The sequence below is a fragment of the Shinella sp. GW835-FHT14H05 genome, from assembly GCF_058793575.1.
Genome location: NZ_JBXAFY010000002.1, coordinates 57,672 through 847,288 on the forward strand (window position 1 = coordinate 57,672; position 789,617 = coordinate 847,288).

A 789,617-nucleotide genomic window follows, 5' to 3' on the forward strand; every position below is an offset into this window, starting at 1 on the left:
ACTACGAGGACCCGGCCGCCGCATGGGTCGGCGAGGCCCTGCCGCTTGCCGCCGCGACGGCGGACACCGATGGCATTGCCGTTGTGGCACAGCCGCTTGCCGCTGCCGCCCCGGCCCGCGAGGTTTCCGGCTGGAGCCGCAAGAACCCCTACCCTTCACGGCTCGCCGTCAACCGCCGGCTTTCCGGCAGCGCGTCGGCCAAGGAGATCCGCCACTACGAATTCGACCTCGGCGACAGCGGGCTCACCTACGAAGCCGGTGACGCGCTCGGCGTCATGCCGGTCAACGACCCCGCTCTCGTCCACCTCCTCCTGTCCCGCCTCGGCGCCGATCCGCAAGCGCCCATCGGAGACGTGCCGCTCGAAGCCCTGCTCACCACGAAGGTCGAAATCTCGACCCCGTCACGCGACCTGATCGCCGAGGTGGAGCGCCGCGCCGGCAATGAGGAGCTGACCCATGTGCTGCGCAACGGCGACAAGGAAGCGCTCGACGCCTTCCTCTGGGGCAAGGATATCTGCGACCTGCTGTCGCTCGCGCCCGAAGGAACCTTTTCACCCGCGGAGTTCACGGCCCTGCTGAAGCCCCTCCAGCACCGCGCCTATTCCATCTCGTCCAGCCCGCAGGCCGCCAGCGGCAGCGTGCACCTGACGATCGCCAGCGTGCGTTACCATACGGATGGCCGCGACCGGGGCGGCGTGTGCTCGACCTTCCTCGCCGACCGCGTGGCGCAGGATGGGACAGCTGGCATCTTCGTCTCCCAGAATAAGTCCTTCCGCCTGCCCGCCGACAACGACGCGCCGGTGATCATGGTCGGCCCCGGCACCGGCATCGCCCCCTTCCGCGCCTTCCTGCAGGAACGCCGCACCCGTGGCGCAAAGGGCCGCAACTGGCTGTTTTTCGGCGACCAGCACCGCGCGAGCGATTTCATCTATGAGGACGAACTGGCGGAGATGAGCCGCGACGGGCTGCTGACACGGCTCGACCTCGCCTTTTCCCGCGACCAGCAGGAGAAGATCTACGTGCAGACGCGCCTGCGCGAGAACGGCAAGGCGCTCTACGCCTGGCTGGAGGACGGCGCGTCCTTCTACGTCTGCGGCGACGCCAGCCGCATGGCCCGCGACGTGGACAGCGCGCTTGCCGACATCATCGCCACCCATGGCGGCATGACGGCAGACCGCGCGACCGACTATATCGCCGGGCTGAAGCGCGAAAAGCGCTATCTGCGCGACGTCTACTGAACTCAGCCGGCGGACGCCGAAAGCTTGCCGAAGCGCTTGCGGAACCAGTCGGCAAGCAGGCTCTTCTCATGCGCCAGCCGTTCGGACCGCCGCGCCGCCGGGCTCCAGAGATAGGTGGCATTGGTGAGGGTTTCCTCGCCGCGGGCGAGGACCCTGGCGCCTGCGCGAAGCGTGTAGCGCAGCTTGAAACGCGGCGGCGTGGAATCGCGCAGGATGCGGACGTCGTACAGGCCGGTGTTCCAGGGTTCGTATTGTCCGGCAAGCCGCACATCCAGCACTTCGATATCGAGGCGCCGGCCGGGTTTCAGGTAGCGCTTATCGAGCTTGTGCAGATAGCGCGTCAGCTCGGCGGTGATGCGCTCGCTTTTCGCCTCGCTGCGGAAATCCCGGTCGCGGTATCGTTCGGGATGGACGAAGGCGACGCGGACCGCCGCCTCGGCGACGGCGGTGGTGAGCATCAGGGCTATGGTGGCCATTGCAAGACACTTCACGACACGCATGAATCTTCTCCGCTCATCGGGATGGTCGCATAGGCAGAAGATGGGTTTTCATACGCCGATTTCACCGGCACGACGATCGAAACAAATTCATCTTTCGTCACGCGACAGAAACATGATAATTTTAGTCGCCTTAATGCATCCAGCTCCGTGGCACCTTCTGGCGGCAGCTATTTTGGACAGGGCATCCCGATCCAGAAACGCCGCATAGATAGTCTCCGGCGTCGATCCGATCCGCCCTGAGGGATATTCCGTCGATCATCCATGGCTCTACGCTCCCTTCGCAGCCACCGCATTGCGAGCAGTCTGAAGGGAAAGCGGGACTTTTACGAGGTCACCAGCGGCGCTTCAACGTCGCCGGAGTAGCTCTCCTTCGCAGCGGATCTGGCCTGGCGGATATACGCCGCAAGCCGCGTAGAATTTGACGGATGCCAATTCCATTGACCGCAGAGATGAGTACAATCCGGCAAACTGCTTTGCTCATCAGTCGAGGTCCTACAACGTGCCGGCGCAACAGGACGACGATCAGAAGGCCCAACCGGCCGTGACCATGCCGCCCGCCTCCACCGAAGGCCTTGCCGCGAGCGAAGCGCGCCTGCGGTTCCTCGACGTGCTGGGCAAGGCGACGGCACCGAGCGCGGATGCGGACGAGATTCTCGCGATCACCACGCGGATGCTCGGGCAATATCTCGACGTCTCCGTCTGCGCCTATGCCGACATGGAGCCCGACCAGGACCATTTCACCATCCGCGGCGACTGGAGCGCGTCCGGCTCGTCCAGCATCCGCGGCTATTACAGCCTCGCCGCCTTCGGCGTGCGCGCGGTGGACGATCTGCATGCGGGGCGGCCGCTCGTCATCAACGACAACCACGCCGAGCTGCCGCCGGAAGAGGCCGCCACCTTCCAGGCGATCGGCATTTCCGCCACCATCTGCATGCCGCTCGTCAAGCAAGGCCGCCTTACTGCGCTGATGGCGATCCACCACCGGCAGCCGCATGTCTGGCAGCCGACGGAACTCGCCCTTCTCGGCGAGGTGACGGAGCGCTCCTGGGCGCATATCGAGCGCGTGCGCTCGCAGCAGACGGCGCGCGAAGCGGCGGAGCGGCTGAAGCTCGCGACGGACGCCGCCTCGATCGGCATCTGGGATTTCGACGTCACCGCCAACCGGCTGACCTGGGATACGCGCTGCAAGGCGCTGTTCGGCCTGCCGGCGGATGCCGAGATTACCTATGAAGGCAGCTTCCTGGCCGGGCTTCATCCGGACGACCGCGACCGCGCGGACAAGGCGGTGCAGGAATCGGTCTTCGGCACCATCACGAAACCCTTCAATATAGAATACCGGACGATCGGCATCACCGACCACCGAGAGCGCTGGATCGCCGCAAACGGTGACGTCGTCGCCTCAGACGACGGCGTGCGGTTCGTCGGCTCCGTGCGCGATATCGCCGCGCAGAAAAAGGCCGAACGCCACCTTCAGATCATGAACGATACCGGCGCGACGATTGCCGCCGAACTCGATCTCGAAAAGATCGTCCAGACCGTCACCGATGCCGGCGTCGAACTGTCGGGCGCGGAATTCGGCGCCTTCTTCTACAATGTGCTCGACAACGAGGGTGGGAGCTACATGCTCTACGCCTTGTCGGGCGCCCCGCGCAGCGCCTTCGAGACCTACCCGATGCCGCGGGCGACGGATGTCTTCAAGCCCACCTTTCTCGGCGAAGGCGTGGTGCGCTCCAACGATATTTTGAAGGACCCCCGCTACGGCCACAACCTGCCGAGAAAGGGCATGCCGGAAGGCCATCTGCCCGTGCGCTCCTATCTGGCGGTGCCGGTCATCTCGCGGTCCGGCGCGGTGCTTGGCGGCCTGTTCTTCGGCCACCAGGAGACGGGGCGTTTCGGCGAGGAACACGAAACCGCGCTGCTCGGCATTGCCGGCCATGCCGCAACCGCGATCGACAACGCCCGGCTGTTCCAGGCCGTGGAGGCGGAGCTCGCCGAGCGGCGGCGCGCGGAAGCGGCCCTCCAGGCGCTGAACGCCACGCTGGAAGAGCGGGTGGCCGAAGAGGTGGCCGAGCGCGCCAAGGCCGAGGAGCAGCTGCGCCAGGCGCAGAAGATGGAGGCGGTCGGCCAGCTGACCGGCGGAATCGCCCATGATTTCAACAACATGCTGGCCGTCATCCTGGGCGGCCTCAGCATGCTGCAACGGCGGCTTGCCCGCGGTGACACCGATGTCGGCCGCTTCGTCGACGGCGCAGTGGATGCGGCGCAGCGCGCCGCGACGTTGACCCAGCGGCTGCTCGCCTTTTCCCGGCGCCAGCCCCTTTCGCCGCAGCCACTCGATCCCAACCGCGTGGTCGGCGGCATGAGCGAGCTCTTGAACCGCACACTGGGTGAGACCGTCGCGCTCGAAACCGTGCTTGCCGCCGGCGCCTGGCAGATCAATGCCGACCCTGGCCAGCTCGAAAACACGCTGCTCAATCTCTGCGTCAATGCCCGCGACGCCATGCCGAACGGCGGGCGGCTGACGATCGAGACGGCGAATATCTATGTCGACGAGCGGTATGCGCGCGACGCCGGCCTGGAAACCGGCCAGTTCGTGCTGATCGCCGTCACCGATACAGGCACCGGCATGGCCGATGCCGTCGTCGCCAAGGCCTTCGACCCCTTCTATACGACGAAGGCGGTCGGCAAGGGCACCGGGCTCGGGCTCAGCCAGGTCTACGGCTTCGTGCGGCAGTCGGGCGGCGCGGTGAAGCTCTACTCGGAAATCGGCGTCGGCACGACGGTCAAGGTCTACCTGCCGCGGCACTACGGCGCGATCGCCGCCGCGGAAGAAAACACGGCCGTGCAGCACCTTTCCCCCGGCCGCGAGGGAGAGGTGATCATGGTGGTGGAGGACGACGACCGGGTCCGCGCGGTCTCCGCCGATGCACTGCGCGAACTCGGCTATACGGTGATCGAGGCGGCGGACGGCGCAGAGGCCCTGCGCATCATCGAAGGCGGCCAGACCCTTTCGCTGCTCTTTACCGATGTCGTGATGCCGGGCATGTCCGGCCGCGAGCTGGTCGATCAGCTGCGCACGAAGGGCGTGAGCGTGCCGGTACTCTATACGACCGGCTACACGCGCAACGCCATCGTGCACAACGGCATCCTGGAGCCCCATACGCAGCTTCTGCCAAAACCCTTCACGATCGAGGATCTCGCAAACAAGATCCGCTCGATCCTCGACGTGAAATCCCTGCGGGAAGCCGATTAGGACGCGATGCGGCGGCCGACCGAGCGACTGCGCTTGTCCAGCGCCTTGGCGAGCGCATCGATGATGTCTTCGTCGCTGAAGGGCTTCCGCACCACCGCGAGCGCGCCATCGAAACCCTGCTGGACCGGGCCAGGATCGCCCGTCACGAAGATCACGTCGATGCCGAAACGGTCGATCAGGCGGCGGGCGAGCAGATGGCCGCTGTTGCCGTCGGAAAGGCCGAGGTCCACCAGCGCAATATCGGTGCGCGGTGCGTAGGCAAGCGCCTGCTCCATGGTCGAAACCGGGCCGATGGTCTCATGGCCCTGTTCCTGCACCACCGTTTCAAGAAGTTCCGCAATCAGCGATTCATCCTCGACGATCAACACCCGCATATCCATCCTCCTCTGGGTCAGTCCGATTTCGACACGTGTTCCGGCTTGCCCTTTCGCTTGGTCGAAGCCATTTCCTTCAATTCGCCTTCGGACATCGATTTCTCCATGTCCTTGGACGCGCCTTTCAATTCGCTCTTCTTGATGTCGCCGCGCTTGGCCGCAAGGGCTGCGCCCGCGGCCTTTTGCTGGGCTTTCGATTTTGCTGGCATGGGAAGACCTCCGTGAGCTTTCGCCCTCGAACTGTCGAAGCCGCCAAAAGTTCCACGCAGCAAAAAGGCCGCCGGCAAAACCGGCGGCCCAAGGCTGCTAAAGGCTGATCCGCGCTGGATTCGAGGCGAACGCGGATTTCGAGGTCAGGCCTTCGGCAGCAGAACCTTGTCGATGACGTGGATGACGCCGTTCGACTGCTTGACGTCAGCGATCGTTACCGTGGCCGTGCCGCCGGTCTCGTCGGTCAAGGTGATCTTGTCGCCGTCCATCTTGGCCGACAGCATGCAGCCGCCGACGGTCTTGACCGGATGATCGCCCTTGTCATCGGCGATCATCTTGCCGATCGCATCGGACATCGCATTGGCCGAAACCACATGGCAGGTCAGAACCTTGACGAGCTGGTCCTTGTTTTCCGGCTTCAGCAGCGAATCGACCGTGCCGGCCGGAAGCGCCGCGAAGGCTTCGTTCGTCGGCGCAAAGACGGTGAACGGACCGGCGCCCGAAAGCGTCTCAACGAGGCCGGCAGCCTTCACCGCGGCGACAAGTGTCGTGTGATCCTTCGAATTGACGGCGTTCTCAACGATGTTCTTGTCTTCGAACATCGCCGCGCCGCCGACCATCGGGTTTTCAGCATGAGCGGCAAAGGCGCTGAGTACGAAAACGGAGGCGAGAGCGGCGGTGCGGAGCGTGAAACGGATCATGGTGGGGTGGTCCTTCTTTTCGGCCCGCATGATGCGGGTCCTCCCGGTTGCGATGCCCGACGGGCAATCACTTCGAGCAACGGGACCTCGGGAAAAAGAGTTTCAGGACCAGCGATCTTTTTTCGTAATAGATTGAAAAAGCGCGGAAAATTCGGTCAGTCGAACCGCGCAGCGCCCGACGCGATGACCGGTCCGGTCGCGCTGCCCGTCGGCGAGCCGCCGAAAGGTTCGACGCTGACGGCCAGCACCGCGCCCTGCACGAGGCGCCCGCGCATCACGGCCGGCACGGCGAGTTCGCCCTCGCCGGTCTGCGGCAGCACGCCGAGCGAGACCGGCGCCTTGCCGTCTTCGACGAGCCAGAGTTCCAGCGATTTTTCCTGCGCCCTGCCGGCAGCGACCGGTGTCACGCGAAGCGTACCGCTGGCATCGTCATACCGCGCCACGAGATTGACGGTCGCTCCCTCGCCCGCCAAATCCGCAATCAGCTGCCCGCCTTGTACATGACGTGGCCCGACAAACGTGCTCATCCAGATGCCAAGGCCGGCGGCCACAGTGATCGAGGCGAAGGCCAGCGAGCGCCAGAGCGCCAGCGAATTCCAGAAGCCGCCAGACAAAACCGTGTCGCGCGGAGTTGCGCCGAGAATGCGCTGTTCGATGGCGGAGAAGGTCTGCGGCGAGGGTTGCAGCGCCTCGTAATCGTCGTTGAAGGTGGCAAGGTTTTCCTCCCAGCGGCTCACCATGGCGGCGAACGCGCGGTCGCGCGCCAGCCGCGCCTCGACCTTGCGGCGATCTTCGGCGGAAAGTACCCCGAGCACATATTCGCCGGCGATCACCTCGTCGCGGCGGGGGTCTTTCATGTCTTTGTCGGGCGCCGTCATCGGCTCATGCACTCTCTCAGTTTCAAAAGGCTCCGGCGAAGCCAGGTTCTCACCGTGTTCAGCGGCACGCCATGCATCTCCGCGAGCTCCTCATAGCTGAGGCCCTCGACATAGGCTCGCCGCACGGCGGCCGCCTTGTCGGGTTCGAGCCGATCCATGCAGGCGTCGATCCGTCGGCCCTCCGAGCGCAATATGGCATTTTCTTCCGGCGTCGCCAGCGGGTCGGCAATATCGTAGGCCGCATCGATGTCTGACGCCACCGGCTTGCGCGCTCGGATTCGGTCGATCGCCTGATGGCGAGCGACGGCGGCAAGCCAGGCCATCGCATGGGTTTCACTCTCGACATAACGGTCGGCGCGCTGCCAGATCTTGACGTAAACATCCTGCAACACCTCTTCCGCATCGCTCCTGTCCTTGAGGATACGAAAGCAGATGCCAAAAAGTTTCGAGGCGGTCAGATCATAAAGGGCGGCAAAGGCCTTGCGGTCCTTCAGCGACACGCGCCCGATGAGATAGGAGATGTTGTCGCCGGTCACACGTCTTCCATCCTGTCGCTCAGGTACACGGATCCTATTACGGAAATGCCCATCGAATGGATCATTCGATGGGCACGAGGAGCCGGAGAGCTTTGTGATGGAGGCCGGTCAGATCTGCCGGCCGATGAGGTGATCGAGCGAATGGCGGTTTGCGCCGCGCACCACGAAGAACAGCGTGATCGCCGCCCATAGGATCGATTTCTCCGCGCCGAACAGCCCCTGCTCTTGCAGCACGCCATGGAAATAGACGGTGACAAGCAGGATGACGGTCGTCACCAGCGCGGCGAACCGGGTGAAGAGCCCGAGCATCAGGCAGACGCCGCCGGCAAACTCGCTGACCGAAAGCAGCGGCGACCAGAAGGCGCCCGGATAGAAGCCGATGCTCTCGACCATGCCGGCGGCACCGAACGGATCGAGGATTTTCGGCAGGCCATGCGTGACGAGAAGCCCGCCGGCCACGACGCGCAAAAGCGTCTCGGCGCCGACATGCAGCCGGCCGTAGAGCGGGGAAAGCGAGGGGATATAGAGGCGTGCGGAAGCCGTCGGCTCCGCGTTGGAATTCGACATGGTGCGCTCCTTTGGGGTTTTTCAGCTGGGACAGTCGGCCCGCTCGGCAGCCGGATAGGCGGTGTTGGTGAAGCCGGGGATGGTGATCGCCGCCGGATCGAGACCGTTGTCGCTGAGTTCGTCGATGATGAATTCGGCGACAGAGTTCGACAGGAGCTGGCGCGGGTCTTCCATCACCATGCGCAGCCGGGAGATGGCAGTGAAGCGGTCGTCCGGGTGTTTCAGCCGCGGCATTTCGCTGAGCGTGCCTTGGGGATCAGTGATCACCGAAGCCTCGCCGATATCGGGCACGAAGGCGGGGAAGCCGTCAAACATCTTCCCGCCGATCTCCGCCGTCACCCGCGTCTTGCACCAGAGCGTGCGGTAGGCCTTCTCCAGGTCTTGCAGATCGGCACCGCTCTTGATCATGTCGAGGTTGAGGCTCGGCGCGTGCGGCGAGATCAGCAGATGCTCGGGCGCAAGCGTCTTTTGCGAGGCGCGCCACAGGAGGTGGCACATATTGTTGGTGGCCCAGGTAAGGCCCGCCGTCGGCCGGCCGGAACTGCCGCAGATCATCACCATCACGGTACGCCAGTCGAGCTCCAGCGTGTTCAGCCAGCGCATCATGCGGTGGGTAATGTCGAGGAAGGTCAGCGCGAAGGTCGCGACCATGACGTCATTGTAGGGAACCGGCAGGCCACCCGGCTGCGATGGCTCCAGGAAACGCTCGCGAAGCGCTGCGTAGGTGAAGACGGAGGGGTCCGAAAGCCCGGCGCGAAGATAGTCTTCGCTGGCACGGCAGGCATAGTCGACCACGTCGACAATCTTCCGCTCCCAACCCTTCCACGCCTCGACCGCGACCTCGTCGGTCCAGTAGGGCACGGTCGAGATCGCACGCACCTCCTCGCATTGCGCCAGGAACCGGCGAGCCCAGACCTCCCATCCATCCATGCTCTCCTCCTGCATCTCCACCACCCAGGCCATGGCGGTGCCGAGATGGGAGACGGCGGTCAGTTCCTTGAAACCGCGGGTGCTGTGTCGAAAGCTCTCATAAACCGGGTCGCGACCGCGGCCGGGGAAGAGCACGAGGTCGGACCCGGTCGAGATCAGGAGAGGCGTATCGGCGGTCGCATCGCGCTTCTTCTGGCTGAGTTCGGCCGCGATGCTGTTCGGGCCGGTGTAAAGCTCGTAGAGATCGACGAAACGCGGATCGGGTCTGTAGGACATGGACTGAATGCTCCTGAAACGGCGAAACCGCTGTTCAACCTAGAAATTCATAAATCGCGGTGTTTTCCGAGAACCGGACGTCCGGCGTCAGGCTGTTCGTCACGACGAGATGCTGCCTGCCATCGGCCTCGAAGAAGGCGGCATCCGTGCCGCCGAAGGTCTCGAACTGGTCGACGCGTTCCCATGTTTCTCCGGACCAGACGTAGATCACGGAGAGGAGATCGGTCTTCGGCGCCTTCGGCGAGCCCTCGATGAAGTTGACCTGCACGAGATAGTGCCGGCCGCCGCGGGTGATGGAGGCGAATTCGCGGCCGCCCGGGCCGCTGAGCACCTGCATTGGCGCGAAACGCACGCCGTCCCACCGGTAGACGACCGTGTCGTCGGCGATGGCGGCGAAGGCCACCTGCACCGGTCCGGGCGCCGGCAGGACATGGAAGGCGCGGCCGGTCTTGCCCTCGAAACGCTGCAAGATTTCAAAGGTCTCGCCGGTCCATTCCAGCATCACCGACTTGCCGGTATGGTCGGCATAGGCAAGAAACTGCCGTTCGTCGACGACGATCTTCGTCCAGTTGTAGCCCCAGGGACCGTCGAGCGTCAGGAAGGGCACGAAGGCGGCGCCATCCCATTCGAAGATCGTGGACTGCCGCGGATTGGTGGCCTCGACGCCCTCGACGGTCACACCGAGAGCCAGCGCCAGGAAGAAGCGATCTTCGAAGCGCAAGGCCTTCCACTGCTTGGCGAGGAAACCGGCAAAGCGCTGGAACGGCACCCATTCGCCGCCGACATATTCGTAAACAACCGAATCGACATTGGGCTGATAAAGCCCCGCCCCCGTGCGGGCACTGGCGGTGGCGAGGAAACGCCGATCGCCGATCGTGAAGAATTCCGCATCCTCGCCGCCCGGAACCGGCAGGGTGGAGGTCGGCACGAAGCCGCCGTTCAGCCATTCGAAAATCAGCAGATCGGTGTTGCTGTCGCCGCTGTTCATATGCGCCGGCAGGTCCGCCACGTCATAAGCAAGCTGCGGGATGGCGAGAAAGAGGCGGCCATCCATGCGGAAGATTTCGCAGGCGCGGGCGCCGGAGGTCGGCAGGCTCGCGACGCGCCGCAGCAGCCCGCCCTCGGACAGGACGCTTCCGTTGCGCTCCTCCCGCTCGCTCCTCATTGCTTTATCCACGAATGCCTCCCTGCATGATGATTTCTCCGCCCATTATTGGGAGAATTCGCCGCGCGCAGCCAATTCAATTTTTGCGCGTTTTGTTTTGCAAAATGCATCAATCACTGCCTATCATCCCATCGTCTAAAACGACAAACAAATGCCGCCCCGGATAATCGCCATGAACTTCAAGCACTTGCTCTATTTCCGCACGCTCGCCGAGGAGCTGCATTTTCGCCGCGCGGCCGAAAAGCTCAACATAACCCAGTCGCCGCTGTCGATCGCGATCCAGAACCTGGAGGAGGAGCTGGGGGCGCCGCTGTTCCTGCGCACCCAGCGCAGCGTGCAGCTCACGGAATTCGGCCGACTGCTCTATCACCATTCGCTCGGCATTCTGGAGCGCATCGATACGTGCGAACAGGAAATGAAGGCGGTGGCGAGCGGCAAGGCCGGGCAGTTGCGCATCGGTTTCACCGCAGCCTCCTCCCTGCTCTCGCCGTTTCCGGCGTTGATCCACGCATTCCGCAACCACTATCCCGATATCAACGTCACGCTGAAGGAACACACCAGCATCGCCCAGTTGCGGGCGATCGGCGAGCGGGAGCTGGATGTCGGCGTAATCCGCCGTCCGCAACGCAACCTCGTCTCCGGCATCTCGTTCCGCAAGCTTGCGACGGACCGGCTGGTCGTCGCGGCGCACCGCGGCCACCCGCTACTCGAAAAGACGGAGATTCGCATCCAGGACCTCGCCGATCAGAATTTCATCTTCTATCCGCGCAAGATCGGCGTCGGCATCTACGACCAGTTCATCGAGCTGTGCGGCAAGCGCGGCTTCTTCCCGAACATCGTGCAGGAGGCACAGGAGGCGACGACGATCATCGGCCTCGTGGCGTCCGGCCTCGGCATCGCAGTCGTGCCGTCGGGCCTGCAATTCATCAAGATCCCGAATGTCGCCTTCCTGCCGCTTGCCGATGACGATGCGGAAACCGACCTGTTCCTGGCCTTTCGCGCCGGCGAGGAAAATCCCCGCATCGCCCATCTCATCCGGCTGGCGCAGACGGCCTTCCACAACCAGGAAGGCTGAGGCCTTTCAGCCCCAGCCTGCCCGTTCAGAATTTTGCGCCAGACCTATTCGTCGAGCCAGGTCGAGGACTGGTCGAGGTAGAGGAAGTTGCTGGGATTGAAGGTCCAGCCCTTCAGCGCGGCATTCATCGCGACGATGCGTTCCAGCCAGACGACCGGCACGGAATAGGACTTTTCATAGAGCCGGCTTTCGAAGGTGCGCAGCAGCGCCATGCGCTTGGCCTTGTCCTGCTCCAGTGCCTGCTTGTGCCACAGATCGTCGAGTTCCCGGTCGGTGAAGCGGCCGGCCGAACGGGCCGACACGTCATGCGAGACATATTTCGTCATCTGCTCGGTCGGCTCCTCGCGCAGCGCCGAATAGATGTCGATGATCACTTGGTAGGACCCCTCGGAAAGGGCGGCCGCCCATGGCGGGGTCTCGACCACGACGTTGCGGGCGTTGACACCGATCTGGCGCCACTGATCCGCCAGGAAGACGCCGAAATCGACGACGATCGGCGGGCCGTTACGCACGGTCAGGTCAAAACTCAGGTTCTCCTGGCCGGCCTCCTTGAGCAGGCGCTTGGCCTCCTCACGCGCCGCCGCGATGTCGGTGCCGAAACCCGCCATCTTCTGAAGTTCGGCGTCGGAGGCGGCGAACTGCCCGCCCGGCAGGAAGATGCCGCCCGCATAACGCATTTCGGTCGTGCGGCCGAGGCCCTTCACGCCGCCCCAGCGGTCGATGGCGAGGTTCAGCGCGCGGCGCACGCGCTCGTCGTCGAACGGCGGCTTTTCGGCATTGAAGGTCACCAGGAAGTGGGTGAGCGCCGGGCCGGATTCGATGGAAATGCCGTCACCAAGGCTCTGCTTCAGCCGATCGGCACCCTGCGGGCTGACGCCGCGGAAATCCGTGTGGATCTGCCCGGCCTGGATGGCGTTCACCACCGCCGGCCCTTCCATCGTGTAGGATTCGAGCCCGTCGAGATAGGGTTGGCCCTCGCGGAAATAATCCTCGAACTTCGACGACTTCCAGACCGAGCCCGAGACGAACTCATCGAAGACGAAGGGGCCACTGCCCATGACCTTCTCTTTCGGATAGCTCGCCTCCGACTTCAACAGCGCTGCCGAATAGACGCAATTATAGGGCGAGGCGAAGGTGCCGAGCACGGATTCGTCCCATTCCTTCAGCTTGAAGCGCACCGTGTAGTCATCGACGACGTCGATCTTCTCGATCTGCCGGAAAGTCTCCAACCGCTCCGAAACAACGCCTTCCGGCGGCCAGGTCAGGCGATCGTAGGTCGCCGCGATGTCTGCCGCCTTCAGGTCGCTGCCGTCGTGGAATTTCACGCCCTGGCGAAGCTTGAAGGTGTAGGTGAGATCGGCGGGGTTGGCCTCCCAGCTATCGGCAAGGTCCCCCTCGATATCGGGATAGCTGCCGGGCTTGAAGCGCAGCAGGGTGGAATAGTGCGGCGCAAGCCGCATCAGGGCCGCAAAATGGTTGGCGGCGTGGCAATCGAAATTGGCGGGATCGTCACTCACCGCATAGCGCAGGATGCCGCCCTCCTTCGGCACCGGCTCCTGCGCGGCCGCGACAGCGCCGTTCATCAGCAGCGCCCCCATTGCGGCGAGCGCCAGTATCTTCCCGTGGATCGTCATGTCGTTTCCTCCCTAGAAACATGCAAAGCAGTGTCAGCGGTCCGAGCGCGCCTTCGGGTCGAAGACGTCGCGCAGCGCATCCCCGAACATCGAGAAGGCAAAGACCACCAGTGCGATGGCGAGGCCGGGATAGATGACGATCCACGGCGCGGTCATCGAGGTGTTGAAGGCGTTGCCGGCAAGCATCAGTCCCCAGGACGGCGTGGGTTCGGCAACGCCCAGCCCGAGATAGGACAGCGAAGCCTCGATAAGGATCGCCTGGCTGATGAAGGCGGTGAGCATCACAATGTACGCGCCGAAAATGTTCGGCGCCATGTGGCGCACGATGATGCGCAGGTCGCTGAAGCCGAGCGTTACGGCCGCGTCGATATAGGACAGGTTGCGGATGGTCAGCGCCTGCGAGCGGGCGACACGCGCCATCTTCGGAATGATCGGCAACGCGATCGCAAAGACGAGGTTGAGATCGACCCCATAGACCATGTTGCGCCCGAGGCTGGAGACGAGCACCAGGGCGAGAACCGTGATCGGGATCGCCAGCAGGATTTCCATGAAGCGCTCGACGATGGCATCGACCCAGCCGCCGGCATAGGCAGACGTGATACCGACAAAGAGCCCGATCGTGCAGCCGATGAAGCTCGCCGAAACGCCGATGAGGAAGGCGGTCCTGCCACCATAGAGGATGCGCGAGAGTAGATCGCGGCCAAAGCTGTCAGTGCCCATCCAATGGGCGAAGGACGGCGGCGCGATGGCGTTGCCGTAGTCGGTGGCGAGCGGGTCGTAGGGCGCAATCCACGGGGCGGCGAAGGCGACGACGAAGCCGAGCACGATCAGCACCAGGCCGAGCGCGCCGAGCGGCTGGCCAAGGATGTGTTTCATCACCGGCCCGCGCGGCTTGGGCAGGGTCGTCCAGAGTTCGGTTGCGGCGGAGGATTTGCGCATGGCTTCAGCCCAACTGGATGCGGGGGTCGATGACCGCATAGGCGAGATCGACCAGGAAATTGACGGCGATGAAGATCAGGGTGAGCACCATGACGATGCCCTGGATGACGATGAAATCGCTGCGCGACACCGACTCGATGAACAAGCGCCCGATGCCGTTGAGGCTGAACACCTGCTCGATGACGACGAGGCTTCCGACGAGCAGCGCGAATTCGAGCCCGATCATGGTGATCGTCGGCAGCAGCGAATTGGGGATGACATGGCGCCGGATGATGGTGCGCATCGCCAGACCCTTGGCGCGTGCGGTGCGCACGAAATCCTCGTGCATGGTTTCGATCACCGAGGAGCGCATCATGCGGATGAGGATGGCGGAGTAGCGATAGCCAACCGCAATCGCCGGCAGGATGAGCTGTTGCAGCGCTGTCAGCGGGTTCTTGAACAGCGAGGCGGTGCCGAGCGGCGGCAGCCAGTTGAAATACCACAGCATGGCAAGCGCCACGACCATGCCGAACCAGAAGGATGGCAGCGCGATACCGGCAATGGCGAAGGAGCGGATCGCGTAGTCGATAGGGCTTCCCGGATACATGCCGGCGAGCGTGCCGAGCGGTATGGCCAGCGCAATCGCGACGATCATGCTCAGCGCCGCCACTTCCAGCGTGACGGGCAGCCGCGAGAAGATTTCCTCCGCGACGGGCTTGCCGGTCCAGTGCGACTGGCCGAGATCGAGCGCGGCGAGCCCCTTCAGGAACTCGAAATATTGCACGATGAGCGGCTGGTCGAGGCCGAGGCGGGCGCGCTCGGCGGCGACGAGCTCCACCGAGGGGTTGCCGCCCTCGGCGCGCAGCATGGTCTCGACGAGATCGCCGGGCAGCACATGCAGCATGAAGAAGGTCAGCGTCGCCACGCCGAGAAGGGTGGGAAGGGCCAGAAGAAGCCGTCTGCCGATGAACTGGAGCATGATCTCAGACCCTTATGCAGGCGACGTGGTGGGTATCGGAAAAGGCGACGGGCGGCGGCACGACCTTCGCGCACGCCTCCACCGCCATCGGACAGCGCGTGCGGAAGACGCAGCCGGTCGGCGGATTGAGCGGCGACGGCAGCTCGCCAGTGATTTTCACCTCCGGCCCCTGCCCCGCATCCGCCGCGAAAGACGGCACGGCCGCAAGCAGGGCGCGGGTATAGGGATGGCGCGGCGTGGAGAAGAGCTCGGCGCGGGTCGCCGTCTCGACGACCCGGCCGAGATACATCACCGCCACGACATCGGAGATGTGGCGCACGACCGCGAGATCGTGGGCGACGAAGAGGTAACTAAGGCCGAGCTTCGCCTGCAAATCGGCGAGAAGGTTCATGATCTGCGCCTGGATCGACACGTCGAGCGCCGAGACGGGTTCGTCGCAGACGATCAACCGCGGGTTCATGCCGAGTGCGCGGGCGATGCCAACGCGCTGGCGCTGGCCACCGGACATCTGGTGCGGATAACGCTCCGCCATCTCCGCCGGCAGGCCGACCAGGTCGAGCAGTTCCTCGACGCGCGCACGGGCCTCGCCCTGTGACTTGCAGAGGCCGTGCACCAAAAGCGGTTCGGCGAGGATGGAGGCAATGCGGTGACGGGGATTGAGCGAGGTGGACGGGTCCTGGTAGACGACCTGGATCTGCCGCCGCAGCGCGACAAGATCCCGCTTGCCCGCCGACAGGATGTCCTGCCCCGCGAAATCGGCACGGCCGGAGGTGGCGCTCTGAAGCCTCAGCAGCGTGCGCACCACCGTCGTCTTGCCGCAACCCGATTCCCCGACGAGACCGAGCGTACCGCCCTGCGGAATGTCGAAAGACACATCCTCGACCGCACGCACCACTGCCCTGCGCTTCAGGTGAAAGTGGCGCGTCAGGCCACGCACACTGAGCACTGTCGTGCCAAACGTGTGCTCGGCACCTGCCGCCGCATGCTCTCCCTCCTGTGGCAGCACATCGACGACCGGATGGAAACAGGCATAGCGCCGGTCGCGGGTGACCGTATCGGCCGGCACACTGCCGCAGGCCGCTGTCGCCGCGCCACAGCGGGGGCTGAAGGCGCAGCCGGATGGGAAACGCGCCGGGCTCGGCGGTTGTCCGGGGATCGTGTGCAGCCGCGCCGCACGCGGCAGGTCGAGCCGCGGGACGGCCATTAGCAGGCCCGCCGTATACCGATGCCGCGGCTGGCGCAGCACATCCTCGACCGTGCCGGATTCGATGATCCTGCCGCCATACATGACGTTGACGCGATCGGCATAGCGCGCCACCAGCGCCAGATTATGGGTGATCAGCACGAGGCCGACGCCGGTCTCCTTCACCAGAGCGCGCAGGAGATCGAGGATCTGCGCCTGGATGGTGACGTCGAGTGCTGTGGTCGGCTCGTCGGCGATGATGACCTTGGGATTGCAGGACAGCGCAATCGCGATGACGACGCGCTGGCGCATGCCGCCGGAAAACTCGTGCGGATACTGGTCCATGCGCCGTTTCGGATCCGTCACGCCGACCCGCTTCAGGAGGTCGATCGCCCGCTCGCGTGCGGCGGCGCGGTCGATGTCCAGGTGTTCCAACATCGGTTCCATGATCTGGCGGCCGACGGTCATCAGCGGATTGAGCGAGGTCATCGGCTCCTGGAACACCATGGCGATGTCGCGACCGCGCAGCCGCCGCATCTCGCTTTCCGGCAGGCGCAGATAATCCCGCCCCGCAAGGCGCACCTCGCCGGAAAACCGCGTCGTCGTCGGATCGGACAGCAGGCGCATCACCGCGAGCGACGAGACGGACTTACCGCAGCCGGATTCCCCAACCAGCGCCACCAGCTCACCGGCCCGCACATCGTAGCTGACGTCGCGCACGATATGCAGCAGCCGGTCGTTCGAACGGAACTGAACGTTGAGATTGCGGACGGAGAGAAGCGGTTCCGCCGCGGCATCCGGTCGTGCTTGCATGGTTCCGGCCTCAGTCGCGTTGTGTTCCATGGCCGCTATGCTGGGTAATCCTATATACATCTGCGTGCCCTGCCAGCCGGTATCAATGCCGGTCCTTCATTCGAAGCCGAAGAGCCTGTTTGGGTTGTCAACGAGGATTTTCTGCCGATCGGCGGCATCCGGCGCCCATTCGACGAGAAGATTGAGCAATTCGCCTGTGTCGCGGCCCGATTTCGGGATGTGCGGCCAGTCCGATCCCCAGATGGCGCGGCTCGCATCCGTCTCGACGATCGCCTTCGCCACATGGGCGACGGCGCCGTAGCCCTTGTCCTTGGCGACGCGATAGGGGCCGCTCAGCTTCAGGTAACAATGGCTCTCCGTCATCAACGTCAAAAGTTTTTGGAAATCCCTCTCCGTCAGCCCGTCCTCCTCCATCATGTAGCCCATGTGGTCGATGACGTAGGGGGCGGTCAGCGTGCCGAGGAAACCGATCAGGTCGCGCACGACGCGGCCTGGCACGTAGAATTGCAGGTGCCAGCCGAGCGGCGCGATCTTCGCCGCCATCGCGGTGATATAGGCCTGGATCTCCGCGATCGGCAGGTCTGCGCGCTTGAAGAGATCGAGGCGCAGGCCGCGAATGCCCTGTTCGTGCAGGGCCTCCAGCTCGGCCGACGACACATCGTCCTCCACCATCGCGACGCCGCGCGCGTGTTGCCCGGCCACCTTCAGCGCATCGAGCATGCAGCGATTGTCCGTGCCGTAAAAGCTCGGCTGCACGATGATGTAGCGTTCGAGATGCAGCACCGTCATCAACTCGTGGAAATGATCGAGCTTGCCGTCGGGAAGCGTGTAATGCGGCTTCAGCACATGCGGATAAAGCGATTCCGGCCCGAAGACATGCATATGCGCGTCGCAAGCGCCCTTCGGCACCGCGAAGGACGGTCGGGTCAGGCCAGCAAGCGGCAGCATGGGTTCGGAGGTCAGCGGTTCAGTCATCGAGAATTTCCCTGCAATGGTCGAGAAGAATCAGGCTGAGATGGCGGCACGCCACCGGGCGATGCGCTGGTCGAGAACGTCGACGAAGATGTCGGTGTCGATGGCCGCGAAGACGTAAGGAGCGGCGCCGAGATCGACCAGTTCGCGGTAGTGATCAGGCCCCTGGAGGCCACCGATGATGACGAGCTTGCCGTGTTTCGCACCGGCCGCGATGGCCCGCCGGCAGAACGCGGTGATCGCCTCCGCCCGCACGTCGCCAAACATGTTCAGGTTCGCGGAAAGATCATTGAGGCCGAGCCCGATGGCGTCCACACCATCGACGGCGGCGATCGAATCGATATTGTCGATGGCATGGGCGGATTCGAGCAGGACCTGCAGGAAGACCGAACGGTTCGCCGCCTCGGCCCGCGCCTTGCCGTCGAGCCGTCGGAAGCCGAAGGGGGACGTCAGCGCATTGTGCGACCGGCCGCCTTCCGGCGGATAGCGGCAATAGCTGACGGCCTTGCGCGCATCCTCGGCCGTTTCGACCTGGGGGATGATCAGTCCGGAGGCGCCGCCATCGAGCACCCGCCCGATCACGCCGAAATCGCCCTCCGGCACTCGCACCCAGGCTTCCAGCCCAAGGTCGCGTGCCGTCGCCGTCATCTGGGCGGTCGTGTCGAGCGGAATAGTACTGTGTTCGAGATCGATCCAGATGGCGTCATAGCCGGAACTCGCCGCCATGCGCACGAAATCCACCGAACGGGCGGTACGGATCCCCAGCGAATAGCAAGGTTCCCCGGCCCGCAGGCGCTCGGCAAAAGTCCGGCCGTCGGGCGACGTCACATCCAGCATAGGCTCTCCTCCCATTCGGATGCGACTGTTCATCCGATGATCGAAGGCTAGCCCATGCCGGTGATTACCTCCAATTCACAAAGCGGGGGAATTGATTGCCGTTTCCAATCAGTGGCGATCTGCACCTGAAGAATGGATACCCCGGACGCTTGGCGCCTCCGGGGTTTCATGTGCAGCGTGCCTTATGCGTCTGCCTTGCTCTTCGTCGCGCGAAGGATTTTTGGCCCGAGCCAGCCGAGCAGAGGCAGAAGCGCGAGGCTGAGGGCGAGGCCGTCGTTGCGGGGCTGGACCACCACGATCTCGCGGTGAAAGGCGGCGGGGCCTTCTCCTTCCGAGCGGATTTCGCCACGCGATACACCGGCCTCCGCAGGCACCGAGACCGCGAAGGCTTTCAAGTCTTCCTTTTCGCCTTCCTTGGCGGCGCGGACCTGGTAGCCGAAGCCGGAGCCTTCCGTTTGCACCACCTTCAGGCGGGCGAGCGGCAGGTCCTGCGTCTCGGTGAAGCGGGCGGCGACGCTGTCGAGCGGTGATGCCGCGCGGCGGATCCAGACGTTTCGGCCCGAAACCGCATCCTGCTGCGGCGAGACGACCGGCAGGTATTCCGTCTCGTCGAAACGATCCGCCTCGGAGAGCGTCAGATAGAAGGTGGAGCCCGGCCGGGCGAAGATGCGCATGTCCGCACTGTTGGTGGCGATGGGCCGCGTCCAGCGCTCTTCGGGCACCACATCCGCGACGGTCACCCGGCGGCCGGCCATGTCGCCTACGGCGAGGCTGCGCGCGGTGCCCGGCACGAGCACGCCTTCGACGGAGAGCGCCATTTCGTATGCGCCGGCAGCGAGCGCAACGCGATAGGCCGCAGCCGGCGCCGTTACGAGCTTGAGGCTCGGCTTGAGCAGCGGGTCGGGCGCGTCGATCACCTCGACCGGCGCACCGCGCAGCCGTGCCGCCCCCGCTTCCAGGAGCTTGCGTTCATAGACACGCTGTTGCGCTTCAGCCTCGACATAGCGGCGCGCGAAGGTTCGCTCATCTTCCTGGTAAGCGCTGTAGGCCCTCATGGCCTCCGCGCCCCAAAGGAGCTGGCCGTTACCGTTCAGGGCGCCTTTGGGATAGAGGATGACATAGGGAGAAGGACCGACCTCGGCGACGGTCTTGCCGTCGCGCGTGATCGTGAGGACGCCGTTCACCTCCCGCCGTTTCTTCTCAAGGTCGACATAGACCTGCCGGGAGAGCGGCCAGTAATATTCCTGCGTCTCGACGAAGGAGATGGCGCTGTCCTGGCCGGCAAGCAGGTGCAGCGTCCCGGCCTGCGACGGCAGGAACATGTCCTTGAAGGTAAAGCCGTCCCAGACGCGGCCGGTGACGATGACGGCGTCTCTGCGCTCGGGCTCGATCGCTTCCGCGGCGCTGGCGGAGGAGAGGCACAGAAGGAGGATAGCAAGCAATCTCCGCATGACTAAGGCCCCTTCATTCTGGTGGCGATACAGGCGAAGAGCAGCAGGCCGGCCGTCAGCACGACGACGCCAAGGGACTGCGACAGCGGGAGCGCCTGCTGGGTGACGAGCCGCTCGGCCAGGAAGGCGATGCCGGCCACGGGCGAGAGCGCGTGGAGCAATGGAGTTGCAGCTTCCAGCAGCGCCCGCAGATAGAGCGAAAACAGGCTCATGCTGTCCGCCGGCATCGTCCGCAGCAGGCCGAGCACCACCTCATAGGTCGCAAGCAGCGCAACGAGCGCGAGATAGAGCACGACTGCCATGCGCACCGACGCGGTCATGCCGGAAACGGCAAGCCCCATCGCCATGACCGGCAGCACGAACAGGCCGTTTTCGAGGATGCCGGCGAAATCCCCCAACCCTGTCACGCCGGCGCCGAGGGGCTGGGCGGCAGCGAGATAGAGGCAGTAGACGGCGACGAGGGCAGCGAGCACGAGCAGTTCCGCGAGATATTTCGCGAGCACGATCACACTCGACGGCACCGGGCCGACGAGCAGGACTTCGAGCGTCCGGTGCTCGCGCTCCCAGCTAAGCGAACCCGCAAGCCGCAACCCCAGCACCAGGCCAAGGAAGGCCACCACCAGCGTGTTCAAGCCAGCCAGCGGATCGGCCGTCACCACGACGGACTCCGTCTCGAAGGTCCGTGCGAAACCGGCACCGTAAACGTACGCCATAAGGCAGAGCGCGCTCGCGACCAGCCAGAACCACACCGACGCGAACTTGGCGGCGACTTCCCGACGCACCAGCAGGAAGGTCTGCCGTCCCAGGCCGGGCGGGCGCAATCGCGGGGAAATGTAGGGCGGGCGAACGTGCTCCATGGCGCGACCGGTCACATGACGGTGCGGATCAGGCCGCCGTCGATCCTGAGCGCCGCACCATTGACGATGCCGGTACGCGTGCTGCCGATGAAGGTGACGAAATCGGCCACCTCCTCCGGCTTCGACAGTCGCTGGATCAGTGAGGTCGGGCGGTTCTCCGCCACGAAGCGGCGCTCCGCCTCGGCTGTGGGAACGCCGGGATAGAGGCCGGCGATGAGATCGGCCACGCCTTCGGTGCTGCATGGGCCGGGCAGTACGGAATTGACGGTGACGGCGGTGCCCTTGGTCGTTTCGGCAAGGTTGCGGGCAAGCGACAGCTGCATGGTCTTCGTGGCGCTGTAGGCGGGCATTTCCGGCGCGGGGTTGATGCCGGATTCGCTTGCCATGAACACAACGCGGCCGCTGTTGCGCGCCAGCATCTTTGGCAGGTAGTGCCGGGCGAGGCGCACGCCGCTCATGACGTTGACCTCGATCAGCGCATACCAGCGGTCGTCGCCGGCCTTGTAGATATCCACGGCCTCATAGATGCCGAGATTGACCACCAGCACGTCGACATCGGGGCAATTGGCGATGAGTTCGTCGCAGCCCTCCTTCGTGCCGGAATTGCCGACCGCCTGCTCCAGCCGCGCCTCCGGCACCTCTGCCCGGATGCGCGCAATGGCCTTGGAGATGGTGTCCTGGCTGCGGCCGTTGATGACCACGGTCGCGCCCTCGCGTGCCATGGCCGTCGCAATGGCGAGGCCGAGGCCGCCGGTGGATGCGGTAATCAGGCAGCGCCTGTCGCGATAGCCGAGGTCCATGGTCTTTTCCCTTTCAATGAACGAGCCCTGCGGGCTCCTGCCGGACCCGGCTTTCCGGCCGGGTCAAACCGATAAAGATGTCTTCGAGAGATGGCGTGGCAGCATCGACCGAGAGCACGGTGTATCCTGCGCTCGAAAGCAGCCGAACCGCATGCGCCCGCGCATCACGCCCGTCATCGGGCAAGCCGCGCAGCACGAGTTCCAGTCGGTGCGGCCCGGTTTGATGTACCCGCGCCACATCCGGCAGGCGGCCAATCCCCTCAAGGCATTGTGCGGCCGATTCGTAGAGTTCGATCTGAAGGCTGCCCGCCGAGAGGCCGGCCGGAAGCAACTTCCCCGGCCGTCCTGTTGCCAGAACGCGGCCCTGGCGCATGAAGACGACGCTGTCGCAGACCCGCTCCATCTCGGCCAGTTGGTGGGAGGAGAACAGCAGCGTCACGCCCTCAGCCCTCATCTCTCGAAAGATCGCACGCATATCGGCGACGCCGTTCGGGTCGAGGCCGAGCGTCGGCTCGTCGAGGATGAGCAGTTCCGGCCGGTGTAGCATCACGCGGGCAAGGCAGGCACGTTGCTGCATGCCGCGGGAAAAATTGCCGAGCCGCCGGTCGGCCGCCGCGGTGAGGCCGACGCACTCGATCACTTCCTTCACCCGGCTTCCTGTATCGGCGATGCCGTAGAGATCGGCGAAGAAGTGGAGATAAGCCCGCGCGGTCATTTCCGGATAGATCCGCGGCTTCTCCTGCAAATAACCGAACAGCACCCGCAGATCCCGCTGACGGCTGCCCTGCGGCACACCGAACAGCTCGATCTCGCCGGCATCCGGCGCGGTGAGCCCGACGATCATGTTCATCACTGTGGTCTTGCCCGCGCCATTCGGGCCGAGAAAGCCGGTGATCTCGCCGCGCGCCACCGAGAAGGTGGCGTCCTCCACGGCGCGTTTGGCCCCGAAGGATTTGGTGAGCGCGGTGACGGCAAGGGCGGGGCTTGTCACGGGATCATCCTTCTCAATAGGGCAGCGGCGTCACGTAGAGCCGGGCCAGATTGATGACGATCATCGACACGCCCGCCGCCAGCAGGAACTCCATCGGCCAGGCGAGAAGTTTTGCCCGGTCGTTCCAGAGTTTCAGCGAGACGATGACGATGACGGCGATCAGTGAGGCGGGCCAATGCGAGACATCGCCGGCCATGACGGTGCAGGAGCCGAGCAACAAGGCCAGGATGACGAGAAGGATGACGTTGGACCGGTTCATGTCAGATATCCTCTCTCGAAACGTCGCTGCCGGCGGCCTGCGCGATGGTACGGCCCGTCGCGGGATCGAACAGATAGATCCAGTTCGGATCGAAGCGGGCCGCAAGCGCGCTGCCCTCGTCCTTCGACAGATGGGCCGTTTCGGTGGTGGAGCTGCGGGTCGTCACCATGACGGAACCGCATTGAAGCACGTAGAGATTTTCCGCGCCGGTCGGCTCGAAGGAATAGAGCTCGGCGACGATGCGGTGGTCTGCATCCGGCGTTTCGCGGATCGCGATGTGTTCCGGGCGGATACCGAGACGCACCGGCTGGTCGACGAGGTCCGCAAGGTGGTTGCGCGCCACCCAATCGGCATCGAGCGGCACCGCGAAATGCTCGGTCATCGCGACGATTTTGCCTTCGAGGCGCGCGATGCGGGCGTCGAGAATGTTCATCTGCGGCTCGCCGACGAAGGTCGCGACGAATTCCGTTGCCGGCCTCTCGAAGATTTCGCGTGGGGTGGCGAATTGCAGCATCTCGCCGTCCTTCATCACGATGATGCGGTCGGCCATGGTCATGGCTTCCAGCTGGTCATGTGTGACGAAGATGGTGGTGACGCCGACGGTCTTCTGGATGTGGCGCAGCTCGGCGCGCATCTGCCCGCGCAGCTGGGCATCGAGATGCGACATCGGCTCGTCCATCAGGAAGACGTCCGCATCGCGCACCAGCATGCGGGCGATCGCCACGCGCTGGAGCTGGCCGGCCGAAAGCTGGTCGGGCTTGCGTTGCAGCACTTCGGTGATCTGCATGGTGCGCGCGACCGCCTCGACCTTTTGCGCGATCTCTGCACGACCCAGCCGCCGAACTTCCAGCGGATAGGCGATGTTGCCGAAGACCGTCAGGTGGCGGTAGAGGCCGTAGTCCTGAAAGACCATGCCGACATTGCGGTAGCGCGGCCGGAGGAACGTGACGTTGCGCCCGCCGATGGCGATGCGCCCGCTGCTCGGCATTTCAAGGCCGGCGATCATGCGCAGCGTCGTCGTCTTGCCGCAGCCGGAGGGGCCGAGCAGGAAGACGAATTCACCATCGTTCACGGTGATGTTGACGTCGTCGACGGCCTTGAACGCGCCGAACTGCTTCATCAGACTGTGGATCTCGATATCAGCCATGATGGCGTTCCATTCTGTTGCGGAAAGAGGTCATTTGCGCACCACGCCCTGCGAGAGCCCGCTGATCAGCTGGCGTTGCAGCAGCAGCACGAAGAGGATGAGCGGCGCGGTGATCAGTACGACGGCAGCACCGAGCACGTTCCAGCGGATGTCCGCTCCGATCGAATAGGCCATGATGGCGGGCGGCATGGTTTTCGCCTGCGTGCTGGTGAGGAAGGTCGCGAAGGCGAACTCGTTCCAGGAGAGGATCATGACGAAGATCGAGGTGGCGGTGATCGACGGCATCATCAGCGGCAGCGTGACCTTGCGGAAGGCGGCAAACCACGTATCGCCGTCCACCATGGCGGATTCCTCGTAGCGGCGGGGAATGTCGCGGAAATAGCCGGTCAGCATCCAGACCACGAAGGGCAGCTGCATGGCCGTGTAGAGGAGGACCAGGCCTGCCAGCGTGTCGAGCAGCCCGGCGGTCTGGAAGGTGACGAAGATGGGGATGAGCACCGCCACCGGCGGCATCATGCGGTTGGTCAGCACCCAGAAGGACACATCGTCCCGGCCGGTGAAATCGTAGCGCGCCAGCGCATAGGCGCAGAACATGCCTATTGTGACCGAGAAGAAGGTCGAGGCGAGCGAGACGATCACGCTGTTGAAGAAGTTCTTCATGATGCCCTTCTCGACGATCAGGTAATGGAACGCTTCGAGGGAGGGCGTGAAGAACCAGGCGGGCGTGGCGGAAGATGCCGAGGCGCCGTCCATGAAGCCGGTCATGACCACCCATAGATAGGGCACGAAATTGACCAGACAGACGAGGATGAGCACCAGGTAGACCCACCAGTTGCGCTGCACCAGCGGCGCTGCGGGCGATTCCATATTGTAGGTTGGCTGCTTCATGGCGGCTCTCCTTACTCGGCCACTTCGGTCTTGGACCGGAAGACGCGGATGAACACGAAGCTCATCACGATGATGATCATCATCATGATCAGCGACAGGGCCGCAGCCTTCGACGCATCGAAGAATTCGAGGCCGGTCTTCGTCAGGAAGACATTCATGGTGGTGGTGGCATTGCCCGGTCCGCCGCGGGTCATGATCACGATCAGCTCATAGGTGCGGAAGGCATCCATGGTGCGGATGACGACGGCGATCAGGATCGCCGGCCGGAGCAGCGGCATGGTGATGGTCCAGAACACTCGCCACGAGCTCGCGCCGTCGATTTCCGCCGCCTCGTAGGGCTGGCGCGGAATGGAGGCGAGGCCCGCCGACAGCATCAGGAACATGAACGGCGTCCATTCCCATACATCGACGAACACGAGGGTCTGGAAGGCGATCGTCGGGTCGGACAGGAACGGGATTTCACCGAAGCCGAGGGCCTTGGTAATGCCGCCGACATAATAGGTCATCAGGCCGGCGCCGGGATAGAACATGTAGCGCCAGATGAGGGCAGCGACCAAGGGCGGCAGGATCATCGGGATGAGGATGAAGACGCGCATGAAGGCGATGCCGGCCAGTTGCCGCTGGAACAGCAGCGCCAGCCCGAGGCCGAGCCAGAATTCGATGAACACCGCCTGCACCGTGAACAGCAGGGTCTTGCGCAGCGCATGCCAGAATTCCGGATCCTGGATCAGCGCCTGGTACTGGTAGAGCCCGACGAAGATGCGCGGCAGGTACGGCTTGGAGAGGATGACGTTGTGGCTCGCGATGTAGAGCGAGTAGAGAAACGGATAGATGCCGATGGCGAACAGGATGATCAGCGTCGGCGCCATCAGCACCCAGGGGAAGACCGCTCGGTTCGAAGGGCCGAAACGGGACAGGATGCCCCTATGGCTAAGCGCCATCGGCGGGGCTGTTGTGGTGCGTTCCGAGATCGACATGTCTCAGTCCCTTTGAATTGCGGTTGGAGAGGCAGCCGGCACCCGGGCGTGAAATCACGCCCGGGCACCCTCAGAGATCAGTTCCACTCGGACGGCAGGCGATCGTAGTAGGTCAGATCACGCCACTGCTGCTTCGGCAGGTCGTTGCGGCCGGGAATGTAGTAGCCGCCCTTGCGCATGGCGTCGGTCATGCGCTTTTCCATGTTGGCGGCGGCCGTCTTGCTGTCGATCTCGCCGATCCAGACGCGGTTGCCCTCTTCGCCCATGATGTCGGAGATTTCCGCCCATTCCGGCACGCGCACGCGCTCGTCGGGATTGGTCTCCTTCAGCATGAATTCGTAGACGCCCGGCCACCAGGGCTGGTACTTCGCGAGCGTCTCGCTCTTGTAGGTCGAGTGGCGCGACGGGCCGGCGCCATACTGGGTGGCGCGGGCCTGAACGTCCTTCGAGGTGACCCACTGCATGAAGGTCCAGGCGGCCTCCTTGTTCTTGGAATCCTTGGAAACGCCGAGCGACCAGGCGCCGAACCACGGGTCGATCACCCCATCGGGACCGGCCGGCGTGTGCAGGTGCACGTTCTTGCCGGCGACCTTCGCCTGTGTTTCGGGATCCTCGAAGAAGCCCTTGACGAAGTCCTGGTAGTTCCAGGTGCCGAAGGCATTGCCCGCCTGGTAGACGGCGGTCGCCTCGCCGATGCCCCAGTTTGCGCTGTCGGCCGGCATGAATTCCTTCAGGCTCAGGAAATAGTCGATCGAGGCGACGGTGCGCTCGTTGTTGATCGTGATCTTCCAGTCCTTGTCGACATATTCGTCGCCCTTGGTCTCGGGCGTCTGGTAGGCGAACAGGTACGGCAGGTAGGTGACGCCCCAGAACCAGCGGCCCGGAATGTTGGCGAAGCCGATCATGTTGGATTCGGGATTGTTCACCTTCTTGGCGGCGTCATACATGTATTTCGTGGTGAATTCCTGCGAGAAGCGCTCCGGCAGCTTGAAACCCGCCTTCTCCGCCACGTCCGCGCGGAACGTCGTGCCGACGGGGCCTGCGCCGATCGGCAGTGTATAGAGCGTGTCGTTGAAGACGCCCGTGCCGCTGATGACGCGCGGCAGGAAGTCGTCGATGTCGTAGTCGGCATCCGTCAGGTCGGCATTCTTGACATAGGGCATCAACGGCTCGAGGAAGCCGGCGGCGGCATATTCGGCAAGCCACATCACGTCGACCGCGAAGAAGTCGTAGGTGCCGGTGCCCTGCTGCATTTCCACCAGCGATTTCTGGCGGTAGTTTTCAAACGGCACCTCGTCGACCACGACCTTGATGCCGTATTTCTCCTCGAATTCCGGGAAGAACTTTGCCAGCGCCGCAAATTGCGGCATGGACGGGGCGAGGAAGTGCACGGTCTTGCCTGAAAGTGCCTTCTGCGCCTCCGTCTGCGCGTGGGTCGGAAGGGCCAGCATCAGCAGCGACAGCCCGGCCGCCGTTGCGGCACTCAATTTCACGATGTTCATTCTCTCCTCCTCAGTTGATGGTGCATGCGTATCCATCGTCACGCCCGGTCAGGCGTGCAGTCGTGCCGGCTTTTGTCGGGTGAAGCGGGCCTGGCGCACGGTGCGGCCGCTATCGGCGTCGAACAGGTAGATGAAGTCGGGATCGATGCGGAACGCGATCGGCGCACCGATCGCGCGCGGATATTTCAGCGCGGCGTCGAGCGTCGTCATGGCGCGGATCACCTGGCCTTCCACCTCGATATCGAAGACCACCCGCGAGCCCAGCGTCTCCACGGCAAAGACCGTGCCCTGCACGCGGCAGGGATGTGCCGCATCCGGCGGGCAGAGGTGAAGCTGCTGCGGGCGCAGCCCCAGCAGATAGCTGCCGCCGGGCTTTACCGCCTCGCCGTCCTGCATCCAGTCGTGATCGACCTCGATATAGGCGTCGCCAACGCGGAGCGAATAGCAGCCATTGGCCTCGGAAATCACCGCCTTCATGACATTCATCGGCGGCTCGCCGACGAAGGTCGCGGCAAACAGCGTTTCCGGCCGGTCGAACAGGTCCTGCGGGGCGGCGATCTGCTCGATACGGCCCTTGTTGATCAGCACGATCCGGTCCGCCATGGTCATGGCTTCGAGCTGGTCGTGCGAGACATAGAGCATCGTCGCCTTGAACTCGCGCTGAAGCCGCTTGAACTCGACGCGCATACGGGCGCGCAGTTTTGCATCGAGGTGGGAGATCGGCTCGTCGAGCAGGAAGACATCCGCATCGCGCACCAGGGCGCGGCCGATGGCGACGCGCTGCATCTGCCCGCCGGAGAGCTGGTTCGGCCGGCGTTCCAAGAGCTTCTCGATCTGCAATGTTTCGGCGACGCCGGCGATATGGCGGCGGATCTCGGCCTCCGCCATCTTCCGGATGCGCAGCGGATAGGCGAGGTTTTCGAAGACGCTCAGATGCGGAAACAGCGAATGTTTGTCGTAGACCATGGCGAGGTTGCGCTCGCGCGGTGTCCATTGTGTTACATCGCGGCCGCCGATCATGATGCGGCCGGCACCCGCCTCCTCCAGCCCGGCGACGAGGCGCAGCGTCGTGGTCTTGCCCGCACCGGACGGACCGAGCAGAAACACAGCCTCGCGGTCGGCCACATCGAGCGAGATGCCGCGCACCGCTTCGAAGCCGCCCTTAAATGTCTTTGCTAGGTTGTCGATCTGAAGGTCAGCCATTGTCTTTTCCGGTTGAAGATCAAAGAATTGCGCGAATGGTGCCGCCTTCGGCCCGCATCGCCATGCCGTTCAGCGCGGGCGAGGCCGCAAGGTGCACGACGCTCGCGGCAACCTCCTCCGGCGCGATCATCCGGCGGATCAGCGAGGTCGGCTCGGTCTCGTCGAAATAATCGGCGACCACCTGCTCGCGGGTGACGCCCTTTTCACGAGCGATCTGCTCGTGGTAGCGCCGCACAGCGAGCGTGTCGGTCGGCCCGGGCAGGATGGTGTTGACGCGCACGCGCGTGCCCTGGGTCAGTTCGGCCAGCGCCCGCGAAACACCGAGAAGGCAGGCCTTCATCGCGCCGTAATGCGGCATCCAGGCCTGCGGCTTCACCGCGCTCTCGCTGCTGATGAAGACGATGGAGCCCTCGCCCCGCGCCAGCATGTCCTGCAACAGCAGCCGCGACATGCGCACGCCCGTCATCACGTTGACGTCGAAGAAGCGGAACCAGTCCTCGTCGCGCGTTTCAAAGAACGGCCGCACTTCGAAAATGCCGACGGAGTTGATGAGGAAATCCACGGGCGCTGCGGCCCGCGCGAAATCGGCGAGACGCAGGTCCTCACCGGCGACGGTAAGGTCGCAGGCCATGCCGCGCGCCTCAGGGCCGAGCTTTGCGACCGCATCGGCAACTTCCGCCTCGGAAAGGCCGCTCACCGTGGCCCGTGCACCCTCGGCGACGAAGGCCTCGGCCACCGCAAGGCCAATGCCCGTGGCGCCGCCGGTGACCAGCACATGCTTGCCTTTCAGACCATAATCCATTGCCCAAACCTCCCATGGCAATCGGGGACCAGCCCCGGCGCACCACCCCTCCAGGCGGTCCGCTCATTCCCTCCATCCGGCCTACCCGGCCGCCAGCCCTGTCGGCCGGAGGGAACTTGCCTCGACCGATAGAACTAATTTCTTTTCATAACTTTTGCAAGAAAATAAATTTTACACTATTTTGCAGAGGTCGCCCTGCGACGGCATCGGCAGATTTCCCCGCACGCCCAACGGCGCGCGGACATGCGCCTGGGCGAAATCGATGAATTCCGAGGTCCTGGCGGGCAGCCGGCGCCGGCTGTCGCTGAGCAGGCAGACCGTCTGCGGCTCCGGCTCGAACGCACCGAGCACCGGCGCCAGAAGGCCGGAGGCAAGTTCCGTCTCCACGTCCGCCAATGCCGTGCGCAGGATACCAAGGCCTTGAACAGCAAAGTTTTTCAGCGTTGCGGGATCGCTCGCCCGGAAACGCCCGCCGACCGAAACGGTGCCCGCGCCCTCGCGAAAGGCCCAGTCATTGCCGGCAAACCCGGAACCGTCGAGCCGCAAGCATTCATGCCGACAGAGGTCGGCCGGGCGAGCGGGAACGCCGTGTTCCGCCAGATAGGCCGGTGCAGCGCAGGTCACCGTTTCCATCGAAAACAATTTCCGGATCGTCAGGTTCGAATCCCGCACCGGCCCGACCCGCAGCGCCGCATCGAAAGGAATTTCATGCAGGCTGCCCGGCGAATCGAAGCGCAGCGAAAACTGAAGATCAGGATGGGCGCGGGAAAAGCTGCGCACCAGCGAGAGAAGCTGCACGCGGCTGATGTCGGCAGCACAGGAGAGCACGAGGCCGCCCGAGACGGCCGTGCGCCGTCCGCCCATGTCGCGCTCGAGATCGGCAAAGCCCGACAGCACCGGCCTCGCCCTCTCCAGCAGCAGCTTGCCCTCCTCCGTCAACAACAGCGAGCGCGTCGTGCGCCGCACCAGCGCCACACCATAATGGTCCTCCAGCGCTTTCAGCCGCCCGCTGATCGTCGCCGGCGCCATGCCGAGGCGATTGGCGGCGCTTGCCATGCTCTGCGAGCGGGCGATTTCCGAAAACATCCTGAGATCGGCCAAACCATTCATTCCGGATCCTCCTGTCAGGCATGTCTGCCTGGCGGCTCCGGATGCCCGGCGCCCGCAGCGGGGCGCCCTCCTTCAGGGCAGGCGGAACCTCTGATCCAAGGAGTAACACCACAGCCCGGCCAGGTGCGGTGAAGATTGGTCATTTGATCCTGTACGTTTCGTCACAAATCCTAAGCGACGATATGCCGGGCCAGATAATCGATGAAAGCGCGGATGCGCGGGGCAAGCGGCGACTGGTCCGCATAGATGATCGAGACCGGCTCGCGATCACCTGGATTATAGGTGTCGAGCACCGCGACGAGCCGCCCCGTCTTCAGGTCCTGGCCGATATGGAACTCGGACAGCCGCGCAAGCCCCACGCCATCCAGCGCGAACCGCCGCAGGCTCTCGCCATTGTCGAGGCTGAGATTGCCCTTCACCGCGAGATCGAGCTGGGTCGGGATGCCGTCCTGCTCGATGCGGAACGGCCACTTGCCGTAGCTGCGGCTGAAGCCAAGCGTCAGGCAATTGTGCTCCAACAGGTCGCGCGGCTCCGCCGGGATGCCATGTTTGTCGAGATAGGCCGGCGAGGCCACCACCCTGCGTGGCGACGCGACGATCCGCCGGGCGCGAATGGTCGAATCCGTCAAAACGCCGGTGCGGATCGCCACGTCGATACCATCGCCGATGAGATCGGTGGTGCTGTCGGACAGCGAGAATTCCAGGCTGATCTCGGGATAGGTCTCCAGAAAACCGGGCACCAGCGGCGATACGCAATGCAGCCCGAAGGGCACGTTGCAGCTGACGCGCAGCACGCCACCGACCTGGCCGGCGCTCTCCTTCACCCCGCGCTCCAGGCTGGAAATATCCTTGAGGATCTGCTTGCCGCGGGCAAAATAATCCTCGCCCTCCGAGGTCAGCCGCAGCTTACGCGTCGAGCGCACGGCGAGCGGCAGGCCGAGCCGCGTTTCGATGCGGGCGATGATCTTGCTGACGGCCGACGGCGAGAGATGCAGCGCATCGGCCGCCGCGGTGAAGCTGCCCGTCTCCACCACCTTCACGAAGACCTCGATCTCGGAAATCCTGCCCGCCATGACCCGCCTCCATTCATGAACCTTTGTCACCTCACTTATGCCAGTGCTCCGCTTTTTGGCACAAGCGAGAAATGACAGACACGAGGTCGAACATTATGGAGGAGACATCAGCATGTATCAGAAGCGGGCACTCATCGCCGGCGCCACCGGCATTGTCGGGCTCAATGTGGCCGAACACCTGCACGACAGCGGCGGTTGGGAGATCACCGGGCTCAGCCGCCGTCCGCCAGCCGGCACATCCTACATGCGCTCGATCGCCGTCGACCTTCTCGACCGCGAGGCGGCGCTCAAAACGCTCGGCGAGCTCAGGCCCACCCATGTCTATTATTGCACATGGACGCTCGGCCGCAACGAGGACGAAAACATCCGCCTGAACGGCGGCATGCTGCGCACCCTGCTGGACGGCTTGGCGGCGGCGGGCACCGTCGAGCACGTCGCGGTCGTCACTGGAACCAAGCACTATCTCGGCCCCTTCGAGGACTACGGCAAGGTGACGCCCGTCACACCCTTCCGCGAAGATGCCCCACGGCTGGAAAAGAAGAATTTCTATTACGAGCTGGAAGACATCGCGATGGATTATGCCGCACGCCATGGTTTCGGCTGGTCGGTACACCGCTCGCACACGATCATCGGCTATGCCGTCGGCAACCTCATGAACATCGGTGCGACGCTCGCCACCTATGCCTCGATCTGCAAGGCGACCGGCGCGCCCTTCGTCTTTCCCGGCACGCCGACCGCCTATCACGGCATCAACGACATCACCGATGCGCGCCTGCTCGCAAAACACATCGTCTGGGCCTCCACCGAGCCCAATGCCCGCAACGAAGCCTTCAACGCCACCAACGGCGACGTCTTCCGCTGGGAGCAGCTGTGGCAGCGCATCGCAGATTATTTTGGCGTGGAAGCCACCTATCCCGGTGAATACAACTCGCTGACGGAACGCATGCGCACGCTCGGCCCGCAATGGGAGGCCCTCGTCGCAGAACACGGCTTGCAGCCGAACCCGCTCGATCGCCTCGCCTCGCCGTGGCACACCGACCTCGACCTCGGCCGCCCGATGGAATGCCTGCACTCCATGGCGAAAAGCCGCGCGCTCGGTTTCTCCGATTTCCAGGACACCGAACAGTCCTTCATCGACGTCTTCGACCGGCTGCGCGCCGAGCGGATCATTCCCTGATCAATAAAACGCGCGCACGAAAGAGCCCGGAGGATCCAATCCTCCGGGCTTTTCTGCATGGATGAATTCTGCGATCAGGCGACGGGGTAAGGATGCGCGTGCAGCAGGTTCGCCAGCCGCGACAGCGCACGTGGCCCGGCCTTCACCTGCTCGCAGCGAACCTCCGACACGCCGGGAACCGCCATGAGATAGCTGCGAACAGGGCCGACGAAGGTCATGGCGAGGTTCGGGCACGCGCGGCAAGCGCCGGAGAGGGCGACATGCACGACGCCCTCCCCGGTCACATCGGTGATCTCGATATCGCCACCATGGCCGAGGACGAGCGGCCGCGCCCGATCGAGCGCGGCTTCAAGAGCGTAAGGATCGATCATCAGACGAGCCCCAGTTCGCGCTTCTTGGCTTCCAGATCGATGCCCATGCCGCGGGCAAAGGCCTTGCCAAGAATGTTCTCCTTCATCTCGCGAGTGATTTCGGGATAACCGTATTTATCCTGAAGCTCATCGGGCATGACGAGGTTGGCGAGCGTGTCGATATAGGTCTGCACATGCGGCCAGATGAACGCTTCCGAGCCGTAGCAGATGCGGTCCGAGCCGACATAGAGCAGCGCTTCGCCGAGGCGCTGCAGCATCTTGTAGGGCTGCAGGTAGTACTGGTTGAACCAGAGCGGCAGGATCAGATAGACATTCTCGAAGCGGCTGGCGATGGAAATGGTCTCGTCGACATAGGGATCGCCGAGGTGGTGGATGCCGAAATTCAGCTCCGGGAAATCGGCCGCCGCATATTGCAGATCGTTCGGCTTGAAGGCTTCGACCGGGCCGAGTTCCAGCGGAAAACCCTTGTGGAACTGCACCATCTTGATGCCGAGCTCCATCGCCTTTTCCCAGAGCGGATAGGCGATGTCCCGGTCGTCGGCGCGCCAGGCACAACCGCGCGACTGGTACTGGTAGAACTTGAAGCTGACGGCACCGAGTTCGTGCACCTGCCGCTCCATCTCCTTCAGCGCCGGGCCGAGGCCGTGATAGACCGGATCGACGCCGCCGGTCAGCACGATGCGAGCCGGATCCTTCTGGGCAAGCGCATGGCTGAGTTCGACGGGGCCGAGGCCGGCGCGCCAGTGGGAAAACAGTGGCACCGAACAGGCGCAGGCCATGTCCGTGTCGGCCTTGCCGAACAGCATGTCGACGCCCCAGTCGAGATCCGGGTCGGAAAAGGTTTCCGGTTCCGGCGGCGGCCCGCGGCGACCCGTCAGGTTGATGAACCCGGTCAGCTGTTCGCGCAGGATGCGCACCCGCCTGCCATCGCTTCCGTCCTTGATCTGGCCATCGCTGAAATCCTGGCAATGCACCGCCGCATCAAAGACAAACATTCCTTCCTTCATGAAGTCTCTCCCATCGATCCGAAGGCGCAAGAGCGCCGTGGCTGGCTTGAAAAGCCAGTCGGATCAATACCATGGGGAGAAGAGAGCCGGTCTTCGGATTATCGGAAGACTGCCTTCAGGCAATGGCGAAGAGGTCGGAAAGCGCGCCGAACAGGCCCGTCCCGCTCGCCAGCACGAGGCCGCCTGCGGCAAGCGGTGTCTCGTCGGACGGATAGGGCGCACAACGTCCGCCGGCCGCCTTGATGAGGGCAAGACCGGCAACCGCATCCCAGGCCCACATGTGGCGCTCGAAATAGCCATCCACCCGTCCGGCCGACACATAGGCCAGCATGAGCGCACCCGCGCCGACCTGCGAAAAACTGCCGCCGGCCGACAGGAGGCGCTCGGCATCGGCGGCAAAGACGGCCGGCGGAACACGGTGGTTATGGCCGATGCCGAGCCGTGTGCGGTCGATGCTGTCGATGGTGCTGACCGCGATCGGCACGCCGTTGACGGTGGATGGAATACCTTCGGCGCCGGCAAAAAGCTCGTCGCGCAGCGGGTCATAGATCACGCCGAGAACCGGCGCACCCTTCGACCAGAGGCCGATGGACACGCACCAGTTATGCGCGCCCTTCAGAAAATTCGTGGTGCCGTCGAGCGGATCGACGCACCAGACAAACTCGGCGCCTTCGATGGCGGAGGCACCCGTCTCCTCGCCCAGAAACCCATCCTCTGGGAAGGCCGGCGTGAGGATGGCGGCGATCGCGTCTTCCGCCTCGCGGTCGGCATTGGAGACAAAATCGTTCAGCCCCTTCTGCTCGATGGCGAGCCCATCGCGGCGGCCGTAATGGGCAAGCAGCAGGCGGCCGGCTTCGCGCGCGGCGCGTTCGGCAACGGCCAGGCGCGGCTTCAGCCGCTCGGCAAATGCGGTGTCGGACATCGGATTTCCTTCAGTAACGGGTAAGGGCGGTGACGTCGGAGGTCTTTTCCAGGCCCTCGATGGCGCGGCCGAAATTGCGCACCGCATAGAGCGAGTAGAGCACGTCGATGACCTGGAGCTGGGCGATCTTCGACACCATGGATTCGTGGTACTCGCCCGGGCCGACGACGCCGGTGATGGTCGGCGTGAAGAGGCAGATGTCGGCGTGGCGGACGATCGGCGAATCCGGGAAAGAGGTGATGGCAAGCGTCGTCGCGCCCTGCAATTTCGCCTGCTGGAGACTGTCGACCGTCGAGATGGTGCGTCCGGAATTGGAGACGCCGATGGCGAGCGATTTCGGCCCGAGCGTCGAGGTGGAAATCTGGCGGATGCCGAGGTCGCGGAAGAACAGGCAGCGCTTGCCCACCCGCATGAAGCGCAGCAACGCGTTTTCCACGCAGATCAATGATGCGCCCATGGCGAAGAAGCCGAGCACGTCCGCCTCCTCGATCGCCGCAACCGCGCGCTCCAGTTCGCTCTCGGCGAGCCCCGCCCGCGTGTCGGAGACCGTCATCGCATAACGGGCGGCGACCTTCGACAGCACGGAGCCGACGTCGTCTTCGGCGGTGATGTCCTCATAGACGTGGCGTTCGGAGGGCGGCTGGGCCGTTGCGGTGCCCTGCGACAATTCCTCGGCGATGAGGATCTTGAACTGCTGGAAACTCGGAACCTCGATCTCGCGCACGAAGCGGGTGACGGTCGATTCCGAGACGTCGCATTGCAGAGCGAGATCCTTGATGGAGATCGACTTGATCTCTTCCGGCGCTTTCAGCACCCGGTCCGCGATGCGGCGCAAGGCCGGGTTCATGTAGCCCGCCTTCCAGCGGATCCGCATGAGGATGGATTGCCTGTTGTCCGCTGAACTGTCCATCGGACCATCACTCCCGTTGCATCGTCGCAATTCTATAGCTTGCAACGAGGGGAAAATGAAATTCCTTTTTGTTACCAGACAGTGCACCCGGCCCGCGCACTTTCCCGCGCCACGCGCAAGACATCATAGGCCGCCCGCGCCGCGACGAGCGAATCCTGCCACGCCTCCCGCCACAGCCGCACGCCGCCGACCAGCCCTTCGCCGAGCATTTTGGAGGAAAACGCCTCCACGGTGAGGTCGCCGCGATAGCCGGCAGATTCGAGCGCACGGCAATAGCCGAGCACGTCAAAATGCCCGCCGCCGAGCAGGCCGCGGTTGCTGTCGGCGACATGGGCGTAGCCGAGCAGCGCGGCATTGCGGTGGATGGCGGCCGCGATATCCCCCTCCTCGATGTTCATATGGAACGTGTCCATGTGGATGAAGAGGTTCGAGCCGCCGGAGGCGCGGATCAGGTCGGCCGCCTCGTCCAGCGTGTTGACGAGGTAGCTCTCGTAGCGGTTGACCGGTTCGAGGCCGAGGCGCACGCCGAGTTCGCCGGCGCGCCGATCGAGGCGGGCAAGGCTTGCCGCGACCTGCGCGCGCTGGGCTTTTGTTGCCGGCGCCGCATAATTGGCGAAGGCGGCATAGGTGATGCCGGAGACGGCCGGTGCCTCCAGTTCCGCGGCGATCTCCAGGCAGCGGGCGACGCTGGCTTCACCGCGGCGCGCCACCTCCGGATCGTTGGAGGCGATATCGGTATCCGGCCCGAGCGCCATGCCGAGGCGGAGGTCCAGCCCCGCCTCCCGCGCCACCCGCCTGGTCAACGGAATGTCGAGCGCGGCCGGATCGAACAGCAGCACCTCGATCAGCTCGAAACCGATTTCGGCGGCGGCGCGGCAGCTCGCCTCTGCTGCTGCGGGCGACCAGTCATCGGTGAAGACCAGGCTGTGAATGCCGAGTTTTCCGCTCATGTCGTGTTCCTCAGCCGAAGATCGAACGGATGGTGCCGCCGTCGGCGCGGTGGCAGACGCCGTTCATCGCGTTGTTCGTCATCAGCTGCACGACGCCGCGCCCGTGCATCGCCGGGTCGATCAGTTTCTGCGTGAGGTTGGACGGTTGGACGTCGCGGTAGAAATCGGCGAGCGCCTGTTCCACGGTCTTGCCCTGCTGGGCGGCGAGATCGGCGAAATAGGTCTCCACCGATTCCGTCGCGGTGCTGCCGGGCATGTAGCTGTTCACTCGCACATTCGTGCCGCGCGTCAATTCGGCGAGCGAGCGGCTGAGGCCGAGCATCGCCGTCTTCGTCGTCGAATAGGGGATCATGTTGCCGATGGAGCGGATCGCCGCTTCGGAGGAGATGAAGACGATGCTGCCGTCGTTGCGCGCCAGCATGTCCTTCAGCACGATGCGCGAGATGCGGATCGCCGTCATCAGGTTGTGCTCGAAATATTCCCGCCAGCGCTCGTCGCTGACCTCGAAGAAATCGTTGACGTCGAAGACGCCGATATTGTTGACGAGGAAGGAGATCGGGCCGAGCTTGCCGGCGAAATCCGCAAGCCGTGTCGCGCCCTCCGCTGTCAACAGGTCGGCGACGACGCCGTGCGCGCGCGGACCGATCGAGGCGCAGGCCTTGTCGAGCTTGGCCTGGTCGCGGCCGTTGATGACGACGACGGCGCCCTCGTCATGAAATGTCTTGGCGATGGCATAGCCGATGCCCGTGGCGCCGCCGGTGACGATGGCAATCTTGCCGTTGATCCCGAAATCCATGTTCTATTTCCTCTCCCTGTTTGTCGTGCTGCCCGCGCGAGCGAATTGCGCAAGCCTGTCGCAAGCCGTCTTGATCTGGTCGAAGACGGCCTCGAAGGTCGCGCGGGGTTCGCCCCACGGGTCGATAATGCTGGTTTCCTCGCCGGGCTCCGCGAACGCGCCGAGCCGTCCGATCCGCGCCCGGCCTGTCGCGGGCCGCAAGGCGTGGATCGCCGCCATGTTGTGGTCGTCCATGCCGAGGATCAAGTCGAATTCCTCGAAGTCTGTCTCTCGGATCTGGCGCGCCACAAGCGTGTCGAGACGGACGCCCCGCGCCGCGGCCACCGCGGTCGTTTCGCCATGCGGCGGCTTGCCGACGTTCCAATCCATGATGGCCGCGCTGTCGATGCGATGCTCCGGCAAGGCGGCCCGCAGGATGCCGTCGGCGGTCGGCGAGCGGCAGATATTGCCGCGGCAGACGATCAGCACCGAAAGCGGCGGACGGGCGACCGGTGCAACGTGATACGCCGTGCCCGCCTCGACGAGGCTCACTTCCGCCTGCGGCGAGAGGGTGGCCAGACGCCGTGCGCCATCCACGGGATCAAGCGTGTTAAAATCGAAAAGCCCAAAATGGTGGCCGAGCATGGCGCGCGCGCCGATTTCGTCGGCAAGCGCCACCGCTTCTTCCAGCGTGAGATTGCCGGGCACGCCGTTTGCCGCCCGTTCCGCATCGCGGCCATTGACCGGTAGCAAAGCAAGATCGACGCGGAACGGCATCAGCCATTCGGCCAGACCGGGAAACGGGATTGTATCGCCGGAATGCCAGAGGGTGACGCCGCCGCCGGTGAGCACGTAACCGAGAAACAGATGGCCGTACTCCGTCTTGCGCAGATCCTCGTGCGCCGCAGGCGTGGCGGTGACCAGCACGCCGCCTAGATCGACGCTTTCCCCGGTATCGATCAGCACGAGCCGGTGCTCCGGCACGCCGCGTTCGATGGCGTGTGCCCATCCCGCCCGCGGGGCGAGGACGCGGGCAGCGGGATTGGCGGCCAGCAGGGCCGGGATGGTGCCTGGGTCCATGTGGTCCGTGTGGCCATGGGTGCAGAGCAGCCAATCGATGCCGGTGAGCTCAGCCGGCGCGATGACCGGGGGCGTCATCCGAGTATGCGGGAAACGCGTACCGCGGTATTTTTCCGCAAGAAAATCCGAAAGATAGGCATCGATGACGATGCGCAATCCGCCCTGAGCGATCAGGAAACCCGCCTGCCCCAGCCAGGCCAGCGCTGCGCCCTCGCCCGGTTCAAGGCGATCGACACTGGCAAGGGGGCGGGTCTCCAGGATGCTCATGGGCACACCAGGTTCTTCAGCAGATTGTCGACGGCGACGCTGGTAGCACGGTCGACACTCTCCTCGGTGAAACCGCCGGCATGGGGGGTGAGGATGACCCGCTCGTGGCTGAGCAGTGCGGAGGCCGAGGGCGGCTCCTGGTGGAAGACGTCGGTCGCCAGCGTGGAAACCTGCCCGCTTTCGAGCGCCGCCAGCATGGCGCCGTCGTCGATGAGTTCGGCGCGCGCCGTGTTGACGACGATGACGCCCTTGCGCATGCGCGAAAACATCGCTGCATCGAGCATGGGCCTTTCGCCGGGCGGGCAATGGAAGCTCACGGCATCCGCGCCGCAAAGCGCCTCCTCCAGGCCGACATAGCGAAAACCCGGCTGCACGAAGCCCGCATTCGGATAGGGATCGTAGCCGACCACCTCCATGCCGAGGCCGAGCGCCATGTCGGCGACCTCCCGGCCGATCGCGCCGCAGCCGATGACAGCGAGCGTGCGCCCCTTCACCTCGCAGCCGATGCGCCGGCGCCATTCCCCCTTGCTCAGATGCTGGTGCGACCAGGGGATATGGCGCGAGGCGGCGAGCAGCAGGCCGATGGCAAGTTCCGCCACGCCGCGGGCATTCGCCCCGGTCGCCCGCTCTACGGTGATCCCCCGCGCCTCGGCTTCGAAAATGTCGATATTGTCGACGCCTGTGCCGTTACGGCTGATGACCCGGAGGCCGCTTGCCGCATCGAGCACGCGCAGGCTGATCGGCTCGACGCCGGCAAGCCAGCCGACACAACCCGGAATACTGCGAAGCAGGTCCTCCTCCGACGGCATCTTGCCCGGCGCGGGATAGACGATTTCAAAACCCTGCTCCACGAGCCGCGACAGAACGGGATGGCCCGCGCCTGAGAGCGAGCGAGGGGTGACGGCGATCTTACCGGTCATCGGCCTCTTCCGCTCAGCCGTTCCAACGGGGATTGTCGATGACGGTCGGTTTGCCGTCGCGCTCGACCATCAGCTTGCGAAAACCCTTGCTCTCGATCGTGCCATAGTCGTGGCCGGCGTTGCCCGGAAAGGCGAAGAAGGTGACCAGCGGTTCGGTCGGGTGCACGTTGATCGAGCGGTGCGCCCAGCGGCCGGGCACGTAAACGGCCTTGCCGGGCAGGAACTCCAGCCATTGCGTCTCGCCTTCCGGCGTCTCCATCATCATGTAGCCGTGGCCGCGCAGGCAGTAATAGACTTCTGCCGTGTCGATGACGGTGTGAAAATGGCCCTTGGTCATGTGGTACTCGTCGCCCACCTTGCCGGGATAGGTGATCGATGTGCCGTAGGCGACGTCCTTCTCGCTGTCAGGCACGCCCATGTCGTAGAATTCGTAGAGCAGGCTGTCGCTCCTGGCGAGCTGCGCGTCGAAGGCCGCCTCGTCGTGGAACATGCCCTTCATCTTGGAGAGCGTGCGGCGGATCGGCTCACGGGTGGAGCTAAGGCCGTTGTTGAGGTTGAACTCATGCAGGCTTGGCAAAACGGTCATGTCCTGTTCCTTTCAGGCGGTGGCGTCGCGGGCGATGCGGCTCAGTTCGTCGAAGGCCGGCCCGGACATGGGGATGTCGATGTCGAAAACTTCCGCGATGACGCGGGTCCAGCCGTGGATGAAGTAGACCCATCCATCGTGGACCGTGAGGTTGCGGTCCCGGGCTGCCGCGCGCGCCTGGTCGAGGAAGACGAGGTCGCCGCGATAGTTGAATTCCCAGACGAGCCCGTCCTGCGGGAATTTGACCGCGTCCGTCAGCGGCGAGCCCGGCCCGTCCTTGCCGAGGCCAGTGGCGTTGACCACCATGGAGCCCGGCGGCATGTCAGCCACCACCGCGTCGGCTTCCACAGGCGTCGGCGCAAAGCGGTAATCAATGGGGATGGCAAAGCCGATTTCTTCGTGAACGTGACGCATCTCGGCCAGTGAGGCCTCGCGCCGCGCCGTCACGACGATACGCTGCGGCGTGTCGCCGCCTGCCCGATTCTTGTTGTGCAGGTAGAGCGAGAGGGCAAGCGAGGAGCCGCCGGCGCCGAGGATGCAGAGTGTCCCGCCCGTCCTGGCCCAATGCCCTTCCGGGGCGATAGCCTCAAAACTCGCGCCGGCAGTGATGGGGTCCTTGGCATGGCCGGCGAGACGCCCGCCCCGCTTGGAGATCGAGCTGATCTCGTGCAGGGTTTCGGCATAGGGGTCGAGGTCGTCGAAGAGGTCGCGCGAGGCCTTGAGCAGGTTGACCTTGTGGGTGGTCACCAGTGCGCCGAGTGACAGCGGATCGCTTTTGATGAATTCCACCGCACGGCGATAGGCTGATGGTTCCGAATTCGGCACGAAGTCGATGCCCTTCATTTCGGCGTCCAGGCCGAGATGCGCCGACCAGGCCGGAAAGACCTTCATGATCGAGGATTTCCCGGTGGTCACGCCGATGAAATACATCGTGCGCAGGCTTGCTGGTGTGTAGGTCATGACGAACGTTTCCTAGTCGTGTTCGGCCCAGTCGCGCGACCGGTCCACGGTGCGGCACCAGCCGCGATAGAGCGTGTCGGCGATCGCGCGTTCGACGGTCGGCTCGAACGCCTTGTCGAGGGCGAAGGCGGTGTGAAGTTCGGCCTGGTCCTTCCAGTAGCCGACGGCAAGGCCGGCGAGGAAAGCCGCACCCCGCGCGGTCGTGTCGATGACCTTGGGGCGCAGCACGCGCACGCCAAGCTGGTCGGCCTGGAATTGCAGGACGAAATTGTTCATCGCCGCGCCGCCATCCACCTTCAGTTCGGCGAGCGCGATGCCGGAATCGGCCTCCATGCGGTCGATGACATCGCGGATCTGATAGGCCATGGATTCCAGCGAGGCACGGATGAGATGGTTGCGGTTGGCGCCGCGGGTGATGCCGACGATGGTGCCGCGGGCATATTGATCCCAGAACGGCGCGGACAGGCCGGTGAAGGCCGGCACGATGTAGACGCCGTTGGTATCCGGCACATCCATCGCCGCCGCTTCTGTTTCGGAGGCGCTGTGGATGATCTTCAGCTCGTCGCGCAGCCACTGCACCACCGAGCCGACGGAAAACAGCGTGCCCTCCAGCGCATATTCGAGCTTTCCGCCGAGCCGCCAGGCGACCGTTGTCAGCAGGCCGTTGTCGGAGGTGCGGATCTGGCTGCCGGTGTTCATCAGCAGCGTGCCGCCGGTGCCGTAGGTCGCCTTGACCATGCCGGTGTGGAAGCAGGACTGGCCGAAAAGCGCGCCCTGCTGGTCGCCGATCGAGGAGGCAACGGGGATTTCGCCGCCGAAGAGATCGGGGTCGGTCATGCCATAGACATCGGAGGAATCGCGCACGTCGGGCAGGATCGCGCGGGGCACGTTGATTTCGGCAAGCAGGCGCTCGTCCCAGTCGCCGGTGCGGATGTTGAACAGCAGCGTGCGCGAGGCGTTGGAGGCGTCCGTCACATGGGCGCGACCGCCGGTGAGGTTCCAGATCAGCCAGGTGTCGATGGTGCCGGCGGCCAGTTCGCCGCGTTCGGCGCGACGGCGGGCACCGGGCGTGTTGTCGAGCAGCCAGGCGAGCTTGGTGCCGGAGAAATAGGCGTCGATGACGAGGCCGGTATTCTCCTTCACATAGGGTTCGAGCCCGCGCGCCTTCAGCTGGTCGCAGATGCCGGCGGTGCGGCGGTCCTGCCAGACGAGGGCGTGGTGCAGCGGCACGCCGGTCTTGCGGTCCCAGATGAGGCAGGTCTCGCGCTGGTTGGTGATGCCGATCGCGGCGATCTCGGCGGCGGAGATGCCGATATTCTGCATCACCTCACGGGCGACGGAGAGCTGGGTGGCCCAGATCTCGTTGGCATCGTGCTCCACCCAGCCGGGCCGCGGATAGATCTGGCGGAACTCGCGCTGCGCGAGCGAGACGATGTTGCCGCCCCGATCGAAAAGGATGGCCCTCGCACTGGACGTTCCCTCGTCCAGTGCCATGACATAACGCTCAACCATGTCTTCCTCCCCCGCATCGTCAATCGTTCGGCTTGAACAGGATCTTGTGATACCTGCCGAAGCTGCGGTCCTTCAGTGCCTTGAAAATGGACGGCGCCTCCTCAAGCGTCGCCCGGTGGGTAATCAGCGGCTCGACCGTCAACCGGCCGTCGCCAAGCAATCCGATGATGTCAAACCATTCCTTGCCGGGGAACGGCAGGGAATAGGAATTCCACGAGCCGACCACCTGCAATTCCTCGCGCACGATCTTCGCAAAAGCCTTTTCCGCGAAGGTGACGTCGCCATAGGCCGTGCCGTAGAGCATGACCGCGCCCTGCTTGGCCGCGACCATGATGGAAAGGTCCCGCCCGGGCGCGGAGCCCGCGCATTCCAGCGACACGGCAACCCCGCGCCCGCCGGTCGCCTCGCGGACGCGGGCGATGACATCGTCGTGCGTCGGATTGAGGCAGAGATCGGCGCCGATGCTCTTCGCCAGCTCCAGCTTGTCGTCGTCGACATCGATGGCGATCAGCGGGCGGGCGCCGGAAAGCCGGGCGAACTGCAGGGCAAAATAGCCGAGTGCGCCGCAGCCGACCACTGCCACCGCATCGCCGAGCTTAAGATCGAGCTTGTGGATGCCATGCAGGATGATGGCAGCCGGTTCGATCGTCGCGGCGACCTCGTAGGATACGTTGTCCGGCACCTTCAGCACGTTGGTGGCCGGCGCGCAGAGATATTGCGCAAAGGCGCCGTCGCTGCGCGAGCCGACGAAATCGTAATCGTCGCAGAGCTGGAATTTTCCCGCCTCGCACCATTGGCATTTTCGGCACGGCATCAGCGGCGCGACAGCCACGCGGTCGCCTGCTTTCAGATGGGAGACGGCGGCGCCGACCCGCTCCACCCGGCCGGCGAATTCGTGGCCCGGAATGGTGGGAAAACGATAGGTGCCCGTCACCATGACGCGGCCGATATCCGAGCCGCAGATGCCGGCGGCCTTCACCTCGATAAGAACCTCGTCCGGGCCGATGTCCGGCACCGGCACATCCTCGACGCGCAGATCTCCCGGCGCATGCAAAACGGCGGCCTTCATCGCAGGCTCTCCTCCTGAGGATAGATGATGGTCTTCATGCCCTTGCCCGAAAGCGCATGGTCGAAGGCGACGACCGCATCCGCCATGCCGAAGCGATGGGTAACGATATCGGTGACGCGGATCTTGCCGGTCTCCACCAGTTTCAGCGCCCGGGCATAATCCTCGACGCTCGACCCGGTCGAGCCCAACAGCTTCAGGCCCCAATAGTGCACCTTGTTGGTATCGAGTTCGACCTTGGTGCCCTTGTTGAGGCCGGAGAAGAAGTTCATGCGGCCGAGACGCGCGAGGCAGGCCATCGCCTGGATTTGCAGTTCCGGCGCTGGTGCGCAGGTGAGCGCGACATCTGCGCCGCGGCCACCCGTCAGGCGCAGCACCTCCTCCACCACGTCGACGCGGCTCGAATCCACCGTGTCCGTCGCGCCCTGCGGCGCGATCTCTTCGAGCCGTTCCGCCCTCCGGCCGACGACGATGACCTGCCTTGCGCCATAGGCTTTCGCCAGTTGCAGGAACAGGCCGGCGATCGGCCCGGTGCCGAGAATGAGGACGCGGTCCTCGGGCGTCACCACAAGGTCCTTCCAGGCATTGAAGCAACAGGACAGCGGTTCGACGAGCGAAGCCTCCTCGTAGCTCATGCCGGCGGGGATCTCGAAGAGGTTACCGCCGTAGAGTGCCTTGGCGGTGACAACCATATGTTGCTGGAAGCCGCCGTCGATATCGATGCCGAAGGCCTCGTAATCGGGGCACATATTGTTGAGCCCGCGGCGGCACATTTCGCAATGGCCGCAGCCGATATTCGGCACCGCGGACACCCGCTGTCCCTTCTTCCAATGCCCGACATGCCGGCCGACCTCGACGATTTCGCCGGCAAGCTCATGGCCGAGGACGCGCGTGTCGTTTTCCCCGACACGAAAATGGCCGCCGCGGATGACCTTCAGGTCCGTGCCGCAGATCGAGGCTGCGAAGACGCGGATCAGAACCTCGTCGTCCTGCGGCACGGGGCGCGGGCGCTCTTCGAGCGCGATCCGGCCCCTGCCCTGATACACGGCGGCCTTCATCGGCTTACACCTCCATCCCGTAGCGGTGCGCCTTGTGGGTGGGATAGAGCGAAATGGTCGGGATAGTGACGTCGGGCGTGCGGGTCGCGACGTAAAGCGCGAGCCAGGCGACGTTGTCGACGTCGATGCAGGAGGCATGGATGCCTTCCTTGATTTCCTTCTCGTCGAGCCAGCCGTCGACATAGGCTTCGAGGTCGCCGTCGTAGAGGCCCTTGTCGATGATCTCGGTCATCGGCGTCTTGACGTGGCTGGGGTTCAGAACGGTGACGCCGATCTTCTTGTCCTTGCCTTCGAGCAGGATGTTCTTCGAAAAACCCAGCATGCCGTGCTTGGAGGCGCGGTAGGGGCTGTGGCCGGGGCCGGAGGCGACGCGGGTCGAGGAAGAGCCCATATTGATGATACGCCCGCCTTCAGCCTGCTTTTCCATATAGAGGAAGGCTTCGCGGCAGCAGAGGAAGACGGCGGTCAGGTTCGGGCCGATCGTCTTGTTCCACTCTTCCAGCGTCACGCGGGTGACCGGCGGGGCGAGGCTATCGCGGCCGGCGGAGTTGACCACCACATCGACCGACCCAAACGTGTCGTTGACCTGTTTGAAGAAGGCGCGAACCGTCTCCTCCTCGCAGACATCGGCATAGATCGGCAGCACCGTGCCGCCATCGGCCTCGATCTCGCCGGCGATGCGCGTCAGGCGCTCCCGGTCGAAATCGATCATGGCGACCTTTGCGCCGTTCTGGGCATAGATGCGGGCAACGGCTTCGCCGATCCCGGATGCTGCACCGGTGATGATGCAGGATTTCCCTTTGAGGGACAGTCCCTCCGACAGGGTATTGCTGGGCATTGGAACCTCCGTTTTGTGCCCCGATCGAGGCGTGTCCAGATTTTCGCTGAAACCGTTTCAGGCCGTGCGGGCGAGAGCGACCGCCTCCGCCGTGAGCCGAGAAATCTCGTCAAAGCGCCCTTCCCGGATGAGTTTTGCGTCCACCATCCAGGAACCGCCGCAGGCGAGCACGGCGGGAAGCGCGAGGTAATTCGCAAGGTTCGCAGCCCCGATGCCGCCCGTCGGCACGAAGCGCATGGCCGGATAAGGCCCCGTCAGCGCCTTGAGGAAGGGCACGCCGCCACTCGGCTCGGCGGGAAAGAATTTGACGGCCTCCAGCCCGAAGGACATGGCCTGCTCGACGCCGGTCGGGTTGTTGATGCCGGGCACGATCGGCAGGCCGAGTGCCTGCGCCGCCGTGACGATGGCCGGATTGAAACCCGGCGTGACGATGAATTGCGCGCCAGCCTCTGTCGCCATGTCGAGCTGCTCGGCCGTCAAAACAGTGCCGGCGCCGAGCAGCATGTCTGGAACCTCGGCGCGGATGCGGCGCAGCGATTCCGCCGCTGCCGCCGTACGAAACGTCACCTCGGCGACGGGCAAGCCGCCGTCGACCAGAGCACGCGCCAAAGGAACGGCATCTTCGGCTCGCTCCAGCACGACGACGGGCAGGATGCGCGCCGCAGCAATCCGCCCCACCATCTCCGCTCCGGTCAAACCCATGTTCCCCTCCCATCGAATTTCCTACCGTGACCAACAGATAGAATGAAATTCGTTATTGTGCAACATCAAAAAAAATGATTTTTATTTTTTGCGCTGGCGATCGAGAGAAATCCCGTGCGCGCGCCTTTATGCAGTCTTGCGAGGCGGCCTCCCCCCGGAAGCCAAAAATTGGCATTGGAAAGCGACAACATGATTAGAGCAGTCTTGTGGGACATGGACGGCACCCTCGTGGATAGCGAGGACATCGCGGTCGAGGCGCTGGCATGCGCCATGCAGGAGGCCGGCCTGCCGCCGCCCGCGGACCTCAAGGCGCGGGTCGTCGGACGCTCGGCCGACGAGATCTACGCGATCATCGCCCGGGACTTCGGCTTGCAGGCCGATCCGCTGGAATGGGAGTGCCGCAAGCACCACCACTATTTTCGCGCAGCGGAAAGACTGAGGGGCTACGACGACGCCGTGGCGACCTGGCACCGCCTCGCGGCGGCCGGCATCCGGCAGGCTATCGTCTCCAACAGCGACCGCGCCATCGTCGACGTGAACCTCCGGGCCGCCGGCCTGGTCCGCCCCGGGCTCGTCACCGTCGCGCGCAACGATGTCCTGCTCGGCAAGCCCCACCCGGAAGGTTACTTCCGGGCCGCCTACCTGCTCGGCGTCGAACCGCACGAATGCCTGATCGTCGAGGACAGCGGCAGCGGCGCGGATGCAGCCCTTGCCGCCGGCATCGAGACAGTCTTCGTGCCGCACAGCCACAGTGCACCGCCGGAGAGTGTGCGGTGGCTCTCCTCCATGGCCGAACTCGAAGATCGCGTGCTGGGCGCGCGATGACCGCGACAGCAGACGGGCCGTGCCAAGACACATTGACGATCCTGCCCGAGATCAATAGATATATCATATATTATCATGAAATCCCGGGAGGAAGCGATGGCGGATTATATTGTTGTGGGCGGCGGTTCGGCGGGCAGCGCGCTGGCCGGCCGGCTGGCGCTCGGCGATGCGGGAAAGGTGCTGGTGATCGAGGCAGGCCCCCGCGACAGCAATCCGTTGATCCACATTCCGGCGGGCTTCGTGAAGCTGCTCGATTCGGATCTTCTCTATCACTACAAGACCGAAGCGCAGCCAGCGCTGAACGGCCGCGCGCCCGTGATGCCGCAGGGCGCGGTGCTCGGCGGCGGGGGTTCGGTCAATGCCGCCATCTACATTCGCGGCCAGCGCCGCGACTATGACGACTGGGCGCGCCTCGGCGCCGATGGCTGGGCCTATAGCGACGTGCTCCCTTATTTCCGCCGGGCGGAAGACAATGACCGGCTGTCCGACGCCTATCACGGCATCGGTGGCCCGCTCGGCGTCTCAGACCTCCGCCAGGTGACCGACCTGACGCGCGCCTTCGTGCGCGCCGCCCAGGAAGCCGGCATTCCCTACACGCCGGATTTCAACGGCACGCGCCAGCGCGGCGTCGGCTTCAACCAGACCACCACCCGCAACGGCCGCCGGTGCAGTGCCGCCGTCGGCTACATGCGCCCGGCCATGAAAACCGGCAACCTCGAAATCCGCACCGGCTGCCTCGTCACCCGCATCCTCTTCGAGGGTGACCGCGCCCGCGGCGTCGAATATGTCCGAAACGGCAAGGTCGAGACGGCCCTGGCCGACAAGGAGGTCATCCTCTCCGGCGGCGCGGTTCAGACGCCGAAGCTGCTGATGCTCTCAGGCATCGGCCCCGAAGCGGAACTGAACCGGCACGGCATCGCCGTCAAACACCGGTTGGAAGGCGTCGGCCAGAACCTTCAGGATCACCTCGAATTCCCCGCCATCCGCTTCTGCACCGGCCGTTACGGTTATTACGGCGAGGACAGTTTTTTCCGCTCCGTGAAAAACGGGCTGCAATACCTGCTCTTCAAGTCGGGACCGGTCATGTCGAATGTCACGGAGGCCTGCGCCTTCATGAATGTCGACGACATGGACGCCGAGCCGAACATCCAGATGCATTTCGTGCCGATCGTCTTCATGGACAGCGACCAGGAGCAGGTCAAACGCGCGGGCGCCACCGTGAACCCCTGCGTGCTCAGGCCGGAGAGCCGCGGCGAAATCCGGCTGAAATCCACCGATCCGGCCGCCCATCCGATCGTCGACCCGCGTTACCTGACGGCGCCGGAGGACATGCGGCTTTCCGTCAAGGCGCTGAAGCTCGCCCGCAGCATTCTGGCGCAGCCCTCCTTCGCCGATTTCGTGGAGGATGGCGAGGCCTATCCCGGTAAGGCGGTGGACGACGATGCGGCGCTCGGCGCCTATATCCGCTCCAAGGGCAAGACGGTCTATCATCCGGTCGGCACCTGCCGGATGGGGCGCGACGCGATGTCGGTCGTCGATCCGGAGCTTCGCGTGCACGGCCTGCGCAATCTGCGCGTTGTGGACAACTCCGTCATGCCGACACTGATTTCGGGCAATACCAACGCAACCGCGATAATGATCGGAGAGAAAGCTTCGGATATCATCCGCGGCCTGGCGCCGCTTGCGCCATCGAACGCTTGATGCGTAAGTGCCAGGATAGGAAACGCCACGGGTCCCCGCATGAGCCAGCTGCCGAAAATCAACAAGGGAAATCTCTCCGAGCAGGTCTACGGCACCATTCGCGCATCCCTGATGGACGGCCGCTACGAGCCCGGTGAGCGGCTGACGATCGCCAGCCTCGCCGACCAGCTCGGCGTCTCCATCACGCCGGTGCGCGAGGCGATCTTCCGCCTCGTCACCGAGCGGGCGCTGGAGATGCGGGCCGCAACCTCCATCCAGGTCCGCAGCCTCACGGCTTCCGAACTGCGCGAAATCCAGCTGATCCGCCATCATCTGGAGGGCGAAGCGGCGGCTCAGGCGGCCATCAAGATATCGGCAAAGGACTTGGCAGTCCTTGAGGCGCTACACGCCGATTTTGCCAAGACCGCCGCCACCGATCCGCTCGAAGCCTCTCATATCAACCGCGAATTTCACTTCAAGCTGGCGGAAGCGGCGGAAATGCCGATGCTCTATTCGACCATCGAAGGCATGTGGGCGCAGATGGGACCGCTCATCCATCTCTACCACCTGCACACCCCTCCCCGCGTGCTCGTCAGCGGCAAACATGGCCATTACGACGTGCTGCGCGCACTGGCGGCCCGCGACCCAGAAAGCGCGCGCCGCGCCATCCAGGCCGATATCGGCGTGGGCGTCGTGATGGTCGACTGGCTTGAGGCGAAAGGGGCGGCCGAAGCCGCCCCGTGAGTGTCAAAGCTCGATCCACGTCGTCTTGAGTTCCGTGTATTTGTCGAGCGCGTGCAGAGACTTGTCGCGTCCGTTGCCGGATTGTTTGAACCCGCCGAAGGGAACGGTCGCGTCACCGTGGTCGTAGCAGTTCACCCAGACCGTGCCGGCCCTGAGCTTGCGGGCGATCTTGTGCGCGCGTGACAGGTCGCGCGTCCAGACGGCAGCCGCAAGACCGTAGGACGTGTCGTTGGCGACGCGAACGGCCTCCTCGTCGTCCTCGACCGTGATCGTTGACAGCACGGGACCGAAGATTTCCTCCTGCGCGATGGTCATGTCATTGCGCACATCGGCAAAAATCGTCGGGTTGATGTAATAGCCGTCCGGCGTATCGCCCGGCCGGTCGCCGCCGAGAACCAGCCGCGCACCCTCCGCCTTGCCCTTGGCGATATAGCTCTCCACTCGGTCGCGATGGCCGCTTTCCACAAGGGCACCAAGCTTCGTAGCGGGGTCAAGCGGGTCGCCCGGCCGGATCGACTTCGCCGTCTCGACGACGATGTCGAGGAACTGCTCCTGAATGCGCTTGGAGAGGATCAGCCGCGACGGCGCCACGCAGACCTCGCCCTGGTTGAAGCAGATCGCCGTTGCCGCCCGTTCCGCCGCGACGCGCAATTCCGGCACGTCGTCGAGAATGATGTTCGGCGACTTGCCGCCGCATTCGAGGAAGACGCGTTTCATGTTCGACTGGCCGGCATATTGCAGGAATAGCTTTCCGACTTCGCCCGAGCCGGTGAACGCCAGGCAATCGACGTCCATATGCAGCCCGAGCGCCTTGCCGGCCGTCGGGCCGAAGCCGGGCACGACGTTGAAGACGCCATCGGGAATGCCGGCTTCGGCGGCAAGTTCCGCGAGGCGGATCGCCGTCAGCGGCGATTGTTCGGCCGGCTTCAGCACGACGGAATTGCCCATGGCGAGCGCCGGCGCAAATTTCCACGTCGCCATCAGCATCGGGAAATTCCACGGCACGACCGCACCGACGACGCCGATCGGCTCGCGGGTGATCATGGCGAGCTGGCCGGGACCGGTGGGCGCGATCTCGTCATAGAGCTTGTCGGGGCACTCGGCATACCATTGCAGCGTATCGAGCACGACGTTCACGTCGATGTTGCGGCTTTCGGACACCGGCTTGCCCATGTCGAGCGTTTCCAGCACGGCAAGCTCGTCCATGTGCTTTTCGAACAGTGCGGCAAAACGCTGGAGCACCTTCTTGCGCTCCTTCGGCGACCGGTCGCGCCAGTCCCCCGCCTCGAACGTCCGGCGCGCCGCCTTGACCGCACGATCGACATCCTCCGCATCGCCCGACGCGACACGCGCGATCGCCTTGCCGTCGCGCGGCGAAATGTCGTCGAACGTCTCGCCGGAGGCCGCGTCGACGAAGCGGCCGTCGATGAAGGCCTGGCCCTTGATGGCGATCCGGCTGCGGATCGCGGCCACATCCGCCTGTGTCAGTGCAAGATTCACGTCATCTCCTCCATTTTTGTCAGTGACATATATCATATATCATGTTATCTCGCCCCATCGCAAGGAGTTGTTGCCGGGATCGGCACAGGAAGGGAGGAGCGTGTGACGCAGCCAGTGAGAAACGATTACCGACCCACGGAGGCCGAGATCGCGCGGCTCAGGGACCGCGCGCAGTTCGTGCGCCTGGAGACCATCCGGCTCATCGAGATCGCCAAGGTGGGCCACTACACCTCGGTGTTTTCCGCCGCCGAAATCTTCGCCGCGCTCTACTATGACGTGATGTCGCTCTCGGCAGACCCGAAATGGCCCGACCGCGACCGCTTCGTGATGGGCAAGGGCCATGCGGCCGTCGGCCTGTTCCCGATCCTCGCCGAACTCGGCTACATCCCGACCGAGGTGCTGAACGGCTATACCCGTCTCGGCAACCCGCTCGGCGACCATCCCGACATGCGCAAGGTTCCGGGCGTCGATTTCTCGTCCGGCTCGATCGGCCATGCGCTGTCCAACGGCCTCGGCATGGCGCTGGGCGGCCGCATGCAGGGCCGCGACTTCACCACCTTCGTCATGCTCGGCGACGGTGAAATGCAGGAAGGCCAGGTCTGGGAGGCCGCCATCGGCGCGGCCCACCACAAGCTCAACCGGCTCGTCGCGATCATCGACCGCAACGGCTACCAGCTCGACGGCGCGGTGGACGATGTGATGGGCATCGAGCCGATCGACGAGAAATGGCGGGCCTTCGGTTGGGAGGTGCACGTCGTCGACGGCCACGACATCGCCGAACTCACCGCGCTGCTGCGCCGGGTCAAGGCCGATGCGTCGCGCGAAAAACCCTGCTGCATCATCGCGCGCACGCTGAAGGGCAAAGGCGTCTCCTACATGGAAACCGAGCCCGGCTGGCATCTCGGTTATCTCGACCCCGTCGACGCGGAAGCCGCGCGCCAAGAAATTCTGTCCAAGGTGATCTGAGATGACCCAAGCCAATCTGCGACCGACCTCGCCGAATTCCTGGCACTACCGGGAACTGAACATGAAGAATCCCGGCCTCGACCACCTGTCGAACGGCCTGATCACGCTCACCGAGGCTGGCCACCCGATCGTCGCGGGCTCCGCCGACCTGCAATATTCCAACGGCCTCAACCGCTTCGCCGCGCGCTATCCGGATCGCTATGTCAGCTTCGGCATTTCCGAGCAGAACATGGTGTCGGCCGCCGCCGGCCTCGCCACCACGGGCATGATGCCCTACGTCGCGACCTTCGCCTCGTTCCTCGGCCTTTTGACCTGCGAACAGATCCGCATGGACGTCGCTTATTGCGCCCTGCCGGTGCGCCTGATCGGCCACCACACCGGCATCGCCATGGGCTTCTACGGCACCTCGCACCATGCGACGGAAGACATCGGCACCATGCGCTCGATCGCCGACCTGACGATCGTCTCACCGGCGGACGGCCCGCAGCTCGAAGCGGCGATCCGCGCCTCGGTCGACCATGACCGGCCGATCTATTTCCGCACCGGTCGTGGGCGCGAGCCGGAGCTCTATAACAGCAAGGCCGATTTCGTCTTCGGCAAGGCTGTAGAGCATGCGCAGGGCGAGGAAGTGACCATCATTGCCTGCGGCCTGCCGGTCCATCCATCGGTGCAGGTCGCGAAGAAACTCGCCGCCGAAGGCCGCAGCGTCGGCGTCATCGACATGGCGACGGTCAAGCCGATCGACCGCGACGCGATCCTCGCCGCCGCCGCGCGCTCCAAGGTCATCCTGACCATCGAGGAGCACAACATCCTCGGCGGCCTCGGCTCCGCCGTGGCCGAAGTGCTGGCGGAGGAAGGCGGCCCCGCGAGGCTGGTGCGCCACGGTATCCGCGACGAATACGCGCTGATCGCCCCGCCGACACATCTCTACGCCCATTACCGGCTCGACCAGGCCGGCATCGAATCCGTCGTCCGCGACATCATCGGCTGACGGCCCGCGCCGGGAGGGCGCGTTATTCCGCTCCGGGTTTCCGGAGCGGACGATCCAACTTCAACTGAGGGAGAGAGACCATGACGTTCTTGAAATCGGCATCGCTGATGCTGTGCACGGCCGCACTGGCCATCATGACCAGCACCGCCAATGCCGCCGAAAAACACGAAATCTACAAGCTGCTGCCGAATTCCGCCCTTTCCGGCGTCATCGATCCGGAAATGGCCGACCGTTCGGACGTCGCCAAGGCGCTGCCGACGACCCCGCGCGATGCGAGCAAGAAGCTGGTGATCGGCTGGACCGAAATCACGCTCGGCAATCCCTGGTTCGTCAGCGTCATCGACACGGCGAAGGCCAAGGCTGCCGAATACGGCTATGAGCTCGACGTGCAGGTCGCCGATGGCGATCCGGCGAAGACGTCGGCGCAGATCGACGCCTTCATCGCCAAGAAGGTCGATGTCATCGTGCTCGACCCGACCGACCTAGCGGCGGCCGCGGCCGATGCACAACGCGCCGTCGATGCCGGCATTCCGGTGATTGCGCTCGGCACCGTGCCGGATGACAGCCCGATCGTCACGACCGTGCTCTTTAACCCCTACGGCAACGGTTTCGAGGCAGGGCGCTTCGTCGCGCAGCACTATGGCGCCGACAAGCCGATCACCGCGGCCGCGATCCTCGGCACCGTCGGCAATTCGACGTCGGAAAGCCGCGTCAACGGCATGATCACCGGCATCATCTACGAGCGTTCCCAGCAGCTCGGCCTCAACCTTTCCAAGGAAGACGCCATGCTCGCCGGCTTCAACAAGTTCCAGGAACTGAAGACCGGCGGCGCCTTCGACTATCCGGAGGTTAAATTCAGCGTCGTCTCGATGGGCGTCGGCTTCTGGACGGAGGAAGGCGGCCTCGATGCGGCGGAAGACATCCTGACGGCACATTCCTCTAAGCTCGACATCATCCTCGCCGAAAACGACTTCATGGGCATGGGCGCGCTGCGCGCACTGGAAAACCAGGACCTCAAGGGCAAGATCCAGGTGGCGAACGCCGCGGACGGCTTCCGCACCGCGCTCGATCTCGTCAAGTCGGGCGACATGCTGGTGACCGGCCTTTGCTCCGGCTCGCACACCGGCGAAGGCGTCATCACCCTGATCAACCAGATCTTCGACAAGGGTTTTGATGCCAACAACCTTCCGCTCGGCTCCTACTACCCCTCGCAGATCGTGACCAAGGAGAATGCCGACCAGTTCATCGATCCGGACACGGCGAACCCGTTCTTCCGCTACACGGTCCCGGCCTTCAAGACGATCGGCGAACTCAAGAGCTGATCGGCACCGGGGATGATGCGGCGGACCTTGCGGGGTCCGCCGCGATGAAAGGGAGGCAGGACATGGATCGCCTGGACATGCGGCAGATCTCGAAGGAATTCGGCGGTATCGCCGCGCTCAGCGGCGCAGGATTTTCGGCACGCGCGGGCGAAGTGCATGCCCTGATGGGCGAAAACGGCGCCGGCAAATCGACCCTGATGAAGATCCTGGCCGGCGCCTATAGCCACGACGGCGGCGAGATCCGCATCGGCGGCGAACCCGTCAGCATAACGAACCCGCAGGACGCGATCCGCAACGGCGTCTCGATCATCTACCAGGAATTTTCGCTCGCAAGCGACCTCACGGTTGCCGAAAACATCCTGATCGAGACGCTGGGACACGGCATGTTCGTCAACCGGCGGGCCATGCATGCCCGCGCCGCCGAGCTGCTCGCCCGCATGGGTTTCGACGATATCGATCCCGGCGAGATTGCCGGCGGGCTCACCATCGCGCGCCAGCAGGTGGTGGAAATCTGCAAGGCGCTGTCGCGCGACTGCTCCATCCTCGTGCTCGACGAACCGACGGCCGTGCTGACCACGCACGAGACGGAAAAGCTCTTCGACCTGGTGCGGCGGCTGCGCGACCAGGGCGTCTGCATCGTCTACATCTCGCACCGTCTCGACGAGATCTTCAGCCTCTGCGACCGGGTAACCGTGCTCAAGGACGGCGCGACCGTCGGGACCTGGGAAACCGGCACGCTCGACCACACGACACTGGTCAACCTGATGATCGGCCGCGAGCTGAAGGACTTTTTTCCCGAACGGCAGATCACCCCCGGTCCAGTGGCGCTAGAGGTGGATGCGCTTGCAGCCGGCGGACTGGTCTCCGACATCAGCTTCACGGTTCGCCGCGGCGAAGTGCTGGGCATCGGCGGCCTTGTCGGCGCCGGGCGGACCGAAGTGCTTCGTGCGATTTTTGGCGCGGATCCCATCTCCGCCGGCGAAATCCGCATTGATGGGCGCCCTCGCACCATCCGCTCGCCCGGTGACGCCGTGCGGGCGGGCATCGGGCTCGTGCCGGAGGATCGCAAGCAGCAGGGCTGCCTGCTCGACTTGCCCATCCTCAACAACGCTATGCTGACGCCGGTCAATCCGCATCTCGGCCTTTGGGGCCTCATTCGCGACGCGCGCGAGCGGGGCGACACCGAGGCCCTGCGCAGCCGGCTGAACCTGAAGGCCGCGAGCATAGACGCCGAGGCCGGCACGCTGTCCGGCGGCAACCAGCAGAAGGTCGCGATCATGAAGTGGCTTGTCTCGGGCTGCGAGATCCTGCTGCTCGACGAGCCCACGCGCGGCGTCGATGTCGGCGCGAAAGTCGAGATCTACCGCGTCATCAACGAGCTGGCGGCCAATGGTGCCGCCATCGTCATGGTCTCCTCGGAAATGCTCGAGCTGATCGGCATGTGCGATCGGGTGATCGTCATGCGCGCCGGCCGCCTTGCCGGTGAACTCGCCGGCGAACAGCTCACCGAGGAAGGCATCATCGAACTGGCAATGGGGCGCAAGCATGTCCACTAATCCGAAGGCTCCTGGCCTCGTTTCCCTTCTCGTCACCTACAATATCTACATCATGCTCGCCGCCCTTGTGGTGATCTCCACGCTGCTGTCGGAACACTTCCTGACGCTGCAGAACCTCTTCAACCTGCTGCGGCAACTGGCGCCCCTGGCCCTCGTCTCGATCGGCATGCTGCTCGTCATCCTCACCGGCGGCATCGACCTTTCGGTCGGTTCCATCGCGGCGATCGGCGGCATGGGCGTGGCGATGGCAATGCCAGCGCTGCCCTTCGATGGTGTCACGGCCCTGCTGATATGTGTCTTCGGCGGTGTTCTTTTCGGCGCGCTGCTCGGCGCCATCAACGGCGCGCTCGTGGCGGGCTTCGGCATGGCGTCCTTCGTCGCGACGCTCGCCATGATGACCATGGCACGCGGCCTCGCCTACATGCTGTCGAACGGCCAGCCGGTGCGCTTTCCGCGCGACTTGCCGACCGCGCAGATCCTGACCGGCTTTGGCAGCAAGGGCCTGCCCGGCATCGGCCTGCCCTGGCCGGTGCTCGCCGTGCTCGTTGTCATCGCGCTCTTTGTCTTCCTGCTGCGGCGCACAAACTGGGGGCGACTGACCGTCGCCACCGGCAGCAACGAGAATGCCGTCCGCCTCGCAGGCTTGCCCGTCTGGCGCTACAAGTTCCTCGCCTTCACGCTGAGCGGCGCGCTCTCCGCCCTCGCCGGCATCTTCGTCACCGCCCGCACCGCCGTGGGCACGCCGGTCACCGGCATCGGCCTAGAGCTCGACGCGATCGCCGCCTGCGTCATCGGCGGCGCGTTGCTGTCCGGCGGCCGGGGCACGGTGACGAACACGATGATCGGCGTGCTGATACTCGGCCTGATCGGCAACATCATGAACCTGATGAGCGTGCCGGCCTATCCGCAGCAGATCATCAAGGGCGTCATCATCATCCTCGCCGTGCTGATGCAGGGCATCGGCGCCCGGGCAAAACGCCGCGTGTGAACCTCCCGCACGCGAAACTGGCCCGCATCACGAAGCGCGATGCGGGCCTTCTTTCATTTCAGGAAATCGACGAGCAGGCGCACCTGCTGCTCGATCATGTGGATACCCTTGTGAACGACACAGCCCCGCGCCTCTGCCGCGGCAAGAAGCGGCGTCACGTCCGGCTGCATCACCACCTCGCCGACGACCGTGCCCACGTCGAGCCGGTCCACATCGACGGGCAGCGCATCGCCCGCATGCATGCCGAGCGCGGTGCCGTTGATGACGATGTCGAAGCCGCGGGGATCGGGCGGGCCGGTCTCGACGCGGGCGTTTTCAAAGAGGCCACGCAGCTGGCCCGCCAGGGTTTCAGCCTTTTCAGGCGACCGGTTGGCGATCGTCAGGCCGGCCACGCCGGCGCCGAGCAGCGCATGCGCCACACCGCTCGCCGCACCGCCGGCGCCGACGAGCAACACGCGCTTGCCGGCGGGATCGTGCCCACGGTGGAGAAGGCCGGCAACAAAACCCTCGCCGTCGAACATGCCGCCGGTGAGGCTGCCGTCCTTCTCCCGGCGAACGATGTTGCAGGCGCCGACAAGGGCTGCCGCACCGACGAGACGGTCGCACAGCGCGGCAACTGGCCCCTTGTGCGGAATGGTGATCACCATGCCGGCGAGGTTTTCGATCGCCCGCAGACTGTCGACGGTGGCGGGCAGCCGTTCCGGCACGACGTCGAGCGGCACCATGACGATGTCTTCCCGCTGCCGTTCACATTCGGCGTTGAACAGCGGCGGCGTGCGCACATGGCGGCAGGGATGGGCGAGCAGGGGGACGAAGCGGGTATGCCCGGTAATCATGGGAGAATCCTCGAAAACGACAAGAAGGCGCTTGCGCGCTCGACTACATAATATATGATATATGAAATATCCATAGAGACGCCAGCATGAATTCCCCTTTGACCATTTTCGACGCCGATCTCAAGGTTTTCGGAGCGCCCGGACGCTATGTCCAGGGACGCGGCATCCTCCACCGCATCGGCGACTTCGCGGCCCAGATCGGCCGAAGCGCGGTACTTCTGGCGGATATGCACATCCTGCCCCTCGTCGAACAGACGATCCGCCGTTCCTGTGAGCAGCGGGGCGTTTCCCTGATGGTGCTGCCCTTCGAGGGGCGGCTTGGCCCCGAAACCGGCCACGACCTCGCAGCCAGGCTCGGCGATGCGGCGCCGGCAATCGTGCTGGCGGCTGGCGGCGGGCGAGCGATCGATGCTGGCAAGGCGCTTGCCGATACACGGGGGCTGCGGCTGATCACCATTCCCACAGTCGCTTCCAACGACGCGCCGACGAGCAAGAACTATGTGCTCTATGACGAGGACGACGTGCTGCTGGAGGTCCGGCATCTTGCCCGTAACCCGGACTTCGTGGTCGTCGACACGGTGCTGCTGGCCGGCGCGCCGAAAGCGATGTTCGCGGCCGGGCTGGGCGACGCGCTCTCCAAGAAGGCCGAAGCGCTCGCCTGCGCCGCCAGCAGCGGCCTCACCATGTTCCGCGCCCGGCCGACGCGGCTTGCCGGCACGATCGCGACGGCCTGCTACGACACGCTGATGACGCATGGCCGGGCGGCCTACAACGCTGCCGGCACGGGCGAGCCAACCGAGGCCTTCGAGGCCGCGGTCGAGGGGATGATCCTGATGGCCGGCCTTGGCTTCGAAAGCGGCGGCCTGTCCGTGCCCCATGCGTTGACGCGCGGTCTGCCGCTGCTGCCGGGCGTCAACGCCAAGCCGCACGGCCTGCAGGTCGCCTATGGTCTCGTCGTGCACCACCGGCTGATGGGCGAGGCCATGCCCGACGCACTCGTGGAGCTTTACCGCCATGCAGGGCTACCGCTTTGCCTCGCGGACCTGACCACCGCGCAGATCGGTCGAACGCAGCTCACGGCCGTGGCGGAGGCGTCGATCGCCGTGCCGCACATGCTCAATTTCCCGAAAACGCTGACCGTCGCCGATCTGGTCGACGCGATGCTCACCATCGAGGCGGAGGCCGCCATGCGCCCCGCCATCGCCAATCGAAGAGGAAGATGAAATGCCCCAGAATGACCGGGAAACGCCCCTCGCCGTCGTCACCGGAGGCGGCACCGGCATCGGCCGCGCCGTCGCGGAACTCCTGACCGCAAACGGCTACGCGGTGGTCGCCCTGGGTCTCGACCGCGACGATGACTTGCCCGCCGACATCGCGTTCCACACCGTCGATATTACCGACACGGCGGCAAGCATCGCCACCCTGCCGGCAGGGCGGCCGGTCGCGGCGTTGGTCAATTGCGCCGGCATGCTGCGCCACCAGCAGGAATGGGAAACCGAGGCCTTCGAACAGGTCATGCGCGTCAACCTGACCGCCGGCTTTGCACTCGCCAATGCGCTCGTCGAAAGGCTCGAAGCCGCCAGTGGCGCCATCGTCAATGTCGCGTCGATGTGGGCGATCTTCGGTTCGCCGGGCGCCCCCGCCTATACGGCGAGCAAGGCCGCGGTCGCCGCCGTCACGCGCTCGCAGGCAGTGGCCTGGGCAGGCCGCGGCATCCGCGTGAATTCCATCGCACCAGGCTGGGTCGAGACGAAGATCTCCGAAAAAGCCCGCACCGACGCCGCGCGCGCCGAGCGTATCAATGCCCGCATCCCCATGGGGCGCTGGGCGAAACCTGCCGAAGTCGCTTCCGTCGTTCGCTTCCTGCTGTCGCAGGATGCCGCCTACATCACCGGCGCGATGATCCCCGTCGACGGCGGCTATTCGGTCTGCTGAGGAGACTGCACATGAAAGCCTGGGTTCACGACAAGACCGGTGATCCGGAAGTCCTGCAACTGCGCGACCGACCGAAGCCGGAGCCGGGTCCGGGCGAATTGCTCGTCCGCAACCGCGCCATCGGCCTCAACCCCGTCGACTGGAAATTCATCCTCTGGGGCCACGACGCCTGGGACTGGCCGCATATTCCCGGTGTCGACGGCGCCGGCGAGGTCGAGGCAGTGGGCGACGGCGTGCACCATATCGCCGCGGGAACGCGCGTCACCTATCACAACGACCTCCTGAAGCCCGGCTCCTTCGCGGAATACACCGTCATCCCGGCACGCGCCGCCATCCCGCTACCGGCCGCCCTGCCCTTTGCCGCCGCTGCGGCGATCCCCTGCCCCGGCCTTACCGCCCGGCAAGCCATCGACAAGGTCGCGCTCTGGCCTGACGCCCATGTGCTGGTGACCGGCGCCTCCGGTGCGGTGGGCGGTGCGCTGCTTCAGCTTGCCCGCGCGCGCGGCTGGGTCGTGCACGCCGTCGGCTCCGCATCCCAATCGGACCGCCTGCTTCGCCTCGGCGCTGCAACCGTTACCGATTATCGCCACGACGGCTGGAAGGAGGACTGGGCAAAGCGCGCGAGGTATCAGCCGCTCAACGCCATATTCGACATGGTGAGTGGCGCCCATGCGGCAAGCCTGGCTCCCCTGCTGACGGCAAACGGCCATCTCGTCTGCATCCAGGATCGGCAGGAAACCGCGCCGCTGCCCGCCTTCTCGACGACCATCTCGCTGCACGAAGTCGGCCTCAACGCCATGCACGCCCACGCCTCCGATCGTCAGTGGGGACGGCTTGTCGCCGCCGGCACCGAGATCGCGCAGCACATCTCGGAGGGGCTCTTCGATCCGCAGCTCATCGAGGTTGCCGGTTTCGATGAGCTGCCTCAAGCACTGTCACGCCTCAAGACCGGCCCGAACCCCGGCAACCGCGTCGTCGTCCTGTAGCGCCTTACGCCCCCTGCTCCTCGCGTCGCTCCTTCGGCCCCTTCGGAAACCATCCGGCGATGCGTGCGCCAAGCGGGTCGAGGAAGGTCAGGACGACCGGCACGAAGACGAGCGTCAGCAGCGTCGAAGAAATCAGGCCGCCGATGACGGCGTGGGCCATCGGCGCACGCTGCTCGCCGCCTTCTCCAAGTCCGATCGCCATCGGCAGCATTCCGAAGATCATCGCCAACGTCGTCATGACGATGGGGCGAAGGCGCACCGCGCCCGCATCGGCCAGACTGTCCTGAAGACTCTTGCCGGCCTGCCGTCCCTGGTTGGAATAGTCGACGAGCAGGATGGCGTTCTTGGTGACGAGGCCCATCAGCATGATGAAACCGATGATCGAGAACATGTTGAGCGTCGAGCCGGTGACGAGCAGCCCGATCAGCACGCCGATCAGCGAGAGCGGCAGCGTCATCATGATGGCGATGGGCTGGATGAACGAGCCGAATTGCGAGGCCAGGATGATGTAGATGAAGATGACGGCGAGCGCGAGCGACTGGAGCGCGTAACCGAAGCTCTCTTCAAGGTTTTCGGCGTCGCCGCCGAAGCTGATGCGGTAGCCGGCCGGGATCTGCATCTTGGCGATCGCCGCGTTGAGGTCGGCCGTCACGTCGCCGAGCGCGCGGCCCTCGATATTGCTCTCGATGCGGATCTCGCGCGAAAGGTCTTTTCGCGTGATGGCGTCCGGCGCCGTGCTCTCGATGACGTCCGCCACCTGGTCGAGCAGCACGGTGATCGGCTTGCCGTCGTCGTCCGTGCGGCCGGTGGCGATCGTGAGGTCGCGAAGCTGCGCCGCGTCACGCCGGCCCGTTGCCGGCAGGCGCACCATGACGTCGTAGGATTCGCCGTCCGGCGCGTTCCAGACGGAGATGGCGTCGCCGGCCACAAGCGGGCGCAGCGTGTCGCCGATGGTGGCGATCGACACGTCTAGGTCGGCCGCGGCTTCCGACCGGATCCGCACGGCAAGCGTCGGGCGCTTGTTCTCGATCGAGGATTCGACTTCCGTGGCACCGGGGATTGCGGAAAGCGCCGTGGTGATCTCGGTGGAAATCCGGCGCAGTTCCTCCTCGCCATCACCGAGGACGGAGAGTTGCAGCGGCTTTTCCGAGGAGCCCGTGCCGGAATTCTGGCCGATCGAGATTTCGAGGCCGGCGATCGAGGCCAGCCGCTTGCGGATCGGTTCTATGCTTTCGGCGGTCGTCACCGTGCGCTCGTCGCTCGGCTTGAGCTGTACCGCGACCGACGCTTCGTTGAAGCCGCGCGCACCGCCGGAATTCACGGTGGAGTAGATCGTCTCGACGTAATCGAATTCGCGCAGTGCCCGCTCGACCTGGCTGACCTTCGCCGCCATATAATCCAGCGAAGCGCCCTCGGTCGCCTTCAGCGCAATGGAGACCTCGCCCTGGTCGGCCGGCGGCAGAAATTCCGCGCCGATGCGCGGCACGAGCATCAGGCTTGCGACGAACATCGCAACCACGACGAAGACCGTGCTCTTGCGAAAGCGGAACGTCCAGTGGATCAGCCGGCGGTAGCGGTCCGCAAGGCGCTCGAACCAGCGGTCGAAACGGGCGATCAGCCGCCCGAGCGGCCCGCGCTTGGCGTTCTGTTCCGATTGCGGATCATACCAGACGCTCGACAGCATCGGATCGAGCGTGAAGGAAATGAACAGCGAGATCAGCACGGCGACGGCGACCGTAACCCCGAATTGCAGGAAGAACCGGCCGATCAGGCCGCCCATGAAGGCGACCGGCAGGAACACCGCGACGATCGACAGCGTCGTAGCGAGAACGGCAAGGCCGATCTCGTTCGTGCCGTCGAGCGCCGCATCCACATGGTTCTTGCCCATATGCAGGTGGCGGGTGATGTTCTCGCGCACGACGATCGCGTCGTCGATCAGGATGCCGATCGAGAGCGATAGCGCCATCAGGGTCATGGTGTTGAGCGTGAAGCCGAGCGCATAGATGACGGCAAAGGTGCCGATCACCGAGATCGGCAGCGTCAGCCCGGTGATGACCGTCGAGCGCCAGGAATTCAGGAACAGGAACACAATGACGACGGTGAGCACGCCGCCCTCGATCAGCGTGCGCTGCACCTCCTGCACCTGCGCGGCGATCGGGCGGGAATTGTCGCGCGTCACCTTCAGCTCGACCCCTTCCGGGGCGAGCTCGACATTGAGCGCGGCGATCTCCTTGCGCAGTTCCGACGCCACTTCCACGGTGTTGGCGCCCTGGACCTTGACGATATCGAGCCCGAGCGACGGCGCGCCCTGATAGGTCGCCCGGCTCGTCACTTCGGCGCCGACATCGAGCACGGTCGCCACATCGGAGAGATAGACCGGATATCCGCCGCTCTGCGCCACGATGATGCCGTTGAAGCCGGCAACGTCGGGAATGCGGCCCTCGACGGTGACGATGCGCTGATTGATGCCGGAAATCAGCGTGCCGGCGGCGCGGTCCTGGTTCTCCTTGCGGATGGCGTCCATCACCGATGTGACGGCGATGCCATAGGCTTCCAGCCGATCCGGATCGACCATCACCAGCACCTGCCGCTCGCTGCCGCCGACCAGCGAGATCTGGCCGACGCCGGCAATCACGCTCAGCCGGTTGGTGATGACGCGGTTGGCGAGCGTGGTGATTTCCGAAAGCGAGCGTTTCGACGAGGAGGCCGCGATCGACAGGATCGGCGCGTCATCCGGATTGAAGCGGGTGACCTGCGGCGTGTCCACGGCATCCGGAAAACCTGCCTCCAGCCGCGCCACGCGGTCACGGACCTCCTGGGCGGCAACCTGCGAATCCACATCGAGCTCGAACTGCACGACGACGACCGAGCGGCCCTCATAGGATTCGGAGATGATCGTGTCGATGCCGCCGATGGTGTTCAGCGCGGATTCGATCGGCCGCGACACCTCGCTTTCGACCGTCGAGGGCGAGGCGCCCGTATAGGTCGCCGTGACGACGACGATCGGCAGGTCAGTTTCGGGGAACTGGTCGACGCCGAGGCGCGAATAGGAAAACAGCCCGATCACCAGGATCGTCACCATCATCATCGTCGCGAAGACGGGATATTTGACGCTGATACGCGTGAGGAACATGGCTTACAGCCCCTCGACGACGACGGGCATGTCGGCCTCGAGCGCCGGCAGCGGCGCGGAGACGACGATTTCGCCGGCTTCAAGCCCCGACACTTCCACGAGGCTGCGATCCGTCCAGGCCGTGCCGAGCTGCACCGGCTGGCGGCGTAGCACGCCGTCCTGCACCTTCAGCACGAAGCTGCCCGCCTGGTCGGTGCGGATCGCCGAATTTGGCAGCGCGATGATATTCTTGCGCTCGTCGACCTTCAGGATGCCGGTCGTGAACATGCCGCCCTTGAGGATACCGTCGTCATTATCGATCGCCAGAAACACCCGGACCGCGCGCGAGCCCGCGACAGCCGTCGGCGAGATTCGTGTGACCTTGCCGGAGAAGGTCCGGTCGGGAAAACCCTCGACGTTCAGTTCGACGGGCTGGCCGATGCTCACCATCGGGATGCGGCTGGTCGGTACGCCGGCATCGACCTCCATCTTGCTGAGGTCGACGATGGTCATGAGCTCGGTGTTGAGCCCGACCGTCTGGTCCTGCTCGACCGGGCGCGAGGCGATCACGCCGTCGAAGGCAGCGCGGACCTCGGCATTGGCGAGGTCGCGCTCGGCATCCGCGATCTCGGCCTGCTTCGACCGGATCTGCGCCTGGAGGTTGGCGACATTCGCCTGGGCTTCGAGCTGAGCGGCCTCCGAGGAGGCGCCGCGCTCGCCGAGAGCGGCCGTGCGTCGCTGGACGGATTCGGCAAGCTCAAGCTGCGCGCGCATCGCCTCCGCCGAGGCCTGGCGAACGGTCAACGTGGATTCTAGCGCCATCTTGTCGAAGCGGATGAGCAGGTCGCCCGCCTTCACCACGTCGCCGACCTTGACCGGCAGCTCGACGATCGTCGAGGCGACCCGCGCGGCAAGCGTCGAGCGGCGGATCGGGGTGAGCGAGCCGGCAATGCGGACTTCGCTTGCGATATCATGCGGTTCGACCTTGGTGATGTCGACCTGCGCGAGCTCCATCGTCGGCTTCGCAGCCTCCTGCGCCTGTGCCGCTCCCGCAGCGATCCATCCCGCCAGGCAGGCGATGCGGATTGCGCTTGACCAGGACAGTCTGCGGACGGGCATGGAGTTTTCTGAGTTGTGGATGGTGCGCTCGCTCATGAAATCCGTCTTGCTTTAGAGTTTTTGCCCGCAACAGGCCTAGGCATGGGGCAGATCGCGTCCCGTATTAAGGGCCGCACATTGCCGTAACATTGTAAAATCAATCAGTCCGGCCTTGTAGAAACGTCGATCGTGTCGGGACTGGGGCATCGCCTCGCCGCCTGCACATTTTTTCGGCGGCCGACAACTGCCGCTCGCGGAAGTTGATCCTTCGCGACCGTCGGGCATCAGCGCCCGCGCGGCCCTGTGGACATCCTCGCCGGATGTCATGCGCGTGTCATGGCGATCTGTTGAAACGCTGCCCCATGCCATCAGGCGATTGTGACGACTCAAACAAGGGGCTCAGCGCATCGATTGCGCGGTCTCGATCATCGTCCTTCCCCGCAGGAGGCATGAGCACTTCGCCGCCTTCCGGTCCTGCCGCGGCGACGGGTGATGACGGACACTCCAGCGTAGGAAACGTGCCCAGATGATCGAGACAATCGCCCCCACCGCCACCTCACCGGCCCCGGCCCTCAAGGGTGGCGTCGGCAAGCGCCTCAACCGCGCCGTTCGCCGCAATCCGCTGCTCTCGCCCTCGGGCATGTCCGAATATGTCTTCTCGCGACTGTTCCGCAATCTCGTCTATGCGCAGATCTGGGAAGACCCGGACGTCGACATGGCCGCGCTCAGGATCGAACCGGGCAACAGCATCGTCACCATCGCGTCCGGCGGCTGCAACGCCTTGTCCTATCTCGTCGCCGACCCGGCCCGCATCGAAGCGGTGGATCTCAATCCGGCCCACGTCGCCTTCAACCGCCTGAAGTTCGCAGCCGCAGCGCACCTGCCGGACTACGAGACCTTCTACCGCTTCTACGGCCGGGGCGACGACAAGCGCAACCTCGACGCCTACCGGCTCTACCTGCGCCCGCATCTCGACGAAGAGACCCGCGATTATTGGGAAAGCCGCACCGTCACCGGACGCCGCCGCATCTCGATCTTCCACCGCCGGCTTTATCGCCACGGCCTGCTCGGCGGCTTCATCGGCCTCGGCCACAAGATGGCGCGGCTCTACGGCGCAGATCCGCGCGACCTGCTCCAGGCCCGCACGATCGAGGACCAGAAGCGCTTCTTCGACGAGACGCTGGCGCCGCTTTTCGAAAAACGGCTGATCCGCTGGGCGACGACGCGAAAGACGTCGCTGTTCGGCCTCGGCATCCCGCCGCAGCAATATGAAGCGCTTTCGGGCGCCGGCAGCGACATGGCGACGATCCTGCGCCAACGCGTCGAAAAGCTCGCCTGCGGCTTCCCGCTGTCGGAAAACTACTTTGCCTGGCAGGCCTTCGGGCGCGGTTACGGCAGCGGAGAGCTTGCGCCGCTCCCGCCCTACCTCTCCCGGCAGAATTTCGAGGCGGTGCGCAGCCGTGCCTCGCGCATTTCCATCACCAACACCTCGCTCACCGAATTCCTCGCGGCAAAGGCCCCGCAGTCCGTCGACCGCTTCATCCTGCTCGATGCGCAGGACTGGATGACCGACGCCCAGCTCAACGGCTTGTGGACTGAGATTACCCGCACGGCGACCCCCGGCGCGCGCGTCGTCTTCCGCACCGCGCCTGCCGAAAGCCTGCTGCCCGGCCGCCTCGACGAGACCCTTCTCGGCCGCTGGACCTATCACGAGGCGGAATCGCGCGCGCTGCACGACAAGGATCGCTCGTCGATCTACGGCGGCTTCCACCTCTACGAGTTCAAGGGGTGAGCGGGATGAACGCCGTTTCCGACCACGCCCTGCTGATGGACCGCATCTACCGCTGGCAGCGGCGGTTCGGCATCTACGACGCGACGCGCAAATATTACCTGCTCGGCCGCGACCCGATGCTTGCCGGCCTTCGCCCGCTGCCGAGCAGTTCCGTGCTGGAGATCGGCTGCGGCACCGGGCGCAATCTGGTGAAGGCGGCGGCGCTCTATCCGGAAAGCCGGTTCCACGGCATCGACATTTCGCAGGAGATGCTGAGCGCGGCGGAAAAGGCCGTTGCCGACGCTGGCCTGAAGGACCGGGTGCGGCTGGCGCGGGCCGACGCCGCCAGCTTCGACCCGCGAGCGCTCTTCGGCGAACAGAGCTATGACCGCATCTTCATTTCCTATGCCGTGTCGATGATCCCGCAATGGCAGAAGGTCATGGCTGAGGCCACCAATCGGCTTGCCCCCGGCGGCGAACTGCACATCGCCGATTTCGGCGACATGCGCGGCCTGCCCGGCTGGTTCCGCAAAGGCGTGACCAAGTGGCTCGGATGGCACCATGTGACGCCGCGCGACGATCTCTTCGAGATGGCCGCGGAGCTTGCCACTGCCCATGGCGGACGCAGCGAGGAGAAGCGGCTGCATCGCGGTTTTTCGTGGATCGCGATCGTCCGCAAGCGCTGAACGCGCGCCCTTTGTCACAGCGTCGGCAATCCTGCCGATGCAAGCATTGTTTGGCCCGCAATTCGCCTGTAGCTCTCGAAGAAAGGGAAGAATCGTCCCTGGATTCGAGAGGAGAAGCGAATTGGCCCTGTCACAGACCCTTATCCGGCGGCTGAAGGACCCAAAACCCTTCGAAACCATCGTAACCGCGTCCTGGCTGGTCAGTCCGGCGAGCGAGCGCACATTCGAGGTCTTCAATCCCTCGACCGGCGAATTGCTGGCGGAACTGCCCGACATGGGCGTCGCGGAAACCCGGGCTGCGATCGACCGCGCCGCCGTTGCCCAGCCCGAATGGGCGGGGCTGACCGCCCGCGACCGTTCGGACATGCTCTGGCGCTGGCACCAGTTGATCGTCCTGCACACGGATGACCTTGCCGCCATCCTGACGGCCGAGATGGGCAAGCCGCTGGCGGAGGCGAAATCCGAAGTCTCCCACGCCGCCGCCTATCTGCAATGGTATGCCGAGGAAGCCAACCGCATCTATGGCGAGACGATCGCGGCACCGTCGCTGGATCGTCGCATGCTGGTCATCAAGCAGCCGATCGGCGTGGTGGGTGCGATCACGCCGTGGAATTTCCCGGCCTCCATGGTGGCGCGCAAGATTTCGCCGGCGTTGGCGGCCGGTTGCGCCGTCGTGCTGAAGCCCGCGGAGCAGACGCCGCTGGTGGCGGGCGCCATGTTCGCGCTTGCCCATGAGGCAGGTTTTCCGCCGGGCGTGGTCAACCTGATCTATGCTTCGGAAGGCGATGCGGTCGGCCGCGAACTCTGCACCCACCCGGCCGTGCGCAAGATCAGCTTCACCGGCTCCACCGAGGTCGGCCGCCTGCTCATGCGGCAATGTTCCGACCAGGTGAAGAAGCTCAGCCTGGAGCTCGGCGGCAATGCGCCCTTCATCGTCTTCGACGACGCGGATGTCGATGCCGCCGTGGACGGCGCGATCCAGGCAAAATTCCGCAATGCCGGCCAGACCTGCGTCTCGGCGAACCGTCTCTATGTGCAATCCGGCGTTCACGACGAATTCGCCCGGAAATTCATCGAGCGGGTGCAGACGCTTTCGGTCGGCGACGGCTTTCAGCCCGATGTCGCGATCGGCCCGCTGATCGATACACGCGCGCTCGCCAAGATCGAGGGCCATGTCGCCGATGCGCTCGACAAGGGCGGCAGCGTGCGCTGCGGCGGCCGGCGGATCGACGGCGACGGCACGTTCTTCGCGCCGACCGTGCTCACCGGCATCACCCGCGACATGCGCGTGGCGCAGGAGGAAACCTTCGGGCCGCTCGCCCCCATCATCCGCTTCGACGATGCCACCCAGGTCGTGCGCGAAGCCAACGACACGATCTACGGCCTCGCCGCCTATTTCTATGCGTCCAACCTCAGCCGGGTCTGGCGGGTCGCGGAAGCCCTGGAATACGGCATGGTCGGCATCAATACCGGCCGCATGTCCTCCGAGGCGGCGCCCTTCGGCGGCATGAAACAATCCGGCATGGGCCGCGAAGGTTCGCGCCACGGACTGGAGGACTATCTGGAGATGAAATATCTCTGCATGGGCGGCATCTGAGCGGCGGCGTGTGACGAGGTAAGGGGTTTAGGACGGCTCGGTAATACGCGTGTCATGTGAGTTTCCTATGCGGAGGAGGTAACACACCGCTCAAGAGAGGCTCTCCCATGCGCAAACTCCTCCTCGCCCTGGCATCGGCTACGGTCCTCGCCGGCGCCGCCAATGCCGCGACCGTCTACCCGATCGATCGCGCCACCATCCTCGTCGGCTCCCCCTTCGACTTCAAGGTCGAGTTCGACGCCGTCGTGAAGCCGGAAGATGTGAAGGTCACCGTCAACGGCCAGGACTATGAGGCCGTCTTCGGCAAGAAGGCTGAATTCGTCGCGGAAGAAAAGGGCGCCGAGGACAAGGTTCTCGGCTCCGCGCTGACGCTGCGCGGCCTGACGATCGCCACCGCCGGCGACTACAAGGTCGAAGTGACGGCCGGCAGCGAGACAAAGTCGGTCAACTGGGACGTTTACGGCACCGCTACCGAGGCGAAGGCCAAAAACATCATCTTCCTGGTCGCCGACGGCCTGTCCGTCGCCCACCGGACAGGTGCCCGCATCATGTCCAAGGGCATGACCGAGGGCAAGGCAAACGGCCGCCTCGCCATGGATGACATCCCGCCGGTCGCCTTCATCGGCACGTCCTCGACGCACTCGATCGCCACCGACAGCGCCAACACCATGTCGGCCTACATGACCGGCCACAAGTCGCGCGTCAACGCGCTCGGCGTCTATGCCGACCGCACACCGGCAAGCCTGGACGACCCGAAGGTCGAGACGATCGCCGAGGCGCTCCGCCGCACGACGACGAAGTCAATCGGCATCGTCACCACCTCGGAAGTCGAAGACGCGACGCCGGCCGCCGTCGTCTCGCACACCCGCAAGCGCGCCGACAAGGAACAGATCGTCGGCATGCTGTTCGACGTCAAGCCGGACGTGCTGTTCGGCGGCGGCTCGGTCTATTTCCTCGGCAAGGACACGCCCGGCTCCAAGCGCAAGGACGACAAGGACTATATCGCTGAATTCAAGAATGCCGGTTACGCGCTTGCAACCGACAAGACGGAACTCGCTGCCCTCAGCGGTTCGAACCAGGATAAGCTGCTCGGTCTTTTCCATACCGCTAACCTGGACGTGACGCTCGACCGTGAATTCCTCAAGAAGGGCACCGTCGACAAGTTCCCAAACCAGCCCGGCCTCGTCGAGATGACCAAGGTCGCGCTCGACAAGCTGTCGAAGAACCCGGAAGGCTTCTTCCTCGTCGTCGAAGCCGCATCGGTCGACAAGATGAGCCATCCGCTCGACTGGGACCGCGCACTCGTCGAGACGATCGAATTCGACAAGGCCGTCGGCGTTGCCCGCGAATTCGCAGCCTCCAACCCCGACACGCTGATCGTCGTCACGGGTGACCACACCCACGGCGTCGGCATCATCGGCACGGTCGATGACGAGAAGCCGGGCGATGAAATGCGCCAGAAGGTCGGCACCTATGACGAGGCCGGCTTCCCGAACTACGAAGACAAGAACGGCGACGGTTACCCGGATCGCATCGACGTCTCGCGCCGCCTGTTCCTGTCGGCCAACAACGGCCCGGACCACTACGAGACCTTCCGTCCGAAGCTCGACGGCCCGTTCGTTCCGGCCGTGCAGAACGAGGCGAAGGAATATGTCGCCAACGAAGCCTACAAGGACGTTCCCGGCGCGGTCTTCGTGCAGGGCAATATCCCGAAGGACGGCGACACCGGCGTGCACGCCGTCGACGACATCGTGCTCCAGGCGATCGGCCCCGGCTCGGAAGGCTTCCGCGGCTACATGGAACAGAGCGACGTCTACCGCGTGCTGGTCGACGCTTTCGCCCTCGGCGCGCCGAAGGAATAAGGGGGCTTCATCCCTTGACGGGCAGGCGGCCTCGCGCCGCCTGCCCGCATTGCCGTTGACAGAAGGAAGCATGCCATGACGGAAACGCACCCCGCATTTTTCAACAGGCGGCGAATGCTCTGCGCACTGGCGGCCCTGCCCACTCTCGCCCTCGCGCGTCCGGCCCTCGCCAGCGACACGCTCGGCTTCGGCGAGCTCTACAAGAAATTCGGTATCCTCGGCCTCGAATTCTCCGACAAGGTGAAGCGCCTTGCCGGCCAGGAAGTCACCGTCAAGGGCTTCATGGCCCCGCCCCTGAAGGCGGAAGCGGACTTCTTCGTGCTGACGGAAATCCCGATGTCGCTCTGCCCGTTCTGCTCGTCGGATGCCGACTGGCCGGACAATATCCTCGTCGTCTACCTCGCGCGCAAACAGACCTTCGTGCAGTTCAATGCGCCGATCGAGGCGCAGGGCGTGCTCGAATACGGCTCGTGGATCGATCCGGATACCGGCTTCGTCAGCCAGTTGCGCCTGCGCGAAGCTGCGTTCAACACGGCATGAGCATGCTTGAACTCGATATTTCCGGCCTGGAGATGCGCTTTCGCGGCCTCGATGCGCCGGTGCTGGCGATCGACCGGCTTCACCTTCCCTCCGGCGGGCGCCTCGCGATCACCGGCGCCTCCGGCTCGGGCAAGAGCACGCTGGTCAATGCCGTGACCGGGCTCGAAACCGCAACGAGCGGCACCGTGTCCTGGGGCGGCACGGATATTACCCGCCTGCCGGTCGGGCGCCGCGATGCCTTTCGCGCCGCGCATATCGGCCTCGTTATGCAGGATTTTCATCTTTTTCCCGGGCTTTCCGCCTTCGAGAACGTCGTGCTGCCGGTCCGGCTTGCCCGCCGCCTCACGCCCGCCGAGCGCGAACGCGCGCTGTTCCTGCTTGAAACCACCGGCATCGCCCGCCCCGGCCAGCATATCGAGACGCTGTCTCGCGGTGAGATGCAGCGCGTCGCGGTCGCCCGCGCGCTTCTGTCGAAGCCCGGCGCGATCGTCGCCGACGAGCCGACCGCCAGCCTCGACCGCAAGACCGGCGAAGAGGTGGCCGATCTCCTCGTGCGGCTGTCCCGCGAAGAAAAGGCGACGCTCGTCGTCGTTACCCACGATCCGGCGCTGACGGAACGGCTCGACCGGCGAATCGCGCTGGACGGCGGCCGCATCGTTGAAGACAGCGGGGAGAAAATCGCGGCATGATGAACTTCATTCTCGCAGATCTGCGCCGCTTCAAGGGCGGTGCGCTTGCGGTCATCGTGCTGATCGCGCTGTCCGTGGCGCTCAGCGTTACCGTCACGCTGCAGGAGCGCGCCGTGCGGCTCGGCAGCGCGCGTGCGGCCGAAAAGTTCGACCTCCTCGTCGGCGCCGCCGGCAGCGAGACGCAGCTTGCCCTTTCCGCCGTCTTCCTCCAGCCCTCGCCCTTGCCGCTGATGTCCGGCGCGGTGTTGTCGAAGCTTGCTGCGGATCCACGCGTCGAATTCGCCGCGCCCGTCGGCTTCGGCGATTCCGAGGCCGGCCACCCGGTCGTCGGCACGACGACGGCGCTCATCTCCGCCCTGTCGCCGAAACTTGCGGAAGGCACGCTCTTTGCGAGGCTCGGCGATGCGGTGGTCGGTTCGGATGTGCCCAAGCAACTCGGTGCCGAGATCAAGCCGATGCACGGCCTTGCCGATATCGGCGGCGAGACCCATACCGAGATCGTCTACAAGGTGAGCGGCCGCATGGCGCCTACGGGCACCGCGTGGGACCGGGCGATCCTCGTGCCGATCCGCGCCGTCTGGCAATTGCACGGCATGGCGGGCGGGCACGACCATGATCACCACCACGCCGGCGAGACGCCGGAGGCCGCCGCCGCGGAAGAGCACGATCACGAGCATGCGCCTGTCGACGCCGATGCCGCCATCGACGAGCAGTTCGACGCCGAGATGCCGGGCCTTCCCGCCGTGCTGGTCAAGCCGAAGACTATCGCCGATGCCTATCGCCTGCGCCAGGAATATCGCGGCGAGACGACGCTCGCCGTCTTTCCCGCCGAGGTGCTGACGCGCCTCTACGCCACGCTCGGCGATGCGCGCAGCCTGCTTCTCGCAATCGCCATCGGCACGCAGGTCATCGTCATCGCGGCCATCCTGCTCGTCACCATCATGCATGTCGGCGCGCGCCAGCGGCAGATCGGCGCGCTCAGGGCCTTCGGTGCGCCGCGGCGCTCGGTCGTGGCCATCGTCTGGGGCGAACTGCTCCTGCTGTTCCTCGCCGGCTTCGTGCTGGGCATCGTCATCGGCTATGCCGGCGCGCAGCTCATCTCCGCTTCGCTGACCGCCACGACTGCGGTGCGCATGCCCGTGGAATTCGCACGCGAGGATATTTCGCTCGCGGTCTGGTTCATCGCGCTGGCGATGCTGGTCTCCATCCTGCCGGCGCTCCTGACGCTGCGGCTCAGCCCGGCAAGGGCGCTCAAGGCCTGACACGTCGCCAAAGGCACGGCGTTGCAGGCTTTCGCGTCTGACGTGCACCCTATTCCGCACCGAAGACTGCGCGCGCCAGTGCGCAACGCCTGCCCGTCTCGTCCCGGGGCAAGGTCGCGCCGCACGATCCCTATTCGAGACAATTTTAATAAAAACGGCAGGTTTTCGTTCATCCTTCGCGCACCCTGTCGCCGCCCGCAATCGACGGTAGGTGGGACGTTCGCGATGGCGGGGTAATTTGGCGCCGCTCCATGACGGAGCAGCGATTCGAGGTACCATTCATGCCAATGCAGACAACCAAGCGTCTGACCAACGACCCGACACCCACCCAGCGTCTCGCACGCGCCATCAAGGATATCGACCGGCGGCTGGACTGGGTTCACCTGAACAACCAGCCGGTGCCGATCAACGCCTATCGCGCCCGGCGCATCCTGCACGGAGCACTCGCGCGCTGCCGCGAACGCACCACCATTCTCCCGCCAGCCCGCTGACGGGAGATACCGACGACCGGGTGCAATGCGCCCCAAGCCGTATCCGGTCGCGCGGGGACCCGGTTGAGCGATACGAGGCGCTCCCGGGTCTTCTCCGCCACGAATGCCTCAGTTCTCGAACAGCACGAAGGCGGCCCAGACGAGCGCGTCGCGCGCCGTCGGGATTTTCCCGTCGATGGCGTCGCGCCGCGTGTTGCGCAGCGCCTCTGCAAATGTCTGCCCGCCTTTCAGATGCTCGTAGTAGCGCACCATGAAATCCGCCGTACCGTCGTCAGCGACAGGCCAGAGCGTCAGCAGCGCGCGTTTCGCCCCTGCAAGGCTTGCGGCCGTCGGCAGGCCGCGCACGCCGCCGACGAAAGCCTCGTCGCCGCGGCCTGTTTCGCAGGCCGAGAGCACCAGCAGGTCGAGGCCGGTCAGGTCCCAGCCCATCAGCTCGAAGGCGTAGAGCCGCCCGTCCTTCTCGTCGCGGCGCATGGCGCGCTCATCGCCGGAACGCGCGAGGATGACCTCGCTCTGCCACAGCGTATCGACATTGGTGGCGCCGCCGTTCTTCGGGCTGCCATAGGCGCCGTGCGTGGCAAGATGGGCGAGCGTCGCGCCCTTCATGCGCTCGCGAAGCGCGCCTTCGCTCACCCCCGCTCCGGTCATGGTCTCGATCTTGAGGCCGGGGCCGCCGAGGACCTTGCCGATCGCCTCAACCTCGCGCAGCGTGCCCGGCAGCGGCATGGCCCCCGCCTCTTCGCCCTTCGCATAATCGATGCCGCCGGCCAGTACGACCGTGCCTTCCGCGGGCAGCGCGCGGTCCTCGACGGCGCGGTAGAGCGCTTCCGGTTCCGTCAGCAGCCGTAGCGTGAAGCGTTCTTCCAGCAACTTCCCGGCGGGGTCTTCCAGCAGGGAGAAGGGCACGGCGAACAATTGCCCGTCCGGCACGATGAACACCGTTTTCGCGCTGCTTATGTCGCCTTCGACGGGTGCGATCAGCCGGTCGTAGAGCCGCGCGAACTCGCGCTTGCTCGCCTGCACGAGCAGGCCACGCCCATCGCCACCGCTGCGATCGCGCGTCTGGAGCGCCGCGACCACCTCCTGGCCGCTCGACAGTACCTGACGCGGATCGCCGAGCGCGCGCAGCACCGGCGCTGCGCCGCCGCGCCAGACGATGGCATAGAGCCCGGAATCCGCGATCGGATCGGCGCTTTCACGGTCCGCCCGCCATTTGCGGGTCACGAAATACTGGACGAGGGCCTGGTCCTTGCCGAGCAGCTCCCCCGGCGTCGGCAGTTTCTGGTTCAGCAGCTTTTCGCGGTCCAGCTGGTAGCGCCCGACGATGCGCTCGTGCAGTTGCTGTTCCAGCGCCTTGGTGTCCGACAGATAGGCATAGGCGAGATCCTGCTCGACATCGGCGGCAAAAATCTCGCGGGCGATGCGCGACAGGCGCGTGATGCGGTCGAGCAGGCGGGCGGTCTCCGTGTCCCACTTGTCGATCATGCGGCCGAGCTTCAGCACATTGTCCGCGTCCGCCGTGGCGAGCGAAGGCCAGCGCCGGGCGGCATCCGCAAAGGCCGGAACAGCCGCGGCATCCTGTTCGGCGAAACGCGCATAGTCGTAGAGCATGCCGTCGGCCATGGCGCGCACCGCCTCGCCGACCTCCCGCCCGCCGGCGACCGACACCTGGAGATGCACCCAGCGCAGCATCTCCTCGTCGATCCCGGCAAATTCGCTCGCCGCCGTCACCTTGTCCGTGCCGGCCTTCGCCTTGGCGATCGCGATGCGCCCGGCAAAGGCCAGCGGGTGGCCCAGGCTCATCTCGCCGGCCGCAATGCTGAAGGCCTGCTGCAAGTGCTTGATCTGCTGCGCCGCATTGCCTCCCTTGGCAACATGATCCGCCATCAGATAGGCCGCCTTCATGCTGAGGATCGCCGGATAGTTGGAATCGGTGATCATCGCCTCGATGCGCCTGGCGGCCGCAGCGTCCATCGGCTTGGCGCCCGAAAGAAGGTCGGTATAGTCGATCCAGGCCTCCATGCCGGCGATCGTCACCGGGTCGCCGAGCGCCTTGGAAATATCGAGGCACAGCGCGAAATAGCGGCGCGCTTCGGCATAATTGCCGAGATCGAGATAGTTCTGCGCGGTGTTGTTGGCGCTCACCAGCGTGTTGAAATGGTTCTGGCCGTAGTGGCGGGTGCGGTTCTCCAGCACCTTGAGGTCATATTCCAGCGCGCGGGATGGCGAGCCCATGCCGCGCAGCATGTCGGCGAGATTGTTGGCAATGCGCCAGGTCACGGTGTCGTCGTCGCCGAGCGATTTCTGCGCGATCTCGTAATTGCGTCGTTCTAGGTCGATCGCCGTGCCGTATTGCCCGACATCCGACAGCGCAGTGGCGAGCTTGTCGGTGGCGTGGATCAGTTCGGGCGATTCCGTGCCGTAAAAGCGCGCATAGAGATTGGTCGCCATCGTATAGAGCGGCACGAAATGCTGCTCGTTGTCGGGCACCGCGGTGCGGAATTCCGCATAGGCAAGGTAGAAGTCCGCAAGCTCCTTCACCTCGGCGCGGATCGCCGCCGTCTGCTCGGCCGCCTGGAACAGGCCCGCCGCGTCGTCGTTGAGCCCGCTCGCCTGGAAACTGCGCCCCGCCTGCGTATAGTGCCGCAGCGTCACGGCATGCAGGTCCGTCTTCGCGGAGGCGTCGAGTGCTGCGCGCAGCCTCTTGCGGCCATCCTCCAGCCGCCCGGCTTCCAATATGCTGTAGGCCGTGCGCACCCGGGCGTCGATGTCCTGCTCGCTGTCCTTGCCATGGGCCTTGCGGATGCGCTTCTCGTAGAGCTCTACCAGTTCGTCCTGCTTGCCCGTCTGCCCGAGTCGTCCCTTGGCGTCCATCAGCAGTGAAATCAGCAGGTTGGAACGGGTTTCTTCAACCGGATCGAGCACTTTGAGAAGTGCCCGCATGCGCGGATAATATTCGGCGTCGACGCGGGCAGCGTCCCCCATGCGCATGGCGTAATCGGCGGCGGAAACGGCATAGCTCGCCGCGAGCCATGTCTCCCCCTCGGCCTTGAACGCCGCGCTTGCCGTCTCCGCCTTGCGGCGCGCGCCATCGGCGTCACCACTGTCGAAGAGCGCCTGCATCTCCGCCGCGATCACGTCGGAGCGCGCAATAGCCGCCTGCGTCGGCGCCTGCGCGAAAACGGGCGAAGCCAGGAAAACGATGAGGAGGAGGGAAACGGCGGGGCGGAGGAAACAGGAAAAGAGCTGCATGAATGGATTTCTCGGAAAATATCGAACTGCATCTAAGACGATCAACATAAAGGGCTTATTTCAAAATCAAGGCCGGGCCGACCATCATGCGTCGATTTAGGGAAATCGCCGGTCTTCATTGCCGTGGTTGCGGCAGGTTTCGAGAAAATCGTCCGCGGCGTCCGGCGCGCGGCGATAGCGTTCGAACTCGTCGGCGCTGATGCGGAAATAGGCCTCGTATTCCACCGCACGATTGAAGCCGCTCACCGGCGTCGAAAGAAAGTAGGCGCCGGTTTCCTCCTCCAGCCCCAGGCTGAAGCGATGGGCGCGAAAGACGACGATGTCGACGAACCGGTGCGGCATCCCTGCTCCCTGACGGTTGGCGCCGCCTGCCGTCCGGGCAAGCAGTCATAAAGGATAATGCGGCTCGCCTGAAAAAGAAGGGCCGCGCGGCCGAAGGTTCCGCCCACCTCATCCGTTGAAGAGAGAGCCAGTCAGGAATCCCTCTTGAAAGCACCAATGAAGTGCTTTATATATTTAAGCATGGCAACGAAGTTTACATCCAGTCTCAGGCTCGTCCTTCAACCCACGCCCGACATGCGTCAGGCACTGTCGGAGACGCTTGCCGCCTACCAGCAGGCCATGGCGATCCTCGATAGGACGCCCGGCGCCAATGTCGTGACGCTGCACCAGGCAGCCTATGAGCAGATCCGCACGGTGACGGGCCTTCCCGCGCGCCTGGTGACGCTCGCGCTGCGCGATCACGGCCGGCGAAAGCCCGGGGAGATCGTCGCGGATATCCCGCTCGACTCCAAGCTTTTCGCCGTGAAAGGCCCGGACAGCGTCAGTATCGCCACGCTCAACGGCCGGATCGTGCTGCCTTATGCGGCGAGCGGCTACCAGGAAGGCTGGGCGGATTTTGCCGAGGCAAGGTTGGTCTTTGCCGGCTCGTCCATCTGTCTCTACGCCGGCATCCAGGCCGGCGTTCACCCGAAAAAGGAGGCTTCCATGTCCAATGAAGGTATTCTTGCCCGCCTCGGGCGCGTCATCGCCGGTGTCGTCAACAATGCAGTCGATGCCGCCGAAACCTCGAACCCGGTCGCGGTGGCCCAGCAGGCCGTGCGGGAAATCGGCGCGATCGCCGAGGAGGCACGCGCCGCTCTCGGCGTCGCCATGGCGGCCGGCCACCGGCTGAAGGCCAAGGCCGACGACCTCGACGCGGAAATCAGCGACCTCGACGAGAAGATCAAGGTCGGGCTGGAAAACGGCCGCGAAGACCTCGCCCGCGCCGCCACCGGCGTGCAGATCGACCTGGAAGCCCAGCGCGACGCACTGTCGAAGGCCATTCTCGAAAATGCCGGCGAGATCGCCGATGCCGAGGCGACGCTGCGCAGCATCTCTTCCGCCCGCGCCGACGCGATGAAGCGGCTGGAGGATGCCAAGCGCGCCGAGCGCACCGTGCCGGCGGCCGCAACCCCTTCCCAGCGCAACGACCAGCGCCTTGCCGACGCCCTACAGGCCGTCGAGCGCGTCACCGGCGTGCCCTCGAAGCCCGCCATGGAAGGCACGGCGGAGGTCGAGGAACTCAGCCGCCTGCAACGCCAGAAGGCGATCGAGGCGCGCCTTTCCGCCTTCAAGCACGGTGAGCGCTGATGGATTCCATCGTCCATCCGGGCACCGCGCCTTTCTGGATCGCGCTCCTGACGGTCGCGGGCCTCGGCATCGTCGAGCTCGTCTCGGTCCTGCTCGGGGCGTCCGCCTCGGGCCTGATCGATGACGGCTTCGACCTGAACGGGCCGGGCGACGTGGAGCACGGCCTGCTCGGCGGGTGGATGTCCTGGCTCAACGCCGGCGGCGTGCCGATCCTCGTGCTCGCCGTCATCCTGCTCTCGGCCTTTGCGGCCGCCGGCTTTGCCTTGCAGGGCTTCATTTCGCAGTTCCGCGAGCCGCTTCCGCTCTATGCGGCGGTCACAGGCGCGCTCGCCATCGCCATTCCCATTACCCGCTGGTCGAGCCGCGGGCTCGCAAGGATCATCCCGCGCGATGAGACCAGCGTGCAGGAACAGGCCGATTTCATCGGCCTTACAGGAACCGTGACACTCGGGCCGCTCGACCAGGGCCATCCGGGCACGGTGCGCATCAAGGACCGCTACGACAACATCCATACGCTACGCGCCCGGGCCGTGCCGGGGCATGTGATCGAGACGGGCGCATCCGTGCTGATCGTCGACGGGGCAAACGGTCTTTTCCAGGCCATCCCGGCGCCGGCAGCACTGGGGGACGACCTTTATTCCAACAACGGAGGGTAAACGAACATGGACTTCCTCTCGGTAGGAATCATCGCCGGGGTCATCGTGACGGCTGTCGTCGTCATCGGCATCATCATGACCTCGCTCTATACCCGCGCCACGCGCGACAAGGCCTATGTACGAACCGGCCTCGGCGGCAAGAAGGTCGTGCTCGATGGCGGATCGATCATCCTGCCGATCTTCCACTCTTATTCCTGGGTGTCGCTCAGCACGCTGCGCCTTGAGGTCAAGCGTGCGGAAAACGAGTCGCTCATCACCAAGGACCGCATGCGCGCCGACATCACCGCGGAATTCTACGTCCGCGTGAAGCCGGATGGGGACAACATCGCGCTCGCCGCCCAAACGCTCGGCGACCGCACCAACGATGCGGACGCGCTCAAAGCACTTGTCGAGGCGAAATTCGTCGACGGCCTGCGCTCGGTCGCCGCGACCATGTCGCTGCGCGACCTGCAGGAGCAGCGTGCGGAATTCGTCAAATCGGTGCAGGCGGCCGTCGCGCATGACCTGCAATCGAACGGCCTCGAGCTGGAATCGGTATCGCTGACCCGCCTCGACCAGACGGACATCAAGCATTTCAACCCGAACAACACGTTCGACGCTGAGGGCCTGACCGCGCTGACCAAGATCACCGAGGAGCGCAAGCGCGAACGCAACCAGATTGTGCGTGACAACGAGGTGGAGATCGCCACGAAGGACCGCGAAGCCTCGCTCCGCCGCCTGACGATCGAGCGCGAACAGCGCGATGCCGAACTGTCGCAGGAACGCGATATCGCCAACAAGACGGCCGAGACCCGCGCGGAAGCGGCACGGGCTGAACAGCTTGCGCGCCTCAGCGAAGAAACCGCCCGCCTCGACACGGAAAAGGGCATTGCCGAGCGTGACTCCCAGGCGCGCCAGGCCAAGGAAACCGCCCGCATCGACGCGGAGCGCGGCATCGCGGAGCGGGAAGCCGAGGCCCGTCGGGTGACGGAAACCGCCCGTATCGACGCCGCGATCGCCGTCGCGGAAAAGAGCGAGCAGGAGCAGGCTGCGCGTGCCAAGGCGGATGAAGCCAAGGCCTCGGCCATCACCGCCGAGGAACAGGTGACGACCGCCCGCGAAGTCGAGATCGCAGAGCGCGCAAAACGCATCGCCGTGCTCGATGCCCGCAAGGAAGCCGAACAGGCAGCGACCGCCATCACCGTGAAGGCCGAAGCGGAGCGCCAGGCGGCGGAAAATCTCGCGGCGGCGATCAAGATCCAGGCCCAGGCCGATGCCGAAGCCGCCAAGATCAAGGCGACCGGCGTCATCGAACTCGGCCAGGCAGAAGCCCAGGCGGAACGCGCGCTCAACGAAGCCCGCAACGCCCTGTCGCCCGCCATCGTCGAATTCGAGCTCGCGCGGGCACGCATCGCCATCATCCCGCAGGCGCTGGAACAGGCGATGAAGCCGATCGAGAAGATTTCCGACATCCGCATCTTCAGCGCCGGCGGCCTTGCAGGCGCGCTGGGCGGCAATGGCGGCGACGGCGCGGGCAATCCGGTCGGCGACCTCAGCAGCCAGCTTTTGAACTTCACCGCCCAGAAACCCATCCTCGACGAGATCCTCGCGCAGGCGGGCTTCAAGGGGGCGGACCCGACACAGGCCCTGCTCGGCGCCGCAATCGGCAATCCCGCGGCAAGGACACTCAATGGAAGTGCCCGGGTCCAGACCGACAATGCGGATTGAACATCCCCAACAAAGCAAGGCCGCCGGCTGAACCCTGCGGCCTTGCCATTTCCGGACAGGACGAAGGAGACAGGCCATGCCAGCCACCCTTTCCATCGCACGCCTCGGTGCAGCATTGCTAGTGCTCGGGCTGATGGCGACATCCGCTTTCGCACAGGCAACGGACCGGCTCGGCGTGCCCGGACCGATCGATTTCGAGGGCGAAGCCTTTGTGCTCGCCTGGAGTTCGCAGCCCTCCAAAACCTACATCAAGCAGGAATACCTTCCGGCCGGCCAGAGCGCCGAGCGATACGAGCAGATGGTGCTCGTCGAGACGGTGACCAGCGGCATCGCCGTCATGGATGCCGTTCGCGCGCAGGTCGACATGCTGAACCAGCGCAAGGCGACCGACCCGCTCGTCAATATGGAGGTAATCCAGAACGAAGCGAGCGGCGAGTCCTTGCTCGATTTCATCGTCAGCAGCAAGGACGCCAACGGGCAATATATCGTCGAATGGAATGCCTACCGCTATGCCCGCTACAGCGATGCCGGCGGCAACAAGGGCGTCATGCTCCTCGGCATCAGCCGGCGAGCCTATGGCAATGACGCCGCCAGGAACCTCCTGACCCAGTTGAAGGGACTGCGGCCCGGCCGGATCAAGACGCTGACGCAAGTGCGCCTCCCCCGGCCGGCGCCCTGAAACGTCACGCCTCGTCGAGCGCCAGCGTCAGGTCGGCGATCAGGTCGTCGGGATGTTCGATGCCGATCGAGAGCCGGATCGTCGATTCCAGCACGCCGATGCGCTGGCGCACCTCCAGCGGCACGCCGGAATGGGTCATCGTCGCCGGATGGGAGGCGAGCGATTCCGTTCCGCCGAGGCTGACGGCAAGCTTGAAGATCTTCAGCGCGTTGAGGAACTTGAACGATGCCGGCTGGCCGCCCCTGATGTCGAAGGAGAAGGTCGATCCGGCACCGCCGCACTGGGCGGCGAAGGTGCGGCCGACGGGCGAGTCCGGCGCGTTGTACGGCAGGTAGTGGATGCGTTCGACCTTGGGATGCTCGCGCAGGAAATCGGCGACGGCCTTCGCATTGTTGTTGGCCCGCTCCATGCGGAGCTGCAGCGTCTCCAGCGAGCGACCGAGCATCCAGCAGGAATGCGGATCGAGCTGCGTGCCGATCGCGCCGCGCAGTGCCTTGATCTGCTTCATCACAGCCTTGCGGCCGAGCGCCGCGCCTGCAATCAGGTCGGAATGACCGCCGACATATTTCGTCAGCGAGTAGAGCGAAATATCCGCCCCGTGCTCGAGCGGCCGCTGGAAGACCGGCCCGAGCAGCGTGTTGTCGCAGGCGATGAGCGGCGTGTGGCCCTGCTTCTCGCCGATCGCATCCGCGATACGGCGGATCATCGCGACGTCGACGATGCTGTTGGTCGGGTTGGCCGGCGTCTCAATCAGGATGACCGAGACGCGGCCCTTGGCCACCGCTTCGTCCGCCGCAGCCCTCACAGATGCTTCGTCGACCCCGTCGGCAAAACCCACGGCGGAGACGCCGAGATTGAGGAACGTCTTTGCGAGCAGCGTTTCCGTTCCGCCATAAAGCGGCTGGGAATGCAGCACCGTATCGCCCGGCCGCACGAACGCGAGCAGCGTCGTCGCGATCGCCGACATGCCGGAGGAGAACAGCGCGCAACTCTCGGTGCGCTCATAGACCGCCAGGCGATCCTCGACGATCTCGCTGTTGGGATGGTTGAAGCGCGAATAGACGAGGCCGGCGCCCCTGCCCTCCGGCGGCTCCTTGCGGCCGGACACATAGTCGAAGAAGTCCCGGCCGTCCTCCGCCGACGCGAAGACGAAGGTGGACGTCAGGAAGACCGGCGGCTTGACGGCCCCTTCGGACAGTTCGGGATCGTAGCCATAGTTCAGCATCTGCGTTTCGGGATGCAGGGCATGGTTGCCGATATGGGTTCTGGAGGGGTGCGGCGCAGTCATCGGACGTCTCCCTTGATGAGTCACGGGCTGTGCGTCGCAAGTTACACCAGATACGGGTGGCCTGGTCCTGTTATTTGGCGCGCGCCTCCCTGGGTGCGAAAACATCGGCATAGGGCGTCTCCGGCCGACGCCTGAAGGGTTCCGGCGCGCTTTCGCCCGGCGTGACCGGAATGCCGACCTCGGCAAAGTAGATTTCGAGGCCGTTCGGCTGGATGAACCAAAGCCACCGCAAGTCGGCCTCGCCAGTGTTGACGAAGGAATGGCGGCGGTTGGCGCCGACGACGATCGTCGTTCCAGGCACGATCGCGTGCTCCTCGCCATCGAGGATCGCCACGCCGGAGCCGGCGAGAAAATGCAAGAATTCATCGTGATCGGGATGGGCATGCTCCGGCACGCGTGAACCCGGCGGGATGCATTGCTCGCCGAAACTGTAGGGCGTGCGCAGCGCCACATCCTCCGGCGTCACGCGGATATCGACCGAGCCGTTCGCCGGCGACGGCTGCCAGAGTCGCCGCCCGCCCTCCGGGCCGACCACGAGGATACCGGACTTGTCGGAGGTCATCGTCGGCCTCAATGCGCTTGCCGGATCATGTCGGCAGCCTTTTCGCCGATCATCATCGAGGGCGCGTTGGTATTGCCGCTGAGCAGCACCGGCATGATGGAGGAATCGGCGACGCGAAGCCCTCCGACGCCGCGTACCCGAAGCTGCGGATCGACGACGGATGTCTCGTCGATGCCCATCTTGCACGTGCCGACGGGGTGATAGTCGCAGCAGGCGTACTGGCGCACATAGGCCATGATATCCTCCTTCGTCTTCGCGTCCGGCCCCGGCAGGCGCTCGATCTTGATATATTTCGCGATGTCGGGCTGAGAGAGGATTTCTCGAGTCGTCTCGATCGATTTCAGCGACATGGCCCGGTCGTACTCCGCGCCGTGATAGTTCGGGTCGATCAGCGGCTCGTCTTCCGGCCGCGCCGAGGCGAGCTTGATCGAGCCGATGCTCTGCGGGCGCAGGAACGTGGTGTTGACGGTAAAGCCATGGCCGTCGAGCTGCGTCTGCCCGCCGCGCACCACCATGGCCGGGGCGACATGGATCTGCATGTCCGGCCGGCCATTGCCCTCGCTGGAGGCAAAACCGCCGCCCTCGACGATGACGGAGGCCGCCGGGCCGTTGCGGTAGAGCAGCCAGCGGATGCCGTGCAGGATCGCCTTCGGATAGCGGTCCTGCCCGTCATAGCTGATCGGCTCCTTGAGTGTGACATGCACGTTGGAGCAGAGGTGATCCTGAAGGTTCTTGCCGACGCCCTTGAGGTCGACCTGCGGCTTGATGCCGAGCGGCTTCAGCTCATCGGCATCGCCTAGGCCGGAGAGCATCAGCAGGCGCGGCGAGTTGAGCGCACCGCTGGTGACGATGACCTCGCGGTCCGCGCGAAAGGTCTGGACGGAACGGCCCTGCGCGACTTCCAGCCCCACGGCGCGCGTTCCCTCCATGACGATGCGGATAGCGCGGGCACCCGTCATCACGGTGAGGTTCTTGCGCGAGCGCACGGGGTGCAGGTAGGAGACGGCGGAGCTGCGCCGGCGGCCATCGCGGCAGGTGACCTGGTAAAGGCCGGCGCCGTGCTGCGTTTCGCCGTTGAAATCCGGATTGTAGGGCAGGCCCCAGCGCTGGCAGGCGCGCACGAAGGCCTTGGATAATTCGTGCGGATTGACCTGGTCGGATACCCAGAGCGGACCACCCTGCCCGTGATACGCGCTGACCAGCCGCTCGTTGTCTTCCGACTTGCGGAAATAGGGCAGCACATCGTCATAGGCCCAGCCATCGTTGCCGAGGGCCGCCCAGTTGTCGTAGTCCTCCCGCTGGCCGCGGATGTAGATCATCGCGTTGATCGAGCTGGAACCACCGAGCGTCTTGCCCTGCGGATACCAGATCTCGCGATTGTCGAGGTTCTTCTGCGGCACCGTCTTGAACCGCCAGTTGACGCCCGGCCCGAACAGCTTGCCGATGCCGCCCGGAATATGGATCATCGGGTTCCAGTCCCGGCTGCCGGCTTCGAGCAGCAGCACCTTCACGGACGGATCTTCGGTCAGCCGATTGGCGATGACGCAGCCCGCCGAGCCGGCGCCCGAAATGATATAGTCGAATGTCTGCATTCCATCCTCCCGATCCGCCTCGGGACCCCTATCTGCCCTGGAACTTCGGCTTGCGCTTTTCCGCAAATGCCCGAAGTCCTTCCATCCTGTCTTCGGTATCGAACGCCTCGACCGTCAGCGCGTGCTCGACGCGCAGCCCGTCCGCCAGCGAATGTTCATCCGCCGCCTTCACCGCCCGTTTTGCATAGGGCGTGATTGCAACGGATTGCGCAGCGATCACCGAGGCGATCTCCAGTGATCTCTCTGCAAGAGCCTCCAGTGGCATGATTTCGCTGACTAATCCCTTGCGTTCGGCAAGTGCCGCATCGACCATCTGGCCGGTCAATACCATCTGCATCGCGAAGCTCCGGCCGACCAGCCGCGGCAGCCTCTGCGTGCCGCCGTCGCCGGGAAAGGATCCAATGTTGATTTCCGGAGTCGCGAATTTTGCCGTGTCGGCCGCGAGGATGATGTCGCAGAGCAGCGCCAGTTCAAGACCGCCGCCCAGTGCAAAACCATTTACCGCCGCGATGATCGGCTTCGGGAAATCCTGGATCTCCGCCCACCGCGCCAGACGCTCGGGATCGGCATAGGAGGCGACGCCGCGCTCCAGCATGTCCGAAATGTCCGCGCCGGCCGAAAAGGCGCGCCCGGCTCCCGTCAGGATGACGCAGCCCAGGCTGGCATCCGCCTGCGCATCGCGGAGCAGGCCGGTGAGTTCGCCAAGAAGGTCCTTGGAAAGGGCGTTCAGCTTGTCCGGCCTGTTCAGCGTTAGGCGCAGCACGCCGGGTGCCGGCCGTTCGCTGAGCACGAGTGCAGTCATGTGTCAAGCAACCTTCTTGTAGAGCGTTTCGGCGGTCAGGCCCGCGCCAACGAGGCACTGCCGGATCTTTTCAATCTCGGCCGGTGTCGGCTTCATCAGCGGCGGGCGAACGTGAGCCTCGTCCCAGCGGCCGAGAATGACAAGGGCCTCCTTCATGCGGTTGTGCATGTCGAGCAGCGGATGGTCATAGAAGGCGCGCACGGTCGGGTAGATCCGGTCGTTGATCGCCTTGGCGGCATGGAGGTCGCCGGCCTGCACCGCGCGGAAGAGCGCCACCTGAAGGTTGGCAATCACCGAGCCGGCACCGGACAAGAGCCCATCGCAGCCGAGCGCCAGCGATCCGAGCAGCCAGGAGCTGTGCGTCGTCATCGTGTTTACCGGGCGATCCAGCGCCTTCAGCTCGCGGATCTGCCGTTCATGCAGATTGCCATCGCCGCAATTGTCCTTGATCGCCTTGATCGAGGGGAACTGGTTGCACAGCTCCAGCAGCGTCGGCAGCGGATAGGCGAGATAGGAATTCAGCGGAAACTGGTAGTGGATGATCGGCAGGTCGGATGCATCGGTGATGCGATTGAAATGTTCGCGCGCCATTTCCGGGCGCAGATGGCCACCGAGCACCATGACCTCCGGCGGGAAGACCAAGAGCCCGTTTGCGCCCTCGTCCTGCGCCTTGCGGGCGATGCGTGCCGCCTCCAGCGTGGAGTTGGTATAGACGGCGACGATCGTCGGCACCCGCTCCTCCAGAACCTCCTTGGTGACGGCGATCGCGCGGTATTGCTCCTCGATCGTCAGCGAGGCCACCTCGGCGGCGTGGCCGTTGATGGTGATCGCGCTGATGCCCTCCACACCGGCAACGTCGGCGAGGTGCTTGCGATATGCCTTCTCATCCACCGCGAGGTCGGCGGTGAACGGCATGAGCACGGCGGGGATCACGCCTCTGGGATTATCGTAGTGACGAACGGATGCCATCTTTCTTCCTTCCATGGAAACGCATGGGCCGCGTCTTGCGGCGCGGCCCGGCGCTTGTGTTGCTAGATGCCCTTGCCGAGGAACTGGTCGACATTGGCGCTGGTGACTTCGACGGTCGGCAGGATGATTTCCTTGTCGACGGCCTCGCCCTTGGCGATCTTGTGTGCGGTCTGGATGCCTTCCGGTGCGCAGAACGGGTAGATGAAGCAGGCCGACATCTTGCCGTCCTTGATGGCCTGGAAGGCCGTGTTCTGACCGTCCATGCCGATGACCTTGACGCCGTCGAGACGACCGGCGGCTTCCAGCACCTGCACCGCGCCGAGCGCCATCTCGTCATTGTGCGCATAGATCGCTTGGATCTCGCCCGGCTTGAAGCGCTGGACCATGTCCTCCATGAACTTCACGGCCTTGTCGCGCGTGTAGTCGCAGTTCTGCTCGGCGATCACCTTGAAGGCGGCATTGCCCTCGATGACGCTCTTGAAACCGTTGTGGCGGTCGTTTGTCGCCGAGGCGCCGGCGGTGCCCTGCAGCTCGATGATGCCGCCGCCATTCGGCAGTGCGTTGATCAGGAATTTGCCCGCACCCTCGCCGAGCGGCAGGTTGAGGCCGCCGAGATGGCAGGTGACGTCCGTGTTGACCTTGCGGTCGAGGGTCAGCACCGGAATACCGGCCGCCATCGCATCGCGCACCACGGGCGTCAGCGCCTGCTCGGTGAGCGGCGAGATGACGAGGACCTGGATGCCCTGCGCCATCAGGCTTTCAACGTCGGCCACCTGCTTTGCGGCATCGTTGTTGCCGTCGGTGACGATCAGTTCGAGATCGGAAAAGTTCTCCTTGGCATATTGCCGGTTCACCTCGACCATGGCGATGCGCCACGGATGGTTCATCGTGCCCTGGCTGAAACCGACCTTGATCGTGCCCTCGGCAAAGGCGCTGCGAAACGGCAGCCCCACGGTGCCGGCAGCAGCGGCGATGGCGGCCGAAAGTGTCAGGAACTGTCTGCGACTGGTGTTCATTGTATTACTCCTCCCGTTGATGAACATTGCTCATGGATCCCGGCGCCCCCGGCGCCCGCGGAATGTCAGGCCTTCTGGCGATGGCGGTAGACCTCGAACATCACGGCGGCGATGATGATCGCGCCTTTGACGATCTGCTGGGTGAAGGGCGAAATGCCCAGAAGATTGAGGATGTTGGCGATGACGGCGATAATCGCCGCGCCGATGACCGTGCCGACCACGCCGCCCTCGCCACCGAACAGGCTGGTGCCGCCGATGACGACGATGGCGATGGCTTCGAGTTCGAGATTGCTGCCGGCGGTCGGTTCGCCGACCGTGAGGCGCGAAACGGTGATCAGTGCAGTGACGGCGGCCAGCATGCCGGAGATGACATAGACCGACATCAGCACGGCCCCGACGCGGATGCCGGCAAGGCGCGCGGCCTCGGCATTCGAGCCGACCGCATAGACCTGGCGGCCGAAGGCGGTGGAGCGCAGCACGACGAAGGCGACGACGGCCACGAAGGCGAAGATCCAGATCGGCACCGGAATGCCGAGCAGGAAGCCGCCGCCGAGGAAATAGAAGGCATCGGTCGCCTCGCCCAGCATCTGCGGCTCGCCATTGGCGATGGTCATCGCGATGCCGCGGCCCATGACGAGCGTGCCGAGCGTCATGATGAAGGGCGGCATGCCGCAGAGCACGATGCCGGCGCCATTGAAGGCGCCGAAGAGCATGCCGAGCACCAGCGCGATCCCCAACACCACTGGAATGGAAAAGCCCGCCGACAGCAGCATGGCCGTGGAGACCGCGACGACGCCGACGATGGAGCCGACCGAAAGGTCGATGCCGCGCGTCAGGATTACGAAGGTCATGCCGATGCTGACGATGCCGAAGAGCGCGACCTGGCGCCCGACGTTCATCATGTTGCCGAACTGGAAGAAGCTCGGCGAGAGATAGACGGCCACGGCGCAGAGCGCCACGAGCACCCAGAACAGCCCGAGGCTTTGCAGCACCGTCACGATGCGCGAGAACCCGCCGGGCGCAAGGCCCGTTTCCTGCCGCGTTGCCATGTCAGCCATTCCTTCTTCCTCCCTGCGGGGTGCTTGTCGGCTCTGTGGGCATCCGCTCGCGCATCAGCCAGTCCACGGCGACGGCGAGCCCGCCCGCGTCACAGGACGGGGCGACGAAATCCGCGATGCGTTTCATTTCATCGATGCCGTTTTCGACCGTCAGCCGCGTGCCGGCCCAGTGCAGCATGTCGAGATCATTTTCCGCGTCACCGGCCGCAGCCGTGGACACCTGATTGGCGCCGACATGCCGCGCGACCCATTCGACGGCGGCGCGTTTCGAAACACCTTGCGGCCCGATCTCAAGCAGGCGCGGATGCGAGCCCGCGACGGCAAGGCGGTCGGAGTAGCGTAGCCTCATTGCGGTAAATCCTGTGTCGTCGTCGGGGTCGGCGCGGACGCACATGATCTTGCCCGGCTCTCCGGGCAGGTCTGCGAGGCCATCGACAACGCGCAAGCTTTCGCCGGTAATCTTCGCCTCGCGAATTGCGAGGGGATGCGCGCCAATCGTGCTGACGCCGCCTGCGCCGTACCAGAGCGCGACCACGCCGATTTCCTGCGCAGCCGCCATCACGGCGAGCGCATCGTCGCGCGGAACCGGCGTGCTGATATGCGCTTCGCCTTTATCGAGATCGCCGATCCATCCGCCGTTGAAGCAGATGGCAAGGCCCGTCGCGCCGAGACGTTCGGCATAGGGCCGCACCGCCTCCGGCGACCGCGCGGTGGCAAGCACCACCTGCACGCCCGCCGCGCGCAGCCGCGCGAGCGCGCTGGCGACGTCGTCTCGCAGGACGTAGTCGTGCGTCAGCAGCGTTCGGTCGACATCGGAGACGAGGAGGGTGATCGGCGCCATGCTCAGCTCCCGAAAACCGGCTGGCGCGGGCCGGTGTGCAGGAAGAGCGTCTTGAGCTGCGTGAATTCCTCGAAGCCGGCCTGGCCCATCTCGTAACCAAAGCCGGAGCCCTTGACTCCGGTCAGCGGCAGTTGCGGCGCGCCGTCGATGATCGTGTTGGCCTGCACCCAGCCGCTCTTCAGCCGCTTGGAAACGGTCATGACGGTGTCGATGTTCTTCGACCAGACATAGTTCGACAGGCCGTACTGGCTGTCATTGGCAAGCCCGATCACCTCGTCCAGTGTGTCGAAGCGCGTGACGCTCAGGACGGGGCCGAAAATCTCCTCCTGGAAGATCGTCATCGACGGCGTCACGTGGTCGAATACGGTCGGCTGCACATAGTGGCCGGCGCCGAGCCTTGCCGCCTCTCCGCCCGTCAGCAGTTTCGCGCCTTCGGCCACTCCGGATTTCACGAAATCCAGCACCTTGCCAAAGTGGTTCTCGTCGATCATCGCGCCGATATCGGTCTTGTCGTCGAAGGGGTCTCCGACCTTCAGTTCCGCGGCGCGGCGGGCGACGCGGGCGATGAAATCATCTGCGACCGTGGACTGCACGAAGAGCCGCGAGCCGGAGACGCAGCATTCACCATTGTTGAAAAACACGCCCATCAGCGCGCCGTCCACGGCGGCGTCGAGGTCCGCATCGGCAAAGACGATGTTGGCCGACTTGCCGCCAAGCTCCATCGAGGTCTTGACGATGTTCTTCGCCGAACTCTCGATGACGTTCCGGCCGACACGCGTGGAGCCGGTGAACGAGATGAAGTCCACGCCCGGATGATCGGTGAGCCGCTGTCCGACGACGGCGCCCTTGCCGCTCACCACGTTGAACACACCGTCCGGCAGGCCCGCTTTCGAGGCGAGTGCGGCGATTTCCAGCGTGCTGCCGGAGGTGAATTCCGAGGGCTTCACCACGACCGTGCAGCCGGCCGCAAGCGCGAACGGCACCTTCTGCATGAGGATCAGCGCCGGGAAATTCCAGGGCGTGACAAGGCCGACGACGCCGATCGGCTCGCGCATGATGAGGGCCGTGCGGTCGCGGCCGAGATTGGTGTAGGTCGTGCCCGCCATCTGCATGCCAAGCGAGGCGGCATAGCGCGTGAGCCCGACGGCACCATTGATATCGCCGCGGGCAAAGCGGATCGGCTTGCCGGTCTCCTCGACCTCGATGCGCACGAGCCGTTCGAAATTCTCCTGGATCAGGTCGGCGAGCCGGTTCAGCACCTCGGCACGCTCCATGCCGCTGAGCTCCGACCAGGCGCCGCTTTCGAAGGCGTTGCGTGCTGCCTCGACGGCGCGGTCGATATCGGCCGGTGTGCCGCTCGCATAGCGGGCCACCGCTTCGCCGCTCGCAGGCGAGCGCCGCTCGACCGTTTCGCCGTTCCAGGCCTCGAAGGCGCCGGCGATATAGTGGCTGTAATCACGAACCGTCATGTCATTCTCCTCAATTCCAGACCGCATGGGCCATCAGCGTTTCCTCGCTGGCGCTTTTGCCGTCGACGATCGCCGACACCTCGCCTTGCCGCATCACCATGATGCGGTCGCAGAGCCCGAGGACTTCCGGCAGTTCCGACGACACCATCACCACGGCGGCGCCCATATCCTTGGTGAGCCGCACGAGCAGATCGTAGATTTCCCGCTTGGCGGCGACATCGACGCCGCGGGTCGGCTCGTCGACAAGCAGGATCTGCGTGCCGGCGCTGAGCTGCCGGGCAATGCCGCATTTCTGCTGGTTGCCACCGGAAAGGGTGCGCACGCGGGTGGCACCCGATGGCGTCTTGATACGCATCTGCCGGATATATTCGGCGACCTTGGTGCGCTCCTCGCCGGCCTTCAGGAACCCGCCGGAGGCGAGCGCACCGAGCGAGGAAATGGTGACGTTGAAGGCCACCGACTGGTCGAGGAAGAGCCCCTCCGTCTTGCGGTCTTCCGGCAGCAGGCCGATGCCATTGGCGAGCGCCGTGCGCGGGCTGTTCACCGACAGCGCCCTGCCATCGACGCGGATCTCGCCACTGTCGATCCGGTCTGCTCCGGCGACCGCGCGCAGCACCTCGGTGCGCCCCGAGCCCGCCAGCCCGCAGATGCCGAAAATCTCGCCCTGCCGCACGTCGAAGCTGATGTCCTTCAGTACGCCCTTGCGATTGAGTCCGGAGACAGCCAGTCGGATCTCATCACGCGGCGTCCCGCGTTCGGGAAAAATGTCGTTCATCTCGCGCCCGACCATCTGGCGGATCAGGCTTTCCGTCGTGGTGCCGGCGATGGGCGTGCTGGAGATCACCTGCCCGTCGCGCAGCACCGTGACGTCGTCGCAGATCTCGTAAAGCTCCTTCAGCCGGTGCGAGATGTAGATGAAGGACACGCCCTGCTCGCGGCTGAGCCGGCGGATCATGGCGAAGAGATTGACGAGTTCGCTGTCGCCGAGCACGGCCGACGGCTCGTCGAGCACGACGATGCGGGCATGGCGCGAGATCGCCTTGGCGATCTCCACCATCTGGCGCTGCGCGACGCTGAGCTTGTCGATGCGCGCCGCCGGATTGACGTTGAAATTGAGATCCTGCAGCACGGCCCGTGCATCCGCCCGCGCCTTGCGCCAGTTGACGAGACCGAGCGCGTTTCTCGGCAGCCGGCCGAGGAAGATGTTTTCGGCGACCGTCAGGTGCGGCGTCTGGGCGAGTTCCTGGTAGATGACGGCGACGCCGAGTTCCAGCATGCGCTCGGGCGTCGGATTGTCGATCTCGGCACCGTCGATGGCGACCGAGCCTTCGCTGGCCCGATGCGCGCCGGAGAGGATGCGCATCAGCGTGGATTTGCCCGCGCCATTCTCGCCGATCAGCCCGTGCACGCTGCCGCGCCGGACGGAAAAGCTGACATCCTTCAAGGCATAGACGCCGGGGAACCGCTTGTGGATCCCCTTCATCTCCAGGATCGGAGCCGTCATGTCCTCTCTCCCATCATCCGTGAAATCGTTTTCTCAACCAGCCGAAAGCTAAAGCCGCGGGATCTGCATGCCGCCGCCTATGTTGTAGACATCGCCCGTGCTGAACGGCATGCCGCCGGTCACCAGCGTCGCAATGCCGCGCGCGATATCCTCCGGCTGGCCCCAGCGGCGGATCGCCGAGAGCGTGCCGTTCTCGATGCCGTCGCTGTAGCGCTCCACCACGTCGGCCGTCATGTCGGTTCGGATAAGGCCGGGCCGGATCTCGTAGACGCCGATGCCGTGTTCGGCGAGCCGCAGCGCGAATTGCTGCGAGGCCATCGACAGGCCGGCCTTCGAGATGCAGTACGGCCCCTTTTCCGGCGAGACGAGATGCGCATTCGCCGAGGTGATGAAGACGATGGACCGGTGTTCCGGCGGCTCGGCCCGCTCGACCATGCGCCGTGCCACTGCCTGGGTGAAAAAGAAGGTGCCGCGCAGGTTGACGTTCAGCAGCCGGTCGAAGCTTTCCTCCGAGACATCCAAGAGATCGCCTCGCTCGGAAACCTGCACGCCGGCATTGTTCACCAGGCAATCGATCGGCCCGAGATCGGCCTCGATCGCCGCCATGACCTTGGTGAAATCCTGCGTGCGCGAAATATCCATCTCGTAGAACCCGGCCTTGCCGCCAAGCCCCGTCACGCCATCGACCGTTTCCTCCGCACCGTCGCGGGAAATATCGATGACCGCGATGTCGTAGCCGGCCTCCGCCAGCGCCGCGCAGATGGCGCGGCCGATGCCCCGGCGTGCGCCGGTGACGACGGCGACGCCGCGCTTGGCCGTGGCCGGGCGTTCCGGCAACGGCAGCCCCGTCTTGTCGAGCCTCAAGCCAGCCATCACGCCGCTCCCTTCTTGGCCGCATCCGCCGCAACAACGGCGCGGTTTGCGATCAGCCCTTCGATCTCGGCCTTGCTGTAGTCATGCTCGGCGAGGATTTCGCGCGTGTGCTCGCCGATATCGAGCGCCAACACGCGCAGCTCCGGCACCTTGCCGTCGTAGCGGTTCGGGTGATTGACGAGGTGGATTTTCCGCCCGTGCACATCGACCTCGCGGAAGACCTCGGCATGCTTCAACTGCGGATCGTCGAGCAGCTGATCGTAATAGTTGACCGGCGCCCACCAGACATTGAACCGGTCGAAACGCTCGCCGAGTTCTTCCATTGAAAAGTTCGGCGTGGCTTCCGCCAGAAGCCGCGCGAAAGCATCGCGCTCCTCGTAGCGGTCCTTGCCGGCCAGCGCGCGAAGCCCGTCGCTGTCGACGGCATCCGCCAGATTTTCGGTTTCGCAGAGCGACACAACGACATGGCCATCGGATGCCGGATAGACGCCGTAGGGTGCCTGGTGGAACCAGGTCGCAAGATTGCGCTCGCGCTTCAAAGCCTTGCGCTCGATATCGCCAGCCAGCCAGTTGACCAGCGGCTCGCCCTGAAGGTCGATGCCGGCATTCAGCAGGCTGCCCTCGACACGCGTTCCCTTGCCATCGCGCAGGCGGCGGACGAGCGCGCCGAGAATGCCCATGGCCAGCAGCGCGCCGCCATGCTGGTCGACAACCGCCGCGCCAACCGGCGTCGGCCCGCCCTGCGGCGTGCCGGTGACGCCGATGAGGCCGGCGCGGGCCTGGACCAGCAGGTCCTGCCCCGGCTTCTGCGCCAGCGGACCGGTGGAACCGAAGCCGCTTGCGGAGGCGAAGATCAGCGCCGGATTGAGTTCCTTCAGCCGCGCATCATCGAAGCCGAGCCGCGAAAAGACGCCGGGGCGAAAATTCTCCAGCACCACGTCGGCGCCGGCGATCAGCTTTGCCGCGACAGCCTTGCCCTCTTCGCTCTTCAGGTCGATGGCGATGGAGCGCTTGTTGCGATTGGCGCAGAGATAGAAGCCGCTGACGCCTTCCACATAGACATCGGCGCCGGACCATTGCCGCTCATAGGCGCCGGTCAGCGGCTCGACCTTGATGACGTCGGCGCCCATGTCGGCGAGATATTGGTCTGCGGCCGGCCCCTGCAGGAAATGGCAGAAGCTGACGACCTTGATACCGTCAAGAAGCATGGTTCCTCCCAAACTTTCGTGAAATCGATTTCACATTTTTCCATTTCTCTGTCAACTGGCTTTCCGGAATATTCTTCAAAGCTTGCATTTTCAACCAAGACATTTGATAAATCGATTTCACGAATCCGGAGGCCGCATCCCGTGAACACAGAAACAGATCGCCTGGACGCAAAGCTGGTCGACGTGGCGAAACGGGCAGGCTGTTCCCCCGCGACGGTCTCACGCGTGCTCAACAACAATCCCAAGGTGGGGCTCGGCGTGCGCGAGCGCGTGCTGAAGGCCGCCACCGACCTCGGCTACGTGCCGAACGGCTCGGCGCGCGCACTGCGCTCCACGCGCACCCGCCTCGTCGGCGCGATCATCCCGACGCTCGACCACGCAATCTACGCCACCATGGTTAACAGCCTCCAGACCCGGCTTTCCGAGCGGGACGTGTCCATCATCATCAGCACCTCATTCTACGATGTCGACATGGAGCTGGAGCAGGCACGGCTGCTGGTCGAGCGCGGCGTCGAGGCGATCGTGCTGGTCGGCTCGACGCATAGGCCGGAAACGCTCGCCATGCTGGAACAGCGCAACATCCCCTATGTCTACACCTACACGTCCGATGCCACGACGGTCGGCGCGGCAATCGGCTTCGACAATGTGAAGGCGGGCCGCATGGCGGCGCGTTATCTGTTGGACCTCGGCCACAAACGCATCGCCATGATCGCCGGCATCACCCGCGACAACGACCGCGCCGCGTCGCGTCGCAACGGCTTCCTCGAAGAACTCGTCAAGAGCGGGCTTGGGAAAGCGGAGATTCCGGTCGTCGAATCCGCCTACAAGATCGAGGGCGGGCGTGCCGGCATGCAGGCGCTGATGGCGGCGGAACAGCCGCCGAGCGCCATTTTCTGCGGCAGCGACATCATCGCCGCCGGCGCCATCAAATATTGTCACGACAAGGGACTGAGCGTGCCGCGCGACGTCTCGATCCTCGGTTTCGACAATCTGGAAATCGCCGAGCTGACGACACCGGACCTCACCACCGTCGAGGTGCCCGCCCGCGAGATGGGCACGATTGCCGGCGACTACCTCCTCGCCACCCCCGCCCAGCGCGAGCACATGCGCCAGCGCGAACTGCCGCTGCGGCTCGTCGTGCGCGCCAGCACCGCACCCATCGCCCGCTAAGGAACCGACATGCAGTTTCTCGTCATATCCCGCCGCCTGACGGACCGGTTTTCCGACGCCGATTTCGCGCCCGTCGTGCCGCTGGAGGGTGTGCGCGCGCGCGAACTCTACGCCGCCGGCTTCACCCGCCAGATCTGGCACCGCGGCGACCAGCCCGGTGCCTGCCAGATCGTCGAGGCGGAAACGCTGGACGCCGTGCACGAAACGCTCGCCACCCTGCCCCTCGCCGCCGCCGGCATGATCGCCTTCGACGTGATCCCCCTGAAACCCTATGCTGGATTCACGCCATAATGAATGACGACCAATCGTCGATCCTTGCTCTTTCAAAGCGAAGCTCAAGACCGCCTGTCCGAAGATCAGCGCATTACACCAGCCGCAGAACCGGAGGAAACGGTGCGGACCTGCGGCTGGGTCTTGCAGCGTCAGACGCGCCTTTCTCCTCGTGCGTTGAGTGCGATGTCACCACGCTCAGGCAGCCCTGCTGCATCGATTGTCACCCGCCCACCATCATTCGGCAATCGCCGCAGGGCGTCCTTTCGCTCCAGATCGGGCCGCAGTTTTCCCGTATCGTATAGGACATGCAGGCGCGTGCGGGAAAGGCCCAGCTCGGATGCCAGCAGCCGGTCGAGACGAATGGAGGCGGTTGTCGGCACCGAAAAGGTGATCTCCAGGAGATCCCATTGCGGGCCTGCCGGCAGCACCGCCTTGTCGACATCGCTCTCGGCAAAGGTGTCGATGCGCTTCGCCTTGTAGCGCAAGGCCTCGATGTCGAAGGCGTGACGGCGGATCCACTGCCGGCCGTTGCTCTGCAATGCGACGAGTGTTGCAGGATCGATGTCGCGAACGGCCTGGCGTTCGAACAGCGGCCGGTTCAAAGGCAAAAGCACTTTAAAAGTGTGCGGAATTCAAAATCCGTCCTGCCGTTTCGCGATCTTCGAAGATCGTTCACCATAGTGCTCGATTGCCGCGGTGACCAACACATAGACGAGAAGCGCCGGCCACGCCGCGCAGAGCAACAAGCCGAAAGCCCGATCGGGCTCCAAGGCAAGTCCTTTGCTGCCCTTCAAGGAAGGTCAGCACAAGGAACAGGACGGCTATGATGGCATAGACTGTGGTCAGCATCCTCGCGACTATAGCCGCGAGGACCGCCTTACCGAAAACCAAAATGCTGAAACAGTTAACGCCTGAGCTTGTGTCAACGCTTGGGGTAGCCGGTCGATATTTTTGGCGAGCCGGTATAGACGATGCGCCGCCGGGGAGCGGGCTGGACCGTCTCCGTGACCTGAACGGCTTCCACCGGCGCGGCTTCCACCACCACGGTTTCGACCGGCTCGACCTTGCTTTCGCTGACGACAGGTGCAGGCGAATAGCGGACGCGAAGCTGGCGCCAGACCTCCAGCACCACGACCAGGAAGACGCCCAAAGCCACACCCACCACCCCGGCAAGCGCAACCAGCACCTTCTTGCGGGGCCAGGACGGATCTTCCGGCGGCTGCGCCGGGCTGATGATACGGGCGACAGGCATGGTGATCTGTTCGAGGTTGGCCACTTCTTTGGCCCGGCCGAGCACGTTCTCATAGACCGCGCGGGTCGATTTTGCCTCGGTCTCCAGCTCGCGCAGCATGATCAGGTCCTCTTCGCCGACATTGGAAGACGACCGCACTGTCTCCATCTGGCGTTCCAGGTTCGCCACGCGCTGCTGGGCGACGTCGAGCTCGACCTTCTTGCCCTCGCCGATCGACTGAATTTCGGCCCTCACCAGCGAGGAAATGCGTGCAACCTCGGCCTTCGCCCTCAAAAGCGAGGGATGCTGCGGCAGGAGCCCGGAGGCCAGCGATGCTTCGCTGCGCACCGCGCGCGAATATTCCTGCAGCAATTGCGTGACGCGTGGCGAATTGACGACTTCGCCAAGGGCGGTCGGCTCAATCTCGCGCTGGAAATAACGCTGGATCTCCTCGCTCGCCGCCGTCGCGGTGGCAAGCGCGCTACGCGCCTCGACGAGCTGCGCATTCAGGCCGCCCAGTTCCTGGCCGACCAGCAGGCTTCCGTCCACCCCGCTTTGCAGCCGCTTTTCTGCGCGAAACTTCTGTACCTTCTCCTCCGTCTCACGCACGCGCTCGCGCAGGCCGACCAGGCGGCTGTCGATCTGTTCGGCGAGTTGCTGGGAGGAGTTGAGCTGGAACTGCTGCTGTTCGCGCAGGTAAGACTTTGCGATGGCTTGCGACAGGTCGGCGGATTTCTGGGCGCTTTGCGACTTGACGCCGATCGAAATGATGTAGGTGGCGCCCTCCCGGGAAACGGTCACGGCCTTGGCGAGCGCCGCCATCACCTTGGCGGCACGCCGCTCGGGCGCGTCGCCGGCCGCTTCCTTGGCGAATTCCGGGTCTTCCGTCAGCTTGAGTTCGGTGACAACGGGTTCCAGCACGGCGGCGGAGGAAACGATCAGAAGCTGGGTATCGAGGCCGAGCACTTCGCTGCCGAGCAGCGACGGCGCGTTCTTGTCCTCGAAGGGTTTGCGGCTGGCCGGATCGACGACGATGCGCGTCCAGGCGGTGTAAACGGGCGCGGCGGTGAAGACATAGGCGGCGGTGAGACCCACGGCCACGACCGCGATAAGCGCGATGAGCGGCAGGCGTTGATACAGCTTGCGCGCAATCGCCCAGGGGTCGATCAACCCTTCGCCATCTCGGTTTTCCATGGAGGCGTTCGTCATAGACCCGCTCGGCTGAAATGAAATCACATCATGCAAATAAGGGGCGGCGCGCACGAATCCCCTCCCATGGTGTAAATCGTTATGGTTAACGGAGTTTCAATTTCCCGGGCGCAGTCCGCGGTTTCCCCTCGCCTTGCGCCGCCCCGCCTGTGCCCAGGCGCCCACCAGCAGAAAGAGCATCCACACCACGGAATAGCCGCGGAACCAGCTGCTTTCCAGCATATTGTGGCAGAGCGTAACGATGACGACGGACATGAAGAGCCACGCTTCCGCCATGCCGGTGCGTCCATCGTTCGGCGCGCGGCCGACACTCAGGAGAACGCAGGCGAGGAAGAACAACAGCAAGGCGAGACCCGCGAGGCCGAGCTCCACCGTGACGTCGACATAGCCGTTATGCCCCTGCAACAGCGTGGCGACGAAGCCCGGGGCTTCGGTGAGCACGATCGAGCCGAGGCCGATATCCCAGAAGGAGCCGTATCCCTGGCCGAGGATCGGCCTGCGGCTGATGACGTCGCCGAGAAAATCCCAGATGATCGTGCGCCCCGTGAAGGTCGTATCGTCGAAGAGCAGCATGGAGAAGTCGGCGAAGCTGAAATCGACCAGGTTGGCGACGAAGAGCCCGCCGAACAGGCAGGCGAGCAGGCCGAAGAACAGCGGATACAGCGCATTGATGCGCAGAAACCGGCTGACCGCTACCACCGCAAGCGCGATCAGCGGGATGAGCAGCGCAAGGCCGAGCGAGGTTTTCGACTTGCTGACGACGAGTTCCAGCAGAGCCGCGGCGGCAAGGGCGAGTGCGATGAGCCGGCCGAGGCCGCTCAGCCGCCAGACGCCGTAGAGGCAGAAGACGAAGCCGTAGGCAACGACGAGGCCGAGTTCGTTCTTGTGGGTATAGATGCCCTGATGGCCGAGCCGGCCCGCGGGCAGCAGCAGCACCGCGACGAGGTTGATGGCGATCGTCACGAAGAAGACCGCCATGACGCGGTCGATCTGGCCCCTGGGGTCGTCCACGAGGAAGGCCGGCAGCACGACCGTCGCGATCACGATGAATTGCAGCGTCGCGCGGCGAAAGGCGATGGACGGCGCCGGCGACCAGACGATGCTGGCAAAGGCGAGCAGCATGTAGAGCCCGACGAGCACGACGACCGGCTGCTTCAGCGACTCCTCGAACCGCGAAAGGCGATGGCGGAAGGCGAACGCGGTCGAAATGAGCAGGAAAAGCCAGAAGACCTGGTTGAGGAGATTGGAGCCCGACGCAGCCGCGGCGATCGCTGGGTCCTCGACTGCCGGTGTCGTGCGGAACACGAGGAGTGGCGTGAGGATGGTCGCATAACCGATCGCGATCGCCGGAACCCAGCCGAGCAGGCCGTCAGAAGCACGGACCTGCCGCTGCTCCTGCCTCACGGCCACACCGTTGTTCACCGTATCGCTCAACCTGGTCCTCGCGCCGTGCGGGAGATGCCTCTCCAGACGCAAAGCCGCTGGATTTGCCCTAGTCGCGCAGCGCGCTCCGGTCCAGACCGAGCGCCTCTATCGCGTCGGCGTCGATCTTGCGTGATTCATTGTCAAAAACCAACCCGAAACCGGGATAACCGTCGCCGGCATTGTAATCCCACAGCGCCCAGCCGAAACCGTTGTCCTCCGACGCCTTGCGCACGTCGCTCAGCCAGCGATAGCGGCCCGGGATTTCGGGAAAGTCTTCCGGCTGGCGGGCAACGCCGAATTCGCCGATGATCAGCCGCGACGGCGCGATCTTTTCAGCCTCGACCCATTTCCGCATGGCGGCGAAATGACCCGCGACATAGCCGTCGTCCACGATCGGCGGATCATCGTAGTAATTCGCCATCGTTGCCTTCGCCTGGTCGAGCGCGTCGTCCGGCACATTGTCCCCGGCGCGCCGGCGCTCTGCGATGAGCTGCATCGTGCGGGCCAGCGTCAGTATCCTATCGGCGCCGGGGCCGGGATAGGCGATACCGGACATGTAGCGCAGCGGCTCGTTGGCAAAGGGAAGGCCCTGATGCGTAAAGGGATAGGGCCGGTAATAGTGCACGTCGACGAGCGTATTGCCGTCGAAGGGCGCCATAGCCAGTTGGGGCAGCGCTTCGGGGGAGGAGTAACATCCCGTCGTCAGCACCAGAGCGAGATCCGGCGCGGTCTCGCGAACGGCCGCGTAGAGCAGCGGCTGCATGTTGATCCAGTCGTTGGCCGTCTTGAGCTGGCATTCCTGCTGCGGCTCGTTCATCAGGCCGAGCGCCGTCTTCTCCGCCGGCAGCTTGCGCAAATGGCCGGCGAGCTGCTGCAGCCATTCGGCATAATCGCGGAACGCCGCACCTTTGGCATCTGCGAGGATTTTAGGCGCCGACCAGTTCGGGTCGGAATGGTTGGGATGCGCATCGACGAGCACGCCGAAGCCGGCCTTCTGCAAACGCCGCACCGTGTTGAGGAGCGCGTCGGTAAGCACGCGCCGCTTGGCTTGCGTCACCGAGAGGAAGGGCGCCGGGGCCACCGGCAGGCGGACGAAATCGAAGCCGACGGCACGCAGGCGCCGAAGCTCGGCATTCTTGATGCGGGCGAGCGGCCCCTGGAATGGCGGCCAGAGGAAAGCCCCGGCGGTCGTGGGATCCTCCGTCGGCAGGCTGTGTAGACGGGCAAGATTGATACCGCGCCGGAAGCTCGGCAGGTCGGCCGCCAGCGTCGTGCCTGCCGCACCAAGAAGCATGATGACGAGCAGGACGAGCGGGCGGAGGGTTTTCACAGCAGCCTCAAATCCGTGCGCATCGTCGTGCCGGGCGTCGCCGATCCGCGAAACACCAGCTGGTCGGACGGCGTCTTCACGCCGAAGCAGGGCGAACGCCAGCCGAGCCGCTCCGCCTCCTGTTCGCTTACGACCGATCCCACCCAGCCTTCCGGCCCCGTGAGCCGCAGCAGCGCCGTGCCCTCGGCCACGAAATCGAAGGTGCCGGCCCTGTCAGTGGCGCGGATTTCGATGCCTTCACCGGACAGGAAGGAAATCGCGACGTCATCGACCGGTGCAGCCGCACCCTCCAGCTTGTCCTCGATGCGGAACGTATCCGGCGAGACGCGCCGTAGCGCGCGGACGTGCTCCACGCCGAAACGGGCCTTGTAGCCGTCATGCGCGGCCTCGCAGGAGAAGGCGTCGAGGCGGTCGTCGACGGCAAGTCGGCTGGCCTCCGCCTTGGCCTTCCAGTTGAAGGCGCCGGAGACGAGGCTGGAGCTTTCGCTGCCGATCGACAGCGTGTTGTGCAAAGGCGTGCCGCGGAACGCATCCCGCCAGGCGCCGCCAGCGTGGTAGAGGTAGGTGCCGGCATCCGCTAGCAGCGCCCTGCCGCCATAGGTGAGCCAGACGGCGAGCGTATCGGCATGGCCGTGCGCCGCGATCGACAGGAAGCCGAGCGGCCCGTGGTCCATGGCCAACACCAGTTGCCGGTCGTGTACCCGATCACGCAGCACTGTGTAGCCGCCCTCGGCAAAGGTGTGCACGCCCTCCCCCTTGGTCGGGGCAAGGCGGCGGCCGAAGACGAGGTCGCGCAGATGCGGCGGCGCCACCGGCGGGGCGATGTCCGGCCTGTCGCAGACTGCTGCCCTCGCCGAGAGCACGGAGGCGACATAGAACCGGTCGGCCTCGGGATCGCTGACGATCACGCGGCCTTCGTCATCGTCGCCGATGCGTGGCACGGCGCCGTTTTCGTCCATGAACCAGGAAAGCGCCTCGCCGACGGTGGCGAGCTTGTCCAGCACCGCCCGCGGCAACGGATCGCCCACCGCCTGCGCCACGCGCACGGCCGTCACATAGAGTTCGAGCGTGAAGGCGGTGTAGGTCGGCGACTGCTCGGCACCGATGCCATCGGCGTGGAACTGGCGGTCGACCTCTTCCGCCAGTACGCGGCGCGCATAGGCGCTCCAGCGCGATGCCGCCGGCAGTTCCGGGCAGGCCGTGGCGATGACATAGAGGCCGACAGCCTCCGCGATCAGGTGGTTGTTGGCGGAGGAGAAGCGCGACGGATAGCGGCTGAGCCAGTCGCCAGTCGCAGCCAGGAAGGCGCGGATGGCGCGGGTTTCGGCCGGCGAAAAGGCATCCGCACCGAGCAGCCGCGTCGCGACCAGCACGCTGATGGCGCGCACCGAAAGTTCGATGCCCGACGGCCAATTGATGCCGTGGAAAGGCGGGTTGTCGGCGATCCAGCTGGCAATCTCGGCCGTCACGAAGGCGCACAGATCCGCCCGACCCGTCCGTGCAGCCAGCGCCGCGATCGGCTGGAGATATTGCAGGCGGTTGATTTCCCAGACATATTTCACATCGCCATAGACATCGCTATGCCGATAGTTGATGTCGAAGCAATAGCGGTCCTTCGGCCATTCGCGCTGCGAGACCGGATCAAAATGCCAGAGCGAAGCGTTCCCCACCGCCGGCCATTCCACCCCGAGGAAACGATGCCGCCGGGCCATTGCGGCCTCCGCGACACGCTCCCAGCGCGCCAGCAGATCGGCATCCGCCGAGGCAACATCGATGGCGGCCGGAAAGACCGGAAGTGGCCCGTCGCCCTGATCGAACCGCGCCCAGCCCGGCTGCGCAAGGCGGGCCGAGCGTTTCTTCGCCAGTTCGCCGACCCGGTGCACGACCTCGGCCGTCGACATGGCCGACAGACGTCGCGCATACCAGGAAAGCCGGTTCGAAAGATCGCCAGAGCTCATCGGCCGGCCTTCGCGCCGACTTTCTCGAACAGGCGCTCATAGGCGGCCAGCAGCACGGGCGCCGAATGCTCCCACGAGAAAGAGGCGAGGATGCGCTTGCGTCCAAGCTCGCCCATGGACTGGCGCCGCTGCGGATCGTCGATCAGCGCCACGATCTTCTCGCCGAAATCCTTCACGTCGTTGCGCCTGGCATAGAGCGAGGATTCGCCCGCCGACACACGGCCTTCTCGCGTCTCGAACTGCACGATCGGCTTTTTCAGCGTCATATATTCGAGGATCTTGTTCATCGTGGACAGGTCGTTCATCGGCGTGACGCGATCGGGATTGATGCAGACATCCGCCGTGTTCAGCATGTCGAGCATCACGTCATCGGGCGCGCGTCCCGTGAAGGTGAAGTAGCGCGAGAGGCCGCGCTTCTCGACATCCTCGACGATGGTCGCAAGCTCCGGCCCGCCCCCGACGATGCCGAAATGGATGTCGGTGCGGTGCAGCGTGTTGACGATGTGGTCGACGGCCTCGACGAGCAGGTCCATGCCTTCCTGCTGGCCGATGACGCCGACATAGCCGACGAGATGGGCAAAGCCGTTCTTCAGCTCCTCCTTCGGCGGACGGATCTGCAACTTCTCGATCTTCGGCCCCGAGCGCACCACGAACACGTCGTCCGGTGCCATGCCGCCGCGCTTGATGGCGATGTCGCGGTAGGATTCGTTGGTCGCGATGGAGACGGTGGCCGAGCGGAAGGTCAGCCGCTCGAAGAAGCGCGTCACATGGTAGAGCATGCCGCGCTTGCCGAACTTCGCCTCGAACAGTTCCGGGCAGATATCATGATGGTCGAACAGGAACTTGATGCCGAACGGCCGGAAGAGCCAGGCGACGAGGAAGATCAGGTCCGGCGGGTTGCAGCCATGGATGACGTGAAAACCATGCCGGCGGCGGATCTTGAAAGCGAGCCGCGCCTCGTGGAAGAGAGCGGCGGAATATTCGCGGAGATAGCCGAGCGCACCCCGCGCATCGATCGGCAGCGGGTGGCGATAGATGTGGATGCCCTCGCGCTCCTCGTAGAGCGCTTCGAAACCCTTGCCCGTCGGGCAGATGACCGAGACCGTATAGCCGGCGGCGCGAAGCGTCGTCGCCTCCGACCACACGCGGCGGTCGAAGGGCACGGGCAGGTTTTCCACGACGATGAGCACGCGACGGTCGAACGGCCGGTCGACGGCCGCCTCGACCTCCTTACCAGTTAACACCTTCATAGCGTTCCTCCAGCTCATCCACATTCTTCAGGCGCACGAGGTCATAGAGCCTCTGGTCCTGCCGCATCTGCCCGGGAAGTCTTTCGAATTCCGGATCGGAATTGCCGACGATCAGCACATCGCCATGCGCCGCCACCCGGTCGAAATCGTCGACGAGGATCGACGAGATGTGCGGGATGACGTTGAGGATGTGATCGCGGTTGGCGCCGTAAAGCCGCGCGAAATTGACGAAACGGTCATAGATCAGGATGTCCATGCCCTTGCCGAGCAGGCGCTCCACCAGCGTCACCAGCGGGCTTTCGCGCAGGTCGTCCGTGCCCGATTTGAAGCTGATGCCGAAGATGGAGATCTTGCGCTTGCCGTAGGCCATGATCTCGTCGAAGGCGCGCGCGACCTGTTCTTCGTTCGAGCGCAGCAGGCTGTTGAGCAGCGGTAGTTCCAGGTCGAGCTCGCGGCCCTTGTAGGAGAGCGCGCGCACGTCCTTCGGCAGGCAGGAGCCGCCGAAGGCGAAGCCCGGCATCAGGTAGCGCGGCGAGATGTTGAGCTTCTCGTCCTTGCAGAAGATCTTCATGACCTCGTGGCTGTCGACGCCGACGGCCTTGCCGATATTGCCGATCTCGTTGCCGAAGGCGACCTTCACGGCATGCCAGGCGTTGTCGGCATATTTGACGAGCTCGGCGACATCGACGGAGGTGAGGAAACGCGGCGCCTCGATGCCCTCGTAGATCGATGCGATCTGCGCCGCCACGGCCTCGTCTTCGCCACCGGCGACGATCTTCGGCGGGTTATCGTAGTCATAGACCGCACTCGCCTCGCGCAGGAATTCCGGATTGTTGCCGATGGAAAGCTGCGCCTCCGGACCGGCATGTTCGCGCAGCGTCGGGATGATCAGGTTGCGCATGGTGCCCGGCAGCACGGTGGAGCGGATGACGACCGTGTGCGGGCGCTTCTTGCGCGCTACTGCGGCACCGATCTCCTGGCAGACGCGCAGCACGATGTCGGTGTCGAGCGAGCCGTTCTTGCGGCTCGGCGTGCCGACGCAGATCAGCGACATGTCGGTGGCGTTCACCGCCTCCTCGACATTGGTCGTGGCGCGCAGCCGACCGTTTTCGATGGCGGCGCGGATCAGTTCGCCCACGCCCTCTTCGACGACCGGCGAATTGCCGCTGTTGATGATGTCAACCTTGAGCTGCTGATTGTCGACGCCGATGACCTCATGCCCGTCGCGCGACAGGCAGGCGGCGGTCACAGCGCCGACATAACCCAGGCCAAATAGCGAAATCTTCATGCAAACCTCTGCAATATTGCCGATCCCGGCGTGATGACGAAAGTCGCTGCTGAAAGCGCGTCAGTAGCGGCAAAACATTACGGATACCCTTATCCCGGGGCACAAAGGCCGGGCTCGCGCACGACGAGCGGCATTTTCCCGCTCTTGTCCCGCGCGATCGCCTCGCAGAAACGGATTTCAACCCGCATCGTGTCGGGCAACCGCTGGGCGACCTTCGCCGCGATCGCCGCCTTCAGCGCCTCGTCTTCGGATCGCTCGGCGACGGCGAGGACCAGCACGCGGTCCGGGTCCGTCTGCCGAAGCTGCATCTGCAAGAGGCCGTCGATGGAGCGGGGGATGTGGTTCATGCCGATCAACCGGCTGCCGTCCGGCGCGATCAAATAGTCGCTTTCGCGGCCCTCGATGCGGGCGAAGGGCTTCATTCCGAGCGCCACTTCGTTCGCCCCTTGCGCATCCAGCGCACCCGGAGCAATCGCTATGTCGCCGGTGTCGTAGCGGACCAGGGGTTGCGCGGCGTTGCGCAGGTTCGTCGAGATGATGCGGAAACGCCCGTCACCCTCGTTGCCGATGGGTTGCAGTTCCACCCGCCCATAGGCCGGCATGAACCGGTAGGTGGACGCCTTCAGCGCATAGGCGAAGGAGACCCGCTCGGCCTGGCCATAATAATCCGCCACGCAGGCGCCGAAGAGCTGTTCGGCGCGCGCGCGCAGTTCGTCCGTCAGCACCTCGGAGGAGGTCAGCACGACCGGCACATCGAGCCGCCAGCCCTTCTGCTCCATGCAGGCGGCGAGCATGTCGAGCGCGGAGGGATAGGCCCAGATGACGCCCGGCGCAAAATCCTTGAGCGCGGTGAAGAAGGTTTCCGCCGTCTCGGCATTCAGATGCGCGACGGAGAAATTCATGATCCGCCCGCCGCGCTCCACGCGCCAATAGGGCGGCGTGCGGTCGGACGGGGCCTTGATCGCCTCGCCGCGCAAGACGGCGATGCGGTCGCTCCGGAAATCGCCGCCGGCAAGCGCCACGACATGGTCGATCGCTGCCTGCTCGAAGACGACGGAGGCGAAGCTGCGCTTGATGGCGAGCGGAATGCCGGACGAACCGCTGGTGGCCGCGGCCGCCGTCAGCAGGCCGGAGGGCGAGCGATAGTCGTCGGGTACCGCGCGCAGCATTTCCTTGGTCAGGAGCGGGTAGGCATCGAGCGGCTTGCCCTTCTGGGCGCTGTAGCCGGGCAGGCTGGTGGCGGCCGCGAGGGTGCGATCGACGAGGCGCTGCTGAAGCGCCTGACGGCCAGCGGCATCGCTTGCGTCGAAGGCGGCGAGCTCGCGCCGATAGGCAAGGTAGAGCGGCGGGAAGCGGCGAACGAGTGCGTCCCCGAGCGAAGCCATTTTGAGCCGGGCGATTGCGTTCATCGGTCGCCTGCCTTTGACACGACACGGCTTATGAAATCGTCATAGGCCCGGACCATGTAGTCCATTCTCAAGGTTTCCCGCTGGTCCATGGCGTTTGCCGCAAGGCGCGCCTGTTCCTGCGGCGAGGCAAGGAAGCTCTTCAGTCCCTGGTGAAACGCCGCCTCGTCGCCCGGGATCAGCAGGCTGTCCTCGCCCTCCGTCAGATACTCGATTTCCGGGCTGTGGAACTCGTGCTTGCGGGTAATGATCGGCCGGCCATGCGCGAATGCGTGGTTGATGGCAAGACCGAGATAACCGGGAATGACCACCGCGCGGGAAAGCTTCATCGCCTTGGCGATGCGGATGTCGGAGGGGTCGATGGCGCCGGCGAAGCGGATGTTGGGTGCGTCACCGGCCAGCGCTTCGAGCTTTGCGCGCTCCTCGCCGTCGCCGATCACCAGCACGTCCACCGGCCGTCCGTCCACGTCGCGGTTGGCGACGGCGAAGCGCACGAGGCTGTCCACCTCCTTGCGCGGCACCAGGCGGCCGACATAGAGCAGCACGTCGGCATTCGGCCTGAGCCCGAACTCGGCGCGGATATCGGCGTCGTCGCTGCCCGCGACGGCTTCGGCAAGCGCGATCTGCTCCTCGACGTCGATCGTGTTGCGCACAACCTGGATGCGGTCAGCGGGCACGCCGATCGACAGGAGATGGTCGCGGCCCTTTTCCGTATAGGCGAGGTAACCGTCACCCCAACAGGCCAGCTTATCGGCGGCCCAGAGCGCGATACGGTCCTTCAGCGGCGGCTTGCCGCCCTCATCCCAGGAGCCATAGGCCTTGCGGTAGCCGAACCCCCACCAGAAGACCGGGCGCCGGCGGAGCTTGGCGAGCGCGAGGATGGCGAAGCTCGACAGGAACTTGAATTCATGGCCGATCACGACACCATCGAACCGGCCGGAGGCAAAGCGCGACACCGCCCTCTGCCAGATCAGCAAAGCCTTCTTCAGCCGCAGCTCGACCGTGCCGACCTCGACATTGGCGAAGGGAAACGGCGGTTGCGCCACTTGCAGCGATGTGTTGGACGGCGGCTTGCCGTGGAAGACGACATAGTCGTTCTTCGAGGTCTCCGAGAGCCGCACGTAGAACCCGCGGCGATAGACGGGAACGCAGCCCTGGTGGAAGATCGCAACCTTGTAGGGCTTTGCGGGCTTTTGCAGCATCACGCCTGCCTCCCGCTGCGGCCGTAATAACCGGCGCGCTGCCAGAAGGTCAGCTTGCCAAGCGCCGACATGACCTGCATGGCGCAGCGCGCGTAGAACTGCCGGCTGAACGGATAGCTCACCGCCGCGAGCGGCGAGAAGATGACGAGCTGGGCAAGCGCCTTGGGCACGATCGCGAGGAACGCCGGCATCGGCCGCGGATCGCGCGTGATGCGCACATGGGTCGTGTTGCGCGCCGTGACGAGCTTGCGGCGCAGGAAGGCCGGCAGCGAGGCCTTCGCCTGCGGCCAGAATTCGTGCACGACGGCATCCGCCACCCAGATGATCTTGCGCCCCTTGCGGTAGAGACCGTGCGTGAAATCCGTATCCTCGCCGCCCGAGCGGCCAAGCCGCGGATCGAAGGGCGGCGTGCCGTCGAAGCAGGTGGCGACGCGGAACATGATGTTGCCCGTGCGCGCGGCCTGCAATTGCCCGCCGGTCGCCATCGCCTCGCGCTTGCCGAAGAAGAAGGGTGTCGGGTCCCAGCCGAGCGCCGGCTTGTCCTCGAAGACCGGCAGGACGGGCCCGGTGCCCATGTCGGCGCTATGAATTAGGAGCGCGCGGTGGAGGTTTTCCAGCCAGTCCGGCTCGGCTGTCTCGTCGTCGTCGATGAAGGCAAGGAACTCGCCGCTCGCGGCAGCAACACCGGCGTTCCGCGCATGGGAAATGCCGGCGCGGGTTTCATGGACGTAGCGCGGGCGCGGCTCGAGACCCGAAAGGCCTTCGACCCAGCCGCGCGCATTGCCGTCCGGCGTGTTGTCGACGACGATCAGCTCCAGGGAAAGGCCGCTCGGCAGACGCTGGGCATAGACCGACGCGATCGTCCGCCTTGCCATCACCTCCCTGTCGAAGGTGCACATGACTACCGAAATCAAGGTCAAGCGCCCTGTCCCTCTTCTCGGCCCACCGGTTGCGGCCGTCGTTCCCGGCATCGTCGCAACCGATGATCGCGCTCGCCGTGTGCCCAACTTGTTGGCGTGTCGTGTCTAACATGGCGTTAATTTCCGCCTTCCGGTCCTGTTTCGGCGCAGGATTCGTCGCGGCCTGGTTAATGCCCATGAAACGGAAAGGATCGAATGCGAGGGAAACGAATTACCAGCGATAGCGCAACCGGCGCGCGATCCGGTAGGCAAGGCCACGGGCCTTCTGTTCGGCGCTCGCGAGCGGCAGAAGACCGGTCGCGGGATCGAAGGTTTCGGTCAACGAGCGGCGCGGGCAGAACCACACGTCACGATAGGTGAGCCCCGTCGAGCTGGTGAAGACGCGGTCGTAGCGCTCCGCCTTCAACTGCCGCAGCACCGCCTGGTCGAACCCGCCGAAGGGGATCGAGGCATAGGCGACCGGCGCGCCGATCGCGTCCTCGATCGTCTTGCGGGCATCGACCAGTTCACGCCGGCGTCCTGCCGCGTCAAGGCGGCGCCAGTCGACATGGTCATGGCCGTGGCTGCCGATCGTCATGCCGGCGGCAGCGATCTCGCGGATCTGCGCGGCGGAGAGATAACCCTGTTGCCCGATACGGCCCGCGAGCACGAAGAAGATGCCGCGCCGGCCGTGCTCCACGAGCGCCGGCAGCGCGACCTCATAGTCGGAGATATTGCCGTCGTCGAAGGTGACATGCGCCTCAACCCCCGTCTTCGCCTCCAGTTCGCCGAGCCCGGCGATCGTCCGGCGGAAAACGTCGGCGGTCACGAAATAGCGAAGCTCCCCCTCGGCCGGCGGCACGATGGGCGCGCCGATGCCGTGAAAGGTGAGGTACATTGTATTGGCGAGCATGGCGTCTCCGGCGGCGATGGGGCGACCGCCCCTCCTCTACCCCGCAAAGCTCAAGAAACGGTTTACCCCCTTCGCTCTGCCACCATTGCGCGCGATCCACCATTGTTCTAGACGTAGCGCCGTGATCGGGCGGCTCGGCCGTATCGGGCACCGCGGGGGCTGAGCGCATGGTGGTTGCATGAAACGGATCGTGGCGCTTGCCGACAAAGTTCGCGGTTCGCTCTTAGCCCGGAATACCATCGTCTACACTTTCAATTTCGGCATGCAGCTGGTCATCCAGTTCGGCTACTTCATGCTGCTGTCCCGCTATCTCGGGCCGTCCGACTACGGCGTCTTCGTCACGCTGTCGGCCATCAACGGCATCGGCGTGCTGCTGATCGGCCTTGGCAGCGACCATGTGATGATCCAGCGCGTCGCCGTCGATCCCGGAAATTTCCCGCGTTACCTCGGCCACAGCGTCGCAATGTCCGCCCTCACCATGCCGATCGTCGCGGTCTTCGCCATCGCGATCAGTCACTATCTTGTGAGCGCCCATATCGCGCTTTCCTCTCTGCTTGCCTTCGTCGCGGCCCATCTGGTCTTCGGGCGCATCGTCGCCGTCTGCGCCAGCGCCTTCATGGCCTTCGACCGGGCGAAGCTGCAAATGCTCGTCAATGTCGGCATGGCAGTGCTGCGCGCGCTCTTCCTGGTCGCGGCGGTGGTGCTGCAAAAGGATTTGACGCTCGACCATTGGGCCTGGTGGTATCTCGCCGCCTCCGCGCTCGGCGCGCTCATCTCCGTCGTGCTGGTCGCCGTGGTCTGCGGCATGCCGTCGCCGGCCGTGATCCGCGGGGACATTTCGCTCGGCCTGCAATATTGCCTGGAATTCGTCGCGATCGGCAGCGTCGCCGATGTCGACAAACCGGCCGTCGCCCAGACGCTCGGCCCCGACATCGCCGGCCAGTATGCGGCCGGCTTCAAGATCGTCGATGCAGCCTCCGCACCGATCCGCGCGCTCCTTTACGCGACCTATACGCGCCACTTCCGCAACGCGTCCGCCAGCGCCGCAGAAAGCGTGCGCTTCGGCCTGAAGCTCGTGCCCTTCTCGCTGCTGATCTCGGTTCCGATCGCGATCTTCCTCTATTTCGTCGCCGACTATATTCCGTATCTCATCGGCCACGATTTCGACGGCACGCCGGAGATCATCCAGCTCCTAGCGCTCTATCCGCTGCTCATGGGCCTTTCGGGCATCGGCGCCGATATTCTGCGGGCGGTCGGCAAGCAGAAGCTGCGCATCACGCTCCTCATTATCACCGCGCTCGTCATGGTGCCGGCGATCTGGGCCGGTGCGGTGCTCGGTGGCCTGCTCGGCGCTGGCCTCGCCCGCCTCATCGTGCAGATTTCGCTCGTCGGCGCGACCTGGCTGTTCCTGGCGCGCGACAAGACCGTCTAGGGCGCATTACACGCGATCTTAAACTTTGCCGGGCAGAACGGAACGGCTGCGCGCCTGCAAAATTGGCCGCCGCATTCAAAATATGACAGCGCCTTTTACGCGGCGCTAGGGCGGACTGGGGACGGAACACGACATGTCGGGAGACGCCAAGAACGGCGCGATCATTGCTGCGGAAATCGGGGCAAAAGCCCATGAGGCCGCCTATCCCGTGGCCTTTTCCGGCATCATGGGCCTCTTCAAGCCCGTCTCCGACACCATGCCTGCACGCGATCTCGCGGTCCTCTTCCTCGCACCTTGGGGTATCGACGAACTCTGCACCCGCAAGTTCTTCCGCATCACCGCCGAAACACTCGCCGATATCGGCATCGCCAGCCTGCGCCTCGACTATCCCGGCACTGCCAATGCGCTCGATGCGCCCGACGCCGTCATCGACATCGCTAGCTGGACGGATGCCGCGCTCGCGGGGGCAGATGCCCTGCGCACCCTTTCCGGCGCCGCCAATGTGGTCCTGCTCGGCTTCGGTCTCGGCGCCGCGATCGCGCTGAAAGCAAGCGACCGCGTCGAGAACCTGGCCGGTCTCGCCCTCCTCGCGCCCGTCGTCTCGGGACGGCGTTATCTGCGTGAACTCTCCGTCTGGTCGGCCGTCGTCGATGAAGGCGTGGGCGTTGCGCCGCATATGCGCGACACCGCGCCCGGCACGATTGCGGGCCTGTCGATGCCTCAGGGCATTGTCACGACGCTCGCGACCCTGACCCCCGACGCCTTTGCCGACAACCGCGCCGAACACGTCTTCTTCGCCGCAAGGCCGGACAACACATCGGACCGTCAGTTGCGCGACCGCCTGGCGGACGGCGCGACGACGGTGCGCGATTTCGTCTTTCGCGGCTATGACAAGCTGGTCTCCAACCCGCTCGGCCAAGAAATCCCGGCCGACTTCCTCGAAGCCCTGCCCGATTGGCTGAAGGGGCTTGCCCCATATCAGACGGCGATAAATCCGCCAGCGCCCCCATCCGGCCCAGCCGTCGTCACCGCCGGTGACGTGCGCGAAACCGCACTGCGCTTCGGCCCCGGCAAACGGCTCGTCGGCACGCTGACCGAACCCGCGACGGGCGGCAGCGAGGCCACGGTCGTGCTGCTTACCACCGGCTACGACCATCAGGGCGGGTGGGCGCGCTCCGGCGTCGATCTTGCCCGGCAGCTTGCGGCAAAGGGCGTCGCGTCGTTTCGTTTCGACAGCGCCGGCGTCGGCGACAGCCCGCCGGTGCCGGGCCGCCGCGAAGAGGTTCTCTACGACGAGACGCAGGTCGACGACATGGCCGCGGCGCGAGAATTCCTCGACGGTATGGGCAGGCGCGGCCCGGCACTGCTTTTCGGGCGGTGCAGCGGGGCCTATGTCGCTTTCCGCGCCGCCGCCGCGGACGAGCGCTGGGCGGGCTGCATCGTCGTCAACCCCTATGCCTTCCGCTGGCTGAAGCCACCAAGCGCGGAAGTCGTCAACAGCGCACCCCGTGCGCTTGCCGACTACTCCCAGAAGGCGCTCAAGCTCGACACGATCCGCCGGCTCTTTTCCGGCGACATCGACATGAGCGCCGCCGCGCGCAATATCGGCCAGCGCGTTACCCAGCGCCTGTCCAAGCGGCTTGCGCCACTGCTCGGGCCGCTGCTTGCAACCGAGCGCCTCGAACGTGCCGTGCATGCCGATTTCCGCGCGCTTTCGCAGCGGCCGGGCCGGACCTGCCTCGTCTACAGCGTCGACGATCCGGGGCTCGACAATCTCTATGTGCATTTCGGCAATCAGGTGGAAGGGCTTGCCGCCTATCCGAATGTTTCCCTGCATATCCTGCCGGATACCGACCACAACGTGACCCCGCGCGTCAGCCGCCAACAGCTTTTCGACATCGTAGAGCAGGCCGCGACGTCGCTTTCGCGCGAGCGCTGAGCAAGGCTACTCGCGACATGCGAACTGTTTACCTTGTTTGGCATCAGAGGCCGCCCGCACCCGGCGCAAGAGCCCCCGTTTAGGCTTTCTGAAGGAGTCCGGCCTAGAGACTTGGCCCAAAGAACGGGATTGCAACGCTGGATATGCTCAAGCTTCGCGCCATAGGCCAGGATGGACTGGACGCCGCCTCGGAACTTCTCACGAAGGGCTTTCCGTCGCGCTCGCTCGCCTTCTGGCAGCACGGTTTGAAGCGGCTTTTCGACCATGGCAGCGAGACCGGCGCGGGCTCGATCGGCAACCTTCTCATGGCGGACGAAACGCCCATCGGCATCCTCCTGACCATCGCCCGGCGCGACGGCGAGACAGGGCAGAAGATCGTCAATCTTTCGAGCTGGTATGTCGAGGAAAGCCACCGCTGGTATGCGCCGCGCATGCTGTTGGCCGCCATGGCCGACAGCGGGGCCATCTACACCGACCTCACCCCCTCGAAGGCCGCAGTCGAGCTGAACAACCGTCTCGGCTTCCGCACCTTCGACTATGATCTCCTGCTGTTTCCCCTCCCCTGGCTGGCGATTGCCGGCCGCCGGCAAGGCAGGCTCGTCGCCCTCGACGCCGTACCTCCGGGCGCCATTTCGGAAACCCTGCTGCGAGACCTGCGCAACCACCATGCGCTGGGCTGCATCGTCACCGTGATCGAGGCGGGCGGGCGCTACCATCCCGTCGTCTTCGACGTCATCCGCAAGAAGCGCATTCCGATCGCCCGGGTGGTCTATGCCGAAAGCGCCGATCTCGTTGCCGATAACCTCGCGATCCTGGCGCGCCGGCTGATCCGGCACGGCGTACCGCTGCTCTGCCTGCAGATGCCGGCCGGGCGGCGCGTTCCCTTTGCCTACCGCTGGCAGAGCGGGCTTCGCTACCAGGTAAAGGGCGAATGGGACGACCGGAGCATCAACGAACTCTACTCCGAACGCGTGCTCTTGAAAGTCTAGCCGCGACCGGTCTTCACGAAGAGGAAAAGCCATGCTGAACAATGCGACTGCCGCCTCCACCCCGGATATCGAGGCCGAAATCTACGGCTATCTCGACAAGCGGTTCCCGGCGCTCGCCCCGGTGGCGCCGGATACGGCGCTGCTCGACGGCGCGATCGATTCGCTCGGCTTCCTCGAACTGATCATGTTCCTGGGCGAGCGCTTCAACCTCTCCATGGAAGACGACAATTTCGACTTCCAGGAATTGGCGACGCCCGCCAGTCTCGTCAACTTCGTTTCGCGGACCCGGATGTGAGCAAAAGCCCTGTCCTTCTCCACCACCTGCTCGCGCCGCATGCGCAAAGCGACAGGCCTGCGCTGATCGATGGCGAGCGGGAACTCGACTACCGCGGCATGAACGAACGCGTCGAGCGCTTCGCTGCTGCACTTGCCAAAGCGGGCGTGGAGCGCGGCGACCGCGCCGCGATCTTCCTGCCGCGCGGCATCGAGGAATGCGTCGCCATTTTCGCCGTCAGCCGGGCAATGGGCGTCTTCGTGCCGATCAATGCCCTGCTGCGCGGCCAGCAGATCAGCCATATCGTCGCCGATTGCGCCGCAAAGGTCGTGATCACCAACCGCACGCTCGCGCCGATGGTCGCCGAATGCCTGCAAGGCGTCGTGGAAGCCCGCATTCTCCTCGTTGAGGACATGGCGGAGGCGGATGCCGCCGGCAGCCCGCGCGATGTCAATATCGGCGAAGACCTCGCCGCGATCCTCTACACCTCCGGCTCCACCGGCCGCCCGAAGGGCGTGATGCTCTCGCACCGCAACCTTCTCGCCGGTGCCCGCATCGTGCGTACCTATCTCGGCATCACGCCGGACGAGCGCATCCTGTCCGTCCTGCCGCTCAGCTTCGACTATGGCCTGAACCAGCTCCTGACATCGGTCGAGCAGGGCGCGCTGACGGTCATCCTGACCTTCCGCTTCGGCGACGACATCGTGAAGGCGCTGCGCGACCACCGCATCACCGCACTTGCCGGCGTGCCGACGATCTGGGCGATCCTGACCAAGGCCTCGCCGCTGCTCCCCAAGACCGAGCTGCCGCACCTGCGCTATATCACCAATTCCGGCGGCGCCGTGCCCTCGCAGACGGTCGCGAACCTGCGCCGGATGTTGCCGCATACCAACGTCTTCCTGATGTACGGCCTGACGGAGGCCTTCCGCTCCACTTACCTCCCCCCGGAGGAACTCGACCGGCGGCCGACCTCGATCGGCAAGGCCATTCCGGAATGCGAGATCTTCATCGTGAAGGAAGACGGAACGCGGGCAAAACCCGGCGAGCCCGGCATCCTCGTGCATCGCGGGCCGACGGTTTCGCTCGGCTATTGGAACCGCCCGGAAGACACCGCGCGCGTACTCAAGCAGAACCCCTTCCGCACCAAGGACCAGGGCGGCGACATCGTCTGCTATTCCGGCGATCTCGCCGTCCAGGACGAGGACGGCTTCTTCTCCTTCATCGGCCGCAACGACGCGATGATCAAATCCTCCGGCTACCGCATCAGCCCCTCGGAAGTCGAAGAGGTCATCATGGCCACCGGCCGGTTCCGCCAGGTCGCCGTCATCGGCCTGCCGGATGATTTCGCCGGACAGAAGGTCCATGCGGTCGCGGTCGCGCTCGAACCAAATACTGCCGTCGCGCCAGTGCTGCAAACAGTCGCCAGCACGCTCGCCGCCTACATGGTGCCGCGCGACCTCGAACTGGTGGAAAACTTGCCGATCACGCCGAACGGCAAGGTCGATTACCGACAGCTCGTCAGGGAGCGGACAGACAATGGCTGACAACGTCCAGAAGCCCGCAAACCACGGCTACGAACTCGCCAAGGGCCTGTTCGAGATCAACGGCGACGATCTCGTCCTCGGTGGCCTGCCGGTGCGCACGATCGTCACGGAAGTCGGTTCGCCGGCCTATCTCTACGACGGCGAGCTGATGCGCCACGCCTATCGCCGGCTTGCCGATGCGCTCAAGGGCTTCGCCTCCATCTATTATTCGGCAAAGGCCAATCCGGCCGAGGCCATCATCCGGCTCTTCCTCCAAGAAGGTGCCGGCATCGAGATCGCCTCGCTTGGCGAATATCGTGCGGCGATCGCCGCCGGTGCGGCGCCCGAGCACATCCTCTTCGCCGGCCCCGGAAAGCGCCGCGCGGAACTGGAAGCGGTGATCGAAGGCGGCATCGGCGAGATCCACATCGAGGGCATCGACGAGATCGAGCGACTGCGTTCGATCGGCAAACCGGTGCAGGCCTCCATCCGCATCAATCCCGTCCCCACCGTCCAGGCCGGCGCCATGCGCATGGGCGGCAAGGCGACAGCCTTCGGTTTCGACGAGGAGGATCTCGACGCCGCGATCGCCGCCGTCGCCTCCGCCGACAACATCGAGCTCGTCGGCATCCACGTCTATGGCGGCACGCAGATCCTCGATGCGGAGGCCCTGCTCGGCCAGTGGCGCCACGCCATCACGCTTGCGGCCCGCGTGGCACGCACCACCGGCAAGCCGCTGAAGACGATCGATCTCGGCGGCGGCCTCGGCATTCCCTATTATGCCGGCGACAAGCCGCTCGACCTCGACGCCGTGGCCGCCGCGGTGCCGGAGCTGGCGGCGCTCCTCAAGTCGGAGCCGCTGATTGCCGGCGCCCGCGCCATAGTCGAGCCGGGCCGGTTTCTCGTCGGCGAGGCCGGCCTCTATGTCAGCGAGATCAACACGGTTAAGCAATCGCGCGGCGTGCGCTTCCTCGTCATGGAAGGCGGCATGAACCACCATCTCGCCGCCTCCGGCAATCTCGGCCAGGTCATCAAGCGCAACTATCCGGTCGTCGCACCCGCCCGAATGACGGCGCCGTCCGACGCGCCGGCAACGCTCGTCGGCCCGCTCTGCACGCCGCTCGATACGCTCGCTCGCGATGCAGGACTGCCCGACCTAAAGGCCGGCGACCTCGTGGCCGTGCTGCAATCGGGCGCCTACGGGCTCACGGCCAGCCCGATCAATTTCCTCTCCCATCCGCATCCGGCCGAAGCCCTTGTGGAAAATGGACGCATCGAGGCAATCGGCCGGTAACACCCGCAAGGAGGGCGTCACGCGGAACCGTCAGGAGAAGCAACGTGATAGTGAAGAATTATCAGCGGTTCAAACGGATGCTCACGGAGGATTTCCGGGTGTATCTGGGGGCTCGTGACAAGAAGCCCCTGCCGCGGCAGGTCTTCGAGATCTATCGCCTGCACAAACTCTACGGCTACCTGCCATACCAGTACCTGAAGCACAGCCTCTATCTGAAGAAATACGGCAAGGAGATTTACCGCTATCTTCCAACGGAACTTTTGCATGTCACGCGCGACCGCGTGAACTCGGCGGCCGATCTCGCGCTTGTCGATGATAAACTACTGTTCGAGGAGCGGATCCGCGCGGCGGGCCTCAGAACCACCAACACCCTGTTCCAGCTGCAACGCCAAGCCATCAGCGACATGGCTGGCAAGCGGGTCACCTATGTTGATTTCGTCGCAACGATAGAAGGGCTGGAGCTACCTGACGGCATCATCATCAAGCCGCTCTCGGGCGGTTCTGGCAGCGCCGTCTTTAAGCTTCGCGCGACAGATGGCGTGCTCTACTACAAAGGACAGGCGCTCGGTGAGGCGGACTTCGACACGTTGATCTTCACCACGAACAACGGCTTCTACTGGACGGATTTTATCGTTCAAGAGACCATCTCGCAGCATCCGGAAGTCGCGCGGTTTAACCCAACCTCTGTCAATACGGTCCGCATCGACACCTTCATAGATGAAGCAGGCAGAGTGCATTTCAACGCCGCCGCCCTCAAAGTCGGCTCCCCCGGCAGCATCACAGACAATTCCAGCACGGGCGGTTACATGATCGCCATCGAGCTGGAGACCGGCCGCTTCTTGACTGGCGCCAAGACCGAGGCGCGTTTCGGCGGCAAATACCATGATCTCCTCACGGTGTTCGGCATCGAGCCGTCGACCTTTACAATGCCGTTCTGGCAGGCGCTGCGCGAGACAGCAAGCCGCGCCGCCGAGACAGTCGCACCTTTCCGCTCCCTCGGCTGGGACATCGCCATAACGCCAGCAGGCCCCCTCGTCGTTGAAGCCAATTCCGACTATGGCATCGATGTCCTGCAGGAACTTGCTGGAGGCTACGTCGACAAGGCGCTCGGCCGGTCCTATCTCGATCGGCATCCGGCCCGGAAAGAACGCATCCTTGAAGCCTTGCAGTAATTCGCCGCTTACGTACGGAAAATCGATAGCGCGGGATTCAGATATTCTTTAAATGCTTACGGGAGAATTTGGGGACGCCTTGAACAGCATGCCGGGGGGCAAGACATGGTATTGAAGTTGATATTGGCGACGATGGTGGGTGCGGCCGTGCGTTCGCGTTATGCCGAACCGGCAGCCCCTAAGGCTATCGTCGCGACCGCACCCGACGATCTCGAAATGGAGCCCTGCCCAGTCGAACCCTCGTGGATCATCGAAGGCAAGCCCATCGCGCGCCGCTCGCTCCACTCGCGCTCGGCCGACGACCAGGCGACAACGGCGATATGGGATTGCACAGCCGGCACCTTCCACTGGCATTTCGGCTGGGACGAAACGGTCGTTATCCTGGAGGGTGAGGTTCGGGTCACCGGCGAGGACGGCGCGGAGCGTGTACTGAAAGTCGGCGACATTGCCTATTTCCCGGCAGGTTCGTCGGCGATCTGGCATATCGACGACTATGTGCGAAAAATCGCCTTCGGCCGCCGTGAGTTCCCCGGCGCCGTCAACATGGCGCTGAAGTTGCGCGACAAATTCAGACGATAGGGCGTTCATCGAACGCCCCCGCTCAGAGGTTTGCATGGTCAATATTACGGTCGCCGGCATCGGTTATGTCGGCCTTTCCAACGCCGTGCTTCTCGCGCAGCATAATGACGTCATCGCCTATGATATCAGCGAGCAACGCGTCGCCCGGGTGAATGCGCGCCACTCGCCCATCGTCGATACGGAAATCGAGCACTATCTCAGCACCAAGCCGTTGCGGCTGAAGGCAACGATGGACAAGGCGGAAGCCTTTGCCGGCGCCGAATTCGTCGTGGTGGCCACGCCGACAAACTACGATCCCGAAAGCAACTATTTCGATACACGCAGTATCGAGGCCGTGATCGACGACGTACGGCGCGTCAACCGGGATGCCACGATCATCATCAAGTCGACCGTGCCGGTCGGCTATACCCAGTCGCTGCGCGACGCACGCGATGACGACCGGATCGTCTTCTCTCCGGAATTCCTGCGCGAAGGCAAGGCGCTCTACGACAACCTGCATCCTTCACGCATCATCATTGGCGCGGATACGCCGGAGGCCCATCGCTTCGCGGACCTGCTTCGGCAAGGGGCGGTGAAGACGGATATTCCGGTGCTCGCGACCGGCTCAGGCGAAGCGGAGGCGATCAAGCTCTTCGCCAACACCTATCTCGCCATGCGCGTCGCCTATTTCAACGAGCTCGATTCCTACGCCATTACCCACGGTATCGATACGCGCCAGATCATCGAGGGTGTCGGGCTCGATCCGCGCATCGGAAAGCACTACAACAACCCGTCCTTCGGCTATGGCGGTTATTGCCTGCCGAAGGATACCAAGCAGCTTCTCGCCAATTTCAGCGAAGTCCCCCAAAACCTGATCCGGGCGATTGTCGATGCCAATACGACGCGTAAGGACTTCCTGGCCGGCGATATCGCCGCGCGCAATCCGGATGTGGTGGGGGTCTATCGCCTCGCGATGAAGAAGGATTCGGACAATTTCCGCGAATCCTCGATCCAGGGCATCATGAAGCGCATCAAGGCAAAGGGCATTCCGGTCATCATCTATGAGCCGGACTTTGACGGAGAGACGTTCTTCCGCTCGGAAATCGTGCGTGATCTCGCAGAGTTCAAGCGCCGCGCCGACCTCATCATCGCCAATCGCGTTTCGGACGATCTCGACGACGTGCGCGGAAAGATCTACACGCGCGATATTTTCGGAGCTGACTGACCGGCAGCGTTTCCGCCGGCCAAAGTGTGCCGAAAGGCTTTTATCGCTTGGTTGCGATGAAGATCGTCTCGCCGGGCAAAAGGCCATACTGGCCGACATAGGGTTCCTGGGCCACGAATTCTTCGAGGTCGAAGCCGGCCGCCATCACGCGATCCCGGAAGTCGCGGCCGTAATAGCGCACATGATCCGACTGCCCAAAGTGAAGGAGCCGTTCCGCCGGATCGGTGATCGATGGATTTTCATAGGTGGTCGGCCAGCCCTCGACGAGCGGAACCGTCAGCAGCGCCACGCCGCCCGTCACCAGGATTCGGTGCAGCTCGGCGAGCGCCTTGGTGTCGTCGACATGCTCCATGACATGGTTGCAGATTACCAGCTCGATGCTGTCGGCCGGCAGGTCGATGGCTTCGATATTCATTTCCCGGTCGCCGCGGTTCGGGTCGATGTCGGCGCCGATATAGGAGGCGGCTACCGTCTCGATACCCCTTGCGAAGCGTCGGCTCGGGCGCGAAATGCAGGATTGCCTTGCCCTTCGTCAGGTCGGGCCGATCGTTCAGGAGAAGCGTGAACTGCCGGTGGCGCTCAAGCGAGCCGCAGGTTGGGCACATCGCATTGAGACGCGGCGGGTAACCCGCGAGGCGAAACTTCTGGCTGTTTCCGCAGCAGGCGCAGGTAAAGACGCGGGAATCACTCTGCATGAGCAACTCCTTTACGGCCTTTGCATCCTGCAACCAGGGAAACGCAGCCCTTATCTTACGGCTGAAATAGGACACAACGATACACCTTTTAAAGTAAGTTAGAACATGCCCTTGGTCATCTACACTATTCTCCGAATAATGAAAACTCTCCAAAGATTACATTTCGGTAATCCAGAAATAGAACTGATCTGTACCTTTTCTGGATTCACTTTGTTTCAAATGCCGAAAAGAAAATCGGCAGAATTTCCGTCTGCTAATCGTTCATTAATCTTTACCGGAATCGGGCGGCCGATGCCATAGCTGGCACAGACCGTTACAATCTATGGTTAAAATCACTTAACATATGCATGACAAAAGCCAACGAAGAGAGGTGGCCGGGAGCCACCTCTCTTCGTTCGACCGCAACCCGAGGAGATGGGCTGCGGCGGGACTAGTGGTCGATCGCAGCCCAGAGATCCCGCACCATCCCGCGCAGCAGCAAGGCCTCCGCCCATCTGTCCGTCGTGTCGTTGCCGTCCCGTCCGGTGATCGCATAGGGCTTGGGGCCGAGTTCGCAGATGAAGACCAGTTCGGCATCGTCGGCGGCACGCGATCGCCACGCACAAAAACCGTAGTTCCACCATTGCAGGAAGAGATCGACCCAGGGGCGATGGTGCGGAAAGGTGATCTCGATCTGCACCTGTTCACGCGAAGCGACGCGGCCGTGGAAGGCTTTTGCATTGCGCAGGATGCGCTGAATCAGCGCGTGGTTTTCAGCGTCGACCGGAAAGGCGAACTCCCGACCGACGAGGAAATGTGAGAGGTCGGCGAGGAGCGGCAGGTCTGGACGGCGCTCCAGCAGGTCGAGTGTGAAGAAGAGATCCGTGGTCATGCGATCGCGATGCGTCTCGATGAAGACGGGAATGCCCGCATCCTCGGCAAGCCGCATCCAGCCATCGAGCAGTGGCAGGCAATCCTCGATACGGCGCAGCCGCACATCGGGTTGCAGGTTGATATGGCTGACCGGGAATTCGGTCGCCAGTTCGAGCGGCAAGCGCAGGTCGTCGATGGTGCGCGGGAAACAGACGCCTTCGATCTTCAGCCCGGTGCCGCGCAGGGTTTCGTCGAGACCCGCTACGTCCCGGCGATTGGTATAATGCGCGCTGACGCCATCGAACCCCGCCGCCGCAATCATCGCGATGTTTTCCGCGAGGCTGCGCTCCTGGCCGTCGGTGTTCCGGCGCTCCATTGCCCAGAGCGATTGAAAGACAAGCAGCTTTTGCATCACGCGGCCCGTGCGCTCTTGAGGAGCGTTTTGAGGTTGACGCCCGGGTCCATCAGCGCGGCCGGATCGGGGGTGATGCCAGCGGCGATCAGCATTTCCGCCAGCTTGATCTCCCTCGCGATGCCGTTGCCGACACCGAGGCCTGCCGCGGCGACCAGACGTCCGCCGGCGAGATAAAATTCCAGTTCGCCGTCGCCAAGCGTCCGCAAGACGCTTTGATGCCCCGACAGGGGCAGGCCTGCCACCTGCAACCCGACATCGTATTGGTCGGACCAGAACCAGGGGATCGCGGCAAAGGCCTCGTTGGCACCCGCCATGTTGCGCGCGGCCGTTTCGGCCTGGCTGCGCGCGTTGCGCCAGCTCTCGAAGCGGACGTGACCGCCGCCGGGCTGGGACACGGCCGCACAGTCGCCAGCCGCGAAGATGTGCGGGTCGCTCGTGCGCAAAAAAGCGTCGGTGAGGATGCCGTTGGCGGTTGCAAGTCCGGCGGCTTCGGCCAATGCAATATCGGGCGCGACACCGACGGCGGCAACAACGATGTCGGCGGGCACACGCTCGCCATCGGCCAGCAGGACGGCATCGGGAGTGATCTCGGCCACGCCTTGCCCGAGATGGAACAGCACGCCCTCCTTCACATGCCGGGCATGCAGCGTCGCGGCAAACCGCGCGGGAACCGCCCGGCCGAGCGGCTTTGGCGCCGCTTCGATGATGCTGACACTAACGCCCTTGCCGCGCAGCACCGCCGCCAGCTCCATTCCGATCAGGCCGCCGCCGATAATTGCGACTCGCCCGCCGGCCTCTGCCTTGGAAAAGATCGCCGCCGCATCCGCATAGGTGCGGAAGTCGAGCGCGTGTTCTGCGCCGGGGCATGCCAAGCGTCTTGGCCGCGCGCCAGTGGCGAGGAGCAGTTTTTCATAGGCCAGCATGCGCCCGTCGCTGAGCACTACAGATCGGGCGTCCGGCTCGATGCGCAAGGCCGAGACGCCCTGATGATAGTCGATGCCAGCGGCCTCCAGCGCCGGCAGCCCGCAGATCGGCTTCATCTGCACCACGCCGTCCAGCGGCTTGGAAAGCGGCGGGCGCTCGTAGGGCAGATGCGGCTCCGTGCCAACCAGCGTGATGGCGCCGGAAAAACCTGCCTCTCGGGCGGCAAAGGCCGCGCGGGTGCCGGCCTCGCCTGCACCGATGATGACCATACCCTGCATGTCGTCTCCCTGGAAAATGAGACCGGCGCGAACCAGAAGCGCGCCGGTCGGAGCATCAGTTCTTGCTGGCGTAGTCGGCCATGTTCTTCGGCGTCACCAGCTCGAAGGGCACCATGACCTGCTTTTCGACCGGCTCGCCGCGCGCAAGGGCCACGGCTGCATCCATCGCGCTTGCCGATTGGCCCTTGGCATTCTGGAACACGGTCGCGTCGAGGTCGCCGGCGGCCATGGCGGCAAGGCCGTCCTGCGTCGCATCGATGCCGATGACGATGACATCGTCCATCGCCAGGCCGGAGGCCTTAAGCGCCTGGATGGCGCCGATCGCCATTTCGTCATTGTTGGCGAAGACCACGTCGATCGGCTGGCCGGCGGTGATCCAGTTCGTCGTCATGTCCATGGCATTGGTGCGCGTCCAGGCGGCGGACTGCTCGTCGGCGATCGTCACGCCCTTGCAGTCGCCAGCCGCGAGCGCGTCCTTGAAGGAGGAGGTGCGGTCGCGCGAGGCCTGGTGGGCGAGATCCCCCATCAGGATATAGACCTGCGCCGCGCTCGCCTTGCCCTTCTCCTGGAGCAGCGAACAGGCCGCCTCGCCAGCCAGGCGCCCGGCGTCGGTTTCCTTCGATCCGACATAGGCCTGCTTTTCCGGCAGCTTGTCGACGTTTTCGGGCTCCAGATTGAGGTAGACGAGCGGAATGCCGGCCTTCGCCGCCGCTTCGCTGACACCCGGGGCAGCCGACGTGTCCGTCAGCGTCATGACGATCGCATCCACCCCTGCCGCGATGAAATTGTTCACCTGGTTGAGCTGCTTGGAAATGTCGGTCTGCGCGTCCTCGACCTGGACATTGACGCCCGAGACCTCGGAGGCCCTCGCGCTCAGCCCTTCGCGCAGCAGCGTCTGGAAATTGTTGTCGAAGCTCTGCATCGAGATGCCGATCGTCTCGGCCGAGGCAGCACTTGCCGTCAAGGCGGCCAGTACGGCCGCCAGGTACAGGGTTTTCATCATATCCTCCCAATGGGTGCCGGATCACCCGATCGCATTCCGGAAGCCCGATGGGCCTGGTTGATGTGCGCGGCCCTAGCCGAGGGCCACGCGGATCTCCCCGTCGATCACCTCGACGGGATAGATCTTCAGGTTCTCGCAGGCGGGGAGCCTGAGCGCCTCGCCGGTGCGGTAATCGAAGGCGCCGGAATGCTTGGGACATTCCACCTCGAAATCCATGACCAGCCCGTCTGCCAGATGGATCGCCTCGTGGGTGCAGAGGCCGGCGGTGCAGTAGACGCTGTCGTCCGGTCCGCGGTAGAGCGCGTAGGTGCGGCCGCCATGGTCGAAGCGAATGGCGCCTTCCTGTTCGATGTCGTCGAGCTTGCAGGCGGGAACCCAGGTCATTCGGCTGCTCCCTGAACTTGCGTGCGGGCCTTGCGGGCGGCGAGCTTTTCCTTGCGCCGGCGGTAGCGTTCCTGCATGCGCGCCTCGCCGTCCGCCGAGCCGTCGTGCCAGGTGCCGAACCACTTATCGAGCGGGATCAGCGCGTCGCCGTAGTTCACCTCGAAATATTTGTGGTGCAGGTAATGCGCATAGGCGTGGCTATCGACCAGCTTGTCCTCGCCGACCTCCACCTTGTCGAAGCCGACATGGCCGGGGATCGCGCCGAAGCCGGCATAGTGCAGCTGGTAGAGCATGAGGATCGGGTTGGACGGCAGGACCAGGTGGTAGAAGGCCGTGCCGAGATAGAGAAAATGCTCGACCGGATGCATCGAAAGCGAGGACCAGGGCGACGGGTTGACCGAATTGTGATGGACCGAATGCACCCATTTATAGAGGAACGGCGTGTGGATGAGCCGGTGGATGCAGAAGAAATGGAACTCGTGGATGATGGGCACCACGAGGGCGACAAGGGCGAGCGTCCACGGGTTTTCGGTGAAGCTCAGCCAGGGCGCATAACCATTGGCATAGGCCCAGAGCATAGCGACCTCGATGGCGGTCCAGATGGTGACGCCCGAAAGGAAGGTGCGAAGGATATTGTCGAGGTTCTGGCTTTCGAACCAGAAGGCCTTGTTCTTCTGGTCGGCGGGGAATTTGCCGTTGTACTTGAAGCGGTTATCCTGCCGCTTCAGCACATAGAGGTGAACCTCGAAGGCGCCGTAGAAAAGCGCCACACAGACGGCGTTGACGGCATAGAGCCAGGCGATCCAGCCGGCGCTCAGCGTCGCCATCGTTTCCACCGGCGGGATGATCCAGGCCCAGTAGGCGACGGCGGAGGCGGCAAAGATCGCATTCCACGGGAAGAAATAATGCGGCAGCCATTTCAGGACCGCCAGCAGCCGCGGCGGAAAGGCGAAGAGCGGTGCGGTTTCGACCGGCTCATGCGGTGCCCAGTCCCCCCGCTTGTTGCGCGTGCCATATTTTAAGTCGTCCATAACGCTCTCCTTCGGCAGACCTTTCCGATGGGAGACGCGCGGCATTTTCCTGAAACGCCGCCTCTCCTCCCGACCGCAAAAGTAGCAGGAGGCCGTTCAAACGCCGAAGGCTTCGTTGATCAAAACAGATCAAAGGCTCTCGGCGGTGATGGTGATGAAGCGGATGGGATTTCGGTCTGGCTCGACCTCGGTGAGACCAACGCGGCGCAGGATGAGATCGAGCGCACGCTGCGCCTGCGCCTCCGGCGCCTGGTCGAGCACCACATCCATGATGCCGTCACGCAGGGCCGCGCGGGTGTAGTCGGTCAGTTCGTGGCCGATGAACAGGATGTCCCTGCCGCGGTCGTGGCGCCGCAGAACGTCGATCAAGGCCGAGTTCGCGCCGCCGGCATTGTAGAGACCGACGAGGTTCGGAAACATGCCGAGCGCGATCGCGAGCGTTTCCGCGCTGAAATGTTCCTCGTCGCGGGTGAAGCCGAGCCAGTCGAAACTGATCGCACCGGGATGGTCGCGAAAATATTCGGAAAAGCCGCGGATACGATCGTGGTGGACCTGGTAGATCGGATGGCACAGCGCGACGACCGGGCCTTCCGCCCGCGCCATGCGGGCGATGAAATGGGCGGCCGTGCGCCCCGCGGCATAGTTGTCGATGCCGACGAAATCGACCTTGTCCTCGGAGGCGCGGGTCACGACATGGACGACCGGCACGCCCTGCCGGACGACTGTTTCCACCGCCGCCCGGATCAGCGGGCTGTTTGGAACCGCAAGGATAAGGCCTGCCCGCGGCACATCCGTGGACAGGATGTGCCGCGCGATCTCCGGCGGGTTCATCTCCTCCGCAAACCGCCGATGCACGACCACGAGCGGATCGAGCGTCGCGGCGATCCGCTCGAACGCCTTGGAGAGGCGGCGATAGAAGGTCGTCTCGGGGCGCACCATCAACACGTCGATGCGCAGCAGGCCGCGGTGTGCTTCGGGAAGCGTGCGCGGATAGTTGAGGCTGCGCGCGGCCGCGACCACCTTCTCGACCAGTTCCGGCCGCACACCCCCTCGCCCGTTGAGCACCCGCTCCACCGTCGCGGTTCCCACCCCGGCCTGGCGGGCGATGTCCCGGTAGCGCGGCTTGCTCACGCTAAAACCTCCCGCTAGCTGCCGGCATGCACCGGCGCCCGCAGCGCGCTCCACGGGCGGGCCACCTCAAGGTCGCGGGCGACGCGCACCAAGGTCGCCTCGTCTGCAAAACAGCCGACGACCTGGATGCCGATCGGCATGCCGGTGCGGTCGAGGCCGAGCGGCAGGCTGACGGAGGGCTGGCCGGTGGCGTTGAAAGTGCCGAGGAAGGTGAAGAGCGTCGTATCGCCCTCGGAAAACGCCTCCGCCGTCAGGTCCTCGCGCGTCGTCGAGAACAGGCCGTGCTCCGGCGCCGTGACCGGCGTCGTCGGGGTCAGCAGGATATCGAAGCGCTGCGTGGCCACCGCCACGTCATGGCGGATCTTGCGCAGGACCTCGAAGACGTTGACGATCGCCGCCGGGGACATGGCGAGGGTCTGCTCCATCAGCTTCAGGATCACCGGCTCCACCGTCGTGGCGTCGAGCGGCTTTCCGAGCAGGCGGGCGAAGTCCGGCATTTCGGCAAGGCCGAGATTGAAGCCGCCCATGACGCCGACCATGATGTCCTGCGGGTCTGCGGGTGCGCCGATTTCCTCGATCTCGTGGCCCATCTCGGCAAGAAGGGCTGCCGTTTCGTCGAGCACGGCCAGCACGTCCGGCGCAATCGGCACCCTGCCCCAGGCGGTGCGCGCGAGGCCGACGCGGAGCTTGCCGGTCGGCCGGCCCAGTTCCTCGACATAGGGGCGCTCCGGCTGGCGGATGATGAAGGGATCGCCCGGCTCCGGGCCGGAAAACACGTCGAGCGCCGCGGCCATGTCGCGCACCGTGCGGCAGACGACGAATTCGCGGGCGAGGCCGAAGAGCGAATCCTGACCGCCGGGGCCGCCGGAAACGCGGCCACGCGAGGGATTGAGCCCGACCAGCCCGCACCAGCCCGCCGGAATGCGGATCGAGCCGCCGCCGTCGGAGGCGTGCGCGATCGGCACGACGCCGGCAGCGACCGCCGAGGCCGCACCGCCGGAGGAACCGCCGGCCGAGCGAGTGAGGTTCCAGGGATTGCCCGTAACGCCTTCCAGCAGGGTCTCGGTGAAGCCGGCAAAGGCGAATTCCGGCACGGCGCTGCGGCCGACGAAGCGCAGGCCGGCGGCCTTGGCGCGGGTGGTGTAGTAGCTGTCGAACGTCGCGACATTGCCCTTCATCAGCCGGCTGCCGCATTCCTGCAAGCGCCCGGCCTCCTTGGAGCCGATGTCCTTGCGCAGGAACGGCACGCCGGCGAAGGCGCCCTCGTTCGGACCGCTCACGTCTTCCGCATCGGCGTAGAACTCGACGACGGCATTGATTTCAGGATCGACCTTTTCGTGTGCCGCGCGCGCAAGCGCAGTCAGCTCGCGGGCGGAAATCTCCCGGCGCTTCACCAGATCGGCAAGACCGGTCGCGTCATGGCTGCAATATTCGGAAAGGTTCATGGAAAATCCTGAGGTCATGACGCGGCACCGCCACACAAGCCAGCAGCGGCGCTTTTGTCAACCGGCGCGCTGCCGTCAGAGTTTTCCGGACAGGACGTAGTGCGTGCGCATCGTGCGGGCGTCGCGCTTCTCGATGGAAAGCCGGTCGCCGCGCTCGGCAAGCGCATTCAGCTCTCGTAGCACGAGCGCATGGGCGAGCCCGAGATGGCGGGCGAAGGTGCGGCTGTCATGCGCGATGCCGAGCGACGCGGCGGCAAGAAGTCCCGCCTGGATCGCGCTCAGTTGCGCGTCCTCCGCTTGCAGCCGGGCGACGAGCGCCAGGAAGCGCTCGGCATCCGGCACCGTGCCGGTCACGCCGCCTCGCGCTTGCGGAAGGTCACCATGATCGACTTGGAGGTCGGCGTGTCGCTTTCCTCGCCGGCGCTGCCGAGCGGCACCAGCACGTTGAGTTCCGGATAATAGCCGGCGATGCTGCCGCGCGGAATGTCGTAGGGCACGAAGCGGAAATCCGGTGCGATACGCGCGATACCGTCGTCATGGTCGCCGACGACATCGATGCGGTCGCCTGCCGCCGATCCCATGGCCTTCAGGTCTTCCGGGTGGATGAAGATGACCTGGCGTTCGCCATAGACGCCACGATAACGGTCGTCGAGACCGTAGACCGTCGTATTGTACTGGTCGTGCGAGCGGAAAGTCTGCAACGCGAAGCGCCCGCCGCCCTTGCGCGCCTTCTGGTGCACGGTCTCTTCCGGCAGCGGGCCGGAGAAGAAGGTCGCCTTCGCCGCCGGCGTATCCCATTCGCGGTGGGCGGCGGTGTTGCGCAGGTGGAAGCCGCGCGGCTTGCGCAGGCGCCTGTTGAAATCCTCGAAGCCCGGAATGGTCGCCTCGATGGCGTCGCGGATGCGGTCGTAGTCCTCGGCGAGCGCCGTCCAGTCGATCGTGCCCTCGCCCACCGTCGCCCGCGCGATGCCGGCGATAATGGCGACTTCGGACTTGAGATGCGGCGAGGCCGGACGGTTGATGCCGGCCGAGCCATGCACCATGCTCATCGAATCCTCGACGCTGATGAGCTGCGAATTGCCCGCAGCGTTGAGGTCCATCTCGGTGCGGCCGAGGCAGGGCAGGATGAAGGAGACCTCGCCCGGCATCAGATGCGAATGGTTGGGCTTGGTCGCGACATGCACTGTCAGCTTCAGGCCGCTCAGCGCCTTTTCGACGAGCGCGCTATCCGGCGTGGCGCGGGCGAAATTGCCGCCGAGGCCGATGAAGGCCTTTGCCGAGCCGTCCAGCATGGCGCCGATCGCCGAGAGCACATTGTGCCCGTGCTTGCGCGGCACAGCGAAGCCGAAGTGCTTTTCCAGCGCATCGAGGAAGGCTTGCGAGGGCTTCTCGTTGATGCCGACGGTGCGGTCGCCCTGCACGTTGGAATGGCCGCGCACCGGGCAGAGGCCGGCGCCGGGCCGGCCGATATTGCCGCGCAGGAACATGAAATTGGCGATCTCGCGGATCGTCGCGACGGAATGCAGGTGCTGCGTCACCCCCATCGCCCAGGTGCAGATGACCCGCTCGGCCTTGATATAGACCTCGGCGGCGCGCTCGATCTCGGCGCGCGTCAGGCCGGACTGGTCTTCGATCTCGGCCCAGCCCGTCGCCTCAACGGCGGCGCGGTAGTCGGCAAGACCAGCGCAATGTTCGGCCAGGAAGGCGTGGTCGAGCACGCTGGGCAGACCGGCGGCCACCGCCGCGTCCTCGGCGGCGAACACCACCTTCGCCATGCCGCGCACGGCCGCCATGTCGCCGCCGAGCTGCGGCTGGAAATAGTGGCTGGCAATGTCCGTCGCGCCGCCGCGCAGCATCTCGATCTTGTCCTGCGGATCGGAGAAGCGCTCCAGGCCGCGCTCGCGGATGGGATTGAACACGACGATGCGGGCGCCGCGCATCGCAGCCCGGCGCAGGTCACCCAGCATGCGCGGATGGTTTGTGCCGGGGTTCTGACCGATCACGAAGACCGCATCCGCCTCCTCGAAATCCTCCAGCAGCACCGTGCCCTTGCCGACGCCGATCGCCTGGCGCAGCCCGACACCGCTCGCCTCATGGCACATGTTCGAGCAGTCCGGAAAATTGTTGGTGCCATAGGCGCGAACGAAAAGCTGGTAGAGATAGGCCGCCTCGTTGCTCGCGCGGCCGGAGGTGTAGAATTCCGCGCGGTCGGGATTGTCGAGGCCCTTCAGGATGCCGCCGATTTCGGCGAAAGCATCCTCCCAGGCGACCGGCAGATAGCGGTCGCTGGCGGCGTCGTAGCGCATCGGATGCGTCAGGCGGCCATTGAGCTCCAGCTCGTAATCCGTCAGTCGACGCAGTTCCGAAACGGTGTGGGCGGCGAAGAACACCGGCGAAGCACGCTTCTCCGTCGCTTCCCAGGCGACGGCCTTCACGCCGTTTTCGCAGAATTCGAAGGAGGAGCCGTGTTCGGGATCGCCCCAGGCGCAGCCCGGGCAATCAAAACCGTCCGGCTGGTTGGCCTTCAGCAGGGTGCGCGCGCCGGAGATCGGCATACCGCTCTCCAGAAGCCTTTTGCCGCAACTCTTCAACGCTCCCCAGCCGCCGGCTGCGGAGGATTTCTTGCCGATAAAAGTCGTTGTCATGACTCATGTATTATCGACACGAGAACGTGGATCAAGGCGACTGTCACGATGGCTTGATAGTCAATTCCTATCAAAACGGCAGACGTGCATTCTCCTTCACTTCCTTCATGACGAAGAAGGTTCGCGTCTGGCGCACGCCGGGCAGCGCGATCAGCTTCTGGCCATGCAGCTTGTTGAAATCCGCCATGTCGCGCACGCGGATTTTCAGGAGATAATCGAAATCGCCGGCAACCAGGTTGCAGTCGAGCACTTCCTTCATCGCCATCACCGCGCCCTCGAAGGCGGCAAAGCTCTCCGGCGTCGAGCGATCGAGCACCACGCCGACCATGACGAGCGCGCCGAGACCGACCGCCGCCGGCGCCACTTCGGCCCGCACACCGGTGATGTAGCCCTCCTCGAACAGCCGCTGCGTGCGCCTGTGGCAGGTGGCCGGGCTGGCATTCACGCGCTCGGCCAGATCGGCATTGGAAAGCCGGCCCTCGGATTGCAGGGCGCGCAGGATCTTGAGGTCTATCCTGTCAAAACTCTCGGTGGAAGAATCTTTCATTTTTTATCACTCGATCCGAAGAATTAAATCACTATCGCACAAATCTATCGACTCTTTGGAAAAATAGCCACAAAAATAGAGAGCACCTTCCACACGGTTTCTGCCATCTTTCCTTGGCAAAATCGAAACGGAGGACACCATGTCACTGCTCGAAAAATTCGAACGCTACCCGCTCACCTTCGGCCCGACGCCGATCGAGCATCTGCCGCGGCTGTCGGCCGCAATCGGCGGCAAGGTCCAGATCTATGCCAAGCGGGACGACTGCAATTCGGGCCTCGCCATGGGCGGCAACAAGCTGCGGAAGCTCGAATATATCGTGCCGGACGCCATCGCCTCTGGCGCTGATACGCTGGTCTCGATCGGCGGCGTGCAGTCGAACCACACGCGCATGGTGGCCGCCACCGCAGCGAAGATCGGCATGAAATGCGTGGTCATCCAGGAAAAATGGGTGCCACATTACGATGCCGTCTACGACCGCGTCGGCAATATCCTGATGACGCGGCTGATGGGGGCGGACAGCCGGCTGGTCGACGACGGTTTCGACATCGGCATTCGCAAGAGCTGGGAAGACGCCATCCAGTCGGTGAAGGACGCCGGCGGCAAGCCCTATCCGATCCCGGCCGGTGCCTCGGTGCACAAATACGGCGCGCTCGGTTATGTCGGCTTCGCCGAGGAGGTCGCGGCGCAGGAGAAGGAACTCGGCTTCACCTTCGATTACATCGTCGTCTGCGTCGTCACGGGCTCGACCCAGGGCGGCATGATCGTCGGCTTCGCCGCGCAGGACCGCGCCGACCGGATAATCGGCATCGATGCCTCCGGCACGCTCGACCAGACCCGCGCGCAGGTGCGCGGCATCGTCGATGCCACGGCCGAACTGGTCGGCCTCGGCCGGGCGATCCGCGAGGACGAGATCGTCATCAATCCCGATTATGCCTATCCCGCCTATGGCGTGCCATCGGAAGAGACCAATGCGGCGATCCGGCTTGCCGCCCGTACCGAGGCGATGATCACCGACCCGGTCTACGAGGGCAAGTCCATGCAGGGCATGATCGACCTCGCGCAGAAAGGCTTCTTCCCCGAGGGCTCGAAAGTGCTCTACGCCCATCTCGGCGGCGCCCCGGCGCTGAACGGCTACAGCTACTACTACAAGGACGGCTGACCGCCGGCCCGACCCACAAACCCCATTGAAGACGAACGCTTGACGCTGCCGCCACGGCAGCTAGCGGTGGCGTTCGTCTTCCAAAACGAGAAGCGTCGCTTCCTTGAGGCAAGACGCCAACCCCAGGGAACGATCCCACCAACCCAAGGAAAGGACTTTTGAAATGCGCAAGACATCCATTCTGCTGGCCGCTTTGGCAAGCATTGCGCTCGGCTCTGTCGGGCAGGCGTTCGCGGAACCCGTCAGGAACGTCGTGATCGTGCATGGTGCGCTCGCCGATGGTTCCGGCTGGCGCAAGGTTTTCGACCGGCTGACGGCGAAGGGCTTCAAGGTCACCGTTGTCCAGCCGCCGATGACCTCGCTGGAAGACGACGTCGCCGCGACGAAGCGCATCCTCGACCAGCAGGACGGGCCGTCTGTGCTCGTCGGCCACAGCTATGGTGGCATGATCGTCACCGAGGCGGGCACCGCCGACAATGTCGCGGGCCTCGTCTATGTCGCGGCGTTCCAGCCGGATGCGGGCGAAACCCTGCTCGACCTCGCCGCCAAGACGCCGGCCGCGACCAAGGCCATCATGGCAACGAAGGACGACTATCTCTTCCTCGACCCGGCCGCCTTCGCCGCCGATTTCGCGGCAGACATCCCGGCGGACGAAGCCCGCTTCATGGCCCATTCGCAGGTCTACCCCGCCAAGGCGGCGTTCGAGACCAGAATCACGGCGCCGGCCTGGAAGAGCCGCAAGAGCTGGGCGCTGATCGCCACCGACGACCGCGCCATCCACCCCGACCTGATGCGCGACATGGCCAAGCGCGCCGGCAGCGAGCCGGTCGAGGTGAAGGCGAGCCATGCCGTCTTCATGTCGCAGCCGGCAGCGGTCGCCGAACTGATCGAAAAGGCAGCCACCACGCTTTCGGATTGATGCGCTCCGGCGTTAGGGGCCATGCCATTGGCGACACGGGATTTTCCGCCGGAGGGCAATTGCCTTTCGGCGGAATGCGCTTTGTAATGAAGCCGACGGTAATAAAGCCGTTCGGGACAGAAGCGCATGGATCCTACACATTTGTTCGAACTCGTGATCGGGATGTTCCTGGCGATCATCGTGCTGCACTATGCGGCCCACCGGCTCGGGCTGCCGCCCTCCGTGGCGCTGCTCGCGGGCGGCGCGTTACTGGCCTTCGCGCCGGGCCTGCCCACCATCGAAGTCGATCCGGAGCTCGTTCTCATCATCTTCCTGCCGCCGCTGTTGATGGACGGCGCCTGGTTCATCGCGCTCGGCCGCCTGCGCCGCCACATGATCGGCATCGCGTCGCTTGCCGTCGGCGCCGTGGTCTTCACCTGCGTCGTCGTGGCCGTGGTCACGCATCTGCTGTTCCCGTCGCTGCCCTGGGCCGCCTGCGCGGCGCTCGGCGCGATCGTCTCTCCGCCCGATGCGGTCTCCGCCCGCGCCGTGCTACAACAGGTAAAACTGCCGCGGCGCCTGCAGATCCTGCTCGAAGGCGAAAGCCTGTTCAACGATGCGAGCGGCCTCGTGCTCTTCCGCTTCACCATCGCCGCCGCCGTCACCGGCGCCTTCAGCACGGTGGATGCGGTCGGAAGCTTCTTCGTTCTGGCGATCGGCGGTGCGCTGGTCGGCATCGCGATTGGCACAGTCTGGGTGCTGCTCGTGCGCCGCCTTGAAGACGACTACCTGATCATCGCTGCCACGGCGCTGCTCTCCTGGACATCCTACCTGCTTGGCGAATTCTTCCATGTCTCGGGCGTCATCGCCACCGTGACCACCGGCCTCATCGCTGGCTGGCACCAGCACACTGTCTTTTCCGCCGCCACCCGCATGCGCGGCACCTCCTTCTGGACCGTGCTGGTCTTCCTGATGGAGGCCGCGGTCTTCATCCTGATCGGCCTGTCGCTGCGCGGCGTCGTGGAACGCGGCGGCGGCATCGACGTCGTGGTCGCCACCATGGGATTGCCGATCCTCGTCATCCTCATCGCGCTGACGCTCGCGCGCTTCGCCTGGGTGTTCGGCTCTGACTATGTGATCAGGCTGTGCAACATGCTGGGGATCGATCGCTACAAACCGCTCGGCGCCCGCGGTTCCACCGTCCTGGGCTGGGCGGGTGTGCGCGGCGTGGTGACGCTGGCGCTGGCACTCTCCGTGCCGGAAGGCTTTCCGGGCCGCGATTTCATTCTGGTCACGTCCTTCGCCGTCATCCTCGGAACCGTGCTGATCCAGGGCACGACCCTGGGCAAGGTGATCGCCTGGGCGAAGCTCAGCGAGCCGGCCTCGGAAAGGCCGCGGCTCACCATGAGCCAGACCGAGGCGGCCATGGCGCAGGCACAGTTCGTGGTTGTGCGCAGCCGGGCTTATGACGGAGACGGCAATCTCGTTCACCCGCAATTGCTGGAGCGCTACCAGCGCCGGGCGACATCGATCGTCGACTATGCCGAGCGCACGGAAGACTACACGCCGGTGCTCCATGCCCATTTCGACCTGGTGCTCGAAGCCGTCGCCACCGGCCGCCGCGAACTCATCCGCCTCCACCGCGCCGGCGAGATCGACGACGAGACGCTGCACGAATTGGAACGCGACCTCGACCTCGAAGAACTGAGCGCCATTTCCGCCAAGGCGTGACGGTCGCCCTCACCCCCCGCGGCCGGCCTTCAGATGGCCGGTCGGCAGCGCTGTGGTGTACTTGATCTGGCCGAGCGCGAAGCTGGAGCGGATATTGGCGACGCCGGGAATGCGGGTAAGAAAATCGACCACCAACGCCTGGAACTTCATCAGGTCCTCGACCACCACCCGCAGCATGTAGTCCGCCTCCCCGGTCATCAGGTAACACTCGACGATCTCCGGCTTGGTGCGGATCGCGGCGTTGAAGACGTCGAGCGATTCCCGGTCCTGCTGCTTCAGCGAGACCTGCACGAAGACATTGACGGCGAGCCCCAGCGCCTGCGCATCGACCAGCGCCACCGAGCCCTTGATGACACCGCTTTCCTTGAGATCGTTGACGCGCCGCCAGCAGGGCGAGGCCGACAGGCCCGTCGCCTCCGCCAGCTCCGAAATGCTCATCTCGGCATTCTGCTGCAAGAGGTCGAGGATGCGGATGGAGGCGGAATCGAGCGCGGGTTTCGAGGGAGGCATGATTGACCGATGATGGAGGAATTATCGGATAAATCTTTCGCAATTTCTCTTCACGCGGTCAACTGAGATCACTTTTCCCCGAAATTCCGGTGTAGCATTCCGGTCTATCGGGAGATCACGGGAGAGAGATGACGATGAATGCGCCGGCCCTGACGCCAGCACGGCTGGCCTGCCTGAAGGACCTGGAACGACAGGTTCTGTGGCATGCCTGCTGGATGATCCACAATGCCAATCACCTGCGCGAAAAGGGCGAGGTGAAGGTCGGCGGGCACCAGGCCTCCTCGGCCTCGCTCGCCGCGATCATGACGGCGCTCTATTTCCATGTGCTCCGACCGGAAGACCGCGTGGCGGTCAAGCCGCACGCGTCGCCCGTCTTCCACGCCATCCAGTATCTGATGGGCAACCAGACCCGGGAAAAGCTTGAGAATTTCCGCGGTTTCGGCGGCGCGCAATCCTATCCGAGCCGCACCAAGGATATCGACGACGTGGATTTCTCCACCGGCTCCGTCGGCCTCGGCGTGGCGATTACCGCCTTCGCCTCGATCGTGCAGGACTATATCGCCGCCAAACAATGGTCGGAGCGCCCGACGGGCCGGATGATCGCGCTGGTCGGCGATGCGGAGCTCGACGAGGGCAATATCTACGAATGCCTGCAGGAAGGCTGGAAACACGACCTGCGCAACACCTGGTGGGTGATCGACTATAACCGCCAGAGCCTCGACGGCGTCGTGCGCGAGGGGCTGTGGCAGCGCATCGAGGGCATTTTCACGGCCTTCGGCTGGGATGTGAAGGTGCTGAAATACGGCGCGCTTCAAGAGGCGGCGTTCGAGGAGCCGGGCGGCGTTTCCTTGCGCGGCTGGATCGACCAATGTCCGAACCAGCTCTATTCGGCGCTGACCTTCCAGGGCGGCGCGGCCTGGCGCAAGCGGCTGACCGACGAGATCGGCACCAAGCCCGGTGTGGCCGCGCTGCTGGCGGCGCGCAGCGACGATCAGCTTTCCGACCTCATGAACAATCTCGGCGGCCATTGCCTGGAAACGCTGATCCGCACCTTCGAAAACATAGACCACGACCGCCCGACGGTCTTCCTCGCCTATACGATCAAGGGCTGGGGCACGCCGCTCGCCGGCCACAAGGACAACCATGCCGGCCTGATGACCAAGGCGCAGATGGAGACCTTCCAGAGCCGCATCGGTGTGAAACCCGGCGCTGAATGGCAGATGTTCGGCGCGATCCCCTCGCCCAAGCCGGTGCGCGAGCTTCTGAAGACCGTGCCCTTCTTTGTGGACGGCACGCGGCGCTTCACGTCACCGGCGCTGCCCTCGTCCGGCCCGGTCTTCCTCGACGACCGGGAACTGTCGACGCAGGCCGGCTTCGGCAAGATCCTCGATGCGCTCGCCCAGCGCAACGATGCCCTGTCGGCCCGCATCGTCACCACGGCGCCCGACGTCACCGTCTCGACAAACCTCGGCCCCTGGGTCAACCGCCGCGGCCTTTTCGCCCGCGAGAAGCTGGCGGATACGTTCCGCGACGAGCGCGTGCCTTCGGCGCAGAAATGGGAGTTCGGCCCCGCCGGCCAGCATATTGAACTCGGCATCGCCGAAATGAACCTGTTCCTGCTGCTGGGGGCGGCCGGCCTGTCGCATTCGCTGTTCGGCGAACGCCTGCTGCCGATCGGCACGGTCTACGATCCCTTCGTGGCGCGCGGCCTCGATGCGCTGAACTATGCCTGCTACCAGGATGCCCGCTTCATGATCGTCGGCACCCCGTCGGGCGTGACGCTGGCGCCGGAGGGTGGGGCGCACCAGTCGATCGGCTCGCAGTTGATCGGCATAAGCCAGGATGGGCTGGCGAGCTTCGAGCCCGCCTATCTCGACGAGCTGTCCATCATCATGGACTGGTCCTTCGACTATATGCAGCGCGAGGGCGACGGCGGGCATGACACGCGCACCTGGCTTCGCGACGAGACCGGCGGCTCGGTCTATCTGCGCCTGACGACGCGGCCGCTGGAGCAGATCGCGCTCCGGCGCGAGGACCCGGCCTTCCGCCAGGGCGTGATCGACGGCGCCTATTGGCTGCGCCCGCCATCGGCTCGCACCCGCATCGTGCTCGCCTACCAGGGCTGCATCGCGCCGGAAGTGCTGATGGCCGCCGGGCGGCTCGCCGAGGCACATGGCGATATCGCCGTGCTCGCGGTCACCTCCGCCGACCGGCTGAATGCCGGCTGGACGGCCGCACAACGCGCCCGCCGCCACGGCGATTTTGGCGCCCGCAGCCACATCGAGACGCTGCTTTCCGCCGTGCCGCGCCCCGCAAGCCTCATCACGGCCACGGACGGCCATCCGGCGACGCTCGGCTGGCTGGGCTCCGTGGAGGGCCACCGCACGATCTCGCTCGGCGTCGAACATTTCGGCCAGACCGGCACGATCGCCGACCTCTACGCCCATTTCGGCATCGACACCGACGCCATCATCGAGGCAGCGGAATCCGTGGTCCGTGCGGAGGCGTCCGTGCCGTTGCGGGCGGTCTGAGACCCTCCGCGGGGTGCCTGCTCAGCCCGCCGCCGCTTCGTTTGCGGCGGTCTGCGCTTGCTGGCGTTGGCGATAGTGGGCTTCAGCGGCCGCCGCATCGGCCTGGGCATCGCCGCTGCCGCCGCCGACATGCACGGTCGGAGAGGCGAACTGGATGCCGTTGGCTTTGAAATCGAGCTTGATGCGGTTCATGATCTCGCGGCGGATCATGAATTGCTCGCCCGGCTTCGTGGTGAAGCCGACGCGCACGACGATGGCATATTCGCCGAAATCGGACACGCCTTTCATCTTCAGCGGTTCGAGCAGGATGTCCTTGTATTCGGGCTTTTCCGCCGTCTCCGTGCCGATGCGCTTGATGACCTTGCGCAGCTTTTCGAGGTCCGTGTCGTAGGTCACGGAGAGGTTGAACTTGATGACCGACCAGTCGCGGCTCATGTTCTGCACCGCGCCGAGCTCGCCGAAGGGCACCGTGGTGAGTGGGCCGCGGTGGTGGCGCAGCTTCACCGAGCGCAGCGAGAAGCTCTCGACCACGCCCTTGTATTTGCCGGTCTCGATATATTCGCCGATGCGGAAGGCGTCGTCCCACAGGTAGAAGATGCCCGAGATCAGGTCCTTGACGATGGTCTGCGCGCCGAAGCCGATGGCAACGCCGGCAACGCCGGCACCGGCGATCAGCGGGCCGATATCGACGCCGAGGCTCGTCAGCACCATCATGACGGCGACGGCGGCGAGCGTAATGGCGAGGATGTTGCGCAGGATCGGCAGCAGCGTGCGGATGCGGGCATTGCGGCCGCGCTCATCGTCGGTGAGGCGGCGATCCGCCGGATTGTCGGCCATGCGCACGGCGATCTCGGCCTTCAGGAACTGCCAGGCGATATCGGCGATCAGCAGCACGGCGATCGCCTGGGTGGCGGCATGGGCGACGCGGCTGACCAGCGTGTCGCCGGCCCCCATCATGCCGGCGGCATCGACGCCCGCGACGGCGGCGATCCACCAGGCGGACAGGATGATGACGATGGCGCGCATGCCGCGTTCGCCGATGACGAAATGCATGCTGGTGGGACGCCTGGTCTCGGTGCCGCCATGGAGGCGCGCGACGACCGCCGTCGTCAGCCGCAGGAGTGGCGGCAGGAGGAGTGCTACCACGCCGGCCGCAAAGAGCAGGTGCAGCCCCGCGAGCCACACGACCAGCAGCAGGATCACCGCCACGGTTGCGAGCCACGACCATATCTTGCGGGCGGTGTCGGTTTGCTCACGGCGGCGCGGACGCGACCAGATCGCTTCGATGGCAATGGCGAAGAGGCCGAAATCGAAGGCGAACATCACGAGCAGCATCGAGCCTTTGGAAAAGCCGAACACCCGCATCATTTCCAGCACGATCCAGCCGATGACGAAAAAGCGCAGGGCGCGCAGGAACCGCGAGAGCCAGTAGCGGACCCGTTCCGGCGTGATGTTTGCGGAGGGTTGGAGATCATCAGCGGGCACAATGTCAACGACCGGTTCGGAAACGACGGCGGGCGCCGCTTCCACGGCCACCGTGCCTTCCGGCACGACGACCGACTCGGCCGGTGGCGTTTCGGCCGCACGGTCTGTCGGCTGTTCGATCAGCCAGACGATATAGGCGCCGATGAGGCCGCCGAAGCGGACGATGATGGCGGCGATCGCCAGGATAAGCGCAGTGCGCTGCAACAGCGGCGGCCAGGCGACGATGGCGAGCGGCAGCAGCGCGCCGACGGCGAAGCAGATGGCCTGCCCGCAGGCATGCAGGCCGATCGGCACCACGCCTACCGGATCGACCTGCGGCTCCGCCGCCTGGCGGCGCCAGTGCTGGGCCGACAAGCGGTTGAACAATCGCTCGAAGCCGATGGCAAGGACGGGCACGAGGAGGAGCTGGAAGAACAGGCGCAGCGGCCCACGGCTGGTGACTTCGGCCTCAAGCCGCGTCATGGCAGTGTGCGCGCCGGGGCCAAGCTCCATGCTACCCTGCATGGCGGTATCGATCCGGTTTTGGATCATGCCCAGCTTTTCGGCGACGTAGCCCGTCTCCATCATCATGGATTCGGAGCCGCCGGGAGCGATATCCTCGGCCTTGCCCGGACCGGCCTCGGCACTGTTGAGCCAGGTGGCCACCGCGGGATCGGAAAGCAGGCGCGAAATCTCGCGCAGCTTGTCGACGGGCGGCGCCGCAACGTCCTGCGCGAGCGCCGGACCGGCAAACAGCAGGGCCATCGCGACAAGGATCGCCTTGCACCGCAGAAGCTGAGGGAATGCGGCCACCATGCTTTTCAATCCCCCTCGCCCGCGCTTGTTGAGCAACCCCTACTGTTCGATCATGCAAGCCCAAGCAAAGTCAAGCGATGCCGGCGTCAGGCCAGAAGGCTAGGATACCGGCCTCATCCTTCGATGTCCTGCACCTCGTCGATTTCCACCCGGTCGGCGTAGAAGGCGATATGGCCCTCGATTTCCGCGACGGACGGATACGGTGTTTCGTAGCTCCAGGCCGCATTGGTGCCGCCGCTGAGCTGAATGCTGAAATAGCTCGCCTCGCCCTTGTACGGGCAATAGCTCTTATGCTCCGTCCGTTCGAGCAGCGTCATGTCCATGTCTGAGCGGGGCATGTAGACGACCGCTGGATATGTCGCTTCGTGCAGGCGCAGCGCCTTTGGCGAGCTGCCGATCACTTGGCCCGCCGCGCGCACGACGACGCGTGCCGCGATGCGCTCGATGGAAATCGGGTGATCGGGACCCGGTATTTTGACAATTCTTTCCGCCATTTGCTTCACCTTTCCGATAAAACGGATTAGCCGCTGCGGCTATCCTCGGCGCTTGCCTGCGTGATCAGGCGGGCGCTGCGCTGGCCGGTCGAGTAGATCCACAGCCAGCTGAGCGCGACGGTCAGCCGGTTGCGCAGGCCGATCAGGAAGTAGACATGGGCGATGCCCCAGGTCCACCAGGCGAGCCGGCCCTTCAGCTTGATCCAGCCGAGATCGACGATGGCAGCCCGCTTGCCGATCGTCGCGAGATTGCCGTCGTTGCGATAGGCGAAGGGTTTTGGCACGGGCTTGCCGTCGAGCCGGGCCTTGATGACGCCGGCCACATAGCGCCCCTCCTGCTTGGCCGCAGGCGCAATGCCGGGAACGATCTTGCCCTCGCCCATCGGCACATGGGCGGTGTCGCCGACCGCGAAGATATCCGGGAAGCCGGGCACCGTGAGGTCGGGGGCGACGAGCACGCGCCCGGCCCGGTCCGCGGGAACCTGCAGCCATTCGGCAGCCGGCGATGCGGCGACGCCCGCCGCCCAGAGAATGGTCGCGGCCGGCAGAACCTCGTCGCCGAGCGTGATGCCCGCGGCATCGCATTGCGACACCGCATGGCCCGTGCGCACCTCGACACCGAGGCGGGTCAGCGCGCGTTCGGCATAGGCCGAAAGGTCCTCGGTGAAGCCCGCGAGAATGCGCGGCCCCGCTTCGACCAGCACCACGCGGGCCTCGCACGTGTCGATATTGCGGAAATCGCGGCGTAGCGTTTCGTGCGCCAGTTCGGCGATGGTGCCGGCGAGTTCCACGCCCGTCGGGCCGGCGCCGATGACGGCGAAGGTCAGCAGGCGGCGGCGCTCGGCCACATCCTCCTGCCATTCCGCCCGCTCGAAGGCGGAGAGGATGCGGCGGCGGATCGTCGTCGCGTCTTCCAGCGTCTTCAGGCCGGGCGCATGCGGCTCCCATTCGTCATGGCCGAAATAGGCGTGGCGCGCGCCGGTAGCGAGGATCAGCGTGTCGTAGGGGATAGACCGCCCGTCCTCCAGCAGCACCGCCTTGCCCGCCGCGTCCACACCGGTGACGCTGCCGAGCAGCGTCGTCACATTGTCGTAGCCCCGCAGCAGCGAGCGGATCGGCCAGGCGATCTCCGACAGCGCCAGCGACGCCGTTGCCGCCTGGTAGAGCAAGGGCTGGAACAGGTGATGGTTGCGGCGATCGATGACGGTGATGCGGACCGGCCCCTTGGCCAGGTTGCGCGCCGCCTCCAGCCCGCCAAAACCCGCGCCGATGATGACGATGTGGTGGTCGCCTCTTGCCGCCATGCGATGTCCTCTCGTGATCCGGGCGCCGGTTATTCCGGCGAAAGCGCCACGGCAGCCTCGGTGGTCAGCGTGCGGAAGGTGAAACTTTCCTGCACGTAGAGATCGACGGTGGTGGCGGAATGGCTGAGATAGCCGATGGAAAAATCCTGCCCGACGGTCAGCTCGAAATCCCCACCGCGCAAGGACAGCACGAGGCCGCCCTCGATCGCCGGTGCCCAGATGATGCTGCCATCCACCACGCGTTCGAGATGGTGGAAGACCGGATAACCATCGTCGCTGCCACCGCTTGCCGCCATATAGGCATCCGCACCCAGCACCAGCGCATAAGGCCCCTCGACCCCGGCGAGCCGTAGCTGGCCGACCGCCCGCGCCACCGCATCGGAATAGCGCTTGGCGCTGGCCGGCAGCGAAATGGCGGGGTTGCTCGCGGCCTGGCGGATGCCGTCGATATCGGCGGCGGCATAACCGTCGAACACCGCGCGATCCTCGGCGAAGGCTATCTTTCGCATTGCCTGCTTCACCGGCTCCCAATCGGAATCGCGCGAACCACGCTCGACGTCGTCGATGGCGCCGCGCGACAGCGTGAAGGGAACCCGAAGCTCGACCAGCGCCTTCACCTCTCGCCGCAGCGATTGCACGCCTTCGGCCGGCGGCGCGATCGGCGCGACATGGCCGGTGCCGACGGCGGAGAGCCCGAGCCCCGAGGGACCGACCATGTCGACGACGCGGCGTGCGGCGAGATTCCGCTTCAGCGTGCGCTTCGCCTCTTCCTCGATCTCGGCCCAGGCGGCCTCGGAAATCGGGGCCAGGTCGCGGTGCAGGTTATTCATGAGAAGCCTCTTTCCTGAGAGAGCCTATGCCGAGCGAGCCGTCGTGGCGCTTCGGCTGCGGTTGGTCCGCGGGGGCGGTCGTGTCGGGTACATCGGGCGAAACCGCATCGAGGAAGGACGCGGCGGGGACGAAGAACAGCGTGCCGGTCACAGCGCGGCTGAAATCGAGCAGCCGGTCGTAATTGCCGGGCGGGCGGCCGACGAACATGTTCTCCAGCATCATCTCGATACGGCGCGGCGAGCGCGCATAGCCGATGAAATAGGTGCCGAACTCGCCCTTGCCGACATCGCCGAAGGGCATGTTGTCACGCAGGATTTCCAGCGGCTCGCCGTTTTCCTCGATGCTCGTGAGCGCATTGTGGGCGTAGCTCGGCTTGACGGCATCGTCGAGTTCGATGTCGGAGAGTTTTTCACGGCCGATGATCTTCTCCTGGTCGGAGACCGGCAGGCGGTTCCAGGCGGGCAGGTCATGCAGGTATTTCTGCACGATGACATAGCTGCCGCCGGCAAAATCGGCATCCTCGTCGCCGATGATCGTCGCGTCGACCGCAGCCTGGTCGACCGGGTTTTCCGTGCCGTCGACGAAGCCGATCAGGTCGCGGTCGTCGAAATAGCTGAAGCCGTGCACCTCGTCGGTCGTGGACACCAGGCCAGTCAGCCGCGCCATGATCTGGGTCGCGAGCTCGAAGCAGAGGTCCATGCGCGTGGCGCGGATATGGAACAGGAGGTCGCCGGGCGTGGAGACGGCATGGTGGCGGCCGCGGATCTCGCGGAAGGGGTGCAGGTCCTTCGGACGGGGTGCGGCAAAGAGCCGGTCCCAGGCCGCCGAGCCGATGCCGAGCACGCAGGAAAGCCCGCCTTCGAGATCCCGAAACCCGACCGCGCGCAGCAGGCCGGAAAGATCGGCGCACAGCGCGCGCGCCGCCGTTTCCGCCGGGCGGCCGGGCGTTAGCGTCACGACGAGGAAGATGGCCGCACGCGACAGCCGCGCTGCGACCGGCTGGGGGACCACGGAAGGCAAGACTGCATTCATACTCGATCCGTTCGGCAGAACCTGTCTGTCGGAACGTAGCGGGTCTCGCTGCGCCGTGCCATCGAAAATCCAGGTCTTCCCGGCAAGATTCCGCAGGGCAGCAAAAGGGCCGGCAAGCCGGCCCCGCTGTTCGTCTAGAGATCGACCGGGCGGCCGGATTCTTCCTCCTCCAAGGTCACGGCCACATCCGCATTGGCGGAAAGGCGCACCTTGTCGCCCTCGACATCGGCGACGAAGCCCAGTTCGATATAGTGGTGATGGCCCTCGTGCTTGCCGAAACTGTCGGCCTTCTTCAGCTTGATGCGGGTGGCCTCGACGCGATCGACCATGCCCACATGCACGCCGTCGGCGCCGATGACTTCCATGTTTTCCGCGATGTTGCCGCTCATGCCGGTTCTCCTGTCGGGTTGAAAATGGCCGGATCGTGCCGCCTTCGCCTTTGCGGACGAAGGGGTCCTGCCGTTGAGGGTCGGGTCGCCGCCGGCGGGGATTTTCGTGCCGGCGCATCTGTAGATAGCGCTGGATACGCCGTTTCAAGGGAGGGGTGCCGGCCGCAGACCGGCAAGAGGCGGGAACAGTTCCGGGGGTTACCTCACGGGAAGAGCAGCGGTCGAAGTGCCATCTCCAGCCCGAGGCCGAGCATGCAGACAAGGAAACCGCGCCGGAAGGACGGCGGGCTGATGCGCGTGCGCAGCGCCTGGCCGGCGAACATGCCGGCGAGTGCCGGCACGATGGCGAGCGTCGAGGCCTTCACGTCCGCCATCGGCAGCGTTCCGTGCAGCAAAAGCGCCAGGCCGAGCGCGATGGTCGAGACCGTGAACGACAGGCCGAGCGCCTGCACCAGTTCGTCGCGCTCCAGCCCCAGCGCCTGCAGATAGGGTACGGCGGGAATGACGAAGACACCCGTCGCGCCGGTGAACAGGCCGGTCGCCAGGCCGACGAGAGGCGACGCCCAGGCCTGCCAACCGGGCGGCACCCGGTGCTGGCGGGCCAGCAGCGTATAGACGGAATAGACGGCAAGCGTCAGCCCGAGCGCCACCGTCGTGCGGCCGGTCTCGCCGCTCGCCAGCAGGAACGAGCCCGCCAGCGTGCCGAGGGAGATTGCGGCCAGCATGGGCCAGAGCCGCAGCAGAAGCGCCTTGAGATGCTGGCCTGCCAGAAGCTGCCAGACATTGGTGACCAGCGAGGGGATGAGCAGTAGGGCCGCGGCGGTCAGCGGCGAGAGCAGCCCGCCCAGAATGCCCATCGCCACCGTGGGCAGGCCCATGCCCGTGACGCCCTTGACGAGCCCGGCGACGAAGAAGGCGGCGGCGATGATCAGAAATGTGGTTTCGCTCTGTTCCATGCCGCGATTAAGAGCGCCCGGCGGGGCCGGCGGCAATCGGGAATATACGCCACCAGCCTTCGGTCTTTCCGAAAGCTGGTGGCGTGTTATCCTCCCGCAATGCGCTTCGATCTTGCAGACCTCCGCCTGTTCCTCGCCGTCTTCAATGCCGGCAGCCTCACGCATGGCGCGCGCTCGGCCAACCTCTCCATCACCGCGGCAAGCGAGCGGCTGCGCGACATGGAGGCCTCGGGCGGCCTCGCGCTCTTCGTGCGCACGCGGCGCGGCGTGACGCCGACCCGCGCCGGGGAGGCACTGGCGCATCATGCCCGCCTGATCCTGCGCAATGTCGGCGCCATGCAGGCGGAGCTATCCGAACATGCGCGCAGCATCCGCTCCACCGTGCGACTGCTCGCCAACACAGCGGCGATCACCGAATTCCTGCCCGACCGGCTCGGCTCCTGGCTGGCGGACCATCCCAAGGCCGATATCGAGCTTGCGGAACGGCCGAGCACCGAGATCGTCAAGGCATTGGATCATGGGCTGGCGGAGATCGGCATCGTCTCCGATGCGGTCGAGACGGAGGCGCTCACCGCCCTGCCCTTCGCGACGGACCAGCTCGTCGTGGTGCTCCCGCGCGACCACCCGATGTCAGCGGAAAAGCAGGTCGCCTTCGGCCAGATCCTCGGCGAGGATTACATCGGCTTTGCGGGCGCGCTTCAGGACCATGTCGATGGGCACGCCACGCAATCCGGCCACCGGCTGCGCCCGCGCGTGCGCCTGCGCACCTTCGAAGGCGTCTGCCGGATGGTGGCGGAGGGCGCCGGCATCTCGATCCTGCCCGAAACCGCCGCGCGCCGCTGCCGGCGCACCATGCCGATCACCTCCGTGCGGCTCTCCGACGCCTGGGCGAGACGCCGGCTGCTCTTGTGTTTTCGGGCGGAGGAGGAGCTTGACCCCACGGCGCGTGCGCTGATGGAACATCTTCGCACCCCGTCGGGTAAGCAGTCTTCCTAAACCCGCGACACCAGCAGCCGCAGGCCGGCAAGGCCGAAGAATACCGCGAGGGTCCCCTCGATCCCACGCCGTGCCCGGCGATAGAGGCGCACCATGGGTGCCGTCGAGAAAACGATGGCGTAGCCGCAGAAGATGGTGACGCTCAGCACCGCGCAGCCACCTAGGATGGCGACGAGCGTGTGCGTTGAGGCGCCGGGGCCAAGCCCGAGTGTCATCAGCGCGATCCAGGCAAGGATCGATTTCGGATTGGTGAGATGCATCAGCAGGCCGCGCCTGTAGAGCGAGGCGCCGGAGAGCGCAGCGTCCTTCGACATCGCTTCCCTTGCCTGGTCATCGGAGGTGAGCGCCGCCCGGCACGCCTTGTAGGCGAGATAGAGCAGATAGAGGCCGCCAAAGATCTTGAGCACGAACAGGGCTTCGGCATAGCGGGTCAGGATGGCGGAAATACCCGTCGCAGCCATCATGCCCCAGAAGATCGAGCCGCTGACGACGCCGGCGGCAAGCAGGAGCGCTGCCCGTCTGCCCTGGTGCATGGCGACGCCCATGATGCGCATGTTGCTCGGACCGGGACTGCCGGCGGCGATCACATAGGCGGTGTAGACGATCAGGAGATGATGAAGATCGGCAGGCATTCCCGGCGGCCCCAATTGCGGATGGCGTACCGCAGGATCATAAACCATGCGGCGGCGCGAAGGCGACCGGCCAGATTGTAACCGCGACAAGTCCGTCCCGGCTCACCTGCCCGCTGACCGCGGTTCGAGCCCAAGTCCGTGAGCCCGCTGCTCGCGCGCCAAAAGCGCACGCTTGCGCTGGACGCCCCAGCGATAGCCGGAGATCGAGCCGTCCTTCTTGATGACGCGGTGACAGGGAACGACGATCGCCAGCGGATTGCTGGCGATCGCCACCGTCACGTCCCGCGCATCGCGCGTGCCCAATCTTGCCGCCAGCACGCCGTAGTTCGTCGTCTCGCCGGCGGGGATGTCGCGGAGCATCTGCCAGACCTGCACCTCGTAGGGCGTTCCGCGCAGGTCGAGCGGAAGGTCGCTGCCGGTTGCCGGATCGTCTATCAGGCCGGCAGCGGCATCGACCACGCCGGCAAGCTCCGCTTGGTGGTGCTCCAGCTCGGCATCGGGAAAGCGGCTGCGCAACGCATCCTCCGTCGCGGCGCGATGCGAACTGAATTCCAGGGCGACAAGGCCCTTGTCGGACATGGCGACAACGAAGTCGCCCAGGGAGCTGATCCCCCATGCAAAGCGGATGATTTCACGCATCGTCTCTTACCTCGAACCTGTTTGTCCGATGACGATAAGTGAACCTTTCCGCGCGCTCCCTCCGGTCCTTGCTTTCAAATCGAAAAATACGGGGCTAGCGCGTGCCGCGGTCGAAGGTCGCCTCACTGAGGCCACGTTGACGCAGAACGCTTCGGGCCACCTTTTCGGTTGGCGTTCGCGGCAGCGGCGCATCGGTGATCTCGATGTAGCGCGGCACCATGTGGCGTGGCGCCTTCTCGCGGAAATGCTCCAGCAGGTCGGCGGGCGCCAGCGTCGAGCCAGCGCGGCGCAGCGCCACCACCATGATGTCTTCCTCGGTGAATTCGGACGGGATGCCGAAGGCGGCGCTTTCTACGATGTCGGGGTGCTGCTCGGCCAGCGTCTCCACCTCATAGGCGGAAATGTTTTCGCCGCGCCGCCGGATCGCCTCGTTCAGCCGGTGCTTGAAATAGAGCCAGCCGTCCTCATCCATCACGCCGGCGTCACCGGAATGATACCAGAGGTTTCGAAGCGTCTGCACGGTCTTGGCCTCGGCGCGGTAATAACCGGAGAACATACTCCAGCTCTTCTTCGGGCGCGAGACGATCTCGCCGATCGTGCCGGGCGGCAGCGGCCGGTCCTTGTCATCGAAGACGGCGACCTCCCAATCGGGATGCGGCTTGCCGCAGGAGCCGGGCCGGGTGTCATCGACGGTGTCGAGCGTCACGAAACTGGTTTCCGTCTGGCCGTAGCCGGTGACGAGCCGCATGCCGAAGCGGCGCTCGAAAGCCTGCTGGTCCGGCACCATGGGAATGCACTGGCAGACCCGCACGGGGTTGTCGCTATCGCTGTCGGACGGTGGTGCGCGCATCAAGATGACGGCCATGGCGCCGAGCAGGTTGGTCGCCGTCGCTCCGCTGTCTCGGACCTGGCCCCAGAAGCGCGAGGCGCTGAAACTGTCGGCAAGCGTCGCCTTCGTGCCGTAGATTAGCGGCAGGTAGACGCCGAACATCTGTGCATCGGTGTGGAAGAGCGGCAAGGCGGAGAAATAGCTGTCGTCGGTGGTGTATCCAAGGTTCGCCGCCATGGCTGCCGCCCAGGAATAACAATGATGATGCGACATCAGCGCACCCTTTGCCGGGCCGGTCGTGCCTGACGTGTAGAGGATCGCCATGGGATCGGAATAGTGGACGGGCGCGAAGTCGAGGATCGCGGGCGACGCCAGGCAGTCCTCGAAGCGCACGATGCGGTCGATCTTCACCCCCACCGCGCGCGCCATCGCGGGATCGGCGCCGACCAGTATGAGCGTGCGCACGTCGGGCAGCCTGTCCTGGACGATCGCCAGTTCGGGCAGCACATCGGCATCGACGACGAGCACCTCGGCACCGCAATTGTTGAGGTTGTGGCAGAGGAAATCGCCCTTGAGGCCCGGATTGTTCGGCACCTCGATTGCGCCGAGATGCGAGGCGGCAAACCACGTCACGACGAGTTCGAGGCAACTGGGGAGCAGCATCGCCACCCGGTCGCCGCGCCCGACGCCGAGCTTGCGCAACCCGTTTGCCAGCCGGGTGGACAGGTCCAGCATCTGCTCGAAACTCGCGGACCCGCCGCCGAGGTCGAGGAAGGGCCTGGAGCCGAAGCGCTCGGCCTGTTTCAGCAGGATCTTCGGCAGGACGCGATCTTCGATCTCAGCGTCATCGAGGCCCGGAACGGGCGAAAGGGAATGGGGCGTCATGGACACGGATCAGAACTCTTTTGCCTTTGCCTGCGCCTCGGGAGAGAGGAAGCCACGAACCGTGGCTGCCGTCTCCTGCGCCATTGCATCTTTGAGGGATGAGTGAAAACCGTCATTGATGGCGCGCTTGACGTCGGCAACGGCAGCGGCCGGGCGCGCGGCGATCGTCAGCGCCAGTTGCCGGGCCTCGTCAAGCAGCCGGTCGTCGGCGACGATCCTCCAGGCGATGCCCACCTCCATCGCCTTCTGCGCATCATGGCGCTCGCCGAGAATGAGGAGCTCCTTGGTGACCTGCGGGCCAACCTGCTTCGTCAAGAGCGCCGTCACGCCGCCCGTCACGAACAGGCCATAGGTCACCTCGGGGAAGAACCAGCGGGTCTTTTCGCCAAACAGCCGGAAGTCGCAGTTGATAACCCATTCCAGCGCGCCGCCGACACACCAGCCGTGCACCGCGGCGATGATGATCTTGCGCGACTGCATGATCTGGAGCGTGACGGCCTGGATGGCCTCCACCCAGTCCTGCGTTTCGGCCTCGGAGGCAGTCTGCGCGTCGAGATCCTTGAGGTCGTCGCCGGAACAGAAGGCCCGGCCCTCGCCATGCAGGATGATGGCGCGCACGCCCTCGTCGGCTTCTGCGGCCGCAAGCGCCTTGGAAAGCCTGTCGACGAGCTGCCGGTTCATGGCGTTCAGCCGCTCCGGCCGGTTCAGCTTGACCCAGGCGATCGGCCCGTCGATCGTGGAAATCACGGCATCGTTCATCGTCGGCCTCCTCACACAATCATCGGTTCGTCATAGGAACCCCAGACCTCGCGCAGCGCGCTGCAGATCTCGCCAAGCGTCGCCTTGGCCTTCACCAGTTCGATGGTCGTGGGCAGCAGGTTGACGTCGTCCGAGCGGGCCTGCTCGACGAGTTCCGCCATCAGCGATTTGATCCGCACATCGTCCCGGTTCGCCCGGATGATCTTCAGGCGGTCGATCTGCAACTGGGTGCAATGGTCGTCATAGGGATGGATGTGCACGTCCGCCGTGCTGCTCGCCTCGTCGGCGAACTTGTTGACGCCTACGGAAATCTTCTCGCCGGAATCGATCTTCTTGAAGGTCGCATAGGCGGAATCCGCGAGCTTCTGCTGGAACCACCCCTCCTCCACCAGTTGGATCGCGCCGCCGCGTTCCTGCACCTCATCGAGCATCTTCCACATCTCGGTCTCCATGTCCTTCGTCAGGCGCTCGATGAAATAGGAGCCGCCGAGGGGATCGATGACCGAGGTCACGTTGATTTCTTCGCGGATGATCTGCTGGGTGCGGATGGCGAGCTTCATCGCCTCTTCGGTCGGGATGGCGAAGGCTTCGTCGAGGCCGTTGGTGTGCATGCTCTGGCAGCCGCCGAGCACGGCACCGAGTGCCTGGATGGCCGTGCGCATGAGGTTGTTGTGGTGCTCGACCTTGGTGAGGCTCATGGCCGCCGTCTGCACATGCACGCGCAGGCGCATGGATTCCGGCTTTTTCGCGTTGAAGCGTTCGGCCATGATCTTGGCATAGACGCGGCGTGCCGCGCGGAACTTGCAGATCTGCTCGAAGAAATCCTGGTGGCTGATGAAGAAGAACGACAGGCGCGGCGCGAAATCGTCGATATCCATGCCGGCCTTCGTCACCTCCTCGCAATAGGAGATGGTGAAGGCCATAGTGAAGGCGATTTCCTGCAGCGCATTGCCGCCGACATCGGAGAGGTGATAGCCGCTGAGGCTGACGGGATTGATCTTCGGCGTCGCCTTGGCGCTGTACATGATGAGGTCGCGCAGCAGGCGTACGGCCGGGCGGACCGGATAGATCCACTCTTTCTGCGCGACATATTCCTTGAGCGGATCGGCCTGCAAGGTGCCGGTCAGCTTGTGGAGATCCAGGCCGCGCTGCTCCGCCACCGCGACGAACATGGCATAGACGACCCAGGCCGAAGGATTGATCGTCAGCGAGACCGAGATCTTTTCGAGGTCGATCCCGTCGAACAGCCGGTCGACATCCTCCATCGTGTCGATGGCGACGCCGACGCGCCCGACCTCGCCGAAGGCCATCGGATCGTCGGAATCCAGCCCTAGCAGGGTCGGCAGGTCGAAATCCGTCGAAAGGCCGGTCTGGCCCGTCTGGATCATGTATTTGTAGCGCTGGTTGGTCGCTTCCGGATTGCCGAAGCCGGCGACCTGGCGGATGGTCCATGGCCGCCCGCGATACATGGTCGGATAGACGCCGCGCGTGAACGGATAGGCGCCGGGAAAGCCGAGTTCGTCGGCCGGAATATCGGCGACGTCGGCTGCGGTATAGATCCGCTTCAGCGGAATGCCACTTTCCGTCTCGTAGACCGCTTTTTCCTCCGGCCTGGTTTTCAGGAAGGCGGCGAGCGCGCCCTCCTCCCACTCCGTCTGGCTTTCACGGATATTGTCGATCGCCTGTGTGGAAAACAGGGTGGTGTCGGTCATCGGGTTTCCTCCCAACCCAGCAGGGCGCGCGCGGCGATCGACGGGTCCATCCGCCGTTCCGTCACGGCTCGGATATGCGTCTCGAGCGTTGCGGATTCCTGCTGGAATTTCTGCTGAAATAGATGTCTTGCGGTGCCGAGGATGCGCGTCTTGCAGATGGCGCGCTGGCGTGCGGCGAGTTCGCCGCTGTCACGCAGATGCGCCCAATGCGCGCCGATGGCGTCCTTCAGTTCGGCGATGCGTTCGCCCGAAACGGCGCTGACCGGCAGGACGGGCGACGTCCAGTTTGAGCCGGACCCGCCGCCGAGCGACAGCATGCCCTGAAGCGCCGAAACCGTCGCCGATGCCTCCGGCTTGTCGCATTTGCTGACGGCATGAATGTCGGCGATTTCCAGAATGCCGGCCTTGATCGCCTGGATATCGTCCCCGAGGCCGGGCGCAGAGAGAACCACGACGGTGTGGGCGGCGGTCACCACCTCCACCTCGTCCTGGCCCACCCCGACCGTCTCGATGATGATGGGCGAATAACCGGCCGCGTCGAGCACATCGACCGCCTGAAGTGTCGCACGCGTCAGCCCGCCGAGATGGCCGCGGGTCGCCATGCTGCGCACGAAGGCACCGCCGGCTGCGGCCGTCTCGCTCATGCGCACGCGATCGCCGAGGATCGCGCCGCCGGAATAGGGACTGCTCGGATCGACCGCGATGACGCCGACCTTGCGGCCTTCCGCGGCATAGGCCTTGATGAGGGCCGAGACGAGCGTCGACTTGCCGGCCCCCGGCACGCCGGTGATGCCGACGATATGGGCATTGCCGCCATGTTTGTAGAGTTCGGCGAGCGCCTCTGCGGCCTCGGGATAACCTTCTTCGGCGCGAGAAATCATCCGGGCGATGGCGATCGACCGCCCCTCAAGCACGTCCTTCACCAGCGCGGCAGAGGGCGTGTAGATGCCGCGCTTTGCCGTTCGGGAATGCGTGACGATCGTCATATGCGACCACGGGCGGCGATGAGGCCTTCGATCGTCGTGACGATCAGGTCGGCGCGCGCCTCCTGCGGCACGATGGCGTCCACGCCGCTTTCCAGGAGCGCGGCATAGTCCTGCTCGGGAATGACTCCGCCGGCGACGACGAGCACATGCTCGGCGCCCTCCTCGCGCAGGCAGCGACACAGCTCGCGAAACAGCGGCACGTGGGAGCCGGAAAGCAGGCTGACGCCGATGACGTCGACGTCCTCCTGGATCGCGGCGTGCACGACATCCTTTGGCGTCTTGTAGAGGCCGGTATAGATGACCTCCATGCCCGCATCGCGCAGGATGCGGGCCACCACCTTGGCGCCCCGGTCATGGCCGTCGAGCCCGAGCTTGGCGACAAGCACGCGGATGGTTTCGGGGGCTTCGGCCGTAGCGGCATCGCCAAGGTTCGTTTCGGTCATCGATTGTTTTTCCTCACTCTGCCGCAATGCCGGCGGGGCTTGCGCCGGCCGCCGATGCCGCCTCGATGGACTGGGCGATGATGCGCAGGCCAAGTTCGATCTCGTCTTCGGAAATCGTCAGCGGCGGCGCGATGCGGAACACGCCGCCCATGCCGGGCAGCTTGACGATGTTCATGCTGAGCCCGCGACGGAAGGCTTCCGCGGCGATGCGGCTGCCGAGTTCATGATCGGAACCGCCGCTGCCATCGGGCTTGACGATCTCGACGCCGAGCATCAGGCCGCGGCCGCGAACGTCGCCGACGCATTCGAAGCGCGACTTCAGCTGCGACAACCCCTCGAAAAGCCTGCCGCCGATATGGCGCGCGCGCTCGACGAGCCCTTCCTCCTCGACGACGTCGAGCACGGCCAGCCCGATTGCCGCCGGCAGCGGGTCGGAGACATGCGTGGTGTAGAAAAGGTAGCCCCGCTCATGCGCCGTGTCCTCGATCTCCGCGGTCGTCATGACCGCCGAAAGCGGCAGGCCGGCGCCGATCGTCTTGGAGAGTGTCAGGATATCCGGTGTCACGCCGTCGCGCTGGAAGGCGAACATCGTTCCCGTCCGGCCGACGCCGGTCTGTGCCTCGTCGAGGATGAGCAGCATGCCACGCTCGCGGCATTTTTCCTTCAGCGCGGCGAGATAGCCGAGCGGCAATTCCAGCAGGCCACCGCTCGACAGGATCGGCTCGGCAATGAAGGCCGCGAGGCTGCCGACGGACTGGCTGTCGATGAGGCCGAACGCGTCGTCGAGTTCCGTCTTCCAGTCGAGGCTGCCATCCGCATGGCGAAAGCGCGGGCGAAAGGTGTTCGGCGCTGGAATGGTCAGCGAGCCGACCATGGCGGGACCGTAGCCCTTGCGGCCGGCGCTGTAGGTCGCCGAACTCGCCGCGCCCGTCATGCCGTGCCAGCTCTTGGAGAAGGCGACGATCTCGTGCCGGCCGGTGACGAGCTTGGCCATGCGGATGGCCGCTTCGTTCGATTCCGCACCCGTCGACAACAGCATGACGCGATCGAGTCCCGGCGCCAGCGCCGCCAGGCGCTCGGCGAGTTCCACCACGGGGCGCGACAGCATGCCGGAGAAGAGATGCGCGACCTTCGCCATCTGGCGCTGCACGGCCGTGACGATCTTCGGATGGGAATGGCCGAGCAGCGCGCTCATCTGGCCGGAGGTGAAGTCTAGGATCGGCCGGTTATCCGCGTCATAGACGAAGGAGCCCTCGGCACGCTCGATGATGGCGGGGTCGAAACTGCCGCCGTAGCGGATGAGATGCTTGCGTGCGGCTGCCCAGAAGGCGGGATCCTGATTGTTTGACATGTGAGCCTCCAATGTCTGTGAAAAAACGGTAGCCGCTGGCGTCATCTCTGTAAAATTGATAGTTCTTGGATTCGGATATAAGGAAAACTGATATGCATGGTCCGCTCGATCTCCGCCTGCTCATCACCTTCGTGCACGCTGCCCATTCCGGCTCACTCAGCGCCACGGCGGTGCAGGTCGGGCGCACGCAATCGGCGGTGACGATGCAGATGCAGCGGCTGGAAGAGATGCTCGGCCAGAACCTGCTGCACCGCAGCGGCAGTGGGGTCCGGCTAACGGGCAGCGGCGAACGGTTCCTGGCCTATGCCGAGCGCATTCTGAAAATGCACGACGAAGCGGTCTCCGCTTTTTCCGACAAGGGCCTGCACGGCTCCATCGTCTTCGGCAGCCCGGAAGATTATCTGCTGTCCTTCTTCCCGATGCTCCTCAAGAGTTTCGGCACGCGCTATCCGGATGTCGAGATCAAGGTCGTATCGGCGCCGACCGCCGAACTGCGCGGGCTACTGCAATCGCGCAAGGTGGACCTCGCGCTGGTTTCGACACCCAACCTGAACGACGTCGACAATGTCGTGCGCACCGAACCGCTCGTCTGGGTCGGCAGCAAGCCGACGCTCGAACTGCACGATTTCGGCGATACGGTGCCGCTGGCATTGCCGGCATCGAACGCCATGGACCACCGTGCAGCCTGCGAGGCGATGGCGCGGGCGGGCCTGCGCTACAAGATTGCCTATGCCAGCAACAGTCTTGCCGGGCTGATCGGCCTTGCCCGGTCGGGCCTTGCCATCTGCGTGATGACGCAGGAGGCGGTGCCGCCGGACCTGCACATCCTCAATGCGCCGCTGCCGCACCTGCCACATCTCGGCATGCTGATCGTCTTCGCGGAAGGCGACCGCTCGCCCGCCGTCACCACCTTTGCCGATCACATCCGCGCGACGCTGCCCACGCTTTAATGGGCTGCGGCGAGACCTCTCCCGCCGCAGCCGTCGGAGCAACCCCTATTTCTCGAAATAGGTCGGCTTGCCGTCCTCGCCCTTTTTCCATTCGTAGATGACATAGTCCGGGCGGGTGATATCGCCCTTGGCGTCATAGCCGATCTCGCCCAGCGCCGTGGCCCAGGGTCCGCCCGCCTTGATGGTTTCGGCAACCTTCTGCGCGTCCTCGGCCGAGCCGGTCTTCTCGATGGCTGCGGCGACGATCTGCACGGCGATGTAGGAGTAGAGCGTATAGGCCTCCGGCTCGAAGCCCGCGGCACGGAAGTTTTCGACCACCTCTTTCGCCGTCGGGTTGCGGCGCGGATCGGGAGCGAAGGTGTTCAGCGTGCCGATCACCGCATCGCCGGCGATCTGCGCCAGCTCGCTCGACACCATGCCGTCACCGGAAAACAGCGTGGCCTTCAGCCCCTGGTCGGCGGACTGGCGCATGATCAGGCCGGCTTCGGTGTGCAGGCCGCCGAAATAGATCAGCGTCACGCCGGCATCCTTCATCTTGGCGATGAGCGCCGAAAAGTCCTTCTCGCCGCTGGTAATGCCCTCATAGAGCACGTCGCCGATGCCGTGTTCCTTCAGCGTCTGGCGCGCCACGTCCACGAGACCCTGCCCGTAGGGCGTCTTGTCGTGCACGATGGCGATCTTGGCGTCCTTGAAGTTCGCGGCGATATATTCGCCCGCGACCTTGCCCTGCTGGTCGTCGCGCCCGCAGGTGCGGAAGGTGTTCCAGAGGCCGCGCTCGGTGAATTGCGGGTTGGTCGAGGCGGGCGTGATCTGCAGCACGCCGTTTTCCGCATAGACCTCGGAAGCCGGGATCGAGACGCCGGAGTTGAAATGGCCGACAACGTAGTGAATGCCGTCGGCGACGAACTTGTTGGCGACGGAAATGCCCTGCTTGGGGTCTGACACGTCATCGCCGATGACGACCTTCAACTGCTCGCCAAGCACGCCGCCGGCGGCGTTGATATTGGCGACGGCCTGTTCCGCGCCCTTGACGAACTGCGCGCCGAAGGCGGCGTTCGGGCCGGTGATGGGGCCGGCGACGCCGATCAGGATATCGGCCCGGGCATTGACCGCAAACATCGCGAGCGATGTCAGGACGACCGAGGACAAGAGTAGTTTCTTCATTTGATGCGCTCCCAGTATGGCTGCGGGCGTTGATGAAGCTTTCTGCGGCGCCCACGGATTGACGCAGAAAGCCATCCGGCGCGCGCGAAGCGCGCCGGGTTTCCGTCCCGATAATGTTGGACGGTGTGTGGTCGCCGGGGTTGTTCCCTTGTTCTTATACCGCCGACCGTTCTGTGGATTTCGTCAGGTCAGGCGGGGATCTCCACCGCTATCGCCGTCGCCTCGCCACCGCCGATGCAGACGGATGCGATGCCGCGTTTCAGCCCCCGCAGACGCAGAGCATTGACGAGCGTGACGATCACCCGGGCGCCGGAGGCGCCGATCGGATGGCCGAGCGCGCAGGCGCCGCCGTTCACATTCACCCGGTCCGGCGCGAGCCCCAGTTCGCGGATCGCCGCCATCGGCACGACGGCGAAGGCCTCGTTGATCTCGAACAGGTCGACATCGCCGATCTCCCAGCCGACGCGCCGGCAGAGCGCGCGGATCGCGCCGATCGGCGCGGTCGGAAAGAGGTTCGGTGCGTCCGCATAGGTGGCGTGGCCGCGGATCAGCGCGAGCGGTGCGGCTCCTTGCCCCTCCGCCGCCGACCGGCGCATCAACACGAGCGCCGCCGCGCCGTCCGAAATCGACGAGGCATTGGCGGCCGTCACCGTGCCGCCCTCGCGAAAAGCCGGCTTCAGCAGCGGGATCTTGTCGATCCGCGCCTTCTGCGGCTGCTCGTCCTGGCTGATGGTTCGCTGCTTGGTGCCCGAGCCGATGGTCAACGGCGCGATCTCGCCGGCAAAGCCGCCCTCGGCGCCCGCCTTCTGAGCCTTCTCCAGCGAGGCGATGGCGTAGTCGTCCTGCGCGCTGCGGCTGAACTGGTAGGCCTCGGCACAATCCTCCGCAAAGGTGCCCATCAGCCGCCCCTTGTCATAAGCGTCCTCCAGCCCATCGAGGAACATGTGGTCGAGTGTCCGCTGGTGCCCCATGCGATAGCCCTGCCGCGCCCGGTCGAGCAGATAGGGGGCGTTGCTCATGCTCTCCATGCCGCCAGCAACCACCACGGAAGCGGATCCCGCCTGGATCAGGTCATGCGCCAGCATGGCGGCCTTCATGCCCGAGCCGCACATCTTGTTGACGGTCGTGGCCCCAACGCCAAACGGAATGCTGGCACCGATGGCCGCCTGGCGGGCCGGCGCCTGGCCGAGCCCCGCCGTGAGCACGCAACCGAACACGACTTCATCGACATCGGCAGAGGCGATGCCGCCGCGTTCCAGGGCGGCGCCGATGGCGGCGGCACCGAGCTCGGGCGCGGAAAGATCCTTCAAATCGCCCTGGAAACCGCCGAGCGGGGTTCGGGCGTGGCCGACGATGACCACCGGGTCCTGATTGTTCATGCGATTCTCCTTCCCATGGCCGGCCTCACCGCGGCGCCATGCGCAACGCTCCATCGAGGCGGATCACCTCGCCATTAAGCATCGTATTCTCACAGATATGTTTTACCAGCGCGGCATATTCCGCCGGCCGCCCGAGGCGTGGCGGAAAGGGCACGCTTGCCGCGAGCGTGTCCTGAACATCCTGCGACATGCCGGCCATCATCGGCGTCTCGAAAATGCCGGGCGCAATGGTCACCACGCGAATGCCGAACCGCGCCAGCTCGCGCGCCACCGGCAGCGTCATCGCGGCCACTCCACCCTTCGAGGCCGCATAGGCCGCCTGGCCGATCTGTCCATCGAAGGCGGCAATCGACGCCGTGTTGACGATCACCCCGCGCTCGCCAAAACCGTCCGGCTCCTCCTCGGCCATGACCGCGGCGGCGAGCCGCACCATGTTGAACGTGCCGACCAGGTTGATGGTGACGGCGCGAGCGAAACTGTCCAGACCGTGCGGACCGGTTTTACCGAGGATCTTCTCACCGGGTGCGATGCCGGCACAATTGACCAGGCCGTTCACATGGCCAAAGACCTCCTTGGCATAGGCCAGAGCGGCGCTGGCATCGGCCTCGCTCGTCACGTCCGCGTGGCGGAACCGCACATTTTCGCCAAGCTCCGCAGCCAGTGTCTCGCCAGCCGAAGCATTCACATCAAGCCCCAGCACGCTTGCACCTTCCGCGGCCAGCATGCGCGTGACGGCAGCACCCAGACCGGAACTCGCGCCCGTGACGACGAAGACGCGGCTTTTCAGTTCCATGCTTTCCTGCTCCCACCCGTTTCAGGCAGGATGATGCGGCGGCAAAATATGGTATGCAATGACCGAAGATCGCAGTTTTCGTGATCGCTTTTGCCATAGTCGAGGACGGGACAGTCACCATGGAACGCCGCATGATCGCCCCGTGTTTCATGGACGACACGCTGGAATGCCTGCAACGTCACGGCGTGCCGGCGAAGCCGTTGCTGGCCCAGGTCGGCCTGCCGCCCGTCATCACCGGCCCCATTCCGGCCGAACAATACGGCGCGCTCTGGCATGCCGTGGCGCGGACCATGGACGACGAGTTCTTCGGCGAGGGCGCGCGCCCGATGCGCGCCGGCAGCTTTGCCCTGCTGTGCCACGCCATCCTGTCGACCGTGACGCTCGAACATGCCCTGCGGCGCGCACTCCGCTTCCTGCGGGTGGTGCTGGACGACCCGCATGGCGAACTGGTCGTCGAAAAGGGGCTGGCGCAGATCGTGCTGAGAGATAGCGGTGCCATGCGCTCGGCCTTTGCCTACCGCACTTTCTGGATCATCGTGCATGGCGTCAATTGCTGGCTGGTCGGGAGGCGAGTGCCGATCCGCTGGGTCGATTTCCGTTGTAGCGCACCGCCGACCGGCACCGACTATCGCCTGTTCTTCGGCGCGCCCGTACGCTTCGACCAGCCCGAGACGCGGCTCGTCTTCGATGCCGAATTCCTGAAGCTGCCACCAATCCGCGACGAGCGGGCGCTCAAGGATTTTCTCCGGCATGCGCCGGCAAACATCCTCGTGCGCTATCGCCACGACCTCGGCCTTTCCGCCGCCATTCGGGAGCGGCTGCACGCCACGCCGCCCGCCGCCTGGCCGAGTTTCGAGGTGCTGGCCGGCCGCATGCGCATTGCCGCGCCCAGCCTTCGGCGGCGCCTGCGGCTGGAGGGCGAGACCTATCGCTCGATCAAGGACGATCTGCGGCGCTCGCTCGCCATGGAAGCTCTCGCCGACGGCGGCACGAACGTCGCCGAGCTTGCCGCCGACCTCGGCTTTTCCGAGCCGAGCGCCTTCTATCGCGCCTTTCGCAAATGGACCGGCAAATCCCCGGCCCTCTTCCGGCGCGGCTTTCAGAGAAGTTCGGCCGGGTAAACCATTTGGCGGGTTGACTTGGCCATGCATTTACGTTGATATCAACATCACCTTACGGCAGGCTATTTTCCGTGTGAACAAAACATCGACAACGAGGAGCCGACCATGAAAATCGTGACCAGCCTGAGCTTCCAGGGACAGTGCCGCGAAGCCTTCGAATTCTACGCCAAGGTGCTCGGCGGCAAGATCACCGCGGCCATGGAATATGGCGACGCACCGCCGGACATGCCGATCAGCGATCCCAAATACAAGACCTGGCTGATGCATTGCTGGCTTGACGTCGGCGACCAGGCGCTGATGGGCGCCGACATGGATATCGCCTGGGCGCCGAATGTCGACAAACCCAAGAACGGCTTCGACGTCACCCTGCACACCACCGACAAGGCCGAGGCCAAGCGCTGGTTCGACGAACTCTCCGAAGGGGGCAAGGCGATCATGCCGTTTTCCGAGACCTTCTGGTCGCCCGGCTTCGGCTCGCTCGTCGACAAGTTCGGCGTGCCGTGGATGATCAACAGCATCCCCTCGGGCGACTGGCAGCCGGGCCAGGGCTGACCGCTCGAAGCTTCGCAACTGCCGCCTGCCCGGAGCCGGCGGCAGTTTTTCACGCAACCGCGCAGATCGCCTGAAACAGCGAGAGGCACAGCCGGTCGCATTCTTCATCCACCGGCAACGGTTGCGAGGACAGCTTGGCGATGACCACGCCGGCCGACGGGTCGACATAGAGCCATTGGCCATGCACCCCGATCGCAGCGAAGGCCCCGCTCGGATATCCCGTCTGATACCATTGATTGCGATAGCGCCCGTCCGGAAGCCAGAAATTCCCGCCCGCCAGCCAGGCCTCAGAACTGCCGCCGGTCCTTGTCGTGTCCTCGACCCAGGCCTCCGGCAGCACCTGTTCTCCGGTCGGCGATCGCCCGCCATTGCGCATCATCTCGCCGACCCGCGCGAGGTCGCCTGCCGTCATCGATATGCCGCCAGCCGCGCGCGGTGCCCCGGCCCCATCGACGGTGATCAACGCGTCCTGCGCCGCGCCCATCGGTTTCCACAGCCGCTCAGAGGCGAAATCCGCATAACGCTGCCCGCAGGCCCGCTCGATCACCAGGCCGAGCATGTCCGAGTTCGGCGACTTGTAGGAGACCGCGCCGCCATGGTCGCCCGGGCCTTTTTTCAGCGAGGCGAGGAAATCCACGAGATCGAGCGACAGCTGGCCCGCCTCGGCCGGATGCCAGAGAACAGCCCGGCGATAGCGGCCGTAATTGCCCGACGTGTCGAGATAGTCCTCCTCGAAATCCAGGGTGATGCGCATGTCCAGCAGATGGCGCACGGTGGCATCCGCATAGACCGAGCCCGCAATCTCCGGGACATAGAGAGAAACGGGTGCCTCCGGATCGAGCAGCCCCTCGGCCTCAGCAAGACCGGCCAGGAGACCTGTGATCGACTTGCTGATCGAAAACACGATATGCTGGTCTTGCGGGCCGAAATCGGCTGCGTAATAGTCGGCGATCACGCGGCCATGTTTCATGACGACGAGGGCATCCGTGGAACTGCGCAGCAGCGCCGCGGCATGTGTCGCCAGAATGCCGAGCGGATCACCGACCGCCTCGTCCGCCGCACGAGCCGACGCCCGGATGCGCATCGACGGAACCAGCTCGCCGACATTGCGAAAGGCCCAGACGTTGCAGGGCGCCTGCCGCCAGTTGTCCAGTCGCACGGTATCGCGCTCGAAACCGTATCGGGCGGTAAATGAAGATGGGGGCATTGTGTCTGACGTCCTCGATCACGCATATCTCATTCTCGACAGGCCTTCGAAGGCCTGCCGGATGCACGGAGACAACCATGCTGCGATCCCTTGAGCAACTGCGAAAACCGAGCGACGCGGCATCGCTGATCGCCGCGGACGACGAGCACATGGCGCTCATCGGCGGCGGAAAAGACTATGCCGTGCCATGGCACTGGCACGATGGATACATGGTCATGATCCCGAGCAGCGGCGTGATCGAACTCTCGCATGAAGGCCAGCCGCGCGGCCTCTGGCTGTCGCAGGACCGCTTCATCTTGGTTCCGCCGGAGCGCGCTCACACGACCCGGGCCGGCCTGGGCACCAGCGTGCATGTCGCGCTCTATGCCGCGCCGGACGCCTTGCTGCGGCTGGTCGACACGATCGGTTCGCGCGCGGCTTTTCGCCGGCGCGCAGGCGCGCCCGTGCAGATCGCCCGGACGTCGGCCATTCGCGCCATCCAGTCCCTGCTCCTGCGCAAAGATCTTGGGGAATCAAACAGTTCCGTTCGAAGAAAGCTGTCCTCCGCCTTGCTGACGCAATGCATCATGGACGTCTTTTCCGGCAAGCCGCTCTCCACCGCCACCCAGCAGAACCATGGGGCCGCGCTGGTTGAAGACATCAAATCTTTCGTCCGCCTTCACGCGGAGCGCGACATTCCGCTCGACCAGCTTGCCCAGCATTTCGGCCTGTCCCGGCGGCACCTGACGCGGCTTTTTCGGGACGCGGCCGGCCGGTCGATCGGGCAGTTCCAGCAGGAGGTGCGCATTGAAAATGCCGTCCGTCTTCTTGAGGAGACGGACCTGCCCATCGGCGAGATCGCCTACAGGATCGGGTTCGAAAGCAGCACGGCCTTGGCGCGTGCCATGCGGCACCTGCTCGACCGGTCGCCCTCGGATGTGCGGTCGGGCATGGCCCGTTCGGTCAAGGCGTAAGGCCCGCCGGGCATGCCGCCGCTGCGGCATTCCCCCTATCCTGGCCCCATAACGTCCGGCCGGAGGAGCAAACATGTTTGAGAATCGCGATCTTCACTTCGTCAGCGTCTTCTACGGTGGCCCGAACGGCGGCAATCCGGCGCCGATCGTGATCGATGCAGACGGCATGTCCGATGCCGACATGCAGCAGGTCGCGCGCGCCTTCGGCCACGAAAGCGGCTTCGTCATCAGCCCGCCGGCCGGCGCGGACTACGACCTCGCACTTCGCTTCTGGGTGCCGAACCATGAAATGTCCATGTGCGGCCACGCCACCGTCGGCGCCATCTGGCTGCTCCAGCATCTCGGACGGCTGGAGAAGGACCACCTCGACATCCAGACGAAAAGCGGCCGGGTCCAGGCGCGAATTCTGGATGCCGGATCCGTCGAGATCTCGCAGCCGGCGGGCACGATCAAGCCTGTGCCGAACCACGACATAGCCGAAATCCTGAGCGTGCTCGGCATCGAGAAAAAACACCTCGCGCCCTTCCCCATCCAGAACGCCTGCACGAGCCGGGTGAAAACGCTGGTGCCTCTGGCAAGCCCCGACATTCTGGACAACCTCCGGCCGGACTACACGCGGGTCGAGGCGATCTGCACGAGGATCGGCTCCACCGGCCTCTATCCCTATGCCGCGGTCGACCACGCCGAACAGGTCTTTGACGCCCGCCAGTTTCCGCAGTCGTCAGGTTATCCCGAAGACGCGGCGACGGGGATCGCGGCCGCAGCGCTGTCCTTCGGCCTGCTGGCGAACGGACTGGTGGAGGCCTCCCCCCGCACCATCACCATCCGCCAGGGCCGAGCGATGTTTCGCCCTTCGGAAATCTCGGTCCGCTTCAACGTCGACAACGGCCGGGCGACCGGCTGCTGGCTTGGCGGCCGGGTGCGCATGGACGGTGGCGAAACCACCGTCGCATGAGGCGTCGTCAGGGCGAGAGATACGGCATCACTTCCACGGCGCCGCGATAGATCATGTCGAGCGAGACGTAGAGGATGATCGCAAGGCCGACATAGGCGATCCAGCGGTGCTTGTTGAGCAGGCGGGCGATGAAGTTCGCCGCGATGCCCATCAGCGCGATGGAGAGCGCAAGGCCGACGATCAGCACGCTCGGATGTTCCCGCGCGGCACCGGCGACGGCGAGCACGTTGTCCAGCGACATGGAGACGTCAGCGACGACGATCTGCGTCGCGGCCTGGAAGAAGGTTTTTCGCGGGGCGCCTTCGACGTCCACGCCCTCCTCGCCATTATGGCCGGCATGCAGTTCGCGCCACATCTTCCAGCAGACCCAGAGCAGCAGCAGGCCGCCGGCGAGAAGAAGCCCGATGATCGCCAGCAGGTGCACGGCCACCGTGGCGAAGGCGATACGCAGCAGCGTTGCCGCGATGATGCCGACGAGGATCGCCTTCTTGCGCTGCGCGGGCTCCAGTCCCGCCGCCGCAAGGCCGATGACCACGGCGTTGTCGCCAGCGAGAACCAGATCGATTGCGATGACCTGCAAAAGCGCCGTCAGACCGGCTGATGTAAATATATCCATGCGTCCCCACCCTCAGATATGCATCGACTGCCGGGTAAGCGACTCGGGTTTCTCTTGTCCGAGCGACTCCTCAGCCTCTTGCGATCAGTACAGCGTCGGGTTCGCGTTTTGCAAGGTCCAGCATTGTGGTGGGCAACAGGCCGCGGCTTGGGCCCAGGGGGAAATCCGCGGGCGCATGCCGCGGATCCTCCGCCTTCATCGAGGCCTCCGGCTGCTCACACAGCCGTAAAGCCGCCGTCCACCGTCATCTCGGATCCCGTCATGTAGGACGCACCATCGGACAGCAGGAAGGCGACGGCTTCCGAGACTTCGCGCGGCTGGCCGATGCGCCCCATCACCGTGACGCCGACCAGCATTTCGTGTTTGCTTGGATCGGCCTCGTATTCCGCCGTCATCGGCGTGGAGATCGTGCCGGGATGCACGGAATTGACGCGGATTCCGAACTTTGCGTAGTCGACGGCGACGCCCTTGGTGAGAAGGCGGATCGCGCCCTTGGTGGCGCAATAGGCGCTCATGCCTTCCATGTTCGCCACATGGCCGGAAATCGAGGACACGTTGACGATCGAGCCGCCGGCCTTCATGGCGGGAAGTACGTGTTTGCAGCCGAGGAACGTACCCTTCACGTTGATGTCGAACAGGGCGTTCCAGTCGGCCATGTCGATGTCGGTGATCGTCTTGCGGATCAGGATGCCCGCATTGTTCACGAGCCCGTCGATCCTGCCGTGCTCCGCCATCGCCCATGCGACGCAGGCTTTCCACTGCTCTTCGTCGGTGACGTCGAGCGTGCGGAAATGCGCCTTGCCGCCTGCCGCGACAATGTCCTGAGCGACGCTTTCGCCGCGCCTGTCCATGTCGGTGATCAGCACCGTCGCGCCGCGCTCGGCAAAGAGCCGCGCATGCGCCTCGCCCATCCCCCTGGCACCGCCGGTGATGAGAATGATCTTGTCTTTCAACATTGTATAAGCTCCGCAATCCTGGCCGGGATCGACCGGGAGTGTCCTCCCGGTCGCGCTGATGGTCATTCCTTCAGGAATTTGTCGGCATTGGCCGGGGTGATCTCGATCCACGGCACGTCATATTGCTTGGCGGTGCCGCCGGCCCATGTCATGTCGCCCTGCCAGATATCGGCCTTCGGCTCGTAGCTCTCGCCGACGACCGCGCGCAAGGCGAGGTCGAGTGCGCCCTGCCCCTCGTGATGGGCCGACTTGAACAGCGTGAACAGCCCGTGCGACTTCACGGCGCGGATGCCGTCCTGGATGCCGTCGATCGCCACCACCTTCACCTTGGCCGTGTCGAGCCCCTTGCCCTCGATCGCCTGGATCGCGCCGAGCGCCATCTCGTCGTTCTCGGCGATCACGCCGTTGACCGCATCGCCGTAGAGCGAGAGCCAGTTCTCCATCACCGCCAATCCCTCGGCGCGCGACCAGTTGGCGGTCTTCGAGGCGAGCAGTTTAAGCTCCGGGTTCTTTGCCAGCACGCCGTCGATGCCTTCGCGGCGCAGGAGCTGCGGGGAGTTGCCGATCGGGCCTTCCAGGATCACGACATTGCCCGCGCCCTTCAGTTCGCTTGCCATGTGCTCCGCGATGATGCGGCCGCCATCGACGTCGTTGGTGCCGATATAGGCGAACATCTGGTCCGAATTAGCCTTCGTCACCGCGCCGATGACCGGGATGCCGGCCGCGGCGGCGCGCGCCACGGGTGCGGTCGCCGCCTCGGAATCGATCGGCGAGAAAATGATGGCGTCGACCCGCTGGGTGATCAGCGTGTCCATCTGGTTGCTCTGGACGGAGGCGTCGAAGCGGCCGTCGAGAACGGTGATCTTGACCGTGCCGTCCTTGACGAGCGGATGCTGCTCGATCTCGTTGACGAAGGTCGACATATATTCCGGCAGGCCGAAGGGCATCAGCGCGATGCGGTATTCGGACCATGCGGACTGCGTCGACATCAGCGTCAACGCGGCTGCCATGAGGGCGAGTTTCTTCAGTTTCACAGACATATCCTCCCGAGGTTCTGTGGTTGGTAGAAGTCTAGCGGCGGCGCCCGACATCGAGCAGGACGGCGCCGACGATGATCAGGCCCTTGACGACCTGCTGGTAGTAGGAAGAAATTCCCAAGAGATCCAAACCGTTGTTGATGGTACCGATGATCAGCGCGCCGAAGACGGTGCCGATCAGCGTGCCCTTGCCGCCGGAAAGGCTGGTGCCGCCGATCACCACGGCCGCGATGGCGTCCAGTTCGTAGGCGATGCCGGCCTGCGGCAGGGCGGCGGTCGAGCGGGCGGTGAGGATGACGCCGGCAAGCGAGGCGAGCACGCCGGAGACGATGTAGGTGAGTGCGGTGACGCGGCGGGTGCGCACGCCGTTGGTGATCGCTGCGCGCTCGTTGCCGCCCACAGCATAGACGTGGCGGCCGAACACCGTGTAGCGCAGCACGAACCAGCAGACCGCAAAGACCACCGCGAGGGCGACGATCGGCACCGGAATGCCGAGCACCGCCCCGTTGCCGAACCACAGGAACGGCTGCGACAGGTTGGAGATCGGCCGGCCATCCGTGTAGATGAAGGTCAGGCCGCGCGCGGCACTCAACATGCCGAGCGTCACGACGAAGGCCGGGATGCGCAGATAGGCGGTGAGCGCGCCGTTGACGAGACCGGCGACAAATCCTGTGGCAAGGCTTGCGAGAAGCGCCACGCCGATGAACGAGTGGTCGGGCGTCACCGAAAAGCTCGCGGCCACCGCGCCGCAGAGCGCCATGACCGACCCGACGGACAGGTCGATGCCGCCGGCGAGGATGACATAGGTGACCCCGATCGCCAGGATGCCGTTGATCGCCGTCTGGCGGATGATGTTCGTCCAGTTGTTCCAGGTCAGGAAGAACTCGCTCGACAGCGTGAGCACGACGCACAGCAGCACGAAGACGATCAGGATGCCCTGGTTCTGCAGAATATTGCGGGCGGTCGCGCCGAATTGCGACAGGGCCGGATTGCCCGGCTTACGAAGACTTTCACTGTTCATGGACATTTTCCTCCCCCTCCTCGAGGCTGAGGCTCAAGGATGCCTCGTGCAAAAGTGTTCGCTGGTCGGACTGGGCGGCGCGCACGAAGCGCTTCAGCCGGCCCTTCTTGAAGATCGCGATGGAGCCGCAGAGCTGCAGCAGTTCCGGCGCCTCGGAGGAACAGACGAGCACCGCGCCGCCGCCCGCCGCAAAATCCCGCAGGAGTTGGTAGATCTCCTGCTTGGCGCCCTCGTCGATGCCGCGGGTGGGCTCGTCGCAGATCAGTACCTTCGGCTGCGAGGCGAGGCAGCGCGCCACCACCACCTTCTGCTGGTTGCCGCCGCTCAAGGCGGCGACCTTGAGACCGTCGCCGCTGGTGCGCACCGAAAGGCGCTTGATCATGCCAGCGCTCAGCACCTTCTCCCGTCCACGCGCAATCATTCCGAACCGCGCCAGGCTGCCGAGCACCGGCATCGAGATGTTGTGCCGGATCGAGGCTTCGAGATTGAGCCCGGAGTCCTTGCGGTCCTCGGTCACCATGGCCATGCCGGCGGCGATCGCCCGGTCCGGGCGCTGGGGCGGCAGGACGGTGCCGCAGAGCCGCACCACGCCTTCATTACGCGCGCCAATACCGTAAACGGCGTTCAGGAATTCGCTGCGGCCCGAGCCCATCAGGCCGTAGATGCCGGTGATCTCGCCGGCGCGCAGCCTGAGGCTGATGTCGTGGAACTGCTGGCGGTGCGACAGGTGTTCCACGTCGAGCAGGATCGGCGCGTCGTCTGCCTTCGCCCCGGCGGTTTCGCTGCGCGTCGGCATCTCGTGGCCGATGATCAGCTCCACCAGGTGACGCCGGTCGATCTCGGCCATGTTGCCGCTGGTGATATAACGGCCGTCGCGAAAGATCGTGTAGCGGTCGGCGATCTCGAAAAGCTCTTCGAGCCGGTGGCTGACATAGATGACGCCGACGCCGCTGGCGGTGAGACGCCGGATGGCGTCGAACAGGATCTGCGTTTCATGCTCGCCGATAGCTGAGGTCGGTTCATCCATGATGAGGATGCGCGCGTTGCGGCTGATGGCGCGTGCGATCTCGACGAGTTGGGTCTGCGCCAGCGAGAGCTGCGCCATCTTTCGCGCCGCATCGACGTCGAAATGCAGTTCCGCGAGCAGTTGGCGCGCGTTGCGCAGCATCGCCGCATGATCGACAAGCCCCCCGCCGCGGCGCGGCTCACGGCCGAGAAAGATATTCTCGGCCGCGGTCATGTCGGGCACCGGGGAAAGCTCCTGCGTGATGATGGCGATGCTTTCGGCCAGCGCGTCGGCCGGCGAGCGGAAATTGACCTCCCGGCCGTGGATGCGCACCGTCCCCTCATCCCGCTGGAGCAGGCCCATGAGGATGTTGAGGAAGGTCGATTTGCCCGCGCCATTGCCGCCGCACAGCGCCAGCACCTCACGGGGGGCGAGCGTGATCTCGCCGTTGACGAGGGCCGGCACGCCGTCGAAGGATTTGGAGACGCCGCGCGCCTCCACCAGGTATTGGGTCATGGCAAGCCTCCGCTCGGCCAGAGAGGATCAGCTCGCGAGATAACCGCCGTCGATGACCAGCTCACTGCCGGTCATGTAGGAGGACTCGTCGGAGGCGAGGAAAAGCACGCCATTGGCGATCTCTTCCGCCTTTGCGGGGCGGCCAAGCAGGGACGGCCCGAGTAGCGCCTTGGTGGCGACCGGGTCGTTGACGATATCCTTCGACAGGTGGGTGATCGTCAGGCTCGGATGCACCGAATTGACCCGGATGCCGTCCTTGGCCACTTCCGTCGCCGTCGCCTTGGTCAGCAGCCGCACCGCACCCTTGGAGGCGACATAGGCGACCGCGTCGGGGAAGCCGACGATGCCCCAGTTCGAGCTGATATTGACGATCGAGCCGCCGCCGGCCTTGCGCATCAGCGGGATTGCGGCGCGCGACCCGAGGAACACGCCCTTGGCGTTGATCGAGAAGGTCCTGTCCCAGGCGGCGCTGTCGGTGTTTTCCGTCGTGCCGGAAAGGTAGATGCCGGCATTGTTGATCAGGATGTCGGCCTTGCCGAATTTCTCCTCGACGGATTTCTGGAGCTTTGCCCAGTCTTCCTCGGAGGCGACGTCGAGGACGTGGAACTCCGCCGTGCCGCCGGCCGCTTCGATGTCCGCGACGACCTTTTCACCGTCTTCCCGGTTGATGTCGGTGACAATAACCGTCGCGCCTTCGGCCGCGAGCCGGAGCGAGAAGGCCCGCCCCATGCCGAGCGCGCCGCCCGTTACGATCGCCACCTTGCCCTCGACGCGGCCCTGAGATGCGGTTTGACCCTTGTTCGACATCGGATGCTCCTCCTTGCTTTCCTGACGATGATCGCCAGCCTCGCAAGAGAAGGAGCAGGAAGCGTGCCAACTCTTAAAATTGTTCCATTTCAATCACTTACAAAAAACACCCGTGTCGCAGCCCTTGGACGCAGCGACAGGGGCGTGTCACATCTGCGACACGCCCTGCGCCTCACGGCGCGGACGCCATGCGGATCAGGCCGAGCGCGGAAATCCGGCGATGCAAGGTCGCGCGCGAGATGCCCAGCCGCTGGGCGGCAAGCTTGACGTTCCAGCCGCTCTGCTGCAACGCCAGCTCGATGATCTGGCGTTCATTGCCGGTCACATCCGCCGGGCCGCCGGCGCCGTCCGCCTTGAAGGGCGGCGGAAGATCGCGAAGCGAGATCGTCGCCGTTTCCGCGAGCGTCGCCGCGAAACGGGCCACATGTTTCAGCTCCCGGATGTTGCCGGGCCACTGGTAGGCGAGCAGGATTTTCAGCACCGCCGGATCGATGCGGGCATCGGGAATGCCGGCCTCGGCGGCCTCGCGCAGGAGAAAGCGCTCGATGACGAGATGCCGGTCGGACCGCGCCCGCAGCGGCGGCACGCTCAAGGTCGCGCCACTGAGCCGGTAGAACAGGTCCTGCCGGAAGCGCCCTTCCTCGACGAGCTTCGGAATGTCGTGCAGGCTCGCCGAGATCAACGAGAACTGCACCTTCGTGTGCTCGGTCGCACCGAGCGCGACGAACTCCCCATCGGACAGCACCTGCAACAGGCGCGTCTGGAGCGCCAGCGGCATGTCGCCGATCTCGTCGAGGAACAGCGTGCCGCCATCGGCTTCCGCGATCCGCCCTTTCGAGCCCTGCTTGGAAGCACCGGTAAAGGCGCCGGGGCGGTAGCCGAACAGCTCGCTTTCGATGAGTTCCGGGGGAATGGCGGCGCAGTTGATGGAAACGAACGGCCCCTTCGACCAGGCGCTCGCCTGATGCAGCGCCTTGGCGAGCGCCGTCTTGCCGGAGCCGGTCTCGCCTTGCAGCAGCACGGGCAGGCGGCGATCGACGAGCTTCTGCATGCGCCCGATCTGGAGCGCCATCGCCGGATCGTCGCCGACCAGCAGCTTCATGTCCGGCGCCTGCACCGCCGCCTTGGGCAGCACGCGCGACGCCGTTGCGGCCAGCGCCGGCCGCTTGTCGGATTCGGCAAGGCGGATGAAAAACCGGTTGCCGTTGACCTCGATCTCCGCCGACTGCGCACTCGAAAAGACGTTGCGGCCTGCACCTGTGACGTCGAACAGCGACTGGCCGATCAAGGACGTGTTCTTGCGCGACAGGAAGCGCAACACATCCGGCGTCGCATCGACGATGCGGCCGGAGGAATCGAGCGCCATGCGCATCTCGACGCCGACATCGGAAAAATCCTCGTATTGCGAGACGCGCAGCAGGTCGCGGCCCGTGTGGCAGCGCGAGAAGAAGCGGTTCTCGATGCGGCGTGCGGCACGGCGCACGACCTCGCTGACGATCGACTGCACGGAATGATCGCTCGGCCGCGCGGTGCTGACGTTGAGCGCTGCCGCGACCTTGCCGCCACCGCCGAAGATCGGCGCGACGGTACAGCTAAAATCGACGAGGCGCTCGTCGAAATGGTTGTCCATGACGATGGAGACGGGCTTTGCCTCGGCAAGGCAGGTGCCGATGCCGTTGGTGCCTTGCAACTCCTCCGACCAGACCGCGCCGAGGATCAGGCCGGAATCGGCGCATTTGCCGGCGGACGGGTTTTGCGAGCGGAACAGCACCGTGACGCCGCGGCCATCCGTCAGCGAAACGATGTAGTCATGCGCGACGAAACGGGTAAACAGCCGCTCCACTTCCGGCATCGCGACCGCGATGAGGTCCTCCACCCGCTCCTGGTAGCTTTTCAGCTCCGTCTGCGTAACGACGGTCGGGAAGGCCACCTTGTACGGGTCGAGGCCGTATTGTTCGACGCAGCGCTCCCAGGAGGCGACGACGCGCGACAGATGCGGCTGGTTGGCGCCCTGCAACCGCGCCGACTGGCCGAGCGCGGAGATGACCGTGTGCGAATGGTTTGTCGTGGCAGTCATGGTTACGTCCTCCCGACGCCCTCAACCGGATAATGTTCGGCGTGGTTCCTTACGCGCGAATTGTCGCCGTCCCGCCCGCGACGTCAACAGCACATCCTTGTGAAACCGATAGCACGAAGCCGCCGCTTCTGTCATTTCGCGCAATGCTCATAGAGCCCGCCCGCGCCTGCAACACCAGGCTGTCGCAGCCGTGTCGCACTGCGACAGTGCCCTGGTTCGCAAGCCCCGTTTTCCGGTGCGCGCCCAGTTGGCACGGAAACTGCTGTGCTTTTGGCGAAGCACAATCGTCCGGAGGAAACCATGTCGAAGAAGGCGCTCGTCGTCGGTGCAAGCGGTGTGATCGGTCACGCCGTCGTCCGCTATCTCGAAACCTGTTCCGATTGGAGCGTGGTGGGAACAGCGCGCAACGAGGCCCCGGCCTTCATGTCCGGCGTTCCGTGGATTGCGGCCGACCTTGCCGATCCGGCCTCGCTTGCAACCCATCGTGAGGCCCTCTCCGATGTGACGCATGTCTTCTACGCGGCCTATGTGCCGGACCGCGACCTCGCGCAGGAAGCCCGCCACAATGCGGCGATGCTGGCGAACCTGCTGGACGGACTGGCTGGTGCCGGGGCGCCGATCGAGCGGGTGGTGCTGTTCCAGGGCGGCAAGGTCTATGGCCTGCATCTCGGGCCGGTGAAGACGCCGATGCGCGAAGACGATCCGCGCCACATGCCGCCGAACTTCTACTACGATCTCGAAGACACGCTGGCGGGATATTGCGCGCGGCATGGCTGGACCTATTCGCTGCTACGCCCGGACGTCGTGCTCGGCGCCATCGGCGGCAAGTCGCTGAACCTCGCCATGGTCATCGGTGCCTATGCCGCGATCTGCCGGGAGCTCGAAGTCCCGTTCCGCTTTCCGGGTTCGGCCGCCTGCTACGGCGTGCTGATGCAGGCGACGGACGCCGATCTTCTCGCCCGCGTCAGCATTTGGGCGGCAACGGCGCCGATTGCCGCGGGCCAGGCGTACAACGTCACGAACGGCGATCTCTTCCGCTGGGACCAGCTCTGGACAGCGCTTGCCGATCACTACGGTCTGGAAATCGGCCCGCCCCTGTCGATCCGCCTCGTGGATCACATGCGCGACAAAGGCCCCCTGTGGTCGGCGATGACGGAGCGCTATTCCCTGACCCCCGCCCGCTACGAAGACGCCATCCCGTGGAGTTTCGGCGACTGGGTTTTCCACACCGGCTTCGATGTCGTCTCCGATCTCACCAAGCTGCGCATCCACGGCTGCCATGAAATCCGGTCGACCGAGGCGACGTTGATCGAGAAGATCGGCCAGCTCCAGGCCAAGCGGCTCATCCCGCCGCTCCAGAACTAGAGGAACACACGATGGACGCATTCGAGACCTGGCCAAAGGCCCTGACCGAGGAATTCACCGCCAACCAGCAAAACGGCCGCGTCGGCGGAAAACTGGTTTCGGAGACCGAGACGCTGCGCATCTGGCATCTCCATATTCCCCCGGGCGAACGCCTCGGATTCCACCGCCATGTGCTGAACTATTTCTGGACGGCGCTGGTGCCCGGCCGGGCGCGCAGCCACTACGGCGACGGCCGCATCGCCGAGGCCACCTATACCGCCGGCGAGACGAAACACTTCACCTTCGACGCCGGCCAATCGATGATCCACGACCTGGAGAACATCGGCACCGAGCCGCTCGTCTTCGTCACGGTCGAGTTCAAACAGAGCGCAAACCAGCCCCTGCCCTTGTGAGGCCGCAATGAGGCGTGTCGGCGCCTCAATAGGCGACGACACGGTTGTCGTTCGGATCCGCCCATTTGGTGTTCGGGACGACGGAGAACCAGCCGGGACGCGACGGGTCGCGGTCATAGGGATAGCCGCCGAGCGTCTTGTGCAGGTCGGCATATTTCCCGAGCTTGTCGCGGTCGAGCTCGACGCCGAGCCCCGGCGCGGTCGGCACCTTGATGGCTCCGTTCTCATAGCGCATCGGCCCGCCGATAATGATGTCGTCGGTGAGTTGGTGATAATGGGCGTCCGCGTGGAAGACGAGGTTCGGCAGCACCGCGCCGAGATGCAGCATGGTGGCGAGCTGGATGCCGAGCTCGCCAGACGAATGTACGGCGATGCCGAGCTGGAAGGTCTCACAGACGCCCGCAGCCTTGACGCAGGGCCGGATGCCGCCCCAGAAGGTCGTATCGAGCAGGATAACGTCGACCGCGGGATTGAGTATGTTGGCGGCAAGCTGCTCGAAGTTGATTACCACTGTATTGGTGGCAAGCGGCATGCTTGTGTTCTCGCGCACCCGGCGCATGCCGTTCAGGCCCCAGGTCGGGTCCTCGTAATAGTCGTTGTTGAGGTCCTCGATGCCCTTGGCGAAGCGGATCGCCTCCTCGACGCTGAAGGCGGCGTTAGGGTCATAACGAACGCTGTCGGGTCCGAGCGCCTTCGCCCAGGCGCGAAAAACCTCCAGTTCGTAGTCAGGTGGGAAGACGCCGCTCTTCAGCTTGTGCGTGGTGAAGCCGCACTTTTTCTTCAAGGCGAGCGTCTGCTCGATGAGCTGGTCGGCCGTGCGCGTCTCGCCCTCGCCGGTATCCTTGTTGGGCAAGCGGAAGAACATATAGCTGGCGAAGGGCACCACATCGCGCATCTTGCCGCCAAGGATGTCGTAGACCGGCACGCCGAGGAATTTGCCCATAATGTCGAGACACGCGAACTCGATCGCCGCATGCATCTGCGTGCGGTTGTTGTATAGGCTGGCGGTCGGGTTGCAGATCATGAAGCGGAGGTTTTCCAGCTCGAAGGGATCATGCCCGACGAGATAGGGTTTCAGCGCGCGGAATGCCGCTTCAGCGCTCTCCCCACCGCCGCCCATCTCGCCGAGGCCGACGATCCCGACATCCGTCTCCACCTCAACGATGGTGCGCACGAACCGCCCCCAATGCGCGCCGTTGGAATGGCGCAGCGGCGCCTCCAGCGGCACGGTGACGGTGGTAGCGCGGATATCGGTGATTTTCGGTCGCTTCATGGGAGGCTCCAATGCAGTCTTTCTGTTGGGAACGGCCGGGCGTGGCGCCGGCTAGCTGATCATCCGGGTCATCTCGTCGACGCTGATCTCGCTGGCGGGCAGATCGGCGATCTTCTCGCCCCGCGCCATTGCGACGATGCGGTCGGAAATCGGGTGGATGTGATGCAGGTTGTGGCTGATGAAGATCGAGGTGACGCCGAGCCCCTTCAGCTCCACGACATGGTCCAGCACCTTGTTGGTCTCCTTAACCGAGAGGTGGTTGGTAGGCTCGTCGAGGATCAGTACCTTCGAGCGGAAATGCATGGCCCGCGCGATCGCCACCCCCTGGCGCTGGCCGCCCGACAAGGCTTTGACCGGCGTGTCGGCGCCGCGGAGATGCAGGCTCACGCCGCGAAGACCCTCCATGGCCTCGCGCGCCATCTTCTCCCGATCGACGATGCCGAAGCCGGGACGGCCGAATTTCAGCGGCTCGCGGCCGATGAAGAAGTTCTGCGCGATCGACATTTCCGGCACCATGGCCGTGTATTGGTAGATAGTCTCGATGCCGAGGCCCATCGCAACTTCCGGGCCGGTGATGGAAACGCTTCGGCCCTCGATGAAGATTTCGCCCTTGTCCTGCGTGTGAACGCCCGACAGGATCTTGATCAGCGTCGACTTGCCGGCGCCGTTGTCCCCGACGAGGCCGATCACCTCGCCGCGCGCGGCATGGAAATCGACATTCTTCAGGGCATGCACCGCGCCGTACCATTTTTGCAGGCCGACGCATTTGATGATGGGTTCTTCGACGGCCGGGGCCGGATTTGCAGCTACGTTCATGGTCTTACCCCTTCATGCCCTCGGCTTTTAGCCGGGTCTGCGTGTTGAGGACGACCGCCACCACGATCATGGCGCCGACGGCGAACATGAACCAGTTGGCGTTGACGCCGCTGAGGATGAGGATGTTCTCGATCATCGCGATCAGCAGTGTGCCGACGACCGCGCCCAGGATGGAGCCGACCCCACCGGTGAGAGCCACACCGCCAATGACGGCCGCGGCAATCGCCTGCATTTCGAGGCCCGTGCCGAGGTTCGGTACGATCACCTTGACGCGAAAACTCTGGATGATGCCGGCAAAGCCGGCGAGCGTGGCGCAGAGCATGAAACAGGCCATCTTCACCCGCTCGGTCTTGATGCCCATGTCGCGCGCCGCCTGCGGATGACCTCCGGTCGCAAAAATCCAGTGGCCGAAATCCATGCGGCGCAGCACGAAGCCCAGCACCAACGCAATCGCGATCATATAGAGCAGCGAGACACGCGGCGTGACGAGCCCAAGATCGAGCCGCCCGACCAGCCAAGACACGTTGAGTTCGCGCGGGAAGATCGGCGGAAAGCCGCCTGCCAGCACGACCGCGAGGCTGCGCGCCATGAACAGCATGCCGAGCGTCGCGATGAAGGACGGGATCTTGAGCTTCAGCGTGATCAGGCCATTGCCGAAGCCGATCAGCGCGGCGATCAGCAGACCGACCAGGATCGCTGCCGCCGTCGGCCAGCCGTTCTGCATCAACAGCACCGTCACCATCGGCGACAGGCCGAAGACGGAACCGACGGAAAGGTCGAACTCCCCGGCGATGATCAGGATGGTGATGCCCATCGCGACGATCGCGATTTCCGGGATCGGCTGCAGATAGACGGTCATGTTGCCGGTCGTGAAGAACCGGTTGTTCAACACGCTGAACACGACGAGCAGCGCGAGGAAGATCAGCAGCGCTGCCATTTCCGGCCGCGCCATCAGGTTGCGGACACTGGGTTTCATACTCTCTGGCCTCGAAAAGGGCCTCCCGCCCAAGGGACGGGAGGGCATGAAAAGGACTGGCTCAGCGCACGCCCATCGACATGAATTTTTCGACCTGCTCCAGGTCCTTCGGCTCCACCACCGCCTTGCCGGTGTTGACGTCGAAGGCGCTGAGGCCGAACTTCTTCATCATCGCGAGCTGGAGGATCGGCAGGTAGCCCTGGTAATAGGGCTGCTGATCGATGGTGATGTCGACGTAACCCTTCTTCATCTCGTCGAGCACGACGGGCACCAGGTCGAACGTCGCCATGTGCAACTGACCGGGCTTGATGCCAAGGTCACGCAGGCATTCGCCGGCACCCGCACCCCAGAAGCCGGCGTCGACATAGGCATTGGTCTCGGGCTTGCCCTGGACATATTGGCAGATGCGCGAAGCGGTGACCGAGATGTCATTGGAACTGTCGATCACCTCATAGCTGATCTGCCGGTTCGGCTCGGCGGCCTTCACCTCGTCGAGGAACTTCTTCGCGCCGCCGATGCGCGCCTCCGCCCAGCTTTCTCCCGGCCGCGAAAGGCCGAGCAGCGCATGCAGCGGCTGGTCCGCGGGGATTTTTGCATAGAGCCCCTTCATCAGCACGTAGCCGGCCTCGAAGAGGTCCTGCCCGACGAAGGCATTGCGCGCATTGCCGGCGGCCCCCTGGCTGTCATCGACATTGGCGGTGATGACCGGAATGCCCTTGTCGACCGCCTTCTTGATCGTTTCGTCATAGAGGTCGTCATTGACGATGACGGTGACGATGCCGTCCACGCCCTGCTCGACGACGGTATCGAGGTTCTGCAGGTGCTTTTGCAGGTCGCCGTTCGGCGTGGTGAAGATGAGCTGGCACTCCGCCTCGAACTGGGCGCAGGCGTCGTCCATGCCCTTCTTGATTGACTGCCAGAAGCTGTTGTCGATGCCCGTCTGAGTCAGGTAGACGAATTTCGGCTTCTCCTGCGCCATGGCAGTCCCTGCCACCAAACACGCCACGCCAAGGGCCAGTGCGGCCAGCGATCTCTTCATCATTTCAATTCCCTCCCAGGTTTTCTTCACCAGGCGCTCTCGGGATGATGCCTGCTGCGGAGCGCGTGGCGCGGCAGGCTGTTGCGTAAGCCGATCGCGCGCTAGCGCGCCTCCTACAGCACGCGGAGGATTTCGTAGCAGGCGCCGAAGGGGTGGTAGTCCGTCTTGCCGGGCGGGCTCTTGATGTCGCTCTGCTTCACGCCATCAGGCGAGAGGATGCGGAACCAGCAGCCGTAATTGTGATCGACCAGATGGCGCCAGCTGTAGCGCCAGAGCCGGTCGTAATCCTGCCAGTAGCGCTCCTGGCCCGTCCGTTCGGCAAGGCCGGCCGCGGCCGCCACCGTTTCGCAATGGACCCAGTGATATTTGTCGAGATCGTAGAGCTTGCCGTCCGGGCCGTAGCTGTAATGCATGCCGCCGAATTCGAGATCGGCACTCTTCGCCAGCGCCGTCTCGTAGAGCAGGATCGCCTGCGGCAGGATCCAGTCGCGCGCACGATAACGCTCCAGAATTAGCAGCAGTTTCGTCCATTCCGTCATGTGGCCAGGCAGGTAGCCGTAGGGGCGGAAGAGGTGCTTGGGATCGTCCTTATTGTAGTCCCAGTCGACCGACCAGTCCTCGCCATAGTGCTCCCAGACGACACCCTGCGCGGTGGCGGCAAGTTCCACGCAGATGCGCCGGGCCAGCGTTTCGGCGCGGTCGAGATAACGCACCTCGCCGGTCGCCTCATAGGCCGCCAGCATCGCCTCGGTCATGTGCATGTTGGCGTTCTGGCCGCGATAGCGCGAGACCGTCTGCCAGTCACGGCTGATCTCGTCCTTGTAGAGTTCGCGTTCCGGCTCCCAGAAACGGTTCTCCAGCAGGTCCCAGGTTTCCGCCACCCTTTCCGCCATGCCGGCAATGCCTGCCTTCATCGCCGAGGCATAGGCGAGCAGGACGAAGGCGTGGCCGTAACAATGTTTCGTCGTGTCCACCACCTCGCGGCCATGCATCAGCCAGAAATAACCACCGTGCTCCGGGTCGCGGTGGACCTCGTCGAGATATCTGACGCCGTGCGCCGCGGCCTCCGCAAAGTCCTGTCGCTTGAACAAGATCGCTGCGGTCACATAGTTGAAGATGAAACGCGTGGTCGAGACGAGGTGCTGCGTCTTGCGATCGGTGATGAAGCCGTCGTCGCAGTATTCGTTGTAATAGCCGCCGTCTTCCGTATTCAGGCAGATCGGATGGTAGAAATCCATGATCTCGCGCATATGGCCGAGCAGGAACGTTTTCGAGCGAAAATCGGGAAACGGTTTCATGGCGGCCTCCGGTCAATCTGGGATGATGATGCCGAGCTTGGAGAGGACGCCGCCGTCGATCTTGACGTCGGCGCCCGTGATGAAGCGGGCCTTGTCGCTGGCGAGGAAGGCGACCAGCTCGGCAACTTCGGACGCCTTGCCGACGCGGCCGAGCGGATGGCCCCGGCCCCAGGCGTCGAGCGTCGCCTCTGCCGTACCCTCGCCCTTCCAGAGATCGGCCGCCCAGCGCAGCATCGGTGTGTCGATGGAAGCGGGGCAGACGGCGTTGACGGTGATGTTGTCGTCCGCGTGGTCGAGCGCCATGGCGCGCACCAGCGCGTTGATCGCGCCCTTGCTCGCCGTATATGCGGCGACGCCGGTCTGCGAGGCATAGGCCTGTACGGAGGAGATTGCGACGATTGCGCCACCGCCGCGTTTCTTCATCTCGGGAATGGCGAATTTCGCGGCGAGGAAGATGCCCTTGAGGTTGATGTCGAGCACGTCGTCCCAGACGTCCACCGGCGTATCGACCACCGTGCCGTAACGCTGGATGCCAGCGCAGCAGGCGAGCACATCGACGCCGCCGTGTTGCGACACCGCGGCCGCGACCGCCGCCCGCATGTCGGTCTCGTTGCGCACATCGCCGACGAAACCCGCAGCATTGGCGCCGATCGCGGCAACCGCCTCATCGACTGAGGCTTTGTCGTTCGCCACGATCATCACTTTGCCGCCGCCCGCCGCAAAACGCCCGGCACAGGCGCGGCCCATGCCGAGGCTGCCGCCGGTAACGACGATGCTTTTGCCGTTGAATTCCGTCATCCTGTTGTCTCCCGATATGCATCTGCGGCCGCGCCGAACCGCGGCTCGGCAACGCCCTGCCCTACCTCCTCGACCGCAAAGAGCCCGCCCTCCAGCGGATACGCTGCGAGATGGGCGTCCGTCATGTTGAAGCGAGCAGAGGTAACGTAGAGCGTGGAAAGAGCCTCACCGCCGAAGGTGCAACTCGTCGGCCAGCTTGCCGGCAGCTCGATCAGGCCGATGGGGCGCCCCTCACCATCGAAGCCCGCGACCGCCGCACCGCCGGCGACGCGGCAGTTCCAGAGGTTGTCGTTCGCGTCGAGGCAGGAGCCGTCTGGCAAGCCACGTGCGAATCCGGCAACGATGGTCCGCCGGTTGCCGATCCGCTGCGTAGCCTGGTCGTAGTCGAACAGGTAGATTTCATTCGCCAGCGTATCGGCGAAGAAGAAGCGGTTATCCCGCGTCCAACCCATCGTGTTGGTGATGCCGTATTCGTTCGGCGTCAGCCGCGAGACCTGCGCATCCGGAGCGATGCGATAAACGGCGCCGGACTTGCGGTCCATGTCCTTCGGTGTGCCGTCCGCGAGGAGATTGCTTTGCATGGTCGCGACCCAGAACGAGCCGTCCGGCGCGACGCGGCCTTCGTTCAGCCGGTTCTCCGGCAGGTCCGGTTCCGGCACGGCGAACTCCTCGAAGGTGCCGCCAGGCGTCCAAAGGCAGACGGTGCGGCGCAGGCCGATGATGAAACCGCCATCCGCCCGCAGGCCGATCGATGTCACGAAATCAGGTGTCGGCCAGGTGTCGTGGCGCATGTTTGCCGGCTCCAGCCGGTGGATGCGCTTTCCGACGATGTCGACCCAGTACAGCGCCTTCTCGCCTTTCGACCAGATGATGCTCTCGCCGACAATGTCCTTCGCATCGAAAATAAGGGAAACCGCATAACTCACGGCAGCACCACGGATTTGATCGACGACATGTCTTCGCTGGCATTCGTCAGCGCGGCTGCCGTCTCTTCCAGGCTGAAGCGGTGCGTGATGACCGATTGCAGGTCCACCAGCCCGCTTGCCGCCAGTTCGATCGCCCGCGGATAGACGCCGGCATAGCGGAAGACGCCATGGATCGACAGTTCCCGCTCCATGGCCGGCCAGAAATCGATCGAGGAAGCGCCCGTCGGGTTGATGCCGACAAGCGCGAGACCGCCGCGCCGGCGGATGCGTGGCAGGGCGCGTGTGACAGCATTCGGTGCCCCGCTGCATTCGATGACGCTGTCCACCTCGGCGATCGTCCCGTAGAGCGGATCGGCCGCCGCATCATGCGCTTCGAAACGAGGGAAACGGCTGACGAGGCCGATGCGCGCCGGGTTGATGTCGGAGAGGATGATGCGCGTGGCGCCCCGTGCCGCCGCCGCTTGCCCGGCCAGCAGGCCGATCGGGCCGGCGCCGATGATCAGCACGGAGCTGCCGGGCTTCATGGCGAGGCGCTCCGTCGCCCAGAGGCCGACGGCGAGCGGCTCGATCAGCGCCGCCTCTTCGAAGGATAGGCTATCCGGGATCGCGAAAGTGAAATCGGCCGGATTGACCACGCGGCGGGCGAAGGCACCGTGATAGGGCGGCGTCGCCAGGAAGACGACGTCGGGGCAGAGATTGTAGGCGCCGGACCAGCATTGCGCGCAGTGGCCGCAAGGGCGCTGCGGCTCCAGCGTCACGCGGTTGCCCGGCTTCAGATGCCGCACCTCGACCCCTGTGGCGACCACGGTGCCGGCTGCTTCGTGCCCGAGCACGATCGGGCGATCGCAGACGAGATTGCCGATGCGGCCATGGCGGAAATAGTGAACGTCCGAGCCGCAGACGCCGACGGCGGCGATCTCCACCAGCACGTCGTTCGGGCCTGCGACCGGCTCCGGCCAGTCCTGCATCTCGACCACGTTAGGTGCCATGAGTACGGCCGCCCGGTTGGGTTTTGGGAAGAGCGCGTTCACATCCGCCCCCGCATGCGCTTGATGCTGATGATGTTGACCATGACGGCGACGAGGATGACGACGCCGCGCACAATGCCCTGCGCGAACGGATCGACGCCGAGCAGCACGAGGCCGTTGACGAGGGCGGCGATGAAGATCACGCCGAAGAGCGTGCCGAGCATCGTGCCGCGGCCGCCGAACAGGCTGGTGCCGCCCACCACGACCGCGGCGATAATGTCGAATTCCAGGCCCGAGGCCGCACCGCTGTTGCCCGAGCCGAGACGGCTTGCCATCAGGATGCCCGTCAGGGCTGCCAGCGCGCCGGTAATGGCGAAGACGAGAATGCGGATGCGCGCAACCGGGATGGCCGAGAGGCGCGCGGCCTCTGCATTGCCGCCGACCGCGTAAACGCTGCGGCCGAACACCGTGCGTGTCGCGACGAAGCTGAAGACGGCGAACAGCACCAGCATGATGATCGCGGGCGCTGGGATACCCAGCAACGACCCCGCGCCAAAACGCTGGAAGCTGAAATCCATGATGACGATGGGCACGGCGTCCGACATGACCTGCGCCGTGCCACGCAAGCCCAGCCACAGCGCCAGCGTGACGATGAAGCTCGGCACGTCGAAGAAGGCGCGCAGGAAGCCGGTGAAGCAGCCGATCAAGGCGCCGAGAACCACGACCGCCAATGCGGCGACGGGAAGCGGCACGCCGGATTGCGCCAGCGACGCCAGCAGCACGCCGGCAAAGGCGACATGCGGGCCGACGGAAATGTCGATCTCGCCGCTGATCAGAACCAGCGTCATACCCCAGGCGATGATGCCGACGAAAGCGGCGTCGCGCAGGATGTTGAGCTGGTTCGGCAGCGTCAAGAAATTGGAGGCGAAGACCGCGAGGAAGGCATAAAGCACGAGGATTGCGGCCAGCAATCCGATCTCGTTGGCGCGGCCGCTCAGGAAGTGGCGCAGGTCGAACTTCTGGTAGAGTTCGGATCGGGTTTCGGCCATTCTCAATGCACTCCCTGTTCGCCGGTGGTCAGCTCGCTCAGCGTCTCCGTGCGGATCGCCTCGCCTTCCACCTCGGCCGTGATGCCGCCGCCGCGCAGGATGAGCACGCGGTCGCAGACCTCGCAGAATTCCTCGATCTCGCCGGAGACGAAGACCACGGCGAGCCCCTCCTCCGCGGCCTTGCGCATCAGCTGGTAGATCTGGCGCTTTGCGCCGATATCGACGCCGCGCGTCGGCTCGTCGAGCAGCAGGATGCGCGGTGCGGCATTCAGCGCCTTGCCGATGACGACCTTCTGCTGGTTGCCGCCGCTGAGATTGCCAAGCGGCTCGCTTGGATGGGCGAGCTTGATGCCGAGCGCGCGGATCGAGGCAGTGACCTTCTCGCGCATCGCCGCCCGGTCGATCACTCCGCCGCGCGACACCGAACCCCAACTCGCCATGACGAGGTTTTCGTCGATGCCGAGCATCATCACGGCACCCTCGCCGCGACGATCCTCCGGCGTCATGAAGATGCCGTTCGCCCGCGCATCGCGCAGGCTCGCCGATCTGAAATCGCAGCCGGAGAGCGTCATCGAGCCGCTGTCTATGGTCCGAAGTCCGGCAATCGCCTGCAAAAGCTCCGTGCGCCCCGAGCCCAGCACGCCGGCAATGCCGAGCACCTCGCCGGCACGGATCTCGAAGCTCGCATCCTGGATGCGCGGAGCGACCTGGAGGCCGCGGATCGAGAGCAGCGGGCTGCGTTTGGCGGGGGCGGAGCGTACGGCCTCGCCCTCGGCCTGTGTACTGCCCAGCAGCATCTCGACGATCTGGCGGTTCGTCACATCGCCGACGGCTGTCGTCGCGATGTGACGGCCGTCACGCATGATGGTGAGGGAATGGGCCACCCGCCGGATCTCGTCCATGCGGTGCGAAATATAGATGACGCTCGTACCCTGCTCCGCCAGCCGGCGCACCACCCGGATCAAGGTTTCCGCCTCCTGCGCGACCAGCGAACTCGTCGGCTCATCGAGGATCAGCAACCGCGCGCCTTGGCGCAGAGCCCGCGCGATCTCGACAAGCTGGCGCTGCGCCACGGATATGCGCGCAACGGGTTGGCGTGGATCGAGATCGAGGCCGAGCACTTCGAGCGCCGCATGCGCCTCACGTTCCATCGTCCGCCAATCGACACTGCCGCCGCGCTTCGGCCAACGGCCCAGAAAGACGTTTTCCGCAATCGAAAGTTCGGGAACGACGCTCAATTCTTGGTGCACGGTGGCGATTCCGGCCTTGATGCCGTCCATCGGCGTGCGCAAGGCGACCGCAGCGCCATCCATCAGGATCGATCCCTCATCCGGCCGCTCGACGCCGGCAAGGATCTTCACCAGCGTCGATTTTCCAGCGCCGTTCTTGCCGAGCAGCGCGCGGACCTCACCGCGGCCGATGGCGAAATCCACGTCGCGAAGTGCAACGACGCCGGGATACGACTTCGATATGCCACGCATCTGGACGAGCGGTTCAGTCATGGAAGCCATGCCGTTCAGGTTGGAAAAGGAGGGCCGCGACCCAGGCAGCGGCCCCCAGTCCGAGGCGCCTATGGCGTCTCAGGGGATGCCGTCGGGCCGGGCTTCAAGCCAGGCCTTCACCTTGTCGGGATCCGATGACAGGAACATCTCGGTCGGCACGATGGTGAGATAGGTGTCGATCGCCTCGCCCTTGATGGCCTTAAGCGCCATGGCGACAGAGTCCTTGCCCATCTGCTGCGGCTGCTGTCCGTTCGTGGCGATCAGGGTTTCCGGCGCATTGATCAGGTACTGTGCGAGCTGCACGCTGATATCATTGCCGAAGACGACGGCCTGACCCTGGCGGCCCGAGGCCATGATGCCCTGAATGGCGCCGATCGTGCCATTGTCGGTAGTGGCGAACATGGCATTGATCGCCGTGTCGCCGGTCAGCATGGTCGTCGCGGTTTCCGTCGACTTGCCCGGCTCGAAACCGGCCTGATCGGCCGCCCATTCGACGCCCGGCACCGTCTCCTCGACCGCCTTTTTGAAGCCGGCCTTGCGCTGCACGCACGCCTCGTAGACGTCGCAATTCAGGATGCCAAAGCGGGGCTTGTCGATGCCCTTGCCCTTGAAATAATCGCCGGCGACGAGGCCGACATCATAACCGAGTTTGAACTGGTCGGTGGTGACCAGCGCCTTGACGTATTTCTTGGCGTCCTCGTCGTTGACGCAGGTGTTGTAGCAGATGACCGGAATGCCGGCCTCGGAGGCCTGCTTGACCACCGGCACGGAGGCCGTCGCGGAAACCGGCGACATGATGATCGCGCTGACCTTCGAGGCGATCAGTGTGGAGGCGAACTGCGCCTCCTTGGCGGCATCGCCCTGGCTGTTCTGCCCGAGCAGGCGAACGCTTGAATCGCCCGCACCCGCCTCGATACCCTTCTTGATCCCGCCATAAAAACCCTGCGCGTCGAGATAGAGCGCGCCGATCGTCAGTTCCTGCGCGCCGGCCGCGCCGGCCATGAGAACCGCGAGTGCGGCAGAAGCAAAAACCCGCAAAGCAGCGGGCCGTAGCCTGATGCGGTTGGTCATCGATATCCTCCCAGATGTCTTTGCATTCTTGTATGCAAGATTTTTGAGGCGGTCAAGCGTCGACCTATGTATGAGTGGAAAATCCATATTTTTCAGGCTATCGTGCATTGCAAGGCGATTTGCATGCAAGAAAACAAAAGACGGGGGCGGAATGGCGCGTGACACGAAAATCTCGGCGGCGGAGCATTGCTACCGCACGCTCTCGCGAAAGATCATCGGGCTGGAACTGAAGCCGAACGAACCGATCGGCGAACATGCGCTGGCCGATCTCCTGGGCGTCAGCCGCACGCCCGTGCGCGAGGCGCTATCGCGGCTGAGTGCGGAAGGGCTGGTGGATCTGCGTTCGCGGGCAGGCGTCGTGGTCGCCCCCATCCGCATGGATGCCGTGCGCACGGCGCAGTTCGTGCGCGAGCAGCTGGAGCTGGCCATCGTCGCGGAAGCCGCCCAGCAATCGAACCGGCGCATCCTGCTCGGCATCCGCCAGGCCATCGAGGAACAGGAACTGGCCATCGTCGAGGACAATCCCGACCTCTTCTTCGAATGCGACGAACGCATGCACGCGCTTTATTGCAGCCTGGCCGGCCGCGAAGGCGTCTGGAGCTTCATCTCCGACGCCAAGAAACACATGGACCGCGTGCGCCGCCTGTCGGTGCAGGCCGGCCAGCTCGACCAGCTTGTGCAGGATCACCAGGGCGTGCTGGAGGCGGTGATGGCCCGTGACACGGACAAGGCCCGCGAGATCATGCAGCTGCACCTGCGGCGCGTCATGCTGGACCTCAGCGAACTTGGAAGGCTGTTCGCGCCCTATTTCGAGCAGAACGAAGCAAAAGCCGAAGACCCGCCGCCCGCAGGACAGTCATGAGACTTTCCCGGCTGGCCGTTTTCGCGATGCCTGCGCCGCTGCCGGCAGCTACGGCTCAAGGGATTTGAGATAGGCGATGACGTCGGCCGCGTCACCGGCTTTCAGGCCGGTGAAGGCCATGCGTGTCTTGGGGATCATCTTCCTGGGGCCGGCGAGATAGGCGGCGAGCGTTGCCTCGTCCCATTTCAGGCCTCCGGCCGCAGCCGCCTTCATCGCGTCGGAATATTTGCCGTAGTCGGCAAGCGAGGCGGCGGGGCGGTCGACGATGCCGACGAGATGCGGGCCGACCTTGTTCATCGGCTTGTCGGCGCTGTGGCAGGCGGTGCATTTCTTGAAGACGACGGCGCCCGCTTCCGCTGATCCTTCCGCGGCATGGGCGGCGAAGGGCAAGGCGAGGCCCGCGAGGACGGCGATTATTCTCATGCAGCGATAGGCTCCGCGTGGAAGGACGGCAAAAGGTGGCCGGCCGAAGCCGGCCAGAGGTGGCACGGCTCGATGGAGCCGCACGCGATCACCGGCCGCCCGGAGGCGACCGGGGAGGATCGCGGTAAACCTCAGATCGAGCCGGCCCCCATCTCCTTGGCAATGTAGTCGGCCTGGCGGATGGCGAGCGTGACGATGGTCAGCGTCGGGTTTTCCGCCGCCCCCGTCGTGAACTGGCTGCCATCCGAGACGAACAGGTTCTTAATGTCGTGCGTCTGGCCCCATTTGTTGACGACGCCATCCTGCGCCTTCTCGCTCATGCGGTTGGTGCCGAGATTGTGCGTCGAAGGATAGGGCGGCGTCGGGAAACTGCGTGTCGCGCCGACCGCCGCATAGAGCGCCTCGCCCTGCTTGTAGGCGTGGTTGCGCATGGCGACGTCGTTCGGATGGTCGGTGAACCAGACATCCGGGATCGGCATGCCGTATTTGTCCTTCAGTTCGCCATGCAGTTTTACGGCATTCTGTTCCTGCGGCATATCCTCGCCGACGATCCAGAGGCCCGCCATGTTGGCATAGCTGTCCATGGCGGAGGCGAAGGTGCGGCCCCAGCCGCCGGGATCGAGGAAGGCCGCCATGAACGGCACGCCGAGCGCCAGCGTCTCCAGCTCGTAGCCGCCGACAAAGCCGCGTGAGGGGTCGTGTTTCGCCTCGTCGCGGACGATGCCGGCCATGGTGGTGCCGCGGTAGAAATGCACCGGCTTTTCGAACACGGCATAGACCGAGCCCGTCGTGTGGCGCATATAGTTCTTGCCGACCTGGCCGGAGGAGTTGGCAAGCCCATCCGGATATTTGCTCGATGCGGAATTGAGCAGCAGGCGCGGGCTTTCGATGGAGTTGCCGGCGACGCAGATGATGCGGGCCTTCTGGCTCTGCAGCTTGCCATCCTTGTCGGCATAGACAACCGCCGTCACCTTGCCACTATCGTCATGCTCGATCTTGACGACGTGGGAATTGGGCCGCACTTCCAGCCGGCCGGTCGCCTCGCCCTTCGGAATTTCCGTGTAGAGCGTCGACCATTTGGCGCCCCATTTGCAGCCCTGGAAACAGAAGCCGGTCTGCTGACAGCTCATGCGGTCGTCGCGGTCGGCCGAGTTGATCGCCATGTTGCCGGTGTGGCATTCCTTGTAGCCGAGCTTCTCGGCGCCGGCCTTCAGGATCTTGAAGTTGTTGTTGCCGGGCAGGCCCTCGATGCCGTTGGTGCGGGTCACGCCCATCTTGTCTTCGGCCTTGGCGTAGTAAGGCTCCAGCTCGGCGAGCGTCACCGGCCAGTCCAGCAGGTTGGCGCCCTCGACCTTGCCGTAGTTGGTGAGCGTCTTGAACTCATGCTCCTGGAAGCGCAGCGAGGCGCCCGCCCAGTGCGTCGTGGTGCCGCCGACGGCCTTGACGATCCAGGCCGGAAGGTTGGGAAAATCCTTCGAGACGCGCCAGCCGCCGCCGGTCGTGCGGTGGTCGAGCCAGGCGAGCTGGGAAAAGCTGTCCCACTCGTCGTTGATGAAGTCTTCGTGTTCGATGCGTGCACCGGCTTCGAGCACGACGACATCGATGCCCTTCTGCGCCAGTTCATTGCCCAGCGTACCGCCACCGGCGCCCGAGCCGATGATGACGACCACGCTGTCGTCGTTGAGATCATAAGGAGCTGCCATGGTTTCCTCCCGAAACATGTGCGGTCGGCGTCAAAGCCGCGGTCGCGCCTCCTCCGGCGCGGACCGTCAGACCGCCGTCAAAGCCATTCGATGTCGTCGAAGCCGCGGGCGATGTAACCGCCCTTGGAATAGGATTCGCCCTCGTAGCCGAAATGCGGCCAGAGCTCCTTCTGGTTATAGAAGGAGACGACGAGGTCGCCGCGCACCGCCTGGAAGAAGGGTGTGCTCTCGATGTCGTGCAGGATTTTCACGCGATCATCCTCCCAGCCGAGACCGCGATAACCGCCCTCGCCCGCCCGCTTGTCGAGATCGGCAATGCCCGCCTCGATCAGCTCCTTGTGCGCAGCGTCCGTGCCGGCCTTGGTGTCGTGGCCCTTCACCGCGATGGCGTAGAAGCGGTCTGCGACCGTATCGTGCGGATAGATATCACGGGCGAGCTTGATCAGCGTCGCCATCGTTTCCGGCTTCAGCGCCGTCGTCTCCATGCCCCAGGCCTTGTCGGGGCTGATCACCGCCCTGCCGGAGATGATGAGTGCGGCGCCGATCGTGCCGCGCTTCAAAAGCTCGCGGCGGGAAAGTCCCGGGCGCTGCTCGTAGATCGTCGTCATGTCAGGTTCCTCCCATTGCGTTTGAGACCGGCGGCCCTCCTCCGGCCGCCAGCCCGTTCATTTGAAGCGGCCGTGCCGTTGCAGGACCTCGATCCTGTAGCCGTCCGGGTCCGTCACGAAGAAGAAGCGGGCAAGCAGGCCGCCGTCGCGGTTGAACTCGACGATCTTGCCGGTGGTGAAGCCGAGCCCGGAGATGCGGGCGTGCTCGCCGTCGAGGTCGGAAACCGACACAGCGAGATGGCCGTAGCCGTCGCCGAGATTGTAGGCTTCGGTGCGGCCCTTGTTGATCGTCAGTTCGAGTTCGAATTCGCTTTCGGCATTGCTCATGTAGACGAGCGTGAAGGTCTCAAAGTCGAGCCTGTCGGCGACCGCGAGCCCGAAGGCCTTGTTGTAGAAATCCACGGACCGGTCTTCATCCAGAACACGGATCATCGAATGAATGGACTTTGCCACGCTGCCCTTCCCCTGCTTGCAGTTCGACTTGTGAAGGGAAGATTGCGCCCGGAATCACGGGCATGGGTAGCAGCCCATTACCGCACGTCGTTTTTCATTTCTGGAGTTTTATGCGAAGGATTTTTCTTGTTTTATCGCGACACAGGATGATTTGACCAAATTCAAGGGCCGCCGCATAATCGCCTGTATAAAAACAAGACTGGAGGATAAACCATGTGTGAGGTCTTTGCGGGCCAGGACCCGCAACGCTATCGGCCTGTCAACCGCTCGGTGCGGATCGGCGGCCATTCGACGAGCATCCAGATCGAAGCGGCCTTCTGGGACCTGATCGACGAGATGGCCATAGGCCAGGGTCAGTCGACATCCCGCTTCCTCTCGACGCTTTACGACGAGGCGTTGGAAATCAACGGTTCCGTATCGAATTTCGCCTCGCTGCTGCGCACGAGCTGTCTCATCTACATCATGGGTGGCGCGAAGAAATGCGACGGCGCACGGGAATTCCACATCGTCGCCGCCGAGTAGACGGAACGGTCAGAACCGCAGGCTGATGCCGGCACGGCGCAGCAGCCAGTAGAACAGCGCGGTGGCGCCGACGCCGAGCGCCATCGCCCAGCCGAATCCGGATTCACCCACGCTGAACGGCAATCCGGCCGTGTTCATGCCGAACACGCCGACGACCAGCGTGCCGGGGAGCAGCAGCGCGCTCATCACCGCCATCGCCCGCAGGCTACGGTTCGATTCGTCGGCCAGTTCCGCCGCCATCTCTTCTTGCAGCAGGCGGGCGCGGTCGTTGACCATGACGATTTCGCGGTCGAGCCGTTCAAGCCGCAGCGAAAGCCGGTGCAGCACGGCATGGGTCGCCTCGGAGAGTGCCCAGTCCTCGCGGTCCTCCTCCTCGAACAGCGCCACCATGCCGGCGACCGGGCGATGCAGCGACACCGCCAGCCGGCGGACTTCCTTGAGGCTGCGGCGCTCGTCGCTCAGCCGCTCCGTCACGATGCGGTCTTCCACCGCGTCGAGCAGCCGGGTCGCCTCGTTGAGCCTGAGATTGGTGTTCTTGCAAAAGGCCGCGACGATGCCCTCGAAAAGCTCGCAGGCCGTTGCAGGCGAAAAACCTTCGGCGAAGGATCGCCGCACCCGGTCCACCGCCTCCAGCGGATGCCGCCGGCCGGTGACGAGCAGCCGGTCGGTGAGCGCGAAATGCATGCGGCCGATCGTGGTCGACATGCGGTCCATGTCCATCTGCATGTCGGCGACGACGCCGTGCAGCGTGCCGGCCTCCTGGCCGAGCACAAGGCTTTCGTCATGTCCGTCGAGGATGGCGCGCGCGGCCGCGGGCAAGGGGCAATGGCCGCCAAGCCAGCCCTGCATGCGCTGGTCTACGAGATCGACATGCAGCCAGATCCAGCCGTCTTCCGCGCCAAGCGCGGAACCGATGTCCTGGGGCGCAAGCGGCACGACGCGCTCGCCGGGACGCGCCCGCCAGGCGCCGATGAGGCCCGGCGGGTGCTCTTTGTCCATCTCAGGGAGGAGATTCAAATAAAATGCTCCATCCGTGTCCTTGCCGGTATGTCAGTAGACCTCCGGCACATACATGTCGTCCGGCGGGGAATGGCGGATATAGTTGTCGTTGCGCACGCGTTCCGGCAGCTCGATCGGGGCCTTGGGCACGTCCTGATAGGGAACCTGCGTCAGGAGATGGGCGATGCAGTTCAGCCGCGCCTTCTTCTTGTCCACCGCCTCGACGATCCACCAGGGAGCCTCGGGAATGTGGGTCCGCTCCAGCATCTCTTCCTTGGCCTTGGTGTAATCCTCCCAGTGGACGCGGCTTTCCAGGTCCATCGGCGAGAGCTTCCACTGCTTCAGCGGATCGTGGATACGCATGCGGAAGCGGAATTCCTGCTCGTCGTCGGTGATCGAGAACCAGTATTTGATGAGGATGATGCCGGAGCGCACGAGCATGCGCTCGAATTCCGGCACCGAGCGGAAGAACTCTTCAAGCTCTTCCGCGTTGCAGAAGCCCATGACGCGTTCGACGCCGGCGCGGTTGTACCAGGAGCGGTCGAACAACACCATTTCACCGGCGCTCGGCAGATGGGCGGCGTAACGCTGGAAATACCATTGGTTGCGCTCGCGCTCGGTCGGCGCCGGCAGGGCCACGACGCGGCAGACGCGCGGGTTGAGGCGCTGGGTCACGCGCTTGATGGCGCCGCCCTTGCCGGCGGAATCGCGGCCCTCGAACAGCACCACGACCTTCAGCTTGTTGTGCTGCACCCAGTCCTGCAACTTCACCAGCTCATGCTGGAGACGGAACAGCTCGCGGAAATAGATGCGCCGCTCGATGGTCTGCGGCGCGGGTTCGGACATGCCCTCGGAGACGAGCGCGTCCAGCTGCTCCTCTTCCATCTGCATTTCCAGCTCCTCGTCGAAGCTGTCGGCGATTTCTGCCTTGATGCGGCTCAGATGATCGTTTTCGAACATGATCGGAATCCATTTGCCCGGACGCGCGGCAGGTCACCAAGCCAGTCGATCGACCGGTCTTATCCCGCCACCAGAACTTATTAGGAAGCCCGCATGATGTTTTTGTGACAGTGCGCCGCAAAACCCCCGCCCGGCCGGGCGGAGGTCGAAGGACAGTTCATTTTCCGCCCAGGATCAGTTTGCCTTGTCGAGAAACGCCCGGACCATTTTCGTCGTGGCTTCGGGGTTTTCTTCCATGATCCAGTGGCCAGAATCCGGCACCACACCTTCGGTCACATCGCTGGCGGCAGCCCGCATCACGGTTGCCATCATCGGCCCGAACGACTTCTCGCCGCCGATCGCCAGCACCGGCATCGCAAGCTTGCCGCCGGCGGCCAGGAAGGCCCGGTTGTCGGCCGCGTCCTGGTCGAAGGCCGCGAACTGCGCGAAGCCCGAATGCATGGCACCCGGCAGGGCATAAAGCTTGGCATAATGCTCGCGCGACGTCTCGGTGAAGCGGGCGGGCGTTGCCGAGAACTCGTTCCAGAAGCGATCGAGATAGATGCGTTCGCGGCCGGCAACGAGACGCTCCATGTCCGGCCCGCCGAAACGGAAATGCCAGAGCAGCGGGTTCTTCAGGATCTCTTCCCAGGGGCCAACACCGGGTACGGGCGCGTCAATCAGCACGAAGCGTTTCGTCCGCTCGGGATGCGCGGCGGCGAAGGCGAAGCCCACCATGTTGCCGATGTCGTGGGTCACCAGGTCGATCTCTTCGACCTTCAGCGCATCGAGCACGCCGGCAACGTCGCCGGCCTGGGTCTTCTTGTCGAAGCCGCCGTCGGGCTTGGAGGAAAGGCCGAGGCCGCGCAGGTCCGGCACGATCACCGTATGGTCGCGGGCAAGATCGGCCGCCATCGGCGCCCACATGTCGCCGGTCTCGCCGTAACCGTGCAGCAGGACCACGGCCGGCCCCACGCCGCCCAAGCGGACATGGATGGTTGCGCCATTGGTGGTGATCTCCTGCGTCTTGAAGGAAGCCGAAAAGGCGGGGACCTCGGCGCCGGCAGGTGCGGCGAAGGCGAGCAGTCCCAAGGCAAGGATGGTTTTCAACATTTTGGTCTCCCACCTAGCGGGAAGGCGATCCGATCGACCGCCGCTTTCAGCCCGTTGGTGAAGCATGACTATCACCGAACCGTCGTTCGAATTAGCCAACCAACGGCGGATCTCGCTTCCGGTTTTACCGAACAATCGGGCCGCATGTCAGCCCGCCCCCTCCTCCCAATAGGGCGGATCGCCAAAGGCCGCCTTGAGATGGTCCGCGAGCGCGCGAAGCTTGACGGACGAGCGGCGCCCTTCCGGATGCGCGAGGTAGATGAATTCCGGGCTCGGCCGCACGCCGACATCGATGAGCTTCAGGTTGCCGGCGCGAATATCCGGCCCGGCAATGAACAGCGGCAGCAGCGCAATGCCGAGGCCGGCGACCGCCGCGTCGCGCAGCATGTCGCCATTGTTGACCCGCAAGCCCACCCGTGCCCGGACGATCTCGATGCCGTCAGCCGTCGCGAAACGCCAGTCCGCCACGCCGCGGTTCGTGTAGAAGACGCCCTTGTGCCCGTCGAGTTCGGCCGTCGTTGCCGGTGTGCCGTGGCTGGCGAGATAGTCGCCGGAGGCGACCAGCACGCGGCGGCTCGGCGCAAGCCGCCACACCATCAGGCGGGAATCGTCGATCGTGCCGTGGCGCACCACGCCGTCATAGGCACCCGATGCGATGTCGACACGGCGGTCGTCGAGATCGAGTGACATTTCGATTTTCGGATTGGCCGCCAGGAAGGGAAAGAGCGCCGGCCCGAGATGCAGCCGGCCGAAGGTGACGGGCGCCGAAATGCGCATCGGGCCGGCAAGCGTGCCGCGCCGTTCGGCGAGATCCGTCGCCGCTTCCGAGACCTCCCTGAGGATGCGGGTGGCGCGTTCGAGGAAGGCGGCGCCATCCTCCGTTACCGACATCCGCCGCGTGGTGCGGTGGAGCAGCGTTGCGCCGAGGCTTCGCTCCAGCTCCGCCAGCCTTTCGCTCACCACCGATTTCGAAAGCCGCAGCGTGCGCGCCGCCTCGCTGATGGAGCCCGCTTCGGCGACCGCCACGAAACTTGTTATGCCGTCGAGTTTCATCGTTCGGTTTTTCCGGAAAATAGATTTGCCTTTGGCATTGTAGTGCGAACGCGCAGCCTGCGCCATATTCGTCTTCAGCAAAACAGCAACATTCCTCGAAGGAACAACGATCATGGACAGGCTCAACGGCAAACGCGCCCTCATCACCGGCGGCACCAGCGGCATCGGGCTGGAAACGGCGCGGCAATTCCTGGCGGAAGGCGCACGCGTCGCCGTCACCGGCACCAATCCGGAAACGCTGGAGGCCGCCCGCAAGGAACTCGGCGATGGCGCGCTGGTGATCCGGGCGGACGCCGCCGATGTCGACGGCCAGAAGCAGGTTGCGGCAACCATCAAGGAGGCCTTCGGCGGCCTCGACATCCTCTTCGTCAATGCCGGCGTCGCGCTGCTGAAGCCCGTCGACGCCTGGGACGAAGCCGCTTTCGACCGCGTCTTCGACATCAATGTAAAAGGCCCTTATTTCCTGGTGCAGGCGCTGCTGCCGATCCTCGCCAACCCGGCGTCGATCGTGCTCAACACCTCGGTCAATGCCCATATCGGCATGCCGAATTCCAGCGTCTACGCCGCCTCGAAGGCCGCGCTGCAATCGCTGATCCGCACGCTGTCCGGCGAGTTGATCGGCCGCGGCATCCGCGTCAACGCCGTCAGCCCCGGCCCCATCTTGACGCCGCTTTACGACAAGCTCGGCTTCAACGAGGCGGACCTCAAGAACGTTGCCGAGAGCATCAAGGGCCTGGTCCCGGCCGGCCGCTTCGGCACGCCCTCGGAGATCGCCAAGGCCGTGGTCTTCCTCGCCTCTGATGAAGCCGCTTACACCATTGGCAGCGAGATCATGATCGACGGCGGCATGGGAACGCTGTGAGTCACGATACCTTCGAGGAGCACTCGTAGACGACCCGGTCGGTCGCATCGTCGACGCCGGCGAGGCTGACATCATAGCCCCAGAGCCGGCGGATATGGGTCAGCGTCGCGTCGCGCCGGCCTTCGTCGAGCAGAATGCCGTTCTTGATGCGGTGGCGCAGGCGAAGCTGCCGGTCGCCGAGCAGGTCGACATCGATGACCTGGATATCCGGGCGGTTCGCGCCCGGATCATAGTTGCGCGCAAGGCCGGCGCGCACGGCGGAATAACCCCGTTCGTCGTGGATGGAGGCGACTTCGCAAAACGTGTCGGCCGAGCGGTCGGAGAGCTGGAACAGGCGGAATTTCCGGATCAGCGCCGGGCTCAGATATTGCAGGATGAAGGATTCGTCGCGGTGGTTCTCCCAGGCGTCTTTCAGCGTGCCCATGCAGTCGCCATTGCCGGCAATGTTGGGAAACCAGTCGCGATCCTCCGCCGTCGGCGCCGTGCAGATGCGCTCGATGTCCTGCATCATCGCAAAACCGAGCGCATAGGGATTGATGCCGGAAAAACGGGGATCGTCGAAGTTCGGCTGGAAGACGACATTGGCGTGGCTTGCCAGCAGTTCCAGCATGGCACCCTCGCTCATCCGGCCCTGGTCGAACAGCCGGTTGATGATGGTATAGTGCACATAGGTCGCGCACCCTTCGTTCATCACCTTGGTCTGGCCCTGCGGATAGAAATACTGGGCGATGACACGGACGATCCGGAGGATTTCCCTTTGCCAGGGTTCCAGGATGATGCTGTGCTTCTCCAGGAAATAGAGCAGGTTCTCCTCGGGAAGGTTCAACACCTTCTTGCGCTCCCCGGCTTCGCGCTCGGCCTCCTCCACACCGACGCTGCCGGTCGCCGTCGGCAGGGTGCGCCAGAGGTCGCTATAGGTCTGCTCCTCGTATTCCAGCCGTTCGCGCGCCCGCTCCCTGACCTTTTCCGATGAAAGCCGCGGTGGCCGGCGATAGTGGAAGACGCCCTGGTCCATCAGGGCATGCGCCGAATCGAGGATTTCCTCCACGGCAGCAAGGCCGTGCCGCTCTTCGCATTTGGCGATGTATTTCTTGGCGAAGTCCATATAGCCGAGGATCGCGCCGGCATCCGTCCACTGCCGGAACAGGTAGTTGTTCTTGAAGAAATGGTTGTGGCCGAAAGAGGCATGCGCGGTCACCAGCGCCTGCATCGGCATGGTGTTTTCGTCCATCAGATAGGTGATGCAGGGGTTGGAATTGATCACCAGTTCATAGGCGAGCCCGCGGCGGCCCTTGCGGTAGAGCTCGTTTTCGAAGACGAAGCGCTTGCCGAACGACCAGTGCTGATACATCAGCGGCATGCCGACCGACGAATAGGCATCGAGCATCTGCTCGGAGGAGATGACCTCGATCTGGTTGGGATAGACGTCAAGCCCCATCTCGCCGATGGCGATTTCCTTGATTGCTTCATAGGCGCGCGAAAGCGTCGTGAAGTTCCACTCGGAACCTTCGAATAGCAGGTTGGAAGCCGGCTCTTTTGCCATCCGTTCCTCCTTCACCGGCGCAGCTGGTCGGGCTGGTTCCGGGCAAAGAGTTTGCGGAAGACCGGATAGATGTCCGACGGCCGCGCGATGCGCGTCATCTGGAAGTTCCGCACCGCGCCGTCGACCGTCCGGTAGGCGCGCCACAGCGACGTGCCGTTGTCCGTCGTGCCAAAGATCTCGCTTTCGCGCTCGTCGATGATTTCGACATAGGCGTAATATTGGCAGAGCTTCATCAGCGTATCGCGCAGCAGCGTGGCACAGCGCTCGGAATCGCCGCTGGCATTGTCGCCGTCGGACGCCTGGGCCGCATAGATGTTCCAGATATTCGAGGGATAGCGGTCCGTGATGACGCGCACCATCTCCTCCAGCGCGGTGGAAACGACCGTGCCGCCGCTCTGCTTGCTGAAGAAGAAGGTCTCCTCATCGACTTCCCGCGCCTCGTCCGTGTGGCGAATGAACACGATTTCAATGCGCTCGTAGCGGCGCTTGAGAAACAGGTGCAGCAGGACGAAGAAGCGCTTGGCGAGATCCTTTTCGCGCTCGCCCATCGAGGCGGAGACGTCCATCAGGCAGAACATCACCGCGCTCGCATTGGGCAGGGGCTGGCGTTCGAACCGGTTGAAGCGCACATCGACGGGATCGACATAGGCGATCCGGCGGCGCCGCCGTTCCAGCAGGTCAAGGTCCTCGCGCAGCTGTTTCAGCCGCTGGCGCTGCTGGCGGGAAGGCTCCGCCTCGGCTTCCAGCGCCGCGATCTCCTCGCTAAGCGCCGCGATTTCCTTCTCGCCCGGCCGCCGCAGGGCGATACGCCGGCCGAAGCTGTTGCGCATCGTCCGCCCGACATTGATGTTGCTCGGCGTGCCCGATGTCGTAAAGCCGACGCGGTGGGACTTGTAGGTGACGGTTTCCTTGAGGTTCAGCTTCACCATGTCGGGAAGCTCCAGATCCTCGAAGAAGAGGTCAAGCACCTCCTCGCGCGACAGCACGAAGAGGAAATCGTCCGCATCCTCGCCGCGCCCACGGCCACGCCCGCCGCCACCTCCCGCGCCCGCCTCCGGCTTGCGGATGCGGTCTCCGGGCGAAAAGACCTCGTTTCCCGGCAGCACATAATTGCGCTCGCCGCTCCCTCCGGAATGCTGGAAGCTCGGCTCGTCCGCGCCGCGTTTGGGAATGGGAACGCCATGAGCGGCGTCGATATCGGCGATCTTCTCCGACTTGACCTTGTCGCGGATCGTACGCTTCAACTCGTCGTGCACCCGTTTCAGGAAACGCCGCCTGTTGCCGAGACTCCGGTCCTTCGGGTTAAGCCGGCGATCGATGAAATTCGGCATGCGCCATCCCCTACTCCAGCCCCAAATCCGGTACTCTTAGCCGGCCTTGTTGACGCGCATGTACCAATCGACGAGCCGCCGGACCTGGCGCACGGTATAGCCCCGCTCGGTCATGCGCTGGACGAATTCGGCGTGCTGCTTTTCAGTCGCACCATCCTTCTTCGAGCCGAAGCTGATGACCGGCAGGAGGTCTTCGACCTGGCCGAACATGCGCTTCTCGATCACCTCGCGAAGCTTCTCGTAGCTGGTCCAGGCGGGGTTGCGCCCACCGTTGCGGGCGCGGGCACGCAGCGTGAATTTCACGACCTCGTTGCGGAAGTCCTTGGGGTTGGCGATGCCGGCGGGTTTTTCGATCTGCGAGAGCTCGCTGTCGAGGATCTCGCGGTTGAGGATCTGGCCCGTATCGGCATCCTTGAAGTCCTGGTCCTCGAGCCAGGCATCGGCATAGGAAATATAGCGATCGAACAGGTTCTGGCCGTATTCGCTATAGGATTCGAGATAGGCCTTCTGGATCTCGTGGCCGATGAACTCGGCATAGCGGCTGGCGATTTCGGAGCGGATGAAATCGAGATAGTTCGCCTCGACCTCCTTGGGATATTGCTCGCGCCGGATCGCCTGTTCGAGGATATACATCAGGTGAACCGAGTCGGCCGCGACCTCCTTGGTGTCGTAGTTGAAAGTCTCGGACAGCACCTTGAAGGCAAATCGCGTGCTGACGCCCGTCATGCCCTCGTCGACGCCAGCGGCATCGCGGTATTCCTGCAGGGATTTCGCCTTCGGATCGGTATCCTTCAGGTTCTCGCCGTCATAGACGCGCATCTTGGTGTAGGTCGGCGAATTTTCGTGTGGCGTAAGGCGCGTGGCGACTGTGAAGCGGCTGAGATTCTCCAGCACTTCCGGCGCGCAGGGGCTGGCGGAAAGCTCGCTTTCGCGCAGTAGCTTTTCATAGATCAGCCGCTCCTCGGTGACCCGCAGGCAATAGGGCACCTTGACGACCAAAATACGGTCGAGAAACGCCTCGTTGTTCTTGTTGTGCTTGAACTGCAGCCATTCCGACTCGTTGGAATGGGCAAGCACGATGCCCTGGAACGGAAAGGCCCCGAAATTCTCGGTGCCGTTGTAGCTGCCTTCCTGCGTGGCGGTGAGCAGTGGATGCAGCACCTTGATCGGCGCCTTGAACATTTCGACGAATTCGAGAAGCCCCTGCGTCGTGCGGTTGAGGCCGCCGCTGTAGGAATAGGCGTCGGGATCGGCCTGGCTGTAATTTTCGAGCTGGCGGATATCGACCTTGCCGACCAGGGTGGAAATGTCCTGGTTGTTCTCGTCGCCCGGTTCCGTCTTGGCGATGCCGATCTGGCGCAGCCGCGAGGGCATGAGCTTGACGACGCTGAATTTCGAGATGTCGCCGTTGATCTCGTCCAGCCGCTTCGTCGCCCAAGGCGAAATAAGCCCGGTGAGACGCCGTTGCGCGATACCGTATTTGTCTTCGAGCAGCTCGCCCATGCGATCGCGGCTGAACAGGCCAAGCGGTGATTCAAAGACGGGGCTGATCTTGCCGTCGATGGCGAGCGTGTAGATCGGCTGCTGCTCCATCAGCTTCTTCAGCCGCTCGGCAAGGGAGGATTTGCCGCCGCCGACCGGGCCAAGGAGATAAAGGATCTGCTTGCGCTCCTCCAGCCCCTGCGCCGCATAGCGGAAATAACCGACGATCCTCTCGATCGTATCCTCCATGCCGTAGAAATCGGCGAAGGATGGATAGATCTTGATGGTGCGGTTGGCGAAGACGCGGCCGAGCCGCTCGTCGGCGCTGGTATCGACCAGTTTCGGTTCACCGATCGCTGCCACCATGCGCTCTGGCGCCGTGGCATACATGCTCTTGTCATCACGGCAGGCTAGGAGATATTCCTGCAGGCTGAGCGCCTCTTGCGCTTCGCTTGCGTAAGTCTCTGAAAAAAGGTCGAAAATATCGCTGCCACTGGTTCGCATAGAACCCTCCTGCGGTCGCCGGGCGATATCGCCGTCGTAGTCGCCCGCCATCTCAGTTATTAAACGGATCAGGAGCGGGTTTTGTTCCCCGACTCCGGCTGCAACACATGCCGAATCTTAAGCGCAAACAAAGGCGAAACGACGTTCTAACAGGCCACGTTCAATCAATTCCAAGACTGCGCCCATCCAAAGCCATGCAAGGAGAGGCATCGACTCAGTATGATATATTGTTACGGGCAGAACGATAGTAACAGTGATTTGAGTTGCATGATTTTTCCCCCGCTCAGTCTCGCAAGGGACGAGTCGGAGACCGCGGCCGAAAAGTCCCCGGCAAGGCGGCTAACGGTTCGTTAAGACGACCGGCACGACTTTAAATGTATATTAATGCAAATTTAATCGAGCACTGCCCTTCACCAACTCTTTCCTTGGTTTCCTCGCCTTGCGCATGCAGGGTCCTGCCATTCGATCGTCGTGGCGCTGGGGAATGGTGTTGGAATGATTTCGTTCGTCATCCGGCTCAAAAGCCGCGCCCATTTCGTTGTCAAACAGGGCCGCAATGCCGAGCGCGAAGCGTTCATCGGCACCAATGCGCGCCGCCGCAAACAGGCGCGGCTGCGCGTCGCGATCGTAATCGCCGCCTTTTGCGCGATCTACGTGGCGGTCGGCGTGCGCCTCCTCCAATACGGCCTTTCCGAGCCGATCCTGTCCGCATCGATCGGCAGCAATGTCGATGCGGTAGCCTCCCGCCCCAACATCGTCGACCGCAACGGGGAACTGCTGGCGACCGACCTCAACATGGTGTCACTCTACGCCGATCCGCGCCGCATCATCGATGCCGACGAAGTGGTGGAAAAACTGGCACTCGTCGTTCCGAACATCGACTGGAGCGACACGCATAGGAAGCTGCGCTCCCAGACCGCGTTCCAGTGGCTGCGACGTCAGCTGACGCCGAAGCAGCAGGCGGATATCCTGGCGCTTGGGCTTCCCGGCATCGGCTTCCGCCCGGAAAAGCGGCGGTTCTATCCGGGCGGCGCCACGGCGTCGCATATCGTCGGCCACGTCAATGTCGACAACCAGGGCCTTGCGGGCATGGAGCGCTATCTGGACCAGCAGGGTCTTGCGGACCTGCGCGCGTCCGGTCTCACCGATGATACGCGGCTGGCGCCGGTGACCTTGTCGATCGACCTTCGCGTCCAGAACATCGTGCGCGACGTCGTCGCAAGGGCGATGACCGACTACGAAGCCGAGGCCGCCGGCGCGGTAATCCTCGACGTGGAGACGGGCGAGGTGCTGGCGATGGCGTCGGTTCCCGATTACGACCCGAACGAGCCCTCCCGGATGCTGCCGGACGGCAGCGTCGACAAGGCCTATGAAAAGGGCTGGTTCAACCGCATCAGCAACGCGACCTTCGAGATGGGCTCGACCTTCAAGAGCTTCACGCTGGCGATGGGGCTGGACGAGGGCAAGATCTCGCTGAATTCCGTCGTCGATGCCTCCCGCCCGATCCGCATGGGCGGTTTCACCATCCGCGATTTCAAGGGTAAAAACCGCCCGCTCTCCATCCCCGAAGTGTTCCAGTATTCCTCCAACATCGGAACGGCGGCGGTCGCCGACATGGTCGGCATCGATGGGCACCGCGAGTTCCTCACGCGGCTCGGCCTTCTGTCCAAGCTGGACACGGAAATGCCCGGCGTCGCGACGCCGACCCAGCCGCAGACATGGAAGAAGATCAACTCGGTCACGATCTCCTTCGGCCACGGCGTCGCCACCACGCCCTTGCAGACGGCGGTTGCGGCCGCAGCGCTGATGAACGGCGGATACCTCCACCAGCCGACCTTCCTGCCCCGCTCGAAGGAAGAGGCGCAGGCGCTCGCCCGTCGCGTCATCAAGGAGAAGACGAGCGCGGAAATGCGCTTCCTCTATGACTGGAACGGGCAGAAGGGCTCCGGCCGTGGCGCGCAGGTGGAGGGTTTTCACGTCGGCGGCAAGACCGGCACGGCCGACAAGGTGATCAACGGCCGATACGCCAAGAACATCAACTTCAACGCCTTCGTCGCCGCCTTCCCGATGGACAAGCCGCGATACATCGTGCTCTCCATCATCGATGCGCCGCGCACGGGCGAACGAGGCGGGCGAACGGCAGCCTCCACGGCGGCCCCGATGATCCAGGCCATCATCCGCCGCGTCGCGCCGCTATTGGGCGTCAAGCCGCGCTTCGGCGAACCGGATGCGGAAATGCTGCTGGTCGATTACTGAGCCCACGCGGTGCGAAGCGCCATTCGACGGTGAAACCGAATTCTGATTTCAGATGCCGCCCAATTATAAGAGCGATCCAGAGGCCGTATCTGATTGTCGAAAGGAACCGGCCATGCAGATCGACCACGTCACCATCAGAACCCGCGATATCGCAGGCGCCCGGGAATTCATGCGCACGGTCTTCGATCTGGAGGAAGGCGAGCGACCGGCGGCGATCCGGCACATTCCGGGCTGCTGGCTCTACAGCGAAGGCAAGCCGATCGTTCACATCATCGGGTCCCATGGAGCGGGCCAGGATCGCGCGGCAGAAGCCATCGATCATGTCGGCCTGCGCATGACGGACTATACCGCCTTCCGCGCAAAGCTCGATCGCCTCGGCATCCGCTATTCGCCGATGGATCTCGCCGACATCGCCGAGCGCCGCCTCTTCCTGCAGATGCCCGGCGGCCCTCTGCTGGAAGCCGTCTTTTCCGAACCCGTGCCCGCCTAGCGCAACAGGCCTTCCACCGTGGCAGCGGCCGCAAGCACCCGTCCGTCGCTATTCCTCGGCCCCGACAGAAGCAGCCCGACGGGCATGCTGGCAGCACCGGTGCCGCAGGGCAGCGACACGCCGCACCAGTCGAGAAAATTGCCGATCAACGTGTTGCGCAGCGTCTTGCCGTTCACCTGGAAGAACAGGTCCTCATCGTCCAGCAGCGGCTGGATCTGCGGCGCGACATGGGGGAGCGTCGGGCTGATCAGGATGCTGTCCGGCCCAAGCCGCTCCTCGAAGGACGCGATCAGCCTGTCGCGCGCGGCCAGCGTTTCGAGATAATCGGCGAGCGTGATCTTCTCCCCGAGCAGCGTGCGCTTGACGACGCGGGGGTCCATCTCGGCCGCGGCCGCCCCCTGGATGCGCTCGCGGTGCAGCACGAAGGCCTCGGCCGTCACCAGCGCGCCATGCTTGGCCATCAGGTCGAAGATAGCGGAGAATTCCGGAAAAGCCTCGCGGCGGACACGGGCGCCCGCCTTTGCCAGCCGCGCGACGGTCGCCTCGAAGGCCGCGACGACTTCGGGTTCGGCGCCGTCGAAGAACACGGTCTCGGGGATGACGAAAGAAAGGTCTGTGATGCAGGGGCGTGGCAGCGCGTCGGCGGATGGCAGCCCGCGCATGGCCGCATCGACCCAGATCGCATCCTGCACGGTGCGGCAGAGCGGCCCGAGCGCATCGAGGCTCTTAGCCAGCGGGAACACGCCCTTCATGGAATAGCGCCCGCGCGTCGCCTTGTAGCCGACGATGCCGTTGAAGGCGGCGGGGATGCGCACCGAGCCGCCGGTATCCGTGCCGATGGAAACGGGAACGAGGCCGGCAGCGACCGCAACGCCGGAGCCGGACGAGGAGCCGCCCGGAATACGATGTTCGCCCGCCGGCGAAGCCGGGTTGCGCGGCGTGCCGTAATGCGGATTGATGCCGAGGCCGGAAAAGGCAAACTCGCTCATGTTCACGCGGCCGACGCTGACCATGCCGGCGCCCGCAAGCGCCTGCACCACGGCGGCATCCTCGCCTGCCGGTTCGCTGCCCTTCAGCACGCGGGAGCCGACGGTCGTCGGCAAGCCCTGAATGTCGAAAAGGTCCTTCCAGGCGATCGGCACGCCATCCAGAACACCGAGCGAGCGCCCTTCGCGAATGCGGCGGCGGGAAGCCTCGGCCTCCGCTTTAGCCCGGTCCTTCAGCAGAACCGTGAAGAGCGCGGCATCCGGATAGGCCTCGATGGCGGCCAGCGTCTCCTCCGCAAGCGCGACGGGATCGACCGCGCCCGCTTGCAGGAGTACGGAAAGCTGAGCAATCGACCGCGGCTCCATCGGCATGTCCTTTTCTGCTTTTGATGGACCGTTTCAACAGGTTCGCGTCGAGAGCGTCAACCATAAAGCAAGTAAACCGTGCCTCCGAAGAGGCACGGCCGCCATCGTCAACCGGCCGCGAGAAACCAGGAGCGGCGCGCCTGCGTCAGTCCGGCGGCGTAGATGCCGAAGGCGATGACGGCGGTTGCCGGCGCCGAAAGCTCGGCGTAGCTGCCGCCCCAGACATGCAGCCAGATGCCGATGGCGGCTGCGATGAACCAGGCACCGATGCCGAGCGGATTGAAGGCCGGCACATGGCTGGAGCGGTATTCGATCGCCTGCCCCACCAGCGCGCTGTAGCGGTCGATCAGAATATGCGCCATCGCTACCGCCACCCAGGCGACGACGAAGATGCCCTGGTACGCGAGCGCCTGAAGCAGATAGGAAAAGACGTCCGCGAGCATCAGCACATAGACCACGATGCCGACCGCGATGGCCCAGCCGACGCGGCCGAACGGCAAGCGACCGAAGAGCTGGACGAGCGCCTCCATGTTGACGGCGGCCAGATAATAATTCGCCGTGTTGATGCGGGTCTGCGTGACCCAGACGAAAAGCAGGCCCCAGATGCCCATCAGCTTCAGAAGCGCCAGCAGCACGCTGACCTCCGAAAGGGCGCCGAGATCCGGCACCGTGCCGATCATGAACATGCCGAAGAGACCGCTCACCAGGAATGCCATGGCGTAGAACGGCATGCCGAAGTTGAACCAGGCGTGATAACCGGCATCCTCCCCGCGCCCGAAGCGGGCATAGTCGAAGGTGAACATCATCAGCACCCAGACGCCCATGTAATAGACGAAGCAAGACCACCAGCCGCCGGCCGGCGCACCCGTCTCGGGACCGAGGTTCAGCCATTTGTCGCTGTAGCCGTATTCGCTGATGGCGAGTGCCACCGCGACGACGAGGCCGAGGATGTAGAACGGCAGCAGCACGCCGTTGAACTTGTCGAGCCAGCTCTGCATGCTGCCGAAGATCAGCGGTACGCTATAGAGCACGACGATCAGTGCCGCGACCGGATAGGAAATCGACGGCAGGATGGTGTTGATGCCGACCGCGATGACCGAGCCTTCGAAGACGGCATAATAGATCGCCGTGGCGCAGAAGATGAGGGTCGCCAGCCCCGACCCGACATTGCCGAACAGCACGCGTGAGAACAGCGCCACGGAAAGGCCCGTGCGGATGGCGAAGCGGCTGAGCACCGCGTTGATGACGCCATAGACGACGACGGACAGCACGATGCCGATGATGGCATTGCGCGTGCCGAAGTTGAGCGCCATCGCCGCCCCGACCACGATGTAGAAGACGGCGCTGCACACCGCCCACCAGGCCATGGTCAGCCCGCCTTTCTGCATGCGGGCGTTCGGTGGCACCGCCACGCCGGAAAAGTCCGAATTGTCGGCTTCGGTCGCCGATACATTGCCTGCCATTGCAATCCCCTCTTTTGTTTCAGGTAGATCCGTCAATTTGCTCGTGTCAGCAGGTAGCTGCCGCTTTCGTGCAGCACGCTCGTCCAGCCGGGCTCGATGACGATGGTCGTCGTCACCTCCTCGATGATGGCGGGGCCGTGGATGCGGGCGCCCGCCCCGAGCTTCCCGCCGTCATAGATCGGCGTGGAATTGGCCTTGCCCGACTGGTCGAAGATCGCCTCGCGAAAACCCTTCAGCGCCTGCTCCGCGCCGCCGCCTTCGGCAAGTTTTGGCGGGCGGACCTTTTCGATACGGCCGTAGATGGTGGATTCGAGGTTGACGACTTCGACCGCGCTGTGGCGTTCGGCATAGGTGTAGAGTTCCTCATGCCGGGCGTGGAAAGCATCCTTCACCTGGTCGATCGTGCTTTCGTCGATGGCAAAGGTGCCGATGTCCACCGTGCATTCGTGCACCTGGCCGACATAGCGCATGTCAATCGAGCGCTTGATATCGATCGCCTCCGGCGAAAAGCCGTCCGCTTCGAGATGGGCGACACCTTTGGCCTCGATCTCGCGGAACAGGCTGTCGATGCGTTCATAGGCGGCCGCATTGTCGAGGCGCACCGGCGCGGGTGCCATGTAGTTGTATTTCACGTCGGAGATGATCTGGCCGAAGGCGCAGAGCCCCGAGGCGAGTTTCGGCAGGATGATCGTGTCGATGCCCATCTCCCGTGCCAGCGCGGTGATATGCGCCGCCGTGGCGCCGCCTGCCCCCACCAGCACGAAATCCCGCGGATCGTAGCCGCGCTCGACCGAGACGCGGCGGATGCCGTTGACCATGCTGTTGTTGACGATCGCGAACATGCCATAGGCCGCCTGCTCGACGGAGATGCCGAGCGGCTCCGCGACCCTGGCAACTGCCGTGCGTGCATTCTCGATATCGAGCGGCAGCTTGCCGCCGAGCAAACCGTCGGGATTGAGGTAGCCGAGCACGAGGTTTGCATCGGACGTGGTCGGCTCTACGCCGCCCTGGCCGTAGCAGGCGGGGCCGGGTTCGGAGCCTGCCGATTGCGGGCCGACCTGGAGCAGGCCGAGCGGATCGATCCAGCCGATCGAGCCGCCGCCCGCTCCCAGCGTCTCGACCTGAATCATCGGAACACCAATACGATAGCGCAGGAAGTCGATGTTCTTGTTGAGGTTGGTCTGGCCGTTGCGGGTCAGCGTGATGTCGAAGGACGTGCCGCCCATGTCGACGGTGATGACGTTCTTCTGGTCGAAGGGTGCACCGGCATAAAGCCCCGCCTGGGGCGCCGATGCCGGGCCGGAATTGATGGCGTAGACGGAGCGATCGGTCATCACCTGGCCGACCGCCAGCCCGCCATTCGACTGGAAGTAACGCACCGGCTGCTTGGCGCCAAGCTTGCGGAAATAGGCGTCCACGGCGGCGACGTAGCGGCGCATGACCGGCGCCAGATAGGCATTGGTCACCGCGGTCGAGGTACGCGTATATTCGCGGACTTGGGGATAGAGTTCGCTGCCGACGGTGAGGATCGCATCCGGCATCATCTCGCGCACGATCTCGGCGGCCCTCGCCTCATGCCGCGGATCGAGCACCGACCAGACGAAGGAAATGGCGACGGTCTCGATGCCATCCTTCAGGAAGAGCCGGCAGGCGTCGCGCACGTCCTCCTCATGAAGCGGCGTGCGCACGGATCCGTCGGAGAGGATGCGTTCGCGCACGCCGCGCCGGAGATAACGCGGCACGAGCATGGTCGCCGCCGGATATTCGGGATCGTAGCGGAAGCCGTCTTCCTTGTGGCCGTTGCGGATCTCGATGGAATCCTCGTGGCCCGCCGTGCAGATCAGCCCCGTCTTGCCGCCGCGATGCGTAATGAGCGCATTGAGGCCAACGGTGGTGCCGTTGATGCAGAGGTCGCAGTTGGCGATGATATCCTCGATCGGCCGGGCAAGATCGGCAGCGATCAGCCCGAGACCGTTCTCGATCGCCCGTGTGGGATCGGACGGCGTGGAGAGCGCCTTGAACAGCTTGACCTCTCCGCTGGCGCGGTCGGCGATGACGAAATCGGTGAAGGTGCCGCCGGCGTCGATGCCGAGGCGGTAGGAATACAGGGTCATGTTTCGTCTTCCTTAGGCAATGGCTCTGAGCCGTTCGGTTTCGGCACGGTCGACCGCAAGGGTCTCCCGGTCAGCGATCGCCACGCCGTAATCGGCGCGCGCACCCGCAATCGAGACGAGGCCGTTCAGCACATCTGAGACCACCTTCTCCACGGGGCGCTCGAACGGATTGCCGTAGCCGCCGCCGCCCGGATTGAGGTTGGTGATGGTCTGGCCCGGTTTGATCGTCTCGATGATGTTCTTGCGCTCCACCTGCACCGCGCCGTCGCGGCGCAGCTCGACGCGCCCGACCTTGGTATCGACCACCGCGGACTTCGCGCCGGCAGCACCCATCGCCGGGATGCGGCGTCCCTCGCCAAAACCGATGCACAGCATGTCGCCGTTGAGCGGTTCCACTTCCCAGGCCGTGCCCGAGCCGCCGCGGAATTTGCCGGCACCACCGGAATCGGTCATCAGCGAATAGCGGTGGATGATGATCGGATAAGAATATTCGAGCAGTTCCACATCACCCGAGTTGAGCGCCCCGAAGCAGCATTCCGGGCCGACCGCATGCCAGCCGTCCTGCTTCGGCGTCGCACCGCCGCCGGAAATGATGGTGGCGAGCACCATGGTCACGAACTCTTCGTTGGTGCGGGCGTCGCGGCCGGCAATGTTGAGGCCGTTGGCATGGCCCCAGGAGGCGGAGACCTTGGAGGGCATCGCCTTTTCGAAGGCGAGGCGCACGGCGTCCGTCAATGTCTCCATCGGCGTCGTCGTGCAGTTCATATGCGGTGCCGGCTCCTGCGCGTTGCACAGCGTGCCCTTTGGCCCGAAATCGACGCTGACGCAGCGATAGAGCCCCTCATTGTAGGGCGGCGGCAGGGCGGCGAACATCATCAGGCCGAGATAGACGCCAGAGTGCGAATTGCCCTCGTAGGAGTTGATGAAATAGGGGATCTGCGGCGGGCTATCGATGGCGATATGGCAGCTATCTCCCGTGATCGTGACCGTTGCCTTGATCTCGAAATCACCAAACCCATGACCGGCATCCTCCAGGATGGCCGCCCCCTCATAGGTGCCGTCCGACACGGTGGCGATCAGCGTGCGCATGTGCCGGTCGGCCATGTCGAGCAGCGTGTCGACGCAGGTATCCACCTGCTCCTTGCCATATTTGTCGAGCATGGCGATGAGGTTGCGCTCGCCGACCTGGCAGGCGCCGATGAGGGCGCGGAAGTCGCCCTCTTGGTCGCGCCGTGCCCGCATGTTGGTGAAGATCATGTTGAGCACGTCGTTGCGCGGCTTGCCGCGATCCCAGATCTTGACCGGCGGAATGCGCAGGCACTCGGCGTAGATCTCGGTCGCATTGGGATTGTAGCCAGCCGGTACCGGGCCGCCGATATCGGTGAGATGCCCCTTGCAGACGGTCCAGTAGACCAGTTCGCCCTTATAGAAGACCGGCTTGTACATGCAGGTATCGATGGCGTGGCTGCCGCCGAAGGCCGGGTCATTGTGGAGGATCAAGTCGCCCTCGTGGATGTCGTCGCCGAAGAAGCCGGCGACTGCCTTCATGGCCGGAATGAGCGAGCCGAGGTGGATCGGAATGTCCTGGCCTTGCAGGATCATTTCCGGCCGCGCATTGAACAGCGCCGTCGAATAGTCGTGCGCCAGGTTGAAGACCGAGGAGCGCGCGGTCTTTTCCAGCGCGAGCGTCATTTCGCGCTGTGTCGTCTCGAGCATGCCGCGCACGACCGAGAGCGTGATCGGGTCTACTTTCGAAGTCTGGGTATGAAGCATCGTGTTCACGCTGGTTGAGGGCGAGAACCGACGGTCTGGAAACCGCGTGGATAGGTCGAAATGTCTGTTCCCGGAGCCGCCGGTATCTGTCGCACCGTTGAAGCTGGTCCAATCTAGGCAGAGTTTTCCGCTCCGGTCTTTGCAGCGCGGGAACAACAAATTGCGTCAGAACGCACAGTCTGCCATTTTCATTGCCGGGCAGCGGCCATGTGCATACCTTTGTTGCAAGAGGGGAAGCCGCATGAAGACGAGCATCACCACAAGCGCGACACGCGCACCGGACCGCAGCCGCCACTGGCACGAGGCCATCGCCTCGGCCTATTTTCCGCTCGACCTTCGCTTTCGCGATGCCGACGGATTTTCTGGCGACCTGACGACATGGGACTTCGGCGACGTGTCGATCTCGCGCCTCACCTGCGACGCGCTGCAATATCTGCGCCTGCCGCATCACTTTCGCGCCGCGCGCGAGGAGGAGTTCCTCGTCACCGTGCCGGCGAAGGCGGAAGTGTTCTTTTCCCAGGGCGGTCGCGACGTCAAATGCCGGCCGGGCGGGTTCTTCCTGGAGCGCAGCAGCGAGCCCTACCAGTTCAGCCATGCGGAAGCCGCGGACATGTGGGTGCTGAAGGTCGAGGCCGATGCGCTTGGCGGGCGGATGCGCGCACCCGACCGCTTCTGCACCCTTCAGTTCGAGGCGAACAACGGCGCCGGCGGCCTCTTCACCGACATGCTGCATCTCCTGCCCGCCCGTTTCGACGGGATGACGCAGGAGGCGCGGGCGACGGTCGGCCGCCAGCTCGTCGACCTGCTCGTGCTGGCGATCAAGGCCGACGACCGGGTGCTCGCCTCAGGCAATTCGACCGTGCGCACCGCCCACCTCGCCCGCATCGAGGCCTATATCCGCGCCAATCTTCAGGATTTCCGCCTCGACCCGGACCGCATCGCGAGCGCCTGCGGCATCTCCACCCGATACCTTCACGAGCTGTTCCGCGACACCAACGAGACGGTAAGGAGCTGGATCCGCGACCAGCGGTTGGCCGCCTGCCGTGAGGCGCTCGAAGACCCGGACAATGTCCAGACCGCCGCCGAGATCGCCTATCGCTGGGGCTTTGGCGACCAGACCCAGTTCTCCCGCGTCTTCAAGGCGCAGTTCGGCATGCCGCCGGGAGAGTTCCGGGCCGAATGCCAGAAACGACGCTGAAAAGGGCGAATCTCTCCGCCCTTCCCATTAGTTGCGGCGCTTATGTTTTAGAGCAGGCCGGCGGCCGTCATCAGTTCCACGACCTTCTTGCTGTCGAGCGTGGAGGCTTCGACCTTCGGTGCGTCCAGGTCCTTCAGCGGCACGAGCTTGGGATTGGCATCGCCGGCGATTGCATATTCGAAGGAATCGCCGTCGCGGAGGATCGACTGGCCGCCCTTGCCGGTGACCCATTTCAGGAAGGCCTGGGCTTCCTTCTGGTGCTTGCTGGTCTTCAGGATGCCACCGCCGGAAATGCTGACGAAGGCGCCCGGATCCTGGTTCTTGAAATAGTGCAGGACCACGTTGTTGCTGTTTTCGCCGGTCTTCGCCTGATCGCCGAACCAGTAGTAGTGGTAGATCACCGCGCCTTCGATTTCGCCGGCATTGACCGCCTTCATGGCGGTGCTGTTGCCCTTGAAGGGGGTGGCGTTTTCCTTCATGGCCGTCAGCCAGGACGCGGTCGCCTCCTCGCCCTTCAGCTGCAGCAGCGCGCCGACGATCGCCTGGAAATCCGCGCCGGCGGGCGATGCGCCCCAGCGGCTCTTCCAGGCAGGATCGGCGAGGTCGAGCATGGACTTCGGCAGCTTGTCCTCGGTGAGCTTCGTCTTGTCATAGGCGAAGACCGTCGAGCGCGCGGCAATGCCCGTCCACATGCCGTCGGCCGGGCGATATTCCGCGGGAACCTGGTCGAGCGTCTCCTTGTCGACCGGCGCGAAGCGCCCCTGCTGGTCGAGCAGCGCCATGGCCGGCGAGTTTTCCGTGAGGAACACATCGGCCGGCGTCAGGTCGCCTTCTTGGAGGATCAGGTTGGCGAACTCCATGTCGCTGCCCTTGCGCACGACGACCTTGATGCCCGTCTCCTTGGTGAAGGCCTCGATCCAGGCCTTTCCGAGCCCTTCATGCTGGGCATTGTAGACAACGAGTTCCTGAAACTCCTCGGCGCGGGCACTGGAGCCCAGCACGGTGGCCGCAAGAAGCGACAATGCTGCGAATGTTATCCGGATCGACTTCGTCATGTTGTTCTCCTTCGATGTGAAATTCATCGGCAGCCGCAGAAAACTGGGCAAACACACTCCACTTATAACTCCGCTGCCGGACGGTGCCATGCGGACTTAAGTCCCTAAGGCCCGTTGCGGGCATTGCGCAGGAACATCGCGGCCTCGGTGCGGTTGCGCGCCCGCAGCTTTTGCAGGATGCGCGTCATGTTGTGTTTGACGGTCTTTTCCTGAAGGTTCAGGTGGCGGGCGATTTCCTTGTTGCTGTTTCCGGCCGCGACGAGGCTCAGCACCTGCTCCTCGCGCGGGGTGAGGCTGGCAAGCGTCGTCAAGGGATCGCCATCGGCCAGCGCCGGCCCCTCGGAGGGCACCTTCATCTCGACGAGGATGCGCGCGGCGAGGCCGGAAGACACATAGCTTTCACCGGCGACGACGCGCCTGACGATATCGACAAGGGTCGGCGCATCGACGCCCTTCAGCACATAGCCCCGCGCACCGATCTTGATGGCGGCGAGCAGATCGTCGCGCTCTTCGGACGCCGTCAACACGATCACGGCAGCCGAGGGGTCGGCATGCAAGATAGCGGACAAAGCCAAATGGCCGCCGCCGGGCATCGACAGATCGACGAGGATCGCGTCCGGCTTTTTCTCGCCGTAGAGAGCGATGGCGTCCTCGGCGCTGGCTCCCTCCCCGACCACGACGATATCGACCTCGTCCTCCAGACTTCTCACAAGCCCGTTGCGATAGATCGGATGGTCGTCGGCGATCGCTATTCTAAGCATGGTCGGTGTCATGGGCTGGAATTTTCATGCGCACTATGGTTCCGGCGCTACCCGATTGGATTTCGAGCTGGCCGCCGAGACCGGTGATCCTCTCTTCAAGGCCCGTCAGGCCAAGCCCCCGGTCGTCCGGGCGTCGAACAAAGCCGATGCCGTCATCCTCCACGCAGATCTCGACCATACCGCCCGCTTCCGCCACGCCCACCGAGACGCGGCTTGCCTTGGCATGGCGCGCCGCATTGCTCAAGGTTTCCTGGATGAAGCGGTAGATGCAGATCTTGGCCGCCTGCGATGCGACATGCACCGGGGCGATACGCGCCAGAACCGCGCCGCGGGAATGGGTCTCGTGCGCCCGGATCGCGCGAAGGGCGACGTCGTCGCCGCTCAGCATCTCCAGTTCGGGGAGCGTGAGGCCGCGGCAGATGTTGCGGATATCCTCGATTGCAGTGTTGATGGATTGCTGGACGCGCAGTGCATCGTCATCGCGTGCCCGCCCGGTGCTGATCGCTTCGAGCCGGAGCGCCGCAAAGCCGAGCAACTGCGTCGGGCCGTCATGCAGTTCGGCGGAAATCCGCCGCAGATATTGTTCGTTCAAGGCGGCGGCGCGCTGGTTGGCCCTGTCCGCCCGCAAGCGTAGGGACCGGTTGACGGCGAGCATGCGCGACAGCTCCACGACCTGCGCGTCGAGGGAGCGGCGCTGCGTCTTGATCCGGTGGTTGCCGCGCGCGACGATGCCGAAGAGCAGCACCAGCATGCCGGCCGTCACGGCCGCGACGACAAGCCAGCTCTGCATGCGCACGGTGTTGAGATCGGCCCGCAGCTCGTCGGCCTTCTCATAAAATTCCGCGACGGCAACGACGTCGCCGGACCAGGCCTCCCGGATGGGGCTATAGATTTCTAGCATCGCAATCCGGCTCTCCCGCTCGATGCGGTTTTCGTCGGAATGCAGGTGGTCGAATTCGGCATGCACTGTTCCCGCCGAAGCGGAGGCGAGCTTTGGCGACACCTTGAAACGCTTTCCGATCAGGCTTGGTGAGCTGGCGAAGATGATGGTGCCGTCTGTCCGCCAGAGCTTGAAGGAGAACAGCCGCGTGCTGAGCGCGCCCTGTTGCAACGTCTCAGTCAAGGTTTTTCGCGCGCCCTCGCTCAGCGTTTCGGCGGAGGTCAGTTCCGAGGTCAGCGGCGCGATGATGCTGTCGACGTAGAGCGCCGTCACTGACCCGGCGTTGCGCACCGCCTCCCGCTCGATCCGGCTCGTCACCCAGAGGCCGATCAGCACCATGCCAACGACCAGCACGGCCGCACCGGCGACGGCGAACTGCCAGGCGAGGCTGAGGCGCGAAAACAGCGGGCCTTCGATTCTATCGGCATGGGACAGGGTCATCCCCCGACGATAGAGTTTTGCCCCCCGGCCCTCAATTGCAAACCATTGCCTTTTTCTCAAGAAATCCTTAGGGCAGGGTCGGGTGACCGTTCCAGCGGCCGTCTGACCTTTCTCATGGCATGAAGGCATGGGCCTTGTTGCAGGATAGTACAGCAGAAGCGTTCAACGGGGCGTGGCCGGCGCGAAAGCGGGCGACCGCCGTGCTTCCGCGTGTGCCGGTCTTCGCCCTCGCCACGCTCGTCGCGCTGTTCAGCCTGGTGCCGCTCGGCTTCATCGCCTGGGTGACCTACGATGTCGGCTGGGAAACGGTGAAGACGCTGGTTTTCCGCCCGCGCATCGGCGAGCTGATTCTGAGTACGGTCTATCTGGAAGTCATCACCATTCCGCTGTCGATCGTGCTCGCGGTCGGGCTCGCCTGGCTGACGGAACGTACCGACATTCCCGGTGCGCGGCTCTGGGCGTGGCTGGCGATCACGCCGCTCGCCGTGCCGGCCTTCGTGCACAGCTATGCCTGGGTCAGCCTCGTGCCGAGCATGCGCGGGCTTTCGGGCGGCGTCTTCGTTGCCGTTCTCGCCTATTACCCGTTTCTCTACCTGCCGGTGGCCGCAGCGCTCCGGCGGCTGGACCCGGCGGTGGAGGATGCCGCGGCCTCGCTCGGCCTCGCGCCCGTGGCCGTGTTCTTCCGCGTGGTGCTGCCGCAGCTTCGCCTCGCCATCTGCGGCGGTTCGTTGCTGATCGGCCTGCACCTGCTGTCGGAATACGGCCTCTTCGCGATGATCCGCTTCGACACGCTGGCCACCGCCATCGTCGACCAGTTCCAGTCGTCCTACAACAGCCCCGCCGCCAATATGATCGGCGGCGTGCTGGTCACCTGCTGCCTGTTCCTGCTGGCGCTGGAAGTGCTGGTGCGCGGTAACGAGCGTTATGCCCGTGTCGGCGCCGGCGCCGCACGGCCGGTCGACCGGCGCCGGCTCGGGCGCCTTGCGCTGCCCGCCCTTCTCGTGCCGGCCGGCCTCGCCCTCCTCACGCTCGGCGTGCCGCTGCTCACACTCGGCCGCTGGCTGTCGATCGGCGGTCTCGATATCTGGAACAACGAGGTGACGGGTGCGGTCGCGCAGACCATCGTGCTGGCGCTTGCCGGCGGCATCCTCGCGACCATCGCGGCCGTGCCGATGGCCTGGCTGTCGGTGCGCGCACCTGGCCGGCTGCAACGGCTGCTCGAAGCCTGCCACTATTATGTCGGTTCGCTGCCGGGCGTGGTGGTGGCGCTGGCGCTGGTGTCGATCACCGTGCGCTTCCTGCTGCCGCTCTACCAGACTTTTGCCATGCTGCTCGCCGGCTACGTGCTGATGTTCCTGCCTCGCGCCATGGTGGGGCTGCGCGCCAGCATCGCGCAGGCGCCGGTGGAATTGGAACGCGCCGCGATGGCGCTCGGGCGCACGCCCGGCCAGGCGCTGCGCCAGATCACCCTGCGGCTGGCCGCCCCCGGTGCCGCTGCCGGCGTTGCCCTCGTGGCGCTCGGCATTACCAACGAACTGACAGCCACCCTGATGCTGGCGCCGAATGGCGTCGAGACGCTCGCCACCCGCTTCTGGTCGCTGACCAGCGAGATCGACTATGTCGCCGCAGCACCTTATGCGGTGATGATGGTGGTCCTGTCGCTGCCGCTCACCCTTCTTCTCCATGCCCAATCGAAACGGACGGCCGGACAATGACGCTGCTTGACCTCGAAACCGTCAGCAAGCGCTATGGTCCCGTGCGCGCGCTCGATGCGGTCAGCCTTTCCGTTCCACCCGGCAGCCGCACGGCGGTGGTCGGCCCGTCCGGATCGGGCAAGACGACGCTCCTGCGCATCATCGCCGGCTTCGAGTTTCCCGATTCCGGTCGGCTCAGCCTTGACGGCGCGCTGCTTGCCGACGGACCGGCGGGCGTGCCGGCGCACAAGCGCGGCATCGGCATCGTCTCGCAGGATGGCGCGCTGTTTCCGCATCTGAGCGTCGCCGACAACATCGCCTTCGGCTTCGAGCGCGGCGCCCCGGACCGGGCAAGCCGCATCGCCGAACTGATGGAAATGGTGGAACTCGACGGCGCCATGGCGACCCGCCGGCCCCACCAGCTTTCCGGCGGCCAGCAGCAGCGCGTAGCGCTGGCCCGCGCGCTCGGCCGCCGACCGCGGCTGATGCTGCTCGACGAACCCTTCTCCGCGCTCGATACGGGCCTGCGTGAAAACATGCGCAAGGCGGTCGCGCGCGTGCTGCAAAATGCCGGCATTACCGCAATCCTCGTCACCCATGACCAGGCGGAAGCGCTTTCCTTCGCCGACCAGGTGGCGGTGCTGCGCGAGGGGCGGCTGGTCCAGGCGGGCTCGCCGCAAATGCTTTACCAGCATCCGCGCGATCGGGAGACAGCACTGTTTCTCGGCGATGCCGTGCTGCTGCCGGCGATAGTGCGCAATGGTTTCGCCGACTGCGCGCTCGGGCGCGTCGCCGTCGAAAGCGACCATGCGGGCAAGGCGGAAATCATGCTGCGGCCGGAGCAGATCCGCGTCGTCGTCGATGCCGCCGCACCGCAGAATGGCGGGCGCGTGGTGGATGTGCAGTTCGGCGGCGCGATCTGCACCGTGGCCGTGGCGCTGGCGGACGTCGCCCTGCCGCCGATCCTGATCAAGACCTCCAGCGTCGCGCTGCCCGCAGCCGGCAATCTCGTGCGCCTCGACGTCACCGGCAAGGCCCACGTCTTCGGCTAAGCGGCCTCCGCCAGCCCTTCCAGCCAGCGCCAGGTATCCCGCACATCGGCGTCCCTAAGCCGCCCTTCGCTGGAAAGAGCATACCAGGCGCGCGGCGAATCGATGGCGACCGCGAAGGGCTGAACCAGCGTGCCGGCGACAATGGCCGCTTCGGCAAGCAAGTTGCTCGCAAGCGCCACGCCCTGCCCGAGCTCCGCCGCCGCCAAGGCGATATCGCTGTCGCTGAAATTGGCGCCCTTCCAGACCGTTGCCGTCTCGATGTCCATATGCCCCAGCCAGTCGGCCCAGCCGACGGGGCCTTCGTCATGGATGAGCGGCGCCCGCAGCAGGTCGGCAGGTTCATTCAGCGTGGCCGCGAGCGCCGGTGCGGCGACCGGCGACACGCGATCGCGGGCGATCAGCAGGCTTTCGCAGCCGGCGGGCGGCTCGTGGGCGTGGATGATGGCGATATCAACTTCCATCGTCTCGAAATCGACCGGCACCCCGCTGGTGTCGAGCCAGGGCTCGCAGGCGGGGGCCGCGCCCTTCAGCGCCGGCAGGCGCGGCAGGAGCCAGCGTCGCGAAAAATCCCGCGGCGCATAGATCACCACGCTGCCGGGCTTGCGATAGGGCTCCAGGCGCCGATAGCCCTCCTCCATCAGCTCCAGGCAGCGGCGTACCGTGCGGTGATAATCGCGCCCGGCATCCGTGAGGCGCACCTCCCGGCCGATGCGCAGGAACAGCGGCTGCCCCATCTGGCCTTCGAGAAGGCGCATCTGATGGCTGATGGCCGATTGCGTGAGGCCGACCTCTTCCGCCGCGCGGCTGAAACTTTCCAGCCGCGCCGCCGCCTCGAAACCCTTCAGGAACTGGGTCGGGGGAATGTGCCGAAATTTCAGCATCCATGAATTCCATTCATCATCAGCAGGAATGCTTCTCGTTTGTATCGGGTCTCTATCGCCCCGATAATGAGCGCCATAGATGAATAGGAGTCAATCATGGATACGAAAGCATGGCCGGACACGGCGGTGAAACTGCGCCGGCCGGGTGAGTTCGAGCCCCATGCCAAGACCTGGATGGCCTGGCCGCATCGGCAGGATCTCTATGGCGATCGCCTGCCGGCAATGCAGCAGGCCTATGCCGATGTCGCCCGCGCCATTGCGGATTTCGAGCACGTCAGCATGGTGGCCCACCCCGATCATGCCGACGGCGCCCGTGCCCATCTCGGCCAAGGCATCGACGTCGTCGCCCTGCCGATCGACGATTGCTGGATCCGCGATTCCGGCCCAACCTTCCTCAAGCGCGGCGATGGCGGCCTCGCCGGCGTGTCCTGGCGTTTTAATGCCTGGGGCCGCAAACACGAGCCCTTCGACGCCGACGACGCGCTGGCCGGCAATGTTCTGGCGCATGAAGGTGCGGAAATCCTGCGCTCCTTCCTGTTCTGCGAGGGCGGCTCGCTTGCCTGCGACGGCGACGGCACGCTGATTGCGACCGAAACGAGCCTGCTGCACCCCAACCGCAATCCCGGCCTCTCAAAAGCCTGGGTGGAGCAGGAGCTGCTCCGCATGCTCGGCCTGGAAAAGGTCGTCTGGCTGCCGGGCGACCCGCTCGACCTGGAGACGGACGGCCATGTCGACGGCATGTGCTGCTTCGTGAAGCCCGGCGTCGTGATGTTCGAATACAACCCCGATCCGGCCGACCTGCACGGCCGCATCCTTGCCGACAACCTGGCGGCCCTCAACAGCCAGACGGACGCGCGCGGCCGCCGCTTCGAGGTGATTCCCATCCCAGAAGCCTATGATGTCGAGGCGACCAGCGAGGTTTTCGCCCGCTCCTACATCAATTTCGCGCTGACCAATGGCGGCGTCGTGATGCCGACCTTCGGCCGCCCCTCCGGCGAGGAAGCCAGGGCGGCCGTGGCCCGCGCGTTTCCGGAGCGGCGCATCGTGACCGTCGACGTCGGGGCCGTCGTGCCTGCCGGCGGGGCGATCCATTGCATCACGCAGGAGCAGCCGTTGTGACCGCGGCATTGACCCGGCGTCACTTCGTGCTCGCGGCGGGCCTGGCGCTTATGCCCGAAATGCCGGTCCGAGCCGCAGAGGAGAAAGCTTTGACCACAGTTCCCGCAGAATCCGAACGCCATGCACGGACCTGGATGGCCTGGCCGAGCACGCCGAAGCTCTACGGCGGTTCGGGTGCCTATTTCGAAAGCGTGCAGGAAACGCTGGGCCGGCTCGCAGCCGCGATTGCGGAGAACGAGCCCGTTACGATGGCCGCCGCGGCGGACCAGCACGATCTTGCCGCCCGCCTGTGCGGCCCAAGGGTCGAACTCGTCGACATCCCGACCGACGACATGTGGGCTCGCGACAGCGCGCCGGTCTTCGTGCGAAAGGCCGACGGCAGCCTCGCGGCCATCGATTTCCACTTCAACGGCTGGGGCGGCAAGCAGGTCCATGCCCGCGACGGCCAGCTCGCCGCCCGCATCGCGGAGCAAGCCGGCACCGAGCGGCTCGATGCTGGCCTCTGCGGCGAAGGCGGCGGCCTGGAATATGATGGCGACGGCACGCTGCTCCTCACCGAAAGCTGCTGGGTGAACGACAACCGCAATCCCGGGCTGGAGCGCGCCGAGATCGAACGGCGCCTGAAGACGGCGCTCGGTGTCCAAACGGTGCTTTGGGTGCCCGGCGTGCGCGGGCTGGATATCACGGACGGGCATATCGACGGATCGTTCCGCTTTGTCGAGCCGGGCCTCGTGATCGCCAGCAGCTATCCCGGCGACACGTCGGAATGGGGCCGCGCCCATGAGGAGGCGCTCGCGATCCTCGCCAAGGCGCGAGACGCCCGGGGCCGTCCGCTGGAGATCGTCTCCATTCCCGCCGCGACGGACGTCCGCTCGACGAGCGAGGATTTTTTGACCAGTTACGCGAACTACTATGTCGGCAACGGCGCGCTCTACACTCCGCGCTTCGGCGATCGCAAGGCGGATGCGCTTGCCGCGGACGTGCTCGGCCGGCTGCATCCGGGTCGCCGCATCGTCGAGCTTGAGGTCGATCGCATCTACGAAAACGGCGGTGGCATCCACTGCGTCACGCAACAACAACCCGAATGAGGTGAAGCCATGCGTTCCATGATTGCGGCTGCGGTGCAGATTGCGTGCACCGATGATATCGAGGCCAATCTCGAAAAGCTCGAAACCCATGTGCGCGAGGCGGCGCGAAGGGGTGCTCAACTTGTCGTGCTTCAGGAGCTGTTCGAAGGCGTCTATTTCTGCGTCGACGAGGATAAAATCCACAATGCCCGCGCCCGGCCGCTGCAGGGCCACCCGACCATCGCCCGCATGGCGGCGCTCGCCCGCGAGACGGGCGTCGTACTGCCCGTGTCCCTCTTCGAGCGCGATGGCGCCCGCCTGTTCAACACGCTGGTGATGATCGATGCCGATGGCAAGGTGCTCGGCCACTATCGCAAGAGCCATATCCCCGACAGCCCCGGCTATTCCGAAAAATTCTACTTCGCCGATGGCGATACGGGCTTTCGCGTGTTCGAGACGGCGGCCGGCAAGGTCGGCGCCGGTGTGTGCTGGGACCAGTGGTTTCCGGAGGCGGCGCGCGCCATGGTGCTGCTGGGCGCCGAGGTGCTGGTCTATCCGACGGCGATCGGCTCGGAACCCTCCTATCCTGGCTGGGATTCGCGCGACCACTGGCAGCGCGTCATGCAGGGCCATGCCGGCGCCAACCTCACGCCCGTCATCGCAGCCAACCGGATCGGCGTCGAAACGGGCAAGACATCGGCGGTCACCTTCTACGGTTCCTCCTTCATCGCCGACCACACCGGCGCCAAGCTTACCGAGGCCGACCGGGTCACGGAGGGCGTGATCACCGCGGCGCTCGACCTCGATGCCATCGCCGAGGCGCGCCGAAGCTGGGGCGTCTTCCGCGACCGGCGCACCGACCTCTACGGCCCGCTCCTCCAGCCGACGCCGGCGCGGCTGCTGGCGGACAAAGCAGCCTGACATCCGACACCAACCGAACCAACAGCACGGAGAAAGACGATGAAACGCTGGCTCACGCTTGCGGCATGCCTCGCGGCAACCTCGGTTTCGGCCGAGGAGAAGGTTCTCTACCTCTATTCCTGGGAGTCCTATTTCAGCGCGGCCTCGATCGCCGCCTTCGAGAAGGAGACGGGCATAAAGGTCTCCTACGACCTGTTCGATTCCAACGACATGGTCGAGACGAAGATGCTGACGGGCAAGTCGGGTTACGACCTCGTCACCGTCAACCTCTCGCCGCACTTCCTGCGCCAGCTGCCGGTCGGCGTCTGGGGCGCGCTCGACCGCAGCAAGCTTGCCAATTTAGGCAATATTGACCCGGTCGTGCTGGAGCGCGCCACCGCGGTCGATCCCGGCAATGCCCATAACGTGCCCTGGATGTGGGGCACGACCGGTGTCGGCTACAATGTCGAGAAGGTGCAGGATATCATGCCGGATGCGCCGGTCGATTCGCTGCGCATGGTCTTCGATCCTGCAGTGGTCGAGAAATTCGCCTCCTGCGGGGTTGGCATGCTCGACGATGCCGAGCAGGTGCTCGGCCTCGCCTTGATCTATCTGGGGCTCAATCCCGATACGACCGACAAGGATGAGCTGGAAAAGGCGGTGGAGGTCGTTTCGAAGGTTCGCCCCTATGTGCGCAAGTTCCACAGTTCCAGCTATGTCAACGACCTCGCCGATGGTGGCCTGTGCCTGGCAATCGGCTTTTCCGGCGACATGCTGATCGCCAGCAGCCGGGCGAAGGAGGCGGGCAAGCCCTTCACGATTTCCTATAAACTGTCGAAGGAGGGCAACCTCGTCTGGGCCGACGTGCTCGCCATACCGGCCGACGCGTCGCATCCGGAAGCCGCCCACGCCTTCATCGATTTCGTGATGCGCCCCGAGATTGCCGCAACCGCAGCCACGGAAACCGGCTTCTCCACCGCCAACAAGGCAGCCCTCCCCCTGCTCGACGAAAAGCTGCGATCGAACCCCGATCTCTACCCTTCCGAAGAGGCGCAAAAGCGTTTCCACCTGCCGAAGGCGCTGAGCCAGAAGGCGCTCAAAATGTGGACGCAGGCCTGGGATCGCGCGAAGGGTGTTCGCTAGCCCATCCCTGCCCTCGAAATGCGACGGACGACTGGCCAGCGCACCTGGCCGGTTTGTTCGTTTGATGCGTCGAAAAATTCTTTCGAGCCGATACGCGCCTTCCAGAAGGCGGCATAAGGGCGCTATAGAACGGTCAGGACATGCTGTTTCGACGACAAGGATCTATTTCATGACCGAGAAATCCCCCGCCGACAATTTCCCCGCAGGCTATGAAGTTCCGAAGGTCTGGACCTGGGACAAGGGCAATGGCGGCGCTTTCGCCAGCATCAACCGGCCGATCGCCGGCTCGACGCAGGACAAAGACCTGCCGGTCGGCAAACACCCGTTGCAGCTCTATTCGCTCGCCACGCCCAATGGCGTGAAGGTGACGATCCTGCTGGAGGAGCTTCTGGCCGCCGGCCATACCGAGGCCGAATACGACGCCTGGCCGATCCGCATCGGGGACGGTGAGCAGTTCGGCTCCGGCTTCGTCGCGGCCAATCCGAACTCCAAGATCCCGGCGCTGATGGACCATGCGCCCAAGGGCGGCGGCGCGCCGGTGCGCGTCTTCGAATCCGCCTCCATCCTGCTCTATCTCGCCGAAAAATTCGGCGCCTTCCTGCCAAGCGAGCTTCGCGCCCGCACGGAAACCTTCAACTGGCTGTTCTGGCAGATGGGCTCTGCGCCCTTCCTCGGCGGCGGGTTCGGCCATTTTTATGCCTATGCGCCGGTGCATATCAAATATGCCATCGACCGCTATGCCATGGAGGTGAAGCGCCAGCTCGATGTGCTCGACCGCCATCTCGCGGAAAACCAGTTCATGGCCGGCGCCGACTACACGATCGCCGACATGGCCATCTGGCCCTGGTATGGCGGCCTCGCCCAAGGCAAGCAATATGGCGATGCCGGCACCTTCCTCGACGTGCAGAGCTACGCGAACGTGCAGCGCTGGACGGCCGAAATCGCCGCCCGCCCGGCGGTCAAGCGCGGGCGCATGGTCAACCGGCTGAACGGCGACCCGTCCGAGCAGTTGCATGAGCGCCACGACGCCTCGGACTTCGACACAAAGACCCAGGACAAGATCGGCCAGGCGTAAGGAGGACCGGATGCCCACCCTTCCCGACATGACGAAACACCGCGGCTTTCCGTCTGGCATGCCGGGTACGGGCGTGCAGTTCACCATCCGGCGTGCCAATCCGAAAGGGGTGACGCCGATCAAGGCGTTGCCCCGTCGCGCTCGCCCCGGCACGGCCGAGCACCGCATCGACGCCGCCTTCCTGCACGCGCTCTGGCACCATTTCGGCGCAGAACCCTTCGAGCGCGGAAATCTCGATGCCGCCCGCCTCAACCTCCTTTTCGGCCGCGAGGTCGTGGCGGCCGAAAAGGATTTCGATCCGCTGTCCTACGAGGCCATGTTCGTCATCGACGAACGGGTGGCGCGACAAAGCTTTCCGGAATCCTTCGAGGATGTCTTCGAGGTCTAGGCGGGTAAGCGCACGCCCGTTCACACGCTGCTGAGAAGCAGGCTCGTCTCGCTGTTGGAGACGCCGTCGACCATGCGGACCTCGCGCAGCACCCGGTCGAAATCCGAGAGGCTGGCGGCGCGGATGTTGGCGACGAGGTCCCAGTTGCCGTTCGTCGTGTGCAGCGCCTGCATCTCCGGGAAGCCGCGCAGCTTGCGGATGACGTGGGTGGTCGACTTGCCCGACACCTCGATCATCATGACGGCGTGCACGCTGTGCGCGTCGTAATCATCCCTCACCCGAACCGTGAAACCAAGCAGCGTGCCGGTCTCCATCAGCCGATCGAGCCGGCTCTGCACCGTGCCGCGCGCGACGCCCAGCGCATCGGCGAGCTTGGCGAGCGATGCCCGGCCGTCGGCGCGCAGGTGGCCGATGATCCGGCGGTCGAGGTCGTCGGGCATGTATTTTGCGATCGTCATCTGTCTTTTTTCACACTTCCGCTGGGCATATCGATCAATCGACTGCCAGAAATGGCACAAGATTGCTCTTTCGGTCAACGTTTCCGGTCGTTAGCCTTCCGGCACACAGCCAGCAGAGGAAACCGCCATGTCCGCACCGCTCCCCTCGGAGAAAGCCCTCGTTCCCTTCGTCAGCGTCGAGAACATGATGCGGCTTGTCCATCACATCGGCGTCGAGACCATGCTGGTCGAGCTCACGGACGTCATCGAAGCCGATTTCCGGCGCTGGGAGCTGTTCGACAAGACCCCGCGCGTCGCCTCCCATTCCCGCGAGGGCGTGATCGAGCTGATGCCGACCTCGGACGGCGAGATCTACAGCTTCAAATATGTCAACGGCCATCCGAAAAACATGGGCCAGGGACTGCAGACGGTGACGGCCTTCGGGCTGCTCGCGGAAGTCTCCACCGGCTATCCGGTGCTTTTGACCGAGATGACGCTGCTGACGGCGCTGCGCACCGCCGCGACCTCGGCCATGGCCGCCCGCCATCTCGCACCGAAGGGTGCGCGCACCATGGCGATCATCGGCAACGGCGCTCAGGCGGAGTTCCAGGCGCTCGCCATGAGGGCCGTGCTCGGCACGGATCACGTCCGCCTCTACGACATCGACCCGCTGGCGACCGAGAAGGCTGCCCGCAACCTCGCCGGTTTCGGCTTGACGGTGACGGCATGCACCACGCCCGAGGCGGCGATCGAAGGCGCGCAGATCATCACCACCTGCACCGCCGACAAGCAATATGCCACCATCCTGACCGACAACATGGTCGGCGGCGGCATTCACATCAACGCGATCGGCGGCGATTGCCCGGGCAAGACCGAGCTGCATCGCGACATCCTGCTGCGCGCCGATACGTTCGTGGAATATCCGCCGCAGACGCGCATCGAAGGCGAAATTCAGCAGATGGATGCGGATTATCCGGTGACAGAACTCTGGAAGGTGGTTTCCGGCGAGGTCCAGGGACGGCGGGACGCGGGCCAGATCACGCTCTTCGACAGTGTCGGCTTCGCCACCGAAGATTTTTCCGCACTGCGCTACGTGCGCGAAAAACTGAAGCACAACCGCTTCTACCAGGAGCTCGACATCATCGCCGATCCTGACGATCCGCGCGACCTCTTCGGCATGCTGCAACGCGCGCGCTAAGGGGTGGGAGCGATGAGGCAGTCCCCCTACTCCATCCAGGCGCCGTCGGCCGTCGTCATGGTCCGGCCCCACCATTTCACCGTCAACACGGAAACTGCCGCCGACAATAGCTTTCAGGTGCTGGCGGATACAGGCGAGAACCTCGCGGCGGCCGCCTATGACGAGATCACGCGCGCCGCACAATCGCTCGAAAGCCACGGCGTGGCGGTCCACCTGTTCGAGGACGAGGGCACGCAAACGCCGGACTCCGTCTTCCCGAACAACTGGTTCTCCACCCATGCCGGCGGGCATGTGGCAATCTACCCGATGAAGGCAGAGAGCCGTCGGCGCGAGCGGCGGAGCGACGTCATCGAGATGCTGAAGACCCGTTACCGGGTGCAGGACGTGATCGACTATTCGGGGCTGGAGCCCGATGGCCTTTTCCTCGAAGGCACCGGCGCCATGGTGCTCGATCATATCGATCGCGTCGCCTATGCCGTGCGCTCCGATCGCACGGACCCGATCGCGCTGGAGCGCTTCTGCACGCATTTCAACTTCGAGCCCATGGTGTTCGACGCGCGTGACGGTAACGGGGTGCCGGTCTACCACACCAATGTGCTGATGTGCGTCGCCACCGGCTTCGCCATGATCGGCACCGGCATGATGAGCGATCCGAAACGCCGCGACGAGGTCATCGCACGGCTGGAGCACTCAGGCCGCAGCATCGTTGCGCTCAGCAACAAGCAGATCGAGAACTTCGCCGGCAACGCCCTGGAATTGCGGGGCAAGGACGGCCGGATACTGGCACTTTCGACGACGGCACTTGCGGCGCTCAATGCGGAACAGCGGGCGACGATCGAGGAAAGCGCGAGGATCGTGGCGCTGGACATCCCGACCGTGGAACGCGCTGGCGGCTCGGTCCGCTGCACGCTGGCCGGTATTCACCTGACGCCACGGGCGTAGAGCGTCTCAGCCGCGTCGTGCCGCCTCGATCGCCGCGACGTCGATCTTCTTCATGTCCATCATGGCATCGAAGGCCCGCTTCGCTTCGGGGCCGCCGGCGGTGATCGCCTCCATCAGGACGCGCGGCGTGATCTGCCAGGAGACGCCCCATTTGTCCTTGCACCAGCCGCAGGCGCTTTCCTCGCCGCCATTGTCGACGATGGCGTTCCAGTAGCGGTCGGTCTCTTCCTGGTCTTCGGTCGAGATCTGGAACGAGAAGGCTTCATTGTGCTTGATCTGCGGCCCGCCGTTGAGGCCGATACAGGGTATGCCGGCCACGGTGAACTCGACGACCAGCACCGCGCCCTGCTTGCCGTCCGGGTAATCGCCGGGAGCATGGTGCACCGCGCCCACGGCGCTGTTTGGGAAGGTCTCGGCGTAAAAACGGGCGGCGGCCTCGGCATCCTTGTCATACCACACGCAGATGGTGTTCTTTTCCATTGCATCGTCCTTTCGATGAAGCGCATTTCCTGTTCGCTGGCCTGCAAAATAGGTCGCCGGCCGGCTTTCTCCACCCCGCGGGTGTCATCAGGTTGCGGCGGCAATGGGCTTCCGCGTGGGCCAGGTCATGGCGATGACGCCGGCGAGCACGCAGACCAGCCCCAGCCACGCCGTCGGCATCAGCGTCTCGCCCAGGAACAGCACGCCCAGCCCGACACCGATCGGCACCCGGATATAAGCCTGCGCCGTCGTCCCGACCGAGCCGAGCGTCTGGATGAGCCGGAAATAGATGACGAAGGCCAGCGCCGTCGAGAAGACGGAGAGCCCCAGGAGGGCCATTATGGATTCGCTGCTCGGGGCGAGCGTCCACGGGCGGTCGACGATCAGGCTGGCGGGAATGAGGAGGACGGCGCCGCAGATCATCGACCCCGCCGCCGGGATCATCGGATCGAGCCCCCGGAAATTCTTCCCGAAGATCGCAGCCCCCGCATAGCTCACGGTCGCGGCGACGATGGCGAGTTGCGCCCACGCCTCCTGTCCAAGCCCGCCGAGCGCCTCGAAGCCGACGATGAGGCCGACGCCGACCAGGCCTGCCGAAACGCCGAAAAGCTTGCGACCCGTCACAACCTCATGCCGGGTGACGAGGGCGGTGAGCAGGAAGGTGAAGATCGGCGAGGTCGAATTCAGGATCGTCGCGAGGCCGGCGTCGGTCGTCTGCTCCGCCCAGGCGATCAGGGTGAAGGGAATGACGCTGTTCAGGCAGGCCTGGAAGAGAAACCGGCCCCAGCTTTTCCGGTCCCGGGGCAGCGACAGGCCGCGTGCCCAGACGATCGCGAGCAGAAGGCTGCCCGCGATGAGCGTTCTCGCCGCGATCAGGGTTATCGGCGGGATCGTCTCGACGCCGAGCTTAATGAAGGTGTAGGACGCACCCCAGAGTGTCGACAGCAAGAACAGCAATGCCAGGTCGGTGGTCAGGTTTTTATTCTCGGCCGTCATTGCAATCCCTTTTTCGGCTTCGCGGTGATGCGACCCTATCCGACCAGCGCCGAAAATGGTTCGATGGTGAGCGAAGCGTGGGCGTCAGTCCTTCACGCGATCCAGCGCCGCCTCGACACGTAGGATATCGGCCGGGCGCAGGGGCAGGATCGGCCGCGGCGGAGCGGCGTTGCTGAGGCCGAGAAGCCCGGCAATGGCATACATCACGCGAAAACTGCCGAATTCCTTGAACAGGTCCCAGAGCGGCTGGAAGGCCTGGTCGAGCCGCTCGGCCTCGGCCCGATTGCCGGCCATGGCCGCGCGGGTCAGCGCCAGCGCCTCGGCCGGCAGCAGGCCGCCGACGACGCTGTACCAGGCGGCACCACCCGCCAGTAGCGATTCCGCGGCACCCCAATCGCCGCTATAGCCGATGGGAAAACCCGCTGGCGTGCGGGCGTGCAGCCGGGCGATTTCGCGGCGGAAATCGCCATCGGCCGGCAGCGGCATCTTTATGGCGGCGATGTTCGGCACTTCCGCCAGCCGGGTGATCAGGTCGTCGCTGAAGACGAAGCGCGTCGTGCCGGGATTGTTGTAGATGCAGAGCGGCAGGTCGCCGGCCTTGGCGACCGCGGCCATGTGCTGGAAAACTTCCTCCTCCGTCAGCGGCGTATAGGACATGGGCGCCAGCAGCAGCCCGTCCGCGCCGGCAGCCTTCGCATCGCGCGCCAGCGCCTCGGCCTCGTCCGTGCGCAGCGCCCCGACGCCGACGATAACGGGAATGCGACCGCCGACGCTGGCGATCGCCGTCTCGACGGCGTGCCGACGCTCTTCGCGCGACAGGAAGGCATAACCGCCCGTGCTGCCGAGCAGGCCGATCGAATCCGCGCCCGCACTGCGGATACGTTCGAGCAGGCCGGAGAGCGCCTCCCGGTCGACGCGGCCGGCCGTGTCCGTGGGCGTGATGGAAAAGGCCGAAAGGCCGGAAAATAGGGTCATGCACTCCTCCTGTCGGCCGATCATAGACCGCCGGGCCGTTTGAAGGCGACGGGCCACATTGTCACCGCGACAAATCCCTGATTGCATGTTGCAAAAACGGTGACTGGCTGCGGCCTTGAACAGGCCCGGCCTGTCACGCCATAGTGACGTCCGTTCGATACGGGGGGTGAAGTTCGCGGCGAACATACCTATCTCCCGAACTGCGACGATGAAAATCCGGGCTCGATGCAGGAGATGGTGAATTCCCATGACGCCGAAGCGCAGACCGCCTCTTCCGCTGCTCGACGAATCCGGCGCGACGCTCCAGTCCCGCCCCGTGCGCAAGCGGGATCCGCAACAGCCCGGCCTGCCCTTCGATCCGATGCCGGATCGCATCGACCCCTGTCTGGCCTCGCGCAGGCCTGCCCCGCCGGAAGGTGCGGACTGGCTCTATGAGGTGAAATGGGATGGCTACCGGCTCGCCGTCCACATCGATCCGAAGGGCGTTCGCCTTGCCACAACCAACGGCGAGGACTGGACGCACCGCTTCCCGGCCATCGCGGCGGCAGCCCGCAACCTCGGCGTCAACGCGGCCATTTTCGACGGCGAGGCCGTGATTCTTGATGAAGAAGGCCGGTCGGATTTCGCGGCGCTGCAAAACGCGCTCGGCGGTAAAAGGGCTTTGCAGGAGGCCACCTTCCTTGCCTTCGATCTACTCTATCTCGATGGCCAGGACCTGACGGGCACGGAACTCTCCCTGCGCCGGCATCTGCTGGAAGATCTCGTCCCGGCCGGCGGGGACGGGGCGATCCGGCTGTCGGAAGAACTCGACATCGATGCAGACGACCTCCTAGCCGAAGCGCGCCGGCTCGGGCTGGAGGGCATCGTCGCCAAACATCGCGATCGCCCCTATCGATCCGGTCGCGGCGACGACTGGCTCCAGGTCGAATGCATAGAGGGCGGCAGCTTCATGATCGTCGGCTATGAGCCATCGGATTCCGCCCACAGCGGCATCGCCGGCCTGCTTCTCGCCGCCCGGCACGGACATGATTGGGTGCATGTCGGTTCTGTCTCGACCGGTCTAAGCGCCAAGGATGCGGACTATCTCCGCAAGACGCTCGACATGCTCAAGACGCGCAAGCCCGTCGCACCGGTCAAGGGCAAAGGCTATGTCTTCGCCCTGCCCACCCTCATCGCAGAGATCGAATTCCGCGGCTGGAGCGGGGACGGCAATCTCCGCCAAACGCTTTATAAGGGCTTGCGAAAAATACAGGACAACGCCGCCGTGTATGACATGAAACAACACGCCGGCCCGGAAAAGAAATAGGGCGCTCGACCCTTTCGGGGAGCGCCCTATTAGACCCGGACGACACGCGCAGCAGTATGGTGCTGTTGCGGCAGGCGTCATCAATACGGGTGGTGAACCCTAGATATGGACGGGCCTGGAGCAATTCAAGGGGCTCGAATCCGGTCTTCGCAACCCACGAAGTATCAAAAAATGACAATGGATCGTGGAGATTAAGGCTTACCAACCAGCAAGCGCATTGCAGACTGCGTCCAACCGCGATAGGTTTTGCCGCGCGGCAATCCGCTGTTCGAGCTTCGAGGATTAGAAATGGCCACTGGCACTGTTAAGTTTTTCAATGGGGAAAAGGGTTTTGGTTTCATCACGCCCGAGAATGGGGGCAGTGATGTCTTCGTACACGTTTCCGCTCTGCAGGGCGGCTCGCTGAGCGAAGGCCAGCGCGTCAGCTATGACGTTGGCCAGGACCGCAAGACCGGCAAATCCAAGGCAGAAAACGTTCGCGTTCTCTGATCTGTTTCGTTCGAGGATCGGCTGAGAAGCCTCGCCGATCCTCGTTCGGCACTTTTGAGCCAAGGCGTCAAGACACGCCGCATGCCGGGCTTGGCTTCCAAGCAAAACGGCGAGGGCTCAGGCGTAAGCCACCCATCCCCTGAACGTCAGGCCTGCATAAATCAGGCTGACATCCGAAAATCCCGCTTCACGCAGCATCGATTCGTCCTCTTCGGGCGAGAGAATCGATAATTTCGTGGCTATGGCCTGCCGCGCGCTTTCCGCGTCCCCTGAGGTCTGTCCCCCAAATGCGACATGGCGAGCGATCCACGTCGACCGCTCGGGTTCGCTCTGCGGAAAACTGATATGGGCGACGACGAACGGCGCGCCCGGCACCAGCTGGCGACGCAACTGCTGCAATGTTTCGAGCCGTTGATCGCGCGCCACGAAGTGCAGCGTGAGAAAACAAACGGCCGCATCGAACGGCCCGTCCTCCGCGGTGTCTATATATCCCTGGTGCAATTGGACGCGCGGCCGATGAGGCCCCACAATCTCCTCCGCCAGCAGAAGCATGTCGGCCGAGGGATCGATTCCGTAAAAATTCCAGTGAGGATTCTCGTCGGCCAAAGCCTTGAGCTCCAGACCACCGCCCGCGCCCAGCACCAGAACCCGGCCAGCCCCCGGCACCCGCTCCGCAATCAGCATCGAAGCCATTCGGTGGAGCGCGGCAAGGCCCGGAACCTTTTTCAGCGTTCCTTCCACATAAGAACTGGCATGCGCCGCGGTAAAGGCCGGCTTGTCGATGCCGGGAGAGCCAGATTTTTCATTGCTTAAAGTCATGTAACAATAATAGTTACAAAATCCGCATTCGGTCAAGCGGCGTGAAGACGGCACTGAGGGTGGGGTTACCCCGAAAACAGACCTCAAACATGATCAAGGTCGCGAAAACCTGCCCGATGCGCCATGATAGCGTCGAACATTCGTATTCTGCCCTCCAGCCCTTCCAGACATAATGCTGTCCATTCCAGTTCCCTTCGTCGTCGCCACTCTGCTTGTCATTCTGCTGGTCACCGTCATTCGACGCGACGACGATGCGCCGCCGAACATGCCGTTTCTCGCCTTGATTCTGGTGGCCGCCCTTCAATCGATCCTGCTGGGGTTTCGCTGGGGCTACGGGGTGAATGGCGTCGGTCCGGTGCTGCCAATCGTGGCTTCGACGGTGCCGCCGCTTGTCTATGCCGGCGTGGCCGGGATGGTGCGCAAGAGCGATGTGTCACCGATACTGCGCGTCGGTCTGCATCTCATACCAGTGATCGTGATTGTGCTGATGGTCGTGTTGTGGCGTGCTGCCATCGACTTCGCAATCGCATTGATCTTCAGTGGCTATGCGGTGGCGATCCTGCTTTTGATGCGGCCTGGTTCGGACGCGCTTCGCCTGACGCCTTTCGATAATGCCGGCCCTGCCTATCGCGCCATCCTCTTCGCAGCGACCGCCCTGCTACTGTCGGCGGCGATGGACGTCGTGATCTTTCTCGACTTCGCCTGGACCCAGGGCGACCATGCGCCCCTCCTGGTCACCATCGCGAACCTTGCTGTTTTGGCCGTGCTGTCCGGCGCCGTCGCGACAGCCGGGCGCCGTGGCAAGCCCGATCAGACGGCAGGCGCCGGCCCCGGCCCCAGATTGGAGATGGCGGAGGACAAGGAAACCCTCGCCGCAGTTCAGGCGGTGATGCAGACGAAACGCGTCTATCGCGACGTCGATCTCAGCCTCGACCGGCTGGCGCGCAAGACGGGAATTCCGGCCCGGCAGATTTCCACGGCGATCAACCGGGCGACGGGCAAGAACGTCTCGCAATATGTCAACGAGCATCGGATCGCCGAGGCCTGCGCGCTGCTTGCCGAGACGGACAAGCCCGTGACCGAGATCATGTTCGAGGTGGGTTTCCAGACCAAGTCCAATTTCAATCGCGAATTCCGCCGAGTCACCGAAATGTCGCCGCTCGAATGGCGCGAGCGCAAGGCCGCGACGTCCCCGATCGCGATCCAGCACGACCCATAACGCGTTCCAGGTCGCGGTTTCGCCCTCGCCGGCCATGATGCCCGGCATGAACACACATTTCGACATCGCCACCGAACAGGGCCGAAAACTGGCCGAGACGCTCAAGTCGCTATCGCTTGAGCCCGTCCCTCACGATATCCAGCCGCCGAAGCCGATGCTCCGGCGTCTCGTCCTTCCGATCTGCCTCGGCGCCATGATGGTTGGGGCCGCCGCCGGCGCCTTCCTCTATCGGTCGGACATAGTCCGCCATATCGACGCCGCCCTGTCGGAGCCGGAGCGTGCGGCCGCCGACCCTGTCGCCGTGGCAGAGGTCGAGGGCGAACGATCCGCCGTCCGCAATCCCATCCCGGCCGGAAGCGAGGTCACCGGCTCCGGCTTCGTCGTTGCGCCACGCATGACGACGGTCTTTGCCAAATATGAAGGCAGGATCACTCGGATCGTCGTGGCGCTGGGCGACGCCGTCGAGGCGGGCCAGGTTCTTGTCGCGCTGGAGGATGCGGGCGCCCGCTTTGCGTTCGAACAGGCCCGTGCCGCGAAGGCTCAGGCAGAACTGGTCCTCGCCGCCCGCGCTATCGACCTTGCGCAGGCCCGTACCCTGCTGGACCGCACCGAAATCCTCGCCGCCCGCAACGCAGCCTCAAAACAGTCGCTTGAAGACGCAAGCGCGGCAGCCGAGCGCGCCGAGAATGCCGTGGCGCAGGCACGGCAATCCGCAGACAGCGCCGACCTCGCCATCCGCATTGCCGAGGAACGGGTAGGGGAACTGACCGTTCGCGCGCCCTTCGCGGGCACCGTCACGCGGCTCGACGCCCGCGTCGGCGACACGGTGCTGGCGCGCATCGACAGCGTTCGCGAGAACCAGAGCCTGCTGACGATCACCGACACGAAAACCCTCGTGATCGACGCCGACGTGGCGGAAACCACCATCGCGGCCCTCAAACCCGGCCTTGCGGGCCAGGCGGTGCTCGACGGTTTTCCCGACAGGCCCTTCGCGGTCACGGTCCTGCGGCTGGCGCCGGTCGCCTCCGCGGAAAAGGGCACCGTGACGCTGCGCCTGTCGCTCGACGATCCGCCCGACGGCATCCGCCCGAACATGGCCGCCCGCATCCGCATCGCCCTCGATGAAACAGGAGAAAACACGCAATGACCCAAAACCCCGCCCCCTATATCGCGCTCAGTGGCATCAGGAAGGCCTACCGCCGCGGCGGAGAGATGATGCCCATCTTCGCGGGTCTCGACCTCGCTATCCCGCGCGGCGATTTCGTCGCCGTCATGGGGCCGTCCGGCTCGGGCAAATCGACGCTGCTCAACATGCTGGCCGGTATAGATCGGCCGGATGCCGGCACCTTGAGCATCGGCACCAGCCGCCTCGACCAGATGGGCGAGGCCGCGCGCTCGGCCTGGCGGGCGCACAACATGGGCATCGTCTTCCAGTTCTATAATCTGCTGCCCATGCTCACCGCCGCGGAAAATGTCGAGCTGCCGCTGCTGCTGAAGCCGCTGTCGCGAAAGGAGCGGCGCCTGCGCGTCGAAAAGGTCCTCGACCTCGTCGGCCTCGCCGGGCGCGAAAAACAATATCCCGCCATGATGTCCGGCGGCCAGCAGCAGCGCATCGGCATTGCGCGCGCCATCGTTTCCGATCCGGGCCTGCTGCTCTGCGACGAGCCGACCGGCGACCTCGACCGCAAGTCCGCCGACGAGGTTCTGGACATGCTGCGCTTCCTCAACTGCGAGCTGGAAAAGACGATCGTCATGGTGACGCACGACCCGCAGGCCGCGCTTTATGCCCGCCGCACGCTGCATCTCGACAAGGGCGATTTCGTCGAAGAGAAGAGGGCCGCCTGATGACCCTTTTCGATCTCGCCCGAAAGAATGCCTGGCGAAAGCCGCTGCGCACCGTGCTCCTCATGGTCTCGATCGCGGTCGCCTTCCTCATCTACGGCCTCACCGCAAGCTTCCTGAACGGAACGCAGGGTACCGCCGGCGCCAGCGACGACCTCCTCGGCGTCACGAGTGCCGGCGGCCGCACCCAGCCGCTGCCGATGGCAGCGATGTCGCGCATCGCCGCCGATCCCGGCGTCGCGGCGGTCGGCTATGTCACGCGGCTGCGCGGCTTCGTCGGCGTGGAGAAAAACGTCGTCGCCGTCAGCGCCGCCGATCCCGACCTGCTGATGGCCGTCAACGGCAAGGGGCTTGGCCTGACGCCGGCCCTGGTGGACGCAATCGGCCAGGCCCGCGACAGGGTGCTGGTCGGCCGCGCGCTCGCCGAGGCGCAAGGCTGGACCGTCGGCCAGCGCGCGACGGTCACCGCCTTCGACACGCCGAGAGAGGACGGCAGCCGCGACTGGCGTTTCGAGATCGCCGGCATCTTCGAGGGCGAAAGTGCGGCCACCGACACCTATTTCATGATCGCCCGCTATGACTATGTGAATGCCGCCCGCGCGCGCGGCAAGGACACCGTGGACGCCTTCGTCGTCCTGCCGCGCATGGGTGTCTCGCCGGGGGAACTCTCTGCCGGGATCGACACGCTTTTTGCCAACTCGGCCACGCCGACGCGCACGCAATCGGAAAAGCAGTTCCTGGAAGCGTTTCTGCGCCAATATGCCGATGTCGGCCTGATCGTGAACCTCGTCGTCGGCGCGGCCTTCGTCACCCTGTTGATGATCGTCGTCAACACCATGGTCTTTGCCGTGCGCGAACGCACCTTCGAGATCGGCGTGCTGAAGACGCTCGGCTTCTCCCGCCTCGGCATCATGGCGCTCATCCTCGGCGAAACCCTCTTCGTCTTCGCGGTCGGCGGCGGCATCGGCCTCGCTTTGGCGAAGCTCGCCACCATTCTTGCCGGCCCGACGCTCGGGCTGGTCTTCTCCGCGCCGGTTCTCGCAAAGGCGCTGGTCATCATCGCCGTCCTCGGGCTTGCGACCGGCGCGCTGCCGGCCTTCAACGCCATGCGAACCCCCATCATCAAAGCTTTCAGAACGAGGTAACTCCATGTCCACCCACACACGACAAGCGCTCGTGATGATCCGCACCAACCTGTCCAGCCTGCCGCGCCGTTCCGCGATTTCCGCCTCCATGGCCCTGTCGGTCGCCCTCGTCGTCTGCGTGCTCGCCGGCTTCCTCTCCATGGCGAAGGGGTTCGAGACGGCGCTGACCGGCGCCGGTTCTCCCGCCGTCGCCGTCGTTCTCGGCGGCGGCACCAATCAGGAGACAGGCTCGGATATTCCCGCATCCGTCATCCGCACGCTCGACACCATGACCGGCGACCTGGGCGTCGCCCGCGACGCCGGCGGCAAGCTCGTCTCGTCCCGCGAGATCGTCGCGCCCGTCGATCTGAGCCAGCGCACGATGGCGCTGCGCGGCATGGATGCCGCCGGCCCGTCGATCCGCGACGGCATCACGATTTCCGCCGGCCGCATCTTCACGCCGGGCGCCCGCGAGATCGTCGCCGGAAACCGTCTCGCCGAGGAATTCGGCCTCCAAGTGGGTGACACGGTCCGCCTCGGCGCGGTCGACTGGACGGTGGTGGGGCATTTCTCTGCCCATGGCAGCGCCTTCGAATCCGAACTCTGGGCCGACCTCGAAGCGGTGCGCGCCGCCTTCGACCGGCAGGGGCAGGTGCAAAGCCTGAAACTCCGCCTCGCCGACCCCGCATCGCTCAAACGCTTGCAAGGCGCGCTCGCCACCATCACCGAGACCCCGCTCGTCGCCGTCTCCGAAGCCGATCTTTACGCCGCGCAATCCGGGCGCACGGCGAGCCTCATCCGCCTGTTCGGCTGGCCGGTCGCGCTGCTGATGGCCGTGGGGGCAACGGCGGGCGCCCTCAACACGATGACGAGTTCCGTCTCGGACCGCACCGTCGAGATCGCCACGGTGCGCGCGCTCGGCTTCAGCCGCCTCTCGGCCTTTCTCGGCACATGGGTGGAAGCGGTAGTGCTCGCGGGCGCCGGCGTCTTCCTCGGCCTCCTCGCCTCGTGGCTGATCTTCAACGGCTGGCAGGCCAGCACGATCGGCGCGAACAATGCCCGCATGGCCTTCCAGCTCGCCGTCACGCCAGATGTCCTGTTGACGGCAGGCCTGCTCGGCCTTGCCATCGGCATCCTCGGCGGCGCCCTCCCTGCGCTTGCCGCGACAAGGCTGCCGCTGACCGCCGCCCTTCGGGCACGCGGTTAAGCGGATGTTTGCATTGGCGGATTATGCTGCCGGCTTCAAACGTCAGGCAGTGGAGGATGACATGGCGACGGAAACCGGGATAACCGATCGCTACGAATGTCTCCTCGATCCGCTGGATCACTACGTGGTCTGGGACAATGCGACCGATTTGCCCGGCATGATGGGCGACGAGATTCTTGCCTTTTCCACGCGGCGAGAAGCCCTCGCCGCGATCGACCTGCTCAACCAGGAATCGCGGTCATCCCCGTCCGTCATCCGCGTTGCCGGGCATCGGCAATAATCCATCCCGCCGCCTTTTCCGCGATCATTAGCGTCGGCGCATTGGTGTTGCCGCTGGTGATCTTCGGCATGATGCCGGCGTCGACGACGCGCAGGCCAGCAATGCCACGCACCCGCAGGCGGCTGTCGACCACGGCCAACGGGTCGTCGGCGCGGCCCATCTTCGTCGTCCCGACGGGGTGAAAGATGGTGTTGGCGATGTCGCCGGCGAGCTTGGCGAGGTCCTCGTCGCTCTGGAACTGGAGGCCGGGCTTCCACTCCTCCGGCTGGTACTTTGCAAGCGCCGGCTGCGAGACGATCCTGCGCACCTGCCGGATGCTGTCGGCGGCGATGCGGCGATCCTCCTCCGTGCTCAGGTAGTTCGGCGCGATGGCCGGCGCGTCGACGGCCTTGCCGGAGCGGATGCGCACGGTTCCGGCACTGGTCGGGTTCAGGTTGCAGACGCTCGCGGTGAAGGCGGGGATGCTGTGCAACGGCTCGCCGAAGGCATCGAGGCTCAACGGCTGGACGTGATATTCCAGGTTGGCATGGGCTTGGCGTTCGTCCGAGCGGGTGAACGCGCCGAGCTGCGAGGGCGACATGCTCATCGGGCCACTGCGTTTCAACGCATATTCAAGGCCGATCATCGCCTTGCCGAACAGGCTGTTGGCGAGCGTGTTCAGCGTCTTTGCATTGCCGACCTTGAAGACCGCGCGGATCTGCAAATGGTCCTGCAGGTTCTCGCCGACGCCCGGCAGATCGTGGGCCACCTCGATTCCATGGCGCTTCAATAGCTCCGCCGGTCCGACGCCCGACAATTGCAGGATCTGCGGCGAGCCGATCGCCCCGGCCGAAAGGATCACTTCCTTCTCGGCGCGGACCTCCATCCTGCGCCCCTGCCGCTGAAGCACGACGCCGGTGCAGCGCTTGCCTTCGAGAGCGAGCTTTTCGACATGGCATTCCGTCCACACGGAGAGATTGGGCCGGTTTCTTGCTGGGCGCAGGAAGGCCTTGGACGTGTTCCACCGCCAACCCGAACGCTGGTTGACTTCGAAATAGCCGACGCCCTCGTTGTCGCCGCTGTTGAAATCGTCGGAGCGCGGGACACCGGCCTCGACGGCGGCCTCGGCGAAGGATTCCAAGATATCCCATTTCAGGCGCTGCTTCTCGATGCGCCACTCGCCGCCATGGCCGTGCATGTCGGAGAATCGGCTGTTGCCGCCCGTTTGCGGGTCCGCACCGTTGTCCAGCCGGTAGTGGTCCTCATGGGCCTTGAAATCGGGCAGGGAATTCTGCCAGGACCAGGCGCTGTCCCCGGTCGCCGCCGCCCAGCCGTCATAGTCGCGGGCCTGCCCGCGCATGTAGATCATGCCGTTGATCGAGGAGCAGCCGCCGAGCGTCTTGCCGCGCGGATAGCGCAGCGAGCGGCCGTTCAGCCCGGCATCCGGCTCGGTCTTGAACAGCCAGTCGGTACGCGGGTTGCCGATGCAGTAGAGATAGCCGACCGGGATATGGATCCACGGATAATTGTCCTTCCTGCCCGCTTCCAGCAGCAGCACGCGCGTCGCAGGATCGCGGCTGAGACGATTGGCCAGCAGGCAGCCGGCGGAGCCTCCCCCGACGACGATGTAGTCAAAGCGGTCAGATGCGATGTTCGGACGCGTCATCGGGTTATGCCGCCGTCGCTGTTATAAAGTCTAACCGTTCTCCATGGCATCTGGGCGTCCTCCTCATGTTTTTTGCAGAAATACCCGCAGATGCGGCGGAAAATCCAATGACAAATGAAGCAGACAATTATAAGCAGAATTAATATGGCAAGCCCCACCGATCTCAGGACTTTGAAGGCCTTCGTGACCGTTGCGCGCGAGGGCAATGTCACGCGCGCCGCCGAGCGGCTGCATCTCACCCAACCGGCCGTGACCTTGCAACTCAAGCGTCTTGCCGCGGATACCGGCATCACTTTGTTTCGCCGAACGTCGGTGGGCCTGGAATTGACCCTCGAAGGCGCCTTGCTGGCGGCGAAGGCGGAGCAGGTGCTGGCAGCGCTCACGGATTTCGGCCAGACGGCGGGGCACCTCGCGACGCGCCTGCGCGGGAAATTGCGGATCGGCACGATCATCGATCCGGAATTCACGCGGCTGGGGGCATTTCTGAAGGCGCTGGTGGAAAGCGGACCAGGCATCGAAACGGAACTGCGCCACGGCATGAGCGGCGACGTGCCGGAGGGTCTCCGGCGAAACGAGCTGGATGTCGGGTATTTTCTCGGCGATATCCGGGATTTCGATCCCGTGGCCGGCGTGGCGCCGGATGGACAGGAAAACCTCTTCCACGCGAAGGAACTCGCGCGGCTGACCTATCTGGTCGTCGCGCCGCCATCGCTTGCCGGCGTCGTTCGCGGCCAGGACTGGCCGGCGCTCGCCGCCCTCCCCTGGATCGGCACGCCGCCAGCCTCGGTGCACAACCGTCTGCTGGGACGCCTGTTCGGCGACCTCGGTGTGCGGCAGAACGTCGTCGCCTCGGTCGACCAGGAGCCTTCCATGCTGGCGATGGTGCGAACGGGGCTGGGGCTCAGCCTCTGCCGCGAGTCGCTGGCGCTGCATGAACACCAGTCCAACGGACTGGTGATCGCCGACCGCGTCCAGATCGAAACCGCCCTGAGCTTCGTGTGCCTGAAAGCGCGGGCGAACGACCCGACCATCCAGTTCGCCTTCGATGCCGTTACCCGCATCTGGGGGTGATCATTCCGACTGCCAGTCGAGCACGACGAAGGGCTCGGTGATTTCGCGGGCCAGTAGCGCGGTGTAGAGGGCGGCCGGAGCCTTCGGCGATGCCTTGCGCAGAAGGCCGTCAAGCGGGACGCGACCTTCGGCAAGCCATTTCAAGGCCTTGGCGAAGCCGCCAAAAACGCTTTGGCTGGTATTGTTGTAGCCGTCGAGCAATTCCACCCATTTGAAGCCTTTTGCCAGCAACGGGAACTCCCATTCCCAGCCGCTTCTGAGCAGCACGAAATTGTTGAAGACCGCATGCAGGATATCGTGGGCGTAAAGCTCCGTATGCCGCCTCCACGGCACGCCGATCAGCACGACCTCGCCGTGCTGGCGCACGATGCGGCAGCCGCCGAGAACGGCCGCCTCGTGGCCGGAGCAATCGACGACGAGCGCGACCTTGCCGGCGAAACCCGGGTCAGAGCCCGGCATCTCGGCAAAGACCGAGGCAATGCCGGAGGCGACGATCTGGCTGCGTCGGGTCGGGTCCGGCTCGACCACGGACACCTCATAGCCCGAGAGCTTGAAGATGTGCGCGGCGAGATAGCCGACCGGGCCGGCGCCGCCGATGACCACGCGGTCGCCGGGCCTCGCCTTGGTGGTCATGAGCGTCGTCATCGACACGCCGATCAGCCGCGCGATGACGGCCTCTTCGGATGAAAGGCCGTCCGGCACCGGCAGCGTGAACCGATGCTCGACCTGCTGGAAGCTGCGATGCGGCCCCATGCAGAACAGCCGGGTGCCGACTTTCACATCGCGAACGGCCTCGCCGCATTCTTCCACCTCGAACACCGCGGCATAGCCGGGCCGGATGGGAAAATCCTCGCCCGTCGCCCAGGCGAGTTCGGTGCCGGGGCTGACGAGCGTCGCGAGCGTACGGCCGCGCACCTCGGTCGGCCCGAGCGGTAGCGTTTCGCAATCCGCCAGAACGAAGTTGTTCTTTTGCGGGAAGATGATTTCCTTGCCGGACATGATGGTCTCCTTGCGTTTCAAAGCGCCTGGCCGCTTTCGCTGTCGAAAAGATGCAGGCCGGCGGGGTTGAAGACGACCTTCACGGCCTGATCGAGCGCGGGCCGCTCGCTTGCCGGGATCTGCGCAATGAATTCCTGGGTGCCGATCCGGAGATCGACCAGCGCCTCGACGCCGAGATATTCCACCACCTCGACCCGGGCCTCGATGGCCTCCGCGTCGCCGGCCTGTGCCAGGCGCACATCGCTCGGGCGGACACCCAGCGTCACGGCCTGCCCCGGCTTCAATTTTCCGCCCAACTCTGCCGGCAGGCGGAGGGAGAAGGCCGGCGAGGACAGCACCGTTCCGGTGTCGCCGCGCTCCGCGGTCATGCGGAAGAGGTTCATCGACGGGCTGCCGATGAAGGTGGCGACGAATAGGTTTTTCGGATGGGCAAAAACCTCTTCGGGCGAGCCGATCTGCTCGATATGGCCGTCCTTCATGATGACGATCTTGTCGGCGAGCGTCATCGCCTCAACCTGGTCGTGCGTGACGTAGATGACGGTGGTGCCGAGCTGCTTGTGCAGCTTGGCGATTTCCATGCGCACCTGCGTGCGCAGCTTGGCATCGAGGTTCGACAGCGGCTCGTCAAACAGGAACACCTCTGGCGTGCGCACCATCGCGCGGCCCATCGCCACGCGCTGGCGCTGCCCGCCGGAAAGCTGGGCGGGCTTGCGCTGAAGCAGCACGTCGAGGCCAAGCATGGCGGCGACGCCGGCGATCTTCGCATCGACCTCGGCTTTGGAGAGCCGCTGCGGCTTCAGCGCGAACTCCATGTTCTGGCGCACGGTCATATGCGGGTAGAGCGCGTAGTTCTGGAACACCATCGCGATCTTGCGGTCCTTCGGCGCCCGGTCGTTAATGACCTCGCCGGCGATGCGGATCTCGCCGCCGGTCACGTCCTCAAGGCCGGCGACCATGCGAAGCGTGGTGGTCTTGCCGCAGCCGGAGGGGCCGAGCAGCACGACGAATTCGCCGTCGGCGATATCGAGATCGACGCCGTGCACCACCTTGAAGGCGCCGAAGGCTTTCACGACGTTTGTAAGGGAAACAGATGCCAAGATTTTTCCTCCGCAATGCAGTCCAGATGCCGGGTGCTGGTGCTGCCGGGCCTATTTGACGGATCCGAGCGTCAGGCCCTTGACCAGCCATTTCTGGCAGGTGAGCACGAAGATGACGCCGGGGATGAGAATGATGAACGAGCCCGCCATGATGCGGCCCCACTGCACCGCGTCGCTGCTCCAGAACGACATGACGGCGACGGTGGCGGTCTGCGCGCTGGAGCCGGTCAGCATCAGCGCGAACAGGAACTCGTTCCACGAGAAGATGAAACAGAACACCGCGCAGACCGCGAGGCCGGGCGCGGCCAGCGGCAGCGTGATGCGGTAGAAGATCTCGACGATGCCGTAGCCATCGACCTGCGCCGCCTCTTCCAGCGCCTCCGGCACCTCGTCGAAGAAGCCCTTCATCAGCCAGACTGTCAGCGGGATATTGGCCGTCGAATAGACGATGATCAGCGCCAAGGGCGTGTCGAGCAGGCCGATCGACTTGAAGATGATGTAATAGGGCACGACGACGGCGATCGGCGGAAACATGCGCATCGACAGGATCCAGAACGCCGCGTCGTTGATGCGCGGATGGCGGATGCGCGAGAGCGCAAAGGCGCCGAGCGCGCCGATGGTGACGGAAAAGACCGTCGAGCCGAGCGTCACGATCAGGCTGTTGATGATGTTCCAGTGGAACGGCCGGAGCGTGAAGAGATCGACATAGTGTTGCAGCGTCGGCGTGAAAAAGACCGTCGGCGGACGGGAGAACATATCCGCCGACGGTTTCAGGGAGGACGCCAGGATGAGGTAGATCGGGATCATGAAGATGATCAGGATGATGCCGGTCACGCTATAGACGAGGGTCGCCTGTCTGGTGCTGAGCCTGTTCATGGTGGGTCTCCTCAACGCGCAGCGGCGCTCTTCTGCATGGATTTGAAGAACAGCGTGATCAGCACGGAAATGATGATCAGCGACACGAAGGAGGCGGCAGCACCAACCCCCATGCGCCAGAAGGTGAAACTCTGGCGGTAGATGTAGAGGGCGATCGTCTCGGTGGCGTCGCCCGGCCCGCCCTTGGTGAGCACGAAGATGATGTCGTAAATCTTGAAGGCATCGATGGCGCGCAGGAACAAGAGGCTGATCAGGACCGGCTTCAGCTGCGGCAGCGTGACGTGCAGGAAGACGTCGATATTGGAATTGCCGTCGATGCGCGCCGCCTCGTAGGGTTCGGGTGACAGGCTTTGCAGGGCGGCGGCCGTTCCCATCATCACGAAGGGAGTCCATTGCCAGATGTCGGCAATGGCGATCGCCGTCAGCGCCCATTGCGTGCTGGTGATCCACGGGATCGGGTTGATGCCGATCAGGCCGATGAAATAGTTGAAATAGCCGAGCTCCGGAAAATAGATGAAGAGCCAGACGAGGCCGACGATGACCGGCGAGATCATCATCGGGATGAGCAGCAACGTGCGGATCGCCGCCATGCCGGGCAGGCGCTGCGTGACCAGCAGGGCGAGGCCGATGCCGATGACGAACTGGAAGAACAGCGTGACCCCCATCAGCTTGAAGGTGATCAGCATGCTGTGCAGGAACGGCCCGGAGGTCAGCACCTCCTGGAAGTTGGCAAGGCCGACGAAGATGCGCGGGATGAACGGTTTCGCGAGGTCGTAGTTGCGAAAGCTCAGATAGAGCGCATAGAGCATCGGATAGATGGTGGTCAGGAAAAGCACCGCCGCCGTCGGCAGCAGGAATACCCCCGCGATCGTCCTGTTGCGTCTGTTGACATAGCCCATGGCACCCTCCCGCATGTCATTTTGTTCCGCGCTCCGGCCAAGGCGGCCGGAGCGCGGGGTTGGCGCTTACTTCTGCAACACGGTGACCGGTGCGTCGTTGATCCAGCGAAGCCGCTGTTCGAGCGGGAACATCGACAGGCGCGAATTGACCGCGGTACAGGCGTTGCCGAGCGCTTCCTGTGCGGTCGCCGTCTCGCCGGCCATGTACTTGGAGAGTTCGACGCCGAAGTTTTCCTCCACATCCGCGTAGAACGGATGGAAGATGCGGCGGCGTGCGTTCGTCTGGGTGTCGAGCAACACCTTGTAATAGGGGTACTTCTCCTGAAGGGCGGGGTCGGCGAGGATCGACTTGCGGAACTGGCTGATGCCCCAGCCCTCATCGGCAAGGCGGCGCATGATCTTCTCGCCGGTGCCCCACTTGATGAAGGCCCAGGCGGCTTCCTTCTCCTGGTCGGAAACCTTGGCGTTGATGGCGAAGGACAGCGAGCCGGTATAGGTCGGCTGCGGCTTGCCGTCTTCCGTCGGCCCGCCGGAGAAGCCGGCCTTGCCAAGCGTCGGCAGCTTGGCTTCTTCCGGGTTCGTCAGGCGCACGGTGCGCACGCTCCAGTAGCCGGACAGGGCCGTCTCGCCGCGTTCCATGTAGCCGGACTGGATGTCCCACATCAGGCCGAGATAATCCGGCGGATTGAAGGGAACCAGCGACTTCATGAACTCGGCCGCCTTGACATGCGGCTCGCCGGTCATGGCGCAAAGGCCCGTCGCCGGATCCCAATAGTCGCCGCCGAAGCCGCGCATGATCGGGAAATAGTCATGCGTGATCGCGCCCTGCACGCGGCTGTAGGATTCGGCATTGCCGTAAAAATCCTGTTCCAGTACCTTGCCGGCAAGCTTGTCGCCCTTCTTGCGGGTGAAGAACTCGGCAATGTCGTGGAACTGCTGCCAGGTGGCAGGCGGCGCGAGATCGTAGTTGTACTTGGCCTTGAAGGCCTCCTTCTCGCCAGCATCGTCGAACAGGTCCTGGCGATAGTTGACGTGCCAGATCATGCCGGAGGCCGGGAAGGCGAGCAGTTGGCCCTGCCAGCTATTTTCCTGCAACTGCACGGGAATGATGTCGTCGAGGCCGATTTCGGCGGCGTCGCGCTTGGCGTATTCGGTGAGATCCTGCAACGCGCCGGCCTCGCCGAGCATGCCGACCCAGGGGCTATCGACCCACAGGAGCTGGTAGGTCGGGTTGTCCGAGCTCGCCTCGATGATGATCTTGTCGATCAGCCCCGGATAGGGGAGCATATCGATCTGCACCTTGGCGCCGGTCTGTTCCTCAAACTCGCTGGTGATTTTTGCCAGGCGCGTCACCGACGTATCGCCGATGCCGAGCATCTTCAGCTGCACGCCTTCGAACGGCTTGTCCTGCGACAGCGCGCTGCCGCACATCAGCGCCACGAAACCGGCGGCCAATACGGATTTCTTCCAAATTCCCATCGAAATGCTCCTCCTCATTCAATGAAACGATTGCAGGGCCGCCCCCGGTTTTCCGGGCACGGTGGTTCAGTCCCGCGAGCCGTGTCGGCAGGCGGATTGCGCATCCCTCAAGGGGATGGAATGGGTTTAGGCGTTGCTCACCGGCGACCAGAGCTTCGGCCCGCCATCGGCCTCATAGCCGAGCGGCCCGGTCATGCTGACGATTTCGAGGAACTGGCCCCAGGGCGCACGAAGGTAAAGCCAGGTCAGCCCCTTCATCGCGCCGGCATCGACATAGGTCGGGCCGTCGAGCACATCGACGCCCTTCTCCCGCAGCCGTTCGGCTGCGGCAACCGCGTCATCCACCTGAAAGGCGACATGGAAACCGCCCGGCTGGCTGTTGCGCTTGAGCGCCTCTTCCGTGGTCTCGCCGGAATACTGGAAGAGTTCGAGATTACTGCCATTGCCGCAGCGCAGCACCTTGATGTTCTCGATGCGGCAATGGTCCGGCACGCCGAGCCGGCGGCGCATGAATTCGCCATCCACATCGACTTTGCCAGTCGTCATGACCGTGACCGCACCAAAAACCGTCTCGAAGAACGAAACCGCCTCCTCCAGGTCCGGCACCGTGAAGCCGACATGCTCAACGCCGAAAACTTTCAAATTCCCCTCCTCCATTATCACACCCTTGAACCGCGAGCCCTCCGCTCCCCGGGGCGACCAGGTCACTATCAAGTATGTATCTAGTTAGTTATTTATTTAATGCACTATCCGGTTACCATGTCAACAGGGTGCTCGCGCACTCTTTCGCATGCATGGATAATGCGACTCCCTGCGCATGGCGCGGGCATTCGCTTAAGGGGTATTCGTGGGGGTTTTCGCCCGTTATGCGGGGCACCAAAGGAAGTGGGCGGATGAAATCCGTAGGGCCGGCATCAGGCGGCGTCGTGCGCTGCACCTTCGGCCCGAATTTGAAACAGAACGCGTGCTGAACAGGCTGTCAGAAGATGCGTGACAGGAGTTTCAGCCAGAAACCGAAACGGTCAGGCGGTCCGTCAAACTCGCTCCGCTCGCAGAACTGAGCGGGGCAGACCCAGGCTAGCGCAATCATCTGTCGAGACATCGTGGTTCTCTCCCGTTTTTGAGCCAAGCACCAAACATCCGCCTGCCGACGCGCAACGACAATTTCGCAACCTGCGAAAAACTGAAGCGCTCTGACGCAATATCAGGCCACATCCCGGTGCTCCGCACTGGAGTGCCGTGCTGCATCTAACCACGAGCGCGGGGATGTACGAACTGACCTTTTGCAAGATTCCGCTGCGCCACGCTTAATCCATAAAACAGATAATATGGAATATTTATTATCGATTGGAATAATTTCGTATCCAGCGCCATCTTCACGGCAACCCGAACCCAAGGAGGTTGCCGTGAAGACTTTGATCCTGATGTTCCATCCCGATATCGCCCAATCCAAGACCAACGCCGCGCTTGCCGCGGCGGCTCGCACGGTTCCCGGTGTCGAGGTTGTCGATATGCAGGCGCTTTACCCGGAAGGCCGGCTCGACCTGTTCAGCGACGGCGCTGTCGAAGCCGCACGGCTTCTTTCGGCGGACCGCGTCGTGCTGCAGTTCCCGGTGCAATGGTATTCGAGCCCGCCCCTGCTGAAGGCGTGGATCGATGCGGTCATGACGCGGATGTACTATGTGGCCTATGAGGCGGAGGGCAGTCGGCTGGAAGGTACGCCGATCATGATCGCCGCTACCGCCGGCAATGTGCCGGAGGCATACGCCCCTGATGGGCAAAACCTGCTGCCGCTTGCCGATTTGCTCAACCCGCTGCGCGCCATGGCCTATCGCTGCCACCTGCCCTGGGCAGAACCTTTCCTGGTCTACCGCGCCGGCAAGCTCGAAGAGACGGAACTCGCCGAGGCTGCACGGAACTATGTGGAGACGCTGCGCAACTGGATCGAAGCGTCTCCCGGCACGATTGCCGCCTGAGCGGCGGAGGATCAGCCCTTTCGCGTGACCAGGCGCGTATCGAGATAGGCCTGAAGCGCCTCGGCGCCGCCTTCGGTACCGTGGCCGGAATCCTTGATGCCGCCGAAATGCACCTCGGGCAGTGCCAGGCCCAAATGGTTGATCGAGAGCATGCCCGCTTCCACCTCGTTGCCGAGACGGGTTGCCGTGGCGCTGCTTCGGGTGAAGGCGAAGGCCGCGAGGCCATAGGGCAGACGATTGGCCTCGGTGATCGCCTCGTCGAGATTGCCGAACCGGTTGACAACGGCGACGGGGCCGAAGGGTTCTTCGTTCATGATGCGGGCGGCCACTGGCACGTCGGCCAGCACGGTCGGCTCGAAGAACCAGCCCTCGTTGCCGATGCGGCGGCCGCCGGTTTTCAGGCTCGCGCCGTGCTCGACGGCATCGTTGATCAGGCTCTCCAGTGCCGGGATGCGGCGGTCGTTTGCCAGCGGACCCATCTCGATATCGGCATCGAGGCCGTTGCCAACCCGAATTGCCTTTGCACCGGCCGCGAACCGCTCGGTGAAGGCATCGGCGATCTTCTCCTGCACGAGGAACCGCGTCGGCGAAACGCAGACCTGGCCGGCATTGCGGAACTTGTTGGCGACCATCAGGTTCACAGCAAGGTCGAGATCGGCATCCTCGGCGACGATGACCGGCGCATGGCCGCCGAGCTCCATGGTGGCGCGCTTCATATGCGCACCGGCGAGAGCCGCAAGCTGCTTGCCGACCGGCGTCGAGCCGGTGAAGGAGATCTTGCGGATGACAGGATGCGGAATGAGATATTCCGAGATCTCGGCCGGAACGCCATAGACGAGATTGATGACGCCGGCCGGAATGCCCGCGTCCGCGAAGGCGCGGATGAGTGCTGCGGGCGATGCCGGCGTTTCCTCCGGCGCCTTGACGATGATCGTGCAGCCGGCGGCAATCGCGGCCGAGAGTTTTCGCACGACCTGGTTGATCGGGAAATTCCACGGCGTGAAGGCGGCAACGGGGCCGACGGGCTTCTTCAGGGTGATCTGGAGGATATCCGGTGCGCGCGACGGAATGACCTGCCCATAGGAGCGCTGTCCCTCGCCGGCGAACCAGTCGATGATGTCGGCGCCGGCGAGCGTTTCCACCCGCGATTGCGAGACCGGCTTGCCCTGCTCCAGCGTCATCATGACCGCGATTTCATCGGCCCGTTCGCGCAGGAGATCGGCGGCACGGCGCATCAGCCTGGCGCGGTCATAGGCCGATGTCGCGCTCCATTGCGCGAAGGCGCGGTCGGCCGCCGCCAGCGCCTCGTCCAGATCCTTGCGATCCGCCCAGGCGACGCTGCCGATCGGCTGCGCCGTCGCAGGATTGACGACGGGAATGGTGCGGCCGGTGGATGCCGGGCGCCAGACGCCGTCGATGAAAAGCAATGTATCGGGATAGGTGGTCATCGTAAAATCCTTGTTCGTGTCATGTCTTGTCGGCTCTTGCCCGGGCGGCCTGGAACATCGGCCCGCCGCGCCTTCGCGGAAAGCCATAGCCGTGCACTTCGACAAGGTCGATATCGGCAGCGCTTGCCGCAATACCTTCGTCGAGAATTAATTGGCCTTCCTGCGCCATCGCCGCCATCAACCTTGCGACGATGGTCTCTTCCGCCACATCGTTTCGCGCGCCGACAAGCGGGGCGATGATACGCTCCGCCTCGGCCGACAGCTGCGGTCGGCGGTCGCCGGCGGCATAGTCGTACCAGCCGCCGCCCGTCTTCTGCCCCTTGCGCCCGGCGCGCACCAGAAGGTCGCCGGGGATGTCCGGCACGCGTTCTCCGCGCGACCGTGCCGCCTCGCGATAGAGGAATGCGATATCGAGGCCGGCCATGTCCTGCATTTCGAACGGCCCCATCGCAAAGCCGAAGCCGCGCATCGCCGCATCGACGGCGGCAATCGCGACGCCGCCGCAAACGAGGGCCTCCGCTTCCGCCCGGAAGCGGCGCAGAATACGGTTGCCGATGAACCCGTCGCAGATCCCGGAACGCACGGGGATCTTGCCGAGACGACGGGCGAGATCGAAGCTGGTCGCCAGAACATCAAGAGCCGTTTCGGGCGTCGGGATGATCTCCAGCAGTTTCATGACCTGCGCCGGGCTGAAGAAATGCAGGCCCAGAAAACGCTCCGGCCACGGCAGCCCCTCCGCGATCAGGCGTGGATCGATATAGGACGTGTTGGTCGCAAGCACCGCATCCGGCCGGCAGATGCGTCCGAGTTCGGCAAACACCGACCGTTTCACGGTGAGATCCTCGAAGACGGCTTCGATCACCAGATCACATCGTGCTGCGGCACCATAGCCGATGCTCGTTTCGAGGCGAGCCATCCGCTCGGATGCCTGGTCGTCCGTTATCTGGCCCCGGCGCCGGGATGAATCGAAAATGCCCGTAAGCGTGGAACGCGCTCGCGCAACGCCCGCCTCGTCCTGCTCGATCAGCACGACGGAAAGACCGGCATTGAGAAGGGCGGCAGCGATCCCGCTCCCCATCGTCCCGCCGCCGACGACAGCCACCGTTTCGATGGGGCGTGGGTTTATGCCCCGGATCTCCGCTGGCCGAAGGGCGGCGCGTTCGGCAAAGAACAGGTGGCGCAGGGCGGCCGCCTCTTCCGTGGCACGAAGCTCCAGGAAGATGGAGCGTTCGAGCGCGAGGCCGGCCTCGGCCCCGTGTTCGATCCCGTGTCGTAGGGCCTGCAACGCGCGCGCGGGCGCCGCGGCGCCCTTTGCGCGAGCGGCAATCCTGTCCTCCGCCTCCGCCCACACGTCCGGCGAAGGCACGGAAACCGGGCGATCGAGACTCGGCGACGGCAGCGCGTGTTCAAGGGCGTTGCGCGCAAAGGCAATAGCAGCCGGCAGAAGAGGTTCTTCGACAAGGGCATCGACCAGCCCCAATTCCAGCGCCTCCGCGCCGCCCGGAGTATGGTTTTCCGCGACGATCCGGATCGCGTCGGTAACACCGATGACCCGCGGCAGGCGCTGCGTGCCGCCGGCGCCCGGGATGATGCCGAGGTTGATTTCCGGCAAGGCGAAACGGGCACTTTCCGTCGCCACCCGGAAACGGCATCCGAGCGCAAGTTCGAGACCGCCGCCCAGCGCGGCCCCGCGAATCGCTGCGATCCATGGCTTTCCTGCCCTCTCGATGCGCGCAATGACATCGGGAAGGAACGGCGGCTCGGCCGGCCGGTCGAATTCGGCGATATCGGCGCCCGCAACGAAAAGCGTGCCGGCGCCGGTCAGGATGACGGCCCGGACCCCTGGATTGTCGTCAAGCGCCTGCGCCAGTGCCAGCAGCCGCTCCCGCACAGCCCTGTTCACGGCGTTGACCGGCGGATTGCCGATCGTGACGATCACAATCTCGCCCTCGATTTCGACGTTGACGCTCATCATCACTTCCCCGGCCTACGCGACCGCATCCTGAACGGATTGCGATGGGGCTGCGGTTTTGACGTCATGGCAGGCGACGACGCCGGCAAGGACGAGGCTTTCGATCCGCGCCTCCTCGAAACCCAGAACATCGCGCAACACGCCGCGCGTGTCCTCGCCTAGAAGCGGCGGCGCCTTCGCGCCGGCATTTTCCTGCGCGGCAAGGCCATGGGCGGGCCGGATCAGCGAGACCGTTCCAAGTTCCGGATGCTCCAGGCGCTGCACCACCCCTCTGTCCGTCACGCTCGGGCTCTGGAGCGCCTCGGAAACGGACTTGACCTGGCCCGCCGGCACGCTCGCCCGCTGGCAGGCGGAAAGCCAATGTTCGCAGCTTTCATTCCCGATGATCTCGGCCAGCAGGGGAAGCAGCTCGCCCCTGTGCATGGCGCGCTGGTGGGAGGTGATGAAGCGGGGATCACGCGCCAGATCCGGCCGGTCGATGACCTGCTCGCAGAAATCGACGAACATGCGATCATTGCCGACGGCCAGCGCGAAGGTGCCGTCATTCGCCTCGAAGATCTGGTAGGGCACGACCGTCGGATGCGCATTGCCGTAGCGCACCGGCTCGACTCCGGCATTGAGGTATCCCGTCCCCACATTGATCAGGAGGTTCAGCGTGGCATCGAGCAGCGCCACGTCGATATATTGTCCCTGCCCGGTATCCCGGCGCTGGTAGAGCGCGGCGAGAATGGACTGGGTGGCGATCATGCCGGCCACCACGTCGGTGAAGGCGACGCCGAGCCGGTTCGGCGGGCCATCCTCCTGGCCGGTGATGGACATGAGGCCGCTTTCCGCCTGCATGATAAAGTCGTAGCCCGGCCGGTCGCGCTCGGGACCGGTCTGGCCGTAACCGGAAATCGCGCAATAGACGATGCCCGGATTGATCGCCTTGATATCCTCGTAGCCGATGCCGAGCCGCTCGACCGTGCCGGCGCGGAAATTCTCCACGACGACATCGGCCTTGGCGGCAAGGTCGAGCACGATCTGCCGGCCTTCCGGCGTCTTGAGATCGAGCGCGATGCTCTGCTTGCCGCGGTTGGCGCAGAGGTAATAGGTGCTGACCCCCTTGAAGTTCGGGAAGGACCAGGCGCGCGTGTCGTCGCCGCCCTTGATGTTCTCGATCTTCCAGACCTCGGCACCGAGATCGCCGAGGCTCATGGTGGCCCATGGCCCGGCGAGGACGCGCGTCAGGTCGAGGACACGAATGCCCTCAAGCGGCAATCTCATTTCCGTCATTACGCTCCTCCAGGCCCGCTTTTTTCGCGGGCCGACAAACCTGTCTCCATGGCATTCGGAAAATGGCAGGCAACCGAATGGCCTTCCTCTCGTTCGCTCAGCGGCGGCTCCACCTCGGCGCAAAGCGGTTGGGCAATGGGGCATCGCGTCCGGAAGCGGCAGCCGGACGGCGGATTGAGCGGGCTTGGCAGGTCGCCCTTCAGCACGATGCGCGAGCGGGTGCGCTCCAGCGCCGGGTTCGCCAGCGGCACGGTGGACATCAGGGCCTGGGTATAGGGATGCATCGGCGCGCGGTAGAGCCTGCGCTTTTCGGCGATCTCGACGATCTTGCCGAGATACATGACCGCCACCCGGTCGGAAATGTGCTGCACGACGGATAGGTCATGCGCGATGAAGACATAGGCTGTGCCGAAATCCCGCTGGATGTCTTTCAGGAGATTGAGAACGCCCGCCTGCACGGAAACGTCGAGCGCCGAGACCGGTTCGTCGAGCACGAGCAGTTCGGGCTTCAGCGCCAGCGCCCGGGCAATCACCACGCGTTGCCGCTGGCCGCCGGAGAGTTCATGCGGATAACGCTGGCCATGCTCCGGATTGAGCCGGACGAGATCGAGCATCTCGACGACCCGCGCCTTGCGCTCGGTGGATGAAAGATCGCTGATGCGCAACGGTTCGGCGATGTTCTCGGCCACCCGCATGCGTGGATGCAGCGACGCGTACGGGTCCTGGAAGACGAGCTGGATCTTGCGACGCAGCGCGCGCATCTCGGCCGGGTTCGCCTCGTTGATGTTCTGCCCGCGAAACAGGGTCTGCCCGCTGGAGGGCTCGATCAGCCGCAGGATGCAGCGGCCCAATGTGGACTTGCCACAGCCGGATTCGCCGACCAGCCCCAGCGTCTCGCCGGGTTTGACATCGAAGGAGACGTTGGTGACGGCGTTGACCTGGGCGATCTCCCGCTCGAAAATCACGCCGCCGGTGACGGCAAACCGCTTCGAGAGATCGCGCACGGAGAGAATGGGTTCCGGTCCGGTCATGCGGCACTCCCGATCGGCAGGGTGGCGAAGTGGCAGGCTGCGGTATGCGCGCCGTCGGTGCGAACCGGTGGCGCCGTATGCCGGCAAATCTCCTGCGCCTGCGGACAGCGCGGATGGAAGGCGCAGCCGCCCGGCAGTTTGCCGAGCGGCGGCGGCGCGCCATCGATCGAGAAGAGACGCTCCTTCTCTTCCGCCATATTGGGGATCGAGGCGATGAGGCCGCGTGTATAGGGATGGGCGGGCCGCTCGAAGAGGTCGTCGACGCCGGCCTGTTCCACGATCTCGCCGGAATAGACCACCGCGACCCGGTCGGCATGGCCCGCAAGGACGCCGAGATCGTGGGTGATGAGGATCAGCCCGAGGTTCAGACGCTTCCGGAGATCCGTCAGCACATCCATGATCTGCGCCTGGACGGTGACGTCCAGCGCCGTCGTCGGCTCATCGGCGATCAGGAGGTCAGGATCGTTGGCAACAGCCATCGCGATCATCACGCGCTGGCGCATGCCGCCGGAAAACTCGTGCGGGAACTGGTGAATGCGCCGGTCGGGCTGGGGAATGGCAACGAGAGAGAGCAGTTCGGCGGCACGGTCCATGGCCGCCTTCTTCGACACGCCGGCATTGTGCAGTCGGATCGTCTCGGCGATCTGCGCGCCGACCGTCATCACCGGATTGAGCGACGACAACGGGTCCTGGAAAATCATCGCGATGCGCGACCCGCGCAGCGTGCGCAACTGGCTCCTCGGCATGCCGACAAGCTCGCGCCCCTTGAACCGCGCCGATCCGGTGACGGTGGCGGTCTTCGGCTGAAGGCCGAGGGCCGACAGCATGCCGACCGACTTGCCGGAGCCGGATTCGCCGACGATGCCGAGCACCTCGCCATGATCGACATGCAGGCTGATGCCGCGCACGGCCTCGAAGGACCGGCCGTCGCGGGTGAAGGAGACACGAAGATCCCGAACGGAAAAGAGGGGCTCCTGCTGCATCCTGCGCCTCACTTCGACTTCGGATCGAAGTAGTCGTGCAGACCGTCTCCGATGAAATTGAAGCCCAGCACGATGGTGAGGATGGCAAGGCCCGGGCCGAGCGCCACCCACCAGGAATAGAACTGCGCCGCCCCATCCGAGATCATTGAACCCCATTCCGGCGTCGGCGGCGTGGCGCCGAGGCCGATGAAGCTGAGCGACGCGGCAAGCAGGATGACCTGCCCCAGGTCCATCGTCGCGCTGATCAGGACCGGCGTCCAACAGAGCGGCAGGATATGCTTGAAGAGGATGCGCGTCTTTCCGGCGCCTGCGGCAATGGCCGCCTCGACATGCTCCCGCTCGCGGATTTCCAGAACCTGCGCGCGCATCAGCCGCGCATAGACGGGCCACCAGACGATCACCATGGCAACCGTCGCGTTTTCAAGCCCCGGCCCCAGCGACGCCGCCACCGCCATGGCAAGCAGCATGGGCGGAAACGACAGGGTGACATCGACGAGCCGCATGATCGACGCGCCGAGCAGGCCGCCGGCATAGCCGGAAACCGCGCCCAGCATGGCGCCGATCGCCACGGACAGGGCAACGACGACGATGGCGATCGGGATCGAATGCTGCGCGCCGTACAGGGTCCGGCTCAGCACATCCCGGCCGAGCGCATCGGTGCCGAGCCAATGGCTCCAGCTTGGCGCCTGCAGCCGGCGGCCGACCATGTCGAGCGGCGCATAGGGGCTCATCAATGGTGCCAGCACCGTGACGGACAACCAGAAGACCACGATGGCGATGCCGATGGCGAGCGGGACGGATAGCCATGCCGGGCGGCGGAAGGTGCTGAGGGTCGCTGTGTTCATAGTCTCATCCCAGACGCACGCGCGGATTGGCGATGACATAGGCAATGTCGGTGAGGAGGTTCGTCAGGAGGAAAACCACGCCGCCGACGATCGTGACGCCGATGATGGCGGGAAAATCGAGGCCGCGCGCCGCCTCCACCGCATAGGAGCCCATGCCCGGCCACGAGAAGATCGTTTCCGTCAACACGGCGCCGGTCAGCAGATAGGCGAAGGAATAGCCGATGACGGTGAGCGTCGGGACGAGCGTGTTGCGCAGCGCATGGCGGACCACGACGCGGAACTCGCCCGCACCTTTTGCGCGGGCCGTGAGGATGAACTCCCGGTCGAGCACCTCCAGCATGTTGGCGCGCACCAGCCGGGAGATGGTGCCGGCAACGGCCCAGCCGAGCACGAAGGCGGGCAGGATCAGATGCCACAGCGCATCGAGAAAGAGCTTTATGTTTCCGGCCAGCAGGGAATCGATCGTCATGAAACCCGTGACGGATGTCGGCGGCGCGGCGCGCGGATCGAGCCGGCCGGGACCGGGCAGCACGCCCCATTTGACCGAGAATACATAGAGAAGCGCCAGACCCAACCAGAAGACCGGTATCGACGAGCCGAAAAGGGCGAAGAAACGCGCGGCATGATCGATCACCGTATTGCGGAAATAGGCGGCCAGGACACCCAGCGTAATGCCGATCGTCGAGCCGATGACCATCGCGGCAAGCACCAGTTCCATCGTCGCCGGCAGGCGGAAGAAGACGTCCTGCGCCACGGGCCGGCGAGTGATGAAGGACGTGCCCATGTCGCCGGTCAGGAGGTTGCCGACATAGATCACGTAACGCTCCGGCAGGCTGCGATCGAGCCCCCAGCGCGCCTTCGCCGCCGCCACCGCCACCGGATCGTTCATCTGCCGGTCCGAGACGATCGCCGACAGCGGATCGCCCTTCGTCACGGTGGTGAGCAGGAAGGCGAGCGTCACGATGCCGAGAACCAGGAAGGGCATCGCGATCAGGCGCCGCAGTATGTATCGTGTCACAAATCGCGTCCTTTATCCCGTTTGCCATCCCGTGCCGACCGGCGGGTGGGAAGATCGATACAGGCATTATTGACAACAGGCGAAGCGGACGTCAACATAAATGAAATTATATTCCAATTACGAGAGATCGACAGATCCGTCGAATTCGGTATGGCTCCAGCAGCGCTGAAACGAAAGGCACACCATGCGTAAACGGACCAAACCGACGGACGGAAGCGACGGCGTCGAGAGCGGAAACTCGGCCGCATCCCTGACACGGGGACTGGAAATCCTGCGTGCCTTCACCGCCGACGATGCCACGCTGGGCAACCAGGACCTCATCGAGCGGACGGGCCTGCCGAAGGCGACCGTCTCGCGCCTGACCTCGACGCTCGTCGGCCTCGGCTATCTTCACTATGACGCCACGCTCGGCCGCTACAGCATCGGGCCGGCAACGGTGTCGCTCGGCTATTCGGCTCTCAGCTCCAGCGCCGTCATCCACATGGTCCGGCCGCTGATGCAGGAGTTGGCGGACCAGACCGGCGCCGCCGTGGCACTCGGCACGCGCGACGGGCTGGAGATGGTCTATCTCGCCAATTGCCGCTCGATGAGCCCGGTTTCGCTGCGGCTCAATGTCGGCTCGCGCCTACCGATCTATCGCACCGCCATGGGCCTTGCCTATCTCGCGGAGATGAAGCCGGAGATCCGCCAGTCCGTGGTCGAGCAGCTCATCGCGGCGGAGCCGGAAAAGGCGCAGGACCTCGAACGCATGGTCGAAAACGCCATCGAGGATCACCGGCGGGATGGCTTCATCAGCGCCTTCGGCAGCTGGCACAGCTATATCAACGCCGTCGGCGTGGCCTTCCGCCCGACGGACGGCTCGCCGCTCGTCGCACTCACCTGCGGCGGAATCGTCGACATCCTCTCGCGCAACCATTGCCGTGAAATCGTCGGGCCGGACCTCCTCAAGCTGACGCGCCGCCTTCGTGCGCGGCTTGCCGGAGAGCCGGACCCGTTCCCCACGTCGCAACGCCCGCCAACCTGGAAAACCTCGGCCGAATAGGCTCAAGCCTGCAAGGATCCCTCATGCCCATCCATGTCGTCTATCCGAAGGTCAGCCTCGAACTGTCGAGCGGCCGCATCGCCCGCTGGCTGGTGGCCGAGGGCGAAACCGTTCGACAGGGGCAAGTCCTTTTCGAGATCGACAACGACAAGGCCGCCGTCGAAGTCGAGGCCGCGGCAAGCGGCGTCATCCGCGAGCTCCTCGATAGCGAGATCGAGGTCGAGGTCGGCGGGGATGTGGCGCGCATCTATGCGGAGGGCGAAGTTTTTGGCGTAGCGAAGGCCTCCGGTGCTGCCCGCGAAGTCGCGGCCGACGAGACCAAGGCGGCCATTCTGCTGCCGGACGTGAAACGCAACGGGCGCGGTCCCAACCCCACGCCCCTCGCCCGCCGCATCGCCAGGGAGCACGGTATTTCGCTGGAAGGCGTTCACGGCACCGGACCGGGTGGACGCATACAGAAGACGGATGTCGTTGCGAAGATCGGCGACGCTGTGGAGACACGCCGGCCCGCGGTGGCCGAGAGTGGCGCCATTCCTCAGCGCAAGAGCGAGCATGCAACCCTGAACGCCGTCTGGCTGCGCAAGGGCGAAGGCCTTCCCATCGTCCTCCTCCACGGGTTCAGCGCGGACCTTAACAACTGGCGCGGCATGCTGGGTGGCGCCCGTGCGGACTGGCCCGCCCTGGCGATCGACCTTCCGGCGCATGGCCGCTCGCCACGTGCCGTTCCCGACGATCTCGACCACATGGCCGAAAGCGTCGAAGCGACACTTGCTGCCGAAGACGTCGGCCCGCTCGTGTTCGCCGGCCATTCCTTCGGCGGTGCGCTTGCGGCGCGGCTGGCAAGCCGTGGACAGTTGGATGTCCGGGGCCTCTGTCTCGTATCTCCGGCCGGCCTTGGCCCGGAAATCAACGCAGCCTTTGTCGAGGGCGTCCTGCGCGCGCGGCAGAAGGAGAGCCTGAAGCCGTGGCTTGAACTGCTTTCCAACGACCCCGCCGTCATCTCGCCGGCCTTTCTTCAGGCCACCGTTCTGCAACGGGAGGATGAGGGCCTGACGGAAGCGATGCGCGCCTTTGCCGCGCGGTTCTTCCCGGATGGAACCCAGGCCGTCTCGATCCGCAACGAGCTCGCCCGCCTACCATATCCGGTGCGGGTCGTCGCCGGGAGACAAGATCGCATCCTGCCCTTCGGCGCCACCGCCGGCCTGCCGGGCAATGTCGGGCTGCATGCGCTCGACAATTGCGGGCACATGCCGCATCTCGAATATCCGGAACTGGTGATGACGATCCTCGGCGAGATCAGCCGAAGCGCCTGACCCTCAGCGCTTCGCCTGCTGGCCATAGGTGCCGTAGCGGGCGCACACGTCTTCCAGCTCCGCCGGCGTCAGCAGCACCGGCTCGCCGATCGAACGGGCAAGCAGGTACTGGCGCGCCAGCATTTCCAGCTTTTCCGCCCGCGCCAGTGCGGTGGCGACGTCGGGTCCGATCGTGACCGCGCCGTGGTTGGCCATCAGGCAGGCGGAATAGGTCGTGCCCATCGCGGCGATCACGGTTTCCGCCAGCGGCGCGCTGCCGAAGCAGGCATAGTCCGCGCACGGTATTTCGCTGCCGCCGAAGCCGGCGATCATGTAGTGGAACAGCGGGATCGGCTGGCGCAGCGCGGCGAGCGCCACGCAATGGTCGGGATGGGCGTGGACGACGGCGCCCGCATTGGTCGTCTCGTACAGCCGGCCGTGGATCGCCCATTCCGAGGACGGCCGCCAGTCGCCGGCCCATGTCCCGCCGAACTCCATCGAAACGATCTGCTCCGGCCTGAGGTCATCGGGCACGATGCCCGTTGGCGTGATCAGCATGCCTGCCCCATGGCGCACGCTGAAATTGCCGACCGTTCCGCTGTTGAGCCCGATCGCCACCGACCGCCGGCTCGCCTCGACCAGCGCCGTTCTCGCCGCAGCTTCGTCCATCATCGTCCACTCCTATCGGTTCATGTCTTCGATTGCCCGCAGCAGGATATCGTCTGCGCCGAGCTTGCCGGGTTTGAGATAAAGCGAAAGCGGCACAGGTCCCGGTGAAACGCAGAATCCGGTCCCCAGCGCGCCCTCCGGCAAGGCGCGAACGGAGGTGATATCGAGCGCATTGACGACAGCGCCCGAGGTCTCGCCGCCTGCGACGACGAACCGGCGAACTCCGCGATCGCGCAACCCTCTGGCAATGGCGCCGAAAATACGCTCGGCGCGACGGGCAGCCCCAACCGCGCCGAAGGCCGCCTGCACGGCGGCGACCTCTTCCGGCCCGACCGACGTCGAGATGGCCAGGGGTTCTGAGCCGATCCGGCCGGACGCCCAGTCGAGCGCCTTGGAAATCAGTCCGTCCTCCCCCGCCGGATCGAGCAAATCCAGCGTCAGCACGGGATAGCGCGCGGAAAAGGCCGCAAGTTGCGCCAGCATGACAGGGCCGACGCTCCCTGCCAGCACCGCCGTGGGTCCATCGACATGCCGCGGCCAGGGGACCGGAGCCAGTTGCTCGGCGCGGCCGAGGCGGATCGCATAGTCGATGATCAGCGGATCGCTGGCGACGACGACGCGGCTCATCGCGGCCGCGACATCCGCCGCGACCTCGACGTCGCCGTCATCCGTCGTATCGAGGAAGACGTGGCCCACACCGTCGGCGGCAAAGGATTCGATGGCGCCGATCGCTGCATCCGTGCCCTGGCGAAGAACCGCGTGGCTCAGGAGCGCGATCCGATGCGGCGTCTGCCGTCCCAGGAAGCGCACGAGGTCGGGGTCGGACATGGGGGTCAGCGGATCGAAGCGCTTGATCGATTCAGAAACGAGACGGCCGCGATAGAACATGTAGCCCTGATGCACCGTCGTGCCGAAGCGCGGAAATCCGGCGCTCATCAGCACCGGCCGCACGCCCGCGCGATCGGCGAGATAATCGGCGACAGGGCCTATATTGCCGTCCTCCGTGGAATCGAACGTGGCGCAGGCCTTGTAGGCCAGGCGCTTGCAGCCGGCGCGGGTGAACGCATCGGCAAACCGGCCAACTTCGCCAAGCGCATCCGCGACGGGCACGGTGCGCGCCCGCGTGCCCGCGATCACGACCGCCGAGGGCGGGATTTCGGCGTCAGGGCTGAAAAGCACGGGACAGTGAATGCCGGCCCCCTCCAGATAGCCGGCGACCATGAGGGCGCCGGTAAAATCATCCGCGACGATTCCAAGGGCTCGCTGCATGGTCAGGCCTCGGCGTTCAGCATTTCGCGGGCGATGATGATCTGCTGGATCTGCGAGGTGCCCTCGTAGAGCCGGAACAGCCGGACATCGCGGTAGAAGTGCTCCACCGGGTAGTCCTGCATGTAGCCGGCGCCGCCGTGGATCTGCACCGCGCGATCCGCGACGCGCCCGACCATTTCCGAGCAGAACAGCTTTGCGCTCGCCGCCTGCTGGATGACCCGCTCGCCCCTGTCGAACTGGCGGGCCGCCTCCAGCACCATGGCGCGCCCGGCAAAGGCTTCCGTCGAACTGTCGGCCAGCATGGCCTGGATGAGCTGGTGTTCGGCGATCGGCTTGCCGAACTGCACACGCTCTCGGGCAAAGCGCACGGCCTCGTCGCACAGCCGCTCGGCCGCGCCCACGCAAACCGCCGAAATATGCAGGCGCCCGCGGTTCAAAACTTTCATCGCCGTCTTGAAACCCACGCCCTCTATGCCGCCGATGACGCTGTCGGCTGCAATCCGGCAATTGTCGAAGATGACGTCGCAGGTGCGGGTGCCGCGCTGCCCCATCTTCCTGTCGACCGGGCCGAGGCTGAGGCCGGGGCTGTCCTTCGGCACGAGGAAGGCGGTGACGCCCGCCGGCCCCGGCCTGCCGGTGCGCGCCATGACGGTGAAGACATCGGCCACAGGAGCGTTGGTAATGTAGCGTTTCGTGCCGTTGAGGACATAGTGGTCGCCGTCCCGTCTCGCCGTGGTTTTCACGGAGCCGGCGTCGGATCCGACATCGGGTTCGGTGAGCGCAAAGGAGCCGATGACCTCGCCCGTCGCCATGCGCGGCAGCCAATAGCGCTTCTGCGCCTCCGTGCCATCGACGATGATGCCTTGCGAGCCGATGCCGTTGTTCGTGCCGATGACCGAGCGGAAGGCGGGGGACGCGTAACCGAGCTCGAAGGCGACGAGCACCTCCTCCTCCATCGTCACGCCAAGCCCGCCATGCTCTTCCGGAATGGACATGCCGAAGAGGCCGAGCGTGCGCATTTCCGCAATGATTTCCGGCGGAATGGCGTTGTCTTCCTCCACGCGCGCCTCCGCCGGCAGCAGGCGTTCGCGCACGAACCGGCGCACCACCTCAACCAGCGCGTTCAGCACTCCGGCGTCCCGGATCATCGCTTTTCTTCCTCTTTGGCAGCTCACGAAAATTTCTGTTGCATCCAAAGGCTGGCACAGCTTAGTGTGCCATTCAACAGAAATCGGAATTTATTTCCATAAACGAAAAACGAAGCCGAGGACACGAATGGCACGCCAGATACCCCTCGCCCCTTCCGCGCCCTGGTTCCGGCTGGAACTGGACGAAGCGGACTGGAGCGGGGAACAGGCTCAGGATCTGATCCACTGGTACGGCCAGATGCTCCTGATCCGCCGGTTCGAGGAAAAGCTGCTCGATCTGGAAAAGGCCGGCCTGATCCACGGTCCGGCCCATGCCAGCATCGGTCAGGAAGCGGGTGCCGTCGGCGCCATGTCCGCGCTCGGCACCGACGACAAGATCAACGGCACGCACCGCGCCCACCACCAGGTGCTGCTGAAACTGCTCAATCCGTCGGTTCCGGATGGTTTCGATATCCGCACGGATGATTTCGCGCCTGGCATGGACGAGGCGATCTATCGCTTCATGGCGGAAATCATGGGCCTGACGCCCGGCTATTGCGGCGGCCGCGGCGGCTCCATGCATATGCGTTTCGCCGGTGCCGGCGTCGTCGGCACATCGGCCATCGTCGGCGGCAACCCGCCCCACGCGGCGGGTTATGCGCTCGCCGACAAGATGCTCGGCCGCGACCACATCTCCGTCGCCTTCTTCGGCGATGGCGCCGCCCAGAACGGCGCCAGCTACGAAGCGATGAACATCGCAGCCGCGCAAAGCCTGCCGGTGATCTTCTTCATCGAGAACAATCTCTACGGCGTCGCCACCCATATTTCCGACGTGACGCGCGAGACGCGCCTGTCGTCGCGCGGCGCGATGCTCGGCATCGCCTCGATCGAATGCGACGGCATGGACGTTGTCGCTGTACACCGGGCGATGGTCGAGGCGCGCCGCATCATCCGCGAGACCGGCGGTCCCGTGGTGGTCGAAGCCCTCTGTTACCGCCATTTCCACCAGTCCGGCTCCCGCAGCGGCAGCGACTTCGGCTACCGCACGAAGGAAGAGGAAGCCGCGTGGCGCGAGCGCGACCCGATCGCCCTCGCCGAAGCCCGCCTCACCACCCTCGGCCTGCTCTCACCGGACGAGTTCGCGCGCATCGACGCGCTGGTGACCGATCGCGTCGCCGCCGCAGCCGGGCGACTGACGGAGCCGGTCCCCGGCGGAAACACGCTGCGAATCCCCGAAGGCCTCTGGCCGGACCCGGCCACACGCGACAATGGCATTCTCGGCGACCTCTCCGAACTCGCCGGCAAGCGCATGCTCGATCACGACGACATGCGGCCCGACGCCATCGAGAAGGTGAAATTTGTCACTGCCGCCTCCGAGACGTTGGCCGCCGCGATGGCGCGCGACCCGCGCATCATCGTCATGGGCGAGGACGCCCACCAGATGCGCGGCGGCGTCAGCGGCTTCACCAAGGGCGCGCTGGAGCGTTGGCCCGAGCGCGTGCTGCCGATGTCGATCGCCGAAAACGGTTTTACGGGCGTGGCACTCGGCGCGGCGCTCAACGGGCTGCGTCCTGTCGTCGAGATCATGTTCGGCGATTTCTGTTTCACCGCCGCCGACCAGATCGCCAATGGCGTGGGCAAGGTGCGCCACATGTTCGGCGACGGCTTTCCCGTACCCATCGTCATGCGCGTGCGCATCTCTCCGCACACCGGCTACGGCTCGCAGCATTCGGGCGATCCGTCCGCGCTGTTCGGCATGTTCCCCGGCTGGCGCATCGTCACGCCGTCCAACGCCTTCGACTATATCGGCCTGATGAATTCCGCCCTCGCCTGCGACGACCCCGTCGTCGTCTTCGAGCATACGGAACTCTACCAGAAGGAATTCGACGTGCCGGCCGGCGACCGGGATTTTTACATCCCCTTCGGCTCGGCGCGCATCGTGCGACCCGGCAGCGCCTGCACAGTGCTCGCCACCTCCGTCATGGTCCAGAACGCGGTCAAGGCTGCGGAAGAGACGGGCATCGACGCGGAGGTCATCGACCTGCGCAATATCGACCACCATGGCATCGACTGGGCGCTGATCGGCCAATCCATCGACAAGACGGGACGCGTCGTCATCGCCGAGCAGACCGCCCGCAGCCTTTCGATGGGCGGCACCTGGGCGGCCGAAATCCAGGAACGCTTTTTCGACTGTCTCGACCACGAAATCCTGCGCGTCACCGGAGGGCTTGCCGCCCCTACGGTTTCCGCGGCTCTCAACCGCGCGGCGCTCGCAACAGTCGCCGACGTCAAGAACGCACTGCTTCGAATTGCGGAAAAATAGTGGAACAGGGCAACCGCGGCCCATCAAACTGGAGGTATCCAACCGATGAAACGACTTCTTCTGTCGAAATCCAGACTGGCCTTTCTCACCCTCGCCCTCTCCGCCACCATGCTGGGCGGGCCGGTCCAGCAGGCGTCAGCGCAAGAGCGTGCGCTTGTCATCGCGCGTGACATGGACGTCAACTCGCTCGACCCGGCACGCGCCTGGTGCGACACCTGCCAGATCTACAACACCTCCGTCTACGAGCAGCTCGTCACGCTCGACAAGGACAACAAGGTGCAGCCGCTGATCGCCTCGAGCTGGGAGGTCAACAAGGAACAGACCCAGCTGACCTTCAAGCTCGACCCCGCGGCAAAATTTTCCGATGGTTCGCCGGTCGAGGCGAAGGATGTGAAATGGTCGTTCGAGCGGCTGAAGAACATCAAGGGCAACGGCGCCTTCATCGCCGATCCGATCAGCTCGATCGAGATCCCCGATGCGCAGACGGTCATCGTCAAGCTGGCCGCGCCGAATTCGGAATTCCTCAACCAGGCGGCCGCCGGCTTCCTCGGCATCATCAACAGCGATGTCGCAAGCGCAAACGGTGCGCTTGCCGATGCGACGGCCGTCGACAAGGACACGTCGGAAAACTGGTTCCTCAGCAATTCCGCCGGCAGCGGGCCGTTCGTTCTGGCCTCCTACGAGCCGAATTCCGAGCTGCGCCTGAAGCGCAACGAGAACTATTGGCGCAAGGCCCCCGTCCTGCCGGAGGTCATCTTCCGCCAGGTCAAGGACGCCGTCGCGCAGGCGCAGATGCTGCAGTCCGGCTCCGCCGACATCGCCATGCAGATCGACCCGGAAACCGCCAAGACGCTCGAAGGCAGCGACGTCGTCGTGGAGAAGGTGCCGTCCTACAACTTCGTCTACATCGCCCTTTCGCCGGGCGCCAAGGCGAACACCGTCAAGCTGACGCCGGAAGTGCGCGAAGCGATCTCGATCGCCATCGACCGCACCTCGCTGATCGACTTCACCGTCGGCGGCGCCGGCCGGGCGATTGCCTCGCCGATCCCGCTCGGTTTCCCCGGTGGCGATGGCCACGAAATCCCCGCCTACAACCCGGATCGCGCCAAGGAATTGCTTGCCGCGGCCGGAGCCGGTGACGGCTTCACGCTGAAGTCGATCTATCCGGACATGAACGTCTATGGCGTCGATTTCTCGCTGATGATGCAGAAGATCCAGCAGGATCTCGCCAAGGTCGGCATCACGGTCGAGCTTTCGCCGGTTCCCTTCGCCAACTGGCGTGAGGCGGCCAATGGCGATCATATCCCGCTGACGGCCGTCTTCTTCGCGCCCGACTTCTTCGGCACCTCGCAATATGTCGACGTCTTCGGCCTGTCGGAAGGCTCCGTCTGGGCGAAGCGCGCCGGCGGCGAGGTCGATCCGTCGTTCATCAACGCGGAAACCGCCAAGCTTCGCGAACAGGCGCTCGCCGCTCCCTCCGTCGAGGAAGCGGAAAAGCTGTGGTTCGAAGCCGGCGAGCAGATGGCGAAGGCCCGGATCATCATCCCGATGGTCAGCCCGGACCTCATCCTGGCGCACAGCCCGAGCGTCAAGGGCGTTCGCTACAGCGCCTGCTGCAACCTGCCACTCGCCGAAATCTCGAACTGATCGCCTATTCGGGAGGGGGGGAAACGCCTCTCCCGGCCACTATTGGAGAGCAAGATGACAGCGAGACTGCTGAACAGCCGCGACACCGAACTCCTGGAACGCGCCCGCCGCGTCGTGCCGAACGGTGTGTGGGGCCATATGGCGACCCGGGCGATCGGGCCGGATTACCCGCAGTTCTTTTCGAAATCGGAAGGCTGCCGCGTCTGGGATGCGGACGGCAACGAATATATCGACTTCATGTGCGCCTGGGGGCCGAACGTGCTCGGCTATCGCCATGCCGAGGTGGACGCCGCCGCTCTGGCCCAGATGGACAAGGGCGATATCGGCAACGGCCCCACGGATACGATGGTGGAACTGGCCGAACTTCTGGTCGATACACTGGACCACGCCGACTGGACGCTCTTCCAGAAGAACGGCACCGACGCCACGACCGTCTGCGTGACCATCGCGCGCGCCGCCACCGGCCGCCGCAAGATTCTCGTCGCGCGCGGCGCCTATCATGGCGCAGTTCCGTGGTGCTCGCCGTCGCTCGTCGGCGTGACGTCGGAGGATCGCGCCCATCTCATCCTCTTCGATTACAACGACATCACGAGCCTCGATGCCGCAATCGCGGAGGCTGGCGACGATCTCGCCGGTATCCTGCTCACCGCCTTCAAGCACGATGTCGGCAAGGACCAGCATCTGCCGGAGAAGGCCTTCCTGGCCCATGCCCGCGCCGCCTGCGACCGGACGGGTGCGGCCCTGATCCTCGATGACGTGCGCGCCGGTTTCCGGCTTGATGTGCGCGGAAGCTGGGCGCGGTATGGCGTGAAGCCGGACCTCGCGGCCTATTCGAAGGCCATCGCCAATGGCTGGCCACTCGCTGCCGTCGCTGGTTCGGAGCGTTTCCGGGATGGTGCTGGAAAAATCTTCACCACGGGCTCTTTCTGGTACGGCTCCGCCGCCATGGCGGCCGCGGTCAAGACCGTGAAGATCCTGCGCGACAGCGATGCGCTGGCCCATACCGAAGCGATGGGCGAACGTTTTCGCACCGGCCTTTCGACGATCTCCGCCCGCCACGGCTTCACGCTCAGGCAGACGGGACCGGCGCAGATGCCGATGGTGCTGTTCGACGGCGACCAGGACCTGAGGATTGCCAACGCCTTCTGCGCGGCGGCCCTGCGGCACGGCATCTACCTGCACCCCAAGCACAACATGTTCCTGTGCGCCGCCCATACGCCGGACGATATCGACCGGGCGCTGGAAGCCGCCGACGGAGCCTTTGCCGACATCGTTTCCGCGGGCATCCTCGCGGCCTGAACCACGCTGCTTTGCAAGTCTCACGCGCCGTCCCTGCGGACAGCGCGTGAGGGCGCACGACCATTCCCCTTTTGAGGAGCGCGTAGCATGTCCTACACGGACCACATCTTCACGGACTATCGCCAGCGTGTAGAAGCGCTCGCGGCAAGCGAAAACCCTTTCGCGAAGGGTATCGCCTATATTTCCGGCGAATACGTGCCGCTGAACGAGGCGCGCATTCCGATCCTCGATCAGGGTTTCCTCCATTCCGACCTGACCTATGACGTCCCCGCGGTATGGAACGGAAGGTTCTTCCGGCTCGACGACCATATCGACCGCTTCGAGAAGAGCTGCGCCCAGCTTCGGCTGAAGAGCCCGCTCGGCCGGCAGGAAATCCGCGACCGGCTGGTCGAGATGACGGCGAAGAGCGGCATCCGCGACGCCTATGTCATGATGATCGTGACGCGCGGCCTGCGCTTCGTCCGCCAATACGCCCCGGAGGAATGCGACAATTTCTGCTACCTCATGGTCATGCCCTATCTCTGGGTCATGGACGAGGCGACGCAGAAGACCGGCGGCACCGCCGTCATCACCCGCACCGTGCGCCGCGTACCGCCGGGCGCGATCGACCCGACCGTCAAGAACCTGCAATGGGGCGACTTCACCCGCGGCCTGCTGGAGGCGCGCGACCGCGGCGCGATGTATCCGATCCTGACGGATGGCGACGCGAACCTCACCGAAGGCTCCGGCTTCAACGTCATCCTCATCAAGGACGGCAAGCTCTACACGCCGAAGAAGGGCGTGCTGGAGGGCGTGACACGCAAGTCCGTGCTCGCCGTCGCCGAAAAGCTCGGCTACCCCTCGACGATCGATGACGTGCCCGTGGAACTCGCCTATCAGTGCGACGAAATCCTCTTCGTCACCACCGCCGGCGGCGTCATGCCGATCACCACGCTGGACGGCCAGCCGGTCGGCAATGGCGAGGTCGGCCCGATCAGCAAGGCGCTGTGGAAGGGCTATTGGGACGCCCATTCCGACCCGGAGCTGAGTTTCGCGATCGACTACGCCTGACGCTTTAATCCTGGTCGAGCGGCAGTGCCCGGACGAGGTCGATGAGGGCGCGCAGTTTTGCCGGGACGTGGCGGCGGCCGGGATAATAGAGGCAGAGGCCGTCATAGGGCGGCGTCCAGTCGTCCAGCATTTGTATGAGCCGGCCGGCGGCGAGGTGTTCGCGCACCGCGAAGTCCGAGAGATAGGCAATGCCCGCCCCTTCCAGCACGGAATCCAGCATCAGCCCGCTTTCGTCGAGGATCAGCGGCCCCGGAACGTCGATCTCGACATTTTCCCCGTGGAGGGAAAACTCCCAGTGATAGATGCGGCCGCTCGCCATGCGCGCGCGGATGCACTGGTGGTGTTTGAGATCGGCCGGCTGGCGCGGGACGTCTCTGCCCTGAAAATAGCCCGGCGCGCCGACGACGACCATACGCGCCTGGCGAAGGATCGGTATTGCGATCATATCCGGCGGAACCGCCTCGGCCAGCCGGAAACCGGCATCGAAACCCTGGCCAACGATATCCACCAGGGCATTGTCCGTCACCACTTCCAGCGCCATGTCGGGATAACGGCGGAGATATTCGAGAAGCAGCGGCTTCAGGAGCATGCGCGCCGCGCCCAGCGACGTGTTCAGCCGCAGCGTGCCAGTCGGGCGCGTCTGCGACACGGTCGCCCGCTCGACGGCGCTGTCTATGGCGGCGAGCGCCGGCGCGATCTCGGCCACGAAAGCTTCGCCCGCGGCGGTCAGCACCACCGACCGGGTCGTCCGGTTGAAGAGCCGCACGTCGAGGCGCGCCTCCAGCGTCGAGACGGCGTGGCTCAGCGCCGACGACGAGACACCGAGTTCCCGCGCGGCGGCGCGAAAACCGCCGAGCCGCGCGATCGTCGTCACCGCTTCCAGTTCGGGCAGGCTGGCCTTCATTGCGCTATTCACCTTATCAAGCTGTTGGCGATTGGTGATCTTATCCTGATGATCGATCGGATGCATATCCTCCCTGTCAAATCAGGAGACCGCATCATGAAAGCCATTGAGCAGATCTATATCGACGGCGCCTTCGTCACCCCGCATGGCACGGAGCGCTTCGACCTTTTCAATCCCGCAACGGAAGAAAAGATCGGCGAGGTCCGGCTCGGCGATGTCGAGGATGCGCATGCGGCGATCGCCGCCGCCAAGCGCGCCTTCCCCGCCATGCGCCGCACGAGCCCCGCCGAGCGCATCGAAATGCTGCATGCTTTGCGCGACGCGGTGGCGGCGAGAGCCGAAGCGCTGACGGAGGCGATGGCCACGGAATATGGCGCACCGCAATCGTTCCTCGCTTTCTCGGTGACCTATGCCGCCGGGGTGTTCGAGATGGCCGCCAGGACCGTCGCGGACTATGCCTTCACCCGCCGCATCGGCAATACCGACGTGATCATGGAACCGGTGGGCGTCGCCGCCGCGATCACGCCGTGGAACAGCGATATCGGCTTCATCTGCTCCAAGCTCGCCACGGCGATTGCGGCCGGCACGAGCATCGTCATCAAGCCGTCCGAAATGAGCGCGCTCCAGACCCAGGCCGTGACGGAGGCGTTGCACGAGGCGGGCCTGCCCCGCGGCGTGCTCAATATCGTCAACGGTTATGGCCACGTCGTCGGCACGGCGCTGACGCAGAGCCCGGATATCGCCAAGATCAGCTTCACCGGCTCCACCGCGACGGGCCGCACCATCCTTCGCGCCGCCGCCGAGACGTTCAAGCGTGTGACGCTGGAGCTTGGCGGCAAGGGGCCGCAGATCCTTCTCGACGATGCCGATCTGGACCAGGCGATCCCGCACATCCTGACCTCGGCCTTCCGCAACAGCGGGCAGGCCTGCATCGCCGGCACGCGCCTGCTGGTTCCGGCCCATCGCTACGAGGAGGTGTCGTCTCGCCTTGCCGCGGCCGTTTCCGGGTTGAGGGCCGGTCCCTCCAGCGACCCTGCTTCGGATATCGGCCCGATGGTCAGCGCCAAACAATGGGAGCGCGTGCAGTCCTACATCCGGCTTGGCCAGGAAGAAGGCGCAACCCTGCTCGCCGGTGGCGAAGGTCGCCCCGAAGGCCAGGATCGCGGCTGGTTCGTGCGCCCGGCGGTCTTTACGGGCGTGACGAACGACATGCGGATTGCCCGTGAAGAGATTTTCGGCCCAGTCCTGAGCGTCATCGCCTACCACGATGAGGCGGAGGCGATCGCCATCGCCAACGACACCGACTATGGCCTGCAATCCTATGTGCTGGGAACCGACGGCGATCGCATGCGCCGTGTCGCACGCGAGCTCGAAGCCGGGCGCGTCGTGCTGAACGAGGCGCCGATGGATCCGCGCGCGCCATTCGGCGGCTTCAAGCACTCCGGCATCGGCCGCGAGTTCGGCGCCTTCGGCCTGGAAGCCTTCCTTGAACCGAAGGCGATCCTCGGCTGAGGGTCTGCGGCATGTCGCCCGGCCGGGCGACATGCCGGCTCCTGCCTAGTGGAGGCTGGCGGTCCGGGATGCGGAGCCGTTCAGGATCGCGCATTTCAACGGATCGACGGACATGTAGATCGTGCCGCCGACCGGCGTGCGGATCGACGGGTGACAGCGGGCGAGCAGCTCCACGTCGTTGACCATGATCTTGAAGTCGATGCATTCGCCGAGGAAGACCTTGGCGGAGACCGTGCCCTGGATCACCGTGTGATTGGTGTCCGTCGGCGGCGTCTCGGAGAGGCGCAGGTCCTCCGGGCGGATCGACAGCGACACCGCCGTGCCGACGGTCAGATCGTCCTTGCGATCGGCGGCAAGCGAGCCGATCGCGCTATCGACGATGTAGCCACGGTCGGAGCGGTCGCGAATAACGCCCTCGATGAAGTTGGTGCTGCCGATGAAATCCGCGACGAAGGCCGTCTTCGGGCGTTCGTAGATGTCGCGCGGCGAGCCGATCTGCACGATCTTGCCCTGGTTCATCACGGCGATCTCATGCGACAAGGCCAAGGCCTCGCTCTGGTCGTGGGTCACGTAGATCGTGGTGATGCCGAGTTCGCGCTGGATCTTCTTCAATTCGAAACGCATCTTTTCGCGCAGCTTGGCGTCGAGGTTGGAGAGCGGCTCGTCGAGCAGCAGCAGTTCCGGTTCCATTACCAGCGCGCGGGCCAGCGCCAGGCGCTGCTGCTGGCCACCCGAAAGCTGCGTCGCCTGCCGCTCGGCAAGGTGATCCAGCGACACGGCGGCGAGCATCTTCATCACCTTGTCCTTGATCTCCTTTTCCGGCAGCCGCTTGCTGCGCACGCGCAGCGGAAAAGCGGCGTTCTCGAAGACACTCATATGCGGCCAGATCGCGTAGGACTGGAAGACCATGCCGAACTGGCGCCGGTTGGGCGCGATGAAGATGTTGGAATCGCCGGAAAAGACGACCCGGTTGCCGGCGGTGATGACCCCGGTCGTCGGCCGTTCCAGGCCGGCGATGGAGCGCAGCGTCGTCGTCTTGCCGCAGCCGCTCGGGCCGAGCAGCGTGAAGAGCCGGCCCTTGGGAACCGAGAAGTTGACGTCGCTTGCGGCGAGCACCGGTTTTGCCGATGGCGATTGATAGACGGTGCTCAGATTTTCGATGGTTAGCATGGCCTCACTCCCAGATTACATTCCCTTGACGCCGAAGCGCTTCGAAACCGATTGCACGAGCATGATGAAGCAGAAGAGCGCGGTGATCATCATCACGCCGAAGGCGGACAATTCCACATATTGGCCATTCTGCCAGAACTCCCAGATCATGATCGAGATGACTTCGTTGCCCGGGCTGTAGAGCAGGATCGAGCTCGACAGTTCCCGCACGGAGACGACGATGATATAGATCCAGCCGGCCATGAGGCCCGGCTTCATCAGCGGCAGCACGACCCGGCGGAAGGTCATCAGCCAGGAGGCGCCGCTCATCGCCGCGGATTCCTCCAGCTCCTTGTGGATCTGCACCATGGACGTCGAATTGTAGCGCATGCCGTAGGGCAGGAACTTGATGACATAGGCCATCAGCATGATCCACAGCGTGGCATAGATGCCGATGTCGAAATTCAGGTAGAACACCATCAGCGACAGGCCAAGCACGATGCCGGGGAAGACCAGCGGCAGCGAGGCGAGCACATCGAGCAGCCAGCGGCCCTGGATCTTCGTGCGGATGGTGATCCAACAGATGATCGAGGTGAGCAGCATGACGATGGTGGCGCCACCGAGCGCGAGCTTCACGCTGTTCCAGACGGCCGTGTAGAAGCCCGGATAGGCGAGAACCTTGACATAGGCATTGAAGGACAGGTGCTGCACGGCGTTCCACGACGGCACCGAATAGTAGCGTTGCAGCGATGCCCAAAGCAGCACCAGGAACGGCAGCCCCACCACCAGGATGACATAGAGGATGAAGATCCCGCCGGTGAGATAGCGCCAGCGCCCGATATCCGCGACGCGCGGGCGAAAACCCTTGCCGGTGACGGTCGAATATTTGCTGCCCTGGTTCGACAGCCGGGACTGGTAGTAGATGCCGACGGAAGTGATCAAAAGCAGCACCACCGCATAGGCCGAGGCGAGCCCGATATTGCTCGGGTAGCTGTGTACCGCGTCGTAGATCGCCGAGGTGAAGACGCGCAGGCCGATCGGCAGGCCGAGAAGGGCCGGCACTTCGAAGGATTCGATTGCGCGGATGAACAGGATGATGAAGGCGGCGAGGATAGCCGGCCAGGCGAGCTTCAGCGTGACCTTGAAGGCCGTCTGCACCACCGATGCGCCGCTCATCATCGCCGACTCTTCGAGCGACGGGTCCATGGAGCGGAACGCCGCCGTCACCAGCAGGAAGGCGACGGGCGCATAGTGCAGGCCGTCGACCCACACCATGCCGGCCATCGAATAGATGTTGAACCAGCTGCCGAAGACCTTGTTCAGGATGCCGATCTGCGGGCTTGCCAGCATGATCCAGGACACGGTGAACAGGATGCCTGGAATGATCAGCGGGATGATCGACATGGCGAAGAACAGCGACTTGAAGGGCGTGTTCGTGCGCTCGTTCACCCAGGCGAAGAACGTGCCCACCACCAGCGCGAAGGCGGCGGTCAGGAACGCGAATTGCAGCGAATTGCCCATGAGAACCAGCGATTCCGCGCTTTCAAACGCGGTAATGTAGTTCTCCATGGTGAGAACCGCCGGCTCCTGCATCGTGCCGGTCGAGTGAAAGCTCTGCCATAGCAGGAAACCGAGCGGAATGAGCGTCAGCCAGGCGACGACAAGGGTCGCTCCGCCAATGACGAACCATTTCGTATCGAGCCGGCGCATCACCCGGCCCGGCAGGCCCATGGCCTCGTTTGTCGGCGTCATCATCGCCATATCGTCCTCCTCCCAGTGGACAGGCCGCCCTCAGGCAGCGCACGTCGGCAACCCAAGGGCTGCAATCAGATTACAAATGCGTCGAGCGTCTCCGGTGCGAAAATCTCCTCCGCGTCCAGCTGCCGCTTGGAAAGGCCCTGTTCGTAGGAGTAGCGCAGGAAGGTATTGAGCACCTTCCGGTTCTTCTCGAAGCCGTTCGGCCAGAAATCCGCGCCCATCTCGCCTTCGGCTTCCTCGAAATGCGCCATCGCCCAGGGCAGCATGGTCTTGAGAGCGGCCGTCTCGCGCAGATCCTGATAGGTCTTGCGCTGCGACTGGTTGAGCGCCTTGAAGATCGATTGCGCGACCCAGCGATTGTTTTCGTAGATTTCCCGGCGGATCACAACCGTGTGCATGATCGGAAATATGCCGGTGCGGGCATAATAGTCGCGCTCGATGCCGACATAGTCGGGAAACAGGCGCCGCACCTTGCCGCTGCGGCAATTGAAGGTCGAGGGCTTGCGGGCGGTATAGAGCGCATCGATCTCGCCGTCGCGCAGCATGGCGGCCAGCGTCTTTTCGGGGCCGATCGGCTCCAGCTTGATGTTGTCCGGCAGTTGAATCTTGAGCTTTTCGCTGCGGTTCGGCGATTCCTCGCCGCCGGTATAGTAGGTGACGCTGTCGACCGGCACGTTATATTCGTCCGACAGCACGCCGCGGATCCAGACCGGCGCCGTCATCTGGTATTCCGGGCAGCCGATGCGCTTGCCGATCAGGTCCTTCGGCTCGTTGATGCCGGCATCCGCGTTCACGTAGATCGAGGAATGGCGGAAGTATCGCGACGGAAAGAACGGAATGGCGACGAAGGCGCGCTCGGGCTTGAACAGCGAAACGACATACGAAGACAAGGACATCTCGGCGATATCGAATTCCCGGTAGCGCAGCATGCGGAAGAAGGTTTCTTCGACCGGCAGGTTGAGGCTCGTCAGGTTGATGCCGTCGGGCTTGATCGAGCCGTCCATGACGCCACGCGTGCGGTCGTAATCCCAGCACCCCATCGTCAAACGCAAATCGGCCATAGTCGTCTCCTCACCATTTTTCATGAGCAATTGCGGGTCTCCTCGGTGTCCCGGCTGTCCTTCGAGTAGTCAAAAGCAGCGGCCGTGACCAAGAGTATTTTCATGGGGCAGAGCGCAGATATTTGCTGTTTTAGCCCCCATTCATTGTGTGTAGGGTCCGGCCACTCTCAACCACGACCCCGACGATCGGTCGGCCGGAAAGGGTGGGATCACAGGGCGCGAGGAGGAGACGTCGCGCCGACCAGGAGGAGAAAACATGACGATCAATAGACGCCTGCTGATGCTTGCGACCGCTTCGGCCATTGCGCTGGCAGGCTTGGTTTTGCCGGCCGCCGCGCAGGATTCGACGCTTCTGACCTCGACGGCGCCCGACCGTGACGCCAAGCTCGAGGAGGCCGCCAAGGCCGAGGGCTCGCTGATGCTCTACACCTCGATCGCCCAGAAGGACGTCGACCCGCTGGTCCGCCCCTTCGAGGAGAAATACGGGATCAAGGTGACCGTGTGGCGGGCGAGCGGCGACGACGTGCTGCAACGCGTTGTGCAGGAGCAGAAGGCCGGCCGCGCAACGGTGGACCTCATCCATATCAGCGCCCCGGAAATGGAAGCGCTGCAACGCGAAGGCATCTTCCAGAAGATCGTCTCGCCGCATTTCGCCGAACTCGTGCCGGGCGCCGTGCCGGCGCACAGCGAATGGGTGAGCACGCTGCTCTCCGTCTGGGTCCAGGGCTACAATACGGACCTCATCACCAAGGAAGAGCTGCCGAAGACCTACGAGGATCTGCTCGATCCGAAGTGGAAGGGCAAGCTTGGCTACGAGGTCGAGAACATCGACTGGTTCTCTACCGTCGTCGAGACGATGGGCGAGGAAAAGGGCCTGGAATACTTCCGCAATCTCGTGCGGACCAACGGTCTTTCGATCCGCAAGGGCCATTCGCTGCTGAACAATCTGGTGGTTGCCGGCGAAGTCCCGATGGGCCTGACGATCTACAACTACATGCCGGTGCAGGCGAAGAATGACGGCGCGCCGATCGACTGGTTCGCACTTGAGCCTGCCGTCGCCCGCTCGAACGGTGCAGGCGTCGTGAAGACCGCGCCGCACCCGAACGCGGCCGCCCTCTTCACCGAGTTCATGCTGACCGACGGACAGGCCATTCTGGCTGGCCTCAACTACGTGCCGACCTCGACGAAGGTCAAATCGCCGCTGGAAGGCGTCGAGATCAAGATCGCCGACCCGGCGGACAAGCTCGACAACGCCAAGAAATGGCAGCCGCTCTACGATCGCATCATTGTGCGCGGCAATCCGGATTGATCGGAACGGACCAGACAGTAAAAAGCGGGCTCCTGGCCCGCTTTTTATGGCTCGCTGCAACGGCCGATCACGCGTGCGCCGTCGCCCAGCCGCTCGGCAAGCGTGTCCACCAGCCTATCGATGAAGAGTTTCAGCTTCGCATCCTGCGTGACGGACAGGCGGCCGGGCGTCTCGATCAGATAGAGCGTGCGGCCGAGTTCCGGGTTCTCGATCGGGTGGGCGACGATCTTGCCCTCCTCGATCTTCTGTTTGACCACGCCATAGGGCACAATGCTGGTCGCATGGCCCTGCTCCACCAGCGTCTTGATCATTTCCAAGGACTGGATGGAAAAGCGGATGTTGACCGGCAGCGTTGAGTTCCGCGCCGCGCGGTGAACGGCATGCCAGACATTGTCGCGGTCGCCCGGCAGCGCCAGGTTCGAGGCGATGACTTCGTTGAAGGGAACCGGCCCTTCGGGAAAGGGCGCGCCCGGCGCCGTGATGAAAAACAGCCGCTCCTCCATCAACGGCATGCGCAAGGCGCTGGTATTTTCCGAAGCGTCATAGGCGAGTGCGATATCGATCTCGTCGCGCATCAGGAGGTCGATGAGGATGAAGCTCAGTTCCTCCACCACGCGCAGCGATATACCCGGCAGTTCGGAATGGGCCGAGACGAGGAAATCGGCACCGAGCATGCGCAACGTGCTCGGCGTCAGGCCCATCGACACGACCTGCTGGCTGGACTTGCTGAAAGCCGAGACGTCCCGCCGCGCTTCATCGACGAGACGCATGATCTCGACGCCGCGTTCATAGAGAAGACGGCCGGCATCCGTCATCGAGATGCCGCGCGAATGGCGCACGAGCAGCTCGACGCCCAGCATGGTCTCCAGATTGCGGATTTGCAGGCCGAGCGCCGTCTGCGAAACATGCAGCTGTTCGGCCGCCTTCGTCATGTTGCCCGCATCGACCGATTTCATGAAATTGTTGATCTGTTTCAGGTTGATGGCGGGATCTCCTCTTCCCGTTTACGAGAGGCGTCGTTTCGCCTTTCTCGCCAGATAGTCGAAATTGACGACATATTGCTCGCGGCCATCGAGATTGGCGGTCAGGCTTGCAATATCGTCCGCGGCAAACTCCACGATCTCTCCGCCCATCGCAAGACAGAGAACCTGATCGTGGCAGGCATTTTCCAGCGTCAGCGTGCGGATGACGGCCTCCTCGACCGAAACGCCGGTAACGGTCACGCCGTGGCCGCGCATCATCACAACCTTGTGACCTGCCAGCCCCCTGGCCACGCCGCGTCCGGTTTCCGGCGAACGGATGAGGTTGACGGTGTCCTGATAGTACCCAAGCCCATCCGAAAAGGCGACGCAGGCCTGCGACACGATCTTCCACGGGCGCTCGGAGGAGCACCAGATCGTCGCATATTTCGGATGAGAATGGATGACCGAATTGAGGTCCGGCCGCGCCTTGTAGATTTCCGAATGGATGAACACCTCGCTGTGGCGCCGCCCGCCCCCGCCGACTTTTTCTCCATCAAGGTTGCAGATCACGATGTTCTCCATCGTGATCTCCTCGAAGCCGAGACTGTGCGGCTTCATGAAGAACAGCGAGGGGTTTTCGGGGTCGCGGATGGAAACATGGCCGCGGGTGAAATCGCCGAGATCGGCATCGCCGAGGATAAGGCCGGCTTCGATCAGCCGCTGTTTGACGTGCTGGCTCATGGGCAGCATGGAACTCCTGTGTGATGAAAAATGGGGTGAACCGCCGGAGGCGGGTTCAGAGCGCGAGCGTCAGGCGCGGGCTCTTCGAGCCGGAGCAGCAGATCATCATCGTATCGCCGCGCTCCTTCTCCTCGTCGCTCAGGACCATGTCCTGGTGGTCGGGAACGCCGTCCAGCACGCGCACCTGACAGGCGCCGCAGATGCCCATCTCGCAGGAGAAATCGAGGCTGAAACCGGCATCGCGCAGCACGGTGAGAATGGACTGGCCTTTCGGCACCGCGAATTCCTGGCCGCTGTCGGCAAGTTCGATGACGAAGTCGCCGTCGAGTGCCGGTGCCTTGGCCGGTGCGAAACGTTCGAGATGGACCTGTTCGGGGGCAAGTGCGCTTGTGCGCGCCTCGAACGTATCGAGCATCGGCCCCGGCCCGCAGCAATAGAAGTGCGAACCCGCTGGCGCGCGCTCGACGATGGTGCCGATATCGAGGAAACCTTCCGCTTCCGAATCGACATGGATGCTGGCCTTGGGAAGCGTGGAGATCACGTCCGAGAAGGCGACGTCGCGCCGGTCGCGACAGGCATAATGCACCTCGAAACTGCGGCCGAGTTCGGTGAGGCGCTGGGCCATCGACCAGATCGGCGTAATCCCGATGCCGCCCGCGATCAGCACGCTGTGCTCGACCGCCTCGTTGAGCTCGAAATTGTTGCGCGGGGCGCCGATCTTCAGCACCGAACCGACACGGACCATGTCGTGCAGACAGACCGATCCGCCGCGCCCGCCCGGATCGCGCTTGACGCCGATCGTGTAGCGATTGCCGTTTTCGACCGGATGGACGAGAGAGTAGAGCCGGACCATGTCGTTCGGCAGATGCAGCGAGATATGAGCGCCGGCACCGGCCGGCGGCACATTGCCGCCATCGACGCTTTCGAACTCGAAGAGGCTCGTTTCATGCGCCAGGTAGCGCACCGCGACAAGGCGCATCTCGATGGTTTTGGTGACGGTTATTTCCAACTCTCTCTCCCTGTCCGTGCCCGGCAAGGATGGAAATCCTCCTGCCGGACACTGTTCTAGAACCGCTATTCGTTGCTGCGGCGCAGATTGATCTGCTCCAGCCGCGGCAGGCGGGGCCTCAGCCCGTCGGCCGCATCCATCAAAAGTGCGCGCGCCATGTTGATCCGCTCGTCCGTGAACCGGCCGATGAGCCCTGAAACCGAAAGCGAGCCCACCAGTTCGCCGGCCATATTGGTGATCGGCACGGCGACGGCCGCGAGGTCCTCGTCACGGCCCCCCTTTGAGACGATCGACCCCGTCGTGCGCAGCTCGGCAGCGCTCGGATGGTCGGACGCATCGCCGTAGTGCGACAGCAGAACGCCGGCGGCGCCCGAGGTCAGCGGATGGCGCGTGCCCTCCTCCAGATGGTGACGGGCGCTGCGCGGCGAATTCTCCCGGTAGAGGCAGACGCGTTCGCTGCCGTCCGGCACATAGAAGGACGCGGTCTCCTGCGTCACCGACGTCAGGTGCCGCAGCACCGGGCGCACGACATCCTCCAGCGTGAACTGCGAGCGGCTGAGATCGCCGAGCCGGCGCAGCTCCGGCCCAAGCTGGTAGCGCCCGTCCGCGCCGCGATCGAGGAAGCCTGTATGCAGCAGCGATCCGGCAAGCCGCAGGATCGTGCTCTTGTAGAGGCCCGACCGCTGCGCAAGCCCCGAAAGCGTCAGGGTCTCCCCCGGCTCGGAAAAGCATTGCAGCAAAGTTATCGCGCGTTCCACCGCTTCAACCCGATCCCTGCCTGCATTGATCTCGTCATTGCCTGCGTCCATTTTTGTCATTTAGCATTCCTCAATAATTCTGTCTAGCGAAACATGGTCTGCTTGACAGAACGATTTCCTCTGGTACATCTATCCCGGCAAGGCACGACGCCTTGGTTTCAGCAACGGCATAGCATGCGCGGGGCGTGGCATTCCACGCGGGGAGCGTCGTGCTGCCTTGGGTATCCGGCTCCGGATTCTTTCCTTCCGGTGCTCCGTGATTTTGGGAGAAGAAAATGCTCAGCAAGGAACAGAACGATCGCCTGACACAGGTGGGACCGGGTACGCCCTGCGGCGAACTCATGCGCCGCTACTGGATACCGATTGCGCCTTATGCGCAGCTTCTGGAAAATCCCGTGCGCAAGGTGCGCATCCTCGGCGAGGACCTCGTCCTCTACAAGGATACCAGCGGCGGCCTCGGCCTCATCGGCGACCGCTGCCTGCACCGCAACGTCGACCTGCAATTCGGCATTCCGGACAAATGCGGCCTGCGCTGTCCCTATCACGGCTGGCTGTTCGACGAGACCGGCAAATGCGTCGAGCGCCCGATGGAAGGTGCCCCGCAGGCCGAGATCAAGCAGAAGCTGAAGGGCTATCCGGTGCAGGAAATGGGCGGCCTCGTCTTCGCCTATATGGGCCCGCTGCCCGCACCCGACCTGCCGCGCTGGGACCTTTTCGTCTGGCCGAACTCGATCCGCCAGATCGGCCTCACCGTCATCGACTGCAACTGGCTGCAATGCCAGGAAAACACGGGCGACCCGACCCACAGCGCCTGGGCGCACGGCCACCTGTTCGAATATGAGCTGAGCCGCAATGGCAAGCTCGACGAGCGCAGCTCCGACAACCTCCATACACTGCACCAGCGCAAGCGCGTCGGCGTCGGCATCAAGGAAATCTACGCCAGCCAGACCGAGCACGGTTTCCGCAAGGGCATCCGCTACTCCAAGGATCTCGGCGCCGATGCCGACAAGGACGTCGAACACTCGACCGTCATCTTCCCGTTCTACACCCAGACCGGCAAGACGGGTGCGCCGCGCAGCGAATACCAGATCCGAGTGCCGATCGACGACACGCACACCTACCACATCTGCTACCAGTGTTACGCGGCCCCTCCCGGCGTCGAGGCGCCCGAGCAGGATGTCGTGCCCTACTACATTCCCCCGACGCATGACGATACCGGCCGGCCGATCCTCGACTATGTGCTGGCACAGGACGCCATCGTCTGGGTCGCCCAGGGGCCGATCGCCGACCGCACGACGGAACTGCTCGGCCGGACCGACATTCCGATCGTCGTGCTGCGCCGGCAGCTCGACGAGCAGATCAAGCGTGTCGAGCAGGGCCTGGAGCCGATGAACTACTTCCAGAAGAGCCCGGACATCATTCACCCGCTCGGTTCGGCGCCCGACTACGACAAGCCGGAATCGCTCAACAAACACGGCTTCCGTAAATACTACCACAAGGGTTTCGCCAACGACGACGCGGACCGCTACGGCCCGCTCATCGAGACGGTCAAGGACCTGCACCGGGCCATCGAGGATTTCGAGATCAGGCGCGCCGCCGGGCAGCAGCGCGATCCCGCGCACGCCTGACCCGAAACCGTCGATCCATGCCGCGCCCCACGCGCGCGGCATGGACTTTCGACCCTCAATGCCGGTCCTTCGGGCCGCGGAGCTTCACCATGTCTAGCAACACACGCGAGATCATCGATGCCGTCCTGAAGGTCGTCATCGACCAGGTGCCGACCATGACGGTCAGGGAAATCACCACGATCCCCGAACATCCGAAGGACGGCGACGCCGTGATCGCCAGGATCGACGTGTCCAACAACCGGCTCGTCTATTGCGAGATCGACGGCAATGGCAGCCTCTCTTCGGCCAGCGTCATCGACCTCAACGACCCGGACGAGGCACTGGACTGATCATGAAGATACGCCGTGTCGGTTCCACCGACCTCAAGGTCTCCGAAGTCGGTTTCGGCTGCGGCGGCAATGCCGGACTGATGATCAGGGGCGACGCCGCCGAACAGCGGCGCATCATCGCCCACGCGCTGGAAAGCGGCATCACCTATTTCGACAATGCACCCGACTATGGCGACGGCCTGGCGGAGACCAATCTCGGACGGGCGCTGAAGGAACTCGGGGCTTCGCCGGTCATCAACACCAAGGTGGAAATCCGCGCCGAAAACCTCGACGACATCGCGGACCATATCGTGCGCTCGGTGGAGGAGAGCCTTCGCCGCCTGCAGGTCGACAGCGTCGATATCGTGCAGATTCACAACGGCCCGGTGGCCGCACCGCCCCTGTTGGAAGGCCTCTACTACGCCACGCTCTGGCTTGAGGATTTCCTGCGGCCCGGCGGCGTGCTGGATGGCGTGCGCCGCCTTCTGGAGGGCGGAAAGGCGCGCCACTCCGGCTTCATCTGCCGCGGCAATGATGCAGCCGAGGTGGACACACTCCTCCAGACCGGCCTCTTCCATCTCGTAAATACGCCCTACACGCTGCTCAATCCGACGGCTGGCCGCTTCAAGACCGCGGGCATGACGGGCAACGACTACGGCAACGTCGTCGGCGCGGCCGCCGCCGCCGGCGCCGGCATCGCCGTCTTCAGCCCGCTTGCCGGCGGCCTGCTGACGGATACGCTGCTCTCCGGCCAGCAGACCCATCCGCTCGCCCGGCAGAAGGATCACGCCCAACTGGAGGCGAAGGGCGACCTCGCCCGCGCGCGCCGGTTCCAGGGCGTCGCCCAAAAGAGCGGCACCAGCCTCGCCGAACTCGCCTATCGCTTCATCCTGAGCGATCCGGGCGTCAGCACGCTCATCGGCGGGTTTTCCGATGCCGAACAGATCGATGCGGCCGTCGCCGCCGCATCGGCCGGACCACTCGATGTTGTCCAGTTCGAGTCCATTGAAAAAATCTGGTCGGCGGCCTAATGGCTGAAGTCCTTCCTGCTCGCTCAAGTGATTCCGCCTCCGTGCGCACGGATGACAATCCCAGCGTCAGTCTGTCGACCCTGTTCCTGGCCTGCCTCAAGCTCGGCCTGCTGAGTTTCGGCGGCGGGCTTTCCGGCTGGGTCTACCAGGATTTCGTCGTGCGCCGCCGCTGGATAAGCGACGAGGATTTCGCCAGCAGTTTCGCCATGGGGCAGATGCTCCCAGGCGGCAATGTCGCCAATCTCGTCGTCTGCCTCGGCGAACAATTGCGCGGCCCGCTGGGTGCGGCGACCGCGGTTTTCGGCCTGCTGGTCGGCCCGTTCTTCGCGGTCATCGCCATGGCGTCGCTGATCGGCAGCATTCCTCAGACCCAGTGGCTCGATATCGCGCTCGGCGGTGCTGCCGCGACCGCGATCGGATTCCTGATCAATCTGTGCTGGCGCGGCGTGCGGCGGGAAAGCGGCAGTCCGGCCATGCTCGGCATCATCGCGGCCGTCGTCATCGGCGTCGGCGTGCTCAAGCTTCACCTCCTGCTCGTCACGCTCTTCGTCGCGCCGATCAGCATCGCGATTGCCTGGCGGCGGGGGAACAAGGATGCGTGACGATCACCTCGTCGGATTGCTGGCCGTCTTCGTGCCCTTCTCGCTGATTTCGATCGGCGGCGGCATCAGCGTGCTGTCGGGCATCCAGCACGAGATCGTCGCGGTGCGCGGCTGGCTGACCGCGCAGGATTTCGTCCAACTCTTCGCCATTTCCCGCGCCTCGCCCGGCCCCGGCACCATGATCGCGACTTTGATCGGCTGGCAGATATCCGGCTGGCTCGGCGCCGTGGTAGCGACGCTCGCCTTCTTCCTGCCCTCCTCGCTGCTCTGCTACGGCGTCTTCCGCCTGTCGAACGCCCACCGCGAAAAAGCCTGGCACCGCGCCGTCCGCCAGGGCCTCGCCCCCGTCGGCACCGGCCTCGTCATCAGCTCCGTCATCGCCATCCTGCAACTCTCCGACGGCGGCCCCCTGACCCTCCTCCTCGCCGCCCTCTCCGCCATCGTCGTCGTCGTGGCCCCCCGCGTGCCGGTTCCGCTGTACCTGCTCTGCGGCGCAGGGCTCGCCGTGCTTTACCACACGGCGATGCCCTAGAACGCTCCGTCGCGACCGCGCCCTCAATCACCGCCTCGGCGCCAATAGGGGACGCAGAGGGAGGGGATGCCTCGGAGCATTGGGCGGAAGGGCATGACGGCGGTGTGTTCTCCGGCGATCCAGATGAAGCGGTCCGGCAAGGTTTTGAATACGGCGACTTCGGAGGAGAGCTTTTGCAGGAAGTCCGCGGCTTGTGGCGCTGCATGGCGGTAGAACCAATGCACTTCGACATCCTGTGGAGTATCGAGGGTGATCCTGTCCTCGGGGGTTTGGATTTCGAGGAGGATGCGGCCGCGGGCGTGCCTCGGCATGATTTCGGCAATGCGGGCGATGGCCGGCAGGGCGGTTTCGTCTCCGGCAAGCAAGTAGTGGCGAGCCGGCTTGATGCCCAGACCGCAGGGGCCGGAGACGCCGCAGGCCGTGCCGGGTTCTGCCCGGCGTGCAAAGTTGGAACCGGGGCCGTCGTCATGGAGCACGAAATCGATGTCGAGCCAGCCGGCATCGGCGTCGATGCTGCGGATGGTGTAATAGCGCGTCTGGATTTCGGGATCGGGATCCGTCGAGGCCGGCAGGTGCAGGCGGACGTGCAGGTTTTCCTTCGTCGCAAAATGGTGCAGGTCGCGGCCGATGAAGCGAAGGCGCTGCATGGAGGGTGTCAGGCGGCGGGATGCCTGGACCGTGACGAGGCGGAACCCGCGCGGCTTTCGTTCCGTCATAGGCGTCTCCCGATCAGAAGCAGCAGGAAGGGGCCTCCGACCACGGTCGCCAGCAGGCCGGCCGGGATCTGGTAGGGGAAGATGATGTTGCGGCCGAGCCATTCGGCGCCAAGCAGGATGGCGCCGCCGACCAGTGCCGAGGCGAGCAGATGGGCGGCCGGCCTCTGGAACCCGGCCAGGCGGGCGAGATGCGGCCCCATCAGCCCGGCGAAGCTGAGCGGTCCGACCAGGATGGTCGCCGCCGCGGTCAGGACTGCCGAGAGGAGCAGAAGAATGGCGGTCGCGCTGCGGAGCGACACGCCCTGGGAGAGTGCCACGGTTTCGCCGAGCGGCAGAATCTCCAGCCATCGCCGTAGGAGCGCTCCGACAGCCAGTCCCGCGCCCAGGATGGCGACCGCGGCGATCGCTTCCTGCTTGCGCACCGCATAGGTCGAGCCCGACATCCAGGCAAGGAGCTGTTCGAGCCGCGGGTCCTGCGCGGCCATCAGCACGGCCATGACAAAGCCCGAAATCGAGCTCAGCGTCACGCCGATCAGCAGCAGGCGATCGCCCTGGAAGTCGCCCTTACGGGCAAGCGCCATGATGAAGGCGAGCGTGATGCCGGCGCCGACGGCACCCGCCGAGATCTGCAATTCGCGCGATGCGGACGTTGCCGACAGCGTCGCGGCGATGACGCCGAGCATGGCGCCGGAGGAGACGCCCAGCACCTCCGGCGAGCCGAGCGGGTTGCCGGTCATGCGTTGCAGGATCGCGCCGGCAAGGGCGAGCATGGCGCCGCCGGCGATGGCCGCGACGGAGCGGATCGTGCGCATCGAATACAGGCCCTCGGGCGCCGCCATGACATGCCAGCCGGAGGGGCCGCGGCCGGCGAAGACGGAGAGGAAAAGGGCGACGCCGAGCGCGACGGCGGCCACGGCGATGACGGTCCAGGGCCGCATCAGCCGTCGGGCTCCCGTCATCCCGGTCATCGCGGGCGGGGAGAGCGATTTCAGCCGGCGCACCAGCACGAGCAGCAGCGGCGCGCCCATCAGGGCGGTGACGGCGCCGGTCGGGAAGATACGGTAGGTCACCGGCAGGGCCTGGACGCATTGGTCGGTGGCGGTCAGCACCAGCGCGCCGAAGACGGCCGACCAGACCATCTCGCGGCCGGGGCTGCGGGCTCCGCTTGCGCGCGCCAGCGCCGGCACGGCAAGGCCGATGAAGCTGATGACGCCGACAGCGGCCGTGACGACCGCGATGATCACCGCGGCGACGAGCAGCGAGAGGAGACGGAAGGCCTCGATGTTCAGGCCGAGGCTTCTGGCATTGCTGTCGTCGAGGGCGAGCAGCGCAAGCGGCCGCTGGATCAGCGCGGCCACCGCGATTGCCACGAGAAGACGCGGCGCGAGGAACAGCACGCCGGACCAATCCTGCTGGTCGAGATAACCGGCGCCCCAGAGATAGATGCCCGTCAGGAAATCGTGGTTGAACAGCATGAGCACGGCACTTGCGGCGCCGCAGTACAGGCTGACGATCATGCCCGAAAGCGTGACGGTTGCGGGCGACAGGCCCTTTCGCCAGGAAAGCCCCAGGATGGCCGCGAGCGCGAGTGCTGCACCGGCAAGCGCCACCCATTCCGCGGCGTTGCTGGCGGCGAGCGGGAACCACAGGGTTGCGATCGTCAGGGTGAGATAGGACCCCGCAGAGACGCCGAGCGTCGCGGGCTCGGCGAGCGGATTGCGCAGCACCCTTTGCAGGATCGAGCCGGCTACGCCGAGCGCAGCACCCGCCATCAGCGCCACCACGATGCGCGGCAGCAGCGTATAGTGCAGCAGGATTTCCTCGGTCGCGTCGGCCTGCGGCGACACCACCGCCCAGATCGACACGTTGCCGGGCAATACGGACAGGATATTGCCGCCGATCATGACGAGGCCGAACAGCGAAAGACCGCACAGCATGACCGGGAGCATGGGATTTCGCGTCACGCCCATGCGTCAGCCTTCCGCAGCGAGCGCCATGGAGGCAAGGCGTGCAAAACGGATTGCGGAGGGCAGCCCGCCGTAGAAGAGCACATCGGGGATGCGCGCGACGCGGCCACTCCGGATGAACGGCAGGCTTGCGACGACCGGGGATGCCAGCAGTTTTTCCAGGGCAAGCGTGCTTGAATCGCCGACGCAAAGCAGGCGGGCATCCTTCTGCTGCGCCAGGCGGTCGGCCGTCACGGTCGTGTGCCCGTAGGCCGAGGTGAAACCTGTCCAGGCATTGACGATGCCGAACCGGTCGAGGACGCTCTGGAACAGACCGTTCCTGCCAAAGAGCAGCAGGCGGCGGCCGTCGATGACGGTGGCGACGAAGACGGGCCGGCCGTCATAATGCCGCAGGCGTTTTCGCGCCTCCTCCAGTTCCCGATCGAAGCCCTGCCGAAACAGGCGGTATGCGTCAACGCGCCCGAGACGTTGCGCCAGCCCCTGCAAGGCGCCGTCGCCCTTCACCACCGGATCGGTCCCGTCGAAACCATCGGCGGAAAACATCACGACGGGTGCTGCCGCCTCGATGCGCTCGCGCAGGCTCGTCAGGTCGTCGCCCATCAGCACGAGATCGGGCGCGAGTTGCAGCACGAGCTCCAGGTTCGGCTCGGAGCGCAGGCCGAGGTCAAGCGTTGCCGGCGGCAGGGCCGGATCGACGACCAGGGCCGCATAAAGCGCCCGCTCCGGCAGGGCCAGAGGGGCCACGCCGAGTGCCAGGAGGTTCAGCGCGCTCGGCCAATCGAGCGCCACGATCCGCTCCGGCCCGGCCGCCCGCGCGGGCGCACCGAGCCCAGCGAAAGCGAACGCGCCGAGCAGCGCCCGGCGCGACAGCGCCGATCCCGGTGCCACGATCAGAACTGCTTCTGAATGGAGAAGGCCACCGTGCGCGGCGCACCGAGATAGTTGCTGGTCTGCCAATAGCCCTTGTTCGCCACATTGGTCACGGCAAGGCGCACGGTCAGCGGATCGCCGAACTGCGTGGTCGTGTAGCGAAGGCCGAGATCGAAGGTCGTGAACGACGGCAGGCGGTCGGTATTGGCGTCATCCGCCCATTGTTTGCCGGTATGCTGCACGCCGGCCGTCAGGAAGAACCCTTCGACCGAGGGCAATTCGTATTCCGCATAGACCTTGGCAAGAACCGCGGCGACATTCGTCGGGTCGTTGCCTGCGAACTCGCCGCCCTTCACCTCGGTGTCCAGCAGCGTGAGGCCGCCGAGTACCGTCAGGTTGTCCGTGACATTGCCGGTCGCGGTGAACTCGATGCCGCGATGGTTCTGGCGACCGTCCTGCGTGTAGACATTGTCGCCATTGGTGAACTCATAGGCCTTCTCGATGTCGAACAGCGCCGCCGTCAGCAGCACGTCGCCGACCTCCGCCTTGATGCCCAACTCCTTCTGCGTGCTCACCATAGGCGCCATGATCGCGCCGGAATTCGTCGTGCCGTCCGGCGCCACACCGCCCTGTTCCAGGCCCTCGATATAGCTGCCATAGATCGAGATGGAGGGCGTGGCCTTGAAGATCAGCGACACGGAGGGCGACAGGCGTCCCTCGTCATAGACGGGCGAGGAAAGGCCGCCCTCGCTGTCATAGCCGGAGGCGTAGATCTTGCTGTAGCTGGCGCCCACCAGCGCGCTCCAGCGCTCGTTGAAGTCGATCTGGTCGCCCAGCACGAAGCTCTCGTTCTTCACGCGACCGGCATAATAGAAATCGGTGTCGTCCCTGGGGAAGAGCGGCCGCGGCAGGTGGGTCGGCGTCGTCAGCGGAAACGGGCCGATCCAGCCCGTATTGGGATTGTACGACGTGCTCCAGGACCTGTCGGAAAACATCTGGTAGCCAACCGTCACCTTGTGGCTGATCGATCCGGTATCGAAGACGAAGTCGCCGAAGAGCTGCGCGGCGTCGAACTCGTTTTTCGTGCGGCCGGAATGGATGCCGATCTGGGTATATTCGCCCGGCACCTCCACCGAGTTCATGATGTGGTCCTGCACGGGACGATCGACGAATTCCTTCGAATAGGCGCCGCGGATGGTGATCGCGTCGTTGACCTCATAGGTCGCCTTGAGCTGGACCTTCTTCTTCTCGAACTCGTCGCGAATCCATTTCTGCCCCCAGTTCTTCTCCGGATCGGGAACCACGTCGTGGGGAATGGCGAAATACCAGTAGGTCGATGGGTTTTCGGTCTTGTACCTGCCGTAGGAGGCGTTCAGCTCCAGCTTGAGCTGGTCCGTCACCTGCCAGTCGAAGGCGCCGCTGATCAGGCCGCGATTGATGTTTTGGTCGTCGATGGCGGTATCGCCCGCCTGCTTGACGACGTTGATGCGGTAGCCGAACAGCCCCTCCGCATCGATCGGGCCGCCGAAATCGCCGTGCACGTAACCCTGCTCGCCGCCGTAGCTGCCGAGCGTGATGCTGTTGTAGCGCTCGTCCGTCGGCCGCTTGCTGACATAGTTGATCATGCCGCCCGGCGCGGAGGCGCCGTAGAGAAAGCCGGACAGCCCGTTGAGGATCTCGATGCGCTCCACGTCCTCCAGCGAGGTCGCGTGGCTGTAGGAGCGCCGCAACCCGTCCTGGGCGGAATCATAGGTCGTGAAGCCGCGGATATTGACCATGGGCGACCAGCCGCTGATCTGCGGCGTGGAGGTGCGCGTCGAGGGGTTGAGCCGGAAGACATCGTCCGGCGACTGCGCCTGGATGTTCTGCAAAAGCTCGCGCGGCATGACGCTGACGGCAAAGGGCGTGTCCTTCAGGGAAAGCCCGTCGAGCAGGCCGAGGCCGGAGATCATCTCGGCCTTGTAGCCGGCGGACGCCAGGCCGTCGTTCTGCAGGATCGTGGTCGCGTCGCCATCGACGACGACGCGCTCCAGCGTCGTTGCCGTGTTCGTCACGGCACCGACCTCGGTCGTGTCCATCTGCGGATCGGAGATCGCGATCGTCGAGCCGTAGGGATAGGCATAGACCAGTCCCGAGCCTTGGAGGATCTTGTCCAGGGCGACTTTGCGGGTCATCGCGCCGGAGGCGCCCTGCGTGCGCTTGCGGGCGGCGACCGAGGGAATATAGGTCACCTGCACGCCCGCCTGCCGGCTGAACGCCGCAAGGGCGCTGCTGAGCGGGCCTGCCTCCACCGAGTAGGATTTCACGGCATCGTCCTCGGCGCGAAGCCCCGGGGCGAAGGCGGCCGAGAGGCACGCACCCGCCAGAAGCGTTGCCAGAAGGCCCTTCCCCGTTGAATTTCCAATGCTCTTGCGAACGTCCCGTCTCATGCGTCTACCCCAGGCATATGTCCAACCACGCCGCGTCAAAACCCGGCCTCATCGTTGAAACGAAGTTGGTGCGCGGGTTTTCGGTGATTTTTCGAAAATTCTTCAGACCGAGGAAATGATCGTCAGATAGGGGGAAATCTGGCGGACCTTGCCGCCATAGGGATGCACGACGGCGCGCAGTGCGGCGATCGGATTGCTGAGGTCGAAGGCGCCGCTGATGCTCGCCCGGCCGAGCGCCGGATTGGCGAGGATGGTGCGCCCCGGCTGCCAGCGGGCGATCTTGGCGACGACGGCGCCGATCGGTTCGTTGTCGGCAAACATCAGGCCCTGGCGCCAGGCGGCGATCTGCGCCTTGTCGCGCGCGCCCCGGACGATCGCGCGGCCCTCGCCGCCGAGCCTTGCCCATTCGCCATCGAGAAGCGCGACGACCTCGCCATTCTCGACGCCCGCGAAGCGCACGTCCATACGGCCCTGGTCCACGCCGACATTGACAAAATCGTCGTCGATGCTGATGTCGAAGGACGGCCCTGCGCCGGTAGAAAGCACAGGCCCCGATCCGACCTCGAAGGACCGCGCCGCATCCTCGGCGATCTCGAAATAGCCCATGCCGCGCAGGAGGTCCGCACGACGCACCCTTTCGGTGGCATGGAAGGCGATGGCGCTTTCCGGGCCGAGCGTCACCGCACTGCCATCCGAAAGCACGACGCGGCGGATTTCCGCCGTGCTCGTCAGGTAGTCGGCCTTCGCCTGGACGATGAGTTCAGGTCCGGCGGTCGCTGCCGCCGTTGCGACGACAAGCCCGCCGACGATGAGTTTCCGGCGCGACAGACGTGCCGGTCCCTGCTCCGCCTTGCGCTGGCCATCGAGCACCTTGCCGGTCATGCCGAAGATCTCGCCGGCCTCCTGCCAGGCCAGTTCATGCTCGGGGCTGCGCAGCCGCCAGCCCTGCGCCAGCTCGATGGCCACGGGGTTGTTCGGTTCGTTCTGCAGCCGGATCATGTGATCGACGGCTTCGTCGAACAACCTGTCCCTGTCTGTCGCTGGTCCGGTCATGGTGATCCCATGGATATGGCGTCGCGGTAGCGCTACCCTGAATGGTGTAACGCAGCAACCGCTGTCAATTTCGCTGAAAGCGTTCAGATTTCCTTGAGCCGGTCGCGCACATGCCGGTAGGCATCGCGGATCAAAGACCAGGTCTGCGTGGTGGAAAGGCCGACCAGCGGGCCGATTTCGGCAATCGACAGCCCATCGAGCCTGTGCAGCTCGAAGGCCTTTCGCGTGCGCTCGGGAAGTTCGGCAAGCGCCCTTGCCGAGGCCAGCAGCCGCTGCTTGTCGTAGAGCGCCTTTTCGGCAGAGGGCCGCGGGTCGGCCACCGCTTCGGCGATGTCCTCCCCGATCGAAAGGAATGGGGCCGAGCGCGCCCGTCGCTCGAAATCCGTCGCCAGATTGCGCGAGACCTGGAACAGGTAGGCCCGCGGATTGTCATCGACGCCCCGCGGGGACGCCGTCATCGCCCGCAGGAACGTATCCTGCGTCAGGTCGGCCGCGTTGTCCTCCGACAGCCCCCGACGGCGCAGCGACCGTTTCAATTCCTGCGCATGGCGCTTGAAAAGATTATGAATATCCCATGCCATTCAAGGCTGGCCCCCAGCGGCAAGCGTCTTAACTTGCGTTCGATACTCATGTTTAAGACGATCAACATCATCTTTCAACCACCATATCGCGCGCAAAACCGTTGGAAAGTCAGCCCTTCACATCCACTCGTAGGATTTTTCCGCGCGCCACGGCCGCTCGATTACGAAAGCCGAGGGATCGCCGGCCTGCGAGACATATTGCAACGCATCCGCCTCGTCGTTGAAGGCGACGAACACCATCAGCGTCGAGCGCGTGACCGGTTGGCCCTTCTTGCGATAGGAGAAATTGACGGCGCAGTGGGGATATTGCGTATCCGCCTCCACGCGAGCGCCCGCTTCACCGGTCAGGGCGACGAACTCGCCGAGGGCGAAAAACCGGTCGATCGCGGCAAAGGCCGTGGCCTGGGAAATCTGCTGGTTGGCACCGGTGGCGCCGGAGCGGCCGTAGTAGAGGCTGTCCGTCTGACCCTTCCGCCGTCGCGTCTCGTAGACGACGAGATTGCCTGCCGCGGCCAACTCGAAACGGGCGGTATAGGTCTGAAATCGTTCAGGATATCGATCCAGCTCCGCAAAGAGGCCTTTCAACTCTGCAATGTAGTCTGCGTATAATGCGACGGTCATGGCGCCTCACCCGTGCTGTCTCGTTCAAAGTGCGGCCTGCCCTAGCATGTGGCAGCCGGGGGCGACACTGGTTTCCGTGCCGAAGCCGCCGCCGATCAATGCCGTGCAATCACAACCTTTCGACGAAGTGAAACATTCGAGGAACGAATGGTTGACGCGGCGGCGCAGGCAGGATACAAGGGCGCATCGAATTTGCTTGCTGAGCTTTGGTTATCGCGCGCCTAACGCCGCGCCCTGAACGAACTTCCTTTCAAAATCGCTATCATCATCCGCGGCGCCCTGGCGTAGCGGTCTCTCAATGTTGCTATGAAAGGGTTCATCATGACCACTGGCACAGTTAAATGGTTCAATTCCACCAAGGGCTTCGGCTTCATTCAGCCTGACAACGGCGATGCGGACGCATTCGTTCACATCTCCGCCGTCGAGCGTGCAGGCATGCGCGAACTCGTCGAAGGCCAGAAGGTTGCCTTCGACCTGGAGCGCGACAAGAAGTCTGGCAAGATGTCGGCCTGCAATCTCCAGGCTGCCTAAGCGGTTTGTGCTTCCCTTTGACCACGGATGTACTGGCACTGCCGGAAGCACGGTAACCATGCGAGGCCAGGCGATTTGCCTGGCCTTTTTAATTTCCGCTCGTTCACGAGCCCAGGATCGGACATCTCATGACCGAAAAATTCAGCCCATCGCGCCAGAAGGCGGAGGCTGCGTTCAGCAATCTCCAGACGCCGTTCTTCGCGAAAGCCGAGGCAGCCGAAGAGCTTGCCTCCCTCACCCAGTCGCGCGAGGCCAAGACCTTGCGGCTTCGCGAAGCCCGCCTTGCCAAGGAACTGAAGGACCGCGTCTCGGCGACGTCCGCCCTTCTCGCCAAGCGCGCGGCCGCGAAATGACCCTTTCGGCAACCCTCACAGTCAGGACACGAATTTGAAAAACGCCAGAGACAACCAGCTTACCGACCGCCGCAGTGCGGCCGCAGAGGCGAAAGCCGCTCAACTGGAGGCCTTCCGGGCCGCCCGCGCTGCATCCGAACCCGCCCAGGCCGCACGCCAGGCGGAACGCGCCGCCATCTCCGCAGCCCGCGAAGAGCGCCGCCTTGAGCGCGACCGCATCAAGCAGGAAGAACAGGCCCGCATCGCAAGCGAAGCCGCCGAGCGCGAAGCCGCTGCCCAGGCCGAGGCGAGAGCCGAGACGGAAGCGCGTGAAATCGCTGAAAAGGCCCGGGTCGCACGCGTCATAGAAGACGAAGCGGCGCGCAAGGCCGAACGCGACCTGCGTTATGCCGCCCGCAAAGCCAGACGCGGATAAATCCTGGTGCGCCTCCATGCGCATCAAGGACGAATGGACGTGCTAAATCGCCTTGCCGAGCGAGTGTAAGGCGAGCACCGCTCGACATCCTCCCGGTAAGGATGGCACAACCCAATCGGCCCAGAAAAGGAATCAATCATGGCAACCACGCCGCGCAGACACGTGAATCCGAAAGACGCCGCAGAGGCACTGTTCAAGCCGATCAAGAAGGTCGCAGCCCCTGCGGTCGAACGGCCTGCCATTCCCAACACCAAGGAACTCGTTTCGCTGAAGATCGACGCCGATGTGCTGGCGCATTTTCAGGCCGACGGACCCGGCTGGCAGGATCGCATGAACGACACCCTGCGCGCCGCCATGAAGCAGGCGACCGGCAGCTAAATCCGAGGCCGGTCACCGTCCGTCATTCAATACCCGGCCTCTTTCTGGTGCCGGAAGGCCAGCACGTAGACCGCATCGTCGGCCGGTTCGTGGCGATAGAGCGCGACATAGCCGGAATCGCCGAAGGCGATCACCAGTTCGCGCAGTTCCGGCAGATCGGGGAACGGGCGGCCGATATCCGGCCTTGCTTCCAACAGCAGGAATTGCCGCTCGATGGCCTGGCCGGCGCGCCTCGCCGCTTCCGGCGCTTTTACGGCCAGGAACTGGCGGCAGCGCTCAAGGCCCTGCGCGGCCCCTTCCGTAACGATCAGTCGTGGCACTCGGGCACGGCCTTTTCGTCCTCAGTGCCCCATGTGTTCAGCCAGGTGCGGGCCTCCGCGCCGCTCAGGTGCCGGCCAGTTTCCTGATAGGCCGCCCAGGAGGACAAAGCTTCCTGCTTGAAGCTCTCGCGCGCTTCCTCGCGCTCGACATATTGCTGGATCGCTTCCAGCATGATCCAGTGCGGCGAACGGCGGCGCTGGCTGGCAAGCTGCTGCACGCGGCTTTTCAGTCCATCATCGATCTTCAGGGATGTCGCCATGGCTGCACCTCTTATCACAGGGTAATACCTCGTGATACTATACCCCCTTGCCTCTCTCCTGTCGACTCGTGCTCCGGACCCAGAGAGGCGTTTACGAGAAGGTGCGGCCGCCGTTGACGGTCAGGCGCTGTCCGGTGATGAAGCGTGCGCGATCCGACGCCAGGAACGCCACCGCGTGGGCAATGTCTTCCGGCGAACCAAAACGCTTCATCGGGACCTGGTCGAGATAACGCTGCTTTCGTTCCGTTGTCATCCCGGCGTGTCGCTCGACAGGAATCCAGCCGGGAGACACCATGTTGACGGTAATGTTCTGGTCCGCCAGTTCCCGCGACGCCTCGATCTCCGCCACGCCACCCGCGTTGCAGGCGAGCGTCGTGTAGCCGCGCAGGCGCGCCGCGTCGTCGCAGGCTCTGACCAGCTCGGTGAAATAGGGGTTGAGGATATCGGGAACGATGATGCCGATGACATGGGACTTGCGCATGACCAGCGAACGGGCAAGCGAGTTCGGCGTGTAGTTGAGCTCGCGGGCGAGCGCCCAAACGCGCTGGCGGGTTTCTTCGCCGATGAACGAATCTTTCCGGTTGAGGACCTTGGAGACGGTCGCCGTGGAGACGCCGGCACGCCTGGCAATGTCCTTGATCGTGACTGTCACAAACCCTCGCCGCTGCTCACCCTTGGCATCCACGTCGTTCTACCAGCGTCGTCCCGAAGCGTCCACCGGCGTCTCCGCCATGCAGCAGGAGCATGCCTACACTGCAAGCATATGCATTTTATCCGGGCATAGGATTGCTTATGTAATGGGCAACACAAAAGGAGTTGATCATGAACGTTTTCGCAAAGCTCAAGAAGTACAACGCTGAACGCCGCGCCGTGCGCGAACTGGGTGCCCTCGACGACCGCGCCCTCCAGGACCTCGGCATCTCGCGTTCGAACATCCGTTCCGCCGTTGCCGGCCTCCTGGTCCTCGGCTGATACGACGCCCGGGAAGCCGGGCGCGGGCCGATGGCCTCTGAAAAAATTCAAGTAAAAGGGCGACTGTTCCGACAGCCGCCCTTTTTGTTTTCAGGAACCGGCTGTGGCCGCAAGCAGACCGGCCAGCGGCGACGGTTCCGGCGAGAAGGCGTCATAGGCGCAGGGTGCTGCGAAGATGACGGCCGCCAGCATCAAGACGAGGATGCGTTTCATCGAAACCTCTACCGTCCCGGCCCGTCAGACGAGCGCCAGCACGACGTCGATATTGCCGCGCGTCGCCTTCGAATAGGGGCAGGTCTGGTGGGCTTCGTCGATCAGGGCGCGCGCGACGTCCGGCTCGATGCCCGGCAGGCTGACGTTCAGGCGGGCCTGAAGGAAATAGGCGTCGCCCGCCGTGCCGAGGTCGACTTCGGCATCGATGGCGGTTTCGGCCGGCAGGCGGATCTTGCGTTTGCCGGCGGCAAGACCGAGCGCGCCGATGAAGCAAGCGGACCAGCCAGCGGCAAAAAGCTGCTCGGGATTGGTGCCGGGCTTGCCGCTGCCCGGAGGCGAGAGGCGCACGTCGAGCTGCGTATCGCCGCTGCGGGCCGCGCCGTCGCGCCCGCCGGTGGTGTGGGTCCTGCCGGTGTAGAGAACCTTTTCGATCTTGGTCATGAGGAAACTCCTTCGTTCTGTCGCACGCTGCGACGTTGTTGACGAACGTGGTTTTGACGGATCGACGTATCCGGCATGTTTCCGGAAAAGACGGAAATGTATCAGAGCGTAGCGGCCGGCCGCCGCGCTACCTTTTCATACAAATGCCCGGTCAAGCCGGGCATTTTTCAGGGCAGCGAGACTTCCGCCGCGAGCCCGCCGCCGGGGCGATTGTAGAGCCGCACCGCGCCGCCGAGCGACACGGCGAGTTGCTGGGCGATGGCGAGGCCGAGGCCCGAGCCGCCCGTCTCGCGGTTGCGCGATTGCTCCAGCCGGAAGAACGGCTGCATGGCCGCCTCCAGCTTGTCCTCCGGTATGCCCGGCCCCTGGTCGAAAACGGTGATGACCGTGGCACCGTCCCTGCCCCGCTCCACGCCGATCTCGGCGCTGCCGCCGAACTTCAGCGCGTTATCGACGAAATTGGTAAGGATGCGCCGCAGCGCATGCGGCTTGGTGGCGACCGTGCCGGAGACCGTGCCCAGCACCGCGACCGCCTTGCCCATGTCCTGGTAGTCATAGGCGATGCTGTCGATGAAGGAGGACAGGTCGATGCGCGAGGGTTTCTCGCCATTGCCGTGTGCGCTGCGGGCATAGGCGATGCCGTCCTGCACCAGCCGCTCGATCTCGCCAAGATCACGCACCAGCTTGTCCCGCTCGGGCGTGTCGTCGGCCATGTCGGCGCGCAGCCGCATGCGGGTGATCGGCGTCTGGAGGTCGTGCGAGATCGCCGCGAGGATCTGCACGCGCTCCTCCAGATAATGCGCGATGCGGCCGCGCATGGCATTGAAGGCGCTCGCCGCATGGGCGACTTCGCTCGGCCCCGTCTCGCCGAGCGGCAGGCCTGGCCGGTTGGGATCGAGCGCATCGGCGGCAGCGGCCAGCGTTTCCAGCGGCCGCACCGCCTGGCGAACGGCATACCACGCGCAGAGCACGAGCAGCGCCATCTGCACGACGAAGACATAGGGCAGCCAGTCCGCCAAGGGCATGATGCCGCGCGGCGTGATGTCGATCGTCAGCGGGTTGCCGTCGCTGAGCGTCAGGTGCGCCTGCAAGCGCATCACATCACCCGGAATGGCCTCGACCCGCAGCGGAAAACGATGGCCGACCGCCTCCTCGATGCGGGCGGCGATCTCGGCGCTGCGGAGCGAGGTATCGGGCACGCCGGGCAGGCCTTCGCCCAAAACGAAGCGGTAATTGCCGCGGCTGAGGCGATCGACGAGGCCGGCGCGGTCGCCTGCCGGCAGGCGGTCGAGCACGGCGATCGAAGTGGCCACGTCGTTTTCCAGTGTGCCGAGCATCACCGCCTTCGCCGACATGTAGCGCTCCAGGTAGAGCACGGTGAAGGAGAGGCCGTAGGCAAGCACCAGCCCGACGAAGAGGATGAGGAAGATCCGGGCGCGCAGCGTGCTCGGCCAGGGCAGCGCGGCATTCATGACCGCGGTTCCGAGATCTCGACCGGCACGGAAAACACGTAGCCTTCGCTGCGCACGGTCTTGATATAGGTGGGTTCGCGCGCCTCGTCGCCGAGCCGCTGGCGCAGCCGGCTGACCAGGAGATCAATAGAGCGGTCGAACAGATCCGCGTCGCGGCCCTGCGTCAGGTTCAGGAGCTGGTCGCGGTTGAGCACGCGTTGCGGATGGTCGATGAAGACGCGCAGCAGGCGGTATTCGGCGCCACTCAGCGCAATCGCCGTGCCTTCCTTGTCGAGAAGATGCCGGGCGACGGTATCGAGCCGCCAGTCGCCGAAGGTCAGCAGCTGGCCTGCCTCGCTGATCTGGAGGTTGGGCGGCAGCATGCGCGCGCGCCGCAGCACCGCCTTGATGCGGGCGAGCATTTCGCGCGCCGCGAAGGGTTTCGCCAGATAGTCGTCGGCGCCCATTTCGAGGCCGATGATGCGGTCCATCTCGTCGCTGCGCGCCGTCAGCATCAGGATCGGCGTCGCCTTGTGTTTCCCGGCCCGTAACTCCCGGCACAGCACGAGCCCGTCATCGCCGGGCATCATCACGTCGAGCACGATGAGATCGACGGTGTTCGCCTCCAGGAAGGCCCGCATCTGCCGGCCATCGGCGGCGATGCTCGCCCGCAGCCCGTTTTTCGTCAGGTAGGAGGACAGCAGCTCGCGGATTTCACGGTCGTCGTCGACGATCAGGATATGGTCGATATGCTCCATGGACGGACTCTCGAAAGCGCTCATGGCGGCCCATCTGCCGCCACCCTGTTCTAGACCTTGGGCTGGCTCCCGCGAAGGGGAGAAATCGCTCACAACCGGACGACGTCGAGCACGGCCTGTGCAAACGCCTCCGGCGCCTCCTGCGGCAGGTTGTGGCCAATGCCGCCGGTGATCGTGCGGTGCGCGTACTTTCCGGTGAACTTCTTGGCGTAGACGGCCGGGTCGGGATGCGGCGCGCCGTTCGCGTCCCCTTCCAGCGTGATCGTCGGGATGGCGATGGAGGGACCCTCCGCAAGCCGGCTCTCATAGGCGTCGAATTGCGCCTCGCCCTCCGCAAGGCCCAGCCGCCAGCGATAGTTATGGATGGTGATGGCGACGTGGTCCGGATTGTCGAAGGCGGCCGCCGAGCGCTCGAAGGTCGCGTCGTCGAAGGCCCAGGTCGGCGAGGCGCTGTGCCAGATCAGCTTTGCGAATTCACGCGTATTGGCGGCGTAACCGAGGCGGCCCCGCTCCGTCGCGAAGTAGAACTGATACCACCAGGAGAGTTCGGCCGCCGGCGTCAGCGGCTTGGCATTCGCCATCTGGCTGCCGATCAGGTAGCCGCTGACCGACACCATCGCCGTGCAACGCTCGGGCCAAAGCGCGGCCATGATGTTGACGGTGCGCGCACCCCAGTCGAAGCCGGCGACGATCGCCTTTTCGATGCCGAGCGCATCCATCAGCGCGATCATGTCGGCGGCCAGCGCCGATTGTTGTCCGTTGCGCGGCGTCTCTTCGGACAGGAAGCGGGTGGTGCCGTAACCGCGAAGATAGGGCATGATCACGCGGTAGCCCGCCGCCGCCAGGATCGGCGCGACATCGACGAAGCTGTAGATGTCATAGGGCCAGCCATGCACCAGCAGGACCACCGGGCCATCCGCCAGGCCGGCCTCGGCATAACCGATATCGAGCACACCGGCCTTCACCTGCTTCAGCGCCTGAAAAGACGTATGCGCCTTGGTGGTGGACGCCTTCATCATGGACGACTGGGCATTGGCGATGGCGGTAGCGCCGAACTGGGCGGCGGCGAGCGTGATGGCTGCGAGACCGAAAAAGCGGCGGCGCTGGTGGTTGATCGTGTCGGGCATGGGCTTTCTCCTGAAGGGATCGAACATGGCGCCAAGAAAGCCGGCCCGATGTATCGCCGATATGTTCGCGACCGGGCACTATTGCATGCCCATGTAGCCTCCGCCTGTCTGGATACGTTCTGATACAAATCCCAACCGGCGCCCCCTTCCTACACTTCGGTACAAATCCGCCCGATCCCGGACACATCCGGGATACGTCGCGCCGGCCATATCGCTGCCATTGCTGGCCGCGTCGTCGTCCAGCGTCCGAAACCCCGGTTCAAAGGAAACGATGATGACGCTCTTTGTCATTGCCTATCTCGGCGGTGCGCTGACCATTCTCAGCCCGTGCATCCTGCCCATCCTGCCCTTCGTCTTCGCCAGAGCGGGCCAGCCGTTCCTCAAAAGCACGCTGCCCATGCTGATCGGCATGGCGGCCACCTTCGCGCTGGTCGCGACGCTTGCGGCGGTCGGCGGAAGCTGGGCGGTCCACGCCAATGAATATGGTCGCCTCGCCGCAATCGCGCTGCTCGCCGTCTTCGGCGTCAGCCTGCTTTCGCCCCGCATCGCCAGCATCGTCAGCCGCCCGATGGTCGATCTCGGCAACCGGCTGCTGAACGCCTCCGGCCCCGCGGCTTCCGGAAACATAGCGGCACGCTCGCTCCTGCTCGGCGTCGCCACCGGCCTGCTCTGGGCGCCCTGCGCCGGCCCGATCCTCGGCCTCGTTTTGACGGGTGCCGCCCTTCAGGGCGCCAATCTCGAAACCACATTCCTGCTTCTCGCCTATGCCGCCGGCGCCGCCAGCTCTCTTGCCGTCGCCCTCCTCGTCGGCGGCCGGGTCTTTGCCGGCATGAAGCGCTCGCTCGGCGTCAGCGAAAGGGTCCGCCAGGCCCTGGGAGTTGCTGTTCTGGTCGGCGTCGCCGCCATCGCGCTCGGCCTCGATACCGGCCTGCTGGCCCGCCTCTCCTATGCCAGCACCGCGACCTTCGAACAGGCCGTGCTCGACCGCCTGCATGCCAAGCCGAAGAAAGAGTTGGCCGGTGCGATCGTCACCGCCGCCGACGGCACGCAGCCGTTCCGCAGCGACCTGCCGGTCGAAGGCGCCGCCCCCTCGTTCGACGGCGCCGTCGAATGGCTGAATTCGCCGCCGCTCGACAATGCGGTACTCAAGGGCAAGGTCGTGCTCGTCGATTTCTGGACCTATTCCTGCATCAACTGCATTCGCACCGTGCCCTATGTCCGCGCCTGGGCGGAAAAGTACAAGGACCAGGGCCTCGTCGTCATCGGTGTGCATGCACCGGAATTCGCCTTCGAGAAGAAGATCGACAATGTCAAAAAGGCGGTCAGCGATTTCGGCATCGGCTATCCGGTCGCCGTCGACAACGACTACCGCATCTGGCGCGCCTTCGAGAACAGCTACTGGCCGGCGCACTACCTGATCGATGCCGAAGGGCAGATCCGCTACCACCATTTCGGCGAGGGCAACTATGCCGAGACCGAAAAGGCGATCCAGGACCTGTTGCGCGAAGCCGGCACCAACATGAAGGCAAGTGCGGCCGTAACGCCCGACACCAAGGGCGCCGAGGCCGGCCCGGACCTCAAGAACATCCGCTCCGGCGAAACCTATCTCGGCTACCAGCGCGCCACGAGTTTTGCCTCGCCGGAAGGCATCACCGCCGATGCGTCGCAGACCTACTCCGTCGAAGAACCAGGTCTCAACGCCTGGGGCCTCGCCGGAAGCTGGACCGTGCATGCCGAGCAGGCAACACTCGACCGCCCGGACGGCCGCATCGCCTACCGCTTCAGCGCCCGCGACCTGCACCTCGTGCTCGGGCCGGGCGCCGATGGCAAGCCAGTGCGCTTCGAGGTGACGATCGACGGCAAGGCGCCCGGCGCCGATCACGGCGCCGACACCGATGCCGCCGGCCGCGGCACGGTCTCCTCCACGAGGCTCTACCAGCTCGTCCGCCAGGCCGGCGCGGTGGAGGCGCGCACCTTCGAAATCCGTTTCCTCGATCCCGGCGTCGAAGCCTACGCCTTCACCTTCGGCTGATCCCAAAGACCCTTAAACCACAGGAGAAAACCATGACCCGCAAGATCCTCTCGACCCTCGCCCTCGCTTTCGCCACCAGCGTCATCGCCTTTGCCGCGCACGCCGCCGAGGTTAAAAACATCGTCATCGTGCACGGTGCGCTCGCCGACGGCTCCGGCTGGCGCAAGGCGACGGACATCCTCACGGACCGCGGCTTCAACGTCACGATCGTGCAGCAGCCGATCACTTCGCTTGCCGACGACGTCGCGGCCACCCAGCGCGTGCTCGATCTCCAGGACGGGCCGACCCTGCTCGTCGGCCACAGCTACGGCGGCATCGTCATCACCGAGGCGGGCCACGATGACAAGGTCGCCGGCCTCGTCTATGTCGCAGCCTTCCAGCCAGACAAGGGCGAGAGCCTGCTCAGCCTCGCAAGCTCGAAGCCGGCAAGCGGCATGAACATCCGCGAAACGAAGGACGGAAAATTCCTCTACATCGACCCCGTGGCCTTCCCCAACGATTTTGCCGCCGACCTGCCGAAGGGCGAAACCGCTTTCCTCGCCCGGTCCCAGGTCTTCGCCGCGAAGGAAGCCTTCTCCGCAAAGGCCGGCGACCCCGCCTGGAAAAACAAGAAAAGCTGGGCGATCGTCGCGACCGAAGACCGCTCGATCAACCCCGAGCTCGAACGCGACATGGCCAAACGCGCCGGCAGCACCGTCACCGAGATCAAAGCCAGCCACGCCGTCTTCGCCTCGCAGCCGGAGAAGGTTGCCGACGTGATCGACGCGGCTGCGCGGGCTCTCTCGGAGTAATGAGCCAATTGGCGACCGCAAGCCCTTGAGTTTGCGGGATGTCTGACCTGGAGTGCCGGCAGCCTCTTCAAGGGCTGCCGGCTTTTCTCTTCCTATCTAGTATTTGGCTTTATGCACCGAGATCTCGGGTCACTCCGGAAGGCCGGCCTTGCGATAGCCGTCGACGAAATGTGCAAGCGTCGCGGCGTCGCGGAACGGCTCGGTCGCGGCCCAGTGGCAGGTTGTGAAATCCGGGTTGCCGACGAGGAACAGTTCGGCCTCGGCGCGCGCCTCGTCGAGCCGGCCGAGTTGGGCGAGGCTCGCCGCCAGAAAGCGGCGGGAGCTTGTGCGGTAGGTCTCGTCCCGGCGCAGCGTCTCGACGGCGGCTTCGTAGTCGCCGGCCGCATATAATGCCTGTCCGAGCGTCAAGTAGTACCAGCTTGCCGGAAACGGGTTCAGCCGGAATGCCTTGCGGATGTGCTCAAGGCCCTCCCCAACACGACCTGCCAGGACCGCGATATCGGACAATGCGGCAAAGGTGTCGGCCTCGTTCGGATCGAGCCCGATCGCCTTGGCGAATTCCGTCTCCGCCTCGGCAAAACGACGCTCATAGGCAAGCAGGTAGGCCAGGACCCATCGGCAGCCGGCATCGTTGGGGTCCATTTGGACGGCCTTGCGCGCCAGTTCCAGGGCGGTGTCACGGTTCGGTTCCGTCGGGCCTCCGCTATGCACCCATCCCATCCAATGGTTCATGGCCAGCCAACGATAGGGCTCGGCATAGTCCGGATCGAGCGAGATCGCGCGCGTGAGCATCAGATGCGCTTCTCGCGCCGATTGCGGCGTGTCGTCCATCAGCTTGCGCGCCCGCACGCAGAGATCGTAGGCCTCGATATTCTTGGGCCGATTGCGCGGCGGCGATGCCTGCAACCGGCCGAGCAGCGCCTCGACGATCTTCGCCGTCACCTCGTCCTGAACGGCAAAGATATCGTCCAGCCCGCGGTCGAACCGTTCCGCCCAGAGATGATCGCCGCTCACCGCATCGACGAGCTGGGCATTGATGCGCACCCGCCCTGCGGCACGCCTTGCGCTGCCCTCCAGCAGGTAGCGCACGCCGAGATCTTCGGCGATAGCGCGCACGTCCATCGCCTTGCCCTTGTAGGCAAAGGCCGAGTTGCGGGCGATGACGAACAGGCCGGCGGTCCTCGACAGGTCGGTGATGAGGTCTTCGGTCAGCCCGTCCGCAAAGGAGTCCTGCTCGGGATCGTTGCCGAGATTGACGAAGGGCAGCACGGCGATCGACGGTTTGTCGGGCAGCGGCAGAGGTTTTCGCTTCGCGCCGGCGCGCTGTTCGACGGCGCCCGTGAAGCGATAGCCGATGCGGGGCACGGTGGCGATCCACTCACCGCCGTCGGCGGTCGGACCAAGCAGCTTGCGCAATTGCGAAATCTGGACTGTGAGATTGCCCTCCTCGACGGCCATGCCCGGCCAAACCGCATCCATCAACGCGGCCTTATCGAGGATTTCGCCGGGCCGGGAGATGAGCGCCGCGAGCAGCATGACCCCGCGATGACCGAGGGCAACGGGCTCGTCGTCCCGAAGGAGCGTTCCCGCCGCCGGATCAAGCACGAACGGACCAAAGGCAAAACGCGATCCCTGCATGCGGCGCATCTATAATCGGTTTGGATGTTTTTGAGAACTTTTTGGGAGGGCTTAATTACGGCGCTGTCCGCATCCGGCAGAATTCACCCTCTTTCGGGCCAAAGGAGGCTGACATGAGCCATATTCTTTTTGCGCGGTCGGCGGACGTGTCGAACTGGCGCCCCAGCTTCGCCACCCTGCGCGAGGTGATCGCGATCTGGGACGCGCGGCAACGCTTTCGCCGGGACCTGGCGCAGAAATCCGAGGCCAATCCCCATTTGATCGACGATATCGGCCTGACGAAGAGACAGGTCGAGGCCGAGATCGCCAAGCCTTTTTGGCAGGTGTGAGGCGAATGCTGCAATGACATCGGATCAGCAAGCCTGCACGAAGGCATCGCAAGAAGACCGGATTCCCTGGGCCGCGATGGCGGGCATTATCGCGACCGTCACGGTGTTCGCGGTAGCGCAGGGGCTAACCTATCCGCTGCTCAGCTTCATCCTTGAGCGGCAAGGCACGACATCGGGCCTGATCGGCCTGTCGGCGGCGATGACGCCGCTGGGCTTCATCGTCTCCGCGCCCTTCATCCCAGTGCTGGTGCTGCGCGTGGGCGGGGCGGGGCTTGCGATCCTCTGTTCGGTGCTGGCCGCGCTCATCCTCGTCGCGATTGCGCTCACGCAGGACGTCTGGGCCTGGATGCCGCTGCGCTTCCTGCTCGGCTTCTTCGCCAATCCGCTTTCCGTGATCAGCGAGACCTGGCTGCTTTCGATCACGCCTGCCTCCCGCCGGGGCCGCATCATGGGCCTCTACGCATCGATCGTCTCGGGCGGGTTCGCCATCGGCCCGCTCTCGCTCGGCCTGGTCGGCGCCGAGGGTTGGCCGCCCTTCCTCATCGGCATCGTGGCCTTCCTTGTCTGCGGCGCCATCATGCTCGCCGTCGTGCCGCGCCTGCCGAAAATGCCGCGGGAGGGCGAGGCAACATCGGTCGGCGGCTTCTTCGCGCTGGCGCCGCTGCTGCTGTTCGCCGTTTTCACGGCCGCCGCCTTCGAGCAGGTCCTGTTGTCGCTGTTCGCCGTCTATGGTGCGGCACTTGCCAGCGCCGAGGAGCGCACCGCTTCACTCATCACCTGTTTCGTCGCGGGCAATGCCGTGCTGCAGATTGTTCTCGGGCGCGTCGCCGAACGGTTCGGCTCGACTTGGACGACGCTTTTCTGTGTCCTGGCTTCGCTGGCCGGCTGCGCACTGCTGCCATTGCTCTTCAACGCGTCGCTCATCTGGCCGCTCATCTTCGTCTGGGGCGGGGTCTCGTTCGGCATCTACACCATGGCGCTGATCCAACTCGGCGAGCGGTTCACGGGCCAGGCCCTGATCGCCGGCAACGCGGCCTTCGCCTTCGCCTGGGGCATGGGCGGCATCGTCGGCTCACCGGCGGCAGGACTGGCGATGCAACTGGTCGGCCATCAGGGACTGCCACTGTCGCTTGGCCTGCTGTGCTGTGTTCTGGCGACGTTTTTGATGGGCGCTAGATGGCGGACCTGATCGCGGCGTCAAACCGTCCACAAATTATTGTCATTCAGTAATTGCATGCAATATTTAAAAAATTTAAGCGAAATCTAACGATCTCCTCGTATCCCGGTGCAGTTCCTCCACGATAGGCGAGCGCCCATGCGAAATATTCCGATCATCAGCAAGTTCCTTGTCATCCTCTGCGCCTTCGGCCTCTTCGTGGCCGGCGTCATCGCCTACAGCAGCTCCAGACTGTCCCTGATCAACACCTCCTACACGGCGCTGCTGGAACAGGAATCCACCGCTGCCCTGACGCTTGCTCGCACCAGCCGCAGCCTTGTATCCATCCGCTCCGGCATCGCGGATCTGCTGCTGGCCCACACGGAGGAGGCCAGAAAGGCAGCACTTGCCGATATCGAGTTGAGCAAAGGCTTCTTCGTCCAGCAGATAGATTTGGCGAGCGCGGCCATGCCGTCCAGAACGAGCTTCAAGGTCCTAAAGGACGAAGGGCTGAACGCCCTAAACACGATATGTGCCCCGCTGATAGCAGCCGCAACCGGCGACGCGGATACCGCACGCGCGCAGGCCGAGTTCCGGACGACCTGCCAACCCGCCTTCACCGCAACTATCGCGAAGCTGACGGACGAAATCACAGTCATCACCGATATCGCAAACGCCCGCAGGGCCGACCTCGGCGAGATGTCGCGCTCGACCATCGTGACGACCATCATCGGCGTCATCGCAGGCCTCATCGGCATCATGATCGCCGGCTTCTTCGCCGTTCGCGCCTGGATCGCCCGCCCGCTTAACGCCCTGTCTGCCACCATGGCGACGCTCGCCGGTGGGGACCTCTCTGTAATGATCGCCGAAACGGAACGCCGCGATGAAATCGGCGGCATGGCCCGCGCCGTGCAGGTCTTCAAGGACAACGGCCTGCGCACCCGCGCGCTGGAAGCGCGCTCCGCGGCCGAGCGCACCGCCGCCGAGGCCGAGCGCGAACGCAACACGGAAGTCGATCGCGTGCGCGCCGCCGCGATGACGCAGGCGACCGGCGGACTTGCCGAGGGCCTGAAGCGCATGGCCAGCGGCGACCTGGGCTTCGAGCTGACGCAAGCCTTCTCGGAGGAATTCGAGAGCCTGCGCCAGGACTTCAACGCCGCCGTCGGCCAGCTTCGCACCACGCTCCAGGCGGTTTCGGAAACCACAGTCTCGATCGATAGCGGCTCGCGTGAGCTGAGCCAGGCCGCCAACGACCTGTCGCGCCGTACCGAGCAGCAGGCCGCCGCCCTGGAAGAAACCGCCGCAGCCCTCGACGAGATCACCGCCAATGTCTCCCAGTCCTCCAGGCGCGCCGAGGAGGCCCGCAGCAAGGCCTCGGAGGCCAATGCCGCCGCGCACCATTCGGCCAAGGTCGTCTCCGAGGCGGTGACCGCGATGCAGCGCATCGAAGGGTCCTCCGGCCAGATTTCCAACATTATCGGCGTGATCGACGAGATCGCCTTCCAGACCAACCTGCTGGCGCTGAACGCCGGCGTCGAGGCGGCGCGCGCCGGCGAGGCTGGCAAGGGCTTCGCGGTGGTCGCGCAGGAAGTGCGCGAACTCGCCCAGCGCTCCGCCCAGGCAGCCAAGGAAATCAAGGAGCTGATCCGGAACTCTGCCGGCGAGGTTGAGGGCGGCGTGCGTCTCGTAACGGAAACCGGCGAGGCGCTGAAGGTGATCGGCCAGCATGTCAACGACATCAACGCCCAGCTCGACGCGATCGCCACCTCGGCACGCGAGCAGTCGGTCGGACTGGTCGAGGTCAATTCCGCCGTCAACCAGATGGACCAGACGACGCAGCAGAACGCCGCCATGGTCGAGCAGTCGACCGCCGCCAGCGCCTCGCTGGCGACAGAAGCCGACAGATTGCGTGAGCTGGTCGGCCAGTTCCAGGTCGGCACCGCCGCAGTATCCGGCACCGGCCGGGGCTTTGCACCGGCGCCCACCCGCCCGCACCTGAAGGTGGCGAATACTGCATCGCTCCACGTCGCCTCCCCGGCCAAGCGTATGGTTGGCAAGCTGGCCAGCGCTTTCGGCGGCGGCAGCGCCGTTCCGGCCGCGGAGGCGGGCTGGGACGAGTTCTGAGCAAGGACACAAGGGCCGGCGCGATCGATATCGCGCCGGCCTTCTTATTGGCGGTTCAAAGCCAGCCGTTCTTGCGGAACCGCCAGTAAAGGAAGGTACAGGTGGCAATGATGGCGCTGAGCACCATCGGATAGCCGTATTCCATCCGCAGCTCCGGCATGTCGTTGAAATTCATGCCGTAGATGCCGGCGAGCGCGGTCGGCACGGCGAGGATCGCCGCCCAAGAGGCGAGCTTCTTGGAAATCGCCGTTTCCTGGCTCTGGCCGACGAGCAGGCTCGCCTCGAAGGCGAAGGCCAGAACCTCGCGCAGGCTGTCGATCTTTTCCTGCACCGTGCGGATGTGATCAGTCACGTCGCGAAACAGCGGATGCATGGCCGCCTGGATCTGCGGCAGGTCGGCGCTCGTCAGCCGCCGGCAGACCTCGACCAGCGGAAGGGCAGCATTGCGCAGCCGCAGGAGGTCGCGGCGCATCATGTAGAGCCGCTCGATATCGGTGGCCGTCATCGGCCTCACCAGGACCTTGTCCTCGATCTCCTCGACCTCGTATTCGAGTTGTTCCAGCACCGGCATGTAGTTGTCGACGATGAAATCGAGAATGGCGTAAAGGACAAAATCCTCGCCCTTGGCCAGCGAATGCGGGCAGCTTTCCCAATGCTGGCGCACCGTAGCGTAGGAGGTCGACGGGCCGTGCCGCACGCTGACGATATAGCCCTTGCCGACGAAAAGATGCGTTTCGCCGAAGATGACGCGCCGCTCGATCAATTGCGCGGTGCGCGCGACGATGAACAGCGCATCGCCATATTGCTCCAGCTTGGGCCGCTGGTGTGGATGCTCGGCATCCTCGATCGCGAGGTCATGCAGGTTGAACTGCGCCTGGACGCGCAGGAGAAGCTCCCGGCTCGGCTCCAGAAGCCCGATCCACACGACATGGCCATCCCTGGCCGCCCACTCCCCGGCCTCCTCGATGGCGATGTCGGCAACGCGCCGACCGGCCGTATAGGCGCTCGAGGCGACGATCCCCTCTTCCCCAGAGACCGGCGCGAACTTATGGGCATAATCCATCACCACCTCCCGACCGCGATGCCTCCCCTGCGCAACGAATGCGCAGGACCGCTAATCTAGCGCAGTTTTGGCTCGGGTTCGAGGAGGGAGTGGATCTAGAGATTGTCTAGACGGCAAACCCAGAGACGCGGGTCATTTTCCGTCCCCGTCCGGTTGCTTGGCCGATGCCGCGCGCTCCGCAAACAGATTCGACAACACCTGCGAGGCGGCGATGGCGCGTGGGAAGCCGGCCGGGACCGTGATCATGTAGACGACCTCCTTGAGTTCTTCCTCGGAGACGCCGATGTTGAGGGCGTATTGGGCGTGAATCTTCATGAAAGCCGTCTCGCCCATGGCGGCGAACGCGGCGACGGCGGCGATCTGGCGCGTCCGGTTGTCGAGCCCGGGCCGCGACCACACATCGCCGAGCGCATAGGCCTGCGTCGCTTCCGCCAAGAACGGAAATTCCTGCCGCATGCGCTCCAGCGTGGGCTGCGTGGCACCGAGGTTCAGGTCCCGGATAACAACCTCGCCGCGCTGCAAGCGGCGTTCGGTCGTTTCAGCGACGGCCACCGCCGCGGGTCCGCCAAGGGACAGCGCGATCGTGGCGCTGGCGAGGGAAATGCTGGAAAGAATTGTCATCGTCGTCTTTCTCCGATCATTGGTTGCCATGACCACGAGGATAGACGCGCGCCATTGTTGTGATAAGTTTGCCATTCCTTTCTTCCCTGGAAAGAACTGCTAACCAATGGACGCCGATTTCAACGCGCTCGCGATCTTCGCACTGGTCGCCGAAGAGAAGAATTTTCGCGCGGCGGCGGATCGTCTGGGCGTCTCCCGTTCCGCGGTCAGCCAGACGATCGCGCGACTGGAGGGCACGCTCGGCATAGCGCTCGTCCAGCGCACCACGCGCAGCGTCAACCTGACGGAAGCGGGGGAACGGCTGTACAACGAAGTGGCGCCGGCCATCGCCGACATGCGCGCGGCGGTCGAGGTGACCGTAAACCTGCGCGGTCCGCCGCGCGGACAATTGCGGCTGGCCGTTTCGTCTATCGCCGACCGCTTTCTCTCCGGTGACATGCTGGCGGCCTTTGCCGAGGAAAACCCGGAAATCCAGCTGGACATCACCGTGACGGACGAGGAATTCGACATTGTCGCGGCCGGATACGACGCCGGCGTGCGGCTCGGCGAGGTGATCGAGCAGGACATGATCGCCGTGCCGATTGCCGGCGAAGAGCGGCAGATCGCCGTCTGCGCGCCGGCTTTTCGCGACCGGGTCGGCGTCCCCGCCCACCCGCGCGAGCTTCCCGGTTATCGCTGCATCGGCTGGCGGCCGGCGCCGAAGGCGGCACCCTATCGCTGGGAGTTCACGGAGGACGGCAAGGATTTCAGCGTCGCCGTTTCACCCGAGATCACCACAAACGACATGGCCCTGATGATCAAACTCGCCATCGCCGGAGCCGGGATCAGCTTCGGCATGCAGGAGAGTTATCGCGCCGCCATCGAGCGCGGCGAACTCATTCCAATCCTGGAGGATTTCTGCGCCGGCTTCCCCGGATTCTTCCTCTATTATCCAAGCCGCCGCAACGTTGCGCCAAAGCTGCGCGCCCTGGTCAGGCACGTACAAAACCTCCGCTGACCGGACTGATTGTCCAAGAAATCTAACCACACTGCTCACATTCGGCCACCTACTGAAGCAGGGGTCGCGTTCGTACATCCTGTGCACTTCACAGGAGTAGCGACATGGATAAGAACAAGCACGCCCACCTTCCCTATCGAAAGGCGACGTTCGAAGCCCGTCCCCTCGTAAACCTGGCCGTCGGCCTGCTGCTCAGCGCCGCCATGCTGCTCTTCATGGCGGCTTTTCTTTCATAAATTCCAATGGCTTTCTGAGACGCAAACGCATTCAAGCAAAAAAATTGGTTAGAAAATCTTCCCAACGTGGAAATCACTGGATGACTTATCGCGACAATGGATGATCGCTAAATTTCCTTCCAACGCTCGAACGCCTTTCGAGCGTCACCGGAAAGGAAATCAAAATGTCCAAAGTCGTTCTCATCACCGGCGCGTCCAGCGGCATCGGCGCCGGCATAGCGCGTGAACTAGGCGCGGCCGGCATGAAGCTCATGCTCGGCGCGCGCCGAACCGATCGCCTCGCGGACCTTGCCGACGAGATCAAGGCCAAGGGCGGGACCGTCGAAACCCGCCGGCTCGATGTCACGGACCGCGCGGATTTCGTCGCCTTCGTCGAAGCGGCGCGCGCCGCTTACGGCCGGATCGACGTGATCGTCAACAATGCCGGCGTCATGCCGCTGTCGCTGATGGCCTCCCTGAAGGTCGACGAGTGGGACCAGATGGTCGATGTCAACATCAAGGGCGTGCTTTACGGCATCGCGGCCGTCCTGCCCGAAATGACCGCGCGCGGTGCGGGCCATGTGATCAACATCGCCTCGATCGGCGCCCTGGCGGTGTCACCCACCGCGGCGGTCTACTGCGCCACCAAATATGCCGTGCGCGCCATCTCGGACGGGTTGCGCCAGGAACGCGACGATATCCGCGTAACCTGCATCCATCCGGGCGTGGTGGAAAGCGAGCTTGCCGGCACCATCACCGATCCGGTTGCGGCGGAGGCCATGAAGACCTACCGCGCCATTGCGCTCCAGCCGGACGCCATCGGCCGCGCCGTGCGCTTTGCCATCGAGCAGCCGGATGACGTCGACGTCAACGAGATCGTCGTGCGGCCGACGAAGGCGGCGCCCTGATGCGCCGCCGCTCCCTCCTCCATCTCGCTGGCGCGACGCTCGCTTCGGCGCTTTTCCATCACACCTCCGCAGAGGCGAACATGAACAGGCAATCACATCCCTATGTCGGCATGTGGGTCACCGAGGACGGCCACGTCCGCCACGAACTGCTGCCCAACGGCCGCTATGACGAAGCGCGCGGCGCGCGCAAGAGCGCCTATCAGGGGCGTTACGCCGTGACCGGCAACCATATCGACTATTGGGACGATACGGGCTTCACCGCGGACGGCGACTTCATCGACGGCGTGCTGCACCATGGCGGCATGATCCTCTATCGCGAGCCATGACCGCCTTTGCCGGTCAGCCGAGGCTGCCGGCGCTCAATCTCGTGACGTTCGGCTGAACGGGTACGCGGGTCAACAGTGTACAAATCACCGTTGACCCGCGCGCAGCCTCTTATATAACGAGCCCACTCACCACGGACCCGGTGAAACTCCGGGTGGCTCTTCTGGCCGCCGATCCGCCAGACAACGCAAAAGCATCAAACCAGTTCACATGCCGGATGCCCTCCGGCCTGGATGCTACTCTTGCGGAATCTCCATGTTCAATCTGACGACCTACAAGCGCGAGTGGTTCTCGAACATCCGCGCCGATATTCTCTCCGGCATCGTTGTGGCGCTTGCGCTCATTCCCGAAGCCATCGGCTTTTCCGTCATCGCCGGCGTCGATCCAAAGGTCGGGCTCTTTGCCTCCTTTGCCATCGCCTGCGTTTCCGCCTTCCTCGGCGGCCGGCCGGGCATGATTTCGGCGGCGACGGCGGCGACCGCGGTGCTCATGGTCACGCTCGTCAAGGAGCATGGCCTCCAATATCTTTTTGCCGCCACGCTTCTGATGGGGCTCATCCAGATCGCGGCCGGCTTCCTGAAACTCGGGCGCGTGATGCGCTTCGTCTCTCGCTCGGTCATCACGGGCTTCGTCAATGCGCTGGCGATCCTTATCTTCATGGCGCAATTGCCGGAGCTCATCGGCGTGCCGGGACTGACCTATGCGATGATCGCCGCCGGCCTCGCGATCATCTATCTCTTTCCCTACCTCACCAAGGCCATCCCCTCGCCGCTCGTGGCGATCCTGGTGCTAACCGGCCTCGCCTATTGGGGCGGCATGGACATCCGCACCGTTGGCGATCTCGGCGCGCTGCCCTCGGCGCTGCCGGTCTTCGCGCTGCCGCAGGTGCCGCTGACCTTCGAGACCTTGCAGATCATCTTCCCCTATTCGGTGGCGCTCGCGGCGGTCGGCCTGCTCGAATCGCTGCTGACCGCGCAGATCGTCGATAACATGACGGATACGCCCAGTTCCAAGAGCCAGGAATGCATCGGGCAAGGCGCAAGCAACATCGCCTCCGGCCTGATCGGCGGCATGGGCGGTTGCGCGATGATCGGCCAGTCGGTGATCAATGTCAGCTCGGGCGGGCGCGGACGCCTGTCCACCTTCGTCGCGGGCGCCTTCCTGTTGTTCCTGATCCTCGTTCTAGACGACCTCGTCCGCATTATCCCGATGGCCGCACTCGTGGCGGTGATGATCATGGTGTCGATCGGCACCTTCTCCTGGCGATCGATCCTGGATCTCCGCCGTAATCCGCCGCCCTCCTCCATCGTCATGCTGGCGACCGTGGCAACCGTGGTCGGTACGCATGATCTGGCCAAGGGCGTGCTCGTCGGCGTGCTGCTGTCCGGCGTGTTCTTTGCCGGCAAGGTGGCAAAACTCTTCCGCGTCCGTTCAGTGCTGAATGTGGACGAAACCGAACGCACCTACCACGTGGCCGGCCAGGTCTTCTTCGCCTCTGCGGAAAGTTTCACGGCGGCCTTCGACTTCGCCGAGCCGCTGCGAAAGGTCACGATCGACGTCACGGAGGCCCATCTGTGGGACATCACTGCGGTCGGCGCCCTCGACAAGGTCGTGCTCAAATATCGCCGGCTGGGCGTCGATGTCTCGGTGATCGGCGCCAACGAGGCGAGCGCACATATGCTCGACCGTTTCGCCCTGCATGACAAGGACCATGCCGCTTTTTCAGCGGAGCGGCACTGATGAGGGAAAGTTTGGATCAGTCTGCGCCGGACGTTGCGGCAAGATAGTCCCGCGCGATTTCCTGCATGCGGCTCCTGCCGAATTCCGCACCGTGGCCGCCGTGCACCACATGGACATCGAGATCTGACAGCCGCGCCATCGTCTCGCGGTAAACGCCCCTGTCGCATCCCGGCAGGTCGTCCACGAGGCCGCCCTGGTAGATCGCATCTCCGCTGAAAAAGGTGCCCGTCTTCTGGTCGAGCAGACCGATGGAACCGGGAGAGTGACCGGGAAGATGCAGGACCGTGTAGCTGGCGTCGCCGATATCGATAACATCGTTCTCCGCAAGAATCGTGGTCAGCGGTGCGGGTGGGATTTTATAGGCTTCCGGCGTCATGCCCGTGGGCGGCACCGCGGCCAGGGCGTCCGGCTGCGTGCGAAAATAGTCGGCCAGCGTGTTCGCATCCGGCATGCGCGCGAAGGCATCCGCTTCGGCCTCGTGGCCTAGCCGCGTCTCGAATTCGTGGAAGGAGCCGATATGATCGACGTGGACGTGCGTTGCCACGGCAAGGACCGGTTTACCCATAGGGATGTGCAACTCGCTTCTGAGGTTGGCGAGACCCATGCCGAAATCGATGACGAGGTCGGCGTCCCGGCCGGTGACGTGGAACATGTTGGCCCGGAAGAATTTATGGACATGCGGCTCGCAAATCCGGGTGAGCCGATCCGAGATCGCTTCCTTTAAAAACCAGTCCGTATTCTTCACAATGGCCTCGCTCAATGCAGCAGCTTGCCGAGGAAGCGCTTCGTGCGCTCATGCGTCGGCGCGGAAAACAGGATGTCGGGCTTGTTGCGCTCGATGATCTGGCCGCCATCCATGAAGACTACTTCGCTGGCGACCTCGCGCGCGAAATTCATCTCGTGGGTGACGCAGACCATCGTCATGCCATCGGCGGCAAGCGAGATCATCCTGTCCAGCACCTCCTTGACCATTTCAGGATCGAGCGCCGAGGTGGGTTCGTCGAACAGCATGATGCTGGGGTTCATGCAAAGGGCACGCGCGATGGCGACGCGCTGCTGCTGGCCGCCGGAAAGCTGGCCGGGATATTTGTCGGCCTTTTCCGGAATGTGCACGCGTTCCAGATATTTCATCGCGATCTCGGTCGCCTGCTTCTTCGGCAGCTTGCGCACCCAGCGCTGGGCGACCGTGCAGTTTTCCAGAACCGTCAGATGCGGGAACAGGTTGAAGTGCTGGAAGACCATGCCGACGTCGCTTCGCACGCGGTCGATGCGCTTGAGCTGGCTGGTGAGCTCAATGCCGTTGACGATAATCGAGCCTTCCTGGTGCACCTCCAGACGGTTCATGCAGCGGATCAGCGTCGATTTGCCGGAGCCGGACGGGCCGCAGATGACGATGCGCTCGCCCTTGTGCACGGTGAGATCGATGCCCTTGAGGACCTGGAAGGCGCCGTACCATTTGTTGACGCCGGCAACCTGAATTGCGGTTTGCGTGTTCATATCCGACCCGTGGGTTTGCGGCGATCAGCGATAGCCGCGCGAAAGCACATGTTCGATGCGGTTCTGGGCGAGCGTCAGCACCGAGACAATGACGAGGTAATAGACGAGCGCTGCGCCATACCATTCGAGAAACCGGAAGCTCGTCGCGATCGCAAACTGCGAGACTGTCATCAGTTCCTTGAGCGAGATCACGGTCGCCAGCGATGTGGTCTTCAACAGCGAGATGAACTCGTTCATCAACGAAGGAACCGCGATCCGCAGCGCCTGCGGCATGGTGATGACCAGGAAAATCTGCCAGCGATGCATGCCGAGCGCAGCCGCTCCCTCCTGCTGTCCTCGCCCCACGGCAGCAAAGGCGCTGCGCAGGATTTCCGCCAGATAGGCGATCTGGATCAGCGACAGCGCCAGGAACGCCGCGACGAAGGGTGTGAACCAGCCGGCGCGAAAGATTTCGGAAATCTGCGGCAGGCCGTTCCACACGAACAGCAGCACGAGCAATGCGGGTGCGCCGCGGAACAGCCAGACATAGAGCGTCACCAGCCATCGGACGGAGCGCCGCGGCGAGCCGGCCATGGAGCCGAGCCCCATGCCGAGCACGAGGGAGACGGCCATGACGCATAGCGAGAGGCCGATCGTCAGCAGTGCCCCCTTGAAAAGGGGGGCACTGAAGATCGCCTGCAGGAAGAGGTCGAGCTGGAACAACGTAGCCCGCCTGTCGTCAGTTGACGTCGTGGGAAACGTCGGTCGCCGTCTCCGGCAACTTCCATTTCTCAAGCAGCGTCTTCATCTCGCCGCTTGCCTGCAAAGCCTCGATCGCCTCCTTCAGCATCTGCCGGTCGCCATCGCTCTTGCGCAGGTAGATGCCGTAGTTTTCGCTTTGCTCGTAGGTATAGGGAATGGCCAGCCGGCCGGGCACCTGAAGCATGCGATAGGCGGCCGTCGTATCCTGCGTGATCGTCGCGGTGGCGCGGCCGACCAGGATCTGCTCGATGACGCCGGAGGCGGAGGGATAGGTCTGCGCCTGGATCGGCGCCTTGCCGGCGGCTTCCAGCTCGGCATTGAGATCGGCGACCATCTTTTCGTAGGACGTGCCGGCCTCAATCGCCATCACCTTGCCGCTCACATCGGCGGGGACTTTCGTCTCCGTGTCGCTCGCCGCCGTAACCATCACGATATGCGAGCTGAAATATGGAATGCCATCGTATTTTTCGAGGCGGGCCGGCGTGATCAGGATGCCGCTCGCGACCAGGTCGCAGCGCTTGGAATCGAGCGACGGCAGCAGGCCCTTGAAGTCGCCAACGACATATTCCGCATTTGCGCCCCAACCCTTGGCGATCGCGTCGATGACGTCGATCTCGAAACCGACGAGATCCTTGTCGCCCGGATTTTCATAATATTCCATCGGCGGGAATTCGCCGCTGGTGCAGACTTTCAGGACGCCGCCCGATACGAAATCGGGCTTCTGGTCGGCGGAAAAAGCAGTGCCCGCGCCGAGCAGGACGGCAAGCATGGTGCCTGCCAGAAGAGAGGTTTTCGTTCCCGGTGTTGCTTTTGTCATGGTCGTGTTCCCTTGTTTTTGGCTTCTTGCATTGACGTTTTTTGAAGTCGTATACGAAGGCCTTTTGCAGACAAGCTAAATGTTTTCGCTGAAAAGGCGCAGAAAAACTAAACGATTGTACTAGCCGACAGCGTTGAGGATCTGGCCGTAAATCTCGGTATCGAACGCGGGCAGGATGAGCGGCTCGACATGGCCATCGCGGCGCGCCGTGAGCACGTATTGCATCATCGCTTCATTGCTCGGCATCTCGAAAACCTGCATGAAGTCATAGGTTCCGAGCAGGGCGTAGAAGGCGATCGATCGCCCGCCGAGCGCCGCGACACGATCCTCGCTGACCTTCCGGCGCTTGACGCTGTCGGTCAGCTCACTGAGCCCCTTTTGCGTGAGGCGCATCAGGGAAACGTATTTCTGGGTCTCGCTCATGTCGTGGATTTTCCAAGTTTTTTCAGGCCTTCGAGCACTGCCGCGGCGTCGGTGAGCGCGCCAAAGATGCCGTTCTCGACGGTGACCATGTGGAGGGCGGCCTCGTGGGCATATTGGTCGCCGCTGGCGCAGGCGTCGGAGATCGTCAGGCACTGGAAATTCCGGTCGCAGGCTTCGCGCAGCGTCGTGTGAACGCAGACATCCGTGGTGCAGCCGGTGAACAGCAGATGGGTGATGCCCTGCGCGCGCAGAACATGCTCGAAATCGGTGTAGGTAAAGGCGCCGTTGCAGGTCTTGTCGACGATGATGTCCTGCGGGCGCACGTCGAGTTCGGGAACGATCTGGAAACCGGGGCTGGACCGCAGCAGCGCGGTCGTTCCCTCAAGGCCCGACCGCTGCCGGCGCCATTTTTCATAAGGCGTCATGTCCGCGAGGTCCCCGCGATAACCCTGCCGCGTATGGATGATCTGGACGCCGGCCTCGCGGCAGGCGGTGATGAGCTGGTTCACCGCGGGAAGGATCGCGCGCAGCGGTGCGGGATCATAACCCTGCAGGGCGAAATACCCCGTGGTGGAAAGGAAATCCTCTTGCAGGTCGATGACGATCAGCGCCGTTTTGCGCGCATCGAGATTGCCGTCATAGGGGTAGTCGAATGGTTTTGCCGAGATCATGAACACGCTCCTCTTTGTCGATGGGATAGCACTCTTAACAGTTTGAAAAAATCAATTTAAAATCACCGATATCGTTCTATAAAGCTAAACGATCAATCGGATATCCAGATGAGCCGCCTCCCGCCCTACCTGCAATATCTGCCCGCTTTCGAAGCGACCGCGCGCCTCGGCGGGGTGCGGCATGCGGCGAAAGAATTGAACCTCAGCCCCAGCGCGATTTCATTGCAGTTGAAGAAGCTCAGCGATGCGACGGGCATCATCCTGTTCCAGAAGTCGGGCCGGAATGTCGCCCTCACCCAGGCGGGCAAGGATTTTTCGCAGGCCGTCGCCATATCGCTCGGGCAGCTCGGCACGGCGACGCGCGCATCGCGGAAAATAACAGCCGGCGACCAGCCCGCCTCCCTGTCGGTCTCCGTGCCGACCGCGCTCGGGATCGCCTGGCTGACGGCGACGATCGTCGATTTCGCGCAATCGCACGGCATCGCCAATCTCACCATCAACGAGGCAATCACCGCCGCGGACGTGGACTGGGAGGAAAACGACCTCGCAGTCGTCTACGACAATCCGCCCTTCACCGGAAAATACTGGCGCTCGCTCAGCGAAGTCCGGCTCTGTGCCGTGTGCTCACCGACATTGTTCCCCCGGCTCGACCTGCGCAACCGCGACAGGAAGCTGAGTTCCGTCGCGCTGCTGCATGAAGACGACGGCGGGGAATGGGCAAAATGGTCCGTTGCCGCGCGCATCGGCCTTGAGGGCAATACCCGCGTGCGGGTGAATTCGGTGGCGCAGGCGATTGCCTCTGCCGTACAGGGCCGGGGCGTGGCGCTGGTCTCGGATGTGCTCACGCGAAACTATCTGAGCGAAGGGCGGCTCATCCAGCCGTTCTCCACCACGATCAATGCGGCGCGGGAATATTATATCGTCTGCCCTGTCGACCGCGCGAACGACCCGGTCCTGCGCGCTCTGGCCGATCGGGTGGTCGAGCAACTGCGCCCGGGGCGCGACCAGAATGCCTGATTCGTCGAACGTCAATTGAGGGAAGAAACCGATGGCGCTACCACCCCTTCATGCCTTCCGCGTCTTCGAAAGCGTCGCGCGGCTCGGCAATGTGAGTGCTGCGGCGGCGGAGCTGCATGTGACGCCGGGCGCCGTCAGCCAGCAGATCCGCGCGCTCCAGGTGTCACTCGGCGTCGATCTCTTTCAGAAACGCGGCCGGCAACTGGCTTTGACGCCGAGCGGAAGCCAGCTCCAGCGCTCTGTGGCAAGCGCTATGGACGCGATCCACACCGGCGTGCGCCAGCTCTCGGCGCATAAATATGGCGGGGCGGCGCGGCAGTCCCTGACCATTTCCATCCCACAGGTGCACGGCGTCGCATGGCTTGCCACAAGGCTTTTCACCTTCATGGCGGAAAGCCCGAATTTCCAGTTGAACGTCGTCACCTCCAGCCATTTCCACGGTGTCGACTGGCGCAAGACGGATGTCGCGATCGTCTATGGCGTGCCACCGTGGCCGGGCTTCTGGTGGCGCCTGCTGCACGGCATCCACATGACGCCGGTTTGCAGCCCGCAGCTCCTGCGCGGGCCGAACGCCATCCGCCAGCCCTCCGACCTCGCCTATCACCGGCTGCTGCATGAGGATGACGGCTCGCAATGGCGACGGTGGCAGGCCGAAGCCGGCATCGCCTATATGGGCGAGTCGGATGTGTATTTCGACGATTTCGGCATTGTCCTTCAAGCTGCGCGAGACGGCTTTGGCGTCGCACTCAGCGACGAAGTCGTGTCCGCCCGCGATCTTGATGAAGGCCGCCTCGTGCAGCCGTTGCAGCTCAGCGTGCCGGCCGTGCACAACTACTATTGCATCTGCGCCGAGGCGAAACGCGAAACCACCGAAGTCGGCTATTTCATCAACTGGCTGATCGAGGAAGCGGCGACGCCGTGACGCGCCTCGCGGGGCGTGAGGCCGAAGCGGGCACGATAGTGGCGGCTGAACTGGGCCTGGTCGGAAAACCCCCACCGATAGGCGATCGTGGTGATCGTATCGGCGCCGCGGCGCAGGTCCTCGTCCGAGCGCACCAGCCGGCATTCGCGGATATATCCGCTGGCGGTGAAACCCGTGCCTTCGAAAAGCTGTTGCAGGTAGCGCATCGAAATACCGCACGCCTCCGCGACCATGCCCGCCGAAAGACCGGGATTCTTGAGGTTCTTGCGGATGAAGGTTTCCGCGCGGTGTAGATGCGCGCGGCGGACGGCCGATTCCGAACTGTCGAGCGCGCGCTCGCCGGCAAGCAGCGCCAGACAGAGAACCTCGATCAGGTGTTCGCCCGCAAGCGCCCGGGCAGTCTCGTCCATAGCATCCGCATGGGTGACGGCCGAGGACAGGCTCGACAGGAAATAGGAGGCGATGCCCGAGCGGGCATCCATGCTCAGGCCGAGGAATTTTTCGAAGGAGCCGATGCGTGCCCGCACGCTGTCACGCGGGATTTTCGCCACCCACTGCACGTCGGGTGTCTCGTGCCAATATTCGTAAGGCGCATCGCTGCGCTCGATGACGAAACCGCCGGGCCGACACTGCGCCTGGCGCGCGCTCTGGTGGAAGGTCACCTCGGCCGATCCGGGGATGGAGATCAGGAAAGCGCTTTCCCGCTCATCGCGCAGGTGATGGGCTGTCCGGCGATAGAGCACCGCGTCGCAATCGATGCGCGTGGCGCTGACGAGGCCAAGCTGCCACATATCCAGCCGCCCGCGAAAATCCTTCCCCCGGCGTCCCTCGGTGACGAGCGGAAAATAGGCCGCAGAAACCCGCTGCTGCCAATCGGCGAGACCGTCATCGATCGATCGACCCGCGCCCGGTGCCATCTATCCGCCATCCTCCGTTGGGGAGCCAGGATCGAAGGGTAACAAAGGATGCCGGCGCGCGCAAACGTGCACGCCGCAATGGCATCGCGCTTTCCTCCATGAAATCGTGCGCTTTCCCGCATGCGGCCGTCCATCACCCGGCTACCTTTTTGCGAAACGAAACGGGTGAACTGGCCATGCTGACGGAACCATCACGACCAAGGATGACCTTCCCGCGATCGGTCGACGAGGCGCTGAACGATCTTGCCGTTGCTGGCCCTGACGCCATCCCCGTCGCCGGGGCCACGTGGGTGATGCGAAGCCCGCTGCGGCATGAGGCGATGGCGCCGGTCTACGTCGCCCTCTCCGGCATCGAGGGTTTTCAGCGCATCGACGTCACCGACGAAGCGGTATCGATCGGCCCGCTCGCCACCCATGATGCGCTGGCGCAGAAACTCCCGCCGACCCCGGATCTCAAGGTGCTCAAGCGGGCGAGCGCCCGCTCGGCCAATCCCGGTGTCCGGCGCATCGCGACGATCGGCGGCAATATCTGCACCGCCGCCTTTGCCGCCTCCGACTTCGCGCCGGCCCTCTTGAGCCTCGACGCCCAGATCGAGGTGCGGGACAAGGCGGGGCTGGAGTGGCTGCCGGTGCTGGCCTTTCTCGAAAGCCGGAAAAGCCGCGAAAGGCCATGGCTCGTGACCCGCATCATCGTTCCGCGAACCGCACGGTTGAGTGCCCATGAGCGTCTCCCGATGCGCAAGGCTGGCGACTATCCCTGTGCCATCGCCAGCGTCTCCGTAGCAATCGACGATAAGGGCAGGATTTCCGATGCGCGCATCGGCGTCGGCGCGGTGGAGGTCGCCCCTCGCCGCTGGCAAAACCTGGAACAGGCGCTGGAAGGCCAGCCCGTGGACCCCGCGCGCGCGGAAACGGCGGCACGAGACCTCATTGCTGATTTCACCGGCCGCGATGCCGTCGATGCGCCGGGCTGGTATCGCACGAGCATCCTGCCCGTGCTCCTGCGCCGCGCCTTTGAAACCATCCGGGCCGATCACGAAACGAGGGCATCATGACCATCGAACTGACCATCAACGGAGAGGTCCGCACCGTCACGGCCGATCCTCGGACGGCGCTGCTGGATGTGCTGCGCGATAGCTGTCGCCTGACGGGCGCCAAGGCGGTCTGCCGCGAAGGTTTTTGCGGCGCCTGCACCGTCCTGGTCGATGGCGAGGCCGTTCCGTCCTGCCTCAGGCCCGTCGGCATGCTTGACGGACGGAGCATCGTCACCATCGAGGGCCTCGGCCATTTCGAGACACCCAATCCGGTGCAGCAGGCCTTCATCGACCATGACGTGGTGCAATGCGGCATGTGTTTTCCCGGCATGGTGATGACGCTGACGGCGTTTCTAGAAGCCAATCCCGCACCCAGCCGGAGCGAGGTGAAGGCGGCGCTTTCGGGAAATATCTGTCGATGCACCGGCTATGAGCGCATCGTCGATGCCGTCCTGTCGATCCAGGACATGCGAAAGGTATCCGGCCGATGAACGCTGTGACCGATCTCGCCTCCGTGGTGATGGACCTGCCCCGGCGCGACGCGCAGGACAAACTCACCGGCCGCACCCGCTACACGATCGACAATATCGGGCAGGATATGCTGCACGCCGTGCAGGTGCGCTCCGACGTGGCATCCGCCCGCATTCTTGAGATCGACTGCTCGAAGGCGCTGGCGATGAAGGGCGTGCGGGCGATCGTCACCCATGCAGATGCGCCGGGCCTGCATGGCATCGGCGTGGCCGACCATCCGCTGTTTGCAAGCGACCTCATACGCTATCACGGCGAGCCGATCGCGGCGATTGCGGCCGACACGCTGGAAATCGCACAGGCCGCCGCGAGAGCCGTGTTGGTGAAGACCGAACCCCTGCCCGCAGTCTTGACCATGGCCGAAGCCTTGGGGGAACACGCGCCTCTCATCCACCCGGATTGGCAGCGCTACGAACTCCTGAAGGAGGGCGCGCCGCGCGGCGGCAACGTCGCCTGGGAAGCCCATGTCACGCGCGGGGATACGGAAGCGGCCTTCGCCCGCCCGGACGTCACCATCGTCGACGACTGTTTCCGCGTCGGCCGCCAGAGCCATGTGCCTTTCGAGCCGCGCTGCGCCATCGCCAGCTATGAGGATGACCGGTTCCACATCCAGTGCTCGACGCAGGTGCCCTGGACGGTACGCAACGTCACCGCCAAGGTGCTGGGCGTCGCGGCCTCGCGCGTCCGCGTCACGGTGCCCGCCGTCGGCGGCGGGTTCGGCTTGAAATTCGACTGCACCATCGAGCCGGTCGCAGCCCTCCTCGCGCGAAAAACCGGGAAAACAGTCTCGCTCTGCAATTCGCGGGAAGAAGAATTCCTCTCCTGCCTGTGCCGGGAGAATGCCGAGGTCCGCATTCGCTCTGCCGTAACGCCAGATGGAGAAATCGTCGGCCGGGAGGCGACCGTGCTGATGGATTGCGGGGCCTATGGCGGCGAGCAGATTTTCCTCTCCACCATGACCGCCCATACGCTCGGCGGCAACTATCGGCTGGGCGCGGTAAAGCTCAACAGCCGCGCGGTCTATACCAACACGCCGCCGAACGGCGCCTTCCGCGCCTGCAACGGCGTCTACAACACCTTCTTCCTCGAGCGCCACACCGACAATATCTGCGCGGCGATCGGCATGGACCCCATGGATTTCCGCAAGCGAAACGTGCTCGGCGATGGCGATATTGGCGCCACGGGACAGGTCTTCCAGGGAGACGTGCTGCGGCCCATGCTGGAGCGGATGGAGACGATCAGCGCCGATGCGGACAGGCGGGACGCGGCCGATGGCCGGCTCTACGGGCGCGCGACCACGGTCGGCACCTGGTTCGTCTTTGTCGGCCCGTCGGCGGCAACCATCAACCTCAATGCGGACGGCTCCGCGACGCTCGTCACCTCCGGCGTCGAGATCGGCTCTGGCACGATGGTCCAGTCGCTGCCGCAGATCGTGGCGGGAATTCTCAGCATTCACCCAGCCGACGTGATCGTCAAGACCGCCGATACCGACGCTTCCGGCCGCGATCTCGGCGTCGGCGGCGGGCGCACCACGGTCTCCATCGGCTCCGCTAGCAAGATGGCCGCGGAGAAGATCCGCGAGCAGATCCTGGAGATCGCTTCCGAAATGCTGCAAACGCCGCCATCGGGCCTGGCGCTTCGGGGCGGGCGCGTCGAGATCGCCGGTCGTCCCGGCAGCGGCATGACGATCGCCGCAGTCGTCCAGCGCGCCGAGGAACTCTTCGGCCCCATGTCCGGCACGGGCAACTTTACCGCGCCCGGCGTACCATCCCTGCCCGGTTGCGCGGCAGGCCACTTCATCGATGCCATCGATATCCCGATCTTCACCGTGCACGACTGCGAAGTCGCCGTCGATCCGGATACGGGCCATGTCGACGTCTTGAGCTATAGGGTGGTCCAGGATGTCGGCGTCGCCATCAACCCGCGTGCGATCAGGAGCCAGATCCAGGGCGGCGTCACCCAAGGCCTGGGCTATGCGCTGCACGAAAACATCACGATCGACGACCGCGGCTCCATGGAGCAATCCGGCTTTGAGCACTATCTCCTGCCGCTTGCGCAAGACGTGCTGCCGGTCGAGATCGTGCTGCACGAGGGCGCCCCGTCTATCGGTCCGCTCGGCGCGAAGGGTGCGGGCGAAATACCGATCCTGAATGTCGGCGCCACCATAGCCTGCGCCGTTGCGCGGGCGACGGGAAGGCCGGTCGCGGAGCTGCCCTTGACGCCGCCGCGGGTGCTGGAGTTGATGCAAGGCCATGCGAAAGCGCTGGATTTCGAGCACATCAGCCCGGTTTGGCATACCAATCTGGCGCGGCGGTGAGAGAGCCGGCATGGTGTTCGCCGGCTCGGCGCCTCATGCGTGTTTGCGCTCTTTGATTTGAGCCTTGTCGGCCGAAGGCTCTTCCGTGTCTTCCAGGTCGCCCTTGGACACGGGGTCGAGCCGATGCTTGATCGCCAGCGCATAGACGACCTGGAGGATATTGGCGTCTTTCAGGTCCGGGTCCGAAAGGGCGAGAAGCGAGGCCTTCACGATCTTCTTGCTGCTCGCATTGGGACAGTGGCTCGCCACATGCTTGAACAGTTCGTCACCCGACAAACCCGTCTCCGCTCCCTCGATCAGGGCTTCGTAAATCCTGTTTATTTTGCCACTCACTAATTCATACTCCGTTAAATATTACAATTGTTACAACTGAATCCAGCAATTCCCTGTCATAATCAAGGAAGCAGCGGCCCGGCCTTCAGGAACAAATATCGATCCTGCGCGTTCGACCGCGTCTGGGTCGCGGCCTCACCCCTGCCCCTCGCGTCACACGCATTTGATTTGATCGGCCGATACTATGCCGATTGACTGATTTGATTGCCTCTCCGTCAGTCCCTTTCCATCGTCGACTGACGCCATACCTCTTTGAAATATGAGCCCCGCCCCGCGGCTCCCTGCTGGAAGGATGCATGGACATGGTGACCTTCACCCTCAATGGAAAACAACGCTCGTTCACCGGAGACCCCGACACGCCGCTGCTGTGGGTGATCCGCGATTTCGAGAAATTGACCGGCACGAAATATGGCTGCGGCGTCGCGCAGTGCGGCGCCTGTACGGTGCACCTGGACGGCATGACGCGCCGCTCCTGCATCACCCCGATCGCGACGATCGAAGGCTCTGACGTCGTGACGATCGAGGGCATCTCCGGCAAGGAGGCCGAGGCCATCCAGACCGCCTGGGCCGGGCTCGACGTGCCGCAATGCGGCTACTGTCAATCCGGGCAGATCATGTCGGCGGTCGCCCTCCTACAGATGGTGCCGAAACCGAGCGACGACGAGATCGACGGCGCCATGACCGGAAATATCTGTCGATGTGCCACCTATCATCGCATTCGAGCGGCGATCCACAACGCAGCCGATGCGATGGAGGGTTGAGCCATGACCATCCATGAAATCCCGTCCACCCGCCGCGGTTTCCTCGCCGGCGTAGGCCTCGTCATCGGCGTGGCAATTGCACCGAAGGTCCTGCGGGCCTCACCGACCGGCACGCCCGCCGGCGGAAGCCCGGAGCTTCTCCCCCTCAACGCCTTCGTGAAGATCGGCACGGACGATACCGTGACCATCCTGTCGAAGCACATCGAGTTCGGACAAGGGCCGTTCACGGGGCTCGCCACGCTGGTGGCCGAGGAACTCGATGCCGACTGGAGCCAGATGCGCGCGGTCCATTCCCCGACCGACAACAAGATCTATGCAAACCTCGCCTTCGGGCTGCAAGGCACCGGCGGATCGAGCTCCATCGCCAATGCCTATGAGCAGATGCGCAAGGCCGGCGCCACGGCGCGGGCAATGCTGGTTGCCGCGGCCGCGCAGGAATGGAACGTGCCGGCGGCCGAGATTACGGTCGAGAAGGGCCGCATGCGGCACGCCGCGTCCGGCAAGGAAAGCGGCTTTGGCGCCTTCGCGGAAAAGGCCAAGGGACAGGTGGTGCCGCAGGATCCGGCACTGAAAGACCCCAAGGACTTCGTGCTGATCGGCACCGATCTGCCGAAGCTCGACACACGCGAGAAGATCAATGGCACGGCGATCTTCACGCTGGATATCACGCCGGACAATCTGCTGATCGCCGTGGTCGCCCACCCCAAGCATTTCGGCGCGACGGTGAAATCCTTCGACGACAGCGAAGCACGCAAGGTCAAGGGCGTGGTCGATGTCAAGCAGATCCCGCAGGGGATCGCCGTCTACGCCGACAACACCTTCACCGCGCTGAAGGGCCGTGACGCGCTCAAGATCGAATGGGATCTCAGCAAGGCGGAAACCCGCTCCTCCAGCGAACTCGCCGCCGAATATGCCCGCCAGTTTGCCAAGCCCGGCATCGAGGCGACGAATACCGGCAATGTCACGACGGCCTTCCAGCAGGAAGGGCTCCAGACCATCGAGGCGGACATCGTCTTTCCCTTCCTCGCCCATGCCCCGATGGAGCCGCTCGATGCGGTGTTCATCAAGGCAGCGGACGGTTCGGTCGATATCTACAACGGCGCGCAGTTTCCCGGCTTCGACCAGCAGGTGGCGGCCGAGATCCTCAAGCTCGACGAGACGAAGGTCCGCGTGAACACCCAGCTCGCCGGCGGAAGTTTCGGCCGCAAGGCGCAGTTCGGCTCGCCCTATATGCAGGAGGCGGCGATGGTCTATGCCGCAATCGGCGGCGACCGGCCGCTCAAGCATATGTGGACCCGCGAAGACGACATCCAGGGCGGCTTCTACCGCCCGATGTATGCCCACAGGATGCGCGGCGCGATCGACACGGAAGGGCGGATCACCGCCTGGGAGCAGATCATCGTCGGCCAGTCGATCATGGCCAAGGCCGACCTCGATTCGACGTCGGTAGAGGGCGCGTCCAACCTCCCCTACCAGATCCCCAATCTCAAAGTCACGTCGCACAACATCACGCTGCCGATACCGCCGCTCTGGTGGCGCTCGGTCGGCCATACCCATACCGGCTTTGCGGTGGAAACCTTCGTCGACGAGTTGCTGACCCGCGTGGGCCGCGATCCGGTGGAAGGGCGGCTGGCGCTGCTCGACAAGGCGTCGCGCCATGCCGGCGTGCTGCGCAAGGCGGCGGAGATGGCGGATTGGGGGGCGACACCGCCGGAGGGACGGGCGCGCGGTGTCGCGGTCGTCGAAAGCTTCGGTTCGTTCGTGGCCCAGGTGGCGGAAGTCTCGGTCGGCTCCGACGGCGCGCCGCGCGTGCACAAGGTCTGGTGTGCGGTCGATTGCGGCGTCGCGGTCAACCCCAACATCATCAAGGCGCAGATGGAAGGCGGCATTGGCTACGGGTTGGGCGCCGTGCTCTTCGATGCGGTCATGCTCGGCAAGGGCGGAAAGATCATGCAGTCGAACTTCCACGACTACAGATCGATCCGCATCAACGAGATGCCCGATGTCGCGGTGGAGATCATCAAGTCGGCGGAAAGCCCGACCGGTGTCGGCGAACCCGGCGTGCCGCCCATAGGACCGGCAGTCGCCAATGCGTGGCGAAAGCTGACGAACGCCCCCGTTCGCCAGCTTCCCATCGTCAGCCTTATTTCCTCGTGAGGGATACCGTCAGATGAAAATCAAGCTCCTGTTTTCGGGCGTTCTTGCGCACTGTCTCATCGTGGGCGCGGGCCTGGCGCTCGCCCCCGCCTCCGTTGCCCAGAATCCCAACGCCTTGCAGCCGGCGGAAACGTTCCAGTCAATTTCCGACGAACGCGCCCGCTCGATCGCGCTCTTCGAAGAGGCCGGCAAGGTCATCCAGCATCCCAGATGCGTCAACTGTCATCCGGCGACGGACCGTCCCTTGCAGGATATGACGATGCATCCGCACCAGCCGCCGGTCTTCCGCGGCGATGGCGGCATGGGTCTCGTGGGCATGCAGTGCAACACCTGCCACAGCGCGGAGAACACGCCGGTCGTCGGCCAGGCGGATACGCTGAAGAGCATCCCCGGCAACCCCGCCTGGCATCTCGCACCGATCGAGATGGCCTGGGAGGGCAAGACGCTCCGCCAGATCTGCGAGCAGTTGAAGGACCCCAAGCGCAACGGCGACAAGACCATGGCCGAGATGGTTGAACACATGGCCCATGACGACCTCGTCGGCTGGGGATGGGATCCGGGCGAAGGCCGCGAACCCGTGCCGGGCACGCAGGAAGAGTTCGGCAAGATCATCCAGGCCTGGGTGGACACCGGCGCAGTCTGTCCGGCGTCCTGACGGAACATCAACAATGCGCATCGCATGGATCCGAGGTTCCGTGCGATGCTCACCTGAGAGTAGAGCAATTCACGACCGCTCACGTTAATGTCACCGGGACGACGGAGCCACGAGAGCGCCGGCGAGAATAGAGACACCGTACCGGACGTCTTGATCTTGCTGCCTCGCCCTGCTTAGTCTGTGCATCGCAGGTCGAACAATCCACCTTTGCTTGGGGTCGTTATGTCCGTTGTTCAGTTCTCCACGCGCGATACGGCCGAAAACCTGCGCCGGGAGCTTGTCGAGGCGGTTTATAACGGGCATGTGCGCACCGGCCTCGATTTTCATGGCGAGGGGCCGGTCGAGATCGACGTAGCGTTGCGCGGCGTCGGTGATGTGCATATCGCCTTTGCCAACACGACGCCCGTAACGCTCGTCACCCCTTCCGACGAGGAGGACCTGCTCTATCTGAGCGTCGCCGGCGGCAATGGCGTGCATGATGCGCGGGGCGAGGACCTCTTCATCCGGCCGGGCGACGTCAATGTGATGCGGCGCGACCGCACGACGGTGACCACCGTCGCCGAGCGCAGTTCCTGCCTCAGCATCGCCATTCCGCGTCGCCTCGTCGTCGATCGCATTTCCTCCAGCGACAATCTCCTCAAGACGCGTTCGCTGCGCGATCCCGCGGCCCATCTTCTCAACAGCTACGCCGTTTCGCTGCTGCACAACCATGTCGATATTCCGGAGGCGGACCAGGCGGTTTTCGCCGCGCACCTTGTCGACCTTGCGGTGCTGATGCTGGGCGCAAAGCGCGACAGCGGGCAGCAGGCCCGCAAGAACGGCGTGCGCGCCGCCCGCCTGCAGGCGGTCAAGGCCGATATCACCGCCCATCTGTGCGATCCGCGCCTCTCCCTCGAATGGCTCTCCCGGCGTCACGGCATCAGCGTGCCCTATGTCCGGGCGCTTTTCTACGAGGAAGGCACCAGCTTCACCGACCATGTGACGGCCGAGCGGCTCGACCATGTGCATGGGCTGCTGGGCGATCCCGGCTTCCGGCACCACACCATCGCCGCCATCGCGCTGATGGTCGGTTTTGGCGATATTTCCTGGTTCAACCAGGTTTTTCGCCGGCGTTTTCAGGCGACGCCGTCGGACATCCGCCAGAGCCTCGTCTCGAACTGAGACAGGCGCGAGTATCCCAAAACCCTGAGACCCTCCCCAAGCCAGCGTGACGTAAGGGCATGTAAGTTCGCGCCCATCGCTCCTGGCGAGAAAAACGAGGGACATCATGGCACGCGATCCAAACGGCAACATCAACGGTACTGGCGGCAACGACATCCTGTGGGGCACCGCGCTGGTGCTCAGCGACGGCACCTATGACAATTACAGCGACAGCGCGCTGCGCGGTCTTGGCGGCGACGACCTGATCTTCGGCGACATCTACAACAACGGCGACGACCATACCGAGGGCGACACCGCCTATGGCGGCGACGGCAACGACGTCATTTACGGCGATTGCGGCGAGGACGAGCCGAACTGGCAGACCAGTGATAACGGCGCCGCCGACGTGCTCTACGGTGACGCCGGCGACGACCGCATCTACGGCCAGGCCGGCGGTGACCGGCTGGAAGGCGGCACGGGCAACGACCTGCTGGTCGGCGGCAGCGGCACGGATGCCCTGCGCGGCGGGAACGGCAACGACGTGCTCTGGGCGGGCCTCCAGAACGACATGACCTTCGAAACCGTCCGCAACACGCTGTTCGGCGATGCCGGCAACGACCGGCTCTATGGCAGCGCCGGCAGTGACGAGATCGAAGGCGGCGACGACAACGACCAGCTCAACGGTGCCGGTGGCAACGACGATCTCGCCGGCGGCAACGGCGCGGATATCATCTATGGCGGCGACGGTGACGACTATATCGAGGGCGGCGGCTACTATGCCACGGCGAGCGGAGACGGAGCGGACCTGCTCTATGGCGGCAATGGCAACGATCAATTGTTCGGCTTCTCCGGCAACGACCGGCTGTACGGCGGCGCCGGCAATGACGTGCTGAACGGAGGCACGGGCAACGATGTCTATGACGGCGGAGCGGGCGCCGACATCTACCGCTGCGCCAGCGGCGGCAACGACACCTATATATTCGGCGCGGGCGACACGTTCGAATGGGACTATTACGACGACGGCATCGATCTCGTCATGTCCTCCATCTCCCACACGCTCGGGCGCTACCACGAGAAGCTGACGCTGCTCGGCACGGCCGCCACCGGCGTCGGCAATGCCTCGGCCAATACGATCCTCGGGAACGCCGCCGCCAACACGCTGCGCGGCCTTGGCGGCAATGATCTCCTCAACGGTCTCGGCGGCAACGACGTCCTCTATGGCGGCGCCGGCAAGGACATCCTGACCGGCGGCGGCGGAAACGACACCTTCATTTTCATGAACAGGCCGACGGCGGCCAACCGCGACACGATCACCGACTTCAACCGCGCGGCCGACACGATCGGTCTGGAAAAGGACTTTTTTGCCGGCCTCGGCCCGCTCGGCAAGCTGGGCTCGGCGCTGTTTAAGACGATCGGCGTCGGCAATGCCAAGGTCGATGCCAATGACCGGGTGATCTATGACAACAAGACCGGCGCCCTCTACTATGACGCCGACGGCTCCGGCGATACCGCCCGCCAGCTGATCGCCACCCTGGCCGATGGCCTGCGCCTGACCTCGGCGGATATCCTGGTGCTTTAGCATGTCGGATGGCATGGCGGCCGATCGAGCCGCCATGCTGCCGGCAAAGCCGGACGCTACCGCTTGACCGTCAGCCGCACGCTGCCGCGGTTGTTGTCGTAGGTTTGCCAGGCGTCGTTGGCGAAAGCGTAGAGGTAGCCGCTCTTCTTCGGCGTGAAATCCTTGCCAGTGCCGATTTCGAACTCTTCGTGCGGCGCGAAGCTCAGCCTGTCCTCCGGCTTCTTTTCCGGCAGCACGCCATTGGCGACCATGCCGATCAGCGAGAACCAGGGGGCGTCTTCCGCGCGCTTGGTGTACCAGAAATCCACCTGGTGATTGCCGGTCAGCTTGGTGAAGAGCTGCTCGCCCTTGCCGAAGATCGACGAGGCGATCTGGACGGCCTCGCCGAGATGGAACTTGCCGTCATTGGTGCCGGAGGGCGGGCAGGTGATTTCGCCGTCCATCCACTCCCCCTTGGCGGAAAACCGGTAGGTAACGCCGGCCTCCAGAAAGAGCCCGGTAAAGTTCCACCTTTCGCGCGCGAAAACGTCGACCGTCACCTCCTGCCCCTTGTCGAGGCGCTTGGTCTTCCAGTAGTCGCCCTGCATGAGCGGCGGGTTGTCGTGGCGATCGCGCGCGGAGCGGTGCAGCTCCGTGCTGCTTGCGGAGAAAAGCGGCACGCTGCGCGGCCGGGTCCGCAAGGTCTTGAACACGCCGGTCACCGAATCGTGCAGCAGGCCGAGGGGATCGGCGACGAGCTGCTGCTGGATGTTTTCGCGGAAATTCAGCCCAAGCGCCCGCACCTCCTCGATCATCCAGTCGAGCGCACCATCGGAGAGCCCGCTGCGGCCGTAACCGCCGCCGACATCGCCATGCACGCCCGGAAACCAGATCTGCTGGACCGTGGGGCGACCCTCGACATTCGTCCAGAGCGTCGGCGTAAAGCTCTGGCGGCGCTCGTCGATGGCGATCGCGTGGCGGGCGTTCTTGACGACCGGGCTCAGCTCCGTGTCGTGAAAGCTGTGTTTGGCGGGGTCGTCCAGCAGGTTCAGCAGCGCCAGGTCGTCCGGCACGCCGAGCGCGCCGACCGTATCCCACACGCCGATGCAGTGGATCGGCATCGAATGTTTGCATTTCTGGCCACTCGCGACGCCATGAAACGGCAGGCGCTTCGTCGCGGTCACCGGCTTTGCTGTCTTTTCCGGCGTGCGGTAATTCTCGAAAAGCGTCTCGATGGCGGCCCAGATCGCCTTTTCCTCCAGTCCCGCGGCCTTCAACAGGCCGCAGCGGGAGATCATGCCGCCGAGGCTGCGCACGGTATAGGCGCCGCGGCTGAAGCCGAAGAGCCAGATCTGCGCCCCCTCCTCGTAGTTGCGCGCCAGCCAGTTGTAGGCGCTCATGATGTTGCGATCGAGCCCCTCGCCCATGCCGCCGCCGGCAAGGCGATCCCACACACCGCCGTCGGTGCCGACGCCGGGGTGGTAATAGGCCCGCTGTTCCCGGCCGGCCCCATCCAGAGGTGCCAGCGCGTGGTGCAGTTTCACGACATTGGTCGGCGCCGGCAGCCCGTCTTCCAGTTGATCGGGCGTGTTCCAGGTTCCGTCGCAGAATACGATGAGATGCATCTTCCCTTCCTCCGAGACGTTGCTGCCGGAAAGTATGCCGCCAAATCGGCGGAAGGAAAGCAGCTTTTACAATTTAAAGGCGATCCCTTTTAGATCTTGATGTCGTAGGTCACCCACGCCGTCTTGCTCGCCACCCGGTCGTAGACCCCGCGGCCGCGATAATTGTTCTCGGCGGTGATCCAGCGCACGACGGACCATCCTTCGCCTGCGGCAATCGAGCGGACGTTTTCGATCAGCGCGTCGGCGGCACCCGTCCCGCGGGCGTCGGGCGAGACGAAAAGGTCATCGAGGAAACAGCCGGTGGTGGCGGAGAGCGGCCGCGGGAACGGCCGGAAATGCGCGAGGCCGATCAAGGTGCCATCCGCGCGCGCGGCGACGAGACCGCGTGGGTCCGCGTTCGCATCGTGCAGCCACGACCAGACCGTGTCGCGCATCTGCGCTGTCTGGGTGACATTGTAGAAGGTCGCATAGCCCTGATAGAGCGCGTCCCATTGCGCACGATCGTCCAGATGAAGCGCGCGAACCGTGATGTCGGACATTGAAGAACCTTTCCGGGGAGTTTGGCCGTTTCGGAAAGGTTAGCAGCGAAAGCCTCGCGCGTGCCACCGGGAAAGATTCCCATGAGGATTGAAATTGTCCTGCATTTGACCGACAAGAATGCATGACAAAGTGGCGACCCGATGCCGGCCAATTGCGGCGGCCCGTTTACATTTCCCTTGCGGACCAGTTCACGGCGGCCATCAAGAGCGGCCGGCTTGTGCGTGAGGAGAAGTTGCCCGGGCACCGCGACCTCGCCTATGACCTGAAGGTCTCGATCCAGACGGTCAGCAAGGCCTATGACGTCCTGGCGCGGCGCGGGCTGGTCTCGGGCGAGGTCGGCCGCGGCACCTATGTGACGTCGACCGGCCCTTCCCTGCAATCTCCCTACATTGCCGAGCGCTTGGCCAATGTCATCGATCTTTCCATCGTCACGCCTGTCTGCACCTCCTTTCATCTGGATCGGATGAAGGACGCGCTGCACCGGTTGGCGGACACCCTGCCGCCGACCGCTGTGCTGTCCTTTCGGCCGAACACGATTTTCCCGCGACACAACGAGGCGGCGGTCGCCTGGCTTTCCACGCTCGGCGTGAGCACGTCACCGCAAAACCTGCTTGTCACGAACGGCGCCTCCTCCGCCTTCACCATCGCGCTGATGTCCGCCGCCGGCCCCGAAACGGTGCTGGCCGCGGAGGAAATCTGCTACCATGTGATCCGCCCCCTGTCAGATTATCTGGGCATGCGCGTGCGCGCGATTGCCGCCGATGGGGACGGCATGCTGCCCGAGGCGCTCGAAGAGGCCTGCCTGCGGGACAAGGTGCGCGTCCTGGTTCTCCAGCCGAACCTCGCCAATCCGACCGCCACGCTGATGCCGGAAGCGCGGCGCCTGGCACTTGCCGAGATGGCGCGGAAACACGACCTGACCATCGTCGAGAACGATGTGTTCGGCCCGCTGATAACCAACCGCCCGAGGCCGATCGCGGCACTCGCCCCCGAACGCACCATCTACTTTACCGGCTTCACGAAGGTCGCCATGCCGGGCTTGAGGATCGGCTATATCGCGGCGCCGGATCACTTTGCGGCCACCATCGCCAACCGGCAACTGATGGCCAATTGGATGGCGACACCGATGATCGCCGAACTGGCCACGCTCTGGCTTGGCGACGGCACGATCGGCAAACTCGTCGATTGGCAGCGCGAGACCCTGCGGGCGCGCCACCGTATCGTCACGGACGCCTTGCAGGGTGCGCACTATCGCGCGCATCCGGAAGCGCTGCATTTCTGGCTGACGCTGCCGCCGGATCACGACGAACTGGCCTTCGTCTCACAGGCCCGGGTTCGCGGCGTTGCGGTCGCCCCCAGCACGCCCTTCTCCCTTTCGGGATTGCCGGTGGGGGCCGCCCGGGTGTCGGTGGGCGCTACGGAGGCGGACGAGCTTCGCGCCGGGCTCGATATCCTCGCCTCGCTGCTGCGCGCCGTACCCGATCGGAGCGTGCTGACGATCTAGAAATTGACACGTGTCTTTTTCATCAATTGACGCGCATCTCTTTCCATTGCTCAATGCTCGCAGAACCCACCGGAGCTGGCATGATCGAAGAGAGGCAGCATCAGTCGACTTTGGATGACCGCCCGGCAGGAAAGCGGATCGGTCTCATCGCGCTTGCCACGGACCACACGGTGGAGGCGGATTTCCGGCGGCTCGTCGCGCGCGACGACATTGCCGTCCATGTGACGCGCGTCAGCTACGCCAACCCGACGACGCCGGAAAACCTGCTGGCCATGCAGCCGCACCTCACGGCCGCTGCCTCGCTCATCCTGCCGGATGAGACGCTGGATGCGATCGTCTACGGCTGCACGTCCGCCTCGGTCATCATCGGCGAGCAGGAGATCGCGAAAGCCATCGGCGCCGGCAAACCGGGCGTACCCGTCGTCACGCCGGCCGGCGCCGGCGTTGCCGCACTGCGGGCGTTGCGGGCAGACCGTATTGCCATCCTCACGCCCTATGTGCGCAGAACGGCCGAGCCCATGCACGCCTTCTTCACGGAGCAGGGATTTCAGGTCGATCGCCTCGCCTGCTTCGGCATTGAAGACGACCGCGACATGGCGCGCCTGCCGCATGCCGAAATCGTCCGGCTCGCCATCGAGACGGTGAAGCCGGAGACGCAGGCGCTTTTCATCGCCTGCACGGCCCTGCGCGCCGCCGAATGCGTGCCGCAGATCGAGAGACGGACCGGCCTTCCGGTCGTCACCAGCAATCTCGCCGCCGCCTGGGCAAGCCTCCGACTGTGCGGCGTCGCCGCCGATCCGCATTCCACCGCACGCCTGCTGGCGCTTGCCGGCACACCAGACATGCCCCTTCCCGCCTAAGAAACAGGATGAATTCTTATGATCCAACTGCCCTTCGCGCTCAGCGAATACAGGACCAGGCTCCAGGCCATCCGCGCAGAAATGGCGCGCCGCAATCTCGATCTGCTGATCGTGAACGACGTCGCCAACCAGCATTACATCACCGGCTATGACGGCTGGTCGTTCTATACCCCGCAGGTGGTGCTCGTCCCGCTCGTCGACGAGGAGCCGGTCTGGATCGGCCGCGCCATGGACGCAGCCGGCGGCCTGCTCACCGCCTGGATGAAGCCCGAAAACGTCGTCGGCTTCCCCGAAGACCACGTCCAGCGCGCCGACCGGCACCCAATGGACTGGATTGCCGAATGGATCAGCCGGAAAGGCTGGGGCCGCGGCACGATCGGCATCGAGCTCGAAGCCTATTATTATTCGCCCAAGGCCCATGCCCGCCTCACCGCGGGCCTGCCGAACGCCACCTTCCAGGATGCGGACCTGCTGGTGAATTGGATTCGCAGCGTCAAGTCGGCGGCCGAGATCGATTACCTCCGCAAGGCCTCGCGCCTCGCCGAAGCGGCCGTTACCGCGGCCTATGAGGTGATTGCGCCCGGTGTGCGCGAATGCGACGCGATCGCCCGGATCCAGGCAGCGCAGGTGGCCGGATCTGCGGACTTCGCCGGCGACATTACCGCCCTGCCGCCGACCATCCTCGGCGGCGAAAACGCCTCGGCGCCGCATGTCATGTGGAGCGACCGGCGGTTCGGCGCGAACGAAACCGTGGCACTCGAGCTGGCGGGCGTCGTGCGCCGCTATACCGCCGGCCTCGCGCGCACCATGCAGCTCGGCGCCATGCCGACCAAGGTCGGCGATACCAGCAAGGCCGTGCTCGAAGGCATGGAGGCCGTGCTCGTGACCATCAAGCCGGGCATCACCGCGGAAGCGGTCGAGGCGAGCTGGCGCCAAGTCATCCAGCGCTACGGCCTGAAGAAGGAATCGCGCATCGGCTATTCGATCGGCGTCGCCTATCCGCCGGACTGGGGCGAGCACACGATCAGCCTGCGCCCCGGCGACAAGACCATTTTGCAGCCCGGCAACGTGCTGCACTCCATCCTTGGCATGTGGATGGACGGCTGGGGCATCGAGGTCAGCGAAACGATCCTCGTCACAGAGAGCGGAAACGAAACGCTGACCCGCTTCCCGCGAGACATCCATGTCAAATCCTGACACCGGCGCGGGCGGTATGGATGCGGCACTTGAGCGCCGGATGATCGCTATCCGGCGCGACCTGCACCGCAATCCGGAACTCTCGAACGAAGAGCGCGAGACGCAGGCCTACCTGAAGCAGGCGCTGGAAGAGGCGGGCCTGCGCGATGTCCGGCCCGTCGCCGGCTTCGGCCTCGCCGTCGATATCGTCGGCACGGCCGGACCGTCCAACCGCAAGGTCGTCATCCGCGCCGATATCGACGCGCTGCCGATCACCGAGACATCCGGCGTGCCGTTCAGTTCCGAGCGCCCCGGCGTGATGCATGCCTGCGGGCACGACGCCCATGCCGCGATGGGCTATGCCGCCGCGGTGCTGCTCGACCAGCAGAAACAATCGTTCAGCGGCACCGTGCGCATCATCTTCCAGCCGGCCGAAGAGGCCGAGCCGCTCGGCGGCCGGCGGGTGGTCGAGGAAGGGCTTCTCGACGACGTCGATGCGGCGATCGGCATCCATGTCGACCCCTATACCGCGACCGGCAGGATTGCGGTCGGCGCCGGTCCCTACACACTCGCCTGCGATATTTTTGACGTCGTCGTCACCGGCAATTCCGCCCATGCCGCAAAACCCTCCGAAGGTGTCGATGCCATCGCGATCGCATGCTCGATGGTCACGGAATTGCAGAAGATCGTGGCGCGCGAGATCGATCCCTACGATCCGCTCGTCATCTCCGTCACGGGCATCGAAGGCGGCGGGGCCTATAATGTCATTGCGGCCGAAGCCCGGCTGAAGGGCACGATCCGCAGCGGACATGAGGAAACGCGCCAAAAGGCCTGGACCCGGCTGCGCCAGATCCTGGAAGGCGTGGCGGCAACCCATGGCGCCACGGTCGACATCCACCTGCAACGCGGCGAGCCGCCGGTCGTCAATGCGCCGGAGATGGTCGAGATCGTCCGGCGTGCCGGCAGCGAGATCGTCGGGCAGGAAAATGTGCTCGCTTTGCCCGGCTGGACCGCAGCCGACGACTTCGCCTTCTACAGCGAAAAATGCCCGTCGGTGTATTTCCGCCTCGGCATTCGCAATGACGCGATCGACGCCATCTATCCGCTGCATCACCCGAAATTCCGCGTGGATGAAGCCGCCCTGCCGCAGGGCGCCCTGGTACTCAGCGCCGCCGCCCGCACCTTCCTCCAGCCGCCGGAATAAGGCCTCTCATCAAACCTTACCGAGATCAAAGAAAATCGTCGCGCCGGGGTGTGAACGTGTCGATCAGCAGGCCGGGCTCCAGCGCGACCACGCCGTGCACGAGGTTCGGGGCGACGATGAAGCTGCTTCCTTGGGCAAGGCGGGTGGTGACGCCGTCCACGGTGACGTCGAAGGCGCCTTCGGCGACGTAGCTCACCTGCGTGTGCGGATGCGAATGCAGGGCGCCGATGGCGCCCTCCTCGAAGCGGAAGGCGACGAGCATCATTTCCGGGCGATGGCTCAGAACCGCGCGGCTGTTGCCGGGCGCCACTTCGGTCCAGACGGTATCTTCAGGCAGGGTATAATGTTGCATGTGTCCTCTCAGCGGGCGAGCCATCCGCCGTCCACCGGCAGGATGGTGCCATGTACATAGTCGGAAGCCGGTGCCGCCAGGAAAACCGCGGCACCGACCATGTCGCCGGGCTTCGCCCAGCGGCCGGCCGGAATGCGCTTCAAGATGTCGGCACTGCGCTCCGCGTCGGCACGCAGGGCGACCGTGTTGTTGGTCTCGACATAGCCTGGCGCGATGGCGTTGACGTTGATGTCGCGCGCCGCCCATTCGTTTGCCATGAGCTTCGTCAGGCCGGCAAGGCCGCTCTTCGCCGCCGTGTAGGACGGCACGCGAATGCCGCCCTGGAAGGAGAGCAGGGAGGCGATGTTGATGATTTTTGCCGGCCGCTCCGCCGCGACCGCCGCCTTTGCAAAGGCCTGGCACAGGAAGAAGACGGACTTCAGGTTGGTGTCGAGCACCGCATCCCAGTCTTCCTCGGTGAACTCCAGCGCATCGGCCCGGCGGATGATGCCGGCATTGTTGACCAGAACATCCGGCGTGGCGCCGGCGGCCAGCGCCTGCGCGATGACGCCGGCCCCCGCACCCGCCTGCGAAAGATCGGCCGTGATGGACAGGAAGGTCCGTCCGGCGGACGTCACGTCCGCCGCCGTGTCCGTCATCGCCGATCGCCCCACGCCGACGATGTCGGCGCCGGCCTGCGCCAGCCCGATCGCGATGGCGCGGCCGATGCCGGTATTGGCGCCGGTAACGATCGCCCAGCGGCCGGTGAGGTCGAACATCGTCATAGGAGCGCGTCCATCGGCACCTTGTCCATGTCGGTGAAGCTCATATTGTCGCCGGCCATGGCCCAGATGAAGGCATAGCGCCCGGTTCCCGCACCGGAATGGATCGACCAGCCCGGCGACAGGACCGCCTGATGGTTCTTCAGCACAACGTGCCGCGTCTCGCCCGGCTCGCCCATGAAGTGGAAGATGCGCGTCGCCTCCTGCATGCCGAAATAGAGATAGACCTCCATACGCCGGTCATGCACATGCGCGGGCATGGTGTTCCAGACGGAGCCCGGCTCGAACATGGTGAGCCCGACGAGCAGCTGGCAGCTCTCGCAGACGTCCGGATGAATATACTGGTTGATGGTGCGGGCGTTGGATTCTTCGGCAGAGCCGAGCACGACCTTTTTCGCCATCTCGCGGGTGATGTGCACCGTGGGGCAAACACGGTGGGCGGGCGCGCTCAGGAGATAGAACAGAGCCGGAGCGGCCGGGTCACCGCTGGCAAAGTCGAGGGCGCCGCCGCCCATGCCGACATAGAGCGCTTCCTGGAAGCCGAGCGCATAGTCCTTGCCGCCGACGCTGACCATGCCCGCGCCGCCGATATTGACGATCGCCGCTTCGCGGCGGTCGAGAAAGCGTTCGGTGCCCGTCTCCGGCACGCTGTCGACCACCAGCTTGCTCGTCGTCGGCACCACGCCGCCGACGATCATGCGGTCGAGATGGCTGTAGGTGAGTTTCACCTCGCCGGGGCGGAACAGGTCCTCGATGACGAAGCCATCGCGCAGGCCCTTCGTGTCGCGCCTTGCGGCGTCCTGCGGCCCCACGGCCTGTCGTACAGATACGGAAAGTGTCACGGCGTTTGCCTCTTGTCTTTCAAAATGGGGGTCAGGTGAGCACGACATATTCGGTCAGCTGGTTGATCGTCGTGTCGGCCTTGTCGACGTCGAACACCTTGGTGCCGTGGCTCATGATCACGAACCGGTCGCAGACCTGATAGGCGTGGTAGATGTTGTGCGTCACCAGCACGCTGGAGACGTTCTCGGCCTTGAGCTTCAGCACCTGGTTCAGCAGTGCCTCCGTCTCGCGCACCGAGAGTGCGGAGGTCGGCTCGTCCAACAACAGCACGCGCTTCTTGAAGTAGACGGCGCGGGCGATGGCAACGGCTTGCTTCTGGCCGCCGGAAAGGTTGCCGACGAGCGTATCCGGGGAATCGATGCCCGAAATGTGCACGGCGTTCTGCAACACGTCCATGGCGATCTCGCGCATCTCGGCCTGACGCAGGAAGCCGAAGCGGTCCGTCAGCTCGCGACCCATGAAGATGTTGCGGGTGATCGAAAGGGAATCCACCAGCGCGGTATGCTGGTAGATCGTCTCGATGCCGGCATCCGCCGAATCCGAGCGGCAAGTAAACGCCGTCTTCTTACCGTCGACGCTGAGGTAGCCCTCGGTCGGCTTGTGGATGCCGGAGATCAGGTTGACGGTCGTGGATTTGCCGGCGCCGTTGTCGCCGAGCAGGCCCACCACTTCGCCTTCGCCAATGTGGAAGCTGAGGTTCCGGAGCGCGGTGAGCGCGCCGAAACTTTTCGAGATATTGTGCAGTTCGAGAAGGTTCGACATCACGCAAGACCCCGCCGCTCGATGAGATGGTTGAAGATGGCGGCCAGCACGATCAGCGTCGCGATGAACATGTCGAGATAGAAGCCGGGAGCGCGCAGCAGCAGCAGCACGTCCGTCATGGTGTGGATGAGCAGCACGCCGAGGAAGATGCCGATGATCGAGCCCCGGCCGCCGCGCAGCGACAGGCCGCCGATGACGCAGGCCGCAATCGCCTGGAGTTCAAGCCCGGCGCCCTGCCCCGGCTGCACGCTGCCGACGCGGGCCGTGGCAAGAATGCCCGCCACCGCCGCCATGCCGCCGGCAATCGCAAAAGCGATCAACTTGACGCGGTTCGTGTTGATGCCGATCGCCGTCGCCGCCCCCGGGTTGCCGCCCGTCGCGAAGACGTGGTTGCCGAAGCGGTGACGATGCAGCAGCAGGTGGAAGCCGATGACGAAGAGCACGATCCAGATAAAGGCGGCGTTGACGCCGAGCAGCGTGCCGGAAAACAGGCTGGTGAAGATCGGCTCGGGATCGAAGCGGACCTGGACCGCGCCGTTATAGAGCAGCACGGCGCCGCGCCAGAACAACAGGCCGCCGAGCGTGACGATGAAGGACGGCAAGCCGAAGCGCAGCGTGATATGGCCGTTGAGCAGGCCGATCATCACGCCGGCCAGGATGCCGAGCGGGGCGGCGATGAAGGCACTGACGCCGGCACCGACGAGCGTGGCCATCAGGACGGCCGTGAAGGTATAGACGGAGCCGATGGAGAGGTCGAATTCGCCGGCGATCATCAGCACGCCGGCGCCGAGCGCCAGGCAGCCGAGCACCGGGATCGCCTTCATCAGGATGGTCAGGTTCTGTGGCGAGAGATAGCGAAACTCATTGGGATAGAGCAGCGCACCGGCGATGCAGACGATCTGCAACGTCATGAAGACGAGGAAGATCGCGCCCGCGGGCATGCCCATGATCTGCTTGAGGATGGATTGTCTTTGGGTCCGCGACCGGGGCGCGGCACTGTCTGCTAGAATAGGGGTCACGGTCTGGCACTCGATCGTTTGGGAACGGGAACCCGCCGGGCATGCCGGCAGGCTCCCTTTCAAGGCGATTAGCGGAAGCTGCCGATCAGCGGCTTGACCGAACTGATGCGCGACTTGTCGAGGAAGGCGCCCTGTCCGGTGTCGATATCAGTCGGGGTCAGGCCGTACTTCTTCGAGAGCGCGATCTGAGCGATCGGGTAGTAGCCCTGGAGATAGGGCTGCTGGTCCATGGTCGCGAACATCGCGCCGGATTCCACCGCATTGACGATCTCGACCGCAAGGTCGAAGCCGCCGAACGGGATGTTGACGCCGGCATCCTTGATGGCACCGGCCCCCACCGTGGAGGTTACCGAACCGGTGCCGAAAAGCGCCTTGACCGTCGGGTTGGCGATCAGGAACTGTGCCATGATGTTCTGCGCTTCCGCCGGGTCGAGGCCGGCGCGGACCGTCTCCACCTTGATGCCAGCCTCCGTCATCGCCTTCTCGATGCCGCCGCCACGGGCGACCGCAAAGCTCGCCTCGGGAATTTCGCGCGGGTTGAAGACAACGTCGCCGGATTTCAGGCCGAACTCCTTGATCATGCGGTTGCCGAGCTCGTAGCCGGAGGCAAACTCGTTCATGCCGACATAGGCCTGGCGGCAATTGCCCTTGGCGCCGTCGAGGTCGTCATTGTTGAAGCCGATGACGACGATGCCGGCCTTCACCGCCGCGCAGATGCTTTCGTCGAAGGCGTCCGACGAGGAGATGGCGACGGCGATGCCGTCAACGCCGCTCGCGGTCGCGCTTTCGATCAGGTCGTTCTGGCGCACCGGATCGTTGTTGGCATATTGCACGTCGAGATCGACGCCGAACTGGGCGGCCGCGTCTTGCGCGCCCTTCACCACGGGGTTAAAGAACTGGACACTCGGATCGAGGTAGATGATCATCGTGGCCTTGACGTCCGCGGCAAGCGCCGTAGATGCCAGCATGGTGGTCAGGCCCGCGGCCAATGCAGCGGTTCTCAACCTGGTCAATTTCATTTGCGTATCCTCCCTTTGGATGTGCAATGCGGGTCCAAAAGACCCAAGTCTCGGCTGGCGGGCTCCGACCAAAGATCACGCCAGCCGAGATTTTCCTCCTCTCGCTACAGATTGCAGCGGATTATCCGAACCAGGGCGCCGGGCGCCCGAGCGTGACATGCACGCCCTTGAACTGGGAATATTCATCGAAGCCGTAGCGGCCGAGTTCGCGGCCGAGGCCGCTCTTCTTGTAGCCGCCGATCGGCAGTTCCGGCGTGCCGTCGATGACGCTGTTGATCCAGCAGCGGCCGGCACGGATGCGGCGGATGCTCTGGAGCGCGTTTTCGAGATTGGTGGACCAGACGGAAGCAGACAGGCCGAATTCGCTGGCATTGGCCATCGCGACGGCCTCGTCCGCCGTCTTGAACGTCAGCGTCGACAGCACCGGCCCGAAGATCTCCTCCCGGGCAATCGACATGTCGGGCGTCACGCCGCCGAAGACCGTTGGCGCGTAATAGAGCCCGGCCTCCCCGCCGACCCTTTCGCCGCCGAGCAGCAGTTCCGCACCCGACGCGATACCGGCCTCCACATAGGAGTGCACCTTTTCCGCATGCGCTTCGGAAATCATCGCGCCGATCTTGGTGCGCTCGTTCAGCGGGTCGCCGAAGGTCACCTTGCGCGAAATGTCGAGCAGGCGCTCCATCAGCGCATCGCGGATGCCCTCTTGCACCAGCAGCCGGCTGCCGGAAATGCAGCACTGGCCGGCATTGTGGTAGACGCCGTAGGCAATGCCATCGGCCGCTGCATCGAGATCCGCATCGGCGAAGACGATCTGCGGCCCCTTGCCGCCGAGCTCCAACCCGACGCGCTTGACGCTGCGGGCCGCGATCTCGCCGAGCTTGGTGCCGACGCGCACGGAGCCCGTGAAGGCGACCATGTCGACACCAGGGTCTTCGGCCAGCAACTGGCCGGCCGGATCGCCATAGCCGGTGACGACATTGAACACGCCGTCGGGAATGCCGGCCTCGCGTGCCAGTTCCGCCATGCGGATCGAGGTGCCGGAGGTGAATTCAGAGGGCTTCAGCACCACCGTGCAGCCGGCGCCGATGGCCCACGGCACGCGCTCGGAGGCGATGATGAAGGGGAAGTTCCAGGGCGTGATGATGCCGACGACGCCGACCGCTTCGCGCAGCACGAGGCCGAGGCGGTCGTCGCCGATATTGTTGTGGCTCTGGCCTTCGAGCGCCCGGGCCTGTCCTGCCGCATAGGACCAGAGATCGGCGCAGAAGCCGATCTCGCCGCGGGCCTGGTTGATCGGCTTGCCGACCTCCAGGCTCTCGGCGAGCGCCAGTTCTTCCTGATGCACAAGGATAAGGTCCGCCACCTTGAACATCAGGCGCGAGCGCTCGGCGCCCGACATGCGCGGCCACGGGCCGGTATCAAAGGCCCGGCGCGCGGCGGCGACAGCGAGCCGCACATCATCCGCCGAAGCCTCCGGCCAGGTGCCGACCACCATGCCGGCATGGCCGGGGCTCACCCGATCGATCGTCTTGCCCGAAGCCGCATCCACAGACTTGCCATCGACAAGCATCCGGTAGCGGGATTTAATGCCGAGGCGGGGATCACTGGAATCGGGTGCAATAAAATTGGACAGCAATATCTCTCCAAGGCCGGACACATGGCGCCGGCCCCTCCCTGTTCATCCGGTTTTCAGGCCACCGGATTTCTGTTGCGTTTGATCTGTATGGTACTGTATGGTGGTTTAAATTGGATGTCAACGCATGACGGCGGCGAAAGAGATGAACCTTGAATCCCTGAAGATCGACACCGGCGAAACGGCGGCGGCGCAGGTCGAGCGCGACCTGCGGGAGTCGATCATCCGCCTCGAACTCGCCCCTGGAGCGCGGCTTTCGGAACAGGAAATCGCGACCCGCATGGGTGTATCCCGCCAGCCGGTGCGCGAGGCGCTGATCGCGCTCGGCAAGTCGAAGCTGGTCGACATCCGCCCCAACCGGGGCACGGTCGTCGTGAGGATTTCAGCGCGGCAGATGATGGAAGCGCGCTTCGTGCGCGAGGCGATCGAGACCGCGGTTGCGCGGCGCGCCAGCGAGACCTTCGACGCGTGGACGCGGCGCAAGATCGATACGATCCTCGCTCGCCAGACGGCGGCGATGGAGGCGCACGACCACAACGCCTTCCGCCGCGAAGACGAGCAGTTCCACATCGCGATTGCGGAAGGCGCCGGCTGCGGCCTCGCCTGGAACGCCATCTCGGACATCAAGGCGCATATGGACCGGGTCTGCAACCTGCAGCTCCGCCACCCCGATTCCATGACGCGGCTGATTTCCGAACACGAGGCGATCATCGCCGCCATCGACACGCGCGATGCCGATGCCGCCGCGGCCGCCATGCGCCGCCACCTCAATGGCATCCTCGCCGACCTGCCCCAGATCGAGGCCGATCACCCCGGCCTGTTCGAATGACGGATCGTCAATAGCGTATGACGTAACGGCCCTTGGCCTGCCCGCTTGCGAGCGCCTCCAGCGCCTCGGTGGCGTGGGCGAGGTCTATTTCCTCGATGGGGTTGAGGAGCGGCTGTCGCGCATGCATCGCGACGACCTCCCGCATCTCCTGCCGCGTGCCGACGCTGGTGCCGGTGATCGTGACGCCCGTCGCCGTCAGCCATTCCTGAACCAATGGAACGGGTTCTGAGACCAGCGCCGCCGCAACGATGCGACCGCGCGGCCGGATCGACGCCACGATCGCCGCCCACGTGGCGGGGGTCGGGGCAAAGTTGATCGCCGCATGATAGCGCGCGCCGCCGGCAAGATGACGGTCGAGATCCGGACCCGCCGTCATCACCTCGGCCGCGCCATAGGAGCGTGCATGCTCCAGCTTGGCGGGGTCGCGGTCCACGGCCAGCACATGAACACCCATGCGCGCGGCGATCTGCACCGCATAAAGGCCGAGGCCGCCGCAGCCGAACACCGCAAGTCGCTCACCCGCCACCACCCCTGCCCGACGGATCGCGCCATAGGCGGTGACACCCGCGCACATCACCGGCGCGGTTGCCAAGGGGTCGACGTCGGCTGGCAGTGCGACGGCGAAGGCGGCGTCGACCGCGACATAGTCCGCAAAGCCGCCCGGCACGTTCAGACCATGCGCCCGCTGGTGCTGGCAGAAGGCCTCATTGCCATCCGAACATTCATCGCAGCGAAGGCAGGTGTCGTGCAGCCAGGGCACGCCCACCGTGTCGCCGGCCGCCCAGCCCTCGACGCCCTCGCCGACCGCCTCGACCACGCCCACGCCCTCATGGCCCAGGATGAACGGCTCCGGCGCATGCGGCGGCAGCACGTCGCCCTTCCATATGTGCACGTCGGAATGGCAGATGCCGCAGGCCTTCAGGCGGACGAGAAGCTGGCCGCGTCCGGCAACGGGCCGGGGCACCTGACGGATCTGCAAGGGTTCGCCATAGCCCGCCAGCACGGCGGCCCGCATCATGGGCATGGATGTCACTGGATGCCGAGCTCCGCCTTGACGGCGGCCAGTCCCGGCTTGCCGTCAAGCGTCACGACGTCCTTGAGCCAGGCATCGAGCTTTTCCGGATACGCCTGCATCATCTTTATGGCCGCGTCCTTCGCTTCCAGCCCGTCGGTCATGATCATGTTCATGCCGGTGTTTTCATAGTCGATGTCGAAGACGAGGTTGCTGAAGAAGGCCGTGACGTTCGGGCACAGCTCCGGATAGCCCTTGCGCACCAGCGTGCGCACGGTAGCACCACCGAAATCCGGGCCGAACTCGGCATCGCCGCCAGCGAGATAGGCGATTTCCATGTTGACGTTCATCGGGTGCGGCTGCCAGCCAAGGAAGACGATCCATTCCTTGGCCTCGGCCGCCCGCTGCACCTGCGTCAACATCGCGGCCTCGCTGGATTCCACCACTTCCCAGTCGCCCTCCAGGCCATGCGCCTTGGCTTCGACCATGTCGAGCAGCGGCTTGTTGGTGCCCGGCTCGATGCCGTAGATCTTGTGGTCGAGCTTGTCGGCGAATTTCTGGAGGTCGTCGAAGGATTTCAGGCCGCCGTCGAAAACGTATTTCGGCACTGCCAGCGTGTATTTCGCGCCCGTCAGGTTGGTGGCGACGGGGATGACGGAGCCGTCGTCGAAATAGGGCTTGTAATCGAGATCCTGCACGGGACGCCAATTGCCGAGGAACACGTCGATGTCGCCATTGCGCAGCGAATCGAAGGTGATGTTGAGGGCAAGCAGCGTCTGGCTGGGCTCGTAGCCGAGCGCGCCAAGAATGATCTCGGCCGTCGTGTTCGTCAGCGCGATATCCGTCCAGCCGAGATCGGAAAGCCGCACCGCCTTGCATTCCGGCGCATCGACCGCGAATGCGGCATGGGCTGGCAGACATGCGGCACCGGCCGCGACGATCATCGCAAAAACTGTCCTGTTCATTGGCGTTCCCCTTGTGGTTTTCACAAAGGATACGGACGGTAATTTTTAAGACAAGCAAAAAATTGTTAAAGCGTACAAAAATTTGATCTGCTAGGGAAAACTATGCAGCAGAAGCCAAAGAAGCAGCGCACCCGCATCGAGGACGTCCGGCGCGTCGAACTGATCGACGCCGCCCATCGCATCTTCCTGAAGGAGGGTTTGCGCGGCCTGACGAGCGCAAAAATCTGCGCCGAGGCCGGCCTCTCGCAGGGCATCCTCACCTATTACTTCAAGGACAAGGAAGAGGTTCTCTTCGAGATGGTGCGGATGAACAACCGCATCCTGGCCAACGAGATCGTCGGCAACCTGCGCCGCTCGCGCTGCGGCTGGGAGCGCCTGATCGCCCTCATCGACGGGAATTTCCCCGCACAGCGTTTCGACCAGCCGACGGCGAGCGCCTGGATATCGCTTTATTCCGAAGCCTCGCACAACGAGCGCTATGCACGGCTGCTGCGCCCCTATTACCGCCGCCTCAAGTCCAATGTGTCGGATATCCTGAAGCCCCATCTCGGCCCCACCGAGATCGACCACTTCGTCCGTGGCTTTGCAGCTCTCATCGACGGCCTCTGGCTGCGCCGCGGCCATGCGGATATCGACCTCCCGCTGCATGAGGCCAAGTCCATCCTGATCGACTATGCGCGAAACACGCTCGGTCCGGAACTGGTGCGCCGGTTGAACACCGCGGGTGCGCCCGGAGTTTGAGGCCGCGTATCAGCTCTTCCTGTGGATCGCGCTTGCGGCAATCGCCCTGTCGCGGCCTTCCGCCTTGGCTTGCAGCAGCGCCGCATCGGCACGCGTGACAAGGGTTTCCACTGAGCCCTCCCCCGGCGACGCCGCCACCCCGACGGAGATGGAAACCGTGCCGAGGATCTGGCCGGCATGGGAGAGCGCGACGCTGCTGATCTTGTCGCGCAGGGTGTCTGCGAGCTCGATACCCTCCTGTTCGCCGAGGAACGGCAGGAGGGCCGTGAACTCCTCCCCGCCGAACCGGAAGGCATTGCCGGCCGGCGCGCAGGTTTCGCGCAGCGTCTGCCCCACGAACTGCATGACGAGATCGCCCGCATCATGCCCGAACTGGTCGTTGAAGCGCTTGAAGTGGTCGATGTCGATCATCAGGCAGACAAGCGGCTCGCCCGCATGGTCCCTGGTGTGCCGCTGCAAGGTTTCTTCCAGGAAACGGCGGTTGAAGAGGCCGGTCAGCGGATCGCGCACCGCAAGCGTCGTCAGCTTCTCCCGCAGTTGCAGGTTCGCGATCGCCAGGCCGACATTTTCGGCGATCAGTTCGAGATAGAGCCGCGCGCCCAACGGTCCCAGCGCATCCTCGTCCCGTTCTTCGAGAGAGAGAAGCCCGATCATGTCGCCCTGCGCCGTCAGGGGAACGCAGAGCGCAGTCACGCCGGGCGGATCGAGGTGCTGGCAGGGCACATCGGAGCCGTTGGCGCTGCTCTGGTGCGAGCGGCCGCGCCGCAGGCTCCAGCATGCGGTGGCGGGAAAGACCGCCGCCGAATGTTGCGGGTCGAGCCATGCCCCCGTGCGCACCAGCGACGTGTTGCCCTCGTTGAGAATATAGAGGCCGCCGGCAAGGCCCGGAAAGATCTGCGGGGCAAACCGGACGACGACGTCGGTCAGCTCCGCCTGGTTCTGGCACGCCTGAACGCGGTGCATCATCTGGAGAATGAGGTCCTTGGTGCGTTGGTCGGCGCGCCGCTCGGAATCGAGCCGCTCGCGCTCGATAAGGTTTGTACGGAAGACATCGATGGCCTCGTTCATCTCGCCGATTTCGTCGCCCCGCCGGTCGATTGGGAGCTCGACGGTGTAATCCTGCTTGGCGAGCCGGCTGACGATCCCCGTCATGCGCATCAGCGGCATCGCCACCCGCCGCCTCAAAACGAAATAAAGCACGGCGACGAACAGCGCGCCCGTTACGGCAAGCATGATCTCGGCGGCAAGGCTCCACCAGTCGCTGCGTGCGCGGGCGGCTTCAAGCTCCGACGTCGCGCGCGTCGCCGTCAGGTCGCGGAAATGGGCCACCGTCTGGAGAAGGGCTTTCTGGACCCGTTCATGCTCCGCGCCGAAGAGAACGTCCTGCGCCGCGACCTTGTCCCCGCGCTGAAACGCCTCGACCGCAGCCACCTCGATCTTGTCCAGTTCCTCCGCGTCCCTCGCGACATCCGCCAAGGCTGCCACTTCGGCCGGCGTCAATTTCTGCGCCGCGAGTTTCGCCGCAGCATCCTCACGACGCCGCTCCGTCTGCTCTTCGGCATGAAACGCCTGCAGGTGGCGCTCCTCGCCGCGCATCACGTAAAGCCGCGCCTCGTCGCTCCGCACCTCGGCGCCGAGTGCCAGTTCCTCGGCAAGCGTGTCGAGTGTCAGGTGTTCCTCCACCGCGACCCGTTCATGAAGGGCGCTGCGGGACGACATGATGAAGGACGCACCGGAAAGCGCCGTCAGAACGACGGTGATCCCGTAGGCCCAGTTGGTGATCGTGGTGATTCTCATCCCCGCACAGTGCCAGTGGCAGCTTGCAAGAGGATTAAGGAAATACCGCTGATTGTGCTGGGGCTGCCTGTCGTCAGGCCAGCAAAGCCCGCCTGCATCGTGCCACTAATATACTCTATTCGATGGACTTGACGGCAAGGAAGGTGCTTTACCGGTGTCCACGCACGAACAGGCGGCCGACTCGCCAGAGCCGACGGGCCAAAATCCAGCTGTCGATATCGGAATTGCAGGAATGAATGAAGCACGTCACCCGAGCGGAACGGTAACGGCGATACCCGCCCTGTCGGAGCCGGAAAAAAACGTCATCATCGCCGGTGTTCTCCTCTCCATGCTGCTCGCCGCGCTCGACCAGACGATCGTGGCCCCCGCCATGCCGACGATCGGTCGGGCGCTCGGGCACAGCGACTACCTGCCCTGGATCGTCACGGGCTACCTCCTGACCGCAACCGCGATGGCGCCGCTTTACGGCAAGATTGCCGATGTGCACGGGCGACGCCCGACGATCTTCGCCGCCATCATCATCTTCCTCGTCGGATCGCTGATCAGCGCGCTAGCGCCCAACATGCTGACGCTGATCATCGGCCGTGCCGTGCAGGGGCTTGGCGGCGGCGGCCTGTTCGCGCTCTCGCAAACGGTGATCGGCGATCTCGTTCCACCGCGCGAACGCGCGCGTTATGCCGCCTGGATATCCGGAACCTGGGCGGTGGCCTGTATCGCCGGGCCGCTGCTCGGCGGCACCTTCGCCGAGCATCTCCACTGGTCCCTGATCTTCTGGATTAACATCCCGCTCGGGCTGGCGGCGATGATGATCATCAACAACCCGCTGAAGAAGCTGCCCGCCATCACGCGCAAACACCGCATCGATGGTGCCGGCGCGGTATTGCTCATCGTCGCGACGACGCTCCTGCTGCTCGCCCTCAACTGGGGCGGCAGCCGCTATTCCTGGGTTTCGCCTGTGATCGTCGGATTGCTGGGCGCTTCGGCCGTCATCTGGGCGATTTTTGCCCTGCGGCTGCGGCAGACGGCCGAGCCGCTGATCTCGCTCGAAGTGCTCGGCAATCCGATCGTGCGCTACGGAACCCTGGCCATGTTCCTGGTGCAGGCCGCCAATGTCGGCCTTTCGGTCTATATCCCCGTCTATGTGCAGTCATTCCACGGACTTTCCGCCAGCGGCTCGGGCATCGCCCTGCTCGGCCTGCTGCTCGGCACCGTGCTCGGCGCAACGACCAGCGGGCGCACGATCCCGCGTTTCACCCATTACAAGAGGATCGCGCTTGTCGGCGGCGTGATCAGCTTCCTCTGCCTGATCGCGCTGGCATTTCTCGCCGGGCGCACGTCGTTGCTCGTGCTGGAAGTTCTGACGGCAGGCGTGGGCTTCGGCACCGGCATGACCTTCCCGGTGGCGACCGTCTCCGTGCAGAACGCAGTCGACCAGGCGCATCTCGGAGTGGCGACGGGCGTCCTGACATTCCTGCGTTCGCTCGGCAGCGCGCTCGGCGTCGCGATCCTCGGCGCCATCGCGCTCGGCAACGGCCTGCCGCTCGGCGGCGAAGCCATCCAGACGGTGAGCACCGACGTCACGTCCGCGCTGCCCTTCACCTACATATTCCTCGCCTGCGCGGTCACGATGGCGCTGTCGCTCGTCATCTTCCAACTCATGCCGGAAAAGCCGTTGCGCGGCCGCGAAGACGGTGAGATGCCGCCTGCCATCGAGTAGGCGTCAGAGGAAGTCGACATTCACCAGCAGCAGAAGCCGCCATCGACGAGGAGATCGACACCGGTCACGTAGCTTGCCGCGCCGGACAGCAGGAAGACGGCGGGGCCAACCATCTCGTCGACGCTGGCCATGCGCTGCATCGGCGTCTGCTCCTCGAACAGTTTCGTCTGGTGCACCATTTCCGGCCGCGTGTTCATCGGCGTTGCGGTATAGCCGGGGCTGATCGTGTTGACGCGGATGCCGCGGCCGACCCATTCCATCGCCATCGACTTCGTCATGTGGATAACGCCCGCCTTGGAGGCGTTGTAGTGGCACTGGCTGAGGCCACGGTTGACGATGACGCCGGACATGGAGGCGATGTTGACGATGGAGCCGCGGCCGCTCTTCAGCATGGCGCGCGCTTCCGCCTGGCAGGAGAGGAAAACGCCCTTCAGGTTGATGTCCATCATCGTCTGGAACTGGCTCTCCTCCATCTCCTCCGCCGGATTGGCATTGGCGATGCCGGCCGCGTTGACGGCGAGCGTGAGCGAACCGAGCTCCGCCTCGGTACGAGCGACCGCGTCGTTCAGCGCTGCACCACTGGTAACATCGGCCGCGATCTGGATGCTGCGGCGGCCTGCCCTGGCGATGAAATCGGCGGTGGTCGCGAGGCCGTCATCGGTGCGGCGGTCGAGCAGTGCGACATCCGCGCCGCACTGGGCAAGGCCCATGGCGATGCGCTGGCCGATGCCGCTGCCGGCCCCCGTCACGAAGGCGACGTTTCCGGAAAGGTCGAACAATTTCGGTGCGTTGAGTGTGATTTCGGACATAATGCTTTTCCTGTTCAAATCGTCGCCAGTTCCATGACCGAGACGTCGTTGGCGTCCTCGCGGTCCAGGATGCCGGCCTGTTTGCCCTGCGCCATGACCATGATGCGGCTGGAGACGCCGAGCACTTCTTCAAGGTCGGAACTGACCACGATGACCGCAACGCCCGCACGGGCGAGGTCCATGATGAGATCGTAAATCGACGAGCGCGCGCCGACATCGATGCCGCGCGTCGGCTCGTCGAGCACCACCACCTGCGGCTTGCGCGCCAGCCACTTGGCGAGCACCACCTTCTGCTGGTTGCCGCCGGAAAGCTCGCCGGCATTCTGCCCGCCCCGACCCTTCACGCCGAAGCGCTTGATATAGTCCTCGGCGAACTCACGAATGCGGCGCGAGGAAAGCCAGCCGTTGCGGGAAATCTCGCCGAGATTGGCATAGCCGATGTTCTCCGCGATCGAATGTTCGAGCACCACGCCCTGGAGCTTGCGGTCCTCCGGCACCAGCACGATGCCGTTACGGATCGCATCAATTGGCGAGCGCGGCGTGACGGCCTTGCCGCGCAGCAGCACCTCGCCGCCGGAAATCGGATCAGCGCCGGTGATGGCGCGCACGAGTTCGGTGCGCCCCGCGCCCATCAGGCCGGCAATGCCGAAGACTTCTCCCTTGCGGACCGAGAAACTGATGTTGCGAAACGTATTGGATGGCGATGTGAGGTTGCGCACCTCCAGCGTCACCTCCTCCGTCGGGGCTGGAAGCGTCGGGAACATGCGCTCCAGCGAGCGCCCGACCATGGCCTCGACAATGGTGCGGACCGGCACGTCGCCGCTGTCGAATTCCTGCACCTTGGCGCCATCGCGCATGACGACGATGCGGTCGGCGATCTGGCGGATTTCTTCGAGGCGATGCGAAATATAGACGATGCCGACGCCTTCTGCTTTCAGCCGTTCGATCTGCTGGAAGAGAAGCTGGGCTTCTTCGCCGCCAAGTGCGGCGGTCGGCTCGTCGAGGATGAGCAGGCGCGCGTTGAGCGTCAGCGCCTTGGCGATTTCGATGAGCTGCTGTTTTCCGGTGGAAAGGCCCTCGACGAGGCGATCGGGCGAAATGTCGAGGCCGAGCCGCTTGAGGCCGCTCCTCGCCCGCTCCTCCATCGCCTTGCGGTCGATGCGGCCGGCCTTGATGGGATAGCGGCCGACGAAGACGTTTTCGGCGATGGAAAGTTTTGGCAGCAGCTTCAGTTCCTGGTGGATCATGCCCACGCCCTCGTCCATCGCGGCGCGCGGATTGGCGGGGGCATAGGGCTTGCCGAGCCAGGTCATCTCGCCCGCGGAGGGCTGAACGGTGCCGGAAATGATGTTCGACAGGGTCGATTTTCCGGCACCGTTTTCACCGAGCAGCGCCACGACCTCTCCCGGATGGATGTCGAGATCGACACCATGGAGAACCTTGACCGGACCATAGGATTTCTGGATCCCACGGAGCGACAGGATGGGAGAGCGTGTCGTCATGGCGCTGCTGCCTTTCGTGTCCGGATTACGGATGGCTCTTGACGAATTCCGGCGCGTTTTCGCAGGTCGTCAGGACGGCATTCGGCGTCTGGCGCTCTTCGACCTTCTGGCCGGCGGCAACAGCGAGCGCGGATTCGACGGCGAGGACGCCCATCTTCTGCGTGCTCTGAGTTGCGGTGGCGATGAACGGACCGTTGCACTTGGCGAGGTATTCCAGCGCCGAGACGTCGCCGTCATAACCGCCGATGATCACCTTGTCCGAGAGGTTTGCGACGTCGACGGCCTTGGCAGCCCCCATGGCAAGACCGTCAGCCTGGCCGAAGATGATCGTGATGTCCGGGTTTGCCTGCAGCATGTTCTGCGCGATCGTGAAGCCCTCGTCGGCCGACCACATGTTGCTCCACTGCTGGTCGACCAGCTCGATGCCCTTGTTCTCGTCGATGGCGCGCTTGCAGCCGGTGAAGCGGTCGACTTCCGGCGTCGTGCCCTTCTGGCCGTGGATGATCGCCATCTTGCCCGAACCGCCGGCCTTTTCAATGATGTGCTTGCAGACGGCATAAGCGGATTCGACGCTCTCGCCGGCGATGAAGGTATCGCCCGGTGCGCCATCCGGAACGCGGTCGACGTTGATCACCGGGATGCCGGCTTCGCGGGCAAGGCGGGTCGGCACGGCGGCAGCGGCAGCACCGGCGGGGATGTAGATGAAGGCGTCGATGCCCTGGGTCATCAGGTCCTGCACCTGGCTGACCTGCGTGGCGGTGTCGTTCTTCGCGTCGACGACGATGACCGTGAGGCCCTTTTCCTTGGCGTATTTTTCAACACCGAGCTTGATCTGGTTGAAGAAGTCGGCCTGGAGGTTCGGCACGGCAAGGCCGATCGTCTTGACCTCCGCGGCGGCCGCGGGAGAGGCAAGGACCGCAGCCGCGGTTGCCGCCATCAGCAGTTTGGACAGTTTCATGGTTTCTCCTCCGAGTTTCCCGGTGGTTTCCGTTTGCCGGAGACCACCTTCCCTTTTGCCGGTCCGCACCATTGCCGACCGTTTTCCGCACCCCGCCACGTGGCCGCGGGGTGAAAAGCGTTATTTGCGCTTGCGATAGGTTTCGGCCGTGACGGCGAGCACGATGACGGCGCCGATGATGACCTGCTGCATGAAGGGCGAGACGCTGAGCAGGTTGAGGCCGTTGCGCAGCACGCCGATGATGAGAACGCCGATGATGGTGCCGCCGATACCGCCCGTGCCGCCCGAAAGCGACGTGCCGCCGATGACGACCGCCGCGATGGCGTCGAGCTCGTAGGAAACGCCCGACGACGGCTGGACGGAGTCGAGGCGTGCGGCGAGCACCATGCCGGCAAGTCCGGCGAGGAAGCTGCACACGACATAGACGAGCACGGTCGCGCGCTGGACATTGATGCCGGCGAGCCGCGCCACTTCCGCATTGCCGCCGATGGCATAGAGCACGCGCCCGCCGTGGCGATAGCGCTGGTAGAGCAAGCCGACGATGAAGACCACGACCATCACGGCGACGGTCAGCGTCAGGAAGCCGCCGAAACGCACGATCGCCATCATGTTGAACCAGGCCGGAAAGCCGATGATCTGCTGGCCGTCGGTGATCATGTTCGCAAGGCCGCGCGCAATCGACATCATCGCGAGCGTGGCGATGAAGGCCGGCACGTTGAAGCGCGTGATCAATAGCCCCGCGACGAGCCCGTTCAGCGAGGCGACGAGCAAAGCGAGCGGAATGGCAAGCCCCATCGGCACGCCGGCAACGACGTGGAGATAGCCGAGCACCATCATCGCCAGCGCCATGACGGAGCCCACCGCAAGATCGATGCCGCCGATCAGGATGACCAGCGTCATGCCCACGGCCATGACGCCCAGCACCGTGATCTGGTCGAGCACGTTGAGGAAGTTGCGGATCGACAGGAACTTGTCCGTCGCAAACGTGAGGAAGAGGCACAGCACGATCAGGCCGATCAGCGGCCCGGTGGCCCCGCGCAGGGATGGCAGCAGCCCGCCCACGATGCCTTGTTTTTCCTTCGCTGCAACCAGCATGAGCGCTCCTCCCGGTCAGCCAGCCACCTTAGATTGGCGGCGCGCATAAATATTCATTACCGTGTGTAAATTCGTATATGATCGATCCGGGTCCTGTCAATACAATCCCGTCAGCTAATTTTTGCGCTACCATCCGCGATTTCCGCTTGACTTGCCTGATCTCCGTGCGTGTATATAGGCAACTGGATATTTATTCACTATGAGGGTTTCATGCAGCCGAACGATCTCGACAGCATCGCTCGCCAGATCCGCCTTCGCGATCTGCAAGCGGTTTTCGAAGCCGGCGCCGGACACATTGGCGGGGAGATGTCGGCCATCGACATCCTGACCGCGCTCTATTTCCGCGTGCTGCGCATCTGGCCCGACCAGCCGAAAAACCCGGACCGCGACCGTTTCGTGCTGTCGAAGGGCCATGTGGCGCTGGCGCTTTACGTGACGCTCGCCAAGCGCGGCTTCATTCCGGAAGAAGAGGTCGCGACGTTCCTGAAGCCGCATTCGCGCCTCAACGGCCATCCGAACTGCAACAAGGTGCCGGGCGTCGAGACCAATACGGGGCCGCTCGGCCATGGCTTGCCGGTCGCGGTCGGCATGGCGAAGGCCGCCAAGCTGACGGGGGCCGCCTACCGCACCTATGTCATGACCGGCGACGGCGAAATGCAGGAAGGCTCGAACTGGGAGGCAATTGCGGCCGCCGCACAGTTCGGCCTCGACAACCTGACGCTGATCATCGACCACAACCGCTTCCAGCAGGGTGCATCGCTGAAGGACACCAACAACCTCGCGCCCTTCCCGGCCAAGCTCGAAGCGTTCGGCTGGGATGTCACGGAGATCAACGGCAATGTGATGGACGAGATCGTGCCGGCGCTGGAAAAGCGGGGCAGCCGCCCGCACTGCATCGTCGCCCATACCAACAAGGGCCACGGCATCTCCTTCATGCAGGACACGGTGGACTGGCACCACAAGGTGCCGAATGCCGAACAATACAAGATTGCCGTGGCTGAGCTTTCGGAGACGCTGTGATGAAAGACGTGATGACCTCTCCCAAGCTACACGATTGCCGCGACGCCTTCGTCGCCACGCTGGAACACCTCGGGGCGGACAATCCGAAGATCGTGGCCGTCTGCAACGATTCCGTCGGCTCCTCTAAGCTCGGTGGCTTCAAGTCCCGCTGGCCGGAACGGCTGGTCAATGTCGGCATTGCCGAGCAGAACATGGTGGGCGTCGGCGCCGGCCTTGCCAATGGCGGGCTGCTGCCCTTCGTCTGCGGCGCCGCGTGCTTTTTGACCGGCCGCTCGCTGGAGCAGATCAAGGCCGACATCGCCTATTCCAACGCCAATGTGAAGCTGATCGGTATTTCCTCCGGCATGGCTTATGGCGAACTCGGCCCGACGCACCATTCCATCGAGGATTTCGCCTGGACCCGCGTGCTGCCGAACCTGCCGGTCGTCGCTCCCTGCGATTCGATCGAGACGGCCGCCGCCGTGGAATGGGCCGCGCGTTATGACGGACCGGTGTTCCTGCGCCTCTCGCGCGTCGGCGTGCCGGACCTGCTGCCGGCGGGCCACAAGTTCGAGCTGGGCAAGGCGAACCTGCTGCGTGACGGCGATGCCGTCACCCTCATCGCCAACGGGACACTGACTCACCGCATCTTGAAGGCGGCCGAACTTCTCGCCGAGCAGGGCATCGAGGCCCGTGTGCTGAACATGGCGACGGTCCGCCCGATCGACGTCGAGGCCGTGGTGGCCGCCGCGCGCGAAACCGGCGCCATCCTGACGGCCGAAGAACATTCCACCATCGGCGGCCTCGGCTCGGCGATCGCCGAATATGTCGTGACGGAAGCGCCCGTGCCGATGAAGATCCTCGGCGTACCCGGCATCTTCGCCCCCACCGGTTCGGCCGAGTTCCTGCTCGACGAATTCGGCATGTCGCCTGCCTCAATCGCCGAGGCGGCCGTCGCTTTGATTGCACGGAAGTCTTCCCGCGCGTGATCGCGCCGGATTAGATGACGTGCCGGGCGCGGCAAGGCCTCCCTTTCGCCGCGCCCCCCATTTCTCCCTGCCGGAGCCGCCATGACGACCGCCATCCTCGCCATCGACCAGGGCACCACGAATTCCAAGGCCGTGCTCGTCTCCACGACCGGCGAAATTCTGTCGCGCGGCGCCTCGTCGGTCGGCATCGAGCATCCGCAGCCTGGCTGGGTCGAACAGAGCCCGGTTCGCATCTGGCAATCGGTTCAGGAAGCGATCGCCGCCTGCCTGCAAGCCGGTCCTGAAGTCGATATCCTCGGCATCGCGATCTCCAACCAGCGCGAATCCGTCACGGTCTGGGATGCCGAGACCGGCGAACCGCTCGGCCCGGTGGTGAGCTGGCAGTGCCGCCGCAGCGCGCCGGCCTGCGCCGAGCTGATCGCGGCCGGCCATGCGCCGCGCGTGCAGGCGCTCACCGGCCTCCCCATCGACCCCATGTTCCCCGGCCCCAAGATGAAATGGCTGCTCGACCGCGTGCCGGCCGGCCGCGCGGTCCGGCTCGGCACGATCGACGCTTGGCTCATCCATTGCTTCACGGACGGTGCGGTGCATGCCTGCGACGCCGCCAATGCCGCGCGCAGCCAGCTCTACGACCTGAATCAGAAGGCCTGGAGCGACGAACTCTGCACCCTGTTCGGCGTGTCGAAATCCGCCTTGCCCGAGGTGCGCGACAGCGCGTCTCATTTCGGCGTCACGAAGAATGTGCCCGGTCTTCGGGACGGCATCCCGATCGCCTCCGCCATCGGCGACAGCCATGCCGCGCTCTTCGGCCACGGTGCCTTCAATCCCGGCGACGGCAAGGTGACCTTCGGCACCGGCTCGTCGATCATGACGACGCTGCCCCGCTTCATCGCGCCCGAGCAGGGCATCACCACGACCATCGCCTGGTCGATCGGCGGCAAGCCGACCTATGCCTTCGAGGGCAATATCCTCGTCTCCGCCGCCGCCCTGCCCTGGATGGCCGAGATGCTCGGCCTGCCGGATGTGCAGGCCCTCACCGATCTCGCCGCGACCGCCCAGCCCGGCGGCCCCGGCTTCGTGCCCGCCTTCGTCGGCCTTGGCGCGCCCTATTGGCAGGCCGATGCGCGGGCGCTGTTTTCCGGCATCACCTTCACCACCACCCGCGCCCAGATGGCCCGCGCGGTGACAGATTCCATGGCGTTCCAGGTGCATGACGTCTTCAAGGCCATGTCCGCGCAATCGCCGACGCCGCTCGGCCGCCTCTATGCCGATGGCGGGCCGAGCCGGAACACGTTCCTGATGCAATGCGTCGCCGACACGCTGAACCACGTCATCACGCAGTGCGATGCGCCGGAGGCTTCGGCCCTTGGCGCCGCCTATCTCGCTGGCCTTTCTCTTGGCCTCTGGCCCGACCTTGCCGCCATCGCCGCCCTGCCGCGCGCCGGCAATCCCATCGTGCCGCGCAATGCCGATACCGTGGATCGCCTTGCGGTCTGGCAGGACGCAATCTACCGCTCGACCGTTTCGGGTCCTTCAACTATGAGTGAATAAAAATTCACCAATGGAGGACTGCATGGGACGATTGAACGAGCTGCGACTGATCGCCCGCATCGCCCAGATGTACCATATCGAGGGCAAGCGGCAGGCGGAGATCGCCGAGACCATGCACATGTCGCAGGCAACCGTTTCGCGCATGCTGAAGCGGGCCGAGCAGGAAGACATCGTGCGCACCACGGTCATCCCCCCCGCCGGCACCTTCGCGGACCTTGAAAACGCGCTGCGCGAGCGCTACGGCCTCACCGAAGCCATCGTCATCGACTGTTCGGAAGACCGCGACGGCGCCATCATGGCCCGCATCGGCGAGGCCGCCGCCCATTTCCTCGAAGTCACCCTCCAGCAGGACGAGATCATCGGCGTCTCGAGCTGGAGCCAGACGATCCTGCGCATGGTGGACAACATCCACCCCCTGAAGAACGCCAAGGCCAAATACATCGCGCAAATCCTCGGCGGCATGGGCGATGCATCCGTGCAGACCCACGCCACGCAGCTCACCGCGCGCCTCGCAAGGCTCACCGGCGGCGAGCCGCGGCTGCTGCTCGTGCAGGGCATCACCTCCTCACGCGAAGCCAAGCTCGTCATGCTGGCCGACCCGGTGGTGCGCGAGACGATGGACCTTTTCGGCCGCCTCAGCCTCGCCATCATCGGCATCGGCGCCGTCGAGCCGTCCGAACTACTCGCCCGTTCCGGCAACACCTTTTCCCGCCAGGAAATGGTGATGCTGCACGAGGCCGGCGCGGTCGGCGAGATTTCCTACCGGTTCTACGACAGCCAGGGCAAGCCGGTCGAAACGCCGCTCAACGAGCGTGTCATCGGCATCTCGCTGGAGGACCTGCGCCGGACGAACCGCGTCATGGCGCTCGCGGGCGGAGAATCGAAAACCCAGGCCATCGCCGGCGCCCTGAAACTGGGTGTCATCGATGTGCTTGTCACCGACAAGTTCACAGCAGCGCGGCTGACGGCCTGATTTCAGCCGCCAGCCTGCTGCGCATTATGGAGAAGAGACCATGAGACGTTTTGCAGGCCAGACGGTTTTCGTCACCGGGGGCAACAAGGGCATCGGGCGCGGCATCGCCAAGCGCTTCGCGGAAGAAGGCGCAAAGGTCGCCATCGCCGCGATCGAGAAGGATACGGTCGAGGCGGCCGCGGTATTGGCACAGGAAACCGGCGCCGAGGTGCTGGGCCTCGCGCTGGACGTGACCGACGCCAAGGCCGTGCAGGAGGCTTACGGCGAGGCCGAAGCGAAGCTCGGCGCCCTGTCCGTCTCCGTGCAGAATGCCGGCGTCATCACCATCGCCAAGGTCGAGAACCTTACTGAGCGCGAATGGGATCTCAATCTCGACGTCAACACCAAGGGCGTCTTCCTGTGCTGCCAGGAGGCGATCCGCCGCTTCCGCGCCAGCGGCACCAAGGGCCGCCTCGTCAACACCGCCTCCGGCCAGGCCCGCCAGGGCTTTATCTACACCCCGCATTATGCCGCCTCGAAATTCGGCGTCGTCGGCCTGACGCAGAGCCTCGCCAAGGAACTCGCCCGCGAAGGCATCACCGCCAACGCCATCTGCCCCGGCATCATCCACACCGAGATGTGGGACTATAACGACCGCGTCTGGGGCCAGATGCTCGGCGAATACGGCCCGGGCGAGCTGATGGCCGAATGGGTCGAAGGCATCCCCATGGGCCGCGCCGGCACGCCCGCCGAAGTCGCCGCCCTGGTCGCCTTCCTGGCGTCGCCGGATGCGGCCTATATCACCGGGCAGACGATCAATGTGGATGGTGGCCTGATCATGTCTTGATCAGCCCCTGGCACGCGACGGCGGAGCCAGAGGAAGTCGGAACTCGACGGGTTTGCCGCGGCGTTGGCAGCGCACCGCGTTCCGGTCCCTGTTGCTCTCCTCCAGCGCATAATGCATCGCGGCGTCTTCGCTGGCGAAGATGCCGCCGACGCGGCCGAGGCGGTCATCGACGACCCACCAGCCGTGGCAATCACGGCCGACGGTGAAGCGGGGTGGTTCTGTCCGGCTCGTCACGCGAGGAGGACGCGGCTTTCTGGCATGCGGATGCATGGTTCTTCCTTTCTTCAATGGAGAGAGGTGGCTCAGGGGTGCGGCAGGAAATGCTGGGCGAGCGCGGCAGCGGCGAGGATCAGGACCACGCGCAACACCAGTGCCGGCATCGGAAGTTCAGCTCGGGGCGACGGCATGGTGGTCGCGATTGCGACAGCCTTGGGGTTCTTCCTTTTGCGTTTCATCGTGGCCTCCGAATCAGCTTGCCTTGGCGAGCTGTGCCGCGCATTCCGGCAGGCCCGCGAGCGCTTGGCGCACCGTCGCACCGGCCGGCACTGAGGCGGATACCAGCGGCAGCCGCACCGCTTCGTCCACGCCCAGCAAGGGCGCGAGACCGTGCTTGAGCATGGCGGGATCGGGCATGTCGCCAAGGGCGGCGAAGAGCGGGGCGAGCCGGTCCTTCAGGTCGAGCGCGAGATCGACATTGCGGGTGCGCAGCGCCTGGTGAAGGGCGCTCGTCATGCGCGGGGCGAGGTTTGCGGCTGGCGATAGCGTTCCGCATCCGCCGAGCACGTTGAAGGCGAAGGCGGTCGCGTCGTGGGCGGAATAGAGCGCCAGCCGCTCGCGCAACGGCCGGTCGATCACTGCGAGCCGCGCGATGTCGCCGGAGGCGTCGATGAAGCCGTGGATGCCGGGGATCGCGCCGAGTTCGCGCAGCGTTTCGGCCGTGACGTCCGAGCGGGTTGCGGCAGGATCCGCAAGAACCAGGACCGGAAGCGTGGTGGCCTCCGCAACAGCGCGCAGGTGGGCGATGATGCCTTTCTGCGTCGGCTTGCTGTAATAGGGTGTCGTGACGACCAGGCCGTCTGCACCTTCCGCTTCCGCATCCAGCGCGAGGCCGACGGTCGTTTCCATCGCATAGGTGCCGACAGCGGCCAGAACCGGAACGGCAAGGCCCGTCGCCCGGACCACCGTGGCAAGCACGGCACGGCGCTCCGCGCGGCTGAGCGCGCCGCCCTCGCCGATCCTGCCGCAGACGGAGAGCCCCGAAACGCCGCTGGCGATCTGCCAGTGCACGAGCGCGGCTAGGCCGTCATGATCCACGATATCTCCGCGGAAGGGCGTGACGAGGTCGCAGACCAGTCCCTGCGCGGGGAGACGGCGTCGATAATCCTGCATGATGCAAATCCTTTTCAGTGTTTTGCGGGGCCAGCAGCGCGCCGGTCCGCCGCAACCAGGGCCGCCATGATGGCGGCGACACGATCGACATGGACGGCGACGGAGCGGGACGGCGAGGCTTCGCGGGAGAGAATGCGGGCGATCCAGTTGCCGTCGATGGATTGCAGGCGGTCCAGATGGCGCCTCGGGCGGGCCGCATCGACCAGCGCACGGCTTGCACCCTCCAGGTCATCGCGTTCCATCAGCGCGCGGAACTGCCGCCGGAAGACGACGTCGTCGCGCGCTTCGGCAAGCGAGGGCAAGGAGCGCAGGATTTCCCACAGGTGATGTTCACGCAGGCGCCGGGCGGCGCTGATCCGTTCCGCGAGTTCATCCGCGGCGGTCAACGCACCCTCGCCGCCCTGGAAACGATGCGTGTCGGACGTGGAGGCCCTAGGCATGGAAGGCACCGATCAAAACCACGATAGTGACGGCAAGCGCCAGGAGCGAAAGACGCACGGCAAACGATGGGCTTTGCGTTCCCGCGCTGCCGTGGTGAAAACGATGGTGCATCCGCACGCGGTGATGAAGAAAGATCATCCGCGTCGATGGTGGAAGCGGGTGTTTCGGAAAATCGTTCCGCATGGCGGCACCTCACAAGAGATTGCAGCCATCCATTGCTGACTGCGATCCCAAGTTAGGCGCGCCGGCATAACTTCTCGATTGGGAAACAGGGCGGAACGAATATGGATTTCATAAAGACGGATACGCCTCGGTATATCACACCCGCATGGCGTCGATGACAGCTCTCAGGCCCGCGGACATGTGCCGGCGCGTCGGGTAGTAGAGATAGAGCCAATCCTCCGGCGGGCACCATTCCTGGAGGCATTCGACCAGCCTGCCGCTCTCGACATAGGGTTTGGCGCGCGCCTCCCAGATATAGGCAAGCCCTATGCCGGCAAGGGCTGCCTCCACCATCAATTCGTGGTCATGCAAGGCCAGCGGTCCACGCGGTTCGACATCGATCGCCTCGCCCTCCCGCGCGAAAGACCAAGGATAAAAAGCGCCGCTCGGATACATGTTTCGGATGCAGACATGGGCCGTCAGGTCGGCCGGCGACCGGGGGATAGGCTTCGTTTCAAAGTAGCCGGGAGATCCCACCACGGCAAAGCGCAGCCGCGGCCTGATCTTGACGGCCACCATGCCTTCGCGAATGCTTTCGCCCAGCCGGATGCCCGCATCGAACCCGTCCTCGACAATATCGACAAGCCGGTCGGTCGCGACGATTTCCAGTTCGAGCTTGGGGTTGTGCCGGATCAACTCGCCCATGACCGGCCCCAGCACGAAGGGCGCGATCGAATTGGGGGCATTGATACGGACCTTGCCGAAGGGCGTCTCGCGGAACTGGTTGAGCGCATCGAGCGCCGAACCGATATCGCGCAGGGCCGGCGAAAGCTGCGCAAGGAGCATCGCGCCTGCATCGGTGGCGGAAACATTTCGCGTGGTGCGGTTCAGCAGGCGGATGCCGACGCGGGCCTCCAGGTTGCTCACCGCATGGCTGATCGCCGAAGCAGTCACGCCGCGTTCCTCGCTCGCTTTTCGGAAGCTGCGATGGCGGGCGACAGCCTCGAAGGCTGCGAGTTCGGAAAGGTCGGTCGCGCGCATTGCTGAGCCAGATTCATGATGATCGACAATATTATCTCGCTAATCGGCGGAATGGCAAAGGCCTAAATTCATCTTGCCGGCCAACGATGGCCGCTCAAATTCAAACCTGAGGTCATTCCTATGAAAACCTGGTTCATCACTGGCGCCTCGCGCGGCTTCGGCGCCCTCATCACGGAACGTGCGCTTGCCAAGGGCGACAATGTCGTCGCTACGGCCCGCAACCCCAAAGCCATCCTCGACCGCTTCGGCGACCATGCCAACCTGCTCGCGGTGGCGCTCGACGTCACCAATGAAGACCAGGCGATCGCCGCCGCCCATTCGGCCATCCAGCGCTTCGGGCGCATCGACGTCCTCTTGAACAATGCCGGCTTCGGCCTGCTCGGCGCCATCGAGGAAGCAACCGCGGCCGAGGTGGAAGCGATCTACCGCACCAACGTGTTTGGCCTCCTCAATGTCACGCGCGCCGTTCTGCCGCACATGCGCAAGGCCCATTCGGGCCACATCCTCAACATCTCGTCGATCGGCGGGTATCGGGCGGGCGCCGGCTTCGGCGTCTATTCGTCGGCAAAGTTCGCGGTCGAGGGCCTCAGCGAATCGCTGCATGCGGAGCTCACCCCGCTCGGCATCCACGTCACCGCCGTGGAGCCCGGATATTTCCGCACGGACTTCCTGGATGCCTCATCGCTCTCCGTCAGCGCGCCGATCATTGAAGACTATGACGGCACCGCGGGCGCCGTCCGGCGGCTGGCCGCCGAAGTGAGCCACAACCAGCCAGGCGATCCCTCGAAACTGGCGGACGTGCTGATCGACTTCGTCGATGCTCCCAATCCGCCGGTCCGCCTGCCTCTCGGCAGCGACACGATCGCGGCGATCGAGAATAAACATGCCTCCGATGCCGAAATCCTGGCAGCTTGGCGGAGCGTTTCGGTCTCAACCGACTTCGCGCGATAACGCGTGCTGCTGGCCTTCTTGGATCTGGAAGAATCAATCCCCGCCGACACGCTTTCTATGGTCGGCGGGATTGTGGGACGGCGCCATCGTCATCTGCGCCGCCGGCACGCTTCGCGTCTCGCTCTCCTGGGCGATCATATTCCCGCAATTGCGAAAGCGTGATCGCCTCGTCGACTGAGCCTCAGGGCGATGGCTTTATGGTCATGCGGCCATAGGCGACGAGGCTGAAGCCGACGACGTACATGAGCAGGCCGAACAGCGCGGGCGGAACGGCGATCTCGGGCGAATTCATCATGGTGATCGCGAGCAACATGCCGATCGCGGCGTTTCGGATGCTGATCGACAGGGCGACGGTCACAGTTTCAGGACCGGAAAGGCCGAGAATGCGGGAGCCGAGAAAACCGATGGCGATTCCGCTGAAAACCAGGGCGATGACGGCAGGCCCGGCGCTGGCAAGGATTTCCGCCCAGCGGCCATAGACCGAAACACCGATGCCGACGATCAGGACCACCAGCACGACCGCGCCGAATGCCCCCACCATCCGTTCAGCGCGCGCTGCGAACGTCGGGATCCTGTGCCGGATGCCCATGCCGACGATGACAGGAAGCAGGATGAGCCCGACCATGATGCCGATCGTGCGCAGCACGGGCAGGTAGACACGCGCATCGCCATCACTGAAGCGCTCGATCGCGAAGTTGGCAAACAGCGGCAGCGTGGCAATCGCCACGAGGCTGCCGACCGCGCTCAATGCGATCGACAGGGCGACGTTTCCGCGCGCAAAATAGGAAAACAGGCTGGACGTGGTGCCGATCGGGCATGCGGCAACGATCACGAGGCCGACGGCGATCTTGGGCGGCAGGCCCAGGAGTACGGCAATCAGCATGCCCGCCATCGGGACAAGGAAGAGTGCGGCCACGATGCCCCAGATCAGCGCTTTCGGCCGCGCCACCACCCGTTGGAAATCGGTGGGCACCAGCGTCATGCCGATGCCGGTCATGATGACGAACACGGCGATCGGCAAACCGATCTCGATCAGGGCGGACTGCTCCATCTTTCTTCCTTTTCCACGAGGCCGTTGATCGCGCCCGTGCGGATCGTAGCATTGTTCCATTGTCCCGCCAGATGCAATCGATCCTGCCACGATGCGCACGCCCGTTCACAAACACGTTGGGAACACGAAAAAGAGGATCTATCGCTTGCCCAGGAGGCGTCGGCAGGCTACGCCATCGGCGCCGAGCAGCATGCACTGCAGAACCGAAAGTCACCCCACACCTATGACTGCCATAAAAACGACCGCCCATGATGGCGGCGACCCGGGAAAAGCCTGGCTCAAGATCCTCGCCGCCTATCGCAAGCCAAGTACAGGCCGCAGCGTGTTCGAACTGGCGGTGACGCTCATCCCGTTTACGCTCCTCTGGGCCGCCGCTTGGGCCTCGATGCATTTCGGCTATTGGTTCGGATTGATCCTGATCGTCCCGGCCGCAGGCTTTCTGCTGCGCCTCTTCATGCTGCAACATGACTGCGGGCACGGCTCGCTGTTCGGCCGGCGCGGCCTGGATGACTGGACGGGCCGGGCGATCGGCGTTCTCACCCTGACGCCCTACGATTACTGGCGCCGCGCCCATTCGCAGCACCATGCCTCGGCGGGCAACCTCGATGAACGTGGGGTGGGCGATATTACCACCCTCACCGTAGCGGAATACCGTGCCTTGAAGCCCCGGGGACGGCTCGGCTACCGCCTCTATCGGCATCCCCTGGTCATGTTCGGCATTGGCCCTGCCTGGCTCTTTCTCTTCCAGCAAAGATTGCCGTTCGGCATGATGCGATCCGGCGCGCTGCCCTGGATTTCGACCATGGCAACGAACGCCGCCATCCTCGTACTGGCAGCCCTCGTCATCTGGTGCGTCGGGATTGTGCCTTTCCTGCTGATCCACCTGCCGATCGTGCTGATTGCCGGGTCGGCCGGCGTGTGGCTGTTCTATGTCCAGCACCAGTTCGAGGATACGCACTGGTCGAAGCCGCCGGAATGGACCTTCCAGCACGCGGCCCTGCACGGCGCCTCGCACTATGACCTGCCGCGCCCCCTGCGCTGGATGACTGGCAATATCGGCCTGCACCATATTCATCACCTGTCGAGCCGCGTCCCATTCTACCGGCTTCCGGAGGTCATGCGCGATCACCCGGAACTGGGCGACCTGGGACGCATCACGCTCAGGGACAGCCTGCGATGCGTAAAACTCATCCTCTGGGACGAGGCCTCCAAGAGGCTGGTGACGCTCCGCGAAGTGGAACCGAGGCTTCAGGCAGCGGCATAAAGACATCAGAACGGCGCCGCCTTTGTCGCGAAGGCGAACCGAAGGATGAGGCTTGCCATCCCCTTCCGGGTGGATGGCAAGCGCGGTGGTCTTGCTTTAGGCCTGTTGCATGCCGGCGAGCAGCAAGGAGAGCGCCCATGAAATATGTCCGCATGCCCATCGAACTCGAATCGCCCGAACAGCTCGGCTACGACACGATCCGCTACAATTTGTCGGAGAGTTCGGTCGCCGACCGGCGCCTCGGCGAACTCAACGTGAAGCTCGACGACATCCTGCTGTGTTACGGCGACCATCGCGGCGCGCCGGACTTGCGCGGCCTGATCGCCGGCACGGGCGAAGGGCTTGCGGCGGACGACGTGCTGGTGACGGCGGGGGCCGCGGGCGCGCTGTTCATCATCTCGACCTCCCTGCTGCAGGCCGGCGACCACATCGTCGTGGTGCGGCCGAACTACGCCACGAATATCGAGACGCCCCGCGCCATCGGCTGCGAACTGAGCCTCATCGACCTGACCTTCGAGGAGGGTTACAGGCTGGACCTCGGAAAAATCGAAGCGGCGATCCGGCCGGAGACGAAATACGTCTCGGTCACCTATCCGCACAATCCGACGGGCGTGATGCTGTCGCCGGCCGAGCTTGATGCGCTCGTCGCGCTGGTGGAGCGCAAGGGCATCTACCTGCTGTTCGACGAGACCTATCGCGAGATGACCTTCGGCCCGATGCTGCCGGTCGCCGCCAGCCTGTCGGACCGGGTGATCAGCGTCTCCTCGCTGTCGAAGACCTATGGCATTCCCGGCATTCGCATCGGCTGGCTGATCACCCGCGATGCCACGCTGATGGACACCTTCCTCGCCGCGCGCGAGCAAATCGGCATTTCCGGCAGCATGGTTGACGAATATATCGCTTACGTCGCGCTCAGCCAGCGCGACGAATGGCTTGCCTTCAACAATGCCCGCATCGCCAGCGCTTTCGCCATCGTCAAGGACTGGATCGTCGGCGAGCCGCTGGTCGAGTGGGTCGAGCCGTCCGGCGGCTGCGTCTGCTTCCCCCGCATCGTGCCCTCGGCGAATGTCGATCTCGCCGCCTTCCACGACCGGCTCTATCGCGAGCACCACGCCTATGTCGGCCGCGGCCGCTGGTTCGAGCAGGACGACCGGCATTTCCGCGTCGGCTATGCCTGGCCGACCGAAGACGAACTGCGCCTGGGCCTTGCCGCGATCTCCGCCGCCATCCGCGAGAGCCTCACGGACTGAGCGGGGCGGCCTACAGATTGAGGCTGCGCAGAAACGTGGAAAACAGCTCCTGTTGGGTCGAGAGATTGAGTTTGGCGTAGAGCTTCTGCCGGTGGGTCTTCACCGTCGCTATCGAAATCCCGAGATGGTAGCCGATCGATTCGCTGGAGTGGCCCTTCAGGATGAGAAGGGCCACCTCGCGCTCGCGCGGGCTGAGCAGCCCGCGGCCGAAATCGGTGAACAGATGGTCGATGGCGCGCGTCTGCGGCTGCGCGTCGCCGCGCGACAGATGCGCCCAAAGGCGCCGGAAGATCGCAGCGATCAGGGCATGCGCCTCCCGAAGCCGCGCGACGGATGCTTCATCGAAACCGCCTTCGCTGCGGATGCGCGACAGGCTGATTTCCGCCATTTCTCCGCCGGGCAGGTCGATGGCGATGAGCAGCTCCTCCATGCCCTCCGGCCAGCCATGGGTGCGGTATCCAAGCTCCTCGTCTTCATGGCGGCGGATATCGAGGCCGCGATACAGGTCCGACGCGAGGTAGTTGTCGGGCGCGAGATCCCGCATCAGGTAGACACCCGACGACAGGCCGCCGAGATAGGCATTGTGGAAGGGGTTCAGCACATAGGTGCCGGCGATGAACAGCGCGACGGCCCGCTTGGCGCGCGGGCCGGAGAAGGTATCGAAGACATAGCTCGGCCCGCCATTGCGCCGGTGGACCACCGATAGCGCCAGGTGAAACCGCGCGACCGAACCGATCGCCGCGAGAAGCGCCGAGGCGGCGTCCGGCTGGTCATAGCGGTCGAGGGCGTGGGCAAAGGGCGCTATCCAGCTGGCAGCGAGGGGTTCCGACATGGGGCCATCTGTCAAATTCCTGAGGGAAACCGGCTATTTGCCCGCATGGTTAGGGCATGGCGGCCTATGAGACAAGCCGCTCGATGACCGCCAGGGTGCGCTCGATCTCGTCTTCGCGATTGTAATGGGCGATGCCGATGCGCACGACGCCTTCCTCCTCGGAAAGGCCGAGATGGCGGGCGGGCTCCAGCGCGTAATTGTGGCCCGACCAGACATTGATGTCCTCGGCCGCCAGCGCCTCGGCGAAGCGATGGGTCGAGACGCTTTCGTGGGTGAAGGAGATGGTCGGCACGCGGTGGGCAAAGAGGTTCGGGTTGGCGATCCCCATCAGCTTGACACCCGGCAGCGCCGTCAGGCCGCCGATCAGCCGGCGGGTCAGGCCGGCCTCATAGGCGTCAAAGGCGTTGTAGGCGCCCGCCATCCTTTCGCGCCGCGTGCCGGCATGGCCCGTCGCCTCGCCGGCCCAGGCCAGGTAGTCGATCGTCGCGGTCAGGCCCGCAAGAAGCTCGGTCTGCGGCGTGCCGGTGCAGAAGCGGTCCGGAATATCGTCGCTCGCGCAGCGCACACGGTGCGGCGGCAGCGACCGCAGCAGCGCCTCGCGCCCCCACAGGATGCCGAGATGCGGGCCGAAGAACTTGTAGGACGAGCAGGCCAGGAAATCACAGCCGATCGCCTGGACGTCCGGCAGCCTGTGCGGCGCCAGTTGTACTGCGTCGATCCAGACGAGCGCGCCTGCAGCCCGCGCCAGCGCCGTCAACGCGGTGACGTCGTTGACGCTGCCGGTCATGTTCGAGGCATAGTTGAGCGCGAGGAATTTCGTGCGCGGCGACAGGAGGGCCGAAAGATCCTCGGGCTCGATGCGCCAGGTTTCCCTGTTGAAGGGCAGCCATTTCACCACCAGGCCGCGCGCCTCGGCCATCGCAAGCCAGGGCGAGATGTTGCCCTCGTGGTCCATGCGCGTGACGATGATCTCGTCGCCGGGCGAAAGCGTCTGGCCGATGACCTGCGCCATCTGGAAGGCCAGCGTCGTCATGTTTGGGCCAATCACCATCTCCTGCCAGGAAGCGGCATTGACGAATTCCGCCGCCGCCTCATGCGCCGCCCGCCAGATCGCATCGGCCCGCTGCGAGGCGGCGAAACGCCCGCCGAGATTAGAGGATGCCGTCGCCATAGCATGGGCCACGGCTGTGATGACCTGTTCGGGAACCAGCGTTCCGGCCGGATTGTCGAGATAGGCGGTGCGGGACTGGAGCAAGGCCGGAAAGGCGGCGCGGATCAGGTCGATCGGATAGGCGGTCATGGGCAACACTCCTGCGGAATAGATCTGTTCGATCGCTTATCCCGCGCCCGGAGCACCGTCGCAATCCACCTGACGGAGGATGGGCCGTATCCGTGGTGACAGCTAGGCCCTTATCTCGACCGCCTTTCGCCGGCTATAGGATGCGATGCCGGCCATGCCGCTTTCGATGCCAAATCCCGACTGCTTCCAGGGCGCGGAGCCGAGGGCGAAGCCGGAGCCCTCGCTGGCCGCGTCGTCGCCCATGACGACCACCTTGCCGGCCTGGATCGTGCGGGCCGCCTCCATGGCGATCATCAGGTCGCGGGTATAGACGGTGGCGGCAAGCCCGTAGACCGTATCGTTCGCCAAAGCGAAGGCCTCGTCGGCGGTGCGGAACGACTGGATCGTCAGCACCGGCCCGAAGACTTCTTCCTGCACGACGCGCATGCCCTGCGAGACACCGTCGAAGACTGTGGGCGCCACATAGCTGCCCTCCGCCGAAGGCGCCACCTGCCCGGCCGTCACCCGGCGTGCGCCATCGTGGAGGGCGGACAGGATGTATCCGTCAACACGCCGCTTCTGCGATGCGCTGGCCAGCGGCCCAAGCCCGGCCTCGCCGGAAAACGGCGCGACCAGGCGCATCGCATCGACCTTCGCGGCGAGCGCTTCGGTAAAAGGCTTGACGATCGCATCCGCGACGAGGATGCGGGTTCGGGCGACGCAGAGCTGGCCGGCATTCCAGAGGCCCGCCTGCGCGATGCTTGCGGCAATGCGTTCGACATCGCCGGCCATGTCCTCGAACACCAGGGCGGGCGACTTGCCGCCGCATTCGAGCAGCAGCGGCTTGCCGTTCGATTGCGCGGCAAGCATCATGAGCGCCCTGCCCGTCACCGTCGAGCCGGTAAAGCTCATCAGGTCGACATCCGCATGCCCGCCGAGCGCCGCGCCGGCATCCGCGCCGAACCCGGTCACCACGTTCAGCACGCCCTCCGGCACGCCGGCCTCCACCGCGATCTCCGCAAGCTTCAGCGTCGAATAGGACGCGATCTCGGATGGCTTCAGCACGATCGAATTGCCCGCCGCCAGTGCTGGCGCGATCTTCAGGGCGGCGTTGACCAGCGGGAAATTCCAGGGGGTGATCGCGCCGACGACGCCATGCGGCTCGTCGCGCGAAAAGGCGAGCGTACGCGGATCGGCGCTCATGACCGCGCCCTCCGTCTTGTCCACCGCGCCGGCGAAGAAGCGGATCAGGCCTTCGGCGATCGACACGTCAAACCGGGCGTCGGCGAGCGGCTTGCCCATCTCCAGCGTATCGAAAAGCGCCAGCGTCTCCGTGTTCTCCCGCACGAGATCGGCAAAACGGTTGAGGATCGCCTGGCGCCGCAACGGGCCGAGCGACCGCCAGCGGCCATCCACAAAGGCCCGTCGCGCGGCCTGGACCGCGCTGTCAACATCCTGCCCGCCGCAGGCCGCCACGGCCGGCAACCGACGGCCGTCAGCGGGGTGGACGGGCTCGAAAGTCTTCCCCGCGCTTGACGGACGAAAGGCGCCGTCGATGAATGGCTGGACGGGGAACGCGAGCGCGTTCAAAGCAGTGTCGAAATCAGGAGAAAGGGAAGGCAGCATGAGGTCGGTGTCCTTGAATAATCCCATGCCGTTTAAGCATGTGCATCCATCCGCAGGGAGACGACCATTGGTGATCACTCGATGCAATTGGATGTCTTATGCGCAAGGTGCCGTTGGCCTAGCGTCGCTGCCAGCATATCCGAGCCGGGCACCCTTGATGAACGCAGACCAGCATTTTTCGCATCCCCAGTCCGACGAGACGTCGATCGAGGAAATCGGTGGCCGTCGTTCGGGCCTCGTGCTGATCTGCGAACATGCAGGGCGCGAGGTGCCGGAAGCATGGAACCGGCTCGGCCTCGGCGAAGACTATTTCGACACGCATTTCTCGCACGATATCGGCGCGGCGGAGCTTACCCGCGCGCTCAGCGCCCAGCTCTCCGCACCTGCGATCCTCGCCCGCTATTCGCGGCTGTTCTACGATATCAACCGTGGTTCGCGCTCGTGGGATTGCATTCGCCCGGACATGGGCGGCATTCCCGTGCCCGGCAACCAGAACCTGACGGATGCGGAACGGGATTTTCGCGATGCGCTGGTGCGCGAGCCCTTCGACCGGGCGGTCATCCACCGCCTGCAGCCGGGCGACGTGCTGGTCGGCATCCACAGCTTCTCCGGCATCTATGACGGCAAGGCGCGCCGGACGGAGATTGGCGTGCTGCGCGCGGACGGCTGCCGGACCGGCCAGGCGATGCTCGACTGGCTGAAGCAGGACGGCCGCTTCGTCATCGGCGACAACGATCCCTATGACCTGCGCAAGGTGGCGCCGGGCACGACGACCCGCATCCAGGCCGCGGTCGACGTCGAGGCCATCATCATCGAAGTGCGCAACGACATCATCGATACGGCGGACGGCGTTGAGCAGGTGGCAGCCTGCCTTGCCGATGCGCTTACGGCTCTCGTCTCCTCGAAAGAGGAGGTGCAGCCATGAAATTCCACCAGATCAGCGCCTTCGAGGCCGTGACGCGCGCCGGCGGCATCCGGGCGGCCGCGCGCACGCTCGGCCTGACGCAAAGCGCCATCACCAAGGCGATCCGCGAGCTGGAGGCCGAGGCCGGCGTGTCGCTTCTGCTGCGCAGCGCCCGCGGCGTCGTGCTCACCGAGAGCGGCCGGCAGCTTGCCGCGCGCGCCCATCTCCTCGTCGAGCAGATGCGCGCCGCGCAGGACGATATCCGCCAGCTCAATGCCGGCACCGGCGGCAAGCTGGTCGTCGGCCTGACGCCCACCATCATCGAGACGGTGCTGTCCGAGATCATCCGCCATTTCCGCACCCGCATGCCCGGCGTGCGGCTGGTCATCCACGAGGCGTCGCTGCCGGGCTCCCTGCCCGACATCCGCGACGGCACCTTCGACCTCGCCGTCGTGGGCGCCGGCCGGGAACCGGCAACCGCCAGCGACCTCGCCTGCGAATTCCTGCTCAGCGTCAACAAGCGCATCGCGCTGCGCCGCGGCCATCCGCTGGCCGGGATCCGCAACCCGGCGGAGCTTGCCGATGCGGTCTGGGTGCTGCCGCAGGAGCCAAGCGATCCCTCCGACCCGATGCATGCCTTCATGCAGGAAGCGGGCCTCGCCATGCCGCCGAAGCTGGTCGAATGCGTGAGCCTGCCGGCCACCGTTTCGATCATCGCCAACAGCGACATGGTCTCCGCCCTGCCGGAACCCCTGATCGACCAGCCGCATGTCGCAAGCCGCATCGTCAGCCTCGCCTTCGAGCAAAAGCTCCAGCCGAGCCGCTACTGGCTGCTGCGACGCTCCGCCGTGCCGTTGTCGCCGGCCGCGCTCTTCATGTGCGACCTGTTGCGCACCTATTCGAAAGACATCAAGGACAAACGATGACGACCAGGACCACGGACATTGTCGTCATCGGCGCGGGCTCGGCCGGATCGGTCGTCGCCAACCGCCTTTCGGCGGACGGCACGCGGCGCGTGCTGCTGCTGGAGGCCGGCGGCTGGGACTGGTCGCCGGTGTTCAGCGTGCCGGCCGGCGAGGAGAAGGCGATCGGCAACCCCGATTATGCCTGGGCCTACCGGACGGAACCGGACGCCACCCGCGATGGACGGCAGGAGAACTGGCCGTCCGGACGCGTGCTCGGCGGCAGTTCCTCGATCAACGGCATGATCTTTCTGCGCGGCAACCGCGGCGATTTCGATGCCTGGGCCGAGGCGGGTGCAGCGGGCTGGGACTATGAAAGTGTGCTGCCCTACTTCAAACGGCTGGAGCACAATTCCCGTGGCGGCGATGCCTTTCGCGGCGCCGACGGCCCTTTGAGCGTCTCCGACGTGCGCACGCCGCACGCGCTGGTCAAGACCTTCATCGCGGCCGCGCAGCAGGCGGGCCACGCTTACAATCCGAACGTCAACGGCGAGACGCAGCTCGGCGTCGGCCCCTTGCAGGCCTCCCAGAAGCGCGGCTGGCGGCACAGCGCGGCGCGGGCTTACCTCTGGCCAGCCCTCTTCCGGCGCAACCTGACGATCCGCACGCGGGCGCAGGTCACCCGCATCCTGACCGATCGCGGGCAGGTCACCGGCCTCGACTATGTGCAGGGCGGCACGACGCACCGCATCCATGCGGGCGCCGTCGTGCTCAGCGCCGGTGCGCTCGCCTCCCCGCGCCTCCTCATGCTGTCGGGCATCGGCTCGGCCGATCATCTCCGCGCGCATGGCATCGACGTGGTCGCAGACCTGCCAGGCGTCGGCGAGAACCTGCAGGAGCATCCGGGCGTGCTGGTCACGGCGGCCGTTCGCACACGCACATACAATGTCGAGACGGACCCGCTCAGCGTCGTCAAACACGGGCTGAACTGGATGTTGCGCGGCCGCGGGCCGGGTGCGACGCCAATCGGCCACGCCGTCGCCTTTGCCCGCACGCGCGAAGGGCTTGCCGAGGGCGACGTGCAGATCACCTTCACGCCGATCGGCTACAACACCGATGGCGACGGACCGATGCTGCTGCCGTTTCCGGCGATCGTGCTGGCCGTCAATGTCTGCCGCCCGCTGTCGCGCGGCGCGCTTCGCCTGCGCTCCGCCGATCCGCACGCGCTTCCCGTCATCGACCATCCGATGTTCGGCGACCCGCAAGACCTCGACACACTGCGGCACGGCGCGCTGATGGCCCGCGACATCCTTGCCGCGCCCGCCTTCGCCGCGACCTATGAACGGGAGGTCAAGCCGGGGCCTGAGACGCGCAGCGACGAGGACTGGAACGCGTTCCTGCGCCAGAAATCGATGCGTTTCAGCCATCCCGCAGGCACCTGCCGCATGGGGCGCGATGGCGGCGCCGTCGTCGACGAAACGCTGCGCGTGCACGGCCTGTCCGGCCTCTTCGTCGCCGACGCCTCGATCATGCCGACGCTGCCCAGCGCCAACACCAATGCAGCCTCGATCATGATCGGAGAAAAGGCCTCCGATCACATCAAGGCACATCTATAAGCCAAAAGGGGAACCCGCGTGTCCAACGATTACGAAACCGCCCGCGCCGAAAGGGCGCCCGCCCTCGACGACTTCCAGGCGTCGCTTGCGAAGAACGGCGCCCAGTTCATCCAGGTCCACCTGCCGGATATCAACGGCAACTTCCGCACCAAGATCGCGCCCTTCAAGATCTCCTCGCAAGGCGAAGCAGTGAACTGCAACTTCTTCTGCACCGCGCCCGGCGAAGGCGCGCCGCTGCTGGAGCCGCTCTTCCCGGCCGAGGTCTCCAGCGAGACGAACGGTTTTCCGAACATGCGCGGCCTCATCGACCCCGCGACGGTGCGCCAGCATGAATGGGCACCGGAATGGGCCTCGGCGATCGTCGATTCCTTCGAGATCGGCGGCCGGCGCAATCCGCTCGACCTGCGCGGCATCATTGCGCGCCATGAACAGCGGGCCGCCGACCTCGGCTACGAGGTGAAGTTCGCGCTCGAATACGAGTTCGGCATCTTCGAGATCGACGAGGAGAAGATGCGGGCCGGGCACTACCGCGACCTCAAACCCTGGGGCCATGGCGACATCAACTATTCGCTGATGCGCTCCAAGGGATTCCAGGCCTTCTTCGCCGAGCTCATCCGCCGGCTGAAGGGCATCGGCATCACGCTGGCCGCGGTGACGACGGAATACGGCTACGGCATGTACGAATATGCGCTCGGCCCGAAATCGCCGCTAGAGGCGGCCGACGATGCCGTTCGTGCCAAGATCGTCCTTCAGGAACTTTGCCTGGAGCACGGCCTCACCGCCACCTTCATGGCCCGCTTCCAGCCGCTCGGCACGCACAGCGCTTCCGGCGCGCACCACCACCAGAGCCTCTGGAAGGATGGCCGCAATGTCACTGCAACCGGCGAAAACCAGCTGAGCGCAGTCGGCCGGCACTATCTCGGCGGCCTGTTGCAACATCTGCCGGCCTCGCACCTCGCCTTCCGGCCGAACATCAACTCCTACCGCCGCTTCGACCGCGGCGCCTGGTCGCCGACGACGATCGGCTGGGGCCATGAGGACCGCACAAAATCGATCCGCGCCATCATCATCCCGTCGGAGCCGGCCGCCCGTTTCGAGCACCGCGTCCCGGGCTCGGACATCAACCCGTATCTCAGCGTCGCGATGATGCTCGCCGCCGGCCTCGACGGCATCGAGAACCGCATCGATCCGGATGCCATCGCCGACCGGGAACTGCCCGATACGCTGGAAGGCTCGATCGCGCTCTTCGAAAAGGACGCCTTCGTGACCGAGGCACTCGGCGCCGGGTTCCAGGCCCATTATGCGGCGAGCCGCCATTTCGAGGCAGCGGCCTTCAAGGCCTGGCTCGACCGGCACATCACCGATTTCGAATTCCAGCGTTATTTCGCCGGCCTCTAGGCCGGTCTTTGCTTGACGACAAAAAAGGGGAACCAGATGTCAAAGCAAGCCTCCGCAGATACGCCCGCCAACCGGCTAAGGCCGGATTCTCTCGGCGTCGGCGCCATCACCTTTCTCGTGGTGTCGGCGGCAGCGCCGCTCACCGCCACCGCGGGCGGCGTGCCCATGTCGATGCTGCTCGGCAACGGCGCGGGCATTCCAGCCGCATTTCTCGTCGTGGTCGCCGTGCTGCTGCTCTTTTCCGTCGGCTACGTGACCATGACGCGCTACGTGCGCAATGCCGGCGCCTTTTATGCCTATGCCTCGCAGGGCATCGGCGGCATTGCCGGCGGGGCGGCCTCGCTCGTCGCGATCCTCGCCTATAATGCCATGCAGATCGGCGTCTACGGCCTGTTCGGCGCGGCGACGGCCGGCTTCCTCGCAACGCTCGGCATCACCCTGCCCTGGTGGGCCTGCGCCTTTGCCGGCATCGCCATCGTCGCCGTCTGCGGCTACCGCCATGTCGACCTCTCGGCCAAGATCCTGGCGGTGCTCGTGCTGCTCGAATTCCTCGTCGTGATCATCGTCGATGTTGCCATTCTCGTGAGCGGCGGCGATTCCGGCTTCACCTTCACGCCGTTCACACCCGCCGCCTTCTTCTCCGGCTCGCCGGCGATCGGCCTGCTGTTCTGCTTTGCATCCTTCGTCGGCTTCGAGGCGACGGCGATCTACAGCGAAGAAGCGCGCGATCCGCTGAAGACCGTGCCGCGCGCGACCTATGTCTCCGTGCTCACCATCGGCATCTTCTACATGCTCACCTCCTGGCTGATGGTCATCGGCGCCGGCGAGGCGAAGCTGCTGCCGGAATTGCAAAGCCTCGCCGATCCGACCACCTTCCTCTTTGCGCTGGCCGAACGTTATGTCGGTAGCTGGATCGTGCCGATCATGAGCCTGCTCTTCATCAGCAGCCTTTTTGCCGCTGTTCTGGCGCTGCACAATGCCGTCGCTCGCTATGTCTATGTCGGCGGCCGTGAGGGCTTGTTTCCGAAAATCTGCGGCACCACGCACGGCCTCTTCCAGAGCCCGCATGTCGGCTCGGTGGTCCAGACGGTCATCGCCGTCGTGGTCATCGCCTATTTTGCGATTGCGGGACTTGATCCTGTGCTGGCGCTCTTCGCCTGGCTCACCATGCTGGCGACGCTCGCCGTCATGGTGCTGATGGCGCTGACCGCCGTGGCGATCTTCTGCTATTTCCGCAAGAACCCGCAGCTCAAGCACGGTGTCTTCGTCACGACGATCGCGCCGCTCGCGGTGGCGGTCACGCTTGCCGCGATGATCTACTTCGTGACGGTGAATTTTGGCGTGCTGACCGGGGCGAGTTCGGTGCTTGCCGTGGCGCTTCCAGCTTTGATCCCGGCGGCGGCCCTCATCGGCATCCTGCTCGCCACGCGCCTCAGGGGCGCAAGCCCCGATCGCTTCGCGCAGCTCGGCTTCGGCATCTGAGTTGGAGCCGGCACGCCCCCGGTGTGCCGGCTCAGCCTACCAGGCGATCGTCTCGTTGCGATAATCGACGAAATGCACGCCACCGCTGCCGGCGCGGGCAATCAGCGTGCCGACGATGCCGGCGGCGCTCGTCTCGACATCGAGCGGTGCGCCATCACCGCCCATGTCGGTTCGAACCCAGCCCGGCGAAACGGCGAGATAGGTTTTGCCGTCCGCATGCCGGGCGGCGAAACTCTTCATCAGCTGGTTGAGGGCAGCCTTGCTGGCGCGATAGACATCCCATCCGCCGCCGGCATTGCCGCTGACACTGCCCATGTTCGAAGACATGGCGGCGACGACGCCGGCGGGCGCCATCAGACCGTGCAGCGCGCCGATGACGCGCAAAGGCGCCAGCGCATTCGTGGCCATGACATCCAGGAAATCCTGCTCCGGCACGCTCTCGATGGGGGATGCAGGATCATTGGCGATGCCGGCATTGACGAACAACACGTCCAGCCTGCGCCCGGACAGGGTTTTTCGCACACGCTCGATATCCTCGGCGACGGTGATGTCCATCGCCACAATCGAGAGGGTGCCCTTCCCCGCCAGCGTTTCGAGAGCCGCGCGACCACGCTCGTTGCGCACGGTCGCGATCACTTCCCATCCGCGCGCCTGAAAGGCTCCCGCGAGACCCAGGCCGAGGCCTCGCGATGCTCCGACGATCAACGCCACCTTTTGCGACATGCTGCCCCTTACGCTCTCTTCAGCCCGCCGAAGCAGGCATATTTCAGCTCGACATATTCCTCGATACCATATTTGGAGCCTTCGCGACCGAAGCCGCTTTCCTTGATGCCGCCGAAGGGCGCGAGTTCGGTGGAAATCAGGCCCTCGTTGATGCCGACCATGCCGAATTGCAGCTCTTCGAGCACATGCCAGATGCGGTTGACGTCGCGCGCGTAGAAATAGGCCATCAGGCCATAGCGTGTGTCGTTGGCGAGGCGGATGACCTCGGCTTCGTCCTTGAAGCGGAAGACCGGGGCGACCGGGCCGAAAGCCTCTTCCTGCGCGAGCCGCATCGAGGCCTGCATGCCGCTCAGCACCGTCGGCTCGAACCAGGTGCCGCCCAGCGCATGCGGCTTGCCGCCGGTTTCGACGCTGGCGCCATGACCCACGGCGTCGCCGATCAGCTCCGCCACCTTCGCCACGGCCTTGGCGTTGATGAGCGGCCCCTGCACCACCTCCGGCGCGGCACCGTCTCCCACCTTCAGCTTCGCAACCTCTTCCGTCAGCTTCGCCACGAAGGCATCGTGGACACCGTCCTGAACATAGATGCGGTTGGTGCAGACGCAGGTCTGGCCGGAATTGCGGAACTTTGACGCGATGGCGCCGGCGACGGCGAGATCGAGGTCGGCGTCGCCGAAGACGATGAACGGCGCATTGCCACCGAGTTCCAGCGAGACCTTTTTCAACGTGTCAGAGCACTGCTGCATCAACAACTTGCCGACGGCCGTTGAACCGGTGAAGGAGAGCTTTCGGATGACCGGATGCTCGCAGAGCAGGCGGCCGATGCCGGCGGCGTCCTTCGACGGCACGATGTTGAGCACCCCGGCCGGAATGCCGGCCTGCCGGGCAAGCTCGGCCATGGCCAGCGCCGTCAGCGGCGTTTCCTCGGAGGGTTTGACGACCATGGTGCAGCCCGCGGCGAGCGCTGCGGCCGCCTTGCGGGTGATCATCGCCAAAGGAAAATTCCAGGGCGTGATGGCGGCGCAGACGCCGATCGGCTGTTTCAGCACGACGAAACGCCGGTCGCGCCCGGCCGACGGGATGACGTCGCCATAGACGCGCTTGGCCTCTTCGGAGAACCAGTCGACGAAGGACGCGCCGAACGCCACCTCGCCCCGCGCCTCGTAGAGCGGCTTGCCCTGCTCGGCGGTGATCAGCCGGGCAAGGTCTTCCGTATGCGCGGTGATCAGGTCGAACCAGGCGCGCAGCAGCTTTGCCCGTTCCTTGGCCGGGCGCTCGCGCCAATCCACCTGTGCGCGCTCGGCGGCGAAGATCGCGCGCTCGACGTCAGCCGCCGCGAGGTCGGCGACGCGGGCGAGAACCTCGCCCGTCGCCGGATTGCGCACCTCGAAGGTCGCGCCCCCATCCGCACCCACCCACTCACCATCGATGAAGGCGCGGTCATGCAGCAGCGCGAGCGTCATTGCCCGGCCTCCACCTTTTCCAGCGCCGCCCGCAGGCTGTCTTTCAGGATAGCGATGCCTTCGTCGAGATGGTCGAAGGGGATGGTGAGTGGCGTCAGCACACGCACGACATTGCCGTGAACGCCGCAGGAGAGCAGCAGCAGGCCCTTTTCGGCGGCGGTGTGCGTGATCGCCTTCACCAGTTCCGGCCAAGGCTGGCGCGTCTCGCGGTCGCGCACGAACTCGATCGCCACCATGGCGCCGAGGCCGCGCACCTCGCCGATGCAGGCGAATTCGTTGCCCTCCTGCCAGTCCTCGAAGACCGCCTTCAACCGGCTTCCGACCTCGTTGGCGCGATCGATCAGCTTTTCATCCTCGATGATCTCCATCACGGCAAGCGAGGCCGCGCAGGAGAGCGGGTTGCCGGCGAAGGTCGAGCCGACGCCGCCCATCGGGATCTTGTCCATGATATCGGCGCGACCGGTGACCGCAGCAATCGGGAAGCCGCCGCCAAGCCCCTTCGCCATGGTGACGATATCAGCGGCGACGCCGGCATGTTCCATCGCAAACATTTTGCCGGTGCGGGCAAAACCCGTCTGGATTTCATCGGCGATGAGCAGGATGCCGTGTTTGTCGCAGATCTCGCGCAGCGTGCGCAGGAAGGTGACGGGCGCCGGGTAGAAGCCGCCCTCGCCCTGCACCGGCTCGACGAAGATGCCGGCGACGCGGGTGGGATCGACCTCGGAGCGGAAGAAGCGGTCGAGCGCCGTCAGCGATTCCTGCTCGGAAATGCCGTGATAGGGGATCGGGAACGGCAGGTGGAAGACATCCGGCACCAGTGGGCCAAAGCCGGCCTTGTAGGGCGCGGTCTTGCCGGTCAGCGTCATCGCCATCAGCGTGCGGCCGTGGAAGGCGCCGGAAAAGGCGACAAAGGCCGATCGGCCGGTCGCGGCGCGGGCGATCTTGGCGGCGTTCTCGATGGCTTCCGCGCCGGTGGAGACGAGAAACGTCTTCTTCGGGAAGTCGCCCGGCACCAGGTCGTTCAGCTTCTCGCAGACCGCGACATAATCGATATAGGGCGTAGTCTGGAACGAGGTGTGCGTGACCTTGTCGAGCTGGTTGCGCACGCGCTCGACCACTTTCGGATGGCGATGGCCGGTATTGTTGACGGCGATGCCGGCGGCAAAATCGATGTAGCGCTTGCCTTCGACGTCCCACAGTTCGGCGTTTTCCGCCTTCTCGATATAGACGTCGAGATGTTTCGACAGGCCAGCCGGAATAGCGGCAGCGCGCCGCGCCGTGAAGGCAGCGTTCGTGGACATGGATGTCTCCTTGGACAGTTTGTTATGGCGCGGCGCTAATCGCGGCGCTTCAAATTGGCCGGCCCCACCCTCTCGGACGGAGCCGGCGCATCAATTCCTAGACGGCCGCCTTGGCGCGGCGGGCGTCCCGGGCCAGCTTCCAGTCGACGCATTCCTCGGAGCAGTAAATGCTCCCGTCATGCACCTTCTTGCGGGCGGAATCCTCGGCCGAGGCCTCGTAGATCAGCACGCCGCAATTGGCGCATTTCGTGTAGCTTTCGATGTAAAGCCCGTTCAGCGAAAACTTCATGGTCTCAGGCCTCCTGGTAGCCGTAATGTTTCTGGGCGGCCGCCTTGGAGACGTAGCCCTCGCGGACATCCTCTGCGACCGCTGCCGGGTCGCGCTTTGCCGGTTCGCCGTAGCCGCCACCGCCCGGGGTGACGAGCCGCACGCGGTCGCCGCGGCGGATCGAGACGTTGGAGTAGCGGCTGGTCGAAGCCTTGCCATAGGCTTCGCGCATCGTCTGCCAGTCGTCGCGGCCGTTCTTCATGACCAGCGTCGCGCCGACGCCGCCTTCCGTGCCGCCATTGAGGCCCCAGGGGGCGAGCAGGTGGCGGTCGGTCATCTGCGAGCAGATGATCTCGTCGTTGAGGCACAACATCTGCTTGGAATAGCCGACCCCGCCGCGGTACTCGCCGGCACCGCCGGCATCGACGTTGAAGGCGAGGCTTTCGATGCGCCAGGGGAAGCGCGTCTCGTAGACTTCGACCGGCGTGATGCGGCAATTGCCGTTGATCGAATCGACGCCGTCATTGCCGTCCGCAAAAGCGCGGCCGCCCCAGCCGACAGCTTCGAGGTCGTAGCAGGCGAAATATTCGCCCGTATCCGCATCGACGCCGCCGAAGACGAAGTTGCAGTGCGTCGCCCCTTCCGCCGCCATGACGCGGTTCGGAATGGCCGGGGCCATGGCGCCAAGGATGGTGCCGACGATGCGCGGGTGGGTTTCAGTGTTGCCACCGACTTCCGGTGCCGGGAAATCCACGTTGACGATGGTGCCGGGGGGCGCCATCACGCGGATCGGCCGGAAGCAGCCGGAATTGCGCGGGATCGTCGGGTCGGTCATGTGCAGCACGGCATTGTAGGCGGCCGAGGTGGCCACACCGAGCGTCGCGTTGATCGGGCCGGAAGCCTGCGGCGAGGAGCCGTGGTAATCGACGATGATCTCGCCGCCGCGCTTGTGCACTTCCACGGCCACCGTATAGGTGCGCTCGGCGTCGATGCCGTCGCTCTCGATCGTGTCAGAGAAGGCATAGATGCCGTCGGGGATAGCCTCCAGTTCGGCGCGCATGCGCCGTTCCGAATAAAGCAGCAGGTCGTTGACGGTCTCCTTGATCTTCTCCTTGCCGTATTTCTTGTAGATCTGCGTCATCTGCTTTTCGCCGAGATCGACGGCGGCGATGAGGGCACGAAGGTCGCCATAGTTGACGCGCGGCGTGCGCACGTTGGCGAGAAGCAGTTTCCAGACCTCGATATTGTCCTTGCCGCGCTTCTTGATCTTCACCGGAGGAATGCGAAGGCCCTCCTGGAAGATTTCCGTCGCCTCGCCGCAGAAGCCGCCCGGCGCCATGCCGCCGACTTCCGCGATATGGCCGATCGCCACCGCAAAGCCCATGATCTCGCCGTCGACGAAGATCGGCTTGAAGAAGGTGTGCTCCGGCGTGTGCAGGCCGCCGCGATAGGGGTCGTTGTGGAGGATGACGTCGCCCTCCTCGATCTCGTCGATCGGGATTTCCTTGAGGCACGACTTGACGAGCAGCGGCATGCCGCCGATCTGCGCCGGGCAATAGTCGGCGACGGCGATCATGTCGCCATTCATGTCCGCGAGGCCGCAGGTGAAGTCGAGCGCCTCGTTGAAGATCGTCGAATAGGACGTCTTCATCAGCACGATCCCCATCTCCTTGCAGAGAGAGACCATGCTGGATTCCAGGATGTTCATCGTAACGAAGTCCATGACGGTACTCCTCAGGCCGAAATGATCAGATTGCCGAGCCGGTCGACGCGGAGCGTCTGTTTCGGCTGCAGGATGGTGACGGAGGCGTTTTCCTCGACAATGGCGGGACCGGTGACGGTCTGGCCCTGCCTGAAGGTGCCGCGGTCGTAGGTCTTCACCTCGTGCCAGCCGTCCTCGAAGCGCACCTTGCGGCTGCCGGAGGAAGCAGGCGTACCTTCGCCCTTTTCGAGTTCGCGCATCTTCGGCTTTTCCGAAACGGCGACGGCCACGACCTTGAGATTGACCGTCTCGATGGTCTCGCCGGGAATGGAGAAGCCGAAGCGGTTCTGGTGCTCCTCGTGGAAGCGTTCCCAGAGGCTTGCGATGGTTTCCTCGGTGAACTGGTTGGCCGGAAAACTCAGTTCCAGCTCGTGGTTCTGGCCAAAGTAGCGAGCCTCGATGGAACGGTAGATCTCCACCTTCTGCTGGTAACCCTGGGAGACCAGCTCGGCGATGGCGCCATCCACCAGCTCCGTCATCGCCGCCGTGGCGCGGGCGCCGTCGAAGTATTTCGAGATCTGCTGCACGGTGCGGTGCCGGTCGACGCGAGCGTCCGTCATGATGAAGCCGAAGGCGGAGAACTGGCCGGGATAGTTCGGCACGATGCCCTGCGGGATGCCGGAAATATCCATCAGGTCGCAGATATGCACCGGACCCGCCCCGCCCGAGGCGACGAGCGAGAAATCACGCGGATCGAGGCCGCGCTGGAGCAGGACGGCGCGCAGCGCGCCCAGCATGTTGTTGTTGGCGATCTGCACCATGGCGAAGGCAGCGGCATCGACTTCAAGGCCGAGCTGGTCGGCGATCTTCTTCACCGCGCGATGCGCCGCCCCGGCATCGAGCTTCATCTTGCCGCCGAGGAAGTAGTCGGGGTTGATGCGGCCGAGCACGACGTTCGCATCCGTCACGGTGGCGTTCTCGCCGCCGCGGCCATAGCAGGCGGGACCAGGTGCTGCACCGGCCGATTGCGGGCCCATGCGCAGCATACCGCCCTTGTCGATCCAGGCAATCGAGCCGCCGCCGGCGCCGATCGTGTGGATGTCGATCATCGGGATCTGGATCGGCAAGCCCCATTCGATCTCGAAGCTCGTCGTCACATGCTCCATGCCGTCGACGACGGTCGAGCAATCGGTCGAGGTGCCGCCCATGTCGAAGGTGACGAGGTTCTTGATGCCGGTTAGTTCGGAGAGAACGCGGGTGGCGACGACCGCGCCGGTCGGGCCGGACAGCGTCATCTGCACCGGCGCTTCGGCGGCACCTTTTAGCGTCGATTCACCGCCGTTCGACTTGATCACGCCAATGCGGTCGCCGATGCCGATGGCGTCAAGGCGCTTCTGCATGCGGTGGAAATTGTCGGAGACGATGGGCTTCAGGTAGGCGTCGGCGATCGTTGTCGAGGCGCGGTCGTATTCCTTCCACTTCGGCAGGACCTCGTAGGAAATCGAGATCGGCATGCCGGGCAGTTCTTCCGCAAGGATATCGCGGATGCGCTGCTCGTGGCTCGGGTCGATATAGGAGAACAGCGTGCAGACGGCGATCGCCTCGATCGTGCCATCGGCCTTGATCGTTGCGGCAAGCTCGCGCACGGCCGCCTCGTCGAGCGGCGTGACAAGCTCGCCCTTGGCGCTGAAACGCCCGCCGATCTCATAGGTGTCGGCGCGCTTCATCAGCGGCTTGGTCTTGATCCAGGTAATGTCGTAGTGGCTGCGGCGGTCGCCGCGCTGGATGAAGGGAACATCGCGAAAGCCGGTGGTCGTGACATAGGCGACCTTGGCGCCGCGGCGCGTCAGGAGCGCATTGGTCGCAATCGTCGTGCCGAGACGGATCTTGTCGACGCTCGCAACATCTTCCACCTGTCCAAGCCCCTGGAGCACGCCTTCGATCGGTTCGGAGGGCGTCGTCAGGTTCTTCCAGTTCTCGATGGTGCCGGTCGCCGCATCGTAGGAAACGAAGTCGGTGAACGTTCCCCCAATATCGATGCCGATGATTTTTCTGTCAGGCATTGTTCCCTCTTTTCTCATGGATAGGGTCAGGACGAGCGGGGTTTTTCCCGCTCGTAAGCTTCAAGCAGGTGGCGCCAGGAATCGCGGATGTGATCGCGGATGGCGTCCATCGCCTTTTCGGGGTTGCGGGTGCGCAGCGCCTCGACGACCGGCCAGTGATCGACGGCCGCCGCCATCTGGCTCTCGAACTGGCGCTCGGCCATGGTGATGAGCATCTGCACTTCCGCCTGGATGTTGGTGAAGGCGTGCAGCGTCTGGCGGTTCTTCGAGAGCCGGCAGATTTCGAGGTGGAAGGCGAGGTCGTTTTCAACCAGCGCGATCTCGTCATTGGCATTGGCGGCCGCGACCATCGCATCGACGAAACCGGCAATGCGCTCGATGTCGGCGTCGGTCATCTGCGGCAGCGCCTGCTCGACGGCGAAGCGCTCGACCACGACGCGGAACGAGAAGATCTCGTCGATATCGCTGTGCAGGAAGGTGCGAACGAAGGTGCCCTTGCGGGGAACCGCAACGAGCAGGCCGCGCTCCTCCAGCCGGCGGATCGCCTCGCGGATGGGGTTGCGGCTGATGCCGAGCTGGCGCGCGAGTTCCGCCTCGTTGATGCGCTGGCCGGGCTGGAGCCGGCCGAAGATCAGTTCGCGCACGAGAAAGGTCGAAACCTGGTCGGACAGCATCCGGTGGTCGATGATGCCAATCGGCTCGTCGGTATTGAAGAGTAGATTGTTAGCCATTGATGAGCCCTTTCTCGCGATGTTCCTGCTCCGGCAGGGTCATTTCTCGCCCTGCCATGATTCCGTCTTTGCGGAAGACCAGTATCAACAGCATAAAGGCCGCGATGATAAGCTCCTGCGTGCCCGCCGGCAGCGACCACTGCTCGCCGCCGATCGAAATCCCGCCTTCGAGGCGACGGAAGATATCGACCATCGCCGTGATGACGACGACGCCGACCACAGCACCCGCAAGGCTGCCCATGCCGCCGACGATGAGCATGGCGAGCGCCAGGAAGGTGAAGCTCAGGAAGAAACTGTTGATCGAGACAGTCCCGAGATAGTGGGCCTGCAAAACCCCGCCGAGGCCGACCATGAAGCCCGAGAGCGTGAAGGCGATCAGCCGCGACCAGTAGAGCGAGATGCCCGACGCTGCGGCCGCCACCTCGTCCTCGCGCGTCGCCCGGATAGCGAGGCCAAAGGCGGAGACCTGGTAGAGATAGGCGACGACGATGGTGACAACGGCGCAGCCGAGTGCCAGCCAGGCCGTCACATAGGTCGGCAGGCCGACGATCGAGGCGGAACCCATCGTGACGCTGTCCCAGTTGGAATAGACGACGTTCAGGATGAACAGCACGGCGAGCGTAGAGATCGAGGCCGCCAGGCCGGTGAGCCGCATGATGACGAGGCCGGTGAGGAAGGCGGCACCGCCGGCAAGCAGCACCGAGACCACGGCCGATGGCAGCAGCGGAATGCTCTGGTCGCGCAGGAACGGCGGCAGGCCGGACATGGTGATCGGCTTCAGCATCTCGCAGCAGGTCTGCCAGGCGGAAGCGTAGGCGGCGATCGCCATGAAGGTGGCATGGCCGAAGGAGATGATGCCGGAATTGCCGACGAAGACGTAGAGCCCGACGACGATGACGATGCTGATCAGCATCTCGATGACGGTGCGCTGGATGGAGAGACCGCCGAACTGGCCGGTGACCACCACGATGATCGCAAGCGGTACGACGAGGGCGAGCACCGGAAACCAGAAGCGGCCGATCGTTGCGAAGGACATGGTATCGCTCTTCATTATACGCGCTCCTTCGCGGCGCTGGTGACGATCAGGCCCTGGGGGCGCACGAGGAGGATCAGGATGACCATCATGAACACGCCGGCATCGCGGAAGGGTCGCAGGTCCGCCGGCAGATAGGTTTGCAGGAGCACGCTGGCGACGCCGACGAGGAACCCGCCGAGTGCCGCGCCCGGCAGCGAGCCCATGCCGCCGATGACGGTGGCGAAGAAAGCGTAGACGACGGGCATCAGGCCCATGCGCAGGTCGAGCGTGCCTGTCTGGATCGTGAGCAGCAGCGAGACCGCGCCGCCAAGCAGGCCCGAGATGGCGAAGGCGAGCGCGATCACCCGGTTTGCCGGCATGCCGAGCAGGCGGGCCATCTGGAAATTCTCTGCCGCAGCCCGCATCTGGATGCCAAGCGGCGTCTTCTTGAGGAAGAGCACCAGGGCGACCAGCAGGCCGGCGGTGACGACCATGGTGAGGAGTTGCACGCCCGGAACCCGCACGCCGCCGATCTCCACAGCATTGGCCAGCCCCTGCCCTATGCCGACCGATTTCGGCCGGCCGGTATGGATGAGCATGACGAGGTTCTGCAGGAAATAGCTGACGGCGAAGGAGGAGATGAGCAGCGTCGACGGATTGGAATTGCGCAGCGGACGGAAAGCGACACGCTCCGTCAGAAGCGCCAGAGCCATGACGACGACGAGCACGCCGCCGATCATCAGGGCCGAGGGCAGCGCACCGAGCAGCAGCGGGGGCGTGACGCTCGCGGTCGGCAACACCAGCGCATAGGCTCCAATGGTGATGTAGTCGGCCTGCGCAAAATTGACGAGCCGCATGACGCCGAAGACGAGGCCGATCGCCAGCGCGACGAGGGCATAGAGGCTGCCCAGCGCGATGGCATCGACGAGAACTTGAACGATGTTGGCCATGGCGTCCGGTTCCTAGATCGCGAGGGTGCTGTCAGCCGCCTTTTCGCCGAGATAGGCGCGGCGGACGGCGGGGTTTTTCTGGATATCCTGGGGCGAGCCCTCGGCGAGGCTCTGGCCGCCATCGAGCACATGGATGCGCTGGCACACACCCATGATCACCTTCATATTGTGTTCGATCAGCAGCACGCCGCAGCCGAAACGCGCCGGCAGTTCGGCGATGACTTCCATCAGCGCCTCGCATTCGGCATCGTTCATGCCGGAGGCCGGCTCGTCGAGCAGCGCGAAGGACGGCTGCAAGGCGAGTGCCCGGGCAATGCTGACACGCCGCTCGTCGCCATAGGAAAGGCTGTCGCAGCGGTGGTCCGCCTTTTTGGCGAGACCCATCCAGTCGAGGATTTCGAGCGCCCGCTCCCGGGCCGCCTTGCGCGAAAGTCCGCTGCCGATCGCGGCGACCGAAAGGTTCTGTTCCACCGTCATCGCCCGGAAGAGACGCGCCCCCTGGAAACTGCGGCCGACGCCGGCCTGGGCGATCTTGCGGGCCGTGAGCTTCGAAACGTCGATACCGTCGAGGCTGATGCTGCCGCTGGTCGGGCGCTGGAAGCCGCTCAGCACATTGACCATGGTCGTCTTGCCGGCGCCGTTCGGACCGATGAGGCCGAGCACCTCGCCGCGCCGGAGTTCGAGGTCGACCCCGCTCAAGGCCCGGATGCCGCCAAAGGCGACGGCAACGCCGCGGGCTTCCAGCCGTTCTTTCGATGGACGTGACATATCGGGCGAGACCTATTCGTAAGCTCGGCTATGAATTTGCTTGGAGATTTTGGTTCCGCCGGCTGCACCGCCATGCAGCCGACGGGTCGCTGCCGGTTACTGACCGACGCGGAACAGGAGCTTCATGTCCGGCTTGAACGAGTTCCGGTAGACCTCGACGGCGCGGAAGGAGTCGTTCTCGACCTTCATGATCAGCCAGGGACGATCGACCTGGATATGCAGCTGATCGGTGAAGGATGTCGGGCCGGCGGTGAACGGCTGGTCCTTGAAGGTGTTCATGACGCCGACCACGGCTTCGGATTCCGTCGTCTTCGCCTGCTCGACCGCATAGGCCCACTGTTCGATGAGGCTGTAGCCGAGAACCGAATAGGAGGAGACCGGCGGCTCGCCGTAACGCGCCTTGTGGCTTTCGAGGAAGGTGTTCATTTCCGGCCGCGGATCATCGCCGTAAAGCGACATGAAGGCGGGCAGGTAGAAATCCTTGAGGCCCGGCACGGCGTTCAGCCAGTAATTGTCGACCATGGCCGTGTTGGCGAGGATCGGCAGGTCGATGCCGGCGGCGCGCAGCTGGCGCACGGCCGAAGCGCCACCAGGCGTGAACGAGCAGACGAAGACCGCATCCGGCTGCGTCGCCAGTCCCTTGAGGCGGGTGATCTGCGAGGCGATCGACGGGTCGTCGTTCTTGAACGTGTCATTGCCGAGGATCGTTTCCGCGCCGGCGCTTGCAGTCCAGGCCGCGCGGAAGCCGGCGCAGGCCGACTTGTTGTATTCGATCGTCAGGTCTTCCAGCACGTAGACCGACTTCAGGTTCATTTTCTTGTTGCCATATTCGGCAATGGCGATGCCTTCCGACTGTGCCGCGCTGTTGGCGGTGAAGGCAAGCGGGCCGACGCCCTGCACGCCCATCTTCGGATCGGCCGCGCAGAGGCTGAAGGCGATCTTGCCGGCCTGCTTGGCGGCAAGCGCCGACGGTGCGCCGAAATCGTAGTCGCAGGAAACGACCAGCATGTCGACGCCGCTGTCAACGAGCTGTGCGCCGACCGTCGCGGCACGGGCCTGCTCCGTCTTGGTGTCCATGACCGAATATTCGATCTGGCGACCCAAGAGGCCGCCGGCCTTGTTGATTTCCTCGATCTTCATGACCGCGGCCTTAAAGGGCGCGCTGTCGTAGTTCGAAAGCCAGCCGGATTCCGCGATGGCGAAGCCGATCTTGATCGGCTCTTCGGCCTGAACGCTGGTCACCGGCAACAGGAGGGCGATTGCGGCCGAGGCGGCCACAGCAACAGATTTCATCGTCGTTCCCCTTTGGCGATGAACGATGCATCGCCATAATTTTTGCACATAGTCCTCTGTGGACAGAAGACAGAATGCGGGTTAGATTTTTTTTGTCAACGGCAAAAAACGGTGAGCCTTTCCGATTTCGATCGACGGCCTCAACCGCGCTAAAGGGGAACGACATGCTCGAAATACGCAGCCTCACCGCCGGCTACGGCCGGCTTGCTGCCTTGAAATCGGTCGATCTGGAGGTCCGCAAGGGCGAGATCGTCTTCGTCGTCGGCCCCAACGGCGCCGGCAAATCCACACTTCTTAAGACGATTTCCGGGCTCATGGCGCCGACCGGCGGCACGATGACCTTCAATGGCGAGCCGATTGCCGGCCAGGTGCCCGAAAAGCTGTGCCGCAAGGGCCTGGCGCTGGTGCCGGAAGGCCGCAGCATTTTCCGCACGCTGACGGTGCAGGAAAACCTGCTGCTCGGCGGCATGATCCGCAAGGACAAGGCCGAGGCCGCTGCCGATCTGGAGCGTGTGCTGGCCATCTTCCCGATCCTGAAGGCACGCTATCGCGGTGTCGCCGGCCACCTTTCCGGCGGCGAACAGCAGCAGCTCGCCATCGCCCGCGCCATCCTGCAACGCCCTTCGCTGATGATGATCGACGAACCCTCGCTCGGCCTTGCACCGCTCGTCATCGACCAGGTCTATGCCAGCCTGCGCCAGCTCAATGCCGACGGGTTGACGCTGCTCGTCGTCGAACAGTCCACCGCCCGCATCCTCGACCTTGCCTCCCGCATCTACGTACTGCGCAACGGCCATGTGGCGCTGGAGGGTTCAGCAAGTGAGCTTGCCGACGGCCACGCATTGGAAGAGGCTTATTTCGGCTATGGCGAACGCCAGGCTGCGGGCGCATAATCGGCCAGGCAGGGGCAGGACAGATGATTTTCGATTATTGCGTTATCGGCGGCGGCATCGTCGGGCTGGCGACGGCCATGCGGCTTCTGGAAGGCCAGCCCGGCAGCAGCCTGATCCTCATCGAGAAGGAGGATGCGCTCGGCAAGCACCAGACCGGCCACAACAGCGGCGTCATCCATGCCGGCATCTATTATCCACCCGGCAGCCTGAAGGCCGAACTCTGCCGCAAAGGCGCCGAGGCCACCAAGGCCTTCTGCCTGGAGAACGACATCCGCTTCGAGGTCTGCGGCAAGCTGCTCGTCGCAACATCCGATCTCGAAGTGGAGCGCATGGAAGCGCTCTACGAACGCTCGAAACAGAACACGATCGAGGTCCAGCGCATCAGAGAGGGCGAGCTGAAGGAGCGGGAGCCGAACATCCGCGGCCGCGGCGCGCTGTTCGTGCCCTCCACCGGCATCGTCAGCTATGCCGAAGTCTGCCAGGCCATGGGACGGCGCATCAAGGCGCTCGGCGGCGAAATCCGCCTTTCGACGCGCATCACCGGCATCCGCGAATCAATCGGTTCCGTCGATATCGCATCGGCCGGCGAAAACTGGCAGGCGAAAAAGCTGGTGGTCTGCGGCGGCCTCCAGTCGGACCGGCTGGCCGTGCTCGCCGGGCTCTCGATCGAGCACCGCATCGTGCCCTTCCGCGGCGAATATTATCGCCTGCCGGCAGCCAAGAACGACATCGTCCGACACCTGATCTACCCGATCCCCGATCCCGCCCTGCCCTTCCTCGGCGTGCACCTGACGCGGATGATCGACGGCAGCGTGACGGTCGGGCCAAATGCCGTGATCGGCTTTGCCCGCGAAGGCTACCCACGCCTTTCCGTCAATGTCGCCGACATGGCCGACTACGCGCTGTTTCCCGGCTTCTGGAAAACCGTATTCGCCAACCGCAAATCCGCGGTTACCGAACTCAAAAACTCTCTCTGGAAACCAGGCTACCTGGAAGAATGCCGGAAATACTGCCCAAACCTTGACCTCACCGACCTGCTCCCGCACGAAGCCGGCATCCGCGCCCAGGCCGTCCGCAAGGACGGCGCCCTGATCCACGATTTCCTCTTCGCGCAGACCGACCGCATGCTGCACGTCTGCAACGCCCCCTCCCCCGCCGCCACCTCGGCAATCCCGATCGCCGAAATGATCGTCGAGCGCATGGCAGAAAAGAGCCGGTGAAACTTGCGCGCGACATCGGCGACGGTCTGCGGGCGGTTGTTAAACGGATGATTGCCCGATAATCTCGCCGCCAACCTTTCGAAAGCCTAGCCCGATGGCGCCTCATGCAGCACAGATCCTGTTGACAAGCGCCGGCAGGAACTGGACCGGACTCGACGCCGATTTCCTGCATATCCCCCGCGGCCTGTCGCATGTGCCGGGCGGAAAACTGCACAGCCTGGGCATGCATTTCGGTCCGCCCGTCAAGGCCGATTGTTCGATCGGCGGCCGGCGCATGCGCCGGGCAGAAGCCGGGCGATATCGACATCGTTCCAGCGGGCATGGATGGTTCGTGGGAGGATGATGCCGACTGCCGGATCCTGCGACTAAGCCTCCACCCTTCGCTGCTTGATCAGGTTGCCGGGGAACTAGGACGCGACGCCGGCAAGATCGAGCTGCTGCCGAGATTTCAGGTTCGCGACGCCCGCCTGGAAGGCATTGGCCTTGCCATCAAGGCGGATCTCGAGGCCGACACGCCATCCGACCCTCTCTTCATCGATCTTCTCGCCAACGCGCTCGCCGTCCGGTTGATCGAGACCGCCAGCGGCGATTTTCGGGCGCGGGATGATCGCAGCGAGCCGAAACTCTCGGCGCGTCAGCTTCGCATGTTGACGGACTTCATCGAGGCCAATCTCGATCAACGACTCCGGCTTGCCGATCTGGCAGTGGTCGCAGGCGTCAGCGTCACGCGCCTGAAGACACTGTTTCGCAACAGCACTGGCGCCCCGGTGCATCAATATGTCATCCGCCGCCGCGCCGAATATGCGCGTGCCCTGATGGTCACAACAACGATGCCCGCAAGTGAGATCGCGGTCGCCGCCGGGTTCGCGCATCAAAGCCATATGACCTCGACAATGCGCCGGCTGCTCGGCCAGACCCCTGGCGAGATCACCCGGCAGGCGAACGAATTCCGCCCGAATCTGCAAAAATCCGCCTGAATCTGTGCGACGAATTCTGTACCGCTCCCTACTCCTTGCCCATCTTCAGCAAGGAAATGCACCATGTTTGCAATCGTCGGAGCCGCCGGTAAGGTCGGTTATTCTACATCATTGGCACTGCGCAAGGCCGGCATGCCCGTCCGGGCGATCCTGCGCGACGAGGCAAAGGCGGGCCGGCTCAGCGAAATCGGCTGCGATATCGCGCTCGCCGATCTGCAAGACCCCGCCGCCCTCGGTTGGGCGATCGCGAATGCGGATGCCGTGCAGGTCATTCTTCCGCCGCCGACGCAGGCCGAGGATGCACCTGGCGAGATGCGCCGCTCAATCGAAAGCATGGCCGTGGCGCTGGAGCGGGCGCGGCCGAAACGTGTCCTGGCGATTTCCGATTATGGCGCCCATATCGGCGACGATATCGGGATGCCCACCCTCTTTCGCATTTTCGAGGAGCGCCTTCGCAGGCTGGACATGCCGAAGATTTTCCTGCGATCGGCAGAACATATGGAAGGCTGGGGCACGTTCGTGCCAATGGCGATCACGACCGGCATCCTGCCCAGCCTGCACCACCCGGTCGAAATGGATTTTCCGACGGTTTCAGCGGCAGATGTCGGCTTGATGGCCGCGGACCTCCTGCTTCGCCCAAGCGTAGGATCCGACGTGCAGATCGTCCACGCCGAAGGGCCGCGTCGCTACAGCGCTGCCGATGTGGCCGCGGTTCTGAGTCAATTGCGCGGACGCACGATCACCGCACAAGCGCTGCCTCGTGCGCAATGGCAGGAAAGCCTGGAGCGGGTTGTGAGCGCAAGCACCACCAAGCTGCTGATCAACCTTTGCGACGCACATAACACAGGCGGTCTCATCGACGTCGAGCCCGGCATGGGCGAGGTTCGGCATGGCACCACCACATTGATCGACGCGCTACGGCCACTGGTCCCGGCTGCAGTGAATCTCGAATGAAATCCAGCCGCGCGCGATCGACAGACAAAAAAAAGCTCCGGTTGTGATCCGCGAGCTGCTTTCCCCTGGCCCTTTAGCCCGCGTCGGGAAGAAGCTTCTCGATCTTGCCGATCAGCCGCGGCAGGTCGATCGGCTTGGTGTCGAAGTCGTCACAGCCGGCTTCGCGGGCGCGGGCTTCGTCGACGCTCATGGCGTGGGCGGTGAGGGCGATGATGGGCAGGCTGGTGCCGGCGGGGCCGCTGCGGATGCGGCGTGTCGCCTCGCAGCCGTCTATGCCGGGCAGGCCGATGTCCATCAGGACGAGGTCGGGGGCGTCGGCTTCCGCCCGCGCGACGGCCTCTTCGCCGTCATGGGCAAAGATGACCTCGTAGCCCCGGCGTTCCAGCCGGCGCGAGAGCATGTCGCGGTTCATTTCATTGTCTTCGACAAGCAGGATCTTCACCATCTTTATGGATTCCCGGTCCCTTTCGGCGCACCCGAGATGATGACGTCGCGAAGCGCCTGCGTGAGTTCGATATGCGCGCCCTTGCCCTTGCCGATGATCTGCGTCGTGCGGGCACTGAGCAGATCGCGTTCCGCATTGGAAAGATGTTTGGCGGTAACGACGAGGACCGGCACGGCGTTCCATTCCTCCCGGTCGCGGAGCGCTGCGAGGAACTCGAAGCCGTTCATTTCCGGCATCTGCAGGTCGAGCAGGATGGCGATCGGCGGTTCGTTGGCGGCAAGCCAGGCCATGCCCTGGCGACCGTTCTCCGTCAGCGCGACGGCGCGCCCGAGCCGCTCGACCGTTCGCTGGATGAGAAGACGCGTAGCCTGGTCGTCCTCGACGACGAGCACCGTGCCGCCCTGGCTGCCGCCGGTGATACGGGCGATGAAATCGCTGAGTTCGCCGCGGTCGACCGGCTTCGTGAGCATGGCGGCGGCGCCGAGCGTGAAGCCGAGCGCCTTCTCGTTGCTGATGCTGACGATGACGACGGGGATGGCGGCGAGCTCCGGATCGGATTTCAGCGCGACGAGCACCGACCATCCGTCCATCTGCGGCATCAGGATATCGAGCGTGATGGCGGCCGGGCGGTGTTTGCGCGCCATTTCCAGCGCCTGTTCCCCGGCGCCGGCATAGAGCACGCGGTAGCCCTCGCGCTTCAGGTGCGAGCCGATGATGTTCAGCGACGCCTCGTCGTCATCGACGACGAGCACGGCGGGCCGTTCGCTCTGCTCCGGCTTCGCTATCGACGGATCGTCGCCCTCGGTCGTCTCCGCGCCTGCCGCCGCCTCTTCCGGATCGGGCAGGACGAAGATGAAGCGCGAGCCCTCGCCCGGCCGGCTTTCGACCGTCAGGTCGCCCCCGAGCATCTGCGCGAAACTGCGGCTGATCGCGAGACCCAGCCCGGTGCCGCCGAACTTGCGGGAGGTGGAGCTGTCGGCCTGGGAAAACGCCTGGAAGAGCCGGCCGAGCTGTTCCTCGTTCATGCCGATGCCGGTATCCGTGACGGTCATCACCAGCAGACGATCCGCGCCGTTGCCCTGTCGCGCGACGCCGAGCGAAACAGTGCCCTTTTCGGTGAACTTGCAGGCATTGCTCAGAAGATTAAGCAGCGCCTGCTTGACCTTGGTGACGTCCGTCTCGATCGTGCCGATATCGCTGGGGCAATGGACCACGAATTCGTTGTCGTTCTTGGCGGCGAGCGGGCGGATCAGCGAGGCCACATCGTTCATCAGCGCGCCGATATCGAAGCGCTCGCGGTAGACCTCCATGCGGCCGGCCTCGATCTTCGACAGGTCGAGGATGCCGTTGATGAGGCCGAGCAGGTGGTTGCCGGCGCTCTCGATCTTCTTGAGGTCAGGCAGCGATTCGGTCTGGCCGGTGTCCTCGGCATCCTCCTGGAGGATCTGCGCATAGCCGATGATGGCATTGAGCGGCGTGCGTAGCTCGTGGCTCATATTGGCGAGGAATTCCGATTTCACCTGCGTCGCCCGCTGCGCCTCGTCGCGCGCGAGTTCCAGCTCGTGCTGGCGCTGGCGCAGCTCGGTGATGTCGACATAGACGACAGTGAAGCCGCCCTCATGGGTGCGCCGCTCGCTGACCTGCATCCAGCGGCCATCCTTAAAGGGGGTAACACGGGTGGCGCTGTGATCGTGCAGGGAGAGCCGCGAGGCGAGCCAGTCATCGAAGGGCCGGTCGAGCTCGACGATGTGGCGTCCGGCCGCCTCGATGACGTCGCGGAAGGTCGACGTGCCGGCGATCATCTCGTTGTGGACGGGGTGCATGTCGCGAAACCGCTGGTTCATGATCAGCAGGCGCTCGTCGGGGCCGTAGAGCGTGAACCCTTCGGCGATGCTCTCTATGGCATCAACAAGGGTTTTCCGCTGGTGTTCGGCCTCCCGGGTCAGGCGGTCGCGCTCGCCCTGGTTCTCCTTGAGGAGTTGCAGGGCCTCGCTGACCTTGCCGAGTTCATCGCCGCCGGCCGGAGGCACGACGACCTGGGCGTCACCGGCGGTCAGCCCGCGTACGGCCGAAACGATCTCGCCGAGCGGTTTCAGGATCGAGCCGAGGATGACGACGGTCAGCGCGGTGCCGATGATGGCGGCGATGGCCGAGAGCAGCGAGGCGACATTGGAGGCCCGCTCGAACTGCCGCAGGATGTTGGCGCGCGCGGTGCCGGACTGGCGGGCGAGATCGGCCTGGAGGGCCGCAAGATTTTCCTCGACGCTGATGCCGTAGCGCCGCGCCTCGGCGAAGCGGGTGTTGCCGATCACGCGCTGATCGTCGGTATAGGCTTCGACCGCCTGGTTGGCGAGCGCATCGAAGCGGTCGACCCCCTCACGTATAGCCGCCGCCTCGGTCGGCCGGTGCTCGGCCAGCCTGTCGAGCCGTTCGCGAAGGCGGGTGCGGGCTTCCTCGGCGCGGGTTTCGGCCAGCGTGAGGAGGCTGACGGCGAGGTCGGTCTGCCAGTAGCGCAGGCTGTTGAAGGCTTCGCGCACATCATCGGACAGCGTGCTGATCTGGGCGATGCGATTCGCCTCGTCGCCCGATTCCAGCGCGCGAAACAGTTCGCCGCGGGTGAACAGGCTGCTGCCGAGCATTGCGAGAAGCAGCACCGCCGCGAGGATGATCAGCCGCAGCCGGATCGACAGGCGCCGCGGCGAGAAAATGGAGGCGCTGCTCATTGCGGAATGAGCCCGATGCTGATCACGCCGCCGAGATCGCCCTCATGCGCGCCTTCTTTCGGGTAGCCGGTGATGTCGAGTTCGCCGGCCGGGTCGCCGTGACAGGTGAGACAGGACGGCACGTAATATTCGGGCACCATGATGCGTGCCCTCTCCTGGCCGTCCGCCGAAACCAGCGCCGAATAGATCTGCCCCTTCGGCCAGTCGGCGGCTTCCAGATAATCGCGGATCGCGGCCGCCTCGAAGGCGTCCGGGCGTGCCTTGCGGTTGCGGATCAACACGGGCGGCGCGGTGAACTTCATGCTCGCCTCCTCGCCGACGCGGGCCTGGAAGGCCTCGGTGACCAGGCGTGTGAAGGTGGCGGGGATGAAGCCCTTGAAGCCTTCGCCCTCGGCGTTGATCGTCGCCTGGTTGGCGTCCATCACTTCGACCACGGCATCCATCTGCGCCCGGATGAGCCGCCCCTCATAGGAGGCCGGATCGATAGTGTTCGGGTCGCGGCCGGTGGCCTGCGTGTAATTGGCGATGGCCTTTTCCAAGACGGCCGCACCCGACAAGCCCTTGTCGCCCAGCGCCGGATCGTTGATCCGCTCCTGGTTGACGGAAATCACCGAGCGCGCCGATTGCAGCATGGTCGCGAGGCTGCGCGCGATCGCAAGGTCGGCCGGCGCCGCCTCAGTAGCGGCGGCGCTCCCGGACAGCATCTGGAGAACCAAGAGCGCGGCCAGGCCGCATTTCATGAACGAGACCATGACCACACCTCCTCCAGCATGCTGCAAAGATAGCGGAATTAAGCTCCCCGGCAACCGGCAATTGATTCGATCAGAAACGGATTTCGAGCAGCGAGAAGTCGTCCGGCAGCGGGCCTTCCGCGTTGAACGAACGCACCCAGGCGAGAACGCCCTTGGGACCGCATCCTTCCTTCTCCGCGTGCTCGGCCAGCGCCTCGACGCTCAGCATCTCGTCGCCGGGACCATTCACCTCAAATGTTCCATCACTTATAACGAGCAACCGGTCGCCCGGGAAAACACGCGTGACGTCGCTGTCGTAGTCCATTTCCGAAAGCGCGCCGATCGCGACGCCGCCGACGGTGATGAGCAGTTCGCGCGACGGCGTGCCTTCCGGCCGGTTCTCACCGCGCAGCAGGATCGACGGCGGATGGCCGCCTGTCGCATAGCGCAACTCGCCGGTGCTCGCCTTGTAGACGCCGTACCAGATGGTGAAAAACATGTTGTTCTGCTTTTCCATCGGGAACGTATCGTTGAGCGCCTTCAGGACCGTGGAGGGATCGCGGAAATCCGCATTCGACAGAGCTGACGCCCTCAACACATTGATAACAGTGACGGAAAGCAGAGCGGCGCCGACACCGTGGCCGCAGACATCCAGCAGGTAGATGGCGAAATGGTCGTGGTCGATCTGATGGTAGCCGAAGGAATCGCCGCCGAGTTCGGTGGAGGGCACCAGTAGCCAGTCTGTCGCGGGGGCGGCAATGCGCTTGTCGGGCAGGATGGAGAAGACGTAGCGGCCGGCATCGTTCAGTTCCTCGTCGAGTCGCGCCTGCGTTCGCTCCAGCAGCAGATTCTGTTCAGCGAGTTGGTCTTCCACGGCCTCGCCATGTTCGATCATCGCCTCGTAGAGAAGCTTCAGGTCGTCATATTCCTCCTGGAGCTGCGCGAAATCGAGGCGCACCCGGGCAAGTTCCGCGGCGTCATCGCCCGCAGGGGTTGCTGAAGAAGCAACGGTTGAGTTTGACAAATCCTTCATGATTGTATGGAAAGCTTTCTTCTTGAGTTCGGAGGGGACGGCGCAACCCGCGATATCATATCGCTAACGTCGATCTCCGCTGGCTGCCATGCGCATCGCCCGCACTTCGGACATTACATAGTTTAGGTTTTTCCTGAAAGATATGTAAGCGCGCGGCCGTGATGCCCCCTTACGAAATCATGAGGCAGGGGCGAATGGATCTGGGTGCAGGGCAGACGGAGGCAGGCGAATTCACGCTGCTTCTGGAATTCGATATGGATATGGCTGGATTCACCTCAAACTGGTCATATTGCGACCGGCTGTCGACCTATTTCGCGCGCATGATCAGTCACAACCGTAGTGATTCGCTGCTTTACTCCAATCTTTTCTCCTCGGCGCTCAACGAGCTTCTGGAAACCGTGTACCGTCTCCATGCACCGACCGGCAGCTTCGTTTGCTCCGTTTCGCGCAATGGCGCGAAAGACCGGATCGCCCTCACCATTCCGGTCGATACGGAAACAGAAGGTTTTTATCGGGATGCGGTCGTCGTCCTCAACGGTGGCGACGTTTCGCCGCGCTACCACAACGCGCTGTTTTCCGACGGGCCGTTGCAGCCGAATATCGGCCTGCTCGAACTCGCAGTCGACTACGCCGCCCGCTTCTCCATTGAACCAGCCGACGGAAACGCCATCCGTCTCATCGCCGAACTCACGCTCGAGGCCAGTGCACCATGATCGCCGAAAAGCTTGTCCAGACCTACAAGGTTTCCTTCGACCAGAACAACCAGGAGCTCGCACTTGCAGGCTCGATGCGGCCGCAGCGCGCCGCCGAGATGGCCGATTGCGTCAAGCTTCTGGAAACGTCGCTCGCCTCGATCAGGGGAACGTTCTACGTCAACGTGAAACGCCTCGTGCGCCTCAACAACGTGGCATTCCATTCGCTTGCGGGTGCCTTGCTGAAAGCGGCGGAAGAACGGCCGGACATCAAGATCACCATCATCACGTCGAGCGTGATCGGCTGGTCAACGAAGAAATTCGGTACACTCACGGCGAAGAACCCGAAAATCGTCGTCGAGGAATATGACAGCGAGTTCTATCCCGGCCAGGCTTTCCTCGAAGAAGGCGGCTTTGTGCCGGTGCTACGCACCCAGACGAAGCTCACCTGGAAGCACGAACGCGCCATCTTGCCGCGTCATGGGCTGGAGCCCGGCATGACCATGGCCGACATTTGCTGCGGCATCGGCGACTTCGCGGTGCTGGTCGCCAAGGAGTTTTCGCCGTCGCGCATCGTGGCACTCGACCATTCCAAGTCGAGCCTCGCCTATGCCCGCCAGGTCGCCAGTGAATTCGACATCGGCGGCATCGAGTATATCTACGGCGACGCTGCCGAGATGCTGCTGGAAGACGGCCAGTTCGATTTCGTTTCTTGCCGCCACGCACTGCAGATCTTCAACAAGCCGGAAATGATCGTCAATGAGCTCGTGCGCATCTGCAAGCCGGGCGGCCGTGTCTACGTCACCAACGAAAAAATCTCCCAGTGCCTCGGCGAACCGCGCGGTCCCTCCATCGAGTGGACCTACGAACAACTCTCGAAACTCTTCGCGGATTTCGACATGGACCTCGAATTCGGTCCGAAGAGCTACCAGGCCCTGCAACGTGCCGGTCTTGAGGACCTTCGCATCGAAAGCTTCATGGTGACCAACCGCGACGGGGACGCACAAGCCTTCGCTGACATGATCATGGCGTGGGAAGAAATGTTCGCAGGCGGCATGTCGGAAAAACGCGGTGATGACGCCGCCTTCGTCGAAAAATTCCGCCGCGGCTTCGAAGATCACATTGCTGCTGCCCTTCATCCCGGCGGTTATGCCGGCTGGCCCGTCTGGGTGGCATCTGGACGCAAGCCGCGATGAGCGAGATTGCAGGGACACCACCCTCGCGTTGGGGATTTTCACTGACGTCGTTCCGCGCGAAATTCGTGCTGGTCGTCGGCGGCGCCGTGCTGGTGGACCTGTTGGTTGCCGGCGGCATCGCGCTATGGAACGTCAATCGCCTCTCCACCAATGCGATGGACGAGGTCGGTCGCGGTCTCGAAAAGGCGAACATCGAATATCTGCAGAACTATCTCGAGACGACGGTCGAGCGCACCGACCTCCTGCTCGACCGCTACCATGCGGAAGTGACCGGCCTTGCCGGGTCGATGCAGACGTTCATCGACAATCCTGCGCTGTCCGACAAGCTTGGCCAGCAGCTTCAAACCGATGGTGTGACCACCCCGCTCACCTATAACCAGGCGGGCAATTGGTGGCAGAACCAGGCAGGCGAGGCTTCGGCCGTCACCGTCTGGGGTTATCTGCTCGACGAGAACAAGCAGCCGACCCCGGAGGCGATGAAAACCGTGCGCGAAAGCGCCATTTTCAACCTCGTCGGCCCAAGCTTCCTTTCGGCCGGTCCGCCGAAATTGCAGATGTACTATATCGGCCCCCGCGCAAACCCGATCCTGCGCTCGACGCCCTACAACGACCAGGGCTCGGTCTTCGACAAGGTCTATCCGGGCCACAACGAGACGAATTGGTGGGACTTCTACTTCCCCGGCCTCTACGAGACGTGGCAGTCGTGGCTCGCCACGCCGACGGAGCGCCCCGTCGACAGCCAGATCACCATGCTGTCGCCCTATCTCGACGGCATCACGGGCAAGATCATCGTCAGCTTCTTCCAGCCGTTGGCGACACCCGACCGCAAGGACCTGAACGGCATCGTCGGCGTCGACCTGACGCTCGACCAGCTCGCCGATATCGTCAAGAGCGTCAAGATCGCAGAGACGGGCTTCGCGTTCCTCACCATGTCGAACGGCAACGTGCTTGCCGTCACCGAACAGGGCGAGAAGACGCTCGGCGTCAAGATAAACAATGAAAGCGGCTTCGACCGGCGGCTGGCGCACAGCAATCAGGCCGCCATCGCTTCGCTCGCCATGCCGTCAACAACCGAGACCGTGCTCACCAATGTGACGCTGAAGGAGAACGGTGAGGACGTGCCTTATGTCGTGTTGCTCAAGCAACTCGAGGCGGAGAACCTCTATACCGGCAAGGTCCCCGTCACCCGCGAAGTCATGTCGCTCGGCTTCATGGTTCCGGAACACGAGATCTATGCCTCGCTGATTGCAGCCAAGCAGGGCATTTCCGACGAGACGCGCCAGGTCGTAACTTGGCAGATCGGCACCGTCATCCTTTCACTGCTGGTCGTTCTCAGCGCCGTCTTCGCGATTTCCGGCCGAATCACCGCCGGCCTTCGGGCACTGGTCGAGGCGGCTCAGCGCTTGCAGAACAAGGATTACTCCGTCCGTGTGGCCATTCCCGCGCGCGACGAGGTGGCCGCGGTCGGCATCGCCTTCAACCGCATGGCGGAAGAGATCAGCTACCACACGGAAAATCTTGAAAACCTGGTGGCTGTGCGCACGAAAGCGCTCGAAACCGCCAATGGCGAAATCAACGCGCTGAATGCCAAGCTGAAGAGCGAGAATCTGCGGCTTGGCGCCGAGCTCGACGTCGCGCGGCAGATCCAGATGATGGTGCTGCCGCGGCGCGACGAGCTCGACGAGATCAAGGGCATCGACGTTTCCGGCTACATGGAGCCGGCTGACGAGGTGGGCGGCGACTATTTCGACGTGCTGCACGACGATCGGCGCATGAAGGTCGGCATCGGCGACGTGACGGGCCACGGGCTCGAAAGCGGCGTGTTGATGCTGATGGTGCAGTCGGTGGCGCGCGCGCTCCAGGAACAGGGCGACGAGAACCCGCGCGAATTCCTGGAAGTCCTCAATCGCGCCGTCTTCAAGAACATCCAGCGCACCAAGACCGACAAACATCTTTCGCTCGCCTTCCTCGACTACGCAGATCGCAAGATGACCCTGTCGGGCCAGCACGAGGAAGTGCTCGTGCTGCGCGACAATGACGAGGTCGAGCGCATCGATACCGTCGACCTCGGCTTCCCGATCGGCCTTGAAAGTGACATCGGCCCATTCATCTCCACGCATGAATTCCCGTTCGATACCGGCGATGTCATCGTGTTGCATACGGACGGTGTTACCGAGGCGGAAAGCCCCGGGGGCGAACTCTTCGGGTTCGACCGGCTGTGCGAGAGCGCCAAGAAACGCCGCAGGGAAACCGCCGACGAGATCAAGGATGGCATCATCGCGGATCTCATGGCGCATATCGGCACGCAGAAAATCCACGACGACATCACGCTCGTCGTCATGAAACACAGGTAAGGTCATGGAAGCCACATTCGGACAGGTGGAATTCACCAATGGCGCCGGCGCGCTGAAGAACCGCATCCGTCTTGCCGACGGTCCGCTCGACCTCACCTGGCAGCATTGCGGCGTTACCTCGGAGTTCCTGGGCGACTTCTTCGCCCTGCAACGGGTGGAGAAGGGCGGCGACTATAACGAAGCGCGTCACTCGATCGGCTACCTGACGAACGAGCTTTTGGAAAACGCGCTGAAATTCCGCCATGGTAACGGCATCACGCTGGAAGCCTCGCTTGACGGCGCCTCCTTTGAGATCCGTATTAGCAACGTGATTACCCAGGAGACGGCCGGAAAATTCCAGGCGCTGCTCGCCGAACTGACGACGCGCGATCCGGGCGAGCTTCTCATCGAACGCATCGAAGAAAATGCGGAGAACATGAATTCGAGTGGCTCGGGCCTTGGCCTGCTCACCTTAATGAGCGACTATGGCGCGCGTCTCGGCTGGCGTTTTCAACCGGCGACTGAGCCGGATACAATGCGCCTCGAAACCTACGCCGCCCTCGAGATCGTTTGAGCAGATATTACCGGGAGTTGATTGTAAAAAATGGAAATCAAGACAAACGAATATAGGGTCTGGAGCGAGGGTTCGGCGATCCATTACGAAGGCACGATGCGCCTTTCCGGTACGGAAGCCTATGCGCCCATCCTCGACCTCATGAAACAGGTGCTGGACGAGAAGCCGGAGAGCATCACGCTCGATTTGTCCGGGCTCGAATTTCTGAACTCCTCCGGCATCAACCTGCTCGCGAAATTCACCATCGACGTGCGCAAGCAGCCGGGCACCGGCCTGATGGTCAAGGGCAGCACGCAGATTCCGTGGCAGTCGAAATCCCTGCCGAACCTCAAGAAGCTGCATCCCGCCGTCAACCTGGTAATCGCCTGACCGCCAGCAGCCGCACGAAATCTGCGGCGGACGGACGTTTCGCCGCTTCCTCCAACCCGGCCCGCAGCAGACGCAGCAGGTCGGGCTCGTCGTGTTCCAGGGCATCCGGAACCGCGAATGCCGGCTGTTCTCCGGCGATCCGCCGGCACACCACAGCTTCCGCATCGCCGGAATAGGGTTTCTGCCCCGTCAGCAGGAACAGGCCGAGGGCTGCGAGCGACCATAGGTCCGCTTCCGGCCCGACGGCTCCGCCCGTAAGCTGCTCGGGCGCCATCCAGGCCGGCGTGCCGGAAAGCTCTTCACGCTGGAGATCGTCGCCGGGCGTTCCGGCAATGCCGAAATCGATAAGCACCGGCATCTCGCCGCGAAATAGCACATGCGCGGGCTTCACATCGCGATGCACCACGCCCCGAGCGTGGATGTAGGCAAGCGCATCGGCCAGGCGAGAAAGCAATGCCGCGACCACGGAAGGCACGACCGGCGGCTCCGGCAGCGCGTCTTCCAGCGCTTCGAAGGCGATCCAGTTTTCGCCCTCGCCAAGAAGTCGCGGCAGCGCGGGATGCGGCAGGAGATGCGTGAACCGGCGCTCCCGCTCGAACCGGCGCAGGGCCCCGGTGTCCTGCACCTCCACCACCCGCTTGACGACGACGGGCGTGCCCTCCCCGATCCGCGACCGGTAGACCAGGACGGGGCCACGCCCGCGCAGCACCTCCCCAACCGGCGGCACGCCGTCGCCCATGGCGCTAGATCGCGCCGACCCGCCGCCACATCGGCAGGGCCACGGCAATGATCATTTCGACATTCTCCCGGATGACGCGCAGCGCCTGCGCATCGTCCTCGATCGGCACGCCGCCGTTGCGCAGACGGTCGCCGCGCTCCTGCAACAGGGCGTGAATGGCAGTTGTCACCGCGTCGGCCTCCGGCTCGGCGCCATCGACCAGCACCTCGTAGGCCAGCATTTCGAACAGGCGCACTGTGATACCGGAGCCAAGACCGGCGGCGGCCAGCGCGCAGACGGCACGCGCCTCGTCGGCGCAGATGCGCAGGTGGGCGCGGTTGTAACGCCGTACCGAGGCCACCCCCTCCTCCGTCACAGCATTCGGCAGTGCCATCGCCTGGCGCGAGCCGATCAGCATACCCAGTACCTCGCGCTCAGTAGCGCTCGAACCGTCCGCCTCCGGCAGGCTCCTGAGTTCACCGATCGTCATCGGGCGTGCGACAAGGGCATCCAGGGCTGGGCGGTAGAAACTCTCATTGAGAGCCGCCTCACCGACAGGCACCTTCACTGCCAGCTTGATCTCAGACGGTGGCACGACGAGGCAGAGCCCGCGGGCCGCAAGCCGCTGCTCCAACCGCCGTGGCGCGATTGGTCGGGCACCGCGCATGTAAATGTCGCGGCGGAAGCTGCGGACAAGGAAAAAATCCCTGGCGGTTTCGGCATAGGCCTCAGGGAAACCCTCGACGAGACTGCGCTGTTCGGCAGTCATGGAAAGGTCCGGATAGTTCTCGAAGAGATTGGCGGTCGCAGCGAAGGAAAGTTTCGCCTCCGCCAGATCCCGCGCAACGTCGATCTGGTAGCAGGGCGCCCAATGCGCGTTCAAATATTCGTGGCTGAGGTAAGCGGTGCCATCCGCCCGCTCCGTATCCAGCCGGTCGAGCATGTCGATCGAGATCATGTCGGCGCCGGCGGCGGAAAAGGCGCGCGCCATGTCGAGCCCGCGCAGCACGCGCCGGTCACTGCGATCATTGTCGAGCGATGCCGTGAGGCTGACCAGCCGCTGCATCGGCATCGACGACGTCCAGCGTGGCAGGGCATTATAAGTGACATAGAGCAGCCCGCCGGGCTTCAGGTAACGCGCGGCAAAGCGAACGATATGGCCACGGTTTTCCGTGCTGACCCAACTCCAGACGCCGTGCAGCGCGATATAGTCGAACATCGGCAGGCCAGCGTAACCGCCATCGGCGAGGTCTTCGAAGGACGCTTCTTCCAGGCGAATGTTGCCTACCCCGCCGGCGTCAGCAAGAGCGCGGCCTCTTGCGATATGGGCCGGGTTGAAATCGAAGCCCCAGACGCTGCTTTGCGGATTGGCCGCGGCGATCGTCAGCGCGGTCTCGCCGACCCCGCAACCCAGCTCGCAATAGGCGAAGGGCGCGCCCTCCTCGACCGGCGGCTCGATGCCGCGCAACAGGCATGCCACATCCATATGTGCTGGCGTCTGCTCGACATAAAATCCGGGCAGATATTCGATGTCGGAGACGTAGCCGTTGGTCCAGTCGTTCATGAAAAATCCTAACTAGCGCAAATGTGGCGGCGGGCGGAATTGGATGGAAGCGGGTTTTTGGCGCGGGCGGGCGGGCTGGAGCCAGGTATTCCAGCCGAGCCGGCTTGCCTTCGGCTCTTCGCGATGCCCGCCGAGTTGCAACGCCGGAACTTGGTCGGGCTTTAGTTCCAAGCGGATGTTGAACATCTTGTCAGCGCCGAGCGCACCCGCAGCAAGGTCCGTCAGCAGGCGCGCGCGTTTTCCATCCGGCAGCAGCGAACGGAAGGAGGGATAATCCAGCGCCTCCAGGCAAATCGTCACGGCGGACTGGATGTCGAAGGTCTTGGTGCCGATCACCGCGTCGTCGCCCAGGCGCGCGAAGGCGCCTTTCGGCTGGGCGCGGTCAGGCAGGCGCGTGCGGTCGGAAGACGCGATCGGATACCATTCCCCGGAAAACTGCTCAACGCGCAGCCGATGGCCGAGCGCACCGGAGAGCGCCCGCTCGATCGCCGTGGCGGAGCGGCCCTGCCGGGCAAGCAGGCCACCGAAGAAGACGAAGGCGTGATCGCCGATATGCGTCCGGTTCGCTGTCGCCGGAAGCCCAAGCCCGACGAGGGATTTCAACGCATGGTCGATGGTGGCGGGGGTGCCAAGCTGGGCCGCCCGCTCGCGCTCGATGGCGGGACGGTATTTTGCCCAGGCGTTGTAAAGCAACCCGGAAAGCCGGTTGTTGAAGACGTCGAAGAATTCGCGCAGCGCAAAATTGCGCTCCCGCACGCTCACCTGCACGAGTTCGCTCAGCGCATGCGGCAGCACGCCCGAAGGGCCTGTGAGGCCGACCAGCGTCTGCGTCATCTCGACCGGCCCGCCACCACGTGGCCTGCGCACGGAGAGAACCTCGGCAGAGGCGAAACCGAGTGGCACCGACGAGCGGATTTTTAGCGCCGCGCGCTCTGGATCCACGCCCTGCCCGACGGGATCGACCGGCTGGTGCGAAACGTCACGCCCCTCCTCGGCGCCGAGCGCCTCCAGCAGGCGAACCATCTGGAAGAGCTCGAAAGCCTGCGGTGCCTCAAAGACACTCGCAACTAGAGAAGAATTCGATCGCCTGCCCGTGCCGGCCATGTCTTCAGCTTTCCGCTTCGCCCCCTCACCAGGGCGGTGAGCCGTGAGAATGAATTGACGCTCGCATAGAGACCCAGGAAGCGCTCGATGATGCTGGCCATCAGGAAGACGCCGTTGCCGGAGAAATTGCTCTCCTCGAAGGTCATCGTCACATCGACCCCCCGGCAGAAAGCGCTTTGGCCAAAACTCCTGACACGCGCCGTACCGCTTTGCGATGACAGCGCCGTGATGCCGTCGATCAGGGCGCGGGTTTCGGCGGAATTGCGGAAATCGTAGAGCAGCAGGATTTCCTTCAACGCCTCCACGCCGCCATCCGATACCAGCGAGAGATGGTTGAGTGCCAGATGCGAGATCAGCCGCCAGCGCCCGCCCTGGCCGTAATGCGGCCGGATCGTCGGGGTCGGCACGGTGAGGAGCCGCATGGTCTTTACCATCGGCACCGGCTCGACCATGCGCAACTGCGGCTGGCCGCCACCGAAGGGCAAACGTTCCGGCCGGTTGCGGTTGAGGCAGAGCGTCTCCACCGAAAGCACGTCGTCGGCAATGGCCTTCGGGTTGAAATCCGGATCGGAGAGCGAGAGGAACACCTCGCTGCCGGGGTTCTCTTCCTCGGCCTGCCGGCGATGGGAAAGCCACCAGGCGGCCGACCGTTCCTCGCCGCGTAGCGCCTCGCCATCGGCGCCGTGGCGGATTCCGTAGAACGGCAGCAGCGCCCGCGCGTCGCCTTCGGCGGTTACGGTGGAGACGCCTTCGATGCTGTAGACTTCCAGCGCATGCAGCCGGCGGCTATCGGGCACGACGCGGTATTCGGTGACGGTCCGGTCGAGCTTGATCGGCTCGGCCGCCTGCGGAAACAGGTTGACGATCGGCGTGCAGCCGAGCGCGAAAGCGGCGGCCGTCAGCGACCGCTCAAGGCTCGGCACGGAGCGGTTGAGATAGATGAAGACGTCGAGGGTGCGGCCCTTGCCGGCAAGACGGGCCACGTCCGGGAAGGCGAGATCGACGAACAGGAATTTTTCCGGGAAGGCGAAATATTCGGTGAGCAGCCGATAGGCCGGGTGCGAGGCCTGCGGATAGGGCAACATGCTCTCGTCCTGGCCGAAGCCGCCGGGCGACAGGGCCGAGGCATCGAGCATCGCCGGATTGCGGTCGTTGGCGCCCTCGGCAAAGGCAACGGCCACCGCATCGTTCAGGAGAAGCTCGTAGAGGGGATAGACGAGCTGCGGCTGGCCGCGCAGGAAGAAGCGCAGGCGGCCGGGATTGTAGCTCGAAAAATCCAGGCCCTCGCCCGCCATTTCCAACGTGAGGCGCAGGCAGCCCGCCGCATTGTGCGCCTGCGGCGTTTCCGGCGCCGTGATGGGGCGACCGGTCAGCGTTGCCGAACGCACCACGACCGGGTGCAGCGTGACATCGAAACAGGTGGAGAAGCGGCAGCGCTCGCCATCGACCGGCTCGGTATCGAGCAGGGTGCCAACGGGCACGTGATGGGGTTCCTGAAGCTCGACCTTCGGATCCAGCTGGAGGATCGACATGGAGGGGATCGGGCGGTCGAAATGCGGATAGAGGATGCCGAGCATGGCATTGGTCAGCTCGGGAAAATCGTCGTCCATCTTCTGCCGCACGCGGGCGGTGAGATAGGCGAAGGCCTCGATCAGCCGGCCGACATGCGGGTCTTCGATCGCATCCTCGGACAGCCGCAACCGGCCGGCAATGCGCGGGTTTTCCGCGGCAAAGGCGGCGGCGGCCCTGCGGATGCTGAGAAGTTCGCGGTTATAATGGACGAGCAGATCATCCGACATGGGCTGGCCGAACCCCTCTCCAACGCCTTGTCGATTCGTAACGGTATCCCGGCGGTTGCGCGGACATTGGCGTACTCCTTCTCACCCTGTCAAGGAACCGTCGGGGCCTCGTCATAGGGTTGGGCACGTGAAATCGGACAGGGTGTCCCGTGCGAACGGATTGCGGGTCGCGGGCGCCGTCAGCCGCATGAGAACCGCGCGGTTGCCGACGCGGAACTGGTAGGTCACCACGTCGGTCGGGTTCTTGTCGACTTTGCGGCCCTGGTCGAAAAGCCGGAAGAGCGCCCAGGCGCCCTGCTCCGTCAGGATATTGCGCTGGCCGGCGACCTCGGGCGTCATCGACATGGAGGCGCCCGCCACCAGGTTTTCCGGCGGCCAGAGATATTGCGTGCCCGCCGGCGGGCCGTGGCTGTAACTGGCCACCTTGCCGCCAATATCGAGCAGGAAGGCCCGCGCGGTCGCATCGAGCTTGCCGACCTCGACGGTGAAATCGACATTCGGTTTCTCCTGCCCGGCGAAGAAGACCGTCTCGATATCGTCCGCCTTCTCGAAGGCCGCGAGCACGGCATCGGGGAAACCGAGACCGAATTGCTGGCCGGCCTTCCAGCGCCAGGGCTTCGTCGTCCGGTCTATATAGGGTTTCAGGTAGTCGTTGCGGAACCCGGCAATGGCGCCCTGCGGCCCGAAGAGCCGCGAAAAATCGTCAAGCGAGGCGTCGTTGATGCTCTCGGTGTCGAAGGGATAGCGGCCGATCGTCGTCGCGGTGCAGAGCGGCAGCACCGTGGAGGTCCAGATTTCCGCCAGCCGCTCGCGCGAACTTCCGCCTGTCACCGCGCCGACCTGGCTGAGGATGCGGGCGAAGAAGGGCTGGATGCTCGGCGGCAGCTTGCCGTTGCGGTCAGTCAGCTGGCTGAGCAGCGTCTGCGGCTCGGTGCCGAGTTCCAGCACGTCGCCGCCGGCAGCGACATGGTTGAGCTGCCGGTAGAGTGGCTCCAGCGCCGCCAGCATGTCGTCGACGGGCGTCTGCTGGCCCTCCGCCTTGGCAACGACCGCCTCGCGAAAGACCTTGAAATGATCGGTCACCGACTGCGGCACGTTGACGACGCGGCGCGGCGCCCGGACGGTCTTCGTCACCTGCGTCAGTTGCTCGGCGACCATGGCCTCGATCGCGCCTGCCGCGCTCGACGTCAGGTCCGTCAGGTCCACCTCGGCCGCGATGGCAACGAAGAGTTCCTTGGCGGGCGACGGGTTGCCGGCAACGATCGCCACGGCATCGGCGAGGCGCCGCGGATCGGTCTCGCCGGCAATGCCGAGATCGGCGAGCAGGCTGTCCCAGCGGCTCATGTAGTTGACGCGGTAGAGATCGGCCAGGCCATCGCGGATGCGGCCGGCCTCGCGTTCGCGGTCGAGCGCCGTGTCCGGCTTGCCCATCACCCAGAGGTCGGCGGCGAGCGCCAGTGCCGCATCGCCCGAGGCGCGCATCATCACGCCGAAACCGTTCTTTGTATAGATGCCCTCGATGCCGTCGAAGAAGCTCGCGCCGCTCACCCGCGCCAATGCTTCGGGGCCGGCCAGCCCCATATGGTCGACCGGCCGCCACATCGCCATCCCCTTCACCGCCGGGTAGGTCTCGGCCATGTCGTAGGCGAGACGCGCGAGGCTGTAGTCAGTGATGCGCGCGCGCGCGTTTTCGATGAGCGCACCATCGGAGGAGGGCGTGGGAATGGCGACCGAGGCGAGCTCGGAGAAGTGGTCGGCGATGCGCTGGTCGACCGCGTCGCTGCGGTCGTAAAGCATCCAGTTCGCCGCGAAATCGGGGCCGAGCAGCGCTGCGGTCTCGCGGCCGGGCGGGCGTTCGCCGGTCAGCATCAGGTAGAACTTCAGCTGGGTGAAGCGCAGGGCGGCCGGCGTCTGCTGGTTCGCCAGGCCCTGGCGCAGATATTGCCAGACGAAGGGGAAGAACAGGTTGGCGAGTGCCTTGTCATAGGCCTTCCGCGCCTCGCCCTGCACGGAGGATGGGCTGTAGAGGCCGAAGGTCGCGCCGCGCGGCTCCTCCTTGGCAAGGGTCGCCAACCGGTCGAGCACCGCAAGCACCGGCTCGAAACGTGTCGAGAGGCTGCCGGCCGGCACCGCCTCGGCGATGCGCCCGCGCGCCGCCGTCGTCTGGTCTGTGACGCTGGCCACATAGGCGCGCCCGTCGCTGAAGCCGAGCCACCAGAAGGCGAGCACGGTGAAAGCCGCGATGCAGAGCAATGCGTTGATCGCCAGATCCTTGAACCGGGCGGCCACCAGCGCCGGCCGCGTCAGGCCGCCGAGATCGGCCTCCGGCAGGATGACCTTGCGCAGCAGCCCGAAGAGGAAGAACGGCCGAACACGCCGCGCGCCCGGATCCGGCGCAAGCGCCAGTGTGGCGGGGCTGCGGCCGAACAGCGGGGCGAGCGAGCCAGCGAGCGCATCGACATTGTCGCCGGTCTGGCGGCAGGAAACGAAGAAGACGCCGCGCATGTTCGTCGCCGCGCCAAAACGGTGCAGCGTGGCGAGCTGCTGCACAAAGGGCTGGATGCGCTCGCGCAACAGGGCGAATTGTGCGGGGAATTCGAAGGTGCGGCGGCGGCGCAGCTCGTCCGGCTCCTCCTGCAGGCAGACGAACTGGCGCTGCGCGATGCGTTCAACAAGGCCGGCAAAACCCCGGTCGAGCGCTTCGGCGGGGCCGCGGGCATCACCACCGAGATCCGGCGCGATCGGGATGCCGAAGGCGGCCGCGCGCTCCTCGGTCGTCAGGTCCTCGAAAATCTCCTCGAAACCGACGACCCGGTCGAGCTTGGTGACGACGATATAGACCGGCGCATTGGCGCGCAGATGCTGGACGGCCTCGTCGAGCCGCTGGCGGATGGCCGTGGCATAGGCGACCGCCTGTTCCGGCAGCATGGCCAGCAGTTCATCGACGCTGAACGCCACGACGATGCCGTTGACCGGCTGGCGCGAGCGCAGGTGGCGGATGTGTTGCAGCGCCTGCTGCCAGAGCTGGCGCGCCTCGGGCGCCTCGCTGCCGGTGAGCCGACCGGAAAACTCCACCAGCACGGCCTGGTCGCTGATGTGGAAACGGGCGGAGGGGGCCTCCACCGCGCCGTCGCTCTCAAAGGGCAGCGTCAGGCCGCTGGCGCGCACCAGCGAGGTCTTGCCGGCACCGTCCGCGCCAAGCAGCATGTACCAGGGCAGCGCATACCGCGCGCTGACGAAGAGATCACCATGGCCGCGTCGGAGCAGGCTCATTGCCCGGCTTGCGGCATCGCGGAAGGCGGAAATCTCGGCGTCGACCGCCGCCCGGTTGCGGTCCGTCCGGTCCGCCGCCTCTTCTTCCTGCTTGCGCAAAGCCGCGATCAGCGCCGCCTCCTCGCTGCTGCGCTTGGTGCGCATCAGGAAGCCGAGGCCACCCCAGGCGAGCGCCAGAAGCAGGAGCAGCGTGAGGCGGGCGGCGGCCGATCCAAGCGGGCGCACCTCGCCGAAGGCGATCAGCGGGCCGATGAACCAGATGAGAAGCGCCAGAAGCAGGACGACGATCGTCAGGATGACGCTCGGGCGGCGCAGGGTGCGCCCGAATTTCCGCAATCTCGCCCGCACGCTCACGTCAGGCTTTCCCGGTAGGCGATGCGCCTGCGCGCCGCGTCGACATAGGCCCGGTCGATGGTGAACCCGCCCGCCTCGTCGATCGCCTCCAGAGCGCGGGCCACGAATTCGCCGTCACGATCACCGGCGATCGTCGGCGCACGCTTTTCGAGCCAGGTCTTGAGCTGCGGCGATGCCGGATTGTCGGCAAGCGCAATCAGGTCCTTGAGGGCGGCCGTGTCGTTGTTGTCGTCGACGAGATCGGCCTGGAGCCAGGCGGCGATTTCCGGCAACAGCGCATTGGCCCGCACGGCGCGTTTTGCGTCCGCAATGCCGTCGCTGAGCATCGCCCGCTTGTCGAGCCAGAATGCATAGGCGGGAACCGGGCGCTGGCCGTCGAGCATCACGCCAACGGCATCGAGCCGTTGCAGGGCGGCGAGCAGCACCGGCACATCGGCCCGGCGCAGCGGTCCCTTCAGTGGTGCTGCATCGCCGATCGCCTCCTGCACCTGCCGGCGCAGGCGGATCTCGTTGTCGAAGGTCGAGAACAGCACATAGCCGCCGGCCGCGCAGGCAATGACTGTCGCGGCGATCGGCAGCCAGTAGAGGGCCGACCGCGAGGCACCCTGCCGGTCCTTCAGCACCAGGCCGGCCTCCGGCAGGATCGCCTTCTTCACGGCACCGCTGATGAAATAGCCGTGGTTCAGCTCGTCATCCACGCCGAGATCGGGCGGCAGCATGCCGCTGCGCGGCATGGCGAAACGGCGCGACAGTTCCGGCAGCAGCGCGTCGATCGACAGCATTTCCTGCCGCGCGCTCGTCATGAAGACACCGCGCAGCAGCACGCCGCGCCAGGTGCCGTTGCCCAGCGGCGTCATCGCGTCGATGAGCGGCATGACGATGCGCTGGATCGCAGCGATCTGCGCGGAAAAACCGTGGATGTGGCTGCTCCGGATCGGCTCGGATTCCTTCGACAGCAGTTCGATATGGCGCTTGCGCATGGTCTCGACCATGTCGCCGAAACCCGCATCGATCTCCGCATGCAGCGCGTCGACGGTCTTCGGCTCCCTGGCGTCATGCGGCAGGGCGAAACCCCAGGGCTGCGCCCGGTCGGCCGGCTCGATGCGCTCGAAGATCTCCTGGAAGCCGGGCACGAGATCGGTGCGCGACAGGAGCACATAGGCGGGCAGCGTCTGGTCGAGCATCTCGTCGGCCTGGCGGAACCAGGCGGCGATCGTCTCGGCGGTCATGCGCTGTTCGAGCTGGTCGGCCAGCACGAGATCGGCGGGGCTGACGACGAGCATGATGCCGTTGACGGGGAGTTTCGGCCGCACGGCGCGGAGCAGCCGGAAGAGTTCGCCGGCGTCGTCCGACACCTGTGCCTCGACGAAGACCGCATCCGGCCCGACCCACCAGTTGGCCGGACCGATGGTCTTCGGCATGCCGAGGCGCATTTCCGCGCTTTCGAGCAGGCAGGTCTTGCCGCTGCCGGCCGGGCCGACGATCAGGAAGAACGGCACCGAATAGCGCCCGCGCCGGCCCTTCAGGCCACGATCGGCAAGGAAAGCGCCGACCTGGCGGCGCAGATCGCGCAATGCCGGCGTTTCCGGCGTCGAGCGACGGAAGAACAGGCGCGAAAAGACGACCGGCAGCAGCGCCCAGACGACCACCGGCAAAAGGGAGAGCAGAAGCCCGAGATCGGGATCGGCGACGAGAGGTTGCTTCGCCAGGAACCAGCTCGCGGCCGCAGCGGCCGCAAGTCCGAGAAGCCAGAGAATGAGCAGCCACGGCCTCATGGGGTCTTTTCCGCGGGGATCTGGAATTCGACGCGGCGGTTGCGCGCCCGGTTCTCACGGCTGTTATTCGCGATTAGCGGGTCGTTCGCGCCGCGGCCCTCGAAGCTCACCCGCGCGGGGTCGTCGACATGGCGTTGCAGCATCTGCGCGGCGGAGCGGGCGCGGGCAAGCGAGATCGCCATATTGTCGCCGAGCGGGCTTCCCGCCCCGACGGGCGTATTGTCCGTATGACCGACGACGGCGATCTTCCCGCTTTCAGCGTTCAGCGCATCGCCGATGCGGGTGATCAGCGGCTCCTCGCCGAGTGAGAGGTCGGTGCCACCCGAGGGGAAGGAGGCCTTCAGCATGCGGATGACCACCAGCTCGCCGACGCTTGCGACCTCGACGCGGCCATCGGCGATTTCCGGCGCCAGTGCTTCCGAAAGCCGCTCGACCTGCGTCTTGCGCACCGGCGGCACGGGGTCGGGGATGGTCGGGATGCCGGCCTGTTCCACCAGAAGCGGGATGGCCGGGACCAGTGCGGCGATCTCGGATGCGGTCTGCTCCATGCTGGAGCGCAGGCTGATCGAGGAGAACGCCCAGACGACGGCGAGAAGCGCCAGCAGCACAAGTGCGGCCAGCCACGGGGCCGCCATGCTGCGCGGCGCGCGGTGCGGTGCTGCCGCACTCTGCCAGACCTGCGAAAGGTTGCGCTCGTAGGGGCCGCGCACCCGGCGGATGACGCGGTAGAGATCCTGCCGCAGCCGGGCGAACTGTCCCTGCCCGCCATCCATAACCCGGTATTTTCCGCTGAAGCCGATCGACAGGCAGATCGCCATCAGTTCGAGCACGTCGATATTCTGTTCCGGCTGCTGCAGAAGCTGCTGGAGCAGGTCATAGAAGCGCTCGCCGCCCCAGGTCTCGTTATAGAGGATGGAAACGAGGCTCTGGCTCGCCCAGCCGGTCGTCGCACCCCAGCGGGTGTTGAGGATGATGTCGTCGATGACGGCGCAGAGCGCATAACGCGACACGCGCACAAGCCGGTCCGGTGTATCGCGCGCCATCGCCGCCGTCTCGAAATTGCGGATCTCTTCGAGCACCCGGCGGCGAAATTCGGCGATATCGTCGGGGGCCGCGCTCTCGTTGAGCCGGCCGGCAAGCCAGAGCAGCGGCGAGGCTGCGCCCACCAGCGGGTTGACCGCCGCAAGCTCGAACGCCTTTTCGATCGCCGGATCGCCGCGATGGCGCGCGCGCTCGACGGGCAAGGCGTCGAGGCCGAAATCGAGATCGTCCTTCTCGCTGGCCGCAGGACGGCCGCCGAAAAACCCGCCATCGCCGCCGCCGAAGCCGCCGCGCGGCAGGCTTTCCTGCCCGAAGGTCGTCGACTGGCGCGACGGCTGCCCGCCCAGCGGCCTGCGGATCGTATCGTCGGCACTCGGAAAATCGGCAAATGGATCGTTCACGCCCGCCTCCTCAGTCCTTCACGGCCCAAAGGTCGAGCTCAAGCGCCGGGAAGTCGCCTGCGACATGGATGGCGAGGCCGTTGCCGGCCGCGACCTGCTTCCAGATCGGGCTGGAACGGTCGAGTTCGAAATAGGCCTTGCCGGTATGGTAGGGGATCTGGCGCGGCGCCACCGGCAGCGCACGCAGCATGATGCCCGGAAGGGCGGCATTGACCAGCTCGGTGATCTGCTCCGCCGCGCCGATCTTGAACTGCCCGACGAGCCGGCGCACCAGGGCTTCGGCCGGCATGTCGGCCTTGGCGGCGAGGATGAAGGAATATTTCGAATAGATCGAGCGGTCGGAAACGTCGGCGACGCGGATGCCGTAGCGATGCTCGACGAGCGGGATGGTGATGGCGCTGCGCTCCAGCACCGCGCTCAGCGCCTGGCGCACGGCCGCGGCGACCGGGGCGAAGGCCAGTTGCAGGCGCTCGTGGTCGTAGACCGGGAAGGGCCGCGGCCGGTGGCCGGCTGCGGTGAAGGTGGCAAGCTCGCCGGCAAGCCCGATCATCGACGTGAAGAGCCGTTCGGGATGGACGAAGGTGGCCGACGCCATATGGGTGAAGAGCGGCTGCCAGCGGTTGATGGTCTGGAGCATCATCATGTCGGTGATTTCGGCGGCCGTGCCGACATTGGTGCCGGCCAGCCGCGCGGCGATCGCCTCGCCGCGGTGGTTGAGCAGGCCGACGATTTCGGTGAGCAGGCCGGACAGGATCGGCGAGACGGCGCAATCCATCGCCGGCGGCACATAGCTTTCGTCGAGCACCACCGAATTGTCGCTGCGCACCTCGACGATGCGCGCGAGCCCGATGCCGACGAGGCCGCTGCGGTCGCTGGTATCGAGCGCATAGCGCAGGCGCAGCTTGCCGACATTGATGGGGGCCGCCGACACGTCGCCGCTGTTGGCATCCGACACGTCGATCTCGGCGAGCGTATAGCGGGTCGTCAGTTCGGCCTCGGCGTCGGCCGCCTCGCGCCCGCCCGGCTCCGTCAGCGGCAGGGTGAGGTAGAGTACCGCGTTGCGGACGTTCTCGCCGAGCATCAGCGGCGCGAGGCGCACGCTGTCGTCGGGCAGCGAAAACGGCGTGCCATCAGCAAAGACGCCGGCCGCCCGCTCGACGGCGAACTGGCCGATCGAAAGAAGCTCGCGGTTCAGGCGCAGCTCCGTCAGGCCCCAGCCATGCGGCACGAGCGCTTTCGTCCGGGCCCTCAGCTGGCGCTCGAAATGGCGAGCCTCCTGCTGGAAATGCTGGGCACGGATAAACATCCCCTCCGACCAGATCACCTTGTCATCGAACGACATGCATACCCTTCCCTCTGCCGGCGGCGCAGGTCCATCCCCGCGTCGCGACCGACCTTGCCCCTCTCTGCGAACCGTCTCAGTCCTGTGGCCCCATCTCCACGGACAGTGTCTTCAGGTCCACCTTGAGCTTGAATTTCTTGTCGCCCGGAAGCCCGACCATGGCGCGCCACTTTGCCTCTTCGAAATTGCGGAACCCGACGACCACCGCGATGATCGTCGTGCCCTCGATCATATTGGCCTTTATCCGCTGCACCTCCGCCGGCGCCAGATAGAGTTCCGTCTTGCCCAGCATGGTCGGCCCGAGCGTCTCCGCATCCGCCTCCCAGAGCTGGCGAAAACTGGCATTGGCGAAGGCCGTCTCGGCGTTCAACTGGTAGAGCCGCATGACGACGGGTTGCGGCAGGCCGTCCGGCCCCGGATTGACCAGCGGCGAAGCGACCGCGATGACGTCGATGCTGGCTTCCGCCGGCGCCGGCTTGATCTCGATCTCCTTCGGCGGCGGCTTCTTCGGCATGAGGCCACAGCCGGGCAGCGCGAACGCAAACAGGCACAGGCACAACAGGACGAAGAGGCGCGAGACAACCGCGCGCATCCCGATCGACCACCGCCCCGCCGGAGAGTGCTCGATCGTCAACCTGACTTCTCCTTGCGAAGAAGTTCAACCAAACGCCCCTCGAACCTACGCTTTTCCTCTACGGACAAAACCAACATCGCCGTTTCAACAGCCTTAGCAAACACCGCCGCATCCAGCCCGAGGGCCTCCGCAGCGAAATTCGTCCCAGTATCGGCTATCGAGGCTACCGCCTCGCCCGCCGCATTGGTACGCGCAATCGAGGCATTCCCCATGCCCCCGGAGATATCCACAGGTTTCGGCTCGCCATGCCGGCCGTCAGCCGTGGGTATCCACCAGTCCTGTAGGACCGCAACCTTGTCCCGGGCATTCTCTGCCGCCGTATCCGGCAGGATCGCCGCCTTCACGGCCTCCGCGGCCTGCTCGTCGAAGCCGAACGGCCCCTCCGCGAAGGGATCGTCCGCGACGGGCAGCGGCGCGACGCCCGGCGCCGCCGTCTCGATTGCGACCGCGATGATCGCATCGCCGAGCGTCAGCACATCCTTGTCAACGAGCGTGCGGGAGGCTTCACGCCCCAGCGGCACGCCGTTGACCAGCACGCCATTGGTGGACATGTCCGTGAGCAGGAAGCCGCCGGCCTGCCGCTCGATCCGGCAATGCCGCTTGGAAACGACACGCTCGGGATCCGCCAGCACCCAGTCGGCATCCTCCGACCGGCCGATGACGAGGGCTCCCGTCTCGACGGTTCTTTCCCGCAGGCCGGTCGCCAGGCGCTCCGGGCCTTTGAGTACGAGTCGCAATTGCATAGCCTACCCCCGACGGCGACCCGTTTTCCCGCCTCGCAGGGAATCACGGAATCGCTGGCTTGGCCGGATGTTACCCCACCGTTTTACGAGCGACTACCAGATATGCGGAATAATACATGCAGGATCGGTCGTGCAACCGGACATGCCAGGGTGCTTCTCCGACCGAGCCCGTGCGCCGCAGGCTGCCGGCGGCGAGCGGCCCTTCGGAGAGCAGCAGGTCGAGGATGGCCTCTGGGCTGCCGGCATGGACGGAGCGCTGCGAATGACCGCCAAGCCAGGCCTCCACCGGCGTCACCTGCCCCGCCCAGTCGAAGGGCACGGACAACACGGCGCTGCCTTCGTCCACCAGCACGCGGCTGATCTCGACGAGGCCAGCGCGCGGATCGCGCATGCAATCGACGACATTCATGCCGATGGCGAGCGCGAAGGTGCCGGCGGTAAAGGGCAGTGCCAGCGCATCGCAGAGCCAGACGTCGCCGCGGCCCTCGGCCCCTTGGCGCAGCGGATAGGTGCGCCGATCATAGACCAGACCGATCCGGCGCAGGCCGTAATTGACTTGGCCGCCGACCACGGCCTGTCGGCCGGTGCGGGCCAGCGGCACGGAAAGGTCGATGCCGAGCACGTCGCGGCCGAGCCGTTCGGCGGCGTCCACGACGGTGCGCCCGGCGGCGCAGCCGATATCGAGCACCGGGCCATCAGGCAGCCCGTCGCCCAGCATGTCGAGCGCCTGCGCGAGATTGCGCGACACCGCTCCCGGCACACCGCCGCCCGGCACCGGGGGAAAAGCCACGGGATCCTGGTCGCCCCAATGGTCCCAGGCATAGGAGGAGACGTGCTGGCGGATCGATTCGAGGCCGCTGCCCGGCCCCGCCGCATCCCCAAGGAGGCTCTCGACCGCGGGCGTGAGGTCGTTGCGCGCCAAGAGGTAGAACAGGTTGTCCTGCACGAAGCGGCGTACTTCCGGCACGATGATCGGCATGCCGTCGATGATCGGGAATTCGGAACCGCAGGCCTGGCAGCCGAGGATGCCGCTGGCGACATCGCCATGCGCCTCCGTCTCGACGACGCTCAACACCAGCGGCGCGTCCCGCCCGTTCAGGCGGCAGACGGGGCAGACCGGCCGTAGTTTCTCGAAATGGGACAGGCGCACGTCAGCCGCCAATCATCACGGTCGGGCAGCCAGGCGGCAGGATTTTCCCTACGGGGCTCGGGATCGGCGCAACGCAGGCCGCATGCATTGTCATGTCATTGATTCGCGCTGCGGGCAGGTTTCCGATCAGGACCGTCGCGGAGCCCATGCTGATCATGCCCGGCCCGCCAGGAACGCAGCCTGGCAGGGAGCACAGAATGGTCATGTCCGTAACCCTTGCGGCAGGCATGTTGCCAATCAGCACTGTCGGCAAGCCGCCGATGATCGCCAGCGGCAAGGCCGGATGCGGCACGGGTGTCGGAACAAGGGCGGCCGGATGGATCGGCGCATGGCAATGCGGCGCGTCCTGCTTGACCAAATCCCCCATACGCGCGGCGTTCATGATGCCCTATCCGTCCTGCTGGCCAACTGTTTTTCGAGGCTCAACACGTTCCAGCCATTACGACGGCAGTAGGAAACCCTGTCAAGCAGCGTGCGGACGAAATGCATGCCGAGCCCGCCGATCTGCCGGCTTTCGAGGTCCGCGTCGAGATCGGGTTCGGGGATGCCGAGCGGATCGAAGGGGCGGCCGTCGTCCTGCACTTCGATCGCCAGGCGATCGGCGGCAATCGACAGCGACAACAGAATCTCGTGCGCCTCGCCGTCCTCGAAGCCGTAATTGACGGCGTTGGTGAGGATTTCGTCGAGCGCGACGTCGATGCGCGTGACGTCCTCCTCGCCGACGCCGTGCATTTCCAGGAAGCGCCGCACCTTTTCGGCCGCGACCTGGATGTCGCCATGGCTGTTGCCGATGGAAAAGATCGTCTCCTGCGCCAGGCGCCCCGGCGTCTTGAACAGCAGCGCGCAGGCGGCGCCGGAGCGGCTGCGGTCGATGCCGTCGCGGATGAGCCCGGTAATGTCCTTCGATGGTGCAGTGGCTTTTGGCGCATCGATATCGCCGGCGGCAAGCCAGGCAACGTCGCCGGACACCATTTCCCGCTGATTCGTCCGGCCGGAAATCGTCACCACGGCCTTTCCGCGCGCCGCATAAGACACCTTTCCGGACACCACGTCGAGAACGAGCAGGCCGATATCGAGGCCGGCTGTGTCGACGTGTGCCGCAAGCGCCTCCAGCGCCTGCCCCGCGCTCAGGGTCGTCGCGACGACCGCGCGCAACAATTGGCGCAGGCCTGTCGCGCGCAGCGCCGCGTCGATATCGCCCCCCGCGACGCGGGCCGTGCTGATCGCGAGCACCGAGCGGGCCGGCCAATGGTGATCGTAGAAGGAGATCGACCCACGCCCGTCGCCGGCGCCGCCCTCCAGCTCGGCCTCGCGCCGGACGGGGAAACGCTGCGGCGAGAGCGACGCGCGCAGATGCGCGACAAGGGCTTCATCCGACACTGCCATCACGTCGTCACCCCAAAGCGTTTCAAAAAACCTTCTGGCAAGTCGTATAACTTTCTGAAATCATCACGCCACAAAGTGATCAACAGGAAGCCCGAGGTCAATATCATCATGAACATTGCCGAGACGCGGCAGGCAAACAGCCTCGTCGTCGCGCCCACCGGGCGGATAGACAGCCAGACCTCTCCGGTTTTCGACAGGCACCTCTCCGCCATCATCGAACGGGGCGACGTGAACCTGATCATCGACCTGGCGGGCCTGGAATATATCAGCAGCACTGGGCTTTCCGCCTTTCTCTCCGCAGCAAAAAAGGTTCGCGCGGCAGGCGGACGCATGTCGCTGACCGGGCTGAACAGTCGTATCCGTCTGGTCTTCGAAATGAGTGGTTTCTTAAGGTTGTTCCCAATCTATGCCAACGTAGATGCCGCACTCTCCGGCTGAAGGCCGATAGGGCGGTAGACTTTTACGGGAACTAGGAATTAGAGTTGCCCGTCATCTTGCCTATATGAATTGATTCTAGTCATCTTTTTGCGTTGGTGCGGATTGTCGCGTCGGCGCGGCAAAAGCTGGGGGGCCGCTTTGCTAAACGTAGATCTGCAATCACTCGTGGGGCGTCTGAACGCACTTTGCCGTTCGACGCTCGAAGGCGCGGTCGGGCTGACGCTTTCGCGCACCCATTACAATGTCGAAATCGAACATTGGCTGACGAAGCTGGTAGAGGCGCCCGACAGCGACGTCGCGGCCATCCTGCGGCATTTCGAGATCGATTCGAGCCGCCTGCTGGCGGATCTGACCAAGGTGCTGGACCGGTTGAAGACCGGCAACAGCCGCTCGCCGGCGCTGACGCCGAACGTCGTCAAATGGATCCGCGAGGCCTGGATCTATGGTTCGCTGCAATCCGGCGACACATCCATCCGCAGCGGCTACCTGCTCGTCAGCCTACTCGGCGACGATGCGCTGTCCGCTCTGGCGCGTGACGCGTCCTCGCAATTCACCCGAATCAATGCCGAGGTGCTGAAGACCGGCCTGTTGAAGATCGTGTCGGGCAGCAGCGAGGCTGGCCAGTCCGCCTCGGGCGGCAAGGCAACCTCTTCTTCCGGTGACGCGCCCGCATCGTCCGGCTCTGGTGTCGTAAGTGGTTCCGCGCTCGATCAATACACGATCAACCTGACGGCGCGTGCACGCGACGGCAAGATCGACCCGGTGCTCGGCCGCGATTCCGAGACGCGCCAGATCGTCGATATCCTCACCCGCCGCCGCCAGAACAACCCGATCCTCACCGGCGAGGCCGGCGTCGGCAAGACGGCGGTCGTCGAGGGTTTTGCGCTGAAGATCGCTGCCGGCGAAGTGCCCCCGGCGCTGGCGGACGTGGAACTGCTCTCGCTCGACCTCGGCCTGCTCCAGGCCGGCGCCGGCATGAAGGGCGAATTCGAGAACCGGCTGAAGAAGGTGATCGAGGAGGTCAAGGCCTCGGCGAAACCGATCATCATGTTCATCGACGAGGCGCATACGCTGATCGGCGCCGGTGGTGCCGCCGGCCAGAACGACGCCGCGAACCTCCTGAAGCCGGCGCTGGCGCGCGGCGAGATGCGCACGATCGCCGCCACGACCTGGGCGGAATACAAGAAATATTTCGAGCGCGACCCGGCACTGACGCGCCGCTTCCAGGTGGTCAAGGTGGAGGAGCCCGGCGACGAGGCCGCCATCGCCATGATGCGCGGCCTGATCCCGACGCTCGAACGCCATCACGGCGTGCGTGTGCTCGCAGAGGCCGTGGAGGACGCAGTCCGGCTGTCGCGCCGCTACATTCCGAGCCGCCAGCTGCCAGACAAGGCGGTGAGCCTGCTCGACACGGCCTGCGGGCGCGTCGCCATCGCGAGCAACGCCGTTCCGGCCGTCGTCGAGGATCGCCGCCGCCGGGTCAACATGATCGACACCGATCTTGGCGTGCTGACGCGCGAAACCAAGATCGGCACGGACCATTCCGGGCGTATTGCCGATCTCAAGGACGAGCGGGTGCGCGTTTCCGAAGAACTCGAAAAGCTCGAAGAGCAGTGGAACCGTGAAAAAGACCTGGTCGGGCAAATTCGCGCGCTGCACGATGCACTGACCGGGCCGGACGACGCACCTGCGGGCGAAAAGACCCCCGAGGAGATGAAGGCCGAACTGGCGACGCTGACGGCCGAGCTGGAAGCACTACAGGGCGAGACGCCGCTGATGCGCGTGACGGTCGACGGCCAGGCGATCGCCGAGGTGGTCGGCAACTGGACGGGCATTCCCGTCGGCCGCATGGTTTCCAACGAGATCAAGACGATCCTCGCCCTCAACGACAAGCTGCGCGAACGCGTCATCGGCCAGTCGCATGCCCTGGAAGCGATCGCCGAGACGATCCGCACCTCGCGCGCCAAACTGCTCGATCCGCGCAAGCCCATCGGCGTCTTCCTGATGGTCGGCACGTCCGGTGTCGGCAAGACCGAGACGGCGCTGGCGCTGGCCGACCTGCTCTATGGCGGCGAGCAGAACCTCACCGTCATCAACATGTCGGAATTCAAGGAGGAGCATAAGGTCTCGATGCTGGTCGGCTCGCCGCCCGGTTACGTCGGTTACGGCGAAGGCGGCGTGCTGACGGAAGCCGTGCGCCGGCGGCCCTATTCGGTGATCCTGTTCGACGAGATGGAAAAGGCCCATCCGGGCGTGCAGGACGTGTTCTACCAGGTGTTCGACAAGGGCATGCTGCGCGACGGCGAAGGCCGCGACATCGACTTCAAGAACACCGTCATCATCATGACCTCGAATGCCGGCACCGACCTCATCCACCGCCTCTACGCCGATCCGGCCAAGCGGCCGGATGTCACGGAGCTGACGGAGGCAATCCGGCCGGAGCTGCTCAAGAGCTTCAAGCCGGCCTTCCTCGGGCGCTGCTCGGTCGTGCCCTATTTCCCGCTCGCAGACGACGTGATCCGCAAGATCGTCACGCTGCAGCTCAACCGCATCCGCAAGCGGTTCGCGGAGAATTACAACGCGACGCTCACCTGGGACGAGACGCTCGTCGAAGCGATCGCCAGCCGCTGCACCGAGGTGGAAAGCGGCGCACGAAACATCGAGTACATTCTGTCGCGTGGGCTTCTGCCGCGGCTTTCGTCGCATGTTCTCGCCGTCATGGCGGATGGCGGCCAGATCGGCGGATTGAAAGCCGTGCTCGATGAAAACGGCCAGTTCGAATTCCACGCGCAAACTTCGGGCGATACGGTCGTGCAGCCGGACCAACCGCCGGAATTCGTGGCAGCACAATGAAGGCAATCCGGGGCGATTCTTAATAGTCCTCGTCTATCGACAACACCTCCATCAGGATACCAAGGGAGCTAACTATGGCAGTCTATCTGAAGTACGAAGGCATCGAAGGGGAAGCGACGCACGAAGCCCACAAGAAATGGATTGACGTGCAGTCCCTGCAGTTCGGCGTTGGCCGCGGCATCTCCACGCCCACCGGCGCCAGCACGAACCGCGAATCCAGCCAGCCAAGCGTCAGCGAAGTCGTCGTCACCAAGACGCTCGACAGTTCCTCGACGGCGATCTTCGCCGAGTCCGTAACGGGCACGGCAGGCAAGAAGGTTGAAATCCACCTCGTCAATACGGGCGACCCGGGCGACACCTATGTCGAATACACGCTGACCGACGCACTTATCTCGGGCTACAGCGTCTCGTCTGGCGGCGACCGTCCGACGGAATCGATCTCCATCAACTTTACCAAGATCGAGTTCAAGTTCACGGCATTCGACGCGAAGAACAAGACTGCCAGCCCGAAGGTTGTCGGTTACAACATTGCCACGGGCAAGAAGATCTAACGTCGGTAGATTTGCCTTCGCGGCGCGGTCTTCTCGCGAAAGCGGGCCGCGCCGTAGGCTTCGACGGTGGCGGCTTGCCCGCCTCCGTCCTATTCAAACGACGTCGATGCGTGCCGCGCACACATCCTTCGGGTAGCAAGACTCTATGGCGACGACCCTAGCTCAAGAGGACCATTGGATCACCCTGGAGACTCCTCTTGGGAAAGATGCCTTTCTCGCGACGGAAGCGCGCGGCAAGGAAGGCATTTCCAACCTCTTCGAATTCACCATCAGCGCCCTGTCCACCCGTGCGACGATCGATCCAAGTGATCTGCTGGGCAAGAGCGTGACGCTCTCCATGGCCAGGCCCCGCAGCACGCGCCGCTATGTCAACGGCATCGTCACCGCCTTTTCCGCCGGCGCTTTCACGCGCAACGATTACCGGCTCTATACACTCGTCATCTCACCCAGCCTGTGGCTTCTCAAGCGCACGTCCGATCACAAGGTTTTCCAGGAAAAGACCGCCGTCGAGATCGTCGAGCAGCTTTTGGCGGACAGCGCCATCACCTTCGAAAAGAAGCTCAACGCTACCTACGATCCTTCGGAATACCGAGTGCAGTTCGGCGAAACGGATTTCGACTTCTTCCAGCGCCTTCTCGCCGAGGAAGGCATCTTCTATTTTTTCAAGCACGAGGACGGAAAGCACACGCTGGTGCTGGCCGACAATGCTTCCGCCTACGCCGAATGCCTGCAGGATACGGTCGAATACCGGCAGGGCCAGGAGGAGGCCGTAGACGGAGTCCACACCTTCGACAGCGGGGCGAGCCTCACCGATGCGATGTGGCATATCGAGGACTACGACTTCGAAAAGCCGGCAAACACGATCGAGGGTGAGCGCAAGGCGAGCCAACAGCCGGCAGCCGGAAAGAAATGGGAGCACTTCCGCTTTCCCGGCAATTCCGTCAAGTCTGACACGCTGAAGCGTTTCGCCACCGTCGCCATCGACGCCGCCGAGGCAGGCTTCGAGACGACGACCGGAGGCGGCACATGCGCAAGCTTCACGAGCGGTCATGCCTTCACGCTGAAGGCTCACCCCGTGGATGGCGAAAACCGCCGCATGACGCTGACCGAGATACGTCATGAAGCTCTCGACCGCGCGTATTTCAACATCCGGCCCGGCACGGAGGGCAAACCGTACTATCGCAACACCTTTTCCTGCATTCCGGCAGCGCGTATCGCCCGTAATCCGCTACCGACGCCCAAACCCATCGTGCAAGGTCCGCAGACCGCCCTCGTCGTCGGGCCTTCCGGCGAGGAAATCCACACCGATAAATACGGACGCATCCGCGTGCAGTTCCATTGGGATCGTTACGGCAAGAAGAACGAGACAAGTTCCTGCTTCGTGCGCGTGGCGCAATCGCTCGCCGGCAGCAACTGGGGCTCCGTCTTCGTGCCGCGCATCGGCATGGAGGTCGTCGTGCAGTTCCTTGACGGCGATCCGGACCGCCCGTTGGTAACGGGCGCCGTCTACAATGCCGACAACATGCCGCCCTGGGCTCTGCCCACCAACATGACGAAAAGCGGTCTGCTGACGCGCAGCAGCAAATCCGGCCAGACGGCGAATGCCAACGAGCTTTCCTTCGAGGACAAGAAGGGCGAGGAGAAGATCACCTTCCACGCCGAAAAGGACTTTCTGCGCGAGGTTGAGAACGACGATACGCTGACCGTCGACCACGACCAGAAACGCACGATCAAGAACGATCGCACCACGGAGATCACAGAAGGCAATGAGACCTTCACGATCAAGAAGGGCAACCGGACAGAGAAGATCGAGACCGGAAACGAGACGCTCGACATCGACAAGGGCAAGCGCACGGTGACAATTGCCACCGGTGGCGACACGCTGACGCTCAAGCAAGGCGACCGGGCGGTGACGTTGAACGTGGGCAGCGACACCCTGACCCTTACCCAGGGCAATCAGACAACGAAGGCCAGCGCCGGCAAGATTACCCTCGAGGCGATGCAGGGCATTACGCTGAAATGCGGTAGCAGCACAGTGGAGCTCACCCAGGCCGGCATCACCATCAAAGGTGTCACGGTGTCGATCGAAGGCTCCGCCCAAAGCGAGATCAAGGGCCCGATTGTCAATGTCGCGGGCGATGGTATGGCCATCGTCAAGGGCGGCATGGTCAAGATCAATTAGGGGTAGATGGTGAAAATCCAGACGGAAGCCTTTCGCAAGGTGACAGCCCAGACGGCACAGGATATCTGCGGCCGGGCGGAGCTTTCAGCCGAGGCCCTCCCCTTTCTATTGCCCACCCTGTCGCCACAGGGTTTCCTGTCGCTTCTGGTCGAGGCGGAAAACATTGGGGACGCCATACGTTTCCTCGCCTTCACCTTGCCGATCCGCGAGGCGATCTGGTGGTGCTATGTCGTCGCTAAAACCAGCATTCCGGCACCGACGGAGCTGGAATTGCTGTGCCTGGAGCGTACGGCCGCCTGGGTCTACGAGCCGGACGATTCCCGCCGCCGCTCTTGCATGGAGTGCGCCGAATCGGCCAAGTTCAAGGGGGCTGCGGCCTATGCGGCACTCGCGGTCTTCTGGTCGGGCGGAAGCCTTGCGCCGGAAGGCATGCCGGACGCAGACGCCGACCCTCGGTTGGGGCCGATCGGTGCCGGGGCGTCGGTGCTGCTGTCGATTACAGCAGGAGATGCTAAGAACCTTGTGGAGCGCTTCGAGACAGCGGTGACACGAGGGGTGAACATTGCCAATGGCGGCAACGGCTGGTTGCCGGGCGAGCGGCCGACGGGAAGCAATTGATCCCAGCCGAATCGAGAGATTCGTTTCAAGATCGATTAAGTATTTGGGGCTAAGCATTCTTCTGCCAGCTCCGCGCGTGTAGCGGTATCCGAGTAAAAGTTTCCAAGCGACCAGGCCCCGCAAGGGCAGGAGGATATCTACCCATGGCTCTGCCGCAGGTCATCGATATCGACGCTCTGCTCCAGGCGATCTCGGAAGAGGCGCCTGCCGGGACAGATCCGCGCGCCGATAGCTCGCCTGCCTCGCTCTATTACCGCACCAAGGACGCCCGCAACGCCGCCCGCTCCGCGGAACGCGCCGCCGTCGAGACCGGTGGTGCATCGCCCGAGGAATGGGACACCGTCGCCGACACCGCGATGACGATCCTCGCTTCCCACGGCAAGGATCTCGAAATCGCCGCTTGGCTCGTTGAGGCTCTCTTGCGAACCGAAGGTTTTGCCGGCCTGCGCGACGGCATGAAGGTGCTCACCGGCATCGTCAACGGCTTCTGGGAAACCTGCTTCCCCGAGCTCGACGAAGACGGTGTGGAAGGAAAAGTTTCCGCAGTCGCGGGCCTCAACGGTTCGGGCGCGGTCGGAACACTCATTCAGCCGATCCGGCTTGTATCGATCACGCGCGGCTCGCAATGGAGCTTTTCGCTCTGGAACTACGAGCAGGCGCGCGACCTCGCGAAGGTCACTGATCCCGACCGCCGCCAGGAGCGCATCGACAACGGCGCCGTGACCATGGAGCAATTCCTGGAAAGCGTGGCGGATACATCCGTCGCCTTCTTCGCCGAAACCCAGGCCGTCATCGTGGAGACGCTGGCGGCGCTGGCGGAGATGTCTGCAGCCTTCGATGCGGTGGCTGGTGTCGATGCACCGCCCGTTTCAGCGCTTCGCGAAATGCTGGAGGAAATCTCCCGCTCGATTGCCCACTTCGCCGCGGACAAACTTGCAGTCGCGAACTATTCTGCCGACAGCGAGGAAGTTTCCGCCGGCGACGCGGGCCAGCAAGGTGAAGGCGGTCAGCAGGTGTCCGGCACCGTCGTCGTCCGCAAGATCGAGGGCTACCAGTCCCGTGACGAGGCGTTGGCGGAACTGACGCGCATTTCCGCTTACTTTCGCAAAACCGAACCGCATTCGCCCATGTCGTACACGCTTGAAGACGCCGTCCGGCGTGCGCGCATGAGCCTACCCGATCTGTTGGTGGAACTGGTCGAAGACCCGGCCCACCTTCAGCGCATCCTGTTGGCGGCGGGCATCAAGCCGCCGTCGACCGAACAAGGTTATTAATTCCCTATCGCATATCCGCAACCATTCACCGCTTGAAGAGGGGGCCGTCATGGCAGAAAGCGTTCAACAGAAGCTCAAAAGGGTGCGCGCACCGCGCGTCCACATCACTTACGACGTGGAAACGGAAGGCGCACAGGTCCGCAAGGAACTGCCCTTCGTCGTGGGCGTCATCGGCGATTTCTCCGGCAAGCCCTACGAGCCGCTGAAGCCGCTGCGCGACCGCAAGTTCATCCAGATCGACCGTGACAACTTCGACGACGTCATGCAGCGCATGACGCCCGGCGCGGAATTCAAGGTCGAGAACACGCTGGCCGGCGACGATACGTTGATGCCGGTCTCGCTGAAGTTCAAGTCGATCAACGACTTCGAGCCCGGCGCCGTCGTGGAACAGGTCGAGCCGCTTCGCAAGCTTCTCGCCGTTCGCAACAAGCTGCGCGACCTGATGTCGAAGGTGGACCGGTCGGAAGAACTCGAAAGCCTCCTGGAGGAGGTCCTGCAGAACACCGACAAGCTTGCATCCCTTGCCAACGAGCTTGGCGCCGAGAAAGCGAAGGAGTAGTCGAATGAGCGCCGAGACCCAAACAGCCGGCAGCACAGCCGTCGCAGAAGAAACCGGCTCCCTGAGCCTTCTCGACCAGGCCATCCAGGTCACCAAGACCGCCGAGCCGGACGAGATCCAGGACCTGTTGCGCACGCTGACGTCGGAAGCCCTTTCCGGCACGGTCACGTTCAGCAAGAACCTGACGCAGACCTTCAACAAGGCGATTGCCGCAATCGACGAAAAGATGTCGAAGCAGCTGACCGCCATCATGCACAATGAAGAATTCCAGAAGCTGGAAGGCAGCTGGCGTGGCCTTAACTACCTCGTCAAGAATTCGGAAACCAGCTCGACGCTGAAAATCCGCGTTCTCAACCTGTCGAAGAAGGAACTGCACAAGGACTTGACCAAGGCAGTCGAGTTCGACCAGAGCCAGACCTTCAAGAAGCTCTACGAAAACGAATTCGGCACACCCGGCGGCGAGCCCTACGGCGCGCTCATCGGCGACTTCGAGTTCGGCTCCGGCACGGAAGACCTCGAAGTGCTGCAGGGCATGTCCAATGTCGCTGCAGCCTCCTTCGCGCCCTTCATCTCGGCCGCAAGCCCGAAAATGTTCGGCCTGGAAAGCTTCACCGAACTCTCCAAGCCGCGCGATCTCGAAAAGATCTTCGACAGCTCGGAATACATCAAGTGGCGCGGTTTCCGTGACAGCGAAGACAGCCGCTTCGTCACGCTGACCATGCCGCGCGTGCTCGCCCGCGTTCCCTTTGGCTCGCAGGGCAAGCAGATCGACGAGTTCAAGTTCGAGGAAGCTCCGATCGACGCCAATGGCGTTGTCAGCAAGATGGAGTCGAACGACTTTACCTGGATGAACGCCTCCTACGCGCTCGGTGAGCGCCTGACATCAGCCTTCTCGAAGTACGGCTGGTGCGTGGCAATCCGCGGTGCGGAAGGCGGCGGCAAGGTCGAGAACCTGCCGACCTTCACCTTCACCAGCGACGACGGCGACGCCGACCAGCAATGCCCGACGGAAATCGGCATCACTGACCGCCGCGAGGCAGAGCTTTCCAAGCTCGGCTTCCTGCCGCTCTGCCACTACAAGAGCACGGACTACGCAGTGTTCTTCGGCGCGCAGACCACGCAGCGCGCAAAGAAGTACGACAAGCCCGATGCAACGGCCAACGCGGCGATCTCTGCCCGTCTGCCTTATATCATGGCAACGTCGCGCTTCTCGCACTACCTCAAGGTCATGGGCCGCGACAAGATCGGTTCGTTCCTCGAAGTTCGTGATTGCGAAAACTGGCTCAACAACTGGATCCGCAATTTCGTCAACGGCAATCCGGATGCGAGCGCAGAAATGAAGGCGCAGTATCCTCTCGCCGAAGCCCAGGTCACGGTGAAGGAAATCCCCGGTTCCCCGGGTGCCTACAACGCTGTCGCTTATCTCCGCCCGTGGTTGCAGATGGAAGAGCTCACCGCATCCATGCGCCTCGTCGCGCGCATCCCGCAGATGGGCTGACGCAGGCATGGAACACGACGCAGCCATTGCCGTGGAAGACGCTTCCAACGGCGATGGCGCAAAAAGCGAAGCCGGCATCCGGCTTCGCATCATCGATGCGGTTCTCGAGCGTGGCGGAGAGGAAATCTCCGCCACGCTCGACCGTTTCATCGCGAGCGACGACCCGGCGGAGTGCCTTCGCCTGTGGTTCGGCACACGCGGCGGCGGCGATGGCTGGCGGGCGGTGCTAACCCGAGACATCGCGGCGATCGATCCGCTGCTTGGCGACCAGGTCGATGCGATCATCCACACGGCGGAGTTCAAGGCGCTCGAAGCCACTTGGCGCGGCGTCGATTTGCTGCTGTCGGAAACCGGCAACGACGACAAGGTCCGCATCAAGCTCTTCAATGTCACATGGTCCGAACTCTCGCGCGATTTCGATCGCGCGATCGAATTCGATCAGAGCACATTGTTCGCCAAGGTCTACAGCGAGGAATATGGCATGCCAGGCGGCGTGCCATATGGGCTGCTGCTTTGCGACCATGCGGTGCGTCACCGCGCGCCATCGGGTAGCGCGGGCCCGCAGGACGATGTCGGCACACTTTCCGGCCTGGCGCAGGTCGCGGCGGCATCGTTTTCTCCCTGCATCCTTGGTGCCGCACCGGAACTGTTCGGGGTCACCACTTTCGCCGACCTCTCCTATGCGCAGCGGCTCGATGCCGGTTTCCAGCTCGGCGAGTATCACCGCTGGCGCCGGCTCCGCGACCTGGAGGACAGCCGCTTCCTCGGGATCGCCATGCCGCGCATCCTGTTGCGCGACCGCTATAAGGACTCCGCCTCACGGCAGGACGGTTTCCGCTATAGCGAAGGCGGAGCGGGCGTCGATTCCTGGTTATGGGGCAATGCCGCCTTCGCCTTCGGCGTGATCTCCATCCGTGCGTTTCGCGAATGGGGCTGGTTTGCCGATATGTGTGGTACGCGCGGCCCGCAGGCCGATCTTGGCGGCGTCATCAGCCACCTGCCGGTTGCGCAATTTTCGACCGGCGAGAAGGTCGCCTATCGGCGGCCGCTGGAAGTCGAGCTGACCGACAAGAAGCAAAAGATTTTGGAAGCTCTCGGCTTCATCGCGCTCACGCCGTGCAATTTCGATCGCTCCGTCGTCTTCCTTGGCGCGCAATCGCTTTATGCGGCACCGAGTGACAACGACCTTCCAGCCCAAGTGAACGGCCGACTTTCCTCCATGCTGCACTACGTCATGTGTATGAGCCGGTTCGCCCACTACGTGAAGATCATGGCGCGCGACCGGGTCGGCGCCTACACAACACCCCAGGATCTCGAACGTTACCTCGAAGAATGGCTGCGCAACTACACGATCGGCAACACCGACGCCAGCGCGGAGCTGAAGGCGCGTTATCCGCTCGCCGGCGCGCGATTGGAAATGAGCGAGGTCAGCGGTCGGCCCGGCGTGATGAACTGCGTGCTGCACCTCCAGCCGCATTTCCAGTTCGACCAGGTCGTGACGGGGTTCCGGATGCGGACCGAAGTGCAATCCATGCGGTCGCGGTAACAAGGAAGGATAGAGCATGGCCCGCCTTCCCAACAAAGCGCCTCCGCGGCTTCCCCTCTTCGACCGGCTGCTACAGGGCGACAGTATCGAGACGGATCGCAACGTCGATCGCGCCATGCAAGAGATGCACGAATCCGTGCGGCGTGATCTCGAAATTCTCTTCAACACCCGTCCCGGTCGCCTGCCCGAGGACGAGAGACTTCTGGAACTGCGCCAGTCGATCCTGACCTATGGCCTGCCGGAGGTACAGAGCCAGCATCTCGCCTCACCCGCCCAGCAGGAACAGTTCCGTAAGCACTTGGAAGAGGTCATCCGCCGCTTCGAGCCGCGCTTCCGTGAGCTTTCCGTCGTGCTGGTCGTGCCGGAAAACCAGATGGAGCGGGTGCTGCGCTTCCAGATCAACGCCCTGATGGAAACCGACAGCTCCAGCGAGGCCGTCACCTTCAACACGGCGATCGACCCCGTCACTGGCATGCTCTCCATCAACGGACGCTGAGCCGTCTTTGAAACCTCCGGCGATTGGCGTAACGTGATGGCGGCCGATCGCGGGTTCTACAGCACAGCATTCATGAGGTCTCTTTGGATTTCTCCCTGGCACGTATCCTCATCGTCGATGATATCGAGGACAACCGGGATGTGCTGGCACGCCGCCTCCGGCGGCTCGGCCTCGTCAACACCGTGCAGGCCGGCGATGGGCTCGAAGCGCTCGAAAAAGTGCGCGCGGAGCCCTTCGACCTGATCCTGCTCGACGTGATGATGCCGCGCATGAATGGCATCGATGCGCTTCAGGCATTGAACGACGAAGGCTGGCTCAAATCGCTGTCCGTCGTGATGATCTCCGCGGCGTCCGAAATCGAGACAGTGGTGCGCTGCATCGAGCTCGGCGCCGAGGATTACCTGCCGAAACCCTTCAACCCGGCGCTGCTTGCCGCCCGCGTCGGCGCGGTTCTGGAAAAGAAGCTCCTGCGCGATATCAACCAGCGCCAGCTCGAACGGCTTGAACGGGAGCTGGCGGAAGCCTGGCTCTGCCAGCAATCCATGCTGCCGACCACCTTCCCCGTCGATCCCGCGCAGCTCGATATCTTCGCCAGCATCGACCCGGCGCTGGAAATCGGCGGCGATCTCTACGACGTCTTCGAGGTGACGCCCGGCCTGATTGCACTGGCGATTGGCGATGTCGCCGGCAAGGGCGCCTCCGCCGCCCTTTTCATGGCGCGCACGCGCAGCCTGCTGCGCGCCGGCACCCTGCAATTCCACGCCATTTCGGGACGGGTGCCGCGCCCCTCGGAAATCATCGCCCTCGTCAATGACGAACTCGGCAAGAACAATCCGAACTCGCGATTTGTCACGCTATTCTACGCCCTGCTGGAGGTCGCCACCGGCCGCCTCACCTACTGCAATGCCGGCCACGTCTACCCGATCTGGACAAGCGGAAACACCGTCGCCGAAGTGGCGACAGCGCCCGATCCCGCGCTCGGTGTCATCGATGCGCTCGACTTCCACGACCATGAGCTCGTGCTCGCCGTTGGCGACCGCCTTTTCCTCACCTCGGATGGCCTTTCGGACATGCAGAACGCTGATCAGGAGCAGTTCGGAACAGAAACCATCCTTGCCGAAATCGCCGCCCGCCCGAGCGCGTCTGCAACCGACCTCGCCCGTAGCGTACTGGCGACGGCCTATGCCTTTGCAGACGGCGCGCCGCAATTCGACGACATCACCGTGCTCGTCGTTGGAAGGCTCAGTTAAAGCGCTGTAAAGTCCTCATCCGGTAACATCGCAACTATCAATTGATGGGCGTTGGAATAGCTTCGCGCGCGAAGCTTTAGACCAAGGGGGATATCGTGCCTGGTAGTTTCAATTTTGGTGTGATCGACAAGACTGATGCGGAAGACGTCTGCTGGTGCGTCGTTGAATCTGTCGCGAGTGCGGATGATACGGCCTCGAATCTCATTTCCGTCATTCATTTTCTGCGCGAGGTCTACGGCGCTGAGGAGGCTGACGAAAAGGTCATCCCAAACCCGGCCTTCCTGGCCAATGGCCACGACGGTCTGTCACCCAAGACCCGCAAATATTTCACCGGGCGCACTTTCAAGGGACTGGGCGGAAGTGCCGTCAGTCTCGCAGGCGGCCTGGCATCCGGCGTGACGGCCGTCGACGTCGGCAGCATTCTGCGCGAGGGAAGCGCTGTTGGCACGACCGCTGCACATCTGATCGGCATCAAGGCGGCCGGCACGGGGTTCAAAAAGAGCGAAACGGTCACGCGCTGGGTCGATGCGATGCTTAAGGCGAAAGTCGCGAAGATCGGCGTTCGCGGCGTAGGCCTGGCAGGCGCCGCCATTCCGATCCCCGCGGTCGGTCTTGCGACCAACATCGCCACGACCGTCGCCAAGCTCGGCATCAAGGTGACGCTGAGCAAGCTCGTCGCTCGCACCGCGATGGAAGTCCACTGGCGCGCCTATCAGGAAACCGTGATTGCCGGTGCCTTCGGCGCCCGTGGCGGCCCGGTCGGCCCCGCCTCTGCGATGTTCCACGAAATCTTCACCAAGCGCAGCTTCACGCGCATATTCGGCAAACACGACACCGCGGCGCTGATCAAGGAGCCGGCCGGCTGGATGGCGCTGAATGACAAGCTTATGCTGATGTAATGCAGTCTGACCCTGCTCTTTTGGGAGCAGGGTCAAAGCGCTGCGGGCGGAACCTGTTTTTCTCTCCGCTCAGTTCGACGTCTTCGCCTCGGACACCAGCACCGGATCGTTCCGGTAGAGATCGGGGAAGAGCTTTCGCAGGTTTTCGATCTTCGGCATGTCGTTGTAGACGATGTAGGGCTGCGACGGATTGAGCGTCAGGTAATCCTGGTGATAACCTTCTGCCGGGTAGAAGGACTGGCCGGGCTCGAGCTTGGTGACGATGGCCGCGTTGAACAGCCGGGCTTTGTTGAGTTCGGCGATATAGTCTTTCGCGACCTTCGCCTGCGCCTCGTCTTGCGGAAAGATTGCGGTGCGGTACTGCGTGCCGGTGTCCGGCCCCTGGCGGTTTAGCTGCGTCGGATCATGCGCGACCGAGAAGAAGACCTGCAGCAGCTTGCCGTAGCTGATCTTCGCCGGATCATAGCTGATCTGCACGGCCTCCGCATGCCCGGTATCGCCGAGGCCGACCATCTCGTAATGCGCCGTCTGCGCCGAACCGCCCGCATAGCCCGAAACGGCGTTGCTGACGCCCTCGACATGCTGGAAGACACCCTGGACGCCCCAGAAGCAGCCGCCGGCAAAGACCGCGACGGCGGTATCCTTCGGCATCGCGATATCTTCGGCAGGTGCCGGAATGGCGATGCCCTCCTGCGCCGCCGCCGGGGCGGCCGAGGCGATGCCGGCGAGCGCGAAAAGCATCAGCGTGGTGGAACGGAAGGTGGGTCTGCGGTGCGTCGATGAATGGGCCATGTCTGGTCTCCGAGTTTCAGCCGAAGGTGAAGGCGTAGGCTTCCACGCCTGGGTCGAGGAAGCGGATTTCAAAGGTACGGTCGCGCGCGGCGTCCTTCTGGCGCACGAGCTGGTAGAGCCGCTGGCCGGTGATCACACCCGTTCCGTCGGCGGCGACGTCGACGCCATGATCCTCCGTCGGCGGCGCGCCGTCCAGCGTCACGCGAAAGCGGATCGGCTTGCCATCCGCCGCCGGGCCGAGCACCAGATGCAGGTCGCGGGCATGGAAGCGGTAGACGATGGCGCCGTCGGCGGCATCGAGCGCTGCATGCTCGCGGCCGATGGTCCACGAGCCGTCGAAACCCCATTCGTTGAGGCGCGGCCCGCCATCGGTATAGGTATGGGCCACGTCATTCACGGCGCCGCCCGGCGAGACGAAGTTCTGCGCCCGCTCATAGCCGATATAGGTTTCCGGCGAGAGCACGTCGGCCGTGTCGGAGGCGGCCTGTGCGCCGGTCGCATTCACCGCCACGATGTCGGAGGCGACCTGCTTGGCGCCGGCCTCGGCCAGAAGTTTCTGGATGACGCGCTCGGACTCGTCGTAGCCGCCCTCGCCGAACTTGTGATGCCGGATGCGGCCTTCCGCATCGATGAAATAGTGCGCCGGCCAGTAGCGATTGTTGAAGGCACGCCAGATCGCATAGTCGTTGTCGATGGCGACCGGATAGGTAATGCCGAGATCGGCCGCCGCCTGGCGGACATTGCCGACGTCCTTCTCGAAGGCGAATTCCGGCGTGTGCACGCCGATCACCACCAGCCCCTGGTCCTTGTACTTCTCGGCCCAGGCACGGACATAGGGAATGGCACGCAGGCAATTGACGCAGGAATAGGTCCAGAAATCGACCAGCACGACCTTGCCCTTGAGCCCCTCCGTCGTCAGCGGCGGCGAGTTCAGCCATTCGACCGCGCCCGTGAGCGACGGCACGATGCCCTCGACCGGCAGGGCGCCCGTGGCGCTGGCCTGTGGGTTGGCCGCCATCATGGCCGATCCACCGGCAATCATCGCCGAGCCACCCGCCATCATGGCGGAATCGGCCTGCAGCATGCCCGAGCCGCCGCTCATGGCAACCGGCTGTTCCGCGTCGAGCGCCTTGATCAACCGCTCTTCCAGCGCGACGGTGCCCGAAAGCGACAGCCGCGTCAGCAGCCCCGTATCGAGCCCGAGCGCGATGGCCGCGACGGCGACGAGGACCGCAGCCCCCAGCCCGCGCCGCACCCATTCACCGGCGCCAAGCGAGCGCTTCATCGCCGCGAAGACCCGCCCGCCAACGAGGATCGCCAGCGCCAGCGAGGTCGCCGCGCCCGCGGCATAGGCGAGCAGCAGCACCGTCGTGCCGATATTGGCCCCCTGCAAGGCCGCGCCCGTCAGGATCAGGCCGAGCACCGGGCCGGCGCAGGGCGCCCAAAGCAGGCCGGTCGCGGCGCCGAGCAGCAGCGAGCCGCCAATACCGCCATCCGCCGAACGCGACAGCCGCGCGCCAAAATCCACCAGCGGGCGCGTGACCCGTTCGGCGATGGCGGGAAAGAGCAGCATAATGCCGAAGACGGCGAGCAGACCGATCGCCGCGAAGCGCCCGTAGCGGTTCGCCTCCACCGCCCAGCCGCCTGCCACGGCGGCAAGGCTTGCAACGAGCGCGAAGGTGACCGTCATGCCGGCGAGCATGGGCAGGCCGCTCTTCAGGAAGGGCCGGTCGGCCCGCGAGAAGACGAACGGCAGCACGGGCAGGATGCAGGGGCTGACGATGGTCAGCACGCCCCCCAGATAGGCAAGCAGGAAAAGCAGCATCATGCGACCTTCAGGTTTCCAGCGATTTGAAGCTGAGGGCAATTCCGTTCATGCAATAGCGCAGGCCCGTGGGCTGCGGGCCGTCGTCGAAGACATGCCCGAGATGCCCGCCGCAGCGGCTGCAATGCACCGAGGTGCGGGTCATGCCGAAGGATGCGTCAGTCTCGGTGCCGACGGCCTTGTCCAGCGGCGCCCAGAAGCTCGGCCAGCCCGTGCCGCTGTCATACTTGGTCGTCGAGGAGAAGAGATCGAGCTCGCACCCCGCGCAGGCGAAATTGCCGCGGCGGTGCTCGTTGAGGAGCGCGCTGGTAAAGGGGCGCTCCGTGCCGCTGCGTCGCAGCACCTCATACTGCTCGGGCGTCAGGAGCGTTTTCCACTCCTCGTCCGAATGCGTGACGCCGAACGTGCCGGCCGCCACCGCCTTCCGAAACGGCGCCCCGGCCAGGATTGCCGCGCAGGCGCTCTGAAGTAAAAACCACCGTCTCGAAACCATCTGAAGCCTCCGTATCGATCCGAAAACGTCTCTCGAAGACTGATACGACTCCACGCGCTATATTGTTACAGATATAGCGTCAGTCACAGTGATGTGAACGAAACCGGCGGGTGCACGCCGCCAGCAGCAGGGATGACATGCCATGGGTCTCGACCAGTCCTTCGGGAAAAGCGCCATCAGTGTGGAAGAAGCGCGCCGGCTGATCAATTCCGGCATGCATCTCGTCGGGGAGGAGACGATCGGGCTTCATGCAGCGCTCGGGCGCGTCACGGCAACGCCATTGAAAGCGTTGACGACCTCGCCGCCCTTCGACGTCTCGGCGATGGACGGTTATGCGGTGCGGGCGGCCGAGATATCGTCGGTCGGCATGCGCCTGCCGCTTTCCGGTGCATCCAGGGCCGGCACGCCTGTCGTGCCCACGCTTTCGCCGGGAACCTGCATGCGCATCTTCACCGGCGCGCCCGTGCCCATCGGGGCCGACGCGATCGTCATCCAGGAGGATGTCGAGGCGGACGGCGGCCGCATCGTCTTCCAGGCGCAGGCCAGACCGGGGCTGTACATTCGCCCGGCGGGGCTGAACTTCAAGGCGGGCGACGAGATCATTGAGGCGGGCCGCACGATCAGCGCACGCGACATCGGCCTGTTGGCTGCCGCCGGTCACGGCATGGTCACTGTCCGCCGCAGGCCACGAATCGCCGTGCTCTCCACCGGAGACGAACTGGCGAACGACCCGGCTGGGGCCGGCGCCGGGCGGATATTCGATGCAAACCGGCCCGCCCTCCTCGCCCTCGTGGCAGCCTGGGGCGGCGAGCCGCTCGATCTCGGCATCGCCCTCGATGATGACGCCGCCATCACCACGGCGCTCCAGGGCCTGGACGCCGACCTTCTCCTCGTGACCGGCGGCGCCTCGGTGGGGGATCACGATCGCGTGCGCCCCGCCCTCCAGGCCCTCGGCCTCAGCTTCAATTTCTGGAAGATCCGAATGCGGCCCGGCAAGCCGCTGATGTTCGGCGCGCTCGGCAACATGCCGGTCCTCGGCCTGCCGGGCAATCCCGTCTCGGCGCTGGTCTGCGCATTGCTGTTCCTGAAATCCGCCATCGCCGCCATGACCGGCGGCGACGCTTCCGGACCGCGCTTCGAGAATGCACGGCTGATCTCCCCCATCGGCAAGACGGGCGAGCGCGACGATTATCTGCGCGCAACCATCACGGCCAGCGATGGCGAGCTCACCGTCGCAGCCTTCGCGGAACAGGACAGCTCGATGCTCGCCCTCCTCGCGGCGTCAAACGCCCTGCTCTTCCGCCCCGCCGGCGCTCCTGCGGCCGCAGCCGGCGAGACGGTCAAGGTCGTTCGTTTCGACACGCTTGCGGGCTATTGATACTTAAAAGCCCGATCGATGAAGCAGGGTTCTGTCAGCTCGCAAGATGCTCGAAAAGACGCGCGACGGCTTCGGCACCCGGATCGACGTGACCTTCGAGCTGCTTGGCGTTGATGTAGGCGGCGCGGCCGGCTTTGGCGCGAGTGAGTGTTGCGGTGAAGTTCGCGCCCTTCCTTGCGGCAGCTGCGGCGGCGGCGATGTTTTCCCCGAGCGCATCGAGGGCGGGGGAAAGGGCGTCCACCATCGTCCGGTCTCCGATGCTGGCGCCGCCGATCTCCTGCATGCGGGCGAGGCCCGCGCGCAGCGCCTCGCGCATCGGCAGGCCGCTCGACGCCCCGTCGCCGGCAGCGGCGAAGAAAATGGCGAGCAGCACGCCGGAGGAGCCGCCCATGGTCTGACTCAGCTCCTGACCGATGGCCCGCAGCAACTGGGTGTGATCGGAGAGCGGCAGGCGGTCGATCGCGTTGATCAGCGCGCGGGCAGCACCCGCCAGCGTCGAGCCGGTATCACCGTCGCCTGATTTCGCGTCCAGTGCATTGAGGTCCTGTTCGGCGGCGATCAGCACGTTGCAGCAATTGATCAGGAATTCGCGCGTCGCCCGATGCTCCGAGCGCATGGGCGTGATCGGCGTCAGGCCGTCCGGCAGGGCCGCGATGGCGATGGGCCGCACTTCGGAAACCCCCGGCCAGGCGGCAATCGAGACCGGCGCCTTCAGGAGTTCCAGCTCGGCCGCATCGGCGGCGAAGACCGAGATCGAAAAACCCTGCATGTCGAGCGAGGTCATCAGCGGCGCCGGGCCGATCGCATGGGCGATTTTTCCGCCGATGGACGAGCCGAGCAGGTCATGCGCCAGCACGGACATTTCCAGCTCGGACGTGCCGCCGAGATTGTTGATCAGCGCGACATGCGGCCCCTCGCCCATGACGGCGGCGAGCCGCTCCGCCATGGTCGCGACGGAGGGGCGCGCGCCGGCGAAATCGATCTGCTCGACGCCGGCTTCTCCATGGATGCCAAGGCCGAGTTCAGCCTTGCCTTCCGGAATGCGATCTTCCTTCGGCGAGCCCGGAACCCGGCAGGTATCGAGCGACATGCCGATGGAATGCGTGCCGGCGATGACGCGCTTTGCGGCCGCCGTGACCGTTTCGAGGTCGGCGCCACGCTCGGCGAGCGCGCCGGCGATCTTGTGCACGAACAGCGTGCCGGCCACGCCGCGCGCCTGCGGCAGGTCGGGAAGCGCGATATCGTCGCCGACGATCACCATCGAGACATTGAGCCCGAAGGCTCGGGCTCGCTCGGCGGCGAGACCGAAATTCAGCCGGTCGCCGGTATAGTTCTTGACGATGAGAAGACATCCGGCGGGGCCGGTCACCGCCAGGATGCCCGCAAGCACGGCATCGACGCTGGGCGAGGCGAAGACGTCGCCGCACACCGCAGCCGTCAGCATGCCCTCGCCGACGAAGCCGACATGGGCGGGCTCGTGACCGGAGCCGCCGCCGGAAACGATCGCCACGCGCGACTTGTCCCAATCGCTGCGCAGCACGACGCGGATATGCGGATAACCGTCGAGACGGGTGAGCGCGCCGCCGGACAAGGCCAGCAGGCCATCGATCGCCTCGGTGACGACGTCTTCGCGCTTGTTGATGAATTGCGCCATGATTTTTGTTCTCCTTAAGCTAAACGCATGCCGGCCGCGTCGAAGTAGAGCGGCCGCGACGGCTGGATTTTTATGGTTTCGCCACCCTTGAGCGGTGTGTGCGCATCCGTGACGGTGATGAGGTCGTGTTTGCGGAAGGTGAGGTGCAGGCGCGTCTGGTCGCCGAGATGTTCGACGCGCTTGACAAGCGCCTCCTCGCCCTCGCCCTGGGCGATATGCTCCGGCCTCAGCCCGATGCTTTTGGCCCCGAAAGGTGCGCCTGCGAAAATGTCGGCCGGCAGCACGTTGATGCGCGGCTGGCCGAGGCGGGTCGCGGCATAGACGCTGACCGGCTGTTCATAGACCTCGCGCGGCGAGCCGAACTGCACGAGCCGGCCCTCGTTCAGCACACCGACATGGGTCGCCATGGTCATCGCCTCGATCTGGTCGTGCGTGACATAGAGCAGGGTCGCGCCGGTTTTCGCCTGGATGCGCTTCAGCTCGATGCGCAGATCCGCCCGCAGCTTCGCGTCGAGCGAGCTCAACGGCTCGTCCATCAAGAAAATCTGCGGGTTGCGGACAAGGGCGCGGCCGATGGAGACGCGCTGCATCTCGCCACCGGAGAGCGCCGTCGCCTTGTTGTCCAGCTTGTGGGCGATCTGGAGCGTTTCGGCGACCTCGCGCACCTTGCGCTCGATCGCGTCTTTCGGTGTCTTGAGGAGCGGGGATTTCAGCGGGAACTCCAGGTTCTGGCGAACAGTCAGATGCGGATAGAGCGAATATTGCTGAAAAACCATGGCGACGTTGCGTTCTGCCGGCGACAGACCCTTCATCGGCCTTCCGCCGATATAGACCTCGCCGCTGTCGGGCGTGTCGAGGCCGGAGACCATTCTGAGCGTCGTCGTCTTGCCCACGCCCGTCGGGCCGAGCAGCACGACGAAGGCGCCGTCGGGAACCGTCAGCGAGACATTGTCGAGCGCCAGCGTGTTGCCGAAGGACTTGCTCACGTTTTGAAGGACGACTTCAGCCATGTGCCAGAACTCCTTCATTGGCCTCGGAAATAAGCGCCTTGCCGTTCTCTGCATCGAAGACCGACAGCGTGCGCGCATCGAAATCGAGGCCGATCAACTCGTCCTCGTGCACGACATGGCCGGAGGGGATGCGTGCCTTCAGGTCGCCATGCCCGGTGGAGAGCGTCACGATCTGGGTGGTGCCGAGATATTCGACGGCGATCACGCGCCCCCTATAGGCGGCATCGCTGGCGAACCGCACATGTTCCGGGCGCACGCCGAGCGTCAGCCGCCCGGCCCGTCCCTCCCGCGTGGCCGGCACTTTCACCTTCACGCCGCCAAGATCGATACTGTCGCCGCCAATGCCTATCATGCCGTCGAACTCCAGAAAGTTCATTGGCGGCGAGCCGATGAACTGTGCCACGAACTTCGTCGCCGGCCAGTCATAGATCTGCTGCGGCCGGCCGAACTGCTCGACGACGCCGTGGTTCATGACGACGATCTTGTCGCCCATCTGCATGGCCTCAAGCTGGTCGTGCGTGACATAGACGGTGGTGGCGCCCATGCGGTCGTGCAGCGCGCGCAGTTCCTCGGCCATGTGTTCGCGGAACTCCGCATCGAGCGCGCCAAGCGGCTCGTCCATGAAGAAGGCCTTTGGCCGGCGCACGATGGCGCGGCCGAGCGCCACGCGCTGGCGGTCGCCGCCGGAAAGGCCGCCGACGGGTTTGTCCAGGATATGCTCGATGCGCAGGATGCGGGCGACCTCGGCGACGCGCGTCTTCAAATCCTCGCCACGCAAGCCCTGGCTCACCAGCGGATAGGAGATGTTCTTGCGAACATTCATATGGGGATAAAGCGCGAACATCTGGAAGACGAAAGCGATGTCGCGCTGGCTCGCCGGCTTCATACCGACCTCCTCGCCATCGATGAAGATCTCGCCGGATGTCGGCAGTTCGAGGCCTGCCATCATGCGCAGCGTCGTCGTCTTGCCGCAGCCAGAGGGGCCGAGCAGCATGAAGAACTCGCCATCCTCGATGGTGAAACTGGAGGAGCGGACCGCGGTGAAGGCGCCGAATTCCTTGCGCACGTTCTGGATTCTGATTTGCGCCATCAGCCTACTCCGGGAAATGGCTGACGATGATGAACATCACCGTACCCAGCAAGGTTATGACGAAGGACCAGGAATAGAGCACGAGGGCGAAGGGCTGCATGAGCATGACGACGCCCATGGCGATCAGCACCGATGCCAGCATTTCCCAGGCGCCGCGCCGCAGATGCAGCAACCCGTTGAAGAATCTTGTCATTTGCGGACTGCTCCGAATGTGATGCCGCGCAGCAAATGTTTGCGCAGAAGAATGGTGAACACCATGACCGGGACGAGGAAGAGGGTCGCACCCGCGGCAACCGCCGGCCAGTCCTGCCCGCTGACGCCGATGATGGTGGGAATGAAGGGCGGCGCCGTCTGGGCGTTGCCGGATGTCAGCAGCACCGCGAAGGCATATTCGTTCCAGGCGAAGATCAGGCAGAAGATGGCGGTGGAGGCGATACCCGTCGCCGCCTGGGGCAGCACGACCTTGTAGAAGGCCTGGAACCGCGTGTAGCCGTCGATCAGCGCCGCCTCCTCGTATTCGATCGGGATCTCGTCGATGAACCCCTTGAGCAGCCAGACCGAGAGCGACAGGTTCACCGCCGTATAGAGCAGGATCATGCCGGCATGGGTATCGCTGAGGCCGAGCGAACGGAACATCAGGAAGATCGGGATGGCGACGGCGATCGGCGGCATCATGCGCGTGGAGAGGATGAAGAACAGCAGGTCATCCTTCAGCGGCACCTTGAAGCGCGAGAAGGCATAGGCCGCCGCCGTGCCGAGCACGATGCACAGCACCGTCGAGCCGAAGCCGATGATCACCGAATTGGTGAAGCGTTCGGAAAAGCGCGAGGGGCCGGAGATGACGAGCCCGTCCTTGCGCACCAGCTTGTCGTACCAGGTCGTGGGCTCGCCGAGCGCCTGCAACTGTTCCGGCGAAAGGCGGGTGCGCGTGGTGAAGACGTTGACATAGCCTTCCACCGTCGGCGTGAAGAAGGTTTTCGGCGGATAGGCGATCGCATCCGCCGGCGTCTTGAAGCTCGTCGCGATGATCCAGACCAGGGGAAGGATGGTGATCAGCGCATAAAGCACGACCAGGCTGCCGGCGAACCATTTCTGCCGCAGGGACGGCTCGGTAACAGAATAGCTCATCGCTGTTTCACCTTGTTCAGGGCTTTGACGTAGATCGAGGCAAGGCCGAAGACCGTGACGAAGAGGATGACGGCATAGGCGGATGCATAGCCCGTGCGCCACTTCTCGAAGGCCTCGCGCTTCAGGTTGATCGAGGTAAGCTCGGTGATCGAGCCCGGCCCGCCGCCGGTGAGCTGCACGACGAGGTCGAACATCTTGAAGTTCTCGATGCCGCGGAACAGTACGGCGAGCATCAGGAAGGGCAGCACGAGCGGGATGGTGATCGTCCAGAACTGCCGCCATTTGCTGGCGCGGTCGCATTCGGCCGCCTCATAAATGCTGGGCGGAATGGAGCGCAGGCCCGCAAGGCAAATCAGCATGACGAAGGGCGTCCACATCCAGGTATCGACGATGACGATAGCCCAGGGTGCCAGCGACACGTCGCCGATCATGGAAAAGCTCGACGGGTCGGCGCCTGTCAGGAAGCCGACGGCATAGTTGAACAGGCCGATTTGCGGCTGGTAGAGGAAGGTCCAGAAATTGCCCACCACCGCCGGGCTCAGCATCATCGGCAGCACGATGATCGTCGTCCAGAGATCATTGCCGCGGAACTTCTTGTTGATCAGGTAGGCCAGCGAAAAACCGATCAGCACCTGAAGGACGATGGTCCAGATCAGGAAATGCGCGGTCGCCTGCATGGTCAGCCAGATGTCACGGTCGGACAGGATGTTCAGGTAATTCTTCAGGCCGACGAACTCGACCTCGGCATTCGGGCGGTTGACCCGGAAATTGGTGAAGCTCAGCCGGATCGTCCAGATGAGCGGAAAGATGTTGACCGCCAGAAGCAGCACGATCGACGGGGCGACGAAGAGCCAGGCAAGCGCGCGGTCAGACAGGCCGTGCATGCGTTTGGCAATGGCATGCGGCGTCGCTTCGGCGACCCGCTCCACGGATGATTTCAGCATTGAATGTCCCTTGGTTTTTCAACTGAGCGGCGACAGAGCCGGGGCAAATCCCCGGCTCCGGCCGCGCCTTGGTCCGCTGGGAGGCGGCGGGCACAAAGCTCGTGGCGGTCAGTACTTGCCTTCGTCGTCGAAGACCTGCGTCCAGTCCTTTGCCAGACCGTCGAGCGCTTCCTGCGCCGTGCCCTGGCCGGCGACCACATAGTCATGGAAGCGCTTCTGCGCCGCCTGCAGCAGCGAGGCGTAGGACGGCTCGGCCCAGAAGTCCTTCACGATGGCCATGGAGTCGAGGAAGGTCTGCGCATAGGGCTGACTGGTCGCAAAACCCGGGTCTTCGACCACCTTGCGCAGGGCCGAATAGCCGCCCATCTGCCACCATTTCTGCTGGACCTCCGGCTGGGCGAACCACTTGATATAGGCAAGCGCCTCTTCCTGCTTTTCGGACGCCGCGACCACGGAAATGCCCTGTCCGCCGAGCTGGGCAAAGGCGACGCCATCGGGGCCTGCCGGGTTCGGGAAGTAGCCGGACTTGTCGCCGCCGACATTGGGATCGGCGTTGATGCCCGGCCAGGTGAAGGCGAAGTTCATGTGCAGCGCGACCTGGCCCGACTTGTAGGCGTCGATGTCTTCCGACATGTAGGCATCGGAATGGCCGGGCGGCGTGCAGCAATTGTAGAGTTCCTTGTAGAACTCCAGGCCCGCAACCGCCTTGGCGGAATTCACGTAGCCTTCCAGCTCATAGGGCTTGTCGGGGTTTTCGTACTGGAAGCCGAAGCTGTAGAGCACGTCCATGACGCCCATGGTGATGCCTTCGGAGCCGCGCTCCGTGTAGATCGCCGCGCCATAGACGGTCTTGCCGTCGATCTCGCGCTTCTGGAAGAATTCGGCGATATCCTTCAGCTCGGCAAAGGTTTTCGGCACCGCGAGATCGCGGCCGTATTTCTGCTTGAACTCCGCCTGGAGTTCGGGGCGTGCGAACCAGTCCTTGCGATAACTCCAGCCGACGACGTCGCCGAAGGCGGGCAGCGCCCAGTAGTTCGGCGAGTTCTTCGGCCATTCGGCATAACCGACGACGGTGGCCGGGATGAAGTCGTCCATCTTGATTCCTTCCTTGTCGAAGAAATCGTTGAGCTTGACGTACTGTCCGTTCTCCGCGGCACCGCCGATCCACTGGCTGTCGCCGATCAGGAGATCGCAGAGCTTGCCGCCGGAATTGAGCTCGTTGAGCATGCGGTCGGCGAAGTTCGGCCACGGCACGAACTCGAATTTCATCGTATTGCCGCTCTTGGCCTCGAAATCCTTGCTGAGTTCGACAAGCGCGTTTGCGGGATCCCAGGCGGCCCAGCACAGCGTCAATTCGGCGGCGCCGGCCTGGCCGGTGTTTGCAACGCCGGCGGCCAAAAGGGCGCCGAGAGCGGTCAATGATCTGACTTTATGAAAATTCATGGCTGGGGCCTCCTCCCCCTCCCTTCCGACCTCCATCGAAAGGTGAAAACGCCCGTGGCGGGCAACAGGCGCGGAAGGACGCCTCCATGGGCCTGCCCTCTTCCACGCCATTTTCATGGCTGCGGTGTTCCTCCTCGCGGCCATGGAGAGAGTCATATTGAGGTGCGCACCTCAATGCAAGCAATTTTTGAGGTGCGCACTTCAATTCTTGCTTTTCGCCTGCTTTTGCTAGAGAAATCCGATTCAGACTCTTGGGAGGAGGAAAGCGGGAGCATGCGGCCAACCGCAAAAGACCTGGCAGAAGCCGCAGGCGTCAGCCTGGCGACCGTCGACCGCGTGCTGAACGAGCGCCCGAATGTCAGCGGGAAGGCCGCGCGCAAAGTCGCTGAGGCGATCGAGCGCATCGGCTTCGTCCGCAACCCGGCCGCAGTCGCGCTGGCGCGCAACAAGACCTATCGCTTCCGCTTCGTGCTGCCGACCTCCGGCGACCAGTATCTCAAGGAACTCATCGGCCGCGTCACCGAGGCGAAGGAAGCGCTGCGCGCCGATTCCATCGCGGTAGAGGCCGTGCAGATTCCCATGGCGGACCCGCACCATGTCGCCAAATACCTGACCGCCATCGATCCCGAAGCCATCGACGGGGTGGCCGTCATGGCGCCGGAATCGCCACAGGTGCGCGACGCGCTGATGCGGCTCGTCGAGCGCGGCGTCAAGGTCGTGCAATTCCTCTCAGGCCAGGAACGGCTGGAGAGCGCCGACTATGTCGGCGTCGACAATTTCGCCGCCGGTGCCACCGCCGGCAAGATCGCCGGCCGCTTCATCAGCGAGAAGCCCGGCAAGATCATGGTGGTGGCGGAAACCATGATGGCGCTCGACAGCATCCAGCGCCGTCTCGGCTTCGACAGCATCATCAACACCCAGTTCCCGCATCTCGAAATCCTGCCGTCGCTGGAAACCTATGCGGACGAAAAGCGCACCGAGCTGATCATTCAGCGCACCCTGCAGCACAACCCGGACACCGTCGCCGTCTACGTCCTGAGTTCGGAGGCGAGGGTGCCGCTGTCGGCCGTCTGGAACGCGCAGGGTTCCCGCCCCCTCACCGTCGTCGCGCACGAGCGCACCCCCTTCAGCGAAAAGGCGCTGATGGATGAACGCATCGACGCCGTGATCGCTCAGGACCCCGGCCACGCCGTCAGAAGCGCGCTGCGCATCATGCGCGCCCGCGCCGACCACCGCGAACTGCTGGCCTCCCAGGAGCGCATCCGTATCGAGGTCCTGCTCAAGGAGAACCTCCAGCTCGAATGAATGCTAGGCGACGCGGGCGTCGATCAGCGTTTCGCCCGCGAGCGCCACGGTGTTTCGGCCCATGCGCTTCGCTTCGTAGAGTGCGCTGTCGGCATCGCACAGAAGCTGTTCGAGCGTCGTCTCGGCAGGGGCTGCCAGGGCAACACCGAGGCTGACAGTCACGCAGCCATCGTCCAGTCCGCGATGGCGCATGGCGAGGCCTTCGATGGCGACGCGGATGCGCTCTGCCATCGCCAGTGCCGCAAAGGGTTCCCGATCAACCGAGAGGACCAGCATCTCCTCGCCCCCGAAGCGGAACACGAAAGACGCCTCGTCCATCGTGTCGCGGATGCACCGCGAGACGGCGCGAAGGCAGGCATCGCCTTCGATATGGCCGTGAACGTCGTTGAAACGCTTGAAATGATCGATGTCGAGCAGGATGGCGGCCACGGTTTTATGCTTTCCGCCGCTCCACAGGCCTTCGCAGATCCGCGCGAGCGAGCGCCGGTTGAGCAGTCCCGTCAGCTCGTCCCGCTCGGCATTGCGCTCCAGCTGCCCGTAGAGCAGGCCGGCTCGCAGCTGATTGAGAAAGTTCTGCCGGTCCTTCTGCTCCAGGAAATAGGCGCTCACCGCCAGGAAGATCGAGAGCGTCACATAGAATGTGACGATGCCGGAATAGGTCACGGCGTCGAAGGCGCCGGTCATCTGCGTGGTGGTGAAATGCGAGGCGCACATCAGCGTGAGCCCGACAAGTACCGCGGGAAAACGCGGCCGCAATGCGATGACGAAGAACAGAAAGGCGGCGGAGTTGCCGTTCTGGTAGACGAAAAGGTAGGGGCTGGCGCTTTGCGTGGCGGCAAGCATCGGCAGGGTGACGCCCATCACGGCGATCGCGACGGAAAGACTATCGTAGAGCAGCGCATTCCGCCAACGGCGGACGGTCAGGATACAGGCGATCACGAAGGGCGTGAACACCAGGAAGCGCGCGAAGACCAGCGCGGTGAAGACATCCGCCATCATGGTGCGGTCGCCGAAATAGACGAGATCGTAGATCAGCGTGCCGATCACGCCCCAGATGACGGCGAGCCGCACCCGCTCCGCCACATAGTCCCTGCGGAAGGCGGCCTCGATATCCGGAGAAAAACGCAAGAACCGAAAGCCCCGCGCGATCTGGCGCTCCACCTGGTCCAGCGTCACGACGCCCATTCCGAAATCCCCGCATGCAGCAAGATTACCTAACGTTACGGCAGAAAGCTGAACAACGACCTAAAGCGGGACCGCGTCGAACGTCGATGGCCCGTTCGCACCGACCTTGAGTTTGACGCCGGCAAAGGTTATTGCCTATCGCAGTAACGGACTGCGGCCGCTCGATCCTTCGAACCAGTCGATAGCCGGCACGCAGGACACCTTCCGTTGAACGCCACGATCTACCGCGCCGTCGTCAATATCGCAGCAATCTGCGGTCTCTATCTTGCGGCAGCCATGCTCGTGCCGGCGCTTGTCGACATCTATTATGGCCATCGGGACTGGAAGGTCTTCATGCTGTCGGCCGTGCTGGTCGGCGGCCTTTCAACCGTAACCGCGGCAGCGACACGCGCCGGCCCGCCGCCGTTCAACAAGAAGATGGGCTTTCTGCTGGTCAACGTCCTATGGCTGGTCTTTTCGCTCGTCGGCGCCCTGCCCTTCATGTTGTCGTCTCTCGACATGAACTTCGCCAAGGCGCTGTTCGAATCCGTTTCCGCCATCACGACGACGGGCTCGACGGTCATTTCGGGTCTGGACAATGCGCCGCCAGGCATCCTGATGTGGCGCTCGCTCCTCCATTGGCTCGGCGGCATTGGTATCGTCGCCCTCGGCCTCTTCGTCATGCCCTACCTGCGCGTCGGCGGCATCTCCTTCTTCAAAATGGAATCGTCCGACACGAACGATAAGCCGTTCGCCCGGATCGCCAGCTTCACCCGGGCGTTTGTCCTTATCTACGTGTTGATTACGCTGGCCTGCACGCTGGTTTTTGCCGCACTCGGCATGAGCCGCTTCGATGCCGTCAACCACGCCATGGCGACGGTGGCGACCGGCGGTTTTTCGACCCATGACGCGTCATTCGGCTATTTCAACAGCTTGCCGCTGCTGTGGGCCGGCACCTTCTTCATGACGCTCTGCAGCCTACCCTTTTCGATCCTGATCGTCTTCATGGTCCGCGGCCGTCTTGATGCGCTGCGTGATCCGCAGATCGGGGTGTTTCTCGGCTATCTCGTGCTGTTCTCCGTGGCGATCGCAATCTACCAACGCCTCCAGAACGGCGTGCCGTTCCATGAAGCGCTTACGCACTCGTTCTTCACCGTGTCGACAATCCTCTCCACGACCGGTTTTGCCAGCCAGGACTATACGCTCTGGGGACCGTTCGTGGTGACGATGGCGTTTTTCATGACCTTCATGGGTGGATGTTCTGGATCGACCGCCGGCGGCATAAAAGCTTACCGGTTCATCATCCTCTTCAATTCGATCCGCACTGGCCTCTATAAGCTGATCTATCCGAACGGGATCCACATCGTGCGCTATGGCAAGATGGCGGTTGATCCCGATCTGCAACGTAACGTTTTCCTCTTCTTCGTGACCTACCTCCTCCTGTGGGCCACCGGCAGCGTCGCCATGACGGCGATGGGCTACGATCTTCTGACCTCCGCATCATCCGTCATCACCGCGCTCTCCAACGTCGGGCCGGGCGTCGGCCCCATCGTGGGTCCGGCCGGAAACTTCTCGACGATTTCCGATCCGGCGCTCTATCTTCTGACGATCATGATGCTGCTCGGCCGTCTTGAGGTTCTGACTGTCCTCGTTGTGCTGACGCCGCTCTTCTGGAAAAGCTGACCGCTAGTCGGGCGACGGCAATACCTTCATGAAATCGATGAAGGCGCGCAGCGGGGCCGGCACCAGCCGGCGCCCGGGATAATAGAGGAACGGGCCGGAAAAGCTCAGCCACCACGGCTCCAGCACGGGGACCAGGGCGCCGCTCTGGAAGTGGGGCTTCAGCCAATCCTCGAAGAGCGATATGATGCCGGCTCCGTCGATCGCGGCCATGACGCCCAGGTCCGAACCGCCGCCCGCCTGCACGATGAGCGAACTCGGAGGATCGACCCGCACGACCTCGCCGTCACGCTCGAACTCCCAGGAGCCGAGCGACCGGCCGGCGAAGCGGCTACGAATGCAGGCATGCGACAGCAGGTCCCGCGGATGCTCGGGCTCGCCGCGCGCAGCAAGATAGGACGGCGATGCGGCGCTGGCGAAGCGCTGAATGCGCGGGCCGATCGGCACTGCTATCATGTCCAGCTCCAGCCGTTCGTCATAGCGGATCCCGGCATCGCATCCGGCAGCGATGATATCCACGAAATTCTCGTCGGTGACGATTTCAAGCTGGATATCGGGATAGGCGGCTAGGAACTGCGGCACGATCTTCGGCAGCACCAGCCGCGCCGCGCTGACCGGGACATTGAGCTTCAACGTTCCCGCCGGTCGGCCGCGAAGGCTCCGGACATGCTCCAGCGCGCCGCCGATTTCGCTGAAGGCCGGGCTGATGCGCTCCATGAGGCCGCGCCCCGCCTCGGTGGGCACGACGCTTCGCGTGGTGCGGTTGAAAAGCCGGACGCCAAGCTCGGTCTCGAGGCGCCGCACGGCATCGCTCAAGGCAGACGAGCTGCTGTTGGTCGCGCGGGCTGCCTCGCGGAAACCGCCGGCCCGCGCCACGGCCAGGAAGGCGCCCAGATCCGCCATGTTCGAGCTGCCCAGCGTCATGTTGTCCTCCACCACTGTCCGCCATTGCGGACAAGCTGTGCGGATTATATCCCATTTTCGCTGCGGACAAGCCGCCCTATTTCAGGATCGACCAGACAATGGAGGCACGACATGTCCAATCTCGACAAATCCGGCACATACAAACTCGGCCACTTCACGGTAAAGCGGCTCGGCTATGGCGCCATGCAGCTCGCAGGAAAAGGCGTCTTCGGCCCGCCGAAGGATCGGGCGGAGGCGATCGCCGTGCTGCGCGAAGCGATAGAGAGCGGGGTCGACCACATCGATACCAGCGACTTCTACGGACCGCACGTCACCAACCAGATCATCAAGGAAGCGTTGCATCCCTATGGTGACAACCTCGTCATCGTCACCAAGGTCGGCGCGACGCGCGGCGCGGATGCGTCGTGGAACCCGGCCTTCTCGAAGGAAGCGTTGAAGCAGGCCGTGCACGACAACCTGAAGAACCTCGGCCTCGACGCCATCGACGTCGTCAACCTGCGCGCCATGTTCGACGTGCATGGGCCTGCGGAGGGCTCGCTGGAGGAGCCGCTCACGGTTCTCGCAGACCTGCAACGCCAGGGCCTGATCAAGCATATCGGGCTGTCGAACGTCACCGCCCGGCAGATCGCGGATGGCCGGAAAATTACGGATATCGTCTGCGTCCAGAACCAGTACAACCTGGCCCATCGGGGAGACGACGCGCTGATCGACCAGTTGGCGGCGGAAGGCACCGCCTATGTTCCCTTCTTCCCGCTCGGCGGATTCTCGCCGCTGCAATCCGCAACCCTTTCCGAGGTCGCGGCGGATTTGGAAGCGACCCCGCTTCAGGTCGCCCTCGCCTGGCTCCTCGCCCGCAAGCCGAACATCTTGCTGATCCCCGGCACATCGTCCCGCGGCCATCTGCGCGAAAACCTTGCCGCCGCCGATATCGAGCTGCCGGCGGAAGCGATGCAGCGGCTTGACGGCATTGCCGCGGCGAAGGCCGATTGATGCTTGAACGGGCCGGCAATCGCCGGCCCTTCAATGTTTCAGGATCTGGCTGAGGAAGAGCTTCGTGCGCTCGTGCTGCGGGTTCTTGAAGAATTCCTCCGGCTTGCCTTGTTCGACGATCTGCCCCGCATTCATGAAGATCACCCGGTCGGCGACGGCGCGGGCAAAGGCCATTTCGTGGGTGACGCAGACCATGGTCATGCCGTCGCGCGCCAGGCTGGTCATGGTGTCGAGCACCTCGGACACCATTTCGGGATCGAGCGCCGAAGTCGGCTCGTCGAACAGCATGACGGCCGGCTGCATGCAGAGCGAACGGGCAATCGCCACGCGCTGCTGCTGGCCGCCGGAGAGCTGGACGGGATATTTGTCCGCCTGTTCGGGAATGCGCACGCGCTCCAGGAATTGCAGCGCGGTCTTGCGGGCTTCGGCCTGCGAGACGCCCTTGATCCACATCGGCCCGACCATGCAGTTCATCAGCACGGTCATGTGCGGGAAGAGGTTGAAGTGCTGGAAGACCATGCCGACGTTCTTGCGCACCTCGCCGACATTGCGCATCTTGTCGTGCAGGGGAATGCCGTTGACGACGATATCGCCTTCCTGATGCGCCTCCAGCCGGTTGAAGCAGCGGATCAGCGTCGATTTTCCCGAGCCGGATGGGCCGCAGATGACGATGCGCTCGCCCTTTTCCACCGTCAGGTTCACATCGGTCAGCACCCGGAACGCGCCGTACCATTTGGAGACGTTGCGGACGTCGATGATCTTTTCGCTCATCGGACTTTGCTCCTCGCATAATGACGCTCGATGCGTGACTGGATGAGTTCGAGGCAGATCGAGACACCCCAGTAGAGCATCGCGGCGGAGATCAGCATTTCCATATGCTGGAACGACTTCTGGCCGAGCGTGCGCGCCAGGAACATCAGTTCCCACACGCCGATGACCGAGACGAGCGAACTGTCCTTCAGCATCGAGATGAACTGGTTGCCGGTCGGCGGGATGATGACGGGCAGCGCCTGCGGCAGGATGATCTTGCGCATGGTGATGCCGAAGCCGAAGCCGATCGACCGCGAGGCCTCCCATTGGCCGCGGTCGATGCTCTGGATGCCGGAGCGGAAGATCTCCGTCATATAGGCGCCGTAGCACAGCGACAGCGCAAGGATGCCGGCCGGCACCGCATCGATGATGAAACCGAGCTGCGGCAGGCCGAGATAGATGAGGTAGACCTGCATCAACAGCGGCAGGCCGCGGAAAAACGAGGTGTAGAAACTCGCGATCGCATAGGCGAACCCGTTCGTCGAGAGCTTCGCCACCGCGCCGAGAATGGCGATGGCGGACGCGATGACGATGGAGATCGCCGACACGTAGATCGTCGTGAAAAGCCCCTGCGTGACGAGGAAGGGCAATTTCTCGGCCATGAAAGGCAGGCTGAGATTGAACGTCTTGAAGAAGGCGAGGAACAGCAGCAGGAGTTCAAGCCAGACGATCGTGATCTGCACCCGCAGCGAGGCGAAGCCGATCAGGACGACGTTCAGGCAGAACAGCACCGCGATGACGAAGGCGATGGCGAAGCGACCGTAGATGCCGCTTTCCAGCGGCTCGCCGATCACCGGGCGCATCAGCTCGCCCATCGACGTTCCCGAGAGATCGAAGGTGAGGAACAGGGCGAAGATCGCCGCAAACATCACCGCGACGAACCACGGCTTGTGGACGAGCACTTCGGACTCGACGGTATCCGGATACAGCATCTCCGCTCCCTGAATGTAAGGCGCGGCCCGGTTTTCCGGGCGCGCGCGAACGGATGGGTCTTTTACTGCGTGACCGTGTAGTCGACACCGTACCACTTGACCGACAGCTTGCTCAGCGTGCCATCGGCCCGGATCGCGTCCACGGCCTCGGCAATCTTCTCGCTCAGCTCCTTGTCGCCATGCTCGACGGCAACGGCAAGGGGCTCGAAGAAGACCGGCTTGCCGAGCTGCTTGATCGGGTAGCCCGCCTTCTCCGCATCGAGAATGCTCGGCAGCGTGGAAACGACGGCATCGAGGCGCGTTCCGTCGCCAAGACGCAGGTCGTCGAAGGCGGTGGTGGAATTGGCGTAGGATTTCACCTCGCCCGCCTTGAACTCATAGGTGAACGGCGGCGCGCCGGCGGCGTCCAGCGTCAGGTCCTGGTTGGCATAGGCCTCGAAGGTCGAGGTTGCCGTCACGCCGACGACCTTGCCTTCGAGGTCGGAGAGCTTTTCCGCCTTGCTGTCCTTGTGCACGGCGACGGCGGCGGGCGTGTAATAATAGACCGCCGGGAAATCGAAGATTTCGGCGCGCGCCTTGGTCGGCGTCATCGAGCCGACATGCATGTCCCAGCGGCCCTGCCACTTGCCGGCCGTGATGATGTCCCAGCCCGGCGTCACGAATTCGACGGAGACGCCGAGATGTTTGCCGATCTCCTTGGCGACGTCGATGTCGAAGCCGTCCATCTCGTTCTTGTCGTTGACGAAGGATTGCGGTGCCCAGTTGGCATCGGTCGCGACCTTCAGGGTCTTGGCGGCGAGCACCCGGTCCAGAACGGCACCGGCCTGGGCCGGCACGGCGGCGAGCGAAAGCGAGAGAGAGGCGACGAGCGCCGCGAGTGTCGATGTCTTCATCATGTGTTTGTTCCCTCTGTCCATTGTCGTTTCTGTCGACGGCGCGGGTTCCTCTCCCTGCCGATGGTATCAATCTTGGGGCTTGTCGCCCCTTCCCGTCTTCCGGCGTTCCCAAGCAGCGCGCGGCCCCTGGCTTCATCGAAATGACGGAAATCAAGTCGTGCCCTCCCCGCCCATTTCCGCGCGGATGGCACGGGCCACCCGGAAGGCCTCGACGCCCGCCGGCACGCCGCAGTAGATCGCGATCTGGAGAAGGGCCGCCTGCAATTCCCTGTCCGACAGGCCGTTGCGGATGGCGCCGCGAAAATGGATGCCGAATTCATGCATGCGGTTGCTGGCGGCAAGCATGCCGAGGTTCAGGAGGCTGCGCTGCTTGAGATCGAGGCCGTCGTCCGTCCAGCCGAGGCCCCAGCAATATTCGTTGAGCAGGTCCTGCAAGGGTGCGGAGAAGGCATCGGCGCCTGCCCTGGCGCGATCGACATAGTCGTCGCCGAGCACGCGCCGCCGGACGGCCTCCCCGTCTTTCCGCAAAGTCTCATCCATGAGCGGCCTCCGTCTTCGACACAAAATTATCGATGGTTTCGGCCACGATGCCCGGCGCCTCGATGAGGATGGAATGGCGCAGGCCCGGAAAAAGGGCGAGCTGCGATCCCGGGATGCGGTCGTGCATGTAACGGGCCATGCGCGGGTTGGAGCCGACATCCTCCTCGCCGGTGGCGATCAGGGTCGGGCAGCGGATCTGGTCGAGGAAGCCGCCGAAATCCGTCTCGGCCAGCACCCGATAGGCGGCCGCGTAGCAGTCCGGATCGTTTTCCGCGTCGCGCGCCCGCAGCCAGGCGATCACGTCGGGATGTTCCTCCTGAAACGCCTCCGTCAGCCATCGCGAGAGCGATGCCGTGTGGTGATCCGCCGGCGTTCCGGCCTGAAGCGCCGCGAGGCGGGCGAGGACGCGTTCCCGCTCCTCTGGCGTGCGGCCCGCAACCGTGGACAGCAGCACGAGCCGGCGCAGGCGCGGCAGATGCGTCAGCGCGAGACGCTGGGCGATCAGCCCGCCGAGCGAAAACCCCGCGAGATTGAAGGTCGTGAACCCGGCCTTGTCGGCAAGCGCCAGCGTCTCGGCCACGAAGTCGTCGATCTCGTAGCGGCCCTTGACGCGGCTTGACCTGCCATGGCCCCGCAGGTCGAAGGTGAGGATCGTGAACCGGTTCTTCAACCGTTCGACCACGCCGGACCAGGCCTCCAGATAGGAGCCGACGCCGTGGATGCAGACGAGCGGCTCGCCGCCATCGCCATCGATGCGATAGTTGAGCGTGACCTCGCCGACCGTGTGCTCTCGTGCCTCCGCCATGATCAGCCCCCCGCAGCCGCCCGCTTCCGGTCGTTTTCGCGCGCGGCGAAGACCGGCATGACCTCTTTTACGAAAAGCTCGATCGTGCGCTTCTGCAATTCGAAGGGAAGGTTGAAGGTGAGGCCGAGGCAATATTGATCGACACCCGCCGCTTCGAAAACCAGCAGCTTCTCGATCACCTCGTCCGGCGTTCCGAACATCAGGTTCTTGCGGATGTTCTCCGGATTGTAGTTCTCCTTGCCCTTCACCGCCTCATAGGGCACGGCCTCGGGAAAACCGTTCTGCACGGTGCCGGCATTCTGCATGAGATTCTCGAAGGCGCGGCCATAATCCATGCTGTGCTGCACGGCCTTTTCCCAGCCGTCCGGCCGATCGTAGACGCAGGTGCGCCGCTGCATCATGAAACGCGGGCGCGGCACTTCCGGATGGTCGGCCACGGCCTTGTGGAACTTGTCGGAAAGCACCTGGATTTCGGCAGCCGGTGCCGAAAGCGGCGTCGACAGGATGCTGGCGCCGTTCGCAATCGCCCAGTCGAAGGTGCCGGGATCGCGCGCGGCGACCCAGATGCGCGGATGCGGCTGCTGCAACGGCTTCGGCACGGAGGTGGCGAGCGGGAACTTCCAGTAGTGCCCGTCATGGGCATAGTCGCCGGCCCAGAGCTTCTTCACCGCCGGCACGATCTCCTTCATGTAGGCGACGCCTTCCTGCTGCGGCATGCCGCCCGCCATCCGGTCGAACTCGTACTGGTAGGAGCCGCGCGCGATGCCGAATTCCAGTCGGCCGTTCGTCAGGTGGTCGCAAAGTGCCGATTCGCCGGCAAGCCGGATCGGGTCCCAGTAGGGTGCCACCAGCGTCGAGGTGCCGAGGCGCAGCTGCTCGGTGTGCTGCGCGAGCCAGACGAGCGTCTGGAAGGGATTGGGCGAGATCGTGCATTCGATCGTGTGATGCTCGGCGGTCCAGAGCATCTCGAAGCCGCCCTCGTCCGCCATGCGGGCCAGCGTCAGCAGGTTGTTCTTCGCCGTCGCCATCGGCACATCCGGCGAAAAGCGTTCCATCGTGAGCGAGACTGCGAACTTCATGGTTCTGCCTTTCGATGCTTGTTACTTGAGGCGGATGACGAAGGGGTCCTGCATCGCGCCGGAATAGTCGATGATCACGTTCTTCAGCCGCGAGAACTCGTGCATCACCTCGAAGCCGCCGCGCCGGCCGTAGCCGCTTTCCTTGAAGCCGCCATTGGCGGACATGAAGGAGGCGGAGCGATAGGTGTTGACCCAGACGGTGCCGGCCTCGATCTCGTTGGCGAAACGCAGCGCCCGGTCGATGTCCTTCGTCCAGATGCCGGAGGCGAGGCCGTAGCGCGTGTCGTTGGCGAGCCGGATCATCTCCGCCTCGTCGCGGAACGGCATGACGCCGACAACTGGACCGAACAGTTCGTCGCGCATGAAGGTCATGTCGTTTTCGGCATCGACCATCACGGTCGGCTCGAAATACCAGCCCCCGGGCGCAAGCCCGTCCTTCTGCGGCCGCCGTCCGCCGGCGGCGACCTTCGCGCCCTCCTTCACACCGGAGGCGACATAGGATTCGACCTTGGACAGCTGGTCGGCGAGCGCCAGCGGGCCGATATCGGTGTCATCACCCGTCGGAAGGCCGACGCGGATTCTCTGCGTGCGGGCGACCAGCGCCTCGATGAACCTCTCGTAGACGTTCGCCTCGACGAAACAGCGCGAACCGGCCACGCAGGTCTGGCCCGCCGCGGCGAAGACGCCGGAAACGACGCCGTTCACCGCATGCTCGATATCGACATCGCCGAAGACGACATGGGGCGACTTGCCGCCGAGTTCCATCGAGCAGGGCACGAGGTTCTGCGCGGCGTTGCCGGCGATGCGGCGGCCGGTGGCCGTGCTGCCGGTGAAGACGTATTTGGCGACGCCCGGATGGCGGGTCAGGGGCTCGCCGGCGCTCTTGCCGGTGCCCGTCACCACATTGACGACGCCGGCCGGAAAACCTGCCTCGTGGATGAGTTCGGCCAGCGCCAGCGTGGAGGCCGTCGCATGTTCCGAAGGCTTGATGACGATGGTGTTGCCGATTGCAAGGCAGGGCGCCAGCGTGCCGGTGAGCAGCATCAGCGGCGAGTTCCACGGCGTGATCATGCCGACGACGCCGAGCGGTTCGCGCAGGTTGATGTTCAGCGTGTCGAGCCGGTTGATCGGGATCGTGTCGCCCTGCAACTTGTCGGCCATGCCTGCGAAGTAGTGGTAGCTGTCCGGCATGGCGCGCATCTGCGCCCGCGTTTCCTTGAGCAGCTTGCCATTGTCGCGCGTCTCGATCTCGGCAAGCGCATCGGCATTGGCCCGCACGAGTTCGGCAAGCCGGCGCACCAGCGCACCACGATCGGTCTGCGTCATGCGTCGCCATTCGGGGTTGCGGAAGGCGGCATTGGCAGCGGCGACGGCCGCCTCGACATCGTCCGCATCGGCCTCGGCAAATTCGTACCAGGGCGCGCCCGTCGTCGGATCGAAGCTCTGGATGTAGTTGCCGTTCTTCGGGGCCACGAACCGGCCGCCGATGAACAGCAGCTGGCGGGAGCCCTCGATGGAGCTGACTGTCGTCTTCATGTCATTGTCCTTGGTCTTGGGAGGCCTGGAGCCAGGCACGGGCTTCGCCGTCGATCATCGCGACACGGCCGCCATCGTCGGAATCCATGTAGATGCCGAAGCGGCCCGCCAGCCGCTCGCGCCCATAGCGCCGCAACATCGAGCGCAGCTCATGGGTCGCGATCGTGTCGTAGGGCAGGTCATCGATGGGGAAGAAGCGAAGGTCGGCGGGAAGATTGCCGGTGGCGCCCTCGCCCGCGAGACGCGCCCGGTAGACGAGATAACCGGGATCGCTGTCGGCGACGTCGAAGACGGAATAGAGGAAGGTTTCCTCCGGCACGAGACGCAGCGCATCGCCGCCGTCGAGCACCAGCTGGCTGTCCGCCTTGCGCCGGCGCGCCGACGGCAACACCCAGCCACCCTTGCCATCCGAGCGCAGCAGCAGGCTGTCGCCCGCCTCGATGAGATAGCCGATGATCATGCCGTGCGAGGCGAGCCAGCCGGTGGGCAGCGGGTCCTTCACGCTGGCATAACGACCGCGGCAGAAGCCGAGCGGCGCGGTGGGGCTGGTACCGAAGGCCCGCACCTGGCCGATCAGGATGGCGTGGTCGCCGGCATCCACCGCGCTGTGAAGGCTGCAATCGAACCAGGTCAGGCTATCCGTCAGAACCGGCGCACCCGTATGCACCCGGTCGTGGTTGACCGACTGGAACTTGTCCTGCGCCTTCGAGGCAAAGGTCGCCGATACGCCGACCTGCCCCTCATGCAGGATGTTGACCGCAAAACAGTCCGCCGCCTTGAACACCGCATAGCTCGACGCCGACTTGGCGACGCAGACGAGCAGGAGCGGCGGATCGAGCGACACGGAGGTGAAGGAATTCGCGGTCATCCCGCGCGGCGTTCCGTCCGCTTCGAGCGTGGTGATAACCGTCACGCCGGTAACGAAAGTGCCGAAGGCCCGGCGCAGCGCGATCGGGTCGATCGGTGCATCCTGTGCTGCCGCTTGCTCCACCATCCCGACCTCCTCTCCGGTTCATTGAGAGGAAGCTACCGCCGCCGGCCGGCTGCTTCTTCCTCCTAGGCGGAGGAGAGTGGCAAAGAGTTCTCCTGCGCTTCGAAGGAGAGCCCGAAGGCGTCAGCGTTCGCTGAAGGCGTGGTTCTCGATGACACCGTAGAGACGCAGGGCGAGCTCCACGGAAAAGCGTCTTTCCGCCGTTTCGACATCGATGCCGAAGAGCTCCTGGATGCGCGAGAGCCGGTAGCGCAGCGTCGTCACATGCAGGCCGAGGCGGTCGGCGCAGGCCTGGCTGCGGCAGCCTTCTTCGAGATAGGCCGACAGGGTTTCCAGATAGGGCGTGCCGTTCTCCCGGTCGTGTTCGGCAATGGCGCCGATGCTTTCGCGGACGAAACTGCGCACGTCGCCCACATCGGCGGCGGAGACGAGCATGGGCAGCGGACCGAAATCCTGCGTGGAGAGCGCCCCCGTCAGCCCGAACGACCGACCGATGCGGATCATCCGGCTGCATCGCTCCCAGGCCGCGGGGTAGTCCTCCAGCCCGGCGCAGCGGTTTCCGGCAACGATGACCGGCGCCTCATCGAAATAGCGGCCCAGTTCATCGGCCATGCGGCGCATGAGTTTCGTGGTGCGCTCCTGCTTTCGCCCCGCCTCATGCGGCACGAGGCAGACGACACCGCCATCGATGGCGACGAGGCCCGCTTCCAGCGACGCCTGCCGCAGGATGCGTGACAGGGTGTGCTCCACATCGATGGACCCGCCGCCGAAGGCCTTCGCCTTCTCCGGAAAATCGACGACGATCATCTGCTGTGGCGCGGAAAAATCGAGCCCGAGGCGCGTGGCGCGCTGGGTGACATCCGCAGCATCGCGCCAGCGCCGTTCGACGACTTCGAAAAACAGCTCGCTTTGCGTGCGCGTCTCGAAACGAAAGCGCAGGAAGGAACGCATCATCTGCACGCTCAGCGCAAACTTGGCGCTGTCGAGCATGAGCTGGTCCAGCTCGCCCTCGGCGACAGCGCCGGGAAAGATAACGAGCGCGCCGACCAGCTGCCGGTCGACCGTCAGGGCTTCGATCCGCGCGGAGGCACGCAGCCGCCGCGTGCCGTCATCCAGCAGGATTGCCGCCGTTTCCAGGGTGCCGCGCTCGACGGCATCGCGTGCCGCCTTGATGAGCGTGCGGGAAAAAACCGTCGGGGCCGCGGCCTGCCATGCCGCATCGTCAAAGTCTGCCGTAAGCGGCGAGCGCCCGGCGATCACCTGGTTGACGGTGAAATCGACGACGACCAGCGGATTGGGCAGCAGCCGGCCGACCATGGCGGCAAGCGAGGAGACGGAGCCGTCACTCAGCACATGTTCCAGCAATGAGGTATGCGCCGTGAGCGCCCGGTCCAGCCGATCGGACGCCCGTTTTTCCGCGGCGAGGCGATGCTGCTTTTCCACTGCGATCGCGCCCAGATGGATGATCGTTCCGAGAAAGGCGAGATCGTCTTCCGTGACCTCCGTCACCGTGCGGGCGATGACGCTCAGCACCATCGGCCGGCCCTCGGCATCGGCGCAGTTCATCGGCATGACCAGCACGGTGCGGTAATCCCGCTCGAAGGCCTCCTTGCGGTAGCCGGGAAACTCCGCGCTTTCGCGCGCATCCCGCAGATAGACCGGCTCGTTGCGCTGGAGCGCGATCAGCGACGGGCTGGTCGCCAGTTCCCAGCGATCAGGCAGGTCGCGCTGGATGAGCGTCGGATCATGCCGAACGATGACATGGGCATAACCATGCGCGGCATCGATGCCCATGATGGAGCCGAGCGCCCAGTTCGCATGCCGGCAGGCCGCCGCAATCAGATGCTGCAGCACGGTCGTCAGGTCGCCGCCGCTGTTGATCTGGCTGGCAACGTCGCGAAGCGAAAGTATCTGTGATTTGTGGTCCAACCGGCCGCGCACTCCCATCCTAGGCTCGCGATAATGCGGCGCAAAGGTCAGGAATGCTACTTGTTTTCGGAGGATCATCGCCGCTCCGTTTCCTCGGAACGATAGGAAGATCGCGAGCCGCTGCACGCTAGGTTGAGGAAACGGTCAACAGACGGCGGAAAAGACATGGCGCTCGGCATCAGAAAGATCTGCACCTTCCTCGAAGAAACCGACATCGAGGGTGGCAAGGCTGCGCCGCGTCCCCTCAACATCGTCGTCGTCGCCGCCATCCTTCAAAACCCTTGGGCCGGCAAGGGCTTCGTGGAGAACCTGCGGCCCGAGATCATCGACATTGCGGGGCCGCTGAGCGAGGAGATGACCCGGCGGCTGCTGGCGCAAATGCCGGCGGACAAAATCGAGGCTTGCGGCAAGGCGGCCGCGGTCGGCGTCAACGGCGAAATCGAGCATGCCTCGGCGATGATCCATACGCTGCGCTTCGGCAATCCCTTCCGCAATGCGATCGGCGGCACGAACTATCTGGAATTCGCCAATACGCGCAACGCGCCCGGTGCCCTGCTCTCCTTGCCGATGATGCACAAGAGCGAGAACGGCAAGCGCTCCCACTTCCTCACCGCCAATTTCCAGATTGCCGACGCGCCGCATCCCGACGAGATCGTCATCGCGATCGCAGCCGCCGATGGCGGCCGCCCGCACGCCCGCATCGCCGACCGGTTCCAGGACATTGCGGAAATGGAGGCAGAGCTCGCACAGGGCTAAGGCTTGCGGCTTGAAACATGTAGTGTCGGAATCTCGTTTGGCTGATCGTCTTCAAGACGGACAGACCAGGGAGAACGACAATGACGATCACCATCACCGCCTTTGAAAGCTCGCCCGATCGCGGCAGGGGCCTGGCGCGCGACATGCGCGTTCGCTGGGCGCTTGAGGAAGTAGGACAGCCTTACGAGGTTCGCCTTGTTTCGTTCAAGGCGATGAAGCAGCGTGCGCATCTGGCACTTCAGCCCTTCGGACAGATCCCGACCTATGAGGAAGGCGACCTGGCTCTGTTCGAGTCCGGCGGCATTGTGCTCCACATCGCAGAGAACCATCCGGGCCTGCTGCCGGAGGATGCGAATGCCCGGGCGCGCGCCATCACATGGATGTTTGCCGCGCTCAGCACGGTGGAGCCGCCCATCGTCGAGCGCGAAGCCGCCCACTATGCGGAGCGCGACGAGGCCTGGCACGAGGCGCGCCAGCCCATCCTCAAGGCTCGCATCCGTGAGCGGCTAGACCAGCTTTCCATCCGGCTCGGCGATGCCGACTGGCTCGACGGCGCCTTCAGCGCCGCCGACCTCCTGATGGTGACCGTGCTGCGCCGCTTGGAAGGCTCGGATATTCTGGGCGACTACCCAACCCTCTCCGCCTATATCGCCCGTGGCCAGGCGCGACCCGCTTACAAACGTGCCTTCGACGCTCAGTTGGCAGTTTTCACCGCCACGCAGAAATGACCTCATCTGTACGCCTTGATCCCGCCGCAAAATCCCCTATAAACCGAATCGGTCTGCTTCCTACCGATTCGGTAGGTAAGCAAAACGAGGGTCGGCCATGGGTCAGGGCAAAGGAATGACGATCTTACACGGCTCACTCTGCGCTGTCAGAAGGCACCTCCCTGTCGCCGTCTTCGCGACGTTCGTGCCAGGCACGGGCGCCACGATGCGCCGACCCGAAATATAGTCCAATCTCGTCTGGCATTCGGCGCGCCCGCCCAGACGCATCCCCCAAAACCCACGAGGTCACCAAGCACATGGCCTGTGCTTGCGATGACGCGCGCCTATGAAAGGAAGTTCCATGCAATCAAGACCCCTTCTCGCCCTCACACTTGCCGCGGCGGTGTTCGCCTCCGGCTGCCAGTCCAGATCCCAGTCCATGGACGAAGCCTATAATATCTGCGCCGATAGCGGTATGCGGCCGGGCGGCTGGCAGCACCAGCGCTGCACGCGCAACATCTATTCCGAAAATCGTCGCAAGGCCGATCAGGCGGCGGCCGCGGTTGCCGTCGGCGTTGCGGCAACGGCTGTCGGCGCCTATGCGATTTCGCAGGCCAACAAGGACAAGCACAAGGATAGGGATCGCAGGGACCGCGGCTGGCAGAGGGATCGGCACGACCCGTATTGGCCGAAGCGCGCCCGGTAATCGCCCTCGCCCGCATCATCGATTTTGTCTAGCCTCGGCCGGAAAACTCCGGCCGGGGTACTACGGCTGGCGATGGCCCAGCGCATCCATCGTTGCGGCAACCATGGAGGCGCGCCATTCCTTCGTCTGTTTCGTGCGCACCGCAAGATTGGCCGTGATACCGAGGCCCGAAAATGCGCAGGTCACGCGAATGATCCTGTCCAGTTCCAGTTTCTGAAGATCTATGCCGATCGCCTCGTACATGATGAAGCCGATCTCGTTCATCTGCTGGTCATTGGGATCCGGATCGAGCGCGATACGGTTGCCCAGCGCCGAAATGCCCGGCTGCTCGAAGGCGAAGGTGACCGAGGCCTCGACCACCGCAAGATCCCGCTCGCGCCCGACCGGCAACCCCTTCACGCTTTCCAGCATCTCTTCGGCATGCTCGCGCAGCGTCCTGATGCCCGCATCATAGATGGCCTGCTTACTCGGGAAATGATGCAGCAGCCCGGCTTTCGAATAACCGACGGCTTCGGCGATCTGCGAGAGTGAGGCATGCGCAAATCCGTGTTGGGCGAACAGGGCGGCCGCCCGATCGATGATCCCGGCCTCGATTTCGGATTTTGTCGGCCTGAGCATGAACGGACCCAACGTTGATTGCCTTGTGCGGCGAGCTCTAGGCCTGCGGCACCCTCGCCCGCTATACGAAATGCGGCGATGTTTGTCTGTCTGCTTTTCGACGCAGGGCCGGGCGCAAGCCTCTCCACGCACAGATTTGGACAGGCTTACCCGGCGCGCCCGGTGGCGTCTCCCGCTGTCACCGGGGTTTCTTCCGGAGAGCGCGTGTTCCTGAAGAACTCCCACATGCGGCCGGTCGCGTCGCGTTCAGAGGTCACCTTGCCGTTCGCATCGAAGGTTCGGAACAGCACGCTGCGGGCCGGCCAGTCGTGGGTGTTTTCCTTGAGCAGATAGGATGTGATGCGCGCACCGCTGGCGCAGGTATCGAACGACAGCGCCGTCATCGACGCATCGGTGAGCACGTCGCCCTTGGCCTCGCACTTGTCCAGCTCCGCCCAGCGCCGCAGCGCAGCCTCGCCACCATATTGCCAATAGGGCCTGCCGCCGCCGACAAAGGGATTGGTGACGTCCTTCATGCCGGAGAAGGCGATGATGGAGATCGGATTGCCGGGGTTGCAGGAGGCGACATCCGGCTGCCAGACGCCATCGCGCTCCACGGGATAGCCGGCACGCAGGCCCATGACAAAGCCGGCGGCGGCGAAGTCCGGATGGCCATTGCAAATATATTGCGACAGCATGCGACCGCCGCCGGAATAACCGGAGGCGTAGATGCGTGTCGGGTCGACGCAGAAGGTGTCCTTCACCGTCTTGATGGCATCCTTGATATAGCGCTCGTCGTCGTGCGTGCCGCCCTTCGTCACGCCCGGCACGTTCCAGGCATGCGTGCCCTTGTACTGGCCATCGAGGCTGCCCTGCAGCGCGATCGCCACGAAGCCTTCGCGCTCGGCGACCGCGTCCCAGCCGCTGCGGCGAAACTGGCCGGCCGGACCGGAATTGCTGCCGTGAAAATCGAAGACGACGGCGAGCTTTTTCTTCCCATCATAGGCAGCCGGAATATGCGCCAGCGCCGGCCGCTCGATGCCGCCGGTCTTTACCGTGAATTCCATCTGGCCGGGTGCAATGGGCTGGCCGCAGCCTGCTGCAAAACCGGGGCCGGCAAGGCCGAGAGCGAGAAGCAGTCCCACCGCTATCACGCGGACAGAACCTTCAGGCCGCACGCGGCCAAGCAGACGAAGTATATCCATCAAAACGCCCTGTGAGTGCTGATCTGTATCGGCTGGCACTGTCGTTCCTAATACAGGAACAGTTTACGCAAGGTATTGATGGTGCAGCCGTTGCACGTGGATGCCGTGTCACCTCCGGCATGTCAAGGCGTTGACCTAGAATTCACTAGTGCGACCCCGCCCTCCTCTACGCATCCTTGCGCTTCAGCCTGATCGAGACAAGCAAACCGAGCACCAGGCCGAAGACGACGAGGTTGATCAGCGTCGAGAGCGCATAGAGTTCCGGCTTCACGCCGTAGCGCAACGCGCCCCAGGCGACCGACGGCATCGTTGGCGTTGCGCCCAGCAGATAGAAGGAGATGTCAAGACCGTTCAGCGACAGCACGAAGGCAGTGATCAGGCTGCCCATGATCGCCGGCCAGGTGATCGGCAGCATGATTTCCAGGAAGGAGCGCACGGGGGATGCGCCGCAGACGATGGCGGCCTCGTTCATGCGCCAATCATATTTGTAGAGCATGGCCGCCATGATGAGGAAGCAGAAGCTGAAACAATGCACCGCATTGGCGATGATCGCCGTCACCATGTTCCCCTGCAATTCGAACAGCAGGTAGTAGAGCGCCATGCTGGAAATGCCGAGCATGATCTCCGACACGAAGAGCGGCGCGGCAAACAGGATGGCGTAGAACAGCGCCCTGCGGCCACCGAACCTCAGCACGCCGATCGTGGCAAGGAACCCCAGCACCGTCGACAATACCGCCGTGCAGGAGGCGAGCAGCAGGCTGTTCAGGAAGGCGCTCTGGTAAACGGTGTTGTTGGAGAGCCGCACGTAACTCGCGAAGTTGAACTCCGGCGGATAGGGGAAGTTCGGCCGGCTCGACAGCGACGCGAAGAGGATGTGGACGATCGGCATATAGAGGAAGGCGAAAACCAGGATCACGAAGGCTGCGAGCAGCCATTTGGCGATGGCATCGGAAACATGCGGGCTCATCTTACTGCCTCCCCATTCCGGTAAATCCGGTCCTGCGCAGATCGACGCCGAAGCTGAGGATCGCGAGCGCGAGCGCCGAAAACAAAAACAACACGACGCCCATGGCCGCACCCAGCGCCCAGGTGCCGGACTCGCCGAATTGCTGTGACATCGACATGCCGTAGAGCGTGCCGTTCGGTCCGCCGAGGAAGCGCGGCACCAGCGAGGCAGACAGCGTGGGGATGAAGGCCAGCATGAAGCCGACGAGCGTGCCGGACAGATTGAGCGGCCAGACGACCTCGGTGAACACCCGGAGGCGGTTGGCGCCGCAGGCATTGGCGGCATGGGCGAGGCGGAAATCGAAGTTGATCAGCGAAAGATAGACCGTGGTGACCACCAGCGGCAGGTAGAGATAGATGAAGGCGATGAACGAGGCGACATTCGAATACATGATGAGCCGCAGCGGCGCCGCCCCCATCCGCACCAGCATGCCGTTGACGAGGCCCGCCGGCCCCAGCATGCCCTGAAGTGCGATCAGCCGCAGCACTTCGCCGGACAGGAATGGGATGACGAGCAGTAGAGACAGGATAATGCGGTAGCGGCCGCCATAACGCACGATGAAATAGGCGATCGGCCAGGCCATGACGACAAGGGTGACCGAGACGCCGACCGCCATCATCAGCGACCGCAGGAAGAAGGTGATATAGGCCCCCTCCGTCGCCAGCGTGACATAGTTGTTGAGCGTCAGTTCACGCACGATCTTGTAGTTCTCGGTCTGCCAGAAGCTGAGCACGACGAGCGCGATAAGCGGGAAGACGAAGAAGAACAGCAGGAAGCCGCTCGGAACGTAGAGCAGCAGGCGCTGGCGCAGCGAAACGTTTGGCATCGTCAGCTCCCCGCCTTGAAGATATGGCAATCGGACGGCGCCCAGGAAAGCAGGACGCGCTCCTGAATGGGCAGCGGATCGTTGCGCTTCGGCTTGACGACGATCACCGTGTCACCGCGATCGGTTTCCAGGATATATTCGAGAAACGGCCCGCGCAGCACGATATCGGACACCGTGCAGACGATGCCGCTGCCGCCTTCGGATTTCGGGGTCAGGTCGAAGCGCTCGTTCTTCACAAACACGTCGAGCGCATCGCCGGGCTGGAACTTTTCCTGCGGGGGCAGCGGAAACTCATGGTCGTAGCGGGCGAGCCGCACCGTCTTGCCGTCCGGCGTCACGGTGCCCTGGAATTTCGTCGACTTGCCGACGAAGCGGGCGACGAAGGGGGTCGGCGGATTGTCGTAGATCGCCTGGCGCACATCGAGCGCCTCCAGCCGGCCATTGTGGATGACCGCGATCCGGTCGCTCATGCTGAGCGCTTCTTCCTGGTTGTGCGTGACATAGATGAAGGGGATGCCGAGCTGCTTCTGGTAGCGGCGGATCTCGACCTCCATTTCCTGGCGCAGTTCGCGGTCGAGATTGGCCAGCGGCTCGTCGAGCAGCAGCAAGGTCGGCCGGGCGATCAGGCCGCGGCCGAGCGCGACGCGCTGCTGCTGGCCGCCGGAAAGCTGGCTCGGATAACGATCGAGCAAGTTCGTCAGCGACAGGACGCCGGCCACCCATTCGAGCCGCTCGTCGATCACCGCCTGCGGCTCCCTGCGCATGCGCAGCGGAAAGGCGAGGTTCTCGCGCACCGTCCGATGCGGGAAGAGCAGGAACTCCTGGAAGACCATGCCGATGCCGCGCTTGTGCGGCGGCAGACCGGTGACGTCCTTGCCTTCGAAACTGATGTGCCCCTCGGTCGGCCGGTCGAGGCCGGCGATCAGCCGGAGCAGCGTGCTCTTGCCCGAACCGCTGGGCCCGAGGATGGCGATGAACTCCTCCTTGTCGATGTCGAGGGTGACGCTGTCCAGCGCCTTTACCGCGCCGTAGCGGCGCGAAACATTGTCAATCCGGATATAGGAATCGCTTTGTCGCATGAAATGGACCTGTGCTCATGAGATGGGGCCAGGGCGTGAAAGCCGCCCCGGCCGCCGTATCTGGGAGGGTGGAATACGGGCAGGTCACGCCGCCTGTACGTTCGACCATACGCGTTCCCACTTTTCAGGGGAGGACGGCTGGTCGAACATGAAGAGGTCGGCGATCTCGCTCGAACGGTCCATGAGGAAGAGCTTGCGCTCGTCCTCCGTCGATATGGCGCGCAGGTCGACCGTGGTCGAGCAACCTGCCACTTCGCCGATCTTCTTCATCACCGGCGCCGAGATCATGATGTCGATGAAGTTGTAGCAGAGGTCGAGCTTCGGCCCGTCCTCCACGCCGGACGTGACCAGCCAGGTATCGACCCAGCCGAGCCCGCCCTCCTTCATCTTCAAGGCATGGCGGAAGTCGACGGCCGGAGCGCCCTGGCTTTCGGCGGTCAGCAACTGGCGGAAGACCTGCGCGAACTCGGTCGCGGCAACCACGGCGCCGCTTTGCAGCAGTTGGAAAAGCGTCGGGTTGTCCTGATAGCGGGTGAGCAGCAAAGCCTTCTGCTGGACGAGCAGCTTCTCGATCTCGGCAAGCTCCTCGTCGGTCAGCACATAAGGATTGAACGGCTTGCCATCCGGCCGGGGCTTGGTGCGGCTGCCCAGGCGATCGGTGACCAGGAGGGCGGCGAGCGCGATGTTTTCCTCGAAGCGGGAGCTGGTCGAGAGCATGCCGGAATAATCGGCATTGAACATGCATTCGAGCGTCTCGGTCTTTTCCGGCGCCACCTTGCCGGCATCGTAGGTGATGCCATAGGCGCCCCAGCAGAAGGGAAAGCCGATCTTCCCGCCCGCTTCCGGCTCGGAGAGCACGTCGAAGGCCGCGGCCTGGAATTCCGGCAGGTAGCCGCCGGCATTCGGCACCTTGGCGTAATCGACCGTGCGCAGCAGCTTTTCGCGATAGTAGAGCTGCGGCCAGAAACCGTCGGCCTGGACAAGGTCGAATTCCTTGGAGCCGCCAACGCGCAGCTTGTTATAGGCCTCGGAATTGCCGTCGAAGAAGGTCGGAACGAACTTGACCTTGTTGGTCTCCTCGAAGGCGGTGATCTGGTCGGGCAGAAGATAGGCCTCCCACATCAGCGCGCGGACCTGGTCGGGTGCCGCCCAGGACGGCCGGATGAAGGGCATGGTGAGTGCCGCCGTGGTGCCGGCGGCGAGAATGGATCGGCGTGTGAACTTCTTGTCGAACATTGTCGTGATCCCCTTTGTTGGTCTTGCTGAACAGCGTCGCGTGCTTTGGCACGTCTTGTCATTCCCAGTTCTCATTTCCAGTGCTTCCGGCAGGCTTACCGCCGGAAGCTTTTGCGGGCTGGACGCTCAGGCGATGCCATCCGCCTCGATCGAGCCCAGCACCTCGTCGAGCACATCGAGCGCGTGGGCCATATCCTCCATAGAGCAATCCAGCGGAGGCTTGACCTTGATCAGGTTGCCGAGGCCGGCATAGCGGCTTTCGCCGAACAGCACACCACGGTCGACACCGCGACGGTAGACCTCTGCGGCGGCAGCGCGCGCCGGCTCCTTGCTGTCGCGATCCTTAACCAGCTCGATCGACACGAAGAGGCCCGGTCCCCGGACATCGCCGATCAACTTGCGGCGTCCTGCCATCTCGTGCAGGCGGCCGGTGGCGTATTCGCCGAGCGCATGCGCCTTGTCGCAGAGCCCGTCGCCGATGATCGCATCCACAGTAGCGACCGCGGCGGCCATCGCCACCGGGAAGGAACCGAAGGTGAGCGCATCCTCGCCGGAATCGAACTTTTGCAGCTTGTCGCTGGCGAAGATGCCGGCCAGCGGGAAGCCGCCGCCGATGCCCTTGCCGAAGGTCATGATATCGGGAACGATGCCGTAGAAATCGGCTGCGAACATCTTGCCGGTGCGGCCGAAGCAGCTCTGGATTTCATCCCAGATCAGCAGGATGCCGCGACGGTCGCAGATCTCGCGAACGCCCTTCAGGTAGGAATGCGGCAGCACGATATGGCCGCCATTGCCCATGATCGGCTCCATCATGATCGCCGCGACGCCGCCATCGACGCCCCTGTCGATCGCATCTTCAAGCAGCGACAGGCAGAGCTGGACGTCGGTCTCGGGATCAAGCCCGAGGCGCGGGCGATACGGATCGGGATGCGGCACGCGGGTGAAGCGCGGCGAGATCGGCAGGAAGGGATTGTTCGGATGCGGCCAGCTTGCCGCCATCGTGGTGATCGAGCGGCCGTGATAGGCATCCTGCAGGACGATCAGGTTCTGCGCGCCGGGACGGTTCTTGAAGGCGAGCTTCATGGCCATTTCGACCGCGAGGCTGCCGTGCAGCGCATAGCCGATGCGGTTGAGGTCGCCGGGCGAGATCTCGCGCAGCTTGGACGTCAGCGTCAAGAGGGGCTTGGTGTTGAAGTTCGGCCGCGCATGGGTGATTTCCCGGAGCTGGGCGATCGCGGCTTCGACGACACGGGGATCGTTGGCGCCAAGATTGTTCGACCAGGCCTGCGAGGTACAATCAAGGTAACGATTGCCCTTGTCGTCCCAGACATGGGAGCCGCGTGCCCGAACGAGCATGATCTTGGTGTTGTCCCCTTCGACCGGATCGTGGATCAGCGAGCGCTTTCCCTCCTCGATCCGATATTCGTCCGATTTTACAGCGGTTTGTGCGACATTCATGGGATGTTTCCTCTCACCTTCGATGAGCGCGATTACCCCATGAAAGCGCGTTGACAACAAGGACGATTAGCGAAAGGATTAATTCATGGCGCTTATGAATATCCAGCTTCGGCACGTCCGCTGCCTGCTTGCCGTCGCGGGCGAGAGGAGCTTTGCGCGCGCTGCCGAAAAGCTCGCAGTCTCGCAGCCGGCGCTGTCCCAAACCATCAGCCAGCTCGAGGAGACGCTGGGCTTCGAAATCTTCCAGCGCACGACCCGCAGCGTCACTCTCACCAAGGACGGCGAGGCGCTCTGCGAATATGCCCAGAAGCTCAACCGGGCAATGGAGAGTTTTTACCGGGATGTGAAGTCGCTCCAGCTCTCCGTGCACAATTCCCTGCGGGTCGGCTATCTTATTGGCACGGCTGTGGAATTCATCCCGAAGATCACCCAGGAATTCGAGCGCCGTTTTCCCAATGCCACGCTGGAATTCATCGAATACGACTTCAACAATCCGGATGCGGGCCTTGCCACCGGCAGCGTGGATTGCGGCATCTTTCGCCCGCCGGTCGACACGACCAATATCAACATCGTCGAGATCGCGCGGGAACGGTGCGTCGCCTGCCTGCCCGATGGCCATCCGCTCAGCCTGCAGGAGACCGTCGAGGTGGAGCAGCTGCTCGACGAGCCCTTCATCGCGGCTCCAGGCTCAGGCATCTGGCGCGACTACTGGCTGGCCGGCCAGTACCGCAACGGCCGCGAGGCCCGCGTCGTCTTCGAAGCGGCGACGGTGGATTCCGAGTTGCAGGCGGTCGCCATGCGCAAGGGCATCAGCATCACGGCGGAAAGCACCGCCCGCTTCTACGCCCGCCCCGGCGTCGCCTTCCGCACCATCACCAACATGGACGAATGCGTTATCGCCATCGGCTACAAACATCCGGCCAACCCGCTCGTCAGGGAGCTTATCGACGTCGCGCGATCCGTCGCCCGCTAGGCGAGGCTATCTCGGCGCGAGGCCGTCGAGCAGGAAATCGAGTCCCTTGCGGAAAACGCCGTCCCAGTCGTCGTCCAACAGCAGGCCCGAGCGCTCGATCGTCGGGTAGTGATGCTCAACGCGCTGCTGGCCGCTCGCCCTGTCTGCATCCGAGAGGTCGAAGCTCGACCGGGTGATCGTGGCGCCCATCACATAGTTCCAGAGCGACCATATCGCGACGTTCAGATCCGCGTCCGCCACACCGGCTCCGGACAACGTCTTGCTCAGCAGTTCCAGGCGGGCGAGGATGTTCGGCCCGAGTGCGCGGCGCGGCAACAGCGATGCCGACCAGGGGTGGCGCAACATGCTGGCGCGCCAGTCTTCGAGCATGTGAAGGACGTCTGCGCGCCAGTCTTCCGATCCGACCGTTCCGCGATATTCGAGCACGGAGTCGAGCGCCAGGTCGAAGACATCCTCCTTGTTGTCGACGTGCCAATAGAGGCTCATCACGCCCGAGCCGAGGCGATCGGCGAGCCGGCGCATCTTCAAGCCGTCGAGCCCTTCGGCATCCAGCAGTTCCACCGCGGTCGCCACGATCCGCTCCAGGGAGAGCGGCGGTTCTCCGCGCGGTTCGGGCGCGGACGCACCCGTCCGTTGAGATCGTTTGCTGGATTTGGCTGCCATCCGTCTTCCTTGCTGATCAGAGCGCCGACTTAACCCGACGACGCGGCGAATGTCGATCCTGACCGGTTGACTCGTACGACGTACGATGCAATGAAATCGTACGTCGTACGAGTCAACATATGAGCGACCCGTCGAAGTTCAACCCTGCGGCCGCGAGGACACGTCGCCTGCCGTCCCCGGAGCCGAGAGAAACCATGTCACGCGCAATCCAGCACCTGCTTATCGGAGGGCTTATCATCATGACCACGGGAGTTTCCACTGTGACGAAAGCGAACAATCTCAAGCTGACGATCGTCAATCCGCAAAACCTCTACGACCCGACGCCGAACGGCTACAGCGCCGCGGTGATCGTGCCGAGCAATGCGCGGATGGCCTACATTTCCGGACAGGGCGGACAGGACGCCACGGGAGGCTTGTCGCCCGACTTCGCCGTTCAGGTGAAGCAGGCCTACGCCAATTTGCGCGCCGCCCACGATGGGCTCGGCGCCAGGCCGGACCAGGTCGCCAAGCTCACGATCTTCGTGGTCGACCACGATATGTCCAAGCTTGAGGTGCTGACCAAGAACGTCAAGGAGATGTTCGGGGACACGCTGCCGGCGCAGACGCTTGTTCCCGTGCCCAAGCTTGCAATCGACCCCATGCTCTTCGAGGTCGAAGCCATCGTTATGCTGGAATAACGGTTTCCGCTAGAACAACAGCTCGCCCATGGACAGCTTTCGAAGCGCAACGGCGATATTGGCGACCAGCGCTTCCTTTTTCGGACCGTGATCGGGATAGCGGGTCATGTTGTCGCCATTGTGCATGAAGACATAACCGCCCCTGCCCGTTACCGTCGGATATTGCCAGATCCAGTCCGCTGGTTTCGGGTCGTGCACGGGGCCGATGTCGGTGAGCCACATCGCTCCAGGCGGTGGGTCGGTCCAGCCGCGGGCATATTGGCCGAAAACGCCCTGCCATCCGTCGAACCCTTCTCCGAGGTCGGAGAAGATGCCGAAGCGATCGTCGCGCAAGCGGACCTTGATGTTCGTGAAGGGACGCGGCGGGACGGCATGGAACGGCGCCATGAAGGGCAGCCACGGCTGGCACGGCTCCGCGCAGAGGATCAGGTTTCCGCCGCGCTCCAGAAATGCCAGCAAGTCTTCGGCCCGGCTCTTCAGGAAAAACTCGTCATGGCTGCTGGGAAGGTAAAGCGTGTCCGTCGCCCCGAGCAATTCGGGACCGAGCTGGTAGAGGGGGGCGAATTGGGTCTCGAAACCCGCCTGCCCCAGGCTTTCCTCGATCCATTCGGGATGCCATTCCGAAGGCACATGCGAGCATTGCAGATAGGTGAACCGGTTGCGCTGGGGCCGTTCGATGCCGAGCTCACGGTTCAGCCAGGGATAGAACGACTGCAAGAAACGCGTGGTCGCCGGCATGAAGCGCTGGCCGTTGTGCGAGTGGGGGTCCAGCGTCGTCAGTAGCAGGCGCCCGCCGCCCGGCAGCGATGGAAAGTCGAGGAACAGGCTGCCGCGTCCATCGTCGATCTCCAGTATCGAGCGTGCGCCCTCCGGAACATTGTAGGAGCCGCCCCAGTGCCAGCTCATATGCGAGAGCGGCATGCTTTGGGTGATGGGGTGGTGCGGCTCGGAGAACTTGACCTCCAGCTTTTCACCCTTCGTCCACCACAGCCAGTCGCGGCAGTTGCCGGGCGTCCATTCCAGCCCCGGAATGTCGAGCCAGTCGGCATGACCCTGGAGGCACACGACAAGAAACCCGCCGCCGTAGAGATAACCGTTCAGTTGCTGCGCATGGGGGAGCGCTGCGGCCGCATCCATCGCATCCGGCATGACCACCGCCGCATAGGACGAAAGATCGACCTTCGGCAGGTCGTGGATGTAGATCAGATCGTCGAGATAGTAACGAAAGTCCTGGAAGCTCCTGAGCTGCCAGCTATTGCCCCAGTGGATATAGGCGATGCGTTTGCCGGGCGCTTCAGCCATCGATCACCACTCCCTCATGGCGGAACACCGGCGCGTAGGTATGCTTGGCAAGCCCGGAAAAATCCGCCCGCGCGATCGGCAGATCATAGAGCGCCGTCAGGTTTTCGGCATTGAGCGCATCGGCCGTCGGCCCGCAGACATAGCTGCTGCCGCTGGTCATCAGCAGCACGTCGCTGGCAATCTCCACCGCATGCTGCGGCATATGGGTGGAAAAGACGATCGTCATGGCGTGGCTGTCCCGCAGGTGTTCGAGCAGGCTCAGGACCTTGTCCTGGTTCTTGTAGTCGAGCGCGGCACACGGTTCGTCAAGCACCAGCAACTCACATTCCGAGGCGAGCGCCTGGGCGATCATCACCAGCTGGCGCTGGCCGCCGCTCAGCGAATTGAAGGTCTGCGGCTCGAAATCCTCGATGCCGAGCATGTGGAAATAGTGTCGCACGATCTCGTAATCCCGCTTGCCGGGCGCGCCGAACAGGCCGAGATGGCGCGCCCTTCCCATCAGCGCGATATCGAGGGCGGAATAGGAGAACGGCACTTCGAAGAGCTGCGGCACGAAGCCCACCTGTCCGCCGATCGACAGCCGTCCGGACCTCGGTTTTATCAAGCCGATCAGCGTATTGATGAGCGTGGTCTTGCCGACACCGTTGGCGCCGAGCACGGCCAGGGTCCGGCCGCGCTCCAGGCGTAGGCTGTAATCCCGAAGGATGATCCTGCCGCCGCGCTCGACAGTGAGGTCGCTTGCCTCAATCACTGGACCAGCCTCCCTTGGCATGCAGGCGGCGCAGGATCACTGCAAAGACCGGAACGCCGATCAGCGCGGTGATGATGCCGAGCGGGATTTCGGCGGTCGTCACCGTGCGCGCCAGGTTGTCGACCATCAGCAGGTAGATCGCGCCGAGCACGCCGGAGACCGGCAAGAGCCGCTGGTGATCCGCCCCGACAAGCGCGCGGGCGACATGCGGAATGACGAGGCCGACCCAGCCGATAATGCCGGACGTCGCGACCACGCCGGCCGAGATGAGCGCCGAAGCGACCAGGATGATCCATTGCACCAGCACGACCCTCGTGCCAAGCGCGCGCGCCTTCTCCTCGCCGAGCGACATGATGTTGATCTGGAAGCGCAGCAGGTAGATCGCGATGGCGGACGGCACCACCGCGGCTGCGACCAGCAGCACGTCCAGATAGTTGCTGGACGCGATGCTGCCCATCAGCCAATAGGTGATGGCGGGCAGTTTCTGGAAGGGATCGGCCAGCAGCTTGGCAATCGAAATCGCCGCCGAAAAGAAGGCCGAGATGACGACGCCCGCCAGAACCAGCGTCAGCATGCTGGTGCGGCCCCGCACCGTCGACAGCAGCTTGACGAGAAAGACGCTGCCGATGCCGAAGAGGAAGGCCATGGCCAGCAGGAGATACCCCTGCCAGCCGATGAGGATCGCCAGCGTGCCGCCGAAGCCGGCGCCGGAGGTCACGCCGATGATACCGGGATCGACCAGCGGGTTGCGGAATAGCCCCTGGAGGGCAGCCCCCGAAACGGACAGGCCGAAGCCGATGATGACGGCCGCCATGATGCGCGGCAGGCGGACCTGCTCGACGACCACCTCATGCACCGGGTCCCAATAGGGAGTGACCAGCGGATGGACGTTGTCGATGAGGATATAGGTGACGTCGTGCACCGACAGGTCGTAGCGCCCGATCGTCACCGAATAGAGCACGACGGCAACCAGCAGGGTGATCAGCGCTGGAAGGATGGAAACCGAAGCCAGTTTCCGGCCAAGCCAGCCGGTTCTCACCTTGCCGGCCGGCGCCTCAGCCGAAGAGTTCGGCATATTTGTTCGCCGCGGCGTTGCTTTCGGATTCGAGGATCGCCTTCACCTGCTCATCCGTCAGCTTGGCGCCGTAGAGCAGCTCATAGATGCCGGCGATCTGCTTCTTGAAATCCGGCGCGAAGTCCGCACCGTGCGCGACTGCCGCAAGCCATTCCGAGGTCAGGAAGATTTCCGGCGCATCCGGCGTGCGGGCGAAGACCGGCTGCTTGTAGACCCGCTTTTCCTTGACCGCCTTGAGGCTCGCAAGAACCGGATTGTCGAAGAAATCCTTGGGGTTGAGGTCGTCGGCATAGGCGGGGATGATGATGAGGTCGGGGTTCCAGACGAGCAGCTGCTCGAAATCGATGGTGCGCCACCACTCGCCGGTATTGTCCGCTGCCGGATTGCTCACGCCGCTCAGCGCAAGATTCTGCGAACCGTTGGCGATGACCTGGATCTGATCGGCCACCTTGTCGATGTGCAGAACGGTCGGAAGGGCGGCCGCATCGAGCTTGGCGACCTTGCCGTCGAGCGTCTTCAACGTATCGGCCTGCGCCTTCAGGATCGCCTGTGCGCGGTCGTTGCGGCCGGTCATGTAGCCGGTGAGCGTGAGGTAATCGAGGCGGTCCTGCTCCGTGCAGCATTGCCAGCCGACCACGGTGAGGCCGACGCGCTCCAGCGGTTCGATGATCTTTTCATCATGGGTCCACTGGATGACCGCATCCGGCTTCTGCGCGAGGATCGCCTCGACATTCGGCACGAAACCATCCTGGGCGGCGCTGGCGTTTATCTTGGCCATTTCCGGCAGCATCTCGGCATAGATGCCCTTGGTGAAATAGCGCACCAGTGAATCCTTGTTCATGCCGGCAATACTGTCCGCCTTCGCATCGATCGCGCGGTAGATGATCGGCGCGGAGCGGACGATCGTGACGACCCGTTCCGGGGGTTTTGCAAAGGTGATCGTCTTTCCGCGGTGATCGACGAACGAGCTTTCCGCGTGCACGGCCGCCGGCAGGAAGAGCGCCAGGGACAAGGCCAGTGCGGAAAACGTCTTGGAACTGCGGGACATGGACCACTCCTCTGATAAGGCGCCGGCTCGCTTGCGGCGACGAAAATATCATGAGCGTGATAGTCATGTTATTACTGTCTGTCCAGCGCGCGGAAGGCCGGTGGCCCCCTATTTCGCGCTCTCGGTCGTCCGTCTCGAATTCTCCACAGCCAGCGCGCCGGCATCGCTGAGCCTGTAGATGCCCTTATCGACCTTCTCGAACCAGCCATAGTAGTTTTTGAGCAGGATCTGGCCGGCGGTGGGCACGATCGGCTTGAGATCGCGCGGCCGCTGCGGGCCATCGGCCATGGCGGCGGCGCAGGCGAGCGCCTGCTGGCGATAGGCCGTCATGATCGGCACCTTTGTCGAGCCGCCGAGCGCCGGGTCGCCCGCGCGCTTGCGATGCTCCTTGACCAGCCGGGTGCGGCGCTTCGGGTTGCTGCGGGGCATGGGGGATACGGAGCTCACGATGATGCTCACCTCGCCCGCATCCGAAACGCCCAGCATGCCAAATCCGAGCCGGCGGCAGAGGTCGCGATACCGCTTGTCGCTCTCCCGCCCCCTGCCTTTGGCGGAAATGCGGGCCGCAATCCACACCTCATCGGCCATCGTGGCGCGGTCGACGGCCTGCAGGATCAGTTCGAGATTGAAGACGAGCTTCAGCTCGCCGATGACCACCACGGTCGGATCGCCCTCGCTTAATCCAACGAGATCGCAGCCCCCGATCTCGCCCTTGACGGTATAACCGGCATTCTCAAGAAAGGTTTTGATCGGGAGGTAAAGCGAAGTTTCCATGTCGGCCTGAAATCCATGTCGGCGATGCCCATTAGCACCGTCAGGACTGCGGCGCATCCCCTACCGGACGGATCGAGTACGGGATCGTGCGGCGCACATTGTGCTCGATGACCAGGCGGCCCTTGAGGGGCGGCACGGCGCGGCTGGCGCATTGGGTGCGCTCGCAGATGCGGCAGGAAATGCCGATCGGGTCGTAGGCGCTCGCATTGGTGAGGTCCATGTCGTCGGCATAGACGAAATTTTCGGCGTAGGAGACCTCGCACCCCAAGGCCAGCGCATAGTGCTGCTGCGGCTGGCGGAATCCGCGCCCGCCACGCGAGACCTGCATGGACAGACAGAGATAGCGTACGCCATCCGGCGTCTCGGCGAGCTGGCGGGTGATACGGCCGGGGCTTTCGAAGGCCTGGTGCGCGTTCCACAGCGGACAGGCCGCGCCGAAGCGGGCGAATTGCAGGCGGGTCGCGCTGTGGCGCTTGGTGATGTTGCCCGCCCGGTCGATGCGGGCGAAGAAGATCGGAACGCCTTTCTGGCCGGGCCGCTGAAGCGTCGACAGGCGGTGACAGACCTGCTCAAGGCTCGCCCCGAAGCGGGCGGCGAGCAGGTCAAGGTCATGCCGCACCTCGCGCGCCGCCGCCATGAACCTGCGATAGGGCAGGAGCAATGCACCGGCGAAATAATTGTGCAGGCCGATGCGACAGATCTCATAGGCTTCCGTCGTGCGGAAGCCCGCGCCGGCCGCAACGCTATCGACGACCGTCTCCGCATGAAGCTGCGCGATCTGGAGGGCGATCTGGAAATGGCGGGTCGGCGCGGGCAGGTAGGGATTGAGCGTCAGCAGGCGCGCCTCGGGATCATAGGCGCGCACGAGGTCGTCGTTCTGCGTTGCGCGCGCGATCCTCACGCCATAGTGCCGTTCGAGATAGCCGGCGAGCACCGGCCCCGGATCCGCATCGCCGATGCCGATCTCGGCCGCCAGCGCTTCCGCAAGTAGATCCAGATCGCCGATATAGTTGTCGACGAAGTGGAAGAAGTCGCGCACCTCCTCGTAGGGCGTTGCTTCAACGGCGGCGAGGTTGCGGCCCAGCGTGTCGTTGATGCTGGCGAGCTGTTCGGAATTGTGGCGGTAGGCCCGGTGCGCGGCGATCAGCGCGTGGGCGAAGCCGGGTGCATTTTGGGTGACGAGCTTCAGCTCCTGCAGGCTCGGCGTGTAGCCGTCGAAAAGCGTATCCGTCAACGTCTCCGACAGGGCGGAAACCAGCCGGTCGCCCTCTCCGCCGGAGAGCTCGGCGAGGTCGATGCGGAATTTTTCCGCGAGCGCCACCAGAACGCCCGCCGAAACCGGACGCTGGTTATTTTCGATCTGGTTGAGATAGGAGACGGAAATGCCGAGGCGCTCGGCGAATTGCGCCTGCGTCGTGCGGTTCGCCTGGCGCAGGTCGCGCACCTTTCGGCCGATATAGAGTTTGTTCGCAGCCATGTTTGCAACTTTGCAAATTTACTTTGCAAAATGTGTAACGCTTACATGTGCACCCGATCAAGCGTTCATTTTTGCCGGCATCGGCCCTAAGCAGGATCGAGTTGACCCTTTCCATGGACGGACCGGATGCACGCAATTCTCGACCAACTCGAAGCCCGCCGGCAGGCGGCGCGGCTCGGCGGCGGCCAACGCCGCATCGATGCCCAGCATGCCAAGGGCAAGCTGACGGCGCGCGAGCGCCTGGACGTGCTGCTCGATGAGGGTTCTTTCGAGGAATACGACATGTACGTCACCCACCGGGCGGTGGAATTCGGCATGGCCGAACAGAAGGTGGCCGGCGACGGCGTCGTCACCGGCTGGGGCACGATCAATGGCCGGCAGGTCTATGTGTTCAGCCAGGATTTCACGGTGCTCGGCGGCTCGCTGTCGGAAACCCACGCGCAGAAAATCTGCAAGATCATGGACATGGCGGTGCGCAACGGCGCGCCGGTGATCGGGCTCAACGATTCGGGCGGTGCGCGCATCCAGGAGGGTGTGGATTCGCTTGCCGGCTATGCGGATGTCTTCAAGCGCAATGTCGAGGCGTCGGGCGTCATCCCGCAGATCTCCGTCATCATGGGCCCCTGCGCGGGCGGCGCGGTCTATTCGCCGGCCATGACCGATTTCATCTTCATGGTGCGCGATTCATCCTACATGTTCGTCACCGGTCCGGATGTGGTGAAGACCGTCACCAACGAGATCGTCACCGCCGAGGAACTGGGCGGCGCGCGCACCCACACGCAAAAATCCTCCGTCGCCGACGGCGCCTATGAAAACGATATCGAAGTGCTGGAGCAGGTCCGCGCCCTGTTCGATTTCCTGCCGCTCAACAACCGCCAGAAGCCGCCGCTGCGCCCCTTCCACGACGATCCGGCGCGGCTGGAGGCGCGGCTCGACACGCTGGTCCCCGACAGTTCCAACAAGCCCTACGACATGAAGGAACTGATCACGGCGGTCGCCGACGAGGGCGATTTCTTCGAGATCCAGGAAGCTTTCGCCCGCAACATCATCACCGGCTTCGTGCGCATCGAGGGCGAGACGGTGGGTGTCGTCGCCAACCAGCCGATGGTTCTGGCCGGCTGCCTCGACATCGATTCCTCGCGCAAGGCCGCCCGTTTCGTGCGCTTCTGCGATGCCTTCAACATCCCGATCCTGACGCTGGTCGACGTGCCGGGCTTCCTGCCGGGCACCGCCCAGGAATATGGCGGCGTCATCAAGCACGGCGCGAAACTGCTCTTCGCCTATAGCCAGGCGACCGTGCCGATGGTGACGCTGATCACGCGAAAAGCCTATGGCGGCGCTTATGACGTGATGGCCTCCAAGCATATCGGCGCGGACGTGAACTATGCCTGGCCGACCGCCGAGATCGCGGTGATGGGCGCCAAGGGCGCTGCCGAAATCCTCTACCGCTCGGAGCTTTCCGACCCGGAAAAGATCGCCACCCGCACGAAGGAATATGAGGAACGCTTCGCCAACCCCTTCGTCGCCGCCGAGCGCGGCTTCATCGACGAGGTGATCATGCCGCATTCCTCGCGCCGCCGCATCGCCCGCGCCTTCGCCTCCCTGCGGGGCAAGCAGGTGGAAACGCGCTGGAAGAAGCACGACACGATTCCGCTATAACCTCCCCTCCGTCATGCCCGGGCTTGACCCGGGCATCCACATTCTGATGCCCGCGGCCGTGATGGGTCCTCGGGTCAAGCCCGAGGATGACGGGCGGATAGGTAAGAGACTGCATGTTCAAGAAAATCCTGATCGCCAATCGCGGTGAAATCGCCTGCCGGGTCATCAAGACTGCGCGAAAACTCGGCATCGCCACTGTCGCCGTCTATTCCGACGTCGACCGGGGCGCACTGCATGTCACCATGGCCGACGAGGCGGTTCATATCGGCCCCGCGCCATCGTCCCAGTCCTATATCGTCATCGACAGGATCATCGAGGCCATCCGCAAGACCGGCGCGGACGCGGTGCATCCGGGCTACGGCTTCCTGTCGGAAAATGCCGCTTTTGCCGAGGCGCTGGAAAAAGAAGGCGTCGCCTTCATCGGCCCGCCCGTGGGCGCGATCCAGGCGATGGGTGACAAGATCACCTCCAAGAAACTCGCCGCCGCGGCCGGCGTCAGCACCGTGCCCGGCCATATGGGGCTAATCGAGGATGCCGACGAGGCGGTGACGATCGCCTCTCGTATCGGCTATCCCGTGATGATCAAGGCGTCGGCCGGCGGCGGCGGCAAGGGCATGCGCATCGCCTGGAACGATGCCGAAGCGCGAGAGGGTTTCCAGTCCTCCAAGAACGAGGCGAAGAGCGCGTTTGGCGACGACCGCATCTTCATCGAGAAGTTCGTGACGCAGCCGCGCCATATCGAAATCCAAGTGCTCGGCGACAAACAGGGCACCACGCTCTATCTCGGCGAGCGCGAATGCTCGATCCAGCGGCGCAACCAGAAGGTCGTGGAAGAGGCCCCCTCGCCTTTTCTCGACGCGGCGACGCGCAAGGCCATGGGCGAGCAGGCCGTGGCGCTGGCGAAGGCCGTCGACTATCATTCCGCCGGCACGGTGGAATTCATCGTCGACGGGGCGCGGAATTTCTACTTCCTCGAAATGAACACGCGCCTCCAGGTGGAGCATCCGGTCACGGAACTCATCACCGGCATCGACCTCGTGGAGCAGATGATCCGCGTCGCCGCGGGAGAAAAGCTGAGCTTCGGGCAGGAGGACGTCAAACTGAACGGCTGGGCCATAGAAAGCCGCCTCTATGCCGAAGACCCCTACCGCAATTTTCTGCCGTCGATCGGCCGCCTCACCCGCTACCGCCCTCCGATGGAAGGCCGGCAGGCGGATGGCATCGTCGTACGCAACGACACCGGCGTCTTCGAGGGCGGCGAGATCTCGATGTATTACGACCCAATGGTCGCAAAACTCTGCACCTGGGCACCGGACCGGCTTTCCGCCATCGATGCCATGGCGCGCGCGCTCGACGATTTCGAGGTGGAAGGCATCGGCCACAACCTGCCCTTCCTCTCCGCCGTGATGGGCAACGCGCGTTTTCGCGATGGCAGCCTCACCACCGCGTTCATCGCGGAAGAATTTCCGGATGGTTTCCACGGCGTCGCGCCGGACGCTTCGGCTGCCCGCCAACTTGCCGCCGTAGCCGCCTTCGTCCAGCAGGCCTTGCAGGAACGTGCCGCGAAGATTTCCGGCACGATCGGCAACCACCGCCGTATCGTCGGGCGCGAATGGGTCGCAAGCCTTGCCGGCGGCGAGCATGCGCTGACGCTGGAAATCGGCCAGGACGGTCTTGCCGTGCATTTCGACGACGGCGAGACGCTGGGCGTTGCGGGCAACTGGACGCCCGGCCGCCGCCACGCGATCTTTACTGTGGCCGGCACGCGCATGGGCGTGAAGGTGGACCTCGTCGGCTCGGCGATCCGCCTGCGCTGGCGCGGCATGGACGTGACGGCGCATGTGCGGGAACCCCGCGTGGCCGCACTCGCCCGGCTGATGCCGCAGAAACTGCCGCCCGATACGTCGAAGCTGTTGCTCTGCCCGATGCCCGGCGTCATAACCATGCTTCTCGTCGCGGAAGGCGAAACAGTCGAGGCCGGACAGACGCTCGCCACCATCGAGGCGATGAAGATGGAAAACGCGATGAAGGCCGAGCGCCGCGGCACGGTCAGGCGCATCGCCGTCACGATCGGGCAAAGCCTTGCCGTGGACGAAACGATCCTGGAGTTCGAATGATGGCCGGCAAGACTTTTGCGGACTGGGAAGCTCTGGCGGAAAGGGAACTGCGCGCCTCGCCCGACACGCTGACCTGGCAGACGCCCGAGGGCATCGCGGTCAAGCCCGTCTATACGCAGGACGACCTCACCGGCACCGGCCATCTCGGCTCCGTGCCGGGCTTTGCGCCCTTTGTGCGCGGCCCGCGCGCCACCATGTATGCCGGCCGGCCCTGGACGATCCGGCAATATGCCGGCTTCTCGACGGCAGAGGCCTCCAACGCCTTCTACCGCAAGGCGCTCGCCGCCGGCCAGCAGGGCGTCTCCGTCGCCTTCGACCTTGCCACCCACCGCGGCTATGACAGCGACCACCCGCGCGTCGTCGGCGATGTCGGCAAGGCGGGCGTCGCCATCGACAGCGTGGAGGACATGAAGATCCTCTTCGCCAACATTCCGCTGGAGAAGATTTCCGTGTCAATGACGATGAACGGCGCGGTGATCCCGATCCTCGCGAGTTTCATCGTCGCCGGGGAAGAACAGGGTGTGGCGCGCGAAAATCTGTCCGGCACCATCCAGAACGATATCCTCAAGGAGTTCATGGTCCGCAACACCTACATCTACCCGCCAAAGCCCTCGATGCGGATCATCGCCGACATCATCGACTATACGGCGCGGGAAATGCCGAAGTTCAACTCGATCTCGATCTCCGGCTACCACATGCAGGAGGCGGGCGCGACGCTGGTGCAGGAGCTTGCCTTCACCATCGCCGACGGACGCGAATATGTCCGCGCCGCCATCGCCAAGGGGCTTTCCGTCGACGAGTTCGCCGGCCGCCTCTCCTTCTTCTTCGCGATCGGCATGAACTTCTTCATGGAGGCGGCCAAGCTGCGCGCCGCCCGCCTGCTCTGGGACCGCGTCATGGACGAGTTCCAGCCGAAGAAGGCATCCTCGCGCATGCTTCGCACCCATTGCCAGACCTCCGGCGTCTCTTTGCAGGAGCAGGATCCCTATAACAACATCGTGCGCACCGCCTTCGAGGCGATGTCGGCCGTGCTCGGCGGCACGCAGTCGCTGCACACCAATTCCTTCGACGAGGCGATTGCGCTGCCGACGGAGTTTTCCGCCCGCATCGCCCGCAACACCCAGCTCATCCTCCAGCACGAGACGGGTGTCACAAAGGTGGTCGATCCGCTGGCCGGCTCCTACTATGTCGAAAGCCTCACCCACGAGCTTGCCGAAAAGGCCTGGGCGCTGATCGAAGAGGTGGAGGCCATGGGCGGCATGACGAAGGCCGTGATCGAGGGCCTGCCGAAACGCCTGATCGAGGAGGCCGCGACCCGTCGGCAGGCCGCCGTAGACCGGGGCGACGAGGTGATCGTCGGCGTCAACAAATACCGGCTGGAGGACGAACCGCCGATCGACATTCTGGAGATCGACAACAGCGCCGTACGCGCCTCGCAGATCAGACGGCTGGAGGACATTCGCCGTCGGCGCGACAGCGCGGCCGTGGCCGCAGCGCTCGGGGCACTGGAAGCGGCCGCGAAAACCGGAGAAGGCAACCTTCTGGAAGCGGCCGTTGCCGCGGCGCGGGCGCGCGCAACGGTGGGCGAGATTTCCGATGCCATGCGCCGCGCCTTCGGCGACCACGCCGCCGTGCCCGACGTGGTCGGCGACATCTACGGTCCCGCCTATGGCGACGACCCCGAATACAGGACGCTTGCCGGGCGTATTGCCGCGCACGGCGCCAGGCCGAAGATCATGGTGGCGAAACTCGGCCAGGACGGGCATGACCGCGGGGCGAAGGTGATCGCTTCGGCCTTCGGCGACCTCGGCTTCGATGTGCTGATGGGGCCGCTCTTCCAGACGCCGGAGGAGGCAGCCGACCTTGCCGTCGGCGCGAAGGTGCAGGTCGTCGGCATGTCCTCGCTCGCCGCCGGGCACAAGACGCTTGCGCCGGCGCTGGTCGCGGCTTTGCGCGAGCGCGGGGCGCAGAACGTCGTCGTGGTCGTCGGCGGCGTCATCCCGCGCCAGGACTACGACTTCCTGCTAGAGCATGGTGTGTCGGCCGTGTTCGGCCCCGGCACCAACGTGCTCGACGCAGCCAATGCCGTGCTCGACCTCGTCGAGGGCCGCATCCGGAACCAATAGGAGAGAGCCATGCTCGGAGCGCTCAACCACGTCGCCATCGCCGTTCCCGACCTTGCGGCCGCCGCCGACCGCTACGCCCAGCTGGGGGCGAAGGTCTCCCCGCCCCAGGACCTGCCCGAACATGGCGTCACCATCGTCTTCGTGGAACTGCCCAACACCAAGATCGAATTGCTCCACCCTCTGGGCGAGGCCTCGCCGATCGCCGCTTTCCTGGAGAAGAACCCGGCCGGCGGCATCCATCACCTCTGCTTCGAGGTGGCGGATATCGGCGCCGCAGCCGAGGCCGTCCGCGCCACCGGCGCACGCATCCTCGGTGACGGCACGCCCAAGATCGGCGCTCACGGCAAGCCCGTGCTCTTCGCTCATCCGAAGGATTTTCACGGCGCGCTCGTCGAATTCGAAGAAAGCTAGGTTCGAGCAGCAAAGGCTCTATCTTTACAATCGGCGCCTCAGGCGATTGCCTGCGGCGCCGCGCGCCTTTATCGATCTTGCTTGACGGGCGCTTCGCGCCTGGCTCTCACCTTCGGAGTGTTTCCTTGGATCAGCAAGAGATCGGCAACATCGTGGACTGGCTCGTGCAGCAGGGGCTGGACGGGACGGACCCGGCCGAGCTGCTCGCGGGCTTCTGCCGCCGCCTCCGTTTGCTAGGCATCGAGCTCGAACAGGCAGTGATTTTCATCGATACGCTCCATCCCGTTCTCGAATCCCAAGGTTATTTCTGGGATATCAAGGAAGAGGCTAATGCCGGGCGGCGGGATTTTCTGCGGCTGGAGGCGACACGCTACGAACAGCAATGGCTCGACAGCCCCTTCCATCATCTCCTGGAAAACGGGCTCGATGAAGTGCGCGTGCTGCTCTCCAACTACGGGAACTATACGTTCCCCGTGCTGGACGACATGCGGGAGGCGGGCCACACCGATTATTTCGTCCAGCTCCACAGGCTGGGAACCACGGCCTCGATCGGTGAGATCGACGGCCTGTTTTCGCGATGGTCGACAAAACGGCCAGACGGCTTCAGCGAAGAAAATCTCGCATGTCTGCGGCGCGTTGTGCCGGCTTTGGTGCTTGCCGTGAAATCCACAGCACTTCGCCAGATCACCGGCTCGCTTGCCGAAGTTTACCTGGGGCGCGATGCGGCGAGGCGCGTGCTCACGGGACGCATCGAGCGGGGCAAGGTCGATAGCATCCACGCCGTGCTCTGGTTCTCGGACATGCGGAATTACACATCGCTGTCGGAAAGCGTGCCCGGCAACGAACTGATCGCCATGCTGGGCGACTATGCCGAGGCGGTCATTTCCGCCGTGCATGGGGCGGGCGGCGATGTCCTCAAGTTGATCGGCGACGGTACGCTGGCCATCTTCAATCACGCCGATCCGCAGGAAGCCGCAGCCGCGAGCCTCAAGGCCTGGCACGACCTCGCAGAGCGCATAGACGCGCTCAACGCGACACGGCAGGCCGCCGGGCTCGCCACCACGACCGTCCATGTCGGGCTCCATGTCGGCGAGGTGTTCTACGGCAATATCGGCAGCGACGAACGGCTGGATTTCACCGTCATCGGGCCGGCGGTCAACGAAGCCTCCCGCATCGTCGCCGCCACCCGAAAGGTCGATCGTCCGCTGCTGATCTCAGACGACCTGTTTGCCCTGCTTTCCAGGCCGGAAAGCGAGACGTTCGAAGATCTCGGCAAGTTCCGCCTGAAAGGCGTTACGCGCAAAAGGCGGCTGCACGCCCCACGGCGGCTGCAAGCCTGACTAGTCGGCATTGGCGCCCTGGAATTCCAGCAAGCGGCGCCTCAGCCGCGGCAAGGCGAAATCCAAGAAGCTGCGCATTTTCAGCGGCATCTGGCCGCGCGCCACATGCACCACGTTCACCGGCGCCGGTTCCGGCTCGAACAGCTCGAAAACGATCCGCAGACTGCCGGCCTTGACGGCATCCGCGACCTGATAGTGGAACAGCCGTATGGTGCCGACATGGAGGAGTGCTGCGCGAATGGCAGCCTCGACGGTCGTGACCGAAAGGCGCGGCGCCATTGCGACCAGCGTGGCTGTCTTCGTCTGCGGATCGGTGAGCCGCCAGTTGGCGGAGGAGCCTGGGCCATCGAGCACGATGCAGGGCATCTCCTGCAACGCGGCCACCGTTTGCGGCATGCCATGGACGGCCAGCAGCTCCGGGCTCGCGCAGATGACCGTGCGCATCGAGCCGACCGTCGTCGCGATCATCGTGCTGTCGGGAAGCCTGCCGATGCGCACCGCCATGTCGACGTGATCCTCCACGAGCTGGACGTTTCGATCGAGCAGCAGCAGCCGGATGTTGATGTTGGGAAACAGGTCGAGGAAGTCGGCCACGATCGGCAGGACATGAAGCTGGCCGAACTGGACCGGCGTGGTGATGACGAGCTCGCCTTTGGGCGAGGTAAATTCGCCCGAGACCTCGCGCTCCGCTTCATCCACCTGATCGATGATCCGCCGGGCCGCTGCAAGGTAGGTGACCCCGGCATCGGTCAGGCTCAACTTGCGCGTGGTGCGGACCAGGAGTTTTGCGCCCAAGGCCGCCTCAAGGTCGGAAATCTTTCTGGCGACGGTCGTCAGCGGCACGCCGAGCCGCCTTGCCGCCGCCGAGAAGCTGCCGCTGTCGACGACGTCGATCAGCAGGGACATGGCACCGAGACGATCCATCCATATTCCCATATTCTGGTCAGGTTATAACCAGAAATAGCCGATTATCCCAAAAACCGAAATGACTAAATTGACGTGATCGAAGTCAATCCTCGGAGCGGGACCATGGGCTACGGATTTATGGACATTGCAGTGACGCCGAGCGTGCGCGCGGTGCAGGCCGAAATGGGAGCCGATGGCATCTGGTCAGACTTTCGCGGGCATCGGGAATTCGACCGGTTCAGCGCAAACGAAAAAGCCTTCATCGCCGAGCGTGACAGCGCCTACATCGCTTCCGTGTCGGAGACCGGCTGGCCCTATGTCCAGCACCGCGGCGGCCCGCGCGGCTTCCTCAAGGTGATCGATGACCGGACCCTGGCCTTCGCGGACTATCGCGGCAACCGGCAGTACATCAGCACCGGGAACTTCGCGGCCAACGACCGCGCCTGCCTCTTCCTGATGGATTATCCGAGACGGGCGCGCCTGAAGATCTATGCCCACGTCGAAAGGCTGGAGCTCGACGAGGACCCATCGTTGACCGAGCTGGTCACGGATGGCCCGTACAGGGCGAAGCTCGAGCGCATCTTCCGTCTCCGGCTCGAAGCCTTCGACTGGAACTGCCCGCAGCACATCGTTCCGCGGTTTACCGAAGACGAGATCGCCAAGGCAGTCCAGCCGCTGCGCGATCGTCTCGCACAACTGGAAACGGAAAATGCCGACCTGAAAGCCCGGTCCGGCTGAATTGCGCCGGCTTCATCTCCACCGAAATCACCCTACTGGAGCACGACCATGACACATCCCACCTACCGCAGCGTCGATGTCGACGGCTTCGATATCTTCTACCGCGAGGCCGGCGATCCGGCGAAGCCGTCTCTCCTGCTGCTGCACGGCTTTCCGACATCCGGCCACATGTTCCGCGATCTCATCCCGCTGCTGGCGAAGGATTTCCATCTCGTGGCGCCGGATCTTCCGGGCTTCGGCCGCTCGGCACTCCCCTCGCGCGACCAGTTCACCTATACGTTCGACAATCTCGCCAATGTCATCGGCCGCTTCACCGAGGTCGTCGGCCTCGAAAAGTTTGCCGTCTATGTCTTCGACTACGGCGCGCCGACCGGCTTGCGCCTGGCGATGGCCCATCCGGAGCGCATAACGGCCATCATTACCCAGAACGGCAACGCCTATACGGAAGGGCTGAGCGACGGGTGGAACCCGATCGAACGCTACTGGCGCGCGCCGACGCCGGAAAACCGCGAGGCGCTGCGGGGCATGCTGGGCGAGGACGCCATTCGCTGGCAATACGAACACGGCGTGTCCAATCCCGCACAGGTCTCGCCCGACGGCATCGCGCTCGACCTCTTCTACTTGCAGCGCCCGGAGGCCGATGAGATCCAGCTCGACTTGATGCTGGACTATGCCAGCAACGTCGCCCTCTACCCTGCCTTCCAGGCCTATTTCCGGGAACATCAGCCCAAGCTTCTGGCGATCTGGGGAGACAAGGACCCCTTCTTCCTGCCGCCCGGTGCGGAAGCCTACAAGCGCGATCTTCCGAACGCCCAGGTCCAGTTCCTCGATACGGGCCACTTCGCGCTTGAAACCCATGCCAACGAGATTGCGGACGCTATCAGGGGCTTTCTCAAGGCTTGAGACAGCGGCGAGCGCCGGCCGATCTTCCGGCCGGCGCTCGTTGCCCATCAAAGGCCGAGCGCGATGCCGTCCTTGCGCGATTCGGACCCGCCGGTCAGCGTTCCGTTCTCCCAGTCGATGCGGATCGCCTGCGCGCCGCCGATGGGGTCCTCCGCCGGGACGATCGCGAAGCCGCGCCGGCAGAGTTCGTCGGCGGTCGCCGCCGGCAGCGTATGTTCGGCTTCGACCTGCGTGCCGTCGGATTTCGGGATCAAGCGCGGCAGGTCGATCGCCTCCTGCAGATCCATGCCGTAGTCGAACACCTTGGAAATCAGGTGCGCATGGCCCATCGCCTGGTAGTAGCCGCCCATCACGCCGAAGGGCATCTCGACCCTGCCGGCGCGCGTGACCATGCCGGGGATGATCGTGTGCAGCGGCCGCTTCAGCGGCGCCACCACGTTCAGATGGCCGGGTTTCAGCGAAAAACTCTGGCCGCGATTGTGCAGGACCACCCCCGAGCGCGGCGCGACCAGACCCGTGCCGAAACTATCGAAGACCGAGTTGATGAAGCTGACGGCGTTGCGATCGCGGTCCACCACGGAAATATAGACCGTGTCGCAATGGAGCGGCATGTCGAAGGGCGGGAGGTCGGTGAGCGCCCGACGCAGGTCGATCATGCCGGCCAGCCGGTCGGCGAGCGCATCCGACAGGAACTCCTCCACCGGCACGTCCGCCTTGTCCGGATCGGCAAGCCAGACGTCGCGTGCGGCATAGGCGAGCCGCGTCGCCTCGATCTCGACATGCAGCCGGTCGGGCGATTGCGGATCGCCCTTCGCCTCGAAACGGCTCAGGATGTTGAGGATCAGGAGCGCGACGATGCCCTGGCCGTTCGGCGGGCATTCATGGATCGTGTACCCGCGAAAGTTCGTGGTGACTGGCGTGACATAGGCCCCGCGCGCCGTCGCAAAATCCTCCATCGTGTGCAGCCCGCCGAGCGAACGGAGATGGGAGACCATGTCTTCCGCGACGGGGCCGGTGTAGAAGCCGTCGCGACCATCGACCGCGATCCCCCTCAACGTTTCGGCGAGTTCCGGCTGGCGGTGGACCTCGCCGATTTTCGGCGCGCGACCGGCGGGCAGGAAGATGCGTGCGGCGGTCGGATCGGCCGCCAGCAGCCCCTCCTCCAGCGACCAATCGCGATGCACCCGCGGCGTGATCGCATAGCCTTCCGCGGCAAAGCGGATTGTCGGGGCCAGGACATCGGCAAACGGAAGTCGGCCATGATCGGCATGGAGTTGCACCCAGGCGTCGATCGCGCCGGGAACGGTCACCGCGGCCGGCGACTGGCGGGGCACTTCGGTCAGGCCGCGCTCGGTGAACCAGTCGAGCGTCAGCGCCGCCGGCGTGCGGCCGGAGCCGTTATATGCGACGACCCTGTCGGAGCCCTTCGGCGCGAAAAGCACGAAACAGTCGCCGCCGATGCCGGTCGAACCCGGCTCGACGGCGCATTGCACGGCGGACGCCGCGATGGCCGCGTCCATGGCATTGCCGCCGGCCTCCATGATCTGCAAGGCCGTCAGCGTCGCGGACGGATGCGATGTCGCCGCCATCGCCTGGCGGGACACGGCGACGGATCGTGTCGGCTTCTCGAAGTTGCGCATGCTGTTCCTCTCTTCGTAGCCAGCGGCCGGTGTCAGCGCCGGCTCGGGGTCGCGAAATCGGCCAGCAGGAGTGCCGTGCCGAGAATGTGGTCCTGCATCACCTGCTCGGCGTGGCGCGCATCGCCCGAACGCAGCGCCGCGATCAGCGCCGCATGCTCCTCCAATGCGGAGAGCGGCTTGTCGACATAGTCGAACCAGATGCGCATGTAGGGCTCGATGACCACATGCAGCGCCGAGATCTGGTGGATAAGTTTCGGCCGGCCGCTCAGCGCATAGATCCGGCCGTGAAACTCCTGGTGGCGCACGACCCAGTCGCTGCTGCCGCTCTGCCCGGCGCGTTCCATGCGCGCGAGCAACCGCTCAAGTTCGTCCAGCACGTCCTCGTCGATGCGGGGAACCGCGAGGCGCACCGCAAGCCCTTCCAGCACGGAGCGCATCTCGAAGGCCTCGTACAGTTCATCGAGCGTGAGGCCCGCGACGATGCAGCCGCGGTTGGGGCGCAACACCACGAGACCATCCGAGGCGAGCCGCCGAAAGGCTTCGCGAACCGGCATGCGGCTCATGCCGATCTCGGCGGCGATATCCTCTGGGATCAGCCGTTCGCCCGCCTTGTACCGGCCGAGACGCAGCGCCTGCTGGATATGGCGATAGGCTTCCTCCTCCGCTGTCGCGGCGGAATTCGGCTGGCTGGAGAAACCTGCGGACATGGCATGGGACCAAAAAGTATTTTTGTATCCACTTATCCAATCATTGACAGACATGTGCCGTCAAGCCGGGTGTGGCGAAATCGTCAGTCGGGGCTGGACGTCGGGACAAACCCTTTGACGAACCGCTCCCGCACCCGGCGGGAGAAGGCCGAGACGGTGGCGCGGTCGGCCGAAGCCGCGGTGACGAGCGCGAACTCGACATCCTCCAGAACCGGCAGGTGGGGCGGAACGATCTCGCGAAGCCCGGCGGGAGCGAGGCTGCGCGGCTGGACGAGCACGCCCATACCGGCCCGCGCCGCCGCGGTCAGCCCGCTGAGGCTGTGACACGAGCAGACGATGCGCCATGGCGTGCCGCTGCGCTCTAACGCATCCATCAGCAGGATCCGGGTGAGGCTCGGCGGTGGGAAGACGATCAGCGGCAGGACGGGTTTCGCAAGCACGGCATCGGGATCGCTCGCCAGCCAGACGAGCGGTTCGCGCAGCACCCCGTCGCCCCGCCTGTCGCCGATCCGACGCTTGGCCATGACGAGATCCAGCTCGCCGCGATCCTGCATTTCGGCGAGCGACTTCGACAGGGCAACCGAAAGCTGGAGATCGACGGAGGGATAATCGGCGATGAAGTCCTCCAGCAATCCGGGCAGTTGCCCACTCACCAGGTCCTCGGAAACGCCGAGCCGGAAGACGCCGCGCGGCGTGTCGACCTCGAACTGCGCGACGGCCTGGCGCTCCAGCGCCAGAAGCTGCCGGGCGTGCGGCAGCAGGGCCTCGCCATCGGGGGTGAGCCGAACCGTATGCGTGTCGCGATGGACGAGCCGCCGGCGCAGGCTGCGTTCCAGGCGTTGCAGATGCTGGCTGACGGTCGACTGGCCGAGGTCCAGCCGCTCGGCGGCGAGCGTGAAGCTCTTGAGCTGGGCCACCGTCACGAAGCTGCGCAACTGCACCATGTCAAGCATATCGCGATCCTCGATAACTGTTATTCCTTGCATTGTGAATCAGGATATCAAAGATCGGCAGCCTGTCGAGACTGATGGATTCCGGACCGTCCCATGAAAAGCCTGCTCCCCGATACCTTCACCCTGCTTCTCATCGCAGCCGTGGGCCTCGCGTCCCTTCTGCCGATTTCCGGCGAGCCCGCGGCATGGTTCGGCATTGCCACCAATATCGCGATCGCCGGCCTTTTCTTCCTGCACGGCGCGCGCCTTTCCACCGACGTGGTGATTGCCGGCTTCCTGCACTGGCGGTTGCAAATCTTCATTCTGGCGACCACCTTCGTGGTGTTCCCGCTGCTCGGCCTCGGCCTCGGCGTCCTGTCGCCCTGGCTGATCCCGCAACCGCTCTATCTCGGCCTGCTTTTCCTGTGTGTGCTGCCGTCGACGGTACAGTCGTCGATCGCCTTCACGTCCATTGCCGGCGGCAACGTGCCGGCGGCGATCTGCGCCGCCTCGACCTCCAACATCCTCGGCATCTTCCTGACGCCGGCCCTCGTCGCCATGCTGTTTTCCGCCGGCGGCCATGTCGGCGTGTCGTTCGACATGGTCTGGAAAATCATGCTCCAACTGTTCCTGCCCTTCGTGGCCGGCCAGCTCTTGCAGCCCTTCATCGGCAAATGGGTGCGCGCGCGCAAGTCGCTGCTCACGCCCTTCGACCGCGGCTCGATCCTGATGGTCGTCTATCTCGCCTTCTCGGATGCGGTGACGGAGGGCGTCTGGCACCAGCTGGAGGCACAGGACCTGGCCATGCTCGTCGCGCTGGACGCCCTGCTGCTCGTGGTCGTGCTCCTCATCACCAGCCTTGGCGCAAAACTGTTCGGCTTCAACCGCGAGGACCGCATCACCGCCGTCTTCTGCGGCTCGAAGAAAAGCCTGGCGAGCGGCGTGCCGATGGCAGGCGTCATCTTCGCCGGCGAGCCGATCGGCGCGATCGTCCTGCCGCTGATGCTGTTTCACCAGATCCAGCTGATGGTCTGCGCCTGGCTCGCCCGGATCTACGCCGAGCGCAAGGCGGCCGCGATACCCGACGCCGCCTAGCGGATTTCGCGGCTCAGCGCTTGCAGCCGGGTGAAGGCATCGTATCGCTTGACGTGACGGGCCGCGGTTTCGCCTTCCGCCGGGTGATAAGTCCGATCGGTCTTTGAAAGGGCAGCCATCGCCGCACCGACATCCGGGAAAGCGCCACCCGCGACGCTGCCGAGAATGGCGGCGCCGAGCAGGACAGGTTCTTCGGCGCGCGTTGCCAGCAGCGGCTTGCCTGTTGTGTCGGCGAGAAGCTGGCGCACGAGATCGAGCTGGCCGGCGCCGCCGCTGATGACGATCTTGTCAACCGGCGCACCTGCCGCCGTCTGTGTTTCGATGATCTGGCGCAGGCCGTAGCCGATACCGCAGAGACCGGCGATGTAGAGCGAGACGAGGTTGTCGAGGTCACGTTCCATGCCGAGTCCGACGATCGCCGCGCGAGCGTGCGGATCGGCGAAGGGCGCACGATTGCCGAGGAATTCCGGTACGACGTGCACGCCGTCGGCCAGTTCCACCACGGCGGACAGCGTTTTTGCCTTTTCGGCCGCCAGTTCGGCCAGCAGAACGGGTAGCGCGAGGCCGCGTGTCTTTGCCAGTGCGAGCGCTTCACCAGCCGCGGGATGAAAGGAGAGAAGCTGTTCGATCGCGGCACCGGCCGCCGATTGTCCCCCCTCGTTCAGCCACATGCCGGGCACCATGGCGGAGAAGTAAGGCCCCCAGACGCCCGGCACGAAGACCGGCTCATGGGTCGAGGTCATGGTGCAGGAGGACGTGCCGAAGACGTAGCCGAGATTGTTTTCCGGCGGGCCATCGACGCCCACCGTGCCGATGCCGCCCGCATGGGCGTCGATCATGCCGGCACCGACCGGCGTGCCGGTGGCAAGGCCGAGTTCTTCAGCCGCGTGCGCCGTCAGGCCGTTGCCGAGCGGCGTGCCGGGCTCGACGACCTGCTGGCCGATGCGGACAAAATCCTCGTCCGCCAGAATGCCGAGGCCGATCTCGCGGAAATAGCTCGGATCCCAGCGCTTCTCATGCGCGAGATAAGTCCATTTGCAGGTGACCGTGCAGGTCGAACGGGCGAGATCACCCGTCGCGCGCCAGGTGAGGAAGTCCGCCAGGTCGAAGAACTGCCAGGCGGCGTCGAAAACCTGCGGGCGGTTTTCCTTGAGCCAGAGCAGTTTCGGCGTTTCCATCTCCGGCGAGATGCGGCCGCCGACATAGCGCAGAACCTCGTGGCCCAGCGCATTGATGCGCTCGACCTGATCGACGGCCCGGTGGTCCATCCAGACGATGATGTCGCGCTCGGGATTTTCCGATGGGCCGACGGGCAGCGGCACGCCATCCTCGCCGAGCACGACCAGCGAGCAGGTCGCATCGAAGCCGATGCCGGCGATTTGTTCCGGCGCAACACCCGCCTTGGCAACAGCCTCGTGCACCGAAGCGCAGACGGCGGCCCAGATTTCCGTGCTCGACTGCTCGACCATCGCGCCCGCCTCGCGAAACAGCGAGATGTCGCGCTTGCCGGAGGCCAGCATGCGGCCGGTCAGATCGAAGAGGCCGGCTCTGGCGCTTCCCGTGCCGACATCGACGCCGATCAGGTAGCGTTCGCCGCCCGCGGGGCGTGCGGAGGAAGGGGTGCTCATAGGGTCTACCGCCTGCAAATCGGGAATGTTTCCGGCGAGCGGCCTCATGCCGCCCGCCGCTTGTTTAGAGATCGACGCTGTTGGGCAGGATCACCAGATCGCGGATCGTGACATTGCGCGGTCGGGTCAGCATGAAGAGCACGGCATCGGCCACTTCCTTCGGCTGCATCAGGCTGCCATTGGCGAGCGCCTCGTCCATCTTCTCCTTCGGCCAGTCATCGAGCAGCGCCGTCACCACCGGCCCCGGCAGGACAGCGCCGACGCGCACGCCATGCTGCGAAACCTGGCGCCGTGTGGAGTGCACGAAGGCCTGCACGGCGAACTTGGAGGCCGTGTAAATCGGCTCCCAGATGACGGGCACGACACCGGCAATCGAGCTGGTGAACAGGATGTCGCCCGTCTTCTTCTCGATCATATAGGGCAGCACCGCATGCACCGAGCGGAAGGCGGCGTTGATGTTGAGGTTCAGCATACGGTCCCAAGCGTCCGGATCGCCCTCCGCTACCGGGCCGCCGATATAAGCGCCGGCATTGGCGTGGAAGACGTCGAGCCCGCCGGCAATGTCCAGGATGCGCGGCAGCATGCCGGACACTTCGGACGGCTTCAGCAGGTCCACGACGAGCGGCAGGGCGTTCGGCCCCAGCTCCTTGCAGAGCTGTTCCAGCTTGTCCTGCGCCCGGTCGACGAGCACCACCTTCGCGCCTTCGGCAATCAAGGTCCTGGCGCATTCGAGGCCGATGCCGGATGCGGCACCCGTGATGGCGGCAATCTTGCCCTTCATGAGGTCAGCCATGGTCTAGAACTCCATTCAATATGCGTTAGGCGCGACCGTGGCTGACACGGGAGCGACGGGCAAGCGAATCGACGATAACCGCGATGGCGAGAACGCCGCCGGTGATCATATAGCGCAGAGACGACGAGAGGTTGAGCAGGGTCAACCCGTTCGAGATCGCCTGGATGACGATGATGCCGAGGAGCGCGGAATAGGCGCTGCCGCGGCCGCCGAACAGGCTGGTGCCGCCGATGACCGCCGCGGCGATCGCGTTGAGGTTCACGTCACCCGTGCCGGCCTGCTGGCTGGACGAGGCAAGCCGCGAGGCCGAGAGGATGCCGCCGAGCGCCGCGAGCGTCGAGCAGAGCATGAAGGCGCTCATATAGATGCGGCGGACATTGATGCCGGAGCGGCGCGCCGCCTCCTTGTTGCCGCCGACGGCGAACATCGAGCGGCCCCATTTGGTGCGCGTCAGCGCATAGTTGAGGATCACGGCGAGCGCGATGAACAGCGCGAACATCCACGGAATGCCGCGGCCGAGATTGAGGTAGAACACGGCCGCTTCCAGCACCACCGTCAGCACGACGGCCTTCAGGATCAGCGCCCGCATCGGCTGGGCGGAAAGGTTCGCGGCAAGACGCTGAGTGCGCGTGCGCAGTCCCCGGCCGATCATCACGAGGCCCGGCACGAGTGCCAGCGTATAGGACAGCCAGTCCGGCATGATCAGGATCTGGCCGAAGCGCACGAGCGGCGAAGCATAGGGCAGGTTGATCGAGCCGGTCGGGCCGAGAATGTAGAGCTGCAGGCCGAGGAGCGCCAGCAGGCCGGCAAGCGTCGCCACGAAGCTCGGCATGCCGAGACGGTTATAGAGCATGGCGTAAAGCATGCCGACGCCCGCACCGACCACCAGCGCGACGATGATCGCACCTGCGACCGGCCAGCCCATATTGACCCAGATGACGCCGACCAGGGCCGACGCGAGCCCGCTCATGGAGCCGACGGAGAGGTCGATTTCGCCGAGCACCAGCACGCAGACGATGCCAAGCGAAATGACGCCGACCGTGGCGCAGTCGAACAGCAGGTTCACCAGGTTGTTCGGCGCCAGGAAGATGGGGTTCAGCGCGGAAAAGACGATGGAGATGACGACGAGGCCGACGGCGACCGGCAGCATGCCGAGGTCGCCGGAGCGCACGCGGTCGATGAACCCTTTCGCCATGGCGGCGAGGCTGTCGTCGTGGCGCACGCGCTCGTCGCTGCGGTCGAGCGTCGGCGTGGATTTGTTGGAAGGGTTCTGGCTCATGCGGTTCCCCCGGTGCTTTCCTGGATGTGGCCGGACTTGCGGTCGGCGCGGCGCGAGACGGAATTGTCCGTAGCACCGGTGATGGCGGAGACGAGCTCCTGGCTCGATGAATCCGGCGTGAAGATGCCGTTGTTGCGCCCCAGCCGGAGCACGACGATGCGGTCGGCGACGGCGCGCACGTCTTCCATGTTGTGGCTGATGATGATGACGCCAAGGCCGCGGTCGCGCACGCGCTCGATGAGGTTCAACACCTCCGCCGTCTGCGCGACGCCGAGCGCCGCCGTCGGTTCGTCCAGCATGATGAGCCGCGGATTGAGCAGCAGCGAGCGCGCGATGGCGACGGTCTGCCGCTGGCCGCCGGAGAGCGAGGCGATGGGCTCGCGCACCGAAGGAATGCGCGCGGCAAGCTCGCGCAGCAACGTCCAGGCCCGCACTTCCATGGCGACTTCGTCGAGCGCCCAGGGCGACATTTCGTGGCCGAGGAACAGGTTTGCCACGACGTCGAGGTTTTCGCAGAGTGCCAGGTCCTGGAACACGGTGGCGATGCCGAGATCCAGCGCCTTGGCGGGGCTGTCGAGCGTCACCTGCTCGCCGCAGAACTCGATGGTGCCGGAGGATGCCTGGTGCACGCCGGCGAGCACCTTGACCAGCGTCGACTTGCCCGCACCGTTGTCGCCGACAAGGGCGACAACTTCGCCGGCCTTCACGTCGAGATCGATATCCGTTAAGGCGGATACGGCACCGAAATTCTTGGATATGCCGCTAAGGCGCAGCACGGATTCTCCCTTGGCGGGAATGTTTTGAAGCGTGGCTGTCATGGCCTCTGGAACCTCTAGGGCTGACCTCGACTGATCGGGGTGTCCGGCCGCGTCAAACGGCCGGACACGTATGGGCAGATTAGTTGATGATGCCGAGTTTGCGGCAACCTTCAACATATTCGCCGGTGCAGACTTCTTCCGGCTTGTTGATGCCCTTGTCGAAGATTTCAGCCTTGATGTTCTCCGCCGTGACGACCGCCGGCACGAAAAGCTGCGAGGGCGTTTCGTAGAGCTTGTGGGTCGCTTCCGGGGTTTCGCCCTTGAGCAGCTTCACCGCAACGCCGGCCGCAGCCGCCGCGACGATTTCGGAGGGCTTGGAGATCGTGTTGTACTGATCGCCCGAGATGATGAGCTGGAGTGCCGCGATCGTCGCGTCATTGCCGGTGACCGGCGGCATTTCCTTCACGCCGGCCGCCTTCAGCGCCGCAATCGCGCCGCCGCCCGTGCCGTCGTTCGCCGCGACGATGCCAACGATCTGGTCACCGAAGCGGGTGATCTGGCCGGCCGCCCATTCCTGTGCCTTCGGCGGCGCCCAGTCCGGCGTGTCGAATTCGGCGAGCGTCTTGTAGGGCGAGGCGTCGAGCGCGGAGTCGATGCCGTCGCGGATGAGGCCGGCGGCCGCATCGGTCGGCGAGCCGTTGATCTGGAGCACGCCGGCACCATCCGCAACGCCCTTGGCCTTCAGGTGGTCGACCAGCGACTGCGCGATGGCCTTGCCGATGCCCTGGTTGTCGAAGGAGACGTAGTAGTCGGCCGGCTTGTCGGGGATCGGGCGGTCATAGGCGATGACCTTGACGTCCTGCGACTGGGCGATCTCGACGAGCGCTGCGGCCGCGGCGGAATCGACCGGATCGAGCACGATAACCTTGGCGCCCTGCGCGATCACCGAGTTGAACTGCTGCTGCTGGAGGGCGACATCCGCATTGGCATTCTGGTAGATCACGGTGCAGCTCGGGCACAGCTTTTCCATCTCGGCCTTGAAGCCGGGATAGTCGTGCTGCTCGTAGCGGGTCGAGGCCTGGTCGGGCATCAGGAAGGCGACGGTCGCGCCTTCCTGGGCAAGGGCGGCGCTGCCAAGCGACAGGACGAGACCGGTCGATGCGAGCAAAAGGGTAAGCGTCTTCATTGGGTTCCTCCACGGTTGATTTTTCAAGTTCATGTTCGCCGGCGTCCTCAAGCCGACAAGGGCGACAGGACCGACGCCTTCCGCGCACCAAAGCGCGCGGATCATCGTTCGCTGCGGGGATGCCGCAACGTCCGGTTCGTCGATGCTCCGTCTGACTCCTCCCTTGGGTCAGCCTTGCTGTTCAGGCAACTTCATCGATGGAGCATGCTTGCTCAATCGATGAAGCAAGAATTGCCACCAATCGCCATTGGTGTCAAGGTGGCTCTCGAAACGGAGATGAAATGTGAACCGGACGACGCAGACGAAAAGGACGACCATCTATGATCTGGCGGAGCTGGCGGGCACCTCGGCCAGCGCCGTGAGCGCCGTTCTGAACGGCAACTGGAAGAAGCGCCGTATCAGCGCGAAGCTCGCCGAAAAGATCACCAAGCTCGCCGAGGAGCAGGGCTACGCGCTCAACATGCAGGCGAGCGTGCTGCGCCGGGACCGGTCGAAAATCATCGGCATGATCGTGCCCAAATACGACAACCGCTATTTCGGCTCGATCGTCGAACAGTTCGAGGCGCTGGCGCGCGAACGCGGCCTGTTTCCGATCATCACCTGCACGATGCGCGACCCGGCGCTGGAGCTGGAGGCCGCGCGCGCCATGCTGTCCTATCAGGTCGACTGCCTGATCGCGACCGGCGCGACCGACCCGGACCGCGTCATGGAACTGTGCGCCGCCGCCGGCGTGCGCACCATCAACCTCGACCTTCCCGGCGCCCGCGCGCCCTCCGTCATCTCCGACAATTACGGCGGCGCGCTGGAGCTGACGCGCCGCGTGCTCGCCAATTGCGAGAAGGAATATGGCGAGAAGACCCCTCTCCTCTTCGTCGGCGGCCGCGGCACGGACCACAACACGATGGAGCGCGTGCGCGGTTTTCGCGACGCCCATGCGGAGGCCGGCGTCGCCGTCGACGACACGCTCGTGCAGACCGTCGGATATGCCCCCGAGAAGGCGGAAAACGCCATGCGCCAGCTTGCCGAACGCATGAGCCCGCTGCCGCGCGGCATGTTCGTCAATTCGACCATTTCGCTGGAAGGCGTAATGCGCTGGATCCGCCGCTCCGGCCACTATGCCGACCGCGTGCCGCAACTCGGCTGCTTCGACTGGGACCCCTTCGTCGCCATGCTCGGCGACCATATCGAGATGGTGCGCCAGGACGTGCCGAAAATGCTGGAAGCCGTCTTCGGCATCATCGATTCCGGGGCGACCGAGCTCACCGTGGTGCAGATCCCGCCGATCGTCGAGAAGATGGGCTGATCTGGCGGCTGGCCTTGCGCGCGCATCGCCACAGGTCGATATCGAGGCAAAACAGCGCTCGCAAGAGATGCAATCAGCCTTTTATTTATGCAAAGAAAACAATTGACTACAAAGCAGCCGTATTCTAGCTTTTTCTTCGAAAACGGCAGACGCTGCCACGGCAAATGAGCCCCGATACCGCATGACCTGCGGTGCGGGGTTTTTTTGTTTCGGGCACTCGGCCGACCTCATGGATCGAGGTGGAAGCGTGGACGGGAACCGGGCGATGCAGCCATGGGAAATGCCGATGAACGCAAAACGGCGCGGGCAGCCAGTGCCGCAGGGGCAGTCGCGATGAATCGCGAAACGGTGCCGGTTTCCATCCTCTATTCGACGACCGGGGCCTATGCGGATGTCGGCCGGCAGGCCGTCGCCGGCGCGTTTGCGGCGATATCCGAGATCAATGCGGATGCCGGCTTCTCCTTCCGCATCGAGCCGAAGATCGACGACCCTGCCGGACGGGCGGAACGCTACGCGCTCCTGTCCGAGGCGGCGATCCGCCAGAACGGCTGTCGCCATGTCATCGGCACCATCACCTCATGGAGCCGCAAGGACGTTCTGCCGGCGATCGAGCGCCATGGCGCGCTTCTGTGGTATGCCTTTCCGTATGAGGGTTACGAGGCAAGCGACAGCGCCATCTATCTCGGGGCCTGTCCCAACCAGCACCTGCTGCCGCTGTTCGACCATGTGTTGCCGCGCTATGGGCGCCGCCCCTTCATTGTCGGCTCGAACTATATCTGGGGCTGGGAAATCAGCCGCATTGCCCGCGAGATGACCGAGGCGGTCGGCGGGCAGGTGGTGTCGGAGCGCTTCGTTCCGCTCGGCTCCGTCGAGGTCGACCACCTGATTGCGGAAATCGCGCAGAAGAAGCCCGACTTCATCCTGAGCAACCTCGTCGGGGAATCGGCCACGGCTTTCCTGGCTGCCTATGACGTGCTGCGCGGCGGAGATCCGTCCGCCCCGCCGGTTGTGGCCTGCAATCTTTGTGAAATCGAGCTTGGCGGCCTCACTCCTTCCGCCTCTGCCGGGCACATTTCGGCATCGCCCTATTTCAACCGGCTGGACACCGCCGAAAACCGGGATTTCAAGGCGCGCATGGCGCTGCGCCACGGCAGCGACCACCGGCTGACGACGCCTTTCGTGGCCGCCTATATGAGCGTGTCGATCCTTGCCCAGGCGATGCAGGACGCGGCGACCGATGCGCCGGACGCGATCCGCCGCGTCGTCACCTCCCGGCTCTTCGATACGCCGCTCGGCCCCATCGCCATCAATCCGCGCACCCACCATGCGGCGCTGCGCCCGCACCTGGCGATCTCGAACGCGGACGGCGAATTCGAGATCTTCCACAGCGCTGCAAGCCCGGTCGAAGCCGATCCCTATCTGGTGCATTCGCTCAGCCAGCCGCTTGCCGCCAGCGAAGCCACCACCGACACCATGCTGAAGGTGATCAAATGAGCCGCGCGGACCGCCCTTCCCTGGCGACGTGGCGCGCCGTCATCCTGCACCGGGAGCACCCTTCCGTCGATGCCCTGAAGCGGCAGCTCGAAATGCTGCATATCCGCGTCACCGTCGTCTGGCCGCAGATCGACGAGGCCGATGTGGCAAGCGATATCGTCTTCTTCGATGCGGATATGGGCCATGACGGCCAGTTCCCGTGGCCGCCCGGCTTCGCGCCCATGCCGATGATCGCGCTCATCGGCTCCGAGGCGCCCGGGCGCATCGAATGGGCGCTGGCGCAAGGCTCCAACGCCCATCTGCTCAAGCCGATCGGCTCCACCGGGGCCTATAGCGCGCTGCTGATCGCCACGCATGCCTATCAGGTGGCGCGCAGCCAGGCGGAGGATATCCGTGCGCTCGAAGACAGGCTGCGCCAGCGGCCGATCGTCGTGCGGGCGATCCTGCGGCTCATTCAGCAGGAACGGCTCGACGAGGCCGGCGCGTGGAAGCGTCTGCGCAAGATCGCCATGGACTGGGGCATGACCATCGAGGAGACGGCAGACGCAATCTGCCGCGACGACCGGCGCACGAAAAGCGGCGCCTGAAGGACAATGGAGAAGGAGCATGACGCGTGTCGATCACTGAAGGCTACGCCCCCTACGGGGACTACAAGACCTGGTACCGCATCACGGGGGATCTGGCCTCCGGCAAGCCGCCGCTCATCGTCGCCCATGGCGGCCCGGGCTGCACGCACGACTATGTCGACAGCTTCAAGGACATAGCCGCGACCGGCCGCGCCGTCATCCACTACGACCAGGTGGGCAACGGCAAATCGACCCACCTGCCGGAAAAGGGCGGGGATTTCTGGACGGTCGATTTCTTCCGCACCGAACTGCACAACCTGATCGACCATCTCGGCATCCGCGACGCCTATTGCCTGCTCGGCCAGTCCTGGGGCGGCATGCTCGGCGCGGAGTTCGCCCAGGCACGTCCCGCGGGCCTCAAGGCGCTCGTCATCGCCAATTCGCCGGCCGCCATGACGACCTGGGTATCGGAAGCCAACCGCCTGCGCGAGGCCCTGCCGCCGGAGGTTCAGGCGACGCTGCTGCGCCACGAACAAGCCGAAACCACCGACAGCGCGGAATACATGGAGGCGACGGAGGTCTTCAACCAGCGCCATGTCTGCCGCGTCGTGCCCATGCCGCCGGAGGTCAAGCGCACCTTCGATGCCATTGCCGACGACCCGACCGTCTACCACACCATGAACGGCCCGAACGAGTTCCACGTCATCGGCACGATGAAGGATTGGTCGATCGTCGGCCGGCTTTCGACCATCGAAGCCCCGACGCTTCTGATCTCCGGCCACTTCGACGAGGCGACGAAAGCCTGCGTGCAGCCCTATGCCGACGAGATCCCGGACGTGCGCTGGCGCATCTTCGAACAGTCGAGCCACATGCCGCATGTCGAGGAGCGCGAGGCCTGCATGGCCGAAGTCGCCGGCTTCCTCGACGAAAAGGCACCCTGACCATTCCAGAAGAAGAAACCGCGCGCCCCAAGGGCGCGATCACCGACCACCAGAAAACCAGAGGGAAACCGTATCATGACGATATATCTGAAACCTTCCATGCGCCGCGCCGGTCTTCTCGCCGCCGGCATCCTGCTTTCACAGACGGCGCTCTCCAGCACCGCACTCGCCGACGAGCGCGCCGACCTGATGGCCAAGCACCGCGGCGGCACGATGACGCTTGCGGCCGTCTCGGCCGCCGGCACGATCGATCCGATGATCAACTACACCGCCCAGTTCTGGCAGATCTACCAGATGACCTATGACGGCCTCGTCAAGTTCAAGCAGGCCGGCGGCACCGATGGCTTCGAGATCGTGCCCGCGATCGCCGAGGAGATTCCCCAGCCGACGAACGACGGCAAGACCTATGTCTTCAAGATCCGCAAGGGCATCAAGTTCTCCAACGGCAAGGACGTGACGCCGTCCGACGTGGTCGCCTCCTTCCAGCGCATCTTCAAGGTCAAAGGCCCGACCACCGGCAGCTTCTACAACGGCATCGTCGGCTCCGACAAATGCATCGCGGATGCCGCGACCTGCACGCTCGACGGCGGGGTCGTGGGCGACGATGCGGCCGGTACGGTTACGATCAACCTCACGGCGCCGGATTCGGAAATCTTCTCCAAGCTCGCCGTTCCACACGCCTCCATCCTGCCGGCCGATGCGCCGTTGACTGACGCCGGCACCACGCCGATTGCCGGCACGGGCGCCTATTATTTCGAGAGCTACAATCCCACCGAACAGCTCGTCATGAAGCGCAATCCGCACTTCAAGGAATGGAGCGTGGATGCCCAGCCGGACGGTTATGCCGACGAGATCATCTACAAGTTCGGCCTGACCGAAGAGGCGATGATCAACGCGATCATCAACGGCCAGATCGACTGGATGTACGACACGCCGCCCTCCGACCGCCTGCCGGAAATCGGCGCGAAATATGCCAGCCAGATCCATATCGACCCGCTGGCCGCCTTCTGGTACGCGCCGATGAACACCAACCTCGCACCCTTCGACAACATCAAGGTGCGCCAGGCGGTGAACTATGCGCTTGACCGCGACGCGCTCGTCGGCCTGTTCGGCGGCGAGGTTCTCGCCCAGCCGACCTGCCAGATCCTGCCGCCGGACTTCCCGGGCCATGTGGACGATTGCCTCTACACCACGGAGGCGAGCCCGGAATGGATCGGCGCCGACATGGAGAAGGCCAAGCAGCTCGTCGAGGAATCCGGCACGAAGGGCCAGAAGGTCACGGTGATCGCCGAGGACAACGCCACCTCGCGCGGCGTCGGCACCTATATCCAGAGCGTGCTGTCGGAGCTCGGCTACGACGCCTCGATGAAGGCCGTCTCGCCGAACATCCAGTTCACCTACATCCAGAACACCAGCAACAACGTCCAGATCAGCATTTCGCAATGGTACATGGACTATCCGGCCGCCTCGAACTTCCTCAACGTGCTGCTCTCCTGCGCATCGTTCACACCGGGCAGCGACGCCTCGATCAACATTTCGGGCTATTGCAACAAGGATCTCGACGCCAAGATGAAGGAAGCGATGACCCTTGCGCTGACGGACGCCGATGCGGCGAATGCCAAATGGGCGGAAGTCGACAAGGGCTTCATGGAACAGTCGCCGATCGCACCGCTCTTCACGCCGAAAAGCGTGAACTTCACCTCGGCACGGCTCGGCAACTATCTGTTCAACAAGCAGAACCGCTGGATCACCTCGCAGTCCTGGGTGAAGTAAGACCCGCCTGAAACAGGCCCCGCGGGCGGCAAGACAATTGCCGCCCGCTTGCCGCAGCCGATCAGGAAACAGATGACCGATATTACCGAGGCCATACGCGTCGATGCGCCAGCCGTCTCCTCCCGCCCTTCCTCGGGTCCGTGGCGACGCGCCTGGCATATCCTGAAGCGCGACCGCGCGACGCTGCTCGCAGCCGCGGTCTTCGTGCTGATCATCCTGTCGACGCTGGCGGCACCGCTCTATGCGCGCTACGTCTCCGGCACCGATCCGTTCCGCTCCAATCTCAGCGCGCGCATCATGGTCGACGGCAAGCGCGTGAAGGTGATGCAGGCCTCGACCGAGGGGCTCGGCCTCGGTGTTACGCCGATCGGGCCGACCTGGGGGCCGCAATATCTGCTCGGCGCCGACACGCAGGGCCGCGATGTCGCCGCGCGCCTGCTCTATGGCGGGCGCAACTCGCTGCTGATCGCCGCCTCCGCCACCGTCATCTGTCTCTGTCTTGCCGCCATCGTCGGCATTTCCGCCGGCTTCTTCGGCGGCTGGGTGGACAAGATCCTCTCACGCATCCTCGATATCCTCTGGGCGTTTCCGGTCTACCTGCTGGCGATCTCGCTCTCCATCGTGCTCATTTCACAGGGCATCGTCATCGGGCCGATAGAGATCGGCTCGGACAGCCTGCTGCTGCCGATCTTCATCATCGGCATCATCTACGTGCCCTATGTCGCGCGGCCGCTGCGCGGTCGCGTACTGTCCTTGAAGCAGAGCGAATTCGTGCTGGCGGCGCGCGGGCTCGGCATCCCGGCCTGGCGCATCCTGCTCTACGATATTCTGCCCAATGTCTCGACCATGCTTATCGTCTTCGTGCCGTTGATGATGGGGCTCAACATCATCACGGAATCCTCGCTCTCCTTCCTGTCGATCGGCGTGCAGGCGCCGGATGCGAGCTGGGGCACAATCATCCAGGACGGGCAGACGCTGCTCTACACGCGCCCCGTCGTTGCGCTGGCGCCGGGCATCGCCATCGTGCTGACGGTGCTGTCTCTCAACGTCTTGGGCGACAGCCTGCGTGACGCGCTCGATCCGCGCACGAAACTGGTCTGAGGAGGCTTTTCATGTTTTTCGCCATCCTGCAGCGCCTCGGCCAGATGCTCTTCGTGATGTTCGGCATCTCCGCGCTCGTCTTCCTCATCTTCTTCGCCACCCCCGGCTCCGACCCCGCTGCGCGCCTTGCCGGCCGCAATGCCTCGCAGGAGACCGTCGAGGCCATCCGCAAGGAGTTCGGCTTCGACCGGCCCCTTCCCGTGCAATACGTCGTCATGATGAAGCGGCTCTTCGTGACGCAGGACCTCACCTCCTTCGTCAACCGCGGCTATCGCATCGTGCCGGCGGTGGTCGCTGCGGCACCCGTCACCATCTCGCTGGTTGCGGGCGCTGCGATACTCTGGATCGTCGGCGGCATTTTCGTCGGCGTGATCGCCGCGCTGACGCGCGACACATTGATTGATCGCGGCTTGATGGCGCTCGCCCTGATCGGGGTTTCCATGCCGGTCTACTGGCTGGGCGAGGTGATGAACCTGATCAGCCAGAGCCGTTTCCACGATACCTGGATGTTCTCCTGGGTGCCGGCGCTCGGCTACAAGCCGCTGATGGAGGACCCCGTCGGCTGGTTCAAGACGCTGGTCATTCCGTGGTTCACGCTGGCGGCCCTCTATATCGGCATCTACGGCCGGGTGCTGCGCGCCAACCTCGTCGAGGCCTATCAGGAAGACTTCATCCGCACCGCCCGCGCCAAGGGCCTGTCCCCGGCGCGCGTCATGGTGCGCCACGCGCTGCGCACGTCGCTCATACCGTTTGTCACCATGTTCGGGCTGGATTTCGGCGTGCTGGTCGGCGGTGCGGCCTTGCTGACGGAGGTCGTCTTCGGCCTCAACGGCGTCGGCCGCCTCACCTACCAGGCGCTGCTCAATCTCGACCTGCCGATGATCCTCGGCACCGTGATGTACGCCTCCTTTTTCGTCGTCGTCGCCAATGCGCTGGTGGACGTGGTCTATGTGCTGATCGACCCACGGGTCAGGGGAAACTGACGCATGGTGCAGCAGGACAAACCAATCCTCCTCGACGTCAACGGGCTGTCGGTCTCCTTCGCCAGCGACCGCGGCCTGGTGCAGGCCGTGCGCGACGTCTCGTTTCGCGTCCACGAGGGCGAGATTCTGTCCATCGTTGGCGAATCCGGCTCCGGCAAATCGGTGACGCTGCTGTCTCTTCTCGGCCTGCACGACCGGAAGGCCACGCGCGTGGAAGGCTCCGTCTCCTTCCGCGGCAAGCCGATCCTCGACCTGCCGGCAAGCCGGATGCGGGCGATCCGTGGCAAGGAGATCGGCCTGATCTCGCAGGACCCGATGACGGCGCTGACGCCGGTCTATACGATCGGCTGGCAGATCGCCGAGCAGATCCGCGCCCACGAAAACATATCCGCCCGCGCCGCCCGCCGCCGTGCCATCGAACTGCTCGGCGAGGTCGGCCTGTCCAATCCCGGCGAAGCGGTCGACCGTTATCCGCATCAACTGTCCGGCGGCATGCGCCAGCGTGCCGTCATCGCCATGGCGCTCTCCTGCAATCCCGTCCTCCTCGTCGCCGACGAGCCGACCACGGCGCTCGACGTGACCGTGCAGGCCCAGGTGATCGACCTCCTGCTTCGCCTGCGCAAGGATTTCGGCTCCGCCATCATCCTCATCACCCACGACATGGGCGTCGTGGCCGAGGTCGCCGAACAGGTGGCGGTGATGTATGCCGGGCGCATCGTTGAGCGCGGGCGCACCGAGGAAATCTTCTCCGCGCCGCTCCACCCCTATACCTGGGGGCTGATGGCGTCCATTCCCCCGCTCACCGGGCCACGGCTCACCAAATTGCGCTCGATCCCCGGCATGCCGCCGACGCCCGAAACCGTTCCGGACGGTTGCGGCTTTGCACCGCGCTGCGCCTTCGCCCGACCCATCTGCGCCGAACGGCCACCCTTGCAGAAGGTCGGCGGACAGGCAGCGCTCTGCGTCATCGACGACGCCGAACGGCCCGCGCTCCGACGCGCCGCCCTTCCGCAGGAGGAACTCGCATGAGTGCCGAAATGCCGGTCCCAAAGCCGCTGCTCACGGCGCGCAAGCTCACCAAGAATTTCGTCGTCGGCAAGACCATCCGTCCCGGCTCGGGCCGTGTGCTGCATGCGGTGAATGCCATCGATCTCGACGTCTACCCCACCGAAACGCTCGGCCTTGTCGGTGAGTCCGGCAGCGGAAAGTCCACCCTCGGTCGCTGCCTCACCCGGCTCTACGACATCACGGCCGGCGACCTCACCTTCGACGGACAGGACATCGCCAAGGCAGACGCGGCAGCCTTGAAGCCCGTGCGGCGCAAGATGCAGATGATCTTCCAGGATCCATCGGCTTCGCTCAATCCGCGCCGGCGCATCCGCGACATGCTGTCCGAAGTGCTGCACGTCCATCGCATCCGTGAAGGGGCTGCAGTCGAGGAGCGGTTGCAGGAGCTCATGGAACTCGTCGGCCTGCGCCGGGAATATCTCGACCGCTATCCGCACGAATTCTCCGGCGGCCAGCGCCAGCGCATCGGCATTGCCCGCGCGCTTGCCGTGGAGCCGAAGCTGATCGTCGCCGACGAACCGGTCTCGGCCCTCGACGTTTCGGTGCAGGCGCAGGTGGTGAACCTCTTCGACGAGCTGCGCGAGCGGCTGAACCTCACCTATGTCTTCATCGCGCACGACCTTGCCGTGGTGCGCCATGTCTCGACGCGGGTGGCGGTGATGTATCTGGGCTCGATTGCCGAGACCGGCGAGACGGACGCGCTCTATGCAAGGCCGCACCACCCTTACACGCGCGCCCTGCTTTCCGCCATTCCGCAGCCCCACAACCGGGGCAAGCGCGAACGCATCCTGCTTTCGGGCGAAATTCCAAGTCCGCTCTCGCCGCCGCCCGGCTGCAAGTTTTCCACCCGCTGTCCCTATACGAAGGACATCTGCCGCGAGCAGCGGCCGGAGCTCGCCACCATTGCGGCGGGCCGCAAGGTCGCCTGCCATTTTCCGCTGGATTGACCCTCGGCATCCGGAAGGCCAGAAAGGATATCCGATGTGCATCACCTGCACCCACACCATCCACCGCACCCGGCATTATTTCGGCTGGAGCCGGGACTTTGAACCGGCAATCGTTGCGAAATCCGGCGAAACGATCCTGTTCGAATGCCTCGATTCTTCCGGCGGCCAGATCGGCCGCGATGCGACGCTCGAAACCCTGACGGGGCTCGATTTCGCCCGCATCAACCCGGTCACCGGCCCGGTCTACGTGGAAGGGGCCGCGCCGGGGGATGCCCTGAAGATCACGCTGCGCGCCTTCCATCCTTCGGGCGCGGGCTGGACTGCCATCATCCCCGGCTTCGGCCTGCTCGCCGGCCAGTTCAAGGACCCCGCGCTGCATGTCTGGTCCTATGATTCAGGCACGATGGCGCCTGCCGCCTTCGGGCCGAAAGGACGCGTGCCGCTAAAACCCTTCGCCGGCACCATCGGCGTCGCACTTGCCGAACCGGGCCTGCATTCCGTGGTGCCGCCGCGCCGGGTGGGCGGCAACCTGGATATCCGCGACCTTTCCGCCGGCGTGACGCTCTATCTGCCGGTCGAGGTGGAGGGCGCGCTGCTTTCCATCGGCGATACGCATGCCGCGCAGGGCGACGGCGAAGTCTGCGGCACAGCGATCGAAAGCCGCATGGATGTCGAGGCGACTGTCGAGCTCGTCAAGGATGCCCGCCCGCCCGCGCCGCGCTTCACCACGCCCGGCCCGGTCACCCGCCATCTCGACGGCGCCGGCTATGAGGTGACCACCGGCATCGGCCCCGACCTGATGACCGCCGCGCGCGAGGCCGTCATGCGCATGGTCGATCTGCTGGCCGCCGAACATGGGCTCGATCCGAACGACGCCTATATGCTGTGCTCGGTCTGCGCCGATCTCAGGATCAGCGAGATCGTCGACCTGCCCAACTGGGTGGTGAGCTTCTATTTCCCACGCATCGTCTTCGACTAGAAGGAGGCCGCCGCCACCCTGGCGTCGAAACCCGTTATCGCCACATGCGCAACCGCCTCCAGCTCCGCGCGCCCGGCCCCGTCGCGCGCCAAGATGGACATGCCGAACTGGACGGTCTGGATGAAACGCGCCAGGGCCGGCACGTCCGCAGCGATGGGAACTTCACCATCTGTCACGGCTTGTTCCAAACGCGCCTCGATACGCTCGAAGGTGACGGCACGGGCGGCGCGGACCAGCTCCCCCAGTTCCAGATGGCCCTGGCTGCCGACAGACGACAGGGCCACCATGCAGCCGGTGGGAATGTCCTCGACACAGCCGGTCAGGACCGCGGCCGAATCCAGCAGGAACGCCGAGATCGCTTCGCGGGCCGTTTCCGCTCGCTGGAATTTACCCCATACGTAAGCCTCGTAGCTCTCGCGATAAAAACCCACCGCTTCTACATAGAGCGCTTCCTTCGAACCGAAGGCGGCATAGAGGCTGGGTGAGCCGATCCCCATCGCCTCGGTCAGGTCCGTCATCGACGTGGCCTCGAAACCCTTGAGCCAGAAGAGCCGGGTCGCTTGCGCCAACGCGGCCTTTCGATCGAAGGCGCGCGGGCGCCCCCGCCCGCGGGTCGGCGAGGATTCAATGACTTCAGGGGCTTGGTCCGATTTCTGCATCGATCATTATATAAACCTCCCCAACCATTTCGACAACTCTACGCGTTTATTGTGCCGATCGATACATAAATACCTTGACGCGCCGCACCCGCATCCCTAGCTAATTCTATGTCGATCACTACAGAAAGGTTTGATCCATGAGTGAATTGTCTGGAAAGCGCGCGCTCGTCACGGGCGGCTCGCGTGGCATCGGTGCCGCGATCGCATTGGCGCTGGCTGAAAAAGGGGCGGATGTAGCGATCACCTATGAACGCGCGGCCGATCGCGCCGCAGAGGTCGTGCGCAAAATCGAGGAGAAGGGCCGCAAAGGGTTGGCCATACAGGCGGACAGTGCCGATCCCGCCGCGGTAAAGCGTTCCGTACAGGAGGCGGCCGAAGCGCTGGGTGGTCTCGACATCCTCGTCAACAATGCTGCCATCGCGCTCTACGATACGATCGCCAATATCAGCGCTGAGCAAATCGATGCGCTGCTGGGCGTCAATGTGCGTTCGCCCATCCTCGCCTCACAGGCTGCCATCCCCTATCTTCAGGCGGGCGGTCGTATCGTCACGATCGGCTCGGCCGGTGCCGAACGCATCGTGGGCGATACCGGGACCGTGTATTTCATGACGAAATCCGCACTCCACTCGTTCAACCGAGGCCTTGCGCGCGAACTCGGCCCGCGGGATATCACCGTCAACCTGGTGCAGCCGGGCTCGACGAACACGGACATGAACCCCTCCAACGGCGAATTTGCCGACTTTCAGCGCGCCCTGATCCCGCTTGGCCGGTATGGCGCGCCGGAAGACGTGGCCGCCGCCGTGGCCTTCCTTGCAAGCCCTGCCGCCCGCCACATCACCGGAACGATCCTCACGGTGGACGGTGGCATGACCACCTGATCGGAAAATCCCCCCGTCAAAAACGGGGGGATTATCTTGGGAGACGGTGGCGCGTCATCACGCTACTCGCCCACGACCTTGACCGACTTAACCCCGTAGTATTTTGCGTAGCACTTGTTTTCCCAATAGTCCGGGTCGCCGGTAAGCTCAGGCTTGAAGAACAGACGCGGAGGACGGGACAGCCTCTTGAAGGTGAGATCCGCGTCATCGGGCGCATTTCTAACCTCCGCTTTGCGGGCCTCGATGACCGGGCGGTATTCGGCAAAATTGAACCGGAGATCATTGATCGCGGCCGATGTATTCGGTGCCGCAATCAGGCTCATCGACAACAGGAGCAACGCGATTGCGGCCGTCTGTTTGGGCCAGTTGGCGGGGCCCGCCGATCGACCGCTCAGCCATTTGAGAGCGGGAGGGAGCAGGAGCAAAACAGAGGCGATGAACACGGCAAAGAGCACATTCGACACGCGGCCCGGCAAGATCGTGCCCTGCGCGAAGGACACGACGAACCTCCCGCAGAACCACGCGAGCAAGGCAACGCAAAAAAGAATGGGAAGATGCAGGATCTTGCGTTCCGGGCTCGACCCATCCGGCGCCGAGCTTACCTGACTGCCTTCTCTCCCCATATGCGCCAGCAGCGCGACCGTCAGGAAAATCAGCGCCGGATTTATGATCCAGGCGATGAACGAGTGCTCCGGATCATAAAGAAACGCCAGAATTGCCGGCACCAGACGCATGGAATTTGGAAACTCGCCCGCCGAGCGCACGGCGTTTCCCGGCGCGGACACGGAAATGTACCAGGCGATGACTGCCGCTGAAAACACGATAGCGAATAGAACGGTGGCGCGCCTGTCGCTCCGGAGCATCGCCAGGATCAGTTGCAACGCGCAGAAGGCAACGAAGTAAAGCCCAAGAAGCTCGTTCAAGCCACTCAAGGCGACCGCGCTCACCATCGCGACGCCGGTGAGAAGCAGGTCCATGTTTTTCGAATAAAGGCCTCTCGTCACGGCGAGAAGCGAAGCGGACGCTATGACCAGGAGAAAAAACGGGAGCTGGTATTCGACGATGCCCGTCGCCCAATACCATAGCTCTCCGATGGACGGCATATAGGCCCAGAATATCGCCGTGATCGCGAGCGAGATGAAAAACGACGTGGCTCTATTGATAAGCGGCGAAAGGATAACGCGGGCCATGATGTAAAAAGAGGCAAGGGACATCAGCGGCGCTAGCAGCAAAAACACGCTGTAATTTATCGTATCGATCCCGAGGCGTGGAAATAAATAAGGATAGATCGACATTGCGAGCCAGCGGCCGGTCCATTGCGAATATTGCAGCGTCGCATAGGAATACCAGAATCCCGCCGTTTGCGACAAAGCCGCGCTGCAATAGTCGTCCGCGGCGGCCTCCGCCAGAAAAGTATAGGTGAGCGACAGTATCATCACCAGAATGCAGGAACCGACGATTGCCACCAACGAAAACAGGTAAAAAAAATCCGTTTTCTTCGTTGAAAAATCACGCATTTTACGCCCCTTGCCACAGCCGGCTCACCGGTCAGACTTTTTGACGAAATCCTCCGGGAAACACTGGTCCGCTTTGGTTTGTGGCCGACTTCCGCACGATATATCGGGGTCGCATTTTCGTTTCCCGGTATATTCTGCCGATATACTCGCCGATAATGCCGATACCGAGGATCTGGACGCCGCCAAAAAACATGATCGCGGCAAAAATCGAGGGATAGCCCGGCACGCTGTTGCCGAAGAGAAGCTTGTCCAGAACGATCCAAGTGCCGTAGATGAAGGCCAGCGTTGAGATGAACAGGCCGATATAGGTCCATATTCTCAAGGGCATGGTCGAAAAACTTGTGATGCCTTCGAGCGCCAGGTTCCACAATTTCCAGCCGTTGAACTTCGTCGTTCCCGCAACGCGCCGGGCTCGTCTGTATTCAACGACTTCGGTACGCCCGCCGACCCAGGAGAGAAGGCCCTTCATGAAGAGGTTTCGCTCCGGCAGGAGCAAGATTTCATCGACGATCGGACGGGATATCAGCCGGAAGTCGCCGACATTCTCTTCGATCCTGGTGTCGCTGATGAGGTTGTGAATAGCGTAGAACGCCTGCGCCGTTCTTCGTTTTACAAAATTGTCGCTGGATCTGTCCTGGCGCTTGGCAAGCACGACTTCCGCACCGTGCCTCCATTTTTCCAGCATTTTCGGGATTAGCTCGATAGGATCCTGCAGATCCACGTCGATGGGGATGACCGCATCGCCTTTTGCGTAGGCCAGGCCCGCAAAGAGTGCCGGCTCCTTTCCAAAATTTCGCGTGAAGTCGACGAGCTGGACCAGCGGGTCGGTGCTCATGATCTGCTGGACGATTTCCGCAGAATGATCCCAACTGCCGTCATTGACGAAAACGATCTCGATCGACTCGTTCTTCAACGCGTCTTGCGACCTGACGGCCGCGTAGAAGATCGGGATCGTCGCCTCTTCATTGTAGATCGGCACAATCAGGGAAATAGACACGCGCCACCTCATCTAAACACGAGAAAACGAGAACAGGCATAACCTGTGATCAGGCTTATTGCGGAGAACATCACCAGGGCTACGATGGCAGGCAACGCCAGATAGTCGGCAAGGCCACCCACCGAATAGGCGATCAAACCGAGGGAACCGAAGTACAAAACAAACCTTGCGGGCGAAGATTCAGCATGGAACGTCCACCGGGCATTCGCGAAGAAGCTGAAGGTGACTGCGATGGCGAACGCCGAGACATTCGACCAGCTCTGCGGCATCCCAACTCCTGCATGGAAGATAAAGAAAGCGGTCCAGTGAAGGGCCGTGTTCAGCACACCAACGGATGCGTATTTCAGAAACGACGTCAGCATTTGCAACCAGCCTTTGTCATCCCTCACACCACACTACGCGCGGTTCCGCGCCCCAAGCCGTAGTCGTTTGGGTTTTCCGGGCGCCCGTGCGCAGGTCGCATGCCGGCGTAGAGGAGGCCGGGCATGAGGAACACCGCCATGTGCACCCAGGCAATGACGATCTCGTTTGTAAAATGCGTAATGACGAGCATCGCCGGCATGGCGGAGAGCATGTAGAGGATCTGCATGGAGGTGTTGCCCTGCATGGCGCAGGAATAAATCCAGCTCAGAACCCCCGCCAACAGAGCAAATTTCAAACAGCCGAAATAGGAGAACGAGGCGAAGGAATCCATCATTCCAGTCGGCGTCGTGCCCGGCGCGGGATCGTAATCCTTTGAGTAGACCGCGGGTGTATCGACGTAGAGGCTTTCTTTGACCTTCGTTCCGACGAGTTGCGCGGGGACGTACACAAACACAAGCGAGTTCCAGTGCGATACGCCAAAATCATACGCCTGGTTTTCGGAGATGGACGATATGGAGAACACCAGGTTTCGAAACTCCGGACCGCCCTGCTTCAGGAGTTTTCGCCAATTCTCGACGGGATTGATCTCCAGAACCGCGCGCCAATCGGGCGCGCCGTTGTAATAGGTCGCGGCTCGATACTCCCCCGCACTGACCAGGCCGGCCATGGCGAAAACCAGACTTAAGGACACGAGAAACCGCGGCACCGCCCATCCCCGGTGAAACCAGATGGCAAGGGCAACCATCAACGCCAATTCGGCGGCTTCCGAGCGGCGGCCCGCGATCACGATGCGGTCGAAGTAAAAAGCGAGACCGAAAAGGATGATGCAGAGCGCGAGGGAGGAGCGGCGATGGGCGTAACACAGTAGCGCAATCGCAAGGCCGTAGGTCAGCATCTTGGCGAAGAACAGATAGGCCACCGCCGTGCCGGTCAGAAAGCCGCGAAGGCGCTCCTCGTCGGCGAGCTGACCGAACCGGTAGAAGAAGTAGGCGCCCACCAGTGACAAACCGGCAGCATAATAAAGCAGGCGCTTTTCACTGAAGACCAGATCCGGCCCGAGCTTGGCATGTTTGCCAAGCTGCCACCCGACAGAGCACATGACGAGGCAAAGCCAGGAGAAAAAGATGGCGCCAGACAACGCTGAATTCTGCGGCATGAAGCGGTCGTCGATCAGGCCCGGGATCTGCGGCAAGACGAATGTCAGGAACATCGCGGCCGCGAGAAAGGGGAAATCGAAGAACCCACCGCGCCTCCACAGACCCGAGACGAGCATGGCGATGGACGTGAAGAGCAACAGAACGACGCCAAGCCATGCCATGTCAGCCCCTCGACCCCTGATGCCTCCATGCTGGCAATGACCACCGAGTTAAGCAACTTACTCATCAGGCGTAGGGACTTGCCTCAGACAAAACCCCAGGTACGGTCTCGGCGAATGACGGAGATGGAATCCACCTTTGAGGGAACCCATCTACCGCTTTTGGATGAAGAAGCGGCCGCGACGATGGCTGTCAACCAACCGTCGCGTGGGAAATGTAAACGGGCTTGAGCCCTCCCAGTCGGTCGGCGAGGATATTCTCCTGCGCCGTCAACCGTTGGCGGAAATCGGCGTTTGCGCCGAGTATCCGGCCGCGAATGGCCGCTCGATCGTCGAACATCCGCTGGAATTGCTGCTTCAAAAGGTCGAGGTCGAGATCCTCGATATGCTGGCAAAAATCCCCCAAGCCCATTTCATCCATCAGGGCCTGGTTCTTTAGTGAATATTCGATCGAAATCGCGGGGCGACCGAGCTTCAGTGCGCTGACCAGATTGTGATAGCGCGTCACGACGACGGCGCTGGTCTGGTTGATCTCGTCCATCAGGCCACGCAGATCGCTGGTTCGCACCGCCTTGACGCGTTCCTGCCCTGAATGCGTTATTGCGTCGGACAACGCTATGCGTTTGCGCAGGTCCTCGACGGCTGGCCAGTCCCCGACATCCCCTGTCAAAAGGCGGATATCGTAGCCCTGGTCGAGCAGCCAGGCGATGAACGCCTCCAGTTTTTGCAGGTACGTCTGATAGATGCCCGCGCCGTTCACATTTGCTTTGAGCCAACCGAAATAGGACATGACGCCCACGCCGACGACACGGGGATCGTTGGCAGGATAACGCTCCGAGCCGGGCGGCAAACTGAAGACGATGTCCGGATACACGCGGTCATCGCTGACATCGAGGCCAATGCTTTGCATGAATTGTCGCGAATTCTTGTCGCGATAGGACCGGTAGCTCGCCATACGCGCCACGCTGACCAGGAAGAACCGGCTCAGTGGATGCCGAATGGGTCCCGCCCCGATACTGACCAGGAAAATCTTCCGCCGCCATATCCAGGCGGCCAGGCACCATTTGAAAGCCATGAACGGCCAGCCGAAAGGGTTATCCTGAAAGTCGTCCAGAAAGCCCGTTCCCGGCACGATCAGGATATCCACGGTGCGGGCGGATCGAAAGGCGTACCACATGCCCACGATCCGGCGCGGGAGATGCCAAAGCAGGGCGTCCATCCAGCGGGATATCGACGTCGCAAAACCGGCGGGGCTGCTTTCAATAGAGGAAACGCCGTGATCCCGGGCCACCGCGTCGGGATTCGGGCAAATGCAGGTTATGGAATCGTCGGGGCGAAAACGGCGCAGGAAAATCAGCATCGAATCCAGGGATGCATCGTTACCGCTGTTGCCGCATCCAAAGAGCCCGAAAAGCCCGATTTTCATGCCGACCTCCAAGCGGAACGACAAACTCGCCATTGCGGTCGGCAAGCACGTTCGTGGCGCGCAACACCTCGTATAATGAGGCTTTGCTGAAATGACCACCTGTCCTTTCGGCGAATGGCCGGGCGCGTGCGATAGTATCGGGGGAGTTGGCGCCCAATGCGCCATAACCCGTTGATTCTGTTTTCTTACAGGCGGCGATTTCGTACGAAGCGACTACTCGGACGACTATTGTCCCTACTCCCTATGGCCGCGTTCCCGTTGTGACCAGTTCATATAGTCTGGCATGCTCGCAGCCATTGAGGGCCTTGCAAGAATGATACGTGTTCGCAGCGCATTTCTGATGGCGACGCTTGGGCAGTATCTCGCGCTGGTGGTGAGCTTTGTCACCATAGCCGTCGTTTCCCACCTGATGACGCCGGCCGAGATCGGTCTTTCGGTCATTGGCGCCAGCGCCATAACGATGATCTTCTCGCTCCGCGAATTCGCCACGTCCGACTTCCTGATTCAGCTGGATACCGTCGAAACCAATGACGTGCGGACCGCCATGACCGTGATGGTCATCCTGACCGTCTTTCTGTCCCTCGCCTTGCTCATGGCCCTTCCGGCGCTTGTCAGTTTTTATAAGAGCGACGTGCTGAAGCCGTTTTTTCTGCTGATGATTCTGGCCGTAGCCATCGAAGGCCTCTCCTTTCCGGGGATGGCGCTTTTGCGGCGGGACATGCTGTTTGGCAAGGTCACGGTCATCAAGACCATTGCCGCGGTGGTCAATGCCGCGGTCACGATCCTGTTTGCCGTGCTGGACTGGAGCGTCGTCAGTTTCGCGCTGGGCGCGATCGCCGGCAGTGTCACGACGACAGGGCTGACGCTGCTTACCAGAAAGGATTGGTGGAGTTTCAAGCCGTCGCTGAAGTCGCTTGCCGCCGTGAGTGAATTCGGGCGCTACAAAGGCGCCACGAACGTCGTCGACCGCTTTTACGATGCCCTTCCGCAAATCCTTCTCGGCAGCATCATGCCTTCGGCTGCCGTCGGCAAATACAGCCGGGCGGTCACCATCTCGGGCCTGGCGGATCGCCTGGTCCTGTCGGCGGTCTTCACGGTGGCTTTTCCGGCGCTGGCAGCCGCGGTACGCGAGAAGGTCGACATTCGGCAGTCGTATTTGCGTGCTATCAGCTTCATTACCGTCGTCTACTGGCCCGCGCTTCTCATGCTGGTCCTTCTGATCACACCCATCTCCGAGGTTCTCCTTGGTGCTGGCTGGGACGAAGTGATCCCGGTCGCCCGCCTTTTGGCCCTGTCGGCCGTCTTCTGGTTTCCCGTCGTGCTGACCTATCCGGTGCTGATCGGGCTCGGCGCCAACCGTTCGGCCTTCACCTTCAACATCGTGTCGCGCTCCCTGTCCGCGATCATCATCTGTGGTGCCGGCTTCTTCGGGCTCATGGCCATCGCCTATAGCCAGTTCATCGCCCTGCCCATGCAGATGCTGCTCGCGCTGATTTATGTGCGCCGCCATGCCTACTTCGCCTGGTCGGAATTGTTCGCGGTCCTGTGGCCGAGTTTTGTGGTTTCGCTCGCGACCATATCCGGCCCCGTCATCCTCATAGTCTGTCTTGGGTTCCGGTTGAGTTTTTCAGGCGCCGAGGCGATCTACATCAGCTTTCTGGGCGCTGTCGGCTGGTTCGCAGGCATCCTGCTGACGGCCCATCCCTTCCGCGACGAGATCCTGGCGGCGATGGGAGATGGCAGTCGATGGCTGCGCGCATGGTCTCCGTCGTCTTTGCGAAGCGCGCCTTCAGAGGTTGGCGAGCGCACCAGCATAGGAGGGTAGAGCCGTGGCACGCATGGACATAGCGATACCGAACTATAATTACGGCCGTTTCCTGCAAGACTGCATCGCAAGCGTCTATCGGCAGGACATCGAAGACATTCGCATCCTCATCATCGACAATGCCTCCACGGATGACAGCGTCGCAATCGCGCGCGACCTTGCGGCAAGAGATCCAAGGATCGAATTGTGCCTGCGTCCGGAAAACCTCGGCCAGCACGCTTCCTTCAACACCGCCGTCGATTGGGCACAGTCGGAATACTTCGTCATCCTCTGCTCCGACGACTACCTGCCGGACGGCGCGCTGGGCCGGGCGGTCGCAGTACTGGATCGGCATCCCGAGGCCCATCTGGCGTTTGGCGACACGCTTTTCCTTGAAGATGGCTCAACGCCTCCTCCCGGTGACAGGGCAACGCTGCCGGCGGACGAACGCGTTTGGAGCGGCGAGAGCTTCCTTCGAGCGTCGTGCGAGAGAGGGCGCAACCTCATCGGCGGCCCGATGGCGGTTGTGCGAACAAGCGCCCAGAAGCGGGCGGGGCATTTTCGACGGGACCTGCCGCACACGGACGATATGGAAATGTGGCTGCGCTTCGCGGCCATAGGTGCCGTCGTCGAGATCAACCATGTGCAAAGCATCGTTCGCATCCACGGCTCGAACCAATCCGCCGTTGTATCGAACGTGCACCATTGGAACGTCGCGTCGGAGGCAGCGTTCGAGGCATTCTTCTCGGATTTCGGTCGCAGCCTGCCGCAAGCGCATGAGCTTCTCGCACTCGCACGGCGAAGCCTCAGCGACCGGGCCTACTGGTGCGCGGTCTCGCATGTCTTGCGGGGAGAACCGGGCGTGTGGGACCTCGCCAGATATGCTTTAAAGCTCCGCCCGACGAGCGCCGTCTTTCCGCCTCTCGGTTACGCCTGGCGCAAGGCCGACCTATGGCAGCGGATAGCAGCCATGCTGTCCGGCAAAAGCTTTCATGCTCAACAAACCGAGCCTTGATCCATCCAGTTCAGACTTGGCCGCTATGCATAACGGCGCCACGCGCTGCCGCCCGCGTCCGCCTCCATTTTACCGGCCTCTGCCGTCTCGCTGACAGCCGACCCGGTCTTCTCAAGGATGAAGTAGGCATAGCGTTCATCGTCAACCAGATCGTCCTTGGGTCGAAGGGAAACGTATCTCGGCGTAAACGCGGCGGTTTCCGCCCGGCGCCAGAAGTCATCGATCGGGTAGGTCGTCATGTTCGCCAGGTTTCTGCGATAACCCCACTTTCGTGATTGCGTACGGCGTTCATGGGTTGAATACTTTATCTGGATGATCGCAAACCCGCCTGGCCGCAAAAGCTTGTACGCAAGATGCAGGATACGCTGGCCGTATTCCTGGGACGGAAGCAGTTCGAAAACATAGGTGCAGAGAAAGACGTCAGCCGTTGCGATGAGATGTTCGGCAGATTTTTCCGGCTCCGAGACATCGACCAGCAGTCGCGAGAAATTGTCCTGCCCGACGCTTCGCAACACGTTTTCGCACTCATCGAGGGACGCGCTCGACACATCGACGCCAACGAACGACTTGGCAAGCGGCGCGAAATGCACCGCATTCGCGCCGCCCCCGCATCCCCATTCGATGATCCGCTCCAGCGGAGCCGACTGGCCGCGAATTTTCATGTGCTCCTGGAGAAGCTGAACATGGGGCTTGCCAAGCTCCGACCAGACTTCTTCGCGAAGCCCGCCCTCACCTTTCCAGTGCGAATTCGAGTGAAACGCCGTTTGAGCCGGGTCCTCCCAGTATTTTTGCGCTTCGTTGGCGAGGCTGAGGTCTGACGGCGACCTGGGGAGGCGCTCAAGCAGCTGATAACCCGCACGTCGAAGCGCTCGAAATATCTGTCTCATCTGGCATCCTTTCTGCAACGAAACCGCGGCGCCCATTGATGCGCATCCGGTCGCCTCCCTCAGGCAGAGGACCAGCCTAATCCCCTGCAAATGCCGGTAAAGATGGACAAAATAGAAAGCCGCCGGGGCCTCTAAGCCAAAAGGTGGTGTCGTAATAGGCAAACGCGCGCCTCGGCACAGCGTTTGGGCATGGCGCAACGCATTCACGGCGCAAACGCGCCGTGAACGAGAGTTAGGATGTGGGTTGATCGCGGACTACCCGCGTCGCCTCAGGCGTCCTTCAGATAGGGGCCGATGAGAGCGAGATCGGCATCGCTCAGGCGATCGTTTGCCGTATTCCTTTGGTGCCAGTAGGGGTATTGAAGCCAGGGCTGGCTGATCTTGTCGAGCTTCGTGCGCTCTTCATCCGTCAGCTTCAGCTCGGCGGAAGCAAGGTTGTCCTTGAACTGCGCTTCCGTGCGACCGCCGATGATGACCGAGGTCACGCCCTTGCGGCCGATCAGCCAGGCAAGCGCCACCTGCGCCGCGGACACGCCGCGACCATCGGCGATCTCCACCAGCGTCTCCACGATGTCCCAAAGACGGTTTTCGTCGCGGATCGGCGGCTCGGTCCAGCCGGCGAACTGGCGCGTGCCTTCGGGCGCCGCCTGATCGCGGCGATGTTTACCGGAGAGGAGGCCGCCGGCGATCGGGCTCCAGACGAGGATGCCAAGACCCTGGTCGATGCTGATCGGAACGAGCTCGTTCTCGGCGTCGCGGGTTTCCAACGTGTAGTGGATCTGCTGGCTGACGAAGCGCTGGTAGCGTTCGCGCTCGGAAACGCCGAGCGCCTTCATGATGTGCCAGCCGGAGAAATTCGAGCAGCCGATATAGCGCACCTTGCCCTGGCGCACGAGCGTATCGAGCGCCTCCATGGTCTCTTCGAGCGGCGTCTGACCGTCCCATTCATGCACCTGGTAGAGGTCGATCACGTCGGTTTTCATGCGCTTCAGGCTGGCCTCGCAGGCGGCGATCAGATGCTGGCGTGAAAGGCCGCTCTGGTTCGGCCCGTCACCCATCGGAAAGCGGGCCTTGGTGGCGATCAACACGCCGTTCTTGCGCGGGCCACCGATGATCTCGCCGAGGATTTCCTCGCACACGCCCTGGGAATAGGCATCCGCCGTGTCGATCAGGTTGACCCCGGCGTCGAGGCATATATCGACGAGACGGCGGGCGTCGTTGACGCCCAGGTCTCCCACAGTCTTCGCCCAGCCGACGCCGCCGAAGGTCATCGTGCCCATGGTGATCGTCGAAACCTTGAGGCCAGAGCGGCCCAGCAAACGGTATTCCATTATCGCGCTCCTTGAGTAAGTCAGGCTGCGGTTGCGATGGGTTCGGCAAAACGCAGCGGAGAAAATAGCATCAAACTGCGTCTATGAGGCCTCGCCAAAGGTCAATGCTGCCTTCGGTGGCGTGGGTGTCGATCTCCTTCAACTCCTCGTCGGAGAAGGCCAAGTTGTCGAGCGCATTGAGCGAATCGTCAAGCTGCGCGACGTTGCGCGCGCCGATCAAGGCGGAAGTCACCCGCGCATCGCGCAGCACCCAGGCGATCGCCATCTGCGCCAGCGACTGGCCGCGCCGTTTGGCGATCTCGTTGAGCGCACGCACGCGGGTGAGATTGTCGTCGCTGAGCAGTTTTTCGTTGAACGACCCGCCCCGCGCCGCGCGGGCATCCTGCGGGACGCCGCCGAGATATTTGGAGGTCAGCAGGCCCTGCGCCAGCGGCGAAAAGGCGATGCAGCCGACACCGAGTTCGCCGAGCGTATCGAGCAGCCCCTCCTCGATCCAGCGATTGAGCATGGAGTAGGACGGCTGATGAATGAGGAGCGGCACGCCTTCGGCGCGCAGGATGCGCGCGGCTTCACGCGTGCGCTCCGGTCCGTAGGAAGACAGGCCGACATAGAGCGCCTTGCCCTGACGCACCATCTGCACCAGCGCGGCCATGGTTTCCTCCAGCGGCACGTCCAGCGTGGGGCGGTGGGAGTAGAAGATATCGACATAGTCGAGCCCCATCCGCTGAAGGCTCTGGTCGAGGGATGCCAGGAGATGCTTGCGCGAGCCGCCACGTCCATAAGGACCGTCCCACATGTCCCAACCGGCCTTGGACGAGATGACGAGCTCGTCGCGATGGTGCTGGAAGTCCTTGTTCAGGATGGTGCCGAAATTCTCTTCCGCCGAACCATAGGGCGGGCCGTAATTGTTGGCGAGGTCGAAATGCGTGACGCCACGGTCGAAGGCCCGGCGGATGACGCTGCGGCCCGTCTCGAAGACATCGGCGCCACCGAAATTCTGCCAGAGACCGAGCGAGATCGGCGGAAGCTTGAGACCTGAACGGCCGGTGCGGCGATAGTCGATGCCGTCATAGCGGTCCGGATTGGCGAGATACATGGTCGTCTCCATTGCAGTACGGCCGGCGTGAAAAGCGTCCGGCTGCTCGGTGCCATGGGTACGCACCGGCGATCATTGAATCAATTACCGCCAATTCAACGGATCATTGATTTCAACTCAACGATCCTTTCGCTGCGCTTCCCGAATGCATTGGATCAGCATCTGCAGGCCATAGGGCAGCTGCCGGCGGCTTGAATAGTAGAAGGCCAGCGGCGGGCCGATGGAAGACCATTCCGGCAGCACGAGTTCCAGACGGCCGGCGTGCAGATGCCGCTCGACAAGCCTTTGCAGGCAATAGGCAATGCCAACCCCCGAAAGTGCGGCCGAGATCGAAATGTCGGTCGAGCCGGAAATGAGGGAGCCCGGCACATCAATCTGGCGCCGCTCGTCGCCCCGGTCGAACTCCCAATGATAGATCTGCCCTCGCCCCGTTCGAATGCGCACGCAGTTGTGAGACAGGAGATCGTCGGGATTCAAGGGCCGTCCGAAGCGGTCCAGATAGGCCGGCGAGGCAACGGCGACCCAGCTCAGCGGCTCCGTCACCGAAACGGCGATCATGTCTTCCGGAATGGTCCCGGCATATCGGAGGCCGGCGTCAAAGCCTTCTGCGGTGACATCGACGAAATAATCGTCGGACGCGACTTCCAGCTCGATATTCGGAAACCGCTCGCGAAACAGCGGCAGGACGGGTGCCAACAGGAGATCGACGGCGTCGCGCAGCACATTGATGCGAACGCTGCCCGAGATGCCGCGAAACTGTCCCTGGAGCTCTTCAAGGCCCGTATGGATGAGGTCCAGGCCGGCTGCCACCTTCTCGGCCAGCGCAGACCCTGCGGCCGTCGGCGAAACGCTTCTGCTCGTGCGGTTGAGCAGCCGGACGCCAAGGCGCGCCTCAAGTGCCTTCATGCGGTGGCTCAGGGCCGAAACCGAGATTTCGAGCTGATCGGCCGCCTTGCGGAAGCTTCTGTGCCGGACGATCTGGAGGAAGACAGCCAGATCGGAAAGCTCATTTCGGTTGGAAACCATGTTCACCGCCACCCCATCGCTCCCCGTCATAGGGGGAGCGCCATAGCACGTCAAACAGGGCTCGTTAGGGCTTGGCAGTTCGTTGAGACGACCTGCGGCTGAGCTCGAAGGCGACGGCCGCGATCACCGTCAGAGCGATCAGCACGAGGCCGAGGGCGTTGACGGCCGGGGTCAGGCCGGTGCGGACCTTCGTCGCGATATAGACCGTCAACGGGGTCTCCGTGCCACGCACGAACAGCGTGGTGTTGTAGTTCTCGAAGGATTGCAGGAAGGCGATGAAGGTCGCCGCCAGAAGCGACGGCTTGAGATAGGGCAGCAGGATGCGGCGGAACACCATGAGCCGCGAGGCGCCGAGGCCGATGGCGGCATCCTCCAGCGTCCGGTCGAACCTTTGCAGCCGGGCCGCCACCATCAGCATGACATAGGCGGTGATGAAGCTCGCCTGCGCCAGCACGATCAAAAGCGTGCCGCCGCCGACGCCGGCCTGCCGCCAGAGAACGAGCGTGGCGATGCCGATGGCGACGCCGGGCGTGAGGAGCGGCGAGACCATCAGTGCATAGAAGAAGCTGCGGGAACGATCCTGGAGGCTGTTGAGGAACAGCGCCGCCGCCGTGCCGATCGGCAGCGATATGGCGATGACGCCGAGGCCGATGAAGATCGAAAGGCGAAGCGCCTTCCACATCGCCTGGTCGGCCCACAATGCGGCGAACCAGTCGAGCGTGGTGCCGAGCCAGGGCGTGACGGTGGGGAACTTGCTCGCATTGAACGTGGCAAGCCCCATGACCACCAGGGGCAGGAACAGGTAGAGGAAGAACAGCGCCATGTAGACGGCGAAAATGATGCGCGGCAGGGCAGCCAGAAGGGTGGCGAATGCCGTGTTGCTTCGCGGTGGCTTTGCCGCGCCTTCGAGGGTCATGGTCATTTCGCTACATCCGCAAGGTTAACCTTGAAAATCCTGAGCGCCGCCATCACCACCACCATGCAGAGCGTCAGCAGCACCAGCGCATAGGCCGCACCCCGGTTCCAGTTGCCGCCCTCGAAGAACCAGTTGTAGATGACCTCGGTGAACCAGCGGCTGCCGGGAGCGCCAAGCAGCGCCGGCGCGACATAGCTGCCGGCCGCCAGCATGAAGGTGAACACGCAACCGGTCGCGATGCCGGCCTTCGCATGGGGAATGACGATCCGGCGATGGATCTGGATCGTCGAGGCGCCGAGGTTGCGCGCCGCTTCGATCTGCGCGGAATCCAGCGTGGAAATCGAGTTATACACCGGAAACAGCATGAACAGGATGTAGGCATAGACCATGCCCGCCAGCACGCCGGCATCGCCGAACCAGCGCATCGGTGTATCGAGAATGCCGAGCCCGACAAGGGCCACATTGAGCGGCCCGTTGAAGGCAAGCAGGATGTACCAGGCTAGCGCGCGCAGCACCTCGTTGATCCAGAACGGAATGATCAGCGCCACGGTCACCCAGGCAACGGCGCGGTGCGTCGCCACCTTGGCGAGCCAGAACGCCATCGGATAGGTGACGACGAGCGTCGTCAGCATGACGAGCGCGCTCGCCCAGATCGTCTTGAAGAAGATGGCCCGGTGCACCGGATCGGCAAACAGCGCGCTGAAATTCACCAGCGTATAGTGATCGTCCGGACCGCCGACCTGCGCGGGCGTCAGGTTCGGGCGCAGCGAAAAATCCAGCATCATCAGGTTGGGCGCGAGCACCATGCCCACGAGCCAGACGGCAACGCCGAGGAGGATGAGGCTGCCGAGGCCGGGACCGAAGCGCTGGACGAGACTATGCATGGGCGAGGACCAGCGCCTGCGCGGGCTCGAAGGACAGTCGCACGCGCGCGCCGGCCGGCGGCGCGTCGGTGAGGCGGTGGTGCGGCAGCGCCGCCATCACAGGCTGGCCGCCCTCCGTGCGGGCATGCAGCATCGCCGTCGCGCCCTCGAATTCGAGCTGTTCGGCGAGCGCGTCGAGGCTGTTGCCGCTTGCCGCGGTGCCAAGCGATATCGCCTCCGGACGAACATAGACCGTGGCGGCATCCCCCGCCTTCAGGCCCGACGCACCGCGGCCGAGGAACATGCCGTGCTCCGTCTCGACCGCCGCCAACCCATCGGCGATCCGCTCGACCCTGCCGGAAAACGCGTTCGTCTCGCCGACGAATCTGGCGACGAAGGCGGTGCGTGGATTGGCGTAGAGCGCGCGCGGCGTTGCCACCTGTTGCAGGATGCCGGCGCTCATGACGGCGACGCGATCGGACATGGCGAGCGCTTCCGACTGGTCATGCGTGATGTAGATGAAGGTGACGCCAGTGCGCTTTTGCAGCGATCGAAGTTCGGAGCGCATATGCTGGCGAAGCTTCAGGTCGAGCGCCGAAAGCGGCTCGTCGAGCAGCAGGACCTGCGGCTCCACGGCAAGCGCCCGCGCGATGGCGACGCGCTGCTTTTGCCCGCCGGAGAGTTCGTGCACCATGCGGTCGGCGTAGCCCGGAAGCGCGATCAGGTCGAGCAGTTCCTCGGCACGCCGGCGCCGCGCCGCCTTCGGTACGCCGCGCACTTCGAGCCCGAAGGCTATGTTTTCCCACACCGGCATCAGCGGAAACAGTGCGAGCGACTGGAAGATCATCGAAGTCGGCCGCTGGTTGGCGCTAATACCGACCATATCGCGCCCGCCGATCAGGATGCGCCCCGCCGTCGGCTGCATGAAGCCGGCAATCAGCCGCAGGATCGTCGTCTTGCCGCAGCCCGAGGGGCCGAGAATGGAGAAGAATTCGCCGCTCTCGACGGTGACGGAGAGCTTTTCGACCGCCCGGGTGATGCCGAAGGTCATTTCGATGTCGATCAGTTCGACGGAGCGGGTCATTGACTGCAGGATCCTTGAAACGCAACGGCGGGGTCATCGCCCCGCCGCTCTTATTGAGGTGAAAGCCGATCAGGCCGACAGGAACTTGTCCTGGTACTCGTTGCGCAGTGCGACGAACCAGTTGTCCTGCACCGGCCACCACCAGAGCTTTTCGAGGGCATCACCCGGATAGGCGGCCTTGAAGAAGGCCTGCGAGGCTTCCGACAGGAACTTTTCCGCGCCGACGGCCGTCGTGTTGATCGACGTGTGGTTTGCGTAGAGCGCGCCTGCCTCCGGCGTCAGCACCCAGTTCAGGAAGGCATAGGCCTGTTCGACATTGGCAGCGCCGACCGGGATGGAAACCCCTTCCATCCAGGTGAGTGCGCCTTCCTTCGGCGCGACGAAACCGATCGGCAGGCCTTCCTTGGCAAGGCCGGCAGCAGACGAATCCCAGGTCTGGCCGATCGTCACGCCATTGGCGCGGAAGGCGCCCTGGGCTTCGTTCTCGTTCGACCAGAACTGGGCGATGTTGCCCTTGCGGGCGATGGCTTCGACCATGATGGCATCGTAGTTGGCGCGCATCGTGGCTTCGTCCTTAAAGCTGTCACGCATCGGCTTCGGCAGCTTGCCCTGCGCTTCCATCCAGAGGCCGAGGCCGACCAGGCCCGAATGGCCGCGAACGGTGGCCTTGCCCGCCATTTCCGGCTTCCAGATATCGCCGTAGGAGGCAGTGCCGTATTCGAGCGGTGACGTGTTCTTGTCGAAGGAGATGGCTTCCGTACCCCAGTCGGTCGGCACCTGGTAGCGCTTGCCGCCGACGACGGCGCCCAGGGTTTCCGAGCCCTTCACGGCGCTCGTCAGGGCGCGGTCCCAGAGGACCTTGCTTTCGTCGATCGGCTGCACGAGGCCGAATTCGACATAGTTCGGAACGCGGTCGACGGCCGGCCAGATCACATCATAGCCGGTGCCGTTGCTGGCGCGCATCTGGTTGAGCAGCTCGTCGTTCGTGCCATAGGGCGTATAGACCGGCTTGATGCCCGTGTCCTTTTCGAAGGCGGCGAGCATGTCGTCGGAAATGTAGCCGGCCCAGGCGAAGATGTTGACGCTGCCCGAGGTGCCGGCAGCAAAACCGGTGCGCGAGACGAACGGCGCAGCAAGCGCAAAGCCCGCGGTTGCGGCGGCGCCCTTCAGCAAGATACGGCGGCTAACATGTGTCATCGAAAACTCCTTGTGGCGACCACCATCGGCCCCTTGATGACCTCGCTCATAGGCGTGGCATATGACAGCCATGCGACCACTTCCGGCCGCGGCCACAAGAATGAAAGAGAAAAATGGAAAGCGGAAATTTCATAGAAATGTCATGCACTTGTCGACCGGCTGACATGGAGATCCGCTAACGCAAACCCTTCCGTCCGGCCACTCTGCCGGCGATTGTTTCCGGATAAAAAAGGTCTGCAAAAATGGTTTCCAGCGGCGTCAAGGGCATCGGCATTTCCGCCCACAAAAGGGCTCACGATCTTTCGGATTTTGGCGCCGAGCTGGACATGATCGAGGCGCTCGGCGTGGACTCCATCGAGATCCCGACCTTCGATCTCGATCTGGTCGTCGGCGGAAAGGTCCGCAGGCCGCAGCTCGATGCGCTGCTGCGCGCCACCCGCGGCCGCAGCGTCGGCTATTCCGTTCACGGCCCGCTCGCGATCAATTTCATGGACGACGCCTGGCGGCTGCCGCGCCATTTCGACGTGCTGAAAGCCTCGCTGGACGTGGCCGCCGAAATCGGCGCCGAACATTACGTCATGCATTCCGGCCTGATGCCGCGCCAGCAGGCCACGGGAACCGAGGCCGCCTACGAGCGGCAGCGCGAAGCCCTGTCAAAGGCCGGCGACCTCGCCCGCCAGCATGGCCTTGTCGTCTGCGTCGAGACGCTGTTTGCCGACTTCAAGGGCGACGGCTACGCCTCCTCCCCCAGGCGCCTCGCAAAGGAACTCGCCACCATCGCGCACGATCATGTCATGGCGACCATCGATTTCAGCCACTCCTACCTGAAGATGGATTTCGACGGCGCGCGCGATACGTTCGTCGCCGAGATCGCCGCGCTGGCGCCCTACGCAAAACACCTCCACATCCATGACAGCTTCGGCCGGCAGGACGATATCTGGATGTATACGGAAGGCGAACGCCTCGCCTATGGCCATGGCGACCTGCACCTGCCGGTCGGCTGGGGCGACGTTCCCTGGCAGGCCCTCATGGAGCAATGCGTCTTCCCCGAAGGCGTCGTCTTCAACATCGAGCTGAACCAGCGCTACTGGTACGCCGCCGCCGAATGTATCGAGGCGACGAGAGCACTGGCGGCTAATACTCAAACTGACCGGCGCGCTGCTGCGGCATAATTTTGGTTTGCCGGGATCGTCCTCATTTTCGGCGAACGTTCGGCAATCCAGCAAGACCGGCGAAGCGCTTGCGATACTCCGCGGGTGTGACGCCGACATGGCGCGCAAAGGCGCGGCGCAATGTATCGGCATCGGCAAAGCCGCAATGCACCGCGACCTGCTTGGGCGCCTCATGGCCCTGCTCCAGCAGGCGCCGCGCCGCATCGACGCGCGCTTCCTCCACCCAGACCGCCGGCGTAACGCCGACCTCGCGCCGGAAGAGGCGTGCAAAATGGCGGGGGCTGACGCCCAAACGCTTGCCGAGGCTCGCCACGCTGTGATCGAGCGCCGGATTGGCGGCAACCCAGCGCTGAAGCTCCTGAAGGGCCGCGCGGCCGGCCGGCGCGGCCTCGCCCTTGCGGCTGAACTGCATCTGCCCGCCGGGCCGCTTGAAGAACATCACCAGCTGGCTCGCGACCCGTAGCGCAATCTCGCGGCCGAGATCCTCCTCCACCAGGGCGAGCGCCAGATCGAGCCCGGCCGTGACACCTGCAGCCGTGCGCACCGGCCCGTCGCTGATGTGGATCGCATCCTCCTCCACGGTCACGGCCGGGAATCGTGCGGCGAGTTGCCTGGCCACGGCCCAGTGGGTGGTAACGCGCCGGCCATCGAGCAGGCCGGCCGCCGCGAGGAAGAAGGCGCCGCTGCACACGGAGCCGTAGCGCCGCACCGCCCCTGCTCGCTGGCGTAGCCAATCGAGCACGAGACTATCCATCGGCACGTCCGCCATATTCGGGCAACCAGCGACGAGGAGCGTATCGATGGGTTCGGCAAGGTCGCTGCCGATCACGCAATCCGGCAACAATCGAACACCGGAAGAGCTTCGCAGCGGCCCCGGGTCACGCGCGGCAACGAGCAGCCGATAGGCCTCGTATCCCGCCTGGCTGTTGGCCTCGGCAAAAACGTCCAGCGGGCCGGAGACGTCGAGAAGCTGCACGCCGGGCAGCGCCACCATCACGATCGTTCTTGTCCTGTCTTTCATGCTGTCCGTCTCGGCCGGGATTTGTCTCTTTTAGACGTACTACGTCAATTGCAGCCAAACTAGCGCACTTCTATTCTCCCGGCGAGTTAAAAAAGCAGGAGAACATCATGCCCCATATCCCTGAAGCCGCTGCCATTCCCGACACGAAGCTCGCCAAGGCCATCACGGAATTCATCCGCGACACCGAGACGGACCTGCTCTTCAACCATTCCAGCCGCGTCTATCATTTCGGCGCGCTTGCCGGCGTCCACGGCAACCTGAAATTCGATCGCGAGTTGCTCTATGCCGGCGCGATGTTCCACGACATCGGCCTGATGCCGAGCCACAGCAGCAAGCACGAGCGCTTCGAGGTCGACGGCGCGCATGCCGCCCGCGATTTCCTGCGCAGCCACGGCATCCCGGAAGCGGACGCCTATACGGTCTGGACCGCCATCGCGCTGCACACCACGCCCGGCGTGCCGCAACACATGCACCCCGTCGTCGCGCTGGTGACGGCCGGCGTGGAGATGGACGTGCTCGGGCTCACCTACGATCAATATTCCGAAGCCGAGCGCACGGCCATCGTCGGCGCCTTTCCGCGCACGCCAAAATTCAAGGAGGATATCATCCAGGCCTTCTACGACGGCATCAGGCACAAGCCCGAAACCACCTTCGGAAACGTCAAGGCCGACGTCATCGCCGACAAGGAACCGCATTTCCATCGCGGCAATTTCTGCAGCGTCATCCGCTGCTCGCATTGGCACGGTTGAGGCGACGACTCGATCCGATCAAGCGAAGTTGAACAGCCGTTTGCGGAAAGACGGGCCGACGCACCGTATAGTCTGCGCAAACCATGACCGCCGCGGGGATAGCCCGCGGCGGCAAAAGGGAGAGAGCGTTTGTCCCATAGCCGGTTCGTCGTCGGGTTCTGCCTGTGCCTGGCCATCCTCACAGGCTCCGTCGCCGCTCAGACGCCGGACGCGGAGAGCCGACAACAACCGGCCTCCGAGACGGGCATCTTCAGCCTCATTCCGGGCGATTCCGTCACGGAACACACTTTGCAGACAGAGGACGGACCGCTTGCCTACACGGCAACGACCGGCACGCTCGATCTCTACGGGCAGGATGGCAACCGCACGGCGAAGGTCTTCTACACCGCTTATGTTGCCGGCAAGGGCGATCCGGCGCGCCCGATCACGTTTGCCTTCAATGGCGGACCGGGCGCCGCGTCGGCCTATCTGCATCTCGGCCTCGTCGGCCCGAAAGTCCTGGAATTCGGCGAAAGCCGCGACGACGGCACGCGCCCGTCCCTCAAGGACAATCCGGACAGTTGGCTAGCCTTCACGGACCTCGTCCTGATCGATCCCGTGGGCACGGGCTGGAGCCGTGCAGCGAATGACGACGCGGCCGGCCAGTTCTATGGCGTGCGGCAGGATGCCGAAAGCCTGGCCAAGGTCATCACGCTCTACATGCAGAAGAACAGGCGCGTCGCCTCCCCTGCCTATCTGCTGGGAGAGAGCTATGGCGGGTTCCGCACGGCGAAGGTGGCCGCGGCGCTGAAGGAGACGCAGGGCATTCTCGTCTCCGGCGTCCTGATGGTCTCGCCGCTCATCGAAGGCCGCTTCCTCTTCGGCGCTGCGGATGATGCGCTCAACGCAGCGCTCCAGCTTCCCGCCCTTGCGGCGGCCGAGATGGAGCGGCGAAACGCTTTCGACATGGAAAAGCTTCGCGAAGCCGAACGCTTCGCCATGACGGACTATCTCGTCACCCTTGCCGGCCCCTCGCCGTCCGGTCCGCAGGCGGATGCGTTCTATCAGCGCGTTGCGGACCTCACCGGAATAGCGAAGGCGGATGTCGCGCGGGCGCGCGGTTTCCTCGACGGTCTCTATGCGAGGCTGTCCGGCGAAAGCGGACGTGTCGTCAGCCCCTATGACGCCGCCTATTCGGCGCCCGACGCCTATCCGGAATCGACCACGAGCCGCAACGACGACCCCATCCTCGACGGCTTCACCCGCGCCTATGGATCAGCCTTCGCAGCCTATGCCCGCGACGAACTCGGCTTTCAGTCCGACATGACCTATTCCCTGCTCAACACAGGCGTCAACCGCCGCTGGGAGTGGAACGACGGCAGGGGTGGCGACGGGCGGGCAAATGCCAGCGCCTCCGGCGACCTGCGCGATCTTCTCTCGACCATTCCGCGGTTCCGGCTGGCGATCTATCACGGCTACAGCGACGCGCTGACCCCTTACGGATCGAGCCGCTATGTGCTGGACCACCTGCCGCCAAGCCTCGCGGCGGGGCGCACCGAACTCAACATCTACCGTGGCGGGCACATGTTTTACGTCGACCCCACCTCCCGGCGGCAGATGAGGGAAGATGCCGGGAGATTCTACCGCCTCCCCTGATCGATCAGTTTTTCCGGCAGGTACAGGCCTGGTAGCCGGTGGCGAACAACCGGCCGGCCTTCATGCCGATCGCATCCGGCACATCCTGAATGCGCGAGACCCGAAGCGAGCGCGCAATCGCGATGGCCGCCTCCGCGCAGATCGCGGCATCCTCTGCGGCGTTGTGGTGCGCAAAGGTCAGGCCGAGATGGGAGGCCAGGATGTTGAGCTTGTGCGACCCGAGATGCGGCCAGGCCTTCTGCGCCATTTTCACCGAGCAGAGATACTGGAGTTCGGGGTAGCTCTGGGCATAAAGATCAAGGCATGAGCGCCAGACGCTGAAATCGAAGGCTGCGTTGTGCGCGATCATGGTCGCATCGCGAAAATCGTCAACAAACTCGTCCATCACCTCGGGAAACTCGCCCGCATCCTCCACATGTTCCGGCCGGATGCCGTGGATGGCGATGTTGAAGGACGAGAAGCGCATGGACTTTGGCCGGATCAGCCGCTCCTCGACGCGCACCACGCGGTTGTCCTCGATCCATGCCAACCCGACGGAACATGCGGAGCCACGCTGTTCGTTGGCGGTTTCGAAATCGATCGCGATGGTTTTCAACACGGGCCTCGGCTTAAGGGAACCACGTCTTTATCGCCAGCCGGCTGATTTGGCAAAGCGCCAATTAGACGGGCCTGGCGGCGAACCGTTCGAGCAGGCGGTCGACCTTTATGGGCGCAAAGATGTCTTCCAGCAGCAGGTAGGCCGCGCCGAACAGGGCACTGTCCTCCTGCGCGGTGGAAAGCACGATGGAGAGATCGCGCGTCGCCAGCGGAAGACAGCGCTGGTAGACAAGTTCGCGGATACCCGACAGCAGGAAATCGCCGCCGCGCGCCAGCGTGCCGCCGATGACGATGAGGCTCGGATTGATGATGCTGACGGCGTCGGAGATGACTTCGCCGATGGTGCGCCCGGCAGCGCGCAGCAGCATGAGAGCCTCGGGCTTGCGCTGTTCGACGAGGTCGATCACGTCACGCGCCGTCTCGGCGTGGAAGCCGCGTGCGGAAAGGTCCCGGGCGATCGCCCAGCCGGCGGCGCGCGCCTCCACGCAGCCGAACTTGCCGCAGCGGCATAGCGGCGCGTCGTCCGACAGGAACTGGATATGGCCGATATCACCGGCCGCGCCCTGCGCGCCGCGGAACATGCGCCCGCCGGCAATCATGCCGCTGCCGATGCCGGTGCCCACCTTCACGAACAGCATGTCGTCGACGGTCGGGAAACGGCGCTTGTACTCGCAGATCGTCATGAGGTTCACGTCGTTCTCGACATAGACCGGCACCGCGAAACGCGCCTGTAATTGGCCGATGATGTCGAAATCGTCCCAGCCGTGAAGCACCGAGGGGCCAACGACGCAGCCGCGCTTGAAATCGACGGGCGTCGGCAGGCTGAGGCTGATGCCGAGGAAGAAGCCGTGGGTTTTTTCCGCCTCCGCCGCGAGCGACGCGAACACATCCCCCACCTGCTGGAGCGTCGCCTCCGGCCCGCTCGTCACGGAAAAGGGCAGCGTCGCCTGGGCAACGATGGCCGGCGTCAGGTCCATGGCGGCGAGGTGGATGTGGGTTTCGCCGATATTGGCGACCAGCAGGAAGCCGCTTGCCGCATTGATGGCGAGAACCCGCGTCGGCCGTCCGCCGCTCGGCAGGGTTTCCTCCGTCTCGCGTACCAATCCGCTGGAAAGGAGTGCATTCAGCCGCTGGGTGACGGTGACACGCGAAAGGCCCGACGCCTGCAGCAGTTCGGCCCTCGACGACGCCTGGCCCGTCGCGATCAAGGAAAGAATGCCCCCCGCGCCGTCCAGCGTCGGCCCCTCATGCCCCTGCTCATGCCGTCCCATGCAAAACTCCTGTTGCCTCCTCGCTTTAGCGGCAAAGCACAGAGAGATAAAGCCGCAGTTTCCAACATCCTCCGCACTTATGTATAATATAATACATAAGATTGCGAATTATGTTTTATTTTGTATATATTCTCCGTACGGCCAGACGGAGAAGCCCCTTGGACACCTACCTTATCGGATTGGATTACGGATCGGAATCGGCACGGGGCGTGCTGATCGAGGTCGCGACCGGAAGGCAGATGGCAAGCCATGTCCATGCCTACCGGCACGGCATCCTCACCCGGACCCTGCCCGATGGAACGCCCCTGCCGGCGGATTTCGCCTTGCAGAACGCAGACGACTATACGGAAGCGGCCTTCGAGATCCTCTCGCGGCTGGGGCGGGACCGCACCGTCGAGGGCATCGGCATCGGTTTCACCGCCAGTTCCCCCCTGCCCGCCCGCGCCGATGGCGCGCCGCTTTCCCGCCTGCGCCCCTCCGACCCGCATGCCTATGTCAAGCTGTGGAAACACAATGCGCAGGCCTATGCCGACGCGATCAACGCCGGCCCGGCACCCTTTCTCGCCAATTTCGGCGGGCGGCTTTCCGGCGAATGGCTGCTGGCCAAGGCCGCGCAGATCGCCGCGGAGGCCCCCGCCGTCTGGGCCGAAACGGACCGCTTCATCGAGGGCGGCGACTGGCTGGTCTGGCAACTTACCGGCAGGGAGGCGCGCGGCCTCGGCTTTGCCGCCTACAAGGCGCAGTTTTCCGGCGATGCGGGTTATCCGCAGGGCGTGGTGGCAGGCCTCGACCGACGCCTCGCGACGCCCCTTCCCGTTGGGTCCGCGGCCGGCCCGCTTTCGCCGCAATGGCGCGACCTCACCGGCATTCGCGGCCGGGCGACCGTTGCCGTCGCCGTCATCGATTCCCATGTGGTGCTGCCGGCGATCGGCGCCGTTTCACCGGGCTGCTTCGTCGGCGCGCTCGGCACCTCGGCCGCTTATCTCTACCTCAGCGACATCCAGCGCCCGCTGCCGCCCGGCATCGAGGGCATGGCCTTCGACGGCTCGATGCGCCAGCTCTGGTGCTACGAGGCCGGCCAGCCGAGTTTTGGCGATACGCTCGCCTGGTTCGTCACGACATTCCCGCGCGGCGGCGACATGCAGGAGAGTTTTCGCGCCTATAACGAGGAGGCTGCCACGCTTGCGCCCGCAGCAGGACGGGTGATCGCCCTCGACTGGTGGGGCGGCAACCGCGTTCCCTTTGCCGATGGCAATCTCTCCGGCCTTCTGGCAGGGCTGACGCGGCAGACGACGGCCGCCGAAATCTATCTCGCCTTGCTGGAAGGCCTCTGTTTCGGCGCAAAAGCGATCTTCGACCTCTTCCCCGAGAGCGGCCTCGTGCCGGAGCGCGTGCTGATGGCAAGCGGCCTTACCCGCGCCAATCCGCTGCTCATCCAGATCCTGGCCGATGTGCTCGACCGCCCCGTCGACATCCCGGAGATCGCCAATGCGACGGCCGTCGGCGCCGCCATCCACGGCGCGGTTGCCGGCGGGACGGTCAGCACCTATGCGGAAGGCGCGGAGCGGTTCGGCGCAAGGGACATCGGCCGCGTGCTGCCGCGCCCCGACCGGGTTCAGGCCTACCGCTCGGCCTACGCCGTCTATCGCGATCTCTCCCGCCAGAAACCCCTTCATGCCGTCCTGCATGCGCTGCGCCGCCTGGAGGGTTGAACTGGCAAAACAAGGCCATAGCTATTTATGGACAAAAATATACAAAAGAGAAGTTATTACTATTTGACTTTATCCAAAAGGAGTGACCTAATCCAGCATGGCCTTTGAGGAGAGGCCGGCCCGCCCCAGAGCCAAAGGCTCGGCGGTATCGTAGATTTTGGGAGGTTTTCATGTCGTTTCATCGCATTCGCACGTCCGCACGTTCCAAAGCTCTCCAGGCCGGCATCAGCGCCCTCGGCCTGATGCTCGGCGTCGCCTTCGGCGCCGGCTCCGCCTCGGCGCAGGAGGTCATCGTCGGCCTCGTCACCAAGACGGAGGTCAACCCGTTCTTCGCCAAGATGCGCCAGGCCGCCGAAGCCCGTGCCAAGGAAAAGGGCGTGAAGCTGATCGCCCGTGCCGGCAAGTTCGACGGCGACAACGAGGGCCAGGTCGCCGCCATCGAGGATCTGATCAGCGCCGGCGCCAAGGGCATCCTGGTGACGCCGAACAACTCGTCGGGCATGCTCGACATCATCAAGAAGGCCCGCGAGGCCGGCGTTCTGGTGATCGCGCTCGACACCGCGACCGACCCCGCCGACGCGGTCGATGCCACCTTCGCCACCGACAATTTCGAGGCCGGCGTGCAGCAGGGCACCTATGCCCGCAAGGCCATGGGCGACACCAAGGCGGTCGTCGCCATGCTGGACGGCACGCCGGGCGGCACGGTCGATACGTTCCGCCATGATGGCTACCTGAAGGGTTTCGGCATCGCCGAGGGCGACCCGTCGATTGCCGGCGCGGCCATCACCAACGGCGCGCAGGACAAGGGCCAGGTCGGCATGGAGAACCTGCTCTCCAAGAACGGCGACATCAACGCCGTCTACACGATCAACGAGCCGGCGGCGGCCGGTGCCTATGCAGCGCTCAAATCCTTCGGCAAGGAAAGCGACGTGATGCTGACCTCCATCGACGGCGGCTGCGCGGGCGTGCGGGACGTCAAGGACGGCAAGATCGCCGCAACGGTCATGCAGTTCCCCTACAAGATGGCGTCCATGGGCATCGATGCCGTGGCCGAATATGCCGCGACCGGCAAGAAGCCGAGCGGCTTCGTCAATACCGGTTCCTTCCTGATTACCGACAAGCCCGTCGAGGGCCTGGAATCGAAGGACACGGCCTGGGGCCTGGAAAACTGCTGGGGCGATTGATCGCCCTTCTCCCGGCGGGATCACGCACGGTCCCGCGCCTCTTTTTTGGCGCGGCGCCGGTGTGATCCCGATCGGGCGTCCACCGGTCACGGCGCGACGGCGCCACGGCAATCCGTCGGGGGTGCGGCGCCCCCGAAGCATGAGGTTTCCATGAACACAGCCACCGCTTCTCCGCCCGAGACATCCCCGAGCCTGAAGGCCCGCATCATCGGCGCACCTTCCGCGGGGCCCCTGCTGGTTCTCATCGGCTTCTGCGTGATCTTCGCGCTCACCAATCCGCGTTTCCTTGCCACCCACAACCTGTCGATCATCCTGCAGCAGACGGTCATCATCGGCGTGCTGGCGATCGGCCAGACGCTGGTCATCCTGACGGCCGGCATCGACCTTGCCGTCGGCGCCATCTGCGTGCTCGGCACCATCGTCGCCGGCAAGCTGGTCAATCTCGGCTATGATCCCGTCCTTTCGATGGGTTTCGCCGTGCTGGTCTGCACGGCCGCGGGGCTTGCGGCGGGCGGGCTCGTCAGCGGTCTGCGGCTCCCGCCCTTCATCGTCACGCTCGGCATTCTCGGCATTCTGACCGCGGCCTTGCGCCTGATCTCCGAAGGCGGCGCCTTTGCCGTGCGCGATCCGTTCCTCTCCTGGACCGGCAATACGATGAAGCTCGGCGGCTTCGTGCTGACCTACGGCGTGCTCATCATGTTCACGCTCTACGCCGTCGTCTGGTATTTCCTGAACCAGACCAAGTGGGGCCGCCACGTCTACGCCATCGGCAACAATCCGGAAGCCGCCCGCCTCGTCGGCATCCCGGTGCGCCGCCACCTGCTTTCCGTCTATCTCGTCGCCGGCCTCATCTACGGCATCGCCGCCTGGCTGGCGCTCGGCCGCATTCCGAATGCCGATCCGAACGCGATGCAGACCGCCAACCTCGATTCCATCACAGCCGTCGTCATCGGCGGCACCAGCCTGTTCGGCGGGCGCGGCGGGCTGATCGGCACGCTGATCGGCGCCCTCATCGTCGGCGTGCTGCGCAACGGCCTGACGCTCGCCGGCATCGACCCGCTCTGGCAGGACCTCGTGACCGGCATCCTCGTCATCATCGCCGTCGCCCTTGACCAGACGTCGCGGAGGAGGAACTGATGTCCTTCGAAACCACCCCCGAGACGTCGCCTCATGTCGTGCTGGAAGCGCGCAACGTGGTGAAGACCTACGGCCATGTCACGGCGCTCGCCGGCGTCGATTTCGAACTGCGCGCCGGCGAAATCCTCGCCGTGGTCGGCGATAACGGCGCCGGCAAGAGCACGCTCATTAAGGCGCTGACCGGCGCGCTGCATCCGACGAGCGGCGAAATCCTGCTCGATGGCGCGCCCGTCCACTTCCGCGGCCCACTCGATGCGCGCCATGCCGGCATCGAGACGGTCTACCAGGATCTCGCCATGGCGCCAGCGCTCGACATCGCCTCCAACCTGTTCCTCGGCCGCGAACTGCGCGCCCCGGGCATCCTCGGAAGCATCTTCCGCCGCCTCGATAAGAAGCGGATGCGGGAAGAGGCCCGGCGGGCCATGAGCGAACTGAAGTTCCGCCTGCCGTCGATCGACAATGCCGTGGAGGCGCTTTCGGGCGGCCAGCGGCAGGGGGTGGCCGTCGCGCGCGCAGCACTCTTCGCGCGAAAACTCGTCATCATGGACGAGCCGACGGCGGCCCTCGGCGTGCGCGAGACCGGCCAGGTGCTGGAGCTCATCCGCTCGATCCGCGAACGCGGCCTCGCCGTGGTCCTCATCAGCCACAACATGCCGAATGTCTTCGATATTGCCGACCGCATCCACGTCATGCGGCTCGGCCGACGCGCCGCGGTGGTGACACCCAAAACCCATTCCATGAACGACGTGGTCGCCATCATGACGGGGGCTGCCACCGCCTGATCCTTCCCGTCCGGTTCCCGACAGGCCGGACCATACCGAACGGAGCCAATCCATGTATCGCCTCGACCAGAAGCTCGCCCGCATCCACGCCGGAAAATACACCCGCAACGACTTCATCATCGCCGACGCCAAGGACGGCGACATGGGGCCGAGCATCACCTCCTGCGGCCCCAGGCGGGCGAAGGACGGCACATGGTCGCGCCACTATACCCGCCCGGAATTCCTCGAAAACATCCGCGCCGTCGTCGAGCAGGACATCGTCGACATCATGCTGACCTCGGCCTCCAACATGGAGGCGCTGATCGACATGGGCGTATACCGCAACAGTGCTGTCAAACCGGCGATCCGCGCCAACGACACGACCGACGTCTGGGTCTGCCGCGGCGCTACCTATTCGCAGCAGGCCTCCCGCCCCTTCCGCAGCGCCTCGCTGTCGCGCGTCGCCACCGGCACCATCGACCCCGCCCCCGGCGCCCCGATCACCGGCACGGATCTCGGCCTCTACTCCATCACCTTCAACAACGATCTCGACCGCGACTACCAGGCGCTGGAAGCCTTCGGGGCCTTTCGCGAGGATGCCGCGCGCAACAATTTCAAATACTTCCTCGAAGTGTTCAATCCCAATGTCGATTCCAAGATCGCGCCCGAGACCGTGCCGCACTATGTCAACGATGTGCTGATGCGCTGCATTGCCGGGGTGACGAAGGCGGACCGGCCGCAATTCCTGAAGATCCCGTTCAACGGCGCCAAGGCGCTGGAGGAGCTCGCCTCCTACGATCCGAGCGTCATCGTCGGCGTGCTCGGCGGCGGCGCGGGCACCACCCGCGACTGCTTCGAACTGTTGCACCAGGCCGAACGTTTTGGCGCACGCGTGGCGCTGTTCGGCCGCAAGATCAATCTGGCGGAGGATCCGCTGGCGATGGTGCGTTTCATGCGCGAGGTCGCGTCCGGCAATATTTCCCCCGCTGAGGCCGTGAAGGCCTATCACGCGGCCCTTGCGAAGGACGACATCACGCCGATCCGCGAGTTCGCCAAAGACAACGAGGTGACGGAAGCGGTCCTCAAGCCGGAGCAGAGCAAATGACGAGCGCGCGGCGAGGTTTCCTCACCGGCGGAACGTGGTGCGCCGACTATAATCGCAGCGTCAGCCACTGGCCGGGTGAGGACGGCCTTGCCGAGCTCTTCGAGGAAGAGCGCCACGGCGGCGGATCGAGCTGCAACCTGGCGCTCGACATGAAACGCCTCGACCCGTCCATGCCGGTCGAGACCGTCGGCCTCGTCGGCGACGATGATGACGGCCGCTACCTCAAGGCGACAGCCGAAGCGGCAGGCATCGACACGCGCCAGATGGCCATAACCGATGCCGCCGCAACCCAGTTCTGCGATGCCTATGTCTCGCGCAAGTCGCATCGGCGCACCCATATCTTCCATGCCGGCACGGGGGCGCTCCTGACGCCGGACCATTTCGACTTTTCCACCACCCGCATGCGCTATCTCCACCTCGGCCTGCCGGGCGTTCACAGGACCCTCGACAGTCCTTGGCATGACGAGCCGAACGGCTGGGTCGCCGTGCTCAAAAAGGCCCGCTCCGCGGGCCTTCAGACCAATCTCGAACTGGCCAGCATCGAAAAGAGCCTGATGGCGGCGCTCGTGGCACCCTGCCTGCCCCATCTCGATTTCCTGATCGTCAACGACATGGAGATCGGCGCGATTGCCGGCGTGGAGACTGTCGGCGCGGAGGCGACCGACCGGCAAGCCTGCGAGCGCGCCGCGCGCATTGCCCTCGAACGCGGCGCCATGAAAATGGTCGCCGTACACTGCCCCGCCTTCGCGATCGCCGTCACGCGCGACGGAGAGACCGCGACCCTGCCCCCCGTGGCCATCCCCGAGACGGAAGTGCTGGGGGCAAACGGTGCCGGCGACGCGTTTGCCGCGGGCATGTTCTACGGCGTACACGAAGGCTGGAGCATGGAGCAATGCCTCCGCCTCGCCCACGCCACGGCGGCCGCGTCGCTCCGCAGCATCTCGACCACGGGCGCGATTGTCCCCTGGCAGGAATGTTTGGCGCTGGCGGAACGCTGGGGCGAGCGCGCTCTGTAGCTGCGTTCGCTTTTCAAAATTTACAGGGAGAGGCACTAGCGGATAAGAAACGTCTCATTCCTGTGCACAGGGCCATGATGTCGGCGTCGTAAGGCCGTTCGGCAGCTTGGTCTCGGCGTCGCCGCAAGCAATGTCGATTTGGGACTGGTCGAGACCGGTAGCGCGGGAAAGATCCAGCCCCTCGATCCGCGTCAACAGCATGAATGCCCTGTTAAAGCCGAGCGCTCCCTCTACTTTTGCCTCACTCAGGTCGGCGCGCGCAAGGTTCGCATAGGCGAAGCTCGCGCCCGAGAGGATCGCCTCATCGAAGTCCGCACGGCTGACATCGGCTTTCTCGAAACTCGTACTGGTCAGGTCGGCACCGTTGAACGCAGCGCGCTGAAGTTCAGCTGATGCAAACGAGGCGCCTTGGGCAAAGACGTTCTTGAAGATGGATCGATAGGCTTCGACCCTTGCGAAATTCGCCTTGTCCAGGCGCGCATCGGTGAACCAGGTCCGGATCAGGGTCGCTTTCTCCAGATCGGCCCCCGTCAGCGTGGTATTGCGCATGTCGGTCAAACTGAGATCGGCATCCCGAAAATTCGCGCCGGTGAAATCGTTCCCGCTCAGCATCAGGCTCTTCTTGGCGCAATCGCTCCAATCGATTTCGGGCGCGGGGTCCGACCGGCAATCCGCGGCCTTGGCGCCACTGGGAGAAAAGCCCACCGCCATCCCCAAAAATGCCGCGGCGAAGCCGAAAAACATGCCCCTCTGCAGTGCACTCACCGTAATAACTCCCGTTGCAAATGCGACCTTTAAACTGACACCTCCTTAAATATGGTGATCAACAGCCGAATGTCATCAGCTAACGCTCTAGAAGAGTGACGGATAAGGCACGCAGTTGCAGTTGGGTCAGGCGGAGCGCCACAGGCCGTCGTCCTCGATTGCCAGGCCGTCCTGCGCGAGCTTGATGAGATGGGCCGTCAGATTGCGTTCCGCCGCCGGGCGGAGCGCTTCGCTGATGTTGCCGTAGAGTTCATCCGCCATGTCGGCAACCGAGCGGGGCGTTTGCGCCAAGGCCGCGACGACCTCCCGCTCCCGCTCGCTGCGGCGCGTGTAGAGCTTGCGCACCGCCTTCATGGGGTCGGGCAGCGGCGGGCCGTGGCCGGGCAGATAGAGCACCCCGCCGCGGTCGAGCAGCAGCCGGATGCTGTTCATATAGGCTGCCATGCTGCCATGCGGCGGGCTTACCACGGTCGACCGCCAGGACATCACATGGTCGCCTGAAAAGACGATCCCGTCCGGCCGCAGGAAACACAGGTGATCCGGCGCATGGCCGGGCGTGTGCAGGCAGGTCATGCCCAGAATCTCGTCGCCGTTGTGCAACGGGACGTCCGGCACGATGCCGACGGCGTTCGTCGGGTAGGCGTAGACCGGCGCGCCGGTCAGCGCCTGCAACGCGGCCGCATTGCCGATATGGTCGTGATGCGCATGGGTGATGAGAATGTGGGTGATCGGTGCGCCTGCCGCATCGCGCACCTCCTGCGCATGCTCTTCGTCGAGGGGGCCGGGGTCCAGCACGGCGACGCCGCCCGGCGCGTCGATCAAATAGGTGTTGGTCCCGTGATAGGTCATCGGGCCGCGGTTGCGCGCGACGATCCGCCTTACTCCGTCGAGAACGGGAATGGCGATGCCGCGCGGCGGTTCGGGCTCGGTCAGAAACGTCATAGGGAACAGCTTTCGCGTATGCGGTGCGACGTGGGGGTCATGAGACGATCGGCGGTCCGTTCGCGGCCTCTTCTACGGCGACGCCATGGCAACGATGCGCCGCGCCGAGCGCAGCACGGCCTCGTCTATCATTTCGCCGTCGATCCTGACGGCATCGCCTCCCGCGGCAACGGCCTGCAGCAGGTCCCTCGCCCTCGCGATCTCGGCTTCTGTCGGGCTAAATGCGCGGTTCAGGACCGCGACCTGCGCCGGGTGTATGGCGAGCTTGCCGGTGAAACCCAGGGCACGGACGCGCAGGGCTTCCGCGGCAAGATCGGCCTCGTCGGATATGTTGAAGAACGGCATGTCCAGGACGGCGATGCCCGCACTGCTCGCCGCATTGACGATGGTCGCCCGTGCCAGGAACAGCGCCTCCCAGCCGATCTCCGCACGCAGATCCGCCGCCATGTCCGCACCGCCAAGCGCCAGCGCCTCGACGCTCGCATGCCCACCGGCGATGGCGCCCGCATTGGCGACGCCGCGCGCCGACTCCACGGTGCAGACGAGCGGCACGCCGCCGAAATGCTGCGCCGCAAGGCGCGCTTCAGCCTCGCTCTCCGTCTTCGCCAGCACGATGAAATCGAAAAGATGCGCGACGGACGCAAGCTCCCGAAGGTCATCCAGGCCGGCGCGCGAGAAGGCGCTGCTGACACGCACGCCGAGCAATGCCAGCCTTTCAGGCGCTGACAGCACCCATTCCACGAGACCGCGCCGGGCTTCGGCCTTGGCGGCGGTCGCGACGGCATCCTCCATGTCGATGATGACGGCATCCGCACCGCTGGCCAGCGCTTTCGAAAACCGGTCCGGCCGGTTTGCCGGAACGAACAACAGGCTTCGCGCCTTGCCGATTGAAGATGCCGCCCTCGTCGCCATTGCCACCTCTGCTGCTTTTCCGGGCCTGCAAACGACTTTGACGCTCGAATGCTGCACGCCCATTATTATGGATTATGCATAATATAATGCATGTTTTCCAACGGGGATGGAAGCCCCCTTTTCAGGCCAACACAGTTTTCGGCCGAAGGGGGACTTCCCATCAGGAAGGAGCGATGCTAGATAATGCATAATGCATTACTACTCTTGGTGTGTCGAATTGCTCAGTCGGATGCTTTGCAGGAATTGCCAGATCGCAGGTGCGGATGCCGCCGGAAGACCGGCGGGGACGCAGGCAATGCCCGGTCCCGCGATCAATCGCCACCATCGCGCAGCCGAAGGAGACCGTTCCGAATGAATGTCCAGGACTATGTCGGCCGAACGGATATTCGCAGGGATGTCATCTGCAGGCATGCGCTCAGGCGGCTTGCGGCAACCCTGGATATCGACGAGCCGACCACGCTGCCGCCGCTCTGGCACTGGATGTTGTTCCAGGAATGGCCCCGGCCGTCCGGGATTGGCGCGGACGGGCATCCGCGCCGCGGCGGCTTCCTGCCGCCCTTGGTCGACCTTTCCCGCCGCATGTATGCCGGCGGCAGGATTTCCTTCCTGACACCCTTGCAGGCCGGCGACGAGGTGACGCGCAAGAGCACCATCCTGAATGTCAAGGAACGGGTCGGGCGCTCGGGCGCCATCGTCATCGTGACGATCGGGCACGAGATCAGCGGCCCGGACGGTCCGACAATCCTGGAGGAACAGGACCTCGTCTATCTCGGACCGAGAGACGCACCCGGCCGCGCGCCGGAGCCCGCGGAGGCGGCGTGTGCCGGCGCGACCAGCGTCGAGCTTGTGCCCGATCCCCTTCTGCTGTTCCGATATTCGTGCCTCACCGGCAACGGCCATCGCATCCATTACGATCTGGAATATACGCGGGAGCAGGAGAATTATCCGAGCCTCGTGGTGCACGGACCGCTTCAGGCAACGTTGCTCGCCAAGCTCGCCGGGGAGATACAGAACGGATCGGTCATGACCGGCTTCACGTTCAAGGCACTCCATCCCGCCTTCCATGGCAACACGCTTCGCCTCGAAGGCTGGAACGAGGACGGCCATGTGAAAGTCCGGTCGCTGGACGCGGGCGGTGCGCTGTGCGTTGACGCAACGGCGACCTTTTCATAACGTTGGCGGGACTTCCTTCCAGAGGCGGACTGCTGCCCAAGGCGCCGCGCCGGCCGTCAAGCGACCCGGGTTTCGGCGCCAGCTCACCCTAACGAGCCCATGACCATGAACGAGAAAATCGAAGTCGGTTCCGCCCCGAGCGAGGGAAGCATCACGGACGAGGCAATCGCCCAGGCAAGAGCGATGATCGGCCTGCATCTGCGTCCTGAAGGCCCCTATCTCCAGGATGCCAGCCTCGATACGCTGACCACCTTCTGCAACGGCATCGGCGACGTGAATCCGCTCTTCAGGAACGAGGAACACGGCCGCAATTCGCGGCTCGGTGCGATGGTCGGCCACCCGATGTTCCCGATGGCCTTTGGCTGGGTCGGGCGCACCCGCTGGGGCCTGCCGGGCGTGCACGGCTTCTATGCCGGCAGCGATTGGGAACTGTTCCGCTACCTCAGGCCCGGCGACCGCGTCTCGGCAGTGGAACGCGTCCTCGGCATCGAGGAGAAGCAAAGCCGGTTCTCCGGTCGGCTGGTGCTTCAATATGTCGAGGCGTCCTATGTCAACCAGAACGGCGACCTTATCGGCCGGGCGATCGGAACCTGCACGCGGCACGAGCGCAAGGCGGCGCGCGAGGCGGGCAAATACAAGGACATCCGCAAAAGCCGGTATAGCGACGAGGAACTGCAGGCGATAGAGGCGGCGATCCTGCGGGAGGAATCCGAGATCCGCGGCGCCGAAGTCCGCTATTTCGAGGACGTGCAGGAAGGGGACCTACTGCCACCGATCGTGCGGGGGCCGCTCACGCTCCTCGATACACTGGGCTTCCTGGTGGCGTCGGGGCGCGGCCATACGCATGGCATCGTGCTGCGCGGCGCCGTCAAGCATCCCGGGCATTATTTCCGCAATCCGGAAGCCGGCGGCGGCGTCGAATATACCGGCATCGGCCATCACCGGGAGACCGCGGCGCGCGAGGTCGGCGTGCCCGGCACCTATGACTACGGACCGCAGCGCTCGTCCTGGATGTGCAGCCTGGTGACCAACTGGATGGGAGACGCCGGCATCCTGCGCCGGATCCGCACGGAGATGCGGCGCTTCAACACCGTCGGCGACACCACCTGGTGCAAGGGAAGGATCAGCCGCAAATATATCCGCGACGGGCATGCGATGGTCGATATCGAACTGTGGGCGGAGAACCAGCGCGGCGAAATCACCACGCCCGGCCTGGCGACCGTCATCCTGCCCTCGCGCAATCCCGAACTCCGCGTCGCCTTCGACGGCTCCGGCCTGGATCTCGGGTTGCCGACGGTTCGTTAGCGGCTGGTTTCCCCGTCCTTGGGCAGCACCAGCACGTCGCGCAGTTCCGACCAGCCCGTTTCGATATGGCGCTGCGTCGCGCGCAAGGCGCCGTCCACATCGCGGTTGGCGATGTGGCGCAGCAGTTCGGCATGTTCCTCGGCCGCCCTTTGGGCGCGACCGGAGATCCGGTTGATCTGGTCGAACGGATAACGAGCCCAGAGGATTTGGACGAAGTGCAGGGCCTGGGGCATCTGCGCGACCTGATACAGCCGCATGTGAAAACGATAATTGGCGCCCCGCGCCTGCATGCTGTCCTCGCGGCCGGCGGCCTCCTCGAATTCCTTCGCAAGCTCCCGCACCTCGCGCAGGTCGTCCTCGGTAACGTATTTGACGACCTCGCGCACCAGCTCCGATTCTAGAATATTGCGCAGGTTCAGCACCTCCGCCGAGGCGCGGGCATCGAAGGGAGCGACGATGGCGCCACGATAGGAATTCCCCTCGACATAGCCCTCGGCCGCGAGTTGCTTCAACGCTTCGCGTATCGGCGTGATGCTTGTGCGAAGCATCTCCGCCAAGTCGTTTTGCTTCAGCCGCGTGCCGGGCGGGAAACGTCCAGAAATGATTCCTTCCCGCAAGAAATGCGCAATCTGCACCTCTTTGGTGCCGAAGTTCATAGGACTTTGCGACATTCCGATAGCCTCTGAAACCTTGCGTCTTTCCTCAGGTTAACGAACGTATTGTAATCTATAAGGTAATGCCAGACATGACAGGGCTGCTCCACAGATCTTGTCATACTGCACGGCCTGGTCAGAGGATGGCGATCACCTCATCGGTGGTTCGGACACGACCGAGGCGCGGAAATATCCGCTCGATCGCGTTGTCATGGCTGATCTGGCTGAACGCGGTCATGGCATCAGACACGAAAACCTGGTTGAAGCCGCGCTCGAACGCGTCGCGGGCGGTGCTCTCCACGCCGAACTCCGTCGCGATGCCGCACAGGATGATCGTCGTATAGCCGCGGCGGCGCAGCTGCAATTCGAGATCCGTTCCGTAAAATGCACCCCAGTTGCGCTTCATCACGACGAGGTCTTCCGGCTGGCGATCGAGTTCCGGCGCCAGCACCGAATAGTCCGCCGGCAGGCCGTCCCGGCTCGTCGGCCGGTCGCAGTCCGGCTTGACGAAATCGTTGCCATCGGAAGAGCTGTCCACGTAGACGAGGATCGGCTTGATCCCGACCTCACGCGCCTTCGCAAGCAGGCGCGCCGTATTGGCGACGACGGTCGCTGCGGCATGGGGAACCGTCTTGCGGTTCACCACCCCCATCTGCAGGTCGATGACGACCACGGCGGTCCTGGCACGATCTATCACGAATGAATCCGACATCACTTTTCTCTCTTTCGTTTTGCCTGAAAACGTGAGGTTAGATTATCACCTCGGCCTCTTCGAGGGCACTGCGCTCGGCCCGGGACATGCCCAGCAGCTCCCCATAGACATAGTCCTCGTCTCCGCCGAGTGCGGCCGGCGCGCCTTTTTCGATGCCGCGGCCGGACGTCTTCGACAAACGGGCCGGAACGCTGACCGCCGGCCGCACGACGCCGCCCACCACGATATCCCGGATCGCGGCGCGCTCGCGCATATGCGGGTCGGCGACGACCATTTCGGGGGTCCAGGAGGCGTGGGCGGCGATGCCGTTCTGCTGCAGCAACACGGCAATCTCCTCGGCGTCGTGGTTGCGGGTCCATGCACCGACAAGGCCGTCCAGCCTGCTCCGGCTGCCGAGACGGCCCGAAACCGTGGCGAGGCAGGGATCAGCCGCGGCCCCGCCGATCAGGCCGGCCAGCACGCGCCACTCGTCGTCGTTCGCCACCACTATCGACACCCAGCAATCCTCGCCCTTCGCCGGATAGGCACCATGCGGCGCCATGCCGAGATGGTGGTTGCCCATGCGCTGCGGTTCATCCCCGTGGTCGGTCTGGAGAAGCGCCTCGCCGATCAGCGCACTGGCGATCTCGCGTGCGGCCAGGTCGACATGCGCGCCCTGCCCGGTGCGTCGGCGGAAACTCAGGGCCGCCAAGGCGACACTCGCGGCATTGAGGCCGACGGAGTGGTCCATCACATGGCGGATTTCAAGCGGCGGCCCGTCTTCATAGCCCGACAGCGTGCCAAGCCCGCCCCAAGCGGCAAAGAGCGGCGCGTAGCCGGCGAAATGCGCGTCCGGCCCGGTCTGCCCGCAGGCGCAAGACGACAGCATGATGATGTCCTGCTTCACCTTGGCCAATTCCGCGAAGCTGATGCCCAGGCGATCCATGACCCCGGCGCGGAAACTTTCCGCGACGATGTCGGACTTCGCCGTGATGCGCTTGACGAGTGCCACCCCCTCCGGCTTCTTCACATTGATCCGGATCGATTTCTTGTCGGCCACGACATGGGCGAAGGTCGATGGCTCCATCCGTCCGTAGACGGGATGCGGACGGCGGAACATGTCGAGCCGCTTCGACGTCTCCACCTTGATGCATTCGGCCCCGAGCTGGCCCAGCATGTGCGTGCCGAACGGTCCGGCCGCGTGAATGGTGAAGTCGAGGATGCGAACACCCGCGAGCGGCCTGCCGGAAGCGGACGCCGAGGAGACCGGCGCTTTCGGTTGGGCGGGCACCGGGGCCGAAGCCGGGCTTCCCCCCAGAGCCAGCGGTTCGGGGCCGAAGCGGTAGGGCGCGACGAAGACACGGCGCTCCCCCACGCCCTCGATCGCGACGGATGCAAAAATCTTCCGGGCGTTTTCCTGGGCGCCGTCCAGCACTTCGGCCGGCGTGGCATATTTTGCGAGCGGCACGCCGAAGGCCTGTCCGCGCGTCACCAGGTCGTCGCAGGTCTGCGTCGCCGTCCAGGCGCGCAGGTGCCGGTTGATCTCCTCACCGCGCCGGCCGCGGGCCAGGGGATCCTGCAAGCCCTCTTCCTTTGCCCATTCCGGATCGCCCATCAGCGTCACGAAGGATCGCCACTGTTTGTCCTCGATGGTCAGGAGCTCGACGAAGCCATCCTTGCAGGGCATGACGCCGCCATAGCGGAACGACCGGCTCTGCCGGCGCTCCTTGAAGCCGTCCCCCAGCTGCTGGATGGCGAAGAGCCCGACGACGACGCCGCATTCCTGCACCGAGATGTCCACGAACTGGCCGCCTGCGGTGGGTCTCGCCCAAAGCGCCGCGAGGCCGCCGAGCAGTGCCCCGACACCACCCTGGAACTGCATGAAGTTGCCGTGGATCTTGAGCGGCGGACGCTCGGGAAACATGTCCAGCGACAGGCCGTTCGGCAGCAGGTTGCCCTCGCCCGAGGCATGGATGAGATTGATCTCCTCGCCCTTCCAGTCCGCCTTCGGCCCCGTGGCGCCGAAGGGCAGGACGGAGACGTGGACGAGGTTCGGAAACCTCTCCTCGACGGCGTCGGGCGCAAGGCCGAGGGCGGCCTTGTCGCGCAGCGGCACGTCTTCGATCAGGATGTCCGCGCTATCGAGCAGCGCTTCGAACGCGGCCCGGTCCGCCTGTGGATCGGCACTGGAGAATTTCTTGCCGGCAGAAAGATAGGCGAACAGCGCGCTCACCTTCGTGCCGGAAAGAAAGGGTTCCGCGCGTCGCAATGACGACCCGCCCGCCGGTTCGACGGCCGTCACCTCGGCGCCGAGCGTGGCCATGAGGCGGCCGGCATAGGCTGCCGCCGGTCCGCTGGCACGCTCGACAACACGAATTCCGGCCAGCGGCCTGGAAAGATCGGCATTGCTCATCAGTTTCCTCCCGGTCCGCGATCTATCTGACGACAGGCAGATCGAGGCTGACGGCTGAGCCGTCGAAGCGGATCGGCATGGTGATGTCGCGCGAGGGCAGAAGCACGGTGGCCTTGCCCGGCGTGGTGATCTCGCCGCGCTGGTTCTCGCCCCAGATCTCAAGATCGACCAGCGTGTGCCCGTCCTTGATGTACTTGCGCTCCACCTTGCCCTTCAGCCAGGTCGAATCCCCCATGATGTTGAACCGGCGTGCCTCGACACGAAGCCGCTTCAGGAAGGCCGCGTCGCCCATCCAGTTCGTCACCAGCGTCGCCATCCACGTCGTGCGCTGCGGGCCGTAGTCATAGGCGCCGGGAACACCCACCTGCTTGGCCACCGATTCACGCGCATGCCCGATGCCGGTATATTCGACCCCGCCGCCCGCATCGTCCGAGCGGAAGAAGTGTTTGGGATGTTTTGCCGCCCGGCGGAACAGGATGCCGTGTGTGTGCCCGCGGCCGACGCCGACCATGAAGCCCATCGTGTCCATCAAGGACAGCGGGCCGCGCAGCACCGTCGGAAGGCTTTCCCCCTCCGTCACGTCTTCCCAGTAGCGCACGTTCTCGCCGCGGATATTGTCGGCCTCGCCGAGCGTCGCCGCCTCGATCTTCTCGTAGTCCTCAGGCGTATATTCGTGCGCCTTGATGTCCTTGTACTTGCCCGTCTCGCGGGCGGCCTTGCGCTCATGACGCGTGCAGAAGCCGAGGCACCGTGCCACCAGCTCGTTGCGCTGGTTCACATAGCTCGCCTCGACATATTGCAGCACCAGGCGGCCCGAGAACTTGCTCTCCTTCTCCTCGACGCCGACGACGCGCTCCACCGCAGAGATGCGGTCGCCCGCCTTCACCTGGCGGAACAGCTCCCAGTCATGGCCGGCGAAGAAGCCGTGAACGCCCGGAAGACCCCAGCGCGTGCGCCCGACATAACCATAGGCCATCGGGAACATCGGATGGGCGACCTGCGCGCCATAGCGCGTGTTCCTGCCATATTCCAGGTCACGGTAGAGCGGATTGAGATCGCCGATGCCGTTGCAGAAGTTGCGCATCGTGTCGGCCGTGGCGTCCTGCAGATACGGCCCTTCCGGCCGCAGCTGCAGGCCGATCATGGCGCGTGCCTCGGCGATCGCCTCGTCAGTGATGACGCCCTCGGGGGGACGATCCGTGATGCCGGTCCCCGGCTGTACTTCCATATTCATCGATTTCCTCCGCTTGAAGACAAGGGCTTCGCCTGCGTCCAGACCAACCGGCCCAGCCGGCGGTTCGTGAGGCGCCCTTCACAGTCAGTTATTATGCATAATGCGTAATCCGGGGGCGGTCAATCCTTTCCGACAGTGTTGAAGCAAACAAACACAAGCTAAATCATAGGGTTCGCAGAAATGGGGCACACACATGCGCCCGCCCCGACAGGCTCGAACCGAGCCGTCCGGCGAAGACGACCGGCTTTCCCATCGTCGGTTATGAACGGTGCCAAGTCCTGTCGGCGGCGGGATCGGCGAGCACGTTGGCGTCGAGCAGGCGCTGATAATCCGCCTTATCGTATCCCAGCGACTGCATGATCTCCAGCGTATGAGCGCCCAGCACCGGCGGCGGCAGTTCCGTGGCCTCCGACCTGTCCCGCAACGGAAAATCCGGCACGTCAAAGGCAAGATCCTGAAAGGTCAGCGCCGTCAGCTTGCCGGGATGCCGCGCCTGCGGTGAGGACAGCACGTCCTGGGGCGCTACGATTTCGGTAAAGGCGAATCCTGTCCCGCTCAGGCGTTCCGTCAACTGATCGAAGGTGAAGCTTGCGATTGCCTGCGCCACGATCTCCTCGACCTCGGCACGCCGCTTTCGCCGCATCCGGAAGGTGGCGAGGCTCTCGTCACCTGCCACGGCCAGCGAGAGCGATTCACAGAACTTCTTCCAGTGATTATCGTTCAGCATCATCAGATAGACCCAGCGCCCATCCGCCGTTTCGTAGGCGCCATAGCCCGGCATGCTGAACTCGCCCGAGGGCTCGACATCCGCCCGGCCCGTCAGATGCTTCTTCAACTGCATGCCAACATAATCCCGGCCGGCGACGTGCAGCCCGGTCTCATACAGACCGATCTCCATATGCCGCTCTTCCGGCGTCGCACGATCGCCCCGCAGCAGCGCCGCCAGAATGCCAATCACCGCATAAGTGCCTGCAAACTGGTCGTGGTAGGACGGCCCCAGCCGCGTCGGGCGGCCGTCGTTGCGGTGTGAATACATCACCCCCGTGGAGGCTTCCGCGACCGGATTGGAAGCGAGTTCGTTCTCCAGCGGCCCCGGCCCGTAGCCCCGGATGTGGCAATAGATCAGGTCCGGCTTTATCCGCGTGCAATCCTCATAGGTCACGTTCAGGCGCTGCGCGGCGTTCGGCGAGAGGTTGTGGATGAGCACATCCACATCAGCCAGTAACCGTGCGAAGAGGTCATGTCCCTCTTCCGTGCTCAGGTCCACGGCGATGCTCTTCTTGCCGCGGCTATAGGCGATGAAGGTGCCGCTCGGGCCGCCGCGCACCAGGGTGCGGGTCGGATCGCCCGACACCGGCTCGAGCTTGATGACCTCGGCGCCGAGCTGGCCGAGCATATGGGCGGCGAACGGCGCCGCGACCATCGATCCGAGCTCCAGCACTTTGATGCCAGCTAAGGTTTCCGTCTGCATCGACTGCTCCATCATTAAATTCGCAAAAGCCGGCGGGCCGTTCAGAACATGTGCTCGCCGCCGTTGACGTGCATGATCTGTCCGGTGATGTAACCGGCCCGGTCGCTGCACAGGAACCGCACCGATTCGGCGATGTCCTCGGGCTTGCCCATGCGCCGCACCGGTATCTGCTGCCGGCGCTTTTCGTGCTCGACGCGGAAATTGGGGTAATGCGCCTCGTCCCTCACCGTCTCGGTCAGGCCGGGCGCGACCGTGTTGGCGGTGACGCCAAACTCGCCGAACTCCAGCGCGATCGCCTTCGACAAAGCGAAGGTGGCCGCCTTGCAGGTGACGTTATGCGCGCGGAAGGGAATGGGCCGAAACCCATCATTGCCCGAAATGTGCACGATGCGCCCCCACCCCTGCTGCTTCATATGCGGCAGGACGGCGCGGGCCATGTAGAAGGCGGCGTTGAGGTTGGTGTCGAGGACCCTCTTCCAGTCATCCAGCGAAATATCGAGGAAGGCCTGGCGCAGGCGCACCGAGACGTTCGAGACCGCGATGTCGACGCGGCCGAACTGCCCGACGACATCGTCGACCATCTGCGCCACGGCCTGCGCGTCGCCGACATCCACCAGCCTCACCATGACCTCGACGCCGAGGGCACGCAGTTCCTCGGCCACGGCGTCGAGCGCCGCTTTGTCGCGGTGGCCGTTGAGGACGATATTCGCCCCCTCGCCCGCAAGCGCATGCGCTATGGCACGCCCGATGTTGCGCCCCGAACCGGTGACGATCGCCACGCGCCCGCCCAGTGATTTCCGTTCTGATGTCATCGATGGTCTTTCGGTGATTGCTGTCGATCAGGGTTCGGTCAGCCGGCGCTATTCGCCGGGGACGATCCGGCCGCTGTCGGGATTGAAATGGACCTGCACCGGCGCATCGACGGCGAAGTCGAACTGGGAATGCACCTTCAGCGTCCCCCCGCTGACCTCAACCAGATATTCGGTATAAGGTCCCATATAGCTCGCTTCGAGAACCCGGCCCTTGAGGCTGTTCGATCCCGCCGCCTGTGCGTCGTCGTCGAGGATGGAGACGCTTTCCGGCCGCAGCATGAGCTGGCAGGCCTTGGAGTTACCGAGCATCGCCGCGCGCCTTACGCAGACCGAGGTGCCGTCGGCGGTGCGCCACACGGCCGGGTCGCCCGTCGCCTCGACCGGCAGGAAACTCGCCGTGCCGACGAAATCGCCGACGAAGCGGTTGACAGGTTCGTGGTAAAGCTCGCGTGGCTTGCCGGCCTGCATGACATGGCCGGATTTCATGACGATGACGCGGTCCGACATGGTCAGCGCCTCCTCCTGGTCATGCGTGACATAGAGGGCGGCCACGTTGAGCCGGCGCTGGATTCGACGGATCTCCACCCGCGTGCCCTCGCGCAGCTTGGCATCGAGGTTCGAGAGCGGCTCGTCGAACAGCAGCACCTTCGGCTTGCCGATGACAGCACGGGCGAGCGCCACGCGCTGCTGCTGGCCGCCGGAAAGCTGTGACGGATAACGATCCTTGAGCTCCGTCAAGCCGACGATGCCAAGCGCCTCGTCAACCTGGCGCCGGATCTCGTCCGATGAGACACCGCGCACGCTCAAGGGAAAGGCGACATTCTTTGCGACCGTCATGTGCGGCCAGACCGCATAGGACTGGAAGACCATCCCGATATCGCGGCTGTAGGTCGGCACCAAGACGTTTTTCTCGGGTTCCGAGACTATCTTGCCGTCGATCGAAATCGAACCGCCGCTGGCGTCTTCGAGGCCGGCTATGCAGCGCAGCGTGGTGGTCTTGCCGCAGCCCGACGGACCGAGAAGGCTGACAAACTCGCCATCCGCGACATCGAGCGAGATGGAATGCACGACTTCGAGCTGGCCATAACGCTTGACCAGGTTACGAACTGTAATGCTCATCGACTGAAATCCTTATACCCGCCGAGCCGCAGGCATCAGCCAAACGATCAGCCAAATGACGCCGAAGATGATCAGCGTTGTGAGCACGGAGAAGGAGCTTGCGAGGCCCCAATCGGCGCCCTCGAAAAAGCCCCAGATCGAAATCGAGATGACCTTGGAGTTGGACGTGAACAGCAGCACGACCGAGGACATCTCGCGGAAGAATGCCATGAACAGGAGGAAATACGCGCCCTGAATCGATGGCAGCGACAGCGGCAGGAGAATGCGGCGCAGCCCGCCGAGCTTCGTGGCACCGCCGACCCAGGCGGCCTCCTCCAGCGACTTGTCGATCTGCACGAGCTGGCCGCCGATGGCTTCCGTCGCATAGGGCAGGTAGCGCGTGATGAAGGCGACGATGATGAGCGCCAGCGTTCCATAGAAGGGCAACGGCAGATAGGCATAGGCCCACAGGAACCCGAGCGCCATCACCATGCCCGGCACGCCGAAGGGCAGGCTGGCCGTAAAGTCGAGCAGGCGATAGCTCGGCGGCTTGAGCCGAACGGTGAAATAGGAGGTCAGGAACGCCAGCGCCACGCCGAAGATGCCGCCCACCCCGGACACGATCAGCGTGTTCCAGATGCTCTTGTGCGCATCGGCGCTGTTCCAGATGAACTCGTAGTTGCGCAGGGTATATTGCGCCAGGGACGGGTTCGAGACGTACCATTTGATCACCGACATGTAGATCAGGATCAGCGACGGCAGGATCAGCGACAGGAAGACAAAGCCGAAACAAAAGGTGTTGGCCGCCCAGCGCCAGCGTCCGAGCGGAAGCGTGCGAAGATGCCCCGCCTTGCCGGTGACCGTCGCCATCCGGCCGGCCCGCGTCACCCGTCTTTGGGCAAGGATCGCGAGCGACGTCAGGGCGGCGAGCGTCAGCCCGACCGCCGCTGCCAGACCGTAATCGGTGGGCGGGAAGCGGACGAGCAGATAGATCTGCGTCGGGAGCAAAGTGATATGGCCCGGCAGGCCGAGCATGGCGGGAATGGCAAACTGCTCGATTGCCAGCACGAATGTCAGGATCAGGCTGGACAGCAGCGAATAGGACAGGAGCGGCAGGGTGATGCGGAAGAGAACGTGGTGGCTGCGGGCGCCGGCGGCACGCGCCGCCTCTTCGAAAACCCCATCCATGCTGATGATCGGCCCGCGCATCAGGAGGTAGACGAAGGGAACCTGGTGCAGGATCGTGACGAAAACGATCCCGGCGACGGAGTAGATCTTCACGCCGTCGGTGATGCCCAGCACGTCGCGGAAGAGAAAATTGATGAGCCCGCCCGGCGAACCGAGAATGATCCAGGCCATGGCCAGGATGAAGGCGGGAAAATAGAAGGCGAGCCCGATCAGCGCGGTGATGATGTTCTTGTAGGCGAAGTCCGTCCTGTGGATGATCAACGCCATGGCCGTGCCGATGACCACGCAGAACACCGCGGAAAGCACGCCCACCAGCAGCGTCAGCCAGATCGTGCTCAGAAGATTGGCGCTGGCGAGGTTGACGTAGTTGGCGATGGTCCAGTCGCCTTCCACGCCGGGTGCGCTGGAACGGAAGCTGCCATAGATCAGCGCGGCCAAGGGTGTCATCACCAGAAGCACCACGAGCACCAGCGTCGCTGTGTAGATGACCTTCAGCAGGACTTCCCGGTCCCACCTAAGGTGCGGCTTTCTTGCTATCGGCACAGCCGATTGAGCCTCATGCATTATGTGTCTCCCAAAGGGATCTCGACGGGGATCCCGCCCACGACAGTTCCCGATTTGGCGATGCGGGGTTTGCCCTCGCATCGCCAATCGTTTCGACGATCCGCTGCCCGGCTTATTGAACGCCGAACACCTTGCGCCACTGTCCGACGATCTCTGTCGCCCGCTCTTCGGTGAGCAGCGTTTCGCCGGAAATGGCGTTGGGAATGTCGCCGGTGTTCGGCAGGTTGGCGAGCGCCGGCATGCCCTTGCGCGTGACCGACATGCCGTTGTTCGTCACCAGGGCGCGCTGGCCCTTGTCGCTGAGAAGCCAGTTCAGCAGGACCTTGGAGGCGTTCGGATGCGGTGCCTTGGCGGCGGCGAAGACGATCTTGCCCGCCGTCGTGGTGCCGGATGCCGGGTAGATGAAGCCGATCGGCGCGCCGTCGCTGATCATGCCGTCGATCGGCAGATCGCTCATTTCGGCCAGAGCGATATCGCCGCGCAGGATGGCCTGCACGACGCCGCCCGAGCCATCGAAGAACTGCACGTCGTTCTCCCGCAGCTTCTCGGCAAAGTCCTTGATGCCGACCTTGTCCTGGATGAAGCCGACGAATTGCAGGATGGCGGTGGACCGCCACGGCGGGCTCATCCCTACCTTGCCCTTGAACTTCGGATCGAGCATGTCCTGCCAGTCCTTGGGCGCATCGGCGTCGGAAACCAGCGTCTTGTTCCAGATCAGGATCTGGCGGGAATGCTGGATGGTGAAGTTCAGATCGCCGTCATTGTATTGCGGATCGAAATTGTCTGCGAATTCCGGCGGCACCCATTTCAGCGCCCAGCCGTTTTTCATGCCGGCCGCGGTGTCGTCGTCCGGATTGGTCATGACGACGTCGGCGAGATTGCGGCCCGCAAGGAACTCGGTGCCGAAACGCTCGGTAACGGCTTCACTCCCCAGGCGAATCTGCTCGACATTGATGTTGGGATAGTCCGCGTTGAAGGCCTGGATGACCGGCTCGACGCCGGTGGCCAGAATGTTGTGGTAGAAGACCACCGTGCCTTCTTTCTCTGCGGCGGCGGTGATTTCATCCCAGCTTTGGGCGCTTGCGGCCTGCGTCGCCGCAAATCCGAGCGTTGCCCCCAGCAGAAGCACTTTGAACAGGTTAGTCGACATTTTCATTTTTCTCCTCCCATTGAACCTGCGCTATGTCCGACATTGATCCGGCTGCTCCCACAGCCGGATGAAAGACATTCGAAATACGGCCCATGCGCCTCTATCTGACGACAGGCAGATCGAGGCTGACGGCTGAGCCGTCGAAGCGGATCGGCATGGTGATGTCGCGCGAGGGCAGAAGTACGGTGGCCTTGCCCGGCGTGGTGATCTCGCCGCGCTGGTTCTCGCCCCAAATCTCAAGATCGACCAGCGTGTGCCCGTCCTTGATGTACTTGCGCTCCACCTTGCCCTTCAGCCAGGTCGAATCCCCCATGATGTTGAACCGGCGTGCCTCGACACGAAGCCGCTTCAGGAAGGCCGCGTCGCCCATCCAGTTCGTCACCAGCGTCGCCATCCACGTCGTGCGCTGCGGGCCGTAATCGTACGCGCCGGGAACACCCACCTGCTTGGCCACCGATTCTCGCGCATGCCCGATGCCGGTATATTCGACCCCGCCGCCCGCATCGTCCGAGCGGAAGAAGTGTTTGGGATGTTTTGCCGCCCGGCGGAACAGGATGCCGTGCGTGTGGCCGCGCCCGACGCCCACCATGAAGCCCATCGTGTCCATCAAGGACAGCGGGCCGCGCAGCACCGTCGGAAGGCTTTCCCCCTCCGTCACGTCCTCCCAGTAGCGCACGTTCTCGCCGCGGATGTTGTCGGCCTCGCCGAGCGTCGCCGCCTCGATCTTCTCGTAATCTTCAGGCGTATATTCGTGCGCCTTGATGTCCTTGTACTTGCCCGTCTCGCGGGCTGCCTTGCGCTCATGGCGCGTGCAGAAGCCCAGGCACCGCGCCACCAGCTCGTTGCGCTGGTTGACATAGCTCGCCTCGACATATTGCAGCACCAGGCGGCCGGAGAACTTGCTCTCCTTCTCCTCGACACCGACGACGCGCTCCACCGCAGAGATGCGGTCGCCCGCCTTCACCTGGCGGAACAGCTCCCAGTCATGACCGGCGAAGAAGCCGTGAACGCCCGGCAAGCCCCAGCGCGTGCGGCCGACATAACCATAGGCCATCGGGAACATCGGATGGGCGACCTGCGCGCCGTAGCGCGTGTTCCTGCCATATTCCAGGTCACGGTAGAGCGGATTGAGATCACCGATGCCGTTGCAGAAGTTGCGCATCGTGTCGGCCGTCGCATCCTGCAGATACGGCCCTTCCGGCCGCAGCTGCAGGCCGATCATGGCGCGTGCCTCGGCAATCGCCTCGTCGGTGATGACGCCCTCGGGGGGACGGTCCGTGATGCCGGTGCCCGGCTGTACTTCCATATTCATCGATTTCCTCCGCTTGAAGACAAGGGCCTCGCCTGCGTCCAGACCAACCGGCCCAGCCGGCGGTTCGTGAGGCGCCCTTCACAGTCAGTTATTATGCATAATGCGTAATCTGGGGGCGGTCAATCCTTCTTCGTGGCGCCGAGACACTCGGACACACGCTATTTCTGGGAGAGCGAGGTGGCGGCGGTACAAGCAAAATGCAGGTGCTACAGCGTGCGACGTCCAGGCGACCGCGCATAGGGAACGGCCGCTTTCAGATCGTAATGATGTCGCTGCGATTTAAAGCGCTTCAGGGTGCACTCTTGCCAGATCGTTTGAAGGACGATCGCAACGGCAAAATGGACCAAGGCGTCATACGCCGTGGTCCATTCCGAATTCCAAGTCTCGTTGGTCGACGATGCCGTCAGCGCGGGCTGAGCAACGCCTTGGCCTTGATTCGCGCAAGAACGGCGGGGTTGGTTTGCGGTGGGATATTGGCCCATGCGCGCTTCAACTCCGCGAAAGCCTCGTCCGTGGCGGCGAGCGTCTTGGCGATATCCGCTTCCGTCAGCGCCGAGGTCGCGAACATGTTGTGATAGGGGTGCAGGTAAACGCCTCTTCTGACGGCGGCGGCGGCCCAGAAATAGCCGATGCGCATGTCCGGATCGTCGGCGAAAAAGATCTGCGGCATTTGCGCGGGGCCGGTCTGGCGGATGCCGAAGCCGTGCGCGGCAGCCTGCTCAGCAATGCCTTTGCGCATCTCCTCGGCACGCGCGATCATGCGTTCCAAATAGTCCGATGTCCTGACGACCGCGAGCGTCGCGACGGCGGCGGCCATCGGCACGGCGGAAAACCAGAAGGAACCCGTGACATAGATGCTGGACGCGGCGGCGCTCAGCTTCTCGCAGCCGAGAAGTGCGGAGATGGGATAGCCGTTGCCGAGAACCTTGCCCCAGGTGGTGAGGTCGGGTTCCACGCCGAGCAGGCTCCAGCTCGCATCGCGCGCCAGGCGAAAACCTGCCCGGACCTCGTCGACGATCAACAGGGAATCCGCGTCGTCGCAGAGTTGCCGCGCGCCCCTGGCGAATTCGGCGGAAGGCAGGAACTGGTCCTCGAAGACCTCATGCCGGAACGGCGTTGCGAAAACGCCGGCAACATCTCCATCGGCCTGGCGGAAGGCATCCCGCAGGCTATCGAGATCGTCGTAGCGGAAATAGAGGATATGCGCCCGGTCCTCCGGCAGCGTGCCCTTCGGGTTGGGCGTGTTCCAGGGCGAGGCGCCGTGATAGGCGCCCTGGGCGACCAGAATCTTGCGCCGCCCGGAATGGGCGCGTGCCAGCACCATCGCCATGGAGGTCGCGTCGCTGCCGTTCTTGCAGAACATCGCCCAGGCGGCATGGCTGATCATCGAGACGAGATCCTCCGCCAGCGTCACCATCGCCTCCGACGGCCCGGTCAGCGTGTCGCCGAGTGCGGCTTGCGCGCTCGCAGCCTCTTCGACCGCCGGATTGCGATATCCCAGAAGGTTGGGGCCGAAGGCGCACATATAGTCGACATATTCGTTGCCGTCGGCGTCCCATATGCGCGCGCCCTCGCCGCGGGAGAAGAATTGCGGGAAATCCTCCGGCAGAAGTGCCACGGATTCATGGCCGTACATGCCGCCCGGAATCACCGCGCGTGCCCGCTCCCTCAATGCACGGTCCCTGGAATTCGTCGTCATCGATATGGCCTCTCCTGTTTAAATCCAACCTTGTGCCTGTCAGGCGAAGACGTGCCCGTCGCCGTCGTTCCAGCCGATCAGGATGTCCTCGCCGATTGCCGGCGGGCGGGCAAAATCCTGAAGTGGCTTGCGGACCACCATCGTCTGCCCCATGCCGATATCCACGAGCGCGCGCAGGTGGTCGCCGAGATAGGTCGTGTCGGCGATCTTGCCGGAACATTGATTGAGACGATCGCGCGCCGGGGTGCCGATCACCAGGTTTTCCGGCCGCACGGCAAGTTTCAAAGGCTTTCCGGCGTCCGCGAAACCGGCGGATGCCTGCATGCGGACCGATTGGCCGCAATCCAGGAGAACGACGCCGCGCCCACTCTCGTCCCGTCCCGCGGACTTGCCGGACAAAATGTTGTTCTCGCCGATGAAGCCTGCGACGAAGACGCTCGCCGGCTGTTCGTAGAGTTCCTGCGGGCTTGCGATCTGCGCGACCGCACCGGCCTGGAAAATGGCGATGCGATCGGACATGGCGAGTGCCTCGGACTGGTCGTGCGTGACGTAGACCATCGTGACGCCGAGGTCGCGATGGATTTGCTTGATCTCGTATTGCATGTGCTCGCGCAACGTCTTGTCGAGCGCGCCGAGGGGTTCGTCCATCAGCACGAGGTCGGGCTCGAACACCAGCGCGCGGGCCAGCGCCACGCGTTGCTGCTGGCCGCCGGACAGCTCGGCCGGCCGGCGGTGCTGCATGCCTTCGAGCCGCACCATCTCGATGGCCTTGTCGACCTTCATCTGCGTCTCGACATGGCTTTTCTTGCGCATCCTGAGTGGATAGGCGAGGTTCTGCGCCACGGTCATGTGGGGAAACAGGGCGTAGTTCTGGAAGACGACGCCGATGCCGCGGCGATGCGGCGGAAGATGCTCGATCGGCTTGCCCTTGACGAGGATATGGCCGCGCGTCGGCGTTTCGAACCCCGCCAGCATCATCAGGGTCGTCGTCTTGCCGGAGCCGGAGCCCCCGAGCAGGGTGAGAAATTCACCCTGCCTGACCGACAGGTCCAGATTCTGGATGACGACCGTGTGCCCGTCATATGTCTTCTGTACGCCGACGAACTCGACGATCGTGCCGGATTCCATATAAGACCTTCCATGCGCATCGCCGCGCATTCGCTGTTTCCAAGTGTTTTCCCGACGCGTCCGATGCGCGGCTTCTAATCCCTGTAGGCAACCTCGGTGCCGAGCCAGCCTTCCTCCTGGCGGCGCCAGTAGAGATCGTGCAGGCGGGTGGTGAGCGCGCCCGGCTTGCCATCGCCGACCGCCTTGCCGTCGATCGTCGTCACCGGCATGATGCCGCCTGCCGTGCTGGTCATGAAGATTTCGTCGGCGCCGAGGATCTCGTTGATCCCGACGGTACGGACCTCGCAGCGCAGCTGCAATTGCTCGCAAAGCTCCATGACGGTGCGCCGGGTCATGCCCTCGAAGACGCCGCTGACGGGTGTGCAGAGCACATTGTCCTTCACCACGAACACGTTGAAGCCCGCGCCTTCCGTGATGTTGCCCTCGCCATCGCGCAGCACAGCCACGAAGGCATCCCGGTCATAGGCCTCGAAAATACCCATGGTGAGATCCAGCCAGTGAAAATTCTTGATGCGCGGGTCCACGGCCTGCGGCTGGATACGCTGGACGGAGCTGACGATCATCGGGACGCCCTGCCGGCGCTGGTCGTCGTTCGCGATCCACACGAAGGGAGCGGCAAAGGCGTAGAAGCGCTGCGTGCACAGGCGCGGATCTCGGCTTCCCACCGGCGGCATGCCGCGCGTGCACGTCATCTGCACATAGGAATCGCGCAGGCCGCTCAGGCTCACGCATTCGATGAGGATGTCGGCGATCTGCTGGTGGGTATAGGGCAGCGACATGCGCAGGCCCCGCATCGAGGCGAAGAAGCGCTCGATATGGTCGTCGAGGCGGAAGAACCGTCCCTTCCACACATGGGCGACGTCATAGGTGGCGTCGGACCGCACGAAGCCGCGATCGAGGATCGGCACGCTCGCCTCCCCTATGGGCATATACCTGCCGTCCATGAACGCGACGCCGGCCTGCGGGTTGGGGATGTGGATTTCGTTCTGCTGGATCATGTCAGGCCTTTCCGAGGTTTCTTGCGTTGCGGTTCACGAGGAACAGCGCGGCGACGAGGCTGAGGACGGCAATGAGCATCAGGAATGTCGCCATTGCCAGAATGGAGGGTTCGATATTGTCGCGCAGCCCCTCGAACATCTTGAGTGGTAAGGTGCGCTGGGCCGGTCCGGCAAGGAACAGCGTCACCACGACCTCGTCGAACGACGTCATGAAGGCAAAGAGCGCGCCCGAGATGATGCCCGGCGATATGACGGGCACGAGAACGGTCATGAAGGCCTTGGCGGGTGACGCGCCGAGGCTTGCGGCCGCGCGCAGCAGCCCCATGTCGAAACCCTGCAGCGTCGCGGTGACGGTGATGAGCACGAAGGGTGCCGAGAGAACCGTGTGCGCGATGATGACGCCCGGCATGCTGGCCGTCAGCCCCACCTTCGCCATCAGGAAATACATCCCGAGGCCGCTGATGACGGGTGGTACGATCATCGGCGCGATGAGGAAGCCGAGGATGGCGGTGGGCATCGGCAGGTCGCGCCGGGCAAAGGCATAGGCAGCCAGAGTGCCGAGAATGGTCGCGGCGACCGTCGAGACCGCGCCGATGATCAGGCTGTTCTTGAGCGAACCGAGCCATGGCCCATCCTGGAACACCCGCTCGTACCATTGTGTCGATACGCCCGGCAGCGGATAGGACAGGAAACTGCCGGAGCTGAAGGACAGGGGAACGATGGCAAGCAGCGGCACGACGAGAAACAGCATCATCGTGACGCCGAAGGCGTAGTAGAGGGCGCGCAGGGCCGTGATTTTATGGCGGTACTGCGTCATTTCAGCCCCGCCAGCTGGCGCACGCCAACCGTGCGCGCCGCAAGGAAATAGACGGCGACGGTGCAGGCGAGCAGGATGATGCCAAGCGCGGACGCCATGCCCCAGTTTATGGTGGTGTTGGCAAAGAAGGCGATGAAATAGCCGAGCATCTGGTCGCGCGCGCTCGCCACCAGCGACGGCGTTATATAATAGCCGGCGGTCACGATGAAGGTCAGCAGCACACCCGCGCCGACGCCCGGCAAGGTCATCGGCAGGTAGACGTTCAGGAAACCGCGGACCGGATGCGCACCCAGCGATGCCGAGGCCTTCATGAAATGCGGCGGGATGCCCTTCATCGCGGAATAGAGCGGCAGGACCATGAACGGCAGCATCATGTGGATCATGACGATATAGAGCCCGGTGGTGTTGAAGATGAGTTCCAGCGGTTCCCGGATCAGCCCGAGATAGCCGAGAAGCGAGTTGACCAGCCCTTCGCGCTGAAGAAGCACGATCCAGGCGGAGGTCCGGGCCAGCAGCGAGGTCCAGAACGGCAGCATCACCGCAATGATGAGCGCGATCGAGAAGGGCCGTGATGCTACGACCATCAGGTTGGCGAGCGGATAGCCCAGGACCACGCATACCGCCGTGACGATCGCCGCAGTCTTGAGGGTGCGCAGGAGGATGTCGATATAGGTGCGCTGCTCCTCGGGCGCCTGCACGACCTGCCCGGCATCGTCGATGCCGAGATCGACCGCCGCCAGCATGTAATAGGGCGTGTAGGTGGAAGATGCCCGCTTCATCGCGTGCCAATAGGCGGGCTCCTCCCAGCGCGCGTCGATGCCCGCCATGAAGTGCCGCGCCGCACCCTCTTCGCTGAGGTTTTCGGGTAGGGTGCGCAGCTTGCGCACGGTGCTGGTGAGAAGTGTGCGGTAGCCGCTCACCTCATAGTTCAGGCGTCTTGCCGCTTCGCCGACAAGGTTGCGTGGGGCGGCGGAAATCTCGTTCAGGAATGTCGTGAAGACGATATCGGGCGGCAGCTCGTCCGGGCTCTCCGGCTTCCATTGCCCGAGTGCGACGGTCGTTTCCGGCACGGCCCTGATCAGCTCGACATTCTCGACAGCCTTGTAGAGCATCATGCCGATCGGCAGCATGAATGTCAGAAGGACATAGACGAACAGCGGCGCCACCAGCAAAAGCGAGATGGTGCGCCGGCGCTTGCCGGCCTGGCCCCAGGCGTGGTGCAGTTTCCGCGTCTCAGCGCTGTCTTGAACGGTCAGGGTCATCTGGGTTCGAGCCTCCGGAAATCCTGTCGGACAGCGACTGCCCGACAGGACTTCAGACGTTGTTGCGACGACTACTGGGCTACCCAGCTTGCAAAACGCTCCGCCAGTTCCTCGCCGTGGTCGATCCAGAATTCCGAATTGAACCGGACGGCGTTCTTGAGGTTGTCCGGCGCGGAGGGAAGCTTGGCAAGGCGGTCGGCCGGCAGGGCTTCCATCGCCTTGACGTTGCTGACGCCGTAGGCGATGGCGTTGGCGAAGGTCACCTGCGGGTCCTTCGACATGAGGAACTCCACGAAGGCAATGGACTGGTCGAGGTTCGGCGTGCCCTTCATGACGGCCCAGAACTCGACGGAGTTGATCTGGCCGTCCCAGATGATCGAGAAGTTCTTGCCTTCCTTCTGCGCAGTGTCGACGCGGCCGTTATAGGCGGACGTCATCACGACATCGCCGGACGACAGCCATTCTTGCGGCTGCGCGCCGCTTTCCCACCACTGGATATGCGGCTTCAGCTCATCGAGCTTAGCAAACGCCCTGTCCTGCCCCTCTTTCGTGGCGATGACCTTGTAGACGTCCGCGGGCGCTACGCCATCGGCCATCAGGGCGACTTCCATGGTCAGCTTCGCGGTCTTGCGCAGCCCGCGCTTGCCCGGCCACTTCTCCACGTTCCAGAAGTCGGCCCAGTTCTTCGGGCCATCGGTCAGCTTGCCGGCATCGTAGGTCAGGATGTTTGCCCAGCTCAGCGCACCGACCGCGCAATCCTTGAACTGGGAGGGGTCGATTTCGTCCGCATGCGCACGGGTCGACCAGTCCATGTCCTCGAGCAGGCCCTGCTCGCAAGCCATGGTCACTTCGTCGTCCTCCATCTGCATGACGTCCCAGGTGACGTTCCCGGCCTCGACCATGGCCTTCTGCTTGGCGAGGCCGCCGTTCGTGGTGTCCTCCAGCACCGTGATACCCTTTTCCTTGGCATAGGGCGTGAAATAGGCTTCGCGGAAAGCATCCTGAACCGCACCGCCGAAGCCGACGACCGTCAGGTCGCGCGCCTCGGCCGCCGAAAGGCCGGCCGCCGCCATGACGCCGGCGGCAAGAAGCGTCTTCATGTATTTATGCATGATCATGTTCCTCTCTTTTCATTGTTGGTCGTTCGTACGGATTGATCTCAGATGAGAATTTGCATCGGGTTCTGGACGAGCTCCTTGAAGCTCGCGAGCCACTGCGCCCCGACCGCGCCGTCTATCGCGCGATGATCGAGCGACAGCGTCACGCGCATCATGCGTGCGCTGACCGCCGTGCCGTTTCGCGAGACGATGCGCTCCTCGATCGCGCCGACCGCCAGGATTGCGGCCTGCGGCGGGTTGATGATCGCGGTGAAATCGCTGACGCCATGCATGCCGAGGTTGCTGATGGTGAAGGACCCGCCGCGATATTCCTCCGGCTTGAGCGCGCCTTCGCGGGCACGCAGCGCCAGTTCCGCGATCTCGCGGGAGACGACGGAGAGCGACTTGTTGCCGACATTCTTGACGACAGGCGTGATCAACCCGCCGTCCGTCGCAACCGCAACGCAGATGTCCGTCCGCTGCAATTGCAGGAGCGCGGCCTCGGTCCAGATGACATTGCAGGCCGGCACCAGATCGAACGCCGCCGCCGCCGCCTTCACCAGAAAATCGGTCACGGACAGCCTGCCGCCATCGGGCCTTTCCGCGTTGATCTGGGCGCGCAAGGCGATCAGCGCGTCCATGGCGATGTCAGCATTCAGATAAAAGTGTGGAATTGCCCGCTTGGCCTCCGTGAGGCGCTGCGCGATCGTGCGGCGCATCGGCGAATGCGGCGTGGCCACATGCGGGATGTCCACGGCGATGGCCGGAGCTAGCTCCTCGGCAATGACGACCTTGGCGGCCGGCACGGCTGCGGGCTTCACGAGAGATGTGGCAACAAAGGCCTCCACATCCTCCCGCATGATGCGCCCGCGCGGTCCCATTCCGCTGATATCGCCGAGGGAAATGCCCGCTTCACGAGCGAGACGGCGGGCAAGCGGGCTCGCGAAAATCCGAGCGGATGTTGCCGGTGCGGGGACTGCTGCCACGGGAGAGACCGCCGGCGGCGCTTCCTCGACGGGTGCAGCGCCTGCCGCGCCCGACAGGAAAGCCGTTACCGTGGCATCATCCTCACCGGCCTCCGCCAAAACGCCGATATGCGTCTCGACGGGAACCGTCGCGCCGTCGCCATGCAATATGCGTGCGATGCGCCCGGCCTTCGGGCTCGGGATTTCGATGACGGCCTTGTCCGTTTCGATCTCGGCAAAGGCCTCGCCGGAGGCGACCATGTCGCCTTCAGCCTTCAGCCAGCGGGCGATCGTCCCGTCGCGCGCATTGGCGACGACGGAGGGGAGGACCAGGAACTCAGCCATTGCGGCGCTCCGGCAGGGCCTTCAGGGCGGTCGCGATTTCCTCCCGTCCGGCATAGGCCGCCCGCTCCAGAATCTTGGAAATGGAGGGCGACGCTTCCCGGCCGGTCACCCGCTCGATCGGATGGTCCAGCCAGTCGAACAGGCGCTGCTGTATCTCGTCGGCGAGCCAGGCGCCGTAGGAGGAGCCGCGCGGTCCCTGCTCGACGATCATCACCATGTTCGTCTTCTTCACGCTGTCGGTGATCGTGTCCCAATCGATGCTTGCGCGATCGAGGCATCTGAGGTCGATGACCTCGGCGTCCAGCCCGGTCTCCGCCACGGCATCGAGCGTCGCCTGGACCATCGCGGAATAGGTCAGGATCGTCGCAGCTGATCCCTGACGCCGCACAGCGGCCTTTCCGAACGGGATGAAATAATCGAGATCGCCGGCCGTCGCCGGCCCCGTCGCCTGGTAGAGATCGACATGCTCGATCACCAGAACGGGATCGTTGGAGGCGAGCGCCGTGTTCATCAGGCCGACATAGTCGAAGGGCGTCGAGGGCGCGATGATCCGCCAGCCCGGCGAGGTCACGAAAATGCCAGCCGGGTCCATCGAGTGCTGCGACCCGTAGCCGGTGCCTATCGCGATCTTGGTGCGCAGCACCAGCGGCATGGCGATATCGCCGCCGAACATGTGGCGTGCCTTGCCGACCTGGTTGAACACCTGGTCCGCGGCGACCCACATGAAGTCGGGATACATGAACTCGACGATGGGGCGATACCGTCCGTCCATGGCAAGGCCGCCGCCAAGTCCCATGAAGGCGTTTTCGCTGATCGGCGTGCCGAGAATGCGATCGGGATATTTTGCCTTGAGGCCGCGCGTCGCGCCGTTTGTACCGCCCTTCAGGCGGTGAATGTCCTCGCCGAGAATGATGACGCTGTCGTCCGTCTCCATGCGCCGGTCGAGCACTTCGGCAATGACGTCGACGAACTTGCGCTGCTCGATCCTGCCGGCATAGCCGGATTGCTCAACATAACGCAGCGTCGCCAGTTCAAAACCGTCGCTCCGCACGCCGACATCGCAGAAATCGGGCTTCGGCCACAAGCCGGGCTTGATCGACCGGCGATTGTCGACCCTATCCGTCAGTTCCTCGATTACTGCCTGCATGACCTGCTTGCACTGCGCCCTCAGCGCATCGACGGCCGATTGGTCGATCAGGCCACGCGCGATCATTTCCTTTGCCACCCGGTCCAGCGGGTCACGCGCCCTCCACGCCTCTTCCTCTTCCTTCATGCGGTAGCCGAAGGCGCTGCCGGGGAAGGAGCCGTTCTGGTGGAAATAGCGGTAGACATCCGCCTCGATGATCGTCGGTCCCTTGCCGGCGCGCATATGCGCCAGCGCCTCTTTCATCGCGAGGTTGACTGCGAGCGGGTCCATGCCGTCGACGTGCCAGGAGGGAATGGCGAAGGCCTGTCCGCGCGCCGCCAGCCGGGTTTCCGCCGTCGATTCCTCAAGACTGGTGGAGACGGCGTAACGGTTGTTCTCGATGAAGAAACACAGCGGCAGGCGCCAGATGGCGGCGAGGTTCATCGTTTCCAGAACCGAGCCGATGTTGATGGCGCCATCGCCGAAATAGCTGACCGCAACGGCATCCGTGCCGGACTGCTTGTGGGCGAAGGCGGCACCCGCCGCCAAAGGCACGCCGCCGCCGACGATGGCATTGGTGCCGAGCGCGCCTGCCTCGTACCACCGCAGATGCATCGAGCCGCCGCGCCCGCCGCAAAAACCTTCCGCAAGCCCCATGATTTCGGCAAGCGAGCGGCGAAGAAGCGCCACGACGGACCCGTCGAAGTCCGCACCCAAGGCCAATCCGCCCGGCGCGACATAGTTCAAGGCCTTTGCCAGAAACTGGTGGTGCCCGCGATGCGAACCGTTGATCTGGTCGTCCGGCCTCAGCGGCAGGATGGATCCAACCGCGCCGCCTTCCTGCCCGATCGAGGAATGCGCCGGTCCGTGGACCAGCCCCTCGTTCGCCAGTTCGAGTACCGCTTCCTCGAAGGCCCGGATGAGGTGGAGGGAGGACAGAACGGTTTCCAGCTCGGCGGCTTTCGCGCCATCCCAGTCTTTTTTGGTCGTCCCGAAGTCGAGCCAACGGGTGGAACTCGACACGTTCTTCGTTTGCGGCATTTCTTCCCTCAACAGACAATAGCGTAGCCACGGCTTGCAAGAGGCTTGCAAACGACAGGCGATATGAAGCGTCACGCGCTCGGTGTCGGACGACCTGGATTTTCCCGGCTGAGCCGGCGTGGTTCCCACGTTTCTGATGGTCTTGTTATGCCAAGGCTTTCATTTTCCGCGTTCGATGTCAACGGATTGTATCCACAAATATTCACAGATCGATATTTAGCGGCAATAATCGGCGAATTATGCCGTTTATACGCTCGACAAACAGATAAATGTATCCAATTATTTGGAAATGGATTCATTGACGATTTTGCCTGGGGGAGAGACCGAATGTCCGAAGACGACAAGAGCCACCGGAACGACGGCCTTCCGGCGGGGCGCGGCCTGCCGGGCCTGAGGGGCACGGAACATATCGGCTTCACGGTTCCGGACCTGGATGAGGCGGTGGATTTCTTCGTCAACGTCATCGGATGCGAATCGTTCTACGAACTCGGCCCGTTCGCGTCGGATGGAGACTGGATGGAAACGGCGCTCAACGTGCATCCGCGCGCCGTCATGAAGCGGCTGAAATTCCTGCGTTGCGGGAACGGCTCGAACTTCGAGATATTCGAATACACTTCTCCCGACCAGAACAGGAGCCAACCCCGCAACAGCGATATCGGCGGGCACCATCTCGCCTTCTATGTCGATGACATCGATGCGGCACTCGACTATCTGCGCGCAAGGGACATCCGCATCCTCGGCACGCCCGTGGTGCGGACGGATGGCCCGAGCGCAGGCCAGACCTGGGTCTATTTCCTGGCCCCCTGGGGCATGCAGTTGGAACTCGTGTGCTTTCCACGGGGCAAGGCCTATGAAGCGGACACATCGCGCCACCTCTGGCACCCTGCCGGCCCGGCGACCTAGATGGAACAAATGCCAGGCTTGTCGCGAAACAGTGGTGGACGGGTGGCGGATATTGTCTGTTATATCTGCGTTGTCGCCCCACGGCGTACGGGAGGAGCCCGCCTTTATGAATGACACCACCTTGGGCTTACGGGTCGCAGGAGAAATTCGCGAAAAAATCCTCACCGGCGAATTCGCGCCGGGCCTGCGCATTCGCCAAGAGGAGCTTGCCGCGCAATTCGGCACCAGCCGCGTGCCGGTGCGCGAAGCCCTCAAGCAGCTCGAAAGCGAAGGCCTCGTCGTCATCGTGCCCAACAGCGGCGTGTGGATCGCGCGCGTCGATATCGCGGAATGCGTGGAGATGTGGAAGATTCGCGAGCGGATAGAGCCGCTTGCACTCGGAGAAAGCCTGCCGCACCTCACCGACGAGGATATTCTCGGCCTGGAAGAGATTTGCGCCGCCATCGACAGCACGACCGATGTCGAGGAGTTCCTCAGGCTCGACCGGCAATTCCATCTCGCAAGCTATCGCTCGACGGCCATGCCGACGCTCATCCCGATGATCGAGCGCATCTGGAACACGACCCAGCATTATCGCCGGGCCTATACGATGCTTCTCGGCCGGGAACGCTTCTGGATCATCCAGTGCGAGCACCGCCTTCTCATGGAGGCGATCAAGCGGCGGAATGTCGAGGACTCAGAAAGAGCCCTCTACAGCCACATCCGCCGCACCCGCATGGAGTTGGAGCGAAACCGTAAGGCCTTCAGCAACATAACGTTCTGAATATCCGCTGGTGATGTTCCGGCCGGCCGCATGGAATTAAGGCCGGCCTCGATCGTCACAGACTAGAGTTCGCGCAGGGCGTTGAACTGCTCCACGTAACCCGAGCCGTCAATCCTGACGCCGATCACCGTCGTCTTGCCCGAGCGCAACGCGGCATTGAGGGCGTCCTGCAGGCCGTTCTCCGTGTCCACGGTGACGCCATCCGCCCCAAAACCCTGTGCGAGCTTTTCCCAGTCGCACCCGCCGATGCCGATTCCGTGGCGCGGAATGCCCTTGATCTCCTGTTTGACACGGATCAGCCCGATCTGCTGGTCATCCAGAACCACGATGATGATCGGCAGGTTTTCGCGCACCGACGTCTGGATCTCGGCGACCGCCATCAGGAAACCGCCGTCGCCGGTGAAGGCGACCACGGGCCGGTCGGGATGCGCGAGCCGAGCGCCGAGCGCCCCCGGCACCGCATAGCCCATCGAGCCCAATCCGTTGGACGTCAGAAACTCGCGCGGGCCGTAGGATTGCCATTTCTGGACGACGAGGAGACGGCTTGCCCCTGCATCGCAGGTCGCAATGGTTTCTCGCGGAAGGATGCTACGTGCAACCTCCATGGCCCTTTGCGGCGAAAGTCCGGTGCTCGGCGTGTTGAGCGCGTTGGTCACGTCGGTCCGGAATGCCGCTGCGGCCTTTTCGCCCCAATTGCCCCCCTGCCCGCAAAGCGCCGCCACCTGCGCAAGCAGGACATTCAGGTTGCCGATGATCTCAAACTGCGAAGGCACGAGCGCATCCAGCGAAGGCGTACTTGATAGGGCGATAACCGGGATGGCGTAGGGCCACGCCTTCGGCTGAAGCTCCACCGCATCCAGGCCGACGGTGATGATGAGATCGGACTCCATCACGAGCTTGCGCTCAATCAACCCGCCGATGATGCAGCCGGCGCGCAAGGGATGATCCTCCGGGATCGCGCCCTTGCATTTCGACGTCACCAGAACCGGCGCTCCCAGCCGCTCGGCCAAGTTGACCAGCCCTTCGGACGCCCGGTCCCATAGCACGCCCAGACCCGCCAGAAGGATCGGTCGTCTTGCGGCTTTCAGGCGATCGAGCACCGGCCGGAGCGCTGCCGAATCTGCCTGCGGATAGAGAACATTGGGCATCAATGTCGGCTCGGCCCGCAATTCCGTGGCTTCCTTGGTCGTCTCGCTCTGGGGAATGTCGAACTGGACCGGGCCGGGCGCCGGGGCAACGGCTGTGCGCATCGCGCGGCGCAGCTGCTGCCGGACCGTGCGTGCGTCGATAGTTGTGCCCCACTTGACGAGCGGCGCATAGACGGCGAGCTGGTCGATGCGCTGGCGCAGCCCGACTTCATGCTCGGGATGGGAATAGCGATCCGTGAGCATGATCAGCGGCGCGCGGTCGAGAAAGGCGTGCGCCGCGCCGTTGACCATATTGGCGGCGCCCGGACCGCGTGTCGAAAGGCATACGCCCGGCGCGCCGGTGATCTCGCCCCATGTCGCCGCGAGCATCGCGCCGGCGGTTTCCTGCTTCATGAGGATGAACCGCATGTCGCGCTGGCGGGCGGCCTCCATGAGCTCCACGGATTCTCCGCCGGGATGGCCGACCAGAAACGGCGTGCCCGCCTCCTTGAACGCATCCGCCATTACTTCAACTGTTGTCGCCATTTCCAGATCTCCTATCGATGAATGTCGCGGCCAGGGCCGCCTGCGAAAACTTCGGGCCGGCAGGTCAGCCGACGTGCCAGTACAGGCCTTTGGATTCCATGTAGGTTTTCATGCCGTCCCGGCCCTTCTCCCGCCCGAGGCCGCTCTGCTTGAAGCCGCCAAACGGCGTCGAGATGGAGGTTTCCTTGTAGGTGTTGATCCACACCGTGCCGGCCTGGATCGCGCGGGCGACCCGCCACGCCTTTGCGAAATCCCGTGTCCAGATGCCCGCCGCCAGGCCGAAATCGCTGTCGTTGGCCTGGTCGATCAGGGCGTCTTCCCCATCGAATGGGATCACCACTGCGACGGGCCCGAAGATCTCTTGCTGTGCCGCGTTCGAACGGTTCGTCAGACCCGCGATGACCGTTGCCGGATAGTAGGCGCCCTCCGCCAGGGCGCCGTCGGCGGGCTCGGCGCCGCCCGCGAGAATCTCGCCGCCTTCGCTGCGCGCCATCTCGACCGCACGCGCCACATACGCGCGGTGGCCGAAGCTGACCATCGGCCCCATGCGGGTGTCCGCCGCGCCGGGAGCACCCAAACGGTAGCTGCACGCCGCCTCCGCAAAGGCCGAGATGAAATCTTGGTAGACAGCCCTCTCGACGAAAACGCGTGAGCCGGCGATGCATGACTGCCCGCCGCCGGCAAAAATGCCGGCCGCCACCGCCTTGAGCGCCCGGTCGAGATCGCAATCGGCGAAAACGATGTGCGGCGACTTTCCGCCGAGCTCCAGCACCACCGGACGCAGGCGGCGCGCGCAGGTTTCGGCGATCGCCCGGCCGGACGCTGTGCCACCCGTAAAGCTGACCATGTCGATCCCGTCATGGTCGACGAGGGCCCGGCCGACATCCGCCGCGCCGGTGACGACGTTCAACACGCCCGGCGGCAAGCCGATTTCCAGGCCGATGCGTGCATATTCCAAGGCGACGCGGGAGGTCACTTCCGACGGCTTGAGGATGACCGTATTGCCTGCGGCCAGGATTGGCGCCAGCTTCTGCGCTTCAAGTGTGAGCGGCGAGTTCCAGGGCGTGATGGCCGCGACCACGCCGACTGGTTCGTATACCGTCATCGTCATGCTCGGGCCGCGCTGCGTGTTGACCTCGCTCTCGAATGTCTCGCAGACAGCGCCATAGTAGCGGAACGTCGCGGCAGCACTCGCCGCCTGCGCCCGGCATTCGGAAAGCGTCTTGCCGTTATCCTCCATCTGGACCTGCGCGAGGCGTTCCAGGCTCGCCTCCACGCCATCGGCGAAGCGATAAAGGAGGCGGGCGCGTTCGTGATGTTTGCGCCCGCGCCAGTCGGTGTTGCGGAAAGCCACCCGGGCGGCCGCCACGGCGTCGTCGACATCCTGCAACGACGCTCCACCGATGATGGCGGTTTCGCTTCCGTCGGCCGGGTTGATTGAGGGGAACGGCGCACCATGGCCGGTGCGCCAGGCATTCGCGATCAGGAAAGGAAGAGTCTTCATATCGGATTCCTCATAAGCCCCACAGGCCCGCCTAGGCGTGGGGCGGCAACAACACGATGTCGTTTTCCGGAAGTTCGGCGCCGGCGAAAAACCCCTCCGTATTGCGCACCGCGCGCTCGACGACGCTGCCGAAATTATCGAGTGTCGCGCCCGCCGTGTGCGGCGTCACGACCGTCTGATCCAGGCCGAGAAGCGGGCTACCGACCGGTGGCTCTTTCGCGAAAGCGTCGAGGCCGGCCGCAAATATGCGCCCGCTGACCAGCGCGTCGTGCAAGGCGGCCTCGTCGACCAGGCCGCCACGCGCGCAGTTGACCAGGATCGATCCCGGCTTCATGGCAGACAGGCGGCTGGCATCGAAAAGATTGGCCGTCGTGTTCGTCAGGGGCAGGTGAAGCGACAAGATATCCGCCTGTTCGACAAGCGCGTCGAGGGAGACGTAGCGAACGCCGAGGGCGCTTTCCACCGAGGCGTCAGCGCGCCGGGGATCGTAGTAGCAGATATCAGCTGCAAAACCTTTCAGCAGCCGTACCACCGTCTGGCCGATCGCGCCGAGGCCGACGATACCCACCGTCTTGCCGTGTATCTGCCGGCCAAAACCTCGGGCTTCCTCCTTGTCCCAGCCCCCTGCCCTCGTCTCGCGGTCGAGCAAGGGCAAACGGCGGCACGCCGCCAGCATCAGGAGCAGCGTGTGTTCCGCAACCGGGATCGCGTTGCCCGCTTGCAGCCTTGCCACGGCGATGCCTCGTTCGAGGCAGGCGTGAACATCGATGCGGTCGACGCCCGCCCCCAATTTCTGGATGAAACGGAGGCGCGGAGCAGCGTCGAGCAAAGGCGCCGATATCGGCGATGCCATCACGTAGAGGGCGTCGACATCGCGCAGGGCATCGTGCCTGGCCGCCTCGCTGGTTCCCTCGGCGATGCTCAGGCGCCACCCGGACGGGAGCCTAGAGGCGATCGCGTCGATCGACTTGGAATGAAACGAATCTATGATCCCAACGATATGGTCGCCCATGTCTCGCGCTCCTGGCACTTCGGATTTCTGCGTAATTTCGGGCATGGCTCATCCTTCGGCTCGGCGACGAGACACCAGCCAGCGCGATCTTCCGGTTACGGTTTGCGGTTAGCCGGTCTCGCCGTCGAGAACGACTTCATCCTTCTTTTTCCTGAGGGCCGGAACGATCATCGCGATCACGACGATTGCTGTCAGAAACAGAAACCCGGCGCTTATGGGCGAGGTGACGAACGTGGTCAGGTCGCCCTTTGACAGAAGCAGCGCCCGTCGGAAGTTTTCCTCGATCATCGGTCCCAGCACGAAGCCGAGGATGAACGGCGTCACCTCGCAATTGAGCTTGACCAGGACGTAGCCGACCAACCCGAAGACCGCGATGAGATAGATATCGAGGGGGCTGTAGTTGATGGAAAACACTCCGATACAACAGAACACCAAGATCGCAGGGAACAGCCAACGATACGGCAGGCGCAGCATGTTCACCCACAATCCGACGAGCGGCAGGTTGAGGATGACGAGCAGCAGATTGCCGATCCACATGCTGGCGATCAGGCCCCAGAAGAGAGCGGGATGCTGCGACATGACCTGTGGTCCGGGAGAAATGCCCTGGATCATCAGTGCACCTAGCATCAGGGCCATCGTGGCGCTGCCCGGAATGCCCAGCGACAGCGTCGGTATGAACGACGTCTGGGCGGCCGCGTTGTTAGCCGCTTCCGGCGCTGCAAGTCCGGCAACGGCCCCTTTCCCGAACTTCGACGGATCGCGCGAGACGCGCTTCTCGATCATGTAAGCGGCAAACGAGCTGATCGTCTGGCCGGCGCCGGGTAGGATGCCGAAGAACGTGCCGACCAGCGTGCCGCGAAGGATGGGGAAACCTGCCTCCCGCAACTCCTGGCGGCTCGGCATGAGGTTACCGACCTTGGCCGTGGCGACCTCCTGCGACCCCGAATTTTCGAGGTTCCTGACGATCTCCGAGATAGCAAAGAGCCCCATCGCCACGACCGTGAAGTCGATGCCTTCCACAAGGCCATAGGCCCCGAAGGTAAACCGACGCACGCCGGAATTGACGTCGGTGCCGGCAAGCCCGATCAGCACGCCCACCAGCGCCATGATGATGCTCTTGGAAAGGGAACCCTGCGCAAGTGCGGCAGTGAACACGACCGCCATCAGCATGAGGGAAAAGTAGTCGGCGGCCCCGAAGTCGAGCGCGATCGCCGTCAGCGGTGGACCGGCAAGCGCAATCAGCGCCGTTCCGAAACAGCCGGCGATGAAGGAACCGATCGCCGCAATGGCGAGTGCTGCACCGGCGCGCCCTTTGCGCGCCATCTGGTAGCCGTCGATGCACGTCACCACCGATGACGATTCCCCCGGCAGGTTCAAGAGGATGGCCGTGGTCGAGCCGCCATAGGCCGCACCGTAGTAGATGCCGGCCAGCATGATGAGCGCGCCTTCGGGCGGCAGGCCAAAGGTCAGGGGCAGGAGAACGGCGATCGTCACCAGCGGCCCGACACCCGGCAGAACGCCGATGAAGGTTCCCAGCAACACGCCGATGAAACAGTAGAGCAGGTTTTCCGGCGAGAACGCGACACCAAAGCCCAGCGCTAGATTGGAGAAAATATCCATCAGAAGAACCAAAGCTTGAGAGGAAGACCCAGCCCATAGACGAAGACGCCGACGGGGATGGCGGTCAGCACAACCAGCATGGCCGCCAGTTCGAGCCAGGTGCCTTCGGAACGCGAAAAGCGGCTGAGAAAGACTAGGGCGAGCACGCTTGCGACCAGGCCGTAGGACTGGATCAGAAGTCCGAACACCGCCACGGCGGCAAGCACGAACAGCAGCGGGCGCAGATGCAGCCTTTCCAGCGGCTCGGACGAATCCGGCCGCAACGCCGCGCGGATGGCGACAAGGGCTCCGAGTGCCGTGATGCTGATGCCGAGCACGACGGGGAAGTAACCCGGCCCCATCGCCGCCAGCGTTCCCAGCCGGTACGAACTGCCGATCACCGTCGCCCCGGCACCAAGCGCCATGAAGATGATTCCGGACAGTAGATCTTTCGTCACATGCATGATGGCATCTCAGCTCTGTGAAAGGATCGCCACGGACCCAAGTTCATCCGCCCCGACATTGGAAAGAGCGTCCCATCGCACGCGTTCGGCGTGCATGAAGCGGCCGAACCCATCGGCGCTACCGGGCGTGGACGAGAGTCCGCTCCGCTCCAGCGCAGAGGCAATCTCACCGAACGCCAGCGCCGACCGGCAAGCCGCATTCAACATCTCGGCCCTTTGGGACGGCAGGCTTTTCGACCCGACCAGCCCCAGCCAGTTGAGAACCACGCAATCCGGCATTCCCATCTCCGCCACGGAGGGCACGTCGGGAAGGAGGGGAATCCGGGTAGGCGACGTTACGGCGAGTGCGTGCAGCTCGCCGCGGCGGATACGCGGAAGCATCGACATCAGGTTGTTGAAGCTGAAGTCCACCCGGCCGGCGGCGAGGTCTGCGTAAAGCTCGTTGGTCTGATCGTAGATGACCGTATTAAGGTCGATATGCGCCTTCCGCCCAAACAGCTGCGTTGCCAGGAGGGGCGCGCCCACCGTGGCCGAAGCGGCGAAGCTCCGCCGGCCCGGCCCGGCCCGGCAGGCCGCCAGCACGTCGCCCAAGGTCCGATAGGGCGAGGACGCACCGGTCGCAAGGACCATCGGAGCCTGCGCGAGCAAGATGACCGGCGTGAAATCCTCGATCGGATCGTAGCCGGCCTCGGGCTGGGCATTCGGGAGAAGCGCATGGGTGCCGAGCGTGGCGATCATCAGCACGTCGGCGTCCTTGCTCGCCGCCACGAACCGCGCGGCCCGTGCGCCATCCTCGCCCTGGATGCGGTGGATTTCCACCGCACGCCCGGACTCGCGGCCGATGGCTGGCGCCATCAGGTTGGCAATGTCGTCGGAAGCGCTCCCCGGCGAGAAGCCAACCACAACCTGCAACGGGGCAGCGCCTCTGCCGGCAAGGCTTTCCGCCGGAAACTCGATCGCCTGCGTCACTGGGCTATCTCCAGTTTCGCCGCCTTCACGATATCACCCCACTTGTTGATTTCCGACGAAATATAGTCCTTGAATTCGGCAGGCGTGTCGGTGACGGGCTCGGCCCCGAGTTCACGCACTTTGGATGCGATCGCCTCGTCCTTCATGATCTCGCCGATTTCCTTGGCCAGACGCTCTGTGATCGCTTCCGGCGTGCCGGCGGGAGCGACGAGCCCGATCCAGGTGACAGCCTCAAAGCCCTCGAACGTTTCGGCAAGTGCCGGAATGTCCGGCGCGGCTTTTGACCGTTCGAGGCTGGTGAGGCCCAGCGCCTTCAGCGTACCCTGCTCGATATGCGGCTTGGCGGCGGGAAGGCTGCTGAAATACATTGACACTTCACCGCCGATAACCGCCGTCAAGGCCGGACCGCCGCCACGATAGGGAACGTGGGTAAGGTCGATGCCGGCCTTGAGCTTGAGAAACTCGCCGGACAGATGCGTCGTGCTTCCATTGCCGGCGGATGCGAACGTGAGTTCGCCAGGTGTCGCCTTCGCCTTCTCGACCAGCTCCTGGACGGTATTCACCCCAAGGCTGGGCTGTACGACGAGGACGTTCGGAAAGGTGGCCAATAACGATACCGGGGCGAAGTCAGTGCGCGGATTGTACGGCAGCTGCGGATCGATGGTAACGCTGATCGCCATCGGCGCAACATTCGCCATCAGGAGCGTATAGCCATCGGGCGCAGACTCGGCCACAACAGCCGATCCGACGGCGCCCCCTGCCCCGTCGCTGTTTTCGACAATGACCGGCTGTCCGAGGCGCGCCTGCAATTGTGCCGCGACCAGGCGTACGATGATGTCGCCGCCGCCGCTCGGGGCAAAGGGCACCACGATCCTTACAGGACGGTCAGGGTAGTCGTCGGCGAAGGCAGGGACAGTCGCCAGATGCGCCGACAGAGCGGACGCGGCGACAAATGCAGCCGCGTGACAGAAGGAACGTCGATTAATCAGCTTTGGCATGAGACTGCTCCACGGTTACGGCCCATTTCTTGGTCTCTGAAGACACGAAGGCGGCGAATTCCTCGGCGGTGTTGTCGACCACGTCGAAGCCGCGATCGAGCAGCCCCTGGCGTATGACGGGATCACTAATGACGCCCTGGAAAACTTTGTGGAGTTTGCCGATTATTTCCGCGGGCGTGCCCTTCGGCGCCATGAGGCCGAACCAGGTCACCGCTTCATATCCGGGATAACCGCTCTCGGCGACCGTCGGAAAGTTGGCTGCCAGCATGCTGCGCTGGGCGCTTGTGACGGCCAGTCCCTTGATCGCGCCGGCCTCGATCTGGGGTATTGCGGCCGGAAGCGTCAGGAATGCCGCGTCGATGCGCCCGCCCAGGAGATCCGTCAGGACAGGTGCGGCACCCTTGTAAGGAATGTGCCGGACGTCGATGCCCGCCGTGGACTTCAGCATTTCCATGGCGAGATGGCTTGGTCCGCCGTTACCGGAAGATCCATAGGTCAGTTCGCCCGGCTTCGAGCGCGCCAGTTCGACAAATTCCTGAAGGGTCTTGACCTGTACGTTGGGACCGACCGCCAGGATGAAGGCGGACGAGCCGAGCCGGATGATCGGCACGAAGTCCTGCTGTATCTCGTAGCCGGGGTCGTCATAGAGGCTCATGCCGATCGTGTGGGCGACATTACCCTGAAGCAAGGTGTAGCCGTCGGGCGCAGCATCCTTCACGACAATGGCAGCGAGATTGCCGCCCGCACCCGGCTGGTTTTCGATGATGAACTGTTGTCCGAGCTGCTTGCCGGCGGCTTCGCCGGCAATCCTCGCCAGCGTATCGGCGCCGCCGCCTGGCGGAAACGGCACGACGAAACGTATCGCCTGATTGGGATAGGTTTCCTGTGCCTGGACGGCATGAGGTTGAATGGCCAATGCCATCGCACAGAATGCGAACAGCCAGCCCGTTAGGCGTTTCATCACAGTTCCTCCCTTTGTTGAGATGCCGGCCACTCCTCAATGACGGCATCCTTCGTCTTGGCTAAAAGCGGTAGACCTCCGCGGGATTGTCGACCAGAACCTTTTTCAAGGCCGCGTCGTCAGGAATCCAGCTTGAAAGCAAGTCCACAAGATCTCCATCGTTGGGCATTGCCTTGTTGATCGTCGTGTGCGGCCAGTCCGTCGCCCACAGCAGGCGGTCCGGGCGCGTGGCGACGAGTTTATGGATGAACGGCGTCACATCAGGATACGGAAATTCCTGCTTCGAGACGCGCATCGGCCCGGACAGCTTGATCCAGCAGCGCCCTTTCTCCAGCAGCTGCAGCATGGCCTGGAAAACGGGGCCATCAAGACCAGCCTCGACCGGCACCTGGCCGATATGATCGACCACGACCGGCACGGGAAGGCCGGAAAGCAGATCCTGCTGGTCGACGAATTGCTCCGGGTTCATCCGAAACTGGAGATGCCAGCCAAGTGGTGCGATGCGGCGGGCGAGATCCATCGCAGCACTGGCGCCGGCGCCATTTTCGTGGCGCAGGTTCAGCCTTATACCGCGCACGCCGATCGCGTCCATGCGCTGGAGATCGGCGTCTGACACCTCCTCCGGCGTCACGACGACGACACCGCGCAGCGGGAACCTGTTCACGGCGAGCGCGTCCAGCAGGGCAGTATTGTCGCGCATGTAGGTGCTGGGCTGCACGAGCACTCCCCGCTCGATGCCCAGCGTGCCGAGAAGCGCGATATAGCGGTCCAAGGGGCCGTCGTGTGGCGTGTAGCGCCGCTTCGGGCTGTACGGGTATTTGTCTTGCGGGCCGAATATGTGGGCGTGGCAATCGCAGCTTCCCGCAGGCAGCTTGCGATCGGGCTTGCGCGTCTGCGCGACGGGCGCGGCAATGGTCGGCTCCACGATTGTGGCATCGGTAGTGGACATCGAAACTCCTCATTACGCTTTTCGGAGACGAACCGGCTTCGGCGGGCGGATGGCGATGGACTTGGCCGCATCGCCGACGGCCCGCCGTCCGAATTGCGGTTCGCGTCAGGCAGGCTGCAACGCGGCTTCCCGCTTGATCGTCTCAATGATGCCGGCCGTGAATGCCTTGGTGCCGGCCTTACCGCCGAGGTCCGGGGGCACGATGCCGCGCTCGATGGTCTTGCGCACGCCATTGTCGATGATGCGGCTGACGTCACGGCATTTTTCATTGCCGGTCTTCTGGAAGATCCACCGCATCAGCAGTGACGTCGAGAGGATCAGCGCGGAAGGGTTCGCCAGATCCTTGCCGGCAATATCGGGCGCCGTGCCGTGGACCGCCTGGGCCATGGCGTGATCGTGGCCGGCATTCAGCGACGGCGCCATGCCCACGCCGCCCGCAAGACCGGACGCCTGGTCCGACAGGATGTCCCCGAACAGGTTCGTCGTCGCCACGATCCGGAAACGCTGCGGATCGCGCGGGAAGGATGAGCTGAACGTATCCACGCGCACGATATCGATGTCGATATCAGGATAGGATGGGCGCAGCGCCTCGAAGGCATCGATGAACAGCCCTTCGGTCTGCGGCAAGGCGGTACGCTTGTGGATGATCGACATGCGCTTTTCACCAGCCGCACGGGCATAGTCGAAGCTGAAACGCGCGAAGCGGTCGGATGCCGCCTTCGTGATGACGCGCAACGACAGGGACACGTCTTCCGTCGGCTTGAACTCGCCGTAACCCCAGGCGAGATTGCGGTCCGGATAGAACCCTTCGGTGTTCTCGCGCAGCACCGTGATGGACAGGTCCGGCACCAGCGGATCGAACTGCGGCCAAGCCTCGACGGGGCGAACATTGGCGAAGAGCTTGAAACGACGGCGCAGCAGGCCGTTGGGATGGCCGCGCACCGGATCGTCCTTTGGATATTCGCCGGCAAATGTCGGGCCGACGATGAGAGCCTGATGGGTATCCACGACATCGAGGGTCTCAGCGGGCAGGGTGGAGCCCGTTGCCTCGTAGGCCTTCCAGCCGACATACGCCGATGTCAGCACGAGGGCCAGCCCGACCTGGGCTGCAGCCGCCTCGAGAACGCTTACCGTCGAATCTGTGATCTCCGGACCGATGCCGTCTCCCGGCAGAACGGCAATTTTCACGGGACTTTCCATCGGCATAACCACTCCTTGATTTCTTCCCTGCCTTTGACCGGTTGCGCTTGTTTTTTCGCAATCCGGCGACCGACATCGCGGCCTTGGCCGTCATTTAGGCGCCGTTGTGTTAGAGCGTCAAATAATATAGTCTTCCATTATTATAACCTTTCAGCATAATGAAAAACCATGAAGCTCCAGCACCTGCAATATCTCTGCGAGATCGTCGACAGCGGATTGAATATATCAAATGCTTCCGATGCTCTTAATCGGTCGCAGCCGGGCGTCAGCCGCTACATGAAGCAATTCGAGGACGAGCTTGGCGTAAAGGTATTTCACCGAAGCGGAAAACGATTGCTCGGCTTGACCAAAGCCGGGCAGGAGATACTTGGTATAGCACGGCGCATGATCAGTGATGCCGGAACGATCAGGACCATCAGCGACGAATACAGTGCGCGTGACGAAGGAACCCTCGTCATCGCGACAACCCATACGCAGGCGCGCTACATGCTGCCGCCCACTGTTCTGGCCTTCGTCCAGCGTTATCCGAAGGTTAGGCTGAGCCTGAAGCAGGGCAATCCCACGGAAGTGGCGACCTGGCTCACATCCGGCATGGCGGACCTTTCCATCGCGGCAAGCCCCTCCCAGCCGGCCGCACCCCTCCTCCTCCTGCCGTCATACGATCTGGGGCGCATCATCCTGACCGTGCCCGACCACGAATTGCTGAGCGGCGGCCCGATCACGCTGGAGCGCCTCTCGCGCTTTCCCATGATCACCTATGACGATGTCTTCACGGGCAGCATTCAAATTCACGAGACCTTTCGCAAGGCGGGACTGGAACCGCGCGTCATCGTCAGCGCGACCGATTCCGACGTCATGAAGGCCTACGTAAAGATCGGCCTCGGCATCGCTATCGTCGGCGACATCGTCTACGACGAAAAGGTCGATGCCGATATCCGCGCCATAAACGTGTCGCATCTGTTCAGGCCCAACACGATCTATATCGGCCTGAACCGGGAATCCTACGTCCGCAGCTACACCTACGATTTCATCCGCATGTTCGATCCCCGATGGACGGCGGCCAAAGTGCGCAAAACCCTTGAAAGAGCGCACTCCTCCGATGCCATCGCCTCCAACGAGATCACCGCCATGCCGGCGCCGTTGATGCAGTCCACCCGCCTTGAAAGCTGATGCGCAATTTCAAGCTATGAAGGAGCTGTCATGCCCCGCATGTTAAACCTGCGTCAGTTGGAGGCGTTTCGGGCCCTGATGCTGACGGGCACCACGGTGCAGGCCGCCGCCATGCTGGGGATTACGCAGCCGGTCATCAGCCGCCTCATTTCCGACCTGGAGTTTCAATCCGGCCTGTCCTTGTTTGTCCGCAGCGGCGGCCGTCTGCGTGCCACGCCCGAGGCCGACATCTTATTCGCAGAGCTGGAGCGGACGTTTTATGGTCTCGACCACCTCAGCAGCTTCATCAAAGGCATCCGCAATGTGGGCGGGACGCTGAACATCCTGGCCACCATGCCCATGGCACACGGCATCCTGCCCTCCGTTTTCCAGCGGCTGAGCAAAAACAATCCGGACCTACACATCACGCTGAAGACCGTGCTCAGCCGCGATGCGCGCGCCTGGCTCGACACGCAGCAGTTCGATGTCGCGCTGACCAACTATCCGATCGATTACCCCTCCTCTTTCACGCAGGACTTCATCCGGGTGAACGCCGTCTGCATCATGCCGCCGGACCATCCGCTGGCCGCACGCGACGTCGTGACGGCCGACGATCTGCGCGGTGTGTCCTTTGTCGCCATGCCTCCCGGTTCACGGCACCGCCAGAAGGTCGACCTGGCCTTCCAGCAGTCGGATGTGACGCCCAGGATATTGGTCGAGGCGCAGACGAGCGCGATCATCTGCGAAATGGTGGCGACGGGCATTGGTGTCTCGGTGGTGGACGAGATTTCGGCCCGCGCGTTCTTGTCGAAAGGGCTCGTTTTGCGGCCCTTCCTGCCAAAGCTGATTTATGAGTTCCGTATCCTGCTGCCGATGCAGCGGGAAATGTCCCACACCAGCCGCATCTTCATCAAACATGCCCGGGAATATGTCGCAGAGGCTTGGCCCGGCCAGAAATAGCGAGGGGAACCGGAAAGCTCCCCTCCTGGACGGTCAGCCATAGATCTCGTGGATCACGGCTTCGACTTCCCGCTCGCCGATTTCGACCTTTTCGTAAATCAGCTTTTCCAGCTTCTCGAAAACGCGCTCGATATTGGCGGATTCCGGGTTCAGGCCCATCGATTCGATCTTGACGGTGACGGGTGCGGTCTTGCCGCGTCGCAGCGAGGTCGAACCGAAGGAAACCGAGCGCCGGTTGCCGACGGTCTCGGCCTTGATGTTCTCCCAGAAATACCACTGGCCGCGCAGGATGCCGCCCAGATGGCTGCCGCCATAGGAATACATGTGCGGGCCGGTGACCGGGCGGTTGCGGGCAATGGGGAACTTGTAAAGCTCGGCGACCATTTCGCTCAGCGGCGTCAACTGGGTCATGTCGAGGCCGGTGCGGATGTTGTAGAGCGATTCCAGCACCGGCACGACCTGCTCGAAGGCCGCATTGCCGCAGCGATGTCCGGTCGAGTTGATAGTGACGTCGCAGGTGAGCGCGCCGGCACGGATCGCCTCGATCGAGTTGATGGTGGCAAGGCCATAGTCGTCGTGGCAATGCACGCCGATCTCGATATCCGGCCCCGCCAGCGCGCGGACGTAGCGGACAAGGAAGGCCATCGTTTCCGGTACGAACCAGCCGCGCACGTCATAGACGACGATGCGGTCCGCACCCGCATCCTTGGCCGCGCGCACGACGCGGGCCACGAGGTCCAGCCGGTGATAGTCCGTACCGACCGCGATCTTGCGGGCGCCGGACTGGCGGGCGTGGCTGACGGCATCGCCTATACGGCCCTCGATGTCGCCGTTCCAGTTCTGCGGGCAGAGGGCGTTGGTCATGATGTAACCCCAGTAGCCCACCAGGTTGACCAGGTCGGCGCCGGAATCGATGGTCTTCTGGATTTCGGTCCGGTAGTCGGGATCGTAGTAGCGGGTGTGCAGGCCAAGCTCCATCTTGCTGCCCGCGTTCCGCAGCATCTTCACGAATTCGATATGCTCCGGGATGGTCGGGTAGCCGACCTCGGCCTCGACGACGCCCATCGCCTCCAGCTTTTCAGCCAGCACCATCTTGATGCTGTTGTTGGCATAGACGCCGGGCGTGTTGATGCCGGAGCGCAGCGTATCGTCGCGAATGATGCAGCGGTCCATCACCCCCTGCGGCCGGTGCCCCATCGCCACCTTGTTGACGAGCGGCGTCATCCAGCGCTCCTGCTCGTCGATGTCGACCTCTTTCAGCAGGTCCGGGTGTTGTTCGCGTAAGCTCATGATATCTCTCCCAAATGGTTAGTCGATGATGATGAAGCAGTCCTGCGGGGCGATGGCGGCATAGGCCGCGGCGCCGGGCTGCAAGCGGATGTAGGGGGGAACCTTGGCGGTCAGCGTCTGGCCGTCCTCGGTGACGAGGGTGTATTCGATGCCTTCGCCGAGGAAGACCGCGTCGCGCACCGTCACGGGCCAGATGTTGCAGCCCGGAGGCAATGATGCGGTATCCTCGACCAGGCGGATGAGTTCCGAGCGGATGCCGAACTGCACGGCTGTGCCCGGACCGCCGACATCCGGCCGTTCTGGCGCGCCGACGATCGCGCCGGCGGCGGTGCGATAGCGCGCCAGGCCTCCCGTCACCCCGCTGTCGGCCACCGTGGCGGGTAATAGGTTGACGCTGCCGAGAAAGCTTGCGGCAAAGCGCGTCCGCGGGCGTGAATAGAGCTCGTTCGGTCCATCGATCTGCACGATGAGGCCCTTGTCCATCACCACGATCCGGTCCGAGATTGCCAGCGCTTCGGATTGATCATGCGTGACGTAGATCGCGGTGATGCCCAGGCGCCGCTGGATCTCGCGAATCTCGCCGCGCAATTGTTCGCGCAGCCGCACGTCGAGATTGCTGAGCGGTTCGTCGAACAGCAGGATCTGGCAGCGCGAGGCGAGCGCACGGGCAAGCGCGATGCGTTGCTGCTGCCCGCCGGACAGCCGGCCGGGCGAGGTGTCGCGCGCATGCGCCAGCCCCACCAGCTCCAGCGCCTGCATGGCTTGCGCCTCGCGATCGGCCTTGGAGAGTTTCTGGCGCAGCAGCGGATAGGCGACGTTCTCGGCGACCGTCATGTGCGGCCACAGCGCATAGGACTGGAACACCATGCCGATGCGACGCTTTTCCGGCGGCAGGTCCAGCCGCTTTTCGGCGGAATAGACGCAGGTATCGCCCAGCCAGATTTCGCCCCCGGTCGGCCCTTCCAGCCCGGCTATGCAGCGCAGCGTCGTGGATTTTCCGCAGCCGCTTGGTCCTAGCAAAGTGACGAGTTCGCCTTCGCCGACATTAAGCGAAACACTTTCCACCGCGCGAAAGCTGCCGAAGGATTTTTGAAGATTGTTCAGGCGCAGCATGCGTCTACCCTGCCTTTTGTCCGACCTTCAGGCCGAAAATGAAATTGGAAACCAGATAGACCGCCAGGATGAACAGCGAGATTCCCGTGCCCAACGCCGCCACTTCGGGATATTTCCCCTCGAAATAGGCGTCGAAGATCAGCACCGGCAGCACGACGGAATTGAAGGCATAGAGCAGGACCGACGTGTTCAGCTCCTTCACGAAGGAGATGAAGTAGAGCACCCAGCTCGACAACAGGCTCTCGCGGATCAGCGGGAAGGTGATGGTGAGCGCAGCCACCGTCTTGTTGGCGCCCGAGACCCGCGCAGCATTTTCGAGGTCGCCGTCGATCTGCGTCAGCGCGGCGGACATGTTGCGCACGCCGAAGGACAGGAACCGCGTGATATAGGCGATCATCAGGATCCAGATCGTGCCGTAGATCGGCAGCGGCACCCGTATCCAGGCCCACAGCAGCGCCACCCCCAACACCACGCCCGGCACGCCGACGGTCATCGAGCTCAGGAGATCCAGCGTGTGTCGCCCGGAAGCACGGGAGAAGGTCACGATATAGGCGATCACGGCGGTCAGGACGCAGGCGATCAGCCCGCCGACCACGGCCAGAAAAAGCGTGTTCCAGGCAGCCCGGAAGAACAGGCCGCGTGAGAATACGGATTCGTAGTTGATGGTGGTGAAGTTGGTGAACTGGGTCGTCCAGTAGGACTGGAACGACGCGGTGACCATGGTGGCGAGCGGCATCAGGGTGGAGATGGACACGAACAGGACGAGGCCACCCAGCGCGACCCAGCGCCAGGGTCCGAGGCTGACCAGCATGGGGCGATAGCTCTTGCCGCTGACGGAGACATAGGTGCGGCCTGCGATGAACCGGCGCTGCAACAACAGTGCGACGGCGGTGATGATGACGAAGGAAATCGAGATCACCGTGGCATAGCCATAATCCGGCGGCGGATAGGCGACCTTGAGGTAGATTTCGGTCGGAATGAAGGGAATTTGCGACGGCATGCCGAGAACGGCCAGAACACCGAAATTCTCCATCGACAGCACGAAGACCAGCAGACCGGCGGCGAGGATGCTGGGCGTCACCAGTGGGAATGTCACCCGTAGCAGCGTCTGGAACATCGTCTGCCCGCTGAGGCGCGAGGCCTCTTCCATCGAGGAATCGATGGCCTTCAGCGGTGCCGAGGTGAACAGGAACACATAGGGTGTCATGTAGAAACCCAGCACCATGGCGATGCCGGCAAGGCTGTAGATGTTGATGCTCATCGGCAGCCCGATGGCGGCGAAGATCCTGTTCAGGAGCCCGACTTCCGGTGCGCCAAGCCCGCTCCACGCGACCGCGCCGATGAACGGCGAGATGAAGATCGGCAGCGTCACCAGCACCTCGCAGATGCGGCGGCCGGGAATATCGGTGCGCGCGATCAGAAAGGCCGCCCCAACGCCGCTGACGGTGGCGATGAGCATCGAGCCGGTGCTGACGATCAGCGTGTTGCGCCATGCCAGCCAGAACTGGCCGCTGGTGAAGATGCGCGAGAAGTTGGCAAGCGACAGTCCGCCATCGGCCGCACCGCCGTGCGAGGCGAAGCTGCCGTAAACCAGGCTCACCATCGGGTAAACGACCAGCAGACATAGAATGGCGATCAGGCAGTAGCACAGTAGCGTCTGGCCCGATATCCGGGTGAAACCCCACCCGGAGCCGGATACCTGCCGATGCAGGTCGCGGTTTTCGCTGACGCTCATGCGTGTCCTCCCCGGCAGGCATCGGCCAGTGCTGCGATGAGCTCCGCTGCCGAATGGCGCTCCAGTTCCGCCACGATCGAGATGACCCGCTCCGCCGATGCTGCGCCGCCGACCGGGGCGACCATGCGGCGGAATTTCGTAGCGATCTCGTCGAAAGAAGGCGGCGTGTCGGCGTCCCCGGAAGGCGACAGGATGACCTCTTCGACCGAACGGCCGTCCTTCAACAGCGCGGTGACCGAGGCGCCAAAGCGCGGCATCGCGTCATCCGCGAGCAGCTGAACAGAGGGCATGTGCGCGCGGATTGCGGGGCTCCACAGGTCTTCGTCATAGATGTCTGCCGTCCAGACATGACCGCGGTCGAGCACCAGCGCCAGGTTGAACTGCATGCTCAGGCGCGCGGCCAGAAGCGTGCCGGCCTCGGGATCGTTGTTGTCGCGCTCCACCACCGGATGGCAGCGCACCACAATTTCGCGGATGTCATCCACCGAGATGCCGTGCGTGACCAGCAGCCTCTCCGTCGCGGCCGAGGCAGCCAGCGTCGAGTTGCAGCCGTAATAGAGACGGAAACTCGTCTCCTCGATCAGGTAGCGCTCGCCGAGATTGCGGGTCAGAACCTCCAGGTCATAGCTGTCGGACAGCGCGCGGCAGAAACCCTTGTCGCCCTCCAGCACGGTCACGGGGCCGGTCAGCCCATGTTGCACCAGAATGCAGGCTTCCACCCCATTCTGCGCCGCGCGCCCGGCGTGAAAAACCATGGTCAGCGCGCCGTCGTGATGGAATTCGTAGAGGCCTGCCGCCTGCGATCCGGCGACGCCGAAGGCATTGGCCAGCAGGTCCGCATTGAGGCCCATCAGATTGCCGGCGGCGGCCGCCGCGCCGAAGGTGCCGACGGTGCCGGTCGTGTGGAAGCCCCGCTCGCGGTGGCTTGGCGCGGTCGCCGTGCCCACGCGAGCGTTCATTTCATAACCGGCAACCAGCGCGGTCAGGATATCGCCGCCGTCGCGGCCAAGCCATTCGGCTACGGCCAGCGACGGCATCACGATGCAGCCGCCGGGATGGGATGTGGAGGGCTTGTGAATGTCGTTCAGCCCCACACTGTAGAGCGTCATGGCATTGGCATAGGCCGCATTGCGAACGCTGGAACGGAAATCGCCTGTACCGGCAAAGACCGTGCAGTGCGGATGGCCGCCGAGGAGGCGCATGGCCTCGACGGCGCCCTGCCCCACCGTGCCGCGCGTGCCCAGCACCAGGCATGCCAGCCCGTCGAGGAGCAGGAGCCTTGCCCGCTCCACCGCCGAGGCGGGAATGGCGTCGAGGCGCAATTCCGCCAGATGCCGCGCCAGTTGCCGCGTGGCGCCTAAACCCTCCGTTTTCATCAGTATCCCCAGGCGCTGCGGACGGTGGTCTGCACGGTGTTCTGCTGCGCGATCATGTCGGCAAGCGGCATGTCCAGCACCTTGATTTCGCTCAGCGGCACCATGCCCTCGCGCGGCTTCACTGCCGGGTGCAGCGAATAGGAATATTGCGAGTTGAAGATCTGCTGGCCCTCGGGCGAGGCCAGGAAGTCCATCATCACCTTGGCCGCGTTCGGGTGCGGCGCCTTGGCCACAATGCCGACCGGGCTCCAGATCATCGGCGCGCCGTCCGTCGGGAAGAGCGCCTTGATGGGCGCACCCTTCTCCAGGATCGCCTCGTCGGTCATGTAGTTCAGACTGACGCCGACCAGCAGTTCGCCGGTAATGATCCTGTCGTTGATCGGGCCATGGCCCGGAAACAGCTTGGGCTCGTTCTTGGCCATTTCGGCAAAAAACTCAGGCCCATAGAGTTTCCACACCGCATATTGCCAGGTATAGGCGCCGCCGGCCAGGCGCACGTCCATGATGCCGACCTTGCCCTTGAACTTGGGATCGGCCAGATCGCGAAGGGATTTGGGCGCATCCGCGTCTGACACCTGTCCCGCATTGTAGGCGATGTTGAGGAAGTGCGCGCGGGCCACGAACCAGGTCTTGTCCGGATCCACATATTGCGGATCATAGGCCGCGTATTCGCTCGAAGCATAGGGCACGAGGCGCCCCGCCTCCTTCAGTTCGGCGATCGTGCCGACGTCGGACACATGGATGATGTCGCCGTTGACGCGATTGGCGTCCTGTTCGGCTATCAGGCGTTCGTAGACCTGCGAGGACCCCGCACGATAATATTCGGCCGTGATCCCCGGATATTTGGCGTTGAAGGCCTTCGTCAGCGAATCGAGCAATTCGGACGGCGAAGCGCTGTAGATGACGACGGAGCCTTCCTGTCGCGCCGCCTCCAGCGTCGCCTCGTCCATGGCCAGGGCCGGCTGGCTCGAATAGGCCCCCATGGCGATCGCCAGGGCGACCGTTGCGAGGGTAGTGGCTGATCTTTCCGTCTTCAAATGTTCGTGCATGGTTTCTCCTCCCAGGAAACGATGTGAATTTTCAGTGCTGCTTCGGATCCAGTTTAATAATCAGGTTGAAATATGCGTCGACCGTCAGTGTTGTGTCTGGCGGGATCACTGTCGTGGACTCATCTTCCTCGATGAGCAGTGGGCCGCGCAGTTCGACACCAGGTTTGAGGATGCTGCGCGGGATGGCGGATGTCAGCAGCCGACCGCCGGCCGCGGCGAAATAGGCCATGCGCTCCCCCACGCTGGGGTTTGTTGCGCGCGCCACGGCCTGGGCGGTCGCCAGTTGCGGCTTGGGTCCGCTGACTTGGACCTGCCAGTTCAGGGCCTCGACCCCGACGCGCCGGTTGGCCCTGCCGTAGACCCGTTCGAATTCGTCCGAAAAGGCCGTCGTCAGGTCGTCCATCGTCGCCTCGTCCAGCGCCGCGTTCGAAAGCGTGATCTTCAGTTCCGAGCTCTGGCCGCGGTAGCGGAGCGAGGCGAAGCGGCGAAGCCGCATCTCGTCATCCGCCACCCCGGCATCCTTCAGGAACCGGCGACCTTTTTCCTCCAGCCGCGCCAGCAGAGCGTTGATCGCCGCGGTGTCGGCGCCCTTCAGCGCGGTCGGATGGCCCTGCATCAGCGTGATCGACAGCGGCGCGGCAAGGAAGCCGAAGGCCGAGGCGACACCGGCAGCATAGGGAATGATGACTTCGGAAATGCCGAGCTTGCGGGCCAGTCCGCAGGCATGCAGCGGCCCTGCGCCGCCAAAGGCCAGCAGTGCGAATTTTCGCGGATCGACGCCACGTTCCAGAAGGTGCAACTGCGCGGCTTGGGCCATGTCCTCCGTCACGATCTCGTGGATCCCCCAAGCCACCCGCTCCGGCGACAGGCCGGACGACGCGCATAGCGGCTCCATGGACGCTTGAGCCGAAGCCGCATCCAGCTTCATCCGGCCACCGAGGAAATAGTCGGGGTTCAGGTATCCGAGCAGCAGGTTCGCATCCGTCACCGTGGGCAACTCGCCCCCGCGCCCATAGCAGGCCGGTCCCGGCTGCGCGCCCGCGCTGTGCGGGCCGACCTTCAGCAAGCCCATCTCGTTCAGCGCGGCGATGCCGCCACCGCCCGAGCCGATTTCGAGCATCTCCACCACCGGGATGCGGATCGGAATCCCGCTTCCCCGCTTGAACCGGTAACGGCGCGCGGTTTCCAGCTCGTCGGCGGTTATGATCTCGCCATCGGCGATGAACATGATCTTGGCGGTGGTGCCGCCCATGTCGAAGGCCACGAGATTGGGCCGCCCCAGCAGCTCGCTGTAGTAGCGCGCGGCGACTGCTCCGCCCGCGGGACCGGACTCCATCAGCCTGATCGGAAATGCGGTTGCCGTATCGACCGTGGTCAGCCCGGCATCGGAGAGCATCAGATAGAGGTCGTGGTTGTATCCCGTCCGGGCCAGTTCCTCGGCCATGCGATCGAGATAGCGGCGCATGAGGGGCTGGGTATAGGCATTCGCCACGGTCGTCGACGTGCGCTCGTACTCCCGAACATCGGGCGACACTTCGGACGACAGGCTGACCGCGACATCGGGTGCGACTTCTCGGATCATCTCGCGCACGCGCTCCTCATGCGCACCGTTGCGGTAGGCGTGCAGGAACGAGACGGCGATCGCCTCGACCCCCTGCGCGACCATCGCGTCGACAGCGGCCCGTGCATGGACATCGTCCAACGGCTCGATCGCGCGGCCGCTGTGGTCCATCCGTTCGGCGATCTCGCCCACGCGGCTGCGCGGAACCAGCGGAGACGGCACTTCGATGAACAGATCGTCGATGTCGAAGCGCTTGCCCCGGCGCATTTCCAGAATATCGCGGAAGCCACGCGTGGTGAGCAGACCCGTGCGCGCACCCTTTTGCTCGATCAGCGCGTTGATCACCAGCGTGGTCCCATGGATCACGTGCCGCAGATCGCCCGCCTCGATGTCGGCATCCTCAAGCAGCCGCTTCACGCCATCCAGCGCACCAAGCGAGGGATTGTCGGGCGTGGTCAGGACCTTGCCCAGGAGCTGGTCGCCCGTGATGGCATTGACCAGAACCAGGTCGGTGAACGTTCCGCCGATGTCGATACCCAGACGATACATGTCAGACTCTCTCAAGAAGGGCGGCAGAGGCGGCGGCCGGTTCGCGCAGCCGGAGGGTTTCGACCTCGTCGACAGTGCCGTCCGGGTGCAGCGCGACGCCGTAGTGGGTGGCGGCGGCCTCGCGGCTGACCCAGCCTTCGGCGACATCCGCCAGAACCTCGGCCAGGGGGCGTCTATGGGGATAGGACATACCGCCGCCGCCCGACAGGCCGATTTCCAGTTCATCGCCCAGGGAGAGCCGCACCTGCGTTTTCCCCGGCAACGTCCGTCCGCCGAGCCGGTTGTAACCTTGCCCGCCCGCACCACCACCGGCATAGCCGGCGGCCAGCGTATGGACCTTGATGTTCTGTACCAGCACGCTGAGCGGCCGGTCGCTTTCGCAGCGCAGGCCGATGCTTTGGCCGAGCCCCCCGCGATACCGTCCGGCACCACCCGAGTCCGAAATCAGCGACTTGTGCGTCACCGTCAGGGGCAGGGAATTTTCCAGCATTTCCACCGGCGTCTCGGCGCCTGCGGCGGGGAAGGACATGCAGGACACGCCGTCCTTGCTGGACCGTGCGCCGAGCCCGCCCATGAAATGCGGGGTCTCGGCGATGTTGCGGCCCTGCGCATCCGTCCCGAAGCAACGGATCACGCATTTGATGCCGGATTCGGCGATCATGCGGTCCGGTGCGACCTCGGCGAGCGCGCCGAAAATCGCGGCAGGAATGAAGTTTCCGGTCGAGGATTTCATGCGCACCGGCGCGGGGTGGCGGGCATTGAGAAAGGTGCCGGACGGCGCTTTCAGCCGCACCGGGGTCAACAACCCAGCATTATAAGGAATGTGCGGTGCGACGATGCAGCGGATGGCATAGGCGGTCCAGGCTTCCGTATAGGCTTCGGTGCAGTTGATGCCGACGGCGCTTTGCGGCCCGGTGCCGTCATAGTCGACGGTCACCGATCCATCCTCATGCCGTTCGATCGAGACCGAGATCGATAGCGGCTCGTCGGTTTCCACGCCGTCGAGCAGAATGGTGTTGCGGTGTTTTCCAGCCGGGATAGTCGCCAGCAACCCCGCACGCATCGCAGCTTCGGATCGCGTGATGATTTCGTCCGCGATGGGTTGCAGGTCCTCCAGCCCATTGTCTTCCAGGAAGGCCGTGACCCGGCGCTGGTCGAGGTACAAGGCGGCGATGAAGGCGCGGATATCGCCCTCCAACTGGTCGGGCACGCGCACGTTGGCGCGGATCAAGGCCCAGACCTCGGGCACATCATGCCCGCCGCGCAGCAGGTGGACGACGGGCAGGCTCAGCCCCTCCTCGAACACCTCGCGGGCGTCACTGGAAAGGCTGCCGCCGATGTCCGGCACATGCGCCATCGTTTCGGCGAAACCGACCAGCCGGCCGCAATGGAACAGCGGCTTGATCACCGAAATATCGTAGAGGTGGCCGCAGCATAGCCAGGGATCGTTGGTGATGAAGACATCGCCTTCGCTGATGTCGTTTGCCCCGAAGCGTTGAAGGATCGCGGTCACGGTGCGCGGCGACGGCGCCAGCTTGCTGGACACGCCGGTGTCCTGCGCGATCATCCGCCCTTCCCGGTCGTACAGAAGACAACCGAAGTCGCCGCCCTCGCTGACGATCTTGGAAAAAGACGTCTTGACGATGGTCAGAGCGGCCTCCGAAAGGAAGGAAATCAGCCGCTGCCATTGGATTTCAATATCCACGGCATCCATACCACTGCGCCCCATGAATGCTTTCCCCTTTGAAGATCGTGAGCCCATCATTGAGGTGGGGAGGCTATTAAGCAACCTAATAGACTGCATAAGTGTATGTCTATTTGCTATAGGCGAACGAGCCGCCTTTGAGGGCCTCGGCATGGACGTCAAAAGACCCGCAAGGGCTGTGCAAGCGCCTTGCGGGTCAGAACGAAGCCGATATCGAATGATGAAAACAACGACACCCGGCTTCGCTCCGAAGCCGGGTGTTTCAAGGCGCAGGATAGACGCTGGAGCTGCCCCGGAAGGGCGCCCCGCCTTCACGCGTCAATCCGCTCCCGCCTGCACGGGGTTCGGCCGCCGCTTCTCGATTGCATGCTTGAGAAGGGCCGCGCAGCGGAAGATGCCATGGGCGAATTTTCCATAGGGCAGCGTCACGAACAACCCCATCACGAAGCCGAGATGGATGGCCAGCAGCAACGGCATCGCGGGGCTGTCGCGCCAGGCGAGAAGCGCCAGGCCGGTCAGGCTGATGAAAAACAACAGTGCGATGAAGCCACGGTCCATGGTCTTCTGCTTGTCGTCCATCTGTAGCGGGTTGCGGCGCATGTTCAGCCAGAACAGGCCGGCCGGGCCGATGAGAAGGCCGATGCCGCCGAGCGTTCCCAGGATGACCGGCAGACTGAAGATCGGATATGGCGCCTCCAGGCCGAAGAGGTAGTGGTAGAGCGTCGCCACCGACGTGGAGGCGAAACACAACATGAAGCCGTAGAAGGTGAAGTGATGGAACCGCCGGCGCCAGAGCGTGAAGGCATCGTCCTCGTTGTTGCAACCGTCGCCGTGGCCGCCGCCGAGATATTGCAGCGTCAACGCCGATTTCGCCGCCTCGCCGACGGCGGCGGGCATCGCAACAGGTTTTCCGGGCTCGGAAACCTGCCGCCAGAATCGCGTGACGCCGATCGTCAACGCGACGACCGAAAACAGCGACGCCGCGCCGAACACGAGGGCGAGCGTATTGTGTGGGAAGATCGCATAGAACTCGCCTTCGAGGCCGGGCACGAACAGGCTGCCCTTGATCAGGATGGTGGCGATGAGGAAAGCCGCGACGCCGAGGCTGACCGCCATGGCGACGGTCAGGCCGTTGCAGCGATAGAGTTCACCGAAGGCCCTCGGGAAGGCATATTCGATATAGGTATCGCGCCGTACCTGCGCCAAGGCCTTTGGGACATTCACGCCGAATTCGTGCGGCGGGGCATATTGGCAGGCATAGAGGCATGCCGAACAGTTGTGGCAGAGATTGGCGAGGTAGTGGGCATCCGCGACGTTGAAGTCCAGCCGCCGCGTCATGGCGGGAAACACCGCGCAGAAACTCTCGCAATAGCGGCAGGCGTTGCAGATGTGGAGGATGCGATCGACCTCCGCCACATTGGCGTCGAGCTCCCGTTCCGCCTTGCCGGCGAGGTCCATCAGCGTGTCGATGGCGGCCATGTCAGTGTCTCCCGATCGTGTGCGCGGCGCGCGCCGCTGCGGCTGCGCCCGTTCCGGCAATGCGCCCGAAGGCCGTGCCGATGCTCATGCCGACGCCGGCCGTGTATCCCTTGCCGAGCACATTGCCCGCCATCATCTCGCCCGCCACGAACAGGTTGGGGCTTGGCCTGTCCGCGAACCGCACGGCCGCGGTGTCGTCGACCTTGAGCGAGAGGTAGGTAAACGTAATGCCGGGCCTCAGCGCATAGGCATAGAAGGGTGCCGTATCGATCTTCTGCGCCCAGTGGGTCTTGGCCGGCGCCACGCCTTCGGTCATGCAGTCGTCCAGAACCGTGTGGTTGAAGGTGCCGGGCTGACAGGCGGCATTGTAACCATCGAGCGTTTGCATGAAGGTCTCGACGGGAAGCTCCAGCTTTGCGGCAAGCTCCGGGAGGCTGTCGGCGACCACGCCGGGAAAGACCGGCGGCATGAAGCGTCCGACAACCTTCCTGTCGATGATCGAATAGGCGATCTGGCCGGGCTGCTGGGCAACGAGGCGCCCCCAGATCGCGTAGCGCTTCGGCCAGAAATCCTCCCCCTCATCGTAGAACCGCTCCGCCTGCCGGTTGACGACGACACCGAGCGAGACGCAATCAATGCGGGTGCAGATGCCGCCGTCATAGAGCGGCGCGCGGGCATCGATGGCGACGCAGTGGCCTTGCGAGGGATCGCCGATCATGTCGGCACCGGCCTTCATCATCGCCTTCAGAATAACGCCCTGGTTGAAGCGTGTTCCGCGGATCAGAAAATTGTCCGCCGGCCACTCGCCGCGATCGTTGCGGCCCCAGGCTTCGCGCAGCCATTCGCGGTTGGATTCGAAACCGCCGGCGGCGAGGACACAGGCCTTCGCGGTGATCCTTTCACCGGCTTCCGTGACGACGCCGACAAACCGGTCGCCATCGAGCAGCATCTCGGTAACGGGCGTTTCGTAGCGGACCTCCACGCCAAGCGCCTCGGCGCTTCGATAGTAGGCGTTGACCAGGGCCTTGCCGCCGCCCATGAAGAATGCGTTGGTGCGCGCCACATGCAGCGCGCCGGACAGCGGCGGCTGGAACCGAACGCCGTGGCGACGCATCCAGTCGCGACAGTGCGACGAAGCGCGGATGACGAGGCGCGCCAGATGTTCATTGGTCTCGCCGCCGGTGACCTTGAGAAGGTCCTGCCAGTATTCTTCCTCGGGATAGGCCTCGATCAGCACGTCCTGCGGCGCGTCGTGCATGCAGCGGAGATTGCGGGTGTGCTGGGAGTTTCCGCCGCGCCAGTCCTTCGGCGAGGCTTCGAGCATCAGCACGGAGGCGCCCGCTTCGCGCGCCATCAGGGCTGCGCAAAGCGCAGCATTGCCGCCCCCGACAATCAGAACATCGACCACGATCCGCGTCTCCTCAAAGGTTTCAACCAACCTTTAGGGAACGCACCGGATATCGACCATCATCGAAGACTGAAGGCAGCTTCACGATTCGTGAAGAGTGGCACCCATCCACCGCCCGTCACGCACGAGCCCGCCGACGACCTTACGCAGCTGCGCACGCAGCGCGAGGGCCGCGGGAGACAGCTCATGCTCCGGAAGGCTCACCAGGAGATTGGTTCGCCGGGCCCCCTCGTCGGAAACGGGCCGAACAACGAGCGCTGATGTGGAGGGGCGGGCAAGGGCTGCACCGGGTTGTATCGTATAGCCCAACCCTTCCGTCACGGCCTCCATGATCACGGCCAGGGAATCGATTTCCATCGCGATGTTGGGGACGATATCGGCGGCGCTGAACGAGCGGTCGAGGCTTGCCCGAAGACCGTGCGTCCTGCTGGGCAGGATGAGGGGAAGTCCCGACAGTTCTGCCAAGGTGACGGGCTTGCTTGTCAGTTGCCCCTCGCCTTCCATCGCTGCACCGATGAGAAAAAGGCTCTCGTCCAGCAGGGGAATTGCCTCGGTTTTGGCAAAGGTCACGGATTCGGCGTTGAACAGCACTGCCAGATCGATCTGGCGCAGTTTCAGCATCCCCGCGAGATGGCCCGACATGCCCTCCACAAGTTGCAGGCGAATGTTCGGATGGCGCCGTGCCATGGCCTTGATAAGCGGCAGGGCCAGGACGGACGCCGTCGTCGGAGCCAGGCCCAGCGAAACCATGCCCGAAAGCCGGGCGCCTTGCGCGGTGGCGGCCGCGGCATCGACATGCCTGAGGGCCAGCGTCGCATGACGGCAGAAGGCAGCACCAGCCTCCGTCGGCGTGACACCTGAGGCGCCACGCACAAGAAGCCGGGTGGACAGCTCGCTTTCGAGACGGCTGATCTGCTGGCTCAACGCTGACGTTGCCATTCCAAGCTGTGACGCCGCCTTTCCCAGGCTGCCACATTCAACGGCCGTCACCAGATATTTGAGCTGCCTGAGTTCCAAAACATGCCCCACGGTTGGTTTCACCCGGCACCGTAAGCACATCCGCGCGGTTCGGAAAGCGCGGCGGCGATCAAGGCCTTTGGATGGAGCGGAACACGGCGGGCGCGAACATATGAATGCAAATCTGCCGCACGATCTGGTGAAAGACGACCAATGCCACTTCCGCCTTGATCGCCAGGGCGACGAGCGACATTTCCGTCGTGCCGCCCGGCGCGAGAGCCAGGAAGGTCGCCGGATAACCGCCGCCCGACCACCGCGCAACACCCCAGGCGGCAAGAGCGGCAATCGCCACCATGACCGGCACGAGAACAAGGCTGTGCAGGGCCGAGCCGAACAGCAAGCCCCGGTCGGAGCCCAGAAACTGGCCGCCGATGGTGGTGCCGAGCACGACCTGGGCCATGGAGACCAGCAGATAGGGCGGCGCGCCCTCGGTCAGGCCGACCGCATGCGCAATCGCGCTGACCAGCATGGGACCGATTAGTGGTGGATTGGGCAGGTGCAACGCCCTCGCCAACGGCCAGCCGACAGCGCCGCAGACGACGAGGATGGCGATGTCGGCGAGCGAGAGCGCGCCATGCCCATTCTGTAGCGACAGGCCGCCCGTGGAGCCGAAATGCAGGAACAGGTTCAGCACCATCGGCACGGTGAAGACCACGAGGAAAACCCGCGTCGCCTGCACCAGCGCGATGCGCCGCTCGTCCCCGCCGGCAAGGCCACCCTGGGCGGTCATCTCATAAACGCCCGCGGGCATGCCCGCGAAATAGGCGGTGACCGGATCGAGCTTCGCCACATGGCGCAGGTAGAGGTATCCCGCGGCACCCGTCAGCACGGTCGCCGCCACGGCTGCCAGCGTGACCGGCACCCAGTCGTCCAGCCGCCCCAGCATGTCAGGACTGAAGGAGCTGCCGAGCATGACGCCGATCACGGCCGCCATCGGCGGGCGAATGCGTCGTGCGGAGACCACGGGCAGCCGCACGAGCGCCGCCACGAGAACCGTGGACATGGCGCCGAGCATCCAGGGCAGCGGCAGCGACAGGAGATAGAACGCCGTCCCGCCGCAGGCCCCGATTGCGAGGCTGAGGGCCAGCCGCGCCAGATAAGCTGTCCGCTTCATGGCCGGGCCTGGGGACGATGGAATGCGGACCTCATGCCTCCTCCTCTGCAAAGACTTCCTCGCGCTTGCGCCGCAGCGCCGGCGACAGGACTACCGCGAGGATCAGGGCGGACACAACCAGCAGGCCGGCCGAGATGGGCCGCTCGATGAAGGTCATCGCGCTGCCGCGCGACAGGAGCAGCGCCCGTCGAAGGTTCTCCTCCATCATCGGCCCGAGGATGAAGCCCAGAAGCAGGGGCGCCGGCTCGCAGTTCATGCGTTTGAAGAGATAGCCCACCACGGCAAAGATTGCGGCGAGGTAGATCTCGAAGGACTGGTTGTGGATGCTGTAGAGGCCGATCAGGCAGAAGATAAGGATCAGCGGCGCCAGCACGTCATACTTGACGCGCAGCAGTTTCACCCAGATCCCGACCATCGGCAGGTTCAGCACCAGAAGCATCAGGTTGCCGATCCACATCGAGACGACGAGCCCCCAGAACATCGGGGCATTCTCGGTCATGATCTGCGGACCGGGCACGATGTCATGGATCATCATCGCGCCGATCATCAGCGCCATGACCCCATTAGAGGGAATGCCGAGCGTCAGCATCGGGATGAAAGAGGATTGCGAGCCGGCATTGTTTGCCGATTCCGGCCCGGCGACGCCTGCCGGCGCGCCATGCCCGAACCTCTCCGGGTGGCGCGAAACGCGCTTTTCGATCGTGTAGGAGGCGAAGGACGACAGGGTCGCGCCGCCGCCCGGCAGGAGGCCGAGCACACAGCCGAGCGCCGTTCCGCGAATGGCGGCGGGCCAGCTTTCCTTGAACTCTTCGCGGCTCGGCATGAGCGAAGTCACCTTCGCCGCCAGAACGGGTTCCTGCTGCTTCTTGCGCCAATTCACGATGATGTCGGTAAAGGCGAACACGCCCATGGCGATGGCCACGAACTCGATGCCGTCGGCGAGTTCCAGGAAGCCGAAATCCAGCCGGGCCACGCCGCTGTTCACGTCGATGCCGATGCAACCGAGGACGAGGCCGAAAACCACCATGGCGAGCGCCTTCAACAGCGAGCCATGCGCCAGCGTGACGGCGGCGACAAGGCCGAGCACCATCAGAGCAAAATATTCGGCCGGACCGAAGTTGAAGGCGAAGGTTGCGAGCACCGGCGCGAAGCCGGCGATGAGCGCGGTTCCAACGGTTCCCGCAAAGAACGAGCCGAGCGCGGCGATGGCCAGCGCCGAACCGGCCCGCCCGTTCAACGCCATCTTGTGGCCGTCGAGACAGGTGACGACCGAGGCGGATTCTCCCGGCAGGTTGACCAGGATGGCGGTGGTGGAGCCGCCATATTGGGCACCATAGTAGATTCCCGACAGCATGATCAGGGCGGAGGTCGGCTCCAGGGTGTAGGTGAGCGGCAGGAGCATGGCGATCGTCGCGAGCGGCCCGAGCCCCGGCAGCACGCCGATCGCCGTGCCGACGATGACGCCGAACATGCAGTACAGCAGGTTCTCGAACGAAAGGGCGACGGAAAAACCCAGCGCCAGATGTGACAGGATTTCCATTTCAGACAAACCTCGGCAGCAGGGGAATACGAAGATCGAGCCCCGCGATGAACACCAGCCAGGTGAAGGCCGTCAGTGCCAAGGCGATCACAAGCGTTTGTTTCCATTTCATCTCGTGCTGGGCGAAGGAGGCCACAAAGACCGTCAGCGGCACGGTGATCAACAGCCCCGCCCGCATCAACAGCAGGCCGAAAAGCACGACGGCCGTGCAGATGATCACGACGCTCTTCACATCGAACGGCGCCGGCGCCACGGGCTTGCGGTCGCGCAGGCCCGAGACGAGGATCGCAAGGCCGAGCACCGTCAGCATGGCGCTGAGGATGATCGGGAAGAAGCCCGGTCCCATGCGGGCGGCCGAACCGAACGAATAGTGGATCGACAGCAGCATGGTGACCAGCCCCGTCACCGTGAAGAAGACGCCGCTTTCGACGTCAACGTTCCCTCTCTTCTGTTTCATTTTTTCCTCCCTCGCTTGTCGCTCGGTTCAGTTCAGACCGGATCCCAGCAGAAAACGTCCTGGTTCCGGTCGATGGGATAGAAGTTGGCCTTGAGCGCGGGGATCGCATGGTGGGCGACCGTCTCGGGCGTCCATCCCTCACTTCGGTGAATGCTGCGGATCGGCCGCGACTGCCCCATCAGGAAGATCTCGTTCATGCGGGTCGCGAAGATCTGGCCGTTCACGTCCTTTGCCTGGTCGCTGGCGAGATAGGCCACCAGCGGCGCGTTCTTGTCCGGCGTCACCTGCTTGCGCTGGGCGATCCGGGCCTTGTTCGCTTCGGTCTCGGGGATCGAATTCGTCATCCGCGTCCAGGCCGAAGGTGCGACACAATTCGAGCGCACGTTGTATTTCTGCGCGTCGATGGCGATCGATTTCGACAGGCCCACCATGCCGGCCTTCGCGGCGGCATAGGCCACCTGGCCGTAGTTGCCGGCAAGGCCGGAGGCCGAGATCATATGCACGAAGGCGCCGCTTTCCTGCGCGCGGAAATGCGGGATCGCGGCCCGGCTTATGTAGAAGGCGCCGTTCAGCATGACCTGGATCACCAGGTCCCAGTCCTCGGGCGGCATCTTGTGGAACATCACGTCGCGCAGGATGCCGGCATTGTTCACCACGCAATCGATGCGCCCGAAGGCGTCCATGGCACTTTCGACCACGCGCTGCGCGCTTTCCCAGGTGGCGACGCTATCAGAATTCGCCACGGCCTCGCCTCCGGCCGCGCGGATTTCGGCGACGACATCCTCGGCCGGATTGACGGCACCATCGGTCCCGTCGAGTTGCACGCCGAGGTCGTTGACGACCACCTTCGCGCCCTCGCGCGCCATGGTCAGCGCGATGTCCCGTCCTATTCCGCGCCCCGCTCCGGTGACGACGGCGACCTTGCCTTCAAGCATGTTCGTTCCTTCCTAGACTGTATCGGCCGTGCCGAAGATGACGGTGCACTGGCTGGAGAGAACCCCGCCATTGCCGTGAGCCAGCGCCATCTTCGCACCGGAGACCTGCCGTGCGCCGCTCCGGCCGCGCAGCTGCTGCACGGCCTCGATCATGCCGAGCATGCCGTACATGCCGGGATGGCAGTAGGAGAGGCCGCCGCCATTGGTGTTGAGGGCGAAAGTACCGCCCGGTGCGATCGCTCCGCCCGTCACGAACCGTCCGCCCTCCCCCTTCGGGCAATAGCCGAGGTCTTCGAGGAACAGGATCGGCGTGATCGTGAAGGCGTCGTAGAGGATGGTGACGTCCATGTCGGCGGGGGTCGCCCCGGCCATGGAAAATGCCTGCGGCCCCGACAGCGCCGCCCCGGTCACGGTCAGGTCCTCCATTGACGAGATCGAGGCGTGGCTCAGCGTCTCGCCATGGCCCAGCACGTAGACCGGAGCAACGTCCAGTTCCTTGGCCTTTTCCGCCGAGACCAGCACCAGCGCTCCGCCGCCATCGGTGACAAGGCAACAGTCGCGCACGGTCAGGGGATCGCTGACCATGCGTGCCGAAAGCACGTCGTCGATCGTCAACGGTTCCTTCTCCCAGGCTTTATGGTTCAACAGCGCCCATTGCCGCGCGGCCACCGCCACCTCGGCAAGCTGCTCGCGGGTGGTGCCGTAAAGATGCATGTGCCGCGCCGCCGAAAGGGCATAGGCCGAGGTCGGCAGGATCGGGCGGTAGGGCGTTTCCCAGGCATTGTATTCGCGTGGGGAGGCTGCGGCCCGACTGACGGAGCGCTGCGTGCTGCCATAGGCGATCACCGCGACCGAGCAGAGCCCGGCCTCGATCGCCGCATGGGCATGGGCGAGGTGCGACATGAAGGACGAGCCGCCGATATTGGTGCCGTCGAAGTAGCCGGGGCGGATGCCGAGATATTCCGCCAGAGCCAGCGGCGCCATGCGCACCTGCGAAGTCGCGGCAAAAAGCCCGTCGACATCCTGAAGCCGCAAGCCGCAATCAGCCAATGCGCGCTGCACCGCCTGCGCCATCAGATCGATCGGCGTCATATGGTCGGCGACCCGGCCGAGGTCGGATTCCGCTGCGCCGACGACGGCGACGCTGCCGCGTTTCGCACGGGTCATGCGCCCTTCTCCATGGGTTTGAAGACGGGCATGGGCGGCTGCCCCTCCGCCAGCGGGCGAAAGGCGACACGCACCCTGTCCCCGATATGCAGGCTTTCGGGATGATCGCTGTCGACCTGGCTCATGAGGCGAAAGCCCTCGTCGAGATCGATCATCGCCAGCGCAATCGGCGGCTCGCCCTTGTGGCGCACCAGCGTCAGCGAATGGATCGCGCCCGCTCCCGCCGAAACATCCCAGACCGGATCGGAACCATCCTTGGGCGAGACGAGACGCGGGGGGAAAAAGGCCTTGCCCGTCGCGTCACGCTGAAAGGCCAGCTCGCCGCGCGCGGCGTGTTCCAGGAAGCGCCCGTATGGGGACTGTGCTAGATTGTGCTGTGTCAAATGCGTTTCGTCCTTCATGGGGCCAGCAGCGGGAAGAAGCCGGAGAGATCGCTCTGACGGTCCATCGCCCAGATGCGCTCAAGGAGCCGTGCGGCCTTCTCGGCACCGATGCGGCCCGGCACGTTGTCGGTGAACTTCCGGCTGAGGTCGTCGTCCGTCAGCGGATCGGCCGTCTCACCCCGCGGATTGAGGACGCGGCGTTCGAGCCGCCGCCCATCCTTCAGCGCAATCGTCACGACACCGCTGCGCACGGTGGGGTAGAGCCGCTCGCAATCCTCGTCGACATGGACGCGCGTTGCCTGCAACAGGCGCTGCGGCTCGCTCCCGACGAAGGCCGAGGGGTCGAAGTCGGCCGCATTCAGACGACCGTGGATCAAGGCTCCGACGACCGCGCAGGGGGCGCTCATCTGCGCTTCGAGCAGGTTGTTTGCCGTGCGGTGATCGTGGCCATGGGCGCCGACCTGGTAGAGGCCGATGTCGATTTCTGAGACCTCGCCTGATTCCAGCCGCTCCTCGGCCCGCAAAGCCAGCGTCGCATCGATGGCGGCGTGGAAATGCCGGCAGCAGGGATAGGGCTTGAAATAGGCCGCACGGATCAGGAAATCCTGCCCCAGCCCGGCCAGAAGCGCGTCATGGTCGATCCGCCTGTCCACCATGGCCCGGAACAGGCCATCGGCCCCTTCAAGGCATTCGATGGCACCGGAAATGCCCGCCTGCGCGAGTTCGGCGCTAACAATGCCGTCGCGCGCCGCCTTGCCGGGATGGAGACGCTTCACCTCGGCGCCGTCCGACAGGTATTGACGAAGCCCGCCCGCGAAACTCGCCGCCAGTCCCAATGCGTCGCGCAGCTGCTCTGGCGAAAGACCGGCGATGCGGCCGGCCGCAGCGCTCGCGCCGAACACGCCGGCAACCGCCGTGTTGTGCCAGCCCTGTCGCGCCGAAGCCGGATGCATGGTCGAGGCGATGCGCAGCATCACATCATAGCCGGCGACCACGCCGGCAATCAGCTCGCTGGCCGTGGCGCCACGCTTTTGCGCCACGGCCAGCGCGGCGGAAAAGATCACCCCGCCCGGATGGGCGGAGCCGCGGGTATGACCGTCGTCGAAGTCGAGGGCATGCGCCGCCGCTCCGTTGACGAAGGCCGCCTGTGCCGCCGGCAGCCGGGTCTGTTTTCCGATGACGGAGGCAACCGTGCGCCCGCCCTCCGCCGCCGCCCAGGCATGAAGCGCCTGCGTGACGGGCATTTCCGCGCCGGCAAAGGCGCAGGCGAAATAATCCACCATGGCCCGCCGGAAGGCATGGATCACCGCTCCGTCCAGATCGACGCAATCGATGTGCGCGACATGGCGCGCCAGGATGCCGCTGAGGCTGTCCGCTCCGGCCGCGACGGCGGCATTTTCAACTGGCAACGCCATGTCCGCTCTCCATCAGTCCAGCTTGATGTCGCCAGGCAGCGCCGCGATCACGGTTTTCCACTTGGCGTGTTCGGCAGCCACATAGGCCGCAAAGTCCTCGGCCGAATTCGCGATCACGACCGCGCCTTCGTTTTCCATGCGAGCAGCCACGTCCGGGTCCTTCAGAGCAACGACCGCTGCCTTGTTGAGCTTGGCGATGATTTCGGGAGACGTGCCGGCGGGCGCGAAAATGCCGTTCCAGGAGTCGGCAGCGAAGTCCGGGTAGCCGCTTTCGGCAACCGTCGGCAGGTCCGGCAGCACCTTGGTGCGCGTCGATCCCGCGACCGCAAGACCGATCAGCGCACCACTCTTGACGTGTGGAACCGTGGCGAGCGCGCCGCCGAACATCACATCGACATGGCCGGCGAGAATATCGGTCATGGCCGGGCCGGAACCCTTGTAGGGAATGTGGACCAGATCGAGACCCGCCATCTGCTTCAGCATTTCCATCGGCAGGATAGTTGCCGGCGAGCTGGACGCGTAGTTCAGCTTGCCCGGATTGGCCTTCGCATAGGCGACGAACTCCTCGAAGGTCTTGATACCGAGCTTCGGATTGACCACCAGAACCGTGGACGACGCGTTGATCTGGGTGATCGCGACGAAATTCTTCAAAGGATCGTATTTCACATTGGGATCGAGATTCGGCGTGATCGCCATCGTCCCAAGATTGCCGATATAGAGCGTATAACCATCGGGTTCAGCCGCGGCGGCCATTTGCGTGCCGATGGCGCCATTGGCCCCACCGCGGTTTTCGACGATCAGCGGCTGGCCCAGATCGCGTCCCATCAAATCGGAGACGGCGCGCGAAACCGTGTCTGTGCCGCCACCCGGCGGGAAAGGCACGATCACCTGGATCACGCGATCCGGATATTCCTGCGCCAGGGCCGGCACTGGCCCGGCGGCAAGGCCGAGGCCCAGCACCAGGCCTGCGATAAGGACGCTTCTACGGCGATATGTTCCTTCAGCGGGCGACAAGCCCATCGACTGCAACGACACCATGATTTTCCTCCCTGATGATCAATGGATTGATTTCGGCCTCCGTGATGTCTCCTCCCACCACGGCGAGCCGCGAAAAACGGGCGATCGCTTCGGCCAAGGCCGCAAGATCCCCCTTCGGCAAATTGCGGAACCCCGCCAGTTTTCTGAGTTCCGGCACTTCGGCGATCATTTCCTGCGCGGTCGCGGCATCGACGGGCGCGATGCGGACCGAGATGCTCGGCCGCAGTTCCGCAGTGATGCCGCCCATGCCGAGCACGACAACCGGACCGACTTCCGGGTCCTTGCGGTAGCCAAGGATGACCTCGGCCAAGCCCGCCTCCATTTTCTGGACCAGCACGCCTTCCAGGCGCGCATCGGGGAAGGCCGCACGGGCCTTGCGGAGGATGTCGCCAGCCACGCCGGCCACCGCCTCGGGCGAGACGCCCAGCGCCACCAGCCCGGCGTCGGACTTGTGCAGGATGTCGGGCGAAAGGCATTTCACCGCCGCCGGGCCTGAGACCGGCTCCACCGCGCTGCCCGCGACAGCGATCACCTGGGTTTCGGCAACCGGGACGCCGAGCGCCGCAAACAGCGCGCTGGCCTTGACTTCGTCCCAGTCGATGGTCTCGGCCGCGATGCGCCGCGCTTCGGCGAGTTCCGCCTCTTGCAGGACCGGGGCCACGGCGGGCTTGTGCCAGTTGAGATAGGCGTGAACCGCGTCGGCGCAGCTTTCCGGCGTGCGGAAACCGGCGATGCCGGCTTCATGCAGGATGCGCAGCCCTTCATCGGCCTGCGGCGCCAGGAACACCGCAAGCGGCTTGGCGCCGATCTTCGCATTCAGCACCCGCGCACAGATCATCTGCGGGTTCGAGCGGGCCGATGAGCCCATGACCGACACGACCGCATCGCAATGGTCCGAGGCGATGAGTTCCGAAAGGATGCGCGTATAGCGCCCGCCGCCGCTTGACCCCATTGGCAAATCGATCAGAGGAGAGTCCGAAATCTCGATTCCCTCGCCTGCAAGCCGTGCGCGAAAATCTTCCGGCGGCTCCGGCACCGTGTCGCCATAGAGGCCCAGCCGGTCCACGATCATCGCCGCCGCACCGCCGGTCGCCGTCATCATGCCGACACGCCGTCCCTCGGGCGGATGGTGCCCCTCGATGAGACGCGGCAGTTCGATCAGGGCTTCGAGCGTCTCCACGCGCAGAATGCCATTGGCGCGGAAGAAGGCTTGCGCCAGTTCGTCGGCGCCGACCATCGCCCCCGTATGCGAGGCGGCGACCTGCCGGCCCAGGGCCGAACGGCCGAGCTTGTAGGCGATCACCGCCTTGCCGGCGGCAAAGGCCTCGCGGGCGGCGTTTGCGAGGGCTGCGCCATCGCGGATCGTCTCCAGGAACAGCAGGATGACCTTGGTGTCCTCGTCCTGCGCAAGGAGCGACACCATCTCGCCGACCGAAAGATCGGCCTCGTTGCCGATGGAGATCATCTTGGAAAAGCCGATGCCGCGCACCGCCGCACGGGTGAGCATGCTGCCCAGCATGCTGCCGCTCTGCGAGACGACCGAAACCGGGCCGGGGCGCAGCTTTTCCTCCTGCACGGCAGCATTCGCGGTCAGCGGCAGCCTGCCTTGCACATTGATGAGGCCGATGCAGTTCGGCCCGAGAATGCGGACATTGGCGGCGCGGGCGCGCTCGACCATGCGCTTTTGCAGGGCCAGCCCTTCCTCGCCGAGTTCGGCAAAGCCGGCGGTAAAGATGGTGACCACAGGCACGCCCTTGCGGCCGCACTGGTCGATCACATCCTCGATTGCGGCGGCCGGAACCATGATGAAGGCATGGTCGATGTCGAACGGCACGGACTGGAGATCCGGATAACACGGCAATCCCATGATCTCGCTGCGCCCCGGATTGATCGGAACGATCTTTCCCGCGAAGCCCGCTTCCGTCAGGTAGCGCTGCGGCCGTGCATTGTTCTTGGCCGGATCGGCAGAGGCTCCGATTAGGGCCACCGCGCGCGGCCGGAACATGCAATCGCCGAGCGACGGCCGCGCGATGTCCTTCATCACGTTCATTGGATCGTGGCTCCGGAATTCTCGACCACGACTTTCCATTTGGCCTGTTCGGCACGCATGAGGTCGGCAAGCGCTTCCGGCGTGGAATGCGCCGGCACCGAACCGTCCGCCGCCAGCTTTTCGGCAAGGTCCTTGGATTCGAGCGCCACGGCGATCGCGGCATTCAGCTTGCTGATCACATCGGGCGGCGTGCCATCCGGCACGTATATGCCGTTCCAGGAGCCGGGCTCATAATCGCTCAGCCCCTGCTCGGCGAATGTCGGCACATCGGGTAGTGCGGCGGATCGCGTCTCGCCGCTGACCGCGATGGCCTTGATCGCACCCGAGCGCACATTGGGCACGGCCGCCAGCATGGTGCCGAACATCGAGTTGACCTGGCTGCCCATCAGATCGTTCAGCGCCGGGGACGAACCCTTGTAGGGAATATGATTGAGCTTGACCCCGGCCGCGAGCTGGAACAGCTCCGCCGCCATGTGGCCCGACGTGCCGTTGCCGGATGTGGCGTAGCTCACGCCGCCTGGATCGGCCTTTGCCGCCGCGATATAGTCCGCGAGGGTCTTGGCGGGAAAGTCCGGAGAGGCCATGAGCAGGACGGATTGCCGCGACAGCAGCGAGACGGGCGCGAAATCGGCGTTCGGGTCATAGGGGAGGTCCGCACTCAGCGCCGGTGCGACAGACATGGTGGAGATGCCACCGAGATAGATTGTGTAGCCATCCGCCTCGGCCCGCGCGGCAGCGACGGCGCCGATCGACCCGTTGCCGCCCGGCTTGTTCTCGATGATGACGCTCTGGCCGAACTGCTCCTGGAGCTTCTGGCCGACGAGGCGCGCCAAAATATCGGTCGGTCCGCCGGCCGCGTAGGGAACGATGAAGACGATCTCGTGCTCCGGCCAAGCAGAGGCGTCCTGTGCATAGGCCGGCCCAGCCAAGACCCATCCCGAGACACAGGCTGCAACACCCAGATTGCGAAGAAATGTCATGTCAAAAGTCCTCCCAGACTGTTCTATTCGCCGGTGAAGTTCGGCTGTCGCTTTTCCCGGAACGCCGCGACGCCCTCGCGATGATCGGCAGAAGAGCGCGCGACGCTCGCCGCATAGCTCTCGATTTCGAGCACGGTCTCCAGCGAGGGGCTGCACGCCGCCGCGAACATCTTCTTGGAGAGCCCCAGCATGTAGGTCGGCGCGCGTGCGAGATCCTCGGCCAGTTCCAGCGCCGTCGTTTCGAGATCGCCATCGGCGGCCAGGCGCGAGACCAGCCCCCAATCGAGCGCCTCGGCAGCTGACAGTTTGCGGGCGGACATCACCAGATCCTTGGCGCGCCCGATGCCCAGCCGCTGGCCAAGGAAGAAGATCGAGCCGCCGTCGGGAACGAGCGCAATGTTGCGGAAGGCCTGCTGGAAATAGGCCGTGTCGGATGCCACGATAAAATCGCAGGCCATCGCCACTGAAAAACCGATGCCCGTGACTGGCCCACGCACCGCCGCGACGACCGGCTTTTCACAGTCGTAGATCGCCCGGACCGCCGCGTGGCGGCGTTGCAGACGTGCCCGCGAGGCGGAACCGCCAACCTTCAACATGCCGCCGATGTCCGAGCCGGAGCAAAAGCCCCGGCCCTCGCCGGTCAGGATGACCGCTCGGACCGCCGTATCCTCGTGGAAGCGTCCGAAGAGGTCGGTCAGGGCCGCGTACATGTCATCGGTTAGCGCATTGAGCTTGTCGGGACGGTTGAGGCGAACCTCGATAACGCCCTCGGACTTTTGTGACACCAGCACCTCGCCGGATGAAGGGAAAGCCAGGTTCACTGCGCGGTCCCCCCCTTGGGTTCGCCGCGGGGCGGGCGCTGCGGGAAGCGGCGCTCGAAGATCGATTCCGCCATGCGGTTGCGCAGCATCTCCAGCGAACCGCCGGCGATCATCCATCCCCGCGAGCGGCGGAAGCAATATTCGATCAGGGCCTCGCGCGAATAGCCGAGACCACCCATGATCTGGATCGCCTCATTGGTCGCATTGAAGCCAACCTGGTTGCACATCAGCTTGGCCATGGTCGTCTCGTCCGAAGAGGGCAGGCCGTCGTCGGCGTTGCTTGCCGCTTGATAGAGCAGCAGCTGGGCCGCCTCGATCCCCACCTTCATGTCGGCGAACTTCCACTGCAGGCCCTGGAATTCGCAGAGCGGACGGCCGAACTGGGTGCGTTCCGTCGCATAGCGCCGCGCCTCGTTGAAACAGTAGCGGCCATAGGCCAGCGAGCGGGCGGCGTTGCCGATGCGCTCGGCGTTGAAGCCCGAGATCTGCTTCTTGAAGCCACCTGCCGGAAGCAGCACGTCTTCCGGCGGAACATAGACATTATCGAAGAACAGCGGCGCCCAGGCGGCACCCGACATGAATTGCGACGTCTTGCCCATAGAGAATCCGGGCGTATCGCGGCGGATCATGACCGAGCCGATGCCGCCGACGCCCGGCCCGAAACGCACATAGACCAGATAGGTATCGGCGTGGGGGTTCGGGAACACCTTCGAACCCTTGATGCGGAAGCCTTCGCCATCCGGGGTCGCGGTCGTCTTGAGGTCGGTGGTCGCCGAACCGGCATCGGGCTCCGTCATGCCGACGGCAATGATCTCGCGCCCTTCCAGAACGGGCTTCAGGAACCGCTCCTTCTGGTCGGCGCTGGCATACTGCGCCAAGGTCCGGACGGCGCCGAAATTACCCTCCTGGATGATGTCGGCGCTGCGCGGGCAAACCAGCGCAATCTGCTCGATCGCGATGACCGCATCCATGAGGGTGCCGCCCTGACCGCCGTCAGCCTCCGGCATCGTGATGCCCATCAACCCCTGCTCGTAGAACATCCGCGCCATCTCGCGGGGAAATTCTTCGAGATGGGCGCGCTCCAGAGCACCGTCCTTGAGGGTCTTGAGCGCAAAGTTCCGAACCGATTCCGCAAAGAGGTTCTGCTCGGCGGTAAAAGAGAAGTTCATCCAGCAATTCTCCACTATGTGGCTTCTGAACGATGACTAATGGCGTAAAATCGACATGTCAATCCACTATATGGAATAAAATCCGCTAGAGAGCACTTCACGGCCCTCTTCATTCACTATGCGGAATGCACCCACTTTCAGACCTTCCAGCCGAAGGCGCTCGCCGGGGAAAACCGGGGCCGACAGGCGGCCGCGAATTGCCGTCAGCGGGCGACCCAGCGCACGCGCAACGGCATGGCCCGCCATGCCCATCGTGGCGAGCCCATGCAGGACGGGACGGTCGAAGCCAGCGCGCCGTGCGGCATCGGGATCGGAATGCAGTGGGTTCATGTCGCCGGACAGGCGGTAGATCAGGGCCTGCTGCGGCGATGTCGGCAGGTCGATCTCGAAATCGGCCGGCCTGCCGGCCTGCCACGGATTGGCATCGGAAACCTCCGGGAGAGGATCGTGCCGACCGTCCTTTGCGAAACCACCCTCGCCCCGGCAGAAGGTCAACTGCTCGAATTCCGCCAGCAATTGCCCGGTCCCGGCATCGCGCAGTTCCCGCAGCACCGTCACCAGCGCACCCCGGCCTTCACCCTTGTCGGTGATCCGGATGACGCGATGATCCCCCCTGACACGGCCTTCCGGCGGCAAGGGCGCATGCAATCGCAGCGCCATTTCGCCCACCATGGTGCGGCGATAATCGATGCCGACATCCGGCTCGCGCATCCATGGTCCCAGGCGCGCCAGCGTCATCGCCATCATCGGCTCCGCCTCGGGCGGATCGACCGCCACATAACGCAGCGCGTGGGCGTCGAGCGGGTCGGCGCCAAGGTTGAGGCCAAGCCCGTATAGCATCGTATCCCGACGCGAGTACTCCTGGAAAACCGGAGAAAACACCCGCGCCTTAAGACGGTCGTAGTCGATCATCGTCCCTCACTTCCTTCTGGCAGAATTGCAGCAATGCGTCTTCGAAAGCGCCCGGGCTTTCCAGCATCAACCAATGCGCCGCGTTGGGAACGGTCGTGACTTCGGCGCCAGGGCAGGCATCGGCGATTGCCGCATAGCGCTGCGGGAGAACGGAGGCGTGATAGGGATCGAACGCACCGAAAATCACGCGCGCAGGGCAATCAATCAGCCGCAGGTAATCGACGATCATCTCACGGCGCGAAAACCGGCGCACGTTTATCCGATTGGCGCGCAGCATCTCCTCCATCATGGCCAGCACCGGCGCGTCTTCAAGGAACGGGGATCGATGCAGCATGATCCGCTCAAGGTTCACGGACAGTCCCGCCCGCAGGCCACGCACCTTGGCCGCCGTCGCCGCGGCTTCGCGTGCGTCGGCCATTTCGGGCGTATGCGCGCCAAAACCGGCTGGGCTGATCAGCATCAACCGTGCCGGCCGGCATTTCGCCGCGGCTGCCACAGCAACCAGCGCCCCGAAGGAAAAACCGACCAATGTGATGTCGCGCCACGGCAGGGCCTTGACGAAGCCGGCGATCGGATCGGCAATTGCCGCCAGATCCTCGCCGGTCGGGATATCGGAAGCACCAAACCCCGGCAGATCGGGAGCAACGATGGCCAAGCGCTCCCCGAGCCGATCCAGGTTTGCGCCGAAATGCCGCCAATCCCCGCTGCCGCCATGCAGCATCACGCAGCCGGAGGATTGATCTTTCCACCCGGCTGTGCCCACATAGTGGATAAACAATGCTGAATGCTCTCGCCCGGATTCGCCGTCGATAAGACGCACGTCACTGTCGGGAGCAAAACGATCAAAGACCAGGCCTATCCCGGCCGCATCGGAAGGGTTCATGATTACGCGCCGATCCTTGACCATGGCAGCCCTTCGTCATATATTCCATTATATGGGTTTTTTGATACCTAACATCGCGAGACACGGATAATCAACCCAAATGTTGAAAGATCAGGACGTCACGGCCATTCCTTCAGGAAAAGGCTGGGAGAAATATCTCGAAGTCGCCGCGCCGCAGGGTGCCCAGGGCACCGTCAGGATTGCAGCCCTTCTGCGCATCGTCGCGGCTTATAATGCGGCTGGCATGAAGATCAGCGAGGTGGCCGATCTCGCCCGGCTGGAGCAGCCGACGGCGCATCGAATCGTTACCGCCTTGCACAGTGTGGGATTCCTCTCGCGAAACCCCGAGACGCGCCGCTACCATCTCGGCCCGTTGCTGTTTGAGCTCTTTACGACGGCTTTCCCGCATTTCAATATTCGCGACGTCTGCCTCCCGTCCATGAAGACGCTGGCGGAGGACTTGGGCGACACGGTCTACCTGACCGTGCGCAGCGGGTTCGACGGCATTTGCGTCGAGCGCCAGGAAGGCAGCTACCCGATCCGGACCTGTACGGTCGATGTCGGCCGCAAGCGGCCGCTCGGCATCGGCGCCGGCAGCCTAGCCCTTCTTGCCGCACACAGCGCAAGCGAGGCCGAGACCATCATCGAACACAATCGCGATCGATACACGCCCTTCAACACGTCCGCGGAGGCGGTGCAGGCGACCGTCGAGAAGATCCGCGCACAGGGTTTTATCTACCAGGATGTGCTCAACACGCCCGAGATCAAGACGGTGGCCCTGGCCATCACGGGGCACACAGGACATCCCTTTGCCGGGCTGAGCATCACCGCCATCGCCACCCGCATTCCGGAAGAGCGGGCCACCGTGCTGCTGGACCATCTGCGCCAGCAGATCAAGCAGATCGCGGATCTCATTTCCGAGCAGGGATACGTCTAGTTCGGCTCGGCGTCAGACGCCCCGCTTGGCGCGGCGCCTCCAACGTGTCGAAGCCGTAAAAAGGCAAGCGGGGCTTTCGCCCCGCCCCCTCGTCACCAAGCCACGGGGCCATCCTCGTCCGAGAACGTGCCGGTCGGGCCATCCGGTCCGAGGAGGGCGAGCCTTACGGCTTGCCGGGCGCCCTGCTCGACCGTGCGCGTTCCGCGGAAACCGTTGAGATCGGTTGCCGTGAAGCCAGGGCATGCCGCGTTGACCTTGATGTTGGTGTTCTCAAGCTCGATGGCGAAAGCCAGCGTCACGGCGTGAACCGTGGCCTTGGAAGGGCTGTATGCCGCGCCGAAGACATGGCGGTATTCGAAGGTCGGGTTTGCATTCAGCGTGAGGGATCCGGACGAGCTTCCCATATTGACGATCCGCCCGGCGGGCGCCTGCCGGAGGAGTGGCAGCATGGCCTTCGTCACGGCCATGAGGCCGAAGACGTTCGTCTCGTAGATTGCCCGGATATAGTCCATGGACGCCGTGCTGGGGACATTCTGTTTCAGGCGCTCCTCGAAGGAGGTTCCCGGCTCCGCCGTGCTGGCTATGCCCGCATTGTTCACAAGCACGTCCAGGCGGCCGAACTCCGTTTGGATGCGTTCGGCAGCGGCCGCGATGGAGGCTTCGTTCGTGACATCGAGTTGAATTGCGGTGGCGTCACCGGCAATGTCGGCGGCAGCCTCCTCCCCTTTCGCTAGGTCGCGGCTCCCCACGAGGACCGTCAGGCCCTTGGCGGCAAGCTCCCTTGCGATCTGGCGTCCAATGCCCTTGTTGGCGCCCGTAACGAGGGCGACTGGCTTATCGTGCATTTTGTTCTCCTGGATTGTTCCTATGGCCAACCGCGCGCTGTTGGTTTAGACAAAGGTAACCGGAACCATGATCCGAATATATGGAACAACGTTCCGTTTAACAAGTGGGAAACTGTGATGGACGACGGTTCCGAAATTACGAACACATCCGGGGATGATGACAGCGCCGACCGCAAGCATCTGCGCGCCGACGCGCGGCGCAACATCGACGACCTTCTCGCTGCGGCGATGGCGGTCTTCTCGAAGTCAGGTGTCGATGCGCCGGTCCGGGAGATCGCGAAGGAAGCCGGCGTCGGCGTCGGCACGCTCTACCGCCACTTTCCGCAGCGCTCCGACCTCATCAAGGAGGTGTTCCGACGCGAGATCGATGCCTGCGCCGATGCGGCTGCAACGCTTTCGCAGGACAATGCGCCCTTCGAGGCGCTGGCCAAATGGATGAACCGTTACGTCGCGTTCATCGCAGCCAAGCGGGGCCTCGGCGCAGCACTGCATTCCGGCGACCCTGCCTATGAAGCCCTTCCCGCCTATTTCGAGAAAAAGCTGCGCCCCGCCCTGCAGGGGCTTCTCGACAGGGCGGTCGAGGCAGGCGAGATCCGAGACGGCCTCAGGCCGAACGAGTTGCTGCGCGCGGTCGCAAGCCTCTCCAATCCCGCACCGGACGTCGGCACGGACTTTACCGACAATATGATGCGGCTGATGCTGGACGGCATGCGTCGCGGCGCGGGCGATCAATAGGAGCAGCGTCTATCCCTTGATGGGCCCGCCGGTGCACAGGAGATCATATACGTCCGCGGCCGTCGTCTCGCGTCCGTAATCGGCCAATTGAAAGCTCTCCGCGAAGCGCGGCGCTTCGGCGTCGCTGTCGAGCGCGGTCAGCGCCGTGACCATGTCCGGGCTGGCATACATGAATTCCGCCCAGTTTTTCAGGATGAAGGCGCGGCGCTCTTCCCAGCTCGATTGAGCGATCGTGTCGTTGCGCATGCCCCGCTCGTAGAGCGCGAACTCGTAGAACTGGCTGGCATGTTCGTCGCACGCCCTCAGTTTCTGGTCAATAAACGGGTCCACCCCAATAACGACATCATGGCGGTGGGCTTCGATGGCCCAGTGGTCGGTGATCTTGAGGCAGACGGGTGGCCTTGCAAGCGCGGGCATGCCGGGCACGACATTGGCATTGGCAAAGAACCCGGCGGCTTCGCGCACCGCCCGCCCGGCCATGCGGTTGTCGGTATGGCCGGGGCAATCGTCATGGAACGTGATGACGATATCGGCCTGCCACCGCCGCACCGATGCGATCAGGGCTTTGCGCAGGGCCGCGTCGGGCATCAGTTCGCCGTCGTGGATATTCAGGATTTCGTAGTCCAGCACACCCAGATGGCGTGCCGCCGCATAGGCCTCGTTCGCCCTTCGACGGCGCAGGGGCTTGCGTGAAACCTGGTGATGTCCCGCGTCGCCATTGGTCAGCGACAGATATTTTACCGCCGCACCGGCGCGCGCCAGCCGGGCCGTCGTGCCGCCGGTGTAAAGCTCCGCCTCATCGGGATGCGCGACGACGACGATGACCTTGAGGGGATAAAACATTCTAAAACTCCTGGAAAATGAATGGGCGCAATGAACCGTTCCCGGTTCTCGCGGGTGATCGCTTGACTGATGAGGGGGATGTTTACGGCTGCCCGCGTGCGGCGCTGCCCCCGGAAAAAAGACGCTCGCGCGCATGGCGCAGCGCCAGCGCGACAGCGCCGTCGCGCGCGCCGCTCTCCTTGACGGCGGACGGAACGATCACTGGCAGCGAGACGATCAGCGGACGAAGGTTTTCGATGACATGCTCCACCAGCGGCGCGCCGGCCGCCCTGCCCATGACGCCGCCCAGCACCACCATCTGCGGATCGAGAATTCCGATCGCACCGGCAAGGCCCGCCGTTACGCGCTGCGCCAGCTCGGCAAAAAAGCCGGAATGGTCGTGAGCTTTGGCAGCCTTGCGGATGGCGTCCACACAATCCGCGCCCGTCAAGCCATAGCTCGTGGCCAGTTCCTCGATCGCGGACTGGCTGAGAAGGTTCTCAAGCGGCGCGAGGCCATCGGGCTGCGAACCGTCGGTCCGGCGCGCGACGACGATGCCGCCCAGCTCGCCCGCCGCGCCGGTCGTACCGCGCAGGAGCTTGCCATCGATCACCACGCCCGCGCCGACACCGTCTCCCATCCAGAACAGGATGAAGGACTGGATGCCCCGCGCCACACCGGACGACATTTCCTCCAGGGCAGCCAGGTTGACGTCGTTCTCGATCAGCACATGGCCATGGCCGATCCACTCGCTGATGGCATCGGCGATGTGGAAGCCTTCCCAGTTCGGCAGCTGCTGGCCCTTGCGGAGATTGCCATGTTCGATGTCGACGATGCCCGGCAGACCCACGACAAACTGGTCGATCGCCCCGGGTTGAACGGAGGCCTGCTGCGTCAGCTCCTCGACGACGTTGAACAGCCGGTCATGCGCATCGTAGCGTTCGTCCGGCTCACAGGCCCGGTAGGCCGTGGCAATGGTTTTACCGGTCAAATCGGCCAGCGCGGCATTGATGCCGTGGCGCGTGACATCGATGCCGACGACGAAGCTCGATGTCGGCTCGATCGACCAGAGGCCCGCCTTCGGGCCGGACGTGCCGGCTTTTTCACCATCCCGGTAGATCAGCCCGGCCGCCTCCAGCCGCCGCAGCAATTCGAACATTGCCGGCTTTGAAAGGCCGGTGAAGGCTTCGAGTTCCGTACGGGTCAGGGGGCCTGCCGAAAGCAGCCTTTCCAGCACGGCTTTTTCGTTGAGCGTTCGCAACACGCGGGGGCTGCCGGCAAGAACATCCATTTTCACACAAACCGTCTGGTAACTTTCCTAACAGTCTGATACGACTCCCCTTGCGAGGTTGTCAAGGCACCTTCCAGGCCCTCGGCGACACGCCCGACTGATACCCATTTTCAAGAAATGGCTCCGCTTACGGATGTATAGCGGAGGGTGCATTCGCGCTTTATTTGCAATAATTGCATACAAAAAAATTATACAAAGTAGCGTTGACATTTCATACATTCCTCATGACACTAAATTGTGAACTGGCGCTGAACGCATACGGCAGCCCATTCACTCCGCAATGCGGGCAAACACAAAAACCGGGAACGTCAAGACAGACTAACTGTCAAACAGGAGGTGGGAATGTTGACTATAAAATCAGCAGCGATGGCGCTTGCGCTCACGACAGCGATGGCGGCACCCGCTATCGCCGCCACGATGCGGTGGGCGCCTCAGCGCGACATCGTATCCATGGATCCGTATTCGTACGGGGATACGTTCACGCTCTCCGTTCTGAACCACGTCTATGAAGGCCTCGTGCGCTATGACGCGACGTTGCAGATCGAGCCGGCTTTGGCCGAAAAATGGGAAGTCGTCAGCCCGACGGTCTGGCGGTTTCATCTGCGCAAGGGCGTGAAGTTCCATGATGGCGCGGACTTCACCGCCGACGACGTGCTTGCCTCGCTGAAGCGGGTGAGCGACCAGACGTCGCCTCTTCGCGGAAACCTGCCGGCCTATGTGAGTTCTGAAAAGATTGACGACCATACCGTCGATATCCATGTCACCGAAAACTATCCGCTTCTGCTGAACGACCTCACCAACATCCACATTTTCGACCAGGGCTGGCTGGTGACCAACAAGGCGGAGGCGCCCACCGACGTGGCCAAGGGCGTGGAGGGCTATGCCACCAGCCATGCAAATGGCACCGGCCCGTTCAAGTTCATTTCCCGCAAGCCGGACGTCGAAACCGTCTTCGACGTCAACCCGGACTGGTGGGATAAGCGGCAGCACAATATCGACCGTATCTTCATGACGCCGATCACCTCGCCGGCGACGCGCGTGGCCGCCCTGATCTCGGGCGAGATCGACTTCACGAACCAGGCGCCGCTGCAGGATATTCCCCGCTTGCAGGCATCGTCGAACGTCAAGGTGCTCTCGAACAACGAACTGCGCACGATCTTCCTGGTCATGAACCAGTCTCCCAAGGCGTTCGAATCCGATGTCACGGACAAGAACCCGTTGCAGGATATCAAGGTGCGCCAGGCGCTGTATCACGCGATCGATGCGGACGCGATCCAGAAAGTCGTCATGAGCGGCCTGTCGCGCACCACCGGCTCGCTGGTCGCTCCGGCCATTCCCGGCTACGTGCCCGAGCTCGACAAGCGCCTGAGCTACGATCCCGACAAGGCCAAGGCGCTGCTCGCGGAAGCCGGCTATCCGAACGGCTTCTCGTTCTCCTTCCTGTGCAGGAACACGGAATTCGTGAACGAGGAGCAGATCTGCCAGGCGGTCTCCGCCATGTGGGCGCGCGTCGGCCTTCGGCCCAACCTCAATGTCGGACCGACGACCATCCAGGATGCCAAGTTCGACACGCTGCAATTCGATGTCGGCACGCTTGGCTGGGCCAATGAGCCGATGCTCGACAGCTACTCCATCCTGGTCCAGGTCGTCCATTCCAAGACGGGCAATGCCGGCGTCTTCAACTGGGGTGCATGGAAGGACACAGAGATCGACGGGCTGATCGACGAGGCCGGCCGCACCATCGACCGCACCGCCCGGCTCGCGCTTCAGTCCAAGGCGCTGCAACGCGCCAACGACCTTTCGATGTTCATTCCCGTTCACCAGCAGCCCATGGCCTGGGCGGTAGGGTCCAACGTCAAGGATGTGCTTCCGCTGTCCGACAACAAGGCGCGTCATTGGCTGACCCACATGGCCGAATAGCGCCCTGACGACGCCGCCGCGTGCCGTTGCCCGCGGCGGCGTGGACATCATGCAATTACATCGGGAAATCACGGATGTTGCTTCTCGTCCTCAAGCGACTGGCCAATGCCGTCGTCGTCCTCCTTTTCGTCGCCCTGCTCGCCTTCACGATCTTCAAGTTCCTCGGCGATCCGGTGCAGTTGATGCTGAACCCGCAGGCGACGCAGGAAGAGCGCGATGCGCTCACGCAGCGCCTCGGCCTGAACGATCCGGTGCCGGTGCAGTTCGTGAAATTCGTCGCCAACGCCGTTCAGGGTGATTTCGGCATGAGCTACCGAAACCAGCTGCCCGTGATGGGGGTGATTGCGGAGCGCTTCCCCGCGACCTTCGAGCTTGTGATGGTGTCCTCCATCGCCGCCCTGCTCATCGGGCTGCCGCTCGGGGTTTTCGCGGCCATCAATGGCGGCTCCGTCATGGTTCGCGTCGCGCATATCATATCGATGATCGGCGTATCGGTGCCCGCCTTCGTGATCGGCATCCTGCTGATCCTGGCCTTCTCCATCGAGCTTCAGGTCCTGCCCGCCTTCGGGCGCGGCGAGGTGGTCGATCTAGGCTTCTGGACGACGGGGCTGCTGACGAGCAGCGGGCGCCATGCCCTGATCATGCCGGCAATCTCGCTCGCCCTGTTCCAGATCTCCTTCATCATGCGGCTGGTGACGTCGGAAATGCTTGAAGTCCTTCGAACGGATTTCATCCGCTTCGCAAGGGCACGCGGACTGCGGGCACGCGCCATCTATTTCCGCCATGGCCTGCGCAACTGTCTGATGCCCGTGGTCACCATCACGGGCATGCTGATCGGCGACCTCATCGCTTTCGCACTCGTTACCGAGATCGTCTTCCAGTGGCCGGGAATGGGTTTCCTCTTCGTGCAATCCGTCCAGTACGTCGATATCCCGGTCATGGCGGCCTACCTCATGATCGTCTGCTGCATCTTCATCCTGATCAACCTCATCACCGACCTGATCTATGTCGTTGTCGATCCGCGCATGGGCGCCACGGCGATTGGAGGCAGCAATGTCCGTTGAACCCAAGGTCGAACGCGAGACCCTACGCGTCCATGTCGCTCGGCTGTGGGATTCCGATCTCGCCTGGAACTTCCGCAACAGCCCCTTGGCCGTGGTGTCGGCGACGGTTCTCCTGGTCATCGCCTTCACGTCGATCTTCGCCGGCGTGCTGATGCCGCAGAACCCGTTCGACATCATGCAGCTCTTCCTGGACAAGGCGAACCTCCCGCCCGTCTGGTCGGAAGGCGGGGCGATGCCCTATGTGCTGGGCACCGACATGCAGGGCCGGGACGTTCTTTCGGCCATCGTCTACGGATCGCGCATCTCGCTTGTCATCGGCGTGGCCAGTGTCGCCGTGTCGATGACGATCGGCGTGCTCGTCGGGCTTCTGGCCGGCTATATCGGCGGCGCGCTCGACAATCTTCTGATGCGGCTTGCCGATGCCGTCATGTCGATCCCGACACTGCTTGTCGCCATCCTTGTCAGCGCGATCTTTCGCGGGCTGCTGCCGGTCGAGTACCGTGACACCTTCGCCCCGCTGATCCTCGTGCTCGCCCTCTCCCTCACCAGTTGGGTCGTCTATGCGCGCATGGTGCGTGCGGTGACGATGGTCGAGGCGCGCAAGGAATATGTCATGGCCGCCCGCATCATCAACGTGCCGCGGCGGCGCATCATCCTCAAGCACATCCTGCCGAATGTCATGACGCCGGCCCTGGTCACGGGCACGCTCAACCTCGGGCTGGCGATCCTCGCTGAAGCGACGCTGTCGTTTCTCGGCGTGGGCATGCCCAGCGCACAGCCGTCGCTTGGAACGCTGATCCGGCTGGGAAACCAATATTTCTTCTCGGGCACCTGGTGGATCGTGCTGTTCCCCGCCCTTCAACTGACGCTGATCATCCTCGCCGTCAATCTGCTCGGCGACTGGCTGCGCGACGCCCTCAACCCGAAATTGAAATAGGCTCGATATGTTTGACCTCGTACTTTCTAACGTCCGCGTGGACAAGGCGATCACCGACGTCGGCATCAGCAACGGCCGCATTGCAGCCATCGCGCCGGGCTTGGACCGCACCGGCGCCGCCGTCGAGGACTGCGACCATGCGCTCCTGCTGCCCGGCCTCGTCGAGGCGCATACCCATCTCGACAAGACGCTTCTCGGCATGGACTGGGTGGAAAACAAACTCGGCCCGGAAATCCGAGACAAGATCGACAACGAGCGGCAGATGAAGCGGGTCGTCGGGCTCGATGCCGCACGGCAGTCCGCGCGCCAGGTGGTCATGTCCATCGCCAAGGGCTCGACGGCAATCCGCAGCCATGTCGATATCGACACGGAGAACGGGCTGGCAGACTTCGAAGGCGTGAGCGCAACGCGCAGCCGATACAGCGATGTCATCGACATCGACATCGTCGCCTTCCCGCAATCCGGTCTCGTGAGCCGCAAGGGCACGGCGGAATTGATGGACGAAGCCCTCCGGCAGGGGGCGGACGTGGTGGGCGGGCTCGATCCATGCTCGATCGACCACGACCCCAAGGGACATCTAGACCTGGTGTTCGACCTCGCGGTCAAACATGCAAAGCCCATCGACATCCACCTGCACGAACCGGGCGAACTCGGCATGTTTTCGTTCCGGATGATCCTTGAGCGCACGCGGGCGCACGGTCTTTCCGGCAAGGTCACCGTCAGCCATGCTTTCTCGCTCGGCGCAAACGACTATCTCGGCATTTCCCGCCTGCTCGACGAGATCGCAGCCGCCGGCGTCGCGCTGATGTCGACCGGCCCCTCCATGGTTCCCGTGCCGCCGCTCATCAGGGCGCTGGATGCCGGCATCACGGTCTGTTCGGGCACGGACGGCATGCGCGACCTCTGGGCGCCCTTCGGCAATGCCGACATGCTGGAACGCGCGCAAATCCTCAGCCAGCGCAACAATCTGAGCCAGGACATCGAGATCGAGCGCGCCGTCGACGTGTGCACCTACGGCGGCGCAAAGGTCATGGGACTGGCCGATTACGGCCTCACCGTGGGCGCCTTCGCGGATCTCGTGGTCGTCGCTGGCCGCAATGTCACGGAGGCCGTCGTGACGCTTCCGCCCCGCAAGCTGGTGCTGAAACGCGGTCGCGTGGTGGCGCGCGACGGCAAGGCCCTGGTGGAGGCGCCTTGATGCTTGTGGATCTCGAAAGGCCAGCCGGCAATCCCATGACGAACACACCGACGGACCGACCCGATCCCTCCCCTCTTCTCAGCGTGCGCGATCTCAGCATCGACTTCGTCACGCGGCGCGGCAGCGTGCGCGCGCTGGACCGGGTCAGTTTCGATATGGCGCCGGGCGAAATACTCGGTTTGGTTGGAGAATCGGGCGCCGGCAAATCCCTGTCGGGCAATGCGATCATCGGCCTGATTGACCCGCCGGGACGGATCGCCGAGGGCCAGATCTCGCTCGATGGCCGGCGCATCGACACGCTCGCGCCGCGTGACATGCGCAAGCTTCGTGGCAGGTCGATCGCGGCTATCTTCCAGGATCCGCTGACCTCTCTCGATCCGCTCATGCGCATCGGCGACCAGATCACGGAAACGATTCTCACGCATCTGCCGGTGAACCGCCGTCAGGCGCGGCAACGCGCGCTCGACCTGCTGCGTGCGGTGGGCATCCCGGCCCCGGAACTGCGCATCGACCACTATCCGCACCAGTTCTCGGGCGGCATGCGCCAGCGCGTTGTGATCGCCCTGGCACTTTGCGCCGATCCAAAACTGATCATCGCGGACGAGCCGACGACCGCGCTGGACGTGTCGATCCAGGCCCAGATCATATCCTTGCTCAAGACCATGTGCCGCGAGCACCAGACGGCGATCCTGCTGGTCACGCACGACATGGGCGTCATCGCGGAGGCGGCGGACCGGGTGGCGGTGATGTATGCCGGGCGCTTGGTGGAAATCGGCCCGGTCGAAGAGGTGCTGAGGGCACCCAAACACGTCTACACTGCCGGATTGATCGGCTCGATCCCCAGCCTCAACCGCCGACGCGAGCGGCTGGTGCAGATCGATGGCGCCATGCCCCGGCCGGGTTCGGTCCCGTCCGGCTGTCCCTTCGCGCCCCGCTGCCCGAAACGCATCGACAAATGCGCCGAGCGCCCGGAACTCTTGCCCACCGGCAACAGTCAGGCGGCCTGCTGGCGCGCAGGAGAAGGACATTCCTATGCATGACGACATCGCCCTTAAAGCCTCGGACCTGGCCCTCTGGTTCGATGCCTCGGAGCCGTGGCTGGTCCGCATGCTGGGGCGAAAGCCCAAGCGCACCCTGAAGGCGGTCGACGGGGTCAGCTTTGCTGTTCCGCGCGGCAGCACATTCGCAATCGTTGGCGAAAGCGGCTGCGGCAAGTCCACCATCGCGCGCCTTGCAGTCGGGCTCTACACGCCGACCAATGGCAGCCTGACCTATTCCGGCGGCGCAGGATCGGGCGGCCGTATGCGCGTCCAGATGATCTTCCAGGACCCCTATGCGAGCCTCAACCCGCGCTGGCGGGTCAAGGACATCATCGCCGAGCCCATCCGCGAGCTCGGAATCCGGAAGGGTGCGGCGATCGGAAAACGCGTCGACGAACTGCTCGGTCTTGTGGGTTTGATGCGCGGCGATGGGGAAAAATATCCGCACGCGTTTTCCGGTGGCCAACGGCAGCGCATTTCCATCGCAAGAGCGCTTGCGACCGAGCCGGAGTTCCTGGTCTGCGACGAGCCCACATCAGCGCTCGATGTCTCCGTCCAGGCGCAGATCCTGAACCTGATGAAGGAAATCCAGGGCCAGTTTCACCTCACCTATATGTTCATCAGCCACAATCTTGCTGTAGTGCGGCATGCCTCCGACCATATCGCCGTGATGTATCTCGGCGGCATTGTGGAACAAGCGCCGACCGAGCAGTTGTTCCGCAATCCGCGGCATCCCTATACACGGCTGCTGATCGACACGATCCCCGATCTGGAGGCTCCGAACCGGCAACGCAAACAGCTCGCCGGCGAAGTTCCGAGCCCCCTCGACCCTCCCTCTGGGTGCCGCTTCCACCCGCGCTGCCCGCAGGCCCAGGACATCTGCAAGCGGGTCGCACCCGCTCTGGAGGAGCAGAACGGTCGCCGGGTGGCCTGCCACTTTCCGCTCCAGCCGGCAACCCCCTGATCTCATTGAAGGAACATGAACATGAATGAGCAGACCGGTCGCACCATGCTTTCGGCACGCTGGATCGTCGGGCACGCCGAGGGTCGCCACACGCTCGTGCATCGCGGCGAGATTGTCTTCGAGCGCGGCCAGGTGATCTTCGTGGGCCATGGTTTTCCCGGTGTGGTGGCGCGCCGCATCGACTATGGCGAGGCGCTGATCGCGCCGGGCATGATCGATCTCGATGCCCTGTCGGATCTGGACACCACGGTTTTTTCCTACGACAACCACCCGGAATGGAAAAAGGGTCGGACATGGCCGCAAAGCTATATGGACCGCGGCCCCTATGAAATGTACTCACCTGACGAGTTGGCATTCCAGAAGCGCTATGCCTTTGCTCGCCTGATCCGCAACGGCATCACCACCGCATTGCCGATCGCCTCTCTTTATTACCGGGAGTGGGGCGAGACCTATGCAGAGTTCGCCGCCGCGGCCGCAGCTGCCGAAGACCTTGGCATGCGGGTCTATCTCGGACCGGCCTATCGAACCGGCAACCCGGTCGTTTCCGACAATGGCGCCGTGTCCCTGTTCTTCGACGAGGAGCGGGGGCTTCGCGGGCTCGCGGATGCGGTGCGCTTCTGCAAGGATTTCGAGGGCAAGTCCTTCGGTCGCATTCGAACCATGCTTGCCCCGGACCGCATCGAAACCTGCACTGAAACGCTGCTCTCGCAAACGGCTCTCGCGGGTTCGGACCTTGCGGTGCCGGTCCGGCTTCATTGCAACCAGGGCCGCTTCGAGCGGGATACGGTTCGGCACCTGCACGGCAAGACCTCCGTCGAATGGCTGGACAGTCTCGGCTTCCTGAACCGCCGCACGCTTTTGCCGCACGGCACCTATGTCAGCCCGTCGCGCAACATGGACGAGGCCGGCAACGATCTCGATATCATTCGGGAGCGCGGATCGGTCATCGTGCATTGCCCGCTGGTGGCGGCGCGCCACGGAGACGCCCTCGCGACTTTCTCCAGCTTCTGCGAAAAGGGCATGAGGCTGGCGCTCGGCACCGATACCGCACCGCCGGACATGGTTTTGAACATGCAGGTCGGCATGCTGGTCAACCGCGTGCTCGACCGCAGCGTGACGACAGTGCGGTCGGAAGACTATTTCGACGCCGCGACGGTGGGCGGCGCCGACGCGCTCGGCCGGCCCGACCTTGGACGGCTGCAACCCGGCGCCCGGGCGGATATCGTCGTGTTCGATCTGGCGACCCCCGATGTCGGCCCGGTGATCGACCCGATCCAGACGCTGATGCTCACCGGCAGCGGCCGCGACGTCAGAAGCGTCTTCATCGATGGAAGACCGGTCATGGAGGAGCGGATCATCCCCGGCGTGGATTTCGACGCCTATGGACGCCAGGCGCAACGACAGTTCGATGCCATGACCGCCAAATATCCCGACCGCACCGTGCATCACCCGCCCATGTCGGAGATTCTCTCCTCGGCCTATCCTCTTGTTGAATCGCACCCAGCCGTTCACGGGTGATTTGTAAAAAATGTATGATTCCGCCAATTATACAAAAATTCGCCATGATATGTGTTGACGACACCGACCCCATCCTTATTTAGTTCGTCCTCTCTTTGCGTCATAAAAATGCTGCGGGCAGTTGTCATCTGCGACACGGCGGCAGCCACTTATCTTGAGGATCTGCCATGATTGGCGACACCATTGTCGAACGCGACTTCATGCGCCCTGGAAAGTCTGTCGCCCTGGCAGGCAAGGCCATGGTCGCGACCTCGCATCCACAGGCCACCAGGGCGGCGCTGCGCATCTTGGAGGCCGGCGGCAATGCGGTGGACGCGGCGATTGCAGCGGTTGCGTTGCAGGGTGTCATCGATCCGCACATGACCGGCATCGGCGGCGATTGCTTTGCGCTTTACGCGCCGGCCGGCAAGACGCCGATCGCCCTCAACGGCTCTGGCCGCGCCCCGGCCGCCGCGACGGTCGAGCGGCTGACCGCCCTCGGCCTCAAAGTAATACCCGATGGCTCGGTTCATGCCGTAACCATCCCCGGCGCCGTCGATGCCTGGAGCCAGCTCAGCACGCGTTACGGACGGCTCGGGCTCGCAGCGATCCTGAAGCCCGCCATCGACGCCGCCTATGAAGGCTTCGTCATCACCCCGCGCGTGGCGCACGACTGGGCGCGTTATGCGGACCGGCTGCGCCCCTACCCCGCCTCCGTCGCACAATACCTGCCGGGCGGCCTGCCGCCCGCCGTGGGTGCCCGGCTGGACAATCCGACGCTCGGCGCAACGCTGGAGCGCATCGCCCGCGAGGGCCGCGACGCTTTCTACAAGGGCGCCGTCGCTGAAGACATGGTCGCCACGCTGCAGAGCCTCGGCGGCCTGCACACGATCGAGGATTTCGCCGCCTATTCCGCCTTCGAGACGCAGCCCATCGCCGCCGCCTACCGTGGATACGAGCTGCTCGAATGCCCGCCCAACGGCCAGGGGCTTGCAGCCCTGATCATCGCCCGCATTCTGGACGGCTTCAATCTCGGCGATCCGGACCTCGGCGAAGCCGATCGCATTCACCTGTTCACCGAGGCCACCAAGGCGGCCTACCGCCAGCGCGACCTCTATATCGCCGACCCGGACGCGATGCGCCATTCGGTCAAGGATCTTCTGGCCGAACTCTTCATCGCCGGCCTGCGCGGCAGGATCGACATGGCGCGCGCCAGCGCGGTGGCGGACTACGACATGCCGGTGCACCGCGATACGGTCTACGTCACCGTCGTCGATGCCGAGGGCAATGCGATCTCGCTGATCAACTCGATCTTCTTCGCCTTCGGCAGCGGCATCTACGCGCCCAAGGCCGGCGTGCTTCTTCAGAACCGCGGCTGCGGCTTCTCGCTTGATCCCGAAAGCCCCAATGCCATCGGCCCGCGCAAGCTGCCGTTCCACACGATCATTCCCGCCATCGTCCTGCAAGACGGGCGGCCGGTCATGTCCTTCGGCGTCATGGGCGGGCAATATCAGGCGGTCGGCCATGTCCATATCCTGTCGCAGATCGTCGACCGCGGGCTCGACGTGCAGATGGCGAGCGACCAGCCGCGCAGCTTCTTCACCGATGGTGCGATCAGCCTGGAACCGACCATTCCTGCCGAGGTGAAGCACGAGCTGGAGCGGCGCGGCCACGCCACGCGCTGGGCGGACGAGCCGCTCGGCGGCTGCCAGGCGATCTGGATCGATCGCGAGCGCAACGTGCTGTGGGGCGCATCGGACCATCGCAAGGATGGGATTGCGCTCGGATTATGAGACAGAAAAGACCCGGGCGATGAACTCGCCCGGGTCTTTTCATGATCGGATTTTTCGCCGGTCTCAGACCGGGTCGCTGATGGTGACGGAGAGCGAACCCAGCTTGTCGATGCTGCCGACCAGCGCGTCGCCGGGCACGACCGGGCCGACGCCGTTCGGCGTTCCCGTCAGGATGATGTCGCCCGCCTGCAAAGCGAAATAGCGTGACAGGTTCGAAATGATCTCGGGCGTGCGCCAGATCATCAGCGCAAGGTCCGAATCCTGTTTCGCATCGCCATTGACGGTGAGCCGGATCGCGCCAGTATCGACATGGCCGACCTGCTCGACGGGATGGATGGTGCCGACGGGGCAGGAATTGTCGAACGCCTTGCCGAGCTCCCACGGCTGGTTCGGACGATCCGACTGTCCATTGACACTGCGGCGCGTCATGTCGAGGCCGACGGCATACCCATAGACATGGTCCAGCGCCTGCTCCACGGGGATGTTGTAGCCGCCCGACTTCATGGCGACGACGAGTTCCAGCTCGTAATGATAGTTGTCCGTCATCGTCGGATAGGGAAGGATTGCGCCGTCCTGCTCGATGCTGTCGGTAGGCTTCTGGAAGACGATCGGGAAATCCAGCTTCGGATCGCCCCCCATTTCCTCGACATGCGCAACATAGTTGCGGCCGATGCAATAGATGCGGCGAACCGGATAACGCCCCTCGCCACCGGAGACAGGCAATGACGGCCGTTCGCCGAGATCGACCACGAATTTTTCGGCGCTGCTCATATCTGTATGAATCCTCACTTTTCCAAAAATAATGTACGATTTCACTTTTTTCATACCGAATATGGATTGACGGATCAATGCATATTTCATTACATTTTCCAAAATCATACATTATAAGGAGGTGGACATGCTTACGACAACGAGACGCACGGCGCTCTGCGCTGCACTGACAACGGCACTCTGCGGCTTCATCGCCGCAACGCCGCTCCATGCCCAGGAACTCAAGCAGGTGACGGTTGTCCTGCCGCATCCGGGCGCGATCGGGCATTTCCCGATGCATGTGGCGCGGTGCGAGGGCTACTTCGAAAAACAGGGCCTCAACGTCACCGTCCAGGCGGTCGATGGCTCGGGTCAGGTCATTCAGGCCATCGCCGCCGGCCAGGGCGATATCGGCAATCCCGGCCCCGGCCCGCTCCTCTCCGCGCGCGCCCAGGGCGTCGATGTCGTGATGTTCTACAATCACTTCGCCAAGAGCCAGTTCGGCATTCTGGTTGCCCAGGATGCGCCCTTCAAGGAACTGACCGAGTTGAAGGGCAAGGTCATCGGCGTCGGAACGGCCGACGGCGCGGAAGTCTCCTTCGCGCGTTCGATGCTCACGGCCGCCGGAATGACCGAAGGCACGGACTACACGTTCCTCCCGGTCGGCGATTCCGGCCCGGCAGCCGTCGCCTTCCAGCGCGGCGACATTTCGGCCTATGCGGCTGCGACCGCCGACGCCGCCATCCTGCGCACGCGCGGCATGGAAGTGCGCGACTTCACGCCGGAGGCTTTCCAGGGCTTCTTCGGCAATGGCTACATGGCCACGCGCGCCTATATCGACGCCAATCCGGATGTCATCAAGGGCTTCGGCCGGGCGCTGGTGCAGGGCGCGATCTTCGGGTCGGACCCGGCAAACCGCGAGAAGGTGCTCGCCTGCTCGGCCAAGGCAAACCCGCAGGAGGCAGAGGACAGGGTGATGCTCGAAGCGCTGTTCGACAATATCCGGCTGCGCGTCCAGCCGCTGGATCCGTCCAAGGGCTGGGGCTACTATTCGCCTGAGGCATGGAAGGCATGGGAGGACTCGCTCGTCGCCTCCGGCAGCCTGAAGGCTCCGCTGCCCGATCTCGACAAGGCCTATACAAGCGAGTTCGTCAGCTATTGGAACGAAGGCGTCAATCCGTGACGGCATCCTCTGCAAGTGTATTGGGCGATCGCATCAGCGATCGCCCTCTGTTTCAAGTGCGCAGGGTGACGAAGTCCTATTCCGGACGCAATTTCGTCGCCCTCGAAAATATCGATCTCGACCTGCCTCGCGGCAGCTTCGCCTCGATCATCGGCTCCAGCGGCTGCGGCAAGTCCACGCTGCTGAAAATCATGGCGGGCCTCACCCCGCCGACATCGGGCAGCGTCATGCTGGGCGGAAAGCCGGTCATGGGGCCACGCGTCGAGACGGGCATGATGTTCCAGCAGGCGACGCTGTTTCCCTGGCTGACAGCAATCGAAAACGTGCTGCTGCCCATCGGCATCAAATCCGGAAAGGCGGCGGCCGAGCAGGCCCGCCAGCGCGCATTGGACCTGCTGTCGCTGGTTGGGCTGAGCGGTTTCGACAATGCCTATCCGAGCGAACTGTCGGGCGGCATGGCGCAGCGCACCGCCATGTGCCGCATGCTGATCACCGATCCGGAAATGCTGCTCCTCGACGAACCCTTCTCCGCGCTGGACGAACTGACGCGCGATTTCATGAACATGGAGCTGCAGCGCATCTGCATGTCGCGCCAGGCGACGGCGCTGCTCGTCACCCATTCCATCTCCGAGGCCGTCATCCTCTCCGATACGGTCTATGTCATGGCGGCGCGCCCCGGCCGCATCGTCAAGCGGCTGGAAATCGACTTGCCGCGCCCGCGCACGCTCGACATGATGACCCAACCGGAATTCGGCGCCTACGTCAGCGAGATCCGCAACCATCTCGACAAGGGGGCCTTCCTTTGACCATAGCGACCGACCGGCAGCACGAGTTTCCAGAGACCGTCTGGACCCAGCGCGTCTCCTTCATCAACCGCCTGCCGCAGCCCGTGGCGATCACGCTTCTCGTGCTTGCCATCCTCGCGATCTGGCAGCTCGTCGCCATGAGCGGCACGGTGTCGCCGATCATCCTGCCCTCGCCCGCGCGCACCGCGCAGGACATCGTCGAGGTCGGCGCGAGCCTGTTTACCGGCGGTTACGTGTTCAGCGCCTTTCTCATCACGCTCCAAGAAGTGGTCATCTCCTTCCTGATGGCAACGGCGATCGGCGCCACATTGGGCATGATCGTCGGCGGCACGGCCTTTGGCGAACGCGCGCTGATGCCGGTCATCGTCGCCATCGACACCATGCCGAAAGTCGCCTTCGCGCCGCTCTTCCTGAGCTGGCTCGGCTTCGGCATCGCCTCCAAGGTCGCGCTTGCCACCTTCATCGCGCTGTTTCCGATCATCGTGGGTGCCGCGGCGGGCCTGCATGCGGCGGACGAGAACGCGCGCATGCTTTTCCGCAGCATCGGTGCGACGCCCTGGCAGACGCTGGTGCGGCTTCGCATCCCGATGGGCCTGCCGCATTTCTTCACCGGCTTGAAAATCGCGGCCATCGGTGTCGTCGGCGGCGCCATCACCGGAGAACTGGTCGGCGGCGGACAGGGTTTCGGCGCCTTGATCCGCGTCGCGGCCTCCCAGCTCGACACACCTCGCGTCTTTTCGCTGATCTGCTATCTCAGTGTCATGGGCCTGATGACGTTCGGGCTGGTGGCCTGGGTGCAACGACGCTTTGTTTTCTGGCATCGTAGCAGTTCAATCGGTAATGGCTGAGGCATGACAAAAGTAAACGAAAAATCGGAAAAGGCGACGACGGCGACGCTGGCCTACGAGCAGATGCGCAGCGACATCCTGCGCGGCAACCTGCGGCCGGGGCAGAAGCTGGCGATCGACGTCGTGGCGCAGCGATATGGCGTTGGCACCAATCCGGTGCGCGAGGCGCTCAACCGCCTCTCGTCCGAACGGCTGGTCGATCGCCACGACCAGCGCGGCTTTTCCGTGCCGGAAATCAGCCTGGAAAACTGGCGGGAACTGGTCGGGACGCGCTGCATGCTCGAACCGCTGGCGCTGGAGCAATCCATTCTGCGCCGCACCACCGAATGGGAAGAGCAGGTCGTGCTCGCCCTGCACCGGCTGTCGCGCACGCCCTGGACTCAGGAAGACCCTGACATGGAGCGCCGCAAGCAATTCGAAGGCTTTCACCGCGACTTTCACCTCACGCTGATCGCCAATTGCGGCTCGTCGTGGCTCGTGCAGTTCTGCGAGGTGCTGATGGACCACGCGCAGCGCTACATCTTCATATCAGCGAGTGCTGCCTATCCCCGCCGCGGCGGCCAGGACGAACACAAGCGCATTGCCGACGCCGCCCTCGACGGAAACGTCGCGGAAGCCAAGCAATTGCTCGTCGCGCACTACATGCGGACGCTCGAATATATCGAATCCGAAATCGCCAACTGACCTTTGGACGACATCGCGGCAGGACTACAGAAGCGCGCGCTTCATCAAGGCATCCAGCCAGTCGGCAAAAACCTGGAGCCGGCGGGAGAGATGCTGGCGATGCGGGTAGAGCAAGGTCATCGGCATCGGCGCCGCCCGGTGATCCGGCATCACCTCGATGAGCTCGCCCGCGTCGAGATGGCTTCTCACGTCATAGGCCGGAATCTGGATGAGGCCGAGGCCGGCTAGGCAGCAGGCAATATAGGCCTCGGCGCTGTTGACCGTGGCGCGCGCCCGCATCGGCACCATCCGTACCTCACCGTCCTCGATCCACTCCCAATCCTCGACGCGCCCGGTCGAGGGCGATGCATAATTGACGGCAAGATGGCCGCCGAGATCGTCCGGCACGCCGGGCGTGCCATAGGTGGCGAGATAGGCGGGGCTGGCAACGTTGATCAAGGCAAGGTCGCCGATCTTGCGCGCGACAAGGCCTGAATCGCTGAGCGGCCCGACACGCAGGACGCAGTCGACGCTCTCCTCGACAAGGTTGACCGCGCGATCGGTGATGCGCAGCTCGATGTCGAGTTGCGGATAGCGTGCGAGAAACTCCGGAAGCGCCGGCGCAAGGATGAGGCGGCCGATCCGGCCCGGCACGTCGATGCGCAGCTTTCCGGAAAGGCCGACCGCCGTCTGGCGGAACAGGCCCTCCGTCTCCTCCACGTCGGCGATCAGGCGCAGGCAGCGCTCGTAGAACGCGGCGCCGTCCTGGGTCGGCGAGACTTTTCGCGTGGTGCGATGAAGCAGCCGTGCGCCGACGCGTGTTTCGAGATCGATGACCGCGGCCGATACCGACGAACGCGGAAGGCCGAGCGTATCGGCCGCGCGGGTAAAACTCGCGCATTCGACGACACGGCAGAAGGTGCGGAAGAGATCGATACGGTCCAAGCGCGGGAGCCCGTTTGATTGTGCGCGATTCCTGACAGGTGATGTCAGAATGGGGAACTTTATAGGCGCAGCGTAGACGATATGGTGCGTCTTAGGAAGTGGCCGCGCTCGCGGCCGCTCGGGTAGTGCCAAGGAGATCCACCACCATGACCGACCACAGCATCAAGGGAAAAACCGTTCTCATCGCCGGCGGCGCGAAGAATCTTGGCGGGCTGATTGCGCGCGACCTCGCGGCACAGGGCGCGAAGGCTGTCGCCGTCCACTACAATACCAGCGCCACGAAGCCCGCTGCGGACGAGACGGTGGCCGCGATCAAGGCGGCCGGCGCGCAAGCCTTCGCCTTCCAGGGCGACCTCACCGGTGCCGGCGCCGTCGAGACGCTGTTTGCCGACGCGAAGGCCGCGATGGGCAGCATCGACATTGCCATCAACACAGTGGGCAAGGTGCTGAAGAAGCCGATCGTCGAGATTTCGGAGGCCGAATATGACGAGATGACGGGCGTGAACTCAAAGAGCGCCTTCTTCTTCCTCAAGGAGGCCGGCAAACATGTCAGCGACAACGGCAAGGTCTGCACGCTGGTCACGTCACTGCTGGGTGCCTTAACGCCCTTCTACGCCGCCTATGCCGGCACCAAGGCGCCGGTGGAACATTTTACCCGGGCGGCATCGAAGGAATTCGGCGAGCGCGGCATCTCAGTGACGGCGATCGGCCCCGGCCCCATGGACACGCCCTTCTTCTATCCCGCCGAAGGCGCCGACGCGGTCGCCTATCACAAGACCGCGGCAGCCCTTTCCGGCTTCTCCAAGACCGGGCTGACCGACATCGAGGACATCGTGCCCTTCATCCGCTTCCTGGTCACGGACGGCTGGTGGATGACCGGCCAGACCATCCTCGTCAACGGCGGCTACACGACGAAGTAAGACACCATGCGGCCGGGGACATCAAACCCCGGCCGCAATGGTCATCCGGCGTGACCAGCGACGGCCGTCGCCCATCCGGTCGACCAGAATCGACAGCAGTTGCTCGGCATCGCAATCCGTAACGACGAGGCAATTCGGTGGGCGACCGTCGCGATGGCGCTCGCTCACGGCTGCGACCGTCGCGCCGCGCGCCTCCGGCGGATTGGCGAGCACCCGAACATGGGCCTCCACGCCGGAAAACAGGTCTGGCGCGATATAATAGAGGATCGCGCAGGGATCATGCAGGCAGGGGTCGTTGCTGCCATAGGCCCGCAGCATCGCGCCGATCGCCACCGCAGCCGCTGTCCCCGCCTGTTCCAGCGCGGCGATATGCCCCTCCCCGATCCGCACCTTCTGCGTGACATCCAGCCCCAGCATGACGAGGGGAATGCCGGACGACATCACGATCTCGGCCGCCTCTGGATCGACGAGGATGTTGAACTCGGCGAGCGGGCCGGAATTGCCGGGGCAAAAGGCCGCCCCGCCCATGAAAACCACGGAACGGATCAACGGCGCGATGTGTGGCGCCTTGACGATGGCGAGCGCAATGTTCGTCATCGGGCCGATGACGCAAAGGCTGACCTCGCCGGGCGCCGCCAGCACCTGGCGAATGATGAAGTCCACCGCATGTTCCTCGACGAGAGCGCCGGGCTTGCCCGGCAGGTCGAGGTCGCACAGGCCATCCGTTCCATGCACCGAGGGCCATTTGCGCTGGTAAGGCCCCATCAGCGGCCGTGTGCAACCGGCATAGACCGGGATATCGCTGCGGTCCGCCAGCGCGCATATCCTAAGCGCATTGTTCGCCGTGAACGACAGGTCCTTGTTGCCCGTGACGCAGGTGATGCCGACCAGCTCGATTTCCGGGCAGGCGAGAGCGAGCAGGATGGCGATCGCGTCATCCACGCCGGGGTCGCAATCGAGAATTATGCGGTGTCGTGCCTGCACGGAGGCTTCCTTTCAAAATGGGCAAATGGATCAGTGCTTCTGGCGGGCGGAAAGGTCGGCCTCGACCCGACGGGAGTAGCGCGAAACCGAAAAGCAGATGGCGAAGTAGATGAGGGCGACGAAGACATAGGCCTCACGATAGAAGCCCAGCCATTCCGGATCGGACAGCGAGCGTTTCGACGCGCCGAGCAGGTCCACGAGGCCGATGATGGCGACAAGGGAGGAATCCTTGATGAGGCCGATCAGCGTGTTGGTGAGCGGCGGAACGGAGATACGCAGCACCTGCGGCAGCACGACGAGCCGCATGCCGGCCCAATAGCCGAGGCCAAGCGCATGGACCGCCTCGAACTGCCCCTTGGGAACGGCCAGCAATCCGCCCCGGATGACCTCCGCGAAATAGGCGGCGACGAAAAGCGTCATGCCGACAAGGGCGCGAAGCACGGCATCGATTTCCAGGCCCGCCGGCATGAACAGGGGAAGCATGACCGACGCCATGAAGAGAACCGTGATGAGCGGCACGCCGCGTACGAATTCGATATAGCCGACGCAAACGGAGCGGATGAGCGGCATGTCCGATGTGCGGCCGAGGGCGAGCAGGATGCCGAACGGGAAGGCAAACGCCGAGCCGACGACGGCGAGCAGCAAGGTCAGCGGCAGGCCGCCCCATTGCGCCGTGGGCACGGCCGCGATTCCGGCAAACCCGCCGGCCATGACGCCGAGCACCGCAGCGATGACGGCCGGCCAGATCACCAGCAGCCAGGGCGTCCAGCATCGCTTGTTGGCGCTGACCAGAACGAGGGCGACAAGCAGCAGCACCGCGAGCAAGGGACGCCACTGCTCGCCATAGGGATAAAGGCCGAACAGGATGAAACGGGCCTTTTCCCGGATGAACGCCCAGCAGGCGCCTGCCGCCACGCGGCATGCATCCGCAGACGGACTGCTCCAGACGGCATCGAACACGAGCCAGTTTGCGAGTGGAGGCACGACCTTGAAGGCGATGAACAGGAGCGCCAGCGTGATCAGCGCATTGTACCAGGTGCTGAACAGGGAGCGCAGGAAGTCGGCACTGCGACGGCGTGATGGGCGGAACATCCCGGTCATCGCGTCACCAGCGCCATGCGGTGGTTGTACCAGTTCATGAAGCCGGAAATCGCGAGGCTGATCGTCAGATAGACGATCATGAAGATCGAGACCACCTCGATCGCCTGGCCGGTCTGGTTCATGGTGACGTTGCCGACCGCAACGAGATCTGGATAGGCGATCGCGACGCCGAGCGAGCTGTTCTTCGTCATGTTGAGATATTGGCTGGTGATCGGCGGGATGATCATCCGGATCGCCTGCGGCAGGATGATCAGGCGCATGACGAGGCCAGGACGCAGCCCGAGCGAACGCCCGGCCTCCGATTGCCCCACGCTGACGGCCTCGATGCCGCCGCGCACCGTCTCGGCGATGAAGGTGGCGCTATAGGCCGTCAGGCCGAACAGCAAGGCGGCGAATTCCGGCGAAAGACGCACGCCGCCGACGAAATTGAAGCCTTGCAGGTGCGGCATGTCCAGCGCTGCCGGCGCCCCGCCGAAATACCAGGCCGCAATGACGGGAACGACGAGAACAAAGAGGACCGCCGGCGCGATCACGGTGCGGCGGCCGGTTCTCTCCTGGCGGCGGGCGGCGAGCCGGTTCAACAGCACGGCTATGGCCGCGCCGAAGGCAAGGCAAATCCCTGCATAGCCAAATGCGGCATGCGGCTCCAGCATCGGCAGAACGACGCCCCGATTGCTGAGATACACGCCCTCGACTGGATTGAGCGCCGCCCGCGGCACCGGCAAGGTGACGGTCAGCAGCCCGTACCAGAAGGACAGTTGCAGCAGCAGCGGAATATTGCGCAGCCCCTCCACATAGGCGCCGGCAACACCCGCGAGCAGCCTGTTGCTGGAGAGCCGGGCAATGCCGACGGCGGTGCCGATCACCGTTGCCAGCACGATCGCCAGCAGCGACACTTTCAACGTGTTGAGAAAGCCCACGAGCAGTGCCCGGCCATAGCTGTTCGCCGCGGAATAGGCGATCACGCTTTCGCTGATTTCAAACCGTGCCTCGCCGGTGAGGAAGCCATATCCCGTTGCGATCCCCTGCCGGGCGAGATTGCCCGCCGCGATCGCGACCAAGAGGCCGATAAACGACACGAGGGAGAGGGTGACGGCGAGCTGGAAAACCCAGCGCCGCACCGTCCGGTCCCGCAGGAGGGCTGCGAGGCTCTCGAAGAGCCCCGTAGCCGGTTTGTTTTCCGCTGGATGGGACATGGACCGCCGATCAGCGCGCCGGCGGCGCGTAGATCAGGCCGCCCTTGTTCCACAACGCGTTCGTGCCACGCTGCAATCCAAGCGGCGTCTTGGCACCGACATTGCGTTCGAAGATCTCGCCGTAATTGCCGACGGCCTTGATGGCGTTGAGCGCCCAGGCCTCGTCAAGGCCGAGCGCCTTGCCGTTGCCCGGCGATACGCCGAGAAGCGCCTGCACCGTCGGATCGGCACTCGACTTCATCTCGTCCGCATTGGCCTGGGTGACGCCCTTTTCCTCCGCCTCGATCAGCGCGAAGCCGACCCAGCGGACGATATCGCCGAACTGCTGGTCGCCATGGCGCATGGCCGCCGCCAGCGGTTCCTTGGAGATCAATTCCGGAAGGATGACGTAATCGTCCTTGTTCTGGGCAAGCGACGAGCGCCATGCCGCAAGCCCCGACGTGTCGCCGGTATAGACATCGCAACGACCGCTGTTGAAGAACGCATTGTTCAGTTCGTTGACGTCTTCGATCGCCAGAGGGCTGAAGGGCTTGCCGATGGAGCGGAAGAAATCGGCGACGTTGAGCTCGTTGGTGGTGCCGGTCTGCATGCAGATCGTCGCGCCGTCGAGATCCCTGGCCGAGGTGATGTTCAGCTTTGCCGGCACCATGAAGCCCTGGCCGTCATAGAACAGCACGGCGCCGAAATCCAAGCCGAGCGCAGTATCGCGCGTCAGCGTGTATGTCGTCACACGCGACAGGATGTCGACCTCGCCGGACTGCAACGCGGTGAAGCGGTTCTGCGCGGTCAGGGGCTTGAAGGTCACCTTGGTCGCATCACCCAGGATCGCGGCGGACAGCGCATGGCAGAAGTCGACATCCATGCCCGCCCATGTGCCGGTGCTGTCGGGCGCCGAGAACCCGGCTATGCCCTCGCTGACACCGCAGACGAGCGATCCGCGCGCCTTGACCTTGTCCAGTGTTTCCCCCGCCAGCGCGGCGGAAAAAACCGCCGTCGAAGCCAGTAATGTTGCCAGAAATAGTTTCATCGTTATCCCCTCTTTTGCTTTTTCCCGATGTGCGGCTACCCAGCACCGCTTTTCGTATTTCATTAGAAATCGTAAGCATTGGTCCGGTCAATCAACCAACCTCTGCTTTTCTCTTTAGTTTTTCTAATCTAAATAGGATGGAGGAGCACCGTCATGTCCGTTCGTCTACCCACATTGCGCGCCTTGCAGGCCTTCGAGGCAATCGGTCGTTTTGGCAGCGTCGCCGCCGCCGCCCGCGATCTCGGCATATCGTCCGGGGCCGTCAGCCAGCATATCGGCCGGCTCGAAGAGGAGGTGGGCGTCGCCCTGTTCGAGCGGAAAGGCCGTAGCCTGGTCCTCACCTCATGGGGGCAGATCTATCTGGAAAGGATCCGCGTCGGTTTCGATCATTTGCGCGCCGCCAGCACCGTCCTGCAAAGGGCGCGCCTGAAATCGGGCATCGTGGTGAGCGCCCCGCCGTCGCTGACGATACGCTGGCTGGGTCCTCTCCTCGCGGAGTGGCAAACCATCTCGCCGGGCTTGAGCGTGCGGCTGATCGGCGAGGACGACGAGCCGGTCTTCGAGGAGGAGCAGGTGGATTTCCGCATTTCCTACGGCAGCGCGCGCCATCGCTATGCCCATTTTTCCGAGCTGTTCGTCGACAAGGTCGCGCCGCTGTGCTCGCCCGCATTCCTGAAAAAGCACCCCGTGACCACGCCCGCCGACATATTCAAGGGTCCCCTGATCGGCATCGAATGGGAGAACCCCTACCAGTCCCCGCCCACCTGGTCCGACTGGGCCGCCCAGGCCGGCCTTCCCCGGCGCGAACCGCAATGCGACCTGTCCTTCTCGCTTTCCAGCGCAGCGATCGACGCCGCGGTCAACGATGCGGGCTTCGTGCTTGGCCAAACCTCCATGATCGCCAACGACCTCGCACAGGGAAAACTCGTCGTCGCCTGCAATTGCTGGATCGCCCTTTCGGAGCCTTACGCGCTGGCCTGGAACAGGGCAGCGCTCGATCGCCCGTTCGGCCGGGAGTTCAGGGACTTCATCATCCGCTCAGGACGCCGCCTTGGGAATACTGCATAGATTTGCCGAAGCCGTCGCTACATAGCCGCGTTCCTATGCAATTCATTCCAATTGGCGCGAGGTCCCATCTCGGGCACTCTGATTGCGGAAGTTTCCAGCGTTGAGGAGGAGTGACCGATGCGCGACGAACAGAACAAGGGGCAGGCGACGGAGGTCGATCTGCGCAATCTGCGCGAGGCGATGAAGATCGCGGAGGAAAGCCGGGCGGCGGGGAATCACCCGTTCGGCGCGCTGCTGGCGGGGCCGGATGGGGCGGTGCTGCTGACCTCCGGCAACACGTTCAAGGACGACAAGGGCGTCGGCCACGCGGAGATGAACGTCGCACGTGACGCCGCCAAGGCCTATACGGCGGAATTCCTGGCCGAATGCACGCTCGTCACCTCGGTCGAGCCGTGCTGCATGTGCGCGGGCGGCACTTACTGGGCGGGCATCGGCCGCCTCGTCTACGGGATGACGGAAAAGCGCCTCGCGGAACTGACCGGAGACAACCCGGAGAACCTGACGATGGACATGCCCTGCGAGCGCATTTTCGACGCCGGGCAGCGCAAGGTGGAGGTCATCGGCCCCGTTCCGGCGCTTGAAGGCGAGATTGCAAAGGTCCACGAAGGTTTTTGGTGATCGCCGCTGCGGCCTCAACCTTCGACAGCTCGCCCCGCAGTGAGCACGGGCACGACGGTATCGAGAACATCGACAAGTTCATGGGCGATGCGCGTTGCGACGAAAACGGCGTGGTCGGTCACCTGGGGCAGGCCCATCAGCTCCCCAAACGTGCCGCGCGCCAGCGGGCCGGCGATGAAGAGGGTTTTTGCTGTGCGTCCGTCCGGGCGGATGGCGCGGCTTTGCTCATCGACGGCGATGCCGAGGCCGACGCTGTCGGGTTGCAGCACGCCTGCCCGGGCGAGGCCCTCCAGGAACGGCTGGCTCGCGAGGATGGAGCGGTGGCCGGGGCCGGTCGTCACGACGACCGCGTCGTAGCGTCCTTCGAACGGTTCGCGTCCGTGACGGGGCCGGAATGCCACGGCGATTTCACCATCCGCCTGTCGTGTGACGCCGGCGATGGAGGCGGCGTGGAGGACGAAGGTGCCGGCCGCCTTGCGCCGGTCGATGGCCGCCTCCACCTGCGGGGCGATGCGGAAGCGGTGCACGTCCCAATAGGGGCGCAAGAAGCGCACGATGCGCCGCCGCTCGGCCACGGGCAGTGCCCGCCAGATGTCACCGCCCTGCCCGCGCAACCGGTCGAACACCGCATGCCAGGTGATGCCCGATGCTTCAGCCTCGGCAAGGGTACGGCGAACCCGGCGCAGCAGGGCACGCGCCGAGCGGGACGGAAGATCGACGAAGTCGCCGAACTGGTCCTGGGGGCTGAGATTGTGGCCGCGGGAGCGCAGCCCGCGGCGCGACACCGCCGTCACCAGGCCCCGATGTCCGGCAGCGTCGAGGGTGGCGATCACATCCGCGGCGGTCAGGCCCGTGCCGACCACGAGCACGCGATCATCCGGCCGGATCGACGACAGGGCCGCTGGAAGGGTGGCGTCCGTAATGTAGCGGTCGTGCCCAGCGAGCACCTTGTCGAGAGCCGCCGGGGGCTGCGGGCTCGGATGGCTCGTCGCCAGCACCAGACGGTCGGCCCAAAGCTCCGAGCCGTCATCGGCCGTTATACGCCACCCGCCGCCCTCAGCCTCTGTTACGGCGCGAACGCGGCTGCGGCGATGCTCGATCGCTCCTGCCGCGACGAGCGGCTGGAGCTGGGAGGAAACGTAACGGCCGAAGGCAGAGCGGCGCGCGAAGACGTGACCGTCCGCGGTGGTCGCGCCCGGATCGTCCCGAAGCGCGCCGGTTTCGAAAAGCCAGCGCTGGAAATGCTCGTCGTCCCCAGGAACGAGCGTCATGCGCGCCGCCGGCACGTTGATGCGGTGGACGGGCTCGTCCGTATCATAGGCGACGCCGCCGCCCACCACGGCCCGCGGCTCGTAGACGATGATCTTTGCGGCCCCGGGGCCAAGCAGGCGGGCGAGATGATAGGCGAGTGCGGCCCCGGTGAAACCACCACCGATAACCGCAACAACAGGTTTGGCTGATCCATTGCTCACGGCTTGAAAACCCGCCTGTGCTTCATCGAACGCCAAGCCTGCCGGCATGTCATGCGCCCACTGTCTTCAAGGCCGGCACCGCTTCGGCCTCGCGGCGCTTCACCGCCTCGATGTCCCGGAAGCCGTCGGCCGGATGTGTCTTCGGCAGATAAGGACCATCGCCGAAAAGCTTTTCGCGCAACGTACCAGGCTTGTATTCGGTCGGGTAGGCGCCCCGCTTCTGCAATTCCGGCACGATATGGGCGACGATATCCTCAAAACTATCCGGCGTCACGGCATAGGCGATGTTGAAGCCGTCGACATCGGTGTCGGCGACCCATTCCTGCAGAATATCGGAAATGCGCTCCGGCGAGCCGACGAAGACCGGCCCCATGCCGCCGATGCCGCCGAACTGGGCGAGTTCGTCGATCGTCCAGGACTTGTCGCCGCCGGCAATGTGCTCGACGAAGGAATGGATGGCGTTCGTCTCGATCCGCTCCACCACGTCCGTCGGCGCATATTGTCCGAAATCGATGCCGCTCCAGCCGGACATGAAGGTGAGCGAGCCGTCATAGGAGACGTAGCTTTTGTAGTCCTCGAACTTCTTCTGCGCCTTGTCTTCCGTTTCGTCGGTGATGATGGTGATCAGCGTATAGATGAAGACCTTTTTCGGGTCGCGGCCGGCGGCGGCGATGCGCTGGCGGATATCGGCGACATAGGCCTTCAGCACGGATTTGGTCGGCGCGGCGACGAAGATGCATTCCGCATGGGCGGCGGCGAAAGCCTTGCCCGGGCCGGAGGCGCCCGCCTGGTAGAGCACGGGCGTGCGCTGCGGCGAGGGTTCCGTCAGGCCGTAGCCCGGCACCTCGAAGAACTTGCCCTTGTGGGCGATTTCGTGGACCTTTTCCGGATGGGTGAAGATGCGCTTCTCGCCATCGCGCACCACCGCCCCCTCCTCCCAGGACCCTTCCAGCAGCTTGTAGAGCACCTCGACATATTCGGCGGCCACCTCGTAGCGGTTGTCATGCCGGCGAAGGCCGCCCTGCCCGACATTCTTCGCGCCGCTTTCCAGATAGGAGGTGACGATGTTCCAGCCGACGCGGCCCTTCGAGTGGTGGTCTGCCGTCGCGAGGCGCCGGGCGAAGGTATAGGGATGCTCGAAGGAGGTGGAGGCGGTGATGCCGATGCCGAGATGCTCGGTGGCAAGCGCGATGGGGGCCGCAAGCTGCATCGGGTCGTTCACCGGAAGCTGCGCCGCCTGGTGGATGGCGTGGTAGTTCGAGCCCTTGTAGACGTCGTAATAGCCGATGACATCGGCGATGAAGATGCCATCGAAAACACCGCGCTCCAGCGTGCGGGCGAGATCCTGCCAATAGTCCAGATCCTTGTATTTCCAGGACTTGTCGCGTGGATGCGCCCACAGCCCCGGCGACTGGTGGCCGACGCAGTTCATGTCGAAGGCGTTGAAACGGATGGGGCGGGCCATGGGGTTCTCCAGCGTCTTGAGGATGCCTGAAGGCATCGGACTTTCGGGGGAGGATAACGCCTGCTTCAAACAAATACAGAAATTCTATCTTTTATATAGATTAGTTTCGGAAATGGCTTTGCTGGCTCCGGGATCGCGCGTTGGGGAAAATGCGGACCGAGCAGCCGAACGGCGCTGGAACAGGAGATCCGCCATGAACGCCCTACACCTTCTCAAGGACCCCGATCTTCAGGACGACCGCACGCGGCTTTTCGCCAAGGCGGAGGAGATTTCCGCCGACCTCGCCCGCCGCGGCGCGGAGCTGGACGCGGAAGGCAGGCCGCCGATTGCGGAAATCGAAAGGCTGAAGAAGGATGGGCTGCTGAACGCCCTGCACCCGGTGGAAATCGGCGGCGGCGGGCTCGACTGGGTGGATGGGCTGCGGCTGGTGCGCATCCTGGCGCGCGGCGAGAGCTCGATCGGCCAGTTGCTCGGCTACCATTTCGTCAACAGCCAGTACATCTACTGGGCGGCGGACGATCCGGACAAGGCCTGGGACCTCGGTGTCGAGACGGTGGCGAAGTCGCTCTATTGGGGTGCCGCCGTCAATCCGCGCGATCCGGGCCTGACGCTGACGCAGGATGGCGACCACTACCTGCTGAACGGCCGCAAGACATTCTCGACCGGCGCCCATATTTCCGACCGCCTGAATGCCAATGCGGCTTTCGGCGACCAGATCGCCAATCTCGTGCTGCCGACCGATCGCCCGGGTTATGTGGCCAATGACGACTGGGACAATATCGGCCAGCGGCTCTCCGACAGCGGCAGCGTCGAATTCCGCGATTTTCCGGTCTATGAGAGTGATTTCCTGCTGCCGCTCGCGGCCAGGGATGCCGCACCTGCGGTGCAGGCGACCTTCAACACACCGCTCATCCAGCTTGTCTTCGTCAACTTCTACATCGGCACGGCGGAAGGCGCGCTCGATGCGGCCATCGATTATGTGCGCACGACGACCCGCCCCTGGCTGACCTCCGGCGTCGAGAAGGCAAGCGAGGACCCATATATCCTGGAGCGCATCGGCGAATTCCGCGCGGCGCTGAAAGCCTCCGCAGCGCTTGCCGATGCCGCCGCGGCCACCGTGCAGTCGGTGCTCGCGCGGGGCCGGACTGTCACCGCGCAGGAGCGCGGCGAAGCGGCAATCGAGGCCTATGCGGCCAAGGTCAACGCTACCCATGTGGCGCTCGACGTCACCGCCCGCGTCTTCGAATTGACCGGCGCCCGCTCGACGGCCTCGCACTACCGTTTCGACCGCTATTGGCGCAACGTGCGCACCCACACGCTGCACGACCCGGTGTTCTACAAGGCGCGCGAAGTCGGCGATTTCGCGCTTAACGGCCGCGTGCCGGAGCCGAGCCTCTATAGCTGAGGCGATCAGCCGGCAGGTAGGAAGGGCGGCCACCGGCCGCCTTTTTCATCGGCGCATAAAAAAGGGCCGCAATCCCGAAGGATTGCGGCCAGGCGACCACCCCCCACCACGAGGGTTGGATTTCAGAGCGCGCCGTTGCGCGGCGGCGTGACACCGTTCAGGTGATAGTTGCCGACGACATGGTATTTCCAGCGCACCGGATCGTGCAGCGTATGTGTGCGCGCATTGCGCCAGTGGCGTTCGAGATTAAGGCCGCGTTTCGTGGCGGCGGTTCCGGCAAGCTCGAACAGCACGTTCGTCGCGTCGATGGCGAGTTCCGTCGTCAGCACCTTGGCCGCGGCCACCGCAAGGGTCGCCGCCACGGAATTTTCCTGGCTCAGGCTGACCTGCGCCTGGTCGACCCTGCGCCCTGCCCGTTCCAGCGTCGCCTCCGCAGCCTCGATGCGGATGGCGAGTTCGCCGATGCGCGAGATCGTCAAAGGATCGTCGGCAGCGCGCTCGACGCCGCTGTCCGTCCAGGGCCGCGCCTTGTCGCGCACGAAGCCGATGGTTTCCTTCAGCGCCGCCCGGGCGATGCCGAGATCGACGGCGGCGTGGATGATCTGCCCGACCGAGCCAATCGTGCCGGGGCGCTCGAAACCCTTCTGGTGCTGGACCACGGCATCGGCCGGCACATAGACGTCGCGCAGGATCGTCGTGCCGCTGCCAGTCGTGCGCTGGCCGAAACCGTCCCAGTCGTCGACGATCTCGATGCCCTCCGTCTCGCGCGGCGCAAAGGACATGGTCAGCCGCTCCTCGCCGTCGAGCGCGAAGATCACCACCCAATGGGCGAAAAGCACGCCCGTCGAATAGAATTTCCGCCCGTTTATGCGAAAGCCCGCGCCATCAGGCGTAATGCGCGTGTTGTAGTTGCCGACGGTCTTCGTGCCGACCTCGGAGAGCGCATTGCCGAAGCGGTCGCCGGCCAGCGCGCGGCCGAAATAGAACCGCTTCTGCGCCTCGCTGCCGTCGTGACGCAGCGCTTCGAGAATATAGAAATGGTTCTGCGGGATCTGGCCGATCGAGCTGTCGGCCTCGGAAAGAATGGCCGTGACCTCGGCGAGCACCACGTTCGACACGTCGATGCCGCCATAATCCGAGGGCACCGTGATGGCGAGCAGGCCGGAGGCGGAGAGCCGGTCAAGCTCCTCGTAGGGAAGCGCGCGCTCGTAATCGCGTCGGCTGGCGCCGGCCGCGAACTCATCGGCAAGCGTGCGCGCGACGGCGAGCGCTTCCTCTTCGCTGGCGATGCGGTGGGCGGTCTGCTGCGGTCGGGCGAGCTGTGTGACGCTGCTCATGATCGTTCCTTTCGAGAGAGGCGGCCCGGCCTTACGCCCGGGCGGCGGCCTTGCGGTTGGCGAAGCCGATGGCAAGGACCGAGAAGATGAGGAGCCCGGTGCCGACCTGCTGCCAGTAGAAGTTCAGGCCGGAGAGGAGCAGGCCGTTGGCGACGATGCCGAGCAGCAGCACGCCGAGCACCGTGCCCGGAACGTTCGGCCGCCCGTGCGGGTCAAACGTCGTGCCGATGAAGGTGGCGCCGATGGCGTTGAGCAGGAAGGCATTGCCGGAGGACGGGATATAGACCGTCACCGTCGAGGTGAGGATCAGCCCGACAATCGCTGATATGGCCGAGACCAGCACATAGGTCGCGGCGGTGACGCGCGACAGCCGGATGCCGGAATAGCGCACGACGCTCGCCTGGATGCCGGTGGCGAGCACCACGCGGCCGAAACGCGTGCGCGACAGGACGAGCCAGGCCCCGACAATCACAAGCGCAGCGACCAGCAGCGGCACGGGAAGGCCGGCAAACGTGCCGTGGCCAAGGAACCGGAAAGCCTCCGGCACGCCGGCGGGTGGCAGATAGACCGGATTGCCGCCGTTCGTCAGCAATTGCTGCACGCTGCGGCCGACGAAAAGCGTGCCGAGCGTGGCGAGGAAGGGCGAAATGCCGATGCCGGCAATCAGCACGGCATTGAACAGACCGACGAGAGCCCCGCCGGCAAGCCCGCCGAGGGCTGCCAGCGGGATCGGCTGCCCGGCAAGAACGAGGGAGACGAAGGCGAAGCTGGCAAAATCGATGGCCGTGCCGACCGACAGGTCGATGCCGCCGGCCGAAACGGCGAAGGTCATGGCGACGGCGACGATGGCCAGCAGCGCAAAATTGTTCACCAGCACGCTGACGAGATTGGCGCCGGACAGGAAGCCCGGGGCAAGGGCTGCGAAAGTGGCGAAGGCCGCGGCAAGCGCCGCGACCAGCGCATAACGCCCGATGCCGCGCGTGAAGGCCGAGAGGGATGCCGTCGCCATGTCAGATCGTCTCCCGGCGCAGCAGCGTGGTGGCGGACACCACGAGCAGGATCAGCAGGCCCTGCACGCCGCTCACCAGCGTGCTGGAAATGTTGAGGAGCTGGAAGCCGTTGATAAGGAAGCCGACGAAGAGCGCGGACAGCAAGGTTCCGGTGATCGTCGGCACCAGCCGGCGGGAAAACACCACCCCGAGCAGCGCCGTCACGACGACCGGCAGCAGCATCTCGCCCGCCCCCGTCGTGCTGCCGCTCAAGTAGGACACCGACAGGATGCCGGCAAAACCACCGCAAAGTCCGCTTGCAAGGAAGGAGCCCGCGACGAAGGAGCGGACCGGCAGGCCGGCGGCGCGCGCCGCATCGGGATACTCGCCGACCGCGTAGAGCCGGAGGCCGAGCGGCGTATATTGCACGATAGCCGCGACGACCAGCGTGAAACCGAGCAGGACATAGGCGAGAACGGGAACGCCGAACGGACCGCTCGCGGAAAGCGTCGAGAGGAATTCGCCGGAGGCCGGCACGACGGTGTTCTGGGTCAGAACGAGTTCGAGGCCGGCCACGACATTCATCACGGCGAGCGTCGCCAGCAGCGGCACGATGCCGGCAAGCGTGACCGCCGCGGCATTGACCGCGCCGATGGCAAGCCCCGTGCCGAGCGCCCCGAGGATCGCCACCGCATCGCCCTGCCCCGCCTGCGCCAGCGTCGCATAGACGGCGGCACTCAGGCCCATATTGGCGGCAAGCGAGAGGTCGATGCCGCCCGTGACGACATTCGAGCCACCGGCGATGACGACGATGGTGAGGCCGATCGCCAGCACCCCGGCAATGGCGGACTGGCCGAGCACGTTGCCGATATTGCCGACCGTCAGGAAGAACGGTGCGGCGATGGAGAAGAACACCAGCACGCCGGCGAAGACAGCGAGCGAGCCGCCGCGAAGCGCAAGCGTCGCCAGCCGCCGCCCGAGCGCCGGGCCAGGCTTGTCAGGCTCCGGTGACGTTTTCTCTTCGAGCCCGAAGACGGAGGGCGGGATATAGGGGGCGTCAACCAGCATGGCGCAGCGTCTCGTGGGCACCCGTCACGTCGGTGAGGACCTGATCGGGGCTCGTTTCGGAGGAGATGAATTCCCGCGTCACCCGGCCGCGGAAGAAGACGAGGACCCGGTCAGTGATGCCGAGCAGTTCCTCTATATCGGAGGAGAGCACGAGGATGCCCGCGCCGCGCTCGGCCAGCTCGCCGATCAGCCGATAGATCTCGACCTTGGCGGCAATGTCGACGCCGACGGTGGGCTCGTCCAGCAGGTAGATTTCCGACTGGCGGCTCAGCCATTTGGCGATCGCCACCTTCTGCTGGTTGCCGCCCGAGAGCGTGCGCACCAACGCATCAATGCCGTCGGTCTTGATCTCCAGCCGCTTGACGAGGTCTTCGGTTTGGCGCCGCTCGGCGCCACGGTCGATGAGGCCCCTGGAAAACCGGCCGAGGCTGGCGAGTGTGGTGTTTTCCGTCACCGCAAGGTCGAGCGCCACGCCGTCGCGGCGGCGGTCTTCCGGCACGAGGGCGAGACGTTTTTCCGTCGCCTTCGCCGGGTCGGTGGCGAAGATTGCCTCGCCCTTGACCGAGACGGTGCCGCCGGTCGGCCGGTCGAGGCCGAAGAGCGTGCGCACGACCTCCTTGGCGCCCGAGCCGACAAGGCCGGTGAGCCCCAGCACCTCGCCCCGGCACAGCGTGAAGGACACCTCGTCGTAGCGGTCAGTGAGCGCAAGGTTTTCCACCTGCAACAGCGTCCCGCCGGGTGTGACCTGCGGTTTCGGGTAGAGCTCGCCGATGGCACGGTTGACCATCAGCGCGCCGATCTTCGCAGCCGAGGTCTCTGTGATCGGCAGGGTCGCGACGTCCCGGCCGTTGCGCAGCACCGTCACGGTGTCGCACAGATCGACGATCTCCCCGAGATAGTGCGAGATGTAGAGGATGGTGATGCCCTCCTCGCTGAGGCGCCGGATGAGCCGGAAGAGAAGGTCCGCCTCGCGCCGCACGAGCGCTGCCGTCGGTTCGTCGAAGACCAGCACCTTGGGATTGGCGATCAGCGCCCGCGTGATCTGCACGATCTGCTTTTCGGCCGCGGAAAGATCCGCGATGAGGGCCGAGGCGGGCAGTTGCAGGCCGAAATAACGATCCAGCATCTCCGCCGCCTTCCGGCGCATCGCCGCGCGGTCGAGGAAGGGCGTGCCGGCAATGCGCGGTTCGCGGCCGAGGAAGAGCGTTTCGCCGACCGTGAAAGTCGGCACCAGCAGGCGGTCCTGGTGGATGAAGTGGATGCCGAGCGCTTCGGCAAGATGTGGCGTCAGCCGGTCATAGGCCTTGCCGTCGATCTCGATCGTGCCCTCGTCCGCCCGGTGCAGGCCGGCCAGCAGCTTGATCAGCGTCGATTTGCCGGCGCCGTTCTGGCCGACAAGGCCATGCACCGTGCCGCGCCGCACTGTGAGCGACGCGCCGGAAAGGGCTGCCGCACCGCCGAACCGCTTGACGACCCCGTCGAAACGAAGGATCGCGTCGCCGCCGTTCTCTACCGCATCCACCATGCCGTGTCCTCGTTTGTAGCCCCCTCATCCGCCTGCCGGCACCTTCTCCCCGTGGGGGAGAAGGGGAGGATTCGCGACGTCTCGTTTTTCCCCTTCTCCCCACCGGGGAGAAGGTGCCGGCAGGCGGATGACGGGGTAGCCGCATATGCTTTCGTTTTAAAAATCAGCCGATGCCGAGCTTCTTCGACACTTCGCCGACGGTCTGCTTGTTGGCGAGGAGTGCGGGCACATAGGTCTCGCGCGGCAGAGTCTCGCCGGCGAGGTAGCGGGCGACGTTCTGGATCGCTACGCGGCCAAGCTCGGCCGGCTGCTGGGCGACGTCGGCGGCGGCCGGCGAATTCGGGTCCGCCACAAGCTGGAGCACTTCCGGGCTGCCATCGACGCCGTAGGTCTTGATCTCGGTGCGACCGGCGGCCGTGAGGGCCTGCGTGGCGCCAAGCTGCGGGATGTCCCAGGCCGACCAGATGGCCTTGATCGAACCCTTTTCCGGATATTTGGCGAGGATCGCCGTGATCTGGGTGAAGGCGTCCTGCACCGTGTTCGGGATCACGTCGCGCAGCTCCGGCTGGATGATCTGTACCTTCGGGAAATATTTGACGACATTGACGAGCTGGTCGTAGCGGATCGCGCAGGGCGTCACGCCGTAGAAGCCGTTGAAGACGACGATATTGCCTTCGCCGCCGATATCCGAGACGAGCTGGAGGGCGAGGTCCTTGCCGATGCCCCAATTGTCCGAGGTCGCGTTGTTGATCGAGTTCACCGAGCCGACGTCAATGGTCAGGACCGGGATATCCGCCTCGCGGGCCTTCTTCAGCCACGGGTCGATGACGCTCAGCGTGCCGAGCAGCTGGACGATGGCATCGGGCTTCTGGGCGATCAGCGTCTGGAGCTGGGAGACGAGCTTGCCGTCGTTGCGGCCGGCGTCCACCGCGATCGGCTCGCCACCGAGGCGTTTCACTTCCTCGATCTGGGCATTGTAGGCCTGGAGATCGAAGAAATGGTCGGTGCCGGTCGCGCTGATGCCGATGCGCTTGCCCTTGAGGGAAAGCTCGCCTGCGGCCGAAGCCGAGCGCGCGGACAGGAGCCCTGCACCGGCGACGACGCCTGCGACGGCGGTGAGTTTCAGGAGGTTGCGGCGGTTCACGCCGGCGGTGCGTTCGTCAGTCATGGTGGTCCCCATCCATGCGTTTGATGATATAATCTATAAATTAGATGCATTATCGGCGCAGGACAGGCAGAATTTTCCAAATCGCGAGGACCTGTGAAAATAATCCGCTTGCCGAAGGGCATGCCGACATCCGGCATAAGCCGCGCGTTCAGATGATGTATTCCGGCTCGCTCAGCGTCTGGTCCATCGTGCGGCGACCACCTCGTAGTCTTCTCCGGGACCAGCGCCCCAGGCATTGTCGATCTGCATCATTGTCAACTCATCGCTGTCGTGAACGGGAAAAGGCCCGTCACGCGTGGAACTGACGGCGAGAGTAGCGTTTGCGGGACTCAAATACCTGCGTTGTCCCGTCCTGGAATTTCGGGAAGATCACCCGCTCCACCTTCGCGTGGCCCTTGAGGTATTCCGCGACCTTCACGGCATTCTCATTGTTCTGGCGCAGGCACAGCGGCGACGTCTCCAGGTCCTGGATGAACTGGAAGGCGTTCTGCTGGCTGATCGCCGCGCCAAGATCGCGCAGCAGGACGGCGCGGGATGTAGGGATGGAAGGCGATCGTCGCGGCCTTCTCGATCCAAGTCTTGTCCTGGTAACTCGGATCGGGCTCGTTGAGGTTCGGCTGGCGCTCGGCATGCTCGACCCAGGGGAAGGTGCCGCTGTCGACGATCGCGCGGCTGATGGCGGCGAACTCGGCGATCGGGAAGACCTCCCGCTTCGGGTTCGGCAAGGATTCCGCATAATAGGCGCGGGTACGCTCGTCCGTCGCCGTCTCGAAGGCTTCCGGGTCCGATGCGTCGACGAAGCGCGTTTCGATACCGAAGCTTTTCAGCGTCGCGGCGAACGACGTCCAGGTGCCGCCATAGAGGCCGGCAGCGCTGACGATGTTGTCGCCCGCCCGCGCCACTTAGGATCGCATAGGCAGAGGCTGCCTAGCCAGAGGAGAGCGCCAGCGCTGCCGCCCCGCCTTCCAGCTCGGCGAGACGCCGCTCGAAGGCATCCTGCGTCGGGTTAGAGACGCGGGTGTAGAGAGGGCCTGCGGCTTCCAGCGCGAAGAGCGTGCTGGCGGCATCGCTGCTGGCCTTCATCGGCATTTTCGACCTGCTCAACGCCGCCCGCGCCCCCGCCGCCGATCCCAAATGGCTCGGCTTCTACAACGAGGCCTATCTCGTCGTCGCGGCCGTCTATTTCGTCATCTGCTTTGCAGCCTCCCGCTACAGCCAATGGCGGGAGCGCAGGCTGCAGTCCGGCCGGCGCCAGGCATGACGGGGCGATGGGGAGCGCGATGAATAATCCTTGCAAGCGCGCCACAAGAGAATAGATTTCCTTACAGAAACTATAGAATTTATTATTTTACGCGGAGCTCCACTTGCCCTCCGGCAGGCGGGGGCTCTCCAGATGATCGGCAGCCGCCCCGGCAGGAAGACATGTCATGACCAAGCCCGACCAGCCCCTCGATTTCCTCTGGTTCATCCCGAGTTCCGGCGATGGTTCCTACCTCGGTTCGGACGAACTCAGCCGCCCGCCGGATCCGGGCTATTTCCGCGAGATCGCGGTCGCCGTCGACCGTCTCGGCTATTCGGGAGTGCTCATTCCGGTCGGCGCGGCCTGCGAGGAATCCTTCGTTTTGGCCGCCGACCTTGCCGCGCGCACGGAAAAGCTGAAATTCCTCGTGGCGATCCGCCCCGGCACAGCGACACCGGCCTATTATGCGCGCCTCGCCGCGACGCTCGACCGGGTCTCCAATGGGCGCCTGCTGCTCAACATCGTGGTCGGCGGCAGTTCGCAGGAGCTTGCCGGCGACGGCATCTTCCTGCCGCATGACGAGCGCTACGACCACGCCAGCGAATTCTTCCAGGTCTTCAACGAGTTGATCGAGACCGGCCGCTCGACGCTCGACGGCAAGTACATCAAGGCGATCGACGCCAAGCTCGGCCTGCCGCCCGTCCAGCAGCCGCGCCCGCCGATCTATTTCGGCGGCTCCTCCGAAGCGGCGATCGATTTTGCCGGCGGCCTCGTCGACAAGTACCTGACCTGGGGCGAACCGCCGGCACAGGTCGGGGAAAAGATCGCCCATGCCCGCAAGGTCGCCGCCGCCAAGGGCCGCGAGGCCACCTTCGGCATCCGCCTGCATTTCATCGTCCGCGAGACCGACGACGAGGCATGGGAAGCCGCCGACCGGCTGATTTCCCGGCTTTCGGACGAGGCCATCGCCTCGGCGCAGGAGGTGCTGACCAAGAATTCCGACTCCGTCGGCCAGGCGCGCATGGTGGCCCTGCACAACGGCCGGCGCGACAAGCTGGAAGTGTCGCCGAACCTGTGGGCCGGCATCGGCCTCGTGCGTTCCGGTGCGGGCACCGCACTTGTCGGCTCGCCCAAGACGGTCGCCGCGCGGCTGCGCGAATACCAGGCACTCGGCATCGATACGGTGATCGCCTCCGGCTATCCGCATGTGGAAGAGGCCTACCGGGTTTCCGAGCTGCTCTTCCCGGAACTCGGCCTTCCCGGCCCGCGCGGCCAGCTGCGCGCCTCCTTCGGCGACCGCCAGGTCTTCGGCGGCGGCGGCCATGGCGGCAACGTCAAGCTGACCTCGGCGTCCTAGCCGTCAGGTGATAATTCCGGTTCGCCGCCCGGCGGACCGGCCTTAACTGATCACGCGCGCTCCGGCATCCTCGGCGTGCTGGCCAGCAATTGCCTTGTATAGGGGTGGGCCGGGCGCGCGAGGATATCGCGCGTTGCCCCCTGCTCAACGATCCTGCCCTTTTCCAGCACGACCAGCCGTTCGCACAGCAGGGCGACGAGCGCGATGTCATGCGAAACGACGACGAAGGTCATGCGCGCCGACAGGTTGCGAAGCAGGTCGATGATGCGCGTGCGGGTCGTCAGGTCCAGCGCGCTCACCACCTCGTCGGCAATGATCAGGTCGGGATCGGCGACGATCGCCCGCGCAATCGCGATGCGCTGGCGTTGGCCGCCGGAAAACTCGTGCGGATAGCGCCGCGCCGCATCCGCCGGCAGGTCCACATCCCGCAACGCCTGTTCGACGGCGGCGGCGATATCGGTCTCGATCTTCAGGGAGCGCAACGGCTCGGCGATGATGTCGAACACGCGCTGGCGCGGATCGAGCGAAGAATAGGGATCCTGGAAGACCGCCTGCACGCTGCGGCGAAAGCCGCGCATGAAGCTGCGATCGGCGGCGTCTAGCCGCTCGCCGCGGAACGAAACCGTGCCGGACGACGCGCGCTCCAACCCGAGCAGCAGCTTCAGCATGGTGGTCTTGCCCGAGCCGGACTCTCCGACGATGCCGAGATTGCTGCCGGCCTCGACGGCAAGGTCGATATCCTGCAGCACCCTGCTGCCCCTGCCATAGGAGAAGGAAACGCCGGACAAGGCGAGAAGCGTCATGGTGCAAACTCCAGCGCAGCATCGAAGGCGCGGGCGGCCGCGACCAGGCCCTCTGTATAGGGATGGGCAGGCCGGCCGAAGAGCGTGCCGACAGGCCCCTCCTCGATCAGCGCGCCATGACGCATCACCAGCGCCCGCTCCGCCACGGTCGCCACCACCGGGAGGTCATGGCTAATGAAGAGCAGACCCATGCCCTCGTCTCGCACCACCGTCTCCAGCAGCTTCAGGATTTCGGCCTGCGTGGTCACGTCGAGGGCTGTGGTCGGTTCGTCGGCGATCAGCAGCTTCGGCCGGCAGGCGAGCGCCATGGCAATGGCACCACGCTGGCGCTGGCCGCCGGAAATCTCATGCGGATAGGCGCGGGCGATGCGCGCGGGCTCCGGCAGGGCGACACGCTCCAGGAGGGCAAGGACGCGCGACGTAACCTCCGCCCTGCCCGGCTTCGTGCCGTCCCGCGATGCCCGGCGGCGAACCACCTCCGCCACCTGGTCGCCGATCCGCATCAAGGGATCGAGCGCCGTCATGGGCTCCTGAAATACCGCCGCGACGCTGCGGCCGCGCAGGGGAACGAGATCGCGGTCACGCGCGCCGATGACCGGGTGACCGTCGAGGGTGATCGAGCCGGTGACGCGCATGGTGTCCGGCAGAAGGCCCAGCACGGCGAGCGCCGTCAGCGACTTGCCCGAGCCGGATTCGCCGATGAGGCCGACCCTTTCGCCGGCAGCGATGGAAAAGGAAATGCCGGACACGAGCGGGCGCCCGGCGGTGCGGATCTGGAGGTCCTCGACGGACAGCAAGGTGCTCACCGGCTCCTCCTGCGGGTGGGGTCGGCGGCCTCGCGCAGGCCGTCGGCGAACAGGTTGAGGCCGATGACCAACGACACCAGCGCAAGGCCAGGGGCGATGGCCCCGAACGGCGCGGTGTAGACGGAGGCCTGCGCCTCCTGGAGAAGCCTGCCCCAAGAGGCATTGGGCGGCGGCGCGCCAAGCCCGAGATAGGAAAGCGAGGCTTCGGCGATGACCGCAAGGCCGAATTGCAGGGCGAAATTGACGATCAGCGTCGGCCAGATGTTCGGCAGCACATGGATGCGCACGATGCCCGGCGAGGAGGTGCCGGAAATGCGCGCCGCCGTGATGTAGTCCATGGAGAGGATGCGCTTGGCGAGGATGCGCGTCAGCCGCGCCACGATGGCCGATCCGGCAATGCCGATGGCGAGGATCGCGGTCCACAGGCTGGCGCCATCGCTGGAGGCGACGATCAGCATGGCGAGCAACAGCGTCGGGAAAGCGATCAGGATGTCGAGTGCTGCGGCCAGCACGTCGTCGAGCGTGCGCGTGGCGAAGGCGGCGAGCACCCCGATGGTGACGCCGATCAGCGCGCCGAGCGCCACCGCCCCGCAGCCGACGACGAGCGCGATGCGCGAACCGATCATGATCTGGGTCATCAGGTCGCGGCCGAGCCGGTCCGTGCCCGCCCAATGGACGAAGGAGGGGCCTTCGAGACGCCCCCCGACCATGTCGCCCACCGCATAGGGCGTCCAGACGAGCGAGAGCAGCGCGATCACCAGATGCAGGCCGACCAGCAGGCCGCCGACCATGAGCGGCCAGGGCATGGAGGATTTTGGATGTGCGCCATCGCTGGCGGCAAGAGTGTCGCTCATGCCCCACCTCCGGTCACGCGGCCGCGCAGGCGGGGATCGATCAGCCGCTGGATGAGATCGGCGGCAAAGCCGACCAGCAGCACCAGCAGCGTGGAGACGAAAAGCACGCCCTGCACATTGGGATAATCACGCTGCTCTATGCCGAGCAGCAGCATGGAGCCGAGGCCCGGCAAGGCGAACACGCGCTCCACCACCACGGCGCCGAGCAGCGTGGAGGCGAGCTCGATGCCGAGTACGGAAATGACCGGTACCGCGCCGTTGCGGATGCCGTGATGAACCAGCGCCTCGGAAAAGGTGGCGCCGAGCGCGCGGGCGGTGCGCAGGTAATCGCTGCCGAGCACGTCCTGCGTCGCCGAGCGCACGTAGCGGATGAGCGAGGCCGACATGACGATGGCGATGGTCGCGACCGGCAGCACAAGAGCCTGGAAGGCCGCACCCGTGGATTGCCAGCCGCGCGAGGGGAAGCCGCCGGAGGGAAATAGCCGCAGATTGACCGCAAAGACCGTGGCCAGCAGGATGCCGATCCAGAACACCGGAATGGCGATGCCGAGCTGGGAGACGACGGAGATCAGCCCGCCATACCACCGGTTCTGGCGCACGACCGAGAGGATGCCGAGCGGCACGGCAATGGCGGCGGCGACGAGGAAGGCGAGCAGCGTCAGCGGCACGGTGACGACGAGGCGCTTGCCGATCTCTTCAAGCACCGGCGCACCGCTGACGAAGGAATTGCCGAGATCAAAGCGCGCGAGGTTTCCGGCAAAACGCAGGAACTGTTCGTAAAGCGGCAGGTCCGAGCCCACCTGCTTGCGGGCGGCCTCGATCTGCGCCGCGTCGGCACCCACGGAGACCAGCGCATTGGCGGGATCGCCCGGCAGGAGGCGCAGCAGCGCGAACAGGATGACGGCGGCAATGACGACCGACAGCGCCAGGATGGCGGAGCGGCGGAGTATGTAGGAACGTATGGTCTTGACCTCTCAAGCGCGGACGCCGCCGGACCATAGGTCAGGCGGCGTATCGTGTCGAGCATGCCGCTTGCGGGTGGGCGGTTACTCGGCTGCCTTGGTGATGCCGTAGGCGAAGAACTGCGAGTTCAGGCCATTCAGCGGATAGCCGGTGACCGTCGCCTTCGACACCACGATCTGCGGATAGAGGTAGAACCAGTTGCTGGCCGCATCCTCAGCGATGATCGTGTTGGCTTCCTTGAGCTTTTCGGCCTGCTCGGCGTCCGTGGCGCTGGATTCCGCCTGCTTGATCAGGTCCACGACCTTCGGATTGTTGTAGCCCCAGTAGAAATCGGGGTTGCCGTAGAACACGATGTCGCGGTGGTTGACGTGCTCCTGCAAGGTCGCCTGGAAGTCATGCGCCTTGTAGATCTTGGTGTACCATTCGTTGGCCGTGATGACGTTGATCTCGACCTTCACGCCGATCTTGGCCAGCTCGCTCTGGATGAACTGCGCGGCAATCGGATGCGGGTCGTAATTCGGCGTATCGATGGTGAAGGTGAAGCCGTCGGGATAACCCGCTTCCTTGAGCAGCGCCTTGGCGCTTTCCGGATCATAGGCGTCGACCTTCGTCAGGTCGGCATACCATGCATCGGTCGGCGGCACGAAGGAGCCGATCAGCGTACCGTAGTCGCCCCACACGGCCTTCAGCAGCTTCTCGTCGTCGATGGCGCGGGCGAGCGCCTTACGAACCTTCACATTGTCGAAGGGCGCGACACGGTCGTTATAGGCGAGCAGCAGCTTCGTCGTGGACTTGCCTTCGCTGACGGTGAATTCCGGATTGTCCTTGAACTGCGCCAGCGAATCCGGGCTCTGCACGGAGGTGATGATATCGACCGAGCCGGTGAGCAGCGCGTTGTTCAGCGCCGTCGCCTCGGTGAAATACTGGAAGACGACCTCGCCGTTCTTCGGCTTCTCGCCCCAGTACTTGTCAAAACGGGCGATCGCCAGCGACGAGCCGCGACGCCATTCCTGGAGCGCGTAGGGGCCGGTGCCGTCTTCCTTCGCCTGAAGGTCCGTCGCCTCGTCGTTGACCACCCAGACATAGCTGAGATTGTAGGGCAGCGAGATCGAGCGCGCGGCAAGCTTCACGACCACCGTCGCATCATCCGGCGTCTCGATGCCGGCGATGGTTTTCAGGCTGTTCTTGCGCGAGCTTTTCGAGGCTTCGGCGGTGACCCGCTCGATCGAGAATTTCACGTCCTTAGCCGTCAGCGGCGCGCCGGAATGGAAGGTCACGCCCGGTTGCAGCGTGAATGTATAGGTCAGGCCGTCCTCGCTGACCTTGGTGTCCTTCGCAAGCACCGGCTCCACCGTGCCGGCATCCGTCAGGCGGAACAGCGCCTCGTAGACATTGCCGTTGAAGGCTTCGTTGATGCCCTGGCCGGCGCCCGCGGTGTTGTCGAGGTTCTGCGGCTCGTAGAGCGAGCCGATATTGACGGTCGCGTCCGGATCGCTCTCCGCGGCAAGCGCGTGGCCGAAGGCTCCCATAGCGAGAACGGCGGCAAGTGCCGTCGTCACAGCCCGGTTGCTGCGCCCTGCCGCCTGGTTGCGGGTTTCAAAACCGCTCATCTCGTTCTCCTGTTTCAAGCGGGCCGATGCAAAGGCCCATCATGGGCGGGGATTGTACGTATCCTCGGTGCCACGCGATATCCGGTTCCACTCCAATTTGCGGAATTTAAAGGGAATTGTCTTTCAACGATCGCCAAATCCATGGATAGTTTTCGCGCCCGCGGCCGGGCGGCATAAGGATGGGAACGAGGAACGAATGGGCGACATGGACCGCACGAGGGCCGAGGCCCTGCTGGCATCGGACGGGCTGGACGGCATGGTGCTGTTCCGGCCGGAAGCATTTCGCTACGCGACCGGCCTTCAGCCGGGCGTCGCCACCATGTGGGGCCGCGCCGGCTCGGCCATCGCCCTGGTGCCTGCGCAGGCGACGGAACGGCTCGCCGCGGTCATGAGCGACCATGCCGCGCAGGGCGCAAAGACCCTGGGCGGGACGATCGATATCCGCACCCACCGCATCTGGATCGATGGCGTGACCGTCCAAGGCGCCGGCTCGATTGCCGATATCGATGCGGCCTATCGCGACAGCGGCAATGTCGGCCCCCGCCCGGAAACCTTCGACCAGGCGGCCTGCTTCCGGCTTCTGGCGGACCTCCTCGCAGAACACGGGCTTTCCAAAGCCGCGCTCGGCGTCGACCTCGATTTCATGCCCGCCGCCGATTTCGCCCGGCTGAAGGCCACTATCCCCGGTGTCGACTGGCGCGATGCGTCCGACGCGCTGCGGCGCCTGCGCCTCATTAAGAACGCCCGGGAGATCGACCGGCTGCGCAAGGCGGCGCACTGCGCCGAGGCGGGGCTCGAAAGCCTTATGCGCACAGCAAGGCCCGGCGTTCGCGTGGCGGAGCTTTCGGCGGCATGGCTTTCCGGCGCGCGCCAGGCCGCCGTTGAAGGCGGACACGGGCTGTCCGGCCATTGGGACTATATCTCCATCGGCCCCGACCTGCAGGATGCCGGTGCGTCTCTGGGCGAAGGCGACCTCATCAAGGCCGATGTCGGCACGCTGGTCGATGGCTATTCCTCCGACGGGGCACGGACCTTCGTCTGGGGCAAGGCCTCGCCGCTTGCCGAGGACATCTACAAGGCGCTGCTGGAGACATTCCTCGCCGGCGTCGGGGTTTTGAAACCCGGGCGCCGCTTCGCAGAGGTGCATGAAACCATGCTGTCGACCATGCGCCGGCATGGTTTCCGGGAATATTACCGCGGCCATTTCGGCCATTCCGTCGGCGCGGCCGCCGGCATCGAGGAATGGCCCTTCCTCTCCCACGGCAACGGGATCGTTATCGAACCCGGCATGGTGCTCGCCCTCGAAGCGCCGTTCTATGCCAATGGCATCGGCGCGCTGATGATCGAGGAACAGTTCCTGATCACGCCGGAGGGCGCGCAAACCATGAACCGGCTGCCGCGCGAACTCGTCTCGCTCGGTTGAAACCGCTCCAGATGCCAAGGGCGGCGACATTCTTTCAGGCCTCGCCCCGAATTCGGAATTACTTTCCTTCTTAATTGATAGATGCGGGCACGCGGAAAGGCACGGCATAGCTGTCAGCAGCGCGGTCGAGCTTGGGTCTATTCGATGATTCACTCGCATTGTGACGGTGCCCAAGGCCGCTAGGGCCGGTACGCGTGAAACGGCCGGCTCTTGCCGGCCGCTGCGCAAACGGCTCCTACCCTTCGTTCCGACCGGCCGGAGGCCCGCCATTGCGCGTTTGCGCGCCCTGAAGCGATGCGGCCAGAGCCTCGGCTGCCGCATAGGCCTGCACGACGATTTCCGGAACGAGGTCGATATCCGGAAGGCTTCCGAGGCCGAGCGGCCCCATCGCGAAAAGCCCCTCGAAGATTTCCGGCTCGACGATCACCCGGCCCGCGCGGTCGACGAAGATGCCGAGTTCGAGTTCGTCGCGCTGCACCAGGTTTCCGGCGATCAGCGCGCGAAACAGCGGCGAATCCAGATCGGTCGGCCGGATGCGACAATCGATCGTCCGGTCCGCGGGCAGGACCTGAAGCCCCACGGCCGTCGAAAGCAGCACGCCATTCGTCGCGATGCGCTCGACCTTGCCCTTGCGCACCGTGATGGCACCGCCGGCGATCGCCCGGTGCAGGCGCTCGTATTGGCCCGGCGGCAGGCGATTGCGATGGCTGTCGTAGATCGGCTTCACATGGCGCTTGAAGCGGCGGCGTTCATCCGGCGTTAGCCCCTGCCAGAGGGCGCGGGCGCGCTGGCGGAAGTCGTTCATGATCCCCTGCCAGCCGGACCCCTCCGCTGCCGCCCTGTTCGCCGCTTCGCGCAGATAGCGGAAGGCACCGCGCAGCGTGTGCGGGAAGGGCCGGTCGGAGGTCACGGCCCCGACGGCGGAAGAGGTATGCGGCTGCGGCAGGAAGCCAGAAGCCGAGATCAGCGTGACGTGGGATGCCTCGCCTGCCGCGAGCAGCCTCAGCGCGCGATTGACGGCATGGACGCCTCCACCGATCACCAGCGCCTCCCCGACGCTGCCCTGGGTGGGGGCACAGTCGGCGCCGTCGCGCAGGCCGTAGCCGGTCGCCAGGAAGATCGCATCGAACCGCGTCTGGCCGTCACTGGAAAGAGCCGAGAAGCCGCCCCCCGGATGCCGCCCAATCGCCGTCACGCTGTCGGCGCGGACCTGCACCATGACATCCGTCCGCTCGCGCAGGGCCTCGGAGAAGCGCTGGTAGACATAGGCGCTGAAGACCTCCCCCGGAACGAAGGCATGGTCGACATTGCCGGCAGGCGACGCCGCGCGCTCGCGCCAGACATCGTCGGTTTCGAGCCACCGCCGGAAATCCTCCCGTGCCGCCGGATCGATCGAGAGGTCGCGGACGCGGCTGTTGAGCAGCGTCGAGGCGGAGCGGCCGGCAGCCTCCCCGCCATCGATCTTGGGATAGGGATCGTAGAGCACGAGATGAAAAGGCCCGTGGAACGCCTTGAGCAGGGCGATCGCCGTCATGAGGCCGGTGAAACCCCGGCCGACGATGGCGATCCTCACAAGCGAGCCGGCCTGCGGCGAGGGCGATGAGAATTGGGCGGGCACAAGCGTCATCGGTCGGCTCCTTTCCTGCATTTGCACCAGGCGGTCTTCCATCGGCGGCCCCTGCGGGCGCGCCGTGACACGGCATATCTCTACCAAAACAATAGAATTAGGACGGCGAAAGCAAGGGCGATTTTCAAGATATCCGCTCAATTGCGGACCGCGCGCCGCGGGCGAGCCGGCCCTGCCTAGGCGAAAAACCGGTTCTGCGGGCGGGAAAGCCCGAGGTGCTCGCGCAAGGTCGTGCCCTCGTAATCGCTGCGGAAAAGACCGCGCCGCTGCAGTTCGGGCACCAGCTTTTCGACAACGTCGTCAAGGCCCTGCGGCAGATAGGGGAAGACGACGTTGAAGCCGTCCGAACCCTCTTCCCACAGCCATGCAGCCATCTCGTCCGCCACGGCCTCGACCGTGCCGACGAAGGCCAGTCCGGCGTAACCGCCATGGCGCTGGGCGAGCTGGCGCACCGTCAGCCCCTCTTCCTCGGCGAGTTTCAACACCTGCGCGCGGCCGGTCTTGCTGGCATTGGTCTGCGGGATCGGCGGCAGCGGCGCATCCGGTTCGAAGCCCGAAGCATCATGGCCGAGCGCGATGGAGAGCGACGCGATCGCGCTCTCGTAATGCACGAGGCTATCGAGCGTCAGGCGCTTTGCCCGCGCCTCCTCGACCGTATCGCCGATGACGACGAAGGCGGCCGGCAGGATCTTCAACGCGTCGCGCTCGCGGCCGACGGCGGCAAGCCGCCCCTTGATGTCGGCGTAGAGGCTGCGGCCGGCGGCAAGATCGCGCGGCGAACAGAAGACGACCTCGGCCGTCTCCGCCGCAAGCTGCCGCCCCGGCTCCGACTGTCCCGCCTGCACGATGACCGGCCAGCCCTGCGGTGGCCGCGCAATGTTGAGCGGACCGCGAACCTTCAGTTCCGGTCCGGAATGGTCGAGAACGTGCAAGCGTTCGGGATCGAAGAACAGGCCGCTTTCGACATCGCGGATGAAGGCGTCATCGGCGAAACTGTCCCACAGGCCGGTCACGACGTCGAAAAATTCTCGCGCCCGCGTGTAGCGCTCTCCATGCTCCACATGATCGTCCAGCCCGAAATTGCACGCGGCATCCGGGTTCGAGGTCGTGACGATGTTCCACCCCGCCCGGCCCCCGCTGATATGGTCGAGCGAGGCGAACCGCCGGGCGATATGATAGGGCTGCTCGAAGGTGGTGGACGCGGTCGCCACTAGGCCGATCCGCTCGGTCACCGAGGCGAGCGCCGAGAGCAGCGTGAACGGCTCGAACGACGTGACGGTATGGCTGCGGCGCAGCGCCTCGATCGGCATGTTCAGCACCGCGAGATGGTCCGCCATGAAAAAAGCGTCGAACTTCGCGGCCTCAAGCTTCAGCGCGAAGGATTTGAGGTGCTGGAAATTGAAGTTGGCGTCCGGATAGGCCCCCGGATAGCGCCATGCGCCCGTGTGGAGGCTGACCGGGCGCATGAAGGCACCAAGATGCAACCTCTTTTCAGGCCGCAAGCCGCTCACCCGTCGACAGATGGGAATGGACCGCCCCGCTCAGCTGGCCGAGGGTCGCAAACCGGCGCTGATCCAGGTCGAAGACGTGAAATTTGACGGCGATGAACCGAAACAGGCCATCTTCCGGCACCGCTATCCCGACGGGCACGCCCGCATATTCAATGGTCTGCTTGTTCATGATGCAATACGTCCCGCTCTATCGCTGAAACGCCCGAAAGGGCTTTAAGAGGCACATCCAACGCGAAGGCAAGCACGACACGACCAGCGGACAACAGCGCCACGACCATCGGCCACGGGCATCAAAACGGAAGTGGTCATCCTGTCTTCTCCGCGATTGTCGGGCCGATACTCTATAATTTATATGTACTATTTTCACCAATTCCGCTCAAGCTAAAATGCCGAAGCGACGGAAGAAAAATCCAACATTCTCCATTTTGCCGTTCACGATAGGAAGATATTTTCTCGATGCTGCTTACGCAGCGTCTTTTTTTACCGCGCACCGGCATTGGGGCGCAGCCGTCAAGGCGCTCCGCGATGGAATAGACAGCCGAACGATGCTCGGTCCGCTCAATTCATTTCGCCAGATAACCGCCATCAGCTTCGAAACAGGCGCCAGTCACGAAGGACGCGGCATCCGAGAGCAGGAAGAGGATGACGTTGGTGATTTCGTCCGCCTGCCCGACGCGCTGCATGGGATGAAGGGCTGCTGCGGCCTGCCGCTTTTCGTCGCTCAGATGGCCGAGCAGCGGCGTGTCGATAAAGCCCGGGGCGACGGCGTTGATGCGGATACGCTGCCCCGCATGGTCGAGTGCAGCCGCCTTTGTGAAGCCGATGACGCCGTGTTTGGCCGCGGTATAGGCAGGCTGGCCGGCAAAGCCGCGAAACCCCATGATGGAGGCGACATTGACGATGGAGCCGCCGCCGCGTTTGAGCATCGCCGGAATCTGATGGCGGACCGCGTTGAACACGCCGGTGAGGTTCACCGCGATGATCCTGTCCCATTGCTCGGCCGGATATTGCGCGGTCTCGCAGCGCGGCAGATCGATGCCGGCGGAGTTGACCGCGAGATCGAGGCCGCCAAAATGTTCGACGCCCCGCGCGACCGCCGCCTCGACGCTTGCAAACGACGCGACGTCGAGTTCAAGAGGGAGGACGTCGTCGGAGCTCAAAGTCGCGGCGAAGGCGGCAAGCCGATCACCGTCCCGGTCAGCGAGAACGAGTTTTGCGCCGAGATCGGCAAGCCGGAGGGCCGTCGCCGCGCCGATGCCGGAAGCGGCGCCGGATACGAAGGCAACCTTGCCCGCGAAGGCGGCCGGATCGAGGAGAGACGATGTCATGGCTACCCTATCTGCCGCGGCGGACGCCGCCTATTTGTAGACGCCGACCCAGATGATGATGGCCGGCTCGGTTTTCGATGGGTTGCGCGAGCGGTAAGTCGAGGAGCGGTTAAAGCGGTAGCTGTCGCCTTCGAAGAGTTCGAACTTTTCCTCGTCCACCCAGAGTTCGAGCCGCCCTTTCTGGATGTAGCCATATTCGGCGCCGGCCGTCGGCACGTTCTTGGGTTCCGTCTCCAGGCCGGGCTCGAAGGTCGACATCATGAATTCGACGTCGGAATCGAGTTGCGGCGTCAGAAGCTCGGTACGTGCGCCCCGGTGCAGCATGAAGCGGCGCTGGCCGCCGCGCACGACAATGTCCTTTTCCCGCTCAGCCTCCGGCTGCTTTTCCTCCAAGTCGACGAACCAGCTCATCGGCACGCCAAAGATCGTACAGGCGGCATAAAGATCCTTCAGCGTCGGCTGCGACAGGCCGCGTTCGAGCTGGCTGATATAGCCCGTCGAACGGTTCAGCCCATCGGCAAGCTGCTGGATGGTGATGCGACGCGACCGCCGCAGCTCACGCAGCGTCTTGCCGACATGATCGGGGGCCTGGGGCGCGGCAACGGGATTGCTCATTGAAAAACCCTGACAAGTTCACTTGAATGATGGAACTGGGCAAATACTTCATCGAAGTCAACACGGACCGAACATTGTGGCCGCCCCAAAACAATTTGTCCCCATCTACGGGCGTCTCAGCCGAACGTTCCCGCCGTCGTGCCGCCATCCAGCACATAGACCATGCCATTGGCGTAACTTGCCTGCGGCGAGAGCAAGTGGCCGATGGCATCTGCCACTTCCGCCGGCTGGGCAAAGCGGCCGAGCGGCACGCGGCGCTCATAGAAAGCGCGATCGTAGACGCCGCCGCTCTCCTTCAAGAGGCTGTCGGCCATCGGCGTATCGACGAAGCTCGGGCAGACGACATTGCTGCGCAGCCCGTCCGGACCATGATCGAGCGCCATGCAGCGGATCAGGCCGACCACGCCATGCTTGGAGGCGCTGTAGGCGGCGTAACCGCGCGAGCCGCGTACACCGGAATCGGAACTGACCGCGACGAAGGCGGAGGTAGCGTTCTTCAAGAGATGTGGCACCGCGTGTCGCGCGAGAAGGAACGGGCCGGTTAGGTTGACGGCAATCGTGATCGCCCAGGTCTCGTCGGTCAGCGTCGTGACGTCGCCTTTCCGGGCGACACCGGCGGCGGCAACCACAGCCGAGAGAAACCGATGCGCATCGACTGCACGACCCACCGCCGAGGCGACGTCAGCATCCGAGGACGCGTCGCCAACCACCTCAAGCGCGGCGGCGCCCTTGCTGCGGCAGGCGTCTGCAACTTCGGACAAGGCCGACGCGTTGAGATCGAACAGCGTCAATGCGGCGCCGCTTTTCGCAAGCCCGAGCGCCGTCGCCCGCCCGATCCCGGAGGCGGCGCCCGAGATCAGGATAGAAGTCTCGAATGTCGACATTAAATCTCCCCTGCCGGTCTCAAGCGCCGAGATAGGCGGCCTTGAGGTCCGGGTCGTTGAGCACGTTGTTCGCCCCGCCCTCCACCGAGCAGCGGCCGGCATCGATGACATAGGCATAGTCGGCGATTTCGAGCGCCACGGCGGCATTCTGCTCGACGACGATGAGGCTGATGCCCGACTTCGAGAGCGTGATGATGATCTCAAAAATCTGGTTGATAATTTTCGGCGCAAGGCCGAGCGAGGGCTCGTCCAGCATCAAAAGCTCCGGCGTCGCCATCAGTGAGCGGCCGATCGCCAGCATCTGCTGCTGGCCGCCGCTCATGCGGCTTGCCAGCGAATGGCGTCGTTCCTTGAGCACCGGGAACATGTCGTAGACCTGGGTGCGTATTTCGTCGAAGCTGCGCCCGCGGTTCGAAATATAGCCGGCGAGCAGGTTTTCCTCCACCGTCAGGCGCTGCAAGATCTGCCGCCCTTCCGGGCAGTGGGCGAGGCCGAGGCGGGTGATCTCCTCCGGCGGCAGGCCCTTGATCGGCCGGCCCTTGAATTCGATCTCGCCGGAATAGATCTGCGTCAGGCCGGAAATGGAGCGCAGCGTCGAGGTCTTGCCGGCGCCGTTTGCACCGATGATCGTGACGATCTCGCCGGCATTGACCTCCAGATCAATGCCGAACAATACCTGCGTTCGCCCGTAGCCCGCCTTGAGCCCGGCGACTTTGAGCAAGCTTGCGGATGTCGTCGAGTTCTTCCGTGGTTCCAAGGTAGGCCTCCTGCACTCTTTCGTTCGTGCGCACCAGATCCGGCGTGCCGGAGCAAAGCAGCTCGCCATAGTTCAAGACGTCGATCCGGTCCGAGATGGACATGACCAGGTCCATGTCATGCTCGACGAGAATGATCGCCCGGTCGGCGCGTTTCAGGCTGGCGATCATCGCCGCCATGTCCTTCGTTTCGGTATGGTTGAGGCCGGCCGCCGGCTCGTCGAGCAGCACGATTGGCGCCTCTGTGACGAAGGCGCGCGCCAGTTCGAGGATCTTCTGGCGGCCGTATGGCAAGTCGCCGGCCAGCACATCCGCCACATCCGACAGATGGAACTGGGCGAGGCAAGCGTGGCAGATTTCGAGCCGCTCAGGCTTGCTAAGCCGTTTGGCGCCGGTGAGGAAAGTCAGCCACGACTGCGGGAAGAAGCAGACTTCGAGATTTTCCAGCACCGTCATACCGTCGAACAGGCGGAGGTTCTGGTAGGTGCGCGATATGCCGAGCTGGGCGATGCGGTGTTTCGGCAGCGTGCTGAGAACCGAAGAGCCGAGCTTTATCGTGCCCGATGTCACGCTATAGGAACCGGCGACCATGTTGACGACGGTCGACTTTCCCGCACCGTTCGGCCCGATGATCGAATAGATCGAACCGACATCGAAGGACAGCGACAGGTTCTTGATCGCGACGAGCGACCCGAAATGCTTGCTTACGTTTTCGAGGGCGAGAGCCATAGGGTCCGGACCTTTCGAATGATGAAGCCGAGGTTGAAGCGGGGCGAGACGAGCCCGCCCGGGCGAAGCACGATGACGGTGACGAGAACGACGCCGTAGATCAGCAGGCGGTATTGCGCGGCGAAATGCAGGACTTCCGGCAGCACGACGAGCACCACGGCACCCGCGATGACACCGACGATATTGCCGACGCCGCCGATGATGATGATCAGCACGACGAGCAGCGATTCCTGGAAGGTGAAGCTTTCTGGGCTGACGAAGCGCTGGAACGAGCCGAAGATCACCCCGCCGGCGCCGCCGATTGCGGCACTCAACGCAAAGGCCAGCAGCTTGAGCGTCGTCGTGTTGATGCCAAGGCCGCGCACCACATCCTGGTCTTCGCGAAGCGCGCGCCAGGCTTTGCCAAGGATCGAGCGCTCCATGTAATAGACGCCGGCGCAGACGAGGACGGTCAACACGAGCAGCAGCCAGTAGAAATGTACCGGGCTGGTGAGCGGCAGGCCGAAGAGGTTCGCCCGGTCGAGGCCGGCAATGCCCTGTGGGCCGTTCGTGATGTCATCGGCATTGTTGATGGCGATGCGGATGATTTCGCCGAAGGAGAGCGTGACGATCGCGAGATAGTCACCGCGCAGCTTCAGCACCGGGAAACCCAGCAGTACGCCCGCAATCGCCCCGGCTGCCGCTCCGATGAACAGCACCACGATGAACGGCAGGTGGATATCGAACTGTCCGCTCGCCAGAAGCGCATAGGCATAAGCACCGACGGCATAGAAGGCGATGAAACCGAGGTCGAGCAGACCGGCATAACCGACCACAAGGTTCAGGCCGACGGCGAGGATGATGTAGATCAGGATGCTGTCCACGACGCGGACATAGTAGGACGGCATGAACGGCACCAGTGACAGCAGCAGGACGCAAAGCGCCAGCACTGCGAGAAGGCCGAGCCGCCGGACGATCACCGAGTTCCCCATGGGTCAGTAATCCTTCTTTGCGACAGTCGTTTCTTCCGAGACCGTCTCGCCGAGCAGGCCGGCGGGCTTGAACAGAAGAACGAGGATGAGGACGGCGAAGGCAAAGACGTCACGATATTCCGTGCCGATATAGCCGAAGGACAGGATGGGCAAAAAGGCCGTGCCGAACACTTCAATCGCGCCGAGCAGGAAGCCGCCGAGCATGGCACCCGGAATGGAACCGATGCCGCCAAGAATGGCCGCGGTGAAGGCCTTCAGGCCGATGACCGAGCCCATGGTCGGCTGCATGATGCCGTAGTAGGACGCGTACATGATGCCGGCCATGGCGCCGAGGCCGGGGCCGATGAAGAAGACGAGGCTGACGGCGCGATTGACGCGGATGCCGAGCAGGCTGGAGGTCGTCCAGCTTTCGGAGGCCGCGCGGATCCAGATGCCGAGGCGGGTGCCATTGACGAAGAGCGTGAGGCCCACCATCAGCAGGACCGCGGCGGCGAGGATGCCGACCTGCACGGTCGTGACCATTCCGCCCAGGGATTCGATCGGCGCGCTGGGCACGATGGCCGGAAAATGCACGGGCTGCGGGCCGACGGTCACGCGCACGGCACTCTGCAAGACGATCGACATGCCAAGCGCGCTCAGCATCGGCGCAAGACGGCCATAGGCGCGCAGCGGCCGATAGGCGAAGCGTTCGATCGCAACGCCGAGAAGGCCGACGACGACGAAGCTCGCGACGATTGCGATGACGGAATCCAGCACCGGCGCCAGGCCACCCAGGCCAATGAGCCCGCTGAAAATGAACGTATAGACGTACGGGCCGAGCATGAAGAACTCCCCGTGGGCGAAGTTGATCAGCCGCATCACGCCATAGACCATCGTGTAGCCAAGGGCGATCAATCCGTAGATTGCGCCGATGGCGAGCGCGAAGATCAGCTGTTGAAGAAAATAGTCGAACAAGGGGGTCGCCTTTATGACAACGGGCCGGCACGGGCTGCGCCGGCCCCATTGAACAATCGTCCGGCTGATTACTGCTTGATCAGCTCGAACTTGCCGTCCTTGACGATATAGAGGTACATCGGCGCGGTGGTGTTTTCGCCATTTTCATCGAAGGCGACCGGGCCGAGCAGCGTTTCGACCGTCACACCATGCAGCTGGGCGAGCACGCCTTCGCGGTCGAGCGTCTCCGCCTTCTCGACGGCGGCGGCCATCACCTGCGCATTGGCGAAGCCCAGCGAGGCATAGGGGCCGGGCGCCCGGCCGAAACGGGCCTGGTGGCGATCGGAGAAGTCCTTCAGTTCCGGCGAGGAATCGTAGGGCGGAAGCTGGAAAGTCATGAGCGCGCCTTCAGCGGAAGCGGCACCCACCTGCGTAATGAAGTCGACGGTGAAGCCAATGTCAGGGCCGATGAACTGGGCCTTCAGGCCCTGTTCGCGCATCTGCTTGAGGAAGAGCGCCAGCTGCGGCATGCCCGCACCCATATAGACGACATCCGGGTTTTCCGGCTTTATCGAGGCGATCAGCGCGGAGAAATCGACATCTTCCGGGTTCGTGCCGAAGGTGCCGGAGACCTTGCCGCCGCCCTTTTCGAAATTGTCCTGGAACACGCCGGCGATGCCCTGGCCGAACACCGTCTTGTCATGCACCAGCACGGCATTCTTCAGGCCGAGCTTTTCGGTGACGTATTTCGCGGGCAGCGCGCCCTGGATGAAGTCGTTGGCGACGGGGCGCACGACGGTCTTGAAGCCCATGCGCATCAGTTCCGGATTGGTCGCGGGCACGACCTGCGGCATGCCGCATTCGGAATAGATGTCGAGGGCCGGCATGGTGACGCCGCTGTTCATGTGGCCGATGACGCCGATGACGGCGCTGTCATCGCAGAACTGCTGGGCGACGAGCGTGCCCTGGCGCGGGTCGGCGCGGTCGTCGAGCGGGCGGAAGACAACCTTGTTGCCCTTGATGCCGCCCTTCTCGTTGAGCTGGTCGAAGTAGAGCTGGGCGCCGTCGATCTGCGACTGGCCGAACTCGGCCTGTGCGCCGGACATCGGCGCGCTGCCGCCGAGCACGATGTCGTCGGCCATGGCCGGCATGACGCTGGAAGCAAACAGCAGCGCTGCGGCGGAAAGAAGTACACGGGTTCTGTTCATAAGGTTCCCCTTTTGCTTGTTGAGATTCGTTGCACGGAACTCCCATCCCGGCAACGCCTGCATGAAATTATTTGTAGCATTCTTCACCAGAGTGACTGGGCATGCGATGACCAGACGTTTCCTTCGACCTCCTCATTTCGCGAGATAACCGCCGTCCACCGCCAGCACATGGCCGGTGGTCATTGCCGATGCCGGACCGGCGAGAAAGATCATGGCGGATGCCACTTCCTCGGGTTCCGCAAGACGCTTGAGCGGGGTCAGGCTGCGGATCTTGTCCATCTGCTCCCGGTCGGCCATCAGATGATCGATCAGCGGCGTCCTGACCCAGGTCGGCGCCACCGCATTCACGCGAATGTCGTTGTCGGCCCATTCGACGGCGAGCGTCCTCGTGAGGTTCACCACGCCGGCCTTCGTCGACTGGTAGGAGACGTTCGGGTGAAGACCGCCGCCGGAAAAACTCATGATCGATGCGGTGTTGATCACCACACCCGGCACGGCGCGGCCGATCCAGGACCGCGCGGCCGTGCGCGAGCAGAGAAACATGCCCGTCAGGTTAACCGAGACAACGCTGTTCCAGTCCTCCAGCGAAAGCTCGGTCGATGGGCGCCGGATGGAGATGCCCGCATTGTTGACGAGGATGTCGATACCGCCGACCTCGCGTTCCATGGTCGCGAAAACGGCCAGGATGTCGGCCTCATGCGTGACGTCGAGGGCGGAGGCTGTCGCCGCACCGCCAGCCTCCGCCACCTCCCGGCGCACGGCTTCCGCCGCCGAAAGGTCCCGATCGAGAACCACGACATGCGCCCCGAAGGCGGCAAACATCAGCGCCGCCGCACGGCCGATGCCCCCACCGCCACCGGTGATGAAGACTCGCTTTCCATCGAGTCTGAACATCCTTTCGGGCGCTTTTGCACACATCATGTGTACGGTTCCCTATAATCCGGCGCTTCAGCCAACAATCTTGCCGAAGGCGAGGACGAAGTTGGCGACGATCATTTCCGCACCGACGATTTCACGGATCTCGAAATCGGAGAACGGATCGTTTGCATTGCCGCCGATCTTGATCTCGGCCGTGCCGAGCGCATGGCGGATCGTTTCGGACTGGCCGAGCGAATTCTCGATGATCTGCGTTTCGACGGCGGCACTTTCCGGCGAGGGAATGATGCGCGTCTGGAAACGTGGATGCAGCGCGGGCTTTTCGAAGGCCGGGCCGTCGGCCTTGAAGTCGATCTCGATCAGCGACGTGCCGCGGCGCGAAAGCTTTGCCTTTACCGCCGTCTCGCTGGCGTCCCAGGCGACCTCGCCCATCTTCTTCGGGTAGCCCCAGACCTCACGGCCGACAGCCATCGAGTCGTCATTGGTGACGATCTCATAGAGCACGTGACCGCCCGGACGCCCCTGGTAGCTCATCGGCACGACGATGCCGCCTTCGGCATAGGAGCCGAGCGAGCCGCCCGCCGGCACGTCCATGATGAAGAATTCGATCACATCGCCGCGCAGCTCGAACTGCGCCGGCAGGGCCGCACGGATCGCCGCCTCGTCGACACGGCAGAACACGCTGACCTTGCTGAAGGCTTTGTAATCAAACGGCGGCGCCTGATAGAGGGGCGAGCGCTGCGGAAGGGAATAGGCCTGCTGGGACATGGGGATTGGAGTCTTTCCTGTATGTTCGCTTCATCTTGAATTTCACATTAATGAAAATATCTGTCAAGATTTTCATTAATGTGATCGTCATAAATTCGTCTGTGAAACAAACTTGATCGTCTGGAAGGTCTCCAGGGCCTCCGGCCCACCTTCCGAGCCATAGCCGGAATCCTTCACGCCATTGAAGGGAACCTCCGCATAGGCGAGGCCGTAATCATTGATCGACAGCATGCCTGTCTCGATGTCTTCGCTGAAACGCAGGGCGTTGCGCTGGGAGCGCGTGAAGGCATAGGCGGCGAGGCCGAAGGGCAGCCGGTTGGCCTCCCCGATTGCGTCATCCACCGTCTTGAAGCGGTTAACGACCGCCACCGGGCCGAACGGTTCCTCGTTCATGATCGCGGCATCCTGCGGCACGTCGGCGAGCACCGTCGGCTCGAAGAAGAAGCCGGCATTGCCGATGCGGTTGCCGCCGGCCAGCAGGCGGCCGCCCTTGGCCACGGCATCGCCGATCAGTCGGTCCATGGCGTCGAGCCGGCGAGCGTTCGCCATCGGCCCCATGTCGATGCCCTCGGAGAGGCCGTCACCCACGCGCACCGCTTTCACCGCGATGACGAAATCTTCCAGGAAATTGTCATAAACTGGCTCTTCGACCAGCACGCGCGTCGGCGCGATGCAGACCTGGCCGGCATTGTGGTACTTGTGCCCGGCCAGCATCGAGACTGCGGACGGCAAGTCCGCATCGGCGCAGACGATGTAGGGCGCGTGTCCGCCGAGTTCCATCGTCACCCGCTTCATATGGGCGCCGGCGAGCGCCGTCAGGTGTTTTCCAACCGGCGTGGAGCCGGTGAAGGAGACCTTGCGGATCACCGGATGCGGAATGAGATATTCAGAGATTTCCGACGGCACGCCGTAGAGAAGGTTGATTGCCCCATCCGGAAAACCGGCATCGGCAAAGGCGCGGACCATCGCCGCGCAAGAGGCCGGAGCCTCTTCGGCCGCCTTGAGGATGACGGTGCAGCCGGCGGCAAGGGCCGCGCAAATCTTGCGGATCGCCTGGGCGACCGGATAGTTCCAGGGCGTGAAAGCCGCGACGACGCCGATGGGCTCCTTCACCACCATCTGCTGCACACCGGCCTTGCGGGCCGGGATGATGCGGCCATAGGAGCGGATGGCCTCTTCCGCAAACCAGCGGATGACGTCATCGGCATTGCGCAGTTCCGAGCGCGCTTCGGCAAGCGGCTTGCCCTGCTCCATGGTCAGGATCGGCGCGATGTCCTCGATGCGGGCGCGCAGGTTATCCGCCGCCGCGTGCAGCAGTTTCGCGCGGTCGCGCGCCATCGTCTTGCGCCACGTTTCAAAGGCTGCAGCAGCCGAAGCAAGCGCGCGATCCATGTCGGCCGTCGTTGCCTTCGCAACGCGACCGATTTCGCTGCCGGTCGCCGGGTTGAGCACGGGCAGCGTCTCGCCGCTCGCACCAGGGGTCCATTCGCCGGCGATGAAGAGTTGGGTATTGGGATACATCGTCTGTCTCACTCAAAATCTGGTGGTCAACGGTCGAAGCACACGAGCGTGCGCGCGAGCACGCCCTGCTCCAGCCAGCGGAAGGCCTCATTGATCTGTTCGATCGGCACGCGCGCGCCGACCTGGCGGTCGAGATCGTAACGGCCGGCGCGGTAGAGGCCGAGGATGCGCTCGAAATCCCGCTCCGGCACGCCGCCGCCATAGTTGCTGCCGATGATGCGCTTCTGGGTGTTGGGTAGCGTCGAGGCCGGCAGGGAGACCATTTCGCCTTTGGCCGCGATGCCGACGGAAATCACCGAACCGCCGAGCCGGACGCTGTCATAGGCAAGCGCGATGGCGGCTGGCCGTCCCGTGCAGTCGATGATGCTGTCCGGGCCGCGACCGCGGCTCAGCGCCTTGAGTTCGGCGGCAACGTCCTGCGTCGCCGAATTCAGGAAATGGGTGGCGCCGAACGAACGGGCGACCCCTTCCTTCTCCGGATTGATGTCGATGGCGACGACGGCCTCCGCACCGGCGACCGATGCTGCGTGGATGGCGTTGATGCCGACACCGCCGACGCCGATCACGCCCACGACCTCGCCGGCCTCGACACGCGCATCATTGACCACCGCGCCAAAACCGGTCGTCACCGCGCAGCCCACAAGCGCGGCCACCTCGAAGGGAATGTCCTTCTCGATTTTCGAGCAGCCGGATTCCGGCACCACGGCAAGCTCGGCAAAGCTCGACACGCAGGTGAAATGGTTGACGGGCTTTTCAGCGCTGCCAAGCCGGCGCGCGCCATTCCAGAGTGTGCCGCCACCGGCCGCGTCGCCATAGGTGTCGCACATGGTCGGCAGGCGCTTGTGGCAATAGAAGCACTCGCCGCAATTCGGCGCCCAGGAAAGGATGACATGGTCGCCCTTTTGTACCTTGGAGACGGCCGAGCCGGTGCGCTCGACGATGCCGGCCGCTTCATGGCCGAGGATGATCGGCAGCTTCGGCCGCGACTTGCCCTTCGCGGCGCTGAGGTCGCTGTGGCACACGCCGGTCGCGATGATGCGCACGAGCACTTCGCGGTCACCCGGATCGGCGATCGGCACGTCTTCGATCACGAGGTCTTCGTTGAACGTGTAGAGAACGGCGGCCTTCATACTGACTGTCTCCCCTCGGGGTATGCGGTTGTGTTGGTTTTGCAGGGCTTCATCGGCCGGTCCCGTGCAGCCTGTCCCAGCTACCGTCGACGGAGACAGGCAACCGGTGCTTCATGATGCGTTGGCTCGGCGTGCGCTCGAAATCCTCGACCACGGCGAGGTAGCGTGGGTTCTGGAACGGCGCCAGCCGTTGCGCAAGCCAATCGGAGAAGGCGGAATAATCGATATCGGCGCCTTCCTTTGGCTTGATGAAGAGCTTGATCTCCTGTTCGCCGATCTCCGCCTTGACGCCGATCAGCGCGCAATCCTCGACCATCGGATGGCTGCCGGCGACATGTTCCACCTCGAAGGCCGAGACGTTCTCGCCCTTGACGCGCACGCTATCCGTCAGGCGTCCGAGGAAATAGAGGTTTCCGTCTGCGTCAAGCATGCCGAGGTCGCCGGTGTGGAAGCCATCCGGCCTCAGCGCCTTGGCGGTCGCCTCCTCATTGCGGAAATAGCCGGCGAAGACCGCGCCCGCCTGACGCGGATGGACGACGATCTCGCCGTGTACGCCCGCCGCCACGGGCGAACCTTTTTCATCGAGAATTTCCACCGAAAGCCACGGCACGGGCGTGCCGACCGAGCCGAGCACGCCGCTGGCATTGAAGGTGGTGATGCTGGAGGATTCCGTCATGCCGTAGCACTCGCGAAGCGGCATGCCGAAGCGTTCTTCGAAGGCGCGCCAGATATCGCGCGGGCAGCCGCCGCCCCAGGCGGCGCGCACCGTGTGATCCCGGTCGCGCTCGCTCTCCGGCTGCTTCAACAGGATTTGCAGGACGCCGCCGAGATAGTGGATCTGCGTCGCGCCGCAGTCGCGCACCTGCTCCCAGAAGCGGCTAGCACTAAAGCGTTGCACCATGGACAGCGTGACATCGCGCAATAGCGGGATGGGGATAAGCTGCGCACCGCCGATGTGATAAAGCGGCTCCCACACGAAGAAGACATCGCCATCACGCGCATCCGAGCAGAGCATGGCGCCTTCCGACGCATAGCGCAGCATGCGATGCGTGACGCAGACGCCCTTCGGGCGGCCGGTCGTGCCGGATGTGTAGTTGAGCGCGAAGAGATCGTCCGCCGATGGCAGCGACTCGGAGAAGACGTGGTCGCCACCGGCGAGTTTGTCCAGCGCCCCCGCATCCCCCGTCTCAGCGACAAGCTGGAAGGCGTTCGTGTCGGCACCGCACTCGAGAATGTTCGGGAAGAGATCGCGATTGGCGAAGACGACGCGCGGATCGCAATGTTCCAGGATGTATTTCAGCCCGTCGCCGCGCAACTGCACATTCACCGGCACCCAGACGGCACCGCATTTGGCGATGGCGAAAAGCACGGCGAGGCTGTCGGGGCTGTTGCGCAGCATGAGCGCCACGCGGTCGCCCTTCGCGACCCCCAGGCGGCGCAGTTCAACCGCCACGCTATCCGACTTGCGGTCCAGGTCCGCGAATGTGATCGGCTCGCCGTCGAAAGTCGCATAGATGGCATCGGGCGAAGCAGCGGCCCGGGCCGGCAGGCAAGAAATGAAACTTTGGTCTTCCACGCTACAGTCCTGAAAAATCATTGAATTTGAAAGGCGGGTCCAGCGTCCGGCTCAGCCGGATTTCGCCTTCCCCTTCGACGCGAGAAACTGCTCCATCATGCGGTTCGGCTCGCCGTCTTCATAGGCGATGCGCTGGTTGCGCACGCCCGCCGCAAGCGCATCACGGAAGCGGGCTTCGGTGACTTCGCGGAAGCGCTGCTTGTTGAGCTTCATGGCAAGCCGCGGTTTGGCGGCAAGCTCTTCGCCCAGCACCAGCGACGCTTCAAGCACCTGTTCGCGCGGGACGATGCGGTTGATGAGGCCGATTGCCACGCATTCGGCCGACTCCATCATGCGGCCGCTGAGCGTGAGATCCGTGGTGCGTGCCAGGCCGATCATTTCCATCATGATCCAGGGCCCGGTCGTGCTGGCAATGCCGGAATTGATCTCCGGCTGCCCCATCTTCACGCCGTCATGGCCGATGCGGAAATCACCGAGCAGCGTCACCTGGAAGGCCGAGCCCGCCGCAAGACCGTTCAGCGCCATGATCAGCGGCTTGGAAAGGCTGCGGATGCGATCGTAGAGCCGTTCCCATTCGCCGATCCACAGTTCTGCGCGGTCCGGATCGAAGGTCTTGGTCTCGTTCAGGTCCTGCCCTGCGCCGAAGGCGCGCTCGCCGGCCCCGGTCAGGATGATCGCGCCGACGGACGCGTCTTGCTCGGCCGCCTCCAGCGCGTCCATCAGCGCGGATCGCATCGGCGAATGCCAGGCGTTGAGCACCTCGGGGCGGTTAAGGGTGATCACGCGGCACGCGCCGCGCTGTTCCGTCAAGATGAAGTTTGTCATAATTTCCATCGTATCGTATTTTGATACTTTGTATCGTATTGCAATACATGAAACTGTCAATGGGATTTTTCACGGCACGCAAAATCGACCGGCGGTCGCCCGTCGGGTTGTGGAAAACGCAGCGAGTTGGAGAGCTAGAAGGTGGAGGACGCCTGCGAGATCGACCGCGTCGCGGCGACCACCAGAGGGGCGAAAATCTCTTCCGCCTTCTCCGGCGTATAACGCGCGTTGGAGACGCCGATATTGACGGCGGCGACCGGACGCCCGGTCTGGTCGAGCACGGCGGCAGCGACCGAGAGATCGCCGGGGAAGAACTCGCCCCAGGTCGTGGCGTAGCCGACGTTGCGCGCGGTCTCCAACCTTTCGACGAGTGCCTCGACCGTGTGGACGGTCTGCGGCGTGAACGCCTGCAACGGCGAGCGTTCAAGCAGCGACCTGGCTTCCGTGAGCGGCAGCCGGGAAAGGATCGCACGGCCGGGCGCCGTGCAGAAGGCGGGCATGCGGGTGCCGACGACGACATCGGTGTTCAGCATGTGCCGGCTCATGAAGCGGGCGGCAAAGACGATCTCCGCGCCATCCGGCAGCGTCAGGTTTACCGCCTCCTCCGTCTCGCGGCTGAGGTGGAGGAGATAAGGCATGGCCTGGTTGACGAGCGGATTGGCGGTGATGAAATGACGCGCCATTTCGAGGCTGCGCAGGCTGAGCTCGAAGCGCTTGGTCACCGGGTCCTTCTGGAGGTAACCAAGCTTGTTCAGCGTGTGGGTGAAGCGCTGCGCTGCACTCTTGTCGAGCCCAACATTGGCGCCGATCTGCGCGAGGCTGAGGCTGCGGTTCGTGCCGTCGAAGGCTTCAAGCACCCGGAACGCCTTCTCCACCGACCGCACCATCAGCGGATCGGCATCGTCGGGATTCTTCGTGTCATCAGAGGACAAGCTCGTCACCTTGGCAATCGCTTCGACGCCCGGGAGGCGGCATGGCAGAACCCGTCCCGTGTAACCCGGCCTCCCGGTATCGGCAAGTCCACCTTCCATTTCCACGCGCCGGCCGACGGCGCGTGCGGTCTGGGGCACTCGCTTTCAACCTCCGTTGGAGGAAGCAAACGGTCGAACCTGGTCGGGCTCACACCTCAGCGTGGCACGCAGGCTTGCCGCATCGTCGCTTGGCGTCAGGAGAAGAGCCCAATCGACTAGTTGTGAACCGATCAACCCAGAAATATGGATTTAGTTTTCCTTGACGATGATGCCTTCGTCATATTGCGGCAGATCGTCCGTGATATCGAACCACGGCGCTTTGGAGCCGACAAACACATGGGCGCTTGGCCGTATGGATGGAGCATCGACCAAGGTTCCCATCGCGACATGGGCAAACGCCCCGTCCCGAACGACGGCAAAAAGGAAAGAGCCGCACACCTTGCATCGTTCATCATGCCAGCTACCGGCGTCGAAGATTTGAATCTTGTCCGCTCCATTCGTGATGTGCAGCTTGTCGCGCTCTATGCCGGCAAGGGGTTTGAATGCCGCGCCTGTCGCGCGCCGGCAGAGTGAGCAATGACAATTTACAGCGAAGACGAACGCGTCCGCGACCTCATAGGTCACGGATCCGCACCGGCATGACCCCGCGAGCTTGCGGATTTTGGCAGGCTCCTCGACGGGCATAGCGGTCATCCTTGCCGCGTGCCAGCGGCAGGCCAAGTGGAAAGCGCCTGCTCGGCGACGGCTTCCAGCACGTCGCGGCTGAAGCCGGCCTTGGCCTGCACGGCCATGCCGTGGAGTACCGCCATCAGGAAGGCCGCGAGGGCTTCCGGTTTGGCCGTCTCCGGCAAGTCGCCCTCGGCCTTTGCCCGTTCGAAGCGTTCTCGAAACTGCACTTCACCGGCCGCGCGAACGTCGATCAGCGCCTGCCGCACGGATTCCGCGTCGTCCGATACGGCCAGGGCGCCGTTGATATTGAGGCAACCCGTATGGCTCGGATAGCGGGTGTTGAGGTCGGCGGCCCTGTAGAGCATGCGCTCAGCAACTTCACGCGATGTCTGGAGCTGAAGGGCATCCGGAATGTAGTCCAGATACCGCTCGTAGTAACGCTTCAGCGCTCGGCGAAAGAGCGCTTCCTTGTTTCCGAATGCGGAATAGAGGGCCGGCCTCTCCACGCCGGCAGCCTCCGTCAGGTCGGCATAGGACGCACCCTCGTAGCCCTTGCGCCAGAACACGCAGAGGGCGGCATCCAGCACTTTTTCGACGTCAAATTCGCGATGGCGTCCCATCAGTTCAATCCGGCCTTTTTCATAACGAGCATTAATAAACCACTTGACAGCAATCGTCAATATTTCATACCAGTCGTTATCGTAATGACTGTTACGTTAACAGCCCACGTCAGGAAGGAATATGTTTTGACGAAGATATTTGAAGGCAAGGTCGTGCTCATCACGGGCGGCTCGCGTGGGCTTGGCGCCGCCACCGCGGAGGCGTTTGCCCGTCAGGGGGCAGATGTTGCGATCACCTATGCGGCCTCTGCCGAAAAGGCCGAGGCTGTCGTGGAGGCACTCAAGGCGAAGGGTGTTCGCGCGATCGCGATCAAGAGCGACCAGGCTGACCTGTCCTCAGCCAGGCCGCTGATCGACAAGGTGATCGCCGAATTCGGCAAGCTCGACATCCTGGTCAACAATGCCGGCATCGCCACCCAGGGTCAGTTGGTAGACGATCCCAACCTCGACGAGGAAAAGTACAATCGACAGTGGCAGGTCAACGTTTTGGGCTCGATCGCCAACACTCGCGCAGCCGCGTCCAGGCTGACGGACGGCGGCCGGATCATCTTTATCGGCTCGCTCCTCGGCTCCTACGTGCCCTTCAAGGGTGTCGCCGACTATGCGGGAACGAAGGCAGCGCTCATCGGATATGCGAAGGGAATCGCGCGCGACCTCGGCCCCCGCAATATCACGGTGAATGTCCTGCAGCCGGGCGCCATGCCCACGGATATGAACAAGGACGTGGCCGGGGAGCTCCCTCCCCTCGACGCCTTCCTGGACCTGCATCCGATCCGTCGCTTCGCAACCCTTGAAGAGGTGGCAGAGGCCGTCTGCTTCCTCGCCGGCCCCCATGCGGGCTACATCACCGGCGAGACGATAAACATGGCCGGCGGCCTTGGAATCTGAGCGTCGAAGAGACGCACGAAGCAGATTCGAATTTTCACACGCCCAATCGAAGGACAGGAAATGACTGAGAAATTTGGTGCAAAATCGACCGCCGACGAGGTGCTTTCCGGCGTCGACCTCAAAGGAAAACGGTTCCTCGTGACAGGTGCATCGTCGGGCATCGGTTTGGAGACCGCCCGCTCGCTGGTATCCCATGGTGCCAGCGTCGTCGCCGCGGTCCGGGACCTCGCCAAGGCCGAGACGGTCACCGCTGCGGTTCGCGATGCCGCGTCGCAGGGCGGTGGCAGCCTGGAGCTGATCGCGCTCGATCTGGCATCCTTGCAAAGCGTTCGTGCCTGCGCGGACGCGCTGTTGGCGGACGGGCGGACGTTTGATGCCATCATCGCCAATGCCGGCGTCATGGCAACGCCGTTCGGCCATACGGTCGATGGCTTCGAAATCCAGTTCGGAACCAACCATCTTGGTCATTTCGCGCTGATCAATCGGATCGAGCCGCTGCTCGTCGATGACGGACGCCTGGTGGTGCTGTCGTCGCAGGCGCATCGCGTCGCCGATATCGACCTGGACGATCCGAACTTCGCGCAACAGGCCTATGATCCTTTTGTCGCTTACGGGCGCTCGAAGACGGCCAATGCCCTCTTCGCAGTGGAATTCGACAGACGGCATCGCGGTCGTGGCGTCCGCGCTGCCTCGGTGATGCCGGGCAACAGCCTGACGGATCTCCCCCGCAACTTCTCGCAGGAAGAGTTGGAGGGCCTTTTTGCGACCGTTGGCAAAGCCCGCGCCGACGCAGGCCTTGCACCGGCAGAGCTGAAGGAAATCACGCAGGCGGCCGCAACCTCGGTCTGGGCGGCAGTCGTTGCCGACAAGGAGGAGATCGGCGGACACTATCTCGAAGATTGCGCGATCACGCCGATCAATGACACGCCCAATCCGTTTGCCGACGGTGTCAGGTCGTATGCGCTCGATGCCGAAAGGGCCAAACAGCTTTGGGCGAAAAGCGGAGAGTTGATCGGCGCTGCCTGATCGAAAGGGGTGGGATGACCAGGGCTTCCTTCGTTATCCCACCCCCACATATGTCGCAGGATATCGAAATGGTCGATATGTTCGTGGCACATCAATACCAATCCGGGCGTCGGCTGGCCCGCGAACAACGCCCGACCACCGGCCGGATCGTTGTAGATCACTAGACCGGACACGGTCAGGAAGAAGCTTGCATCCCCGATCGGTACGACGACGATCTCGCCGTTGTCCGTCCCGTATCTGTCACCCGCTTCCTCGGCCCACGTCTAAACACGAACGCGCGGTTCCCATCCTCACCACCCAAAGGAACTTTCGACGCCTCATCCCATTTCCTGTTTGATCCGTCTCATCCATTTTCCTTTGCGAAGGCTACCGCCATGTCATCGACAACACTTCCCGACATTGCCCGGAAACTGAAGAAGATCGATTTTTGCATGATGTCGACGCATGGCGCATCCGGTGCGATTACCAACCGGCCGATGAGCAACAATGGCGATGTCGACTATGACGGCGACTCCTGGTTCTTCTCCTTTGAGGATACGAACAAGGTCACCGATATCGCTCGCGATCCGCAGGTTTCCCTTTCCTTCACGGAACCGCCAAGCCTGCTCGGCAAACCCGGCATGTTCATTTCCATCGAGGGCGAAGCCCGCATCATCCGCGACAAGGTCGAAGTCGAACGGCACTGGGTGCCCGACCTCGAAAGATGGTTTGCGCAGGGAGCGGAAACGCCAGGACTCGTGCTGATCAATGTCCGGGGCACGCGTGTCCAGTATTGGGACGGCGAGGAAAACGGCACGATCCCGTTGTAAATGAAAACCACGTAACTCGGATTCAAAGACGGCAGAAGTTTCGCGGCCTAGTCAACCTTTGCCAAAAACAGCCTGAATCGCTTCGATCGTCGAGGGGCCAAAGCGGCCGTCAACATCCCCGGAATAGACGCCTGCTTTGCTCAACCGTTGCTGAAGCTCCTTGCGGAAAGGGAGTGACCACTCTCGGCTGTTTTCTTTCATCTGTTGCAGCGAGTCGGTGTGCCCGAGACGCAAAGCGGTTTCCATCCAGCGGCCGGCCTCGGCCGGCTCGGATTGTTCCAGGAGGGCCGCAAGGTTGTGGGCACCATAAGAGTTGTTTTTTTCGGCCGCCTTCAGATACCAGCGGAGCGCTTCCTTCTCGTCTTTCTTCACTGCCCGGCCGTTCTGGTAAAAGGTGCCGAGATTGTTCATCGCCTGGGCATCCCCGCCATCCGCAGCTTTTCGATACCATTCCAAAGCCTGCTTATCGTCACGCTTGACCCCGTGTGCCGCGTCGAATGCCCAGCCAATATTCGTCATCGCCCCAGCATGTCCCGTGTCGGCCGCTCGACGGAACCAGCGCATGGCTTCCGCATAATTCCTTTTGGTGGCACGACCGTGCTCGTAGAACAGGCCGATATTGTTCATCGCCTGCGCATCCCCACCGGCGGCAGCTTTTTGATACCAGCGCATGGCTTCCGTATCATCGCGCTCCACGCCGCGACCCATTTCATACGCCCAGCCGACATTGGTCATGGCCGGCGCGTGACCAGCCGCAGCCGCCTTCTCATACCAGGCAAGGGACTGTTTAAAGTCCTGCGCCGTTCCCAGACCGAGATCGAACAAATCGCCGATGTTCTGCATGGCGACGGGGATGCCCGCATCCGCCGACTTTCGATACCACTCCTGCGCCAAGGCAAAATCTTCCGGCACACCTTTGCCGTTGCGGTAGAACAGGCCGACATTGTTCATCGCCAGCCCGTTTCCAAGATCTGCCGATTTGCGGAACCAGCGCATGGCTTCAACATAGTCCTGCGCCGTGCCTTCGCCGTTCTCATAGAGGATCGCCAGGTTGCGCATGGCCTGGTGATTGCCGAGATCGGCAGCCTTGCGATACTCCGCCAGGGCCTCGGCAAACCGGCCGGCTTGATCGAGGGAGCGACCAAGCTGATAAGAGAACCGCTTCTCCTGCGGATTTTCACGCATCGCGTCCTGGCACGCTGGTATCGCGCGGGCAGAATCGATCTTGTAGAAATCGACACCCTTGGTCGAGGCCAGCTTGAACGGGTCGTTTTCGGCCGCGGCCAAGCGGTCGCACTCCGTTTCTCCGGTCGCCTCCCGCACAGTGACGACAGGCGCAAGATCGGCCATGCGCTGCCGCGCGATATTGGCGAAGGCGCAGGTGGGGAAGAGGCGGACGTGATCCTCAAACATCGCCTTGTTTTTACCTTCGCGGATTTCCGCCCAATGCGCAGCCGCATCCCGGCAGGGATCGTTGTTACCGACCGCTCCGGAAGCGTCCGGCGCAAAACCCTCGCCGAGCATGACGGTCTCGAACAGCGAGCCCGTCTTGAAGGGGCGCTGCTTGCCGCCCGTTGCATCGAACACATCCTTGGCAACTGCACGCAAGGCCGCCTCGATCTCCAGCCCGGGCGTGACGAGGTGGCGGGCCAGCGCCGTTGCGTAGGGGCTCATCGCGCCATCACCGTCCAGCGCCACTTCGCCCGGTCCCGTGGCGTAGCCGATCAGCATGTTGCTTTCCGCCGTATCGGCCCGCGCGAGGCCGCGGGTGGGGATGCCCCGGGTGGAAAGACGCTTCATGGAGGTCAGGAACGGGTTGTCGCGGCAAGCATCAAGCAGCACGAGCTTCAGCTTCGTTGCGCCGGCAAGCGCATGGAGAAGGTCATCAAGCAGGATGGTCTCGTATTTGACATCCCGGTCCGAGGCGAGTTTCGCATCGACGGGAATGAGGAAGTTGTCTCCATTCACTTCGATGCCGTGGCCGGAATAATAGATAAGGCCAATATCGGCACCCACAACCTTCTGCTCGAACGTCGCCAATGCCGCAGACATCGCCGCGCGGCCGGCATTCTGCAGAACCGTCACGTCGAAGCCCGCGCCCTCCAACGTGGCCTTCATCGCGATGATGTCGTTCGGTGGATTTTTCAGCACTGTGGCCGGCGCGGCATAAGTGGCGTTGCCGATCAACAGAGCGGCCTTGCGCTCTGCAAACGCCGGCTGACCGAGAAGAACGGCAAGAAGCAGGATGGCGAGACGAAGCAGCATGGTCCCCTCACGCGACTTTCATGGCGCGGCAAATATGCCGCAACCGAAACGGGAGGGGAAGTTTGCCGGATGGACTTTTTGGCTGCGATATTTGGGGCGTTGCTTGCGCTTGGCGGAATTCTCCTACATACCTCCGGTAGGTTACTTATGGTATATACAGTGTCGAATACACCGACAGAAACGCCCGCTTCCGCGAAGCGCATAAGGCTCAGCCGGGAGGATCGCCTTCACCAGCTTCTGGACGTGGCATGGCGGCTCGTGCGCGAGGAAGGCACCGACGCGCTGACGTTGCCGCGCATGGCTGCGGAGGCTGGCGTTACCAAGCCGGTGATCTATGACCATTTCGGCACGCGAAATGGCCTGCTGACCGCGCTCTATCAGGATTTCGACCTGCGCCAGACAGCGGTGATCGATGCTGCGATCGAGGCCAGTGCTCCGACCTTGGAGGCGATTGCGAGGGTCATCGCCTCGTCTTATGTCGAATGCGTCCTGTCCCAGGGACGGGAGATTCCCGGTGTACTGGCAGGACTCGCCGGGTCGCCTGAACTGGCGACCGTTAAGTGGGACTATCAATTGGCCTTCATCGAGAAGTGCCGAAAGATATTCGCGCCCTTCACAGGCTCCAAGGGCATTTCGCGTGCCGCTTTCTGGGCCATGCTCGGGGCGTCCGATGCCTTGTCCAATGCCGCCACGACAGGCGAGATCACGGCCGAACAGGCGCAGGCGGAGCTTTACGATACCATCATCGCGATGATCGCAAGAAGCCATCGCTGAAAGCAGCGGGTAGAACGCCCCTATATTGGGCGAGCTTGGTGGCCGTAAGACATTGTCAGCACACACCCTATCGGTGAATGTGACAAGAATTGTTCTTTTCCATGCAAGCAGAGAATTTATGTTTTCATCCGCATTCGACCTGAAAAACTTCAGGCTTCCTGCCGCACGCGCAAGGCGCAAACCTTCAGACATCGTTTATGCCAATTCCGATCCGCTGCCGCGCGGCGCGCTTCTGGCGCTGGCGGGCCAGCATGCGGTGATGGCCATCGCGCTGTCGACCTACGCGTTGGCCGCCGCCAAGCTCGGCGGATTGTCCGTGGCGGAGACCCAGACCTTTCTCACTTGCTCGATCCTCGGCATGGCGATCGCGACCTTCCTGCAGGCGTGGGGCGGTCGCATTGGCGCCGGAGCGCTGATCGTGCATATTCCCGGCCCGATCATGGTGCCCTTCGTCGCCGTCGTGCTGCGCGATTACGGTGTCGGCGGCATGCTGATGCTGGGCCTCGCCACGGGCCTGCCGGCCATGGGGCTCAGCCGGCTCATCCCGCATCTGCGCGCGCTGTTTCCGCCGACGGTGCTCGGCGTCGTCGTCTGCATGGGCGGCTTGTCGCTCATTCAGGGTGCCGCGCGGCAGTCTTTGGGCATCAGCGAAAGCTTCCAGGTCGATCCGCTCAGCGCCCTGATCGCCGGCGTCACGCTGACGACGGTCGTGGTGCTGTCGGTGTGGGGCAGCAGCAAGATGAAGCTTTTCGGCCTTGCGGCCGGCATCGTCGCCGGCGTTGTCGTTGCCGCCCTGTGCGGACGGCTGACCGGGCTTGAATTGTTTGCCACCGCGCCGGTGCTCGCATTGCCCGTGCTTCCGGCGCCCGTCTTCAACTTCGATTTTGCCTTGCTCGCCGTCATCGTGGTCGTCGGCCTTCTCGGCCAATTCGACACCTTCGCCAGCACCGTCATCGTCGACCGCATGGACGATGCCGATTGGCACCGGCCGGACATGAAAACGGCCGGTGGCGGCGTGATGGCGAACGGCATCGGAAACGTGCTGTCGGGATTGCTGGGCGCCATGCCGACCGGTGCCTCCTCCGCCAATATCGGCTTGAGCCACGCCACCCGCTCGACCTCGCGCTGGATCGGCATCGTCGCGGCCGCGGCCATCGCCATCGTCGGCTTGCTGCCGCAAGCCACGCTGGCGCTGACGATCATTCCCACCCCGGTGATCGGGGCGATCCAGGTCTACGCCGCCGCTTTCCTCATCGTCTCCGGCATCGAGCTCGCCACCTCGCGTGCGATCGACAGCCGAAGCATCTTCATGATCGGACTGTCGCTTTTCGTCGGCCTCACGGTCATGCTCATCCCAGAGCTCGCCCAAAGCGTTCCGGCTTCGGCGCGCCATTTTGTCGGCAGCGGCTTCGTCATGGCGGGCTTCGTGGCGATCGTGCTCAACCTGCTGTTTCGCATCGGCACGTCGATGGTGGCCCAGCGCCAACTGGGTGAGGAGGCCGACCTCATCACCCCGGTCACCGAATTCGTCGAGGAACAGGGCGGCATATGGGCAGCGCGTCGCGACGTGGTCAGCCGGGCAGCGCTGGCGGCCATCGAGGCTACGGAACTCATTGCGGCCGCCGGCCAGGAGCGGCGGGCAATGGCCGTTCGCGCCCGTTTCGACGAGTTGAACTTCGACGTGGAGATCCTGCACAGCGGCCCGCCGCTGGTGCTCGCCGGCGTCGAGGCGCCAGAGATCGAGAACTGGCTCGAAGCGGACGACGACGCCGTGGCGCGTGCGATGGCGAACGTATCCGCGGTTCTCGTCCAACGCCTCGCCGATCGCACGAATGTCGGCACCCGGAACGGCCAGGCTTTCGTTTTGCTGCATTTCGATCACTAGGGCTGCAGCTTTCAGGGCTGCATCGATTGCCTCTTCGCACTTTTTCGGTTTCTATAAGCCGCCTGATGAGCGGACCAAGGTGGCGCGCCTGCGAACGAGGTGCGCGTAATGCGGAGCAGAAAGCATGCTGGGACGCCCCGAAAGACATGCAGGTCTCCACTTTTTCATCGCGCTATTCCTGCTTCTGATTGCCGGCGCATCGAACTCCAGAGCGCAGGTGTCCGCCTCGCATGGCACATTCGACGGCGTCGCCCTCGTTATCGGAAACGCCACCTACCAATCGGCGAGCCGGCTCGCCAACCCGGCCAATGACGCCAAGGCGATGGCCGAAAAACTCGGCGGCCTCGGTTTTCGCCTGCACACGGCGATCGACCAGCCGAGGGACGCCTTGCAGGAGACGATCCGCCGTTTTGCCGACGATCTTTCCAGCGCCGACGTGATCTTCGTCTTCTATGCCGGCCATGGCCTTCAGCTCGATGGCCGCAATTTCATCGTGCCGGTCGATCTCGCGCGGGATGGGCGGCGGGACGACCTCATCGCGGTCGACACGATCCTCGCGGCCATCGAGGCGAAGGCAAAGCCGGATGCGGCCAAGATCATCGTGCTCGATGCCTGCCGCGACAACCCGTTCAGCGGCCTGGTGCACGGCGCCGGCGGATCGCGCGGCCTTGCCCGGATCGACCTGCCCAAGCCGGTGGCCGGGGCAGCGAGTGCCGGATATTTCCGCGTGGTGGCCTTCGCCACGGCGGCAGGCCAGGTTGCCTCCGATGGCCGGGGTGAGCATAGCCCCTACACCGACAGCCTGCTGCGCTTCATCGACCAGCCCGGGCTGGAAGTGTCGGAAATGTTCCGCCTTGCAGCTGGCGACGTGCTGGCCAGCACCAACGGCGTGCAGAAGCCCGAATATCTGGTGCAGACGAGCCGCACGCTGTTCTTCCGCCCGCCCAGCATCACGGAGTGCGACCGGCTTGCGGTCGATGCACGCAATTTCGTCGGCCTCAAGGGTATCACCTTCGAGGATATCGACGCCGTGAAGGCCGTGCCCGCCTGCCTCGATGCTGTTGCCGGCGAACCGCAAAGCGCCAGGCTCCAGCACAATCTCGCCCGCGCGCTGGAAAAGGCCGAGCGCCTGACCGAGGCGCTGGAGCATTATCAGGCCGCCGCCGACAAGGGCCATCCGGCCGCCATCAACGCGCTCGGCATCATGTATCTCGCCGGATGCGGCATGGCGAAGCCGGATGTGGCGCACGCGCTCCAGCTGATTTCGAGAGCCCGCGATCTCGGCGACCTCGAAGCCGGATCGACGCTCACCTCGCAGGACCTGATGCCCTACCTCTCCGACCACGGGAAAACCGCGCTGACCCAAGCGCTGACGCAGACGGGAATCAACGTCGCCAGCCCGGAACAACTGCCCGACGCGGTCGGGGCCTTCCAGCGGCAGGCGCGGCTCAAGTCAGGCGGGCTGACGCTCGAAACGATCCACGCGCTCAAGATCTATGACGCCGTGCCGGCGGGGTTCCGATGCCATTGACGGTCTGCGAAGGGAGAAGACGATGAAACGCCTTTTCATAGCTATGCTTCTCAGCGCGCTCGCGGAACCGGCAGCGGCCGGCGGGATCGTCGAGAATTTCGAGACGCCGGCGGAATGCAAGGATACCGGCAACCTGAAAATCGAAGCCTGCCTGGCGGCCATGGGCGGCGGGCTGGACGGCGAGGTGGAAAGCCGGCTTGCCGCCGTGCTCGCCGCCTCCTCGGAACCGGACGCAGTGCGCGCCGCGCAGGAAGCCTGGCTCGCCTATCGCAAGGCAACCTGCGATTACTTCGCCGGGCAAGAGGGCATCGTCGGGGTCATCCAGGGCCTGCAATGCCTGCGCTGGACATCCTGGCAGCGGATGAAGGAACTCGACGGGCTTCTCGGCATCGTGCCGCCGGAAGAAGGCGAGGCGCAGGCGGAGGGCGGGCTCGAACCGGATTTCGACACGCTCGCCGACTCGCAATATTCCCCCCGCGCCTTCGGCTTCGGCGATTACACCTGGTACATAAAGAAGCGTTACGGCGCGACGCTGGTCGAGAAGGCGCTGGCGGCGCGCGGCTTCGAAGCGGAGACCGCGAAGGCCATCGCCACGGATTGGGACGCCTGGCGATACCACCCGGAAAACGGACAGCCCCTCATCGAGAGCGCACCGATCAGCGCCAGCGACGCCAACCTGCAAGCGCTCGCCGCCAGCTTCCCCGAATGCATGCGCGACCTCGGCACGGCCGATTGCCGCATCAACTATTCCATAGAGCTCGGCTGCCGGCTGGATCCGCCCGTCGCCAAGGCCTGCCAGAGCGTCTTCGATATCAAGCGCACCATCGCCGCCGGCTATCAGCGCGATGGCCGCACGGCGTCGCTGTTCTCCAGTTTCCAGTCCCATTCGGTCTACGGCATGGCGGGCTGCATCGCGGAAGGCGGCAAGGGTGCGGGTCTTGCGGTCTTCGCGCCGGACAATGCGGAAACCGTCAGCAAGCTCACCTTTATCGCCCAGCCGGCGGGCGGCGATGCGCAGGTGAAGACGGTCGATATCGAGACGCTGCCCGAGCGCGAAACCGCACTTTGCAGCAAACTCGTCGGTTGGACGTTCGACGAAAACAACAATGCGATCGGCTCTGGAGACACCGAACTCTACGCCCTCTCCGTGGAAAGCGCGTTCTCGCAATATCGCGAGGATGCCGCTGTCTCCGATCCGGCACGCGACCCGGACTATGCCGATCACCTGCAACGCGTTGTCAAAGCCCTTGAGGAGGCCGGCCTATGAGCCGTCTTGCAACCGGCCTGTTCGTCGCCATGGTCTCGATGGCTGCCCCGGCGCTCGCCCAGGAGGTCTCCGACTGCGAGAAACACGCTCTGACGCTGGAGCGGTGCGCGGCCTGGCGATCCGCGGCTCAAGCAGAAGCGCTCGCCCTCACCCTTCGCCAGCTCGATGCCCATGTCGCGGACCTCGCCGCCACCGGCAAGATCGCGCAGGAGAAGGCCGAGACACAACGCGCTAGACTGGCGGCATCGCAGGCCGCCTGGGAAACGTTCAGCGCGCGCCAATGCGCGCTTGCCGGCGCTAACCCCGCCGGTCCCGAGGCCTGCCGCCACGCGATGGTCGAGGCGCGGCTCGACGAATTGCTGGATCCCGACGTTGCGGAAGCAGGCCTTGCGGACAAGAGCTGGTCCGAACGGCGGGTGCAACAAAGCGCGTTCCAGCGCGATGCATGGGTGATGCTGCGGCTCGGCGTGCCGCCGATGCGCACCGTTGCCGACCGGGTGGCGCTCGCCACCGGACCGCGCAAGGTGCAGGACTGGAGCTTCCGCAAGGATGTCAGCGATTTCCAGGCCAAGATCCGCCAGGTGAGCGGGTTCGGGCCGCTGACATCCGGCTTCGTCGCCGCCGAATGGGACATGCTGCGCTACGACCCCGAGACCGGCGCGCGGCTGCACCAATCGCCGGAAACGATCGAGGGCAGCCCCGCCGACAACAACTGGGACAAGAACGAGGCCGAAGCCTTCGCAGGGCGGCTGCCGGCGTGCCTCAAGAACCTCGCCGACCCGCAGTGCCGCGTGCAATATTCGACCGAACTCGGCTGCCGCTACGACGCGGACATGGCGGCATTCTGCCAGGCAAAGCTGGACGGCCTTCGCGGCGTTTTCCAATCCTTCTCTGCAACCAACCCGGAGCATCGCGACCGTTTCTACAAAGCGGTCGCCTGCCTGACACCCGCTCCCTTCGATGACGGCTTTTCGCAATCCTTCCTCACCGGCATGCACCAGCAAACATCAAACCTGTCAGGCGGCGAGAACAAGCTATGTTCGGAACTCGGCCTCACAGCGGATGGCGACGGCTGGTCGGCCCGCAATGTGCCGGTCTTCGGCACGGTGATGGACCTGGAGATCCGCTGAGTTCCATCACCTGCACCAGCGTTCGACGGCAAGGGCTATGGCTTTCGTGCAGTCGACCAGATCGCGCACGGAGACGCGTTCGTTCGGCTGATGCGACTGTGCCGGGTCGCCCGGCCCGAAATTGACCGTGGGCGTGTTGCCGAGCCCGCTCGGCAGGCCGATGTCGCTATGGGCGCCAAAACCTGACAGGGCCGGAGACAGGTTTGCGGCTTTCACCGCCTCCTGGAACGTCTGCACGAAGGGATTGTCAGCCGGGATTTCCGCGCAATCGGCATCGAGGATCCATTCCACTCGCGCCGGGTGAAGGCGAAGATAGGGATCGGCCTGGCAGACGTTGGAAACGTGTTCCTCGATCTCCCGCTTGACGTTTCCGCCAAGGGCGAACTCGTCCTTCTCGCTCGGCAGATATTGGGCGTCGATGATGATTTCCGCCCGACCGGCCATGGAAGACGGGTGTTCGCCGGCGCTCACCTGCGTCACGATAATCTGGTTCGGCTGGTCCATCAGCGGATGGTTCTTCTTCGGGTCGAACATCCAACGGCGGTTGAGGATGTCGATGCCATCGAGCATCTGCCGGCAGAGCTGAACGGCGTCGACCGGACCGCCCGAATACCAGGCATTCGGCGTCAGTTCCGCATGGCCGCCAATGCCGTCGATGATGATCTTGCCCCAAAGGATGCCGTGGCAAAGGGGGGCGATCTTGTTGGCGGTCGGTTCCGTCATGATGCCGGCATCGGCATGAAATCCGCGGTCGACCATGGCGAGCGAGCCCATGCCGCCGATCTCCTCGTCCACCACGGTGGTGAAGACGATATCGCCGGAGAGCGGCACATCGAGGCCCTTCAGGATTTCGACCGCCATCAGCATGCAGGCGACGCCGCCCTTCATGTCGATTGTGCCGCGGCCATGCACATAGCCGTCCTTCAGGACCGGTTCGAAGGGGTCGGTCGCCCAGTGTTGGGCGGCACCCGGCGGCACCACGTCGATGTGGCCCGTTAGCATGATCGAGCGCCCCCCGCCGGTGCCCTTGAGGACGCCGCCGAGATTGGGCCGACCTTCGAAGGTGCGGCCCTTGTTGGCGCCAGGGCGGCCCTGGTATTTGGCGTAGAGGGCGGGGCCGTCCGGGTCCCACAGGTCGGTGGTGAAGCCCAGCGCTTCCAGCCGGCCCTGGAGATAGAGCTGACAATCGCGCTCGCCGGGGCCAGCCTCCTTTGGGTTCGATTTGACGATCGACGGGAAGGCGACGAGAGCGCTCAGGGTTTCGACGATGCGGTCGGCCTGGGCCTCGACCCGCTCGGCGATGGTTTCTTCAAGGGACGCCATGAACTATCTCCAGTGTTGCGAAAGGCGATCGGCAAGGAGCACGAAAATCAGCAGGGTGCCGACGATACCCACCTGCCAGACCGTATTGACGTTGAGCTGCAGGAGCCCGGTCCTGAGCGTGACCAGAAGGATGACGGCTGCAAGCACGCCGCCGACCCCGCCCCGCCCGCCGGTGATCGCGATGCCGCCGAGCATGGCCGCCGTCAGCGATTCCAGTTCCAGGCTTTGGCCGATATTCGCCCTGGCGCTGCCGAGCCAGGCGACGGAGACGAGGGCAGCAGCCCCGCCCAGCGCGCCGCTTGCGGCATAGAGAATGAGACGCGCGCGATCGACCGGGATGCCGACCAGCCGCGCCGAACGCTCATTGAAGCCCATGGCGTAGATCCAGCGTCCCCAGGCGGTCCAGACGAGGACGATGCCCGTTATGGCAAAGGCCGGGATGGCGATGGTCAGGAATGTCAGGGGAACGCCGGCCAGCGTGCCGCGGCCCCAGCCGAGCAGCCAGGCCGGCACGCCGGACTGCGCCGCCCCGCCCGTCAGCGCCAGCGCCAGCCCGGAATAGATGAAGAAGGTGCCGAGCGTCGCGATCAGCGGCAGGAGGGTGAGCTTCGTGACCAGGATGCCGTTCAAGGCGCCCAGAAACGTGCCGATGAAAATGCAGGCGGCCGGCAGCAGCACCGGCGGAAGGCCGAGCTTGACGAACAGCATGGCGACGATGGCAGAGAGCGAGACGATGCCGCCCACCGAAAGGTCAATACCGGCGCCGCCCGCCATAATCACCAGCGCCTGCCCGAGCGAGACGAGCGCCAAGATGGTGGAGAACTGGATGATCGACGTCATCGTGCCAAGGCTGAAAACCGTAGGCTTCAGCGCGAGCAGCGTGACGAGCACGACGACCCAGAGAAGTGCGAGCAGGCTCAGCGTGAGGGCCGGACCTTGAAGCGTGCGAAGGCGGGTCATTTGCGCACCCATCCGGTTTGCGGGAAGGACAGGCGGCCGGCGGCGACTTCGAGCACGAGCACGCCGATCAGCAGCCCACCGGTGAGGACCGGTTGCCAGAGCGATGGCACGCCGACGAGGAGCAGGCCGTTTTGCAGAATGCGCAGCAGGAGCACGCCGAGCACGGTGCCGAGCAGACTGCATCTGCCACCCAGGATGCTCGTGCCGCCCAGCACCACCGCGGCAATCGCATCGAGCGCCAGCGTCGTGCCGATCGTCATTTCCACGTTGCGATAGTTGGCGACGTAGAAGGTGGCAGCGAGCCCCGTTAGCGCGCCGCTGACGATGAAGGTGGCAAAGCGCACGCGCACGACCGGGATGCCGGAGAGGCGTGCCTTCTCCTCCGAATTGCCGATCGCCAGCAGGTGGAGGCCATAGGGCGTGCGCCGGAGCGCCAGCCAGACCGCCAGATAGGCGAGCGCGATCAGGAAGGCTGCGACCGGAATGCCCAGGAAGGTGGCTGCCAACACATCGGTGAGACCGGTCGGCAGGCCTGACAGCCATTGCCCGCCGAGCAGCACGAAGATCGCGGTGCGATAGACCCCCAGCAAGCCGAGCGTGCCGACAATGGCCGGCACGCGCCCGAGCACCACGACGGCCGCAGTCACGAGGCCGAGGCCAGCGCCGATGACCGGTCCCGCCAGCGCCGTGACACCGACCGGCAGGTCCGCACCGAGCGCACGCCCGACGCCGATTGCCGCCAGTCCCATGACGATGCCGACGGAAACGTCGATACCGCCCATGGCGAGAAGAAGGGTCATGCCGAGCCCCACCAGCAACAGTTCCACGCTGTTGCGCAGCAGGGTCGCGGCATTGCCCGACGTCGCGAAATAGGGCGATGCGACGGAGAAGACGATGATCGCCACGATACAGGCGGCCAACAGCGACCACTCCCGCCCGTTCCTTGTCAAAACACCGTTCATCACCGGTCGCACCTCCGTTTTATGCAGCTTCAGAAGTCGAACTTGTCGACGTTTTCCTTCGTGAAGATGGCCGGCGGTCCAAGCAGCAGGATGCCCGTTGCGGCATCGTAGGTGACCGGCTGGGCAAAACCCGGAACCGTGTTCTCCGCCTCGAAGGCCTTGCCGTCGATGAGCTGTTTTCCAGCCCAGACGGTGAGGTAGCCGAGCTCAGCCGGATCCCACAGGACGGTGAAGCCGAACGCGCCGCTCTTGAGATAGGACCGAGCGGTGTTCGGGCTGCAATAGCCGGCACCGATGACACTGCCGATCTTGCCGGCGGTCTCGATCGCCTGAGCCACGCCCGGGCACGTGGTCGAGGCGACCGCGATGATCGCCTTGATATCGGGATTGGCTGCCATCAGGTCGCCGGAGATCTGCGCTGCACGTTGCGCCGTGCCGCCGGCATATTGCGGTTCGAGCAGTTGCAGCTTGGGATATTTCGCGGCTGCCTGCTTCTGCATGAAGCCGATCCAGGCATTCAGGTTGGAGGCCGTCGCCTCGCCGGAGACGATGCCGATCTTCGCATCCTCGCCGACGCGCTTGACCAGCTCGTCGATGATCGCGCTGCCAAGGCCCTCGTCGGTCGCCTGCGCGACATAGACGGCGCGGCCGCTATCGGGCGCATCGCTGTCGCTGGTGAAGAGCTTGACGCCCTTGGCAGCCGCCGCCTCCACGACGGGGGCGATGCTGGAGGCATCCAGCACGCTCACCGAAATGGCGCCAACGCCCTGGTCGATGAGATTCTGGACGATCTGCAACTGGTCGACCGGGTTGGTATCGACCGGGCCGCTATAGATGAATTCGACGCCGAGTTCCTCGGCCGCTTTCTTTCCACCGGCCTCCATGGCGTTGAAGTAGGGAATGCCGATCAGCTGCGGGACGAAGGCGACTTTCGGCTTGTCCTGGGCAAAGGCGGTAGTTGCGACGGCGAGTGATAGTGCGGACACCGTCAACATGGTCTTGATCTGTTTCAGCATGGCGATTTTGAACCTCTCTGGACGTATTGGACGTGCTTTTTAGTTTGTTCTTCCAGCGCCCGCACGTCGGGATGGGCGCCCGTTATCAGGGAAACGATCTCTTCGGGATTGGTGTCGGCGCGCAGCCTTTCGGCGACTTTGCGGCCGCGGCGGAAGACCACCATGCGGTCGGCGACCTCGAAGACATCGGAAATGTTGTGGCTGATCAGCACGACCGCGCAGCCGCGCTCGGCAAGCCGCCGCGTTAGCGACAGGACCTTGCGGGTCTCGGCCACCGCGAGTGCCGCCGTCGGCTCGTCCATGATGACCAGCTTGGCGTTCAGGTTCAGCGCCCGGCAGATCGCGACCGCTTGCCGCTGGCCGCCCGACAGGCTGCCGACCGGCGCTTCCGGATCGGAGATATGGGCGTCCAGTTCGGTCAGCAACGCATCCACCCGCTTGCGCATCTCCCCGCGCTTCAGGAAGGGGATGCCGAGCACCGAGCGTTTCAGCTCGCGGCCGAGAAAGACGTTTTCGGCAATCGACAGGTTTTCCGAGAGCGCCAGCTCCTGGAAGATCGTGGCGATGCCCGAGGAAGCCGCATCCTTCGGCGAGGCGAAGGAGACCGGCGCGCCCTCCACGAGCAGCTCGCCGCTGCTTTGCGCATGCGCACCGGCGAGGATCTTGATGAAGGTCGATTTGCCCGCGCCGTTGTCGCCGAGCAGTGCCAGCACCTCGCCGGCATTGATGTCGAGATCGACGCCGGACAGCGCCGTCAGGGCGCCGAAGCGCTTGGCGATGCCTCTTGCTGCGAGAAAGGGAGCGGTCATGTCGGTGGCCCTCTCGGTTACGATGCCTGCCGGGCGGCCCAGCCCAGCATGTTCTTCCAGAGCTTCGCGTAACCCGGCCATTCGACGAAGGTGTTGGGAAGCCAGTGCGGACCGATGTCCGACGTCCAGGCGACGGTGCGGCCCTTGCCGTAGGTTCCGGTCACCAGCAGCGGGTGCCCGCCCTGATCGTCGGGAAGGGAGGCCAGGACCTCGACATCGTCACGCTCCCGCGCGACAACCTCATTGGCGCCCAGCAGCACCGGCCATTCGCCGTCGATGCCGGCAAAGATCGCGTGGTCGGCGTTGATGACGGGGCGGAAACCTTCGGGGATTTCGAGGCGGTCGTCATAGGGCAGGCAGGTGACGGGGAGTGCGTCCTCGACCGCCGTACGATGCCAGCGCGCCTTGCCGTCGATGCCCTGGAAGCTGAAATAGCCGCCGATCATGATCAGCCCGCCGCCGGCTGCTGCCCAGTCGCGCAGGAGCTTCAGCCGGTTGGGAATGGTCTTGCCATGCAGCCAGACATCGGGATGCAGCAGCAGGGAATTCGCGCCGATATCCGACAGGATGATGACGTCATATTCCGAGAGGCCTTCGAGCGTGAACGGCAGCTTTTCAACGGCCTCGTGGGCGGTCATGTAGTGAAGGTCGAAATCGCTGTCCTTCAGCGCCGCGACCAGCGGTTCGGCACCGAGATGAAAGGTCACGCTGCCGAACTGGTCGAAACCCTTGTAGTGGGTCGCCGAGCTCACCCAGCTCTCCCCCACCAACAGCACCTTGGTCTTCGTCATATCCATTCTCCTGTTCTCGACAGAGCGCCGGTGTGTTTCACCGGGCCATCTTTTCCCGTTCGGGCGCGCGGGCTGCTTCCAGCTGCGAGAAGCTCGCGATGTATCCTTGGGCGCCCTCCACCGTCGTGGTGAGACTGCCGCCGATGGCGGCGTAGCGCGCGGCGTCTTCCAGCGACGCGCCATGCAGCCAGAGGCTGAGGAAGATGCCGGCAAAGCTGTCGCCCGCGCCGGTGGCGTCGACCCGGTCGACCGGCAAGGCCGGAACCTCGATCTGCGGCGCCCCGGTCTTGCGGAAGACGACCGCGCCGAACTCGCCGAGCGTCAGCACCACGTCGCCGCGCTTCCTGATCTGCGAGAGCATGGCGTGCGTCTGCTCGATCATCGTCGCCATCGGCGTGCGGAAACCGAAAATCTCGCGCAACGTCACGTCGTTGATGAAGGTCAGGTCGATGCACTGGATCATCGCGGTAAAGGCATCCGGCGTGCGGACGCTCGCCGGCAGGCCCGCCGAATGCAGGCTGACCTTCCACCCCGCCTCGTGAAAGCGGGCGATGGAGCCGGTCATGCTTTCGTAGTGGAAACCCTCGATATGCAGGCAGGCGGGTCGTGTCTCCCGCTGGATGTCCATGTTGGCCGTCAGGTCGACCTCGCTCAGCTCGAACGGTTCGCTGATGATCGTGCGGCTGCCGTTGCGCTCGATGATGACCACGGCCTGCGAAAGGCGGCTGTTGAAGGTCCGCCGCAGCGGTAGCGCATGCACGCCGAGCTTCGAAAGGGACGCCAGCGCCCAGTCGCTTTCGGGATCGTCGCCGACGGCCGTCGCAAGCTCCACGTCGAGCGCATAGGGCTCGCCGACGGCCGCGGCCGCCACCGCAAGGTTCGCCGCCGGACCGCCGAGCGCCTTCTCGATATGCTGGGCCGTGATGCGGTCATCTCGGTGCGGCAGCACGTCGACACGGCACAGGAAATCGACGCTGACACGGCCGACGACCAGCAGGCGGGGCAATGTTGTAAGGCCGGGCTTGCGCAGGGTCTGGCCAGGAAGCGACCGGGCGATCGCGCTCGGCCGGTACATCAGGTCGGAAATCGCCTTCTCGATCCGCTCGCGCGTCGCCTGCTTGATCGTCGCCGTATCGTTGATGAAATTCGACACCGTGCCGATGGAAACACCGGCGGCGTGGGCGACATCTGCAATGGTTGGACGCTTGCGTTGCATGACGGTCGATCCAATTGAAGCGCTTCAACGCTAGAGCTGGAGCAGACCGAGGACAACAGAATTATATTCTAAATCCTTCGGAAAACCGGACTGAAGAATCGAATTTCAAGCAAGGGAAAGGGAACATTATACGGCAAGAAGGGCATTTTTGAATTTATTTCAAAATCCGATTTCTAGCGCCCAATTATCATGGCAAGCGCGTCAGGACGTCGCCGGACGCGCTCATATCCGGCGACGGTTCTTGCAAGCAGTCACGCCACGATCGGCGCACCCGTCGGATCGGGGTCTCCGTCAAAGAACAGATAAACGGCAGCAATCCGCCCGTCTCTGGCCACGACGAAATCGGTGCCGGCATAGGCAGGCGGCTCGCCGGGATCGCCGGCGACCCACCGCAGCCGCCCCGCCAGCCCATGCAACTCCTCGGCCGCAGCGATGGGCGAATATTGGAACGTCGGATGGGTGGCGCGTATCACGCCCGCAATGCGGGAGATCTCGTCGCGGCCGCGATAGATGGCGTGCGGCTCGATGAAGACGGCATCCTCATGGAAGATCTCGTCGACCACGGCCCGGCGGCGGGCGGCATCGCCCTCGCCGAACACGTCCAGGAGATTTCGCATCAGCAGCGTGGCAATGTCGTGGGACATGGCAGCTCTCCTATCCTCGCCGTTCAGATTTGGACCTGCCCGCCATCGACGAAGAGTTCGACGCCGTTGACGAAGGAGGCTTCGTCCGAGGCCAGGAACAGGACGGCCTTGGCGATCTCCTCCGGCTGGCCGATGCGACCTGCGGGGATGAGGCCGGCCAGGTAGGTCTTCGTGCCGTCCGCCTGGTCGCCACCGCCGAAGAGGTCGTTGAGACCGGCCGTTTCCGTCACACCGGGGCTGATCGCGTTGACGCGAATGCGACGATCCTTGAGATCGAGGATCCAGTTGCGGGCGAAGTTGCGCACGGCCGCCTTGGTGGCGGAATAGACGCTGAATGCCGGCGTGCCGGAGACGCCGGTTGTGGACGACGTCAGCACGATCGAGCCGCCGTCGCGCAGTAGGGGAAGTGCCTTCTGCACGGTGAACAGCACGCCCTTCACGTTCGTGTCGAAGGTGTTCTGGTAGTGCTCTTCCGTGATCGCGCCGAGGGGAGCGAATTCCCCGCCGCCGGCATTGGCGAACACGACGTCGATATGGCTGTGCTTCTGCTGGACGGCGTCATAGAGGCGGTCGATGTCGGCGAGCTTGCTCATGTCGCCCTGGACGGCCGTGACCCGGCCGCCGATCTCCTTGACGGCAGCGTCCAGCGCTTCCTTGCGGCGACCGGTGATAAAGACCGAAGCGCCTTCGGCAGCAAATGCCTTCGCGGTGGCCAGACCGATGCCACTGGTGCCGCCGGTGACGACGACGGTCTTGTTTTCAAACCTGCTTGTCATTGTCTTGCTCCTTTGTTTCAGCCCGTTGCTGATGAAAACAAGGTGCGCGCAGAACGCTGATGCGAGTAGTCGGCAAATATGATACCCATCGTTCCATGAACGGAACGATGGCATGCGAACGGATCTGAACGACCTCGTCTATTTCGCCGAAGTTGTCGCCCATGGCGGGTTTGCCGCCGCCGGGCGCGCGTTGCGCGAGCCGAAGTCGAAGCTGAGCCGGCGGGTGGCCGGCCTGGAGGAGCGTCTTGGCGTCCGCCTCATCGAGCGGTCAAGCCGCCGTTTCCGCGTGACGGATGTCGGCCAGAAATATTACGAGCGATGCCGCGCGATGCTGGCCGAGGCCGAACGCGCCGAAACGATCGTCGCCGAGGCCCATTCCGAGCCGCATGGACTGATCCGGATGAGCTGCCCGACCGGGCTGGTTGAATCGGTCAGCCCTGTCGTGTCCCAGTTTCTGGAACGATACCCGAAGGTGCACCTACAGCTCGTCGCCGTCGACAGGGCCGTGGACCTGATCGAGGAACGGATCGATGTCGCGCTGCGCGTCCGCACGGCGCTCGACAGCGACGCCTCCCTGACGATGCGCTCGCTTGGCAATTCCATCCGCATCCTCGTCGCCGCGCCGCAATTGGCGAGCCGGATCGCCGACCTTGATCAGCTTTCAGCACTTCCGACGCTTGCGACCAGCGACGAGCAGGTCGAGGTCGACTGGCATCTCGAAACCGACGATGGCCGGGCGCATGTGATGCGCCACACGCCGCGCATGGGCTGCGCCGATTTTTCCGCCGTGCGCTCGGCGGCCATCGCCGGCCTGGGCATTGCACTTCTGCCCGATCATACGTGCCGGGAGGCGCTCGCAGCAGGGTCTCTGGTGCGCGTCCTTCCCGCCTGGCGCGGCGTGCAGGGCCTGGTCCACCTCGTCTTCACGACACGCCGCGGCCTTCCCCCGGCCGTCCGCAGCTTCATCGACAGTCTCGCGGCCGGGTTCCCGCGCGACGCATTGGTCCGGCATCCGCGATGAGATCGGTTGCGCAAAGTTTGGGTTGACCGCCTTCGATGGCGAGGCGACACTTCAACCAGCAGTGAGGCAGGAGAAAAACGATGGATGAGCCAGACCGTTGGCGCCACATGGCGGGCGCGCCGAGAGACGGCAGCCGGATCCTCGTCACGGTCCGCTCGTCCGAGCAGGGACCGGCGGAAGTCGACGTCGCCTACTGGTCGAACGGCGACCAGTTCGGCGCAGAAGGCTGGCGCGCCTCCGATTCCTCACCCGGCCGTATCGTCGAATATGCCGAGCCGGAGCTGAAGTGTTGGATGCCGATGCCCTCGGCCAATCCCAACCGCGCCTCCACACCCTCCCCCTGGGAAGGCGACGACGCCCAGCAGCTCGACGGGTCGGGAATCTGACGAGCCCGCTCCGCCATGCGGCAACGAAACATTGGCGAGCCTGAGACCAGCCACCTACCGGATCACGGCTCGGATGTGTTATCCCATGCCCCAGCGTTCGATCGGCTGAGAGGCATGGCATGAAACTTCCGACAACGAATTTTTCTCGGCCTTTCGGGCTGGTGACACTCGCGGCCGGCATCATCGCCTTCAGTGCGCCGGTGGTTCTGGCAAGCCAAAACGAATGCGGCACGCGCAGCGCCAGCATCATCCAGAAGGCCTACCCTTCTGCGAAAAGCACCTCCGACGGAGTTTTTGAATCCAGCGGCGAGACCATCAAACTGCCGACAGAGAGCGGTGACGACCCGCATGCGATGATCTGCCGGATCTGGCCGGCGCGGCCTGAACTTACGCTGGTCGCCGTGCCGCTCATGCGCGAACAGTCTGACGACGGCAATGAAGGCGATATCGAACTGCTCGTCGTCGATAGCGACAGCCTTGATCTCAAGGCACGTCTGCGGCTTCCGAAGCTGATGTCCGACGATGCCGTTTTCGTTTCGAGCGTCGCCTTCGATACCGCGCGCTATCACCTCGCTCCCGGCAAGACAGCCTTCGGGCTGCGCCTTTCGCTGCAGGGCAGTTCACGCCCCAATCCCTTTGGCGAAACGGCGCTGTGGCTCTTTCTGCTCGACGACGATGCGCTCAAACCCGTGCTGGACAATATCGTGGTCGCAGAGGGCCAGGGCGAATGGGATACCAACTGCGCAGGCGAGTTTCACGATACGGCGCGCACGCTTTCGATGCGCCGCTCTCCGCAAAGGGCGTTCGCCGATATCGTCGTCAGCGAGAAAAAGACGACGACCATCAGCACGCCGGACAAGGATGGCGAATGCGCCGACAAGAAGCAGACGACCGCCGGCGAATACCGCCTGCGGTATGAAGGGACCTCCTATAGCGTTCCTAAAGAGCTCCAGCGGATGGAATGAGATCGCCGCATTCCATTGGTCGCGCTTGCAGTGCAACGCCGCGTCGGCAACGTTATGGCTCGAAACACGATCGGTATTTTCCTCGTCGGTTTTCGAACGCCCGCACCGTAAATTCTGCCGGATAACCCGGTTGTCATTGAGCCCATGGCTAAACCCGTGGCCAATCGCGCCACCAATCCACCACAATGGAGGCGCGCCAGCCGGCTGATTGTTTTTGCTGCCCCATGAAAAAAATTGGGAGGTTCGTCGTCTTACGATCTGTGCGCCGATGGCGAAGCGGTTTCAGTTAACAGCCGGAGGGAAGATGCGTTCACGCTCGACCGACCAACAACCACGCGAAACGAATAGCCACGCCCGGGATTATCGCGTCTCCACGCGCGTCCACGTTCCCCACACGACCGCCCAGGGCCTTGCCGCGCCGCCTGCCTAGCCGACGAACCTTTCCGGCACCCTTCTTGCCATGGCCATCCTGTAAACAGACCAGGTGAAGCATGCATACCACCCAGTTGATCGCTGAAAGGGCAACCTTCCAGAGTTTTGCCAACTGCTATCTGCGCGAAATCAATCCCGGCATGGCGGTCCGCCATGTCGACGGCGACGGCCGTACCGTCGAGGGCATCGAGTGGACGCTGGCGGCGCCGCGCGTCATCCTACGCGCCGAGATCACCTCGCGCTCGGCCTGCGGGCCCTGCCATTTCGGCACGCTGTGGACCCGGCCGGTGACCGATCCGCAATGGCGCAGCGTCGAACCGATGAGCGCCCTGCCCTGGCTGGTGCAGGATGCCTGCCGCCTTTTCGAGGGCAGCCAGCGCGAAAGCGCGCGGGCCTATGAACTCGGCCTCATGCTGCGCGTGCTGCAAAGCTACCAGCACACGGCGGAGAACATCGAGGTCGCGCGGCCGCTTTCCGCCGAACGCTTCACCTTCCTGGAGGCCGAACAGTCCATCGTCTACGGCCACTGGCTGCACCCGACGCCGAAAAGCCGCCAGGGCATGACCTTCTGGCAGCAGGAAACCTATGCGCCGGAATATTCCGGACGTTTTCGCCTGGCCTATTTTGCCGCCGCCGATCATCTCGTGCGCCAGGACAGTGCGCGGGCGCAAACGGCCGCGGCCATCGTGCGTTCGATGGTTCCGGCCGGTCTTGCGCAAGAGCGGCTGCGATCGGGCGAAACCCTGGTGCCCATGCATCCGCTCCAGGCCGACGCGCTGATGCTCGACGCGGATATCCAGGGGCTGATCGAAAGCGGCAGTCTGCGGGCGCTGGGCAGCTTCGGACCGGCTTTTTCCGCCACCTCATCGGTGCGCACCATCTATAATCCGGACCACCCCTGGATGCTGAAATTCTCGCTTCCGGTGCGCATCGCCAATTCGTTGCGCATCAACCGCCGGCACGAGCTGGAGGCGGGCGTGGCGATCGCCAAACTGGTCGACCGGGCCGGCATCGCGGCACGCTACGGCACGTTCGGCATCATCCAGGATCCGGCCTATATCACGCTCGACGTGCCGGGCCGCGAGGAGAGCGGTTTCGAGATCATCCTGCGCGAAAACCCGTTCGTGCAAGGCCGCGACAGGGGCATCGCGACGATCGCGGCGCTGACCGCCGACCCCCTGCCCGGCCGGGCCTCGCTTCTCTCGCAAATCGTGCGCCGGCTGGCGGACGCGACGGCGCAAAGCCTGTCCCGCGTCGCCACGATCTGGTTCGAGCGCTACCTCGATCACGCGCTCGAACCGCTTCTGCGCCTCTACGACGATTTCGGCATCGCGCTCGAAGCGCACCAGCAGAACAGCCTCGTCGACGTTTCCACCGGCTTTCCCTCCGCCTTCTACTACCGCGACAACCAGGGCTTCTACCTCGCCGAAAGCCATCGCGCGTCCCTTGCCGCCCTGGTGCCCGAGACGGAGCGCATTGATGGCCTCTATTTCGACGAGGCCGAAATCCGCGACCGCTTCGCCTATTACGCCATCGTCAACCAGATTTTCTCCATCATCAGCCGCATGGGCCACGACGGGCTGGCGGACGAGGAAGCGCTGCTTTCGCTGCTGCGCCGCCGGCTCGCAACGCTCGCGCTGGTCATGACCGGCGCCGGGCGGCGCTTTGCCGAAAGCCTGCTCCACGCGCCGACCATCGCCTCCAAGGCAAACCTGCGAGCACGGCTCTTCGGCGTCGACGAGCTTCAGGCGCACAATACGAGTTCGCTCTATCGCCGCATCAGCAATCCGCTGTGGGACGGCGAACAGGCCGCAATCGAGAGGCAGGTCCATGCCATTGCCTCTTGAGAACCCGGCTGCACCACGCGACCGCGTGCTGCGCCAGCTTGTCGCCGCGCTGATTTTCGAACGGCTGGTGACGGTCGATGATGCTGGGGGCCGGCTGGCCTGGCAGCTCGGCGGACGAGACTACCGTTGCCGCGGCCGCATCGGTCCCTTCGGGCGTCCGCGCATCGCACCGGCATCGGTCGAAATGCGCGGCGACGACGGCGCGTGGATGCCCGCCTCCATGGCCGTGTTGCTCGGCGCCCTGCCCGGACCGGAACGCAACCGCCAGAAACTCCTGTCGGAACTGGAGCTGACCGTCTCCTTCGCCAGCTGGAACCGGGCCAACATCGCCGCCCGCGACCGCCGCGGCCTCTCCTTCGCCGGCATCGAGGCGGCGCTGGACGAGGGCCATCCCTACCATCCCTGCTACAAGGCGCGCGCCGGCTTTTCCTTCGAAGACAACCGCGCCTACGGGCCGGAAGCGGCGCAGCCCTTCCAACTCCTCTGGCTGCTCGTCGCCCGCAAGCACTTGCGCCACGCCCTGCCGATAGCGGAGGACGCCTTCTGGCGCCGGGAACTGGGGGAGGACACGTTCCGCGATCTCCAGGCGCGCCGCGCCACCCTCGGGCTTTCGCAAGAGGGTTTCGGCCTCGTCCCCATCCATCCCTGGCAATGGCAGCACCTGAAGGACGACCGCCTGGCCGAATGGCTGGGCAAGGGCGACGTGTACATGCTGGGGCCGGCCGGCGACCGCTATCTCGCCAGCCAGTCGATCCGCTCGTTGCACAATATCGACGCGCCGCACCGAGCAAGCGTCAAACTCTCGCTCGGCATCGTCAACACCTCGTCGCGCCGCATCCTGACGCCACATTCGGTCTGCACCGCGCCGGTGATTTCGGACTGGATCGGCCGCGTCGTCGCGGGCGATCCGCTCTTCGCGGAGCGATATCCGCTGACGATCCTGAAGGAATATGCCGGCCTCATTGCCGACCGGCACGGGCCGCTCGCCGGCGAGATCGCGGCGATCTGGCGCGACAGCGCGGAGGCGACGCTTGCGCCCGGCGAGGCCATCGTGCCCTTCAATGCGCTTGCCGTCATCGAGGCCGATGGCAAGCCGTTCATCGCGCCGTGGCTTGCCCGATACGGGCTTTCTGCCTGGTTCGAACGGCTGGTCGAGGTCGCCGTGCTGCCGGTCTGGCATCTGCTCGTCAACCACGGCATCGCCGTGGAGGCCCATGCGCAGAACATGCTGCTCGTTCACCGCGACGGATGGCCGGTGCGCCTCATCCTTCGCGACTTCCACGAGAGCATGGAATATGCCCGGCATTTCCTGCGCGAGCCGCATCTAGAGCCGAATTTTCCGGCGATGGATGCGGAATACGCGACGGCCGAACCCGACGACTTCTACTGGACCGAACAGCTCGACATGCTGCGCATGCTGGTGACGGACACGCTCTTCGTCCACAACCTCACCGACCTCACGCATCTGATCGATACGGCTTTCGGCACGCCCGAGGCCGCGCTCTGGGACAAGATCGGCCGGCGGCTCGAAACCTATGCCGCCGAACACGGCCTTTCCGCCCGGCAGGCCCGGCTTGGCCACGCCGCGGCAAGCATCCGCGCGGAATCGCTCGTCACGCGAAAGCTCTTCGCCGCCGCGCCCGAATATCACCACGACATTCCCAATCCCTTCGCCCCTGCCCGGGCGAGGAAAGGAGACCTCATGCTGCATATCGACGACCGCGCCTATGAGCGCCGCGCGTTCGAGACCCTGGTCGACGCCATGGCGGAGGCTGCCGGGCTCGACCGCGAACCCATCGGCCGCCTCGCCGTCTGCTTCCCGGAAACGGCCGACTGGCTGGCGCTGTTCTTCGCCATCCGCGCCCGGGGCGGCAGCGTGCTGCCGATCCATCCCGGCACACCCCATGCCGCCGCGCTGAAGCTGGCGCAGAATGCCGGCTGCGACCGGCTCTACTATAACAGCGTGACGCCCGAGCGGCTCGCCGACACCGTCACCTCCGAAGGCCAGCTCCTGCAAATGAGCTCCGGCACGACAGGCGCGCCAAAATGCATCGCCCGAAGCTGGGCGGAGATCGACGCCGAGGTGGAGACCTATGTGCGCGCATTCCGCGAGCCCGAGGACATGACCCCGGTTGTCGCCTGCCCGACCACCCATTCCTACGGCCTCATCTGCGGCATTCTGGTTGCGCTCAAGCGCGGCCAGGCGCCCGTCATCGTCAACACGGCCAACCCGAAATACCTGCTGCGGCGCCTGCGCGAGACCGAACGTCCGCTGCTCTACTCCTCCCCCGCGATCCTGCACACGCTGGCGCGGCTGACGCCGGAGGGGGAGAAGATGCACGCGCTGATGACCTCGGGCACGCTCTTGCCCGACGCCTGGTTCACGGCGATCCGCTCGAAGACCACGCATATGTTCCAGCAATATGGCTGCTCGGAATCAGGCTGCATCGCCATCAACCCGGACCTCACCGCCGCGGGCGACATGGGCTATGTGCTGCCGCATCTCGCCCTTGAGACCGGCACCGGCATCGACGCGCCCGGCGAGATCGTGGTCGCAGGCGGCGGCAAGCGCATCGAGACGCGCGACCTCGGCTATCGCCGGGCGGACGGCATGCTCGTCTTCATCTCCCGCCTCGACGACATGATCAACGTGTCGGGCCTCAACGTCTATCCGAAGGATGTCGAGGATGCCGTGATGGTCATGCCCGATGTCACGGATGCCGTCGCCTTCCGCCGCGAGGACCGCTTTGCCGGCGAACGGGTCGGCCTGCTGTTTTCCGCCAGCAAGGAGGTGGCGCCGAATGCGGTACGCGCCTGGTGCGCCGAGCGCCTCGCCGGCCACCAGCTGCCGACCGAAATCCTGCAGGTGCCCGCCGTGCCGCGCCAGGCGAACGGCAAGATCAGCCGCCGCGACGTGGCGGCACGTTTTGCGGCCGGCGAATTCACCCCGAACAAGGAGGCCGCCGAATGAGCGAGGCCGATATCATCGCCGCCATCCGCACGGTGCTTGCCGAGCACATGGCGCATCCGCACATGCAGGCCTTCGCGCCGGACGCCCGGCTCAACGAGGACCTCTATCTCGATTCCGTGCTGGTCCTGCAGATCTTCCTGAACCTCGAACTGGAATTCGGCGTCAGCGTGCCGGAAGAAATCATCAACCGGCAGGATATTTCGACCGTCGCCGATCTCGCCGCCCTGCTCGCCCGCGGTGCGGCGCCCGCCGCACCGAGCATCACCACCGGCGAAGGCGTGCATGGCGAGCTTGATTACGACATCAAGGTCCATTGCTTTGTGAGCTGCGTCTGCGATGGCCTGAAACGCCGCGGGCTCGACCACCGGCCCTATTATTTCGGCATCTGGGACACGGAGTTCGCCGTCAGCGACCGCCACCAGATCCTCTACCACGCCCCCGGCATCACCCAGGATTTCTTCCACCGCTGGTACGAACGCCTCTACGGCGTCACGGTCGAGGACTGGTACGACCATGCGAAATCCAAGGACGAAAACATCGCGATCCTGCTGGACCGCATCGAGAACCGGCCACCTGACGGCAGCGTCATGGTGATGCTCGATATGTTCCACCTGCCGGAGCGCGAGAACAAGTTCAACCAGAACCCCTTCCCGCACTTCCTGATGCTGGAGCAGCACGAGGATCCCTCGCTCTTCCGCGTGCTGGACCCGGATTACCGCTGGGAGGGCGAGATCGCCCGCGACACCGTGCTCAACGCCGTGCGCCAGCCGACGGCCGCCGGGGGCTACGCTTTCGATTCCAGCGCGGCCCGGCCGCCGGAAGACGCCGATGTGCGCGACTATTTCGAGGCCTGCTTCAAGCCGCATGCGAACCCGCTTGCCGATCGCCTGCGCGAGATCGTTCGCGCGCATCTCACGGGAAAGAGTGGGCTGACGCTCGCCGACCTGCCGCTCGCCGTGCGCGAACTGCCGATCATCACCATCCGCAAATATGCCTATGAGCACGGCTTCGCCTATTTCTGGCGCGCGCTGAAGCTGCCGGCGGCGGAATTCGACCCATGGTGCGACGAGATCGAGACTCTGATCCAGCTCCTGAAGTCGCTGCATTACGATTGCATGAAGCTCGGCCAGACGGCCGACCCGGCGCTCGCCGCCGCCGTCCTCAAGCGCATCGACGAGGCTGACGCGCAGGAATTCAAGCTGAAGCACAAGCTCGCCGAAATCTTCGACCTCTGGCGCGCCGCGCGCTTTCCCGCCGATATTCACCGCCAAGCCCTGAAGGTGGCCCAATGAGACTCTCGCTCTGCACGATCACCTTCCGTCACCACCTGATCTCGCTCGACGAGATCGCCGCCTTCGCCCGCACCAACGGTTTTGACGGCATCGAGCTCTGGGGCGTGCACGCCCGCAGCCTCGAACACCGCACCGACCGCGACGGCGACTGGCTGGCGGGGCTCGGACTTAACGTGCCCATGCTCAGCGACTACCTGCCGCTGGAGGCCGATCCGGTTGAGCTGCGCCGGCGCATGTTCGCGCTCATCCGCCTCGCCCGCCGCTGGCAGGCACGAAAGATCCGCACCTTCGCCGGCAGCAAGGGCAGTGCCGCGACCAGCGAGGACGAACGCCGCCTGATTGCGACAAGGCTTCGCGAGCTTTCGGCACTCGCCGTGGATCACGGCCTGTCGCTGCTGGCCGAGACCCATCCGAGCACGATCGCCGATTGCGGCGCCTCGACGCTGCGGCTGATCGAGGAGGTCGGCCACGACGCCTTCGGCATCAATTTCGATACTTTGCATGTCTGGGAGGGCGGCGACGATCCCGTCGCCTTCCACCGCACGATCCACCCGCATGTGCGCCACTATCACTTCAAGAACATTCGCGCACGCAACGACCTCGAGGTCTTCGAGCCCGCCAATGTCTATTCCCCAGCGGGCCGGCGCGACGGCATGACACGGCTTTTCGAAGGCACGGTCGACTACCAGCCCTTCCTGGAGGAGATTTCGGGCGACGACGCCGTCGAGGCCTCGCTGGAATGGTTCGGCGCCGATTGCATGGAGGTGCTGCGCCATGACCGCCGGGTGCTCGCCGAAACTGCTGCTCCCGGCCTGAGATTGCGGGCAAGCTAGCAGACCTTATTCGTGCACCTCCGCCCAATGCGGATATGTCACATAGGCGGTGAGCGCGCCCTCGCCGTCTGTCGTGATGGTCACCGCTTCGCCCTTGGGCATGTAAACGATCTCGCCCGGCCCCGCCGTGACCGTGCCGGCACCGGTGGAAACGGCAAGCCGCCCCTCCAGAACGATCATGACGTCATCGACGGCCATCGTCTCGGTGAGTGTCTGGCCGGGCGCGTAGCGGCCATAGCCGACGGTGATCGGCCCGCCGTGCCTCTCATCCACCAGGTTCCCGACGAATATATCCGCATCCTGTCCCGGCGACCGAACCAGGGTCGCGTCGGCAATACTGAACTTCTGAACCTTCATCGTTCTCTCCCTTTGTCTCTTGGGAGGTAGTGCAGTTGACGAGCGCGCCAAGGCCATCGCCACAAGCACCGTTGCCGTCGCGGCGAAAACGCGACATAACTCGGGTTGCCAGACCTCCGCCCGTCAGGTTGCGGTGGCAAAGGGTGGAGGAACGTTGGAGAAGCCCGTCAGCGAGGCGCCGGCACCGGGCGCGCCGGGGATTGCCGCCCGATGGACGTCCAGCGCGAAGAGCGGCGTCGGCACGGCCCTTTCGGCTGCTTCGCGCACCTGGTTCACCGTCAGCCACGGCATCCTCAATGAAGTCTATCATCCGCGGCTGGACCATGCCTGCACGCGCGATCTCGGCCTGATCGTCACGCGCGACGATGGCTATTTCTCCGAGGAGAAGCGCCACGCCTCGCATGATGTCGCGTGGTTTCAGGATGGCGTTCCTGCCTTCCACCTGACCAATACCGCGCTCGACGGCGCCTACCGGATCGAAAAGCGCGTTCTCGTCGATCCGCAGCGGCCGACCGTGCTACAAAAGATCCATTTCACGCCGCTGGCGGGCAAGGCCGAAGACTACCGGGTCTATGCGCTGCTGGCGCCGCATCTCGTCAATGCGGGAATGGGCAATTCCGCCTGGATCGGCGCGTACAAGGGCGTGCGTATGCTCTTCGCATCCGGTCGCGGACAATCGCTCGCGCTCGCATGCTCCCTGCCGTGGCGGGAGGCCTCTGCCGACTATGTCGGCGTTTCGGATGGCTGGCGGCGCCTTTCGGCGTCGGGACGGCTCGGTCCCCAATACCAAAACGCGACGGACGGGAATGTCGCGCTGACCGGCGAAATTGGTTTTACGGCGGATGACGACGTCGCGGTGATCGCCCTGTCCTTCGGCCCAACACCGGAGGAAGCGGGCTACAACGCGCTTGCGAGCCTCAACGACGGCTACGACGGTGCCGCAACCGCCTATGTGGCGGGATGGCGCGACTGGCAGAAGGGGCTTTTGTCGCTCGACGGGCCTGGCCACAAAGGCCCGAACCTCTATCGCACCAGCACCGCCGTGCTCGGCACCCACCGGTCGCTCGGCTTTCCGGGGCCGGCCGTCGCGAGCCTCTCGATCCCCTGGGGCTCCAGCAAGGGCGACGACGACCTCGGCGGCTACCATCTCGTCTGGCCGCGTGACCTGGTCGAAACGGCGGGCGGCTTCCTGGCTGCCGGCCTGACGGACGATGCGCTCCAGATCCTGGCCTATCTGCGCACCATACAGGAAGCCGACGGCCACTGGCCGCAAAACGCCTGGCTCGACGGCACGACCTACTGGGACGGCATCCAGATGGACGAGTGCGGCTTCCCCCTGCTGCTTGCCGATGGGTTGCACCGCATGGGCTGCCTTTCGGGCGAAGCGCTGGCGTCCTATCTGCCCATGGTGGAACGCGCCACCGCCTACCTCGTCCGCAACGGGCCGGTCACCGGCGAAGACCGGTGGGAAGAGGACAGCGGCTATTCACCCTTCACGCTCGCCGTCGAAATTGCCGCATTGCTCGCCGCCGCGGACATTCTGGAAACCTGCGGCAAGGGGGAGGCCGCGCACTTCGCCCGGCAGACCGCCGATTGCTGGAACGACCAGATCGAGAAATGGACCTATGTCCGCGGCACCGGCACCTGCGCCGAACTCGGCGTCGACGGCTATTATGTCCGCATCGCGCCGGCCGATCTCGCGGATGCCGCCTCTCCCAAGGACGGTTTCGTGCCGATCAAGAACCGTCCGCCCGACGACACCGACCGGGCTCCCGACCTGATCGTCAGCCCCGATGCGCTGGCGCTGGTTCGCTTCGGGTTGCGGGCGGCGGACGACCCGCGGATGGTCAACACCGTGACGGTCATCGACGCCCATCTTCGCGCCGACCTTCCGCAAGGACCGGTCTGGTATCGCTACACCGATGACGGCTACGGCGAGCATGCCAATGGCGACCCCTTCGACGGGACGGGCCAGGGCAGACCATGGCCGCTGCTGACGGGCGAACGGGCGCATTACGAACTCGCCGCTAGCCGCCCGCAATCGGCCCTGGACCTACTGGGGACCTTCGCCGCATCGGCAGGCACCGGCGGGCTGCTGCCGGAGCAGGTGTGGGACGGCGCCGACATGCCGGAGCGGGAATTGCGGCGCGGCGGCCCCTCCGGCAGCGCCATGCCACTGGTCTGGGCGCATGCGGAATATATCAAGCTCCTGCGCTCGCTTCGCGACGGCAAGGTTTTCGACATGCCGCCGCAAGGGCCGGAACGCTATATCCGGAACAGGACCATCGCGCCCTTCCGGTCCTGGCGCTTCAACAACAAGATCCGCACGATCCCTCAAGGCAAGCTGCTGCGGATCGAATTGCTGGCCGCCGCGAGCATCCGCTGGAGCGCGGATGGCTGGGCGACCGTGAACGACAGCGCGACGAGCGGCAATGCCTTCGGCATCCACGTCGTCGAAATCCCCTCCTCCGAGCTCGCGGAAGGTGCCAGCGTCGAATTCACATTCCGCTGGGGCGAAACGGGGCGCTGGGAGGGCATGAATTTCGCCATCATCATCGCGCCAGATTAAGACAGACAGGCCTCCGGCGGACACGCCACCTCTTCCAGAAAGGACGTTGCTATGCAGATCGGCATGATGGGTTTGGGACGCATGGGCGCCAACATGGTGCGGCGATTGATGAAGGACGGCCATGAATGTGTGGTCTACGACATCAATCCGGCAGCCGTCGCGGCACTCGCTTCGGAGGGGGCGACCGGCGCGAACGCGCTGGAAGATTTCGTTGCCAAGCTTTCCAAGCCCGCCTGCGTGTGGCTGATGCTGCCGGCCGCGATCACCGGCAGGATCGCCGACCAGGTTGCGGGCCTGATGCAGCCCGGCGACATCATCATCGACGGCGGCAACTCCCACTACCAGGACGCCGTCGACATTGCCGGCAAGCTCGCACCCAAGGACATCAGCTTCGTCGACGTCGGCACCAGCGGCGGCGTCTGGGGCCTCGACCGCGGCTATTGCCTGATGATCGGCGGCCCGGTGGCGGCGGTGCGCCATCTGGACCCCATCTTCGCGAGCCTTGCCCCCGGCGCGGAGGATGGCACGGCGCCCTCGGCGGGCACTGCTGCCTCCGGCTATCTGCATTGCGGACCGAGCGGCGCCGGCCACTTCGTCAAGATGATCCACAACGGCATCGAATACGGCATGATGGCGGCCTATGCCGAAGGCCTCAACATCCTCAAAGCCGCCAATGCCGGCAAGCGCAAGCGCGAGGCAGACGCGGAGACGAGCCCGCTCAAGAACCCGGAATATTATCAGTTCGACATCGACCTCGCCGCCGTCACGGAAGTATGGCGGCATGGCAGCGTGATCGGTTCATGGCTGCTCGACCTGACGGCGGGCGTCCTGAAGGAAGACCCGGCGCTTGCCAAATTCGGCGGACGCGTCTCGGATTCCGGCGAGGGCCGCTGGACGCTGAAAGCGGCAATCGACACGGGCGTGCCAGCGCCGGTGCTCTCTTCGGCGCTTTTCGATCGCTTCAGTTCGCAAGGCGAATCCGAATTCGCCGACAAGCTCCTGTCCGCCATGCGCTTCGCCTTCGGCGGCCATGTCGAGAAGAAGAAGGATTGATCGCATTGCCGGAGATGACCGAAGATCCGATCGTTCTGTCGATCGACGTCGGCGGATCGCATGTGAAGATCAGGACCAGCGTCGGAGATGAGGAGCGGCGTGTCGAATCGGGCGCCGCCATGACCGCGGTCCAGATGGTGGAGGCGGTAAAATCCCTTGCCGAGGGATGGTCCTATGACGTGGTCTCCATCGGCTATCCGGGACCGGTCGCGGACAACAGACCTCTCAAAGATCCGATGCATCTGGGCGCCGGCTGGGCGGGCCACGATTTCGCAAAGGGCTTCGGCAAGCCGGCCAAGGTCGTCAACGATGCCCTGATGCAGGCGATCGGCAGCTACGAGGGCGGTCGCATGCTTTTTCTCGGCCTGGGCACTGGGCTTGGCACCGCGATGATCATCGAAAACGTCTGCCATGCGATGGAGGTCGGCCATCTGCCCTATAAAAACGGGAAGACCTTCGAGGACCATGTCGGCGAGCCGGCATTGGAAAAGCGCGGCAAGAAGAAATGGCGCAAAGCGGTGTTCGCCGTAACGGAGCGCCTGCGGGCCGCTCTGTTGCCCGGTTATATCGTCATCGGCGGCGGCAATGTCGAGCATCTCCCTGATCTTCCGCCAAATTGCCTGCGTGGCGACAACACCCGTGCCTTCACCGGCGGTTTCCGGATCTGGAAGGACCCTTCCCTGCGCGTGTAACGGTTTTTACTCTTCATTTTCAGGACGGCTTTATGGACGGCGTGAGGTTACTTTCGGACGAGGCACTGGTCACCCGGCTTCAGCGCGCGGCCTTTTCCTACCTGATCGACTATGCCGACGAGGATACCGGTCTCGTCGCGGACACATCCCGCCCGGGATCGCCCTGCAGCATCGCCGTCGTCGGCTTCGCGCTGTCCTGTTATCCCGTCGCCGTGCGGAACGGGTGGATGTCGCGCGCCGAGGCGGCCGCCCGCACGCTCAAGGTGCTGCGGTTCTTTTCCCTAAGCACGCAAAGCGAGGCGCCCGACGCCACCGGCTACAAGGGTTTCTACTACCACTTTCTCGACATGAGGACGGGCAAGCGCGTCTGGCAATGCGAACTGTCGCTAGTCGATAGCGCACTGCTGATGGCGGGCATCCTCGTGGCAGGGGGCTATTTCGACGGCGGCAACACCGAGGAAAGCGAGATCCGCGACCATGCCGACGCGCTTTACCGTCGTGTCGACTGGCATTGGGCGCAGAACGGAACCGCCGGCCTCTCGCAGGGCTGGAAACCCGAATGCGGATTTCTCCACTATGGCTGGGAAGGCTACAACGAGGCGCTGATCCTGTATGTCCTGGGGTTTGGTTCCCCGACCTTCCCGCTGACGTCAGAGTGCTACGAGACATGGAGCCTGACCTATCAGTGGGAGAACCTCATGGACCGGAACGTGCTGTATTCCGGCCCGCTCTTCACGCATCTCTTTTCGCATGCCTGGATCGATTTTCGCGGTATCCGCGATACCTTCATGCGCGAGAAGAACAGCGACTATTTCGAAAACACCAAAAGAACGATCGCCATCCATCGCGACTATGGCGAGCGCAATCCCTACGAATTCGCGGGCTATTGCCGCGATTTCTGGGGTGTGACGGCGGGCGATGGCCCATCGGTGCCGGCCTTGCGCCAGAGCGGCAGGGACCGCCGGTTCTACGGCTACATGTCGCGCGGCGTGCCTTATGGCCCGGATGACGGCACGATCTCGCCCTGGGCGATGCTGGCAACGCTGCCCTTTGCCCCCGCTGCCGCGCTCGCCGGCACCCGCCATCTCCTCGAAACCTATCCGCAGGTCTGCCGCGAGGACCGGTTTTCCAGCGGCTTCAACCCAACGCTGCGCTGCGGTCCGGAGGGGTGGCTTTCGGAAGGCTGGTACGGGCTCGACCAGGGCCTGCTCGCGATGACGATCGAAAATCACCGCACGGGGCTGATCTGGGAAATCATGCGGCGTTGCACATATGTGCGTGACGGCCTCGCGCGGGCCGGGTTCAAGGGCGGGTGGTTATAGACATGCAAGGCAATGCACCATGGGCAAAGCCCGACGACGGCCTCTTCCTCCAGCGCGTGCGGCCGCGGGACTGGACCAATCCCGAACCGAAAAGCCTCTACGATCTCGTCATCGTCGGCGCCGGGCCGGCGGGGCTGACGGCTGCCGAATGCGCGGCGCAGCGCGGTTTTTCCGTCGCTCTTGTCGAGCGTGATCGCATGGGCGGAGACTCGCTGAACACGGGGTCCGTGCCGTCAAAGGCGATCATCCGCAGCGCGCTGGCCTATGACCTGATGCGGGAGACCGACGGGTTCGGCGTACCCATCCCGACTGAACCTGCTCTCGATTTTGCCGCGGTGATGGGACGCATGCGCCGGATCCGCACGCGGATTGCGGAATATCATTCGGTCCATGAGCTCGCAGCCCTCGGCGTGCATATCTTCTTCGGCGCCGCCCGGTTTTCGAGCGCGAATGCGCTCCTCGTCAACGACACCCGCCTGACCTTCAGGAAGGCGCTTATCGCCACGGGCGCGCGGCCGAGAATCCCCGATATTCCGGGCCTCGATCGGGTAGATTACCGCACAAGCGCGACGATCTTCGACATGACGGTGCTGCCGAGACGCCTTGTCGTCATCGGCGGGGGACCGCTCGGCTGTGAACTGGCGCAGGCCTTTTGCCGGCTGGGATCGCATGTGACGATCGTGCAGAAAAGTCCGAAGTTCCTGCCCCGGGAGGGGCGCGACGCGGCCGAGATCCTGTCTTGGTCCATGGCGCGCGACGGCATGGACATCCGCCTGAACACCACCGTCGTCGGGGCGCGGCGCGAGGGTGACGCCAAGGTGCTGGAGACCCTCAATTACGATCTGAAAGGCGAGATCGCGGCCGATGAAATCCTCGTCTGCGCCGGGCGGTTGCCCAATGTCGAGGACCTCGACCTGGCGGCGGCCGGCGTGGCGCTCGATCCCGACTGCGGCATCAGGGTCAACGATTTCCTGTGCAGCAGCAATCCCGACATATACGCCGCCGGCGATGTCTGCCTGCCGCTGAAGTTCACCAATGCCGCGCAATCCTCCGCGCGCATGGCGGTGCAGAACGCGCTCATGAAGGGGCGGCAGCGGCACGACAATTCGGTCATTCCCTGGTGCACCTTCTGCGACCCCGAGATCGCCCATATCGGCCTGCATGTCTGGGAGGCCCGCCGGCAATCGATTCCGATCCGGAGCTACACCGTGATGATGACCGACGTCGACCGCGCCGTCACGGACGGGCAGGAGACCGGCTTCGTCAAGATCCACGTCGCAGAGGGCAGCGATAAAATCCTCGGCGCGACCATCGTCGCCTCGCGGGCGAGCGAGATGATCAATGAAATGGCGGTCATCATGAGCACCGGCATCGGCATGAACGCGCTCGCCGAAGTGGTCCACACCTATCCGGCGCAGTCCGGGGCGATCATGCTCGCGGCGCAGGCCTACCGGCGCGATGTCGACAGCATAGCCCGGCAGGCCGAGGCCGGAGAGGCATCGGCCTGATCCGCTGGCTTATTGGCCGCCCGTCACCGGCAGCAGGCGCAGGGTGCGCGAAAACAGGTCGACACGCCCTTCTCCCGTGCCCATCGCGATGATCGCCGCACGCGCCAGTTCGTCGCGGAAGATGGAGGCGACCCGTTCGCCATTGTCGCCATCGGTGAGGTCACCGATATCGTCGATCACGATCCAGCCCGGACGGTGGAGGAGTAGTTGAGCGATGCTCAGCATCCGGCGCTCGTCGTTGCCGAACTCGTGTTCCCAGCGGGCGATGCGATCGAGCGATGGCGACAGGCGCTCAAGCCCCGCCCGTTGCAGGCTGGCCAGGATTTCCTCAGTTGAGTAGGCATCGGCGTCGCGCGGATAACAAAGCGCCGCGCGCAGCGTACCGGCCGGCATGTAGGGATCGCGCACCACGAACGCGATGCCGCCGTCGCGCGGCAGGCTGATGCTGCCCCTGCCCCAGAACCACAGCCCGGCAATCGTGTGCGTCAGGAGCGTCTTGCCGGCCCCCAGGGCTCCGGTGACCAGCACGCGGTCGCCGGGATGGACCTCGACATGCGGCTCGGACAGCCGCACCGGCCCCGACGGCACGTCGATTTCCAGGTTGTCGAAGACGATGACGGGGTCGGGCGACGGGACGAAAGCGATGCGGTCCGCCGTTCCGTCGGCAGTCTCGGCGTCCATCAGGGCGAGCCGGAAGGCTGCGACCCGCCCGAGCGTCGCGCGCCAGTCCGCGATCGAGCCGATATTGTCGACGAACCATCGCAGCGAGGCATGAAACTGGTTGAACGCGCCAACGGCCATCATCAGCCCGCCGAAGGTCATATCGCCACCGAAATAGACCGGCGCGGCAATGATGATGGGCGCAACGATCGTCACCCAGCCATAACCCGACGTGACCCAGGCAAGGCGCGTCATCGCGAAGACGATGCGGCGGGTTGCGGCCATGACCGCGGCGAGGTCGCGCTGAAGGCGCCGCGCCTCGTCCACCTCGCCGGAGGCGACCGAGATAGCGGCGAGCTGCTCGTTGACCCGCATCAGCGAAGAGCGCAGGTCCGCCTCGCGCGCGTAGCGGTCGCCATTGAGAGCGATCAACGGTCGGCCGACCATCCAGCTGAGCCAGGAGGCTGTTCCCGAATAGAGAATCGCGGCCCAGACCATGTAGCCGGGGATCAGGAAGGCGTCGCCCCACAGGTGGAAGACGAAGCCCGAGGACAGCGCCCAAAGAACGCCGACGAAGCTCAAGAGCAGGACGCCCGCCTGCAACAGGCCGACGCCCAGATCGACCGAGAGATCGCTCAACCGGTGCGCATCCTCGTGCAGCCGCTGGTCGGGATTGATGCCGATCTGCCCGCGCCGCGCCACGCGAAAGGCGCGGCCGGGACGAAGCCATTCGTCGATCATGTCGCGCGTCAGCGCTTCCCGGAGCTTCAGGTGCAGCATCTGGTTGAGCCAGAGTTGCGCGACGTTGAGAACGAGCAGCGCGCCGGCGATCTCGAAGAAGATCAGCAACTGCGCGAGGAAGGCCGGCATGTTGCGCTGTTGCAGGGCGTCGTAGAACGGCTGGTTCCAGCGATTGAGGACAATCTGCCCATAAGCGGTTGCAAGAATGACCACAAGAATGCCCGTTGCCAGCAGCACCAGAATGCCGCGCAGCGGCGAGCCGTGGAAGGCAGCCGCCATGGTCGCCAGATATTGCCGCAGTCGCGGTTCCTCGGCCCCGTCACGCGCCGGATTCAGATCAGCCATGCCTGTCACCGATGTGTCGAGGGGCCGCAGGACCCGCTCCCGCGCGGTTTGCGCCTGTCTCTAGCCCAAGGAAACCTGACTTGACCAAGCCTTGAATGAACCGGGAGAGCGCCACCGGCCTGGATCATCGTTGAGCTCCTTTGAAACACTGCGGCGAGACTATAGCCCGACATAGGGAGCGTCCATTCAATCGGCAACATGCCGATGCAGAATTGCCGGCTGCTTCCGGTCACCGGCACGCACTTCGGCGTGGCTCGTCCGTCTACACCACAGGCGAAATCGCGCATGCAGAATTCCCCGACGTCTCCTTCCACCAGGAACTGCGTTCGCTCAGACGGCTGGAAAGAACAGTTCCACCGTCGTTCCCTTCCCGACTGTGGAGCGAATGCGTGCGTCACCGCCGCTCTGGCGCATGAAGCCGTAGACGACCGCGAGGCCGAGGCCTGCACCTCCTTCCTCGTCGCGCGTCGTGAAATAGGGCTCGAAGGCCTTGTCCACAGCATCCGCCGACATGCCGATGCCATCGTCGATGACGCAAACCGCAATGCCCGTTTCGATGCCCATGCAGCGGATGAGGATTGTCCCGCCCTCGGGCATGGCGGCGGCGGCGTTGAGGCAGAGATTGAGAATCGACTGCTCGAAGAGGGCGGCGTCGAGCTGCACCGTCGGCAGGTCGTCTGCGATGTCGAAGGCCAGGCGGCGGTGTTCGCCGATGGCGATCTCCAGCACATCGGCCATGCCGCGCAAAAGCGCGCCGATCTCCACCGCGCCGGGATGGATCGGCTGCTGGCTGCCGATAGACAGCATGCTGCCCGCAAGCGAACGGCCCCGGTCGGCGGCCTTGCGGATGCGGGCGAGATGGCGCTTCTGGCGGTCGTTGAAACCGGTCTCGCGTTCGAGAAGGCCGAGGCTACCGGTGATGATGCCGATCATGTTGCCGACCTCGTGGCTCACCTGGTGGGTCATGCGCATGATGCCGTCGAGGCGCTGGATCCTGGCCGCTTCCGCCTCCTGTCGGTCGAGGTCGGTAATGTCGCGCGCCAGGAGCACGATGCCGCCATCCGGCTGGCGCGACAGCGACACCTCCGTCACCCGCCCCGCCTCGGAACGATGGCGCAGAACGGATCGCGCACCGAGCAGGCCGGCATCGGTCTCGGCGGGCAGAAGTGCAGGATCGATCTCCGGCAAGGGCGCCACGAATTTGCGCAGCGGCAGTTTTCGCGCCGAGCCCGACCAGCCGACAAGCTCGATGACGCGCCGGTTCATGGTGATCGGCCGGCCGCGCGGGTCGAACAGCGCAATGCCTTCGTTCATGGTGCGGAAGGTGGAGCGTATGGTGCGGGCAGCGGCTTCCGCCGTGCGTCGGAGACGGGAGACGCGCTCGACGCTTTCGCGAAATGCGCGGAAGGCTTCGAGCAGCCGCACCAGCTCCGTCTCCGTGCCGTTATAGGCCGGTGCATCCACATCCTTGCGCCCTTCCGCCAGCGCATTCATGCCCGTAGAGAGCGCCACGATGCCGCGCGAGACGCGCATGACCGAGCGGATGGAGAAGATCGCCATCACGAGCACCAGCAGGGACGCAAACGCGACGATGACGAGCAGGCGGCTTAGCGCGTCTGAGGTCGAGACGAGGTCCTCGTTGAGGCCGCGGGCGACGGCCTCGCTCTGGGTTTCGGTCGCATGGGACAGATCGCGGGAAACGGAATGCAGCCGCGCCACGGCAGCGCGGATGGCGAACATTTCGAGCAGATAGCGCGTCTGCGCCTCGAAGACGCGCTCGTAAGGCATGAGCTCGGCCGCGGAAACCCGCGCATCCGGGGACGCACGGTCGAGGCGCGGCGCGGTTTCGGCCACGTAGCGGCGGCGCAGCTCGCCCAGCTGGAAAAGACTGTCGGAATTGGAGGCCGACTGCACGATGCCATTGAGCCGGCGGCGGAAATCGGTTTCGGTTATGCCGCTGCCCGTCGCGATCTCGCCGAGCGCGGCCGCCGCCTCCGCCTTGTGCTGCTGGGCGGCTTCCGCATCGGCCGCGAGCATCGTCGTCTGCGTGCGGATCGTCTCCAGCAGTTCGACGATGCGCGCGCCCGCAAACCCTTTCACGGCCGTGCCTTCGCGCTCCGGCTGCATGGTGCGCAGCAGCACATCGACCTGCGCGACGACGGCGCGGCTTTCGCTGGAGACCCGGTAGGGCGACGTCGCGTTCATCAGGAAGGGCGCGCTCGACACGAGGTCGGAGACCTGCCGCGAGACGAGCGACGCCTTGGCGAGGCTGGAAAAGGCTTGCAGGCCATAGGCCGCCATCTCCTCGCGCGCCCGCTGCAGGCCGTAGACCGCGATGGTCGCCAGGCTGAACACGAGCACGCAGATGAAGGCGATGGCGAAGGGCAGGCGAAAGGCGATCGATGAGAGGAAGGGACGATTGATCACGGCGAAAGCTCACCATCGTCCGTGCTCAGCACGTAACCCTTGCCGCGGCGGGTCTGGATGTGGCGCGGCAGATCCGGATTGCGCTCGATCTTGCGGCGGAGGCGCAGCACGAGCACGTCGACATTGCGGTCGATGTAGCGTTCGCTCTCCGCGCCGAGCCGGTCGAGAATATGCGCCCGGCTGACCGGTATGTTCGGGGTCTCGGCAAGGATTTCGAGCAGGGCGAATTCGGCGCTGGTCAGCGATTTGGCGGGATCGGTAAGGCAGACGGCGCGGCGGTTCTTGAGATCGACCGACCAGTCGCCCAGCTTCAGCGCCGCCGGTTCGTGCTCGCGCTCAGTCTCCCGTTCGGGCTTCAGCGAGGGGATCGTCCGGCGCAGCACGGCCTTGATGCGCGCCGTCAGTTCGATCGGCTCGAAGGGTTTTACGACATAGTCGTCCGCCGCGGTCTCCAGCCCCAGCACCCGGTCCGCGGCACTGCCCGCCGCCGTCACCATGACGATGCCGACATTGGTCTGCGCGCGCAGGCGCTGCGCGAAGGTGCGGCCGGAGGTGCCGGGCAGGTTATGGTCAACGAGCACCAGATGCACGGTCTCGCGCGCCAGCACGCCCATGGCCTCCTCTGCCGATGGCGCGGTCAAGGGCGTCCAGCCCTCCGCCTCCACCAGATCGGAGATAAGCTCCGCCATGTCCGGATCGTCCTCGACGATCAGAATCCTGATCCTCTCATTCAACACATGCACGTCCTCCCGCGCGCATCATAGGCAGGCCTGTCACAATCTTCAAAGCGGGCTCGCGTTATGCACCTTGTCACATTTGTAACCTTTGTCATTTTTGCCCGGTCGATGGTGCGCCAGGCTGTAAGAACGGTAACCATTCTTCGATTGCAGCGAGCGACAGATGTGACATCCTGACTGCGGAGATTGGGACGTTCGTCGTTCCAAAGGGAGGAACATCGTGAAAGGCATCACCGCTTTCAGTGCGGGCGTGGCTTTGTGGCTCATGAGCGCCACGGCCGGCACGGCAGCCGCATCGCTCACCGTCTTGTGCGGTGTCGACGAGGCGTGGTGCGCCGCGATGAAGACGGCCTATGAGGCAAAGACCGGCCTCGACATTTCGATGACCCGCAAGAGCACCGGCGATATCCTCAACCAGATCCGCGCCGAAAAGGCCGCCCCGACCGTCGATGTCTGGTGGGGCGGGACGGGTGATACCCATTTGCAGGGCGGATCGGAAGACCTGCTGGAACCCTACCAGCCGGCGCACGAACGCGACATGCTGCCCTGGGCGCAGAACTTTTTCGCCATGTCCGGCGGCCGCTCCGCCGGCATCTATGCCGGGGCGCTCGGCTTTGCCTACAATGCCGATCTGCTGCGCGAACTGAAGCTGCCGGCGCCGACCTGCTGGAAGGACCTGACGGACATCGCCTATCGCGGCCGCATTCGGAGCGGCAATCCGAACTCTTCCGGCACCGCCTTCACGACGCTCGCGACGCTGGTGCAGCTCTTCGGCGAGGAGGAAGCCTTCCGCTATCTCGCCGCCCTCAATCGCAATATCGACCAGTACACGACGGCGGGTTCCGCCCCGGTCAAGGCGGCCGCACGCGGCGAAACGCTGATCGGCATTTCCTTCATGCATGATGCCGTTACGCAGAAGCAGGCGGGTTCGCCCCTGATCATCGTCGCGCCCTGCGAGGGCACGGGGTATGAGATCGGCGCCGTCAGCATCGTCAAGGGTGCACAGCATATCGAAGAGGCGAAACGCTTCGTCGATTTTGCACTGAGCCCGGAGGGACAGGGCACGGGCGCGGCCTCGGGCCAGAACCAAGTGCCGTCCAATGCGAAATCGGCCCTGCCGCTGGCGGCCCCCGATATCTCGCTCATCAAGATGGTGGACTACGACTTCGCCACCTTCGGCTCGCCGGAAGAACGAAGTCGGCTGCTCGAACGGTTCGACGCGGTGATATCCGCGACGAACTAACCGCCCACAAACCACGATCCGAACTTCGTGAACGCGCCGCTCACAGGCAGGCCGATGGCCGCGCCGTGTCTCGTTCGCGCCAAAAATCCAAAACCAGGCAACAGGAGGATGCCCCCATGAAACAGACCCTTTCCCTCATGCTCTTCGCTGGCACGGCACTTGCCGCCCTGCCGGCACAGGCGGCCGGCGAACTCAACCTCATCTGCTCGGCAGATGTCGTCATCTGCGAGCAGATGAAGGGCGATTTCGAGAAGTCGCACAGCGATATCAAGGTGAACATGGTTCGCCTGTCCTCCGGCGAGACCTATGCCAAGGTGCGCGCGGAAGCCCGCAACCCGAAGACGGATATCTGGTGGGCCGGCACCGGCGACCCGCATCTTCAGGCCGCCTCTGAAAATCTGACGCTCGAATACAAATCGCCGAAGCTCGACGAGCTGAACGACTGGGCGAAGAGCCAGGCGGAAAGCTCCGGCTACAAGACGGTCGGCGTCTATGCCGGTGCGCTCGGCTGGGGCTACAATACGGAAATCTTCAAGTCGAAGGGCTTCAAGGAGCCGGTCTGCTGGGCCGACCTGCTGGCACCGGAGCTGAAGGGCGAAATCCAGATCGCCAATCCGAATTCGTCCGGCACCGCCTATACGGCGCTCGCCTCCCTCGTGCAGATCATGGGCGAGGACCCGGCCTTCGACTACCTCAAGAAGCTCAACGACAACATCTCGCAATACACCAAGTCCGGCTCCGCACCCGTCAAGGCGGCGGCGCGCGGCGAGACGGCGCTCGGCATCGTCTTCGTGCACGATGCGGTGGCGCAGACCTCAGAAGGCTTCCCGGTCAAGTCGATCACGCCCTGCGAGGGCACCGGCTACGAAATCGGCTCCATGTCGATCATCAAGGGTGCCCGCAACCTCGACAATGCCAAGATCTGGTACGACTGGGCGCTGACCGCGGAAGTCCAGTCGCGCATGAAGGATGCCAAGTCCTTCCAGCTTCCGTCCAACAAGAGTGCTGAAATACCCAAGGAAGCCCCGCGCTTCGAGGACATCAAGCTGATCGACTACGACTTCAAGACCTATGGCGACCCGGAAAAGCGCAAGGCGCTGCTGGAGCGCTGGGATCGTGAAGTCGGCGCCGTCGCCAACTGACGCTCTATCTCTTTGTTTTCACGCAATTCCGGACGCGAAACCGCTACGCGCTTTTGCTGGAATTGCTCTAAGCGGCGGCGCCCGTCTCCTCCGGGCGCCGCCTTTCCCCAAACAGCAATGACAGCGAGGTCGGCCATGACGCATGGCAATCGCAGGCTGGACATGGTCCTGATCCTGGGCGCGGTCGCTTTGACCCTTCTGCCCTGGTATCGGATCGAGGGCGGCTTCTTCGGGTTCGGCTGGCTCGCCGGTTTTCCCCTTTCTTCCGAGGCGGCACCCAACCTGCTGCAGATCGCCGTGCATGGCCGGCTTTGGCTTGCCGGTGCCGTGCTTCTCCTCCTTATCGCCGGTCTGGCGCGCGGCATGGCGGACACCATGCGCCGCGGCGCCGTGCTGGCATGGGTGGGTGCCATCGGAGTGCTGTTCCTCTCGCTGCAAGGCCTCGCCATCAGCTTTACCGGCTGGACATGGACGATCAGCGAAACGCTCTTCGGGCCGCTTTCCGACGGCCAGGCGTCGATGGGCGCGGGCGCTGTTCTTTCTGCCGTCTCCTTCGTGCTGCTCTTTGCCTTCGGTCTTGCCGAGCGCGGCGTGATGAAGGGCGATGCCTTCGTCGTCAGCGCGATCTCGCTGCTCGTCTTCCTCGTCGCCATCTTCGTCTTCTACCCGATCGGCAGCATGTTCATCGGCGCGGTGCAGGATTTTGACGGCTCGTTCAACCCGGACAATTTCATCCGCAACATGCAGGATCCCGGCATCTGGAGCCTCGGCTGCCTTACCGGCGGCGCGCGCTGCGGCGTGGCGTGGCGCACGCTCTGGCTCGCCATCATGACCGGCCTCGGCTCGACCCTGCTCGGCCTCGCCTTCGCGCTCGTCGCCACCCGCACGCGGTTCCCCTACAAGAAGGGCCTGCGCCTGCTTACTATCCTGCCGATCATCACGCCGCCCTTCGTCATCGGGCTGGCTCTGACGCTGCTCTTCGGCCGCGCCGGCGTCATCACCCAGGGCCTTTCCGAGCTCTTCGGCATCGAGCCGGGTCGGTGGCTTTACGGCCTCACCGGCATCTGGATCGCGCAGGTCCTGTCCTTCACGCCGATCTCCTTCCTCGTCCTGATCGGCGTCGTCGAAGGTGTCAGCCCGTCGATGGAGGAAGCGTCCCAGACGCTTCGCGCAGACCGCTGGCGCACCTTCTGGCGCGTCTCGCTGCCGCTGATGAAACCGGGCCTCGCCAACGCCTTCCTCATCGGCTTCATCGAGAGCATGGCTGATTTCGGCAATCCGCTGGTGCTTGGCGGCAGCCATGGCGTGCTCTCGACGGAAATCTTCTTCGCCGTCGTCGGCTCGCAGAACGATCCGTCGCGCGCCGCCGTGCTCGCCACCGTCCTCCTGTGCTTCACACTCTCGGCCTTCCTTGCCCAGCGCCTGTGGCTCTCCGGCAAGAACTTCGCGACCGTGACGGGCAAGGGCGACAGCGGGGCGCACATCGCCCTGCCCCGCGGCGTCTCGATCGGCGTCCACGCCCTTGTCGTACCCTGGGGCCTGTTCACGCTCGTGATCTACGGCATGATCCTCGTCGGCGGCTTCGTGAAGACCTGGGGGCTCGACAATTCCCTGACCCTCGACCATTACGCAAAGGCCTTCTCCATCAGCTTCGACAATGGGATTGCCTGGACGGGCGTCGCCTGGAACTCCTTCTGGACGACGATGGAGATCGCGCTGATCTCCGCACCGCTGACGGCCATCGTTGGCCTGCTGACGGCCTATATCATCGTGCGCCAGAAATTCGCCGGCAAGAATGCCTTCGAGTTTGCCCTCATGATGAGCTTCGCCATTCCCGGCACGGTCATCGGCGTCAGCTACATCATGGCCTTCAACTTGCCGCCGCTCGAAATGACCGGCTCGGCGCTGATCCTGATCGCTTGCTTCGTCTTCCGCAACATGCCGGTCGGCGTGCGCGGCGGCATCGCGGCGATGAGCCAGCTCGACAAGAGCCTGGACGAAGCGTCGCTGACGCTACGCGCCAACAGCTTCCGCACGATCCGCAAGGTCATCCTGCCGCTGCTCCGCCCCGCCATCACCGCAGCACTCGTCTATTCCTTCGTGCGCGCCATCACCTCGATCAGCGCCGTCATCTTCCTCGTCAGCGCCGAATACAACATGGCGACCTCCTACATCGTCGGCCTCGTCGAGAATGGCGAATACGGCGTGGCGATCGCCTATTCCTCCATGCTGATCGTCGTGATGATCACGGTCATCAGCGGCTTCCAGCTTCTCGTGGGCGAACGCCGCCTCCGGCGCGAAAACCGCGTCGCCGGCATCACCCCATCCGCTTCCTCCCATCAGGAGAAAATCGCATGATCACCCCGAAAGCCGGTTCCGTCGTCTTCCAGAACGTGAAGAAGACGTTTGGCGCCTTCACCGCCATTCCCGACCTCTCGCTCACCATCGAGCCGGGCACGCTCGTCACCCTGCTCGGCCCGTCGGGCTGCGGCAAGACGACGACGCTGCGCATGCTCGCCGGCCTCGAACATCCGACGGCGGGAAAAATCCTCATCGGCGGCAAGGACGTCACCATGCTGCCCGCCAACGAGCGCGACGTCTCGATGGTGTTCCAGTCCTACGCGCTTTTTCCGCACATGAGCTCGCTCGAAAACGTCGCCTACGGCCTCGAATCGTCTGGCCTTTCGCGTAAGGAAGCGCGGGAGAGAGCGGAGGAAGGGCTGGCGCTCGTCGGCCTCGCCGGCATGGGCCAGCGCCTGCCGGCCGAGCTTTCCGGCGGCCAGCAGCAGCGCGTCGCCGTCGCCCGCGCACTGGTGCTGGAGCCGCAGGTCCTGTTGCTTGACGAACCCTTGTCGAACCTCGATGCGCGCCTGCGCCGCCGGGTGCGCACGGAAATCCGCGAACTACAGCAACGCCTCGGCTTCACCGCCGTCTATGTCACGCACGACCAGGACGAGGCGCTCGCCGTCTCCGACCGCATCATCATCATGAAGGACGGCGAGATCGCCCAGTCGGGCGCGCCGCGCGAACTCTACGAAACGCCGGCCTCTTCCTTCATCGCCGATTTCATGGGAGAGGCGAATGTCATTGCCTGCGAGGTGCTCGGCATCGACGGCAACGAGGCACAGATCCGCGTCGGCGGCGTCGAGCATCGCGTGCCCGCCGGCAGGGCCAAGCTCGGGGCCGCAAGCCTCGCCGTGCGCCCCGGCGCCGTGACGCTCGCCGAAGGGCGGGGACCGGGTCTTGCCGGCCGCATCCTGCATTCGGCCTATCTCGGCGACCATGTCGAATACGAGGTCGAAACCGACGTCGGCACGCTCTTCATCGTCGATCACGCCGTCGACCGCATCCTTCCCGCCGCCTCCGACGCCACGCTCGGCTTCAAGACCCGCGGCATCGCCCTCATCAACGCCTGATATTGCAAGGAATATGGAATGACATCGCAAGAAACCGGACTGGACAGACGCTTCGTCCTCGCCAAGGCCATCGCCCAGGAGGCCGGCGCCATGGCGCTGGATTATTTCAACCGGCGCGATTCCCTGGTGATCGAGACCAAGCGCGATTTGCAGGACGTCGTCTCGATCGCCGATCGCAACGTCGAGCAACTGATCCGCCAGCGCGTCGAGGCGACGTTCCCGGAAGACGGCTTCCTCGGCGAGGAATTCGGCCATACGCCGGGAACCTCCGGCTACACCTGGGTCGTCGACCCGATCGACGGCACCGCGCCCTTCGTCAACGGCATGCCGAACTGGTGCGTCTCGATCGCGGTGCTGCACGACAATACGCCGGTCATCGGCGTCATCGGCGCACCCTGCCACAACGAACTCTACACGGCAGCAAGCGGCAAGGGCGCCAAGCTCAATGGCAGGGTGCTGACGCTCGACCCCTCCCGCACGATCCAGAACGCCATGACCGGCATCGGCGCCAGCAGCTATGTGACGCCGGAAAGGGTGGGCGACATCGTCAGCCAGCTGCTCCATGCCGGCGGCAATTTCGTGCGCAACGGCTCCGGCGCGCTGATGCTCGCCTATGTCGCCGCGGGCCGGCTGGTCGGCTATTACGAACCCTATATGCATGCTTGGGATTGCCTTGCAGGCTACTGCCTCGTGAAAGAGGCCGGCGGCTGGTATCACCCCTTCCCGACGCAAGGCGAGGGGCTGACCAAGGGCGCACCGGTCGTCGCGGCCGGACTGGGCGCGCGGGCCGAGCTCGAAAAATTGGCCGGCTTGGCCTGACACATTCCCGTCCGTCGATAGGAATGCCTGCTGCAACTTGCGCGCCGCCGCCCCGTCGGCGGCGTAAGCGCGTGCCGACCTGCCGCGGCCGCGCGACGCCCTGAAAACAATCTGGCCATGCAGCAGCCCGATACCACCTCCTTGACTCCGTATAGGCTATATTGCCCGCTGGTAGGGGTGTGAAAATGTGGTACCCTTTTGCCATAATCGAGTGCGAAAATGCGCTTTGACTGAATCTGGGAGGGTTCATGGTCGAGATATTTTCGAAGCAGGACGGACCGCGTCGGGAGGACGCGCAAGTCAGACGGCTGATAGAACAGAACCGCGGCGTCATCACGAAACTCGCCGATCACTTCAGCGGCGGCCTCTACTCGGAATCGAAAAAGCCGAAGATCGGCCCGCAGGCGAAAGGCCTGATCATCCATATCGGCGGCACGGCACCGGTCCACGCACCGGAACCGAAAATCCGTGTGACCGCCAATGGCCGCGTGATCGCCGTCGATGTCGGCACCGGGCGGCAGCTGCAGCATTTCGGCGATCTTCGCAGCCAGGACGGCGTGACGATGTTTGCCTTGGCGACGAAGGCCAATGGTTTCATTGCCCCGCTCAATGACACGATGGCCGAGGCGCTGTCGGATATGAATGACGTTCCGGTCGGGGCGTCCTACGGAACCGCAGACCTGGCGGCCGATATCGGCCTGCGGCTTGGCATTCCTCCCGAGACGTGAGGACGAGGCGAACGCCTCCATCCGCGTAGACCCGTTTTGGCGTCAAGTTCCCTCGAACGTGGAATGTGAACAGCCGTATGAACCGAGATGTAAACACGCCGCGACATTCCGCGAAGGGCCGCCTTCCCGCGGCCGGCGATGTGATGCTGATGTCCGCCTATGACGAGCGCGTCACGATGCGCGCGTGGGAATCGCTGCTGGAGGGCAGGAACCCCTCCAACCGGTCCTCGCTGCCCGTGCGCTCGACGATCAACGATTCCTGGCAGCGTTGCGCCACCGGCGGTATCGACGCCCAGCGAAACGAGGCGCCGATCGAAACCGACAAGGACGCGGTCGAAGCCTTGGCGAGAAGCAGGCCGGAGCTGCTGGCCGCCGCCCGCCGCCCCTTCCGGGCGATCGGTAAGCTTTTGGACGGCACGGGCGCGATGCTGATGCTCGCCGACGGTGAAGGCGTCCTGATCGACGTCATCGGCGACAAGAAGACCATTTCCGATGGGATGGACATTCATCTCGGCGTCGGCGGGAAATGGACCGAAGACGTTGTCGGAACCAACGGCATAGGGACGGCCCTTTGGACCGGCGAGCCGGTCTTCGTCCATGCCGCCGAGCATTTTTGCGCCGGAATAAAAGCCTGGACCTGCGCCGGGGCGCCCATTCGCGATCCTTATGACGGCAAAGTCATCGGGGTCGTCGACCTGTCGGGCTATCCCGATATTTTCCGGCCGCACAACATCGCCCTCGTCACGGCGGCCGCGCGCGAAATCGAGCAGGCGCTCGCGGACGCGCAGAACGAAGAGCGCACGCGCTTGCTCGAAGCCTTCATCGCGTCGGCGAGCCGTTATCGCTCGAACGACGGCGTCATGATCATCGATCGCCATGGCCGCGCCATCTACAGCAGCAATGTGCCGGCCGCGGAAAGAAAGCGCTTCGGCGACATGATCCGCGGCGGTCCGGAGAGCTGTCGGTTGCCGGAGCTGAGCAACTCCGGCTTTCTCGACAGCATCGTCACCACGCTCCCCAAGGATATGCAATCCTGCCACATATGCCCGCTGGAGCTGGATGGCGACGTGCGCGGCGCGGCCTTCGTGTTTCCGAAGAGCGACGACGGCAGGACCGTCGCGATCGGCAGCAGAATTGCATCACAACAGGTCAAGGACGAAAGCGCGCTCATTATCGGGGAAAGCCCGGCCCTGCGCGCGGCCGTCGATATCGCGTGCAAGATCGGCGAGACGGAAGACGTCACATCGCTCTTGATCGAAGGGGAAACAGGCGTCGGCAAGGAACTCTTTGCCCGGCTCATCCACGCCGCGAGCCGCAAATCGGCGAACAGTCCCTTCATCGCGCTCAACTGCGGCGCCGTCACCAAGGAGCTTTTCGGCAGCGAGCTGTTCGGCCATGTCGGCGGCGCTTTCACGGGCGCTTCCCGCGAGGGCAAGCCCGGCGTCTTCGAACTCGCCAGCGGCGGCGTGCTCAGCCTCGACGAAATCGGCGAGATGCCGCTCGACATGCAGCCCTTTCTGTTGCGCGTGCTCGAGGAACGGGCGGTCAACCGGCTGGGCGACAGCCGGCTGCGGCCGGTCGACGTGCGGCTTGTCGCCTCCACGAACCGCGATCTCAAGGTGGAAGTCGCAAACGGCCGCTTTCGCAAGGATCTGTTCTACCGGATCAGCACGGTCTCCATCTGCGTCCCGCCGTTGAGAGAGCGCGGCAGCGACAGCCTGCTGCTGATCGAGCATTTCAATCGCAAACTGGCGGATCGCAGGGCAAGCCCGCCGCTGCGCTTCTCGAACCAGGCGCTGGACGCGCTGCTCGCCTATCGCTGGCCGGGCAATGTGCGCGAATTGCGCAACCTCGTCGAACGGCTTCACCTGCTTTCGAACACCGGGCTTGTGGGGCTTGAGGATCTGCCCTCCGATGTCACCGAGCCCGCTCAGGACCGGACAACACCCCAGACGGATGCAACCGACGCCGTCTTCAGCCTTGAAGATGCGGAACGCCAGGCGATCCGCTCCGCGCTGAGGGCCGAACACGGCAATCTCAGCAAGGTTGCCCAGCGCCTCGGCGTGTCGCGGCCGACGCTCTACCGCAAGCTTGAGCAATTCGGCATCAAGCGCGGTTTCATCTGAATAAAAACGCCCCGCGGCAATCGCTTGCCGCAGGGTGTCACGCCGCCATCCGTCACGCGCGGCCGAGCTTCTCCGCGCCGCCGCCGAGCGCCGGGCCTTCGGTCGGGTCCTCGTCTTCTTCCAGATCACCGATCAGGGTCTCGGTGGTCAGGATCAGCGTGGCGACGGAGGCCGCGTTGCGCAGCGCCGTGTAGGTGACGCGGACGGGATCGATGATGCCGGCCTCGATCATATTCTGGTATTTGCCGACAGCGGCATTGTAGCCATATCCGCTGTTGACCCGCGTCACCTCCGCGATGATGGCATCCGGATCGCCGCCCGCATTGTTGGCGATGCGCCACAGCGGACGCGACAGGACGGACTGGACGAGCTTCACCCCTTCCGCGACATCGCCGCTGACGGTTGCCAGCACCGCGTCGAGCACCGGCGCGATCTGCGCCAGCGCCGAACCGCCGCCGGCGACCACGCCCTCCTCGGCCGCGGCACGCACCGCATGCAGCGAATCCTCGATCAGCTGAATGGTCCGCTTCTGTTCGACGGGCGTCACGCCGCCGGCATAGAGGATGGCGGAGCCGCCGGAGAGTTTTGCAAGCCGTTCGCGCAGCTTGTCCTGTTCGATGTTCGGCGGCGCCGCTTCGAACTGGCGCTGCACCTGGGCGCGCCGCGCGGCGATCGCCGCCTCGTTGCCGCCGCCACGCACGACAGTCGTGTAGGAGGCGCTGGTTCTCACCCGCTCGGCCGTGCCGAGATCCTCGGCGGTCACGTCCTCGATACGCCCGCCGAGATCGCGCGCAATCACGCGTCCGCCGGTCAGGATCGCCAGATCCTCCATCATACCCTTGCGCCAATGGCCGTATTCCGGCGGATGGACGACGAGATATTTGCCGGTCTCCTGCTTGCCGAGAAGAGCGAGCACCGCCTCGGGCGACATTTCCTCCGCCACGATCAGGAGCGGCCGGCCGGCTGCGTCGGCAAGGCGCCGGACGGCATCGAGGGATTGGGGATCCTTGATCTTCAGGTCGGTCATCAGGATATAGGGCCGGTCGAGAACCGCCTCCATCTTCTCCTGGTCGGTGACCATGTGATGGGAGAGATAGCCGCGCTCGAACGACATGCCCTCCACGACCTCCAGCGTCGTTTCGGTCGTCACGCTGAACTCGGTCGAAATGGCGCCCTTGGTGCCGACGCGTTCATAGGCTTCGGCGACCAGCGCGCCGAGCGCCGGGTCGGTGGCGGCGATGTTGGCGACGGCGGCGAGACTGCCGTTGCGCGCCGGCTTGGCGCTCGCCTTCAGTGCGTCCACGACCCTTGCCACCGCAAGATCGATGCCCCGGCACAGATCGACGGATTTGGCGCCGCGTTCGCCGGCCTCGATGCCCTTCTGGACGAGCGCGTTGGCCAGCACGATCGCGGTCGTCGTGCCGTCACCGGCGATTTCATTCGTCTGCATCGAGACTTCGCGAACGACCTGCGCCCCCATGTTCTCGAACCGGTCGTGCAATTCGATCTCGGAGGCGATGCTGACGCCGTCGCGGGTGACCATCGGCGTGCCGAGCGGCCGGTCGATCATGGCGTTCATGCCTTTCGGGCCGAGCGTCGGTTCGACGGCGGCGGCGAGCTTGCCGACCCCGCGGGCGAGCGCCCGCCGGGCATCGGAATTGTGGAGCAGAATCTTGGGCATAGGTCCTCCTTCCGCCTTACGGGCGGTTTGTTGATTTGGCGCCTCTTGCAGAAAGGCGTTGTTTTCAGAACAGGCGTTTCAGGTCGCGTGCGCGGGAGCCGGTACGCGATCCATGATGAAGTCGACAAGCGTCGGCTCACCGTCGATCACGTCCATTTCCTTGTATCGCGTGTGCTTCAGTCCCCGGCAGAGCGCGCCGTTGAACTCCATGTTGATGCGCACGCTGCGCAGGTCGGCGAGATAGGCACCGAGCGCGTCCACCGGGATCCGGTCACCCTCCCAGGTGACGAAGGCCGCGTCATCCGGCCGCCTGTCCGGCCAGCGGCCGAGCAGCGCCTCGCGATAGCGCGGCTTCTGCTTTGCCGCCTCGCCGGCGTCGAAGCCTGCGGCGTCGAATTCCGACAGGTCCATGCCGACAATCTCGCCATCCGTAAGGCCCTGCTGACGCAGGCCCAGCAACACGGCCTCCTGGCGCCGCTTGAAGGCCTTCGCCCGGAAGATCGCGCGCAGGCTTTCAAGATCCTGATCGCCGGCGAGCTCGCCGAAGATCTCGCCGAAGGCCTTTCCCTCGGCGATGCCTTTGTTCACCTCTTCGGCGAACATGTGATCGTGCAGCGTCACCCGGTAGGCGGGCGACCAGGACAGGGAATCGAGCGCCTGGCGCACACCGTCCAGCATCAGGAAGGCGAAGTTGGGCGAGCACCAGTAGGTGGGCAGGCGGAAATCGATCTCCACGCTGCCGTCGAGCTTGATAAGGACGCGCTCGACGAACCCCATGGCGGTGACCGGCTCGTCCAGTTCCGGGTCGTTCACCTGTTCGAGACGCCGCCAGAGCTCCTCGCTCCGGCGGGCTGCGGACATACGGACCGGCGTCATCGCCCCTACTCCGCCGCGACGCTGAAGGGCGAATTGGCGAGCGCCGCCTTCTTGGCCTCGATGTCGATGTCGTAGAGGCGGGCCGCATTCAGGCCGAGGATCTTTTCCTTGATCTCCGGCGTGAGATCGACGCCGCGCTCCTGCTTGATGTCCTCGGGCAGTTCGAAGGCCCAGAACTTCTCGACCAGCCAGCGCGGGGTCCAGATCGCGTAATCCGATCCGAACAGGATCTTTTCCGGACCGGCCCAGAACAGCAGTTCGGAGATGACTTCGGCGAAATAACGCGGCCGCGAATGGATGAAGGGCAGCGCCACGGCGAGACCGCCATAGACATTGGTCTCCTGCACGGCGATCCAGCAGAAATCGTCGAGTCGCGGCAGGCCGCAATGCTCGACGATCCAGTTGAGGTTCTGGAAATCCGTCGCCGCATAATCGACGTCATGCACGTCGAACGCGTCCTTGTTGAGCGGGATGATGGTCGGTCCCTTGTGGACGTGCACGTTCTTGATGCCGAGTTTCTCGCACAGCTCGAAGCACCGGTAGGCATCCGGGTCGTTGAGCTTCCATCCCTTGGAGGCGCCGTTCCACTCGGCCGTGTACATCTTCACGCCCTTGATGTCGTAGGTCTCCTTCATGAAATGGATGTATTCCAGCGCCTTTTCGCCGTCGCGTGGATCGAAGGAGCCGTTGACGATGAAGCGCTCGGGATAGCGCTTGGCCATCTCGGCATTCTTCTCCACCGTGTTGAAGCCGTTCTTGTAGAAGTCCTTCAGATAGGTCGACTGCACGATCGCCACGTCGTCCGGCCCGTCGATGAAGAGGTCGTGATAAAGGTCGTCGGCGGTGTATTTCTCGAACTTGCTCTTTTCCCAGAGCTGTTCCTTGGGACTGAGCGCCGTGTGATAGGCGTAGAAACATTCGACGAACTGCTTGCCGTGAATGTTGCGCTGGTTTTCCGGGCTCCCGTCCCAGAAATGCGTGTGGCCGTCGACGATGAAGATTTCCTTGCCTTCCGGTGTCCTGAACATTGTCTGCCTCCAAAACGAATGTGTTGAGCAATCCGGCGCACCGGGATGGCGGCGCGCCGGTCAAGGGGTCGTCAGATGTATTCGAAGACCTCGTCCATATCGCCGAACAGGATCACCTCGTTGTCGTCGATGCGCACCATCCGGCCGTAGTGGGTGGAGGTGTTCACCTCGAAGATTTCCGCGGTCATCTCGCGGCCGAGATATTCGCTGATGTCGTCCATCTTGAAGATCAGCTTGCCGTTGCCGTCGATGCGGATCATCGCCGGCTGGTAGGTGACGGTGACGCCGGGCTTCTTGCCCATGAACTCGGCGATGGCCCGCGCCTCGACGGAATCGTTCATGGTGACGCCACACTGGTGGGAGATCGTCTGTTCGAAGGTGATGTCCTTCATCGCCTTGAAGATGTTTGACTGCGACGCGTCGCGTGCTGCTGTAGACATGCTGAATTCTCCCTTGATTAGCGCTTGAGGCCGAGTTCGCCGAGGATCTGTGCGATGCGCTCTTCGGAAGAGGCGCGCACGTCATGGAAGGAAATCGGCTTGGAATGCGGCATCGACCAGATCGGCTGGAGGCCGATGGCTGCCTTGTCGGCGAGCGCGCCGTGCTTCTTGATCCAGCCCTGGAACAGCGCCTTGTTGGCGGCACCATGGACCTCGTCATTGGCGAGCAGGTAGATGAGGTCGATCGTGTTGGCGAGGTTGCGCTCGTAGTCGGCTTCCGCGGCCGACACCACCGGCGGGGTGATGAAGTCGTGATTGGCGGCCGATGCCTGCATCAGGAAGCCGGAGCGGAACAGTTCGCCGACCAGCGGTTCGAAGACGATGTTGATCGCGAAATACTGTTCCAGGTAGTCGGTCGCGCCCATGATGGTCTCGATGGCTTCGCGCGTACCCTGCCAGACGCTGTCTTCCAGCCAGTGCTTCTTGCCCAGCTCGTCGTCCCAGCCGGGAATATCCATGCCGATTTCGGCAAGATAGAGTGTGATGTCCTGCGCGAGCCGGAGCTTGTAGGAGGAGTTGGTCAGCGTGGCGTTGTTGATCATCTGGGTGTAGCCGTAGCGCTGCGCCTGCATCAGCGAGGTGCCCAGCCCGAATTCGGCATGTTTCCATGCACCCAGATGCGCCTGCAGGATCTTGATCCAGGTCTTGTCGAAGGTTTTTGGCGCGCCGGCCCTGCGGGCGTTGGCGATGACGCTCTGCACCATCGTCTCGATCTTCGACTGGCGCTGATAGTGGGTGCGCTCCCACTCCTGGTCCGGCGCGCGGAACGCATGCCAGTTGGAGCTTTTCGCCGCCGTGTTGTCCTTGACGTAAGCGCCCTTGCCATCGGCAAACGAGATGATCCAGTCCTGGATCAGGTAGCGTTCCGGGTCGGGCTGGACGTCGACGGTGACGTCCTCGTAATGGGTGGCGCGCTGGCCCTTGGGATCGTAGTAGCGGTATTTCCGGCTGTCGGAATCGGCAAAGACCGCGGAACCCGCCGCACCCGATCCGATTGAAGTCGCTGTCGCTGTCATGGTTTCTCACTCCCTTTTTCAGTTGGCTTTCGGACCCCAAGGGTCCTTTCAGTGACCCGTCGTGGTGGCGCCGGACGAGGTGGTGAACTTGTCGAAGAAGATGCGCTCCAGCTCGAAGCCGTTCATGAAGAGAACCGGCTGCAGGGCGTCGATCATCGGGGGCGGGCCGCAGGCGTAGACATCGCCCTCACCGTCGATGCCGAGCTGTTTCAGGATGGCGTCGACGCTCTGGTGCACGAAGCCCCGCTCGCCCTCCCATCCGCTCGCCTCGTCGGCATGGGACAGGACCGGGATGAAGGTGACCTCCGGATGCGCGCTGAGCAGTTCCTCTATCCGGTCGAGATAGAACAGGTCATCGGGCGTGCGGGCGCCGTAGAAGAAATAGACCGGACGCGTCTCGCCGCTCTTCACATGGTCGTTGAGGATCGACCAGACCGGCGACATGCCGGAACCGGCACCGACCAGCACTAGTGCTCCCTGTCGCTCCTCCCGCCGGAAACAGGTTCCGTAGGGTCCGACGACGGTGACCTCGGCTCCGACCCGGATGCCTCCGGAATCGAGCTCTCCGGAGAACTTTCCTTCGGGATATTTCTTGATGATGAAAGAGAGTTTCTGGGTTTCGTGCGGCGTATTTGCCATGGAGAACGAGCGCGTAATCGTCTCCCCTTTTTCCGTGGTGACCGTGATGTCGACATATTGCCCCGCCCAGAACTTCATCGGGGAGCTGAGCTCGATCTCGATGCCGCGGATATCATGGGTCAGGTTCTCCTTGGCGGAGATCCGGCCGCTGAATGTCTTGACGGCAATCGATTTCGCCAGAACCTCCTCGTCGTAATTGAGAAGTTCGACTTCCATGTCGGAATAGGCGATCGACCGGCACAACAGGATGTGGCCGGTATCCTTCTCCATGTCGTTGAGGGCGAAGGTCGAGTATTTGAGCATCTCGACTTCGCCGTCGAGCAGCACGCACTTGCAGGCGGAACATTGCCCTTCCTTGCAGCCGTGCGGCAGTGCGATCCCCTGGCGGAACGCGGCGTTGAGAACCGTCTCGCCATGTTCGACCTCGAACTCGACGCCGACCGGCTCGAGGCGGACCTTATGTGCTTCCTGATGTCGTTTTTGAGCTTCTGCCATGCTGGAACCTCCCAATTCCCGATCCCGGACTGTTGCGGAGGCCGGCCGAAACCGGCCTCCGCGGGTCGTAACCCGGTGAAAAGCTTCAGTTGACGGCGTTGATCTTGAAGCCCGCGCGGTACTCGGCGAGGTGCTGTTCGCGGGCGGCCGGCGACATTTCGCGCAGCAGGGTCAGCGGCGACAGGATGGTGTGGCCGCGGATATCGTCCAGCGTCCACATATCCTTGGCGTCGAAGCTCAGATGCGGTTGCGGAATGAGCGTCTTGCCGTCGGAACGGATGAAGTTCAGGTCCTTCATCGCATCGCCGAGATCCCAGCCGTGATAGACGGTTTCCCATTCGCGCTTGCCGCTGAAGCGGCCCATGGCAGGCGTCGGCCGGCCCTGGTACTCGTCGGAAAACGCCTCGACGGCGGTCCAGCGGTCCAGTTCATGGGCGAAGGTGTGGATCTGCCCGTCGATCTCGTCGACGACGATGTCCTCGCGGATGAGGCAGGGCACGAGGCAGCTCCAGCAGCGATGCGGATAGACGTAGCCGACGTCCTCGTTGAAGGTGATGATCTTCTCGCCGCGCTTGCTGAGCTTGGCATGCCACTTCCAGAAGTCGCCGAATTCGGCGTACCAGCCCGGATACTTGTGCTCGAACCATTCGAAGTCCTTGTCGGTCTGGGCTTCGATGCGCCAGAAGTTCAGCGGCCAGCCGACCGTGAAGAACTGGGCGACCTTGTGGACGTAGTTCTTCTTGGTGATGCGGTTCCAGGCTTCGTGCACGTCGTCGTGATGGACCTTGATGCCGTATTTTTCGAGCGGCAGCATGTAGGTGCGGTAATAGTCCTCGAAGATCCAGCGGTGCCACATTTCCGCGTAGGATTCCTTGTTCTTGTCGCGGTTAGTGGTGCCGTATTCGATCAGCGTGCCGATGGCGGCATCGACGATCGCGTGGTTCTGCCAGAAGGCGTAGCGCAGGTCGCGCTCCAGGAGCAGGTGGTTCTCCGGCTCCTTCAGGGCGGCCATCAGCAACGAATGGCCGTTGCCGATATGGCGGCTTTCATCGGACTGGACCGACAGGAACACGGTCGGCAGCGCATAGTCGCCGTTGCGGGCGGCTTCCGAGGGCATGGCCACGAACAGGGTGTTGGTGAAGGCCGTTTCGGCGACCACGGTCAGGTACATGCAGGCGGACGTCATCACGTCGCCGGTAATGAAACCCTCGCCGAACTGGCGGCCGATGGTCGTGGCGTAGCACTTGCCGAAGGCTTCCTCGGTAATGTCGAAGCCCGCCGGGTCGATATAGTTCTCCATGTACCATTTCTTGAGGTTCATCTGGATGGTCGAGTGACGGAACTCGTCAACCATCTGCATGGTGAAGCCGGTGCGCAGGTCCTCGCCGGGCGCGATGCGCGCCACCATCGCCATGGAGCGGGCGGCGGAGATTTCCGGGAAGGGAATGATGGCGAGGAACAGCTTCATCCACTCCACCCAGCGCGGCTGGACGTTGCGGAACATGTCGCCGCGCAGCGCCGCATCGAGCGCGCCATAGACGCGGTTGTCCTTTTCCTCCTGCATCGGGAAATAGGACCGCAGGACCTGCTTCATCGGATCGCGCGGCGCCTTGGTGATCTTGTAGTCCGTCGGAAACGTCATGGCTTCCTGGACATAGGTCGGGTTCCAACCGAGGTCGGAAATCTTCTTCGTCGCCTCGCCGACGGATATGCCGCGCTGCGAAGTAATCTTGTTGAGCGTCAAAGACGACATCGTCATTAGCCTCCACTGTGTTTGAACCGCGAGCCGCCCGGCTCCGGCTGGAACGGCGCCATCAGCACCGCGAGCGAAAGTTGACATGGCACGGCAAAAGGTGGCGCCCGGGGCGCGACCAAGGTCCGGCCATTCAAGTGGATCACGGCAAAGGTTTTTGGGGGGAAAGGCCCAGTCACTCCGAACACGGACTGTTGCGAACCCGTACCCCCCACTCCTTCGTTCTTCTGGCGTCGCTTCAAGCGCGATGGCTTCTTGTAAAATAGACGTTGCAAGGCCCGTGCCAGTTTGGAAACACCCGGCAATCCGCGCCTCGACGCGATCGGGAAATCAAAAGTGTAACGTTATTTTACAATCGTAAATTACAACATGTAACGCCTTCAATACTTAGCACATGCAGCATAAATTCATTCAAAGGCTCGGGAAAACAATATTGGACATGATTTTATTCTTTACCTATATAAACCGCTTCCTTCTCAATTCGGAAGACAGCCATGGCAAACAACGATGATCCGATCGCAGGAATAAGCGAAGGCGAGGATGTCAGCACTGCGCTCGCGCAGCTGATGCCGCGGGATCTGGTTTTCTCGATGCGCTTCATGGGCGAGAGCCAGCACCTGATGCAGAACCACTTTCAGCAGTTCATTCTCCAGGAACTGGCCATGGCCGGCATCACGCCCGAAACCCATCCGATGCTCCACGCCTTTGCGGAAAAACACGCGCTCATGCTGCGTGATTTTGTCTTCTCCGGCGTGTCGCTTTCCCGGCAGTTCCGCGTCGGGGAGATGGAGCAGCTGACCGGCGACATGTTGATCCGCGTCGATGTCTGGGACCAGCTGCGCAGCCACGTTTCCATGGCAGAGCGACAGTTCAGGACCCAAATGCCGGACCTGCCGACCATTCTGGAGGCCTGGAAAGCGCCGGAGGCCGGCGGCACCGTCCGCCGTTGAACACGCCATCACAGTCAGGAGGTTTTCAATGTCCGCTCTCGATCTCATGCGCCGCCGCGTCGATCTCGTCGGCACCGTATCGGCACTGACCGCGAAGGCCCTGAAGCTGACCCAGGCGGTCTCCGGGGTGGAAATGGAGATCCTTCGCCTCGAACTGGAAATCGGCCGCGATCCCGCAAACGGGCAACTGGTGCAGGAATTGCATGACCAGGAGGAGAGCGCTGCGGCAATCCGCCAGGAACAGGCCGACTGCGCGGAAGACATCGCGGCGGCGGAACGGGAGGTCGCCGCACTGGACGCGCTGATCGCGACCGCAAAGGGAGGATGAAATGAACCAGCAGACCATTCCCAACGTCACCCTGTTCGATCTCCTGGCGCGCAACTGGCAGCGCCCGGCGCCCGTCCGCCAGCTCTGTTTCAACGAGGACGACACGATCCTGGCGATCGGCTCCGCCGACGGCGCGCTCGCCCTCGCCCGCATCGGCGACAACGAACCGCCGGAATCGCGCATCGCGGTCGACAACGGCCAGACAACGATCTCGCCCCGGAAGGGCAAGCCTTCGCCGTTGATCAGCACCCGCATCCAGGAGGGCGTGGCCCTTTCGGCCTATCGGGACGGCGCCTTCCTCATCTCGACCCGCAGCGGCGAACTTCTCCACGTCACGCGTTCCGGCGAGATCGCGGGAAAGGTCCTGTCCGACAGGACCCCGATTTCCGCCTTCGCCCACAACCATGCGGCGGACCTGACGGCGGTGGTCGTCAGGCGGCGGCTGCGCCTGCAATCGGGCGAGGCGCAAGTGATCCGGGAGGTCGATCTCGGCGAGTTGGCACCCGTGCTCGTCTCGATATTGGACGATGGCAGACTAATCGCCGTTGCCGGCCCGAACAGGCTGAGCATCCGGCGCATCGACGATGATTCCGGCCCGCTATGGGAAACCGGCCTTTCATCATCACCGCTATCGTTGAAATGGAGCGCGGATGGCCGCTGGCTCGGCTGCGGGCAACAAACCGGCGGCCTCTGTCTGCTGGATTCGGAGACTGGCGAGCGCATTGTGTTCGGCGATTTTCCGGGTCCGGTGGGCACGGTCGGCTGGAGTTCGGTGACGAACACCGTTCTCGCATCCGGAGCCTATCGCATCGCCGGCTGGTCGATGACGGCAGCGCCGGCCAAGGCGCTCGCGACGGGGCGTGCGGGCTTCGTCATGGTCGAGGTTGTGGCAGTGCATCCGGCCAAGGCACTGGTTGCAGCAGGTTACGCAAACGGCAGGATTGCCGTCGCCGAGATTGGATCACCAGAGGAATTGACCATCCGCGATATCGGCGGCCCCGTCACGGCGCTGCAATGGTCGGCAAGCGGCCGCTATCTGGCGGCGGGCGACGCCTTGGGCAACGCCGCCATCATCACCTTCCCCAACGAAATCTTCAAATAGCAGGAGGACATCATGCAAGCAGAGCAACGCACGACGGAAGACACAAGCAAGGACGCCTTTTTCGAACGGATTGCCAAGCTGTCGGAGGAGATGATCGCCGCGCACGGCAAGGATTTCAGCATGGGTGCGCTGGTGCTCGGCGCGCGGTGGATCGCCGAGGGCCGTGTCGAACCCGACCGCAAGGACAATTGAGCGCCGCGCAACGCGACCTGATCCGGCAGGACCGGGGTCAGCAGAGGTCGTTCTTCTGCCGATGCCGGCCATCAGGCACGGTTTGCGGCCTCAATCCCGCCCCGGCGCTCCTCTTGGTAGAGGAGACAGACGGTCCGCAGGATGGAGGCCAGGTTGGAGATGCCGCCTGGCAGTTCCATCGCCTCGGCGTAAAGCTGCGAAATCAGCTTGGAGGTCGAAAGCCCCTCCGTCTCCGCTATGCCTTCCAGAACCTGCCAGAAGGCCGTCTCCAGGCGGACACTGGTCGAGTGCCCCGAAATCCGCACCGATCGGCTGACCTTCGCGAACCGTCGCGGGCTCTGGTCCGTCAATACCCTGCACATCATGGTTTCTTCCTTCGCGTCCTCGCGCCTCCAACAGACGCTCCCCGCCGCTTGTCGCGGCAGGGAGCGGGAGAAGGTCTGCGGCTGATCGGCATGTCAGGGAATGAGCACGGCGCGCCCGTGGATCTTGCCGTCGCGCAGGTCCTTGAGCGCCTGGTTGGCATCAGCGAGCCGGTATTCGACGGTTGTCAGGTCCACGAGCCCGCGGTCGGCGAGCGCCATCAGCTCCGTCAGTTCCGCCCAGGTGCCGACCAGGTTGCCGATGATGTTCTTTTCGGTAATCACCATGTCGACGGTCGGAATGCGGATGTCCTCGCCATAGCCGACGACGTAGTAGCTGCCCATCGGCCGGGTCATCTTCAGGCCCTTCAGCGTCGTGCCCTTCTCACCGACGAAGTCGATGACGGCTTCGGCACCCTGCCCGCCGGTCAGTTCGAGCACGGCCTCCACCTCGTTGCCGTCGGCTTTGACCAGCTTGTCGGCGCCGATCCTGCCGGCAAGCGCCAGCGAAGCGTCGGAGACATCGACGACGATCACGTCAGCCGCGCACATCGCTTTCAGGCACTGGATACCGATATGGCCGAGCCCGCCGGCGCCGATGACGACGACGGATTCACCGGGCAGCAGATGGCGCGTCGCCTTCTTGACGGCACGGTAAGCGGTCAGGCCCGCGTCCGCATAAGGCGCGACTTCCTTGGGTGCCAGCGTCTTCGGCAACGGCACGATGTTGCGCTCGGAGGTGCAGAGATATTCGGAATAACCGCCGTCGCAGTCCAGTCCGGGGAACTTTCCGGGTCCGTGCATGTCGAAGCCGCGCCGGCAGGCAAGGCAGGTGCCACCGGAGATTTTCGGATGCACGATCACCGGATCGCCGACCTTGATGCCCTCGACCTCCTTGCCGATGGCCTCCACCCAGCCGGCGTTTTCATGGCCCATGATCAGCGGCAGAAGCGCGTTGCCGTTCGGGTCCATGTGCGGCCGCCAGACGCCCTCGATGATGTGCAGGTCCGTGCGGCAGACCCCGGCCCCGCCGATGCGCACGATCACGTCGGTGGATTTCTTGATCGTCGGGTCGGGGACATCCTGAAGCGAGACCCACCGTCCCGTTTCCAGCTTGTCGTCATATTGCGTCAGAACTTGCGCCTTCATGCTGATGTCTCCTCCTTCGGCGGGCCAGTGCCCGTTGCAGGGGATTATTCGCAAGCGCCATGCCACATATATAATTCAAGCAATATCAAAAGGATAAGCGGGAAAAGCGACACAAAGACTGTTCACCGCCTGAACGGCGTGGACAGCGGACCTGTCCAGTTTCTGTTCATTGCGCAGGCGCGCGACAAGCAGTTACCCTGCTTGAAATGATGCATGAGGAGGAGACATGCAGCATCTATCGGGAATGGATCGCGCGCGCAGCGCGCTGGAAAAAGGCGAGCGTTTCCCCATCGGCACGCTGCATCCCGTCGTGGCCGACAGCTGGCAGCGCTGCCGCGATTTCGATCTCGACCCGCGCGGCACGCCACGCCACAACGTCGTCGCCTTTGCCGATGTGAAACAGCGGCGCGAGGCGAACGCCGCCATGCGCCTGCTGGCGCTGGCCGAGATGCAGCTCCTGCATTCCCAGATCGCCGGTTCCAATTTCATGATCGCGCTGGGTGACGCGAACGGCGTCGTGCTGGATACGATCAGCGACCAGCACTTCGCCGACAGCGAGGCGGGCCGCGCGATCATTCCCGGCAGCATCTGGAACGAAAGCGAGCGTGGTACCAATGCGCTGGGGCTTGCCGCCCTCGTCGAAAAGCCGGTGGCGATCTATGGCCGGGAGCACTATTTCGCCTGCCACGGCCATCTGAGCTGCATGGCCGCTCCCATCTTCAGTTCGGATGGCAAGGTGCTCGGCCTGCTCGACGCCTCCTGCGCCCATGAAGCCCGGCAGGAGCACACGCACGCTCTGGTCCGCATGGCCGCGGCCCAGATCGAAAACGGCCTCCTCTACCAGAGCCATTCCAAAAGCTTCGTCTTCGCTTTCCATCCGCGCGTGGAATATCTCGACACGCTCTCCGCCGGCCTGGTATCCGTCTCGCTCGATGGCGAGATCCTGTCGATCAACCGTCCGGGCAAGACCCTGCTGGACGGCCTGCCTGCCCTTCTGGGAAACCATTTCGACATGCTGTTCGAAGCCGGTTTCGGCCAGGCGGTGGACGGTCTCCTGAAGGGTGGCGTCATCCGGATCCGCGACCGGGCGGGAAGCGGGGTCTTCATGGTCTGCCGGCAGATCGGCGAGCATGATGCTCCGGTGGGGAAGCGCCCGTCACCATCGATGCCGGCCCTCATCCGACAGGAAAGCGCGCCGGACTTCGTTTCACACGATCCGGCCGTCAAACGATCGCTCGGCGACCTCGCCGAGGCAGCGGTGCTTCGCATGCCCGTGCACATCACGGGGGAAACCGGCACCGGCAAGGAGTTGATGGCGCAGCATGTCCACAAGGTCAGCGCCCGCAAGGGCGAGTTCGTCGCCCTCAATTGCGGCGCCGTGCCGGAAGAATTGTTCATCGCGGAAATCTTCGGCCACGAGCGCGGCGCCTTCACCAATGCACGCGCCGAAGGCTCCATCGGGCTGGCACGCATGGCCGACCGCGGCACGCTGTTCCTCGACGAGGTCGCCGATATTCCGCTGGCGGCGCAGACCTCCTTGCTGCGGTTTCTCGACAGCATGGAAATCCGCGCCGTCGGCGCGCAAAGGACGCAGAAGGTCGATGTCCAGATCGTCTCGGCAACCAATCGCGACCTGGAAAACATGGTGGCGCAGAGGCAGTTCCGGGCGGACCTCTACTATCGGCTGAACGCCTATTCCATCCGCTTGCCGCCGCTGCGCAGCCGGACCGATTTTGCAAGCATCGTGCGCCACCTCATGGAGAAGATGGCGCCCGGAACGCCGGTGACCGATGCGGCAATCGCAACGCTCTCGCAGCGAAAATGGCCGGGCAATATTCGAGAGCTCAGGACCGTCCTGCAACGCGCGCTGGTGCGCCGCTGCGCCGACTATATCGATGAAAGCTGTTTCGACGAGGCCAGCCTTGTGCCCGACCTTGCCCGCGACTGCTGCGACGAGTGTCAGGACAGGCCGCTCAGCCGCGCCAAATGCCAGGAAATCCGGTCGGTCTACGAAAAGACGCAGCAGAACATCTCCCGGACGGCGCGGGAACTCGGGCTGTCCCGCACCACGGTCTACAAGCATGTGCGGACCGTGCAAGCATCGCCCTAACAAATATGAAAAGAATCCGCTAATTTAAAATATGACTAAATAAAGACTATACTCACGAAGGTGAACCGGCGACGCAATAAGCTCGAATTTTTCATTTACGTACGAAGAAAACTGCGCCTTGAAACGTAACCCAGGCGCAATACATTGCCCTTGGCTACCCTTCAGGCAGTCGTGGGCCTTGATCCCGTTTCGACGCAGCCCGCCAGAACAGGACCGATCTGTCGCATGCCTCAACAGACCGCCGCCATCCAACGCCCCCCTGCCGAAATCGCATATCGAGAGGAACTGGGCGCCCTGCGTCGCACCGACAAGGGGCCGCGTCCGCCCGGCTGGGCGCTTTCGCTGCGCGCCGTCAAATCCTTCGTGCTCGGCGGCGACGGGGCGAGCGCCAAGCTCGTCGCCTCCCCCGCCCTCATCGAGCGCGCGATGGTCACGCTCGCCACTTCCCGCGCCCTTCTCCTCATCGGCGAGCCGGGCACGGCCAAGAGCTTTCTCTCGGAGCTGCTCGCCGCGGCCATCGGCGCGGATTCGACGCTGACGATCCAGGGCGGCGCATCGCTTACCGAGGACCAGATCAAATATGGCTGGAACTATGCGCTTCTCGTCAGCGAGGGGCCGAGCCGGCGCGCGCTTGTTCCGGCCCCCCTGCATCGCGGCATGTCGGACGGCAAGATCGTGCGTTTCGAGGAAATCACCCGCTGCCCGCTGGAAGTGCAGGATACCCTGCTGTCGATCCTCTCGGACCGGGTCATGGCCGTGCCGGAGCTTTCCGGCGAGGACGGCATGGTTTTCGCCCGCGACGGCTTCAATGTCATCGCCACCGCCAATACGCGCGACCGCGGCGTCAATGAAATGTCGGCGGCGCTGAAGCGGCGCTTCAACTTCGAAACGGTCTTCCCCATCCGCGACGCGGACGAGGAACTGGCGCTGGTCAAGCGCGAGGCGGCAAAGTTGCTTGCCCGCTCCGGCGTGCCGGCCGCACCCGACGACGACGTGCTGGAGGTGCTCGTCACCTGCTTTCGCGAATTGCGCGACGGCCTTTCGGCCGAGGGCGGCATGGAGCGGCTGAGTTCCGTGATGAGCACCGCCGAAGCCGTCAGCGTCGCCCATGCCGTCGGCGTGCGCGGCCATTACATGCGCGGCGACCGGGGCCGGCCCGAAGACATCATCGAATGCCTTGCCGGCACCGCCGCCAAGGACAATGCGGAAGATCTCACAAAGCTCCGGCGTTATCTGGAGCAGAAGGTATCGAAGCGGTCCGGCGAAGCTTGGAAGGCGTTTTATGCGGCTCGGCATCTTCTCACGCCCTGAGCGCAAGGCCGCGCCGGCAGCAGACGAACGGCTCGTCGTGATCGGCGTCCGGCACCATTCGCCTGCCTGCGCCCGGCTGGTTCGCCAGGCCATCGCGCGCCACCGTCCAGCCTTCGTGCTGATCGAGGGGCCGGCGGATTTCAATCCGCATCTGGCCGATCTCCGGCTCGAACACCAGTTGCCGCTTGCGATCTTCAGCTATCACGCGAGCCAGCACCGTAGCTACGCCTCCTACTCCCCCTTCTGCGCCTATTCGCCGGAATGGGAGGCCTTGCAGGCAGCTTGGGAAGCCGGCGCGACGCCGCTCTTCTGCGACCTGCCGGCCTGGCACCCGGATTTCGGTGAGCGAGCCAACCGCTATGCCGACCCGCATGGTCGCCGTGCCGCCGCGGCCGAAGCGGCCGTGGCCGGTGCGCTTGGGGAGGATGGCCGCGATGCCGTCTGGGACGCGCTCGCCGAACAGGCGCCGGCTGACGAAGTGGAGCGCCGGCTCGACCGCTATTTCGACCTGCTTCGCCCGGAAGGCGGCGAGGACCCGCAGGAACTTGCCCGCGAGCGCTTCATGGCCGCCCATGCCGCCTGGGCGCTGAAGGAGGCGCAAAACCGCAAGGTGGTCCTCGTCTGCGGCGGCTGGCATGCGGAGGCGATACGGCGGCTGGCGCGGGAGGCGGATGGGGAACGGCCCGCCGTCCCGACCCCGGCGGGCGACGAGCGCGCCGGAAGCTACCTCGTGCCTTACGATTACCGCCGGCTCGACCGCTTCACCGGCTATGCCTCCGGCATGCCCTCTCCCGCCTATTACGAACAGGTTTTCGCCCGCGGGCTGGACGCCGCCGCCGACTGGGCGGAAAACGCGATCGCGCAGGCGATGCGGGCCGCCGGACAGGTCGTTTCCACCGCCGACCGGGTGGCCTGGCACACCCATGCACAGGCGCTCGCAATGGCGCGCGGCCACCGCGCGAGGCTGCGTTCGGACCTGCTCGACGCGGCGCTCGCGACCCTCGTCAAGGATGGGCTCGACCAGCCGGCCGCCTGGACCCGCGACGGCGCCGTGCGTGCCGGCACCCATCCCGCCCTCGTCGCCATGCTGAAGGCGCTGACCGGCGAACGCCGCGGCCGGCTGGCGCCCGGAACGCGCCGGCCGCCGTTGATCACCGATATCGAGATCCGGCTGGCAGAGGCGGGGCTGACGCCCGATCATCGCGCCCGCCGGATCGAACTCGACTGGAGCATTGCGGCTGACAGGGAGCGCGCCCACACGCTGAACGCGCTGCGGCTTCTCGGCATGCCCGGTCTCGAACGGCTCGAAGGTCCGCTGGCGCCCCGCACCGCCGCCGCGCGGGAAACGTTCCGGCTGGTTCTCCACCGCGATGCGGAAGGCATGCTCATCGAGGCTTCGCGCTGGGGCGGCACGCTGCCGATGGCGGCCGCCGCCCTCCTCAGCGACCGCGCGGCGCAAGCCGGAGGCGACCTCAAGATCCTCTCCCTTTGCCTGGCCGATGCGCTGTTTGCCGGACTGCTCGTTCTCGAAAACGACCTGACCGCACAGCTCGCGCAGGGCATCACGCTCTCGCACGACATGGGCGCCATCGGCGCGGCGGGTCGCCTGGCCGTCCAGTTGCATCGCTTCGGCGAGATTTTCGGCATCGCCGCGCGGCAAGCACTCGGCGAACTGTGCGAGGCCGTCTTCGACAAGGTGCTGCAGACCGCGGAGTCCATCCACAACGATGAGGAGGGCCTGCGCGCCATCCCGGCATTCGCCGCCTGCCGCGACATGCTGCGCGATTGCCCGGACCTCGATATCGAGCGCGACGCCTTTCTGGCAACGCTTGGCCGGTGCCTGGCGAATGCGGAAACGGCGCCCGCCGTTGCGGGCGCGGCCCTGGGCACGCTCGTGGCCTGCGGGGAAGGCGGCGCCTACGATGTCGCCGGCCGCATGCACCGTTTCAGCCGGCCCGACCAGCTCGGCGATTTTCTGTCGGGGCTGTTTGCGCTGGCGCGCGAGGAGATCGCTGCCGACACGGCCGTCATCGACGCCGTCCGCGCCCTGATCGACGGCTGGCACGACGATGCCTTCCTGACGGCGCTTCCTGCTCTTCGGCAGGCCTTCGCGTTTTTCCCGCCGCGCGAGCGGGAGCGGCTGTCGCGCGTCATCCTGCGTGCGCACGGCGCAAGCGAGGCGCAAGCGGAAATCCAGGCGCTGGAATGGATGCGCCAGCCGGCGCACGTCACCGACCAGACGGCGGCACTGGCACTCGAAGCGATCGTCGCCCGGCGTCTTGCCGATGCCGGGCTGGTTTGATGATGAGATGAGGATAGACAGCATGGAACGCTACGAACTCGTCGAGGGAACCTCCTCAAAATTCTGGGAAGCCGCCGTCGCAGGAACCCGGCTCACGGTGCGTTTCGGGCGGATCGGGACGCAGGGCCAGACGAAGGACAAGGACTTCGACAGCGCCGAGGATGCCGAGAAGGAAAAGAAGAAGCTCGTCAAGGAGAAGACCGGCAAGGGCTATGTGCTGGCGGCAAACGGCGCGGCCGCGCCCGCCACCTCTCAACCGAAACCCCAACCCGCCGAAGCGAAGACGGAAAAGCCCGCGCCAACGGCGGCAGCCGAGATCGAGGAAAAGCCTGTCGCCGAGACACCTCGGGAGCGCGCTCCGGAGCCCGCTCCACTGGAGATCCATCTGGACGAAACCCAGCTAGAAACATTGCTTGGCGAGCCGCTCGCCACCCGCTCACGCCCGCACCCATATCTGGACGCTGCGGGGGCCTGGGCGCAGCTCGTCACCGACCTGCAAAGCATCAAGCCGCTCGTTCGCAAGGAAGGTATCGAGGCCCTAGCCTGGCTGTCGGAGAGGATGGGCGAGACCGGCCCGAAGGACCCTGCCTCCGGCGGCGCCGTCGGCTGGCTGAAATCGAAGTTTGCCGGAAAGGCGGCGGCGAGCCTCGATCCCGGGGAGGCGCAGAAGTGGATCTCGCAGATCCTTCTTGCGAGCGACGGCCTGGTCATGGGGCAGAAGGGCCGCGAGGACAAACGGGCGGCAAGCCTCTTCACCCTGCGTGCCTTCTTCTTCTGGCTCGCCGGCACGGGCGGCGTCGAGGCCCTGGTCGAAGCCGTGCTGCCCTCCATCGGCAATGTCCGCAAGGGCCGCCACGGCTATGACACGTCCTCCTGGAGCGCGCCGTTCGACCTTGCCTTGCGCGATGTGCTGACGTCGCTGCCGCAGCAGGATTACGAACAGGCGATCGGCCTGTTGACGCCTGCCTACCACGCCGAGCAGGACTGGATGAAGAAAACCATCTACGCCTTCGTCCTGGGCGATGACCGGCCGATCACGCACGACCTCACGCCGCTCTCCGTCCTCAACCAGGCCGCCGTTAGCGGCGAGGATATCGGTGCGTGGCTTTGCATGGTGCCGCTGATCGTCGACGCGCCGCCGTCTGCGACGGGCAAATGGCGCGCAAAGCGCTCCTATTTCATGTATTTCACCTATCTCGACGTCCCGCTTTCCGACATCGCGGCCAGCATCATCGCCAATGCGCGGCATTACGGCGAAACGCCGCTGCCCATGCTCGACTGGATGCTCCACTACGGCTACGAAGCACAGCGCACGACGCTGGCCCGCATCATACTCGCCACCGGCGACGATACGGCGCTCACCGTGCTCCTGCCCTACCTGCATGAAAAGTGGATCCGCGCAGCACTCGACGAGGCGATGGCGGCCAATCCGGCGCTTGGCCTGCGCCAGCATCTCGTAACGCTCGCCGCGGGACGAAACGAACCGGTTGTCCGCGCCCGGGTGATGGATTTCATCAAGCAATATCCGGCACAAACCCTGAAGGCCTGGGCCGGCAGCGGCCGGCCGCTCGCCCAGTTGGAACGGCTGCTTGAAACCAACAATGTGCCACTTGCCGCACCCGAAAGCCTGCCAGCGGTCCTGAAGGACCCGCCGTGGCGCAAGAAAGCCGTCAGGAACGAAGACACGGTGCTTGATCTCAAGCCGGTCGCGACACCTTTCCGCTATCACCGCGAGGAGCCTCTGCCGGAAGAAAACCGCTGGCGCCATTCGCGCGCCCGCGTCGTCAAGACGACGGAGGAGCTGATCGCGGCGATCAGCGAATTCGAGGCGAAGGAGCTCTCCGACTGGTACAAGGTGCCGCGATCGCTGTCGGTGCCGCAGTCCGGCGACGACGAGGAGCAGGTGCTCGCCTTCGTCGCGCAGCGCGTGAGCGAAATCCAAAGTGCGCGTTCCTATGCGCTGACCGTGAGCGGATGGAACACGCTGATCGATGCCGTCGAGCAGCAGCCCGACGGGCTGGCGATGACGCTCTGGGGATGCCCGGGCGTGCTGGCGAGCTATTTCATGGGCGATGTCTATCCGCGCATGATGGCGCGCTTCGGCGAGAGGGCGCTTCCCGGCCTGCTGCGCCAGGTCGAAAGCGATCCGATCGGCATGCTCGACAAGGTGAAGGACGTCGATGCGGCGGAGCTCGCCCCGCTCGCCGCCCGTGCACTCCTGAAGCTCAAGAAGGCACGCCTGCCGGCCATGCATTGGCTGCGGAGCCACCGCCAGACGGCGATCACCCGGCTTATCCCCGACGCGGTCGGCAGGAAGGGCGCGGCACGCGATGCCGCGGAGCATACGTTGCGCTGGCTGATTGCCGACCGGGCGGAGACGCGTGAGGAAATCGAAACGAACGCCCGCACCTACGAGGCGCAGTCCGCCGATGTGCACAAGGCGCTCGCCGAGGTTCTCGACCGCGACCCGCTCGGCCGTTATCCGGCACGCATCGCCAAGCTGCCCGCCTGGTTCAAGCCCGCCGCTCTTGCCCGCCCGGCTCTGAAGGCGGGCGGCGCGTTTCCGGACGAGGCGGTCACCGCCCTTGCGGAGATGGTGTCGTTTTCCACGCCGGAGGCGATCTATGCCGGCATCGACGTCGTCAAGGACGCCGCGACCGCCGACAGCCTTGCCCGCTTCTCCTGGGACCTGTTTTCCGCCTGGCTGGCGGAGGGCGCGCCGGGCAAGGACGGCTGGGCGCTGCGGGCGATCGGCTGGCTCGGCGACGATGAATGCGCCCGCCAGTTGACCCGGCTGATCCGCAAGTGGCCGGGCGAATCCGCCCACCAGCGCGCCGTGACCGGTCTCGATGTTTTGGCCGATATCGGCACCGACGTCGCCCTGATGAACCTCAACGGCATTGCCGAGAAACTGAAGTTCAAGGGCCTCCAGGAGCGGGCGCGCGAAAAGATCGCCGTTCTCGCCGAGGCACGCGACCTGACGCCGGAGGAACTGGCCGACCGGCTGGCGCCGGACCTCGACCTCGACGAGCGCGGCGGCATGGACCTCGACTTCGGCCCACGGCGCTTCCGCGTCGGTTTCGACGAGTTCCTGAAGCCCTGGGTGAAGGACGAAACCGGAAAGCGGCTGAAGGACCTGCCGAAGCCGGCGAAATCGGACGACGGAGAGCTTTCCGCCACCGCCGTCAAGACATGGGCGGCCCTGAAGAAGGATGCGCGCGCGGTTGCAAGCCTCCAGATCACGCGGCTGGAAAACATGCTGTCGACCTCGCGGCGGGTGGCCCCGGATGTCTTCTGGACCTTCTTCGCCAGCCATCCGCTGATCCGCCACCTCACCCAGCGCCTGGTCTGGGGCATCTATGACGACCGCGATCCGCGCACCGCGCCGACGACGATCTTCCGGGTCTCGGACGATCTTTCCGTCACCGATGCCGCCGACGACACGCTCGATCTCGACTTTTCGGCGAGCGCGGCGGGCTTCATCGGGCTCGTCCATCCACTGCACTTGCCAGCGGGCGGGCTCGATGCCTGGGGTGCGCTGTTCGGCGATTACGAGATATCGCAGCCCTTCGCGCAGCTTGGCCGCGAGATCCACACGCTGAGCGAGGCGGAGAAGACGACGCGCGAAATCGACCGCTTCGAAAACCTCAAGGTGGAATCGGCCCGCATCCGCGGCATGGCGTCCCGTGGCTGGCAGCTGGGTTCGCCACAGGATTCAGGCTGCATCTGGTGGCTGGAGCGGCCGGTCCGGTTCGCGGACGGCACGACGAAGGACGCGATGTTCTACTTCAGCGACGGCCTCTTTGCCGGCGCGGCGGACTTCGAGGACAAGCTCCAGACCCTCGGCAAACTCTCGCTGGAGCAACCCTATGGCAACAAGGGTGGCACCAGGACCTTCGGTGAACTCGATCCAGTGACGGCGAGCGAAATGCTGCGCGGACTGGCGCTGCTTGCGGAAACGGCGGTGAAATGACCGTGCCAGCGCTCGATGCCCTGACACGGTGGCGCCTCGTCCTTGGCGAGGCGTCGGATGGGGCGTGCCGCTCCGCCGGCGGTGCACTTGCCGGCGAGACGCTCGCCATGGACGCGGCGCTCGACTGGCTGTACGGGCGCGAGGAGGAGGACGGCACGCGCAACATCGCGCGCCAGGGCGGACGCGGCGGCTCGGCGCTGACGACGCCGCAATGGATCAACGACATCCACCGGCTCTTCCCCAAGGAGACCATCGAGCGGCTTGAGCGCGACGCGATCGAGCGTTATGCGATCGACGACGTGGTGACGAACCCGGACGTGCTGGCGCGCGCCGAGCCGAACGAGACGTTGCTGAAAGCAGTGCTCCGCACCAAGCACCTGATGTCGCCCGACATCCTCGTCTTGGCACGCAAGCTGGTGCAGGAGGTCGTGCGCCAGCTGATGGAAAAGCTCAGCCGCGAACTGACGCTCGCCTTTTCCGGCGTGGTGGACCGGAGGCGGCACAGCCGGTTCCGCATCGCCAGCGACCTCGATTTCCGCCGGGTGGTGAAGGACAATCTCAAGCATTACGACCCCGAGACACGCAAACTGACGGTCGAAAGGCTGCATTTCTTTGCCCGCAACCAGCGGCACATGAAGACCTGGCAGATCATCCTGCTCGTCGACCAGAGCGGCTCCATGCTGGATTCGGTGATCCATTCGGCGGTGACCGCCGCCTGCCTTTGGGGGCTGCCGGGCGTTCGCACCCACCTCGTCGCCTTCGACACCAATGTCGTCGACCTGACGAAGGACGTTGACGATCCGTGCGAGCTGCTGATGAAGGTGCAGCTCGGCGGCGGCACGGACATACAGGGCGCCGTCGCCTATGCGGCCGGCCTCATCGAACAGCCTGAGCGGGCGATCGTCGTTCTCATCTCCGACTTCTACGAGGGCGCGAGCCCTGCCATGCTCGAACAGCGTGTCGCCTCGCTCACCGCCCAGCGCACCCTGGTGCTCGGCCTTGCGGCGCTCGATTCGGAAGCGGCACCCGCCTATGATCGCGAGATGGCCCGCCGGCTGGTTGCGGCCGGGGCGGAAGTGGGCGCGATGACACCCGGCGAGCTGGCCGGCTGGCTCGCCGAGAAGATCGGACGCTAGCGCATGGCCCGTTCCGACCTGATCGCGCTGACCGACGAAGGGCTCGTGCAGCTTTCCAATGCAGGCCTCGTCAAGCGGGCCGTTCGCGAGCTTGCGGCCGGAAGCGGACCCGCCATGGCGGAAGCGTCCGACGGCACGATCGAAGCCCGCTTTTCCGACGGCACGCTGACCCGGCTCACCCCCGGCCAGGGTCTCGCCGATGCGAGCTGCACCTGCCCCTCCTCAGGCGTATGCCGCCACCGCATCATGCTCGCCGTCGCCTATCGGGCTGAAGCGACGGGCTCGGATGCGCCGGCAACACCAAACTGGAACCCCGCCGCGCTGGACCCGGGCGTCTTCGAAGCAACGCTGGCACCATCGACGAAAGCGGAACTCTCCCGCCTCATGGCATCCCGCCACACGGTGCGGCTCGAATACGGACAGACGCCCACGGCGCATCTGCCAATGGCAAGCGTGCGCTTCCTCGTGCCGGATGACCTGTCCTATGCCCGTTGCGACTGCGTGGAAGGCCAGCGCTGCGCTCATATCGCGCTGGCAATCCGCGCCTTCCAGGCCGCCGAGGGCGGCAGGGAAACGGCGATCGGCGGCGGCCACGTCGTGGACAGCGGCGGCTCCAGGGACATGCTCCGCGAAGCGTGCGACGCGGTCGTTTCCCGCCTCATCGAGGCCGGTATCACGGCCGGGCCGGCTGCCTATGAGCAATCGCTTGCGGCCGCGCACCGCCATGCCGAGGCGCTCGGCGCGGCGCAGATGCTTCTCGTTCTCGGCGCGCTGCGCGAACAGATAGAGGCCTATGAAAGCAGGAGTGCCCGCTACGACGAGCGGGCCGTGCTCCGGCTTGCCGCAGAGCTTTTCGCCCGCACGCGGGCTGGCGACGCCGCCAGCGCGCTTGGCCTCGGCGAACCTTTCGAAACCGCCATGGGCAAATCGCGCCTCGTCTCGCTCGGCGCCCGGCTCCAGCAGGAGGGTACGGATATCCGCGCCTCCATCCTGCTCGCCGACAGCGACATGGGCGCCACCATGCTGATCGAGAAACTCTTTTCCCCGCTGCCCGCCGACCGCGAAACCTTCCAGGCCTCGGTGGTGCGCCGGCAGATGGCGCCGGGCCTGCCGGTTGCCGGCATCGGCCGCGGGCAGATCCTCACCAGCGTCGCACGCCGCCGTGCCGACGGCCTTCTCGGCCTCGGCAGCGGCAGCGGCGGGCGCACGCAGGTCATGCCGCGCGATGCGGTTTTCGCCTTTCCCCAGCCGCTCGCGACGACACGGCTTGCCGATGTCGCGGACGCGCTTTCCGCCCGTCCCATCGCACTGCTGCGGCCACGCAGGCTCTGCGATGCGGTGCATGTCTTCGAGGTCGAGGCGGTCCTCGGCCAGTCCTGGGCGCCCGGACGCCAGATATGGGAGGCTGCGGTGCGCCTCAAGGGCGACGGCGGCACGCTCTATCTGGAGCGCGAATTCGATGCCAGCGCTCCCGGTGCGACCGGCGTGCTGGCTGCCGCGCTTGACGGCGCGTGGGGCGCGCTCCGCCAGGTGGCCGGACCGGTGAGAATGGAAAGCGGCGCGCTCGTCTGCACGCCATGGTCGCTTTCGGCCGACCGTTTCATCGTTCCCGATCTCGATGTCGCCGAAGAGCAGGATAGCGTGATCCCCGCGGCGATGGATGCGCCGCCCGACCTGCTGGACGAGACGGAGCGGCTCCTCAGCGGCGTGCTGCACGCAGGAAGCCGCGCGCGACATGCCGTCGATGCCATCGCCACCTCGCTCCATGCTCGGCTTGACGGCGCCGGCTACCGCGCCATGGCCGAGCGGCTTTCCCTTTGGAAGAAAGCGCCAGCAACGGACCTCACCGATTTTTTCCGTGCCGCGATCTGGCTTTTGACAGTGCAGGAAAGCCGCGCATGGAGCCAGCCGACCTTTAGCGACCGTATCGAGTGACTAGAGAGATGTCTTTGCTCGCGAATTTATCGGTTTGTCCCGCCGTCTCCAACTTGCCGACACCATAAGCGAAACAATTTTCAGGCAGATCATGACATTTCCAACCATCACGCTTCCAGCCCGCGCTCTCACCATCAAGCGCGGGGTCATTTCCACGCCGCTCGCCTACTATTTCTCCACGCCGATCCTGCTGGTGATCGCCGTGTTCATGGTGATGACGGAAGGCCCGGGCATCCTTCGCGACTACAAGATCAGCCAGAACCCGCTTGTCCTCCAGAATGCCGATATCAACGGTAAGTGCACCACGCGCAAAGCCGTCTTCACCACCTGCGAAGTCGATCTCACCTATGACTACGACGGCCAGCGGTACGAGAAGGACGTCGAGGTGATGTTCGTCGATTTCCACACCGGCGACTACGAGACCGGCGCCGTGATTTCGGCGGACCAGCCGGATCTTGCCACGATCAGCCTCGGTCTCGACATGCTGTGGAACCGGATCATCACGCTTTCCGCCTTCGCCATCCTGCTGGGCGGCGGGTCGCTGGCGATGATCTTCCTGGCTTTACGCATACTGCGGGTGCGCGCACAATTGCGGCATCCAGCACTCCTGACGCCGATCCCTGTCGAGATCACGGCCATCGACAACAAGCGCAAGCGCTTGGCGGTCACCTATGCGGACAGGCTGAGCGAGCGGAAAACGAAACGCGTGGCCTATACCCGTTTCGAGGCCGGACAGGAACCGATCATCGTCGGCGATGCCGGCAACAACGCGGTGGCACTGGCGGTCTGGCACGGCAACACCGCCCTGCCCGTTCTTCTCGACGACCGGCTGGATCGGATCGACATGTCCGACCAGGAGCGCGCCGACGCGCTCGCACCGCTTTTGGCAGCCGCCGCGTCGGGCGCTGGCCAGCCGGCGGTCGCACGACCTGTCGCGACGCCGCCCAAGGGAATGTCCCTGGCACGGCGCGCTGGTCTATTTCTCATCGTGCTGGTTCTGCTCGTCGCCGGCATCTTCGGCTACTGGCTCTGGTACGTCACGAGCGCACCTTCACAGTACAATTCGCCCGGCATGGACATCAACAACATTATGCCCGAGGCGATCAACCGATGGGGTTGCAGCCAACTGCAAAAACGCTTCGGCGATGGACCGGCGCCATTCGGATGCACTGCCGCTGATTATCAGAGCTGGAAATAGCGAAAGCGCAACGCGCGTCGAAGCCCATGAGGAAGGTCATGGGCTTCGACAAACGCACAGCTCATCCTGCTCAGAATTCTTCCCAGGAGTCGTTCTGGACTGCGACGGCGGCCGAACCCTTTGTGCCAAAGGCGGTGGCGATGCGGTTGACCATGTTGCGGGCGGGCGAGTGCGAGGGAGCCGCCTTGGCGGCGGGTGCAGCCCGCCGCGCGGAGTGCCCCGCGGATGCGCCGCTTCCCAACTGGAACTGCCCGACCAGTTCACGCAGCCGGGTCGCTTCATTGGCCAGCGTCGCGCCAGCGGCATTGGCTTCTTCCACCATGGCCGCGTTCTGCTGGGTCACCTGGTCCATCTGGTTGACGGCCGTATTGACCTCCGTCAGCCCGATCGACTGTTCGCGCGACGACGTCGCAATTGCGTCCATGTGCTGGTTGATCGAGACGATATAACCTTCGATCGTTCGCAGCGCCTCGCCTGTCTGGCTAACCAGATGAACACCGTTTCCAACCTCGGCTGACGAATTGCGGATCAGGTCCTTGATTTCCTTGGCGGCCGTCGCCGAGCGTTGCGCGAGTTCGCGAACCTCCTGTGCGACCACCGCGAAGCCCTTGCCGGCATCGCCGGCGCGCGCGGCTTCGACGCCGGCGTTCAGCGCCAGCAGGTTGGTCTGGAAGGCGATGTCGTCGATGACGCCGATGATGCTGGAAATCTGGTTCGACGACTGCTCGATCTTGCCCATGGCATCGACCGCGTTCGCGACGACATCCCCCGACTGACGGGCGCTCTGGTTCGCCTGAATGGCGACCGTGCGCGCCTCGTCGACGCGCTTGGAGGAGTTGCCCACATTGGTCGTGATCTGGTCGAGCGCCGCGGCCGTTTCCTCCAGCGAGGCAGCCTGCTGCTCGGTGCGCTTGGAAAGATCGTCGGCGCTTTGGCTGATCTCACGCGATCCGCTGTCGATGGAGCCGGTCGCATCCGCAACAGCGGCCATCGTATCGCGCAGCTGCGCGACGGCGCGGTTGAAGTCGCTGCGCAGGCTTTCGAACTCTTCGGTGAACGGCTGGTTCAGCTGGATGCCGAGATTGCCAGAGGCGAGCTGTTGCAGCCCGGAGGCAAGGCCGTTGGTCGCCTGCGCCATCGCATCCCCGCGGACGCGGTCCTGCTCGGCGGCGAGACGCCGATGCTCCTCGGATTCACTGCGCTGGGCTTCCGCCTGGCGTTCCAGGTCACGCGTCTTCAGGCCATTGTCCTTGAACACCTTGACGGCGCGGGCCATCGCGCCGAGTTCGTCGCGGCGGGCATCGCCTTCGATAGTCGCCGTGAGATCGCCGGCAGCCAGGCTCGTCATCGTCCCCGTCAGGCGGCCGAGCGTGCCGGCCAGCGAGCGGGCGAAGAGAAGGAAGCCGAGAAGCGACAGCAGCGAAACCACAGCCGTGCCGATGACCGTCATCCACAGGGCCGTCTTTCCTTCGTCAACAATCGAGCTGACGTCGGACGCGATCTCCAGGATACCGATCTTGGCACCGGAATAATTGTTGAACGGCACCGCCTTGACGATAAAAGTCGCGTCGTTCGACACAACCTGCTTTTCAAGCGCCTCCCCGTCGAAGGCGGCCTTCAGGTCGTCGTCGGAGAGGAACACGGAATCGGTGGTCGAGGCCTGCTTTTCCAGCTTGCCGTCGACGAGGATATGGACCACGACAGCGCCGCCGATCCGTTTCGCAAGCGGCTCGAAATAGGCGTTCGCCAGGCTGGTCCCGACGTCGACAACGCCGACCGTCTGGCCGCCGCTGATGACCGGAGCCGAAGCGAACATGCTGACGGCCGTGCGGCCGGGCTCTATGCCCGCCACGAGCTTGCCGCTGGACAGCGCCTCCACAATGGTCTTGCGGCGCCCCTTCATGTCGTCGCCGAATTTGTCCGGCGTGTGGATGCGGGCGACGGCCTCGCCGTTCGCATTGACGAACGTCATCAATTGCAGGCCGCCGTCACGCACGACGGCAGGCAAGGTCGGTGCGTGCCGGGCGACAATCTCGTCGCGAGCGTTCCGGGTGATCAGGTCGGCAACCTCGGGCTCGCCCGCAACCATCAGCGCGAGGGCGGATGCGGCCTTGCGCTGGGCCGCCATGTCCGTTTCGATGAGGGCGAGGTCGCTCGCGATTTCGCGCTGCAAGGCGTCGTTGGTCGCGATCGATTGCCGATACCAGGCCGTGCCTCCGATCGCGACACTGGAAAACAGAACGGCTGCGAAACCGCAGGCCGTGATCGTCATCCACAGAGGACGTCTAATCTCGACTTCAGGCATTGAATCCCCACCTTGGCACAACTTGAGTTGCATTACTGATGAAGACTAATCCTTCAATTTTGAGTAAATTCTTCCAGGCGAAAAATGCATCGCAATTTCTTGTAGCCGGCAGGCCGTTTCAGCTCGCTATCGCCTCCCTCCTCCACTGGCGAAGCTTCGGCCCGAAGATCAGCCAGCTCACCAGAATAAGGTTCACGATGTTCCACAGGAAGCCGTGCAGGAAGGCGAGGCGATAGGAGCCGGTGGCGTCGAAGATATAGCCGGCCGCGAGCCCCCCGCAGGCCATGCCGAGCACGGTCGCCATCAAAACCAGGCTGATGCGGATGCCGGCCTCACGCGGCGGCAGGAACTGGCGGATGATCACCGCATACATCGGCACGATGCCACCCTGGAACAGCCCGAACAGGCCGGAGATCACATAGAGCGACGACCGGCTGTCGAAGAACAGATAGAGCAGCAGCGCCGCCGCCTGCATGGACGAGCCGAGGATCAGCATCGGGCCTGCGCCGATCCTGTCCGCCACGACCCCTGAAGCCAGGCGGCTGACGACGCCGAGCCCGAGCATCAGCGCGATGATCTGCGTGCCCACGGCCACGCCATAGCCGAGATCCCCGCAATAGGCGACGATATGGACCTGCGGCATCGACATCGCCATGCAACAGGCAAAGCCGGCGACGACGAGAATGGCCTGCAACACGTTCGGTTTCAGGCCGAGCTCATTGCGCGCCGCTTCGGTTGCGGCCTCGGCCTGCGCATAGCTGGCCGTCTGTACGCGCCGCTTCAGCAGCAAACCGATCGGGACCATCACCAGAGGGATGGACAGGCCGATGCCGATATGGGTGGCCCGCCAGCCTTGCGTCGCCTGGAAATGCTCGATGATCAGCGGCCATACCGCGCCGGAGAGATAACTGCCCGAGGCAGCAAAAGCGACCGCGAGCGCACGGTGCTTGCGGAACCAATGAGAGAGGTCGGAGATCAGCGGCGCGAAACCGGCAGCCGAACCAAGGCCGATCACCACCGACAGAGCGGCAAATTGCCAGATATTGCTGGTGAAGGCGGCCAGGACATAGCCGATGCAAAGCAGAAATGCCCCCAGCAACACAGGCAGGACGATGCCGACCCGATCGGCCAGGCGCCCCATCGCCACCCCGCCGAAGGCAAAGCCCAGCATGGTGCAGGTATAGGGCAGCGAGGCACCACCGCGCACCGTGTCGAACTCGATCTGGAGGGTCGGCAACAGCACCACGACGGACCAGTTGCCGACGCAGGCAACAGTGCCGAGAATGAGCGTAAGCACCAGCCGCAGCCAGGCATAAGCGGAATCGACCTCGCCGGAGCCAAGGTCCCCTGGCGCCCCAATTTGCTTTCCCGATAATGCCATGCTTGTCTCTCCTCGACTCAGCCTGCACACTGAACGTTCTTGGACTGCCGTCAAGGATCATCCGCTTTGGAGCGGCGCGGCATGAACAGCAGATCAACGCCTCAACGCGGCTTGAACTCGATAAGCAGCGATTTGAGTTCGATTTCGCGCACGCGGCGCGCGGCCTCGTCCGGGCTGACCCAGGCGATCGTGCGTTCGCCCTTTTCCTTGAACTTGTCGGCGAAGGTCGTGGCCTCGATCTGGAAGACATCGACGATGCAAGGGGCGACGTCGCCGTCGTCCAGCAGTTTCAGATAGGTGTAGCAACCGACGGGTTTCTTGCGGATCTTTCCGCTAATGCCGGCTTCCTGCAAGGCTTCGATCGCCGCCGCCTCGAACGGCTTCTTGCCTTTCATGGGCCAGCCCTTGGGAATGATCCAACGGCCGCTGTCGCGCGAGGTGACGACCAAGAGCTCGAAACCCGATCCGTCCGGCACATAGCGAAAGCACAGGGCACCATATTGCTGGCGAAACGCCCCCGAAAACAGCTTCTCGGGGGTTTCGGCGAGCTTCTGCAAAAGCGTTTTGGATTTGGAGGCCTTCGGCGCCTTCGCCTTCTTGATCGCTTTCGGCTCCTCATCCGCGGGGCAATTCGGCCACTTCACCGCACCTGCAGGGGCAAGGCGACGAGAGCGGGGTTGTCCATTCCATACGCGAACGATGCGGGCGAAGACAAGTTGCAGCGGCGTGCAGGCAGGAGAATTGCTTGTGGGCTGTGATGTCAGCCACGCTCCTTGCGCACGATGTCCATGAACGCCGTCGCCCGCTGCGGATCGACCGCATTCCAGGTATGGCCATCGACTTTAAGCGAGGAGCCCACGACGCAACCATCGGCGACGTTCAGCACATCGATCACCGTGGCATGTTTCACGCCCGTATTGGCGAGCACCGGGGTATCCGGCAGCGCGTTCTTCACCGATTGCAGGTCGACCATTTTCGCCGATTCCCCGGTAATTGCACCCGAGACCAGAACGGCATCCGGGATGGACGAGAAAACGGCCGAACGCGCCCGATCCGCCAGGGGACGATTGTCGATCGAAGCCGCGAATTCCGCCGAGACATTGTTGAGAATGACCAGGTCCCTGCGGTCGAGTTGCCGCGCACGCCGCATGGCGCGGCCGGCATTCGGGGTCCACGGCCCCATATCCGAGGCATAGGTGCCGGTAAAAATCTCGCGCACGAACGATGCGCCGGTCGCCGCGGCCAAGGTGACGGTGCTGTCCGGGTCCCACAGCACATTCACGCCGAAAGGTTTTTCGATCTTCTCGACAAGACGTCCGATGACGAACGCCATGGCCGAGGTGGTGGCGATATCGACCTTCAGTTCATAGGGACGATCGTTTTCATTCCCGAACATCACGGCATCGACGCCTGCCGCCTGCAAAGCCTCCAGATCCTTCAAGGCGCCGTGGTAGATGCCTTCGATCCCGGCATCGGCATCGTAAAGCGGCGTTCCGGGCATCGGGTTCAAATGAACCATTGCGATGACCGGTTTAATGCCGGGAAAAAGCTGGGCGAATTTCGTCATTATGTACTCCGTTGTCCGCCAGCCGAAGGCACGGGCGGCGATGATTGCAGGGGAAAGGGCTCCGTTTTCCGGTATTCGGTCAGTCCGGCCTGCCTGTCGATACCCACTTGAACATAACCAAACAAAAATCTTTTCAGCGCGCAACAAAAATGTTTTATTATGTTCGAAATAGCCAAAAAATATGTTTTATTATGTTCGATACGTGCCGACTTCCCACACTGAACGCCGGAAATCCTGGGAGAACGCCTGATAGATGTGCTACCCGCTGGGAAACAAAATGCCCCGCCAGACCTTGAGACAGGCACACAGATGACGCAGCCCGAACAAAAGATTGCCACCTCCCCTTCGTTCGCGCGAGACCGCACACGAGCGCCGGCACGCGCGCGCCTGGCCCGTATTCTGGAAAGGCTGAACGAAGGCGGATCGATCTCGGTCACGGATATCGCGCAGGAATTTGGCATTTCGGACATGACCGTGCGCCGCGACCTGGCAGAGCTGGAGCGCGACGGATTGCTCGAACGCGTTCATGGCGGCGCGGTGGGGCTGAAGCGCGGGCCGCTTGAGGTGATCGACGATGCCGAGCCGGCTTTCGAGGCCCGCACGCGCCAGAACGCCGAGCGCAAGGCCCGCATCGCGCAGGCCGCCGCCCGTCATGTCGCCGGGCGCAAAGCGATCGCCTTCGACCTCGGAACGACGGTTCTGGCTGCGGCCAATGCGATCGTAAGGGCCGGGCCGGACCCGCAACTGCGCGCCTTCTCCAACAGCCTGCATGTCGGCATGACCATGGCGCGGGCCGGCGTCGCCACCTACATGAGCGGCGGCCTGATCCGCGCCGAGGAAATGTCGCTGACCGGCAAGGAGGCCGTGGACGGGTTCTCCCGCTATTATTTCGACGTCGTGCTGCTCGGCGCCTCGGGCATGACGGCCGAAGGCGTTTTCGATTATTCGCCCGAGGAGGCGGCGGTAAAGTCCGTCTTCCTTCAGCGCTCGGCCGAGCGTGTGCTGCTGATGGACAGCAGCAAGTTCCGCCGGATTTCGACGGTTCTCATCGCCACGCTTTCTGAAATCTCGACGCTGATCACCGATGCGCCGCCGCCGCCGGACCTTGCCACCGTGCTGGCCTCGGCGGGCGTACGCGTGCTCGTCGCCGATCCCTCGCACCTTCCGGAACGATCCCTGGAATGACCGTTTTTCTTGGCCTCGACATCGGCACCACCTCGACCATCGGCATCCTTGTCGATACCGCAGGCAACATCCTGTCGCTCGCTTCGCGGCCGGTGACACTCTACTCCGAGAAACCGGGATGGGCCGAAGAGGAAACGGAGCAGTGGTGGCAAAACTGCTGCGCGATCATCCCGGACCTGCTGGCCCAATCGGGCATCGAGGCCACGCGCATAGCAGGAATCGGCGTGGCGGGAATGCTCCCCGCAACCGTGCTGCTGGACGATGCAGGGCGTCCGCTGCGCCGGTCTATTCAGCAAAGCGACGCTCGTGCCGGAACCGAGGTCGAGGATATCCGGCGCGAAATCGACGAGGCCGCCTTTCTCGAAGCGGCCGGTTGCGGGGTGAACCAACAGCTTGTCGGCGCCAAGATCCGCTGGCTCGCGCGGCATGAGCCGGAGATGCTGGCCCGGGCAAAGACGTTGCTCGGCTCGTACGACTACATCAATTTCCGGCTGACCGGCAAAGCGGCGGTCGAACAGAACTGGGCGCTTGAGGCGGGGATCATCAATCTTGCAAGTGGTGCGATCGATCTCGCCCAGGCGGAAAGAACCGGAATCCCCAAGCACCTGCTCCCGCAGCTGATCAAGTCCTCGGCAATTCTGGGCCGGGTCACCGCAGCATGTGCCCGCGAGACCGGACTTGCAGAAGGCACGCCGGTTGTTGGCGGCGCGGCCGACATGATCGCGTCCTGTCTTGGCGCGGGCGTCGTGAGCAATGGTGACGTGCTTCTCAAATTCGGGGGCGCCGTGGACATTCTGACTGCGACCGACGTGCTCCGTCCCGATCCACGCCTCTTTCTCGATTACCATCTGGTCCCCGGCCTCTGGATGCCGAACGGCTGCATGTCGACCGGCGGGTCCGTGCTGAACTGGTTTGTCGACACGTTTGCGGGCGCAATCGGACCCTTGGACGGCTCGCGCCATGCGGCACTGGATGCAATAGCCGCCGACCGCCCGGCCGGGGCTTTGGGCCTGACCTTCCTGCCCTATCTGCTCGGAGAAAAGACCCCGCTGCACGATCCCTGGGCACGGGGTTCGCTGAACGGACTGACGCTGTCGCACGATCTCGGCCATATCTGGCGCGCGGTGCTGGAATCCTATGCCTATGCAATCCGCCACCATATCGAAACCTTCAATGAGGCAGGGCATCGGACCAGGCGTTTTCTTGTCTCGGATGGCGGAGCGAAATCCTCCGTCTGGATGGGCATCGTCTCCGACGTTCTCGGCCAGCCGCTGCAACGCCTCACCGGACATCCCGGCTCCTGCCTTGGAGCAGCATGGGTTGCCGCCGTCGGCCTCGGCGCCGCAGAATGGAATGGCATCGCCGCCTTCACCACCAGGGACACAATGTTCAATCCAACCCCGGGCAACCGCGAAACATACGACCGCGGCTACGCCGCCTTCCGGGACCTCTACCGCCGCCTCCAAGGCGTGCAATCATGAGGGTCAGCCGTTGACGCTGGCTGAGATGGAATTGCGTCGCTAGCTCGTTCTCGGCGCCATTCCCGACGACGTTTGATCGCATAAGGACCGGCGCGACAACGTGGAGTATGTGCTCGGCGAGAGAATGACGGATTTTCTCGAAACCACGAATGATCAGGCTTAATCGCGCCTTGACACTGCAAAAATTCCGTCGTTACATGTTGCATGTTATAACAAGAAACGAGCGATCGACATGCAACCACCCTTGTACGTGAAGATCCTGACGCACCTCGTTCTGGGGCTCGCGAGCGCCGTCATTCTGCTGCCGCTTCTGTGGGTTCTGAGGACCTCATTCGTCGATCGCGTCATCGCCTACAAGCTGCCGCCGGAGCTCTTCTTCACGCCGACACTCGACAATTATCGGACGATCCTGACGGAGATGGAATTCGGTAAGTTCTTCCTGAACAGCATGGTCGTCGCATCGACGTCGACGCTGTTGGCGGTCATCATCGGGGCGATGGCGGCCTATGCGATCGATCGGTACAGGGCTGGCGGCAGCGCTATGCCGATGATCATCCTCGCGACACAGATGATGCCGCCGATCGTCCTCGTCATCCCTTTCTTTCTGATCTTCAAGAATATCGGCCTGACGGATTCGCGCCTCGGCCTGATATTCGCCTATCTCGCATTCAACCTGCCCTACGTCGTCTGGCTGCTGCTGAGTTTCATGAAGCGTGTGCCGCGGGAGCTTGACGAGGCAGCTCTCATCGACGGGTGCACGCCGCTGACGGCCTTCGTGCGGATCGTGGTTCCGGCGATGCTGCCCGGCATCGGCGCCGCGACGATCCTCAGCTTCGTGCTCTGCTGGAACGAGTTCCTTTTCGCCCTGATGCTCACCGGCCAGCAGACGAAGACCTTGCCGGTTGCGGTCTCAAGTCTAGTGACCCAGCAGGGAACGGCAATCGGCGCAGTAAGTGCCGCCACCATCCTTGCCATGCTTCCCATGGCGCTCCTCTATTTCGCAGTCCGCCGGTTTCTGGTGGCGGGGCTCAATGCGGGCGCGGTCAAAGGCTGAACGAATAACAAGACAGAACGGAGCAAAAAGCTCCGCAACCCCTTCAGATGGAGAACGTTTATGTCACGGTTTTATAAGGCCAGCCTGCTGGCCACGGTTGCTTGCGTCCTTGGTGCCACGTCCGCCTTCGCCAATCCGGCAGAGGTCTGCAAGGACGTGACCCTGAACATGTTGCTTGAAACGGTTCCAGACACCGTCGCGCTACAGAAGGTCGCCCCGGAATTCGAGGCGCTTTCGGGCGCGAAGGTCAACATCGAGGCCGTCAACTACTCGCTCATGCATGAAAAGCTGGTCCCGAGCCTCACGGCCTCGTCCGGCGCCTACGACGTCCTCGTCGTCGACAGCTACTGGGTCGGCGAATTCGTCACGGCAAAATGGATCCAACCGCTCGACGAACGCATCGCCAAGGATGGCGTCGATACGTCCGTCTACTTCCCGGCGCTGATGGATATCAACGGCAAGATCAAGGGAACGACCTATATGCTGCCGTTCTGGCAGTATGCCATGGGCCTTCTCTACCGCAAGGATATCGTGGAAGCGCCAGAATTCCAGGCGGCTTACAAGACCGAGTTCGGCCGCGACTGGCGCCTGCCGGAAACGCTCGAGGAATATGCGGAGCTTGCGAAATGGGCGGGCAAGTTCACGGGCAAGGCGGGCGCTGCCATGTCCGGCCAGCGCGCGGACCCCGTCGTCATGGAAGCAACGAACTACGTCTTTTCGCTGGGCGCCGATTTCTACAATCGCGAGGACTGGGTGCCGACCTTGAACTCCCCAGAAGGAATCAAGGCTGTCACCGTCTACGCGGATCTGATCAACAATGCCGCGCAACCCGGCGCCCTGGGCGCCAATTTCGACGACGTCGCCAATGCCCTCAAGCAGGACAAGGCGGTCTTCGCGATCACCTACCTCTTCCTGATGCCGACGCTCCAGGATCCGAAGGAGTCGCTCGTCGTAGACAAGATCGGCTTTGCCAGGATGCCGGGCGAAGACAGTCTGCTTGGTGCATGGGGATGGGCCGTTCCGAGCAATGCGTCAAACCCGGATTGCTCCTGGGAGTTCATCAAGTGGGTGGAATCCAAGGACATCGCGCTGAAGCGCGGTATCGCAGGCGGCCAGCCGACGCAGACCTGGATCTATGAAAACGCCGACTTCATCAAGGCGTGGCCGGCGATGGCAGCGGTCGGTGACGCGCTCGCCCATGCGAAGGGCCTTCCGGTCATGTCGCGTGCGACCCAGCTTGTCGAAGTGTTTGCGGAAGTGATGGGCGACGTGCTGGCGAACGGCACCGATCCCGCGACGGCCATCACCAATGCGGAAGACAAGCTCGCGGCGCTTACCCGAGGCGATCCGCTCCTGAAGTAAGCCAGGCTCTGCCTGCGCTCACGCCCGCCGCCACGCTCGAACTGGCGGCGGGCCGGTCTGACTGTAGCTGGATCATGATGACATGAAATCTGCGACCACCTCCATGAATCTGCGGGCGCCACACCTCGCTCGAAAGGGCGACGAACTTTCCCTCGGTTTCTACAAGTTCGTCTTCATGACGCCGACCATTCTCGTCATGATGCTGGTCGTCGCGGCGCCGTTGCTCTACTCGTTCTACCTCAGCCTGCACGAGTATATCGTGACCTATGGCCAAGGACCCTTTATCGGCCTCGGCAACTACGTCCTTCTGATGGGACGGGAGTTTGCGGGCGTCTCATGGGTCACGATGAAACTCACGGTCAGCGTGGTGGTGATCGAGTTCCTGATCGCCTTCAGTCTGGCGCTCCTGCTCAATCAATCCTGGCTGCGGTTTCGCGAGTTCTACCTCGTCATCCTGATGCTTCCCATGCTGATGACGCCGGTCGCCGTCGCGCTGATGTTCCGGTTGATGTTCAATCCAAATCTCGGGATTATCAACTGGCTCCTGAGCCTCGTCGGCATCCCAGCACAGGGTTGGTTCGGAGATCCGAACCTGGCGCTCGCGACCGTCATCTTCGTCGATGCCTGGACCGAGACGTCGCTGATGCTGATCATGCTCTATGCCGGCTTGCGGTCGCTGCCGCAGGATCCGGTCGAGGCGGCACGGATCGATGGCGCGAATGCCTGGCAGATCCTCCGGCACGTCACGCTGCCGACGCTCCGACCCGTCATCCTTGTCACGCTGCTGATCCGCATGATCACGGCCCTAAAGAGCTACGACCTCATCTATATCCTCACCCAGGGCGGCCCCGGAAAGACGACAGAAACGATCAGTTTCTATGCCTATCGCCTGGGCTTCCGCTTTCTCGATATCGGGCAAGCCGCGGCCGTCTCGTTCATCCTGCTTATTGCCGTCGTTGCGCTCACGCTCGTCCTGCTGCGCATACTGAGGGAGAGGTAAGATGGAAGAGAATTCAACCGGCAAGCGCCGCTGGCACCGCTTCGAGGAATGGGATGCGCGGCCGCTCAGGCTGGACAGCTTCGCGGACGAGAACCCGGAGGATGGCTTCGCCGTATTCCACAGTCCCTATGATCCAAGCCCGAGCCTGCGGCTTGCACCGGACGGCTCCGTGCTGGAGATGGACGGGCGCCTTGCTGCGGATTTCGACATCCTCGACGCATTCATCGCCCATCACCACATCGACCCCGCCGTCGCGGCGGAAGCCATGGCGATGGACAGCGCGCAAGTGGCGCGCATGCTGGTGGACATCAACGTGCCACGCGCCCGCCTGGAGCAGCTTGCGCGGGGCATGACGCCGGCCAAACTCACCGACGTGCTGGGTCACCTGAACGCGCTGGAGACCACATTCGCCTATTCGAAAATGCGCCAGCGACACAGCCCCGGCAATCAGGCGCATGTCACCAATGCAAAGGATGACCCGCTGCAGCTTGCGGCGGATGCGGCAATCGCCGTCGCGCTCGGCTTCGATGAAATCGAGACGACGATGCGGGTGGCGGGCAATGCCTGGGCGAACGCGCTCGCCTGCACCGTCGGGGCGGCCGCCGGCCGGGGAAGTACGCTCTTCCAATGCTCCATCGAGGAGGCAGAAGAGCTGAAGATCGGCCTTGCGGGCCTTGCGACCTATGCGGAAACGGTCTCGGTCTACGGCACCGAGCGGTCCTTCGTCGACGGCGACGATACGCCCTGGTCGAAAGCCTTCCTGACGGCCGCCTATGCCTCGCGCGGCATCAAGGCGCGCTGCACATCGGGCGCATCGTCGGAACTCCTCATGGGGTTCCATGAGAAGCGCTCCGTGCTTTATCTCGAAGCGCGTTGCCTTTGCCTCCAGCGGGCGATGGGCGTGCAGGGCACGCAGAACGGCGGCATCGACGGCGCACCGCTCACGGCCTCCATGCCGGCGGGCGTTCATGAACTCCTGGCCGAGAACTTGCTTGCCGTCTGGCTCGGGCTCGAATGCGCGTCCGGCAATGATACCCGGATCTCGGAATCGGAAATCCGCGTCGGGGCCAAGATCACGCCCTACCTGCTTGCCGGCTCTGATCTCATCACATCGGGTTTCGGCTCGATAAAAGCCTATGACAATTCGTTCAACCCATCGCTATTCAACAGTGAGGAGCTTGAGGACTACCTCGTCCTCCAGCGCGATTTTCAGGTAGATGGCGGACTTGTGCCCATCATGGAGGACGACGCCCTTCAACTCCGCCGCCAGGCTGTCGATGCCTTGAGCGACGTGCTGGAGGAGCTTGGGCTCGCTCAGGCCGATCAGGCCATGAAGGAGAGCGTCGTCCATGCCTCGGGATCGAACGAGACTGAGACGTTTTCGCCGGCAACGACGCTGGCAATCAGCAACAGCATTGCTGCGCGCGGGCTGACCGCGCTCGACATCATTCGGGCACTGGCGAAGCGCGGGCATGGGCGGCTGGCGGAGAACGTGCTTGTCATGCTGCGCCAGCGCGTGAGCGGTGACTACCTCCAGACATCCGCGGTGATCCGTGACGGCAAGGTCCTCAGCGCCGTCAACGAACCGAACGACTATACGGGACCGGGGACAGGCTACCGCATGAGCCCCGAGAAATGGAACCGCATCAAGTCGATCCGCGGCACGATCAATCGCGAGCACGTGCTCAAGGCGGAAGGCCGCCATGAGGCGCCGACCGGCACGCCGACGCTCTATGGCATTGGCCGGGCGGAAAACGGCCGCGATCCGCACGAAGTCGTCATCGGCATCAGTCCCGCGTTCGGCGAGCGGCTGCACCAGACGACAGCGGGCCACGCAGTCACCGATGTGCTGGACGCGCTCTATTCCGGCATTCTCTCCGGCGGCGGGCTGCCGCGGGTGGTTCGCATCATGCACACCGCCGACACGTCGTTTCTGGGGCTGACGGCAGCGCGCCTGTCGGGTTCGGGCTACGGCATCGGCATCCAGGCCAAGGGCACCGCGATTATTCACCAGCGTGACCGGCTGCCGCACCTAAACCTGGAGCTTTTTTCCAACGCGCCCCTCGTGACGATCGAACACTATCGACGGATGGGCCAGAACGCGGCGCGGATGACCTGGGGCGAGGTTCCCGAGCCGGTCATCGTCACGAATGACGGGCAGGCGCTCAGCGCCCGGTTCCACACGAAGGTCGCACTTCTCTACGCGATCGAGACCGAGATGACGGTGCCCGGCGCCGAGCCGGTCGACCAGTATTTTGCGACACCGGAGCGCAACGCATGAACCAGCCGCAAAACCACGCCGATATCTATCCGCTCTCCGAGAAGGCGCCGGAACTCGTCAGGACCACGACCGGCCTCCCTCTCAAGGACTTCACCCTGGAGGCGGTGCTGGAGGGCCGGGTCGGCGCCGCCGACCTCGCCATCACGCCGGAAATCCTCAGATTGCAGGCTGGGATCGCACGAGCATCCGGGCGCGACAAGCTGGCGGAGAATTTCGAGCGCGCCGCAGAGCTCGTGGCCGTGCCGCAGGACTTGCTGCTCAGCACATACGAGCTTTTGCGGCCCGGTCGGGCTGGCTCCCCGGCGGTGCTTCGCGAGCGAGCACAGGCCCTGCGGAAAGAATTCGGCGCCGAACGCATCGCCACGCTGATCGAGGAAGCAGCTGATGTCTATGACCGGCGCGGCCTGTTCTCAAAGAGATTTTAGGAAAGGGACGACCTTGGCCCAAGTGGAAGTCGTTGGACTGTCGAAGAGCTTTGCAACAGTCAATATCATCGAAGACCTGAACCTGAAGATCGCGGATGGTGAATTCGTCGTGCTTGTCGGACCGTCTGGATGCGGCAAGACGACCTTGCTGCGGATGATCGCGGGCCTTGAAGCCTCGAGTAAGGGCGAAATCAGGATCGGCGACCGCGATGTCACCCGGCTTTCGCCGAAAAACCGCGATATCGCAATGGTGTTTCAGTCCTATGCCCTCTACCCCCACATGACGGCTGCCGAGAACATGGGTTTCAGCCTCAAGCTGGCAGGTGTGCCGTCCGCTCAGATTTCCGAGCAGGTGCAGCGCGCGGCAAAACTCCTGCATATCGAGCATCTTCTCGCCAGAAAGCCGAAGGATCTCTCCGGCGGCCAACGCCAGCGGGTGGCTATGGGCCGCGCGATGGTGCGCCAACCGGCGGTCTATCTGTTCGACGAACCGCTTTCCAACCTCGATGCACAGCTGCGCACGACGATGCGTGCCGAGATCAAGCGGATGCATCTCGAAGAGAAGCAGACTGTGGTCTACGTCACCCATGACCAGATCGAGGCGATGACGCTTGCCGACCGCATCGTCGCCATGCGCGACGGCAAGATCGAGCAGATCGGAAGTCCCGACGACCTCTACAATCGTCCCGCGTCGATTTTCGTCGCCCGCTTCATCGGCTCACCTGCCATGAACGTGCTTCCGGCGACCATCCGTGATGGCAAGATCGTCGTCGAGAACGGCCCGTCCTTCGATTTGCCACAGGCTTTCCAAGGGCTGGGCGCACGGGACGGACGCCACATTCTGCTGGGCATTCGCCCGGAGGCATTCCATCTCAATCCGCCTTCGGAAAACGCGCCGGCTTTCGAGATGACCGTGTCGCTCATCGAGCCCTGCGGCGCCGAAGTCTACGTGATCGGCGAGGTCGCCGGGCGCGATGTCACGATCAGGCTGAGCCCGGGCACGCAGCCTGCCCGCGGCGAGACAAGGCGGATCTACGCTGATCCCCTCGCCCTGCACCTCTTCGACAAAGACAGTGAACTGACACTGCGGACATAGGAGACAGCCATGGCCAAACCCCTTCTCGACGGCAAGGTCGCTCTGGTGACGGCGGCTGGATCCGGCATCGGGCGATCTTCCGCGCGTATCCTCGCCGCGCACGGTGCGCGCGTCGTGGTTACGGATCGCGATGTGGCCAGCGCCGAGGAGACGGCGTCCAGCATCGTCGCCGACGGCGGGCTGGCGCAGGCGCATGCCCTCGACGTCACGGACGAAGCGGCCATCGCGTCATTGCTGGATGCCGTGGTGAAGGCGCATGCCGGATTGCACATCTTGCACAACCATGCCGGCATCCAAGTGGCGGGCGCGCTCGAACAAATCGACAGCAACGATATGCGCAAGTCTTATGAGGTCAACGTCGTCGCACAGTTTGCAGCCTGCCGCGCCGCGCTGCCACACATGCGCGCACAAGGCGGCGGCGTGATCCTCAACACGGCGTCCAATGCCGGCGTCTTCCTCGACAAGGGGATGCTTGCCTATATCACGACGAAATCGGCGGTCATCACCATGACCAAGCAGATCGCCCTCGACTATGCAAAGGACGGCATTCGCGTCAACGCCATCTGCCCCGGATGGGTCGATACTTCGTTCAACGGACCTTATGAAACCCAGCTTGGCGGCCGGGCGGCGCTCGAAAAGGTCGTGCGCGATCTGGTTCCCATGGGCCGCTTCGGCCACCCCCAAGAGATCGCCGAGGCCGTTCTCTTCCTGTGCTCCGACCGCTCCGCCTTCATCACGGGCCATGCGCTCGTGGTGGACGGTGGTGAATGCCTGGCCGGTGGCAGCAACTCGTCGGTGTGAAGATCCCGGTGCCAATCGATGAGAGGCGCCAAATGAAGGAAATCGTTCTTGCAAAGTCAAATCAATCGGGCCGCCGGCGGTGAGAGCAGCGCACTGCCTCCGGTCCTCGCCACGACGGATCCGGCCCGCGCGCCGGACAGGACAGGCGGGGAAGGACACTCTCTGCTTGCGAGCTCCGGCCCCAGGATCAGCCCAGGCGATGCGGCCGATCTCGCTCGCCAGTTCTACGGTGTGGACGGCAAGGTCCGCATGCTTTCCTCGGAGCGGGACGCCAACTTTCACATCCAGCTTCCCGGCGGCGAGCAGGCTCTGCTCAAGGTCAGCAACTCGATGGAAGACAGGGCCGAGACCGGCATGCAGACCGCAGCCTTGATGCATATCGCGGCGGTCGATCCGGGCCTGCCCGTGCAGCGTATCCACGCGGCAAAAGACGGCTCTGCCTGGGTTCTCATCGACGGTCCGTTCGGCGACCGTCACATCGTGCGCCTGATGTCCTATATCGAAGGCACAATGCTAAGTGTTGCCGAGCCGTTGCCGGGCCTGCACTTCGAGATCGGCCGCACCCTTGCACGGCTCACTCGGGCGCTGCGCGGCTTCTTCCACCCTTCCAGCGGCCGCTTCCTGCAATGGGATATCAAGCATGCCGGCAGGCTGCGGCCAATGCTCGAGGCCATCGACGAGCCGGCGCTGAAGGCAAGGGTCGCCCGGCTGCTTGAACGTTTCGATACCGAGATCGGGCCGCGCCTACCACATCTGCGTGCGCAGACGGTGCACAACGACTTCAACCCGCACAACATCGTCGTCGACGGCCCGCATGCCGCGCGTGTCACCGGCGTCATCGACTTTGGTGACATGGTGACGACACCGAATGTTTGCGATCTCGCCATTGCCTGCTCCTACCATCTCATCGGCGAAACCGGCTCGCTTAAGCCCGTTGAGGATCTGGTCGCGGGCTACGCCTCGGTCCTTTCCCTTGAACCCGAGGAGTTGGACCTGCTTCCGGATCTGATCCGCCTGCGCCATGCCACCACGCTTGCCATCACGTCCTGGCGTGCACGGAAATACCCGGAAAACGCAGCCTATATCCTTCGCAATGCCGCCGCATCGCGCCGCGGCCTGGAGATCCTCGATTCCCTCGATCCCTCCGCGACGAACGACGCCCTGGCGCGTGCTGCGGCGCGAGGCACCTTAACGGCAAGTGCAGGAAACAACTGACCATGAGCATGGTGAACGCATTCGACCCCACCCGCGTCGGCACGCTTGATCCCGCAGATCTAGGATTGATCAAGCGCCGGGAGAAAGCCCTCGGGCCAGCCTACCGGCTGTTCTACGAGGAGCCCCTGCACCTGGTTCGCGGCGAAGGCGTTTGGCTTTACGACAAGAACGGCAGGGCCTATCTCGACGCCTACAACAACGTCGCCTCGGTCGGACATTGCCATCCCAGGGTCGTCGACGCGATCTCGCGCCAGGCCAGCACGCTGAACACGCATACGCGCTACCTGCACGATGGCGTGGTCGACTATGCCGAACGGCTGCTGGCCACGATGCCGTCCGCACTCGGCCATATGATGTTCACCTGCACCGGCTCGGAGGCGAACGACCTCGCCTTGAGAATAGCCCGCGCCTTCACCGGCCGGCAGGGCGTCATCGTGACAAGCCTCGCCTATCACGGCCTGACGGAGGCCGTTGCAGAAATCTCGCCCTCCCTCGGAAACCATGGGCCGCGCAGCGGGCGGGTGCGGTTCATCCCCGCCCCGAACGCCCTTTTCGTTCCTCCGGCCGAGCAGGGCGCCAAGCTAGCAGCCGATCTCGCGGCCGCCATCGCCGCCATGCACGAAGATGGGATCGAGCCTGCGGCCTTCATCGTGGACACCATCTTTTCGAGCGACGGCCTCTATCCCGATCCGGCCGGATTCCTGGCGCCGGCCGTCGATCTCATCCGCAAGGAGGGTGGCCTGTTCATTGCCGACGAGGTGCAGCCGGGTTTTGCCCGTACGGGTGAAACCTTCTGGGGCTTCCAGCGTCACGGCGTGGTGCCGGATATCGTCACGATGGGCAAGCCCATGGGCAACGGCTTTCCGGTCGCGGGCATTGCGCTGAAGCCGGATCTCGTGGCGGAGTTCGGCGCCAAGGCGCGCTACTTCAACACCTTCGGCGGCAATCCCGTAGCCTGTGCCGCGGGCATGGCCGTGCTGGATGTGATCGAAGACGAGGGCTTGCAAGCCAATGCGCGCAATGTCGGTCGCCATCTCAAGAACGGGCTGGCGGCGCTCGTCGCCGGCCGGGACGACATAGCCGATGTCCGCGGTGCAGGCCTCTTCCTGGCAGTCGAATGTGTCCTACCTGCGGAAGACCGGGCGCCGAATGCCCGACTTGCCGCCTCGCTCGTCAACCACCTTCGCCGCAACGGCGTCCTGATCAGCGCTACCGGCCCGGGTGCGAATATCCTCAAGATCCGCCCGCCACTCGTCATGAAACAGAACGACGCCGACCATTTTCTCGCAGCGGTCGAGACCGCCTTGAAGGCATCGAGCGACGGCAGCTAGCGGTTCGAATAGCGCCGGTTCGCCTGCAACTTCCATTGCATATCGGGCGGAGCTAGCTGGAGGGGGATTTTTTTGATATTGGCCACCCGATATCGGAGAGCTGTATGGGAAAGATCGAGAACAGGACCCTGAATGAGCGCGCTTACGATGAAATCAAGCGCTCGCTAATCGCCGGACATTTTCGTCCGAGCGATGTCCTGGTGACCCGTACTCTCGCCGAATATTACGGCATTTCGACAACGCCGGTCCGCGAGGCGCTCCAGCGGCTGGTTGGCGAGCGTCAGCTCGTCCTTTTGCCGAACCGCTCGGTTGCCGTCCCGGCATGGGATGTCGAGAAGTATCTCGAGCTCGCCCGCATCCGTCGTGAACTCGAAGGGCTGGCCGCCGAACTGGCGGCTGCCAACATCACCGACAAGAAGATACGGGCTCTCGAGAAGGTGCTTCTCGACATCGAAAAATCCATCTCGGCCAAAGACATCTCGGCCTATGTGAACCTGAACCAGCAGTTCCATTTCGCGATCTACGAGAGCGCGAATTCACCACGCTTGCTGCAGATGATCCAGGACGTCTGGGGCCAGGTCGGCCCTTACTTCCTGGAACTGTTCAGCGATCCTGTCTACGAGTCCGTCGCAAACACCGAACACGTTCTCATTCTGGAAAGCCTGAAGGCAAGGGATGGCGCCGGCGTTCGCAAACATATTGTCGCCGATATCGCCAGCGCAGCCGAAGTGTTGGAACCGCGTATTCAGGAGCTGGCGTCTAAGGACGATCGCGTGCTCATAGGCTCGCTCCGTCTATGACAGATCGCCACACGTGCAACGGCGTTTGAAGATTCTCAGGCCGTTATTTCTTGCAAATAGCTGCGCCAGCCGCGGTGGGCCGTGATGTCGAGGGCGTCCGTGACGGCGGAAGCTTCGACGACGAAGCCTTTTGCCGAGCTTCCGTCCTCCAAGGCCAGCGTGCCGATTCCGAGCGGGGCGGGAATTGCGGCGACGAAGCGGCCGAAGGCGTCGGGTGACAGGCTCCACACCTCCACCTCGATGGAGCCGCCGGCGGCGTCCGAGACGCGCAGCAGTCCTGGTTTCGGCGGCACGGTGCCGGCGAGGGAGAAGAGGCGGTATGCTGCGGTCGTGCGGGTTTCGCGCAGGAAATGGGCGCCGAGTGCCTTGAGCTCTCCGTTGAGCGGCATGCCGGAGAGATGGGCACCGACCACAACGAGCTCGATCCGGTCTTCTGGGGAGATGGACAGGGCGAGCTCGGCTTTCGGAAGCGCCCACGCGGTGGCGCCGAGCGCCAGCCCGCTGCGTTCGTGGAGATCACGCGCCAGGGAAGCGACGAGGCCATCCTTGCCGGCCGGCCCGAGCAGCGTGATACTGGCCGGCAGTCCGTCCGTGCGCTTGCCGGTCGGCACGGCCATGCCGCAGAGGTCGAGCAGGTTGACGAAATTCGTATAGGTGCCGAGACGGGAATTTTCGCGGATTGGTTCGGCCGCGAGTTCGGCCAGCGTGAAGTGCCGCGGCGCTGTCGGGACGCACAGCAGATCGACCGAGGCGATCAGCGGCTCCACCTTTTTCTTCAGCGCCTGCAGGGCATAGAAGCCCTTGAAGGCATCGGCGGCGGAAAGCGATTTGGCGCCGCCATAGATCTTGCGTGTCACCGGATGAAGGCTTGCCTCGTGCGCATCGAAGAAGGGCTGGATCGCCGCATAACGCTCCGCCACCCAGGCGGCTTCGTAGAGCAGGTTCGCGGTGGCATAGAAATCAGCGAAGGGCAGCTCTACGAGCTGGTGGCCCATGGCTGAAAGCGTGGACAGCGCCTCGGCATAGGCCGCCGCCATCGCGTCGTCGCCGAAGAACTGCCGGTCGGCCAGCGCCGGAACGCCGATCTTCAGCACCGGCGGGGTGGCACCGTAGCCGATGGCCAGGATCGCCCTCGAATAGGGATCGGTCGCGTCCGCCTGCGCCGCAACCGAAAAGACCCGCCAGGCATCGTCGACGGTGAGCGCGAAGATCGAGACGCAGTCGAGCGTGCGGCAGGCGGGGATGACCCCGCTGGTGGAAAGCGCGCCGACCGTGGGCTTAAGGCCGATTATGTTGTTGAGGCCCGCCGGAATGCGGCCTGACCCGGCCGTATCCGTGCCGAGCGCGAAGGAGACGATGCCGCGCGCCGTCGCGACGGCCGAGCCCGAGCTGGAGCCGCCCGGCACAAGCGTCGGATCGATGGCGTTGCGCGGCACCGGAAAGGGCGTGCGCACGCCGACGAGGCCGGTCGCGAACTGGTCGAGATTGGTCTTGCCGATGACGAGCGCGCCGGCCGCCTTCAGCAGTCGCACGACGGTCGCGTCCGTTTCCGGCATATAGGCATAGTCCGGGCAGGCCGCGGTCGTCGGCATGCCTGCCACGTCGATATTGTCCTTGACGGCGAAGGGGATGCCCCAGAGCGGTTTTACGACGGGATCGAACGGACCGAGTGCGGCGGCGGCGGCCTTCACGGTGTCGATTTCGGCAAGATGCAGGAAAATCCCCGGATCGTCCGCCGCGGCAATACGTGCATAGGCCTGGTCGATCACGGCATCGACAGCAAGACCGGCCGCATAGGCCTCGTACAGCGAGGCGATGTCGAAGGGTTGGTCCATGCTCATGCTCTACTCCGCTTCCAGTATTGTCACCGGCCGATCCCACTGGATCAGCACCACGCATCCCGTGTCGCTCCAGATCGAATGTTCCGTGCCGATGGCATTGACGATATAGGACCCGGCGCCATAGTCGCCAGCTTCGTCCGATTGGGTTCCGGTCAGCACGAGGATCGTCTCCAGCCCCTCATGCCGGTGGCGCGGCACGCCCGCGCCGGCCTCATATTTCAGCAGCGCCACGCCGGGCTGGTCGTTCTCGAAGGGCTTGATCCAGTGGATCGTCACGCCGGCGCGAAAGGAGCCGAACTCAAGGTCCTTCCAGCCGCCGGAGATAAGGTTTTCGCGGGTCGTCTCAGGCACCGTCTATTCCCTCCAGCACGTCGTCGAGTTTCGCCGTCCAGCCGACGATCGCGCCCTGCGCGCGGATCATCGCGATGGCTGCGGCCTTGAATTCCGGAAAGTAGCTCTCCGTCGCCTCCTCGACGAGCAAGCATTCGTAACCTCGGTCGTTCGCTTCGCGCATGGTGGTCTGTACGCAGACCTCCGTCGTCACACCGGCAAAGACGAGCTGGGCAATGCCCTTTTCCGCGAGGATATTGCCGAGCGGCGTCGCGTAGAACGCGCCCTTGCCCGGCTTCTCGATCACCACTTCGCCGGCGATCGGCGCAAGCTCCGGCAGGATGGCGGTGCCCGGCTCGCCGGCAATCAGGATGCGGCCCATCGGGCCTTCGTCGCCGATCCGAAGCGTCGGCGCGCCGCGGTTGCGCTTGGCGGGCGGCAGGTCGGAGAGGTCCGGCCGGTGGCATTCCATTGTGTGGATGACCGGCAGGCCGGCGGCGCGGAACCCCGCGATCAGCCGTTTGACATCCGGCACGATCGCGGTGACCCGCGACACGTCGTTGCCGAGGCTCGCGCCAAAACCGCCCTCCTCCGCAAAATCGCGCTGCATGTCGATGACGACGAGCGCCACGGCGTCCTTCTTCAGCGGAAAGGCGAATGGCTCTGCCCTGATCTCCACCATCAATGATGCCCCGCCATATGCGCTCCAATCACAGAAATGTCGGCCTCGCGCGCCGGCGTCTCGTAGACGAGCTTGCCTTCCGACATCACCATGATGCGGTCCGACATTTCCATCAGCTCATCGAGATCCTCCGACATCAACAGCACCGCCGCTCCGGCATTCCGCGCCTTCATGATGCGCGCGCGAATCTCGGCGACGGCCGAGAAATCGAGCCCGAAACAGGGGTTGGAGACGATCAGCAGGTCGACGTCGCCGGTGAGTTCGCGGGCAAGCACCGCCCGCTGCACATTGCCGCCGGACAAGGCCGCGATCGGCGAGGCGGGCGAGGCCGTCTTCACCTTGAAATCGTCGATCAGCGACGAGGCACGCTTCTTCATGCCGCGCCCGTCGAGCCAGATCGCCTCCTTGCCGCCCTTCGCCACGTCGAAGGTGCGGAAGGCGAGGTTTTCCGTCACCGTCATGCGCGGCGCGCAGGCGTTGGCCAGCGGCTCCTCTGGAATGAAGCGCACATTGTTCGCGCGCGTCTCCGGCCGCGTCGCGCCATAAGCCCGGCCCTTCACGGTCACCTCGCCCGTCTCCGCCGCCCGCTGGCCGGCGAGCACTTCTGCCAGTTCCTTCTGCCCATTGCCGGAAATGCCAGCAATGCCAACGATCTCGCCGGAGCGCACGACGAGGTTCTCGATATCGATCATCTTGAGGCCCGTGCGGTCCGGCGCCCTAACCTTGCTGACGGAGAGGACGGCCCTGGCGCCGTCGCTGACCGGCAGGCGCGTGTCGAGCTCGGCGAGCTTCACGTCGCCGATCATCATGGCCGCCATGTCAGCGGTCGAAAGGTCCGAGACGAGGCCCGTGCCCGTGAGCTTGCCGCGCCGGAGCACGGAGACTGCGTCGGCGAATTTCGTGACCTCGTGGAACTTGTGGCTGATCATCAGCACGGTCAGTTCGCCGCGCTCCGTCATGCCGCGCACGAGGCCGAGCATCTCGTCGGCTTCGGCGGGGGTCAGAACGGAGGTCGGCTCGTCGAGCACGAGGAAACGACGGCCGAGATAGAGCTGCTTGACGATTTCCAGCTTCTGCTTTTCACCCGCCGCAAGCTCGCTGACTGGCCGGTCGAGCGGGATGGTGAAGGGCATCGTTTCCATGAAGGCGGCAAGGGCCTGCCGCTCCTTCGCCCAGTTGATGACGGCCGGAACGTCGGTGCGGTTTATGACGAGGTTTTCCGCCCCCGTCAGCGAAGGAACCAGCGTGAAATGCTGGTAGACCATGCCGAGCCCGAGGGCTGCCGCATCGCGCGGCGAGGCGACCGCCACCTCGCGGTCGTCCACCTGCAACTGGCCGGCGGTCTGGTGGTAGAAGCCCATGATGCATTTGACGAGGGTGGATTTTCCAGCGCCGTTTTCTCCAAGCAGGGCATGGAAGGTGCCAGCGGGCACCTTGATCGAGACATTGTCCAGTGCCGTGAAGGCACCGAAACGCATCGTCATGCCGACCGTCTCGATGCCGACGGCGGGGACGGTCTTGAACGGGGGGATATTGCCGACAAGCATGGTCATGGCAGCTGCTCCACCAGCGTTTTCGAACTGGAGACGGAGCCGAAGACGCCACCCTGCATCTTCACCATCTTGATGGCCGCGAGGTGGTTGCCGTGGTCGGTCGCCCCGCAGCAATCTTCGAGAAGAAGGCATTCGAACCCACGGTCGTTCGCCTCGCGCATGGTCGTGGAAACACAGACGTCCGTGGTGATGCCCGTGAGGATGATGTTCTCGATACGCTTCTGGTTGAGGATGAGTTCGAGGTCGGTGGCGCAGAACGAACCCTTGCCGGGCTTGTCGATGATGACCTCGCCTTCCAGCGGGTAGAGTTCCGGAATGATGTCCCAGCCCGGCTCGCCGCGCACGAGAATGCGGCCACACGGTCCCGCATCGCCGATGCCGGCATGGATGCGCCGCGAGCGCCAGCGCTTGTTGGCGGGCAGATCCGCGAGGTCCGGGCGGTGGCCCTCGCGGGTGTGGATGATATGGTAGCCCTTGGCGCGCATGGCCGCCAGCACGGCCTTGATCGGCGCGATCGGCGCCTGCACCAGCGAGAGATCATAGCCCATATGATCGACATAACCGCCCTTGCCGCAGAAGTCGGTCTGCATATCGATGATGATGAGGGCGGTGTTGTCGGGCCGGAGCTTGCCATTGTAGGGCCAGGGATAGGGATCGCCTTCGATGAAGGACAGCGTCTCGGTGTCGGCGGGCATGGGGGCGAGGCTGTTCATGGGGTCGCTCCTATTTGGTGATCGAGAGTGCGCCGGGGGCACCGGCGAGCGAGCGTGTCGGCGAGGAGGTGGCGATGAGGATTGCGAGCGTCAGCACATAGGGGGCCGCGTAGAACAGGTAATAGCCCTGCGTGACGCCGACCGATTGCAGCGCCGGGCCGAGCGCCCCTGCCCCACCAAAAAGCATGGCGGCGAGGAAGCAGCCGATCGGGTTCCAGCGCGCGAAGATGACGAGCGCCACGGCCATCAGGCCCTGGCCAGAGGAAATGCCCTCGTTCCACGAACCCGGATAGAACAGCGAGAGATAGGCCCCGCCGATCGCCGCCAGCGCCCCGCCGACGGCGGTGGCCAGCAGGCGCACCGTATCCGGGTTGAGGCCCATGGCGCGCGCGGCATCCGAACTGTCGCCGACGACGCGCAGGATGAGACCGATCCGCGTGTTGCGAAACGCCCACCAGAGGAAGACGGCAAGTGCGGCGCCGATGAGAAACAACACATTGATGTTGAGGGCGGCCTGCACCTGCGGAACATCCGACCAGCCGCCGAAGGGAATGGACGGCAGTTTCGGCGCCGAAGGCTGGATGAAGGGCTTGCCGAGGAAGAAGGCGAGCCCCAGACCGAACTGCATCATGGCGATGCCGATCGCGATGTCGTTGACCTTCGGGAACTTGCAAATCCAGCCGTGAACGAGGCCGAAGACGGCGCCTGCGGCCATAGCGGCCAGCACACCGAGCCAGGGCGACAGTGTCATCACGGCAACGCCGTAGGCCGTCATCGCGCCGAAGACGAGCGTGCCTTCGAGCCCAAGATTGATGCGGCCGGAACGTTCGGTGATCGCCTCGCCGAGCGAGACGAAGATGAAGGGCGTGGAGACGCGGATGGCGCCGGCGAGGATGGCGAGCGGAACGCCCCAGAGACCGATATCCTCCATCACGCGCTCCTTTTCCAGAGATCGGGGTTGAACAGGCGGAAGCGCCCGTAGAGCGTTTCGCAGAAGAGGATGACGACGAAGAGCGTGCCCTGGAGCACGAGCACCGTCGCATCCGGCAGGCCCATGCGCCGCTGGATCAGGCCGCCCGAGGCATCGATGCCGCCGAGCAGGATCGCGACGGGAATGATCGCCAGCGGATTGTGCCGCGCGAGGAAGGCGACGAGGATGCCGGTATAGCCGTAGCCTGCGGCGAGCGACGCATTCGCACTGCCCTGCACCGCCGTCACCTCGATCATGCCGGCAAGCCCGGCGAAGGAACCGGCGATCGCCGTGAAGCCGACGATCAGCCGCCCGACCGGTAGGCCCTGGATCTGCGCCGCCCGCACGTTGCCGCCGGCAATGCGCGCCGCAAAACCGAAGCTCGTCGCCTCGATGAGGATATAGGAGGCGATGCAGGCGACGACGCCGATGACGAGGCCCCAATGCACGTCCATGCCAGGGATGTTGCCGAGCATGTATTCCGCCGGCAAGGGCGTGGTGGACGGCTTGTTGAGGCTTGCCGGATCGCGCAACACGCCTTCGATCAGGTGGTTCATCAGCGCGATGGCGATATAGGCGAGCAGCAGCGAGGCGATCGTCTCGTTGACGCCGCGATAGTGGCGCAGGAAACCGGAAAGGCCGATCCAGACCGCACCGATCGCCATGCCGGCCAACCCCATCGCCACCCAGACGACGAAAGGCGGCGCCGTGCCGATCATCGGGAGCGCGATCGCGGCCCCCGCGACCCCGCCCAGCACCACCGCCCCCTCCGCGCCGATGACGACGAGGCCGAGCCGCGCCGGCAGCGCGACGCAGAGCGCCGTCAAAAGAAGGGGGGCGGCCCGGCTCAGCGAGTTCTGCACCGAAAACCAGCTGCCGAAACCGCCGGCATACATCAGCTGGAACAGCTGCACCGGCGACTTGCCGAGGATGGCAATGAACAGCGAGAAGAGCGCGAGGCCGACGAGGATCGCAAAGAGTGCGATCGCCAGCGGCTCCGCGCGCCGCGCAAGCCATTCCAGGAGGGGCCGGATCTGTCCGGCCCGCTCCGAGAGCGGTGTGATGGGCATGTTGGCTTCGATCGTCATGACGTCGCCTCCGCTCGGCTTACGAGGTCGAACCGACGACGCCTTCGACGAGATAGTCCATGCTTTCGAGCTCGATCGCGTCCTCCGCGAAGGCCTGGCCCTCGGCGACCACCACGTTGCCCTTGTTGTCCTTGATGCCGGCCTTGAAGACCGAGAAGCTGCCGCCCATCATCTCGGCGAGCGTGGCGTCGAAGGCCTTGCGCGCTTCCTCGGAAACGCCCGGGCCGAGCGGGCTCATCTTGACGAAACCGTCCTTGAGGCCGCCGCGCACGAAGTTCCCGAGCTTTTCGCCAGCCTGTGCCTTCTTGACGAAGTCGGTATAGACGTTGCCCCAGGCCCATTCCGCGCCGGTCAGGTATTTTTCCGGCGCGAGCGGGCTCTGGTTGGCGTGATAGCCGCAGATGAAGGCGCCGCGGCCGGCCGCCGTCTCCACCACGACCTTGGGGCTGTCGACATGGCAGGTGATGACGTCGGCGCCCTGGTCGATCAGCGCGTTCGTCGCCTCGGCCTCCTTGACGGCGAGCGACCATTCGCCGGTGAAGATCACCTGGCAGGTGATGGCCGGATCGACCGAACGGGCGCCGAGCAGGAAGGAGTTGATGTTCTGCAGAACCTGCGGGATCGGCTTGGCGGCGACGAAGCCGATCTTCTTGCTCTTCGATGCGTAGCCGGCTGCAATGCCGTTCAGATACTGGCCCTGGCCGATATAGCCGAAATAGGAACCAGTATTGGCCGGATGCGTGCCCTCCTTCCACAGGCCGCCGCAATGGCGGAACTGGGCGTCGGGATATTTCTTCGCCATGTCCAGCATGTGGGGGTCGAAATAGCCGAAGGAGGTGGGAAACAGCAGCCCGGCGCCATCGAGGTTGATCATCGATTCCATCGTCTTCTGGACATCGACCGTTTCCGGGACGTTTTCCTCCTCGACGACGGTGACGCCTTCCATGCTCTTGAGCATGGCGGCGCCTTCGGCATGGGCCTGGTTGTAGCCATAGTCATCCTTCGGGCCGACATAGATGAAGCCGACGGTAAGGGCCGCCTGCGCCATGGCGGGGGAAAACAGGCCGGACGGCGCAAGGCCGACGACGGCGGCGCCCATGACAGAGGTCCTGAGGAAATCGCGGCGGGAGAAAGGAAGGAGTTTGGTCATCAGAATGCTCCTTGCGAGGAATGGAAGCCAGGTCTGGCAATGCAAGAAAGCAATGCAACGCCTATGCCAGATTCATAAGCTGTTGTTTCAAAATGATTTATTTTGGGAGTGGATTCAGCGTTGCGAAAAGTGCATGCAGTTTTGTGGCGCGCGTGATGATTTTTCAGACGGATGCAATTAAATGGCTAAAATTTAATCGTCTCTTGTCGAACTTCACAGACGATCCCCAAAGTCTTTTGAAATAAATATTATTATAATCATATGCTTAGTTGTCATATTTGACAGCCACTCATCGGGAATGCATCTGTATGCAGATCGAGGAAAGATTCGCGCGTGGCAGAGAAAAGGCAGAGACAGGTCGTGCGGGCCGGAACCACCGTCGAACAGATGGTGAAGGCGATCGCCGACATGATCGTGACCGGCACGATGCAGCCCGGCGAGAAACTGGACGAGTTTTCGCTGGCGGCGCGCTTTCAAGTGTCGCGCACCCCCGTGCGCGAGGCCCTGCGGGAGCTCGGCGCCATGGGACTGGTGGAACGCCAGCCGAACCGCAGCGCTGTCGTCACCAATGTGTCGGGAGGCTATCTATCCTCGATGTTCGAGGCGATGGCGGAGCTGGAGGGCGTCTGCGCGCGCCTCGCCGCCGGGCGCATGACGGTTGCCGAGCGGCGCGCGCTGGAACTGTCGCACCACACATCCATGCGGCTCGTACGGGACGGCGCCGAAGAGGACTATGCCGCCTACAACGTCGAGTTCCACACCAGGCTCTACAATGGCGCGCACAATGACCATGTCTTCGAACTGGTCACGCAGACCCGCGCGCGCCTTTCCCCGTTCCGCCGCGCGCAGTTCCGCCTCCCCGGCCGCCTCTCCAAATCCTACAGCGAACACCAGGACATCGTCACCGCGATCCTGCGGGGAGACGGCGAGGCAGCCGGAAAAGCCGCCTACGCCCATGTCTCGATCGTCAGCGACGCCAGCACCGTCTTCGCCGCGGATTAGGGGCGGCGTTTAGAGCGCCTTCTGCAACTCCGGCAGCGCCTCGAAGAGATCGGCGACGAGGCCATAGTCGGCGACCTGGAAGATCGGC

The 789,617-nt window shown here is 64.3% G+C and carries 715 protein-coding genes, 1 pseudogene and 1 other annotated feature (1 of these 717 only partly in view); of the genes and pseudogenes, 274 read left to right on the forward strand and 442 right to left on the reverse strand.

The genetic code is table 11. From position 1 onward, the window contains the following. Positions 1-1,238, forward strand: the 3' portion of a protein-coding gene (locus AC1Q6Z_RS07700) for a sulfite reductase subunit alpha (RefSeq protein ID WP_492647309.1). The gene continues 523 nt to the left of window position 1, outside the view; 1,238 of the gene's 1,761 nt are visible here — the last part of the coding sequence; its start codon lies off the left edge, out of view; the stop codon is at positions 1,236-1,238. Between the two features lie 2 nt (positions 1,239-1,240). Here the strand turns inward: AC1Q6Z_RS07700 and AC1Q6Z_RS07705 are convergent, their stop codons facing one another. Beyond that, complete coding sequence (locus AC1Q6Z_RS07705) at positions 1,241-1,738, reverse strand: DUF3016 domain-containing protein (protein ID WP_492647310.1); 498 nt, start codon at positions 1,736-1,738, stop codon at positions 1,241-1,243. A 499-nt stretch (positions 1,739-2,237) separates the two neighbouring features. Here AC1Q6Z_RS07705 and AC1Q6Z_RS07710 point away from each other — a divergent pair, with 499 nt between their 5' ends. After that, positions 2,238-4,991, forward strand: a complete 2,754-nt coding sequence (locus tag AC1Q6Z_RS07710) for a GAF domain-containing protein (protein ID WP_492647311.1) — start codon at positions 2,238-2,240, stop codon at positions 4,989-4,991. On the opposite strand, the gene AC1Q6Z_RS07715 is transcribed toward AC1Q6Z_RS07710, so the two are convergent. From AC1Q6Z_RS07715 to AC1Q6Z_RS07750, 8 genes are all read right to left on the reverse strand, one after another. Next, complete coding sequence (locus tag AC1Q6Z_RS07715; protein WP_435264963.1) at positions 4,988-5,365, reverse strand: response regulator; 378 nt, start codon at positions 5,363-5,365, stop codon at positions 4,988-4,990. The two genes, AC1Q6Z_RS07710 and AC1Q6Z_RS07715, sit on opposite strands and share 4 nt — an antisense overlap. 17 nt (positions 5,366-5,382) lie before the next feature. After that, positions 5,383-5,574: a DUF3008 family protein gene (locus AC1Q6Z_RS07720; RefSeq protein ID WP_256115396.1), complete on the reverse strand. Its 192-nt coding sequence runs from the start codon at positions 5,572-5,574 to the stop codon at positions 5,383-5,385. Between the two features lie 144 nt (positions 5,575-5,718). Next, entirely contained in the window at positions 5,719-6,276 is a 558-nt protein-coding gene (locus AC1Q6Z_RS07725; RefSeq protein WP_492647842.1) for a fasciclin domain-containing protein, read from the reverse strand. A gap of 155 nt (positions 6,277-6,431) precedes the next feature. Continuing rightward, entirely contained in the window at positions 6,432-7,154 is a 723-nt protein-coding gene (locus tag AC1Q6Z_RS07730; protein ID WP_492647312.1) for an anti-sigma factor, read from the reverse strand. Beyond that, the gene (locus AC1Q6Z_RS07735) at positions 7,151-7,690 is read right to left on the reverse strand and encodes a sigma-70 family RNA polymerase sigma factor (RefSeq protein WP_492647313.1); all 540 of its coding nucleotides are present in this window, start codon (positions 7,688-7,690) and stop codon (positions 7,151-7,153) included. The genes AC1Q6Z_RS07730 and AC1Q6Z_RS07735 overlap by 4 nt, the downstream gene beginning before the upstream one ends. A gap of 108 nt (positions 7,691-7,798) precedes the next feature. Then, positions 7,799-8,257, reverse strand: a complete 459-nt coding sequence (locus AC1Q6Z_RS07740; protein ID WP_492647314.1) for a DoxX family protein — start codon at positions 8,255-8,257, stop codon at positions 7,799-7,801. Positions 8,258-8,278: 21 nt separating this feature from the next. Beyond that, positions 8,279-9,463 carry a DUF5624 domain-containing protein gene (locus tag AC1Q6Z_RS07745; protein ID WP_492647315.1) on the reverse strand — a complete coding sequence of 395 codons (1,185 nt, stop codon included), beginning with the start codon at positions 9,461-9,463 and terminating at the stop codon, positions 8,279-8,281. Positions 9,464-9,497: 34 nt separating this feature from the next. Then, positions 9,498-10,640, reverse strand: coding sequence for a hypothetical protein (locus AC1Q6Z_RS07750; RefSeq protein WP_492647316.1), 1,143 nt, complete (start codon positions 10,638-10,640; stop codon positions 9,498-9,500). 160 nt (positions 10,641-10,800) lie between these two features. Here AC1Q6Z_RS07750 and AC1Q6Z_RS07755 point away from each other — a divergent pair, with 160 nt between their 5' ends. Then, entirely contained in the window at positions 10,801-11,703 is a 903-nt protein-coding gene (locus AC1Q6Z_RS07755) for a LysR family transcriptional regulator (protein ID WP_492647317.1), read from the forward strand. A gap of 44 nt (positions 11,704-11,747) precedes the next feature. On the opposite strand, the gene AC1Q6Z_RS07760 is transcribed toward AC1Q6Z_RS07755, so the two are convergent. From AC1Q6Z_RS07760 to AC1Q6Z_RS07850, 19 genes are all read right to left on the reverse strand, one after another. Further along, positions 11,748-13,337: an ABC transporter substrate-binding protein gene (locus tag AC1Q6Z_RS07760; protein WP_492647318.1), complete on the reverse strand. Its 1,590-nt coding sequence runs from the start codon at positions 13,335-13,337 to the stop codon at positions 11,748-11,750. A 33-nt stretch (positions 13,338-13,370) separates the two neighbouring features. Continuing rightward, positions 13,371-14,276: an ABC transporter permease gene (locus AC1Q6Z_RS07765; protein WP_492647319.1), complete on the reverse strand. Its 906-nt coding sequence runs from the start codon at positions 14,274-14,276 to the stop codon at positions 13,371-13,373. 4 nt (positions 14,277-14,280) lie between these two features. Then, entirely contained in the window at positions 14,281-15,234 is a 954-nt protein-coding gene (locus tag AC1Q6Z_RS07770) for an ABC transporter permease (RefSeq protein ID WP_492647320.1), read from the reverse strand. Positions 15,235-15,238: 4 nt separating this feature from the next. Next, the gene (locus AC1Q6Z_RS07775; protein WP_492647321.1) at positions 15,239-17,230 is read right to left on the reverse strand and encodes an ABC transporter ATP-binding protein; all 1,992 of its coding nucleotides are present in this window, start codon (positions 17,228-17,230) and stop codon (positions 15,239-15,241) included. A gap of 96 nt (positions 17,231-17,326) precedes the next feature. Then, a complete protein-coding gene (locus AC1Q6Z_RS07780; protein ID WP_492647322.1) occupies positions 17,327-18,205 on the reverse strand; it encodes an amidohydrolase family protein in 879 nt (292 codons plus the stop codon). 30 nt (positions 18,206-18,235) lie between these two features. Beyond that, entirely contained in the window at positions 18,236-19,039 is an 804-nt protein-coding gene (locus AC1Q6Z_RS07785; protein WP_492647323.1) for an HpcH/HpaI aldolase family protein, read from the reverse strand. Positions 19,040-19,221: 182 nt separating this feature from the next. Next, entirely contained in the window at positions 19,222-20,490 is a 1,269-nt protein-coding gene (locus AC1Q6Z_RS07790) for a hypothetical protein (RefSeq protein WP_492647324.1), read from the reverse strand. Between the two features lie 2 nt (positions 20,491-20,492). Beyond that, positions 20,493-21,347, reverse strand: a complete 855-nt coding sequence (locus tag AC1Q6Z_RS07795; RefSeq protein ID WP_492647325.1) for an ABC transporter permease subunit — start codon at positions 21,345-21,347, stop codon at positions 20,493-20,495. Between the two features lie 11 nt (positions 21,348-21,358). Further along, positions 21,359-22,147 (reverse strand): SDR family NAD(P)-dependent oxidoreductase, encoded by a 789-nt coding sequence (locus AC1Q6Z_RS07800; RefSeq protein WP_492647326.1) that lies wholly within the window; start codon positions 22,145-22,147, stop codon positions 21,359-21,361. A 13-nt stretch (positions 22,148-22,160) separates the two neighbouring features. Next, positions 22,161-23,138, reverse strand: a complete 978-nt coding sequence (locus AC1Q6Z_RS07805; protein ID WP_492647327.1) for an ABC transporter ATP-binding protein — start codon at positions 23,136-23,138, stop codon at positions 22,161-22,163. Between the two features lie 13 nt (positions 23,139-23,151). Continuing rightward, positions 23,152-23,397 carry a hypothetical protein gene (locus tag AC1Q6Z_RS07810; RefSeq protein WP_256114523.1) on the reverse strand — a complete coding sequence of 82 codons (246 nt, stop codon included), beginning with the start codon at positions 23,395-23,397 and terminating at the stop codon, positions 23,152-23,154. A gap of 1 nt (position 23,398) precedes the next feature. Continuing rightward, positions 23,399-24,544, reverse strand: a complete 1,146-nt coding sequence (locus tag AC1Q6Z_RS07815) for an ABC transporter ATP-binding protein (protein ID WP_492647328.1) — start codon at positions 24,542-24,544, stop codon at positions 23,399-23,401. 30 nt (positions 24,545-24,574) lie between these two features. After that, a complete protein-coding gene (locus AC1Q6Z_RS07820; protein WP_256114525.1) occupies positions 24,575-25,432 on the reverse strand; it encodes a carbohydrate ABC transporter permease in 858 nt (285 codons plus the stop codon). 11 nt (positions 25,433-25,443) lie between these two features. Continuing rightward, the gene (locus AC1Q6Z_RS07825) at positions 25,444-26,409 is read right to left on the reverse strand and encodes a carbohydrate ABC transporter permease (protein WP_256114526.1); all 966 of its coding nucleotides are present in this window, start codon (positions 26,407-26,409) and stop codon (positions 25,444-25,446) included. 77 nt (positions 26,410-26,486) lie between these two features. Next, positions 26,487-27,911 carry an ABC transporter substrate-binding protein gene (locus AC1Q6Z_RS07830; protein ID WP_492647329.1) on the reverse strand — a complete coding sequence of 475 codons (1,425 nt, stop codon included), beginning with the start codon at positions 27,909-27,911 and terminating at the stop codon, positions 26,487-26,489. A 48-nt stretch (positions 27,912-27,959) separates the two neighbouring features. Then, positions 27,960-29,114 carry an ABC transporter ATP-binding protein gene (locus AC1Q6Z_RS07835; protein WP_492647330.1) on the reverse strand — a complete coding sequence of 385 codons (1,155 nt, stop codon included), beginning with the start codon at positions 29,112-29,114 and terminating at the stop codon, positions 27,960-27,962. A 19-nt stretch (positions 29,115-29,133) separates the two neighbouring features. Beyond that, entirely contained in the window at positions 29,134-29,916 is a 783-nt protein-coding gene (locus AC1Q6Z_RS07840) for an SDR family NAD(P)-dependent oxidoreductase (protein ID WP_492647331.1), read from the reverse strand. A gap of 171 nt (positions 29,917-30,087) precedes the next feature. Beyond that, complete coding sequence (locus AC1Q6Z_RS07845; protein WP_492647332.1) at positions 30,088-31,026, reverse strand: substrate binding domain-containing protein; 939 nt, start codon at positions 31,024-31,026, stop codon at positions 30,088-30,090. Between the two features lie 170 nt (positions 31,027-31,196). Next, positions 31,197-32,099: a LysR family transcriptional regulator gene (locus AC1Q6Z_RS07850; protein WP_256114533.1), complete on the reverse strand. Its 903-nt coding sequence runs from the start codon at positions 32,097-32,099 to the stop codon at positions 31,197-31,199. 112 nt (positions 32,100-32,211) lie between these two features. Between AC1Q6Z_RS07850 and AC1Q6Z_RS07855 the strand changes: the two genes are divergently transcribed. Then, on the forward strand, positions 32,212-33,276 hold the full coding sequence (locus AC1Q6Z_RS07855; protein WP_492647333.1) for an SDR family oxidoreductase: 1,065 nt from the start codon (positions 32,212-32,214) through the stop codon (positions 33,274-33,276). 74 nt (positions 33,277-33,350) lie between these two features. Here the strand turns inward: AC1Q6Z_RS07855 and AC1Q6Z_RS07860 are convergent, their stop codons facing one another. From AC1Q6Z_RS07860 to AC1Q6Z_RS07930, 15 genes are all read right to left on the reverse strand, one after another. After that, positions 33,351-33,647, reverse strand: a complete 297-nt coding sequence (locus AC1Q6Z_RS07860; RefSeq protein ID WP_492647334.1) for a NifU family protein — start codon at positions 33,645-33,647, stop codon at positions 33,351-33,353. Next, a complete protein-coding gene (locus AC1Q6Z_RS07865) occupies positions 33,647-34,654 on the reverse strand; it encodes an amidohydrolase family protein (RefSeq protein ID WP_492647335.1) in 1,008 nt (335 codons plus the stop codon). Before AC1Q6Z_RS07865 ends, AC1Q6Z_RS07860 begins: the two co-directional genes overlap by 1 nt. A 115-nt stretch (positions 34,655-34,769) precedes the next feature. Then, entirely contained in the window at positions 34,770-35,576 is an 807-nt protein-coding gene (locus AC1Q6Z_RS07870) for an inositol monophosphatase family protein (RefSeq protein WP_492647336.1), read from the reverse strand. Positions 35,577-35,586: 10 nt separating this feature from the next. Beyond that, a complete protein-coding gene (locus AC1Q6Z_RS07875) occupies positions 35,587-36,486 on the reverse strand; it encodes a MurR/RpiR family transcriptional regulator (protein ID WP_256114539.1) in 900 nt (299 codons plus the stop codon). 71 nt (positions 36,487-36,557) lie between these two features. After that, positions 36,558-37,436, reverse strand: a complete 879-nt coding sequence (locus AC1Q6Z_RS07880; protein WP_492647337.1) for a sugar phosphate isomerase/epimerase family protein — start codon at positions 37,434-37,436, stop codon at positions 36,558-36,560. 10 nt (positions 37,437-37,446) lie between these two features. After that, a complete protein-coding gene (locus AC1Q6Z_RS07885) occupies positions 37,447-38,232 on the reverse strand; it encodes an SDR family NAD(P)-dependent oxidoreductase (protein WP_439615167.1) in 786 nt (261 codons plus the stop codon). 3 nt (positions 38,233-38,235) lie between these two features. After that, positions 38,236-39,558, reverse strand: a complete 1,323-nt coding sequence (locus AC1Q6Z_RS07890; RefSeq protein WP_492647338.1) for an arsenate reductase/protein-tyrosine-phosphatase family protein — start codon at positions 39,556-39,558, stop codon at positions 38,236-38,238. After that, positions 39,555-40,478, reverse strand: a complete 924-nt coding sequence (locus AC1Q6Z_RS07895; protein WP_492647339.1) for a phosphoglycerate dehydrogenase — start codon at positions 40,476-40,478, stop codon at positions 39,555-39,557. The genes AC1Q6Z_RS07890 and AC1Q6Z_RS07895 overlap by 4 nt, the downstream gene beginning before the upstream one ends. Positions 40,479-40,491: 13 nt before the next feature. Further along, positions 40,492-41,064: a glucose-6-phosphate isomerase gene (locus tag AC1Q6Z_RS07900; protein WP_492647340.1), complete on the reverse strand. Its 573-nt coding sequence runs from the start codon at positions 41,062-41,064 to the stop codon at positions 40,492-40,494. Between the two features lie 12 nt (positions 41,065-41,076). Then, a complete protein-coding gene (locus AC1Q6Z_RS07905; protein WP_492647341.1) occupies positions 41,077-42,024 on the reverse strand; it encodes a shikimate dehydrogenase family protein in 948 nt (315 codons plus the stop codon). Positions 42,025-42,036: 12 nt separating this feature from the next. Continuing rightward, positions 42,037-43,536: a glycerol kinase GlpK gene (glpK, locus tag AC1Q6Z_RS07910; protein ID WP_439615171.1), complete on the reverse strand. Its 1,500-nt coding sequence runs from the start codon at positions 43,534-43,536 to the stop codon at positions 42,037-42,039. Between the two features lie 19 nt (positions 43,537-43,555). Further along, positions 43,556-44,605 carry a galactitol-1-phosphate 5-dehydrogenase gene (locus tag AC1Q6Z_RS07915; RefSeq protein ID WP_492647342.1) on the reverse strand — a complete coding sequence of 350 codons (1,050 nt, stop codon included), beginning with the start codon at positions 44,603-44,605 and terminating at the stop codon, positions 43,556-43,558. Continuing rightward, positions 44,602-45,660, reverse strand: a complete 1,059-nt coding sequence (locus tag AC1Q6Z_RS07920) for a zinc-dependent dehydrogenase (RefSeq protein WP_492647343.1) — start codon at positions 45,658-45,660, stop codon at positions 44,602-44,604. Before AC1Q6Z_RS07920 ends, AC1Q6Z_RS07915 begins: the two co-directional genes overlap by 4 nt. Before the next feature lie 4 nt (positions 45,661-45,664). Next, complete coding sequence (locus tag AC1Q6Z_RS07925) at positions 45,665-46,498, reverse strand: SDR family oxidoreductase (RefSeq protein WP_439622193.1); 834 nt, start codon at positions 46,496-46,498, stop codon at positions 45,665-45,667. Positions 46,499-46,555: 57 nt separating this feature from the next. Then, on the reverse strand, positions 46,556-47,200 hold the full coding sequence (locus AC1Q6Z_RS07930; RefSeq protein WP_492647344.1) for a bifunctional 4-hydroxy-2-oxoglutarate aldolase/2-dehydro-3-deoxy-phosphogluconate aldolase: 645 nt from the start codon (positions 47,198-47,200) through the stop codon (positions 46,556-46,558). Positions 47,201-47,389: 189 nt separating this feature from the next. Between AC1Q6Z_RS07930 and AC1Q6Z_RS07935 the strand changes: the two genes are divergently transcribed. From AC1Q6Z_RS07935 to AC1Q6Z_RS07945, 3 genes are all read left to right on the forward strand, one after another. Continuing rightward, the gene (locus tag AC1Q6Z_RS07935) at positions 47,390-48,025 is read left to right on the forward strand and encodes an HAD family hydrolase (protein WP_492647345.1); all 636 of its coding nucleotides are present in this window, start codon (positions 47,390-47,392) and stop codon (positions 48,023-48,025) included. A 96-nt stretch (positions 48,026-48,121) separates the two neighbouring features. Further along, positions 48,122-49,726: a GMC family oxidoreductase gene (locus tag AC1Q6Z_RS07940; protein WP_492647346.1), complete on the forward strand. Its 1,605-nt coding sequence runs from the start codon at positions 48,122-48,124 to the stop codon at positions 49,724-49,726. A 39-nt stretch (positions 49,727-49,765) separates the two neighbouring features. Beyond that, on the forward strand, positions 49,766-50,449 hold the full coding sequence (locus tag AC1Q6Z_RS07945; RefSeq protein WP_492647347.1) for a GntR family transcriptional regulator: 684 nt from the start codon (positions 49,766-49,768) through the stop codon (positions 50,447-50,449). A 3-nt stretch (positions 50,450-50,452) separates the two neighbouring features. On the opposite strand, the gene AC1Q6Z_RS07950 is transcribed toward AC1Q6Z_RS07945, so the two are convergent. Further along, a complete protein-coding gene (locus AC1Q6Z_RS07950; RefSeq protein ID WP_492647348.1) occupies positions 50,453-51,985 on the reverse strand; it encodes an aldehyde dehydrogenase in 1,533 nt (510 codons plus the stop codon). A gap of 66 nt (positions 51,986-52,051) precedes the next feature. Here AC1Q6Z_RS07950 and AC1Q6Z_RS07955 point away from each other — a divergent pair, with 66 nt between their 5' ends. From AC1Q6Z_RS07955 to AC1Q6Z_RS07975, 5 genes are all read left to right on the forward strand, one after another. Next, positions 52,052-52,915 (forward strand): transketolase, encoded by an 864-nt coding sequence (locus AC1Q6Z_RS07955; protein ID WP_492647349.1) that lies wholly within the window; start codon positions 52,052-52,054, stop codon positions 52,913-52,915. Position 52,916: 1 nt separating this feature from the next. Continuing rightward, a complete protein-coding gene (locus tag AC1Q6Z_RS07960) occupies positions 52,917-53,906 on the forward strand; it encodes a transketolase family protein (protein ID WP_435264921.1) in 990 nt (329 codons plus the stop codon). 80 nt (positions 53,907-53,986) lie between these two features. Next, a complete protein-coding gene (locus AC1Q6Z_RS07965; RefSeq protein WP_492647350.1) occupies positions 53,987-55,228 on the forward strand; it encodes a sugar ABC transporter substrate-binding protein in 1,242 nt (413 codons plus the stop codon). 62 nt (positions 55,229-55,290) lie between these two features. Then, positions 55,291-56,784 carry a sugar ABC transporter ATP-binding protein gene (locus tag AC1Q6Z_RS07970; protein WP_492647351.1) on the forward strand — a complete coding sequence of 498 codons (1,494 nt, stop codon included), beginning with the start codon at positions 55,291-55,293 and terminating at the stop codon, positions 56,782-56,784. After that, a complete protein-coding gene (locus tag AC1Q6Z_RS07975) occupies positions 56,774-57,772 on the forward strand; it encodes an ABC transporter permease (protein ID WP_492647352.1) in 999 nt (332 codons plus the stop codon). The genes AC1Q6Z_RS07970 and AC1Q6Z_RS07975 overlap by 11 nt, the downstream gene beginning before the upstream one ends. 53 nt (positions 57,773-57,825) lie before the next feature. Here AC1Q6Z_RS07975 and AC1Q6Z_RS07980 read toward each other — a convergent pair whose 3' ends face one another. Next, entirely contained in the window at positions 57,826-58,608 is a 783-nt protein-coding gene (locus AC1Q6Z_RS07980; RefSeq protein WP_492647353.1) for a shikimate dehydrogenase family protein, read from the reverse strand. A gap of 86 nt (positions 58,609-58,694) precedes the next feature. Here AC1Q6Z_RS07980 and AC1Q6Z_RS07985 point away from each other — a divergent pair, with 86 nt between their 5' ends. The 3 genes from AC1Q6Z_RS07985 to AC1Q6Z_RS07995 are packed head-to-tail and all read left to right on the forward strand — an operon-like array spanning position 58,695 to position 61,529. After that, positions 58,695-59,831 (forward strand): glycerol dehydrogenase, encoded by a 1,137-nt coding sequence (locus AC1Q6Z_RS07985; RefSeq protein ID WP_492647354.1) that lies wholly within the window; start codon positions 58,695-58,697, stop codon positions 59,829-59,831. Position 59,832: 1 nt separating this feature from the next. Further along, positions 59,833-60,543, forward strand: coding sequence for an SDR family NAD(P)-dependent oxidoreductase (locus AC1Q6Z_RS07990; RefSeq protein WP_492647355.1), 711 nt, complete (start codon positions 59,833-59,835; stop codon positions 60,541-60,543). A gap of 11 nt (positions 60,544-60,554) precedes the next feature. Further along, positions 60,555-61,529, forward strand: coding sequence for an alcohol dehydrogenase catalytic domain-containing protein (locus tag AC1Q6Z_RS07995; protein ID WP_492647356.1), 975 nt, complete (start codon positions 60,555-60,557; stop codon positions 61,527-61,529). Positions 61,530-61,533: 4 nt separating this feature from the next. On the opposite strand, the gene AC1Q6Z_RS08000 is transcribed toward AC1Q6Z_RS07995, so the two are convergent. Together AC1Q6Z_RS08000 and AC1Q6Z_RS08005 are read right to left on the reverse strand one after the other, a co-directional pair. Further along, entirely contained in the window at positions 61,534-64,662 is a 3,129-nt protein-coding gene (locus tag AC1Q6Z_RS08000) for an efflux RND transporter permease subunit (RefSeq protein ID WP_492647357.1), read from the reverse strand. A 3-nt stretch (positions 64,663-64,665) separates the two neighbouring features. Next, the gene (locus AC1Q6Z_RS08005; RefSeq protein WP_492647358.1) at positions 64,666-65,760 is read right to left on the reverse strand and encodes an efflux RND transporter periplasmic adaptor subunit; all 1,095 of its coding nucleotides are present in this window, start codon (positions 65,758-65,760) and stop codon (positions 64,666-64,668) included. A gap of 505 nt (positions 65,761-66,265) precedes the next feature. Between AC1Q6Z_RS08005 and AC1Q6Z_RS08010 the strand changes: the two genes are divergently transcribed. The 8 genes from AC1Q6Z_RS08010 (at position 66,266) to AC1Q6Z_RS08045 (ending at position 74,637) form a co-directional block, all read left to right on the forward strand. Beyond that, positions 66,266-67,531 carry a BtaA family protein gene (locus AC1Q6Z_RS08010; protein ID WP_492647359.1) on the forward strand — a complete coding sequence of 422 codons (1,266 nt, stop codon included), beginning with the start codon at positions 66,266-66,268 and terminating at the stop codon, positions 67,529-67,531. Positions 67,532-67,536: 5 nt separating this feature from the next. Continuing rightward, positions 67,537-68,196 (forward strand): class I SAM-dependent methyltransferase, encoded by a 660-nt coding sequence (locus tag AC1Q6Z_RS08015; RefSeq protein WP_492647360.1) that lies wholly within the window; start codon positions 67,537-67,539, stop codon positions 68,194-68,196. Between the two features lie 121 nt (positions 68,197-68,317). Beyond that, positions 68,318-69,793, forward strand: a complete 1,476-nt coding sequence (locus tag AC1Q6Z_RS08020) for an NAD-dependent succinate-semialdehyde dehydrogenase (protein ID WP_492647361.1) — start codon at positions 68,318-68,320, stop codon at positions 69,791-69,793. A gap of 107 nt (positions 69,794-69,900) precedes the next feature. Further along, positions 69,901-71,655 (forward strand): alkaline phosphatase, encoded by a 1,755-nt coding sequence (locus tag AC1Q6Z_RS08025; RefSeq protein ID WP_492647362.1) that lies wholly within the window; start codon positions 69,901-69,903, stop codon positions 71,653-71,655. A 75-nt stretch (positions 71,656-71,730) separates the two neighbouring features. Further along, on the forward strand, positions 71,731-72,195 hold the full coding sequence (locus tag AC1Q6Z_RS08030) for a hypothetical protein (protein ID WP_256114570.1): 465 nt from the start codon (positions 71,731-71,733) through the stop codon (positions 72,193-72,195). A 2-nt stretch (positions 72,196-72,197) separates the two neighbouring features. Next, positions 72,198-72,884 carry an ABC transporter ATP-binding protein gene (locus AC1Q6Z_RS08035; RefSeq protein WP_492647843.1) on the forward strand — a complete coding sequence of 229 codons (687 nt, stop codon included), beginning with the start codon at positions 72,198-72,200 and terminating at the stop codon, positions 72,882-72,884. Beyond that, positions 72,881-74,146, forward strand: a complete 1,266-nt coding sequence (locus AC1Q6Z_RS08040) for an ABC transporter permease (RefSeq protein ID WP_492647363.1) — start codon at positions 72,881-72,883, stop codon at positions 74,144-74,146. Before AC1Q6Z_RS08035 ends, AC1Q6Z_RS08040 begins: the two co-directional genes overlap by 4 nt. Positions 74,147-74,427: 281 nt before the next feature. Then, the gene (locus tag AC1Q6Z_RS08045; RefSeq protein ID WP_435264905.1) at positions 74,428-74,637 is read left to right on the forward strand and encodes a hypothetical protein; all 210 of its coding nucleotides are present in this window, start codon (positions 74,428-74,430) and stop codon (positions 74,635-74,637) included. Positions 74,638-74,745: 108 nt separating this feature from the next. Here the strand turns inward: AC1Q6Z_RS08045 and AC1Q6Z_RS08050 are convergent, their stop codons facing one another. Further along, positions 74,746-77,889 carry a CHAT domain-containing protein gene (locus tag AC1Q6Z_RS08050; RefSeq protein WP_492647364.1) on the reverse strand — a complete coding sequence of 1,048 codons (3,144 nt, stop codon included), beginning with the start codon at positions 77,887-77,889 and terminating at the stop codon, positions 74,746-74,748. Between the two features lie 96 nt (positions 77,890-77,985). Continuing rightward, on the reverse strand, positions 77,986-78,231 hold the full coding sequence (locus AC1Q6Z_RS08055) for a hypothetical protein (RefSeq protein ID WP_492647365.1): 246 nt from the start codon (positions 78,229-78,231) through the stop codon (positions 77,986-77,988). Between the two features lie 234 nt (positions 78,232-78,465). On the opposite strand from AC1Q6Z_RS08055, the gene AC1Q6Z_RS08060 reads away from it, so the two are divergent. From AC1Q6Z_RS08060 to AC1Q6Z_RS08075, 4 genes are all read left to right on the forward strand, one after another. Then, complete coding sequence (locus tag AC1Q6Z_RS08060) at positions 78,466-79,521, forward strand: PspA/IM30 family protein (protein ID WP_492647366.1); 1,056 nt, start codon at positions 78,466-78,468, stop codon at positions 79,519-79,521. Continuing rightward, positions 79,521-80,177: an OB-fold-containig protein gene (locus tag AC1Q6Z_RS08065; RefSeq protein ID WP_492647367.1), complete on the forward strand. Its 657-nt coding sequence runs from the start codon at positions 79,521-79,523 to the stop codon at positions 80,175-80,177. The genes AC1Q6Z_RS08060 and AC1Q6Z_RS08065 overlap by 1 nt, the downstream gene beginning before the upstream one ends. A 6-nt stretch (positions 80,178-80,183) precedes the next feature. Continuing rightward, positions 80,184-81,884, forward strand: coding sequence for a flotillin family protein (locus tag AC1Q6Z_RS08070; RefSeq protein ID WP_492647368.1), 1,701 nt, complete (start codon positions 80,184-80,186; stop codon positions 81,882-81,884). Positions 81,885-81,960: 76 nt separating this feature from the next. After that, on the forward strand, positions 81,961-82,563 hold the full coding sequence (locus AC1Q6Z_RS08075) for an HI_0983 family protein (protein ID WP_492647369.1): 603 nt from the start codon (positions 81,961-81,963) through the stop codon (positions 82,561-82,563). A gap of 4 nt (positions 82,564-82,567) precedes the next feature. On the opposite strand, the gene AC1Q6Z_RS08080 is transcribed toward AC1Q6Z_RS08075, so the two are convergent. The 12 genes from AC1Q6Z_RS08080 to AC1Q6Z_RS08135 form a co-directional block, all read right to left on the reverse strand. Continuing rightward, the gene (locus tag AC1Q6Z_RS08080; RefSeq protein ID WP_492647370.1) at positions 82,568-83,851 is read right to left on the reverse strand and encodes a cystathionine gamma-synthase family protein; all 1,284 of its coding nucleotides are present in this window, start codon (positions 83,849-83,851) and stop codon (positions 82,568-82,570) included. Positions 83,852-83,921: 70 nt separating this feature from the next. Next, the gene (locus AC1Q6Z_RS08085) at positions 83,922-84,413 is read right to left on the reverse strand and encodes a cupin domain-containing protein (protein ID WP_492647371.1); all 492 of its coding nucleotides are present in this window, start codon (positions 84,411-84,413) and stop codon (positions 83,922-83,924) included. 8 nt (positions 84,414-84,421) lie between these two features. Beyond that, on the reverse strand, positions 84,422-86,005 hold the full coding sequence (locus AC1Q6Z_RS08090) for a GMC family oxidoreductase (protein WP_492647372.1): 1,584 nt from the start codon (positions 86,003-86,005) through the stop codon (positions 84,422-84,424). Positions 86,006-86,033: 28 nt separating this feature from the next. Further along, positions 86,034-86,807 (reverse strand): enoyl-CoA hydratase-related protein, encoded by a 774-nt coding sequence (locus AC1Q6Z_RS08095; RefSeq protein WP_492647373.1) that lies wholly within the window; start codon positions 86,805-86,807, stop codon positions 86,034-86,036. 3 nt (positions 86,808-86,810) lie between these two features. Next, positions 86,811-87,776: a dihydrodipicolinate synthase family protein gene (locus AC1Q6Z_RS08100; RefSeq protein WP_492647374.1), complete on the reverse strand. Its 966-nt coding sequence runs from the start codon at positions 87,774-87,776 to the stop codon at positions 86,811-86,813. Between the two features lie 62 nt (positions 87,777-87,838). Beyond that, complete coding sequence (locus tag AC1Q6Z_RS08105; protein ID WP_492647375.1) at positions 87,839-88,792, reverse strand: substrate-binding domain-containing protein; 954 nt, start codon at positions 88,790-88,792, stop codon at positions 87,839-87,841. Between the two features lie 65 nt (positions 88,793-88,857). After that, on the reverse strand, positions 88,858-89,850 hold the full coding sequence (locus AC1Q6Z_RS08110; RefSeq protein WP_492647376.1) for an ABC transporter permease: 993 nt from the start codon (positions 89,848-89,850) through the stop codon (positions 88,858-88,860). Beyond that, positions 89,843-90,691, reverse strand: a complete 849-nt coding sequence (locus tag AC1Q6Z_RS08115) for a Cof-type HAD-IIB family hydrolase (RefSeq protein WP_492647377.1) — start codon at positions 90,689-90,691, stop codon at positions 89,843-89,845. The genes AC1Q6Z_RS08110 and AC1Q6Z_RS08115 overlap by 8 nt, the downstream gene beginning before the upstream one ends. Positions 90,692-90,693: 2 nt before the next feature. Further along, entirely contained in the window at positions 90,694-92,160 is a 1,467-nt protein-coding gene (locus tag AC1Q6Z_RS08120) for an aldehyde dehydrogenase family protein (RefSeq protein WP_492647378.1), read from the reverse strand. A gap of 10 nt (positions 92,161-92,170) precedes the next feature. Beyond that, positions 92,171-93,664, reverse strand: a complete 1,494-nt coding sequence (locus AC1Q6Z_RS08125; RefSeq protein ID WP_492647379.1) for a sugar ABC transporter ATP-binding protein — start codon at positions 93,662-93,664, stop codon at positions 92,171-92,173. 48 nt (positions 93,665-93,712) lie between these two features. Further along, positions 93,713-94,537: a 3-ketoacyl-ACP reductase gene (locus AC1Q6Z_RS08130; RefSeq protein WP_439615210.1), complete on the reverse strand. Its 825-nt coding sequence runs from the start codon at positions 94,535-94,537 to the stop codon at positions 93,713-93,715. After that, the gene (locus tag AC1Q6Z_RS08135; RefSeq protein ID WP_492647380.1) at positions 94,537-95,745 is read right to left on the reverse strand and encodes a CaiB/BaiF CoA transferase family protein; all 1,209 of its coding nucleotides are present in this window, start codon (positions 95,743-95,745) and stop codon (positions 94,537-94,539) included. The genes AC1Q6Z_RS08130 and AC1Q6Z_RS08135 overlap by 1 nt, the downstream gene beginning before the upstream one ends. A 141-nt stretch (positions 95,746-95,886) precedes the next feature. Here AC1Q6Z_RS08135 and AC1Q6Z_RS08140 point away from each other — a divergent pair, with 141 nt between their 5' ends. Continuing rightward, positions 95,887-96,915 carry a LacI family DNA-binding transcriptional regulator gene (locus AC1Q6Z_RS08140; RefSeq protein ID WP_492647381.1) on the forward strand — a complete coding sequence of 343 codons (1,029 nt, stop codon included), beginning with the start codon at positions 95,887-95,889 and terminating at the stop codon, positions 96,913-96,915. 9 nt (positions 96,916-96,924) lie between these two features. Continuing rightward, entirely contained in the window at positions 96,925-97,206 is a 282-nt protein-coding gene (locus tag AC1Q6Z_RS08145) for a muconolactone Delta-isomerase family protein (RefSeq protein WP_492647382.1), read from the forward strand. Between the two features lie 131 nt (positions 97,207-97,337). Here the strand turns inward: AC1Q6Z_RS08145 and AC1Q6Z_RS08150 are convergent, their stop codons facing one another. The 11 genes from AC1Q6Z_RS08150 to AC1Q6Z_RS08200 form a co-directional block, all read right to left on the reverse strand. Continuing rightward, positions 97,338-97,790: a DUF1062 domain-containing protein gene (locus AC1Q6Z_RS08150; protein ID WP_492647383.1), complete on the reverse strand. Its 453-nt coding sequence runs from the start codon at positions 97,788-97,790 to the stop codon at positions 97,338-97,340. Between the two features lie 320 nt (positions 97,791-98,110). Then, positions 98,111-99,613, reverse strand: a complete 1,503-nt coding sequence (locus tag AC1Q6Z_RS08155; protein ID WP_492647384.1) for a GumC family protein — start codon at positions 99,611-99,613, stop codon at positions 98,111-98,113. A gap of 111 nt (positions 99,614-99,724) precedes the next feature. After that, positions 99,725-101,062: an O-antigen ligase family protein gene (locus AC1Q6Z_RS08160; protein WP_492647385.1), complete on the reverse strand. Its 1,338-nt coding sequence runs from the start codon at positions 101,060-101,062 to the stop codon at positions 99,725-99,727. Positions 101,063-101,120: 58 nt separating this feature from the next. Beyond that, positions 101,121-102,383 (reverse strand): glycoside hydrolase family 5 protein, encoded by a 1,263-nt coding sequence (locus AC1Q6Z_RS08165; RefSeq protein ID WP_492647386.1) that lies wholly within the window; start codon positions 102,381-102,383, stop codon positions 101,121-101,123. After that, on the reverse strand, positions 102,380-104,341 hold the full coding sequence (locus AC1Q6Z_RS08170) for a heparinase II/III domain-containing protein (RefSeq protein ID WP_492647387.1): 1,962 nt from the start codon (positions 104,339-104,341) through the stop codon (positions 102,380-102,382). Before AC1Q6Z_RS08170 ends, AC1Q6Z_RS08165 begins: the two co-directional genes overlap by 4 nt. After that, on the reverse strand, positions 104,338-105,591 hold the full coding sequence (locus tag AC1Q6Z_RS08175; protein ID WP_492647388.1) for a glycosyltransferase family 4 protein: 1,254 nt from the start codon (positions 105,589-105,591) through the stop codon (positions 104,338-104,340). The genes AC1Q6Z_RS08170 and AC1Q6Z_RS08175 overlap by 4 nt, the downstream gene beginning before the upstream one ends. Beyond that, positions 105,572-106,879 (reverse strand): nucleotide sugar dehydrogenase, encoded by a 1,308-nt coding sequence (locus AC1Q6Z_RS08180; protein ID WP_492647389.1) that lies wholly within the window; start codon positions 106,877-106,879, stop codon positions 105,572-105,574. Before AC1Q6Z_RS08180 ends, AC1Q6Z_RS08175 begins: the two co-directional genes overlap by 20 nt. An 89-nt stretch (positions 106,880-106,968) precedes the next feature. Continuing rightward, positions 106,969-108,288, reverse strand: coding sequence for a phenylacetate--CoA ligase family protein (locus AC1Q6Z_RS08185; protein ID WP_492647390.1), 1,320 nt, complete (start codon positions 108,286-108,288; stop codon positions 106,969-106,971). Beyond that, a complete protein-coding gene (locus AC1Q6Z_RS08190) occupies positions 108,285-109,487 on the reverse strand; it encodes a glycosyltransferase family 4 protein (RefSeq protein ID WP_492647391.1) in 1,203 nt (400 codons plus the stop codon). The genes AC1Q6Z_RS08185 and AC1Q6Z_RS08190 overlap by 4 nt, the downstream gene beginning before the upstream one ends. Then, positions 109,487-110,407, reverse strand: a complete 921-nt coding sequence (locus AC1Q6Z_RS08195; RefSeq protein WP_492647392.1) for a glycosyltransferase family 2 protein — start codon at positions 110,405-110,407, stop codon at positions 109,487-109,489. Before AC1Q6Z_RS08195 ends, AC1Q6Z_RS08190 begins: the two co-directional genes overlap by 1 nt. Positions 110,408-110,618: 211 nt before the next feature. After that, positions 110,619-111,299, reverse strand: coding sequence for a polysaccharide deacetylase family protein (locus AC1Q6Z_RS08200; RefSeq protein WP_492647393.1), 681 nt, complete (start codon positions 111,297-111,299; stop codon positions 110,619-110,621). A 178-nt stretch (positions 111,300-111,477) separates the two neighbouring features. Here AC1Q6Z_RS08200 and AC1Q6Z_RS08205 point away from each other — a divergent pair, with 178 nt between their 5' ends. The 9 genes from AC1Q6Z_RS08205 to AC1Q6Z_RS08245 all read left to right on the forward strand — a co-directional run bounded on the left by AC1Q6Z_RS08205 (position 111,478) and on the right by AC1Q6Z_RS08245 (position 121,705). Continuing rightward, positions 111,478-112,731, forward strand: a complete 1,254-nt coding sequence (locus tag AC1Q6Z_RS08205; protein WP_492647394.1) for an oligosaccharide flippase family protein — start codon at positions 111,478-111,480, stop codon at positions 112,729-112,731. A gap of 133 nt (positions 112,732-112,864) precedes the next feature. Further along, positions 112,865-114,670 (forward strand): serine aminopeptidase domain-containing protein, encoded by a 1,806-nt coding sequence (locus AC1Q6Z_RS08210; protein WP_492647395.1) that lies wholly within the window; start codon positions 112,865-112,867, stop codon positions 114,668-114,670. Positions 114,671-114,813: 143 nt separating this feature from the next. Further along, a complete protein-coding gene (locus AC1Q6Z_RS08215) occupies positions 114,814-115,659 on the forward strand; it encodes a hypothetical protein (protein ID WP_492647396.1) in 846 nt (281 codons plus the stop codon). Between the two features lie 31 nt (positions 115,660-115,690). Then, the gene (locus AC1Q6Z_RS08220) at positions 115,691-115,954 is read left to right on the forward strand and encodes an acyl carrier protein (protein WP_435264871.1); all 264 of its coding nucleotides are present in this window, start codon (positions 115,691-115,693) and stop codon (positions 115,952-115,954) included. Beyond that, the gene (locus AC1Q6Z_RS08225) at positions 115,951-117,477 is read left to right on the forward strand and encodes an AMP-binding protein (protein WP_492647397.1); all 1,527 of its coding nucleotides are present in this window, start codon (positions 115,951-115,953) and stop codon (positions 117,475-117,477) included. The genes AC1Q6Z_RS08220 and AC1Q6Z_RS08225 overlap by 4 nt, the downstream gene beginning before the upstream one ends. Continuing rightward, a complete protein-coding gene (locus tag AC1Q6Z_RS08230) occupies positions 117,470-118,750 on the forward strand; it encodes a type III PLP-dependent enzyme (RefSeq protein ID WP_492647398.1) in 1,281 nt (426 codons plus the stop codon). Before AC1Q6Z_RS08225 ends, AC1Q6Z_RS08230 begins: the two co-directional genes overlap by 8 nt. 44 nt (positions 118,751-118,794) lie before the next feature. After that, complete coding sequence (locus AC1Q6Z_RS08235) at positions 118,795-119,922, forward strand: sugar-transfer associated ATP-grasp domain-containing protein (RefSeq protein ID WP_492647399.1); 1,128 nt, start codon at positions 118,795-118,797, stop codon at positions 119,920-119,922. 105 nt (positions 119,923-120,027) lie between these two features. Further along, a complete protein-coding gene (locus tag AC1Q6Z_RS08240; protein ID WP_492647400.1) occupies positions 120,028-120,501 on the forward strand; it encodes a cupin domain-containing protein in 474 nt (157 codons plus the stop codon). Positions 120,502-120,535: 34 nt separating this feature from the next. Then, the gene (locus AC1Q6Z_RS08245; protein ID WP_256114616.1) at positions 120,536-121,705 is read left to right on the forward strand and encodes a nucleotide sugar dehydrogenase; all 1,170 of its coding nucleotides are present in this window, start codon (positions 120,536-120,538) and stop codon (positions 121,703-121,705) included. 40 nt (positions 121,706-121,745) lie between these two features. Here AC1Q6Z_RS08245 and AC1Q6Z_RS08250 read toward each other — a convergent pair whose 3' ends face one another. Continuing rightward, a complete protein-coding gene (locus AC1Q6Z_RS08250) occupies positions 121,746-122,216 on the reverse strand; it encodes a methyltransferase domain-containing protein (protein ID WP_492647844.1) in 471 nt (156 codons plus the stop codon). Here AC1Q6Z_RS08250 and AC1Q6Z_RS08255 point away from each other — a divergent pair. Further along, a complete protein-coding gene (locus AC1Q6Z_RS08255) occupies positions 122,215-122,502 on the forward strand; it encodes a hypothetical protein (protein WP_492647401.1) in 288 nt (95 codons plus the stop codon). The genes AC1Q6Z_RS08250 and AC1Q6Z_RS08255 overlap by 2 nt on opposite strands. Positions 122,503-122,830: 328 nt before the next feature. Here the strand turns inward: AC1Q6Z_RS08255 and AC1Q6Z_RS08260 are convergent, their stop codons facing one another. From AC1Q6Z_RS08260 to AC1Q6Z_RS08305, 10 genes are all read right to left on the reverse strand, one after another. After that, complete coding sequence (locus AC1Q6Z_RS08260) at positions 122,831-123,667, reverse strand: sugar phosphate isomerase/epimerase family protein (protein ID WP_492647402.1); 837 nt, start codon at positions 123,665-123,667, stop codon at positions 122,831-122,833. Beyond that, positions 123,664-124,869 (reverse strand): NAD(P)/FAD-dependent oxidoreductase, encoded by a 1,206-nt coding sequence (locus AC1Q6Z_RS08265; protein WP_492647403.1) that lies wholly within the window; start codon positions 124,867-124,869, stop codon positions 123,664-123,666. The genes AC1Q6Z_RS08260 and AC1Q6Z_RS08265 overlap by 4 nt, the downstream gene beginning before the upstream one ends. Before the next feature lie 55 nt (positions 124,870-124,924). Next, the gene (locus tag AC1Q6Z_RS08270; protein ID WP_492647404.1) at positions 124,925-125,869 is read right to left on the reverse strand and encodes a substrate-binding domain-containing protein; all 945 of its coding nucleotides are present in this window, start codon (positions 125,867-125,869) and stop codon (positions 124,925-124,927) included. A 75-nt stretch (positions 125,870-125,944) separates the two neighbouring features. After that, positions 125,945-126,256 carry a MocE family 2Fe-2S type ferredoxin gene (locus AC1Q6Z_RS08275; protein ID WP_492647405.1) on the reverse strand — a complete coding sequence of 104 codons (312 nt, stop codon included), beginning with the start codon at positions 126,254-126,256 and terminating at the stop codon, positions 125,945-125,947. Beyond that, the gene (locus AC1Q6Z_RS08280) at positions 126,253-127,287 is read right to left on the reverse strand and encodes a sterol desaturase family protein (RefSeq protein WP_492647406.1); all 1,035 of its coding nucleotides are present in this window, start codon (positions 127,285-127,287) and stop codon (positions 126,253-126,255) included. The genes AC1Q6Z_RS08275 and AC1Q6Z_RS08280 overlap by 4 nt, the downstream gene beginning before the upstream one ends. 129 nt (positions 127,288-127,416) lie before the next feature. Further along, a complete protein-coding gene (locus AC1Q6Z_RS08285; protein WP_492647407.1) occupies positions 127,417-128,418 on the reverse strand; it encodes a LacI family DNA-binding transcriptional regulator in 1,002 nt (333 codons plus the stop codon). A 14-nt stretch (positions 128,419-128,432) separates the two neighbouring features. Next, positions 128,433-129,863, reverse strand: coding sequence for an amidase (locus tag AC1Q6Z_RS08290; protein ID WP_492647408.1), 1,431 nt, complete (start codon positions 129,861-129,863; stop codon positions 128,433-128,435). Positions 129,864-129,938: 75 nt separating this feature from the next. Next, positions 129,939-130,217 carry a hypothetical protein gene (locus AC1Q6Z_RS08295; protein ID WP_439615239.1) on the reverse strand — a complete coding sequence of 93 codons (279 nt, stop codon included), beginning with the start codon at positions 130,215-130,217 and terminating at the stop codon, positions 129,939-129,941. Next, entirely contained in the window at positions 130,214-132,508 is a 2,295-nt protein-coding gene (locus AC1Q6Z_RS08300) for an FdhF/YdeP family oxidoreductase (RefSeq protein ID WP_439615240.1), read from the reverse strand. The genes AC1Q6Z_RS08295 and AC1Q6Z_RS08300 overlap by 4 nt, the downstream gene beginning before the upstream one ends. Before the next feature lie 70 nt (positions 132,509-132,578). Beyond that, positions 132,579-133,055, reverse strand: coding sequence for an Lrp/AsnC family transcriptional regulator (locus AC1Q6Z_RS08305; RefSeq protein ID WP_492647409.1), 477 nt, complete (start codon positions 133,053-133,055; stop codon positions 132,579-132,581). A gap of 139 nt (positions 133,056-133,194) precedes the next feature. Between AC1Q6Z_RS08305 and AC1Q6Z_RS08310 the strand changes: the two genes are divergently transcribed. The 3 genes from AC1Q6Z_RS08310 (at position 133,195) to AC1Q6Z_RS08320 (ending at position 136,843) form a co-directional block, all read left to right on the forward strand. Beyond that, positions 133,195-134,214, forward strand: a complete 1,020-nt coding sequence (locus AC1Q6Z_RS08310; protein WP_439615242.1) for a 1-aminocyclopropane-1-carboxylate deaminase — start codon at positions 133,195-133,197, stop codon at positions 134,212-134,214. A gap of 163 nt (positions 134,215-134,377) precedes the next feature. Continuing rightward, a complete protein-coding gene (locus AC1Q6Z_RS08315; RefSeq protein ID WP_492647410.1) occupies positions 134,378-135,133 on the forward strand; it encodes an alpha/beta fold hydrolase in 756 nt (251 codons plus the stop codon). A gap of 126 nt (positions 135,134-135,259) precedes the next feature. Further along, a complete protein-coding gene (locus AC1Q6Z_RS08320; RefSeq protein ID WP_492647411.1) occupies positions 135,260-136,843 on the forward strand; it encodes a Na+/H+ antiporter in 1,584 nt (527 codons plus the stop codon). A 9-nt stretch (positions 136,844-136,852) separates the two neighbouring features. Here the strand turns inward: AC1Q6Z_RS08320 and AC1Q6Z_RS08325 are convergent, their stop codons facing one another. Beyond that, on the reverse strand, positions 136,853-137,353 hold the full coding sequence (locus tag AC1Q6Z_RS08325; protein ID WP_435264853.1) for an Lrp/AsnC family transcriptional regulator: 501 nt from the start codon (positions 137,351-137,353) through the stop codon (positions 136,853-136,855). 128 nt (positions 137,354-137,481) lie between these two features. On the opposite strand from AC1Q6Z_RS08325, the gene AC1Q6Z_RS08330 reads away from it, so the two are divergent. Then, positions 137,482-139,884, forward strand: a complete 2,403-nt coding sequence (locus AC1Q6Z_RS08330; RefSeq protein WP_492647412.1) for a thiamine pyrophosphate-binding protein — start codon at positions 137,482-137,484, stop codon at positions 139,882-139,884. A gap of 21 nt (positions 139,885-139,905) precedes the next feature. Here AC1Q6Z_RS08330 and AC1Q6Z_RS08335 read toward each other — a convergent pair whose 3' ends face one another. The 7 genes from AC1Q6Z_RS08335 to AC1Q6Z_RS08365 form a co-directional block, all read right to left on the reverse strand. Beyond that, entirely contained in the window at positions 139,906-142,164 is a 2,259-nt protein-coding gene (locus tag AC1Q6Z_RS08335) for a mechanosensitive ion channel family protein (protein WP_492647413.1), read from the reverse strand. Between the two features lie 113 nt (positions 142,165-142,277). Next, on the reverse strand, positions 142,278-142,658 hold the full coding sequence (locus AC1Q6Z_RS08340; protein ID WP_492647414.1) for a DUF427 domain-containing protein: 381 nt from the start codon (positions 142,656-142,658) through the stop codon (positions 142,278-142,280). Between the two features lie 26 nt (positions 142,659-142,684). Beyond that, on the reverse strand, positions 142,685-143,962 hold the full coding sequence (locus AC1Q6Z_RS08345; protein ID WP_492647415.1) for an NAD(P)/FAD-dependent oxidoreductase: 1,278 nt from the start codon (positions 143,960-143,962) through the stop codon (positions 142,685-142,687). Between the two features lie 29 nt (positions 143,963-143,991). Then, positions 143,992-144,792, reverse strand: coding sequence for a family 1 encapsulin nanocompartment shell protein (locus AC1Q6Z_RS08350; protein WP_492647416.1), 801 nt, complete (start codon positions 144,790-144,792; stop codon positions 143,992-143,994). After that, positions 144,785-145,825: a Dyp-type peroxidase gene (locus tag AC1Q6Z_RS08355; protein ID WP_492647417.1), complete on the reverse strand. Its 1,041-nt coding sequence runs from the start codon at positions 145,823-145,825 to the stop codon at positions 144,785-144,787. Before AC1Q6Z_RS08355 ends, AC1Q6Z_RS08350 begins: the two co-directional genes overlap by 8 nt. 134 nt (positions 145,826-145,959) lie before the next feature. Next, positions 145,960-146,214, reverse strand: coding sequence for a DUF2171 domain-containing protein (locus AC1Q6Z_RS08360; RefSeq protein ID WP_492647418.1), 255 nt, complete (start codon positions 146,212-146,214; stop codon positions 145,960-145,962). Positions 146,215-146,417: 203 nt separating this feature from the next. After that, positions 146,418-147,170 (reverse strand): sulfite exporter TauE/SafE family protein, encoded by a 753-nt coding sequence (locus AC1Q6Z_RS08365; RefSeq protein ID WP_492647419.1) that lies wholly within the window; start codon positions 147,168-147,170, stop codon positions 146,418-146,420. A 99-nt stretch (positions 147,171-147,269) separates the two neighbouring features. Here AC1Q6Z_RS08365 and AC1Q6Z_RS08370 point away from each other — a divergent pair, with 99 nt between their 5' ends. Beyond that, positions 147,270-148,166: a LysR substrate-binding domain-containing protein gene (locus AC1Q6Z_RS08370; RefSeq protein ID WP_492647420.1), complete on the forward strand. Its 897-nt coding sequence runs from the start codon at positions 147,270-147,272 to the stop codon at positions 148,164-148,166. Here the strand turns inward: AC1Q6Z_RS08370 and AC1Q6Z_RS08375 are convergent. The 8 genes from AC1Q6Z_RS08375 to AC1Q6Z_RS08410 form a co-directional block, all read right to left on the reverse strand. After that, positions 148,163-148,798, reverse strand: coding sequence for a LysE family translocator (locus AC1Q6Z_RS08375; RefSeq protein ID WP_492647421.1), 636 nt, complete (start codon positions 148,796-148,798; stop codon positions 148,163-148,165). The genes AC1Q6Z_RS08370 and AC1Q6Z_RS08375 overlap by 4 nt on opposite strands. Positions 148,799-148,900: 102 nt before the next feature. After that, the gene (locus AC1Q6Z_RS08380; protein WP_492647422.1) at positions 148,901-149,437 is read right to left on the reverse strand and encodes a methylated-DNA--[protein]-cysteine S-methyltransferase; all 537 of its coding nucleotides are present in this window, start codon (positions 149,435-149,437) and stop codon (positions 148,901-148,903) included. Positions 149,438-149,531: 94 nt separating this feature from the next. Beyond that, the gene (locus tag AC1Q6Z_RS08385) at positions 149,532-151,151 is read right to left on the reverse strand and encodes an AMP-binding protein (protein ID WP_492647423.1); all 1,620 of its coding nucleotides are present in this window, start codon (positions 151,149-151,151) and stop codon (positions 149,532-149,534) included. A 9-nt stretch (positions 151,152-151,160) separates the two neighbouring features. Then, on the reverse strand, positions 151,161-151,910 hold the full coding sequence (locus AC1Q6Z_RS08390; protein WP_492647424.1) for an enoyl-CoA hydratase/isomerase family protein: 750 nt from the start codon (positions 151,908-151,910) through the stop codon (positions 151,161-151,163). 11 nt (positions 151,911-151,921) lie between these two features. Continuing rightward, positions 151,922-153,622 carry a methylmalonyl-CoA mutase family protein gene (locus tag AC1Q6Z_RS08395; protein ID WP_492647425.1) on the reverse strand — a complete coding sequence of 567 codons (1,701 nt, stop codon included), beginning with the start codon at positions 153,620-153,622 and terminating at the stop codon, positions 151,922-151,924. Next, positions 153,619-154,608 (reverse strand): methylmalonyl Co-A mutase-associated GTPase MeaB, encoded by a 990-nt coding sequence (meaB, locus tag AC1Q6Z_RS08400; protein ID WP_492647426.1) that lies wholly within the window; start codon positions 154,606-154,608, stop codon positions 153,619-153,621. The genes AC1Q6Z_RS08395 and meaB overlap by 4 nt, the downstream gene beginning before the upstream one ends. After that, positions 154,605-155,051, reverse strand: coding sequence for a cobalamin B12-binding domain-containing protein (locus AC1Q6Z_RS08405; protein ID WP_319313142.1), 447 nt, complete (start codon positions 155,049-155,051; stop codon positions 154,605-154,607). Before AC1Q6Z_RS08405 ends, meaB begins: the two co-directional genes overlap by 4 nt. Before the next feature lie 13 nt (positions 155,052-155,064). Continuing rightward, positions 155,065-156,402 (reverse strand): aspartate aminotransferase family protein, encoded by a 1,338-nt coding sequence (locus AC1Q6Z_RS08410; RefSeq protein ID WP_492647427.1) that lies wholly within the window; start codon positions 156,400-156,402, stop codon positions 155,065-155,067. Between the two features lie 92 nt (positions 156,403-156,494). On the opposite strand from AC1Q6Z_RS08410, the gene AC1Q6Z_RS08415 reads away from it, so the two are divergent. Continuing rightward, complete coding sequence (locus AC1Q6Z_RS08415) at positions 156,495-157,352, forward strand: LysR family transcriptional regulator (RefSeq protein WP_492647428.1); 858 nt, start codon at positions 156,495-156,497, stop codon at positions 157,350-157,352. Between the two features lie 45 nt (positions 157,353-157,397). Here the strand turns inward: AC1Q6Z_RS08415 and AC1Q6Z_RS08420 are convergent, their stop codons facing one another. The 3 genes from AC1Q6Z_RS08420 to AC1Q6Z_RS08430 form a co-directional block, all read right to left on the reverse strand. Beyond that, complete coding sequence (locus tag AC1Q6Z_RS08420; RefSeq protein WP_492647429.1) at positions 157,398-158,516, reverse strand: branched-chain amino acid ABC transporter substrate-binding protein; 1,119 nt, start codon at positions 158,514-158,516, stop codon at positions 157,398-157,400. Between the two features lie 188 nt (positions 158,517-158,704). Continuing rightward, the gene (locus tag AC1Q6Z_RS08425) at positions 158,705-159,895 is read right to left on the reverse strand and encodes an acetyl-CoA C-acyltransferase (protein WP_492647430.1); all 1,191 of its coding nucleotides are present in this window, start codon (positions 159,893-159,895) and stop codon (positions 158,705-158,707) included. Positions 159,896-159,920: 25 nt separating this feature from the next. Then, on the reverse strand, positions 159,921-160,688 hold the full coding sequence (locus tag AC1Q6Z_RS08430; protein ID WP_492647431.1) for a 3-hydroxyacyl-CoA dehydrogenase: 768 nt from the start codon (positions 160,686-160,688) through the stop codon (positions 159,921-159,923). Between the two features lie 119 nt (positions 160,689-160,807). Here AC1Q6Z_RS08430 and AC1Q6Z_RS08435 point away from each other — a divergent pair, with 119 nt between their 5' ends. Beyond that, entirely contained in the window at positions 160,808-161,809 is a 1,002-nt protein-coding gene (locus AC1Q6Z_RS08435) for an AraC family transcriptional regulator (RefSeq protein ID WP_492647432.1), read from the forward strand. A 105-nt stretch (positions 161,810-161,914) separates the two neighbouring features. Beyond that, a complete protein-coding gene (locus AC1Q6Z_RS08440; protein WP_492647433.1) occupies positions 161,915-162,361 on the forward strand; it encodes a VOC family protein in 447 nt (148 codons plus the stop codon). A gap of 49 nt (positions 162,362-162,410) precedes the next feature. Here the strand turns inward: AC1Q6Z_RS08440 and AC1Q6Z_RS08445 are convergent, their stop codons facing one another. After that, positions 162,411-163,568: a serine hydrolase domain-containing protein gene (locus tag AC1Q6Z_RS08445; RefSeq protein ID WP_492647434.1), complete on the reverse strand. Its 1,158-nt coding sequence runs from the start codon at positions 163,566-163,568 to the stop codon at positions 162,411-162,413. A gap of 77 nt (positions 163,569-163,645) precedes the next feature. Between AC1Q6Z_RS08445 and AC1Q6Z_RS08450 the strand changes: the two genes are divergently transcribed. Then, complete coding sequence (locus tag AC1Q6Z_RS08450) at positions 163,646-164,521, forward strand: AraC family transcriptional regulator (RefSeq protein WP_492647435.1); 876 nt, start codon at positions 163,646-163,648, stop codon at positions 164,519-164,521. A gap of 73 nt (positions 164,522-164,594) precedes the next feature. Next, positions 164,595-165,476: a PhzF family phenazine biosynthesis protein gene (locus tag AC1Q6Z_RS08455; RefSeq protein WP_492647436.1), complete on the forward strand. Its 882-nt coding sequence runs from the start codon at positions 164,595-164,597 to the stop codon at positions 165,474-165,476. 7 nt (positions 165,477-165,483) lie between these two features. Here AC1Q6Z_RS08455 and AC1Q6Z_RS08460 read toward each other — a convergent pair whose 3' ends face one another. The 7 genes from AC1Q6Z_RS08460 to AC1Q6Z_RS08490 form a co-directional block, all read right to left on the reverse strand. After that, a complete protein-coding gene (locus AC1Q6Z_RS08460; protein WP_435264830.1) occupies positions 165,484-166,092 on the reverse strand; it encodes a TerC family protein in 609 nt (202 codons plus the stop codon). 215 nt (positions 166,093-166,307) lie between these two features. Further along, entirely contained in the window at positions 166,308-167,048 is a 741-nt protein-coding gene (locus AC1Q6Z_RS08465; RefSeq protein WP_492647437.1) for an SDR family NAD(P)-dependent oxidoreductase, read from the reverse strand. Positions 167,049-167,110: 62 nt separating this feature from the next. After that, positions 167,111-168,082, reverse strand: coding sequence for a substrate-binding domain-containing protein (locus tag AC1Q6Z_RS08470; RefSeq protein ID WP_492647438.1), 972 nt, complete (start codon positions 168,080-168,082; stop codon positions 167,111-167,113). A gap of 37 nt (positions 168,083-168,119) precedes the next feature. Then, entirely contained in the window at positions 168,120-169,106 is a 987-nt protein-coding gene (locus AC1Q6Z_RS08475) for an ABC transporter permease (RefSeq protein WP_256114669.1), read from the reverse strand. Further along, a complete protein-coding gene (locus tag AC1Q6Z_RS08480) occupies positions 169,096-170,628 on the reverse strand; it encodes a sugar ABC transporter ATP-binding protein (protein ID WP_492647439.1) in 1,533 nt (510 codons plus the stop codon). The genes AC1Q6Z_RS08475 and AC1Q6Z_RS08480 overlap by 11 nt, the downstream gene beginning before the upstream one ends. A 27-nt stretch (positions 170,629-170,655) precedes the next feature. Beyond that, positions 170,656-171,435 carry an SDR family NAD(P)-dependent oxidoreductase gene (locus tag AC1Q6Z_RS08485; RefSeq protein ID WP_439622426.1) on the reverse strand — a complete coding sequence of 260 codons (780 nt, stop codon included), beginning with the start codon at positions 171,433-171,435 and terminating at the stop codon, positions 170,656-170,658. 172 nt (positions 171,436-171,607) lie between these two features. Beyond that, complete coding sequence (locus AC1Q6Z_RS08490) at positions 171,608-173,512, reverse strand: sigma-54-dependent Fis family transcriptional regulator (protein ID WP_492647440.1); 1,905 nt, start codon at positions 173,510-173,512, stop codon at positions 171,608-171,610. 300 nt (positions 173,513-173,812) lie between these two features. Here AC1Q6Z_RS08490 and AC1Q6Z_RS08495 point away from each other — a divergent pair, with 300 nt between their 5' ends. Both AC1Q6Z_RS08495 and AC1Q6Z_RS08500 read left to right on the forward strand, forming a co-directional pair. Beyond that, entirely contained in the window at positions 173,813-174,877 is a 1,065-nt protein-coding gene (locus AC1Q6Z_RS08495; RefSeq protein ID WP_492647441.1) for an SDR family oxidoreductase, read from the forward strand. Between the two features lie 11 nt (positions 174,878-174,888). Continuing rightward, positions 174,889-175,269 (forward strand): cupin domain-containing protein, encoded by a 381-nt coding sequence (locus AC1Q6Z_RS08500; RefSeq protein ID WP_492647442.1) that lies wholly within the window; start codon positions 174,889-174,891, stop codon positions 175,267-175,269. 25 nt (positions 175,270-175,294) lie between these two features. Here the strand turns inward: AC1Q6Z_RS08500 and AC1Q6Z_RS08505 are convergent, their stop codons facing one another. The 11 genes from AC1Q6Z_RS08505 to AC1Q6Z_RS08555 form a co-directional block, all read right to left on the reverse strand. After that, positions 175,295-176,542, reverse strand: coding sequence for an enolase C-terminal domain-like protein (locus tag AC1Q6Z_RS08505; RefSeq protein ID WP_492647443.1), 1,248 nt, complete (start codon positions 176,540-176,542; stop codon positions 175,295-175,297). Between the two features lie 51 nt (positions 176,543-176,593). Continuing rightward, entirely contained in the window at positions 176,594-177,358 is a 765-nt protein-coding gene (locus AC1Q6Z_RS08510) for an ATP-binding cassette domain-containing protein (protein ID WP_492647444.1), read from the reverse strand. A gap of 4 nt (positions 177,359-177,362) precedes the next feature. After that, on the reverse strand, positions 177,363-178,334 hold the full coding sequence (locus AC1Q6Z_RS08515) for an ABC transporter permease (protein ID WP_492647445.1): 972 nt from the start codon (positions 178,332-178,334) through the stop codon (positions 177,363-177,365). 61 nt (positions 178,335-178,395) lie between these two features. Further along, complete coding sequence (locus AC1Q6Z_RS08520) at positions 178,396-179,376, reverse strand: sugar ABC transporter substrate-binding protein (RefSeq protein WP_492647446.1); 981 nt, start codon at positions 179,374-179,376, stop codon at positions 178,396-178,398. A 110-nt stretch (positions 179,377-179,486) separates the two neighbouring features. Beyond that, positions 179,487-180,671: an AGE family epimerase/isomerase gene (locus tag AC1Q6Z_RS08525; RefSeq protein WP_492647447.1), complete on the reverse strand. Its 1,185-nt coding sequence runs from the start codon at positions 180,669-180,671 to the stop codon at positions 179,487-179,489. A 12-nt stretch (positions 180,672-180,683) separates the two neighbouring features. Next, positions 180,684-181,469, reverse strand: a complete 786-nt coding sequence (locus tag AC1Q6Z_RS08530; RefSeq protein WP_492647448.1) for an SDR family NAD(P)-dependent oxidoreductase — start codon at positions 181,467-181,469, stop codon at positions 180,684-180,686. Continuing rightward, on the reverse strand, positions 181,466-182,395 hold the full coding sequence (locus tag AC1Q6Z_RS08535) for an SMP-30/gluconolactonase/LRE family protein (protein WP_439615279.1): 930 nt from the start codon (positions 182,393-182,395) through the stop codon (positions 181,466-181,468). The genes AC1Q6Z_RS08530 and AC1Q6Z_RS08535 overlap by 4 nt, the downstream gene beginning before the upstream one ends. After that, the gene (locus AC1Q6Z_RS08540; protein ID WP_492647449.1) at positions 182,392-183,384 is read right to left on the reverse strand and encodes an NAD(P)-dependent alcohol dehydrogenase; all 993 of its coding nucleotides are present in this window, start codon (positions 183,382-183,384) and stop codon (positions 182,392-182,394) included. Before AC1Q6Z_RS08540 ends, AC1Q6Z_RS08535 begins: the two co-directional genes overlap by 4 nt. 38 nt (positions 183,385-183,422) lie before the next feature. Then, positions 183,423-184,412 carry an ABC transporter permease gene (locus AC1Q6Z_RS08545; protein WP_492647450.1) on the reverse strand — a complete coding sequence of 330 codons (990 nt, stop codon included), beginning with the start codon at positions 184,410-184,412 and terminating at the stop codon, positions 183,423-183,425. A 2-nt stretch (positions 184,413-184,414) separates the two neighbouring features. Then, positions 184,415-185,914, reverse strand: a complete 1,500-nt coding sequence (locus AC1Q6Z_RS08550) for a sugar ABC transporter ATP-binding protein (protein WP_492647451.1) — start codon at positions 185,912-185,914, stop codon at positions 184,415-184,417. Between the two features lie 78 nt (positions 185,915-185,992). Next, complete coding sequence (locus tag AC1Q6Z_RS08555; RefSeq protein ID WP_256114686.1) at positions 185,993-186,985, reverse strand: substrate-binding domain-containing protein; 993 nt, start codon at positions 186,983-186,985, stop codon at positions 185,993-185,995. A 151-nt stretch (positions 186,986-187,136) separates the two neighbouring features. On the opposite strand from AC1Q6Z_RS08555, the gene AC1Q6Z_RS08560 reads away from it, so the two are divergent. Further along, positions 187,137-187,847, forward strand: coding sequence for a GntR family transcriptional regulator (locus tag AC1Q6Z_RS08560; protein ID WP_492647452.1), 711 nt, complete (start codon positions 187,137-187,139; stop codon positions 187,845-187,847). 48 nt (positions 187,848-187,895) lie between these two features. Here the strand turns inward: AC1Q6Z_RS08560 and AC1Q6Z_RS08565 are convergent, their stop codons facing one another. From AC1Q6Z_RS08565 to AC1Q6Z_RS08580, 4 genes are all read right to left on the reverse strand, one after another. Next, entirely contained in the window at positions 187,896-188,270 is a 375-nt protein-coding gene (locus tag AC1Q6Z_RS08565; RefSeq protein WP_492647453.1) for a c-type cytochrome, read from the reverse strand. A 131-nt stretch (positions 188,271-188,401) separates the two neighbouring features. Then, positions 188,402-189,973, reverse strand: a complete 1,572-nt coding sequence (locus AC1Q6Z_RS08570) for a GMC family oxidoreductase (RefSeq protein ID WP_492647454.1) — start codon at positions 189,971-189,973, stop codon at positions 188,402-188,404. A 77-nt stretch (positions 189,974-190,050) separates the two neighbouring features. Next, positions 190,051-190,581 (reverse strand): gluconate 2-dehydrogenase subunit 3 family protein, encoded by a 531-nt coding sequence (locus AC1Q6Z_RS08575; RefSeq protein WP_439615285.1) that lies wholly within the window; start codon positions 190,579-190,581, stop codon positions 190,051-190,053. Between the two features lie 57 nt (positions 190,582-190,638). Continuing rightward, positions 190,639-191,034 (reverse strand): VOC family protein, encoded by a 396-nt coding sequence (locus AC1Q6Z_RS08580; protein ID WP_492647455.1) that lies wholly within the window; start codon positions 191,032-191,034, stop codon positions 190,639-190,641. 213 nt (positions 191,035-191,247) lie between these two features. On the opposite strand from AC1Q6Z_RS08580, the gene AC1Q6Z_RS08585 reads away from it, so the two are divergent. After that, positions 191,248-191,556, forward strand: coding sequence for a ribbon-helix-helix domain-containing protein (locus AC1Q6Z_RS08585; protein ID WP_256114694.1), 309 nt, complete (start codon positions 191,248-191,250; stop codon positions 191,554-191,556). A 9-nt stretch (positions 191,557-191,565) separates the two neighbouring features. Here AC1Q6Z_RS08585 and AC1Q6Z_RS08590 read toward each other — a convergent pair whose 3' ends face one another. The 4 genes from AC1Q6Z_RS08590 to AC1Q6Z_RS08605 form a co-directional block, all read right to left on the reverse strand. Beyond that, positions 191,566-192,573, reverse strand: coding sequence for a CorA family divalent cation transporter (locus AC1Q6Z_RS08590; RefSeq protein ID WP_492647456.1), 1,008 nt, complete (start codon positions 192,571-192,573; stop codon positions 191,566-191,568). A gap of 33 nt (positions 192,574-192,606) precedes the next feature. After that, entirely contained in the window at positions 192,607-193,515 is a 909-nt protein-coding gene (ppk2, locus tag AC1Q6Z_RS08595; RefSeq protein WP_435264805.1) for a polyphosphate kinase 2, read from the reverse strand. 174 nt (positions 193,516-193,689) lie between these two features. Next, complete coding sequence (locus AC1Q6Z_RS08600; RefSeq protein ID WP_492647457.1) at positions 193,690-194,607, reverse strand: alpha/beta fold hydrolase; 918 nt, start codon at positions 194,605-194,607, stop codon at positions 193,690-193,692. A 147-nt stretch (positions 194,608-194,754) separates the two neighbouring features. Continuing rightward, positions 194,755-195,660 (reverse strand): LysR family transcriptional regulator, encoded by a 906-nt coding sequence (locus tag AC1Q6Z_RS08605; RefSeq protein WP_492647458.1) that lies wholly within the window; start codon positions 195,658-195,660, stop codon positions 194,755-194,757. A 112-nt stretch (positions 195,661-195,772) separates the two neighbouring features. On the opposite strand from AC1Q6Z_RS08605, the gene AC1Q6Z_RS08610 reads away from it, so the two are divergent. Further along, the gene (locus tag AC1Q6Z_RS08610) at positions 195,773-196,522 is read left to right on the forward strand and encodes an SDR family oxidoreductase (RefSeq protein WP_492647459.1); all 750 of its coding nucleotides are present in this window, start codon (positions 195,773-195,775) and stop codon (positions 196,520-196,522) included. A 1-nt stretch (position 196,523) separates the two neighbouring features. On the opposite strand, the gene AC1Q6Z_RS08615 is transcribed toward AC1Q6Z_RS08610, so the two are convergent. Genes AC1Q6Z_RS08615 through AC1Q6Z_RS08625 form a run of 3 tightly spaced genes read right to left on the reverse strand, consistent with a single transcriptional unit; the run spans position 196,524 to position 201,382 of the window. Beyond that, positions 196,524-198,065 carry a SpoVR family protein gene (locus AC1Q6Z_RS08615; RefSeq protein WP_492647460.1) on the reverse strand — a complete coding sequence of 514 codons (1,542 nt, stop codon included), beginning with the start codon at positions 198,063-198,065 and terminating at the stop codon, positions 196,524-196,526. An 11-nt stretch (positions 198,066-198,076) separates the two neighbouring features. Further along, the gene (locus tag AC1Q6Z_RS08620; RefSeq protein WP_492647461.1) at positions 198,077-199,396 is read right to left on the reverse strand and encodes a YeaH/YhbH family protein; all 1,320 of its coding nucleotides are present in this window, start codon (positions 199,394-199,396) and stop codon (positions 198,077-198,079) included. A gap of 36 nt (positions 199,397-199,432) precedes the next feature. Then, positions 199,433-201,382 carry a PrkA family serine protein kinase gene (locus tag AC1Q6Z_RS08625; RefSeq protein ID WP_256114704.1) on the reverse strand — a complete coding sequence of 650 codons (1,950 nt, stop codon included), beginning with the start codon at positions 201,380-201,382 and terminating at the stop codon, positions 199,433-199,435. Positions 201,383-201,877: 495 nt separating this feature from the next. On the opposite strand from AC1Q6Z_RS08625, the gene AC1Q6Z_RS08630 reads away from it, so the two are divergent. Then, the gene (locus AC1Q6Z_RS08630) at positions 201,878-203,638 is read left to right on the forward strand and encodes a peptidoglycan D,D-transpeptidase FtsI family protein (RefSeq protein WP_492647462.1); all 1,761 of its coding nucleotides are present in this window, start codon (positions 201,878-201,880) and stop codon (positions 203,636-203,638) included. Between the two features lie 112 nt (positions 203,639-203,750). Continuing rightward, the gene (locus AC1Q6Z_RS08635; protein WP_492647463.1) at positions 203,751-204,128 is read left to right on the forward strand and encodes a VOC family protein; all 378 of its coding nucleotides are present in this window, start codon (positions 203,751-203,753) and stop codon (positions 204,126-204,128) included. Here the strand turns inward: AC1Q6Z_RS08635 and AC1Q6Z_RS08640 are convergent. The 4 genes from AC1Q6Z_RS08640 to capB all read right to left on the reverse strand — a co-directional run bounded on the left by AC1Q6Z_RS08640 (position 204,125) and on the right by capB (position 210,830). Next, positions 204,125-205,486: an amidase gene (locus AC1Q6Z_RS08640; RefSeq protein WP_492647464.1), complete on the reverse strand. Its 1,362-nt coding sequence runs from the start codon at positions 205,484-205,486 to the stop codon at positions 204,125-204,127. The two genes, AC1Q6Z_RS08635 and AC1Q6Z_RS08640, sit on opposite strands and share 4 nt — an antisense overlap. 101 nt (positions 205,487-205,587) lie before the next feature. Further along, complete coding sequence (locus tag AC1Q6Z_RS08645; protein ID WP_492647465.1) at positions 205,588-206,943, reverse strand: purine-cytosine permease family protein; 1,356 nt, start codon at positions 206,941-206,943, stop codon at positions 205,588-205,590. Between the two features lie 32 nt (positions 206,944-206,975). Continuing rightward, positions 206,976-209,057 carry a caprolactamase subunit alpha gene (gene capA / locus AC1Q6Z_RS08650; protein WP_492647466.1) on the reverse strand — a complete coding sequence of 694 codons (2,082 nt, stop codon included), beginning with the start codon at positions 209,055-209,057 and terminating at the stop codon, positions 206,976-206,978. 12 nt (positions 209,058-209,069) lie between these two features. Continuing rightward, on the reverse strand, positions 209,070-210,830 hold the full coding sequence (capB, locus tag AC1Q6Z_RS08655; RefSeq protein ID WP_492647467.1) for a caprolactamase subunit beta: 1,761 nt from the start codon (positions 210,828-210,830) through the stop codon (positions 209,070-209,072). Between the two features lie 241 nt (positions 210,831-211,071). On the opposite strand from capB, the gene AC1Q6Z_RS08660 reads away from it, so the two are divergent. Next, on the forward strand, positions 211,072-212,028 hold the full coding sequence (locus AC1Q6Z_RS08660; protein WP_492647468.1) for an AraC family transcriptional regulator: 957 nt from the start codon (positions 211,072-211,074) through the stop codon (positions 212,026-212,028). 47 nt (positions 212,029-212,075) lie between these two features. Here the strand turns inward: AC1Q6Z_RS08660 and AC1Q6Z_RS08665 are convergent, their stop codons facing one another. The 3 genes from AC1Q6Z_RS08665 to AC1Q6Z_RS08675 form a co-directional block, all read right to left on the reverse strand. Then, positions 212,076-213,083, reverse strand: a complete 1,008-nt coding sequence (locus AC1Q6Z_RS08665; RefSeq protein ID WP_492647469.1) for an iron ABC transporter substrate-binding protein — start codon at positions 213,081-213,083, stop codon at positions 212,076-212,078. A gap of 104 nt (positions 213,084-213,187) precedes the next feature. Continuing rightward, positions 213,188-213,856 carry a response regulator gene (locus AC1Q6Z_RS08670; protein WP_492647470.1) on the reverse strand — a complete coding sequence of 223 codons (669 nt, stop codon included), beginning with the start codon at positions 213,854-213,856 and terminating at the stop codon, positions 213,188-213,190. Beyond that, a complete protein-coding gene (locus AC1Q6Z_RS08675; RefSeq protein WP_492647471.1) occupies positions 213,837-215,225 on the reverse strand; it encodes a sensor histidine kinase in 1,389 nt (462 codons plus the stop codon). The genes AC1Q6Z_RS08670 and AC1Q6Z_RS08675 overlap by 20 nt, the downstream gene beginning before the upstream one ends. A 119-nt stretch (positions 215,226-215,344) precedes the next feature. On the opposite strand from AC1Q6Z_RS08675, the gene AC1Q6Z_RS08680 reads away from it, so the two are divergent. Together AC1Q6Z_RS08680 and AC1Q6Z_RS08685 are read left to right on the forward strand one after the other, a co-directional pair. Beyond that, positions 215,345-216,940: an ABC transporter permease gene (locus tag AC1Q6Z_RS08680; RefSeq protein WP_492647472.1), complete on the forward strand. Its 1,596-nt coding sequence runs from the start codon at positions 215,345-215,347 to the stop codon at positions 216,938-216,940. Next, positions 216,937-217,971, forward strand: a complete 1,035-nt coding sequence (locus AC1Q6Z_RS08685; protein WP_256114717.1) for an ABC transporter ATP-binding protein — start codon at positions 216,937-216,939, stop codon at positions 217,969-217,971. The genes AC1Q6Z_RS08680 and AC1Q6Z_RS08685 overlap by 4 nt, the downstream gene beginning before the upstream one ends. Here AC1Q6Z_RS08685 and AC1Q6Z_RS08690 read toward each other — a convergent pair. Continuing rightward, on the reverse strand, positions 217,968-218,852 hold the full coding sequence (locus AC1Q6Z_RS08690) for a LysR substrate-binding domain-containing protein (RefSeq protein WP_492647473.1): 885 nt from the start codon (positions 218,850-218,852) through the stop codon (positions 217,968-217,970). The genes AC1Q6Z_RS08685 and AC1Q6Z_RS08690 overlap by 4 nt on opposite strands. A gap of 96 nt (positions 218,853-218,948) precedes the next feature. Between AC1Q6Z_RS08690 and AC1Q6Z_RS08695 the strand changes: the two genes are divergently transcribed. From AC1Q6Z_RS08695 to AC1Q6Z_RS08720, 6 genes are all read left to right on the forward strand, one after another. Then, positions 218,949-219,971 carry an agmatine deiminase family protein gene (locus tag AC1Q6Z_RS08695; protein ID WP_492647474.1) on the forward strand — a complete coding sequence of 341 codons (1,023 nt, stop codon included), beginning with the start codon at positions 218,949-218,951 and terminating at the stop codon, positions 219,969-219,971. Between the two features lie 89 nt (positions 219,972-220,060). Continuing rightward, positions 220,061-221,059, forward strand: coding sequence for an agmatine deiminase family protein (locus tag AC1Q6Z_RS08700; protein WP_492647475.1), 999 nt, complete (start codon positions 220,061-220,063; stop codon positions 221,057-221,059). 9 nt (positions 221,060-221,068) lie between these two features. Next, entirely contained in the window at positions 221,069-221,959 is an 891-nt protein-coding gene (aguB, locus tag AC1Q6Z_RS08705; protein ID WP_492647476.1) for an N-carbamoylputrescine amidase, read from the forward strand. Positions 221,960-221,998: 39 nt separating this feature from the next. Then, positions 221,999-223,081, forward strand: a complete 1,083-nt coding sequence (locus tag AC1Q6Z_RS08710) for an extracellular solute-binding protein (protein WP_492647477.1) — start codon at positions 221,999-222,001, stop codon at positions 223,079-223,081. A 169-nt stretch (positions 223,082-223,250) separates the two neighbouring features. Then, positions 223,251-224,156 carry a glutathione-dependent disulfide-bond oxidoreductase gene (gene yghU / locus AC1Q6Z_RS08715; protein WP_492647478.1) on the forward strand — a complete coding sequence of 302 codons (906 nt, stop codon included), beginning with the start codon at positions 223,251-223,253 and terminating at the stop codon, positions 224,154-224,156. 10 nt (positions 224,157-224,166) lie between these two features. After that, positions 224,167-224,544 (forward strand): hypothetical protein, encoded by a 378-nt coding sequence (locus AC1Q6Z_RS08720; protein ID WP_492647479.1) that lies wholly within the window; start codon positions 224,167-224,169, stop codon positions 224,542-224,544. A 20-nt stretch (positions 224,545-224,564) separates the two neighbouring features. Here AC1Q6Z_RS08720 and AC1Q6Z_RS08725 read toward each other — a convergent pair whose 3' ends face one another. Then, positions 224,565-225,002: an Lrp/AsnC family transcriptional regulator gene (locus tag AC1Q6Z_RS08725; protein WP_256114726.1), complete on the reverse strand. Its 438-nt coding sequence runs from the start codon at positions 225,000-225,002 to the stop codon at positions 224,565-224,567. 127 nt (positions 225,003-225,129) lie between these two features. On the opposite strand from AC1Q6Z_RS08725, the gene ocd reads away from it, so the two are divergent. Continuing rightward, positions 225,130-226,179 carry an ornithine cyclodeaminase gene (gene ocd, locus AC1Q6Z_RS08730; protein WP_492647480.1) on the forward strand — a complete coding sequence of 350 codons (1,050 nt, stop codon included), beginning with the start codon at positions 225,130-225,132 and terminating at the stop codon, positions 226,177-226,179. A gap of 12 nt (positions 226,180-226,191) precedes the next feature. Next, positions 226,192-227,121, forward strand: coding sequence for a citrulline utilization hydrolase CtlX (gene ctlX / locus AC1Q6Z_RS08735; protein WP_492647481.1), 930 nt, complete (start codon positions 226,192-226,194; stop codon positions 227,119-227,121). Positions 227,122-227,127: 6 nt separating this feature from the next. On the opposite strand, the gene AC1Q6Z_RS08740 is transcribed toward ctlX, so the two are convergent. The 3 genes from AC1Q6Z_RS08740 to AC1Q6Z_RS08750 all read right to left on the reverse strand — a co-directional run bounded on the left by AC1Q6Z_RS08740 (position 227,128) and on the right by AC1Q6Z_RS08750 (position 229,572). Beyond that, positions 227,128-227,601, reverse strand: coding sequence for a VOC family protein (locus tag AC1Q6Z_RS08740; RefSeq protein ID WP_492647482.1), 474 nt, complete (start codon positions 227,599-227,601; stop codon positions 227,128-227,130). 87 nt (positions 227,602-227,688) lie between these two features. Next, positions 227,689-228,597, reverse strand: a complete 909-nt coding sequence (locus AC1Q6Z_RS08745; protein WP_492647483.1) for a DMT family transporter — start codon at positions 228,595-228,597, stop codon at positions 227,689-227,691. Positions 228,598-228,681: 84 nt separating this feature from the next. Next, on the reverse strand, positions 228,682-229,572 hold the full coding sequence (locus tag AC1Q6Z_RS08750; protein ID WP_439615314.1) for a dihydrodipicolinate synthase family protein: 891 nt from the start codon (positions 229,570-229,572) through the stop codon (positions 228,682-228,684). Positions 229,573-229,819: 247 nt separating this feature from the next. On the opposite strand from AC1Q6Z_RS08750, the gene ligD reads away from it, so the two are divergent. Continuing rightward, positions 229,820-230,878 (forward strand): non-homologous end-joining DNA ligase, encoded by a 1,059-nt coding sequence (ligD, locus tag AC1Q6Z_RS08755; protein WP_439615315.1) that lies wholly within the window; start codon positions 229,820-229,822, stop codon positions 230,876-230,878. A 288-nt stretch (positions 230,879-231,166) separates the two neighbouring features. Beyond that, positions 231,167-231,367, forward strand: coding sequence for a cold-shock protein (locus tag AC1Q6Z_RS08760; protein WP_256114733.1), 201 nt, complete (start codon positions 231,167-231,169; stop codon positions 231,365-231,367). A gap of 117 nt (positions 231,368-231,484) precedes the next feature. Here AC1Q6Z_RS08760 and AC1Q6Z_RS08765 read toward each other — a convergent pair whose 3' ends face one another. Next, entirely contained in the window at positions 231,485-232,186 is a 702-nt protein-coding gene (locus AC1Q6Z_RS08765; RefSeq protein ID WP_492647484.1) for a class I SAM-dependent methyltransferase, read from the reverse strand. 172 nt (positions 232,187-232,358) lie between these two features. On the opposite strand from AC1Q6Z_RS08765, the gene AC1Q6Z_RS08770 reads away from it, so the two are divergent. The 6 genes from AC1Q6Z_RS08770 (at position 232,359) to AC1Q6Z_RS08795 (ending at position 237,858) form a co-directional block, all read left to right on the forward strand. Further along, positions 232,359-233,405, forward strand: a complete 1,047-nt coding sequence (locus AC1Q6Z_RS08770) for a helix-turn-helix domain-containing protein (protein ID WP_492647485.1) — start codon at positions 232,359-232,361, stop codon at positions 233,403-233,405. Positions 233,406-233,451: 46 nt separating this feature from the next. Next, complete coding sequence (locus AC1Q6Z_RS08775) at positions 233,452-234,552, forward strand: efflux RND transporter periplasmic adaptor subunit (protein WP_492647486.1); 1,101 nt, start codon at positions 233,452-233,454, stop codon at positions 234,550-234,552. Continuing rightward, positions 234,549-235,250 (forward strand): ABC transporter ATP-binding protein, encoded by a 702-nt coding sequence (locus AC1Q6Z_RS08780; RefSeq protein WP_492647487.1) that lies wholly within the window; start codon positions 234,549-234,551, stop codon positions 235,248-235,250. The genes AC1Q6Z_RS08775 and AC1Q6Z_RS08780 overlap by 4 nt, the downstream gene beginning before the upstream one ends. Next, on the forward strand, positions 235,250-236,392 hold the full coding sequence (locus tag AC1Q6Z_RS08785) for an ABC transporter permease (RefSeq protein WP_492647488.1): 1,143 nt from the start codon (positions 235,250-235,252) through the stop codon (positions 236,390-236,392). Before AC1Q6Z_RS08780 ends, AC1Q6Z_RS08785 begins: the two co-directional genes overlap by 1 nt. A gap of 4 nt (positions 236,393-236,396) precedes the next feature. Beyond that, positions 236,397-237,578, forward strand: a complete 1,182-nt coding sequence (locus AC1Q6Z_RS08790; protein WP_492647489.1) for an ABC transporter permease — start codon at positions 236,397-236,399, stop codon at positions 237,576-237,578. Between the two features lie 61 nt (positions 237,579-237,639). Next, positions 237,640-237,858 carry a hypothetical protein gene (locus AC1Q6Z_RS08795; RefSeq protein ID WP_256114741.1) on the forward strand — a complete coding sequence of 73 codons (219 nt, stop codon included), beginning with the start codon at positions 237,640-237,642 and terminating at the stop codon, positions 237,856-237,858. Here the strand turns inward: AC1Q6Z_RS08795 and AC1Q6Z_RS08800 are convergent. Then, positions 237,830-239,503: a GMC family oxidoreductase gene (locus tag AC1Q6Z_RS08800; protein ID WP_492647490.1), complete on the reverse strand. Its 1,674-nt coding sequence runs from the start codon at positions 239,501-239,503 to the stop codon at positions 237,830-237,832. The genes AC1Q6Z_RS08795 and AC1Q6Z_RS08800 overlap by 29 nt on opposite strands. A 144-nt stretch (positions 239,504-239,647) precedes the next feature. Here AC1Q6Z_RS08800 and AC1Q6Z_RS08805 point away from each other — a divergent pair, with 144 nt between their 5' ends. Beyond that, a complete protein-coding gene (locus AC1Q6Z_RS08805; protein WP_492647491.1) occupies positions 239,648-240,574 on the forward strand; it encodes a LysR family transcriptional regulator in 927 nt (308 codons plus the stop codon). Here the strand turns inward: AC1Q6Z_RS08805 and AC1Q6Z_RS08810 are convergent, their stop codons facing one another. The 6 genes from AC1Q6Z_RS08810 to AC1Q6Z_RS08835 form a co-directional block, all read right to left on the reverse strand. Continuing rightward, positions 240,575-241,573 (reverse strand): MDR/zinc-dependent alcohol dehydrogenase-like family protein, encoded by a 999-nt coding sequence (locus tag AC1Q6Z_RS08810; RefSeq protein WP_492647492.1) that lies wholly within the window; start codon positions 241,571-241,573, stop codon positions 240,575-240,577. It abuts the gene before it with no gap. 17 nt (positions 241,574-241,590) lie between these two features. After that, complete coding sequence (locus tag AC1Q6Z_RS08815; RefSeq protein ID WP_492647493.1) at positions 241,591-242,670, reverse strand: ABC transporter ATP-binding protein; 1,080 nt, start codon at positions 242,668-242,670, stop codon at positions 241,591-241,593. Positions 242,671-242,721: 51 nt separating this feature from the next. Next, positions 242,722-243,546, reverse strand: coding sequence for a carbohydrate ABC transporter permease (locus AC1Q6Z_RS08820; protein ID WP_439622524.1), 825 nt, complete (start codon positions 243,544-243,546; stop codon positions 242,722-242,724). Positions 243,547-243,557: 11 nt separating this feature from the next. Continuing rightward, positions 243,558-244,445 carry a carbohydrate ABC transporter permease gene (locus AC1Q6Z_RS08825; protein ID WP_492647494.1) on the reverse strand — a complete coding sequence of 296 codons (888 nt, stop codon included), beginning with the start codon at positions 244,443-244,445 and terminating at the stop codon, positions 243,558-243,560. A 66-nt stretch (positions 244,446-244,511) separates the two neighbouring features. Beyond that, on the reverse strand, positions 244,512-245,924 hold the full coding sequence (locus AC1Q6Z_RS08830) for an ABC transporter substrate-binding protein (RefSeq protein WP_492647495.1): 1,413 nt from the start codon (positions 245,922-245,924) through the stop codon (positions 244,512-244,514). Positions 245,925-246,050: 126 nt separating this feature from the next. Next, complete coding sequence (locus AC1Q6Z_RS08835) at positions 246,051-246,566, reverse strand: VOC family protein (protein WP_492647496.1); 516 nt, start codon at positions 246,564-246,566, stop codon at positions 246,051-246,053. A 764-nt stretch (positions 246,567-247,330) separates the two neighbouring features. Here AC1Q6Z_RS08835 and AC1Q6Z_RS08840 point away from each other — a divergent pair. Further along, positions 247,331-247,900 carry an NAD(P)H-dependent oxidoreductase gene (locus tag AC1Q6Z_RS08840; protein WP_492647497.1) on the forward strand — a complete coding sequence of 190 codons (570 nt, stop codon included), beginning with the start codon at positions 247,331-247,333 and terminating at the stop codon, positions 247,898-247,900. An 11-nt stretch (positions 247,901-247,911) separates the two neighbouring features. On the opposite strand, the gene AC1Q6Z_RS08845 is transcribed toward AC1Q6Z_RS08840, so the two are convergent. From AC1Q6Z_RS08845 to AC1Q6Z_RS08875, 7 genes are read right to left on the reverse strand one after another with little or no spacing between them, the layout of a single operon-like run. Continuing rightward, a complete protein-coding gene (locus AC1Q6Z_RS08845) occupies positions 247,912-249,348 on the reverse strand; it encodes an NAD-dependent succinate-semialdehyde dehydrogenase (protein WP_435264761.1) in 1,437 nt (478 codons plus the stop codon). 19 nt (positions 249,349-249,367) lie between these two features. Further along, positions 249,368-251,320, reverse strand: a complete 1,953-nt coding sequence (locus AC1Q6Z_RS08850) for an FAD-dependent oxidoreductase (RefSeq protein ID WP_492647498.1) — start codon at positions 251,318-251,320, stop codon at positions 249,368-249,370. 15 nt (positions 251,321-251,335) lie between these two features. Next, positions 251,336-252,595, reverse strand: coding sequence for a CaiB/BaiF CoA transferase family protein (locus AC1Q6Z_RS08855; protein WP_492647499.1), 1,260 nt, complete (start codon positions 252,593-252,595; stop codon positions 251,336-251,338). After that, entirely contained in the window at positions 252,595-253,626 is a 1,032-nt protein-coding gene (locus tag AC1Q6Z_RS08860; RefSeq protein ID WP_492647500.1) for an ABC transporter ATP-binding protein, read from the reverse strand. Before AC1Q6Z_RS08860 ends, AC1Q6Z_RS08855 begins: the two co-directional genes overlap by 1 nt. Then, the gene (locus AC1Q6Z_RS08865; RefSeq protein WP_439615335.1) at positions 253,623-254,609 is read right to left on the reverse strand and encodes an ABC transporter ATP-binding protein; all 987 of its coding nucleotides are present in this window, start codon (positions 254,607-254,609) and stop codon (positions 253,623-253,625) included. Before AC1Q6Z_RS08865 ends, AC1Q6Z_RS08860 begins: the two co-directional genes overlap by 4 nt. 8 nt (positions 254,610-254,617) lie before the next feature. Then, complete coding sequence (locus AC1Q6Z_RS08870) at positions 254,618-255,454, reverse strand: ABC transporter permease (RefSeq protein ID WP_492647501.1); 837 nt, start codon at positions 255,452-255,454, stop codon at positions 254,618-254,620. Between the two features lie 4 nt (positions 255,455-255,458). Then, positions 255,459-256,472 (reverse strand): ABC transporter permease, encoded by a 1,014-nt coding sequence (locus AC1Q6Z_RS08875; RefSeq protein WP_492647502.1) that lies wholly within the window; start codon positions 256,470-256,472, stop codon positions 255,459-255,461. Positions 256,473-256,656: 184 nt separating this feature from the next. Here AC1Q6Z_RS08875 and AC1Q6Z_RS08880 point away from each other — a divergent pair, with 184 nt between their 5' ends. Both AC1Q6Z_RS08880 and AC1Q6Z_RS08885 read left to right on the forward strand, forming a co-directional pair. Continuing rightward, positions 256,657-257,514 (forward strand): IclR family transcriptional regulator, encoded by an 858-nt coding sequence (locus tag AC1Q6Z_RS08880; protein WP_492647503.1) that lies wholly within the window; start codon positions 256,657-256,659, stop codon positions 257,512-257,514. A 23-nt stretch (positions 257,515-257,537) separates the two neighbouring features. Further along, positions 257,538-258,827: an acetoin dehydrogenase dihydrolipoyllysine-residue acetyltransferase subunit gene (locus tag AC1Q6Z_RS08885; protein WP_492647504.1), complete on the forward strand. Its 1,290-nt coding sequence runs from the start codon at positions 257,538-257,540 to the stop codon at positions 258,825-258,827. Positions 258,828-258,830: 3 nt separating this feature from the next. Here the strand turns inward: AC1Q6Z_RS08885 and AC1Q6Z_RS08890 are convergent, their stop codons facing one another. The 3 genes from AC1Q6Z_RS08890 to AC1Q6Z_RS08900 are packed head-to-tail and all read right to left on the reverse strand — an operon-like array spanning position 258,831 to position 261,892. Continuing rightward, entirely contained in the window at positions 258,831-259,475 is a 645-nt protein-coding gene (locus tag AC1Q6Z_RS08890) for a class II aldolase/adducin family protein (RefSeq protein WP_492647845.1), read from the reverse strand. A gap of 12 nt (positions 259,476-259,487) precedes the next feature. Beyond that, positions 259,488-260,744 (reverse strand): four-carbon acid sugar kinase family protein, encoded by a 1,257-nt coding sequence (locus AC1Q6Z_RS08895; RefSeq protein ID WP_492647505.1) that lies wholly within the window; start codon positions 260,742-260,744, stop codon positions 259,488-259,490. A 2-nt stretch (positions 260,745-260,746) separates the two neighbouring features. After that, positions 260,747-261,892, reverse strand: coding sequence for an acyl-CoA dehydrogenase family protein (locus AC1Q6Z_RS08900; RefSeq protein WP_492647506.1), 1,146 nt, complete (start codon positions 261,890-261,892; stop codon positions 260,747-260,749). A 127-nt stretch (positions 261,893-262,019) separates the two neighbouring features. Here AC1Q6Z_RS08900 and AC1Q6Z_RS08905 point away from each other — a divergent pair, with 127 nt between their 5' ends. From AC1Q6Z_RS08905 to AC1Q6Z_RS08920, 4 genes are all read left to right on the forward strand, one after another. Continuing rightward, on the forward strand, positions 262,020-264,194 hold the full coding sequence (locus AC1Q6Z_RS08905; protein WP_492647507.1) for an alpha-ketoacid dehydrogenase subunit alpha/beta: 2,175 nt from the start codon (positions 262,020-262,022) through the stop codon (positions 264,192-264,194). A 45-nt stretch (positions 264,195-264,239) separates the two neighbouring features. After that, complete coding sequence (locus AC1Q6Z_RS08910; protein WP_492647508.1) at positions 264,240-265,841, forward strand: ABC transporter substrate-binding protein; 1,602 nt, start codon at positions 264,240-264,242, stop codon at positions 265,839-265,841. Between the two features lie 54 nt (positions 265,842-265,895). After that, on the forward strand, positions 265,896-267,140 hold the full coding sequence (locus AC1Q6Z_RS08915; protein ID WP_492647509.1) for an aminotransferase class III-fold pyridoxal phosphate-dependent enzyme: 1,245 nt from the start codon (positions 265,896-265,898) through the stop codon (positions 267,138-267,140). 87 nt (positions 267,141-267,227) lie between these two features. Next, positions 267,228-268,190, forward strand: coding sequence for an aminotransferase class IV (locus tag AC1Q6Z_RS08920; RefSeq protein WP_492647510.1), 963 nt, complete (start codon positions 267,228-267,230; stop codon positions 268,188-268,190). Positions 268,191-268,194: 4 nt separating this feature from the next. Here AC1Q6Z_RS08920 and AC1Q6Z_RS08925 read toward each other — a convergent pair whose 3' ends face one another. Further along, the gene (locus AC1Q6Z_RS08925; RefSeq protein ID WP_492647511.1) at positions 268,195-269,094 is read right to left on the reverse strand and encodes a LysR family transcriptional regulator; all 900 of its coding nucleotides are present in this window, start codon (positions 269,092-269,094) and stop codon (positions 268,195-268,197) included. Positions 269,095-269,190: 96 nt separating this feature from the next. Here AC1Q6Z_RS08925 and AC1Q6Z_RS08930 point away from each other — a divergent pair, with 96 nt between their 5' ends. Then, a complete protein-coding gene (locus tag AC1Q6Z_RS08930) occupies positions 269,191-270,606 on the forward strand; it encodes an aldehyde dehydrogenase family protein (protein WP_492647512.1) in 1,416 nt (471 codons plus the stop codon). Positions 270,607-270,651: 45 nt separating this feature from the next. On the opposite strand, the gene AC1Q6Z_RS08935 is transcribed toward AC1Q6Z_RS08930, so the two are convergent. The 3 genes from AC1Q6Z_RS08935 to AC1Q6Z_RS08945 form a co-directional block, all read right to left on the reverse strand. Continuing rightward, positions 270,652-271,776 (reverse strand): ABC transporter ATP-binding protein, encoded by a 1,125-nt coding sequence (locus tag AC1Q6Z_RS08935; protein ID WP_492647513.1) that lies wholly within the window; start codon positions 271,774-271,776, stop codon positions 270,652-270,654. A gap of 15 nt (positions 271,777-271,791) precedes the next feature. After that, a complete protein-coding gene (locus AC1Q6Z_RS08940; RefSeq protein WP_492647514.1) occupies positions 271,792-273,516 on the reverse strand; it encodes an ABC transporter permease in 1,725 nt (574 codons plus the stop codon). Positions 273,517-273,581: 65 nt separating this feature from the next. Continuing rightward, the gene (locus tag AC1Q6Z_RS08945) at positions 273,582-274,574 is read right to left on the reverse strand and encodes an ABC transporter substrate-binding protein (RefSeq protein ID WP_435264744.1); all 993 of its coding nucleotides are present in this window, start codon (positions 274,572-274,574) and stop codon (positions 273,582-273,584) included. Positions 274,575-274,830: 256 nt separating this feature from the next. Between AC1Q6Z_RS08945 and AC1Q6Z_RS08950 the strand changes: the two genes are divergently transcribed. Further along, a complete protein-coding gene (locus AC1Q6Z_RS08950) occupies positions 274,831-275,883 on the forward strand; it encodes an ABC transporter substrate-binding protein (protein WP_492647515.1) in 1,053 nt (350 codons plus the stop codon). A 44-nt stretch (positions 275,884-275,927) separates the two neighbouring features. Here AC1Q6Z_RS08950 and AC1Q6Z_RS08955 read toward each other — a convergent pair whose 3' ends face one another. The 4 genes from AC1Q6Z_RS08955 to AC1Q6Z_RS08970 all read right to left on the reverse strand — a co-directional run bounded on the left by AC1Q6Z_RS08955 (position 275,928) and on the right by AC1Q6Z_RS08970 (position 279,413). Beyond that, positions 275,928-276,866, reverse strand: coding sequence for a LysR family transcriptional regulator (locus AC1Q6Z_RS08955; protein WP_492647846.1), 939 nt, complete (start codon positions 276,864-276,866; stop codon positions 275,928-275,930). A gap of 21 nt (positions 276,867-276,887) precedes the next feature. Further along, on the reverse strand, positions 276,888-277,586 hold the full coding sequence (locus tag AC1Q6Z_RS08960) for a class II aldolase/adducin family protein (RefSeq protein WP_492647516.1): 699 nt from the start codon (positions 277,584-277,586) through the stop codon (positions 276,888-276,890). A gap of 55 nt (positions 277,587-277,641) precedes the next feature. After that, complete coding sequence (locus AC1Q6Z_RS08965) at positions 277,642-278,595, reverse strand: PDR/VanB family oxidoreductase (protein WP_492647517.1); 954 nt, start codon at positions 278,593-278,595, stop codon at positions 277,642-277,644. A 65-nt stretch (positions 278,596-278,660) separates the two neighbouring features. Continuing rightward, positions 278,661-279,413 (reverse strand): IclR family transcriptional regulator, encoded by a 753-nt coding sequence (locus AC1Q6Z_RS08970; RefSeq protein WP_492647518.1) that lies wholly within the window; start codon positions 279,411-279,413, stop codon positions 278,661-278,663. 215 nt (positions 279,414-279,628) lie between these two features. Here AC1Q6Z_RS08970 and AC1Q6Z_RS08975 point away from each other — a divergent pair, with 215 nt between their 5' ends. From AC1Q6Z_RS08975 to AC1Q6Z_RS08995, 5 genes are all read left to right on the forward strand, one after another. Beyond that, entirely contained in the window at positions 279,629-280,981 is a 1,353-nt protein-coding gene (locus AC1Q6Z_RS08975) for a Rieske 2Fe-2S domain-containing protein (protein WP_435264739.1), read from the forward strand. Between the two features lie 89 nt (positions 280,982-281,070). Next, on the forward strand, positions 281,071-281,310 hold the full coding sequence (locus AC1Q6Z_RS08980; RefSeq protein WP_256114785.1) for a hypothetical protein: 240 nt from the start codon (positions 281,071-281,073) through the stop codon (positions 281,308-281,310). Between the two features lie 2 nt (positions 281,311-281,312). Further along, positions 281,313-282,320: an aldo/keto reductase gene (locus tag AC1Q6Z_RS08985; RefSeq protein WP_492647519.1), complete on the forward strand. Its 1,008-nt coding sequence runs from the start codon at positions 281,313-281,315 to the stop codon at positions 282,318-282,320. Continuing rightward, positions 282,320-282,922, forward strand: a complete 603-nt coding sequence (locus AC1Q6Z_RS08990; protein ID WP_492647520.1) for a chromate transporter — start codon at positions 282,320-282,322, stop codon at positions 282,920-282,922. Before AC1Q6Z_RS08985 ends, AC1Q6Z_RS08990 begins: the two co-directional genes overlap by 1 nt. Further along, on the forward strand, positions 282,915-283,454 hold the full coding sequence (locus AC1Q6Z_RS08995; RefSeq protein WP_492647521.1) for a chromate transporter: 540 nt from the start codon (positions 282,915-282,917) through the stop codon (positions 283,452-283,454). The genes AC1Q6Z_RS08990 and AC1Q6Z_RS08995 overlap by 8 nt, the downstream gene beginning before the upstream one ends. A 23-nt stretch (positions 283,455-283,477) precedes the next feature. Here AC1Q6Z_RS08995 and AC1Q6Z_RS09000 read toward each other — a convergent pair whose 3' ends face one another. From AC1Q6Z_RS09000 to AC1Q6Z_RS09030, 7 genes are all read right to left on the reverse strand, one after another. After that, positions 283,478-284,170 carry a siderophore-interacting protein gene (locus AC1Q6Z_RS09000; RefSeq protein ID WP_492647522.1) on the reverse strand — a complete coding sequence of 231 codons (693 nt, stop codon included), beginning with the start codon at positions 284,168-284,170 and terminating at the stop codon, positions 283,478-283,480. Beyond that, positions 284,167-286,140 carry a Fe(3+)-hydroxamate ABC transporter permease FhuB gene (gene fhuB / locus AC1Q6Z_RS09005; protein WP_492647523.1) on the reverse strand — a complete coding sequence of 658 codons (1,974 nt, stop codon included), beginning with the start codon at positions 286,138-286,140 and terminating at the stop codon, positions 284,167-284,169. Before fhuB ends, AC1Q6Z_RS09000 begins: the two co-directional genes overlap by 4 nt. A gap of 3 nt (positions 286,141-286,143) precedes the next feature. Beyond that, on the reverse strand, positions 286,144-287,025 hold the full coding sequence (locus AC1Q6Z_RS09010) for an ABC transporter substrate-binding protein (protein ID WP_492647524.1): 882 nt from the start codon (positions 287,023-287,025) through the stop codon (positions 286,144-286,146). 2 nt (positions 287,026-287,027) lie between these two features. Then, positions 287,028-289,436 carry a TonB-dependent receptor gene (locus AC1Q6Z_RS09015; protein WP_492647525.1) on the reverse strand — a complete coding sequence of 803 codons (2,409 nt, stop codon included), beginning with the start codon at positions 289,434-289,436 and terminating at the stop codon, positions 287,028-287,030. A 102-nt stretch (positions 289,437-289,538) separates the two neighbouring features. After that, positions 289,539-290,489: a FecR family protein gene (locus AC1Q6Z_RS09020; protein WP_492647526.1), complete on the reverse strand. Its 951-nt coding sequence runs from the start codon at positions 290,487-290,489 to the stop codon at positions 289,539-289,541. Positions 290,490-290,572: 83 nt separating this feature from the next. Further along, positions 290,573-291,070: an RNA polymerase sigma factor gene (locus tag AC1Q6Z_RS09025; protein ID WP_492647527.1), complete on the reverse strand. Its 498-nt coding sequence runs from the start codon at positions 291,068-291,070 to the stop codon at positions 290,573-290,575. Between the two features lie 117 nt (positions 291,071-291,187). After that, positions 291,188-291,691: a hypothetical protein gene (locus AC1Q6Z_RS09030; RefSeq protein WP_492647528.1), complete on the reverse strand. Its 504-nt coding sequence runs from the start codon at positions 291,689-291,691 to the stop codon at positions 291,188-291,190. A gap of 321 nt (positions 291,692-292,012) precedes the next feature. Between AC1Q6Z_RS09030 and AC1Q6Z_RS09035 the strand changes: the two genes are divergently transcribed. The 4 genes from AC1Q6Z_RS09035 to AC1Q6Z_RS09050 all read left to right on the forward strand — a co-directional run bounded on the left by AC1Q6Z_RS09035 (position 292,013) and on the right by AC1Q6Z_RS09050 (position 293,368). Next, positions 292,013-292,222, forward strand: a complete 210-nt coding sequence (locus tag AC1Q6Z_RS09035; protein ID WP_256114797.1) for a cold-shock protein — start codon at positions 292,013-292,015, stop codon at positions 292,220-292,222. Positions 292,223-292,350: 128 nt separating this feature from the next. Beyond that, complete coding sequence (locus AC1Q6Z_RS09040; RefSeq protein ID WP_492647529.1) at positions 292,351-292,575, forward strand: hypothetical protein; 225 nt, start codon at positions 292,351-292,353, stop codon at positions 292,573-292,575. 34 nt (positions 292,576-292,609) lie between these two features. Then, on the forward strand, positions 292,610-292,990 hold the full coding sequence (locus tag AC1Q6Z_RS09045) for a DUF6481 family protein (RefSeq protein ID WP_256114800.1): 381 nt from the start codon (positions 292,610-292,612) through the stop codon (positions 292,988-292,990). A gap of 138 nt (positions 292,991-293,128) precedes the next feature. Next, entirely contained in the window at positions 293,129-293,368 is a 240-nt protein-coding gene (locus AC1Q6Z_RS09050) for a BrnA antitoxin family protein (RefSeq protein WP_435264728.1), read from the forward strand. A gap of 26 nt (positions 293,369-293,394) precedes the next feature. On the opposite strand, the gene AC1Q6Z_RS09055 is transcribed toward AC1Q6Z_RS09050, so the two are convergent. From AC1Q6Z_RS09055 to AC1Q6Z_RS09065, 3 genes are all read right to left on the reverse strand, one after another. Further along, the gene (locus tag AC1Q6Z_RS09055; RefSeq protein WP_492647530.1) at positions 293,395-293,688 is read right to left on the reverse strand and encodes a type II toxin-antitoxin system RelE/ParE family toxin; all 294 of its coding nucleotides are present in this window, start codon (positions 293,686-293,688) and stop codon (positions 293,395-293,397) included. Continuing rightward, positions 293,676-293,948: a CopG family ribbon-helix-helix protein gene (locus tag AC1Q6Z_RS09060; RefSeq protein ID WP_439622591.1), complete on the reverse strand. Its 273-nt coding sequence runs from the start codon at positions 293,946-293,948 to the stop codon at positions 293,676-293,678. The genes AC1Q6Z_RS09055 and AC1Q6Z_RS09060 overlap by 13 nt, the downstream gene beginning before the upstream one ends. A gap of 91 nt (positions 293,949-294,039) precedes the next feature. After that, positions 294,040-294,600, reverse strand: a complete 561-nt coding sequence (locus AC1Q6Z_RS09065) for an SDR family oxidoreductase (RefSeq protein WP_256114804.1) — start codon at positions 294,598-294,600, stop codon at positions 294,040-294,042. A 170-nt stretch (positions 294,601-294,770) separates the two neighbouring features. Here AC1Q6Z_RS09065 and AC1Q6Z_RS09070 point away from each other — a divergent pair, with 170 nt between their 5' ends. Continuing rightward, positions 294,771-294,920: a DUF1127 domain-containing protein gene (locus AC1Q6Z_RS09070; RefSeq protein WP_256114806.1), complete on the forward strand. Its 150-nt coding sequence runs from the start codon at positions 294,771-294,773 to the stop codon at positions 294,918-294,920. Between the two features lie 90 nt (positions 294,921-295,010). Here AC1Q6Z_RS09070 and AC1Q6Z_RS09075 read toward each other — a convergent pair whose 3' ends face one another. From AC1Q6Z_RS09075 to AC1Q6Z_RS09095, 5 genes are all read right to left on the reverse strand, one after another. Beyond that, entirely contained in the window at positions 295,011-295,133 is a 123-nt protein-coding gene (locus tag AC1Q6Z_RS09075) for a hypothetical protein (RefSeq protein WP_256114807.1), read from the reverse strand. 24 nt (positions 295,134-295,157) lie between these two features. Next, positions 295,158-295,574 carry an organic hydroperoxide resistance protein gene (locus AC1Q6Z_RS09080; RefSeq protein WP_492647531.1) on the reverse strand — a complete coding sequence of 139 codons (417 nt, stop codon included), beginning with the start codon at positions 295,572-295,574 and terminating at the stop codon, positions 295,158-295,160. Positions 295,575-295,741: 167 nt separating this feature from the next. Then, positions 295,742-297,046 carry an ATP-binding protein gene (locus tag AC1Q6Z_RS09085; RefSeq protein WP_492647532.1) on the reverse strand — a complete coding sequence of 435 codons (1,305 nt, stop codon included), beginning with the start codon at positions 297,044-297,046 and terminating at the stop codon, positions 295,742-295,744. Then, on the reverse strand, positions 297,043-297,783 hold the full coding sequence (locus AC1Q6Z_RS09090) for a response regulator (protein ID WP_492647847.1): 741 nt from the start codon (positions 297,781-297,783) through the stop codon (positions 297,043-297,045). The genes AC1Q6Z_RS09085 and AC1Q6Z_RS09090 overlap by 4 nt, the downstream gene beginning before the upstream one ends. Positions 297,784-297,872: 89 nt before the next feature. Further along, positions 297,873-298,910, reverse strand: coding sequence for an alpha/beta fold hydrolase (locus tag AC1Q6Z_RS09095; RefSeq protein WP_492647533.1), 1,038 nt, complete (start codon positions 298,908-298,910; stop codon positions 297,873-297,875). A 274-nt stretch (positions 298,911-299,184) separates the two neighbouring features. Between AC1Q6Z_RS09095 and AC1Q6Z_RS09100 the strand changes: the two genes are divergently transcribed. After that, entirely contained in the window at positions 299,185-300,942 is a 1,758-nt protein-coding gene (locus tag AC1Q6Z_RS09100; protein ID WP_492647534.1) for a cytochrome c biogenesis protein DipZ, read from the forward strand. Positions 300,943-300,974: 32 nt separating this feature from the next. Next, a complete protein-coding gene (locus AC1Q6Z_RS09105; protein ID WP_492647535.1) occupies positions 300,975-301,733 on the forward strand; it encodes an alpha/beta fold hydrolase in 759 nt (252 codons plus the stop codon). Positions 301,734-301,862: 129 nt separating this feature from the next. Here AC1Q6Z_RS09105 and AC1Q6Z_RS09110 read toward each other — a convergent pair whose 3' ends face one another. Continuing rightward, positions 301,863-303,371 (reverse strand): winged helix-turn-helix domain-containing tetratricopeptide repeat protein, encoded by a 1,509-nt coding sequence (locus AC1Q6Z_RS09110; RefSeq protein WP_492647536.1) that lies wholly within the window; start codon positions 303,369-303,371, stop codon positions 301,863-301,865. A gap of 113 nt (positions 303,372-303,484) precedes the next feature. Between AC1Q6Z_RS09110 and AC1Q6Z_RS09115 the strand changes: the two genes are divergently transcribed. From AC1Q6Z_RS09115 to AC1Q6Z_RS09125, 3 genes are all read left to right on the forward strand, one after another. After that, on the forward strand, positions 303,485-303,700 hold the full coding sequence (locus tag AC1Q6Z_RS09115) for a DUF1127 domain-containing protein (protein ID WP_492647537.1): 216 nt from the start codon (positions 303,485-303,487) through the stop codon (positions 303,698-303,700). Between the two features lie 13 nt (positions 303,701-303,713). Next, positions 303,714-304,889 carry an MFS transporter gene (locus AC1Q6Z_RS09120; RefSeq protein WP_492647538.1) on the forward strand — a complete coding sequence of 392 codons (1,176 nt, stop codon included), beginning with the start codon at positions 303,714-303,716 and terminating at the stop codon, positions 304,887-304,889. Between the two features lie 126 nt (positions 304,890-305,015). Next, a complete protein-coding gene (locus AC1Q6Z_RS09125) occupies positions 305,016-306,980 on the forward strand; it encodes a methyl-accepting chemotaxis protein (protein WP_492647539.1) in 1,965 nt (654 codons plus the stop codon). Between the two features lie 55 nt (positions 306,981-307,035). Here the strand turns inward: AC1Q6Z_RS09125 and AC1Q6Z_RS09130 are convergent, their stop codons facing one another. Together AC1Q6Z_RS09130 and AC1Q6Z_RS09135 are read right to left on the reverse strand one after the other, a co-directional pair. Further along, a complete protein-coding gene (locus AC1Q6Z_RS09130) occupies positions 307,036-308,043 on the reverse strand; it encodes a magnesium and cobalt transport protein CorA (RefSeq protein WP_492647540.1) in 1,008 nt (335 codons plus the stop codon). Positions 308,044-308,175: 132 nt separating this feature from the next. After that, positions 308,176-308,664 carry a carboxymuconolactone decarboxylase family protein gene (locus AC1Q6Z_RS09135; RefSeq protein ID WP_492647541.1) on the reverse strand — a complete coding sequence of 163 codons (489 nt, stop codon included), beginning with the start codon at positions 308,662-308,664 and terminating at the stop codon, positions 308,176-308,178. A 106-nt stretch (positions 308,665-308,770) separates the two neighbouring features. Here AC1Q6Z_RS09135 and AC1Q6Z_RS09140 point away from each other — a divergent pair, with 106 nt between their 5' ends. The 5 genes from AC1Q6Z_RS09140 (at position 308,771) to AC1Q6Z_RS09160 (ending at position 312,848) form a co-directional block, all read left to right on the forward strand. Further along, positions 308,771-309,661, forward strand: a complete 891-nt coding sequence (locus AC1Q6Z_RS09140; RefSeq protein ID WP_492647542.1) for a LysR family transcriptional regulator — start codon at positions 308,771-308,773, stop codon at positions 309,659-309,661. Between the two features lie 104 nt (positions 309,662-309,765). Continuing rightward, positions 309,766-309,897, forward strand: coding sequence for a hypothetical protein (locus AC1Q6Z_RS09145; protein WP_256114827.1), 132 nt, complete (start codon positions 309,766-309,768; stop codon positions 309,895-309,897). A 158-nt stretch (positions 309,898-310,055) separates the two neighbouring features. Next, positions 310,056-310,784 carry an SDR family oxidoreductase gene (locus tag AC1Q6Z_RS09150; RefSeq protein ID WP_492647848.1) on the forward strand — a complete coding sequence of 243 codons (729 nt, stop codon included), beginning with the start codon at positions 310,056-310,058 and terminating at the stop codon, positions 310,782-310,784. Continuing rightward, positions 310,784-311,110: an Atu4866 domain-containing protein gene (locus AC1Q6Z_RS09155; RefSeq protein WP_492647543.1), complete on the forward strand. Its 327-nt coding sequence runs from the start codon at positions 310,784-310,786 to the stop codon at positions 311,108-311,110. Before AC1Q6Z_RS09150 ends, AC1Q6Z_RS09155 begins: the two co-directional genes overlap by 1 nt. Before the next feature lie 130 nt (positions 311,111-311,240). Next, positions 311,241-311,296 (forward strand) — a sequence feature (sul1 is cis-regulatory element that is thought to sense ions involved in sulfur or methionine metabolism; They are found in Alphaproteobacteria). A gap of 67 nt (positions 311,297-311,363) precedes the next feature. Further along, on the forward strand, positions 311,364-312,848 hold the full coding sequence (locus AC1Q6Z_RS09160; protein WP_492647544.1) for a SulP family inorganic anion transporter: 1,485 nt from the start codon (positions 311,364-311,366) through the stop codon (positions 312,846-312,848). Positions 312,849-312,864: 16 nt separating this feature from the next. Here AC1Q6Z_RS09160 and AC1Q6Z_RS09165 read toward each other — a convergent pair whose 3' ends face one another. The 6 genes from AC1Q6Z_RS09165 to AC1Q6Z_RS09190 all read right to left on the reverse strand — a co-directional run bounded on the left by AC1Q6Z_RS09165 (position 312,865) and on the right by AC1Q6Z_RS09190 (position 316,997). After that, positions 312,865-313,593 carry an MBL fold metallo-hydrolase gene (locus tag AC1Q6Z_RS09165; RefSeq protein WP_492647545.1) on the reverse strand — a complete coding sequence of 243 codons (729 nt, stop codon included), beginning with the start codon at positions 313,591-313,593 and terminating at the stop codon, positions 312,865-312,867. Between the two features lie 11 nt (positions 313,594-313,604). Continuing rightward, entirely contained in the window at positions 313,605-314,345 is a 741-nt protein-coding gene (locus AC1Q6Z_RS09170) for an amino acid ABC transporter ATP-binding protein (protein ID WP_492647546.1), read from the reverse strand. A 24-nt stretch (positions 314,346-314,369) separates the two neighbouring features. Next, entirely contained in the window at positions 314,370-315,047 is a 678-nt protein-coding gene (locus tag AC1Q6Z_RS09175) for an amino acid ABC transporter permease (protein ID WP_435264707.1), read from the reverse strand. A 16-nt stretch (positions 315,048-315,063) separates the two neighbouring features. After that, complete coding sequence (locus AC1Q6Z_RS09180; RefSeq protein ID WP_492647547.1) at positions 315,064-315,903, reverse strand: transporter substrate-binding domain-containing protein; 840 nt, start codon at positions 315,901-315,903, stop codon at positions 315,064-315,066. 120 nt (positions 315,904-316,023) lie between these two features. After that, on the reverse strand, positions 316,024-316,326 hold the full coding sequence (locus tag AC1Q6Z_RS09185) for a GYD domain-containing protein (protein ID WP_492647548.1): 303 nt from the start codon (positions 316,324-316,326) through the stop codon (positions 316,024-316,026). Continuing rightward, entirely contained in the window at positions 316,323-316,997 is a 675-nt protein-coding gene (locus AC1Q6Z_RS09190; protein WP_492647549.1) for a cysteine hydrolase family protein, read from the reverse strand. The genes AC1Q6Z_RS09185 and AC1Q6Z_RS09190 overlap by 4 nt, the downstream gene beginning before the upstream one ends. A gap of 108 nt (positions 316,998-317,105) precedes the next feature. Between AC1Q6Z_RS09190 and AC1Q6Z_RS09195 the strand changes: the two genes are divergently transcribed. Together AC1Q6Z_RS09195 and AC1Q6Z_RS09200 are read left to right on the forward strand one after the other, a co-directional pair. Next, the gene (locus AC1Q6Z_RS09195; RefSeq protein WP_492647550.1) at positions 317,106-318,014 is read left to right on the forward strand and encodes a LysR substrate-binding domain-containing protein; all 909 of its coding nucleotides are present in this window, start codon (positions 317,106-317,108) and stop codon (positions 318,012-318,014) included. Positions 318,015-318,045: 31 nt separating this feature from the next. Further along, positions 318,046-318,936: a LysR substrate-binding domain-containing protein gene (locus AC1Q6Z_RS09200; RefSeq protein ID WP_492647551.1), complete on the forward strand. Its 891-nt coding sequence runs from the start codon at positions 318,046-318,048 to the stop codon at positions 318,934-318,936. Here AC1Q6Z_RS09200 and AC1Q6Z_RS09205 read toward each other — a convergent pair. After that, a complete protein-coding gene (locus AC1Q6Z_RS09205; RefSeq protein ID WP_492647552.1) occupies positions 318,894-319,853 on the reverse strand; it encodes an AraC-like ligand-binding domain-containing protein in 960 nt (319 codons plus the stop codon). The genes AC1Q6Z_RS09200 and AC1Q6Z_RS09205 overlap by 43 nt on opposite strands. 203 nt (positions 319,854-320,056) lie before the next feature. Here AC1Q6Z_RS09205 and AC1Q6Z_RS09210 point away from each other — a divergent pair, with 203 nt between their 5' ends. From AC1Q6Z_RS09210 to AC1Q6Z_RS09220, 3 genes are read left to right on the forward strand one after another with little or no spacing between them, the layout of a single operon-like run. Next, positions 320,057-320,908: an FAD binding domain-containing protein gene (locus AC1Q6Z_RS09210; RefSeq protein WP_492647553.1), complete on the forward strand. Its 852-nt coding sequence runs from the start codon at positions 320,057-320,059 to the stop codon at positions 320,906-320,908. After that, the gene (locus AC1Q6Z_RS09215) at positions 320,905-321,378 is read left to right on the forward strand and encodes a (2Fe-2S)-binding protein (RefSeq protein ID WP_492647554.1); all 474 of its coding nucleotides are present in this window, start codon (positions 320,905-320,907) and stop codon (positions 321,376-321,378) included. Before AC1Q6Z_RS09210 ends, AC1Q6Z_RS09215 begins: the two co-directional genes overlap by 4 nt. Beyond that, positions 321,375-323,732 carry a xanthine dehydrogenase family protein molybdopterin-binding subunit gene (locus AC1Q6Z_RS09220; RefSeq protein WP_492647555.1) on the forward strand — a complete coding sequence of 786 codons (2,358 nt, stop codon included), beginning with the start codon at positions 321,375-321,377 and terminating at the stop codon, positions 323,730-323,732. The genes AC1Q6Z_RS09215 and AC1Q6Z_RS09220 overlap by 4 nt, the downstream gene beginning before the upstream one ends. Before the next feature lie 33 nt (positions 323,733-323,765). Here the strand turns inward: AC1Q6Z_RS09220 and AC1Q6Z_RS09225 are convergent, their stop codons facing one another. Continuing rightward, the gene (locus AC1Q6Z_RS09225; RefSeq protein WP_492647556.1) at positions 323,766-324,065 is read right to left on the reverse strand and encodes a hypothetical protein; all 300 of its coding nucleotides are present in this window, start codon (positions 324,063-324,065) and stop codon (positions 323,766-323,768) included. Positions 324,066-324,367: 302 nt separating this feature from the next. On the opposite strand from AC1Q6Z_RS09225, the gene AC1Q6Z_RS09230 reads away from it, so the two are divergent. The 5 genes from AC1Q6Z_RS09230 to AC1Q6Z_RS09250 all read left to right on the forward strand — a co-directional run bounded on the left by AC1Q6Z_RS09230 (position 324,368) and on the right by AC1Q6Z_RS09250 (position 330,357). Beyond that, positions 324,368-324,826 carry a (2Fe-2S)-binding protein gene (locus tag AC1Q6Z_RS09230; protein ID WP_256114845.1) on the forward strand — a complete coding sequence of 153 codons (459 nt, stop codon included), beginning with the start codon at positions 324,368-324,370 and terminating at the stop codon, positions 324,824-324,826. Between the two features lie 3 nt (positions 324,827-324,829). After that, on the forward strand, positions 324,830-326,983 hold the full coding sequence (locus AC1Q6Z_RS09235) for a xanthine dehydrogenase family protein molybdopterin-binding subunit (RefSeq protein ID WP_492647557.1): 2,154 nt from the start codon (positions 324,830-324,832) through the stop codon (positions 326,981-326,983). 13 nt (positions 326,984-326,996) lie between these two features. Then, positions 326,997-327,638 (forward strand): Isoquinoline 1-oxidoreductase subunit, encoded by a 642-nt coding sequence (locus AC1Q6Z_RS09240; protein ID WP_256114847.1) that lies wholly within the window; start codon positions 326,997-326,999, stop codon positions 327,636-327,638. 222 nt (positions 327,639-327,860) lie between these two features. Further along, a complete protein-coding gene (locus tag AC1Q6Z_RS09245) occupies positions 327,861-328,799 on the forward strand; it encodes an AraC family transcriptional regulator (protein ID WP_492647558.1) in 939 nt (312 codons plus the stop codon). A 106-nt stretch (positions 328,800-328,905) separates the two neighbouring features. Further along, positions 328,906-330,357, forward strand: a complete 1,452-nt coding sequence (locus AC1Q6Z_RS09250) for a calcium-binding protein (protein WP_492647559.1) — start codon at positions 328,906-328,908, stop codon at positions 330,355-330,357. A 56-nt stretch (positions 330,358-330,413) separates the two neighbouring features. Here the strand turns inward: AC1Q6Z_RS09250 and AC1Q6Z_RS09255 are convergent, their stop codons facing one another. Next, entirely contained in the window at positions 330,414-331,961 is a 1,548-nt protein-coding gene (locus AC1Q6Z_RS09255; RefSeq protein ID WP_492647560.1) for a T6SS phospholipase effector Tle1-like catalytic domain-containing protein, read from the reverse strand. Positions 331,962-332,050: 89 nt separating this feature from the next. Next, the gene (locus tag AC1Q6Z_RS09260) at positions 332,051-332,500 is read right to left on the reverse strand and encodes a GNAT family N-acetyltransferase (protein ID WP_435264693.1); all 450 of its coding nucleotides are present in this window, start codon (positions 332,498-332,500) and stop codon (positions 332,051-332,053) included. 122 nt (positions 332,501-332,622) lie between these two features. Between AC1Q6Z_RS09260 and ehuR the strand changes: the two genes are divergently transcribed. The 4 genes from ehuR to AC1Q6Z_RS09280 all read left to right on the forward strand — a co-directional run bounded on the left by ehuR (position 332,623) and on the right by AC1Q6Z_RS09280 (position 337,245). Further along, on the forward strand, positions 332,623-334,005 hold the full coding sequence (gene ehuR, locus AC1Q6Z_RS09265) for a MocR-like ectoine utilization transcription factor EhuR (protein ID WP_492647561.1): 1,383 nt from the start codon (positions 332,623-332,625) through the stop codon (positions 334,003-334,005). 80 nt (positions 334,006-334,085) lie between these two features. Beyond that, entirely contained in the window at positions 334,086-334,865 is a 780-nt protein-coding gene (eutA, locus tag AC1Q6Z_RS09270; protein WP_492647562.1) for an ectoine utilization protein EutA, read from the forward strand. Between the two features lie 18 nt (positions 334,866-334,883). After that, positions 334,884-336,062, forward strand: a complete 1,179-nt coding sequence (locus AC1Q6Z_RS09275) for a M24 family metallopeptidase (RefSeq protein WP_492647563.1) — start codon at positions 334,884-334,886, stop codon at positions 336,060-336,062. Continuing rightward, the gene (locus tag AC1Q6Z_RS09280; protein ID WP_492647564.1) at positions 336,049-337,245 is read left to right on the forward strand and encodes a M20 metallopeptidase family protein; all 1,197 of its coding nucleotides are present in this window, start codon (positions 336,049-336,051) and stop codon (positions 337,243-337,245) included. Before AC1Q6Z_RS09275 ends, AC1Q6Z_RS09280 begins: the two co-directional genes overlap by 14 nt. Before the next feature lie 25 nt (positions 337,246-337,270). On the opposite strand, the gene AC1Q6Z_RS09285 is transcribed toward AC1Q6Z_RS09280, so the two are convergent. The 7 genes from AC1Q6Z_RS09285 to AC1Q6Z_RS09315 all read right to left on the reverse strand — a co-directional run bounded on the left by AC1Q6Z_RS09285 (position 337,271) and on the right by AC1Q6Z_RS09315 (position 343,637). Next, positions 337,271-337,597, reverse strand: a complete 327-nt coding sequence (locus tag AC1Q6Z_RS09285; protein WP_492647565.1) for a cupin domain-containing protein — start codon at positions 337,595-337,597, stop codon at positions 337,271-337,273. Between the two features lie 8 nt (positions 337,598-337,605). Beyond that, entirely contained in the window at positions 337,606-338,361 is a 756-nt protein-coding gene (kduD, locus tag AC1Q6Z_RS09290) for a 2-dehydro-3-deoxy-D-gluconate 5-dehydrogenase KduD (protein WP_492647566.1), read from the reverse strand. Then, the gene (gene kduI, locus AC1Q6Z_RS09295) at positions 338,358-339,200 is read right to left on the reverse strand and encodes a 5-dehydro-4-deoxy-D-glucuronate isomerase (protein ID WP_492647567.1); all 843 of its coding nucleotides are present in this window, start codon (positions 339,198-339,200) and stop codon (positions 338,358-338,360) included. The genes kduD and kduI overlap by 4 nt, the downstream gene beginning before the upstream one ends. Before the next feature lie 31 nt (positions 339,201-339,231). Further along, complete coding sequence (locus tag AC1Q6Z_RS09300) at positions 339,232-339,963, reverse strand: ATP-binding cassette domain-containing protein (protein WP_069062436.1); 732 nt, start codon at positions 339,961-339,963, stop codon at positions 339,232-339,234. Beyond that, a complete protein-coding gene (locus AC1Q6Z_RS09305; protein ID WP_256114862.1) occupies positions 339,963-340,982 on the reverse strand; it encodes an ABC transporter permease in 1,020 nt (339 codons plus the stop codon). The genes AC1Q6Z_RS09300 and AC1Q6Z_RS09305 overlap by 1 nt, the downstream gene beginning before the upstream one ends. Before the next feature lie 68 nt (positions 340,983-341,050). After that, a complete protein-coding gene (locus AC1Q6Z_RS09310) occupies positions 341,051-342,001 on the reverse strand; it encodes a sugar ABC transporter substrate-binding protein (protein WP_435264683.1) in 951 nt (316 codons plus the stop codon). A gap of 121 nt (positions 342,002-342,122) precedes the next feature. After that, the gene (locus AC1Q6Z_RS09315; protein ID WP_492647568.1) at positions 342,123-343,637 is read right to left on the reverse strand and encodes an aldehyde dehydrogenase family protein; all 1,515 of its coding nucleotides are present in this window, start codon (positions 343,635-343,637) and stop codon (positions 342,123-342,125) included. A 124-nt stretch (positions 343,638-343,761) separates the two neighbouring features. Between AC1Q6Z_RS09315 and AC1Q6Z_RS09320 the strand changes: the two genes are divergently transcribed. Continuing rightward, positions 343,762-344,463, forward strand: a complete 702-nt coding sequence (locus tag AC1Q6Z_RS09320; protein ID WP_492647569.1) for a GntR family transcriptional regulator — start codon at positions 343,762-343,764, stop codon at positions 344,461-344,463. Positions 344,464-344,470: 7 nt separating this feature from the next. Here the strand turns inward: AC1Q6Z_RS09320 and AC1Q6Z_RS09325 are convergent, their stop codons facing one another. Together AC1Q6Z_RS09325 and choX are read right to left on the reverse strand one after the other, a co-directional pair. Continuing rightward, positions 344,471-345,487 carry an alcohol dehydrogenase catalytic domain-containing protein gene (locus AC1Q6Z_RS09325; protein ID WP_492647849.1) on the reverse strand — a complete coding sequence of 339 codons (1,017 nt, stop codon included), beginning with the start codon at positions 345,485-345,487 and terminating at the stop codon, positions 344,471-344,473. A 5-nt stretch (positions 345,488-345,492) separates the two neighbouring features. Beyond that, on the reverse strand, positions 345,493-346,440 hold the full coding sequence (choX, locus tag AC1Q6Z_RS09330; protein WP_492647570.1) for a choline ABC transporter substrate-binding protein: 948 nt from the start codon (positions 346,438-346,440) through the stop codon (positions 345,493-345,495). A gap of 102 nt (positions 346,441-346,542) precedes the next feature. Here choX and betI point away from each other — a divergent pair, with 102 nt between their 5' ends. After that, complete coding sequence (gene betI, locus AC1Q6Z_RS09335; RefSeq protein WP_439615406.1) at positions 346,543-347,181, forward strand: transcriptional regulator BetI; 639 nt, start codon at positions 346,543-346,545, stop codon at positions 347,179-347,181. Positions 347,182-347,190: 9 nt separating this feature from the next. On the opposite strand, the gene AC1Q6Z_RS09340 is transcribed toward betI, so the two are convergent. Further along, complete coding sequence (locus AC1Q6Z_RS09340) at positions 347,191-348,978, reverse strand: diguanylate cyclase (protein ID WP_492647571.1); 1,788 nt, start codon at positions 348,976-348,978, stop codon at positions 347,191-347,193. A gap of 232 nt (positions 348,979-349,210) precedes the next feature. On the opposite strand from AC1Q6Z_RS09340, the gene AC1Q6Z_RS09345 reads away from it, so the two are divergent. Beyond that, on the forward strand, positions 349,211-350,695 hold the full coding sequence (locus AC1Q6Z_RS09345; RefSeq protein ID WP_492647572.1) for an MDR family MFS transporter: 1,485 nt from the start codon (positions 349,211-349,213) through the stop codon (positions 350,693-350,695). 20 nt (positions 350,696-350,715) lie between these two features. On the opposite strand, the gene AC1Q6Z_RS09350 is transcribed toward AC1Q6Z_RS09345, so the two are convergent. The 4 genes from AC1Q6Z_RS09350 to AC1Q6Z_RS09365 all read right to left on the reverse strand — a co-directional run bounded on the left by AC1Q6Z_RS09350 (position 350,716) and on the right by AC1Q6Z_RS09365 (position 355,059). Next, positions 350,716-351,504, reverse strand: a complete 789-nt coding sequence (locus AC1Q6Z_RS09350; protein WP_492647573.1) for an SDR family oxidoreductase — start codon at positions 351,502-351,504, stop codon at positions 350,716-350,718. Positions 351,505-351,518: 14 nt separating this feature from the next. Beyond that, positions 351,519-353,006: a sugar ABC transporter ATP-binding protein gene (locus AC1Q6Z_RS09355; RefSeq protein WP_492647574.1), complete on the reverse strand. Its 1,488-nt coding sequence runs from the start codon at positions 353,004-353,006 to the stop codon at positions 351,519-351,521. 25 nt (positions 353,007-353,031) lie between these two features. Further along, positions 353,032-353,964: a substrate-binding domain-containing protein gene (locus AC1Q6Z_RS09360; RefSeq protein WP_256114872.1), complete on the reverse strand. Its 933-nt coding sequence runs from the start codon at positions 353,962-353,964 to the stop codon at positions 353,032-353,034. 120 nt (positions 353,965-354,084) lie between these two features. Continuing rightward, positions 354,085-355,059 carry an ABC transporter permease gene (locus AC1Q6Z_RS09365; protein ID WP_435264674.1) on the reverse strand — a complete coding sequence of 325 codons (975 nt, stop codon included), beginning with the start codon at positions 355,057-355,059 and terminating at the stop codon, positions 354,085-354,087. A 210-nt stretch (positions 355,060-355,269) separates the two neighbouring features. On the opposite strand from AC1Q6Z_RS09365, the gene AC1Q6Z_RS09370 reads away from it, so the two are divergent. The 5 genes from AC1Q6Z_RS09370 to AC1Q6Z_RS09390 all read left to right on the forward strand — a co-directional run bounded on the left by AC1Q6Z_RS09370 (position 355,270) and on the right by AC1Q6Z_RS09390 (position 360,397). Further along, entirely contained in the window at positions 355,270-356,079 is an 810-nt protein-coding gene (locus AC1Q6Z_RS09370) for a transketolase (RefSeq protein WP_492647575.1), read from the forward strand. Then, entirely contained in the window at positions 356,079-357,047 is a 969-nt protein-coding gene (locus AC1Q6Z_RS09375; RefSeq protein ID WP_492647576.1) for a transketolase family protein, read from the forward strand. Before AC1Q6Z_RS09370 ends, AC1Q6Z_RS09375 begins: the two co-directional genes overlap by 1 nt. Positions 357,048-357,128: 81 nt before the next feature. Next, the gene (locus AC1Q6Z_RS09380; protein WP_492647577.1) at positions 357,129-358,598 is read left to right on the forward strand and encodes an FGGY family carbohydrate kinase; all 1,470 of its coding nucleotides are present in this window, start codon (positions 357,129-357,131) and stop codon (positions 358,596-358,598) included. A 22-nt stretch (positions 358,599-358,620) separates the two neighbouring features. Then, positions 358,621-359,571 (forward strand): sugar-binding transcriptional regulator, encoded by a 951-nt coding sequence (locus AC1Q6Z_RS09385; protein WP_492647578.1) that lies wholly within the window; start codon positions 358,621-358,623, stop codon positions 359,569-359,571. Positions 359,572-359,611: 40 nt separating this feature from the next. Further along, on the forward strand, positions 359,612-360,397 hold the full coding sequence (locus AC1Q6Z_RS09390; RefSeq protein WP_492647579.1) for an SDR family oxidoreductase: 786 nt from the start codon (positions 359,612-359,614) through the stop codon (positions 360,395-360,397). Here AC1Q6Z_RS09390 and AC1Q6Z_RS09395 read toward each other — a convergent pair whose 3' ends face one another. The 4 genes from AC1Q6Z_RS09395 to AC1Q6Z_RS09410 all read right to left on the reverse strand — a co-directional run bounded on the left by AC1Q6Z_RS09395 (position 360,398) and on the right by AC1Q6Z_RS09410 (position 362,226). Further along, the gene (locus AC1Q6Z_RS09395; protein ID WP_492647580.1) at positions 360,398-360,631 is read right to left on the reverse strand and encodes a hypothetical protein; all 234 of its coding nucleotides are present in this window, start codon (positions 360,629-360,631) and stop codon (positions 360,398-360,400) included. A gap of 68 nt (positions 360,632-360,699) precedes the next feature. After that, a complete protein-coding gene (locus AC1Q6Z_RS09400; protein ID WP_492647581.1) occupies positions 360,700-360,852 on the reverse strand; it encodes a hypothetical protein in 153 nt (50 codons plus the stop codon). A gap of 13 nt (positions 360,853-360,865) precedes the next feature. Further along, a complete protein-coding gene (locus AC1Q6Z_RS09405; RefSeq protein WP_492647582.1) occupies positions 360,866-361,786 on the reverse strand; it encodes a dihydrodipicolinate synthase family protein in 921 nt (306 codons plus the stop codon). Between the two features lie 14 nt (positions 361,787-361,800). Further along, positions 361,801-362,226: a hypothetical protein gene (locus AC1Q6Z_RS09410; protein WP_492647583.1), complete on the reverse strand. Its 426-nt coding sequence runs from the start codon at positions 362,224-362,226 to the stop codon at positions 361,801-361,803. Here AC1Q6Z_RS09410 and AC1Q6Z_RS09415 point away from each other — a divergent pair. Next, the gene (locus AC1Q6Z_RS09415) at positions 362,225-362,449 is read left to right on the forward strand and encodes a hypothetical protein (RefSeq protein ID WP_492647584.1); all 225 of its coding nucleotides are present in this window, start codon (positions 362,225-362,227) and stop codon (positions 362,447-362,449) included. The genes AC1Q6Z_RS09410 and AC1Q6Z_RS09415 overlap by 2 nt on opposite strands. 96 nt (positions 362,450-362,545) lie before the next feature. On the opposite strand, the gene AC1Q6Z_RS09420 is transcribed toward AC1Q6Z_RS09415, so the two are convergent. Further along, positions 362,546-363,430, reverse strand: a complete 885-nt coding sequence (locus AC1Q6Z_RS09420) for a LysR family transcriptional regulator (RefSeq protein WP_492647585.1) — start codon at positions 363,428-363,430, stop codon at positions 362,546-362,548. 120 nt (positions 363,431-363,550) lie between these two features. Between AC1Q6Z_RS09420 and AC1Q6Z_RS09425 the strand changes: the two genes are divergently transcribed. After that, positions 363,551-364,381, forward strand: coding sequence for an oxidoreductase (locus tag AC1Q6Z_RS09425; protein WP_492647586.1), 831 nt, complete (start codon positions 363,551-363,553; stop codon positions 364,379-364,381). A 181-nt stretch (positions 364,382-364,562) separates the two neighbouring features. Here the strand turns inward: AC1Q6Z_RS09425 and AC1Q6Z_RS09430 are convergent, their stop codons facing one another. Continuing rightward, complete coding sequence (locus AC1Q6Z_RS09430) at positions 364,563-365,432, reverse strand: bile acid:sodium symporter family protein (protein ID WP_492647587.1); 870 nt, start codon at positions 365,430-365,432, stop codon at positions 364,563-364,565. Positions 365,433-365,655: 223 nt separating this feature from the next. Here AC1Q6Z_RS09430 and AC1Q6Z_RS09435 point away from each other — a divergent pair, with 223 nt between their 5' ends. Further along, a complete protein-coding gene (locus AC1Q6Z_RS09435; protein WP_439622778.1) occupies positions 365,656-366,696 on the forward strand; it encodes a fatty acid desaturase in 1,041 nt (346 codons plus the stop codon). Between the two features lie 137 nt (positions 366,697-366,833). Then, positions 366,834-367,946: an aminotransferase class I/II-fold pyridoxal phosphate-dependent enzyme gene (locus tag AC1Q6Z_RS09440; RefSeq protein ID WP_492647588.1), complete on the forward strand. Its 1,113-nt coding sequence runs from the start codon at positions 366,834-366,836 to the stop codon at positions 367,944-367,946. A 10-nt stretch (positions 367,947-367,956) separates the two neighbouring features. On the opposite strand, the gene AC1Q6Z_RS09445 is transcribed toward AC1Q6Z_RS09440, so the two are convergent. The 3 genes from AC1Q6Z_RS09445 to AC1Q6Z_RS09455 form a co-directional block, all read right to left on the reverse strand. Then, on the reverse strand, positions 367,957-368,778 hold the full coding sequence (locus AC1Q6Z_RS09445; RefSeq protein ID WP_492647589.1) for a helix-turn-helix transcriptional regulator: 822 nt from the start codon (positions 368,776-368,778) through the stop codon (positions 367,957-367,959). 64 nt (positions 368,779-368,842) lie between these two features. Beyond that, on the reverse strand, positions 368,843-370,078 hold the full coding sequence (locus tag AC1Q6Z_RS09450) for a cysteine desulfurase-like protein (RefSeq protein ID WP_492647590.1): 1,236 nt from the start codon (positions 370,076-370,078) through the stop codon (positions 368,843-368,845). Between the two features lie 102 nt (positions 370,079-370,180). Continuing rightward, complete coding sequence (locus AC1Q6Z_RS09455) at positions 370,181-371,683, reverse strand: aldehyde dehydrogenase family protein (RefSeq protein WP_492647591.1); 1,503 nt, start codon at positions 371,681-371,683, stop codon at positions 370,181-370,183. A gap of 157 nt (positions 371,684-371,840) precedes the next feature. On the opposite strand from AC1Q6Z_RS09455, the gene AC1Q6Z_RS09460 reads away from it, so the two are divergent. Genes AC1Q6Z_RS09460 through AC1Q6Z_RS09480 form a run of 5 tightly spaced genes read left to right on the forward strand, consistent with a single transcriptional unit; the run spans position 371,841 to position 377,985 of the window. Next, positions 371,841-372,608: an N-formylglutamate amidohydrolase gene (locus tag AC1Q6Z_RS09460; protein WP_492647592.1), complete on the forward strand. Its 768-nt coding sequence runs from the start codon at positions 371,841-371,843 to the stop codon at positions 372,606-372,608. Continuing rightward, positions 372,605-373,513, forward strand: coding sequence for a LysR substrate-binding domain-containing protein (locus AC1Q6Z_RS09465; RefSeq protein ID WP_256114893.1), 909 nt, complete (start codon positions 372,605-372,607; stop codon positions 373,511-373,513). The genes AC1Q6Z_RS09460 and AC1Q6Z_RS09465 overlap by 4 nt, the downstream gene beginning before the upstream one ends. Then, the gene (locus tag AC1Q6Z_RS09470; RefSeq protein ID WP_492647593.1) at positions 373,510-375,105 is read left to right on the forward strand and encodes a GMC family oxidoreductase; all 1,596 of its coding nucleotides are present in this window, start codon (positions 373,510-373,512) and stop codon (positions 375,103-375,105) included. Before AC1Q6Z_RS09465 ends, AC1Q6Z_RS09470 begins: the two co-directional genes overlap by 4 nt. Before the next feature lie 18 nt (positions 375,106-375,123). Beyond that, positions 375,124-376,503 (forward strand): glutamine synthetase family protein, encoded by a 1,380-nt coding sequence (locus AC1Q6Z_RS09475; RefSeq protein ID WP_492647594.1) that lies wholly within the window; start codon positions 375,124-375,126, stop codon positions 376,501-376,503. A gap of 36 nt (positions 376,504-376,539) precedes the next feature. Beyond that, complete coding sequence (locus AC1Q6Z_RS09480; protein ID WP_492647595.1) at positions 376,540-377,985, forward strand: APC family permease; 1,446 nt, start codon at positions 376,540-376,542, stop codon at positions 377,983-377,985. A gap of 36 nt (positions 377,986-378,021) precedes the next feature. On the opposite strand, the gene AC1Q6Z_RS09485 is transcribed toward AC1Q6Z_RS09480, so the two are convergent. From AC1Q6Z_RS09485 to AC1Q6Z_RS09535, 11 genes are all read right to left on the reverse strand, one after another. Next, a complete protein-coding gene (locus AC1Q6Z_RS09485) occupies positions 378,022-378,708 on the reverse strand; it encodes an SDR family oxidoreductase (protein WP_492647596.1) in 687 nt (228 codons plus the stop codon). 8 nt (positions 378,709-378,716) lie between these two features. Next, a complete protein-coding gene (locus AC1Q6Z_RS09490) occupies positions 378,717-380,171 on the reverse strand; it encodes an NAD-dependent succinate-semialdehyde dehydrogenase (protein ID WP_492647597.1) in 1,455 nt (484 codons plus the stop codon). Then, positions 380,168-381,472: a 4-aminobutyrate--2-oxoglutarate transaminase gene (gene gabT, locus AC1Q6Z_RS09495; RefSeq protein ID WP_439615434.1), complete on the reverse strand. Its 1,305-nt coding sequence runs from the start codon at positions 381,470-381,472 to the stop codon at positions 380,168-380,170. The genes AC1Q6Z_RS09490 and gabT overlap by 4 nt, the downstream gene beginning before the upstream one ends. Positions 381,473-381,569: 97 nt before the next feature. After that, positions 381,570-381,761, reverse strand: a complete 192-nt coding sequence (locus AC1Q6Z_RS09500) for a hypothetical protein (protein ID WP_023513745.1) — start codon at positions 381,759-381,761, stop codon at positions 381,570-381,572. 4 nt (positions 381,762-381,765) lie between these two features. Continuing rightward, the gene (locus tag AC1Q6Z_RS09505) at positions 381,766-383,463 is read right to left on the reverse strand and encodes a hydantoinase B/oxoprolinase family protein (RefSeq protein ID WP_492647598.1); all 1,698 of its coding nucleotides are present in this window, start codon (positions 383,461-383,463) and stop codon (positions 381,766-381,768) included. 11 nt (positions 383,464-383,474) lie between these two features. Further along, positions 383,475-385,505, reverse strand: a complete 2,031-nt coding sequence (locus AC1Q6Z_RS09510) for a hydantoinase/oxoprolinase family protein (RefSeq protein WP_492647599.1) — start codon at positions 385,503-385,505, stop codon at positions 383,475-383,477. Between the two features lie 26 nt (positions 385,506-385,531). After that, positions 385,532-386,236: a GntR family transcriptional regulator gene (locus AC1Q6Z_RS09515; protein ID WP_256114903.1), complete on the reverse strand. Its 705-nt coding sequence runs from the start codon at positions 386,234-386,236 to the stop codon at positions 385,532-385,534. Continuing rightward, positions 386,229-387,287 carry a branched-chain amino acid ABC transporter permease gene (locus AC1Q6Z_RS09520; protein WP_492647600.1) on the reverse strand — a complete coding sequence of 353 codons (1,059 nt, stop codon included), beginning with the start codon at positions 387,285-387,287 and terminating at the stop codon, positions 386,229-386,231. The genes AC1Q6Z_RS09515 and AC1Q6Z_RS09520 overlap by 8 nt, the downstream gene beginning before the upstream one ends. Next, positions 387,287-388,201, reverse strand: a complete 915-nt coding sequence (locus tag AC1Q6Z_RS09525) for a branched-chain amino acid ABC transporter permease (RefSeq protein WP_160872508.1) — start codon at positions 388,199-388,201, stop codon at positions 387,287-387,289. Before AC1Q6Z_RS09525 ends, AC1Q6Z_RS09520 begins: the two co-directional genes overlap by 1 nt. A 12-nt stretch (positions 388,202-388,213) precedes the next feature. Beyond that, complete coding sequence (locus AC1Q6Z_RS09530) at positions 388,214-388,969, reverse strand: ABC transporter ATP-binding protein (RefSeq protein ID WP_492647601.1); 756 nt, start codon at positions 388,967-388,969, stop codon at positions 388,214-388,216. 96 nt (positions 388,970-389,065) lie between these two features. Further along, entirely contained in the window at positions 389,066-390,262 is a 1,197-nt protein-coding gene (locus AC1Q6Z_RS09535; RefSeq protein WP_435264644.1) for an ABC transporter substrate-binding protein, read from the reverse strand. 164 nt (positions 390,263-390,426) lie between these two features. On the opposite strand from AC1Q6Z_RS09535, the gene AC1Q6Z_RS09540 reads away from it, so the two are divergent. From AC1Q6Z_RS09540 to AC1Q6Z_RS09555, 4 genes are all read left to right on the forward strand, one after another. Continuing rightward, positions 390,427-391,155, forward strand: coding sequence for an ABC transporter ATP-binding protein (locus AC1Q6Z_RS09540; protein WP_439622811.1), 729 nt, complete (start codon positions 390,427-390,429; stop codon positions 391,153-391,155). A gap of 26 nt (positions 391,156-391,181) precedes the next feature. After that, positions 391,182-392,375, forward strand: coding sequence for an L-2-hydroxyglutarate oxidase (lhgO, locus tag AC1Q6Z_RS09545; RefSeq protein WP_492647850.1), 1,194 nt, complete (start codon positions 391,182-391,184; stop codon positions 392,373-392,375). A 191-nt stretch (positions 392,376-392,566) separates the two neighbouring features. Further along, complete coding sequence (locus AC1Q6Z_RS09550) at positions 392,567-393,352, forward strand: helix-turn-helix transcriptional regulator (protein WP_492647602.1); 786 nt, start codon at positions 392,567-392,569, stop codon at positions 393,350-393,352. Positions 393,353-393,415: 63 nt separating this feature from the next. Then, positions 393,416-394,306, forward strand: coding sequence for an NmrA family NAD(P)-binding protein (locus AC1Q6Z_RS09555; RefSeq protein WP_492647603.1), 891 nt, complete (start codon positions 393,416-393,418; stop codon positions 394,304-394,306). A gap of 73 nt (positions 394,307-394,379) precedes the next feature. On the opposite strand, the gene AC1Q6Z_RS09560 is transcribed toward AC1Q6Z_RS09555, so the two are convergent. From AC1Q6Z_RS09560 to AC1Q6Z_RS09575, 4 genes are all read right to left on the reverse strand, one after another. Then, entirely contained in the window at positions 394,380-394,751 is a 372-nt protein-coding gene (locus tag AC1Q6Z_RS09560) for a response regulator (RefSeq protein ID WP_492647604.1), read from the reverse strand. A gap of 2 nt (positions 394,752-394,753) precedes the next feature. Further along, positions 394,754-397,474 carry a response regulator gene (locus AC1Q6Z_RS09565; RefSeq protein ID WP_492647605.1) on the reverse strand — a complete coding sequence of 907 codons (2,721 nt, stop codon included), beginning with the start codon at positions 397,472-397,474 and terminating at the stop codon, positions 394,754-394,756. Then, positions 397,471-398,226: a Tll0287-like domain-containing protein gene (locus tag AC1Q6Z_RS09570; RefSeq protein WP_492647606.1), complete on the reverse strand. Its 756-nt coding sequence runs from the start codon at positions 398,224-398,226 to the stop codon at positions 397,471-397,473. The genes AC1Q6Z_RS09565 and AC1Q6Z_RS09570 overlap by 4 nt, the downstream gene beginning before the upstream one ends. 70 nt (positions 398,227-398,296) lie before the next feature. Continuing rightward, positions 398,297-399,163 carry a PP2C family protein-serine/threonine phosphatase gene (locus AC1Q6Z_RS09575; protein WP_439615444.1) on the reverse strand — a complete coding sequence of 289 codons (867 nt, stop codon included), beginning with the start codon at positions 399,161-399,163 and terminating at the stop codon, positions 398,297-398,299. A gap of 269 nt (positions 399,164-399,432) precedes the next feature. Here AC1Q6Z_RS09575 and AC1Q6Z_RS09580 point away from each other — a divergent pair, with 269 nt between their 5' ends. The 5 genes from AC1Q6Z_RS09580 to AC1Q6Z_RS09600 are packed head-to-tail and all read left to right on the forward strand — an operon-like array spanning position 399,433 to position 404,402. After that, positions 399,433-399,951 carry a ubiquinone biosynthesis methyltransferase UbiE gene (locus AC1Q6Z_RS09580; protein ID WP_435264638.1) on the forward strand — a complete coding sequence of 173 codons (519 nt, stop codon included), beginning with the start codon at positions 399,433-399,435 and terminating at the stop codon, positions 399,949-399,951. Continuing rightward, positions 399,948-401,126 (forward strand): methyltransferase domain-containing protein, encoded by a 1,179-nt coding sequence (locus AC1Q6Z_RS09585; RefSeq protein ID WP_256114917.1) that lies wholly within the window; start codon positions 399,948-399,950, stop codon positions 401,124-401,126. The genes AC1Q6Z_RS09580 and AC1Q6Z_RS09585 overlap by 4 nt, the downstream gene beginning before the upstream one ends. Beyond that, complete coding sequence (locus tag AC1Q6Z_RS09590; RefSeq protein ID WP_256114918.1) at positions 401,123-403,480, forward strand: SpoIIE family protein phosphatase; 2,358 nt, start codon at positions 401,123-401,125, stop codon at positions 403,478-403,480. The genes AC1Q6Z_RS09585 and AC1Q6Z_RS09590 overlap by 4 nt, the downstream gene beginning before the upstream one ends. 4 nt (positions 403,481-403,484) lie before the next feature. Continuing rightward, positions 403,485-404,033: a slr1658 superfamily regulator gene (locus AC1Q6Z_RS09595; protein ID WP_256114919.1), complete on the forward strand. Its 549-nt coding sequence runs from the start codon at positions 403,485-403,487 to the stop codon at positions 404,031-404,033. Between the two features lie 30 nt (positions 404,034-404,063). Then, positions 404,064-404,402 carry a slr1659 superfamily regulator gene (locus tag AC1Q6Z_RS09600; protein WP_256114921.1) on the forward strand — a complete coding sequence of 113 codons (339 nt, stop codon included), beginning with the start codon at positions 404,064-404,066 and terminating at the stop codon, positions 404,400-404,402. On the opposite strand, the gene AC1Q6Z_RS09605 is transcribed toward AC1Q6Z_RS09600, so the two are convergent. From AC1Q6Z_RS09605 to AC1Q6Z_RS09665, 13 genes are all read right to left on the reverse strand, one after another. Continuing rightward, the gene (locus AC1Q6Z_RS09605; protein ID WP_492647607.1) at positions 404,383-405,141 is read right to left on the reverse strand and encodes a protein kinase domain-containing protein; all 759 of its coding nucleotides are present in this window, start codon (positions 405,139-405,141) and stop codon (positions 404,383-404,385) included. The two genes, AC1Q6Z_RS09600 and AC1Q6Z_RS09605, sit on opposite strands and share 20 nt — an antisense overlap. Before the next feature lie 4 nt (positions 405,142-405,145). Beyond that, positions 405,146-406,684, reverse strand: a complete 1,539-nt coding sequence (locus AC1Q6Z_RS09610; RefSeq protein ID WP_492647608.1) for a class I SAM-dependent methyltransferase — start codon at positions 406,682-406,684, stop codon at positions 405,146-405,148. 12 nt (positions 406,685-406,696) lie between these two features. Continuing rightward, positions 406,697-407,788 carry a type VI secretion system baseplate subunit TssG gene (gene tssG / locus AC1Q6Z_RS09615; RefSeq protein ID WP_492647609.1) on the reverse strand — a complete coding sequence of 364 codons (1,092 nt, stop codon included), beginning with the start codon at positions 407,786-407,788 and terminating at the stop codon, positions 406,697-406,699. Beyond that, a complete protein-coding gene (gene tssF, locus AC1Q6Z_RS09620; protein ID WP_492647610.1) occupies positions 407,752-409,587 on the reverse strand; it encodes a type VI secretion system baseplate subunit TssF in 1,836 nt (611 codons plus the stop codon). The genes tssG and tssF overlap by 37 nt, the downstream gene beginning before the upstream one ends. Before the next feature lie 111 nt (positions 409,588-409,698). Then, a complete protein-coding gene (gene tssM, locus AC1Q6Z_RS09625; RefSeq protein ID WP_492647611.1) occupies positions 409,699-413,214 on the reverse strand; it encodes a type VI secretion system membrane subunit TssM in 3,516 nt (1,171 codons plus the stop codon). Then, the gene (locus AC1Q6Z_RS09630) at positions 413,211-414,989 is read right to left on the reverse strand and encodes a type VI secretion protein IcmF/TssM N-terminal domain-containing protein (RefSeq protein ID WP_492647612.1); all 1,779 of its coding nucleotides are present in this window, start codon (positions 414,987-414,989) and stop codon (positions 413,211-413,213) included. Before AC1Q6Z_RS09630 ends, tssM begins: the two co-directional genes overlap by 4 nt. Beyond that, entirely contained in the window at positions 414,986-416,431 is a 1,446-nt protein-coding gene (icmH, locus tag AC1Q6Z_RS09635) for a type IVB secretion system protein IcmH/DotU (RefSeq protein ID WP_492647613.1), read from the reverse strand. The genes AC1Q6Z_RS09630 and icmH overlap by 4 nt, the downstream gene beginning before the upstream one ends. A 10-nt stretch (positions 416,432-416,441) precedes the next feature. Next, on the reverse strand, positions 416,442-417,773 hold the full coding sequence (gene tssK / locus AC1Q6Z_RS09640; RefSeq protein WP_492647614.1) for a type VI secretion system baseplate subunit TssK: 1,332 nt from the start codon (positions 417,771-417,773) through the stop codon (positions 416,442-416,444). 76 nt (positions 417,774-417,849) lie between these two features. Then, on the reverse strand, positions 417,850-418,407 hold the full coding sequence (gene tssJ, locus AC1Q6Z_RS09645; protein WP_319312599.1) for a type VI secretion system lipoprotein TssJ: 558 nt from the start codon (positions 418,405-418,407) through the stop codon (positions 417,850-417,852). Further along, positions 418,404-419,144 carry an FHA domain-containing protein gene (locus AC1Q6Z_RS09650; protein WP_256114931.1) on the reverse strand — a complete coding sequence of 247 codons (741 nt, stop codon included), beginning with the start codon at positions 419,142-419,144 and terminating at the stop codon, positions 418,404-418,406. Before AC1Q6Z_RS09650 ends, tssJ begins: the two co-directional genes overlap by 4 nt. A 76-nt stretch (positions 419,145-419,220) precedes the next feature. Then, the gene (locus AC1Q6Z_RS09655) at positions 419,221-420,300 is read right to left on the reverse strand and encodes a methyltransferase domain-containing protein (RefSeq protein WP_435264626.1); all 1,080 of its coding nucleotides are present in this window, start codon (positions 420,298-420,300) and stop codon (positions 419,221-419,223) included. A gap of 1 nt (position 420,301) precedes the next feature. Beyond that, a complete protein-coding gene (locus AC1Q6Z_RS09660; RefSeq protein ID WP_256114933.1) occupies positions 420,302-420,682 on the reverse strand; it encodes a PAAR domain-containing protein in 381 nt (126 codons plus the stop codon). Next, positions 420,679-421,686 (reverse strand): ATP-binding protein, encoded by a 1,008-nt coding sequence (locus AC1Q6Z_RS09665; RefSeq protein ID WP_492647615.1) that lies wholly within the window; start codon positions 421,684-421,686, stop codon positions 420,679-420,681. The genes AC1Q6Z_RS09660 and AC1Q6Z_RS09665 overlap by 4 nt, the downstream gene beginning before the upstream one ends. Between AC1Q6Z_RS09665 and AC1Q6Z_RS09670 the strand changes: the two genes are divergently transcribed. The 12 genes from AC1Q6Z_RS09670 (at position 421,654) to AC1Q6Z_RS09725 (ending at position 435,850) form a co-directional block, all read left to right on the forward strand. Further along, positions 421,654-422,124 (forward strand): STAS domain-containing protein, encoded by a 471-nt coding sequence (locus AC1Q6Z_RS09670; protein WP_256114935.1) that lies wholly within the window; start codon positions 421,654-421,656, stop codon positions 422,122-422,124. The two genes, AC1Q6Z_RS09665 and AC1Q6Z_RS09670, sit on opposite strands and share 33 nt — an antisense overlap. A 165-nt stretch (positions 422,125-422,289) precedes the next feature. Further along, a complete protein-coding gene (tssH, locus tag AC1Q6Z_RS09675; protein ID WP_492647616.1) occupies positions 422,290-424,977 on the forward strand; it encodes a type VI secretion system ATPase TssH in 2,688 nt (895 codons plus the stop codon). Between the two features lie 74 nt (positions 424,978-425,051). Then, on the forward strand, positions 425,052-425,528 hold the full coding sequence (locus AC1Q6Z_RS09680; RefSeq protein ID WP_256114937.1) for an Hcp family type VI secretion system effector: 477 nt from the start codon (positions 425,052-425,054) through the stop codon (positions 425,526-425,528). A gap of 145 nt (positions 425,529-425,673) precedes the next feature. Next, positions 425,674-427,710, forward strand: a complete 2,037-nt coding sequence (locus AC1Q6Z_RS09685; RefSeq protein ID WP_492647617.1) for a type VI secretion system Vgr family protein — start codon at positions 425,674-425,676, stop codon at positions 427,708-427,710. Positions 427,711-427,716: 6 nt separating this feature from the next. Next, a complete protein-coding gene (locus AC1Q6Z_RS09690) occupies positions 427,717-428,328 on the forward strand; it encodes a DUF6931 family protein (protein ID WP_492647618.1) in 612 nt (203 codons plus the stop codon). A gap of 143 nt (positions 428,329-428,471) precedes the next feature. Beyond that, positions 428,472-429,602 carry a type VI secretion system protein TssA gene (gene tssA / locus AC1Q6Z_RS09695; RefSeq protein WP_256114940.1) on the forward strand — a complete coding sequence of 377 codons (1,131 nt, stop codon included), beginning with the start codon at positions 428,472-428,474 and terminating at the stop codon, positions 429,600-429,602. Positions 429,603-429,651: 49 nt separating this feature from the next. Then, entirely contained in the window at positions 429,652-430,161 is a 510-nt protein-coding gene (gene tssB, locus AC1Q6Z_RS09700; protein WP_256114941.1) for a type VI secretion system contractile sheath small subunit, read from the forward strand. Between the two features lie 4 nt (positions 430,162-430,165). Further along, entirely contained in the window at positions 430,166-431,659 is a 1,494-nt protein-coding gene (gene tssC, locus AC1Q6Z_RS09705) for a type VI secretion system contractile sheath large subunit (protein ID WP_256114942.1), read from the forward strand. A 7-nt stretch (positions 431,660-431,666) separates the two neighbouring features. Then, positions 431,667-433,205 carry a type VI secretion system contractile sheath large subunit gene (gene tssC, locus AC1Q6Z_RS09710; RefSeq protein ID WP_492647619.1) on the forward strand — a complete coding sequence of 513 codons (1,539 nt, stop codon included), beginning with the start codon at positions 431,667-431,669 and terminating at the stop codon, positions 433,203-433,205. A gap of 16 nt (positions 433,206-433,221) precedes the next feature. Then, positions 433,222-433,701, forward strand: coding sequence for a type VI secretion system baseplate subunit TssE (tssE, locus tag AC1Q6Z_RS09715; protein WP_256114944.1), 480 nt, complete (start codon positions 433,222-433,224; stop codon positions 433,699-433,701). 83 nt (positions 433,702-433,784) lie between these two features. After that, on the forward strand, positions 433,785-434,951 hold the full coding sequence (locus AC1Q6Z_RS09720) for a PP2C family protein-serine/threonine phosphatase (protein WP_492647620.1): 1,167 nt from the start codon (positions 433,785-433,787) through the stop codon (positions 434,949-434,951). A gap of 95 nt (positions 434,952-435,046) precedes the next feature. After that, on the forward strand, positions 435,047-435,850 hold the full coding sequence (locus tag AC1Q6Z_RS09725; protein ID WP_439615463.1) for a hypothetical protein: 804 nt from the start codon (positions 435,047-435,049) through the stop codon (positions 435,848-435,850). A 69-nt stretch (positions 435,851-435,919) separates the two neighbouring features. Here the strand turns inward: AC1Q6Z_RS09725 and msrA are convergent, their stop codons facing one another. The 3 genes from msrA to msrB are packed head-to-tail and all read right to left on the reverse strand — an operon-like array spanning position 435,920 to position 438,960. Next, complete coding sequence (msrA, locus tag AC1Q6Z_RS09730; protein ID WP_439655465.1) at positions 435,920-436,642, reverse strand: peptide-methionine (S)-S-oxide reductase MsrA; 723 nt, start codon at positions 436,640-436,642, stop codon at positions 435,920-435,922. Positions 436,643-436,658: 16 nt separating this feature from the next. After that, positions 436,659-438,467, reverse strand: a complete 1,809-nt coding sequence (locus AC1Q6Z_RS09735) for a cytochrome c biogenesis protein DipZ (RefSeq protein ID WP_492647851.1) — start codon at positions 438,465-438,467, stop codon at positions 436,659-436,661. A gap of 10 nt (positions 438,468-438,477) precedes the next feature. Further along, the gene (gene msrB, locus AC1Q6Z_RS09740; RefSeq protein ID WP_492647621.1) at positions 438,478-438,960 is read right to left on the reverse strand and encodes a peptide-methionine (R)-S-oxide reductase MsrB; all 483 of its coding nucleotides are present in this window, start codon (positions 438,958-438,960) and stop codon (positions 438,478-438,480) included. Between the two features lie 142 nt (positions 438,961-439,102). Here msrB and AC1Q6Z_RS09745 point away from each other — a divergent pair, with 142 nt between their 5' ends. Continuing rightward, positions 439,103-440,338 (forward strand): molybdopterin molybdotransferase MoeA, encoded by a 1,236-nt coding sequence (locus AC1Q6Z_RS09745; protein ID WP_492647622.1) that lies wholly within the window; start codon positions 439,103-439,105, stop codon positions 440,336-440,338. Between the two features lie 34 nt (positions 440,339-440,372). Here AC1Q6Z_RS09745 and AC1Q6Z_RS09750 read toward each other — a convergent pair whose 3' ends face one another. The 7 genes from AC1Q6Z_RS09750 to AC1Q6Z_RS09780 form a co-directional block, all read right to left on the reverse strand. After that, positions 440,373-441,992: a dihydroxyacetone kinase subunit DhaK gene (locus AC1Q6Z_RS09750; protein ID WP_492647623.1), complete on the reverse strand. Its 1,620-nt coding sequence runs from the start codon at positions 441,990-441,992 to the stop codon at positions 440,373-440,375. Positions 441,993-442,006: 14 nt separating this feature from the next. Then, positions 442,007-443,002 carry an ABC transporter ATP-binding protein gene (locus tag AC1Q6Z_RS09755; RefSeq protein ID WP_492647624.1) on the reverse strand — a complete coding sequence of 332 codons (996 nt, stop codon included), beginning with the start codon at positions 443,000-443,002 and terminating at the stop codon, positions 442,007-442,009. Further along, positions 442,995-444,092 carry an ABC transporter ATP-binding protein gene (locus AC1Q6Z_RS09760; protein ID WP_492647625.1) on the reverse strand — a complete coding sequence of 366 codons (1,098 nt, stop codon included), beginning with the start codon at positions 444,090-444,092 and terminating at the stop codon, positions 442,995-442,997. The genes AC1Q6Z_RS09755 and AC1Q6Z_RS09760 overlap by 8 nt, the downstream gene beginning before the upstream one ends. A gap of 4 nt (positions 444,093-444,096) precedes the next feature. Further along, a complete protein-coding gene (locus AC1Q6Z_RS09765) occupies positions 444,097-444,285 on the reverse strand; it encodes a hypothetical protein (RefSeq protein WP_256114952.1) in 189 nt (62 codons plus the stop codon). Next, positions 444,282-445,220 carry a carbohydrate ABC transporter permease gene (locus AC1Q6Z_RS09770; protein ID WP_256114953.1) on the reverse strand — a complete coding sequence of 313 codons (939 nt, stop codon included), beginning with the start codon at positions 445,218-445,220 and terminating at the stop codon, positions 444,282-444,284. The genes AC1Q6Z_RS09765 and AC1Q6Z_RS09770 overlap by 4 nt, the downstream gene beginning before the upstream one ends. Then, entirely contained in the window at positions 445,217-446,164 is a 948-nt protein-coding gene (locus AC1Q6Z_RS09775; protein WP_256114954.1) for a carbohydrate ABC transporter permease, read from the reverse strand. Before AC1Q6Z_RS09775 ends, AC1Q6Z_RS09770 begins: the two co-directional genes overlap by 4 nt. 108 nt (positions 446,165-446,272) lie before the next feature. Continuing rightward, positions 446,273-447,607, reverse strand: a complete 1,335-nt coding sequence (locus AC1Q6Z_RS09780; protein ID WP_492647626.1) for an ABC transporter substrate-binding protein — start codon at positions 447,605-447,607, stop codon at positions 446,273-446,275. Between the two features lie 273 nt (positions 447,608-447,880). Between AC1Q6Z_RS09780 and AC1Q6Z_RS09785 the strand changes: the two genes are divergently transcribed. After that, positions 447,881-448,912: a LacI family DNA-binding transcriptional regulator gene (locus tag AC1Q6Z_RS09785; protein WP_435264613.1), complete on the forward strand. Its 1,032-nt coding sequence runs from the start codon at positions 447,881-447,883 to the stop codon at positions 448,910-448,912. 3 nt (positions 448,913-448,915) lie between these two features. Here AC1Q6Z_RS09785 and AC1Q6Z_RS09790 read toward each other — a convergent pair whose 3' ends face one another. Next, entirely contained in the window at positions 448,916-450,097 is a 1,182-nt protein-coding gene (locus AC1Q6Z_RS09790) for a GGDEF domain-containing protein (RefSeq protein ID WP_492647627.1), read from the reverse strand. A 207-nt stretch (positions 450,098-450,304) separates the two neighbouring features. Here AC1Q6Z_RS09790 and AC1Q6Z_RS09795 point away from each other — a divergent pair, with 207 nt between their 5' ends. Further along, complete coding sequence (locus AC1Q6Z_RS09795) at positions 450,305-451,759, forward strand: TrkH family potassium uptake protein (RefSeq protein ID WP_435264611.1); 1,455 nt, start codon at positions 450,305-450,307, stop codon at positions 451,757-451,759. A gap of 3 nt (positions 451,760-451,762) precedes the next feature. Here the strand turns inward: AC1Q6Z_RS09795 and AC1Q6Z_RS09800 are convergent, their stop codons facing one another. After that, positions 451,763-452,680: a LysR family transcriptional regulator gene (locus AC1Q6Z_RS09800; RefSeq protein WP_439615472.1), complete on the reverse strand. Its 918-nt coding sequence runs from the start codon at positions 452,678-452,680 to the stop codon at positions 451,763-451,765. Between the two features lie 111 nt (positions 452,681-452,791). Between AC1Q6Z_RS09800 and AC1Q6Z_RS09805 the strand changes: the two genes are divergently transcribed. Continuing rightward, positions 452,792-453,670 carry an aldo/keto reductase family oxidoreductase gene (locus AC1Q6Z_RS09805; protein WP_439615473.1) on the forward strand — a complete coding sequence of 293 codons (879 nt, stop codon included), beginning with the start codon at positions 452,792-452,794 and terminating at the stop codon, positions 453,668-453,670. 30 nt (positions 453,671-453,700) lie between these two features. On the opposite strand, the gene AC1Q6Z_RS09810 is transcribed toward AC1Q6Z_RS09805, so the two are convergent. From AC1Q6Z_RS09810 to AC1Q6Z_RS09850, 9 genes are all read right to left on the reverse strand, one after another. Further along, positions 453,701-454,441: an amino acid ABC transporter ATP-binding protein gene (locus AC1Q6Z_RS09810; RefSeq protein ID WP_435264608.1), complete on the reverse strand. Its 741-nt coding sequence runs from the start codon at positions 454,439-454,441 to the stop codon at positions 453,701-453,703. Then, entirely contained in the window at positions 454,438-455,412 is a 975-nt protein-coding gene (locus AC1Q6Z_RS09815; protein WP_256114961.1) for an amino acid ABC transporter permease, read from the reverse strand. Before AC1Q6Z_RS09815 ends, AC1Q6Z_RS09810 begins: the two co-directional genes overlap by 4 nt. A gap of 62 nt (positions 455,413-455,474) precedes the next feature. Further along, positions 455,475-456,308 (reverse strand): transporter substrate-binding domain-containing protein, encoded by an 834-nt coding sequence (locus AC1Q6Z_RS09820; protein ID WP_256114962.1) that lies wholly within the window; start codon positions 456,306-456,308, stop codon positions 455,475-455,477. Between the two features lie 150 nt (positions 456,309-456,458). After that, complete coding sequence (locus tag AC1Q6Z_RS09825) at positions 456,459-456,848, reverse strand: carboxymuconolactone decarboxylase family protein (RefSeq protein WP_492647628.1); 390 nt, start codon at positions 456,846-456,848, stop codon at positions 456,459-456,461. Beyond that, positions 456,841-457,653 (reverse strand): alpha/beta fold hydrolase, encoded by an 813-nt coding sequence (locus AC1Q6Z_RS09830; RefSeq protein ID WP_492647629.1) that lies wholly within the window; start codon positions 457,651-457,653, stop codon positions 456,841-456,843. Before AC1Q6Z_RS09830 ends, AC1Q6Z_RS09825 begins: the two co-directional genes overlap by 8 nt. 2 nt (positions 457,654-457,655) lie before the next feature. Then, positions 457,656-458,732, reverse strand: a complete 1,077-nt coding sequence (locus tag AC1Q6Z_RS09835) for an LLM class flavin-dependent oxidoreductase (RefSeq protein ID WP_256114965.1) — start codon at positions 458,730-458,732, stop codon at positions 457,656-457,658. 21 nt (positions 458,733-458,753) lie between these two features. Then, positions 458,754-460,268 (reverse strand): aldehyde dehydrogenase, encoded by a 1,515-nt coding sequence (locus AC1Q6Z_RS09840; RefSeq protein ID WP_492647630.1) that lies wholly within the window; start codon positions 460,266-460,268, stop codon positions 458,754-458,756. Position 460,269: 1 nt separating this feature from the next. After that, a complete protein-coding gene (locus tag AC1Q6Z_RS09845) occupies positions 460,270-461,262 on the reverse strand; it encodes a flavin reductase (RefSeq protein ID WP_492647631.1) in 993 nt (330 codons plus the stop codon). 120 nt (positions 461,263-461,382) lie between these two features. Beyond that, on the reverse strand, positions 461,383-463,188 hold the full coding sequence (locus AC1Q6Z_RS09850) for a helix-turn-helix domain-containing protein (protein ID WP_492647632.1): 1,806 nt from the start codon (positions 463,186-463,188) through the stop codon (positions 461,383-461,385). Between the two features lie 165 nt (positions 463,189-463,353). Here AC1Q6Z_RS09850 and AC1Q6Z_RS09855 point away from each other — a divergent pair, with 165 nt between their 5' ends. From AC1Q6Z_RS09855 to AC1Q6Z_RS09865, 3 genes are all read left to right on the forward strand, one after another. Then, positions 463,354-463,944 (forward strand): amino acid synthesis family protein, encoded by a 591-nt coding sequence (locus AC1Q6Z_RS09855; RefSeq protein ID WP_492647633.1) that lies wholly within the window; start codon positions 463,354-463,356, stop codon positions 463,942-463,944. Between the two features lie 80 nt (positions 463,945-464,024). After that, the gene (locus tag AC1Q6Z_RS09860; RefSeq protein WP_492647634.1) at positions 464,025-464,672 is read left to right on the forward strand and encodes a glutathione S-transferase family protein; all 648 of its coding nucleotides are present in this window, start codon (positions 464,025-464,027) and stop codon (positions 464,670-464,672) included. A 340-nt stretch (positions 464,673-465,012) separates the two neighbouring features. After that, positions 465,013-465,357: a hypothetical protein gene (locus tag AC1Q6Z_RS09865; RefSeq protein WP_256114971.1), complete on the forward strand. Its 345-nt coding sequence runs from the start codon at positions 465,013-465,015 to the stop codon at positions 465,355-465,357. Positions 465,358-465,417: 60 nt separating this feature from the next. Here AC1Q6Z_RS09865 and AC1Q6Z_RS09870 read toward each other — a convergent pair whose 3' ends face one another. From AC1Q6Z_RS09870 to AC1Q6Z_RS09900, 7 genes are all read right to left on the reverse strand, one after another. Further along, positions 465,418-465,975, reverse strand: coding sequence for a TetR/AcrR family transcriptional regulator (locus AC1Q6Z_RS09870; protein ID WP_492647635.1), 558 nt, complete (start codon positions 465,973-465,975; stop codon positions 465,418-465,420). A 146-nt stretch (positions 465,976-466,121) separates the two neighbouring features. Beyond that, positions 466,122-467,159 carry a CE1 family esterase gene (locus AC1Q6Z_RS09875; RefSeq protein WP_492647636.1) on the reverse strand — a complete coding sequence of 346 codons (1,038 nt, stop codon included), beginning with the start codon at positions 467,157-467,159 and terminating at the stop codon, positions 466,122-466,124. A 166-nt stretch (positions 467,160-467,325) separates the two neighbouring features. After that, positions 467,326-468,126, reverse strand: a complete 801-nt coding sequence (locus AC1Q6Z_RS09880; RefSeq protein WP_256114975.1) for an ABC transporter permease — start codon at positions 468,124-468,126, stop codon at positions 467,326-467,328. A gap of 1 nt (position 468,127) precedes the next feature. Continuing rightward, complete coding sequence (locus tag AC1Q6Z_RS09885) at positions 468,128-468,991, reverse strand: ABC transporter permease (protein WP_492647637.1); 864 nt, start codon at positions 468,989-468,991, stop codon at positions 468,128-468,130. A 2-nt stretch (positions 468,992-468,993) separates the two neighbouring features. Continuing rightward, positions 468,994-470,070 (reverse strand): ABC transporter ATP-binding protein, encoded by a 1,077-nt coding sequence (locus AC1Q6Z_RS09890; RefSeq protein WP_492647638.1) that lies wholly within the window; start codon positions 470,068-470,070, stop codon positions 468,994-468,996. Between the two features lie 84 nt (positions 470,071-470,154). Next, the gene (locus AC1Q6Z_RS09895; RefSeq protein WP_435264594.1) at positions 470,155-471,306 is read right to left on the reverse strand and encodes an ABC transporter substrate-binding protein; all 1,152 of its coding nucleotides are present in this window, start codon (positions 471,304-471,306) and stop codon (positions 470,155-470,157) included. Positions 471,307-471,432: 126 nt separating this feature from the next. Further along, on the reverse strand, positions 471,433-472,764 hold the full coding sequence (locus AC1Q6Z_RS09900; RefSeq protein WP_435264593.1) for an aspartate aminotransferase family protein: 1,332 nt from the start codon (positions 472,762-472,764) through the stop codon (positions 471,433-471,435). Between the two features lie 85 nt (positions 472,765-472,849). Here AC1Q6Z_RS09900 and AC1Q6Z_RS09905 point away from each other — a divergent pair, with 85 nt between their 5' ends. Further along, a complete protein-coding gene (locus tag AC1Q6Z_RS09905) occupies positions 472,850-473,737 on the forward strand; it encodes a LysR family transcriptional regulator (protein ID WP_435264592.1) in 888 nt (295 codons plus the stop codon). Positions 473,738-473,743: 6 nt separating this feature from the next. Here AC1Q6Z_RS09905 and AC1Q6Z_RS09910 read toward each other — a convergent pair whose 3' ends face one another. Next, positions 473,744-474,400 (reverse strand): TetR/AcrR family transcriptional regulator, encoded by a 657-nt coding sequence (locus tag AC1Q6Z_RS09910; protein WP_492647639.1) that lies wholly within the window; start codon positions 474,398-474,400, stop codon positions 473,744-473,746. A 194-nt stretch (positions 474,401-474,594) separates the two neighbouring features. On the opposite strand from AC1Q6Z_RS09910, the gene AC1Q6Z_RS09915 reads away from it, so the two are divergent. Beyond that, positions 474,595-475,077 carry a RidA family protein gene (locus AC1Q6Z_RS09915; protein ID WP_492647852.1) on the forward strand — a complete coding sequence of 161 codons (483 nt, stop codon included), beginning with the start codon at positions 474,595-474,597 and terminating at the stop codon, positions 475,075-475,077. Positions 475,078-475,086: 9 nt separating this feature from the next. On the opposite strand, the gene AC1Q6Z_RS09920 is transcribed toward AC1Q6Z_RS09915, so the two are convergent. From AC1Q6Z_RS09920 to AC1Q6Z_RS09945, 6 genes are all read right to left on the reverse strand, one after another. Beyond that, entirely contained in the window at positions 475,087-476,379 is a 1,293-nt protein-coding gene (locus tag AC1Q6Z_RS09920) for a hypothetical protein (RefSeq protein WP_492647640.1), read from the reverse strand. After that, positions 476,372-477,130, reverse strand: a complete 759-nt coding sequence (locus AC1Q6Z_RS09925) for an ABC transporter ATP-binding protein (RefSeq protein WP_439622988.1) — start codon at positions 477,128-477,130, stop codon at positions 476,372-476,374. The genes AC1Q6Z_RS09920 and AC1Q6Z_RS09925 overlap by 8 nt, the downstream gene beginning before the upstream one ends. Then, a complete protein-coding gene (locus AC1Q6Z_RS09930) occupies positions 477,123-478,205 on the reverse strand; it encodes a FecCD family ABC transporter permease (RefSeq protein ID WP_492647641.1) in 1,083 nt (360 codons plus the stop codon). Before AC1Q6Z_RS09930 ends, AC1Q6Z_RS09925 begins: the two co-directional genes overlap by 8 nt. Further along, a complete protein-coding gene (locus AC1Q6Z_RS09935) occupies positions 478,186-479,253 on the reverse strand; it encodes an ABC transporter substrate-binding protein (protein WP_492647642.1) in 1,068 nt (355 codons plus the stop codon). Before AC1Q6Z_RS09935 ends, AC1Q6Z_RS09930 begins: the two co-directional genes overlap by 20 nt. A gap of 108 nt (positions 479,254-479,361) precedes the next feature. Continuing rightward, positions 479,362-480,027: a DUF2161 domain-containing phosphodiesterase gene (locus AC1Q6Z_RS09940; RefSeq protein ID WP_492647643.1), complete on the reverse strand. Its 666-nt coding sequence runs from the start codon at positions 480,025-480,027 to the stop codon at positions 479,362-479,364. Between the two features lie 40 nt (positions 480,028-480,067). Next, the gene (locus AC1Q6Z_RS09945; RefSeq protein ID WP_492647644.1) at positions 480,068-481,504 is read right to left on the reverse strand and encodes a helix-turn-helix domain-containing protein; all 1,437 of its coding nucleotides are present in this window, start codon (positions 481,502-481,504) and stop codon (positions 480,068-480,070) included. 126 nt (positions 481,505-481,630) lie between these two features. On the opposite strand from AC1Q6Z_RS09945, the gene AC1Q6Z_RS09950 reads away from it, so the two are divergent. From AC1Q6Z_RS09950 to AC1Q6Z_RS09970, 5 genes are all read left to right on the forward strand, one after another. Continuing rightward, positions 481,631-483,163 (forward strand): acyl-CoA carboxylase subunit beta, encoded by a 1,533-nt coding sequence (locus tag AC1Q6Z_RS09950; protein WP_435264583.1) that lies wholly within the window; start codon positions 481,631-481,633, stop codon positions 483,161-483,163. 113 nt (positions 483,164-483,276) lie between these two features. Beyond that, positions 483,277-485,280 (forward strand): acetyl-CoA carboxylase biotin carboxylase subunit, encoded by a 2,004-nt coding sequence (locus tag AC1Q6Z_RS09955; protein WP_492647645.1) that lies wholly within the window; start codon positions 483,277-483,279, stop codon positions 485,278-485,280. After that, entirely contained in the window at positions 485,280-487,406 is a 2,127-nt protein-coding gene (gene scpA, locus AC1Q6Z_RS09960) for a methylmalonyl-CoA mutase (protein WP_492647853.1), read from the forward strand. The genes AC1Q6Z_RS09955 and scpA overlap by 1 nt, the downstream gene beginning before the upstream one ends. 9 nt (positions 487,407-487,415) lie before the next feature. Further along, the gene (gene mce, locus AC1Q6Z_RS09965) at positions 487,416-487,817 is read left to right on the forward strand and encodes a methylmalonyl-CoA epimerase (RefSeq protein ID WP_492647646.1); all 402 of its coding nucleotides are present in this window, start codon (positions 487,416-487,418) and stop codon (positions 487,815-487,817) included. 125 nt (positions 487,818-487,942) lie between these two features. Continuing rightward, positions 487,943-489,157 carry an adenylate/guanylate cyclase domain-containing protein gene (locus tag AC1Q6Z_RS09970; RefSeq protein WP_492647647.1) on the forward strand — a complete coding sequence of 405 codons (1,215 nt, stop codon included), beginning with the start codon at positions 487,943-487,945 and terminating at the stop codon, positions 489,155-489,157. Here AC1Q6Z_RS09970 and AC1Q6Z_RS09975 read toward each other — a convergent pair whose 3' ends face one another. Continuing rightward, a complete protein-coding gene (locus AC1Q6Z_RS09975; RefSeq protein WP_492647648.1) occupies positions 489,158-490,081 on the reverse strand; it encodes a LysR substrate-binding domain-containing protein in 924 nt (307 codons plus the stop codon). It abuts the gene before it with no gap. 105 nt (positions 490,082-490,186) lie between these two features. Between AC1Q6Z_RS09975 and AC1Q6Z_RS09980 the strand changes: the two genes are divergently transcribed. After that, the gene (locus AC1Q6Z_RS09980; RefSeq protein ID WP_492647854.1) at positions 490,187-490,801 is read left to right on the forward strand and encodes a pyridoxamine 5'-phosphate oxidase family protein; all 615 of its coding nucleotides are present in this window, start codon (positions 490,187-490,189) and stop codon (positions 490,799-490,801) included. Between the two features lie 48 nt (positions 490,802-490,849). Then, positions 490,850-491,704, forward strand: a complete 855-nt coding sequence (locus AC1Q6Z_RS09985) for an alpha/beta fold hydrolase (protein ID WP_492647649.1) — start codon at positions 490,850-490,852, stop codon at positions 491,702-491,704. A gap of 47 nt (positions 491,705-491,751) precedes the next feature. Here the strand turns inward: AC1Q6Z_RS09985 and ggt (AC1Q6Z_RS09990) are convergent, their stop codons facing one another. The 3 genes from ggt (AC1Q6Z_RS09990) to AC1Q6Z_RS10000 all read right to left on the reverse strand — a co-directional run bounded on the left by ggt (AC1Q6Z_RS09990) (position 491,752) and on the right by AC1Q6Z_RS10000 (position 495,004). After that, positions 491,752-493,344: a gamma-glutamyltransferase gene (gene ggt / locus AC1Q6Z_RS09990; RefSeq protein WP_492647650.1), complete on the reverse strand. Its 1,593-nt coding sequence runs from the start codon at positions 493,342-493,344 to the stop codon at positions 491,752-491,754. 32 nt (positions 493,345-493,376) lie between these two features. Then, positions 493,377-494,051, reverse strand: coding sequence for a GntR family transcriptional regulator (locus AC1Q6Z_RS09995; protein ID WP_492647651.1), 675 nt, complete (start codon positions 494,049-494,051; stop codon positions 493,377-493,379). 83 nt (positions 494,052-494,134) lie between these two features. Then, the gene (locus tag AC1Q6Z_RS10000) at positions 494,135-495,004 is read right to left on the reverse strand and encodes a LysR family transcriptional regulator (protein WP_492647652.1); all 870 of its coding nucleotides are present in this window, start codon (positions 495,002-495,004) and stop codon (positions 494,135-494,137) included. Between the two features lie 93 nt (positions 495,005-495,097). Between AC1Q6Z_RS10000 and AC1Q6Z_RS10005 the strand changes: the two genes are divergently transcribed. Next, the gene (locus AC1Q6Z_RS10005; RefSeq protein WP_492647653.1) at positions 495,098-496,078 is read left to right on the forward strand and encodes a bile acid:sodium symporter family protein; all 981 of its coding nucleotides are present in this window, start codon (positions 495,098-495,100) and stop codon (positions 496,076-496,078) included. On the opposite strand, the gene AC1Q6Z_RS10010 is transcribed toward AC1Q6Z_RS10005, so the two are convergent. From AC1Q6Z_RS10010 to AC1Q6Z_RS10030, 5 genes are all read right to left on the reverse strand, one after another. Further along, on the reverse strand, positions 496,075-497,706 hold the full coding sequence (locus AC1Q6Z_RS10010; RefSeq protein ID WP_492647654.1) for an FGGY-family carbohydrate kinase: 1,632 nt from the start codon (positions 497,704-497,706) through the stop codon (positions 496,075-496,077). The two genes, AC1Q6Z_RS10005 and AC1Q6Z_RS10010, sit on opposite strands and share 4 nt — an antisense overlap. Positions 497,707-497,770: 64 nt before the next feature. Continuing rightward, positions 497,771-498,499, reverse strand: coding sequence for an SDR family oxidoreductase (locus AC1Q6Z_RS10015; protein WP_492647655.1), 729 nt, complete (start codon positions 498,497-498,499; stop codon positions 497,771-497,773). 25 nt (positions 498,500-498,524) lie between these two features. Further along, a complete protein-coding gene (locus AC1Q6Z_RS10020) occupies positions 498,525-499,778 on the reverse strand; it encodes a sugar ABC transporter permease (RefSeq protein ID WP_439623024.1) in 1,254 nt (417 codons plus the stop codon). Continuing rightward, positions 499,775-500,596, reverse strand: coding sequence for an ATP-binding cassette domain-containing protein (locus tag AC1Q6Z_RS10025; protein ID WP_439623026.1), 822 nt, complete (start codon positions 500,594-500,596; stop codon positions 499,775-499,777). The genes AC1Q6Z_RS10020 and AC1Q6Z_RS10025 overlap by 4 nt, the downstream gene beginning before the upstream one ends. 79 nt (positions 500,597-500,675) lie before the next feature. Then, positions 500,676-501,722 (reverse strand): ABC transporter substrate-binding protein, encoded by a 1,047-nt coding sequence (locus tag AC1Q6Z_RS10030; RefSeq protein ID WP_435264569.1) that lies wholly within the window; start codon positions 501,720-501,722, stop codon positions 500,676-500,678. A gap of 283 nt (positions 501,723-502,005) precedes the next feature. On the opposite strand from AC1Q6Z_RS10030, the gene AC1Q6Z_RS10035 reads away from it, so the two are divergent. From AC1Q6Z_RS10035 to AC1Q6Z_RS10080, 10 genes are all read left to right on the forward strand, one after another. Further along, positions 502,006-503,025 carry a LacI family DNA-binding transcriptional regulator gene (locus tag AC1Q6Z_RS10035; RefSeq protein ID WP_435264568.1) on the forward strand — a complete coding sequence of 340 codons (1,020 nt, stop codon included), beginning with the start codon at positions 502,006-502,008 and terminating at the stop codon, positions 503,023-503,025. Between the two features lie 333 nt (positions 503,026-503,358). Beyond that, positions 503,359-504,519: a transporter substrate-binding domain-containing protein gene (locus AC1Q6Z_RS10040; RefSeq protein ID WP_492647656.1), complete on the forward strand. Its 1,161-nt coding sequence runs from the start codon at positions 503,359-503,361 to the stop codon at positions 504,517-504,519. Next, entirely contained in the window at positions 504,516-505,106 is a 591-nt protein-coding gene (locus AC1Q6Z_RS10045) for an ANTAR domain-containing response regulator (protein ID WP_256115017.1), read from the forward strand. Before AC1Q6Z_RS10040 ends, AC1Q6Z_RS10045 begins: the two co-directional genes overlap by 4 nt. Before the next feature lie 26 nt (positions 505,107-505,132). Continuing rightward, positions 505,133-506,026 (forward strand): proline iminopeptidase-family hydrolase, encoded by an 894-nt coding sequence (locus AC1Q6Z_RS10050; protein ID WP_492647657.1) that lies wholly within the window; start codon positions 505,133-505,135, stop codon positions 506,024-506,026. 75 nt (positions 506,027-506,101) lie between these two features. After that, positions 506,102-507,799 (forward strand): ABC transporter substrate-binding protein, encoded by a 1,698-nt coding sequence (locus tag AC1Q6Z_RS10055; RefSeq protein ID WP_492647658.1) that lies wholly within the window; start codon positions 506,102-506,104, stop codon positions 507,797-507,799. Between the two features lie 72 nt (positions 507,800-507,871). Next, the gene (locus tag AC1Q6Z_RS10060; protein WP_439615518.1) at positions 507,872-508,900 is read left to right on the forward strand and encodes an ABC transporter permease; all 1,029 of its coding nucleotides are present in this window, start codon (positions 507,872-507,874) and stop codon (positions 508,898-508,900) included. 11 nt (positions 508,901-508,911) lie between these two features. Next, positions 508,912-509,883 carry an ABC transporter permease gene (locus AC1Q6Z_RS10065; RefSeq protein ID WP_256115022.1) on the forward strand — a complete coding sequence of 324 codons (972 nt, stop codon included), beginning with the start codon at positions 508,912-508,914 and terminating at the stop codon, positions 509,881-509,883. A gap of 3 nt (positions 509,884-509,886) precedes the next feature. Further along, positions 509,887-510,912, forward strand: coding sequence for an ABC transporter ATP-binding protein (locus AC1Q6Z_RS10070; protein WP_492647659.1), 1,026 nt, complete (start codon positions 509,887-509,889; stop codon positions 510,910-510,912). Continuing rightward, positions 510,909-511,898, forward strand: a complete 990-nt coding sequence (locus tag AC1Q6Z_RS10075) for an ABC transporter ATP-binding protein (RefSeq protein WP_492647660.1) — start codon at positions 510,909-510,911, stop codon at positions 511,896-511,898. The genes AC1Q6Z_RS10070 and AC1Q6Z_RS10075 overlap by 4 nt, the downstream gene beginning before the upstream one ends. A 34-nt stretch (positions 511,899-511,932) precedes the next feature. Further along, the gene (locus AC1Q6Z_RS10080; RefSeq protein ID WP_492647661.1) at positions 511,933-512,877 is read left to right on the forward strand and encodes an acetamidase/formamidase family protein; all 945 of its coding nucleotides are present in this window, start codon (positions 511,933-511,935) and stop codon (positions 512,875-512,877) included. Here the strand turns inward: AC1Q6Z_RS10080 and AC1Q6Z_RS10085 are convergent. Next, positions 512,874-513,536, reverse strand: coding sequence for a TetR/AcrR family transcriptional regulator (locus AC1Q6Z_RS10085; RefSeq protein WP_492647662.1), 663 nt, complete (start codon positions 513,534-513,536; stop codon positions 512,874-512,876). The genes AC1Q6Z_RS10080 and AC1Q6Z_RS10085 overlap by 4 nt on opposite strands. Positions 513,537-513,673: 137 nt before the next feature. On the opposite strand from AC1Q6Z_RS10085, the gene AC1Q6Z_RS10090 reads away from it, so the two are divergent. After that, positions 513,674-514,414, forward strand: coding sequence for an SDR family NAD(P)-dependent oxidoreductase (locus tag AC1Q6Z_RS10090; protein WP_492647663.1), 741 nt, complete (start codon positions 513,674-513,676; stop codon positions 514,412-514,414). A 62-nt stretch (positions 514,415-514,476) separates the two neighbouring features. Here the strand turns inward: AC1Q6Z_RS10090 and AC1Q6Z_RS10095 are convergent, their stop codons facing one another. The 5 genes from AC1Q6Z_RS10095 to AC1Q6Z_RS10115 all read right to left on the reverse strand — a co-directional run bounded on the left by AC1Q6Z_RS10095 (position 514,477) and on the right by AC1Q6Z_RS10115 (position 520,032). Beyond that, entirely contained in the window at positions 514,477-515,931 is a 1,455-nt protein-coding gene (locus tag AC1Q6Z_RS10095) for a DUF6056 family protein (RefSeq protein ID WP_492647664.1), read from the reverse strand. A gap of 31 nt (positions 515,932-515,962) precedes the next feature. Then, a complete protein-coding gene (locus tag AC1Q6Z_RS10100; protein ID WP_256115030.1) occupies positions 515,963-516,928 on the reverse strand; it encodes a glycosyltransferase family 2 protein in 966 nt (321 codons plus the stop codon). Between the two features lie 8 nt (positions 516,929-516,936). After that, positions 516,937-517,290 (reverse strand): GtrA family protein, encoded by a 354-nt coding sequence (locus tag AC1Q6Z_RS10105; protein WP_492647665.1) that lies wholly within the window; start codon positions 517,288-517,290, stop codon positions 516,937-516,939. A gap of 23 nt (positions 517,291-517,313) precedes the next feature. Further along, entirely contained in the window at positions 517,314-518,609 is a 1,296-nt protein-coding gene (locus AC1Q6Z_RS10110) for a hypothetical protein (RefSeq protein ID WP_492647666.1), read from the reverse strand. Positions 518,610-518,799: 190 nt separating this feature from the next. After that, positions 518,800-520,032, reverse strand: a complete 1,233-nt coding sequence (locus AC1Q6Z_RS10115; RefSeq protein WP_492647667.1) for a polysaccharide pyruvyl transferase family protein — start codon at positions 520,030-520,032, stop codon at positions 518,800-518,802. A gap of 340 nt (positions 520,033-520,372) precedes the next feature. Between AC1Q6Z_RS10115 and AC1Q6Z_RS10120 the strand changes: the two genes are divergently transcribed. Together AC1Q6Z_RS10120 and AC1Q6Z_RS10125 are read left to right on the forward strand one after the other, a co-directional pair. Further along, complete coding sequence (locus tag AC1Q6Z_RS10120; protein WP_492647668.1) at positions 520,373-521,857, forward strand: oligosaccharide flippase family protein; 1,485 nt, start codon at positions 520,373-520,375, stop codon at positions 521,855-521,857. 13 nt (positions 521,858-521,870) lie between these two features. Continuing rightward, on the forward strand, positions 521,871-522,851 hold the full coding sequence (locus tag AC1Q6Z_RS10125) for a glycosyltransferase family A protein (RefSeq protein WP_492647855.1): 981 nt from the start codon (positions 521,871-521,873) through the stop codon (positions 522,849-522,851). Between the two features lie 23 nt (positions 522,852-522,874). Here the strand turns inward: AC1Q6Z_RS10125 and AC1Q6Z_RS10130 are convergent, their stop codons facing one another. The 8 genes from AC1Q6Z_RS10130 to AC1Q6Z_RS10165 form a co-directional block, all read right to left on the reverse strand. Then, positions 522,875-523,738 (reverse strand): class I SAM-dependent methyltransferase, encoded by an 864-nt coding sequence (locus AC1Q6Z_RS10130; RefSeq protein ID WP_492647669.1) that lies wholly within the window; start codon positions 523,736-523,738, stop codon positions 522,875-522,877. 269 nt (positions 523,739-524,007) lie between these two features. After that, positions 524,008-525,069 (reverse strand): aldo/keto reductase, encoded by a 1,062-nt coding sequence (locus AC1Q6Z_RS10135; RefSeq protein WP_492647670.1) that lies wholly within the window; start codon positions 525,067-525,069, stop codon positions 524,008-524,010. A 70-nt stretch (positions 525,070-525,139) separates the two neighbouring features. Then, the gene (gene mgrA, locus AC1Q6Z_RS10140) at positions 525,140-526,165 is read right to left on the reverse strand and encodes an L-glyceraldehyde 3-phosphate reductase (RefSeq protein ID WP_492647671.1); all 1,026 of its coding nucleotides are present in this window, start codon (positions 526,163-526,165) and stop codon (positions 525,140-525,142) included. A gap of 117 nt (positions 526,166-526,282) precedes the next feature. After that, positions 526,283-527,191 carry a LysR family transcriptional regulator gene (locus tag AC1Q6Z_RS10145; protein ID WP_492647672.1) on the reverse strand — a complete coding sequence of 303 codons (909 nt, stop codon included), beginning with the start codon at positions 527,189-527,191 and terminating at the stop codon, positions 526,283-526,285. 64 nt (positions 527,192-527,255) lie between these two features. Then, entirely contained in the window at positions 527,256-528,113 is an 858-nt protein-coding gene (locus tag AC1Q6Z_RS10150) for an ABC transporter permease (protein ID WP_492647673.1), read from the reverse strand. Beyond that, positions 528,110-528,991: an ABC transporter permease gene (locus AC1Q6Z_RS10155; protein WP_492647674.1), complete on the reverse strand. Its 882-nt coding sequence runs from the start codon at positions 528,989-528,991 to the stop codon at positions 528,110-528,112. The genes AC1Q6Z_RS10150 and AC1Q6Z_RS10155 overlap by 4 nt, the downstream gene beginning before the upstream one ends. After that, a complete protein-coding gene (locus tag AC1Q6Z_RS10160) occupies positions 528,984-530,054 on the reverse strand; it encodes an ABC transporter ATP-binding protein (RefSeq protein ID WP_492647675.1) in 1,071 nt (356 codons plus the stop codon). Before AC1Q6Z_RS10160 ends, AC1Q6Z_RS10155 begins: the two co-directional genes overlap by 8 nt. 69 nt (positions 530,055-530,123) lie before the next feature. After that, complete coding sequence (locus AC1Q6Z_RS10165) at positions 530,124-531,251, reverse strand: extracellular solute-binding protein (protein WP_439623076.1); 1,128 nt, start codon at positions 531,249-531,251, stop codon at positions 530,124-530,126. Positions 531,252-531,493: 242 nt separating this feature from the next. On the opposite strand from AC1Q6Z_RS10165, the gene AC1Q6Z_RS10170 reads away from it, so the two are divergent. Continuing rightward, positions 531,494-532,423: a sugar phosphate isomerase/epimerase family protein gene (locus tag AC1Q6Z_RS10170; RefSeq protein ID WP_492647676.1), complete on the forward strand. Its 930-nt coding sequence runs from the start codon at positions 531,494-531,496 to the stop codon at positions 532,421-532,423. A 22-nt stretch (positions 532,424-532,445) separates the two neighbouring features. On the opposite strand, the gene AC1Q6Z_RS10175 is transcribed toward AC1Q6Z_RS10170, so the two are convergent. After that, entirely contained in the window at positions 532,446-533,444 is a 999-nt protein-coding gene (locus AC1Q6Z_RS10175; RefSeq protein WP_492647677.1) for a GlxA family transcriptional regulator, read from the reverse strand. 107 nt (positions 533,445-533,551) lie between these two features. Here AC1Q6Z_RS10175 and AC1Q6Z_RS10180 point away from each other — a divergent pair, with 107 nt between their 5' ends. Both AC1Q6Z_RS10180 and AC1Q6Z_RS10185 read left to right on the forward strand, forming a co-directional pair. Further along, positions 533,552-534,193 (forward strand): HD domain-containing protein, encoded by a 642-nt coding sequence (locus tag AC1Q6Z_RS10180; protein ID WP_492647678.1) that lies wholly within the window; start codon positions 533,552-533,554, stop codon positions 534,191-534,193. A gap of 129 nt (positions 534,194-534,322) precedes the next feature. After that, positions 534,323-535,828 (forward strand): S10 family peptidase, encoded by a 1,506-nt coding sequence (locus tag AC1Q6Z_RS10185; RefSeq protein ID WP_492647679.1) that lies wholly within the window; start codon positions 534,323-534,325, stop codon positions 535,826-535,828. A 4-nt stretch (positions 535,829-535,832) separates the two neighbouring features. Here the strand turns inward: AC1Q6Z_RS10185 and AC1Q6Z_RS10190 are convergent, their stop codons facing one another. Together AC1Q6Z_RS10190 and AC1Q6Z_RS10195 are read right to left on the reverse strand one after the other, a co-directional pair. Continuing rightward, positions 535,833-536,423 carry a 3'-5' exonuclease gene (locus tag AC1Q6Z_RS10190; RefSeq protein WP_435264540.1) on the reverse strand — a complete coding sequence of 197 codons (591 nt, stop codon included), beginning with the start codon at positions 536,421-536,423 and terminating at the stop codon, positions 535,833-535,835. 64 nt (positions 536,424-536,487) lie between these two features. After that, a complete protein-coding gene (locus tag AC1Q6Z_RS10195; protein WP_492647680.1) occupies positions 536,488-537,696 on the reverse strand; it encodes an ROK family transcriptional regulator in 1,209 nt (402 codons plus the stop codon). Positions 537,697-537,854: 158 nt separating this feature from the next. Between AC1Q6Z_RS10195 and AC1Q6Z_RS10200 the strand changes: the two genes are divergently transcribed. The 6 genes from AC1Q6Z_RS10200 (at position 537,855) to AC1Q6Z_RS10225 (ending at position 544,611) form a co-directional block, all read left to right on the forward strand. Continuing rightward, entirely contained in the window at positions 537,855-539,408 is a 1,554-nt protein-coding gene (locus tag AC1Q6Z_RS10200) for an FGGY-family carbohydrate kinase (protein WP_492647681.1), read from the forward strand. A 170-nt stretch (positions 539,409-539,578) separates the two neighbouring features. Beyond that, complete coding sequence (locus tag AC1Q6Z_RS10205; RefSeq protein WP_256115052.1) at positions 539,579-540,592, forward strand: substrate-binding domain-containing protein; 1,014 nt, start codon at positions 539,579-539,581, stop codon at positions 540,590-540,592. Positions 540,593-540,742: 150 nt separating this feature from the next. After that, complete coding sequence (locus tag AC1Q6Z_RS10210; protein ID WP_439619105.1) at positions 540,743-541,729, forward strand: ABC transporter permease; 987 nt, start codon at positions 540,743-540,745, stop codon at positions 541,727-541,729. Further along, a complete protein-coding gene (locus AC1Q6Z_RS10215) occupies positions 541,729-542,511 on the forward strand; it encodes an ATP-binding cassette domain-containing protein (protein ID WP_492647682.1) in 783 nt (260 codons plus the stop codon). Before AC1Q6Z_RS10210 ends, AC1Q6Z_RS10215 begins: the two co-directional genes overlap by 1 nt. A 52-nt stretch (positions 542,512-542,563) precedes the next feature. Next, positions 542,564-543,595 (forward strand): hypothetical protein, encoded by a 1,032-nt coding sequence (locus tag AC1Q6Z_RS10220; RefSeq protein ID WP_492647683.1) that lies wholly within the window; start codon positions 542,564-542,566, stop codon positions 543,593-543,595. Next, the gene (locus AC1Q6Z_RS10225; RefSeq protein WP_492647684.1) at positions 543,592-544,611 is read left to right on the forward strand and encodes a carbohydrate kinase family protein; all 1,020 of its coding nucleotides are present in this window, start codon (positions 543,592-543,594) and stop codon (positions 544,609-544,611) included. The genes AC1Q6Z_RS10220 and AC1Q6Z_RS10225 overlap by 4 nt, the downstream gene beginning before the upstream one ends. 54 nt (positions 544,612-544,665) lie before the next feature. Here the strand turns inward: AC1Q6Z_RS10225 and AC1Q6Z_RS10230 are convergent, their stop codons facing one another. From AC1Q6Z_RS10230 to AC1Q6Z_RS10240, 3 genes are all read right to left on the reverse strand, one after another. After that, complete coding sequence (locus AC1Q6Z_RS10230; RefSeq protein WP_492647685.1) at positions 544,666-545,355, reverse strand: pentapeptide repeat-containing protein; 690 nt, start codon at positions 545,353-545,355, stop codon at positions 544,666-544,668. 147 nt (positions 545,356-545,502) lie between these two features. Then, entirely contained in the window at positions 545,503-546,318 is an 816-nt protein-coding gene (locus tag AC1Q6Z_RS10235; RefSeq protein ID WP_492647686.1) for an MBL fold metallo-hydrolase, read from the reverse strand. Between the two features lie 72 nt (positions 546,319-546,390). Next, the gene (locus AC1Q6Z_RS10240; protein ID WP_492647687.1) at positions 546,391-547,230 is read right to left on the reverse strand and encodes an HpcH/HpaI aldolase/citrate lyase family protein; all 840 of its coding nucleotides are present in this window, start codon (positions 547,228-547,230) and stop codon (positions 546,391-546,393) included. A gap of 351 nt (positions 547,231-547,581) precedes the next feature. On the opposite strand from AC1Q6Z_RS10240, the gene AC1Q6Z_RS10245 reads away from it, so the two are divergent. After that, a complete protein-coding gene (locus tag AC1Q6Z_RS10245; RefSeq protein WP_492647688.1) occupies positions 547,582-548,403 on the forward strand; it encodes an HTD2 family dehydratase in 822 nt (273 codons plus the stop codon). Positions 548,404-548,508: 105 nt separating this feature from the next. After that, positions 548,509-549,708: an FAS1-like dehydratase domain-containing protein gene (locus AC1Q6Z_RS10250; protein WP_492647689.1), complete on the forward strand. Its 1,200-nt coding sequence runs from the start codon at positions 548,509-548,511 to the stop codon at positions 549,706-549,708. Here AC1Q6Z_RS10250 and AC1Q6Z_RS10255 read toward each other — a convergent pair. From AC1Q6Z_RS10255 to AC1Q6Z_RS10340, 18 genes are all read right to left on the reverse strand, one after another. Beyond that, complete coding sequence (locus tag AC1Q6Z_RS10255) at positions 549,705-550,364, reverse strand: GntR family transcriptional regulator (protein WP_435264531.1); 660 nt, start codon at positions 550,362-550,364, stop codon at positions 549,705-549,707. The genes AC1Q6Z_RS10250 and AC1Q6Z_RS10255 overlap by 4 nt on opposite strands. Positions 550,365-550,497: 133 nt before the next feature. Then, positions 550,498-551,073 (reverse strand): hydrolase, encoded by a 576-nt coding sequence (locus tag AC1Q6Z_RS10260; RefSeq protein WP_435264530.1) that lies wholly within the window; start codon positions 551,071-551,073, stop codon positions 550,498-550,500. 37 nt (positions 551,074-551,110) lie between these two features. Then, positions 551,111-553,465: a CaiB/BaiF CoA-transferase family protein gene (locus AC1Q6Z_RS10265; protein ID WP_492647690.1), complete on the reverse strand. Its 2,355-nt coding sequence runs from the start codon at positions 553,463-553,465 to the stop codon at positions 551,111-551,113. 22 nt (positions 553,466-553,487) lie between these two features. Further along, the gene (locus AC1Q6Z_RS10270; RefSeq protein WP_256115068.1) at positions 553,488-554,699 is read right to left on the reverse strand and encodes an FAS1-like dehydratase domain-containing protein; all 1,212 of its coding nucleotides are present in this window, start codon (positions 554,697-554,699) and stop codon (positions 553,488-553,490) included. A 259-nt stretch (positions 554,700-554,958) separates the two neighbouring features. Continuing rightward, positions 554,959-556,170 carry a CaiB/BaiF CoA transferase family protein gene (locus AC1Q6Z_RS10275; RefSeq protein WP_492647691.1) on the reverse strand — a complete coding sequence of 404 codons (1,212 nt, stop codon included), beginning with the start codon at positions 556,168-556,170 and terminating at the stop codon, positions 554,959-554,961. A gap of 41 nt (positions 556,171-556,211) precedes the next feature. After that, entirely contained in the window at positions 556,212-556,982 is a 771-nt protein-coding gene (locus AC1Q6Z_RS10280) for an SDR family NAD(P)-dependent oxidoreductase (protein WP_492647692.1), read from the reverse strand. Positions 556,983-557,030: 48 nt separating this feature from the next. Continuing rightward, positions 557,031-558,101, reverse strand: a complete 1,071-nt coding sequence (locus AC1Q6Z_RS10285; RefSeq protein WP_492647693.1) for an ABC transporter ATP-binding protein — start codon at positions 558,099-558,101, stop codon at positions 557,031-557,033. A gap of 12 nt (positions 558,102-558,113) precedes the next feature. Beyond that, positions 558,114-559,832 (reverse strand): ABC transporter permease, encoded by a 1,719-nt coding sequence (locus AC1Q6Z_RS10290; RefSeq protein ID WP_492647694.1) that lies wholly within the window; start codon positions 559,830-559,832, stop codon positions 558,114-558,116. Positions 559,833-559,944: 112 nt separating this feature from the next. Beyond that, complete coding sequence (locus AC1Q6Z_RS10295; RefSeq protein WP_256115073.1) at positions 559,945-560,988, reverse strand: ABC transporter substrate-binding protein; 1,044 nt, start codon at positions 560,986-560,988, stop codon at positions 559,945-559,947. 94 nt (positions 560,989-561,082) lie between these two features. Further along, complete coding sequence (locus tag AC1Q6Z_RS10300; RefSeq protein ID WP_256115068.1) at positions 561,083-562,294, reverse strand: FAS1-like dehydratase domain-containing protein; 1,212 nt, start codon at positions 562,292-562,294, stop codon at positions 561,083-561,085. Positions 562,295-562,697: 403 nt separating this feature from the next. Beyond that, positions 562,698-563,993, reverse strand: coding sequence for an aminotransferase class III-fold pyridoxal phosphate-dependent enzyme (locus AC1Q6Z_RS10305; RefSeq protein ID WP_492647695.1), 1,296 nt, complete (start codon positions 563,991-563,993; stop codon positions 562,698-562,700). A gap of 39 nt (positions 563,994-564,032) precedes the next feature. After that, positions 564,033-565,121 carry an ABC transporter ATP-binding protein gene (locus tag AC1Q6Z_RS10310; RefSeq protein WP_492647696.1) on the reverse strand — a complete coding sequence of 363 codons (1,089 nt, stop codon included), beginning with the start codon at positions 565,119-565,121 and terminating at the stop codon, positions 564,033-564,035. 74 nt (positions 565,122-565,195) lie between these two features. Continuing rightward, positions 565,196-566,119 (reverse strand): aminotransferase class IV, encoded by a 924-nt coding sequence (locus tag AC1Q6Z_RS10315; RefSeq protein ID WP_492647697.1) that lies wholly within the window; start codon positions 566,117-566,119, stop codon positions 565,196-565,198. Position 566,120: 1 nt separating this feature from the next. Further along, entirely contained in the window at positions 566,121-566,936 is an 816-nt protein-coding gene (locus AC1Q6Z_RS10320; RefSeq protein WP_492647698.1) for an ABC transporter permease, read from the reverse strand. Beyond that, positions 566,933-568,198, reverse strand: a complete 1,266-nt coding sequence (locus AC1Q6Z_RS10325; RefSeq protein ID WP_492647699.1) for an ABC transporter permease — start codon at positions 568,196-568,198, stop codon at positions 566,933-566,935. Before AC1Q6Z_RS10325 ends, AC1Q6Z_RS10320 begins: the two co-directional genes overlap by 4 nt. A gap of 71 nt (positions 568,199-568,269) precedes the next feature. Beyond that, complete coding sequence (locus tag AC1Q6Z_RS10330; protein ID WP_439619084.1) at positions 568,270-569,316, reverse strand: ABC transporter substrate-binding protein; 1,047 nt, start codon at positions 569,314-569,316, stop codon at positions 568,270-568,272. Between the two features lie 41 nt (positions 569,317-569,357). Continuing rightward, a complete protein-coding gene (locus AC1Q6Z_RS10335; protein ID WP_492647700.1) occupies positions 569,358-570,605 on the reverse strand; it encodes a dihydrolipoamide acetyltransferase family protein in 1,248 nt (415 codons plus the stop codon). Further along, positions 570,598-572,772: an alpha-ketoacid dehydrogenase subunit alpha/beta gene (locus tag AC1Q6Z_RS10340; protein WP_492647701.1), complete on the reverse strand. Its 2,175-nt coding sequence runs from the start codon at positions 572,770-572,772 to the stop codon at positions 570,598-570,600. Before AC1Q6Z_RS10340 ends, AC1Q6Z_RS10335 begins: the two co-directional genes overlap by 8 nt. A 327-nt stretch (positions 572,773-573,099) precedes the next feature. Here AC1Q6Z_RS10340 and AC1Q6Z_RS10345 point away from each other — a divergent pair, with 327 nt between their 5' ends. Continuing rightward, positions 573,100-573,675: a VOC family protein gene (locus tag AC1Q6Z_RS10345; protein ID WP_492647702.1), complete on the forward strand. Its 576-nt coding sequence runs from the start codon at positions 573,100-573,102 to the stop codon at positions 573,673-573,675. Positions 573,676-573,781: 106 nt separating this feature from the next. Further along, on the forward strand, positions 573,782-574,438 hold the full coding sequence (locus AC1Q6Z_RS10350; RefSeq protein WP_256115084.1) for a GntR family transcriptional regulator: 657 nt from the start codon (positions 573,782-573,784) through the stop codon (positions 574,436-574,438). A gap of 62 nt (positions 574,439-574,500) precedes the next feature. On the opposite strand, the gene AC1Q6Z_RS10355 is transcribed toward AC1Q6Z_RS10350, so the two are convergent. The 10 genes from AC1Q6Z_RS10355 to AC1Q6Z_RS10400 form a co-directional block, all read right to left on the reverse strand. Then, complete coding sequence (locus AC1Q6Z_RS10355) at positions 574,501-576,111, reverse strand: thiamine pyrophosphate-binding protein (protein WP_256115085.1); 1,611 nt, start codon at positions 576,109-576,111, stop codon at positions 574,501-574,503. A gap of 64 nt (positions 576,112-576,175) precedes the next feature. Next, complete coding sequence (locus AC1Q6Z_RS10360; protein ID WP_256115086.1) at positions 576,176-577,615, reverse strand: aldehyde dehydrogenase family protein; 1,440 nt, start codon at positions 577,613-577,615, stop codon at positions 576,176-576,178. 31 nt (positions 577,616-577,646) lie between these two features. Next, on the reverse strand, positions 577,647-578,627 hold the full coding sequence (locus AC1Q6Z_RS10365; protein ID WP_492647703.1) for a 2-hydroxyacid dehydrogenase: 981 nt from the start codon (positions 578,625-578,627) through the stop codon (positions 577,647-577,649). 108 nt (positions 578,628-578,735) lie between these two features. Next, positions 578,736-580,247 carry a tripartite tricarboxylate transporter permease gene (locus AC1Q6Z_RS10370; protein ID WP_492647704.1) on the reverse strand — a complete coding sequence of 504 codons (1,512 nt, stop codon included), beginning with the start codon at positions 580,245-580,247 and terminating at the stop codon, positions 578,736-578,738. Then, positions 580,247-580,690, reverse strand: coding sequence for a tripartite tricarboxylate transporter TctB family protein (locus AC1Q6Z_RS10375; protein WP_256115089.1), 444 nt, complete (start codon positions 580,688-580,690; stop codon positions 580,247-580,249). Before AC1Q6Z_RS10375 ends, AC1Q6Z_RS10370 begins: the two co-directional genes overlap by 1 nt. A gap of 9 nt (positions 580,691-580,699) precedes the next feature. Then, positions 580,700-581,659: a Bug family tripartite tricarboxylate transporter substrate binding protein gene (locus AC1Q6Z_RS10380; protein ID WP_492647705.1), complete on the reverse strand. Its 960-nt coding sequence runs from the start codon at positions 581,657-581,659 to the stop codon at positions 580,700-580,702. Continuing rightward, positions 581,656-582,657, reverse strand: coding sequence for a Bug family tripartite tricarboxylate transporter substrate binding protein (locus tag AC1Q6Z_RS10385; RefSeq protein ID WP_256115091.1), 1,002 nt, complete (start codon positions 582,655-582,657; stop codon positions 581,656-581,658). Before AC1Q6Z_RS10385 ends, AC1Q6Z_RS10380 begins: the two co-directional genes overlap by 4 nt. Next, positions 582,641-583,651, reverse strand: a complete 1,011-nt coding sequence (locus tag AC1Q6Z_RS10390; RefSeq protein ID WP_256115092.1) for a Bug family tripartite tricarboxylate transporter substrate binding protein — start codon at positions 583,649-583,651, stop codon at positions 582,641-582,643. The genes AC1Q6Z_RS10385 and AC1Q6Z_RS10390 overlap by 17 nt, the downstream gene beginning before the upstream one ends. Before the next feature lie 28 nt (positions 583,652-583,679). Continuing rightward, entirely contained in the window at positions 583,680-584,567 is an 888-nt protein-coding gene (locus AC1Q6Z_RS10395; RefSeq protein WP_492647706.1) for an amidohydrolase family protein, read from the reverse strand. 105 nt (positions 584,568-584,672) lie between these two features. Next, positions 584,673-585,755 carry an isocitrate/isopropylmalate dehydrogenase family protein gene (locus tag AC1Q6Z_RS10400; RefSeq protein WP_256115094.1) on the reverse strand — a complete coding sequence of 361 codons (1,083 nt, stop codon included), beginning with the start codon at positions 585,753-585,755 and terminating at the stop codon, positions 584,673-584,675. 180 nt (positions 585,756-585,935) lie between these two features. Here AC1Q6Z_RS10400 and AC1Q6Z_RS10405 point away from each other — a divergent pair, with 180 nt between their 5' ends. Both AC1Q6Z_RS10405 and AC1Q6Z_RS10410 read left to right on the forward strand, forming a co-directional pair. Beyond that, positions 585,936-586,937 carry a LysR substrate-binding domain-containing protein gene (locus AC1Q6Z_RS10405; RefSeq protein WP_492647707.1) on the forward strand — a complete coding sequence of 334 codons (1,002 nt, stop codon included), beginning with the start codon at positions 585,936-585,938 and terminating at the stop codon, positions 586,935-586,937. 30 nt (positions 586,938-586,967) lie between these two features. After that, the gene (locus AC1Q6Z_RS10410) at positions 586,968-587,876 is read left to right on the forward strand and encodes a LysR substrate-binding domain-containing protein (RefSeq protein ID WP_256115097.1); all 909 of its coding nucleotides are present in this window, start codon (positions 586,968-586,970) and stop codon (positions 587,874-587,876) included. 33 nt (positions 587,877-587,909) lie between these two features. Here AC1Q6Z_RS10410 and AC1Q6Z_RS10415 read toward each other — a convergent pair whose 3' ends face one another. The 24 genes from AC1Q6Z_RS10415 to AC1Q6Z_RS10530 form a co-directional block, all read right to left on the reverse strand. Further along, entirely contained in the window at positions 587,910-589,166 is a 1,257-nt protein-coding gene (locus AC1Q6Z_RS10415) for a LeuA family protein (protein WP_256115098.1), read from the reverse strand. A gap of 18 nt (positions 589,167-589,184) precedes the next feature. Continuing rightward, positions 589,185-590,279 carry an ABC transporter ATP-binding protein gene (locus AC1Q6Z_RS10420; RefSeq protein WP_256115099.1) on the reverse strand — a complete coding sequence of 365 codons (1,095 nt, stop codon included), beginning with the start codon at positions 590,277-590,279 and terminating at the stop codon, positions 589,185-589,187. A gap of 4 nt (positions 590,280-590,283) precedes the next feature. Next, entirely contained in the window at positions 590,284-592,014 is a 1,731-nt protein-coding gene (locus tag AC1Q6Z_RS10425; protein WP_492647708.1) for an ABC transporter permease, read from the reverse strand. Then, the gene (locus AC1Q6Z_RS10430) at positions 592,011-593,390 is read right to left on the reverse strand and encodes an MmgE/PrpD family protein (RefSeq protein ID WP_492647709.1); all 1,380 of its coding nucleotides are present in this window, start codon (positions 593,388-593,390) and stop codon (positions 592,011-592,013) included. Before AC1Q6Z_RS10430 ends, AC1Q6Z_RS10425 begins: the two co-directional genes overlap by 4 nt. Next, positions 593,390-594,439: an ABC transporter substrate-binding protein gene (locus AC1Q6Z_RS10435; protein ID WP_492647710.1), complete on the reverse strand. Its 1,050-nt coding sequence runs from the start codon at positions 594,437-594,439 to the stop codon at positions 593,390-593,392. The genes AC1Q6Z_RS10430 and AC1Q6Z_RS10435 overlap by 1 nt, the downstream gene beginning before the upstream one ends. Positions 594,440-594,470: 31 nt before the next feature. After that, entirely contained in the window at positions 594,471-596,549 is a 2,079-nt protein-coding gene (locus AC1Q6Z_RS10440) for a hydantoinase/oxoprolinase family protein (protein ID WP_492647711.1), read from the reverse strand. Between the two features lies 1 nt (position 596,550). Further along, positions 596,551-598,278, reverse strand: a complete 1,728-nt coding sequence (locus AC1Q6Z_RS10445; protein ID WP_492647712.1) for a hydantoinase B/oxoprolinase family protein — start codon at positions 598,276-598,278, stop codon at positions 596,551-596,553. A gap of 294 nt (positions 598,279-598,572) precedes the next feature. Then, positions 598,573-599,733: a tricarballylate utilization 4Fe-4S protein TcuB gene (gene tcuB, locus AC1Q6Z_RS10450; protein WP_492647713.1), complete on the reverse strand. Its 1,161-nt coding sequence runs from the start codon at positions 599,731-599,733 to the stop codon at positions 598,573-598,575. A gap of 1 nt (position 599,734) precedes the next feature. Beyond that, positions 599,735-601,141, reverse strand: coding sequence for an FAD-dependent tricarballylate dehydrogenase TcuA (gene tcuA / locus AC1Q6Z_RS10455; RefSeq protein WP_492647714.1), 1,407 nt, complete (start codon positions 601,139-601,141; stop codon positions 599,735-599,737). Positions 601,142-601,222: 81 nt separating this feature from the next. Further along, positions 601,223-602,158: a LysR family transcriptional regulator gene (locus AC1Q6Z_RS10460; protein WP_492647715.1), complete on the reverse strand. Its 936-nt coding sequence runs from the start codon at positions 602,156-602,158 to the stop codon at positions 601,223-601,225. 70 nt (positions 602,159-602,228) lie between these two features. Then, the gene (locus tag AC1Q6Z_RS10465) at positions 602,229-603,272 is read right to left on the reverse strand and encodes an AbrB family transcriptional regulator (RefSeq protein ID WP_492647716.1); all 1,044 of its coding nucleotides are present in this window, start codon (positions 603,270-603,272) and stop codon (positions 602,229-602,231) included. Positions 603,273-603,303: 31 nt separating this feature from the next. Continuing rightward, positions 603,304-604,812 (reverse strand): tripartite tricarboxylate transporter permease, encoded by a 1,509-nt coding sequence (locus AC1Q6Z_RS10470; protein WP_256115108.1) that lies wholly within the window; start codon positions 604,810-604,812, stop codon positions 603,304-603,306. Position 604,813: 1 nt separating this feature from the next. Continuing rightward, a complete protein-coding gene (locus AC1Q6Z_RS10475; RefSeq protein ID WP_435264492.1) occupies positions 604,814-605,269 on the reverse strand; it encodes a tripartite tricarboxylate transporter TctB family protein in 456 nt (151 codons plus the stop codon). 32 nt (positions 605,270-605,301) lie between these two features. Then, complete coding sequence (locus AC1Q6Z_RS10480) at positions 605,302-606,204, reverse strand: SDR family NAD(P)-dependent oxidoreductase (protein WP_492647717.1); 903 nt, start codon at positions 606,202-606,204, stop codon at positions 605,302-605,304. 12 nt (positions 606,205-606,216) lie between these two features. Continuing rightward, entirely contained in the window at positions 606,217-607,371 is a 1,155-nt protein-coding gene (locus AC1Q6Z_RS10485) for a thiolase family protein (RefSeq protein WP_492647718.1), read from the reverse strand. Then, complete coding sequence (locus AC1Q6Z_RS10490) at positions 607,368-607,754, reverse strand: Zn-ribbon domain-containing OB-fold protein (RefSeq protein ID WP_492647719.1); 387 nt, start codon at positions 607,752-607,754, stop codon at positions 607,368-607,370. Before AC1Q6Z_RS10490 ends, AC1Q6Z_RS10485 begins: the two co-directional genes overlap by 4 nt. Positions 607,755-607,768: 14 nt before the next feature. Continuing rightward, positions 607,769-609,169: an MmgE/PrpD family protein gene (locus tag AC1Q6Z_RS10495; RefSeq protein WP_492647720.1), complete on the reverse strand. Its 1,401-nt coding sequence runs from the start codon at positions 609,167-609,169 to the stop codon at positions 607,769-607,771. Between the two features lie 12 nt (positions 609,170-609,181). Next, positions 609,182-610,207: a Bug family tripartite tricarboxylate transporter substrate binding protein gene (locus AC1Q6Z_RS10500; protein WP_435264487.1), complete on the reverse strand. Its 1,026-nt coding sequence runs from the start codon at positions 610,205-610,207 to the stop codon at positions 609,182-609,184. Further along, positions 610,170-612,257, reverse strand: coding sequence for an acetate--CoA ligase family protein (locus AC1Q6Z_RS10505; RefSeq protein WP_492647721.1), 2,088 nt, complete (start codon positions 612,255-612,257; stop codon positions 610,170-610,172). Before AC1Q6Z_RS10505 ends, AC1Q6Z_RS10500 begins: the two co-directional genes overlap by 38 nt. Further along, positions 612,254-613,237 (reverse strand): Bug family tripartite tricarboxylate transporter substrate binding protein, encoded by a 984-nt coding sequence (locus AC1Q6Z_RS10510; RefSeq protein ID WP_492647722.1) that lies wholly within the window; start codon positions 613,235-613,237, stop codon positions 612,254-612,256. Before AC1Q6Z_RS10510 ends, AC1Q6Z_RS10505 begins: the two co-directional genes overlap by 4 nt. Before the next feature lie 23 nt (positions 613,238-613,260). Further along, positions 613,261-614,022 carry an enoyl-CoA hydratase/isomerase family protein gene (locus AC1Q6Z_RS10515; protein WP_492647723.1) on the reverse strand — a complete coding sequence of 254 codons (762 nt, stop codon included), beginning with the start codon at positions 614,020-614,022 and terminating at the stop codon, positions 613,261-613,263. A gap of 32 nt (positions 614,023-614,054) precedes the next feature. Then, on the reverse strand, positions 614,055-615,227 hold the full coding sequence (locus tag AC1Q6Z_RS10520; protein ID WP_492647724.1) for an acyl-CoA dehydrogenase family protein: 1,173 nt from the start codon (positions 615,225-615,227) through the stop codon (positions 614,055-614,057). A 66-nt stretch (positions 615,228-615,293) separates the two neighbouring features. Further along, positions 615,294-616,139: a MaoC/PaaZ C-terminal domain-containing protein gene (locus AC1Q6Z_RS10525; RefSeq protein WP_492647725.1), complete on the reverse strand. Its 846-nt coding sequence runs from the start codon at positions 616,137-616,139 to the stop codon at positions 615,294-615,296. Beyond that, positions 616,117-617,046, reverse strand: a complete 930-nt coding sequence (locus tag AC1Q6Z_RS10530) for an alpha/beta fold hydrolase (protein WP_492647726.1) — start codon at positions 617,044-617,046, stop codon at positions 616,117-616,119. The genes AC1Q6Z_RS10525 and AC1Q6Z_RS10530 overlap by 23 nt, the downstream gene beginning before the upstream one ends. A 76-nt stretch (positions 617,047-617,122) precedes the next feature. On the opposite strand from AC1Q6Z_RS10530, the gene AC1Q6Z_RS10535 reads away from it, so the two are divergent. Next, positions 617,123-617,959, forward strand: a complete 837-nt coding sequence (locus tag AC1Q6Z_RS10535; protein WP_492647727.1) for an IclR family transcriptional regulator — start codon at positions 617,123-617,125, stop codon at positions 617,957-617,959. 92 nt (positions 617,960-618,051) lie between these two features. Here AC1Q6Z_RS10535 and AC1Q6Z_RS10540 read toward each other — a convergent pair whose 3' ends face one another. Beyond that, positions 618,052-618,804: an SDR family oxidoreductase gene (locus AC1Q6Z_RS10540; protein ID WP_492647728.1), complete on the reverse strand. Its 753-nt coding sequence runs from the start codon at positions 618,802-618,804 to the stop codon at positions 618,052-618,054. Between the two features lie 117 nt (positions 618,805-618,921). On the opposite strand from AC1Q6Z_RS10540, the gene AC1Q6Z_RS10545 reads away from it, so the two are divergent. Then, complete coding sequence (locus AC1Q6Z_RS10545; RefSeq protein WP_492647729.1) at positions 618,922-619,539, forward strand: TetR/AcrR family transcriptional regulator; 618 nt, start codon at positions 618,922-618,924, stop codon at positions 619,537-619,539. Between the two features lie 9 nt (positions 619,540-619,548). Here the strand turns inward: AC1Q6Z_RS10545 and AC1Q6Z_RS10550 are convergent, their stop codons facing one another. Further along, positions 619,549-620,382 (reverse strand): PIG-L deacetylase family protein, encoded by an 834-nt coding sequence (locus AC1Q6Z_RS10550; protein WP_492647730.1) that lies wholly within the window; start codon positions 620,380-620,382, stop codon positions 619,549-619,551. 82 nt (positions 620,383-620,464) lie between these two features. Beyond that, positions 620,465-621,652, reverse strand: coding sequence for an ROK family transcriptional regulator (locus AC1Q6Z_RS10555; RefSeq protein WP_492647731.1), 1,188 nt, complete (start codon positions 621,650-621,652; stop codon positions 620,465-620,467). A 342-nt stretch (positions 621,653-621,994) separates the two neighbouring features. On the opposite strand from AC1Q6Z_RS10555, the gene AC1Q6Z_RS10560 reads away from it, so the two are divergent. From AC1Q6Z_RS10560 to ggt (AC1Q6Z_RS10595), 8 genes are all read left to right on the forward strand, one after another. Next, positions 621,995-623,572 (forward strand): ABC transporter substrate-binding protein, encoded by a 1,578-nt coding sequence (locus AC1Q6Z_RS10560; RefSeq protein WP_492647732.1) that lies wholly within the window; start codon positions 621,995-621,997, stop codon positions 623,570-623,572. A gap of 74 nt (positions 623,573-623,646) precedes the next feature. Then, entirely contained in the window at positions 623,647-624,636 is a 990-nt protein-coding gene (locus AC1Q6Z_RS10565) for an ABC transporter permease (RefSeq protein WP_492647733.1), read from the forward strand. Then, the gene (locus AC1Q6Z_RS10570; protein WP_435264474.1) at positions 624,626-625,573 is read left to right on the forward strand and encodes an ABC transporter permease; all 948 of its coding nucleotides are present in this window, start codon (positions 624,626-624,628) and stop codon (positions 625,571-625,573) included. The genes AC1Q6Z_RS10565 and AC1Q6Z_RS10570 overlap by 11 nt, the downstream gene beginning before the upstream one ends. 7 nt (positions 625,574-625,580) lie before the next feature. After that, complete coding sequence (locus tag AC1Q6Z_RS10575) at positions 625,581-626,771, forward strand: amidohydrolase family protein (RefSeq protein ID WP_492647734.1); 1,191 nt, start codon at positions 625,581-625,583, stop codon at positions 626,769-626,771. A 35-nt stretch (positions 626,772-626,806) separates the two neighbouring features. Next, positions 626,807-627,811: an ABC transporter ATP-binding protein gene (locus AC1Q6Z_RS10580; RefSeq protein WP_492647735.1), complete on the forward strand. Its 1,005-nt coding sequence runs from the start codon at positions 626,807-626,809 to the stop codon at positions 627,809-627,811. After that, positions 627,804-628,775, forward strand: coding sequence for an ABC transporter ATP-binding protein (locus tag AC1Q6Z_RS10585; RefSeq protein ID WP_256115133.1), 972 nt, complete (start codon positions 627,804-627,806; stop codon positions 628,773-628,775). The genes AC1Q6Z_RS10580 and AC1Q6Z_RS10585 overlap by 8 nt, the downstream gene beginning before the upstream one ends. 21 nt (positions 628,776-628,796) lie before the next feature. After that, positions 628,797-630,293 carry an amidohydrolase family protein gene (locus AC1Q6Z_RS10590; protein WP_492647736.1) on the forward strand — a complete coding sequence of 499 codons (1,497 nt, stop codon included), beginning with the start codon at positions 628,797-628,799 and terminating at the stop codon, positions 630,291-630,293. Between the two features lie 167 nt (positions 630,294-630,460). Then, positions 630,461-632,065: a gamma-glutamyltransferase gene (gene ggt, locus AC1Q6Z_RS10595; RefSeq protein ID WP_492647737.1), complete on the forward strand. Its 1,605-nt coding sequence runs from the start codon at positions 630,461-630,463 to the stop codon at positions 632,063-632,065. Between the two features lie 63 nt (positions 632,066-632,128). Here ggt (AC1Q6Z_RS10595) and AC1Q6Z_RS10600 read toward each other — a convergent pair whose 3' ends face one another. Then, entirely contained in the window at positions 632,129-632,836 is a 708-nt protein-coding gene (locus AC1Q6Z_RS10600; protein WP_492647738.1) for a fumarylacetoacetate hydrolase family protein, read from the reverse strand. Between the two features lie 127 nt (positions 632,837-632,963). On the opposite strand from AC1Q6Z_RS10600, the gene AC1Q6Z_RS10605 reads away from it, so the two are divergent. The 4 genes from AC1Q6Z_RS10605 to AC1Q6Z_RS10620 all read left to right on the forward strand — a co-directional run bounded on the left by AC1Q6Z_RS10605 (position 632,964) and on the right by AC1Q6Z_RS10620 (position 636,336). Continuing rightward, complete coding sequence (locus tag AC1Q6Z_RS10605; protein WP_439617789.1) at positions 632,964-633,998, forward strand: ABC transporter substrate-binding protein; 1,035 nt, start codon at positions 632,964-632,966, stop codon at positions 633,996-633,998. Between the two features lie 65 nt (positions 633,999-634,063). Continuing rightward, positions 634,064-634,804 carry an ABC transporter ATP-binding protein gene (locus AC1Q6Z_RS10610; RefSeq protein ID WP_492647739.1) on the forward strand — a complete coding sequence of 247 codons (741 nt, stop codon included), beginning with the start codon at positions 634,064-634,066 and terminating at the stop codon, positions 634,802-634,804. Continuing rightward, positions 634,801-635,652 carry an ABC transporter permease gene (locus AC1Q6Z_RS10615; protein ID WP_492647740.1) on the forward strand — a complete coding sequence of 284 codons (852 nt, stop codon included), beginning with the start codon at positions 634,801-634,803 and terminating at the stop codon, positions 635,650-635,652. Before AC1Q6Z_RS10610 ends, AC1Q6Z_RS10615 begins: the two co-directional genes overlap by 4 nt. 3 nt (positions 635,653-635,655) lie before the next feature. Beyond that, complete coding sequence (locus AC1Q6Z_RS10620) at positions 635,656-636,336, forward strand: GntR family transcriptional regulator (protein WP_256115141.1); 681 nt, start codon at positions 635,656-635,658, stop codon at positions 636,334-636,336. A gap of 24 nt (positions 636,337-636,360) precedes the next feature. On the opposite strand, the gene AC1Q6Z_RS10625 is transcribed toward AC1Q6Z_RS10620, so the two are convergent. Beyond that, a complete protein-coding gene (locus AC1Q6Z_RS10625; protein WP_492647741.1) occupies positions 636,361-637,260 on the reverse strand; it encodes a LysR family transcriptional regulator in 900 nt (299 codons plus the stop codon). Between the two features lie 146 nt (positions 637,261-637,406). Here AC1Q6Z_RS10625 and AC1Q6Z_RS10630 point away from each other — a divergent pair, with 146 nt between their 5' ends. After that, entirely contained in the window at positions 637,407-638,180 is a 774-nt protein-coding gene (locus tag AC1Q6Z_RS10630) for an SDR family oxidoreductase (protein WP_492647742.1), read from the forward strand. A gap of 21 nt (positions 638,181-638,201) precedes the next feature. Here the strand turns inward: AC1Q6Z_RS10630 and AC1Q6Z_RS10635 are convergent, their stop codons facing one another. Genes AC1Q6Z_RS10635 through AC1Q6Z_RS10650 form a run of 4 tightly spaced genes read right to left on the reverse strand, consistent with a single transcriptional unit; the run spans position 638,202 to position 642,488 of the window. Then, positions 638,202-639,164, reverse strand: coding sequence for a nucleoside hydrolase (locus AC1Q6Z_RS10635; protein ID WP_492647743.1), 963 nt, complete (start codon positions 639,162-639,164; stop codon positions 638,202-638,204). 30 nt (positions 639,165-639,194) lie between these two features. Then, positions 639,195-640,265: an amino acid ABC transporter permease gene (locus tag AC1Q6Z_RS10640; RefSeq protein WP_492647744.1), complete on the reverse strand. Its 1,071-nt coding sequence runs from the start codon at positions 640,263-640,265 to the stop codon at positions 639,195-639,197. Continuing rightward, positions 640,262-641,461 carry an amino acid ABC transporter permease gene (locus AC1Q6Z_RS10645; protein ID WP_492647745.1) on the reverse strand — a complete coding sequence of 400 codons (1,200 nt, stop codon included), beginning with the start codon at positions 641,459-641,461 and terminating at the stop codon, positions 640,262-640,264. The genes AC1Q6Z_RS10640 and AC1Q6Z_RS10645 overlap by 4 nt, the downstream gene beginning before the upstream one ends. A gap of 10 nt (positions 641,462-641,471) precedes the next feature. Next, entirely contained in the window at positions 641,472-642,488 is a 1,017-nt protein-coding gene (locus tag AC1Q6Z_RS10650) for an amino acid ABC transporter substrate-binding protein (RefSeq protein WP_492647746.1), read from the reverse strand. Between the two features lie 153 nt (positions 642,489-642,641). Between AC1Q6Z_RS10650 and AC1Q6Z_RS10655 the strand changes: the two genes are divergently transcribed. Both AC1Q6Z_RS10655 and AC1Q6Z_RS10660 read left to right on the forward strand, forming a co-directional pair. Further along, on the forward strand, positions 642,642-643,556 hold the full coding sequence (locus AC1Q6Z_RS10655) for a LysR family transcriptional regulator (RefSeq protein ID WP_256115152.1): 915 nt from the start codon (positions 642,642-642,644) through the stop codon (positions 643,554-643,556). Positions 643,557-643,673: 117 nt separating this feature from the next. After that, entirely contained in the window at positions 643,674-644,174 is a 501-nt protein-coding gene (locus AC1Q6Z_RS10660; protein WP_492647747.1) for a nucleoside deaminase, read from the forward strand. A gap of 14 nt (positions 644,175-644,188) precedes the next feature. Here the strand turns inward: AC1Q6Z_RS10660 and AC1Q6Z_RS10665 are convergent, their stop codons facing one another. Further along, positions 644,189-645,646, reverse strand: a complete 1,458-nt coding sequence (locus tag AC1Q6Z_RS10665) for an FAD/NAD(P)-binding protein (RefSeq protein ID WP_492647748.1) — start codon at positions 645,644-645,646, stop codon at positions 644,189-644,191. 49 nt (positions 645,647-645,695) lie between these two features. Continuing rightward, complete coding sequence (locus tag AC1Q6Z_RS10670; protein ID WP_492647749.1) at positions 645,696-647,111, reverse strand: LLM class flavin-dependent oxidoreductase; 1,416 nt, start codon at positions 647,109-647,111, stop codon at positions 645,696-645,698. A gap of 193 nt (positions 647,112-647,304) precedes the next feature. Here AC1Q6Z_RS10670 and AC1Q6Z_RS10675 point away from each other — a divergent pair, with 193 nt between their 5' ends. Beyond that, positions 647,305-648,516 carry an acyl-CoA dehydrogenase family protein gene (locus AC1Q6Z_RS10675; RefSeq protein WP_492647750.1) on the forward strand — a complete coding sequence of 404 codons (1,212 nt, stop codon included), beginning with the start codon at positions 647,305-647,307 and terminating at the stop codon, positions 648,514-648,516. A 122-nt stretch (positions 648,517-648,638) separates the two neighbouring features. Here the strand turns inward: AC1Q6Z_RS10675 and AC1Q6Z_RS10680 are convergent, their stop codons facing one another. The 6 genes and pseudogenes from AC1Q6Z_RS10680 to AC1Q6Z_RS10705 form a co-directional block, all read right to left on the reverse strand. Continuing rightward, positions 648,639-649,853, reverse strand: coding sequence for an SfnB family sulfur acquisition oxidoreductase (locus AC1Q6Z_RS10680; protein ID WP_492647751.1), 1,215 nt, complete (start codon positions 649,851-649,853; stop codon positions 648,639-648,641). A gap of 31 nt (positions 649,854-649,884) precedes the next feature. Beyond that, a complete protein-coding gene (locus tag AC1Q6Z_RS10685; RefSeq protein ID WP_492647752.1) occupies positions 649,885-650,862 on the reverse strand; it encodes an ABC transporter permease in 978 nt (325 codons plus the stop codon). Position 650,863: 1 nt separating this feature from the next. Then, positions 650,864-651,910 carry an ABC transporter permease gene (locus AC1Q6Z_RS10690; RefSeq protein WP_492647753.1) on the reverse strand — a complete coding sequence of 349 codons (1,047 nt, stop codon included), beginning with the start codon at positions 651,908-651,910 and terminating at the stop codon, positions 650,864-650,866. After that, entirely contained in the window at positions 651,900-653,435 is a 1,536-nt protein-coding gene (locus AC1Q6Z_RS10695; protein ID WP_492647754.1) for a sugar ABC transporter ATP-binding protein, read from the reverse strand. Before AC1Q6Z_RS10695 ends, AC1Q6Z_RS10690 begins: the two co-directional genes overlap by 11 nt. Positions 653,436-653,598: 163 nt before the next feature. Next, entirely contained in the window at positions 653,599-654,603 is a 1,005-nt protein-coding gene (locus AC1Q6Z_RS10700; RefSeq protein WP_439617805.1) for a sugar ABC transporter substrate-binding protein, read from the reverse strand. 346 nt (positions 654,604-654,949) lie between these two features. Beyond that, positions 654,950-655,677 (reverse strand): annotated as a pseudogene (locus AC1Q6Z_RS10705) (aminotransferase class I/II-fold pyridoxal phosphate-dependent enzyme); the annotation flags it as partial. On the opposite strand from AC1Q6Z_RS10705, the gene AC1Q6Z_RS10710 reads away from it, so the two are divergent. After that, positions 655,658-655,864, forward strand: a complete 207-nt coding sequence (locus AC1Q6Z_RS10710) for a hypothetical protein (RefSeq protein ID WP_492647755.1) — start codon at positions 655,658-655,660, stop codon at positions 655,862-655,864. The pseudogene AC1Q6Z_RS10705 and the gene AC1Q6Z_RS10710 sit on opposite strands and share 20 nt — an antisense overlap. Before the next feature lie 166 nt (positions 655,865-656,030). Continuing rightward, positions 656,031-657,200 (forward strand): FMNH2-dependent alkanesulfonate monooxygenase, encoded by a 1,170-nt coding sequence (gene ssuD, locus AC1Q6Z_RS10715; RefSeq protein WP_435264446.1) that lies wholly within the window; start codon positions 656,031-656,033, stop codon positions 657,198-657,200. A gap of 50 nt (positions 657,201-657,250) precedes the next feature. Here ssuD and AC1Q6Z_RS10720 read toward each other — a convergent pair whose 3' ends face one another. The 5 genes from AC1Q6Z_RS10720 to AC1Q6Z_RS10740 form a co-directional block, all read right to left on the reverse strand. Further along, positions 657,251-658,003, reverse strand: a complete 753-nt coding sequence (locus tag AC1Q6Z_RS10720; RefSeq protein WP_492647756.1) for an ABC transporter ATP-binding protein — start codon at positions 658,001-658,003, stop codon at positions 657,251-657,253. Then, on the reverse strand, positions 658,000-658,809 hold the full coding sequence (locus AC1Q6Z_RS10725; RefSeq protein WP_492647757.1) for an ATP-binding cassette domain-containing protein: 810 nt from the start codon (positions 658,807-658,809) through the stop codon (positions 658,000-658,002). The genes AC1Q6Z_RS10720 and AC1Q6Z_RS10725 overlap by 4 nt, the downstream gene beginning before the upstream one ends. Next, positions 658,806-659,663: an ABC transporter permease gene (locus tag AC1Q6Z_RS10730; RefSeq protein WP_492647758.1), complete on the reverse strand. Its 858-nt coding sequence runs from the start codon at positions 659,661-659,663 to the stop codon at positions 658,806-658,808. Before AC1Q6Z_RS10730 ends, AC1Q6Z_RS10725 begins: the two co-directional genes overlap by 4 nt. Beyond that, the gene (locus AC1Q6Z_RS10735) at positions 659,660-660,613 is read right to left on the reverse strand and encodes an ABC transporter permease (RefSeq protein WP_492647856.1); all 954 of its coding nucleotides are present in this window, start codon (positions 660,611-660,613) and stop codon (positions 659,660-659,662) included. The genes AC1Q6Z_RS10730 and AC1Q6Z_RS10735 overlap by 4 nt, the downstream gene beginning before the upstream one ends. A 96-nt stretch (positions 660,614-660,709) precedes the next feature. After that, the gene (locus tag AC1Q6Z_RS10740; protein ID WP_492647759.1) at positions 660,710-662,236 is read right to left on the reverse strand and encodes an ABC transporter substrate-binding protein; all 1,527 of its coding nucleotides are present in this window, start codon (positions 662,234-662,236) and stop codon (positions 660,710-660,712) included. A 196-nt stretch (positions 662,237-662,432) separates the two neighbouring features. Between AC1Q6Z_RS10740 and AC1Q6Z_RS10745 the strand changes: the two genes are divergently transcribed. Further along, on the forward strand, positions 662,433-663,659 hold the full coding sequence (locus AC1Q6Z_RS10745; protein ID WP_492647760.1) for a M24 family metallopeptidase: 1,227 nt from the start codon (positions 662,433-662,435) through the stop codon (positions 663,657-663,659). Between the two features lie 235 nt (positions 663,660-663,894). Here the strand turns inward: AC1Q6Z_RS10745 and AC1Q6Z_RS10750 are convergent, their stop codons facing one another. The 20 genes from AC1Q6Z_RS10750 to AC1Q6Z_RS10845 form a co-directional block, all read right to left on the reverse strand. After that, complete coding sequence (locus AC1Q6Z_RS10750; protein WP_492647761.1) at positions 663,895-665,286, reverse strand: FAD/NAD(P)-binding protein; 1,392 nt, start codon at positions 665,284-665,286, stop codon at positions 663,895-663,897. A 176-nt stretch (positions 665,287-665,462) separates the two neighbouring features. Further along, positions 665,463-666,752, reverse strand: a complete 1,290-nt coding sequence (locus AC1Q6Z_RS10755) for an LLM class flavin-dependent oxidoreductase (protein WP_492647762.1) — start codon at positions 666,750-666,752, stop codon at positions 665,463-665,465. Between the two features lie 25 nt (positions 666,753-666,777). Then, complete coding sequence (locus AC1Q6Z_RS10760; protein ID WP_256115176.1) at positions 666,778-666,966, reverse strand: hypothetical protein; 189 nt, start codon at positions 666,964-666,966, stop codon at positions 666,778-666,780. 394 nt (positions 666,967-667,360) lie between these two features. Next, positions 667,361-668,125, reverse strand: coding sequence for an SDR family NAD(P)-dependent oxidoreductase (locus AC1Q6Z_RS10765; protein WP_492647763.1), 765 nt, complete (start codon positions 668,123-668,125; stop codon positions 667,361-667,363). A 30-nt stretch (positions 668,126-668,155) separates the two neighbouring features. Continuing rightward, positions 668,156-668,740: a helix-turn-helix domain-containing protein gene (locus AC1Q6Z_RS10770; protein ID WP_256115178.1), complete on the reverse strand. Its 585-nt coding sequence runs from the start codon at positions 668,738-668,740 to the stop codon at positions 668,156-668,158. Positions 668,741-668,856: 116 nt separating this feature from the next. Continuing rightward, the gene (locus tag AC1Q6Z_RS10775; protein WP_492647764.1) at positions 668,857-669,624 is read right to left on the reverse strand and encodes an SDR family NAD(P)-dependent oxidoreductase; all 768 of its coding nucleotides are present in this window, start codon (positions 669,622-669,624) and stop codon (positions 668,857-668,859) included. Positions 669,625-669,643: 19 nt separating this feature from the next. Then, a complete protein-coding gene (locus AC1Q6Z_RS10780) occupies positions 669,644-670,345 on the reverse strand; it encodes an ABC transporter ATP-binding protein (protein WP_435264435.1) in 702 nt (233 codons plus the stop codon). Next, positions 670,284-671,108: an ABC transporter ATP-binding protein gene (locus AC1Q6Z_RS10785; protein ID WP_492647765.1), complete on the reverse strand. Its 825-nt coding sequence runs from the start codon at positions 671,106-671,108 to the stop codon at positions 670,284-670,286. The genes AC1Q6Z_RS10780 and AC1Q6Z_RS10785 overlap by 62 nt, the downstream gene beginning before the upstream one ends. After that, on the reverse strand, positions 671,084-672,079 hold the full coding sequence (locus AC1Q6Z_RS10790) for a branched-chain amino acid ABC transporter permease (protein ID WP_256115182.1): 996 nt from the start codon (positions 672,077-672,079) through the stop codon (positions 671,084-671,086). The genes AC1Q6Z_RS10785 and AC1Q6Z_RS10790 overlap by 25 nt, the downstream gene beginning before the upstream one ends. A gap of 3 nt (positions 672,080-672,082) precedes the next feature. Then, complete coding sequence (locus AC1Q6Z_RS10795) at positions 672,083-673,033, reverse strand: branched-chain amino acid ABC transporter permease (RefSeq protein ID WP_492647766.1); 951 nt, start codon at positions 673,031-673,033, stop codon at positions 672,083-672,085. A gap of 68 nt (positions 673,034-673,101) precedes the next feature. After that, positions 673,102-674,220: a branched-chain amino acid ABC transporter substrate-binding protein gene (locus AC1Q6Z_RS10800; protein WP_492647767.1), complete on the reverse strand. Its 1,119-nt coding sequence runs from the start codon at positions 674,218-674,220 to the stop codon at positions 673,102-673,104. Positions 674,221-674,352: 132 nt separating this feature from the next. Then, positions 674,353-675,114: an SDR family NAD(P)-dependent oxidoreductase gene (locus AC1Q6Z_RS10805; RefSeq protein WP_492647768.1), complete on the reverse strand. Its 762-nt coding sequence runs from the start codon at positions 675,112-675,114 to the stop codon at positions 674,353-674,355. 54 nt (positions 675,115-675,168) lie between these two features. Continuing rightward, entirely contained in the window at positions 675,169-675,864 is a 696-nt protein-coding gene (locus tag AC1Q6Z_RS10810) for an acetoacetate decarboxylase family protein (RefSeq protein ID WP_256115186.1), read from the reverse strand. An 87-nt stretch (positions 675,865-675,951) separates the two neighbouring features. After that, positions 675,952-677,385, reverse strand: a complete 1,434-nt coding sequence (locus AC1Q6Z_RS10815) for an NAD-dependent succinate-semialdehyde dehydrogenase (protein WP_492647769.1) — start codon at positions 677,383-677,385, stop codon at positions 675,952-675,954. 26 nt (positions 677,386-677,411) lie between these two features. Beyond that, the gene (locus AC1Q6Z_RS10820) at positions 677,412-678,515 is read right to left on the reverse strand and encodes a zinc-binding dehydrogenase (RefSeq protein ID WP_492647770.1); all 1,104 of its coding nucleotides are present in this window, start codon (positions 678,513-678,515) and stop codon (positions 677,412-677,414) included. 49 nt (positions 678,516-678,564) lie between these two features. Next, positions 678,565-680,091 carry an AMP-binding protein gene (locus AC1Q6Z_RS10825; protein ID WP_492647771.1) on the reverse strand — a complete coding sequence of 509 codons (1,527 nt, stop codon included), beginning with the start codon at positions 680,089-680,091 and terminating at the stop codon, positions 678,565-678,567. A gap of 51 nt (positions 680,092-680,142) precedes the next feature. Next, positions 680,143-680,916, reverse strand: coding sequence for an enoyl-CoA hydratase/isomerase family protein (locus AC1Q6Z_RS10830; RefSeq protein WP_492647772.1), 774 nt, complete (start codon positions 680,914-680,916; stop codon positions 680,143-680,145). A gap of 134 nt (positions 680,917-681,050) precedes the next feature. Next, positions 681,051-681,986, reverse strand: coding sequence for an IclR family transcriptional regulator (locus AC1Q6Z_RS10835; protein ID WP_492647773.1), 936 nt, complete (start codon positions 681,984-681,986; stop codon positions 681,051-681,053). Between the two features lie 150 nt (positions 681,987-682,136). Then, the gene (locus tag AC1Q6Z_RS10840; RefSeq protein WP_492647774.1) at positions 682,137-682,571 is read right to left on the reverse strand and encodes a GFA family protein; all 435 of its coding nucleotides are present in this window, start codon (positions 682,569-682,571) and stop codon (positions 682,137-682,139) included. Between the two features lie 5 nt (positions 682,572-682,576). Continuing rightward, positions 682,577-683,176 (reverse strand): TetR/AcrR family transcriptional regulator, encoded by a 600-nt coding sequence (locus tag AC1Q6Z_RS10845; RefSeq protein WP_492647775.1) that lies wholly within the window; start codon positions 683,174-683,176, stop codon positions 682,577-682,579. Positions 683,177-683,260: 84 nt separating this feature from the next. Here AC1Q6Z_RS10845 and AC1Q6Z_RS10850 point away from each other — a divergent pair, with 84 nt between their 5' ends. From AC1Q6Z_RS10850 to AC1Q6Z_RS10860, 3 genes are all read left to right on the forward strand, one after another. Beyond that, positions 683,261-684,064 (forward strand): SDR family NAD(P)-dependent oxidoreductase, encoded by an 804-nt coding sequence (locus AC1Q6Z_RS10850; RefSeq protein ID WP_492647857.1) that lies wholly within the window; start codon positions 683,261-683,263, stop codon positions 684,062-684,064. 60 nt (positions 684,065-684,124) lie between these two features. Further along, complete coding sequence (locus AC1Q6Z_RS10855; RefSeq protein WP_492647776.1) at positions 684,125-685,090, forward strand: SDR family NAD(P)-dependent oxidoreductase; 966 nt, start codon at positions 684,125-684,127, stop codon at positions 685,088-685,090. Positions 685,091-685,464: 374 nt separating this feature from the next. Continuing rightward, on the forward strand, positions 685,465-685,899 hold the full coding sequence (locus AC1Q6Z_RS10860; RefSeq protein ID WP_492647777.1) for a pyridoxamine 5'-phosphate oxidase family protein: 435 nt from the start codon (positions 685,465-685,467) through the stop codon (positions 685,897-685,899). Between the two features lie 51 nt (positions 685,900-685,950). Here the strand turns inward: AC1Q6Z_RS10860 and AC1Q6Z_RS10865 are convergent, their stop codons facing one another. Continuing rightward, positions 685,951-688,164 carry a caspase family protein gene (locus AC1Q6Z_RS10865; protein WP_492647778.1) on the reverse strand — a complete coding sequence of 738 codons (2,214 nt, stop codon included), beginning with the start codon at positions 688,162-688,164 and terminating at the stop codon, positions 685,951-685,953. A gap of 147 nt (positions 688,165-688,311) precedes the next feature. On the opposite strand from AC1Q6Z_RS10865, the gene AC1Q6Z_RS10870 reads away from it, so the two are divergent. The 5 genes from AC1Q6Z_RS10870 (at position 688,312) to AC1Q6Z_RS10890 (ending at position 694,751) form a co-directional block, all read left to right on the forward strand. Further along, positions 688,312-688,938 (forward strand): TetR/AcrR family transcriptional regulator, encoded by a 627-nt coding sequence (locus AC1Q6Z_RS10870; RefSeq protein ID WP_492647858.1) that lies wholly within the window; start codon positions 688,312-688,314, stop codon positions 688,936-688,938. A 118-nt stretch (positions 688,939-689,056) separates the two neighbouring features. Beyond that, complete coding sequence (locus tag AC1Q6Z_RS10875) at positions 689,057-690,823, forward strand: uracil-xanthine permease family protein (protein ID WP_492647779.1); 1,767 nt, start codon at positions 689,057-689,059, stop codon at positions 690,821-690,823. Between the two features lie 124 nt (positions 690,824-690,947). Then, complete coding sequence (locus AC1Q6Z_RS10880; RefSeq protein WP_492647780.1) at positions 690,948-692,354, forward strand: caspase family protein; 1,407 nt, start codon at positions 690,948-690,950, stop codon at positions 692,352-692,354. A 22-nt stretch (positions 692,355-692,376) separates the two neighbouring features. After that, a complete protein-coding gene (locus AC1Q6Z_RS10885) occupies positions 692,377-693,621 on the forward strand; it encodes a lysozyme inhibitor LprI family protein (RefSeq protein ID WP_492647781.1) in 1,245 nt (414 codons plus the stop codon). Then, on the forward strand, positions 693,618-694,751 hold the full coding sequence (locus AC1Q6Z_RS10890) for a lysozyme inhibitor LprI family protein (RefSeq protein WP_492647782.1): 1,134 nt from the start codon (positions 693,618-693,620) through the stop codon (positions 694,749-694,751). The genes AC1Q6Z_RS10885 and AC1Q6Z_RS10890 overlap by 4 nt, the downstream gene beginning before the upstream one ends. 6 nt (positions 694,752-694,757) lie before the next feature. On the opposite strand, the gene AC1Q6Z_RS10895 is transcribed toward AC1Q6Z_RS10890, so the two are convergent. The 9 genes from AC1Q6Z_RS10895 to AC1Q6Z_RS10935 all read right to left on the reverse strand — a co-directional run bounded on the left by AC1Q6Z_RS10895 (position 694,758) and on the right by AC1Q6Z_RS10935 (position 703,248). After that, positions 694,758-696,074, reverse strand: a complete 1,317-nt coding sequence (locus AC1Q6Z_RS10895; RefSeq protein WP_492647783.1) for a M20 family metallopeptidase — start codon at positions 696,072-696,074, stop codon at positions 694,758-694,760. A gap of 3 nt (positions 696,075-696,077) precedes the next feature. Continuing rightward, positions 696,078-697,034 carry an ABC transporter permease gene (locus AC1Q6Z_RS10900; protein ID WP_492647784.1) on the reverse strand — a complete coding sequence of 319 codons (957 nt, stop codon included), beginning with the start codon at positions 697,032-697,034 and terminating at the stop codon, positions 696,078-696,080. After that, the gene (locus AC1Q6Z_RS10905; protein WP_492647785.1) at positions 697,031-697,996 is read right to left on the reverse strand and encodes an ABC transporter permease; all 966 of its coding nucleotides are present in this window, start codon (positions 697,994-697,996) and stop codon (positions 697,031-697,033) included. Before AC1Q6Z_RS10905 ends, AC1Q6Z_RS10900 begins: the two co-directional genes overlap by 4 nt. A 29-nt stretch (positions 697,997-698,025) precedes the next feature. Continuing rightward, positions 698,026-699,012, reverse strand: coding sequence for an autoinducer 2 ABC transporter substrate-binding protein (locus AC1Q6Z_RS10910; RefSeq protein ID WP_492647786.1), 987 nt, complete (start codon positions 699,010-699,012; stop codon positions 698,026-698,028). Beyond that, entirely contained in the window at positions 699,006-699,821 is an 816-nt protein-coding gene (locus tag AC1Q6Z_RS10915; protein WP_492647787.1) for an ATP-binding cassette domain-containing protein, read from the reverse strand. The genes AC1Q6Z_RS10910 and AC1Q6Z_RS10915 overlap by 7 nt, the downstream gene beginning before the upstream one ends. A gap of 17 nt (positions 699,822-699,838) precedes the next feature. Continuing rightward, positions 699,839-700,612 (reverse strand): glutamine amidotransferase, encoded by a 774-nt coding sequence (locus tag AC1Q6Z_RS10920; RefSeq protein WP_492647788.1) that lies wholly within the window; start codon positions 700,610-700,612, stop codon positions 699,839-699,841. Between the two features lie 37 nt (positions 700,613-700,649). Beyond that, positions 700,650-701,828: a carbohydrate kinase family protein gene (locus AC1Q6Z_RS10925; RefSeq protein ID WP_492647789.1), complete on the reverse strand. Its 1,179-nt coding sequence runs from the start codon at positions 701,826-701,828 to the stop codon at positions 700,650-700,652. Between the two features lie 251 nt (positions 701,829-702,079). After that, the gene (locus tag AC1Q6Z_RS10930; protein WP_492647790.1) at positions 702,080-702,472 is read right to left on the reverse strand and encodes a nuclear transport factor 2 family protein; all 393 of its coding nucleotides are present in this window, start codon (positions 702,470-702,472) and stop codon (positions 702,080-702,082) included. Between the two features lie 23 nt (positions 702,473-702,495). Beyond that, a complete protein-coding gene (locus AC1Q6Z_RS10935; RefSeq protein WP_492647791.1) occupies positions 702,496-703,248 on the reverse strand; it encodes an SDR family NAD(P)-dependent oxidoreductase in 753 nt (250 codons plus the stop codon). Between the two features lie 112 nt (positions 703,249-703,360). Here AC1Q6Z_RS10935 and AC1Q6Z_RS10940 point away from each other — a divergent pair, with 112 nt between their 5' ends. The 7 genes from AC1Q6Z_RS10940 (at position 703,361) to AC1Q6Z_RS10970 (ending at position 712,995) form a co-directional block, all read left to right on the forward strand. Then, a complete protein-coding gene (locus tag AC1Q6Z_RS10940; RefSeq protein ID WP_492647792.1) occupies positions 703,361-704,269 on the forward strand; it encodes a LysR family transcriptional regulator in 909 nt (302 codons plus the stop codon). An 80-nt stretch (positions 704,270-704,349) separates the two neighbouring features. Beyond that, positions 704,350-704,655, forward strand: a complete 306-nt coding sequence (locus AC1Q6Z_RS10945; RefSeq protein ID WP_256115215.1) for a hypothetical protein — start codon at positions 704,350-704,352, stop codon at positions 704,653-704,655. Positions 704,656-704,774: 119 nt separating this feature from the next. After that, positions 704,775-705,620, forward strand: a complete 846-nt coding sequence (locus AC1Q6Z_RS10950) for a PA3715 family protein (RefSeq protein WP_492647793.1) — start codon at positions 704,775-704,777, stop codon at positions 705,618-705,620. A gap of 491 nt (positions 705,621-706,111) precedes the next feature. After that, positions 706,112-707,899, forward strand: a complete 1,788-nt coding sequence (locus tag AC1Q6Z_RS10955; RefSeq protein ID WP_492647794.1) for an IucA/IucC family protein — start codon at positions 706,112-706,114, stop codon at positions 707,897-707,899. Beyond that, a complete protein-coding gene (locus AC1Q6Z_RS10960; protein ID WP_492647795.1) occupies positions 707,883-710,870 on the forward strand; it encodes an IucA/IucC family protein in 2,988 nt (995 codons plus the stop codon). Before AC1Q6Z_RS10955 ends, AC1Q6Z_RS10960 begins: the two co-directional genes overlap by 17 nt. After that, positions 710,867-712,162 carry a DUF6005 family protein gene (locus AC1Q6Z_RS10965; protein ID WP_492647796.1) on the forward strand — a complete coding sequence of 432 codons (1,296 nt, stop codon included), beginning with the start codon at positions 710,867-710,869 and terminating at the stop codon, positions 712,160-712,162. The genes AC1Q6Z_RS10960 and AC1Q6Z_RS10965 overlap by 4 nt, the downstream gene beginning before the upstream one ends. After that, positions 712,159-712,995, forward strand: coding sequence for a sugar phosphate isomerase/epimerase family protein (locus tag AC1Q6Z_RS10970; RefSeq protein WP_492647797.1), 837 nt, complete (start codon positions 712,159-712,161; stop codon positions 712,993-712,995). The genes AC1Q6Z_RS10965 and AC1Q6Z_RS10970 overlap by 4 nt, the downstream gene beginning before the upstream one ends. A 6-nt stretch (positions 712,996-713,001) precedes the next feature. On the opposite strand, the gene AC1Q6Z_RS10975 is transcribed toward AC1Q6Z_RS10970, so the two are convergent. Further along, positions 713,002-713,352 (reverse strand): ethanolamine utilization protein, encoded by a 351-nt coding sequence (locus AC1Q6Z_RS10975; protein WP_256115223.1) that lies wholly within the window; start codon positions 713,350-713,352, stop codon positions 713,002-713,004. A 154-nt stretch (positions 713,353-713,506) separates the two neighbouring features. Here AC1Q6Z_RS10975 and AC1Q6Z_RS10980 point away from each other — a divergent pair, with 154 nt between their 5' ends. The 5 genes from AC1Q6Z_RS10980 to AC1Q6Z_RS11000 are packed head-to-tail and all read left to right on the forward strand — an operon-like array spanning position 713,507 to position 720,496. Continuing rightward, positions 713,507-715,921, forward strand: coding sequence for a glucan 1,4-alpha-glucosidase (locus AC1Q6Z_RS10980; protein ID WP_492647798.1), 2,415 nt, complete (start codon positions 713,507-713,509; stop codon positions 715,919-715,921). A 51-nt stretch (positions 715,922-715,972) separates the two neighbouring features. Beyond that, positions 715,973-716,974, forward strand: coding sequence for a phosphogluconate dehydrogenase (NAD(+)-dependent, decarboxylating) (gene gnd / locus AC1Q6Z_RS10985; RefSeq protein ID WP_492647799.1), 1,002 nt, complete (start codon positions 715,973-715,975; stop codon positions 716,972-716,974). A 14-nt stretch (positions 716,975-716,988) separates the two neighbouring features. After that, the gene (locus AC1Q6Z_RS10990) at positions 716,989-717,666 is read left to right on the forward strand and encodes an ROK family protein (protein WP_492647859.1); all 678 of its coding nucleotides are present in this window, start codon (positions 716,989-716,991) and stop codon (positions 717,664-717,666) included. Positions 717,667-717,698: 32 nt separating this feature from the next. Further along, positions 717,699-718,988, forward strand: a complete 1,290-nt coding sequence (locus AC1Q6Z_RS10995) for a glucoamylase family protein (RefSeq protein ID WP_256115226.1) — start codon at positions 717,699-717,701, stop codon at positions 718,986-718,988. A gap of 2 nt (positions 718,989-718,990) precedes the next feature. Further along, positions 718,991-720,496 carry a mercuric reductase gene (locus tag AC1Q6Z_RS11000; protein ID WP_492647800.1) on the forward strand — a complete coding sequence of 502 codons (1,506 nt, stop codon included), beginning with the start codon at positions 718,991-718,993 and terminating at the stop codon, positions 720,494-720,496. Positions 720,497-720,505: 9 nt separating this feature from the next. Here the strand turns inward: AC1Q6Z_RS11000 and AC1Q6Z_RS11005 are convergent, their stop codons facing one another. The 3 genes from AC1Q6Z_RS11005 to AC1Q6Z_RS11015 form a co-directional block, all read right to left on the reverse strand. Next, positions 720,506-722,242: an ABC transporter ATP-binding protein/permease gene (locus AC1Q6Z_RS11005; RefSeq protein ID WP_492647801.1), complete on the reverse strand. Its 1,737-nt coding sequence runs from the start codon at positions 722,240-722,242 to the stop codon at positions 720,506-720,508. Between the two features lie 330 nt (positions 722,243-722,572). After that, on the reverse strand, positions 722,573-724,669 hold the full coding sequence (locus tag AC1Q6Z_RS11010) for an ATP-binding protein (protein ID WP_435264393.1): 2,097 nt from the start codon (positions 724,667-724,669) through the stop codon (positions 722,573-722,575). Further along, on the reverse strand, positions 724,666-725,406 hold the full coding sequence (locus AC1Q6Z_RS11015; protein ID WP_492647802.1) for a response regulator: 741 nt from the start codon (positions 725,404-725,406) through the stop codon (positions 724,666-724,668). Before AC1Q6Z_RS11015 ends, AC1Q6Z_RS11010 begins: the two co-directional genes overlap by 4 nt. Positions 725,407-725,626: 220 nt before the next feature. Between AC1Q6Z_RS11015 and AC1Q6Z_RS11020 the strand changes: the two genes are divergently transcribed. The 7 genes from AC1Q6Z_RS11020 (at position 725,627) to AC1Q6Z_RS11050 (ending at position 734,880) form a co-directional block, all read left to right on the forward strand. Beyond that, entirely contained in the window at positions 725,627-726,649 is a 1,023-nt protein-coding gene (locus AC1Q6Z_RS11020) for an ABC transporter substrate-binding protein (protein ID WP_256115231.1), read from the forward strand. Between the two features lie 116 nt (positions 726,650-726,765). After that, a complete protein-coding gene (locus tag AC1Q6Z_RS11025) occupies positions 726,766-727,791 on the forward strand; it encodes an ABC transporter substrate-binding protein (RefSeq protein WP_439617856.1) in 1,026 nt (341 codons plus the stop codon). 135 nt (positions 727,792-727,926) lie between these two features. After that, positions 727,927-730,149: an ABC transporter permease gene (locus AC1Q6Z_RS11030; RefSeq protein WP_492647803.1), complete on the forward strand. Its 2,223-nt coding sequence runs from the start codon at positions 727,927-727,929 to the stop codon at positions 730,147-730,149. Next, on the forward strand, positions 730,146-731,207 hold the full coding sequence (locus AC1Q6Z_RS11035; RefSeq protein ID WP_435264388.1) for an ABC transporter ATP-binding protein: 1,062 nt from the start codon (positions 730,146-730,148) through the stop codon (positions 731,205-731,207). The genes AC1Q6Z_RS11030 and AC1Q6Z_RS11035 overlap by 4 nt, the downstream gene beginning before the upstream one ends. 18 nt (positions 731,208-731,225) lie before the next feature. After that, positions 731,226-732,026 carry an inositol monophosphatase family protein gene (locus AC1Q6Z_RS11040; RefSeq protein WP_492647804.1) on the forward strand — a complete coding sequence of 267 codons (801 nt, stop codon included), beginning with the start codon at positions 731,226-731,228 and terminating at the stop codon, positions 732,024-732,026. Between the two features lie 248 nt (positions 732,027-732,274). Continuing rightward, entirely contained in the window at positions 732,275-732,754 is a 480-nt protein-coding gene (locus AC1Q6Z_RS11045; protein WP_492647805.1) for a hypothetical protein, read from the forward strand. Between the two features lie 77 nt (positions 732,755-732,831). Continuing rightward, positions 732,832-734,880: a sigma-54-dependent Fis family transcriptional regulator gene (locus tag AC1Q6Z_RS11050; protein ID WP_492647806.1), complete on the forward strand. Its 2,049-nt coding sequence runs from the start codon at positions 732,832-732,834 to the stop codon at positions 734,878-734,880. Between the two features lie 52 nt (positions 734,881-734,932). On the opposite strand, the gene AC1Q6Z_RS11055 is transcribed toward AC1Q6Z_RS11050, so the two are convergent. The 7 genes from AC1Q6Z_RS11055 to AC1Q6Z_RS11085 form a co-directional block, all read right to left on the reverse strand. Beyond that, positions 734,933-736,561, reverse strand: coding sequence for a molecular chaperone GroEL (locus AC1Q6Z_RS11055; RefSeq protein ID WP_492647807.1), 1,629 nt, complete (start codon positions 736,559-736,561; stop codon positions 734,933-734,935). Positions 736,562-736,639: 78 nt separating this feature from the next. Beyond that, positions 736,640-737,437 carry an iron-sulfur cluster assembly protein gene (locus AC1Q6Z_RS11060; RefSeq protein ID WP_492647808.1) on the reverse strand — a complete coding sequence of 266 codons (798 nt, stop codon included), beginning with the start codon at positions 737,435-737,437 and terminating at the stop codon, positions 736,640-736,642. Positions 737,438-737,442: 5 nt separating this feature from the next. Then, positions 737,443-738,465, reverse strand: coding sequence for an amidohydrolase family protein (locus tag AC1Q6Z_RS11065; protein ID WP_439617863.1), 1,023 nt, complete (start codon positions 738,463-738,465; stop codon positions 737,443-737,445). A 71-nt stretch (positions 738,466-738,536) separates the two neighbouring features. Further along, the gene (locus tag AC1Q6Z_RS11070; RefSeq protein ID WP_256115241.1) at positions 738,537-738,905 is read right to left on the reverse strand and encodes an MmoB/DmpM family protein; all 369 of its coding nucleotides are present in this window, start codon (positions 738,903-738,905) and stop codon (positions 738,537-738,539) included. 17 nt (positions 738,906-738,922) lie between these two features. Further along, complete coding sequence (locus AC1Q6Z_RS11075; protein WP_492647809.1) at positions 738,923-739,981, reverse strand: aromatic/alkene monooxygenase hydroxylase subunit beta; 1,059 nt, start codon at positions 739,979-739,981, stop codon at positions 738,923-738,925. A 48-nt stretch (positions 739,982-740,029) separates the two neighbouring features. Next, positions 740,030-741,115, reverse strand: a complete 1,086-nt coding sequence (locus AC1Q6Z_RS11080) for an NADH:ubiquinone reductase (Na(+)-transporting) subunit F (RefSeq protein WP_492647810.1) — start codon at positions 741,113-741,115, stop codon at positions 740,030-740,032. Positions 741,116-741,200: 85 nt separating this feature from the next. Beyond that, entirely contained in the window at positions 741,201-742,874 is a 1,674-nt protein-coding gene (locus AC1Q6Z_RS11085; RefSeq protein ID WP_492647811.1) for an aromatic/alkene/methane monooxygenase hydroxylase/oxygenase subunit alpha, read from the reverse strand. A gap of 488 nt (positions 742,875-743,362) precedes the next feature. On the opposite strand from AC1Q6Z_RS11085, the gene AC1Q6Z_RS11090 reads away from it, so the two are divergent. The 4 genes from AC1Q6Z_RS11090 to AC1Q6Z_RS11105 are packed head-to-tail and all read left to right on the forward strand — an operon-like array spanning position 743,363 to position 745,440. Next, positions 743,363-743,818 carry a hypothetical protein gene (locus AC1Q6Z_RS11090; protein ID WP_492647812.1) on the forward strand — a complete coding sequence of 152 codons (456 nt, stop codon included), beginning with the start codon at positions 743,363-743,365 and terminating at the stop codon, positions 743,816-743,818. 28 nt (positions 743,819-743,846) lie between these two features. Then, the gene (locus AC1Q6Z_RS11095; RefSeq protein ID WP_492647813.1) at positions 743,847-744,146 is read left to right on the forward strand and encodes a hypothetical protein; all 300 of its coding nucleotides are present in this window, start codon (positions 743,847-743,849) and stop codon (positions 744,144-744,146) included. 1 nt (position 744,147) lies between these two features. Beyond that, a complete protein-coding gene (locus AC1Q6Z_RS11100) occupies positions 744,148-745,248 on the forward strand; it encodes a WD40 repeat domain-containing protein (RefSeq protein WP_492647814.1) in 1,101 nt (366 codons plus the stop codon). Positions 745,249-745,260: 12 nt separating this feature from the next. After that, positions 745,261-745,440 (forward strand): hypothetical protein, encoded by a 180-nt coding sequence (locus AC1Q6Z_RS11105; protein ID WP_439623511.1) that lies wholly within the window; start codon positions 745,261-745,263, stop codon positions 745,438-745,440. Positions 745,441-745,511: 71 nt separating this feature from the next. On the opposite strand, the gene AC1Q6Z_RS11110 is transcribed toward AC1Q6Z_RS11105, so the two are convergent. Beyond that, positions 745,512-745,805, reverse strand: a complete 294-nt coding sequence (locus AC1Q6Z_RS11110; RefSeq protein ID WP_435264374.1) for a ribbon-helix-helix domain-containing protein — start codon at positions 745,803-745,805, stop codon at positions 745,512-745,514. Between the two features lie 93 nt (positions 745,806-745,898). Then, the gene (locus AC1Q6Z_RS11115) at positions 745,899-746,951 is read right to left on the reverse strand and encodes an NAD(P)-dependent alcohol dehydrogenase (RefSeq protein WP_492647815.1); all 1,053 of its coding nucleotides are present in this window, start codon (positions 746,949-746,951) and stop codon (positions 745,899-745,901) included. Positions 746,952-747,177: 226 nt separating this feature from the next. Between AC1Q6Z_RS11115 and AC1Q6Z_RS11120 the strand changes: the two genes are divergently transcribed. From AC1Q6Z_RS11120 to AC1Q6Z_RS11150, 7 genes are all read left to right on the forward strand, one after another. Then, complete coding sequence (locus tag AC1Q6Z_RS11120) at positions 747,178-749,061, forward strand: sigma-54-dependent Fis family transcriptional regulator (RefSeq protein ID WP_492647816.1); 1,884 nt, start codon at positions 747,178-747,180, stop codon at positions 749,059-749,061. Between the two features lie 225 nt (positions 749,062-749,286). Then, positions 749,287-750,372 carry an ATP-binding protein gene (locus tag AC1Q6Z_RS11125; protein WP_492647817.1) on the forward strand — a complete coding sequence of 362 codons (1,086 nt, stop codon included), beginning with the start codon at positions 749,287-749,289 and terminating at the stop codon, positions 750,370-750,372. Then, a complete protein-coding gene (locus AC1Q6Z_RS11130) occupies positions 750,344-752,674 on the forward strand; it encodes a DUF5682 family protein (RefSeq protein ID WP_492647818.1) in 2,331 nt (776 codons plus the stop codon). Before AC1Q6Z_RS11125 ends, AC1Q6Z_RS11130 begins: the two co-directional genes overlap by 29 nt. A gap of 22 nt (positions 752,675-752,696) precedes the next feature. Further along, entirely contained in the window at positions 752,697-756,647 is a 3,951-nt protein-coding gene (locus AC1Q6Z_RS11135; protein WP_492647819.1) for a DUF4132 domain-containing protein, read from the forward strand. After that, positions 756,644-757,783: a VWA domain-containing protein gene (locus AC1Q6Z_RS11140; protein WP_492647820.1), complete on the forward strand. Its 1,140-nt coding sequence runs from the start codon at positions 756,644-756,646 to the stop codon at positions 757,781-757,783. The genes AC1Q6Z_RS11135 and AC1Q6Z_RS11140 overlap by 4 nt, the downstream gene beginning before the upstream one ends. 3 nt (positions 757,784-757,786) lie before the next feature. Then, positions 757,787-759,718 carry a YehQ family protein gene (locus AC1Q6Z_RS11145; protein ID WP_492647821.1) on the forward strand — a complete coding sequence of 644 codons (1,932 nt, stop codon included), beginning with the start codon at positions 757,787-757,789 and terminating at the stop codon, positions 759,716-759,718. A gap of 91 nt (positions 759,719-759,809) precedes the next feature. Then, positions 759,810-760,916: a hypothetical protein gene (locus AC1Q6Z_RS11150; RefSeq protein WP_492647822.1), complete on the forward strand. Its 1,107-nt coding sequence runs from the start codon at positions 759,810-759,812 to the stop codon at positions 760,914-760,916. A gap of 70 nt (positions 760,917-760,986) precedes the next feature. Here the strand turns inward: AC1Q6Z_RS11150 and AC1Q6Z_RS11155 are convergent, their stop codons facing one another. The 4 genes from AC1Q6Z_RS11155 to AC1Q6Z_RS11170 form a co-directional block, all read right to left on the reverse strand. Continuing rightward, positions 760,987-763,188, reverse strand: coding sequence for a methyl-accepting chemotaxis protein (locus AC1Q6Z_RS11155; protein ID WP_492647823.1), 2,202 nt, complete (start codon positions 763,186-763,188; stop codon positions 760,987-760,989). A gap of 151 nt (positions 763,189-763,339) precedes the next feature. After that, a complete protein-coding gene (locus AC1Q6Z_RS11160) occupies positions 763,340-764,602 on the reverse strand; it encodes an MFS transporter (protein ID WP_492647824.1) in 1,263 nt (420 codons plus the stop codon). A gap of 101 nt (positions 764,603-764,703) precedes the next feature. Next, complete coding sequence (locus AC1Q6Z_RS11165) at positions 764,704-765,246, reverse strand: NUDIX hydrolase (protein ID WP_492647825.1); 543 nt, start codon at positions 765,244-765,246, stop codon at positions 764,704-764,706. Positions 765,247-765,362: 116 nt separating this feature from the next. Then, positions 765,363-766,169, reverse strand: coding sequence for a BtpA/SgcQ family protein (locus AC1Q6Z_RS11170; RefSeq protein ID WP_492647860.1), 807 nt, complete (start codon positions 766,167-766,169; stop codon positions 765,363-765,365). A 309-nt stretch (positions 766,170-766,478) separates the two neighbouring features. On the opposite strand from AC1Q6Z_RS11170, the gene AC1Q6Z_RS11175 reads away from it, so the two are divergent. The 12 genes from AC1Q6Z_RS11175 (at position 766,479) to AC1Q6Z_RS11230 (ending at position 780,200) form a co-directional block, all read left to right on the forward strand. Further along, entirely contained in the window at positions 766,479-767,354 is an 876-nt protein-coding gene (locus tag AC1Q6Z_RS11175) for a DeoR/GlpR family DNA-binding transcription regulator (protein WP_492647826.1), read from the forward strand. Next, on the forward strand, positions 767,351-768,835 hold the full coding sequence (locus AC1Q6Z_RS11180) for an FGGY-family carbohydrate kinase (protein WP_492647827.1): 1,485 nt from the start codon (positions 767,351-767,353) through the stop codon (positions 768,833-768,835). The genes AC1Q6Z_RS11175 and AC1Q6Z_RS11180 overlap by 4 nt, the downstream gene beginning before the upstream one ends. Before the next feature lie 232 nt (positions 768,836-769,067). Next, complete coding sequence (locus AC1Q6Z_RS11185) at positions 769,068-769,889, forward strand: carbohydrate ABC transporter permease (RefSeq protein ID WP_256115264.1); 822 nt, start codon at positions 769,068-769,070, stop codon at positions 769,887-769,889. Positions 769,890-769,949: 60 nt separating this feature from the next. Further along, the gene (locus tag AC1Q6Z_RS11190) at positions 769,950-771,251 is read left to right on the forward strand and encodes an extracellular solute-binding protein (RefSeq protein ID WP_256115265.1); all 1,302 of its coding nucleotides are present in this window, start codon (positions 769,950-769,952) and stop codon (positions 771,249-771,251) included. A gap of 82 nt (positions 771,252-771,333) precedes the next feature. Continuing rightward, positions 771,334-772,251, forward strand: a complete 918-nt coding sequence (locus tag AC1Q6Z_RS11195) for a carbohydrate ABC transporter permease (protein ID WP_256115266.1) — start codon at positions 771,334-771,336, stop codon at positions 772,249-772,251. 1 nt (position 772,252) lies between these two features. Next, entirely contained in the window at positions 772,253-774,532 is a 2,280-nt protein-coding gene (locus tag AC1Q6Z_RS11200) for a propanediol/glycerol family dehydratase large subunit (protein WP_492647828.1), read from the forward strand. Further along, positions 774,529-774,957, forward strand: a complete 429-nt coding sequence (locus AC1Q6Z_RS11205) for a diol dehydratase small subunit (RefSeq protein WP_492647829.1) — start codon at positions 774,529-774,531, stop codon at positions 774,955-774,957. Before AC1Q6Z_RS11200 ends, AC1Q6Z_RS11205 begins: the two co-directional genes overlap by 4 nt. A gap of 13 nt (positions 774,958-774,970) precedes the next feature. After that, on the forward strand, positions 774,971-776,053 hold the full coding sequence (locus tag AC1Q6Z_RS11210; protein ID WP_492647861.1) for an ABC transporter ATP-binding protein: 1,083 nt from the start codon (positions 774,971-774,973) through the stop codon (positions 776,051-776,053). 9 nt (positions 776,054-776,062) lie between these two features. Continuing rightward, positions 776,063-776,854 carry an SDR family NAD(P)-dependent oxidoreductase gene (locus AC1Q6Z_RS11215; RefSeq protein ID WP_492647830.1) on the forward strand — a complete coding sequence of 264 codons (792 nt, stop codon included), beginning with the start codon at positions 776,063-776,065 and terminating at the stop codon, positions 776,852-776,854. A gap of 231 nt (positions 776,855-777,085) precedes the next feature. Beyond that, entirely contained in the window at positions 777,086-778,069 is a 984-nt protein-coding gene (locus AC1Q6Z_RS11220) for a phosphotransferase (RefSeq protein ID WP_492647831.1), read from the forward strand. Positions 778,070-778,071: 2 nt separating this feature from the next. Next, positions 778,072-779,400, forward strand: a complete 1,329-nt coding sequence (locus AC1Q6Z_RS11225; protein WP_492647832.1) for an aspartate aminotransferase family protein — start codon at positions 778,072-778,074, stop codon at positions 779,398-779,400. A gap of 104 nt (positions 779,401-779,504) precedes the next feature. Next, positions 779,505-780,200, forward strand: a complete 696-nt coding sequence (locus tag AC1Q6Z_RS11230) for a GntR family transcriptional regulator (protein WP_492647833.1) — start codon at positions 779,505-779,507, stop codon at positions 780,198-780,200. A gap of 35 nt (positions 780,201-780,235) precedes the next feature. Here AC1Q6Z_RS11230 and atzF read toward each other — a convergent pair whose 3' ends face one another. The 8 genes from atzF to AC1Q6Z_RS11270 are packed head-to-tail and all read right to left on the reverse strand — an operon-like array spanning position 780,236 to position 788,527. Next, positions 780,236-782,041 carry an allophanate hydrolase gene (gene atzF, locus AC1Q6Z_RS11235; RefSeq protein ID WP_492647834.1) on the reverse strand — a complete coding sequence of 602 codons (1,806 nt, stop codon included), beginning with the start codon at positions 782,039-782,041 and terminating at the stop codon, positions 780,236-780,238. Positions 782,042-782,044: 3 nt separating this feature from the next. Beyond that, positions 782,045-782,392, reverse strand: a complete 348-nt coding sequence (locus tag AC1Q6Z_RS11240; protein ID WP_492647835.1) for a cupin domain-containing protein — start codon at positions 782,390-782,392, stop codon at positions 782,045-782,047. Next, complete coding sequence (locus AC1Q6Z_RS11245) at positions 782,385-783,053, reverse strand: cysteine hydrolase family protein (RefSeq protein WP_492647836.1); 669 nt, start codon at positions 783,051-783,053, stop codon at positions 782,385-782,387. Before AC1Q6Z_RS11245 ends, AC1Q6Z_RS11240 begins: the two co-directional genes overlap by 8 nt. After that, the gene (locus tag AC1Q6Z_RS11250) at positions 783,053-784,600 is read right to left on the reverse strand and encodes an ABC transporter ATP-binding protein (protein WP_256115423.1); all 1,548 of its coding nucleotides are present in this window, start codon (positions 784,598-784,600) and stop codon (positions 783,053-783,055) included. Before AC1Q6Z_RS11250 ends, AC1Q6Z_RS11245 begins: the two co-directional genes overlap by 1 nt. A gap of 2 nt (positions 784,601-784,602) precedes the next feature. After that, on the reverse strand, positions 784,603-785,301 hold the full coding sequence (biuH, locus tag AC1Q6Z_RS11255) for a biuret amidohydrolase (RefSeq protein ID WP_439617972.1): 699 nt from the start codon (positions 785,299-785,301) through the stop codon (positions 784,603-784,605). A 28-nt stretch (positions 785,302-785,329) separates the two neighbouring features. Then, entirely contained in the window at positions 785,330-786,250 is a 921-nt protein-coding gene (locus AC1Q6Z_RS11260) for an ABC transporter permease (protein ID WP_256115276.1), read from the reverse strand. After that, positions 786,250-787,377: an ABC transporter permease gene (locus tag AC1Q6Z_RS11265; RefSeq protein WP_492647837.1), complete on the reverse strand. Its 1,128-nt coding sequence runs from the start codon at positions 787,375-787,377 to the stop codon at positions 786,250-786,252. Before AC1Q6Z_RS11265 ends, AC1Q6Z_RS11260 begins: the two co-directional genes overlap by 1 nt. 19 nt (positions 787,378-787,396) lie before the next feature. Then, positions 787,397-788,527 (reverse strand): BMP family ABC transporter substrate-binding protein, encoded by a 1,131-nt coding sequence (locus AC1Q6Z_RS11270; RefSeq protein WP_492647838.1) that lies wholly within the window; start codon positions 788,525-788,527, stop codon positions 787,397-787,399. Positions 788,528-788,914: 387 nt separating this feature from the next. Here AC1Q6Z_RS11270 and AC1Q6Z_RS11275 point away from each other — a divergent pair, with 387 nt between their 5' ends. Beyond that, positions 788,915-789,529, forward strand: coding sequence for a GntR family transcriptional regulator (locus AC1Q6Z_RS11275; protein ID WP_492647862.1), 615 nt, complete (start codon positions 788,915-788,917; stop codon positions 789,527-789,529). Positions 789,530-789,617 lie beyond the last annotated feature (88 nt).

What these genes read in the sequence shown, in the direction of transcription:
- AC1Q6Z_RS07705 (WP_492647310.1), bottom strand. Translation starts at nt 1,738, where the DNA reads ATGCGTGTCGTGAAGTGTCTTGCAATGGCCACCATAGCCCTGATGCTC.
- AC1Q6Z_RS07715 (WP_435264963.1), bottom strand. Translation starts at nt 5,365, where the DNA reads ATGCGGGTGTTGATCGTCGAGGATGAATCGCTGATTGCGGAACTTCTT.
- AC1Q6Z_RS07720 (WP_256115396.1), bottom strand. Translation starts at nt 5,574, where the DNA reads ATGCCAGCAAAATCGAAAGCCCAGCAAAAGGCCGCGGGCGCAGCCCTT.
- AC1Q6Z_RS07725 (WP_492647842.1), bottom strand. Translation starts at nt 6,276, where the DNA reads ATGATCCGTTTCACGCTCCGCACCGCCGCTCTCGCCTCCGTTTTCGTA.
- AC1Q6Z_RS07730 (WP_492647312.1), bottom strand. Translation starts at nt 7,154, where the DNA reads ATGACGGCGCCCGACAAAGACATGAAAGACCCCCGCCGCGACGAGGTG.
- AC1Q6Z_RS07740 (WP_492647314.1), bottom strand. Translation starts at nt 8,257, where the DNA reads ATGTCGAATTCCAACGCGGAGCCGACGGCTTCCGCACGCCTCTATATC.
- AC1Q6Z_RS07745 (WP_492647315.1), bottom strand. Translation starts at nt 9,463, where the DNA reads ATGTCCTACAGACCCGATCCGCGTTTCGTCGATCTCTACGAGCTTTAC.
- AC1Q6Z_RS07755 (WP_492647317.1), top strand. Translation starts at nt 10,801, where the DNA reads ATGAACTTCAAGCACTTGCTCTATTTCCGCACGCTCGCCGAGGAGCTG.
- AC1Q6Z_RS07760 (WP_492647318.1), bottom strand. Translation starts at nt 13,337, where the DNA reads ATGACGATCCACGGGAAGATACTGGCGCTCGCCGCAATGGGGGCGCTG.
- AC1Q6Z_RS07765 (WP_492647319.1), bottom strand. Translation starts at nt 14,276, where the DNA reads ATGCGCAAATCCTCCGCCGCAACCGAACTCTGGACGACCCTGCCCAAG.
- AC1Q6Z_RS07770 (WP_492647320.1), bottom strand. Translation starts at nt 15,234, where the DNA reads ATGCTCCAGTTCATCGGCAGACGGCTTCTTCTGGCCCTTCCCACCCTT.
- AC1Q6Z_RS07775 (WP_492647321.1), bottom strand. Translation starts at nt 17,230, where the DNA reads ATGCAAGCACGACCGGATGCCGCGGCGGAACCGCTTCTCTCCGTCCGC.
- AC1Q6Z_RS07780 (WP_492647322.1), bottom strand. Translation starts at nt 18,205, where the DNA reads ATGACTGAACCGCTGACCTCCGAACCCATGCTGCCGCTTGCTGGCCTG.
- AC1Q6Z_RS07785 (WP_492647323.1), bottom strand. Translation starts at nt 19,039, where the DNA reads ATGCTGGATGTGACGTCGCCCGACGGCCGGACTTTTGCCGAGCGCCTG.
- AC1Q6Z_RS07790 (WP_492647324.1), bottom strand. Translation starts at nt 20,490, where the DNA reads ATGCGGAGATTGCTTGCTATCCTCCTTCTGTGCCTCTCCTCCGCCAGC.
- AC1Q6Z_RS07795 (WP_492647325.1), bottom strand. Translation starts at nt 21,347, where the DNA reads ATGGAGCACGTTCGCCCGCCCTACATTTCCCCGCGATTGCGCCCGCCC.
- AC1Q6Z_RS07800 (WP_492647326.1), bottom strand. Translation starts at nt 22,147, where the DNA reads ATGGACCTCGGCTATCGCGACAGGCGCTGCCTGATTACCGCATCCACC.
- AC1Q6Z_RS07810 (WP_256114523.1), bottom strand. Translation starts at nt 23,397, where the DNA reads ATGAACCGGTCCAACGTCATCCTTCTCGTCATCCTGGCCTTGTTGCTC.
- AC1Q6Z_RS07815 (WP_492647328.1), bottom strand. Translation starts at nt 24,544, where the DNA reads ATGGCTGATATCGAGATCCACAGTCTGATGAAGCAGTTCGGCGCGTTC.
- AC1Q6Z_RS07820 (WP_256114525.1), bottom strand. Translation starts at nt 25,432, where the DNA reads ATGAAGCAGCCAACCTACAATATGGAATCGCCCGCAGCGCCGCTGGTG.
- AC1Q6Z_RS07825 (WP_256114526.1), bottom strand. Translation starts at nt 26,409, where the DNA reads ATGTCGATCTCGGAACGCACCACAACAGCCCCGCCGATGGCGCTTAGC.
- AC1Q6Z_RS07830 (WP_492647329.1), bottom strand. Translation starts at nt 27,911, where the DNA reads ATGAACATCGTGAAATTGAGTGCCGCAACGGCGGCCGGGCTGTCGCTG.
- AC1Q6Z_RS07835 (WP_492647330.1), bottom strand. Translation starts at nt 29,114, where the DNA reads ATGGCTGACCTTCAGATCGACAACCTAGCAAAGACATTTAAGGGCGGC.
- AC1Q6Z_RS07840 (WP_492647331.1), bottom strand. Translation starts at nt 29,916, where the DNA reads ATGGATTATGGTCTGAAAGGCAAGCATGTGCTGGTCACCGGCGGCGCC.
- AC1Q6Z_RS07845 (WP_492647332.1), bottom strand. Translation starts at nt 31,026, where the DNA reads ATGAATGGTTTGGCCGATCTCAGGATGTTTTCGGAAATCGCCCGCTCG.
- AC1Q6Z_RS07850 (WP_256114533.1), bottom strand. Translation starts at nt 32,099, where the DNA reads ATGGCGGGCAGGATTTCCGAGATCGAGGTCTTCGTGAAGGTGGTGGAG.
- AC1Q6Z_RS07855 (WP_492647333.1), top strand. Translation starts at nt 32,212, where the DNA reads ATGTATCAGAAGCGGGCACTCATCGCCGGCGCCACCGGCATTGTCGGG.
- AC1Q6Z_RS07860 (WP_492647334.1), bottom strand. Translation starts at nt 33,647, where the DNA reads ATGATCGATCCTTACGCTCTTGAAGCCGCGCTCGATCGGGCGCGGCCG.
- AC1Q6Z_RS07865 (WP_492647335.1), bottom strand. Translation starts at nt 34,654, where the DNA reads ATGAAGGAAGGAATGTTTGTCTTTGATGCGGCGGTGCATTGCCAGGAT.
- AC1Q6Z_RS07870 (WP_492647336.1), bottom strand. Translation starts at nt 35,576, where the DNA reads ATGTCCGACACCGCATTTGCCGAGCGGCTGAAGCCGCGCCTGGCCGTT.
- AC1Q6Z_RS07875 (WP_256114539.1), bottom strand. Translation starts at nt 36,486, where the DNA reads ATGGACAGTTCAGCGGACAACAGGCAATCCATCCTCATGCGGATCCGC.
- AC1Q6Z_RS07880 (WP_492647337.1), bottom strand. Translation starts at nt 37,436, where the DNA reads ATGAGCGGAAAACTCGGCATTCACAGCCTGGTCTTCACCGATGACTGG.
- AC1Q6Z_RS07885 (WP_439615167.1), bottom strand. Translation starts at nt 38,232, where the DNA reads ATGGATTTCGGGATCAACGGCAAGATTGCCATCGTCACCGGCGGCGCC.
- AC1Q6Z_RS07890 (WP_492647338.1), bottom strand. Translation starts at nt 39,558, where the DNA reads ATGAGCATCCTGGAGACCCGCCCCCTTGCCAGTGTCGATCGCCTTGAA.
- AC1Q6Z_RS07895 (WP_492647339.1), bottom strand. Translation starts at nt 40,478, where the DNA reads ATGACCGGTAAGATCGCCGTCACCCCTCGCTCGCTCTCAGGCGCGGGC.
- AC1Q6Z_RS07900 (WP_492647340.1), bottom strand. Translation starts at nt 41,064, where the DNA reads ATGACCGTTTTGCCAAGCCTGCATGAGTTCAACCTCAACAACGGCCTT.
- AC1Q6Z_RS07905 (WP_492647341.1), bottom strand. Translation starts at nt 42,024, where the DNA reads ATGACCTACACACCAGCAAGCCTGCGCACGATGTATTTCATCGGCGTG.
- glpK (WP_439615171.1), bottom strand. Translation starts at nt 43,536, where the DNA reads ATGGTTGAGCGTTATGTCATGGCACTGGACGAGGGAACGTCCAGTGCG.
- AC1Q6Z_RS07915 (WP_492647342.1), bottom strand. Translation starts at nt 44,605, where the DNA reads ATGAAGGCCGCCGTTTTGCATGCGCCGGGAGATCTGCGCGTCGAGGAT.
- AC1Q6Z_RS07920 (WP_492647343.1), bottom strand. Translation starts at nt 45,660, where the DNA reads ATGAAGGCCGCCGTGTATCAGGGCAGGGGCCGGATCGCGCTCGAAGAG.
- AC1Q6Z_RS07925 (WP_439622193.1), bottom strand. Translation starts at nt 46,498, where the DNA reads ATGCCCAGCAATACCCTGTCGGAGGGACTGTCCCTCAAAGGGAAATCC.
- AC1Q6Z_RS07930 (WP_492647344.1), bottom strand. Translation starts at nt 47,200, where the DNA reads ATGGGTTTGACCGGAGCGGAGATGGTGGGGCGGATTGCTGCGGCGCGC.
- AC1Q6Z_RS07935 (WP_492647345.1), top strand. Translation starts at nt 47,390, where the DNA reads ATGATTAGAGCAGTCTTGTGGGACATGGACGGCACCCTCGTGGATAGC.
- AC1Q6Z_RS07940 (WP_492647346.1), top strand. Translation starts at nt 48,122, where the DNA reads ATGGCGGATTATATTGTTGTGGGCGGCGGTTCGGCGGGCAGCGCGCTG.
- AC1Q6Z_RS07945 (WP_492647347.1), top strand. Translation starts at nt 49,766, where the DNA reads ATGAGCCAGCTGCCGAAAATCAACAAGGGAAATCTCTCCGAGCAGGTC.
- AC1Q6Z_RS07950 (WP_492647348.1), bottom strand. Translation starts at nt 51,985, where the DNA reads ATGATATATGTCACTGACAAAAATGGAGGAGATGACGTGAATCTTGCA.
- AC1Q6Z_RS07960 (WP_435264921.1), top strand. Translation starts at nt 52,917, where the DNA reads ATGACCCAAGCCAATCTGCGACCGACCTCGCCGAATTCCTGGCACTAC.
- AC1Q6Z_RS07965 (WP_492647350.1), top strand. Translation starts at nt 53,987, where the DNA reads ATGACGTTCTTGAAATCGGCATCGCTGATGCTGTGCACGGCCGCACTG.
- AC1Q6Z_RS07970 (WP_492647351.1), top strand. Translation starts at nt 55,291, where the DNA reads ATGGATCGCCTGGACATGCGGCAGATCTCGAAGGAATTCGGCGGTATC.
- AC1Q6Z_RS07975 (WP_492647352.1), top strand. Translation starts at nt 56,774, where the DNA reads ATGTCCACTAATCCGAAGGCTCCTGGCCTCGTTTCCCTTCTCGTCACC.
- AC1Q6Z_RS07980 (WP_492647353.1), bottom strand. Translation starts at nt 58,608, where the DNA reads ATGATTACCGGGCATACCCGCTTCGTCCCCCTGCTCGCCCATCCCTGC.
- AC1Q6Z_RS07985 (WP_492647354.1), top strand. Translation starts at nt 58,695, where the DNA reads ATGAATTCCCCTTTGACCATTTTCGACGCCGATCTCAAGGTTTTCGGA.
- AC1Q6Z_RS07990 (WP_492647355.1), top strand. Translation starts at nt 59,833, where the DNA reads ATGCCCCAGAATGACCGGGAAACGCCCCTCGCCGTCGTCACCGGAGGC.
- AC1Q6Z_RS07995 (WP_492647356.1), top strand. Translation starts at nt 60,555, where the DNA reads ATGAAAGCCTGGGTTCACGACAAGACCGGTGATCCGGAAGTCCTGCAA.
- AC1Q6Z_RS08000 (WP_492647357.1), bottom strand. Translation starts at nt 64,662, where the DNA reads ATGTTCCTCACGCGTATCAGCGTCAAATATCCCGTCTTCGCGACGATG.
- AC1Q6Z_RS08005 (WP_492647358.1), bottom strand. Translation starts at nt 65,760, where the DNA reads ATGCCCGTCCGCAGACTGTCCTGGTCAAGCGCAATCCGCATCGCCTGC.
- AC1Q6Z_RS08010 (WP_492647359.1), top strand. Translation starts at nt 66,266, where the DNA reads ATGATCGAGACAATCGCCCCCACCGCCACCTCACCGGCCCCGGCCCTC.
- AC1Q6Z_RS08015 (WP_492647360.1), top strand. Translation starts at nt 67,537, where the DNA reads ATGAACGCCGTTTCCGACCACGCCCTGCTGATGGACCGCATCTACCGC.
- AC1Q6Z_RS08025 (WP_492647362.1), top strand. Translation starts at nt 69,901, where the DNA reads ATGCGCAAACTCCTCCTCGCCCTGGCATCGGCTACGGTCCTCGCCGGC.
- AC1Q6Z_RS08030 (WP_256114570.1), top strand. Translation starts at nt 71,731, where the DNA reads ATGACGGAAACGCACCCCGCATTTTTCAACAGGCGGCGAATGCTCTGC.
- AC1Q6Z_RS08035 (WP_492647843.1), top strand. Translation starts at nt 72,198, where the DNA reads ATGCTTGAACTCGATATTTCCGGCCTGGAGATGCGCTTTCGCGGCCTC.
- AC1Q6Z_RS08040 (WP_492647363.1), top strand. Translation starts at nt 72,881, where the DNA reads ATGATGAACTTCATTCTCGCAGATCTGCGCCGCTTCAAGGGCGGTGCG.
- AC1Q6Z_RS08045 (WP_435264905.1), top strand. Translation starts at nt 74,428, where the DNA reads ATGCCAATGCAGACAACCAAGCGTCTGACCAACGACCCGACACCCACC.
- AC1Q6Z_RS08050 (WP_492647364.1), bottom strand. Translation starts at nt 77,889, where the DNA reads ATGCAGCTCTTTTCCTGTTTCCTCCGCCCCGCCGTTTCCCTCCTCCTC.
- AC1Q6Z_RS08055 (WP_492647365.1), bottom strand. Translation starts at nt 78,231, where the DNA reads ATGCCGCACCGGTTCGTCGACATCGTCGTCTTTCGCGCCCATCGCTTC.
- AC1Q6Z_RS08060 (WP_492647366.1), top strand. Translation starts at nt 78,466, where the DNA reads ATGCGTCAGGCACTGTCGGAGACGCTTGCCGCCTACCAGCAGGCCATG.
- AC1Q6Z_RS08065 (WP_492647367.1), top strand. Translation starts at nt 79,521, where the DNA reads ATGGATTCCATCGTCCATCCGGGCACCGCGCCTTTCTGGATCGCGCTC.
- AC1Q6Z_RS08070 (WP_492647368.1), top strand. Translation starts at nt 80,184, where the DNA reads ATGGACTTCCTCTCGGTAGGAATCATCGCCGGGGTCATCGTGACGGCT.
- AC1Q6Z_RS08075 (WP_492647369.1), top strand. Translation starts at nt 81,961, where the DNA reads ATGCCAGCCACCCTTTCCATCGCACGCCTCGGTGCAGCATTGCTAGTG.
- AC1Q6Z_RS08080 (WP_492647370.1), bottom strand. Translation starts at nt 83,851, where the DNA reads ATGACTGCGCCGCACCCCTCCAGAACCCATATCGGCAACCATGCCCTG.
- AC1Q6Z_RS08085 (WP_492647371.1), bottom strand. Translation starts at nt 84,413, where the DNA reads ATGACCTCCGACAAGTCCGGTATCCTCGTGGTCGGCCCGGAGGGCGGG.
- AC1Q6Z_RS08090 (WP_492647372.1), bottom strand. Translation starts at nt 86,005, where the DNA reads ATGCAGACATTCGACTATATCATTTCGGGCGCCGGCTCGGCGGGCTGC.
- AC1Q6Z_RS08095 (WP_492647373.1), bottom strand. Translation starts at nt 86,807, where the DNA reads ATGACTGCACTCGTGCTCAGCGAACGGCCGGCACCCGGCGTGCTGCGC.
- AC1Q6Z_RS08100 (WP_492647374.1), bottom strand. Translation starts at nt 87,776, where the DNA reads ATGGCATCCGTTCGTCACTACGATAATCCCAGAGGCGTGATCCCCGCC.
- AC1Q6Z_RS08105 (WP_492647375.1), bottom strand. Translation starts at nt 88,792, where the DNA reads ATGAACACCAGTCGCAGACAGTTCCTGACACTTTCGGCCGCCATCGCC.
- AC1Q6Z_RS08110 (WP_492647376.1), bottom strand. Translation starts at nt 89,850, where the DNA reads ATGGCTGACATGGCAACGCGGCAGGAAACGGGCCTTGCGCCCGGCGGG.
- AC1Q6Z_RS08115 (WP_492647377.1), bottom strand. Translation starts at nt 90,691, where the DNA reads ATGGCGCCGATCACCCTCCTCGTCTCCGATGTCGACCGAACGCTGCTG.
- AC1Q6Z_RS08120 (WP_492647378.1), bottom strand. Translation starts at nt 92,160, where the DNA reads ATGACGGTTCGTGATTACAGCCACTATATCGCCGGCGCCTTCGAGGCC.
- AC1Q6Z_RS08125 (WP_492647379.1), bottom strand. Translation starts at nt 93,664, where the DNA reads ATGACGGCTCCGATCCTGGAGATGAAGGGGATCCACAAGCGGTTCCCC.
- AC1Q6Z_RS08130 (WP_439615210.1), bottom strand. Translation starts at nt 94,537, where the DNA reads ATGGCTGGCTTGAGGCTCGACAAGACGGGGCTGCCGTTGCCGGAACGC.
- AC1Q6Z_RS08135 (WP_492647380.1), bottom strand. Translation starts at nt 95,745, where the DNA reads ATGCTTCTTGACGGTATCAAGGTCGTCAGCTTCTGCCATTTCCTGCAG.
- AC1Q6Z_RS08145 (WP_492647382.1), top strand. Translation starts at nt 96,925, where the DNA reads ATGCAGTTTCTCGTCATATCCCGCCGCCTGACGGACCGGTTTTCCGAC.
- AC1Q6Z_RS08155 (WP_492647384.1), bottom strand. Translation starts at nt 99,613, where the DNA reads ATGGAAAACCGAGATGGCGAAGGGTTGATCGACCCCTGGGCGATTGCG.
- AC1Q6Z_RS08170 (WP_492647387.1), bottom strand. Translation starts at nt 104,341, where the DNA reads ATGAGCTCTGGCGATCTTTCGAACCGGCTTTCCTGGTATGCGCGACGT.
- AC1Q6Z_RS08175 (WP_492647388.1), bottom strand. Translation starts at nt 105,591, where the DNA reads ATGAAGGTGTTAACTGGTAAGGAGGTCGAGGCGGCCGTCGACCGGCCG.
- AC1Q6Z_RS08180 (WP_492647389.1), bottom strand. Translation starts at nt 106,879, where the DNA reads ATGAAGATTTCGCTATTTGGCCTGGGTTATGTCGGCGCTGTGACCGCC.
- AC1Q6Z_RS08185 (WP_492647390.1), bottom strand. Translation starts at nt 108,288, where the DNA reads ATGAACGCAATCGCCCGGCTCAAAATGGCTTCGCTCGGGGACGCACTC.
- AC1Q6Z_RS08190 (WP_492647391.1), bottom strand. Translation starts at nt 109,487, where the DNA reads ATGCTGCAAAAGCCCGCAAAGCCCTACAAGGTTGCGATCTTCCACCAG.
- AC1Q6Z_RS08200 (WP_492647393.1), bottom strand. Translation starts at nt 111,299, where the DNA reads ATGCTCGCCAATACAATGTACCTCACCTTTCACGGCATCGGCGCGCCC.
- AC1Q6Z_RS08205 (WP_492647394.1), top strand. Translation starts at nt 111,478, where the DNA reads ATGAAACGGATCGTGGCGCTTGCCGACAAAGTTCGCGGTTCGCTCTTA.
- AC1Q6Z_RS08210 (WP_492647395.1), top strand. Translation starts at nt 112,865, where the DNA reads ATGTCGGGAGACGCCAAGAACGGCGCGATCATTGCTGCGGAAATCGGG.
- AC1Q6Z_RS08215 (WP_492647396.1), top strand. Translation starts at nt 114,814, where the DNA reads ATGCTCAAGCTTCGCGCCATAGGCCAGGATGGACTGGACGCCGCCTCG.
- AC1Q6Z_RS08220 (WP_435264871.1), top strand. Translation starts at nt 115,691, where the DNA reads ATGCTGAACAATGCGACTGCCGCCTCCACCCCGGATATCGAGGCCGAA.
- AC1Q6Z_RS08230 (WP_492647398.1), top strand. Translation starts at nt 117,470, where the DNA reads ATGGCTGACAACGTCCAGAAGCCCGCAAACCACGGCTACGAACTCGCC.
- AC1Q6Z_RS08240 (WP_492647400.1), top strand. Translation starts at nt 120,028, where the DNA reads ATGGTATTGAAGTTGATATTGGCGACGATGGTGGGTGCGGCCGTGCGT.
- AC1Q6Z_RS08245 (WP_256114616.1), top strand. Translation starts at nt 120,536, where the DNA reads ATGGTCAATATTACGGTCGCCGGCATCGGTTATGTCGGCCTTTCCAAC.
- AC1Q6Z_RS08255 (WP_492647401.1), top strand. Translation starts at nt 122,215, where the DNA reads ATGCAGGATTGCCTTGCCCTTCGTCAGGTCGGGCCGATCGTTCAGGAG.
- AC1Q6Z_RS08265 (WP_492647403.1), bottom strand. Translation starts at nt 124,869, where the DNA reads ATGCAGGGTATGGTCATCATCGGTGCAGGCGAGGCCGGCACCCGCGCG.
- AC1Q6Z_RS08270 (WP_492647404.1), bottom strand. Translation starts at nt 125,869, where the DNA reads ATGAAAACCCTGTACCTGGCGGCCGTACTGGCCGCCTTGACGGCAAGT.
- AC1Q6Z_RS08275 (WP_492647405.1), bottom strand. Translation starts at nt 126,256, where the DNA reads ATGACCTGGGTTCCCGCCTGCAAGCTCGACGACATCGAACAGGAAGGC.
- AC1Q6Z_RS08280 (WP_492647406.1), bottom strand. Translation starts at nt 127,287, where the DNA reads ATGGACGACTTAAAATATGGCACGCGCAACAAGCGGGGGGACTGGGCA.
- AC1Q6Z_RS08290 (WP_492647408.1), bottom strand. Translation starts at nt 129,863, where the DNA reads ATGAACCTTTCCGAATATTGCAGCCATGACGCGACCGGTCTTGCCGAT.
- AC1Q6Z_RS08300 (WP_439615240.1), bottom strand. Translation starts at nt 132,508, where the DNA reads ATGACAACGACTTTTATCGGCAAGAAATCCTCCGCAGCCGGCGGCTGG.
- AC1Q6Z_RS08305 (WP_492647409.1), bottom strand. Translation starts at nt 133,055, where the DNA reads ATGAAAGATTCTTCCACCGAGAGTTTTGACAGGATAGACCTCAAGATC.
- AC1Q6Z_RS08310 (WP_439615242.1), top strand. Translation starts at nt 133,195, where the DNA reads ATGTCACTGCTCGAAAAATTCGAACGCTACCCGCTCACCTTCGGCCCG.
- AC1Q6Z_RS08315 (WP_492647410.1), top strand. Translation starts at nt 134,378, where the DNA reads ATGCGCAAGACATCCATTCTGCTGGCCGCTTTGGCAAGCATTGCGCTC.
- AC1Q6Z_RS08320 (WP_492647411.1), top strand. Translation starts at nt 135,260, where the DNA reads ATGGATCCTACACATTTGTTCGAACTCGTGATCGGGATGTTCCTGGCG.
- AC1Q6Z_RS08325 (WP_435264853.1), bottom strand. Translation starts at nt 137,353, where the DNA reads ATGCCTCCCTCGAAACCCGCGCTCGATTCCGCCTCCATCCGCATCCTC.
- AC1Q6Z_RS08330 (WP_492647412.1), top strand. Translation starts at nt 137,482, where the DNA reads ATGACGATGAATGCGCCGGCCCTGACGCCAGCACGGCTGGCCTGCCTG.
- AC1Q6Z_RS08335 (WP_492647413.1), bottom strand. Translation starts at nt 142,164, where the DNA reads ATGGTGGCCGCATTCCCTCAGCTTCTGCGGTGCAAGGCGATCCTTGTC.
- AC1Q6Z_RS08340 (WP_492647414.1), bottom strand. Translation starts at nt 142,658, where the DNA reads ATGGCGGAAAGAATTGTCAAAATACCGGGTCCCGATCACCCGATTTCC.
- AC1Q6Z_RS08345 (WP_492647415.1), bottom strand. Translation starts at nt 143,962, where the DNA reads ATGGCGGCAAGAGGCGACCACCACATCGTCATCATCGGCGCGGGTTTT.
- AC1Q6Z_RS08350 (WP_492647416.1), bottom strand. Translation starts at nt 144,792, where the DNA reads ATGAATAACCTGCACCGCGACCTGGCCCCGATTTCCGAGGCCGCCTGG.
- AC1Q6Z_RS08355 (WP_492647417.1), bottom strand. Translation starts at nt 145,825, where the DNA reads ATGAATGCAGTCTTGCCTTCCGTGGTCCCCCAGCCGGTCGCAGCGCGG.
- AC1Q6Z_RS08360 (WP_492647418.1), bottom strand. Translation starts at nt 146,214, where the DNA reads ATGAGCGGCAACATCGCGGAAAACATGGAAGTCATCGGCGCCGACGGC.
- AC1Q6Z_RS08365 (WP_492647419.1), bottom strand. Translation starts at nt 147,170, where the DNA reads ATGGAACAGAGCGAAACCACATTTCTGATCATCGCCGCCGCCTTCTTC.
- AC1Q6Z_RS08370 (WP_492647420.1), top strand. Translation starts at nt 147,270, where the DNA reads ATGCGCTTCGATCTTGCAGACCTCCGCCTGTTCCTCGCCGTCTTCAAT.
- AC1Q6Z_RS08375 (WP_492647421.1), bottom strand. Translation starts at nt 148,798, where the DNA reads ATGCCTGCCGATCTTCATCATCTCCTGATCGTCTACACCGCCTATGTG.
- AC1Q6Z_RS08380 (WP_492647422.1), bottom strand. Translation starts at nt 149,437, where the DNA reads ATGCGTGAAATCATCCGCTTTGCATGGGGGATCAGCTCCCTGGGCGAC.
- AC1Q6Z_RS08385 (WP_492647423.1), bottom strand. Translation starts at nt 151,151, where the DNA reads ATGACGCCCCATTCCCTTTCGCCCGTTCCGGGCCTCGATGACGCTGAG.
- AC1Q6Z_RS08390 (WP_492647424.1), bottom strand. Translation starts at nt 151,910, where the DNA reads ATGAACGATGCCGTGATTTCCACGATCGACGGGCCGATCGCCTGGGTC.
- AC1Q6Z_RS08395 (WP_492647425.1), bottom strand. Translation starts at nt 153,622, where the DNA reads ATGACCGACACCACCCTGTTTTCCACACAGGCGATCGACAATATCCGT.
- meaB (WP_492647426.1), bottom strand. Translation starts at nt 154,608, where the DNA reads ATGACGATCGTCACGCATTCCCGAACGGCAAAGCGCGGCATCTACACG.
- AC1Q6Z_RS08405 (WP_319313142.1), bottom strand. Translation starts at nt 155,051, where the DNA reads ATGACCGAAACGAACCTTGGCGATGCCGCTACGGCCGAAGCCCCCGAA.
- AC1Q6Z_RS08410 (WP_492647427.1), bottom strand. Translation starts at nt 156,402, where the DNA reads ATGTCAAACAATCAGGATCCCGCCTTCTGGGCAGCCGCACGCAAGCAT.
- AC1Q6Z_RS08415 (WP_492647428.1), top strand. Translation starts at nt 156,495, where the DNA reads ATGCATGGTCCGCTCGATCTCCGCCTGCTCATCACCTTCGTGCACGCT.
- AC1Q6Z_RS08420 (WP_492647429.1), bottom strand. Translation starts at nt 158,516, where the DNA reads ATGAAGAAACTACTCTTGTCCTCGGTCGTCCTGACATCGCTCGCGATG.
- AC1Q6Z_RS08425 (WP_492647430.1), bottom strand. Translation starts at nt 159,895, where the DNA reads ATGAACAATCAGGACCCGGTGGTCATCGTCGGCCACGCCCGAACCCCG.
- AC1Q6Z_RS08430 (WP_492647431.1), bottom strand. Translation starts at nt 160,688, where the DNA reads ATGGAACTGAAAAGCCGCGTCTTCGTCGTCACGGGCGCGAGTTCCGGT.
- AC1Q6Z_RS08435 (WP_492647432.1), top strand. Translation starts at nt 160,808, where the DNA reads ATGGAACGCCGCATGATCGCCCCGTGTTTCATGGACGACACGCTGGAA.
- AC1Q6Z_RS08440 (WP_492647433.1), top strand. Translation starts at nt 161,915, where the DNA reads ATGAAAATCGTGACCAGCCTGAGCTTCCAGGGACAGTGCCGCGAAGCC.
- AC1Q6Z_RS08445 (WP_492647434.1), bottom strand. Translation starts at nt 163,568, where the DNA reads ATGCCCCCATCTTCATTTACCGCCCGATACGGTTTCGAGCGCGATACC.
- AC1Q6Z_RS08450 (WP_492647435.1), top strand. Translation starts at nt 163,646, where the DNA reads ATGCTGCGATCCCTTGAGCAACTGCGAAAACCGAGCGACGCGGCATCG.
- AC1Q6Z_RS08455 (WP_492647436.1), top strand. Translation starts at nt 164,595, where the DNA reads ATGTTTGAGAATCGCGATCTTCACTTCGTCAGCGTCTTCTACGGTGGC.
- AC1Q6Z_RS08460 (WP_435264830.1), bottom strand. Translation starts at nt 166,092, where the DNA reads ATGGATATATTTACATCAGCCGGTCTGACGGCGCTTTTGCAGGTCATC.
- AC1Q6Z_RS08465 (WP_492647437.1), bottom strand. Translation starts at nt 167,048, where the DNA reads ATGTTGAAAGACAAGATCATTCTCATCACCGGCGGTGCCAGGGGGATG.
- AC1Q6Z_RS08475 (WP_256114669.1), bottom strand. Translation starts at nt 169,106, where the DNA reads ATGAACAGTGAAAGTCTTCGTAAGCCGGGCAATCCGGCCCTGTCGCAA.
- AC1Q6Z_RS08480 (WP_492647439.1), bottom strand. Translation starts at nt 170,628, where the DNA reads ATGACCCAATACCTGGTGGAGGCGCGCGGCGTCTCCAAATCCTTCGAC.
- AC1Q6Z_RS08485 (WP_439622426.1), bottom strand. Translation starts at nt 171,435, where the DNA reads ATGTCGAACAAGGGTCAAACCGCATCTCAGGGCCGCGTCGAGGGCAAG.
- AC1Q6Z_RS08490 (WP_492647440.1), bottom strand. Translation starts at nt 173,512, where the DNA reads ATGACTGCCACGACAAACCATTCGCACACGGTCATCTCCGCGCTCGGC.
- AC1Q6Z_RS08495 (WP_492647441.1), top strand. Translation starts at nt 173,813, where the DNA reads ATGTCGAAGAAGGCGCTCGTCGTCGGTGCAAGCGGTGTGATCGGTCAC.
- AC1Q6Z_RS08500 (WP_492647442.1), top strand. Translation starts at nt 174,889, where the DNA reads ATGGACGCATTCGAGACCTGGCCAAAGGCCCTGACCGAGGAATTCACC.
- AC1Q6Z_RS08505 (WP_492647443.1), bottom strand. Translation starts at nt 176,542, where the DNA reads ATGAAGCGACCGAAAATCACCGATATCCGCGCTACCACCGTCACCGTG.
- AC1Q6Z_RS08510 (WP_492647444.1), bottom strand. Translation starts at nt 177,358, where the DNA reads ATGAACGTAGCTGCAAATCCGGCCCCGGCCGTCGAAGAACCCATCATC.
- AC1Q6Z_RS08515 (WP_492647445.1), bottom strand. Translation starts at nt 178,334, where the DNA reads ATGAAACCCAGTGTCCGCAACCTGATGGCGCGGCCGGAAATGGCAGCG.
- AC1Q6Z_RS08520 (WP_492647446.1), bottom strand. Translation starts at nt 179,376, where the DNA reads ATGATGAAGAGATCGCTGGCCGCACTGGCCCTTGGCGTGGCGTGTTTG.
- AC1Q6Z_RS08525 (WP_492647447.1), bottom strand. Translation starts at nt 180,671, where the DNA reads ATGAAACCGTTTCCCGATTTTCGCTCGAAAACGTTCCTGCTCGGCCAT.
- AC1Q6Z_RS08530 (WP_492647448.1), bottom strand. Translation starts at nt 181,469, where the DNA reads ATGACGGAATTCAACGGCAAAAGCATCGTCGTTACCGGCGGCAGCCTC.
- AC1Q6Z_RS08540 (WP_492647449.1), bottom strand. Translation starts at nt 183,384, where the DNA reads ATGGCACCTAACGTGGTCGAGATGCAGGACTGGCCGGAGCCGGTCGCA.
- AC1Q6Z_RS08545 (WP_492647450.1), bottom strand. Translation starts at nt 184,412, where the DNA reads ATGGCCGAAACCCGATCCGAACTCTACCAGAAGTTCGACCTGCGCCAC.
- AC1Q6Z_RS08550 (WP_492647451.1), bottom strand. Translation starts at nt 185,914, where the DNA reads ATGACTGAACCGCTCGTCCAGATGCGTGGCATATCGAAGTCGTATCCC.
- AC1Q6Z_RS08555 (WP_256114686.1), bottom strand. Translation starts at nt 186,985, where the DNA reads ATGACCAACCGCATCAGGCTACGGCCCGCTGCTTTGCGGGTTTTTGCT.
- AC1Q6Z_RS08560 (WP_492647452.1), top strand. Translation starts at nt 187,137, where the DNA reads ATGGCGCGTGACACGAAAATCTCGGCGGCGGAGCATTGCTACCGCACG.
- AC1Q6Z_RS08565 (WP_492647453.1), bottom strand. Translation starts at nt 188,270, where the DNA reads ATGAGAATAATCGCCGTCCTCGCGGGCCTCGCCTTGCCCTTCGCCGCC.
- AC1Q6Z_RS08570 (WP_492647454.1), bottom strand. Translation starts at nt 189,973, where the DNA reads ATGGCAGCTCCTTATGATCTCAACGACGACAGCGTGGTCGTCATCATC.
- AC1Q6Z_RS08575 (WP_439615285.1), bottom strand. Translation starts at nt 190,581, where the DNA reads ATGACGACGATCTACGAGCAGCGCCCGGGACTTTCCCGCCGCGAGCTT.
- AC1Q6Z_RS08585 (WP_256114694.1), top strand. Translation starts at nt 191,248, where the DNA reads ATGTGTGAGGTCTTTGCGGGCCAGGACCCGCAACGCTATCGGCCTGTC.
- ppk2 (WP_435264805.1), bottom strand. Translation starts at nt 193,515, where the DNA reads ATGTTCGAAAACGATCATCTGAGCCGCATCAAGGCAGAAATCGCCGAC.
- AC1Q6Z_RS08600 (WP_492647457.1), bottom strand. Translation starts at nt 194,607, where the DNA reads ATGTTGAAAACCATCCTTGCCTTGGGACTGCTCGCCTTCGCCGCACCT.
- AC1Q6Z_RS08605 (WP_492647458.1), bottom strand. Translation starts at nt 195,660, where the DNA reads ATGAAACTCGACGGCATAACAAGTTTCGTGGCGGTCGCCGAAGCGGGC.
- AC1Q6Z_RS08610 (WP_492647459.1), top strand. Translation starts at nt 195,773, where the DNA reads ATGGACAGGCTCAACGGCAAACGCGCCCTCATCACCGGCGGCACCAGC.
- AC1Q6Z_RS08615 (WP_492647460.1), bottom strand. Translation starts at nt 198,065, where the DNA reads ATGGCAAAAGAGCCGGCTTCCAACCTGCTATTCGAAGGTTCCGAGTGG.
- AC1Q6Z_RS08620 (WP_492647461.1), bottom strand. Translation starts at nt 199,396, where the DNA reads ATGCCGAATTTCATCGATCGCCGGCTTAACCCGAAGGACCGGAGTCTC.
- AC1Q6Z_RS08625 (WP_256114704.1), bottom strand. Translation starts at nt 201,382, where the DNA reads ATGCGAACCAGTGGCAGCGATATTTTCGACCTTTTTTCAGAGACTTAC.
- AC1Q6Z_RS08630 (WP_492647462.1), top strand. Translation starts at nt 201,878, where the DNA reads ATGATTTCGTTCGTCATCCGGCTCAAAAGCCGCGCCCATTTCGTTGTC.
- AC1Q6Z_RS08635 (WP_492647463.1), top strand. Translation starts at nt 203,751, where the DNA reads ATGCAGATCGACCACGTCACCATCAGAACCCGCGATATCGCAGGCGCC.
- AC1Q6Z_RS08640 (WP_492647464.1), bottom strand. Translation starts at nt 205,486, where the DNA reads ATGCCGATGGAGCCGCGGTCGATTGCTCAGCTTTCCGTACTCCTGCAA.
- AC1Q6Z_RS08645 (WP_492647465.1), bottom strand. Translation starts at nt 206,943, where the DNA reads ATGGCAGGCAATGTATCGGCGACCGAAGCCGACAATTCGGACTTTTCC.
- capA (WP_492647466.1), bottom strand. Translation starts at nt 209,057, where the DNA reads ATGACCCTGTATTCCTACCGCCTCGGCATCGACGCCGGCGGCACCTTC.
- capB (WP_492647467.1), bottom strand. Translation starts at nt 210,830, where the DNA reads ATGCTTCATACCCAGACTTCGAAAGTAGACCCGATCACGCTCTCGGTC.
- AC1Q6Z_RS08660 (WP_492647468.1), top strand. Translation starts at nt 211,072, where the DNA reads ATGAAGACGAGCATCACCACAAGCGCGACACGCGCACCGGACCGCAGC.
- AC1Q6Z_RS08665 (WP_492647469.1), bottom strand. Translation starts at nt 213,083, where the DNA reads ATGACGAAGTCGATCCGGATAACATTCGCAGCATTGTCGCTTCTTGCG.
- AC1Q6Z_RS08670 (WP_492647470.1), bottom strand. Translation starts at nt 213,856, where the DNA reads ATGACACCGACCATGCTTAGAATAGCGATCGCCGACGACCATCCGATC.
- AC1Q6Z_RS08675 (WP_492647471.1), bottom strand. Translation starts at nt 215,225, where the DNA reads ATGACCCTGTCCCATGCCGATAGAATCGAAGGCCCGCTGTTTTCGCGC.
- AC1Q6Z_RS08680 (WP_492647472.1), top strand. Translation starts at nt 215,345, where the DNA reads ATGAAGGCATGGGCCTTGTTGCAGGATAGTACAGCAGAAGCGTTCAAC.
- AC1Q6Z_RS08685 (WP_256114717.1), top strand. Translation starts at nt 216,937, where the DNA reads ATGACGCTGCTTGACCTCGAAACCGTCAGCAAGCGCTATGGTCCCGTG.
- AC1Q6Z_RS08690 (WP_492647473.1), bottom strand. Translation starts at nt 218,852, where the DNA reads ATGCTGAAATTTCGGCACATTCCCCCGACCCAGTTCCTGAAGGGTTTC.
- AC1Q6Z_RS08695 (WP_492647474.1), top strand. Translation starts at nt 218,949, where the DNA reads ATGGATACGAAAGCATGGCCGGACACGGCGGTGAAACTGCGCCGGCCG.
- aguB (WP_492647476.1), top strand. Translation starts at nt 221,069, where the DNA reads ATGCGTTCCATGATTGCGGCTGCGGTGCAGATTGCGTGCACCGATGAT.
- AC1Q6Z_RS08710 (WP_492647477.1), top strand. Translation starts at nt 221,999, where the DNA reads ATGAAACGCTGGCTCACGCTTGCGGCATGCCTCGCGGCAACCTCGGTT.
- yghU (WP_492647478.1), top strand. Translation starts at nt 223,251, where the DNA reads ATGACCGAGAAATCCCCCGCCGACAATTTCCCCGCAGGCTATGAAGTT.
- AC1Q6Z_RS08720 (WP_492647479.1), top strand. Translation starts at nt 224,167, where the DNA reads ATGCCCACCCTTCCCGACATGACGAAACACCGCGGCTTTCCGTCTGGC.
- AC1Q6Z_RS08725 (WP_256114726.1), bottom strand. Translation starts at nt 225,002, where the DNA reads ATGACGATCGCAAAATACATGCCCGACGACCTCGACCGCCGGATCATC.
- ocd (WP_492647480.1), top strand. Translation starts at nt 225,130, where the DNA reads ATGTCCGCACCGCTCCCCTCGGAGAAAGCCCTCGTTCCCTTCGTCAGC.
- ctlX (WP_492647481.1), top strand. Translation starts at nt 226,192, where the DNA reads ATGAGGCAGTCCCCCTACTCCATCCAGGCGCCGTCGGCCGTCGTCATG.
- AC1Q6Z_RS08740 (WP_492647482.1), bottom strand. Translation starts at nt 227,601, where the DNA reads ATGGAAAAGAACACCATCTGCGTGTGGTATGACAAGGATGCCGAGGCC.
- AC1Q6Z_RS08745 (WP_492647483.1), bottom strand. Translation starts at nt 228,597, where the DNA reads ATGACGGCCGAGAATAAAAACCTGACCACCGACCTGGCATTGCTGTTC.
- AC1Q6Z_RS08750 (WP_439615314.1), bottom strand. Translation starts at nt 229,572, where the DNA reads ATGACCCTATTTTCCGGCCTTTCGGCCTTTTCCATCACGCCCACGGAC.
- ligD (WP_439615315.1), top strand. Translation starts at nt 229,820, where the DNA reads ATGACGCCGAAGCGCAGACCGCCTCTTCCGCTGCTCGACGAATCCGGC.
- AC1Q6Z_RS08760 (WP_256114733.1), top strand. Translation starts at nt 231,167, where the DNA reads ATGGCCACTGGCACTGTTAAGTTTTTCAATGGGGAAAAGGGTTTTGGT.
- AC1Q6Z_RS08765 (WP_492647484.1), bottom strand. Translation starts at nt 232,186, where the DNA reads ATGACTTTAAGCAATGAAAAATCTGGCTCTCCCGGCATCGACAAGCCG.
- AC1Q6Z_RS08770 (WP_492647485.1), top strand. Translation starts at nt 232,359, where the DNA reads ATGCTGTCCATTCCAGTTCCCTTCGTCGTCGCCACTCTGCTTGTCATT.
- AC1Q6Z_RS08775 (WP_492647486.1), top strand. Translation starts at nt 233,452, where the DNA reads ATGAACACACATTTCGACATCGCCACCGAACAGGGCCGAAAACTGGCC.
- AC1Q6Z_RS08780 (WP_492647487.1), top strand. Translation starts at nt 234,549, where the DNA reads ATGACCCAAAACCCCGCCCCCTATATCGCGCTCAGTGGCATCAGGAAG.
- AC1Q6Z_RS08785 (WP_492647488.1), top strand. Translation starts at nt 235,250, where the DNA reads ATGACCCTTTTCGATCTCGCCCGAAAGAATGCCTGGCGAAAGCCGCTG.
- AC1Q6Z_RS08790 (WP_492647489.1), top strand. Translation starts at nt 236,397, where the DNA reads ATGTCCACCCACACACGACAAGCGCTCGTGATGATCCGCACCAACCTG.
- AC1Q6Z_RS08795 (WP_256114741.1), top strand. Translation starts at nt 237,640, where the DNA reads ATGGCGACGGAAACCGGGATAACCGATCGCTACGAATGTCTCCTCGAT.
- AC1Q6Z_RS08800 (WP_492647490.1), bottom strand. Translation starts at nt 239,503, where the DNA reads ATGACGCGTCCGAACATCGCATCTGACCGCTTTGACTACATCGTCGTC.
- AC1Q6Z_RS08805 (WP_492647491.1), top strand. Translation starts at nt 239,648, where the DNA reads ATGGCAAGCCCCACCGATCTCAGGACTTTGAAGGCCTTCGTGACCGTT.
- AC1Q6Z_RS08810 (WP_492647492.1), bottom strand. Translation starts at nt 241,573, where the DNA reads ATGTCCGGCAAGGAAATCATCTTCCCGCAAAAGAACAACTTCGTTCTG.
- AC1Q6Z_RS08820 (WP_439622524.1), bottom strand. Translation starts at nt 243,546, where the DNA reads ATGAACAGGCTCAGCACCAGACAGGCGACCCTCGTCTATAGCGTGACC.
- AC1Q6Z_RS08825 (WP_492647494.1), bottom strand. Translation starts at nt 244,445, where the DNA reads ATGGGCTATGTCAACAGACGCAACAGGACGATCGCGGGGGTATTCCTG.
- AC1Q6Z_RS08830 (WP_492647495.1), bottom strand. Translation starts at nt 245,924, where the DNA reads ATGGGAATTTGGAAGAAATCCGTATTGGCCGCCGGTTTCGTGGCGCTG.
- AC1Q6Z_RS08845 (WP_435264761.1), bottom strand. Translation starts at nt 249,348, where the DNA reads ATGACCACCTATCCCGATACATTGCTTTTCATCGACGGCGTCTGGCGC.
- AC1Q6Z_RS08850 (WP_492647498.1), bottom strand. Translation starts at nt 251,320, where the DNA reads ATGAGCGTCAACGTCGAAATCGAGGGCGAGATTGTGATCGTCACGATC.
- AC1Q6Z_RS08855 (WP_492647499.1), bottom strand. Translation starts at nt 252,595, where the DNA reads ATGACGGAAATGAGATTGCCGCTTGAGGGCATTCGTGTCCTCGACCTG.
- AC1Q6Z_RS08860 (WP_492647500.1), bottom strand. Translation starts at nt 253,626, where the DNA reads ATGACCGGACCGGAACCCATTCTCTCCGTGCGCGATCTCTCGAAGCGG.
- AC1Q6Z_RS08865 (WP_439615335.1), bottom strand. Translation starts at nt 254,609, where the DNA reads ATGCAGCAGGAGCCCCTCTTTTCCGTTCGGGATCTTCGTGTCTCCTTC.
- AC1Q6Z_RS08870 (WP_492647501.1), bottom strand. Translation starts at nt 255,454, where the DNA reads ATGAACACAGCGACCCTCAGCACCTTCCGCCGCCCGGCATGGCTATCC.
- AC1Q6Z_RS08880 (WP_492647503.1), top strand. Translation starts at nt 256,657, where the DNA reads ATGCGTAAACGGACCAAACCGACGGACGGAAGCGACGGCGTCGAGAGC.
- AC1Q6Z_RS08885 (WP_492647504.1), top strand. Translation starts at nt 257,538, where the DNA reads ATGCCCATCCATGTCGTCTATCCGAAGGTCAGCCTCGAACTGTCGAGC.
- AC1Q6Z_RS08890 (WP_492647845.1), bottom strand. Translation starts at nt 259,475, where the DNA reads ATGGACGAAGCTGCGGCGAGAACGGCGCTGGTCGAGGCGAGCCGGCGG.
- AC1Q6Z_RS08895 (WP_492647505.1), bottom strand. Translation starts at nt 260,744, where the DNA reads ATGCAGCGAGCCCTTGGAATCGTCGCGGATGATTTTACCGGCGCCCTC.
- AC1Q6Z_RS08900 (WP_492647506.1), bottom strand. Translation starts at nt 261,892, where the DNA reads ATGATCCGGGACGCCGGAGTGCTGAACGCGCTGGTTGAGGTGGTGCGC.
- AC1Q6Z_RS08905 (WP_492647507.1), top strand. Translation starts at nt 262,020, where the DNA reads ATGGCACGCCAGATACCCCTCGCCCCTTCCGCGCCCTGGTTCCGGCTG.
- AC1Q6Z_RS08910 (WP_492647508.1), top strand. Translation starts at nt 264,240, where the DNA reads ATGAAACGACTTCTTCTGTCGAAATCCAGACTGGCCTTTCTCACCCTC.
- AC1Q6Z_RS08915 (WP_492647509.1), top strand. Translation starts at nt 265,896, where the DNA reads ATGACAGCGAGACTGCTGAACAGCCGCGACACCGAACTCCTGGAACGC.
- AC1Q6Z_RS08920 (WP_492647510.1), top strand. Translation starts at nt 267,228, where the DNA reads ATGTCCTACACGGACCACATCTTCACGGACTATCGCCAGCGTGTAGAA.
- AC1Q6Z_RS08925 (WP_492647511.1), bottom strand. Translation starts at nt 269,094, where the DNA reads ATGAAGGCCAGCCTGCCCGAACTGGAAGCGGTGACGACGATCGCGCGG.
- AC1Q6Z_RS08930 (WP_492647512.1), top strand. Translation starts at nt 269,191, where the DNA reads ATGAAAGCCATTGAGCAGATCTATATCGACGGCGCCTTCGTCACCCCG.
- AC1Q6Z_RS08935 (WP_492647513.1), bottom strand. Translation starts at nt 271,776, where the DNA reads ATGCTAACCATCGAAAATCTGAGCACCGTCTATCAATCGCCATCGGCA.
- AC1Q6Z_RS08940 (WP_492647514.1), bottom strand. Translation starts at nt 273,516, where the DNA reads ATGGCGATGATGACGCCGACAAACGAGGCCATGGGCCTGCCGGGCCGG.
- AC1Q6Z_RS08945 (WP_435264744.1), bottom strand. Translation starts at nt 274,574, where the DNA reads ATGGCCGATTTGCGTTTGACGATGGGGTGCTGGGATTACGACCGCACG.
- AC1Q6Z_RS08950 (WP_492647515.1), top strand. Translation starts at nt 274,831, where the DNA reads ATGACGATCAATAGACGCCTGCTGATGCTTGCGACCGCTTCGGCCATT.
- AC1Q6Z_RS08960 (WP_492647516.1), bottom strand. Translation starts at nt 277,586, where the DNA reads ATGAGCCAGCACGTCAAACAGCGGCTGATCGAAGCCGGCCTTATCCTC.
- AC1Q6Z_RS08970 (WP_492647518.1), bottom strand. Translation starts at nt 279,413, where the DNA reads ATGACAAAAATGGACGCAGGCAATGACGAGATCAATGCAGGCAGGGAT.
- AC1Q6Z_RS08975 (WP_435264739.1), top strand. Translation starts at nt 279,629, where the DNA reads ATGCTCAGCAAGGAACAGAACGATCGCCTGACACAGGTGGGACCGGGT.
- AC1Q6Z_RS08980 (WP_256114785.1), top strand. Translation starts at nt 281,071, where the DNA reads ATGTCTAGCAACACACGCGAGATCATCGATGCCGTCCTGAAGGTCGTC.
- AC1Q6Z_RS08985 (WP_492647519.1), top strand. Translation starts at nt 281,313, where the DNA reads ATGAAGATACGCCGTGTCGGTTCCACCGACCTCAAGGTCTCCGAAGTC.
- AC1Q6Z_RS08990 (WP_492647520.1), top strand. Translation starts at nt 282,320, where the DNA reads ATGGCTGAAGTCCTTCCTGCTCGCTCAAGTGATTCCGCCTCCGTGCGC.
- AC1Q6Z_RS08995 (WP_492647521.1), top strand. Translation starts at nt 282,915, where the DNA reads ATGCGTGACGATCACCTCGTCGGATTGCTGGCCGTCTTCGTGCCCTTC.
- AC1Q6Z_RS09000 (WP_492647522.1), bottom strand. Translation starts at nt 284,170, where the DNA reads ATGACGGAACGAAAGCCGCGCGGGTTCCGCCTCGTCACGGTCCAGGCA.
- fhuB (WP_492647523.1), bottom strand. Translation starts at nt 286,140, where the DNA reads ATGGGCGTGACGCGAAATCCCATGCTCCCGGTCATGCTGTGCGGTCTT.
- AC1Q6Z_RS09015 (WP_492647525.1), bottom strand. Translation starts at nt 289,436, where the DNA reads ATGAGACGGGACGTTCGCAAGAGCATTGGAAATTCAACGGGGAAGGGC.
- AC1Q6Z_RS09020 (WP_492647526.1), bottom strand. Translation starts at nt 290,489, where the DNA reads ATGACCGGACCAGCGACAGACAGGGACAGGTTGTTCGACGAAGCCGTC.
- AC1Q6Z_RS09025 (WP_492647527.1), bottom strand. Translation starts at nt 291,070, where the DNA reads ATGGCATGGGATATTCATAATCTTTTCAAGCGCCATGCGCAGGAATTG.
- AC1Q6Z_RS09030 (WP_492647528.1), bottom strand. Translation starts at nt 291,691, where the DNA reads ATGACCGTCGCATTATACGCAGACTACATTGCAGAGTTGAAAGGCCTC.
- AC1Q6Z_RS09035 (WP_256114797.1), top strand. Translation starts at nt 292,013, where the DNA reads ATGACCACTGGCACAGTTAAATGGTTCAATTCCACCAAGGGCTTCGGC.
- AC1Q6Z_RS09040 (WP_492647529.1), top strand. Translation starts at nt 292,351, where the DNA reads ATGACCGAAAAATTCAGCCCATCGCGCCAGAAGGCGGAGGCTGCGTTC.
- AC1Q6Z_RS09050 (WP_435264728.1), top strand. Translation starts at nt 293,129, where the DNA reads ATGGCAACCACGCCGCGCAGACACGTGAATCCGAAAGACGCCGCAGAG.
- AC1Q6Z_RS09060 (WP_439622591.1), bottom strand. Translation starts at nt 293,948, where the DNA reads ATGGCGACATCCCTGAAGATCGATGATGGACTGAAAAGCCGCGTGCAG.
- AC1Q6Z_RS09070 (WP_256114806.1), top strand. Translation starts at nt 294,771, where the DNA reads ATGAACGTTTTCGCAAAGCTCAAGAAGTACAACGCTGAACGCCGCGCC.
- AC1Q6Z_RS09075 (WP_256114807.1), bottom strand. Translation starts at nt 295,133, where the DNA reads ATGAAACGCATCCTCGTCTTGATGCTGGCGGCCGTCATCTTCGCAGCA.
- AC1Q6Z_RS09080 (WP_492647531.1), bottom strand. Translation starts at nt 295,574, where the DNA reads ATGACCAAGATCGAAAAGGTTCTCTACACCGGCAGGACCCACACCACC.
- AC1Q6Z_RS09085 (WP_492647532.1), bottom strand. Translation starts at nt 297,046, where the DNA reads ATGAATGCCGCGCTGCCCTGGCCGAGCACGCTGCGCGCCCGGATCTTC.
- AC1Q6Z_RS09090 (WP_492647847.1), bottom strand. Translation starts at nt 297,783, where the DNA reads ATGGAGCATATCGACCATATCCTGATCGTCGACGACGACCGTGAAATC.
- AC1Q6Z_RS09095 (WP_492647533.1), bottom strand. Translation starts at nt 298,910, where the DNA reads ATGCCCGACACGATCAACCACCAGCGCCGCCGCTTTTTCGGTCTCGCA.
- AC1Q6Z_RS09100 (WP_492647534.1), top strand. Translation starts at nt 299,185, where the DNA reads ATGACGCTCTTTGTCATTGCCTATCTCGGCGGTGCGCTGACCATTCTC.
- AC1Q6Z_RS09105 (WP_492647535.1), top strand. Translation starts at nt 300,975, where the DNA reads ATGACCCGCAAGATCCTCTCGACCCTCGCCCTCGCTTTCGCCACCAGC.
- AC1Q6Z_RS09110 (WP_492647536.1), bottom strand. Translation starts at nt 303,371, where the DNA reads ATGCAGGGATCGCGTTTTGCCTTTGGTCCGTTCGTGCTTGATCCGGCG.
- AC1Q6Z_RS09115 (WP_492647537.1), top strand. Translation starts at nt 303,485, where the DNA reads ATGAGCCATATTCTTTTTGCGCGGTCGGCGGACGTGTCGAACTGGCGC.
- AC1Q6Z_RS09120 (WP_492647538.1), top strand. Translation starts at nt 303,714, where the DNA reads ATGACATCGGATCAGCAAGCCTGCACGAAGGCATCGCAAGAAGACCGG.
- AC1Q6Z_RS09125 (WP_492647539.1), top strand. Translation starts at nt 305,016, where the DNA reads ATGCGAAATATTCCGATCATCAGCAAGTTCCTTGTCATCCTCTGCGCC.
- AC1Q6Z_RS09130 (WP_492647540.1), bottom strand. Translation starts at nt 308,043, where the DNA reads ATGGATTATGCCCATAAGTTCGCGCCGGTCTCTGGGGAAGAGGGGATC.
- AC1Q6Z_RS09135 (WP_492647541.1), bottom strand. Translation starts at nt 308,664, where the DNA reads ATGACAATTCTTTCCAGCATTTCCCTCGCCAGCGCCACGATCGCGCTG.
- AC1Q6Z_RS09140 (WP_492647542.1), top strand. Translation starts at nt 308,771, where the DNA reads ATGGACGCCGATTTCAACGCGCTCGCGATCTTCGCACTGGTCGCCGAA.
- AC1Q6Z_RS09145 (WP_256114827.1), top strand. Translation starts at nt 309,766, where the DNA reads ATGGATAAGAACAAGCACGCCCACCTTCCCTATCGAAAGGCGACGTTC.
- AC1Q6Z_RS09155 (WP_492647543.1), top strand. Translation starts at nt 310,784, where the DNA reads ATGCGCCGCCGCTCCCTCCTCCATCTCGCTGGCGCGACGCTCGCTTCG.
- AC1Q6Z_RS09160 (WP_492647544.1), top strand. Translation starts at nt 311,364, where the DNA reads ATGTTCAATCTGACGACCTACAAGCGCGAGTGGTTCTCGAACATCCGC.
- AC1Q6Z_RS09170 (WP_492647546.1), bottom strand. Translation starts at nt 314,345, where the DNA reads ATGAACACGCAAACCGCAATTCAGGTTGCCGGCGTCAACAAATGGTAC.
- AC1Q6Z_RS09180 (WP_492647547.1), bottom strand. Translation starts at nt 315,903, where the DNA reads ATGACAAAAGCAACACCGGGAACGAAAACCTCTCTTCTGGCAGGCACC.
- AC1Q6Z_RS09185 (WP_492647548.1), bottom strand. Translation starts at nt 316,326, where the DNA reads ATGAGCGAGACCCAGAAATACGTTTCCCTGATGCGCCTCACGCAAAAG.
- AC1Q6Z_RS09190 (WP_492647549.1), bottom strand. Translation starts at nt 316,997, where the DNA reads ATGATCTCGGCAAAACCATTCGACTACCCCTATGACGGCAATCTCGAT.
- AC1Q6Z_RS09195 (WP_492647550.1), top strand. Translation starts at nt 317,106, where the DNA reads ATGAGCCGCCTCCCGCCCTACCTGCAATATCTGCCCGCTTTCGAAGCG.
- AC1Q6Z_RS09200 (WP_492647551.1), top strand. Translation starts at nt 318,046, where the DNA reads ATGGCGCTACCACCCCTTCATGCCTTCCGCGTCTTCGAAAGCGTCGCG.
- AC1Q6Z_RS09205 (WP_492647552.1), bottom strand. Translation starts at nt 319,853, where the DNA reads ATGGCACCGGGCGCGGGTCGATCGATCGATGACGGTCTCGCCGATTGG.
- AC1Q6Z_RS09210 (WP_492647553.1), top strand. Translation starts at nt 320,057, where the DNA reads ATGACCTTCCCGCGATCGGTCGACGAGGCGCTGAACGATCTTGCCGTT.
- AC1Q6Z_RS09215 (WP_492647554.1), top strand. Translation starts at nt 320,905, where the DNA reads ATGACCATCGAACTGACCATCAACGGAGAGGTCCGCACCGTCACGGCC.
- AC1Q6Z_RS09220 (WP_492647555.1), top strand. Translation starts at nt 321,375, where the DNA reads ATGAACGCTGTGACCGATCTCGCCTCCGTGGTGATGGACCTGCCCCGG.
- AC1Q6Z_RS09230 (WP_256114845.1), top strand. Translation starts at nt 324,368, where the DNA reads ATGGTGACCTTCACCCTCAATGGAAAACAACGCTCGTTCACCGGAGAC.
- AC1Q6Z_RS09235 (WP_492647557.1), top strand. Translation starts at nt 324,830, where the DNA reads ATGACCATCCATGAAATCCCGTCCACCCGCCGCGGTTTCCTCGCCGGC.
- AC1Q6Z_RS09240 (WP_256114847.1), top strand. Translation starts at nt 326,997, where the DNA reads ATGAAAATCAAGCTCCTGTTTTCGGGCGTTCTTGCGCACTGTCTCATC.
- AC1Q6Z_RS09245 (WP_492647558.1), top strand. Translation starts at nt 327,861, where the DNA reads ATGTCCGTTGTTCAGTTCTCCACGCGCGATACGGCCGAAAACCTGCGC.
- AC1Q6Z_RS09250 (WP_492647559.1), top strand. Translation starts at nt 328,906, where the DNA reads ATGGCACGCGATCCAAACGGCAACATCAACGGTACTGGCGGCAACGAC.
- AC1Q6Z_RS09255 (WP_492647560.1), bottom strand. Translation starts at nt 331,961, where the DNA reads ATGCATCTCATCGTATTCTGCGACGGAACCTGGAACACGCCCGATCAA.
- AC1Q6Z_RS09260 (WP_435264693.1), bottom strand. Translation starts at nt 332,500, where the DNA reads ATGTCCGACATCACGGTTCGCGCGCTTCATCTGGACGATCGTGCGCAA.
- ehuR (WP_492647561.1), top strand. Translation starts at nt 332,623, where the DNA reads ATGACAAAGTGGCGACCCGATGCCGGCCAATTGCGGCGGCCCGTTTAC.
- eutA (WP_492647562.1), top strand. Translation starts at nt 334,086, where the DNA reads ATGATCGAAGAGAGGCAGCATCAGTCGACTTTGGATGACCGCCCGGCA.
- AC1Q6Z_RS09275 (WP_492647563.1), top strand. Translation starts at nt 334,884, where the DNA reads ATGATCCAACTGCCCTTCGCGCTCAGCGAATACAGGACCAGGCTCCAG.
- AC1Q6Z_RS09280 (WP_492647564.1), top strand. Translation starts at nt 336,049, where the DNA reads ATGTCAAATCCTGACACCGGCGCGGGCGGTATGGATGCGGCACTTGAG.
- AC1Q6Z_RS09285 (WP_492647565.1), bottom strand. Translation starts at nt 337,597, where the DNA reads ATGCAACATTATACCCTGCCTGAAGATACCGTCTGGACCGAAGTGGCG.
- kduD (WP_492647566.1), bottom strand. Translation starts at nt 338,361, where the DNA reads ATGACGATGTTCGACCTCACCGGCCGCTGGGCGATCGTTACCGGCGCC.
- AC1Q6Z_RS09300 (WP_069062436.1), bottom strand. Translation starts at nt 339,963, where the DNA reads ATGTCGAACCTTCTCGAACTGCACAATATCTCGAAAAGTTTCGGCGCG.
- AC1Q6Z_RS09310 (WP_435264683.1), bottom strand. Translation starts at nt 342,001, where the DNA reads ATGAAATTGACCAGGTTGAGAACCGCTGCATTGGCCGCGGGCCTGACC.
- AC1Q6Z_RS09320 (WP_492647569.1), top strand. Translation starts at nt 343,762, where the DNA reads ATGACGGCGGCGAAAGAGATGAACCTTGAATCCCTGAAGATCGACACC.
- AC1Q6Z_RS09325 (WP_492647849.1), bottom strand. Translation starts at nt 345,487, where the DNA reads ATGCCCATGATGCGGGCCGCCGTGCTGGCGGGCTATGGCGAACCCTTG.
- choX (WP_492647570.1), bottom strand. Translation starts at nt 346,440, where the DNA reads ATGAACAGGACAGTTTTTGCGATGATCGTCGCGGCCGGTGCCGCATGT.
- betI (WP_439615406.1), top strand. Translation starts at nt 346,543, where the DNA reads ATGCAGCAGAAGCCAAAGAAGCAGCGCACCCGCATCGAGGACGTCCGG.
- AC1Q6Z_RS09340 (WP_492647571.1), bottom strand. Translation starts at nt 348,978, where the DNA reads ATGAGAATCACCACGATCACCAACTGGGCCTACGGGATCACCGTCGTT.
- AC1Q6Z_RS09345 (WP_492647572.1), top strand. Translation starts at nt 349,211, where the DNA reads ATGAATGAAGCACGTCACCCGAGCGGAACGGTAACGGCGATACCCGCC.
- AC1Q6Z_RS09350 (WP_492647573.1), bottom strand. Translation starts at nt 351,504, where the DNA reads ATGTCCGAAATCACACTCAACGCACCGAAATTGTTCGACCTTTCCGGA.
- AC1Q6Z_RS09355 (WP_492647574.1), bottom strand. Translation starts at nt 353,006, where the DNA reads ATGACGACACGCTCTCCCATCCTGTCGCTCCGTGGGATCCAGAAATCC.
- AC1Q6Z_RS09360 (WP_256114872.1), bottom strand. Translation starts at nt 353,964, where the DNA reads ATGAAACTGTCCAAACTGCTGATGGCGGCAACCGCGGCTGCGGTCCTT.
- AC1Q6Z_RS09365 (WP_435264674.1), bottom strand. Translation starts at nt 355,059, where the DNA reads ATGCTGGTTGCAGCGAAGGAAAAACAAGGCATCGTGGGCGGGCTGCTG.
- AC1Q6Z_RS09370 (WP_492647575.1), top strand. Translation starts at nt 355,270, where the DNA reads ATGCAGCCGAACGATCTCGACAGCATCGCTCGCCAGATCCGCCTTCGC.
- AC1Q6Z_RS09375 (WP_492647576.1), top strand. Translation starts at nt 356,079, where the DNA reads ATGAAAGACGTGATGACCTCTCCCAAGCTACACGATTGCCGCGACGCC.
- AC1Q6Z_RS09380 (WP_492647577.1), top strand. Translation starts at nt 357,129, where the DNA reads ATGACGACCGCCATCCTCGCCATCGACCAGGGCACCACGAATTCCAAG.
- AC1Q6Z_RS09385 (WP_492647578.1), top strand. Translation starts at nt 358,621, where the DNA reads ATGGGACGATTGAACGAGCTGCGACTGATCGCCCGCATCGCCCAGATG.
- AC1Q6Z_RS09390 (WP_492647579.1), top strand. Translation starts at nt 359,612, where the DNA reads ATGAGACGTTTTGCAGGCCAGACGGTTTTCGTCACCGGGGGCAACAAG.
- AC1Q6Z_RS09400 (WP_492647581.1), bottom strand. Translation starts at nt 360,852, where the DNA reads ATGAAACGCAAAAGGAAGAACCCCAAGGCTGTCGCAATCGCGACCACC.
- AC1Q6Z_RS09405 (WP_492647582.1), bottom strand. Translation starts at nt 361,786, where the DNA reads ATGCAGGATTATCGACGCCGTCTCCCCGCGCAGGGACTGGTCTGCGAC.
- AC1Q6Z_RS09415 (WP_492647584.1), top strand. Translation starts at nt 362,225, where the DNA reads ATGGAAGGCACCGATCAAAACCACGATAGTGACGGCAAGCGCCAGGAG.
- AC1Q6Z_RS09410 (WP_492647583.1), bottom strand. Translation starts at nt 362,226, where the DNA reads ATGCCTAGGGCCTCCACGTCCGACACGCATCGTTTCCAGGGCGGCGAG.
- AC1Q6Z_RS09420 (WP_492647585.1), bottom strand. Translation starts at nt 363,430, where the DNA reads ATGCGCGCGACCGACCTTTCCGAACTCGCAGCCTTCGAGGCTGTCGCC.
- AC1Q6Z_RS09425 (WP_492647586.1), top strand. Translation starts at nt 363,551, where the DNA reads ATGAAAACCTGGTTCATCACTGGCGCCTCGCGCGGCTTCGGCGCCCTC.
- AC1Q6Z_RS09430 (WP_492647587.1), bottom strand. Translation starts at nt 365,432, where the DNA reads ATGGAGCAGTCCGCCCTGATCGAGATCGGTTTGCCGATCGCCGTGTTC.
- AC1Q6Z_RS09435 (WP_439622778.1), top strand. Translation starts at nt 365,656, where the DNA reads ATGACTGCCATAAAAACGACCGCCCATGATGGCGGCGACCCGGGAAAA.
- AC1Q6Z_RS09440 (WP_492647588.1), top strand. Translation starts at nt 366,834, where the DNA reads ATGAAATATGTCCGCATGCCCATCGAACTCGAATCGCCCGAACAGCTC.
- AC1Q6Z_RS09445 (WP_492647589.1), bottom strand. Translation starts at nt 368,778, where the DNA reads ATGTCGGAACCCCTCGCTGCCAGCTGGATAGCGCCCTTTGCCCACGCC.
- AC1Q6Z_RS09450 (WP_492647590.1), bottom strand. Translation starts at nt 370,078, where the DNA reads ATGACCGCCTATCCGATCGACCTGATCCGCGCCGCCTTTCCGGCCTTG.
- AC1Q6Z_RS09455 (WP_492647591.1), bottom strand. Translation starts at nt 371,683, where the DNA reads ATGCTGCCTTCCCTTTCTCCTGATTTCGACACTGCTTTGAACGCGCTC.
- AC1Q6Z_RS09460 (WP_492647592.1), top strand. Translation starts at nt 371,841, where the DNA reads ATGAACGCAGACCAGCATTTTTCGCATCCCCAGTCCGACGAGACGTCG.
- AC1Q6Z_RS09465 (WP_256114893.1), top strand. Translation starts at nt 372,605, where the DNA reads ATGAAATTCCACCAGATCAGCGCCTTCGAGGCCGTGACGCGCGCCGGC.
- AC1Q6Z_RS09470 (WP_492647593.1), top strand. Translation starts at nt 373,510, where the DNA reads ATGACGACCAGGACCACGGACATTGTCGTCATCGGCGCGGGCTCGGCC.
- AC1Q6Z_RS09480 (WP_492647595.1), top strand. Translation starts at nt 376,540, where the DNA reads ATGTCAAAGCAAGCCTCCGCAGATACGCCCGCCAACCGGCTAAGGCCG.
- AC1Q6Z_RS09485 (WP_492647596.1), bottom strand. Translation starts at nt 378,708, where the DNA reads ATGTCGCAAAAGGTGGCGTTGATCGTCGGAGCATCGCGAGGCCTCGGC.
- AC1Q6Z_RS09490 (WP_492647597.1), bottom strand. Translation starts at nt 380,171, where the DNA reads ATGACGCTCGCGCTGCTGCATGACCGCGCCTTCATCGATGGTGAGTGG.
- gabT (WP_439615434.1), bottom strand. Translation starts at nt 381,472, where the DNA reads ATGTCCACGAACGCTGCCTTCACGGCGCGGCGCGCTGCCGCTATTCCG.
- AC1Q6Z_RS09500 (WP_023513745.1), bottom strand. Translation starts at nt 381,761, where the DNA reads ATGAAGTTTTCGCTGAACGGGCTTTACATCGAAAGCTACACGAAATGC.
- AC1Q6Z_RS09505 (WP_492647598.1), bottom strand. Translation starts at nt 383,463, where the DNA reads ATGGACTTCGTTACGATGAACATCCTGGAATCCAGCATGGTCTCTCTC.
- AC1Q6Z_RS09510 (WP_492647599.1), bottom strand. Translation starts at nt 385,505, where the DNA reads ATGCCTGACAGAAAAATCATCGGCATCGATATTGGGGGAACGTTCACC.
- AC1Q6Z_RS09515 (WP_256114903.1), bottom strand. Translation starts at nt 386,236, where the DNA reads ATGGCTAACAATCTACTCTTCAATACCGACGAGCCGATTGGCATCATC.
- AC1Q6Z_RS09520 (WP_492647600.1), bottom strand. Translation starts at nt 387,287, where the DNA reads ATGAAGAGCGATACCATGTCCTTCGCAACGATCGGCCGCTTCTGGTTT.
- AC1Q6Z_RS09525 (WP_160872508.1), bottom strand. Translation starts at nt 388,201, where the DNA reads ATGGCCAACATCGTTCAAGTTCTCGTCGATGCCATCGCGCTGGGCAGC.
- AC1Q6Z_RS09530 (WP_492647601.1), bottom strand. Translation starts at nt 388,969, where the DNA reads ATGTCACGTCCATCGAAAGAACGGCTGGAAGCCCGCGGCGTTGCCGTC.
- AC1Q6Z_RS09535 (WP_435264644.1), bottom strand. Translation starts at nt 390,262, where the DNA reads ATGAAATCTGTTGCTGTGGCCGCCTCGGCCGCAATCGCCCTCCTGTTG.
- AC1Q6Z_RS09540 (WP_439622811.1), top strand. Translation starts at nt 390,427, where the DNA reads ATGCTCGAAATACGCAGCCTCACCGCCGGCTACGGCCGGCTTGCTGCC.
- AC1Q6Z_RS09550 (WP_492647602.1), top strand. Translation starts at nt 392,567, where the DNA reads ATGTGCCGGGCGGAAAACTGCACAGCCTGGGCATGCATTTCGGTCCGC.
- AC1Q6Z_RS09555 (WP_492647603.1), top strand. Translation starts at nt 393,416, where the DNA reads ATGTTTGCAATCGTCGGAGCCGCCGGTAAGGTCGGTTATTCTACATCA.
- AC1Q6Z_RS09560 (WP_492647604.1), bottom strand. Translation starts at nt 394,751, where the DNA reads ATGGTGAAGATCCTGCTTGTCGAAGACAATGAAATGAACCGCGACATG.
- AC1Q6Z_RS09565 (WP_492647605.1), bottom strand. Translation starts at nt 397,474, where the DNA reads ATGAGCAGCGCCTCCATTTTCTCGCCGCGGCGCCTGTCGATCCGGCTG.
- AC1Q6Z_RS09570 (WP_492647606.1), bottom strand. Translation starts at nt 398,226, where the DNA reads ATGGTCTCGTTCATGAAATGCGGCCTGGCCGCGCTCTTGGTTCTCCAG.
- AC1Q6Z_RS09580 (WP_435264638.1), top strand. Translation starts at nt 399,433, where the DNA reads ATGGATCTGGGTGCAGGGCAGACGGAGGCAGGCGAATTCACGCTGCTT.
- AC1Q6Z_RS09585 (WP_256114917.1), top strand. Translation starts at nt 399,948, where the DNA reads ATGATCGCCGAAAAGCTTGTCCAGACCTACAAGGTTTCCTTCGACCAG.
- AC1Q6Z_RS09590 (WP_256114918.1), top strand. Translation starts at nt 401,123, where the DNA reads ATGAGCGAGATTGCAGGGACACCACCCTCGCGTTGGGGATTTTCACTG.
- AC1Q6Z_RS09595 (WP_256114919.1), top strand. Translation starts at nt 403,485, where the DNA reads ATGGAAGCCACATTCGGACAGGTGGAATTCACCAATGGCGCCGGCGCG.
- AC1Q6Z_RS09600 (WP_256114921.1), top strand. Translation starts at nt 404,064, where the DNA reads ATGGAAATCAAGACAAACGAATATAGGGTCTGGAGCGAGGGTTCGGCG.
- AC1Q6Z_RS09605 (WP_492647607.1), bottom strand. Translation starts at nt 405,141, where the DNA reads ATGGGCGACGGCGTGCCGCCGGTTGGGGAGGTGCTGCGCGGGCGTGGC.
- AC1Q6Z_RS09610 (WP_492647608.1), bottom strand. Translation starts at nt 406,684, where the DNA reads ATGAACGACTGGACCAACGGCTACGTCTCCGACATCGAATATCTGCCC.
- tssG (WP_492647609.1), bottom strand. Translation starts at nt 407,788, where the DNA reads ATGGCCGGCACGGGCAGGCGATCGAATTCTTCTCTAGTTGCGAGTGTC.
- tssF (WP_492647610.1), bottom strand. Translation starts at nt 409,587, where the DNA reads ATGTCGGATGATCTGCTCGTCCATTATAACCGCGAACTTCTCAGCATC.
- AC1Q6Z_RS09630 (WP_492647612.1), bottom strand. Translation starts at nt 414,989, where the DNA reads ATGAGGCCGTGGCTGCTCATTCTCTGGCTTCTCGGACTTGCGGCCGCT.
- tssK (WP_492647614.1), bottom strand. Translation starts at nt 417,773, where the DNA reads ATGTCGTTCGATGACAAGGTGATCTGGTCGGAGGGGATGTTTATCCGT.
- AC1Q6Z_RS09660 (WP_256114933.1), bottom strand. Translation starts at nt 420,682, where the DNA reads ATGAACGCCGCGCGTATGGGGGATTTGGTCAAGCAGGACGCGCCGCAT.
- AC1Q6Z_RS09670 (WP_256114935.1), top strand. Translation starts at nt 421,654, where the DNA reads ATGCGCGACAAGGGCTTCATCCGACACTGCCATCACGTCGTCACCCCA.
- AC1Q6Z_RS09665 (WP_492647615.1), bottom strand. Translation starts at nt 421,686, where the DNA reads ATGGCAGTGTCGGATGAAGCCCTTGTCGCGCATCTGCGCGCGTCGCTC.
- AC1Q6Z_RS09680 (WP_256114937.1), top strand. Translation starts at nt 425,052, where the DNA reads ATGGCAGTCTATCTGAAGTACGAAGGCATCGAAGGGGAAGCGACGCAC.
- AC1Q6Z_RS09685 (WP_492647617.1), top strand. Translation starts at nt 425,674, where the DNA reads ATGGCGACGACCCTAGCTCAAGAGGACCATTGGATCACCCTGGAGACT.
- AC1Q6Z_RS09690 (WP_492647618.1), top strand. Translation starts at nt 427,717, where the DNA reads ATGGTGAAAATCCAGACGGAAGCCTTTCGCAAGGTGACAGCCCAGACG.
- tssA (WP_256114940.1), top strand. Translation starts at nt 428,472, where the DNA reads ATGGCTCTGCCGCAGGTCATCGATATCGACGCTCTGCTCCAGGCGATC.
- tssB (WP_256114941.1), top strand. Translation starts at nt 429,652, where the DNA reads ATGGCAGAAAGCGTTCAACAGAAGCTCAAAAGGGTGCGCGCACCGCGC.
- tssC (WP_256114942.1), top strand. Translation starts at nt 430,166, where the DNA reads ATGAGCGCCGAGACCCAAACAGCCGGCAGCACAGCCGTCGCAGAAGAA.
- tssC (WP_492647619.1), top strand. Translation starts at nt 431,667, where the DNA reads ATGGAACACGACGCAGCCATTGCCGTGGAAGACGCTTCCAACGGCGAT.
- tssE (WP_256114944.1), top strand. Translation starts at nt 433,222, where the DNA reads ATGGCCCGCCTTCCCAACAAAGCGCCTCCGCGGCTTCCCCTCTTCGAC.
- msrA (WP_439655465.1), bottom strand. Translation starts at nt 436,642, where the DNA reads ATGGCCCATTCATCGACGCACCGCAGACCCACCTTCCGTTCCACCACG.
- AC1Q6Z_RS09735 (WP_492647851.1), bottom strand. Translation starts at nt 438,467, where the DNA reads ATGCTGCTTTTCCTGCTTGCCTATCTGGGGGGCGTGCTGACCATCGTC.
- msrB (WP_492647621.1), bottom strand. Translation starts at nt 438,960, where the DNA reads ATGGTTTCGAGACGGTGGTTTTTACTTCAGAGCGCCTGCGCGGCAATC.
- AC1Q6Z_RS09745 (WP_492647622.1), top strand. Translation starts at nt 439,103, where the DNA reads ATGGGTCTCGACCAGTCCTTCGGGAAAAGCGCCATCAGTGTGGAAGAA.
- AC1Q6Z_RS09750 (WP_492647623.1), bottom strand. Translation starts at nt 441,992, where the DNA reads ATGGCGCAATTCATCAACAAGCGCGAAGACGTCGTCACCGAGGCGATC.
- AC1Q6Z_RS09755 (WP_492647624.1), bottom strand. Translation starts at nt 443,002, where the DNA reads ATGGCTGAAGTCGTCCTTCAAAACGTGAGCAAGTCCTTCGGCAACACG.
- AC1Q6Z_RS09760 (WP_492647625.1), bottom strand. Translation starts at nt 444,092, where the DNA reads ATGGCGCAAATCAGAATCCAGAACGTGCGCAAGGAATTCGGCGCCTTC.
- AC1Q6Z_RS09765 (WP_256114952.1), bottom strand. Translation starts at nt 444,285, where the DNA reads ATGACAAGATTCTTCAACGGGTTGCTGCATCTGCGGCGCGGCGCCTGG.
- AC1Q6Z_RS09770 (WP_256114953.1), bottom strand. Translation starts at nt 445,220, where the DNA reads ATGAGCTATTCTGTTACCGAGCCGTCCCTGCGGCAGAAATGGTTCGCC.
- AC1Q6Z_RS09775 (WP_256114954.1), bottom strand. Translation starts at nt 446,164, where the DNA reads ATGCTGAAATCATCCGTGGAGCGGGTCGCCGAAGCGACGCCGCATGCC.
- AC1Q6Z_RS09780 (WP_492647626.1), bottom strand. Translation starts at nt 447,607, where the DNA reads ATGAATTTTCATAAAGTCAGATCATTGACCGCTCTCGGCGCCCTTTTG.
- AC1Q6Z_RS09785 (WP_435264613.1), top strand. Translation starts at nt 447,881, where the DNA reads ATGCGGCCAACCGCAAAAGACCTGGCAGAAGCCGCAGGCGTCAGCCTG.
- AC1Q6Z_RS09790 (WP_492647627.1), bottom strand. Translation starts at nt 450,097, where the DNA reads ATGGGCGTCGTGACGCTGGACCAGGTGGAGCGCCAGATCGCGCGGGGC.
- AC1Q6Z_RS09800 (WP_439615472.1), bottom strand. Translation starts at nt 452,680, where the DNA reads ATGACGCTGGGCAGCTCGAACATGGCGGATCTGGGCGCCTTCCTGGCC.
- AC1Q6Z_RS09805 (WP_439615473.1), top strand. Translation starts at nt 452,792, where the DNA reads ATGTCCAATCTCGACAAATCCGGCACATACAAACTCGGCCACTTCACG.
- AC1Q6Z_RS09810 (WP_435264608.1), bottom strand. Translation starts at nt 454,441, where the DNA reads ATGAGCGAAAAGATCATCGACGTCCGCAACGTCTCCAAATGGTACGGC.
- AC1Q6Z_RS09815 (WP_256114961.1), bottom strand. Translation starts at nt 455,412, where the DNA reads ATGCTGTATCCGGATACCGTCGAGTCCGAAGTGCTCGTCCACAAGCCG.
- AC1Q6Z_RS09820 (WP_256114962.1), bottom strand. Translation starts at nt 456,308, where the DNA reads ATGATGAAGACATCGACACTCGCGGCGCTCGTCGCCTCTCTCTCGCTT.
- AC1Q6Z_RS09825 (WP_492647628.1), bottom strand. Translation starts at nt 456,848, where the DNA reads ATGGATGAGACTTTGCGGAAAGACGGGGAGGCCGTCCGGCGGCGCGTG.
- AC1Q6Z_RS09830 (WP_492647629.1), bottom strand. Translation starts at nt 457,653, where the DNA reads ATGGCGGAGGCACGAGAGCACACGGTCGGCGAGGTCACGCTCAACTAT.
- AC1Q6Z_RS09835 (WP_256114965.1), bottom strand. Translation starts at nt 458,732, where the DNA reads ATGAAGTTCGCAGTCTCGCTCACGATGGAACGCTTTTCGCCGGATGTG.
- AC1Q6Z_RS09840 (WP_492647630.1), bottom strand. Translation starts at nt 460,268, where the DNA reads ATGAAGACGACAGTCAGCTCCATCGAGGGCTCCCGCCAGCTGCTGTTC.
- AC1Q6Z_RS09845 (WP_492647631.1), bottom strand. Translation starts at nt 461,262, where the DNA reads ATGGTGGAGCAAGCGGCAGCACAGGATGCACCGATCGACCCGATCGCG.
- AC1Q6Z_RS09855 (WP_492647633.1), top strand. Translation starts at nt 463,354, where the DNA reads ATGGCGCTCGGCATCAGAAAGATCTGCACCTTCCTCGAAGAAACCGAC.
- AC1Q6Z_RS09860 (WP_492647634.1), top strand. Translation starts at nt 464,025, where the DNA reads ATGACGATCACCATCACCGCCTTTGAAAGCTCGCCCGATCGCGGCAGG.
- AC1Q6Z_RS09865 (WP_256114971.1), top strand. Translation starts at nt 465,013, where the DNA reads ATGCAATCAAGACCCCTTCTCGCCCTCACACTTGCCGCGGCGGTGTTC.
- AC1Q6Z_RS09870 (WP_492647635.1), bottom strand. Translation starts at nt 465,975, where the DNA reads ATGCTCAGGCCGACAAAATCCGAAATCGAGGCCGGGATCATCGATCGG.
- AC1Q6Z_RS09875 (WP_492647636.1), bottom strand. Translation starts at nt 467,159, where the DNA reads ATGGATATACTTCGTCTGCTTGGCCGCGTGCGGCCTGAAGGTTCTGTC.
- AC1Q6Z_RS09880 (WP_256114975.1), bottom strand. Translation starts at nt 468,126, where the DNA reads ATGAGCCCGCATGTTTCCGATGCCATCGCCAAATGGCTGCTCGCAGCC.
- AC1Q6Z_RS09885 (WP_492647637.1), bottom strand. Translation starts at nt 468,991, where the DNA reads ATGCCAAACGTTTCGCTGCGCCAGCGCCTGCTGCTCTACGTTCCGAGC.
- AC1Q6Z_RS09890 (WP_492647638.1), bottom strand. Translation starts at nt 470,070, where the DNA reads ATGCGACAAAGCGATTCCTATATCCGGATTGACAATGTTTCGCGCCGC.
- AC1Q6Z_RS09895 (WP_435264594.1), bottom strand. Translation starts at nt 471,306, where the DNA reads ATGTTCGACAAGAAGTTCACACGCCGATCCATTCTCGCCGCCGGCACC.
- AC1Q6Z_RS09900 (WP_435264593.1), bottom strand. Translation starts at nt 472,764, where the DNA reads ATGAATGTCGCACAAACCGCTGTAAAATCGGACGAATATCGGATCGAG.
- AC1Q6Z_RS09905 (WP_435264592.1), top strand. Translation starts at nt 472,850, where the DNA reads ATGGCGCTTATGAATATCCAGCTTCGGCACGTCCGCTGCCTGCTTGCC.
- AC1Q6Z_RS09910 (WP_492647639.1), bottom strand. Translation starts at nt 474,400, where the DNA reads ATGGCAGCCAAATCCAGCAAACGATCTCAACGGACGGGTGCGTCCGCG.
- AC1Q6Z_RS09915 (WP_492647852.1), top strand. Translation starts at nt 474,595, where the DNA reads ATGTCACGCGCAATCCAGCACCTGCTTATCGGAGGGCTTATCATCATG.
- AC1Q6Z_RS09920 (WP_492647640.1), bottom strand. Translation starts at nt 476,379, where the DNA reads ATGGCTGAAGCGCCCGGCAAACGCATCGCCTATATCCACTGGGGCAAT.
- AC1Q6Z_RS09930 (WP_492647641.1), bottom strand. Translation starts at nt 478,205, where the DNA reads ATGCCGAACTCTTCGGCTGAGGCGCCGGCCGGCAAGGTGAGAACCGGC.
- AC1Q6Z_RS09935 (WP_492647642.1), bottom strand. Translation starts at nt 479,253, where the DNA reads ATGTCCCGCAGTTCCAAGACGTTTTCCGCACTGGCCTTGTCCCTGGCG.
- AC1Q6Z_RS09940 (WP_492647643.1), bottom strand. Translation starts at nt 480,027, where the DNA reads ATGGAAACTTCGCTTTACCTCCCGATCAAAACCTTTCTTGAGAATGCC.
- AC1Q6Z_RS09945 (WP_492647644.1), bottom strand. Translation starts at nt 481,504, where the DNA reads ATGGCTGCGAACAAACTCTATATCGGCCGAAAGGTGCGCGACCTGCGC.
- AC1Q6Z_RS09950 (WP_435264583.1), top strand. Translation starts at nt 481,631, where the DNA reads ATGCACGCAATTCTCGACCAACTCGAAGCCCGCCGGCAGGCGGCGCGG.
- AC1Q6Z_RS09955 (WP_492647645.1), top strand. Translation starts at nt 483,277, where the DNA reads ATGTTCAAGAAAATCCTGATCGCCAATCGCGGTGAAATCGCCTGCCGG.
- scpA (WP_492647853.1), top strand. Translation starts at nt 485,280, where the DNA reads ATGGCCGGCAAGACTTTTGCGGACTGGGAAGCTCTGGCGGAAAGGGAA.
- mce (WP_492647646.1), top strand. Translation starts at nt 487,416, where the DNA reads ATGCTCGGAGCGCTCAACCACGTCGCCATCGCCGTTCCCGACCTTGCG.
- AC1Q6Z_RS09975 (WP_492647648.1), bottom strand. Translation starts at nt 490,081, where the DNA reads ATGGATCGTCTCGGTGCCATGTCCCTGCTGATCGACGTCGTCGACAGC.
- AC1Q6Z_RS09980 (WP_492647854.1), top strand. Translation starts at nt 490,187, where the DNA reads ATGGGCTACGGATTTATGGACATTGCAGTGACGCCGAGCGTGCGCGCG.
- AC1Q6Z_RS09985 (WP_492647649.1), top strand. Translation starts at nt 490,850, where the DNA reads ATGACACATCCCACCTACCGCAGCGTCGATGTCGACGGCTTCGATATC.
- ggt (WP_492647650.1), bottom strand. Translation starts at nt 493,344, where the DNA reads ATGCGCAACTTCGAGAAGCCGACACGATCCGTCGCCGTGTCCCGCCAG.
- AC1Q6Z_RS09995 (WP_492647651.1), bottom strand. Translation starts at nt 494,051, where the DNA reads ATGTCCGCAGGTTTCTCCAGCCAGCCGAATTCCGCCGCGACAGCGGAG.
- AC1Q6Z_RS10000 (WP_492647652.1), bottom strand. Translation starts at nt 495,004, where the DNA reads ATGCTTGACATGGTGCAGTTGCGCAGCTTCGTGACGGTGGCCCAGCTC.
- AC1Q6Z_RS10005 (WP_492647653.1), top strand. Translation starts at nt 495,098, where the DNA reads ATGAAAAGCCTGCTCCCCGATACCTTCACCCTGCTTCTCATCGCAGCC.
- AC1Q6Z_RS10010 (WP_492647654.1), bottom strand. Translation starts at nt 497,706, where the DNA reads ATGAGCACCCCTTCCTCCGCACGCCCCGCGGGCGGCGAACGCTACCTG.
- AC1Q6Z_RS10015 (WP_492647655.1), bottom strand. Translation starts at nt 498,499, where the DNA reads ATGGCTGACCTCATGAAGGGCAAGATTGCCGCCATCACGGGTGCCGCA.
- AC1Q6Z_RS10020 (WP_439623024.1), bottom strand. Translation starts at nt 499,778, where the DNA reads ATGAGCCAGAACCCTTCCAACAAATCCACGCCGACGCTCGACCGCAGC.
- AC1Q6Z_RS10025 (WP_439623026.1), bottom strand. Translation starts at nt 500,596, where the DNA reads ATGACAGCCACGCTTCAAAACATTCCCGCCAAGGGAGAATCCGTGCTG.
- AC1Q6Z_RS10030 (WP_435264569.1), bottom strand. Translation starts at nt 501,722, where the DNA reads ATGAAGACGCTTACCCTTTTGCTCGCATCGACCGGTCTCGTCCTGTCG.
- AC1Q6Z_RS10040 (WP_492647656.1), top strand. Translation starts at nt 503,359, where the DNA reads ATGAATCGCGAAACGGTGCCGGTTTCCATCCTCTATTCGACGACCGGG.
- AC1Q6Z_RS10045 (WP_256115017.1), top strand. Translation starts at nt 504,516, where the DNA reads ATGAGCCGCGCGGACCGCCCTTCCCTGGCGACGTGGCGCGCCGTCATC.
- AC1Q6Z_RS10055 (WP_492647658.1), top strand. Translation starts at nt 506,102, where the DNA reads ATGACGATATATCTGAAACCTTCCATGCGCCGCGCCGGTCTTCTCGCC.
- AC1Q6Z_RS10060 (WP_439615518.1), top strand. Translation starts at nt 507,872, where the DNA reads ATGACCGATATTACCGAGGCCATACGCGTCGATGCGCCAGCCGTCTCC.
- AC1Q6Z_RS10065 (WP_256115022.1), top strand. Translation starts at nt 508,912, where the DNA reads ATGTTTTTCGCCATCCTGCAGCGCCTCGGCCAGATGCTCTTCGTGATG.
- AC1Q6Z_RS10070 (WP_492647659.1), top strand. Translation starts at nt 509,887, where the DNA reads ATGGTGCAGCAGGACAAACCAATCCTCCTCGACGTCAACGGGCTGTCG.
- AC1Q6Z_RS10075 (WP_492647660.1), top strand. Translation starts at nt 510,909, where the DNA reads ATGAGTGCCGAAATGCCGGTCCCAAAGCCGCTGCTCACGGCGCGCAAG.
- AC1Q6Z_RS10080 (WP_492647661.1), top strand. Translation starts at nt 511,933, where the DNA reads ATGTGCATCACCTGCACCCACACCATCCACCGCACCCGGCATTATTTC.
- AC1Q6Z_RS10085 (WP_492647662.1), bottom strand. Translation starts at nt 513,536, where the DNA reads ATGCAGAAATCGGACCAAGCCCCTGAAGTCATTGAATCCTCGCCGACC.
- AC1Q6Z_RS10090 (WP_492647663.1), top strand. Translation starts at nt 513,674, where the DNA reads ATGAGTGAATTGTCTGGAAAGCGCGCGCTCGTCACGGGCGGCTCGCGT.
- AC1Q6Z_RS10095 (WP_492647664.1), bottom strand. Translation starts at nt 515,931, where the DNA reads ATGCGTGATTTTTCAACGAAGAAAACGGATTTTTTTTACCTGTTTTCG.
- AC1Q6Z_RS10105 (WP_492647665.1), bottom strand. Translation starts at nt 517,290, where the DNA reads ATGCTGACGTCGTTTCTGAAATACGCATCCGTTGGTGTGCTGAACACG.
- AC1Q6Z_RS10110 (WP_492647666.1), bottom strand. Translation starts at nt 518,609, where the DNA reads ATGGCATGGCTTGGCGTCGTTCTGTTGCTCTTCACGTCCATCGCCATG.
- AC1Q6Z_RS10115 (WP_492647667.1), bottom strand. Translation starts at nt 520,032, where the DNA reads ATGAAAATCGGGCTTTTCGGGCTCTTTGGATGCGGCAACAGCGGTAAC.
- AC1Q6Z_RS10120 (WP_492647668.1), top strand. Translation starts at nt 520,373, where the DNA reads ATGGCGACGCTTGGGCAGTATCTCGCGCTGGTGGTGAGCTTTGTCACC.
- AC1Q6Z_RS10125 (WP_492647855.1), top strand. Translation starts at nt 521,871, where the DNA reads ATGGACATAGCGATACCGAACTATAATTACGGCCGTTTCCTGCAAGAC.
- AC1Q6Z_RS10130 (WP_492647669.1), bottom strand. Translation starts at nt 523,738, where the DNA reads ATGAGACAGATATTTCGAGCGCTTCGACGTGCGGGTTATCAGCTGCTT.
- AC1Q6Z_RS10135 (WP_492647670.1), bottom strand. Translation starts at nt 525,069, where the DNA reads ATGGAATACCGTTTGCTGGGCCGCTCTGGCCTCAAGGTTTCGACGATC.
- mgrA (WP_492647671.1), bottom strand. Translation starts at nt 526,165, where the DNA reads ATGTATCTCGCCAATCCGGACCGCTATGACGGCATCGACTATCGCCGC.
- AC1Q6Z_RS10145 (WP_492647672.1), bottom strand. Translation starts at nt 527,191, where the DNA reads ATGGTTTCCAACCGAAATGAGCTTTCCGATCTGGCTGTCTTCCTCCAG.
- AC1Q6Z_RS10150 (WP_492647673.1), bottom strand. Translation starts at nt 528,113, where the DNA reads ATGACCATGACCCTCGAAGGCGCGGCAAAGCCACCGCGAAGCAACACG.
- AC1Q6Z_RS10155 (WP_492647674.1), bottom strand. Translation starts at nt 528,991, where the DNA reads ATGCATAGTCTCGTCCAGCGCTTCGGTCCCGGCCTCGGCAGCCTCATC.
- AC1Q6Z_RS10160 (WP_492647675.1), bottom strand. Translation starts at nt 530,054, where the DNA reads ATGACCCGCTCCGTCGAACTGATCGACATCGAAATGACCTTCGGCATC.
- AC1Q6Z_RS10165 (WP_439623076.1), bottom strand. Translation starts at nt 531,251, where the DNA reads ATGACACATGTTAGCCGCCGTATCTTGCTGAAGGGCGCCGCCGCAACC.
- AC1Q6Z_RS10170 (WP_492647676.1), top strand. Translation starts at nt 531,494, where the DNA reads ATGGTTTCCAGCGGCGTCAAGGGCATCGGCATTTCCGCCCACAAAAGG.
- AC1Q6Z_RS10175 (WP_492647677.1), bottom strand. Translation starts at nt 533,444, where the DNA reads ATGAAAGACAGGACAAGAACGATCGTGATGGTGGCGCTGCCCGGCGTG.
- AC1Q6Z_RS10180 (WP_492647678.1), top strand. Translation starts at nt 533,552, where the DNA reads ATGCCCCATATCCCTGAAGCCGCTGCCATTCCCGACACGAAGCTCGCC.
- AC1Q6Z_RS10195 (WP_492647680.1), bottom strand. Translation starts at nt 537,696, where the DNA reads ATGGGACGGCATGAGCAGGGGCATGAGGGGCCGACGCTGGACGGCGCG.
- AC1Q6Z_RS10205 (WP_256115052.1), top strand. Translation starts at nt 539,579, where the DNA reads ATGTCGTTTCATCGCATTCGCACGTCCGCACGTTCCAAAGCTCTCCAG.
- AC1Q6Z_RS10210 (WP_439619105.1), top strand. Translation starts at nt 540,743, where the DNA reads ATGAACACAGCCACCGCTTCTCCGCCCGAGACATCCCCGAGCCTGAAG.
- AC1Q6Z_RS10215 (WP_492647682.1), top strand. Translation starts at nt 541,729, where the DNA reads ATGTCCTTCGAAACCACCCCCGAGACGTCGCCTCATGTCGTGCTGGAA.
- AC1Q6Z_RS10220 (WP_492647683.1), top strand. Translation starts at nt 542,564, where the DNA reads ATGTATCGCCTCGACCAGAAGCTCGCCCGCATCCACGCCGGAAAATAC.
- AC1Q6Z_RS10225 (WP_492647684.1), top strand. Translation starts at nt 543,592, where the DNA reads ATGACGAGCGCGCGGCGAGGTTTCCTCACCGGCGGAACGTGGTGCGCC.
- AC1Q6Z_RS10230 (WP_492647685.1), bottom strand. Translation starts at nt 545,355, where the DNA reads ATGTTTTTCGGCTTCGCCGCGGCATTTTTGGGGATGGCGGTGGGCTTT.
- AC1Q6Z_RS10235 (WP_492647686.1), bottom strand. Translation starts at nt 546,318, where the DNA reads ATGACGTTTCTGACCGAGCCCGAACCGCCGCGCGGCATCGCCATTCCC.
- AC1Q6Z_RS10240 (WP_492647687.1), bottom strand. Translation starts at nt 547,230, where the DNA reads ATGGCGACGAGGGCGGCATCTTCAATCGGCAAGGCGCGAAGCCTGTTG.
- AC1Q6Z_RS10245 (WP_492647688.1), top strand. Translation starts at nt 547,582, where the DNA reads ATGAATGTCCAGGACTATGTCGGCCGAACGGATATTCGCAGGGATGTC.
- AC1Q6Z_RS10250 (WP_492647689.1), top strand. Translation starts at nt 548,509, where the DNA reads ATGAACGAGAAAATCGAAGTCGGTTCCGCCCCGAGCGAGGGAAGCATC.
- AC1Q6Z_RS10255 (WP_435264531.1), bottom strand. Translation starts at nt 550,364, where the DNA reads ATGAACTTCGGCACCAAAGAGGTGCAGATTGCGCATTTCTTGCGGGAA.
- AC1Q6Z_RS10260 (WP_435264530.1), bottom strand. Translation starts at nt 551,073, where the DNA reads ATGTCGGATTCATTCGTGATAGATCGTGCCAGGACCGCCGTGGTCGTC.
- AC1Q6Z_RS10265 (WP_492647690.1), bottom strand. Translation starts at nt 553,465, where the DNA reads ATGAGCAATGCCGATCTTTCCAGGCCGCTGGCCGGAATTCGTGTTGTC.
- AC1Q6Z_RS10270 (WP_256115068.1), bottom strand. Translation starts at nt 554,699, where the DNA reads ATGAATATGGAAGTACAGCCGGGGACCGGCATCACGGATCGTCCCCCC.
- AC1Q6Z_RS10275 (WP_492647691.1), bottom strand. Translation starts at nt 556,170, where the DNA reads ATGCAGACGGAAACCTTAGCTGGCATCAAAGTGCTGGAGCTCGGATCG.
- AC1Q6Z_RS10280 (WP_492647692.1), bottom strand. Translation starts at nt 556,982, where the DNA reads ATGACATCAGAACGGAAATCACTGGGCGGGCGCGTGGCGATCGTCACC.
- AC1Q6Z_RS10285 (WP_492647693.1), bottom strand. Translation starts at nt 558,101, where the DNA reads ATGAGCATTACAGTTCGTAACCTGGTCAAGCGTTATGGCCAGCTCGAA.
- AC1Q6Z_RS10290 (WP_492647694.1), bottom strand. Translation starts at nt 559,832, where the DNA reads ATGCATGAGGCTCAATCGGCTGTGCCGATAGCAAGAAAGCCGCACCTT.
- AC1Q6Z_RS10295 (WP_256115073.1), bottom strand. Translation starts at nt 560,988, where the DNA reads ATGAAAATGTCGACTAACCTGTTCAAAGTGCTTCTGCTGGGGGCAACG.
- AC1Q6Z_RS10300 (WP_256115068.1), bottom strand. Translation starts at nt 562,294, where the DNA reads ATGAATATGGAAGTACAGCCGGGCACCGGCATCACGGACCGTCCCCCC.
- AC1Q6Z_RS10305 (WP_492647695.1), bottom strand. Translation starts at nt 563,993, where the DNA reads ATGACGACGAATTCCAGGGACCGTGCATTGAGGGAGCGGGCACGCGCG.
- AC1Q6Z_RS10310 (WP_492647696.1), bottom strand. Translation starts at nt 565,121, where the DNA reads ATGGAATCCGGCACGATCGTCGAGTTCGTCGGCGTACAGAAGACATAT.
- AC1Q6Z_RS10315 (WP_492647697.1), bottom strand. Translation starts at nt 566,119, where the DNA reads ATGATCCAGCAGAACGAAATCCACATCCCCAACCCGCAGGCCGGCGTC.
- AC1Q6Z_RS10320 (WP_492647698.1), bottom strand. Translation starts at nt 566,936, where the DNA reads ATGACGCAGTACCGCCATAAAATCACGGCCCTGCGCGCCCTCTACTAC.
- AC1Q6Z_RS10325 (WP_492647699.1), bottom strand. Translation starts at nt 568,198, where the DNA reads ATGACCCTGACCGTTCAAGACAGCGCTGAGACGCGGAAACTGCACCAC.
- AC1Q6Z_RS10330 (WP_439619084.1), bottom strand. Translation starts at nt 569,316, where the DNA reads ATGATCATGCATAAATACATGAAGACGCTTCTTGCCGCCGGCGTCATG.
- AC1Q6Z_RS10335 (WP_492647700.1), bottom strand. Translation starts at nt 570,605, where the DNA reads ATGGCTGAGTTCCTGGTCCTCCCCTCCGTCGTCGCCAATGCGCGCGAC.
- AC1Q6Z_RS10340 (WP_492647701.1), bottom strand. Translation starts at nt 572,772, where the DNA reads ATGCCGCAAACGAAGAACGTGTCGAGTTCCACCCGTTGGCTCGACTTC.
- AC1Q6Z_RS10345 (WP_492647702.1), top strand. Translation starts at nt 573,100, where the DNA reads ATGTCCGAAGACGACAAGAGCCACCGGAACGACGGCCTTCCGGCGGGG.
- AC1Q6Z_RS10350 (WP_256115084.1), top strand. Translation starts at nt 573,782, where the DNA reads ATGAATGACACCACCTTGGGCTTACGGGTCGCAGGAGAAATTCGCGAA.
- AC1Q6Z_RS10355 (WP_256115085.1), bottom strand. Translation starts at nt 576,111, where the DNA reads ATGGCGACAACAGTTGAAGTAATGGCGGATGCGTTCAAGGAGGCGGGC.
- AC1Q6Z_RS10360 (WP_256115086.1), bottom strand. Translation starts at nt 577,615, where the DNA reads ATGAAGACTCTTCCTTTCCTGATCGCGAATGCCTGGCGCACCGGCCAT.
- AC1Q6Z_RS10365 (WP_492647703.1), bottom strand. Translation starts at nt 578,627, where the DNA reads ATGGGCGACCATATCGTTGGGATCATAGATTCGTTTCATTCCAAGTCG.
- AC1Q6Z_RS10370 (WP_492647704.1), bottom strand. Translation starts at nt 580,247, where the DNA reads ATGGATATTTTCTCCAATCTAGCGCTGGGCTTTGGTGTCGCGTTCTCG.
- AC1Q6Z_RS10375 (WP_256115089.1), bottom strand. Translation starts at nt 580,690, where the DNA reads ATGCATGTGACGAAAGATCTACTGTCCGGAATCATCTTCATGGCGCTT.
- AC1Q6Z_RS10385 (WP_256115091.1), bottom strand. Translation starts at nt 582,657, where the DNA reads ATGCCAAAGCTGATTAATCGACGTTCCTTCTGTCACGCGGCTGCATTT.
- AC1Q6Z_RS10395 (WP_492647706.1), bottom strand. Translation starts at nt 584,567, where the DNA reads ATGTCCACTACCGATGCCACAATCGTGGAGCCGACCATTGCCGCGCCC.
- AC1Q6Z_RS10405 (WP_492647707.1), top strand. Translation starts at nt 585,936, where the DNA reads ATGAAGCTCCAGCACCTGCAATATCTCTGCGAGATCGTCGACAGCGGA.
- AC1Q6Z_RS10410 (WP_256115097.1), top strand. Translation starts at nt 586,968, where the DNA reads ATGCCCCGCATGTTAAACCTGCGTCAGTTGGAGGCGTTTCGGGCCCTG.
- AC1Q6Z_RS10415 (WP_256115098.1), bottom strand. Translation starts at nt 589,166, where the DNA reads ATGAGCTTACGCGAACAACACCCGGACCTGCTGAAAGAGGTCGACATC.
- AC1Q6Z_RS10420 (WP_256115099.1), bottom strand. Translation starts at nt 590,279, where the DNA reads ATGCTGCGCCTGAACAATCTTCAAAAATCCTTCGGCAGCTTTCGCGCG.
- AC1Q6Z_RS10425 (WP_492647708.1), bottom strand. Translation starts at nt 592,014, where the DNA reads ATGAGCGTCAGCGAAAACCGCGACCTGCATCGGCAGGTATCCGGCTCC.
- AC1Q6Z_RS10430 (WP_492647709.1), bottom strand. Translation starts at nt 593,390, where the DNA reads ATGAAAACGGAGGGTTTAGGCGCCACGCGGCAACTGGCGCGGCATCTG.
- AC1Q6Z_RS10435 (WP_492647710.1), bottom strand. Translation starts at nt 594,439, where the DNA reads ATGCACGAACATTTGAAGACGGAAAGATCAGCCACTACCCTCGCAACG.
- AC1Q6Z_RS10440 (WP_492647711.1), bottom strand. Translation starts at nt 596,549, where the DNA reads ATGTATCGTCTGGGTATCGACATCGGCGGAACGTTCACCGACCTGGTT.
- AC1Q6Z_RS10445 (WP_492647712.1), bottom strand. Translation starts at nt 598,278, where the DNA reads ATGGGGCGCAGTGGTATGGATGCCGTGGATATTGAAATCCAATGGCAG.
- tcuB (WP_492647713.1), bottom strand. Translation starts at nt 599,733, where the DNA reads ATGGCCGCCATCGACACGCTGATGGACCTCGCCGGCAAGGCGGAACGG.
- AC1Q6Z_RS10465 (WP_492647716.1), bottom strand. Translation starts at nt 603,272, where the DNA reads ATGAAGCGGACAGCTTATCTGGCGCGGCTGGCCCTCAGCCTCGCAATC.
- AC1Q6Z_RS10470 (WP_256115108.1), bottom strand. Translation starts at nt 604,812, where the DNA reads ATGGAAATCCTGTCACATCTGGCGCTGGGTTTTTCCGTCGCCCTTTCG.
- AC1Q6Z_RS10475 (WP_435264492.1), bottom strand. Translation starts at nt 605,269, where the DNA reads ATGAAACAGAAGAGAGGGAACGTTGACGTCGAAAGCGGCGTCTTCTTC.
- AC1Q6Z_RS10480 (WP_492647717.1), bottom strand. Translation starts at nt 606,204, where the DNA reads ATGCTTGAAGGCAAGGTCGCCGTCGTCACCGGAGCGGGGCGCGGAATA.
- AC1Q6Z_RS10485 (WP_492647718.1), bottom strand. Translation starts at nt 607,371, where the DNA reads ATGACCCGTGCGAAACGCGGCAGCGTCGCCGTCGTCGGCGCAGCGGAA.
- AC1Q6Z_RS10495 (WP_492647720.1), bottom strand. Translation starts at nt 609,169, where the DNA reads ATGGCGTTGCCAGTTGAAAATGCCGCCGTCGCGGCCGGAGCGGACAGC.
- AC1Q6Z_RS10500 (WP_435264487.1), bottom strand. Translation starts at nt 610,207, where the DNA reads ATGGTGTCGTTGCAGTCGATGGGCTTGTCGCCCGCTGAAGGAACATAT.
- AC1Q6Z_RS10505 (WP_492647721.1), bottom strand. Translation starts at nt 612,257, where the DNA reads ATGAACGTGATGAAGGACATCGCGCGGCCGTCGCTCGGCGATTGCATG.
- AC1Q6Z_RS10510 (WP_492647722.1), bottom strand. Translation starts at nt 613,237, where the DNA reads ATGACATTTCTTCGCAATCTGGGTGTTGCAGCCTGTGTCTCGGGATGG.
- AC1Q6Z_RS10520 (WP_492647724.1), bottom strand. Translation starts at nt 615,227, where the DNA reads ATGAACTTCTCTTTTACCGCCGAGCAGAACCTCTTTGCGGAATCGGTT.
- AC1Q6Z_RS10525 (WP_492647725.1), bottom strand. Translation starts at nt 616,139, where the DNA reads ATGATCGACTACGACCGTCTTAAGGCGCGGGTGTTTTCTCCGGTTTTC.
- AC1Q6Z_RS10530 (WP_492647726.1), bottom strand. Translation starts at nt 617,046, where the DNA reads ATGGTCAAGGATCGGCGCGTAATCATGAACCCTTCCGATGCGGCCGGG.
- AC1Q6Z_RS10535 (WP_492647727.1), top strand. Translation starts at nt 617,123, where the DNA reads ATGTTGAAAGATCAGGACGTCACGGCCATTCCTTCAGGAAAAGGCTGG.
- AC1Q6Z_RS10540 (WP_492647728.1), bottom strand. Translation starts at nt 618,804, where the DNA reads ATGCACGATAAGCCAGTCGCCCTCGTTACGGGCGCCAACAAGGGCATT.
- AC1Q6Z_RS10545 (WP_492647729.1), top strand. Translation starts at nt 618,922, where the DNA reads ATGGACGACGGTTCCGAAATTACGAACACATCCGGGGATGATGACAGC.
- AC1Q6Z_RS10550 (WP_492647730.1), bottom strand. Translation starts at nt 620,382, where the DNA reads ATGTTTTATCCCCTCAAGGTCATCGTCGTCGTCGCGCATCCCGATGAG.
- AC1Q6Z_RS10555 (WP_492647731.1), bottom strand. Translation starts at nt 621,652, where the DNA reads ATGGATGTTCTTGCCGGCAGCCCCCGCGTGTTGCGAACGCTCAACGAA.
- AC1Q6Z_RS10560 (WP_492647732.1), top strand. Translation starts at nt 621,995, where the DNA reads ATGTTGACTATAAAATCAGCAGCGATGGCGCTTGCGCTCACGACAGCG.
- AC1Q6Z_RS10565 (WP_492647733.1), top strand. Translation starts at nt 623,647, where the DNA reads ATGTTGCTTCTCGTCCTCAAGCGACTGGCCAATGCCGTCGTCGTCCTC.
- AC1Q6Z_RS10570 (WP_435264474.1), top strand. Translation starts at nt 624,626, where the DNA reads ATGTCCGTTGAACCCAAGGTCGAACGCGAGACCCTACGCGTCCATGTC.
- AC1Q6Z_RS10575 (WP_492647734.1), top strand. Translation starts at nt 625,581, where the DNA reads ATGTTTGACCTCGTACTTTCTAACGTCCGCGTGGACAAGGCGATCACC.
- AC1Q6Z_RS10580 (WP_492647735.1), top strand. Translation starts at nt 626,807, where the DNA reads ATGACGAACACACCGACGGACCGACCCGATCCCTCCCCTCTTCTCAGC.
- AC1Q6Z_RS10585 (WP_256115133.1), top strand. Translation starts at nt 627,804, where the DNA reads ATGCATGACGACATCGCCCTTAAAGCCTCGGACCTGGCCCTCTGGTTC.
- AC1Q6Z_RS10590 (WP_492647736.1), top strand. Translation starts at nt 628,797, where the DNA reads ATGAATGAGCAGACCGGTCGCACCATGCTTTCGGCACGCTGGATCGTC.
- ggt (WP_492647737.1), top strand. Translation starts at nt 630,461, where the DNA reads ATGATTGGCGACACCATTGTCGAACGCGACTTCATGCGCCCTGGAAAG.
- AC1Q6Z_RS10600 (WP_492647738.1), bottom strand. Translation starts at nt 632,836, where the DNA reads ATGAGCAGCGCCGAAAAATTCGTGGTCGATCTCGGCGAACGGCCGTCA.
- AC1Q6Z_RS10605 (WP_439617789.1), top strand. Translation starts at nt 632,964, where the DNA reads ATGCTTACGACAACGAGACGCACGGCGCTCTGCGCTGCACTGACAACG.
- AC1Q6Z_RS10620 (WP_256115141.1), top strand. Translation starts at nt 635,656, where the DNA reads ATGACAAAAGTAAACGAAAAATCGGAAAAGGCGACGACGGCGACGCTG.
- AC1Q6Z_RS10630 (WP_492647742.1), top strand. Translation starts at nt 637,407, where the DNA reads ATGACCGACCACAGCATCAAGGGAAAAACCGTTCTCATCGCCGGCGGC.
- AC1Q6Z_RS10640 (WP_492647744.1), bottom strand. Translation starts at nt 640,265, where the DNA reads ATGACCGGGATGTTCCGCCCATCACGCCGTCGCAGTGCCGACTTCCTG.
- AC1Q6Z_RS10645 (WP_492647745.1), bottom strand. Translation starts at nt 641,461, where the DNA reads ATGTCCCATCCAGCGGAAAACAAACCGGCTACGGGGCTCTTCGAGAGC.
- AC1Q6Z_RS10650 (WP_492647746.1), bottom strand. Translation starts at nt 642,488, where the DNA reads ATGAAACTATTTCTGGCAACATTACTGGCTTCGACGGCGGTTTTTTCC.
- AC1Q6Z_RS10655 (WP_256115152.1), top strand. Translation starts at nt 642,642, where the DNA reads ATGTCCGTTCGTCTACCCACATTGCGCGCCTTGCAGGCCTTCGAGGCA.
- AC1Q6Z_RS10660 (WP_492647747.1), top strand. Translation starts at nt 643,674, where the DNA reads ATGCGCGACGAACAGAACAAGGGGCAGGCGACGGAGGTCGATCTGCGC.
- AC1Q6Z_RS10670 (WP_492647749.1), bottom strand. Translation starts at nt 647,111, where the DNA reads ATGGCCCGCCCCATCCGTTTCAACGCCTTCGACATGAACTGCGTCGGC.
- AC1Q6Z_RS10675 (WP_492647750.1), top strand. Translation starts at nt 647,305, where the DNA reads ATGAACGCCCTACACCTTCTCAAGGACCCCGATCTTCAGGACGACCGC.
- AC1Q6Z_RS10680 (WP_492647751.1), bottom strand. Translation starts at nt 649,853, where the DNA reads ATGAGCAGCGTCACACAGCTCGCCCGACCGCAGCAGACCGCCCACCGC.
- AC1Q6Z_RS10685 (WP_492647752.1), bottom strand. Translation starts at nt 650,862, where the DNA reads ATGGCGACGGCATCCCTCTCGGCCTTCACGCGCGGCATCGGGCGTTAT.
- AC1Q6Z_RS10690 (WP_492647753.1), bottom strand. Translation starts at nt 651,910, where the DNA reads ATGCTGGTTGACGCCCCCTATATCCCGCCCTCCGTCTTCGGGCTCGAA.
- AC1Q6Z_RS10695 (WP_492647754.1), bottom strand. Translation starts at nt 653,435, where the DNA reads ATGGTGGATGCGGTAGAGAACGGCGGCGACGCGATCCTTCGTTTCGAC.
- AC1Q6Z_RS10700 (WP_439617805.1), bottom strand. Translation starts at nt 654,603, where the DNA reads ATGACTGACGAACGCACCGCCGGCGTGAACCGCCGCAACCTCCTGAAA.
- ssuD (WP_435264446.1), top strand. Translation starts at nt 656,031, where the DNA reads ATGACCAAGCCCGACCAGCCCCTCGATTTCCTCTGGTTCATCCCGAGT.
- AC1Q6Z_RS10720 (WP_492647756.1), bottom strand. Translation starts at nt 658,003, where the DNA reads ATGACGCTTCTCGCCTTGTCCGGCGTTTCCTTCTCCTATGGCAGGGGC.
- AC1Q6Z_RS10730 (WP_492647758.1), bottom strand. Translation starts at nt 659,663, where the DNA reads ATGAGCGACACTCTTGCCGCCAGCGATGGCGCACATCCAAAATCCTCC.
- AC1Q6Z_RS10740 (WP_492647759.1), bottom strand. Translation starts at nt 662,236, where the DNA reads ATGAGCGGTTTTGAAACCCGCAACCAGGCGGCAGGGCGCAGCAACCGG.
- AC1Q6Z_RS10745 (WP_492647760.1), top strand. Translation starts at nt 662,433, where the DNA reads ATGGGCGACATGGACCGCACGAGGGCCGAGGCCCTGCTGGCATCGGAC.
- AC1Q6Z_RS10750 (WP_492647761.1), bottom strand. Translation starts at nt 665,286, where the DNA reads ATGACGCTTGTGCCCGCCCAATTCTCATCGCCCTCGCCGCAGGCCGGC.
- AC1Q6Z_RS10755 (WP_492647762.1), bottom strand. Translation starts at nt 666,752, where the DNA reads ATGCGCCCGGTCAGCCTCCACACGGGCGCATGGCGCTATCCGGGGGCC.
- AC1Q6Z_RS10760 (WP_256115176.1), bottom strand. Translation starts at nt 666,966, where the DNA reads ATGAACAAGCAGACCATTGAATATGCGGGCGTGCCCGTCGGGATAGCG.
- AC1Q6Z_RS10765 (WP_492647763.1), bottom strand. Translation starts at nt 668,125, where the DNA reads ATGACATCGTCTCTCCTCGATCCGGCCGCCTTCGCGGGCAAGGTTGCC.
- AC1Q6Z_RS10770 (WP_256115178.1), bottom strand. Translation starts at nt 668,740, where the DNA reads ATGAGCAATCCCGTTGCCGCGCCCCAGGCCCCCGATCATGTCGGCAAG.
- AC1Q6Z_RS10775 (WP_492647764.1), bottom strand. Translation starts at nt 669,624, where the DNA reads ATGTCGACATTCGAGACTTCTATCCTGATCTCGGGCGCCGCCTCCGGG.
- AC1Q6Z_RS10785 (WP_492647765.1), bottom strand. Translation starts at nt 671,108, where the DNA reads ATGGCTCTCGCCCTCGAAAACGTAAGCAAGCATTTCGGGTCGCTCGTC.
- AC1Q6Z_RS10790 (WP_256115182.1), bottom strand. Translation starts at nt 672,079, where the DNA reads ATGGGGAACTCGGTGATCGTCCGGCGGCTCGGCCTTCTCGCAGTGCTG.
- AC1Q6Z_RS10800 (WP_492647767.1), bottom strand. Translation starts at nt 674,220, where the DNA reads ATGAACAGAACCCGTGTACTTCTTTCCGCCGCAGCGCTGCTGTTTGCT.
- AC1Q6Z_RS10805 (WP_492647768.1), bottom strand. Translation starts at nt 675,114, where the DNA reads ATGTTCAGACTCGATGGAAAGCGAGTCTTCATCACCGGTGGCGGTGGG.
- AC1Q6Z_RS10810 (WP_256115186.1), bottom strand. Translation starts at nt 675,864, where the DNA reads ATGTCCCAGCAGGCCTATTCCCTTCCGCAGCGCTCGCCCCTCTATCAG.
- AC1Q6Z_RS10815 (WP_492647769.1), bottom strand. Translation starts at nt 677,385, where the DNA reads ATGTATCCCAATACCCAACTCTTCATCGCCGGCGAATGGACCCCTGGT.
- AC1Q6Z_RS10820 (WP_492647770.1), bottom strand. Translation starts at nt 678,515, where the DNA reads ATGAAGGCCGCCGTTCTCTACACGTTCAACGAAGACCTCGTGATCGAA.
- AC1Q6Z_RS10830 (WP_492647772.1), bottom strand. Translation starts at nt 680,916, where the DNA reads ATGACAAACTTCATCTTGACGGAACAGCGCGGCGCGTGCCGCGTGATC.
- AC1Q6Z_RS10840 (WP_492647774.1), bottom strand. Translation starts at nt 682,571, where the DNA reads ATGCCCGTCGAGGAGCCTGCCAAAATCCGCAAGCTCGCGGGGTCATGC.
- AC1Q6Z_RS10845 (WP_492647775.1), bottom strand. Translation starts at nt 683,176, where the DNA reads ATGGGACGCCATCGCGAATTTGACGTCGAAAAAGTGCTGGATGCCGCC.
- AC1Q6Z_RS10850 (WP_492647857.1), top strand. Translation starts at nt 683,261, where the DNA reads ATGACTGTTACGTTAACAGCCCACGTCAGGAAGGAATATGTTTTGACG.
- AC1Q6Z_RS10855 (WP_492647776.1), top strand. Translation starts at nt 684,125, where the DNA reads ATGACTGAGAAATTTGGTGCAAAATCGACCGCCGACGAGGTGCTTTCC.
- AC1Q6Z_RS10860 (WP_492647777.1), top strand. Translation starts at nt 685,465, where the DNA reads ATGTCATCGACAACACTTCCCGACATTGCCCGGAAACTGAAGAAGATC.
- AC1Q6Z_RS10865 (WP_492647778.1), bottom strand. Translation starts at nt 688,164, where the DNA reads ATGCTGCTTCGTCTCGCCATCCTGCTTCTTGCCGTTCTTCTCGGTCAG.
- AC1Q6Z_RS10870 (WP_492647858.1), top strand. Translation starts at nt 688,312, where the DNA reads ATGGTATATACAGTGTCGAATACACCGACAGAAACGCCCGCTTCCGCG.
- AC1Q6Z_RS10875 (WP_492647779.1), top strand. Translation starts at nt 689,057, where the DNA reads ATGTTTTCATCCGCATTCGACCTGAAAAACTTCAGGCTTCCTGCCGCA.
- AC1Q6Z_RS10880 (WP_492647780.1), top strand. Translation starts at nt 690,948, where the DNA reads ATGCTGGGACGCCCCGAAAGACATGCAGGTCTCCACTTTTTCATCGCG.
- AC1Q6Z_RS10885 (WP_492647781.1), top strand. Translation starts at nt 692,377, where the DNA reads ATGAAACGCCTTTTCATAGCTATGCTTCTCAGCGCGCTCGCGGAACCG.
- AC1Q6Z_RS10890 (WP_492647782.1), top strand. Translation starts at nt 693,618, where the DNA reads ATGAGCCGTCTTGCAACCGGCCTGTTCGTCGCCATGGTCTCGATGGCT.
- AC1Q6Z_RS10895 (WP_492647783.1), bottom strand. Translation starts at nt 696,074, where the DNA reads ATGGCGTCCCTTGAAGAAACCATCGCCGAGCGGGTCGAGGCCCAGGCC.
- AC1Q6Z_RS10900 (WP_492647784.1), bottom strand. Translation starts at nt 697,034, where the DNA reads ATGACCCGCCTTCGCACGCTTCAAGGTCCGGCCCTCACGCTGAGCCTG.
- AC1Q6Z_RS10905 (WP_492647785.1), bottom strand. Translation starts at nt 697,996, where the DNA reads ATGAACGGTGTTTTGACAAGGAACGGGCGGGAGTGGTCGCTGTTGGCC.
- AC1Q6Z_RS10910 (WP_492647786.1), bottom strand. Translation starts at nt 699,012, where the DNA reads ATGCTGAAACAGATCAAGACCATGTTGACGGTGTCCGCACTATCACTC.
- AC1Q6Z_RS10915 (WP_492647787.1), bottom strand. Translation starts at nt 699,821, where the DNA reads ATGACCGCTCCCTTTCTCGCAGCAAGAGGCATCGCCAAGCGCTTCGGC.
- AC1Q6Z_RS10920 (WP_492647788.1), bottom strand. Translation starts at nt 700,612, where the DNA reads ATGACGAAGACCAAGGTGCTGTTGGTGGGGGAGAGCTGGGTGAGCTCG.
- AC1Q6Z_RS10925 (WP_492647789.1), bottom strand. Translation starts at nt 701,828, where the DNA reads ATGCAACGCAAGCGTCCAACCATTGCAGATGTCGCCCACGCCGCCGGT.
- AC1Q6Z_RS10930 (WP_492647790.1), bottom strand. Translation starts at nt 702,472, where the DNA reads ATGTCCCACGACATTGCCACGCTGCTGATGCGAAATCTCCTGGACGTG.
- AC1Q6Z_RS10935 (WP_492647791.1), bottom strand. Translation starts at nt 703,248, where the DNA reads ATGACAAGCAGGTTTGAAAACAAGACCGTCGTCGTCACCGGCGGCACC.
- AC1Q6Z_RS10940 (WP_492647792.1), top strand. Translation starts at nt 703,361, where the DNA reads ATGCGAACGGATCTGAACGACCTCGTCTATTTCGCCGAAGTTGTCGCC.
- AC1Q6Z_RS10945 (WP_256115215.1), top strand. Translation starts at nt 704,350, where the DNA reads ATGGATGAGCCAGACCGTTGGCGCCACATGGCGGGCGCGCCGAGAGAC.
- AC1Q6Z_RS10950 (WP_492647793.1), top strand. Translation starts at nt 704,775, where the DNA reads ATGAAACTTCCGACAACGAATTTTTCTCGGCCTTTCGGGCTGGTGACA.
- AC1Q6Z_RS10955 (WP_492647794.1), top strand. Translation starts at nt 706,112, where the DNA reads ATGCATACCACCCAGTTGATCGCTGAAAGGGCAACCTTCCAGAGTTTT.
- AC1Q6Z_RS10960 (WP_492647795.1), top strand. Translation starts at nt 707,883, where the DNA reads ATGCCATTGCCTCTTGAGAACCCGGCTGCACCACGCGACCGCGTGCTG.
- AC1Q6Z_RS10965 (WP_492647796.1), top strand. Translation starts at nt 710,867, where the DNA reads ATGAGCGAGGCCGATATCATCGCCGCCATCCGCACGGTGCTTGCCGAG.
- AC1Q6Z_RS10970 (WP_492647797.1), top strand. Translation starts at nt 712,159, where the DNA reads ATGAGACTCTCGCTCTGCACGATCACCTTCCGTCACCACCTGATCTCG.
- AC1Q6Z_RS10975 (WP_256115223.1), bottom strand. Translation starts at nt 713,352, where the DNA reads ATGAAGGTTCAGAAGTTCAGTATTGCCGACGCGACCCTGGTTCGGTCG.
- gnd (WP_492647799.1), top strand. Translation starts at nt 715,973, where the DNA reads ATGCAGATCGGCATGATGGGTTTGGGACGCATGGGCGCCAACATGGTG.
- AC1Q6Z_RS10990 (WP_492647859.1), top strand. Translation starts at nt 716,989, where the DNA reads ATGACCGAAGATCCGATCGTTCTGTCGATCGACGTCGGCGGATCGCAT.
- AC1Q6Z_RS10995 (WP_256115226.1), top strand. Translation starts at nt 717,699, where the DNA reads ATGGACGGCGTGAGGTTACTTTCGGACGAGGCACTGGTCACCCGGCTT.
- AC1Q6Z_RS11000 (WP_492647800.1), top strand. Translation starts at nt 718,991, where the DNA reads ATGCAAGGCAATGCACCATGGGCAAAGCCCGACGACGGCCTCTTCCTC.
- AC1Q6Z_RS11005 (WP_492647801.1), bottom strand. Translation starts at nt 722,242, where the DNA reads ATGGCTGATCTGAATCCGGCGCGTGACGGGGCCGAGGAACCGCGACTG.
- AC1Q6Z_RS11025 (WP_439617856.1), top strand. Translation starts at nt 726,766, where the DNA reads ATGAAACAGACCCTTTCCCTCATGCTCTTCGCTGGCACGGCACTTGCC.
- AC1Q6Z_RS11030 (WP_492647803.1), top strand. Translation starts at nt 727,927, where the DNA reads ATGACGCATGGCAATCGCAGGCTGGACATGGTCCTGATCCTGGGCGCG.
- AC1Q6Z_RS11035 (WP_435264388.1), top strand. Translation starts at nt 730,146, where the DNA reads ATGATCACCCCGAAAGCCGGTTCCGTCGTCTTCCAGAACGTGAAGAAG.
- AC1Q6Z_RS11040 (WP_492647804.1), top strand. Translation starts at nt 731,226, where the DNA reads ATGACATCGCAAGAAACCGGACTGGACAGACGCTTCGTCCTCGCCAAG.
- AC1Q6Z_RS11045 (WP_492647805.1), top strand. Translation starts at nt 732,275, where the DNA reads ATGGTCGAGATATTTTCGAAGCAGGACGGACCGCGTCGGGAGGACGCG.
- AC1Q6Z_RS11050 (WP_492647806.1), top strand. Translation starts at nt 732,832, where the DNA reads ATGAACCGAGATGTAAACACGCCGCGACATTCCGCGAAGGGCCGCCTT.
- AC1Q6Z_RS11055 (WP_492647807.1), bottom strand. Translation starts at nt 736,561, where the DNA reads ATGCCCAAGATTCTGCTCCACAATTCCGATGCCCGGCGGGCGCTCGCC.
- AC1Q6Z_RS11060 (WP_492647808.1), bottom strand. Translation starts at nt 737,437, where the DNA reads ATGACGCCGGTCCGTATGTCCGCAGCCCGCCGGAGCGAGGAGCTCTGG.
- AC1Q6Z_RS11065 (WP_439617863.1), bottom strand. Translation starts at nt 738,465, where the DNA reads ATGTTCAGGACACCGGAAGGCAAGGAAATCTTCATCGTCGACGGCCAC.
- AC1Q6Z_RS11070 (WP_256115241.1), bottom strand. Translation starts at nt 738,905, where the DNA reads ATGTCTACAGCAGCACGCGACGCGTCGCAGTCAAACATCTTCAAGGCG.
- AC1Q6Z_RS11075 (WP_492647809.1), bottom strand. Translation starts at nt 739,981, where the DNA reads ATGACAGCGACAGCGACTTCAATCGGATCGGGTGCGGCGGGTTCCGCG.
- AC1Q6Z_RS11080 (WP_492647810.1), bottom strand. Translation starts at nt 741,115, where the DNA reads ATGGCAGAAGCTCAAAAACGACATCAGGAAGCACATAAGGTCCGCCTC.
- AC1Q6Z_RS11085 (WP_492647811.1), bottom strand. Translation starts at nt 742,874, where the DNA reads ATGACGATGTCGTCTTTGACGCTCAACAAGATTACTTCGCAGCGCGGC.
- AC1Q6Z_RS11090 (WP_492647812.1), top strand. Translation starts at nt 743,363, where the DNA reads ATGGCAAACAACGATGATCCGATCGCAGGAATAAGCGAAGGCGAGGAT.
- AC1Q6Z_RS11095 (WP_492647813.1), top strand. Translation starts at nt 743,847, where the DNA reads ATGTCCGCTCTCGATCTCATGCGCCGCCGCGTCGATCTCGTCGGCACC.
- AC1Q6Z_RS11100 (WP_492647814.1), top strand. Translation starts at nt 744,148, where the DNA reads ATGAACCAGCAGACCATTCCCAACGTCACCCTGTTCGATCTCCTGGCG.
- AC1Q6Z_RS11105 (WP_439623511.1), top strand. Translation starts at nt 745,261, where the DNA reads ATGCAAGCAGAGCAACGCACGACGGAAGACACAAGCAAGGACGCCTTT.
- AC1Q6Z_RS11110 (WP_435264374.1), bottom strand. Translation starts at nt 745,805, where the DNA reads ATGATGTGCAGGGTATTGACGGACCAGAGCCCGCGACGGTTCGCGAAG.
- AC1Q6Z_RS11115 (WP_492647815.1), bottom strand. Translation starts at nt 746,951, where the DNA reads ATGAAGGCGCAAGTTCTGACGCAATATGACGACAAGCTGGAAACGGGA.
- AC1Q6Z_RS11120 (WP_492647816.1), top strand. Translation starts at nt 747,178, where the DNA reads ATGCAGCATCTATCGGGAATGGATCGCGCGCGCAGCGCGCTGGAAAAA.
- AC1Q6Z_RS11125 (WP_492647817.1), top strand. Translation starts at nt 749,287, where the DNA reads ATGCCTCAACAGACCGCCGCCATCCAACGCCCCCCTGCCGAAATCGCA.
- AC1Q6Z_RS11130 (WP_492647818.1), top strand. Translation starts at nt 750,344, where the DNA reads ATGCGGCTCGGCATCTTCTCACGCCCTGAGCGCAAGGCCGCGCCGGCA.
- AC1Q6Z_RS11135 (WP_492647819.1), top strand. Translation starts at nt 752,697, where the DNA reads ATGGAACGCTACGAACTCGTCGAGGGAACCTCCTCAAAATTCTGGGAA.
- AC1Q6Z_RS11140 (WP_492647820.1), top strand. Translation starts at nt 756,644, where the DNA reads ATGACCGTGCCAGCGCTCGATGCCCTGACACGGTGGCGCCTCGTCCTT.
- AC1Q6Z_RS11145 (WP_492647821.1), top strand. Translation starts at nt 757,787, where the DNA reads ATGGCCCGTTCCGACCTGATCGCGCTGACCGACGAAGGGCTCGTGCAG.
- AC1Q6Z_RS11150 (WP_492647822.1), top strand. Translation starts at nt 759,810, where the DNA reads ATGACATTTCCAACCATCACGCTTCCAGCCCGCGCTCTCACCATCAAG.
- AC1Q6Z_RS11155 (WP_492647823.1), bottom strand. Translation starts at nt 763,188, where the DNA reads ATGACGATCACGGCCTGCGGTTTCGCAGCCGTTCTGTTTTCCAGTGTC.
- AC1Q6Z_RS11160 (WP_492647824.1), bottom strand. Translation starts at nt 764,602, where the DNA reads ATGGCATTATCGGGAAAGCAAATTGGGGCGCCAGGGGACCTTGGCTCC.
- AC1Q6Z_RS11170 (WP_492647860.1), bottom strand. Translation starts at nt 766,169, where the DNA reads ATGACGAAATTCGCCCAGCTTTTTCCCGGCATTAAACCGGTCATCGCA.
- AC1Q6Z_RS11175 (WP_492647826.1), top strand. Translation starts at nt 766,479, where the DNA reads ATGACGCAGCCCGAACAAAAGATTGCCACCTCCCCTTCGTTCGCGCGA.
- AC1Q6Z_RS11180 (WP_492647827.1), top strand. Translation starts at nt 767,351, where the DNA reads ATGACCGTTTTTCTTGGCCTCGACATCGGCACCACCTCGACCATCGGC.
- AC1Q6Z_RS11185 (WP_256115264.1), top strand. Translation starts at nt 769,068, where the DNA reads ATGCAACCACCCTTGTACGTGAAGATCCTGACGCACCTCGTTCTGGGG.
- AC1Q6Z_RS11190 (WP_256115265.1), top strand. Translation starts at nt 769,950, where the DNA reads ATGTCACGGTTTTATAAGGCCAGCCTGCTGGCCACGGTTGCTTGCGTC.
- AC1Q6Z_RS11195 (WP_256115266.1), top strand. Translation starts at nt 771,334, where the DNA reads ATGAAATCTGCGACCACCTCCATGAATCTGCGGGCGCCACACCTCGCT.
- AC1Q6Z_RS11200 (WP_492647828.1), top strand. Translation starts at nt 772,253, where the DNA reads ATGGAAGAGAATTCAACCGGCAAGCGCCGCTGGCACCGCTTCGAGGAA.
- AC1Q6Z_RS11205 (WP_492647829.1), top strand. Translation starts at nt 774,529, where the DNA reads ATGAACCAGCCGCAAAACCACGCCGATATCTATCCGCTCTCCGAGAAG.
- AC1Q6Z_RS11215 (WP_492647830.1), top strand. Translation starts at nt 776,063, where the DNA reads ATGGCCAAACCCCTTCTCGACGGCAAGGTCGCTCTGGTGACGGCGGCT.
- AC1Q6Z_RS11225 (WP_492647832.1), top strand. Translation starts at nt 778,072, where the DNA reads ATGAGCATGGTGAACGCATTCGACCCCACCCGCGTCGGCACGCTTGAT.
- AC1Q6Z_RS11230 (WP_492647833.1), top strand. Translation starts at nt 779,505, where the DNA reads ATGGGAAAGATCGAGAACAGGACCCTGAATGAGCGCGCTTACGATGAA.
- atzF (WP_492647834.1), bottom strand. Translation starts at nt 782,041, where the DNA reads ATGAGCATGGACCAACCCTTCGACATCGCCTCGCTGTACGAGGCCTAT.
- AC1Q6Z_RS11245 (WP_492647836.1), bottom strand. Translation starts at nt 783,053, where the DNA reads ATGGTGGAGATCAGGGCAGAGCCATTCGCCTTTCCGCTGAAGAAGGAC.
- AC1Q6Z_RS11250 (WP_256115423.1), bottom strand. Translation starts at nt 784,600, where the DNA reads ATGCTTGTCGGCAATATCCCCCCGTTCAAGACCGTCCCCGCCGTCGGC.
- biuH (WP_439617972.1), bottom strand. Translation starts at nt 785,301, where the DNA reads ATGCCCGCCGACACCGAGACGCTGTCCTTCATCGAAGGCGATCCCTAT.
- AC1Q6Z_RS11260 (WP_256115276.1), bottom strand. Translation starts at nt 786,250, where the DNA reads ATGGAGGATATCGGTCTCTGGGGCGTTCCGCTCGCCATCCTCGCCGGC.
- AC1Q6Z_RS11265 (WP_492647837.1), bottom strand. Translation starts at nt 787,377, where the DNA reads ATGACGATCGAAGCCAACATGCCCATCACACCGCTCTCGGAGCGGGCC.
- AC1Q6Z_RS11270 (WP_492647838.1), bottom strand. Translation starts at nt 788,527, where the DNA reads ATGACCAAACTCCTTCCTTTCTCCCGCCGCGATTTCCTCAGGACCTCT.
- AC1Q6Z_RS11275 (WP_492647862.1), top strand. Translation starts at nt 788,915, where the DNA reads ATGGTGAAGGCGATCGCCGACATGATCGTGACCGGCACGATGCAGCCC.